757 protein-coding genes, 5 tRNA genes, 2 other RNA genes, 14 pseudogenes and 5 riboswitches (2 of these 783 only partly in view) are annotated in these 922746 nt (G+C 46.3%); of the genes and pseudogenes, 392 read left to right on the top strand and 386 right to left on the bottom strand.

Going from position 1 to position 922746, the window contains the following annotated elements; translation table 11 throughout:
* From pheT to ACHZCY_RS13600, 4 genes are all read right to left on the bottom strand, one after another.
* Positions 1 to 1125, bottom strand: the start of a protein-coding gene (pheT, locus tag ACHZCY_RS13585) for a phenylalanine--tRNA ligase subunit beta (protein WP_319549270.1). Its footprint begins 1299 nt before the window's first position; the window shows 1125 of its 2424 coding nt (coding positions 1–1125); the start codon lies at positions 1123 to 1125; the stop codon falls past the left edge of the window.
* 18 nt (positions 1126 to 1143) lie between these two features.
* A complete protein-coding gene (locus ACHZCY_RS13590) occupies positions 1144 to 2187 on the bottom strand; it encodes a phenylalanine--tRNA ligase subunit alpha (RefSeq protein ID WP_205224426.1) in 1044 nt (347 codons plus the stop codon).
* A 361-nt stretch (positions 2188 to 2548) separates the two neighbouring features.
* Positions 2549 to 2875: an MGMT family protein gene (locus tag ACHZCY_RS13595; RefSeq protein WP_319549271.1), complete on the bottom strand. Its 327-nt coding sequence runs from the start codon at positions 2873 to 2875 to the stop codon at positions 2549 to 2551.
* A gap of 80 nt (positions 2876 to 2955) precedes the next feature.
* Positions 2956 to 3702 (bottom strand): methylated-DNA--[protein]-cysteine S-methyltransferase, encoded by a 747-nt coding sequence (locus tag ACHZCY_RS13600; protein WP_319549272.1) that lies wholly within the window; start codon positions 3700 to 3702, stop codon positions 2956 to 2958.
* 322 nt (positions 3703 to 4024) lie between these two features.
* Here ACHZCY_RS13600 and ACHZCY_RS13605 point away from each other — a divergent pair, with 322 nt between their 5' ends.
* From ACHZCY_RS13605 to ACHZCY_RS13625, 5 genes are all read left to right on the top strand, one after another.
* Positions 4025 to 6832: a cache domain-containing protein gene (locus ACHZCY_RS13605; protein WP_319549273.1), complete on the top strand. Its 2808-nt coding sequence runs from the start codon at positions 4025 to 4027 to the stop codon at positions 6830 to 6832.
* A 100-nt stretch (positions 6833 to 6932) separates the two neighbouring features.
* On the top strand, positions 6933 to 8675 hold the full coding sequence (locus ACHZCY_RS13610) for a sigma 54-interacting transcriptional regulator (RefSeq protein ID WP_319549274.1): 1743 nt from the start codon (positions 6933 to 6935) through the stop codon (positions 8673 to 8675).
* A gap of 350 nt (positions 8676 to 9025) precedes the next feature.
* Positions 9026 to 10243 (top strand): aspartate aminotransferase family protein, encoded by a 1218-nt coding sequence (locus tag ACHZCY_RS13615; RefSeq protein WP_319549275.1) that lies wholly within the window; start codon positions 9026 to 9028, stop codon positions 10241 to 10243.
* Positions 10216 to 10335, top strand: a complete 120-nt coding sequence (locus ACHZCY_RS13620) for a hypothetical protein (protein ID WP_394713440.1) — start codon at positions 10216 to 10218, stop codon at positions 10333 to 10335. The genes ACHZCY_RS13615 and ACHZCY_RS13620 overlap by 28 nt, the downstream gene beginning before the upstream one ends.
* Before the next feature lie 109 nt (positions 10336 to 10444).
* On the top strand, positions 10445 to 12220 hold the full coding sequence (locus tag ACHZCY_RS13625; RefSeq protein WP_319549276.1) for an aldehyde ferredoxin oxidoreductase family protein: 1776 nt from the start codon (positions 10445 to 10447) through the stop codon (positions 12218 to 12220).
* Positions 12221 to 12385: 165 nt separating this feature from the next.
* Here ACHZCY_RS13625 and ACHZCY_RS13630 read toward each other — a convergent pair whose 3' ends face one another.
* The 3 genes from ACHZCY_RS13630 to ACHZCY_RS13640 all read right to left on the bottom strand — a co-directional run bounded on the left by ACHZCY_RS13630 (position 12386) and on the right by ACHZCY_RS13640 (position 15440).
* Positions 12386 to 13708 carry a TRAP transporter large permease gene (locus ACHZCY_RS13630; RefSeq protein WP_319549277.1) on the bottom strand — a complete coding sequence of 441 codons (1323 nt, stop codon included), beginning with the start codon at positions 13706 to 13708 and terminating at the stop codon, positions 12386 to 12388.
* Complete coding sequence (locus ACHZCY_RS13635; RefSeq protein WP_319549278.1) at positions 13698 to 14189, bottom strand: TRAP transporter small permease subunit; 492 nt, start codon at positions 14187 to 14189, stop codon at positions 13698 to 13700. Before ACHZCY_RS13635 ends, ACHZCY_RS13630 begins: the two co-directional genes overlap by 11 nt.
* A gap of 231 nt (positions 14190 to 14420) precedes the next feature.
* Complete coding sequence (locus tag ACHZCY_RS13640) at positions 14421 to 15440, bottom strand: TRAP transporter substrate-binding protein (protein WP_319549279.1); 1020 nt, start codon at positions 15438 to 15440, stop codon at positions 14421 to 14423.
* A 645-nt stretch (positions 15441 to 16085) separates the two neighbouring features.
* Here ACHZCY_RS13640 and ACHZCY_RS13645 point away from each other — a divergent pair.
* From ACHZCY_RS13645 to ACHZCY_RS13655, 3 genes are all read left to right on the top strand, one after another.
* A complete protein-coding gene (locus ACHZCY_RS13645; protein WP_205224762.1) occupies positions 16086 to 18221 on the top strand; it encodes a cache domain-containing protein in 2136 nt (711 codons plus the stop codon).
* Positions 18218 to 19633 (top strand): sigma-54-dependent transcriptional regulator, encoded by a 1416-nt coding sequence (locus ACHZCY_RS13650; RefSeq protein ID WP_319549280.1) that lies wholly within the window; start codon positions 18218 to 18220, stop codon positions 19631 to 19633. The genes ACHZCY_RS13645 and ACHZCY_RS13650 overlap by 4 nt, the downstream gene beginning before the upstream one ends.
* Before the next feature lie 313 nt (positions 19634 to 19946).
* Positions 19947 to 21968, top strand: coding sequence for a cation:proton antiporter domain-containing protein (locus ACHZCY_RS13655; protein WP_205224284.1), 2022 nt, complete (start codon positions 19947 to 19949; stop codon positions 21966 to 21968).
* Positions 21969 to 22418: 450 nt separating this feature from the next.
* Here ACHZCY_RS13655 and ACHZCY_RS13660 read toward each other — a convergent pair whose 3' ends face one another.
* The 4 genes from ACHZCY_RS13660 to ACHZCY_RS13675 form a co-directional block, all read right to left on the bottom strand.
* Entirely contained in the window at positions 22419 to 22697 is a 279-nt protein-coding gene (locus ACHZCY_RS13660; protein WP_205224283.1) for an amphi-Trp domain-containing protein, read from the bottom strand.
* A gap of 76 nt (positions 22698 to 22773) precedes the next feature.
* Complete coding sequence (locus ACHZCY_RS13665) at positions 22774 to 23091, bottom strand: hypothetical protein (RefSeq protein WP_319549281.1); 318 nt, start codon at positions 23089 to 23091, stop codon at positions 22774 to 22776.
* On the bottom strand, positions 23088 to 23405 hold the full coding sequence (locus tag ACHZCY_RS13670) for a hypothetical protein (RefSeq protein ID WP_319549282.1): 318 nt from the start codon (positions 23403 to 23405) through the stop codon (positions 23088 to 23090). The genes ACHZCY_RS13665 and ACHZCY_RS13670 overlap by 4 nt, the downstream gene beginning before the upstream one ends.
* A 47-nt stretch (positions 23406 to 23452) precedes the next feature.
* Positions 23453 to 23986, bottom strand: coding sequence for a hypothetical protein (locus ACHZCY_RS13675; protein ID WP_319549283.1), 534 nt, complete (start codon positions 23984 to 23986; stop codon positions 23453 to 23455).
* Between the two features lie 552 nt (positions 23987 to 24538).
* Here ACHZCY_RS13675 and trpS point away from each other — a divergent pair.
* Both trpS and ACHZCY_RS13685 read left to right on the top strand, forming a co-directional pair.
* Positions 24539 to 25462 carry a tryptophan--tRNA ligase gene (gene trpS / locus ACHZCY_RS13680; RefSeq protein ID WP_319549284.1) on the top strand — a complete coding sequence of 308 codons (924 nt, stop codon included), beginning with the start codon at positions 24539 to 24541 and terminating at the stop codon, positions 25460 to 25462.
* 90 nt (positions 25463 to 25552) lie between these two features.
* The gene (locus ACHZCY_RS13685) at positions 25553 to 26407 is read left to right on the top strand and encodes a prephenate dehydratase (protein ID WP_205224279.1); all 855 of its coding nucleotides are present in this window, start codon (positions 25553 to 25555) and stop codon (positions 26405 to 26407) included.
* Positions 26408 to 26536: 129 nt separating this feature from the next.
* Here the strand turns inward: ACHZCY_RS13685 and ACHZCY_RS13690 are convergent, their stop codons facing one another.
* From ACHZCY_RS13690 to ACHZCY_RS13700, 3 genes are read right to left on the bottom strand one after another with little or no spacing between them, the layout of a single operon-like run.
* Positions 26537 to 27586 carry a prolipoprotein diacylglyceryl transferase family protein gene (locus ACHZCY_RS13690; RefSeq protein WP_319549285.1) on the bottom strand — a complete coding sequence of 350 codons (1050 nt, stop codon included), beginning with the start codon at positions 27584 to 27586 and terminating at the stop codon, positions 26537 to 26539.
* Between the two features lie 50 nt (positions 27587 to 27636).
* Positions 27637 to 28641, bottom strand: a complete 1005-nt coding sequence (locus ACHZCY_RS13695) for a phosphatidylserine decarboxylase (protein WP_319549286.1) — start codon at positions 28639 to 28641, stop codon at positions 27637 to 27639.
* Positions 28642 to 28665: 24 nt separating this feature from the next.
* Positions 28666 to 31026: a hypothetical protein gene (locus ACHZCY_RS13700; RefSeq protein WP_319549287.1), complete on the bottom strand. Its 2361-nt coding sequence runs from the start codon at positions 31024 to 31026 to the stop codon at positions 28666 to 28668.
* Between the two features lie 174 nt (positions 31027 to 31200).
* On the opposite strand from ACHZCY_RS13700, the gene ACHZCY_RS13705 reads away from it, so the two are divergent.
* Entirely contained in the window at positions 31201 to 31947 is a 747-nt protein-coding gene (locus tag ACHZCY_RS13705; protein ID WP_232371200.1) for an arginase family protein, read from the top strand.
* Between the two features lie 304 nt (positions 31948 to 32251).
* Here ACHZCY_RS13705 and ACHZCY_RS13710 read toward each other — a convergent pair whose 3' ends face one another.
* Positions 32252 to 32884: a YigZ family protein gene (locus ACHZCY_RS13710; RefSeq protein WP_319549288.1), complete on the bottom strand. Its 633-nt coding sequence runs from the start codon at positions 32882 to 32884 to the stop codon at positions 32252 to 32254.
* A gap of 318 nt (positions 32885 to 33202) precedes the next feature.
* Here ACHZCY_RS13710 and trpB point away from each other — a divergent pair, with 318 nt between their 5' ends.
* The gene (trpB, locus tag ACHZCY_RS13715) at positions 33203 to 34438 is read left to right on the top strand and encodes a tryptophan synthase subunit beta (RefSeq protein WP_205224274.1); all 1236 of its coding nucleotides are present in this window, start codon (positions 33203 to 33205) and stop codon (positions 34436 to 34438) included.
* Positions 34439 to 34545: 107 nt separating this feature from the next.
* Here trpB and ACHZCY_RS13720 read toward each other — a convergent pair whose 3' ends face one another.
* Positions 34546 to 35148 carry a trimeric intracellular cation channel family protein gene (locus ACHZCY_RS13720; RefSeq protein WP_205224273.1) on the bottom strand — a complete coding sequence of 201 codons (603 nt, stop codon included), beginning with the start codon at positions 35146 to 35148 and terminating at the stop codon, positions 34546 to 34548.
* A 594-nt stretch (positions 35149 to 35742) separates the two neighbouring features.
* Between ACHZCY_RS13720 and ACHZCY_RS13725 the strand changes: the two genes are divergently transcribed.
* The 3 genes from ACHZCY_RS13725 (at position 35743) to ACHZCY_RS13735 (ending at position 37855) form a co-directional block, all read left to right on the top strand.
* On the top strand, positions 35743 to 36627 hold the full coding sequence (locus ACHZCY_RS13725) for a hypothetical protein (protein WP_319549289.1): 885 nt from the start codon (positions 35743 to 35745) through the stop codon (positions 36625 to 36627).
* A gap of 13 nt (positions 36628 to 36640) precedes the next feature.
* Positions 36641 to 37057, top strand: coding sequence for a hypothetical protein (locus ACHZCY_RS13730; RefSeq protein ID WP_319549290.1), 417 nt, complete (start codon positions 36641 to 36643; stop codon positions 37055 to 37057).
* A gap of 351 nt (positions 37058 to 37408) precedes the next feature.
* Positions 37409 to 37855, top strand: a complete 447-nt coding sequence (locus ACHZCY_RS13735) for a YqaA family protein (protein WP_319549291.1) — start codon at positions 37409 to 37411, stop codon at positions 37853 to 37855.
* Between the two features lie 25 nt (positions 37856 to 37880).
* Here the strand turns inward: ACHZCY_RS13735 and ACHZCY_RS13740 are convergent, their stop codons facing one another.
* The 5 genes from ACHZCY_RS13740 to ACHZCY_RS13760 all read right to left on the bottom strand — a co-directional run bounded on the left by ACHZCY_RS13740 (position 37881) and on the right by ACHZCY_RS13760 (position 42614).
* Complete coding sequence (locus ACHZCY_RS13740) at positions 37881 to 38609, bottom strand: ABC transporter ATP-binding protein (protein ID WP_232371199.1); 729 nt, start codon at positions 38607 to 38609, stop codon at positions 37881 to 37883.
* A complete protein-coding gene (locus tag ACHZCY_RS13745) occupies positions 38606 to 39373 on the bottom strand; it encodes an ABC transporter ATP-binding protein (protein WP_205224287.1) in 768 nt (255 codons plus the stop codon). The genes ACHZCY_RS13740 and ACHZCY_RS13745 overlap by 4 nt, the downstream gene beginning before the upstream one ends.
* A 26-nt stretch (positions 39374 to 39399) precedes the next feature.
* Positions 39400 to 40416: a branched-chain amino acid ABC transporter permease gene (locus ACHZCY_RS13750; RefSeq protein WP_319549292.1), complete on the bottom strand. Its 1017-nt coding sequence runs from the start codon at positions 40414 to 40416 to the stop codon at positions 39400 to 39402.
* 11 nt (positions 40417 to 40427) lie between these two features.
* The gene (locus ACHZCY_RS13755) at positions 40428 to 41339 is read right to left on the bottom strand and encodes a branched-chain amino acid ABC transporter permease (RefSeq protein ID WP_205224268.1); all 912 of its coding nucleotides are present in this window, start codon (positions 41337 to 41339) and stop codon (positions 40428 to 40430) included.
* Between the two features lie 108 nt (positions 41340 to 41447).
* Positions 41448 to 42614, bottom strand: coding sequence for an ABC transporter substrate-binding protein (locus ACHZCY_RS13760; protein WP_319549293.1), 1167 nt, complete (start codon positions 42612 to 42614; stop codon positions 41448 to 41450).
* Between the two features lie 626 nt (positions 42615 to 43240).
* Between ACHZCY_RS13760 and ACHZCY_RS13765 the strand changes: the two genes are divergently transcribed.
* The 12 genes from ACHZCY_RS13765 to ACHZCY_RS13820 all read left to right on the top strand — a co-directional run bounded on the left by ACHZCY_RS13765 (position 43241) and on the right by ACHZCY_RS13820 (position 56123).
* Positions 43241 to 44050, top strand: a complete 810-nt coding sequence (locus tag ACHZCY_RS13765; protein ID WP_319549294.1) for a hypothetical protein — start codon at positions 43241 to 43243, stop codon at positions 44048 to 44050.
* A 79-nt stretch (positions 44051 to 44129) separates the two neighbouring features.
* Positions 44130 to 45428, top strand: a complete 1299-nt coding sequence (locus ACHZCY_RS13770) for a hypothetical protein (RefSeq protein WP_205224266.1) — start codon at positions 44130 to 44132, stop codon at positions 45426 to 45428.
* A gap of 202 nt (positions 45429 to 45630) precedes the next feature.
* Positions 45631 to 47100, top strand: coding sequence for a hypothetical protein (locus ACHZCY_RS13775; protein ID WP_319549295.1), 1470 nt, complete (start codon positions 45631 to 45633; stop codon positions 47098 to 47100).
* On the top strand, positions 47097 to 49481 hold the full coding sequence (locus ACHZCY_RS13780) for an SUMF1/EgtB/PvdO family nonheme iron enzyme (RefSeq protein WP_319549296.1): 2385 nt from the start codon (positions 47097 to 47099) through the stop codon (positions 49479 to 49481). The genes ACHZCY_RS13775 and ACHZCY_RS13780 overlap by 4 nt, the downstream gene beginning before the upstream one ends.
* Positions 49478 to 49699 (top strand): hypothetical protein, encoded by a 222-nt coding sequence (locus tag ACHZCY_RS13785; RefSeq protein WP_319549297.1) that lies wholly within the window; start codon positions 49478 to 49480, stop codon positions 49697 to 49699. The genes ACHZCY_RS13780 and ACHZCY_RS13785 overlap by 4 nt, the downstream gene beginning before the upstream one ends.
* A 17-nt stretch (positions 49700 to 49716) precedes the next feature.
* Positions 49717 to 50526, top strand: coding sequence for a MotA/TolQ/ExbB proton channel family protein (locus tag ACHZCY_RS13790; protein ID WP_319549298.1), 810 nt, complete (start codon positions 49717 to 49719; stop codon positions 50524 to 50526).
* Between the two features lie 2 nt (positions 50527 to 50528).
* Positions 50529 to 51620 (top strand): vWA domain-containing protein, encoded by a 1092-nt coding sequence (locus ACHZCY_RS13795; protein ID WP_319549299.1) that lies wholly within the window; start codon positions 50529 to 50531, stop codon positions 51618 to 51620.
* On the top strand, positions 51617 to 52621 hold the full coding sequence (locus tag ACHZCY_RS13800; RefSeq protein WP_319549300.1) for a vWA domain-containing protein: 1005 nt from the start codon (positions 51617 to 51619) through the stop codon (positions 52619 to 52621). Before ACHZCY_RS13795 ends, ACHZCY_RS13800 begins: the two co-directional genes overlap by 4 nt.
* Positions 52622 to 52964: 343 nt before the next feature.
* Positions 52965 to 53558 (top strand): metallophosphoesterase family protein, encoded by a 594-nt coding sequence (locus ACHZCY_RS13805; protein ID WP_319549301.1) that lies wholly within the window; start codon positions 52965 to 52967, stop codon positions 53556 to 53558.
* Complete coding sequence (locus tag ACHZCY_RS13810) at positions 53551 to 54651, top strand: Lrp/AsnC ligand binding domain-containing protein (protein WP_205224258.1); 1101 nt, start codon at positions 53551 to 53553, stop codon at positions 54649 to 54651. The genes ACHZCY_RS13805 and ACHZCY_RS13810 overlap by 8 nt, the downstream gene beginning before the upstream one ends.
* Positions 54652 to 54715: 64 nt before the next feature.
* Positions 54716 to 55288, top strand: coding sequence for a nitroreductase family protein (locus tag ACHZCY_RS13815; protein WP_319549302.1), 573 nt, complete (start codon positions 54716 to 54718; stop codon positions 55286 to 55288).
* 271 nt (positions 55289 to 55559) lie between these two features.
* Positions 55560 to 56123 (top strand): hypothetical protein, encoded by a 564-nt coding sequence (locus ACHZCY_RS13820; RefSeq protein WP_319549303.1) that lies wholly within the window; start codon positions 55560 to 55562, stop codon positions 56121 to 56123.
* A gap of 166 nt (positions 56124 to 56289) precedes the next feature.
* Here the strand turns inward: ACHZCY_RS13820 and ACHZCY_RS13825 are convergent, their stop codons facing one another.
* A complete protein-coding gene (locus ACHZCY_RS13825; RefSeq protein WP_319549304.1) occupies positions 56290 to 58494 on the bottom strand; it encodes a hybrid sensor histidine kinase/response regulator in 2205 nt (734 codons plus the stop codon).
* A 1297-nt stretch (positions 58495 to 59791) separates the two neighbouring features.
* Between ACHZCY_RS13825 and ACHZCY_RS13830 the strand changes: the two genes are divergently transcribed.
* The 3 genes from ACHZCY_RS13830 (at position 59792) to ACHZCY_RS13840 (ending at position 64482) form a co-directional block, all read left to right on the top strand.
* Positions 59792 to 61417, top strand: a complete 1626-nt coding sequence (locus ACHZCY_RS13830; protein WP_205222150.1) for a CehA/McbA family metallohydrolase domain-containing protein — start codon at positions 59792 to 59794, stop codon at positions 61415 to 61417.
* 101 nt (positions 61418 to 61518) lie between these two features.
* Positions 61519 to 64101, top strand: a complete 2583-nt coding sequence (locus ACHZCY_RS13835; RefSeq protein WP_319549305.1) for a spermine/spermidine synthase domain-containing protein — start codon at positions 61519 to 61521, stop codon at positions 64099 to 64101.
* Between the two features lie 150 nt (positions 64102 to 64251).
* Entirely contained in the window at positions 64252 to 64482 is a 231-nt protein-coding gene (locus ACHZCY_RS13840; protein ID WP_319549306.1) for a hypothetical protein, read from the top strand.
* 358 nt (positions 64483 to 64840) lie between these two features.
* Here the strand turns inward: ACHZCY_RS13840 and ACHZCY_RS13845 are convergent, their stop codons facing one another.
* Both ACHZCY_RS13845 and ACHZCY_RS13850 read right to left on the bottom strand, forming a co-directional pair.
* The gene (locus tag ACHZCY_RS13845) at positions 64841 to 65281 is read right to left on the bottom strand and encodes an alanyl-tRNA editing protein (RefSeq protein WP_394713441.1); all 441 of its coding nucleotides are present in this window, start codon (positions 65279 to 65281) and stop codon (positions 64841 to 64843) included.
* A gap of 647 nt (positions 65282 to 65928) precedes the next feature.
* Positions 65929 to 68406, bottom strand: a complete 2478-nt coding sequence (locus tag ACHZCY_RS13850; RefSeq protein WP_319549308.1) for an AMP-binding protein — start codon at positions 68404 to 68406, stop codon at positions 65929 to 65931.
* 531 nt (positions 68407 to 68937) lie between these two features.
* Between ACHZCY_RS13850 and sbtM the strand changes: the two genes are divergently transcribed.
* From sbtM to ACHZCY_RS13895, 9 genes are all read left to right on the top strand, one after another.
* Positions 68938 to 70392 (top strand): thio(seleno)oxazole modification radical SAM maturase SbtM, encoded by a 1455-nt coding sequence (gene sbtM / locus ACHZCY_RS13855; protein WP_319549309.1) that lies wholly within the window; start codon positions 68938 to 68940, stop codon positions 70390 to 70392.
* Positions 70393 to 70924: 532 nt separating this feature from the next.
* Entirely contained in the window at positions 70925 to 72610 is a 1686-nt protein-coding gene (gene ettA, locus ACHZCY_RS13860; protein ID WP_205222146.1) for an energy-dependent translational throttle protein EttA, read from the top strand.
* Positions 72611 to 72680: 70 nt separating this feature from the next.
* Positions 72681 to 73937 carry a porin gene (locus ACHZCY_RS13865; RefSeq protein WP_319549310.1) on the top strand — a complete coding sequence of 419 codons (1257 nt, stop codon included), beginning with the start codon at positions 72681 to 72683 and terminating at the stop codon, positions 73935 to 73937.
* A 303-nt stretch (positions 73938 to 74240) separates the two neighbouring features.
* Positions 74241 to 75392, top strand: a complete 1152-nt coding sequence (gene metX / locus ACHZCY_RS13870) for a homoserine O-acetyltransferase MetX (RefSeq protein WP_205222144.1) — start codon at positions 74241 to 74243, stop codon at positions 75390 to 75392.
* The gene (gene metW, locus ACHZCY_RS13875) at positions 75379 to 76008 is read left to right on the top strand and encodes a methionine biosynthesis protein MetW (RefSeq protein WP_394713442.1); all 630 of its coding nucleotides are present in this window, start codon (positions 75379 to 75381) and stop codon (positions 76006 to 76008) included. The genes metX and metW overlap by 14 nt, the downstream gene beginning before the upstream one ends.
* Entirely contained in the window at positions 76008 to 77015 is a 1008-nt protein-coding gene (locus tag ACHZCY_RS13880) for a serine O-acetyltransferase (RefSeq protein WP_319549311.1), read from the top strand. The genes metW and ACHZCY_RS13880 overlap by 1 nt, the downstream gene beginning before the upstream one ends.
* Positions 77012 to 77950, top strand: a complete 939-nt coding sequence (gene cysK / locus ACHZCY_RS13885; protein WP_205222142.1) for a cysteine synthase A — start codon at positions 77012 to 77014, stop codon at positions 77948 to 77950. The genes ACHZCY_RS13880 and cysK overlap by 4 nt, the downstream gene beginning before the upstream one ends.
* Before the next feature lie 4 nt (positions 77951 to 77954).
* Positions 77955 to 78404: an MOSC domain-containing protein gene (locus ACHZCY_RS13890; protein WP_205222141.1), complete on the top strand. Its 450-nt coding sequence runs from the start codon at positions 77955 to 77957 to the stop codon at positions 78402 to 78404.
* A 2-nt stretch (positions 78405 to 78406) separates the two neighbouring features.
* Positions 78407 to 79081 (top strand): YkgJ family cysteine cluster protein, encoded by a 675-nt coding sequence (locus tag ACHZCY_RS13895; RefSeq protein ID WP_205222140.1) that lies wholly within the window; start codon positions 78407 to 78409, stop codon positions 79079 to 79081.
* A gap of 59 nt (positions 79082 to 79140) precedes the next feature.
* Here the strand turns inward: ACHZCY_RS13895 and ACHZCY_RS13900 are convergent, their stop codons facing one another.
* Together ACHZCY_RS13900 and ACHZCY_RS13905 are read right to left on the bottom strand one after the other, a co-directional pair.
* Positions 79141 to 79506, bottom strand: coding sequence for a DUF2628 domain-containing protein (locus ACHZCY_RS13900; protein ID WP_205222139.1), 366 nt, complete (start codon positions 79504 to 79506; stop codon positions 79141 to 79143).
* A 475-nt stretch (positions 79507 to 79981) separates the two neighbouring features.
* Positions 79982 to 80668 (bottom strand): arginine N-succinyltransferase, encoded by a 687-nt coding sequence (locus tag ACHZCY_RS13905; RefSeq protein ID WP_319549312.1) that lies wholly within the window; start codon positions 80666 to 80668, stop codon positions 79982 to 79984.
* 266 nt (positions 80669 to 80934) lie between these two features.
* On the opposite strand from ACHZCY_RS13905, the gene ACHZCY_RS13910 reads away from it, so the two are divergent.
* Both ACHZCY_RS13910 and ACHZCY_RS13915 read left to right on the top strand, forming a co-directional pair.
* Complete coding sequence (locus tag ACHZCY_RS13910) at positions 80935 to 82209, top strand: M48 family metallopeptidase (RefSeq protein ID WP_319549313.1); 1275 nt, start codon at positions 80935 to 80937, stop codon at positions 82207 to 82209.
* Positions 82210 to 82211: 2 nt separating this feature from the next.
* On the top strand, positions 82212 to 83363 hold the full coding sequence (locus tag ACHZCY_RS13915; protein ID WP_319549314.1) for a DUF2786 domain-containing protein: 1152 nt from the start codon (positions 82212 to 82214) through the stop codon (positions 83361 to 83363).
* A 3-nt stretch (positions 83364 to 83366) separates the two neighbouring features.
* Here the strand turns inward: ACHZCY_RS13915 and ACHZCY_RS13920 are convergent, their stop codons facing one another.
* The 5 genes from ACHZCY_RS13920 to glnH all read right to left on the bottom strand — a co-directional run bounded on the left by ACHZCY_RS13920 (position 83367) and on the right by glnH (position 89620).
* A complete protein-coding gene (locus tag ACHZCY_RS13920; protein ID WP_319549315.1) occupies positions 83367 to 86237 on the bottom strand; it encodes a bifunctional diguanylate cyclase/phosphodiesterase in 2871 nt (956 codons plus the stop codon).
* 160 nt (positions 86238 to 86397) lie between these two features.
* On the bottom strand, positions 86398 to 87261 hold the full coding sequence (locus tag ACHZCY_RS13925; protein ID WP_319549316.1) for a D-amino-acid transaminase: 864 nt from the start codon (positions 87259 to 87261) through the stop codon (positions 86398 to 86400).
* 72 nt (positions 87262 to 87333) lie between these two features.
* Entirely contained in the window at positions 87334 to 88065 is a 732-nt protein-coding gene (locus ACHZCY_RS13930) for an amino acid ABC transporter ATP-binding protein (RefSeq protein ID WP_205222133.1), read from the bottom strand.
* A 3-nt stretch (positions 88066 to 88068) separates the two neighbouring features.
* Positions 88069 to 88737 (bottom strand): amino acid ABC transporter permease, encoded by a 669-nt coding sequence (locus ACHZCY_RS13935; protein WP_205222132.1) that lies wholly within the window; start codon positions 88735 to 88737, stop codon positions 88069 to 88071.
* 136 nt (positions 88738 to 88873) lie between these two features.
* On the bottom strand, positions 88874 to 89620 hold the full coding sequence (glnH, locus tag ACHZCY_RS13940) for a glutamine ABC transporter substrate-binding protein GlnH (RefSeq protein WP_205222131.1): 747 nt from the start codon (positions 89618 to 89620) through the stop codon (positions 88874 to 88876).
* 805 nt (positions 89621 to 90425) lie between these two features.
* Between glnH and ACHZCY_RS13945 the strand changes: the two genes are divergently transcribed.
* Positions 90426 to 91442 carry a hypothetical protein gene (locus tag ACHZCY_RS13945; RefSeq protein WP_319549317.1) on the top strand — a complete coding sequence of 339 codons (1017 nt, stop codon included), beginning with the start codon at positions 90426 to 90428 and terminating at the stop codon, positions 91440 to 91442.
* Between the two features lie 109 nt (positions 91443 to 91551).
* Here the strand turns inward: ACHZCY_RS13945 and ACHZCY_RS13950 are convergent, their stop codons facing one another.
* The 4 genes from ACHZCY_RS13950 to ACHZCY_RS13965 all read right to left on the bottom strand — a co-directional run bounded on the left by ACHZCY_RS13950 (position 91552) and on the right by ACHZCY_RS13965 (position 99445).
* Positions 91552 to 92235 carry an HAD-IA family hydrolase gene (locus ACHZCY_RS13950; protein WP_205222129.1) on the bottom strand — a complete coding sequence of 228 codons (684 nt, stop codon included), beginning with the start codon at positions 92233 to 92235 and terminating at the stop codon, positions 91552 to 91554.
* 5 nt (positions 92236 to 92240) lie between these two features.
* Positions 92241 to 95774 (bottom strand): transcription-repair coupling factor, encoded by a 3534-nt coding sequence (gene mfd, locus ACHZCY_RS13955; protein ID WP_319549318.1) that lies wholly within the window; start codon positions 95772 to 95774, stop codon positions 92241 to 92243.
* 34 nt (positions 95775 to 95808) lie between these two features.
* Positions 95809 to 98481 carry an outer membrane protein assembly factor BamA gene (gene bamA / locus ACHZCY_RS13960; protein ID WP_319549319.1) on the bottom strand — a complete coding sequence of 891 codons (2673 nt, stop codon included), beginning with the start codon at positions 98479 to 98481 and terminating at the stop codon, positions 95809 to 95811.
* A 202-nt stretch (positions 98482 to 98683) separates the two neighbouring features.
* Positions 98684 to 99445: a lysophospholipid acyltransferase family protein gene (locus ACHZCY_RS13965; RefSeq protein ID WP_205222126.1), complete on the bottom strand. Its 762-nt coding sequence runs from the start codon at positions 99443 to 99445 to the stop codon at positions 98684 to 98686.
* 269 nt (positions 99446 to 99714) lie between these two features.
* On the opposite strand from ACHZCY_RS13965, the gene ACHZCY_RS13970 reads away from it, so the two are divergent.
* Together ACHZCY_RS13970 and dnaA are read left to right on the top strand one after the other, a co-directional pair.
* Positions 99715 to 100437 (top strand): ComF family protein, encoded by a 723-nt coding sequence (locus tag ACHZCY_RS13970; protein WP_319549320.1) that lies wholly within the window; start codon positions 99715 to 99717, stop codon positions 100435 to 100437.
* A 604-nt stretch (positions 100438 to 101041) separates the two neighbouring features.
* Complete coding sequence (dnaA, locus tag ACHZCY_RS13975; RefSeq protein ID WP_319549321.1) at positions 101042 to 102361, top strand: chromosomal replication initiator protein DnaA; 1320 nt, start codon at positions 101042 to 101044, stop codon at positions 102359 to 102361.
* Positions 102362 to 102423: 62 nt separating this feature from the next.
* Here the strand turns inward: dnaA and hemG are convergent, their stop codons facing one another.
* Complete coding sequence (hemG, locus tag ACHZCY_RS13980; protein WP_319549322.1) at positions 102424 to 103824, bottom strand: protoporphyrinogen oxidase; 1401 nt, start codon at positions 103822 to 103824, stop codon at positions 102424 to 102426.
* 325 nt (positions 103825 to 104149) lie between these two features.
* On the opposite strand from hemG, the gene htpG reads away from it, so the two are divergent.
* The 7 genes from htpG (at position 104150) to ssrA (ending at position 110703) form a co-directional block, all read left to right on the top strand.
* On the top strand, positions 104150 to 106036 hold the full coding sequence (gene htpG, locus ACHZCY_RS13985; RefSeq protein WP_205222122.1) for a molecular chaperone HtpG: 1887 nt from the start codon (positions 104150 to 104152) through the stop codon (positions 106034 to 106036).
* Positions 106037 to 106264: 228 nt separating this feature from the next.
* Positions 106265 to 106639: a putative periplasmic lipoprotein gene (locus tag ACHZCY_RS13990; RefSeq protein WP_319549323.1), complete on the top strand. Its 375-nt coding sequence runs from the start codon at positions 106265 to 106267 to the stop codon at positions 106637 to 106639.
* Positions 106640 to 106674: 35 nt separating this feature from the next.
* Complete coding sequence (locus tag ACHZCY_RS13995) at positions 106675 to 107304, top strand: protein-L-isoaspartate(D-aspartate) O-methyltransferase (RefSeq protein ID WP_205222154.1); 630 nt, start codon at positions 106675 to 106677, stop codon at positions 107302 to 107304.
* A 34-nt stretch (positions 107305 to 107338) separates the two neighbouring features.
* Complete coding sequence (locus ACHZCY_RS14000) at positions 107339 to 107893, top strand: YqaA family protein (protein ID WP_232370983.1); 555 nt, start codon at positions 107339 to 107341, stop codon at positions 107891 to 107893.
* 88 nt (positions 107894 to 107981) lie between these two features.
* Positions 107982 to 109802, top strand: coding sequence for a GspE/PulE family protein (locus tag ACHZCY_RS14005; protein WP_205222119.1), 1821 nt, complete (start codon positions 107982 to 107984; stop codon positions 109800 to 109802).
* 47 nt (positions 109803 to 109849) lie between these two features.
* Complete coding sequence (gene smpB, locus ACHZCY_RS14010; protein ID WP_205222118.1) at positions 109850 to 110305, top strand: SsrA-binding protein SmpB; 456 nt, start codon at positions 109850 to 109852, stop codon at positions 110303 to 110305.
* Between the two features lie 38 nt (positions 110306 to 110343).
* Positions 110344 to 110703: a transfer-messenger RNA gene (ssrA, locus tag ACHZCY_RS14015) on the top strand.
* Between the two features lie 100 nt (positions 110704 to 110803).
* Here ssrA and ACHZCY_RS14020 read toward each other — a convergent pair.
* The 5 genes from ACHZCY_RS14020 to ACHZCY_RS14040 form a co-directional block, all read right to left on the bottom strand.
* Positions 110804 to 111670: a DUF4435 domain-containing protein gene (locus tag ACHZCY_RS14020; RefSeq protein WP_319549324.1), complete on the bottom strand. Its 867-nt coding sequence runs from the start codon at positions 111668 to 111670 to the stop codon at positions 110804 to 110806.
* An 18-nt stretch (positions 111671 to 111688) separates the two neighbouring features.
* Positions 111689 to 112951, bottom strand: coding sequence for an AAA family ATPase (locus tag ACHZCY_RS14025; RefSeq protein WP_319549325.1), 1263 nt, complete (start codon positions 112949 to 112951; stop codon positions 111689 to 111691).
* A 2-nt stretch (positions 112952 to 112953) separates the two neighbouring features.
* Entirely contained in the window at positions 112954 to 114096 is a 1143-nt protein-coding gene (locus ACHZCY_RS14030) for a tyrosine-type recombinase/integrase (protein WP_319549326.1), read from the bottom strand.
* Between the two features lie 95 nt (positions 114097 to 114191).
* On the bottom strand, positions 114192 to 115463 hold the full coding sequence (locus ACHZCY_RS14035) for a hypothetical protein (protein ID WP_319549327.1): 1272 nt from the start codon (positions 115461 to 115463) through the stop codon (positions 114192 to 114194).
* Positions 115464 to 115552: 89 nt separating this feature from the next.
* Entirely contained in the window at positions 115553 to 116011 is a 459-nt protein-coding gene (locus ACHZCY_RS14040) for a hypothetical protein (protein WP_319549328.1), read from the bottom strand.
* Positions 116012 to 116247: 236 nt separating this feature from the next.
* Between ACHZCY_RS14040 and ACHZCY_RS14045 the strand changes: the two genes are divergently transcribed.
* Positions 116248 to 116493 (top strand): hypothetical protein, encoded by a 246-nt coding sequence (locus tag ACHZCY_RS14045; RefSeq protein WP_319549329.1) that lies wholly within the window; start codon positions 116248 to 116250, stop codon positions 116491 to 116493.
* Between the two features lie 1435 nt (positions 116494 to 117928).
* Here the strand turns inward: ACHZCY_RS14045 and ACHZCY_RS14050 are convergent.
* Together ACHZCY_RS14050 and ACHZCY_RS14055 are read right to left on the bottom strand one after the other, a co-directional pair.
* The gene (locus tag ACHZCY_RS14050; RefSeq protein ID WP_319549330.1) at positions 117929 to 118459 is read right to left on the bottom strand and encodes a type II TA system antitoxin MqsA family protein; all 531 of its coding nucleotides are present in this window, start codon (positions 118457 to 118459) and stop codon (positions 117929 to 117931) included.
* A 9-nt stretch (positions 118460 to 118468) separates the two neighbouring features.
* Positions 118469 to 118774 (bottom strand): DUF4258 domain-containing protein, encoded by a 306-nt coding sequence (locus ACHZCY_RS14055; protein WP_319549331.1) that lies wholly within the window; start codon positions 118772 to 118774, stop codon positions 118469 to 118471.
* A gap of 498 nt (positions 118775 to 119272) precedes the next feature.
* Here ACHZCY_RS14055 and ACHZCY_RS14060 point away from each other — a divergent pair, with 498 nt between their 5' ends.
* Entirely contained in the window at positions 119273 to 119545 is a 273-nt protein-coding gene (locus ACHZCY_RS14060) for a class I SAM-dependent methyltransferase (protein ID WP_394713443.1), read from the top strand.
* Between the two features lie 177 nt (positions 119546 to 119722).
* Here ACHZCY_RS14060 and ACHZCY_RS14065 read toward each other — a convergent pair whose 3' ends face one another.
* On the bottom strand, positions 119723 to 120697 hold the full coding sequence (locus tag ACHZCY_RS14065) for an HNH endonuclease (RefSeq protein ID WP_319549332.1): 975 nt from the start codon (positions 120695 to 120697) through the stop codon (positions 119723 to 119725).
* 365 nt (positions 120698 to 121062) lie between these two features.
* Between ACHZCY_RS14065 and ACHZCY_RS14070 the strand changes: the two genes are divergently transcribed.
* The 5 genes from ACHZCY_RS14070 to ACHZCY_RS14090 all read left to right on the top strand — a co-directional run bounded on the left by ACHZCY_RS14070 (position 121063) and on the right by ACHZCY_RS14090 (position 125101).
* Positions 121063 to 121317 (top strand): hypothetical protein, encoded by a 255-nt coding sequence (locus tag ACHZCY_RS14070; RefSeq protein ID WP_319549333.1) that lies wholly within the window; start codon positions 121063 to 121065, stop codon positions 121315 to 121317.
* A 129-nt stretch (positions 121318 to 121446) separates the two neighbouring features.
* The gene (locus ACHZCY_RS14075; protein ID WP_319549334.1) at positions 121447 to 122217 is read left to right on the top strand and encodes a hypothetical protein; all 771 of its coding nucleotides are present in this window, start codon (positions 121447 to 121449) and stop codon (positions 122215 to 122217) included.
* A gap of 3 nt (positions 122218 to 122220) precedes the next feature.
* On the top strand, positions 122221 to 123456 hold the full coding sequence (locus ACHZCY_RS14080; RefSeq protein ID WP_319549335.1) for a hypothetical protein: 1236 nt from the start codon (positions 122221 to 122223) through the stop codon (positions 123454 to 123456).
* Between the two features lie 16 nt (positions 123457 to 123472).
* Entirely contained in the window at positions 123473 to 124819 is a 1347-nt protein-coding gene (locus tag ACHZCY_RS14085) for a DUF6880 family protein (RefSeq protein WP_205222110.1), read from the top strand.
* 93 nt (positions 124820 to 124912) lie between these two features.
* Positions 124913 to 125101, top strand: a complete 189-nt coding sequence (locus ACHZCY_RS14090; protein WP_319549336.1) for a hypothetical protein — start codon at positions 124913 to 124915, stop codon at positions 125099 to 125101.
* Between the two features lie 83 nt (positions 125102 to 125184).
* On the opposite strand, the gene ACHZCY_RS14095 is transcribed toward ACHZCY_RS14090, so the two are convergent.
* The 3 genes from ACHZCY_RS14095 to ACHZCY_RS14105 form a co-directional block, all read right to left on the bottom strand.
* Entirely contained in the window at positions 125185 to 125526 is a 342-nt protein-coding gene (locus tag ACHZCY_RS14095) for a hypothetical protein (protein ID WP_205222108.1), read from the bottom strand.
* 387 nt (positions 125527 to 125913) lie between these two features.
* Complete coding sequence (locus ACHZCY_RS14100) at positions 125914 to 126363, bottom strand: hypothetical protein (RefSeq protein WP_319549337.1); 450 nt, start codon at positions 126361 to 126363, stop codon at positions 125914 to 125916.
* Positions 126364 to 126628: 265 nt separating this feature from the next.
* A complete protein-coding gene (locus ACHZCY_RS14105) occupies positions 126629 to 127246 on the bottom strand; it encodes a class I SAM-dependent methyltransferase (RefSeq protein WP_319549338.1) in 618 nt (205 codons plus the stop codon).
* A 569-nt stretch (positions 127247 to 127815) separates the two neighbouring features.
* Here ACHZCY_RS14105 and ACHZCY_RS14110 point away from each other — a divergent pair.
* Positions 127816 to 129060 carry a molybdopterin molybdotransferase MoeA gene (locus ACHZCY_RS14110; protein WP_319549339.1) on the top strand — a complete coding sequence of 415 codons (1245 nt, stop codon included), beginning with the start codon at positions 127816 to 127818 and terminating at the stop codon, positions 129058 to 129060.
* Positions 129061 to 129914: 854 nt separating this feature from the next.
* On the opposite strand, the gene ACHZCY_RS14115 is transcribed toward ACHZCY_RS14110, so the two are convergent.
* The 3 genes from ACHZCY_RS14115 to ACHZCY_RS14125 form a co-directional block, all read right to left on the bottom strand.
* The gene (locus ACHZCY_RS14115) at positions 129915 to 130157 is read right to left on the bottom strand and encodes a hypothetical protein (protein ID WP_319549340.1); all 243 of its coding nucleotides are present in this window, start codon (positions 130155 to 130157) and stop codon (positions 129915 to 129917) included.
* A gap of 1131 nt (positions 130158 to 131288) precedes the next feature.
* Positions 131289 to 131606: a DUF6172 family protein gene (locus ACHZCY_RS14120; RefSeq protein ID WP_319549341.1), complete on the bottom strand. Its 318-nt coding sequence runs from the start codon at positions 131604 to 131606 to the stop codon at positions 131289 to 131291.
* A 28-nt stretch (positions 131607 to 131634) separates the two neighbouring features.
* Positions 131635 to 132426: a Mut7-C RNAse domain-containing protein gene (locus ACHZCY_RS14125; protein ID WP_319549342.1), complete on the bottom strand. Its 792-nt coding sequence runs from the start codon at positions 132424 to 132426 to the stop codon at positions 131635 to 131637.
* A gap of 277 nt (positions 132427 to 132703) precedes the next feature.
* Between ACHZCY_RS14125 and ACHZCY_RS14130 the strand changes: the two genes are divergently transcribed.
* Positions 132704 to 134029 carry a cyclic 2,3-diphosphoglycerate synthase gene (locus ACHZCY_RS14130; protein WP_319549343.1) on the top strand — a complete coding sequence of 442 codons (1326 nt, stop codon included), beginning with the start codon at positions 132704 to 132706 and terminating at the stop codon, positions 134027 to 134029.
* 146 nt (positions 134030 to 134175) lie between these two features.
* Positions 134176 to 139365, top strand: a complete 5190-nt coding sequence (locus ACHZCY_RS14135; RefSeq protein ID WP_319549344.1) for a RecQ family ATP-dependent DNA helicase — start codon at positions 134176 to 134178, stop codon at positions 139363 to 139365.
* Positions 139366 to 139469: 104 nt separating this feature from the next.
* On the opposite strand, the gene ACHZCY_RS14140 is transcribed toward ACHZCY_RS14135, so the two are convergent.
* The 3 genes from ACHZCY_RS14140 to ACHZCY_RS14150 form a co-directional block, all read right to left on the bottom strand.
* Positions 139470 to 140018, bottom strand: a complete 549-nt coding sequence (locus ACHZCY_RS14140) for a CDP-alcohol phosphatidyltransferase family protein (RefSeq protein WP_319549345.1) — start codon at positions 140016 to 140018, stop codon at positions 139470 to 139472.
* 285 nt (positions 140019 to 140303) lie between these two features.
* Positions 140304 to 140990 carry a CPBP family glutamic-type intramembrane protease gene (locus ACHZCY_RS14145; protein WP_319549346.1) on the bottom strand — a complete coding sequence of 229 codons (687 nt, stop codon included), beginning with the start codon at positions 140988 to 140990 and terminating at the stop codon, positions 140304 to 140306.
* A complete protein-coding gene (locus tag ACHZCY_RS14150; protein WP_205222097.1) occupies positions 140987 to 141268 on the bottom strand; it encodes a hypothetical protein in 282 nt (93 codons plus the stop codon). Before ACHZCY_RS14150 ends, ACHZCY_RS14145 begins: the two co-directional genes overlap by 4 nt.
* A gap of 500 nt (positions 141269 to 141768) precedes the next feature.
* Between ACHZCY_RS14150 and ACHZCY_RS14155 the strand changes: the two genes are divergently transcribed.
* On the top strand, positions 141769 to 144711 hold the full coding sequence (locus ACHZCY_RS14155; RefSeq protein WP_319549347.1) for an HD domain-containing phosphohydrolase: 2943 nt from the start codon (positions 141769 to 141771) through the stop codon (positions 144709 to 144711).
* A gap of 49 nt (positions 144712 to 144760) precedes the next feature.
* Here ACHZCY_RS14155 and ACHZCY_RS14160 read toward each other — a convergent pair whose 3' ends face one another.
* From ACHZCY_RS14160 to ACHZCY_RS14260, 21 genes are all read right to left on the bottom strand, one after another.
* On the bottom strand, positions 144761 to 145066 hold the full coding sequence (locus ACHZCY_RS14160; protein WP_319549348.1) for a hypothetical protein: 306 nt from the start codon (positions 145064 to 145066) through the stop codon (positions 144761 to 144763).
* Between the two features lie 62 nt (positions 145067 to 145128).
* The gene (locus ACHZCY_RS14165) at positions 145129 to 145323 is read right to left on the bottom strand and encodes a hypothetical protein (protein WP_205222095.1); all 195 of its coding nucleotides are present in this window, start codon (positions 145321 to 145323) and stop codon (positions 145129 to 145131) included.
* 679 nt (positions 145324 to 146002) lie between these two features.
* On the bottom strand, positions 146003 to 146308 hold the full coding sequence (locus ACHZCY_RS14170; protein ID WP_319549349.1) for a hypothetical protein: 306 nt from the start codon (positions 146306 to 146308) through the stop codon (positions 146003 to 146005).
* Between the two features lie 62 nt (positions 146309 to 146370).
* Complete coding sequence (locus ACHZCY_RS14175; RefSeq protein WP_205222093.1) at positions 146371 to 146565, bottom strand: hypothetical protein; 195 nt, start codon at positions 146563 to 146565, stop codon at positions 146371 to 146373.
* 745 nt (positions 146566 to 147310) lie between these two features.
* Positions 147311 to 147607 carry a hypothetical protein gene (locus tag ACHZCY_RS14180; protein ID WP_205222092.1) on the bottom strand — a complete coding sequence of 99 codons (297 nt, stop codon included), beginning with the start codon at positions 147605 to 147607 and terminating at the stop codon, positions 147311 to 147313.
* A 62-nt stretch (positions 147608 to 147669) separates the two neighbouring features.
* Positions 147670 to 147864, bottom strand: a complete 195-nt coding sequence (locus tag ACHZCY_RS14185) for a hypothetical protein (RefSeq protein ID WP_205222091.1) — start codon at positions 147862 to 147864, stop codon at positions 147670 to 147672.
* 270 nt (positions 147865 to 148134) lie between these two features.
* Positions 148135 to 150069: a GAF domain-containing protein gene (locus tag ACHZCY_RS14190; RefSeq protein WP_205222090.1), complete on the bottom strand. Its 1935-nt coding sequence runs from the start codon at positions 150067 to 150069 to the stop codon at positions 148135 to 148137.
* Between the two features lie 248 nt (positions 150070 to 150317).
* The gene (locus tag ACHZCY_RS14195) at positions 150318 to 151571 is read right to left on the bottom strand and encodes a polysulfide reductase NrfD family protein (protein ID WP_205222089.1); all 1254 of its coding nucleotides are present in this window, start codon (positions 151569 to 151571) and stop codon (positions 150318 to 150320) included.
* Positions 151568 to 152503: a 4Fe-4S dicluster domain-containing protein gene (locus ACHZCY_RS14200; protein WP_205222088.1), complete on the bottom strand. Its 936-nt coding sequence runs from the start codon at positions 152501 to 152503 to the stop codon at positions 151568 to 151570. Before ACHZCY_RS14200 ends, ACHZCY_RS14195 begins: the two co-directional genes overlap by 4 nt.
* Before the next feature lie 43 nt (positions 152504 to 152546).
* Positions 152547 to 153077 carry a cytochrome c3 family protein gene (locus ACHZCY_RS14205; RefSeq protein ID WP_205222087.1) on the bottom strand — a complete coding sequence of 177 codons (531 nt, stop codon included), beginning with the start codon at positions 153075 to 153077 and terminating at the stop codon, positions 152547 to 152549.
* Positions 153078 to 153127: 50 nt separating this feature from the next.
* Complete coding sequence (gene ftsH, locus ACHZCY_RS14210) at positions 153128 to 154945, bottom strand: ATP-dependent zinc metalloprotease FtsH (protein ID WP_205222086.1); 1818 nt, start codon at positions 154943 to 154945, stop codon at positions 153128 to 153130.
* A 448-nt stretch (positions 154946 to 155393) separates the two neighbouring features.
* The gene (locus tag ACHZCY_RS14215; RefSeq protein WP_319549350.1) at positions 155394 to 157205 is read right to left on the bottom strand and encodes a sigma-54 dependent transcriptional regulator; all 1812 of its coding nucleotides are present in this window, start codon (positions 157203 to 157205) and stop codon (positions 155394 to 155396) included.
* Between the two features lie 32 nt (positions 157206 to 157237).
* On the bottom strand, positions 157238 to 157987 hold the full coding sequence (locus tag ACHZCY_RS14220; RefSeq protein ID WP_319549351.1) for a PAS domain-containing protein: 750 nt from the start codon (positions 157985 to 157987) through the stop codon (positions 157238 to 157240).
* The gene (locus tag ACHZCY_RS14225) at positions 157977 to 160028 is read right to left on the bottom strand and encodes a PAS domain S-box protein (protein ID WP_319549352.1); all 2052 of its coding nucleotides are present in this window, start codon (positions 160026 to 160028) and stop codon (positions 157977 to 157979) included. Before ACHZCY_RS14225 ends, ACHZCY_RS14220 begins: the two co-directional genes overlap by 11 nt.
* 383 nt (positions 160029 to 160411) lie before the next feature.
* On the bottom strand, positions 160412 to 160774 hold the full coding sequence (locus ACHZCY_RS14230) for a response regulator (protein ID WP_205222082.1): 363 nt from the start codon (positions 160772 to 160774) through the stop codon (positions 160412 to 160414).
* The gene (locus ACHZCY_RS14235; protein ID WP_319549353.1) at positions 160771 to 163020 is read right to left on the bottom strand and encodes a sensor histidine kinase; all 2250 of its coding nucleotides are present in this window, start codon (positions 163018 to 163020) and stop codon (positions 160771 to 160773) included. Before ACHZCY_RS14235 ends, ACHZCY_RS14230 begins: the two co-directional genes overlap by 4 nt.
* Positions 163021 to 163211: 191 nt before the next feature.
* Positions 163212 to 164492: a cytosine deaminase gene (locus ACHZCY_RS14240; protein WP_319549354.1), complete on the bottom strand. Its 1281-nt coding sequence runs from the start codon at positions 164490 to 164492 to the stop codon at positions 163212 to 163214.
* 136 nt (positions 164493 to 164628) lie between these two features.
* The gene (locus ACHZCY_RS14245) at positions 164629 to 165570 is read right to left on the bottom strand and encodes an ABC transporter permease (protein WP_205222079.1); all 942 of its coding nucleotides are present in this window, start codon (positions 165568 to 165570) and stop codon (positions 164629 to 164631) included.
* A gap of 2 nt (positions 165571 to 165572) precedes the next feature.
* Entirely contained in the window at positions 165573 to 166622 is a 1050-nt protein-coding gene (locus tag ACHZCY_RS14250; protein WP_205222078.1) for an ABC transporter permease, read from the bottom strand.
* An 8-nt stretch (positions 166623 to 166630) separates the two neighbouring features.
* Positions 166631 to 168184, bottom strand: a complete 1554-nt coding sequence (locus ACHZCY_RS14255; RefSeq protein ID WP_319549355.1) for an ABC transporter ATP-binding protein — start codon at positions 168182 to 168184, stop codon at positions 166631 to 166633.
* Positions 168185 to 168243: 59 nt separating this feature from the next.
* On the bottom strand, positions 168244 to 169242 hold the full coding sequence (locus ACHZCY_RS14260; RefSeq protein WP_319549356.1) for a BMP family protein: 999 nt from the start codon (positions 169240 to 169242) through the stop codon (positions 168244 to 168246).
* Between the two features lie 328 nt (positions 169243 to 169570).
* Between ACHZCY_RS14260 and ACHZCY_RS14265 the strand changes: the two genes are divergently transcribed.
* Entirely contained in the window at positions 169571 to 170854 is a 1284-nt protein-coding gene (locus ACHZCY_RS14265) for an O-acetylhomoserine aminocarboxypropyltransferase/cysteine synthase family protein (protein ID WP_205222076.1), read from the top strand.
* An 18-nt stretch (positions 170855 to 170872) separates the two neighbouring features.
* Here ACHZCY_RS14265 and ACHZCY_RS14270 read toward each other — a convergent pair whose 3' ends face one another.
* Positions 170873 to 171847, bottom strand: coding sequence for a vitamin K epoxide reductase family protein (locus tag ACHZCY_RS14270; protein WP_319549357.1), 975 nt, complete (start codon positions 171845 to 171847; stop codon positions 170873 to 170875).
* Between the two features lie 811 nt (positions 171848 to 172658).
* Positions 172659 to 173549, bottom strand: a complete 891-nt coding sequence (locus ACHZCY_RS14275; protein WP_319549358.1) for a response regulator — start codon at positions 173547 to 173549, stop codon at positions 172659 to 172661.
* A gap of 268 nt (positions 173550 to 173817) precedes the next feature.
* Between ACHZCY_RS14275 and ACHZCY_RS14280 the strand changes: the two genes are divergently transcribed.
* From ACHZCY_RS14280 to ACHZCY_RS14305, 6 genes are all read left to right on the top strand, one after another.
* Positions 173818 to 174588: a hypothetical protein gene (locus ACHZCY_RS14280; protein ID WP_319549359.1), complete on the top strand. Its 771-nt coding sequence runs from the start codon at positions 173818 to 173820 to the stop codon at positions 174586 to 174588.
* Positions 174589 to 174651: 63 nt separating this feature from the next.
* Positions 174652 to 174727: transfer RNA gene (locus ACHZCY_RS14285), tRNA-Phe, on the top strand.
* Between the two features lie 501 nt (positions 174728 to 175228).
* Positions 175229 to 175816, top strand: a complete 588-nt coding sequence (locus tag ACHZCY_RS14290; protein ID WP_319549360.1) for a hypothetical protein — start codon at positions 175229 to 175231, stop codon at positions 175814 to 175816.
* A 528-nt stretch (positions 175817 to 176344) separates the two neighbouring features.
* Positions 176345 to 176521, top strand: coding sequence for a hypothetical protein (locus ACHZCY_RS14295; RefSeq protein WP_319549361.1), 177 nt, complete (start codon positions 176345 to 176347; stop codon positions 176519 to 176521).
* Positions 176518 to 176862, top strand: a complete 345-nt coding sequence (locus ACHZCY_RS14300) for a YgjP-like metallopeptidase domain-containing protein (protein WP_319549362.1) — start codon at positions 176518 to 176520, stop codon at positions 176860 to 176862. The genes ACHZCY_RS14295 and ACHZCY_RS14300 overlap by 4 nt, the downstream gene beginning before the upstream one ends.
* Positions 176822 to 177214 (top strand): M48 family metallopeptidase, encoded by a 393-nt coding sequence (locus ACHZCY_RS14305; protein WP_319549363.1) that lies wholly within the window; start codon positions 176822 to 176824, stop codon positions 177212 to 177214. Before ACHZCY_RS14300 ends, ACHZCY_RS14305 begins: the two co-directional genes overlap by 41 nt.
* Positions 177215 to 177379: 165 nt before the next feature.
* On the opposite strand, the gene ACHZCY_RS14310 is transcribed toward ACHZCY_RS14305, so the two are convergent.
* The gene (locus tag ACHZCY_RS14310) at positions 177380 to 177952 is read right to left on the bottom strand and encodes a hypothetical protein (protein ID WP_319549364.1); all 573 of its coding nucleotides are present in this window, start codon (positions 177950 to 177952) and stop codon (positions 177380 to 177382) included.
* A gap of 883 nt (positions 177953 to 178835) precedes the next feature.
* Positions 178836 to 180125, bottom strand: coding sequence for a hypothetical protein (locus ACHZCY_RS14315; protein WP_319549365.1), 1290 nt, complete (start codon positions 180123 to 180125; stop codon positions 178836 to 178838).
* Between the two features lie 330 nt (positions 180126 to 180455).
* On the opposite strand from ACHZCY_RS14315, the gene ACHZCY_RS14320 reads away from it, so the two are divergent.
* The 4 genes from ACHZCY_RS14320 (at position 180456) to istB (ACHZCY_RS14335) (ending at position 183511) form a co-directional block, all read left to right on the top strand.
* Positions 180456 to 180839 carry a hypothetical protein gene (locus tag ACHZCY_RS14320; protein ID WP_319548963.1) on the top strand — a complete coding sequence of 128 codons (384 nt, stop codon included), beginning with the start codon at positions 180456 to 180458 and terminating at the stop codon, positions 180837 to 180839.
* Positions 180840 to 180913: 74 nt separating this feature from the next.
* On the top strand, positions 180914 to 181318 hold the full coding sequence (locus ACHZCY_RS14325; protein ID WP_319548962.1) for a hypothetical protein: 405 nt from the start codon (positions 180914 to 180916) through the stop codon (positions 181316 to 181318).
* Complete coding sequence (gene istA, locus ACHZCY_RS14330) at positions 181315 to 182790, top strand: IS21 family transposase (RefSeq protein WP_319549144.1); 1476 nt, start codon at positions 181315 to 181317, stop codon at positions 182788 to 182790. Before ACHZCY_RS14325 ends, istA (ACHZCY_RS14330) begins: the two co-directional genes overlap by 4 nt.
* The gene (istB, locus tag ACHZCY_RS14335) at positions 182783 to 183511 is read left to right on the top strand and encodes an IS21-like element helper ATPase IstB (RefSeq protein ID WP_319549145.1); all 729 of its coding nucleotides are present in this window, start codon (positions 182783 to 182785) and stop codon (positions 183509 to 183511) included. The genes istA (ACHZCY_RS14330) and istB (ACHZCY_RS14335) overlap by 8 nt, the downstream gene beginning before the upstream one ends.
* Before the next feature lie 191 nt (positions 183512 to 183702).
* Here istB (ACHZCY_RS14335) and ACHZCY_RS14340 read toward each other — a convergent pair whose 3' ends face one another.
* The gene (locus tag ACHZCY_RS14340) at positions 183703 to 184773 is read right to left on the bottom strand and encodes a tyrosine-type recombinase/integrase (RefSeq protein WP_319549366.1); all 1071 of its coding nucleotides are present in this window, start codon (positions 184771 to 184773) and stop codon (positions 183703 to 183705) included.
* A gap of 461 nt (positions 184774 to 185234) precedes the next feature.
* Between ACHZCY_RS14340 and ACHZCY_RS14345 the strand changes: the two genes are divergently transcribed.
* Positions 185235 to 185438, top strand: a complete 204-nt coding sequence (locus ACHZCY_RS14345; RefSeq protein ID WP_319549367.1) for a hypothetical protein — start codon at positions 185235 to 185237, stop codon at positions 185436 to 185438.
* 74 nt (positions 185439 to 185512) lie between these two features.
* On the opposite strand, the gene mgtE is transcribed toward ACHZCY_RS14345, so the two are convergent.
* Genes mgtE through ACHZCY_RS14360 form a run of 3 tightly spaced genes read right to left on the bottom strand, consistent with a single transcriptional unit; the run spans position 185513 to position 188954 of the window.
* A complete protein-coding gene (mgtE, locus tag ACHZCY_RS14350; RefSeq protein ID WP_319549368.1) occupies positions 185513 to 186841 on the bottom strand; it encodes a magnesium transporter in 1329 nt (442 codons plus the stop codon).
* A 60-nt stretch (positions 186842 to 186901) separates the two neighbouring features.
* Complete coding sequence (locus tag ACHZCY_RS14355) at positions 186902 to 188335, bottom strand: diadenylate cyclase (RefSeq protein ID WP_319549369.1); 1434 nt, start codon at positions 188333 to 188335, stop codon at positions 186902 to 186904.
* Positions 188336 to 188357: 22 nt separating this feature from the next.
* Positions 188358 to 188954, bottom strand: coding sequence for a DUF2179 domain-containing protein (locus ACHZCY_RS14360; RefSeq protein WP_319549370.1), 597 nt, complete (start codon positions 188952 to 188954; stop codon positions 188358 to 188360).
* 297 nt (positions 188955 to 189251) lie between these two features.
* On the opposite strand from ACHZCY_RS14360, the gene ACHZCY_RS14365 reads away from it, so the two are divergent.
* Positions 189252 to 191066 carry an SLC13 family permease gene (locus tag ACHZCY_RS14365; protein ID WP_319550221.1) on the top strand — a complete coding sequence of 605 codons (1815 nt, stop codon included), beginning with the start codon at positions 189252 to 189254 and terminating at the stop codon, positions 191064 to 191066.
* A gap of 327 nt (positions 191067 to 191393) precedes the next feature.
* Positions 191394 to 192407 carry a DUF21 domain-containing protein gene (locus ACHZCY_RS14370; protein ID WP_319549371.1) on the top strand — a complete coding sequence of 338 codons (1014 nt, stop codon included), beginning with the start codon at positions 191394 to 191396 and terminating at the stop codon, positions 192405 to 192407.
* Between the two features lie 49 nt (positions 192408 to 192456).
* Here the strand turns inward: ACHZCY_RS14370 and ACHZCY_RS14375 are convergent, their stop codons facing one another.
* Positions 192457 to 194079, bottom strand: a complete 1623-nt coding sequence (locus ACHZCY_RS14375; protein ID WP_319549372.1) for a L,D-transpeptidase family protein — start codon at positions 194077 to 194079, stop codon at positions 192457 to 192459.
* A 657-nt stretch (positions 194080 to 194736) separates the two neighbouring features.
* On the opposite strand from ACHZCY_RS14375, the gene ACHZCY_RS14380 reads away from it, so the two are divergent.
* From ACHZCY_RS14380 to ACHZCY_RS14395, 4 genes are read left to right on the top strand one after another with little or no spacing between them, the layout of a single operon-like run.
* The gene (locus tag ACHZCY_RS14380) at positions 194737 to 195723 is read left to right on the top strand and encodes a TRAP transporter substrate-binding protein (RefSeq protein ID WP_319549373.1); all 987 of its coding nucleotides are present in this window, start codon (positions 194737 to 194739) and stop codon (positions 195721 to 195723) included.
* A gap of 57 nt (positions 195724 to 195780) precedes the next feature.
* The gene (locus ACHZCY_RS14385; protein WP_205224549.1) at positions 195781 to 196284 is read left to right on the top strand and encodes a TRAP transporter small permease; all 504 of its coding nucleotides are present in this window, start codon (positions 195781 to 195783) and stop codon (positions 196282 to 196284) included.
* A 12-nt stretch (positions 196285 to 196296) separates the two neighbouring features.
* Positions 196297 to 197568: a TRAP transporter large permease gene (locus ACHZCY_RS14390; RefSeq protein WP_319549374.1), complete on the top strand. Its 1272-nt coding sequence runs from the start codon at positions 196297 to 196299 to the stop codon at positions 197566 to 197568.
* A 12-nt stretch (positions 197569 to 197580) separates the two neighbouring features.
* Positions 197581 to 198447 (top strand): isocitrate lyase/PEP mutase family protein, encoded by an 867-nt coding sequence (locus ACHZCY_RS14395; protein ID WP_319549375.1) that lies wholly within the window; start codon positions 197581 to 197583, stop codon positions 198445 to 198447.
* 38 nt (positions 198448 to 198485) lie between these two features.
* Here the strand turns inward: ACHZCY_RS14395 and ACHZCY_RS14400 are convergent, their stop codons facing one another.
* The 11 genes from ACHZCY_RS14400 to ACHZCY_RS14450 all read right to left on the bottom strand — a co-directional run bounded on the left by ACHZCY_RS14400 (position 198486) and on the right by ACHZCY_RS14450 (position 214193).
* Entirely contained in the window at positions 198486 to 199478 is a 993-nt protein-coding gene (locus ACHZCY_RS14400; protein WP_319549376.1) for a GNAT family N-acetyltransferase, read from the bottom strand.
* Positions 199479 to 199712: 234 nt separating this feature from the next.
* Positions 199713 to 202814 carry an efflux RND transporter permease subunit gene (locus tag ACHZCY_RS14405; RefSeq protein WP_319549377.1) on the bottom strand — a complete coding sequence of 1034 codons (3102 nt, stop codon included), beginning with the start codon at positions 202812 to 202814 and terminating at the stop codon, positions 199713 to 199715.
* A gap of 2 nt (positions 202815 to 202816) precedes the next feature.
* The gene (locus ACHZCY_RS14410) at positions 202817 to 203890 is read right to left on the bottom strand and encodes an efflux RND transporter periplasmic adaptor subunit (protein WP_319549378.1); all 1074 of its coding nucleotides are present in this window, start codon (positions 203888 to 203890) and stop codon (positions 202817 to 202819) included.
* Between the two features lie 6 nt (positions 203891 to 203896).
* The gene (locus ACHZCY_RS14415) at positions 203897 to 205285 is read right to left on the bottom strand and encodes an efflux transporter outer membrane subunit (protein ID WP_319549379.1); all 1389 of its coding nucleotides are present in this window, start codon (positions 205283 to 205285) and stop codon (positions 203897 to 203899) included.
* Between the two features lie 346 nt (positions 205286 to 205631).
* Complete coding sequence (locus ACHZCY_RS14420) at positions 205632 to 206225, bottom strand: YceI family protein (protein WP_319549380.1); 594 nt, start codon at positions 206223 to 206225, stop codon at positions 205632 to 205634.
* 67 nt (positions 206226 to 206292) lie between these two features.
* Positions 206293 to 206922 (bottom strand): ferric reductase-like transmembrane domain-containing protein, encoded by a 630-nt coding sequence (locus tag ACHZCY_RS14425; RefSeq protein WP_319549381.1) that lies wholly within the window; start codon positions 206920 to 206922, stop codon positions 206293 to 206295.
* Between the two features lie 239 nt (positions 206923 to 207161).
* Positions 207162 to 207647 (bottom strand): rhodanese-like domain-containing protein, encoded by a 486-nt coding sequence (locus ACHZCY_RS14430; RefSeq protein WP_319549382.1) that lies wholly within the window; start codon positions 207645 to 207647, stop codon positions 207162 to 207164.
* Positions 207648 to 208245: 598 nt separating this feature from the next.
* Positions 208246 to 209658, bottom strand: coding sequence for a sodium:proton antiporter NhaD (nhaD, locus tag ACHZCY_RS14435; RefSeq protein ID WP_319549383.1), 1413 nt, complete (start codon positions 209656 to 209658; stop codon positions 208246 to 208248).
* A 100-nt stretch (positions 209659 to 209758) separates the two neighbouring features.
* Positions 209759 to 211783, bottom strand: a complete 2025-nt coding sequence (locus tag ACHZCY_RS14440) for a S16 family serine protease (RefSeq protein ID WP_319549384.1) — start codon at positions 211781 to 211783, stop codon at positions 209759 to 209761.
* 679 nt (positions 211784 to 212462) lie between these two features.
* Positions 212463 to 213575: a sulfite exporter TauE/SafE family protein gene (locus ACHZCY_RS14445; RefSeq protein WP_205224555.1), complete on the bottom strand. Its 1113-nt coding sequence runs from the start codon at positions 213573 to 213575 to the stop codon at positions 212463 to 212465.
* A gap of 279 nt (positions 213576 to 213854) precedes the next feature.
* A complete protein-coding gene (locus ACHZCY_RS14450; protein WP_319549385.1) occupies positions 213855 to 214193 on the bottom strand; it encodes a hypothetical protein in 339 nt (112 codons plus the stop codon).
* Positions 214194 to 214827: 634 nt separating this feature from the next.
* Here ACHZCY_RS14450 and ACHZCY_RS14455 point away from each other — a divergent pair.
* The 5 genes from ACHZCY_RS14455 (at position 214828) to ACHZCY_RS14475 (ending at position 219584) form a co-directional block, all read left to right on the top strand.
* Entirely contained in the window at positions 214828 to 215289 is a 462-nt protein-coding gene (locus tag ACHZCY_RS14455; protein ID WP_205224536.1) for a universal stress protein, read from the top strand.
* 40 nt (positions 215290 to 215329) lie between these two features.
* Positions 215330 to 216187, top strand: coding sequence for a universal stress protein (locus ACHZCY_RS14460; protein WP_319549386.1), 858 nt, complete (start codon positions 215330 to 215332; stop codon positions 216185 to 216187).
* 117 nt (positions 216188 to 216304) lie between these two features.
* Complete coding sequence (locus tag ACHZCY_RS14465; RefSeq protein WP_205224534.1) at positions 216305 to 217747, top strand: HAMP domain-containing sensor histidine kinase; 1443 nt, start codon at positions 216305 to 216307, stop codon at positions 217745 to 217747.
* Positions 217744 to 219120 (top strand): sigma-54-dependent transcriptional regulator, encoded by a 1377-nt coding sequence (locus ACHZCY_RS14470; protein WP_319549387.1) that lies wholly within the window; start codon positions 217744 to 217746, stop codon positions 219118 to 219120. The genes ACHZCY_RS14465 and ACHZCY_RS14470 overlap by 4 nt, the downstream gene beginning before the upstream one ends.
* 164 nt (positions 219121 to 219284) lie before the next feature.
* A complete protein-coding gene (locus ACHZCY_RS14475) occupies positions 219285 to 219584 on the top strand; it encodes a helix-hairpin-helix domain-containing protein (protein WP_205224532.1) in 300 nt (99 codons plus the stop codon).
* 163 nt (positions 219585 to 219747) lie between these two features.
* Here ACHZCY_RS14475 and ACHZCY_RS14480 read toward each other — a convergent pair whose 3' ends face one another.
* Positions 219748 to 220953, bottom strand: a complete 1206-nt coding sequence (locus tag ACHZCY_RS14480; protein WP_319549388.1) for a multidrug effflux MFS transporter — start codon at positions 220951 to 220953, stop codon at positions 219748 to 219750.
* Between the two features lie 318 nt (positions 220954 to 221271).
* Here ACHZCY_RS14480 and ACHZCY_RS14485 point away from each other — a divergent pair, with 318 nt between their 5' ends.
* The 4 genes from ACHZCY_RS14485 (at position 221272) to ACHZCY_RS14500 (ending at position 227622) form a co-directional block, all read left to right on the top strand.
* The gene (locus ACHZCY_RS14485; protein ID WP_394713406.1) at positions 221272 to 221706 is read left to right on the top strand and encodes a MarR family winged helix-turn-helix transcriptional regulator; all 435 of its coding nucleotides are present in this window, start codon (positions 221272 to 221274) and stop codon (positions 221704 to 221706) included.
* 181 nt (positions 221707 to 221887) lie between these two features.
* Complete coding sequence (locus tag ACHZCY_RS14490; RefSeq protein WP_319549390.1) at positions 221888 to 223024, top strand: efflux RND transporter periplasmic adaptor subunit; 1137 nt, start codon at positions 221888 to 221890, stop codon at positions 223022 to 223024.
* A 53-nt stretch (positions 223025 to 223077) separates the two neighbouring features.
* Positions 223078 to 226227 (top strand): efflux RND transporter permease subunit, encoded by a 3150-nt coding sequence (locus ACHZCY_RS14495; protein ID WP_319549391.1) that lies wholly within the window; start codon positions 223078 to 223080, stop codon positions 226225 to 226227.
* Positions 226228 to 227622 (top strand): efflux transporter outer membrane subunit, encoded by a 1395-nt coding sequence (locus ACHZCY_RS14500; protein WP_319549392.1) that lies wholly within the window; start codon positions 226228 to 226230, stop codon positions 227620 to 227622. It abuts the gene before it with no gap.
* Between the two features lie 112 nt (positions 227623 to 227734).
* On the opposite strand, the gene ACHZCY_RS14505 is transcribed toward ACHZCY_RS14500, so the two are convergent.
* The gene (locus tag ACHZCY_RS14505; RefSeq protein ID WP_319549393.1) at positions 227735 to 229072 is read right to left on the bottom strand and encodes a metallophosphoesterase; all 1338 of its coding nucleotides are present in this window, start codon (positions 229070 to 229072) and stop codon (positions 227735 to 227737) included.
* A gap of 231 nt (positions 229073 to 229303) precedes the next feature.
* Complete coding sequence (budA, locus tag ACHZCY_RS14510) at positions 229304 to 230005, bottom strand: acetolactate decarboxylase (RefSeq protein WP_319549394.1); 702 nt, start codon at positions 230003 to 230005, stop codon at positions 229304 to 229306.
* 303 nt (positions 230006 to 230308) lie between these two features.
* Here budA and ACHZCY_RS14515 point away from each other — a divergent pair, with 303 nt between their 5' ends.
* The 7 genes and pseudogenes from ACHZCY_RS14515 (at position 230309) to ACHZCY_RS14545 (ending at position 241108) form a co-directional block, all read left to right on the top strand.
* Positions 230309 to 231172: a DMT family transporter gene (locus ACHZCY_RS14515; RefSeq protein WP_319549395.1), complete on the top strand. Its 864-nt coding sequence runs from the start codon at positions 230309 to 230311 to the stop codon at positions 231170 to 231172.
* A gap of 760 nt (positions 231173 to 231932) precedes the next feature.
* Positions 231933 to 232514 (top strand): annotated as a pseudogene (locus ACHZCY_RS14520) (PAS domain S-box protein).
* A gap of 26 nt (positions 232515 to 232540) precedes the next feature.
* A complete protein-coding gene (locus ACHZCY_RS14525) occupies positions 232541 to 233359 on the top strand; it encodes an SDR family oxidoreductase (protein ID WP_205221428.1) in 819 nt (272 codons plus the stop codon).
* Between the two features lie 250 nt (positions 233360 to 233609).
* Complete coding sequence (locus tag ACHZCY_RS14530; protein ID WP_319549396.1) at positions 233610 to 233879, top strand: hypothetical protein; 270 nt, start codon at positions 233610 to 233612, stop codon at positions 233877 to 233879.
* Positions 233880 to 234267: 388 nt separating this feature from the next.
* On the top strand, positions 234268 to 234546 hold the full coding sequence (locus ACHZCY_RS14535) for a hypothetical protein (protein ID WP_205221430.1): 279 nt from the start codon (positions 234268 to 234270) through the stop codon (positions 234544 to 234546).
* Positions 234547 to 235827: 1281 nt separating this feature from the next.
* The gene (locus tag ACHZCY_RS14540; RefSeq protein WP_319549397.1) at positions 235828 to 239244 is read left to right on the top strand and encodes an FG-GAP-like repeat-containing protein; all 3417 of its coding nucleotides are present in this window, start codon (positions 235828 to 235830) and stop codon (positions 239242 to 239244) included.
* Positions 239245 to 239479: 235 nt separating this feature from the next.
* The gene (locus ACHZCY_RS14545) at positions 239480 to 241108 is read left to right on the top strand and encodes an ABC-F family ATP-binding cassette domain-containing protein (RefSeq protein WP_319549398.1); all 1629 of its coding nucleotides are present in this window, start codon (positions 239480 to 239482) and stop codon (positions 241106 to 241108) included.
* A gap of 72 nt (positions 241109 to 241180) precedes the next feature.
* Here ACHZCY_RS14545 and ACHZCY_RS14550 read toward each other — a convergent pair whose 3' ends face one another.
* From ACHZCY_RS14550 to ACHZCY_RS14560, 3 genes are all read right to left on the bottom strand, one after another.
* Positions 241181 to 242302, bottom strand: coding sequence for a CaiB/BaiF CoA transferase family protein (locus tag ACHZCY_RS14550; RefSeq protein WP_319549399.1), 1122 nt, complete (start codon positions 242300 to 242302; stop codon positions 241181 to 241183).
* Between the two features lie 246 nt (positions 242303 to 242548).
* The gene (locus ACHZCY_RS14555) at positions 242549 to 243169 is read right to left on the bottom strand and encodes a site-2 protease family protein (protein ID WP_205221434.1); all 621 of its coding nucleotides are present in this window, start codon (positions 243167 to 243169) and stop codon (positions 242549 to 242551) included.
* Positions 243170 to 243532: 363 nt separating this feature from the next.
* Positions 243533 to 246220, bottom strand: coding sequence for a CBS domain-containing protein (locus ACHZCY_RS14560; RefSeq protein WP_319549400.1), 2688 nt, complete (start codon positions 246218 to 246220; stop codon positions 243533 to 243535).
* 265 nt (positions 246221 to 246485) lie between these two features.
* Here ACHZCY_RS14560 and ACHZCY_RS14565 point away from each other — a divergent pair.
* From ACHZCY_RS14565 to ACHZCY_RS14620, 12 genes are all read left to right on the top strand, one after another.
* Positions 246486 to 246561 (top strand) — tRNA-Gly (locus tag ACHZCY_RS14565).
* A 179-nt stretch (positions 246562 to 246740) separates the two neighbouring features.
* The gene (locus tag ACHZCY_RS14570) at positions 246741 to 247202 is read left to right on the top strand and encodes a ribosome maturation factor RimP (RefSeq protein ID WP_319549401.1); all 462 of its coding nucleotides are present in this window, start codon (positions 246741 to 246743) and stop codon (positions 247200 to 247202) included.
* Between the two features lie 76 nt (positions 247203 to 247278).
* Positions 247279 to 248697 carry a transcription termination factor NusA gene (gene nusA / locus ACHZCY_RS14575; protein ID WP_319549402.1) on the top strand — a complete coding sequence of 473 codons (1419 nt, stop codon included), beginning with the start codon at positions 247279 to 247281 and terminating at the stop codon, positions 248695 to 248697.
* Positions 248684 to 248914: a YlxR family protein gene (locus ACHZCY_RS14580; RefSeq protein WP_205221437.1), complete on the top strand. Its 231-nt coding sequence runs from the start codon at positions 248684 to 248686 to the stop codon at positions 248912 to 248914. The genes nusA and ACHZCY_RS14580 overlap by 14 nt, the downstream gene beginning before the upstream one ends.
* A 26-nt stretch (positions 248915 to 248940) precedes the next feature.
* Entirely contained in the window at positions 248941 to 251778 is a 2838-nt protein-coding gene (gene infB, locus ACHZCY_RS14585; protein WP_205221438.1) for a translation initiation factor IF-2, read from the top strand.
* A gap of 18 nt (positions 251779 to 251796) precedes the next feature.
* The gene (gene rbfA, locus ACHZCY_RS14590; RefSeq protein WP_205221439.1) at positions 251797 to 252192 is read left to right on the top strand and encodes a 30S ribosome-binding factor RbfA; all 396 of its coding nucleotides are present in this window, start codon (positions 251797 to 251799) and stop codon (positions 252190 to 252192) included.
* Entirely contained in the window at positions 252179 to 253165 is a 987-nt protein-coding gene (locus tag ACHZCY_RS14595) for a DHH family phosphoesterase (protein WP_205221440.1), read from the top strand. The genes rbfA and ACHZCY_RS14595 overlap by 14 nt, the downstream gene beginning before the upstream one ends.
* Positions 253162 to 253962, top strand: coding sequence for a tRNA pseudouridine(55) synthase TruB (gene truB / locus ACHZCY_RS14600; protein WP_319549403.1), 801 nt, complete (start codon positions 253162 to 253164; stop codon positions 253960 to 253962). Before ACHZCY_RS14595 ends, truB begins: the two co-directional genes overlap by 4 nt.
* A 120-nt stretch (positions 253963 to 254082) precedes the next feature.
* Positions 254083 to 254352: a 30S ribosomal protein S15 gene (rpsO, locus tag ACHZCY_RS14605; RefSeq protein ID WP_205221441.1), complete on the top strand. Its 270-nt coding sequence runs from the start codon at positions 254083 to 254085 to the stop codon at positions 254350 to 254352.
* 214 nt (positions 254353 to 254566) lie between these two features.
* Positions 254567 to 256654 (top strand): polyribonucleotide nucleotidyltransferase, encoded by a 2088-nt coding sequence (pnp, locus tag ACHZCY_RS14610; RefSeq protein WP_205221442.1) that lies wholly within the window; start codon positions 254567 to 254569, stop codon positions 256652 to 256654.
* Positions 256655 to 256747: 93 nt separating this feature from the next.
* Positions 256748 to 257206 (top strand): dUTP diphosphatase, encoded by a 459-nt coding sequence (dut, locus tag ACHZCY_RS14615; RefSeq protein WP_319549404.1) that lies wholly within the window; start codon positions 256748 to 256750, stop codon positions 257204 to 257206.
* A complete protein-coding gene (locus tag ACHZCY_RS14620; protein WP_319549405.1) occupies positions 257184 to 258005 on the top strand; it encodes an MBL fold metallo-hydrolase in 822 nt (273 codons plus the stop codon). The genes dut and ACHZCY_RS14620 overlap by 23 nt, the downstream gene beginning before the upstream one ends.
* A gap of 15 nt (positions 258006 to 258020) precedes the next feature.
* Here ACHZCY_RS14620 and xerD read toward each other — a convergent pair whose 3' ends face one another.
* On the bottom strand, positions 258021 to 258968 hold the full coding sequence (gene xerD, locus ACHZCY_RS14625) for a site-specific tyrosine recombinase XerD (protein WP_394713444.1): 948 nt from the start codon (positions 258966 to 258968) through the stop codon (positions 258021 to 258023).
* Positions 258969 to 258979: 11 nt separating this feature from the next.
* Positions 258980 to 259171: a 30S ribosomal protein S21 gene (rpsU, locus tag ACHZCY_RS14630; protein ID WP_369125042.1), complete on the bottom strand. Its 192-nt coding sequence runs from the start codon at positions 259169 to 259171 to the stop codon at positions 258980 to 258982.
* A gap of 278 nt (positions 259172 to 259449) precedes the next feature.
* Between rpsU and ACHZCY_RS14635 the strand changes: the two genes are divergently transcribed.
* Positions 259450 to 260385 (top strand): D-alanine--D-alanine ligase family protein, encoded by a 936-nt coding sequence (locus ACHZCY_RS14635; RefSeq protein ID WP_319549406.1) that lies wholly within the window; start codon positions 259450 to 259452, stop codon positions 260383 to 260385.
* A gap of 44 nt (positions 260386 to 260429) precedes the next feature.
* Here ACHZCY_RS14635 and serS read toward each other — a convergent pair whose 3' ends face one another.
* Positions 260430 to 261707, bottom strand: a complete 1278-nt coding sequence (gene serS / locus ACHZCY_RS14640) for a serine--tRNA ligase (RefSeq protein WP_205221446.1) — start codon at positions 261705 to 261707, stop codon at positions 260430 to 260432.
* A gap of 518 nt (positions 261708 to 262225) precedes the next feature.
* Between serS and tatC the strand changes: the two genes are divergently transcribed.
* Positions 262226 to 262996 carry a twin-arginine translocase subunit TatC gene (gene tatC, locus ACHZCY_RS14645; protein ID WP_319549407.1) on the top strand — a complete coding sequence of 257 codons (771 nt, stop codon included), beginning with the start codon at positions 262226 to 262228 and terminating at the stop codon, positions 262994 to 262996.
* Between the two features lie 4 nt (positions 262997 to 263000).
* Here tatC and ACHZCY_RS14650 read toward each other — a convergent pair whose 3' ends face one another.
* Positions 263001 to 263420 carry a 2-thiouracil desulfurase family protein gene (locus ACHZCY_RS14650; RefSeq protein ID WP_205221447.1) on the bottom strand — a complete coding sequence of 140 codons (420 nt, stop codon included), beginning with the start codon at positions 263418 to 263420 and terminating at the stop codon, positions 263001 to 263003.
* A gap of 39 nt (positions 263421 to 263459) precedes the next feature.
* On the opposite strand from ACHZCY_RS14650, the gene ACHZCY_RS14655 reads away from it, so the two are divergent.
* Positions 263460 to 263786 (top strand): FtsB family cell division protein, encoded by a 327-nt coding sequence (locus ACHZCY_RS14655; protein ID WP_319549408.1) that lies wholly within the window; start codon positions 263460 to 263462, stop codon positions 263784 to 263786.
* 236 nt (positions 263787 to 264022) lie between these two features.
* Here ACHZCY_RS14655 and ACHZCY_RS14660 read toward each other — a convergent pair.
* Positions 264023 to 264112: pseudogene (locus ACHZCY_RS14660) on the bottom strand (FmdB family zinc ribbon protein); the annotation flags it as partial.
* Between the two features lie 161 nt (positions 264113 to 264273).
* Here ACHZCY_RS14660 and ACHZCY_RS14665 point away from each other — a divergent pair.
* Positions 264274 to 265155: a uracil-DNA glycosylase gene (locus tag ACHZCY_RS14665; RefSeq protein ID WP_319549409.1), complete on the top strand. Its 882-nt coding sequence runs from the start codon at positions 264274 to 264276 to the stop codon at positions 265153 to 265155.
* Positions 265156 to 265173: 18 nt separating this feature from the next.
* Here the strand turns inward: ACHZCY_RS14665 and ACHZCY_RS14670 are convergent, their stop codons facing one another.
* The 5 genes from ACHZCY_RS14670 to ACHZCY_RS14690 all read right to left on the bottom strand — a co-directional run bounded on the left by ACHZCY_RS14670 (position 265174) and on the right by ACHZCY_RS14690 (position 270220).
* A complete protein-coding gene (locus ACHZCY_RS14670) occupies positions 265174 to 265539 on the bottom strand; it encodes a PqqD family protein (protein ID WP_319549410.1) in 366 nt (121 codons plus the stop codon).
* Position 265540: 1 nt separating this feature from the next.
* Entirely contained in the window at positions 265541 to 266383 is an 843-nt protein-coding gene (locus ACHZCY_RS14675; RefSeq protein WP_319549411.1) for a hypothetical protein, read from the bottom strand.
* Positions 266384 to 266513: 130 nt separating this feature from the next.
* Positions 266514 to 267095, bottom strand: coding sequence for a hypothetical protein (locus tag ACHZCY_RS14680; protein ID WP_205221453.1), 582 nt, complete (start codon positions 267093 to 267095; stop codon positions 266514 to 266516).
* A gap of 25 nt (positions 267096 to 267120) precedes the next feature.
* A complete protein-coding gene (locus ACHZCY_RS14685; RefSeq protein ID WP_319549412.1) occupies positions 267121 to 267666 on the bottom strand; it encodes a Crp/Fnr family transcriptional regulator in 546 nt (181 codons plus the stop codon).
* A complete protein-coding gene (locus ACHZCY_RS14690) occupies positions 267644 to 270220 on the bottom strand; it encodes an ABC transporter ATP-binding protein/permease (RefSeq protein WP_319549413.1) in 2577 nt (858 codons plus the stop codon). The genes ACHZCY_RS14685 and ACHZCY_RS14690 overlap by 23 nt, the downstream gene beginning before the upstream one ends.
* A gap of 287 nt (positions 270221 to 270507) precedes the next feature.
* On the opposite strand from ACHZCY_RS14690, the gene upp reads away from it, so the two are divergent.
* The 3 genes from upp (at position 270508) to ACHZCY_RS14705 (ending at position 273458) form a co-directional block, all read left to right on the top strand.
* The gene (upp, locus tag ACHZCY_RS14695) at positions 270508 to 271134 is read left to right on the top strand and encodes a uracil phosphoribosyltransferase (RefSeq protein WP_319549414.1); all 627 of its coding nucleotides are present in this window, start codon (positions 270508 to 270510) and stop codon (positions 271132 to 271134) included.
* Positions 271135 to 271207: 73 nt separating this feature from the next.
* The gene (locus tag ACHZCY_RS14700) at positions 271208 to 272461 is read left to right on the top strand and encodes a uracil-xanthine permease family protein (RefSeq protein ID WP_205221457.1); all 1254 of its coding nucleotides are present in this window, start codon (positions 271208 to 271210) and stop codon (positions 272459 to 272461) included.
* Between the two features lie 556 nt (positions 272462 to 273017).
* Entirely contained in the window at positions 273018 to 273458 is a 441-nt protein-coding gene (locus ACHZCY_RS14705) for a DUF1178 family protein (RefSeq protein ID WP_205221458.1), read from the top strand.
* A gap of 98 nt (positions 273459 to 273556) precedes the next feature.
* Here ACHZCY_RS14705 and ACHZCY_RS14710 read toward each other — a convergent pair whose 3' ends face one another.
* Positions 273557 to 273751 (bottom strand): hypothetical protein, encoded by a 195-nt coding sequence (locus ACHZCY_RS14710; RefSeq protein ID WP_205221459.1) that lies wholly within the window; start codon positions 273749 to 273751, stop codon positions 273557 to 273559.
* 316 nt (positions 273752 to 274067) lie between these two features.
* Between ACHZCY_RS14710 and ACHZCY_RS14715 the strand changes: the two genes are divergently transcribed.
* Positions 274068 to 275510, top strand: coding sequence for a DNA integrity scanning protein DisA nucleotide-binding domain protein (locus ACHZCY_RS14715; protein WP_319549415.1), 1443 nt, complete (start codon positions 274068 to 274070; stop codon positions 275508 to 275510).
* A 191-nt stretch (positions 275511 to 275701) separates the two neighbouring features.
* Here the strand turns inward: ACHZCY_RS14715 and ACHZCY_RS14720 are convergent, their stop codons facing one another.
* Positions 275702 to 276655 carry a calcium/sodium antiporter gene (locus ACHZCY_RS14720; protein ID WP_205221461.1) on the bottom strand — a complete coding sequence of 318 codons (954 nt, stop codon included), beginning with the start codon at positions 276653 to 276655 and terminating at the stop codon, positions 275702 to 275704.
* A gap of 6 nt (positions 276656 to 276661) precedes the next feature.
* Positions 276662 to 277387 carry a hypothetical protein gene (locus ACHZCY_RS14725; protein ID WP_319549416.1) on the bottom strand — a complete coding sequence of 242 codons (726 nt, stop codon included), beginning with the start codon at positions 277385 to 277387 and terminating at the stop codon, positions 276662 to 276664.
* 247 nt (positions 277388 to 277634) lie between these two features.
* On the opposite strand from ACHZCY_RS14725, the gene dnaG reads away from it, so the two are divergent.
* The 10 genes from dnaG (at position 277635) to ACHZCY_RS14775 (ending at position 289880) form a co-directional block, all read left to right on the top strand.
* Positions 277635 to 279422, top strand: coding sequence for a DNA primase (gene dnaG / locus ACHZCY_RS14730; RefSeq protein ID WP_319549417.1), 1788 nt, complete (start codon positions 277635 to 277637; stop codon positions 279420 to 279422).
* A gap of 249 nt (positions 279423 to 279671) precedes the next feature.
* The gene (locus tag ACHZCY_RS14735) at positions 279672 to 281225 is read left to right on the top strand and encodes a sigma-70 family RNA polymerase sigma factor (protein WP_319549418.1); all 1554 of its coding nucleotides are present in this window, start codon (positions 279672 to 279674) and stop codon (positions 281223 to 281225) included.
* 4 nt (positions 281226 to 281229) lie between these two features.
* Positions 281230 to 282348 carry a DNA-processing protein DprA gene (gene dprA, locus ACHZCY_RS14740; RefSeq protein WP_319549419.1) on the top strand — a complete coding sequence of 373 codons (1119 nt, stop codon included), beginning with the start codon at positions 281230 to 281232 and terminating at the stop codon, positions 282346 to 282348.
* A gap of 144 nt (positions 282349 to 282492) precedes the next feature.
* On the top strand, positions 282493 to 283164 hold the full coding sequence (rpe, locus tag ACHZCY_RS14745; protein ID WP_205221466.1) for a ribulose-phosphate 3-epimerase: 672 nt from the start codon (positions 282493 to 282495) through the stop codon (positions 283162 to 283164).
* A gap of 11 nt (positions 283165 to 283175) precedes the next feature.
* Complete coding sequence (locus tag ACHZCY_RS14750; protein ID WP_319549420.1) at positions 283176 to 284786, top strand: glucose-6-phosphate isomerase; 1611 nt, start codon at positions 283176 to 283178, stop codon at positions 284784 to 284786.
* Between the two features lie 211 nt (positions 284787 to 284997).
* Positions 284998 to 286284, top strand: coding sequence for a dissimilatory-type sulfite reductase subunit alpha (dsrA, locus tag ACHZCY_RS14755; protein WP_319549421.1), 1287 nt, complete (start codon positions 284998 to 285000; stop codon positions 286282 to 286284).
* Positions 286285 to 286342: 58 nt separating this feature from the next.
* Positions 286343 to 287482 (top strand): dissimilatory-type sulfite reductase subunit beta, encoded by a 1140-nt coding sequence (gene dsrB / locus ACHZCY_RS14760; RefSeq protein WP_319549422.1) that lies wholly within the window; start codon positions 286343 to 286345, stop codon positions 287480 to 287482.
* A 73-nt stretch (positions 287483 to 287555) separates the two neighbouring features.
* Positions 287556 to 287801 carry a dissimilatory sulfite reductase D family protein gene (locus ACHZCY_RS14765; protein WP_205221470.1) on the top strand — a complete coding sequence of 82 codons (246 nt, stop codon included), beginning with the start codon at positions 287556 to 287558 and terminating at the stop codon, positions 287799 to 287801.
* 118 nt (positions 287802 to 287919) lie between these two features.
* Entirely contained in the window at positions 287920 to 288648 is a 729-nt protein-coding gene (locus ACHZCY_RS14770; RefSeq protein ID WP_319549423.1) for a biotin--[acetyl-CoA-carboxylase] ligase, read from the top strand.
* 257 nt (positions 288649 to 288905) lie between these two features.
* The gene (locus tag ACHZCY_RS14775) at positions 288906 to 289880 is read left to right on the top strand and encodes a KpsF/GutQ family sugar-phosphate isomerase (protein WP_205221472.1); all 975 of its coding nucleotides are present in this window, start codon (positions 288906 to 288908) and stop codon (positions 289878 to 289880) included.
* A gap of 53 nt (positions 289881 to 289933) precedes the next feature.
* On the opposite strand, the gene ACHZCY_RS14780 is transcribed toward ACHZCY_RS14775, so the two are convergent.
* Positions 289934 to 292336: a ubiquitin-conjugating enzyme E2 gene (locus ACHZCY_RS14780; RefSeq protein ID WP_319549424.1), complete on the bottom strand. Its 2403-nt coding sequence runs from the start codon at positions 292334 to 292336 to the stop codon at positions 289934 to 289936.
* 235 nt (positions 292337 to 292571) lie between these two features.
* Here ACHZCY_RS14780 and ACHZCY_RS14785 point away from each other — a divergent pair, with 235 nt between their 5' ends.
* Positions 292572 to 293192: a DUF4388 domain-containing protein gene (locus ACHZCY_RS14785; protein WP_319549425.1), complete on the top strand. Its 621-nt coding sequence runs from the start codon at positions 292572 to 292574 to the stop codon at positions 293190 to 293192.
* 13 nt (positions 293193 to 293205) lie between these two features.
* Here ACHZCY_RS14785 and ACHZCY_RS14790 read toward each other — a convergent pair whose 3' ends face one another.
* The 5 genes from ACHZCY_RS14790 to larB all read right to left on the bottom strand — a co-directional run bounded on the left by ACHZCY_RS14790 (position 293206) and on the right by larB (position 298759).
* Complete coding sequence (locus ACHZCY_RS14790; RefSeq protein WP_205221475.1) at positions 293206 to 293856, bottom strand: HAD family hydrolase; 651 nt, start codon at positions 293854 to 293856, stop codon at positions 293206 to 293208.
* An 11-nt stretch (positions 293857 to 293867) separates the two neighbouring features.
* Positions 293868 to 294539, bottom strand: coding sequence for an HD domain-containing protein (locus ACHZCY_RS14795; RefSeq protein ID WP_319549426.1), 672 nt, complete (start codon positions 294537 to 294539; stop codon positions 293868 to 293870).
* A 25-nt stretch (positions 294540 to 294564) separates the two neighbouring features.
* On the bottom strand, positions 294565 to 295308 hold the full coding sequence (locus tag ACHZCY_RS14800; protein ID WP_319549427.1) for a YkgJ family cysteine cluster protein: 744 nt from the start codon (positions 295306 to 295308) through the stop codon (positions 294565 to 294567).
* The gene (gene secD / locus ACHZCY_RS14805; protein WP_205221478.1) at positions 295308 to 297866 is read right to left on the bottom strand and encodes a protein translocase subunit SecD; all 2559 of its coding nucleotides are present in this window, start codon (positions 297864 to 297866) and stop codon (positions 295308 to 295310) included. Before secD ends, ACHZCY_RS14800 begins: the two co-directional genes overlap by 1 nt.
* Before the next feature lie 140 nt (positions 297867 to 298006).
* The gene (gene larB, locus ACHZCY_RS14810; RefSeq protein WP_319549428.1) at positions 298007 to 298759 is read right to left on the bottom strand and encodes a nickel pincer cofactor biosynthesis protein LarB; all 753 of its coding nucleotides are present in this window, start codon (positions 298757 to 298759) and stop codon (positions 298007 to 298009) included.
* 145 nt (positions 298760 to 298904) lie between these two features.
* On the opposite strand from larB, the gene ACHZCY_RS14815 reads away from it, so the two are divergent.
* Both ACHZCY_RS14815 and ACHZCY_RS14820 read left to right on the top strand, forming a co-directional pair.
* Positions 298905 to 299927, top strand: a complete 1023-nt coding sequence (locus ACHZCY_RS14815) for a hypothetical protein (RefSeq protein ID WP_319549429.1) — start codon at positions 298905 to 298907, stop codon at positions 299925 to 299927.
* A 34-nt stretch (positions 299928 to 299961) separates the two neighbouring features.
* Complete coding sequence (locus tag ACHZCY_RS14820) at positions 299962 to 300525, top strand: P-loop nucleotide/nucleoside kinase family protein (protein ID WP_205221481.1); 564 nt, start codon at positions 299962 to 299964, stop codon at positions 300523 to 300525.
* Positions 300526 to 300606: 81 nt separating this feature from the next.
* Here the strand turns inward: ACHZCY_RS14820 and ACHZCY_RS14825 are convergent, their stop codons facing one another.
* Positions 300607 to 301380 carry an outer membrane protein assembly factor BamD gene (locus ACHZCY_RS14825; RefSeq protein WP_205221482.1) on the bottom strand — a complete coding sequence of 258 codons (774 nt, stop codon included), beginning with the start codon at positions 301378 to 301380 and terminating at the stop codon, positions 300607 to 300609.
* 207 nt (positions 301381 to 301587) lie between these two features.
* Positions 301588 to 301917, bottom strand: coding sequence for a thioredoxin (trxA, locus tag ACHZCY_RS14830; RefSeq protein ID WP_205221483.1), 330 nt, complete (start codon positions 301915 to 301917; stop codon positions 301588 to 301590).
* A 274-nt stretch (positions 301918 to 302191) separates the two neighbouring features.
* On the opposite strand from trxA, the gene hemL reads away from it, so the two are divergent.
* From hemL to rimO, 7 genes are all read left to right on the top strand, one after another.
* Complete coding sequence (gene hemL / locus ACHZCY_RS14835; RefSeq protein ID WP_205221484.1) at positions 302192 to 303481, top strand: glutamate-1-semialdehyde 2,1-aminomutase; 1290 nt, start codon at positions 302192 to 302194, stop codon at positions 303479 to 303481.
* A gap of 84 nt (positions 303482 to 303565) precedes the next feature.
* A complete protein-coding gene (locus tag ACHZCY_RS14840; protein ID WP_205221485.1) occupies positions 303566 to 303799 on the top strand; it encodes an AtpZ/AtpI family protein in 234 nt (77 codons plus the stop codon).
* A 1-nt stretch (position 303800) separates the two neighbouring features.
* Positions 303801 to 304244, top strand: a complete 444-nt coding sequence (locus ACHZCY_RS14845; protein WP_319549430.1) for an ATP synthase subunit I — start codon at positions 303801 to 303803, stop codon at positions 304242 to 304244.
* 3 nt (positions 304245 to 304247) lie between these two features.
* Positions 304248 to 304970 (top strand): F0F1 ATP synthase subunit A, encoded by a 723-nt coding sequence (gene atpB / locus ACHZCY_RS14850; RefSeq protein WP_205221487.1) that lies wholly within the window; start codon positions 304248 to 304250, stop codon positions 304968 to 304970.
* Positions 304971 to 305039: 69 nt separating this feature from the next.
* Entirely contained in the window at positions 305040 to 305297 is a 258-nt protein-coding gene (atpE, locus tag ACHZCY_RS14855; RefSeq protein ID WP_232370907.1) for an ATP synthase F0 subunit C, read from the top strand.
* Between the two features lie 77 nt (positions 305298 to 305374).
* On the top strand, positions 305375 to 306100 hold the full coding sequence (locus tag ACHZCY_RS14860; protein WP_319549431.1) for a nucleoside phosphorylase: 726 nt from the start codon (positions 305375 to 305377) through the stop codon (positions 306098 to 306100).
* Positions 306097 to 307446 carry a 30S ribosomal protein S12 methylthiotransferase RimO gene (gene rimO, locus ACHZCY_RS14865; protein WP_319549432.1) on the top strand — a complete coding sequence of 450 codons (1350 nt, stop codon included), beginning with the start codon at positions 306097 to 306099 and terminating at the stop codon, positions 307444 to 307446. The genes ACHZCY_RS14860 and rimO overlap by 4 nt, the downstream gene beginning before the upstream one ends.
* Positions 307447 to 307470: 24 nt before the next feature.
* Here the strand turns inward: rimO and ACHZCY_RS14870 are convergent, their stop codons facing one another.
* The 9 genes from ACHZCY_RS14870 to ACHZCY_RS14910 form a co-directional block, all read right to left on the bottom strand.
* Complete coding sequence (locus ACHZCY_RS14870; RefSeq protein WP_205221490.1) at positions 307471 to 307755, bottom strand: HU family DNA-binding protein; 285 nt, start codon at positions 307753 to 307755, stop codon at positions 307471 to 307473.
* Positions 307756 to 307862: 107 nt separating this feature from the next.
* Entirely contained in the window at positions 307863 to 308603 is a 741-nt protein-coding gene (locus ACHZCY_RS14875; RefSeq protein WP_319549433.1) for a pseudouridine synthase, read from the bottom strand.
* A gap of 107 nt (positions 308604 to 308710) precedes the next feature.
* The gene (locus tag ACHZCY_RS14880) at positions 308711 to 308965 is read right to left on the bottom strand and encodes a hypothetical protein (RefSeq protein WP_319549434.1); all 255 of its coding nucleotides are present in this window, start codon (positions 308963 to 308965) and stop codon (positions 308711 to 308713) included.
* On the bottom strand, positions 308916 to 309131 hold the full coding sequence (locus tag ACHZCY_RS14885) for a hypothetical protein (protein ID WP_205221492.1): 216 nt from the start codon (positions 309129 to 309131) through the stop codon (positions 308916 to 308918). Before ACHZCY_RS14885 ends, ACHZCY_RS14880 begins: the two co-directional genes overlap by 50 nt.
* 33 nt (positions 309132 to 309164) lie before the next feature.
* The gene (locus ACHZCY_RS14890; RefSeq protein WP_205221493.1) at positions 309165 to 309566 is read right to left on the bottom strand and encodes a secondary thiamine-phosphate synthase enzyme YjbQ; all 402 of its coding nucleotides are present in this window, start codon (positions 309564 to 309566) and stop codon (positions 309165 to 309167) included.
* A 16-nt stretch (positions 309567 to 309582) separates the two neighbouring features.
* Positions 309583 to 310026: a glycine zipper domain-containing protein gene (locus ACHZCY_RS14895; RefSeq protein WP_205221494.1), complete on the bottom strand. Its 444-nt coding sequence runs from the start codon at positions 310024 to 310026 to the stop codon at positions 309583 to 309585.
* Positions 310023 to 311333: a DNA recombination protein RmuC gene (locus ACHZCY_RS14900; protein ID WP_319549435.1), complete on the bottom strand. Its 1311-nt coding sequence runs from the start codon at positions 311331 to 311333 to the stop codon at positions 310023 to 310025. The genes ACHZCY_RS14895 and ACHZCY_RS14900 overlap by 4 nt, the downstream gene beginning before the upstream one ends.
* Before the next feature lie 73 nt (positions 311334 to 311406).
* The gene (locus ACHZCY_RS14905) at positions 311407 to 311712 is read right to left on the bottom strand and encodes a chaperone modulator CbpM (RefSeq protein WP_319549436.1); all 306 of its coding nucleotides are present in this window, start codon (positions 311710 to 311712) and stop codon (positions 311407 to 311409) included.
* A gap of 1 nt (position 311713) precedes the next feature.
* Positions 311714 to 312664, bottom strand: a complete 951-nt coding sequence (locus tag ACHZCY_RS14910) for a DnaJ C-terminal domain-containing protein (protein ID WP_319549437.1) — start codon at positions 312662 to 312664, stop codon at positions 311714 to 311716.
* Positions 312665 to 312811: 147 nt separating this feature from the next.
* On the opposite strand from ACHZCY_RS14910, the gene ACHZCY_RS14915 reads away from it, so the two are divergent.
* From ACHZCY_RS14915 to gap, 4 genes are all read left to right on the top strand, one after another.
* Entirely contained in the window at positions 312812 to 313339 is a 528-nt protein-coding gene (locus ACHZCY_RS14915; protein ID WP_319549438.1) for a shikimate kinase, read from the top strand.
* Between the two features lie 84 nt (positions 313340 to 313423).
* On the top strand, positions 313424 to 315076 hold the full coding sequence (locus ACHZCY_RS14920; RefSeq protein WP_319549439.1) for a glycogen synthase: 1653 nt from the start codon (positions 313424 to 313426) through the stop codon (positions 315074 to 315076).
* Entirely contained in the window at positions 315073 to 315984 is a 912-nt protein-coding gene (locus ACHZCY_RS14925) for a hypothetical protein (protein ID WP_319549440.1), read from the top strand. Before ACHZCY_RS14920 ends, ACHZCY_RS14925 begins: the two co-directional genes overlap by 4 nt.
* Before the next feature lie 111 nt (positions 315985 to 316095).
* Positions 316096 to 317100 carry a type I glyceraldehyde-3-phosphate dehydrogenase gene (gap, locus tag ACHZCY_RS14930; RefSeq protein ID WP_319549441.1) on the top strand — a complete coding sequence of 335 codons (1005 nt, stop codon included), beginning with the start codon at positions 316096 to 316098 and terminating at the stop codon, positions 317098 to 317100.
* Positions 317101 to 317255: 155 nt separating this feature from the next.
* Here the strand turns inward: gap and ACHZCY_RS14935 are convergent, their stop codons facing one another.
* The 4 genes and pseudogenes from ACHZCY_RS14935 to ACHZCY_RS14950 all read right to left on the bottom strand — a co-directional run bounded on the left by ACHZCY_RS14935 (position 317256) and on the right by ACHZCY_RS14950 (position 321211).
* Entirely contained in the window at positions 317256 to 317429 is a 174-nt protein-coding gene (locus ACHZCY_RS14935; protein ID WP_205221501.1) for an ankyrin, read from the bottom strand.
* A 104-nt stretch (positions 317430 to 317533) separates the two neighbouring features.
* Positions 317534 to 318712, bottom strand: coding sequence for a cystathionine beta-lyase (gene metC / locus ACHZCY_RS14940; protein ID WP_319549442.1), 1179 nt, complete (start codon positions 318710 to 318712; stop codon positions 317534 to 317536).
* Between the two features lie 47 nt (positions 318713 to 318759).
* A pseudogene (locus ACHZCY_RS14945) lies at positions 318760 to 319323 on the bottom strand (DsbA family oxidoreductase); the annotation flags it as partial.
* A 112-nt stretch (positions 319324 to 319435) separates the two neighbouring features.
* Positions 319436 to 321211 carry an SLC13 family permease gene (locus ACHZCY_RS14950; protein ID WP_205221503.1) on the bottom strand — a complete coding sequence of 592 codons (1776 nt, stop codon included), beginning with the start codon at positions 321209 to 321211 and terminating at the stop codon, positions 319436 to 319438.
* Positions 321212 to 321413: 202 nt separating this feature from the next.
* Here ACHZCY_RS14950 and ACHZCY_RS14955 point away from each other — a divergent pair, with 202 nt between their 5' ends.
* Positions 321414 to 322322, top strand: a complete 909-nt coding sequence (locus ACHZCY_RS14955) for a cation diffusion facilitator family transporter (protein WP_205221504.1) — start codon at positions 321414 to 321416, stop codon at positions 322320 to 322322.
* Between the two features lie 162 nt (positions 322323 to 322484).
* Positions 322485 to 322835: a DsrE family protein gene (locus ACHZCY_RS14960; protein ID WP_205221505.1), complete on the top strand. Its 351-nt coding sequence runs from the start codon at positions 322485 to 322487 to the stop codon at positions 322833 to 322835.
* An 84-nt stretch (positions 322836 to 322919) separates the two neighbouring features.
* Here ACHZCY_RS14960 and ACHZCY_RS14965 read toward each other — a convergent pair whose 3' ends face one another.
* The gene (locus ACHZCY_RS14965) at positions 322920 to 323987 is read right to left on the bottom strand and encodes an iron-containing alcohol dehydrogenase family protein (RefSeq protein ID WP_205221506.1); all 1068 of its coding nucleotides are present in this window, start codon (positions 323985 to 323987) and stop codon (positions 322920 to 322922) included.
* 390 nt (positions 323988 to 324377) lie between these two features.
* Here ACHZCY_RS14965 and ACHZCY_RS14970 point away from each other — a divergent pair, with 390 nt between their 5' ends.
* Entirely contained in the window at positions 324378 to 325265 is an 888-nt protein-coding gene (locus ACHZCY_RS14970) for a DUF2971 domain-containing protein (protein ID WP_205221507.1), read from the top strand.
* Positions 325266 to 325312: 47 nt separating this feature from the next.
* Here ACHZCY_RS14970 and ACHZCY_RS14975 read toward each other — a convergent pair whose 3' ends face one another.
* Positions 325313 to 326182 carry a PfkB family carbohydrate kinase gene (locus ACHZCY_RS14975; RefSeq protein ID WP_319549443.1) on the bottom strand — a complete coding sequence of 290 codons (870 nt, stop codon included), beginning with the start codon at positions 326180 to 326182 and terminating at the stop codon, positions 325313 to 325315.
* 373 nt (positions 326183 to 326555) lie between these two features.
* Here ACHZCY_RS14975 and ACHZCY_RS14980 point away from each other — a divergent pair, with 373 nt between their 5' ends.
* Complete coding sequence (locus ACHZCY_RS14980; protein ID WP_205221509.1) at positions 326556 to 327140, top strand: thioredoxin family protein; 585 nt, start codon at positions 326556 to 326558, stop codon at positions 327138 to 327140.
* A gap of 201 nt (positions 327141 to 327341) precedes the next feature.
* Here ACHZCY_RS14980 and ACHZCY_RS14985 read toward each other — a convergent pair whose 3' ends face one another.
* Entirely contained in the window at positions 327342 to 328274 is a 933-nt protein-coding gene (locus ACHZCY_RS14985) for a DMT family transporter (RefSeq protein WP_205221510.1), read from the bottom strand.
* 76 nt (positions 328275 to 328350) lie between these two features.
* Complete coding sequence (locus ACHZCY_RS14990) at positions 328351 to 328947, bottom strand: nucleoside deaminase (protein WP_319549444.1); 597 nt, start codon at positions 328945 to 328947, stop codon at positions 328351 to 328353.
* A 147-nt stretch (positions 328948 to 329094) separates the two neighbouring features.
* Between ACHZCY_RS14990 and ACHZCY_RS14995 the strand changes: the two genes are divergently transcribed.
* Together ACHZCY_RS14995 and ACHZCY_RS15000 are read left to right on the top strand one after the other, a co-directional pair.
* Positions 329095 to 329562 carry a CYTH domain-containing protein gene (locus ACHZCY_RS14995; protein WP_319549445.1) on the top strand — a complete coding sequence of 156 codons (468 nt, stop codon included), beginning with the start codon at positions 329095 to 329097 and terminating at the stop codon, positions 329560 to 329562.
* A 744-nt stretch (positions 329563 to 330306) separates the two neighbouring features.
* The gene (locus ACHZCY_RS15000) at positions 330307 to 331704 is read left to right on the top strand and encodes a Fic family protein (RefSeq protein WP_319549446.1); all 1398 of its coding nucleotides are present in this window, start codon (positions 330307 to 330309) and stop codon (positions 331702 to 331704) included.
* 764 nt (positions 331705 to 332468) lie between these two features.
* On the opposite strand, the gene ACHZCY_RS15005 is transcribed toward ACHZCY_RS15000, so the two are convergent.
* Entirely contained in the window at positions 332469 to 334181 is a 1713-nt protein-coding gene (locus tag ACHZCY_RS15005; RefSeq protein WP_319549447.1) for a hypothetical protein, read from the bottom strand.
* A gap of 1063 nt (positions 334182 to 335244) precedes the next feature.
* Here ACHZCY_RS15005 and ACHZCY_RS15010 point away from each other — a divergent pair.
* The 10 genes from ACHZCY_RS15010 to ACHZCY_RS15055 all read left to right on the top strand — a co-directional run bounded on the left by ACHZCY_RS15010 (position 335245) and on the right by ACHZCY_RS15055 (position 349106).
* Entirely contained in the window at positions 335245 to 335730 is a 486-nt protein-coding gene (locus tag ACHZCY_RS15010; protein ID WP_319549448.1) for an RNA polymerase sigma factor, read from the top strand.
* A complete protein-coding gene (locus ACHZCY_RS15015) occupies positions 335730 to 336320 on the top strand; it encodes a glycogen-binding domain-containing protein (RefSeq protein ID WP_319549449.1) in 591 nt (196 codons plus the stop codon). The genes ACHZCY_RS15010 and ACHZCY_RS15015 overlap by 1 nt, the downstream gene beginning before the upstream one ends.
* The gene (locus ACHZCY_RS15020) at positions 336317 to 336664 is read left to right on the top strand and encodes an early set domain-containing protein (protein ID WP_205221515.1); all 348 of its coding nucleotides are present in this window, start codon (positions 336317 to 336319) and stop codon (positions 336662 to 336664) included. Before ACHZCY_RS15015 ends, ACHZCY_RS15020 begins: the two co-directional genes overlap by 4 nt.
* A gap of 129 nt (positions 336665 to 336793) precedes the next feature.
* Positions 336794 to 337849 (top strand): hypothetical protein, encoded by a 1056-nt coding sequence (locus ACHZCY_RS15025; RefSeq protein WP_319549450.1) that lies wholly within the window; start codon positions 336794 to 336796, stop codon positions 337847 to 337849.
* 68 nt (positions 337850 to 337917) lie between these two features.
* Positions 337918 to 338106, top strand: coding sequence for a hypothetical protein (locus tag ACHZCY_RS15030; protein WP_319549451.1), 189 nt, complete (start codon positions 337918 to 337920; stop codon positions 338104 to 338106).
* A 292-nt stretch (positions 338107 to 338398) separates the two neighbouring features.
* Complete coding sequence (locus ACHZCY_RS15035; protein WP_205221518.1) at positions 338399 to 338644, top strand: FeoA family protein; 246 nt, start codon at positions 338399 to 338401, stop codon at positions 338642 to 338644.
* On the top strand, positions 338637 to 340775 hold the full coding sequence (feoB, locus tag ACHZCY_RS15040; protein WP_319549452.1) for a ferrous iron transport protein B: 2139 nt from the start codon (positions 338637 to 338639) through the stop codon (positions 340773 to 340775). Before ACHZCY_RS15035 ends, feoB begins: the two co-directional genes overlap by 8 nt.
* Before the next feature lie 236 nt (positions 340776 to 341011).
* Positions 341012 to 345268: a PEP/pyruvate-binding domain-containing protein gene (locus tag ACHZCY_RS15045; RefSeq protein ID WP_319549453.1), complete on the top strand. Its 4257-nt coding sequence runs from the start codon at positions 341012 to 341014 to the stop codon at positions 345266 to 345268.
* 19 nt (positions 345269 to 345287) lie between these two features.
* Positions 345288 to 348236 (top strand): heavy metal translocating P-type ATPase, encoded by a 2949-nt coding sequence (locus tag ACHZCY_RS15050; protein ID WP_319549454.1) that lies wholly within the window; start codon positions 345288 to 345290, stop codon positions 348234 to 348236.
* A 12-nt stretch (positions 348237 to 348248) separates the two neighbouring features.
* Complete coding sequence (locus tag ACHZCY_RS15055; protein WP_319549455.1) at positions 348249 to 349106, top strand: hypothetical protein; 858 nt, start codon at positions 348249 to 348251, stop codon at positions 349104 to 349106.
* 192 nt (positions 349107 to 349298) lie between these two features.
* Here the strand turns inward: ACHZCY_RS15055 and ACHZCY_RS15060 are convergent, their stop codons facing one another.
* From ACHZCY_RS15060 to ACHZCY_RS15070, 3 genes are all read right to left on the bottom strand, one after another.
* The gene (locus ACHZCY_RS15060; protein ID WP_319549456.1) at positions 349299 to 352061 is read right to left on the bottom strand and encodes an MlaD family protein; all 2763 of its coding nucleotides are present in this window, start codon (positions 352059 to 352061) and stop codon (positions 349299 to 349301) included.
* Between the two features lie 8 nt (positions 352062 to 352069).
* Positions 352070 to 353362: a paraquat-inducible protein A gene (locus ACHZCY_RS15065; protein ID WP_319549457.1), complete on the bottom strand. Its 1293-nt coding sequence runs from the start codon at positions 353360 to 353362 to the stop codon at positions 352070 to 352072.
* A gap of 410 nt (positions 353363 to 353772) precedes the next feature.
* Positions 353773 to 356706 (bottom strand): EAL domain-containing protein, encoded by a 2934-nt coding sequence (locus ACHZCY_RS15070; protein ID WP_319549458.1) that lies wholly within the window; start codon positions 356704 to 356706, stop codon positions 353773 to 353775.
* 302 nt (positions 356707 to 357008) lie between these two features.
* Here ACHZCY_RS15070 and ACHZCY_RS15075 point away from each other — a divergent pair, with 302 nt between their 5' ends.
* The 3 genes from ACHZCY_RS15075 (at position 357009) to ACHZCY_RS15085 (ending at position 363238) form a co-directional block, all read left to right on the top strand.
* Positions 357009 to 358397, top strand: coding sequence for an MFS transporter (locus ACHZCY_RS15075; RefSeq protein WP_319549459.1), 1389 nt, complete (start codon positions 357009 to 357011; stop codon positions 358395 to 358397).
* A 152-nt stretch (positions 358398 to 358549) separates the two neighbouring features.
* Positions 358550 to 360907: a mechanosensitive ion channel family protein gene (locus tag ACHZCY_RS15080; protein WP_319549460.1), complete on the top strand. Its 2358-nt coding sequence runs from the start codon at positions 358550 to 358552 to the stop codon at positions 360905 to 360907.
* Positions 360908 to 361075: 168 nt separating this feature from the next.
* Positions 361076 to 363238, top strand: coding sequence for an alpha/beta fold hydrolase (locus tag ACHZCY_RS15085; RefSeq protein ID WP_319549461.1), 2163 nt, complete (start codon positions 361076 to 361078; stop codon positions 363236 to 363238).
* A gap of 87 nt (positions 363239 to 363325) precedes the next feature.
* Here the strand turns inward: ACHZCY_RS15085 and ACHZCY_RS15090 are convergent, their stop codons facing one another.
* From ACHZCY_RS15090 to ACHZCY_RS15115, 6 genes are all read right to left on the bottom strand, one after another.
* On the bottom strand, positions 363326 to 364732 hold the full coding sequence (locus ACHZCY_RS15090; protein WP_319549462.1) for an FAD binding domain-containing protein: 1407 nt from the start codon (positions 364730 to 364732) through the stop codon (positions 363326 to 363328).
* Positions 364729 to 366861: a xanthine dehydrogenase family protein molybdopterin-binding subunit gene (locus ACHZCY_RS15095; protein ID WP_319549463.1), complete on the bottom strand. Its 2133-nt coding sequence runs from the start codon at positions 366859 to 366861 to the stop codon at positions 364729 to 364731. Before ACHZCY_RS15095 ends, ACHZCY_RS15090 begins: the two co-directional genes overlap by 4 nt.
* Positions 366862 to 367233: 372 nt before the next feature.
* Complete coding sequence (locus ACHZCY_RS15100) at positions 367234 to 369027, bottom strand: AMP-dependent synthetase/ligase (RefSeq protein ID WP_319549464.1); 1794 nt, start codon at positions 369025 to 369027, stop codon at positions 367234 to 367236.
* Between the two features lie 52 nt (positions 369028 to 369079).
* Positions 369080 to 371113, bottom strand: a complete 2034-nt coding sequence (locus ACHZCY_RS15105) for a 3-hydroxyacyl-CoA dehydrogenase NAD-binding domain-containing protein (protein ID WP_319549465.1) — start codon at positions 371111 to 371113, stop codon at positions 369080 to 369082.
* 280 nt (positions 371114 to 371393) lie between these two features.
* A complete protein-coding gene (locus ACHZCY_RS15110) occupies positions 371394 to 372680 on the bottom strand; it encodes an acetyl-CoA C-acetyltransferase (RefSeq protein WP_319549466.1) in 1287 nt (428 codons plus the stop codon).
* A 14-nt stretch (positions 372681 to 372694) separates the two neighbouring features.
* Entirely contained in the window at positions 372695 to 375100 is a 2406-nt protein-coding gene (locus ACHZCY_RS15115; RefSeq protein ID WP_319549467.1) for an acyl-CoA dehydrogenase, read from the bottom strand.
* Between the two features lie 634 nt (positions 375101 to 375734).
* On the opposite strand from ACHZCY_RS15115, the gene ACHZCY_RS15120 reads away from it, so the two are divergent.
* The 7 genes from ACHZCY_RS15120 (at position 375735) to thpR (ending at position 385167) form a co-directional block, all read left to right on the top strand.
* Positions 375735 to 376619, top strand: a complete 885-nt coding sequence (locus tag ACHZCY_RS15120; RefSeq protein WP_319549468.1) for a hemolysin family protein — start codon at positions 375735 to 375737, stop codon at positions 376617 to 376619.
* Complete coding sequence (lnt, locus tag ACHZCY_RS15125) at positions 376612 to 378192, top strand: apolipoprotein N-acyltransferase (RefSeq protein ID WP_319549469.1); 1581 nt, start codon at positions 376612 to 376614, stop codon at positions 378190 to 378192. The genes ACHZCY_RS15120 and lnt overlap by 8 nt, the downstream gene beginning before the upstream one ends.
* 268 nt (positions 378193 to 378460) lie before the next feature.
* Positions 378461 to 379571 (top strand): peptide chain release factor 2 gene (prfB, locus tag ACHZCY_RS15130; protein WP_232370973.1). Its coding sequence is split into 2 segments (ribosomal slippage): positions 378461 to 378544 and positions 378546 to 379571, totalling 1110 coding nucleotides; the frame shifts between segments, so codons are not numbered across the junction.
* A gap of 244 nt (positions 379572 to 379815) precedes the next feature.
* Complete coding sequence (locus ACHZCY_RS15135; RefSeq protein ID WP_319549470.1) at positions 379816 to 380898, top strand: deoxyguanosinetriphosphate triphosphohydrolase; 1083 nt, start codon at positions 379816 to 379818, stop codon at positions 380896 to 380898.
* Between the two features lie 157 nt (positions 380899 to 381055).
* The gene (locus ACHZCY_RS15140; RefSeq protein WP_319549471.1) at positions 381056 to 383740 is read left to right on the top strand and encodes a valine--tRNA ligase; all 2685 of its coding nucleotides are present in this window, start codon (positions 381056 to 381058) and stop codon (positions 383738 to 383740) included.
* 1 nt (position 383741) lies between these two features.
* A complete protein-coding gene (gene nadC / locus ACHZCY_RS15145) occupies positions 383742 to 384575 on the top strand; it encodes a carboxylating nicotinate-nucleotide diphosphorylase (RefSeq protein WP_319549472.1) in 834 nt (277 codons plus the stop codon).
* 52 nt (positions 384576 to 384627) lie between these two features.
* A complete protein-coding gene (gene thpR, locus ACHZCY_RS15150) occupies positions 384628 to 385167 on the top strand; it encodes an RNA 2',3'-cyclic phosphodiesterase (RefSeq protein ID WP_319549473.1) in 540 nt (179 codons plus the stop codon).
* 83 nt (positions 385168 to 385250) lie between these two features.
* On the opposite strand, the gene ACHZCY_RS15155 is transcribed toward thpR, so the two are convergent.
* Positions 385251 to 385802, bottom strand: coding sequence for a PEP-CTERM sorting domain-containing protein (locus ACHZCY_RS15155; RefSeq protein ID WP_319549474.1), 552 nt, complete (start codon positions 385800 to 385802; stop codon positions 385251 to 385253).
* A 602-nt stretch (positions 385803 to 386404) separates the two neighbouring features.
* Positions 386405 to 386479, bottom strand: a tRNA-Cys gene (locus ACHZCY_RS15160).
* Positions 386480 to 386539: 60 nt separating this feature from the next.
* On the opposite strand from ACHZCY_RS15160, the gene rnc reads away from it, so the two are divergent.
* From rnc to ACHZCY_RS15240, 16 genes are all read left to right on the top strand, one after another.
* The gene (gene rnc / locus ACHZCY_RS15165) at positions 386540 to 387277 is read left to right on the top strand and encodes a ribonuclease III (protein ID WP_319549475.1); all 738 of its coding nucleotides are present in this window, start codon (positions 386540 to 386542) and stop codon (positions 387275 to 387277) included.
* Between the two features lie 218 nt (positions 387278 to 387495).
* The gene (locus ACHZCY_RS15170; protein ID WP_319549476.1) at positions 387496 to 388503 is read left to right on the top strand and encodes an elongator complex protein 3; all 1008 of its coding nucleotides are present in this window, start codon (positions 387496 to 387498) and stop codon (positions 388501 to 388503) included.
* Positions 388504 to 388522: 19 nt separating this feature from the next.
* Positions 388523 to 390499, top strand: a complete 1977-nt coding sequence (locus tag ACHZCY_RS15175; RefSeq protein ID WP_319549477.1) for an ABC-F family ATP-binding cassette domain-containing protein — start codon at positions 388523 to 388525, stop codon at positions 390497 to 390499.
* 40 nt (positions 390500 to 390539) lie between these two features.
* Positions 390540 to 392261, top strand: coding sequence for a hypothetical protein (locus tag ACHZCY_RS15180; RefSeq protein ID WP_319549478.1), 1722 nt, complete (start codon positions 390540 to 390542; stop codon positions 392259 to 392261).
* Between the two features lie 296 nt (positions 392262 to 392557).
* On the top strand, positions 392558 to 394369 hold the full coding sequence (gene iorA / locus ACHZCY_RS15185; protein WP_319549479.1) for an indolepyruvate ferredoxin oxidoreductase subunit alpha: 1812 nt from the start codon (positions 392558 to 392560) through the stop codon (positions 394367 to 394369).
* Positions 394369 to 394953 carry an indolepyruvate oxidoreductase subunit beta gene (locus ACHZCY_RS15190; protein WP_205222049.1) on the top strand — a complete coding sequence of 195 codons (585 nt, stop codon included), beginning with the start codon at positions 394369 to 394371 and terminating at the stop codon, positions 394951 to 394953. Before iorA ends, ACHZCY_RS15190 begins: the two co-directional genes overlap by 1 nt.
* 153 nt (positions 394954 to 395106) lie before the next feature.
* On the top strand, positions 395107 to 396408 hold the full coding sequence (locus tag ACHZCY_RS15195) for a phenylacetate--CoA ligase family protein (protein ID WP_205222048.1): 1302 nt from the start codon (positions 395107 to 395109) through the stop codon (positions 396406 to 396408).
* Positions 396409 to 396485: 77 nt separating this feature from the next.
* Positions 396486 to 396917 (top strand): ACT domain-containing protein, encoded by a 432-nt coding sequence (locus ACHZCY_RS15200; protein ID WP_205222047.1) that lies wholly within the window; start codon positions 396486 to 396488, stop codon positions 396915 to 396917.
* A gap of 59 nt (positions 396918 to 396976) precedes the next feature.
* A complete protein-coding gene (locus ACHZCY_RS15205) occupies positions 396977 to 397867 on the top strand; it encodes a branched-chain amino acid ABC transporter permease (RefSeq protein ID WP_205222046.1) in 891 nt (296 codons plus the stop codon).
* Entirely contained in the window at positions 397867 to 398943 is a 1077-nt protein-coding gene (locus ACHZCY_RS15210) for a branched-chain amino acid ABC transporter permease (RefSeq protein ID WP_319549480.1), read from the top strand. The genes ACHZCY_RS15205 and ACHZCY_RS15210 overlap by 1 nt, the downstream gene beginning before the upstream one ends.
* A 284-nt stretch (positions 398944 to 399227) precedes the next feature.
* Positions 399228 to 399986 carry an ABC transporter ATP-binding protein gene (locus tag ACHZCY_RS15215; protein ID WP_319549481.1) on the top strand — a complete coding sequence of 253 codons (759 nt, stop codon included), beginning with the start codon at positions 399228 to 399230 and terminating at the stop codon, positions 399984 to 399986.
* 87 nt (positions 399987 to 400073) lie between these two features.
* Positions 400074 to 400799, top strand: a complete 726-nt coding sequence (locus ACHZCY_RS15220) for an ABC transporter ATP-binding protein (protein ID WP_205222043.1) — start codon at positions 400074 to 400076, stop codon at positions 400797 to 400799.
* Positions 400800 to 400954: 155 nt separating this feature from the next.
* Positions 400955 to 402253: a phenylacetate--CoA ligase family protein gene (locus ACHZCY_RS15225; protein WP_205222042.1), complete on the top strand. Its 1299-nt coding sequence runs from the start codon at positions 400955 to 400957 to the stop codon at positions 402251 to 402253.
* A gap of 9 nt (positions 402254 to 402262) precedes the next feature.
* Positions 402263 to 402745 carry a hypothetical protein gene (locus tag ACHZCY_RS15230; RefSeq protein ID WP_319549482.1) on the top strand — a complete coding sequence of 161 codons (483 nt, stop codon included), beginning with the start codon at positions 402263 to 402265 and terminating at the stop codon, positions 402743 to 402745.
* A gap of 137 nt (positions 402746 to 402882) precedes the next feature.
* Positions 402883 to 403587 carry an FKBP-type peptidyl-prolyl cis-trans isomerase gene (locus ACHZCY_RS15235; RefSeq protein ID WP_319549483.1) on the top strand — a complete coding sequence of 235 codons (705 nt, stop codon included), beginning with the start codon at positions 402883 to 402885 and terminating at the stop codon, positions 403585 to 403587.
* 64 nt (positions 403588 to 403651) lie between these two features.
* Positions 403652 to 403828: a hypothetical protein gene (locus tag ACHZCY_RS15240; RefSeq protein WP_205222039.1), complete on the top strand. Its 177-nt coding sequence runs from the start codon at positions 403652 to 403654 to the stop codon at positions 403826 to 403828.
* A 67-nt stretch (positions 403829 to 403895) separates the two neighbouring features.
* Here ACHZCY_RS15240 and ACHZCY_RS15245 read toward each other — a convergent pair whose 3' ends face one another.
* Together ACHZCY_RS15245 and ACHZCY_RS15250 are read right to left on the bottom strand one after the other, a co-directional pair.
* Positions 403896 to 404720 (bottom strand): DUF362 domain-containing protein, encoded by an 825-nt coding sequence (locus ACHZCY_RS15245; protein WP_319549484.1) that lies wholly within the window; start codon positions 404718 to 404720, stop codon positions 403896 to 403898.
* A 302-nt stretch (positions 404721 to 405022) separates the two neighbouring features.
* On the bottom strand, positions 405023 to 406105 hold the full coding sequence (locus ACHZCY_RS15250; protein ID WP_319549485.1) for an LptF/LptG family permease: 1083 nt from the start codon (positions 406103 to 406105) through the stop codon (positions 405023 to 405025).
* A gap of 573 nt (positions 406106 to 406678) precedes the next feature.
* Here ACHZCY_RS15250 and ACHZCY_RS15255 point away from each other — a divergent pair.
* From ACHZCY_RS15255 to ACHZCY_RS15285, 7 genes are all read left to right on the top strand, one after another.
* On the top strand, positions 406679 to 407707 hold the full coding sequence (locus tag ACHZCY_RS15255) for a DHH family phosphoesterase (protein ID WP_319549486.1): 1029 nt from the start codon (positions 406679 to 406681) through the stop codon (positions 407705 to 407707).
* A 193-nt stretch (positions 407708 to 407900) separates the two neighbouring features.
* The gene (locus ACHZCY_RS15260) at positions 407901 to 409154 is read left to right on the top strand and encodes a glucose-1-phosphate adenylyltransferase family protein (RefSeq protein WP_319549487.1); all 1254 of its coding nucleotides are present in this window, start codon (positions 407901 to 407903) and stop codon (positions 409152 to 409154) included.
* Complete coding sequence (gene glgD, locus ACHZCY_RS15265; RefSeq protein WP_232370971.1) at positions 409112 to 410407, top strand: glucose-1-phosphate adenylyltransferase subunit GlgD; 1296 nt, start codon at positions 409112 to 409114, stop codon at positions 410405 to 410407. The genes ACHZCY_RS15260 and glgD overlap by 43 nt, the downstream gene beginning before the upstream one ends.
* Positions 410408 to 410782: 375 nt before the next feature.
* A tRNA-Arg gene (locus tag ACHZCY_RS15270) sits at positions 410783 to 410859 on the top strand.
* Positions 410860 to 411158: 299 nt separating this feature from the next.
* On the top strand, positions 411159 to 412208 hold the full coding sequence (locus ACHZCY_RS15275) for a tyrosine-type recombinase/integrase (RefSeq protein ID WP_319549488.1): 1050 nt from the start codon (positions 411159 to 411161) through the stop codon (positions 412206 to 412208).
* 618 nt (positions 412209 to 412826) lie between these two features.
* On the top strand, positions 412827 to 414014 hold the full coding sequence (locus ACHZCY_RS15280; RefSeq protein ID WP_319549489.1) for a hypothetical protein: 1188 nt from the start codon (positions 412827 to 412829) through the stop codon (positions 414012 to 414014).
* 147 nt (positions 414015 to 414161) lie between these two features.
* On the top strand, positions 414162 to 414353 hold the full coding sequence (locus ACHZCY_RS15285; protein ID WP_319549490.1) for a hypothetical protein: 192 nt from the start codon (positions 414162 to 414164) through the stop codon (positions 414351 to 414353).
* A gap of 470 nt (positions 414354 to 414823) precedes the next feature.
* On the opposite strand, the gene ACHZCY_RS15290 is transcribed toward ACHZCY_RS15285, so the two are convergent.
* From ACHZCY_RS15290 to ACHZCY_RS15340, 11 genes are all read right to left on the bottom strand, one after another.
* A complete protein-coding gene (locus ACHZCY_RS15290; RefSeq protein WP_319549491.1) occupies positions 414824 to 415096 on the bottom strand; it encodes an HU family DNA-binding protein in 273 nt (90 codons plus the stop codon).
* An 85-nt stretch (positions 415097 to 415181) separates the two neighbouring features.
* Complete coding sequence (locus ACHZCY_RS15295; protein ID WP_319549492.1) at positions 415182 to 415535, bottom strand: recombinase; 354 nt, start codon at positions 415533 to 415535, stop codon at positions 415182 to 415184.
* A 15-nt stretch (positions 415536 to 415550) separates the two neighbouring features.
* Positions 415551 to 416270, bottom strand: a complete 720-nt coding sequence (locus tag ACHZCY_RS15300; RefSeq protein ID WP_319549493.1) for a hypothetical protein — start codon at positions 416268 to 416270, stop codon at positions 415551 to 415553.
* Positions 416267 to 417694: an HD domain-containing protein gene (locus ACHZCY_RS15305; RefSeq protein ID WP_319549494.1), complete on the bottom strand. Its 1428-nt coding sequence runs from the start codon at positions 417692 to 417694 to the stop codon at positions 416267 to 416269. The genes ACHZCY_RS15300 and ACHZCY_RS15305 overlap by 4 nt, the downstream gene beginning before the upstream one ends.
* 11 nt (positions 417695 to 417705) lie before the next feature.
* Positions 417706 to 419070, bottom strand: a complete 1365-nt coding sequence (locus ACHZCY_RS15310; RefSeq protein WP_319549495.1) for a type IV secretory system conjugative DNA transfer family protein — start codon at positions 419068 to 419070, stop codon at positions 417706 to 417708.
* Positions 419067 to 419807, bottom strand: a complete 741-nt coding sequence (locus ACHZCY_RS15315; RefSeq protein WP_319549496.1) for a hypothetical protein — start codon at positions 419805 to 419807, stop codon at positions 419067 to 419069. The genes ACHZCY_RS15310 and ACHZCY_RS15315 overlap by 4 nt, the downstream gene beginning before the upstream one ends.
* A 592-nt stretch (positions 419808 to 420399) precedes the next feature.
* Positions 420400 to 420750: a hypothetical protein gene (locus ACHZCY_RS15320; protein WP_319549497.1), complete on the bottom strand. Its 351-nt coding sequence runs from the start codon at positions 420748 to 420750 to the stop codon at positions 420400 to 420402.
* Between the two features lie 12 nt (positions 420751 to 420762).
* On the bottom strand, positions 420763 to 421074 hold the full coding sequence (locus tag ACHZCY_RS15325) for a hypothetical protein (protein ID WP_319549498.1): 312 nt from the start codon (positions 421072 to 421074) through the stop codon (positions 420763 to 420765).
* A 211-nt stretch (positions 421075 to 421285) separates the two neighbouring features.
* On the bottom strand, positions 421286 to 421906 hold the full coding sequence (locus ACHZCY_RS15330; protein ID WP_319549499.1) for a hypothetical protein: 621 nt from the start codon (positions 421904 to 421906) through the stop codon (positions 421286 to 421288).
* Between the two features lie 394 nt (positions 421907 to 422300).
* The gene (locus ACHZCY_RS15335; RefSeq protein ID WP_319549500.1) at positions 422301 to 423398 is read right to left on the bottom strand and encodes a competence protein CoiA family protein; all 1098 of its coding nucleotides are present in this window, start codon (positions 423396 to 423398) and stop codon (positions 422301 to 422303) included.
* Between the two features lie 119 nt (positions 423399 to 423517).
* Positions 423518 to 425713, bottom strand: a complete 2196-nt coding sequence (locus ACHZCY_RS15340) for a hypothetical protein (RefSeq protein WP_319549501.1) — start codon at positions 425711 to 425713, stop codon at positions 423518 to 423520.
* A gap of 667 nt (positions 425714 to 426380) precedes the next feature.
* Between ACHZCY_RS15340 and ACHZCY_RS15345 the strand changes: the two genes are divergently transcribed.
* The 9 genes from ACHZCY_RS15345 (at position 426381) to ACHZCY_RS15385 (ending at position 433671) form a co-directional block, all read left to right on the top strand.
* Positions 426381 to 427067 carry a hypothetical protein gene (locus ACHZCY_RS15345; RefSeq protein WP_319549502.1) on the top strand — a complete coding sequence of 229 codons (687 nt, stop codon included), beginning with the start codon at positions 426381 to 426383 and terminating at the stop codon, positions 427065 to 427067.
* 108 nt (positions 427068 to 427175) lie between these two features.
* Positions 427176 to 428150 carry a hypothetical protein gene (locus ACHZCY_RS15350; RefSeq protein WP_319549503.1) on the top strand — a complete coding sequence of 325 codons (975 nt, stop codon included), beginning with the start codon at positions 427176 to 427178 and terminating at the stop codon, positions 428148 to 428150.
* 93 nt (positions 428151 to 428243) lie between these two features.
* The gene (locus tag ACHZCY_RS15355) at positions 428244 to 428636 is read left to right on the top strand and encodes a single-stranded DNA-binding protein (RefSeq protein ID WP_319549504.1); all 393 of its coding nucleotides are present in this window, start codon (positions 428244 to 428246) and stop codon (positions 428634 to 428636) included.
* Between the two features lie 424 nt (positions 428637 to 429060).
* Positions 429061 to 429444 carry a hypothetical protein gene (locus ACHZCY_RS15360; protein ID WP_319548963.1) on the top strand — a complete coding sequence of 128 codons (384 nt, stop codon included), beginning with the start codon at positions 429061 to 429063 and terminating at the stop codon, positions 429442 to 429444.
* 74 nt (positions 429445 to 429518) lie between these two features.
* Positions 429519 to 429923, top strand: a complete 405-nt coding sequence (locus ACHZCY_RS15365) for a hypothetical protein (RefSeq protein ID WP_319548962.1) — start codon at positions 429519 to 429521, stop codon at positions 429921 to 429923.
* On the top strand, positions 429920 to 431395 hold the full coding sequence (istA, locus tag ACHZCY_RS15370) for an IS21 family transposase (RefSeq protein WP_319549144.1): 1476 nt from the start codon (positions 429920 to 429922) through the stop codon (positions 431393 to 431395). Before ACHZCY_RS15365 ends, istA (ACHZCY_RS15370) begins: the two co-directional genes overlap by 4 nt.
* On the top strand, positions 431388 to 432116 hold the full coding sequence (gene istB, locus ACHZCY_RS15375; RefSeq protein WP_319549145.1) for an IS21-like element helper ATPase IstB: 729 nt from the start codon (positions 431388 to 431390) through the stop codon (positions 432114 to 432116). Before istA (ACHZCY_RS15370) ends, istB (ACHZCY_RS15375) begins: the two co-directional genes overlap by 8 nt.
* 155 nt (positions 432117 to 432271) lie before the next feature.
* The gene (locus ACHZCY_RS15380) at positions 432272 to 432754 is read left to right on the top strand and encodes a JAB domain-containing protein (RefSeq protein WP_319549505.1); all 483 of its coding nucleotides are present in this window, start codon (positions 432272 to 432274) and stop codon (positions 432752 to 432754) included.
* Positions 432755 to 432843: 89 nt separating this feature from the next.
* Positions 432844 to 433671: a DUF932 domain-containing protein gene (locus ACHZCY_RS15385; RefSeq protein WP_319549506.1), complete on the top strand. Its 828-nt coding sequence runs from the start codon at positions 432844 to 432846 to the stop codon at positions 433669 to 433671.
* A 157-nt stretch (positions 433672 to 433828) separates the two neighbouring features.
* On the opposite strand, the gene ACHZCY_RS15390 is transcribed toward ACHZCY_RS15385, so the two are convergent.
* From ACHZCY_RS15390 to mads1, 9 genes are all read right to left on the bottom strand, one after another.
* On the bottom strand, positions 433829 to 437086 hold the full coding sequence (locus ACHZCY_RS15390) for an AAA family ATPase (protein WP_319549507.1): 3258 nt from the start codon (positions 437084 to 437086) through the stop codon (positions 433829 to 433831).
* Between the two features lie 11 nt (positions 437087 to 437097).
* Positions 437098 to 438336, bottom strand: a complete 1239-nt coding sequence (locus ACHZCY_RS15395) for an exonuclease SbcCD subunit D C-terminal domain-containing protein (RefSeq protein WP_319549508.1) — start codon at positions 438334 to 438336, stop codon at positions 437098 to 437100.
* Positions 438333 to 440786 carry an AAA family ATPase gene (locus ACHZCY_RS15400; RefSeq protein WP_319549509.1) on the bottom strand — a complete coding sequence of 818 codons (2454 nt, stop codon included), beginning with the start codon at positions 440784 to 440786 and terminating at the stop codon, positions 438333 to 438335. The genes ACHZCY_RS15395 and ACHZCY_RS15400 overlap by 4 nt, the downstream gene beginning before the upstream one ends.
* Positions 440786 to 443941 (bottom strand): type III restriction-modification system endonuclease, encoded by a 3156-nt coding sequence (locus tag ACHZCY_RS15405; RefSeq protein ID WP_319549510.1) that lies wholly within the window; start codon positions 443939 to 443941, stop codon positions 440786 to 440788. The genes ACHZCY_RS15400 and ACHZCY_RS15405 overlap by 1 nt, the downstream gene beginning before the upstream one ends.
* Before the next feature lie 193 nt (positions 443942 to 444134).
* On the bottom strand, positions 444135 to 445238 hold the full coding sequence (locus ACHZCY_RS15410; protein WP_319549511.1) for a Fic family protein: 1104 nt from the start codon (positions 445236 to 445238) through the stop codon (positions 444135 to 444137).
* Positions 445239 to 445320: 82 nt separating this feature from the next.
* Positions 445321 to 447195: a site-specific DNA-methyltransferase gene (locus tag ACHZCY_RS15415; RefSeq protein WP_319549512.1), complete on the bottom strand. Its 1875-nt coding sequence runs from the start codon at positions 447193 to 447195 to the stop codon at positions 445321 to 445323.
* 34 nt (positions 447196 to 447229) lie between these two features.
* Positions 447230 to 447889, bottom strand: coding sequence for a DUF4391 domain-containing protein (locus ACHZCY_RS15420; protein ID WP_319549513.1), 660 nt, complete (start codon positions 447887 to 447889; stop codon positions 447230 to 447232).
* On the bottom strand, positions 447889 to 451158 hold the full coding sequence (locus tag ACHZCY_RS15425; RefSeq protein WP_319549514.1) for an SNF2-related protein: 3270 nt from the start codon (positions 451156 to 451158) through the stop codon (positions 447889 to 447891). Before ACHZCY_RS15425 ends, ACHZCY_RS15420 begins: the two co-directional genes overlap by 1 nt.
* A 40-nt stretch (positions 451159 to 451198) precedes the next feature.
* The gene (gene mads1 / locus ACHZCY_RS15430; protein WP_319549515.1) at positions 451199 to 451399 is read right to left on the bottom strand and encodes a methylation-associated defense system helix-turn-helix domain-containing protein MAD1; all 201 of its coding nucleotides are present in this window, start codon (positions 451397 to 451399) and stop codon (positions 451199 to 451201) included.
* A 403-nt stretch (positions 451400 to 451802) separates the two neighbouring features.
* Between mads1 and ACHZCY_RS15435 the strand changes: the two genes are divergently transcribed.
* The 4 genes from ACHZCY_RS15435 to ACHZCY_RS15450 all read left to right on the top strand — a co-directional run bounded on the left by ACHZCY_RS15435 (position 451803) and on the right by ACHZCY_RS15450 (position 455698).
* Positions 451803 to 452651 carry a restriction endonuclease gene (locus tag ACHZCY_RS15435; protein WP_319549516.1) on the top strand — a complete coding sequence of 283 codons (849 nt, stop codon included), beginning with the start codon at positions 451803 to 451805 and terminating at the stop codon, positions 452649 to 452651.
* Between the two features lie 51 nt (positions 452652 to 452702).
* Complete coding sequence (locus tag ACHZCY_RS15440; RefSeq protein ID WP_319549517.1) at positions 452703 to 454799, top strand: GmrSD restriction endonuclease domain-containing protein; 2097 nt, start codon at positions 452703 to 452705, stop codon at positions 454797 to 454799.
* A 92-nt stretch (positions 454800 to 454891) separates the two neighbouring features.
* Positions 454892 to 455278 carry a hypothetical protein gene (locus tag ACHZCY_RS15445; RefSeq protein WP_319549518.1) on the top strand — a complete coding sequence of 129 codons (387 nt, stop codon included), beginning with the start codon at positions 454892 to 454894 and terminating at the stop codon, positions 455276 to 455278.
* A gap of 198 nt (positions 455279 to 455476) precedes the next feature.
* Complete coding sequence (locus ACHZCY_RS15450) at positions 455477 to 455698, top strand: hypothetical protein (RefSeq protein ID WP_319549519.1); 222 nt, start codon at positions 455477 to 455479, stop codon at positions 455696 to 455698.
* 36 nt (positions 455699 to 455734) lie between these two features.
* On the opposite strand, the gene ACHZCY_RS15455 is transcribed toward ACHZCY_RS15450, so the two are convergent.
* Genes ACHZCY_RS15455 through ACHZCY_RS15500 form a run of 10 tightly spaced genes read right to left on the bottom strand, consistent with a single transcriptional unit; the run spans position 455735 to position 467361 of the window.
* Positions 455735 to 458878 carry a conjugal transfer protein TraG N-terminal domain-containing protein gene (locus ACHZCY_RS15455; protein ID WP_319549520.1) on the bottom strand — a complete coding sequence of 1048 codons (3144 nt, stop codon included), beginning with the start codon at positions 458876 to 458878 and terminating at the stop codon, positions 455735 to 455737.
* Positions 458879 to 458882: 4 nt separating this feature from the next.
* The gene (locus ACHZCY_RS15460) at positions 458883 to 460331 is read right to left on the bottom strand and encodes a conjugal transfer protein TraH (protein ID WP_319549521.1); all 1449 of its coding nucleotides are present in this window, start codon (positions 460329 to 460331) and stop codon (positions 458883 to 458885) included.
* Positions 460313 to 461257, bottom strand: coding sequence for a conjugal transfer protein TraF (locus ACHZCY_RS15465; protein WP_319549522.1), 945 nt, complete (start codon positions 461255 to 461257; stop codon positions 460313 to 460315). The genes ACHZCY_RS15460 and ACHZCY_RS15465 overlap by 19 nt, the downstream gene beginning before the upstream one ends.
* Positions 461217 to 461756, bottom strand: coding sequence for a S26 family signal peptidase (locus ACHZCY_RS15470; RefSeq protein ID WP_319549523.1), 540 nt, complete (start codon positions 461754 to 461756; stop codon positions 461217 to 461219). Before ACHZCY_RS15470 ends, ACHZCY_RS15465 begins: the two co-directional genes overlap by 41 nt.
* Positions 461722 to 462063, bottom strand: a complete 342-nt coding sequence (locus tag ACHZCY_RS15475; RefSeq protein WP_319549524.1) for a hypothetical protein — start codon at positions 462061 to 462063, stop codon at positions 461722 to 461724. Before ACHZCY_RS15475 ends, ACHZCY_RS15470 begins: the two co-directional genes overlap by 35 nt.
* Complete coding sequence (locus tag ACHZCY_RS15480; RefSeq protein ID WP_319549525.1) at positions 462060 to 462848, bottom strand: TrbC family F-type conjugative pilus assembly protein; 789 nt, start codon at positions 462846 to 462848, stop codon at positions 462060 to 462062. Before ACHZCY_RS15480 ends, ACHZCY_RS15475 begins: the two co-directional genes overlap by 4 nt.
* Positions 462845 to 463795: a TraU family protein gene (locus ACHZCY_RS15485; protein WP_319549526.1), complete on the bottom strand. Its 951-nt coding sequence runs from the start codon at positions 463793 to 463795 to the stop codon at positions 462845 to 462847. The genes ACHZCY_RS15480 and ACHZCY_RS15485 overlap by 4 nt, the downstream gene beginning before the upstream one ends.
* Entirely contained in the window at positions 463761 to 464402 is a 642-nt protein-coding gene (locus ACHZCY_RS15490) for a hypothetical protein (RefSeq protein WP_319549527.1), read from the bottom strand. The genes ACHZCY_RS15485 and ACHZCY_RS15490 overlap by 35 nt, the downstream gene beginning before the upstream one ends.
* On the bottom strand, positions 464392 to 466938 hold the full coding sequence (locus ACHZCY_RS15495; RefSeq protein ID WP_319549528.1) for a TraC family protein: 2547 nt from the start codon (positions 466936 to 466938) through the stop codon (positions 464392 to 464394). The genes ACHZCY_RS15490 and ACHZCY_RS15495 overlap by 11 nt, the downstream gene beginning before the upstream one ends.
* 3 nt (positions 466939 to 466941) lie before the next feature.
* Complete coding sequence (locus tag ACHZCY_RS15500; RefSeq protein ID WP_319549529.1) at positions 466942 to 467361, bottom strand: TraV family lipoprotein; 420 nt, start codon at positions 467359 to 467361, stop codon at positions 466942 to 466944.
* Between the two features lie 230 nt (positions 467362 to 467591).
* On the opposite strand from ACHZCY_RS15500, the gene ACHZCY_RS15505 reads away from it, so the two are divergent.
* Complete coding sequence (locus ACHZCY_RS15505) at positions 467592 to 468914, top strand: ATP-binding protein (protein ID WP_319549530.1); 1323 nt, start codon at positions 467592 to 467594, stop codon at positions 468912 to 468914.
* 69 nt (positions 468915 to 468983) lie between these two features.
* Here the strand turns inward: ACHZCY_RS15505 and ACHZCY_RS15510 are convergent, their stop codons facing one another.
* From ACHZCY_RS15510 to ACHZCY_RS15555, 10 genes are all read right to left on the bottom strand, one after another.
* Entirely contained in the window at positions 468984 to 470147 is a 1164-nt protein-coding gene (locus ACHZCY_RS15510; RefSeq protein WP_319549531.1) for a TraB/VirB10 family protein, read from the bottom strand.
* Positions 470144 to 470884 carry a TraK domain-containing protein gene (locus ACHZCY_RS15515; RefSeq protein ID WP_319549532.1) on the bottom strand — a complete coding sequence of 247 codons (741 nt, stop codon included), beginning with the start codon at positions 470882 to 470884 and terminating at the stop codon, positions 470144 to 470146. The genes ACHZCY_RS15510 and ACHZCY_RS15515 overlap by 4 nt, the downstream gene beginning before the upstream one ends.
* Entirely contained in the window at positions 470877 to 471452 is a 576-nt protein-coding gene (locus tag ACHZCY_RS15520) for a type IV conjugative transfer system protein TraE (protein ID WP_319549533.1), read from the bottom strand. The genes ACHZCY_RS15515 and ACHZCY_RS15520 overlap by 8 nt, the downstream gene beginning before the upstream one ends.
* Entirely contained in the window at positions 471449 to 471730 is a 282-nt protein-coding gene (locus tag ACHZCY_RS15525; RefSeq protein WP_319549534.1) for a type IV conjugative transfer system protein TraL, read from the bottom strand. The genes ACHZCY_RS15520 and ACHZCY_RS15525 overlap by 4 nt, the downstream gene beginning before the upstream one ends.
* Positions 471731 to 471764: 34 nt before the next feature.
* The gene (locus ACHZCY_RS15530) at positions 471765 to 472100 is read right to left on the bottom strand and encodes a hypothetical protein (RefSeq protein ID WP_319549535.1); all 336 of its coding nucleotides are present in this window, start codon (positions 472098 to 472100) and stop codon (positions 471765 to 471767) included.
* Between the two features lie 60 nt (positions 472101 to 472160).
* Positions 472161 to 472628 (bottom strand): OmpA family protein, encoded by a 468-nt coding sequence (locus ACHZCY_RS15535; RefSeq protein ID WP_319549536.1) that lies wholly within the window; start codon positions 472626 to 472628, stop codon positions 472161 to 472163.
* Positions 472629 to 472812: 184 nt separating this feature from the next.
* Complete coding sequence (locus tag ACHZCY_RS15540) at positions 472813 to 473235, bottom strand: hypothetical protein (protein WP_319549537.1); 423 nt, start codon at positions 473233 to 473235, stop codon at positions 472813 to 472815.
* Positions 473232 to 473768, bottom strand: coding sequence for a sigma-70 family RNA polymerase sigma factor (locus ACHZCY_RS15545; RefSeq protein ID WP_319549538.1), 537 nt, complete (start codon positions 473766 to 473768; stop codon positions 473232 to 473234). The genes ACHZCY_RS15540 and ACHZCY_RS15545 overlap by 4 nt, the downstream gene beginning before the upstream one ends.
* Positions 473769 to 474083: 315 nt before the next feature.
* A complete protein-coding gene (gene trfA, locus ACHZCY_RS15550) occupies positions 474084 to 475013 on the bottom strand; it encodes a plasmid replication initiator TrfA (RefSeq protein WP_319549539.1) in 930 nt (309 codons plus the stop codon).
* Between the two features lie 5 nt (positions 475014 to 475018).
* Complete coding sequence (locus tag ACHZCY_RS15555) at positions 475019 to 475243, bottom strand: helix-turn-helix domain-containing protein (RefSeq protein WP_319549540.1); 225 nt, start codon at positions 475241 to 475243, stop codon at positions 475019 to 475021.
* 415 nt (positions 475244 to 475658) lie between these two features.
* Between ACHZCY_RS15555 and ACHZCY_RS15560 the strand changes: the two genes are divergently transcribed.
* Both ACHZCY_RS15560 and ACHZCY_RS15565 read left to right on the top strand, forming a co-directional pair.
* Positions 475659 to 476831, top strand: coding sequence for a helix-turn-helix domain-containing protein (locus ACHZCY_RS15560; RefSeq protein WP_319549541.1), 1173 nt, complete (start codon positions 475659 to 475661; stop codon positions 476829 to 476831).
* Positions 476832 to 476849: 18 nt separating this feature from the next.
* The gene (locus tag ACHZCY_RS15565; RefSeq protein ID WP_319549542.1) at positions 476850 to 477743 is read left to right on the top strand and encodes a hypothetical protein; all 894 of its coding nucleotides are present in this window, start codon (positions 476850 to 476852) and stop codon (positions 477741 to 477743) included.
* Between the two features lie 256 nt (positions 477744 to 477999).
* Here the strand turns inward: ACHZCY_RS15565 and ACHZCY_RS15570 are convergent, their stop codons facing one another.
* The 31 genes and pseudogenes from ACHZCY_RS15570 to ACHZCY_RS15720 all read right to left on the bottom strand — a co-directional run bounded on the left by ACHZCY_RS15570 (position 478000) and on the right by ACHZCY_RS15720 (position 519373).
* Positions 478000 to 479697: an eCIS core domain-containing protein gene (locus ACHZCY_RS15570; RefSeq protein WP_319549543.1), complete on the bottom strand. Its 1698-nt coding sequence runs from the start codon at positions 479695 to 479697 to the stop codon at positions 478000 to 478002.
* 69 nt (positions 479698 to 479766) lie between these two features.
* On the bottom strand, positions 479767 to 482391 hold the full coding sequence (locus ACHZCY_RS15575) for an eCIS core domain-containing protein (protein ID WP_319549544.1): 2625 nt from the start codon (positions 482389 to 482391) through the stop codon (positions 479767 to 479769).
* A 37-nt stretch (positions 482392 to 482428) separates the two neighbouring features.
* Positions 482429 to 483508 (bottom strand): hypothetical protein, encoded by a 1080-nt coding sequence (locus ACHZCY_RS15580; protein WP_319549545.1) that lies wholly within the window; start codon positions 483506 to 483508, stop codon positions 482429 to 482431.
* 162 nt (positions 483509 to 483670) lie between these two features.
* Complete coding sequence (locus ACHZCY_RS15585) at positions 483671 to 488050, bottom strand: hypothetical protein (RefSeq protein ID WP_319549546.1); 4380 nt, start codon at positions 488048 to 488050, stop codon at positions 483671 to 483673.
* A gap of 15 nt (positions 488051 to 488065) precedes the next feature.
* Positions 488066 to 489502 (bottom strand): hypothetical protein, encoded by a 1437-nt coding sequence (locus ACHZCY_RS15590; RefSeq protein ID WP_319549547.1) that lies wholly within the window; start codon positions 489500 to 489502, stop codon positions 488066 to 488068.
* Between the two features lie 6 nt (positions 489503 to 489508).
* A complete protein-coding gene (locus ACHZCY_RS15595; protein WP_319549548.1) occupies positions 489509 to 490906 on the bottom strand; it encodes a hypothetical protein in 1398 nt (465 codons plus the stop codon).
* Positions 490907 to 490971: 65 nt separating this feature from the next.
* Positions 490972 to 492987 (bottom strand): ATP-binding protein, encoded by a 2016-nt coding sequence (locus ACHZCY_RS15600; RefSeq protein WP_319549549.1) that lies wholly within the window; start codon positions 492985 to 492987, stop codon positions 490972 to 490974.
* Positions 492988 to 493028: 41 nt separating this feature from the next.
* Positions 493029 to 494588, bottom strand: a complete 1560-nt coding sequence (locus ACHZCY_RS15605; protein WP_319549550.1) for a hypothetical protein — start codon at positions 494586 to 494588, stop codon at positions 493029 to 493031.
* A gap of 57 nt (positions 494589 to 494645) precedes the next feature.
* Positions 494646 to 496814 (bottom strand): phage tail protein, encoded by a 2169-nt coding sequence (locus tag ACHZCY_RS15610; RefSeq protein WP_319549551.1) that lies wholly within the window; start codon positions 496812 to 496814, stop codon positions 494646 to 494648.
* Between the two features lie 97 nt (positions 496815 to 496911).
* Complete coding sequence (locus tag ACHZCY_RS15615; RefSeq protein ID WP_319549552.1) at positions 496912 to 499113, bottom strand: putative baseplate assembly protein; 2202 nt, start codon at positions 499111 to 499113, stop codon at positions 496912 to 496914.
* Between the two features lie 6 nt (positions 499114 to 499119).
* Positions 499120 to 499524, bottom strand: a complete 405-nt coding sequence (locus ACHZCY_RS15620) for a GPW/gp25 family protein (RefSeq protein WP_319549553.1) — start codon at positions 499522 to 499524, stop codon at positions 499120 to 499122.
* Positions 499521 to 501221, bottom strand: a complete 1701-nt coding sequence (locus ACHZCY_RS15625) for a hypothetical protein (RefSeq protein ID WP_319549554.1) — start codon at positions 501219 to 501221, stop codon at positions 499521 to 499523. Before ACHZCY_RS15625 ends, ACHZCY_RS15620 begins: the two co-directional genes overlap by 4 nt.
* Before the next feature lie 15 nt (positions 501222 to 501236).
* Positions 501237 to 501905, bottom strand: a complete 669-nt coding sequence (locus ACHZCY_RS15630; RefSeq protein ID WP_319549555.1) for a phage baseplate assembly protein V — start codon at positions 501903 to 501905, stop codon at positions 501237 to 501239.
* 82 nt (positions 501906 to 501987) lie between these two features.
* The gene (locus ACHZCY_RS15635; protein ID WP_319549556.1) at positions 501988 to 503070 is read right to left on the bottom strand and encodes a phage late control D family protein; all 1083 of its coding nucleotides are present in this window, start codon (positions 503068 to 503070) and stop codon (positions 501988 to 501990) included.
* A complete protein-coding gene (locus ACHZCY_RS15640; protein ID WP_319549557.1) occupies positions 503063 to 503233 on the bottom strand; it encodes a hypothetical protein in 171 nt (56 codons plus the stop codon). Before ACHZCY_RS15640 ends, ACHZCY_RS15635 begins: the two co-directional genes overlap by 8 nt.
* The gene (locus ACHZCY_RS15645) at positions 503230 to 504759 is read right to left on the bottom strand and encodes a CIS tube protein (RefSeq protein ID WP_319549558.1); all 1530 of its coding nucleotides are present in this window, start codon (positions 504757 to 504759) and stop codon (positions 503230 to 503232) included. The genes ACHZCY_RS15640 and ACHZCY_RS15645 overlap by 4 nt, the downstream gene beginning before the upstream one ends.
* Before the next feature lie 13 nt (positions 504760 to 504772).
* On the bottom strand, positions 504773 to 505291 hold the full coding sequence (locus ACHZCY_RS15650; protein ID WP_319549559.1) for a phage tail protein: 519 nt from the start codon (positions 505289 to 505291) through the stop codon (positions 504773 to 504775).
* Position 505292: 1 nt separating this feature from the next.
* Entirely contained in the window at positions 505293 to 507359 is a 2067-nt protein-coding gene (locus ACHZCY_RS15655) for a phage tail sheath family protein (RefSeq protein ID WP_319549560.1), read from the bottom strand.
* A gap of 3 nt (positions 507360 to 507362) precedes the next feature.
* Entirely contained in the window at positions 507363 to 507812 is a 450-nt protein-coding gene (locus ACHZCY_RS15660; RefSeq protein WP_319549561.1) for a phage tail protein, read from the bottom strand.
* Positions 507813 to 507905: 93 nt separating this feature from the next.
* Positions 507906 to 509780, bottom strand: coding sequence for a phage tail sheath family protein (locus tag ACHZCY_RS15665; RefSeq protein WP_319549562.1), 1875 nt, complete (start codon positions 509778 to 509780; stop codon positions 507906 to 507908).
* Positions 509781 to 509855: 75 nt separating this feature from the next.
* Complete coding sequence (locus tag ACHZCY_RS15670; protein ID WP_319549563.1) at positions 509856 to 510704, bottom strand: hypothetical protein; 849 nt, start codon at positions 510702 to 510704, stop codon at positions 509856 to 509858.
* Positions 510697 to 511293: a Pvc16 family protein gene (locus ACHZCY_RS15675; RefSeq protein WP_319549564.1), complete on the bottom strand. Its 597-nt coding sequence runs from the start codon at positions 511291 to 511293 to the stop codon at positions 510697 to 510699. The genes ACHZCY_RS15670 and ACHZCY_RS15675 overlap by 8 nt, the downstream gene beginning before the upstream one ends.
* 723 nt (positions 511294 to 512016) lie before the next feature.
* A complete protein-coding gene (locus ACHZCY_RS15680; protein ID WP_319549565.1) occupies positions 512017 to 513006 on the bottom strand; it encodes a hypothetical protein in 990 nt (329 codons plus the stop codon).
* A gap of 179 nt (positions 513007 to 513185) precedes the next feature.
* Positions 513186 to 514349, bottom strand: a complete 1164-nt coding sequence (locus ACHZCY_RS15685) for an Ntn hydrolase family protein (protein WP_319549566.1) — start codon at positions 514347 to 514349, stop codon at positions 513186 to 513188.
* A gap of 74 nt (positions 514350 to 514423) precedes the next feature.
* Positions 514424 to 515518, bottom strand: a complete 1095-nt coding sequence (locus tag ACHZCY_RS15690) for a DUF2235 domain-containing protein (RefSeq protein WP_319549567.1) — start codon at positions 515516 to 515518, stop codon at positions 514424 to 514426.
* 524 nt (positions 515519 to 516042) lie between these two features.
* The gene (locus ACHZCY_RS15695; protein WP_319549568.1) at positions 516043 to 516303 is read right to left on the bottom strand and encodes a hypothetical protein; all 261 of its coding nucleotides are present in this window, start codon (positions 516301 to 516303) and stop codon (positions 516043 to 516045) included.
* Positions 516304 to 516386: 83 nt separating this feature from the next.
* Positions 516387 to 517232 (bottom strand): hypothetical protein, encoded by an 846-nt coding sequence (locus tag ACHZCY_RS15700; protein WP_319549569.1) that lies wholly within the window; start codon positions 517230 to 517232, stop codon positions 516387 to 516389.
* A 279-nt stretch (positions 517233 to 517511) separates the two neighbouring features.
* Positions 517512 to 518090 carry a hypothetical protein gene (locus ACHZCY_RS15705; protein WP_319549570.1) on the bottom strand — a complete coding sequence of 193 codons (579 nt, stop codon included), beginning with the start codon at positions 518088 to 518090 and terminating at the stop codon, positions 517512 to 517514.
* Between the two features lie 156 nt (positions 518091 to 518246).
* Positions 518247 to 518432 (bottom strand): annotated as a pseudogene (locus ACHZCY_RS15710) (transposase); the annotation flags it as partial.
* Entirely contained in the window at positions 518423 to 518665 is a 243-nt protein-coding gene (locus ACHZCY_RS15715) for a transposase (RefSeq protein ID WP_394713407.1), read from the bottom strand. The gene ACHZCY_RS15715 and the pseudogene ACHZCY_RS15710, both read right to left, overlap by 10 nt.
* An 18-nt stretch (positions 518666 to 518683) precedes the next feature.
* Positions 518684 to 519373: an N-acetylmuramoyl-L-alanine amidase gene (locus tag ACHZCY_RS15720; protein WP_319549571.1), complete on the bottom strand. Its 690-nt coding sequence runs from the start codon at positions 519371 to 519373 to the stop codon at positions 518684 to 518686.
* A gap of 777 nt (positions 519374 to 520150) precedes the next feature.
* On the opposite strand from ACHZCY_RS15720, the gene ACHZCY_RS15725 reads away from it, so the two are divergent.
* Entirely contained in the window at positions 520151 to 521200 is a 1050-nt protein-coding gene (locus ACHZCY_RS15725) for a tyrosine-type recombinase/integrase (protein WP_319549572.1), read from the top strand.
* A 145-nt stretch (positions 521201 to 521345) separates the two neighbouring features.
* On the opposite strand, the gene ACHZCY_RS15730 is transcribed toward ACHZCY_RS15725, so the two are convergent.
* From ACHZCY_RS15730 to hisN, 10 genes are all read right to left on the bottom strand, one after another.
* Positions 521346 to 522515: a Fic family protein gene (locus ACHZCY_RS15730; RefSeq protein ID WP_319549573.1), complete on the bottom strand. Its 1170-nt coding sequence runs from the start codon at positions 522513 to 522515 to the stop codon at positions 521346 to 521348.
* A 366-nt stretch (positions 522516 to 522881) separates the two neighbouring features.
* Entirely contained in the window at positions 522882 to 523109 is a 228-nt protein-coding gene (locus ACHZCY_RS15735) for an HU family DNA-binding protein (protein WP_319549574.1), read from the bottom strand.
* Positions 523110 to 523302: 193 nt separating this feature from the next.
* Positions 523303 to 523722: a TraV family lipoprotein gene (locus ACHZCY_RS15740; protein ID WP_319549575.1), complete on the bottom strand. Its 420-nt coding sequence runs from the start codon at positions 523720 to 523722 to the stop codon at positions 523303 to 523305.
* 213 nt (positions 523723 to 523935) lie between these two features.
* Positions 523936 to 524091: a hypothetical protein gene (locus ACHZCY_RS15745; protein WP_319549576.1), complete on the bottom strand. Its 156-nt coding sequence runs from the start codon at positions 524089 to 524091 to the stop codon at positions 523936 to 523938.
* A 44-nt stretch (positions 524092 to 524135) separates the two neighbouring features.
* Positions 524136 to 524837, bottom strand: coding sequence for a nucleotidyl transferase AbiEii/AbiGii toxin family protein (locus ACHZCY_RS15750; protein ID WP_319549577.1), 702 nt, complete (start codon positions 524835 to 524837; stop codon positions 524136 to 524138).
* The gene (locus ACHZCY_RS15755) at positions 524834 to 525454 is read right to left on the bottom strand and encodes a type IV toxin-antitoxin system AbiEi family antitoxin domain-containing protein (RefSeq protein ID WP_319549578.1); all 621 of its coding nucleotides are present in this window, start codon (positions 525452 to 525454) and stop codon (positions 524834 to 524836) included. Before ACHZCY_RS15755 ends, ACHZCY_RS15750 begins: the two co-directional genes overlap by 4 nt.
* Positions 525455 to 525599: 145 nt before the next feature.
* Positions 525600 to 525947: a TrbI/VirB10 family protein gene (locus tag ACHZCY_RS15760; protein WP_319550223.1), complete on the bottom strand. Its 348-nt coding sequence runs from the start codon at positions 525945 to 525947 to the stop codon at positions 525600 to 525602.
* 387 nt (positions 525948 to 526334) lie between these two features.
* Positions 526335 to 526925, bottom strand: coding sequence for an REP-associated tyrosine transposase (locus tag ACHZCY_RS15765; RefSeq protein WP_319549579.1), 591 nt, complete (start codon positions 526923 to 526925; stop codon positions 526335 to 526337).
* A 105-nt stretch (positions 526926 to 527030) separates the two neighbouring features.
* Complete coding sequence (locus tag ACHZCY_RS15770; protein ID WP_319549580.1) at positions 527031 to 527978, bottom strand: DUF1848 domain-containing protein; 948 nt, start codon at positions 527976 to 527978, stop codon at positions 527031 to 527033.
* A 156-nt stretch (positions 527979 to 528134) separates the two neighbouring features.
* A complete protein-coding gene (gene hisN, locus ACHZCY_RS15775) occupies positions 528135 to 528947 on the bottom strand; it encodes a histidinol-phosphatase (protein WP_205222024.1) in 813 nt (270 codons plus the stop codon).
* A 393-nt stretch (positions 528948 to 529340) separates the two neighbouring features.
* On the opposite strand from hisN, the gene ACHZCY_RS23635 reads away from it, so the two are divergent.
* Positions 529341 to 529916, top strand: a complete 576-nt coding sequence (locus ACHZCY_RS23635; protein ID WP_419249782.1) for a zinc ribbon-containing (seleno)protein DG — start codon at positions 529341 to 529343, stop codon at positions 529914 to 529916.
* A gap of 204 nt (positions 529917 to 530120) precedes the next feature.
* Here ACHZCY_RS23635 and ACHZCY_RS15790 read toward each other — a convergent pair whose 3' ends face one another.
* The 3 genes from ACHZCY_RS15790 to ACHZCY_RS15800 all read right to left on the bottom strand — a co-directional run bounded on the left by ACHZCY_RS15790 (position 530121) and on the right by ACHZCY_RS15800 (position 533022).
* Positions 530121 to 530981, bottom strand: a complete 861-nt coding sequence (locus tag ACHZCY_RS15790; protein WP_319549582.1) for a caspase family protein — start codon at positions 530979 to 530981, stop codon at positions 530121 to 530123.
* Positions 530982 to 531107: 126 nt separating this feature from the next.
* Complete coding sequence (locus tag ACHZCY_RS15795; protein WP_319549583.1) at positions 531108 to 532418, bottom strand: trypsin-like serine peptidase; 1311 nt, start codon at positions 532416 to 532418, stop codon at positions 531108 to 531110.
* Between the two features lie 439 nt (positions 532419 to 532857).
* Entirely contained in the window at positions 532858 to 533022 is a 165-nt protein-coding gene (locus ACHZCY_RS15800) for a hypothetical protein (protein ID WP_319549584.1), read from the bottom strand.
* A 312-nt stretch (positions 533023 to 533334) separates the two neighbouring features.
* Here ACHZCY_RS15800 and ACHZCY_RS15805 point away from each other — a divergent pair, with 312 nt between their 5' ends.
* The 20 genes from ACHZCY_RS15805 to ACHZCY_RS15900 all read left to right on the top strand — a co-directional run bounded on the left by ACHZCY_RS15805 (position 533335) and on the right by ACHZCY_RS15900 (position 559419).
* Positions 533335 to 533706 (top strand): hypothetical protein, encoded by a 372-nt coding sequence (locus ACHZCY_RS15805; RefSeq protein WP_319549585.1) that lies wholly within the window; start codon positions 533335 to 533337, stop codon positions 533704 to 533706.
* An 11-nt stretch (positions 533707 to 533717) separates the two neighbouring features.
* Complete coding sequence (locus ACHZCY_RS15810) at positions 533718 to 535274, top strand: phage tail sheath family protein (RefSeq protein WP_319549586.1); 1557 nt, start codon at positions 533718 to 533720, stop codon at positions 535272 to 535274.
* Between the two features lie 10 nt (positions 535275 to 535284).
* On the top strand, positions 535285 to 535809 hold the full coding sequence (locus ACHZCY_RS15815) for a phage tail protein (protein WP_319549587.1): 525 nt from the start codon (positions 535285 to 535287) through the stop codon (positions 535807 to 535809).
* 20 nt (positions 535810 to 535829) lie between these two features.
* Entirely contained in the window at positions 535830 to 536558 is a 729-nt protein-coding gene (locus tag ACHZCY_RS15820) for a T4 family baseplate hub assembly chaperone (protein WP_319549588.1), read from the top strand.
* The gene (locus ACHZCY_RS15825; RefSeq protein WP_319549589.1) at positions 536555 to 537370 is read left to right on the top strand and encodes a hypothetical protein; all 816 of its coding nucleotides are present in this window, start codon (positions 536555 to 536557) and stop codon (positions 537368 to 537370) included. Before ACHZCY_RS15820 ends, ACHZCY_RS15825 begins: the two co-directional genes overlap by 4 nt.
* Positions 537367 to 538689, top strand: a complete 1323-nt coding sequence (locus ACHZCY_RS15830) for a Pvc16 family protein (RefSeq protein WP_319549590.1) — start codon at positions 537367 to 537369, stop codon at positions 538687 to 538689. The genes ACHZCY_RS15825 and ACHZCY_RS15830 overlap by 4 nt, the downstream gene beginning before the upstream one ends.
* Positions 538686 to 540596, top strand: a complete 1911-nt coding sequence (locus ACHZCY_RS15835; protein WP_319549591.1) for an ATP-binding protein — start codon at positions 538686 to 538688, stop codon at positions 540594 to 540596. The genes ACHZCY_RS15830 and ACHZCY_RS15835 overlap by 4 nt, the downstream gene beginning before the upstream one ends.
* The gene (locus tag ACHZCY_RS15840) at positions 540593 to 540892 is read left to right on the top strand and encodes a hypothetical protein (protein WP_319549592.1); all 300 of its coding nucleotides are present in this window, start codon (positions 540593 to 540595) and stop codon (positions 540890 to 540892) included. Before ACHZCY_RS15835 ends, ACHZCY_RS15840 begins: the two co-directional genes overlap by 4 nt.
* Entirely contained in the window at positions 540885 to 543959 is a 3075-nt protein-coding gene (locus ACHZCY_RS15845) for a DUF4157 domain-containing protein (protein WP_319549593.1), read from the top strand. The genes ACHZCY_RS15840 and ACHZCY_RS15845 overlap by 8 nt, the downstream gene beginning before the upstream one ends.
* Before the next feature lie 126 nt (positions 543960 to 544085).
* Positions 544086 to 544739, top strand: coding sequence for a hypothetical protein (locus tag ACHZCY_RS15850; RefSeq protein WP_319549594.1), 654 nt, complete (start codon positions 544086 to 544088; stop codon positions 544737 to 544739).
* Positions 544739 to 545101, top strand: coding sequence for a hypothetical protein (locus ACHZCY_RS15855; protein ID WP_319549595.1), 363 nt, complete (start codon positions 544739 to 544741; stop codon positions 545099 to 545101). The genes ACHZCY_RS15850 and ACHZCY_RS15855 overlap by 1 nt, the downstream gene beginning before the upstream one ends.
* Entirely contained in the window at positions 545094 to 546224 is a 1131-nt protein-coding gene (locus tag ACHZCY_RS15860; protein ID WP_319549596.1) for a hypothetical protein, read from the top strand. Before ACHZCY_RS15855 ends, ACHZCY_RS15860 begins: the two co-directional genes overlap by 8 nt.
* A complete protein-coding gene (locus ACHZCY_RS15865; protein WP_205222006.1) occupies positions 546221 to 546736 on the top strand; it encodes a phage baseplate assembly protein V in 516 nt (171 codons plus the stop codon). The genes ACHZCY_RS15860 and ACHZCY_RS15865 overlap by 4 nt, the downstream gene beginning before the upstream one ends.
* Before the next feature lie 163 nt (positions 546737 to 546899).
* A complete protein-coding gene (locus ACHZCY_RS15870; protein ID WP_205222005.1) occupies positions 546900 to 547217 on the top strand; it encodes a hypothetical protein in 318 nt (105 codons plus the stop codon).
* Entirely contained in the window at positions 547214 to 547582 is a 369-nt protein-coding gene (locus tag ACHZCY_RS15875) for a GPW/gp25 family protein (RefSeq protein WP_319549597.1), read from the top strand. Before ACHZCY_RS15870 ends, ACHZCY_RS15875 begins: the two co-directional genes overlap by 4 nt.
* Positions 547579 to 550323 carry a putative baseplate assembly protein gene (locus ACHZCY_RS15880; RefSeq protein WP_319549598.1) on the top strand — a complete coding sequence of 915 codons (2745 nt, stop codon included), beginning with the start codon at positions 547579 to 547581 and terminating at the stop codon, positions 550321 to 550323. Before ACHZCY_RS15875 ends, ACHZCY_RS15880 begins: the two co-directional genes overlap by 4 nt.
* The gene (locus ACHZCY_RS15885) at positions 550320 to 553265 is read left to right on the top strand and encodes a putative baseplate assembly protein (protein ID WP_319549599.1); all 2946 of its coding nucleotides are present in this window, start codon (positions 550320 to 550322) and stop codon (positions 553263 to 553265) included. The genes ACHZCY_RS15880 and ACHZCY_RS15885 overlap by 4 nt, the downstream gene beginning before the upstream one ends.
* Positions 553262 to 555301, top strand: a complete 2040-nt coding sequence (locus ACHZCY_RS15890; RefSeq protein ID WP_319549600.1) for a hypothetical protein — start codon at positions 553262 to 553264, stop codon at positions 555299 to 555301. The genes ACHZCY_RS15885 and ACHZCY_RS15890 overlap by 4 nt, the downstream gene beginning before the upstream one ends.
* A 363-nt stretch (positions 555302 to 555664) precedes the next feature.
* Positions 555665 to 559111 (top strand): DUF6519 domain-containing protein, encoded by a 3447-nt coding sequence (locus ACHZCY_RS15895; RefSeq protein ID WP_319549601.1) that lies wholly within the window; start codon positions 555665 to 555667, stop codon positions 559109 to 559111.
* 11 nt (positions 559112 to 559122) lie between these two features.
* On the top strand, positions 559123 to 559419 hold the full coding sequence (locus ACHZCY_RS15900) for a hypothetical protein (RefSeq protein WP_205221998.1): 297 nt from the start codon (positions 559123 to 559125) through the stop codon (positions 559417 to 559419).
* Between the two features lie 262 nt (positions 559420 to 559681).
* On the opposite strand, the gene cobO is transcribed toward ACHZCY_RS15900, so the two are convergent.
* The 6 genes and pseudogenes from cobO to ACHZCY_RS15930 all read right to left on the bottom strand — a co-directional run bounded on the left by cobO (position 559682) and on the right by ACHZCY_RS15930 (position 562830).
* The gene (gene cobO, locus ACHZCY_RS15905; RefSeq protein ID WP_319550224.1) at positions 559682 to 560284 is read right to left on the bottom strand and encodes a cob(I)yrinic acid a,c-diamide adenosyltransferase; all 603 of its coding nucleotides are present in this window, start codon (positions 560282 to 560284) and stop codon (positions 559682 to 559684) included.
* A gap of 303 nt (positions 560285 to 560587) precedes the next feature.
* On the bottom strand, positions 560588 to 561223 hold the full coding sequence (locus ACHZCY_RS15910; RefSeq protein ID WP_319549602.1) for a flavodoxin family protein: 636 nt from the start codon (positions 561221 to 561223) through the stop codon (positions 560588 to 560590).
* Between the two features lie 148 nt (positions 561224 to 561371).
* A pseudogene (locus ACHZCY_RS15915) lies at positions 561372 to 561827 on the bottom strand (NAD(P)/FAD-dependent oxidoreductase); the annotation flags it as partial.
* A gap of 140 nt (positions 561828 to 561967) precedes the next feature.
* Positions 561968 to 562354: a redoxin domain-containing protein gene (locus ACHZCY_RS15920; RefSeq protein ID WP_319549603.1), complete on the bottom strand. Its 387-nt coding sequence runs from the start codon at positions 562352 to 562354 to the stop codon at positions 561968 to 561970.
* Between the two features lie 12 nt (positions 562355 to 562366).
* Entirely contained in the window at positions 562367 to 562615 is a 249-nt protein-coding gene (locus ACHZCY_RS15925) for a redoxin domain-containing protein (RefSeq protein ID WP_205221994.1), read from the bottom strand.
* 83 nt (positions 562616 to 562698) lie between these two features.
* Complete coding sequence (locus ACHZCY_RS15930) at positions 562699 to 562830, bottom strand: hypothetical protein (protein WP_319549604.1); 132 nt, start codon at positions 562828 to 562830, stop codon at positions 562699 to 562701.
* Between the two features lie 299 nt (positions 562831 to 563129).
* Between ACHZCY_RS15930 and ACHZCY_RS15935 the strand changes: the two genes are divergently transcribed.
* Positions 563130 to 563327, top strand: coding sequence for a hypothetical protein (locus ACHZCY_RS15935; protein ID WP_319549605.1), 198 nt, complete (start codon positions 563130 to 563132; stop codon positions 563325 to 563327).
* A 269-nt stretch (positions 563328 to 563596) separates the two neighbouring features.
* Positions 563597 to 564160, top strand: coding sequence for a TetR/AcrR family transcriptional regulator (locus ACHZCY_RS15940; RefSeq protein ID WP_205221993.1), 564 nt, complete (start codon positions 563597 to 563599; stop codon positions 564158 to 564160).
* Positions 564161 to 564286: 126 nt separating this feature from the next.
* Here ACHZCY_RS15940 and ACHZCY_RS15945 read toward each other — a convergent pair whose 3' ends face one another.
* The 3 genes from ACHZCY_RS15945 to ACHZCY_RS15955 form a co-directional block, all read right to left on the bottom strand.
* Positions 564287 to 564427 carry an HAD family hydrolase gene (locus ACHZCY_RS15945; protein WP_205221992.1) on the bottom strand — a complete coding sequence of 47 codons (141 nt, stop codon included), beginning with the start codon at positions 564425 to 564427 and terminating at the stop codon, positions 564287 to 564289.
* 193 nt (positions 564428 to 564620) lie between these two features.
* Complete coding sequence (gshA, locus tag ACHZCY_RS15950; RefSeq protein ID WP_319549606.1) at positions 564621 to 566297, bottom strand: glutamate--cysteine ligase; 1677 nt, start codon at positions 566295 to 566297, stop codon at positions 564621 to 564623.
* Between the two features lie 119 nt (positions 566298 to 566416).
* A complete protein-coding gene (locus ACHZCY_RS15955; RefSeq protein ID WP_319549607.1) occupies positions 566417 to 566836 on the bottom strand; it encodes a VOC family protein in 420 nt (139 codons plus the stop codon).
* Positions 566837 to 567530: 694 nt separating this feature from the next.
* Between ACHZCY_RS15955 and ACHZCY_RS15960 the strand changes: the two genes are divergently transcribed.
* The 4 genes from ACHZCY_RS15960 to istB (ACHZCY_RS15975) all read left to right on the top strand — a co-directional run bounded on the left by ACHZCY_RS15960 (position 567531) and on the right by istB (ACHZCY_RS15975) (position 570586).
* Complete coding sequence (locus tag ACHZCY_RS15960; RefSeq protein ID WP_319548963.1) at positions 567531 to 567914, top strand: hypothetical protein; 384 nt, start codon at positions 567531 to 567533, stop codon at positions 567912 to 567914.
* Positions 567915 to 567988: 74 nt separating this feature from the next.
* Positions 567989 to 568393 carry a hypothetical protein gene (locus ACHZCY_RS15965; RefSeq protein ID WP_319548962.1) on the top strand — a complete coding sequence of 135 codons (405 nt, stop codon included), beginning with the start codon at positions 567989 to 567991 and terminating at the stop codon, positions 568391 to 568393.
* Complete coding sequence (gene istA / locus ACHZCY_RS15970; protein WP_319549144.1) at positions 568390 to 569865, top strand: IS21 family transposase; 1476 nt, start codon at positions 568390 to 568392, stop codon at positions 569863 to 569865. The genes ACHZCY_RS15965 and istA (ACHZCY_RS15970) overlap by 4 nt, the downstream gene beginning before the upstream one ends.
* The gene (istB, locus tag ACHZCY_RS15975) at positions 569858 to 570586 is read left to right on the top strand and encodes an IS21-like element helper ATPase IstB (RefSeq protein ID WP_319549145.1); all 729 of its coding nucleotides are present in this window, start codon (positions 569858 to 569860) and stop codon (positions 570584 to 570586) included. The genes istA (ACHZCY_RS15970) and istB (ACHZCY_RS15975) overlap by 8 nt, the downstream gene beginning before the upstream one ends.
* A gap of 42 nt (positions 570587 to 570628) precedes the next feature.
* On the opposite strand, the gene ACHZCY_RS15980 is transcribed toward istB (ACHZCY_RS15975), so the two are convergent.
* Positions 570629 to 571597 carry a LysR family transcriptional regulator gene (locus ACHZCY_RS15980; RefSeq protein WP_319549608.1) on the bottom strand — a complete coding sequence of 323 codons (969 nt, stop codon included), beginning with the start codon at positions 571595 to 571597 and terminating at the stop codon, positions 570629 to 570631.
* Between the two features lie 181 nt (positions 571598 to 571778).
* Between ACHZCY_RS15980 and ACHZCY_RS15985 the strand changes: the two genes are divergently transcribed.
* Positions 571779 to 573050, top strand: a complete 1272-nt coding sequence (locus tag ACHZCY_RS15985) for an O-acetylhomoserine aminocarboxypropyltransferase/cysteine synthase family protein (protein ID WP_319549609.1) — start codon at positions 571779 to 571781, stop codon at positions 573048 to 573050.
* A gap of 63 nt (positions 573051 to 573113) precedes the next feature.
* Positions 573114 to 574280 (top strand): ATP-grasp domain-containing protein, encoded by a 1167-nt coding sequence (locus ACHZCY_RS15990; RefSeq protein ID WP_319549610.1) that lies wholly within the window; start codon positions 573114 to 573116, stop codon positions 574278 to 574280.
* Positions 574281 to 574424: 144 nt separating this feature from the next.
* Here ACHZCY_RS15990 and ACHZCY_RS15995 read toward each other — a convergent pair whose 3' ends face one another.
* Positions 574425 to 576332 (bottom strand): UbiD family decarboxylase, encoded by a 1908-nt coding sequence (locus tag ACHZCY_RS15995; RefSeq protein WP_319549611.1) that lies wholly within the window; start codon positions 576330 to 576332, stop codon positions 574425 to 574427.
* Positions 576333 to 577009: 677 nt separating this feature from the next.
* Here ACHZCY_RS15995 and ACHZCY_RS16000 point away from each other — a divergent pair.
* Positions 577010 to 577369, top strand: a pseudogene (locus ACHZCY_RS16000) (sigma 54-interacting transcriptional regulator); the annotation flags it as partial.
* 153 nt (positions 577370 to 577522) lie between these two features.
* Positions 577523 to 577768 carry an ATP-binding protein gene (locus tag ACHZCY_RS16005; RefSeq protein ID WP_319549613.1) on the top strand — a complete coding sequence of 82 codons (246 nt, stop codon included), beginning with the start codon at positions 577523 to 577525 and terminating at the stop codon, positions 577766 to 577768.
* Between the two features lie 106 nt (positions 577769 to 577874).
* Here ACHZCY_RS16005 and ACHZCY_RS16010 read toward each other — a convergent pair whose 3' ends face one another.
* Positions 577875 to 578363, bottom strand: a complete 489-nt coding sequence (locus ACHZCY_RS16010; protein WP_205221984.1) for a rhodanese-like domain-containing protein — start codon at positions 578361 to 578363, stop codon at positions 577875 to 577877.
* A 768-nt stretch (positions 578364 to 579131) separates the two neighbouring features.
* Between ACHZCY_RS16010 and ACHZCY_RS16015 the strand changes: the two genes are divergently transcribed.
* Both ACHZCY_RS16015 and ACHZCY_RS16020 read left to right on the top strand, forming a co-directional pair.
* On the top strand, positions 579132 to 580172 hold the full coding sequence (locus ACHZCY_RS16015; protein WP_394713445.1) for a DUF2235 domain-containing protein: 1041 nt from the start codon (positions 579132 to 579134) through the stop codon (positions 580170 to 580172).
* A 64-nt stretch (positions 580173 to 580236) separates the two neighbouring features.
* Positions 580237 to 580611 (top strand): annotated as a pseudogene (locus ACHZCY_RS16020) (transposase); the annotation flags it as partial.
* Positions 580612 to 580959: 348 nt separating this feature from the next.
* Here ACHZCY_RS16020 and ACHZCY_RS16025 read toward each other — a convergent pair.
* Positions 580960 to 581349, bottom strand: a complete 390-nt coding sequence (locus ACHZCY_RS16025) for a YbaN family protein (RefSeq protein WP_319549615.1) — start codon at positions 581347 to 581349, stop codon at positions 580960 to 580962.
* A 496-nt stretch (positions 581350 to 581845) separates the two neighbouring features.
* On the opposite strand from ACHZCY_RS16025, the gene ACHZCY_RS16030 reads away from it, so the two are divergent.
* From ACHZCY_RS16030 to ACHZCY_RS16075, 10 genes are all read left to right on the top strand, one after another.
* Positions 581846 to 582805, top strand: a complete 960-nt coding sequence (locus ACHZCY_RS16030; RefSeq protein WP_319549616.1) for an alpha/beta hydrolase — start codon at positions 581846 to 581848, stop codon at positions 582803 to 582805.
* Positions 582806 to 582998: 193 nt separating this feature from the next.
* On the top strand, positions 582999 to 583919 hold the full coding sequence (locus ACHZCY_RS16035) for a DUF362 domain-containing protein (protein ID WP_394713446.1): 921 nt from the start codon (positions 582999 to 583001) through the stop codon (positions 583917 to 583919).
* A 2-nt stretch (positions 583920 to 583921) separates the two neighbouring features.
* Positions 583922 to 585523, top strand: a complete 1602-nt coding sequence (locus ACHZCY_RS16040) for a 4Fe-4S dicluster domain-containing protein (RefSeq protein WP_319549618.1) — start codon at positions 583922 to 583924, stop codon at positions 585521 to 585523.
* Positions 585524 to 586304: 781 nt separating this feature from the next.
* Complete coding sequence (locus ACHZCY_RS16045; RefSeq protein ID WP_205221978.1) at positions 586305 to 586721, top strand: secondary thiamine-phosphate synthase enzyme YjbQ; 417 nt, start codon at positions 586305 to 586307, stop codon at positions 586719 to 586721.
* Between the two features lie 390 nt (positions 586722 to 587111).
* A complete protein-coding gene (locus tag ACHZCY_RS16050; RefSeq protein ID WP_319547517.1) occupies positions 587112 to 588497 on the top strand; it encodes an IS4 family transposase in 1386 nt (461 codons plus the stop codon).
* A 38-nt stretch (positions 588498 to 588535) separates the two neighbouring features.
* A complete protein-coding gene (locus tag ACHZCY_RS16055; RefSeq protein WP_319549619.1) occupies positions 588536 to 588895 on the top strand; it encodes a hypothetical protein in 360 nt (119 codons plus the stop codon).
* Between the two features lie 758 nt (positions 588896 to 589653).
* A complete protein-coding gene (locus ACHZCY_RS16060; RefSeq protein WP_394713408.1) occupies positions 589654 to 591489 on the top strand; it encodes an ATP-binding response regulator in 1836 nt (611 codons plus the stop codon).
* Complete coding sequence (locus ACHZCY_RS16065; protein ID WP_319549621.1) at positions 591479 to 592558, top strand: HD domain-containing phosphohydrolase; 1080 nt, start codon at positions 591479 to 591481, stop codon at positions 592556 to 592558. Before ACHZCY_RS16060 ends, ACHZCY_RS16065 begins: the two co-directional genes overlap by 11 nt.
* A gap of 175 nt (positions 592559 to 592733) precedes the next feature.
* Positions 592734 to 592883, top strand: a riboswitch (FMN riboswitch).
* Positions 592884 to 592985: 102 nt separating this feature from the next.
* Positions 592986 to 593645: a 3,4-dihydroxy-2-butanone-4-phosphate synthase gene (gene ribB, locus ACHZCY_RS16070; protein ID WP_205221974.1), complete on the top strand. Its 660-nt coding sequence runs from the start codon at positions 592986 to 592988 to the stop codon at positions 593643 to 593645.
* A 163-nt stretch (positions 593646 to 593808) separates the two neighbouring features.
* The gene (locus ACHZCY_RS16075) at positions 593809 to 595212 is read left to right on the top strand and encodes an MFS transporter (protein WP_319549622.1); all 1404 of its coding nucleotides are present in this window, start codon (positions 593809 to 593811) and stop codon (positions 595210 to 595212) included.
* A gap of 141 nt (positions 595213 to 595353) precedes the next feature.
* Here ACHZCY_RS16075 and ACHZCY_RS16080 read toward each other — a convergent pair whose 3' ends face one another.
* The 4 genes from ACHZCY_RS16080 to ACHZCY_RS16095 all read right to left on the bottom strand — a co-directional run bounded on the left by ACHZCY_RS16080 (position 595354) and on the right by ACHZCY_RS16095 (position 601167).
* Positions 595354 to 595557 (bottom strand): hypothetical protein, encoded by a 204-nt coding sequence (locus ACHZCY_RS16080; RefSeq protein ID WP_205221972.1) that lies wholly within the window; start codon positions 595555 to 595557, stop codon positions 595354 to 595356.
* Between the two features lie 47 nt (positions 595558 to 595604).
* The gene (meaB, locus tag ACHZCY_RS16085; RefSeq protein ID WP_205221971.1) at positions 595605 to 596768 is read right to left on the bottom strand and encodes a methylmalonyl Co-A mutase-associated GTPase MeaB; all 1164 of its coding nucleotides are present in this window, start codon (positions 596766 to 596768) and stop codon (positions 595605 to 595607) included.
* Positions 596769 to 596854: 86 nt separating this feature from the next.
* Positions 596855 to 599032 (bottom strand): methylmalonyl-CoA mutase, encoded by a 2178-nt coding sequence (scpA, locus tag ACHZCY_RS16090; RefSeq protein WP_319549623.1) that lies wholly within the window; start codon positions 599030 to 599032, stop codon positions 596855 to 596857.
* The gene (locus tag ACHZCY_RS16095; protein ID WP_319549624.1) at positions 599029 to 601167 is read right to left on the bottom strand and encodes a methylmalonyl-CoA mutase family protein; all 2139 of its coding nucleotides are present in this window, start codon (positions 601165 to 601167) and stop codon (positions 599029 to 599031) included. The genes scpA and ACHZCY_RS16095 overlap by 4 nt, the downstream gene beginning before the upstream one ends.
* Before the next feature lie 170 nt (positions 601168 to 601337).
* Positions 601338 to 601529: riboswitch (cobalamin riboswitch) on the bottom strand.
* Between the two features lie 211 nt (positions 601530 to 601740).
* Positions 601741 to 601944: riboswitch (cobalamin riboswitch) on the top strand.
* Positions 601945 to 601985: 41 nt separating this feature from the next.
* Here ACHZCY_RS16095 and ACHZCY_RS16100 point away from each other — a divergent pair.
* Entirely contained in the window at positions 601986 to 604127 is a 2142-nt protein-coding gene (locus tag ACHZCY_RS16100) for a ribonucleoside triphosphate reductase (protein ID WP_319549625.1), read from the top strand.
* Complete coding sequence (locus tag ACHZCY_RS16105) at positions 604121 to 604717, top strand: anaerobic ribonucleoside-triphosphate reductase activating protein (RefSeq protein ID WP_319549626.1); 597 nt, start codon at positions 604121 to 604123, stop codon at positions 604715 to 604717. Before ACHZCY_RS16100 ends, ACHZCY_RS16105 begins: the two co-directional genes overlap by 7 nt.
* A gap of 100 nt (positions 604718 to 604817) precedes the next feature.
* Here ACHZCY_RS16105 and ACHZCY_RS16110 read toward each other — a convergent pair whose 3' ends face one another.
* The 14 genes from ACHZCY_RS16110 to galE form a co-directional block, all read right to left on the bottom strand.
* Entirely contained in the window at positions 604818 to 605012 is a 195-nt protein-coding gene (locus tag ACHZCY_RS16110) for a hypothetical protein (protein WP_205223517.1), read from the bottom strand.
* 112 nt (positions 605013 to 605124) lie between these two features.
* Entirely contained in the window at positions 605125 to 606030 is a 906-nt protein-coding gene (locus ACHZCY_RS16115; protein ID WP_319549627.1) for a LuxR C-terminal-related transcriptional regulator, read from the bottom strand.
* Positions 606031 to 606183: 153 nt separating this feature from the next.
* Positions 606184 to 606897, bottom strand: a complete 714-nt coding sequence (locus ACHZCY_RS16120; RefSeq protein WP_319549628.1) for an energy transducer TonB — start codon at positions 606895 to 606897, stop codon at positions 606184 to 606186.
* A gap of 16 nt (positions 606898 to 606913) precedes the next feature.
* Complete coding sequence (locus ACHZCY_RS16125; RefSeq protein WP_319549629.1) at positions 606914 to 607324, bottom strand: ExbD/TolR family protein; 411 nt, start codon at positions 607322 to 607324, stop codon at positions 606914 to 606916.
* A complete protein-coding gene (locus tag ACHZCY_RS16130; RefSeq protein ID WP_319549630.1) occupies positions 607321 to 608022 on the bottom strand; it encodes a MotA/TolQ/ExbB proton channel family protein in 702 nt (233 codons plus the stop codon). The genes ACHZCY_RS16125 and ACHZCY_RS16130 overlap by 4 nt, the downstream gene beginning before the upstream one ends.
* 8 nt (positions 608023 to 608030) lie before the next feature.
* Positions 608031 to 608894 carry an ABC transporter substrate-binding protein gene (locus ACHZCY_RS16135; protein WP_319549631.1) on the bottom strand — a complete coding sequence of 288 codons (864 nt, stop codon included), beginning with the start codon at positions 608892 to 608894 and terminating at the stop codon, positions 608031 to 608033.
* Positions 608895 to 608917: 23 nt separating this feature from the next.
* A complete protein-coding gene (locus ACHZCY_RS16140; RefSeq protein ID WP_319549632.1) occupies positions 608918 to 609739 on the bottom strand; it encodes a sirohydrochlorin cobaltochelatase in 822 nt (273 codons plus the stop codon).
* A gap of 44 nt (positions 609740 to 609783) precedes the next feature.
* A complete protein-coding gene (locus ACHZCY_RS16145) occupies positions 609784 to 613725 on the bottom strand; it encodes a cobaltochelatase subunit CobN (protein ID WP_319549633.1) in 3942 nt (1313 codons plus the stop codon).
* A complete protein-coding gene (locus ACHZCY_RS16150; protein ID WP_319549634.1) occupies positions 613722 to 615734 on the bottom strand; it encodes a helical backbone metal receptor in 2013 nt (670 codons plus the stop codon). The genes ACHZCY_RS16145 and ACHZCY_RS16150 overlap by 4 nt, the downstream gene beginning before the upstream one ends.
* Before the next feature lie 68 nt (positions 615735 to 615802).
* Complete coding sequence (locus ACHZCY_RS16155) at positions 615803 to 616171, bottom strand: DUF2149 domain-containing protein (protein WP_205223509.1); 369 nt, start codon at positions 616169 to 616171, stop codon at positions 615803 to 615805.
* Positions 616168 to 616776: a MotA/TolQ/ExbB proton channel family protein gene (locus ACHZCY_RS16160; RefSeq protein ID WP_319549635.1), complete on the bottom strand. Its 609-nt coding sequence runs from the start codon at positions 616774 to 616776 to the stop codon at positions 616168 to 616170. Before ACHZCY_RS16160 ends, ACHZCY_RS16155 begins: the two co-directional genes overlap by 4 nt.
* Positions 616754 to 617518: a DUF2162 family putative transporter gene (locus ACHZCY_RS16165; RefSeq protein ID WP_319549636.1), complete on the bottom strand. Its 765-nt coding sequence runs from the start codon at positions 617516 to 617518 to the stop codon at positions 616754 to 616756. Before ACHZCY_RS16165 ends, ACHZCY_RS16160 begins: the two co-directional genes overlap by 23 nt.
* The gene (locus ACHZCY_RS16170; protein ID WP_319549637.1) at positions 617518 to 619500 is read right to left on the bottom strand and encodes a TonB-dependent receptor plug domain-containing protein; all 1983 of its coding nucleotides are present in this window, start codon (positions 619498 to 619500) and stop codon (positions 617518 to 617520) included. Before ACHZCY_RS16170 ends, ACHZCY_RS16165 begins: the two co-directional genes overlap by 1 nt.
* Positions 619501 to 619701: 201 nt before the next feature.
* A riboswitch (cobalamin riboswitch) is annotated at positions 619702 to 619902 on the bottom strand.
* A 664-nt stretch (positions 619903 to 620566) separates the two neighbouring features.
* Positions 620567 to 621586: a UDP-glucose 4-epimerase GalE gene (galE, locus tag ACHZCY_RS16175; RefSeq protein ID WP_319549638.1), complete on the bottom strand. Its 1020-nt coding sequence runs from the start codon at positions 621584 to 621586 to the stop codon at positions 620567 to 620569.
* A 189-nt stretch (positions 621587 to 621775) separates the two neighbouring features.
* On the opposite strand from galE, the gene ACHZCY_RS16180 reads away from it, so the two are divergent.
* Complete coding sequence (locus ACHZCY_RS16180; protein WP_319549639.1) at positions 621776 to 623074, top strand: sodium:solute symporter family protein; 1299 nt, start codon at positions 621776 to 621778, stop codon at positions 623072 to 623074.
* 147 nt (positions 623075 to 623221) lie between these two features.
* The gene (locus ACHZCY_RS16185) at positions 623222 to 623821 is read left to right on the top strand and encodes a YfbR-like 5'-deoxynucleotidase (RefSeq protein ID WP_319549640.1); all 600 of its coding nucleotides are present in this window, start codon (positions 623222 to 623224) and stop codon (positions 623819 to 623821) included.
* Between the two features lie 9 nt (positions 623822 to 623830).
* On the opposite strand, the gene ACHZCY_RS16190 is transcribed toward ACHZCY_RS16185, so the two are convergent.
* Positions 623831 to 624604 carry a hypothetical protein gene (locus tag ACHZCY_RS16190; protein ID WP_319549641.1) on the bottom strand — a complete coding sequence of 258 codons (774 nt, stop codon included), beginning with the start codon at positions 624602 to 624604 and terminating at the stop codon, positions 623831 to 623833.
* A 161-nt stretch (positions 624605 to 624765) separates the two neighbouring features.
* Positions 624766 to 625809, bottom strand: a complete 1044-nt coding sequence (locus tag ACHZCY_RS16195) for an OmpA family protein (RefSeq protein WP_205223501.1) — start codon at positions 625807 to 625809, stop codon at positions 624766 to 624768.
* A gap of 386 nt (positions 625810 to 626195) precedes the next feature.
* On the opposite strand from ACHZCY_RS16195, the gene ACHZCY_RS16200 reads away from it, so the two are divergent.
* Positions 626196 to 627341 carry an aldo/keto reductase gene (locus ACHZCY_RS16200; protein ID WP_394713447.1) on the top strand — a complete coding sequence of 382 codons (1146 nt, stop codon included), beginning with the start codon at positions 626196 to 626198 and terminating at the stop codon, positions 627339 to 627341.
* A 35-nt stretch (positions 627342 to 627376) separates the two neighbouring features.
* Here the strand turns inward: ACHZCY_RS16200 and ACHZCY_RS16205 are convergent, their stop codons facing one another.
* The 6 genes from ACHZCY_RS16205 to ACHZCY_RS16230 all read right to left on the bottom strand — a co-directional run bounded on the left by ACHZCY_RS16205 (position 627377) and on the right by ACHZCY_RS16230 (position 635913).
* Positions 627377 to 629107, bottom strand: coding sequence for a ParB/RepB/Spo0J family partition protein (locus ACHZCY_RS16205; RefSeq protein ID WP_319549643.1), 1731 nt, complete (start codon positions 629105 to 629107; stop codon positions 627377 to 627379).
* Complete coding sequence (locus ACHZCY_RS16210; RefSeq protein WP_319549644.1) at positions 629097 to 630479, bottom strand: YihY/virulence factor BrkB family protein; 1383 nt, start codon at positions 630477 to 630479, stop codon at positions 629097 to 629099. Before ACHZCY_RS16210 ends, ACHZCY_RS16205 begins: the two co-directional genes overlap by 11 nt.
* Before the next feature lie 289 nt (positions 630480 to 630768).
* A complete protein-coding gene (locus tag ACHZCY_RS16215) occupies positions 630769 to 632922 on the bottom strand; it encodes a response regulator (protein ID WP_205223497.1) in 2154 nt (717 codons plus the stop codon).
* A 4-nt stretch (positions 632923 to 632926) separates the two neighbouring features.
* Positions 632927 to 633769 (bottom strand): HDOD domain-containing protein, encoded by an 843-nt coding sequence (locus ACHZCY_RS16220; RefSeq protein ID WP_205223496.1) that lies wholly within the window; start codon positions 633767 to 633769, stop codon positions 632927 to 632929.
* A gap of 283 nt (positions 633770 to 634052) precedes the next feature.
* The gene (locus ACHZCY_RS16225; protein WP_205223495.1) at positions 634053 to 634415 is read right to left on the bottom strand and encodes a molybdenum cofactor biosynthesis protein MoaE; all 363 of its coding nucleotides are present in this window, start codon (positions 634413 to 634415) and stop codon (positions 634053 to 634055) included.
* A 10-nt stretch (positions 634416 to 634425) separates the two neighbouring features.
* Positions 634426 to 635913: a lytic transglycosylase domain-containing protein gene (locus tag ACHZCY_RS16230; RefSeq protein ID WP_319549645.1), complete on the bottom strand. Its 1488-nt coding sequence runs from the start codon at positions 635911 to 635913 to the stop codon at positions 634426 to 634428.
* Positions 635914 to 635971: 58 nt separating this feature from the next.
* On the opposite strand from ACHZCY_RS16230, the gene ACHZCY_RS16235 reads away from it, so the two are divergent.
* From ACHZCY_RS16235 to rny, 5 genes are all read left to right on the top strand, one after another.
* Positions 635972 to 636460 (top strand): NUDIX hydrolase, encoded by a 489-nt coding sequence (locus ACHZCY_RS16235; protein ID WP_369125063.1) that lies wholly within the window; start codon positions 635972 to 635974, stop codon positions 636458 to 636460.
* Between the two features lie 382 nt (positions 636461 to 636842).
* On the top strand, positions 636843 to 637169 hold the full coding sequence (zapB, locus tag ACHZCY_RS16240; protein WP_205223492.1) for a cell division protein ZapB: 327 nt from the start codon (positions 636843 to 636845) through the stop codon (positions 637167 to 637169).
* Between the two features lie 14 nt (positions 637170 to 637183).
* Positions 637184 to 637471, top strand: coding sequence for a cell division protein ZapA (locus ACHZCY_RS16245; protein ID WP_205223491.1), 288 nt, complete (start codon positions 637184 to 637186; stop codon positions 637469 to 637471).
* Between the two features lie 63 nt (positions 637472 to 637534).
* A non-coding RNA gene (gene ssrS, locus ACHZCY_RS16250) (6S RNA) lies at positions 637535 to 637705 on the top strand.
* Between the two features lie 407 nt (positions 637706 to 638112).
* Positions 638113 to 639678 (top strand): ribonuclease Y, encoded by a 1566-nt coding sequence (gene rny, locus ACHZCY_RS16255; protein WP_205223490.1) that lies wholly within the window; start codon positions 638113 to 638115, stop codon positions 639676 to 639678.
* Between the two features lie 187 nt (positions 639679 to 639865).
* On the opposite strand, the gene ACHZCY_RS16260 is transcribed toward rny, so the two are convergent.
* Positions 639866 to 640288 carry a Fur family transcriptional regulator gene (locus ACHZCY_RS16260; RefSeq protein WP_319549646.1) on the bottom strand — a complete coding sequence of 141 codons (423 nt, stop codon included), beginning with the start codon at positions 640286 to 640288 and terminating at the stop codon, positions 639866 to 639868.
* A gap of 82 nt (positions 640289 to 640370) precedes the next feature.
* Here ACHZCY_RS16260 and ACHZCY_RS16265 point away from each other — a divergent pair, with 82 nt between their 5' ends.
* The gene (locus ACHZCY_RS16265; RefSeq protein ID WP_205223488.1) at positions 640371 to 641441 is read left to right on the top strand and encodes a tRNA dihydrouridine synthase; all 1071 of its coding nucleotides are present in this window, start codon (positions 640371 to 640373) and stop codon (positions 641439 to 641441) included.
* Here the strand turns inward: ACHZCY_RS16265 and ACHZCY_RS16270 are convergent.
* The 3 genes from ACHZCY_RS16270 to glgP all read right to left on the bottom strand — a co-directional run bounded on the left by ACHZCY_RS16270 (position 641419) and on the right by glgP (position 645511).
* Positions 641419 to 642714 carry a radical SAM protein gene (locus ACHZCY_RS16270; protein ID WP_319549647.1) on the bottom strand — a complete coding sequence of 432 codons (1296 nt, stop codon included), beginning with the start codon at positions 642712 to 642714 and terminating at the stop codon, positions 641419 to 641421. The two genes, ACHZCY_RS16265 and ACHZCY_RS16270, sit on opposite strands and share 23 nt — an antisense overlap.
* 11 nt (positions 642715 to 642725) lie before the next feature.
* Positions 642726 to 643148 (bottom strand): hypothetical protein, encoded by a 423-nt coding sequence (locus tag ACHZCY_RS16275; protein WP_205223486.1) that lies wholly within the window; start codon positions 643146 to 643148, stop codon positions 642726 to 642728.
* A 155-nt stretch (positions 643149 to 643303) separates the two neighbouring features.
* On the bottom strand, positions 643304 to 645511 hold the full coding sequence (gene glgP / locus ACHZCY_RS16280) for an alpha-glucan family phosphorylase (RefSeq protein ID WP_319549648.1): 2208 nt from the start codon (positions 645509 to 645511) through the stop codon (positions 643304 to 643306).
* Between the two features lie 185 nt (positions 645512 to 645696).
* Here glgP and ACHZCY_RS16285 point away from each other — a divergent pair, with 185 nt between their 5' ends.
* From ACHZCY_RS16285 to rlmB, 7 genes are all read left to right on the top strand, one after another.
* Positions 645697 to 646206 (top strand): OmpA family protein, encoded by a 510-nt coding sequence (locus ACHZCY_RS16285; RefSeq protein ID WP_205223485.1) that lies wholly within the window; start codon positions 645697 to 645699, stop codon positions 646204 to 646206.
* 272 nt (positions 646207 to 646478) lie between these two features.
* Positions 646479 to 647012, top strand: a complete 534-nt coding sequence (locus ACHZCY_RS16290; protein ID WP_205223484.1) for an OmpH/Skp family outer membrane protein — start codon at positions 646479 to 646481, stop codon at positions 647010 to 647012.
* Positions 647013 to 647042: 30 nt separating this feature from the next.
* The gene (gene rfaE1, locus ACHZCY_RS16295; protein WP_205223483.1) at positions 647043 to 648041 is read left to right on the top strand and encodes a D-glycero-beta-D-manno-heptose-7-phosphate kinase; all 999 of its coding nucleotides are present in this window, start codon (positions 647043 to 647045) and stop codon (positions 648039 to 648041) included.
* Between the two features lie 57 nt (positions 648042 to 648098).
* Complete coding sequence (locus ACHZCY_RS16300) at positions 648099 to 648980, top strand: YicC/YloC family endoribonuclease (protein WP_205223482.1); 882 nt, start codon at positions 648099 to 648101, stop codon at positions 648978 to 648980.
* 49 nt (positions 648981 to 649029) lie between these two features.
* Positions 649030 to 649338: a DUF370 domain-containing protein gene (locus ACHZCY_RS16305; protein WP_205223481.1), complete on the top strand. Its 309-nt coding sequence runs from the start codon at positions 649030 to 649032 to the stop codon at positions 649336 to 649338.
* Positions 649331 to 649927 (top strand): guanylate kinase, encoded by a 597-nt coding sequence (gmk, locus tag ACHZCY_RS16310; RefSeq protein WP_319549649.1) that lies wholly within the window; start codon positions 649331 to 649333, stop codon positions 649925 to 649927. Before ACHZCY_RS16305 ends, gmk begins: the two co-directional genes overlap by 8 nt.
* A 195-nt stretch (positions 649928 to 650122) precedes the next feature.
* Positions 650123 to 650938, top strand: coding sequence for a 23S rRNA (guanosine(2251)-2'-O)-methyltransferase RlmB (gene rlmB, locus ACHZCY_RS16315; RefSeq protein WP_319549650.1), 816 nt, complete (start codon positions 650123 to 650125; stop codon positions 650936 to 650938).
* Between the two features lie 220 nt (positions 650939 to 651158).
* Here rlmB and rpsA read toward each other — a convergent pair whose 3' ends face one another.
* From rpsA to ACHZCY_RS16340, 5 genes are all read right to left on the bottom strand, one after another.
* Positions 651159 to 652316: a 30S ribosomal protein S1 gene (rpsA, locus tag ACHZCY_RS16320; RefSeq protein ID WP_205223478.1), complete on the bottom strand. Its 1158-nt coding sequence runs from the start codon at positions 652314 to 652316 to the stop codon at positions 651159 to 651161.
* A 35-nt stretch (positions 652317 to 652351) separates the two neighbouring features.
* Positions 652352 to 652897, bottom strand: a complete 546-nt coding sequence (locus tag ACHZCY_RS16325) for a YfcE family phosphodiesterase (RefSeq protein WP_205223477.1) — start codon at positions 652895 to 652897, stop codon at positions 652352 to 652354.
* A gap of 184 nt (positions 652898 to 653081) precedes the next feature.
* Positions 653082 to 653792 carry a LolA family protein gene (locus tag ACHZCY_RS16330; protein WP_319549651.1) on the bottom strand — a complete coding sequence of 237 codons (711 nt, stop codon included), beginning with the start codon at positions 653790 to 653792 and terminating at the stop codon, positions 653082 to 653084.
* Positions 653785 to 654573, bottom strand: coding sequence for a glutamate racemase (murI, locus tag ACHZCY_RS16335; protein WP_319549652.1), 789 nt, complete (start codon positions 654571 to 654573; stop codon positions 653785 to 653787). Before murI ends, ACHZCY_RS16330 begins: the two co-directional genes overlap by 8 nt.
* A gap of 79 nt (positions 654574 to 654652) precedes the next feature.
* The gene (locus tag ACHZCY_RS16340) at positions 654653 to 655090 is read right to left on the bottom strand and encodes a Ros/MucR family transcriptional regulator (protein WP_319549653.1); all 438 of its coding nucleotides are present in this window, start codon (positions 655088 to 655090) and stop codon (positions 654653 to 654655) included.
* Positions 655091 to 655463: 373 nt separating this feature from the next.
* On the opposite strand from ACHZCY_RS16340, the gene ACHZCY_RS16345 reads away from it, so the two are divergent.
* Positions 655464 to 655757: an FmdB family zinc ribbon protein gene (locus tag ACHZCY_RS16345; protein ID WP_319549654.1), complete on the top strand. Its 294-nt coding sequence runs from the start codon at positions 655464 to 655466 to the stop codon at positions 655755 to 655757.
* Positions 655758 to 655835: 78 nt separating this feature from the next.
* The gene (locus ACHZCY_RS16350) at positions 655836 to 656489 is read left to right on the top strand and encodes a DUF2959 domain-containing protein (protein WP_205223472.1); all 654 of its coding nucleotides are present in this window, start codon (positions 655836 to 655838) and stop codon (positions 656487 to 656489) included.
* Between the two features lie 178 nt (positions 656490 to 656667).
* Here the strand turns inward: ACHZCY_RS16350 and queA are convergent, their stop codons facing one another.
* Entirely contained in the window at positions 656668 to 657828 is a 1161-nt protein-coding gene (gene queA, locus ACHZCY_RS16355; protein ID WP_324292240.1) for a tRNA preQ1(34) S-adenosylmethionine ribosyltransferase-isomerase QueA, read from the bottom strand.
* Between the two features lie 131 nt (positions 657829 to 657959).
* On the opposite strand from queA, the gene mqnB reads away from it, so the two are divergent.
* Genes mqnB through mobA form a run of 3 tightly spaced genes read left to right on the top strand, consistent with a single transcriptional unit; the run spans position 657960 to position 660413 of the window.
* Positions 657960 to 658625, top strand: coding sequence for a futalosine hydrolase (gene mqnB, locus ACHZCY_RS16360; protein ID WP_319549655.1), 666 nt, complete (start codon positions 657960 to 657962; stop codon positions 658623 to 658625).
* Positions 658612 to 659463, top strand: coding sequence for a 1,4-dihydroxy-6-naphthoate synthase (locus ACHZCY_RS16365; RefSeq protein ID WP_319549656.1), 852 nt, complete (start codon positions 658612 to 658614; stop codon positions 659461 to 659463). The genes mqnB and ACHZCY_RS16365 overlap by 14 nt, the downstream gene beginning before the upstream one ends.
* Complete coding sequence (gene mobA, locus ACHZCY_RS16370) at positions 659463 to 660413, top strand: molybdenum cofactor guanylyltransferase (RefSeq protein WP_319549657.1); 951 nt, start codon at positions 659463 to 659465, stop codon at positions 660411 to 660413. The genes ACHZCY_RS16365 and mobA overlap by 1 nt, the downstream gene beginning before the upstream one ends.
* 51 nt (positions 660414 to 660464) lie before the next feature.
* On the opposite strand, the gene extKL is transcribed toward mobA, so the two are convergent.
* Positions 660465 to 661676 carry a multiheme c-type cytochrome (seleno)protein ExtKL gene (gene extKL / locus ACHZCY_RS16375; protein WP_394713409.1) on the bottom strand — a complete coding sequence of 404 codons (1212 nt, stop codon included), beginning with the start codon at positions 661674 to 661676 and terminating at the stop codon, positions 660465 to 660467.
* 387 nt (positions 661677 to 662063) lie between these two features.
* Here extKL and ACHZCY_RS16380 point away from each other — a divergent pair, with 387 nt between their 5' ends.
* From ACHZCY_RS16380 to ACHZCY_RS16475, 18 genes and pseudogenes are all read left to right on the top strand, one after another.
* Positions 662064 to 665051 (top strand): PEP/pyruvate-binding domain-containing protein, encoded by a 2988-nt coding sequence (locus tag ACHZCY_RS16380; protein WP_319549658.1) that lies wholly within the window; start codon positions 662064 to 662066, stop codon positions 665049 to 665051.
* Between the two features lie 177 nt (positions 665052 to 665228).
* Positions 665229 to 666578: an NADP-specific glutamate dehydrogenase gene (gdhA, locus tag ACHZCY_RS16385; RefSeq protein ID WP_319549659.1), complete on the top strand. Its 1350-nt coding sequence runs from the start codon at positions 665229 to 665231 to the stop codon at positions 666576 to 666578.
* 17 nt (positions 666579 to 666595) lie between these two features.
* On the top strand, positions 666596 to 667333 hold the full coding sequence (locus tag ACHZCY_RS16390; RefSeq protein ID WP_319549660.1) for an arginyltransferase: 738 nt from the start codon (positions 666596 to 666598) through the stop codon (positions 667331 to 667333).
* 292 nt (positions 667334 to 667625) lie between these two features.
* The gene (locus tag ACHZCY_RS16395; protein WP_319549661.1) at positions 667626 to 668723 is read left to right on the top strand and encodes a sulfotransferase family protein; all 1098 of its coding nucleotides are present in this window, start codon (positions 667626 to 667628) and stop codon (positions 668721 to 668723) included.
* Positions 668724 to 669659: 936 nt separating this feature from the next.
* Positions 669660 to 671322, top strand: a pseudogene (locus ACHZCY_RS23640) (IS1634 family transposase).
* A gap of 746 nt (positions 671323 to 672068) precedes the next feature.
* Positions 672069 to 674105: a polysaccharide biosynthesis protein gene (locus ACHZCY_RS16415; RefSeq protein WP_319549665.1), complete on the top strand. Its 2037-nt coding sequence runs from the start codon at positions 672069 to 672071 to the stop codon at positions 674103 to 674105.
* A 72-nt stretch (positions 674106 to 674177) separates the two neighbouring features.
* A complete protein-coding gene (locus tag ACHZCY_RS16420) occupies positions 674178 to 675101 on the top strand; it encodes a Wzz/FepE/Etk N-terminal domain-containing protein (protein ID WP_319549666.1) in 924 nt (307 codons plus the stop codon).
* Between the two features lie 126 nt (positions 675102 to 675227).
* Entirely contained in the window at positions 675228 to 676856 is a 1629-nt protein-coding gene (locus tag ACHZCY_RS16425; RefSeq protein WP_319549667.1) for a cytidylyltransferase domain-containing protein, read from the top strand.
* The gene (locus tag ACHZCY_RS16430; RefSeq protein WP_319549668.1) at positions 676853 to 677911 is read left to right on the top strand and encodes an N-acetylneuraminate synthase family protein; all 1059 of its coding nucleotides are present in this window, start codon (positions 676853 to 676855) and stop codon (positions 677909 to 677911) included. The genes ACHZCY_RS16425 and ACHZCY_RS16430 overlap by 4 nt, the downstream gene beginning before the upstream one ends.
* Positions 677908 to 679062, top strand: a complete 1155-nt coding sequence (locus tag ACHZCY_RS16435) for a hypothetical protein (protein WP_319549669.1) — start codon at positions 677908 to 677910, stop codon at positions 679060 to 679062. The genes ACHZCY_RS16430 and ACHZCY_RS16435 overlap by 4 nt, the downstream gene beginning before the upstream one ends.
* Positions 679062 to 680042, top strand: coding sequence for a phosphotransferase (locus ACHZCY_RS16440; RefSeq protein ID WP_319549670.1), 981 nt, complete (start codon positions 679062 to 679064; stop codon positions 680040 to 680042). Before ACHZCY_RS16435 ends, ACHZCY_RS16440 begins: the two co-directional genes overlap by 1 nt.
* A gap of 198 nt (positions 680043 to 680240) precedes the next feature.
* On the top strand, positions 680241 to 681494 hold the full coding sequence (locus ACHZCY_RS16445) for a lipopolysaccharide biosynthesis protein (RefSeq protein WP_319549671.1): 1254 nt from the start codon (positions 680241 to 680243) through the stop codon (positions 681492 to 681494).
* Positions 681495 to 681995: 501 nt separating this feature from the next.
* Entirely contained in the window at positions 681996 to 682676 is a 681-nt protein-coding gene (locus tag ACHZCY_RS16450) for a hypothetical protein (protein WP_319549672.1), read from the top strand.
* Positions 682677 to 682941: 265 nt separating this feature from the next.
* Complete coding sequence (locus tag ACHZCY_RS16455; protein ID WP_319548208.1) at positions 682942 to 683250, top strand: transposase; 309 nt, start codon at positions 682942 to 682944, stop codon at positions 683248 to 683250.
* Between the two features lie 62 nt (positions 683251 to 683312).
* Positions 683313 to 684287 carry an IS3 family transposase gene (locus tag ACHZCY_RS16460; RefSeq protein ID WP_319548209.1) on the top strand — a complete coding sequence of 325 codons (975 nt, stop codon included), beginning with the start codon at positions 683313 to 683315 and terminating at the stop codon, positions 684285 to 684287.
* 359 nt (positions 684288 to 684646) lie between these two features.
* Positions 684647 to 685714 (top strand): ISKra4 family transposase, encoded by a 1068-nt coding sequence (locus ACHZCY_RS16465; protein WP_319549673.1) that lies wholly within the window; start codon positions 684647 to 684649, stop codon positions 685712 to 685714.
* Positions 685715 to 685796: 82 nt separating this feature from the next.
* Positions 685797 to 687185, top strand: coding sequence for a hypothetical protein (locus tag ACHZCY_RS16470; RefSeq protein WP_319549674.1), 1389 nt, complete (start codon positions 685797 to 685799; stop codon positions 687183 to 687185).
* 33 nt (positions 687186 to 687218) lie between these two features.
* Positions 687219 to 688334, top strand: a complete 1116-nt coding sequence (locus ACHZCY_RS16475; RefSeq protein ID WP_319549675.1) for a glycosyltransferase family 4 protein — start codon at positions 687219 to 687221, stop codon at positions 688332 to 688334.
* 444 nt (positions 688335 to 688778) lie between these two features.
* Here the strand turns inward: ACHZCY_RS16475 and ACHZCY_RS16480 are convergent, their stop codons facing one another.
* The 9 genes and pseudogenes from ACHZCY_RS16480 to ACHZCY_RS16520 form a co-directional block, all read right to left on the bottom strand.
* Positions 688779 to 690005 carry a polysaccharide pyruvyl transferase family protein gene (locus ACHZCY_RS16480; protein ID WP_319549676.1) on the bottom strand — a complete coding sequence of 409 codons (1227 nt, stop codon included), beginning with the start codon at positions 690003 to 690005 and terminating at the stop codon, positions 688779 to 688781.
* A gap of 13 nt (positions 690006 to 690018) precedes the next feature.
* Positions 690019 to 691086 (bottom strand): Coenzyme F420 hydrogenase/dehydrogenase, beta subunit C-terminal domain, encoded by a 1068-nt coding sequence (locus tag ACHZCY_RS16485; protein WP_319549677.1) that lies wholly within the window; start codon positions 691084 to 691086, stop codon positions 690019 to 690021.
* A 453-nt stretch (positions 691087 to 691539) separates the two neighbouring features.
* Positions 691540 to 692490 (bottom strand): glycosyltransferase family 2 protein, encoded by a 951-nt coding sequence (locus ACHZCY_RS16490; RefSeq protein ID WP_319549678.1) that lies wholly within the window; start codon positions 692488 to 692490, stop codon positions 691540 to 691542.
* 160 nt (positions 692491 to 692650) lie between these two features.
* Complete coding sequence (locus ACHZCY_RS16495) at positions 692651 to 692968, bottom strand: recombinase family protein (protein ID WP_319550228.1); 318 nt, start codon at positions 692966 to 692968, stop codon at positions 692651 to 692653.
* A gap of 257 nt (positions 692969 to 693225) precedes the next feature.
* The gene (locus ACHZCY_RS16500) at positions 693226 to 693582 is read right to left on the bottom strand and encodes a hypothetical protein (RefSeq protein WP_394713410.1); all 357 of its coding nucleotides are present in this window, start codon (positions 693580 to 693582) and stop codon (positions 693226 to 693228) included.
* Between the two features lie 66 nt (positions 693583 to 693648).
* Entirely contained in the window at positions 693649 to 693918 is a 270-nt protein-coding gene (tnpA, locus tag ACHZCY_RS16505; RefSeq protein ID WP_319549680.1) for an IS66 family insertion sequence element accessory protein TnpA, read from the bottom strand.
* A 225-nt stretch (positions 693919 to 694143) separates the two neighbouring features.
* Positions 694144 to 694281 (bottom strand): hypothetical protein, encoded by a 138-nt coding sequence (locus tag ACHZCY_RS16510; RefSeq protein WP_319549681.1) that lies wholly within the window; start codon positions 694279 to 694281, stop codon positions 694144 to 694146.
* Positions 694271 to 694618: pseudogene (locus tag ACHZCY_RS16515) on the bottom strand (ISKra4-like element ISDau4 family transposase); the annotation flags it as partial. The pseudogene ACHZCY_RS16515 and the gene ACHZCY_RS16510, both read right to left, overlap by 11 nt.
* Before the next feature lie 41 nt (positions 694619 to 694659).
* A complete protein-coding gene (locus ACHZCY_RS16520; RefSeq protein WP_319549682.1) occupies positions 694660 to 696372 on the bottom strand; it encodes an IS1634 family transposase in 1713 nt (570 codons plus the stop codon).
* A gap of 243 nt (positions 696373 to 696615) precedes the next feature.
* On the opposite strand from ACHZCY_RS16520, the gene ACHZCY_RS16525 reads away from it, so the two are divergent.
* On the top strand, positions 696616 to 696798 hold the full coding sequence (locus tag ACHZCY_RS16525; RefSeq protein WP_394713411.1) for a hypothetical protein: 183 nt from the start codon (positions 696616 to 696618) through the stop codon (positions 696796 to 696798).
* A 157-nt stretch (positions 696799 to 696955) separates the two neighbouring features.
* Here ACHZCY_RS16525 and ACHZCY_RS16530 read toward each other — a convergent pair whose 3' ends face one another.
* Entirely contained in the window at positions 696956 to 697969 is a 1014-nt protein-coding gene (locus ACHZCY_RS16530) for an IS5 family transposase (protein ID WP_319549683.1), read from the bottom strand.
* A gap of 145 nt (positions 697970 to 698114) precedes the next feature.
* Between ACHZCY_RS16530 and ACHZCY_RS16535 the strand changes: the two genes are divergently transcribed.
* Together ACHZCY_RS16535 and ACHZCY_RS16540 are read left to right on the top strand one after the other, a co-directional pair.
* Positions 698115 to 698510 carry a transposase gene (locus ACHZCY_RS16535; protein ID WP_319549684.1) on the top strand — a complete coding sequence of 132 codons (396 nt, stop codon included), beginning with the start codon at positions 698115 to 698117 and terminating at the stop codon, positions 698508 to 698510.
* On the top strand, positions 698462 to 699226 hold the full coding sequence (locus ACHZCY_RS16540; protein ID WP_319549685.1) for an IS4 family transposase: 765 nt from the start codon (positions 698462 to 698464) through the stop codon (positions 699224 to 699226). Before ACHZCY_RS16535 ends, ACHZCY_RS16540 begins: the two co-directional genes overlap by 49 nt.
* A 53-nt stretch (positions 699227 to 699279) precedes the next feature.
* Here ACHZCY_RS16540 and ACHZCY_RS16545 read toward each other — a convergent pair whose 3' ends face one another.
* Positions 699280 to 700788, bottom strand: a complete 1509-nt coding sequence (locus ACHZCY_RS16545; RefSeq protein WP_319549686.1) for an ArnT family glycosyltransferase — start codon at positions 700786 to 700788, stop codon at positions 699280 to 699282.
* Positions 700789 to 701554: 766 nt separating this feature from the next.
* On the opposite strand from ACHZCY_RS16545, the gene ACHZCY_RS16550 reads away from it, so the two are divergent.
* The 5 genes from ACHZCY_RS16550 (at position 701555) to ACHZCY_RS16570 (ending at position 707000) form a co-directional block, all read left to right on the top strand.
* Positions 701555 to 702769: a glycosyltransferase family 4 protein gene (locus ACHZCY_RS16550; protein ID WP_319549687.1), complete on the top strand. Its 1215-nt coding sequence runs from the start codon at positions 701555 to 701557 to the stop codon at positions 702767 to 702769.
* Between the two features lie 22 nt (positions 702770 to 702791).
* Positions 702792 to 703391, top strand: a complete 600-nt coding sequence (locus ACHZCY_RS16555; protein ID WP_319549688.1) for a sugar transferase — start codon at positions 702792 to 702794, stop codon at positions 703389 to 703391.
* Positions 703384 to 703791: an acyltransferase gene (locus tag ACHZCY_RS16560; protein ID WP_319549689.1), complete on the top strand. Its 408-nt coding sequence runs from the start codon at positions 703384 to 703386 to the stop codon at positions 703789 to 703791. The genes ACHZCY_RS16555 and ACHZCY_RS16560 overlap by 8 nt, the downstream gene beginning before the upstream one ends.
* Positions 703792 to 703822: 31 nt before the next feature.
* Positions 703823 to 704950 (top strand): DegT/DnrJ/EryC1/StrS family aminotransferase, encoded by a 1128-nt coding sequence (locus tag ACHZCY_RS16565; RefSeq protein WP_319549690.1) that lies wholly within the window; start codon positions 703823 to 703825, stop codon positions 704948 to 704950.
* A gap of 592 nt (positions 704951 to 705542) precedes the next feature.
* Positions 705543 to 707000, top strand: coding sequence for a DUF6077 domain-containing protein (locus ACHZCY_RS16570; RefSeq protein WP_319549691.1), 1458 nt, complete (start codon positions 705543 to 705545; stop codon positions 706998 to 707000).
* 454 nt (positions 707001 to 707454) lie between these two features.
* On the opposite strand, the gene ACHZCY_RS16575 is transcribed toward ACHZCY_RS16570, so the two are convergent.
* The gene (locus ACHZCY_RS16575) at positions 707455 to 707856 is read right to left on the bottom strand and encodes a hypothetical protein (protein ID WP_319549692.1); all 402 of its coding nucleotides are present in this window, start codon (positions 707854 to 707856) and stop codon (positions 707455 to 707457) included.
* A gap of 236 nt (positions 707857 to 708092) precedes the next feature.
* On the opposite strand from ACHZCY_RS16575, the gene ACHZCY_RS16580 reads away from it, so the two are divergent.
* The 5 genes from ACHZCY_RS16580 (at position 708093) to ACHZCY_RS16600 (ending at position 713082) form a co-directional block, all read left to right on the top strand.
* Positions 708093 to 708908 carry an ABC transporter permease gene (locus ACHZCY_RS16580; RefSeq protein WP_319549693.1) on the top strand — a complete coding sequence of 272 codons (816 nt, stop codon included), beginning with the start codon at positions 708093 to 708095 and terminating at the stop codon, positions 708906 to 708908.
* A 19-nt stretch (positions 708909 to 708927) separates the two neighbouring features.
* A complete protein-coding gene (locus tag ACHZCY_RS16585; RefSeq protein WP_319549694.1) occupies positions 708928 to 710217 on the top strand; it encodes an ABC transporter ATP-binding protein in 1290 nt (429 codons plus the stop codon).
* Between the two features lie 79 nt (positions 710218 to 710296).
* Positions 710297 to 710776, top strand: coding sequence for a hypothetical protein (locus tag ACHZCY_RS16590; RefSeq protein WP_319549695.1), 480 nt, complete (start codon positions 710297 to 710299; stop codon positions 710774 to 710776).
* 174 nt (positions 710777 to 710950) lie between these two features.
* Positions 710951 to 711205 (top strand): hypothetical protein, encoded by a 255-nt coding sequence (locus tag ACHZCY_RS16595; RefSeq protein ID WP_319549696.1) that lies wholly within the window; start codon positions 710951 to 710953, stop codon positions 711203 to 711205.
* Positions 711206 to 711369: 164 nt separating this feature from the next.
* Positions 711370 to 713082: an IS1634 family transposase gene (locus tag ACHZCY_RS16600; protein WP_319549682.1), complete on the top strand. Its 1713-nt coding sequence runs from the start codon at positions 711370 to 711372 to the stop codon at positions 713080 to 713082.
* Between the two features lie 203 nt (positions 713083 to 713285).
* Here the strand turns inward: ACHZCY_RS16600 and ACHZCY_RS16605 are convergent, their stop codons facing one another.
* From ACHZCY_RS16605 to ACHZCY_RS16630, 6 genes are all read right to left on the bottom strand, one after another.
* Complete coding sequence (locus tag ACHZCY_RS16605; protein WP_319549697.1) at positions 713286 to 713636, bottom strand: integrase core domain-containing protein; 351 nt, start codon at positions 713634 to 713636, stop codon at positions 713286 to 713288.
* A 48-nt stretch (positions 713637 to 713684) separates the two neighbouring features.
* Positions 713685 to 714098, bottom strand: a complete 414-nt coding sequence (locus ACHZCY_RS16610) for an IS3 family transposase (RefSeq protein WP_319549698.1) — start codon at positions 714096 to 714098, stop codon at positions 713685 to 713687.
* Between the two features lie 65 nt (positions 714099 to 714163).
* Positions 714164 to 714409: a transposase gene (locus ACHZCY_RS16615; RefSeq protein ID WP_319549699.1), complete on the bottom strand. Its 246-nt coding sequence runs from the start codon at positions 714407 to 714409 to the stop codon at positions 714164 to 714166.
* Positions 714410 to 714833: 424 nt separating this feature from the next.
* Complete coding sequence (locus tag ACHZCY_RS16620; protein WP_319549700.1) at positions 714834 to 715310, bottom strand: hypothetical protein; 477 nt, start codon at positions 715308 to 715310, stop codon at positions 714834 to 714836.
* Positions 715311 to 715440: 130 nt separating this feature from the next.
* Complete coding sequence (locus ACHZCY_RS16625; RefSeq protein ID WP_319549701.1) at positions 715441 to 716283, bottom strand: GDSL-type esterase/lipase family protein; 843 nt, start codon at positions 716281 to 716283, stop codon at positions 715441 to 715443.
* Positions 716277 to 717098, bottom strand: coding sequence for a hypothetical protein (locus ACHZCY_RS16630; RefSeq protein WP_319549702.1), 822 nt, complete (start codon positions 717096 to 717098; stop codon positions 716277 to 716279). The genes ACHZCY_RS16625 and ACHZCY_RS16630 overlap by 7 nt, the downstream gene beginning before the upstream one ends.
* A gap of 722 nt (positions 717099 to 717820) precedes the next feature.
* Between ACHZCY_RS16630 and ACHZCY_RS16635 the strand changes: the two genes are divergently transcribed.
* The 8 genes and pseudogenes from ACHZCY_RS16635 to ACHZCY_RS16670 all read left to right on the top strand — a co-directional run bounded on the left by ACHZCY_RS16635 (position 717821) and on the right by ACHZCY_RS16670 (position 726258).
* Positions 717821 to 718162: a hypothetical protein gene (locus ACHZCY_RS16635; RefSeq protein WP_319549703.1), complete on the top strand. Its 342-nt coding sequence runs from the start codon at positions 717821 to 717823 to the stop codon at positions 718160 to 718162.
* Between the two features lie 191 nt (positions 718163 to 718353).
* A complete protein-coding gene (locus ACHZCY_RS16640; protein WP_319549704.1) occupies positions 718354 to 719001 on the top strand; it encodes a hypothetical protein in 648 nt (215 codons plus the stop codon).
* Positions 719002 to 719558: 557 nt separating this feature from the next.
* Positions 719559 to 720495: pseudogene (locus ACHZCY_RS16645) on the top strand (IS1595 family transposase).
* Between the two features lie 586 nt (positions 720496 to 721081).
* Positions 721082 to 721357: a PqqD family protein gene (locus ACHZCY_RS16650; protein WP_319549705.1), complete on the top strand. Its 276-nt coding sequence runs from the start codon at positions 721082 to 721084 to the stop codon at positions 721355 to 721357.
* A gap of 29 nt (positions 721358 to 721386) precedes the next feature.
* Positions 721387 to 722232, top strand: a complete 846-nt coding sequence (locus tag ACHZCY_RS16655; RefSeq protein WP_319549706.1) for a hypothetical protein — start codon at positions 721387 to 721389, stop codon at positions 722230 to 722232.
* A gap of 12 nt (positions 722233 to 722244) precedes the next feature.
* Complete coding sequence (locus ACHZCY_RS16660) at positions 722245 to 723372, top strand: nucleotidyltransferase domain-containing protein (protein WP_319549707.1); 1128 nt, start codon at positions 722245 to 722247, stop codon at positions 723370 to 723372.
* Positions 723373 to 723503: 131 nt separating this feature from the next.
* Positions 723504 to 724103 (top strand): hypothetical protein, encoded by a 600-nt coding sequence (locus ACHZCY_RS16665; protein WP_319549708.1) that lies wholly within the window; start codon positions 723504 to 723506, stop codon positions 724101 to 724103.
* 553 nt (positions 724104 to 724656) lie between these two features.
* A complete protein-coding gene (locus ACHZCY_RS16670; RefSeq protein WP_319549709.1) occupies positions 724657 to 726258 on the top strand; it encodes an alpha/beta hydrolase in 1602 nt (533 codons plus the stop codon).
* Here the strand turns inward: ACHZCY_RS16670 and ACHZCY_RS16675 are convergent.
* The 6 genes from ACHZCY_RS16675 to ACHZCY_RS16700 form a co-directional block, all read right to left on the bottom strand.
* On the bottom strand, positions 726245 to 727234 hold the full coding sequence (locus tag ACHZCY_RS16675; RefSeq protein ID WP_319549710.1) for an NAD-dependent epimerase/dehydratase family protein: 990 nt from the start codon (positions 727232 to 727234) through the stop codon (positions 726245 to 726247). The two genes, ACHZCY_RS16670 and ACHZCY_RS16675, sit on opposite strands and share 14 nt — an antisense overlap.
* Positions 727227 to 728036: a class I SAM-dependent methyltransferase gene (locus ACHZCY_RS16680; protein ID WP_205222731.1), complete on the bottom strand. Its 810-nt coding sequence runs from the start codon at positions 728034 to 728036 to the stop codon at positions 727227 to 727229. Before ACHZCY_RS16680 ends, ACHZCY_RS16675 begins: the two co-directional genes overlap by 8 nt.
* A 437-nt stretch (positions 728037 to 728473) precedes the next feature.
* Positions 728474 to 730000 carry an FAD-dependent oxidoreductase gene (locus tag ACHZCY_RS16685; protein WP_319549711.1) on the bottom strand — a complete coding sequence of 509 codons (1527 nt, stop codon included), beginning with the start codon at positions 729998 to 730000 and terminating at the stop codon, positions 728474 to 728476.
* Positions 730001 to 730057: 57 nt separating this feature from the next.
* The gene (gene asnB, locus ACHZCY_RS16690) at positions 730058 to 731935 is read right to left on the bottom strand and encodes an asparagine synthase (glutamine-hydrolyzing) (RefSeq protein ID WP_319549712.1); all 1878 of its coding nucleotides are present in this window, start codon (positions 731933 to 731935) and stop codon (positions 730058 to 730060) included.
* The gene (locus tag ACHZCY_RS16695) at positions 731935 to 733116 is read right to left on the bottom strand and encodes a glycosyltransferase (RefSeq protein ID WP_319549713.1); all 1182 of its coding nucleotides are present in this window, start codon (positions 733114 to 733116) and stop codon (positions 731935 to 731937) included. Before ACHZCY_RS16695 ends, asnB (ACHZCY_RS16690) begins: the two co-directional genes overlap by 1 nt.
* A gap of 30 nt (positions 733117 to 733146) precedes the next feature.
* Positions 733147 to 733824, bottom strand: a complete 678-nt coding sequence (locus tag ACHZCY_RS16700) for a hypothetical protein (protein ID WP_205222727.1) — start codon at positions 733822 to 733824, stop codon at positions 733147 to 733149.
* Positions 733825 to 733980: 156 nt separating this feature from the next.
* Between ACHZCY_RS16700 and ACHZCY_RS16705 the strand changes: the two genes are divergently transcribed.
* The 8 genes from ACHZCY_RS16705 to ACHZCY_RS16740 all read left to right on the top strand — a co-directional run bounded on the left by ACHZCY_RS16705 (position 733981) and on the right by ACHZCY_RS16740 (position 746951).
* A complete protein-coding gene (locus ACHZCY_RS16705) occupies positions 733981 to 734112 on the top strand; it encodes a hypothetical protein (RefSeq protein ID WP_319549714.1) in 132 nt (43 codons plus the stop codon).
* Between the two features lie 201 nt (positions 734113 to 734313).
* Positions 734314 to 736251 carry an asparagine synthase (glutamine-hydrolyzing) gene (gene asnB, locus ACHZCY_RS16710; protein ID WP_319549715.1) on the top strand — a complete coding sequence of 646 codons (1938 nt, stop codon included), beginning with the start codon at positions 734314 to 734316 and terminating at the stop codon, positions 736249 to 736251.
* Positions 736252 to 736269: 18 nt separating this feature from the next.
* A complete protein-coding gene (locus tag ACHZCY_RS16715) occupies positions 736270 to 737724 on the top strand; it encodes an MBOAT family O-acyltransferase (RefSeq protein WP_319549716.1) in 1455 nt (484 codons plus the stop codon).
* A 368-nt stretch (positions 737725 to 738092) separates the two neighbouring features.
* Positions 738093 to 739577, top strand: a complete 1485-nt coding sequence (locus ACHZCY_RS16720) for an alginate O-acetyltransferase AlgX-related protein (RefSeq protein WP_205222724.1) — start codon at positions 738093 to 738095, stop codon at positions 739575 to 739577.
* 148 nt (positions 739578 to 739725) lie between these two features.
* On the top strand, positions 739726 to 740628 hold the full coding sequence (locus ACHZCY_RS16725) for a glycosyltransferase family 2 protein (protein WP_319549717.1): 903 nt from the start codon (positions 739726 to 739728) through the stop codon (positions 740626 to 740628).
* A 54-nt stretch (positions 740629 to 740682) separates the two neighbouring features.
* The gene (locus ACHZCY_RS16730) at positions 740683 to 743061 is read left to right on the top strand and encodes a spermine/spermidine synthase domain-containing protein (protein WP_319549718.1); all 2379 of its coding nucleotides are present in this window, start codon (positions 740683 to 740685) and stop codon (positions 743059 to 743061) included.
* A gap of 22 nt (positions 743062 to 743083) precedes the next feature.
* The gene (locus tag ACHZCY_RS16735) at positions 743084 to 745138 is read left to right on the top strand and encodes an HAD family hydrolase (protein WP_319549719.1); all 2055 of its coding nucleotides are present in this window, start codon (positions 743084 to 743086) and stop codon (positions 745136 to 745138) included.
* Between the two features lie 316 nt (positions 745139 to 745454).
* Positions 745455 to 746951 carry a glycosyltransferase family 2 protein gene (locus tag ACHZCY_RS16740; RefSeq protein ID WP_319549720.1) on the top strand — a complete coding sequence of 499 codons (1497 nt, stop codon included), beginning with the start codon at positions 745455 to 745457 and terminating at the stop codon, positions 746949 to 746951.
* Between the two features lie 13 nt (positions 746952 to 746964).
* On the opposite strand, the gene ACHZCY_RS16745 is transcribed toward ACHZCY_RS16740, so the two are convergent.
* Complete coding sequence (locus ACHZCY_RS16745) at positions 746965 to 747177, bottom strand: hypothetical protein (protein WP_319549721.1); 213 nt, start codon at positions 747175 to 747177, stop codon at positions 746965 to 746967.
* Positions 747178 to 748444: 1267 nt separating this feature from the next.
* Here ACHZCY_RS16745 and ACHZCY_RS16750 point away from each other — a divergent pair.
* The 13 genes from ACHZCY_RS16750 to ACHZCY_RS16810 all read left to right on the top strand — a co-directional run bounded on the left by ACHZCY_RS16750 (position 748445) and on the right by ACHZCY_RS16810 (position 763800).
* On the top strand, positions 748445 to 750334 hold the full coding sequence (locus ACHZCY_RS16750) for a glycosyltransferase family protein (RefSeq protein ID WP_319549722.1): 1890 nt from the start codon (positions 748445 to 748447) through the stop codon (positions 750332 to 750334).
* A gap of 50 nt (positions 750335 to 750384) precedes the next feature.
* The gene (locus ACHZCY_RS16755; RefSeq protein WP_319549723.1) at positions 750385 to 751152 is read left to right on the top strand and encodes a sialidase family protein; all 768 of its coding nucleotides are present in this window, start codon (positions 750385 to 750387) and stop codon (positions 751150 to 751152) included.
* A 44-nt stretch (positions 751153 to 751196) separates the two neighbouring features.
* Positions 751197 to 752195, top strand: coding sequence for an SGNH/GDSL hydrolase family protein (locus tag ACHZCY_RS16760; RefSeq protein WP_319549724.1), 999 nt, complete (start codon positions 751197 to 751199; stop codon positions 752193 to 752195).
* 266 nt (positions 752196 to 752461) lie between these two features.
* Complete coding sequence (locus ACHZCY_RS16765; RefSeq protein WP_319549725.1) at positions 752462 to 753688, top strand: hypothetical protein; 1227 nt, start codon at positions 752462 to 752464, stop codon at positions 753686 to 753688.
* 65 nt (positions 753689 to 753753) lie between these two features.
* Complete coding sequence (locus tag ACHZCY_RS16770) at positions 753754 to 754512, top strand: acyltransferase (protein WP_319549726.1); 759 nt, start codon at positions 753754 to 753756, stop codon at positions 754510 to 754512.
* Positions 754509 to 755486, top strand: a complete 978-nt coding sequence (locus ACHZCY_RS16775) for a lysylphosphatidylglycerol synthase transmembrane domain-containing protein (protein WP_319549727.1) — start codon at positions 754509 to 754511, stop codon at positions 755484 to 755486. Before ACHZCY_RS16770 ends, ACHZCY_RS16775 begins: the two co-directional genes overlap by 4 nt.
* A gap of 51 nt (positions 755487 to 755537) precedes the next feature.
* The gene (locus tag ACHZCY_RS16780; RefSeq protein WP_319549728.1) at positions 755538 to 757604 is read left to right on the top strand and encodes a lysylphosphatidylglycerol synthase domain-containing protein; all 2067 of its coding nucleotides are present in this window, start codon (positions 755538 to 755540) and stop codon (positions 757602 to 757604) included.
* Positions 757605 to 757651: 47 nt separating this feature from the next.
* Positions 757652 to 758611, top strand: coding sequence for a glycosyltransferase family 2 protein (locus tag ACHZCY_RS16785; RefSeq protein ID WP_205222711.1), 960 nt, complete (start codon positions 757652 to 757654; stop codon positions 758609 to 758611).
* A gap of 12 nt (positions 758612 to 758623) precedes the next feature.
* Positions 758624 to 759676, top strand: coding sequence for a glycosyltransferase family 2 protein (locus ACHZCY_RS16790; protein WP_319549729.1), 1053 nt, complete (start codon positions 758624 to 758626; stop codon positions 759674 to 759676).
* Positions 759677 to 759684: 8 nt separating this feature from the next.
* Positions 759685 to 760509 carry a glycosyltransferase family 2 protein gene (locus ACHZCY_RS16795; protein WP_205222709.1) on the top strand — a complete coding sequence of 275 codons (825 nt, stop codon included), beginning with the start codon at positions 759685 to 759687 and terminating at the stop codon, positions 760507 to 760509.
* A 27-nt stretch (positions 760510 to 760536) separates the two neighbouring features.
* A complete protein-coding gene (locus ACHZCY_RS16800; RefSeq protein ID WP_319549730.1) occupies positions 760537 to 761454 on the top strand; it encodes a glycosyltransferase family 2 protein in 918 nt (305 codons plus the stop codon).
* Between the two features lie 17 nt (positions 761455 to 761471).
* The gene (locus ACHZCY_RS16805; RefSeq protein WP_319549731.1) at positions 761472 to 762902 is read left to right on the top strand and encodes a sugar transferase; all 1431 of its coding nucleotides are present in this window, start codon (positions 761472 to 761474) and stop codon (positions 762900 to 762902) included.
* A 187-nt stretch (positions 762903 to 763089) separates the two neighbouring features.
* Entirely contained in the window at positions 763090 to 763800 is a 711-nt protein-coding gene (locus ACHZCY_RS16810; RefSeq protein WP_205222706.1) for a Bax inhibitor-1/YccA family protein, read from the top strand.
* Between the two features lie 94 nt (positions 763801 to 763894).
* Here the strand turns inward: ACHZCY_RS16810 and ACHZCY_RS16815 are convergent, their stop codons facing one another.
* A complete protein-coding gene (locus ACHZCY_RS16815; RefSeq protein WP_319549732.1) occupies positions 763895 to 764854 on the bottom strand; it encodes a hypothetical protein in 960 nt (319 codons plus the stop codon).
* A gap of 297 nt (positions 764855 to 765151) precedes the next feature.
* Between ACHZCY_RS16815 and ACHZCY_RS16820 the strand changes: the two genes are divergently transcribed.
* Positions 765152 to 766072, top strand: a complete 921-nt coding sequence (locus ACHZCY_RS16820; protein ID WP_319549733.1) for a manganese-dependent inorganic pyrophosphatase — start codon at positions 765152 to 765154, stop codon at positions 766070 to 766072.
* Between the two features lie 87 nt (positions 766073 to 766159).
* Here ACHZCY_RS16820 and ACHZCY_RS16825 read toward each other — a convergent pair whose 3' ends face one another.
* Positions 766160 to 767074, bottom strand: coding sequence for a metallophosphoesterase family protein (locus tag ACHZCY_RS16825; protein WP_319549734.1), 915 nt, complete (start codon positions 767072 to 767074; stop codon positions 766160 to 766162).
* 531 nt (positions 767075 to 767605) lie between these two features.
* Between ACHZCY_RS16825 and ACHZCY_RS16830 the strand changes: the two genes are divergently transcribed.
* Positions 767606 to 769150, top strand: a complete 1545-nt coding sequence (locus tag ACHZCY_RS16830) for an adenylate/guanylate cyclase domain-containing protein (RefSeq protein ID WP_319549735.1) — start codon at positions 767606 to 767608, stop codon at positions 769148 to 769150.
* A 118-nt stretch (positions 769151 to 769268) separates the two neighbouring features.
* Here the strand turns inward: ACHZCY_RS16830 and ACHZCY_RS16835 are convergent, their stop codons facing one another.
* Both ACHZCY_RS16835 and folE2 read right to left on the bottom strand, forming a co-directional pair.
* Entirely contained in the window at positions 769269 to 769712 is a 444-nt protein-coding gene (locus ACHZCY_RS16835) for a PilZ domain-containing protein (protein ID WP_319549736.1), read from the bottom strand.
* 189 nt (positions 769713 to 769901) lie between these two features.
* Positions 769902 to 770651, bottom strand: coding sequence for a GTP cyclohydrolase FolE2 (folE2, locus tag ACHZCY_RS16840; protein WP_319549737.1), 750 nt, complete (start codon positions 770649 to 770651; stop codon positions 769902 to 769904).
* Positions 770652 to 770920: 269 nt separating this feature from the next.
* Here folE2 and ACHZCY_RS16845 point away from each other — a divergent pair, with 269 nt between their 5' ends.
* From ACHZCY_RS16845 to ACHZCY_RS16910, 14 genes and pseudogenes are all read left to right on the top strand, one after another.
* Positions 770921 to 771301, top strand: a complete 381-nt coding sequence (locus ACHZCY_RS16845) for an RNA-binding S4 domain-containing protein (RefSeq protein WP_205222631.1) — start codon at positions 770921 to 770923, stop codon at positions 771299 to 771301.
* Between the two features lie 63 nt (positions 771302 to 771364).
* Positions 771365 to 771945 (top strand): annotated as a pseudogene (locus ACHZCY_RS16850) (IMP cyclohydrolase); the annotation flags it as partial.
* Positions 771946 to 771986: 41 nt separating this feature from the next.
* Complete coding sequence (gene purN / locus ACHZCY_RS16855) at positions 771987 to 772562, top strand: phosphoribosylglycinamide formyltransferase (protein ID WP_319549739.1); 576 nt, start codon at positions 771987 to 771989, stop codon at positions 772560 to 772562.
* Positions 772563 to 772566: 4 nt separating this feature from the next.
* Positions 772567 to 773100 carry a bifunctional pyr operon transcriptional regulator/uracil phosphoribosyltransferase PyrR gene (gene pyrR / locus ACHZCY_RS16860; protein ID WP_205222634.1) on the top strand — a complete coding sequence of 178 codons (534 nt, stop codon included), beginning with the start codon at positions 772567 to 772569 and terminating at the stop codon, positions 773098 to 773100.
* A gap of 59 nt (positions 773101 to 773159) precedes the next feature.
* Positions 773160 to 774626 (top strand): sensor histidine kinase, encoded by a 1467-nt coding sequence (locus ACHZCY_RS16865; RefSeq protein ID WP_319549740.1) that lies wholly within the window; start codon positions 773160 to 773162, stop codon positions 774624 to 774626.
* Between the two features lie 50 nt (positions 774627 to 774676).
* The gene (locus ACHZCY_RS16870) at positions 774677 to 776962 is read left to right on the top strand and encodes a peptidase U32 family protein (protein WP_319549741.1); all 2286 of its coding nucleotides are present in this window, start codon (positions 774677 to 774679) and stop codon (positions 776960 to 776962) included.
* 57 nt (positions 776963 to 777019) lie between these two features.
* Positions 777020 to 777901, top strand: a complete 882-nt coding sequence (locus tag ACHZCY_RS16875) for a glycosyltransferase family 9 protein (protein WP_319549742.1) — start codon at positions 777020 to 777022, stop codon at positions 777899 to 777901.
* 68 nt (positions 777902 to 777969) lie between these two features.
* Entirely contained in the window at positions 777970 to 779700 is a 1731-nt protein-coding gene (gene msbA / locus ACHZCY_RS16880; protein ID WP_319549743.1) for a lipid A export permease/ATP-binding protein MsbA, read from the top strand.
* Between the two features lie 16 nt (positions 779701 to 779716).
* On the top strand, positions 779717 to 780913 hold the full coding sequence (locus ACHZCY_RS16885) for an O-antigen ligase family protein (protein WP_205222639.1): 1197 nt from the start codon (positions 779717 to 779719) through the stop codon (positions 780911 to 780913).
* A 234-nt stretch (positions 780914 to 781147) separates the two neighbouring features.
* Complete coding sequence (locus ACHZCY_RS16890) at positions 781148 to 782023, top strand: glycosyltransferase family 2 protein (RefSeq protein WP_319549744.1); 876 nt, start codon at positions 781148 to 781150, stop codon at positions 782021 to 782023.
* Positions 782024 to 782032: 9 nt separating this feature from the next.
* Positions 782033 to 783091: a glycosyltransferase family 4 protein gene (locus ACHZCY_RS16895; RefSeq protein WP_319549745.1), complete on the top strand. Its 1059-nt coding sequence runs from the start codon at positions 782033 to 782035 to the stop codon at positions 783089 to 783091.
* 8 nt (positions 783092 to 783099) lie between these two features.
* A complete protein-coding gene (locus tag ACHZCY_RS16900) occupies positions 783100 to 784167 on the top strand; it encodes a glycosyltransferase family 9 protein (RefSeq protein ID WP_319549746.1) in 1068 nt (355 codons plus the stop codon).
* A gap of 9 nt (positions 784168 to 784176) precedes the next feature.
* The gene (locus ACHZCY_RS16905) at positions 784177 to 784971 is read left to right on the top strand and encodes a glycosyltransferase family 2 protein (protein ID WP_319549747.1); all 795 of its coding nucleotides are present in this window, start codon (positions 784177 to 784179) and stop codon (positions 784969 to 784971) included.
* A gap of 499 nt (positions 784972 to 785470) precedes the next feature.
* Positions 785471 to 786574: a glycosyltransferase gene (locus ACHZCY_RS16910; RefSeq protein WP_319549748.1), complete on the top strand. Its 1104-nt coding sequence runs from the start codon at positions 785471 to 785473 to the stop codon at positions 786572 to 786574.
* Between the two features lie 167 nt (positions 786575 to 786741).
* On the opposite strand, the gene ACHZCY_RS16915 is transcribed toward ACHZCY_RS16910, so the two are convergent.
* The 6 genes from ACHZCY_RS16915 to ACHZCY_RS16940 form a co-directional block, all read right to left on the bottom strand.
* A complete protein-coding gene (locus ACHZCY_RS16915) occupies positions 786742 to 787527 on the bottom strand; it encodes a glycosyltransferase family 2 protein (RefSeq protein ID WP_205222645.1) in 786 nt (261 codons plus the stop codon).
* On the bottom strand, positions 787524 to 789767 hold the full coding sequence (pilB, locus tag ACHZCY_RS16920) for a type IV-A pilus assembly ATPase PilB (protein ID WP_319549749.1): 2244 nt from the start codon (positions 789765 to 789767) through the stop codon (positions 787524 to 787526). Before pilB ends, ACHZCY_RS16915 begins: the two co-directional genes overlap by 4 nt.
* Before the next feature lie 225 nt (positions 789768 to 789992).
* The gene (locus ACHZCY_RS16925; protein WP_205222646.1) at positions 789993 to 790925 is read right to left on the bottom strand and encodes an FAD-dependent thymidylate synthase; all 933 of its coding nucleotides are present in this window, start codon (positions 790923 to 790925) and stop codon (positions 789993 to 789995) included.
* A 24-nt stretch (positions 790926 to 790949) separates the two neighbouring features.
* A complete protein-coding gene (gene nifS / locus ACHZCY_RS16930) occupies positions 790950 to 792131 on the bottom strand; it encodes a cysteine desulfurase NifS (protein ID WP_205222647.1) in 1182 nt (393 codons plus the stop codon).
* Positions 792131 to 792967: a Fe-S cluster assembly protein NifU gene (nifU, locus tag ACHZCY_RS16935; RefSeq protein WP_205222648.1), complete on the bottom strand. Its 837-nt coding sequence runs from the start codon at positions 792965 to 792967 to the stop codon at positions 792131 to 792133. Before nifU ends, nifS begins: the two co-directional genes overlap by 1 nt.
* A gap of 112 nt (positions 792968 to 793079) precedes the next feature.
* Complete coding sequence (locus ACHZCY_RS16940; RefSeq protein ID WP_319549750.1) at positions 793080 to 794840, bottom strand: phosphohexomutase domain-containing protein; 1761 nt, start codon at positions 794838 to 794840, stop codon at positions 793080 to 793082.
* Positions 794841 to 795121: 281 nt separating this feature from the next.
* Between ACHZCY_RS16940 and ppsA the strand changes: the two genes are divergently transcribed.
* On the top strand, positions 795122 to 797572 hold the full coding sequence (gene ppsA, locus ACHZCY_RS16945) for a phosphoenolpyruvate synthase (protein WP_205222649.1): 2451 nt from the start codon (positions 795122 to 795124) through the stop codon (positions 797570 to 797572).
* Between the two features lie 348 nt (positions 797573 to 797920).
* On the opposite strand, the gene ACHZCY_RS16950 is transcribed toward ppsA, so the two are convergent.
* The 11 genes from ACHZCY_RS16950 to hrpB form a co-directional block, all read right to left on the bottom strand.
* A complete protein-coding gene (locus ACHZCY_RS16950) occupies positions 797921 to 798097 on the bottom strand; it encodes a Trm112 family protein (protein ID WP_324292242.1) in 177 nt (58 codons plus the stop codon).
* Positions 798098 to 798247: 150 nt separating this feature from the next.
* Positions 798248 to 800677 (bottom strand): CoB-CoM heterodisulfide reductase HdrA2, encoded by a 2430-nt coding sequence (hdrA2, locus tag ACHZCY_RS16955; protein WP_319549751.1) that lies wholly within the window; start codon positions 800675 to 800677, stop codon positions 798248 to 798250.
* Positions 800678 to 800698: 21 nt separating this feature from the next.
* The gene (locus ACHZCY_RS16960) at positions 800699 to 802315 is read right to left on the bottom strand and encodes a hydrogenase iron-sulfur subunit (protein ID WP_232371036.1); all 1617 of its coding nucleotides are present in this window, start codon (positions 802313 to 802315) and stop codon (positions 800699 to 800701) included.
* A complete protein-coding gene (locus ACHZCY_RS16965; RefSeq protein ID WP_319550230.1) occupies positions 802299 to 804689 on the bottom strand; it encodes an FAD-dependent oxidoreductase in 2391 nt (796 codons plus the stop codon). Before ACHZCY_RS16965 ends, ACHZCY_RS16960 begins: the two co-directional genes overlap by 17 nt.
* Positions 804664 to 805698, bottom strand: coding sequence for an FAD-dependent oxidoreductase (locus ACHZCY_RS16970; protein WP_319549752.1), 1035 nt, complete (start codon positions 805696 to 805698; stop codon positions 804664 to 804666). The genes ACHZCY_RS16965 and ACHZCY_RS16970 overlap by 26 nt, the downstream gene beginning before the upstream one ends.
* A complete protein-coding gene (locus tag ACHZCY_RS16975; RefSeq protein WP_205222653.1) occupies positions 805698 to 806303 on the bottom strand; it encodes a 2-oxoacid:acceptor oxidoreductase family protein in 606 nt (201 codons plus the stop codon). Before ACHZCY_RS16975 ends, ACHZCY_RS16970 begins: the two co-directional genes overlap by 1 nt.
* Positions 806304 to 806339: 36 nt before the next feature.
* Entirely contained in the window at positions 806340 to 807191 is an 852-nt protein-coding gene (locus ACHZCY_RS16980; protein WP_205222654.1) for a thiamine pyrophosphate-dependent enzyme, read from the bottom strand.
* 3 nt (positions 807192 to 807194) lie between these two features.
* Positions 807195 to 808340, bottom strand: a complete 1146-nt coding sequence (locus tag ACHZCY_RS16985) for a 2-oxoacid:acceptor oxidoreductase subunit alpha (RefSeq protein ID WP_205222655.1) — start codon at positions 808338 to 808340, stop codon at positions 807195 to 807197.
* 25 nt (positions 808341 to 808365) lie between these two features.
* Positions 808366 to 808659 carry a 4Fe-4S dicluster domain-containing protein gene (locus ACHZCY_RS16990; RefSeq protein ID WP_205222656.1) on the bottom strand — a complete coding sequence of 98 codons (294 nt, stop codon included), beginning with the start codon at positions 808657 to 808659 and terminating at the stop codon, positions 808366 to 808368.
* Between the two features lie 676 nt (positions 808660 to 809335).
* Positions 809336 to 810244, bottom strand: coding sequence for a radical SAM protein (locus ACHZCY_RS16995; RefSeq protein ID WP_319549753.1), 909 nt, complete (start codon positions 810242 to 810244; stop codon positions 809336 to 809338).
* The gene (hrpB, locus tag ACHZCY_RS17000) at positions 810241 to 812769 is read right to left on the bottom strand and encodes an ATP-dependent helicase HrpB (protein WP_319549754.1); all 2529 of its coding nucleotides are present in this window, start codon (positions 812767 to 812769) and stop codon (positions 810241 to 810243) included. Before hrpB ends, ACHZCY_RS16995 begins: the two co-directional genes overlap by 4 nt.
* Before the next feature lie 456 nt (positions 812770 to 813225).
* Between hrpB and ACHZCY_RS17005 the strand changes: the two genes are divergently transcribed.
* Positions 813226 to 813717: a cyclic nucleotide-binding domain-containing protein gene (locus ACHZCY_RS17005; RefSeq protein WP_319549755.1), complete on the top strand. Its 492-nt coding sequence runs from the start codon at positions 813226 to 813228 to the stop codon at positions 813715 to 813717.
* Between the two features lie 489 nt (positions 813718 to 814206).
* Here ACHZCY_RS17005 and ACHZCY_RS17010 read toward each other — a convergent pair whose 3' ends face one another.
* The 3 genes from ACHZCY_RS17010 to ACHZCY_RS17020 form a co-directional block, all read right to left on the bottom strand.
* On the bottom strand, positions 814207 to 815334 hold the full coding sequence (locus tag ACHZCY_RS17010) for an ADP-ribosylglycohydrolase family protein (RefSeq protein WP_319549756.1): 1128 nt from the start codon (positions 815332 to 815334) through the stop codon (positions 814207 to 814209).
* 152 nt (positions 815335 to 815486) lie between these two features.
* A complete protein-coding gene (locus ACHZCY_RS17015; RefSeq protein ID WP_205222661.1) occupies positions 815487 to 815861 on the bottom strand; it encodes a DUF2237 family protein in 375 nt (124 codons plus the stop codon).
* A gap of 706 nt (positions 815862 to 816567) precedes the next feature.
* Entirely contained in the window at positions 816568 to 817761 is a 1194-nt protein-coding gene (locus tag ACHZCY_RS17020; protein WP_319549757.1) for a porin family protein, read from the bottom strand.
* Positions 817762 to 818714: 953 nt separating this feature from the next.
* Between ACHZCY_RS17020 and ACHZCY_RS17025 the strand changes: the two genes are divergently transcribed.
* Positions 818715 to 819986, top strand: a complete 1272-nt coding sequence (locus ACHZCY_RS17025; RefSeq protein WP_319549758.1) for a putative sensor domain DACNV-containing protein — start codon at positions 818715 to 818717, stop codon at positions 819984 to 819986.
* Positions 819987 to 820199: 213 nt separating this feature from the next.
* Here ACHZCY_RS17025 and ACHZCY_RS17030 read toward each other — a convergent pair whose 3' ends face one another.
* The 6 genes and pseudogenes from ACHZCY_RS17030 to ACHZCY_RS17055 form a co-directional block, all read right to left on the bottom strand.
* Positions 820200 to 821213: an ABC transporter substrate-binding protein gene (locus ACHZCY_RS17030; RefSeq protein ID WP_205222664.1), complete on the bottom strand. Its 1014-nt coding sequence runs from the start codon at positions 821211 to 821213 to the stop codon at positions 820200 to 820202.
* 60 nt (positions 821214 to 821273) lie between these two features.
* Entirely contained in the window at positions 821274 to 822023 is a 750-nt protein-coding gene (locus ACHZCY_RS17035) for an ABC transporter permease (protein WP_205222665.1), read from the bottom strand.
* Entirely contained in the window at positions 822013 to 822705 is a 693-nt protein-coding gene (locus ACHZCY_RS17040) for an ATP-binding cassette domain-containing protein (RefSeq protein WP_319549759.1), read from the bottom strand. Before ACHZCY_RS17040 ends, ACHZCY_RS17035 begins: the two co-directional genes overlap by 11 nt.
* 357 nt (positions 822706 to 823062) lie before the next feature.
* A pseudogene (locus ACHZCY_RS17045) lies at positions 823063 to 823865 on the bottom strand (transposase).
* 162 nt (positions 823866 to 824027) lie between these two features.
* A complete protein-coding gene (locus ACHZCY_RS17050) occupies positions 824028 to 824894 on the bottom strand; it encodes a hypothetical protein (RefSeq protein WP_319549761.1) in 867 nt (288 codons plus the stop codon).
* Positions 824895 to 825127: 233 nt separating this feature from the next.
* Positions 825128 to 825535: an IS1096 element passenger TnpR family protein gene (locus tag ACHZCY_RS17055; protein WP_319549762.1), complete on the bottom strand. Its 408-nt coding sequence runs from the start codon at positions 825533 to 825535 to the stop codon at positions 825128 to 825130.
* A gap of 884 nt (positions 825536 to 826419) precedes the next feature.
* Here ACHZCY_RS17055 and ACHZCY_RS17060 point away from each other — a divergent pair.
* The 6 genes from ACHZCY_RS17060 to msrB all read left to right on the top strand — a co-directional run bounded on the left by ACHZCY_RS17060 (position 826420) and on the right by msrB (position 832959).
* On the top strand, positions 826420 to 827805 hold the full coding sequence (locus ACHZCY_RS17060; RefSeq protein ID WP_319549763.1) for an IS4 family transposase: 1386 nt from the start codon (positions 826420 to 826422) through the stop codon (positions 827803 to 827805).
* A gap of 739 nt (positions 827806 to 828544) precedes the next feature.
* On the top strand, positions 828545 to 829546 hold the full coding sequence (locus tag ACHZCY_RS17065; RefSeq protein WP_319549764.1) for an integron integrase: 1002 nt from the start codon (positions 828545 to 828547) through the stop codon (positions 829544 to 829546).
* Positions 829547 to 829703: 157 nt separating this feature from the next.
* Positions 829704 to 830705, top strand: a complete 1002-nt coding sequence (locus tag ACHZCY_RS17070) for a hypothetical protein (RefSeq protein ID WP_319549765.1) — start codon at positions 829704 to 829706, stop codon at positions 830703 to 830705.
* On the top strand, positions 830702 to 831427 hold the full coding sequence (locus tag ACHZCY_RS17075) for a DUF3047 domain-containing protein (RefSeq protein WP_319549766.1): 726 nt from the start codon (positions 830702 to 830704) through the stop codon (positions 831425 to 831427). Before ACHZCY_RS17070 ends, ACHZCY_RS17075 begins: the two co-directional genes overlap by 4 nt.
* 202 nt (positions 831428 to 831629) lie before the next feature.
* Positions 831630 to 831818, top strand: a complete 189-nt coding sequence (locus ACHZCY_RS17080; RefSeq protein WP_205222674.1) for a hypothetical protein — start codon at positions 831630 to 831632, stop codon at positions 831816 to 831818.
* Positions 831819 to 831873: 55 nt separating this feature from the next.
* Positions 831874 to 832959: a peptide-methionine (R)-S-oxide reductase MsrB gene (msrB, locus tag ACHZCY_RS17085; protein ID WP_319549767.1), complete on the top strand. Its 1086-nt coding sequence runs from the start codon at positions 831874 to 831876 to the stop codon at positions 832957 to 832959.
* A gap of 88 nt (positions 832960 to 833047) precedes the next feature.
* Here the strand turns inward: msrB and ACHZCY_RS17090 are convergent, their stop codons facing one another.
* The 6 genes from ACHZCY_RS17090 to minC form a co-directional block, all read right to left on the bottom strand.
* Entirely contained in the window at positions 833048 to 834394 is a 1347-nt protein-coding gene (locus tag ACHZCY_RS17090) for a dihydrolipoyl dehydrogenase family protein (RefSeq protein ID WP_319549768.1), read from the bottom strand.
* Positions 834395 to 834441: 47 nt separating this feature from the next.
* Positions 834442 to 835566 carry a sensor histidine kinase gene (locus tag ACHZCY_RS17095; protein ID WP_319549769.1) on the bottom strand — a complete coding sequence of 375 codons (1125 nt, stop codon included), beginning with the start codon at positions 835564 to 835566 and terminating at the stop codon, positions 834442 to 834444.
* A 303-nt stretch (positions 835567 to 835869) separates the two neighbouring features.
* The gene (locus ACHZCY_RS17100) at positions 835870 to 837909 is read right to left on the bottom strand and encodes an alpha-amylase family glycosyl hydrolase (RefSeq protein ID WP_319549770.1); all 2040 of its coding nucleotides are present in this window, start codon (positions 837907 to 837909) and stop codon (positions 835870 to 835872) included.
* A 544-nt stretch (positions 837910 to 838453) separates the two neighbouring features.
* Positions 838454 to 838720 carry a cell division topological specificity factor MinE gene (minE, locus tag ACHZCY_RS17105; RefSeq protein ID WP_205222679.1) on the bottom strand — a complete coding sequence of 89 codons (267 nt, stop codon included), beginning with the start codon at positions 838718 to 838720 and terminating at the stop codon, positions 838454 to 838456.
* Positions 838721 to 838723: 3 nt separating this feature from the next.
* Positions 838724 to 839539: a septum site-determining protein MinD gene (gene minD / locus ACHZCY_RS17110; protein WP_205222680.1), complete on the bottom strand. Its 816-nt coding sequence runs from the start codon at positions 839537 to 839539 to the stop codon at positions 838724 to 838726.
* An 85-nt stretch (positions 839540 to 839624) separates the two neighbouring features.
* Positions 839625 to 840392, bottom strand: a complete 768-nt coding sequence (gene minC / locus ACHZCY_RS17115; protein ID WP_319549771.1) for a septum site-determining protein MinC — start codon at positions 840390 to 840392, stop codon at positions 839625 to 839627.
* A 492-nt stretch (positions 840393 to 840884) separates the two neighbouring features.
* Here minC and ACHZCY_RS17120 point away from each other — a divergent pair.
* Together ACHZCY_RS17120 and ACHZCY_RS17125 are read left to right on the top strand one after the other, a co-directional pair.
* Positions 840885 to 840959 (top strand) — tRNA-Gly (locus tag ACHZCY_RS17120).
* Between the two features lie 372 nt (positions 840960 to 841331).
* Complete coding sequence (locus ACHZCY_RS17125; protein ID WP_319549772.1) at positions 841332 to 841796, top strand: YehS family protein; 465 nt, start codon at positions 841332 to 841334, stop codon at positions 841794 to 841796.
* 34 nt (positions 841797 to 841830) lie between these two features.
* On the opposite strand, the gene ACHZCY_RS17130 is transcribed toward ACHZCY_RS17125, so the two are convergent.
* Positions 841831 to 843003: a sigma-70 family RNA polymerase sigma factor gene (locus ACHZCY_RS17130; RefSeq protein ID WP_319549773.1), complete on the bottom strand. Its 1173-nt coding sequence runs from the start codon at positions 843001 to 843003 to the stop codon at positions 841831 to 841833.
* A 679-nt stretch (positions 843004 to 843682) separates the two neighbouring features.
* Here ACHZCY_RS17130 and ACHZCY_RS17135 point away from each other — a divergent pair.
* Complete coding sequence (locus ACHZCY_RS17135) at positions 843683 to 845293, top strand: SulP family inorganic anion transporter (protein ID WP_319549774.1); 1611 nt, start codon at positions 843683 to 843685, stop codon at positions 845291 to 845293.
* A 260-nt stretch (positions 845294 to 845553) separates the two neighbouring features.
* Here the strand turns inward: ACHZCY_RS17135 and ACHZCY_RS17140 are convergent, their stop codons facing one another.
* The 8 genes from ACHZCY_RS17140 to ACHZCY_RS17175 all read right to left on the bottom strand — a co-directional run bounded on the left by ACHZCY_RS17140 (position 845554) and on the right by ACHZCY_RS17175 (position 853391).
* Complete coding sequence (locus tag ACHZCY_RS17140) at positions 845554 to 846318, bottom strand: substrate-binding periplasmic protein (RefSeq protein ID WP_319549775.1); 765 nt, start codon at positions 846316 to 846318, stop codon at positions 845554 to 845556.
* Between the two features lie 294 nt (positions 846319 to 846612).
* Entirely contained in the window at positions 846613 to 847893 is a 1281-nt protein-coding gene (locus tag ACHZCY_RS17145) for a citrate synthase (RefSeq protein WP_319549776.1), read from the bottom strand.
* Positions 847894 to 848414: 521 nt separating this feature from the next.
* On the bottom strand, positions 848415 to 848645 hold the full coding sequence (locus ACHZCY_RS17150) for a hypothetical protein (RefSeq protein WP_205222687.1): 231 nt from the start codon (positions 848643 to 848645) through the stop codon (positions 848415 to 848417).
* Between the two features lie 731 nt (positions 848646 to 849376).
* On the bottom strand, positions 849377 to 849607 hold the full coding sequence (locus ACHZCY_RS17155) for a hypothetical protein (protein WP_319549777.1): 231 nt from the start codon (positions 849605 to 849607) through the stop codon (positions 849377 to 849379).
* A gap of 241 nt (positions 849608 to 849848) precedes the next feature.
* Entirely contained in the window at positions 849849 to 851234 is a 1386-nt protein-coding gene (locus ACHZCY_RS17160; protein WP_319549778.1) for a sigma-54 interaction domain-containing protein, read from the bottom strand.
* A gap of 220 nt (positions 851235 to 851454) precedes the next feature.
* On the bottom strand, positions 851455 to 852093 hold the full coding sequence (locus tag ACHZCY_RS17165; protein ID WP_319549779.1) for a hypothetical protein: 639 nt from the start codon (positions 852091 to 852093) through the stop codon (positions 851455 to 851457).
* 63 nt (positions 852094 to 852156) lie between these two features.
* Positions 852157 to 852474 carry a hypothetical protein gene (locus tag ACHZCY_RS17170; RefSeq protein WP_319549780.1) on the bottom strand — a complete coding sequence of 106 codons (318 nt, stop codon included), beginning with the start codon at positions 852472 to 852474 and terminating at the stop codon, positions 852157 to 852159.
* Positions 852475 to 852476: 2 nt separating this feature from the next.
* Entirely contained in the window at positions 852477 to 853391 is a 915-nt protein-coding gene (locus ACHZCY_RS17175; RefSeq protein ID WP_319549781.1) for a VOC family protein, read from the bottom strand.
* A gap of 325 nt (positions 853392 to 853716) precedes the next feature.
* Here ACHZCY_RS17175 and ACHZCY_RS17180 point away from each other — a divergent pair, with 325 nt between their 5' ends.
* The 4 genes from ACHZCY_RS17180 (at position 853717) to ACHZCY_RS17195 (ending at position 855637) form a co-directional block, all read left to right on the top strand.
* The gene (locus tag ACHZCY_RS17180) at positions 853717 to 854061 is read left to right on the top strand and encodes a DUF134 domain-containing protein (protein ID WP_205222692.1); all 345 of its coding nucleotides are present in this window, start codon (positions 853717 to 853719) and stop codon (positions 854059 to 854061) included.
* Positions 854062 to 854100: 39 nt separating this feature from the next.
* A complete protein-coding gene (locus ACHZCY_RS17185; protein ID WP_319549782.1) occupies positions 854101 to 854277 on the top strand; it encodes a DUF5320 domain-containing protein in 177 nt (58 codons plus the stop codon).
* A gap of 34 nt (positions 854278 to 854311) precedes the next feature.
* The gene (locus tag ACHZCY_RS17190) at positions 854312 to 854638 is read left to right on the top strand and encodes a DUF5320 domain-containing protein (protein WP_319549783.1); all 327 of its coding nucleotides are present in this window, start codon (positions 854312 to 854314) and stop codon (positions 854636 to 854638) included.
* Between the two features lie 555 nt (positions 854639 to 855193).
* Entirely contained in the window at positions 855194 to 855637 is a 444-nt protein-coding gene (locus ACHZCY_RS17195) for a DsrE family protein (protein WP_205222695.1), read from the top strand.
* 159 nt (positions 855638 to 855796) lie between these two features.
* On the opposite strand, the gene nudC is transcribed toward ACHZCY_RS17195, so the two are convergent.
* The 5 genes from nudC to ACHZCY_RS17220 all read right to left on the bottom strand — a co-directional run bounded on the left by nudC (position 855797) and on the right by ACHZCY_RS17220 (position 861732).
* Positions 855797 to 856597 carry an NAD(+) diphosphatase gene (nudC, locus tag ACHZCY_RS17200; protein WP_319549784.1) on the bottom strand — a complete coding sequence of 267 codons (801 nt, stop codon included), beginning with the start codon at positions 856595 to 856597 and terminating at the stop codon, positions 855797 to 855799.
* A gap of 59 nt (positions 856598 to 856656) precedes the next feature.
* Positions 856657 to 858432 carry an amino acid ABC transporter permease gene (locus tag ACHZCY_RS17205; RefSeq protein ID WP_394713412.1) on the bottom strand — a complete coding sequence of 592 codons (1776 nt, stop codon included), beginning with the start codon at positions 858430 to 858432 and terminating at the stop codon, positions 856657 to 856659.
* A 123-nt stretch (positions 858433 to 858555) separates the two neighbouring features.
* Positions 858556 to 859383, bottom strand: a complete 828-nt coding sequence (locus tag ACHZCY_RS17210; protein WP_205222698.1) for an ABC transporter substrate-binding protein — start codon at positions 859381 to 859383, stop codon at positions 858556 to 858558.
* 80 nt (positions 859384 to 859463) lie between these two features.
* On the bottom strand, positions 859464 to 860192 hold the full coding sequence (locus ACHZCY_RS17215; RefSeq protein WP_319550231.1) for an amino acid ABC transporter ATP-binding protein: 729 nt from the start codon (positions 860190 to 860192) through the stop codon (positions 859464 to 859466).
* A 148-nt stretch (positions 860193 to 860340) separates the two neighbouring features.
* Positions 860341 to 861732 (bottom strand): aspartate kinase, encoded by a 1392-nt coding sequence (locus tag ACHZCY_RS17220; RefSeq protein ID WP_319549786.1) that lies wholly within the window; start codon positions 861730 to 861732, stop codon positions 860341 to 860343.
* Between the two features lie 287 nt (positions 861733 to 862019).
* On the opposite strand from ACHZCY_RS17220, the gene ACHZCY_RS17225 reads away from it, so the two are divergent.
* Positions 862020 to 862799: an enoyl-CoA hydratase/isomerase family protein gene (locus tag ACHZCY_RS17225; protein WP_205222701.1), complete on the top strand. Its 780-nt coding sequence runs from the start codon at positions 862020 to 862022 to the stop codon at positions 862797 to 862799.
* Positions 862800 to 863173: 374 nt separating this feature from the next.
* On the opposite strand, the gene ACHZCY_RS17230 is transcribed toward ACHZCY_RS17225, so the two are convergent.
* The 4 genes from ACHZCY_RS17230 to ACHZCY_RS17245 form a co-directional block, all read right to left on the bottom strand.
* On the bottom strand, positions 863174 to 864895 hold the full coding sequence (locus ACHZCY_RS17230; RefSeq protein ID WP_205224511.1) for a methyl-accepting chemotaxis protein: 1722 nt from the start codon (positions 864893 to 864895) through the stop codon (positions 863174 to 863176).
* A 503-nt stretch (positions 864896 to 865398) separates the two neighbouring features.
* The gene (locus ACHZCY_RS17235; RefSeq protein ID WP_319549787.1) at positions 865399 to 866358 is read right to left on the bottom strand and encodes a SphA family protein; all 960 of its coding nucleotides are present in this window, start codon (positions 866356 to 866358) and stop codon (positions 865399 to 865401) included.
* Complete coding sequence (locus tag ACHZCY_RS17240; RefSeq protein ID WP_205224513.1) at positions 866345 to 866641, bottom strand: Trp family transcriptional regulator; 297 nt, start codon at positions 866639 to 866641, stop codon at positions 866345 to 866347. The genes ACHZCY_RS17235 and ACHZCY_RS17240 overlap by 14 nt, the downstream gene beginning before the upstream one ends.
* 166 nt (positions 866642 to 866807) lie before the next feature.
* Complete coding sequence (locus tag ACHZCY_RS17245; protein WP_319549788.1) at positions 866808 to 868073, bottom strand: J domain-containing protein; 1266 nt, start codon at positions 868071 to 868073, stop codon at positions 866808 to 866810.
* A 558-nt stretch (positions 868074 to 868631) separates the two neighbouring features.
* Between ACHZCY_RS17245 and ACHZCY_RS17250 the strand changes: the two genes are divergently transcribed.
* The 3 genes from ACHZCY_RS17250 to ACHZCY_RS17260 all read left to right on the top strand — a co-directional run bounded on the left by ACHZCY_RS17250 (position 868632) and on the right by ACHZCY_RS17260 (position 873848).
* The gene (locus ACHZCY_RS17250; RefSeq protein WP_319549789.1) at positions 868632 to 869336 is read left to right on the top strand and encodes an ABC transporter substrate-binding protein; all 705 of its coding nucleotides are present in this window, start codon (positions 868632 to 868634) and stop codon (positions 869334 to 869336) included.
* A 193-nt stretch (positions 869337 to 869529) separates the two neighbouring features.
* On the top strand, positions 869530 to 872265 hold the full coding sequence (locus tag ACHZCY_RS17255) for a PAS domain S-box protein (protein ID WP_319549790.1): 2736 nt from the start codon (positions 869530 to 869532) through the stop codon (positions 872263 to 872265).
* 392 nt (positions 872266 to 872657) lie between these two features.
* Positions 872658 to 873848: a multidrug effflux MFS transporter gene (locus ACHZCY_RS17260; RefSeq protein WP_205224517.1), complete on the top strand. Its 1191-nt coding sequence runs from the start codon at positions 872658 to 872660 to the stop codon at positions 873846 to 873848.
* Between the two features lie 79 nt (positions 873849 to 873927).
* Here the strand turns inward: ACHZCY_RS17260 and ACHZCY_RS17265 are convergent, their stop codons facing one another.
* Complete coding sequence (locus tag ACHZCY_RS17265; RefSeq protein ID WP_319549791.1) at positions 873928 to 875244, bottom strand: putative sensor domain DACNV-containing protein; 1317 nt, start codon at positions 875242 to 875244, stop codon at positions 873928 to 873930.
* A 14-nt stretch (positions 875245 to 875258) separates the two neighbouring features.
* The gene (locus tag ACHZCY_RS17270; RefSeq protein ID WP_319549792.1) at positions 875259 to 877094 is read right to left on the bottom strand and encodes a hypothetical protein; all 1836 of its coding nucleotides are present in this window, start codon (positions 877092 to 877094) and stop codon (positions 875259 to 875261) included.
* A 338-nt stretch (positions 877095 to 877432) separates the two neighbouring features.
* On the opposite strand from ACHZCY_RS17270, the gene nadA reads away from it, so the two are divergent.
* Entirely contained in the window at positions 877433 to 878491 is a 1059-nt protein-coding gene (gene nadA, locus ACHZCY_RS17275) for a quinolinate synthase NadA (RefSeq protein ID WP_205224520.1), read from the top strand.
* Between the two features lie 154 nt (positions 878492 to 878645).
* Here the strand turns inward: nadA and ACHZCY_RS17280 are convergent, their stop codons facing one another.
* The 3 genes from ACHZCY_RS17280 to ACHZCY_RS17290 form a co-directional block, all read right to left on the bottom strand.
* On the bottom strand, positions 878646 to 879734 hold the full coding sequence (locus ACHZCY_RS17280) for a haloacid dehalogenase-like hydrolase (RefSeq protein WP_319549793.1): 1089 nt from the start codon (positions 879732 to 879734) through the stop codon (positions 878646 to 878648).
* Between the two features lie 380 nt (positions 879735 to 880114).
* Complete coding sequence (locus ACHZCY_RS17285; protein WP_205224522.1) at positions 880115 to 882265, bottom strand: SulP family inorganic anion transporter; 2151 nt, start codon at positions 882263 to 882265, stop codon at positions 880115 to 880117.
* Positions 882266 to 882289: 24 nt separating this feature from the next.
* Positions 882290 to 882889 (bottom strand): TetR/AcrR family transcriptional regulator, encoded by a 600-nt coding sequence (locus ACHZCY_RS17290; protein ID WP_205224523.1) that lies wholly within the window; start codon positions 882887 to 882889, stop codon positions 882290 to 882292.
* Between the two features lie 331 nt (positions 882890 to 883220).
* On the opposite strand from ACHZCY_RS17290, the gene ACHZCY_RS17295 reads away from it, so the two are divergent.
* The 7 genes from ACHZCY_RS17295 (at position 883221) to ACHZCY_RS17325 (ending at position 893692) form a co-directional block, all read left to right on the top strand.
* Positions 883221 to 884060, top strand: coding sequence for an HDOD domain-containing protein (locus ACHZCY_RS17295; protein ID WP_205224524.1), 840 nt, complete (start codon positions 883221 to 883223; stop codon positions 884058 to 884060).
* A 263-nt stretch (positions 884061 to 884323) separates the two neighbouring features.
* The gene (locus ACHZCY_RS17300) at positions 884324 to 885472 is read left to right on the top strand and encodes an iron-containing alcohol dehydrogenase (RefSeq protein WP_319549794.1); all 1149 of its coding nucleotides are present in this window, start codon (positions 884324 to 884326) and stop codon (positions 885470 to 885472) included.
* Positions 885472 to 886662 (top strand): two-component system sensor histidine kinase NtrB, encoded by a 1191-nt coding sequence (locus ACHZCY_RS17305; RefSeq protein WP_319549795.1) that lies wholly within the window; start codon positions 885472 to 885474, stop codon positions 886660 to 886662. Before ACHZCY_RS17300 ends, ACHZCY_RS17305 begins: the two co-directional genes overlap by 1 nt.
* Positions 886662 to 887996, top strand: coding sequence for a sigma-54-dependent transcriptional regulator (locus ACHZCY_RS17310; protein ID WP_319549796.1), 1335 nt, complete (start codon positions 886662 to 886664; stop codon positions 887994 to 887996). Before ACHZCY_RS17305 ends, ACHZCY_RS17310 begins: the two co-directional genes overlap by 1 nt.
* A gap of 453 nt (positions 887997 to 888449) precedes the next feature.
* On the top strand, positions 888450 to 889631 hold the full coding sequence (locus ACHZCY_RS17315; protein ID WP_319549797.1) for an iron-containing alcohol dehydrogenase: 1182 nt from the start codon (positions 888450 to 888452) through the stop codon (positions 889629 to 889631).
* Positions 889632 to 890437: 806 nt separating this feature from the next.
* The gene (locus ACHZCY_RS17320) at positions 890438 to 891619 is read left to right on the top strand and encodes an iron-containing alcohol dehydrogenase (protein WP_319549798.1); all 1182 of its coding nucleotides are present in this window, start codon (positions 890438 to 890440) and stop codon (positions 891617 to 891619) included.
* A 345-nt stretch (positions 891620 to 891964) separates the two neighbouring features.
* Positions 891965 to 893692 (top strand): aldehyde ferredoxin oxidoreductase family protein, encoded by a 1728-nt coding sequence (locus tag ACHZCY_RS17325; RefSeq protein ID WP_319548179.1) that lies wholly within the window; start codon positions 891965 to 891967, stop codon positions 893690 to 893692.
* 97 nt (positions 893693 to 893789) lie between these two features.
* Here the strand turns inward: ACHZCY_RS17325 and ACHZCY_RS17330 are convergent, their stop codons facing one another.
* The 4 genes from ACHZCY_RS17330 to dinB all read right to left on the bottom strand — a co-directional run bounded on the left by ACHZCY_RS17330 (position 893790) and on the right by dinB (position 899508).
* Positions 893790 to 894020 (bottom strand): hypothetical protein, encoded by a 231-nt coding sequence (locus ACHZCY_RS17330; protein WP_205224841.1) that lies wholly within the window; start codon positions 894018 to 894020, stop codon positions 893790 to 893792.
* Between the two features lie 217 nt (positions 894021 to 894237).
* The gene (locus ACHZCY_RS17335; RefSeq protein WP_319549799.1) at positions 894238 to 895989 is read right to left on the bottom strand and encodes a YgiQ family radical SAM protein; all 1752 of its coding nucleotides are present in this window, start codon (positions 895987 to 895989) and stop codon (positions 894238 to 894240) included.
* Between the two features lie 181 nt (positions 895990 to 896170).
* Positions 896171 to 898309 (bottom strand): cation:proton antiporter domain-containing protein, encoded by a 2139-nt coding sequence (locus tag ACHZCY_RS17340; RefSeq protein ID WP_319549800.1) that lies wholly within the window; start codon positions 898307 to 898309, stop codon positions 896171 to 896173.
* An 8-nt stretch (positions 898310 to 898317) separates the two neighbouring features.
* The gene (gene dinB, locus ACHZCY_RS17345) at positions 898318 to 899508 is read right to left on the bottom strand and encodes a DNA polymerase IV (protein ID WP_319549801.1); all 1191 of its coding nucleotides are present in this window, start codon (positions 899506 to 899508) and stop codon (positions 898318 to 898320) included.
* Between the two features lie 122 nt (positions 899509 to 899630).
* On the opposite strand from dinB, the gene ACHZCY_RS17350 reads away from it, so the two are divergent.
* The 3 genes from ACHZCY_RS17350 to ACHZCY_RS17360 all read left to right on the top strand — a co-directional run bounded on the left by ACHZCY_RS17350 (position 899631) and on the right by ACHZCY_RS17360 (position 903027).
* Positions 899631 to 900653, top strand: coding sequence for an NAD-dependent epimerase/dehydratase family protein (locus ACHZCY_RS17350; protein ID WP_319549802.1), 1023 nt, complete (start codon positions 899631 to 899633; stop codon positions 900651 to 900653).
* Positions 900654 to 900830: 177 nt separating this feature from the next.
* Positions 900831 to 901916, top strand: coding sequence for a chorismate synthase (gene aroC / locus ACHZCY_RS17355; protein WP_319549803.1), 1086 nt, complete (start codon positions 900831 to 900833; stop codon positions 901914 to 901916).
* Complete coding sequence (locus ACHZCY_RS17360; protein ID WP_319549804.1) at positions 901909 to 903027, top strand: adenylate/guanylate cyclase domain-containing protein; 1119 nt, start codon at positions 901909 to 901911, stop codon at positions 903025 to 903027. Before aroC ends, ACHZCY_RS17360 begins: the two co-directional genes overlap by 8 nt.
* A 51-nt stretch (positions 903028 to 903078) precedes the next feature.
* On the opposite strand, the gene ACHZCY_RS17365 is transcribed toward ACHZCY_RS17360, so the two are convergent.
* Positions 903079 to 903402 (bottom strand): AzlD domain-containing protein, encoded by a 324-nt coding sequence (locus ACHZCY_RS17365; protein WP_205224846.1) that lies wholly within the window; start codon positions 903400 to 903402, stop codon positions 903079 to 903081.
* Entirely contained in the window at positions 903389 to 904123 is a 735-nt protein-coding gene (locus ACHZCY_RS17370) for an AzlC family ABC transporter permease (RefSeq protein WP_319549805.1), read from the bottom strand. The genes ACHZCY_RS17365 and ACHZCY_RS17370 overlap by 14 nt, the downstream gene beginning before the upstream one ends.
* Before the next feature lie 171 nt (positions 904124 to 904294).
* Here ACHZCY_RS17370 and ACHZCY_RS17375 point away from each other — a divergent pair, with 171 nt between their 5' ends.
* Positions 904295 to 905887 carry a DUF2868 domain-containing protein gene (locus ACHZCY_RS17375; RefSeq protein ID WP_319549806.1) on the top strand — a complete coding sequence of 531 codons (1593 nt, stop codon included), beginning with the start codon at positions 904295 to 904297 and terminating at the stop codon, positions 905885 to 905887.
* A complete protein-coding gene (locus ACHZCY_RS17380) occupies positions 905884 to 907308 on the top strand; it encodes a GTPase/DUF3482 domain-containing protein (RefSeq protein WP_319549807.1) in 1425 nt (474 codons plus the stop codon). Before ACHZCY_RS17375 ends, ACHZCY_RS17380 begins: the two co-directional genes overlap by 4 nt.
* 17 nt (positions 907309 to 907325) lie before the next feature.
* Here ACHZCY_RS17380 and ACHZCY_RS17385 read toward each other — a convergent pair whose 3' ends face one another.
* The 4 genes from ACHZCY_RS17385 to ACHZCY_RS17400 all read right to left on the bottom strand — a co-directional run bounded on the left by ACHZCY_RS17385 (position 907326) and on the right by ACHZCY_RS17400 (position 911556).
* Positions 907326 to 908099, bottom strand: a complete 774-nt coding sequence (locus ACHZCY_RS17385) for an N-acetylmuramidase domain-containing protein (RefSeq protein ID WP_394713413.1) — start codon at positions 908097 to 908099, stop codon at positions 907326 to 907328.
* A gap of 108 nt (positions 908100 to 908207) precedes the next feature.
* The gene (locus ACHZCY_RS17390; protein WP_319549809.1) at positions 908208 to 909044 is read right to left on the bottom strand and encodes a DUF2235 domain-containing protein; all 837 of its coding nucleotides are present in this window, start codon (positions 909042 to 909044) and stop codon (positions 908208 to 908210) included.
* A 96-nt stretch (positions 909045 to 909140) separates the two neighbouring features.
* Positions 909141 to 909215, bottom strand: a riboswitch (cyclic di-GMP riboswitch).
* Positions 909216 to 909488: 273 nt separating this feature from the next.
* Positions 909489 to 910730: a hemolysin family protein gene (locus tag ACHZCY_RS17395; RefSeq protein ID WP_319549810.1), complete on the bottom strand. Its 1242-nt coding sequence runs from the start codon at positions 910728 to 910730 to the stop codon at positions 909489 to 909491.
* A 163-nt stretch (positions 910731 to 910893) separates the two neighbouring features.
* Positions 910894 to 911556: a class I SAM-dependent methyltransferase gene (locus ACHZCY_RS17400; protein ID WP_319549811.1), complete on the bottom strand. Its 663-nt coding sequence runs from the start codon at positions 911554 to 911556 to the stop codon at positions 910894 to 910896.
* Between the two features lie 420 nt (positions 911557 to 911976).
* On the opposite strand from ACHZCY_RS17400, the gene ACHZCY_RS17405 reads away from it, so the two are divergent.
* Positions 911977 to 912162 carry a hypothetical protein gene (locus tag ACHZCY_RS17405; RefSeq protein ID WP_319549812.1) on the top strand — a complete coding sequence of 62 codons (186 nt, stop codon included), beginning with the start codon at positions 911977 to 911979 and terminating at the stop codon, positions 912160 to 912162.
* A 96-nt stretch (positions 912163 to 912258) separates the two neighbouring features.
* Here ACHZCY_RS17405 and ACHZCY_RS17410 read toward each other — a convergent pair whose 3' ends face one another.
* Both ACHZCY_RS17410 and ACHZCY_RS17415 read right to left on the bottom strand, forming a co-directional pair.
* Positions 912259 to 912438 carry a hypothetical protein gene (locus ACHZCY_RS17410; protein ID WP_205224937.1) on the bottom strand — a complete coding sequence of 60 codons (180 nt, stop codon included), beginning with the start codon at positions 912436 to 912438 and terminating at the stop codon, positions 912259 to 912261.
* A gap of 70 nt (positions 912439 to 912508) precedes the next feature.
* Positions 912509 to 912733 (bottom strand): hypothetical protein, encoded by a 225-nt coding sequence (locus ACHZCY_RS17415; RefSeq protein ID WP_319549813.1) that lies wholly within the window; start codon positions 912731 to 912733, stop codon positions 912509 to 912511.
* Positions 912734 to 912781: 48 nt separating this feature from the next.
* On the opposite strand from ACHZCY_RS17415, the gene ACHZCY_RS17420 reads away from it, so the two are divergent.
* Positions 912782 to 913078, top strand: coding sequence for a hypothetical protein (locus tag ACHZCY_RS17420; RefSeq protein WP_319549814.1), 297 nt, complete (start codon positions 912782 to 912784; stop codon positions 913076 to 913078).
* Between the two features lie 594 nt (positions 913079 to 913672).
* On the opposite strand, the gene ACHZCY_RS17425 is transcribed toward ACHZCY_RS17420, so the two are convergent.
* Positions 913673 to 914086, bottom strand: coding sequence for a hypothetical protein (locus ACHZCY_RS17425; protein WP_319549815.1), 414 nt, complete (start codon positions 914084 to 914086; stop codon positions 913673 to 913675).
* 105 nt (positions 914087 to 914191) lie between these two features.
* Positions 914192 to 914392, bottom strand: coding sequence for a hypothetical protein (locus tag ACHZCY_RS17430; RefSeq protein ID WP_205224934.1), 201 nt, complete (start codon positions 914390 to 914392; stop codon positions 914192 to 914194).
* 185 nt (positions 914393 to 914577) lie between these two features.
* On the opposite strand from ACHZCY_RS17430, the pseudogene ACHZCY_RS17435 reads away from it, so the two are divergent.
* The 8 genes and pseudogenes from ACHZCY_RS17435 to ACHZCY_RS17470 form a co-directional block, all read left to right on the top strand.
* Positions 914578 to 914973 (top strand): annotated as a pseudogene (locus tag ACHZCY_RS17435) (alcohol dehydrogenase catalytic domain-containing protein); the annotation flags it as partial.
* A 381-nt stretch (positions 914974 to 915354) separates the two neighbouring features.
* On the top strand, positions 915355 to 915789 hold the full coding sequence (locus tag ACHZCY_RS17440) for a MarR family winged helix-turn-helix transcriptional regulator (RefSeq protein ID WP_319549817.1): 435 nt from the start codon (positions 915355 to 915357) through the stop codon (positions 915787 to 915789).
* An 88-nt stretch (positions 915790 to 915877) separates the two neighbouring features.
* Positions 915878 to 916591, top strand: a complete 714-nt coding sequence (locus ACHZCY_RS17445) for a pirin family protein (RefSeq protein ID WP_319549818.1) — start codon at positions 915878 to 915880, stop codon at positions 916589 to 916591.
* A 33-nt stretch (positions 916592 to 916624) separates the two neighbouring features.
* Positions 916625 to 917173, top strand: coding sequence for an NADPH-dependent FMN reductase (locus tag ACHZCY_RS17450; RefSeq protein WP_205224742.1), 549 nt, complete (start codon positions 916625 to 916627; stop codon positions 917171 to 917173).
* Between the two features lie 34 nt (positions 917174 to 917207).
* Positions 917208 to 917884: pseudogene (locus tag ACHZCY_RS17455) on the top strand (hydrolase).
* Between the two features lie 65 nt (positions 917885 to 917949).
* Positions 917950 to 918882 carry a YceI family protein gene (locus ACHZCY_RS17460; protein ID WP_319549821.1) on the top strand — a complete coding sequence of 311 codons (933 nt, stop codon included), beginning with the start codon at positions 917950 to 917952 and terminating at the stop codon, positions 918880 to 918882.
* 440 nt (positions 918883 to 919322) lie between these two features.
* A complete protein-coding gene (locus ACHZCY_RS17465) occupies positions 919323 to 920483 on the top strand; it encodes an MFS transporter (protein ID WP_319549822.1) in 1161 nt (386 codons plus the stop codon).
* A gap of 7 nt (positions 920484 to 920490) precedes the next feature.
* Positions 920491 to 920664, top strand: a complete 174-nt coding sequence (locus ACHZCY_RS17470; RefSeq protein ID WP_319549823.1) for a hypothetical protein — start codon at positions 920491 to 920493, stop codon at positions 920662 to 920664.
* On the opposite strand, the gene ACHZCY_RS17475 is transcribed toward ACHZCY_RS17470, so the two are convergent.
* Both ACHZCY_RS17475 and ACHZCY_RS17480 read right to left on the bottom strand, forming a co-directional pair.
* Entirely contained in the window at positions 920645 to 920947 is a 303-nt protein-coding gene (locus ACHZCY_RS17475) for a hypothetical protein (protein ID WP_319549824.1), read from the bottom strand. The genes ACHZCY_RS17470 and ACHZCY_RS17475 overlap by 20 nt on opposite strands.
* A 43-nt stretch (positions 920948 to 920990) precedes the next feature.
* On the bottom strand, positions 920991 to 921488 hold the full coding sequence (locus tag ACHZCY_RS17480) for a hypothetical protein (RefSeq protein WP_319549825.1): 498 nt from the start codon (positions 921486 to 921488) through the stop codon (positions 920991 to 920993).
* A gap of 298 nt (positions 921489 to 921786) precedes the next feature.
* On the opposite strand from ACHZCY_RS17480, the gene ACHZCY_RS17485 reads away from it, so the two are divergent.
* Positions 921787 to 922746: the 5' portion of a TolC family protein gene (locus ACHZCY_RS17485; protein WP_319549826.1), read on the top strand. 363 nt of this gene lie beyond the right edge of the window; only the first 960 of its 1323 coding nucleotides appear in the window; its start codon is at positions 921787 to 921789; its stop codon lies beyond the right edge, outside the window.

The raw sequence follows: 922746 nt of genomic DNA on the forward strand, positions 1-922746 counted from the left end.
CAGGCACTTCTCGTACCGCTGTGAGGAGTCGGTTCGCAGTCCAAGGCGAACACTCACTTTGCGAATTTCGGAATCCTTCCAGTTAGCCGCTTCGATGAAGATTTTCGTAGTATCGTCTTTGACACCACTGTAAAGACCACCCATGATGCCGCCAATAACAGAAGGTCCTTCCTTGTCGCAGACCATGGTATCGGTGGGCAGCATTTTTCGTTCTTGCTCATCCAAAGTGACAAAGGTGCCTTCTTCGCCCATGCGGCGTACATGGATTTCACCGCCGCGGATGGTCTCGCGGTTAAAGATATGGTTGGGCATTCCCAGTTCCAGCATCACATAGTTGGATATATCCACGATATTGCTGATGGGGCGTAGGCCGCAGAGACGAAGACGTTCCTGCATCCACTGAGGGCTGGGTTTAATGGTGATATTGTCCATGCTGAGGCCTTTGTAGCCCAAGCAGGAGGAATCAGCGTCTACGTGGACGCTCACCGGCGCAGCCTCATCAGTGTACAGACTACGAATAGAATTTTGCCATTCTTCGTTAAAACAGTCTTTCAACGGTTTGTTAAACACTGCTGCAAATTCACGGGCCATACCGTAATGTCCCCACAAATCAGGACGGTGGGTGATGGATTTGTTATCTATATCGAAAAGTATATCACTGGTGGCTCCGAGGTGTTCGGCAAGTGTTTGTCCGACCGTGGCGTCTTCAGGCAGGATCATGAGTCCGCTGTGATCCCCACTCAAGCCCAGTTCAACTTCGGAGCAGAGCATTCCTGCACTTTCAACCCCCCTGATTTTTTTGGGAGTCAGGGTAAACCCGCCGGGAAGGGTTACCCCTACAGAGGCAAAGGGTACTTTTTTACCAACTTCGACATTGGGCGCGCCGCATACCACCCGTTTTTCGTCTTCTCCGGTGTTAAAGCTTACCAGGCGCAGCTTGTCCGCATCGGGATGCGGCTCTATGGTGGTTATCTCTACAACCTTAATTTGCTCCAGATGAGCACCGGTGGTCTCCACACCTTCCACTTCGCAGGTGGCCAGGGTAAATTTTACCCCCAACTCTTCCGGAGAAATATCTTTAGGGAGATCCACATAATCTTTTATCCAATTAATACTAATATTCACTGATAATCTCCTCTGCTCTCAATAGGACTTGAACTGTTCTGCAAAACGTAAATCTGCACCATGCAGATGGCGAATATCATCAATGTGATAACGCATCATAACAAGCCGATCAAGGCCCAGTCCAAAAGCAAAGCCATTCCATTTTTTGGGGTCGATACCACCGGCTTTTAAAACATTGGGATGGATCATGCCGCAGGGAAGCAGTTCTACCCAACCGGTTTGCTTGCAGACGGAACAGCCTTTTCCTGCGCAGATAAGACATTCGATATCAAGTTCAAATCCAGGTTCTACAAAGGGGAAGAAGCCGGGGCGCAGTCTAACATTCACATCTTGACGAAAAATTTCAGAAAGGAGGGCTTTCATAAAATAAATCAGGTTGGCTACCGAGATATCCTTGCCCACCATCATTCCTTCCAGTTGATGGAAAGCCATTTCGTGGCTTGCATCGGTGGCCTCACAGCGAAAAACTTTTCCAGGGCCGATAAATTTGAAAGGAGGGTCGTTGGCCTCCATTCCTCTTACCTGGATAGTGGAGGTGTGTGTCCGCAGCAGATGCTTCATATCTGCAAACCAGAAGGTGTCCTGCATATCTCTTGCTGGATGGGTATCTGGGATATTGAGTGCTTCAAAATTGTGAAAATCGTCCTCAATATGAGGGCCGTCCAGTATGTCAAATCCCATGGAGATAAAGATATCCTCAATCTCACGCTGGATGATGGTAACCGGATGATAGCCGGCAGCCAAGAGCCCCTTCGCTTTGACGCTATCGGTAAAGCTGATATCCTGCCAGTTTTCTTCAAGCTTTGCGTTTATCGCAGCCGTTTCGATTTTCAGCAGTTGAGCAGATAAGCTGTCCTGGATCTCCTGCTTAAATTCATTGGCTTTTGCACCCACAGTCTTCCGCACGTCTGCAGAAGCTTCACGCATCCCTTTGAGGATGTCATTTAATTTCCCCTTTTTCCCAAGGTAATCGGCCTTGAAATCAGCAAGACTGTTTTTGTCTGCCAACGTTCCCACCGACTCACGGAATTCTTTTTGTAACTCTTCCAGCTTTTCCAGCATGCTTTACCTCTTCACCATCTATCATTGGCCACGATAGACACAAAAAAGCTCCCCATGGGGAGCCTCGATTAGTATTTCAAACCTTCAGCATTTTTTGCCTCATCCATCACGGTAAACGAGAAAGAGGAAAAAATATACCCTTTGTATGTTTCTACCCAATATAGGGGAAAAATTTATTGTGTCAATTTGATCCTGAATATTTCGGCACAATAATTTAAAAAGAGTGCATTTGATGCACGTTTGCAATCATAGTTAATGGGGCCGCAAGAACAAACGAATGTTTTTGGGAACGTGATGCTTTTTTTTCAAGAAGACGAGCGTAGCAAGTTGGTTCTTTTTTGGCAAAGCCGAAAACGTTTGCTTACCAGTTATCCGGCAGGGCGTGCCACCGGTATTGATCAAGGTTGATTTTGCCGGTTTCGTCAAAGGCAACCCCTTCATCTTCAAGCAGCATTTTCTGTTGTTCATATCCTTGAAAAGGCTTGAGTGAGATTCGACCTTCTCTGTTAACGATGCGATGCCATGGGAGTTTTTCCGGTTTTGCGCATGTGTGGAGTATTCGGGCTACCTGGCGCGCAGCTTGTGGATTGCCTGCCATTCGAGCAATATCGCCGTAAGTGGAAACGTAGCCGCAGGGGACGGAACGAATAAGTTCTATTATTTGGGTTGTAAATTGCTGTCTGGTCATACCTGTCGAATACTCATCCTTTGTATCGACTTGATTTCAGGTGCTTGCCTGTGCTGCACATGCTCATTTTTTCATCGCACCTATCGATGTTGCCTCTCGAATTCCAGTAGTTTCCGTTTTATGCTCAGTCCGTGGGCAAAACCGGTCAGCGATCCATCTGCACCGATAACCCGGTGGCAAGGAATGATCAGGGGGATTGGATTTTTGCTGTTTGCCATACCCACCGCTCGGCTCGCTTTTTTGTTGCCTATAGCTGCGGCAACTTCTCCATAGGTTCGAACCTCGCCGAAAGGAATATCTAAAAGAGCGGTCCATACTTTTTTTTGAAAATCGGTTCCATGTAATTGGAGAGCAACAGCAAAGCTTTGTAAGTTACCTGCAAAGTAGGCCTCAATTTTTTCTTTTGCATCGGCAAAGACGGCTTCATTGCGTATCCAATCATCACCAATGGCAAATGCTCTTTTCCCCTCACCTGTATCCAGGTGCAATCCGCATATCCCGTCTTTTGTCCCTGCAAGTATAATTTTACAAACAGGAGTGTCGAATGTGGTGTAAAAGATCATTGATTTATTTCTCCCGGCCTTTGTTCCAGAGACAAAGGGTGGCATAAGTTCTGTATGGTCGCCATTGCTCGACTGCGGAGAGTAATTCTTTTTAGTGGGCACTTTCTCGCCGCGTGTTAACGCTTTGAGTAACCCCAGGTCGCAATAAGGAAAACTGTCGATCATTTCCAGTCCCTGCGTGGATACAGAGCTCACTGCCCAGTCCCCGATCTCTTTTTGTACAGGAGCGCCGTCCCTGTATTTTTTTTCTGTTTGATGTTTCATTCGAAAAGCTGTGGGGGGCGACGTTCTTCTGAAAACGTATGATATTGCATAGGTCCAATTCTGCAAGCCGATTTCGGGCGGGGCATATAGAGAAGATAATGTGTTCTGGGAATAGTGTGAGTGTATTTTTAATGGAATTGTAAATACTTCTGACTCTGTCAGCTTGACATTTTCTGTGCTGCTCGACATACTTTATGTAGGAACTGATCTCGAACTAAATTGCTACTGATTGAAGATGCTCTTGAGAGAGCGCAAATTGTGACGAGTTGTCATCGCAGAATGATGTAAATGTTCATTAAGGAGTTTGTTTGGTGCAAAATTCATGAAAAAACCTTCACTGATTAAAACCATTCGCACCGCCATAATTTTTACCTTCATTGCCTTGGCTGTTATTCTGATTGTACTTCATACGTTGAAGGCTATCGGGGAAAGTAAAGCGAGTGAAGACAGAATTCGTCGTGATTTTATTGAAGATCAACGGCGTATGATCAAGGGCCAGGTCGATCGTGTTGTCAATGTTATAGATGATTCTGTCAGGAGCAATCTCTCTCAAGCAAAAGACAACGCCAGATACCGGGTCAACGAGGCCGCCATGGTTGCCCTGTCCATATACAACCAGCTCAAGGGGAAAGTAGAGGCGAGGGAAATAGAAAGCAGTATCATAGAGGCTCTGCGGCCAATTCGCTTTGATAACGAGTTGGGATACTATTTTATCTGTGATGTTAAAGGATTTGCTCGTTTGATAGCCGACAATCCTGAGCTTGAGGGAAAAAATCTTATTGATCTTCAGGATGAGAGTGGGCGGTATATCGTGAGGGACATGATCGGTATTACCCAAACGCAAGGAGAAGGATACTACACCTACAATTGGACAAAACCTAATGAAACTGGTCGGAGGCATAGAAAAATATCCTATGTCAAATATTTAGAGCCTTTAGGATGGTATATCGGGGCCGGCGTGTACCTGGATAAGATTGAAACTTGCCTTCAGCAAATTATTGCTGATTACGTTACCATGAATCGATTCGGCCCCAATAATCAGGGGTATGTTTTTATCAACGAGATCCTCAACATTAATGGTGGCAAGGCTTTTGCCAGAGTATACGCGAACCCTAACCGGCCCAACGATACCGGCAAGCTCATCTCAGACGATTATCAGGATGCGAAAGGAAAGATGTTTCGTCGAGAATTTTTGAAAGGTTTGCGTGAGTACGGAGAATGTTATGTCGATTATTGGTATCGCAAACTCGATGTAAATGAACCGAGACCGAAAACCAGTTATTTCAAGCTTGCTGCGGATGGTAGATTTATGGTTGCTGCCGGCGTTTACCTCGACGATGTGGATGAAGAAATAGAAAAAATGCACGCAACACTCCGGAGCCGGTTGAAAAAAAGTTTTTTCATTATCGGTATGGTTTTCCTGGGCGCGCTCGTGTTGGTGACTCTGCTTTTTAATAAATTGAGTAAAAAAGTGGAAAACGATTTTCGTGTCTTTTCTGATTTTTTCAAAAGGGCTGCAACCACCTCTGATCATATTGCCCGGGAAAAAATTATGTATGGAGAACTGGACCTGCTCGCCGATTCTGCAAACCGAATGCTGGATGATAAAATGGAGGTTGAAGAACAGTTGAGAAACGAGCGGGAACGACTTCGTGTTACCCTTCATTCAATCGGAGATGGCGTGATTGCGACCGATACAAAAGGAACCATCCTGCTCATGAACGGAGTCGCAGTCCAGCTGACAGGTTGGACGGTTTTCGAGGCCATCGGTCGCCATGTTAACGACATTATGGTGATAAAGCAGCCTGGCAAATCAGAAAAACAGCCAGTAATAGATCTCGATCACGGTAAGGCTCGTCCGGAGCGTGTTAGCACCCTTGTATCGCGGTCAGGGAATGTGCATCACATTGCTGCGAACAGTTCCCCTATATCTGGGGATAAGGGTGATGTCCTTGGGAAAGTAATAGTGTTTAGGGATGAAACCGAGAATCTTCGCATTGAAGAAGAGCTTTTCAAAGCTCAAAAACTTGAGTCGGTTGGTTTTTTAGCAGGGGGAATTGCACACGATTTTAATAACATTCTGGCTGGAATATTCGGTAATATCGAACTTGCGAAAAAGGAAATCAGGCAGAGTGATAAAGCCTTCCCATATATTCAGATGGCTCATGAATCACTGCAACGTGCCAAGAGCCTGACTTCGCAGCTGCTTACTTTTGCCAAAGGTGGGGACCCGATTATCGAAACGGTTGATCTTAAGCAGATGATCAGGGAGGTCGTTTCTTTTAATTTGAGCGGTAGCCCTGTAAGAGCAGAATATGATATCCCTGAAAATATCTGGCCGGTCCATGCCGACGACGGTCAAATCTCTCAGGTCATCGCCAATCTGGTCATCAATGCCAAGCAGGCTATGACAAGCGGAGGCACTTTGACAATTCGCACCGCAAACGTTGAGGCGGCTGATTCCATGCTCAATACCGACAGTGTACGGCTGGAAATTGAGGATACAGGTACGGGAATGGCTGAGGACGTCGTCGCACGTATCTTTGATCCGTATTTCAGCACTAAAGAGACAGGGCGCGGGCTTGGGCTCTCGATGGTTCATTCCATAGTGGAGAAGCACCTGGGCCGGATATGTGTGGATTCAACGCTGGGCAAAGGCACTGTTTTTGTCATTTACCTTCCTGCCGAGAAAACAAAAGGCGCTCCCCCTGTAGAAAACGCTCAGCTAACTGAAGAGATAGCCACCATCCCTCAGCTGAAAATATTAGTAGTAGACGACGACGAGGTTGTTCAATTGGTGCTGTCTGAGATGCTGCAACTCCTTGACCAAAAGGTCGAACAGGCCAGTGAAGGGGAGGCGGGCATACAAAAATACATCCAGGCGTTTCGGCAGGGTATCCCCTACGATATTATTCTGCAGGATCTCACTCTCCCTGGTGGTAAAGGTGGTAAGGAAACAGCGCAAGAAATACTTGCATTTGATCCTAAGGCAAGAATCATAGCCATAAGTGGTTACGCAAACGACCCGATTATGGCACAGTACAGGCAATATGGTTTCAGTGGACGAATTGCTAAGCCATTCAAGCTGAGGGAACTTGAAAAAGAAATTATGAGGGTATTTAATCTGTGACAATAGAGGATAGTGGAGACCAGAGATGATTCGCAGGTTGAAGCTACTTAGAGGATAGCTGCGTAGATGTACTATTTGTTTTCATTGATGGTGGTCAGAGATGTATGAGAAAGTAAATTGTGAGGATATTTTTCAATTCACAAATATCAGTATTGTTGTAATTGATCCAAAAGGGTGCATATCTCACATAAACCGTAACGCTACGATATTGCTCAATCTGAATATCGACGCTCATCTCGATAAAGAATTAGCAAGCGTTCTTTCGTTTTTAAAACGACCACTCAGCGATTTTTTCAGTAACAAAAAGCAAATTAGAGGGTATCAGGTTCAGGGGCCGCAGTCACAGCTGGTTCTGGATGTAAATCCCGTCTTCAAGCAGGAAAAATTTGCAGGGGCTGTTTGTATGTTTCAGCAGCTTGAAAATATTGAAAAATCGGCGCAAAAAACTGACTCGTTCAAAATAATTAATCGCCAGTTAGAAAGAATAATTGATTCGTCATCAGATGGCATATGGGTTTGCGACGGTAAGGGAGAGGTCATCAGTCTTAATAAGGCGTCAGAGGCACTCAATGGCATAAAGTGTGATAAGGTGATAGGGCGCAATGTACAGGATTTATTGGATAATAAAGTTTTTGATCAGTCAGTGACTACCCAGGTGCTGGAGAGTGGCAATCGCGAAACAATAATGCAATATATTGCAAAAACCAAAAAGTTTCTCCTTTCCACAGGTACTCCGGCATTTGATGAAAATGGTGATATCGCACTCATTGTTGTTAATGAAAGGGACATAACCGAACTCAACACCCTACGTAAAGAATATGAGCAGAGTCAGAAGATAAGAGAAAAGTACAAAGAAGAACTCTCTGAACTGGCTTTGCTGGAGTTGCAAAATAATCCCATCATTGCTGAAAGCCCTGGAATGAGAAGCATCTTGCAGATGTCCTTAAAGCTTGCTCACCTCGGTGCATCCAATATTCTCATTTTGGGGGAGTCTGGTACGGGCAAGAGCATGTTGTCCAAAATGATTCACAAAAACAGCAGCAGGCGCAAAAATCCATTTGTTGAAATTAACTGCGCTGCATTACCCGAAAGTCTGCTTGAAGTAGAGCTTTTTGGATACGAAAAAGGAGCCTTCAGCGGTGCGAACTCCAAAGGGAAAGTGGGGTTGTTTGAAATGGCTCATGGTGGGACCCTTTTTCTCGATGAAATAGGCGATATGCCTTTGCTTTTGCAAGCCAAACTGCTCAAATATTTAGATAACCATGAAATTCGGCGAGTCGGTGGTACCGATGTGTTTCACGTTGAATGCTCCGTGATTGCGGCTACGAATCAGGATTTGCATGAGCTGGTGAAACAAAAACTTTTTCGAGAGGACCTCTATTACAGGTTAAATAGTTTTATTCTCAAAATTCCGCCCCTCCGGGAAAGGACATCAGACATATCCGGCCTGATTCGATTTTATCTGGAGAAATTTAATACCAAGTACAACTGCAATAAAAAAATCAATTCCCAGACTATGCAGTATCTGTTGCAGTATGCCTTTCCTGGAAATGTGAGAGAGTTGAAGAGTATTGTGGAAAATGTTGTCGTCATGGATGAACGTAGCAATGTTGATGAATTTGTCAGGGGAAGTCTTGGCGGGAATGAGCCGGCATATTCAAATCTGCTGCTTGCTGGAGCCGATAGTCATGACTTCAACCTTTCCAATGCGCTCCAAAAAGTTGAGAAAGCGCTGCTTATTCGTACCAAAAAAGAATTCACCACCACCAGGGAAATGGCTAGACATCTTGGTATTAGCCAGCCTTCGGTTGTTCGTAAGTTAAAGCAGTATAATATTGCTTAGATTCGTTACTTGCTCTTTTCATAAGGCGTGGCGCGTTGACGATTCATTTTTGGATCAAGGTTGGGGCGGATAAGGGGGATCTATAGTTAATGTCATGCGATATTCACGTTGTTAGATCTATTTTTGAATCATTCCCCTCGTTTTTCGTCAAATGTCGCCGCTGTTGATCTATAAATGGATCGAACTCTGCGCCTTGCTCTGTATCTTTTCGCTTATCTATCTATTTTTATAAATAAAAATAGTTTTTTCCGTTGTTGGCGTCAAATTTGCTTTTCTTTCGATACAAAAAGAACGGCAATGCAAGTCATTTTGGCAAAATATTAACAATTCATAAACGGAGAAAAAGCAACATGGACTCTTTTACAACCAACGCTGCAATCAAAGAGGTGCGCGACAAATATATGGCTAAAGGAACTGCCAGCGGCACTGATGCATATGTGTCGCACGCTAAAGGTGCAGTTATCACAGATGTAGAAGGTAACGAGTATATTGATTTTGCTGGTGGTATCGCTGTGATGAACGTTGGGCACTCACACCCAAAGGTCGTTAAAGCGATTCAGGATCAGGCTGAGAAGTTCACCCACACTTGCTTTATGGTTTCACCATATGATTCCGCAGTAAAGCTTAGCCAAAAGTTGTGTGAAGCTGTTCCTGGTGATTCCCCCAAGGCGGCGATGTTTGTCAATAGTGGTGCAGAAGCAGTTGAGAATGCAGTGAAAATAGCAAGGTACTACACGCAGAAGCAGGGAATTATTGCTTTTGATGGTGCCTTCCATGGGCGTACTTTAATGGGGATGACGCTTACCTCCAAGGTGAAGCCATACAAATTCGGCCTTGGTCCATTTGCGCCGGAAGTCTACAGAATGCCTTTCGCCAACTGCTACAGGTGCCCGTTCAACCAGGAATACCCAGGTTGTAAGGTGCAATGCGCAGATCATCTTGAGCATATTTTCATCAACACCGTTGCTGCTGAGCAAACGGCAGCAGTCCTTGTCGAACCCGTGCAGGGTGAAGGCGGTTTTATTGCACCTCCTAAAGAATACTTCCAGAAACTCAAAGCAATCTGTGAGAAAAATAATGTTTTACTGATTGCGGATGAAATTCAGTCCGGCATGGGGAGAACAGGTCACATGTTCGCCATGGAGCATTATGGCATTGAAGCAGATATTACAACCGTCGCCAAAAGCCTGGCTGCAGGCATGCCGTTAAGTGCCGTTGTCGGGAAAAAGGAAATAATGGATGCTGTACATCCATCCGGCATTGGCGGAACCTATGGAGGAAATCCGATTTGTTGTGAGGCAGCCCTGGCTGTCTTTGATATATTTGAATCTGAAAACCTTCTTGAAAAAGCTGTAGAGCTCGGAGTGACTCTGGACAACAGATTTAAAAGACTGCAAGGAAAATTCAGTATTATAGGGGATGTTCGCGGTCTCGGTCCCATGATTGCCATGGAGCTCGTCAAAGACAGACAGGAAAAAACTCCAGCTGCTGATGAAACCAAAGCGCTTGTGAATATTGTCTTGAGCGAGGCTTGCTTATATTGGCCTGTGGTACCTACGGCAATGTGATTAGATTTCTGATGCCGCTGGTCATCACCGATGAGCAGCTTAATCAAGGTTTGGAAATTTTAGAAGATGGATTTGCCGCGATCTGCCAGTAACCGTCAACTGCTGTTCGGGTAATTCGGCCCCGTTTCAGCTTCTTAATATATTAGGAGTGGGAACGGGGCGGCGATGAGTTATTCGGCGCAATCATATATGGAAATACACATGTACGGATTTTATAATCGTATCCTGACGATAAATTTAAGCACAAATGACTTTGTCGTCGAGCAATTATCCGACGAGATACTCAGCAAGTGTTTGGGGGGAAAGGGACTTGCAACACAGCTGCTCCTGGATCGCAATCCGCCAGGCGTTGACCCTCTATCGCCTGATAATCATCTCATATTTGCCACAGGGCCGTTTTGTGGCGGGCGTTTATGGGGTGGAGGTCGTTATGGTGTTTTTACCAAGTCACCTCTTACCGGTTTTTATACCGAATCTTACTCAGGTGGAAGGGTACCTGAAGCAATAGATTCTGCGGGCTTTGATGCAATTATTCTGGTGGGCAAAGCTTCTCAGCCGACAGCATTGACGATTCATCCCGAGGGCGTAGACTTTCATGACGCAGCAGATTTATGGGGGATGGAGACTTTTGCTGCAGAGGAAGAAGCTCTCAACAGATTTTCACTTGACCGGGAAGGGTATCGAAAACCTGGGGCTGTCGTCATCGGCCCTGCTGGTGAAAAGCTGGTGAATTTTGCCATTATTGCCAATGATAAGTGGCGATGCGCCGGCAGAACCGGTGTTGGCACAGTGTTTGGCTCTAAACATCTGAAGGCGATTGTTTTTCAGGGGGATCGCAAGCGCGAGTATGCTGATCAGGAGGGAGTGGCTGAATATGCCAAGGCTTTTTCCAAGGAGCATATGCAGAATCCGGGGGTTAAGGCTTATCGTAAAATGGGAACTACTCTCATGGTCGGCCTTATGAATACGGCAGGAGCATTTCCGGCAAAATACTGGAATCAGGGCTCATGCGAACACTGGGAGAAAATTGGTGGCGAAGCCTACCATGAAGAAAATGAGGTCAAACCCCATGCCTGTGCAAAGTGTTTTATGGCTTGTGGCCGCTTAACAAAAATCTCCAAAGGACGGCATAAGGATCTGCAGCTTGAGGGTCCGGAGTATGAGACAATCTATTCTTTTGGCGGACTATGCATGATAGAGGAGATGGAAGAGGTCGCCTATCTCAATGATCTGTGTGATCGGGTAGGAATAGATACCATCACAGCAGGCAATCTGTGCGGGTTGATAATGGAAGGAAAAGCGCAGGGGCGTATTGATTATGATATCGAGTACGGCAATGCCGACCAGGTAATAGCGCTGATTGAGAAAATAGCCGCCAGAGATGGAATAGGCGATATTATCGCAGATGGCATCATCCCAACATCACAGCACTTTGGGGTTGAAGACTTGGCCATACATGTCAAGGGGCTGGAGCCTGCAGGATATGATCCCCGAAAGCTGAAAGGAATGGGGCTTACCTTTGGCACTTCTCCCCGTGGGGCCTGCCATCTGCGTACAACATTTTATAAGCCGGAACTTGCGGGCTGGATACCTCCAGAAGAGATCAAGGGAAAAGCTGAAATGCTGATCGATTATGAAGATAGACTGAATATTTTCGATACCTTGACGCTTTGTCGGTTCTATAGAGACCTTTATACCTGGGAAGAACTTGAAAAGTCTATCAGTTTAGTGACCGGCCTGGAAGCTACCCAGGAAATGTTCAAGGAAATTGCAGCATATATTCTTGATTTGACCAAAAAATACAACCTTCAGGAGGGGCTCCGGCCTGAAGATGATCGATTACCGAAAAGGCTGCATAAGAAAATTCTCCCAGAAGGCAGTTCACTCACTGCTGATGAAATGGAGTATATGCTGCAGGATTACTACCAGCTGAGAGGATGGAACCGTGATGGTGTTCCTCCAAGTGACGCCATGTGATATCAGGCTGCCTCAAGAATACATCTTAATATATTTCTTAAGGCAGCCCATACTCACGGCGCGAACGGCGAGGAGATATCTCTGACCCTGATTTTTCCTGAACACTTACCTGAGAAAAGAGAAGCAGTTCTCGAAAAAGTGTTCAAGGGAAAATAAAAACAACGCTTACCCCATGATTTTGGTTGGCAACCAAAGAATGATTTGGGGAAAGATCATGCAGGTAATTAATACAATCAGGTTAACCGTTATAAATGGTAACACAGATCGATAAATTGTCCCCATGCCAATGCCCTGCGGTGCGATTCCTTTCAGATAAAAAAGGGCAAAACCGTAGGGTGGAGTCTGCACGGCAATAAGAATATTAAGAATCATCAACACCCCAAACCAGATGGGATCATATCCGAGAGAAACGGCGATTGGGGTGAAAAGAGGGGCGCACATTAAAACAATGATAAACTCATCAATGATAAACCCAAGCAGCAGCATAATCACTTGGAACATGATGATAATCATTAACGGTGGCAGGTTAAGATTCAGTGCAAAGTCAGAGACCATTGACTGTACCCCCATCAGTAAATGAAAATTACTGAAAACTGAAGCACCAAAAATAATCCACATCGCAACGCTCACCAGCATAGAAGTCTGCAAGCCGACATTCAGAAACATTTTTACCTTAAAGCGCTTGAAGATAATCGACAGCAGTATAGCCCCGACTACTCCAATAGCTCCGGATTCTGTCGGAGTAGCTATGCCGGTAATGATACTTCCCAGGACAACAACGATGAGCAGCATGGCGAGAAAACCATCTCGTGCAACAGAAAGCTTTTCCCCGAGCGGTCTCTTTTGATTAGCAGTGTCCGAATCAAGAATAGGGGCTTTCTTTGGATTTATTTTGCAGCTTATGATGACATATGCAATCAATAATGAAACCGTCAGAAGAGCCGGCATCATTGCACCAATAAACATTTTTCCTATTGAATTATGCGTTGCTGCAGCAAACATAATCATAGGGATGCTTGGCGGAATAAGAATGCCCAATGCCCCGCCGGCCATAATGACTCCCAGAGCAAGTCGTTCGTCATACCCCCTGTCCAGCATCGGTTTTAAGGCAATACTGCCGGAAGTCATAATGCCGGCACCAATGATGCCGACCATTGCGCCAATCATTGAGCATACAACAATAACACTGATTGCCAGCGAGCCTTTAATTTTGCCGATGACCATTTGGCTGGCATCAAACATGGCATCGCCGATGCCGGATTTGGTAAAAAACTGGCCCATGTAGATATACAGAGGAATGGCGAGGAGGATAAAACTGAAATATGTTGATTCAATGGTAGTGGGGATGACATTAAAAACGGCATCGCCCCAGGTGAAATACCCTACTCCCATTGCGATACCGCCCAGCGCCAGGCCAACCGGTGCTCCAAGAGCAAAGAAAATAAAAATACATCCCAGCAGGATTACAGTAAGAGCTTCAATTCCCATCGTTATTCTCCGCTTTCGTGCAACTGATTTCCAGGCCTTTTTCCATCACCAGTTGCTCTCCCGTCATCAGGAAAAAGGCATTGCTGATCATGTCTCGTGCTAACTGCAGTATAAAAAGAGAGCAGGAGAAAATGGTCATTAACCAGAAATGATGCATGAGTGGTGCCCACTCACTCTGTCTGCGGGTACCGAAGTTGATGGCATCCTGATATTTGTCGAAACACACATAGACAATCAAAACGAGGAAGAATATTCCCAGAGAAAATGATATTATATCAAACACACACCGAGTCCTGTGTGAAACCTTTTTGTAGAGGATGTCGACCGTAATATGCCCTTTTTTCTGGTGGGCCAGTGCGCCACCCAGGATTGCGATATAACCAAACAGGAAGAGAGAAAGATCAAATGCCCAGACGGTTGGACGATTGAGGAAATACCTGGAAAAAACTTCAAAAGAAACAACAAATGCGAGTATAGGCATTAGGATTGACGTCGCATAGCCTACCAGTTTAACTATCAAGTCAACCTTATTACAATACAATCGCAAAAGTGATACGAACATAGCGATACCTACATTTAATTGGAGGACGAGTCTCAAGTGCTCAGACGCATTCTCAGTACATGAGTATCTCGGTGCGAGCCGGGGTTCTCATCAGTTCAGGCGACCTTGCGAGAGTGTTGTGTAAGGTCGCCTTGAGAGTGAACAAAGAGATTAATTTTTCTTCAGTATGTCGATCAACTGCTTGCTGTATTTGTCGGCAGCTGCATACTCATCCCACAGGGTTTCACCTGCTTTTTTCCACGCAAGTTTGTCGCTCTCGCTTGGCTCGGGGCTCCATTTCATCCCTTTTTCCTGCATTTCCGCTACTGCCTCTGCTTCCCATTCCCTTGATTTTTCGAGCTGGTTTTTTGCATGTAGTACGGTTGCCTCCATTACAGCGGTTTTGAGATCATCTGAAAGTTTATTCCAGGCCTTCTGATTGACCAGCATGGAAAGAACCTGCGCACCGGCAAGTGGGAGCGGGTACATGTAGGTTGCAACCTCAACGTGGTTACCGTCGCGATGATCAATCATGTTGCTACCAATAGCGCCATCAATTACACCGGTAGCAAGACTGGTATAAATTTCACCCCAGGCAAGAGATACAGGGGACGCTCCAAGATTGCGGAGGAATTTGCCATACGCGCCCGGCGCACGGATTTTCAACCCTTTGAAGTCTTCAATTGAATTAATGGGTGTTTTGGTAAGCACATAGACAGGCGGCTGTATGTACTGTTCAAGAGGGACGAGGCCATGTTCTCCATATGCTTTCTGGAGAATTGGGTTCCAGCCTTTTTCGTGAAACAGGGAATACAGCTCGTCTGTATCGTCTGTACCGCCGGGCAAGCCAATTTCAACTATTCCCGCAGGAAATTCGCCGGCGTGCATTGATTGAAAAGAGGCTGCCATGGTTATCAAACCGGATTTTGCAGCACCAAATAAACCGCTTGTCCCTACGCCTTCGCCTGAATAAAGGACCTGAACCTTTATTTCGCCATTAGACAATCTCTCGATATCCCTGCCTAACTGCTCGTACAGTGCACCAAAGGCTGTGCCTCGGCCATAGAGATTTGCAAAACGCCAGTTGTACTTTGCCGCCGAAGCATCATTGGCAGCAATACCAAAACTCAACCCTATGAGTAGGGCTGAGCAGAGGATTTTACTTGTTGCACCTAACAGTTTTTTTAGCATGTTCATCTCCTTTTTCTTTAAAAGATACGTGAAACAGACCCTGCCATCAGAGCCTGTCTTGAGGGTTCTCTTTACCTGTGCTACATCAGGGAGGGGGAACAACTCCGAACTTGATCACAACAACAAGGAAAACCACGGAGTGTGAAAATATGTTTCATTTCCAAGGTTCTGAGGGGAAACAGCAAGTAATATGCCAAAGGATTGGCGAGTGGCTCTGTGACAGAGGGTATGGTGAAAAAAGCAAAGAAAAAGAGTCTTTGTTACTGATTTTTCGGAGGAGAATGTCAACCTTTTTGTCAACCATGGTTGACGTTGTTAATTTTGGTTGACGCCTTCCATCCGGAAATACCTTTTAAAACACCCAGACAGGAAAAATGTGCGTCAACCAATTGTACGCGAGGTACCGCTCTGTGGTGCAGGTTATTGCCTTGCCGGCACTACACACCAGGTTAATGTTGCATCATTTTCGGTAAGGGCTTGAATCACCGTTGTAAAAGAACACTGTGTTTGTGGCTTAGGTGTTGCAAATGTGAATGGTGGTTAGAGAGATAGTGTGTTTGCAGGCAGCATCTACGTTGTGCGCCAGGTTCCAGCAGATATTTTTTTCCAGCTCGAGACAGAGCTGAAAGTACGAAAAGAGGCGAAATGTTTCAAACCAGACAAGCCATACAGATAATAGCGGTGCTGGCAATAGTCATACTCGTTGCCGTGGTGTTCAATTATCACATAACACGTAACGTTATTGAGGACACAATTGTTAAGCATCAGCAGGAAACTGCAACAAAAGCCGCAGATACTGTTGAGATATGGATGTCGCAGCAGAAAAAAATCTTACAAGCAACGGTTGCCTCTATACCGCTTGATAGGATCGGCCATAATCAGCAAACATACGGCCCCTTGAAAATGGCTATGAAGGCCGGTCATTTCAGTGATGTCTATATCGGCAAAGAAAACAATGGGCATCTTGTTGATGGTGCGGGGTGGCTTGGCTCACTTTCGTACGATCCACGCTTGCGGCCATGGTACAGGCACGCTGTAGAAAAGGGAGAGGTAAGTTTTACAACGCCATATATAGATCTTGTTACCGATGCACTGGTAATTGCGATGGTGGAACCACTTGTACTAAACGATGAGTTGATAGGGGTGATAGGCGCTGATACTGTTCTCGATACCCTGGAACAAAATGTTTTGAAACTCAAGATCAGTCGGCACAGTTTTGCTTTCATTGTCGAGCGTGGTGGAACCATACTTGTCCATCCCAACAGGGAGTATGTGATGAGGCAGAGCCTGTTTGAAATTGAGAAGGACTTGAAAAATAAGATAGTCGAGTTTAGTGGGGATGAGCCAAGCAGTATCAGGTTCAAGTCGTACAATGATCAGGACCATATCATTTCATATAAAAGAATTTCCAATTCAAGTTGGTTTTTGTGTGTGGTGGCCCCATATGAAGAGGCCCAAAAGTTAGCACAGGAAAACACCATGATTTTTGCTATTGAGCTCACTTTGAGGGTATTGGGCTTCTTCGCCTTGGTTGGTGTTGCCTGTGTGCTCGGCAGCGGTATGGTGGTTTTTATCCTGAGCAAAAGATATATCTCAACTGTACAGCAACATAAAAACGAAATAACAGGAATAACCAAAGACTTGAAATGGAATATTTTAAAAAGAAAAGAGGTGAAAACCTACTATCAAACGCTTTTTAATGTTGCCAACGATGCAATACTGATCAGTAAGGATTTAAAGATTGCAGAATGTAACCTAAAAACCGAAGAAATATTTGCACTACCCAAGGAACACTTATTAAAGGCAACATTGCTGGACATTTCACCAACCTATCAACCGGATCGTTCTTTGAGCGCAGAGCGAATCGCGAAAATAGTCAAATGTTCCCAAAAAGGAGAACAGCAGTTTTTCCGGTGGTCTTTTTTACGAAATGATGGCACTGAATTCCCAGCATCTGTCAATCTCAAATCATTTACCTTGGAAAATGAAGAGGTATTGCTGCTCAGTATTCGAGATATTTCAAAACGTGTTGATGCTGAAGCACAGCTGATGCAGGCACAGAAGATGGCTGCGGTGGGAGAGATGCTCGGTATTATTGCTCATCAATGGAGGCAGCCATTAAATACTCTTTCAACCTATATATCTAGCCTGCAGGCTGCCCAGTATAACAACATGGTGACAAAGTCGTTTGTCGAAAAACTTGTTTCAGGGGCCGATGGTCAGATCAAGTTCATGTCAAAAACGATTGATGATTTTCGTAACTTTTTTAGACCTTCCAAGACCAAAGGATATATAGATGTTTTTGATGTAATCATCAGCTCTGTGAAGATCATGGAGGCCCAAATCAAAAATGCTGATATCAAGTTGACAGTGAAAAATGCAGCAGGGGTCAAACAGCTCACAGTTTTTGGGTATATGAGTGAGTTTGTGCATGTCCTGGTCAATATCATTGTTAATGCCAGAGATGCACTGCAGGAGAAGGAAGTGGCTTCAAGCGAATCTTTTCAGAAGAAAATTGATATCCTGGTGAAGAGCGATGATGAGTTCGTCTATATCACCATCACAGATAATGGTTCCGGTATTCCAGAAGATATTTTACCTCATATATTCAACCCTTATTACACCACTAAATCTTCTCAATCAGGAACAGGAGTGGGCCTGTATATGTCCAAAATGATAGTTGAAAAAGAGATGGGCGGTCAATTGTCTGCCCAAAACCAAGACGGCACCACCCAATTTTTGATCAAGCTGAAAAGGGTGCAGAGGGAGAGCAAGCAATGATTACTGCAGAAATGAAGAACAGTCATGTCCTTCTTGTTGACGATGAGCAATCCGAGTTGGATGCCTATAGTCTGCTGCTAAGTTCCATGGGAGTGAAAAATGTCGTAACTTTAAGCGATAGTAGTGTTGTTTCCGAGACCTTGGATTCAATGCAGGCTTCCATTGTCTTTTTGGATCTGAATATGCCAAAGGTCAGTGGTATGGATGTCCTTAAGGAGTTGCGTGCCAACAAACCTCACATTCCTGTGGTTATCATTACCGCAAATTCTGAAATTGAGACTGCCGTTGAATGTCTGAAACTCGGCGCTCATGACTATCTTGTAAAACCCATTGATCTGAAAACATTTAGCTCTGCGCTTCGCAATGCTCTTGAAATCGGATTGCTTCGTAATGAAGTCCTTTCTCTTAAGGGTATTCATTTTGATCGGCTTCCGAAAACCAATAAAGCCTTCGAGCCGATCATTACATGCAGTGCCGGCATGCAGTCGATATTTAATTATATCGATGCAATAGCAACAAGCGGCATGCCCACCCTGATTTTGGGTGAGACCGGATCTGGAAAGGAGTTGCTTGCCAAGGCTATTCATGAACTGAGTAATCTACCCGGAGAATTCGTTGCAGTTGATGCTTCAGGGCTGGATGATAACCTCTTTTCAGACACATTGTTTGGTCACAAAAAAGGAGCATACACAGGGGCGGATCATCAACGACCAGGCATGATTGAGAAGGCAAAAAACGGGACACTGTTTCTCGATGAAATTGGTGATCTCGCAGAGGCTTCCCAAGTAAAATTGCTTCGTTTGCTGCAGGAGAATATCTACTACCCTTTAGGAACTGACCAGCCGCACCAGTGCAACGCACGAATCATAACCGCAGCCAATAAGGATTTGACGAAACTTGCCGGACAGGAAGGTGAGTTCAGAATGGATCTTTACTATCGGCTCAGCACTCACCTCATAAAGGTCCCACCACTGCGGGAACGACGGGAAGACATTCCAATGCTGGTCACTCACCTTTTGCAACAAGCTGCTTCGGCAATGAATAAAAAGGTACCGAGTGTGAGTGATACAGTTGTGGACACACTCTGTCGGCATCCTTTTTTTGGCAATGTCAGGGAGCTGAAAGCGTATATATTTGATGCGGTAGCACTTTGCGAGTTTGATAGAATTGAAGATGAAGTCATCCTTGAAAGACTAGCTGATGCAGTCACCATTAAGAAAAACGATCAATCCCCAAACTACAGCAATCCGCTTGAATCTATTTTTGGCTACTTTCCCACGCTTACGGAATTAAATGACTATGCTGTTGCACTGGCACTGGCATCTGCGGATAACAACCAGAGTCAGGCTGCTCGTTTGCTTGGTATCTCAAGACAGGCGCTGCACAAGAGAATTAAAAAGAATACCTCCTGACAGCATCCTTTGATTGTGCTGTAAATAGTGAAGTCGTCCTTAAGGTGCCTTTCTTGGTTATGGCAGGAGTGGGCCGCAGCCTGTGCCTCTACCAGCTATAATATTGACGTCCTGTTTCTCATTATGGTAGGAAATGTTTTTCAGCTGGCTGAGGTTTGTTCGTTACTGAGTATTAAAATGAGCCGGCTTGCACAGCTGTATACCTAAAGCATGTTTATCAATACTCGATCAGAGTAATGTTTACCCAAATCCTTGTAGACCTGATAAAATAGTTTTTCCTTTACAGTTTTCCATCTCTATTAAGGTTTATTTCATGGGAATAGCCACAGACATAATTATTCTTGTCCTTACTGCTTTTTTTTGCGGTCTCCTCATGCAGCGGCTGCACCAGCCGCTGATACTCGGGTATATCATAGCAGGTGTCATTCTCGGGCCGTATACCGGCGGCATGACCATTACTGAAATTCATGATATTGAGCTTCTGGCAGAGATAGGGGTTGCTCTCCTGCTTTTTGCTCTTGGGCTGGAATTTTCTCTCAAAAACCTGAAACCGGTTAAATATATTGCCCTTATAGGTACGCCGCTGCAGATCATTTGTACCATTGCCTTTGGGGTGGCTGTCGGCAGAATGTTTGGGTGGGACTGGAAGATATCGCTCTGGTTTGGTTCGCTGATCTCTCTCTCTTCCACCATGGTCATTCTTAAGACACTGATGAACCAGGGCTGGCTTGGAACCCTTTCCAGCAAAGTGATGATTGGTATACTCATTATTCAGGATTTAGCGGTAGTGCCATTGATGATTCTTTTACCGCAGTTAAATAATCCAGCTGCCGGGATGGAAATACTTGCTCTCGCCGCCGTCAAGGCAGCGCTATTCCTTGCGGCCATGTTTTTTTTCGGTACTCGTTTGCTGCCCTATTTGCTCAAGACCATTGCCAGGCTAGGCTCTCGTGAGCTCTTTATTTTAGCAATCACCGCCATTGGCTTAGGTGTCGGCTATATTACCTATCTTGTCGGCTTGTCCTTTGCCTTTGGCGCCTTTATTGCCGGCATGGTTTTAAGTGAATCAGATTATGGTCATCAGGCTCTCAGTGATATTGTGCCTCTCCGTGACCTGTTTGGCCTGCTCTTTTTTGCCTCTGTCGGTATGCTCCTTGATCCACACTTTCTTCTTGAGCATTTTACACTCATACTGCTGCTGGTCATCGTGGTGAGTGTTGGCAAAGGATGTATTTTTGCATTTCTTGCCTGGGTATTTCGGTACCGCAATGTTATTCCGCTTGCCGTTGGTCTTGGATTGTTTCAGGTAGGTGAATTTTCTTTCGTTCTCGCCAGGATAGGCGTTTCCACTGATTCCATTTCCTCTGAATTTTATAACATATTCCTCACCCTGGCAGTTGTGACCATGTTGCTGACGCCATTTGTATCAGCCCAGACATCAAAACTTTACCGCCTTAAAAAACAATGGTTCAAACACGATCCGATTGAATCGGTCAATTTTCCGGAAACGGAACTGCGCAACCATGTGGTTATCGTTGGCTGTGGACGTATTGGTTTTCAAGTCGCAGGAATGCTGCAGCGACTGGGTATCCCTTTTGTGCTGGTAGAGCTTGATCAATTTCGCATCGAAAGGGCAAAAGCAGCCAACTACCCGATCATCTATGGTGACGGCAGCCATGAGGTGGTACAGGAGGCATTATTTATAGAGCGGGCTTCTCTGTTGGTGGTGACTACACCCGGCATTGTTGTCGCCCGTTCGATTATCAGCCATGCGCAAAAAGTAAACAGTGCCATCAAAGTGGTCGCGCGTATTTCTGATCCGGATTTTTTCAGTGCTTTCAGGGAGCTGAATGTAACAGACCTTGTTCATCCTGAGTTCGAAGCCGGCGTGGAGATGATCAGGCAGGTCCTGTATTATTTACGCATTCCTGTGCCGGAGATTCAACGACACACGGAAAATCTTCGCAGCCGGCTTCTTTCAACCGCGGCTGCATCTGAAAACGGGTATAAAACCCTTGGCCAAATGAGAGCGGCGGAACAGCAATTTGACCTCCAGTGGGTTGAGCTCGATACCGACAATCCTTTGATAGATGCAAGTATTGCTGAGGCCGAAATTCGAAAAATAACAGGTGTCTCGGTTGTTGGTATTATCCGAGATGAGAAGTTAGAGACCAACCCTGAGCCCTCTTTTCGTTTTCGGCACCATGATCTGGTGGCAATCATCGGTTCTGCCCAGGCACGGCATAAATTTCACTGTTTTGTCAATCCAATGTCGGAAAAATGTCTCGTCTCACCACCAGAAGAACCATTGAACGAAGTGAAAGCCATGGCTTAACGACTATGGTTTTGTTCAGATTCGTCTCTATTATTACCAGATGAAAAAACTAAAAGCTAAGCAGCAAACAGGAAGGAATAGGAGGAAAACAAATGCTAGCCCAGATTTCTCATCAGTGAAGTTTTTCGCAGATCGAGGCGCAGGACACGCAGCAGGTAAGCGTAGACTCCGATAGTAAGCTACCGCAAATGGCCTGCAACAAAGAGTCTGCGGAAAAATCCGCTGACCCGGAGGGTGAGCTTTTTGATTATCGACGAAAAAACAGTCTGTTTTTTTTAGCGCTACCGTATTTTCATAAATATCAAAAACTTAAGTTGAAGATCAAAAAACTCATGAGAAATTCGGGCTGTGGGGAGTTTTATATAGAGCTTGCAGGCCCGCTGGGGTAACGGGCCCTTGTAGAGTGCTGGGGTAGCTGTTCGTACTATAATCTCAGCCTTTCTAGTGAAGTTATCCTAATGTGAAAACATCCTTGTCTTGCTTGTCGCCGACATTCCACTCGATTTCGATCTCCAGCTTCTTCTTGGTTTTTCGTTTACCTACTTCTTTTTCTGCTTTAATCTCTAGCTCTACCTGATCAGGTATTTTTAGAGTCACCGTTTCCTGCTTCCCCTTCTGTAGCCTTACTTTGCCATTATCAAGCTTATCTGCCACCTGGCGCATTAGGTTGGCTACTGCTTTTCTGGACATTTTTTCCTCGGTCTTGAATAAAACAGTTTCTTTACCCATGGCTCCTTCCTCCATTTGGCTTGTATGGTATTGAAAAAGAGAGATTCTCTCGGTTACTCGATTCGGCGAAGGCGTTTTACCTCTCAATGTTTACAATGGCTTCAATGTTTTCGATTTTATCAGATGACCAGCCTTCTAAATCATCAATTTCCAGCCATTGCTGCTTTAACAATGTTGCGAAGACAAAAATCAAAACTGAATATTTATAATCGTATTTTGATCTTTTTTGCTTGTTTGACACAGATAACCATCCAGATCGCACACAGAGTCGTGCCTGAAACTCTCGCTTCATACGGCTCGCCATCTCTCCAATGCAGCAGGCTTGCATTACTAGAAGATCTCCGGCAACCGTAGGGAGCGTGGTAAAAGACTGGTGAGCATTTATTTTATTCACCACTGAACTCTAATATTTTTTATTTCATCTTTGTTGTAGGCAGTAACAGTTGCTGTACCGCTTGCCCCTGAAGTAGCCATAGAGGTGATATGGTATGTATATGCATCTCCCAGTTGTTTTTTTGCCAATTCTTTTGCCGTTGTGGCTGACTCACCACCTAGAAGAAAATAAAAAAGACCACCGGCCACGATAATCATAACAAGAGAAGCATAGAATGCAGATTTTGGGTGGCCTGTTTTGTAGCCTTTGGCTTTATACCTAAATCCTGCACGTCGAATGTTAGAAAAAATAAATTCTACTTTAAAAAACAACATATTGAGCAGACAATTGATTTGAAGCTCTATTCACTGTTTGAGTGAACCTATTTTTTCTCACCTTCAACGCCCTTCGGGATCGGCAATTTCACCAAATCTGCTACGTTACCGAAGGCTTGAAGTATTTTTATACGTCTGCGCCTCCGGTGCCTCACATCTTCGGCAAAATTTCCAATTGCAGGATTTAGGTTATAGATTTCCTTTGAAGACGTAGTCGATAACTCAAGATAGATCCATATTATAATGGCTAAATATAGAGCAGGTATGCTGTAAGAAAAGAGTACGCCGACAGGGTTTGATTTAAATTGGGTTGCCAAGAGGTCGAGCGGTAACAGCAGAGGAAATAGTAATATCACTCCGAAGCACCCAAAAATAAAAAAAGCAAAGAACCAACGAATGACTCGAGCAGTTTTTACCCCACCTCTTAGGAGAAATATGCCTGCAATAACAGCAAAGATATTAAAGTTGGAGGAATAGCTTATCCTATTCATGATGCAATACACCATTACTCCAATATCAAGTAAGCCGATTGTAAGCAGCCCTATTCCTGCTCTTTTAAAAGGGTTTATGACATTTTCCATACTTTCTTAGCTAGCGTGGAGTTCATCGGAGAACTACAACGAGTCCGAACGAAGTGTAGCCGAGTGGTGTGAAACGACTGATTGAACGAAGCCACTCTCCCGGCAGGAAAAAATTAAATTGATGAATGCGAGTGTAACTTCCTAATTTCGAGTAGTTACATTATTTAGAAGTATACCCATGAAGAACTTGGAAGTAAAATGATTTGCGACTCTTTGCAAACCTGAATATGTGGGGAGCGTGACCTTCCGAAGGGGTAAGCGAGCAAGGGGAGGCTCCGTGGGGTGCCTGTGATTGATTACTATCTTGCTTGACATTGGTTGTTGGAGTGCATTATACAAAGGTTCATGAAGAGAGCAGCAAACCAGACAATAAACAGACGTTGGTGGTGGCATATGTTAATGACTATGCCAGCAGAATGATGTTCTGAATGTAGAATAAAATACACTGTCGGCAGAAGATGCCGGCAGTTTCGTCTTTTTTAAAGGGCTGTCGGGATTTTTTCCGACAGCCCTTTTTTTTATTGAAAAAATTACGTAAGCAAAGGAGATGCAATGAAAAGAATACTCACCGGAGACAGAACAACCGGCAAGCTGCATATTGGTCACTATTTCGGTTCGTTGGAATCACGAGTCAAGCTCCAGGATGATTATGATACCTGTATTATTTTGGCGGACATGCAGGTGTTGTATGATCACTTGAGCGATGAAAAAGGAAAATTGATTCGCACCAATGTATATCATGCCTTGTTGGATAACCTCTCTGTTGGTCTTGATCCTGAAAAAGTCACTTTTTTTGTGCAAAGTGAAATTCCGGAATTATCGGAACTGGCAATGCTCTTCATGTTTTTAGTCAGCGTAGGCCGAGCACAACGGAATCCGACGGTCAAAGATGAAATGAATCAGGCTGGAACCAATTATGAACATATGAATCTTGGCTTTCTGTCTTTTCCGGTTTCGCAAGCGGCTGATATTCTTCTACCCAAGGCTAACCTGGTGCCTGTGGGGGAAGACCAGATACCCCATGTAGAGCAAACTCGAGAAATTGCCAGACGATTTAATACCCTGTTTGGAGATGTTTTTCCTGTGCCGGAGTGTAAAATATCAAAGTTTGCAAGACTGCCAGGGCTTGACGGGCAGAACAAAATGTCAAAATCTCTTGGTAATGTTATTAACCTTTCCGATACTGAAGAATCTGTTAATCATAAGATTAAGAAAGCATATTCCGGCGAAGGCCATGCCCTGTTTACCTATGGTGAGCTTTTTGGCATCCAGCCTGATGAGCGGATGGGGGCGTTTAAGCCCGCTCTTGCTGATGGGATAAATGCGTTTCTTACCCCTATTCGAAAACGGCGCGCTGAATTTGAAAAAGAGCCTGGGTATCTTCGCGAAATACTCGATAAAGGACAAGAAAAGATACGAACTATTGGATCTGAAACCATGGCCCAGGTGAAAAATAAGATGGGCATGATATATTGAGGAAGAGGTGAAAAAAATTCACAAACCAAAAAACGTACTGCAGACTAACTGCAAGATATTGACCCAGAGAAGTTCGGGTAGGTGTGTAAAATGAATAAAGAGTACAAGACGATTGCTTTCCAGGGAATGCCGGGTGCTTATTCTGAGTTAGCCTGTCAACATGCATATCCAGAATTAAAAACAGTACCATGCGTCTCTTTTGAGGCGGCCTTCCGGGCTGTCAGGAACAGTGAGGCGGATCTTGCCATAATCCCCATTGACAATAGCCTTGCAGGGCGTGTGGCTGATGTGCATAACCTTATCCCCAATGGCGAATTGTATATCATAGGAGAACACTTCCAGTTGATTCGGCACTGCTTGCTGGGGATTCCTGGGGCAAAGCTGGAGGATCTAACAGACGTGCACAGCCATGTGCATGCAATCCCTCAATGTAAGCGTTTTATCGATAAGCATGGTTTGAGTAAACACGTGGTCGCCGACACTGCGAAAGCCGCCGCAGATGTTAAAAAGTGGAATGATAAAAGTCAGGGAGCCATAAGCTCGGAATTTGCAGCAGATATCTACGGCCTTGATATTTTAGAAAAAGACATTCAGGACGCAGCCCATAATACGACAAGGTTTCTAGTTTTTGCCCCGGAGGCCAAAATTCCGGATCGAGTGAGTCATCAGAAGTATCTGACAAGTTTTATCTTTGAAGTACGTAATATCCCTGCAGCCCTGTATAAAGCGTTGGGCGGTTTTGCAACCAATGGGGTGCAGATGGTGAAACTCGAGAGTTATGTTGATAAACATTTCAATGTGGCTCGATTCTATGCCGATGTTGAAGGGCACGTTGATGAGGCATCATTGCAGTTGGCATTTCAGGAGCTTAATTTTTTCGCAAAACGGGTCTTGATGCTTGGCACATACCCTTCGCATGCATTTCGAAACAGTATCGATCCCTAAGCAAGGGTAACGGTCCTTCTTCTTTCTTCCATGGGAAAGGACCGTCCAGGTAACCGTTTGCTTTTTTTGTAGATAAATGCATGTTGGAAGAAGAAAATCTTTTCAAATTGAGCAGAAAAACATCGGGCTTTAGATGTGTTTATGGACAACATGCAGGCGTAAGGTGGAGCTGGTTACCGTACTGCGGCCGAACCAGAAAAAAAGGACAACCCATAAAAGCTGGATCGAGATCATCGGCAGCGGCTGGGAGAGTATCATCAGACCTTTTTCGATGGAAGGGACGATCTGGTGAGTACTGACAGGAAGGAATGTAAGCAGGACGCCGTAGGGGAGGGCGGCCAGGCTCATTTTTTGATAGGCGGAAAATTTAGTGAAACCACGAAAATCGGCACGCAGTGTTTCAGAATAAATACGCCATAATTGTGATACAAAGAGTGACAAAAGAAAAGCTTCGGTGAAGCGGGATTGGAGAAAAAGCAGCGTAGAAACAAGCGCTGCAAAAGTATATATCACGCAGGTTATCCCTTGCACAGGCACAAGCTTTTCACCGGCAAGCTTCCCTTCGTAGACGGCTTTTTGGGTATTGCCGTTAAACACAAAGGCGATACGGTTGTACAACCGACGGGTAAGCGGTGAACAATCACGAAGCGGCTTGCCATAGCAGCAACCATAGCTTATGCATGCCAGTCTCCCCAACCCTTCACCAAGGATGTAGCCAATACTTATCGCTGCCAGGACAATTTGAATATCCATTGTCGGCAGCTTTTTCCAGGCCCATGTTGCATTGACCAGCAGGATCAGCACCGGTGTTATCAATAGACCGCAGAAGAATGACCCACCGATGGTAAAGGTATGCTGTTTTTTTTCTACTATTCCGGCAACCCACCGGGAAGCAGGGATACAGATAAGAAAAAGAAGGCTGACTACGGCGAGAACTCCTGTCAATGGCGCTGATGCTGCTTGGAGCAGGATCAGGGAGTAGAGAACCGAGCAGACGGTTGAGGTGGCAATCAAAAAACCGTAAAAGGTCAGGTTTGCCCCATGCCAGGTGCCGTTTTCTTCTTTTTGAGTTGGGATAACGGCAAGCATTTGCCATCGTTCCCTTGGTAGGTAATGAACTCCATAGGCAATGATAATGGAAAACAGAAGAGCGGCGCAGCAGATAAATAAGAGGTTCATGGTTATGCTCCTGTAATTGCTTGGTTTTATCGCTAGAAAAATGTTTCTTTTTATCGATGGGTTGCATGGCCTATGGTTGAGCGGACCTGGACGTCGGTTTCCACCAGCGGCAGGTTCTCAGAGAAGGAGAAACGACTCTCCACATCGCATCGCCTGACATTGGCCAGCAGGTCTGCACAGAAAGAGACGGCCTTGTTCTCAAAGATGAGAATATCGGTGGAGCTGCCCGGACGATACATGCTTTTTGGTGCCCCTTTGTTCACCAGCATGCCCTGGGTTACCGGCTGTGGATTGTTGTAATGAGTGGGACTGTAGCACTGCACAATATCACCTATCATCAGAGCAACTACTTCAATCATTGCTACCAAGCCTATATGCGCGCCTCCTTCGATGTTGGTATCAATAATGGTGACAATCCGTTTGTTCTTGGCGTGGATCGATGCTGTGCTGATGATCGCATTTGGGTTGCAGGAATGATACTGCCCTTCAATCTCATAAATGTCTGCAATCCTGCCGCTTACCGGAAAGTGGTTGTAGTGGTACTTGTCCGGAGTTAAGCGGAAAACAGCAAAATCACCATCGTGAAATTGCTTGTGCCAGGTAGTTTTTTGGCCGAGCAATTCAGGAACAGAGAAAAATTTTTCTTTGATAAAAAGGTTGGGAGTTTCCTTAACTGATCCAATAAGAACCTTGGCATCTGCCGGGGAAACAACTGTCGATGGTGACCCATCCATAGGGCGCGTTTCCCAGTAGCGGATCTGTCTCTCAAAGACCTTTCTCAACGTTGTAAAGTAGTGTGGCTGCTCAACACATTCCTGCCAGTCGACCTGTAGCTTGTTGAGCAATTGTATCCCCGAAGGGGTTCTGTGCTTAGAGAGCAGATCAAAGTGAAGGTAGCCGAGCAGGCCCGACATCCGACGCGAGGTCAGGGCCTTGAACATGCTGGGGGTATGCTCTCGTAACGTATTATAGAGAAAGGAAATGGAATGATCGCCAATCAGTCTTTCGGTGATGACCTCATTGGAGTGCCGACAGATATATTGATGCGGTTTCATTGCTGTTTGTGTTTTTTTTTTATATTATGCTGCTGCTGTTTCCTGTTCCATCATCAAAAGAAAAAGCAGGAGCAGACTGTGGACCTCTTTTTCTGAAGCCTGGCCCTGGATAACTTTTTTGCCTGCACGTGCGATAAACCTGTCTGCTGGACAGGTACCGATTAATCTGTTTTTAAGTTTATCGGTAAGCTCATTGCCGGATTGTTCCAGTATCCTGCTGTGCTGGATAAATGCGTGGAGCCCTTCGCGCATGTTGGAGGAGCAGAGTTCCGTACGATAGTAAGTTTCTGCCGCGTCATTGAACTCCGAGGCATCAATGGCAATGGGTGATCGTTTTTTGCCTTGGCAGCCAAGAATGTTGGCGGTGAGTATTTCAAAAGCAGATGGCTGGCTGCCGTTAATTATGCTTTCAATGGATGCCAGTTCCTCGGCAAAACAGGATTGATTGATTATCTCCCCACCATTTTGTTTGAGAAAGGTGATACAGGCCAGTTGATAGGCCTTAAGTTTGATCCTGATATAGCCTTTGTAGCGCCTGCTGCTTCGTTGTTTCTCCACAAGTGAGAGGATTCTCTTTAAAAACCGGTTGGTTGTGTCTGCCCTGACATAGAACGTCGGAATCCCTATAGCTGTATTGAAAAATATCTGCCGCCGTTCGCTTTCAATAAACGGTGTATCCGGAATATGGTGGTGGGTGACTTTCCCGTCTATTATCCATTGGTAGGCCAGATGCATGATCAGGGCCTGCAGGTTCGCTGATGCTGCCAGGTGGTTATGGAAACTGGGGAAAAGTGAGAAGTGTCTGCCTTCAAATCCGGTAAATCCGTAAGATGTCATGTCGCGCATCCGGTAAGGAAGATACATGGGCATCTGAGGGTTGAAAATACCCATTTCAAAAAGATCTCTTTTTAAGAAATTTTGATTGTGCTCCAAACCGTTGAGGGCCGGATAATCCTCCTGGCTGGGGAGAGCAACCAGATAATCGATCAGCCTGTTGTCAATTATATAGTCACCTCTCAGGCCAAGTGTTTTGCTCAGCAATGTATCCAGCCATTCCGGTCCCATGGGGGTAAATGAATGACCGCAGAAACGGAGTTGGGCCTTTTTCTTCCATCGACGCCAGATCATGCGCAGATGTGTGGCCTCAAGTTGATGGGGCAGAAATCCCAAGACCTTTTCCGGGTGAAAATTATTAAACCCCTGTCGATAGGGGGCAGCTGATAGCGTACCGACAAAAAGCGGTAGAAAATGCTCTGTTATTTTAATGGCGAGATCACCGAAATATTTTTCATACGGCCTGCTGGAACTTGTTTGGTAGTTCTTGAAGCTGTTGGTCAGCGATTTGCTGGCCAGGGTTATATGGGTGCCGTTGTTGGCTAAAGAGGTATTAGAGGTGTTGGGCAGTACCACGAGGTTATTGGTTATTATCCCAGCCTCTTTAAGGACTGCAATGGTGTTGAGCTGGCTGCGGCAGAGTGTCCGGTGACAGAGCTTCATATATGCTTTTTTCTCCTCACCCCGTGCCCAGCCGGATAGGCATGGATTGAGGAAGAGGTCGCAGTAAAGCTGGTCGGAGATCAGGGTGTTGAGCTTTTTTTGCCGTTGAGGAGGGGTGGGCGCAAAATAGAGGTGAATGCGTTGTCCTGATTGGTCGAGCTTGAATTTTTTTTCTGCGTAGCGTATCAGCAGTTGGGTGAAAAAATAGCGTTGACTGCCCTCCGCAGCAAGCCGGCTACCAGGAAATGCATTATTCTGCCCTTGGGCCAGTGCAAAAGAAGTGATTTCTGGTGATATATTGTCGCTGATGAAATGGCGGGACAGACGGTTGGCGATGGTGGAGAAGAGTGGCGCTTGCACTTCTTCCTGGCTGACAGCCTCTATCAGGGACAATTTCAGCAGGTAGCTGACTGGGAGACGCAACCAGCTCCTTCCCTCTTTTATGAAGAGAAAACGGTCAAGGTCGGAGCGTTGAGTATTTTGTTTTCCCTGTTTATCTGCGAGAAAATCATGTTCAAGAACAGTTAAACTGTGTTCGCCCAGGAGGTGTCTGGGGAATCGTACCCAGGAGTTTTCCCAGACCTGAACCTGTTTTTTTTCAACAAAGGCATTGATATCAGCGACTGTCTGCGGGGAAAGGTCTCCACGACCTGCGCGAAGCATCAGGGTTTTGTAATATCCCGACTCCATAAGTGACAAGGCAAGGTCAACATTTTGTTTGTCGCCTTCCACTGCCGCTTGCAATTCATTTTCCATTCCAGCTGTTATATCAGCTGGTGCAAAAGGCTCCGGCAGGGGCTTAAGCACCTGCCGGCGGAATGTTTCCGCACTGTCATGGATGTGCCCGGGCGCGATTGTGGAGTCGGTTAATTGAATAGAGCGGGTCATTTGTCCTAGGTTTCGGTTATGAGGAAGTCAGCTGTCCTCAAACCTACCTGCTGAGTGTTAGTCCTCTGCTACGAAAGTGTAAGTATTGTATTAATGGAAAGGGATGCACTTCAGTGTGTATACTATGTAGAGAATCTCAGTAGTTTTCAGGTACGAATTCTGATGAGGAGTTACATGATGAAAGTCTATTTTCACCCTCGTTTTTATGATGTTTATACCTCTGATCCTGCTGCTGAAGCCGGCAGAATGGAAGCTGTCGTGGAAGAGGTTGAGCCTTATTTTGAGTTGGTTACATGTAGTTATGCAGATGAGGAGGATCTTCTGGCGGTTCATTCGGGCACCCATGTTGAGGAGGTGTCGCGGCTAGGATTGTACGATATAGCAGCTCTGGCAGCTGGGGGAGCGATTCAGGCGGCGGTGTCAGGCATGGCGGAACCCGGTTTTGCCCTTATTCGGCCACCGGGCCATCATGCTTCGGCAGACAGCTATTGGGGATTTTGTTATTTCAATAACATGGCTGTTTCCCTTACTTACCTGCGGGCTAATGGGCTCATAAAAAAGGCCTTTCTCCTTGATTTTGATCTGCATTATGGGGATGGTAATGTCAATATTCTGGGGCAGGAGGACTGGGTGGAGATTTTGAACCCGGAAGCACAGCAGCATGATGCCTATCTTGAGGAGGTGGACAAAGCCTTACAAACGGTTGAGGCTGATGTTATCGCGGTGTCTGCCGGTTTTGATCACCATGTAAACGACTGGGGAGGCCTCCTGTACACAGAGGATTACAGGACCATGGGCAGGTGGGTGCGTCAGGCAGCTGTACGTAACCATGGTGGGTGTTACGGTATCCTTGAGGGGGGATACAATCATAATGTTCTTGGTTCCAATGTCCTGGCCTTTTTGGAAGGAATGAATGGCTAACGGCAGCTGCTGTTATCTCCCTTAGCCCGGATTTCTCATCAGTTCAGGCGGTGCCAGGTTCAAAGTTTTTGGGAGTGAATCATAGTAGACTATCGGAGTCTACGCTTACCTTTTACTGCCAAAATACTGAAGAAGATGGACCCGCATGGACTGACCTTTGGTGAACATTGTGAAAAATAACAACTCCATACAATTGCATTCAACATATTGAAATTTTTTGCAATTAGAAAATCGGCACATTGTTCATGAGAAATTCGGGTTAGCCTTGATGGTGTGGAAATAGCGAAAGCTGGAGCTGTTTGCCTTATTTGTCCGTGAGCAGGGAAAAGAGCAGCTCGTCGTGGGTGAGATGGGTGAGTGCCTTTTTTAGCTCTGGGCATTGCTCTTTTGGAAGCTGCAGAGTGAATTCAGCGTCTGCAGTAAATGTAGTGTTGATAATCTCCGCTTCGAAATCGGGCAGAAGCCGTTGTAAAAGGGTGATGTATGCGTAGTCCAGGATCACTTGGACCTTGACAAAGAAAATCTTGTCATGGACCGGGAGCTCTTGCAGAGCAAGTTTCACCATGCCGGAGTAGGCTCGTACCAGTCCACCGGTACCGAGTTTTATCCCTCCGAAATACCTGGTAACAACACAGGTAAGCTCTCCCACAGGAGAGTGGAGAAGCATGCCCAGCATCGGCTTTCCAGCCGTACCACGCGGTTCGCCGTCATCGCTCATCCCTGCATGGGCGGTATCGGCTGGTGGACCACATTGAAACGCCCAGCAATTGTGATTGGCATCGGGAAATTCCTCTTGTATGCGAGCGATAAAAGCCTTTGCGGCGCAGATATCCGCTGTATGTGCCATGGTGCAGATAAATTTGCTGCGCTTGATGGTGTCTTTCACTCTGTAGAAATTTGTGCTGTTAAGAGCGGGGATGAGATAGCGATTACTCATAATTGTATCATCAGATAAGAGGGTAAGTAACCCGTGCCAAGTTGGGTGGGGCGTGTTGTGTTTGTGCGGAGTACGATTTTACCCGAAATAAGTATATGCCGCAGGTGCTGGTAGATCATAGAAAATATAGTCAATATCAGGTGAGTGGAGTATTGTTTCGGCGGTTCATGGCTCTACTGGTGCCTGTCTTTATCACTGACTATAATATACTATCCAACCATGTGGATCATAGTCGTTTTTGTGTTGCAACCTTTCAGGGGAACGGTATCTTGTACCAATTATTTACCTCCTTAACCAAGAACTAAGTAGGAACAGATTATGACAACAAAAGATTACGCTCGTTATCCTCATCAATATCCCGATGCTTCCGGCCATTTTGGCAGTTACGGTGGATCCTATATCCCGCCGGAATTGCAGGTCGAGATGGATAAAATTACCAAGGCCTACCAGACTATAAGTCAAACCCATCGTTTTATTGAAGAGTTACGTTCTATCCGAAAACATTTTCAGGGACGTCCGACCCCTGTGTTTCATGCAGATCGGCTCTCGGAAATGTGTGGTGGCGCCCAGATTTATCTCAAGCGCGAAGACCTTAACCATACCGGTGCCCATAAACTTAACCACTGCATGGGTGAAGGATTGCTGGCCAAGTTCATGGGCAAAAAGAAATTGATTGCCGAAACCGGTGCCGGTCAGCATGGCGTTGCCCTCGCAACGGCAGCTGCCTACTTCGGTCTTGAGTGCGAGATCCATATGGGGGAGGTTGATATTGTGAAAGAAGCCCCCAATGTCACCAGAATGAAGTTGTTGGGAGCTACGGTCGTGCCGGTTTCTTTTGGGCTGAGAACCCTTAAGGAGGCTGTCGATTCGGCCTTTCAAGCGTACTTGAAAGATCCCGTCAACTCAATCTATTGCATTGGTTCGGTTGTCGGCCCCCATCCTTTTCCAATGATGGTGCGGGATTTCCAGACCATTGTCGGCATTGAATCCAAAGAGCAGTATTTTGATATGACCGGTGGACTTCCGGATGTAGTCTGTGCCTGCGTGGGTGGAGGGAGTAACGCCATTGGTATTTTTTCCGGTTTTATCAATGATCCTGTAAAGCTGGTAGGCGTAGAACCTGGCGGACGTTCCCTTAATCTTGGCGATCATGCCGCTACTGCGGCCTTTGGTAAGCCTGGAATCATTCATGGTTTTAAATGTTACCTGCTTCAGGATCAGGAAGGTGAACCCGCCCCTGTATATTCCATTGCCAGTGGGCTTGATTATCCTGGTGTGGGGCCGGAACACAGTCTGCTCAAAGACGAAGGGCGAATCACTTATGAGGTCGCAGATGATGCGGACACCCTTGATGCCTTTTATCTGCTAAGTCGGGTTGAAGGGATTATACCTGCTCTGGAAAGTGCCCATGCCGTTGCCTACGCCATGAAGCTGGCCAAAGAGATGGAAATCGGCTCCATATTGGTTAATCTCAGCGGCCGTGGCGATAAAGACATGGAATTTGTTACTGAGGAATACGGTTTCAGCATGGATGAGGCGAAAAAGAAGCTTTAGTAGACGCAATTTTGCCCGTATTTCCCTTGGAAAAGGGGATAGAGTTTTAAGAGACCAGCTTCTTGTTCTTACTAAGACGCTGGTCTTTTTTTACCTCTTCGGTCGGTTCAGGATGCTTTTGGTAATGACCAGTTCAGGTGAATTGCGAGCACTCTTAACACAATTACTGCTGATGCTGCAATCAGCAACGAAAGAGTATTGTTTACCTCCAGCAGCCGAAGCAGTACCAGTGAAACCCCGCCAATGATGCAGGCAGATGCATAGATTTCGCGGCGCATGATAAGGGGGATTTCGTTGGAAAGAATATCTCGAAGCACACCGCCGGCAGTACCGGTCATAACGCCCATCAATACTGCGCCCAGGGGACCGGTCTCAAAGCTCAGCGCCTTGCCTGTACCGATAACCACAAAGGTCCCCAGACCGATAGCATCGAGATAGAGGAGTAGAGACTCGAATTTGGGCCAGCGGCGATGGGTAAAGAAAACAAACAGGGCGACCAGGATCGGCAACCATAGGTATATTTCATTGTGCAGACAGAATGGCGGCAGGTCGCCAAGGAGCACATCACGAATGGTACCTCCGCCGATTGCCGTTACCATACCCAGCACCAGGATTCCGAACAGGTCCATCCCGCGTCGCACCCCAGCCAGTGCTCCGGAAGCAGCAAAGGCGATGGTGCCGATTAGATCGAGTGTGTAGAGAATATTCATGGAAGAGATGTTAACTGTCTGTTTGGGTTAAGGCAATAGTGCTTGCCGAAAATCATCTTGTCTGCCGCTGATTCTAGGTGAATAAAGCGGATCGCTTGCAGCGTTTAAAATGATGCTCTTCTACCGGTTATGCTGCTGCATATGCACCACCTGCACCACCACAAATGGTCCATATGAACCATTTGTGCCTTCACATTCTTTGTCTTTTTCCGGACTATTAAGATCGAATTACTAATTATTATGTACAGTTAAATCAGGTTGATCTGCAGTGGCATGCAATATGCTTTCAAAGGTTCCAGATCGTTGGTCAATTACAGTGACGATTATTTTTTGCCACAGTGTACGTACCGTGGTCTAAAAATAGATGTGCGTGCACCCGGCGTTGCCATTACCTTCAGTGTATCTGGCGCAGGGTATGGGGCGTGGGATGCTACATCGACGGCTTGCACACATTACAGCAAAGCTGTGACCGGTGATTTATGAGTCTGTTGATTTATAAAGTAATGGAACTATCATGGTAAAATACATGGTACTCACACCATTCTGCGGGATACGTCCGTTGAGTGAAACCAGCAAAAGTAAACGAGAGGGAACATGGGAACACTTATTGTGATGGCCTATCCAACAAAGCTCTTTGCAAAGGCTGCAGATCATACATACGTTACATGTGGCACCGGCAAAAAAGGCTGGGGATGTTGGGGCGGCAAAAAAGGCGGTAAAGAGTTGCGACGTGGCACAGGCAGCACCAAGAGAGCTGACAAAATCGCTCAGCCAAATGAAAAGGCCGGCATTAAATGTTACCTTGTCAATGGAGTGTGTCATCAAGCGGCTAATCGTATTCTACTCCCGGCGGGTATTACTGTCAGAGGCGCCCGTGGTTACAATGTGTCTGAGGCTCTCTATGGCACATATGGAAGAGTAGGATCTTGGCCCTGCAAATCGCCTTTTAAGAAATATTCAAGCGTGAACGGTGATTTGCCGAAATGCGTACCTGAAGCTGCAGAGGGAGCTGCAGCGGCACCATCAGCACGCGTTCTTTCCACTGGCGATAAACTTGACTGGCAGTACATACAGGGAGTACTCAAGATATACAAGAGTGGGCAGACTATGTTGAAAGCAGAATCCTTGGCAACGGATGAAGTCGAGGACTTCCATCTCAAACTTTTTATGTATATGGCGGAATTCCACCTTGGCGCCATGCTTGACAAAAAGTTGTCAAGCAAGTTGGAAAAAGTACGGTTGAAGACAGAGAAAAAGCGCCTGAAAACTGAAACTGCGTTTGCAAAAGATAAAATGAAGGCCAAGGAGTTTGTGCAGGCGATTAACAAGGCAACCATTGACTTTCAAAATGAGATGGCCAATGTGATGGCGCCTGAGCATTATGAAAGCCTTTTCGAGCTGAAGCCGGGCGATAATGTTGTCTTGGCAGATCCGAGCATCGTTTCCGAGGTCTTTGGCGTTAAATTTAAATCGGACTGATTGCCTCATAGCAATGAACAATGATCTTGGTTACGGCCCATGTCTTTCAGCTGACGAGTATGAGAAGAAGATAATTGCATTGCACAGTGATTTGCCTCCTTCTCCAAGCCGTGAGCAGGAACGTCAAACACGCCGTTTGGAATTGGAGCTTGCAATTGATAGCCGTTTGGGGGTTGATTTTCCACGCTCCAAACGGGACGCGCTTTGGAAAATTCAGCAAAAGGTGGAAAAAAAAAGAGGTCGTTTGCTTTTTAAGTACCTGCTCAGAAAAATTTTCTCTAAGAGTCTGGCCAGGGACGCGCAGTCCCTGGCTGGTTACCTTGTGCAAGAGTACTCCACGGTACTCAACCAGAAAGAGCTGGAGAGCTTTTTTGGACAAGAAGAAGCCCGTAATCCTTCCCTGCCTATAGACATGGAAAACTTGAAGTAGCAAGGGAACTGTCCCGCAGCATCCCACGAAGCCAGTGCTTACCTTCGCACGTGATCAAGCAGGAAGACATAATAGCATTCTCGTTTGGGTGACACATTAGCAAATGGTCACATAACAGGCAGAAGCTTTTGCCTCTCTCGCATGCCCTCAGGCGCATTATCCTTGATTTGCCGGTGTGGATTGATACACTGTGGATGTACATCACAAGAAAGCAGTGTTTCTGCAAAATAGGCTGGTTCAGGCTTGGACCAAGCGCTTTTTTCGCCGAATTTTCCAATTAGAGGATCTGCACCATGCGCACTGACAAGGGAACCTTCGCGTTTTGTCTGGCATTGCTTCAGGAAACAGCGCATGGCTGAGTTCGTGGTAGCCAATGGCTACCTGTTTTTATTTTTGCTGAGTTTTTTAGCGGCAACGGTTGTGCCTGTTGGTTCTGAATGGTTGCTGGTAGCCTTACTTTACTCTTCCCTTGATCCTGCGGGGCTGCTAGCTTCGGCAACAATCGGTAATGTGCTGGGAGCCTGTACCACCTATGCCGTCGGTGTATATGGCGGTCCTTTTTTGGTTGAAAAGGTGTTGAGAATAAACAGCCAAACCAGAGAGAAAGCAGCGATTCAGTATCGAAAATACGGAACGTGGTCGCTGCTGCTGTCCTGGGTGCCGATTATCGGCGACCCCTTATGCCTTGCTGGAGGCATTTTCAAAACACCACTTGCGTGGTTCGTCTCTCTGGTACTGGCCGGTAAGCTGGGCCGCTATGCCTTTATCGAATATATTACCCTGCAGGCTATGGGGTAAGATCGATTGTTGCAGTTTTTTTTTGCTAGCCACCGAGATAAGCTTTTTTCACCTCTGGATTGCCAAGCAGCTTTTCAGCTGTTCCTTCGGCAACTATTTCCCCAGTATCCAATACATACCCACGGTGGGCCAAGTGAAGCGCCAGGTTCGCATTCTGCTCGATGAGGAGAATGGTCATACCTTCTTCGTTGAGCCGTTTGAGAGTACGGAAAAGATCGTATTTGAGCACAGGGGCTAAACCCATGGAGGGTTCATCCAGCAGCAGAAAAGTACAGCCGGTCATAAGAGCCCTGCCAACAGCGAGCATCTGCTGTTCTCCTCCTGACAAGGATTCACTCCGTTGGTCTTTTCTTTCAGCCAGTCTTGGAAAAAGATCAAATATCCGTTGGTACTCTTTGGAAAAATCTATTTTCTGATCGCGGGCATAGGTCGCCAAAACCAGGTTTTCCATGACGGTAAGGTTGCCAAAGATATGGCGTCCTTCAGGCACCAGGGCGAGTTTGAGATCTTTGACCACCGTGGAGGGAGGGGTTTTGAGGATAGAGTTGCCTTCAAAGAGAATGTCACCCGAGACAACGCGCGGCGCTTCAGGGGGTGGTAAGCGGGTGATCGCGTACAGGCTGGTGGTTTTACCCGCACCATTGGCACCTATCAGGGTTACAATCTCACCTGGATTGACATGGAAATTGATACCATGCAGAGCCTGGATATTACCGTATTTGACAACAAGGTTTTCAACAGCGAGCAGCGTCATATGGTATCATCCCCCAGGTATGCTGTAATGACTGCAGGGTGGTTGCGGATTTGTTCCGGTGTACCTTCGGCTATGGTTTGGCCGAAGTCGATAACTTTTATTTCTGAGCAGAGTTCCATGACCACATCCATGTGGTGCTCGATGAGCAGGATGGTCACGTCAAAGGTTTCGTGAATCCAGTGGATAAGCCTGATAAGCTCCTGGGCGTCAACAGAGTTCAACCCGGCAGCCGGTTCATCAAGGAGCAACAGTTGTGGTTTTTCAGAAAGTGCACGTACAATTTCAAGTTTACGCTGCAGGCCGTAGGCCAGATTGGTCGGCAACTCGTCGGCTTGCTTATCCAGTTCAAAAATTTCCAGGAGCTCACGCGCTTCTTTTTCTATTTTTGCTTCGCAATCCACATAACTGCGAGTCCTGAACATGGCTCCAAAAAAGCCATAGTCCAGAGAACCGTGTTGGGCGACCCGTATATTATCGAGTACGGACATCTGGTTCCAGAGCCTGATATTTTGAAAGGTGCGGGCGACGCCAAGTGAGGTTACTTTGTGAGGCTTGAGTCCTGCGGTAGGGGTTCCATTGATGAATATTTCTCCCTCACTGGGCTGATAAAAACCGCTTATCAGATTAAAGACGGTTGTTTTCCCGGCACCGTTAGGGCCGATAAGGCCGGTGAGCTGGTTCCTTCCCAGTGTAACACTGAAGTTGGAGACAGCGACCAAACCGCCAAATCGTTGGGTCATCTTACGGATTTCGAGGACCGGCATCGAAGATGTTGTCTGTGTCTGCATAATCACTTGAACTTATAGAAACGTTTGAGGCGAGGAAAAATATCGCTGAGTTCGCGGTTGCCCATGATACCTTCGGGACGAAACTGCATCAGGACAATCAGCAGCAGGGGAATGACAACCCATTTAATAATCTGCAGAGGACGGAGCAGCTCGAGCAGGACCGTAAACAAAATAGCAGATAAGACAGCTCCGGAAAGCGATCCCATGCCGCCCAGATAAACCATGACCAACGCTTCTGTGGATTTGAGAATATTAAAGCTGCCCGGATTGACATAGCCGATGATGTAGGCGAAAAGCCCACCGGCAATGCCTGCCAGACCGGAAGAAAGCATGAAGGTGATCGTTTTGATTTTATTGGTGTTGACGCTCATGATCTCTGCTGCGACCTCGTCCTGACAGATAGCAGCGACCCCTTTACCAAAAGTGGAGGAGGTATAGCGTCGTAGCGCCCAAACCGTTGCAACGGTAAACACAAAGACCCAGATAACCATCCAGGGGAGGTAGATAATATCCTCCATGGCATTAATTACTTTTTTCATGCCCATGAATCCACGGGAACCGCCGATGACGTTGAGATTCTCAATGGAACTGATGATGATATAATTGGCGGCAATGGTGATGATTGCCAGGTAATCTCCACGTGTTTTGTAGGAGGGAAGGGCGACCAGTAATCCGGCAAAAGCAGCAGCTATCCCCCCGGCAATAATGACCAGCGGAAAAAAATAGATTGCCAGATCCGGATTAAGCAACGGCGGGCCAAATATTTTGTCTTTACTAAAGAGCAGGACACCAAGCAGCGAAGAGACATAGGCACCTACGCACATAAAGCCTGCATGGCCGCAGGAGAATTCCCCCATGTTGCCATTGACCAGGTTCAGGCTGGTGGACATGATGATGTTCACTCCCATGAACATCAATACCGACAGGGTGTAGAGTCCTATCAGCTCTTCATAGGCGAGATAAGTGATGATGCCGCCGAGTGTGACTAAGATGAGCTGGACCGTATATTTACGTAACATTGGCATCTCCCCTAAATTTTAGTGGTTTTGGCGATGCCAAACAATCCGGTCGGTTTGAGAGACAGGATCACCAGCAAGACAGTAAAGGCGATTAGGTCGCGATAGGTTGAAGGGAAAAACGCGACAACCATAATCTCGACTGCTCCCAGTAGAAATCCTCCCAGAAATGCTCCCCGTATATCACCAATTCCTCCAACCACCGCGGCAATGAAGGCTTTCCAGCCAATGAGCGCACCCATGTAGGGTTCCAGTACCGGATAACTCATGGCAAACAGGATACCCGCCAGACCGGCAAAACCAGAGCCGAGAGCAAAGGTGATAACAATGATGGAATCAATGGGGATTCCCATCAGAGGAACGGCAAATTTGTCATAGGAAATGGCTCGCATGGCCATGCCTACCTTAGTTTTGGTCACAATCCAGTGGAGAATGACAAAAGAAAGGATTGCAGTGAAAATAACAGCAACCTTGAGGTTGGTAAAAGTAACCCCGCCGATGGTATACACATGTTCCGTTATCAGAGCTGGAAAGGCCTTTCTGCTTGCACCAAGTAAAGCAAGGTTGGCATGCTCAAGGATAAGACCGCACATAAGCGCGGTAATAACAACATAGAGCCGGTGTGCCCCTTTTCTTCTCAACGGCCGGTAGGCGACCCTTTCGAGGGATACGCCCACTGCTGATGTGAGAATCATGGTCAGTGGTATGGTCAGGGCAAGGGCAATCCATCCCGGAAGCCCTAACATACTCAGGATAAAGGTGGCGACAAAAAAGGCAATGTAGGCACCCACCATAAAAATGTCGCCATGGGCAAAGTTGATAAGGGTCAAAACCCCGTATACCATAGTATAGCCGAGCGCGATCAAGGCATAAAAACTGCCCCACTGTAGCGCATTGATAATATTTTGAATGGTAGTCGCTAGCATGAATCGTCTCTGACTTTCATTTGCTGGTAAAGTATATTGTTGAGGAAAAACGATAAAGAGCAGGCCGAATACATATCGACCTGCTCTTTGGAGTTAAGCTGTGTGCAATTATGGGCAGACAGATTCTGCAAACTCAAACTCACCGCTGTCGCTTATACGAACAACAACTGCACATTTGATGGGGTCGCCCTGTTCGTCGAACTTCATGTTACCGGTGACACCTTCAAATGAAGGAATCTTGGACATGGCATCGCGAATAGCTTTGCGATCTTTGCGAAGTTTGCCGGTTAATCCACCGGTATCCTGGATGGCCTTGATGACAATATTTGTCGCATCCCATGTTAGTGCGGCAACGTCGTCAGGTACATATCCGTATTCAGCTGTATAGCGGTCAATGAATTCCTTGGTAGCTCCTTTGGCCCCGGCAGCTGCATAATGAGTTGAGAAATAGAGACCTTTACAATCGTCGCCGCATAAAGTCATCAGTTCGGAAGAACCCCAGGCGTCTGAGCCCATGAACTGACCTTTGTAACCGAGTTGGTGAGACTGGCGTACAATCAAGGCAACCTGGTTGTAGTTGTCGGGAACAAAGATGAAATCTGGCTTGGCGGAAATAATTTTTGTTAACTGTGCAGAAAAATCTTGATCTTTGGTGCCATGGCTTTCAAAAGCAACCACTGAGCCTTTGCCAAGTTTTTCTTCGAACACATCGCGAAAAATTTCAGCAAGCCCCTTGGAATAATCGTTTGACAGGTCGTAGAGAACAGCTGCTGTTTTAGCACCAAAGGTTTTTACGGCAAAGTTAACTGCCACAGGGCCCTGGAAGGGGTCAAGAAAGGCGGCTCTGAAAACCCAGGGCCGATCTTTAGTGGTATCAGGATTGGTGGACCAGGGGGTAACCATAACGGTTCTGTTATCGTCAGCTACCTGTCCGGCAGGAACTGCCTGCTTACTGGAGTTCGGGCCGATCATGGCCAGGATCTCGTCCTTTTCAATGAGTTTCAATGCGGTGGTGACAGCAGATTCGGCTTTGGCCTCATTGTCTTCATAGACAAATTCAAGCATATATTTTTTGCCGCCTACTTCCAGGCCGCCGGCACCGTTAATATCCGCTTTAAGCATCTCGGCAGAGAATTTAGAGGATTCTCCAACTTTCGGAATATCTCCGGTCATTGGAATATTGTACCCAATTTTGATGGTGTCCGCGGCCAGTACCGACCCCGCAAAAAGCAGGGCGGAGCAGGAAAATAACGCTGTTGCAATTGTTTTCTTCAATTTAACGCCTCCATTTAATGAAAAGGATGTAGTGAGAACCCACCTCAATAAAACGGTAAAGACTACTAAATATTTCAATTTATACAAAACAGAATCTTTAGTGTTTGCAATTTTTTCTCACTTTTTTTTTACATATATGTGTGACATCGGTGAACAAGGAAGAAGAACCGGTAAGAATGACTTGCATTTTTTACTCATCTTCACCGGAAGGAACAGGCTGTGGTTGTTTTCACGGGAGGCGTGCAATATTGTACTGTTAAGAGGGACATTCCTGGCTGTTTTTGGATTGCCGCTTCGTGGAATTTTTATGGCGCGCGGCGATATACTCGCTGTATGCTTTCATTGCATAGAGAAAAATTCCGAAACCTTATGACGCGTGCTGCGCCAGGACTTTTCCTTATTGTGCCTAATGAACCCCTTATGAGCCTTGGGGTGACACAATGCACGTCAAACAATGTAGGCCGGTATCTTTAACCCGCATTAGCCCTTTGGTGAACATTGTGAGAAATACCAAATTTATTTGAATTTACATAACATACAGAAATTATGTGTAATTTGTTAAGTTGACATAATGTTCATGAGAAATTCGGGTTAGGCGGCGAATGTTTTTTATGTGGAGGTCAATAATGAAAGGGTTGTTTGCGGTGGTCATGTGGCTGGTCATTGCGGTACTTGGCGAGGGTACCTCTTTGGCTGCACCGAACCCAACGGTCGGCAATGGGACTGCCGATGAATTACGCAGTTCCGTCCTTTCCTTAGATAAAGTCATTCGCAATACCATAAAGACCATCAGCGCCCATTCAGCAACATCCCTTTTAACTCCCCAAGAAACAAAAGAGTTGAAAGAATTCGCCCTCTATTTGCAAACCAGGGTGGTAATTTACTGTGAGCAACTGGCATCTCAGTTTCCAGAACAGAGTATGCATGGCCTTCCATGTCCTTCTTTTCAAATGCCTCTTGGGTCCAACCTTACTTTGCCCCCGCCTGCGGCAACCGACGAGGAGGAGCTTGATAATCTGGAACAGCAATTGGCCGAATCGATGGGGGCATTTGATGAGATGTTGTTGGCCGAAGAGACACGTATTGCCGGTCACAGGTCAAAGGTATCAGGATGGGACATTCCGGACACGGGTGGACATGGTCAGCTTCAGGGCAGTGTCCAGCAGGAAAAGCAAGCAGGAGGGAGTGATGGCGATCGATCCGGACACAGCGGGACATTGGAGGCCGCCAGTGGACAGGACGATACCAGTGTGGGGGCGGGGAGTGGTCAGGGACAGCCCCCGTCTGTCTCACATGACGGTACTCAGGGAAAGTTGGTGATTGATGATGATATTGTTGCCAGACAGCTGAGGGAGGCTGCCGAAAAGGAACAAGATCCACAGCTTAAGGAAAAGCTGTGGCAGGAGTACTGGAAGTATAAGGGGAAAAAGATGTAACGCCTGCAGTGCTCTGATTTTTCATAAAACATTCCGGAATACCCATAAGAAAGTAGGTGGAGTTGAACAAGGTGACATTGTGTCCATAACCCCGATTTCTCATTCCGGAACAGGATTTGGGGTGGAGACGCTTGGGGGAGTTGCTGTGGTAAAGTGGAAAGGGGTAGTAGCCTATACGCTGATTGTGGTGATGATAACTGGTGGGTGTGCATCGATTCCAGGAAATCAGGTTGCCGATCAGGTGCGACCGATGACAGTGGACGGTGAGATAGAAGAAGAAAAGCTGCTCAACGTTTCCATCCAGGTTTTTGATCCTGGGGTGATTCCGGAAGATGCAGAGGAAAGTCAGGGGCTATCGCAGGGCATAAGAGATGCGGAGGCTCGATTTATACCTGTTCATCTTAAATATTCATTGCAACGAACAGGCTATTGGGGAGCTGTTCGTGTTGTCCCCGGCGATGAAAATGGCGCAGAAGTGTTGGTAAAAGGAAAGATTGAGTATTCAGATGGCGAAAGCGTTGCCATTAGTGTGGATGTCGTTGATGCGACCGGACGTTTGTGGTTTAAAAAAGTATATGCTGAAACGGCAAAAAAGCATGAGCATGAGCGGATAGAACCTGAAAAGCATGATACCTTTCAGGATCTTTTCAACACCATAGCTAATGATTTGGCAATGTATCGGCAACAGTTATCGCCTCAAGATGTGAGCACAATACGACAGGTAGCTACCCTGCGTTTTGCCGCAGCCATGGCTCCGGAAACCTTTGCTGAGTATCTTGCAGAAGATGATAGCGGCCAATTTACTATAATGCATCTGCCCGCTGCGGATGATGCGATGTTTGCCCGCATTCAGGCGCTACGTTCCAGGGATGATATGCTTGTGGACGTTATCAATGGCTATTATGATAACTACTATCTCGACCTCTGGGCTCCATACAGTCAATGGCGGCGATATAGGAGTGAGGAAGTGGCAGCAATGCGAGAACTGGAAAGAGACGCACTTACCCGCCAGGTTTTAGGTATTGCCGCAATTGTCGGCGCTATTGCTATTGGAGCGGCTGCCGACCAGGAGACGCGGTCACGGACCGGCACCTTGAGAGACGTAATGGTGCTTGGGGGAGCAGGCGCAGTATACAGTGGCTATCAGAAGCGACAGGAGAGTGAAATTAATCGGGATGCGATACAGGAGCTTGGAGAGTCTTTTCATGCAGAGGCAGAACCGCTGACAATTGAAGTCCAAGGTGAGACGCTGCGTCTGCAAGGTTCTGCCGAGGAGCAGTACACGCGCTGGCGACAGTTGCTCAGGGAAATATATCTTAAGGAAACGGGATTTCCGCCACCGGAAGTCGGCGGGCAGGCAGAAGAAAAAGGGCAATGAGCAAAAGTTGGAAAGTCCTAATCGTCTGCTCTTGGTTATTTTCGTAAGCCCGAAGGGGAACTTTTTGATTGAAAACAAAAAAACAGACTGTCAATTGTACAATTGCTCTTTTGCTAATCAATATCAATTGGCTGAGTTTAACAAAAAAAAGTTCATGACAAATTCGGGCTGATAAACGAGAAAGCTTGTGGAGGAGAAGCCTGTGAAATTGCAACCGCCGGATACGTCACCGGAACAAAGCTCAGCATCTCCTCTGCGCAGTGTGTTGGTGTTGTTTGCTGTTTTCATAGTGATTAATGGGACCCTGCTGTTTTTCTGGTTGTCACATATGCAACCGGAAGATGACCTCACTCCTTCTAGCCGCAATAATACCAAGGAAGTCGAGCAGGTTGACGGCCGAGAAAAGATATTAATTGCCGAAACCGTACCACCGGCAGAGGACGTGGCAAAAAGATCTGTAGCCGAAAATACCTTGCAGGCATGGTTGCATATGCAGGCCAAGGGGAAGTCCATGTCGGTTGAGGTGTGGGCGGATAAAGAATATACGTTCGTCCTCGAGGCGGCTACTAAAGGGGAAATGGATCTCGCGGAAAAGAGATTCCCGGAGGCGGCTTTGGCGTACGAGAAGGCAACCTCCTTGTTGGTCGAGATTTTGGATGGCAAGCAACTGAAAGTGGAGCAGCTTCTCCTGGAAGGGGAGGGGTTGCTCCAAGAAGGAAAAGGAAAGGACGCTAAAGATGCTTTTAGCAGGGTGCTTGCGGCTGCTCCAGGAAACAAGAAGGCGTTAGAGGGGGTAGAGCGTGCAGCAGTGGCTGAGACGGTTGTGGATTTGGTACGTCAGGCAGAACTGCTCTTTTTGGAAAAAGCGTGGGTTGAGGCCAAGGGAAAGTTTCGGCAGGCCGTTGCTCTTGATTCCCACAATATACAAGCACAATCCGGGTTGGTAAACGTTGACAGAGTTATTGAGGAGCAGTCCCTGCAGGAAGCAATGGGTGATTTTTTCGGTGCTCTTGGCAACCACGATTACGGCAAGGCCGAGAAGGCGCTTGCAGCGGCGAGGAAGGTCAAGCCGGGAAGTGAGGCTGTGCAAAATGCGGGACTACAACTTGCAAGAGCGCAAAAAGCTGCCCGGATACAACGATTAGAGCAACGGCTGCAAAGTGCAATGGCACAAGAGCAATGGCAGCAGGCGTCGGAGCTCATCCAAAAAATACTTTCCGCAGACAAGCGGGCCGGTATTGCCGTGCAACACCAGGACAAGGTGGAAAGGCGTAAACAACTTGATCAGCGACTGGAAAAAATACTTTCCATGCCGCTCCGTCTGCAAGATGATAAAGCTTTTGCCGAGGCCGTATCCCTGCTCAACTATGCACAGACTATTGAGGATCCAGGACCTCGCCTTACCGGGCAGCAGCAAGCGCTGGATTCGTTGATGATACGCATGCGGCAGCGGGTAAGGGTGCACTTGGTGTCAGATAATTTGTCTGATATCATTGTCTATAAAGTGGGCAATCTGGGAAGGTTTAGGGAAAAAGAACTGCAACTGTATCCTGGGACCTATACGGTTGTCGGCAGGAGGGCCGGCTATAGGGATGTGCGTAAGCAGTTGTCTGTTCCCGTCCAGGACTCTTCTTTGCCAGTGCTGGCCATTCGTTGCGAGGAGCCGATTTGAGCAGATTATTTGAGGTGTTCCATGGGGGGGAAGTGTCCAGGTACCATGAAAATGACCTGCCCTTGTGGATTGGATCCGGCAGTGATGACCATTTGCAACTGGATGGCGTTACCGAAGAGGTCGGTTGCCTTGGGCTTGCAGACGGACACCTGTTTTTTCAACCCTCTTTAACCGGTACAGTCTGTTTGCATAACGGTGCCCATATTACGCAATCTGTCTGGGTGAAAGGGAGCGATCAGATTCGAATCGGGGAGCACCTTCTCGAGTTCCATGTCCAGCGTGACCTGGTGGAAATAGATGTACTGCCACTTGGCCTGCAGAGCAGGCATACTGCCGGCAAAAGCCAGGAAAGAAAAGAAAATCAGGGCGGATTGCCAAGAATGTCACCCCCGCTTAAGCGGCGGAGGGGGAGTAGGCTACTTGTTGGTACCGGTTTGTTTCTCGCTGTTGTGCTTACGGCGATAACGCTGTTTCTTGTAAGGGGGAATGTCTTTACCCTTGACATAGAGCCAGTACCGGAAACCGTAAAGGTGTCAGGGGTACCGCCGGTTGTTCACCTGCAGGGACGGTATTTTGCGTGGCCCGGGCAATATGCGCTTACTGCTTCTTTGGAAGGGTATGCAGATCTACATCAAGAAATAACCATTGCCGCCGGTTCTCAGGCCTCATTTCAATTTACCCTTGAAAAACTTCCCGGCAGTATCAATGTGGAAACTGTCCCCTTTGAAGGGGTGCAGATTACCATCGATGGCAAGTATGTCGGAACCGGACCGCTTCAAGCCTTTAGCATAGGAGCAGGAAAACATACCATTAACTTACACAAGCAAAGGTATCAGGAGTTAGTGGAGAGTATAGATGTTGAGGGTATGGGGCGGATGCAAACGTTTCGTTTTCAGCTGCAACCGGGATGGGGGACGGTGGAGGTTATAACCATTCCGGAGTCGGTCGAGGTGAAGAACGGAACAACACTATTAGGTTCCACACCTGGCGCTGTAGATGTTCCAGCGGGAGAACATACATTGACCTTTGCTCAATCCGGTTACCTGCCCTTGCAGCGGCAAGTAACGGTATCCGGTGGAGAAATAACCATTTTGGAGCCGGTTATCCTCCAGCATGAACCCGCTGTGATTGATTTGAGTTCTTCGCCCTCTGGTTCTTCGGTGACAGTGGACGGGGTTTATCGGGGGCAAACACCGCTGCAAGTGGAAGTAGCTGCAGGAACGGAGCACACTTTTGTGCTCATCTTTCCCGGGTATAAGCAGGCCAAGTATCAGCTGGTTTTGGAAGCTGGTGAAGAAAAGCAACTCCACGTGCCCTTGGAAGCGGAAACAGGGGTTGTTTTTGTGGAGGTGGTCCCGGCAGATGCCCGTTTGTCCATCAATGGTGGAGTGGCCGGGGCAAAAAGTGTGGGCAGGTTTGTCCTGCCGGCAGAAAAACAACACCGTTTTGTCTTTACCCGCAAGGGATACCAGGACAAACAGGTAAAGGTGATACCTCGTAGTTCGTACAGTCAACAGATCCGGGTTACCATGGAACCTCTTGCATCGTTGCAGAGCGGCAAACCGGTTGCTCGAAAAAAGGCTGGCCTCAAGCCGCTTTTCCAGGCCCCTGTTGAGTTTCAGATGGGTGCTTCCCGGAGGGAACCGGGAAGAAGGGCCAATGAGCAGCTGAGAAAAGTCCGCCTTGTCCGACCTGTGTATGTGGGAGCTCGTGAGGTGACCAACGGTGAGTATCGACGGTTTCGGCCACAGCATCGATCCGGTGCCTTTGCCCGTTATTCGCTGGATAAAGATAATCAGCCAGTGGTCAATGTGTCTTGGGAGGAAGCGGCACTATACTGTAACTGGCTCAGCAGGCAGGAAGGGATAAAACCTTTTTATGTGCAAAAAAATGGGCGACTGGTAGCTGATAACGGTACCGGGTACAGGCTACCCTCTGAGGCTGAGTGGGCTTATGGGGCTCGTCTCTCGGGTAGGCGGCAGCTGGATCGCTATCCATGGAACGGTTCGTTTCCACCTCAGGTGGTGGTTGGGAATTTTGCCGATAAGAGCATGCTTGGGGTGCTTAATTTCACTCTTGCCGATTATGATGATGGCCATCCGGTTACTGCGCCGGTGGGTTCATTTAAGGCTGATTCAGGGGGCTTCTTTGATTTTGGCGGGAACGTAGCTGAATGGTGTCATGATTTTTATAGCGCTGTCAGCGGTTCCCTGCAAACGGTTGAACAAGACCCCATGGGACCGGTCAGGGGAACCCACCGAGTGGTCAGAGGGTCGAGTTGGCGTGACGGTTCGGTGGTGGAACTTCGGTTCAGCTATCGCTCCTATGGGAAAGGAAAAGAGGATGACATCGGATTCCGGGTGGCGAGGTATCTTCAATGAAAGGGACGACTGGTTTTCTGCTGGTGGGAGCGTTCACCCTGATGGCTGTTTTCACTTCGGTGGCTGCTGTTGAGCAGGAACAGGCAAAGGCGGAACAAGGCCAAAATAAAGAGAAGGGAAAACCGCCTGCCCCGCCTCAGAAAGATGGGTATACCGTTTTTGTACCAACTCAAAGAGTCGATGCAGACACTGTGATCGACCTTCCTGCAGATATTTAACCACCAGTGTGAACAGGATGCCGAAAAAAATCCCTTTTGAATTTTTCTATCAGATTTTTTCCCTGCTAACGGCTTTTATTCTTGTCCATGGGGCTTTTGTGACCGTTATCAGGCCGGAGGCAGAACTCTTTCAAATCAAGGAACAGCAGCAGCTGGCTGTTGATCCTGATTATGTGCAGCAACGTAATTTTTATGTAGTGCTCAAAGATTACGAGCAGGAAGCCTGCCTGGTCCTTATGCTGTGGGCAATGGCCATTTTAGGGTTTAAAGGTGTCAGTACCTGGCAGCAGCGGCGACAGCTTGACGTGGATTTACTCCAGCTGCCGGAAACACTGCCGCTGGGGCCGGAGGATGCCACCGCTGTAAAGCATCGTATTCAGGAACTTTCCGGCAAGAAGGAGACCTATCTGCTTTCTCGGGCCCTTGATGCTGCAATCAGGCGTTTTGGCGCCACGCATAATGTGCAGGATGCAGCAACAGCCCTGCGTGATGTCTGTACCTCGGAAGGGGAGCGTTTAGAGGCGGAACTTTCCACCATACGCTATATTGCCTGGGCCATACCGTCGGTGGGATTTATCGGCACTGTTCGTGGGATCGGCGCTGCCTTGTCTCTTGCCAACAAAGCGGTTGAAGGCGATATTACCGGGGTTACCCAAAATCTCGGAGTTGCCTTTAACTCTACCTTTATTGCCCTGGTAATCTCCATTGTCTTAATGTTTTTTATTCATCAATTGCAGTTGCTCCAGGATCGACTGGTGCTGGATACTGAGAGTTATTGCGACCGTAACTTAATAGCACGGCTACGGGCGCATCCTTTTCGGCCGTAATCATGGCTCTCCGTCATCGTCGACCCATCTCTTCGTTTAACCTTGCCTTTCTTGATATAATGTTTTGCGGCTTTGGGGCGGTGGTACTGCTGGTACTCATTGTCCATGCCAATACGTTATCCCATCGAAAACAGCAGCTAGAGGACCTGACAGCAGAGGCTGAACGTGCAGCCCTGACAGTAAAAGCTGAAAGCGAACACCTTACGGAAATGAAGGCGGAGCTCGCCCAAAAAAAGCAACTTCTGGCAAAGTCCAGGCAGGAACTTGCATCCGTCAGGCAGCAGACACAGGCAGAGGAGAAGCGGCTTGCCGCTCAGTTGCAGCAGGCATCAACAGACCGACGTAAGCTTGAGCAGGCGCAGAAGGCTTTAAAGGTTTTGGATACGGAGCGTCGGCAGCTCGACAAAAGGGAGGTGCAGTCGTCGGCAAGCGAAGGGCAGGTAAGGCATTTTGCCGGACAAGGGAGGCGGCAGTATCTTACTGGGCTGCAGCTGGGTGGCAGGAGAATTGCCCTGTTGGTGGACGTGAGCGCCTCTATGCTTGATGAAACAGTGGTCAATGTGCTGCGAAGACGGAATATGAGCAAAGACGTTCAACGTAATTCCAGAAAATGGCAGCAGGCACAAAAAACCGTTGCCTGGTTGCTGGCTAATATGCCGCAAGGTGCCGATACCCAGATCCTGGCTTTCAACACTGTCCCTGTTCGTTTGGGAAATGATGACTGGGTAGCTGTCGGCAACAGGCAGGCCGTCGATACAATGGTAGAGAAGCTGCAAACGATGGTTCCCGCCGGCGGTACACATTTAACAAAGGCCTTTGCCGCGCTGGCTGCCTTGAATCCTGCCCCGGACAACTGTATTTTGCTCACCGATGGTTTACCCACCCAAGGTAACAGAGGGGCCACGTCCGGTGCTGTTTCAGGAAAAAAAAGGATGTCTTTTTATAAAGAAGCCATACAAAAACTGCCTGCCAACATACCTGTGAATACCATTTTGTTCCCCATGGAAGGCGATCCACTGGCAGCCACCCTTTTCTGGGAGCTTGCAGTGAAGACAAACGGATCTTTTTTAACGCCTACTCGGGACTGGCCATGAGAAAGAAACTGCGTAGCGTGGAAATATTTAACCTCTCCTTTCTCGATGTTGTGTCCTGCGGCTTCGGGGCTCTTATCTTGCTGCTGGTTATCAGTAAAATTTCCGAACCGCAGGTCGCGCAAACCATGGCTCGTGATCGGCATGCTGAGCTTGCCGCTCTGGAGAACGAACTTACTGCTGTTCGTGAGGAGGCAAAGCAGGTCTGGCAACAGCTTCTTCAACATCAGGAACAGCTCGAACAAGCCGACCGGCAACTGACTGAAAATGTTGCCGGTCTTGTCCGGATGCAGGAACGTATTGCCGGCCACAGCAAAAGTAGTGAGGCAGTGGCAATAGCAGAGCAGAAGTTGCAAACAGCCAGACAACAGTTGACAGAGGAAATGCAGCGCCTCCAGCGGCAGCAACGAATACGGACGGTGTCCCAACAACCGATAGGTGGGATTCCTGTTGATAGCGAATATATTATTTTCGTGATTGATACTTCCGGTTCCATGCAAAAATTTGCTTGGCCGATGGTGCGTCGGAAAATGACGGAAATATTGGATGTCCACCCCCGGGTCAAAGGGCTGCAGGTGATGAATGACATGGGCGAGTATATGTTTTCCCAATACAGTGGTCGTTGGATTGCCGATACCCCGGCAAGGCGAAAAGCTGTTCTCAGGCGTCTGGCATCATGGGCCCCTTTTTCCAACTCAAGCCCGGTGGAAGGAATTACGAGCGCGATTAGGCGTTTTTACAGTAAAGAGAAAAAGATATCTCTTTATGTCTTTGGCGATGATTTTTCAAGGGGCTCGATTCAAACCGTGGTCAATACCGTTACCCAGATGAATCAACGTGATATGTCGGGTAATAAAAGGGTACGTATCCATGCCATAGGTTTTCCGGTGCTGTTTGCCCAGTCCGGAGCGGAAAACAATGTGATCAGGTTCGCAGCGTTGATGCGGCGCCTTGCTGAAGATAATAATGGCAGTTTTGTCGGCCTGACTAATCTTGACAAGTAATACCTAAATTCTGCAATTGGAAATTTCGGAGTCTACGCTACCTGCCGAAGATGTGAGGCACCGGAGGCACAGACGTATAAAAATACTTCAAGCCTTCGGTAACGTAGCAGATTTGGTGAAATTGCCGATCCCGAAGGGCGTTGAAGGTGAGAAAAAATAGGTTCACTCAAACAGTGAATAGAACTTCAAATCAATTGTCTGCTCAATATGTTGTTTTTTAAAGTAGAATTTATTTTTTCTAACATTCGACGTGCAGAATTTAGGTAATATGTGGTGTCAAACTAAAGGGTGACTCTGTCTTAAGTCATTTGAATATATTGCACAGCGTACTTATTTTTTGATTATGAAAATTCTTGTTGTAGCTGATGCCGTGGTGCCGGAATTAGCAGAGGATCATAAAGACAGTCCTGATATACAGGGGGTTGAGCTGATCATTTCCTGCGGTGATCTCCCTCCCGAATATTTAACGTTGCTCAGTAAGCGCACCGGGGTACCGGTCTATTACGTAATGGGCAATCATGATATTCGTTATGAGGCCTCACCGCCGGAGGGGTGTCTTGATATACACCGCCGTATAGTTTCCTATCATGGATTCCGAATCCTGGGGCTTGCCGGATCTCGTTGGTATAATGGAGGGGTGAATCAATATACAGAAGCACAGATGCGCAATTTTATTTTTCGGCTTTGGTTCGGGCTGTGGCGCATCAAGGGGATCGATATTGTGGTTACCCATGCTCCTCCCCGCAAGATAGGTGATGCCGAAGATCCATGCCATCGTGGGTTCCGTTGTTTTCGTGGCTTGGTTAAACGATACCAGCCGGCCTATCTCCTCCATGGTCATATCCATGCGTTGTTTCACGATGACAGTGAAAGGGTGCATCAGTTAGGGAATACCCGGATTATTAATTGTTATGGGTGGTATATACTCAATGTTTGACGGTATTAAAAAAAGTTTGAGCAGGATATTTATCCGCTTTGAACCGGTGGAACCGGTTAAAGAACTGCAACATTTTGATACTGTCCAGACCTCAGAACAGGCATTTGAGTCAATTAACAGGGGGGTCTGCAGCATCCCCTTGGAAAAAATTGTTGGTACCGTAGGGCGTTACCACGATTTTGACAGCCGGTTCAGGCCCAAGCGAAAAGAGGACAGCGGACGTCTCCAAGGCATTCTCAGGGCCATGGTGAAAGGTAAGCCTATGCCCCCTGTTTCTTTATATCAGATCAAAGATGATTATTTTATTCTCGATGGCCACCACCGGGTTACTGCCGCCAGGGAGCTTGGCCATAAACACATACAGGCGTGTATATTAGAACTGCTGCCCGGTGCAGACACCTATGAAAATATTTTATATAGAGAGAAGATTGCTTTTCGTGATAAGGCAGGATTGACCGAGACCATCGATTTGACGGAACTTGGTCAATTTACCCATTTGGAGCAGCAGATTATGGCCCATCAAGAGTTCCTGGCGCAAACAGCGGATCAGGAGGTCGATTATAGCCATGCCGCGATTGACTGGTATCGAACCATCTATAAGCCTTTATATTCGATGGTGGCAGGCAGTGGGCTGGCTGATTCCTTTCCCAGGCGTACCGTGGATGATCTCTGTCTGTATATTTCGGTGCATCAATGGGAGCTCAGCAAGCAGCGTCGTTACGGTATCGGCATTGACCGATTGATTCCCAAAAGCATGGAGGAGTTCAGAACAAAAATGGCAGAATACAGGGAAGCAGAGTATCCGGAGATGAGGCGGGAAATAACCTTTTTTATCTTGCTGAATATTGAAGGGCGCCATGAAAATCATATCATGGATAAATTGTTACAGCTTGACGAGGTAGACGAAGTACACTCGGTGCACGGTTCAATCGACCTGATTGTGAAAGCAACGTTGATGCGGGATTTGTTGACCTCGGATGCCGAGTTGATCTCCCAGTTTACCCATAGTCATGTTCGGAACCTACGTGGGGTAAGAGGGTCGCAAACCTTGATTCCTGGAGTTTCCAGGGTGAGGAAGAAAGAGGTGCGGTAATGCTTTTGCAAAAAGCGTTGTGTAGAGGCATGAAGACGGCTGCCCGTAACGCAGAGGTGGATGTATGAAGCACGATGAAAAAAAGCAGACAGGGCATTTTATGGATCTTGTCTTATCACGGCAAAGTGTGCGTGCTTATCAGGACAGGGGGGTGGAACAAGAAAAGCTGCACCTGTTGATAGAAGCCTCGCGTTTAGCGCCTTCTGCGAGCAATGGTCAGCCATGGAAATTAATTTTTGTCACCGATCCCGCCTTGAAAGATCAGGTTGCTGATGCCACCTTCAGCACCATGGTATCTTTTAATAAATTTGTACCTCAAGCACCTGTGTTGGTAGTGATAGCCATTGAAAAAACGAGGGTGGTCACCCAGATAGGGGGATTGTTGAAAAAACGTGATTTCCCCTTAATCGATATCGGGATTGTTGCTGAACATTTTTGTTTGCAGGCTGCCGAGCTGGGGCTTGGCACCTGTATGCTGGGCTGGTTTGATGAGCAGCGGATTAGAAAATTACTCCATATCCCGGCCCGGATCAGGATCGGTTTGGTTATTTCCCTGGGCTATCCTCCTCCAGGATATCGGCTGCGAAATAAACAACGAAAAAGGGTCGAAGAAATGTGCAGCTTTAATAGGTATTAACAACGTTATTAGGTGTTGCGAACTTTTTCTTGAAATTTATGGTCCCGTCTAACTGTTTAGAATTATATGTATAGTTTTCTTTTGTTTTCATCCGGAACAGAATTTTTTAAATATCAATGAAAAAAACGGATGAGCTTTTTGTGACCAGGCAATCTTAAGACGTTAATTAGCCGCAAAGCTGATCTCAAAACAACACGTTACAGTTTATTATATATTGGAACTTACTGCACCACCCAACGCTAGCAAACCAGATTGAAAGGAGACGAAGGTAATGATGCACAACATATCGGCAATTTTTTTGATAACTCTGGTGTTGGTATTGGCAATAGTTGCAGGCGCGGCAGAGCTGCATGAAGGGATTTCGGAATACAGGTGGGGCGAGAGTGCATCTAGGTATGCCGGACTATCAAAACTGGGTGAAAAAGGCGAGGTCGGTTATTACACCAAGCCTGGAGAAACCTATACGATTGGTGATGTGTCGATTGAGAATGTAATATACGGGTTTTATCAAGACCAGCTTTTTGGCGTATATCTCAATATTGAATCCATTGAGGTGTATGACAAACTATTAACTCACATGAAATCACTGTACGGGCTTCCAGCAGCGAAAACGAGAATGGACAACTTCTTGGTTTACAAATGGAAGCACAAAGATATCACTATAAAGCTGAAAGCCGATGAGCCTATCCGGAAAATGAAGCTGGCATTTTATTATCGGCCATTATCCAGTAAACTAAACGCTCAACAATGGGAAGAACTCGACACCTCCTCGTTTCGTTTTGTCCCTATACAGAGAGATAAAAAACCTGAAAAGTTTATTCTTTTCGAATTTTAATAAGAAAACCGGCGCAAAGCAAAAGGCATTTTCTTTTTCGCTCCGTTGACAATGTCACCCTGTTTGGTGAATTTGAACTTAAACAGGAAACATGTTAATGTGTCTTGCCTTGCTATAGTTTAGTATAGGCATTGCAAATCTTCGATCTGCTCCTGCATGAGATTGCCTATTCGTCAATAACTTTGCGGATGATTTTTGAAAGGTCGCTGATCGCAAAAGGTTTCATGGCGATCGCTCGGACCCCTAATTTTTGCGCTTTTTCTTCAGAGAGAGTGTTGCTGTAACCAGTACAGATAATTATGGGAATGTCTGACCGTATCGCCAACATCCGCTGGGCAAGATCAAACCCGGTCATTGCCGGCATGGTCTGATCGGTTATCACCACATCAAACAGTAACGGGTCCTGCTGAAAAACGCTGAATGCCTCTACGCTGCTTGTGAAAACCGTCACCTCATACCCCAGGTACTCCAATATTGCCCGGCCTATGTCGGCAACTGTTTCCTCATCATCCACCAGCAGAATCCGCTTATTGTCTCCTTTAATCATTAAATCTTCAACATCCTCTGAAGACTCTGCCTGCTCAACAGCGGGTAGATAAATATGGAACCAGGCCCCCTTTCCCTGTTCGCTATCAACTGTAATGAATCCTCCGTATTTCTTAACAATACCATGAACAATGGCCAACCCCATTCCTGTACCCTTGTCAACAGCTTTGGTCGTAAAATATGGATCAAAAATTTTCTTTCTTACTTCAAACGGAATACCAGGACCGGTATCGCCAATTGACAGTATGACAAATTGGCCGGGTTGGACGCCTGGCTGTTGCTGTACATCCAAAAGGGTAAAGTCTATATTCTTCAGTGTAACGGTGAGAGTCCCCCCTGTCATCTCCATGGCATGGCATGCATTGGTGCACAGGTTCATTAAGATCTGATGAACCTGTGTCGGATCAGCAAGAATGGACCAGGAATCTTCCTTGATTTGTTGGTTTATCTCGATTGTGGAAGGCAACATCGGACGCAGTAGCTTGGTGGCTTCTTTAATGATCGGAGCGACCTGCAACGGCACTCGTTTGGTGTCTTTCTGCCTGCTGAATGCCAAAATTTGGTGGACCAGCAAAGTCGCCCGTTTGATTGCTTTCAACGCTTTATCTAGCGACTTCTTCGCTGGTGAGGTTGCTGGGGTTAAGCTGCGAGCCAGATCTACATATCCGAGAATAGCGCTGAGTATATTATTAAAATCATGAGCAATCCCTCCCGCCAAGGTGCCGATAGATTCCATTTTCTGTGCCTGTATGAGCTGATCCTCCAGCTGCTTACTCTCAGTGCTATCACGAAATTCAGCTACCCGAATCTCGTGCCCCTTGTATGGAATATTGCTACCGCGAATGCTGAGCGGATAGGTCGTACCATCTTTACGGAAGCCCTCCACCTCATAGTTTGCTTCATAACCCGAGTGGATTTTATCCATGACTATCGACCTCCAGTCGGGGGCAATTAGCTGAAGACAGTTCATCCCTATCAGCTCTTCTATAGTATATTGACTTATTTTTGAGAGTCCCTGGTTGCAGTCAATTATAATACCTTGATCGTGGATAACAATTCCACCAAAGGACGCATTATGAAGAACCCGAAAGCGCTCCTCACTTTCTCTGAGTTTCTGCTCAGCCCTCTTACGTTCTGTAATGTCACGGACAATGCCGAGAGAATGCCATGCGCCAGACATATGGAGCCTGGATAGGGAAAGCTCAATGTTTACCTCATGACCATCCTTGTGGCATGCTTTCAGCTCAAGAGTCCTGTCAATAGCATTGCCTTCCCCTGTCTGCTGAAATCTACGAAAGGCTGTTATATGCGCCTGGTGATATCGAGACGGTGCCAGCAAAGTGTGCAGGTTTCTGCCCATTACCTCAGAATCAGCATACCCGAAAATCTTTTCCGCGGCGGAGTTCCAGAGAGACACAAGCCCTTTTTCGTCCATCATCATGATGGCATCCTTGGTTGAATCGGTGATAGCACAGAAGCGGGCTTGGCTTTCGTCTAGGAAGTGGTAAATACTGCAGAATGCAGTTTGGTTATCCCAAACTATTCTACTTGCGCTCACTGCTACCTGGAGATGGGTTTTGTCCTTATGTAGCAAGATTGTTCCATATGCAATATGCCCATGCTCGAGCAAGGTTCTGACCCGTTGCGGAAATTGTTGACGTTTTTCCGAGGACTCCAGATGGTCAGCCTGCATGGCTTCCAGCTCACCGCAAGAGTAACCGAGATAGCTAGAGGCCGACGGGTTGACCTTTATTATATTAGTAGACTCATTCCAGATAATGATGGCTTCAGCGGCGCTTTCAAAAATCGACTGATAATTGTTCATGTACTATTTTTATGCATCAGCTTAATGTTGTTTCGTTGTCACAGAAAAAAATGCCAAAGGCATTTATACAGTAGAGTGACTGTAAAATCTTATATTGCCTTCGATGCAAGTGATAACATCACAATTCTTTTTCAGTATAAAACTTATTTTCTCCAGAAGTACAGAGTAACATCGCAAAATTTCTGGCCGGACTTATTGTTGCCTCCTGCAAAAAGGTAGCTATTTGTTACTGATCAGTGCAGTAGAGGAACCATTAATTAACATCATAGGTTTGCTAATGGTCAAAGTTAGGTAAATCGTGAGCGAAGGGAAAATGAAATTAATAGTTAGTAGATCCCATGAAACAGATTTGTTCTGCAACTATGACAAAGACCCGAAAAACTTTGGGTAGTAAAATCAACCCTTACACTCTGGTTTAACAGATATCAATTTACGGCATTTTTATCCGCAAAAAAGCTGGCGATTAAACTTTGTAGTGTTGGCACCGTGGAGGCACATGCTGAAAATGGGGCAACATTCCAGTCTAACAGGCCAGGACCTTCACAGGAATAGTCATAAGTCATTCGATTTCGCTAGTGGTTACAATTGCCTACGCTAGTCTCCAGCATTGCGGTAAAGGTTATCCCTGTAGGACCCACAGTCTAAACCATAAAGTTCTAGGCGGAAGGCTTCTGCTAAAAATATGATCGAGCAGGATAAAATTGAACTTTGAAACATTCATCGTATGCCACATGCAACATGATTCATCCCGCAACGATCATGATTACGTTTTCTGGTAGTGAACACGAGAAAGAAAACGTCGATCTTAACAAGTAACCCCATTCGCCTGTCCTGCGCACTATTGGATAAAAGAAGTAGAGCGCAGCCCCCCCCGTTTGTCCTCCCCCCTATGCACTTGGCATATTTGCATCGTTTTTGGTTTTCTTCTTCCGCCCGGCAATACATATTATTTTTTTTGAAATCATTCAAACAATACGGAAATCAAAAACTAACTCCCCAAAAACTCAACCCGAACAAATGCAAGTTAGATAATGTTCGAAGATCTAGGGTGGGAAGGCAATTCCGAATGTATGTGTTGCAATAACACTAAAATAAACCAGGACAGTACATAACTGTTCCTGATCTTTTCAGCGGATAATTGCCCCTACACCTAATTGTTTTACAGAGAAGTACAAGCTGTTTCATTATCAATCAAGATTTCAGATTGTATACCCAAAGGGAGGGGAAAGTGATGATTCGGAAGAATTACCTGAAAATTCTGGCATTGGCGGCGGTCGTGGGTTCGCCGGTCGCTATCGTGGGCTCTGTATCGGCCGGAGAGTATCTGGCCGGTGATTTTCACCAGCACACCCTGTACACCGACGGTTCCTACCCGTTCATGCAGGTAATGGAAGAAAACGCAAGCTACGGGCTTGACTGGTGGGCGAACTCTGAACACGGAGGAGAGCGCAACCGAGACGGCAACGGTAACTATTGGGACGACACAGAGGTATACCCGACAAACCCGATACTCGGTGACTATGAAGCAAGTGGTAGCCACCAGGAAATGTGGCGGTGGCAGAGTCTACGTGACTATGTCTATCCCAATATTGAGACTACTCGTGAAGAGTACAGCGACAAAATCGTCATCAGCGGTCTTGAGCAAAATGTTCCGGGCCACGAGCATTGTTCCACCGCAATATATCAATACGATAGTACCGCTACCGCAATCAGCGAATTCGAGTACCGTTTTGACCGTTCCGACGACGATACCAGCCGCGACGGCGAAGAAGGACTGCTGGATGGTTTCGGCACACTTGCCAAAACCAACGACACTGAAGACGATGCTATCTACGGTGTTGAGTGGATGCAGGCTATGAAAGATCAAGGTTTTGGTGATGCCTGGGTCGTACCTGCCCATGTAGAGCGTGCCTGGAGTTACCATATTGAGGACTTCCGTAACTGGATGGATGCAGGTCCGGATGTCGCTATCGGTTTCGAGGGTGCACCTGGGCACCAGACTTCAGGCGATCGTGGTTTCAGCCGCGGCTCTCTGGGTGGTGGCACCTACGGCGGTACCGGTTTCTACGTTGCAACCATAGGTGGACTGTGGGATGCGCTTGCTGCCGAGGGACGTAAATTCTTCAACTTTGCGAGTTCAGACTTCCATAATCATTGGTCAACCGGCGGTTCCGACTTCTGGCCGGGCGAGTATCAAAAGACCTACACCTACATCAATAATGATGCTAAAGACAAGATCCAGGCAGTTTTCGATGGTAACCGTTCAGGTAACAGCTGGAACGTTCAGGGCGACCTGATCGACGAGCTGCAGTTTACTGCAAAGAGCAAAGGTAGCAGCGCCATGATGGGTGAGACCCTCAAGGTGAAGGCGGGCGACCACGTTCAGATTAAAATCAAGGTACACGATCCTGTCGGAACGAACTTCTGTCCGTTTGACATGCTGAATCCTTCCCTAGACCAGGTAGGTATCGAGCAGCCGCTGAATATGCCGGAACTAGATCATATCGACCTGATCGCCGGTACCATTACCGGAAATGCACCGGTAACAAATCCGGAAGACGTCGTTGCAACCGATTATGGAACCGATACCCAGGTTATCAGAACGTTTGAGCGTAATGGAGGTTCATACAAGGACGGTTACATGACCTATGTCCTTAACTTCAAAGTTGAAAAGTCCATGTTCCTCCGCCTCCGCGGCACCAACCTCCCGGCAAACGTACCGTTTGAGACCGATGAAGACGGCAACCCGCTCGCCGATTCCGAGGCAAGCGACAAAATCTACTCACTCATGGACGCAGTAGAGCTTGAGGATCTGCTTCAGGAAAATGTTACCATTGCAACCAACAGCAAGCTGGATGAAGTTGCTGAAGCGTATGCCGATCTGTGGTTCTACTCCAACCCAATATACATCGAGGTTGAGTAAATATTTCCGACACCGTTGAAGTAACGTGGTTTCATGAATGTGTGGGCGGGAAACTGCCCGCACGTTTTTTTTTAGGACATTTTCATCTATCGACTGGGCGTATGCGACTTATCTACCTCTATTTCGTTTTTTTTCTTTCCGGTCTGGCAGGGTTGGGCTACGAAATCCTCTGGACCAGGATGTTTTCGGTTAGTCTCGGACACGAAATCTCCAGTATGCTCGCTGTGGTGTGTGCTTTCTTCGGCGGAATCTGTCTTGGCGGATGGGTATTTGACAGACCGGTCAGCAGAAGTCGGGTTCCCGGACTCTGGTACATGGCCTTTGAAATTATAATCGGTGGATGGGCCTTATTACTTACCACCCTAGTTCCGGTCATCAACCCACTCGTTGCGTCCCTGATTGGTGCGGAACCGACCTTTTTCCATCACTGGCTCACAGTTTTTCTCTGTGTCTTTATCCTTCTTCTGCCGGCAACAGCCGCCATGGGAGGAACCCTAGCCGCCATGGACAGGTTGTTTACCCGACTCAAGGACGAATTTTCGGTTGCCGGCCTTTATGGCATAAACACAATGGGTGCTATGGCAGGTACCGTTTTGGTCTCGTTCCGCCTTATCCCGTCACTTGGTATTACTGCCGCCTCATACATACTGATTTTCTGCAACATCCTCTGCGCTGCCGGTGTGTGGAGCACCCTGCAAAAACAACTCGTGGATCAACCTATCTCTGCAGGGACGGCAAAAGACGCAATATTCTCAAACACCAGGATTTTTATAACACTCATCGTAACCGGTTTCCTGGGTGTGACGTTTGAGGTGGTTATGGTGCGGGCCTTAAGCCAGATGCTTGAAAACACGGTTTTTACCTTCACACTCCTGCTTTCGGTTTACCTGGCGGGAACAGCGATCGGATCGATGCTCTACCAGTGCTTTGGCCGCCGTTTTGAATTCACTCAAGGACTGACCGTACTGGTTGTCGCTACGTCTTCCTTTTGTTTGCTCTCAATCATTGTCCTCCCTCATGCTGAGGACATTTTCATTTCACTCCACAGATCGTTGGGTGAGGGGTTCCGACAGGCAATTCTTTCCGAGACTCTGCTGGGGATCATTATCTTTCTTTTGCCAACCATTCTAATGGGGGCAACCTTCAGTCATCTCGCACAACATCTCAAAAAACCTTCAGGAGGTGTCGGCAAGGCTTTAAGCCTGAATACACTCGGAGGAACAGTGGCTCCTCCCTTGGCAGGAATCTACCTGTTGCCGGCCTTTGGCTTGAAACCTGTCTTGCTCGCCCTTGCCGGATGCTACTTACTCCTCATCCCACGGCTTAGAACCCTGTCGGCGGGAGCTGCCCTGGTCCCGGTTATTATGCTCGGGATGCTCTTTTTCGACCAAAATCCGTACCGGTTTATCACAACCGACCGGGACGATGTCCTCGTTTCCTACCAAGAAGGAATTACGGCAACCGTTTCGGTAATTCAGGATTCCGATAAAAACGTTCACCTGAAGGTGAATAACCAATTCCAAATGGGTGGCACATCATCGGTATACTCCGACCTCCGTCAGGCCCAGTTACCCCTGCTGTTGCGCGAAAGACCGGAGTCCGCACTCTTTCTGGGGCTGGGGACCGGGGTAACCTTCTCCGGCGCCGCAGATTATCCGGGCCTGCAGGCCGAAGCAGTCGAGTTGATCCCCGAAGTTATCAAGGCGACGAAACATTTTCAAAAAGCCTCCGGTGACCTTGATCAGGCGAAGAACCTGAGAATAGTGAGTGGGGACGCCAGGCGCTATGTAACGGCAACCGAGAAAAAATATGACGTCGTTATCGCCGATCTTTTCCATCCGGCTCGGGACGGCGCAGGAGCACTTTATAGCCTAGAGCATTTCCGCTCGATCAGAAATGTCCTTACTGAAGACGGCCTGTTTTGCCAATGGCTGCCACTCTACCAGATGAATCTCGCGACCCTGAAAGTGATTATTCGAACCTTTATGGAAGTATTCCCGGAAGGGCAGGCATACCTTGCTCATTACAGTATTACCAACCCGATTATCGGGCTTGTGGGAAGCACTTCCGCACTAAGATACCCTGAGAAGTGGTTCAGGGAGAAGATGCGGGATCCGGCTATAAGAAAAAAGGTGCTTCCACTTAAGTATGATAGCTTCTACAGTTTGTTCGGAACCTTTCTTGCCGGAAATGCATCGCTAAAAGAATACAGTGGTGGTGCATCGATAAACAGCGACGACCATCCTGTGGTTATCTACCAGGCCCCCAGATTTCTCTACTCCGAACAGGAGCCTCCCTATACACGGCTCATCAGCCTGGTCAATGAGCTGGGGCCGGCCTCTCCTGAAGATATTTTGGCCGATTATATTACCGAGGAAGATTACCTGGCAAAGGAGCGATTACAGGCCTACTGGAAAGCAAGAAATTCCTTCCTTTTGGCGGGAACGAAAATTGAGAAAACGAGGGATGTACAAAAGCTTTATGAATCGGCAAGGGAACCGCTTCTGGCAGTAATACGACAAAGCCTCGATTTTTCTGCTGCATATTATCCACTGCTTTCAATTGCCTACGAAATTTACCCATATAACAGGGACGCTTCATACCAGCTGTTAAATGACTTGATTCGGGTAAACCCCATGAAGCGTGAAGCTGCATTACTCCAACAAAAGATATTTGCTGAATAGCCAAACAGACCCATCTTTTATGTGCAGGATTTGAAGGGTAGCCTGATGAATTAAGAAAACTTTCTGAAACACGGAGAGAACAGTTCTGTAAGATAATTGATTACAACAATAAAAAAACTTAGGAATGAGGACATTCCTGCTTACCATAAGATGTTTGAAATCATACAAAATAATATGTGGCTGGCTGAAAAGAGCACGTTAAAACATTTTCCAAAGCTAATTGAATTCGTTGACTTATGGGATCGGTTTTTAAAAGATACTCTGCCGGGTGAAGTTGTGCAGGCACTAGGCCATTCAGAAAAGTCGCTTCATCCATTGTATGAGGACTTGCAGCAGCGGCATGACGAACTTAGAGCAAAACTATCTGAAGGAAAGATATAATAGTATAAGTATTAACCCGTTGCTGGTAAGGACGCGCAAAACGACCGCGCGCCTCACAGCAATACGCTAACATTGCCACATCGAAGGTCTGATTATCCTAACAGTATCTCTACTAGACTTTCTTCCTGTAAGGTCCTGGCCTGTCAGACTGGAGAGTTGCTCCATCTTCAGCATGTGCCTCCACGGTGCCAACACTACAAAATTTAATCGCCGGCTTTTTACGGCGAAAAATGCCGTAAATTGATATCTGCTTAAACCAGAGTGGAAGGGGTGATTCCACTACCCAAAGTTTTTCACCCAGAAGTGGCAGATATAGTTTGGAAAAATAGACGGACCGGGGATTTTTTGCTTACTGAAACTATTTGGAGTCGATAAGCTTGTAACGTATTCGCAAGACGCCATCGTTAAAATCATGGGAGGATAGCAGGAAGGTACCGATTTCTGATGTCCGCTTAACATGTTCGCCAATACAGGGGCAAGCGTCAAAATCGCCTACATGAACAATCCGAATTTCCTTTGCACCATCTGGAAGACGCGTGAGATTGTAGAGTTTTGCGGCCTCGGCCAAAGATATCATTTCTGCACCCACCACCAGATCGGCTAAGATAGCCTCATTTACCGCCGCCTCAATTTGCTGGGCCTCGACATCTGTCAATTCACGACCAAAATGGTAATCACATTTGGACTTTTTCTTGTTCACATGAGCACTGAAGCAGCGCCCGCACTCAAATTTTCTGACCATGACCTGATTGAGAATGTGTTCTGCCGAGTGCATGCGTGGAACGTACGATTTTGACATATTGATAATGTATATTTTTTTAAGGTGGGAAAAGAAAGTCGTGATCACATGGGCAGTGCGAATCACGGCTTCCTGAAAGATCATTACGGCGAGATGTATAGGGGATCAAGCATCCTTCGTAAAAGGAAAGACCAATCAACACCGAAAGCAAATAAATTCGTTTATCCCATTTTATAAATCAAACCTTTCCGGCTGCAAAAAAAGAAATGTAAACATTCACTCAATTCCAGCTGAAGCAAAACACTAGCATATGGTTTGAGTCAATTGCTGGAGACCTCCGCTCAGATTACGTTAAAGGCTCTGTGGAGACGTGCGCTTTGCTGCAACAGATACGGCAATAGTGGCAGGGAGCGCCTATTTTGTGTCCTCCGTTAATTTTGTTTGCATCACTTGATATGTAGAGACTTCGACAAGAGTCTCTAACCGGACAACTCGTTTATCAACCTCAACGAGATGAGATTGCAACTTGTCTATATCCTTATTTAAACCTCTTGTTTCGTCGGTGAGTTTCATGACGTCAATTAGCAACTCTTTCCATCCCGCCATTAGCGCATACACAATACTATACACAACAGGTTGTTTCTGTTTTTCTGACTTTATTTTGTCTTCATTTTGTTTTAAAAGCCATCTTCGCAAGCTTTATATCATTATTTGCTATGGTGCAGGCAGGATTGAATTTTTTTGTATACCTGCTCCTTGAGGGATTCGTAAGTGTGTTTTTCCGGGTAAATCGGCTGTTGAAAGTTGACGGAAATCTTGCTGAACGGTTTGGGCATAATAGAGCCACTTGGCAGGGCAGCAAAGGCACCGTTAATGGTCACCGGTACCACTGGTACATTGAGTTCTTTGCTTAAAATGGCAAAGGTTTTTTTAAAATCGCCAAGCCCGCCGTCCTTCGTCCTGGTACCTTCCGGAAAGATCATGATGTTTTTACCGCTTTTTAAAAGTGCTGCAGTCTTTTGAATAGAAGCTTTGACATCAGATTGAATATCCATAACAATTACATTGTGCCGGTCGGCAAATTTTCGAACCCAATTGTTGCGCAGGTGCTTTTCCTTGGCATAAAAGTATGTCTTTTTCATCAGGGTGTTGGAAAGTGATGAAGCAACAAAGAGACCGTCAAAAAAGCTTTGATGGTTGGGCGCTATGATGCAAGGGGTGTCGGGAAGGTGCTCACGCCCCTCTGTGCGTATGGAAAAGTAGAGTGAGAGGAGTGCCTTGGACAGATTTTTCAGCAGTACGGTTGTTGCCCAGGTACGAGGCAGAGGGAGGTCGACTTTTTCTTTGATGATTTGTTCCCAGTTGAACACTTCCACGCTGATTCTTTCCTTGTTTTCCTTCACATAGGCACTGAGTCCTGCAGGCGTCTGGTGCTGCATCAGTTCGGATTCGGCAATCTCCAGACCAAAGGTGTTTTTGATGAACACCAGCAGACTGATTTTATCCAGTGAGTCCAGGGCAAGATCAATTTCCAGATGGTCATCCGGGTGAATGGGATGTGCGGTCAGTGATTCGATATATTGCTTGAGAATCGTGTATTCTTTGTCTTTGGGCTGCTTGGTAGATTTTTTCTTTTGGCTCTTTTGCTGAGCCATTTGAGGCAGAAGAAAGCGCTTGAGCTTGGAGAGCCGTGTTCTTGGCAACTCGTCATCAACCAGCGTAAACTGCATAATTTTATACGCAGGTGAGACGCTTTGGTTAAATTGGTCAAGCACCTGGTTGCGGAAGTAACCTTCTATGTCGGTAATCCCCTTTTCTCTTATCATCGCCAGGTTGGGGCGAATGATGGCTTGAAGAATATCGTTTTTAAGAAAAATTCCCACCTCTGTAATTGCCTGGCTCATGGTCTCAAGTTTATCTTCGAGAAGGACGGGATTGATGTTTTTGCCGCTGGAAAGCACCAGGATTTCTTTTTTTCTGCCGGTGATGAACAGGCGTCCCTGGTCGTCGAGGTGACCTACATCTCCAGTGTGAAGCCAACCGTCTTCGAGTACTTCGGCCGTTGCCTCCGGGTTTTTCCAGTACCCCTGCATGATATTTTTACCCTTGGCAAGAATCTCTCCGTCACGGATAGCAATTTCTGTTCCTGGGAGATTTGTCCCTGCTGAGCCTATCTTCAGCTTGCCGGGACGGGTAAAGGTTATCATCGGAGCCGCTTCTGTCATGCCATACCCCTCCAAGACTTCAAAACCTAGAGTGGTAAACTGCTGACCGATTGCTGGGTCCAACGCCGCTCCACCGCAGACCAGGAACTTGAGATGGCCGCCGAATTTTTTATGCACAGACCCAAAGAGCAGCTTAGACAGCGATTGGCTCTGTACCTTATCAGCAAGCTTGTACATCAGGGCGGCGATTTTGTTACTCTGTATTCGACCCATTATAGCGGTGCTGATCAACTTGTAGAGCCGAGGCACGCCGATCAAGACCGTGATCCTGTTTTTTTGCAGGGTCTGGACAATGTCTTCGGACTGGAGGGTGGGGCAGAGGGCAATGGTAGCGCCAATATACAGCGGCGCTACCATTGTGCCGAGAAGCGGAAAGATGTGATGCAGGGGGAGGAGCATTAAAACCCGTTCTTCCCTGTTGTAAATGGGAATGCCTTTGGTGACCGCATCTATATTGACCAGAATGTTGGTAAACGAGAGCATTACTCCCTTGGGCGCTCCAGTGGTGCCGGAGGTGTATATAAGCAAAGCTGTGTGGTCAGGGTTAGGGACTTCTATGGTCTCCGGTGGGGCTGGGAGGTGTTGGTCCAATTCTTCGAAAATGAGCAACTGAGGAGAGTCATCAAGTTGCGCAAGGACTTGATTTACAGTGTCCTTGCATTTTGCAGAACAAAAAATAACTTCAGGTTGACAGTCGCGGGCAATATATTCCAATTCATCCTGGGTGGATAGATAGTCAACCGGGACAACAGTACAACGTTTCATCCATGCAGCATAAAATGCGGCAATCCAATCCAAGCGGTTCTCTGAAAAGATCAGTACCCTTTCAGGGTTGCCGGTAATGGCATCAGCAAGGCCGGCAATAGCGGTCAGAAGCTGGGCGTAGCTTATCGTTTGGTCAGGGAGAATGACAGCAGCTTTATGATGGTCTGTGAGCAGCATGGTGTAATCGATTGTCAAGGGTTATGAGGCTCTATGAGGGAGAAGAATAGATAGTAATAGACTATTATACTACCCTAACTGGATCTTGTGGGCAATAATGGGATTGCCCTACTGTGTCGGTAATCAGCATAAAATAGAGAAACAAAATAGTCCCAAGGGAAGCCGCTGATTCGCGAGTGTGTAGTTCTTGCCAAAGATAGAATTGGTACTTTTCTGTCTTGTTGTCTTATACATGGTATTGTACGTTGAAAAGCACGACCCCGGATAGTTCATGAACATTGCGTCACTTTGTTTCATCGCACACAATTTTTTTATGCTGAATAACATCGCATGGAGTGACAAATTTGGACAATGCCCATCAATGGTCAATTTATTGGCATTGTTTGTACATGCTTTTCTAATGATTACTATTTATCATAGGAAGATCGCTTACCCGGAGTCTATGCTTGTCTATGCATAAGCAAAAACTTTGCATCTGATACTGCCGAAGCTGGTGAAAAAAGCAGAGCGGAGTACTCTTAGAGAAGAGGTGACTGTGTGGAGAATGGTATGATACGGAACAAATCTTTTCAGAGCGAACTGGACCGTCTTCAGGAAGCTGTACAGAGCTGTGAGGCATTTTCTGCTGACCGGATTGTTGCCGGGGAGGGCTACAGTGTCAATCCTTCTCTTGAGTTACTGGAACTGCAGGGAATCGGTCTGGCAGATATTGCCCTGGGCAAAGAGCGCGAGCCTGAGCCGGGTGAGGAGATGGTGCTGGTCTGGAAGCACCCGCGCACCCATGCTGTTTACTGTCGGCCTGCTTTAGCCAATGATCTGTTGGTACTCAAGCTTGTCCATGAAACAATCGATTTGACGCAAGCTGCCCGTGAGGGAGACGTCACAGTGGGTGCTCTTGAAGCAGTTCTTTTTCAGGCAGTGGAAGATGGTCTTATCATCAGAGCCCCTTCACTTCTTTGCCGTGATCAGGATACGTACCCCACAACATTTTCGGATGAGGAATATCGCTCAACACCGGTTTTTACCCTTCAGTGGCATGTCACCCAGGCTTGTGATCTGCACTGTAAGCACTGCTACGACAGGAGCGACCGGGTGCCGCTCCCTTTTGACAAGGCGTTGGCTGTGCTTGATGACATGCACCGCTTTTGCCACCAGAACAATATACTCGGCCAAATCACCTTTACCGGCGGCAATCCGCTGATGTACCCACGATTCAAAGACCTCTATCAGGCCGCTGCAGACCGGGGGTTTATGGTGGCAATTTTGGGCAATCCAACGTCTGCATCCATTATGGATGAAATTCTTGCTGTCCAGCATCCAGAATTTTATCAGGTAAGCCTGGAAGGGCTGGAAGCGCATAATGATGCTATCCGAGGGGAGGGGCATTATCAGCGGATTATGGCTTTCTTGGACATATTGCGGCAACGGCAGATCTATTCCATGGTTATGCTGACCCTGACCCAGGCCAACTACGAGCAGGTTATTCCCCTGGCCGAGCAATTGCGGGACAAGACGGATCTGTTTGTTTTTAACAGGTTGACCTTGTTTGGTGAAGGCGCGGCGCTTAAGCCGATTGAACCTGCGGTGTATGAGGATTTTCTCAAGCGCTACCAGGAGGCAGCAAAAGATAACCCGGTTATGGCCTTTAAGGATAACCTGTTTAATCGCATGAATCATTGTGCACAGAATTCGCTGTTTGGCGGTTGCGCAGGTTTTGGCTGTGGAGCTGCTTTCAATTTTGTTTCGCTGCTTCCTGATGGAGAGGTACACGCCTGTCGAAAATTTCCTTCTCTTATGGGCAATATTTTCAAGACATCGTTGCAGGAAATTTATCAGTCGGAAAAGGCGAAAAAATATCGCGGGGGCAGTGCAGCCTGTGCTGACTGCACCATAAAGATTGCCTGCCGAGGGTGCATGGCAGTAGTTGCCGGGCACGGCCTCGATCCCTTTGTTGATCTTGATCCCTATTGCCCGGGCATTGTGTCGTCGGATAAGGACAACTGATTGGTAGTTATTTTTGACCTTTTGTTCATTTTTCAGGCGCCACGATTCGTCACCATTTTGTCGGTGGATCAAAAATTTGTGTTCCCCTGTGCTGAGAGGTTTCAAAAATTCTATATTTTTCTGGCTGGAATATAGTTCTACCTAAATCCTGCAATTGCCAAGTTTGCCGAAAGTGCGAGGCTGCGTACACGCAGACGTACTGTAGTACTTCAAGTGTTCGCAAACAAAGCAGATTCGGCAAAATCGACATGCATGATTTAGGTTCTAAGCTTTCGTCTCTCTTAGCAACTCAGGGCCGTGAAGAGTCTGCGGCCTGAACCAGCAAGTTTTTTCATCCGTTCCTCGTTCATCCTATTTTTAATAGATTCTGGAAAAGTGATTGTTTTCTTGTCCGAATAAAGCTCCTGTTGTGTTTCCCTTGCGAGGTGGGTATAAACACTCCAAAGAAAAATAGAGAGGTGGGAGTACCACCCAAAAGAGATGTCGCGTTGAACATAAATACGCCGGAAACCATTGAAAGGATACCTGTAAGATGAGCACAAATGAGCCAAACAAGATCATCTATTCGATGATCAAAGTCAGTAAAAAATATAAAGAAAAACAAATATTAAAAAATATATCTCTTTCCTATTTCTACGGAGCTAAGATAGGTGTACTTGGCCTGAACGGTTCCGGGAAAAGTACCCTGTTGCGAATTTTAGCAGGTATTGACCAGGAATTTGACGGCAAAACTGTGATGTCGGATGGCTTTACCATCGATTACCTGCCCCAGGAACCTGTTTTTGATGCGGATAAGACTGTGCGCGAGGTGGTGGAAGAGGGAGCTCAGACAACACTGGATTTGATGGCCGAGTTTAACGCTATCAACGAGCAATTTGCCGAACCCATGGATGATGATGCCATGCAGGCGCTGTTGGATCGGCAGGCCGAGGTGCAGGATAAACTGGATGTTCTTGATGCCTGGAACCTGGACAGTAAACTTGATATGGCCATGGATGCCTTACGGTGTCCGCCCGGTGATATGAAAATGGATGTCTTGTCCGGCGGTGAGCAGCGTCGGGTTGCGCTTTGCCGGATTTTACTCAAGCAGCCGGATATTTTGCTTCTTGATGAACCGACCAACCATCTGGATGCAGAGTCTGTCTCGTGGTTGGAACAGCACCTGCAGAAGTATGCGGGAACCGTTATTGCGGTGACCCATGATCGTTATTTTCTCGATAATGTAGCCGGATGGATTTTGGAGCTTGACCGTGGTCAGGGGATCCCCTGGAAAGGCAATTATTCTTCGTGGTTGGAACAGAAGGAAAAAAGGTTGTCCCAGGAAGAAAAGAAAGAGAGTAAGCGGCAGCAAACTCTGCAGCGCGAGCTTGAGTGGATTCGGATGAGCCCCAAGGGCAAAAGGTCCAAATCCAAGGCGCGTATTACTGCTTACGAGAAGTTACTGAATCAGGAAACCGACAAGCTCGATAGCGATTTGGAACTGTATCTCCCACCCGGTCCTCGTTTAGGGAAAGTCGTTATTGAAGCAGAAGGACTGTCCAAGGCTTTTAACGACCGGGTGCTTATTGATAACTTAAACTTTTCGCTGCCACCCGGTGGTATTGTCGGCATTGTGGGGCCCAATGGTGCGGGAAAATCGACCCTCTTTAAGATGATTACCGGTCAGGAGCAGCCGGATAAAGGGACGATCCGCATAGGAGAGACGGTAAAACTGGCCTATGTGGATCAGAGTCGTGACAGTTTAGATCCGAATCAGAATATCTGGGAAGCCATATCAGAAGGACAAGATACCATCTGGCTCGGTACCCACGAATATAATTCGCGCGCTTATGTGGCTAAGTTTAATTTTACCGGCAGCGAGCAGCAGAACAAGGTCAGTGAAATCTCCGGTGGTCAGCGTAATCGTGTGCATCTAGCCTGTACCCTCAAAGAGGGTGGCAATGTACTGCTTTTGGATGAACCGACCAATGACCTGGATGTCAATACCATGCGGGCGTTGGAAGAAGCGTTGGAAAACTTTGCCGGTTGCGCGGTGGTTATCAGCCATGATCGTTGGTTTCTAGATAGGATTGCCACCCATATTATGGCCTTTGAAGGAAATTCCGAGGTAGTTTGGTTTGAAGGAAACTATTCCGACTATGAGCAGGACTATAAGCGGCGGAAAGGTGCTGATGCCGATCAACCCCATCGTATACGGTATCGGCAGTTGACCCGCTAAGATGTAAAAGATGTTTTTCACGTATGAACCTATAATCCATAATAGAGCTTGAAACAAAAGGAGGGACGTGATGAATAAAATGTTTGCAGTAGGTGCAGCCTTACTTGTGTCCGGTATGTTTACACCTGATGTCAGTACGGCTACTGAGCCAGGTGTGACCATAACCGGAGACGGCAGGGCGCGGGTTATCTACAAGGATAAATATGATTTCGGCAACTCAGACAAGGATGCTGCCAGCTATGCAGATAGTCGCGCTCGTTTTGTTGTGACCGGTACAGCCGCAGGCGGTGCTTATGCAAAAGGCCGATTGCGTTTGGGCGATACCAAAATGGACGGGGCGGCAGATCCGGCTAATGATAATAATATATGGGTTGATTATGCCTATATAGGCGTTCCCATCGGCCCTACTGTGGTTGAGGCCGGTAAGATAAAGTCTAATATCACCAAGTTTCTTCAGTGGGATCAAAGTGTTGCTCGAGTGAGTGTTGATTGGGGAATTGACAAATATCACCTCATCGGCTTGGTCGATACCTTGAGTGAAGGGCAGGTGTCTGATGTTGAGATTGATCAAATAGAAGACAACGACTGGATGATGTACGGTTTGGTTGCCAAGGGAGAATTCAGCGAGAACTGTTTTGCACAGCTGAATGTGGCCTATTTTGATGATCAGCGAGATGAATTTGCTACGGGGAAGTATGTAGAGGATAGAAGCGGAGTGGTAACCTCTGTGTATATGCGCGGTCTGTTAATGGACTTTAATTTGGAAACCGAGCTTGCCTTTAAGGAGGCCGGCTTTATTAATTCAAGCATGGAGGCGGATGGAGATTCTGCTGCTGATCCAGTTAACACTGATCCTGACGATGGCTGGGGATGGTATGGTCAGGTAGAGTATCCCATGGGTAACTTTACTCCAGCATTGAACATCGGCCTGTCCACAAATAATTTTGCCGTCGATAATGATTTTGGTTGGATTATGACTGGTAACGGTAATAATGAACCTATTGCTGTGTTTGATCAATTGGGCGCTGAAGGGGACTGGTTCTGGATTGCGCCATCTGTTACCTATGACGTCAGCGAACAGCTGCGCCTGGTTGGTAATTTTGTGTGGGTGAATATTGATGGTAATGATAATGTGGCCGTGGACGATAAAAGATTGGCTAAGTTGATGGAAATATCCGGTTCTTTAACCTATGTGATTTCTAAAGGCGCTGATTTTACCTGGAAGGCAGGGTATCTCCTACCTGATTTTGACGGTCGGCTTGATGGGGCTGGGGTGGAAGATGATGGTGCCTTTGGCACCTATGCCAGGCTGGAAATAAAGTTTTAATATCATTATTTATCAGTTGGTGTGAAAGCGGGTCCTTTATGGACCCGCTTTTTTTTAGTAGCAACCGGCTGGACTTGTGGTTACTCGTAGCTACTGTTTAACTACGCTGAACGAATATTTTCGGATGCATTTGTGTCACTTTGTGGTATGAAGCATGCCGGTGCTGAGCACCGCTCTATGGTAGAGGTGGTGTCTATTTGTTGTTGCTTGAATTTTGTGTTTTTCGAAACGTAACTTCAGCGAAGGTCAAAAACTCTCAATCTACCCTGAACTGGAACTTGTATTGTTTGACTAAATAAGGCCATGGTCACGTCAACGGATAATAATAAAAGAAAGACACTGGTGGAACGGCAATACTACACTTTTGCCCACCCGCCCGACGAGATGGTATTGGACTGTGGCGAAAAATTGGGACCGATTACCCTTGCCTATGAGACCTGGGGAACCCTTAATGCACAAAAAAATAATGCCATTCTTATCCACCATGCTTTTTCCGGGGATTCGCACGTTGCAGGCTATTTGAAAGAGGAAGATGAGCGACCGGGATGGTGGGACAATATGGTCGGGCCTGACAAACCCATTGACACCAATAAATATTTTGTCATCTGTTCGAATATTTTAGGCAGTTGTGTCGGCTCAACAGGGCCCTCCTCTCCTCATCCCGTCACAGGAAAACCCTATGGGCTCAGTTTTCCCATGGTGACTATAAAGGATATGGTGCGGGCACAAAAGGAGCTTATTGATCATCTGGGTATAAAAAAATTGCTCTCAGTTATCGGCGGCTCCGTAGGAGGAATGCAGGTACTGCGATGGTGTGTGGAGTATCCGGAGATGGTTCATTCGGCGATTCCTTTGGCGACAACTCTTCGTCACTCCGCCCAGGCCATTGCCTTTAATGAAGTGGCCAGGCAGGCAATCATGGCAGATCCGGATTGGAATCAGGGTGACTATTATAACGGATCGGGACCAACCCACGGGCTTGCAGTTGCAAGGATGATTGGCCATGTGACCTATCTTTCTGATGATGCCATGCGTGAGAAGTTTGGGCGTAGGCTCTACCGGGATACACTTTCTTTTGGCTTTGATAGCGATTTTCAGGTTGAGAGTTACCTGCATCATCAGGGGAAAAAATTTGTCGATCGTTTTGATGCCAATTCTCTATTGTATATAACCAAGGCAGCAGATTATTTCGACCTTGCCCGGGGTGACGGGAGTATGCTGGTAAACGAGGGGCTTGCCAATGTGACGTTTCTTGTCGTTTCCTTTAGTTCTGATTGGCTCTATCCAACCTATCAGTCAAAAGCGTTGGTCTCGGTGCTCAAGAAAAACGGGAGCGATGTCAGCTTTTGTGAAGTTGAGGCTCAGGGGGGGCACGATGCCTTTTTGCTGCCGAATGAACGGCTCAATGGGTTAATCAATGGTTTTTTAGATAGAGTGTATGATGAACAATGCTGATACGTCGTGTGCGACTATGCGCTTTGATCTCCAGGTTATTGCTTCATGGATTGCTCCAGGTTCGCGGGTGCTTGATTTGGGTTGTGCCAATGGTGATCTGCTGGCCTATCTTAAAGAGCATCGCAAGGTGAAAGGAACAGGGATCGATTTTTCCGAGGAAAAAGTTGCCCATTGCATTGAGCGCGGCTTGACGGTATTACAAGGCGATTTTCGGGAGGAGGTGGGAGACTACCCTAAGAACAGATTTGATGTGGTTGTCCTGAGCCAGACCCTGCAACAAATAAGAGATCCCAGGGAATTATTGCTCGATTTGCTTCGCATCGGCAAACGGGTAATAGTCAGTTTTCCTAATTTTGCCCATTGGTCCTGCAGGTTGCAGGTTCTTTTTTTTGGGACGGCACCGGTAACGGATCAGCTACCGTATGATTGGTACAATACACCCAATATCCGAGTTATTTCCATAAGAGATTTCCATCGGTTTTTGCACATGATTGGGGTAAGGGTGGTTAAAGAGGTGGCAATAAACACCCATCACCATGATTGTAAAGGCAATACAGTCCGTTATTTTAAAAATTTTAGGGCTACCTACGGTATAATGATGTTGGAGCGAGTATAATGGTGACTACTATTAAGGGTGATCTTCCCTGCGGGCAGCAGGAGATAGTCACCAGTACCTGCAGTACTGACTGCAGCACTGATGCTGCTGGAGCAGCGGAGATTGTTAATCCGATTCCGGCAGTTGTGGAGGAACTGGCTGAAGAGTTTAAAAGCGGCCGTTTTACCAGCCATATTGAACCGGTTCCCATTCCTTCTAAAGAAGAGGTGATCAAACTGGTCGAACAGGTGCAGCGGATTCTGTTTCCCGGATATTTTACCTCTATGATCCTGCGGCCTGAAAATCTTGAATACTATTTGGGGCAGCAACTCAGCTTGTTGTATGAAAATCTGGCAAGGCAGATCAGTTCGGCAATTCGCCACGATTGTTTCCGTCATAACCAGGAGTGTACCCGCTGTGGTGAACGCAGTTATGAACTCGCAGCAGGGCTGGTGAAGTCGTTGCCGGAAATACGTAAACTGCTCGAATCCGACATCGAAGCAACTCTTGAAGGTGATCCGGCAGCCGCCAACCGGGACCAGGTTATTTTTAGCTACCCGGGACTGTTTGCTATCATGGTCTATCGTTTAGCCCATAAATTGCATCGATTGAAGGTGCCGCTCCTGCCGCGGATAATGAGCGAGCATGCCTTTCACCGGACAGCCATCGATATTAATCCGGCCGCAAGTATCGGTGGTAAATTTTTTATTGATCATGGTGCAGGCGTTGTCATTGGAGCCACTACTAAAATTGGCTGCCAGGTTCGCATATATCAGGGGGTAACGCTAGGTGCGTTGTCACTGCCAAGAGATGCCGGTGAAAAACTGCGCAATGTCAAGCGTCATCCAACCATTGAGGATAATGTGATTATCTATGCCAATGCGACCATACTAGGCGGAGAAACAGTGGTCGGCGCTCGCTCGGTGATTGGAGGTAACGTGTGGGTGACAGAGTCTATAAGCCCTGATACCAAGGTTCTGTTAAAACAGCCGCAGCTTGTATATCTGGGGCAGGGAGAGGAAATATGAGCACTCATTTTTGCAAAAATATAGCTGATGCTGTTGGTGCAACACCGTTGGTGAAGTTGAAAAATACCTCGGAGAGGTTGGGCATTGAGCTGTTTGCCAAGCTGGAGTCCATGAATCCTCTCGGCAGCGTTAAGGATCGGGTAGCGCTGGCCATGATCATTGATGCCGAGGAGTCCGGGCTACTCACCTCCGATTCCGTTATTATTGAGCCGACCAGCGGCAACACTGGTATTGGTTTAGCTTTTTTGAGCGCCAGTCGTGGCTATAGGTTGATTTTGACCATGCCGGAGAGCATGAGCATTGAACGGCGAAAGCTTTTGAAGCACCTTGGCGCTGAGTTGATCCTGACTCCGGCTACACAAGGTATGAAAGGAGCCGTCGGCAAAGCTGAGGAACTACAGCGCAACACCCCAAACGCCTGGATGCCCAACCAGTTTGCAAACCCTGCCAATCCGGCTATGCATAGAAAAACAACCGGTCCGGAAATATGGGAACAGACCGAGGGGCAACTTGATATTTTTGTTGCCGGTGTGGGTACGGGCGGCACCATCACCGGTGTCGGCAGTTACCTGAAGGAAAAGGATCGGCAGATCAAGGTAGTTGCAGTGGAGCCTGCAGCCTCGCCTGTTCTTTCCGGTGGTAAGCCGGGTCCCCATAAGATTCAGGGTATAGGAGCCGGTTTTGTCCCGGATATCCTGGATCGTACGGTTATCGATGAAATTATCCAGGTCGAAAATGAAGAAGCCGTGCTCCAAGCGCAAGAGATTGCACGCTGTGAAGGAATATTGGCGGGGATTTCTTGTGGTGCCGCAATGGCAGGTGTTTGTAAGATTGCGGCAAAACCGGAGTCTGCCGGAAAACGTGTTGTCGTTGTGCTGCCTGATACTGGGGAACGTTACTTAAGCACCGATCTGATGAAAGAAGCAGGAGAGTAGTATTGTGGGAAAAATAATTTCGTTGAATGTGAGCAAGGAAAAAGGTGTCAACAAAGAGCCAGTTGAAAGCATTACATTGAAGGTCGATCACGGGATTGAGGGAGATGCCCATGCCGGTAACTGGCATAGACAGGTAAGTCTTCTGGCTGAAGAATCCATAGACGTTATGCGCAACAAAGGACTGGAACTTGATCCTGGGGCTTTTGCCGAAAACATAACCACCAGTGGCATTGAACTGGCTACTCTTCCCGTCGGGAGCCTGCTGGAAAGCAATGGTGTCGTACTGGAAATCACCCAGATAGGGAAAAAGTGTCACCATGGATGTGCAATTTTTCAGCAGGTTGGTGACTGTATCATGCCACGGGAAGGTATTTTTGCCAAAGTGATTACACCCGGAGTGCTTCGACGTGGGGATGAACTCCAGGTAAAGGGTAAAGAGGAAGGGGCGAAATAGGCATGGTCAAAAAAACAAGCTGTGATCGTTGTGGAGCCTGCTGCCTGCAAGGGGGGGCTGCGCTGCATACTCAGGATCTGCATTTGATCCAGGAAAAGAAATTGAAGTATGAAGACCTGGTGACCGTTCGCCAGGGTGAGCTGGCCTTTCAGCCCATGGCTTCCGAAGCAGGACCGGTAGCTCATGAATTTTTAAAGCTGCAAGGGAAACCAGGGAGCTGGAGCTGCAAGTTTTACGATGAGGATTTCTTGCGGTGCAGTATTTACCAAGATCGTCCGCTTGCGTGCAGAGTATTGGAGTGTACAGCTCCTGAAGCACTTTTGACCATTACCGGAAAAAATCTGATTACCCGGTTTGATTGTATTGACGATGCCGACCCATTGTTGCCTCTGATCAGGGAACACGACACGAGTTGCCCATGTCCTGATTTAAGTGCTGTCAGTAGTCAGCTCGACGAGAATGGTGCAGATAAGGCGCTGCTGCAATCGTTGGAGGCCACGGTCAACTTAGACCTGCGGTATCGAACCCTTGCCAACAGAAAATTTCAATTGCCTGTGGCCAGTGAACTTTTTTATTTTGGCAGACCACTGTTTCAGTTACTTGCCCCTTTAGGAATTGCAGCTACCCAACAGGAAGAGGAGCTGGTTCTCTCTTTCAAACATAGAGGCAGCCGGTAGCGTAAGCGGCCCCTTTTGCTGTGATGGTGCAATTGAAGTGAAGTGGCTGGTGAATACTATTATGGATACTGTTTGTCAAATATTGCCAATGCACCTTTGGGGCTTTCTGCCGTAATAATCTCTTTTTCCTCGTAGCCTTGAGAGTAGAGTGTTGCCTCCCACCAGTCATTGCCCTTGAGACCAAAGATAATACTGACGGCGATAGAAAGAATGTTGATGACCCCGTCTCCTCTCGGGCCCATTTCGGCTTGGCCGATTACGGCACCAAGGAGCAGCGAAGCCAAGAACAGCGCCGTTCCTGTAAGCCACATTTTTTTGGCGATGGCCCAAAAACAGCTGAAGAAAAAGGCGGGCCAGGACCAGCCCTGCTTTACAGCTTCGGTTGCTCCGTCGTCCGGGTGTCTAAAAATTTTATAGCGCTGCATACAATGTAACTTGTGCCTACTCGTTAAGTATTATTAATGATGGGCCTGGTGCACGAGATCGTTGATGAAAATGTCATAACCATGGCTGCCAATCCCCTTGGTCCGGCTTAAAGTAATAAGGATTGGCGAAAAAGCAATCCCAGGTAGACAAAGGGATATAAAATATATTCATCATGCTGGTTGGGAAAGAATCTAATCCAAATTTCTCATGAACTTTTTGATTTCAAACTCAATTTTTTGATATTATTAACTAAAACACAATCTGTACTATTAACAGCGTGTTTTTTGTTTTAAATCAAAAAGTTCCCCCTTTGGGGCAATAGATTTTTCCGCAGGATCTACGTTACAAGCCACTTGCGGTAGTTTACTATCGGATTCTACGCTTACCTGCTGCGCGGCTTGTGCCTTGCCCTGCAAAAAACTTTATTGATGAGAAATCCGGGCTAAAGAGAGTAGGCTGTTCGCAGTGATCCTATTATTCCTTGAGAACTATCTTTAGATTACCTTCGATTACCTCAAGGGATTCAACGCCTTCTGCAAATCCTTGCCAAAAACCTGCTTCTGTGCCGAATTCTTCGATGAGATCAATGTTCTTCATGCCGCCAAGCCACGCTTTTGGGAGGGGCACACCCATCAGTGAAATACCGCGCAAGATAATGACCGGCCGATTTTGGCGATAGGCAAGCTCGGCGCCGGCTCGTATTTTCAAGGTTTTTCCCCCTAGTATGGGAAAGTCAGGATTCACAGGGATCAGCATCTTGATGCTCACTAGGTCTTGGGCCAAATCTATGGCAACCTGTCTGGCCAAATCGGTATTGTTTGCCAGCAGGCTGTTGAGCTCTTTTTCGTTGAAGATCACAGTCCGACTGGCAGGGTCCTCGGTGTACGCTTCTGGTGTGATTTCAGGTCGCTCATTTTTTCCCACTGGCATATTGTTTCTGTTCTCTTTTGGCCTTTCTGTTACAGGGCTATCCAGTTGCTGGAGCTTTTCTTGCAGCTTCTCCTGTTCTTGAGGGGTGAGGGTGACTGGGGTAAAGGGCTGTGGATAGAGAAAACTCTGGATGATGAACAACGTGATAATGATGGTGGCTGCTATTGCTGCAAAGACGATAAAAGCTACTTGTTTGCCTGAAAATTTTTTGCTTTGTTGTTGCTGCTCCATGTATTTCCTCCATTATGTGTACCTGCTTGAGAATAATTTTTATACCATTGAGCATAGGCCGGGGAAATAGAGAATATGGCCAATTACGACTGTTTTTTCTTTTTCTGCGTCCAAGGGCATCTTGATGAGTAGGAATTTTCGTTCAAGGTGGAAGGAAAAGGCAAGTATGCAAGATGGTCTTCATTATTTTATTGCGCTGGTTACCTATCACCGGTACATCAGCTTGTTACCTGTTATTGAATATTTTCCCTATGAGCTTGAGCGTTATGAATGGTTATTTGATATTTATCGTCGGTGTTATTGTAGTGCATTACCTGTTGGATGTGACCGTATCGGCGCTGAACCTGCGATCTCTGGACCCTGATCTTCCCGAAGAGTTTGCAGGCGTCTATGATGATACCAAGTATAGAAAGTCGCAAGAATACATACGGGTCACCACCAGATTCTCCTTGGTGCAGACAACTATCATCACTTTTCTCACTGTTGTGTTTATTGTTTGCGGCGGTTTTAACCTTCTTGACACGCTGGCAAGGTCTTTTGCCTTTTCTCCGCTTTTCACCGGTTTGTTGTTTATCGGCATTTTAGCGCTGCTTTCTTCGGCGGTGAACCTGCCCTTTTCTCTTTATTCAACCTTTGTCATTGAGCAGCGTTTCGGTTTCAATACAACCACTCCAATGACCTATCTGCTTGATATGATCAAAGCACTTTTGCTTTCTGTATTGCTGGGAGCACCGCTTTTGGGTTTTATCCTTTGGTTTTTCGAGACAAGCGGCCAGTGGGCATGGCTCTATTGTTGGGTGGCTGTTGTGGCTTTTATTGTTATTGTGCAGTTTTTAGCACCAGTGGTCATTATGCCGCTATTTAACAAGTTCATTCCTCTTGAAGAGGGGGAACTGAAAGAGGCGGTTACCGATTATGCAAGGAGGCAGAAGTTTGCACTGCAGGGGATCTATACCATGGACGGTTCAAAACGTTCCACACGGTTGAATGCCTTTTTTACCGGGTTTGGTAAGTATCGTCGTATTGTTTTTTTTGATACGTTGCTTGAGAAGGTCACCACCAGTGAACTGGTAGCTATTTTAGCCCATGAAATGGGGCATTTTAAGAAAAAACATATCATGATAATGATGGCAGCTTCCATCCTGCAGACCGGTATTATGTTTTATATCCTGTCTTTTTTTATTGAAAATGAGCACCTTTTTGCCGCCTTTCAGATGGAACATCTGTCCATCTATGCAAGCCTGGTCTTTTTTGGTTTTCTCTATTCACCTCTATCAACAATTCTTTCCATCTTTTTCCATGTCGCATCCAGGCGTCATGAATATGAGGCTGACGCCTTTGCCGTGACCACGACCAGTGACAAGGAAAGTTTGATCAGCGGGTTAAAGAAGCTCAGCGTCAGTAATTTGTCCAACCTGACCCCCCATCCGCTCCATGTGTTTTTGCACTACAGCCATCCACCTATTTTGCGTCGAATCCAAGCCTTGCGAGAACTTCAGGTTCCCAATGTGCAAAGGAAAGTGAGTTATGCCGGAGAGTGATTATGCATATGCAGAGTAAGCTGGAAAAAGAGAAAATGAAAAATATTGCTATGCAGATGGAGAGTGCGTGGTTGTCTCAGCTCGCAGCCGAATTTGACAACATCTGCTATCAATACACGGTGCAATTACGGCCTCCTATTCTGCAGATTTCACACTCAACAAGGGTGTTGGGGAGTTGGACAGCTCATTCGCGGACGTTGAGTATCAGCAGCTATCTCATCTTGCAGCATCCGTGGCGAATAACACTGCAGGTACTCAAACATGAAATAGCCCATCAAATATGCAGCGAGATCTATGGTGACCAAAAAAACGGTCATGGGGAAGGGTTTAAAAAAGCCTGTAGCCTGATTGGCGTGGATCACTCCTTTCAGCGGGCTGCGGCAGACACAGTAGAGGCACTTTCAACCTGGCAAAAGGAGGATGGCAAAGCACCGCAACAGCATATTCTGGACAAGGTGAAAAAATTATTTGCCCTGGGCCAGTCTGGAAACGAGCATGAAGCAGCTTTGGCCTTGCAAAAAGCAGGCAATTTACTTCGGCAGCATAACCTGTCTATGGCCCATCTTGTGCAAAGCAATGACCTTACACACACAACCATTGACACCAAAAAACAGAGAATGGCTGTGCATTTGAAGGTGATCTCTTCCATTTTGGATGGCTACTTCGGTGTGCGTGTGATTCATGCCAGCCAGTATGATCCGTATCGGAATAAAATCCATAAGACCATAGAACTGATGGGTACTAGGGAAAATGTGGCCATCGCCGAGCATTGCTATTATTTTCTTGAAGAGCGGTTGCATACACTTTGGAAATCTCATCAGGGAAAGATTCTAGGCGACCGCAGGATAGCGAAAAAGAGCTATAGCCTCGGGCTTCTGGCTGGATTTAAGGAAAAATTAGCCAGTGAAAAAAAAGTTTCTGCAACACAGTCCGAGTCTGGAGACGCCTCCACAGAAAAGGCTTTGTTGAAAACAGAGGGTATGCTGGATGTTTTTGTGGCTCAGCGCTTCCCACGGTTGCGGACAACCAAAACCAAAAAGATGCATATCAACCCTGATGTTTATCGTAAAGGCTGTGCGAGAGGGAAAAAACTCCATCTCCGACAGCCGATGGATAGTGGTCAGGAGCAACTTTTGCTCCCACAACGGGATTAATACTCATCCGTTTTTGTTTCTCTGCTTATTATGGGTTCTCAGAAACCTGATGCAATCGGGCAACGGCATGGGCGGTGAGAAAAAATACCCCTGAATTTCAAAGCACCCCAGATTCTGCAGGCACTGTAATTGTTGGCTATGTTCAACTCCCTCAGCGACTAGGCCTAATTTTAATTTCTTTGCCATGAGGATAATGGTTTCAACAATGGTGAAGTTCTCTCTGTCGGTAAGGATGTCGTCTATAAAGGATTTGTCTATCTTCAGCACGGAGATTGGTAGTTTTTTTAAATAGGCCATGGAAGAGTAGCCGGTTCCAAAGTCATCGATTGCCAGCATGATTTTCTGCTGTTCAAACCAATTGAGTAGTTTACGATTTGTGTCATCTGACTCCATGAGCAGTGATTCCGTAATTTCCAACTCCAAAACTGCAGGAGAATACCCGGTCTGCTTGAGTGCTGTTTCTACCATTTCCTGGAAACCTGGATCAGCAAATTGTTTGGCCGAAACATTGACCGATAATCGCAGACTGCATCCTGTTGCCTTACTCATTTCCTGTATGCCTTCAATGGCTTTGTAAAGAATCTGCCTGCCGAGAGTGATGATCAACCCGGATTCTTCCGCCAAAGGGATAAACATATTGGGCGGAACAACCGTACCGTTTGGCTTAATCCATCTGGTCAGAGCCTCAAAGCAGACAGTTGTATTCGTGCGACTGTCGATGCGTGGCTGAAAGTAAACCTGAAACTCATCATTATTTACTGCCTCACGCAGTTCATGTTCCAGTTGCACCTTTCGGTGGAGCTGTTTTTCTATTTCCGGATCAAAAAGGTGGTACATGTTCTTGCCATGATGTTTGGCTTGATACATAGCCAGGTCGGCATTTTTCAACAGGTCGTCCGGAGTTGCGCCATCGTCGGGGTAGATTGTCAGCCCGATGCTGCACGTAATATGAAAATGGTGTTCCGCCAGGTCAAAAGGTTTGGCAAAAGCAGTTTGCACCCGTCGGAGTACATGATCAATTTCTTGTTGGTTTGTAATGTCTGGGATCATGATGATAAATTCGTCACCGCCCAGCCTGGCAACGGTGTCACCTGTCCGCACCGAGCTCAGCAACCGTTGGCCGGCCTGTTTGAGTAAAATGTCGCCAACGGCGTGACCAACGGTGTCATTAACTTTTTTAAAGTTGTCCAGGTCTATGAACAGCAAGAGGATACGCTGATTTTTTCTTGCGGCCGTAGCAATCGCCTGGTTTAGCCTGTCTGCAAGCAAGACGCGGTTGGGAAGATCGGTGAGGGCGTCGTGATAGGCAAGGTGAGTAATCTGTTTTTCTTTTTCTTTAAGTTCCGAGATGTCGTGGGATACAACCACGTAATAGATGGTGCCGGTTGTTTCATTGTGGATATTATTGACGGTCAGCAACTCTGGAAATATGTCACCATTTTGACGCTCGTTCCATATCTCACCGGACCATGTCCCCTCCAGGGCAAGACTTTCCCACATTATATCGTAAAAATTTTCGTTATATTGATCGGTTTTATAGTCGCGTAGTTGTTTTCCCTGAGTCTCTGCAACAGGATAGCCGCTTATTATCTCAAATGCAGGGTTGGTGACCTGGATGATGCCTTGATTGTCAATAATGCAGATACCTTCTACAATGTTATTGAAAACTTCTTCATATAAAAAGAGCTGTTTCTCTTTTTCCTGACGATAGATGATTTCCTCCTGAAGCTGCTTGTTTGCAGCCTTCAGTCTGTCCATGAACAAATTGAAGCTGGTTGCCAGGCGACCTATTTCGTCTTGCCGCCCGCTGTCCATTCTCACCGTCCAGTCTTCTTTACCTTGTTCAAGGCGATGGATGAATTGGACCAGCGGTTTAAGAATGGTGGAACTGACAAGTAAGGTGATAATGGCGGTGATGCAGAGGGTCGTCAACAGGATAAGGGCAAAAAGCTTTTTGATATGGGCAAGAGGCTGCAGTACCTCCTCGGCATAAACCGAGGATGCGACGATCCAGTTAAAGGAGGGCAGAAAATTATAGGCAACAATTTTTTTACGGGCAATTTGATCAGAAGGGTTTTTCCAGGAATAGTATAAACTTCCTGTGCGGGTATTGATCATATTTTTGATAAACGGCTGCCCATTGTTGTCAACAACGTCATAATGGTTGCCGCTTATTTCTGGGTGGACAATGATATCCCCCTTGGTATTGATCACAAACGGGTAACCACTTTTGCCAAAAGAAACTTCGAGAATTTTATCGCGAAAATCGTCGATATTGATGAGGTCGAAAAATTCGTTTTTGTAGGAAGTGACAGAGATTATCCAGTCCCAAGGTTCGAAGTAGGCCATATAGAGAGCTTTTGGCCGTTCCTGTGGTTCGTCAGGGTTTTTCCAGAAATATTCGAGATAACCATTTTTACGTTGAATCTGCTGCTGAATGAATTTCCGATGGGAAAAATCTTTCCCTTGCACGCCTACTCTTGGGTGTACCTGCGCTATCCCCCTACTATCAATACAAAAAACGTATCCGGTTTTGCCGACACTCTGATTGTATAAGATGTTCATGGCCCACTGCCTGGCCTCTAGCTCAGAAAGCATTCCCTGGAGGTATTTGTCGTATATACTCTCTATAACTGCAAGGTTACTTTCGGCGATGGCCCGGAGATGGTTTTTTATGGACACGCTGGTGGTTGTTTCCACCATGTCACGTATAATTTTATTGGTTTTATGGAGTTCTTGTTCAATATTATCGGTGATGCTGGTTTTAAATTGGTGATAAAGGAGGGAAAAACTCACTAAGAAAATGAGGACAAAGATGAGCCCATAGGCCCAGAAAAGCCGACTTCGAATAGAGATGTTATTTAGAAAATGCATATAGCCCAAAGAGGTGAAGTTGCCGATGTGGCATTTTTGCTTATTGGAAAAAGAGGTATCCCTTCTTAGATTAATTATGCATTAGTTCCTTGCCGGAGGCAAGGAACTGATCAACTTTTAGAAAAAAAGAGTTGTCTTTGTAAGAGATTGGGAGAAATGTTTATTTGGTGGCTGTTTGTGCCAATGCCATTTGGGTGTAGAGTCGGTGTAGCTTCCGGGTAAGTTTTCCAGGCGTTCCTGTACTAATGGGATGGTTGTTGATTTCAACAATGGGGACAACAAATGCTGCAGATCCTGTCATAAAAGCCTCTTTGGCATGCTGTGCCTCGTCAACACTAAAGGGCCGTTCTTCAAAAATGATATCGTTTTCCCGAGCCAGGGCAAGCATGGATCGTCTGGTAATGCCGGAGAGAATCGCTTTGCTGAGGTGGCGGGTGATTAGTTTATTGTCATTTGTTATTATATAGGCATTGCTGGCTGTAGCTTCTGTTATGAGGCCGTTTGGGTCAACAAGCCATGCATCATCCTTTCCCGCATGGATGGCTTCCATTTTAGCCATGCTGGATGCCAGTAGACCAACGGTTTTAATATCAGGTCGTCCCCAGCGAATATCAGGGGTAGTGATGATGCGGATACCTTTTTCAGTCGCAGGGGCGTTCAGTAGTGATTTTATCTGCGTGAAGGCCACCAGGCTTGGTACAACCTGTTCTGGAAAGGCAAAATCTCGGTCTGCGGCACCTCGTGTAATCTGGAGGTAGACAATCCCTTCTTCAAGACGGTTACGCCTGATGAGTTCTTGCTGCACCTCAATAATTTTTGAATCGTCAATCGGTGCTGGAATGCTAAGCGCAGAGAGCGATCTATGCAGTCTTTTCAGGTGCTGGTTGTTGTCTATCATTTTTCCCTGCAGCACCCCGGTTACTTCGTATACACCATCGGCAAAGAGGAAACCACGATCAAAGATGGAGATTTTGGCATCATTTTCCGGTGAAAAAGTACCATTAACATAGACAATACGTTGCATTTTTACTGGCCTTTATACGTGTTGTATATCTGCAGATAACATTTAAGGGGAAGGTGTTTATCCGGTTCAAGGTTAAATATGGGAAATAACCATGCCGAGAAATTCTTTGAGACGTTCATTCTTTGGGTTGGTAAAGAACTGGTCAGGCGGACCCTGTTCCTGGATTTTCCCTTGGTCAATAAAAATAACCCGGTCTGCCACCTCTCGAGCAAAACCCATTTCATGGGTTACCACCACCATGGTCATGCCCTCATGGGCCAGTTGCTTCATGACCTCCAACACTTCACCGACAAGTTCCGGGTCAAGTGCTGATGTCGGCTCGTCAAAGAGAATGACTTTTGGCTGCAGGGCAAGGGAGCGGGCAATAGCCACTCGTTGTTTTTGACCACCGGATAACTGTTCCGGGAAAGCATCTGCCTTTTCAATAAGCCCAACTTTATCCAGCAGAGAAAGGCCAAAGGTTTGTGACTCTTTTTTAGCCATGGAGCGGACTTTGATAGGGCCCAGAGTAACATTTTCCAGCACAGTCATGTGTGGGAAAAGGTTAAACTGTTGAAAAACCATCCCTGCCTCAGCCCGCACCGTATTAATGTTAGTGGCTTTGGCCATGATATCGTGTCCGTCGACGATAATTCGACCGGAAGTCGGTTTTTCAAGGCGGTTTATGCATCGTAGCACTGTTGATTTGCCGGAACCTGAAGGCCCGATGATGCACACTACCTCGCCTGTTTTTACATGGAGATCCACTCCTTTGATAACTTCCAGAGAGCCAAAACTCTTATGAAGATTCTCGATCTGTATCATGTTTTATCCCTTATTGGTGCTGAGCCGTTTTTCAACATATAACATGGCCCTGGAAATCGAGATGGTCAATACCAGATAGACTAGCGCGACGGCCATGTACACTTCAAAAGCACGAAAATTCACTGCTGTTATTTCCTGGCCGGTTCGCATCAGTTCTCCTACTCCGATAACCATCAACAAAGAAGTGTCCTTGAGGCTGATAATAAACTGGTTGCCCAAGGGCGGAATCATTCTTTTTAATGCCTGGGGCCAGATGATGTGCAGCATGGTCTGCGTGTGGGTAAGGCCGATGGAGCGACCCGCCTCCATCTGGCCAGGATTGATGGATTGCACTGCCCCGCGAACAATTTCCGCAATATAGGCTCCTGAATTAACAGCAATAATGATGATCCCTGCCGTTATTGGTGGAATACGGATGCCAACGGCCATGGGAACGCCATAATAAAGAAACATAGCCTGAACGAGCATAGGCGTTCCACGAATGGATTCTATGTAGATACCTGCAATCTTGCGGATAAAAAAGTTGCGCGAGATTTTTAACAGACCTGCTCCCGAACCAAGAAGAAAGCCGAAGAAGATGCCGCCAACAGTTATCTGTAAGGTAAGTTTGAGCCCACGCATGAGCATGGGAATGGTTTCAATAACAACAGTAGGTTCAAATTGAAAAGCCATAAATGTCCGGAAGATGAATTTTAATAAACAGGGTTTCTGGCAGAGGAACGAAAAAGGCCGTTAGGTAGACATAGCAGGTGGAGGCTATGCGGTAACGGCCGGTTTTGTGGTATTACGTTATAGGTTGAGAAGTGTATTATTTAGGCTCTGTTCCAAACCATTTCACATACAGTTCTTTGTAGGCACCGCTGGCACGTAATGCTTCCAAAGCTTTGTTGACCTTGGCAACTAATTCGCTACCCTTGGGAAATCCAATGCCATAGGACTGTCCTTGATAGATAGGGCCGACAATTTTCACCTTCCCATGGCCGGCTTTGCGTACGAAATCACTTACAACCGGCGAGTCAAAAATTACTGCATCCGCACCACCGCTCATTAATTCCATAAACATGGCATCGTTGTTTGGGAAAAGCTTCACTTCTTTTGCTTTGGCATTGGCTTTGACAAAGTCCACAGAGGTGGTTCCAAGTTTAGTGGAGACGACCTTACCATCCAGTCCCGTAATATCATGTATCTGCTGGTTATCTTTGTTCACCAGGATAATCAGGCCTGCATTGTAATAACCATCTGAAAAGTCAACGACTTTTGCTCGTTCGGGTTTGATGGTGATGCCTGCGATACCAACGTCGAGTTGTCCGGATTGGAGACCTGGGATGATACCGTTGAAATCCATTGGTTGGAGTTCGTATTCCACACCGATGTGCTTGGCAATCGCATCCCAGAGTTCAACGTCGAATCCGGTATGTTTACCGGTTTTAGGATCCTTGAATTCAAACGGGGGGAAGTTGGTGTCGCAGGCAACGGTCAGTTTCTTGGCCATTGCAGTTGCATTGGCACCAATAACGATGGCAATTGCTGCCATAAGGGTAATGACTTTTTTCATACATCCTCCTTAAGTTTTTTGCAGATTTACTTCAGTGGAACTGCGGCGCTTGTTTTTAATACAATTTTCGCTATGGCGAGGGTGTTTATCACAAACACAACCATCCGTGAGCATGACAGATTACGGGTGAGAGTTCAACTGTTAAATCGTTCTCTTGACGCTCCGTCTCTTTGTTTGATATGGGGGGAAAGACTGTGGTTTTTAGAGACATATTTGCTTGGATGGATAATAAAATCTATATTCATGGAGAGGTGGCCTGCATGGTCATTTTTTGTAAGCCTATGAAGGCGTCTTTGACCATCGACGAGAAACAGTGATTATAACTTGTCATGGGGGGCGTAAGTCGTGCTTTTGTTGATAACATCTGCCATGCTTATCACTGCATAGTATTTTCAACCTGACCTTTTCCGATGCAGTGCTGGGTAAAACATAATGGCTCACCGAATTAGATCCTGATATGATTTGTATCATACTCTAACTGAGGTGCTGCTAGAAATAATGAATAACAACGGGAAGGGGTAAGATCCGCAAATACTCAAGGTGCTGTCGAGTGCGAGCAAAAGTTGGATGAAATTTGGCTGGATTGTGCAAGGAGACAGGGGGAAGGGGGATCGTAATTTAGGTTCTTGGTTTATAAGAAATACTGATGAGTATGTTTAGAGAAATTTCACATATTTCCCTTGCTGTTCACGGCTAAATACACTAAAAAACGCACAGACATTTTGTAAATTTAATGCCATTGTTTTGTCTGGAGAGACTGTATGCTCACAGTCAAGACTGACATTCTGAAACGGAGGAGTAATTAATGAAACAAAACATCATGCGCGGCCCACTGCTTAAAGCCGGGGTTGTACTGCTTATCTTTACCCTGCTTGTATACTTTACCAGCACCTCTGCAGAGGGGAGTGTGTGGAGTAGTATTGCAATGATTTTTATTGGTGCCATTAATCTGATCAAATGGGCTTTTGGCATGATTATCGGGTTGTCATTGTGCCTGGCTGTACTTATCGGTATTTTTCTTGGTGCCGTTGCCATGGTCAACAAGGAAAGTGCTGCTGGTATGTATGCGAGTTTAAAGTTGACCTTAGGCTCTTGGCTTGCAGATGGCCTGGCTGTTGTCGCCAATGTGAAGGCATCGGCGCAGCAGGAATCAGCATCTCCAAAAGTGGAAAAGGCTTTGCTAAATGATACCACCAAGGTTGATGAAATTCACAGTATGCTTGAAAGTAAGCTCAACGAGTTAACCAATAAAATCCATGCTCTTGAGTCAAAGATGGATGCTTTTGCCTCCACTGACAAGCTGGATCAGGTTGCCGGCGAGGTCAATGCGTCAGGGGATGCCTTGCAAAAACTCAGTGAAGTCCTCACCGGATTAGAGACAAAAGTTGAGGCCGCTCACGGTAAATTGCAGGATATTTCTTCGGAAAAGCTGCTTGGTGATTTACCAGGTCGGGTTAAGACTATTGAGGCAAAGGATATTGCCAGTAAGGATGACATCAAACCCATTGTGGATTTGGTGGAGAGATTGCAAACAGAGATTCAGGAAGGTATTGCCGCTACTGCACAGAGCACCGAAGAAGAAGCAGCCGCCAGTGGTGGTGATGGAAGCGAGCAGGATATGCACCGCTTGTTTAGTTATTTTGAAGATGTTGCAGACCAGGAAAGGATTCAGTCATTGGTTGAGGAAACATTGAAAAAGGACATGACCTATGCTCAGGTGATGAATCACCTTGTCAAGGAAATGGGTGATGAAAAAGGACAGATTATTTCAGACCACCCGTCGTTGGCTAAAGATTATATTCGCCAAATCAGACGCGCTTAAACTACATAGCTGTTTGTAGGAACATTAAACCCTGTCTTCTGCTTTGCAGAGGACAGGGTTTTTTTTTATGTCATTTTTTCGAAGCGTAGGTAGGGGCGAGCAGCATATTTTAACGGGGCAGAAGCTCTTTGAAGTATTCAATGGAGGGGAAACTGCATGAATACTGCACTCGCTGCCTACTGCTGGGTCTGGCTACAAAAAGTAAATGGCCCATGCCGTATTGCTGTGCTGAAGACAGAACTTTTTCCGTATCGTCAATGAGCAGCGTCCGTTGCTTATCATAGTTAAGAAGTTTTTCCAGCTTATTCCAGAAGAGCGGCTCTTCTTTGGCTAAGCCGATTTCTTCGGCACAGATAATTTGGTCAAACCACGGGTCAAGAGCTGTTTTTTCAAGTTTTATGGAGAGTGTGCTCGAATGAGCGTTGGTCACAAGATAGAGCTTTTTGCGCATCTTGATGCAGTGTTCAAGGAATTCTATCACATAAGGATGCACGCCGATGAGATGGTTGATACGCAACTTAAGCTCCGGGATATCCAGTCCCAGTTCACGGGACCAGAAACTGGTGTCAGCCCAGTTGAGGGTATCCTCAACTGCAGCATACCTGGCAAGCAATTCTTTTTTAGCTGCCTCCACCGAAATATCATAGGCAAGGCTATAGTGCTCGGGTAGGTATTGCTCCCAAAAATAGTCATCAAAATGTTTGTCCAGCAGCGTGCCGTCCATATCCAGCAAGATAGTATCAATGGCGTCCCATGAAAACTCGTGTATTGTTTTGTCACAGTAATTTTGCATAATTGTTAATTATCCTCAAGGGTGTTGAGCACCGTGTTAATTTGTTGATGAAGGCTTTTGTCTCCGACAAAAGGTACCAGCAATCGATGATCAGGTGTCAACCGCGGAGTGTTTTTGGATTTACCTTTGTGATTTTGGATCAGAACAATGAGCCGTTGCGGATCAAGAGGGCTGTTTTCCACGAAGTGAAAGACAAGGGTTGTTGGCGATTGTTCCAGCTTGTTGATATAAAGCGGGCGCAGTCTCTGTTTGAGTTCTATGATTTTTATCAAGTTTTGTGCTTCTTCCGGCAAGGGCCCGTAGCGGTCGGTGAGTTCTTCACAGAGATCCTGCAGTTCCTCATATGTTGCATTGCCCATGGCAGAGATGCGCCGATACGCCTGATAACGCTGGGGCGTGTCTGTGATGTAGTCGTCAGGGAGAAAGGCGGTTAATTGAAGTTTGACTTCTGGGTCAATATCAATAACGGTCGACTGACCGTTCTCACGAGCGAGAGCCTGCTTTTTCAGGTCTGCAACCGTTGCCTGGAGGAGTTCGAGATAGAGGTCGTAGCCGACCGCAGCAATATGGCCGGACTGAGAAACGCCTAGCAGATTGCCTCCGCCGCGGATCTGCAGATCATTCATGGCTAGTTTAAATCCACTGCCTAATTCTGAGTTGTCCATCAGGGCACGGAGTCGTTTTTTGGCATCACTGGTTAAGCTGTCCAGGGAGGGGACAAACAAGTAGGCGTATGCCTGTCGCGAAGAGCGGCCGACGCGACCGCGGAGCTGATAGATATCAGCAAGCCCGAGATGGTCTGCCCGGTTGATGATGATCGTATTCGCGTTTGGGATGTCAAGGCCGGACTCAATGATTGTGGTGCACACCAAAATATCGATTTTATGATTGATGAACTGTACCATCACGTTTTCGAGCTGCTGACCTGACATCTGCCCATGAGCAATTCCGATCCGCGCCTGAGGAACCAGATCAGCTATGGTTTCTGCAGCCCTATGGATTGTTCGGACCCGGTTGTGTACAAAAAAGAGCTGACCACCACGCTGCATCTCTTTCATTACCGCTTCTCTGATAACCAGCTGGTCATGACGGGCGAGAAAGGTTTTGACTGCCCTTCGTTGCTGGGGGGGAGTAGAGATAACAGAGAGGTCTCGGATGCCGAGTAGCGACATTTGCAGAGTCCTTGGGATGGGCGTTGCGGTCAGAGTCAGAACGTCAACCGAAGCCTTGAGACGTTTGATTTTTTCTTTATGGCTGACACCGAACCGATGTTCTTCATCTATGATCAGCAGCCCCAGGCGATTGAATTGAATATCTTTGGAGAGCAACCTGTGCGTGCCGACCACAAGATCAATTGAACCGGCAGCCACACCAGCGCTGATTTCTTTTTGCTGTTTGGTGGTACGGAAGCGGTTCAAACAGCGTATTTCAACCGGAAAAGAGGTGAAACGATCACGAAAGGTGGCAGCGTGCTGCTCTGCAAGTACGGTTGTCGGGACAAGAATAGCTACCTGAAATCCATCCTCTATGGCTTTAAAAGCGGCCCTTGCCGCAACCTCGGTCTTGCCGTAGCCTACATCGCCGCAGACAAGTCTGTCCATGGGCTGTTCGCTGGTAAGATCTGCAAGGGTATCGTCTATAGCTTTTGCCTGGCCCGGTGTCTCTTCAAAGGGAAAGGATTCTTCGAGTTCGCGGTAAAGCTCACCTGGAGGACTGAATTGATGTCCTTTGCGGATCGCTCTTTGAGCATAGATCTCGAGCAACTCTTGGGCAACCTTCCATACCGCATCTGTTACCTTTTGCTTGGTCGCTTGCCAGCGCTGACTGCCCAGGCTGTCGAGTTTGGGTTGTTGATCTGTCAGCCCCTGGTATTTACTTACCCAGTGTAGCTTGTCAACCGGGACATACAGTTTATCATCGTTGCGGTAGTCGATGAGCAGGAAATCGCCTCGATTTCCTGAGATTTGCATATTAACCAACCCCCTGAAAATACCAACACCGTGCTCCCTGTGGACAACTGCATCACCATCGCTGAGCTGATCAAGTGGGAGCGGTTGGCTGTCTGCTTGTCCTCCCTTGTGCTTGCGTCGCCCCTTTTGGAGCCTTTTGTCACCAAAAAGTTCCGTAGCCGAGAGAATGTGATGTTTTTCGTCAGCAAGGTCAAACCCTTTGGACAAGGGGTGATCCACGAGCAGAATTTCATCTGTGGGATGAGGTGTACTCAGATTGATCGGGGCTGCTATCAGGCGGGACCGTAGGTGGTAGTTTTCAAACAGTTCGGAAAAGTGCCTTGCCTGACGCTCTGATTTACAGGCAAGCAAGGTGGTGGCACCTTTTTCCTGCCAGGGTATGATTCGGTCTGTCAGCGGGGCAAGCAGACCACGTTTTTTACGCTGGAGTTCAATTTCCTGGCGGAGCAGACTATGATCACCGGCATTAACACTCAAGGGAGGTTCGGGATTATCCGGATCGGGAAGTTGGACAAACCGTGCCTTAAGCCGCGCCTGGTAGAGGGTATCTGTTTCCTCTTTGGTTAAAAACAGTTCATTTGGGGGGAGTGCTGCTACATCCCCGGCCAAGGCCTCATTGTAATTAGCGTCTATCCGTTCGCGGACGATATCCAAAGACTGCCGCACCCCAAAGGGATCATAGACAAAGAGTGCGCATTCTTGGGGAAGATAGTCAAAAAAACAATGAAGCTTATCCGTGCCGCCATAGAGTAGCGGCAGCATAAACTCGATTCCTGGAAAACGGTATTCCTGGCTGAAATAGTCCCTGATCTGGATGTGAGAGTCAGAGCGCCACTGATATTGGTCGGCACTTTTTGTCAGTGCCTCCTCCCATAGCCCTTTTCCTTGCTTTTGAGGAAAAAGCATATCTGAAGCCGGCAGCAGGACCGCTTCTTCCAGCTGGTCAAAGGATCGTTGACTGACAGGGTCGAAAATACGTATGGTTTCCAGGGTATCTCCGAAAAAATCCAACCGAAGAGGACCTGTGCCATTATCAGGATCATGGGCTGGTGGAAAAATATCAACAATACCGCCCCGAATTGCCAGGTCACCCTGCTGCTGCACGAGTTCACAGGTTTGGTATCCTGCACGGATCAACGTCTGGATAAGCGCATCACGGTCAATCTCTTCACCTTGAATGAGCAACTCGCAGTGATCGTTAAAAGCACTTTTAGGCAGGATCTTTCTCAGGATTGCTTCTGCAGAAGTGAGGATAATGCAAGGTTCTGTAAGCTCCTGGAGTAAGTACAGAGCGGAGAGCCTCGCCCCAACCGTAGCCGGATCGGGAGACAGGGGGGTATATGGGGGGATTTCGAAACTGGGGTAAACCAGTACCTTTGCACTGGTAAAAAGTGCTATATCCTGGGCAAAGGTTTCAAGTTGTTCGTCAGAGGGAATAATACAGCAAAGCGAAGTCCCAAGCGCTTCCAGGGTGCGGCTTAAAAATAATGCAGTGGAAGCGCTGTTCAGGCCCGTTATGTCAGGTGGTTGTGAACTGCCTTCGCACAGCCGTTTAAGGAGCGACTGCATGAATGTACTCTTTTAAATTGAGGGTAAGGAACGCTTAAAACGTACCGCCCATGCTGAAGTCCCAGTTGGAACTGTCTTCGTCTTCCTGCCTGTCCAGGTTGAATCCCCATGCCAGTCTGAGCGGGCCTAAAGGAGAAAGCCAGAGGATACCGACACCAGCGGTTTTTTTGAACTCATTGAAGTCCCAGCTTTCATCGACTCCGTATACATTACCAAAGTCGGTGAAAACTTCGCCCTGCATACCCATATCTTTGAGCAGTGGGAAAATAACGGATACGGTTCCATACCACATCTTGTCACCACCGATTTTTTCACCGGTCTCTTCATCAAGCGGACTGATCGAATAGGACTCAAAACCACGGATAGAGTTCATACCACCCAGGTAAAAATGTTCGTACACTGGGAGTTTGTCGTCCTCATTGGCAAAAGCCTGGCCGGCAGCACCTTTGACATGAAAAACCGTATCCCAGATCATGGGGAACCACCAGGAGGAAGCACCTTCTATCTTCGTATACTGGGCATCTCCGCCAAGAGGGCCGCCTGCATATTTAATACTTGCCGAGTTGCGTGAACCAGTGCTGGGAGAGAAGGTACGGTTTCTGGTGTCACGCACCAGAGACAAACGGACGGAACTGTTCAGGTTGATCTCGGCAGAGCGTTTGATTACCTCGGAGGCGTCGTCGTCGATGTCACTCAGGTCGGTATTTTCAATGGTGTAGCCATAGTAGGCATACCACTTTTCGATGAGCGGATGACCGATGCGTACCCCCGCACCTGTGGACGCTTTGGTGTAATCATCATATTCTGTTTCCCAGTTATAGAGATCAACTCCACCGGAAACATTGGAGTCAAACAGTCTGGGATTGGTAAAGGCAAGTTTATATTTGGCCGATTTGCTGCTGAGATAGCCTGTCAGCGATAACCGGTTCCCTGTTCCCAGGAAATTGTCTTCGCTGATTTCCCCCATGAACATCACATTTTCAGAGGAGGAATACCCTGCACCAATACTAAACTGCCCGGTGGCTTTTTCCTTGATATCGACCACCACGTCCATTTTATCTTCGTTGAGCGTCGGTTTAGGAGTAACGGTAACCTCCTCAAAATAACCCAGGCGCTGTAATTTAAGGGTTGAGGTGCGAATGGCTTTAGAGTCAAACAGGCCACCTTCTTTAACCTGAAGATCCCTGCGGATGACATTGTCCCTGGTGCGGGTATTGCCTTGGATTTCCACCCGGTTAAAATACACCAGTGAGCCTTTTTCTATGTGGAGCATGATATCGACACGCTTGCCCACGTCGGTTTTGTTTACTCTGGGAGTGACTTCCGCAAAAGCGTAACCATTCTCAGCATACACATCGGTGAGGCGGGTGGTATCTTCGCGCAGTATCTGACGGTTGAGAAACGGTTCCTGGCGGATTTGCAGCTTACTAATCAGCAGCTCTTTATCTTTAATAAGGTCGCCTTCCACGTCAACAATACCGACCCTGTAACGGGGGCCTTCTTCAATTGGAAAGGTGATGTACAGGCCATCATCTTTTTGATCGACCACAGGGGTGCCGACTTTGGATTCGATAAAACCATGGTTTTGATAAAAAGCGCCAAGCCGAGCCGCATCTTGCTTGAGGATATCCATCTTTAACACACCGGCATCGGTCAGCCAGGAGAGCCACCAGCTGTAGGTGCCGGTCTGGATAATATCGAGCAGGTCGCTGTCTTCAAAGGTGGTGTTACCTTGAAAGGTAATCTCTTCGACGCTTATTTTGTCTCCTTCCTGGATAACTAAACGTACTTCTGCGTTATCTTTAGAGGGATAGCTGATAGTTGCCTCTACCTCAGTATTGTAATAGCCTTTTGACTTGTAGAGCTCTTTTACCCTGGTAACAGCATCATTGACCTTGGTTGGATTAAGAATGGTGTTGGTTGCAATGTTAGCAGCATCACGGACATTTTCTTCTTTGATGTTATCTGTGCCGGTAATGACCACACTACCGATGAGTGGCTTTTCCTGGACTCTAAAAAGAATTTTTTTTCCGTTGTCGGTATCAGTTGCCTCTATTTCCACATTGTCAAAATAGCCCATGGAAAAGACGGTTTTTAAATCCTCTCTAAGGCTTGTAGGGTCATAGATGTCCCCTGGTTTGGTTGTAATTTTGCGAAGGATAGCCCCTGCGTCGATACGTTTATTGCCGGCTGGGGCAATGGAAGCGACGGTGAAGCTGCGGTTGGCGAAACTGACAGCCTCGGCAACGACTTCACTGATAACGCGGGATAAATCTTCAAGGGAATCTGTTTCACGAAAATAGGAGTAAGGCGAGCTCGGTTGCAAGGCATCAAATACGGAGAAATCGAGGCTGTACTTGTCTCCCAGTTGGGTGAGACTGCCTATGGCCACATAGTCATAACCCGTTTTTTCAGAGATTTGGTTGATGATCTTTGCAGGCGGAGGCCAGGTCCCTTTATAATCTACAAGAGACGTCGCCTTGTTTCTGGAAATGGATGTATAATTTTTTTCAGCTACGCTCTTTTCTAAGGCCCTATCAACTGGAACAAGTAAGGTTTCCGGGTTGGGAGCATTGATTTTTAAGGGAATAAATGCAGTGTTTTGCTCTATTGCCAGGGCCGATGGTATACAATAGAGCAAGACAATTGCTAAGAGCGTAGAAAAGCTATACAGAAAAGAGGGTGTAATTCGAATAGACGACTGCATTGAACGATTCCTGTGAAAGAAAGCTTTGTCAGGGAAGTTATGTTAACTGATTGTATGTGGCAGGAGACAATCTACGTTGTGTTGAAATTCTACTACCAAGAATAACGCTGGCATTATGACACGTTCCTTTATTTTTGCAAAGAATTATAATCTTACTATGCTGTTGGCTTCTTTCGCCACCTTTCCGGAACGAAGGCGAAATTTATTGTTCGACAGGTGTTGTAGGTGCCTCATCGACCTTGTGCTTGTTGTCCAACAATTTCTGGACAGCATTATGGAGTGACAAAGCAAGGGCTTGTTTGTCCCTTGATTTGTAATGGTTGGTTGGCATGGGGGTACCTATACGAATGGTAATTTTACCGTTGTCAGCCAATAGCTTTTTCTTGGGGAGTATCGAATAAGAGCCGTTAAAGCCGATGGGAACTACCTGGACCCCGGACTTTATGGCCAGGAGAATAGCGCCTGTCTTAAATTCCTGAAGCTTACCATCGGAACTGCGAGTCCCTTCGGGGAAAATTAACACCGAATTGCCCGCGGCAATCTGCTCGGCAGCCTTGTCCAGACTTTTCATTGCTTGTCGCCCTTTGGAACGGTCAATAGCGATGTAGCCCACCTTTTTCATGGTTTGGCCGAAAATAGGAATATTAAAAAGTTCTTTTTTGGCGATCCATCTGAATGTATAAGGGAAATAGCCTTGAAAACTAAAGATGTCGAATTGGCTGGCATGATTGCCGACAAATATGTAGGTCTGGTCAGGCTGTATATTTTCCAGGCCTTCAACTTCTACCTCTGCGCCAACAAGCTTACAAAGTATTCTGCCCCAGAGACGGGGGTAAAAAAGAGCTTTGTCTTTGTCTTTACGAAACCAGGTGAGATCGAGCCAGGCAAGCGTCGAAATGATAATGGTCAGGGGAGGGGCAAGGATCAGTGTAACTGCTGCACGGACATATTGAAAGGGAGACATCGTGATTGTGATAGTTAAGGTGGATGTAGTTGGTTGTGCCTGTGATCTTTATATTGATTCCATGTAACAAGGAAAGATAGCAACAGAAAGCCGGTCTATTCATCCTTTTCTGCAAAGTCGAAATATACATGGACAGATAAAATCTGCAAGGTTATGTCACCGTCTCCCTTGGCTACAATGATAGAAAGAGTGCCCAGGCAGCTTGGCGGGTTGTTATAAACAGGTGCTTTTTCTTCGATTGGTATACCAGATTTAAATGGGGAGTATGGATGGTGCATACATATATTGAGGCCTTGCACGACCTCCTGTTTCCTCCGCAGTGCCTTTGCTGTGAACAACGGCTGGACACATCCAGGCCTCCGCTTATCTGTCCTTCCTGTCGCGACAACCTTCGATTTATTTCCTCCCCCCTTTGCATCACCTGCGGTATGCCTTTTCCGGGTGGTGAAGATCATCTCTGTGGATCATGCCTTCGCAATCATTATCTTTTTGATTACGCTCGCTCTGCCTTGTTTTATCAGTCCCCTGTAAGCAACCTCCTGTTGGCACTTAAATTCTCCAATGCCACCTCAGCAGTACCTACCTTGAAAAAAATAGCCGAACAATCAGGTATGTTAGCACATTTTGCTGTGCCTGATATCATTATTCCGGTGCCGCTGCATATAGGGCGATTACGGGAACGGGGGTTCAACCAGGCTCTGGTGCTTGCTCGTCATTGTTTTCCCCAGTGGAGAACATTAACACATGCAAGCTTGTTAGTACGGACCAAAGCCACCAGTCCGCAATCCTCACTGAGTGGTCAACAGCGGCGACAAAATCTTAAAGGGTGTTTTCAGCTGTCGAGATCGGGTTTGTTGACAGGGAAAAAAATACTCCTTGTGGATGATGTTTTTACGACTGGCAGTACCATAAACGAATGTTCTCGTGTTTTGCGCCGCGAAAAACCCAAACGGATAGAAGTTTTCACTGTCGCGAGGAGCTTGCAGTTATAGCGTTTTTTTAAACAGATGGATCCTCTGTCGGCGCTTTCGATCCCTATCTTTCTTGTTTTTTTTATTCCTTAACTCATTGACATAATGGAAAAAGATGGTAAGCAATCGCGCCACGCCTTGATGGGCGTTGTGGGTAAAAGTGTCATAAAAAAATGACATTTTTTTTGAGTCGAAACAGACGTGGAAACTACGCAATAGAGGGCAATTAAACCATAGGGGTGTTTCGTAAGCTGAAAATTGAGCATATTTTAGTTAAGGAGAGCTGTGTGGAGCATTGTAGAGTTATGCAGTTGTTAGTAACTTGTTAGTAACTTGTTCGGTTAGTTTTTAAGTAGTTGTTTGTTCGTGTCTTTATGAAAATGCTGAGGAAAGAAACGGTAGGTTGGGGAGATGCGTCCTGAGCTCGCTCTATACACTGAATCTTTCATTATCCTGGAATTTGTTAATATACTCTTGATTTGTACCTTGAAATCAGTCCATATCGATTTTGACCGGAAAAGGGATTTTAGGTACATCAATGGTCATAGCAAAAAACAGATGTCCACGTAGTACCTTCCTGTACATATTTACTAATAAAATCAAGTAGTTTTAAGGAAAAGACCTTATGATATGGAATGCGATCAAATCATCGTTACTCTCTTCTTTGCCGGAAAGCGAATTCGGTTTGTGGATTAAACCGTTAGAATGCCGAGAGCAAAGCGAACAGAGTATTGAACTGGTTGGGCCGGATCGCTATTTTTGTGCATGGGTTGAAGACCGCTATATTGATCTCATGAAAGGTGCTGCCGGTAAGATGGGCATGACGCCTGAAATAAAAGTGCTGGCAGCTGAGGCACCAGTGGTTTCACGTACAAGTAGTACCAGAGAACAGTTGCGTCTTCCCGGCGTTTCCGTGAACCAGTCCAGATATCGTTCTCTGCATCCGGCATTTACCTTTGATCAATTTATGGTCGGGGAATCAAATGTGTTGGCACAGTCTGCCTGTTCTGCACTTGCCACTGGTGATAGAACATATGGCAACTGTCTGTTCATGAACAGCACCACCGGACTTGGTAAAAGTCATTTGACTCAGGCCGTGGTCCATGAGGTGCTCAACTCCGCACCTGCAACCCGGATGCAATATCTCACTGCCCAACAGTTTACTGCAGATATGGTAAAGAACCTCCGTTCCAACTCCATGGAGCAGTTTTCCAAGAAGTATATTAACAGTTGCGATCTCCTGTTGGTCGAAGACGTTCATACGCTTGTCGGTAAAAATAAGACCCAGGAAGAGCTGAATACGATTCTTGATTACCTGATTAAATCAGGCCGTCGGGTAATTTTGACATCTGCAGTTGCGCCTAACAAACTCAAGGGCTTGGACGAAGACTTCCGCAGTCGGATGACTTCCGGTCTGGTGACCGATATTGTGTGCCCTGACTATGACACCAGAACTCGTATCATTCAACATAAGCTGCACGGCAGCAATCTGCAATTGGACGAAGAACTTGTCGATTACCTGGCCAGAAAACTGAAAGGAGACATACGGCGGGTGGAAAGCACCATTCTCGGGATCAAGGCCAAGTCGAGCCTTCGTCGTCAAGCTCCTGATATGGATATGCTCAAAGAGATTATGTCAGGATTTGTTTGCCAAACTGAAGAAATGTCTGCTGCCGGTATTCGAGATCTGGTCAGTGAGCAGTTTAAGGTCAGTACCGACGATTTGCGATCTCGGTCCAGAAAAAGAGCCATCACTTACCCGCGTCAGATCGCAATGTATTTGACCCGTAAATTTACCAAAGACTCACTGGCTGACATCGGTGGGATGTACAACCGTGACCATTCAACGGTTTTGTATGCAGTCAAGGTTATCACCCGCGACATGGCTCGCCAACAAGCCACCAAGGAGCAAGTGGATATGCTCTGCTCAAAGTTGGAGCACTGAGCATTTTTTACATCGATTTTTTTGCACAAAGAGCAGGTGGCGGGAGCTGCCTGCTCTTTTTTTTAGAAGTAAACTCCCTTCACCTCTGCACTATCTCCCTGTTCCTGTCTGGTTATAATCCTTTGCGCCATTTTCCGGCCTTCTTGGGTCATGTCATTTATACCGATACCCTTCCAGCCGAATCCGCAAATATGCAGATTGGGTTCGCCCTGCATTACCCTTTCCCGCCAGGCCAGTAGATCAGTATATCCGCTCTCCAGTTGAGGAATACCATAAGGGGAGCGTAAAACTTTGCTGAAACATGGGGCCTTGGGCAGGTCCATAATTTGCCGAATATCCTGGTACACGTAATTGATCAGCTCATTGTCTGTAAGCTGGAGCCGTTTTGCATGTCGACGTCCGCCCACCAGCACTTCTATTATTTGATGCCCTTGAGGAGCGCGACCGGGAAACATATGTGAAGAAAACAGGGTGCCAAGGGAGAATCGTTCTTCTCTTTCAGGTGCCAGGTAGCCAAAACCAAAGGGGATCTGCGCTTCTTCTGTGAAGCCGAGGATTACAGAAATAATACGGGCCTCCGGGATACTTGCAAGCGGTGGCTGCATGGGCTGTGCGTGTCTCAGCAGAGGAAGACCTGTATTCACAGGAAGTGCAACAACCAGATCGGCACAGTGGTAGGTCGTAGCACCTGTGGCTACCTGCCATTGGTCATCTGTTTTGGTCAGTGCGGTTGCCTCGGTGTTATAGAGTATAGTGGCTTTGTCGCCGATTTTCTCGCTAAGGCGTTGCGGGAGCCTGCCCATTCCTCCCTTGAAACTGGTCATTGCAGGCATGCCTTTACGTTTATGGTCCCCTTTGCGTTTGGCAAACATTTTTTTGATGACGCCACGAATAACAGAACCGTGTTGTTGCTCAAGGGCTCTGACACCGGGCATTACTGCATCAATTTTTAGTTTGTTGATGTCACCGGCATAGGTACCGGTAAAAACGGCATCTGCAAACGGGAGCAGAGCTTTTCCAAACCTGTATTCAACCCACTGGGCCACAGAAGGGGAGGCCGGCATGGGCTTTTTCCAGAGATCTGCGAGTACGCGTAACTTTGCCGGAACAGAGATCAATGGTTGCCTGAGGATGCGCAGCGGCGTTTGGGGAATGCATTGGAGTCTGCCGTCCAGGCAGACATAGCGGACAAACTCGGCAAGTGGTGTTGTTTCCAATTCACCTTCAAGGGATGCGAAGCGAATAAGCTCTCTGCTGGCCTCACAGTTATCAAGAAATCCGTGGGGACCCCATTCGGCTAGAAATCCATCCTGGTGATAACTGCTGATGGCTCCACCGCTTTGCTCTGTTTTTTCCAGCATTAAAATGCGTAGATCCGGTTGCTGATCGAGGAGGAAGGCAGCCGTGGAAAGCCCTGATATGCCGGTACCGATGATGCAGACGTCGTAGAATTGATTGTCCATAGTGTGGTAACAAAAATAAAATTTACAAAAGGGAGCATGGTGTGCCGAGTCTTGACAGGCAGCTAATCGTGCTTACCATGTTCGCCGGATAAAAGAAAGGCCCATTTTGCTTGGGGTTTCTGGTGAAAAAGCGCGTTATTCAATGGGTATAGGCCGTTGTATATCGCGTATGGTTCATATGATGGAAGAGCTGTCATAGCCCGGATAAATTCGGGATAGAGGGTCGCCGTGGGGGATGCAACTGGATTGCAATCATGCGCCGGCATGAATGGTAGGCCCCGTTCTCATAAATAACACTAAAAAGTAGAAAAAGAGGATTTGTATCATGACTGAAGCACAGGTCGAAACCAAACAGTTTCAAGCAGAGACCAGGAAGGTTCTGGATATTGTCATTAACTCTCTGTACACGGAACGAGATATTTTTGTGAGAGAGTTGGTTTCCAATGCGGCTGATGCTCTGGAAAAATATCGACACCAAAGTTTGGTCGAGCAGGCTGAGTTTGATGCCCATGTACCGCTTGAGATCAACATTGACTGTGATGATAAAAAGAAGACCTTAACCATCACTGATACCGGCATTGGTATGACCAAAGAGGAGTTGGAAACCAACCTGGGGACTATTGCCCATTCCGGTTCCAGCCGTTTTTTTGAAGAGCTTGCCGAGGCCGTGAAAAAAGATGTCAGCCTCATCGGTCAGTTTGGTGTCGGCTTTTACTCGGTATTCATGGCTGCCAAAAAAGTGACGGTGCAAACCCGTTCATGGGACGGCAGCGAAGGACACGAATGGATCTCGGATGGTGGAGGAACCTATACCGTCAGCCCCTGCGAAGGGCTTCATCGAGGCACCAAAATTATCATCGACCTGAAGGAAGATGCCGAGACCTATGCCACCAAGTTTACGGTTGAGCATATTATTAAGCAGTACTCTACGTTTGTTCCCTTTCCGGTCAAGGTGGAAGGTACGACCGTGAATACGGTCCAGGCAATCTGGTCCCGCTCTAAAAGCGAGATCACTGAAGAGGAATATACTGAATTTTATAAATTTATTGGTAACGCCGCCGATGAACCGATGTACAGGCTTCATTTCTCAGCGGATGCACCGTTGGCAATTAATGCGTTGGTGTATGTGCCTAAGGATAACTTCGAAGTTGCGGGTATGGGCCGGATGCAGCCGGGGGTTAACCTCTATTGTCAGAAAGTTCTGATTGATCAGCACAGTGAAAATATCCTGCCGGAATGGCTACGTTTTCTCAAGGGTGTGGTCGACTCGGAAGATCTGCCGCTCAATATCTCCCGCCAGTCGCTGCAGGATAATGCGTTGGTGTATAAGTTACGCAAGGTACTGACAAAGCGTTTTATCAAGTTCCTTAATGAGCAGGCCAAAAAGGATGCAGAGGGCTATCAGCAGTTCTGGAAGACCTTCGGCATTTTTATCAAGGAAGGCGTAACCTCTGATTTTGAGTTCCGCGATGATCTGGGCAAGCTGCTCCGCTTCGAATCCTCTGGAAGCGAAGCCGGTGAGATGGTCTCCCTGGATGATTATATCGCCAGAATGAAAGATGGTCAGGATAAGATCTATTTTATCAATGGTCCGAGCAGGGCTGCTGTGGAAAATGGACCTTACGTGGAGATGTTCAAGAAACGCGGTATTGAAATTTTTTACACCCTTGAGCCAATTGACGATTTTGTCCTTAATCATCTGGGGGAATATGACGGTAAAAAACTGGTCTCAGCAGATACAGCTGATATCCGTTTGCCCGAATCAACCGAAGATACCAGCTCTACCGAAGACAAGGAGCAGGGTGAGGCTTTGCCCGCGGATCAGGTGGAGGCGCTGTGCAAGTGGATAAAAGAACGTCTTGGTGATCGTGTGCAGGATGTTAAAAGTTCAACCAGACTGGTTGATAGCCCTGCCATGATTGTGAATGTGGACGGATTCATGACCTCCTCTATGGAGCGGATCATGCAAGCTTCCGGTCAGGAGGGCGGCTTGGGAGCGATGCACTCCAAAAAGGATATGGAGATCAATGGTTCCAGTTCATTGATTAAGAAGTTGGCCTCTCTCAAGGACGCAGATCCCGATTTTGCAGGCATCATTGTCGACCAGGTGTATGACAATGCCCTGATCCAGGCAGGACTGGTTATCGATCCCATGGAAATGGTCAGCCGCAATTATCGTATTCTGGAGCGGGCAGCCGGTGAAGAGTCCTAACCGCATGAACAGACAGTGATTACCCGGGTGCTGGGCCGCATTTGCTCGGCTGTGATGACGGCACCTTGTGGTGTGATCCTACTCTTGGCTTGAAAAAAGGTTGTGTTCACGATATATGAACACAACCTTTTCTTTTTTTCTTATTATCAATGCGCTGAAATGACAAAGGTCGTTTTTTTAAGGTCTTGAATGGTTGCTCTGGTTACAGGAGTAGACAAGGAGGTACTTGTGCGACATTTTTTTATGATTGTGGCTGTATTGTTGTTGCTGTGCGGGTGCCACTCCAAGGAGGTACGGCATCTTGCATCAGATGCATCACTGATCAAGCCCGGAGTAACAACATTAAATGATGTGCAGCTCTATCTTGGAGAACCTAACGGACAACGCAGAGTCTCACCGGTCGAGGTTGAGTACGTATACTATGAAGACCTTCCCGGTTTTATGGGGCATACGCCGATAGTAAGTTCCTGGGTGGATGGAGACGGATATGAAATGGTAGTGATAACTTTGAAAAATGACGTGGTAACCCGTTGTGAATTTCGGACCTTCAGCGAGGCTGATCAGGATTGGGTGGATGATTTTACTTGGGAAGAAGTCAAGTGAATTCTCCCTCTACATTTGATATTTATCGTCTACGCATGGTGGAAGAGCAGTTGGTATCTCGGGGAATCCGGGATCAACGGGTACTGGATGCCATAGGCACGGTTCCCCGGCATCTGTTTGTCGAAGATGCCATGCAAGCAAGTGCGTACGGTGATTTCCCTTTACCCATAGGCAGTGGACAGACTATCTCCCAGCCGTATATTGTGGCACTGATGACCGAGGCTCTCCAGCTTAAGGGCGGGGAACGGGTGTTGGAGATCGGCACCGGATCAGGCTATCAGGCAGCTATACTTTCCAGACTCTGTGAGCGAGTGTACACGGTGGAGCGCATTGATAGCTTGCTGGGCAGAGCCCGAAAAGTTTTTGATAAACTGCGTTATCATAATATCGTTTCCCGTATTGATGACGGTACTGTAGGCTGGGCCGATCAGGCGCCTTTTGATGCGATTGTCGTTACTGCCGGTGGGCCGGTCGTACCGCAACCCTTAATAGATCAACTGGCAGATTATGGCCGATTAGTGATTCCGGTAGGCGATCATGACGTGCAGGAACTCCAACTGCTGACCAAAGAGGAAGGGGAAATTACAGTGCAGCTGATTGAGCATGTACGTTTTGTCGATTTAATTGGTGCTCATGGCTGGCAGGGGTTCAATGGGCGATCATAAATTATCCCTTCTGCAGAGGATTTATAACCGGTGCATGCAGTGGATCCAGACACCTGCCGGTGTGTGGGCTCTTTTTTTCATTGCTGTGGCCGAATCTTCGTTTTTTCCGATCCCCCCTGATATTTTTTTAATAGCACTTTGTGTCGGTGCTCCGCAGAAATCTTTTAAATTTGCAGCAATTTGTGCTGTTGGTTCTGTTATCGGTGGCGCTATTGGCTACGGCCTGGGGATGGGATTTATGGAAACCCTTGGCCGGCCTATTCTTGACATGTACGGACTCCAGGACAAATACGCCACAGTCCAGGATCTTTACCGCCAATACGATGCGTGGGCCGTGGGAGCTGCCGGGTTTACCCCGCTACCGTACAAGTTGTTTACCATCACTGCCGGTGCATTTAAGATTAACTTTCCGACCTTCATGTTTATGTCCATTCTGGCAAGGTCAGCCCGCTTTTTTCTTGTTGCCGGTCTCATTTACAAGTTTGGGGCTCCTGTCCAATATTTTATCAATCGATATTTTAATATTCTCACCATCGTTTTTCTTGTATTATTAATAGGTGGGTTTATCCTGATCAAGGTGCTGTTGTAGCTTGAGCTGGTTTCTGATGTTTTTCCAAGATCGGCCTGTGCAGGCTGTGTGTTGGTAGTCCATCCTGCATTTCCCTTTAGGACAAAGTATGAGCTTTTTAAATAGTGATAAATTACTGGATCTTCTTGTCGAAGATGGGCTGTTAAGCGCCGATAAGCGCCAGTTTGTCATTTTAGAAAAGGGAAAGCAGCGGCAGAAACTGCTTCGTCTGGCAGGAGGGAGGCGTAAGGAAGACCCGTATAAGATTGAAAAAGGATATCCTGACCTGGTTGCTGTGGTCGCGTCGCTGAATTTGGAAATTCCCGGGTCTAAAGGGGATTTGCTCAGCGAAGAGGTGATCATGCGTGCGGTTGGCCGTAAGCTGAAAATCCCTTTTAAAAAGCTCGACCCCCTGGAATTGGATATGGAAATTGTAACCAAAACCATTTCCAGATCCTTTGCTGTCAATCATCTAATTCTGCCCTTTGGCCTACGCAACGGTATCCTGGAGGTTGTAACCTACAACCCCGATAATCGCGGACCACTTGCCGATATCGAACGGGCAAACCAGGTGAAAATCAGGGCCTTTCTCTCCACCCGCACCGACATCAAAAAAATACTGGCTGAATTTTTCGGTTTTCAGCGTTCTATAACGGCTGCGGAAACTCAATTTAGCGGAACCGGAACAGACACCACGGTTGATATCGGCAATCTGGAACAATACGTGCGTCTCAGTTCCAGCAAGGAGCTGGCCTCGACCGATCAGCATATAAAAGCTGCTGTTAATCATCTCTTCAGCTATGCACTGGAGCAACGGGCTAGTGATATCCATATAGAGCCGAAACGGGATATCTGTATGATTCGCTTTCGGATAGACGGGGTACTGCATACTATCTATAAATTACCCAAAGCCGTGCATTCTGCCATTACCTCACGGATTAAGTCCCTGGCAAGGATGGATATCGCCGAAAAGCGCAGGCCTCAAGACGGCCGTATTAAAATCGGGCGTAGGGAGAAAGAGGGCGAGGCAGAGGTTCGGGTGTCCACAGTGCCGGTTGCCTTTGGCGAAAAAACCGTTATGCGGATCCTGGATGCAGATGTTATTTTTCAAAATCTGGACGGATTGGGATTTTCTCGGCGTGACCGGGTCGTGTACAACAATTTTATGTCGTCTCCCCACGGGATTGTGCTGGTGACTGGGCCCACCGGCAGCGGTAAGTCCACTACGCTTTATTCCACCCTTAAGCAGATTGCCGGCCCGGACATAAATATTGTCACCATTGAAGATCCGGTGGAGATGGTCCACGAGGAATTCAACCAGATTGCGGTGCAGGCACAAATTGATGTTACTTTTTCCAATATTTTGCGTAATATCCTGCGGCAGGATCCCGATATTATCATGATCGGAGAGATACGTGATTTGGACACGGCCACATATGCGGTGCAGGCGGCTTTAACCGGCCACCTGGTATTTTCCACTCTGCACACCAATGATGCAGTCTCCACTATTATCCGTTTGGAAGATTTGGGCCTGGAACCTTTTTTGATTGGTTCTACCATGCTCGGCGCGTTAGCGCAGCGGTTGGTGCGGCGTATTTGCCCCAACTGTACCGAAGCCTACGAGGTTGAGGCGGCGGAACTGCAAAAAATGGGTTTTCCTGTGGGGGAAAAGAGGGCGTTTGAGCTGCAGCGGGGCAAAGGGTGTCGTCATTGTCGGGGAACAGGCTATTATGGGCGTATTGGTATTTTTGAAATTTTCCCCATGTCGGAACAGCTGAAGGCGTTGGTTTCTTCCAGATCAACAGCAGACGATTTACGCCGGATCGCCATACGCGAGGGTATGTCTACCCTGCGGGAAGATGCCTGGCGCAAGGTGCAAAGCGGATTGACAACCATCGAAGAAGCGTTACGTGTAACCAGAGATGTGTAAGAGACAGGTTGTTTTTTTGTTAACTATGAGGTGGGCACAATAAGGGCATGGGAATTAACGTAGTCTGTAAAAATAAAAAAGCGTTTCACGATTATCATATCGATCAAACCTTTGAGGCGGGCATTGTGCTCAAAGGCCCGGAAGTGAAATCGTTACGGGCAGGTAAGGGAAACCTGCGTGATGGGTATGCCCAGATGAAGAATGGGGAACTCTTTTTGTACAATGTGCATATTTCACCTTACTCATTTGCCACCGATATGGTACAGGACCCTCTCCGGGTTAGAAAATTGCTGCTCCACAAAAGGGAGCTGCGCAAATTAATTGGAAAATTGCACGAAAAGGGGATTGCGCTTATCCCACTTAAGATATATTTTATAGGGAATGGGAAAGCCAAAGTTGAATTGGGACTGGCCCGAGGTAAAAAACTCTATGATAAACGAGCGTCGCTCAAAGAAAAACAGTCAAAACGCGATATAGATCGCGATATGCGACGTGGCGACTAAACAATTGCTCTAATTATATTAACACAAATTCTATATATGGGGACGAAACGGATTCGACGGGGATATTGAAGCTTATTGTTGCATGTCGAGTTGCTGTCAGCTCGTAAAATTGACGGATTTTAAATATAATCGCAGACGATTATAACTACGCACTGGCAGCTTAGTCTGCTGTGCCGCTCCACCAGTCTTTGTCTACGGGACTGGATTAGGAGCGTCGACTCTGTAGGCTGGTCAACCGCGTACGTCTGAGACACGGTTGGCGAGAACTTTTCAGGCTGGTATCCGGTTATCCCTGTTTCGGGGGAGCGCAGGATACGAGATTAAATCCCGAAACTAAGCATGTAGATACGTAAGGGGAGAGTTTCCGGACCCGGGTTCAACTCCCGGCGTCTCCACCATTTAAGTAGCCGATATTAAAGGTAAAGTTTATCTTTAGTGTCGGCTTTTTTCTTTCCCATTCTTTTCCCAACTTAATTATTATAGTGTCAATATAAAAAGCTAGTGGGCTAATTCTGGTGGCGGTGTACATAAGAAACATTCTGTACTTTTTAAGTTAGGTAAGTCATGTAGCTCTTCGTAATTTAGAGAAATGAATAAAAGAGCTTCTACAGATTCATGAGGAATTGATAAAAGTTCTGCAAGTATAAAAAACCAATCTTTTCCGTGTATTATTAGTCTTATATCTATTTGCTCTAGATCTTCTTTTTTCTTGTCAAGTTTTTCTTTTATCTCTTCGTAATTAGTCATGGCCAACGTTGATGAGTTCTGAATTAAATTAACCAATAGCTTGTGTTCGTTTAGTTCAATATTTTCTCCGTTGTTTAGAATGTAATTTTTTCTTTTGTTTTTTTGAAAGGTTCTTTGGAACGGGAGGTCAATGCCACTTTCTTCTGACTCTATCCGTAATAAGCCAATGGGGTAGGAAAAAGAAATTAATTTATTCGATAAGTCATTAAATGATACATTGTTATTCGCCAGTCCAGTTTGAATTAACTCGTTAATGCATTCAGCATTAAAACAATATGTCTCTAGGTCGCGATAGTCTGTTGTTATCGCATTGTCCGGTAACGTTAATTCAAGTATTTTGTTGTTATCGCCATCAATAAAAATAGAAACTCTGTCTTCTAGTCCATTCTGATTTAGGATCTTAACAAGTTCGATCAAACGACCTCTTTCTCCACCAGAAATTGCTGGGACATCAATCATGCATATAGGGTAAATAGAGCTATTCGGCCTTGTAGAGGGAGGGGTGAATTTTCGCCAAAATGACAAATCTCTGCCTCCTTCTACAAATAATATTTTTTTCTCTCTGTCTAGGGCCAGTTCGCCAATCAGTTCTGTAATGGTATATCGCATTGGTGCCATCTCTAAATCTGCCCTTGATTAAGTAAGTTCAACCCACTTATCCCTGTATTCAGAAGCTATTGTTGGGGAATGAGTTGCAAGTATAAAGAGTGGAGAGGCTCCTGATGCGCATGCGCATAGTGTCGAAATTAATTCACGTTGCCATTGTACATGAAGTGAAAGCTCAGGTTCGTCGATAGCAATCGTTGTTCCTGTTCTTTTGCTCACTAGCGCAGTTACCATCATGTATAATAAATGGTATTCGCCTGAACTTAAGTTGAACTCAGATATTTGTTCTTGGCTATTAGTTTCAATCTTCAAGCCTAACTCGTAATCAATGAGAACTTTTTTTCCCGCAAAAAATTTTGCTATCAAATTCTCGAATGTTTCAAGTCTTGCTGCTATAGATTCTCTTTGCGTATGTTTGATTTCTAGAGTTTCAACATAGGCTTCAAGTGCCGCAATAGCTGCGTCCGATTTAGTGTTAGGGTCGTCTGATTTTAATAAATCAGCTAATTGATTGATATCTCCAATGCTCATTGATAACCCGAACCTGCTCATTTTTTTTTCACTACTTTTTATCGTTTCGAGTCTTGATATGAGGCTACTAATAGTTGGTGACTGTCGATTTCTCACCTGTAGTCTTTTTATTATTTTCGGTATGAAATCAATATTTTCAGATGAGAAATATTTCTGATAATCAATTTGGGCTTCTTGTAAAAAGTTCTTAACCTTTACAGATAATGCTGATTTTATATTTTTTATATTCTCTAGTTTTCCCCTGTAATAACGGTCAACTCTTTGAATATTATCATGGCTATTATTTTTATTAAATCTTTCGATATTGTTTTCTGATTCATCGCGAAGTGCAATTGACCTATGAATGTCTACCTTTTGGTAGCTAACTTGTGACAATATAGGTAAAGCTTCATGTCTGAATTTCTCTATAGCATCGAGTTCTTTCTCAAATGCTGGTCCAGATTCAGATAATGATAAGCGTGCTTTGGTGTCGTTGAATGAAGCTTCTATGCATTGACGTTTTTCTGAATACTTTGCTCTTATCTTGTCACCTGATGATAAAATTAATTCAGATTCTAAAAATGGTACTTTTCTATATGAAGTGAAATCAAGTCGAAGTAGTCCATCAATCATGTCTAATATGGTCGTTTTTCCAATGCCATTTCGACCGACAATAATTACGATTCTTGGTAAGTCTTCTCCTTCTAGTGGAGGAGGAAAATTGATTGTATGTTCAAAGCTATTAAATAAATTTGTTATTGTGAATTTTGTAATTGTCAGCATAGTTATATTTTAGTTTTTTGAATATGAGTTACTGTCTTTGCACTGTCTGATGCCTGTTGATATATAGATCGAATGTCATCTGATCCAATTCTAAAATATCTCTCAAAAGCTTTATTCGTTTGGTGCATTGTTCCTTGTTTAATCTGTTCTGGTGAGAAATGTTTTCGTAATGCAACCGCAGAGCTATGCCGAGTTCCACCATATAGGTCAACACCTTCAATTTCGATATTTTTACAGGCTTTTTTCCACCATTTATAGAAATATTTATCTCCATATTCCTGCCCTTGGCTAATACCGCCTTTCCCCGTGTCGTGACGAAAGAAATACGATCTTGGAAAACTTGGCCCTGTTTGTTTGTAAAGTTCAATATCTTCATCAAGGATTGGAACAGGCTTGGTCTCGCCTGTTTTAGAGTGGTGAATATAGATATATCTATTTTCGGTATCTATATCTTGTTCTCTAATTTGAACTAATTCGCCAGGACGGATAGCGATATATGTGCAAAGCCACTTGATGCCAAGCCAAACTTTGAATGGAGCAATACGATAAATCTCTTCTAAAATAGCCTGCTGGGTTTCCTTTCCAATTATTTGTCTGTAGGCAAGTTGCACCTTGATTACTGGAAAATTAGGAATTTTAGAAATAACTTCTCGCTTAACAAGCCAGTTAAAGAAATCATGGAGTGCTGAGCGCATATTAGAAAGCGTTTTGCTCGAGAGCTTTTTACGGTGAAGAATGAAAAAATCTTCGATATCAGCAAATCCGATTTCTTTTATGTTTCGATGGCCCCAAGCGTCAATTGCCTTCATCATGTAGTTGTGAAGGTTGTTGTATGAGCTCTTTTTAACAGTATCTTCCTTGACTGTAAGCCAGGAGCTTGCGAGGTTGGCAAAACTAAGAGGTTTCTTGCTGGAATATTCACGGGCGTCAAATGTGTCTTCGTCGGTTTTGTAACGAAGGCCTGTAAGAAAGCGTTGGGCTTCTGGGTAGCTCTTGAATCTTCGTTTAACCCTATCAAAATGGACTCGGAAAGAAGTAGCAACTTGTTGAGGGTGAAGAGGGCAGCGAACCGCCTTTTTCCCATCGTCTTTCAGATTGTGACCGCAAACAGAACACTTTTGATCAGTGTAGATACCACCCTTCATACATAGCCCTCCTAGGCCGATGATAGAGCGGTGTCTGCTGTTTGTCAAACTGTCTGACATGACAATATAAAAGCGGTTCGCTTGAATGTGTAGTATTAGTCCATCAGTCCAATAGCATCATTCCTGCGTTTGCAGAACCTTCGAGAGAATTCTGAGTAGCGATCCTTGTGGAATTTTTTTAATTGATCGTGTGCTATTTTTTTTATTGTTTCTGCTATGCCATCAATATCGTCAACATCGTGTCCTGCTGCAGCAGCAACAGTGAGTAAGCAGCCTGTACCTTGAGCGATAAGAGGATCGATGTTAATCTTTGGAACAGGTAGAAGTCTTTTTAGGACGATTGATCCGCTGAACTGTGCAGAAGATACCAACTGCCAGAAGGAGGAGTTTTCAATGTGCTTTTGGTTGTTGTTTTCTCTGTCTACCGATTTACAAGCATGGCGCGCCCACTGTTGAGTGCAATACTCCCAAAGCGTTTGTAGAGAATTTTTTATTTCAGCGACCGTATTAACCTTATTGCCGTTTTCGTTGCTGAATTGATTGAGAATAGGCCTCCTGAGTTGAAATTCAGTCCTTGTTACTGGCAAATGATCAAATTTCTCTTGTTTCCACAGTTTGCTAAATAATTCTTGCTTTGAAGTGGCTTGCTTGTCTTTGAGCTCTTTAACCTTGTCATATATCCTGAGCATAATATCACCCTTACCCAGGGTAATGCCTGAGAGGGTATTACCATCATGATGGATACTAAATTGTTTAGCACGTTTGACCCATCTTGATTGGTCGTCCACCTTTGTTTGGGATAAAGAAATGTCGATAGTATCACAGGCTAAATCAACTCTTGAAACAGTTTCCCTTATAAGCTTAGCGCCCTGTACTTCGAGGAATCGAAGCAGGTAATCGAAAGTTTCGATATACCCAGGCGACCAGCATGAAATTGATCCAACCTCTATGCGTCCGGTGCAGAAAGAATCTGTAGATGATCGGTTATTAAGGAGTAAATGAGCATCACCTCTGCTCAAATGATAAGGAAAGAGGTTCCGGCCAGTTCTGTGAATATTAAAATCAATCCCCCAAAAGTTGAAAGAGAGGGATTTCATATTTGTCTCCTGAACGATCTGCTTCCGTTCGTCAACAAGTTCAAGGAAAGAGTGATCAGGCCATTCCAGCCAGATCGAAACATCTAAGGTATCAATACCAGTTACTAGTTGAGGGGGGCATGTTATACAGGTTTGCCCCTTTTCATCTCTCAGAGGCACATCACGTACCTCTGAGGATGAAAAAGACTCACCCTCGATTACATTTTGATTGGTCCCTGAGCCAGAGACAGGATTGACAGACGAGTGCGTTTGATTGTAAGTTGAGTCCATACGGACACCTCCGTGGTGTTTGTTGGGCCTACTGACTGGATGGTTCTTGGCGGGACTGGTCCAGTTGGTGGGCTTTTTTTATTGTTATTCTATAAGGGGTATTTTTTTATCGCTTTCTCCCACTTCTTTTTGAGATTTTCTTTTTCTTTTTCCTCCCTAATCCTTTCTTGTTCTATTTGCTCTTCGTATTTCCGCGAAGCTTTTTCTATAAGTCGTTCAGCTTCTTCAGGAAGAATACTGTTTTCTTTTAATTGTTTTTCTATGAAATATTTAGCGGATTCAAATTGTCCTTCTGGCGTTTTAGAATAGGCCTCATAGTATTCTTCTTGTTCGTTTTCCTGGGCATCACGTTCAGCACCGCATTTTTGATACTCTGCTTCTTCTGGGCTTGAGTATTGATACTTACCCACACGGTTTTCCAAAATTTCATCGTTAATGATGCTTGACATAGGGATTCCTTCTATGGCGCTGCAGCGTTTGAGAAGCTTATACATCCTGCTGTCAATGTAGAAAGTGGCTCTTGTTTTATCTTCGTGAATTTTTTTCATAGCATCCTCATAAGGTGGCTCAATATTGTATGAGCATAGCGACCGATCTTAAGTGTGTCAATAGAAATCCGCTTTTTCTCATAATTTATCTTTGATGTTATGAGTAACGATAATTTTTGTATGAGTATGTGTTGTGTTAATATAGGGCTGTTGCGGAATAATAAAATTAGCTGGTAAAACTCTTAGAGTAAGAAAAAAGAAATTATTGAGGTGTGCTGATGGTGACGAGAAAGGAAATGACTACGGCTATTCATGAAGAAAATGGGGAGTTGAGAGTTGAGAGGGGCGGAGTAGAGGTAAATGTGGTTGTAGGGGAGAAATATAAAATTGAACCGATTAACCCTAGAAAGAAAAAAAATAGAGGCCGCATTTGTAAAATATTGAATCTTCCAAGCGAGTTTATGAGTACTGAGGCGTTGGCAAAGTTTGAAGATACTAAAAGAACAGGTAAAGTTGATATAAGGGAATTGTTGCCATTGTGATGTTTTGTTGTAAGCATTCAATGTTTTAGGGGGATTGTGTCTTTTCTAGTTGAATCGAGTTCATGGACAGCTAGTGCAGAATAACTGCCTCCAAGGGCAATTTAGAGTAAACTGAGAGTCCGTAAAAGACGCTGAGAAGAGTACAAATGTATTTCATCGCAGTTAACGAGTTCGGAAGTAGTGGAAAGAGGGCCGGTAGGTGGAACTTTTAAAGACTTCTACGCTCCTAAGGTCGCTTGCTGGGGAACAGATCCCCAGCCCCCAGAGGTGATTCAAGCCGACTTGGAACAAAGGCGATTTTCTCCCGTTATTTTCCTAGATAGGTCTTAACGTCCATCAGGTCAATAAGGTGCGAGGTTCGACACCCTTGATACTCTTTTCTTTTCGCCCCCTCGCAAGCGCTCCCCCGCATGGAAAATCTTGCGAGAGAATAGTTTTAGCTGTCACTATGATAATAATTAGTAGAGGGTAGTACGCCCCGTGGCCTAGAGCTACACTGAGTCGGTAGATGAAAGTTAGAACCCGCGCGCTCGGGGGCTATAGATCGACACTGCCTGGCAATATTCCAAGTGTAAGGTAAGTGGTAATTGGGTATGGGCTTACTTGGATTGCTTAGCCTTTTATATAGAAGAGGAATGATGAAGAAATCAAATGGAAGTGGATTTTGTTTTTTGTTTCCCTATGAGAGTGGGGTGATAACTGCTTGGGGGTCAATGTGGAGCGGAAAAGAATATATCATTCAGAATGGTAAGGTACTGAGTCAAAAGAGATCTTTTTCGAAGAGAAGTGTTCATAGCTTTTCTTTGGATGAAAATGAACTCTCTGTTGTTTTTAGAACGGAGAATTTAATAACAGGTCGATTGTGTTGCTGTTTGATTGAGAACGGAGTCGAGAAAGAAAAATGTAAGGGCTTATTCAGTCTCAGGGAACTTGTCAAATCTACAGTCGTTTTCGTGTTGATGATAGTGATATCTTCTTTGATTATATCCGTAGTAAAAGGCCCTTCATGGAGTTATTACCTGGCTAATGGTCTAATACTTTGGTGGTATTTGAAAGATAGTTTGAAGGCTATTGAAATTAAAAAGTGTTGAAAAAGCCGGTGTGAAATAGATTGGTTTTCCCGGAATTTTCCCAATTGGTTGTCAGCTACCGGTATTCAAGACGGGGGATGGGTTCAACTCCCGGCGTCTCCACCAAAACATATTCCAAGATATTCTTGGAAAGGCTTAAAACCCGAGCTTAATCAATGAGTTCGGGTTTTTTGTTGTCTTGTCTGTTCCTGTAGAATCTATCGGTCGTCAATTGTGATCATACTTGTGGTAGTCTGCGACAATAATAGATCTGTACCCATTTTGGTCGTTTCTTGGACAATAAAAAAGGCAGAGCCGTTAAGCCCTGCCTTTGAAAGGTGATCCAATTTGCATCAACCAGATGTTCATGAAGCAGGTGCACAAATACAACTATCTATCATCCATTCCTGTGGATTTAACGCTATTTCTGACGGTTGCTCAATATGCTTTCTCTGATGCGGGAATCCTCTAAATAAATTAAGAACACCTTCTTGAATAATACAACAATCCATTTCGGATGCGTACATCATATAAAGAGATCTCAACAACCTGTCATAGCCATCACTTATCTCTTTTTTGTTGTTTTCCCATCTCGACAAAGTAGAAACGCTAACCCCCATAGCCTTTGCAAGATCTTTAGCTTTGAGTTGGAGGTTCTTTCGTAAAAATTTAATCTCCGCTGGTTGCAAAATAGCTTTTTTCTTTGTGCAGATATTGGCGCCTATTAACCTGTGCAGTTTGGAGATATCTGGAATTTCAGCAAATGCCTCTTCACAAGATTCGCAATAATACTGGGTGATCCCATACAATACGACATTTAAACCACATTCAGAATAATCATATGGTTTGTCTTTTATAACCTGCAATGTGTGGCCACAAATTGGGCATGTTTCCATAACTGTCACCTATGATAAAACAGTGATGATAAGAATAGCATTTTTTTGAATGATGGCAGTAACCACTCCACCTTCATCTCCTTCAAGGTCATCGCCTCGAATTTTATAACTCCAGTTTCCAGCCCGATCGTTGAATTTTTTTTCGATTATTCCCCCATGGGTCAAAATATACTCAACATCATGGGTTGTGTATCCACGCAACTTCATCCGCTCCTTAGCGTGACGGGTTAATATGAAGCGCCCTCCATCTAAAATAACACGACGAATAATCGCGTGTGCTGTTTCGTTATTTATTTCTTCTGCAGGATCAAACACTATAATATAATTTTAAGAAGAAGTTGACTTTGGATCAAGTTTTAGGTGTTTTTGCTTTTTCTGTCAAGTGGAAAGCTTTGCACTGTTATTTTATATCTTTGTGGTATTCTAAAATTGGGCCTCGGTTCGATTCCCTGTTGATCGATTCGTTGTCACAAGTACCGTGTCCTGTGTGTTTCACGGTACACGTTGTATCTATGGATAATCGATGTGGAGTAGGGGCTTCGACTCCCGCCGCCTCCACCAAAACATATTCCAAGGCAATCTTGGCAAGGTTGAAAATCCAACTTCAATCAATGAGTTCGGTTTTTTTCTTCGTCGTTATTGTCATGTGCGTTATGTAGTACCCAACGATAAATACATACTCGTTCTGACTGCATGAAACACTTTTACGAATACAATCATCAGTAATACTTTGCCTCTACGGTTGCTATTGATCCCGCTTCCTTTTTTTCTCCTTTAGCTCGCTTCCTCGCTCCCCAATCCACAATTCTTGATATAGGCTGTGGTTCAGGCCGAGATCTGCTTTGGCTTGCAGAAAGGGTATTTAAGGTTACCAGGTTTGAGCAGTCTGCCGGTCTGGCGAGCCTGGCTCGAAAGCATGCAGGGTGTCCGGTTATAGAGGGCGATTTCTGTGATTTCGATTTCAGCAGCTTGGTATTTGATGCTCTGGTTTTGGTGGGGCGCTGGTTCATCAGCCCCTATCGGCCATGCATGCGGTTCTTGCATCTCTTACCACGGCTTTGCAACCTGGCGGTTATATGCTCATAACTATGAAGCAAGGGACCGGCAGTTACTCCTTGCCCGATGGCAGGCAGTTCACTCTGTGGGGTAAGGAAGAAGTAGAAGAGGTTTAACGGTCTTGCGGATTGAGGATTGTCGATTTTTCCAGACAGATTTCCCAGTTGCGTCCGGAGGACATCTGGCTCGGGCATGTGTTGCAGCGGGTTAGCGAAACCGTTCCCGGCGATGCCATTTGAAATTGTCCAGATCAGGCCAAAATTTACTTTCCTGTGGTTTAAAGATCGGTCGTTCTGACAAGGTCAGCATGTGGCCGGGAAGATTTGGGTCTTGTTTTACCGATGGCGAAATCAGGACGCGGTATTGACGGTCAACAGACATCAGCCCCTCATCAAATGACCAGTGGCAGAGTTTACACAGGGCCATCCCATTGGTAGGGTGGTCGTCATGGCTTTCGCTCCATGGTCTAATATGGGCAGCGTCTATTGCAGTGTGCCCTTCTGCGGTGAGCATTTTAATGCCGCACAATGCACAACGATGCGTATAGAGGCGGACAATCGCTTTGCGAAAGCCTTGTCCTCTGATTTTTTCTTTGTTTTTCGGCTTAATCATTTCAGGAAAGAAAATTGATGAAGGTTCAGCCGTATTGAGCAAACTTTGTGAGTATTGGGCGGAAGCGCAGTTGAGGAAGGATTGTTCCCGGATTTTTTCTTGTATCTCCCGGGCAAAGTACTTTTCAATAAGGACCGACCGAAACTGTTCCCTTGTCTGGCTCATCTGCATGAGCATGAACAGATCCTCGGGAATTTTTGCACCCAGATAAAGTTGCCGCAGTTTTTTCATCGAGCGTATGGCAAGCCCTTTACGGTGCTTTATTCCCTTTTGCGGCACTAGTTCCCAAAAAAGGGAGCTTTCAAGATGGTAGAAGGGGTAGGCCATACTGGCCTGTCGGACTGTGTATGGCAGTATTGCAATATACCCAAGGAAAGTTTCTGTCAGTTCAAAAGAAGGGGTGATGAAATTCGTTGTGATCTGGCCCGATGCAATGTGATCGAGAATAGAAAGGAGGAGGACTGGTTTATAGGGGGAACAGTGATGGGTAAGGGGGGACCAGGATTTTCTGTTTTTATCGACTCGAAGTCCAGCAAAGGATATCAGGTAAGTCTCCAGTCTTCCGCACATGTGACCCTGGTTTTGGAGAGAAATTGAAAAAGTATATAATACTTACGTATTATGATCTGTTACCATACTCTGCTTTCTGCTGCCACTGATATGTCCTGCAGTCGCAACTTCCGGGTATGCAGGGGGCATACCTGCTGCGTCTCTGTGAAGAAATATTTAACAAGTGTATTGGTAGAACCCTCTCCATTGCCCTTTCCATGGTTTGCCAGTGGGAACTTGGAGAGTGGGATGTAATTATTTATTGGTATCTTTCGAAATTTGTAGATATTTTCCATTAGACAAAAGAAGCGACACGTTTCGTTGGAGATATTGGGTTGCGAGTGTTAATCCCTCGTTAGTTATCAACAGTTTCGGGAATTGGAATCATGAGCGAATACCAGTATTACGAGTTTCTCTCCATCGACCGGCCGTTAACAGCGGATGAGATGGCTCAACTGCGGGCGCTTTCAACGCGGGCCGTTATCACGCCGGTCAGCTTCACCAATGAGTACAATTGGGGCGATTTCAAGGGTGACCCCAGCAAGCTGATGCAATACTATTTCGATGCCCATGTCTATGTCGCCAACTGGATGACGGCTATATTCATGGTGCGCCTGCCCATCGAGGCATTGTCCAAATAGACGGCTAAAGCAGTGACCGTGCCTTACCTGTTGGATATCAGCGCCACCAATACCCATTGGATCATCACCTGGAGCCTGGAAGAATCTGAAAACTACGACCGCTTTGGCATGGAGGACGGCCGTAACTGGATGGCACGTTTGGCCCCGGTGAGGGATGAACTGCTGCGTGGGGATTTGCGCAGCTTGTATATCGGTTGGCTTGCAGTCGTAGGCGGTGAAATGGTGGATGATGAAGAGACGGAGCCGCTGCTCGTGAGCGGGTTGGGAGACCTGACAGCTTCTCAGCTGGCACTGGCCGAGTTTCTGGAGGTGGACCCGGATCTTCTGGCCGGTGCAGGCATGGGCAGCCCGGCTGCGCAAGAGACGGAAGTTTTACGACGGGAAACGGAAAAGTGGATTGATGCCCTGCCAAGAGATGAAGTCAATTCGCTTCTGAAACAATTGCTGGAGGGTAAGGGGCAGCAGGCCGAACGCTCTGTCAGGAACCGGTTTGCATCATGGCGACGCGGCTTCCAGGATAGCGATAGCAGCTCAGTCCGACGTACAGTGGGTGAATTGCGGCAGAACGCCGAAAAGGCATGTTTAATCCGGTTGGAAAAACAAAAACGGGACCGAAAGCAACGGGAGATTGAGCGGAGTGAGCAACGCAAGGCGCATCTGGAGAATCTTTCAAATGATTTTTCTAAGGCCTGGGCGTTGGTTAAAGAGCCCGTCGAGCGCGGATCGGGACGGGGGTATGACGAGGCTTGCCGTAAACTCGTCGACCTTGCCGAAGCCTATGATCTGTTTGCGACCAAAAAGCAATTCCAAAACGAATTGGAACAATTCATGGCTGGGCACACGCGACGCAAAGCATTGATTCAACGCCTGGTAAAGGCCGGTATTTGGGAGGATATATAAAAGATGAGTGCGCGAAGCCCGAAAGAGGGGAAGGAATTTGATGGTTTGGACAGACTCATTGAGGAAATCACCGTCGATGCATACGGCGATGATGAACAGCTCTGGGCCTTTGGGCAGGCCTTTGTGGAGAATGTTGCCCTGCCGACCGACGGCTTCGTCATCGGGGAACCGGTTTCGGTGGTTGCAATAGACTATGACGGTAACAAGCGGCGCGGTTTGACGGCAAAGTGCAGCCGAGAGGACGGGGCCGAATATGTGGTGGCGCTCCCTGAGGTCGTTTTACCGCAGAAAGCGGAGGGGGCCCGCTACATCGCAGCATATCGCAGGTTGCTCGGGCTCGATCCGTACCCCGCTGATGCCAAGAATTCCTCCCGACGTTTGCAGCAGCACAAAGCAGCAGACGATGACATCGACCTGAGCAACCCAGTTGAATTGGTCGCTCTATCGGTCAAGGAGCGTGCCGCCCGCTGCCGTTTGCTGGGAAGCGACCGGATCATTACCCTTCGAGCGAGCCCTCTTTGGGAGGTGGTGCCTGGAGTAATCGTCTTGGTAACACCCCGAAAGCAGTGGCGTTACGGGGGGCATCCTTATCTCTCCGGGGAGATTCAATCGATCCGGATTGACGTGGAGGCTCTCGATTTTGTACCACTGGGGCTTGAAGAGATGGGCATGTGGGACCCCAAGGAAGAGTATTGGGGGGAAGAAGGTGAACCCATCGAGGATTGGGCCAAGCCGATCATTGCTCACGGCCCCCGGCCCATGTTCGAAATGGAGCAGGTGCTGCCCGGCGAGGACCCTGATGACCCTTTCAGTGATCCCATCACCCGCTCCAACGATCTTAATGATGCCGGCGAGCAGGCAGAGGCGATTAAGATTCTGATGGAGCTGTGCCTGGCGGACCTGCGTTGCCTCGATGCCCATTCGCATCTGGGCAATTTTCTCTTTGATCGCCGGCCGCAAGATGCTATCCGGCATTACGAGGTCGGCCTGCGCATCGGCGAGTTGTCTTTGGGTGGCGACTTTACCGGCGTGCTGTCATGGGGACTTATCGACAACCGCCCGTTTCTGCGTTGTATGCACGGCTATGGATTGTGTCTCTGGCGACTTGAGCGCTTTGACGAGGCGGAGCAACTATTTCAACAGATGCTCTGGCTGAACCCGTCCGACAACCAAGGCATACGGTTTCTTATAGGTGAGGTGCAGGCAAAAACAGCCTGGAAAGATCGAGAATTCGAGTGACAAGTAAAGGAATACCATGAGCCCCACCAAGCGAAAACAGATCGATCCGATGGAAACGGCAATCGAAGCAGCGCTGTCTCCCGGCCGTTTCATTTCCTATAATGCAGCCTGGTCGTTTGTGGAGGATGTAGAGGGTGTTGCCGATGATATCAGTAAAATCATCAGGGAAGAGCCGGAACGGGCAGCACGGCTATACGAGCTCTTTATTGCCGCTTGCCATGAAAAAGCCGATGAGATCGACGACTCGAGCGGTAATTTCGGCATGCTGGTTGAGGAGCTGTTTCAAGGTTGGACCAAAGCACGTCAGGGTGCAAATTTTGATGCGGACGAGACTGCAATATCTTTGCTTTCCTGGATGGAGGACGACCCCTACGGATTTTGTCATGACCTTGATCGTGAGGTTGGCAAAGTGCTCGACAAAAAGGGGCTGGAGGCCTTCATCCGGCAGATTCGGGCCAAGCTCGAACCGGCTCCAATCCAGGATGACGAGGAAAAGCGTTTTTCCGATTACAAAAGCCGACGGTGGGGCGGCGTACTGAAGACGCTGCTGGCAGCCCAGCGTAATGTTGACGCTTATATCGCGCTCTGTGATGAGATCGGGCTTGAAGCCAAGGACTGTTTGACTCTCGCAAAAATTTACAAAAGCCGGAGGCGTCCTGAAGATGCGCTTGTCTGGGTCGAAAGGGGGGTAAAGATCGCACGGGCGGACAGCCGAACATCTTATCAAGAACACGAATTGAGTGAGCTGAAACGGGTGCTGCTGGCTAAGATCGGGCAGGTGGAAGACGCTCTTCAATCTGCCTGGTCCGAGTTTGAGGCGCATCCCTCCACGTTCACTTATAAGGAATTGATGCGCTATGTGTCGCCCAAAGAGAAAACGGATTGGCATCAAAAGGCCATGGCTGCATCGGAAAAAGGCGATTTGTCCTCTCAGATTGAACTCTGGCTTAAGCATAAAGAGTACGAGCGCCTTGTATCGCTTCTGAACCGGACCACAGGTGACGAATTGGAAGATCTCAGCCACTACAGTACTGAGCCGCTGGCGCGGAAACTGGAACGCGCTCATCCTGAAATATCAGCCAGAATATACCGTGCACTCTGCATGCGGATCGTCAATGCCGGAAAGAGCAAATATTATGACGCCGCGCTCGGCCATATCGAGTATGCCAAGAAATGTTATTTAAAAGCCGGTCTTGATGCCGACTGGCAAACGGTGGTTGCCGATGTGCGCAAAAAGCACTTTCGCAAAAAGGGTTTTATGGCCGGATTCGAGAATATCGTCGCCGACGCACCTAGGCACGTTGAACCTCCTTTTCTGGAACGTGCAAAGGCACGGTGGCCAAGAAAGTCGAAGAGGAGCTGAACCTGTTTTGAAAGAACAGGTTTGGGAAACAAGCCGGAACAATAGAGAATTTAGGGTCAGGTCTTTGCTTGGCTCTTCTCGGCCTGTGGATGAGTGGAAAAGGGGACAGCAACCTTTTTCGTAAAACCTGAGAACATTGATGGACAGGTGAAAAAAGGCCAACTTATTATGTTGCATGAAAAAGGAGAACCACTCTCGAAAATGGCGGAACTGCTTGAAATTAAAGAGAATAAGATGGCAACAGGTGCTTGTGCGGAAATTGCTATTATTTCAACACATTAGGTCAACTCACAACATAACTTTGGTAGTCAATATAATTATTGATAATAGTTATTTGCAAGTAGTGTTTATACTGTTCGTACTAATTACTTTACACTACACCTTCCTCTTTGTAGCTCAACAAGCTCATTAAGTGCTTCAGTAACAGATTCTTCTAACTTTGTGATTATAAGCTGTACATCTTGGTGTAGTGCATAAAATTCACCATAATTAGGCTGAGTAATCTCTTCTAACTGTACAGCTAGTGAAGCTAGATAGGCTAAGTTTTCAGGAAACTGGTCAATTTCCCTTATTGCCTTATTTGTAATCTCTTTATGCGCTTCAATCTGCTCTTCTAAGGATTTGCTATAATCGTTAACCTGCTTTAGCTGTTGCTCAAGTGCTTCTATCTGGCTTTTTAATTCAGTTATTTCCTGATCTGTTGTCATAGCTCTATGTAATTTTATGAGTAATCAGCTAGTGAATAATACCTTCTATTATATTTGGTGAATTGAGGAAAGAACTGGGGTCAGGTATTTGCTTGACTCTTCTCGTCAAATTTATTGGAAAAAAACAAGTTAAGTGTAAAGCTCGATTGTCAGTATTAAATACCGATACTCCCTTATAGGTCGTTTGCCACATGTTTGCCACCTTTCTCTCAAACGCTGGAATACTGGATGGGGCAAGGGTTCGACTCCCCCCCCCCTCCATTAGCATAACAGGAAACGGCAAGTGAGCATTTTTATCTTGTCGTCTTTGTTTGCTCTCCTGCCGGGCGGGGAATCATCAATACTCTCTTGGGTAGAAATTGCCAAGGGTTGGATTTAACTCACAGATCACGTAAGCAGCTGATAGATACCATAAGCAACGACCATCATAAGGATGAGTGTGGCCGCCCATATCGGTTTATCGTGACCAAGGTCGTCGACCCCGGCTTGTTTTGCCTGTGCTAAATCTTGCGGGTGATACATGCCTTTTCTGCAAAATAGAATTGTGGCAAAGAACATCCCTGATACAGCCAAAAAGATATGCAGTGTATAGGTAAATGCGGTCAGTGCATTTACATTATCAATCTGGGTAGAGCTTACTCCTAAGATTGCAGCACAAGTCATCATTGCCAGTGAAAATACATTGATAGGGGTTCGGGACTTTGTCACTGCAGTCCAGGCAGCATTTCCCTGGTCTTGTTGATTGGTGCTGTGATTCATCAGGTGGCCGCATTTTACGCACATGATTGCCAGGTTTGAAATTTCCTGCTCACATTCTGGACATTTGGTTAAGCTCATCTTTAATCTCCTGCCAAAAAGGGTATAACGCTCGTTAGTGAGCTATTCGTTAGGTTCTAGTTGATGTAAGGTTTTTTTCTCCGTTTGAAAAAGATTCTCATACGTCGTGCCGCCCTACCCAACGTTATCGCCTAGCCAATAAAGGCAAGAGGTGGCTGCAATTGCGGGAAGATGGGTAACAGTCCAAAACTTTAGAACAATATGGGACAAGGTTAAGCTGCTTTGGCTATTTATTAATTTATCCGGCATAAAGAACTTTTCCAAATCAAGCGTCCTTCACGTGGACAAATATACCGGACCACCCATTCATATGCGTTGTCCGACAGGTTGCGTCCAAACCGGCTTCAGCCAGAAATGCTTCCGTTCCGCCTGGCTTCATATACTCCTTAAAATAGGCATAATGCTGTTTACCTGCAATACGCTCCACGCATTGAACCGCAAAACCTGTAAAAAATGCGCTGTGGCCGACTGGAAGATGATAATCAGCAACAATAACAAGCCCACCCTTGCGGACAAGTCTGAGAGCTTCTCGAATAATAGCAAAAGCCACATTACGAGGTTTTTCGTGCAAGGCAAAACTGACAGTAACTGCATCAAATGAGCCCTCCTCCATAGGCAGATCAGATGCATCATTTTCTAAAAAATTAATTTCAGGATGGTTGCTTCGGGCAATATCCAGCATAGCGGGTGACAAGTCTGTACCAATCGGCTTTAGGCCCGCTGCCACAGCTTTGCCGACAAGAAGTCCTGTTCCGCAGCAGATATCAAGAAGTGATGAGCAACCGTGTACTTTTACAATGTCTACTATATCCCTGTGCGTCGAATGCAAAAAAGGCCCTACCAACAGGTCATATAAACTGGCGTGATTTCGATATTCATCCATTGGTATATTATTTGTTTGGTTGTGATTTGGTCACGGCCTATTGGTAACTTCAGCAATACAACAGGCGGGGGCTGGGAGCCTGCCGGAGAAAGCTCTTTTGCCCCATTTCTGTGTTATTGGCGAAAAAATAATGTTCGCAATATTAACTATATGGCTCTGCTTATTTTCCCGCCAATGCCTTGAACTGAACCAAAATAGCAATTCTCCGACACACTCCTAGCCTCTTTTTGAAAAGTAACTTGCTTAAACGTATTTTAAAAACCTTAACTAACCACATAAGGCCATTCGGGGCAGGCCACGATACAAGTAAACAAAATGAAGTTGCCATAATTTTTTTTAATTGTTTGCCACTCTAGTCGCAATCCCTGGTATAAATTATTTGGAGAAGAATTCGCCCTCAGCCATCTCCAGCCAAGGACAATGCGTGGGTTACAGATCGACCTGCCGATCAATAGCTGGTTGGTCGAATAACGGAGAATACTCGTTTCTTCTTCTCCGACCGATAAAAATGGGAAAATCAATCATATTCAGTTAAGAATCCCAACAGCCTGAAGGCAATTGGATCAATAATGTTACAGCCGGAAAGAGCAACATACAAATCAGAGTTGCTTGGATTCAAGGAAGCCAAGCAGCTATGTAAAACCAGTATTATACCATTGCCAGCAGAAAAACTTCCTCTGCTCGGAGCAGCCGGCCGAATCCTTGCCCATGATATCTTCGCATTGGTAGACTCCCCTTCAGTTGATGGGTCATTAAAAGACGGGTACGCGGTTCTTTCCAAGGATATCGAAACAGCCTCCAAAAACAAACCCATTACCCTGCAACTTGCGGGCACCCTTTATGCCGGTGGCACAGAATCGTTGTCCATGACTCCTGGTACCGCTATTAGAATATTAACCGGGGCAGAAATTCCGGAGGGAGCTGACAGTGTTGTCGCTGAAGAGTTCACCCACCAGGCAGGGGAGAAGCTTACGGTCATGAATACCGCTGAACCCGGCAGAAATATTCTTTTCCGTGGAACGGATGTCAGGCTGGGGGAAGTCATTGGTGCAAAGGGCAGTCATATTACTCCCGGCATTCTTGGGCTTGCTGCGGCTGCAGGCCACAACAGTTTATCGGTGGTCAGGCGTCCAAAGGTCGCTCTCATCGCCACCGGTGATGAAATTGTTGCACCAGGTCAACCACTTGACAGGGGGAAACTGTATGCCAGCAATATTACCACACTTGCAGGATGGTGCCGTAAGTACGGTTTGGATGTGCATTTAGAAATTGTACAAGACACCCCCGAGGCAATTGAAAAGTGCTTTACTCAAATGCACACCACCTGCGACGCAATGATAACCAGCGGCGGTGCATGGACCGGAGATCATGACCTTGTGGCAAAGGTTATCTCCCACATGGGTGGAGAAATTATTTTTCATCGTTTGCGGATTGGACCCGGCAAAGCCACTGGGTTAGCGATGCTCTCCGGCAAACCTGTGTTCATACTTCCCGGCGGTCCACCTTCAAATCTTATGGGATTTCTTCAAATCGCACTTCCCGGTATTATGCAGCTTGGCGGATACTCCGACCCACCGTTGTCATGCTGTCGTGTCTGTTGCAGTGAAGAACTGCGGACGAATTTTCCCGATTGGGTGCAATTCATCTTCGGTCGGCTACAAACAAAAGCCGACGGCGAGCCCCCGCTTTTTATCCCGCTCTTGAAAAAAAGCAGGCTTCGTTCCATGGCAGAAGCTGATGCTGTTATCTCAATTAATGAAGGCAAAACAGCTATTGCTGAACATGCGATAATCACAGCTCAACTGTTACGGTAAGGACTCTTCGTTTCAAGGTAACTCCCAGGCACTCCACGGAGTATTGCGCTGGTCGCTTACCTCTTCGGACAAACACGTTTTGAACCTGGCACCGCCTGAATTGATGAGAAATTACGGTTAGAGGGTAACCCTCTGATTATGCCGGCTGAAAGTTGTCCCTTCCATATGAGAGTGGATCTGAATTTCATGTTTAGGAGTGCATTATTCTCAATTGATATTTTGGACTTCAAAAGGATTGTCACGTATCAAGCAGGAGCAATTCATGTGCTTAATATTCACGAGCTGGTAGCAGACTCGCCCCTCTTCATTCGTATCAAGTCGGCGATGGCACCATTTAGTCTTGCCTGGAGTTATTCCATGTCATTTTGTGTGAGATTGTTTGAAATACATATCGATGGTCAAAAAGCTGACATGAAAGAGCGCCGGAAGGGGGGCAATAGGTCGTAAGAATTATTAGCTGGAATTTTAATATGAAAGTAATTGCAGAAGAACTCTGTGAATATGGGTGAAGCTGGGTGTCTCTGAGGTGGATGAAAGAAAAGCGAGAGTCACTGGTGGTGTTCCGTGGCTCTCGCTGTTGGCTTATATTGTGAAACTGTGGCTAACCGGCAACAGCTGATTGGGAAGAGAAGGCTTGCGTCTGCCACCTTTCTGGCGTAGCACTCAGTGTCTGATGGCATATCGTTACCATAAGAGATGTTTTTTCAGGTAACAGGTCATTGACATCATACAGCACTTTACCAGCTATTAGCACCCGGATGTATTCAAAAAGATGCCCTCTGGTCATCAGCGTTACAGGCACTGTTATTATTTTGATGCAAACCACAAGGCAGGTACAAGTAGCTTTATAAAGTTTATAGTTGATGCTGCTTAACCTTGTGCCATACTAGTATTTTCTGGCTTGCCTTACGCCAGCCACGCCTGAGTAACAGGTACGGCCAGAGAAGACTAATCAGGCAAATACCAGGCAAGATAAATTTATCTGAGCTCTCTTCTTTCTCAACCATTATCTTTCCGGCCTTCTGTTTCAGGTCGGTTTGCGATAGATATAATGCGTAGATAGCCGTGATTAATACGTATAGTATGAATGTTTTCATTTTCTACCTCCGGTTGGTGGTATGTGTGGTTAACATTTCGAAGCAAAAGGCATGTTGTCTGGGATAGCAATTAGCCCCTGACTGTCTCCATACGGTGCATTTATTATTTTATGGGTAACTGTTTCAGTAGCGTAACGCCAGTTACCACTTTGGTATTTCCGCTTACTTATTTGTAATTGAATGGATGCAGGCATAAGAATCTATAAAGAGGTATTCTCCGAAGATTTCAGTGAGGCTTCCCACCTTACGGCCATTTACCATTCAGTCGCTGCCTTCATCGGCTATCTTGTCCCAATTAGTGTTCTGTTTTTATAGCTTTTGTTATGCAGATATCTTGCCGCTTTAAAGGCAAAAATGATTTTTGGTTCTGCACAGTTAGCAGGGGACAACTTTTGCCTCTTCATGTCGCTAATCTCGGGAGTGTTTACAGCCGCTTTCAATTCTAAATGCTACAGCTTCTCGTACTGTTCGGATCAGGCTCTGGCGGCTTTGGCGGAAGAATGAAGTCTGGGAACTGTCGAGACCGGCTCTTGTTGCCATTGGCCTTGTCTCTCTGGAAAGAGACGATTTTCAGATAGCCTGCTTGGTTCGCAAAATACCGAGGGGAAAATTTATCAGGGACGCGAATGGCAACAAGTATTGTTGGAAATTTACAACCGTCAGTGTGATAATGAAAAACTGGCCGACATGCTGTATCAGGAGGGAGGAACCCTTTTCCTCCACCCCCGTTGCCCTAGATGAGCTTTTTGATGTTATCGTAAGTCAAGCTGGGCAAGGCCTATATTGAGAGTGAATTGGATAAAGACCGAATCGTTGGGGATCGCTTACGTGACAATGGCTTTGGAAGGGTTCTCAACCAGTTTGAATAATATGTGAAAGGGAAGAGGTTCTGGACAATAAAGGCCTTGTAACATCAGAAGGAGCAACGTTCCAGTTTATCCACGCACTTCGAGGTTGAACTCGCGATAAACTCAGTGTGTATCTATCTGGATCTCTCTCTGTTTCCTGCTTGTTTGTGGGAACCTGGCCAGCATCAAAAGCGCCCTGCCAGGTTTTGAAATAATATTAATATGTTAGAGAAATTGACGTTTAAAGACGTGACAGCATCGTTGTTTTTTTACCCATAATTACTCAATCTTCGTCCTCTATATCCAGCATTCCTTTGGGCTTTTTTGTTCGGTAGCCAGGTTTGACCAAAATTTCTAAATAAAAAGAATCGAGCTGTTTTGCTTCAGCCTCTGAAATATGCTTATTAATGGTGGATAGATGAATAACTTCACTTGTTGCCTCATCAACCCCGAATCGGCAGTCAAAATCCCAAAAATCGACACCAGCGGGCAGCTTTTTTCTCCGTTCTCTTCGTATATATTTTTTTACTTCATACTTGATCGCTTCAACAAGCCTTGGGAGTTTGAGCTTTGGGTGGCTTAATTCAAACGTTTTTTTCATAGTGATTCCATAATGTGTTTGGTCATATTTATTCTTTGAGAGAGCTGTATGCTCCCATCCATTCCAGGTGCATCTGCAAAGCTTGTTTCAATGTCTGCTCCATACCCTTCCTGTGGGATCCTGACCAGTAAATTTTATTGCAGGCACTGCAGCGTGAAAATTCCTCGTAGTGTTTTTTGGTTAATGGTTCAAGATCGTTCATGATTTCTTCTTTGGCAACCGACTGCAGAAGGTCGTTGCAATGAATACAGCGGCTGAAAGGATTGATTTTGTTTTGTAGGCCATAATAGTGAAGCACTTCCGCCAGTTGCTCGGTCGGGTTCTGGGAGCGAATCAGGTGACCGTGTTCGATAATTTTTCGTCGTAGCAGGCCGCGATCTCTGCTGAGTACTATACACTGCTTTTGCATCGCTAACCCAGCGAGCTCGCTGTCTACGAGATTTGGTTCGTAAAGTGTATCCATACCGATCATGCGAAGGTGGGTTCGTAGTTTTGCCACATTAACATCAACCAGGAAGCGCAGATGCGGAAGGTGGTTAGGCCTGAGAAACGACTTTCTGCATGGGTCGACGGGAACAGCAAGGGGCGAGACCTGTATACTGTCTCCGGGGCAGAGCAAGTAGGAAAAGTCCACTGCATTTTTGTTAACCAGGATGGAGCCGATTTCTGTATGGGGAATATCAAAGGATTCTATTGCATCCTTGATGGATGTTCGCCTGCCGAGAGTATGGGAGATGGTTTTTTGGTGTCGAAAAGATGGGGCGAGGAGAGGACGCAGCATTTTGTGAAAAGAGAGAGTTATCTCCATGGTGCTTTTCACTGTGCTTGATCTCTTCCCAGTTGTCATCGTTCGTTTTTTTCGCTAACTCGCTGTATAGCAAACCATTTGCTTATTAATGTATTTTGTAATGGATTAGGTGAAAAAACATGTATCCAGGATGGTCTATAGCTATTGAGCTATTATACTATAGTTATTGATGGATTTTTTACGAGTTTATCATGGTTGTACTTTTACAGCATTGGATCATCGCCATTCGAACGGGTAAGATACTCAAGGCGAGGAAGAGGTAACGCCATAGCAGAGGAGCGTGACGAAAATGATTGAAAAAGTCATCATCATGGGAGCGGCTGGTCGCGATTTTCATAATTTCAATGTCTATTTTAAGGACAATCCCCGCTACAAGGTCATTGCCTTAACCGCAACCCAGATCCCGGATATTGCAGGACGTGTGTACCCCCCCTCGTTGGCTGGTGATCTCTATCCCCAGGGAATTCCCATTTATCATGAAAAGGAACTGTGCCGACTGATCCGTAAGCACGCTGTAGATCTGGTGGCATTTTCATACAGCGATATAGCCCATACCGATATCATGCATATCGCTTCCTCTGTGATGGCTGCGGGTGCGGACTTTACCTTAATCGGTGCGACCTATACCATGCTCCGTTCGCGCAAACCCGTGGTTGCAATCTGTGCTGTTCGAACCGGTTGCGGCAAGTCGCAAACTACACGCCATGTCTGCTCCATTTTGCAGGATATGGGGAAAAAAGTGGTCGCTGTCCGTCACCCTATGCCGTACGGGGATTTGACCAGACAGGTTGTACAGCGGTTTGCGTCGTATGAAGATTTTGAGACCCATAAATGCACCATTGAAGAGCGGGAAGAGTATGAGCCGCTGGTGGATCAGGGGCTTGTTGTGTATGCAGGGGTGGACTATAAAAAAATTCTTGCCGCTGCCGAAACAGAGGCGGACGTGGTGGTGTGGGATGGTGGAAATAATGATACGCCCTTTTTCTATCCTGACGTGCATATCACTCTTTTTGATCCTCATCGACCAGGTCATGAGCGTCTGTATTATCCCGGCGAAACAAATATGCTCATGGCGGATATCGCCGTTATAAACAAGGTGGACAGTGCTCCTGGTGATCAAGTCGGTAAGGTGAGGGCTACTATAGAAAAATTCGCTCCCCTGGCAGATATTGTACTGGCCGAGTCAGCCCTGAAGATTGAAACGCCGGAACTTATCCAGGGGAAGCGGGTACTGGTTGTGGAAGACGGCCCCACCTTGACCCATGGCGGAATGGAGTTTGGGGCGGGGGTGTTGGCTGCAGAACGTTTTCAGGCTCGAGAATTGGTCAACCCCAGACAGTATGCAGTTGGCAGTATCTGCACAACCTATGAACAGTATCCACACCTGCAAAGGGTGCTTCCAGCCATGGGATATGGCGGCAAGCAAATGAAAGAGCTGGCGGCAACCATTAACCAGACATCGTGTGACCTTGTTCTTTTTGCCACTCCCATTGATTTGCCGCATCTGCTTACCATCAACAAGCCAACCTTGCGCGTCAAATATGCATACAAAGACCATGGAGAGCCAACCTTGAAAACTGTTCTCGAGCAACGGATGCGGCAACTGGCAGGGTAATTGGCCTATGGTATGGTGCTTTGTGCATATATGGTGTGTTTCTTTTGGTGATTTATCAATGTTGATGGTAGGTTATGCTGTACTTTGTTTCGCGGGACAGGGCTGAAATGTGGAAGGGGAAGGGGTATGAGGCGTGCCGGTGACTGATGGATGATGCGAGCAGGGAGTTTCTGCAAAGGGGACTTCTTTTTGACATTGAGATAAATGAAAAGAACGTTATTTATTCCATTGGTGCTGTTTTGGGAGAAGCCACCTTCCAGTCTCAGCCAGGCAAAGCAGTGGACACAAAGACGTTGGCAGCTTTCAATGCCTTTGGTGAAAATGCGGAATATATCCTCGGCCATAATATCATTGAACATGATATCCTCCAGCTTAGACAGGTGTGTCCAACACTTACAGTTTTAGACAAGCCTGCAGTCGATACTCTCTATCTGTCCCCCCTTGCTTATCCGGCAAATCCATATCATCGATTGGTAAAAGACTATAAAATTGTACGGGATAGTATCAACGATCCGGTACAGGATGCAAAACTGGCAGGTTTGGTTTTTACCGAACAGTGGGAAGCTTTCCAGCACCAGCTGGCAAGAGGGGCGGAAACACCATTGTTTTATCGGAGTTTTCTGCATGAGGATGAAAAACTTGCCGGAACTGCAAATGCCCTGTCTGCGATGGGTATCCCTCTGCTTACCGGCGATGACTTGTATGAGTCGTTTGCTTGGTTTGCAGGCAAGCTAGCTTGTGCTACTGCCGTTGCGCAGCTGCTGGATCAGCTTTATGAAAAAGCAATTTCCCTGCCGGTACTCGCCTATGTTACTGCCTGGTTGTCTGTTGCGGGAGGGAATTCTGTGTTGCCACCCTGGGTACGGCACCATTTTTCGCAAATTTCGCCAATGCTGCACAAGTTGAGGGAAAATAATTGTGGGCAACCCTCTTGCACGTACTGTGCAACCCATCACAATCCTCATCATTTCCTTAAAAATTATTTCGGATTTGCATCCTTTCGTCCCTTGCCGGCAACCAATGAAGGCAAAAGTCTCCAGGAAGAGGTGGTAAAAGCAGGGGCTGCAAACAGTTCTCTTTTTGCCGTTTTGCCCACTGGTGGTGGTAAATCGTTATGCTATTTACTACCGGGCATCATGCGCTATCAACGGCGCAACATGCTGACCATTGTTATTTCTCCATTGCAGGCCTTGATGAAGGATCAGGTCGATAATTTCAGCAAGCAGACAGGAACCAAGATAGCAGTGGCACTCTACGGCATGCTGACCATGGTTGAACGTGGTGAAGTGCTGGATTTGATCCGTTGTGGTGATGCCGGCATCCTTTACGTTTCTCCTGAACAGCTGCGCAACCGTTCGCTTATCGAGACTATTAAGCAGCGGGAGATCGGAGCGTGGGTTTTTGATGAGGCCCATTGTCTTTCAAAGTGGGGGCACGATTTCAGACCGGACTATTTTTATGCGATTCGTTTTATTAGGGAGTTTGCCGTCAAGGGAAAAACCCGGATTCCTCCAGTGCAATGCTTTACGGCAACTGCCAAACAAGATGTAAAATCGGAAATCATCGACACTGTCCAGCGTGAGCTGGGTCTGCGGATGAATCAGTTTGCAGGCGGGCATGAACGAACAAACCTGCAGTATGAAGTGTATCCGGTTGATACGTATGGCAAGCAGCAGGTTGTTTTGGAGCTGTTGCAGACCCGTTACACCGGCAGCGGGAGTGTGGTCATTTATTGTGCCACCAGGAAAAATACGGAAAACTTGGCGGAATTTCTGCAAAACAATGGCTTTACGGTCGAGGCATTTCACGCTGGATTGGATAATTCACTGAAAAAGCGGCTCCAGGAGAGCTTTATTGAAGGAGAACTTCCGATAATCTGCGCGACCAATGCCTTTGGCATGGGGATAGACAAGGACGATGTTCGTCTGGTTATTCACGCTGATATTCCAGGCTCGTTGGAGAATTACCTGCAAGAGGCTGGTCGGGCGGGCCGCGACCGCCTGGAGGCCGAATGTATACTGGTTTTTGATGAACAGGATATTGAAAAGCAGTTTCAATTGGGGAGCATGTCGAGGCTGACCCGGCGCGAAATATGCCAGATGTTGCGTGGGATTCGTGCTGCTGCTAAGGGTGGGGTTGAGGTTGTTCTTACTGCCGGAGAGCTGTTGCGGCAGGAGGTTGTGGATATAGACCCGGACGAAGTTCCAGATCCCGACACCCGGGTGCGTACAGGGGTCGCATGGCTGGAGCGTGCCGGATTTCTTGAGCGCAATGAAAATAATACCAAGGTATTCCAGGGGAAACCCCGTGTTCGTAACCTGCATGAGGCTAGAGAGAAAATTGCTCAGCTGGGCTTATCTGCCAGGCAGCAGGAACGGTGGCTGGCTATTGTAGGTGCGCTGATGGAGGACCAGCGAACAGATGGGTTTAGTGCCGACGAGCTGGCAAGATTGTCTTCTTTTGCAGCCGACCAACGCGACAGCAAAGATGAGACCGAGACGCAGCGTGTTATCAAAACCCTTCAGGCAATGGAAGAACACGAACTGCTCTCAAAAGAAACGATGCTCAGCGCGTATGTGCGGTACAAGGTTTCCAACAGCGCCAATGTTCATTTGCACCGGGTGTGCAAGCTTGAGCAGGATTTTTTGAACGTCCTGGAAGAACAGGCGCCCGATGTGGAACCGGGTGTTGCCCTGGTGTTAGATCTGCGTCAAGTAAATCAACAGCTGTTGGACAAGGGGTATGAGTACAGTAATCCAGAGGTGCTGCAGCGAATTCTTCATGGTCTATGCCGGGATGGAAAAGGGCTGGCTTGCGATAAAGGGAGCGTTAAAGTCAACCCTACCGGCGGGCTACGTTTTAATGTGCTTTTAAACAGGGACTGGCAATCGCTCAAGGCAACGGTGAAACTTCGGCAGCAGGCTGCACATGCTTCACTGGAACAGATTCTTGCAACAATAAACCCCTCGGAAAAAGCAAATGCCAGCCTATTGGTCGAGTTTAGTTTAGAGCAGATTATAGATAGATTGAAAAATGATCTGTTACTGCGGCCTTCGCTTAAAAATCCACTGGCAGCAGCAGAACGAGCGGTGTTGTTTATGAATGAACTGGGCGTTCTGGACCTGCAACAGGGCCTTGCCGTCTTCAGCCAGGCAATGACTTTGCGGTTATATGCCGAGGCAAAAGGCAAGCGGTATTCAGTTGCTGATTTTGCCCCCCTGGAGACACATTACACGGAGCGTAATTTTCAGGTGCATGTGATGAATGAATATGCACGGCAGGCAATAGATAAAATCAGTACCGCCATGCGATTGGTTGCTTCTTATTTTAACGATGAAAAAGAAGAGTTTGTTAATCGGTATTTTCCTGGCAGGAAGAAGTTGCTTGAGCGGGCAACTAGTGAGCAGTCGTATCAGCGCATAGTAGATGATTTACAGAACAAGCAACAGGCAGCCATTGTGTCCGCGCCTGCTGAAAGGAATATGCTGGTTTTGGCCGGGCCGGGAGCAGGGAAAACCAGAGTGGTTGTGCACCGGGTTGCCTTTTTGTTGCGGGTGAAACGAGTACAACCTCAGGCCGTTTTGGTGCTCTGTTTTAACCGCAGTGCAGTCATGAGTTTGCGTAGGAGATTGCGTGATTTGGTTGGTAATGAAATGGCCAGGGTTACAACCCTTACCTTCCATGGTCTGGCGCTTCGTTTAACCGGCAGGTCTCCTGCTGTGGCAGCAAAAGAAAACGGTGATGATGGTGCTGGTTTTTCTGAGATGATTCGGGAGGCGATCCAGCTGCTTCGCGGCGAAACCGATGTGCTGGGCTTTGGAGACGGATCGCCGTGGGATACTCTTGTCGGCAAGTTCAGTCACATTCTGGTGGATGAATACCAGGATATTGATGAGGAGCAATATGAGCTTGTGTCGCTACTGACCGGGAAGATGGCCAAGGAGCATGACCGGCAAATGACCATTATGGCTGTCGGCGACGATGACCAGAATATTTATCGTTTTCGAGGCGCGAATGTGGGATTTATCCGGAGATTCCGCAAGGATTATACGGCGGAGATCCATTATCTTGTTGAAAATTACCGATCCACTGCCAATATCATTGCTGCTTCCAATTGTCTGATTGAGCGGAATGATGACCGGATGAAAACCGAGCACCCAATCAAGGTTAATCAGGCAAGAGCAAGTCTGCCTCCAGGCGGTAATGTAGGCGTAAATGACCCTGTTGGTATGGGAAAAGTGCAAGTTTTGGAGGTCGCCGATCAAAGAGCGCAGGGGTATGGTTTGCTGGAGGAGATCAAACGTCTGCAAAGTGTTGAAAGTGATTTTGATTTGGCCGGCTGTGCAATTCTGGCGCGTGAGTGGAAAGAGCTGGATGGTGTTCGTTCCATTTTTGAAGCAGAAAACCTGGATATTAATCTGTATTGGGGACGAACTGAAGGCTTTCCAACACTGACCAGGATTCGCGAGCATGCAGAGATGCTGGATTTTTTACGATGTCGTCGTCTCCAATCGTTAAAGGGGAGTGACCTGCTTTGCTTGCTGCCGGAGACAACTGCGGACGATAATCTCTGGCATCAAAACCTAAGGGAGCTGATCAATGAGTGGATTAATGAAACTAGTGATAATGAACAGCCCGTTGCAGACATAGAAGAGTATCTGTATGAGTGCTTTGCTGATCAGAGACGTTCCAGAAACCTTGGCAACGGCATATTCTTATCGACAGTTCACTCGGTAAAAGGGTTGGAGTTCGATCATGTGTTTATGCTTGGCGAAAACTGGCAGCAAAAGCAGGGAGAGGAAATGGAGGAAGAGCGCAGGCTATATTATGTCGGCATGTCCAGGGCACGTTTTACGCTCCATCTCTTTGCAGTGCAAGGTGTTTTCAATCCCCATGTTGCGGTGCTGGAGGGACATTTTTTATTGCGGAGAAAATTGTTTCCGACTTTGCGGGACAAGTCTACTGAGAAGCGATATGTGGTGCTGGGGATGAAAGATGTCTTTATCGATTTTGCCGGAGTGAAACAGGAAAATCACCCGTCCAGAAGGGCTGTGGAGAAGTTGGAAGTGGGGGCACGGTTGCAACCGGTTTTACAGGATATGCAGATAGAGCTGCTGGATAAAGACAATATACCTGTTGCTCGTCTCGCTCAATCTGCGCGAGATAAGTGGTGTGAGCGTTTGCACCAGGTTCAGGAGGTGAGAGTGGTTGCTGTTGTTAAGCGTTATAGAGAGGAGATCGCTGATCCTGCATTTAAGGCGAGGTGCAAGGGCGAAACCTGGGAAGTTCCGGTGGTTGAATTCTGCTATGTAGGAAACCGACAAATGTGTTGGTGAACTTGCAGGGAAGCTACATCCAGGCATGAAAAGAGAGGCGTGTTCAATGTTTAACCCTGATTTTTCATCAGAAATTCAGGTTGGGCAGCTTGTTTGTTATTGTCTTAGGGCCGCTTTTTTTCAGCTGCTCTTTGTTGAAGCTCAAGAATAAAGAGGCGGCCGTAGTCACAAGCTGCCACAAAACTGAGCAGGGTGGCAGCCCAAAGTATTGGTGCCATACCCTCGGTTGTAAGTGACAGGGTGAGCAGTACTGTAAACTGAGCGGCTGTTGCCGTTTTTCCAGACCATCGTGCTTCCATTTTTTGAAAAGATTTCCACGATCTGATACAGGCGGCATACACCGCTGTAAACGCGACTAGGATATCGCGCATCACAAGCAGAGGCACCCACCAGAAGGAAAACCTGCCACTACCGGCGAGGGTGAGCAGGGCAATGAGGACGAACAGCTTGTCGGCAACGGCGTCCATAATTCCACCCAGCCAGCTCTGCACTTGCCAGCGTCTGGCAAGCCACCCATCAAGGATATCGCTACCTCCGCCTATGAGGATCAGCCAAAACCAATATGCTGCCGGAAAAAAAGGGAAAAAAGCAGCAAGGGCAAGCCGGAGCGATGAAAGCAAGTTAGGGATAAAACGTATGTATCTGTTTGTCATAGAACAACTCCATGGCATGTCTGCAATTAACACTGCGATAATGAAGGAATCGCCTGTGGTGCTGGGGCGGAACATACAGGTATCGTTTTTTTACTTGCAGGGCACCACAGCTGGCTGTTGACCTATAATGGCAATTTTGTCATCTTGTTAATTGATATTCTTAGCTTTTTTTCGTCATTTGTGCAAGTGACACTATTTGCGCGATTATTTTACAACAGATCCCGTCGGATGAAGAACAAGGGGGAACGCAAAGGAGGGTGTGAGTGAGGCGCAGGAGTTTTCACGTTACCAGAGTTGCCAGCTGCCGGTAAGAGCAATATATGCTGCAAGGGAAAGGTTGGTAATTCCATGGGCAACAATGCAGGCAATCAAGTCTTTTTGTTTGATCAGTAAAAAAGACATTAACAAGCCATAAGCGATCGCTGCCGGCCACTCAGGTATCCCGTGTCCGATCATGAAGACCAGGGTGGAGATGATAACCGCCATCCATGACCACTCTCCAGGTTTAAGGTCGTTGATGGAACGTTCGTGGAGAGCTGTGTAGAGGGGATCATCAATTTTTTCCCTGCGGCATTGGTCCCACTGAAGGGCCAGACGAAACGCAAAACCACGAATCATAAGCTCTTCAAACACAGGAACAAGCAAGCCCGCAGAGACTACACGTAAGGCAAAACCGCCGGCTGACCAGGGGGTTGCTTCTGCAGCTTCAGTAAAAGGAAGAAGGAGGAGAATCCACGCGGCGCAACCTACTATGCCGAAAACTCCTCCTTGCAGCATTGATGATAAAAAGGACTTGCTTCCGCCAAGCGGGATGTACCAGCGCCAGCCCCAGATAAGCAGGCCTGTTGCAGCTATAATACGAAGAATATAATTTATCTCATCGGAAACAACATCGCCGAGCAGTGAAGCAATGATCACATACGCAAAATAGGGTGCTGCGTACGGAAGCAGTAGACTGCGGTTTTCAATCATTGTTGATCAGGTGTGTCTTCGGGAGCATCATCAGCGCTGTTACGTACCTTTTTTTTTTCTTTTTCAGCATAAAGTTTTTCCCGTTTACGGGTACGGATAAAATCAATCACAGCCCAAGGGAGCAGGATCCCACCTGCAATTCTGTTGAACAAGAGATGTTCCTGCATGTTTGGGTCAGTCGACAACCAGCCGTCATAGAGGCACCATAGTCCAAAAAATGCTAGAATAGCGGGGAATACAAATGGGCCAATCTCAGGTGGTTTTACTTTAGGAGCCATATTTTGCCCTTGGTGAATTTAAACGGGATTATTGCATGGGGAAACTATGCAATAATTGTACTGGTTTTATAGCATGTGTCTGTTTTGTGCCACAATCCACTCTGTGGGAGAGAGACAGGGTGTTCTTGGGAGGTCTTAAAGACGTTTTCGTCATTTTTTTACATAAAATCGGAAAATATTTTCCGGTTTTTCGCTTTAAAATAAAGAGGATAGTTAGCATTAGTCTTATTTCATACATTGTTGCTATTCAGCAGCACTTCAACTCTCCACTCTCTGCCCGACCAGCATATCGATGGGGCGAAGTCGGAGTTTATCAGCTATTGGGTCAACCTGTGGCCATTTGGAGCACTGCTGAAAAATTACAGCTCGGGGGAGATTGACAGTTTTTCGATATTCGCTGAATGGTTACTGTACATTTATGCTACTGTAAGACAAGAAAGTCTGCAACCACCCCTGGTATGATATTTTATGAGTTTATCCATTTTCAGGTGAACAACTCCATGAAATCAAAAAAAACGCACATCCATTTACCACTGCATATTGTTATTGCTGCATTTTTCACCACGCTGATCATCATCTTTGGCTCCATCCTGGGGTGGTACAACTATAAAGAAACAGCAGAGCTGTTACTCGACGCTTCTCAAGAGGTATTCAATCAGGTGAATAAGGAGTTAAGCCTGGATTACATTGGAACATATAAGCCTGTTGCAACTGCAGTTCTCATCATCAGCAACACCGATTTAGTTGAGGCTGAAACCCTTGATGAACGCTTACTTTATCTGCCTATGTTACAAGCAACGCTGCAGGAAGCACCCCATCTATCAGGGCTTGAGGTTGGATACCCCAATGGAGACTATTTTATTGTTCGTCCTTTGAACTTTGAATATATGCGTACCCGTTTTCATGCACCTGACATGGCCGCACTGGTGGTAGATAATGTACATACAGCAACTGACGGTGTCAGATATCAACAACGTTTCTGGTACAATCAATCATTGCAGGAACTGCAGCGAACCGTTTTAGAGAAAACCTCCTATGACCCACGCGTTCGTCCCTGGTATACCATTGCTCGTGATGATAAAAAGGTGCACAGTACAGATCCTTATTTGTTTCATTTTATAGATCAGGTCGGATTTACAATCTCTTATAAATCCCAACCCTCAGGCGCTGTCGTAGCCGGGGATGTGACCCTGATTCAGCTTTCTGAAACCTTGGCCGGCCACAAAATGACAGAACATTCGGAGATCGTGATTTTATCAGAAGACGGTTTTGTGGTTGCCTACCAAGATTCTCAAATGCTGCAAAAAAAATCCAATGACAAAGAGCATGCGTTGCCCAGGGTAGAAGAACTGCAGAGCGACGTGTTGTCCTATGCCAAGCAGACAGTTAATTTTGACGACCAGGTTGTGGACTTTGCTTTTCAGGGTGAACGTTGGTTGGGAGGAATCCGCGAGCTGGATAACCTACTCGAGAGTTCCGGGTATTATCTGGCTATGCTCTCCCCTGAAAAAGAGTTAATGGCCGAGGCGATACGTATTCAAATGAGAGGAGCCTTGATCATTCTGGTTCTTATTATTATCACCGGTCCGATTTCGCTGGTCATGGCAAGATTGATTGCAACTCCACTACGTAGGCTTGCCGTCCGAGCGAAAAGAATCAGTAATTTTGATTTTTCTCTGCAGGATGCAGAAGGTTCCACTGTGATAGAGGTTGATGAGCTTTCCAAAGTAATGAGTTTGATGCAGACAACTATCAGCCAGTTTACTCTGCTGATCAACTCTTTGGCCAGCGAACAGGATTTTGACGCTCTGTTGGCAACTATTACCAGTGAAAGCCTTCATATATGTAAGGCGGATGCTGCTGTCACTTATCTTGTCAATGAAGCGGGTAATCAATTGGTGCCAGGAACGATTTATGATCGACAAGGGAGTTGTCAGGAGTGTGAAGGGGTAAAAGGTATTTCTCTCTCCAAGCAATCAGCCATGGCAAAAGTGCTGCGCACAGGCAATTTGGAAATCCGAACTGTGGATGCTGATGAAAGCGGAGAATTTGCGCCGGTTTTTTCGAATATTTCAGCTCCGTCAATGGATGTATTCATGCTTCCTCTTCGCAACAGGCAAAAAGAAGGCGTAGGCGTGTTGTGTATCTGTTACGGAAGGACAGACGAGCAGAACGTTTCTATTGAAAAAGATCAAGTAGCCTTTGCTGAAGCAATTTCAGGATTTGCAGCAGTGACATTGGAAAGCCGCAAGATGTTGAAAATGCAAAAGCAACTACTCGATTCATTTATTGTGCTTCTTGCCGGTGCTATTGATGCCAAGTCTCCCTATACAGGGGGGCATTGTCAGAGGGTGCCGGTGTTGACCAAACTGCTGGCACAAAAAGCCTGTGAATGCAGCGTTGGTACTTTTGCCGATTTCACTATGGACGCCGAACAGTGGGAGGCACTGCATATAGCCACCTGGCTTCATGATTGCGGCAAGGTAACCACGCCTGAGTATGTTGTCGATAAGGCAACAAAACTTGAAACCATTTACGATAGAATTCATGAAATACGGATGCGATTTGAAGTGTTGAAAAGGGATGCTCATATAGAGTATTGGGAGCAAGTTCACGCTGGGGGGAATAAGGAGCTTCTTTATCAGAATTTAGAGGAGCAGTGGCAGGTTCTTGATAAAGAATTTGCTTTTGTTGCCGGATGCAATCTCGGCGGTGAATTTTTTGCAAACGAGGATAAAGAGCGGTTGCAGAAAATAGCAGGCCGTAAGTGGCAGCGCACCATAGATGACCGAATTGGTATCAGCTGGGAAGAACTACAGCGTAAGGAACGGACCAAAGCTTCACTTTTACCGGTAACTGAATACCTGCTTGCAGACAAGGAAGAGCATATTGTTGAGCGAACCAAAAACCAGAAAATATGCAAGGAAGATGATTGTGGTTTTGTGGTGAAAACTCCGAAGTACCTTTATAATAGAGGTGAACTCTATAACCTTTCGGTGAAACGAGGAACGCTGACCAACGAGGAACGCTACAAGATTAATGATCATATCGTGCAGACCATTATCATGTTGAAAAAACTTCCTTATCCAAAACACCTGCAGGATGTCCCCGATATAGCTGGTGGACACCATGAAAAGATGGATGGCACAGGTTACCCTCGTCAGTTGGACTCGAGCCAATTGTCTGTTCCTGCAAAAATGATGGCTATCGCAGATATTTTTGAGGCGCTTACAGCATCGGATCGGCCATATAAAAAAGCAAAAAAATTAAGTGAAGTAATACAGATAATGAGCACCATGGAACAGGAAAAACATATTGATTCGAATTTGTTCAAACTGTTTCTTGCCAGTGGCGCTTATAAGGAATATGCAGATAAGTATCTCCTGCCTGAACAGATTGATTCTGTGGACCTGCAGAACTATGTAAAAACTGGGAACGCGTAAACGCAAACGCCCGGCTTTTGCCGGGCGTTTGTATGAGGATTGCTCGCTGTTATTTCATAACAGGTATCGGTCTTTTTTCTTTGTTGATGTATTTAACAAATACCGGGAAGGCGACAAAAAAGGATACACAGATCAGGTATTCAATGCCTTTGATATGGGTGTAATAATCAACCAGAGTGTGCAATGGCTTCATCATGCCTGTTGCCAGCATGTATTGCCGCATCAGCTCGCTGACCTGCCAGTTAACTTGATTCAAGGCTCCTATAAAGGCTGCAGAGACCCAAAGCATAAGTAAAGCGCTGGAAGCAAGCATTATACCTGTGGTTAATTTTCTTGTTTTAGCTGTTGTTGCCATTTTTCGTTTCTCCTGTGAACTATTGTTGAGTCAAGATAGATTGTTGAGTCAAGGTCGATGTATTATCCAAAGATTGCAGTTATGTAACCCCTGATCAGGTTACCGGTTCCACTGCTTGCCAATCCGCCAACAAGACAGGCAAGTGCCCAGATTCCAACCAAGCCTGCCATGGTCATCACAGTGATCAGTGAGAATTTTGAGGTTTCTTGAGTAACGTTTACCTTGGTTTCATGGTTTTTCAGAACTTGCGTTGTCATGATTTTTTCCTCAATGTTTATGGGCTTTTATATGGCCTTTCTTGTTTTCTTTACTTTTTATACTGCATATGTGGTGCCAATGTTAGAGACGCACTAGTAAAAAGGCAAGTTTCTGTTCAATATGTTGAAAATATTGCAATAATTTTCTCTTGTGGTTTTAAGTGAAGGGGTGAGCAGTATGCTTCGATAGTGTTGCATGCTACAGTTTGAACGACAGCTGTGTTGCAGCAATGTGTGGTATTTTAGTGTGTGTTGCACAAGTGTGGCGAAAGCCCACGCTGCCTCTTGTTGTCCTCTATTTGTCAGAAAAGAGAGGAGAAATATTTTTTAATAGTGTTTTTTTGAGGGGGGAATTAATTTCAGGCTCATACAGTTATAGATCATGAGATACAATATTTAACAAAATGTTCACCGAAGGTTAGTACATGCGTCACCATCTTTTTCGGCATTTAGTATTTCTGCAGTAAATGGTAATCGAAGAATCCGGTAGTCTACTGTGATTCACTACCAAAAAATTGGAACCCGGCACCACCTGACCTGATGAGACATCAGGGGGAGGCGGGCAAAATGTCAGAGAGTGGCATGAAAGTGATGGGGTGAAAAATAGAAAAGCGGAGTGCATAAAACATAAATACCCGGCCGAAGCCGGGTATTTATAAGAGAAGGTGTTCCTTTTACTTCATAACTGAACAGGAACGGGTCTTTTTTCTTTGTTGATGTATTTGACGAATACCGGGAAGGCAACGAAAAAGGATACACAGATCAGGTATTCAATGCCTTTGATATGGGTATAATAATCGACCAGAGTATGTAAAGGTTTCATCATGCCTGTTGCCAGCATGTATTGCCGCATAAGCTCGCCAACTTGCCAGTTAACTTGATTCAAGGCTCCTATAAAGGCTGCTGAGACCCAAAGCATAAGTAAAGCGCTGGAAGCAAGCATTATACCTGTGGTCATTTTTCTTGTTTTACTTGTTGTAGCCATTTTTCGTTTCTCCTGTGAACTATTGTTGAATCAAGATAGATTGTTGAGTCAAAATCGATGTGTTATCCAAAGATTGCTGTGATGTAACCTTTGATCAGATTACCGGTACCACTGCTTGCCAATCCGCCAACAAGACAGGCAAGTGCCCAGATTCCAACCAAGCTTGCCATGGTCATCACAGTGATCAGTGAGAATTTTGAGGTTTCCTGAGTAATGTTTACTTTGGTTTCATGTTTTCTGAGAACTTGAGTTGTCATGGCTTTTTCCTCTATGTTTATGGGCTCTTATCTGGTTTTTTGTTTTCTTTACCCTTGACTTTGCATCTGTGATGCCAAAATGAAATAGACGGCCGGGTAAAAGTAAATATTCGTGTAAGATGCTGAAAATATAAGAATAATTTTTGTGGATGGGCTTGGGCGAAAGGGGTGAGTCTATGCTGCGCTAGTGTTGCATGCTACAGTTTGGACAACAACTATGTTGCAATAAAGTGTTGCTCTATAGAGCGTGCCGCACAAATGTAGTGAAGGGGTGGAAACCTTTCTTGTCCTGTAACTGTCAGTAAAGATGAGAGAAAATATTTTTGGTGGAAAGGTTAAATTCTTTTGTAACTTGTATTTAGCGAAGATCTACAAACCGCCAATCTATTCCGAACTGTAATTGCCCAAGAGTCGTCCACTTCGGAGGATGGTGTTACAGTGCATCTTTCCTCCAAGCAGGCTGGGTACATGTAGAGTGTCTTGAAAGCGTAGAAAACTCGTTCAGATTCGAGAGGAGTCAGGAATTTTACAACAGGCGTGCCGCTACTGTCGTGCTCTACGCTTATCTGTTTTGCTACCAGAAACTTTGAACCAGGCACTACCAGACCTGATAAGACATCAGGGGGAGTCGAGCCAAATATCAGAGAGTGGTATGAAAGTGATGGGTTGAAAAATGGAAAAAGTGGAGGGGGTAAAACAAAAATACCCGGCCGAAGCCGGGTATTTGCAAGGGAAGGTGCTGCTTTTACTTCATAACAGGAACAGGTCTTTTTTCTTTGTTGATGTATTTGACGAATACCGGAAAGGCAACGAAAAAGGATACACAGATCAGGTATTCAATGCCTTTGATATGGGTGTAATAATCGACCAGAGTGTGTAACGGTTTCATCATGCCTGTTGCCAGCATGTATTGCCGCATAAGCTCACTGACTTGCCAATTAACCTGATTCAAGGCTCCTATAAAAGCTGCTGCGACCCAAAGCATGAGTAAAGCACTGGAAGCAAGCATGATACCGGCTGTCATTTTTTTTGTTGTAGCCATTTTTCGTTTCTCCTGTGAACTATTGTTGAATCAAGATAGATTGTTGGGTCAAAATCGATGTATTATCCAAAAATTGCTGTGATGTAACCCCTGATCAGATTACCGGTACCGCTGCTTATCAATCCACCAACAAGACAGGCAAGTGCCCAGATTCCAACCAAGCTTGCCATCGTCATCACTGCGATGAGTGAAAATTTTGAGGTTTCCTGAGTAACGTTTACTTTGGTTTCATGTTTTTTGAGCACTTGAGTTGTCATGGCTTGTTCCTCTATCTTTATGGGCTGTTAGATGCTAATCGTTTTCTTTACCTTTGATTTTGCATCTGAGGTGCCAAAATAGAAAAAAGAGAGAAAAAAGGGCTGTTAACCTGTAACATGCTGGAAATTTGAATTAAATTTCTCTTTTAGGCTGAGGGTGGTAGGGGGCACGCCTACAACATTTGTGAGGTACACTACAGGTCGCGCAGCAACAGTGTTGCAATAAAGTGTGGCAACAGCTGCTGCTGTAAGCTGTCTGTCCTGTAACTGTCAGTAAGGAAGGGATAAACTCAAGGTATGGGGAAGAAGTTCTTTTTTGCCGTGAAGAGTAAGGTCACCATGGTTTTGTTGCATTAATTGTGTGCAGTAGTCAAGAGATGGCCAAATTGGGTGATTTTGAAGGGTTGCGATATCCCATGATTTGGCGGAGTTAGTGTACTGGATAGAGAGTTGTTGCTTCTCTGGATCTTGGGAACAGGCGATTGAGATCGATTTCTTGTTCGCGGAGGCATCCTGTAGCAGAGACGTTCTTCCGAGTTGGAGAATGGTAAGTGTTATCAGCCAAAGGGTATTAATCGGTGTTTTAATGGTACAGTCGTTTGGACAATCGATAAGTAATTCAATGGACTCGCTCTGTAGAGGTTTTGTAAAAACTGCTGAAATTCCCTTGATAAATGTATTGAGCGTAGTGCCTGTTCCTGTGCTTTGATATTTACCTCCTGCGAGCAGCATGTTTGCCGCAAGTCTGGCTATTTTTTTCTCCTCAACCAGCATGTTGTCGAGAATTTTTATAGCTTCTGGTCGAGTCTTGACCTGTTCTGAGAGGTCGATTAATTGCTGCGTATAGTTGATTGTTCCATTTATAAGGTTGGTAATACTGCTGGCGAACTCGTTGCAGACAGCTCCAGAAGCGGTATAGCAATAACGTTGAAAGTGTTGTGGGGCCGTTATGGCTTCCGGCTGTGTCAGTAATTCCTGTTGTCGATTGGCAAAAGAAAAAGTGTGATTGAGCATGGTGGACAGGAACTCAAGATACTCAGGCGGAAAGGTATCCGTTAAAGGACTATAAATGGCGATGACAATTTTGGGGGTACCATTGTTCAGTAATGGAAAGGATATGCTGGTACCGACTTGGTGGTATTGATCGTCAAAGTCTCCAAGTTCAACAGGGAAAGAGGAAATGTTAAATTGCTGCTCAACAAGGTGTTCTTTTTGTAAACTCTGCCAGACCGGCTGAAAGATATGACCATCTTTCTCGCAATGTACAAGACTTTCTTTAAGCGCTTGGAGGCATACTTTTCGGGAGACACTACTCTCACTGCAGCATAGGGGGAGCAGGATATTTTTTTCGTCATGAACACCTATCCAGACAAAGGTGAAATCAGGGTTGGTGATCAATGCATCACATATTTTTTGCTGTAACTGGGTCGTTGTTACTTGGGCACCAATGGAAACCGCCAACGGCTTGAGAGAAAGGACGACGTTTGATAAACGTTCCTGGGTGGTCATAACATTGGAAACTTTGCAAGTAAGGTCATCCAGGGTGTATTTGGCTTTTTCTTTGTGTAATGATTCCTGCTGGTCTTGGTTAAAGGAAACATTGACGAGACGGACCAGCGAAGGGCCGATATAACGGCTCAGGGTGTAAAGTAAGGTGCAGCTGAGAACGAAAAAGAGACCAAGAATACCGATAATGATATTGTGCAGTCCCTGGAGAATAGCCTGGGTATAATCACTAAGCGATATGCGAAAGCTTTGCAGCCGGTTGTTGATGGTATTGAGTTGCTGAATGAGGGAAATCTTTTTTTCTCTTAGTACGGCAGGGTTATCCTGCATCATTTGTAAGTCGGCAACAAGAGCGACATAATCTTCTCTGGAAGCGAGACCATTTTTAAGGGAATCGGCAACCAGGGTATTTGTTTTCAACTCGCCGGTCATGGCATTGAGTTGTTCAAATTTCTCGCTAACTCTCGAAACATTGACTTGATTAGTGCCGCCAACCAGTGATTCGCTTAAATATTTTTGGAGTGCGGTGAATTCGAACAATAATTTATCACTGGTAGCTACGGCATTGGTGCATTGACTATAGAGTATATATTGACGGGAACCCAGAACAAGTACTCCCAGCAGAAGTATAAGGATGCAGCCGGTGAGAATAGGGAAAATCCTTTTTATCGGTAATGAGGAAAAAAAAGAATAAAACATGCTTGAAGTGTTTCCAGCGCTTCCGCGTAGTTTGAGTTAAAGGCAATCTTGAAAGCTTTTTTTCGATCTTTGTTCAGCGTTTTTACGTACAGCGGCACACTATGCGTAGACTTGAGCATAATTCATATGCCTGTAGTCAAAAAATGTCTAGGTTTTGATTAAAAAAAGACTCAAGATATCCAAAAGAATAAGCCCGGAACAGTGATTGTCTGTTCCGGGCTCTAGTATTTACTTCGATGATTCGTACATTATTTGTCGCCCTTCCATTCATACAGAATTGGAAGCCGGTACAGGATAAAGCGATAGACCATGAAGTAGATAGCAAAGATCGTACATGTTACCCACACTTCTTGCCAGCGAGGTACTTCCTGATATAATTGCCAGTTAAAGCCGATAAGAGCGGTATTGAGACGGTTCCAAATAATCCCAAGTACGCTTATAAAGGCTGCTAGGCGAACCAGGTTAGGCAAATAGTTTTTGACGCCGATGGTAAACAGGAAAAACGGCAAAATGACGCCAACAGCTATTTCCAGCATAAAGTAATTGCCCCAACCGGTCAAAAGGTAGGCCCATTCATTGTCATGGGCGATTCCAACCACCTTGATCACCAGATAGGTGATGATGGCATAAGAGCACCCCTTGCCAAGTTTTACCGTCAAGTCGTCTATATTGTTGAGGAATCGTTCGTCACATCTCCAGGTCATGAATCGTTTACACAGCGTGCTGACAACTATAACCATTGAGAGGCCTGCAAAAATTGCTGAACAAAAGAAATGTATCCAGATAAAGTTAGTTGAGAGCCACAGGGGGTGAACTTTCGTCGGCGCATAGGTGAACAAGGCTCCTAGCGCACCCTGATGCAAGGTGGAGAGAATAATACCGGCAATGGTCAACCCTATGGTAATGGACTTGATAAATCGTTTTCCTTTGAGCCAGCCTATCCATTCGAAATAGGCGGGCAGGATTTCCGCTATCTGTACCGAGAGATAAGTAGCAACATGCCACGCAACTAAAAAGAGGACGGCTGCGGGCCCCAGAGAGACAAACATTGGATAGGGCAAGCGCCAGGGCATGCCAAGGTCAACTTCCAGATAGACAACAGCAAAAAAATAGCCAAGCAGGCCGTTGAGCAACGCAAGTCTTTCGATGGGTACAAAGTCCTTACGGCCAAATATTTCAACGGTGGTGCCCAGTAAAAAACCGGAAGCGGAAAGAGGGACCATGCCAAACAGGCCGAAACCAAGGAAAAGGCCCCAAGGATAATCATTTGAGCTATGGGTGACGGTATCCAGTCCAAAAAGGTAACGGATTATAATTAATGGAATGCCGACCCCGAGCAGGACAAACAGAAACCAGTTAACCGGGTTTCTTTTCAGCATTGTTTTATATTCTTCAGGGCTTAATCCCAGGAGAATTTTTTCTTTAATTAACCATAAGGTACCATCATTGCGGTTATGGTCCACAATAGGTATCTCTTGGGATGTTTGGGCCATTTTTTTCATTTTTCTGTCTCCCCCTCTGTCTGCTGCTGTTTTTTAATGCCATCTTTCCGTGTTGCCAGGAGATGTATTCCTGCAAACAGGGCGGGCCAAATTGTTAACACCATGGGTACAATAGCAAGGAAATCCTTTACAAAATTAAGGATAGGTTCCTTGGGAACTGAAGTGTCAAAGCCTACTTTTTCAAAATCAACTGGAGAGAGATACATCCATGCCGTTCCTCCTGCCTCGTGTTCACCGTAAATATGGTCAACATACTGATCCTTGTTTTCGCGGATACGTTGGTGGCCGATTCGGATGAGTTCTTTACGGTGGCCGAATGTAAGGGCTTCCTGAGGACAGGCCTCTACACATGCAGGAGGCTGACCGTTTTTGAGGCGTGTATCGTAACAAAAGATACATTTCATGATACGGGGGTTAAAAGCGCTGGAATACCTGAAGGCAGGAATGTAAAATGGACAGGCCACCATGCAGGTTCTGCAGCCTACGCATACTGATGCGTCATAAATTACAGCTCCTTCAGGTGTTTTGGTATACGCATTAACAAAACAAGAAGTCAGGCAAGCAGGCTCCTGACAATGGTTACATTGAATTTTCCGAAACAGGGGATGGTCTATTTCCGGGACATCGTATCTGTTGACCACTGTATACCGCGTTTCATCGGTTCGCCGTTTTTGGCCGTGGTGCATTTCGTCAAAGACCGAAAAGTCGTTGAAGGGTTTCTCAGGTGCGGGAAGATTTTGTTCTTCATTACATGCAGCCTCGCAGCTTCTGCAGCCGACACATCGTGACAGGTCGACCAGGACACCCATGGATTCGGGATAACCTTCAAAATCCTTGGCCATAGCCTTTTGGGAGCGACCTACGGATACGGCAGCTGCAGATCCAGCCAGACTTCCTTTGAGAAAGGTTCTGCGATTAAGTAACTTTTTCATTGTTCATTACCACTGGTTGTATTTTCAGGACATCGCCTGCTCATTATTCATGTGCGTCTTTTTTTGAGCCTGCCTTAGGCGGGACAATTGATACCTGAAACTGTTTTTTGCCTTTTTCCGTCATGGCATGGCAGTCCTGGCATCCTGTTGGTCCATCTACTTCTTCATGACAACCAACGCAGTTGAGGTGATAGGCACCCTTTAACCCAGGTTTGTCTATGTGGTAAAGATCGGGATTGCTTCTTTCCTTAAGGTCTTGAGGAGAAAACCTTTCAGCGCTGTGGCATTCACCGCAGGATATGCTGTCTGTTTCTTCAGACGTGGCATGGCAGCGCAGGCAGTTGGGATCTACAGGCTGCTGACCGGTTGTATGATGATGGCATTCAACACATTCCGCTGCATCTACGTGCATCGCATGATCAAAGGTGACAGGCTCGTAGAGGTCTGAGAGTGCATCCAGTTCTACAACCTCTGGAGCATCTTCGGCGTCTAAGGCAAATGATTGGTTGGGGTACAGGGCACCAATAGCCATCATTATCATGATGGATAGTGTTGCCATGAGTGTACTGCGCATTGTGGTTCCTCCTGCTTTTTTTGATAAATATACAATCAAGAAGTTGACGATTAACTCCTCTTTCCTGACAGCTCTAGTTCAACCTTCCTCTCTCTTACGTAACTGCGAAAGACAATATCCACCTCTTCCGCATCCATGGTTTCATTGATGAGAAGAGCTTCTGCAAATTTATGGAGAAATTTATTGTGCTTGCGGAGAATTTTTTCTGCTTCTTCGTAGCACTCAGAAATAACGGAAGTTATTTCATTATCAATTTTTTCGGCAGTCACTTCGCTGTAAGGTTTACTGCTGCCGGCATGGCTGAGAAAACTTTCGTTTTCCATACGATATGAGATTGGGCCAATGGAGGAGCTCATGCCCCATTCGCAAACCAGCCGGGTGGCAATTTCGGTTGCCATGGTAATATCGTTACTCGCGCCGGTTGTCAGCCGATTGAAAACAAGCGTTTCTGCGACTCTGCCACCGAGAAGGGTTTTTATTCGGTTAACCAGATATTCTCGTGAGTAGGTGTGTTGATCGTCAAGGGGAAGATGTTGAGTGAGCCCCATGGCTCTTCCGCGAGGAATGATGGTAATTTTGTGAAGGGGGTCGGTTTCCTCAAGCATCATGCCGACAATCGCATGACCGGCTTCGTGGTAAGCAGTAACACGACGGTTTTGTTCAGAGACAACAATACTTTTTTGTTCAAGGCCCATAATGATTTTGTCTTTTGCTTCTTCAAAATCAATTAATTCAACTTTCTTTTTGTTTTTTCTTCCGGCCATGAGTGCAGCCTCATTGACTAGATTGGCAATTTCCGCTCCACTAAACCCTGGAACTGAACGAGCAATGGCGGCCAGGTCAATGCTCTTGTCCATGGCAATTTGTTGTGCGTGTACACCAAGAATTTTGGTTCGCCCTTTTACATCGGGCAGAGCAATGGTGATCTGCCTATCAAATCTTCCCGGCCTCATTAAGGCAGGGTCGAGGATGTCTGGTCGATTGGTTGCTGCAACAACAATGACAGCTTTGTCCGAGCTGAATCCGTCCATCTCAACCAGGAGTGCATTGAGGGTCTGTTCGCGTTCATCATTGGCTCCGGTGGCTGTATTGCCGGATCTTTTACCGCCGATGGCGTCTATTTCATCGATGAATATGATGCAAGGAGCACTTCTTTTTGCCTCGGCGAAAAGGTCACGTACCCTTGATGCGCCAACACCGACAAACATTTCAACAAAATCAGATCCTCCTAAAGAGAAAAAAGATACCGATGCTTCTCCGGCAATTGCTTTAGCAAGCAAGGTTTTTCCAGTACCCGGAGCGCCTTGAAGTAAAACCCCCTTAGGGATTTTGGCGCCTAGTCGGCTATATTTTTCGGGTTGTTTGAGGAATTCGACTATTTCAAGAAGTTCCACTTTGGCCTCGGAAATCCCGGCAACATCTCGAAAAGTGACTCGATCGCTTTTTACTGGAGTAAAACGGGAATGCCGGCCAAGATTAAATGCAGAAGAGCTGCCCGAGGATTTCCTTTTAAATACAAGCCAGGCACCGTAAAGCATACTCATGGGAAGAAGGAACTTGAAAAAAGTGACAATTCCTTTTTCTGCTTCAGGCTCAGCGGATATATGAATATTTTTTTCGAGAAGTTGAGGCAGGAGTGAGGCGACGTCCGGTGCGTAGGAACTGAATTTTTTTCCTGAAGCATACTCTCCGGTTACTTGAGAACCACGCAGATGAACGTTGATGATTTCGCCTTGCTGCAGGGAGGTAATAAATTCAGTGTAAGTTTGCTCTGGAGGCGTTATTTCGCGAAGGTAGACGTTGTATCCAAGAAGAATAACGCATGCGATGGTAAAGATGAGGAGGCCAAGCTGTATTTGGTTTTTCATCAAGATTGTCTGCCTTCATACCCTCCCTGTTTGTATATATACAAGGAACAGGGATCGATGGTTATTTTCTTCACACGGTAGTTTTGATGCCTGACCGCGAAACATTTTTATACTTGAAGTAGAATGGCGGTCGTATGGCTGAACGTTAGAACTTGGACAACTGTTGCACAGGCAATGCCACAGCGTAGAAAACTGTGGTTTTTTTCGTTAACTATATTAAAACATTGAATATTTTTTTTTAGCTGGCAAGGCGGCAGCTTCCACTGCACTGTAGTTCAGTTGTCTTTTTATCTTGCTGAAATTAGGTCTTTATACTTGAAGTGGTTTTGTGTTGAAGAAGCTGAAGAGAGTGAGAGCGGTGATGCGGAATGAAGAGGAGAGAGTCTGCACTGTTGCAACACAAGTGTTGTTTTTACAACACTTGTGTTGCAGCACATGTGTGGCATCTCTACATGTCGAGTCGGGAAAGGTCCAGGTTGAATTCTTTGATTTTGCGATACAACGTGGTGCGATCAATCTGGAGCAGCCGTGCTGCTTTAGCCTTGTTGCCACCGGTTTTCTTTAAAGCAAGCATGATTCGATCTGCTGCTGAGAGGTCTGAGTCTGGAAAAGCCGGTTGAATATTTTGCGGCGCAGGTTCCTGCTCAGGCAGTGTAGGTTCATGAGCTATAGTTGCCTGGTCTGAGTAATCAACAATTTCCGGAGGTAACTCAGTGGTCGAGATAGATGGCCCTTCACAGAGAACACATGCTCTTTCAATTACATTTTTGAGTTCTCGTACGTTGCCTGGCCAGGGGTAATTATATAGTTTTTCCAGAGCCTGGTCGGAAATGCCGTTGATGGATTTAGAAATTTTGGGAGCAATTTTTTCGATAAAATAATTAGCCAGCAGGGTAATGTCCTTCCCTCGTTCCCTGAGGGCAGGGAGCATGACATCTATCACGCGCAGCCTGAAATAGAGGTCCTCCCGAAACTCGCCTTTATTCACTTTTTCCTTAAGATCCACGTTAGTAGCGGTAATGACCCGTACGTCTACTGTTATGGGGGTGTCTTGGCCGACAGGATAAAATGTGCTTTCCTGGAGAAAACGGAGCAGTCGAAGTTGCATCATGTGTGAGATGTCGCCGATTTCGTCGAGAAACAGTGTGCCGCCGTCAGCCTGAAGGATTCTGCCCATCCGGTCACGATCAGCTCCGGTAAAAGACCCTTTTCGATGGCCAAAAAGTTCGCTTTCGAGCAGATTCTCGGGAATTGCAGTGCAGTCAACTTTAATAAGAGGCCTGTTTTTGCGATGGCTTTCTTGATGGAGGGCTTCTGCTGCAAGTTCTTTTCCTGTCCCTGATTCGCCGGTAATAAGGGCGGTAAGGTCAACCCTTCCCACATTCTCAATCATTGTGTATGCAGCCTGCATTACATCGCTTTCGCCAATAAAGCGGTGGAAGGAGCTCCTTCTTCCAGTCGCTATCGACTCCGGATTGGACATGTCCCGAATAACAACCACTATTCCGTCTGGGCTTCCGGCAGCTCCCTGCAGGGGTGCTGTACACACACTCAGTACTTTCACCTGGTTGCTTGTGGTGTGACACTCTTGCCGGTGCTGGGTAATTTCCACACCGCTTTTCAAGACCTTGAGCAAATCATTTTTGAACGGTTCGTATTCTTTTTTTGCACACAGGGCGGCAATGGTTGAATTGTCAACCGGGCCTGTATGCAGCTCGTTAAAAAGGAGTCGTGCTGCCGGATTCATGTCCATAATCCGAAGATTTGCATCAACTGTAATAATGCAGTCAGTCACACTTTTAAAAACAGTTTCGAGAAAGACTCGGTACCTTTCTTTTTCCTGCTCTACCGCTTTTTTTTCCTGCTCAAGTTGTTGTTGTTTAAGGGCCAGGCGAGCAATTTTAAGGAGCGTGTCCTTTTCGACCGGTTTGGGGATATAGTCAAAGGCTCCGAGTCGAACAGCCTCGGCAGCTGTTTCTACGTTGGGGTACCCGGTAATCATAACAACCGGGCAATCAATATTTTTCTCTCTGATGGAACGTAAAAAGTCGATTCCGGAATGACTGCCAAGCACTATGTCGCTGATAATAAGATCAAAATTGTATTTGTCTAGTTCACTGATTGCTTCATCGTATGACTGGGCGGTAACAACAGGTGCATACCCTTGGTTTCGTAGGAAAAATTGAAAAGTGTCGCGCAGGCTTTCTTCGTCATCGACCACCAGAATGGCTGTCTGCTGTTGTGTTTGCTTCTCAAGCATTGAGTGTTCTCCTTGGATGCCTGTAACTGGAATTAACGAAAGGTTGTCAGGTCTCTGAAGACTACAACTGCTCCGGTGATGAGTTTGTTTTCTACGATCGGTGTACTCGTGTATTCAACAGGGAAGGCTTTTCCCTCTTTTGTCCAGAAAAGTTCGTCTGAACCGAAGTGAACCTTTCCGTCCCTGTAAGCTTTGTGAATAGGGCATTCTTCAACAGGATAGCTCTGCCCGTCTTTGTAGCTGTGGTGTACCAGATCATGGTGGGATTTGCCGATCAGCTCTTCGGGTGACCAGTCTAACATAATCGAAGCTGCCTTGTTGACAAAGGTAACATTCCCCTGGTTATCGAGGCCGAAAATACCTTCGCCGGCCGATTCTAAAATAAGCTCCATCTGCCTTTTTATTTTTTTTGTTTCGGTCTCTGCCTGGATACGCTCGGCAATTTCTCTGTTAAGTGAAGCGTTTGCAACTGATATCTCGAAGGTTCGTTTTTCTACCCGTTCCTCGAGATCCTGGGTAGTAGATTTCAGGCCTTCGCTGACATCATTAAGCTGGTTCTGGTAATCCCTTATTTTTTTGTAGAGAGTGTCTGTGGTTTTTTTGGTAGCAAAGATGACGGTGATACATAACAGCGTCATCACCATGATGGAAAAGAGAGGAAACGGGAGGAGTTGGCTTGAATTGTCAGCATTGAGCAGGCGTATATCCATTAAAAAAAGGACAAAGGCAGCAGCGGAGAACAGGACACTTATTTTAAGAAATAATTTTTGATTATCCGACATGGCTTTGGCCCCTTTGGTCAATGGTTGGCAGGTCAATTAATAACGTGGTGTAATTGCCGAGTTCGCTGTGGATACGAAAAAGGCCATGGTTGTCTTGAACTAAACTATGACTAATGCTAAGGCCTAGGCCCGTTCCTTCGCCACTGGTTTTAGTGGAGAAAAACGGATCCATTACCCGATCGATAATTTCGTGTTCAATCCCGGTTCCATTATCGGTTATGGCAAGCTCAACATAGTTTTTTCCGTCGATACGGGTGGCATGGGTATGGATCTGCAGCAATTTGGCTTTTTGGTCGCCTTTAGCTTGGCGTTGGTTGAGTGCGTAGCGTGCATTGCTGAAAATATTCAGAAATACCTGCTGTATCTGTTGAGGATTGCAGATAATATTTGGTAGGTCGTTGGGGTGCTGCTGTTCAATGGTGATGCCGTCTATGGTGAATTGGTGCTGCACAAGTTCAATGCAGTGTTTAATCAAGTTTATGACGTTAACCGGTTCAGGCTCTTCCTCTCTTTTGCGTGAGAAATCAAGCAGGTTTTTAGTAATACCGGCAATACGTTTTCCTTCTTTAATAATGCGGTCCAGAAAGCGCTTTGCTTCTTCCTCTTGAAGGGATGAATCTTTGAGGATTTGGGCATAGTTTATGATTCCGTTAATGGGATTGTTGATCTCATGAGCGACACCGGCTGCAAGTTCCCCTACTGAAGCGAGTTGCGCTGAACGTAAGGCCTCGGCTTTCATTAACTGTTCCTCAGTGAGATCCCTTGCCAAAAGCAAGGCGACCCCGGTTTTACCTGCAAATTCTTTTAAGGGGCTGATAGTCATCATGTAATTGCCCTGGAGGCCCCTGAGTTCAGTTTCAAAAACCCTGTTTTTTTTGTCAAGGAGGATAGCTTCCAGTGGGCAGATGGCGCCCGGAGATCTCCCGCCATGGAGGATCTCGCATACCCCCTTGCCAACAATGTCTTTTCTCTTTCTTTTGGCCGCAAATTCGGTGGCAGGGTTTATATCAAGTATAACGCCGTCTTCGGACACGACAAGGGCTGGGTCCTGCATCGCACTAAAAATATTGTTCCATTGGGCAAGGGCGTTTTCTCGCTCTCTTTCAGCTGCCATTTCACTGGTGACATCAATGCCGAAAAGGACAAGGCCAACTGTGCCTTGCTCTATGTTGGGTTGAAAAGAGCCGTGCCAGCTTATTGTGCATCTTTCACCATTACGTGTCTCGAGTTCTGTCTGAAAATTAATATCTGAGCCATTTTGTTGAAGTAACCCTGAGAACTCTTTTTGGCTTTTAATCCGAAGCTCTGGCGAGATAAGCACGTCTACCCAGTATTTCCCTTTAACTTCGTGCTCGCTGAATCCAGTAACTTCCTGTGCTTTCTGGTTAAATGATAGAATATTGCCACAGGGCGACAGCGAAATGAGAAGGGCTTGAACTGTGTCGACGATTTCAGCGTTAAAATCCCTTTCTTTGCGCAGTCGTTTTGCTGTTTCGTCAACGTAGAGAGCCAGCGAAATGTCAGCCATGACATTGGCTATAAAGTCCAGTTCAGAGCCTGTAAAACCATCTGGGTTTGTGGAATGAATGGTAAGAACACCATACTCGTGGTTGTTGGAAATAAGGGGCCACGATATGTAGCTCTGGGTACCGGTTGCTTTTATGATGGTGTCAAGCGGTTGCTGTCCGGTATGAGGGGTGATTTTATTTGCCCGGATTGGCTCGCCTTTTTCCAGTGCCTGCACGACGGGGTTATCTTCAGGGTTATCCTGTAAAAATCGGCTGACAAGGGCAAGGCTTTTTTCGGATGAAAGAGATGTCGAGCCGGCAGCAAAGAGTGGTTCGACCGGATTGGTACCGTTGCCTCTTTTGGCAGCCCATATAAAACAGTATTCCTGATCGTTGAGTAAGCGGGTACCACGCTGTTTGAGGATAAACGGCTCCTCTTGATCGGACGCGTGCCCAACTTTGAATTCACAAATTGAGCGAAGCAATCTGCAGCGTTGCTCGAGAAGTTGAATGCGTTGCGTAATGTTGTGCATAAGGTACCGGGTGGGTTATGGACATTGGTTGCATATGTGTTGCGCACAATGTGGTAAACAACACTTTTTGCAACACTAGTGTTGCAAAATAGCACATAATATTGCATATGGGGATTTTTATGCAGTGAATGGGCCAGCTTTAAATGCGATTTTTTTTCGGCCGAATATATGTGAGGTTACCATCAAAAAGAAAAATCTTCGATGAAAGGCAGCGATCGTGACGGATTGTAAGCGTCAAGGGCTTTTATCGGTCAAGCCCGAATTCGGGCTGGTCGATTGCCGGTGGCAATTACCTGCTGGTGAAATTTAATGTGATCGTAGGACGGTGGGGCAGAGTAATGTGACAGAAGAGATGAAAACGAAAAAGAGAACAGGAGAGACGATCAGGAGAAAATTTCATCCAGGGCTTCTTTTATGGCTTCTGGTGGACCGAGTTTATCTAAAATGGCAAAAGGATTGGTTGCGGCAGCACGTTCGAGTAACTGGGTATCCTGGTAGCCGGTGAAAAACAGGATTGGGATGTCCTTTTTTTGTTTGATGCGTTTTGCCGTCTCGATGCCGTCCATGTTTCCGGAAAGACTTATATCCATTAAAATGGCATCCGGTAATTCAGTCTTTACCGCTTCCAGGGCCTCCTCTGCACTGGTAGCAACTTCGCAGGGGATAAAGCCGAAATCCTTAATGTTTTCGGTCAGCATCATCCCTATGAGTATCTCATCTTCGACAATAAGAATTTTTTTTTTCATGATATGAGTATGCGTTGAATCCGCTCCGGCTCTGTGAAACGAATCTCGGTTTCCGTGCCGTTGTCTTGGCGCATGGTGATCGTCCCATGTAGTTGTTTGCGAATGAGATTTTTTGTAATTTGCAGGCCAAAGGAGCTGTTTTTTTCAAAATCAAAGGATGCCGGAATGCCTATACCCGTATCCTTTACGCGTAACTGTATCACATTCTCTGCTGACTGGCAAAGGCGGAGAATGATGGAGCCTGATCGGTTGCCGGGAAAACCGTGTTTGAGGGAATTGGTAACGATTTCATTGACAGCAAGGCCAAGCGGCACAGCATGGTCAATGGAAATGGGGACCGGTTCGGTTTCTGCTTCGATGGTTATGTGCTGGTTTATCACCATGGATTTGACCAACGCTGAAATAAGTTCCGTGAGATAGCCGCCCAGGTCAATATCAACCAGGCTATCTGAGCGGTACAGGTTTTCATGGACCATGGCCATGGCTCTGATCCGGTTTTCTGTTTCCTGGAATATGGAAAGAGTGGTTGGGTCCGATATTTCACCAAGCTGCAGTTTAAGCATGGAGATAATGACCAGCATATTGTTTTTTGTACGATGATAGATTTCACGCAGCAAAATTTCTTTTTCTTTCAGAGATTGCTGAAGCTGCTGCTCATTTTTTTCAAGTTTGCTGACCATGTTTAACTGGACCCTGCTCACAGCTTCGGCGGCCTTACGGTTTTGTTCTTCCTGCTCCCGCAGTTTTCTCTCCTCAATATTAACAATACGTCCTTCGTAGGCAATAATCCCTCCTTGAGTATTTTTGACATAATGGAGAGATACCGCAGCCGGAAAAACGGAGCCATCTTTACGGCGAAACATGATTTCGCGATCAACAATTTTTTTCTCCCTGAGAAGGGTTTCAAAAATAGCTTCTCTATCACCGTGCTTAGCATAAAATTGGCTGCCTATATCGGTAATGCTTTGCATCATTTCTTCTGGTGAGTCATAGCCGCTCATGGCAGCTAACGCAGGATTGATGACTTCAAATCGTCCTGCTTCGGTGGTCCTGAAGATACCTTCCACTGCAGAACTGAAAAGTTCACGATAACGTTCCTCAGCCTGGGCGATCTCCTCAAAGGCGCTGATGCGACGGATGGCATTTTTGAAAAGGCGGGAAAGGTGATCCAGGTAGACAGGGTTGCTCGTTTCTTCGATTACGCCCCCGTCTTTACGGAAGAATTTTGCCCATAAAAATTCATTTTTTTTATGGGGATTAGGAAGCGACAGGAAAAGTGCGCGTTTATCATCACTGCAGGTAAGGGTGCCTATGTCTGGGTACTGGTGATAAAAACTTTCAATTTCACCCTCGATTAGCTGGTCTAGTTCCCCTTGCTGTACATTAAAAAATCGGCAAACAATGGCTGTGGACATGGCGTAGAGCATTTTTTTGTCAACAGTGTTTGCGATTTGCTCACCGGCAATGAAAAGTTTTTTAAGCGCTTTATTATTACTGGTGATATTAGACAAAATGGAATTGATCCGGCGGATAAAGAGGCCTATTTGGTCAGGAGGGCCGGGGGGAATCTCTTGATGCACAAAAAGTTGATCCCGTTCGATACGGGACAGACTCGCAAAGCTGGACTCCATTCGTGGAACAATAAGGTGAAAAATAAATATTGCCTCAGCAATCACCGTCAAGAGAAGGGTTGTTATGCTGCCTATGAGGAAGAGGTAAAGAATATTTTGTTTTTTTTGTTCAATATGTTTCGCTGAGATACGAATGAAAAGGTTACCGAAAAAAAGGTCATCTACTGTCAGGGGTGCCAGGCTGGAAACAAAGGCATTGTCATTCACGTCGCGGTAGCTGACGGTGTTAAACTGTTGAAAAGCCTGAAAGGGAAGAGCCATTTCTTTTTCATGTAAATAATTTCGGTAAGGTTTTCCTCTTTTATCGGCATCTGCAGAAAAAAGGATTGTGCCGTCAGGGTTGATCACCAGGCACTCTATAACTTCTTCTTGAATGAGTTGTCCTATCAGCTTCTGGTTGGTCGCTTTCAGGAAGTGCAACGCCTGCTGGGACATCAGGATCCCTGGTTGGGCAAGTTTGTTTTTAGTGATTTTATCAATCTCAAGAGTGTACGATTCTATAAAATAAAATCCGAGAAAGAAGAGGAAAATACCTTCGATTAGAAGGATGGAAGCACATATCTTCAGCGGTACACTACGAAAAGAGAGAAAGCCTATCTTGCTATCTGAACGCATGAAGTTTGCAGGGTGTCCTTTGCTGATAATTCGTAAGTGCTGGTCTATCGGTCGTGCTCACCATGTACCTGGGCGTGGAAGATGATCTTTTTACCGCAGTCGATTGAAGAATGTAATTACACTATACCCATCAATATTATGCATGTTGCCCTAAGAGGGCGCTTGAGTCAAGTATGTAAGCACCTATGGTATCAATTACGATGGAGCTGAAAGTCAACTGTTTGCAATTTGTCTTCATCAAAGACCGTGGTTTTTTTTGGAGTCGTCTGGGCAATAATTTTTCCGTTGCGGATAACAAATAAACGTGCCGGCCGTAGTCGAATGGCATCCAAGATACTCTGTGCCTGGAGAATAACAAAATCAGCCTTGCAACCAGGTGCTATTCCGTAGTTGTTAAGGTGCAAAATGTTGGCTGCTCTGATTGTGACCATTTCAAAAAGAGTTGTAAGTTGGGAGGTGCCCATCATTTGTAGACAGTGGGCCCCCATATGGGCGACATCAAGCATGTCGTGGCTGCCCATGGGGTACCAGGGGTCCATAATATCGTCGTGACCAAAGGCCACGTTCACTCCGGCCTGAAGCAATTCAGGTACTCTGGTCAGTCCTCTGCGTTTGGGATACGTATCGTGTCTCCCCTGGAGGTGAATGTTGACCAATGGATTGCAAACCACATGCATCCCGGATTCTGCCATTAAAGGGAGGAGTTTGCTGACATAGTAGTTGTCCATGGAGTGCATGCTGGTCAGGTGTGAGCCGGTAACTCTTCCTCCAAGTCCAAGTCGATGGGTTTCAAAAGCGAGACTTTCAACATGTCTGGAGAGAGGATCATCACTCTCGTCACAGTGCATGTCCACCATAAGCCCCTTTTCAGCAGCGACCTCGCAGAGCCAGCGAACGGATTCTCTGCCCTGTGCCATGGTGCGCTCAAAGTGGGGGATGCCACCAACAACATCAACGCCAAGATCCAGAGCTTTCAGGAGTAATGCTTTGCCCTGGGAAGTGCGGAGTATACCGTCCTGAGGAAAGGCAACAAGTTGTAGGTCAACCCAGGGACGCATTTCTTTGCGCAGTTCCAGTAGCACCTGTGCTGCCATAAGGGTGGGGTCGGTGACGTCCACATGGGTACGGATAGCAAGCGTGCCCTGTGCTATGGACCAGGAGAGCAGTTGTTTGGCCCTGGCTTTGATTGCCTCTGGTGTTAGAGAAGGTTTGAGCTCACCCCACACCTGTATCCCTTCCAGCAGGGTGCCGCTCTCATTCATCCTTGGCAGGCCCATGGAAAGGGTGGCATCCATGTGGAAGTGGCTGTCAACAAACGGTGGGCTTACCAATTGGCCGCCTGCGTCTATGTGCTGCGAAGCCTGGTGGGACAGTGATGGACCGATATCAAGAATAAAGCCCTCGTTAACGGCAATGTCAACTGGTTCGGAGAAGTTTGCCACAACCGCATTGGTGATGAGCAGGTCGATCATATGTATGTACCTCTAACCCGAAGGGGGAACTTTTTGAATGAAAACGAAAAACAGACTGTTAATTGTACAATTACTCTTTAAACAATAATATCAATTAATTGAGTTTAAAAACAAAAAAGTTCATGAGAAATCCGGGCTAACGTTCGCCTTTTCTAAATGGAATCAGCAGGGCTTTTGGGTAGGCAGCCCGCCTCGACATTATAACCATGGCAAGTATAGAAAAAATATAGGGTAGCATCAGGTAAAATTGGTAGGGGATGACCATGGCCGACTGTTGTTGAACCCGCATCTGCATGGCATCGAAAGCTGCGAACAGCATGGTACCAAGCAGTGCTTTCCAAGGTTTCCACGAAGAAAATACCACCAGAGCGATGCAGATCCAGCCGCGGCCGTTTACCATGCCTATGTAAAACGCATCAAAGGCGGATAGGGTGAGAAAGGCTCCACCGACTGCCATGAAGCTGCTTCCAACAACCACGGCTCCTGTTCTGATGGTGTATACGGACAATCCTTGTGCTTCTACAGCAAGGGGATTTTCCCCGCACATTCGTAATGAGAGGCCAACCGGTGTTTTATATAGCAGGTAGGAGACAAGGACAACCAAGAAAAAGGCCAGCAAGGTGAGTGGCGATTGGTGGGTCAGGATCGGACCAAGGAAAGGGATATCAGCCAGCCAGGGAAGATCAAGGTTGGCAAAAGGGATGATTTTGGGTGGCGTGGTTGCCTTGGGCAAAAGCATCTTAAAGACAAAGGAAGAAAGTGCCGCTGCCAGCATGGTGATTCCCAGTCCTGTGACGTGCTGAGAAAGGCCGAGGTGGACGGTAAAGAGCGAATGGAGTAAGCCGAACAGGGCGCCGATAAAGGCGGCAAACAAAACGCCGCCCCATAAATCTCCGCCAAAATACACCCATGTCCATCCAGCCATGCAACCGGCAGCCATGATGCCTTCGATGCCGAGATTGAGTACTCCGGCACGCTCACAGATTAATTCACCCAGGGTGCCGAATATAAGGGGCGTTGCCATCCTGATGGTCGCAATCCAAAAACCGGTTTCCATAAAAAAAAGCAGGATATCCATCTCTACCTCCAACGCAATCGAAAACGGGCCAACAGCATTGCTGCCAGCACGCTTAACAGAGAAACTGCAGTGGCTACATCGGCAATATAGTTGGAGATGTTAAGGCTGCGACTCATTGAGTCTGCGCCGATGGATATTGCGGCAATAAACAGTGCAGCAAGGACGACTCCCAGGGGATGTAGCGCAGCCAGCATGGCCACCACAATACCTGAGTAGCCAAACCCGGGGGAAAGGTCAAGCGTCAGGTAGCCTTTAAGACCGCATACCTCTGAGACCCCTGCAAATCCAGCCAGACCACCTGAAAAAAAAGCGGTAAAGAGGATGGTCTTCCGGACCGGAATACCTGCAAAACGGCTGGCATGCTTGTTATGTCCCACAGCTCTGATTTCAAACCCGAGGCGAGAAAAACGGAGTGTCACCCATGTGATCATTGCGCTTGCAAGGGCAATGATAAAGCCTACGTGCAACCTTGTTTTGGGCAACAGAATAGGTAAAACCGCACTGTCTATCACCGGAGCAGCCTGGGGCCAACCCATGGCCATGGGGTCTTTCCATGGGCCGAATACCAGCCAATTTACAAAGAGCAGGGTAATGAAATTAAGCAGCAAGGTTGTTACCACTTCATCCACTGAAAACCAAGTTTTGAGCAGAGTGGGACCAAGGAGTAAAAGCCCACCTGCTATTGCACCGGCCAGAAAGAGGAAGGGGATCATGAACCAGCCCGGTAGGGGGAGCATACCTGTGCCGAGCAGGGTTGCCATGCAGGCGCCGGCATAAAGCTGGCCTTCGGCCCCTATGTTCCAGAGCTGTGCCCGAAAAGCAACCGCTGCGGCAAGCCCTGTGAAAATGAGCGGAGTAGCACGGGTGAGGGTTTCGGTTATCGCAAATTTAGATCCAAGGCTACCTTTGAGCAGAAACAAAAAAGCAGTCAGCGGTGAGTGGCCCGACCATAGAATGAGCACACTGCAGAAGCCCAAGGCGACCAGTACCGCCAGCAGCGGAGCTGCAATGCGCAGGTAAGGGGAAATGTTTTCGCGTTGTTCGAGTCGCATATCTTTTTTTAGGGCGCTGGTTGGCCTATTTGTTGAGAAAATTCTTCCAAATGGCCACTCATGGCAAGGCCAAGAGTAGCTGCATCCACTTGGTCCGGTGATACCGGTGCTGATATTTTTCCTTTGTACAGAACCTGAATACGGTCTGAAAGCTGCAACAATTCATCTAGATCTTCAGAAATGAGCAGGATGCCGGATCCTTCCAGCTTTGCTTGGAGAAGTTGTTCGTGGACAAAGGCTGTTGCACCGACATCCAATCCCCATGTAGGCTGGCTGGCAACAAGGACAATGGGCTTTCGAGAAAGAACTCTGGCAAGAATGAGCTTTTGAATGTTTCCGCCGGAAAGGTTTCGTACCGGTGTTTCAGTTGAGGGACAGCGGATATCAAACTTTTTTATCAGATCCTTTGCGTATGCTTCAATACTTCCGAACTTAAGCAGACCAAAGCGTGACAAGCCCGGCTCCTGATAACGTTCCAAGGCAATATTTTCCCGTACCGGCATGTCGCCTATGATGCCGGTGGAGGTGCGATCTTCCGGGATTCGACCGATTCCTGCTGACATCATTTCTCGGGGCGTATGGTGAGTGATACGCTCACCTTCCAGTTGTATCTCTCCGCTGTCTGGAGCCTGCATACCGCTTAGCATATCGGCCAGCTGCATCTGTCCGTTGCCGGAAACGCCGGCAATCCCTAGGATTTCGCCTTTGAAAAGATGCAGATTTATTCCGTCCAGAAGAGGTTGGTGCTGGCTGCCGAAAATTGAAATGTTGCTGCATGAAAGCAGTTGTTGCGAAGAGGTTGTAGATTTTTTTTTCTTAATTTCCGGCAAGGCGCCGCCAACCATTGCCTTGGCGAGTGTGCTCGCCTTTATGCCTTTGGTGGCCGTTTCATAGACTACACGGCCATGGCGCAGCACTACGCACCGATCGCTACCGGAGAGCGCCTCTTTGAGTTTGTGGGTTATAAAAATAACTGACAGCCCTTTGCCGGTGAGCAGGCGAAGGGTTGTGAAAAGTTTGTCGCTTTCCTGTGGGGTAAGGACAGCTGTCGGTTCATCTAAAATTAAAATTTTTACATCACGATAGAGTGCCTTCAGGATTTCCACTCTTTGGCGTTGGCCGATGGAAAGGTCTTTAACAAGCGTATTCCAGTCCACATGGAGGGCAAACTGCATGGAGAGCTTGAGCAGCTTTGCTCTGGCCGTACTGAGATGATGCCGCAAACGAAAAATAGGTTCTGTGCCGAGTATGATATTTTCGAGAACAGTCATGTTTTCAGCAAGGGTGAAGTGCTGATGCACCATTCCTATTCCTGTTGCCAGTGCTGCTTTGGGTGATCCTTTGACAAGCGGTTTGCCGTATATTTCAATATGGCCTTGTGTGGCTACATAATGGCCAAAAAGGATATTCATCAAAGTCGTCTTGCCTGCACCATTTTCACCAAGCAAGGCGAGCATCTCACCTTGTCTCAGGGTGAGGGAGATGTTGTCATTGGCAACAAGAGAACCAAAGGTTTTGGTGATGTTGTGAAGCTGTAGGACAGGAGAGGCTACTGAACTCATAGGGAGTAGTCGGGTTCAGGCCATGGAGTAAAAAAACGCCATGGCCTGAAACGGTAGAATCAGAAGGTTGATTTCGGTTCTTTGTCATTGATGGTAATAGTCAGTTGCCCTGTTTTTATCGCGGCTGCATTTTGCTCAACCTTTTTCAGAACGTCTGCATCAATTTTCGATTCAAACTCATAGAAAGGAGCAAGAGAGGCGCCGCCTTTGGCCATCATGGTCCATTCTCGATAATCTTCAGCAGTAAAAGTACCCGCTTTTACCCTCTCAATGGCATGGGCAATAGCCGGTTCCATATTCCAAAGAGCAGAGGTAACGACCACATCGGTTCCGTTTTCCTCTTTGTTCATGTCGTTGACATTGCCAAAAGCGATAATGTTCTTTTCACGTGCTGCATCAACCACACCGGCGCGTTCTGCGTAGAGGATATCTACTCCGGATTCTATCTGCGCATAGGCAAATTCTTTAGCCTTGGGGGGATCGTACCAGGCGCCGATGAAAGAGACTTTGAATTGTGCTGCCGGATTTACTGCTTTGGCACCTTCCATAAAAGCGTTGAACAGCCGGTTAACCTCACCGATGGGATAGCCGCCTACCATACCGATTTTGTTGGTTTTCGTCATCTTGCCGGCAATCATACCCATCAGGTAGCAAGGTTCGTGAATATAGTTGTCAAAGACGGCCATGTTGCTTCCGTAGGGACCAAAGGAGTCTCCCATGAGGTAGGCAATCTTGGGATAATCGTCCGCAACTTTCCGAACATCCCTGGAAATACCAAAAGCCTCGCCAATGATGAGATCTACCCCGGATTCTGAATATTCTCGCAGAACCCTGATGTAATCGGTGTTGGCTACTTTTTCAGAATAAACATATTCAATAGTACCACCCTCGGCGATCTTGGTCAGTGCCTTGTGCAGACAGGCATCCCATTTTTGCTGGATAGGTTGGGTGTAGATACCGGCAACCTTAATTTTTTTTGCCATGGCCGGCCACGGCACCATAATTAGTGTGCAGAAGAGAGCGATAAGGACAGTCCTCAAAAAAGGGGGGTGTTTCATGATGGGGCTCCTTGATTGTATTTTTAGATTGAAGTTGGGATTGTAGCAAATTTTTCATTTTTAGGGGCGCGCTTAATGAAAAAAGATGCACTCCCGTTAATTATTTCATGTTGCTGAAGTGAAATATACTTTGTGGTATCGACAAAAGATTGAGTAACAGTCGGTTGCGGAGCGAATTTTCCAAAAACATTTTGTCTCACATTGTGCCGATTTCTCCAGGGAGAACGTCTGGAGTGAAGGTGCTCTCCATTACACTTGACAGGTGTTGAGAGAAACGTATTGTTTTTATCAGCATCTAGGAAATTTCTATTTCATAGCGGAGAAATGTATGAAAAATACCTCACGACAGTTTGGGTTTAATACCCGTCAGCTTCATGCAGGACAGGTGGCCGATGAGGCGACCGGAAGCAGAGCCGTCCCTCTTTACCAGACGACCTCTTATACCTTTAAAAATACCCAACACGCTGCAAATCTTTTTGCGCTGAAGGAGTTCGGCAACATATATACACGGATCATGAACCCTACCACTGACGTGCTGGAGCAGCGTCTCGCTGATCTTGAGGGAGGCGTCGGCGCGTTGGCGGCAAGCAGTGGGCATGGAGCGCAGACCATGTTGTTTTTGACTCTCTGTAGCAGTGGTGATCATATTGTCAGCAGCAGTAGTCTTTACGGCGGTACTTACAACCAGTTGCATTACACTCTGCCTCGTCTGGGAATAGAAGTCAGCTTTGCAGATCCTGAAGATCCCGATGCATTTGCCAAAGCTATCCAGCCCAATACTAAATTAATATATGGCGAAACGCTGGGAAATCCAGGTTTGACCGTGTTTCCGTTTGTAGAGGTAGCGAAAATCGCTGCTGCTGCCAATGTTCCACTTGCGATCGATAACACGCTGGCAACACCCTACTTGTGCCGACCATTAGAGTGGGGAGCAAATATTGTAACGCACAGTACCACCAAGTTTTTAAACGGACATGGGACAAGCATCGGGGGAATGCTGGTTGATGGCGGTAATTTTGATTGGACCAGCGGTAGGTTTGCTAATTTCACTGAACCAGACCCGTCATATCATGGGCTTGTCTATTCCGATTTGGGGTCAGCAGCTTTTATATTAAAAGCCAGAGTACAGATATTGCGAGATATTGGTGCGTCCCAGGCACCTTTTAACAGCTGGTTGACTACCCAGGGGGTAGAGACGTTGAGTTTGCGCATGGAAAAACATGTGGCTAATACTCTCAAGACTGCAAAATATCTCGAGCAGCATGAAAAGGTTGCCTGGGTTTCGTATCCCGGGCTCACCTCTCATCCAAGCCATGAGCGGGTGCAAAAGTATCTACCCCAAGGAGCTGGGGCTATCCTGACCTTTGGCATTAAAGGCGGTGCGGAAGCAGGCCAGAAATTTATTGATAATCTTTGTTTGTTTAGCCACGTTGCCAATGTGGGGGATGCAAAAAGTCTTGCCATTCATCCTGCAAGCACAACCCATTCCCAGCTTGAGGCTGAAGAGTTAATCCAGGCAGGTGTACAGCCTGATATGGTTCGACTCAGCATTGGCCTGGAGGATATCGAAGACATTTTTTGGGATCTAGACCAGGCGTTGCAGGCAGTGTAATCATTTCCTGCTGTTTCTTCACGGGGCAGATAATGACGGAATAAGATCTGTCCCGTCTTCACAATTTTCTTCCACCGAGCAACCGTCACTGCTCATATCTAGTCCTGCATCTTGGGAACTGGTTTGTGATAGATTTTGCTCTTCCTTGCTCTCTTCCTTTCCCTGGGGCATGGTCAGTTTATTGATTTGTTGTTGAATTATACGCTCACCCTGATAAACGGAATATTGCTCATTTTCTTCCAGCAGCAAAACCGGTACTTCATTGATGCCAAGTGATGCCAGAAAATTTCGATTGGCAGCAGTGGAATAGGTCGCTGATTGTTTGATCCCCGGCATGTCGATGGCCTCAACCGCATCTATGGGATGCAGGGCCACTGTCAGATTTTCTTGGGGAGCAAGCAGCTGGATAATATTTTCGCAGTGGCTGCAGGTTGAGGAAAAGAAAAGATGGAGTTGAGGTTCGGCCTGGGTTCCTTGCCGTGTTGCTATAATACCATCCTGGTAAGAAAGATTTTGCTCTGCTGGTGCACGGAAGTCGAGGCTGAAAAAAGCGGCAGCCACAGCGCAAAAGACAACCAGCCCGCGTAAAGCTTGTCGCCATCCGGCAAGTATATTCAGCAGGAAGATACAGGCGCAGATGAAGAGGCAATAAGAGCAAAATGTGCAGGCTATAAGGTATTGGAAACCTACAAGTACGGCCTCTGCACCCATTCCTGCGGTGAGCAGCACAAGTACCAGCGCACGTGCAGAGGAGGCCCCCCTGTTAGTCATCCGTACTCCCCAGTAAATAATCAGGAAAAATACAAAACCGGCGAGATTAAAAAACAGCGGCGGAACCTTGTTCAATTGCTCTACGATTTCGCATCCTTGATTTAAGCAAAGTGGGTCACCCTGGGTAAGGATAATGCAAATTTGCACCAGGACTATAATGCTTGCAAAAAGGGCGAGGAATCCGAGTTTTTTTAAAAATGGTTTGGGTCGGGAATAGTACATGGTAATCTATAGGGAACAGGGGTAAGTGTTAGTTTTGATTAAAAAAATTCTCAATTCTGGTATTGGAAACGGTGTGCCAAGCTCCCAGGCAAATTGCCGGTACAGAGCTGCCAACCGATTGGGTGCCTCTCTTTGAGAGGCTTGGAAAAGGTGGTAGTTGGCGAACCCTTTGGCTGGCTGCATGAAAAGGGAAATATCTGTAGCTGAAAAGCTTGTATCTGCCCTGGAAGATATGGGCAGTATAATGACGAAAAAAATGGCAAAAATGCACACGTTCGGAATTTCATCATTGAGTTGAGAGAGATATTGATCGTATCAGTGCATAACTTATGGTGGTTATTTTACAAGCAGCTCGCATAGAATAACCAACCTTTAGGATAATCGTACTATATTATTGTAATTTGTACAGGTTGTCACTGGATTCCTGCATCTGACATCAGCTTGATCAGGTTGGTTTGTCGTGCTATTTGTGATGTTTTTTCTTCTTTGGTGGTCGATTTTTCAATTGCTTCAATCGATGCATGTTTTTATTAAATAAAGTCAATATGTTGTGCTTCTGTAGACTGTTCGTCGCAAAGTTCGCTTGTAGCTTTGCAACAGGTTTTGATTCTGGTATATCTACCGCCCTCGGTAGATCTATTTCAACAGCTGATGTCGATAAAGGTCTTTGTGCTACGTTCTTTCTCTCTTTTCATGATGTAAGGGTAAGTGTAGGTATCAGATGTGTAGTTGAGAAACCTAAAGGCAATTCAGGTTGTGAGTTTCCTGTACGTGGAATGGGCTAGCTTCAGCAATTATCAAAAGTCGGAGCCTATTTTTTCATAACCGCAGTAACCTGATTGCCCTCATCATTATATGTGAGCCGGTCAAAGGCGATAATTTTGGCCATCGCAATGCCACGCCCATGGTTGTGCGAAGCACGTGAGGCGTCAAATCCCATAAAGTCTTTCCAGTTAAACCCCTTACCTTGATCAGTAACTTGCAAATAATAGGTGGTTTCCCGTTTTTCAAAAAACACCGTTATTGTTTTTTCAGCATATTCCGGTAGATCAAGGCGGCGTTCAACCTCCTCTCTCCAGATGTTTTTATTTATAAGATCTGTTTTTTCTTCATAACTGATGCCAAGATTGCCATGTTCAACAGCATTGAAGAGGAGTTCTGAAATACCGGTAAGAGCACGTTCAGCATCGGGAAAGCAGTTAGCAAGAAAGGAAGACATGCTTTCCGCTTCATCAAGAGTACGGCAGCGACCTCTAAGGACGTCCACCAGGCCGAAGCTTATTTTGTGGCGGCGCATTTCCGCTTCAAGTACCTTGCGTTGTCGTGTTTCTTTTATTGCAGAAGCAATGATGGACAACAGCATGTTCCGTTCTATGGGTTTGGTCAGATAATAAAAAACGCCCGCCTTGATGCCTTCAATAATCTCTTCCGGCTTATCAGCTGCTGTTTGCATGATAATAGGAATATATTTCAGGGTTGGATTTTTCAATACCTGTTTGGTGACCTCCATGCCATCCATATTCGGCATCATACGATCGAGGAGGATGGTATCTATATTCTGGCCGTGTTGTTGCAAAGCCTCCATGGCCTCGATACCGTCAGCGGCTGTGAGCACATGGTACTGTTCACTTTTAAGAATAGAAGCCAGCATGTGCAGTGTGGAGGGGTTGTCATCCACTGCAAGGATGGTAGATGGCGACATGTTTTTCCACTTGGGTGGCGTCGTAGGTGTTTGCATATTGAAAATATATAAATAACGTAGTGTTGCCTATATTGGAATAATTATAGGCTACAGAGGAGGGGATGCAAGGTGCAATTGTAAATTTGCCTTGTGAAGCAATAAAAAAGAAAGAAAATGTCATCGTCGCTTGATTTTAACTTATTTCTTGTGCGATAATGCACAAGTGGAATGAAAGCGAGCTCCATGTATATGTGGGGCCGTGTTGTTTTCTTAATAAAAAGGCAAGATTATGCGTTGTTCAAAATGCGGCTATATTTCTTTTGATCACTTGGAAACATGTAAGAAATGTCATAAGTCGGTCAATCAGGCTGAAAGTGGGCTCAATGGCACCGTGTTCGATACGGCTGTTCCTAGCTTTTTACGTTTTGAGGCCCCTGTAGAACCAGATGTGCCTGAGACGGAGGTGATCGATCAAGCGGATGAATACAACGATGACTTCGATTTTCCTCCCATGGAAGCAGTTGATGATACTGTAGCGGCGGGGAGTGATACGTCACAGGATGACGAAGAGTTGGTACTTAATCTTGATGACATTGTCCTTGATAGCGATGAACCTGAAATCGATGAGAATGATGAAATAATCTTGGATTTGGATGATCTAGAGGAGGCTGCACCTCTGGAAGAATTTTCTTTAGGGGAGAAAGAACAGGATAAACCGGAAGAGATGGCAGCGCCAACTATCGATTTCGGTGATTTGGATATCTCGGATCTAGGACCGCCCAGTGGAGAAACTTCTGTTACGCAGTCCGATCTCGAGCCTGCGCCTGCTGCTCTGGAAGGCTTGGAGGAGCTGGCTGTCGATAAGGTAGAACCAGATACCGGGATAGGCCAAGAAAAAGAAGCGTTCGGGTTGGAGGATCTGCTTTTAGATGAACTGGACTTGGATAAAATGGATACGGCCAAGATCAGTAAAACTTCAACTAAGTCCCTGAAAACAGGTACTGCTCTTGATAACTTCGATGTTGACCTCGGAGAATTGTTTACCGAAGATGAACAATAGATCAAAAAAACAGTTGACAGGGGCCTGCTATTTCTGATAAATAAGTGGCCTCAACATTGCGGTGCCGGGATAGCTCAGTCGGTAGAGCAACGGACTGAAAATCCGTGTGTCCCTGGTTCAAATCCTGGTCCCGGCACCATTAGTATTAAGGAGTCTTATCGTTACGATTTGACTCCTTTTTTACGTTTAGACCTTTCCTCTCAAGTTACTCCTCAAGTGCACTCTTCAGTTACCCATATCCTCCTGGTGTAAACATAGTGTAAACTTTTTGTAGCTCTACCTCTTCATCACCCCCTTTGTTAGTCATCCTACCTGATCGTTCTCTCTCTACCAATGGATAAGGCAGAGCCTAGGCATCCCACTTCCTTCCTATGTTACTCTACAAGGTAGTAGCAGGTTGGCTTAGTGACTCCAGAGTCAGACTTCATATCACTTTATGGCAGTGATTCTGTAGGTATCGGGTGGGGCTTTCTGTTAGCCATGGGGTGCAGGAGCTAAAACTTCTAGACATCCCCGGTATGTAGAGGTATTAACCCTTCATGCTCTCTGTTAATCTTTTGAATTACCATTGTGCAACTTGAGAGTCTCACACTATGTGCACTAATAGCATATTAATACAATATTATTCTGAGGATACTCCGTGAGGTCATTAATTAATACAGCAATTACGATATTGTCTTTAATGTTTAGTAGCTCAGCTCTTGCTGAAGTAAAAGAATTTCCATGGGCGACATTTCTACCCGCTATTAATGGCAAGCATGAGTGTAGCTTAGACCATCTTGGTTTATGCAAGGGCATAGGAAGCTGTGAAGTGATTGGAGGTTATTGGTGGCGTCAAGAGTGTCACCAAAACATGAGTGCTAGTCAAGCACTAATGGCTAAACTAGCAGGAGATATCCATTTTACCTACAATATGTTTGGCCTGAACTGGAACGAGTACTACCATTTTGATATCAATACGCTCACAGAGATTGATCAATCAGGTTACTTCCAGATTTACGGTACCGATGTATACAGTAATAGGGTTAGGACTTATGGTCATGGGGCAAATCTCTTTGGTGCTGAGATGTATGTTTTTACTAACTATGGTTTCTCTACTCTCGATGAACGATTTGTTTTCGAGTGGAGTAATTCCAGCAGATTGACGGGTACCATAGAGGTTAAAACTAAAGACCAAAACTGGGATGAAAGCACAAGTAGTAGTCTAACAGGTTACTACACTCCGTGAGAGATATAGGTTCGGAATAGAGATGCAGGCTATTGTTGAACTACTCCTGTCAGTCCTCTCCATATCCCCTGTTGTAGTTGTTGTTTTAGGCAATGTGATTATCTTAGAACCGGATTGTGAGCGCTGTAAGCTGCTGAAGCAAGATATAATAAAATTATAATCATTCACATCTGACCCTACAATCCTCCTACACTGCACACGATTTAACCCTTGATAAGCATGGTGCACAAAGTCTGTTCTCGTTACCTCGCGAGTCGACCTGTCCAAATCAGGATGGTTGAAGTCACTCCTCAAGCAGCATGGGGAACACTGGGAAAAGCTCGTTGAGCAACTGCTCATCTTCAGGGATACTTCAGGGATACCATAGAAGCCGATAGAAAAGCTAGTGCTGAGGAACTAGGGCTGACCGAGACAGAGTATGCTTTCCAAGGTATCCTTAATGAAGCTGTATGCACTCGAGAGGGGCATGAGGCACTAGCAGAGAATACTCACCAGGAGATTATAGGGTTAACCAAGAAGCTGGTAGAGATGCTGGATGAGGCATCTGTTATTATAGACTTCTTCAAGAAGCATGATGAGGTCAAGGCTATGAAGAGGAAGATTAAACATGGACTCCTGGATACCTCCTTTGGTTCTGATAAAGAGCTGAGGAAGACCGTGATTGGCAGGTTCATGGAGTTGGCTAGGGTGAAGTTTAAGAGATGACTAGCTTTGAGTATCGAGTAATCAGGAGACCACGAAGGAAGACGGCATCGATCTCTGTGAAGCCTGACTGTACTGTTCAGGTCATAGTACCTGCTACACTCTCAGAGCAGAAGGTAACTGAGCTGGTGGAGCGTAAGAGGCAGTGGATTAGAAGAAAGCTAGACCACTTCAGAGAGATAAAGAAGAAGGACAAAGAGAAGCAGTATGTCTCTGGTGAGTCATTCGCTTACCTTGGGAGGAACTACAGGCTCAAGGTAGTTGATGGTAGTGGGAGTGTGAAGCTGTCCAGCGGTAGGTTCTATGTCTATATCCCCTCAAGTATTAAGGGGGGACCTGCATGATAAGCTTGTGAGGGACCAACTGAGTCACTGGTATAGAGGGCATGCTCTTGTAAGGCTGAAAGAGAAGACCAACAGGTATGCTAAGCAGCTTGGTGTTTCTCCTGCCTCTGTAGGTGTTAAGGAGTACAAGAGCAGGTGGGGAGGATGTCACAGTGATGGAAGGATTTACTATAACTGGAAGGTGATTATAGCTCCTCACTCAATAGTTGATTACGTGGTAGTTCATGAGCTGTGTCATCTGGTTCACCAAGACCACTCCAAGAAGTTCTGGAGGCTACTGGGAACGATACTGCCTGACTATGCAGAAAGGAAGGAATGGTTGAAGGTTAATGGTAGAGGTTTGAGGGGCTAGGATTCTACAGCTTAATGGCTCCAGAGTCAGTAAGGGGAGATTGTTGTGCCACTTTGTGGTGCTCTATTCTATGGATATCGGGTGGGGGGCTTTCTGTTTGTTCTGTTTGCCTTGGGGGTATGGGTTAAAGCTTCATGGGACTGTTGGTGTACAGGGGTGTTGAGCCTACGTAAACCAGTTCACATCCAGACCTTCGGGGATCATCTTCGTAAAAGGCTCCTTAGATGTCCTCATTAGCCAGTCATAGCGATCCTTAAGCTTTGGCTCATCAAACATCACGACATTGAGTTCATTCAACTTCTCTCTGATCCATTCATCGTATAGTATAGCAGCTTGTAAGGCATGCTCCATATAGGGAACAGTTGGGTGTGCTGGCTTTATTTGCCTATGAGCTGTGTAATCATTCCTAAAGGTCGTCATCTGGCTCCAGTATTTATCCCATGCTGTCCTGTCCAGTCTCAGGGCAGATAAAAGCTTGCCACGAAACTCTTTTTGGCCTATAGCGTCAGGCACAACTCTCTTCCAATGGATTTCGTTGGAATCAACACCAAAGATCATGCACCAGTCGGTGATTCCTCTTAAAAGGTAGTTATCAATAGTTCTTAACCATAACTCACTTCGTATACCATGGAGCTTGCAGTAGGCTTCTCTGGAACATTTCCAGTATGCTATATTGTAGATGAAGCTATCTAGAATATCGTACTGATGCTTTGTCCAAAGTGATTCATTCAGTTCCATAACCTGCATCCCCGACATTTTGAACATTCTGGATATAGCATCCAGCTTTGAAAGTATGGTGAACCTTTGATCTTCCCGTGTAGCATACTCAAGTACTTCTCTCTGTCTATCTCATCGCCAACTAACATTATCACCTGCCCCTCAGTCCATACCATGTTGAGTAGTTCCAGTGCAGACCCTGCATTCCCAGAGTAATAGAGATCAAGGAGAGCGGAGGTTAGCTTTGATATATATACTGAGGACTCTTTGCTTCTTACATTCATCGGAAATACTAGTTCTTGGGTTAACTCCACCAGTTGATCATGTGTTGGTTTAGGACTCTTCATATCCTCTGGTGAGGGTACAAGCTTTCTTTTATTAAGCTTTAAGATAACCTCAGGTGCTGGAGATGATGAGAAGCATAACTGCCGGATATGCAGAGCAAGGTGTAAACAATCTATTACTGTATACTGTGTGCATATAAAGTATTGTTTAGTACTTCAGCCTCTCATTTAATGTTCTTATATGTACTTAGAACTTATACACCTAAAGTATTGTTTAGTACTTAGTATTGTTTAGTACTTCAGCCTCTCATTTAATGTTCTTATATGTACTTAGAACTTATACACCTAAAGTATTGTTTAGTACTTAGTATTGTTTAGTACTTCAGCCTCTCATTTAAGACCCTAAGGCGTTGTCTTGATCAGCTTTTCACACGTAGCCTGCCTTTAGTCTCAAAAAGCTAATTATCTGCACTTGAGAGAGTTTTGGTCGCTATGTATAAGAGAGTAGCTGTGGGTTCACTAGTGTCCTTTATTGTATACGGTTGTGGCACGTAAGCTATTGTTATAAAGGGATTTTATTTCAATTCTAGAACAGGTTTTGTTCTGAGGAAATCTTCACTCTATTTGAGCCACTCCTCAAGTACTCCACGCATTCTCTTGGATGGCAGGTAGATCGTAACACTTCCTCCCTTCCTAATGGCAGATCTCCAGATCCACTGAATCAGGGTGGATAATGCATATCTCTCTGCATTGATCTTGATCCCATGTTGACTGAAGAAGTCCGTTATACTTGGTCTCTGGTGAACATCTACAAGATAGGCAAGGATACTCCTGTCAGCATAATCATTAGTGGCCCTAGTATTAGAAGCTAACCAAGTGTTGATACCAGTAGGATCGAAGTACCTATCAGATAGAAGCTCTTGATAATCCTTGGGGCATGTCCATAGAATATCCTCCTGTTTAGCCCTGGTTTTGTTCTTGTAATAGTTCAAAACGTTCTTCCTCAGGGTATCCAACGGGCTCCTGTCTCCCTTCCTATATCCTTTACGCTTCTTATCATACCACCTATGGCTTAAGGGATACTCTCGCCCCCCTCTAGTCTTTTCACCTACCTTGTTAAGCTTAGTATCATTGAAGATCTTTATGCAGCCTTTAAAGCTATTGCCTGAGTACTTCAAATCATGCTGTTCAACCCTATGGCCAGAGCCATCACGCAACAACTTCAGGTGATTAATATCGAGCTTGAATAGCTTTAGCCATCCATGAGTCTTTGAGCCATCAAACAGATACGTTAGGATGTTCACCTGCTTAAACGCTGTCAGTCTACCTGGAGGAACAATGAAGATCACTGTGGTTTTATTGATCCTGTAGACTCGTCTTGAATCCACAGCATTCATGAATAGCTTATGGGCTCCATGGTAATCAGTTCCCTTCTCAGTCACCTTCATGATATCAAGCCCATCGATATCGGTGGGAGTCACCTCAATCCATTCGCTGGTTATCAGTGAGTTGACATCTGGTTCGCTGATTATCTTCTCAGTAACCATCGTCATGGTTTCATCGAGAATCAGCTCATACTCTCCATCCTGAGCGATCTCTTGAATGCAATGGTTGTCTAGGTGATCGTTGAAGAGGCTGTGGGTTGCAATGATCGTCTTGCCATCCCTTAGAGCTTCCATGAACCTGTAGGATTTACTCTCGCTCTTATCTTCATCCAAAGCAACAACATTATTCCTAAGACCGTCATAGTCTGCTGAGATTCCTTCTTTATATCTGGTGACTTCAGAGTTCAATGGGGTCAGGATGATGTATTTTTGACTTGGGTTATCATTGATCTTCTTGATGGCATATGTACTCTTGCCTTCCCCCATGATAGCATCAATGATAGTGACAGGACTGGTCTGGTTCATCTGGATGGTCTCGCTATTAATTCCTGTGATACTCTACAAACAATGAAAGCTCCCTGGTACCAGCGATTTACTTCCCAACCAAAATCAGCGGTTTAAAAGTCGACACCATCATCGGTTGAAATCCAGCCACAGATAATCTCCTTCTTCATTTTCTTACGTTTTTCATCCAATCCTGATGCATATCAGGTGTCTTTTCTTCTATTTTTTCCTTTGTAGTTTCTTCTTTTTCTTTTTTTCGACGTGCACATCCCTCAACCCGCGGAGGAGAGAGTGAAGACTTGCACATTTCGATGCGTCTGTTGCAGAAGGATTCTACCAAGGAACCCAAGAGTGCATAACCAGAAGTATTGTGGAGCCAAGGCTTGTCAGCGAGCAAGAAAGAGCAAATGGCAAAGAGAAAAACAGCAGACCGATCCAGATCACCGGGCCAACAAATGCGAGAGCCAGCGGGCCTGGCAGAGGAAAAATCCCTTCTATTGGCAACAGTATCGTCAAAAAAATCCGAATTATTGCGAGCAAAACCGAAAACTGCAACGGGTACGGGACAAGGCCGCGCGCCAGTCAGTCCCGGTGAAGGAGAATCTTGCAAAGATGGATACGTTAGAAAGCCTTTTAAACGATACATCAATGACATATTTCATTTCTGCCGACAGCGGGAATCTTGCAAAGATGGACGCGTTAGCTGTAAAAATAGTCCCAACAACAGCGATATAGGCGATCTTGCAAAGAAGGACTCGATAGTCTTCCGGTAATACATGCGATATCGTAGTGAAAAACGGAGGTCTATCATGCGAAATCCACTTATTATTGAACGTGTCAGGACAATCAGCGGCAGCTTTGCCTTTATCGAGCACCGTTTTCTCCGCCATGGTTTCTGGAGCAGCCTCTCTCATCAAGAGCTGCTGCTCTATTTTTTTCTGGTCATGGTGGCTGACCGGCAGGGGCTGTCTTTTTATTCCTACGACAAAATCTGCACCCTGCTAACCATCAATGTCGATGAATACATTCTTGCCCGGGACGGGCTCCTCAGCAAAAACCTGTTGGCCTTTGACGGCACCTTATTCCAGGTGCTTTCCCTTCCGCCTGAACCTGTACACCAAACGCGGTTACTCCAGAATGAGGAAGATATGCGACGGGAAGATCCGGCAACCATCCATCAGCTTGTTCGGCAATTCAAGGAGGGAAGGACATGATCAGCAGGCGAACGGCACTTGAAATCCTGCAGCTTAAAAAAGAGGGGTTTTCCCAACGCAGCATTGCCAGACAACTGCAACTCGACCGGCAGACCGTGGCGAAATATCTGCAGGACGACAGACCGATGCCTGCCGAGAGGACTGCCAAAAAATCCAAACTCGACCCTTATCGCGAAATGATAGGTGAAATGGTGGATAGCTGCCCGGACATCAAGGCACCGGTAGTACTGCGGAAAATACGGGAGAATGGGTTCACTGGCGAGATCACCATTGTCAGGGCCTTGCTCAGACAATTGCGGGGGCAGCAGGCTCAGCGCCAACCGTTCATCCGCTATGAATCCGAACCAGGTGAGCAGGTACAGATTGACTGGGGCCACTTCCCCTCCCTGAGCTATGGCGCCGGGCATAGAAAACTGTATGCCCTTGCGGTGGTTGAAGGTTACAGTCGTATGCTCTACGTCTATTTCTCCCACAGTCAGAAGCAGGAATATCTGCATCAAGGTTTGCTGGAAGCATTCACCTACTTTGGCGGCACTTCAAGAGAAATCGTGGTCGATAATATGCTCACCGCAGTGACCGAGCGAGTCGGCTCTGTGGTTCGTTTCAATGAGGCTTTCCTCGTGTTTCTCAGCAAGTTCGGCATCCTTCCGCATGCCTGTACAATTCGGTCGCCTTACGAAAAAGGGAAAGTAGAGAATGCGATCAAATACCTGCGTACCAATTTCTGGCCTCTGCGGGAATTCAGCAGCTTGAGTGATGTTCAGGACCAGGTGCATCAATGGCTGGACACTGTAGCCAACGTTAGGAAGCACGCTACCACATCTCAACGGCCGATTGACCGGTTGCATAACCTGCGTCCACTTCCTGAGCCCTTACCTGACTGTCGACAGACTGCATCTCTCAAGGTGCATAAAGACTTCGGTGTGCGCTTTGACACCAATGTTTATTCCGTACCGCCATGGGCCATCGGCAAACAGGTCACCCTCAAGGCAGACAACTCTCTCATCTCAATCTATCTCAAAGAAAAACTCATCGCCTGCCACAGCCGCTGCTGGGAAAGACAGCAGCGAATCGAAGTGCCAGGTCATCGGGAACAGGTGAAAAAAATCAAAAAACGGCTGCTTCAAGATCGACAGGTAGTGGTCTTCCTCTCTTTGGGAGAGGTGGCGCTCCAGTATCTCGAGCGCTTGAACTCACTGCGCCTGCCAATCAGAAAAAATATCGCAGCCCTCCTGATACTGCGCGATGAGTTCGGAGACAGTTCCCTTATCTACGGATTGAAAAAGTCATTGGAGAAAAATGTCATCGGTGCTGATTACGTCCGCAATATCCTCTATCAGGAGATGACTCCGACCAGCACTCATCTGCCGGTACGGCTCAAACAGGAGGACCTTAATGCAATCAGGCTCACAACTCCGGCTTTGGCCGAATACGACGCTATCGCCCTCAAGAGGAGATCAAACAATGGTTGACGAGATAAAAAAGAAATTCAAGGTACTGCGTCTCACACACTGTGCTGAAAATATCGGAGAACTACTGGAACAGGGAGCGCAGAAAAATCTTTCGACTTTGCAAACCATTCACAGGTTGCTCGACTTGGAGATCGAAAAACGCCGCCAGGGAAAGATCCTGCGCTGCTTTAAACAGTCGAAGCTTACCGAACAACCCACCATCGATCAGTTTAACTTTGATCACCATCCTTCCCGCAAGAAACAGAAGGCAGTTATCCTTGGCATGATCGACCTCGAGTTTATTCACCGCAAAATGGATATCATACTGATCGGCAACCCCGGTGTCGGTAAAAGTCTGTTGGCCAAGACTATTGCCTACGCATCCACCCAGGCTGGCATAAAAACTCTGTTCACCTCGGCAATGGACATGATCAATCAACTGGTCGCCGCCCAGGAAAACAATACCTTGCTGAGTAAACTCAAAACGTATCAAAATCCGGATCTACTTGTCTGTGACGAGATAGGTTATCTCCCGCTTGGCCAACAGGGTTCAAATTTGTTTTTCCAGGTTATCAGTGCCCGGCATGAGCAGAAGTCCACCATCATAACGACCAATCTGCCATTCGCACAATGGGGAACCATTTTTGACAGTACCACCGTGGCCACAGCAATAGCCGACCGTCTTGTCTATAACTCGGAGATCCTTGTCATGGAGGGGAAAAGCTATCGCAAAAGAGCATAAGGAGTAAAAATACAACTTCTGGATACTATGGAGGAAATGTCGTCAAGACATCATTCTGAAACGCACAGCTGCGACCAGCCGTTGTTGTGGCTGATTTTTAATCGCTGTTTTTGGTGGGTTTTTGTTCCGCTGATTACAAGCTCCCCTACGAACCGTAGAGGAGCCCCTGATTCCTTATGGATTATAGCACTTTAAAGTATACTGTCCAGCACCTCAGTTGATTTCTTTAACCTTTCGTTACTCAGATGACTGTACCTCTCCGTTAACGCTATGTCCTTGTGCCCTAGCAAAGTCTTGAGGGTATAGATATCTACCTGTCCAGAGGAGGCCAAATGAGAGGCGTATGTGTGCCTCAGGTCATGAAATCTTATTGATGTGACATCAAGGGTGCCTTCCCGTTTTAATCGCTTCCTGAGGCGATTCCAGGCCAATGAGAGGCCATTGTAATAATAGTCACCAGTAGACGAACAGAAGACAAACTCAGAGCTTTCTTTAAGGCTCCTCGCTTCCCTGAGAACAGTAATGGCACTGGAGTTTAAAGGAAAGCTCATGGTCTCACCGTTCTTAGTATTTCTGCATGTAATGAACTGGAGATCATAAGAGATGTCCTGCCATTCAAGCCCCATAATCTCACCTTTTCTTCTCCCTGTATAGATAGCAAATAGAATGGCCAATGCAGCTCTCCTGTTTTCCCACTGGTTAAGGTGCTCAACAAAGGTTTTGAGTTGTTCCTGATTCAAGATGTTACTCACTCTATTATCAAACCTTGGAAGCTTTATGCCTTTGACGGGGTTCTCCTGATGCCATAGTCCTTGTTGGATATGCCAGTTGTATACTCTTCTGATCAGGGTGAACGCATGTCTTCTCGTAGCTGGACTGAGGTGCTGCATGTCGCTCAGGATCTGCTGAATACCCTGGTTACTGTCGTGACCCTTCCCTGCAATATACAGGCTCCACCTGCTCTGGTCGTCCTTCCAGCTCTTCTTGTGCTGCTTGGCGTAATCAAGGTACTTACTAAAGCTGAATTCATTAGGTTTCCTTTGATCAAACAGTTTTCCTTCCAGCATCTGTACTTTAAATTTAGCTTCTACCTTTTTGGCTAGGGACAGTGAGCTAACCTGTTTGGTCTTCCACTTCTTTGTGTGTGCATCTCGAACCTTAACTGAGTACCTTTGCCCTAAGATTGCACCGCAGTTATTGCAGGTCTTGCTTGTAACCTTCTGATCTCTTTTGCATTGAACGCATCTTGAATAGATCGCCATATCACAGCTCCTGGTGTAAACATAGTGTAAACTCGTTGCTAGATATGGGTATTGGAATGTGCTGAATGAGGCTGGTTGTTTGCTTGTAAGTTGCATGAATACAAGCTGTTAGGAGTAGCGTCTCAGTCGGTAGAGCTAGACGCGCTAGCGTCCGGTAAGGACTGAAAATCCGTGTGTCCCTGGTTCAAATCCTGGTCCCGGCACCAGTTATATCAAAGGGTTAAGTCATTTTTGGCTTAACCCTTTTTTATTTTGTTCTCGTTTTGTGCAGTGCAACTCCTCTACAACTTATTCTTTTTCGTGTTTTGCTAACTCAAGGATGCTTGCTTTCTGGTAATGAGTAATCAATATAAATAGTCCTGGCCCCTTTTTTTGGCACCCGAGTTGTGGATACATCTTTGACGAGGAAGAAGAAATTAAGCAGGATAAGTATGGATTGAAGGAGTGGTTTGGAGAGACAAATGGACATACCGTTCGGGCCACCGCCAGAAGAGTACAACTATCGTTGTTCCCTTTGTCCGTTTGAGATTGGCGTTAATGAGGCCATTATCGATGCTGAAATAGGTTCAGCCAAGTTTAATGGGTATTATTATGATGGCTTTATGCCTGTCTGTAACTGCCGTTTGACTTTTGAGTCAAAATCGTCAGCATATTATTCCCCATGATCATCGGCCAGTGAGAGTTCCGGAAACAGTATATCTATCCCTTGGCCTCCTTTTGTCACTGCTCATGCTTCAAATCATTGTATAAGGTAATCCTGAAAAATAACAGCCAAGCCTAGGAATGCCAAGAAGCCCATTACATCAGTCACTGTAGTGAGAATAATGCTTGAACTCTGTGCAGGGTCAATGCCCATTTTTTTCATGATAAGTGGAGTAGAGCTTCCTGCTAAACCGGCGATGATAAGATTTATGACCATTCCTAATCCGATCACCAGCCCAAACCAACCGTTTCCGTACAGGACATAGGCTATGAGTGCAGTGATTAGCCCAATCACCAATCCATTGAGTAAACCTATTTTTGTTTCCTTTAAAATTAATGTCGTCACTTTATTTTGCGGGATTTCTCTCATCACAAGGCCACGCATTACAACAGCAAGAGACTGCGCACCGGCATTTCCTCCCTGGCCTGCAATAACAGGGAGGAATACAGCTAAAATGGTGAGTCTGGCGATAATATCTTCAAATAGTGCGACAACGCCTGCAGCTAAAAACGCGGTAACAAGGTTGACATTTAACCACAACAGTCTTTTTTTAAGCGCAAAACCAATGGGAGAAAAGACTCTCTCATCCTTGCCAACACCAAACATCGTCTGCATGTCTTTGGTTACATCTTCTTTTACCCCGCGAAGCATGTTTTCTGCTTTTATAGTACCCAGTAAGTGATTTTCGCTATCGACAATGGGTACAGCGAAATATTTTCGCTTAGACATTTCTCTGGCTGCTTCTTCTCTGTCCGTGAAGCAATGAATAGTAAACACATCGGTTTTAATAATATTTTTTAATAGGCTGTCCGGCTCGGCCAGCATAAGGTCTCGCATGTTTAAAACACCTGCGAGGACGTCCTCCTCATTGACGACGTATACATAAGAGGAGGCGGTACTGTTTCCCGCAAATAATTTTCTGATTTGTCTTATGGCTTTTTCAGCTTTAATATCTTCTTTTAACATTATGATATTAGACGACATATACCTGCCGACACTTCCCTCCGGATATGTCAATATGTCTCTGATTTCGTCAGCCAATTTACCGGTGATATACGGTTTAAGTTGCTCGCGAGCCAATGGAGACAGATGCATGACGATTGATGCGGCTTGACGAGGTTCTACGGAGTAAAGAATTGTCTGGATTAATTCCGGCTCGTTCTGTTCGAGGAGTGAGGCTGAATAACTTACTTGTAATCGCTTGAGTATTTTTGCTTTGGTTGCGGCAGGTAATGCCTTTAATACTTGAGAAGAAGTTTGTTTTGGTAATTCCTCAATGATTTTAACTGACTCTGCTATGTCGTTTTCGACTAATTTGGCAGTAAATAGTACTATCTCACTTGATTGGTATTCGTTATCAGTCATTATTGTCACATGGTGTAGTCGTAAAATAGATTGAAAGAAATATGTAAAATATGTAGCCCGTTACTCTTCAATCTCAAACGTAATCACAATATCCGGCCATTTTTTATCAACCGGCTGCATTGATGGAGGAGCGATAATCTTACAATAAAGTGAAGTTGAAGAGTCGATAGAATTAAGATATATGGGAGTCGTCGAAACATTCACTGTTTTATTGCCGTTTTGATCAGGAGGGGCAAGTATTTGAACGGTTTCCGGTTCTACTTTGACAATTTTTAATTGTTTTCCTTCTGGTAGTTTGCCGATGAGTTGAGGAACCACAGGGACCGTCTTCTGCACTATGCCGACTAAAGTGACTTCCAGGCTGGCAGGTACTGCGTCAAGTAAAGTGATGTTTCGCGGTAACCGTAAATTATTCTTCGTTATTAAGACTGATTGTGCGCCTTCATTTATTTCGCTTAAGTTGACGTTGACGCTCGTTTTTGCAACCGATAAGTTGTCTAAATCTGATTTTGTACCTGTTAAATGTATTTTGACCTCATCAATTTTTTCTCCAGCTAAAACAAAACCTGGTTTAGGTGAGGCATATTCGACAGGTACTGTTATGACTCTTTCTACTATTTGTTGATTAACGACGACCAGAGACGACCAGAAGATAGAGGCAATTGCAACACAGACCGCTATTTGGGCAACTACCGCTCGATTTAAAAATCCTCCCTTCTGTTTTTCGGCAAAGCCATACCTTCGATAGTGTGTATTGATGGCAGCGACGATTTCCTTGATGGACTCAAGCCCTCTCATTCTGCCGTTTGAACAAAGCGAGACCCTACCTCGTTCTTCAGAGACCACAAGTGCGAGTGCATCTGACTGCTCAGCTAACCCCATTGCTGCATGATGCCTGGTGCCATAATCATTGCCAAGCCTCCCAGACTCAGAGATTGGAAGACGGACGCCGAATCGAACGAGCTCGTTGTTTTCAAAAATTAACGCGCCATCATGGCCGGGAGAATGGTGATCAAAAATAGAGAGGACAAGTGGCATGCTTACGTCTGCATTTAAAGTATAACCACCTGAAATTTTGTCGTTGATGGCCTCTTGACCGGGTATCACAACAAGTGCACCGCAATGATCTTGTGCCATCTTCCACAGGCTGGCTGCAAGCGTTTCTATGTCGCTATTGACACGAATCTTTTTTTTATGTCCGTATATCAAAACAATCTTTTCAAAGATCTTTCTTAATTCCGGTTGAAAGATAACGATGAGCGCAAGGAGTGCTACATGGCTGATGTTTCGAAATATCCATTCAACTCCTTCAAGATTCAACACGCTGGCGATAACAAAAAACAAGAAAGCAGAACAAATACCGAGAAAAATTTTCCACGTTCCAAGCTTAGTGAGTGTTCGATACAAAAAAAATAAACCGGCAGAGATGAGCCCAATATCAAGCACAGCCTGCCAAGACATAAGCTGATCAAGAAACGCATTAAGAATAGTCATGTTAATGTTATAAATGTTGTTGCTATTTTCGATTGTGTCGCTGTCTCCATCCACCTAACGGGGTGAGGACAGGCTTAAGGACTTTGTTAACATCGCGTGCTTGTTCAACCACATAAAAAGCATCGGCATCCAGCTCGTAAACTTTCGGAATCATCCACTTTAAGTCCCTTCGTCGACAGGCAATATAAAGCTCTTGAACAGGTCCTTTCATACCTTCTCCGTGAAAAACCGTAACCGGCTGACCTACTGCGCGAAATTCCTGAGCTAACACACTGCCTTTTTTTAAACTAAAAACTTTTAAAATAATCATCCCAAAGGCCAGTCTTCGTTCAACCAGTATTCCCACAACATTTCCCGTAGCATACCCAAGAGAATAGAAAATGACGAGAACAGGCATGGTTTGTACTTGATGGATAACTGTACTGACGACCGATATCCATATAGTAACCTCAAACACTGCAAGGAAAAATGCCAGGGTGGTTTTCCCTTGTACCGTTACTATGGTGCGAACCGTACCTATGGAAACATCAAAGATACGGGCAGCAAATACAGCTAAACCTGTTAAAAAAACTGCCGGATCCAGTATTGAGAGGAAGTCAGCAAGAACGGGGAATGTCATTAGTTTTCCATGTTGTTTGAATGGTTACATATATTTTTTTGATGCTGGCGATACGCCGTCTACAACTATTGGTTGGCTTGAACCAATGTAAATGAAAAAAACAACCACAGCATCAAATATAAAGGAAATCGAATGCAACCAAGCGATTTTATACCTTTTGCAAAGTGAAAGAGGAAAATGTGTATTTTTTGCTGAAAGTAGTGATACTTTGCAGGAAAGAATGTAAATGGGCGAGGTTGTTCCCGGTATTTTTTCAAATTACTTTTTAATAGGTCTTGGTTGATGCTTAGTCCAGATATGATTGTCACCCTGGTAACTTTTGCGATTGCGGCGTTTCTGCTTGTAACCAATTACATCAAAGGTGATCAAGTTGCCATTTTGGTCATCCTTATCCTTATGGCAAGTGGAGTGTTAACAGTACCCGAGGCATTGTCCGGTTTTTCAAATCCTGTAGTCATCATTATTACCTCAATGTTCATCATCAGTGAGGCTATTGTCTACACGGGAATTGCTCAGCGGTTAGGAGAAAGAATTATAGAGAATGGGGGGGCGAGCGAAACAAAACTCATGGTTCTGTTGATGGTGTCAGCTTGTTTTGTCGGATCTTTTATGAGTTCCACTGCAACTGTTGCCATTTTTGTTCCCGTTGCTATGGCCGTGGCGCATAAAGCAAACCTGAATCATCGGCGTCTCCTGATGCCTTTGGCCGTAGGAGCGCTAGTAAGTGGCATGATGACCTTGATCGCAACTTCTCCTAATATTGTGGTCAATAATGCACTCAGTGCATACGGACAGGAAAAACTCTCTTTTTTCAGCTTCACCCCTTTTGGGATTTTAATTTTGGCAGCTTCTCTTTTGTTTGTAGTATTTATAGGTCGGGAATTATTAGATAAACGAAAAAGTCTCCCGCGAAAGCAAGTAGGGAGATCTATTAGTGACCTTATTCAATATTACCAAATGGAACAGGATATTTATCTGCTGTCCGTCACGCCGGAGTCAGAGATGGTTGATCGGGCGATTGCGCGTTTACAGTTACGCAAAGAATATCATGTTAAATTAATAGGGATCCAAACGGTCGAAAACGGTAGAAAAGTAGTGAAAGCGGTCAGGCCTGAAACCGTTATAAAAACAGGAGATATCTTGGCAGTCGTTGCCCGGGAGCAACGGATAAATACCTTATTGGAAAAATTTAAGCTCAAGAAAAAAACTTCGCCGATTGATCCTGTAAGCCGGAAACTTTTTTTCCAGGTTATTGGAGCGGCTGAAGTTATGCTTACTCCCGATTCAACACTGATTGGAAAAACAGTAAAAGACACGTTGTTCCAGTCTCTTTTTCACTGCATGGTGCTGGGAGTAAGAAGAAAAGGAGAGACAATTACGGAGAATATCACTGATGTTGCATTGCAATTTGGTGATGTGTTGCTTGTTAGCGGGGCCTGGGAAGACATTCTGAAGCTTAAGAATTACCGGGATCAATATCTGTTATTGACTTTACCTCAAGATCATCATGAAGTCATTCCAGCGGGGAAAAAGGCTACCATTGCAATGGGTATCCTCGTGGCTATGGTTGTCTTGATGGTGTTCAACATCATTCCAAATGTTGTTGCTATACTGGGTGCTGCTGCTGCATTGGTGCTTGCTCGCTGTGTTAATATGAATACATATTACAAAGTAATAGATTGGCAGACAGTTTTCCTTATTGCCGGTATATTGCCATTGACATTAGCTCTTCAGAAAACGGGCATATCCGCATATATTTCAAATTTTATGCTCCAGGTTTTTGGAGATAGCAGCCCTTTGTTAGTGCTGGCCGGAATTTTTCTTATAACTGTCATTACTGGTCTTTTTGTTTCGAACACACCTACAGCCGTTCTTGTTGCACCAATTGCGGTAGACATAGGGCTCAAGTTGAGTGTGTCGCCTCAAGCCTGTGCGATGGTTGTTGCTATTGCCTGCTCTGCTGCATTTGTCTCACCTGTAGGGTCACCGGTAAATATGGTTGTACGAGAACCTGGAGGGTATAGCTTGAGTGATTATGTCAAAGTGGGCGTGCCATTGCTATTTATTTCGATGGTAATCGCTGTATTGCTTGCTTGGGTAATTTACATTTAGGCCATCTGGCATAGCCCGGATTTCTCATCAGTGAAGTTTTTCGCAGATCAAGGCGCAGGACACGCAGTAGGTAAGCGTATACTCCGATAGTAAGCTACCGCAAATGGCCTGCAACAAAGGTCTCTTTTTGTGTCTGGCCTTTCTTATGTGCGTCCTGAACTGCAGGATTACACCAAGGTCGGAATTATTTTTGGTTCTTTGTTAAGCGGAATATGTGACTACCTCATTCTCTACTTGAGTACCCGAAATGCTCAATGATCAAGTATGTAAATTGATCATGTTTGTTCAATTCTGTAATTATTTACTCCCCTTTGCGAGCGTCTTGATATGAACATGCTAACCTGGCTGGGTATTTTCTTTTGTATTTCCCAATCGGCCATGTTTTCAGGTCTCAACCTTGCGTTCTTTAGTATCTCAAGGTTACGACTTGAGGTTGAGAAAGGTCAAAATAATAAAGCTGCTGCCAAAGTGCTGGAGATGCGCAATGACAGTAATTTCCTCCTCACAACAATCCTGTGGGGCAATGTAGGAATAAATGTTTTACTCACGTTACTTTCCAATCACGTTCTTTTTGGGTTTGCTGCGTTTCTTTTTTCGACCGTATTTATCACTGTTTTTGGTGAGATAGTGCCACAAGCATATTTTTCAAGGCATGCTTTGAAAACTGCATCGGTTTTACTGCCTTTGCTTAAACTATACCAAATAGTGCTCTATCCTTTTGCAAAGCCAACGGCTTTGCTCCTTGATAGATGGCTTGGTCATGAAGGAATGGAATTGTACAAAGAGCAAGCACTTAAAAAAATGATTGGACTGCACCTAAAAAATAATTCCAGCGAAATTGACAAGTTCGAGGGGGTTGGCGCGCTAAATTTTCTCAGTATTGATGATATCTCAATCATCGAAGAAGGTGAGGTGGTTGATCCGCTAAGTATTATTTCGCTACCATTTGAAAATGATAAACCAATATTTCCAGTTTTTACGAATGATTCTGCTGATCCATTTCTAAGATTAGTTCAAAAGTCAGGCAAAAAGTGGGTAATCGTAACAGATGAATCGGATAAACCATACTACGCCTTAGATGTAGATATTTTTTTGAGAGAGGTATTGTTTTCTGATTATTCATTAAATCCAATTCGTTACTGCCATAAACCAATCATTGTGTATAATCCACTTACCCCTCTTGAAGAGGTAATTACTAAGTTGAAAGTAAAGCCTCAAAGGAAAGATGATGATGTCATAGATGAAGACGTGATCCTTTTATGGAGTGAAAAGAAAAAAGTAATCACAGGTTCTGATATTCTTGGAAGGCTTCTTCGAGGAATTGCACGTATAAGCGTATAAATTGCTGAAAATATATAGATTGATTAAGAAAAAATGTGTCCACTCACAATCAATCAGCCTTTCTAAGTTCTGTTATTATGGCTTTATCTCTGAGGTACAAATCTTTTCTGAAAGAAATATTTCCTGTGTCATCCAAAAAGGCAGTGAAATACACTATATATACTGGAACAGGTCGATTTAAATGAATTCTTACAGTTTTTCCTTTCTCAATCATTGCATCTATATTTCCAGCTTCTTCCATTCGGCTTTCATTACCAAGCAACCACTGGGCTAACTTGATTGGTTCGGATAAACGAATACAGCCTGAACTGAAACTTCGTTCCTGCTTATTGAATAATTTTTTATCGTTAGTGTCGTGTAGGTAAATAGAAAATTTATTGGGAAACATGAACTTTATTTGTCCTAATGCATTATGAACACCTGGTTTTTGACGCAACTGATAATTAAAACTCCGGCGACTGACTTTGCTCCAATCTACCCTGGATAGCGGCACATACTTGTCAGATGGCGGTATTTGAACCTCAAAGCCTTGTTTTTCTAAATCAGACGGATTTGTTTTTAACATTGGTAACTTATCAGCTGTTGCCAGCTTGTGAGGTACATTCCAATACGGATTAATCTCCATATATTTTAAAGTTTCGGTGAAAACAGGCGTGTTTCGATAAGGCTTTCCAACCACAACTTTCATTGAAAAAGCATTTTCATTATTCTGGATTGCCCGCAATTGAAAGGCTGCAATATTTACCCTTAACATAACAGGTGGCAATTCGTGGGGCAACCAGCGCCAGCGTTCAAGGTTGGCGTCTATTTTGTCTATAAAAGAGGCAGGTGTCGCGTTCAACATATCTAGAGTGGCTTGACCGACAATGCCATCTGCCTCCAGACCTGCCGCCTCCTGAAAGGATACCACCGCTATCCTTAGCGAATCATCATATCCATTTGAATGTTCACCTGGTCCCAATAATCTTGTTTTTAAGAGGGTTACGCGCTCATTTGATACTCCAGGTTTCAGCACAGGTCCTGGGGGGATCTGCACTGCAATATTTTTACCTAACCCAACAATACGATTTCTTTCTGCTAAAAGAGCCATGTATTCAGGGTGATGTGGCCAAAGAGCATCTAGGGTAGAGAGTACGCCATTTCCAGAATTCGATAATTGATTTAATACCTCAGTAGGATTTTTTTGAAGAGGAATCAGGTGCCAATCGGGATCGAGTTTTTGAGTGAAAACTGCTCCTGATGACCGATGAATAGCCTGGCTGAAAAAAGCATCCGTTGCCAATAGGTCAAGATCGTTATTTGAGAGTGCTTGAGGGTTGGATAATTTTGTAAGGTGATAGCGCTCAGGATTTAACCCGTGTTTTTCAGATTGAAGTATAGCTTTTAATAGTTCGGGAAAAGCTTTTGCCAGAGCGCCCCCATTAGTCCATAACAATCCTTTTTTACTCGACAAATAGTACTCAGCTGTGTGTCGTGGGCTTTGTAGGAGGCATCCAGACACCATTTTGACTTCTCCAGACTTGATCCTTTCTGCAAGTGTTTTGAAGTCACTCGGTAATTGTGCTTGAGAAACTGCTGGGAACAACAATAAAAAGAGAATAATTTGTCTTATTAGCATGGGGAAAGCAAGTAGTATGTTGATGTTGTTTGTTGAAGCGCTCAAATCTGTCATGCAGCTTCGATGTGTGTGGAGCCTACTACCCAACTAACACTTGTACTATATAAAAAAAGCTTGCTCCCTTGATTACCAAGTCCCCTGTAGCTTGAATCAACATAAAATCTGATTACGTACAAAACTCAGCCAATTATCTACCGAAACAGACAGGCAGGGGACTGGTTTTATTTCTCTTTAAACCCGGGAGACAGATCGAAGTCTCCTACCTCAGCACTGAGAAATTCAGGTAAGCGAAGACTCTGATCTGTCTCCCGAGTCCAAAAAATGGCTGAGTTTCATGGGTAATCAGAATAGTTTTAGAATCCGGAAATTTCGTAAAGTGGCTTTCTTATTCTGTAAGATACTTTTTCCTTCGAGCATTTCGTGGCTTTTATTTTTAAAATATAACGGACCATCCGGTACCTCACTCGGTAGCCTTTGTTTGAAAGAGTTATTTGCTTTGTTTCTGAGTAATAGGTTTACCTATTTTCAGGAAAATTGTATGAACATTCCTGATGATGATTGCAGCTAAGTCGGGAGTGTCAACGATGGTGCTGTCTTGAGTAGAGTGTCTTTGGTCTCGCTCTGGAAGTTCATGATATGCGGGAAGGGTAACACCGCTCTTTTGCGTATTTTCCTTTCCGAAGTTCTTAAACAATAAATGGAGGAGAGAGTATGAGGAAAATTGGTTTACTGTTCGTTTCTGTTGTAGTGATGTTGGCTTTAACAACAGCAGCATATGCTGAGAAAACACTGCGAATTAGTTTGCAGTTACCGTTAAAACATCATCTTGGGCAAAATTTATTGGATTTTAAACAAGAGGTGGAGAAAGCAAGTAACGGTTCCTTGAAAATCGAAATCTATCCATCTGCTCAATTATACAAAGATAAAGAAGTGCCGCAGGCAGTAGCTTCCGGCGCAATCGAGATGGGGGTTGCATCACTTACCAGATTTGCAGGTACTATTCCTGCCGTAGATATTTTTTATGTTCCATTTATGTTTGATAGCCCTGAAAAAGTGCAAAAAGCAACCGCTGCCGGGTCTAACATCAGAAAAGCACTTGATGATGCTATTTTGGGCACAGGCACCCGTGTACTGTGGTGGCAGGCATACGGTAGCTCAATTATCCTTTCCAAAAAGAATGTGATAAAAACTCCTGCCGATATGAAGGGCAAGAAGGTTCGTGTCTTTGGAAAAACCCTCGGCGATACAGTTACTACCGTTGGTGGCGCTCCTACCATGATGTCTGGTTCAAAACAGTTTCTTGCCTATCAGCGCGGGACTGTTGATGCGGGGATGACAGGTATTACCGCAGTGAAATCCAGAAAACTGTATGAAGTTATGGATTACATGACGCTTACCTATGATGCTGATATTGAGTTTATCGTTATTATCAATGAAAAGGTCTGGCAAGGGCTCACTGATCAAGAACGAGCTGTTATCAGCAAAGCTGGTTTGCGTGTAGAAAAAGAGCTTCGTGATAAAATGGGTACCATTGAACAGGAATGTCTGGATTTCGTACAGGATAAAATCGAAGTAGTTGACTTAAACGACGCAGAAAGAGCTGAGTGGCGTGCAGCGACCAAGCCTGTTGTTGAGAGATTTGAACAAAGAGCTGGAGAGCTTGGTAAGCAGATAGTGGCTGAAGCACAACAGTTATAAGATTTTGAAAGAAACGATCCGGGTTGTAACGGCCCGGATCATTTTGATGGTGACGTGGTGATAAAGATAATTGATACAATAACAAAGGTTGCTGCTTCCTTCTCAGCGTGGATGCTGTTTGTGATTGGAGTTATGGTCACTTTTGAAGTCGTTATGAGAAAAGTGTTTAACTCACCAACCATCTGGGTTGATGAGACCGCCAGATTCTGTCTGGTGTGGGCAATATATCTTGCAAGTGCCCATATTCTAAAAAGCAGAGAGTTGATAACCGTTGAGTTATTCACAGGCTCGTTATCACCGGCAAAACTGAAAATATTGGAATTTTTTGCTCTTACCATCATTGCTATCTTTTCTGCGGTAGCCACGTATTATGGTGCCGAGGTCGTTCTCGAGTCCATTGATATGGGGCGAAAAACTTCCTCCATGCTTGGCGTGCCGAAATGGATTACTGAAAGTGCCGTGCCGGTTGGGTTCGGTCTTCTCTTGGCCCAGGCAGTTGTTGAAATGATCAAGCTTGCCAAAGGCGGTGAAGTTACCGCTAGCGCTGAACATAAAATTTAAGAGGAAGTAGTAATGACTTCGATACTTATACTTGCATCACTGGTCATATTGCTTCTTTTGCGAGTGCCGGTTGCTTTTACTTTAGGGGGCTTGGGATTGCTGCTGCTTGTGATGAAGGGCTTCACTCTTTCCATGGTTCCTTTGTCGCTTTTTAGCAGTATGGATAGCTTTATTCTTCTTGCTGTACCCCTTTTTCTTTTGATGTCCAATGTTTTGCTCAAAGGTGGAGTTGGGACAGATCTGTTCAGGGCTGTGCAAAGCTGGGTTGGTCATTGGCCGGGTGGGCTTGGTGTGGCCACAATTATAAGCTGCGCTCTTTTTTCTGCAATTTCAGGATCTTCAATTGCTACAGCCGCAACCATTGGAACCGTAGCCATCACTGAAATGACAGAGAGGGGGTATCACAAACCATTTGTGCTTGGTTTGATGGCTGCTGGTGGAACGTTAGGCATTCTCATTCCTCCTTCGATCCCAATGATTGTGTATGGGGTGATCACCGAAGAATCAATTGTTGGCCTCTTTTTGGCGGGAATCGGGCCGGGGATATTTTTAGCATTTTGTTTTATCCTCTTTTGTTTTGTCTACGCCAAGTTTGGCAAAGGGTATCAACCCGTTGCAAAAGCGACATGGAAAGAACGAAAAGATGCTACATTGCTGGCTTTTCCAACTGTATTACTGGCTGCGATAGTGGTCGGTGGTATTTATGCCGGCTGGTTTACTCCTACCGAATCTGCTGGAATTGGTTTTGCCGTTGCCCTTATTATTGTTTATGTAATGGGACGAATGAACTGGACCAAATTGAAGGAAGCTGTTCGCACTTCAATGGTAACCACAGTGACCATCTTTCTGATTATTGCCGGAGCAAAACTTTTTGGTAAAGCCATCACGCTCTATCAGATCCCGCAGGAGATTTCATCTGCCATTGCGATGAACATAGCACAACCCGGATTTTTTGTGCTGATTGTCTGTGCTGTTTTGTTGGTGATGGGGTTCTTTTTAGAATCACTCTCCATGTTACTGATTATGATGCCGGTGCTATATCCATCGTTAGAGCCGTTGATGATTGATCCAATCTGGTTTGGGGTTTTGTTTGTCGTTATGATTGAGTGTGCTCTTATCACGCCACCTGTTGGTCTCAATCTCTTTGTAATCCAGGCTGTGGCAAGGGTTCCGCTGGGAGAGGTGATAAAGGGTGTTTGGCCGTTTATTCTTATCTTGCTGGGCACCGTGGTGTTGCTTTGGTTTTTTCCTGGACTGGCAACGTATATTCCGTACAACCTTTAATTGTAGATGATTATGACTTCTCCAGCTCAACAATTACGAGAACTGCTTGCCAAGGATCAGTGCCACATTATGCCCTGTTGTTATGATGGGTTAACTGCGAAAATGATTCAGCAGGCGGGCTTTGCGCTTACCTTTATGTCTGGATTTTCAGTTGCTGCTGCTCGCCTAGGCTTGCCGGATACTGGGCTCATTTCTTATGGAGAAATGCTTGATCAGGGCAAAAATATCTGTAGTGCAGTATCCATCCCCGTTATAGGCGATGGAGATACCGGATATGGTAATGCCATGAATGTGTACCGCACCGTAAAGGGCTATGCTCAAGTGGGATTTGCCTCGGTGATGATTGAAGATCAGGTGTCGCCCAAACGTTGTGGGCACACCAAGGGAAAGCTTGTTGTTGAGCAAGGTGAAGCTTTTGAAAGGGTTGCTGCAGCGGTTGATGCGAGAAATGAGGGGCAAGATATTCTTATTATGTCGCGAACCGATGCGCGGGCTGTCCATGGTCTGGATGAGGCAATAGTACGGGGGCAAAAATATGCTGAACTGGGAGCTGATATTATTTTTATTGAAGCTCCGGAAAGCGTTGATGAGATGAAGACCATCTGCAAGGAGGTTCCCGGCGTTCAAATGGCTAATATTATTGATGGTGGAAAAACACCGGTTTTATCACCTGAAGAGTTGCATGCAATAGGGTTTAAAATTGCTGCTTATCCATTAACGCTGATTTCTGCTGCCATGCAGGCCATTGAGCAATCCTTACAAGCTCTGCAAAAGGGCACGCAGCCATCGGCAATAATGGCTTTTGATAAGGTCAGAAAAATCGTCGGGTTTGATGATTATTATAAGGAAGAGGAGCGCTATTCAGCCTCGCGTCGCTAATATGCCGGCCGTTAACCTCCGTCCCGAACTACTACTTTTTAAATAATGTCTTTACAAAACAGCGCTACACCCGGAGAGGCGGCCTGTCTTGCCGCATACTCCGGCAACTCCCTTTGTTTGAAGCCAAGCTGCATGTAGAGCGAGTGCAGCCTGGGATTGTTGGTAAGTGAAATAATTCGTTTAAATCCCTTCTTTTTTGCCTCATCCTCAAAGGCGGTAACCGTAAACACGCCTACACGCTGATTCCGAAACCGGGTAGATATTGCTAAAGCGCCGAGTTCAACTGTGCTGGGATCAATTTCTATTTGCTCCACACAGCCAACAGCAATCCCATCTATCATTGTAAGGCGGAAACGTTGTCTGTGTTCAAAGAGATACTGTTTGTTTCGTGGTTTCAGAAATCCTTTTTTTGCATAGAGTCCCAGGATACCAACTAACATCTCCACGTCGTTATCGGTGACTGCAGGGATAAACTTTTCCTCGAAGTTGTTGGCAATCAGGGTGCCGGTGCCTTCCACGGTGAACAGTTCATGCTTGATCGTGTTTTTACGCGCAGGAAGGATGTGGACACGATTGTACGCACCATCAATGATGCGGCTGCATATCTGTTTCAGAACGCCTGCTATGTTGATATTGGTGTAAATTTCGTCATTTTGTTGCAGCGTTGCCTGGGTTGTGAGTGTGTTAATCCGGTGTCCTTTTCGGTCGCAAAGGTATTTTCGTTCCAGAAAAATAAGCTTGAAAACAGACTGTTCTCTGTCCAGGACATGGGTATAAAAGTCCACTTCCGGTGTAACTCGTTTAATGGTTGTTTCAGGAAGACGATCGGCAAGTAAACGGAAATGTTTTTGATTGGCAAACCGATTGGCCATGTTGTGGTAGAGCGTTGTTCGGATACCATGCCGAACAAGAAACTTAATATCCGCCACAATGTGGGAAAAATTATCCCGCAAGATACCTTCCCGGCAGGCAATACAAATATGTTTGCCTGTTAAGGCTTGGTGATATTCATCGAGATATAATCGTGGCATTGCTATCTTCCATTCAATCAGTGCTGGTACTAGCCCAGATGTTTCATAAATATTTTGGTATTTTTGAAAAAAGAATTAACTTTGAAACCATACAATAAAAGTAAATCAGATATCAAAGGGGTAACTGCACTCACAGGTACCCCATGGAGTCTCCCTTCGGTAATTTATCTCTTCGGACGATTATTCATTCCCTCGTAGGCAGGCTCCTAGGGTTACTTTTTCCGTCTGGTGCATTTATTGGGTTGTTTGCTTGCCAATTTCCTTGGCTATATCGTTTGGTGAGCCTGTTTTACGGGCGATTACGCTATAGGCAACCGGTACGATGAGCATGGTGAAAAATGTTGCGACCGAGACTCCGGCAAGTATAACGACACCTATCGTAATACGTGTTTCTGCTCCGGCCCCACTGGCCAATACGAGTGGCAAGGCTCCGGCCACCGTTGTTAGACCTGTCATCACAATTGGTCGAAAACGTTTATCCGCTGCTTCCATGATAGCACTATCGAAACGCATGCCCTCATCGCGAAGCTGATTAGCAAACTCTACAATCAAAATACCATTCTTTGCCGCCAGGCCAACGAGCATAATGAGTCCGATTTGCGAATAAATATTCATCGAACCGCCTGTAAACCATAAGCCAAAAAGTCCCCCTACCATGGCAAGTGGAACGGTCAGCATGATTACCAGGGGATGTATCCAGCTCTCAAATTGTGCCGCCAGCACGAGGAACACAACAGACAGCCCCAGCAGGAAAACAAATATCATGGAGTTACCGGAACGTATAAAATCTCTGCTTTGCCCTTTATAGTCAATGATGGCTTCAGATGGCAGGTATTCACGCACAATCTTTTCAAGGTGGTCCAGAGCTTCGCCTAGCGCATAACCGTCAGCCAGGTTGGCTTCCAGGGTAATGGAGCGGATACGATTATAGCGGGAAAGCGTCTGGGCAGCACCATACTCCTTGATTTCAACAATATTGGAAATTGGCACCAGTTGGTCTGTTCTATCTGAACGGACATATATATTATTCACATCACTAAAGGACTTTTGTTGCTCACGCTCTCCTTCCACGATGACATCATATTCTTCGCCATCACTCAAAAACGTCGTGACATTTTTGCCTCCCATCATAGTCTCAAGAGTGGTCCCTATTTCTGAGACAGTTACACCAAGATCGGCAGTACGTTCATAATCGACAACAAAGTCAATCTGCGGGCGTGTCTCTTTATAATCGCTTTCCAATCCTATTATACCCGGGTTATCCTCGTTTACTTTTTGGATAATGATATCCCGCCACTTAGCCAGGGTTTCATAAGTAGGACCACTGAGAACAAACTGAACAGGTTTTCCAGTTCCTCCTCCTAATCCCTGACGCATTATTGGAAATGCACGGACTCCCGGCAGGTCTGACATATTTTGCCTGATTTCTGCCATAATTTCAAAAGCGGACCTGCGTTTGCTCCAATCATTGAGAATCGCAATCACAAACCCTCCATTGAAATTTTCGATTGTACCAAATCCCCTGGGAGCTCGAATGAGCACACGATTGATTTCACCAGCCTCAACATATTTCATCATGCGTTGTTCGATCTCATTCATATACTCTTCCATGTAGGCAAAACTTGCACCTTCAGGCCCTGTCACTGCTATAAAGAAGGCTCCCCGATCTTCTTTTGGGACAAATTCTGATGGGATTTGCCTGTACATGCCATATAAAGAGCCAATGACAATCAGGAACGCGGTTAGAGTAATCAGCGGCGCCCGCATGGCTCTTGTTAAAACTGAGAAATAAAGGGCCTTGGAGGAACGAACTGCACCATCGACTATTCTCACGATTATATTTGATTTCTTTTCCTCTTCCTTCAATAACTTTGAGGCAAGCATTGGACAAAGTGACAGCGCGACAAAGGAAGAAAAACCCACAGCAGCTGCTATTGTTAAGGCAAATTCCGTAAAAAGCCTTCCCAGATCACCCTCTAGAAATGTTATAGGAATGAACACTGCCATCAGCACCAGTGTCGTTGAAATGACGGCAAAACCAACCTGACGTGCACCATTATACGCAGCCATAAGCGGGGACTCGTTATATTCCTGCATTCGGCGTACAATATTTTCCAGCATCACAATCGCGTCATCAACGACCATGCCAATGGCGAGAACAAGTGCCAGCAAGGTCAGTAGATTCACCGAGAAGCCAAGGACATACATGATGATAAAAGTGGCAATGAGGGAAACCGGCACCGTAACGGCTGGGATTAACATTGCACGTATTTTTCCCAAAAACAGATAAATGACGAGAACTACACAACCAACCGCGATAAAAAGACTGGTAAAGACTTCCCTGATTGAGGACTCAATGAACACTGCAGAGTTGTAACTCTGGTAGATGTGCATACCATCGGGTAGATTTTTGTTCACCTTTTCGGTCAGAGCGATTACTGCATTGGCCACATCAATTGTATTGGCCGTGGACTGTTTAATAACACCAATTCCAACCATGGGAACTTCGTTGCCGCGAAAGATGTTACGATCTTCAACAACGCCAAGTTCAACCCGGGCAACATCTGCCAAACGGATGAGATAGCCGTCTTCTCCTTCACCGATAACCAGGCGATTAAAAGCGGCTGGAGTTTTAAAGCTGCGGTCAACACGTGCCTTGAACAGGCGTTGATCTGATTCCAGTGAACCCGCAGGTAGTTCAACATTCTCGGATCGTAGTGCACGCTCTATATCGGAGACACTCAAATTACGGGCTGCGAGTTCCTGGCGGTCCAGCCAGACACGTATCGCATAATTTAATCCACCGCCTACCCTCACACGAGCAACGCCATCAAGTGTGGAATACTGATCGACGAGGTAACGCTCAGCATAATCTGTCAGGTCCGGCACGCTCATCGCGTCACCGGCAAGATTCTGCCAGATAATAACATCATCGTTGCTGTCCACCTTCTGTACTTCCGCGGGTTCCGCCTCATCAGGTAGATTGTCGGCAATCCCGGAGATACGATCTCTTACATCGTTGGCAGCTGCGTCGATATCGCGATCAATGGAGAATTCGATGGTGACGTTGGACTCACCGTCTTCAGAAGAAGATTCGATAAACTCGATCCCTTCAATACCCGCGATCCGTTCTTCGATAATTTCTGTGACACGGGTTTCAACAATATTGGCAGGGGCCCCCGGATACTCTACCTCCACGGTTACCACAGGTGGATCAATGTCAGGATACTCCCGCAGTGACAGTCTGATATAAGAAACAATCCCAAAGGTAATCAGAAGCAATGAAAGTACGCTGGCAAAAACAGGGCGCTTAACGGAGATGTCAGACAAAAGCATACTTATTCTCCGTTGATCTTTTGCTGTAGCATCTCATCCAGCGTGGGATTATCATTATCAAGTGCCCTGACAACAACTCTGTCTCCATCCTGCAATCGCAGGGTTCCATGGGTAACGATCCGGTCCCCCTCTTTTATGCCGCTGAGCACTTCAACCATTCCTTTTTTTCTCGTCCCCAGCTTCACAGCAACAAAGGATACTTTTGTATCGTTTCCTTCCTTGGATAGAGTAAAAACATAGTTTTTATTTCCTTCCGGAACGACGGCTTCTTCAGGGATCACGATCGCTTTTCTCGGATTTTTTTGCAGTACCACGCGCATCAACATTCCAGGCAGCAATTTGTGTTCACTGTTTTCAAGGATCGCTCTCACCGTAATAGCCCGTGATACTGTGTCTACACGGCTATCAATAGATTCCACAACTCCTGCAAACACTCGACCGGGAAACGCCTTGGCTGTAGCGGTAATTTTACCTCCTTCTTCAATGGAAGGCAGGTAGCGTTCCGGTACGGAGAAATCAAGTTTTAACTTACTGTCATCGTCTATAGTCGTAATGAGCGTACCGGGTTGTGCCATAACACCAACACTGATATTCCGTAATCCTAATTTCCCATCAAAAGGGGCAACTATATGCCTCTCCTTCATTTGCGAGATAATAGCTGCTATTCGGGATTGCGCAGTCTGCATCTCAAGCTGGGCTTCATCCATGGTTGATTGGGACGCAGCCCCCCTTGTAATAAGTGGTCGGAGTCGTTCGACCTGGCGCTTCGCCTCATTGACAATAGATTTTTCCTCAGCAAGGAGGGCCTCTTCTTCAGCTGATTCCATTTCAACGAGAACATCGCCTTTTCGTACCCTTTGGCCGCTTTCAAAATTAATGACTGTTATCCGTTCTGTTACCGAAGACATCAGGTCAACTTTTTCGTTGGCCTGTAATGTTCCTAGAGCTTCAATTTCATCAACCAGATGTTGTGCCACCACATCTTGTACAAATACGGGGACAGCGGCCTTTTGTTTTGCTAGAGCAGGAAATGCAATGAGAAGTAACGCGATACACACTATGGCTTGTATTTTCATTAGAATTTAACCTTCTTGTCTTCTAACGCTGGATGTTGATCCCCCGATAGCCTGGTACAGGGATATACGGTAAGCAATAAGATTGAGACGTTCAGAAACCAGACTACGTTCAACGCTGCGCAGGTCCTGCAGTGCATATAAAACAGGCAAATAATCGTCCACGCCCTGTGTATAACGGGCTTCGGTTTCCTTAACCGTGTCTTGTAAAATGGCGAGCCGCTCACCAAGTCGTGCGAGATACTCCCGTTGCTTTATCTCCTGGTACAGTGCGTTCTCCACTTGCTCCACAGCTTCCAGAAAGAGTTGGGTGAAAGTCGCTAACCGTTCGGTATAAAGCGCTCTGTTTCTTTCAACCTCTGCCTTGCGCTTGCCCCAATCAAGGATGGGTTGAACAAATCCGCCAATAATAGTTCCTATTATGCCTGAATATGCTTGGTCCTCGGAGTAGAGATAACTACCGGTGAGCGTTATTTGCGGTAAGCGATCAGCAATGGCAGCAGCAATGTCTGCGTCTGCAGCCACCAGCTCGGCATGGGCTGCCTGTAGATCATGTCGGTTCAGAAGCAGATCTGTCGGGACTCCCACGCTCGGCAGCGTAGAGGCAAACGCAAGAGTTTCTTTGGGATCGATCCGGTTCAGCCCATCCGGCGGCTGTCCTAACAAGACGTCAAGACGATTTTCAAATACTCTTAAGATTGATTCTATAGGAGGGATAAGGCCTTTACTTTCATACACCTGGCCTTTTTGCTGAAGGACCTCGACATTGGTTCCCACACCACTTTTCTGCCTTAGTTCCAGCAGCTCAAGCAGGGCCTGGTCCGTTTCAACCTGTGATTGAAGCAACTGTAACCCCTTCTGAGCAGCAACAGCACCAAAATAAGCATTAGCCACTTCTGTACTGAGGCTAAGTCGTAAAGCCTGGAGATCCTCTTCCCGGGCCAATGCTTGATATTCATTTGCCATTGCTGTTGAGCTTATACGATCGAAAAGGTCGATCTCCCAGTTCAAAGCTAAGCCGACCTCGCTTATACTGGCACTGGCATCACTCCCTTGGGTGCCATCAGCGACATTGCCTTTCATGTCAATTTTCGGAAAGAGATCTGATCGGGATTGTATTTGCAGTGAACGTGCCTGTTGAATGCGTGATACGGCGGCCACAATATCCTGGTTTGCTGTAAAAGCCTGCTGTATCAGAGTGGATAACTGAGGTCTGTTGAAATTCAGCCACCATATCTCTTTCGGTTCCATCTCATCATCGCGTGTTGGATTGCCGAGGCTGGGAAATGACTGCGGCACCTGTACAGAGGGTTGCGCCTCATTGTCTACGGTGTGCAAAGAACAGCCTGTTATGCATAGTAGTGCTGTAAGAACTATCAGAAAACAACTGCTCTTCATACGTTTCCTCATAGGATGTTGTCGCGTCACCTTAATGAGACATAACTACTCATAGGCACTTGACGGAGTATCCCGCTGGTCTCATACCACTTGAAACGGTCACGATCTTCCGCATAGATAGGTTACCGCAGTCTTCGCTTCCCTCCGAACAATAGCGTCTCTCTAGACATGAGCAACTGTAAGCAGTTACAGGTTTTAGGTATAATAACTCAAAGAATTATCGACCCCGCAAGTTACTCCTTTCAGTACACAAGAATGGTGTCTGAACCTGATAAAACGATTTTAGACGTATTGTGATCGATCATACTCAACGTTGGTTTAGCGTTTGTCCTGTATCCGGCATGGCTTATTTACTCCGTGTCACTTCCAGGCTGACAAAAACTTCTACATCTTTTCCGACAACGCCCATTTCATAGAATTTACCTGTGCCTATGCCGTAGCTAAGGCGGTCGATAAGGATCTTTCCGTTAAAACCAGCCACTTCTGTACCGGGAACGGCGGGATGCTCTTTCACGCCCGCAAGAACCAGCGGCAGAGTCGAATCATAGCTTTTTCCTTTGACCGTGAGCTTGCCTGTTACATTGTAGACTCCACCTTCTCCTACTGTTACACTTGTGGAGGTAAACGTCATTGTGGGGTGTTTACCTGCGTCAAAAAAATCTGCCGAAACAAGGTGTTTGTCCCGTTTACTTATATTGGTGTCGATGGAGTTCACTTTAATCGTAAAGGTAAAGCTACTTTTGTCTAATGCCTCAGGGTTAAAAACAATGTCTGTGGAAAAATCATTAAAGTGGCCCCTAACTTTTGAAAAAATATGATCAACGCTGAAGTAGACATTTGAATGGGCTTTGTCCAACTCCCAGTTATCATCTGCACTGTGTGCGGCGGGGATAATGAGGAGAGAAAGCAACAAAAAACATACTATTCTACCGTAATTCATAATTATCCTCCAAGGGATTGAGTTTTGAAAACCAAACAACCTGTTTTATTCTTTTTTGCTGATTGATTTACGTTTTGTTTTGTTGGATCCGTGCCTGTACTTTGACCCACACGACACGGACCAGAAGAGCCATAAAAGTAACCAGTAAAATACTTTTTGGCACAGTGTGATCAAAAGAATCGCTAACATAGAGAACATGTACCACAATAAGGAGTACCGTGAGGTATCCCAAGGGTTTATGGATAGCTCGCCAGCGTTTGTAATCCAGGTTCAGCTTTTCCCTGTAACGCGAAGAAATCACCATTGCGATGAGGGTCCATAACAACAGAGAACCAACCATCTCCGGCCAGAATTTTTTCCCTATGGGTAAATTGGCAAGACCTTCCGGTGCCAGGATGAGAAACACATGGGCACACGCAAAAAAAACGATCAAGACACCATTTGTGCGATGCCATTGCATAATATTTTTCAGGCCAAAGGCCTTTTGAAGAAAAGATCCCCCGGCTGCCAGGATGATTTGGGTGAACAGCAGGGTGAGGGCGAGCATCCCGGCGAGTTGGCCTGCTCGAAGAGCTGTTTTGTCGAAGCCGAACTTGTACCAGAGGGTCTGTGATTCGTACACATAAGGAAGGCTCAGCGCACTTGCAAGTGCTAACAGAAAAATCGCAACAGCTATTAACCTCTTTAGATAATCCATGCTTCTCCCTGTTGTATGTTCTCATTACAATAATGGGAACGTTTGTAGAAATGTCAATTTCAACCGGGTGGAGAAGGCTGTTGTTGGTGAGCTGAGATGGAAGTAATTAAAAAAATGAAAGGGAAGAATATCGCGAAGGGTATTTCGGGACGGGGACAATATTTAAAAATATCTGCCCCACTTTAGAGGAAGTCGAAGGGTTCTTAAGTGGGGGAGGTCAGATGGGGTTGCTCAAAGGCTTATTTCGCAGCTGCTATCACTGTATTCGCCTGCTTTGCTCCATAATAACTGCTTAATGCTTGCATTCCACCTTTCAGAATATAGACATTGTCAAAGCCGGTATGACGAAGCGCTGTTCCTACAGCTGTCGCACGGGCACCGGACTTACAAATAATAACGACAGTCTTGTCTTGGGGGATTCGTGCTAGATTTTCAGGCTTGAAAAGCTGGTTAACCGGGATAGCCACGCTATTTGGCATTGTCATTGTAAACAACCCTGATTCTTCAGGAGTTCGTACGTCTATAGTGACGATCTCTTTACCTGCTTTAATATCTTTGACCAAAGCATCGGGCTTGACGAAATGAAGCGTTTTACCGACGCCAGCCCCACAGCATGACGTAAAGAGTTTTTCATAACTCTTGGCCATTTCTGTGTCGTAGGACCAGGCAACAGAGCTTGTACCAAGGAAAATTCCAATGACGACTGTTAGCAATACTTTATTCATATCTTTTCTTCCTTTTTACCCCTTAAGGCTAATAAACTGGACAATGGCGGGGTTTTCCATTTGCCTAGCTTGCAAGCCGAGAAAAGCCGTTTTCCGGATGGCATTGATTTGAAAATTTTAGAGAAGAATTGCAACTTTTAAAAAAAATATTCTTTTACATATCACTGTTGAAGAGCCTCAGTGTGGCAAGTGATAATGTTATTTTTAAATAAGTAATATTGTCGAATGCTTAAGAAAGAGTATCCAACTAATGTTGGAGAAAAATAACAGTAAGGGAGGAACTGTCAAGGTAACAGAGTGGTATACGGTGAAGATATATTAAAAAGAAATTTTTTATTGTAGTTGAAAAGAGAATTTTTTGCTTTGGTAGTAATGCCTCCCTGTAATTTTTGAAAAATTACAGAGAGTAAAAATATTGTAAAGAAAAATTAATTGGATCTAAGCCATGTGTGCAGAATAGCTGGGCTGCCAGTCTGGCTAGTTGTAAAGTGGAGAAATCCAGTATCCAATAGTCAGGCGCTTTTAAGATAATACGTTTGGGTGTTGCCTTGATGCTCTCAGCTTGCGCCTATGTGTAATCCCTTGTTTTATACTGCCCTTAAAATAAGGCTTTATTAAGCAGGATATGGGCATAAATACTCCCTGCGTAACCCAGAGCGACAACCGGCATCCATTTCAGATGCGCCCCAAAGGTATACGTACCGCGGGCGGTTCCCATTAAAGCCACCCCTGCAGCCGAGCCTATGGACAGCAGGCTGCCGCCGACGCCGGCAGTCAAGGTTACCAAGAGCCATTGCCCCAGGGGCATTGTCGGATCCATGGTAAGCACCGCGAACATCACAGGGATATTATCTACGATTGAGGAAAGTATCCCTACCAATACATTTGCGCTGGTGGCACCAAGGCCCTCGTACATATGGTGAGAGATCAGAGCCAGGTAGCCGAACTGGGATAGACCACCAACGCAGAGAATAACACCATAAAAAAAGAGCAGTGTGTCCCATTCCGCCCGAGCGACTTTGTTAAAGATGTCAAAGGGCGAATTCGGGAGTCCTTCTCCTATGCCCAGGGGAGCATCATATTCAATGGCCCTTTCCTCTTTGAATTTGATGTAGTAGGAGAAAAAGCCAAGGTAAGCGAGTCCCAGCATCATACCTGCTGCCGGCGGGAGATCTAGAAAGTTGTGAAAGGAAACCGCAGTGAGGATGGTCAGCAGAAAAAGAGCAATGATTCGTTTGGCTCCAAACTTCATGGAAACGATTGTGTCCAAGGCTTTCGGGGTCTCACTAGAGACAAAGAAGTTCATAATGATTGCAGGAATGAGCCAATTGATCAGGGCTGGGAAAAAGAGGAGAAAAAATTGGCTGAAGTCAACCTGTCCCTTCTGCCAGACCATAAGGGTGGTAATATCACCAAAAGGAGAAAAAGCACCACCGGCATTGGCTCCGACAACGATATTGATACAAGCTAAGGCAATAAATTTCTTATTATCCTCGGCTACAGCCATGACCACAGCGCCCATGAGCAGAGCTGTCGTGAGATTATCTGCTACCGGCGAAATAAGAAAGGCAAGCAACCCGGTAATCCAGAAGACAATGCGTAAGGAAAAACCGCGCGACACCAGCCAGGAACGCAGCGTTTGAAAGATACCACGTTCATTCATGGAGTTGATATAGGTCATGGCGACGAGCAAAAAGAGCATCAACTCCGCATATTCCGTTATGTTGTGAATAATTGCTTGATGGGCTTCTTCTGCCGGGATGCCTACTTGGCGATAGGTCAGGGCCAGCAGAATCCAGATAATACCAGCTGCCAGCATTACTGGTTTGCTTTTACGCAGATGAGTTTTTTCTTCGAAAATAACCAGCACGTAGGCCAGCACAAACAAGATAAGTGCAGCGTAGCCCCAGGTAGTAGTTGTTAGAGATGGAGATGGGTGCATGCCTTGGGTGGCCAGGGCTTGGCCGACGAAGACAAGGGAGATCACAAAGCACGACAATAATGTTTTCATTGTTCGTTTCCTAGTATTAGAACCTAATAAAGTGTTGAGCTGGATATCTCTTACTCTGCAGGCTCTTTGCAATTGTTACCAAAGGGCAGGGTGTTGCCTGTCATGAGGCTGGGGCTAATGTAAAGTTGATCACTTGTTTAATATCATGTATCATTTGTACGTCAATACCAGCAATTACATCTTCCGGCAGGTCTAGCACTTCGTCATGGTTTGCTTTTGGGACGAGTACCTTGGAAATTCCTGCTCGTTGGGCTGCCATGACTTTTTCACGAATTCCACTGACGGGAAGAATTCTCCCACTTAAAGTTATTTCGCCTGTTGAGGCAACTCCAGGACGTGTCATTCTATCAGTTAACAGAGAAAGCAAGGCTGCAAATATGGGGATACCAGCTGAGGGACCGTCTTTGGCGATGCTGCCTGCCGGAATGTGGATGTGGATGTCATATTGTTGAAAAATGTCATGGGGGATTGCAAATTCGTCAGCTTTACTACGAATCAGGCTTAAAACGGTATGGGCTGATTCCTGCAAAATTTCCCCTAATGATCCGGTAAGAATGAGGCCTCCATTACCCGGCATTTTCACGGTTTCAATGGATATGATTTCTCCTCCAGACTCAGACCAGACCAGTCCGGTGGTAATGCCGGTGTGATCTCCTTCACTGGTTGTTTCACGGAAAAATTTTTTCGCTCCTAAAAAGGAGACAACGTCGCTTTTGTCAACAACTGTCAGGTTATTATCCTCCCCTGAAGCAAGTTTTAAGAGTGCTATCTTTCTGCAGACACTTGCTACCTCCCTCTCCAGATTACGCAGACCCGGTTCTCGGGTATAATCATTTATGAGGCGGGAGATGGCATCATCCGTAAAGGAAATTGCTGATTTATTGAGTCCCGTTGCTTTGAGTTGACGTGGAATAATATACTGCTGCGTGATGTTGAGTTTTTCCCGCTCAGTATACCCTGTGAAGTGAACAATTTCCATACGGTCGAGTAATGGCAGGGGCAATCTGGAGAGATCGTTTGCGGTTGCCATAAACATGACGTCTGACAGGTCAAAAGGAATATCCAGGTAATGGTCAACAAACTGAGAGTTTTGTTCCGGATCAAGAATTTCTAACAACACGGAGGCGGGGTCACCACGGAAATCCTGGCCGATTTTATCCAGTTCGTCGAGCATGAAGATAGGATTGTTAATTTTCGATCTCCTCAGTTCGGTTAAAATGCGACCCGGCATGGCTCCGACATAGGTTCGTCGGTGGCCACGTAGTTCTGCTTCATCCCTCAAGCCTCCCACAGAGACCCTGACAAATTGACGTTGCAGGGCGTCCGCAATAGCTTTGCCTATAGAGGTTTTGCCCGTGCCTGGGGGACCGGAAAAGCAGAGAATTGGCGATTTGCCAACATCTCTGCACCGCCGGTGCTCTAAAACGTCTTTGACTGTTCTTTTTAATTCATCCAGATTAACAGGCTTGCCTAAATAATTGGCGGCCCCTTTTTTCAGGGCCTTTACGGCTGTGTCGACGGTGGCAAAACCGGTGACTATAATAACAGGTGTTTCTGGATTCAGCCTGGTAATATGATCCAGTAATTCAATGCCGTCCATACGGTTCATCTTCAGATCCGTTATGACCAGGTCAATCTCATTGGCAGGTAATATTTCCAGGGCTTCTGCGCCGTTTGCTGCAGTAAAACACTGGTATCCTTCCTTAGTGAGAACGTGCTCCATATTGGTACGGGCTATTGCTTCGTCATCAACGATCAGTATCTGTGGTTTACTTTGTTCTCGCAGTGTTTTAACGGCGAGAAATTCAAGTATGAGCTGTTTGATCTGCTGGAGGCCGCAGTGGCGTGCATCCAGTATTCTTTTCGCTCTTTCAAGATCAAAGTTGCCCTGTTGACTTACTCTCCATGGAAGATCAAGGAGGAGGTCAATGTAGTTTATGCCAACTGTGTACTCGGCCATTGCAGGGTCAGTTTGTTCCAGTTTTTGCAGCTCTGTGTGTGCCGCTTCTGAGGCATGAGGAGGAAAATCAGTCGCTTCAATTTTGGTTTTTAAGTCGGTAAGTGACGAATGTTCATGAACCTCCTCTTGGGAGGAGGTTTTGTTGGCGCGTTTTTTAAAAAACATGATTATTTCTCATCATGGTCTAGTGACTGACAGCATATCACGTGAGACGGTCATGGAGGCAGGGTGTCAGTGGATATATGTCCGAGCTGTCAAAAGACTCGGATTTCGTTTTTGATAGCTGCGTGCAGTGGTATCCTGTTGATTGGCTACTGTGTGATTGTTGTTTGATGTGGGATATTGTTGGGTCAGAGTAGAACAGTAAAAAAACATATACCAGTCGTCTCGTGATCTTATTGCTTTTTGCGTTGTCTGCAACGTGGCAGATGAATGTGTTTGAGAACGGTGAGCAGAGGCAGCAAGTTGGTTAACGAGATGAAGCGTACCCATACAAATGACAAATGTAGAAAAATATATACTGGATTCCATAGCTATACCTCTTTGCTAAATAGCTTCAGCGTTATAGATGAGCCTGTTGATTTACTGTCTTTTTGGTCAATCTCTCGGAGGTAAGCGAAGACTCCGATTTCAACTATATGCCTATGGCTATTTTTTCAGCATGCCTCGCTTACCTGACCTTGGACAAAAAGCTTAGTAAATCAATAGACTCATAGATGCGGGGACAAGGTGATGGTGGTTATCAATCGACGTGGCAAGAGCTGTTATAATCCTTGGGATAAACAAAACGCTTATGGAGTTATTGCCGGTCACAATGGCAATAACTCCATAAGGCAATAATCTGTTATCCCGCAATCTCCTGGCTGGTAGCAGCCTGGGTTCGTTTTTCTGCACGATCCTGCAACATGCCCTTGGCCATTGCCACGGAGATGATAACCCCGGCAACGAGAAGTGCTGCTATCAGGGCCCAGAAGCTGACAGCGTTGAGCACGATACTTAATTTCGTTTGTAACTGCGGAATGAGATTAAGGTCGGCTAAATAGATAGGTACCTTTGCGCCTCGAGAAACCGCTACGATCAACATGACAGAGGCCATAACCATTTTGATAGTATAATCTTTGACATAGGTTGTGCCGATGGCCCCAAGTTGTACGCCGATTAATGATCCAGCCAGAATAAGGAGTGTCATCCGGACATCAATAAGTCCGGAAATTCCCCATTGTACTGACCCCCACGCACCCATTATAAACGCGACAACAAGTTCTGTTGCGCTGGAGACCAGTGCAGATGCACCAACTATATAGATCATCCCAGGAACACCGATAAAACCACCTACCGCAATGGTCGCTGCCAGCATACCTGTAAAGAGGCCAACCGGGATGGTTATCCATGCAGATATACGTACATTGGCAACCTTAAATTCCATCATTGGCCATATTTCCAATTTTTGCAGTCTGGTCGCTAGCTTTGAGGTTGTAGCCTCGGTAGTACCATTGGAAAGCTTAATCGCATCCCGCATTACATACAGTCCAACAATGAGCAGTACTAATACAAAAATCGCGCTGACATAGAGGTTTGATCCGGCGTTTCCCCAATGATCCAGTATAGATTTTTGAGCCTTGATCCCAATCTGAACGCCAATAATGGAAGTAATAGCTATTACCAGCCCCAGTTTTATATCTGCCTGACCATATTTCCAGCGTTTGTAGGAGCCGACCATGGCTTTGGGGAATTTATGGCACATATTGCTGGCAACTGCTACTGCGCCAGGCGCGCCCATGGACATCATTGCAGGGGTCAGGATAAAGGCGCCGCCTGAACCGATAAATCCTGAAAGCAATCCTCCGATCAACCCAACCAAAAGAAGAGCAGCAATTTTGGTGACGGTCATATCAAAAAACATGACGGAAACATCCTTGATAACATTAGGACCTGCATGAGTATCGAGGCTGACCATCACTTTTTTATCAAGGGTTATGTCCTCTGGAGACATTGCCTCTCCGAGGACAAGGAGTTTGCTTGAATCTTGACCATCCACTTTGATGGTAGCGGTTCTCTCCGAGGCGGAAATTTTGGTGAAAATCCCTTTTATTACATTTTTGGGAGGTGGGCCTCCAGCACGAGCATTCTGTACCAGTGGAGTTAAGAGCAACACTGTAAGCAGAATGAATACATATTTTTTCATTTCGAGTTCTCCTATTTCTGATTTGGAAAAGGTAGATAACTTGATGGCTAATCACGCTTTTTTGGGCTCCAGGCCAATTACTGAAAGCAAGTTGCTCGCAAAAGCGCCATGAACAAAAGAAAAACCAAATGCGGTGCCTACGGGGAGAACGGCATGCCATCCTCCAAGGGTATAGGTGGATGTCATCAGAGCTTGATGGGAAAATATGAGGCCGTACCCTCCTACAGATAAGGCTCCAAAAAGGAGCATTTTTGACACCGGCCTTTTTGATCGATGACTCACCTGCATGTTCTTGTCAGTTGTGGCGGTGGTGTCAGCGCTTTTGTATTTTGAAGACTGTTTACTTGCATTGACTGCCACTCTTGTCTGATAGGGATCATTTTGTTGCATAACTGCATCTCCTTTAAGGGATAAATAATGTCTTGCTTCCATTTGTTGTCGCCTTATCCTGTCGGGCTGCAAATAGTGTTCTCTTGTTTAAGCAAATCAGAAACCATGCTAGTGGATTTTTTTATTTCTTTTATTTCAATTGGTTAAGGCCTTTGGTGAAAAGAGGGGAGTGTTGCGAAATGCAACGCTAATTGTGTGTTTATTGCTGTTTAATGGCGATATATAAGAGTGTTAGTGAGAATTCGGCGTTCAAAGATGAAGGAGTTGCAAAATGCAACGGAAAAATATTTCCCAAGGAAAGGTGGGGGATGTTGATAAGCAGAAGGTGCGTCTCCTTATCTCGTGCCCATCTAAATGGTACTTGTCCAGGTAGCCGCGTTATACGTAAGATTTTATCCTCGGTGGGAGCGAAAACTCCGATGTGGCACTTGAGTAAAGGGAAGTTAAGAGATTGTTGGCGTTACATTTTGCAACAAAGAGGTGTTTGTCCATTATACATATTTTTTAAAAGCCTTTGTTTTCAGTAGGTTAACTTTTTCATGGAACACGGGGCAGAGTTTGCATAATAGTATTGAGAAAGCATGGCATACACCTAATTTTAGCAAAGGAGCAACGATTGTTAGCACGTGCGATAATGATAAAATCAAAAAATCAGGGAGAACTTGTCCAAAAAATCGAGAAGCAGCTTGCGCCTGTATCTGTTCAGGGGCCACCGGTTGTTCTTGTGTTGACCCGTAATGGTCATCTTTCCAAAACTACAATGGGTTATGGCGTAAATGTTGCGCAAAGACTCAATCATCGACTGTTGGTTGCCTATGTTGATACCATGCCTTTTTTGTGGGATGGTGGTCGGCGCAATCATCTCTTCTCGGCAGCTATTAACGAGAGTGTTCTTGCCCTTAAAAAAGAGGCCCAGGTAAAAGGCGTTATCGTAAACCATGTCATAGAAACTGGTAAGATCGGTAAAGTTGTTCATCGGCTTTGCCGGATTATTAAAAATATAAGTTTTATTGTTGTCGATCGAGGAATAAAAAAGGATGAGTTGCTTTCTGCGGCACCTGTTCCTGTCTTTTATGGAGCAGGAAGTGCTAAGTGAGCTGCTTTTACATGAATGGTACTAGAGCACACCTCATATTATGATACGAACAATACTTGCGGCAATGGATAATGCCCGGCAAAACCGTTCACTCTATAAAGAGGCTTTGGCTTTGGCCTCCTCAATGCGGGCTAGAGTCGTTGTGATTTCTGTAACACCCGAATATGAAGGCAACATGAATCGTCTTTTTTTAGATAATCCTGACCAGCAACTGAAAGCTCCCTTTCAAAGTATCCTCGATGAAGCAAAACAATATGCTTCATCTTTGGGGCTCAGTATGCAAACGATTCCCCGGGTAGGGAAACCACCTGTGGAGATTGTTTTGGCCGCTCGACAGGAACAGGCTGATTTGATACTTCTTGGCTGTTCTAAACGGATCCAGGTGGAAAGGCTGTTGCTGGGAAGCACTACTCTTGGTGTGATAGCAGGCAGCCCTTGTGATACGCTCCTGGTGCCAGAAGATGCTGAGATAAAATTTGACCGCATTTTGGTCCATGTGAATGGTGGTGTGCCGGAGACGGAGCCAGCCTACCGGCAGGCTATTAAGCTGGCTGCGAGCTACGGAAGCGAAATTCACGCACTCTATGTAACTGATATTCCAACCGATCGTACGTTTCGTTACGGAGTGTTGGGGGAGGCCGAAAAAGAAGGGTGGAATATCTTAAAACAATTTGTTGCCAGGTGCGAACAATTCGATATTCCAGTAGTTGCTGCTGTACGAGGCAATAGCACTGAGCAATGTATTTTGAGCTATGCGGCGGACCACGATATTAATCTCATTGTTTTAGGGTATCAGGCTGATTCATCCGGGGTTGATCTGTTTTGTGGCAATACTGTCGAGCATGTTGCTTCCCAAACCGTTTGTCCGATACTTGTAACTCGGAAAAGGCAAGGTTGAGCAACTAGGTGCTGTACGCCAGACGGAGACCAGTCTCTACTCTATAAAATATGACCAACAGTGGTCCATCCATTGAAGCCGGCATGAGGCAGCAATAGAAACTCTCGGAGGAAAGCTGTGCCTAAATCATACCGAGTGAAGTTCACTCTTACCCTGAAAATTATTCTTTTTGTGATTCTCTATGTGGTTGGAATTGTATCTGTCTGGTTTATCTCCAAAGATGATCTGCAAACAGCGGAAATAAAATTCAAGATGATGGAATATGCCTACCAGATGGATAATATTATTCTTGAAGTGCGCCGGTATGAAAAAAACTTTTTCCTTTACCAGACAACAACTGCTCTAGAGGAGAATAGCAAGTATGTACAGCAGGCAGAAGAAACAGCCAACACCGTTTACGACCAGATGGTGTACCTGAAAGCTCTGCCGCTCATCAAGGAGTTAAAAAAGGCTATTGTTGCCTATCGTAATACTGTCAGGGTATTGTCTGACGGACAAATACTGGAGCAAGAGGAATATCAAAAAGTCGTTAGTACAACACGTGATCTTGGTCAGCAGATGACGGAAAAGAGTGCTCGACTCCTGGAGTTTGAACGGGTACAGCTGAGTAATATTATTCGAGAGTTAAAATCTCAGATTGCTACCATGACCATGGTGGCAATCTGTTTTGGTTTCCTTATCCCATTTTTTGCTTTTTTTGGTATTTTTAAGCCATTGAGATCCATCAAAAAAGCAACTGCAGCTATTGCTAAAGGTCGATTCAAACCTGTTGATGTTATAAATACGGGTGACGAAATGCAGCAGGTCATGGAGGCATTCAATACCATGGTGTATGAATTGGAGAGACGTCAGGAGCAGTTGGTGCAGTCGCAAAAACTATCCTCCATTGGTACCCTTACGGCAGGGGTGGCGCATCAGTTGAATAATCCGTTAAACAATATTTCTACCTCCTGTCAGATTGCAATGGATGATTGTGACAATGGTAACGAAGCCTTGCTGAGCAACATGCTTGATAACATTTATCAGGAAACACTACGGGCGCGTGATGTGGTTAAAGGGCTTTTGGAATTTTCACGCTCACAGGATTTCAAGCTTCGAACCGCACAACTAAAAGATGTCGTAAACCGATCGGTCAGTCTGGTAAATAGTCAGATCTCAGGAGACATTTCTCTTGTAGTTACCATTCCTGAAAATCTTATTTTACCTATGGATGTACAGCGGATGCAGGAAGTTTTTATAAATATCATTATGAATGCTGCTCAGTCGATCAAACAGGAGGGCGTCATAACTCTTTCTGCTGAAGTTGATAAAACGGAAAAACAGGTGCAAATCGAAATTCATGACACTGGCCCTGGTATTCCCAAAGAAATCCAAGGACGTTTGTTTGATCCTTTTTATACAACTAAAGAAGAGGGGGAAGGAACCGGTCTTGGTCTCTCGGTAGCTTACGGTATCATTCAACAGCACCGCGGTAAAATTACGGTGAGAAGTGAACCCGGCCAGGGGGCATCTTTTTTTATATCCCTGCCGTTACAGGAAGCCGTCGAACAGTTATCATGATTTCAGTGCCTGTTACAAATACGATCCTGGTGGTCGATGATGAACCTATTGCCCGCGAAAATCTGACCCATGTTCTTCGTCAGGAAGGATACACAATTTTTGTTGCCCAGAGTGGTGAAGAGGCTATTGACCTTATGGAGCGGCAGGAGGTCAATCTGGTTATTACAGATTTACGGATGAAAGGCAAAGACGGTCTGGCAGTTCTTGCGGAAACAAAACGTTTATGGCCGGCTGCTGAAATATTGATGGTCACTGGTTATGCCAGCTTGAACAATGCCGTTGAATCCATGAGTAAAGGGGCCTATTACTATTTAGCCAAGCCGCTCAACATAAAGGAACTAAAGGCCATTGTCGTCAAAGCCTTGGAAAAAAGTACGATGCAGCAGGAACTGCACAGGTTGCGGCGGCATATTTCGAAGACCAGCGGTTCCTCCCGGATTATTGGCCAGAGTTCTAAAATACAGGCTCTTCGAGAACAGATTTCGCAAATTGCCCAGCTTGACTGTAATGTCCTTATTATTGGTGAAACCGGTACTGGCAAGGAGTTGGTTGCCCGCACTATTCATGAATTAAGCAGTAGGGCTGAAAAGCGGATAGTTGCATTTAATTGTGGTGCCTTTACCGAAGATTTGATTAGCAATGAACTCTTTGGGCATGAGCAGGGAGCATTTACCGGAGCAGAGAAGGCAAAAAAAGGATTACTAGAATGTGCCCAGGGAGGAACTGTTTTTTTTGACGAAGTTGGGGAGTTATCCCTTGGAATGCAGGTTAAACTTTTACGCGTTCTTCAGGAACGTACATTGATGAGAGTTGGTGGGTCAGATGAAATTTCTGTCGATTTCAGGGTGTTGGCGGCCACCAATAGAAATCTGAAAGAGGCTGCTGAAGACGGCAGCTTTCGTAATGATCTTTATTACCGCCTGGATGTCATCACCGTTTTGGTTCCGCCGTTGGTCGAGCGACGCAATGATATCCCTTTGCTGGTGAACCATTTTCTGCAAAAATATGCTGAACCGGCACATGCCCCACCGCGTCTTTCGCCGATAGCAGCAGAAATACTCAAAGGGTACCAGTATCCGGGTAATGTTAGGGAACTTGAAAATATTGTACAAAGGATTTTGATTACGTGCCGGGAAGAGACGATTGAACCACATCATTTGCCTGATGACCTGGGACAGGATGCTTTGATTGTGCCCAATGCAAAAGAGAATACCTGGCCGACCCTGGAAGAATATCAAAAGAAATATATCATTGAGGTCCTAGACGAAGTTGAAGGGAAGAGGTCGGAAGCGGCGAAAATTTTGGGCATTGACAGAGTGTCGCTGTGGCGAAAAATTAAAAAATACGGCCTTGGAAATCCAGATATCGAGTAGCGGAACACTTTGCTTTGAACTTGTAAAATTTTCGTGTTGACCGAGTTGATTTCGTCTGTTTTAAGGACGTTTCATATGCCATCAATTTGTACCGAAGAGTACCTGAAGGCAGGGGGAATACTCCCTCATTCCGCAAAACGGTAAGCATCAAAGAGTTCTCTGTCATGAAGCATCCTGATCGAAACACAGTCTCAAGGTTAGATGCGCTGCCCAATATTGGGAAAACAATCGCAAGAGATCTTGAATTGATTGGCATTGATCATCCCCAAAAGCTGGTCGGAAAAAATTCTTTTGTATTGCATGATCAACTTTGTCAGGAAAAAGGGCACCGTGTAGATCTTTGTGTGATTGATGTATTTATGTCTGCAATTGATTTTATGGAGGGGGGAGAACCTCAACCGTGGTGGAAATTTACTGGCAAACGTAAACTGATTTTGCATGAAAAAAGTAAAGGGTTGGTATAATCCTTTCATCGGGAGGGGCCTGAAAATGCTTGCGCAATTTTTAGCCGTTCTCTTCCCCCACGTCTAGGGCAGCATAGGGAAGATGGTGATAGCCATGAACTCGCTTGAATTTAATCAAATTAGAAAAAATGCAGTTCAATAATCCGTTAGTATCGGCCTTTCATTAATTTTCCTGAAGATTTATCCTTTGTACATATGCACTGTTACGGATAAAAAACCATAAACATCCTCCAATGAAGCCTATGGCGACCTGGATTATGCCAAGGGTTGCAATAAAGTCACTAGGATTGATCGAAACGAGGACCATTCCAACACTTCCCATAACCATTGCGAAAAAATTGATCAGTGCAGAAGCAGAACCAGTATCGCGTTCTTGCTGTTCGAGCATAAGGTTGACACCTGGCACACGCATGCAGGTTATGGCTATGGTTGCCGGAGCAACTGATAACGCAAACAGGTAGGGAGAGAGGTGTCCGATGGTGGATACGGAAAGACCGAAAAGTACAAGCATCGCAAAACAGCAACTAATAATGTGTTGCCGTTTGAAATACCTGGAGATTCGCATGTATAACATGGGGCCTGTCATCCCGGCCATGGCATTGAATGCCAAGAAGTAACTAAACTCCTGCTCACTGAGACCGAACCTGTTGATGTATATGTAGGATGAGGCAGCAAGAAACGACATTATTGCCATCGGAACAATGGCGAATATGGCAAGAAGGGAGGTGAATCCAGGGTTTTTCAGGACAACAGCAAGTCTACCCAGTGAGCTTAAAATAGTTCCTGTATACCGTTTTTCCAGAGTCTCCTGCAGGAGAGAGGCCGCAAGCATAGCCACTATTCCAAATCCACCAAGAATCAGAAAAACGGCTCTCCACGATGTGTATTTCAGCACAACAGCTCCAATGACAGGAGCCACTATTGGAGCTATAACAACCATTGACATTAAAATTGCCATCACCTGTTCCCGTTCTCGTCCATCATACATGTCTTTAACCATGGCGGTGGCAACTGCGGTTGCCGCACTTCCACCAAACGCCTGCAGTATCCTCCAGCCAATAAGCCGGCCCACGTTGGGAGCATAGGCGCACAGAATACTGGCCGCAATATAGATAAACAAGCCTATCGTTAAAACAGGCTTGCGCCCGTAATTTTCACTTAACGGCCCCCAAAACAAGAGCCCTCCCGCAAAAAATATAAAAAAAGCGCTCAGTGTCAGGTTTACCTGGGACTGAGATGTATGCAATGTTTCTATCATGTGGGGAAGAGCCGGAAGATAGAGATCGGTTGAAAGAGGCGGAAAGGCACTGATAAGTGCAAGAACAACAAGCGTTCCGACATTTCCCAGATATTTTTGTTCTACATTCAAGCTATTTCTCCTTGGCTGACTCCTGGTATTGTCTGTTGTGATGCACAGCTGTAATGATAATGCATAAAACCTCTTTGGTTTTTTCATTATCTACTTCTCTTCAGAAGCATCGGTCAAGCAGGTTTTGTGCAGTTGTAGCAGGATGAGGAGACAGTGAAAATTTTAAAATAAGTGTTGAAGGTTTCAGGGGCTGGTTTTTGTTTGATCGAAATGTGCTCCGGTTTTGTCCAATAGAACGGCTCTGTTCCAGTGATATTTTATTGACATGAGGATAAAGCTATGGTTAACAGGTTAACTATTTTTTAACGGAGAGCACAAATGCGATATGACCCCTTCAATTCTTATACTTTTTTTTTAGTTGTTGCGGCAAAAAGGGTGCGTGAAAGACTGCATCACAAATTTTTACAGGCAGGATATGATATAAGTCCGGAAAAGTATGGAATGCTTGTTCTTCTTTCTAGGCAGGAGGGTATGTCACAGCAAAGTATTGCTGATAAATTCGAAATAAGCAAGGTTGCGGCTTTTAAACTAATCACAAATCTTGAAAAGAGAGGGTTTGTTATTCGAAAACCCGATCAAAAAGATGGCCGATCTAAGCTTGTCTATCTCACTGAACAAGGGCAAGACATTTATGAAAAGCTGATTGTCCTGGCCCAAGACAATCTCAATGAATGTGGACAGGGGATTGATCATGAAGAGCTAAAAATTTTAAAAACGACTTTGCGGAAAATCATAGACAATAGCCAAAAATGATTTTTCCGTGTCCCTGGTTCAACTGCTCATCATCATTTTTGCCTGCGAATAAAGCAATGAATCAAATTTTACCTTGTGGTGAGTGCGTTGCATTAGAAGAAATAGGGCTTAAGTATATGCTTTTGCCCATAATTAATAAAAAAGACGTGTTGTTTTACCTATAAACATCTGGAAATTTATCATGAAGACAAAGACTATTTTACGTATTTTCACTGTCGCCATTACTCTTGTCGCCACTCTTCAGCCAAGTTTTGCCGCAAAAGCTGCTGAGCAAGCTCAGCAACAAACCCCGCGTGCTGTTCCCGTTTCTGCGATAACGCTTAAAACAACAACAATCCAGTTGAAGCAGCACCTTCCCGGTCGCTCTGTGGCCTATAAGGTCGCAGAGATACGACCGCAGGTTACCGGTATTATAACGGAACGACTTTTCACAGAGGGCAGCATGGTGGAGCAAGGTCAACAGCTTTATCAAATTAACCCAGCCCCTTACCAGGCTGTGTATAATAAGGTCAAGGCAGATTTGCTGCGTGCTGAAGCCAACCTTGCCTCCGTAGCTGCCAAGGAGGCCCGCTATCGTGAGTCGCTTAAAGTGAGTGTGGTCAGTGAACAAGACTATGATGATGCCAAAGCTGCTCTGCTTGACGCGAAGGCTTCTGTCGCCATTGCGAAAGCGGCTATCGAGTCTGCTGAGATTGATCTTAACTACACCAAAGTCTATTCTCCCATTAGCGGTCAAATCGGCAAGTCAACTTTCACTGAAGGTGCGCTTGTCACCGCGAATCAATCAACTCTCCTTGCCAAGGTGACTCAGCTTGATCCTATCTATGTTGATATGCAGGAATCACGGAAAAAGGTTCTCAGCCTACGGGAGAAGTCAAAAAATACAGATAAAGTAATGGTTACCTTGGACTTGGGTGATGGATTTACCTATGAACACCAGGGACAATTCCAGTTCTCTGAAGTAACAGTTAATCCTACAACCTCCAGCGTTGAACTCCGAGCCATTTTCCCCAACCCTGATCAGATCCTGTTCCCGGGTCTCTTCGTTCGCGCAACCCTGCTTCTTGATACAGTTGACGCTCTTCTTATTCCACAAAAAGCAGGAATTATCGGCCCTGGAGGACAAATGAACGCTTGGATTATTGATGATAAAGATACCGCCCAACTGGTACCCATTGTTGCCAAGGAGATTCACGAAAATAATTGGATTGTCACTAAAGGACTCAAGATAGGTGATACCGTAATTACGGAAGGGTTTCAGAAACTTCGTCCAAATGCACCGGTTGTTGTTACCCCTGCTGCAGAAGATAAAAAATAGGAAAGATGCCTTTTTAAGCTCACCAGGTATTAAACCATAGAAAAGGACAAAATATGTCTCGTTTTTTTATTGATCGACCAGTTTTTGCGTGGGTGCTTGCTATCCTGACCATGCTGGCCGGCGCTCTTACAATTAAATTCATGCCCATTGAGCAATACCCTGCAGTCGTTGCTCCACCACAGGTGTCTATAGCTGCCTTCTACCCCGGAGCTTCTGCCGAGACTGTTGAGAACAGTGTTACTCAGGTCATTGAGCAGAGCTTGACCGGTATAGATAACCTCCGTTACTTCTCATCAACCAGCGATTCATCCGGCCAGGTAACTATCACTGTCACTTTCGAGCCGGCAGCGGATCCCGATATTGCACAAGTGCAGGTGCAGAATAAGGTGCAGACGGCAATGCCTCTTCTTCCCGCTTCAGTACAGGCGCAAGGGGTTGTTGTGGAAAAATCATCGGCTAGCTTTCTTTTTGTAGCCTCCTTTTACTCCACAGATGGTGAGATGACCCAGGGACACCTCTCAGATATTTTATCATCTGATATTGAAGATACTGTGTCTCGTATACCCGGTGTGGGGAGTGTGCAGGTTTTCGGTTCTCCTTATGCCATGCGTATTTGGCTTGACCCCAGTAAACTCTACAGCTTTCAGCTTACAACCAATGAAGTCGTCCAGGCTATCAGTGAACAAAATATTGATGTCTCTGCAGGGCAAATTGGAGGTCTGCCGGCAGTGAAAGGCCAGGAAATCAACGCTACCGTTCTTGCGCAGTCCCGTCTCAAAAATACAGAGGAATTTGAAAATATACTTCTCCGTGTTAATACGGATGGTTCTCAGGTGCGCCTTCGTGATGTAGCCACGGTTGCACTGGGAGAAGAGAATTTTTCCACCATCGTCCGCCAAGATACCAAGCCTTCCAGCGGTATGGGAATCAGCCTTGCCACTGGTGCAAATGCCCTTGAAACGGCACAACGTGTAAAAGCTAAACTTGCTGAGCTTGCAGAGTTTTTACCCGAAGGTGTTGAGTATAGTTTTCCATACGATGCCACTCCGTTTATTGAAATCTCCATTGAGAGTGTATTCCATACCCTGATTGAAGCCATTATCCTGGTCTTTTTTGTCATGTTTCTGTTTTTGCAGAATTTTCGCGCAACACTCATTCCAACGCTGGCTATACCGGTTGTACTTCTTGGTACCTTTGCCATTTTGAATGTCTTCGGTTTTACCATCAACACCCTGACCATGTTCGCAGTGGTACTTGCTATCGGCTTGCTGGTTGATGATGCTATCGTTGTGGTGGAAAATGTTGAACGCGTCATGAGTGAGGAGGGGCTCTCACCACTGGAAGCAACCAGAAAATCCATGGATCAGATTACTGGGGCTCTGGTGGGGATTGCCATGGTCATTTCTGCGGTATTCATACCGATGGCGTTCTTCAGCGGCTCGGCCGGTGCAATCTACAGGCAATTTTCCATTACGATTGTTTCTGCGATGACGCTGTCTGTTTTGACCGCAATTATTTTTACACCAACTCTTTGTGTAACCCTGCTCAAACCAGTGAAAAAGGGGCATGCGGAAAAAACAACCGGTTTTTTTGGTTTTTTTAATAGATACTTCAATAAATTCCGAGATGGTTTCCAAACTTCTACAGGCTTTATGACGAAGAGAATGAAGAGATCTCTTGTCGTCTACGGGCTCATCTGTGCAGGGCTTTTCTTTATGTTCCAAAAGATCCCGACCGGGTTTCTTCCGGATGAGGATCAGGGTGTGCTTTTTGCTATGGTCTCCACCCCGGCTGGTGCATCCGCGGAAAGAACCGTGGAAGCAGTGAAATTCCTTGAAAACTATTTAATTGAAAATGAAGACAGCAATGTTGAAGAGTTTTTGACCGTAACCGGATTCTCCTTTGCAGGTAATGGGCAAAACACCGGTATCGGTTTTATTATGTTGAAAGACTGGGATAGTCGTAAAAATCCAGATCAATCCATGGAAGCCATTGCTGGTCGTATTATGGGGGCTATGGCTCCTTACAAAGATGCACTTATTTTCGCCTTCTACCCGCCACCTATCATTGCTCTTGGCAATGCTTCCGGTTTCGATTTTCAACTTATTGATCAGACAGGGCTAGGCCATGAACAACTTATGGCTGCGCGAAATCAACTTTTGGGGGCGGCCGGCCGGAATCCGAAACTTGTTGGTGTACGTCCCAATGGACTCAGCGATGTCCCCCAGTACCAACTCGATGTGGATATGGAAAAAGCACGAGCCCTCGGGGTTTCTATCAGTGAAATCAACTCCACCTTGAACACGGCATGGGGCTCGAGCTATGTAAACGACTTCATTGATCGTGGTCGTGTCAAAAAAGTATATGTCCAGGGTGACGCCATCTATCGTATGCAGCCTGCTGATATAAATAAATGGTATGTGAAAAATACCCTCGGCGAGATGGTTCCTTTTTCCAGCATAGTCAATGCGCATTGGACCTATGGCTCCCCTCGTCTTGAAAGATTTAACGGTAGCTCGTCGATGAATATCCAGGGAGCCCCAGCTCCAGGCGTGAGTACCGGTGAAGCCATGGCAGAGATGGAGAAAATTGCCGCGACCCTGCCCGCTGGAATTAATTATGCCTGGACCGGCCTCTCTTATGAGGAAAAACTTACGGGATCTCAAGCCAATGCTCTCTATGCAATTTCTCTCATCATTATTTTCCTGAGTCTTGCGGCGCTGTATGAAAGTTGGGCAATCCCCTTCTCCGTGCTGTTTGTTGTACCTTTAGGTGTTGTCGGATCAGTTGTTGCTACCTCTGTGTTTGGACTGAGTAACGATATTTACTTCCAGGTAGCGCTTCTCACCACTGTGGGGTTATGCGCAAAGAATGCCATTCTCATTGTTGAGTTTGCAAAAGAGCTTTTTGACGGCGGTACTGATCTTTTTGAGGCTGCCACCACCGCTGCAAAATTGCGGTTTCGTCCAATCATCATGACCTCCATGGCATTTATTCTTGGTGTGCTTCCCCTTGCCAAGTCCACCGGGGCCGGCTCCGCTTCTCAGAATGCCATTGGTATTGCAGTTATTGGCGGCATGCTCTCTGCAACATTTGTGGCAATATTTTTTGTGCCGCTCTATTTTGTTCTGTTTGAAAAAATATCTCACTTTCGTAGCAAAGAAAACTCTGAAACTGCTCAGCTGATCGAGGAAGGTAAATAGATGAAAAAACAATATCTCACTTTATTTTTGGGATGCACCTTACTCACATCATGTGCCCTTGCACCTGAGTACAAACAACCTCAGGACATGGTATCACCATCGTGGGATGAAATAGTGGACCTTGGACAACAGGAAGGCACCAAAACCCAGCTCGCGAGTGAAATTCCCTGGAAAGATTTTTTTCAATCACAAGAGCTGCAAACCGTTATTTCGTTAGGTCTTGAAAATAACAAAGATTTACGAACCGCAATTCTCAACATTGAAAGAGCCCGCGCAACCTACGATATTGAAAGAGCAGAGCGTTTTCCCAAAATAAATGTGGGTGCTGATGCAGACCTGCAAGGGGATTTCGAGGGCGAGACAACCACAGAAATCTACCAGGTTGGTCTGGGGGTACCCTCTTATGAACTCGATTTTTTCGGACGTATTAAGAACTTAAGCGAGGTTGCATTAAATAGCTATTTGGCCACAAGATCAGCGCAGCAGAGCCTTACCATCTCCCTTATTTCTCAGATTGCGGCGTCCTACCTGCAATTAGTGACCGATATGGAAAATCTGCAACTGGCTCAAGAGACCTTATCCGCGCAAAATAAAAGCTATGATCTTATTAAGAAAAGTTATGATTTTGGCCTTTCAACAAAGCTTGACATAGCCCAAGTCCGTATTTCTGTAGAAACTGCTCGCACCGACATGATTCGCTTTGGCCGGTTAGTACAACTTGATAAGAATGCCCTTGTTCTTTTATTGGGTGTGCACAATGTTAATGAGATTCCACTGAAAGATAATCTGGGCAGTATAGCCCTGTTGTCGGACATACCTGTTGGCTTGCCCTCACAAGTACTCTTGAAACGACCTGATATCAAACAAGCCGAATATACTCTTCGGGGAGCAGGTGCAAATATTGGTGCAGCACGTGCTAATTTTTATCCGCGCATAACTCTCACTGGGCAGCTTGGTTTTGCAAGCGGCAATCTTGGTGACCTCTTTGACGGCGGTGGTTGGACCTTTGGCCCCTCTTTTTTGTTGCCTCTTTTTAATGCTGGGCAGAATAAGGCAACCTTGGAAGTAGCTAAGGTAGATCAAGAGCTTGCAGTAACAGCCTATGAACAAACAGTACAAACAGCCTTTCGTGAGGTAGCAGATGAACTTGCCGCTCGCGAGACTCTGGGTAAACAGCTTGAGGCTCAAAGAATGCTTGTGGCAGCAACCCAGGACTCCTATGACCTCTCTATGAATCGCTACCGTCAAGGCATTGACAACTACCTTAATGTCCTTGTTGCGCAACGCAGTCTCTTTACAGCCCAGCAAGGGGCCATTGAAATCCACAGGCAAAAACTGGTTAACCAGATCAACTTATACAAAGTCCTTGGTGGCGGTTTAGCCATAGAGGAGTAAATCAAAAATGCCCGTTCATGGACATATGGGGCGGGCATTTTTATGGAGCAGGCTAGAAAATTGTGCCTTGGTTCATCGGTGGTAATTTAACGGATCTTGTTTATCTTTCAACTCACTCCGCTTTCACTTCAATTCCACCCTTCGTTTTATACGCCGGTGCTCCATGCATAACCGTAAATATTGTATCCATGGCTGCATTTACATCTGCCAGGCTCGCATCAGATAAGCATTGGTAAAGAGTACTGTTTGCATCACACCCGAATATGGTTGAAAAGTGATAGCTTTGTTTTCCCCATGAAAGTGCTGCAGGTGTCGTGTAATATGTTTCAAAGTCCAGTAATTCCTTCGTGCTATAGCTGTACCAATAGATTTTGAAGCCCGGATTATTATTGTGCTGAGGTGAAACACCTGGAGCGGAAACAGCCACCTCGGTAATGTTTACGCCGTCAACATCATACAGTCGACGTACTTCATCCATATGGGTATGTCCATATAAAATACCCGTGATTTCAGACTGGTACTGTTTCACCAGGGTTAAGAATTGGTGCATCCAGTTATTGTTGGGCAAAGGTAATTGGGCCCACATCTGTGTCGGTGTTCTGTTATGAGCCACAGCATAAGCATTTTTCCCCGGCGGAATATGCATGATTATAAGGACTTTCTCTCCACTTAGCCTGGCTGCGACAAGTTCAGTACTTAACCAACTCATTTGGGTATTGCCGGCATCCACTTGCTCCACGCCATCAACCTGGTGATATCTCTGCCCAAGAATAATAGAATTAAGTGTGATTACTCGTAAACCCTCTATTGGCCGAGCTGAGTAATAACCCATTTGAGGATGAGGATTGGATACGATACAGGGAGCGTTGCCGCAGGTCCGCATACTGTTTAAAGCCGGATATGCATTTTCAGAGTCTGGTGCAAGGCTTAATGGTGTTTTGTTATTTTCATCGGCATATGAACAATAATCTCCGGCTAAAGAATCGTTATTGCCGGGGGTGAAAAGCAGTGGGATTCCCGTGTCCTCTGCTAGCTTTCGCAGATCAGTTAGAACTTGAGCAATATTCTTATGGTGCGTCTTACGCTGGTCAGGTGGAATAAAACAGGTGGTACCGCAATCGTAATGTGCTGGCAGGTCACCTGTGTAGATAATAAATTTTGGTGCCGGCTTTTGTCGGATAATTTCTGTCAATTTTACTATGGTCTTGGTCCATAGCTCTGTCCCTGTATCGTGACCATAGTTTGTAGTTGTGGCTTTCGAATCGAGGTGCACATCCGAAACTTGAATAAAATACGGATTTGCAGAGAGACTTGTGGCAACTTTTTTTGTAGATTCAGGACGTGAAGCCGGATCGATATTTTTTGCAGTCCGATGACTATGCCGGCTATCTGCGCAGCTGACGAGAAGTGCTATACAGGTTAAGCAAACCATCAGTCGGGGGAAATTCATTGCTAGTCCTCGAATTGAGATAAATAGGCTGGAAATGTTGTTTCCAATAGCTCTGGCCATTAATCTGTAATTTTTCACCAACGCTCAAACCGAAGTTGCTCGCCAGAGCAGTCGGTGTCAGGTTCGAAGTCTTCAGCAATGAATAGGTAAGCGTAGACTCCGGGTAAGCGTAGACTCCGGGTAAGCGTAGACTCCGGGTAAGCATAGACTCTGTGGTGTGCTGTTGAATAGTCACTCTACTTTTTTTAAATCCGCACCAATATCCCTGTGGAAATCCCACTCCATGTAATCTTTGGTCATTGGCAGGGCAAGCTCCAGCTTATGGATCAGTTGCACCTCTACCGAGACCTCTTCCGGAATACAACGAAGCATATGGCCACCGTGTTTGGTGTCCTCTGTAAGAAAGTGGAGGTGCAGGCCGACAACGTTGAGCGATGCCATAAAGTCTGGGGTGTAAAACCCAACCAGAACACCGTTTATATCATTGAATTCGGATGTCACCTGTTGCGCAGCTATCTCGACCAGCGGAGAGTGGTTGCTCTGTTTAGGGATCGATCGAGTTTGCATCTGATGAAATTTCCCTGCTATTTTAATTGCATACAGCATATTCGGCGAAGGCAAAAAACTACTGAGCTTTTTCATGAACACATCATGTGCTAATCTTGCAGATATCGTATAGGTAGTTTCAGCAGAAAAAAAGGTGACTGCCGCAAAGGGCGTCTTTGCCTCTTCAGGTGCTCGCTTCACCTTTCCATCGGCAAGTATCTGGTAACAGCATCCGTCAAGGATGACCATCTCGCCATTAAGATCATCAAAGGTGCCGATGCCGAAATCGCCATGGAGCAGGACATTACTGAGCGGTATGTCCTCTTCATAGATTCCTTCTACCAGGGCGTTCACAGGAGCAGATAGATAAACTGAATTTTCCGACATGGATACGTTTCCCACCTTTAAGATGTTAGGGTAAGATAGATAATGGTTCATCCGGTTGAGAGTACTTTCCAGAAATGAATTGATGAGGGCGATAACAGGATGCCCACGGATATATACTACCATGAACTCGGTAAATGCAGAAAAACAAACCTTACTTCACTTCATTGTCTATGTAAGGTATTCTTTATCCACACCAGTTACTCAGATCTGGAACACACACATAAACCAACGTGGCTATCCGTAAACAAGTCGGAGAATATCGTACTCTTGTTCAATTTCAAGGCAACTCCTAAAGGGACATAAATGGACTCCTGGTATTTCCCAGCTTTGTTTGCATTACTGCTGATGGGCATCCAGCGGTTTTTTTATAAAGTCGCAGCCGAAAGGAACTATCCCACCCAGTGGGTAACCTTTGCCTTCATGGCTACGGTTACTTTGTTGAGTGGCGGAACATACCTTTTCCAACAGCACCATGCAGTCAATATAGGTGTGCTCGCGACGATAGCCCTGATCAATAGCGTCTCTTTTCTGGTGGCTACTGTTTCGCACATAGAAGCGCTCAAGTATATCCCGGCCAACATCGCCTACAGCATCATTCGCCTCAATGTGGTAGTGGTGGCTGTTTTTTCCATTGTCTACTTCAAAGAACACATTTCCTTCCTCCAAGGTATCGGTCTGCTAACCGCTATTGCCGCCATGGTAGTGCTCACGATCCAGATGGGGGCAGACAACACCACACCCCTGCAACGCAAGCGACAGGGAGCAGTGTTTATCATTCTCGCACTTTTAAGCGGTTCCGCGGCAAGCATTTCATCCAAGTTTGCCGCCGTGTATACGGACAAACTTGCCTTCATGGCCTTGTCCTACCTGATGGGTGTGATCGGCTCTCTGGCCATAAACAAAGTCGTTACCCACCACAAAACAACAACATCCCGCTGGCCGGCATTGGGTTTGGGCATGGTCATGGGCGGGTTTAATTTTACCGGGTTTTATGCCTTCCTCTATGCCCTGGAACGTGGTCCTCTTTCCCTTATTGCAGCCATTGTGGGGATGCATTTCGTGATCGCCATTATACTGTCAGCCCTTATCTATCATGAGAAGGTACGCCCTGCCGGACTAGTGGGAATACTTTTGACCATCCTCTCGATTGTCCTGATACGGATATAGGCTGTCTTGATCAATTGCTTTTCGCTCGATCTCCAGGGGGCAGAGTGCATCTGATCTGGAACGACAAGCGAGGTGGTAAAAAAACTGAGTAATCTAATTTTGCAAAGGATCGCCTTGATTGTTTCTCCGGGTAGTGGGGCAGGGCGTCCTGCTGGTTATGTGAAGCACTGTAGGGGGGCTGGCAAAAGCAGAGTCGCAATTGTTTGAAACAGTACCTTGGTTCACCACGGTCCGCCGGAGGATTTCGTCCGCAAAATCACCAAACCGCACCTTGTAAATACTGTATACCGGTAATAGCGTGTAACGTGCTGTTATTTTGGATCAAGAGTGAGGGCTACTCCATGGTTTATCCTGCATAGGATTTGCACAGGGGGCTTTATATATAGTGTTAGTTGTTTTTGCCTAGGGCCGTCCGTCTTTAGGATGCAAGTTGAAAGGACTGAAAAGAGATGGTTCTGTCCAGGTAAAGTGGAAAGAGCTTGCCGTTAGAAAAATATACTTCCAGGGATGTTGTGTAAATGAGTCAAATAAAAATCTGACCCCTTTTCGACCCTTTTTCTTTTTCAGGTTGGACACTAACAGCCGTATGAAGCGATAGCTTAATGGACAGTTAGGGGGCCCTTGACCTATTTAAAGGCCCTATTCGTTATGCTTTTATTTAGACAGGTGAGTAATAATGTCTGAAAAGCAGACCTATGAAGAGTTGGAAAAGAGAGTTCTTGAGCTGGAAAAATTTGAACTCGAATTTAAAAAAACAGAAATGTTGCTCAAGGATGAAATAAATTGGCGACGTCTTCTGATAGAGGAATCAAGGGATGCTATCGTTGTCCTGGATCAAAACGCCAATGTCTATGAGGCGAATAATCGATTTGCTGATATGCTTGGTTATTCGAGGGCAGAAGTGTACCAGCTGCACCCATGGGACTGGGATGCTCAGTTAAAGAAGGAGCAAATATTGGAATTGGCCGAAACGGTCAATGATCTTGGTCATCACTTTGAGACATAACACCGTCGCAAAGATGGCAGGCTCATAGATGTAGAACTCAGTAGCAATGGTGCAGTTTACAGGGGAAAGAAGTTAATATTTTGTATCTGCCGTGACATCAGCAAGAGAAAAAAGGCAAAAAAAGAGCGGGAAGAGCTTATTCAAAGGCTTCAAGATTCATTAGCTGAGATCAAGACCTTAAGGGGCATATTACCTTTATGCTCTTTTTGTAAAAAAATCAGAGACGATCAAGGCTATTGGGAGCAGGTTGATGTGTATATAAACAAATATTCCGAAGCAGATATCAGCCACAGCATATGTCCTGAATGTTTAAAAAAACATTATCCCGATGTGTAGCTTCGAATAGAGAGTGTGGGGGAGCAATGAGCCTGACGATTGATTTCAGCAACAAGACGGTGGTGGTGATCGGCGGAACCAGCGGTATCAACCGGGGCGTTGCCGAGGTGTTTGCCCGACACGGAGCCCGAATTGCTGTTGCCAGCCGCTCAGACGACAAGGTGCAGGACACGGTAGCTTCTTTGAAGGCACTGGGTGCTGAGACCATGGGGTTTTCAGCGGATGTTCGCGACCTGGCTGCTATTGAAGGGGGGCTGGCAACAGTCCATGAGGCCTTTGGCATTTTCGATGTGCTCGTCTCTGGTGCGGCTGGTAATTTTCCTGCTACTGTCAACGGTATGTCTGCCAATGCCTTCCGGAGCGTGGTTGAAATCGATCTGATTGGGACCTTTCATGTGATGAAAGCCTGTTTTTCCTACCTGAAAAGGCCTGGTGCCAGCGTCATAAACATTTCGGCGCCGCAGGCCTTTTTACCGATGGAAGCTCAGGCCCATGTCTGTTCTGCCAAAGCTGGAGTAGACATGATAACCCGCACTCTGGCATTGGAGTGGGGGGGTGAGGGTGTTCGGGTAAACTCTATCGTTCCCGGCCCCATTGACGGCACCGAGGGGATGTTGCGGCTTGCGCCCAACGAATTGGTACGGAAACGGGTGGTCGAATCGGTGCCCCTCCGACGCATGGGATCACCGGAGGATATCGGCCAAGCGTGTCTTTTTTTGGGTTCGGGCCTGAGCAGCTATATCAGCGGCGTGGTCCTGCCAGTCGATGGTGGATGGTCCCTGGGAGGCTGTGGTGACATGAGCTCCTACCTCGGCAGCCTTGCACGTCAAAAAGAACAGGGCTGAGAAGCGAACATTCCAACATCCCTTCCGCATGTCAGCCATAATTCTTTAAAAAATGCTCATTGCATTGAATCTCTCTCTAACCGGTATCCTGTCAGCGTAGGTAAAACCAACAAATTAACTTTTACTGATTAATTACCCGCTCCCTGATAAGATATACGTAGCGTCAATTGCAATGCCCTTGGTGTATGCAGAGGGTGAAGATTATATTTTTTACATATGAGGTCTCGTTTGAATCCGTATTACCTTATGTTTGAAGTCGAACCACAGCCTGGAAACCTATAGGGGGGCAAATGTTTCCAGGGCAATCGTTCATGTGTGGGTGTTTGCAACCGATATACAAGGCGCCAGAGACACTGCGTTGCGTTTTTTTGAGTCCGATAGTTGGGACGTGAAAGAGGAGAAACAAGCCTTGTTGCTGACTCCGGAACAGATAGACGCTTTAAGCGCAGCAGATGCCGAGATTTATCGCACAGCTGAAGCAGAAGGAATGCACGTGACATTTAATTACTGGCACAAGTAACCAAAACCTGGGGAGACCGCATTTTCTCTCTGCCCGTCGATTTACCTGAAATCGGATACGATCTCTGTAGTTCATGCCGATCGATTGATCCGGAAGAGGTTTTTTTGGGACCTTTTGACGATGTTTTTGAAGTAACTGCGACTTGGCCGGTCTGGAAAAGGTTGAGTCGCAGGTTTTTCCAACTTATTATTTAGCCATTGATAATACAGGACTCGCGCCTTTTCTTTTCCTCTCTTTTTCCACCCATTCCCACTTAAGCGCAGGGTATCCAATGTCGACTAATCGGTGAGCTGGGTAATAATTTTGAGACATTGATGACTTGGTGTTTAAAGTAACCATAAGCTACCAGCTTTATTTTTTTGTATTTTCTACTTTATGAGAGGTAGTTATGGAAACTTTTACAAAAGATGACCTTGTTTATGAATATAAGTGGTCCCACTACGAAAAAGACGATCCCAAGATTTCCGGGATACCAGATACTTCCACCTTTAATAGAAAAGAAGGGTGGCAAACGCTCTATATTATCAACCATCTGACCAACCATCTAGCATGGGATGTGAACAGCTTTGGAGAAAAAATAGAAAAAATGATCCATGATCAGCTTCCGGAAGAAATAAGTAATCAAAAGGATACGATACAGTGGATTAAGGAGAACTGGGCGAATTGACAGTTGGCTTATGCTGAGCTGTTCAAAGTTGTCATTTATCATCTCTATCTTTACCTGAAAAGTGTCGGGGGTAAAAGTACATTGCTACCAACCATTATCTCGACTCCCTAACAGCGGTGCTGCCCCGTAGAGTGTGCGTTCTGTTTTTTCATCTTAAAAGGGTCAATATCCTAATCACTTGCAGTTACGAGCAGTAAAATGAAGGTGAAAGTAACCTTTGTCCATTCCCTCCCTAGGTCGACACTGCAAGCCATTTTGGCTTTTTGCTAACGTAACTTCAAGAGGTTACACTCCCCAGCCAGAGTGAAAATAATGAAACCAGAGGCCGAACTGCGAAAGTCGGGTAGATATAGCTGTCGCCCTATAAACCCCTCCTGCAACAAATTTGATAACGGCACACAGGCTCTATCCCCCCTATGGCCCTGTTGCACAGTGAAGGTCTGGGAGTGTCGACCTTAAGATGGGTAAACGCTAAAAAGCGTCTCGTTTTCTATCTCGTTGTCCTTGTCAGTCATAGAGCAAATCAATTACTTCTTTGACCCGGCATTAATCTGCCCTGTGGAGGAAGAAAAAAACGTTTAACTGAACAGGTTTCGCAGACAAAATTGCCTTCTCAAAGAAAAGAACTTGCAAAAAAAGCAAAAGAAAAATGTCTGTCTAGCAAAGTCGGAGTATTGCTGAAGAGCGTGATATGTCAACATCGTAACGAATGTGACCTGCACTGCGTTTTCCGCATATTCGAATTTTTTTTCCTAATAATCGTAAAAAAGAGTAGCGAGCGGGTATCTGTAACCTACCGTAAAAATGTAAAGTTTTGTAATATCAATAAAATTTTTGTACCACATTGTGGCAAGGCTGTTGCATGGAAAAAGAAGTAGTTCTTTGGAAATGTTAGGTGATAGTTACCGTCCCTGTCTTGACGACATTTCGTCTACCATACCAACTCGGAACAGGAGGCCCACCTATGATTGATACTTTCTGTGTCACGTGGTAGCACAACATGTAGCGCTATTGATTGATCAAATCGCATAATATGCACAAAATGCATTCTGCAGTGTGATCCTGCAAGAAAGAAGTGGGCATATTGCCTACCCAAGGCATCCAATCAATAGATAGATATCAATAGATAGAGATGTTGAGAACATATTCAGACCTTTTACCTACAGGAGGATTGAGCTCTTTAATTTGAAATAATGTTATTTCATGAATCTAAGTACGCCTTAGCCTGATAATACATAAGCCTTACCAATTAATCTTAATGGAGGTCTTTAGGAAGAGAATATGTTGATATTAAAAGTGAATTATTTTCAAAAAAGAGTCGATACTTCTTTGTTTTTTTTTCTGAAGAACTCTGTTTATTATCGCAATCCATTGCTCATAGGTTTTTTTGTATTCATAATATCAGCAACCCTCATTTTTCCGGCCCGAGCTGAGATAAGCTTTACTGAAAGTACACAGGAAGCAGGTTTAACTTATACCGGCCCCACCTGGGGTGCGCAATGGGCCGACTATAATGGGGATGGGTGGCCAGATATTTGGGTTACCAATCATCAGTCGAAAGAGCCGAGCCTCTATCTAAATATGGGGGATGGAACATTTGACGAGATTTCTGATAGTATTTGGAATCAAAAGCCATCTCCAAATGTTGATACACATGGTGCTGGGTGGGCCGATTTTGATAACGATGGAGATCAAGATATACTGGTCAATGGCGGCACATCTAGAGATTCCAACCTTTTTTTTGTAAACGATAATGGAATTCTCTACGAAAGCGCTGAAGCATACGGCGTCTCATTTACTGAAAATCGAGGGCGCATGCCATTGTGGCTGGATTTCGATAATGATGGCCTCTTAGATGTATATCTAAATGGGATCGTTCCCCCATACCTTGAGTTTGCTGCCTTGTTTCAACAGGATAAGCAAACTGGTTTTTTTGATAAAGTAAATTCTCTGGTAGGATTTGAGGATCATGGTGCTCTTTTTAGCATGTTGGCGGATCTTACGGGTGATGGGGTTTTGGATATTATAACGTATGATGGTGGAGCAGGGTTTCCTCGTTATGTGTACAGCATGGCGACCATTCCTTTCACCGAGCATCGTAATCAAATATTTCCATCGGACACAGGATATGCAAGTGACGCTGCTTTCGCAGATTTCAACGGGGACCTTCGTCAGGATCTTTATTTATCAAGGAGCGGGGGGGGGGATCAGGTAAACGTAACATCCCATAACGTGGCAGCAGCTATTATTACCAATAACTGTGGGTGTGAGAAAGGAATAACATTTAAATCCAATGGTACGGTGAGAATTTTGTTTTCGCTGCCGAATGCATTTCAAAACTACCCTATCTATGTCGGTTCGTCGGGTCTCCCTTTTGAAATATTTTCAGCTGACATCTCTCCCGATGACCCAAGAATATGGGGATTTTGGCCTCGAATCCCTGTTTATATAGAGTTAGACCCTAAAGATCCAAGAGTATCTGGTATGGCCTCACATCAACCAGGCGTTGATAATGGTGTTTATGTCGGCTTTGACAAGGGCGCAAATGAGTGGCGAATTGTATCTTCAAGATCTGTTGACCAAAGTTTTGAGAGTAGATTTATAGTCGAAACCGATAATCCAATTACAGATTATGACCTTTTGAATTTTAATAGGCCACAACCGGCTATAGATACTCTCTATATCCATGATGGTGCCCAGCTGAAAGAGATACCAGCGCAACAGAGTGGAATCAACAAGCATTTAAGAGGAAGGAGTGTTGTAGCGGGTGACTTTGACAACGATATGGACATAGACATTTATGTGGTGAATTCATTAAAGGTTTTGAATACACCTAATATTCTATTTGAAAATGACGGGACAGGTGCTTTTACAGAAGTCACTGACACAGGAGGAGCGGCTGGGACCTCACTGGGAGCAGGGGATCACGTAATCGCTGCGGACTATAACCGTGATGGATTTCTGGATTTGTTCGTTACCAATGGGAAGTATCCGTCGCCGTTTGATCATTTAGGGCCTATTCAACTCTTTAAAAATAACGGAAACAGTAATCACTGGATTGAAATCGATTTAGTTGGAACGACTTCCAACAGAGACGGTATTGGTGCACGCGTGTTTGTGACCGCAGGGGATAAGACCCAGTTGCGTGAGCAAGCAGGCGGTGTGCACAAGGATTCACAAAATCATACGCGCATTCACTTTGGTCTTGGGCATAATTCAACCATACAGCGCTTAGAAGTACATTGGCCAAGTGGGATTGTTCAGGTAATAGAAAATATCTCAGCTGATCAAGTCCTCCGGGTTGTGGAATCTTCGGGTGGCCCTCAACCGCCAGTGGCAGGGGCTGATAGTGTCAGTACGGATATGGATACCGCGACGGCTGTGGACGTCCTAGTTAACGACTACGATCCAAACGGTGATACTCTGACCATTACTGCAGTGGATAACCCAACCAGTGAGGGCGGTATAGCCATTATCAACGATAACGGCTCGCCGAGTGATCCAAACGATGATTTTATCGACTACACGCCACCGGCAAGTTTTTCAGGTACAGACACCTTTGACTATATCATTGATGACTACACCGACGGCACGGGTACCGCAACCGTAACCGTCACTGTAAACGAACTAGAACCAGTCTGTATTCCGTATGGAGAGCCAAATTATGATGCAGCAACAGAGGATGGAGTTTTTCTGTGGAAAGAAGGTAATGTTTGGCACTTAAGGGCTATAGCAGGATCCAGTGGGGGGCAAAGGTATTCTGGCAGCATAGTTGCAGATATGGATTTTGTTAGTGTAACCCCTGTCAGCCTTGAGCAATGGGGAGATAGTGTGGACACCCCTGATTCGCAACTAATTGAATTTAATATAAATATGGGGTCGCCTTGGTACGACGGGCTTGATATCGAGGTTCAAGCTGGGGCCACTGTCTTTTTTAATGTTGAAGCGACGAGTGGGAATGCTGCCGATCTTGTCTTTATCGGTGGAAATCGATGCACTGTAGACCAACTCCCCTACCAGCTTTTATCAGACTCTAACACGCCGCCAGTGGCTATGTTTACGGTCGACCCAACTTTGGGCGAAGAGCCGCTGGAGGTGCACTTTGACGCTTCTGCTGCATACGACCCTGATGGTTCGATCGTATCCTATGCATGGAACTATGGCGACGGTACAGGCAGCGGCTTAACCTCTAACCACACATACAACACTCCCGGCACCTACAACGTTGTCCTCACTGTTACCGACAACGATGGTTCCACCAACACGGCCAACCAGACGATCATGGTAGGGACGTCGAGCAATTGTGATCCGTATGGAGAGCCAATTTATGATGCAGCAACAGAGGATGGAGTTTTTCTGTGGAATGAGGGTGTTGTCTGGCACTTGAGAGCTATAGCCGGATCCAGTGGGTGGCAAAGGTATACTGGCAGCATAGTTTCAGATATGCCTTTTAGCAGTGTAATTCCTGTCAACCTTGAGCCCAATGATACTCTTGACACCTCCAATTCTCAAGAGATTATATTTGCTGCACAAATGTCGAGGCCTTGGTTCGATGGAATTGATTTCGAGGTTCCAACGGGTGCCACTGTCCAATTTGATGTTCGAGCCACTAGTGGGAATGCTGCCGATGCCGATCTCGTATTTATAGGTAGAAATCGATGTCCTGTAAACCAGCTTCCCTATTCCCTCGTAAAATGAATTTAGGTGCTTCGAGGCGGGTAACCAGGATGTGGTGGATGGTTTGTTACGTATAATACGAAGAGGACTAAGGTGTTTAAGCTTTAAGATGGAACGCTTCGTGTTCCATCTTAAAGTGGCTTGTAATCATCCACCGCTTCTTTAACGTAAGGTCGTATTGTGCTTGCGAACCCTGTTGCGCTATGCTACGTTCCGCACCATTTTTTTTCGGTAAAACAGTGAAAACAATTGTTCCATGATACATTTAAACAACATATATAAGCAGTACGGTTCTCATGTCTTGTTTCAAGATGCAAGCCTTCAGGTGCTCCCCCAGAGCCGTAACGGTCTTGTCGGGCCGAACGGTGCAGGCAAGACTTCTGTTTTTCGTCTTATTACCGGAGAGGAAGAACCGGATAAGGGTGACATTTCCTGTTCGAAAAAGACGGTTGTTGGCTATTTTTCGCAAGATGTTGGCGAGATGGCGGGGCGGTCGGTTTTAGAGGAGGTCATGTCGGCTGCAGGAGAGGTGGTTGAGTTCGGGCATCAGATGCGGGAAATGGAAGCGCAGATGAGTGAGCCGATGGATGACGATGCGCTTGCAGACCTGCTGGAAATCTATGGGAAAGTAACCGACATCTTCGAACATCGTGGAGGGTATGATCTTGATTCACGTGCCAAGGCAATTCTGAGCGGGCTGGGTTTTTCCGAACAAGATTTTTCGCTGCCCGTAGAAACATACAGTGGCGGCTGGAAGATGCGTATAGCTTTGGCAAAGATACTCATCATTAATCCGGATGTGTTGCTGCTGGATGAGCCGACAAACCATCTTGATATTGAATCGATTCTCTGGCTCGAGGAATGGCTGGCAAGCGAGTACAAAGGGGCATTGTTGATGACCTGCCATGATCGAGATTTCATGAACCGGATCGTCTCCCGAGTTATCGAAATCGCTAACGGTCAGGCAACGACCTATAATGGAGATTACGATTTTTACCAGCGTGAATGCGAAATTCGTCGTGAACAGCTAGTGGCTAGCTATCGCCGTCAGCAGGAGATGCTTGCCAAGGAAGAAGAGTTTATAGCCAAGTTTGCCGCCCGTGTCTCCCATGCTGCTCAGGTCCAGTCACGTATAAAAAAATTGGAAAAAATTGAACGTATAGTACTGCCGCCGGAACAGAAAGTTATGAAGTTTAATTTTCCTGTTCCGCACAGAAGTGGTGAAGATGTGCTTCACCTTAAAAATCTCGGTAAAGAATGGCAGACAGCAGAAGGTAGCGTCAAACCGGTCTTCAGCGGGCTCAACGGGACCATTAGGCGGCTTGAAAAAATAGCCCTGGTAGGTGTGAACGGTGCCGGGAAATCTACGTTGTTAAAAGTAATCACCGGCAGGGCAGAGGCTTCTGCAGGCGAGGTGGTTATGGGTGCGGGGGTTAGCATTGGTTATTTTAGCCAGCATTCGATGGATACTCTTCATCCCGATCATACGGTTTTTGAAGCCGTCCAGGAGGTGCTGCCGCTGGAAAATATCGGTGTCATCCGTAATTTGTGTGCCGCCTTTTTGTTCCAGGGAGATGATATTGATAAAAGGATCAGCACTCTTTCCGGCGGAGAGAAAAGTAGGGTCGTTATTGCCAAGCTGCTTGCCCGGCCATTGAATTTTTTGGTTCTGGACGAACCGACCAACCATCTCGATATTCTTTCGCGGGGAGTGTTGCTCAATGCGCTAAAAGCGTTTGAGGGGACCATCCTGCTCGTCAGTCATGATCGTCACTTTTTGCGTTCGCTGGTAAACAGAGTCTTTGAGATTGATCATGGCGAAATGCGTATTTATGAAGGTGATTATGACTATTATCTCGGTGAGGTTGCTGGTCTCGTGCACTGACGCAGTAGGCTGTGAGGGCGGCGTGATATAAAAGGCGAAAAGGAGGTAATGTGAAGTAACCAGGAGCGTGAATCACTTTGAGAACTGTCTGCGAATCAAATCACTGTGCTCGCCAAGTGCGGGCACTTTTTGCAGCACGTGTTTTTTGTTTGAATGGATTGCCGCAGGTGCGACGACATCGGCTTTGCCCGACGGCGTGTCGATTGATATTCGTCGAAGCTGAGGGTGGTTTGATAATCCAGAGATGTCGTTGAGTTTGCCGTAAGCGATTTTTCCCTGTTGCAGCCTTTCTATCACCTGAGATTGGCTCAGGCCGGAAAATACCTGGTTTATCAGCTGGTCCATGTAGGAACGATTTGCCACTCGCAGCTGGTTGGATTGCAGTTTTGGATTTTTTTGTAGGGATGGATCGCCAAGTACATCGCTGCAAAATGTCAGCCATTCACGCTCGTTTTGGATGGCGATAACGATAACCGCTCCATCGCCGCAAGTGTAGGCACCATAGGGGGATATGGTGGCATGACTGATGCCGACTCGTTTTTGTATTATGCCGGTATAGTCGTAATGCAGGAGCGGCACTGCCATCCATTCCGCCATGCTGTCAAAGAGTGATAGCTTGATAATGCAGCCTTTGTTGCTATGCTCACGTTCGATCAACGCCTCCAAGATTGCGCTATATGCCTGTTGGCCGCAATTGATATCGCAGGCTGAAACACCGACCCTTCCTGGGGCATCGGGTGTCCCCGTAATCGACGCCATACCAGATTCGCATTGCACCAACAAATCGTAAGCCTTCATGCCACGATATTCGCCGCTATCGCCATAGCCCGAAATATCACAGCAGATTAGCCTTGGATACAGCTTAGCCAGCTCATCGCTGCCAAATCCGGCACGGGCGATTGCACCTGGGGCAAGATTCTGGATAAACACGTCGGCGCTGGCGAGGATGCGGTGCAGGAGCATGGCATCTTTACTGTCCTTGATATTGAGAACCAGTGATTCCTTGCCCTGGTTGAGCCAGATAAAGTACGCCGACTCCCCATGCACGGTGCTGTCATAGCCACGGGCAAAATCTCCCTCCGCACGTTCAATCTTGATGACGCGTGCACCAGCCTGTGCCAGACGGTTTGAGCAGTAGGGTGCTGCAACCGCATGTTCCAGTGAGACGACCAGGGTGTTTTGTAGATTAAGCATACAGCCAATGTACGTGATCCTGTCCCTAAATGGCAACCACAATTAGCTGCGCTGGTTGCGAAAAATGTTGTGTAACTCGTAACTTCAGCAGCACGCCAACTTTTCACCATCTGCCCACCCACCATACCGATGTATCGAGGTCGGAACTTATCTGCTCATCGGTTAGCTGATAAATATTTGGTGCACTGCGGTACAGTCGCAGATCGAGGTGAAGACGAGGCGATTTGATGTTACCTGTTGGGCTGGTTAGCCGAGCAGTAAATCATTTGAAAAACGAATGATGGGCATGATCAGCTTGGGGATGATGCCGGTATAAAACAGGGCCAGAAGCAAGATAAAGCCAAACGGCTCCAATTTAATATATGTCCGAACCGCTGACGGTGGCAGGAGTCCCATCAGTACCTTGGACCCGTCGAGCGGGGGAATGGGGAGGCAGTTGAAAACCGCGAGCATGATATTAATCCAAACAGATGCCACCAGCATGCTCACCAATGGCTGCAGGATGAAAATGGGTATAAATGACAGCATAACAAAAAACTTGGCAAGAATGGCGCTGGTAATGGCAAGAAAAACATTCGCTCCCGGACCTGCCAGTGCCACCAAAATCATCCCTTTTTGTGGGTCGCGGAAGTAACTCGGGTTTACCGGTACAGGCTTTGCCCAGCCTATTTTCATTATGATAAAGGCTAAAACACCCAATGGGTCAAGGTGCTTTAATGGATTAAGGGTCAGGCGGCCTGCTTTCTTTGCTGTAGGATCACCAAGGTGATAGGCCACGTAACCGTGAGCCAATTCGTGTAAGGTGAGGGCAAACAGAAAGGGAGGCGTGAGAATAATGAGCTGTTGTATAATGTTGTTTATCTGCATGGGAAAAGAAGTCGTGGGTATGTTCAAAAAATAGAGTCATGAGAGGCGCTATCAAGCAAGCAACACCTTAAGGGCAAAACTGGAAAAAGCGAGAAAGAATTTTAGTAATTGTTCAGTAGCACCCCACGAAGGCTGGGCTTACCTCTGCCCACAATCTGGCAAGAAAACATAGTTTTTCTATGGGTGTCCAGGCTGATCGTGAGCATATGGAAGACTACTGAACAGTTAGAGTTGAGGGGCAGCCGAGGTCGCTACTTAATTGTCGGGTATTCAAGAACTCTACCTCAATAAGGGTATGAAACTAACACTACTTACCTTTTCAGAATGGCATAAAATGCTCATGAGACATTTTGATTCTTTTGATTAAACGAGCCGGGTATCGTTGACGGGATAGGTCGATGTGATGAAGCTCAGCGCCTGATCATGGGTTGTGACCTGTCCGTCGAGCTGCACTTCGATAAGGTGGTTGAGCATGGAACGGAAGGCTGGGCCAGGTTTATAACCAAGCTCTTTTAGCTCGTTGCCGTTGATAAGCGGCGTTTCGTTGCGCAAGGTGGTCACGAAGAGGGATACAGCCTGCTGGATATGTTTTTTTCGGGCAATGGTCATCAGGTAGAGCAGTCCTTCGTTGTCGAGATCGCCAAGCAGCCAGTAAATTTCACTTGGCTTTATAAAGGGACGCTTGAGCATATCCTTGGCAATACGTTCCACATCTATTTTTTGCTGCACTAGTTTTTTCTGCAACTTGATGGGCAGGTCAAACCGTGTACAGAAATTTACCAGTTCTTTGGTTCTGGAGCGACTCATGATCGCCAACAGGTGCACGATCCATGGTTCTAGTTTTTCCGGGAGGTATAGGAGCTTGAACCAGGATATGGATCGGCTTGCCTGGGTGATGAAATGGACAAACCGCCTGTCAATTTTAAGGTTTGGGCGGAGATCCGGCCAGAGAAAGGGGAACAGTTTGAAGCTTGCCAGTCGTCTGAGTGCCGGTAAAGGGTTGTTTTCAGAAAGGATCAGCTTAAGTTCATAGAAAAAACGCGACTCCTCAAACCGATCAAAAAGATGCATGTCTACAGCGTTTTTGATCAGTTTTTCGGTATGCCGTGTTATCTGGAAATCAAGGCGGCCTTCAAACCTGATTGCTCTGAATATACGGGTCGGGTCTTCAACAAAACTTAAATTGTGTAATACTTGAATTCGTCTTTCCTTGAGGTCGGTTTGGCTGCTGAAATAATCGGCAAGTGTGCCAAAGCGTTCCGGGTTAAGATGGATTGCCATCGCATTAATAGTGAAGTCTCGACGATAGAGGTCAAGTTTAATCGAACTCAGCTCTACTGTGGGCATAGCAGCCGGGTATTCGTAGTATTCCAGGCGGGCGGTGGCAACGTCGACCCTGGTATCGTCAGGGAAAATGATAGTTGCTGTTGCAAATTTTTCATGGGTGCGCACCGAGGCTTTATTTTTTTCAGCATAGGCTTTGGCAAACTGAATGCCATCGCCTTCGATAACAACATCTATATCATTGTTATTTATGTGCAGGAGCAGATCTCGGACAAAGCCACCTGCAACATAGGCATTACATTGCATTTGAGCGGCAGCCTCGCCTATGTCCCGGAGGAGGACAACTATGTTCTTAGGCAGTACTTGGGTCATGGTACCGCTTAGGTTACGGCTTCTTTTGACCGAAGGTCTGTTGTCTTCCTGGAGGAGATCGGCCGGGAGGTGGGATGGGTCGTTTATAAGAAGGTTGAGCAGGTCGGTGCGGGTGATAACCCCCATTACCTCTTCGCTTTTGATTATGGGGATAAGCCGTTGTCTGTTTTCGATTATCAGTTCCTGGATATCTGCAAGCGTTGCAGTTGCCGGCAGGGTTGCCACTTCTGTGGTCATGTAATCTGATACCGTCAGACTTCCCAGTTTGTGAAAAATAGCCTTTTCTGCAACCATGCGGGAGATCATGCCCATGAAGCAAGATGGCCTTTCCCCTGTTTCCGGGTTGCCTCCTTTTTGGGCAACAGGGAGAACGGTGACGTTGTAACGGGTCATCATTTTGTTTGCTTCATCAATGGTTACATCGGGGGTAACCGCTATAACCGGCGATGACATCAACTCCCCGGCAATGGCTTTGGGCTGGATATGACGATGAAGCAGGTGGACAAGTTTTTCTTCTGCCTCATAAAGCGTCATGTCCTTGACCGTTGCCGACGCTGCCGATGCGTGTCCTCCACCACCATAGGCGCGGGCAATATTGCCCACATTGACTTCAGGGATTCTGCTTCGGGCAATAAGATAAATACGTTCTCCCATACTTATCAGGGCAAACAAAACATCAATGTTTTCCATAACCACCATCCGCTGGACAATACTTGAAAAATCATCAATGTATTCAGGGAGAATCAGCTTGGTCAGGGTCACATTTACCGAACCGATGTTATAGATGGTGGCATTTTTGAGCAGTTTACCGAGAAACTTTACTTGCTGGGCGCTTAACTCTCTTGAAACAAATTGATTAACTACGTCAAGGTTGACCTCGTGCTGCAAGAGCCAGGAGGCTGCCACCAAATCTTCAGGGTGTGTGGTGGAGTGCAGGAAGTTGCCCGTATCCTGATATATACCCAGTGCCATCAGGGTCGCTTCCTCAGGGGTAGGTACTATTTCATTTTTTTGAAAAAGTTTAGTGAAGATAGTTGTAGTGGATCCCAAATTTTCGATGACTTCCAGGCTGCCTTTGATGTCTGTTGGCGAGTTAGGGTGATGATCGTAGAGGTGGATATCGATGCCGGGATTGTCAAGACAGGTCGCAAGTTCTCCGATACGCTCTGCGTGGCGGGTGTCGACGATAATCAGTCGCTTAACCTTGGCCAGTTGTATATGTTTTATTTTTTTAAAGGCGTAGATGTTACGAAATTGTTGAACAAGGTAATCCCGCACCCTTTTTTCCTGTGAACCTGGAAAGACCAGTTCAGCTTCAGGGTAGAGCTTTTTTGCCGCAATCATAGAGGCAAAGCTGTCGAAATCTGCATTGATATGAGTCGTTATAATCTCCATATCTTTGCTTATACAATAAATTTATGAGCTGGTAAACGCGGTAATAGAGGCCACAGGGATGGAATGAAAAAAGTGAGGGATGGGAGAATTGTCGGTTCAGGTTGAGAAAATATTGCAGCAAAGGTGGGTTGCATGATTCCTTGTGTCAACTATAGTGGCATCTGTTTTTCGGGTGTCCGTCAGTAAGAAGAATGGTCATCATTTTGTTGTTGCTTGACAATTGACATGTGATGGGTTATTTTTAGGGGCTGTAGTAAGCTGATGAGCGGGTGTAGCTCAGTTGGCAGAGCACAAGCTTCCCAAGCTTGGGGTCGCGGGTTCGAGCCCCGTTGCCCGCTCCAGGCCGCGCTAACACCTCCGAGCAATAGGTGAGTAGCTTTGCTTGGAAATGACATACGCCGCATTTGCCGGTGTACGTGAAAGTGGGCTTTGCCCGCTTTTTTTATTGTCTTTTAGGCAGAATTTGGAATTCTCCAGAGCAAAATATTTTATAGGCTGCTGGGAAAGGACTGGGAAGGTCGTGGATACTGCAAGTAATCAAATTGTTGATACCATTGAAGCATTTGCCGGACCACTTTTGGCCGATATGGGAATCGAGTTGGTCGAGGTGCAGTTTAGGCGTGAAGGTCACGGATGGGTGCTGCGTTTTTTTATTGATAAGGAACAAGGTGTAAACTTAGACGATTGCGCTACTGTAAGTCGGGAAATAAGTGCTTATCTTGAAGTGGAAGATGTTATAGATCACGCCTATCACTTGGAGGTCTCCTCTCCCGGAGCTGAGCGGCCATTAAAAAAAGAAAAAGATTTCGTGCGTTTTGCTGAGAAGAAGGCGCGGGTAAAAATGCGTGAGCCTGTGGGTGACCAGAAGGTTTTTACTGGCATTTTGCAAGGCGTTGAACAAGGCTCGGTTATTCTTGATCAGGACGGGCAAAAAATACTGCTGGATATTTCGAAGATATCCAAGGCTCGTCTGACATTATAGTAGTAAGTGCCGGCGAATTGAATGTGCCAAGACGGTTGCCGTTAATAAAGGCGATTGTCGGAGCTGGAGTGAAAAAATGGTAGGGACGGAAAATTTAAAACGCATCATTGATCAAATTTGTCGGGACAAGGGAATTGATCGAACGTTGCTTGTAGACGCCATCGAAGAGGCTGTGCGATCTGCTGTGCGAAAAAAGTACGGAAGTCGACGCGATATCGAGGTCCAGTTCAGTGAAGATTTGGGCGAAATAGAGGTCTTTCAATACCGTACAGTTGTTGACGATGTCTTTGATGAAGAAACGGAAATTTCTTTGGAAGATGCTCGTCGTCTTGATTCGGAAATTGAATTGGACGACGATCTCGGTGAGAAAATGGATAATATCGCTGACTTGGGGCGTATAGCTGCGCAGTCTGCGAAGCAGGTTATTATTCACCGCATGCGCGATGCCGAGCGGGATGTCATATACGATATGTTTCGTGATCGCGAAGGGACTATCGTCAACGGGATTGTGCAGCGATTTGAACGTGGCAACATGGTTATAAACCTTGGCCGAACAGATGCTATTTTGCCGAGAGACGGGCAGATTCCAAAGCGTTCTTTTAAACAGGGAGACCGGATTCGTGCCTTTCTGCAAGAGGTTCGTCATGAATCTCGTGATGCACAGCTTGTTCTCAGCCGTACCTGTAACGAGTTTTTGGTCAAACTGTTTGAGGTCGAGGTTCCTGAGATAGCAGAAGGGATTGTGAAGATCATGGGCGCAAGCAGAGAGCCGGGATTTCGTGCTAAAATTGCCGTTTCTTCCATAGAGTCTGATGTTGATCCGGTAGGTGCTTGCGTGGGCCTTAAAGGATCGCGGGTACAGAATGTCGTACAGGAACTGCAAGGTGAACGAATAGACATTGTCCCTTGGAGTCCGGATCCTGCTAAATATGTATATAATGCATTGGCGCCTGCAGAAGTGTCCATGGTAATAGTGGACGAGGATCGAAAATCCTTGCTGGTTGTGGTCCCGGATGATCAGTTATCCCTGGCTATAGGTAGGCAGGGGCAAAACGTACGACTGGCTTCTCGGTTGCTAGGTTGGCGAATTGACGTGAAGAGTGAGCAGCGCTATGCCAATATGGAAAATCCCGCTTATAAAACGCTGACTGTAATTGAGGGTGTTGATGAAGGCATGGCGGATAGGCTGTTTGCTGCCGGTATAACTTCTTCTGCCTTGCTGGCTGCCCTTGATGAAGAAAAGCTGATGGACATTGTGCGGGTGGATAAAGAAAAAGCCGCCGCCATCCTGGAGCGTGCTGCCCTCGTGCCGGTACCTGAAGGTATAGAGGAGGCTGTCAATTGTGAGCCTGCCGTTGAGATGAAACCTGAAACGGCAATGCCGGCTGAAGAAAATTCGGCTGAACAAGCAGTGCAGGTTGTAGAGGAAAGTGGCTTGAATTTATCAGTGACAGGTGATGCAGAGTCAGGGGAATCTGACGGTGAGACACCGTGAAAAAAAAACGTATCCAGTGCGGACATGCCGGGGCTGTGGAACGAAAAAACCACAGCAGGAATTGCTTCGCCTGAGTCTGCAGGAAGGTCAGCTTGTGGTTGACGTTGATAGACGTCTGCCTGGGCGTGGCCTGTATTGTTGTGATGATGAGCAGTGCCGTAAACGACTGGAAAAAAATAAGAAAGTGCTGAAACGTGCGTTTCGCCTTAAAGTCTGACGCGTTAAAGAAGACAGGAGCATGCAATGAGTAGGGTCCGTGTATACGAACTGGCAAAAGAAGCCGGATTAAAAAGTAAGGAACTGGCTGCTAAGCTGATAGCTATGGGATACCCTATTAAAAGTCACAGCTCAACAGTTAACGATGATATGGCAGCAGATATCCGACGTAAAATTAAAGATAATGCTGTAACCGGCGTGGCTGAGGGACGTATTGATCTTAAGGATCGCTCTGGCTCCTCCAAGAAAAAATCGACTACCATTGTCAGGCGACGTTCGAAAGCGCAGAAAGAAGAAGCATTGAAACAGCAGGAAGAAGCCGATGCTGTTGCCCTGATGGAGGAGGAGGCTGAACTCCAAAAGGAAGAAATGGCAGTAGACGCTCAACCTGCAGTTACTGTAGATGCAGTTGAAGAAACATTGCCGTCTGTGAAAGAGGATGCAGAGTCGTTGGTCAGCGAAGACGCAGAGAGCGCGTCGGATGTACAGGTTGATGAAACGGTTGCTGCTGATGTTGAGGGTGGTCCGGAAGTATCCAGTGGAAAAGTTTCCGAACCGGCAGCAATTGATGAAGTCAAAAAGGGAGAAGAGACGGAAAGCGATGCTCTTCAACCAGAAGAGGTGAAGGAGTCGGATTTGGAGCAGCATCAAGCATCTGTTGAAGAGCCTGCTGCGAAGCAGGTTGTAAAACCTGTAGCAGGCAATGGTAACGGACAACCGAGAGAGTCTCGGAAATTGGCCAAAGTTATTGGAAGGGTTGAGATTCCCAAACCAGCTGAGAAAAAAGCAAGGCCTCCCCGCAGGCCACCAAGGCCGGCACCGGTGCAAAATAAAAGACCTGGTGCTGCAGTAGATCCAGCAGGACAAGCACCGCCCCCGGCAGGAAAGGGGAAGAAAAAAGGCAAACGGGTCGTCGCTATTCAATCGGAAGATGAAAACCGCGCTAAAAAAACCACCAAAGGAAATAAGCGAGGACGAGGCGGTAAGGTCGAATTTTCAAAAAATGGGGATGTCGAATACATGCGTCCTCGCAAGGGAAAACGGCGTAAAGATAGTGGTCGCAAAGAGAAGGCTGTTCAACAGCCTGTAGCGGAAGCCAAAGCTATTAAAAGGCGTGTTAAAGTGCTTGAAACGATCAGCGTCGGTGATCTGGCCAAGCGGATGGGTGTTAAGGCTAATGAATTGATTGCTGCTTTGATGAAGCTTGGCGTAATGGCAACGCTGAACCAGGCGCTGGATATTGATACTGCAACTCTGGTTGCTGCTGATTTTGGATACGAAGTTGAGCAGGCAATGACTGAAGAGCTGGAAATGGAAGCATTTCAGGAACTGGAAGAGGAAAAAGGCGGCGAAGCCGTGCCTCGCCCACCTGTCGTCACCGTCATGGGGCATGTCGACCACGGAAAAACATCTATTTTGGATGCCATTCGTAAAACAGATGTTGCAGAGGGTGAAGCTGGAGGTATTACACAGCACATAGGCGCATACCATGTGCAGGCACCGTCCGGCGATTTAACCTTTGTCGATACTCCTGGTCATGCAGCATTTACCGAAATGCGTTCCAGAGGGGCTAAAGTTACAGATATCGTGGTGTTGGTTGTTGCTGCAGATGATGGCGTTATGGATCAGACAAAAGAGGCCATCGCACATTCCAAGGCTGCTGGGGTTCCAATTGTTGTTGCTGTCAATAAAATCGACAAGGACAATGCCGATCCGGAAAGGGTTAAAAGAGAATTGGGCGAATACGATCTGCTGCCTGAGGAGTGGGGCGGCGATACTATGTATTGCGAGACATCAGCCAAGAAAGGTATCGGCATAAATGAACTGCTGGAAGCTGTTCAGTTGCAGGCAGAGATTCTCGAACTTAAGGCTGATCCTACTCGAAAGGCCAAAGGTACCGTTATTGAGGCACAACTGCATAAAGGGCGTGGTCCTGTGGCCACTGTCCTTGTCCAGGAAGGAACGTTGCGCGCTGGAGACAATTTTGTTGCCGGCATGTTCAGCGGAAAAGTACGGATGTTGATTAATGAACGGGGAGAAAATGTTGACGAAGCCGGCCCTGCCATACCGGTTGAGGTTCAGGGTATTTCCGGCGTACCGCAGGCTGGAGATGAGTTTGTAGTGCTCAGTAACGAAAAGATGGCGAAATCTCTTTCCGGTTCGCGTCAGTTGAAGGCAAGGGAATCTGAACTTGGTTCTGCATCTAAAGTTTCGCTCGACAATCTGTTTGAAAAGATGGCTGAACAGGAAGTGAAGGAGCTTAGAGTTATCCTTCGTGCCGATGTGCAGGGAACCTTGCAGGCGTTTGGACAAGCCGCAGAAAAACTGTCTACCAGTGAGATTAAGGTGCGTGTCCTTCATGAGGGAACAGGTTCGGTGACCGACAATGATATCCATCTCGCTGCTGCCTCTGATGCCATTATCATCGGTTTCAACGTACGCCCATCCGTAAAGGTGAAGGAACTTGCAGAGCGGGAGCAGGTAGATGTTCGATCCTATGATGTTATTTACCATGCTTTGGAAGATATCGAAAAGGCCATGGTTGGCATGCTTGATCCTACCTTTGAAGAGCGCGTAATCGGCACTGCCGAGGTAAGGAATACTTTCCAGGTGCCAAAAGTGGGAATAGTTGCCGGCTGTTCGGTAATTGACGGGAAAATAGAACGTAATGCGAACGTTCGTGTGCTCCGTGACGGTGTTGTTATTTATACCGGCAAGATCGGCTCTCTGAGACGCTTCAAGGATGATGTTAAGGAAGTGCTTACCGGTTTTGAATGTGGTATTGGCGTCGAGAATTTTAACGACATTAAACTTGGCGATAATCTAGAGGCGTTTGTCCTTGACGAGATCGAGGCAACCCTGTAAACGGATCTGACTGAATTGATGGATTTTGATTTTAACCTGCCGGGACTTGGGCGTCCTGAGAGCTCACGGCCAAAACGAGTGGCAGAAGCTATAAAAAATGAACTGTCTCTTATTTTGCTGCAGAAGGTGAGTGATCCGCGGTTGGCATCTGTTGCAATTTCCCATGTTGTGGTTGCACCTGACCTGAAGTATGCAAAAATTTATTTTACTTTACCTGCGGGTGAGCATGTTGGCCCGGTGAAAAAGGCATTGACCAAAGCGAAAGGTTTTTTTCGCAGTCATCTGGCCCATACCATGAATCTCCGCTACACTCCGGAGCTGCTGTTTTCTTATGACGACCAGAACGAGGAGTTGGAGCGGATCGATGAATTGTTTCGCCAGATAGAAAAGGATAAAAAAGATGGCAACTCCTGAACAGGTACAGGCGGCAATCCAGCAAGCCGATAATCTTGTTTTAGCCACTCATATTAATCCTGATGGGGATGCCATCGGTTCCTTGCTGGGGATGATGCATATCTTACAGGGGATGGGCAAAAAAGTATTCGCCTATCTCGAAGAACCGGTAAGTCCGCTTTATCGGTTTCTTACCGGGTGTGGTCATATCCAAACCGATCTGGGCGCGTTAGCTGATTTTGTCGATAAGGCGCAAGGTAATATTCTTGGTGTTGCCCTTGATTGTGGGGACCGACAACGACTGGGCAAGAATGGTCCGCATTTGTTACAGATACAACCATTTTTGGTTATCGACCATCATCAGGGAAATAATGGGTTTGGTGGCATTGCCTGGGTTGAACCCGGTCGATCATCGACCGGAGAAATGGTGTACGATCTAGCCCGGTCCCTTGGTCGGGAAATAACAACGGAAGCTGCCGAATGCCTCTATGCTGCAATAACTACTGATACGGGATCTTTTAAATACGAATCAACCAGTGCACATACGATGCAGGTAGTGAGTGATTTGATTGCTTGCGGTGTACAACCAGCGGTCATCTGCTCCAATCTGTATGATAATTATACCCTGGGTCGTTTGCACCTCCTCCAAGAGGTTTTGGCCGGTCTTGAAATGTACCACAAGGATAGGATCGCCGTGATCAGGGTGACCCGTAATATGCTTGAGCGTACCTTTACTACCATGGAAGACACCGAACATTTTATCAACCTGCCTCGCTCCGTACGCTCCGTACGCGTTGCTGTTTTCATTAAGGAAGCCGATCAACATTCAGTTTCAGTGAGTATGCGTGCAAAGGGAAAGTGTGATGTGGCTGCCGTTGCTGCCAAGCTTGGTGGCGGAGGTCATAAAAATGCCAGCGGATTTCGATGTCATAATAAAAGTATCGACGAAGTGCGGGATTTGCTTGTACCGTTATTGCAGCAGGCAATGGCTTGAAAAATGAAACAGGGAGCTTGTTCGCCTTAAAGGAACAAAAATTTACAGCAGGAGTGTTTCTTGTCGATAAACCGGTGGACTTCAGTTCTTTTGCCATGGTGCGCAGGGTAAGGAAGTTACTCGGCATCAAAAAGGTCGGGCATGCCGGGACGCTGGACCCGTTTGCCAGTGGTTTGCTGATTATCTGTGCCGGTCGACCCGCAACCCGCAATATTGAACGATTTATGGTCGGGCGTAAAACCTATGAAGCGACTCTTCAACTTGGTGTAGAGACTACGACTCAAGATCCTGAAGGAGACGTGACGGCGACGTGTGCCGTGCCTGAATTATCACAGGTCGATGTTGATGAGTGTCTGCGTACTTTTATAGGCCCACAGATGCAAGCGCCACCAGCCTTTTCTGCAGCCAAACATAAGGGTAAACCTCTTTATCACTATGCCAGAAAAGGTATAGTGATTACCAAACCACCCAAGCCGATTGAAATTTATTCACTGATCGGTTCCCTGCATGCTCAAGATTGTTTAAAAATAGAAGTTACATGCAGTCGCGGAACCTATATTCGTGTTTTAGCCGAAGATATAGGGCGTTTTTTAGGATGTGGTGCCCATCTTACAGCGCTGAGGCGGACTGTAAGCGGTCCTTTTCGAGTAGAGCAGGGGGTTTGCGGTACTGATTTGGTGGAAGAGAACGGGCTGCACAGTTTAGCTTCGACCATGCTTTCAGTGGAAACAGCCATTGAAAAGAGTGAGCAGGAGTATCACAAATTACATCCATGTGCATTGCATAGTGGTGAATAATGTTTACATGTCCTTCGAAGTTATCCCTCTGATTTCGGTACAAGGGCAATTTATCCAGACTCCAGTCAAGGCTGAGGGAAAACGCTTTGCTGGTAGCAGAAGGAAAAATGGAGGTGCTTAATGGCACAGTCAACAGCAGTAAAAAAAGAGATTATTGAAAAATTCAAAACCCATGAAGGTGATACCGGTTCATGTGAGGTGCAGATTGCATTGCTCACTGACCGGATTAAGTACCTGACTGATCATTTCAAGACACACAGCAAGGATCATCATTCTCGCCGCGGTCTTTTGAAACTTGTTGGTCAACGCAGAAGTCTGCTGAAATACATGCAGAAAAAAGATATTGTTAAATATCGGGAACTCATTAAAGAACTCGGTATCCGTAAATAAAATTTGCGGGCAGAGAACCGGTGAAGGTTCTCTGCCCGTTTATATTGCCCGGACCTTGTTACAGTAAATGAAAGGAAATAAAGACACAAAGGATGCAGAGATAATGCGCATGTTGCTTTTATCGCTACATCCTTTGTGGCTTTGTAACCAAATACAGCTGTAACAGGTTCATCTATTCCTATTGTGTTCCGACAAGTTCGGAACAGGAGAATCTATGTATAGTTTAATTGAAACAGAGATCGGTGGTCGGAAGATTACTTTTGAAACTGGAAAAATGGCCAAGCAAACCAGTGGGTCTGTGGTCGTTTCCAGTGGTGACACCACCGTATTGGTTACTGTCGTTGCTGATAAAAAAACCAAAGATATGGGTTTTTTGCCTCTGACCATCGAGTATCAGGAAAGAATGTATGCTGCCGGTAGAATTCCAGGCAGTTATTTCCGACGAGAGATAGGCAGGCCCAGTGAAAAAGAGATCCTCACCTGCCGTCTTATAGACCGGCCACTCAGGCCGTTATTTCCTGAAGGGTATATGTCGGAAACCCAGGTGATTGCCACTGTTTTTTCAGCAGACCCGGAATTTGATCCGGATATTTTGGCTATGAATGGGGCTTCTACAGCCTTAATGCTCTCCGATGTTCCTTTTGCCGGACCTGTTGCAGCGGCAAGGGTCGGGTACATTGATGGCCAATATGTAATAAATCCGTCTACTCAGCAGTTAGAAAAATCTGCAATGAATCTGGTCGTCGCTGGAACCCCTACTGCTGTAGTAATGGTAGAGGGAAAGACTGGTGAGCTTGCAGAGGATGTTGTTCTTGAAGCTATCTTTTATGCCCATGAAAAGATTCAACCGCTGATCGAGCTGCAACTGGAATTGCAAAAGCAGGTAGGAAAAGCCAAGCGTGAAGTAGTTGTGCCTGTGGTAAATGAGCCTCTTAAAGCCGCCGTTGAAGCACTTGCCGCCTCTGGAATGGAGGAAGTCGTCACCACTGCCGAGAAAATAGCCCGTGGCGATAGGTATGACCTGCTTAAAGAAGAAGTGCTTGCCCAGGTAGACCCGGAGCTTTACCAAGATGAGCGAGAGGTCTTTGATCTGCTGAGCAGTTATAAAAAACATGTTATGCGGGACCGGATTGTCTCCCAGGGGCAGCGACTTGATGGTCGATCGTTTGAAGAGGTCAGGCCTATCAGCTGTGAAGTCGGCATATTGCCCAGAGCCCATGGGTCAGCTCTTTTTACTCGTGGTGAAACCCAAGCTCTGGTTATCTCAACTTTGGGCAGTGAGCGTGATGAACAGCATCTTGAAGGGCTCAGCGGGGATGTCTATCGCCGTTTTATGTTGCATTATAACTTTCCTCCATTTTGTGTTGGGGAAGTTAGATTCTTACGCGGTCCAAGTAGACGTGATATCGGACACGGTACCCTTGCCCGCAGGGGTGTGAGTGAAGTGTTGCCTGCGGCGGATAAATTCCCTTACACAATGCGCGTTGTATCAGAGGTGCTGGAATCAAATGGCTCCTCATCAATGGCAACTGTGTGTGGCGCTAGTCTTGCGCTGATGGATGCCGGTGTTCCTGTAAAGGCCCCTGTTTCCGGTGTTGCCATGGGATTGATCAAGGAAGGAGACAATGTCGTTATCCTGACTGATATTCTGGGTGATGAGGATCACCTGGGAGACATGGATTTTAAAGTTGTCGGGACCGAAAAGGGGATAACCGGGCTCCAGATGGACATTAAGATCGATGGTGTAGACCGAGAAATTATGGGCAAGGCCCTTGAGCAGGCCAAAAACGGCAGGGTTCACATACTTGGTAAAATGGTTGAGGCCATAGAAATACCACGTGAAGGCGTTGCCGATCATGCGCCTAAGTACGTGAGCATCAAGATTAATCCAGACAAAATCCGTGATATCATTGGCCCCGGCGGTAAAATTATCAGGGAAATGACCGCAGAATTTGATTCTAAAATTGATGTTGAAGATGATGGAACCGTTAAGATTTTCAGTAACAGCAGTGAATCCTCCAAGGCCCTTGTGAAGCGGATCGAAGAAATAACTGCGGTACCCGAGGTCGGAAAAATCTATGAGGGTGAAGTGAAAACCATCAAAGATTTCGGAGCATTTGTCCAGATTCTTCCTGGTACAGATGGCATGGTTCATATCTCTGAGCTGAAAAACAGCCGGGTGAATAAAGTGACTGACGTTCTTAAAGAAGGGGATGTGGTCAGAGTCAAGGTCATTGAGATTGATGGTCGTGGACGGATTCGCCTGAGTCGTAAGGCTGCTCTCGCAGAAGGCGAAGAATAGTAGTCTAAGTAAATATATAAGATCAAGAGCCGGTTTCCGATACGTTGGAAGCCGGCTCTTTTGTTCTCCATATTATTATAGTGACCAAAAAAGATGGAAAAGGTACAGGTTAGTTTTTCGTGGATAGATGCCGAAAGGGATAAGGATCTAGCACCACCTGCGTATGAAACTGTCCAGGCATCAGGGATGGACGTAGCCGCCGCTGTCAGCGAACCGATGATACTGGAACCAGGAGCGAGGATTTTAGTGCCGACTGGTTTTGCGGTGGCTATTCCTGCTGGATATGAAATACAGGTTCGTCCACGTTCGGGGCTTGCAATAAAGTTTGGTATTACAGTTATCAATGCTCCTGGAACCATTGATGCCGACTATAGAGGGGAAATTAAGGTAGCACTTGTGAATTTGTCAAATAAACAGTTTACCATTTATCGTGGCGACCGAATAGCGCAGCTCGTGCTGGCCCCCGTTTGTCAGGCCAATCTTGAAGTTGTCGACGCGTTGGATACAACGCAACGAAATGATGGTGGCTTTGGCCACACAGGTATTCGTTGACAAGGCAAAACATATAATGAAGGTCTGTGTTCTTGGCAGTGGCAGTAAGGGAAACTGTACGTATGTTGAGTATGGCTCAACCCGGATTCTGATTGATGCCGGTTTTTCGGGTAAGGAGATAGAGCGCAGACTGGCAGTAATCGATAGATCTGCGGTGGGATTGAGCGCAATATTTGTCACCCATGAGCACAATGATCATATTGCCGGTGTCGGTGTGTTGTCGAGGCGTTATGGGGTGCCGGTTTTTATAAATAATGGAACCTATCAGGCTGCGCACCGTAAACTAGGCAAGTTGACCATGTTGCAGTCCTTTACAACCGGGGAAGTCGTTACTGTTAACGAGCTGCAGGTTCATCCTTTTTCCGTAGTCCATGATGCGGCGGATCCCGTTGGGTTCGTCATCCGCACCGACAATTTTTGCGTTGGTTACTGTACTGATACCGGGCAGGTAACCAGACTTATCAACTACCACCTCCGATCTTGCAGTACGTTGATTCTTGAGGCAAATCATGATCCACAGATGTTGAGGGATGGCCCTTACCCAGTGGTGCTCAAGCAACGTATCCAGTCAAAAAATGGTCATCTTGCAAATGGTGAGGCAGTGCGGTTTGCTTCCAGTTTAGCCCAAGGGGTTCTACAGCACCTGGTGCTGGCCCATATTAGTGAGACGAACAATCACCCTGATTTGGTGCTCTCTGAGGCGGAGAAAGCTTTTGTTGGATGCAGAAATGTCGAAGTGCATCTTGCCCGTCAGGATCAGCCCGGCCCATTGCTTAGTGTAAAACAGAAAGAGGAATGATTCTTTTTACCACCACTACCCTCTGGGGTGAAAGCGCTGGTGGATTGATTTTAATCTGTCCGTATCAATGTGGGTGTATATCTGGGTGGTGGTAATATCTGCATGACCAAGCATCATTTGCACTGAGCGAAGGTCTGCTCCACCGCTCAGGAGGTGAGTTGCAAAGGAATGGCGAAGCATGTGCGGGCTTATATCTTGTTTTATACCCCTAGCCCTGGCCGTTTCCTTAAGAATTTGCCAGAATCTGTTTCTTGTCATTGCTCTGCCGCGATTGGAGAGGAAGAGCATCGTATTGGTGCGATTTTTCACCATGGCTGGCCGCGCACGTTCCATATATTCTCGAATACAGGCCGCTGTTTTTGCATCAAAAGGGACTAGCCTTTCTTTGTTGCCCTTGCCAAGTATGCGTAGATGGCAGGTGGCCAGATTGCATCCTTTTAAGGGGATGGAAACCAGTTCCGTCACCCTGACCCCTGTTGCATAGAGCAGGTGGATCATGGTCCAGTTGCGGATATTGATCGGAGTCGGCAGAAGTGGCCGGGTGAGCAGCAGATCAATCTCCTCTAGGTGCAGAGCTTTGGGTAGGTTACGTCCGATTTTCGGTGAATCAAGCTCAAGAAGAGGATTGGTGGTAATAATTCCCTGTACCACTAGATAGGCAAAGAAAGCACGCAGCGCTGCAAGTCGCCTCGCACTGGAACGTGCACTGTGTTTTTTGTTATGGCAATGTGCAAAGAAAAGCTGAATATGCTTTTTGTCTACCGCAGCACAGCTTGTAACATGTTGTTCGGCAATAACAGATATAAACAACTGGAGATCGGAGCGGTAGGCCTCAATTGTATTATGGGCTAACCTTCGCTGAACAGTAAGATGCTGTAGGAAAAGTTCGAGCTGGGCGGGTAGATCTATTGTTTTGTGATGAATGGCGTGTTTTTCAACAAAAATGTCCTGGCTTTTGACCAGGACATTTTTGTTTAACCTCGATTTTTCATCCGGTTAAACTTACGAAGTTTTCGTAGTGCTTCGGCAGCTTTGCGGCGTTTTTTGACGCTGGGTTTTTCATAAAATTCACGTCGCTTCAGCTCTCGCTTGATACCGTCAATTTGCAGTTTTTTCTTCAATTGCCGAATTGCGTATTCAAGGTCACCTTTGACTTCTACTTCGATCATGATTGAATCACATCCTTGTTAGAGTGCTATTTATTATTAGGGGTTGAAAAAGTATTCAAGAGAGAGAATCTACTTAAAATGAATACACGTGTCAATAAAATTGCACCAAAGTTCGGTGACTTTTGCATAATGACTGCTCTTTTTTTGCAGAGGAATTCGGGACTATGGTTCGTTGTGCTGCATAAAGAGCAGAACTGTAAAGATAATTGAGTGATAATGCATTTTTTGTCCAAAGTGGTAGAATGCAGGAATTATATAACAGCAAGGAGGTGATTATGGCAAAAATTCGATTGGCGCTTATAGCCGGTGGCAAGTCAGATGAGCGTGAAGTTTCATTAAACGGTGCTGCAGGGGTTGAAAAAGAGCTGGATGGTAACAAGTATGATGTGATTCGCTATGACCCCGCAACTGATTTGGAAACCATCGCCCATAATGCTGAAAATATCGATGTCGCATTTGTGCTGCTCCATGGTTTGTTTGGCGAGGACGGCACTATTCAAGGATTTTTAGACCTGCTTGACATACCTTATCAGGGTTCAGGGGTTCTAGGCAGTGCTCTGGCAATGAATAAGAACCTGGCGAAAATTTTATATAGGCTCAATGGATTACCTGTTGCGCCGTGGGTAATGGCCGAGAGGGAGGACCGGGAAGTTCCGCAAAGAATTAACGAGCAACTGAATTTACCCTATGTTGTAAAACCGGTAAAACAGGGATCCTCCATCGGCATGACTATAGTCCGGGAAAAAGAAGCCCTTTCAGCAGCCCTGGACCTGGCCTTCAAGCATGATGATGAAGTTATGGTTGAGGAGTATATAGAGGGCAGGGAAATTACTGTTGGCGTGATCGGTAATGACGAGCTGATAGCATTGCCTCTTGTGGAAATTATTCCGGATAGCCGGTTTGAATTTTTTGATTATGAGGCCAAATATGTGGCTGGAGCAAGTCAAGAAATATGTCCGGCAGAGGTGAGTGAAGAAATACGTGATACAGCGCAGGCATATGCTATTACAGCCCACCGCACCTTACAACTGCGTGGTTACAGTCGCACTGATATGATTGTCAACCAAGATGGCATTTTTGTGCTCGAAACCAACACTATTCCAGGGATGACCCCAACCAGCCTCTTACCGCAGGCCGCAGCCGAGGCTGGGTTGCCGTTTCCTCAGCTTTTAGACAAATTGATTGAGCTTGCCATGGAAGGACGGCGGTAAAGAAAGCACCGTCCCTCCATCGCTGCAGGATTGACTGTTGGCCGTTATGAAAGAAAACGGTTTTCGAAATAGGGCGTGAGCACTTCGGGGATGGCTACAGAGCCATCCTCTTGCTGGTAGTTTTCCAGGATTGCGAGCAGGGTTCGCCCAACAGCAAGGCCGGATCCGTTCAAGGTGTGGACCAGGCTGCTTTTTTTCTTGCCATCAGGCCGATACCGGATCCCGGCCCGCCTTGCCTGGAAGTCGAGGAAATTAGAGCAGGAAGAGATCTCGCGATAAGCGTTCTGTCCTGGCAGCCACACTTCGATATCATAGGTCTTGGTGGCGGAAAAGCCGAGATCGCCGGTACAGAGATTGACCACTCGGTACGGTAACTGCAGCAATTGGAGTACTGTTTCAGCTTCTTCAAGGAGACGTTCGTGCTCTTGCTCCGATTGTTCCGGAGTTGTAAATTTAACGAGTTCTACCTTTTCAAACTGATGTTGGCGGATAAGTCCGCGTGTATCCTTGCCGTATGAGCCTGCTTCTGACCGAAAACAGGGGGTATAGGCTGTATAGTACAGTGGGAGTTGGTCTTCACGCAGGGTCTCGCCTGCGTGGATATTCGTAACAGGAACCTCAGCTGTGGGAATAAGCCACAGGTCCCAATCTTCAATTTTAAACAAATCTGCTTTGAATTTAGGCAGCTGGCCTGTCCCCGTCATGGTGGCTGAATTGACCATAAATGGGGGCAGTACTTCAGTGTAGCCATGTTTTTGGGTATGTAGATCAAGGAAAAAATTCACCAGAGCACGGGAAAGGCGTGAACCGAAACCTTTGAGTAGTGAGAACCGGGCCCCGGCTAATTTCGCTGAGGTCTCAAAGTCGAGGATGCCGAGGTCTTCTCCAATCTCCCAGTGTGGTTTAGGGGTAAAAGAAAAAGACGGTATCTTTCCCCATTTTTTGATTTCAACATTATCGCTGTCATCGTTTCCCTGGGGGACAGTATCGTCACATAAGTTGGGAATGGAGAGGACTATATCACTTAATTGCGTCTCGATCTCAGCCAGATCGCTATCAATTGATTTGACCTGATCACCAACTTCCCGCATTTCCCGGATAAGTGGCTCGGCCTTTTCATGTTCTCCTGCCTGTTTCAGAGGGGCGATTTCCTTGGAAACAGTGTTGCGTCTATTTTTCAAGGTTTCCACTTGACCGAGGAGCGAAAGTCGTTGGTTGTCTAGCTCCGAAAAATGTTCGAAGAGAGATGGATCAATCCCCCGAAGGATACTTTTTTCGCGGACAAGCTGCAGGTTCTCTCTGATAAACCGTAATTCTAGCATGGGAATACACTGTGCAGGAGTTAATGAAGGAGTAACAATTTAAAAAAACAACCTCTTTTATTATCATGGCTTTTCTGTAAACGCAACGGCAATAAGGTCTGATTCCGCTAAAGCCGGATGACTTATTTTTGAAGTTGCTTTTTGTGTAGCCGAGCCGGACAATTGAGCATTTCCATAAAAAGGGAAAGACAGAGGCTGGGCTGGCAACGGCAAAACTTTTTGCAGCGCTACATTAGATTGCTATAATGGTTTTGGTCTGCTAGTTTCTGAAGTTATTTTTGGACGGGATCGTCGATCTATTGGTCTTCGATAGCGTGGTGTTTTGTATAACACGCAACGCACCATCTACTTGTCGTTACAGTATAAAAACTTTTTCTGCAGAGCTTGAGCTAACCGGAGTCTTCGCTACCTGTATACCTTTATTTGAACTAAATCGTCTTTGAGCGTATGGTAGGCTCGTTGTGAGGCTGTCTTTTTTCAACCACTTTTGTCGCACCCTGTCTTGGGAATTGTATATTGTGAAAGTTAGTAAGAACCTTATTGTTTTTCTCTCGGAATTGAGAAAGTCGATCAAGCTGTCGGCCGTAAGTCTGCTGGTCATGACCGGCTGCATTTTTGCGCTTTCCAGCGGATTGATCTCTTTGTTTCAGCAGCATCTGGATGAACAGCTCTATTTTTTTTCAGTAGCCGGACCTTTTCTTGCGCATGTTAAGGTCTCTTTTTTTGGGGCGATCTATGTCTTGATGCCTTTGTTGACCTATGTTTTATGGAAGGCCATGGGGAAGCCTTTCAACGTTACCGGCAGACGTCTTTTTTGGTTTGTGGCAGCTACCTGTAGTCTTTTCTACGCAGGAACCATTTTTTGTTTTTTTGTCACCTTGCCCTATGGAGTCCAATTTTTGTTGAGTTTTCAGTCTGAGGATATGCGGGCAGTTATCTCCATCGGTCGATTTGTCAATTTTATCACATTGTTTATTCTAGCGTTTGGGGTTATTTTTGAGCTGCCGGTATTTATGATTTTTAGTGCTCAGGTTGGTGTCTTTACCCGTCGGGCATTTGAGAAAAACAGGCGATTTGCAGTACTCGGTATTGCCATTCTTTCCGCGCTGCTCACCCCTACGCCAGATATAGTAAACATGGCACTGATGGGAGGACCGCTATACTTGCTGTACGAAGCCGGTATCCTGTTGATACGGATTTTCAGGCTGGAAAAAGCGCAAGCCAGTGTACCTGTTCCAGCGGAAGATGCACAGGAACCAAGGGAAAACGAAAAACAAGAGCGCCCCTGACGGGTTAATCGAATTCAAGAACGTGTATACCTTGCTGTATAAGCAAGGCTGCTGTCACGCCGGCATTGCCATTGATAGCACAGGAGGGGCTGCGTGATTTTAGGTAGCAGGTCGTTATTTTCTGGGATTGGGCAATGGAGAGAACCAGCTCTGCCCCTTGAATAAAGTTTGAGGTGACATCGTTATTATTACAATCCAGAACGTGTGCCTTGCCCTTAAGAACATCAAATCCATTGCCACCAATAATTGAAGCGGCTGGTCGAGGTGTTGGTAATCCTCCCAATTGCTCCGGGCAGACCGGTATCCAGAGAGTTTTTTGCAGGCAATGCATGCAGGAATGGTTTTTTTTACTTTTTCCGTCGTATCGTGTCGAGAGCCCTGTAAGGCAGGCACTGACCAGGCATTTTTCAACGTAATCGTTCATGGTACCATTTTCAGGGGTGTTGGTAGGGGATGTTAAAGTATGGCAGAGCGTAGAGATCTTCGGCAGGTACAGCGTAATAGGAAGATATTGTGGCGTATTGGTTTGCTGGTTGCCGCATGTGGTCTGCTTTTGCTTATTTTTATGCCGGGAAGAGGGCTGCTGCACTACTATAAGCTGCAACGAAATGTACAAACATTAACCCAGGACAATATTCGTTTGCAAGAGGCCAATAATGCTCTTACAGAAGAAATACATCGTTTGAAAACCGACGATGCCTGTATCGAGAATTTGGCCAGGAAAAAACATGGTATGTTGAAAAAAAACGAGGAAGTTTACGATTTCAATCGATATAATAAGAAGAAATAGCTTCTTTTTTTCAACTTCTGTTTGTCTCGCCTGCTGCAGTTAAAGGGTGCAGCCTTCGCTGCACACACCCTATTTGTTGTATAGGCCACCCGGGCCTATATCTCTTACGCTCAGGAAAAACCGGATGTGGAAGAACATCCAGGTGAAGCTGAACCCAGAGAGGACGGTGCCGAAGAGCCTATGCGAACACTGGAAGCAGACATCTTTTTTACTACATCCGTACTCTGACACTGAGGGCATTTGACATTTTCAGTCTGCTGCGACTGGGTCGTTAATACTTCAAACTGGTGCTTGCAGTCCTTGCATTCATATTCATAAATAGGCATTTGTTACCTCTGCTGGAAATATATAGGTCATTGTTTGAATCTATGCGATCCGTTTACGTAGTGAGTCTGCATTAACAGCAATCGGATGTAGCTGTTCGGCGTGACAAACTACCGTTAATGGAAAACCTGTTTAAGGTGAACAGTAAACACAGGAGTAAATTTTGTCAGCCAAAAATAAAACAGCGGGAGAAAAGGCTCATTCTTCAAAGCCGCAACCGGATGCTTGCCGTCTCGTCAGGATGGGCAATGATCTGCGTCGACTACTCCTGTTTCACCAACAGGTAGGGATTGGGTCATATCCTATGGTAGAAGGGCTTGAAAACATCACGCTGCGAACTCGTCGCTCCCGTCCTTCTTCGCCTCCGCTTCCTTTACCCGCACGTAAGAAAGTAAAGAAGCCCGTCACTGCTCAAAAGGTGTCTGGATCGTCATCAAGCGGCACGAACGTAAAAGCTGTCAAAGAGATTTTTCAGAACATTGCTGATTGTGTTCAATGCTCCTTGAGTGAAGGTGTACCCCTGGGGCTGCCTGCAAGGCTTCCCCACAAGGTGAGCCTCATGATTATCGGTGATTACTGCCTTGATACAAGCAAAGAGCAAGCAGCGTGTTTCTTTGGCATGGCAGAAGATAAGATGCTTGCCAAAATGATAAGTGCCCTGGGGCTTAAACAGGAAGACGTCTATATTACAAACTGCATCAAATGCTGCTGCAGCGACGGTATTATCCCCGGCGACGAGCAACTGCAAAAGTGCCGGCCGTATCTTGCACGTGAAATTGCGGCGGTGAAACCAGCTGTTATCTGTGCCATGGGCGACTTAAGCGCTAAAGCTGTTCTTGATACAACCGAACCCGTGGTTCGCTTGCGTGGGACGTTTCGCCGATATCGTTACTACGAAGAACATCCAGTGGAGGTGATGGTCACCTTTCATCCCCGTTTTCTTCTTGCCCATGAAGAGATGAAACGCGCAACCTGGAATGATCTCCAGCAGATTCAAAAACGGTTTTTGATGAGCAAAGTGAACACCTCGACTCCTGGGCAATAGGTTAATCTGTGTCAACCGTCAATCTTTTTGCTTCATTGCCACAAGGCCACGTTTTCCCAGTTCTTTGAGAAAACTGGTTACTGAAATTTCTGATTCACGATTGTCGAGTTGATGCCGGCGTTGGAAATTTGTCGCTATGTCACGGACACTCCGTTGGCCGTCAATTAACTGCCACACAGAACTTCCCATTTGATCAAGCTGGATTTTTCTGCGGATATTACTTGTGTCTTTTCCTGTGACCCTTTTGACTAATGTATGGAAAAAGGGCTTCACTTCAACAGGGTAGGTAAGGAGCAACCCCTCCTGGTTTTCCTCTTCTTCGGTCCTTGGATTTTGCAGCGGTATGCATTCAAGAGCCTCTTTTCTGCTGAGTGGCTGTGGCATGTTATTTTGATTGGTTGGCATTGCTCAAAGGGTAAGGTCTGTAGTTGTCAATAATGTGCTGTGTCGTTTCCGGAGGGAGGGGTTTATGCCCTTCTATGAGTATGCCGAGAATGATATTCGTATCAATGTGATGGGAAAGGTGCAGGTCCCTGTACCTAGGTTTGCGCGCAAGAGTTGCCTGCACTTTTTGCCAGCCGCTGCTTCTGTACGACCATTGAGCTGTGTGGGGAGTGACGGTGGCAACAGGCTGTGCCTGACCAGCCAGATGTGCTCCAAAGTCAGTAAGTGTCTTTGAGCGCAGTAATTCAGCCGCGGGCTTGAAACGGAGTAAGACCAGTCGTCGGCGGTCAAGAGAAAAGACAATAGAGTATTTCCCAGGGTAAAATTCATGGTTTTCCAGGATAGCGCCGGAAGGCAGTAAAGCCTGGATATCAAAAACGGCCCACGGAACCAGTCCGTTATGAGTATCGTTTGTTAAGGTATGCAGGAGGCGGGTGAACGTGGGAAGTTCACTGTTTTGATAGCAAAGGAAGCGGAGAATAATAACTATGCGCGAAGATGCATGGTAGAGCAAAATGCCGTGATGGTGTGTGTTATTATCCCACTTAAAACCTGCAGGCTGATAGGGATTGAGATGCACTGTATAGGCGTCCGGCAATTCCCAGGGGGTAAGAGAAAGGTTTTTGTCTGCTTTGCTTAACTGTTTGAGGATCGAAGATGGCGAAAAACGCCCCTGAACAGGTTGCCACTTGATATCAAAGGCAGGCTTGTCGTTTTTTTCAAAAAAAAGATAGTTTTTGAATATGACAGTGGCATGCCAGTTTTCCGGTATGTCAAAAGACATACCGTTCCAGGCGATTTTTTTGTAATTATATAGTGTGCCAGGCATCGCAGGGGAGAAAAAGTGGCTATGGAAGAAACCTTTCCGGGTTCAAGAGGTGCCGATACATGACCTTCGTGGAATCCTGTAAGGATTAGCGGGGAATAAATGACTCCCAGTGCTCTTCTTCCGGGACGGGCGAGGCTGTTTCTCTAGTGTTGCACATTTTATTAAAGCATAAACGTTCGGCGTTAATCCGATCAGGCATTGAAAGTTTAACCATGCTCCCCAGTGTTTCATTAAGATTCTTTTTGTTATACTGCAAAGTCAGGGAGATGCTTTCACCTGCCTCATCTGTAAAAAACCATTTCCATGCCATGAGGATGCCAAAAGAATCACCTGTGTATTTTGATGGTTCTCCCAATTGTTGTTTGTATTTTTGAAGCAACTGCCGATAAAATGATTCACTGGTGTCAGCATATTTTAGTTTTATCCTGACTATCTTACCAGGGTGTTCGCACACGCCGTATTCGATGATACCCTTTCTGAACGCACCAACATTTTCCACCACGACCTGTTTGAGAAAATTTCTGTAACTGATGAATTCATAGTCATCTATCGACGTCCCCAGTTTAAAACCGCCAATTTCTTTTGGTGCTTTTATTGCAGAGTGTCCTTCCATTGGGGGAAGAAAAAAAAAGAGTGAGAGGAGGACGGAGTAAAAGAATACTTTCATGCCTTGTTCCGTGTAGTCGATGTTTTTACTTTTTGAGTTTACTGTCGCTGTCGTGCCAAACATGAGGGCTCGTTTTTTCGATCAGTCTTCTTGTTTGGTCAGTGGATCTTGCTATGCGCAAAGTAATGATTTTTTCAATCGCTTTACTGTACATATCCGGATATCGCTCCATCACCTTTTGAAAAGCTTCTCTTGTGATGCTGAGCAGGATCACATCGGTTTCAGCCCATGCCGAAAAGAACGAGTCAATACTTGTCAGCAACGAAAGTTCTCCAAAATAATTCAACCCGTCATCTTCAAGTTGTTGGAGCTTATAATTGATGCCGTTGTATTCCTCGTAAATGGATACCTGCCCTTTGATAATCAAATACATCTGCTGACAGAGTTTGCCCTGCTGTATGATTAGTGTGCCCTTTTTAAACTCATGCTTTTTACTAAGATACGCATAGAGTTTAAGTATATCAAGCGGGGTATCACGAAACAATGAGAGTTTTTGGAGGAGAGCCAGTGCTTCCTGGATCTGACAATTTCCGTTTTCGCAGTTGTCGCTAGTGTGCTTGGGTAAGTTCATAAAATGCGCCATGTTTTGCCATGAGTTCTTCATAGGTTCCCTGCTCGATCAGCGATCCCCCTTTTAATACGAATATTCTATCGTATCCCGGAGTCAGGTCCAAGCGGTGGATGACAGCTATGATTGTTTTTTTGCCCCGATATTTTTTTTCAAGAAGGTGCTGGATTTGAGCCTGGGAGGTATTGTCCAGGCTTGCTGTTGCTTCGTCCATGATCAGGATAGTTGACTCTTTAAGAAGGGATCTGGCTATGGCAAGCTTTTGCTTTTGTCCCCCGGATAGACGATCACCCTGGCTACCTACCTCAAAGTCAAGACCAATGTCCAGAATTTCATCAATGAGTCCTTCACGAGCAAAAGCTTTGATTGCCAGTTCCAGGAGATCTTGGTGGTCTCGAAGTTGCTGCTTGGAAGCGCCAAAAAGAATATTGTCTCGTAGCGAATGACTATACAGGTATTCCGATGGGCAGTAAGGGATGAAATCTCGTTGTTGCTCATACGCAGGGAGTGCAACTATGGCTCCATCCTGCTGAAGGAGTTGAGTGGAACGGCTACAGGCTTCCATGTCGAGCTGAATAGTGTTTTTGAGAAAATCATGTCGCGCGGCGAGGATCTGATCTTTTAAACTATCACTCATGGTTGTGATTTTATGTTTTGCCGGGATAAAGCGTAATGCCAGATGAAGCAAACGGTCCATAGCACTTTTTTTGTGCGGCATATGCCCCTTGGAGGATTTAAGTAAAGCAATGAATTCTTCCAGCTCATGGGGCTCCATTGGGCTGCCTTGAAAGAAAAAATCATCATCTCCGAGGTTTCGCAGGATATCGACAGTGGTCTGAGCAATGGTCAAGCCAAGTTTGAGGAGGGGTTCTTCAAGCTTGTTTTTAAGGAGAAACGTACGAAAGGTTTTACTGTAGGGTAGGTTGTCGAGTGCATACGTTTCGGTGAGACTTTCGCCAAACAGGAGGTTGCTTTTGAGGCTGGCATACGACATGAATGCATTAATATCATAGGGTTCGACAACCTTGGAGAAGGGTTCGCGCAGCTCAGAGTTAATAATTTGCCGCATTCTTAAAAGAGAGGCTTTTATAGGTTTTACGCGCTCTTCAGGTATAACGGTATTAAAGCCGAACCGGAGGATATCTTCTGTTAAGCCAACGTCTTGAATGATTTGTAAAATATCCTTTCGTTCTGGAAGTTGCTGTTCCTGCTCACCTGTAGCTTGTACTGCATAAAGAAGATTTTCCCGAATGGTTCCGGTGAAAATAAAAGGACGTTGAGCGATCATGGTTATGTTGCGGTTTATATCGGATTTACTCATTGCCGCGATGTCCATGTCATCAAGTAAAATGAGCCCATGGTTAATATTGTATAACTGCGCGATTAACAGGGCAAGAGTGGATTTGCCGGATCCTGAAAAACCAACCAGAGCAACCTGTTCATTTGGTTGGATGCTCATGGTGATGTTATCAAGGAGCTTGAGACCGCTACCCACTGAAAAACCAGCGTTTTTTAGTTCAATCTTTCCCCGCAACTGGTGGGGCGGACGTTTGTCTGGAAGAAGTGGATGTTCGATTTTTTGGTCGAATATGGTCATGATCTGGTTATAACGCACCTTGGCATCTTGAAATGATTGATAATATTCAAGCATTTCTTTCCAGGGATCATAGACTTTTTCATAGGCTGAGAGAAAGGCGACCAGGGCGCCAAGGGTGAACTCACCATGGATGGCCAGGTAGCCGCCAACGAGAAACAGAATAAAAGGACCAATGGATTGAAAAAGATTGTTGGCGAATTTGATTCCGTATTTTATGACAAATAATCGCTTGAGCTGATCGTAAAGAATATGGATATAAGTCGATAACCTCTTTTCTTCAATCGTGTAACTGCCGTTGGCGTGAATTTCCTGGAGTCCGCTGATCGCTTCGTTCACGACGTTGGACATGGACCTGGTCGTAGCGATACGCTTCTTATTATAGTGGTTGTAGCGTTTTTGTAAAAGAGGGATAACAATCAATTCAAACGGGTAAACCGTCACCGAGAGCATGGCAAGCAGTGGGCTGAGGTGAAACATGAAGCCGAGAAAGACCAGTAAGCTGAGTATGCTGGTCAAGGGAATAGTGATGGCACCACCAAGGAAGAAACCGATGGCATTAAGCTCTGCTGTCATGGCAGAGATAACGGTTCCCGGCTGCATTTTTCTGTAAAATTGAAGGGGAAGTTGCAATACATGGTGGTAGAGTTCTGTCCGCAGTTCCACCAGGATTTTTTGGCCGATAATGGTTTGCAGCACATTGATCGCGTACTTGGTCAGCCCGGCCAGTAAGATTGCTCCCATGTAGAGTCCACAGTAGAGAAAGAGCAATTCTATATTTTTAAGATAAATGGCCTCGTTGATGATCCGTTTCTGCATTTCCAAGGGAAAGACTCGGAAAAAAAGACTAGCCACGATGATGACGAGCAGAAGAAGCTGCCATCCGTGATGTCGACGAAGGATCCAGTAAAAAAGAGGGCGCTTGGTGAGCCTTGGTTGGTCAGAAGAAAAGACTGATGACATGCAAGTCCTGTGAACCGTAGAAATTACTGATAATAAAGTGTATCAAAACTTTAAATCTTCAATGATCATTCCAGTAAATGGCAGGTATTGCAAGACGATTCTGCAGCTATCACATTGGTGTGGCTGTTTGTTTTTATTTATGAAGCCCGGAGAGTGGTGCCGGTATTACGGGCTTAATCGTTGTCTTATCCTATGGTTCCATTTTTTTACGCTGGATAGATCTGCTGTAACATGCTACAAACAAAATCATTTTTTTCTTATCCCATTTTATTACAAAGGAGCGCTGTATGGGAGTTCATGAAATCACCCATCCATTGGTACGTCATAAGCTCGGTCATCTTCGTGAAAAAGATATTTCAACTAAAGATTTTAGAGAGTTAGCCTCTGAAATAGGCATGTTGCTTACCTATGAGGCCACCAAGCAACTTCCTGCGGAAAAGATCACCATCGATTGCTGGTCCGGTCCTGTAGAAGTTGACAGGATAAAAGGAAAGAAAATTACCATCGTGCCGATCCTCAGAGCGGGACTGGGCATGATGGACGGTGTGTTGAAAGCTGTCCCAAATGCCAAGGTATCGGTTGTCGGGTTGTATCGTGATGAAGAAACACTGCAGCCTGTTGCCTACTTTGAAAAATTGGTGGCGGACATCGAACAGCGGGAGGCAATGATTCTTGACCCCATGCTTGCCACCGGTGGCACTCTCATCGCCACTATAGATATGCTGAAGAAGGCAGGTTGTAAGGACATAATTGGTATATTCTTGGTCGCAGCTCCCGAGGGAATTGCCAAGTTGGAGGCAGCACATCCTGATGTGGATGTCTATGTAGCCGGTATTGATGAGAAACTAGATGAAAATGGGTACATCATCCCCGGCCTTGGGGATGCAGGCGACAAACTGTTTGGTACGAAATAAGCTTTTCAATTCAAGTGGGTCGATTGATTAGGCTGGGCATGAAGAGAAGAGTAATGTGGAGAAGAGGAAAAGCATGATCGAAGAAAAAAAGACCATGGGACTTGGTAAACAGATTATTGTCGGCACCCAAATGCTGTTTGTAGCATTCGGGGCGCTGGTTCTTGTGCCGATTCTCACCGGATTAAATTCAAATGTCGCTCTGTTTACAGCCGGGGCGGGAACGCTGATTTTTCAGATCGTCACCAAACGAAAGGTGCCCATATTTTTGGCATCGTCTTTTGCCTTTATTGCCCCTATAATTTACGGAGTCCAGACGTGGGGCATTGCAGGAACGATGAGTGGGCTGCTGGCTGCAGGGTTTGTTTATATTTTATTGGCTGTGTTGATTCGCTTTCGTGGCAGAGCCATAGTGAAAAAAGTACTCCCTCCGGTGGTAGTTGGTCCGGTTATTATGGTGATTGGGTTGAATCTAGCTCCGGTCGCTGTATTTATGGCACTGGGGAAGACGGGTGATGGTTCTGCAGTACTTTTTCCTCAGAATCAGGCGCTTACCGTGGCCATGATTTCTTTGCTGGTCACAGTACTTGCCGTACTTTCAGGCAAAGGTATGATTCGACTTGTTTCTATTTTGCTTGGTATTACAGCTGGATATATTGTGGCGATAGTTTTAGGAATGGTCAATTTTTCCCCTGTGCTGGAAGCACCGTTTCTGGCAGTACCCGCCTTTGTCTTTCCTCAATTAAACTGGCAGGCAATTTTTTTCATCGTACCCGTAGCCATTGCCCCGGCTATAGAACATATAGGCGATATGCTTGCCATAAGCAGTGTTACGGGTAAGAATTATCTCGAAGATCCGGGGTTGCACCGCACCCTCATGGGCGATGGAATTGCAACCTCTCTTGCATCTATGCTGGGAGGTCCCCCTAATACTACTTATTCTGAGGTCACGGGTGCGGTAACGTTGACGCGTGCTTTTAATCCGGCCATTATGACCTGGGCTGCCTGTATGGCGATACTGCTTTCCTTTTCAGGAACCTTAGGCGCTATGTTGGGAACTATCCCCACTCCGGTAATGGGAGGCATTATGACGCTTTTGTTTGGTACCATTGCTGCAATTGGTATGAATACCCTGGTACGCGAGGGGACTGATCTTGCCCTGCCGCGTAACCTTGTTATTGTCAGTCTCATTCTTGTCTTTGGTATCGGCGACATGGCATTGGGGTATAAGGGCTTCATGGTGCAGGGAATCGGCCTGTCGGCAATTGTCGGCGTATTGTTACACCTGATACTCCCTGGTAAAGAGGATTCTGTTCGCAAATCTGCTTAAGCTCGACATGGTTGAGTCCCTTTGTGGGACTCAACCTTTTCTTTTCCGATGTAAAAGAAAGAATTTCAATTAATTGATTCTACATAGAAAACGCCACTGTTCTCCGGTGGATGTGAAGAGCGCCTCTCACTTTCGTCTTCCCGACGTGTTCTTTCTTCCTTAAATAATTCCATTTAGCTTTTCGCGAGCGATTGTTCTAAAATCGGTAGAGTACAGAAGCCGCCATGGTTTCATGCTTGTGCAGTGTCTGGCATGTTTGATAGCAGCAAGGATGTTGGTCAACGCGGTTTCGGTTACCAGTGACGGATAGAAATAAAATCTCGCCTGGATTGCTCATCCGTTCCAGGGATAACAATTGCGGGACAACGGCATTGTTTCTCTTCTGAAAAGAGAATAGTGTATCGATTTGAAGGTCATTAAGGCCTTGCTGAAACGATCGCCAGTTTAAACAATCCAGAGTAACAATTTTTGCCGCGCATTTCATGGCGCTGAGCGCAGGGTAATTGGGGTGCGGCAAAAGTGGGAGGGGGAGGCTCCTCAGATAAGAATTCTTACTATGATCATTTTCGATTTACAGTGTATTTGCGGAGTCCAGTTTGAGGGATGGTTTAATAGTCGGGACGATTTTGACCGACAACATGCCGAGGGCAAAGTACTTTGTCCCGATTGCGGGAGTGAGAAGGTTCGTAAAATCCTGTCACCGGTATCCATTCACACCGGTTCTCAAGCAACAGAAGCTGTACCCTCTCATTTAGAGACAGGTGCATCCTCTGCATTGCAGTTTCTCCGTTCGTTTCAAGATTTCGTTGAAAAGAATTTTGAAGATGTTGGCGCAAAGCTTGCCGAAGAATCGCTGAAAATGCACTATGGTGTTGAAGAGCCGCGTAACATTAGAGGGGTGACAACTGCTGAGCAGGAAAAAATGCTGCGGGACGAGGGAATTGAACTGCTGAAGGTGCCGCTAAGGAAAAAAGAAACCGGCCCAAAACTCAACTAGCAGGCCGACCGGTTAAATTTCTGCTTTGAGTCGTCAGTTGTGGCATTTCTGTGTTGTAAAAATCCTTCTGGTGCCAAATATGATAACAGGCTAACAGGTTACGCCTTTGTCGAGCCGGTAAGGAAAAGCTCAAAGAGCTTCTCGAACACAGAGGGTATGGCCGATGCCTGGGCATTTGCAGAACCAGCATATGCTTTGGTAAGCTCAAATGCCCGTTCAAAGGCGTTTTCAAAGTCTGAGTCCTGTTGCGAATTGAGGATCGCTGTTAATTCTTTGGCGATACGTTCTTCCATGGTACTGGGTCAGTTGATAATATTTGGAATTATTGACAGTTAACTACTTCTTCTCTTTTTCGCCTGTTACAATAGAAGAGTTGCCGGCTTTGTCCAGTCTTTTTTGCTTTTTGCTGCGTGAATCGTCATCGATATAGCAAGAGAGCAACAAAGTTGCTTTGTCGACTTGAGGAGGCGGTTATCGGCAAGTGCAGGGAGAAGCCGGTTCTACACGGTTAAATATCACCTTGACGCGCTAATCGCGGATTTGTTACCTTCGATTTTTGTTGCACGGTTTGCGTGTTGAAATAGTTGCAGATGGAGAGTGCTATCGTCCATGGTGAGTGAAATTCCATATTCTTTTTTGAAGCGGTGTGCCAGTGACATTCTCAATGGTCTGAGTGACGGGCTTTCCCATTTCTCCGGCACTAGCCGGGCGGCTGTTATTTTCGCGCTTGGGCCGGATAAGCCTTTGATGCTATGTGATCCGCAGAAACTGCTCAAGGGTCATGAGCCTGTGTTCAAGGCACTGTATCTTGATGATCAAAAATGGCGGCATGATGTTAGTGTTTCTTCTGATAAACGACGCTTTGCGGAAATACATGCGGTCAAGGATCTCGGGCTTGCTGGATTGCTTTCCAATGGAGGGTATTCCGGATCGCTCTTCTTTCAACGTTGGTTTACAGAGCATCACCCGGATCTTTGTTCCACCGGGCCGACAGAGCGCTGGCTAGAACATGCAGTCTGGCGTTTTTCCCATGATATGGCCAATGAAAAAGAACTGTACACAGGGATATCCGGGTATTTTCTAAGAGAGTACGCGACCCATGCTGTTCGGGACCATATTGTAGATGAAATGAATAGGCTGTTGGGGTGGGACTCTCTTATCCGCATTTATCCGGTTCTGGATGCCGTTCTTAGGATTTCCGAGACACGCGAAGAAGGGTTGTGGCCTGAAGGGCAGTTACTGTTTGTTGATCCAAGTATGGTTCATTGTCTTCAGTTTTTGGTAAAATTTGAAGACAAGGAACGACCGCAATTAGCCAATAATAAGCATGTGCGAAAATTGCTGCTTGCTGTGGATAACTCAAGCCGGCGTTTGGTAAGCGATGGTCGTTTCATTCTTGGGATCTGTGATGCAACTCTGCCGCCTTTTTCCATACGTGCCGACTTTAAAGGCAGGCATGGGTTTCTCAAGGTAAATAAGAATAAAGTGTGCAGCTTTGCTGATGGCCGATTTGGTTCAACCACCTTTCAGGCGAAGCTGGTTCAGCTTGAAGAGTTGTTGCTGGAGTCTGCTTTAGAGAAAGCTGATTGTTATTTTTTGTTTAAAATTGCAGTGAGTCTCGTGCATCATGCTCAGCTTCGTAAGCATGGCTGCACTATAGTGCTTGATCTCAATCAGGAACCTATACACATTTCCGGGCAAAAAATTGTTCCCTCCCTGGATTTACGTAGACCCCATACCCTGAATTTGGCAAAGTCACTGGCAAAGGTCGATGGGGCATTGCATATAGGGTCAGACCAGCATCTTCATGGTTTTGCCTGTCTTTTGGACGGGCGCTCTTTTGCTGGAGAAGATCTTGCCAGAGGTGCCCGTTATAACTCGGCTCTGCGTTTCACCGCTGAACACGCAAATATTATTGTTGTGGTTGTTTCTTCAGACCGTCCCGTGTCGGTTATTTACCAGGGTGTTGAGGAGCAGGGGACATGCAATATTGATTTTCAAACGAATTGTATTTTTCCACTTGAACCTCTGGAAGAATGGGTGAAACACTAGGTTGTCTGGTGCAATTGCCTTTCTACCGGATCTTTCTGGGGCCGGCTCCTAGTTTGTTATCTATAAAAATAACCGGGGAGGTAAATGCAGCCCCTGATATTAACTGCATGTCTCTGAGTCGGTGCTTACCAGGTTATGTAGGAAAAAACTAGTGATTCAAAGCAACTGCTGGCTCTTCTGCCCGTTCAGGATTACAAAAGGCTTACACAGTATCCGGTATAAGCGCAGAGGAGTAAAACTCCATGCCATCGTTTGGTTGTACCATCCCTGAGAAGTATTGGAATAATGATCATCGTAAAAGCAAACATAACCGGAAGATCTCGCCGCAAAAGTTCCGGCTCTATCGCAAATGGTTTGATCAGGCCTGTCACTCCCAGTACCATCAGCAGGTTGAACATATTGGAACCGATAATATTGCCGATAAGCAGTGCTGTTTCCCCTTGACGAAGAGCCGCAATACTTGCGGCAAGTTCCGGCAGGGATGTTCCAACCGCTGCCAGGGTTAAGCCTATAACCAGTTCACTGACATGAAAAAATCTGGCAACGCTGACAGCGCCTTGGATGAAAACCGTCGCTCCAAACGCTAATAAACCAAGCCCAACAAGAATGAAAAGGAAGATGGAAAGGTGCACGTACCGTAATGAGGTTTTTTGTTGTCCTTTTTTGTCCTTCGAGACGCCATTGTTATGGTTGGCGTATGTCAAGTAAGTGTAGCCTGTCAGGGTGATGATAAACATCATACCCACAATACGGGGGAACACACCGTACCCGCTGCAGAAAATGAGGAAAATGCTGGCAGCAATGACAATCAACAGCTCTGTCCATACTTCTTTGAGGTTCATGCAGAGTGGGGCGAGAAGGGCGCAGGTTCCCATTATGAGCCCCACATTGGCAATATTGCTGCCAATGACGTTGCCGATCATAATATCGGGGTGTCCCTGGAGCGAGGCCGTTAGGCTTATGAAAAGTTCCGGTACAGAGGTGCCGAAGGCGACCACGGTTAAGCCGATGAGGTAGGCCGGCATTTGGAGCCGTTGTGCGAGACGGGTTGCGCCGTGAACGAGAGATTCTCCCCCCGCAACGAGCATGAGCAGACCTGTGATCACTGCTGCCAGTGCGGAAAAAAGCGATGGGAATTGGTCCATATGAAGTTAATTGCAGAGGTGCTGTATGTCCGGTCGCCCCTGTTGCTCAAAGGCTTGGTGGATGAGTTGTATAAGAGGTGACTTGATACTTTTAAAGGATTTAAGCGGCTTCATTGTAGGTAAAACTTTATCAACCGCTTGAGGTTGCTGGACGCGCATCTTGCGGGCTAGGCGTGCATCGCCTTCCGCCTGAGTTTCGCCGGTAGCAGCAACTGATGGCGCACTCCCACCTGAGTCAAGGTTTCTGAAGAATCCCAGGATAGAGCTTAAGTCGTTATTTTTATAAAAAAGTTTGATTTCTTCTGTGATGGTTTCCTGTTCACTGATAAGTTTTTGCAAGGTATAATCATAGCTCTCCAGGTATTGATCGAGTTCCTTGTAGATTTGCAGGAAGAGATGGGTAAATCGTTTTCGCTTTGTTAACCCTTTGCTGTGATAACCATAGAATACCCTTTTTTTGATGGTTGGTGATTCCAGCAAGTAGGGATCAAAAAAAATGTTATCTTCAAGGCCTGTAAGTTTAAAGAATTTTTCAATCAAATTTGGATGTTTCAGGAGGATGTAGAGCCGTATAAGATCAAGGCCGATTGTCTGTTCGAGGTGACGGAACGAGACGAGAAGCTGCTCATTATAGGCTTTGATATCATCTTCGATTAGTTTGCGAAACCCAAAGTAGCGATCTGCAACCTCTTTTTTAAATTCCAGGGAAAGGATTTGGTCAAGTTCATTCATGAGAGCTGGTAACGGAATTGAAAAAGAGATTCTGTGGAGCGCGTTTATTTTCTTGCCGATTGATGGTTACTTGTGCATTAAGAAATTTTTTGTCAGGCACTTTGATGCAGCTTCAAGGCCGGAACCGTAGTATCAGGTAGGCTCAACTTCTCAAAATGTGTTTAATAGATATTCATTAATTTAAAAGAAATCTACTGTGCCGTGAAGACTTTTTTCTACGGAACCAGGGAGCGTCGCTAGTTTTGCTATGGTCAGTGATAGTATCAAGAGTAATATCAAGAGTTTAGTCCGAGAAACGGCAGATATCGTTGAGGTGATCAACGAGTATGTGACTTTAAAAAAAGCCGGGACCCGGTTTGTTGGTCTTTGTCCTTTTCATTCCGAAAAGACACCTTCTTTTTCCGTCAATCCCCAAGGGCAGTTTTTTTACTGCTTTGGATGCGGTGAATCAGGTGATGTGTTTTCATTTATTATGAAATACCATCATATGGAATTTCCGGAAGCACTGAAAACTTTGGCTGATAAGTATCAGATTGCTTTGCCGGAAAAGGATATGAGCCAAGCCGATAAAAAACGGCTTCAAGAGCGTGAGGCCTTGTATACAGTTAACGAGGCGGCTGTAGATCTTTACCAACGCTGCCTCGCCGGCGGGGAGGGAGCAGCTGCCGCCAGGAAGTATCTTGAGCAGAGAGGTGTTCCTGATGCCTTTGTGGAGAAGTTCAGACTTGGGTTTGCTCCGTCTGCGGAATCAGTCGGGTGGACTTACCAAACAGATACACTGCGAAGGCGTTCACTGTCGCACAAGGTGATTGTAAAAGCTGGGCTGGCTGTCGAGAAAGACAGAGGAGGTTTCTATGACCGGTTTCGTTCCCGGATCATGTTTCCTCTACTCGATATGACCGGCAGAGTGGTTGCCTTTGGCGGGCGCATTATTGGCGAAGGGAAACCTAAGTATATGAATTCCCCAGAAAGTCTTGTGTTTGAAAAAAATCGACTTCTTTTCGGGTTGTACCAGCATAAAGAGGCGATCCGTAAAGCTCGAACCGCGCTGGTTGTAGAAGGGAATTTTGATCTGCTGCTGCTTGCTGTTCATGGAATAGACAACACCGTAGCTCCTTTGGGCACATCGTTGACAAAGCACCATGTCAAAACGCTCAGGGGGTACTGCAGGGAGGTAGTTTTACTTTTTGATGCAGATGCCGCCGGGCTGAAGGCGGCGATGCGCAGTATTCCTTTTTTTCTGGCAGAGCAGTTGGAGTGCCGTATTGCCGTCCTGCCCCAGGGGCAGGATCCTGATAGCCTGGTAAGAGAAGAAGGGCGATCCGGAATAATAAAATACGTAGAGGCTGCCCGTCCCCTGGCAGAATTTTTCTTTGATACACTTGTTGAGCGGCACGGGCTGACCCTCAGCGGGAAAGGGAGAATTATTCAAGAGTTGAAACCCGTACTGGAAGAAGCTGCAGATGTCTCGCAGAAAGCGCTTATGGTTGCCCATTTCAGCGAGAAACTGGGTCTTGACCCTGGCCAGTTTATTAGTGGAAAGACCAAGGAGCGGACTGTTGTGCAAACGGTTTCCGCAAAAGGAGGGCTTCTCGACCTGCCCCGCCAAGAACGTCAGTTGATAGAGTTCGCTATTCTTTATCCGGAATACCTGAAACAACTGCAGGAGGCAGGCATGGGAAAAGTAGTGAAAGGAGATATCTCCCAGCGTATTGTGGTTTTGCTACAGAGACTGCAGGAAGAGGGGAGCCATTCTCCTGAGCAGTTGCTGACACTGTTGGTCGAAGGGGAGGAGCGCCAATATGTTGCTGAATTGCTTATGGAGGGAGGTAGCGCCGGCAACGAAATGAATAATGAGATCGTGCAAGGCATGCTGCATGAGTTGGTACGATGGCTTAAAACTACTTCTGATCAGGAGGAGGGCCTTCGCCTTCAAGAACAAATCAAGGAAGCTGAGCAAAAAGGCGATATGGGATTATTGATGGAGCTTTTACAAAAAAAGATGATTGCTGAGAAAAAAAGGACGGGGTACTGATATAACCTGTTGAAAAAATGTGAAAATCTGGTAGCTTACAAAATTGTATTTATTGCAAGGTTGAATTGGGAAGAAGTAATCTTTTTCGGATAACGTTGTGTAATCAGGTAGTTGTGGGTTCGTGAAGATGCATGTTTCTATCTGGTTGATGTTGCATTTTTTTATTGCTTTCTCAAAGGTTGCGTGGTCAAGGCTTCTTTTTCATAACTTGGATTGTTATCTTGGGGTGAGGTAATGGAGAGTACGCATGTGAGTAGTGAAGAAGATTTAGCAAAGGGTAGTCTTAATGCTAAAGATGAGCAAAAAGCGGTTAAAAAAGTAGTGAAAGATAGGCGAAAACGCGTGGACAGACGTTCCGGCGAAGACCGACGGAGTTCTGACCGGCGTGGCGAGGGGACGAGTATTGACCCCATGAACATTTACCTTCGTGAGATGGGGAGTCAGCGTCTGCTGAGTCAGGCAGAGGAAATTGAACTTGCCAAAATGGTGGAGGAAGGTGAATCGAAAATTCAGTACGCTGTTTTGCGTCTGACTCTTGGCATTACCGCACTCAATGATATCGCTGAAAATATTCTGCGTGGCAGTCTACGAATAAACACGGTTATCAGGGGCGTGTCTGAGAATGATCCGGACAGGCTGAAAGAAATTCGCAATTCATTTCTTGACCAGGTTGAAGTGGCCAATGAAATAGATGGGAGGCGAAGGGGGCTTTTTGTTCAACTGAAAAATAATGCAAACGGTGCAGAAGCAGAACAGCAGATATTGGCAGATATCATCCAGGCAGGATGGAATATCTCCAACCTTTTTCGCGAGTATCGCCTGTGCTCAAAAGGATTGCTCTCTGTCGCTGATGCCGTGAAGGAGTTAAGTGGCAAATTCAACCGAGTCCGGGTGGTCGCGCAGCAACGTGAGCTACTCGCTGCCAGAAGGGAAGTCTCACAGTCCGGGCGTAACATCGAGGTTTCTCCGGCGGAAATCGAGCGACGAGTCACCTTGGAGCTTGCGGAGACTATCGGCGTAAGCTGGGCAGCTTTTACAGAGGTGCAGCAAGATATTGAGCTTGGTAGAGAGATTGCGAAGCAAGCCAAGGAGGCGCTGGTTCGGGGTAATTTACGACTGGTTATCTCTGTGTCTAAAAAATTCCTCAATCGTGGCATGCAGCTTCCCGATCTTATTCAGGAAGGCAATATAGGGCTTATGAAGGCGGTTGAGAAATACGACTACAAGCGTGGATATAAATTTTCCACCTATGCTACGTGGTGGATCAGGCAGTCTGTAACTCGGGGCATCGCAGATCAGGGGCGTACCATCCGCTTGCCTGTTCATATGATCGAAACCATCAACCGGATGCTACGTTTTTCCAAAGATTTTCAGCGGCTGGAAAGCCGTGAGCCGACTCCGGAAGAAATGGCGGAACAATTAGGTACTGATGTCGATAAGGTCAACGTGGCTTTAAAAACAGCAAAAGACGCCATTTCCCTCGATGCGCCGGTGAATGATGAAGAGGATGCCATGCTCAGTGATTTCATTGAGGATCATGCTCATCCCGATCCGCAGGAAAATTCCATCACCGAGAGCCTGAAACGTTGCCTCTGTACAGTCATGGGATCGCTGACCCCCCGCGAGGAAAAAGTTCTACGAATGCGATATGGGATAGAGATAGGGTGTGATCATACGCTGGAGGAGGTCGGCCAGTGTTTTTCCGTCACCAGAGAACGCATAAGGCAGATTGAGGCGCAAGCCATAAAAAAACTTCGTCACCCGTCACGAAGTGGCGATTTGCAGGCCTTTATGAGCGATTAAACGCGTGGCGGAGATTTGCCCGCTCGCCCAGGAATGGTTGACGCTTGGCTTTATACCCGGCCTTGGGTGCGCGCTCACCAATAAGCTTATTCAATATTTTGGATCACCTGCTGCTGTTTTGCAGGCCGGCGATAAGTTACAGCAGGTTGCAGGGGTGGGACCTGAACTTTGTCGTCGACTCTCTGATACTTCCTGCGTTGATGCTGCCAAAAAACGGGCAGCTACCGAGTTACACCTTCTGACTCAAAAAAATATTTCTCTCTTCTCCCTCCAGTGCAGCAATTATCCGGCATCGCTTCGTACTATTCAAGAGCCGCCATTGCTGTTGTATTGCAAAGGAGATCTTTCTATTTTTAAAGCACCAGCTGTTGCCATAGTTGGGTCTCGGGCTGCCACGGAGTATGGGAAAAGGGTCAGTCAGTTATTGGCTTGTGGGCTGAGCGATCATGGAGTGACCATCGTTTCCGGGGGGGCTTACGGTATTGATGCTGCTGCACATCAGGGTGCTCTTCAGGTTGGAGGTAAAACTGCAGCTATTCTTGGCTGTGGTATTGATGTAACGTATCCAAAATCGCATCAAAAACTGTTCGCCGAAATAGCCGAACATGGTGCACTCCTTTCTGAGTATCCGCTGGCGAGTAAACCCGAGGGATTTCGTTTTCCGGCGCGCAATAGAATTATAAGCGGCCTTGCCATCTGCGTTATAATTGTTGAAGCTACGGAAAAGTCCGGCTCGCTTATTACAGCGCGTCTGGCACTGGATCAGGGTCGTGATGTATTTGCAGTGCCGGGCCGTATTGATTCAGTGAAAAGCAGTGGTTGTCATCGGTTGATTCAGCAAGGAGCACATCTTGTGCAGGGAGTTGACGATATCCTGGTTGAATTGCAGTTATTGGACGCTGGGAGTGGTTTCGCCAAAACTACGCAGCAAAAAAAAGGCGGAATGGAAAGTGAGGCGGAACAGGTGTTGATGTCTTTTCTTGATGTCTATCCTGTGGATATAGATACCCTGGCCAGGGTGTCAGGATTGACTACCAATGAAATTCATATGTTGCTTCTGCAGCTTGAACTCAAAGGGCTGGTGCGGCAGCTCCCTGGACAGCAATACGAAAAAAATGTGTAGCCCGGATGAGAAATGCGGGGGAGCTGTCTCCGGTTGGTCGTTTTGCTTCTCATTTGATTTTATTTACGGTAGTCTGGTCCGTATTGAAGAGTAGCTGTCGGCACTCCACAGCTCATGGACAATTTTATTTTATAGGAATCTGTAATGCGATCAACAATGATAGCCCCCTCTATTCTTTCGGCTGATTTTACAAGGCTTGGCGATGAGATAAAGGCGGTTGAACAGGCCGGTGCTGATGTCATTCACGTTGATGTAATGGATGGTCATTTTGTGCCAAATATCACCATGGGACCGATGGTGGTAAAAGCTGTTCGGAAAGTAACCAGTCTGCCAATAGATGTACACCTCATGATAAGTAATCCTGATCAGTATATACAGCCATTCAGCGATGCGGGAGCAGATTGGATAACCGTTCATGTGGAGGCTTGCACGCATTTACATCGAACTATTGCTGCAATTAAAGCGTTAGGGAAGAAGGCTGGGGCGGTGCTCAACCCCGCAACCTCTTTGACCACCTTGGAGTATGTTTTGGAGGAGGTTGACTTGGTGATGCTGATGAGTGTAAACCCAGGATTTGGCGGCCAATCATTTATCGAATCCAGTCTTGGGAAGATCTCCGCTCTGCGAGCTGCTCTTGATAAAGTGAATTCAGGTGCCGGAATCGAAGTTGATGGTGGGGTCAGCCCTGCTACTATAGAGCGGGTAGCAGCGGCAGGGGCAAATATTTTTGTTGCCGGTTCTGCTGTTTACGGCAAAGAGAACTACGCTGCTGTTATAGATGAGTTGCGACTTCTGGCAACCTCTCACGATAATTAAAGGGGGGAGAAATGGAGTACCAAGATTTCAATCAACTACCTGCAGTTGCAACTTTGTCAGCCTTGGCTGCAGATCCTCACGACTTGAGTGGTCCTCATGGACTAACTGTTGAACGATTGCAAAAGTATCGTGCTTCGGCAAATGGATTTGATTTTTTATACGCCGGCCAGCGCGTCGAGCACAAGGTGCTTGACGCGCTGCAGGAATTAGCCGATCAGGCTGGTTTGGTGGACCAATTCCTTGCCATGAAGAGTGGCGCGGTCATGAATGCCATCAAGGGGTATGAAAGTGAAAACAGGCAGGTTCTGCACACAGCCTGCCGCGATATTTTTACCACATCCCGTTATGCAGAAAAAGCATCCAAGGAGGCTGAACAGGAATTGTTTAAACTCAAACAGTTTCTTGAAGCTGTTCGTACCGGCGAAATTGCCAATGCAAAGGGTGAAAAATTTACCACCATGATCCAGGTTGGGATTGGTGGCTCTGATCTTGGCCCCAGGGCTGTGTATCTGGCGTTGAAGCCTTATCGGGTCCCCGGAAGGGATGCCGAATTTATTGCTAATGTCGACCCCGACGACTCCGCAGAGATACTGGGTGGAGTTGACTTATCACGGACGTTGATCAATGTGGTTTCCAAAAGCGGGACTACCCTTGAAACCCTGACCAATGAAAAGTTGGTGCGTCAAGCTTTGAGAACTGCAGGTCTTGATCCCGCACTGCATGTACTTTCGGTGACGGGTAAAGGGAGTCCAATGGATGATCCGGATAATTATCTCGCTTCATTTTACATGTACGACTATGTCGGGGGCAGGTATTCTGCAACGTCGATGGTCGGCGGGGTAACGCTTGGGTTTGTTCTGGGGTATGAAGGATTCGTTGATATCTTGCGCGGGGCCAATGAGGTCGATATTGCAGCGGAACAACGTGACATAAGAAATAATATTCCATTGCTGATGGCGATGCTGGGTATATGGAACAGGAATTTTCTCGGTTACCCAACAGTCGCTGTCCTTGCATACAGCCAGGCATTGGTAAGGTTTGCAGCCCATTTGCAGCAGTGTGATATGGAGAGCAACGGCAAATCAGTAACCAGGACGGGAGCTGACGTACAATGGAAAACAGGGCCTGTAATCTGGGGTGAACCTGGTACCAATGGGCAACATGCTTTTTACCAACTGCTCCATCAGGGAACGGAAATCGTGCCTGTGGAGTTCATAGGGTTTCGCACCTGCCAGTACGGCAAAGACATAACCGTTGCCGGGACAACCTCTCAGCAGAAATTGGTTGCAAATATGTTGGCCCAGTCGCTGGCAATGGCTACCGGTAGAGGGAATGAAAATCCGGCCAAGCGGTTTTCTGGAAACAGGCCAGGTTCAATTCTACTGGCAGACAGGCTGAACCCCGAGACAATGGGTCGGCTATTGGCGATGTATGAAACCAAAATAGCCTTCCAAGGATTTTGCTGGAACATTAATTCGTTTGATCAGGAAGGGGTACAGTTGGGCAAGGTGCTAGCTGAAAAATTATTGGCACAAATGGCACTGCAAGATAGTGATGATAAGGCAAATAATGAGGAAAAGACTGTGGAATACACCCTGTTGAAAATAGCAGGCATGGTATGATTGCCTGGCGAAAATTGTCGTTATTTTGATGGTGCTACAGCGGGTTAGGTTTTTTGTTGACAAAGATCTGTCCTCCGTTTATTGTCGCTCAGATGAATGAGCATTCAATACTGTATTGTCCGCTCTTATTCCGTGTCAACGCTTAACTGTTGATTAGTTTATTACTTTTTACCGGTTGTAATATAACCACATAATTCTAGGAGGAACACTGATGGCAAAGCATGAAACGCCTCTACTGGACGAACTGGAAAAAGGTCCATGGCCGAGTTTCGTCACCGACCTCAAGCGACAGGCTGAGACAAAGCCGGAGTGCTGGGACATTCTTGGTCAGCTTGAGCTTTCATACAAAGACAGGATTACTCACTGGAAACACGGCGGAATCGTAGGTGTTTTCGGATACGGCGGTGGTATCGTTGGACGTTACTCCGACGTTCCTGCTCAGTTTCCTGGTGTTGAGCATTTTCACACCGTTCGTATTGCTCAGCCATCCGGCCTCTACTACACCACAGAAAACCTGCGCGCTCTGATGGATCTGTGGGAAAAATATGGTTCCGGTGTTACCAACTTGCATGGCTCCACCGGTGACATGATTTTTCTCGGTACTCGTACCGAAAATCTTGAGCCACTGTTCTGGGATCTGACCCATGATTTGGGACAGGACCTTGGCGGTTCCGGTTCTAACTTGCGTACACCTGCCTGCTGTCTTGGTGAGTCCCGCTGCGAGTGGTCTTGTTATGATACCCAGGAAGTATGTAATCACCTGACCCAGCACTATCAGGATGAGATCCATCGCCCTGCATTCCCTTATAAGTTTAAGTTTAAGTTTTCCGGTTGTGCAAATGACTGCGTTGCTGCCGTTGCCCGCTCTGACTTCTCCGTTGTAGGTACCTGGAAAGATCAGATCCAGATTGACCAGGCAGCAGTTAAGGCCTATGTCAATGGTGAAGAAGGCTATCCTGTAAACGGTGGTGCCCATAAAGGCGGTGACTGGGGTCCATTTGACATCCAGAAAGAAGTTTTCGATCTGTGTCCAACCCAGTGTATGTGGATGGAAGGTGATGAGCTGAAGATCGATGACGCTGAATGTACCCGTTGTATGCATTGCATCAACGTTATGCCACGTGCTCTGCGCCCAGGTAAAGAGAAAGGTGCAAGCATTCTTATCGGTGCAAAGGCTCCTATTTTGGATGGTGCACAGTTTTCTACCTTGGTTATTCCGTTTATCGCAATCAATAAAGAAAACGATTTCGAAGATGTTATCGATGTTATTGAGAAGGTTTGGGACTGGTGGATGGAAGTTGGTAAAAACCGTGAGCGTGTTGGTGAAACCATGCAACGTGTTGGTCTGCCGACATTCTTGAGTGTTATGGAAATTGAGCCTCTGCCACAGCACGTGAGAGAGCCACGTTCCAACCCATATGTCTTCTGGAAAGAAGAAGAAGTACCTGGCGGCTGGGACCGTGACATTAAAGAATTCAGAAAGCGTCACGCAATGTAATTGAGTCCCAACTGAGCCTATAACCGAATTGAGACGTATATTATAAGGAGACAATACAATGGGTTACGATCCTAAAAATCCTATGGAAGGTCGCATTACCGACTTAGGACCGAAGTACTACGGAGACATGCTGGCTCCGGTAATCAAGAACAATAAAGGCAAGTGGCTTTATCACGAGATTTTAGAGCCTGGCGTACTGGTTCATGTAAGTGAAACAGGCGATAAGGTTTTTACCGTACGTTGTGGTACCCCTCGCTTGGTGACCGTGAGCTATGTTCGCGATATTTGTGACATCGCTGACAAGCATTGTGACGGATTCGTTCGTTGGACCACTCGTAACAATGTCGAGTTCATGGTAGATTCTGAAGACAAGGTTGCGCCTTTGAAGGCAACTATTGCAGAATATGGCAATTCTTTCCCAATTGGTGGTACCGGTGCTTGTGTAACCAACATCGTTCATACGCAGGGCTGGGTACACTGTCACACTCCTGCAACAGATGCATCCGGTCCTGTTAAGGCTGTTATGGATGACCTGTTCGAATATTTCGGTGCTATGACCTTGCCGGCACAGGTTCGTATCGCCTTGGCGTGCTGCCTGAATATGTGTGGTGCTGTTCATGCGTCTGATATCGCAATCCTTGGTATTCACCGTACACCACCGATGATTGATAACGAACGTATCACAGGCGTATGTGAGATTCCGCTGGCCATCGCTTCCTGTCCGCTTGGTGCCATCAAACCTGCCAAAGCTGAAGTAAATGGTGAAGAGATCAAGACCGTAAAAGTTAACAACGAACGTTGTATGTTCTGTGGTAACTGTTACACCATGTGTCCTGCAATGCCTCTTGCTGATCCTGAAGGTGACGGTATCGCGATTCTCGTTGGTGGTAAGGTTTCCAACGCTAAGTCTGCACCGAAATTTTCCAAGTTGGTTGTACCATTCCTGCCGAACACAACTCCACGTTGGCCGGAGACTGTTAAGGTTGTTCGCGACATTCTCGAAGCCTATGCGAAAGATGCTAAGAAGTATGAGCGTGTAGGTGAGTGGGCTGAGCGTATTGGTTGGGAAAAATTCTTCGAGAAAACAGGTATTCCTTTCACCGATAAATCTGTAGATGATTACCGGTTGGCATACGACACTTGGAGAACAACCACTCAATTCAAGTACACCAGCCATACCGCTGCGTACACGAAGTAAATTTTACGCGATCGGCTCTGATTTTCAGAGCCGATCGTTTTTTTGACCTTTTTATATTGGTAAGGAGTCTATCATGGCACTCAGTCTAGAAGAACTGGAAGCTGCAATTATTGAAAAGGCAACCAAATCGCCTAAGCCGCAGTTATATGTTAAGGATTTTTATAAATGTGATCCTGATGCAAAGCCGCGACAAATCAAGAATGTTGCTAATGATTTGGTAAAGAAAGGTGAGTTGATGTTCTGGTCTTCAGGGTCAACCACCATGTATGCTCGTCCTGACCGAATCAAAGACGAAGAGGGAGCTGAAGGTATTAATTAGTTTTTATCTTTCCCTTTGTAAGTGAAAAAAGCGGAGCCTTTAAGGTTCTGCTTTTTTTTTTGGGGAGGGGGAGGCTGTGGATAGTGAAGCTATATAACAAATTTCTATTTATCTGATAATGAAGATTCTGCACATTGATGATATCGCATCAACAAATAGCTATGCGAAGCAGTTAATACGGTCAACGCCTGATGAACCATTACTGTTAGTTGCCCAGCAGCAATCAGGAGGAAAAGGGCAATATGGAAGAATTTTCAGTTCACCTAAAGGAGGACTGTATTTTACAATCCTCTTTCAACCTCTGTTGCAAACCAAACATCTTCCGCTAATAACACTGGCTACCGGGGTTGCATGTGCTAGCTGTTTGGTTGCTGAAACCGGGCTGGAGCTAACACTTAAATGGCCAAATGATATCTATGTTGCTGGGAAAAAACTGGGCGGCATTCTCTGCGAATCGGAGGTTGTTGATAGCAACCACCTCCCCTATGTCATAATTGGTGTAGGCTTGAATATCAACACTACCCTTGTTGATTATCCTTCAGAAATTCAGTCAATAGTGACGACCGTACGTGAGCACACTCATTTAACTTTTTCTTTAGAAGTTCTGCTCGAAAAAATAGTTGGCCAAATTTTAGACAATATTCGTACATTATCTTCTGAACCACAAATTGTCCTCGATCAATGGCAGGACTATGATTACCTTTACCGGCGTCCGGTTGAGTATGTTGCACAACAGCAGGTTGTATGTGGAACTGGAGACGGAATAACAGACAGTGGCTGTTATAAGGTAATAGATAGTCAGGGTAAGCTCCACCAGATTGTTGGCGGACAACTTAGGCCTCTGTAGATAGTTTTGATTTGTAACTTTTCCGTGAAGATCTGGAAAGTGTCAATCTACCCCAAGCTGTAACTTGCCAGAAGTGTTCCAAATGTTCACCACCTGACTATTAGCTATACACCGGTATGCTAGGCGGGCAGATCATGAAGCGTTGGGGTGCTGCTGAATAGTTACTGTAATTTTTAGAACATGTAGCCGCGGCGTCATTCTATGTCGGCTATTATAGTAACAAATAGTATGTCAGGTGTTATTATGCAGGAGGAAATGTGAACATAGTCGAACAGGCCAAAGAAGTCCTTACCATAGAATCTGAAGGGATTAAGGCTGTAAAAGATAAACTTGATGCTTCATTTGAGCAAGCAGTTGAATTAATAGCAGCATGTCCAAGTAGGTTGGTGGTTACCGGCATTGGCAAATCCGGTGTTATCGGACAGAAAATAGCTGCTACTTTAAATTCCACCGGCACTTCTTCTTTTTTTCTACATCCTGTTGAGGCCATGCACGGAGATTTAGGCATGGTCTCGGCAACTGATGTTGTGCTGGCCATATCCTACTCCGGTGAAACAACTGAACTTAACGCCTTACTTGGCAGCTTGCGCGAACGAAATGTGCAAATAATTGCCATGACAGGGAGCTTAACTTCAACTCTATCGAGATTTGCTGTGATTACACTCGACATTTGTGTGCCGAGAGAGGCCTGTCCGCTTGGGTTGGCGCCTACCTCCTCTACTACGGCTACTCTCGCCCTTGGTGATGCCCTTGCTGTAACTTTATTAAAGAAAAATCAATTTCGAGAAGAGGATTTTCGGCGAAATCATCCTGGTGGCAGTCTGGGTGAACGACTTAAGGTTGCTGTAAAAGAGGTGATGCTGTCCGGAGACCAGGTCCCTGTGGTGGAGGAAGGAGTGACTCTTCAAGAGACCATCGCCGAATTAGATAGTAAAAGCATTGGTGCAGTGATGGTTAGGGATAAAAACGGACGACTGAGCGGGATTGTGACTGATGGCGATATCAGGAGGTTGCTGACCAGTGGTGAGGTGCCGAAAAAGGCAATTGTTAATGATATCATGACCAGGAGTCCGGTAACCATAAGCGGGGATACCATGGCCGCAGATGCACTCAGCCTCATGCAGCAGAGAGAGATCACGGTGTTGGCAGTGGTTGCGACCAACGGTAATCTAGAGGGAATCTTACACCTTCACGATTTACTTGGTAAGGGAGAATTCAGGTTTCTGATCTGATTACCTTGGAGGAAATCATGCCTCTTGTTTGCTGGAAATGCAAACTGTGAATTTTATTCTCCCGTATACACAGACCATTTGCCGGTACCTTCATCATACATGTAATTGAGTTCCAGCCGCGACGAAGTGCCTTGACTTTTTTCTGTGCAGGTGATGATGAAAATGGATTTGTCATCCACTTTTCTCAGCAGCGCAGCATTGGGCGAATGTAGTTGTGATCCTCTGAAGGTAGGGTAATTGGACCTAAAAATTTCTTCAAAATGTTCTTCCAACCAGACTATTTTCTTGTTGTGCGCTATCTGTTCTTCTTTCGTGGCGATTTGTTGAGTGATTCTTCGTTGTACATCCTCTACTGAGGGATCATTTTTAAAAGGACTGTTTTTAATACGCCGCTGAATTTCTTTGGAATGACGCAGGGCCTCTTGCAGGTTATCCTGATTTTCTGCAAGGAGTACCTTTTCCTGCGTCATTGCTATTTGCACCATCAGTACGGTTTTTTTAATTTTACTGATTGATTCGTCCAGGTGCCCTTCAAAGTTATCCCTTTCCTGTTCAAGCAGGCTGACCGCTTTACGGTATTCAGTTATAGCATTGGCCCAATTCTTTTGATTGTATGCATCTCTCGCGGACGAGAGAATGCCGTAGAGACGTGCGTTGACCAGTAATCGGTGCAGGTCTCGTCGCTCCTTTACGGAGACAACGTCAGGATTGGAATCAATAAGGCGTTGGGCATGTTCGAGTTTTACAATTGTTTCCTGCCATTGTTCCTGGGTAAATGTCTCTTTTGACATATTCAGTTCATGGCGGAAGGTTGCTGCAGTGAGCCTTGAGGTAATGGCGGTTGCTGTTTTAGGGTCGGAAAGACTGCTGGATAGCTCCAGTGCTTTGCGGTAAGTTTCTGCAGCACCTTGCCAGTTCTTGCCAAGTTCGGCTTGCTCTGCAAGGGTCAGTGTTTGTTGGAGTTCAAGAGATTTGATTATGGCTTCAAGCTCAGCAACATTGTCGCTCAATTTATTTTTTTGCGCATAAAAAAAAGCCTGACGGTAAAGTGTAAGCGCATCAGCTGGGTTTTTTTGATCTACTAGAGATTTTGCCTGTTCTGTTAAGGTGGCCAATTCTCTGAGGGATTGGGCCATTGCAGAGGGAATGTATTTGCCTTGATAAAGAACGTGCCCCTTTAACCCCTCATCCAGTTCTTTTGAAGTAAGTAGCTTCTCTATTTCACTTTCCATTTCGCCTTTTTTAAAGCGAAGTACAGTAAGCCCGGATAACGATTTTTTTGCCTCATAAAGGGTTCCCTGGGCGGTTTCAAACTGTTTTTTATCTATGAGGAGCTGGCTTTTTAAAATATTTGCCTGGGAGCGACTTAATATATTTTGGTCTTTAAAATAAAAGCTTATTGCACCTATGCAAATGGCAAGCAAAACTGTCGCTGAAAGGATAATTTGGAGTGGAATCTTTGGCTTGAATTTAAGACGAGGCCGGGGAGCAGGGGCTACCTGTTTTTGTTTTTTCTTTGCAGAGGATTTTTTCTTAGTCTTGTCTTTTTTGGGTACGATCAGGCTGTCTTCACTTTGTTCTTCGGCAGAGTTTCCCGGAGAACGTAGAGCAAGAGAAAATTCCTGCTGGAGGCGGGAGCGAAGGCTGTCGCTTCCGGGCATATCTACACAGACTTCAAATAGATTATCGACTACATCGACGGCTTCGTCGAATTTTCCAAGGTCCTCTAGCTGTTCAGCCAAGGCGAAAAGCTGCTCAGCTTTTTTCATACCTTTGTCGATATTTTCTTGGATAACTTCACGTTCTTGAAATTGTTCAGTTATTTCAGTTAACGCCTGAGTGGCTTCAAAAAGCTGTTTGTGCTCAATGAGCATCTGTATGTGCTCAACATCTGCAGGTGAAAATTCTTTAACAGGTTCGAGAAAATCATCAGTTTCGAGGCCAAGTGAAGCAAAGGTGTCATCAACAAGGCTATCAATTTCCTGAGAAGACTCTTCTATGGTGGCAATACTGAGTGAATCAAGGGGAAGATTGCCCTGGTGCTCTTGGTACCAGTCTGCAGCCTCTTGATTGAAAGGATCGTTAAGGCTGTAAGTATGGCCGCAAATCATTTCTCCTATGTAGAGAACGAGATCGGCAAGGGATGGATTCTGTTGCCACCGATCAGCTATCCGGATTGCAGCAGGATCAACATCTGGGTGGAAAATATGGGTCAGTGGTTTCACTGTCGGCGCAAAGTGAGGGTATCCAAAAGGGAGACTTATCTGCACCCGGTGAGTATTGCCGATCGAGACAGTGCCATTGGCGTCTTTTATATAGCCACGAAGAGTGAACTCAATTTCATAATTATCAGGTGGTTGCCCATCAGTTTTGACAATATTGATCTTAGGATAAAGCTCAAGAGAACTTTGAAGCTGTTCGAAATCGTCGACAAGCTGTTGAGAGCCCGTAACCATGTAATAACCTGTTAATTATTAAGTTGAAAAAAAGTAGAAAATAGACATAGCCTCACCTAAGCCGCACTCTACACTACCTAGTATAGTATATTATTTACCTCAACGAAACAAGCCACATTGATTGTAAAATATTAAAAATGAAGACAAGGTATCTTTGTAATGAATACTTTTATTTGAGTGAATGTATATTCTGTGTACAATAGACAGTATACATAACACTAACCTTTAAGAGAATATGTCTGATTTCTGTGCACAATTTAAAGTTGTTGAGGAGCGTAATTGCCCCTTATACAGCCGGGATAATGGGTTTATTCTCACTCGTCAATCAGTGGAATTCCTTCCTCAAAAATCTTCTTGCCTCATCCTTATTCGTGAGATGACAGGTCTTCTTGTTCAACTGCTCCCCTCTATGGCAACAGGATTTGCAGAGTATAAAGATGAAATTTTTACGTGCGGTGGCTGTACCGGCCTGATTAAATTTCAATTATCAGAATCCCCTCTTTTGATTGAATGCACAGAAAATAAAGTTGATTCAAGGGCTGTTATGAGCGGTAAAATAGAAGCAATTTTACCGGCAGAGCTGCTCCAAGTTTTTCATATGCACCAAAAAACCGGTCGCTTGATCATGAACTTTGCCGACAAAGCGGCAAGGGTTACTTTTCGTGAAGGTGGTCTCCTGGCAGCTCGTTTTGAAGATCTCGACAACCATGAGGCTGTATACGCAATTCTTTCTGAAAAAAAAGGGGATTTTCAATTTGTTCCCGGGTTGCCTGAATCCTTAATGCAGGCTCGAGAAATCGGCGATTTTATGATGATCCTGATGGAAGGTCTAAAGCGAATGGATGAAGAGGATTAGCTAAGAAATACAATCAGGGCTCGTCACACTGTCTGCCTGCTGTAGAATGAAAAGGCGGGAGGCCGGCAATTGCTGTGAAACTATCAACGTGATATTTCGCTTCCAGATTTGTATTCTTAAAGGCAATAAGGTCAATGCCGACACTGGCGCAATGGTCTCTGTCAACGGTTGAATCTCCAATGTAAATAACTTCGTCCGGCTGAACATGAAAATGATCAAGGATCATCAATAGACCATCGGGCGCAGGCTTTGGACGCTCAACATCACTGGCAGTGACGACCATATCAAACCAGGATCGAAGTTGAAAGGTGTCCAGCACGATATCCATGGTATTGGTTCTGTTGGTGGATATGGCCGTGTGATAGTTTGGTTTGATATGTTTAAGAAAGGCAGGTAGATCCGGCTCCATTACCATGTGCTTAAGAAATGGGCTATAATCAAGGGACCGGCAGTAAGAGGTAACCTGCTCAAGGTCAATATGAACATGATTGCGGAAAATATGCCGTATAGAGTTGGCAACATTGTGAATGTGAACATACTCCAGTTCCGCCTGGTTCATCTGCGGGCACTGAAAGGTTTCTAACAGATGATTATAATATATTCTGTTTGTCTCCAGTGAACTGAACATAACTCCATCACAGTCGAAAACCACCAGCTTAAGCATGTTCCTGTCCCTCATATTTGCTGGGTACCATCTGCAGTACCATATATTTCGCCATTAAGTTCATCAAAAAAAAGTTCCATGAAGTGGTGTCGCCGTTCTGCAATCTGTCTACCTATAGGGGTAAGCATTTGGTCTTTTACCTTGGACATCTTTACCTGGAATTCTCGGTAAGCTGTATCCTGCTTGGAATAGGCTTCTGTCTCCTCGGGATCCTTCTCAGGGTTGTGGAGGCATGCACCTATTTGACCTGCAAACAGAAATGCTCGTCCGATACCGATAGCGCCTATGGAGTCCAGCTTGTCCGCGTCAAAAAGAATTTTGGCTTCCATTGATTGTGGAGGGCTACCCTTACGGAAACGATGACTGCGGATGCAATGACAAATATGTTTGATGTCATCCTCCTTGTAGTCGAGCAGCATCAATTCAGAACGGGCGAGCTCTGCACTATGTTCGGCATGACATATTTTACCTTTACTTTCCGTTTCTGCCTTTCTACCGATATCATGCAGTAAAGCAGCGGTCCCAAGAATAAGCAGGTTTGCCTGCATCTTCTTGCCGATTACCATGGCCATTCGAAATACTCGTTCACTATGGTCAGGACCGTGTGATCCTCCTTCAAGCGTACAATAATGACCACTGATAGTACGGATTCTTGTAAAACAAGATTCAACGGGATCACTCATCGGATCTACACACGTCTTCAGATTTTTATTCCCCGAAAAATTCTTGTTTGAGCCAGGATATGGCAAGAAGCAGCAATTTCTCATCATCGCCTGCCAGCCCCTGAAGTTCCATCGGGGTCAGAGGTCTTTTCATTGAAATGCTGTCATTGGCCATTTGCTGACTAAAAGTATCCAGGTTGTACAAGGCGAGTATGTATTGATCGAGCTGTGCTCTGGTTGGCTTGAAGCCGGCACGTATCTTATCGTGCTGATACAGTTCCAACAGTTTGTCGTTGAAGTGGTTGTAGGTCTCTAGTTCCTGGTTGGCAAAATAAATGTTCACATCTTGTTCCTTGCCTTCTGCAAAACCTTTGCAATGATCTTCTGTGACCAGGACAAAGGATTCGTCAACTGTACCGTCGGCTTTACGGATGGCACCCCTGCCTACAGGGTAAGCACGACAGCTTCCAGGTCGATTGTCATAGACCTTGCACCCGCTCTTATCGACAAAAACGCAACTTGCCCTTCCGTCATCCACCATGGTGAGATAGCAGATAGGAAAGAGTTGTTGTTCATCCCATTCTATGATGACATACTTTTCCAGAAAAATGCCTGACTGGAGCTTTAATTGTCTCTTAAGCCTCAGGACATCATAAGGCGTTAAGGCTAAATCAAGTTCCCTGCAACACTCTGTGAAACAGGGAACACCTGGATGACAATCAAAGCAAAATTTTTGATCTGGTTTGATGCGGCTGAAATTATTCGGCAGTGTGTCGTTCACGGTTTGCATTACCTCTTTTTGAGTGACAGGATGGGACTGGCGATAAATATGGATGAATAGGTCCCGATGAGAACACCTATCAAAAGGGTCAATGCAAAATCATGAATGGAAGATCCACCCAAAATAAAAAGGGATGAGAGGACCAGGGCAGTTGTGAGGGAGGTGACAACTGATCTACCAAGAACTTGATTGATACTGTCGTTGATGGTCTGGTAAAAGCTGGTATTTTCTTCTTTTTTCATATTTTCACGAATTCGGTCAAAAACAACCACCGAGTCATTAAGAGAATAGCCTGCCAGGGTCAGCAGTGCAGTGACAACAAGCAGGGAGATCTCCATGTTCATTGCCCAGCAGATACCCAGCACCACAAGCACATCGTGGAAGGTAGCTGTTGCAGCAGCTAAGCCGAAACTTAGATCAAAGCGAAGGGCAAGGTATATTAAAACGCCCATCAATGAAATGCCGATTGCCTGAATGGCTTTATTCCGTAATACAGCAGAGATGGATGAACCAATCTCCGACTCGCTTTCTAACAGAAACTCATGATCAGTGAGCTCTTGGGCCAGGATAGTAGTGATCTCATCACCAAAGTGACCAACGGTTTGTTCGGACTTTTTTAATTTGACAATAAGTCGGTTTTCTCCGGTAACTTCCTGGAGGTCAATATCAGGGAAGCCGTTTTTGTTTAAGGCGGAGCGTACGTTCTCAAGGGCAAAGGGTTGGCTTGCGTGGTACTGCAGGAGAGATCCACCTGAAAAATCCACGCCAAGATTTGCCTGACCACGAAGGATCTGCACAAAAGCTATGGTGCCGATAATGACCAGGAAACCTGAGAGGCCGAAAGCAATTTTGCGGGCTTTCATAAAGTCAAAGTTGGCTTTATGGATAAGCCGCATAAAGGTTAAGCGCTTCAGCTTGCGGGTTGTGTATAAACTGTCGTAGACAAGCCTGGTGCAGAAAAGAACTGCAAACAGGTTGAAAATAATACCCAAAGAGAGGGTGACGGCAAATCCTTTGATCGGGCCTGTACCAAACAAAAACAGTGCCAAAGCTGTGATCAAGGTCGTCACCTGGGAATCGACGATACTCCAGAATGCCTTGCTGAACCCTGAATCAACCCCTGATTTAATCGATTTGCCGAGCGCAAATTCTTCTCGCATTCGTTCAAAAATAAGAACATTGGCATCGACCGCCATACCTATGGAAAGGATGATCCCAGCAATACCTGGTAGAGTCAGCGTGGCACCAAGCATTGCCAATCCGACAAACAGAAACAGGATGTTCAGCATCAGCGCGAAATCTGCTATAATTCCTGAGAGCCGATAGTAGATAACCATGAAAAGGAGGACGAGGAGCGCACCGACTAATCCGGAACTCAAACCTTTATTGATTGAATCCTGCCCAAGGCTCGCACCAACAGTCAGGTTCTGTATAATTTCAACAGGTGCGGGTAAGGCTCCAACGCGGAGAACGATAGCCAGGTCAGTTGCTTCTTCGTGGGTAAAATTACCGGATATCTGTGCACTGCCGCCAAGAATGCGTTCACGGATGACAGGTGCTGAACGAACGACTTCATCAAGCACAATGGCCAGTCGTCTGTTGACACTTTTTTCCGTGATATGGGCAAAGACCTTGCCGCCTCTGCCGGTGAGATCAAGACTTACATAAGGCTCGTTGAAGCTGCCTCCGATTCGAACCTGGGCATTTTTGACCATTTCTCCGGTCATGAGTACCTGACTTTCAAGCAGAATCGGTACCTGTGTTTCGGCCTTGGTCTGTTTATCGATGACCTTTTCGAAATAAATTTCCGTTCCCTGCGGTAGGCGTCCCTGAAGAGCAAGGTTGAGCTGTTTTCTGCTTTTCCCCGGCTCCCATTGCCCTGTTGATTGGACCTCAGCTAACAATTGTGCCAGGTTTAGCCCCTGTGCCTCGGCCACCAGCTTAAATTCCAGTTGGGCTGTTTGTCCGATAAGTCCCATAGCCCGATCCGGGTCTTTGACACCTGGCAACTGGACAACAATTTCATTTTCTCCCTGACGGAGAATTGTCGGTTCAGCTACGCCGAATTGATCAATACGGTTTCTGATAATCTCCAGGGACTGGTTAACTGCATTTTTTCGTATAAATTCTATCTCTTCCTGTTTAAGCTGCAGGGTAATCAGGGGGAAGCTCCCTGTCTCGGCTTTAATTTGGACGTCGAGATTGGGGAAGTCACTGGCGAGGGTACTTTGTACAGTATCTACTGCTCCGGTGTTAGGAAGGGTAAAAACAACCTTGGAAGGGTCTTCTGAGCGCATTCGCACAGCAGTGATCTGCTTTTCAGCAAGTCCGTCCTTCAGGTCTGCAGCGGCCAGGTCAAGAGAGTTTTCAATGGCTTTTTCAAGGTCTACTTGAAGAACCAGGTGCATACCACCCTGAAGGTCCAAACCGAGTTTAAGTCCTTGGGGAGCGAGATATTTTTTCCACCACTGGGGAGTATCGGAATAAAAAGACGGTGCCAGCGTCATCAGTGAAAAAAGTATCAGGGTGAGGAGTAACCCGATTTTCAGCTTTAGAGAGGTGTTCATTGCAAGTATGCCTTATATGAGTAAAGTGAAAAAGAAAAAAAATCAAAACGTAAAAAAAGACGATTATACGATGATAGCCATGATCATGCAATGGGGAGATTGCATTTTCAGCAAAAAGAGAGGGCGTTATGGAGATATAATCACTTCCTGTTGATTGCGTCCGCCATGCAGGCAGCTCCAAATCCATTGTCAATGTTGACAACAGCCAGACCCGGGGAGCAACTGTTGAGCATGCCTAGCAGGGCAGAGTAACCTCCCGCCCCGGTGCCATAGCCAACGCTGCTGGGTACACCAATCACCGGTGCGCCGGTGACTCCGGCAACCACTGAAGGAAGGGCTCCTTCCATGCCGGCGATAACAATAACCGCAGTTGCTTTTTGCAGAGTGGGTACCCTGTTAAGTATTCTGTGAATTCCAGCCACACCAGCGTCATAGATGGTCTCAACCGGATGGCCGAAATACTCGAGAGTTAATCTTGCCTCTTCTGCTACCGGTAGGTCAGATGACCCTGCAGTGGTTATAACCACTGTGCCTCGGGAGCAGTCTGTTGGAATGTGATGAGGGTTGCCTGTCAGCATGTGGGCCACAGGGTGATAATGTATACCGGCAACACGTTCACAGACCTGTTGCGCCTTTTTTTCTGAGACTCGTGTAGCCAGCACAACCGTTGGAGCGGGAAGCATCCTTTCTAAAATAGCAACGAGTTGGTCCGGCGTTTTACGTTCACCGAAGATCACTTCAGGGATACCTGTGCGCAGCATTCTGTGATGGTCCAGTTGAACCCCTGAAAATGATTCGCCCGGAAGCCCTCGAAGTTTGTCAAGGGTCTGGGGTATGTCCAGTTCTCCCCGTTGGAGCTGCGTGAGCAGGTTCTTTAGGTGTGTTTCGTTCATGTTTTGTTTGTGGCTGCTGGTATGCTGTGGATCATTACAGCTTCGGAAAATGTGGTAAAGCGTTTACGCTTTATCGCTGTTTTGGTAAAGTAAACGTTTTGCAATAATTTCGTTTATATCAAAATAACTTAAGAGGCACCCTGTAATGACAAAAGAAACGCTCCCTGCATTTATTCAAGCTCTGCTGCAACCTGCAGTCTATTCGCATCCGGTTGATAGTGTCAAGCTGGTGCAGACTCATATTTCCTATGTCCTTTTAGCTGGTGATTTTGTCTACAAATTCAAAAAGCCTGTAAATTTTGGTTTTCTTGATTTTTCAGATTTGGAAAAACGGCACTTTTATTGCGAGCAAGAGCTTACCCTGAACAGGCGTCTCTGTCCTGAAATATATCTGGATTTAGTGAAAATCAACCTTGATAACGATCAATTTTCTCTTGATGGCTCCGGAGAGACCGTTGAATATGGGATAAAAATGGTCCGCATGCCCGAAGAGGGGATGATGGGGAATATGATCAAAGCTGGGAAATTGCAAGAGCACCATTTGGACAACATTGTCGACACGTTGGTTCCCTTTTATAAAAATGCCGCCACAGGTGAGGACATAAATCAGTTTGGAACGGCTGATGCCGTCGGTGTCAATGTGGTGGAGAATTTTGAACAGACCAAAGCTTTTGTTGATCAGGGGGCACTGACTCTACAGCAGTTTAACGATATCAGCAGTTATGCTGAAAAGGTCCTTGCCCAGACGGAGCGATTTACAAAGCGTATCGTCGGCGATCATATCCGTGATTGTCATGGCGATCTTCATTCTGTGAATATCTGTTTGACAGGAGGACATGCATACATCTACGACTGCATTGAGTTCAACGAGCGCTTTCGTTTCCATGATGTTGCGTGTGATGTTGCCTTTCTTGCAATGGATCTCGACTATTACGGGTTAACTGATTTTTCTCAACTTTTTATTGAACGTTTTTGTCAGGCAGCAAAAGATCCTGGATTGGTTGATATGCTCGATTTTTATAAATGCTATCGGGCATATGTACGTGGTAAGATAGGTCTTTTTACAGCTGCTGATCCTGTCGTTGATGCGGGTGTCCGGGAAGAATGTCTGCGAAATGCTGCAAAATATTTTGAGCTGGCTCATCGGTATGCCCAAGACGGTGAATAGTCTGGATATGGTGGAGGGCGAGGGGGGATAGAAGGTGGAAAAGAAAGTAATTGTGTTTTTTGGTATGACGGCTTCCGGCAAATCAACCCTTGCCGGTACGTATGCTGCAGCCAATGCCATTCCCTACTATAATACCGACCGGATGCGAAAGAAGCTTGCCGGACTATTGCCCACCGACAAGCGTCCGGATGCGGTCGGAAAGGGGATTTACAGTGCAGACTTTACCCGTAAAACCTACGCAGCCATGTTGAAGCAGGCTGCCGTTGATATGGAGCAGGGGCAATCTGTTGTCTTTCTGGATGGCTCATACAGTAATCTGGAAGAAAGGGAGGCCGTTGTGGAAATGGCTGGTCAATACGATGCCACCCCACTTTTTATCTATTGTACATGTTCGGCTGATGAGGTCAGGCGTCGTCTGCAAAAAAGAGCGGTTGATGAAACAGCGGTTTCTGACGGACGGTGGGAGATATATCAGCATCAACTGAAAGCTTTTGTCGACCCTGCACTCGGTACTGGAGGGCGTCTGGTCACTCTTGATACAGAACAAAAACTTTCCGCATTATTGAAAACTGTGGAGCGCCTGCTGGCGCAAGAATAGGTGACAGGCAGGTATCTTTTTCTGGGCTGTGGCATACGAGCCTGCTGTTTGGCCTGTTCTCACAGCGTTGCTTGGTTGACGCTATTGGTTTTCATCCGATTCCCATAGGGTCCAGCTCGGCATGGAGATTTCAGGGAGCCATTTATTGATACCCCATCGTGGCGGCTCTCCTGCTTCCAACTTTTCCAGGAGCGCTTGGGCTTTGGGGGCTATAGTGGACTTGGGATACATAGCCAGTAGATATTTTAACCTGTGGATGGCTTGGTCATACTTTTCTGTTCTGACGTAAAAAACGGCCACAAAGTATTCATGGTTGACCAGAAAATCCCGTGCGGCCTGAATTCTTGCCTTAGCCTCTTTTGTGTAGGGCGAGGTGGGAAAAGTGCGCAGAAGCCTGGAGAACGATTTGATGGCATCTTCGGCACCGGTTATATCTCTATCAATTCTATTGGAGCGGGTGAAATCACACATCCCGATTTGGAAAAGAACATACGGGATTGCCTCGTTTGTGGGATGGCGTTCTTCAAATTCCTGGTAAAGGAGTTTTGCTTCCAAGTAAGATTTGTTGTAATAGTTGGCGTCTGCAGCTTTAAGCTCAGCAAGCATTGCCTGTTGACTGAAAGGGAATTCGTCAAGAATTTTTTCAAATGCCTTGATGGCACCGCTGTAGTCGCCCACTTTATATGCATCCATCCCTTTCGTGATCAGGACCTCGGGAGACCCCTTCACTTCCTCTTCTTCTCCAAAAGTGACGCTGTCAAACATGCCTTGAAAAACTCCGCATCCAGAAAGAGAAAACAGCAATAGGAGTAGCAGCGCAGCGGTTATATTAGCACGATAGGGGGGGAAAGTCATAACGCCTCCTGATGGTGATGGCATGAAAATCCAACACCAGGTACTGAGAATTCATAAAATAAAATTTCGCTGTTGTGGCGGGAGGTTAAAACCACTCGCTTTAAAACAACCGGGGATCAGTGCACTGTTGGTAATTGTTATCTATAAAAAAAACAAAAAAAAACGGTCCTCTGTCATTTGAGCAGAGAACCGTTTTGGGTAAAAAAATCAAACAGCTTTATTCATTAAATCCTGAAGTTGGCTTTTGCCGACTGCACCTGTAATCTGGTCGACAACCTCTCCACCCTTAAATAAAATGAGCGTGGGAATGGCACGGATTCCAAATTTTCCGGGTGTGGCAGGGTTATCGTCCACATTCATTTTTGCGATGAGTACTTTACCGTCAAATTCATCGGCAAGATCATCAATTACCGGGCCAATTGCTTTGCATGGACCACACCAGGGGGCCCAAAAGTCTACCAGACAGGGGAGGTCATTGCCTATGACTTTTGCGTCAAATTCGCTGTCCGATACGTGCATTACCTTGTCACTTGCCATTTTGTTTTCTCCTTGTTGCGTCCGTTAAGAATTCTTGTCGTGAGAAAATATTTAAATTCTCAATGGTTATGTATATTTTAGCCGCATTGGTAAGCATTCTACCTTGAGCTCCTGAACGTGACAAGAGAAAATTATCATCTTTAGCTTTCTGTCAAGTCGTGGGGAGTGATTTCGTTTTCGTTTTGACATCGTAAAAGACTAAGTGGTATACTGCCGGATTTGAGAAAAGACATCGTTCAACTAATTACTACCCAATATCAGGAGTTGTGGGCTTATGATCACTAATCGTTCTGTTTCCCTGTTTTCAAAAGCGCAAGCTGTTATTCCCGGAGGCGTAAATTCTCCTGTCCGTGCTTGTCGTTCTGTCGGTTGTGATCCGTTGTTTATTCAAAAGGCCTCGGGATGCATTGTGACAGATGTCGATGGAAACGAATTTATAGATTTTGTTAGCTCATGGGGCCCAATGATCGCCGGACATGCACAACCTGAGGTTGTCGATGCAATACAGCAGGCGGCTGTCAATGGGACAAGTTTTGGGGCTCCAACGTCAGTGGAGGTTGAATTAGCCGAATTGGTGTGTGAGTGTGTTCCTTCCATTGAAAAAGTTCGATTTGTTAACTCTGGAACTGAAGCCACCATGAGCGCAGTCCGCCTGGCTAGAGGCTATACCGGAAAGAATATGGTGGTTAAATTTGACGGCTGTTATCATGGCCATTCTGATTCTTTTTTGGTTAAGGCGGGGTCAGGACTGATTACCCTGGGTATACCTGGTAGCCCGGGAGTACCTGACGATATAGTAAAAAATACGCTTTCTATTCCCTATAATGACAAGGAAGTACTTGAACGTACTCTGCGGGACGAGAATCTTGACATTGCCTGTGTCATCGTTGAGCCGGTTGCCGGAAATATGGGAGTGGTTGTTCCAGACATGAGTTTTGTTAAAAAATTACGTGAGTTGACAACTGAGCTGGGCATCGTTCTGATTTTTGACGAGGTTATTACTGGTTTCAGGCTTTCCCTTGGCGGAGCGCAGGAACGATTCGGTATTACTCCAGACCTTACTTGTCTGGGCAAGATCATCGGTGGTGGGCTTCCTGTCGGCGCCTATGGTGGTAAAGCTGAAATCATGGATAATATTGCCCCTGATGGGCCTGTCTATCAGGCGGGGACTCTTTCCGGTAATCCTTTAGCAATGAGTGCCGGTCTTGCCATGCTGCAATTGGTGCGAAAGCCTGATTTTTATAAAGACCTTGAGCAAAAATCAGACTGGTTTGCCGCTGAGTTGCAACAGATTGCAGATGCCGCTGCTGTGCCGACCGTACTTAATCGTATCGGGTCCATGATGACCTGCTTTTTTACCGATGAACCGGTAACGGATTTTGAATCGGCCATGAAAGCGAACACCGAAATGTATGGAAAACACTACAGAAATATGCTGGAAGGAGGTATGTGGCTTGCCCCTTCTCAGTTCGAGGCGACATTTATATCTGCTGCACACGATCGTATTCATTTGGAAAAAGCTTTGAATATGATTGAGTCGTCATTCAAAAAATTGATGAATTAGATAAAAAAAATATTGCGTTTGGTTGTTGTGCATGATACCTGTAGCACGAACTATTTAACCTGTTGGATACGGGAGTTTCGATTGATGTCTGAGGATCGAAGAGAAATGTTTCGGCAGCTGGCCGAATATAGTCACATCGGCATAACTTTTGTTTCCTCTATTATTATCGGTTTTGGTATCGGCTGGTTTCTGGATAACAAAGCGTTTGGTGGTAAAACCACACCGTATCTAACCTTTATTTTTTTTGGATTTGGGATTGCTGCAGGTTTTAAGAGCCTTTGGCAACTAACCAAAAAAATATCGGATGATAAGAAGTAAGATGAACAAACAAAGTAAACACGACTCTGATGCAGCATTAGTGCGATATATAACCGGCTTTAGCTGGTTATTACTTGTGGTGTTCACTGTCGGAAGCTGGTTTGTATATAGCGACCAGTTCGCGTTATCTGTGTTGATTGGTGGCGTGTTGGTAAATGTAAGTTTCTTTTTGCTGAAAAAGGATATAGGCCAACTGCTCCATAAGGTCAGTGAAGCCGGTATGGCTGCGGATGCTGTTTCGCGTACGGAAAAGATTCGGTTTTTTATTAAGTTTTATGCCCGTCTAGTGGTGTTGGGCTTATTGTTAATTTTGCTGGTTGCCAAACTGCCTATCAATATGATCGGTTTAAGTCTTGGCCTAGCGACAGTCATGCTCAGTGTAATCCTTGTTGTCCTGAGCAGAGGCAAAATATTTTATTCCGAGCAAAGTTTGAGGAGCGTATAGGTTATGGAACATCCAATATTATTTATTTCGATTATTCTGGAAAAGCTTGGACTTCCGGTGCCGCATACGGTAACTGGACATGGCTTGCTGGAACAGCTCTGTACACCGTATATGACCTATACCTGGCTGGTCATGGCCTTTCTTATCATCGTGCCGAAGCTGACCATGGGAAAATTGGAAATGATCCCCGGCAGTGGGCAGAATTTTTGGGAAGTCATGGTCGGTGGTCTGATGGACTTTTTTACCGAAAACCTGGGCGAAGATGGGGCGAAGATGTTGTTTCCCATGATGGCTACCTTTTTCTTTTATATCATTCTTGCCAACATGATCGGCTTGATTCCCGGTTTCATGTCTCCAACTTCGAATTTGAATATCACCCTGGGCATGACCATTATTGTCTGGGTAACGCACCATGTACTTGGATTCAAAACCCATGGGCTCAGCTATTACAAACATTTCATGGGACCAAGTAAAGCTCTTGCTCCATTTATGTTCTTACTTGAAATCATCAGTAACTTTGCGCGATTGATTTCACTTTCCATGCGTCTTTTTGGAAATATCTTTGCCAAGGAAGTATTGCTTGCAGTTTTATTCATGCTTGCAGGTGCTTTTTTTGCCCCGCTGCCTATCCTCTGCCTTGGCGTGCTCGTCAGTGTTATCCAGGCTGTGGTTTTTGTTCTTTTGGCAGTGCTGTATTGCGCAGGTTCTCTGGAACACGCACATTGAGTTTGAAGTTTATTTATTGAGTACGAAGAAGGCCAATCATATATTATTATCTAATGGAGGATGTTGAAAATGGAACTTGCTATTGCTTTGATTTGTATAGGTGCTGCTTTGAGTATTGGTTTGGCAGGACACGGCGCTGGTGTTGGTATGGGTAATGGTCTTCGCGGTGCATGTGATGGCGTTGCTCGTAACCCAGAAGCCAAAGGTGCTATCACCACTACCATGATTCTTGGTATGGCTCTTTGTGAATCTATTGCGATTTACGGTCTTGTTATTGCCTTTATCCTGCTTTATGCGAATCCTTTCAAAGCAGCTCTTGGACTGTAATCTTACAGATCAAGCAAAAAAGTAGTCAAAAGCTGCGGCATTAAGCCGCAGCTTTTTTTTTGGGGTTTGTTTAGCCTATGGAACAATGTATTGTAAACCCGGTTCGGGACAAACGCGATCCTGAGCTCCCTCCTCTGGGGATTTTTGCTGTTAATCCTACAGATGCCTTCAATTTTCCTGCTCTAGCCGAAATGTATGGCTTGCAGCAACATTTTCTTTTTCATTCGAAACTGTATTCCTCTGATCGTTTTTTTCTGGCTGGACCTGCTGTTGGTGCTCCCATGGCAGCAATGTGCCTGGAAAAATGCATTGCCCTTGGCGCCCGATATGTCATTGTGTATGGATGGTGCGGAGCTGTTTGTGATCTTTTAGCATCAGGCGATGTGTTTTTACCCACCAGCGGGTTCAGCGAGGAAGGAACCAGTGACCATTATCCAGGAGCCGGTAATTTTGCACCGGATGTCAAATTAATGGGCAACGTTAACAAGGCTCTTTCTCAGGCAGGGTATAACACTAAACAAGGTCCTGTGTGGACCATTGATGCTGTTTATCGGGAAACTAAAGCAAAGGTGCGGTATTTTGGCGAACAAGGGGTATTAGGGGTCGATATGGAGTATACCGCATTAAGTGCTGTTTCAGCTTTTCGCGGTATAAGCCTGGCTGCAGTGATGTTGGTTTCAGATGAACTGTATCATGAAAAATGGCGACCACAGTTTAACAGGAAGACATTTCGCCGAAAAACCAAGCAATTGTTGGCAGATCTCTGTAGGGAAGCCGATGGAGGAGGATTGAAAGATTTATGAAAAATATACATATTGTCAGCCTGGGCTGCCCCAAGAACCTGGTGGACACAGAAGTGATGCTTGCCCTGCTTGAAAATGCCGGATACCAGGTGGTTGAGGAGCCGGAGCAGGCAGATATACTGCTCGTCAATACCTGTGGTTTCATCCAGCCGGCAGTTGAGGAAGCCGTAGATGAGATTCTTCGTCTTGCTGAGTACAAGCAAAATAACGAAGAGGTAGTACTTGTGGTTACCGGGTGCATGGTGCAAAGGTATGGGGCACAACTTGCTGAAGAATTACCGGAAGTAGATATATTTCTCGGAGTTGATGAATTTCCCCAGATAGTCAATTTTCTTGAGAATAAACGCCAAGGGGAGAGCATGCTCGCGGTGGGGGACGAATCCTTGTATCTCATGGACGCCTCTGTGCCGCGCAAGATTTCAACTCCATTTTTCAGAGCGTATTTAAAAATTACCGAGGGGTGCGATAACCACTGTACCTATTGTATGATTCCCTCAATTCGCGGCAGGCTGAGGAGTCGAACCATTGAGGACCTTACTGCCGAGGCTCAATTGCTGGACAGTCAGGGAGTGAAGGAGCTGACGCTCATTGCCCAGGATCTTACAGCGTATGGTGATGACCTTAAAGATGGCGAGACCAGTTTAGTCTCCCTTTTGCAGACGTTGGTCAACAAGACGCAAATTCTGTGGTTTCGTTTGCTTTATCTCTATCCGTCATCTGTTGATACGTCTCTCCTTCAGCTGATGGCGGCGCAGCCGCGTATTGTCCCCTATCTTGATATACCTTTTCAGCATGTGAGCGATAGGGTCCTGAAACGGATGAATAGGCGCTATGGTTTGGCCACACTCGATGACCTGGTCTCCCGGATACGTTCTTTCGTTCCTGAATGCGCCCTGCGTACTACTATCATGGTAGGTTTTCCTGGTGAAACAGAGGAAGACGTGGACATTTTAACCCAAGCTTTGCAAAAATGGCAATTGGACCATGTAGGGGTGTTCCAGTATCAAGACGAAGAAGGAAGCATTGCCGCCAATTTTGCTGATAAGGTCCAGGAAGAGGAAAAGGCAAAAAGATACGCCCAGGTAATGAGTCTGCAGGCAACAATAAACAAAGAGCGTCAACAGCGCTTTGTCGACAAAATAGAACCGGTTTTAATCGAAGGTGTGAGCCGTGAGAGTGACTTGCTGCTAGAAGGCCGCACCAGATTTCAGGCACCTGATATTGACGGCTGCGTGTATATAACCAGCGGTCAAGTAAACCCGGGGGATATTGTGCCTGTACGTATCAGCGAAGCGCACATCTACGACTTAGTTGGGGAAGTGGTCCCTGTTAAATCGATGGAGTAGAACGTTTAATGCTGCCCGTAGCGGCTAGTCTTTGGGTTTGTTAACCTGCTCTCTCAAATCTTTGCCAACCTTGAAAAATGGCAATTTTTTGGGAGAGACCTTAATTTTTTCTCCGGTTTTGGGATTCCTTCCGGTGTAAGATTCGTACTCTTTTACCACAAAACTCCCAAATCCACGAATTTCTATGGACTCACCACGGGCAAGAGCATCACTCATGGTATCAATTATAGTGTTGGTAATGGAAGCAGCTTCGCGAATTGGAATATCCATTTCTTCTGCCAATGCTTCGATCAGTTCGGATTTATTCATTTCTGTCTCCCCTGTCCGTCGGTAACGTATCTGGATAAAAGCCTCCCTACTCAAATGTTTGGGAGAAAAATGTAAAACAGGAACTACTATTAGAAAGCTATAAAAACTTAAGCAGGTATGTTTTTGATTGTAAAGGGAATTTTTCCTAAAAATAGCTTTTTTAGATCATTTTTTGTCAAAGTACGATATTTTCCACTGGAAAGTGTTCCTAATTGAAGATTTCCGTAGGCGGTTCGTTTCAAATGCAGGACTGGATGGCCGATTGCTTGAAACATTTTACGAACTTGCCGTTTTTTCCCTTCATGAATTATAATCTCTATTTTGGATCGTGAACGGGATTTTACTAAAAATCGTAATTGTGCCGGATAGGTTTTCTGCCCATCAATGAGTATACCCTTTGCCAAACGCTGCATGCCGGCCACAGATGGCATGCCTTTGACCGTTGCCTCATATGTTTTGTTAATTTCATAACGTGGGTGAAGGACGTAGTTGCCAAGGGTGCCGTCATTGGTCATCAACAGGGCGCCCTCAGTGTCCAGGTCAAGGCGACCGACGGGAAAGAGTCGCGCATTAATTTCAGGAAGCAAGTCTGTGACAATGGGACGTCCCTGCGGATCGGAGAGGGTCGTTACATATCCTGCCGGTTTATTGAGCAGTAAGTAGATTTTTTTTTCAAGATTGATAGGGTTGCCGTCAAAGGTTATACGGTCTTTTTCCGGATCTACCTTATAGCCCATGTGGGTTACAACCTGATCGTTGACCCGTACCCGTCCTCTGGCGATAAGCTCTTCAGCGCCTCTTCGAGAGGCGATACCCGCCTGAGCTATGATTTTTTGGAGTCTTTCCATACGTTGATGTAATTGTCCTTCCACAGCCATGATGTAAGCAGAGGCTAACCAGGGGCTGATGCAATGTTTTCTGTATCTACCTGTTATTATAATACCGAAATAACGATTTATCTGTAACGTAATGGTATAATAGAGGAAATTTTTTCGTCAACCAGCGCCTTTGTGGCGGGATCAACCTCAAGCACATCCGTATACCAGGGCTTCATTCTGCAGTCAAAGACAACAGGCGGTTCCAAACCGACGTGAAAACGTTGTCCTGTTTGTCCTCCGGCATGGGACATTAGCAAGGGCAGAGTTATGTCTGCTTGGAGATCAATGACGATGATGGGGATCGTCGAGCAAAAGGCTGTGATATTCTTCATCGGAAAGATGATTGCGCATTATCCCCATGAGCTGTTCGACGAGTTGGTTAATTTCATCATCGGTCATGCGAGGTACAAGTACATCGGTGAGTTTTCGTTTTGAAAAATGTTCCAATAATTCCTGGAGAGATTTTTCATCTGTAGCACGGTTAAGGCCAAACAGCATGGAATACCCTTGAAGATAAAAGAAACGGCTGTATCAGCCAGGCAGAATCTGCCAAGTGAGTTTACGCTGACGAGGCCCATCGAATTCACAGAAAAAAATGCGTTGCCAGGTGCCGAGTTGCAGCTGCCCCTGAGCAATGAAGATGGTGACGGAACTGCCTGTCAGGGTTGCCATAACATGGGAGGGTGAATTTCCCTCCCTGTGTTTATATGGATAATCAAGGGGAACAATCCGACGCATGGCGCCAATGATATCGTCCTGCACGTCAGGATCAGCCCCTTCATTGATAGTGACTCCGGCGGTTGTGTGTGGATTAAAGACAGTACATAAACCTTGGGTAATGCTTTGTTCTGTTACGATGTCCTGCAACCGCCTGGTCACATCGATAAGTTCCATGGGTGAGCGTGTTGCCACACCAAATTTTCCGGATAACATGCGGTGTGACTCGTTGTTATTGTAACTGCCACTGGCCGTTGGCATCACGACAGGCTGTGGTGTAGGTCTTTTGGCTTTTCCCGTCAATAATTGCATTTATTTCCGCTTTTCTGCAGACTTGGTTAGTCGTCGGGTTCTGGAACGCAGGCTGTGGCGTGACGGCATACTGGTTGCCGCTGTCAGGGTTAACCCAAGATGAACGTTGATTGGAAACTCCGCGTTCGTAGACATGGTTTAACTGCTGTTTGTCGTATTTGTCCATTTCATTACCAACGATATAGCCGAGCATGGTTCCCACAGCAGCACCAATTAAGGTAGCCTCGGTGTTATGGCCGATCATCTGCCCGATGAGGGCGCCTCCGGCCGCACCACCGACAGCGCCGGTTTGGGCCTTGTTCATATTTGCACAACCCGATACCAGTGCCAGCAGGATAATTGCGGTAATTGTCATATTTCTCATATTATTTCTCCTTGTGAACGTGTTGTCTGTTTGAGAGCTTCTGTTAATTCTCTATCAGTTTGTACACCCAGTTCCTTGAGGTACTCAGCTCTTTTTATCAGGTTGCCGTTGCCGCTGCTCAGTCTTTTTTTAGCCAGATGCCAAGCCTGCTGCGACTGGTGTAAACGTGTCCCTATTTCTTCAAAGGTTTCAATAAAGCCTACAAATTTATCATAAAGATTCCCAGCCTGTTTGGCAATGATTAAACCGTTTCGGTTTTGTTCATCCAGGCGCCATAGGTGTTGTATGGTCCGCAGTATAGCCAGTAAGGTTGAGGGGCTGCATAAGACAACCTGTTTGCGCATTGATCGGGAAAGGATTTCCGGATCGTTTTCCAGTGTCTTTTGAAATGCGGTTTCAATCGGGATGAAAAGCAGCACGAAATCCATACTGCTGACACCTTTAAGTTGGTGGTATTGTTTAGATGAGAGCGATGTAACGTGGCGTTTAACGGAATCAAGGTGCCTTAATTCGTATTTTCGGCGTCGCTTTTCATCGTTTTCGCTATGTGCTTGGGTAAAGGCCTTTAAAGAGACCTTGGCATCAATGATAACGTCTCGTTTTCCAGGGAGGTGGACAATCACATCCGGTTGGCGTTTTGATCCTGATTCGGTATGCAAACTGACTTGGGTTGTATACTCCACGCCCTTGCGCAGGCCTGATTCTTCTAGTATTTTTTCCAGGACCATTTCACCCCATTGGCCCTGTAGCTTATTTTTTCCCTGGAGCGCCTCGGTCAGGTTAACGGCATCGTTACTGAGACGTTCGTTGAGTTGGCGGAGGTGCTGTATTTCGGTGGTGATGGCTACCCTGTCCCGTGTCTCACGGTCATATACATCATCAACTTTATGCTGGAACTCCTGGAGCTGCTTGTGAAAAGGAGAGAGGAGCAGCTTGAGTGTTGATTCGTGCTGATGATTTATGAGTGAACTCTTTTCGGTCAGGATTTCACTGGCCAGGAGCTCAAACCTTTGTTCAACCTGCCTCTGCGTTGCTGCCAGCAACAGTTCACGTTCTTCAAGCTGATTTGCCATACCGGAACACCTAGCCCGAAGTCCTGCATTGTCACGACCAAGTGTTTCGTGCTCCTGACGAAGGATATCACGCTCCTGACGTAATCTGTCGATGAGTAGCTGTTGTTGTTCCGTGTCCTGAGAGAGCCTGTCAAACCGTATCTGAGTGACCAGGAGTTGTCTGCGTATTCTCCCTACAAGCAGTAATACCAGAAAGGGGGTGAGGAGTAGGCCGCATCCCAAGCCTATGCTCATGGCAACAGGGTCTAGCTGTTGGAAAAAATATTGAATGTGGGTCACCGGCGAAATACAGGGCTGTCAGATACTATCACGTAAGCCTGCGCTTAAGTAGACGCAGTTCTTCAAGCTCTTCAATCAAATCAAGTACCAATGCGCATCCCGGCAGGTTGATTTGCAAGTCTTTTTGCAGTCGCACTGCAGTCTGCACCCGCATGATTTCAATGGTTGTAAAATGCCATTTCCTGGGGGACAAACCTTGGGGTGAGATAACCCCCTCCTCTACCATTTCATGAATCTGTTCTGCCGTTACTCCGCATAAACGACAGATTTCCGCCAGGGAGCATTCTATTTCTTCGTTGAGCACGGTGCCTTGTAAATATTGAGTATCTCCCATGTCAGGCCCCCATTTTTTGACGAGGATTTACGGGCATGAGTTTGGCCATGGTCGTATAGAGTTGTTTTTGCTCATCTGTTACTGCTTCCGGTACCACCACTCTCAAGGTAACTATTTGATCACCTTTTTGGCGTTCAGTGCACAATCCTTTTCCTTTGAGGCGTAATTTTTTTCCGCCCTGTGAACCTTTTGGAATCTTGAGGGTTACATTGCCGGCAAGGGTAGGCACTGTCACCGATGCACCCAGGGCGGCTTCCCAGGGAGTAATGGGCAGCGTCATGTGAATATCTCGTTTCTCTGCGTGAAAAAGGTCGTCTTCCTGAAAGGCAATATCAAGGTAAAGATCGCCTGCTGGACTGCCTCCAACTCCTGGGAGACCTTGGCCTTCAAGCCGGATTCGCTGTCCCTCAATGATACCTTTGGGGATAGCGACATGAAGGGTGTGCGGGGTTGTTATGACGTGGCCTTGGTTATCAACAACTGGTCTGTTCAGCGTCAGGGTCTGCTTGGTCCCATGAAAGGCATCTCGGAGGTTGAGCATAACTTTGGCATGCTGATCCTCCCCTTTCATGCGGAAGGTTGTGTGATGTCGTTGCCTGCCATCAAATTGAGCACGGCCAAACAGGGTCTCAAAAAAATCACTGAACCCTGTAGGGTCGGCCCCTGTATATCCCGTACCACCAAATTGGAAGCCTGCATCCCAGTGAGGGGGCGGTTCAAAGTCCTGTCCGTTTTGCCAGTGACTGCCGAATTTGTCGTAGGCTGTTCGTTTTTCAGGATCTTTAAGCACCTCATATGCCTCGCCGATTTCTTTGAATTTTTTTTCGGCTTCAGGCGACTTGTTGACATCAGGATGGAATTTTCGCGCACCTTTCCTGTATGCCTGCTTGATTTGCTCCTGAGTAGCATCGCGAGAGACGTTCAGTATCTGATAGTAATCTTTGTATTCCATAGGCTATCTTATTTGAATCTTGAAAAAATCTCAGTTAACAATACACTAAGAGCACCCTTGAAAAAAGAAAAGAAAAAAATAGCGGCATTTTGCTGTTGATGACTCTCTCTGCTTTCCTTTATGCTGAAAGTGATTATGGAAAAAATAATGCAAAGTATCCTATTGACCGGATTTCGTGCCACTGGTAAGTCGTTGATCGGCCGGCTCCTCGCAGAACGACTTGGGTATCGCTTTGTCGATACTGACCATGAGCTCTGTCGTCGCACGAAGCAATCGGTGGAAGAAATTGTTGCAGAGCGGGGATGGCAGGGCTTTAGGATGCTTGAACGTGCCCTGTTGCAGGAAATGGCAGGGCAACAAAAGATAGTGCTTGCTGTTGGCGGCGGAGCAATTGAGCATGAGGATATCTGGCAACTTTTGCGAGCACATTACTTTATCATTTGGCTGCAGGCAGATAAAAAGACCATCCTCAGCCGTATGGCAGCAGATGATAAGACCAGTACGCAACGTCCTGCCTTGACCTCGCAAAATTTAGAGGATGAAATAGAAGAGATTCTTGCCCGGCGTTCTCCTTTATATGCATCCGGCTCTGACATGGCAGTTGATACCGCAACCGGGGCGCCAAAGCAGCTTGTGGAGCAAATACTCTCCGCTCTGGTTAAGGTCTCTGCATGACTTTTTGTGGCTTTTTCGCTTTTATTTTCAACGGTTATCCAGCAATGAAAGTAGATGGTAACCAACACTTGATCGAGAACTCCTGTGAAGACTAAACAAAACGTACGGAGTAATGCCACGATTTGGATGGTGAGTCGTGAATATGAGGGCCTTGCCGGTGCCGGCGGTGTTAAGGACGTTTGCCGTCAGCTAGCAGAATCGTTGGCTGGAGAGGGGGGAGCTTCGGTTAGGGTGATCTTGCCCAGATATGGTTTCATGGATCCCAAACAGCTTGGATTTAGCCCGCTTGCTATTTCGGGAACCGCAACAGGCGTTATTGGTGACCAGCAGTTTGCGGGCTGTTTTACTGTGGACATGAATTATCCTGAGCAGGAACGTCGCGAGACGGTGGCCATTTGGTCGCAGACAATAAATGGGGTGATCGTCTATCTGGTTGAGGCAGAACGTTTTGGGAAAAAACTGGGAGTCTATACATACACCAGTGAAGAAGAACAGGAGGCATCCTGGAAGAAACAGGGGAGCGGGCATTACGATTATTTTGCTATGAATATACTGCTCCAGAAGGTTGCCTTGGAGATGATGATTCTAGGCAACGATGCTCCATGGGTCATCCATTGTCAGGACGGACACGCTGCCGTTCTTCCCGCTATGATGCGGGAAAACAGTGGTTACAGGCATTTTTTTCGCCATACGGGAGCGGTGGTAACTGTGCATAATGCAGGGACTGGTTACCATCAGGAGATAGATGACCTCAATTTTGCCAAGGCTGTAACCGGGCTACCGGAAAGCATTATTTGGGAGAATCTGCTCGGCAACAGCTTTGATCCCTTTTTAGCGGCTGCCGACTATGCTGTGCTGAATACCGTCAGTGAAAATTACGGGCGAGAACTTCAGCAAACGGCAGAAGATGCACGTACTGGGTGGCTTGGTCATGCATTGAAAGCAAGAAGCATCGAGTTGCGAGGGATCACCAACGGAATAGATCCTGCAAACTTTGACCCCCTTTCTCCCGGAGAGCTCGGGTTAGCAGCCCCCTTTGATGTGCTTCGGGGCGAGCTTCAGGGAAAGTTGGCCTGTAAAAACGATCTGTTGTCACACATCGGGCAGCAGAGGCAATGGGAATATGTAGAGCAATTTGGTTACCTTGCACCTGTGTCCGAGGTTCCCCTTTTCACCTTTATTGGACGGCTGACCGGGCAGAAAGGTATCGATATTGTCTTGGAATGTATTCAGCAGTTTTTTGCTGAAAGAGATGATATGCAGTTGCTTATTCTTGGCTCTGGTGAAAGCTGGGTAGAAGATGAACTGCAGTTGCAGGCGGAGCATTCAGGGGTAACAGGCCGGTTTTGTTTTTTAAAAGGGTTTGACTCGGCTCTGGCTAATAGAGTCTATGCTGCCGGAGATTTTTTTCTTATTCCATCCTTGTACGAGCCGTGCGGATTAACTGATTATATCGCTCAACTGCTGGGGAACTTGCCCATTGTTCATCATGTAGGAGGGTTGGTGAAGGTGCTCGACGGTGAAACCGGTTTTGCCTATCAGGAAAATAGCTGTCAGGGGGTGATGGGTGCCATGGAGAGGGCACTTACGATCTATGACCAACCAGAACAACATCGACACATGCAACAGGCAGCCGTGAAGAATATTATGAACTGTCATACATGGCGCCATGTAATGAGTGAATATATTGTACTCTATGAACAGGCACAAGAATTAACAATCGGGGCCGGACAATGAACCTGCAATATGCCGCAGAATCCTCAGCATCTCAATTGCGGACACCGTGGTTGGAAAATCGTCGCAAGTTTTTTATCCGTCAGGTTGTCAGTGATTTTTTTCAGGCATATGAAATGTATCATGGTCTTTATCAGGATTTTTGCCACAGCTACCATTTTGCAATGTTGGAGGCAAAGGATCTATTGCAGGCAGCAACAATTGCCCTTCGAACTCGTCTTCTTGAACAGCTTACCGCAATGCTGGGGGCGGAAACCAGCAGAGGGCTTTTGTGGCGGCTCAAAGATCTCTGCCATACTGTTTGGCCGGAGAGTGAGCGGCAAAAAAATGTCCTTGGTTCGCTGGTTGACTGGCTTATAGGCTCCCTTTTTCATGAAGCTATGAAACTCAAGGAGAATCTTTATTTACTCAACAATTACGGACCGTCTGTTTTTCCTGTTGACCAGGATACAGGCTCGGAGAATATGGCGTATGGCGCTCGCCCTTTCTCGGTGTCGCAGGTGATCGATACCCATGAAGTATTCAAAAGGATAGCTGTCGATACCGAGCAGCAGGTGGAGCGTATTGCCCTGACCTTTGGCAGGGCAATTTACCTTTTACGGCTTATGATGTCGTCATTTGCAGAGAATGAACTCGTTGTGAGGCTGCTTGTTGAGAAAGAGGAGGTTGTCGGCGAGATATGGGGAGAATCTCTGGAGTCTATTTTTGATGATATGTTTTACGGTAATGCACCACATGGTTACTGCATTGCCGGTAACAGCTATTTTAGGAGTCAATGGTATCATCACTCGCAGGCAATGTTCAGGCGTGCTTTACAGATTGATAAACAATGCCAAGAAGCTGTCATTAAATTGATACAGCTTGAAGCGATAACAAGTGATATGGAAGGGCAGTTCGGCAAGACAGCATAGTAGTCAGGTAAATGTAATTTTTTATCGATTTTTATGAATGCAGGATGTGCGACGGTAGCTTTTTATGCCGGATAATAAGCAGAGTGTTGCTTGGATACAAAGGAGAAAGAGATGAGCATTAAGATCGGGATTAATGGGTTTGGCCGGATCGGGCGTAATATTTTTCGAGCGCTCAGTAAAGATGCATCATTTGCCGATATTGAGGTTGTCGGTATTAATGATTTAACCGATGTAAAGACCCTGGCACACCTCATAAAGTATGATTCTATCATGGGTGTGTACGACAAAGAGGTTGAAGCAGCTGAAAACAGTATTGTGGTTGATGGGCGTACTATTCCCGTGACCGGGCACCGATCTCCTAAAGATATTCCATGGGGCGAGTATGGAGCTGAATATGTTCTCGAGTGTACCGGACTGTTTCGTGATCACGACTCTGCAGCCCCCCACATTGATGGCGGGGCGTCCAAAGTTATTATTTCCGCCCCTGCAAAAGGAAAGGTCAAAACCATTGTTATGGGAGTGAATGAAGACGAATACGATGCCACCTTGCACCATGTGGTATCAAATGCGTCCTGTACCACTAACTGCCTGGCTCCCGTAGCCCAGGTTGTTTTGGATAATTTCGGTATTCAACGCGGCCTGATGACAACTGTACATGCCTACACAGGAGATCAGCGATTGCTGGATTTTCCCCATTCAGATCTTCGACGGGCACGGGCAGCTGCCATGTCTATGGTGCCGACCAAAACAGGGGCAGCAGCAGCGGTTTCACTGGTTATTCCCGAGCTGAAAAATAAATTTGACGGGCTAGCAGTCAGGGTTCCCACCCCGGATGTGTCACTTGTGGATGTCGTTATTGAAGTGGAGCGCGAAGTAACAGCACCCGAAGTCAATAATGCCCTGGAAAGTGCGGCAAACAGGTACCTGCGTTATACAGAGGAGCCGCTGGTGTCCATAGACTTTCAAGGTGATCCCCATTCTTCAATAGTGGATGGTCTGTGTACCCGGGTACTGGGGAGGAGTGTAAAGATAATGAGCTGGTATGATAATGAGTGGGGATATTCCAACCGCATGTTGGATCTGGTGCTGCATATGGAGCAATCAAAAATTATTTAATTTTGATTGGTCAGGGGGAGCAATAAAATACGGGTGGGAAAAATAAAAAAAACCGGATTGCCTGTGCTGTAAAAGTACTTGGTAATCCGGTCTGTTGTTTCCTGCCCGGAGCGCCATGCTTAACGCGACCAGGCAAGAGCAGTACAATAAGACAGTTAGTCTTCTACATACCCTGTTCCATTGCAGGTAGGACATTTCTGATCAGGGGTGCATACCTGACCATCTTCGGCGTCATTTCCTTGCCATTCTCCGCTGGTTTCACATACGCCATCAATTACACCTTTTCCCTGGCAGGTAGGGCATACAGATTTCTTGGTTTCCTCTGACATTGTTTCCTCCTTAATGAATTGAAAAACAAAGCTTTGTAGTATGCAACACTATAAATCAATAATCTGAAAAAGAAAAGCGTTCAGCACATATCTCTATAACATACTTACTGAAAAACCATGAATCCTTTTTTCAGGTCATTGATTAAATCTCCAGGATCTTCAAGTCCGATATTAAGACGGATAATAGTACGGTTTGCATAGTTGCCTTGTTTGCGACGATTGCTGCTGCCAATGGTAACCAGGCTTTTATAGCCTCCCCAGCTGTAACCAATGCCAAATAAGTCAAGGTTGTCAACAAATTGAGGCAGCAGAGGGCCCTCCCATTTTTTATGAACCAGGAACGCAAACAGGCCCGACGATCCGCTAAAATCTCTTTGCCACAGATGATGCTGCGGATGACTGGGCAATGCCGGATGGAGCACCCTTTCAACGGAAGGTTGTTGCTCAAGCCACTGGGCTACCTCCAATGCGGCCTGCTGGTGATATGCCAGGCGAACAGGCAGGGTTTTTAACCCTCGCAGGGCCAGGTAGCAATCCTGGGGCGGAGCAAATGTTTCCATCACCTGATAAAAATTGTCAAATTCTTCAGCATAGCGTTGGTTGACGCTCACTGTACCCAACAAGACATCAGAATGACCGCTGATGTATTTGGTTACGGATTGAATGATGATATCCACGCCAAGAGCAAAAGGGTTAAGGAAAAGCGGGGTGGCCCAGGTATTGTCCACCACCGTTATGATGTCTCTTTTGGTGGCTTGTTTGGTGATAGCTGGGATGTCCTGAAGCTCAAAGGTGTTTGAACCCGGCGATTCGAGGTAAATGAGTCGGGTATTGGGTTGGAGGTACTGCACGATATCGCTACCGATGTCAGGTGGAAGAAAATCAATCGCAACATCGTATTTGCTAAGGATTTTGCTGCAGAAAGCGGCTGTCGGTCCATACACATTGTCGCAGATAAGGACATGATCTCCGCTGGAAGTAAAGGTAAGCAGGGTATTGATGATAGCGCTGATGCCGGATGGAAAGGCCCTGGTCAGGGCACTCCCTTCCAGTTCCTCCATTTTTTTTTCAAAGGATCGTTGCGGCGGCAATCGGTCGGTACCATAGACGATGCCTGGGTACTCCCCTGCATTGGCCAGGCGCAGGTCTTCGCAATTGTCAAACAGAACAGTTGATCCCGTATACATGGCGGGATTGATGGTCTTGATTGTTTTGCCACCCACTGTATCAAAGCGTTGTTCTTCGTGTATCAGTTGAGTGGCTAGATGTAATTTTTCGGTCATTATGTGTAGAGGCCTGTGGCAAGTTCGTTGACAGATTTTGGTGTTTTTTACTTGATTTTCATTGCTCCTGCAGAGCGTAAAAAGTGCTCAAAGCGCTCATAGCTTTGATAGCCGGTAAGGCGCTGCCCTGCGAAGAGTATCGTCGGCACAGCCGTTATACCGAGCGATCTTGATTTCTGCCAGTCATTCTCAACAGCTTCGGCATACTTTCTGGTGCGTATAATTTCCGCGGCATCTCGAGCAGGCAGTCCACTAGCGGTTGCAAGCTTGAGGAGAACATCGGGCAGTGCCAGGTTCCGGCCGTCTTTGAAATAGGCAAGAAAAGCAGCCTTGTGAAAGGGCTTACCCCTGCCGTTCTCTTCGGCCCATAATCCTGTTTCTTGAGCCAGTCGGCTGTTATACGTCATTGTTCGGTTCCCAAAAGGAAGGCCGAGTTGGTCTGCTGTCCGGCGCTGCTGTTGAACCATTGCTCTGATTGCCGCACTGGAACCGGCAAACAGCTGCTCAAGGGACATGCCCTCTGTCGGTGTGCCTGGATGGAGGGGGAAGGCACGCCAACGGGCTTGGACCGCATGTTCTTTGGTCAGTTTTTCAATACACCCGGTAATGAAATAACACCAGGGTCAGACGTAGTCTGAAAAGATAGTCAGTATAGGTAACATAGACAGGTGCTCTTTTGTGTTGGCGATTGGTGTATCAGGGTTCAATGCATCGTGTCATATTTTAAAAGGGCCAGAAAATTGGAATTGTGCACATACCTGCCATGACTACAAATATATTGAGGGGGATGCCAAGCTTCAGATAATCCTTGAAACTATAACCGCCTGGGCCGTAGACAAGCAAGTTGGTTTGGTAACCGACAGGAGTTGCAAAGCAGGCACTTGCCCCAAAACAGACGCCGATGATAAATGGTTTTGGATCAACTTCGATACCTATAGCGGTAGAAATGGCTATGGGTAAGAGCAAAACAGCAGTCGCATTATTACTGAGAATCTGGGTGCTGATGGAGGTGAGCAGGATAATCGCTCCAAGCACCACAACCGGAGAAAAGTTCGCAAAAAGTCCCAAAAAAGTCTCTGCATAGAGCTGGCTGGTACCGGTTTTCTGCATGGCAGCCCCCAGGGCAATGGTGCCTGCAATCAAGAGGAGTACTTCTCCCTGCAATGCTTTGTAGGCGTCTCGCATTTGCAGGCAACCGGTGACAATCATTAAAAATGCCGCTGTCAGAGCGCAGGTCATGATATCTGCCAGGCCCAGTGTGGCCGTTCCAACCATGCCTATAAAGTTAAGAATCGACCATGCTGCTTTTCGTTTATGAATAAGCTCTTCATAGACATCCTCAATGACGAGGTAATCGGTGTTATTCCGGATGGTGGAGAGTTTGCTGTCATTGCACCAGATGAGGAGCACATCTCCTGTTTTGAGCAGCACATCGTGAATCTGATGTTCACTTATGTGGAGATTACTCCTTTTCACTGCAATAATATGTACTTCGGAATCGCCGGCAATGTCAGTGTTGTGCAACCGTTGGTTACAGAGGGGGGAATGGGGAGGGATAATCAGCTCAACTACAATAGGGGCGTCTTTTTGGGCCCCAAGGGTCAACCCTTTTTCCGTTGTCGGCAGTTCTACCTCTTCCCTGTGAAGAATATCGACCAAGTCGTTGAGTGAACCTTTTACGAGTATGATATCCCCAGCGGAGATGATTTTCAGGTCACGTTCAGGGCGGTAAATATGAGAACGGGAAATGAGCTCCAGTACACTGAGCGAGGGGTATTTACGTCTAAAAATATCTGTAGGTGATCTACCGATAAGTGAGCTGTTCTCTGGTACCTGCAGTTCCGCAAGGTATTTGCGGTGTTCTCCATTTTGGAGCTGGCAGACAGGATTCGCCAGTGCAGGCAGTATTTTTGGAGCGGCAATAAGAAGAAATAGAATACCTACCAAAGCTATTGGCACACCGATAATGGATAGCTCAAACATGGACAGGGGATCGTATCCATATGATGCACTCAGATCACTGATAATTATATTGGTAGAAGTACCTATCAGGGTACAGGTGCCGGCAAGGATGGAAGCGTACGAGATGGGGATCAGAAATTTGGAAGGACTAAGGCCATATTCGCAGCACATGGTCATGACCACAGGGATAAAAAGGATAACCACCGGCGTATTGTTGATGAAAGCTGATGCCACTGCGACCAGTAATAACATAATTGCCAGGGCGACTGTGAAGCTGCCTCGAGCAAGGGTGATCACCCTTCGGCTGATAAACTCAACCCCGCCGGTGCGCATCATACCCTTACTTACCACAAACATCGCACCCACTGTGATAACGGCTGGGTTGGAGAAACCTGCCACCGCTTCTTTGGGTGACAGGATGTTGGTGACCACCAGCAGTACGATGATGCCGATGGCAGTCAGGGCGACGGATATTTTTTCTGTAACGAGGAGGTAAAGCGTAGCCAGGAGAATAATGGTGGTGATCCAGATATCCATACAGTTTGCTTCCTGTTGAGGAGAGGACTCAGGTGCCTGCCTGTATGCAAGAGCGTAGAGTGGCAGGGGAGGTGTAACTATGCAGAGAAATAATAAAATTAATTATCTTTATGGTGCTGAGCAAGAAAAAAGATATAATTACAGGGGGGATGCGGTTGTACCGGCAAGGAGGCGTTTATGAGAAGAGTGAGCAACGAATACGATGAAAAATTCTGAAAAAAAGATCAGGGCTGCTAAATTTTCCATTGTCACGGCATTGAGCCTGGCTGTTATGAAATTTACGGTGGGGATTCTCACTGGGTCAATGGCTGTTTTATCCTCAGCCATTGACTCCATGCTCGATATCCTCATGTCTGGAGTGAATTTTCTGGCCATTCGACAGGCAGAACAACCTGCTGATGAAAACCATCCCTATGGTCATGGCAAATTTGAGACCATGGCTACGTTGATTCAATCGCTTGTCATCGGCGGGTCAGGTGTATGGATCTTGATTGAATCCGTGCGTCGCCTGGCAGCCGGAGCTGCCCCCACCGGATTAGGTAGCGGAATTGCGGTGCTTGCTTTTAGTGTAATCTGTTCATGGGCGATTAGCAGGTATCTCCTGAAAGTTGCCAAAGAGACTGACTCCTCTGCCCTGGCAGCGGATTCCCTTCATTTTTCCATGGATGTGTACACCAACCTGGCATTGCTTGCCGGGGTAACAGCGATGGCCTTTTTCCGGCTGTATTGGATTGATGCTGTGCTTTCCATGCTTGTGGCCTGTTATATACTGTATGAGGCTTTGAAGTTGATCAGGCTTAGCCTCAGGGAGGTACTTGATGAGCAGTTGCCCGAGCCGCTACGTAAACAAGTCGAGTTTATTATCAAGCAGCATTGTGGGAAAAAATACAATTTTCACAATCTTCGTACCCGAAAGGCAGGGTCACACAAGCTGATCGATTTTCATCTGACGGTCTGTAAAAAACTTACCGTTGCCGAAGCCCATCAGCTCACCGATAAACTGGAACACGAAATCGCTAACGCTGTTCAGGGGGCGGACATCACTATTCATGTTGAACCCTGCACCTTTGACAATTGCAACGAGGAAGATTGCGGCGGGTGCCGCAGATAGTCGGCTTTCCCTTCATTTTTCTGTTTATGAAGAGGGCAATTTTGGAAATTATTATTGTCAGCTTTTTCCGATGCTGGTATTACTGATTCTGCTGATTTTTCGGGTAAGTTGAGTGACTTACCTTGTGCAGACTAGATAATATATTTTGCAAAGGAGGAGAGTGTGGCAAACTTTTTATTTGTATTACGACACAACGACAACGAAAAGGCAACTCGTTGTTTTCAATTTGCCAAGATAGCTCATTCAAAGGGGCATAAAGTTAATATGTTTTTGATTGACAGTGGTGTGGATTGGGCAATGAAGGGTCAGGACGGGAGCATCAAGACAGATACCGGCGATTGCCCCAATGACTATTTGCCGTATCTGATTGAACAAGAAGTTGAAACCGGAGTCTGTACCCCTTGCGCCAAAAACAGAAACCTTGATGAAGCAAATTTTCATCCCAATATGCTTTTGGATGGAGGCCCTCACTTGATTGACATGGCTGCCGAAGCGAAAGTCTTTAATTTTTAATCGGAGAGGTCGTTTTCTTTAGAGGCAAGTGAGCTATGCTGCCTCACCCGGATTAGCCAGTGGTGAGACAGCATATATTTATACCTACATCCGTCGGTACAGCTCCAGGACCCTTTCTCGGGTCATTTTTTGTTCCCAGTCCTTGCCAAGGCAGTTTTCCCATAATGGCGTTAATCCCAAAGCAACCGTGGCCATGGTGTTGAGCTCTTCTTCACTGAGATCGGCAGTCAGGTTGCGAGGCAGGGTAATACCGTGCTTGGCCATCATTTGTCGAAATTCACGTACTCCTTCAGGGTAAATATCCTCGAGATAATCAAAGGTTATGCAGCAACCGATACCGTGGTGGGTGCCAAGAACAAAAGAAAGACCATAGGACAGCGCGTGGCAGGCGCCAACCTGGGAGTAGGCGATGCTCATGCCGCCAAAATAGGAGGCCATCATGAGTTTATCATCTTTTTCCGGATGATCTTCTAAAAAGACTTGTCTGCACAGCTCAATGGATTTTTCACCGTACGCCTTGCTGAACTCGTTGATGTACGTTCCCTCAAGCGATTCAACATCGTGGATATAGCAATCCATGCCGGTATAGAACCATTGCTCTTTGGGAACGTCGGCAATGAGCTCGGGATCGAGAAGTATTTGATCATACAGAGTGTAATCGGAATTAATGCCGAGTTTTTTTTCCGGACCGGTCAAAACCGTGGTACGGGAAATTTCAGCACCGGTTCCGGATAAGGTAGGAACGGCTACGTGATAAACCGCTGGATTGTTGATCAGGTCCCAGCCTTGATAATCAGCAGCTGAACCTGGGTTGGTCAGCATCAGGGAAACTGCCTTGGCAATATCCATGGTAGCGCCGCCGCCAACACCAATGATACCGTCAGGGATAACAGCATAGGTCTGCTTGATTTGCTCCACCAGTGCGTCAATGTAGCTGGTTTTGGGTTCGTCATCCACATTGACATGGAGGATCATGTCATTTCCCTTGAGTGGCAGCCTTTGCTCCAGAGTTTTTCCTTTGAAAACATCATCTAAGACAAATATAATAGGAGCATTTTGATTGCCTCGCTTTGTTTCAAGAATCTCACCGAGTTGATTGAAGCAGCCACGGCCGAAAATAATATTTGGTACAATTTTAAAATTTCTATACATAGGGAATTTGTGTGTTAAATGTTTGGTAACTGTTCTGAAATATATGCTTTGTTCTGTCGCACGATAAAGTTGTTAAAAAAGGTGAAGGTGTATAAACCCTCAAGAGCTAACGCGATTACAGGGCAATGAAAAGACATAATACCTAAATCCTGCACGTCGAATGTTAGAAAAAATAAATTCTACCATGAAAAACAACATATTGAGCAGACAATTGATTTGAAGTTCTATTCACTGTATGGGTGAACCTGATGCCCACTAGGCTGCATACCAGATGGGTTTTGAAAACTCAAGCTGTTCTTCGGCTGCTTTTTTTCAGATGTTTGTTTCTGCCAAGGGCAACCATAGCGGTTGTATATTGGTTATATTCATTTTGGGAGTGTAAAAGAAAAGGTGGAAGAGATCAGAAAATTAACCGAGCAATTATTTGGAGATACTCCCAAAGAACTCCTTTATCACTATACAACCCTGACCGGCTTATTGGGTATAGTGGGCAGTAATAAATTATGGGCTAGTGATATCAGGTATATGAATGATTCTGCTGAATTGAAGCATTCAGCAGATTTAATCAGGGTTGAAGTGCAGGAACGATTGGCCAAGGGGCAGGGTACGGCTGACCTGTTAGGGCAATTTGTTGATTGGGTTGCCTATCGAATCACCAACGGCCATATGCTGTTTGGAGCCTCGTTTCGCTCCCATGGTAACTTGCTCAGTCAGTGGCGCGGATACAGTACCCATGGCAAGGGTGTCAGTCTAGGCTTCTCTGCTGATTATATTGTTGAATGTGCACGCAAGCAGCATTTTCAGATTGGCAAGTGTATTTATGATCCGGTACGGCAGCGTCAACTCATTGCCAAAGTAGTGGACGCTATAGAGCATAATGTGGCCCACCAGGTACGGGGCGGAGAGACCTGTGAAGAATTATCCGGCCTGTATCACCTCGTCTTTGAAAAGATAGAAATTGATTTGTTACGGATTGCAGCAATTTTGAAGCATCCATCCTTTCGTGAAGAAAAGGAATGGCGAATTGTCTCGCCGGTATTGATCAGTCGAACCGAGTCGTCGTTGTTGTTCAGAGAAGCTAATGCTATGCTGGTCCCCTATGTGGAATTTGAGCTCCAGCTGGCGGTAGGGCAACCGCCGCAACTGGATCACTGCTATCTTGGGCCAACATCCAACATCAATATTTCAATGAACTCGTTGCAGATGTTTCTTGGCCAGCATGGAATTGTGCCTGCAAAAGGAATCGACTACTGTCAGATTCCTTACCGCCAGAGGTGAGCCTAGTCCTTTGCAGGACTGGGGCGGGTGCGTGTATGATACCAGCTTTAAATGAACCGTTCCTGTTCTATCCAACTTCTGGTGCCAAGAGAAGTACAGGAAAGACTGGCTATTTCAGCAGCCCTGGAAATACTGGTAAGGTAGTCGTGTTGGAGAATGAAATGGCAAAATGCTCCATGAAAAATATCACCGGCACCAAGGGTGTCCATTGGTTTGACGTCCATGACAGGTATTTCCGTCTTTTCAGACTTGTCTACTACCACCACCGGATCAGCCCCCCTGGTAATGGCAATTTTTTGAATGCCATGGTTTTGTAAAAAGCGAATAACGGCTTCCTGATCGTTGCATTCAGGGGGGAAGAAGTCCGCAGAGCAGATGGCAAAATCAATAAAAGGCAGGAGTGCTTCTTCCCCTTCCTTCCAGCTTCCCCCGTCAAGCACGATTGGAATATGCAGCGTGCGTGCTTTTTCTGCCACCAGCACTGCCTGTTCCATATAGTGTCCATCCAGCATCAGGATATCCTTGTTTTCCAGCAGTGTTTCGTTTGACGCATCCCGCTTAAGCCGTCTGGTATCCGTGTTGGAATAGACAACCATGCGATTGCCGTTAGAAAGGTCAACAATGATCGATGCCATTATCGGAGGCCGTTCAGGTTGACTGGTGTAGTCTTTGACGTCCACTCCCCAATCGCTCAGTTCGTTTTTTATATACACCCCACCGGGGTGATTACCAATCCCGGTGATAAGGGTTGAGGTATTCCCGAGTCCTGCAAACGCGACGGCAGCATTTGTTGCCGGACCACCAGCATAGGAAAGCAGTCGTTCGTTTTTTAGCTTTTCATTGACACCAGGGAAACGGGGAACATAGTGGATGATGTCAACCGTTGTAAGGCCCAAAAAAATGCCATTGTAAATCATGGTAATCTGTAAGCAAAATAAAAGGGGGGCTGTCTGTTGGCGTTCAAACCGGAGAAGAGTTGTCACCGGAACAGGCACCAAGAGGCAAGACTTATATTAAGTTAAAGCTGTATAGTATACTGATTTTGTTTTGTTTTCAACTGGTAATAGGCTGAGAACTACTCTCGATTAAGGGGGCTTTATACCAGCAAAGCATTGGGTGGTCCCTTTATACGTCTGTGGTCGTGTTGGTAAAAAGAAAGAAGATGATTATTATATGCGCTGAAATAATATAGGTGAATTTATCGAAGAATAGCCCCTCTCGATGACTGTTATGAGAGTAAGCTAAACATATTGTTTGAAGACAAATACATGCTACCATAGGAGCTGGAAAATGGTTTTAACCGCATCAAACATGTTGGAAATAGGAACAAAAGCACCTGCTTTTACCCTGCCGGATACTACCGGTAAAAACATAAGTCTTGAAGATCTTGCTCCGCAAGCTGGTCTCCTGATAGTTTTTATGTGCAACCACTGCCCTTACGTGAAACATGTAGGGCCGGAACTGGCTGCCATTGGCAGGGAATATGCCTCGAAAGGCATTAGCATGATCGCTATTAATGCAAACGATGCTGCAACCCACCCTGATGATAGTTATGAGAAAATGCAGGAAGAGGTGAAAAAACAGGGCTACACTTTTCCATATCTCCATGATGCCTCTCAAGAGGTGGCTAAACTTTATCAGGCTGCCTGCACCCCGGATTTTTTTCTGTTTGATAGCCGGAAACTGCTGGTTTATCGTGGGCAACTTGATGATTCCAGGCCGGGAAATAACATTCCGGTAACAGGAAAAGATCTGCGGGGTGCTCTTGATGCATTGATCAAGGGAGATCCAGTCGCAGAAGAGCAGAAACCCAGCATGGGGTGTAATATAAAATGGAAGCCAGGCAATGAACCTCGCTATTTTTCTGCCGGCTAATCATTAAAAATATCTTGAATGGTGAGGATTTTTTGTCCAAGCTTAGGTCTGCCTCAGCTTCTGAGCTATGCTCAGGAAATTACCACAGGCATATGATGTCTATCGCCTTCTTTTTTGCCTCAAAGGATAATTTTTTGAGCATGAGGAGATAAAACTCGGATTTTAAGAGAGTGGACGAAAAGGCAGGTCTACAAGATGGGCTTATGAGTGGTCATGGCGAACAAAGGCGATAAGCCCCACAACAGTGATCAGGATGCCGATAAAGCCAAGGCTGTTGGGAAAACCACTGCCAAGGATAAGGATCTCTCCGGCCAAGGCAAAAAGCACCTCGCTTGACTGGGTTGCATCCACAGCGGCAAGTTTACTGGCATTATCAGCCAGGTGACGTGCATTAAGAAAGAGGGTTGTCGCGATAACACCGGAAAAGAGGGCAACCAGAGCAACGGAAAAAAGTTGCCCACCCGAAGGAGAGGCAGGAGTGACCACGGCAAAGAGCACGAGCCAGAATGGAAAACTGCCGGTGGTTAAGAGAAGAACTTTGGCAAAGCCGTTTTCTAAAAATTGTGCATCGATAAGCGGCAGCCTTTTGTGGCCGTTTTGTGCCTCCCACACCAATTGGTTACCCAGTGGGTAGCAGAAGGCCGCGGCAAGGACGGGGAGGGCCCCCAACAGGAGTTCGCTCAGACGGGTTGTTTCAATCTGGCTGACATTGACCAACAGGACCCCGCAAAACACCACCGAAGAAAAGAGCCAGATTTTGGGGGAGAACCTCCTTCCAAAAAGAAGCAGCACAAAAAGAGAGGCAATGATGGTCAGTTGCCAGGTCGTTGCCACCACCCACCCGGGGGAAAAATCTGCTGCAAAGCAGATGAGTGCATAGAAACCACCAAACCCGATACTGCCGCTGAGTACCCAGAATTGCCAGTGGCGGATGAATTCCCGCATGAGTTGGAAACAATACTCCCTGCCTTTAGAGGCCATCAGGCAGAAAACAAGAAAAACAAACATGTACCCATAGCGCAAAGAGGCTGACCAGAACCAGTGCCCACCTTCAAGACTCATAGATCGGTTGAGGATAAAGGTGGTGCTGAAAAAGAGTCCTGCCAAAAGGCCGAGAAGCATTATGCGGATCATAAGGTTAGGTAAACTCTTGGGAAAGGGTTCTCTGAGTCATCATCGGATAGATGTAGTTGTCGATAAGGCTGCATGCTCAGCCAAGTCGTGCGTTGTAAACAGGTCGCCCGGAAGCCGCGAACTCTTCAAATTGCGCAACCGCTTGCTCGTGGAGAACATCTTCCAGGAGTGTAATCCCACGCTTTTCCAGCTCTTGTCGCCATTGGGGATGTATCGGCCCTTCGTCAAAGCCTGTGATGGCCTCCAATTGGCTGCCTGCACCGGCAATAACCAGCGAGCGGATACCTGACCAGAGTACAGCGCCAAAACACATGGCGCAGGGGCACCAGTTTACCACCAGTTGGTGGGAGGGCATGCCAGGGCCACCAAGGTCATAGGTCTGCAGCTGAGCTTGAGCAAGTGACAGGGCCATGATTTCGGCATGGGCGGTGGAGCAGTTGCTGGGCACAACCCTGTTCACCCCAATCGAGACCAATCTACCGCTTGCCTCTTCAAAGACAGCGGCTGCAAAAGGGCCACCTGTATCGTTTTTGAAGTTTGCACCGGCGAAAAAGAGAACTGTCTCCATTCTCTGTTCAACGTCTGGCATTACAGGGGGCAGCTCTTGTACTTTATCAATGGCCCATTGTGGGAGTTGGAGCGTAAGTTGGGTTACAGTGGTATTGGTTTGCATGGCGTACGGGTTGCTAAAATGAAAGGTAGGAGGATGTGATGGGCAAGGTATCCTGAAGTCTTCAGAGATACCTCCCTTTTGCGGGAAAGAGTACCTGAAAAACAATACTAAAGGAAATAGAATAATTCCAGCACAAGGAGAGCAGGCATGGGAATAGAAATAGAACGAAAATTTTTACTGGTTGGCGAAGCGTGGAAAAAATTGGCCCAAGGGGTTCGTTATCGTCAAGGATACCTGAGTACAAGCAAAGAATCGACCGTGCGGGTAAGAACCATTGAAAATACAGGCTACCTGACCGTCAAGGGAAAGAGCACGGGGGCGACCAGAAGCGAATTTGAGTATGAGATCCCGGTGGAAGACGCCAATGCCATGCTCGACCAGCTATGCGCCAAACCGTTGATTGAAAAAAACAGGTACAAGATCGACTATCAAGGCTTTACCTGGGAGGTGGATGAGTTTTTTGGCGAGAATCAAGGGTTGGTCGTAGCCGAAGTCGAACTTGAAAGTGAAGACCAGTTCTATGCAAAACCGGAATGGGTGGGAGCAGAAGTAACCCAAGACCAACGCTATTTTAATTCAAATCTTGCTCGAAATCCTTATTGCAGTTGGGAGTAAGCATATCTCAAAAGAACCTTTTTGCAGGGCTCACTGCAAAAAGGTTTTGTTAAAGCCATGTAGAGCCGCCACTCCAGCTATAGGGGCCACTCATTTTGTTCCCTTTAGGTTTTTTATTCTATTGCCTAAATCTTGCATGTCAAACATGACAAAAATGCTTTTAATTATGTTTTTTCAGACTGTTATCGGTTTTATCAACAAGAAATTAGTTCACTTTTTATGTGAGTTACATTTAAGAGCATTTTTCTCATGCTTGCCACCCTTCGAGATTGCCAATTTTACCGAATCTGCTTTGTTTGCGAACAGTTTAAGTACTACAGTACGTCTGCGTGTACGCAGCCTCGCACCTTCGGCAAACGTGGCAATTGCAGGATTTAGGTATTAATTGAGTATATCGCTATCGCTAATATTACCAGTAGGGTCGAATTCCGTTTTCGATAGTAATTTTTCCAACTGTGAAAAATTAGTGCAACTAAACATGAAATCTCCGCGAATGAGGGACTGGCGAAACAGTAAATGTACAGGAATAGTGTAAAACTGCGGAATTGCTTAAATGGTTAACATTGCCATTACTAGTCTCTGCAATTGTTATATCGTGAGTCCCTGTACCTTCTCATGGAGTGGAGTGGAGTGAAATTGACTTGGGATGGAAGTTGCGCCAAATAAAGTGTCACGATAGTTTTTCGCGCCAGATAAACAGTTTATTGTGGCGCGATTGCCAGAATCGCGTCATATAATTGTACTATGCCAAAACAAATCTCCCAAGACGAACTGGAAAACATTGTAAAAGTGGTGGCCACCTTTCCTGGTGGGGCAGGTATTGAAACAATCTACTCTACGCTTGAAGGAAAAATACCTCGTCGGACATTGCAGAGGCGTTTAGCATTACTTGTAGAACAAAAGCGCCTCATAAAGGAAGGGCAAGCAAGAGCCATTCGATATCGTTGTGTACCTGCAACTGGTGACAGGCCAAATTTAAAAGAAGAGCCCGACATATCCGTCGCATCCCAAGAAGTCTATATTCCATTATCCCCATCAGGAGAAGAGAGCAAGAAGGCTATTCGAAAATCTCTCCAGGCCCGAAAGCCTGTTGGATATAACCGCACTTTTCTTGATGCGTACCAACCAAACAGCACCTTTTATCTTACTGCAGAAATTCGGAAAAGGCTTTGGGAGCTTGGACGCTCCCCAGAGGAGCAGCGAATAGCGGGAACTTATGCTAGGAAGATTTTCAATCGATTATTAGTTGACCTTTCATGGAATTCCAGCCGATTGGAAGGGAACACTTATTCTCTATTAGAAACCGAACGTCTTCTAGAGCTAGGTGAGGCAGCGGAAGGTAAAAAGGCGATGGAAACACAGATGCTCTTGAATCACAAAGACGCAATCGAGCTTTTAGTGGAGCAAGCCCCCGATGTAGGATTTAACAGGTATACTATACTTAATCTGCACGCCTTACTATCCCAAAATCTTCTGCCCGACCCACAGGCATGTGGTCGATTGAGGGCAGCCCCGGTAATGATCGGTGGATCTGTGTATCATCCTCTAGAAATACCACAACTAATAGATGAGTGCTTCGGGCAACTCCTTGCCCTTGCTTCAAAAATAGAGGATCCCTTTGAACAGGCCTTTTTTTCAATGGTCCATCTGCCATATCTGCAGCCGTTTTTAGATGTAAACAAGCGTGTTTCTCGTCTTGCCGCCAATATCCCATTGATCCGCAGAAATCTCTGTCCACTCTCATTTCTTGATGTACCAGATCAAGCTTATATTGACGGCACAGTCGCTATTTACGAGTTAAATCGGGTTGAGCTTTTGCGTGATGTCTTCATTTGGGCCTATGAACGATCCTGTGCTCGGTATTCTGCTCTCCGGCAATCTCTCGGTGAACCCGATCCTTTCAGATTACGATATCGGCAGCAAATAAAAAATCTTGTGGCCGAGGTGGTGCGTAATTGTACTGATAAGCAGAAGGCCGCACATCGAATAGCAAGCTACTCAGAAACAGATATTCCATCCCGGGATCAATCACGTTTTATTGAAGTGGTCGAAACCGAGCTGAGCAACTTGCATGAGGGAAATTTTACCCGTTACGGGTTGCGACCATTAGAGTTTGCTGACTGGGAAAAGGTTTGGCATTAACGACTCATAGTTCACTGTCATACCTGTATTGCCAATCCTAAGTAATTGCCAAGGTCATCATGTATAGATGCTTCTCAAGTCTACGGGCCAAAAGCCGCCAGCAGTTTTCTGATGAAATGAGATTTTGGTAAAATAAGCCAAGTTGAGATTATCCCGTGAGCTCATCGCAGGATAGTGAAGATGCCAGGGTTTAGATTTTCATTATTTGGTGAGATCGGCCAACAACCAAAAATTGTTCAAGAATGGAGCAACTACAAACAGAACCTTACCAAAAAGAAGGTGATTTCTGAAACTTGTCTTTGAAATTAACATTGCCAAATCGAAGGTAATGAATTTTGTCACCGACTCAAACGAGAGGTGTTTCCTGTGAAGATAGAATTTTGCCTGAACGACAGATGTTGCTTCCTTAAATGGTAGTGCCTCTGAGGATAAACAGGAAGAAGGTTAAATTGAAGCAGGCGCTTCACCGGTTAATAGATGTACAGGTAAGGTTAAGTTGACTTGGGCAAAAACGATAAAAGATACGTACCTGAACTGAATACTGTCTTTTTGAAACCAGTTAGGGGTATGTTAAGGCAGGAAACATGGTGTATAATCGTCTACTTTGAGGTGTTTTTGGGTAAAGACCTCAAGTTTACTCTAATTACACTCATCCATACTCCTTGACCTCAATACGATTATTTATCACCGAGTGACGGCTGTATCTCTCAAATGTTATTAAAAGTATTATTTCTCCGTATGGGTAACTTTTAGAAGTGACCACCTCAAAAAAAGTGGCACTCATTGCAGTCATATTTTTTATCTTTGACGTGTTTTATATGAATATTTTGTATGGTATCACTTTCAAAACCATGACAGTCATTACAGAGATCACCTTGCGGTTTTCTGAGTGGAGCACCTGTGCCATGACAATCTGCACAGGCATATCCAATACTTCGTACATGTCTGTCATGAATATCGATACGATTATCGTTTTCCAATTCATGACATAAGGCACAAAGGTTAACTGAACTGTTGCGGAAATCATGATAACCCAGAGCAGCGAAAGGCATTCGGGTATTGGTTGTGAGTCCGCTGGCACCGCTATGGCAATCAGTACAATCCAGCGCAGTGGCTGCTGGTTCGACTCCATGATTTAATAACTGATAGGTATCAGTCGTTACCCACTCAACAGTTTGCGAAGCAGGATACCCCATATTTACCAAACCAGTTTCAACTGCTTCGGTCACATTTCCTGTTCCTACCATATATACAAAGGTGTCGAGGGCTGCGAGCACGTTATTGTCTGTGATCATTGGCTGTTTTGCTGTCTTATATTTGAACGGATAGATCTTTGTGTCGGTATCGTCCAGATCAAAGGTTCCAAAGGGTCGTGACGTTGGATAGGTCTCCAATGCAGCGTCATAAGTAATTGAAGCGTCATCACCGAGCAGATAATTGTCACTCAGGCGGTTCCACCACTTGTATTTTGGGGTCAGGTCGGCTGCCTTTTCAGTATGAGGATGTCCCGGGCAAGGACTGGCATCACTGCATGTCGTTGCATCCGTGCCGTCATGATGATATAACCAATCCCGATGAGTCTCAGTGGCAACTTTGGCATAGATTGAGATATGGCAGACTTGACAGGCAATTTTGCCCCTTGAAACATGTCTGTCTGTTGTGGTGCTAGCGTGACCGCTTGTTGCCATGGTTGCATGACAGGTTGTACAGGATACTTCAGAACCACGCTCCTGATCGTCGGTCGGGCGAAGGTCAGACCCCTTGCCTATGACCTTATGGTCATTAAATACATGACAACTCTGGCAGGATAGGTCACTGCCAACAGTATTCATATGAACATCGAAAGTGGCGTCGGCATTGTTGATAGTTGCCACGGAAAGATCGCCACGTTTAACCCCATCTCCACCACCTGCTGTGGCATGGCACATGAGGCAATTAGTTCTGGTGGGAGCGTGAATGTTCTGAACCATGCTGTCGGTTGGCATGGTAACACCCATTGAGCCGTCAGGCAGCCTGGTACGCTGGGTTGCATAGTCCTTGTTGTGGCAGACGAGACAATCTATATTTGCCTTTGTGTCACCATTGCCGGGCTTAATGCCCCGTCCGGCATGGCAGGAACCGCATACCGGCCAATTACCCAAAATATTGATACAGTATGAGTTGACACTGTTGGTAAGTTTGCCCTGCTGGGTGTCGCTCTGATTCAGCATATCTTCGGCAGTGCCAAGCCATTGATAATGAATGGAGTTCCACAGCTGGTCATATTGGTTGCCAGCGGAACCATTGTTATGGCATGCAAGACAGGCCGTTGGATAATCAGAATATGTTAACGAAGCATGGGGTCCTGTGGAGGATTTTTTGTCTAAAAGTAGTAGGTATAAAACGCCTGTTATGTCATGCTGTTCGGCAAACGCACCTTGCCCCCCACTGGCGAATAGCAGGCCCATTCCCGCGATTGCTCCTACAACTATTTTCATTATAAACATTCTGGAAATATTTTTTCTAAAATGCATAAGTTCACTATTTGGTAAATATATTGAAAGTAGCAATATTCTCATTATATCATTTATAGACCAAAAAAATAAGTTGTTATTATTTCAACTCTCCTCGGGCTTATTTCCCGCTGCTTGCTGCGAGAAAAGAGAGCAGGTAGCTATGATAGCAATCAAGGCAATTCTCATCCAATGCTACCAGCTTCAGCACCTTGCTCATAAAGCCGGACCATACGTCTCTCTTCGACAGTATCGTCAAGTGAAGATGTTATGAGGTAAGGTTAACCGATGGCAGGCATCTGCTTACTTGAGATGTTTCCTGTGAAGGTTTCTGGGCAGAATACGTAACAAATCCTCCCCAGCAAAAGTCAATATCTTTCCACTATATGTTGACCTCGTGTCTACAGAAGATGTAAAATCCTGTAGTTGACTTGTAGCCGTTGCAACGCCACATGTACTCCATAAAAGATCACAAAAAAAACTGCTACATTGTGACGCAAACCACCACTTGTCCTACAAATTCAAGAAGTTACACTATACCTCTGCCGCCGCTTTAATTCAAATATTTTTCAGGATTCCGAGGATTTACCCCATACTTGCATTGATAGTGTTTTCTTTTTGCTGAGCAAAGGGAAAAGGCAAGTTGCCAATATTTTGTGCCGGAGGGCACAGCCTGCTGTTAACCCTATCGGGTTGTCAGGAAGAGGGGGCTGTTACGAGTTGGAATTAGAGATGCTTCCGGATGATCTTGGACGGCATAAACTTGCTGGATTTTAAAGATGCCCATAGGGCTTAGCTGATGTAGAATTTGAAAGGATTAGCTACTTCCTGACACCCTCAGTCAATTATTTTCCAGAAAATATAATAGTAGAATATTGTATTGTCTATTTTAAATGATAGGGCAGCGCACAGGTATCATTCTGATTCGTCTCTCCCCTTTCAGTCACTTTCCTTCCCAAAAAAAAATAGAGAAAGAATGTAACCTTTTTTATACCGTACTGTTGTATCTATAGAAAGCTGTTAACGTAGAACTCTACAGGGCATAACCGTGGAAAAAGTAGCTACATATCAACGGTTTTATACGGACCAGAAGAATCGGCTTTTCAGTTACCTGTTTTTTCGGTGTGGTGACAGAGAGGTCGCCAGGGATATTACCCAGGAGAGTTTTACCCGCCATTTTAAGCAGTATGGCACTGCGCAGAAGACACTCATCCCCAGCCTGCTGTTTACCATTGCCCGTAATGCGCTGGTGGATTACCAGCGCAACCGATATAAGCAAAATACTTTAAACCTGCCTCAGGTTGTAATTCCGGATGAGGAGACGACGTTTATCCGTAAAGAAGAGCGTTCGCGTATCCTGCAGGCAATGGAAAAACTCCCTGAAAAGGACCGAGAAATACTCACGCTGGCAGTGGGGGGGATGGCCTATAAGGATATTGGTGCTCTCCTGGATTTGAGTCTTGCCAATGTAAAAGTCCGTGTCCATCGGGCAAGAAAAACACTTAGAGAGCTACTACGCAACAAGGTGCAATAATGGAACAGTTCATAAGTATGTACATCGATGACGAACTCTCCCTGCATGAAAAAAAGCTGTTTGTAGATCAGGTTGCAACAAACAAGCGATACCGGGAAGAGGTGTTGGAACTGCTCGAGCAGGAGAAGCTGCTGGCTGGTGCATTGATGCATGATGTGCCTGATCTGGAGATGCCGACCATGAAAAGAGCAAACACCTGGCACTCGCTTGGCCTTGGACTGGCAGCATGTGTGGTGCTCTGTTTTACTTTTTTTGCGGGATCGTTTTTTTCACCAACAGCTGACCAGCCAGCTGGCAAGAGTGTTGCTGCGTTGCAACCTGCACCAGTCCCGCATCGTTTTGTCATCTACCAGCAAGGTTCGGCGCAGGTGGAGATAACAGGCAGTTTTACTGACTGGCAAAAGGTGGCCCTCGTGCCGTCCGGTACCAATGGGTACTGGGAGGTAACCTTGCCAGTGGTATCTGGTGAACACAGGTATACCTTTATCGTCGATGGTAAAAGGCTTGTTCCAGATCCAACTGTGGATATCCAGGAGGCAGATGATTTTGGAGCAATTAACTCGATTTTAGTCGTGGAGGGTAAGGCATGACTACTTGGTTGAGAGCAAACTGGATTGCGGGGTTGTTGTTTGTGTGCCTGCTATTTTTTTCGGGCTGTGCACCCAAACATTCTATTCGGGTCGCTGGAGATTCGATCACCGTCTATTGCGAATATCCTGAAGCGAAAAAGGTTGTCTTTGCATCATCCGCTGATCGTTTTCAACTGCATGAGGCAGCTCAAGCAAAGGGTGATAGCTGGGTGGTTACTGTGCCAAAGGCAAAAGAGTTTACCTACTTCTATATGGTCGACGGGGTCGTTACCTTGCCTGAGTGCAGATATACGGTGATGGATGATTTTGGTGGGAAAAATTGTTTTTTTTCTGAAGAGTTGTAACCCCTGTGCTGTTTAGGCGTTGTATTAGTAAAGATGAAAAAAAACTGTTGTTATTGAGCTTAATAAATTGCCGTTTCATACGAACGTGGTGGTTATGACAAGTAACTTCAACTCTCAGGAGAAGAAGCGATGAAAAATATATATGTCGTTTTAATTGGGATGTTTTTTGCGACCTGCTCACTCGCTTTTGCAGATGAGCCGGTTACAGATGCTGTTGAATTGCAGCAGCGATCGCAGACGCGAGAGATGGCACAATTCATTGTTGATCAAGAGGAATTGCCGGCTCTGTTAAAGGCGATGGAACGACAACGTTTCACCCATAGCAATCAGGTTCGGGTGCAGAAGGTTATACAGGACGCTAAGCAAGAAGGACTCCCGACCCAACCTTTAGCTGATAAAGTGTATGAAGGCATTGCCAAAGGTGTAGATGAACAGAGGATTGTTCAGGCGATGACCACAGTGCGAAACAGATACGCTTATGCCTATCGTCAGGTTCGGCAGTTAGTAGATGATGCCGAGGATGCACAGGTTTTGGGCAAGGTTGTTGCCGAAGCGTACACCGCCGGATTGAAACAACAAGATTGCGATAAGATTGTGGAAGAATTGCAAACCCGTTTACAGACAATGACCCGTCAGGAGTCACGAGAGCTAGCTCTTGAGACAATGCTCACAACCAGACTAATGGCACGGCGAGGAGTTGAATCAGTGACTGTTAGTGACGTAGTGGTCAGCGCTTTGGAGCAGTCATATGACGATGCAGATATGCAGCAGATACAAAAGGCTTTCATGGGAAGGGCACTAAACGGTTCTGCCCAGGGGATGGCCACGCAGCTTGGTGAGCACATTGGTTCTGGAGGGGCTGCTCAAGATTTCGGGAAGTCGTCAGGTTTTGGCCAGTCTCATGGTGATGGGGCAGGATCTGGTGGACAGGCCGGCGGTGCCGGCGGAAATTCAGGTGGTTCGTCTGGTAATGGTGCTGGTAGCTCTGGAAGTTCAGGAGGTTCAGGGAGTGGCTCCAGTGGATCAGGCGGGAGCAGTGGCGGATCGGACGGCTCTGGAGGAAGTAGCGGCGGCTCCGGTGGCTCAGGCGGCGGAGGCGGATCAGCTGGGAGTAGTGGAGGTTCCGGTGGCTCAAGTGGCCAAGGTGGGTCATCCGGCAATAGTGGTGGCGGAAAGGGACGATAATGAGATCGCCTTTAAATAGGAAATAGGAAATAGGAAAAAGGAAAAACATTAAAAAGGAAGGAATTGTTATGAAAATTGTTGTTGGCGTTATTGTTGCTGTATCGTTGTTATTGTCCGTTCCGGTTATGGCTTTTGAGATGGCTCAAGATACTATCGTTTTAGATAAAGAATCTTATGGACCAGCAACAAACTCCGGTGATGGCGTTCCTGACGGTAGCGGTTTTGACGATGATGCTCGCTCCAGCAAAAGAAAATAGTAAGTAGGAAACATATTGGTAATATACTTTTAGCCTAGATGTTTTATCTCACCGTATTCCTAAGCCTTGTCGGTTTGAGAATACGGTGTTTTTTTTTGTGGGCTGATGATGAACTGCTCACTTATGTACCAACATTTTGCCTGGTACATCTTTACGTGTAGGACCATGGACGAGCGATAGCTGCCGTTTGTTAGTCGTCCCTAATAAAAATATTGACTTTATATTTCAATTCAATTAAATCTCGCTCCTTATAGATATTAGGTATACCTAAAAACAATAGCCGGAGCGAAAAATGAGTGCAAACATTGTCCTTGCAAACATGCAGGCAGGAATCACCTATCAAGTAACAGGTTTTAATACCACGTCTGAGGACTATGCCACCAAGCTGTACAAAATGGGATTTGTCGAGGGGACTCCAGTGGAGCTTTCTTCGGTGAAAATAGCAGACCCGATTGTGGTCCAGATCAGGGGCAGTAGAATCGCATTACGAAAAAAAGAAGCACGCCAGGTGCTCGTTCGGGAGTGCAACAATGCATAAGATAGAAAGAATTGCTATTGCTGGTGTGCCTAATTGCGGCAAGACAACGCTTTTCAACAGCCTGACAGGTGCCCGGCAGAAGGTCGGCAACTGGCCTGGAGTTACGGTGGAAAAGATAGAAGGAACATTCCCGCTTCAGGAAAGCCGGGTTGAGCTGGTAGATTTGCCGGGGACTTACAACCTCAGCCCGGACACTGAAGACCAGAAAGTAGCAGAGCGGGTTATTCGAGATGGTGAGTATGACTTGATTATCAATGTCGTGGATGCGACCAACCTGTCTCGTAACCTGTATTTAACCATGGACCTCAAAGAGCGAACCAACCAAATCATTGTCCTGCTCAACATGGTTGATGTTGCTGAGAATGAAGGTATTGAAATTGATATTGATCGGTTGAGCAAAGATCTCGGCCTGCCGGTTATTCCTGTTGTGGCAGTGGACAAGTCCTCCGTAAAAAAGGCAGTGGTTGCTATCGAACAGCGTGTCGCCGACCTGCCGGCCCATGATTCTCATGTGTCGACTAAAGAAGTCATGGATACGGTAAAAAAGTATGCCCACATCGACGCCATCTGTGGACGGGTTGCCCGTGAGAAGAAAGACCGCAGCGAAAACCTGACCACCAGAATTGACAATGTTGTCATGAACCGTTTCGCTGCAATTCCGATCTTCCTTGCCTCAATGTTTGTCACGTTCTGGTTTGCCATAGGTCTTGGCTCTGTATTTATTGATTTCTTTGATATTATTGGCGGTTTGCTTTTTGTTGATATACCCGAAGCGCTTCTCTCTGCCGTTGGTAGCCCTGAATGGCTTACGGTAGCCATTGCAGGCGGTATCGGGGCCGGGTGTCAAACCGTGGCAACCTTTATTCCTGTCGTTTTCTTCATGTTCCTGGCTCTTGCCATCCTGGAAGATTTGGGATACATGGCCCGTGTTGGCGTTGTTGCAGACAAGTTTATGAGAAAAATCGGTTTGCCCGGCTCAGCTTTCATCCCCATGATAGTTGGTTTTGGTTGTACGGTTCCTGCCGTGATGGCGGCACGGACCCTTAGCAGCAAAAGAGACCGTTTTATGACCATATTTATGGCACCATTTATGTCCTGTGGTGCCCGCCTTCCTGTGTATGCTCTTTTCTGTGCAGCTCTCTTTGGTGCGTATTCTGGTTTAGCCGTGTTTCTGATTTACCTCAGTGGTCTCTTTATGGCCATCCTCACTGGATTCTTTTTGAAAAATACGCTTTTCAAAGGAACACCGTCCCATTTTGTAATGGATCTGCCTCTTTATCATGCCCCACGGGTAAGTGCGGTTTTCAAAAGTTCTTGGCTGCGTCTTAAGTCCTTTATCAAAAGAGCCGGTACTATTGTTGTCACAGCAGTTTTTATCCTCAGTCTGATTAATTCCATTGGCTATGAAAATGGTGAAATGAGCTTTGGTAATGAAGACTCGCAATCCTCGATACTCGCTCATGCTGGTAAAGCCATATCGCCGGTATTTGAACCCATGGGCATTACAAAAGATAACTGGCCTGCGTCGGTAGCTCTTTTTACCGGACTTTTTGCCAAAGAGGCCATTGTCGGTACCGTGAACGCACTCTATTCCTCAATGGACATGAACCAAGCAACGGTAGCGGAAGTAGCTGAGGAGCCGGCTGAACTTGATATAGGCGGGACAATAACCGAAGCCTTTACCACCGTGGGTGAAGGATTAGTGGGTGTGATCAGTAGCATAGATTTACTCGGCCTGGGGCTGATAGCCGAAGACCAAGAAACGATTTCTGAAGAAATTGGAGCGAGCTCCTCTGTTTACAAGCATATTGCAGCAAATTTCACCGTATTCTCTGCCTTTGCCTATTTGCTCTTTGTTCTCATGTATTTTCCTTGTCTTGCAGTTATCGGCGCAGCCCGTCAGGAAATGGGAGGCTACTATGCAGCGGTAATGGCGATTTATGCCACCTTGCTGGCCTGGGCAGTGGCCACTTTCTTTTATCAGGTGACTGAAGGGCATAATGTCCTTTATATTCTGCTCTCTTTGCTCACTTTGGTTGGCATTTATGGTTGGTTGTATCTACTGGGCAAGAAGGAGCAGGAAAAGACGCCGGCACTAGCTCCGTTGCCAATAATTAAAAATTGCTCTTAAGTTTCAGCCAGTAATGAAAGTCTGACGTTTCATTCTTTATGTAAACACTCAATACAACCTTTCATTTTATCTGAATGGAAGGTTGTATACTGTGAATTTCCCGATTTTGGTCAGGGGCCGTGTCATCTTCTTCTCTTCCTTTCCTGCCGTAAAAACAACTGCTGACTTTCAGGGCAATCCGTTTTACATTTCTATGCGTACATTTATTTATTGTTAATTTTTCATTGAGGCAGCCCATGACTTCCCTTGGATCATCACCAGCCATTGAATCAGATGCGTTGAAAGCAAATCTCCAGGAAACAGCTGGTGAGGTGGAGATAAACCCGACGTATATGCCTCTCTATGAGATAATCAGTGGCTATAAAGGGCTGGCGACCAAGATCGAGACGCTGTTGTATGAAATCAGCCATCCTTACCGCAACTGGAAAATGCTTATTCCTGAGCTGCGGGCCTTTGCTCTGAAGAATTTGCATCATTACCGGAAGCATGAGCAGGGGCCGCAATCGTTTGCCTTGTTCACCAGTATATTTTTTGAGGCCCTGGAAGATTCCTATAAAAATGAGCAAATGGTCTCTCGGATCATTGAAGCGCTCCTTGCTTATGCCGATAAACTGGTGGCATCGTTGGGGCCGGAATCCCTGCCTCTGTATGAACAGGAACTCAATCTCTTTTTTAATAAGCTGCACCGTCTCGATGCAAACAGACCCGATATTATGATGTTTATTGTCCAGGGGCATCATCCGGTGCGTAAGATTGCCGAATGTGTTTTAAGCCTGTGGCAGGAGATGGAGGAGAAAGCTTTTCACCTTGGGGAACTGGCAATTTTGGTGCAGGTAATCCTCAAACGAAATTATGAATACTGGCTGAGCGAAGAGGACCCGCTTCCCTGGTTTGAAGCCAGATGTGGCGAGTATTGCAAAAATTGGCATGCTGGGGATTACCTGGTGGCCATTTCCCACAAGCAGATACGGATCCATCAGGAACGTTTGCAGCAGGTTGATATTGTCGATGATCCGGAAACGGGTTTGGTCACTATGGCTGGATTACCGAACCACATGGACATTGTTCGTCTTTACCGGAGCATCCCTTCCCATCTGGTTGCCGACCCGATTGATGAGCTTGAGGCCCATTTTATTGAGAACAGGAAGTTGCTGTTTCTTTTTCGGATTATGGAGACAGACGGTTTGCGTCTCATTCATGAAGAAACACTGCGGGAGATCAATCGATCCCTGGTACAGCTTATTCGCAGCCAGAGTTTTGAAGAGATTGAACGTTTTTTTACCACTACCTTTCAGCTGCTCAAGGCAAATGTGCGTCGTTATCCCCATACCTCTCTGCAGTGTATTCAGGTGATCGGTAACGAAGTTTTTAAGCGGGGCAACTCAAGTCTGGTGGAGGCTTTTTTGTGGGAGGCTGTCCGGTTTGGATTTCAATATGCAAATGTTCGCGGCGTGGATGAGGATTGGCAACCCATTGCTAACCCCGCTCATTTAAGTAATATCAGGATCTGGCTCAATTTGATCCAACAGGAGCCCAAATGGTGTGCCACCCTGTTTTCCGCCCTGATTATTAATATTCGTATCAGTGGGGTCTGTGTAAAAGATACAGACCTGTTCCAGCGAGATATCACTGACCTGCTCAATCATCCCATTGAGCCGATCTACAATCTTGCCAAGCAGTTCACCAAGCTCATGCCCGTCTTCTTTAATGAAATAGGGGCAGAAGGCGAGTTGCGTGATGTCTCAACCGAGATTGATGAGCTCCACAAGCGTAAGGATCTGCTTATTCATTTTTTGCGCAAACAGGCCCATGTAGAATCAAGTAATCTGATCGTAGGCTTTATCGAGGCAATATTTACCTTCTGGATCACGCTTGATAAGGCTTATTTAGAAGAATACCTGCCCATAGAAGTGCTGGAGCAGGTGGAAGAGAGCGGTTTATTTGTTGATGATCAACATAGGCTGGCGCTGCGTATCAAAGAGCAACTTCGCTTTAGCAGGATGGAGCAGATACTGGATTGGGATGATAGTGACCGGCAGCAGTTCCTGGCAGCCCAAAACGATATAGCCAAGGATGAACTGAAACGGTTTAACCTGCTGGTGAAAATGTATAAGTTGCTCCATCAGAAATATCATCTCAGCCTGCCGGAACTGCATCTGCAATTGCAGTATGCCATCCAAAATGGATTTCCGGAGCTGGAAAATTTGATGGATATCCTGGCAGAAGATGATCCTTTCCAGTGTCTTGATGCATTGTTGGGGCAGCTTGAACACCTGCGCCAGGTTATACTCAGCGAGGAGCGGTTTGAACCTAATGAAGAAATTTACTACAAACGGCATATTGCGGTCGATATCCCATCGGTATATGGACGTTACAGCGAACGTAAATTTGATGCCCTTGGTTTGACCTTTCGTCTGGAAAGTCTGGCTAATATTTATCTTGAGCGGTTGTTTGAAACCGTTAACCTCTCATTTATCACCCAGGCAACCTTTATTCATATCCTGAAGTGTCTCCGTTTTTTTTCCAGAGCCCTGCAGATCGACGGTATCACCAGTAGACGGTTGGATACCTACAGCAACCTGCTGGCGTCTTCCATTGGCATTAAACGGTTTTCTTACACCCAGCACCTCGACATCATGCGTGGTCTGTCCGAAGGGGTAAAAGATATTATATATGCCTATTATACCAACATTCATCAGAATAATTTGTCTATTGTGGTGCCTCAGGTAGGGCGGGAAAATTTGCTCGGCAAGTATTGTTCCCTTTGGGATGAGGAGAATATTCCGGAGACAGTCCTCCGGATATCCGAGTCTTTTTTTAGGGAACTGATTTCCACTGCCTTTGGATTGCAGCATCTGGATAATTTTATCGGCAAGATTATCCAGACCCTGGAAGCCCAAAAAGACATTCTTGACGAGGATACCCTTGATCTGTTGATGTCGTATAATCCAGAGAAGGCGATCAGTGCGCTTCACGACGAAAACATGCGCACCCACAACCTTATTCATCTTGGCAATAAGGGATTTAACCTGGTGGTTATGGCACGGGATGAAAAACCAGTGCCGCCGGCCTTTATTATTACCACTGAAATTTTTCGTTGCTACGAAGCGGTGCGTAAGTTTGACCGTGCCAGAGATGAGTTCATGCAACGGGTTCGTGGTTCGATCACGGAAATTGAAAAATTGACTGGGACCGTGTTTGGTGGTGTGGATCGGCCACTGCTGCTTTCTGTTCGATCCGGTTCGGCCATGTCCATGCCTGGAATGATGACTACCATCCATAATGTGGGCACCAACGAAGAGCTGGTGGAGGAATTTGTTGCTCTGCATCCGGATTCGGCTGCTTTTGCCTGGGATAATTATCGTCGGTTTTTGCAGTCCTGGGGTATGTCTCACGGAATGGACCGGGAAGATTTCCAGGAGTTGATGAATGAGCAAAAAGAGCGGCAGAATGTCCGCTTGAAAAAAGATTTTTCTCCAGAGGCGATGCATGAGCTGGCACTGAGCTATCAGCAGGCGATCCGCAACCGGGGATATGGGATGCCGGAAGATCCCTGGCTGCAGCTTATCGGTGCGGTTGAAGTGGTACTGGATTCATGGAATGCTCATAAGGCAAAGGAATATCGGCGGTTAATGGATGTTTCAGACGACTGGGGAACAGCGGTGATTGTCCAGGCCATGGTGTATGGTAACATTAGCCCCCAGGCCGGCAGTGGGGTGTTGTTTACCGCCCACCCTTACCGCAAGGTTCGTCGGGTTGCTCTTTGGGGAGATTATGCCCCTGGTGATCAGGGGGAGGATATTGTGTCCGGTTTGGTGACAAGTTATCCGGTTTCGGTTGAACAAGCTGAGCTTGATGGTCGTGATGAACGAAACAGCCTGGAATTGAGGTTTCCTGAAATTTATAACAGGTTGCGTGATATCAGCCGTGAACTGGTATACGAGAAGGGATGGAATCCCCAGGAGATTGAATTCACCTTTGAGGGGCCGGAACCGGAAAAACTCTATATCCTCCAGACCAGGGATATGATCACAATCAAGAAAAAAGAGCACCTTAACGTGTTTGTTGATAGCGATCTTGCCCATAATAACATTCTTACCAAGGGGATAGGTGTCTCCGGGTCAGCCATGTCGGGACGGGCAGTGTTTACCGAGGAGAACATTAAACAGTTGCGCCAGGAAGAGGATGCCGGAGACCTTATTCTCCTTCGTCAGGATACTGTTCCGGAAGATATCCGGGAAATTTCCATGGTCGACGGGCTGATTACTTCCAGAGGGGGCCAGACATCTCATGCCTCCGTGGTTGCCACCCGGTTGGAAAAAACCTGTGTGGTCGGTTGTCGCGATATGGCGGTGTACGAAGCTGAGGAATATGCGGAAGTAAACGGATGTAGGATTAATTTTGGGGACCCTGTCTCCATTGATGGACGCCATGGTTTGTTGATAAAAGGCAATTATCCCTTGCAGGAAGAGATACATATTCTGCCCTTGTAATGTGAAGAGGGGAGAAGCTGTGAAAAGCAGTTATTTGGTGGACAAAGGATATAAGATGATACATGCAGCAGGGAATTCGCCCTATGTAATAACGGTTACCGACATGACCTGTGAGCATTGTGAAAAAAGGGTACATGATATTATCAGTGCGGTGGAAGGGGTCTGTAAAGTTGAGGTCGATCTTGCCGGCGGCAAAGTAACTGTTACCGGAGGGGTAGAGCAGGACGTCGTGGCAGCTGTAAAGGAAGGAGGCTACCGGGCCTCTTCCCTGGAGAGTGACCCGGGGGGCGTGCAACAGGTGGTTAAAGGAGCTGGTAGACAAGGACGTGATAGTTTTATGGTGCATGTCGCTGACATGAGCTGTTCCAGCTGCGTGCATGCTGTAGAGAAAGCAGCGTTGAGTACGGATGGTGTGGTCAAAGCCGAGGCTGATCTGCTTGCCAAAAACGTTTTGGTAGCAGGAGGCAATCCGGATGCTGTGATTGCAGCCATTCGTGACCGTGGTTATCAGGCTGAGGCAGTGCCCAGGAAAAAGAGCGTGTCCGGTGAGGGGGAATACTGGCTTTCTGTCCGTGATATGACCTGCTCAAGTTGCGTGCATAATGTTGAACAGGCAGCGCAGGCGGTGAGCGGAGTACAGAGTGCCCAAGTGAGCCTGCTGGAAAAGAAGGTAAGGGTTGTTGGCGGTGATCCGGCAGCGGTGGTCGCAGCCATTATAGAGCATGGGTATGATGCATCCTTGCCCGAAGGAGCACCGACTGCCGGGAGTTTTATTATCCGTTTTACCAACAGGCTCGGTGAACAGGAAAAAAGTAAGATCCGGGAAATTATCCAAAGAGAAGACGGTGAGGCTGATCTGCAGATGTTCGCCGACCACTTTTTGGTTACAACAACTGCTCATCCTGCAGACGTTTTCTTTGCGCTTCACGATGCAGGCCTTGTCGGTGTTGTGGAAGAGACCTATGTAGATCCTCACTTGCAACAGGCTGCGGAAAGTCGAAAAGAGATTGTTCGTTCATGGCAGCGAGCTGTAGTCGCGGCTGGGGTGGGGGCTGTAATTATGGTTGGGCATATGGGCGGTTTTTTCCCTGCTGTACAGGACAATCAGTGGTTCTGGGGCGGTATCGCTTTGCTTTGTCTCTTCACCATGTGGTTCAGCGGTCGCACCTATTATGTAACAGCCTGGAAAATGGCCCGCCATTTTTCTTCCAATATGGATACCCTGGTAGCCCTGGGAACAGCTGCTGCATGGAGTGCGTCGGTACTGGTCATCATTAATCCCGATTTTTTACCGGGGCAGGCCAGCCACCTCTACCTGGATGCCTCGGTGATGATTCTGGCCTTTTTACAACTGGGGCATGGTTTGGAGGTAAGGGCCAAAAGAAAAACCAGTGAAGCTATCGGTTCCCTGGTGGGGTTGCAGGCCAAGACAGGGCACCTGCAACGGTCGGAAAGGACGGTTGATGTACCTGCTTCCCTCATTCGGCCGGATGACTTACTTCGGGTAAGGCCTGGTGAAAAGATACCCACCGATGGTGTGATAGAGGAAGGCGGGTCAACGGTTGATGAGTCTATGCTTACCGGTGAGCCGCTGGCAGTGAAAAAAAAAGTCGGGGACAGTGTAACCGGCGGGACCATCAACCGGGCAGGTACTTTTCTTTTCCGGGTAACAAAAAACAGCGATGAGACTGCTCTTTCCCAGATTATCAGCATGGTAAAAGCGGCACAGCTTTCCAAACCGCCCATCGGGAGACTGGTCGATAAGGTGGCTGCCGTTTTTGTACCTTGTGTAATTGCTATTGCCATTGTGACTTTCGGCATCTGGTACCTGGTGGGTCCGGAACCGAGTCCGGCCTTTGCCTTGACAGCAGGTATCGCCGTACTGGTTATCGCCTGTCCTTGTTCTCTTGGCCTGGCCACCCCTATTGCGATCATGGTGGGCATGAGCAGGGCTGCTGAATGTAATGTGTTAATCAGAAACTCTGAAGCACTGCAGACCGCCTCCTCTTTGACCCATATTGTTGTCGATAAAACCGGTACCCTCACCAGGGGCAAACCAACTGTGACTCGGGTGGTCTCAGCGGGATCAACCACAGAAGAGGAAATTTTACAGTTGGCGGCTAGTCTTGAGATACACTCCGAGCACCCCCTGGCCGAGGCAGTACTGGATGCATCTGCCGGTAAAAAAGTAATTCCTGATAGGTTGACTGATTTTACAGCCGTGGCTGGTCGGGGGGTAAAAGCGCGCAATAAAGAAGAATGGGTGTACCTTGGAAACCATCATCTGATGGCAGAACAAGGGGCCGCTCTTGATCCGCAATTACGCACTATTGCCAATGAAGAAGCTACCCTTGGCGGCACACCGATTTGGCTTGGACAAGGGCAAACAGTAGTGGGGTTACTTATTTCAAAAGATCCATTGCGCAAAGATTCGATTGAGGCCGTCAGCCAGCTGCAACATCGTGGCATTCAAGTGGTGATGTGTACCGGGGATAACCGGAAAACAGCAGACGCAGTGGCTGAACAGCTTGGCATTTCCATGGTGCACAGTGAAGTGCTGCCCCAGGAAAAGCAGGATGTCGTCAAGACGCTGCAGGATCAGGGGGCATTGGTCGGTATGGTCGGTGACGGGGTCAACGATGCTCCGGCGCTTGCCCAGGCAGATACAGGGTTTGCCATCGGCAGCGGCACCGACGTGGCCATAGAAAATGCTGATATCACCCTGACCGGTGATTCCCTGCAACACGTTGCCGCCGCTGTTGCTATATCGCGTGCTACTTTGCGCAACATAAAGCAAAATCTCTTTGGAGCCTTTGTCTATAACGCGCTCGGTATTCCACTGGCTGCCGGGCTCTTTTTTCCTTTCACAGGCTGGCTGCTGGAGCCCATGTTTGCCAGTGCTGCCATGGCCTTGTCTTCGGTCACTGTTGTTACCAACGCTAACCGGCTTCGCTTTTTTAAACCATAATAAGACGTCCATATGCACACGCTTTACGAACGGATCACCTATCTCTTTGATCCACTGCATGCCTTTTATGAACACGAGAATCTTCACCGTAAACTTTCGGCGGTTCTCGTGTTCCTTTTTTTGGTCAGTCTGCTGATTATTGAATTGAACCGGAGACATTTTTTACCCGTTCCACTGGCAGGAATGCTTCCTGCCAACCACTTTTATGCAGTGCAGATGGCTTTTTCCATTATCCTTGTATTGGAGGTGATCAGCCTGATTTTTGTTCTGCCCTGTTCTTTTTCCAGGTCGCTTGGCAAACAGTTTGAGATACTCTCCCTTATTCTGATCCGTAATGCCTTTAAAGAGCTTTCTTACTTTCCCGAACCAATTACCTATCTGGGAAATGAGGAAAAAATTCTCCATATTCTTTCCAATGGATTTGGCGCCCTGCTTATTTTCGCCTTGCTGGGAGTGTATTACAAGATTCAGGTCCGGGCAGAGGAACAAAGTAAGCCCATGGATATTTTAGGTTTTGTGGCAGCTAAAAAAGGAATTTCCCTGCTGTTGCTGGCTGCATTTGTTATTATGGGAGGGTATTCCGTTGTACAGAACAGCGTAGGGGAGGGGCATGTAGATTTCTTTCACGATTTTTATACCCTGCTCATCCTTACCGATATTCTTATCGTTCTTATTTCCCAGTGTTTTCATCCGTCCGCCAAGTTTGTGTTTCGCAATTCCGGTTATGCGCTGTCAACCCTGATGATCCGTATTGCCTTGGTGGCACCGGTATATTTTAATGTGTTACTTGGCGGTGCGGCCATTGGTTTTGCGATTCTTCTTTCTCTGATCAGTAATCATCTCTTTCCTGAAACAGTACACAGGGGATAGTTTGCAGCGACCCTGAGCCTTGTGAGATGGCCTAGCCAAAGGTCAGTCCATCCAGCATTATTTTTTTCAGTATTTCGGTAATGAATATAGGCTACTGTCGGAGTCTGCGCTTACCCATAGTCTACGCTTCCTATTCATTACATTTCTAAAAACTTTGAACCTGAGGTTGCCTGAACTGACGAGAGATCCAAGCTAGAGGTATCTGTCCGCTTCGTCTTCTTGCCCTTTGATGGGTTGTTTGGGATTTTTTTCGGCAGGTACTGATGTTTGTCTTTCCACTGGGGCAGGTAATATCGGCTGCCAGTTGAGCCACTCTTTATTGAGGGTTGCTTCCAGTTTGAAGTGGTCGCCATCTTGAGCAGGAATGCCGATGGATTCGTCACCAGGGGTTGCCAACGAAATTCCACCTTTGAGTAGGGCCTCAACCGATTCCGTGCTTATCTGCAGACCGCTGAAGACGCCACCGCTTACCTGTACTCCGCTGGAGTTCCAGAATTTTGTCCCCTTGTAGATAAGTTCTTCATATTGTGGGGTAATGTTGACTTGCACCCAGACGGATTGACGGGTCGGTGACAGCGAAAAACCAGTGACCCGGCCAACCTGTATCTGCCTGTAGTGGACGGGACTGCCCTTGGACAGTGAGCCCAGGCGTGCTGTTTCAAGAACAATGTTCAAGCCCGGTAGTGTTTTGATCTTTTCAGGCGGAGCATTGAGGACACGGAAAGTTGTTTGCAATGGACCCTTGCCCGCATGAACGGCAATATACGGACCAGAGAGCAGCGTATTAAGATTTTGAACACCTTGCAGGGTAATTGAAGGCTGAACAAGCCATACAGAGGATGTGCTTCGAAAAAATTTGACCGCATCTTGTTGAATGTGTGCTGTTGCGAGAATCCCTTTACCATCAGGTGCGATGTCGATAGAGGTGATGGTGCCGACTACAATTCCTTGATAGGTAATTTTGGTTTGCAGAGAAATCCCGGTGGCGTCGTTGAGGAAGAGCGTAATCTGCGTATCATCTGTATGTAAAGCAGCATGGTAGTTTTTATACAGCCGAAATTGGTGGGAGTCAGTTACTGCTGCCCCCTCTCCCGGCGAGAAAAAAGTTATCCCCCCCGATATAACAGAGTCAATGGGGCCTGCCTGCATATCAATTCCTTGCAAAGAGGCCCTGATCTGTATTCCTGAAAGATTATAGAACCTGGAGGTAGAAGTGACCAGATGAGCATATTTTTTATCGATAAGTACATCTATCACGACCTCATCACTCTCTGGTTGCGGGGTGAACTTGAGTGATTTGCCAACTTTTATATTGTTATACAGAACAGGTGAACCAACAGAGAGCGGTGGCATTTCGGCAGTGGAGATCTTGAGGTGCAGGCCGGGAGGCTCTAAAAAAGGATTGGCTTGGACTGCCTCGCTAAAATCATCATACAGTGGAAAACTGTGATTTTGGTCAGGAATAACTGCCTGCTGCCCCTCAGGCACGGGCGGAGATATAAAGGCGATGCCACCGGCGAGCATTGTTTGTAAGGAGGCAAGGTTAACCTTAAAGTGAGAAAGGCTCCCGCCAATCTGCACTCCCGATACATTCCAGAAAATGGTTTTGGCATGGATGAGCTTGTCATAAGGTTTATAAAGCAGGAGACTGATCTGTACGCCTTTGTTTTTCGGCGACAGGGTAATGTCTAGAATTTCTCCGACTTTGAGTTGCTTGAAAAGAACCGGGGCCCCTCTCTCAAGCGAACCGCTGTCAGATGCTTTCAGCCGAAATGTCGTTCCCTCGCGCATAACCTGATTGGGCATGGGATCAGGTTCTTCTTTGAAGTCGTTTAAGTATTCACCCTTACCAACCCTGAAGGTGATAAAATTTCCTCCCACCAGGGTCTCTATGTTGCGTATCCCCGTGATACTCACCTCCGGTTTTATAACCCAAAATTTGGTTGTTTCCCGCAAAATAGGTTCAGCCCTGGGGTCGAGAAGGATGTGAGCGGTGACCGTATGGAAAGAATCATGATTAAAGGTAAGACCTTTCACCACCCCAACCTTTAACCCCCTGTATCGTACTTCTGTTTTACCGGGAGCGATACCGTCGCCTGAGTTAAGCTGCAGGGTCATTGGTATACCGTATTCTGCAGATTCAAAATCCTTGTAGAGGATGAAATGGCTGTTTGTTGCAGCAGGGCTGGTTGTTTGTAGAGAATCATGGGTGGCGCATGTTATGCCGCCGTAAAGGAGCGATGCCATTGATTCTATGTTGACAGTCAGCCCCTGACGCAGATTACCGGTTAAAGAGAGGCCTGATGCGTTCCAGAAGCGAGTACCATTTTTTATGAGATGGGCAAATTGGGGCTGTACATAGGCACTGAATAGGATTTTGCCGTTATCCTGCAATGCATAGTCTTCTATCTGACCGATTTGTAGGTTTTTTGTGTAAATATGGGATCCCCGCTGCAGCGAGTACAGGGTATCCGATTCCAGGGTAAAGCGGAGTCCTGGAGTGGCTTGGTCAAGTGGAGGCGGGACTTCGAGACCCTGGAAATGGGTTGCTGTTTCGGTCGAATTTCCTTTCTGGGTACCGATATAAGAACCGCTTACGAGTGTCTCAATGCCGCTGATACGACCGGCAGAGACTTCGGCTTTGACAATCCAGAAGGCCGTATCCTTTACAAGGAGAGCATCTGAGCGGTTCTCCATTTCAATGATCAGATTGACGCCCTGCATGTCGTCGTCAATCTCTATCTTTTTTACTGTTCCAATGGGAATACCCTTGAAGATAACTTTTGTCTTTCCTGGAGTGATGCCTTCCGCATTTTCAAAATGAACATGGATGTCAATTCCGGCGTCACGGAAACTGGTATATAGCAGCCAGCTGCCGATGCAGAGTGCTACAAAAGGAAGAATCCATATGGGGGAAAGGATGCGTTTATGACGTTGTATGGGGTCCTGTATCATTGATTACCTCAGGAAGTAGACTCACAATTGTCCCAGAGCAGTCGTGTATCAAAGGTGACGGCAGCAAGCATGGTGGAAACAACAACACATGTAAAATAGAAGGCAGCCGGAGCGGTGGAAATGGTTGAAAGAAAACCGAATTGTACCAGGGTGCAGAGTAAGGCGATGACAAAAATATCAAGCATGGACCAACGACCGATGAATTCAATTAATCGAAACATGGTGGTTTTTCGGCGTAGTCCTGTGTGCCATTGAAAATGGATGGAAAGGAGAATAATAGTCAGGCCGATTATTTTAAAGAGGGGAACCAGGATTGAGGCCGTTAAGATAATAATCCCGATGCCATAGGAGCCGTCTTGGAAAAAATAAACAATACCATCCATAATGGTTGAACGTTCGGGGACACCAAAGTATTCGACCTCCATGATGGGGAGTATATTGGCCGGAAAGGTGAAAAGAACAGCTGTGCAGAGGAGAGCCCAGGTACGCATAATGCTGTTCTTTTTTCGATGGTGGAGTTTTTCTCCGCATCGAGGGCACTTTGAGTGAGATGGTGTTTTCCCGTTGTCTGACCACACTATTTTATGACAGGTATGGCAGACCAGATGGCTTGCTCCACGGCTGTTGGATCCGGGTGATGTTAGGGGTTCCGGCGGGGATGGGCTCGTTTTGGCGCAGGTCGGTTCTAGTAATGACCAGAAGAGTTTTCTGTCGCTGGCTGTTTGGGAAGCAATGGTAACAACAACAAGAAAGACAAAACAGAAAAAGCCTAGATTGAGATTGATTTCCGCAGAGTGGGCCATCTTGATGATTGTAATCAATATGCCGACCAGAAAAACATCGGTCATGGCCCATTCACGTAGATGGTTGTAGTGCCGAAACATCCATGGCATCCATTTTTTTTTGTGATCCGTGAGAAGACCGAAAGAAACTACACAGAGACTTAACAGAGTGAAAAAAGGAAAAATAACGGCGGTCAAAAGAACGATGAAGCCCACAAAGAATTGCTGCTGAACAAACAGGCTGAAGATTGCATAGATGATGGACGAGGTGGACTCTGTACCGAGGATGCCCATGGTCAGCAAAGGGAGAAAGAGTGCGGGAATATAAAGCAGGAGCGCTGTCAGGCTAAGGGAAAAGGTTTTAACAATGGAATTGTGTTTATCCCTGTGGAGCAGTTCATTACATCTGGGGCACAGCGCAGCATGGTTTTCTCGTGCAGTCGTGCCGCTAAGCAGCAGATCGCAGCTGGGGCACGCCGTTACGGTTGTATTGAGGGAGGGCTGAGTGGTTTTGTTCACGTAGGCTACGAGGTGCTACAGTAGATTTTTCGTAACTACTCACAGGCACCCTATATTCCAACGGTCACGATTTCCCGCATAGATAGGCTAACAGAGTCTTCGCTTACCTGCGAAAAATCGTACCTGCCCAAATATGAGGCAGCTGTAAGCGGTTACAGGTTTTAGGTATAATACATCAAAGAGTTATCAACTCCGTGAGTAGTTACGATTTTTCATGAACATTGGTTCAAGCTTGCTGAGTTACACTCAAATTTCACTGTTGATCAGCATCAGCTGGAGTTTCATTTATCACAATTTTCATGAGGAATGTGGACGATTGATATCAAAAGAATAACGGACAACGGCCAATGTCGCAATCCAGGAGACTGTTTTTTTTTGTTTTGTGAGACTGGAGAGGGGCCTCAGGAGTTTTAGCCGTTTTGTATAAATTGAGTAGCGTCGCTCTCCGGCATAGGTTTGGCAAAGAAATATCCCTGGGCTTCATTGCAGCCTAAAGTACGCAGCCAGTCAAGCTGCTCTCCTGTTTCTACGCCTTCAGCTATAACTTTTAGCTGCATTTGTTTGGACATTGCAATGATAGTGGAAACTATACTTCTGCTATGGTTGTCATTGGCATCTATAAAGCGTTTGTCTATCTTGAGGGTGGAGACTGGCATTTCATTGAGATAGCTTAGGGAGGAATACCCAGTGCCAAAATCATCAATGGAGAAACTTATCCCTCGCTGACGGAATCTGTTCATGGTTTTCAGGGTATGGTGAATATCCTGCATGGCCGTTGTTTCGGTAATTTCAAACTCTATGTATTTATGGTCAATTCGATATTTGTGAAGAATGGTATCTATGGTTTCAACTATTTCCAGATTGTTAAAGGTCCGAGGAGCCATGTTGACGCTCACTGGGAGCAGAGAAGTACCTTGTGTATGTAATTTGTTAAGGAAAATACAGACCTCTTCCAGCACATAAAGGCTCATCTTGTCAATCAGGCCGGATTCCTCGGCAATCGGGATGAATTTATCCGGGCCGATGATGAGACCGTTTTTATTCCAGCGAATAAGCGCTTCAAAAGAGGTTAACCGTTCCGAAGGTATGTCTATTTTGGGCTGGTAATAAATAATAAATTCTTTTTTCTGTAAGCCGGTGCGAATGGAATTTTCAATACGAACATGGGTGAGGAAGTTTTCATGCATTTCTTGGGTAAAGAGGACAAACTTATTTTTTCCCTCATCTTTGGCGCGGTACATAGCCATGTCCGCATTTTTAATGAGTTCATTGGTGTTCTTGCCATCATTGGGATAGGTGGCTATGCCGATACTGGCATTAATGAAAAGTTCACTGAAACCGATAACAAAAGGTTCCTGCAGGCAGGAGAGAATTCGTCCTGCCAAGTGAAATATACCGCTTTCATTTTCAATGGATTCGCTGAGGAGGATAAACTCATCGCCACCAAGGCGGGAAAGAGTGTCTTCTTGGCGGATAACCTGGTTAATCCGTTTTGAAACCTGGATGAGAACCTCGTCGCCCTTGTCGTGGCCGAGAGTGTCATTAATATTTTTAAAATTATCAAGATCGATAAAGAGTACAGCCAATGTCCCGGCCTCTCTTTTTGCCTTTGAGATGGCTTTGGTTAAGCGTGCTTCAAGCGCAGCCCTGTTGGGTAGCTTAGTCAGCGCATCGCGGTAGGCCATGATGGATATCTGCTTTTCTTTTTCCTTTAATTCGCTGATGTCATGGAAAAAGGCAAAGTAGTGAGTGGTATTGTTGTCTTTATCTTTGAGTTGACTGATCGACAGCCATTCCGGACAGATGGTTCCATCTTTTTTGCGATTGATAATTTCGCCAAACCAGGAACCGTTTTTTTGTAAAGACTGCCACATCTTTCTGTAGAAGTTCGCCGACTGTTGTCCGGAACTGAGCATGTTGGGGTTCCGGCCGATGGCTTCTTGGGGTTGATAGCCGGTTATATCAGTGAAAGATTTGTTGACAGTGAGGATACGGGCATCCTTGTCGGTGACAATAATGCCTTCAATGGCATGATCAAAAAGATTTTTAAAAAGCTGGAGATAATTTTCGGCACTTTTTCTTGTAGCTATCTCTGAGAGCAATCTTTCGTGGGTTTGTTCGCGGGTGAGGATTTCGCTTTTGAGTTGATCATGGACAGCTTCGCTGGTTTGTTGTTCCGCGTTGAGTTGTTCTTTCGTTTGATGCAGTTCTTCGGTCAGTATATTGAAGGTGCTGCCTATCTGCGCCAGTTCCTTGTATGTCCGGCGGCTCAGGTGAAGGGGTTCAAAGGTGCTGATATTTTGTGCTGTGTGTTGAACAAACTGGATGAGTGGTCGAACCAGAATTTTGGTGGCGAAATATGCGAGAAGCAGAGCGAGCAGGAAGGCTGCTGCAAACGCCGGCAGTAGTTTTTGCGGGGAGAAGACAATAACCATATCAGGCCGGGGATGTGGAGCTGTAATCCCGGCAATGAGCCTGAGTTCAGGAATTTCTCTGAATGCTATATTTTTGTCCGCGGGGTTGCTACTGTTGCTCGGAATCCAGCTGTAGCTGTGAAACCCATTTTTTTCTTCCCATACTTTTTCAGCAAGCGTTGCAAATTCTTCCGCTATTTCAGCAGAGAGATTTTCCTTCACCGATTTTGAGTGCCATATATGACCATCTTGAAAAAAAAGGACAATCTCATGCTCGGCCCAAGAGGGAGTCTGGGCGATTGCGGCTTGAATGTCCTCAATGTTGATGAATGCTACAGCCTCGTCAACTGCAATACTGGTAATTATCTGCCAGCCCCATGGTTTAAAAAAGGTAACGTAACCAAGCTTGGAAACAGCAGTTGATTGATTTATCTTATCGTGGGTGGTGAAAGTGTAAAAGCCCTGCCGGGGGATTTCCTGTTGTTGATTTGATTTTTTGCCATGATAGGTTCTTCCTATCATGGCACTTTGGGGGTGGGCTCTGATCGTACTCTGCGCATCAATGGCAAAATTATAGGAGGATTTACCCCCTTGCCGACCTGTGATGATGCTGCCTGCAAGCCATTGCGCTTCATCAAGAGAAAGAGCACCTGCTCGAAATTTATCCTGCAGTGTCTGCAGGGCATCAAGTTGGTTTTCCGCTGTAGTTCTCAGATGGCTACGTCTTGCCCTATCTGCTGAGGACACAATTTGCCGCTGCAGCACCAGCGCAAGCGATTGGAGAGTTTGTTTTTGGCTGTCATTGGTGGGGTGAAAGAGGGGGAAATACGCGTAGAAGCCTGCGGTAAACAAAAAGAATAACAAGATCACAAATATGGTGAGAAATGTGATGTGTTTTGCACGGAACGGGCCGCGAAAATTGATGCGCAAAGTGGTTAACCTGTTTTGTTAAAACGCCACTGATCCATTGGATCAGTGGCAGCGGCCTGGCTTGGAAGATTCACCTCTCTCCTCCATTATTTTGCATGGTTGCATGCCCTCACAAAGGTTATCTGGTATTCAATTCGAACAATGCATACAAAAAAACATCTGTAGCAACCAGTATATAGAAGCTAGGGCAAATAGTCCAATATAATCATTTAGTTTGCTGAATGCCTTTTTTATCTGGTTATCCCGGTTGAAATGTGTATTGTTCACCATCTTCAAGAATAAACCGAAAATTTTAAAAAAATATGAGTACGACCAAGACTACCATCTCGCCGTTCAGCCTGCTCAATATAAAGCTTTTCCTTCTGTTTCGGGTGCTTTTTAATGCCAGATTTTACTATCCTGTATTTACCATTCTTTTTCTTGATTACGGCTTGACTCTGGAACAGTTTGCCCTGCTGAATACCGTTTGGGCATTTACCATTGTTTTGGCCGAGGTTCCCCTGGGGGTGGTAGCGGATCTGATCGGTAGAAAGCGTTTGCTGGTAGGAACGACTCTTTTAATGATTACTGAGTTGGCCGTGATAGCCTTTGTGCCACTTGGAAACGGTACGCTTATATTTTCAGCGTTTTTGGTGAACAGGATATTAAGCGGTTTGGCTGAAGCCATGGCGAGCGGTGCTGATGAGGCGATGGCCTATGATACACTGGTTGAGGCGGGCATTCGGGAAGAGTGGTCCAGGGTGCTCGATTTGCAGATGCGTTGCCAAAATTTCGGTTATATCTTTGCCATGACCATCGGTGCCGTGGTTTACGATCCCGGTATGGTTAATCGTTTTCTTCACCTGTTTGGCTATACAGGTATGCTTTCCCTGCAGGTAACCATGCGTTTTCCTCTTTATCTGACTCTGCTGCTCGCTATTGTAGCGTGGATGACAACCATGCGTATGCGCGATCCGCAAGTAGTTTTCAAGCAAGAGCAGGAGGAATCGGCGCAGTTAAGTGTTATGGAGATGACCCGCCAGACCATGGCTGCCGGCAGCTGGATCATACGCACTCCTTTGGCGCTGGCTATTATCCTTTTTGCTATGACCTTTGACCATACCCTGCGCATGATTGTTACCATGACCAGCCAGTATTATCGTTTGATCAACCTGCCGGAGGCCAGCTTTGGTCTGTTGGGGTCAGGTGTGGCTGTTTTAGGTTTATTGGTTCCTAGAATAGCAAGGGGCATGACTGATCGTTTCTCGCTTGCCAAAAACCTGGTTGTGCTCACTCTGCTGGCATTGGCCACTTTGTTTATTCTGCCGTTATTTATTCCCTATTACGGTTTCATTCCGATGATGTTTGTCTTTATAGGGATGATGATGACCTCTTTTTTTACCAGCTATTATCTTAATGAACTTGCCTCATCCGAGCAGCGGGCAACAGTGCTCAGTTTTAAAGGCCTGGCCTTCAATGCGGCATATGGACTGATCGGTATTTTTTATGCAGTGTTGATCCAGCAATTGCGTGAACTGCAGGGCAGTCAGCATCCTGAGTGGACAACACAACTGATTGAAAATGAGGCTTTTAAAATTTCCATGGGCTGGTTCCCCTGGTATATGATTGTAGTACTGGTGCTGGTAGCATTGATTTGTCTGCCAAGATTACGATCAGCCCCAAAAAGTGATGCCGGGGGTAGTGCATCTTAACAGGTAGCTGCTTTGTCGGTTGTGGAAAGGAGCTGTGTTTGATTAATGACGATGTAGGGCATATCGCTAGCTATTGATGTCACAGACGGTTTATGATCGATGCATCGGCAGAATAACTTTACCCAACAATAATGACAAAACAGGAGACAGGAATGAGAACGATTTTCGGTTTCAGGTTGGTGGGGACAATTCTTCTTGTTTTAGTGTTGTTAGCAGGAGGCCCTTCGACCTTTGCATCTGGTGAAGAACCTGATCCGGCCGCTGAGGAAGCCATCAGTGCTGCCACAAACCCTCAAGAAATAGATGCTGTACTTGCCAGGCTGAGCGACAGTGAGATCCGTAAATTGCTCATAGAAGAACTGGGCAGAACTGCCGCCGAAGCAACGGCTGTGCCTGAATCGAAAAGCGGTTTAGTAGCATCTCTACAAGAGTGGCTTCATGCTATTGATACAAATGACGATCAAAGCGGGGCAGGTGGGGTGCGTCTTTTGCCGTTTTTCCTACAAATACCTGGAGAAGCGGGCCGCGCCCTGATGCAGATTGGTGACGGCCATTTTGGCAGATTATTTCTCAATCTATTTCTAATAGCTCTCTCCCTTGGGCTGGGCTTGGCCGTAGAGTGGTTTTTTCGGCGAATGACAGGTGAAACCTTTCTCCAAGCACCGCCTCCGGTGGGAGAAGAAGATGAAGGGGTCGCCCGACTGTGGGGGGCTTGCGTTGCACTTTTACCAGCCATTGTCTATCTCACAATTTTTGTGGTTGCTTCCCTGTTTGTTTTCTTTCTCCTTGATATAGACCAGCAACCGGTAAGAGGGGCCTTTATGGCTGTGCTGGGAATTCTTTTCGGAGGGCGCTTTTTCTCCTTGCTTGCCCGACTTTTTTGTAGCCCAAATGCTTCTGCGCTGCGCCTGCTGCCTCTCGATGATGGTCTTGCGAGGAGAGTGTATGGCGGGTCTCAGGTTTTTATCTGGTACACGATGACGGCTATGATGGTGCTCACCTATTTAGGGGACCTCGGGATGAGCAAGGGACCAACGCATGCGTTGGGAGCTGTATTGGGAACACTGTTGCTGCTTTTTATTGCCATCAAGATCGTGTGGAACAGACAGCATGTGGCAACAGCGATTATTGGCGGGGAAGAGAAGCAAGCCGCCAGCTCTTGGGCAATGCGGCAGTTTGCTTCTATGTGGCATGTATTTGCCTTGCTCTATCTTTTTGGGATTTGGTCCATTTGGATTAACACCCTGATAACCAATACCGAAAAGGATAACGGGGCGTTGATAATCAGTTTGCTGATTGTGCCGCTTTACCTTATTCTTGATCGCATCGGCTTATGGTTAGTCGGTAATATAGTGACAGCTCTCGGCATTAAACGGGAAGGGGAGCCGGATGAGCAGAAAATAGCAACTTTGGGTGATGCATACCTGAGCCCTGAACAGAAAGAAAGAAAAATAAAGCAGATCATGCTGAGAGCTTTTCGTGCCTTTCTGGTGCTCGTTCTTTTTGTTTGGGTCATGACCTTGTGGGGCTTTGAGTTCCCCTTTGCCGTTAATATTGTCCAGGCAGCCTTTGATATTCTCATAACCTTGACCCTTGCCCTTTTTATCTGGCGTATTATTTCTAAAATTATCGAACGTAAGATCGCTGAATCAATGCCTGAGGAAGAAGAGGAGGCCGTTGATGACGGTGGTGAGTTCGGCAGCGCTAAACAACTGGGAAGAAGTTATACCCTGCTGCCGATGATTCGTAAATTTATTGCCATTACCTTGCTGGTGATGGTCGCCTTAATCGTGCTTTCATCCATAGGGGTTGATATTGCCCCTCTACTTGCCGGTGCTGGTGTTGTCGGCCTTGCTGTGGGGTTTGGCGCCCAGAAGCTGGTTGCTGATGTGCTCTCAGGCGTGTTCTATTTGCTGGACGATGCCTTTCGCGTTGGGGAATATATCCAGGCCGGATCGGTTAAAGGAGCGGTTGAAAATATTACCCTGCGTAATGTGATGCTGCGCCATCATCGCGGTATGCTGCAGATTGTCCCCCATAGCGAGCTTGGCTCGATTACCAACTTTATGCGGGGCGGGATAGTTGTAAAGTTTAACCTTGAGTTCCCGTACGATACCGATGTGGAGGTGGTGAGGAAGACAATCAAAAAGGTTGGCCAGGCAATGCTCCAGGATGAAGAACTTGGGCCTGATTTTATTTTGCCGGTGAAATCGCAGGGAGTGTATGAAATCACCAACTCGGTGATGGTGATCAGGGTCAAGTTCACAGCTAAACCCGGTCGTCAGTTTCTTATTCGCCGCGATGCCTATCGTCGTATCAGCGAGGCCCTTGCGGCCAAGGGGATTCATTATGCCCATCGCAAGGTTATTGTGGAAGTTCCCCAGGCGGAAGAGCATACGCTTACAGAGGAGCAGGTACGTGAGGCGGCAGGAGCTGCAGCCGCTCAGCAGCTCGCGGCTGATGAGAAAGCAAAACAGCAATCAGCAGCAACCAATACTGACCCTTTTTAAGTTGTATGCAAACCCATGGGAACAGATTCACTGTTCCCATGGTTCCTGGCTGCTGACCGTGGCTACATCGCTTTCAAACATCCCTGTGTCCCCTTGATCAATAAGGTCTATGAACCTATATTGTAAGTATTACCAGAATGTTAGGTGTGGTCCTTAGTGGAGCAATGGATGAACCGTTCAGCGTATCTTACTACAGGGATGGCCATCAAAACGCTTTCCCGTCTCTCAAGGGCGAATATTGTCATCCATGGTCGGGAGCATGTTCCTGGTAATGCCGCTATTTTTGTTGTTAATCATTTCACCCGGATCGAGACGTTTTTCCTCCCCTATCATATTTTCAACCTGACTGGAATTCCAGTTTGGTCACTTGCAAATGCCAAACTTTTTCAAGGAGGGTTTGGCCGTTTTCTTGAGTTGGTAGGCGCTGTTTCCACCCGGGATCCTCAGCGTGACGAACTTGTCATCAAAACCCTGCTTACAGGTGAAGCCAACTGGATTATTTTCCCTGAGGGCAGCATGATTAAAACCAAAAAGATCATGCATGGTGGAAAGTACATGGTAACGGACCCCAAAGGTATGCATGAGCCGCATACAGGCGCGGCAACTTTGGCCCTGCGGGCCGAGCTGTTTAGAAGGTACCTGTTACTCCACTCCAAGAAAAGAAGCTCTCAGGCGAATTGTTCGTTGGAGTATCTCGGGCTTGGGTCAGTAGAGGAGATGGGCAACGCCGCCCCAACTATTGTACCTGTCAATCTTACCTACTATCCCTTACGGGCCCATGAAAATGTCGCCTCCAGCCTCACTGAAAAATTGGTCAAAGGGGTTTCTGAAAGGGTTCTCGAAGAAATCATGACCGAGGGAACCATGCTGCTTGCAGGGGTTGATGTTGATATCCGTTTTGGGAAGCCGATTGATATTGGAGCACAGCTTGCTCATCTGGTGAGTGATGAAGAGCTGCTGCAATCTGATTTTAACAGCTTTGTTGGTGCTCCATTTTTTAAGACTGTTATTCAGGGATCCGGACGCCGGATCATGCAGCAGTACATGCGTGCTATTTATTCCATGACAACGGTCAATCATGAACACCTTTTTGCCTCCTTTCTCCGTATGTACCCCTACGAAAAAATACAGAAAAAGGATTTGCAGCGGCGTGTTTTTTATGCTGCCTCCCTGCTTCAGGAACGTGAATACCAGCACCTTTTTTTGCATAAGTCAATGCAGGAGGACCAGAGTCATTTGGTTGTAGATGATCGGTATCGGAAATTTGAAAATTTTCTCCAGCTTGCTATTGATAAAGGGATCGTGAAAAAAGAGGGAGAAACACTCGTTCGTGATCGGTCAAAGCTGTCAGCTCCGGTGAGCTTTCATCGGGGAAGGATTGACAACCCGGTTGAAGTTATTGCCAATGAAGTAGAGCCATTAAAAGCGTTGCAGAAATTTTTGTATTCTCTCGCGTGGCAGCCGGATTTTTTACTGAAGCTTTTTCTTATTCGCTACCTGTTGAAAAAGGCAAACCAGCAGTACCACAGTGCAGTCGAGCAATGGTGCAGCATGTCTGGCATACAAAAGGGCTCGGGCAAACCGATTTTTTACTCGAGTATACAAAAACGCACAGGAATTTTACTTGTCCACAGTTATCTGGCAACCCCTTTAGAGGTGAAGGAATTTGCCGGGTATCTGCATAAAAAAGGATATTGGGTGTATGCTCCACGATTGCCTGGGCATGGCACCTGCGCTGCCGATCTTGCCGGTCGCAGTTACCAGGAGTGGATTAATGAGGTTGATGCTGGATACGCACTGCTCAGTAATACCTGCCGCAGGGTTGTTGTCGGTGGGGTTTCGGTTGGCGGCAACCTTGCTTTGCATCTGGCATCACGTGTACCTGACATAGCAGGTGTGTTTGCGATCTGTCCTCCGATGCAATTAAGAGATTATAGCTCTACATTTATGCCTGCCAGTGATACCTGGAATAAAATGGTACAAAAAATAAAAGGGGAGCACCCTGATGAGCAGTTCTTGAAATTTGCCGCAGAGAGCCCGCATATAAATTACGATCGCAATCCTGTTCAGGGAATTAAACAGGTTGGTAACCTGTTGGATGATCTGGAAAAGAGGTTTGCAAAGGTTACCATGCCGTCATTGATTGTCCATGCAGACCATGATCCGGTGGTCAGGAGAAAAGGTTCACGAAAGCTTTTTGACCGTCTGGCGAGTGTGCAAAAAGAATACGTGTTAATGAACTCCGATCGGCACGTTATTGTTCAGGGGGCAGGAGTGGAAAAAGTTTTTCAGCGAGTTCGACTGTTTATTGAGGGAGCTGAAGCCCAATGAGACCTGTGGGTTGTAGGGCACAAAATCTAGGGTGCCGCAAATGGCTGGAGGGTTACTGCTATCCATGCTGCAACAGTATGCTATAACTCACCACTTCTTATTTTCATTTCTGTGAATATTTCCTGCAGTCTTAATGATATGTTCAATGAGTTTTAGCGCCGTATTTTTTCTGTATGCAGCAGTACTGCGCTGGTCATCTATCGGCCTGATTAATTTGCCATAGACTGCAAGATATTGAGGTAAGTGCTGTTCGAGTTCTCTGGTTGTGGAGCCGATTATCAGCTGTTCTGCCTCAAAACTTCGAATGACGGTCGGTGCGCAGGCTCCGATAGCAAGTCTGAAATCGGTTATTGTATTGTTTGCATTTTTCCATAGTGCCGCAACACTGAGCTTTGCAAGCGCGTTAGCCGCCCTTGTGCCTACCTTTTTGAATATCCACCCATGCTCGCCTGCGGCTTCATCCGGTATCTTAAAGCAGATTGATAGAACAAGTTCATCTGGTTGTAAGAGTGTCCTGCCCGGACCGGTAATGAAATCCTCAATCGAAATATCTCTGGTTCCTGAACCACCGGATGTGTGTATTTTTGCATTGAGCATGTATAATACAGGCAATGAATCTGCTGCAGGGCCGGCATTGCAGATGTTACCGGCCAAAGTCGCCGCGTTTCTGATACCTGGGGACCCTATAGATGATAGAGCTTTACGCAGCAGTGGGGGGCATCCGGGAAATCCAATTATATCGGTAAGGCTCACGCTGCTGCCAATGTTGAGGCGGCCATTCTCTTGGTACATGCGGTTCGTCTCTACTATTTGCCTGCAGCTGAAAAGGTTGCCTGTACCTGCATTTTTCGGCTCGGATTTTAATAGAGCGTGGCGGCGCACGATAAGGTCCGTTCCGCCTGCCACCGGCCGATAACCCTGATTGAGCAGCCTGATCGCGTCTGCAATGGTTTGAGGGCTCAGGCTCGTCGCCTTCATGGTCTTACTTGTGGGCGTTTGCTGGTTGAATTGTAGGTTTGCTGCAGCAAGCTTCTCTACAGCGATTTTTACCGCTTCGATGACCATTGTATAGCCGGTACATCGGCAAAGAATGCCGGATAATCCTGTTCGGATATCTTCATCGGTAGGTCTCGGATTGTGACTGAGCAGCGCAGCCGTGGCCATGATGAAGCCTGGGGTGCAAAATCCACACTGAACAGCACCGGCCTCGGCAAAAGCGTCTGCAATGAGGGTGAATTCTTCTGTCTTTGCAAATCCGTCAATGGTTGTAATGTTGCAACCCTTCATTTGTACTGCAGGCATGCAACACGAATTGATCAGTCTACCGTCCAGCAATACGCTGCAGGCGCCGCATTCCCCTCCACCGCAACCCTCTCGAACACCGGTAATGCCCACATCCTCACGTATCAGATCAAGTAGTCGTCGATCCGGGCGTGTTTCAAGCGAGACGCTGCGGCCGTCAATCTCAAAATCGACTGTAAAAGGAGGGCTCATCGAAGTTCTGCCTCCAGCTTTTCAGGGGTGACGGGGATTGCAGTAATGATTGTCCCAGTGGCCTGCGAGACTGCTGCCGCAAATGCCGCTGCAGGACCTATGTTGGGCAGCTCACCTGCTGCTTTTGCACCGTAGGGGCCAAGGCGATAAGGATTATCGATGAACCGGCATTGTAGATCAGGGAAATCAAGGGTGGTTGGAATAGTATAATCAGTAAAGGATAATTGTGCGGGCCTGCCGTTGCTCATTTCCATCTTTTCCAGATAAGCATAGCCGAGGCTCTGGGCGGTGCCTCCCTGCATCTGGCCTTTTACAATTTGTATATCTATCGGGGTGCCGACATCGTACACAGCCCAGGACCCGATTACTTTGGTGACATAGGTGAGCGGGTCAACTTCCACCTCCACTACATTGACTGACCAGGAGTAACCGGGATAGGCATCGCCGGTAAAAGTGGATTCATCCCATTCAAATTCCTGAGGGTGAACATATCTTTTTTCCGTCTCAATCGGTTTTTCTTTTGTCGGAAGAGGACCTGAGTCGATTTTTTGGAGAAGATCTTTGGCTGCATCATGGAGTAATTTGCCGACTATCATGATGGTTCGCGAGGCGACTGTCGGCCCTGAATCGGGTACCTCGCTTGTATCTGATTGGTTGAAAATAATGCGTTCAAGCGGAAGATGCATGGCTTCGGCTACGATCTTTCTCAGTGTTGTTGAGGCTCCCTGGCCCATTTCAACATTGGAAACGAGAACACGGACAATATATTCATCTGACGCTGCGCTTTGAGCCGATAGTCGGACAAGACTTTTAATAATGTCCTGTTCACCACTGCCGGTGAATGCACCACCATGGGCAGCAAAGGATATTCCGACGCCCCTATAGGGACGTGATCCTGCCTTGCGGTTGTACTCCTCCCATTTGCTGCTGTATTCGGACGCTTCCTCTATCTTTTCGATCATTTCATTAAATTTAATTTGGTCACGGAACGTTCCGTTGGTTACGGAATGGTCCCCTTGCCGGTAGAGGTATTTTTTCTTTAATTCCAGGGGCGGAATACCAAGCGTATGTGCAAGAAAATGCATGTTCATATCCGCAGCGAAATGTGCCTGGGGGCCACCAAAACCGCGGAACGCCCCTGAAGGGATATGATTTGTTTTCATTGTGCGGCCGCGGACATGCACATTTTTAATATTATACGCCCCGGTGCATATGAATATGGCACGCTCAAGAACAACTGCAGAGAGGGTCTGGTAGGCACCGGCATCTATCCTGCAATCTATATCCATTGCGGTGATATGGCCTTCCTGGTCGACAGCCGTCCGTATATGAATCAGTGAAGGGTGTCTTTTGGGGGTAAGCTGCATGTCGAGCCGTCTGTCGAGAACTACTTTGACAGGGCGTCCTGTTTTTATTGCGGCAGCAGCTGCCTGACCGGCAAGGATCGAGGGAAAATCTTCTTTGCCACCAAATGCACCACCCGTTACTGTCTGAATCACCCGTACCTTGTCCGCGTTAAGAGCCAATGCATTCATCAGCGAATTCTTCACGTAATACGGGCACTGCATCGATCCTTGAACCGTCAACATGCCGTTTTGGAAATCAGCGATCATTGCCTGCGGTTCCATGTAAGCCTGCTCCTGCATACCGGTACGGTAGGCGTTGTCGAATGTCAGAGCCGCATTTTTAAACGCCTGTTCAGGCTCTCCCTTAACAATATGAAAGTCATTGAAAAAATCTTGGGCTTCCTCGATTGTTGATACCGCAGGCAAACCTTCATATTCAGCCGTGATTTTCGAACAGAGTTCTTCACAGATATCAAGCTCGGGTCCGGCCACTGCAAGCAGAGGTTGACCATAGTAAAGAACTTCGTCTTCAGCAAAAAAAGGCCAGTCCTCAGCTATGATAGTCGCCCGGTTTTGTCCTTTGAAGTCTTTGCCGGTAATGACTGTATAGTTTTCAGGCAGTTTGGGAATATAGATGTTGAGAATGCGAGCATGCTGGATGTCCGCAGGTTTGACCACCAGGTACAGCATACCCGGCAAGCGCAGATCGGAGAGGTATTTTGCCTTACCCGAAGATTTATCTGCAGCATCATCACGGATTACTGCTTTGCTTATCCTGTGCACGTATGATTCCCCAGCACTTAAAGGTACCTTGAACAAGTACGATTTCGCCCAACCCGGATTTCTCATGAACTTTTTGATTTGAAACTCAACTAATTGATATTATATATTAAAGAGTAATTGTGCAATTAGCAGTTTGTTTTTTGTTTTAAATCAAAAAGTTCCCCCTTCGGGTCAATAGATTTTTCCGCAGGATCTACGTTACAAACCACTTGCGGTAGTTTACTACAGCTGCGTGGCTTGTGCCTTGCCCTGCGAAAAACTTTATTGATGAAAAATCCGGGCTAACTACTCGGAGTCTTTTTTGTTGCTCACCTATCCAGGAGTCTGGGTTCAGCAGGTTTCGATCGAAAAAAAACATTTTTAAACATACACTTAAGCATACATCCTTTCAATTTCCTTTTGCATCAGAGTGGCAATCTTTTCCCGTTTTATTTTCAGAGTAGGAGTAAGGAGTTCGTTCTCAACCGTCCATGGCTCCAGTGTGAGCACGGCCTGTTTTATCCAGGCAAATCCGGGGAAGGAGTGGAGGCATTTATCAACCCTTGCCAGTACTTCCTGTTGCAGTATGTTCGAGTGGAGCGAATCCTCACTGTCGGGTAGATGGAGCGTGGCTCGGAGTTCTGCCCATGCTTTGGGATCAAGTACGGCAACCATGGTGAGAAAAGGTCTCCCCTCACCGACGACCATAACCTGCTCAAAAAGAGGGTCCAGGGTGATGGCCATTTCAAGGTCCACAGGGGCGACTTTCTCACTGTTACTGAGGACGATGATCTCTTTGAGCCTGCCGATGATCTGTATATGCTTGTCTTTGATCACAACCTGATCACCGGTACGCAGCCAGCCGTCGGCTGTCATGGTCTGGGCTGTGGCTGCGGAATCTTTCCAGTATCCGCCCATTACGCAACTGCCGCGCACCAGGAGTTCATTGTTTTTGCCTGTTTTCACTTCAATCCCCGGCAAAGGAGGGCCTACGCCGGAAGGTCGGTTGTCTTCCATCCTGTTGACGCTGACAACCGGGCTGGTTTCTGTCAGGCCGTATCCCTGGCAGAGGGGAAGCCCCAGTCCGAGAAAAAGTTTTGCTATTTCCGGGGAAAGGGCAGCGCCTCCACTGATAATAATACGCAGCTTACCACCAAGTTGTTGCCTTACCTTGGCTGCAATGATTTTATCAAGTAAAGGGTGCAGCAGGAGAAGAGGTGACCAGGAAGCCCTTTTTTGTTCCCACTCAAAACGGTGCCAGCCTGTGTTTACCGCCAGAGTAAATAATCGTTGTGCGAGGCTGCTTTTTTTTGCCAACGAGTTTTTTATACCAGCATGAATTTTTTCAAATACACGGGGCACTGCAATAAGGGCCGTTGGCTGCAGGTGCTGGAGATCTTCTCGCAGCTGCGGAAGAGAGCGGACAAAAGCCACGGTAGCACCTGCCATGACAGGCAGGTAATAGCCCACTGTTCGTTCCAACATATGAGACATCGGTAAAAAAGAGAGAAAAAGGTCATCTGCATAAATGGGAATAGTCTGCAGCCCTGCATAACTGTTCTCCAGTATATTGCGGTGGCTGAGCATGACTCCCTTGGGTGGACCGGTAGTACCGGAGGTAAAGACAATGGATGCTACATCGTCTCCATTACTGAACTCGGTGTCAAGTGCCACTGGTTCACAGGCAAGCCATTCGCTGCTGCACTTTATGCGGAGATCTTCATCCTGTACCTTACAGAAATCCAGCGTAACAATGCGCTGAATATTTTTAAGCCTGTTAAGCACAGGCTCAAGATCGTTCCAGTAAGAAAGACCTGGACAAAGCAAGACTTTGGTGCCTGTTTCTTCAAGGATGTAGGCTATATTTTCCGGTCGGTCATTGGCAAATAAGGGGACCACAACAAGCCCTAACAGGAGGGCTGCCATATCAAAACATACCCATTCGGGACTATTGGGTAACATCAGAGCAACTCTATCACCTGCTGCAAGTTGTTCTTTGGCTAAGGCTGCCTTCCAGGTGGCGACTCTCTCACCCATTGCCTGCCAGGCTATATCCTCCCATGTTTCATTTGTTTTGTTGAAGTATCGGTAGGCGGTTGCCTGTGGGCTACGGGAAATACGTTCTAGAAAAAGACCGTGCAGAGTATGCACATGATCAGGAGCTATGTAATCTGTGGTTCGCTGCATAGGGAATCCTCTTCTCATGTGTCGAAGGTGACATGTTTTTCTTGCAAAGAGCTTATATTGTTTGCCAACCTTTATCAGGAGTAAAACGCCCGCCATACTGGGTGGCCAGTTGCTGCATTTTACTCAACAGTGCTGCTGGAGACTGGTCATGCATGTAGTGAACGACGCCTCCACGAAAAGGCGCAAACCCGGTCCCAAAAATCATTCCGGCATCCAAAAGGTCTCCATCCGCCACCACTTTTTCGCGAAGACAGGCGACACTTTCATTGACCAGTCGTAGAATCAGTCGGTCTGCAATATCGCCGGGTAGTGACGTTTTTTTATCAATGGAGGGCTTGTCTGGTTTGCCTTTTTTGTAGGTGTAATACCCCGCACCGCTTTTTTTCCCCAGCCGTCCTTGGTCAAGTAGTTTTTGTAGATTTTCCGGCATCTTCATGGTCGGGTCAACGGTCATGAATTCCGCTACCGACTGGCAGATATCCAGGCCGACCAAGTCCATCAACTCTATGGGCCCGACCGGCATGCCGAACTGCTCGGCAGCCTGGTCAATGGCCAGGGGCGGCACTCCTTCAGCCTCAAGCTGTGCCGCTTCATGCAGGTAGGGCATCAGGATTCGGTTAATTAAAAAGCCTGGGCTGCTGTGTACCGGCAGGGGAAGTTTGCCGATTTTTTTGGTAAAGGAAATAGCCTTGAGCACATCAGTCTCCTCGACATAGGAGGTGCTGACGACTTCCACGAGCATCATTTTCGCAACCGGGTTGAAAAAATGGAGGCCGACCAGTCTTTCCGGATTGTTTAGATCTGCTGCCAAAGTTTCCAAAGGGATTGAGGAGGTGTTGGTCGCGAGCAGTGTATCGGGGCGTATTTGCGGTTCAAGGGCAACAAAGAGCTCTTTTTTGGCATTGACATCCTCAAAAATTGCCTCAATGATCACATCCGCTTTAGGGATGCAGGCGCCATTGATATCCGGTATGAAGCGGTCAAGAACCGCTTTGACCAGATGTGGAGCCCTGAGTTTTTGTTGAAACAGGGCGGCTGCCCGTTGTACGGTTTTTGCCAGGATAGTATGACTGTTGTCCTGGATGGAGACTGTAAACCCTTGCAGGGCGCACCATGCCGCAATGTCACCACCCATGACCCCTGCACCTATGACATGGACATGGCGAGGCGCAAAGGTCGTGTCTGCGGGAAGGGCTTTCAATTTTTCCTGCAGCTGAAAAACTCGTATCAGGTTTTGAGCTGTAGGTGTACGTATCAGTTTCGAAACTGACTGGGCTTCCTGCTCCATCATTGTAGTTGGAGATCCGCCATACTTCTCCCACAAATCAAGCAGTGCAAAGGGGGCAGGGTAGTGGGTTTGGTTAACTTTTTGCTTGAGTTTTTTTCTGGCAAGTGCTGCTACCAGCGGGCGGGCGAGAGCGGCGTCTGCGAGTTTCGGCAGAATCTTGCGCGTATGTTTTTGTCCTTTTGCGAGTGTTTTTCGGGCAGCAGAACGGAGCAGGCGTGGGGGAACCGCATGGGTAACGATTCCAAGCTTGGCAGCTTGCCGTGCAGCGAGAATTTTGCCGCTCAAGAGAAGTGGCAGGGCGGCGGGTGCGCCAATGAGCTGTATAAGGCGAACCGTGCCGCCAAAACCAGGGTGAATCCCGAGCTTGACTTCCGGTAAGCCGATTTTTGTTTTCGGCTCATCAACGGCAATGCGATAATCACAGGCAAGGGCCAGTTCCAGTCCCCCACCAAGGCAAAAGCCGTTGATAAGGCTGATGGTGGCAAAGGGAAAGTTTTCAATCATGGTGAAAATATCCTGGCCTTGCCGTATGAGATGGAGTGCCTCTTCCTGGCTGGTTATGGTGGTGAAGCTGCTGATGTCTGCTCCTGCAATAAAGCCGTTTGCCTTGCCGGATTGGAAGAGCAGTGCCTGTGGTTTTTGCTGTTCTATAACCGGGATGATTTCCCGTAGCTCGTCCAGAACTTCTCGGGTCAGCACATTGGTGGATTTTTCCGCGACATCAATGGTCAGCCAGCAGTAATTATCTTTATCCAGGGAAAAATTCCAGTGGGCAAATTTTTTCATCTCAGAAGTCATATAAGATCTCCATGGAGCAGGCAGTAGTAATGGTCAACCGTTAGCCCGAAATCCGGGTTAGCCCGAATTTCTCATGAACATTGTGTCAACTTAACAAATTACACATAATTTTTGTATGTTATGTAAATTCAAATAGAATTGGTATTTTTTTACAATGTTCACCAAAGGTCAGTCCATCCAGCATCATTTTCTTCAGTATTTTGGCAATGAATATAGGCTACTATAATTCATTGCCAAAAACTTTGAACCTGACGCCGCCTGAACTGATGAGAAATTCGGGTTAGCCTCTTTTCAATAGCATTGCTCCCCCTTGCCCCCCTCCGATACAGAGGGTTGCCAAGCCGATTTGCGCCTTTTTTTGCTGCAGGGTATTGAGCAGATGGAGAACGATGCGGGCTCCGCTGCATCCCACAGGGTGGCCAAGACTTATGGCACCTCCATCGATATTGATTCTCTCTTCCGGGATGCTGCCAAGCGGGGTTTCCAAATCAAAGTGCTGCTTGCAGTACACCGGATCAGCAAATGCCCGCAGGCAGGCAATGACCTGGGCCGCGAAGGCTTCATTGATTTCCCAGTAATCAATATCAGAGAGTTGGAGTTGGTTTCTTGCCAGCAGGGGGATTGTGGAGTGTACCGGTCCGAGTCCCATATGCTCCGGCGGAAGACCTGCCCAGTGCGTGTCAACAATGGTACCAAGCACCGGTAGTTGATATTGATTGACTATTTCTTCATTTGCCAGCAGGAGCAATGCCGCACCGTCGGTTATCTGGGCCCCGTTGCCGGCTGTGATTCTGCCGAATCGGGGATCAAAAACCGGTCGCAACCGTGACAGTTTTTCTATGGTGGAGTCTCGTCGCAGCCCGTTGTCCTCTGTATAAGCGTGTCCATTACGGTCATAGATTGGTGTCACTTCGGTCATCTTTTTCTGGTCGTATGCTGCTGCCAGACGTTGATGGCTGCGCAGGGCATACTGATCCATCTCTTCACGCTGCACATGAAACATATCTGCCAGGTTTTCAACGGTCTGTCCCATGTTGAGGTTAACCACCGGGTCGGTAAGGCCTCTTAATATGCCGAAAACAGGGCGCAGGTGGCGGGGCCGAAGCTGTGAAAGCTGACGGAGTTTAGCCAGTGGTCCCCTTGCCTTATTCAGGTCTGCCAACCAGCCGATCATTTCATCGTTGAACAGCACAGGGGCATGGCTCATGGCATCTACCCCGCCGGCAAGAATAAAATTTGAATGACCATCCCTGATTCTGTCTACTGCCGTCTCCAGTGCCTGCATACCTGAACCGCAATTTCTCTGTACAGTCCATGCCGGTACCTTGTGGCCGCAGCCTAGTCGCTGTGAGGCTACCCTGGCAATGTTGACTTCATCCGGACTGGGAAGCACACTGCCGATGATAACTTCGCTCAGAAGGTCCGGCGAAAATGGTTGCCGGGCGAGGAGTTGTTTTCCTGTTGCTACCAGCAGGTCGGCAGAGGTAAAAGGTCCCGGCTTGCCGGTTGCCTTGAGAAAGGGGGTACGGCTTCCGTCCACTACATACACGGGGGGGTGGTGACTCATATGCATGCCTCCATTTACAATGTTGGGAAGTCGTCAACCGCTATGATTTTATGACGGTATTGTTCCAGGGTCAGCAGGAGCTCAGCCTGGCTTGGCGAGAGAATGTTTTTCTGCGCTGCCTCGTCAATGCGCTCCTCAGCACCTGTGGCCGTGAGCTTGTTGGTTTTCACCGCATCCTGCAGGGCTGCTTCTCCTGATTGAGCTTGGGCGGAAGTTGTCAAATAGGCATCGAGCAGCGTCAGCGGTTCTTCCTCGTTGTCTGGCAGGAAAATACCTTCAGTCAGTCGATCTCTTGCCGGGGTATCGCTGATAAGGATGGCCGCTACCTGCCGTCCGAGTCGGTCGTCAGGCTGGGGGTAGCTTCGTCCCAAAGGGAAGACCGTCCAGCGAAGGAAATGGCCAATCGCTTTTATGGGGAAGTTGGCAAACAAGGACAACAGACCTTCCTGGGCAGCATGCAGGCATTTTTGACAACCCCATTCAACCAGTGGCTTGTCCTGTATCGGTGTCCCTGAGTCGTGGTAATGCTTGATAACAGCCATGGTCAAAAACAGGTTGCTGATTACGTCACTCAGTCTTCCGGTCAGCTTTTCTTTGCGTTTTAAATCAGCACCAAGAACCAGCATGGATATATCACCCACAAGGGCAAAGGCTGAGGATAGTCTTGTTACCTGTGAGATATATTTTCCTGTAACCTTGTCACCTTGTTTGGGAAGCAGTGCGTTGCCGCCAAAGCCCATGAACAAGGTGCGGCTGAAATTACTGAGCAGGAAGCCGAGATGGCCGAAGAGGGCCTGGTCAAAATGGTTGAGGCTGCCGGTTTTAATGGCCTTTATCTCTTGCTGGATAAAGGGGTGGCAGCGCAGAAGACTCTGGTTGAAAATGATAAAGGTACGGGTAAGTATATTGGCACCTTCTACAGTGATGCCTATTGGTGCCGATTGATAGATTCTGCCGAGAAGATTCTTAGGGCCAAGGCAGATTCCTGCTCCACCCTGAACATCCATGGCATCGTTAATCACGGATCGCATGAGCTCGGTCAGGTGATATTTTGCAATGGCAGTGACAACAGCAGGACGTTCCCCGTTATCAATCCCGTGCACCGTTATTGCACGGGCACTGTCCATGATATAGGTGTTGCCACCGATTCGGGTCAGGGCTTCTTCGACCCCTTCAAAACGATGGATGGGCAGGTTGAATTGTTTCCTCGCGGCAGCATAGGCACCAATGGCACGACTGGCCATCTTTGCCCCACCGGTGGAGAGTGCCGGCAGTGAAACGCCTCTTCCCGCAGCCAGCGCTTCCATGAGCATGCTCCACCCATTGCCGATACCTTCTCTGCCACCAATGACCATATCCAGGGGAATGAAGACATCTTTGCCTTTGTTAGGGCCGTTCTGGAACGGACAGTTCAATGGAAAGTGACGGTTCCCCACCCATATCCCGGGCGTATCGCGGGGGATAAGAGCAAAGGTGATTCCAAGATCTTCCCTGTCTCCAAGGAGTCGATCAGGGTCATAAAGTTTAAAAGCAAGCCCGATGATGGTGGCAATGGGCCCCAAGGTGATGTAGCGTTTGTGCCAGTTTAAACGAATACCTATGGTCTCGTCTCCTTGGTATTCGCCCTTGCAGATAATCCCATGATCAGGGGTTGCGCTGGCATCGCTGCCTGCTGTGGGGCCGGTGAGGCCAAAACAGGGTATTTCATCGCCTGTGGCTAGTCTTGGCAGAAAATAATCCTTCTGCTCCTGGGTACCGTAATGGAACAGTAGTTCTGCAGGCCCTATGGAATTAGGCACCATAACGGTGACTGCTGCCGGAATACTGCGACTGGCAATTTTGGCGATGACGGCAGAGTGGGCAGTGGCTGAGAACCCAAGCCCTCCGTATTCTTTGGCAATAACAAGGCCAAAGAATTTGTTCTCTTTGAGATACTGCCAGGCTTCCGGCGGAAGATCGAGCAGGGTGTGGGTAATTTGCCAATCATCGATCATCCGGCAGAACGTTTCCACAGGCCCATCGATAAATGTACGTTCTTCAGGAGTTAACGACGCTTGAGGATAAGCAAGAATTTTTTGCCAGTCCGGTGCCCCGCTCCATATCTCTGCGTCCCACCAGACCTTGCCGGCATCCAAGGCTTCCTGTTCGGTTTGACTGACCTTGGGCATGACTGCCTGTGCTTGTGCAAAGAGTGGCTTAGTCAAAAAACGTTGCCTGAAAGGAGGATGGTTGAGGACCACCAGGAGGCTCAGGGTACCGGCAAGCAGCAGGACAAACAGCCATGTGGGCGGTGAAAAGAGCATTGTCCACCCCAAAAGGGCGCCTAAAAAGACGATGGAAGAGGACTTTAAGGAAAAACGAAATGCGGAAAGGAGCAAAACAAGAACAAATACAAGAATAATGAGTGCCTGAATCCCCATACTGCACCTCCTGAAAGTGATTGCCTGTAAACTGCAACACATCCCTGCTTTTTGAATTTACAGGGTGGAACTGCCTTTGCCCGTTTCTTACATTCTAAGCAGAAATTGCGAGTATGCATTCTTCTCGAGTGTTTTTTTTATATAACTGGTAGAAATAAATAAGAAAGCCTAGTCCGCAGCGGGTAAGATCATCTGTTTTCAGGAAGAAATGTTTTTTATTGGTAATGTTTCGAAATTATTTTATTTGTTTTCTATGTGGAGTAGATTGGAAGAGTGGTTGTAAGGAGTGCTTGAGCTGATTGATTGTCTTTTCCCCTGGTGATGGTTTTTTTTTTACACACATTGGTAACTCAGCCTTATCGGGGAAAAGAGTGTTTATAAATGTATTTTTGTCTGCCGAAATGGCTTGACTTTGCCCGCAACCGGCCTACTTTCATGAGTATTCATATTGATTGCAAGCCATCAAAGGCAGTCGTTCGGAGTCTACCCTTACCTGCTGTCATTTGCTACCATGAAAATTTGGAGCAACTTTGATGGCTTACCTTGTCAAGGAATTTGATATCGTATAGTTAGCAACTCCGTGATGGGTTACTATTAGTTTAATCAAATATAGGTACAGATATTCCCAGTAATAATGGACACAGCATCTGATTCAAAATCCGAACCTCCGTCGACCGAGCGGGGTTTTCTAGCGTGGTTGAAATCTTTTATACGTTTTCGTGGTGGGCCGGATACCACTGAAGAACTCGAAAACGAAATTCAGGAATTACTTGAAGAAGGCGAAGAGCAGGGCTTGATAACCCGCCAGGAAGAGCGGTTAATCAGTTCTATTTTCGATTTTCGGGGGACTCTGGCTTCAGAGATCATGACTCCTTCTGCTGAGATAGTGTGTGCGGAGGAAAATGCTACTGTGGAAGAGCTGGTGGCCATGATCAATGAAGAGGGATACACTCGCATCCCTGTATACAAAGAAACCCATGACCATGTGATCGGGATTCTCCATGCCAAGGATCTGCTTAGGATATGCGCCGGTAACGTGGGTATCGACTTTGCGATCAGAGATTATTTGAATCCTCCTCTGTTTGTCCAGGAGTCTAAACCCATAACTGAGCTGCTTCGCGACTTTCAAACAAAAAAAAATCACATGGCATTGGTTGTTGATGAGTTTGGCGGCGTGCGTGGGCTCATTACTTTAGAAGATGTTATTGAAGAAATCGTTGGTGAAATAGATGACGAGCATGACCAGGAAGAGAGTGAACTCCGGATTGTCGATGAGCAAACCATAATTGTCGATGCCAAGATCGATATAGAGGAAGTCGAGTCCCACTTTTCCATTACCCTGCCGGAAGGACCGTATGAGTCTGTGGGTGGGTTTGTCATTCATCAGCTCGGCAGAGTACCTGAAGTGGGGACTCTGATAGTGTATGAATCATTGCATCTTAAAGTGCTGAGTGCTGATAAGCGACGGGTTAAAACCATCAGGGTTACCCAAAAAGAGATTGTAGAGCAGGATGACTAAACTTCCACAACGTGTCTTCCTTGTCTACGGGTTCCTGACGCCGCTGTTGCTCGGCCTTGCAATGCCGGGTCGGGTCGGTTTCTGGCCACTGCTTTTCGTAGCTTTGGCTCCTTTGCTGCACGTCTGTCTCTTTCTGCCACCTAAAAAAAGCTGTCTGCTTGGTTTTGCTGCTGGTTTTTTGTATCACCTCTTCCTGCTGTATTGGATTGTCATCGTGGTCGGCCGTTACGGTGGCTTGCCCCTCTATCTTTCATTCGCGGCACTCGTCCTGCTTGCCCTGTACATGAGCTTTTTCTGGGGCTTATTCTGCTTGTTACTCAGTATCTTTGCCGGTCGTTCCTGGCACAGGGAGCGCTCTATTTCAACCCTGGTATGGCTTGCACCGGTGCTTTGGGTGGCTCTTGATTATCTGCGCAGTTTTTTGTTCAGTGGATTTCCCTGGATGGACATAGGCTATGGGCTCTACTCACAACCCCGCCTGATTCAAGCCGCAGATCTGGGTGGGCACCATGCCGTAAGCTTTGCTCTATTGCTCAGCAACAGTTTACTTGTCGCCATTATCGACCGGCAGCGCTCGAATGTACGGTGGAATATCCGAATGGAGAGGCGTCTGCTGCTGCTGGCCTGCGGCTTCCTCGTTTTTATTTTTGGCTATTCCTTTCTCCGCTACGATGTCGTGAGTAGGGCTGTCTCGCGGGGACTGCACTCAAAAATTGCTGTGGTGCAGGGCAATGTCAACCAGGCTGATAAATGGACTCCCGAAAAAAAAGAGCAGACAGTGGCCACCTATGTTCGACTCGCAGAGGAGGTTCTTGATCAGCGGGACACAGAGCTTGTTGTCTGGCCGGAAACCGCGTTGCCTTTTTATCTGCAAAGTGATCCTTTGGCGTCCAGGATTGCTCAATTCGTCATCGCCAACAATATCTGGCTGTTAACCGGTGCGCCTGCCTATACTATCACGGGTACCTACCCGGACGGACGCCGGGATGTTGATTATTTCAATGCCGCAGTGTTGATTGATGCTGGAGGCCGACTGGCTGGGCAGTACCAAAAACAGCACCTTGTGCCGTTTGGTGAATATGTTCCCCTGAAAAAATATATGCCGTTTCTGTCCCCACTGGTGGTCAGTGTCGGTGATTTTACTGCTGGGCAATCCAGTGCGCCTCTTGTTATGGGAAAAATACGAATGGGTGTATTGGTTTGTTTTGAATCAATTTTTCCTGAAATTGCCAGAGCAAGCACTGTTGCAGGAGCCAATCTGTTGGCGAATTTGACCAATGATGCCTGGTATGGAAGATCAAGTGCGCCCTATCAATCCATGGCTATGTCGGTTTTTCGAGCGGTTGAGAACAAACGTTCATTGGTACGGGCTGCCAATACCGGTATCAGCGGATTTGTTGATCCTGTTGGTAATATAATCAAGAGGACGGAACTGTTTGTGCCGACAGCACTTGCCCGCCAGGTTCCTTTATGGGAAGAAGAAACGATTTTTACCCGAAATGGTTACCTCTTCGGTGCCTGTTGTCTTTGCGGCGTCGTTGCTATTTTTCTGTTTCGAAGACGGGGTGCGTAATGTTTGGGGACCGTATTTGTGTGGGCTGGGAGTTTTTTTTTCATAAGAGGCTGGAAATCTTGCTTTCCCCACTTGAGACTTATGAGCTAACTGTATAGTATACGGCGCTTGTTCCGTGAGCCGGGATTTTTTATGAACATTGTGAGGGTTTTGAAACGCTATGTGACTTTGTTCAACATCCGGAAACGGTATATAACTGAACAAGTTGACACAATGTTCATGAAAAAATCGGGTTAGAAGTAATTTTTTTTTTCTAAAGAGGTATACCATGGCGGAAATCAGTGAATCTGCAGATTCCAGACAATTGCTCAATCAACTCAAGGGTAAAATGCTTGCGCTGAAGGAGCATCTTTGACTTAGATAACAAGAAAGAACAGGTCGAACTGCTGGAGCGGCAGACCCTTACGCCCAATTTTTGGAATGATCAGGCAACCGCCAAGAAGGTGCAGCGACAGCTCGGCCAGCTGCAGGAGGTTATCAACTCCTGGGAAAAGAGCTACAACGATCTCGAAGAAACGGAAATGTTGCTGGATATGGCCGTAGAAGAGGGGGATGGTGAGACCTACGAGGAAGTAGTTTCCACTCTGGCTTTATTACAAGAGCGGATTGACCTGGTTGAACTGGAGTGCATGTTCGGCGGCGAGTACGACGGCGGCAACGGTATTATCACTATCCATGCCGGCGCCGGCGGTACTGAGGCCCAGGACTGGGTCGGCATATTGTTGCGCATGTATCTTCGCTGGGCAGAAGATAAAGGCTTTAAAACCGATATTCTCGATCTGCTTCCTGGTGATGAAGCAGGCACCAAAAGTGTTACCATTCTTGTCCAAGGGAAATATGCCTATGGCTACCTGCGCTCAGAAATAGGGATTCATCGTTTGGTGCGGATTTCGCCCTTTGATGCCAGCGGGAGAAGGCATACCTCGTTTGCTTCGGTCATGGTTTTGCCCGAGCTGGATGATGATGTGGAAGTGAATATTCAGGACAAGGACATTCGTATCGATACCTATCGGGCCAGTGGTGCCGGTGGACAGCATGTCAATAAAACAGATTCTGCCATCAGGATTACCCATCTGGAAAGTGGTATTGTTGTGCAGTGTCAGAATGAGCGTTCTCAACACCGCAACAAAGACATGGCCATGAAAATGCTGATGGCCCGCCTTATGGAAAAGGAGCGGGAAGAGCAGGCCAAGCATCATGAAAATCTCCAGGGAGATAAAAAAGAAATAGCCTGGGGGTCTCAGATCCGCTCGTATGTCCTGCAGCCATACAGGTTGATAAAGGACCATCGAACCAATTGCGAAGAGGGGAATGTGGATGCTGTGTTGGATGGAAAGCTTGATCGTTTTATCAAAGCCTATCTGCTGTGGCAGCCGTAAACGATCTTTTTAAGGAGGTGCCCGTAAGTACGTTGGGCAATATCGCACTCCTCTTTAGGGTAGGTTTGGGTGAACTTATTGAATGAAGCCGAAGGTGTAGTTGTGCTACGTTAGGGGCTTTGTGATTGAAGAACAGTCAACTATGAGCTGAAGATGCAATGCGAGATGTTCACGTTATTTGTGGACAACTCCTGAGGCGGGGAAAACGAAAATTTAAGCTGAGGAGTCGGTTCCCGAGTATACCATGAATCTTACAATCCGGCAGCAGCAGGAAGAGTTGGAGAAGCGTATTCTCTCCCCTCGTGCCTGCCTGAGCACCCAGTCCCGAGGTCGTTTTTCTTCGCGGCAGAAGCATCAGCCATGTGAGCTGCGCACCGCTTTTCAGCGTGATCGTGATCGTATTATTCATTGCAAGACCTTTCGCCGGTTGAAACATAAAACCCAGGTCTTTCTAGCCCCTGCCGGCGATCATTATCGCACCCGACTTACCCACGTGCTGGAGGTGTCGCAGATCGCACGGACCATGGCTACCTGTCTGCGGCTTAATGAATATCTGGCGGAAGCTATTGCTCTGGGACATGACCTGGGGCATACTCCGTTTGGTCATGCCGGCGAATACAGTCTTAATCAACTGCACCCGAAAGGATTTAAACATTTTCAACAAAGCCTGCGTATTGTCGATTTTTTAGAAAATGACGGCCAGGGCTTAAATCTTACCTGGGAAGTTCGCAATGGTATTCTTAAGCACTCCAAGGGGTACGGGGACATATTGCCGGAGAACACCGGAGCCTTGGCAGCTACTCTGGAGGGGCAGCTGGTGCGGGTTGGTGATATTATGGCCTATGTCAACCATGACCTGGATGATGCCATGCGGGCGGACATGGTCAAAAACAGTGATCTTCCGGTGGCCCTACGAAAAGTGCTGGGAGAACGCTCTTCTCAGCGAATAAAGGCAATGGTGGGTGATTTGGTGAAAACCACCATTGATGCCGACGATGGGCACCTTCATTTAAGCGATGGCATGACGGAAACCATCAATGAACTGCGTAACTTTCTCTATGATAATGTGTATCGGAACTGGCGGGTTCATGATGAGTTTGAAAAGGCGCAGCGTATTATTCGGGACCTGTATGGATACTTTCTGCAACATGAGTTTCCTGTGCATGGAGCCGGAGCCTGTTGCCAATTGCGACAGCCGATATTTACCAAGGATGAAGAGACCAAGCGGCATCGAAAGGTGTGTGATTTCATCGCAGGTATGACCGATCGTTATGCTCTTGGTCTGTATTCGCAGATTTTTATGCCCAAACCATGGAGTCTTCTTTAATCAGTGCGTTCATTGCATTGAATATGATTTTGAAAGAGCCGTGAGGCTTCTTCAGGCGCCTACTTCACTTGGGCTGAGACCCCTTTTTAATTTTTATTTTCGAATTACTTTTTTATTTGCATATTATACTCCGGTCACGAGCCGGTATGAGAAAACGATGGAAAAATCAACAACACAAGAAAACGAAAAGTACGACCTGCCAAAGGGCTATGAGTTTGATGAGGTAGAACAGCGCTGGTACAGCCGCTGGTTGCAGGAAAAAAGTTTTTCCGCAGCAATGGAGGAAGGCAAGGATGCTTTCTCCATCGTCATCCCCCCTCCTAATGTGACCGGTGTTCTGCATATCGGTCATGCGCTGAATAACACCCTGCAGGATATTCTTGTTCGCTATCACCGGATGAAAGGGGATAATACGCTTTGGGTGCCTGGAACCGATCATGCCGGGATTGCGACCCAAAATGTTGTTGAACGCCAGCTGGCAGCTGAAGAAACAACCCGTCATGCCCTTGGCCGGGAAAAATTTATCGAGCGGGTCTGGCAGTGGCGGGAAGAAAAAGGCGGTACCATCATCAACCAGTTGAAACGGATGGGAGCATCCTGTGACTGGGACCGCGAACGCTTTACCATGGATGAGGGCCTTTCTAGTGCGGTGAGAGAGGTGTTTGTCCGTTTATACAAGGAAGGCCTTATCTACAAAGGGGATTATATTGTCAACTGGTGCCCCCGGTGCCACACGGCCCTGGCGGATGATGAAGTGGAGCATGATCCCACCGACGGCAAGCTCTATCATGTTCGCTACCCCTATGCTGACGGCTCCGGACATGTAGTGGTAGCAACCACTCGCCCGGAGACCATGCTCGGCGATACGGCCGTAGCCGTTCATCCAGAAGACGAGCGCTACCAGGGACTGGAGAAGATTGGCATTGCCTTGCCGCTGACAGACCGAATTCTTCCTGTGGTGCTCGACCACCATGTTCAGCGCGAGTTTGGGACCGGTGCCCTCAAGGTAACCCCGTCCCATGATCGTGATGACTATGAAATTGGGTTGCGCCATAATCTTGATCGCCTCAAGGTGATGGATGATAAAGGGGTCATGAACGAAGCAGCCGGTGCCTATGCCGGGCTTGATCGTTTTGATTGTCGCAAGCGTATCGTTGCTGATTTGGAGGCCCAGGGCTATCTCGTAAAAATAGAAGACTATCAGCACGCAGTGGGCAAATGTTACCGCTGCAACACCGTGGTCGAGCCCACCACGTCTAAGCAGTGGTTTGTCTCTGTACGTCCATTGGCCGACAAGGCAGTTGGTGCAGTGCAGGAGGGACGGATGAAGATCCATCCTCCCACCTGGAACAAGACGTTTTATTCGTGGATGGATAACATCCGTGACTGGTGTATTTCCCGACAGATATGGTGGGGACACCGGATACCGGCATGGACCTGTGAGGATTGCGGCGAGGTGATGGTGGAGGTGGAAGACCCCACAACCTGTACCAAGTGCGGCAGCAGCAAGCTCAAGCAGGAAACCGATGTGCTGGACACCTGGTTCAGTTCGGCGCTGTGGCCTTTCTCCACTCTCGGCTGGCCGGAACAGACCAAAGAGTTGGCAACTTTTTATCCTACCTCTGTGCTGATTACCAGTTTTGATATCCTTTTCTTCTGGGTAGCGCGGATGATGATGATGGGGCTCCATTTTATGGATGAGGTACCTTTTCATGATGTCTATCTCCATGCGTTGGTGCGGGATAAAGACGGTAAAAAGATGTCCAAATCCACCGGAAACGTCATCGACCCCCTGGTGACAATTGGCCAGTATGGGACAGATGCTTTTCGTTTTACCTTGACCGCCTTTGCAGCACAAGGCAGGGAAATCCGGATGGATGAAGAGCGGGTGGATGGCTATCGGCGCTTCATCAATAAGCTCTGGAATGCTGCCCGTTTTGCGCAGATGCATATTAAGGACGAAGATCCTGCCATTACCGAAGTAACACAGCGGCCCCAAGAGCTTGACCTGGCGCATCGCTGGATACTGAGCAGGACCAATGCCACCATTGTCCAGGTACGTGATGCCCTGGATGGATTTCGTTTTAATGAAGTTGCCTCTACCATTTATCAGTTTATCTGGCATGAATTCTGTGACTGGTATCTGGAGTGGATCAAGGCAGACCTGTACGGTGAGGATCCTCAGCAGCGGAAGAATGCTAAAGGGGTATTGTTGAGTGTCCTGGAAAACATTTTAAAGCTCATGCACCCTGTATCGCCTTTTGTTACAGAGGAGATATGGAGCCAGTTGCCAGGAGAGCGCACCACCATCATGACCCAGCCTTTCCCAGCTGTGAACCAGGCGTGGGAGGATGCTGTTGCCGAGCAGGACATGGGGCTGCTGATGGATGTTATCTCCGGTTTACGAACCATACGTACTGAGGCGGAACTGCATCCGACTGCCAAGGTTGAGGCAACGGTTATCTGTGCGGATGAGAACAAAAGGTCGGTGATAGAGGAATTTGCCGCTGGTATTGAGGCAATGGTTCGAGCCAAAAGCCTTACCGTCGTAGCCCAGGGGAAGGTTCCTGATGATGCCGGTCACGCCATGGTGCAGGATGTGGAGTTGGTTATTTCGCTGAGTGGACTTATTGACGTGGATGCAGAGCTGGAAAAACTGAACAGGGAGCAGGGAAAACTGGAAAAGGAGCTCAAACGGGTTACCGGTAAGCTCAACAACGAGAAGTTTCTCAATAATGCGCCGCCGGAAATCGTTGCCAAGGAAAAGGGGATCGAAGCTGAGCTGGTGGCCCGTTTGGAGAAAAACCAGGAATCAAGCCAACGGTTACAGAAACTACGCTGATATGGATGCTTACTTATTGGACCCTCTGCTGGATAGGTTTATCCATGAGGACTTAGAACACGGTGATATCACCACGGATGCGATTTTTACCGATAAAGACCAATCGCACGCCTATTTTACAGCCCGTGAGCCACTGGTTGCTGCCGGTATGGCAAAGGTGGCGTGGCCGATTTTTTCAAAGTTGAACCCTAAAACCACCTATGGTCGTGTTCTTCAGGACGGCAAATACGCCGATAAAGGCGATATCCTGTTGGAACTAATAGGCCCGACCCGGGCGCTGCTGCGAGGTGAGCGGGTTGCGTTGAATCTGGTGCAGCGGCTCTGTGGTATAGCGACCCTGACAGCAGCCTTTGTTGCCGCTGTCGATGGGCTGGATGTGAAGATCGTGGATACCCGGAAAACGACTCCTGGGCTGCGGATGTTGGAAAAGTATGCGGTCCGGGTTGGAGGGGGGAGCAATCACCGATTCAGTCTCAGCGATGGAGTAATGATCAAGGATAACCATATTGCCGCCTGTGGCTCGATTACCGATGCGGTTAAGCGGGTTCGCAAACTGGTCCCGCATACCATCAATATTGAGGTGGAAACCGATACCATGGCACAAGTGGAAGAGTGTCTCGCCTGTCGTGTCGGGGTCATCATGCTAGACAATATGGATACTAAGACCATGGAGGAGGCGGTCAAACTGATTGACGGCAGGGCCGTTATCGAAGCCTCTGGTGGCGTTAGCTTGGATACCGTCCGGGCAATCGCCGAAACCGGTGTGGACGTCATTTCCGTTGGTGGGTTGACCCATTCAGCCCCAGCCTGTGATATAGGCATGGACTGGTGTTAAATTTGACAACTGAAAGTTACTTGTTGCCAAAGGGCATTTTCCGGAAAAGTAGATGAAAAAAAGATTGTTTGTAGCTTTGGATTTGCCGGAATCGATCACGGCCAGAATAGAGCCGCTGTGCAGTGGCCTGCCCTCTGCACGGTGGGTATCGAGCGAGCAACTCCATTTGACGCTTTGTTTTATTGGTGAGGTGGAAGGCGCACTTTTTCCGGATATCCGGGAAGAGCTATCACACGTCATCGCAAAACCTTTTTCCATGCGCCTGGATGGGATGGGTTTTTTCCCTCCTCGGGGAAAACCAAGGGTGCTCTGGTTAGGTGTGGAGAAGAATGAACAACTCCATTTGTTGCATCAGAAAATATATACCTGTTTGACCCGATTAGGAGTGCAACTAGAGAAACGTAAGTTTGCCCCGCATATAACTATTGCCCGTTTGAAAAACACGCCGGTAAGCAAGGTGGCCCGCTACCTGGAAGAGTATGGTCTTTTTTGTACAGAGCCGTTTGCGGTGGATAATTTCAGGCTCTATTCCAGTGTGCTCGGACGGCAGGGGGCTGTGCATACCATTGAGCAGGAGTATAGGCTGGTGTGAGCAGAAGAGAGGCGAAGCACAAAAAAAAGCGGAACCGAAAGGTTCCGCTTTTTTTTACCCTGCCCAGTTCGATTTTCCGGAAATTATTTCCGCTTTTTCCGAATAACACCTGTGAGGCAGGCAAGTCCGGTACCGAACAGGAGCATGGTGGTTGGCTCGGGGACTTGAGGAGTGGGGTCCCCCTGAAATTCTGTTACATGGCTGATTACAAAGCCGTCATCGTAATCGGGTATGTTCATGTCTGCTGGTAAGGAATTAGCACTGAAAACACCCCAATTTACATTTACTAGATTCCGATATAAGGCCACGTATTGAGCATTTTTAACTAGAAAGTATTCTACTGGGTCTGCTGCCCCGCTCAAAGCGAAGGCAAAAGTATTCGTCTCATCAGTGTAGAAGTAATTGACAGGTTCAGTCTTGACTTCCCATGTTACTGTTTCTGGGCTAAGTACGCTGTTAACCCAATCCGTTTCAGCCGCCTCGCCGTTCAGCTTTGGGCCAGATATAATGAAAATGTCGAGAGAGCCAACATCAGTGCCATTATCGGTTCCAGCATTGGTATCAGAAATAGATATACACCAGCCTGGGCTGGCAAAAAGTGCCAACATAAAAGTGACCAATAAGAAATTTCTCATAATTCCCCTCCAGCTAATTATAGACAGATTTAAAAAAGACTTACAAGTTTATTTTTGCAAATTGCATGCCTTTTTATGGTAAAAATGGATTATGTTGGTACGTTACGGCGCTACTGTACACCAACTGATTGGTTTAATAAGTCGGGTCAAAACTTGTTTGTTTTTACATATCAAAGTGCCTTCACGGGAAGGGTGTAAGTATAAAAATTACTGGGATAGATATCATTGCTATTGGCAAATCTCAGCTATCCCGATGATGTGGAATATTGTTACAGAAAAGAGAGTAAATAAGGCTAGGTTTTAGTTTGGCTGTAACTGTTTGTATTTGTAGTGAAATTGAATAATAGGGCGGTTGGGTGTCTGAAAAAAACGTGATTTTGTAACTACAAGCTCCCAGTTAATCCATGATCAGGTGATAGCAATAGCGCAAATCATCACTGGGGATATTTATCATGGAATGGGACGATAGTAGGAAGTATCAGTTAGTTGATTTAAGTCGTCAAATCTTGTAAAAGCAACCCTGGTAATTTATTTTTTGGAGGATCATGATGAAGGGAACAAAAAAAAGGGTCACAGTAAATACTGTGACCCTTTTGAATGTCTGGAGGCGACGAGCGGATTTGAACCGCTGAATAATGGTTTTGCAGACCACTGCCTTACCGCTTGGCTACGTCGCCGTTAGAAAGTGCGACATCTTATACCACAGATAAAAATTTTGACAAGAGGAAATTGCATTTATGGGAACAACACTTTGGGCATTGGTGCAGGACCACGAAGAGGAACTGCAGGAGCTGCAGGAACGGATAGGCTATCAATTCCGTGACCTGCAGCTCCTGCAGCTCTCTCTCGTGCACAGCTCCTATGCATTTGAACGACTGGATGATAAGCGGCATAACGAAACCCTTGAATTTTTAGGCGATGCTGTGCTTGATTTAACGGTGGGCTATATCCTGTACACCAGCTTCCCGGATTTACGGGAAGGGAAATTGACCAGGATCCGTTCCGCACTGGTCAATGAAGGTGGACTTGCCCACATGGCAAGAGGGATTGAACTGGGAAAATACCTTTTACTGGGGCGGGGGGAAAATGCCTCTAAAGGAAGAGAAAAACCATCCATCCTTTCCTGTGCCTATGAGGCCGTGGTCGGAGCGCTTTTTCTTGACGGTGGCTATGATGCAGCCCTGGACTTTGTACGGCGTTTTTTTGAGCCGCACATTGCTAAACGCGGTGACCATCTTATTACTGCCGATGCCAAGAGCTCTCTTCAGGAATTTCTCCAGGAACAGTATAATGAAGGGCCGGAGTATGTGCTGAAAAACGAAGAAGGCCCTGCCCATGCACGCCAGTTCTCCATTGCCGCCTGTTTTCAGGGTAATGAGCTTGGGCTTGGAAAGGCTTCAAGCAAAAAAGAAGCGGAACAGCAGGCTGCCCGGGTTGCACTGGAGCAGTTGCAGCAGGAAAAAGAAGACGATTAGGTAACCGTTCAGCAGCACCCCACGGAGTCTGCGCTTACCTCTGCGCACTACCAGGCTGGACAACTTAGCTTTACGCTAGTTATCCAGCCTGCCTGCACGCATCCGGAGCACTGCTGAACTGTTACAGATCAGGCTAAGGCGAGGGTGTTTGTTATTCGCTGACGTTAGACGACAAGTAGATTTCTCCAAGAGAGCATCCCTTTTATTTCTAAGCGCATATGGCTTCTATTATCCCGATTTTCATACCCCATGAAGGGTGCCCCCATAGCTGCATTTTTTGTAATCAAAATTCTATCAGCGGTAGCAGTGCCAAACGGGTAACACCCGCAGAGATAAGGGAAACTATAGAAACCTGGCTGGATCGGTATTTGGCAAAACAGGCGCATCCCGTCCAGGTCGCTTTTTACGGCGGGAGCTTTACCGGTCTTGAACCACTGCGCCAGCAGAAATTACTCGGAGCGGTTACACCTTTTATGGATCAGGGCAGGGTGCAGCAGATACGGCTTTCTACCCGTCCTGATTATATCGATCAGGACAAGCTCGACCTGTTGAACATGTTCAAGGTAGATATTGTCGAGCTTGGAGTGCAGTCACTTGATGATACTGTCCTCAGGTATTCAGGGCGCGGCCATAGCACACAAGATGTGTACAGGGCCGTGGACTTGTTGCAACGGGGGGCGTTTCAGGTAGGGATGCAGTTAATGCTTGGCTTGCCGGGTCAAACGTTTCGTTCGCTGCGACGGACAGTTGCGCAAACGATCCTGTTGCAGCCTGATTTTGTTCGTATTTATCCCGTGTTGGTGGTGAAGGGAAGTGGCCTGGAAAAGGCTTGGCAAAAAGGTATATACACACCGCTCTCACTTGGTAAGGCCGTTTTGCAGGCAGCATATATGAAAAAAAACTTTGATCGTGAGGGCATCCGGGTTATACGCATGGGTCTGCAGCCGGGAGATTCTTTAGAGCGTTCTCTGCTGGCTGGTCCCTATCATCCCTCTTTTGGAGAGATGGTTTTGAGCCGGTTAATGCTTAAACAGACAAGGATGCTCTTGCAAGGGCAGAAAGAATCATGTCCTACACTTATCATCAATAGTAAAGATATGTCTATTTTTAAAGGGATACGGTCCGCCAATATGTACCGGCTGTCGGAACTGGGTTTGTTGGACTGTTTTGTATTACGTACCGATGACAGTCAGGCCCGCTACCAGGTCACCCTGAGAAATAACTAAAGAGAAAGATGAGATAACGATGCTCAGTGTCAATGACTTAAACCTCCAGTATGGAAGTAAGCATATTTTTCGCGATGTAGCGGTCCAGGTGCATACTGGTGATCGTATAGGCCTTGCAGGCGTAAACGGTACCGGTAAATCGACTCTGTTAAAAATTATGTGCGGCGAACAGGAGACCGATCCTGGAACTGTGTCGCGTGCTTCATGGTTTTCGGTGGCATATCTCCCCCAGGAAGTAACCCTTGACCTTGGGTCGCGAACCCTTTTTGAGGAGGCAGAGTCTGCCTTTGATGATGTCCTTGCCCAGCAGGAAGAGCTTGATCAAATCAGTGAAGAACTTTCCCTGTTAGAGCAAGGGAGTGACGCTCTCGAGCCTCTGTTGACCCGCCAGGGTGAACTGCAGCATGCGCTGGAAGGATGCGACGTGTTTCGTATCCGCCCCCAGATTGAACGGATTTTGGGCGGGTTGGGGTTTAAAAATGAGGATTTTGAAAAACCGGCCGCCAGTTTTTCCGGTGGTTGGATTATGCGGTTGCTGTTGGCCAAACTGTTGCTGAGAAAACCATCCCTGTTGCTTTTAGATGAGCCCACCAATCACCTGGACCTGGACTCCCTGACGTGGCTGGAAAATTTTCTGCAGCAATACCAGGGGGCAATGGTCATTATTTCCCATGACCGGATTTTTCTAGATCGGTTAACGTCCACCACCTGGGAGTTAAGCCTAGGAAAGCTCACCGTTTACCGCGGCAATTATTCCCACTATCTGGTGGAAAAAGAACAACGACTGGAGCTTGAGCGGGCTGCGTATAATAACCAGCAGGCCATGATTAAACAGACCGAGCGTTTTATCACTCGTTTTCGCTCTAAGTCCACCAAGGCTAAGCAAGTACAGAGCAGGGTCAAGCAGCTGGAAAAAATAGAGCGGATTGAGCTCTCAGAGACGGACCGGTCCGTTGCTTTTTCTTTCCCTCCTGCAGCCCCTTCCGGGCGAGATGTATTGACCGTGGAAGGAGTGAGCAAGGCCTTTGCCGGGAAACAGGTCCTTTCGAATGTTTCTCTTTCTCTGCAGCGGGGCGATAAGCTGGCCGTAGTCGGTGTCAACGGGGCAGGAAAAACAACCCTTTTAAAAATGCTTGCCGAAGTGGAGCCTGCTGAAGGCACCATCAAGCAGGGACATAATGTGGTTTTAACCTATTTCGGTCAGCACCAGGCCCAGGAACTTTCCGGTGAAATAAGTATTCTCGATACTGTTTACCATGCGGCGGTGGACATGACTGTCACCCAGGTTCGATCACTGTTAGGGACCTTTCTCTTCACCGGCGATGAAGTCGAGAAAAAAGTGCAGGTACTTTCCGGTGGCGAAAAATCACGGGTGGCGCTGGCAAAGATGCTGGTTCGTCCTGCTAACCTGATGCTGCTTGATGAGCCGACCAACCATTTGGATATCAGCTCTCAGGAAGTGCTGCAGGAGGCAATGGCCCAGTATGAGGGGACCATTGTGGTGGTCTCCCATAATCGATTTTTTGTCAATTCATTTGTTAATAAAGTTCTGGAGATACGAGACGGTAAAGCAACTATCTACGAGGGCAATGTTGATGAGTATCTGGCTCAGCGACAGAAAGAACAAGAGGCCCTTGCCGATAATCCCGTCACCGCCGGCAAGCAGGACGCCCAGCAGGTGATCGTAGAAGATGAGGCAAAGCGGATAGACAAGAAAGAACACCGCAGGCAAAGGGCAAAAGAGCGGGAGCAGCTTAATAAAAAAATCGGTCCCTGGAAAAAGAAAAATCAGGATGCTGAAAAAGAAATTGAAAAACATGAGACCCGCAAAGGTGAACTGGAGGAGTTGATGGCAGACCCGGAACTCTATGCACAAAAAGAAGCCTGGGCAGAAGTCAGTAAAGAGTATACTCAGGTCGAACGTTACCTGGAGCGGGCCTATCTTAAATGGGAAGAAGCCCAGGCAGCCATAGAGGCTATTGAAAAAGAACTGTAACCCAAAGATAAGCAATGAAAAATTCCATGGGGAAAATGTAATGAATAAACGAATTGGGATAATCCTGGTTGTGGTCGCGGTAGTGGCAGCCGCCGGATTTTATGTGTTAAATGTTTCTAAAAAAGAAGATGCCGGGTCTTACGCAGCTTTTTTACCACAGGACACATTGGCCACAGTGAGTCTTACCCATTTGAATAAAATCAGCGATACGTTTGCGGATTCCCCCCTTGGGCATCTTCTTGCAAAGGAAACCATGGGCGGTATCCTGAACGAACTGCAGGTGGACGGGCAGGCTGTTGCAACCTATGACAAGACGTATGATGATATGGTGGCGTTGATGAACAACCCTGCCTTTCTTTCTGTTTTTGGAGATGACACGGCCCTGGCTGTACTTTCCCCGGATCTTGCTCGCTTAAAAGGCGAGCCTCAACGTGAAATTGAACGATCTATGGTTGTTTTTGCAACAACAGCCGTGTCCGGCGCACTGGACTCATTTGCAAAACTCATTATGAGCGACACCGTCACCACGGAAGTAATCGACAATGTCACCCTGACCAAGATAGAGGTAAGTGATGGTGAAATTATTTACGGGGTCGCGGCAAAGGGGACGGTCCTGCTTTCGTATGCTCCGCAAACCATACTCGCCTGTCTGACAGCTGCAGAATCTGAGGTAACACTGGAAAATGCAGCGTCTTTCCTGGCGGCAAAACAGTATTGGCAAAGTATTGAAGCTGAGACTGTTTACAGCAGGATGTTCGTCAATAGTGATGCACTCATGAGCCTGCTGGCAAGAGCAGAAGAAGACGAAATCAGTAGTATAGCCAAGTACCTGGAAGGCATAACCTATTTTTCCTCATTAACCTACCAGCTGGGGCAAGATCTTCACAGTGATAGCAGGGCGGGATTTGAGCCGGGAAAGCTGCATCCGGCATTGCAGGCTGCTCTTGAACAGCAGGTAGAAGCGAACACCTCTCTGAACTTACTCAACGAAAATACGCTTATCTACGATTGGTCTTCTTCGCTTTCAGCGGAGGTGATGCTGCACTCATTTGCTGCTGGTGATGAACAGGAACTTGATCAGTTCGACACTGTTATTCAGCAGGAATTAGGATTGTCGTTTGCACAACTTTTACAGGCCATTGGCCCACAATATGGTTTTGTGGTCAATCAAATAGTCAACAGCGGTTTTTTCCCGCTACCCAAGGTGGTTGCCTTTGTAGAAGTGCGGGATAGTACACAGGCAACAGCTGTTTTTAATACCATACGGGAAAAAATTAACCAGACCGGTTTTGCAGAGGAAAAAACAGTGGAGGCAAACGGGCAGACGGTCTATTACTGGTCTGTTCTCCCGGGGGAAGCGACCCAGTTGGCCATGGTACTCACGCCGACCATGTTGTATGCTGCCAATGGCAAGTCTGTCTTGGTCGATTTGCTGAATCAAGATGGTGCTCTAACAATGATTGGGGCCCCGGTAGGAGCATCGCTTGGGGATGCATTAAAAAACCAGGTGGAAGCTGCAGGTCTTGGTACTTTTATAGTTTATCCTGCCCGGCTTGCAAATGAATTACAGGATGTTGCAGGATGGCTTGTTTCTACTCTGGCTGCAACCCAGGGAGTGTCTGCATCCAGACTAGGGGAGGAAATAATCAATCTGATGCTTGCCTATGAGGTGGTGGCTATGACCACCAGGCTGACTCCGGAATACGGCGATTGGCACTGTACCATTAAAAGCAAGCAACCAGTAGCTGCAACTGAAAACTGAGGCTGTTTGCAGTATACACTGAAAACAAGGTGTCGGTCGCTGGGTACGGCGGAAAAAGCTCTTGCCTAACCGATTGATTTCAGGGTATTGATGCTTCTTTGTGGCGTTGCAGGGCTTTGTTCGGGGCAAGAATACGTTTTAAATGAGAAAATGGATATTGGTCAAGCTGGTAAAGACCTATCCTCTTTAATGCGGCTTTGCAGGGCAAACAAGAGACCTGTGTCAGCGTTTTAACCTCAACCCTTATATAAAACCGGCGGTTTAACCAGCTCTCTAAGGGCATGAAAGGAGGAAATGTGGTTTTTGATAACGAAACAAAACAATGGCTTTCCGGGAATGAAGCGATAGCTCAAGGAGCGTGGGAAGCTGGAATTACAGTTGCGTCCGGGTATCCGGGAACGCCATCTACTGAGATAATGGGTAATTTTGCCCGTTACGACGACGTTTATGCAGAATGGGCACCCAATGAAAAGGTTGGGCTGGAAGTGGCGATCGGTGCCTCTTTTGCCGGTGCACGTGCCCTTGCCACCATGAAGCATGTTGGGGTAAACGTGGCTGCCGATCCGCTCTTTACTGCAGCGTATACCGGTGTTCGGGGTGGCCTGGTCGTGCTCACCGCTGATGATCCGGAAATGCACAGTTCGCAAAACGAACAGGATAATCGGAACTATGCCTTTGCCGCCAAGCTGCCGATGCTGGAACCATCCGACCCTGCCGAGGCCAAGGCTATGGTCGGCCGTGCAGTTGAACTGAGCGAGCAACTGGATACTCCGGTTATGCTCCGTATCACCACCAGGATTGCCCATGTCAAAGGGGTGGTGGAAAAGGGAGAGCGGGTTGCTGTGCCTGAGCCTTCTATTGAAAAGGTTCCTGCCAAATTGGTGATGTTGCCGGGGAATGCCAGAGTTCGGCGGCGCGAGGTGGAAAAGCGGATGGCCACTGCCCGCGAGATGGCGGAAAGCCTGCCGGAAAACAGAGTTGAAAAAGGAACAGGCCCGAGGGGATTTATTGCTGCCGGCACCTCCTATAATTACGTGAAGGAAGCCTTTCCCGATGCACCGGTCCTTAAGCTTGGTATGGTTTGGCCGTTGCCGGAAAAAATGATACGGACCTTTGCAGACTCGGTTGAAGAGCTGATTGTCGTCGAGGAACTGGATCCGTTTCTGGAGTTGCACATCAAGTCCATGGGCATTGACTGCCATGGTGAAGATATAATCCCCAATCAAGGGGAGTTGAATTCTTTCATTGTCAAGACGGCTGTTGAGCCGGAATCCGCCCCTGAAGTTTTTGAACCGGTGGAACTGCCCATGCGACCACCCAACATGTGTGCCGGGTGCCCGCATCGGGGTCTGTTTTATGGGTTGTCAAAGATGAAAGATGTCTTTGTGTCCGGTGATATTGGTTGTTACACCCTGGGCTTTCTGCCACCACTTTCCGCGATGGATGCGTGCGTCTGCATGGGGGCCTCAATAAGTATGGCCCATGGTATGGCAAAGGCGCTTGGCGAAAAAGGGGAGGGTAAACTGGTTGCTGTTATTGGTGATTCTACCTTTATGCATTCAGGCCTTACCGGGTTGTTAAATACCGTCTATAACAATTCGTATGCCACGGTCATTATCCTGGACAATCGAATCACCGCAATGACCGGTCACCAGCAAAATCCAGCTTCAGGAAAGAGCCTCACCGGCGAACCTGCAAGCGCAATCGATTTTGAACAACTTTGCTCGTCTCTGGGAGTGAAACGGATTACGGTGGTCAATCCCCATGATGTGGATGCCACTCGTAAGGTGCTCAAACAAGAAATTGCTTCTCCTGAGCCGTCGGTGGTCATCAGCCGAGCTCCGTGTATCTTGTTGCCGGAAGAGGTCAAGCGAAAGAAACCTACGTACTATACCAATCTTGACAATTGTACCGGTTGTACTGCCTGCGTACAGATGGGGTGTCCTGCTATAAGCTGGCATCCTCTGACTCCGGAAGAGGCTGTTGAACAAGGCTACCGGGAAAAACAGCGAGGGTATGCAGAGATAACCGAAGTGCAGTGTAATGGATGTGGGCAATGTGCGTGCGTGTGTAAGTTTGATGCGATCACCAGAAGGGAGGAAGACTAATGAAGCAAAGTGGTAATATACTCTTTTCCGGTGTCGGTGGTCAGGGGATTCTGCTGGCAAGTGAGCTAACCGCCTATGCACAGCTGGCAGAAGGCTATGACGTTAAAAAGAGCGAGGTTCATGGTATGGCGCAGCGCGGTGGATCCGTCGAGGCCCATCTTCGCTATGGGGCGCGGGTGTACTCGCCGCTCATTGATCCAGGTAGTGCCGACATCCTGGTTGCGTTTGAAATCTTAGAGGCTGCCCGTTATCTGCCCTACCTGCATAAGGACAGCGCTGTGGTGGTCAATACGCAGAAGATTCTGCCGCCGGCAGTCGCCCTGGGCAAGATGACCTATCCGGAAAATATACTCAAAGAACTCACCGATCGTCAGATTAATGTTGTCCCCATCGATGCCTTTGCCATTGCCGAAGAAGTGGGAGAGCTGCGCACGGTCAATGTAGCAATGGTCGGCGCAATGTCGAACTTTCTGGCGGTGGGCCCTGAGGTGTTTCTCAAGGTGATCGATACTACGGTGAAAGAGCAGTTTAGAGAGGTCAATAAAAAGGCATTTGAAGCAGGTAGAGCTGCGGTGTACGCATAATGTAGTAATGTAGTGTAGTTTGCTCATCAACTAACCTGGATTTCCTATGCACATCGTGTCGATTGATTTCATTGACACGATGTGCAAACGAAAAATCCGGATTGGGAAGCTGAAAGTTTAATTGTCTCGCAAAGGAAGAAATGAGGTTGAGTAATGATGTGGGTTGAAGAAGTAGAAACATTACCGCGTCCGGGATTGGAGTCCATCCAGTTGAAACGGCTGCAGAAACAGGTCCGACGTGTGTATGATACCGTGGCACCATATCGTAGCAAGATGGATGATGCCGGCGTCAAACCTGGCGATATCCAGTCGCTGAAGGACTTGCACGTACTCCCTTTTAATACCAAAGACGACCTGCGGGACAATTATCCTTTTGGCCTGTTTACGGTGCCTTTGGAGAAAGTCATACGGGTACATGCCTCTTCCGGTACCACCGGTCAGCCGACTGTGGTCGGCTATACCGAAGCTGATATTGAACTCTGGGCGTCGGTCATGTCCAGAGCGCTGGCAATGGCCGGGGTCACGCCTGGTGATATGGTGCATAATGCCTATGGGTATGGATTGTTCACCGGGGGCCTTGGAGCCCATTACGGTATTGAGGCGCTTGGTGCAACCGTAATCCCGGTGTCTGGAGGCAACTCAAAACGCCAGATCACCATTATGCGTGATTTTGGGTCAACGGTATTGCTTTCGACACCCTCTTATGCACTTAACCTTGCCGATGCTATGGCAGATGTGGGGGTGTCGCCTTCAGAACTGAAACTTCGGGTGGGTATTCACGGTGCCGAGCCATGGAGTGAAAGCATGCGTGAAGAGGTTGAGCGTAAACTTGGCATCAGGGCTGTGGATATCTATGGTCTTTCCGAGATTATCGGGCCCGGAGTCGCCATGGAGTGCCTGCAGACAGACCGGGGCATGCACATTCTGGAAGATCATTTCCTGCCGGAGATAGTTGACCCCGAAACACTGCAGCCGCTTCCCTATGGCGAAGTGGGGGAACTTGTTTTTACGACCCTGACCAAAGAAGCGTTTCCGTTGATCCGCTATCGCACCAAGGATATTTCTCGCCTGATAGCAGAGCCATGTGCATGCGGTCGGACCCTGGTTCGCATGGAAAAAGTCATGGGCAGGACCGACGACATGTTGATAATCCGTGGTGTAAATGTCTTCCCGTCCCAGGTTGAGCACGTACTGGTGGGCATTGAAGGGGTTGAGCCTCATTATCAGATTGAGGTGAATCGCGAGGGTAGCCTTGATACAATGTCTATCCTGGTGGAAGTAAGCGAAAATATCTTTTCTGATGAGATAAGAGTTCTTGAAGGGCTGAGCAAGAAGATCCAGGCAGAAGTAAAAGATATGCTTGGCGTCACCTGTAAGGTTAAACTGGTTGAACCTCGAACCATAAAACGTTCAGAGGGGAAAGCACAGCGGGTCATAGATAATAGGAAGCTGTAACAGATGGGGTGGTTTCCTGGCCGTTCCAGTCTCTATAAGCTGGAGGCCGCCATTGCATCAATTCCGGAGGGAAAAGAATGAGAGTAGAGCAGATCGCAGTTTTTCTTGAGAATAAATCAGGACGTCTTGCAGAAATCACACGGATTTTGGCGGAAAATGATATCAACATCAGGGCGCTGTCTGTTGCAGATACAGCAGACTTTGGTATCCTGCGGCTGATTGTCGACAAGGTAGATGCTGCAAAAAAATCCCTGCAGGAAGGCGGTTTTACAGTCGGTAAAACCAATGTTATTGCCGTTGAGGTGCCGGACCGGACCGGTGGACTGGCCAGTGTGCTCAAAACAGCCAACGAGGCAGGGCTGAATGTTGAGTACATGTATGCCTTTGTTAATAAAAGTGCTGAAGATGCCGTGCTTATTTTTCGTTTTGATGAGATGGATAAAGCCATTGAAGTATTGCAACAAGGAGGGTTTGTTTTACTCTCCGGCCCACAGATCTGCGCTTTATAATTTTATTCATCAGGACACGACAGGTAGCTGATAACGTACACTCTTAATTCTTTACGGTTATGACATTAGATCTCTTTTTTCAGTACCTGTTTGCCGGAATAACCTATGGCTCGATCTATGCCATCGTGGCCATAGGTTATAATATTATCTACAATACCACCGGGATTATCAATTTCGCTCAAGGGGAATTTGTCATGCTTGGCGGCATGATCGCCATCACCCTTTTGCCGTTAGTCCCTTTGCCGGTAGCCATTGCCCTAGCAGTGGGCATAACCATGCTCATTGGCGCCGTCATAGAGATTCTTTTCATTCGTTGGCTGGAAAGTCCATCCGTATTACGGCTGATTATCATTACCATCGGTATCTCCATCCTGCTCAGAGAAATAGCACTCCACATATGGGGCGAATCGATCAGAAGTTTACCCTATTTTTACGGCAACGAGATTACTACCTTTTCGGTCGGCTCGGTTCACCTGTCTCCACAAGTTCTGTGGGTGATCGCCACCTGCTCAGTTATGGTTGCAGGGCTCAGTTTGTTTTTTAAATTTACCCCAACCGGCCGTGAAATGCGGGCTTGTTCCGCCAACCGCACCGCTGCAATCCTTTGCGGTATCAGTACCCGCAACATGGTAACCCTTTCTTTTATGCTCAGTGCCGGGTTGGGTGCCCTTGCCGGGTGTGTGATGTCCCCCATTACGTATACTCAGTACGATTCGGGGACCGGCCTGGCGATTAAAGGGTTCACCGTCGCAATTTTGGGGGGGCTTGGTAACTCTATGGCAGCCGTTGCTGCTGGTCTGTTGCTCGGTATAATTGAAGCGTTTTCTGTTTCAGTCGTTCCCCTGGCTTTTCAGGATGCCATCGCCATTACGTTGCTGCTCATTATTTTATTTGTAAAACCCCATGGGATATTTGGTTCCGGCGAAGCAGCGAGGTTGAAAGATTTTTGATGAAAAAGAAAAACAGTCTGAAAATTCTCAGCCTTTGTGGTTTTGTGATTGCCGTTCAATTGCTCACTCTGGTCACCGGCACCCAGTATTTTTTAACCCAGTTAACCATGTCAGCCTACTATGGCCTGGTGGTGATCGGGCTTGGTGTCCTCATGGGCTATGCCGGTCAAATATCCATTGGTCATGCCGGTTTCTTTGCTATCGGCGGTTACCTTTCCGCAGCACTGACCACGCGTAATTTATTAGGTGTGGCCGAAAATCCACTGGTTAAGTTGCTGGATCAGGTCGGTTTTTTGGCGATGTCCCAAGATATTTACGGCGACCAGTTGCTGACTGTTTCACCCTGGGCGGCATGCCTGATTGCTGTCGGAGCTGCGGGCCTTATTGCCCTTGTTTTGGGGGTGCCTGTGCTTAAGCTTAAGGGGCATTACCTGGCAATGGCAACCCTTGGATTCGGCACTATAATTTATCGCCTGCTGCTTGCGACACCTTATTTCGGAGAAGCGGATGGTATTTCTGATGTACCCTCTTTTACGATTCTGCCTGCTTTGGGATCGTTACCGCCCATTGTGATAAGCGGTGATTTCAGTTTGCGGGTGGTGAATTACTATGTGGCGTGGGGCGTGTTGATTATCGGCATGATTTTGCTGCTCAATCTTATTGATTCAAGGGTGGGCAGAGCTTTACGTTCGCTGCACAGTTCAGAAGAGGCCGCAGAAGCGGTGGGAGTCAATACTGCCGGATTTAAAGTGGGCGTTTTCGTCCTCAGCGCTATATTTGCTGCTTTTGCCGGTGTTTTTATCACCCATTATAACAGCGGGATCGGTCCTTCTGAAGCATCTGTGATGAAGTCAGTGCGGTATGTTGCCCTGGTAGCAGTGGGTGGGATGACCAATCTCTGGGGGATGCTGATCATGGGAGTTAGCCTGACCTTTCTCTCGTTGCGTGGCGTTTTTGGTTCCATGGATGATGCTGTCTTTGGCGTGATTCTTATCGGTGTGATGTTATTTGCACCCAATGGTGTACTGAGTGTCAGGGAATTTTTCGTTACCAGGAAAAAGGAAACTGCCGAATAAGGTTGGGACTATCTAGCCAGAATTTCTCATGAACATTGTGTCAACCTGTCAAATTACAAACAATTTTTATATGTTATACAAACTAAGATGAAGTTGAAAGTTTTTCACAATGTTGACCAAAGGTCAGTCCATCCAGCACCATTTTCTTCAGTATTTTGGCAATGAATATAGGCGACTATGATTCATTACCAAAAACTTTGAACCTGGCGCTGCCTGAACTGATGAGAAATCCAGGCTAGGAGAGATAATGGAACGTATCGGTGAGCCGGCAGGTGCAGCTACCTATGCTTGAGCTGCAATCAATTCATAAAACGTTTGGTGGACTGCATGCTGTCAATGATGTGAGCTTCCGAGTGGATCCAGGAGCCATAAAAGCGGTGATCGGTCCCAACGGCGCCGGTAAAACAACGCTTTTTAACCTTATTGCCGGTAATCTGCCCCCCAGCGCAGGTGCTATTTATTTTCAAGGGAAAGCGATCCATGGCAAAAAACCGCATCAGATTGCGGGGCTTGGCATGTCCAGGACTTTTCAGAACATAAAACTTTTTCATGGCATGACTGCCCTTGAATGTGTGATGGTCGGGTGCCATTTACGCAGTAAAGCAGGTTTTATCGGCGGCATGCTGCACCTGCCAGGATCCAGAAAAGAGGAGCAGTGGATTAACAAACGCTCCATGGAGCTGTTGGAACTTCTTGAGATTGCCGAGTACGCAGATGTGGAAGCCACCAGCCTTGCCTTTGGCCAGCAGCGGGCTGTCGAACTTGCCAGGGCCCTTGCAAGTGAACCAAAACTCTTGTTGCTTGATGAACCAGCTGCCGGGCTGAATATCTATGAAACAGCTGAGGTCGCTCGCCTGATTACCAAAATTCGTGATATGGGGATCACCGTTCTGCTGGTTGAACATGACATGTCACTGGTGATGGAAATCTCTGATGAAATTGTTGTTCTCTGTTTTGGCGAAAAAATTGCCGAAGATGTACCGGCACAAATCCAAAAAAATCCAGAAGTGATCAGCATTTATTTGGGCGAAGATGAAAAATGACGGCCTCGGCACAGTGGGACGTGGCCGCTGCAAAGGCTTGAGAAATCGGAAATGACAATATTTTCAGTGGTGGGGTAAGCAGCAGTCATGCTCAAAGTTCGAAACCTGGATGCGGGATATGGTAAGTTACGTGTTTTGAAGAATATCTCTTTGCATGTGGACAGTGGCGAAATTGTGACCATGATCGGGGCCAATGGTGCCGGGAAGACCACCTTGCTGCACACCATCATCGGCTTGGTCCGCGCTTCAGCAGGCAGTATTGAGTTTCAGGACCAGTGTTGTAACAAGATGGCTGCGCAAAAGATAGTGGCAGCCGGATGCGCCTTGGTTCCGGAGGGGCGTCAGGTTTTTGCATCGATGACCGTGGAGGAAAACCTCATCCTTGGCGGCTATGTCCTGGAGCGAAAAGAGGGCCGGGGTGCAGTGCTGCGCGAGATGCAGTGTCAATATGACCTGTTTCCGGTTCTTCGCGAGCGGAGTGAGCAACTCGCCGGAACCCTTTCCGGAGGGGAGCAGCAGATGCTGGCCATGGGGAGAGCACTCATGTCCCGTCCCCGCCTGGTGATGATGGATGAACCTTCAACCGGGCTGGCACCATTGATTGTTAAAGATATCTTTGCCGTTATTACCCGGCTTCGAGATGCGGGCAACACTGTTTTGCTGATAGAGCAGAATGCAAAAGCTGCATTGGGAATTGCCGACAGGGGGTACGTCCTTGAGGTTGGAAAGGTAATTCTGCAAGGGCCTGCTGATGATCTGCTTGCCAATTCAGATGTGCAGCGGGCCTATCTTGGGAGAGAAAAAATAGCATAGAATAGCGGGTGGTACATGGGGTGCCGATCAACGAGTTGGCCGGCAACAAGGGGGTTGCGTTATTAATTGCGGAACAGGTACGGATCGAGGCTGTGGCGAGGTTGTATGTTCTTCGCTGAATAGTTACATTAATTCTAACTTTGTTTGATAAGCGTATGTATTGGGAACCGGAAAGAGAATGTATGGCACGGGAGGATTTGGAGCAATTGCAGCTTGAGCGGTTGCAGTCGACCTTATACAGGGTTGGAACCCATGTGCCGTTTTATCGCAAAAAATTTGAGGAACTCAAATTTAACTATGACGCTGTTCGTTCCCTAGACGATATCAGACAGCTGCCATTCACTGAAAAAGAGGATTTGCGCAGTAATTACCCCTACGGGCTGTTTGCAGTGCCCCTGCGTGATGTTGTGAGGGTACATTCCTCTTCGGGAACTACCGGCCTCGCCACTGTGGTTGGATATAGCCGCAATGATATCAAGACATGGTCAAACCTGGTTGGCCGCGTTCTGACTGCGGCAGGGGTAACTCGAAACGATGTTATCCAGATTGCCTTTGGGTATGGTTTGTTTACCGGTGGGTTTGGTCTTCACTATGGTGCCGAGCACATTGGAGCATCGGTGATTCCAATTTCTGCCGGTAACACCAAACGACAAATCCAAATTATGCAGGATTTTAAAACCACCGCCTTGGTATGCACACCTTCGTATGCCCTGGTTATCGCAGATACGATGATGGAAATGGGGGTGAATCCCAATGGGTTGTCGCTGCGTTTCGGCCTTTTTGGTGGAGAGCCGTGGTCTGAGGCCATGCGTCAGGAAGTGCATGAAAAATTAGGCATTCTCGCCACAGACAACTATGGGTTATCTGAAGTCATGGGGCCGGGGGTAGCTGGAGAATGCCAGGAGTGCAACGGTCTTCACATCAATGAAGATCACTTTCTGCTTGAAGTTGTAGATCCTATTACCTTAGAGCCGGTCGCTCCCGGAGAAGTAGGGGAGTTGGTGATCACTACGTTGACCAAGGAAGCCTTTCCCATGATCCGTTATCGGACCAGGGATCTGACTCGATTTCTTTTAGAGCCGTGCCCCTGCGGGCGAACGATGAAAAGGATGGAGCGTGTTATTGGCCGTTCCGATGACATGCTTATTATAAAAGGAGTCAATGTCTTTCCAATCCAGATAGAAAAAGTACTGTTTGAGATAAAAGGAACTGAGCCCCATTATCAAATTATTGTTGAACGTGAAAATCACACCGATAAAGTCAGTGTTTTGGTAGAGGTTTCAGAAAATATATTTTTTGACGAGATGAAAAAGCAGCGTCAGATGGTTGACCATATCAAGGCGCGGCTTGCAGCAGAACTCGGGATAGGCGTGGATGTGAAACTGGTTGAAGAGAAAACCATTGAACGATCCATGGGCAAATCCAAGCGGGTGATTGATAAACGAAAACTCTAGGAGGCTACAATGGCTATTCGTTCTTCTGTCTTGTTTATGGTTATAGCGCTCACCATGTTTTTAGTACCGACTTTTTTAAGTGCTGCACCTGCCGAAGGCCTGAAAGGCTGGGAGGAAGAAGGTCAATATAATAGTTTGTACCATGTCTCTGAACTGGATCGGCTGAAGGGGGATATCAAAAAAATGATAGAAATTGTCCCTATGGAAGGAATGGATCCTGGGATTGGTCTTATTTTAAAAGATGGCGACGGTGATAAGGTGACTGTACACCTCGGGCCCAAGGCATTTTTAGGGAAAAACGTTGGCTTGAAACGTGGTGATCGTGTCAAAATTCGCGGTGCCTGGGCTGAAATTGGCGGAGAAGATGTTTTTATGGCTTCCAAAATCAAGAAAGGTGATTATTTCTCACTCAAGGTACGTTTAACTAAAAATGGCAAACCGTTCTGGAGCATGTCCCCCGAGGAATTGGCAAAGGAACGTGCTGCTGAATAGTCTCGTCGTAAGAGAGACTAATAACTCTCCGGCTCATCATTGATGGTTGCAGTTTTTTGCAGCCTCTTCATAGCCGGGAAATCAATTGTCGGTGCTGCTGAGGTAACCGGCAATTTTTTTATGAACAGGAGAACTACATGAAAGTGATTGTATCTGCTTTACTGGCCGGACTGGTCTTGACCGGTAATTCCTTTGCAGCCGATAAGGCGGTTGTACTTGAAACCGAGCAACAAAAATTAAGCTATGCCATGGGCTTGGACCTGGGCCAATATTTTCAGGGAATTGATGAAAAACTCGATCTGGAAATGCTCAGTCGCGGCATGTTTGACGCATATAATGGGAAGACACCACTTATTACTGCAGAGGAATCGGCAGTCATTCAACAGGACTTTGCTAAACGGCAGCAGGAAAAGCAGATAAAGAAAACAGTGGCCATGATTGAGAAAAATCAAAAGGCTGAAGAGGCGTTTTTAAAGGAAAATAAGGCCAAAGCAGGGGTGGTTGCGACCGAGAGCGGGTTGCAATACAAAATGGTGAAATCCGGAGAAGGAGCTAAGCCAACTGCTACCGATATGGTGAAAGTACACTATCAGGGAACTCTGCTTGACGGAACAGAGTTCGACAGTTCCTATGAACGTAAACAACCTGCTGAATTTCAAGTAGACCAAGTGATTCCAGGTTGGCAAGAAGCGTTGCAATTAATGGCTGTTGGCTCAACCTATGAACTGTATATCCCAGCAAAACTTGCATATGGCGACCGTGGTGCACCTCCGGTGATCGAACCTGGTTCTATGCTGATTTTTAAAGTTGAACTCCTTGACATACTCAAAACCGACAAATAAAGTTTATGCACTGTTTGGCAACACTTTGCAAACGTGACATAATCCATTTGTGGAGGCACAGTTTATGGGTAAGGTAAAGTTAGAAAAAAAGAAATGCTGTGCAAAGTATCGTAAAAAAGGAAAACCTTGCAGCCGATGCCCGTTGTTTGCGTCAGGGTGTTCGTCTAAAAAAAAGATGGTTGCAGTTTCTGAAATAGAAAAGAAAAAAGATAAGAAGAAAAACAAAAAGAAGAAAAAATAATTATTATTCTTTTTATCGTAATTTTTAAATGCCGGGTGTTGCCAGCGATGCGCAATCCCGGCATTTTTTATTTAACCGTCATGATTTCATGCACAGTCAGCGGTGCGGCCTGGCCCAGTTCCTGGTGAACGCTTTTGATATGGCCAATCTCTTGCCAGTTTTTATGCAGGAGTTGCGCCCCGTAAGCATCAATGGCAACCGGGTCATCTGAAGCTGCCAGGATGTGGGGAGGTGGTTGGCAGGTTGGACCCCACAGATGGGCTTCGGCCATGCCCAGGGTCGCGTCGAGCACTGAAAAATCCGGGGTTCGGTATCTGTTAAGATCTGCAACCGCATCCTGAATGCCGAGATGAAAAGCGGACTTTTTCCAGCCGCCACCCTGCTGGTAGTGCTGCGGTGGGGCAAGGCCCATCATATTTTTCATGGTAAGGGTTACCAGGGCAAGGGAGTGTGCTTTGAGCATCGGTACAGACAGCAGAAAACTCTCCATAGCTATTTGGGGCAGGTGCATTTCCGGCCATCGATCGTACTTTGCGCATTTGAGTGATATACAGGGCTCATGGTTAAGGTCAATCAATGGAACGTCAAGCTCTTGGCCCAGTTTATTGTAGCCAAGGGCTTCAAAGGCATGGGGTGTGTCATAGGTAGCAGATGCCGTCCCCTCTCCGATAAGTATCTCTGCCTGAGAATGTTTTCGTAGATAAAGGATGATGGCTCTTACCAGGCTCACGGGTGTGGTGATCGGAGGGGGGAGTGCTTCAACCAGATTTGGTTTGATCAAAATAACAGGCCGGCCGGCAATCTTTTTATCCAACCCGGCAGCGTCAAGAAGGCACGTGACCCGATACTGTTGGTTTTCTTGCTTAACCGTATAGACTGTCCCTTGCTTCATCGAGTGCATTTGTCTGGAGGCCATTTGGGAGGAAAAGAGAGCGGATGGCTCTTAACCCGGATTTCTCATCAGTGAAGTTTTTCGCAGATCGAGGCGCAGGACACGCAGCAGGTAAGCGTAGACTCCGATAGTAAGCTACCGCAAATGGCCTGCAACAAAGAGTCTGCAGAAAAATCCGCTGACCCGGAGGGTGAGTTTTTTTGATTATCGACGAAAAAACAGTCTGTTTTTTTAGCGCTACCGTATTTTCTATAAATATCAAAACTTAAGTTGAAAATCAAAAAACTCATGAGAAATTCGGGTTAACTATCCTCTCGTAACAGGAGAATAAAACCAAAAAAGCCCATGAGCAGGTGAATGGAAATAGCAGCAAATAACGGATTCATATAACCAGCTTTTGCAAGAGACTGCAGTGTTCCCCATATGCCCCAGCAGCCGAAGGCCATGCCGCAACTGGTGGGCACGGCAAGAGAAAGGTCGCGCCCCCATTTCCTGTAGACAATTAAAAGCAGAGGTAAGCCAAGAAAAAGGAGAGGCAGGCCAAGCAAGGTGTAGGAAATACGGCCATAAAAATTAGCCCAGGCCAGGTTTGTTTCATCGTCGGATTTTTGGGGCTGGGTAGCCTTATAGAGATCCAGCAGGGAAAGTTCCAGGGATTGATATTCCGGCACAAAGAAGTCTTCCGGCTTTTCCTTGAACTGGAAGACTTTAGAGGTGAAAAGATCAGTTGAAAAATCTGTTTCCGTCACAGCCCGCTGTACCTGCCCATGTTTGAGGGTCCAGGTTTCATCGGCCCAATTTGCTTGTTTGGAGGCTATGTGGGTTGACAACTTATATTTATCATCCCATGAGGTAAAAGAAAAAAAGAGAAAGTTATTGCTCTTGGGTGATGGACGAGCAAAAGAATAAAATCCCTCCTGGCCGCGATAATAATAACGTCCGTTGCGATATATACCGAGCGGAACGCGCCCTTTGACTTCCTTGTTCCATATCCGATTGGTCTCTGCGATGGTTTTGGGCAGGATAAACTGAGACATGGCCAGGAAGAGCAAGGTAAACAACACACCGGAAACCAGGATTGGGGCGGTAATTTTTTTGAGGGGAACGCCACCGGCCTTGAGTGCAATCAGTTCGTTACTATGATTGAGAATACCCAGAGTCACAACTCCGGCAAGCAGAATACAGACCGGGCCCATCTGTTCGACTATAAAAGGAACATTGAGTAGGAAGAACTTAAAGACAAGCGCCATGGATTTTCCTTTTTCCAGGAAGTTGTCTATTTTTTCAAAAAAATCGATCAGCAGATAAATGGTAATAAAGCTTGCCATCAGCATGCTTATATTACGAAGGAATTGATAGAAGACGTATCGGTAAAGGAGAATCACGGTTTTTGTATCAAGGAAAGGGCGATTATAGAGAAAAAGGTACAGGAGTCCATTGAGTGCTCATGTTTGACCATATATGCTTTTTCAGTTGGTATGGCAGACAATTGTAATGATGAAGATATGTCCATCTTGCCAAAGCATCACTTTTAACATGACTGGTCTAAAAGCAAAAGATGATTGTGGCTAGAGACCTTTTTCTTGTTGGTACTGACTAACCAGATGAGGACATATGCTAGGTATGGTTTTTTGGGTTATTTTATTTTTTGAATAAACCTTTGCTTCTTTGTTCTTTAATTTCAGTATGTTGATGTCTTGTCTGCGGGCCTAAGTCAAAACTTGCTATTTTTGAAATCTCTGTGGTATAGTTGTCTTCCCCTGCTCCCCGATACAACACCGGGAAGGAACGGGTGATTGTCTATGGATCAGCCAAAAACAAAAAAAGACCCTCGATGTCGGTTATTTTCATCAAAAAAGAGTGTGATTTTTTATGAATCGTTCTTAGGCTGGTTGTTAATGCCGCTGCGTTTCCAATTTTGTGAACTGTAGTGGCTTTTTTTTATTATTGTAAATTTTATGATTAAACGACTGGAAAAAATTGCAGATAGTGTCACGCAGAGTGCCAGTAAAAATTCGGCTACGTCACGTCTTCAAGGATTTTGGGATATATTTGATCGCGATGACGAAGTTCTTATTCTTATCAGTGCAGATCCGGATGCCATTGCTTCTGCCATGGCAGTAAAAAGGTTGCTCAGTTATAGGGTACAAAGTGTGGCAATTGGCTATCCCAATGAAATCCGTCGCCTTAACAATATTACCATGGTGGAACGGCTCAAAATACCACTTGAGCGTATGCACACTCTGCCGGTAAAAGATTATTCAAAATATATCCTGGTGGATTCACAGCCGAACCATCAACCCTGCTTTGAAAAGATAGAATTTGATGCGGTTATCGATCATCATCCTGTTACAAAAGGGTGGGATGCAAAATTTATTGATATACGACCGGAATACGGTGCTGTGGCTTCTATGATGGTGGAGTATTTGCGTGCCGCAAATATTAAACCTTCGGTAGCACTTGCCACTGCCCTCTTTTACGGGATCAAGGTCGATACCCAGAACTTCCAAAAGAAAAACATGCAGGCCGGAGACGGTATATCGTTTCGCTACCTGTTTAATATTGCAAACCTGAATCTGGTTCGAAAATTTGAGCTGACCGAACTGCGGCGCTCAGAGCTCAAATATTTTCGCATTGCCCTTAACGAAGTAAAAAGTAGGAAAGAGCGTGCCTACGTCCATCTGGGTAAGGTGGGAACTCCTGATATACTTGTCATTATAGCTGATTTTTTTAATCACGTAGATAAGTTTGACTGGGTTATTGTTTCTGGAGTATACGGCGAAAAATTAGTGGTTATTTTTCGTTGCGACGGTTATCGGAAAAACGCAGGTAAACTGGCCCAGAAGACATTTGGTGAATATGGCCCTGCCGGCGGCCACAAAGAGGCTGCAAGGGCAGAAGTACCTCTGAAGAACCTCCCCCTAAGAGAAAATCACGAGTTCACAACCAATAGCCTTATTCGCATCATTACCCGCCACGTAAAGTAAAAGGCCCATACTCCCCGATAACCGGTTTGAATTTTACAAAATTGCAAGGAATGTTCTACAGATATGAGAGTTATTCCTTGCAGGAGTCATTGGTTATGCAATAAGGTACACTCATAAAAGTCCTTTTCGTTTCTAAGCTGTTTGCTGAAGGACAGATACAGCGGAAATGTAATCCCCAGCAAGAGGTGCGTATATGTCTAAACCTTCAATCCTGGCAATGATTCTTGCTGGGAGCCGAGTCGGAGAGTTGGGTGTATTAACCCATTATAGACCAAAGTCCGCAGTGCCGTTTGGTGGTTTTGCACGGGTAATCGACTTTCCCCTTTCTAATTTACTGCATTCAGGTATAGAACGGATAGCCATTCTCAGCCAGTACCGTTCGTATTCTCTGATTAATCACATCGGCACCGGGGAAGCCTGGGATATGATAGGCCGCAATCGTGGTATTTCCATTCTGCCTCCATTTCAAGATTATGACAGTCCCCATTGGTATCGCGGATCAGCTGATGCTGTGTACCAGAATCTCGATTTTATTAAGTATCATGATCCCTCCAACCTGCTCGTTTTATCCGGGGACCATATCTATCAGATGGATTATCGGCAGATGGTTCAGTATCATAACGATCAAAAGGCAGATCTTACTGCAGCCTTTATACAGGTGCCGCAGACGTCTGCATCTAGGTTCGGTGTTGCTGAGATTGCTGATGACAGCAGCGAAGGCGGCCGCATCCTTACTTACGAAGAGAAACCTGTTCAACCAAAGAGCAACTGGGCTTCCCTGACAGTGTATTGCTTCAGGCCGGAAGTGCTGTACGACGTACTGAGAGAAAATCAGCAGAACGAATCATATGAATTTGGTCGTGACATCATTCCGCTGATGATGAAGCAGAAGTATAATGTGCATGGTTTTAAATTTGACGGCTACTGGGGATATACAAGAACCGTTGATGAATACTGGCAGACATCCATGGACCTGCTTGGGCCTGAACCCAAAATAGACATGGAAACATGGGGGGTCAGAACCAACCTTGCTCATCGCAATATTGCAGGTCGGCAGCCATTGAAAGTAGGTACCTGTGGCAGCCTTGAAAATTCGATGGCGTACAACGGTTGTATTATTGAAGGAACGGTGCGTAATTCCATCCTGTTTCCTGGGGTCAGGGTCGAAAAAGGGGCTGAGGTTGTGGATTCAGTCCTGTTTTTTGATAATGTCGTCCAGGAAGGCGCTAAACTGTGCAGGGTGGTAAGCGATGTGAACACAACCTTTGGAACCAATGTGCAGATAGGTGTCCCGGGCCGAGGTGAGCCTGGAAATGTCAGTGTCATCGGGTGGAATAATAAAGTGCCGGCCGGAACAACTATCGGCAGTGGCTGTACGGTAGCGCCCCGTATTGAAGAGTACAGATGGCCGGAAAAAGCATTGAACGACGGGGAGGAACTGAAATGAACGCTCTGGTGCTGTTGCTTGCAGGTGGTATTGGCAGTCGTCTCAATTCCTTGGTAGGGCACAGGGCGAAGCCGGCTGTACCTTTTGGGGGGATATACCGTATAATCGATTTCAGCCTTTCCAATGTTATGAATTCCGGGCTTAAAAAGGTCGGCGTGCTAACTCAGTATAAACCGCTTTCCTTGATGGCCCATATCGGTAGCGGTGAGGCGTGGGATTTTACTGGCCGCACTCGCGGGGTAAAAATATTGCCACCACGAACTGGAGAAAAGGATTCGGACTGGTACAAGGGAACAGCGGATGCCATTCGCCAGAATATTGATTTTATCAAAAGCAACCCTTCCGACCAGGTAGTGCTTCTTTCCGGTGATCATATTTATATGATGGATTTTGATGCCATGCTCTCCTACCATCAGCATAAAGAGGCTGATGTTACTATCGGAATGATGGTGGTACCCAAGAGTCAGATTCATCAGTTTGGTGCTGGAATAGTGGATGCCGAAAACCGGATTATCGATTGGGAGGAAAAACCCAAGGAGCCCAAGACCAACCTGGCATCCATGGGGATTTATATTTTTGATACCAAGTATCTGTTAAAGACCCTGGAAAGGGATAGAAAGGAAGTGGATTTTGGGATGCATATCATTCCGAGGGCCATCGAAAAAGACAGGGTGTTTGCCTACCCATTTTACGGCTACTGGCGAGATGTGGGCACGATCCAGTCCTACTGGGAAACCAATATGGAGATCATTCGGGAAAATTCTGAAATTTCCCCCGAAGAATGGGGTATTCAGCCCAATCCTGCCTATGGTGATCGGCCAATGGACAGAGCTCCGAGTCGCTTTGTTAATGGGTGCAGCGTTACCTCTTCATTGATATCTGCCGGTTGTGTCATTGAGGGGACTGTGGAAAATTCCGTGCTGTCTCCTGGGGTAAAAGTGGAAAAAGGAGCAGTTGTCACCAATTCCATCATTTTTGATGACGGTGTCATCGGTAAGGATGCCAAGGTTGATCTTGCAATTTGCGACAAGCGGGTACGAATTGGAGATGGGGCGGTGATCGGTAATTCCGACAACATGACGGTTGTGAACAAAAAGTTTCCGACACACCTCTATACTGGCATTACCCTTGTAGGTAAAGAAGCTCATATCCCGGCTGGTGCTGGGATTGGTAGAAACTGTATCGTTGATTTCGGGTTTGCAGAAAAAGATTTTAACGGCTCTTTGCAACTGGGAGACGGTGAGTCGGTTTAGTTCTAGCTCTCAGGTAAGCAGTGTTTGCCTCTCTTTTCTTTTGCACAGAGAATAATGGTAACATCTCGATTTAATTGACTTTGCTGATGCTGTATGTATACTTTTTTATTTCTTCTTCTGTGATACATTTGATTTTGTTCAAGATTCCAGGTTCGTTACATTCATAAACATAAAAAAAGTAGCGTTCTTGAATTAATTTTGTTAAAAAATGTCCCTTGCCAGTTGGTGTCTGTCCAGAAATGAGGATTTTGGTTTGAGAGCAAGGCATGCTTTAAATTTTACCACAGGCATATAGTTGATATTCCGAGGATAAAATTTTAAGCATAACGCCGCTATCAGGCCTAAATACCATTTATGGACGGGCACTAGTTGAGTGGTCCCGTAGCTCAGTAGGATAGAGCACTAGATTCCTAATCTAGGTGCCGCTGGTTCGAATCCAGCCGGGATCACCATTTTTTCCTGTTTTCTGCAAAACGTCTACACTGAAACCGCTTAGGCGATTTTTCTCCGTTTTATCTGCTTGATTTCTTACGATTTTTTAAAGGGGCAGTTTGTTGAGCACAGGATTCCTAATCCTGGTGCCGCAGGTTCGAATCCTGCCTGGAGCACCATATAAATAAAGGCCAAACCTAGCATTAATGCAGGGTTTGGCCTTTTCTTTTTGGTTGCTTTTTTAGCTGTGTTTGGCATAGTTTTATTGTGAATCGCCCCTTTTTGCAAAAAATTACGCCCAAAATTACGCCCAAAAAGTATGGCTCGGATAACTAAGCGAAAAAGAAAGAAAGGCACTGTCTATAAGGCTGAAATACGATTAAAAGATCATCCCTATACCTCCCAGACCTTTGATCGTCTCTCCGATGCCCAACGCTGGGCTGAGGATACAGAGGTAATACTTCGCTCCGGCGGATATGTCGGCGATACACCACCGGATGATATGGCTTTCTCGAAGGCACTGGACAGGTACGAACTTGAAATTTCCAGCAAGAAAAGGCCCAATACCCGAGCCCGGGAAATAACATCCGCCAACAGATTGCGTGAGAATTTTTCAGGATTAAATTTAAAAGACATTACACCGTTGCTAGTTGCTGCCTTTAGGGATAAACGGCTGAAAATTGTCGGTCCGTCAACGGTGCAGAAAGACTTGGCCCTGCTTTCCCATCTGTATACGATCGCCATAACCGAATGGGCACTGGAATTAAATAACCCGGTGGCATCCATCAGAAAACCGGCTAAGCCAGCAGGACGATTGCGGCTATTAAGCAAGGATGAGGCGCGGCATTTGCTGGAGATTAGCAAAAAGAGCCGTAATGAAAAGCTCTATCATTATGTGCAGCTATTACTCCATACCGGTATGCGGCCTTCAGAAGGTGCCGGGTTGGTATGGGGGCAAATAGATGTTGATGCCCGGATCATCGACCTGACTGTTACCAAAACAAAACCCCGGCGCGTCCCTTTAACCATACAGGCTGTTGAGATCCTACTCGATATAATGCCGGAAATTTGCAACAAAGCTCAGCCTGTTTTTTTACCGGAAACAACCTCGCAAACTGTACAGCGCAGGCCCAATCTATTTTTCCGCCGTGCATTTGATAATGCAGTCAAAAAGGCGAAGATTGAAGATTTTCATATGCACGATCTCCGACACACAGCAGCCAGTTACTTACTAATGGCCGGTGTTGATCTCCGTACTTTGGCTGACATCCTCGGGCATAGCACCATGCAGATGGTTCAGCGCTATACTCATTTGCTGGATGAGCATAAGTTAAAAGCCATTGATCATATCGAAGGACTTGGCAATTGATCTGGCAAACCATCTAAATAGTTTGGGGCCTCATCTGACAAAAAAACAAATTATTTGCCCCAGAGAGAGCCTTGTATAATCTTAATTTGCCACAATTTTTTTATAATTTAGACCGTACCTCAGAACACCTTTACTTTCAGTGGCAGAGATGAACTGAAACAGGGTGGTTATTTATTATCTGAGGGTACATTTTACCTCCACAGGAAATTATCTCTACCCTGTCACGTAGAGCACAACTTAGTACTGTCAGACCTGAGCTTCAACCATGTGGCTGAACGATTATACCGTGTTATAAGAAACAATATGCCTAACAAAACAATTGCAGATTTTGAGAACATTTCGGGCCGAAATGAACAGGAAATACCACAATTAGGAACCAGAATGTTAATCGAAAGGGCTTCCTCTTGCAATTTCAACTCCGATAGCCGCATAGATCTTTGCCGGCACTAGAATATGCGCCTGATAAATAGGTTAAAGCTGTTTTTGAAAGAGAGTTTGTTGCTTGCACAAATAACAAAAAAGCATTGACATCTTCCTCGCAAGGTCGCTACTGTTATAGGTAATGTTTTCCTACCTCTTTGTTATAACTAATATAAATACATTAGCCGAACACTTATAATGAAAAACAAATCGACAAGTGATATAAAATCGATCCTTAATGTCTGGGGCGGAGTTGCTAGTTGTCTTGGGCTAGTTTTTACGTTGATAGTCGCTGTAATAGGGCTAGTTAGAACTGACGCTAATCCTCAAGCAATGTCAGTAATTTGTGTCTTAGCAGTTTCATGTGCTTTTTTAGGTGTTTTGGGGGCAAGAAGCTTAAGCGCTCAATTTGAAATTTTTCAAAAATATGGATTGTCATTTAAAAAGATCAAGAGGTTAAAAAAAGAGTTGTCTGAAAAGGAGCAAGAGTTAAAAATTAAAGAGCATCAGAAAGAAAAAATGGCTCAAATTTTTCATAATTTTAATCATGAGTATAGAAAAATAGTTGTAACTATACATTCTGATATTGCCGCTCAAAGCTATGGCTATTTGGCAGATAGAAGAAAATCACTAAAAATGTTTTTTATTTTTGCATTAAGCAATATCAAAGAGTTGTTTGATACGTTGACAGAAGATGATTGCGCTGTCACTCTAAAACTTATTGAAAATGCTGATGTTTTTGACAAGGATGTTTATCCTGACTTGATAGAGTTTTTTGAAAAAGAGGAGGATATTGATAAAGATTTTATTATTGGTGATGAGTGTTTGCAAGATGGGAAATTAAAGGGTCCAAAAGAATTCCTTCTAAAGGCAACTCCGATCATTTCAACCTTCTTGCGTGACCCTATTACTTATACTCAACGGAATAAAATCGATAATATTTGGCCTGCTTTCCCTTATTACAAGAATGCGGCTTTTTATTATATACTTAGTAAAGATCACCCTCAGTCTGCTTATTCATGCAATGATTTGAAAAAATCAGCAGCCTTAAAAGAGTATTGGTGTGGCCGTAATGAGTGGGAAAATCATTACAATGCGAGTTTGGTGACCCCGATACGTTACGTACCGTGTGACATAGGGGATGGAGTATTCGAAAGGCTAAAAAGTTGGATGACAAATGACTCAGGTTCTAGTGTGATTGGATTTATTTGTATAGATAACATGAAAGGGAATTTAGAGTCGCAACTTGCTATTGATACTTTGGCTGCTTTTGGAGACAGTTGTTATCACTTATTTAATAGTTATAATAGACTAGTGATGTTGTCCAAAGAAGAGCAAAGTAGCGCCAGTCAAGGTGAAAAAGAAGAGGCAAGTAGTGCGACTTGAATCGAAACGGAGTATAGTGATTTTGAAAAGCTATTTTTCAAGAGGCAAAAGCTTGACAAATGAAGGGCTGTGTTTAATAAATACTTGTCTATGGTGTCGTTTTTGTGATAGTTTGTGTGGAAAATGATAATTGAGGAAAAGCCGTCAATGAGTAGAGAATCAATCGATAAGAAAAATACATTTAAAATTGGTGCTATTGTTGCAAAAAGAAAGCGACCTTCTGCAAATGTTAAGAAGAGATTTGATCGCGATTTAGTTAAGAGCCAACAGAACTTTTTTGAAGACCCTGTTGCGCACACCGCATTTATGAAAAACGTGATGGAAATCAAAGCTGCTTGACCCTCCCCCCGCCCCACCTGCGGCTGTAAATTTGAAGTAATTAGTTTTCCAGATATGAGAAAGCTCTTGCTCTCCAACTAGTCTTTATCATTTAGTGTTTCAATTCAATTGTACAAATCATCATTATGCCAACCAAGGCTCTTTTAGGAGAAATGGTGATTAGTACAGTTATCTCTGGCGATATCTGAGGTTTATTACAATTAGAAGCGTTTCTTGCCAATTCTTATAGGTCATAGAAGGTTGTAATTTTTGGTTATTACTGTTCAAATTTTCCCATATGGCTGGGAAGTTGATACATTTTCAGCGAAGACTGTTAACAATACTATTTTCATATCGATTACGGAAAGTTGTTGAGGGTGAGATTGCCAGGCGTAATCGCTTTAATCAACAAGCAGGCTTCAACTTGATATACTTACTGGAGGTCGGCTGCATTAGGCTGGATTTTCTCGTGTAACCTCCGGAGTACGTAACTATTTCACGGCATCCGTAAACTTTTTCCCAGCCTTGAATTTGACAACCTTTTTGGCGGCGATCTGCATGGTTTCACCTGTTCTGGGGTTTCGGCCTTCTCGAGCGGGTCGTTCGGCTGCGGAAAAGGTGCCAAAGCCAATCAGCGTTACTTTATCACCGGCTGCTACTGCGTTGGTAATTGTCGTCAATATGCTTGCCAATACCTGTTCGGCAGCTGCTTTACTCATGTCACAGTCTTTTGCTACTTGTTCTATCAGATCGCCTTTGTTCATAATTTTTCCTGTTGTTTTGATATATTATATGGGAATGGCAGGGATACTCTGTTTGACATAGCAAAGCGTTTCTTGTCTGGCAAGGTTATTCCGATTCTTCTTTCTGCTCAGTTTTCATAAATGCTTCGATCTCCCGGGGTGTGTAATAGCGAAAGCGTATTCTTTTGCTCAACCTCCCTGTATATTCGGAAAAAGCCATCACTATCTCTCGTCCCTCGGCCATGAGTTCCTCTCCTTCTTCATGGGAAATGCCATCCATTTCACCAAGCCTGGCCTTGAAGTGAGTATAGGCCATATCAAATTGGCGCAGGATATCAAACATGGTGGATCCAAGGGGTGAGTTGACCTTTAACACTCGGGCGCCCCGTTCTTTGGCCATGTTCATTTTCTTTTCCTGTATTTCCTGCCAGGATGGTTTTGAGGGTTGTTTTTCTGTCATGGTTGCCTCTTTTCGCTATGCGGAAATGGTTTTTTTGTTCTTTTTGATTCGGTAACGATGCCAAAGATCCAGGAAATACACTGAGCCGTAGGGGAAGATTGCCGCCATGACCATAAGTATGGCGCTCTTCGTTGCCACCGGCAGCAAGTGGGGCTTAATCTCAAAAAATCCATCATATATTCGTTCTGCCTTGGCCTCGAATTGCATTGCTATTTTCCAGATATTTTCCGGTGTGCTGAGTCGATACAGTACCAAATAGACAACATAGAGAATAAAGGCCTTGAGTAATAGAGACATGGCCCGACCCACCAACAGGGAGTTGATGGCTTTTCTGGTAATATTGCCGACATAATAACGGCTGATGTAGCAACACATGGCAGTATTGACGAGCAATACAATGTAAGGGATACAGCCGAAGGCAATGCGGCTGAAAAGGTCGAGTTGTCTGAAGACAAAAGGAAAAAGGTAGAAATGAAACACCGGAAAAAGCAAAACCAGGGTAAATCCTTCGTGAAACCCGCTTTTCAGGCCAATCTTGAAGAAATCGATAGTCCGCTCCAAGGTAAGAAATTCAGCCGGAATGTTCTGCCCCTTGCTTTCGATGACGTAAAACTGTTGAACCTCTGAAATAGCGTTCAGTAGATTCTTAGGTTTATAAATGCGTCCACTATCGGTGGTGATGATTTGGGCATTGGTATCATTTTGCCCTTTATTTTCCCATTCTCTGCCCTTCACTTGCTTTGCTTCTGGGAGGTGTTTTCAAGGTAGGGGCTGACTTTGACTATATCACGCAACATCTGCGGCTTGGCTTGTTCCATCTCTGCAATAGAGCCAAAAGCCTCAGCATGAAACGGTGTGTAATAGCCTTTTATGTCTTTGCCTATTTTTCGCGTCACTGTGAAATAACCGCCAAAATAGTTGTCTTTGATAAGTCCTCTGGCAATGACGTCATGCTCTGCACGGAAATGGGAGACAATAGTGAGCAACACCCTGCGCATGGATTCATCCCGCTGTGCCATGGTGGTGATTTCCATGCACCCGGCCTTTTCCGCCATTTTGCGTGTGACCTCTTCTAGCACCTTGGTTTGAAAGTAGACGTGACCATCGGACATGGAAAAGGCCAGAAATCTACGGCCAAACATCTTGTTGATATACGGCTTTAATGCATCCAGGAAGCCTGCAGGATCAAACCAGGCGGAAATGTCCACCTGTTGTAGCGATTCAGGACGTATTTTCTTTTTCTCAGGAGGATCTTGATCGTTATAGATGTCTATCTGGGCTTGCTGAGCTGCTGCTTGTCCTCTCACTTGTTGTGTTTCTTGGATATCGGAGGTTCCTTGCTCGATTTTTTCAGGCCCTTTTTTTAAGACAGCCTCTTCTAACTCCTGCTGTCTGGCCAGCTGATCTGCCTTTTTTAAGGTTTTGCCAAGCAATCCCTGGGGAAGTTTATGATGGAGTTTGATTGCCTGAAGAATCTCCTTTTTTTTCGGTAGTTCCTTAAAACCAGGAATAGAGGCAAGGGGACGACCGGCAGCAAGTGGATGTTCTCCAAGGGAATAGAGGTATCCGCGTACGGATTTAAGTTTTCCCAGATCGTGCGCCAACGCGGCAATCATGGTATCAGGGATCACATGCCAGGCCTTACTTTCCGAGAGGAGTTGTACCACTATTTCTGCCACGTTGAGGGAGTGATCAAGCAAGGTCGTTTTCGCTAAAATTTGGTAGGTGTTATCATCCCAGCCGCCCTCTACATCACCTTGAACATCAACTACTGAAGGACAGTGTCCTTCTTTGTCCAGCAATGTCAGAATCTGTCCACAAACTGTTTGTTGCTGCGGGAATTTTTTAAACCAGGCCCATGTGTGAATTTTTTGCATAAAAGCTGCTGCCCTTGGATCACACAGCTGTAACTCCTCATCGTTCTGAACACGAGGCTCCTTCTCACGCCATAAGGGAGAGAGTTCTGATATATGTATTGATCGTCTCCCTTCCTTTGTCCATAGATTGGACAAATCACGCAAATGCACCTGCTGGACAGCCTGTTCTTTTTTTTTACCAAAAACTAGAAGAACGATGATGATCATTATCAGCACAAATGCCAAGCAGATGACACCATCGTTCCATCCGATGTCAGCAAACCATATACTGAGACTCTTCATCCGCTCCAGCATTACTGTTTGGTGGAGGTGGCTGCCATGGTTGTCCCCGCCAGTTCAGGGAATATGACGTTTAGTTCACTGTCAAGCACTGTGGCTGTCTTGCCTTTGTAGGTACCGGTATAGGTGTTCAGGAATATTTCACGGGGAGCCATGTTCAGGATTTCTGTATGCTTGATGCGAACTTCTTCTGTCTCGCGGATCGACAGGCCACCACCGACAGAGATAATTGGTGAAAACCGTCGTTCTTCTCCAAGATGTCTTGATACATAGCTTGCGGTGCTTGCATCCGGTACCCGCATAAAGAGCTTGGTGTTACAGTTGTCGAGGATAGTATTGGCTCGATCCTCTCCTACCTCGGCGTAAAGCTGGCTGATTGACTGGCAATATCCATGGATATACACGCCAGCACCACCAGCTTTGGCAAAAAGGTCCTCGATGCCATTGTAGAGTACCGACTGGGCTTCATCGATATGGAGTACGAGGGGAGGGGTGACACTTTTACCACTGGAGTAGACCCGACCGACAAAGGCCTGAATCATGGAAATGATCACCTTGCCGGCAGTATAGGCCGCTCTTTTGGTAAGCAGTGAACCTAACTGCACCACCAGGATGATTCCTTTCCCTTGTTCCAGCCGCTTAATGAAGCGGTTTTCATCAGCCTTGCCGATAATCTGCCCAACGTTTCCGGAGGTTAACTCGGTCAGGGCAACACGGAGCGAACTGGCCACTTTAGAATAATAATCCGCCGGAGTGGAGAGGATCTTTTGCATATCCATTGAAAGCTGTTCAGCTTCAGGGGTGCTGATGTAATCCAGTTGTTCCTTTAGTCGTTCCAGGTCCTGGTGGCTGATATGGTTTTTAATATCGTTAAGATTAAACGAGGGAGCTGCGCCATTCACCTCGGCGAGCATGATAAGCGCCTGGACTACTACTAAACTCACTTCATAGGCAACTCCGAAAAAATATGGTTCCCGGCCTACTGCCACGCCAGCAGTAATATGGGCAACCAGTTCTTCCGGCATGTAATAGGAAGAAAGAGGATCGAGGATGGCGCTGTATTGTGGAAAGATGGGGGTGATTAACATCAGGTCGTGGTGGCGGCCGGTAGCTATAGCCAATTGGGTAATTTTTGAAAACAGATCGATATCTCCTTTAGGATCAATGGCCACCACGGAATAGCCCTTGCTGATATCCTGTTCAATAATATGTTCCATGATCCTGGTCTTGCCGACCCTTGTGGTACCAAAACACCAGAAATGGCCTTTACGGAAATTATCTGGGAACCCCAACTCTCTGATTGTTTCGGGCCGATCAAGATGGACACCGGTTCCTATATGTGTCCATAGCGGATCTTGCTTAGTGTTTTTACCTATCATTTTGATCCGTTGCCAAACCTGACCTCCAGCTTTTCCCCCAGCTCTCCTGTTACCGCGAGGATTGCCGATTTAGGTATTCTCTTGGAAGCGAGAACAAAACTTTTCCGGCCTACATACCGCTTGATACAGCGTATGGAGATTGTATCGGCAGGATGGCCAAGCTGCTCTTTAAGCAAGGCCTCAACCAATGTTTTGGAGACTCGGTCAACCACAACGTTTAGTCTGGGGGTGCCTTTAAGCAGTATTGGCTCGACTCGCCGGAGGTGAAAGGCCCGCTTCGCGCCAACAGAGAAACACGGAGAAGTCCGTTCGTGCACACCAATACGGTTCAGTGGGCATGTCGCAAGGATCGTCTCACCGGGGATGACTTCTGTTTCAACATATAGATTGTGCTCCGCATCGCGGCCTGTGACCTCACCCCAACGCAGTTCTTTTTCGTAATACTTATAGTGCGTGGTTTGTTTGAGTAGAGCAACTTTGGATATACTTTTTTCAAGTCGCTTTTTCAGCGTGTTGAGGCCCCTCATTCTCGTGAAATCAATCTCGGCCTGCATTACTACGCCTCTGGTTTTATGGTAAGCCACGGCTTCAAGTTGCAGGTCATCATTGAAAAATACCATCACCTCACATCCATGCCATTGGGAGAGCATGACTGAAAAGACATTCTCAATCTCTCGCATGACCTCACTTTTAGTTAAGCCGTATTGGGCAGTAAAAAGGGAGATGATTTCCAGCATGGCGGCTCTTTGGTCTTGTTGAATTGTTTCAGTTCATTCCTTTGCTGTCCTATATGCTTTTTTCTGGAGGGATGACTTGTAAAGTGAATTAATTTGCCGCCTTTGTTCTCGGGTGAATGAAAATGCCTATTACAGAGTTGTATAACTCGTATTATGGATGTGTTTTTCGTAATGAGGTGACCAGACAGCATTTAGAGGTGAAAGGGAGAAGCGCTAATCAAAGAATTGTTGCGGAACTACAGAATTATCTATCTGATCGGTCTCAGGTAGAAAAAAAGACTTTCGGGACTAAAATTGCTGATACATATTAATCGGTGGGTATCCTGAGTTGTAGAAGTCGAGATCTGAACTGACAGGTTTGATGATCAAGTTTATACTCAATCTGGCAGTCCCTCGGCGATGTACAGGAAGGTAAAATAGAGTTACTGGTAGGATTTCAGAACTTCGATGTGGCAATGTTAACGCTGCTAATCAGCCTATGCGATTGGCAGTCAGCTGCATTTGCCTTGTTTGGTTAAACGCAACGTCTACTACAGCCCAGAGATAACGCCTTGTTAATGGCCTTCTGGTATCAACTAAATTAAATAGCGATCTAAATTGACTTTACCCCAACGATTACTGTCAAAGTAAGCCCCACAACAAAAGAAATAATTTGAAGAATCGATGGCAATTTAATGTTTTTGCCTCTAATCGATACAGGAACCGACTCTTTTTCTGCTTCCAACGTTCCTGTTAGAGCCATCAGTGTCCATACCCCAAAGAAAACTGACGCCAAGAAGGCCAACCATGATAGTAACGCGTAAACGTAGACGGTTTGATCTGGTGTTGTTACAAAGTCCTTGGAGAAGGTTATTTCAAGTGCGATGATACCAGTTGCCAGTGTAATGAGCTGCTTTGTGGTGTCGCGAGCAAACTCGAATGCCGTTTTTCTTAAGTCATTCATCGCATATTCCTTTTAACAGAATGGCCATATCGGACACAGAGCAGTGAAAGCATCTTTAATAACGATTTGTTGTAGCTCGTCGGGGTCCAGTGATCTGGCTTGAATTAGCAACGATCCCACATTTTGTTCCGCACGATCAATCATTTTTTGGAAGTTAGCCTTCGCAAGAGAAATCTTGTCTTCATTATCCAGGTAGCCATCTAATTGAATTCGATCGATACCATGAAGTATCCACGCATAGATTTCATTCCGAAACCCCACTTTTGAGATGAGACTGCCTGCAATAGCAAGAAACTCTCTTTCAATGTCTTCTGGGCTCGCCATGTTTTCTCCTTGCTAAAGGTTTTTCTTGAATCTCTTAAGACCTAATCGCTGGGCTGAACGCAGTTAGCACCGTGATTCCTGGCGGCGAAGTCGCCAGGAACGTGTAAAGTAACCGGCGAGCTTCAGTGAGTTCGTGTTGACCCGTTTGTACAAACGGTTCAGATGGTGGTTCGCTATGCTCTCACAATCTAACCTTATTCGTTATATACCATCATATTTCACGTAAAAGTGTTTGAGCATCATTCACGACATCCATAACACCACCGCCAGTTTTAATACTCAGCATTTTCACAAGGCTATGAAGATCTGCATACTGTATGAATTGATATTTTTCCTTCTTTTTATTAATTTTGCGCATTTCTGGAGTGCTTTGATAGTCAAGAGCCCATTGTTCGGCGAGTGTTCCACTACTAGAGTTGGCGCCTCTCGAAATCGGAATTAATCGTACAAACATGTAACCCATGACCTCTGACATTCTCCGATTCCATATATGATCTAGAACCAAGTCGGTTAAATCCTCATCAGGAAACGCTTTTATATACGCTTTTCTGTAGGCATTGTATTTTACATGCACCCAAACCTGCATTGTTTTATGTAATATATGAGACTGAGATAACTTCCATACGGCCAATTTTTTATTGATCGTTTTCGGTGTCTCTACATGGACTAAAAATGCTTTATTTTTATTCCCTCCGGACAAATCCCGGACTATTTCACCGACATAATTGGCTATAGATGCTTTGTCTCTAGCTGCAACCGGGAGATGGAGCGATTCCGGCATTACCCATTTTTCTAAAGCCTCTTTTCTAGCTGCGAAATCAATATCAGGCATAAACGTCTCTTTTCTATATCTGTCTACACATAACAAATTGTAATAAATTGAAAAAAAATATAATATTGCCTTCTGGTTGGATAGTTTTTCCACTTTATCTCATATTAAAATACAAAATGTGGAAAATTTGCAGAGCTTTCTCGTTATTTCGCCGGAAGCAGTTAAATTGATGATATCAAACAGTTGATATCATATCCAGTGGCAAGGTTACTAAAGATAAAAATTTTCGAAGGTAAGCTTCTTCCTGAACATCTTCAGGGGGTAGGTGTGTCTGAAAGTGGCTGTCAGGCAAAATTGAGAGCTGTTTTTATTAACCTGTCTGATCAAGTCTGAGCTACTACAACTGAGTTGCAGGAACATCGAATCGATAAGACACACATTCATGTAAATATCTCTATTTCCCGTCAGCCTGTGATTTTGTAAGGCACTCTATACTGCAAATACAAGTATTATTTCCAAGATTGAGAGATGTCCAATTGGCAGTCATTGTCCCACAAATCCTGCACGGGTAAGCCTTGTTAAGATGGTTATAAGATTCCGTCTTTTTTGTCTCTTCTTTAGGTCGTTTTGGTATAGGTGGTGGTTTTGAAATATAGTTTTTTTGTGTCGTATGATTAGTTGCTTTCGTAAGATTTTTCAGCCGGTGTTTCTCGATTTCTTTCTGTAGTAGGCGCTCTTCCTCGCGTCGTTTTTCTTCTTCAATTTTCCTTAGCCGTTCCCGCTCTTGGGCTTCTTTCCTTAACGTCTCCAGGAGTTCATGTTCACCAGGATGAACAAACTCACCTGTTTGAGGGAAGAAAAGCATTTGGTCCAAATCATTTTTCAACTTAAAATCAAAACTGTATTTCTGTGGTAAATGAATGCAATCCAGGCCACGTAGGGTCAAAATCGTTTTTTCATGGACATCGAGGTAGGTTAATGCACTATCAAACCGGGAATACAATTGGTTATAATCAGAGGAAAATGTAAAATCCCTTTCGGTGGGAGTCAGGTGAACAGCTTGCTGATCTTCTTCATCCATCTTCAACATATCTATCAACGGCACCCATACAATTGAAATGCCCAATTGAGTAAACATATGTTGCAGTGACGAACGATCTCGGATCCCCCTCTCGACAATCCAATAACCAATCCTGATTTCATTTGATATTTCAACAAAACAGTCAATTGGACGTGGGAGAGTTGTTAGTGGGAAATGTTTCTCAACCGTCACCTTGTTTCCGAGTTTTTTCTTCAGCCAGGCGTACAGCAAACTTTTAGCTTGCAAGACATTAGGTGATTCATGCTGTAATGGGCAATTACTCAGATCCTTATGAGCGAAGTGCCATCGTTTTTTCTTGCCTGCTCTAACATGAACTGGTTGCTTGCAACCGGGACAGACTAACTCATCTTCTTGTCCCATTTTTCTGAGAGGAACTATTGTGTCCTCATCCCAGTACGGATCAAGAATTATTATTTCTTCATCTGTTTTGCAATCCAGTACTTTGAACATTCGTATTTGTTTGTGGTTGTTCTACTCCGCCAATTTTTCCTCAATGCTTGCCCCTAGCGGTATCCAGGCATAGTCGGAAGTCACATCACCAAAGAAGCCGTTGCCAGGCAGCTTACAAATTACCCTTGAAGGACTGACCATAACTCTCCCCCCTCAACTATCTCAATGAAACGCTGAGCTGAAAATCCATCTGGAAACATGTCATCCTCAGGCAGTGCATCTTTTGTTAGCAGGTTGCCTGCCAGTAGTTGCCGTTCATTCCTTAAAATCACAATTAAGCCTTCTAAAGAAACTTTCAGATATCCACCTATCAGTTCCTGATCGTGCTCGATCGAGGTATCCACAATCCAGGGGTGGATTTTAATACCACCTTTCTGAGCTGGAAGTTGAAGCTTTGACTGCAGATCAACATCACCTTCGATGGCATGAGCTATGGCCTTTTCCTTCCGTTTGATCTGTTGTGATGCTTTGCGCAAGGTTGTTGTTCGATGGATCCATGCCTCTTGCTTAGTCTTTCTGATATATGTCGATTTTATCTCCAAAACGAGAATATGGCCATCCATGTAGCAGATAAGGTCAACTTCACCAGGATCGCTCCCGTTTACTATGTCTGGTTGATAAGATTGAACAACAGCAAATCCTTTGTCTTTAAGCACGTCCCCTAAACGTGCCTCGATAAGATGGGTCTCCTGCTGTCGACTTTTTCGTCTACTGCCAATTCTTCGTAGATTGTTAACGGCAGCTGTGGAATTGTTCTGGGAGGCCATTAACCACGGCAACTGGAGACCATAGTTTCCAAGGTTGATAATGGGTTGTTCATGGAATTCAGGTACTGGACTGTACGGTTGTTTTTTTATCCTTTGAGCAAGGCTTTTTAAATCGTTACTCCAGAACTCTAGAATAGCCTCAGCTTGTTTAATGTTCCCCTCAGGATTCGATTCTGAAACGGTCCATGATTTTATACGCTGCGCTTTTTCAGAGGGTTCTGTCCATGTGAGAGGAAAACGGTTTTCACCAATGGAAATCCCTTCCAGCATCAGTTGAGAAAGGGCTTTGAGCCAGTTTCCAGACGTTTGATAATGTTCTTGAAATTTAGCTATGTAAGATACGTTGAAAAATGCCGTCATTAACTCAAGTGAGTGTAAGGCTTTAAACAGGTCAACGTCTGTTCCATCAGGTAATGCAATTTTTGGATCCAGGCCGAATATTTCATCAAGCTGCAGGTACACCTGGCATGCTTTGATATACGCTAGACGGTTATTTGTATCATTTTCCGGTGTTCCAAATTCCTGGTTAGGCAAGTCTGATTGTGAATATTGAATGAATGCTCTGTTAAACCAATATTCGTGGAGTGCTGATAATTTTCGACCATTGAAATCCCACTCTGATTCTTCTGGGATTTCTACAGGGTATATCGTCAAATGATCTCCTTCGAATTTATAGCGATAGTCATCGTCGAAACAAAATTCGAAGACCGTTTGATGCAAGAAATCAGTCCGCCTTACTACAGCTGCAATAAGCTCAGTGAACAGTTCTAAGTTCTTGAAGCATAACGTAGGATTGCTTTCCCCCGGAAGAAGCAATGGCATCAGGTGTTGCTTGAGGGATCTCGTCAAAAAACGTTCATTTAACCGTAGATCGTTTTCGTCACGAGTTCGTAATTTCCAGACAAGAAGCTCATTCAACGCATCTGTAGCTTTTTGATTATGTTCGAGCCACTGCTCATAGAGTTCTGCCAATCTCAAAGGGTCAGGCACAAGATTTTGAAAAGAAAAAAGGCTTCCATATAACAAGAACTCAAAAACGGTTAGCGTATCTAATTGTCTTTGAAGCTCAGCAATGATTTGATCGTGTGATAGCAGCTCTTCATGGAGGTAGTGGCATGCTCGTAAGAAATCCTGAAAATCATCACTTGCGCCAGCTGATACTTTTTGTATCTGTGCCCATGATTGTGAATCTGGCCGGAGAAAAATTTGGGAGTAGCGTATCCCACGCTTAAGGGTCTCGGGAGCATGGTGCATTAACTTCTTTAACGCTCCATGATCATCGAAATCGAAATAAAGGGAACGGCCAAGCGCGTATGCTATGAGGTCAGATGAGAAATAGGTAGATGGTAATGTTTGCCAGAAATTACATTTCCAGAAAGCGATTGATCGGATCTGAGCGGTGATTCCTTTTTTTACTGGCTTACTGTCGAGATAGTAGTGAGCACAAGATTCGACTGCCAGTTCCTGAGAACCTGTTGATATCAGGACACCTTCGAAATGCTTGTCATAGGCAAGCCTGCATTGATCAACGTTATTGTTGGAAATCATGAATATGTGGCCACTCAATTAGCTCATGTGTTTATAAATATTCAGGACTAAGGCGGTCTTGGTAAGTGTCATGTATCTCCTTTGCATGACTGCATAATTGCCAATTTGTAGAGCATATGATCACGTTTAAATGGTCTTCTCAGGCATGTCAACCAAATTTGCTTTCAGATCAGATAGATACTGATCCTATACCTTTTTTGGGTGTCGAACTATTTACAATAGGAACTGGATTTTTCTCCTTGCTTTTTCCACTGTCAGGTATCATTATATTTTTAATATTCCACTTGTTTCACACAAGTAATCCCTCTTCGCAGGGAAATAGCTGGGTATCTGGTTAATTGCATCCGGATGGACTGCACAGATCACCCTTGGATCCACCAAAAGTTATACCATTAGAGCAAAAGACAGTTTAATCGCAAAGGCGAACTTCTCTTCTTGCAACATAGTGTGACTACTCTAATAGCAGAATTCTGTCTTGAATCTCTGCTCCTTTTTCTTTCCCCTTATTCTATGTCCGGCAGCTGAACTTCACCTCGTTTGAGATGTGTTCTGTTTAATCGCCCGGCATTTATTTTGTAATCAATCACAACCCCATTAACGGGAGTGCAACACATGCTCCCAACAGGGGAATTGTTGTTTCACTTCCACTATTCAGGAGGAAACAACAATGGCTGAAACCAACACTCTCACTAAACAGGTAGAAGAGATCAATGCAGAGCTTCGGGCTTTTGGCCGGGAGGCTGTGCAGGAGATCAAGATGATGAAAGACGGTAAGGTGATCGGACAGATTCGTTATGGCTATAAACCGCAGTATGTCTTTGACGCTGTAAATAGCGTCCTGCTGCCTGAAAACTGGCGATACGAAGTTGTCTGCAAAGAAATCTTTGATCATCAGGTTGTTGCTGAGGTACGGCTCTATATCCGCGTGAAGGATGATGAGTGGATCTGTAAAGGATCGCAGACCGGGCAGATGCAAATCGTAAAAGGAAATATCGGTGATGCCTATAAAGGGGCTATCACGGATGCTCTCCAGAAATGCCTGTCACTCCTCTCTATTGGAACAGATGCTTACAGGGGACTGCTTCGTGAGGTTTATCTTTCCGGTAAGCAGCCAGCTGCAAAAGCACCCAATCACCAATCACAGCACACCAAAGCATCAACTCAAACAAACAAAACCGCTAAACCTACCAATAATGGAGAACTGCCCAAGATAGCCGGTATCAAATACCAGCATAAAGATGGGATCGTTGTAGCTGTCGGTAATTCATTTGATAAAAAGGAACTGCTCAAATCAGCAGGCTTCAAATGGGATAAGGCGGATAAGAACTGGTACAAAGAGGTCATGGTTCATTAGCACCAGATTCCGCCTATAATTAACATTTCATCTCACCCGACGAGGGAGGACATTGTTTCCCCCTCAAGGGATCCGTGTGTCCTCCCTTTTTCTTTTACGGAGGAAAACATGGATATTCAAAACACCCTACTCACCAGTCTGCGCACGCTCGCGCAACAGCACACAGAAGACACATTAGGCGATCGTAACAATTATCTTGGCGCATCTGATGTTGGATATTGCCCAAGGAAAGTAATTCTTGGAAAAATCCATCCAAGCGAGCACGATCTGGCCACCCTTCTTCGCTTTCAGCGGGGACATATGGCAGAAGACATTATTGCCAGGGCATTTACTGCCGCCGGCTACTGCAACTATGAGCAGCAGGTGGAATTGGTTCTGTCCGGTGATGTTCCCCTCAAAGCCCATGTCGACTTTGTTTTCACTTCCAACACCCACAACATTAAATCCATCCTGGAAGTTAAGAGCACCAATCGGATACCCGATGGACCGTATAGCTCCTGGGAGTCACAGCTCTACATTCAAATGGGTTTGTTAGCCGAGCAATACCCTGAGTATATCATCAAGGGTGCTGTGTTAGCGCTGGATATTGCCAATGGCGAGGTAGCGTTTTTTAACGGCTATGAACCACAGACCACCATCTTCAATGGATTGCAGGAACGGGCCGGAGCCATCTGGTCGGCCTTTCAGGCAATGTTACACCAAGAAGAGGCTCATCTGGATACGGAAGTAAGTCCCCTCTGTGGATTTTGTGACCATATCACAACCTGCCCGCAATTTGAGACGGAACATGTCCCGCAGTTGGCAGGTGTTGTCGAAGCGTTGCAGGAACTGCAGGCCAGGGAGAAAAATGTGCAAGGCGAGATTGCAAAACTCAAAAGGCACCTCCTGGCCGTTGTTGAGCAGAAAGGGCCGATTGCATCTGGCGGATGTTTTCTCAAGAAAGCAACCCGAAGCAGAAAACATCTGAACATGGATCGACTGGAAGCCTTTTTGGCGGAAAGCGGTACCGGCATAGAGGAATATCAGGAAAACCGATCTTTCTCCTTTTTGGAAATCAGGAAAGCAAAGGCCAAGGCAGCCTGAACCCAAAACGCTCCCTCTGGGAGTGCATAACCAACGACCAGAAACACAGTGTTTCTGCGGTATCTACTATTCTTACTTCAAAAGAGGAACGATATGAACAAGGCAATGGTAATCGGCAATGTAGGTAATGATGTACAGGTACGTTACACCCGCAATGAAACCCCTGTGGCAACCTTTTCCGTTGCATCCACTGAGCGCTGGAAAGATGCAGACGGCAATAGGCAGGAGCACACCGAATGGCATCGTATTGTTGCCTGGACAAATCTTGCCGAGATATGCAGTAAGCATCTAGGCAAAGGCGATAAGGTTTTTGTTGAAGGAAAACTGCGTACCCGGAAATGGGAAGACCAGGAAGGCATTACCCGCTACACCACGGAAATTGTCGCAAGGGAACTGGAAATGCTTGGCAGCAGGCAGGAGAGGGTAAACGCTCCGCCCAAAGACAGCCAGGAAGAACCACCCTTGCCAGATGATGTTCCCTTTTAACATTTACGAGTAAATCGATCAGGAAATCCCATCGGCCCAAGCCGCTGCCTGTATTCCAGGATCGGGATTACCATACCACTACAACAACATCCATCTCTACGGGGAAACCTTTCCCCAGTACGGGGTATTGGTTTCTCCGATATCAAAGTGGTACCAGCGATTTACTTCCCAACCAAAATCAGCGGTTTAAAAGTCGACACCATCATCGGTTGAAATCCAGCCACAGATAATCTCCTTCTTCATTTTCTTACGTTTTTCATCCAATCCTGATGCATATCAGGTGTCTTTTCTTCTATTTTTTCCTTTGTAGTTTCTTCTTTTTCTTTTTTTCGACGTGCACATCCCTCAACCCGCGGAGGAGAGAGTGAAGACTTGCACATTTCGATGCGTCTGTTGCAGAAGGATTCTACCAAGGAACCCAAGAGTGCATAACCAGAAGTATTGTGGAGCCAAGGCTTGTCAGCGAGCAAGAAAGAGCAAATGGCAAAGAGAAAAACAGCAGACCGATCCAGATCACCGGGCCAACAAATGCGAGAGCCAGCGGGCCTGGCAGAGGAAAAATCCCTTCTATTGGCAACAGTATCGTCAAAAAAATCCGAATTATTGCGAGCAAAACCGAAAACTGCAACGGGTACGGGACAAGGCCGCGCGCCAGTCAGTCCCGGTGAAGGAGAATCTTGCAAAGATGGATACGTTAGAAAGCCTTTTAAACGATACATCAATGACATATTTCATTTCTGCCGACAGCGGGAATCTTGCAAAGATGGACGCGTTAGCTGTAAAAATAGTCCCAACAACAGCGATATAGGCGATCTTGCAAAGAAGGACTCGATAGTCTTCCGGTAATACATGCGATATCGTAGTGAAAAACGGAGGTCTATCATGCGAAATCCACTTATTATTGAACGTGTCAGGACAATCAGCGGCAGCTTTGCCTTTATCGAGCACCGTTTTCTCCGCCATGGTTTCTGGAGCAGCCTCTCTCATCAAGAGCTGCTGCTCTATTTTTTTCTGGTCATGGTGGCTGACCGGCAGGGGCTGTCTTTTTATTCCTACGACAAAATCTGCACCCTGCTAACCATCAATGTCGATGAATACATTCTTGCCCGGGACGGGCTCCTCAGCAAAAACCTGTTGGCCTTTGACGGCACCTTATTCCAGGTGCTTTCCCTTCCGCCTGAACCTGTACACCAAACGCGGTTACTCCAGAATGAGGAAGATATGCGACGGGAAGATCCGGCAACCATCCATCAGCTTGTTCGGCAATTCAAGGAGGGAAGGACATGATCAGCAGGCGAACGGCACTTGAAATCCTGCAGCTTAAAAAAGAGGGGTTTTCCCAACGCAGCATTGCCAGACAACTGCAACTCGACCGGCAGACCGTGGCGAAATATCTGCAGGACGACAGACCGATGCCTGCCGAGAGGACTGCCAAAAAATCCAAACTCGACCCTTATCGCGAAATGATAGGTGAAATGGTGGATAGCTGCCCGGACATCAAGGCACCGGTAGTACTGCGGAAAATACGGGAGAATGGGTTCACTGGCGAGATCACCATTGTCAGGGCCTTGCTCAGACAATTGCGGGGGCAGCAGGCTCAGCGCCAACCGTTCATCCGCTATGAATCCGAACCAGGTGAGCAGGTACAGATTGACTGGGGCCACTTCCCCTCCCTGAGCTATGGCGCCGGGCATAGAAAACTGTATGCCCTTGCGGTGGTTGAAGGTTACAGTCGTATGCTCTACGTCTATTTCTCCCACAGTCAGAAGCAGGAATATCTGCATCAAGGTTTGCTGGAAGCATTCACCTACTTTGGCGGCACTTCAAGAGAAATCGTGGTCGATAATATGCTCACCGCAGTGACCGAGCGAGTCGGCTCTGTGGTTCGTTTCAATGAGGCTTTCCTCGTGTTTCTCAGCAAGTTCGGCATCCTTCCGCATGCCTGTACAATTCGGTCGCCTTACGAAAAAGGGAAAGTAGAGAATGCGATCAAATACCTGCGTACCAATTTCTGGCCTCTGCGGGAATTCAGCAGCTTGAGTGATGTTCAGGACCAGGTGCATCAATGGCTGGACACTGTAGCCAACGTTAGGAAGCACGCTACCACATCTCAACGGCCGATTGACCGGTTGCATAACCTGCGTCCACTTCCTGAGCCCTTACCTGACTGTCGACAGACTGCATCTCTCAAGGTGCATAAAGACTTCGGTGTGCGCTTTGACACCAATGTTTATTCCGTACCGCCATGGGCCATCGGCAAACAGGTCACCCTCAAGGCAGACAACTCTCTCATCTCAATCTATCTCAAAGAAAAACTCATCGCCTGCCACAGCCGCTGCTGGGAAAGACAGCAGCGAATCGAAGTGCCAGGTCATCGGGAACAGGTGAAAAAAATCAAAAAACGGCTGCTTCAAGATCGACAGGTAGTGGTCTTCCTCTCTTTGGGAGAGGTGGCGCTCCAGTATCTCGAGCGCTTGAACTCACTGCGCCTGCCAATCAGAAAAAATATCGCAGCCCTCCTGATACTGCGCGATGAGTTCGGAGACAGTTCCCTTATCTACGGATTGAAAAAGTCATTGGAGAAAAATGTCATCGGTGCTGATTACGTCCGCAATATCCTCTATCAGGAGATGACTCCGACCAGCACTCATCTGCCGGTACGGCTCAAACAGGAGGACCTTAATGCAATCAGGCTCACAACTCCGGCTTTGGCCGAATACGACGCTATCGCCCTCAAGAGGAGATCAAACAATGGTTGACGAGATAAAAAAGAAATTCAAGGTACTGCGTCTCACACACTGTGCTGAAAATATCGGAGAACTACTGGAACAGGGAGCGCAGAAAAATCTTTCGACTTTGCAAACCATTCACAGGTTGCTCGACTTGGAGATCGAAAAACGCCGCCAGGGAAAGATCCTGCGCTGCTTTAAACAGTCGAAGCTTACCGAACAACCCACCATCGATCAGTTTAACTTTGATCACCATCCTTCCCGCAAGAAACAGAAGGCAGTTATCCTTGGCATGATCGACCTCGAGTTTATTCACCGCAAAATGGATATCATACTGATCGGCAACCCCGGTGTCGGTAAAAGTCTGTTGGCCAAGACTATTGCCTACGCATCCACCCAGGCTGGCATAAAAACTCTGTTCACCTCGGCAATGGACATGATCAATCAACTGGTCGCCGCCCAGGAAAACAATACCTTGCTGAGTAAACTCAAAACGTATCAAAATCCGGATCTACTTGTCTGTGACGAGATAGGTTATCTCCCGCTTGGCCAACAGGGTTCAAATTTGTTTTTCCAGGTTATCAGTGCCCGGCATGAGCAGAAGTCCACCATCATAACGACCAATCTGCCATTCGCACAATGGGGAACCATTTTTGACAGTACCACCGTGGCCACAGCAATAGCCGACCGTCTTGTCTATAACTCGGAGATCCTTGTCATGGAGGGGAAAAGCTATCGCAAAAGAGCATAAGGAGTAAAAATACAACTTCTGGATACTATGGAGGAAATGTCGTCAAGACATCATTCTGAAACGCACAGCTGCGACCAGCCGTTGTTGTGGCTGATTTTTAATCGCTGTTTTTGGTGGGTTTTTGTTCCGCTGATTACAATCAAAGGAGAAAGCTAATGCTCTTTGTACAGGATCAGGATGGTGCATATCTCCCTGCACCCAAAAAAGTAGTGCTCACCGAAGCGAACAAACTCATGGGAAGTCAGTTGCAGCGTGGTGCTTTGATTCTCTCTGCCGACTGCGCCAAAGCAGTAGTCGGTTATAAGCTCCGCAACAGACAGCATGAAGTATTTGCCTGCCTGTTTCTGGATTGTCGGCACAGAGTACTCGTTTTCAAAGAGTTGTTTTTCGGTACCATCAACCACACAACGGTGCATCCCAGGGTGATAGTCAAGGAAGCCCTGCAGCTTAATGCGGCTGCAGTCATCTTGGCTCACAATCATCCATCGGGAGAGAACCAGCCAAGTAAACAGGATATTACGCTCACCAATACACTTGCGGGCATTTTGCACGTCATTGATGTGCGGGTTCTCGACCATCTCATCATTGGTGATGAGGTAACCGCTTTTTCAGATCTGGGACTATTGCCAGATAAATAAAATATATCCCATACCAGGGGCAGACTTGCCCCTTCAGGGGAGTGTCTTGCCCCTATGATAATCTTTAATTATTTCCAGGAGGCAAGACCATGACCATATCCACATCTTTAACCAACGACCAGATAACTACTCTCGCCCCAGCAGCAGGTTCTGTTGAACCCATTAACGGCGTTTCATCCCGGTATTCTTTTGTACCAACCTTAACAGCAGTAGATCTCCTGCGTGATGCAGGTTGGCTACCGATCCATGCGGAACAAAGCGCTGTGCGAAAAGCAGAGCGGGACGGCTACCAGCGGCACCTGATTCGTTTTGCCAAGAATGGTTTGTCCTTTAGCGGCGAGCGGGTAGACCTGGTGCTGTTTAATTCCCACGATCGAGGCTGTGCCTTTAAGTTGATTGCTTCGGTCTGGAGACAGGTCTGTGGCAACGGATTGATGGTTGCTTCGGAGTTTGCCAACTTCAGTCATAAACATATAGGTTTCAGCCCTGATGCCTTTCTCCATTCGGCTGGAGAAATTGCATCTGCAGCCGGGACTATTGCAGATCGGGTTGACGAGATGAAGATAATCGAGATGACTCCAGACGAACGAGGCGTCTTTGCCCAAGCAGCCCACGGTCTGATATATGATGAGCCCGAGCAGGCGCCGGTGCAATCAAGTCAGCTCCTCCGTGAACGGCGCTATGACGATAAAGGTAACGACCTCTGGACGACCTTCAACGTGATCCAGGAAAATGTCATGCGTGGCGGCCTCAAAGGTCTGAGTAGAGGCAGCAACGGACGACTCAGGAGAACAACTACCCGACCGGTCAAGGCACTTGATCGAAACATCAAATTGAACCAGGCTCTTTGGTTTTTAACGGAAAAAATGGCTGAGTTGAAGCAGGACGGGAGTTGCCATACGGCCCTCTCTGCTTGATCTTTAATCTCCAAGCATCAATAACCGTAGCCGTCTCCTTCGGGGGGCGGCTTTTTTTGTCCCATAGGCAGGTTAAAGAAACTGCGGACTGCACGAATAAATAAAGAAACAAGGTTAAGAAACAGCATGTCAAAAGAAACAAAAAAAGAAGTCAGCTCTAGTCTCTTTGGGCAACCTTGTTGCACCCAGGCCCAGTTATGGTACTTTTTCCACCAGATACTGGTGCGATACTAATTTGGGTACTGATGCGTTCTTTTAATGCAGAGACGTGAGAAATAATTCCAATAAGTTTGCCATCTTGCTGAAGTCCAGATAATGTTTCCAGTGCGGTCTCCAAGGCTTCGTCATCCAAGGTGCCAAAGCCTTCGTCGAGAAATAGGGAATCCACGCGAACCTTGCGACTGGCCATCTTGGAAAGCCCAAGAGCCAGGGTAAGGCTCACAATGAAGCTTTCTCCGCCGGACAAATTCTTGGTCGATCTGATTTCACCCGCCTGGTAATTGTCGACGACGTTTAGCTCTAGCGGCTGCTTTTCATCCCTAATAAGCAGGTAACGGTCGGTCATTTTTCCAAGCTGACGGTTGGCGTGTGACACCATCAGTTCAAAAGTTAATCCCTGAGCAAAGTTCCGATATTTTTTACCATCAACAGAGCCAATTAAACCATGCAGTTTTTCCCAGCGGCGACATTCTTTTTTCTGCGCTTCTATGGCCGTCTGTTTCTCCTTTATCCGCTTTTTGGCAGCTATATTTTCTGCGAGCTTGTGTTTAAGACCAGCAATGCTATCCAATAGCTGTTTCAGAGTTTCCTCTAGCTCTTTGAAATGCGGTTCCAGCTCCTCAAGAGTTTTGTCCGTAATCTTTTTGGCAATTTCTGTGATTAAACGTGTTTCACGATCCTTTTGTCTGGCTTTGAGATCTGTTTGTTTGTCATCCAGCTTCTTTGCCTTTGCATTCAGGGCATCCCGTTCTCCTGTCGTTAGTCTCGCTTCGAGAAACTTCTTTTCATCTGAAAAACCAGCAGGCTCAAGAGCTGTGGCAAAATCGGTTTCCGACTTTATTAATTCAGTCTCTCTTTGGCCCAAGCGTTTTTTTAAGGATTCAACATTGGTTTTTGTGGAAGTCAATTGCTGCTGCAGTTCATCGTGAAGGGCTCTGGCTTTTTTTTCGGATTCCTCGGCATTCGTAATTGCCTTGTTGAGGTGGAGCTCTTCATCGTCAGGGCTTTTATCACCGTATAATTTCTTCCGCTCATCACTGCCGGTGGCGTATTCCTTTTTGAGGGCTTCTAAGTTGCGCTGCTTCTCGCTCAAGGTATTGCCTTGAGTTTCGATGATCGCATCCAGCCTTTTTAACTCGCTATCGAGATCTGCAATCTGCTTCTCGATCTCGGTCTTTTCCTTAACCTTGGCCTGCCATGTTTTCAACCGTTCCCTTAGTGATTCAAGCAAGGATGAAATATCGGAGTCAGGTAGTTTTGAAATGCCAAGTGGCTGAAGTTTGGCTGATACAGCTTGTTTTAAATCCGTAAACTCAATTTGGATTTTACCCAAACCATTCGTCAAATCAGCAAGATCTTTCTCGGCAGTCTTTTTATTATTAATTGCGGTTGCTTCGAGTTTTTCACTATCCGTCAGATTATTACGGGCTTTACCCTCAGCTTCTTCAATAGTTTTGAGGGCAGCTTCCAGGTCTTCAGCTTTGCTTATCAGTTTTGTAAGGGCCTCAATCTTCTTTTCGGTTTCATCGGGCACTGGGATATTCCCTTCTGCAAAGGGGTGCTCTTTCGCTCCGCAGAGCGGGCAGGGTTTTCCATCCTCCAGTTTAGCCCGGTGCTCTTCAAGCTCCGTAATCTTTGCCAGAAAGGCCATTTCCCGAAGCAGGGTTTCCTGCTCTGTTCGGTATTCACGCAACAGTCGGTCACCCAACAACTCGCTTAAAGTATCTTCTATTTGTTGGAGTTGTTTCCCCGTTCCCACCAGTTCCTGTTTCTGGGCGCTGCATTGTTTGGCGCAATCATCGAGTTTCTTTGTCGCCTGTTCTAGCGCGGTTGCTGCCTTTTTTCGATCGGCCTTTTTTTGAGCAATCTCTTTTTGTTTGAAAACCAGACTGCCTAGCTGCTCTTCAACACCGGCGAGGCCACTTACCAGCCATTCATCCTGTGAATATTGTTTGAGATAGCCTCCGGTAAGTTCCAGATTTTTTCCAAACGTGGTGCGTTTTTTCTGCTCTTTATCTCTGGTCTGTTTGTAGGAGTCAATTATTGCCGCATCCTTTTTGCAGCTGGCTTCTCCTTCTAAAACAGCCTTTTTCTGGTCGCCAAGCTTTTGATCGAGTGAGCGAACTTTATGAATGAGTGGTGTTGCTGCTTTCAGCTCCTCTTTCGCCTTAATTGTCTGTTGCTCCGTTGACTTTAGCGATTCAGTTTGCTTTTTGACGGACGTTTCCAGCTCAGGAAGAGTCTCTTCTTCAATTTTCAGGGTCGCCTGATCATCCAACTGCTGTTTTCGGATTGCTGTGAGTGTCGCATAGGTACCATCCAATGCAGCCGCTTTGAGAGCCCGACCAAGCCGTTCACGCTCCGGCTTAAAGGTATTGAGGGCGGCCTGTAGTTTGATCGTTTCCTCTGACAAAGAATAGATCTCTTTTTTCAGTCCATCAATGCCAGTCAGCCAAGCAATAGCTTGTCCCGTTTTCGTTGACTTGCCGGTGAGGTCCGTTTCTTCTTTTTGTTTTGCTTCAAGTTCCTTTTGAATCTCTGTTTCCTGTTCCGGTTCCAAAATCACAATACCTGAGGTTTCGGCTTGAAGCAGGTTCAGCTTTTCCCGTTCTTCCCGCTGACGTTCATGAACACGCCGAGAAATTTCTGAATAAATCACCGTGCCGGTTATCTGTTCCAGTATCTTAGACTTTTGCTCAGCATCTGCCTTCAGGAAGGTGTCAAAGCCACCTTGGGCAAGCAGAATTGACCGGGTAAAACGGTCAAAATCCATGCCGGTTTTTTCTTCAATGACGCCGGCGACAAGACTCTTTTTAGTTTCAAGAAGATTCCCTGTGTCTGCATCTGCTATTTGATGTTCAGGAAATTGAAGCGCACCAACCGCCTTTTTTCGGGCGCGTCTATGCTCCCAATGACAAAGGAATCGACCGGCCTGAGATTCAAACACTACTTCGGCATAGCACTCACCTGTCTGACGGGACATTATCTCATTACTACTCTTGGTAATTTTCCCAAGACGCGGGGTTGCACCATACAGGGCAAGACAGATGGCATCCAGGATGGTCGACTTACCAGAGCCGGTTGGTCCGGTTAGAGCAAAGATACCGTTGGAAACGTATTCCGGTTCAGTAAAGTCTATGAGCCATTCACCATAGAGGGAGTTGAGGTTTTTAAACCTGAGCTCAAGAATTTTCATAATCAGCCTCTCTATTCAACGTTTACGTCTTCTTCATCGAGAGACTGGATTATTTCGTTATAGGATATCGTCAGCTCTTCTCGGTCTTCATCCGGCACATCAAAAGCATCCAAACAGCTGGTAAATACGTCACCGGCATTTAGATCGTCAAGGGTCTCATTTTCATCAATGGCGCTGATCAAGCGGTCAAGAACCCGCTTGTTTTTGATTCGTCGAATTTCCATGGCAGAGTCAGCCAAAGCTTCATCGAGTATTTCTCGCAGATTACCGATTATGTCACGGCCAGTATATTCAATCTCAAGCCACGCTCGGCTTTCTTTCTGTTTCAGCTGTTCAATCTTCACATGGATATCATTCAATGAACCCACGATGCGAACCAACTGTTGGAAACAAGGTACCTGAATTTCTTGAATAACAGGATTAGTACTGTTGAAATTAACAAGAACAACCTTTTTGTCCTGGGTCGCTTCCCCGTACCCCATTGGTATGGGCGAACCGCAGTACCGAATATGTTCCTTGTTGCCAACAGACTGGGGGACATGTAAATGCCCCAGCGCAAGGTAATCAATCGATGCGGGAAACACATTCTCCTCCACATGGGCCAAGGAACCGACATAAAGTTCCCGAACACCATCACCGTCCACGGTCTTGCCACCGGCAGTAAAGAGGTGCCCCATGGCAATAATCGGAATGTCTGTCTGACCGGCTTTTATAAACTCAAAACGTTTTTGTTCCGCTATTGCGCAGACATCGGCATAATGATTTTTCAGCCCATCAACCAGCTTGGCATTTTTGTCATCAATAGTTTCCCCTGGTTCTACAGTGCGAATATCTTTGTCTCTGAGATACGGTACAGCGCAGACTATAGCCTCCGGCTGTTCATCCCTTTGAAGAACGATTGCTTCATCTTCTATAGCTTCAGTCTTGGAGCCGACTACATACACATTCAGTGCTCGTAGCAGTTCCTTGGGGGCATTCAGAAATGAAGGTGAATCGTGGTTCCCAGCAATGATAACAACATGGCGGCAACAAGAGGTTGAAACCTTGCAAAGAAAACGATAGTAGAGCTCCTGGGCCCGATTGCTGGGCGTGCTGGTATCAAACACATCACCGGCTACAATCAGTGCATCGATCCTTTCGTCCTCTATCGTTTGAGCCAACCAATCCAGAAATGCGGTAAACTCGTCATAGCGTTTTCTGCCGTAGAGGGAGCGGCCTAAGTGCCAGTCTGATGTGTGGAGGATCTTCATTGAACCTCTTCTATTGTTTCGCCCACTTCCTCGAGAGGCTCTTCGTCTACACCAATGCTTTGAAGGAGGGCTGAAAATTGGTCTGGGTCGTTTTCCTTAATTTTTCGAAGGATAAAGTTTGCCGTAGTCTTCATCTCCGGGACATCTATTGGCAAAACACTTCGCTCAAATACCCCAGCTAAATGAGAGAATTCATTATTGATTCGATCTGTCAGTGATGTGGCCAAAGCGTCATCACCGAAAAAACGCGCCAGTTTATCATCTTTGTCTACAGCACTTGGGTATTTGTAATACAATAATGCCTCGAGAAACTTTCTAGCATTGTTTCCGAAGTTATAATAGCAGTCATGATTTTCATCAGAAGCGGTTTGAGCATGAGCACATTTGTAAATCTGGTGGAACAAGAAATTGAACTCAGTGACGTAGTCCTTCAGATATCTTGGCATCAAGGCAATGTTACTAAATTGGTCAGCTCGGTTAATGATGAAGTACTGAGATTTCTTTTTATTTAAAGCTCCAGGAAGACGTTTAAGGTATTTCAGGAAATCCAAGTTGTGAGTCGAAATGAATAGCTGCTTGAAACGGTCGCGTTCCTTTTCTTCCCCGTTGTTTTCATATTTTTCCGGAGTGACAATTTCAGCGTTGATAAGACTATAGACAAAAAAGATATGGTTTGCATCCAAGCTGGAAATAGGATCATCAATCCAAATGATCGGTTGATTTCCTTTAGTTTCCACGTCCTCCAGCTTTGCCATAAAATAGCAAAAAGCAATTAGGCTGCATTCTCCTTCACTGAGGTGGAATGCCTTCTTATCATCGCGGGTTATTTCAAATCGGTATCCAGAGGAAGTCTCCCCTGAGATTTCTTCAATGGCCTTAAGAGAAAGTGACTGGTGGCCAAAGAAGTTGTTCAAATAATCATTAACCCGATCAGCCCCTTTACTTTCATCTTTCAACTGAGCTTTCAACTCGCTAATTTTGGTTCGTTTATTCTCTACTTTTGTCTTTGCTGCGATCTTTGACTCCTTCGCCTTACCCAGATCCTCCCTCAGTTTTTCAATTGCTTCACTCTCAGCGGCGTATTTTATGTCTGTGATGAATGTGAAAACTTCATGAAGGCGAAGATTTGCGCGGGCCTTTGACTGATCAGCGCTCAAAGATGCTGTAAATTGGTTTGATTCTCCTCTCAGGCTTTCATACGAGTCACGAACTGCAACCAAATCCTCTTCTACAGATGGCGGAGCATTAAAGGCAAGAGGAGTAAAAATATCGCTTTTTCGTTTCTCAAGCTGTTTTTTTATGGATTCAAGAGACGAGCAGTAGGCAGCAGAATGGGTTAAAAATTGTTCTGCCAATGCATCCAGGTCTTCCGTGAAGTTGGAATAAAAATCTGGATTATTTATTTTTAGTAGATTGGGAACTAGTTTCTTTTCACTTTCAACGGATGCAAGTGCTCCATCGATAGCGGTTCTCAGCTCCTCAGATTCCTGATTAAAGTGTTTATCCAATTTTTTCCAGAGATCTGCAGGGAGGTCATTACCACAAAAGGCACATTTATCCCTTTTATCCCTATGGTGTTCCCGACCAGCCCGCACCCATGTTGCCAATGCTGCATCGGTAAGCAGCTCTCGAATAGGGTCAGACGCCTGTATCTTTTTTTCGATTAACTCCCTAGCCTTAGAAACGATAGCTGAATATTTAAGATCAAACGATGCAGATGCTTTGATCTCATTTTTAGGTTCTTCTTTAAGAAGGTCATGATATTTTCCGACCTGATCAGTAGAGAGTTGAGTATATGAGCCCTGGCTGACTGCGGTGATGTCTTTTTTTATTTTGGTAACGTTATAGTTTGCATCACCAAATGCCTTATTGTGCTTAATACCTGTCTTCGCTTTGTTTGCTTTGTCCCGCAGTTTACCATCCAATTCTGCTGATTTATCACTGTGTGCTTTTTGAGCATCCTTGAAATTCTTGTCCGCATCGAGAAATTCCCCGATCAAACCAGTTTTTTCCTCTTCATTCCCGAGTTCTGTCTCATTTTTTACAATCTCCTCTTCAAGCTTGGTGTTATCTTCACCTAAGATTGCGAACGAGTTGATTGTCTGTTCATCGTCCACGATAAAACGAAGGTTGTCTTTTACAAAATCTTCGTTGAAAACCCGAACAACTTGACCATGATCATTAAGCGAGTTTTGCGTGACACTGCTGCCACCATCAAAACTTAACTGAAATTCAGGGGAATTATATTTGTCTGAGATCGAGCCGGTTTCGAGCGATCTGAATATTCGGGACAAGGTCGTTTTACCAGAGTAGTTGCGGCCATATAAAATATTGATCTTTTTAAAATCAGCAATATTGTTCCCATCGTCCCGGACGGATGAAGCCCAGTGGAAGTCCTGAAAAACTGCCATGGTTTTTATTGAATCAATTCTTTTGAGCTCATCGCCCATCAGCATTCCCTCCTGGAAAGTGAAACGGTTCCGGCTCCAACAATGTCCATCAACTTACCGAAGCTGTTAACTACCTCGTATTTCACATTATCTGAGTTAATCTTACTGTTAATTTCGTCGAAAAATTTTCTGGCGCATTCGATCTTTGTTTTTTCGATCTCACGGAGCTCCATGCTAGACATAGAACCTTTGGTTTCAGCCACAAAGTAAACATGTTTAACTACACCTTCTTTGAAGGAGATGGCCCAGTCGGGATTATAGTTGCCAACTGGTGTGGGGATAGAAAAACCTTTGGGAAGCTTTGCGTAAACAACCACTTCAGAACAGGTATCGAGCTCTTGCACAAAAGTGCGCTCTACTCCTGAGTCAGTGATGACGTAATCATAAATATGGTGTTTGAGTGGCTCGCCGGCCTTGCTGAAGTCCTGTTTGCCCTGCCCATCGGTAAAAATATCAATATCATGCGTCTCGGTTACCGCGTCGTAGCTCAAGTGTTCGATTATGACAGTTGCTTTCTGCTCCTGAATGAGGCGTGTAGCTTCAGCAATGAAATTTTCCGGGTTGGTTTTAAACTGCGCAAAGACAGGCTTTTCTATCCCTGACAAAATTTCAGTGACCGTCTTTCTGGTCAACTGAACATTTTCCGCGACCTTGCCAATAAGATCATACTTCACAGCGGAGTGGACCGAGTGCACATTATACCCTGGAGATGTTTCCATTACTTTGAAGGCGTCACCAGACTTCACTTGATCATAATTGATGCCATTTGCCTGTTCTCCCCGGTGAACGGTATATTGGAGAGGCGCAACCCGTAATTCTTTGTTCAGAGTCTGAATGCATTTCTCTACAAGCTCTGAACTGTCAAAATGTACGCTATAGGCAGCTTTTCGGTTAATCCTGTTCCAGAGTTCTTTGAATTCTTTCTTTTCAAAGTTAGCATTTAACGGGTTTGTTTTTTTGCCACGATCATTGTCAATTTGTGGCAACTTCGCATCACTGTAGACGCTTTCGATTAATTGAAATATTTGTTCCTTATAAGGCTGCAAATCCTCTGGCAGCTCAGCCAGTTCTTCTTTCACCACTGCATCATGGTACTTCGGAGCGATATTTTTCTTGCGGTCAACATACCCATTTTGAATCAGATAAAACTCAATGCCTTCAGCCATGTCCTGAGTAACTTCAACCGTACCAGCAGATGTTTGCATGATTTTCCCGGTAAAGTATTTTACATCGGCCACCCGTGGACGCTCGGAAAGCGATTCGCTGATATCTTTTTGCAGAGCTGTGACAAAGTCCTTATAACTTTCACTGGCAACCACCGTCAGAACGTTTGTCTGATGAACGGTTGCCGGGTTGTCCTGCCTTTCCCCCAACTGGTTGACCGCTATTCGTAGACCACGGCCTACTTCTTGCCTGCGAGAGATGGTGTTGTCACTGTGTTTTAAGGTACAGATGACAAAAACATTTGGATTGTCCCACCCCTCACGTAAGGCGGAGTGGGAGAATATAAACCTGGTTGGTTCGTTAAAGGAGAGCAGACGTTCTTTGTCTTTGAGGATAAGATCATATGCATCAACATCGTTTGCCTCTCCCCGTTTTTTTTCGGTTGCATTCATTTTCGGATCAACCAGCCGCTTGCTTTTTTTATCAATGGAAAAGTAGCCGTTATGGGTACGGTCAACCGGAATGCTATTTAGATGTTTTTTGTATCCTTTGTGCATGAATAGATCCTGCTTGAGTTCATTCAATGCATCCTTGTATTCCTCTTCGAAAATCCTGGCATACTCACCGCCTTCTTCTCCGGCATCGGTGTAAACACGGTATTTAGCCACTTCATCAATAAAGAAGAGTGTCAGGACTTTGATGCCCTGATGGTAGAGAAGTTGCTCTTTTTCAAAATGAGCCTTAATCGCCTCACGTATCTGTATTCTTCTTAACGTAGTGTCATTTACATCCCCAGTTGCCTCTCCAGCCTGCAGCTGATGGCCGTTTGTGAACTCAACGGTATCGGTGACGGCATTAATGTCAGCAATTACAAATTGTTTGTATTGGTCGAGTTCACCCGAAAGGTCATAGAGATTATCGCCCTTTTTGAGCTTGCGGGTTATCCGCTTAATCCCGTTGTTTTGTTTTACTTCAATTTCAATTCGGGCCACAGGAGTCTGCTTGGAGACTTCTATCGATTCGAGAAAGAGGTATGCATTCGTTCCAGAGAGGCCTTTCACCGAGATGCCGCGGACTGCGATCTTTTTCACCAGCTTCTGATTGTAAGCATCCAGAGCATCGAGCCTATGTACTTTATGGTGTTGAGTTTTGTGAGTTGCGGAATAACGAAGGATGAACAGCGGGTGAAATTCTTTAAGTGAATCCAGCGTCTTTGCACCTTCCATTTTCTGTGGCTCATCGAGAATCAAAATCGGGCGGTTTGCCTTGATCACATCAATGGGGCGTCGGCTTTGGAAATCATCGAGTTCTTCGTAAATACGCCGGTTGTCCTTACCCCGGGCATTGAATGCCTGAACGTTGATAACCATGATGTTGATCCCGGCATCGGAAGAGAAGCTCTCTAGATTCGTTAGTTGGCCAGGCTTGGAACTATAAATGAAGAACTTTGCTCGTTTATGGTATTCTTGCTGAAAATGCTCCGCTGTTATTTCCAGTGATTTGTAAACGCCTTCACGGATGGCAATACTGGGCACTACCACGATGAATTTGCTCCACCCGAACTGCTTGTTCATCTCAAAAATGGTCTTGATGTAGCAATAGGTTTTACCGGTACCGGTTTCCATTTCTACATCCAGATGATATGGAGCTATTGCCAATGCCTTTTTGGCATAGGCCTTATCAAATACAAACTCATTTTTCTTAATTGTTTTGAACTGGTTAATCGATTGACTTTGCGGGAGGTTCTGTAGCCTTTGGACGTGCTGGATATTTTCCAAGATTTGCTGCTCGGTTAGCAGAATATCCTCATTCTTGAAGCCGGACGACGACCCATACAGGCTTTGCGGCCTGAATCCCTGTGTATCAGTTTTAACTAGGCCGGGATCGATGCGATAACTGAATCCGGCCATATTTGGCTGGCCTTTAAAGCAATCGACCACCGCGTCCACGGCATGTGTCTGATAGGCCTGTTTTTTAAACTTAAGCTTCACCGAAGGCCTCCTTCTTGAGCCACAGGATCGAAAGAGAACAAGGGAAAGAGTGTTTGTGGCTGCTGAAACCAAATATACAAGTCACAATGAAGTTTGTGGATATCCTGTGAGCCACAAAATGTGTTGTGTATTGCAAGGCCGTATACGCGATACACAAAAGACGTAGCAAATGTCAGACGATACACAAAGCAACTCATAAGACTTTCTTCCCTTCTGCAATGTTAACAAGAGCAGGAAAGGACACTACCGCAGCCCTTCTTCCACTTCCTGTTCTTAGTTCTTTTAGAATATTCTCTTGCTTTAGTTGCCTAAGCAATCCCATGGCAGTTGGCTTATGGATGCCTGTTCTTTGTACAAAGTCAGTGGTTTTAAAAATGGGTTTATCAAAAATTGCATCCAATAAATGTATCGTGTACTGCGAGTGGGTGATATCATGAATTTTTGCCTTCATATTATCATAAAGGCTCATGATTTCTTTAACCTTGCTATTATTGCTTTTTGCCTGCTCGGCAATTGCTTTAAGGAAAAATTCAATCCAGCTATTCCAGTCACCCTTGTCGGAAATGTTCCGGAGGTGCAGGTAGTATTCATCGCGGTTAGATTCCAAATAGGAGCTGAGGTAAAACATGGGTTGCGACAGCTTTTTCTTCTGGTAGAGAAACAGCGGGATCAGAATCCGGCCAATGCGGCCATTGCCATCTTTGAAGGGATGTAACAGTTCAAATTGGGCGTGAACAACTGCACTCTGCAAAAGTAGATCAATATCATTTGATTCGATGTACTTCTGCCAAGCTTCTAAATGATCAAGAAGTTGTAAAGGGTTGGGTGGAATAAAAGATGCTTGCTCAATTGTGCATCCATAAGTGCCTATCCAGTTTTGATCTCGGCGAAACTCTCCGGGTGTCTTATCTTGGCCCCGGACGCTGTTCAGTAAAATTTTATGGAGTTCACGGACAAAGAACAGGTCAAGAGGGTGCTCGTCCAAATAATGATGCGCTGAACGGAGGGCTTCGCGATAATTGACAATTTCCTGAATGTCCTTGTATTTCTCGCCATCCTTAATTAATCCGGCATCTTGTTCCAATACTTCATCAATCGTTGCCTGTGTTCCTTCAATACGTGAAGAGAGCACAGCTTCTTCATTAGTTAACGGGGAAAGCATTACGGATGGATTTACAATACCCTGGAGCAAGCCATCGTAACGAGCAAGTTCTGCATTGGCATTGCCGACATGTGCAAACAAGCGTTGATAGTCTAGACCTTCAAGAGGCAATGCACATGGTTCATATGATTTCACTGGAGGCCTCCCTTATTCATAACGGAATACACCGGGTGTGCAGGAAAAGGTATTTGTAACAGCGAAGGGCGTTCGTGGTTGCTCATATCGTCTTCACCTCGGTATGAGGGCTCATGAGCTTGAAGATCTGCTCTACATTGATCTTGACGCTGTCATCCTTAAATCCAGAGTCGCGGAAGACCACCCGAAGCGGACTGCGCCCGGCGAGCTCTTTGCAGAAGTCCTCCGTAATTTGTCCATTTTTTGCAAAACAGGCGGCCAGCGCGTTGCTGTCGACAAAAAAGACTTCCCGGTTAGCAATGGTTTCGATGGTGATTGGCAGCGTCAGGTCAACGCCCCAGTCCAGCAGAACCTGAAAAAGGAGATCCTCGGAGGTGCGACCCTCTCTGATGTTATCGGTCAACAGGGTTAACTGGCTCTGCTTGACAGCATCCGGGGTATAATAGACGTCTGCCATATTGCTACTGTCCACTTTGAGCACTCGGAAACCGGTATCAAGATTCGGAGCGGTGATTGGATTTTCTGCTTTGATTTTTTTGCCAGCCCGGCGGATACGTTCTTTACTAATTTCGGCAATGGTTTTGTAACTAGCTTTGAACGCTTCTGATTTTTCGTCGCAGGTTTCAGGAAGTTGGATCATGATGAATTTACGTTTGCCGCCATCTTCTGCATTGAGCTGCATAACGGCATGCGCGATGGTTCCTGAACCAGCGAAAAAATCTAAAATTATCCCATTAGAAACATTGTCAGTCGCTTGTTTGCAAAGAGTTACTCCGAGGCTTATCGGTTTAGGGAAGTCAAATACTTTTAAACCCATCAAGCTTGTTAGTTCTCTTGTTCCTTCAGTTGTGTATCCAAGTTTTTGCCAGGTTGAAAAACCGGTTGTACTATCATTTAATTCATTTAGGTAACGCTTTATTCTTGGGCGTCCATCTGGTTTAGATGGCCATATGACACGTCCTTCAGAAATCAGCTGATCCATCCTTTTCGACTCGTAAGCCCAACCTCTTCCTGGGTGAGGTGGATACGTGTTTCGAGTTAGAGGGTTAACAAGATTATAATGAAGATTTGGCCTCAGGTCAGCTGCAGCGAGCCCCGTCATATTATCGCTCATCCAGGGCCCTCTTGGATCATTATCAGGATTTTTGTATTTACTAAGGTCTTTTGGGGTACCATTTAACTTGGATTCTGATTTTCCACAAATTAACACATACTCATGATCTGGCGAAATCCTGTTGATATTGCGGTTGTCAGGAACTCCTCTTCTTTTTGATACAACACACCCCAGAACATTTTCTTCTCCAAAAAAATCATTACAAATTTTCCTGAGATTATTTACTTCGTTGTCATCAATACTAATAAAAATGACACCGTCATCTTTAAGGAGGTTCCTTGCCAGTTTGAGGCGTGAGTACATCATCGAAAGCCAGTCGGAGTGGAAGCGGCCATTGGAGTCGGTGTTGGCCACAAGACGGTTGCCTTCTACATCCTTTTGTCCTGAATCCAGCAGATATTCATCAGTGGATTCGGCAAAATTGTCGGCATAGATAAAATCCTTACCCGTGTTATATGGCGGATCAATATAGATCATCTTCACCTTACCGAGGTAGGTTTCCTGCAGGAGCTTTAGGGCATCTAAATTGTCGCCTTCTATAAAGAGATTTTCGGTGGTATCAAAATCCACGCTTTCTTCACGGCAGGGGCGGAGGGTCTTGGCAATGGGTGCATTGGCGGTGAGTAGCGCCTTCCGTTTACCCGGCCAGTCCAAGCGATAGCGTTCCTGTGGCCCTTCCACGAGTTGGGTGGAGAGTTCCTGCCTGAGCAAGTCAAAATCAATTGACATTTTCAGCTTGCCGTTCTCATCAGTAGATTCAGTAACGCAGCTTGGAAAAAGGGCTGCTACCTTTTCTATATTTGCTTCTGCAACGTTGGGGCTGTGCATTTTTAATTTTTCCATTTTCAGATTCCTGTATCTTTCCGACTGCAGTTGCTCAGCATTTTAAATTCTCAATATCCTGTTTCAGCGCATTCAACGTTCGATTTAACTCCACACGCCGGTTAAACTGCTTTTCTTTATTTATTCTGCTCTCCAGCTTAACCGCTTCCCGTTCCTTGATTCGTAGCTGATCCACTCGCAGCACTAGCTCATCCAAGGTTTCAGCTTTCCTGAAAGGGAGAGATATGATCTCTACCAGAAAAAAGTGGTAAAGTGCTGCCATGTTCAAAGCAATCGGCAGCTCGGCTTTTTCCCGGGTATCACTCATCCATTCGGTTTCAAAATAGCTGCTGATCGCCCATTTGCTTTTGTCGGTAACACTTTGCCGCTTATAAGCCGCCACATATCGACATTTGCCATTGTAGTCCAGCATAAACAGAATGGGTGATGGGATGGCTTTGTCAATGGTCTGCAACACCTCATGGGACAAGGTTCCCGTCCGAAGTGTTATAGTCAAAACCTGCAATTCCTGAACTCCCGCGCTGGCAGGCAGATTAATGGTTGCCGGAGATAATTTATAGGCCCAGGTTATCTTTTTGATTTCCCGGACGAACTGCTCCTTTACTTTCGAAGTTGGCGTGGCATGTTCGTAGATTTTATTTTTCGCAAGCATCTTTCCAAATGCGGCTGCCTTGGGGAAGTTGTAAAGGTTCATTATTTCCCCTCATGAACCACAAGAAAGGATATCAGCTCAAAATCATCCAGACCTTTGATCGTATCAACCAAAGCTGTGGTATTGACTCCTGAAAAGAGGCTGTCGATATCCTTGTCTTCTTTTACTTCTACCATTGAACGAATGGCCTGCCCCAACAGATCTGAATAGCGTTTCATATCACGCCCATCGGCGGTGTGGGCATTGAAAAGTTTACAGACAGGGGATATCGGATTGCTCAATCCTTTACAGCTGCTTCTGGCTAGATCTAGTAGTGGCTTAACCTGCGTATGGTCGGTGATCACTTCACCATCATTTCCAATATAAAGTAGATAGTATGGATGCAGCCGGTTGTGCTGATTGACATTAATGCCCGAATTGCGGTTGCGGAGGGTGAAGATAACCCCAGGGTTCAGGCCAATATCCGCGTTAGATGGCACAACGGCATGAAGTCCGCTTGGTAAATGACCTAAGTCGCCATTGTTCTTTATGTAGTTCAGCAGATCCATTCGGAAGTCATTCAACCCCAGATCTGTGATATTGACTCCCGTTTTGAGGTCTTCCAGTTCTATAACTTCTTCTTGCAGGCGGCGGAGCTGCTCTTTTCGGTAGGTCACATCATTTGCTTGTGCGGAAAGAACGTTATCATCTCCGGTACCGGCAAGGTCCACAATGTGCATCCGGTTTTCGACGCGTTCTTTCAGGTTAATGTATTCATCCAGTGATATATCGGGCCAATAGTTGACCAGCTGAATTGACTCGTTGGTGGAGCCGATACGGTCTATACGGCCAAAACGCTGAATTATGCGAACGGGATTCCAGTGAATGTCGTAATTGATGAGATAATCACAGTCCTGGAGATTCTGTCCTTCAGATATGCAATCGGTCCCTATCAGCAGATCAATTTCAGCGGGGTCTTCAGGAAGGATGAGGGCCTTTTCTTTCGAGATGGGCGAAAACAGGGTTAAGATGGATTGAAAATCATAGCCCTTTTTTATGGTTGTCTTCGGTGCATCTTTTCCTGTAACCCGGCCGGAATGTATACCGATTGACAGCAATTCCCCTGACAGGTTTGCATAGAGGTAATTGGCCGTATCAGCAAAAGCGGTGAAGATGACAATTTTTTTATTTCCCGGGTTTATAGGATTGTGAATTTTCTCCCGTATATGTTGTTTTATGTGCTGAAGTTTTGCATCTTCTGCAGGAGTGACCTTTTCCATTTCCGTCAGAAGCTCTGTTATTATGGAAAGATCTGATTTTAAGTCATGCTCCCATGATGGTAAATCCATATCAGCCAGACTCACTTGAACCTTGCCACCTATCATGAATTCGCCTAGGCCTGTTAAGTCGTCGTCTTCCGCCTCGAGCTCACCCAGTGAATCGGCCAAATCGTGAATAGAAAACTCTGAACCTGATTGTTTGAATTGCTCTATCTTGGCAAGCATGTTGCCCATATTTTCTTTAAGAGCACCAAGGGTTAACCTGAAAGATTGAACTGAACTCTCCAGACGCTTCAGGAGGTTGGTCGTCATTAGTGACTGGAGGCTCTTTTCGCGATCGGCCTGCCGTAATTTCCCTTTGCCGCCTTCAACTGCAGTGTCGTAGAGTTCTTCGTATTTTCTCAGTCGGCTCGGGAGAATGTAGCTGACCGGGGCATAAACAGAGAGGTTTAGGAGTGTTAACTGTGCATAAATATCATTAAAACTCATTACATCGCCACGCATGGTCAATGGACAACGGAATGACAGTGGCTTTCTTCTGACTGGAAATTGTCCAATATCGGTTGTGTCGTAGAAGGTCTCAATATGTTTTCTGGAACGGGCTATGGTCACACTGTCCAGTAGCTCAAAGAAATCAAAATCAAGCGCGTCCAGTATGGATTTTGCGGTGCGTTCTTCTGGTGGCAGTTTCGACCACCAGTTAAATACGGCTTGGGCCCGTCTGAAAATCTCTTCAACACTTTTTTCAGTTTTTATTTTTTGGCTCAGGTTTTCGGATTCTCCTTCATAGGCTAGCGCAAGCTGATTGCGAAGGTCATTAAAACGGTTGTTTACCGGAGTGGCGGAAAGCATCAGAACTTTTGTTTTCACGCCATCTCTAATGACTGCGTTCATCAACTTCTCGTACCTTGTCTCTTTATCTTTATAGGCATCGTTATTTCGGAAATTGTGTGACTCATCTATAACGACAAGGTCGTAATTGCCCCAGTTGATTTTATTGAGAGGAGTGCCGAAGGATTCACCACTGGTGCGCTGTAGATCCGTATGGCAGAGAACATCGTAATTTAAGCGATCTTTGGCGAGAATGTTGGTCTTTAGGTTCCGATTGTAATTCAACCAGTTATCTGCCAGTTTTTTTGGACAAAGAACCAACACAGATCGATTGCGGAGTTCATAATATTTGATGACCGCCAGAGCGGTGAAAGTTTTTCCCAGGCCGACACTGTCAGCTAGGATACAGCCGTTGTAGCTCTCCAGTTTATTGATAATCCCAGTCGCTGCGTCGCGTTGGAAGTTAAAAAGCTTATTCCATACAATGCTGTTTTTATAGCCAGTCAGGTCATTGGGGAGGACATCTTCATTCAGATCTTCAAGGAATTCATTGAAGATGTTGTAGAGCATGAGAAAATAGATCTTCTCAGGGGAGTTTTCCTGGTACACGGATTCGATATGTGTACAAATGCCATCTGTTACATCTTGTAACTTTTCATTATCACACCAGATTTGATCAAAAAGCTGAAGATAGGTTGTTGTGAGAGGGGCCTCATCGATTTTGTTAATGAGATTCGATACTGCATCACCTTGTTGATAGCCAAGATCGACCGCCGTGAACCCATGTAAGGGCATATATGCTGCCTCTTCATTATTTGAAGTTAGACAGGCAAATTGTTGCATCGGAGCCTTAGTTGAATTTGAACGAAAAGCCGCTTTCCGACGTATCCAATCTGCGCATTCTTTGGCAATTGCACGTTGGGTTAGTTTGTTTTTAAGCTGAATTTCAAACTCACTCCCATACAGATTTCGCTCCCGCTGCTGTTTGGGAATATGAAACTCTCTTCGTTCTTTAGAAACTTTGTCTGTAACCTCATTTGGTACGAAAGCCGGGGCAGTAAAAATGAACTCAAGCGAGTCTATCTTCTCCAGTTCTTTTTTAAGAGCCTCGTATGCGTAAATGGAAAAGCAGGATGCCGCAATTTTTAGTCTTGCCTCCGGTTTGATAGCTTTTTTAAGGTCATCCCCCCAGAGGGTGTTGATATTGTCCAGTATTTGCATGGTTTGGCCGCCTATCTTTCCACTGTTTCAACATGCTGTATTATTTACCCTTGCTGGATCCTTCAGAAGAAGCTGCTCTACCTTTGCGGACCCATTCATCCACTTCGTCTTTTTTGAATTTCCAAAGACGGCCGATCTTATGGGCAGGCATATTTTTTTCACTTATCCATTTGTAGACTGTGTCTCTTTTGACCCCGAGATAGAGTCCAATTTCATCTACGGATAACCACCTGTCTTCCATGTTCTCCTCCATTGCTCTAAAGGGGGGAGCACCCAAAGGGTTTGCCAAACAATTGCCCGAAAGGCATTCCGTTAGGTGTAATCCGGTTATATTAGGTTAAACAGGGTGCAGGGTACTCTGAATTTGAATAGCGTTCAACCACTGTCGGCAACTTTTAATAGGCCCCTTGTTGAACTTTATTAGATTAAAATTTGTGTTTTCATTTTGACGGCAGTATCATCTAACATACTGATGACAGGGTGATAAATGCTACGTTGTGGTCTTGTTTGAGGGTGACCTAGTCTCTTCCTGGAAATAGGAGGTTATGGCTGGCACTAGCTACCTCGTCAGAGGAAATTCAGTCAATATAACAAACTGCGATTTTCACATATTATAAAATTTTACATATATAGAGAGAGTTACGATGGCTCGCAAGAAAAGCACGGCCGATGATATTGTCGAGATAACAGCCAGGTTTCCGTGGTGGGTTGGTGGAGCATTGGCCCTGTTTTCCTATTTTTTGCTGCATAGTTTCGCTACGAAAGAATTTCAGGTGGCTGGCCAGGACATAGGACAGGCAATGGGTAGAGGGATGGTGCATGGAATAGCAACTATTGGCCAATATATCCTCCCAGCGCTTTTTGTATTTGGTGCCGTGGCCTCTCTGGTCAGTAATAGTAAACGCAATAAACTGTATGGAGAGGTGACGGCCAGTAAAAAAACTCTTTCTGATATCAGTTGGCAGCAATTTGAGGTTTTAATTGGGGAACATTTCAGGCGTGAAGGATACCTGGTCAAGGAAACAGGCCCTGGTGCTGACGGGGGTGTTGACCTGGTGTTAAGGAAAGGCGGTGGGAAATACCTGGTGCAGTGTAAGCATTGGAAAGCTTACAAAGTTGGGGTTAAGCCTGTTCGTGAATTGCTTGGTGTTATGGCGAGTAGTGGTGCAGCCGGTGGCTATGTCATCGCCTCAGGACAATTCACCAGGGATGCTGTGAAATTTGCTGAAGAAAATAATATCGAATTGCTCGGTGGCGAGTCTTTGAAGCGGATCTTGGGAGCAAAGGGGGCTGTTCCGGTACAGTCCCACAACGTACCCAAACATGAACCGGCCCTGTCGAATGAAGTATCGAGTGCGAAGGTGGAGCCCGTGTGCCCTAAATGCGGTAGCCCAATGGTTTTACGCACAGCCAAGAAAGGGTCTCGGGCTGGTCAGCAATTCTGGGGCTGTTTCACGTTCCCTACCTGTCGTTCGACAAGACCGGTGAGCTAAATCGCGGTAGAGCTACGAGTAGGCTGTATATAAATTTTACAAGGGTTGTGTATGAAGGCGTCTGAAGCAAAAATGTTGGATTTTTACAAAAAATCTCCACAGTTTATTATTCCCATCTATCAACGAACGTATAGCTGGACTGAACGGGAATGTCGGCAACTTTGGGACGATATCCTTCGCGCTGGAAAAAATGATGAAGTTACAGCTCATTTTGTTGGATCAATTGTCTATGTGGAAAAAGGGCTCTATCAGGTATCGAGTCAGTCGCCTCTTCTTGTAATTGACGGCCAACAACGCCTTACAACGGTAATGCTGCTCATTGAAGCGCTGGCTCGTGTTCTTGAAAACACTGAACCTCTTGATGGGTTTTCTGCAAAAAAACTTCGCAATTACTATCTGCTCAATCCATTGGAAGAAGGAGAGCGTCGTTATAAGCTGTTGCTTTCCCAAACAGATAAGGCCTCTCTGATCGCTCTACTAGATCAACAGCAACGCCCCCAAGAACACTCGTTACGGATAGAGGCAAATTTTGATCTATTCAAGGATCTGATTAGCAAGGCTAAAGATGACCTGGTTCCCTTATGTAACGGATTAGCCAAGCTGGTAATCGTTGATATATCGCTGAACCGTGATCAAGATAATCCTCAGCTCATTTTTGAAAGTCTTAACTCAACAGGTCGCGAGCTGAGTCAAGCGGATCTGATACGAAATTTTATTTTAATGGGGTTGGAGCAAAAACTGCAAACTAAACTCTATGATCTGTATTGGCGACCAATGGAGGTAGAGTTCGGCCAGGAGGCCTATGCTGCTCAATTTGATAGTTTCATGCGTCATTTTCTGACGGTAAAAACTGGGGTGATCCCAAACGTCCGTGCAGTATATGAAGCATTTAAACAATATGCCCGTTCTCCTGAGGCTGGTGATGTCGAGGCCTTGGTGAAAGATATTCGTGCGTTTGCAGGATATTACTGTGCTATAGCGCTTGGTGGGGAACGGGATCCGGAACTTAAAATTGCCTTTCATGATATCCGGGAACTGAAAGTAGAAGTTGCATTTCCTTTATTGTTGGAGCTGTACCATGATTATACAGCCGGCGTAATAGATAAAGAAGATATCCTTATAGCAGCACGGCTGGTTGAGAGTTATGTGTTCCGAAGAGCAGTGTGTGCCATTCCAACCAACTCGTTGAACAAGACGTTTGCAACTTTTAGTCGCGCCTTAAAAAAGGATCGTTACCTGGAAAGTATCCAGGCACATTTTCTGTTATTACCCTCTTACCGACGTTTCCCAAAAGATGGGGAGTTTAAAAGAGAACTCAAGGTTAAGGATCTATACAATTTCCGTAGCCGCAGTTATTGGTTACGCCGTTTAGAAAACTACGGCCGCAAGGAGCGGGTACCGGTTGATCAATATACAATCGAGCATATCCTACCCCAGAATCCTAACTTGCCTGAACAATGGCAAGCAGATCTTGGCCCGGAGTGGGAACGGATTCAAGAGACGTGGTTGCATACCCTTGGCAACTTGACCCTTACTGGGTACAATTCTGAGTATAGCGACAAGTCCTTCACTGAAAAGCGTGATATGGAGGGCGGTTTCGGCCAGAGCCCCCTGCTGTTAAACCATGGGTTAGGAGCGCTTCAGTGCTGGACTGAAGAGGAAATCAGTACTCGCGCAGATAACCTTGCGGAGAAAGCCGTCACCGTATGGGGTATTCCCGAGGTGGAACCTTCTATTCTTGAGGCCTATAGGCCGACCGCTAAAGTCTCCGGTTATAGCATTGATGATCACCATCACCTTGCCGCAGGTCCCATCAGGGAACTTTTCGAGACGTTTCGCAAAGAAGTATTAGCTCTAGATCCCTGTGTAAGCGAAGAATTTCTAAAGCTTTACATTGCTTATAAGGCAGAGACTAATTTTGTTGATGTGGTACCGCAGGCCAAAAGGTTGCGCCTTTCACTCAATGTTTCTTTTCATGAAATTACTGATCCAGCAGGAGTCTGTAAGGATGTGGCCAACCTCGGTCGGTGGGGCAATGGGGATGTAGAGGTCGGTTTGTCATCACTTGAAGATATTCCATATGTAATAGGTCTTGTCAGGCAATCTTTTGAAAAACAAATGGGCAACGGAACACAAGCTGTTGGGTAGCAAGTCAGAAAACGCAATCGATAGTTTGTTTTCAGTATTTATTTGAAGAAATAGGAACCACTGGTAGGCAAAATACAAGGAACGAGATCGCTATGCATTCAAATGATCGGGCAGATATTACGGAAGCCGCATTATTACTACGAATTAGCCAGTATTACAGGGATGGCATGGAGCCCATTGAACTTTATGATGCGACCCGTGGTCGTTGGGTGATTGGGCCTGATCGTGATAAAGCTCAATTCGCTTTGACAGTGTATAAGGGTGTCGTGAAAGAAGTTTATGAAATTAAAGGATGGTATACTGCTGGTGCAACGTTTTCTACCCGGACTGATGCTCCACCTGAAGGTAGATGGGAATTCGTCGGTAATATAGCAGAGCAATCTATCAGGGATAAGTATATTAACAAATCGGTTGCCCATTATTTCGATCAGGGTGGATCTAACCCTGTAAGATATGTAAATGTGAAAGAAGAGAAGTGATTTCAATGGTAATATCTGGAAAGTTACTTTGCATAAGGTGAGTAATTGCGGAGTCTTGCCTTTTGAACCGACTGAAGTCACTGTTCTATAAGGATGTATCAAACAATGTTACTCTCGTGTGTCGCTTGACATACGATCGGGAAGGATTAATCGTCTAATAGGGTATACGTTGTAGCTATTTTTACTAAAGGGGGCATCATGACTGTCGGAACGATTAGTATAATTATTGGTGTGATTCTTCTCCTCCTGCTGAAATGGTTTTTCAACGATGAGAACGTTGCAGGCGAGAATAGAGGGCCTATCGGGGGTGAGGAGATAGGGAGTACAGATATCGACGCTTCCGATGATCCTGGCTTGGCGCATCTGCCTGGTAACTCATATCACTCTAGTTGGTCTGCTAAACAACTTGATGCTGATTGATAATTTGTTCCACGATCTCTGGCGACTGGAGTGAAATTATTTTTTTTCGAACACGCTTCCTTTTAGAAAATCTTTAGTGTTTTGAGGTGCTGTGTATCCGGCACCGCCATCAATCACTTTGCCGGAAGGTAATACAATCCCACCATTTTGTTGCTGAGGCTCAACCAAACTGCCTTCATAATAAAAAGACTGATTCCTGTAAAAATCATGGGTCGGTCTCGGGGGAGCACCTTTATTTAACCCTGTTATATCTTGAGCAAGGTCTCTAGCGGTTGTGTGAATGCCTCCTTTACCCGACTCCTCAATGCGGTTTCTATTGCGAATGCCTTGAGCTTGATCTGTTACAGGCGCTGTTTTGGGGCTGTCCATTGGAATAGCAGATTGTGGCGTTGCAAGAGTGTCATCTTGTATTCCAAAGGTTTTTGATCCCGCCAAGCTTGATGTCATCCCCACGTTTTGTTTGAAATTCTGGTTTTGGACATGTTCTCTTGTGTTGGCAATGGTGGTGTTAACTGTGTCAGCAGTACTCCCCCAACCGTAGCCATTGCCACTGACAAAACCCGTTACAATATCTTTCATATTGTCTACGCCATGACTCCCCTGTTGGGTGAGGAAGTGGTTGAAGTCGCTTATGGTTCGACGAATGTTCTCAGGTGATTCATCTCCATAACGTTCCGTAGCATAATTCCTAACCAAGGCGGTTGTGAGATCTGCTCCATAAGATTCGGTTGAACCTCTCATTTCCCTGGCATCATTAAGATACGAATAAGCTTCGGTTGCGCCGATTTGTTTTGCCAGTTTAGTCATGTAATCCAAGCTTTTTGATTTTTGTAATGTTTGCTGAAGGGATTCTGAGCGTACGCGTGAGGCTGTGTTCTCAAATGCCCTTGCTGTATCTTCTGATACATTAAAAGTCACAGCTTCGTTATTGTTGCCAACTACGGCGATTTGACCATTCCCACTAAATATTTTTTTAAATCCAGATCCTATTGTGGCTTGAAATTGGGTACGAGAAGTTTGATCCATTGATTGAATAAAACTGGATTTATCATTGATTGCCCGTTTCCAACTTTCACGCATAGCATTGTCAAGTCGGCTGGTGAAACTTTGAGCCTCACTGCTAGTCAGACTTGCTCTTTTTGCCGTATCCATAGCCTGCTGCCAATTTTGACTCCTCCCCAGGCTATTTGAAGCTGCCACAATCTGTTGCTGTTGGGCCATGGCACCAACCGTTACGGGATTGAGACCATTGACTGCTGCGTGCGTTGTCTGGTGTTTTCCGGAACTGTCGACTGAGTAGGCAGCACGACCTTCAGCCATGGTGTCTACGGCGACTCCGTTACCACCTGCGCCGGTGGTCGTGATAGTGGTGGAGCCGTCTTGGTTTACGGTTTCTGATTTTGTTCTGGTGGCGTTGCCGTCTGGAGCGGTTGAAATTTCGACAGGGCCTGAGCTTGTCCCTGCACTTACCCTTGCAGAAGCCATCATGGTGGCCATATCGCTATCTGATGTTCCCGGGGGTATCTGTCCGGATTCCTGCAGAGCGTTTTTGGCGTTAATGGCAGCACTATATCCGCCAACTGAGCGGTGGGTAGTCCAGGCCTGTGCTGCAGCCATGTTGGAAAACCGATGCTCTGGCATTCCGGCAAGGAGTCCGGCTGCGCGTACCTGTTGGTTCATTGCTGCAGAGGTCCCTTCCGGAGTGAGCAGTTGCCCAGCTTGCGCCCCGGCGGACTGCACTATTCTGCTGAGGTTACCGGCAAGCATGGCCAGGGCATGACCGCCGAAACGGATAAGCATCATGGAGAAAAAACTTGCCAGCATGATACCGGCTGAGCGAATGACTCCAAACATTGCTAATAACTTGAGGGATATGGTTGGAAAGGCTGCCATGGCATAGACACCCAGATTGGATTGACGCATGTCTTCGAAGGCATAGGAGGCGTAGTCCATGGCTGCTCCATGGATCACGGCGTCGGTGATGCCCCAGGTAGTGAGGAAAACGAAAAAGCCGAACATAACCGAAATTGCTTTGCCGACTACAGGAGTGAATAGAAAGAGCACTAAAAAGGGAATCACGCCGATAGCAATGGCCGTCATGACGGCTCGGATAATGGGAATCCACTCGTTCATGGTCAGGCCGATGCCTAGGCCGGTGGAGGTGATCTTTCGGCTACTCTCCATGAGCATGGCTGTTTCGTAATCGTCCTGGAAATAAAAGGTGTAGAGGATTTCTGCGATCTGGCGCTGCTGAATGATCTTTTCCGGAGTGGTGGCAGTACCGGTGGTAAAGTTTAGGGTACTGGTAAGTAGTGTTTTGCAGGTGTTCAGTTCAACTGCATTGGATGGATCAAAATATGCCTTGCTGCACACCTTTTTTATGGCCTCATCGTAATTGTTTGGGTTGGCATAAATGGGCTGCAAGCTATTCCAGGCGTCGGTGCAGGTAACATTGGTCCCTTCCGGGTGAGCAGAATCATAGTACAGCGTATACACAGCTGGGTTGACCGCTGCACTCAAGTTGCCCAGAAAATCGGAGGTGGTATTACGCAGGTCGTCAAGGGAGAGGGTGGTGCCGGGACGCAAGAGTTCAAAGGTTACACAATCCTTGACGTAACGGATCATGCTGGTTCGGGCATAGTTGTTCTTTGGGGTGGATCCTTTGACCGATTCAAGGGACTTGAACCCTATGCCGCCGGCCGTTGTCTGGTATTGGGCATCAGGAGCGGCGGCGGTGTCCATGATGTCGATCATGCCCCTTTCTATTTTGTTGAGGAATCCGGCGGTAAATACTACCGCATTTGGTACCTGACCGATGGTCTGAAATCTGTTTAAGACCGGATCGTAGACAGTAATATTTCCTTTGGGGACAAAAAGGGCCAAATAGAGCACAGCCCCGAATACCACCGGTACTGCCCATACCAGGGGAATAACCCGTGCCCCGGTGGCCGCTCTTGCCAGCCAGGCGGTAACCCCGGCAAGTAAGCCCAGCACCATGATGACAAAGAGCAGGCCCTGGTATCCTGTATCACTGAAAATTAGGGCGATTTTGGTGAATGCCTGAGTGATGGGATTAAAGCCGCCATAGGTGTAATACTCCATATCCAGCGCAAGGGAGGAAGATGCTGTCAGTTGGTTGAGCAACAGTGCTGAGAGGATGATGATTGTTGGTTTTTTCATCTGCTTACATCTGTAGCCTTGCTGCAATGTCTTTCCCATAGCGGCGGGTTATTTCTGCCGTCATTTGCATTTCAACTTTCTGCATGTGCTCAAGGTAGCTCATGATGGTTGTCATTTCTTTAGCCGAGGCGATATACCCGGCCCGGGCAGCATTTTGGAGTTGCTTGATCCTTTCTTTCATAACAGCGATGTTTTGGGCGGCATGTTCGGCAAAGATTACGGCTGCGCAATTTTCTGCAGGTTGCCCTGCACTGGCCTCGCTTTGTTTCTCAAGCATTTCTCTGGCCTTCCAGGCGACCGTTTCTGCCCGAACATACAGATCGGTTAACATCTGGAGGGCGTAGGCGTTGGCGGTAATGTCGGCAAGGCCGGCGACGGTTGTCTCTTTCATGCCGGTGGCCACCCCGGTTTTGAGAATGGGAAGCGCGGAAAGGGGATTAGCTTCCAGGAAGGTTTGTTCGGTAGTGCTCAGAGCTGCTTTGCTTTCAATTTTACCAGCTATGGCAGAAAGGGTGTCCTCGACATATTGGCGTAGATCGCGGTTGGTATCGGTGATTTGGCGGCAGGTTCCGCCCAGGTCTTTGGCGTAAATCTCGCCAACGGTAAAGGCCTTGATGTCATCCGGGTTGTTTTCAGAGCACGGCGGTTCGTAGGAAACCTTGTAGGCATTGGCCGGGCCTTCCAGCATGACATCTCCCACCAGGCCACGAATGAGATCGGCATAATCTGTTGGCAGGCCGATTTTACTGCCGACATTTGCCAGCAGAGAGCCGCCTGAAAGAAAGGTGGAGGTGATTTCGGCATTACATCCGCTTGTTACCCTGGAAACGTCTCCAGACTGCGGTACGTTGTTGTTGGCCTTGTCCTCGGTGGTAATGATGTCCCACATCTCGGAGACACCCTGGCTTAATTTGTTTTCTTTAATGGCGGTTCCCAACTTTTCTTTCATCACTTCACCGGAATGAAAGCCATTTTCATCCATGACTACACCAACCAGCTCTTTTGAAGCCGCACATTCATCGAGTTGCATGGAGTTGAGTTTGTCGGAGATAGCCTCAAAGTTTTTGATGGTGTTGGAGCATTGTTCACAGAGTGTTTTCAAACCAAGGTCAAAGGCCACGGATGCGGCTCCGGATAGAATTCCCTGGAGCTTGTTGACGAGGTAATCTGTATTCATGAACGAGAATCCGCCCATGAACACATCAATACCGCCACAGCCGCTCTTGATGCGGGGCATTTCCACTGTTATCGGATAATCCGTTTTGCTTGGCCATCTGGTACTAAAGCTGCCGCCTGAGTAATACCCACGCTGTTGTCCGTAGAGATGATTTGGCGATGTGGTGGTTCGTTGATTGAGCCAGTCGTCAACCCAGGCCGAGGTTGCGGCACCAGGATGCAGTAAAAGGCTGGTAGTCAGTACCGCAACAATGGTGGTTACTTTGTTTTTATCCACGGCTGTTTTCCTTTGTTTAGGATCGAGGTTGGGTCGAGTGGAGAGCCTTTTTGAAAATCATACATCAGGAAGGTGTCTTCCCTGGTGTTGCCCTGCAGGGTACGAATGGCCCTATAGAGTTTTCTTTCCAGCTCTGTCAGGGCGATGACTCCGGTGGTGACGGTCATGGAGTTAGCTTGTCCTTTTTTGATAAGGAGCAGGGTGGGGGTAATGGTAATGTTGAAACGTGCCATTGCTTCTTTGTTTGTACTGATATCCACCGGCTTGATCTGCCAGCCGTATTTATTGACGAAATAGCTGAGGATTCGGGCCTGTTGCTCGCAAAATTTGCACCCAGGGCTGGTAAAAAAAAGCAGTGCATGGTTGGTTGCCGCACGGCTGATGGTTTGTGATATCTCCTGCTGCTGCATCCGTACCCTGGCGGTGATGCCTGGCCCTGCTGTCGGGTAGACATGACTGACATTGAAGAGTTCACTGTATTTTTGCGTGACATACATGGTGGCATTGGTGTAGGCCAGAGCTTTACGCCGGGCAATATCCTGCATGGTTAAATATTCCATGATGTTTTGTTCGGTTGGGGTCTGGACCGCCTTCTTTTGCAGAACGTTCAACAGTTCCTGGAAATCATCCGGGTACATATTCCACAGATCATCGATGGTATAGTTATCCAAGGATGGAATTCGGCGGGGAGGTTTGTTGAGCTGTTTCGGTGAATTTTTCTGTTCTTCCGGTTCGGGTGGCGGATCTTCATACCAGAACCAGCCGTGTTTCGTGTCGTGGTAGAAGGTGCTGTCGCGCACTTCCTTTTCTGCCGCTGCAAGCGCAGCTGTTGAGATAGCCAGTAAGCTGACTATGCAGCTCATCAATATAAAATGCCGGAATTGATCACCAGAGTGGCAGCGCTGTATAGAGGATTTCTTCTGCATGGATAAATCCAAAGTATTTGGAATCAAAGCTGCGTGGGTTGGATCCCACCATGAAATAGTTGTTTTTAGGAATGGGGCCGATAAATTGAAAGGTCGGCAACAGGCGTCCGGTGCTGTCGGTAGCCAGAGCGGTACCCAGGTATTTTTGATTACAGAAATATTTTTTGTCATCATTCTGGGTCAGGGATTCTCCTGGGCTGCAGCCTATCTGTTTGATCAGCTGTTGGTTTGCTGGCTGCAAGCCTTTTTGGGTAAAGCTCGTATCCTCATGTCTGAAAACCAGGTAATCGCCAGTCTCAATAGTGCTTTTTGTTTTGCTGAGAAAAAAGACCCGGTGTTGTAGGGAAGGACTGGTCGAGATATTGATCCGTTCAGGCAGCCAAGCCCCAACCAGAAGTGCTGCCAGAACAACGACAGCAACTGTTTTTTCCCGATTGTTCAAGCTCGGAAATCTTATTGCACTCTTATCTCTGAGGTTGGAGGCTGATTTCATTTCCATTCCTGAGCACCACATCGTTTAAGATAAACAGGTGATTTGGGTGAGCTGCCGCTTGCTTATTGAGTACTTGGTCGACGGTATCAAGGCTTGCTTGCCACTGCCTCTGGGTAATCTCACCAGCTGTCAGCAATGCCTTTTGGGTTCTGAGGTAGCCTTGCAGGTCAATCACTCTGACCTTCTGGGCAAACATCCTGTCATAGGCCACCAGTGTAAGGGTGCTCACAATCAGGGTAATAATGATAACCTCAAGATAACCGGGGCCTCTTGTTGGAGGTTTTTCTATTTGGGTGAGGGGCTGCTCGCTCACTGTTCACCTCGTATGGTTCTAGCCAGGCTGGTCAGGGCTGGATCTTTGTCGTGCAGTTCTTGGTTGATTCGTTCCAGGAGGTAATCGAGCCCTGTATCTCCCTGAATGGTAAAGGTCTCTGTTTCGTTCGCGTAAACCAGAGTCGGTACCCTGCTAATGCGGTACTCGGCAAAGAGCAGTGGATTAATTCGGATACTGAGTTTGAAGCGCGGGCATACCTTTTCAGGCTCTCTTGTATCACCGCAACTTTGATCAACTTTTAAAATTTGGCTGAAATAGTTTGCACTAGCCTTGGTGTCTTGCAGCCCATTGATGAGCCCACGCATAACAGGAGTAACACTTTGGCTACCTGTTTTGGAAATGGCGGTAAGGTATGCATGCACCGTTTCATCCGGCACAGAAGAGGACAAAAAGAGATATATCTTGCCTCTGGCTGCAAAGTTGTCGGTCAGGTTCGAATTTTCTCTGTCAGCAGTTGGCTGCTTCTCTTGCCAGGAGGCGATGTACTCTTTGCAAACGTCTTTCTCCAGTCGCCTTTGCTCGTTTTGAATCCGTTCCTGAAATGCTGAAGAGTAAAAAAAATCTGCGGTCTGTTTTGCGGCCTGCTTGCCCTGTTCGCTATATCTGGTTGTAGGCAGCTTTATGGTCTGTGCCTTTTTCCTGGCTTGTTCCATGATGGTGTCCACAGCATTGGTGGTCTTCTGCTCGAGCGTTTCTGTTTGAGCATGAACCTGGTGCATGGTTGTGCTAAGCAGCAGAAAAGGTAATAGCAGTAAGGATTTCATTGGCAGCAGGTACAGCATTTTTGTTTTCTGTAAACAACCCAGAGGAATTCATCATTTGAACCTTTGGCTCCCATGTATGGAGGGTTCAGGCCAGATTCATATATGAGTGAGCTTTTGCCTATGGGGTAGGTTGAGCGAGTGTCCGGCCTGGCTGTATGGAGTTTGTAGTGGCTTTTGATCCAGACCGGTGTGTAGTCGCACCCGCAGAGGTTCTCAGCCGGGTCACAGATCATCATGATACGGTTCAGCTTGTAGAGCAGACGTGCTGCCACGGTTGAGTTGGCCTGCACAATATTATCGTTGTCGACATGACCGGTCATAGGATAGGCAGAACCACCGCTGCCGACACACCAGGGCATAAAATCAAGGGGCCAGCCGATATTGACTGCAGCTGCGTCAGCCATACATGCCACCTGCATGGCCTTATTGGCATAGAGTGCTGCCTCCGGGTGAATGATGGCAGACAGATAATCGTTCTGCCACATAGCATCATATTCGGTCATCCATAGGCCATAATCGTTTCGGCTGCATGGGTAGGTAAGTAGTGGGACCAGCCAGCCGTGTGCCTGCGCAAAGGTAGATTCATTAGCAATATCCACCGAATCGGAGCTGGTGTTTTTACCGCCCAGTTCATCGATTGCTGCAGAGCCGATGGATGAGCCCAGCATGGGGGAGTAGAAAGCCTCTGAAACCGTATCCACCAGGAGGAAAGGCTCCCAATAGCTCACCACCAGGCCGATTTCGTAAAAGATTGGCGGTGGGCGAGGGCAGATACAAATGCCCTGGATCTGAAAATCTATCTCACCCCAATTAATGTCCGTTATCGGGTTAAAGGCATCCCCGGATTTGCCAGCGGCAGGATTGCTGCTGAGTAGGGTCAGCACGGCTGCAACAAGAATGAGCGGCAAGATTTTATTTTTCATCATCGGGTCCTTGCTGCTGTTCATCGCTGAGCTTAATTTCCTGGACATGCATCATCTTTTCCCGTTGGAAGATAAGAGAGGGGACAGCCTGCAACTGCAGTCTTTTCGCAATATCTTCTGTCAGGTAGAAAACAGGACGTTGTAATGTTTGAATAAGCTCAGGTGCCATCCCCTCTGTAATCAGGAGCTTCACTTGGTGGTTTTCGGCATAGGGTGTTTGCTTAAACCACGCCACCTGCTCTGGATCAGCACCATCAATGACGAGAATGCATCCAGGAAAGTTGATGTAATCTAACGGATTAAAGGTATAGCCTTTGGGATAGATGAGCTTGCCGTCTGCGTCGGTCAGGTCTCTGTTTAGGCTGTAGGTCATATCGACCTGAAAGGTCCTGTCTGTCGTTGCCAGGGGGAGGTTATGCAGGTCTGCCGGTTGGTAGGTTTTGATCTGCTCACACCATTGTTTTCTTGCATGGTTGTTTTTGGCTACCTGCCCTCGCAATTCAGCCAGTATGTCTGATTCTGCTATGGGGTAGGTTGTACCGACCACACCAAGGTTTGTTATGGTTCCGGCCTGGGCAGAACTCACAGCAACGATTGAACATATGATTGCGGTAGCGATTCTACAATTCACCCTGTTCCCTCAGGTTGACCATTTCCAGGATGGCTTCGTGGTGGGTTTTGCCCTCTCGGACCATTTGTTCGATCAGCGCTATTTCACTGGCCTTGGAGGTGTAGATGAAATAGGCATAATCGTTGACTACCAGGCGGGCCACCCCGACCCCGAACGGGGTATCGAAAAACAGTTCAGAGTATCTGGGCGGGTTGGATTTGATGCTTTTTAAAAGCTTCAAGGTAAACTCATCGTAATCAATCAACCCTCTTTTTTGCGCCTGGTCGAAATCCGATGATTCAAGGAAAATTTTAAAGGCTGAATTGCTGTTGATGACCTTGCCTACATCACCGAAGTTTTCCAGGTCGAGTAGGGACTGGGTAATAACCATGAAGCTGCCGTTGTATTTTCTGGCCCGGCGGTAGCCCTCGTTGATGACCGGAGCTATCATGGCTCCTTTGTCCAGGAACTGCCAGGCCTCGTCAAAGATGATAAGCCGCGGTCGTGACCGATCCGAGAGGTAGAGGTCCTGGGTGACGCCATTGATAATGAGCAGGGTGACAACCCGGTACAGATCAGGCTGGACTTTCAGGTTTTCCAGCTCCAGGACTACAAATTCATCGCGGCGGATGTCAAAGGTGCTGGGGCCAACAAAGAACTTGCCGTGAAAGCCATGGCTGGTGAATTCGCGGATATTGAAGGCCAATTTCCGGGCGGCTTCAATCAGCTTGGTGTTATCCGCCATTTCACCCAGGTCTGCTTCAGGAACATCGGGAAATTGTATAAGAAATGCATAGACCGTATCAGCATCCGCCTCCTGTCCTTTTTGCTGCCAGGCCCAGCGTACTGCGTTGCGGATCAAGTTCATCTCGGTGTCATCACATTTTTTTGAGTCCGAGTTGGAGTAGGCCATCTGGGCAAAGACTGCTGCCACGCTTTTCAACTCCTCTTCAGGCTCCTGGATATAGGTAAACGGATTGAGACAGATATCGATATCAGGCTGAAAGTCGAGGTACCTGGCACCCAGCATGTTGGCTATTTTTTTATAGGAGCCACCAATGTCGATGATTCGTACCAATGCTCCGCAGGCATAGTAATTAAAGGCAATAAAGTTGACCTGGAAGGATTTACCCGATCCTGAGGTGGCACAGCAGAAAACGTTTTGGTTGGTTGCAGCAGCATCAAAAAAATCCAGAGAGACCAGCTGCCCCTTTCTGCCGGTGAAGACCAGTTTGGGATGACCACCTGAACCGGCAAAGTCCCCCTGGATCGGTAGGATTGGGGTGACTGACGGCACTGGAGCTATAAAATCCCGCTCCAGGTTTTCAATATTTTTTCCGGTTGTGTAGAGGCCAAAGGGCAGTGAGGAGAGAAACAGGATTTTGAGGATAATGTTATCCTGCTGCATGATGTAGCCGTTATTTTCCCACAAACGTCGTACTCGTGTGCATGAATCCCTCGCCTGTTCGAGATCATCGCTCCACACCCAGAATATGGGGATGATTTTCACAAACTTCTCCCCACGTTCCAGGTCATCGGTTGCCGCTAAATATTCCTCCTGCTTTCGCTGCAGGGAAGGGGAGAGAGAGCCCACACCCTGTTGATTGAGAATCAGGTTGCATTTGGCATGGAGTTTCATCTCCAGGCCGGCTTCAAACACGATGTTAAAGCCATAGAGGAAATCGGTTTTTATCTGGTCCGCATCCGAGATAACTCCCCAGATCCCGCCAAAGAGCGAGTTGGTCTGCAGCGGATCTATCTTGGTAGGGATGGTTTTGGGAGTGGTGCAGCAGAAATATTGATCGCCGATTTGTATGTGATCCGGTTCTTCACGGATTGTGGTTTCACTGCTTATTATCTGTTTGCGTAACGGTATGGTTGGGTTCCAGGTGTGGAGGTTATGCTGCGGATAGTTTTCGGGGTAGCTGTTAAACAGCCTGCGGTTCCATTCTAACAGTTCTTCCGGGTGCATGTGCCTGGGGGAGAGCAGGGCTGCTTTCAGGGTCTCGTTGATTTGGCGTTTGATATCCAGCAGTGCAGTTGCTCTTCCCTTTCCATCAGAATTATTTTGATGTGGCATATCTTGGGAGCTGTTTGGTAGCTTGACCGCAACAAACAATCGGAAATTACGCACCGGGATATTGCTGCAAGCTGGTAGCCCTTTTTTCCCCTTGGTGAGGAAATCGACAACCGTATTGGTATTTGATCTAACAATGGCGTTGTCTCTGGTTCTGTTCTCCCTGTATCTTTCGAGAATCGGCTCTATGTGAGAATCAGCATGGAAGAGCAGCTGAATAACACTGTCTTTAGGCAATCCGGCCCGAAAGAGGCCTTCCAGCGCATTGATGGTCTTGGGCCCGGCATAAATGACCGGGGAACATTCCCATAACATGCCAAGGCTTCCGTCCTGGTTCAGGTAGATCTCCAGGTTCGGATCATAGGAGAGATAGTTCAAATACGAGGAGAATGGTGATCGCCTGGTCATCTTGGCCAGATCGCTATGTTTCATATAGTTCCCGGAGCCAAGGATGGCTCGCTGCAAGAGTCCTGCAATCATAGCCTATTGCTCCTCGGTAAGATCAGTGAGGATCCACTTGGAATCTTCAATCTTGAGGTAGACATAGCGGCTCATGAACAGTTCCTCTCCCTCCCCTTTATAAGGGAGCAGCAATACCCGAAGGATTTTGGGCGGCTGCAGTAATGGCTTTTTCTCCTCTTGGAGCAATTCTGCCAGTATGCTGTATCGATTGTTCAGCGTTTCTTGTTGGGTGCTATCCAGAGGGGACGATCCTTCTTTCCCTTGTGTCTCTGGATACCGTGCTTTTTTATAAGCCGTAGGTGTGTCTATGCATTCACCCATGTCGTTCCTGGCCTGGCATTTGAAATCCTCATTGTAGGGATTGAGCACTGGGCCACATCCGGCAAGGAGCAGGAGTATGAGTGGGGAGCTATATCGTATAATTCGGTTGAAAGGGTTCACTGGTCATTCCCACAGGTTGCAAAGCTATTATTTTGAAAAATGGAGAACGCAGATTACCTGCTGTTCTATTACTTTTTTCTGTGGGGATGACCTGTTCGACGTGAGTAGCTCGGTAACAGTATTGAAAAAGTGTTGCCAGTGCTCTTTTTTGGGTGGTAAAAGTGGCATTTTGTCACTTTTTTGGAACGAAAAAGCTTGATGATTGCCAAAAAGGAGGCTATTGAAAAGTTATGAAACGAGATATTTACCCTCAACTACTTGCCTGGAAAGGATCTGCTCGCAGGAAACCGCTGATCCTGCGAGGCGCTCGGCAAACTGGTAAAACCTATATTTTACAAAAGTTTGGCGAAAAAGAGTTTGATGATGTCGTCTATTGTAACTTTGAGGAAGATGCTCGGCTTGATAGCTTGTTTGCTCAAAGTCTCGATCCGGACAAGATAATTACCAACCTTTCCCTCCATAGCAAAAAAAGCATTTTACCGAAGCGCCATCTGATTATTTTTGATGAGATACAACTCTCGAACAATGCGCTGAATAGTCTAAAATATTTCCAGGAGAAAGCTCCCGAGTACTATATTGCTGCTGCGGGTTCTCTTCTTGGTGTGAAGTTGTCTTCGCCAAAATCTTTTCCTGTGGGGAAGGTCAATTTTCTGGACCTTTTACCCCTGAGTTTCTATGAGTTCCTGGATGGGATGGGGGAAACCGGCCTTCGCGACTACCTGGAAAATCTTGAAGAAGTGCAACCGCTCCCTGAAGCCTTTCACTTGGAGCTTATAGATTTGCTCAGGAAATATTATTTTTGTGGTGGAATGCCTGAGGCTGTACGCTGTATGGCTGAGTTGGACGATGTGCAGGAAGTAAGAGTCGTCCACAAAGAGATCCTGACTTCATATGCTCTTGATTTTGCTAAGTACGCTGAACCGTCTGATATTCCCAAGCTCTCACATGTATGGGATTCCATTGTGGTTCAACTGGCCCGGGAAAATAAAAAGTTCATGTTTTCCACAATCCGTAAAAGTGCCAGGGCTCGTGATTATGAAAACGCGATTTTATGGCTGGAAGATGCGGGGCTTATTCAGCGTGTTTTTTGCATAAACACACCCAAAAGACCACTCGTGGCTTATTTGCAGAAAAATATTTTTAAAGTATATGCGTTGGATGTCGGGCTTTTGGCGGCTATGGCAGGTCTGGGACCGGAACTGCTTATTCAGGGTGAGCAGGTATTCCGTGAATTTTGTGGCGCTTTTACCGAGAATTACGCGGCTCAGCAGCTTAGGGGTACCCTGGGGGCGGAGTTACAATATTGGAAGAGTAGCAGCGGCAAGGCAGAAGTAGATTTTCTTTTTGAGACAAAAGAGGGTGTTTTCCCTTTGGAAGTGAAGGCTGGTATCAATTTGAAAAGCAAGAGCTTGCAATCTTTTGAGGCAAAATTTAATGTTGACCTTCTTTTTCGCACTTCACTTCGTAACCTCCGTAGAGATGGTAATGTTTGTAATATCCCTTTGTACGCTCTTGATTCTTTGCCTCGTCTACTTACCTTGCTTGCAGATTGATTGGTCAGTTCCATTGTATCCATCCCTGACTGCCTGATGCATTGCTGCAAGTTTATCTCGGTCGTGAAGTCAAAGTGAGTCGTCCCCTTCAATCTCCCTGATTTCCAACTCCTTCCCTTCGGAAACAATAACGGTAATTTTTTTGGCTGCTCCAACCTCAATGACCGGGGTTGTCTGTTTTGCCAGGTCCAGGTAGAAATCATGCAGGCTCGCTGCTCCATCAGAAAGGCCACCTCCAATGGAATATTGGGCTACTTGCCCGGAATCAATGCTCGTTGTCGTGCCAAGGGCAGAGGTCGATTGAGTGGTGGCGGCAGATTTGAGCATGTCGCCTATGCCACCGAAGAACCCTGCTACGATTGTCCTTGCCGTGGCTGACCCCATTCGTGACACGACTCTGCCGGATAAACCGACCTTGCTGTCGGAATCAGTGACAAACCCTTTAACCGGGGTGTCAATAATGGCTTTACCTTCGTTGCTGAGGCATGACAGGGAGACCAGGCGCACGTCTGCCCGTTCTTTGTCGAGCCTGCCGACTGCTTCAGCAATGACAAAACAACCAGCCAGGTTGGCCTTGATGTCATTGGGCAGAACTGCCGGCGTCTGGATTCTGAGTAGGAGCGGCTCAGGGTTGTTAGTGCCTTTCCCCGAAGTAGAAGCATCGAAACCGGTCAACAGCTTTGCCTCCATAAAGGAAGGGGGGAGATATACGGTGCGTCCTTTTTTTTTACTTTCTGCCGTGTCTGTTCCCCCTGCTGTAATTGCAGGGTTTGATAATACGCTGATCTCACCGAATATTATGGGCTCAGGGCGTGGATGCGGTGGCCGGTTGGTGGACGGTTGGCTGTCGGTCAGGGGCCATGGCTCTTCAATAGACCGTGGTGGTAGAATCTTTGTGTTTTTGGTGACCTGGTCGGCTGTTGGAATCTCAGGGAGTGGGGCTGTGGTTGCTGCCTGAGTTGGTCTTTTTTGCTCCTGTATTATTTGATCGACCGTCTGCTGGAGAGATTCCAGCTGTCGCCGTTGCTCCCGGAGCATGGTCTTCTGGATGAGATCTGGTTCAAGCTGGATCTGTCTTGTTTTTTTCTCGCTGAAAAAGCCCTTGGCGGGATTTGTCCGCGAGGAATTATAGCCGGTAGAGACCAAAATCAGGAAAATGACGCCGATACCGGACCATATGACGATCTTTTTATATTTTGGTTCCAGCTCATTGAACCGTTTTCGTAGATTCATTGCTCCTGCTCCTTCTGGTCCACGACAAAAACTCTCGTTGTCTGACCTGGTCTTAAGCTGTGTTCTTCAACGGCAACTGCCAGTATCGATGGGCTGACAGGAGCTGATAAAAATAGTTTCTCATCCAGATCAATTTTGTGTTTGGCAAACGAGCTCACCATGTATTTTTTCAGGCGTAGGCCGACGCCATCAACGTCTACCGCCTGTTGTAATGTGACGGCCAGGTCTGGAGAAAGGGGAATGCTTTTGTTTGCTTCGCTTATCCGGTAGCTTGTTGGATAGATGTTAGTGTAGGCCTCCCTGATAATCTGCAGAGCCCGTTTTTCCAGAGGTAATTTTTTGTAATGGGTGATGTTCTTCTTGAAGGAGTCCCCTGTTGGCGACGCCAGACGGAGGGTGACGGATGGTATGTCTGTCGGTGTAACAATGAGGGTGTAGACGACATTGTTGCAGACCACGAATAGCTCGCTTGGTGTATCGGCGTAGATATAGTCATTGCCCATATCTTTGATCTTGAATTTTACAAACCCGTTGTTACCGGAAAAATGGCCGGTCATACCTTTTTCCTGGGAAAAAATAAGATCGTTCATTGGACCGGGGCAGACGATGCGGTTGATATCTTTATTGGAAAGTTCCACACTTGTTGGCACCTCTGCTGGGATGACGGTGTCCGCGAGGCAGTTGCCGGTAGCCGCGATAATCAAGGCCGTTGCTGTTAAAAAGCTTTTCCTAATCACGCTGTGCCTCCTGCCTTGGGGCAAATTTTTCCTTAAACGATATGAGATAGAACCTGCCGTCCTGCAAGCGATAGCTGATTTGATAGGTCTTGCTCGTGTTTTCAAGTGGTGTGTTTGCGGCAAATTGTTTGAGATTGCCAAACACTTCTATCAAACCCTCATCACGCTCGATTTTTTCGAGATAGAAAACGGAGCTGACTTGAGATTCTTCAACTCTGCTTGCCAGAGAGTACCAGGCGCTGGAGGCCTCGGAGTATGATTCCGGGGCGTAATAGGCGAGAAGCTCCTCAAATTGTGCCCGGGCTGTTGGCGGTGAATAAGTAGCCGCCAGATTGACAAGCCGCCTGCTCACATCTTTAACATAGCTGTCACTGGGCTTTCCCTGGACAAACTCAACTGTCCCGGTCAGCTCAGGTGGGATTAAAACGACTCGTTGGTATTTTACAGCCCGGTAGACCATGAATGAGTTGAAGGTGACAGCCAGGGACAGGGCAACGATGACGAATTTTAACAACCTGTTTTCTACGAACAGGTTGCTTGTTTTCTGGAGAAAAATGTTGGTGTTCATTCATGAAACTCCCGCTGGAAATATTCGGGATAATTTTTCATCTGGATAAAGCCGAGCATGTAGAGGGTGTGCTTGAGGAATCCTCTGGATTTCACTCTCTTGGTACGGGTGTAAAAATACTGGGTCAGCAGAAACATAAGCCACATCAGTTTGCCGTAAAGAAGGGCCAAGGTAAGGGTAAACACGAACAGAATTAATTCGTCCGTCTCAAACCAAAGTACCTGGATCGGTCTTGAGAGGTATTGTGGAAACCTGTGGCTGAAATTGTTCTCGTTCATATGTGTACCCATCTCTATTTAGCTCCATAAATCTTTACATGATGGTTGCGCCAATGGTCTGGACAACAGCATCAGCCTTGAGGAGAAATGCACCACCAAGAACAACACCAGCTGCTGGTAAGATCATTTGGCGAATGGCAAGAATGGCCGCAAAGACCATACAGGCAACACCAGCCACAAATCCGATAGGGCCAAGCAGAATCTGGTTCACGCCGATATCGTAGAGATCATAGGCAAAGGATCCCGCTGCCGGAACGGTCATGGCCATTGCGTTGGAGGATATACAGCAGGCGGTAATGGTTATTACCAAGGGGATTATGGACTTTTTTCGCAGGACTTTCGTTGGGTGGCAGGTAAGGCTGAAGTTCATGGGGGTGTCTCCTTAATAGAGGGTGAAAGTGAGTTGTCCCGACACTACGGAACAGTGTGACTACTGCCTTAAAGGGTGTGTTGTTATCTCCACTCTTCTGTTTTTGTAAAATTTCTGTGGATTATTGGTGATAGGATTCAATGCTCCTTTTCCCTGTACAGTTCCTACCGTAAAGCCATGGTCACGGAGGAAATCGGTAACCGTGATGGCCCGTTGGAGAGAAAGTTCGTGGTTTCCGGATTCGGTACCAAGTGCACAGGTGTAGCCGGTTACACTCAAGGTGATCTTTTGGGTTATGCTGTTTCGCCCCAGGTTGGACAGTATTGATTCAGCCGTTGCCGGCAGGATAACTGCGCTGTCCAATGCAAAATAGACCATTGGAATCTGGGAATTGACGGTTAATACGTGCTTCACTTTCGACTGTTCACAGATCACAAAGGTCTTGCTGGTAACATCCTGGGTTACGGCCATCCGAAATCGGTATGGTTGCTGGCGCACTTCTACTGATTCCGATTGTGTCGGTATCATTAGGATGGTTGCCAAGAATAAAAGTATGATTTGTTTGTTGGTCTCCATATCTGTTTTCTATTTTCTGCCGGTGTGACCAGTTGTTATTTTTTCGTTTGACCTTCCTGGTTTTGAGTCCTTCGTTTTCTGTAAGTGTCAATAAATGTTGTTTATTACTTCTTTGTTTGTGCTCTGTAAGAGATGGTCAGCTGTTACCTGTGCGATTTTTCTCTCGGTGTTTGGCAACCTGTGCCCTGTTTCTGATTGTATACAGACGGCTTATTTGCTGCTTACCCAGCTGGAAGCAGAAGGTGGTCTGGATCTCTTCGATGAGAGCGGGCATGGGTAGCTTGGATCCCGGCGCCAGGTTGTAGAACCTGCTATAGGCATATCGCTCCCATTTGGTGGGAAGGTCCGCTGTCCTGAGAAAGCTGAGCCGTGCCTTGAGCGAAAGGCGACTCAATTGTGCCCGCAGTAGTTCTTTTCTGCCCCAGATCTGTTCCAGAAAGTGAAGGCCTATAAGGTCTTCCCGGGAGAGTGGATCGTGAATTTCTCCTACACGGTGCAGGTAGCGAAGAATGCGTTTAGGGATCGGGGATGTTTTTGCGTATTCATTGATATGCATCATGATGAAGCTCCTGATATTCGCTGAATGCTGTTACTCACCAACCGACAGGCATGGCGACGACTAACGTTGAACTTGGTGGCAATGTCCGGAGTGCTGGCAGGTGTTGGCTGTTTGAGGAGCCAGAGGCAGACTTCACGTTGACGTTCGCTAACCGTTGCCAACGCTTGCTTGATTTCGTTCCTTTTTGGTTCCCTGATTGTGGTGGATTGTTCTGGGATGGGCAGAAAATAATCTTCCAGGCAATGGACCGTCTGGATACCGGATGACAGCTTGATGCAGTTGGTCTGGAAAATGACCCGGAAAAAAGGGGTAAATCGTTCAGGAGTCCCCTTTTTCTTCGTGGAAATAAAGGCTTTATAGGCGGCGATTGTCGCTTCCTGGTAGAGGTCCTGATTGTCACCAGCTATAAATCTGCGATAAGGGGTGGCGATTTGGCGGATGAGCTTTTGGTTTGTTGAGACCCATTGCAGAGCCATGCTCCACGCTTCTTGGTAGTGTTGCTGCTCGTTACATTGTCTTGTTGGTTGTTTCATCTTGTGCCTAACCTCGATTCTGCTCTATTGTTCAAAAGATTAAAAATAAGATTAAAGATGATTAGGGGCAGTTGGCTGATTGTTTGAAAGCTCCTACTCTTGGGGGCTTTAGCCGTTTTTCATTGTGCAAAGTGTGAGTGCTATGCCCCTTTGCTGCGACTGCTATGCCCCCCTGATCGTGAGTGCTTTGCCCCCCGGTGTGGGTGCTATGCCCCTGGGGTGTGACACCTATGCCCCTTCAGTGTGAGTGTTATGCCCCCAAGTGGTGGCTGTTTTTTTCTTCATGTGTGAGTGCTATGCCCCCCTGGGAGATCACTATGAACATTGTCTGGGTGAGAACCGTTTTACATGCAATTTGTCGGTGTCATCGATTTGCCAACTATGGATTGCTTGCACATTGACCAGTTCCGCCATTGCCAGGCGGAGACTTCTCCGGTAATCGGTCAAGCGTTTACACTCAGAGCCGCATAAATGCTTCAGCGTCTCTACTTTCATCGGGAAAGGTTCCCTGTGGCTGGCATAAAAGCCGTGCAGCCACTTGGCCAGATCGGATTTTAATTGGAGACGTTGTTGCCACTGCAGCTGGGTCCAGCCTGCATCAAACAGCACTGCCAAATGGGGATTGATTTTTAGAAAGTAGGTTTGTGCCTGATTGTTATATAAAAATTCGTCCACCAGGGAGCCGGCGTAAGTGTTTTTTTCATTCATTGAGCTTTGATGGGCTTCAATGTTGATTTCTATGGTCGTAGCCGTCAAACGTCGGAGTGAGTCTTTAAGCCACATGCGGCCTGATTTTCCTGGTTGACGACCTATTGCCCGTAGAAAGCTTTTAATCTGAAAACGGATGTACTTTTCTGAAGATTTTTTACTGTGGTGAGTTTGGAGATGAAGGGTCTGTGCCAAGACATCAAAGTCGCCTTGATCAAGTTTCCAGCCTGTGTAGCGAATATCGATTGTTCTTACCGCTGTAACTGTTTCGCCTTTAACTGCTTTTCGCCTGCCGCGTTTGATAACGCCAAAAAGAGCAGAACGTAGGCAAAGGTTGGGAACACCTCGCGTGTTGATCGGCCAGTCGGGCAGATGCGGGGTTTGATCAAGGGTTAATATTTTTTTCTTTAATTCCGGGGACAATAAATTGAGGCAGCTGTCCGGTAAAGTGGCAAGAGTTTGAGAACCAGGAGCTTGGCCCTTGTTGGACTGGCTCAGATAGCCTCTTGGCTTTTTTAAAGGTGTTTCTTTTTTCATAGCGCTTACCTGCTATGAACCGCTATGTGACGACGAGGTCTTCCGCTTTTTACGGCCTGCACCCGTTTGCTTTTAAACCAATCACTCAAGTCTTTTTCCAGAATCAACACCACCTTTCCAGGCTTGTAGGCTGTTAAATCCCCCTTCTTTATGGCGCGGTGAATTGTGTGATAGCTGCACTTCGCTAATTTGGCAGCTTTATCCATCGTCATTAGGTCGTTCTGTATCATCTTGTTCGCCTCGTGTGTCGTTATTCGTGTACAGAAACACAACATTACTACTGTGTTAATTGATCTTTTTTGTGCCTTTTGTGTTTTCTCCTTTTGTGTTGCATTTTGATGAGCATGTTTGTACCTTGATTAATAGCTGTTGAGAGTTGTGTCAAAATAAAAATGTAATATCAGTAACATGTGGATTTAGGTGGTGTCGACAGGCGTATCCTTTTTGAGGTGAAATAGGCGTTGGTGATGTGCAGGGGTAATGATCATGTTGTATACTAAATGTTACTTTTTGTTGCAGGTTCTGCCAGCTCGATAGGGATTTGTAGCTGGTAAGTGCCAAATCAGAAAAAGATGGAGTTTTGGCTAAGGAAGGAGAAAATTTTTTTGTAAAAACTGATTGTGAAGATTTTTTAAGGGGGCGGTGATGAGGCTTGAGTGGCGGTTAAAACAGTTATTGGAAAAACATGGCCTGTTTAGGTTTGGTATAGAGACGCAAATTGCGAAGGAGTGCGGGGTTCACCGGCATACTGTCGGCAAGTTCATTCGCAATAAGGTGCAAAGTCCCAAGCTGGAGGTTTTGGAAAAGCTATGCGAATGGTTGATTGAAAAAGGCGTGCCGGCAGAGACCTTGCCCGGTGCGCTTTTTGGTGTCAGGCCTTCCGCTTTGTGGCGGGCAATAGGTGAGTCAGGCAAAGTCCATATCTATCTTGGTGAATACCATATTAAAGGGAAAACGATAACGACACCGCAGCCTTCTCCACCGGTATCCATTTCCAGGCATGATTCGGTTGTATCTTCTAAAATCATTCATTTTCTTTTTTCAGAGGCAGAACTCAGGGACCTCAGGCCATCTGTGAAGACGCTGTATGTTCCTTTCTATTTTACCCCGGGAGTGTTTGATGCCGATGATGAGGTTTTCAAGGAAGATGCATCGCGCGCAAAGAAGATCTTTACAACTATGAGGGAAGATCGGCAGCGTGACTGCTCGTCCATAATTGTCGGCAGTCAACGGGTAAATTACCTGGTCGAGTATATCGTTGCTGACCTGTTTTGCTGTGAGCCTTTTGTCCAGAGTAGTAAAATGGTTCAGGTGCCATTTTATCTTTGCTACAGAAAGTTTGACCGTCTTATGCCGAGCTGTTTTGGTGGCGTTGGAAATCCACCAGGAAAAGATGATGAGGTCCTGCCTGGGACCTATTATTTGGATGAAAATTTTACCTGGCAATTTCTTGAATGGAAAAGAAAAGAAGCTGACGCAGGGGTAGTAGTCATAACCAGAGAGGCAGATAATGTCGAACTGGCGGCGTTCGGGTTCTCTGGACGGTCAACAAATGCCATCGGCAATGCTCTGCTCAAACAATCTCACAACTTCTGGCCAGAGGGTAAAGGCGACGGCAGTAATACTGTCGTTATTGGCGATAAGGAAATCGGTGTCTACATCTGCAGCGTCACATTCAGCGAAGAAAAGAAAAAAGGTAACGGCAGAGCTTTTGAAGATTTTGAACAGGATAAGGTGGAAGTGATTCCTCTATCTCGTCAAGTGTTGGGAAAGTTTCTTGGTAAAAATAGCTCTAGAGGTGTTGTCGGGAACCAGTGAAAATTGAAGGAGCAACGTATGATGAGTAAGTGTTTCCAGTTAACGGCTTTTTTTCTGTTGTGCTGCTTGATGACCAATAATTCGGCAATCGCCGAGAATCCAATGCTAACTTCTGGAAATGGGAGTGTGCCATCGGAAAACAGGGGGCTTGTTTTGTCTGCCTGTTACTCTCTCCTGCTGCAGAGTGACTCCTGTAAGAGCGAAAATGACTGGTCTGTCGTAAAAGAAGAAAGCACCCTGAAGATAAATTACAGAATTAGCGACAAGGGTTACCCGCAATTTGCGGCGTTGCATTTGAACGACGGCTACTTTCGCATGGTTTATGGTGTTGAAGGGGGGTGGGGGACATCGGTCATTATACCACCTGGTTTTTGGATGGGTGGTGCTTATTACCAGGGCGCACCCATTGAAGTTACTTGGGAGAAAGAGTGTGACAAACTTATCCTTAACCTGTCGGGTACGTTGGCGGGGTTATCCTTTTCCGGGAAAATAACTTTATCTCCCCCTGGGGAGGAATCCATCGTTGCTGATGTGACAATGACTACCTCTGGCAATATCAATCTGGATGTCAGGGAAGGGGAGGCTTTTAAGCCGGTCATGCTCTCTTCAATGCGAATTTCAGATACGATCTGGGATGCCAGTGGTGCCTTTGCAGGGGCTGTTAATTACACTATCCCAACAACTGGCGTGATCGTTGACCCGCTGGTGAGCGATACAACATTTGGCTTATCAGGTGGGACATCGTCCTGGAAAACCAATGCGCCGACAGTTGTCGTCGATCTTGACAGGATGCTGCCCATAACCGGCTGGGTAACTCCAAGTATGGATTCGAATGATGATAATATTGGCTTTTGGGCTGCTTCGTCTGCGGTATTATCATCATGGAGTTACACGGTCATGGTAAAAAAATGACCGCCAAAAATACGGAGGCAAAAGCGGGTTGTTTAATATCCTGTTATTTTTTTCATTGTAAGAAAACCCATCCGTGAAGTTTCGAGGAGAAGAGAAAGTAGACAGGCTCTTCACCTTTACAGCAATAGCAAAAAAAAGCACTTCTCCCTTCATTTCCTAAGATAATGATAAGGTGCAACGTAAAACGGCATTCCGTGATTAAAGGAAGGCTTGGGGTAACACATAACCAGCACCCCACTTTCGTAGAAGCAGAATTTTAATTACGTTCTATTACCCAGAAACCCGTGCTATGGCTCTTTAGTTCAGTAAAAGAGATGGTCTCAATATCCCGGCTTTCACGCCGACCCGGGTCAAGGACACGATATGAGGTTCCTGTACTATCGACCGAACGTAGCACCATAAAATGACCACGGTAGCTACTGCTCCCTCCACTGCGTGTTGTCCCAGTGCACGGCCGGCATGAAAATATGACAGGAATACCTTGACGCAGATAGGCTGTGGCGTCGTTAAGTGTAATACGCCGTCCCTGAAAACCAGGCCAACCGGTATGTACATTTGTAACCATGACGTCGCCTAATGTTCCACTGTTGCAAACCCGGCCATGTGTCTCTGCATATCTGACTGTTTCCGGTGGTGTAACAAAATTAATATCCCCTCCTGTTGCTGCCTGTTCCGGGTCTTCAGAATATAAATAATTTAAGACAATGGCCAGGGATGTTGGTCCGCAACCCGCTTCTCGGACACTTGTACATTTCGGATTTGTACCATAACGGGTTGCCCCCCAACGTGGGTCAAATTGTTTGTATTCCACCATTGAGCCGGTAAGAAAATCTACCAACCTTTGTTGTTCAGTGAGAAGAGCTGTTCTTTGATTCCATAACTCTTCAGATTTAGGTTCATCCACCGAGCAGACTTGCGGGATGAGTTGCAGCCAGGCGTTAATGGCGTGGAGCTCTGCTTGAATAGCATTGATGCGCCGCCTTGCCTGCCAGCGTTTTAATGGCCGCAGTTCATTCTGATGTGCGACCCATTCGTTTTCATATTGAATCAACAATTGCTGCTCTGGTGAGGACTCTTCACAGTAAGGGCGGTTTAACAGTAAATCGCGCAGGGTAGCGATTTCCCCCTCTAAAAGCACGGAACGCGTTTCCAAGACACCAATTAACTTTTCGCGATGATGGTCGCGTTTGTTATCCAGTGAGTTCCTGTGAGCGCTGCTCGATGGTTCCATCCGGGCCAGTTCCCGGCTTGCATCGGCAATACGCCCGCGATGCAGCATGGCTGCAGCCTTGTAATAAGCAAGGGAATCAGCCTTGGTACGTGTGTAGCCTGTGAGGAGTCCACACTGTGTTGCCAGTTGTTCCCGCCATGTTAATTGTGCCTGGAGGTCTTCCCTTTCAGAGGAGGACTGGTCAGTTAGCGCTTCCAGTTGCCCTCTTAGCATCGTAATTTCATAATCAAGATTTTCCGGACAGACATAGTTACATTGAACATGGTTTGCGTCTGAAGCACTGCCTGACGCACTTTGTTGGACCACATGAGTAAGTTCATGAGCTAACAGGCGTGTATCTGTTTTGCTCTGACCTTTTCCCAGGAAAATGTGATTTCGGTGGGTGAATGCTTTTGCCTGGAGAGACTTTGAGGCGTTTTGCGCGGAGAGATCACTATGCAGTCGCACATGTTTAAAGCTCATACCAAGTACAGGCTCAACCTGCGACCTGATTGATTTTGATAAAGGTTCACCCGGCTCGTGACTTGAAATTATTCTTTGTACAGATCCGGGCGCCTGTGGTGGAGGCATATTTGAATTGTGCAGTGCCTGCACAGTGGATGTGGCGAGAATATGCCAGACTGAATTTCCATGTGGTTTATACTTCGGCACCGATTGTGCGCGATGATGCTTTGTTTCAGCCTCAGTGTTTTCGGTTTTGAAATGCCTTGCAGTATGCATCATCAGCCTCCGGCACTCTCTTTCAAATATACACTGTTGTTAGTTCACAGGGAACTTTTCTTCTGATATTAATCATTTGTTTTCTCCTCCAGGGCCTAGGGGGCCTTGGCCACCGGAAAAAGATTCTTCGAACCGGGCACTCCAATGTGTATTAAAAAATCTATCGAGAAAATTTAACAACCAGCGAATAAAGCGCATTACCAATGCTGGGGTTGGTCGAAATTCCCAGTGCCAAGGTTCATTTATATCCGGATTACGCATGAAACCATAGCGTGGTGCGTTCTGCCAAAGCCAGGAAAAAAACCAGGACCGTCTCCAGGTATTTATCCAGACTGGACGAGAACTTGCCGGCGCCCACCCTTTGTCCGTTCCGGCAGGTTCCCGTCCGGAACGATATTTGTAAGTCAAATCGATGGCAGTTGCGCGCTGATGGGGACTGTACCCCGGAGAGAACACCCTTTGATTGGTATATTCCGCGAGATATTGAGCCGCCTCGGCACCATGCTCACCACCGGGTAATGTACTCCGGTGAGCACGAGTTTCATCATAATACTGACGAGGCGCATATCGTTGCCAGATTCCGAACTGCTTAGTTGCAGATCGATAGCCACTGCGTACCGCCAATGCTTCTATGTCCGCAGCTGACCCCCCAGGTATATTTGCGCCAGCGAGATCAGAACGGGCGGCATCCAGCATATCCTGCACAGAACCGGCTATGCTTGTATGAATACTTACCGTTCTGCCTGGCTTGACATAAGAGCCCGGCAAAGTGGTACGATCAGACGGCGCAATTTCATGAACATACGTGTCACCACTTGCCGTCCATATGGCAACCTGTCGACGATAGACTTCCCGCATGAAAGTCCTGCGTCTCCTCTCCGGTTTGGAAATATCCCTTGCCGTAGGTGATGGAAGATTTGCCTCAGTAATTGGAGCGCGTTGGACAGTCTCCTCCGATGCATCATTTTTTTTAGGGCTGATTGAGGGGTGAGATGACGCGCTAGCTTGCCCGGATGACCCGGTTGATGGCGTTGACGATGCAGCAGGACGGGTTACTTGCAGAAACTCCCAGACAGCTGGCAGAAATTTCGACCACACTGAACCCTTCAATCCCGGGATTTCCATGGTGATGATGGCGCGTGACCATTTTAACCCCGAGGCCAGTACCCCGAAAGATGTTTTCGTGATTTTTGACTGCATGGGATACAACAAGTTGTATTGCGAAGTGCCCTCTCCAGTACCAGGAAAACGGTTTGCAGGGAATTGTACACCTCTTTTCCGGCCAGGTATATTGCCGCTGGTTGCCCATCTTCCCTTTTTCCCTCCTTCCTTGCGTACGCTATCAATCATGCGTTCTGTCAGCTTCATCCCGCTTAAATTATGGGATTGTTGGGTGAATGCAGCGGCTTTTTCCGGAGTGGTTTTTAAAGATGGAGGACTTTTTTGCGACCACCACAGAGGATCAAGATAGATACCCCCCAGAGGTCTCCTGCGTTCAGCTGCATTGGGCATGCGGATAGCGTGAACACTCAGAGCCCGTTCCGGTTGAAAGTCTTTTTCGATTTCAGTCACAGTTGAGACGATTGGGTGTGCTACAGGAGGGGTACCACCAAAAGAGCGGTTAGGATCAATGGACCTACCTCCACGATTTACCGAAACATGGCGACCCGTGCCAGGATTCAATTGAGGGGCGACTAGGGTATGAAAGTAGGGACGAGGACCTCCTGATGAGGATAAATCTGATCGAACCCGTCTGCCGAGTTGTTTGGCCTGTTGTTCGTCACCATGAATCCCCGCCATTACAAATGCACGCCGGTTATGAGTATTGGCACTGGATCCCGAATAAAAATAAACAGCTGGTGATGTCGATACCTGGAAGCTGCGTGTACTCTTCCCCCGACGGGTAAGCTTTTGCCGCAATTCAGGTAAAGTATATTTTCGCTGGATAGGTAAATTTTTACCTTTCTGCTGCACGACATGGGTCAGTTCATGGGCGATAAGCTTACGTCCTTCGCCTGTCTGCGGTCGATATTCCCCAGAGCCGAAAACAATATCGTGGCCGCGTGTAAAGGCACGGGCATTGATGGCACGTGCTGTTTCTGCCGCCTGTGCACCATCATGGACACGAACCTGGCTAAAGTCACTGGCAAAACGGGGTTCAAAATAATTGCGGGTAGACTCGGGTAAATATTTATATCCGCCCAGACTCTTTATCTTTGCCGTAGTCTCGGTTGGAACCGCTTGAGTTCCATTTGCCTGCTTGGATTGTGTTGTTTTTTCTTTCTCGCAGTTACCACACAAATGCTGGATCGGGGAAATGTTCAAAGCTTTGCTCTGGATTGGAGGTGCCTCCTGTTCCTCACCATATAAGCTTTGAGTTCCGAACTGCGGCATACCCATGACCTGATCCGCAACGCGATCGGCCTCTTGTTCATATGCATCATTTGGAGCGCCCACGGTAAGTTTTCCTTGGACACCAAGCGATTTTAAGTTGACAGGTTCTTGTTCGTGTTCAGTAGAAAACCTTTGAACAAGGGAACCAGTTGTATTAGCAACCCCGGTAACCTGAAGAGCGAGATTGTGCCATGTAGGGTTAAAACCGGTTGACGTTGTATTCCCCGCCGTTAAAAGTTTTACCCCTGCAGCTTTGGGTTTGGAGTCCTGCTTTATTGTTTTTTCTCTGGTTTTTCCTAACATACAAAGTGAGGTTTATATTTTTAAGGTGGAATGCCACTTATACACGGTAGAGTGCATCTTGAAGTCGGCTACGATTATTTATAAAGCGGCATCCGCCATCACCCGGACAGATTTCATGATTGGGATTGGCTCTTATATTTTCCATAGCACGGGTATAATAATTCTCACCTTGTTTGAAATAGGTCACAAAAATGCTTTCAAAGAGATGAGGGGGGTAACCATGCAGATATCCCGCGAACAATCCCTGGGCACGGGCAATCACAGCCGCCGCCGCCTGAGCCGTGCCCCGGTCTGTCAATAGGAAATCAATAATTCTGTTGATCTCGGGATCAGTAATAGGAGAACCCGGCACCGTTAACTCGCCTCTTTGTACTAGTTCAAGAGCGGTGCGGACATTTATATTGGCATTGCCGACATCGTTTTCCATGGTATTAAGCAACTTGCTCTTAAAATCAAAAAATCGGTCAACATCAATAAATGATTCTGGTAACAAATCAAGCAGAGTATCCTGGGCAGCGTCCAAAACAACACGATATCCGCGGCGTGTGTTGTATTCGTCCGCTATCGAACCGGCAATAGCCAGAGCGGGAGCGCCTTTTTGATTAGCTGCGGACTTGATAACACTACGAATACTGCTGATGTAGCCAAACGTTTTGGCGTCGTAATTCGTTGCAGAGGCCTTATCACAGGCACAGCTAGCGCCAGCAGCGGTTGTAATGGCCGTTGCCTCACAGGTGTCAGGCTCACATGACGTAATATTAAACAGACCGGCACCTTCTTCAGAGCAAACAGTGGATGATTCTTCTGCCGTGCGAAGTTTTTCCTCTTCCTGCAATTGTTGACGCTGAATACCCGGTTGAGGCATCCCTGTGACAATATCGGCCACCTGATCAGCTTCTTTCTCATAAGGATCATTTGGGGCACCTATGTCGAGCTTTGTTTGTACACAGAAATTTGATCCCCCGGCCCATTGTTCTGCCGGGTGGGCATAGCTGGTTGCAAGCTGAAGCCAGAGAGGGTTTATCCGGGGAGATGATGATTCCGGTTTTTTTTGATTTGCTCTCCCTTGGGTTTTGGCTTCGGCTTGTGAGGATTCATGGTCCTTTGCGGCGTACACGTGTAATTTTCACCTATTAGTGTTGTCATATGGCGGTGTTGCCGAGAGCCGTCCACACCTTTCATTAAGGGGTGAACGACCCAACCTTGTCGATTGCCTGTTTGTCGGTAGTCTTAAAAAGCTCTTGATGCCTGATCCCGACAAACGAGGCCGTACCCGGAGTTATTTCCTCAATACGAGACCACTGCTTACCCCGGTGCCCAGGCGACTGATTAATTTCCTTTCCTTATCGTTGGCAATCCGCAGTTTGACGGTGGCACTCTCTTCAGCTACGCCTGCCTCCTTCAAGGCTGCCAGCAGCGCCTCCGTCTTGGTGTCTGTGGCCCCCTCCTCGGGTTCTTCTGTCATTACCTGCTCAATATTTTTCAACACAATGCCGTCCTTCTTCAGACGGGCTACTGTCTCTTCAAAGGCAGGGTTTTTGATCAAATTGCCCAATATATCGTAACTCATTTTCTCACTGACAGTGGTGACCACGTCTTCATCAGCGATATCTTTAGCATAGGCATACAGGTTGGAAAGGGGGGCTGCTACCCTAGGCCAATCGTCTTTGGGAATCACGACCACGACAAGAGTCATGGCAGTGCCGGTAGTGGGCCAGTGCTCTTTACCGTGAATGGCTTCCGTGACGTTGTTACCGTTCAAATTCAATGCATCACGGATACACCCGGCCTGGACTTTATCGCGGGCTGTTTGATTCGTACCAGAACCATTCTTGGAAAGTGAAAAAAGCAAATACGTCAGGTTGTTATTGGGGTTGTGTTTCTGATCGAGAAGATTCTTAGAAATTGCCGTGTTGATCATAGAATTGAGGGATGAATCTTTGGGCTTATTGTTAGGGCCAAATTCCACTCTACCCAACGGATACATGTTGGGAGTCGTCTGAAATTCCTCGGGAAAACCCGTTTCCTCAAGAGTTTCCTTGAACTCCTCAAGTATCTGCTTGTCTTCGCATAGGTCGTCTCTCCGGCAACGGGGAGTGAGAATGACATAGACATCATTGTAAATTGGGGGGCTCAATGGTTCGACCACCAGAATCGTCACCGCCGGACATTCCAATAAATTGTGGTTAACCTCTTTTACTTTTAGATCTATCGCGAAGGGCGCACCCAGGGTGGTGGCAATGGTTTGGGCCTGATCGGCATAATGTTGATCACTGAGTGTTTGATTAATGACAGATCGAAATAATGTCAGGGCGTGATAGGGTACGAGGTTGCCTTTATTTCCCCAGGCGGTTTGTAAATCAATGGCAGCTGTCTTACCGAACAGGTCTTTGGTTTTGCTTCGGAACTTTGGTATATAGTCAAGTTTCTGAGCGTTGTATTTCTGCAGAAAATGACTTAATTTTGGAGAACCACTTAATCTTATAAAGTTATCAAGAGAATTTTCTGCTATTTCAACCCGATAAACCTTATGGCATACGGTCGTAACTCTTTGGGTAGCATAGATGATGACACCGTCTACTTCGCCGTTTGCAAGTGTGTCCGGCACCTGTGCCGCCCAGAAGAGTTCGGCATTTTCGGAAAACTCGGCAACCGGCTCCAGGACATCGGTGAGGCTGTTGAGCCGCGCTTCGGCCAATGGCTGACCCTCATCATAGGCAGCGCCGCGGGTAGCAACCACGCCCAGAACAATGTCTGCATCGTCGTGCACCTGCACCTGCTGCCAGTCAGCCCGCACATAATCATGGGAGGTACGGACACTTTGAATGCCAGCTTCGAATGCAACAATGGTCACGGGCTGGGGCTTGAAGCTGTTGATGGTTTCAGGACGGTTATTCAACAGGGCATCGCGTAGCAGTGTCCTCTCTTTGTCATTTGCCACCGATGTGTGGAATACCCTGAAGCGGCGGGGCTGGACAAGGGCCTCCGGCATCTTATCAAAACCGCAGACAATATCGCGTCGCCGATGAAAAAGCACCCAGTCGCGTCTTGCAAAGACACGCAGTTCATCAGGCACCGGCTTCGGTGGTGGAAAGAGCTGCCGAGCGGCAAAGTCAGCAAAAGACTTGTCGTTTTGAGCGGTGCCCAGACGGGCCAGGGCCGAGAGTGAAGCGGTATGCAATGGGTTTGCCGGTTTTAGAACATCATTGTTTATCTTCTGCAGGCCATTGAAGATGGGCAACTCTTTTTTCTCCGCGATCACTGCAGTTTCTGGTGGGGCGGTCTTCTGGTGGGATATCTGAGGAAGGTCTAGCTGGGTAACAGATAGCGAAGCCTTAATCTCCGCAGTGGACGAATCCTTCCAGACCCTTTCAAAACCGAGTTCAGTATTGCCTATCCCCGCCCAGATTGACGGATTGATCACCCTGACCCAATAAGATGGCTGGGGACAGTCAGTTGTTTTGCGCAGGATGGTGACTTTTTCATAAAGGCTCAGTCGTATGGTCTGTTCAATACGTTTACCGCTCTGTTCAATAAAAAAATTGAAAGCACCTTTGGCTTTCAGTCTGCAGGTCAAACGACGGGCATCATTACCGTGTTGGCCAATGTCCTCGACACGAAGCAGGCCATCCACTGATATATCGACCGGAGTCAGCCACAAGGAATTACTCGGAAGCTTGGCATTGGTGAAGACCACCTGAACCGATACCTGGGTTGCGTCGCCATCTCCAAGTTCAAAAGGATCTTTGTTGGTGCGAAGACTTAACCAGATTGCCTGAGATGGTTGCTGGCGTAGCGTAGTGAGCGGCTGTTCATTTTGGCGAGTAGGATTGGTGCTAGCTTCCCTTACAAGCCTAGTTTTTTCTACGGAGCTGCCAGTTGAAACAGCAGCCAGTGGATAATCTCTCGGGGTAATGTTTACCGGGATAGCCGTTGTCTCCGGTGTCTGGGCGGCATAATAAAATGCAGTTCCGCCGCTACCCAAATCTTCACCACGGGCTGCGCCGCGTAACGCGGCATGGAGGATTGAGACATCCAGTGCTGCCTTCGGAACTTCCGGTTGCGAGGGGGAATTTTTTCTCGCCTCCCTGGCTGGTTTTATCAAGTGTTTTTCCAACCTACTTATCAACGCGTTAATTATCTTCGTCAAGCCAGCTTCATGAAGGACAAGCTTCATTTCATACCCGGTTCCGGGAGCTTCTTCTTTGTACTCCTCGATGCGGCCATCGGGCACCAGTATGTCCACTTTGGGCTTGGCAGCTGGATCGTCAATTCCGGCAAGCAGGGAGATTCGTTCCATGTGCTGGGCCTCTTCCAGGACATGGGGGATGTAATCCGGCCGCACCGAGCAATAACGCAAATCAACCCCTTGACCCATGAGCCGTCGCACCTGTTCATTAACAGTGATGGTACTGCTTGGACTGATCGGCAGGTAGCCGGCGCTCGGCAATTCGATGATACCGCAATTAATCAGAGAGCGTCGTGAGATGGCCTGCACGGCAACGGCAGCGAGATTTTTCTGCAACTCGCGAAGCGGCGCTATTTCAAGATAATCATGGACTCTTGAAATCGCCTCCATGTTGGCAAAGCGTTTCGTCACTCCAGCATACTGCTCCAACAGGTCGGTCAGGGCCTTCGAGGCCTCGCGGGCAAGTTTTTTTTCTTCTTCACAGGGATCTATGTCCCCAGACACATTGCCCTTGGCAAAGCAGGAGGCAAGCTGACACTGAAACTGGAGGATCTGGGCAAGAAAAACATTCCAGGGCCGCATGGCCATGCGCCCTGCCCAATAACGTCGCGGCGGTGTTTCCATACCTTCACGGCGGGCAATCCAGGCGTCCAAAAAAATGGTTTTTTCCCCGGCCCTGGCCATCACAGCGATGGGCACAGCAGCACCCCCTGCGGCTTCCGCTCCCTGGCACCAGATGGGCGAGGAAAGCCCTTCACCGGAGATAAGAGACGCCGGGTTACGCTGCTCAACACTAAAATAGGCTGAAGCCACCCGGGACCGCATATGCTTTGAAGAAAAAGCGATTGCCTGTGAGGCAGCCAAGACAGCCGGGAGAGTCAAAGGCATAGCCCGAATGACTACGCCTTCAATGATATAGGGCCGTTCCGTGCTGGTGATGCAGGCCTCTTCACAGAGTTTACCGTAGACATCCTCCTCGCCGCAGTATGCCTCGGCATGGCCTACGGTAATGAGGTAGATTCGGACTCTTTCGAGGATCGTTTCAGGAGCTTCCTCAGCGGCCAGCTCGCATTCGCCGAATACCGAGAGAGCAGCTGTCGCCGCCCCTTCAGCAACAGAAAGGCTCTTGCGTGATTTTTCAATGAGTTCGGCGATGCCAACCCGGATCTCTTGGGGCATATGCAGGACTCGACCATCAGGGTCAATGGCAAGTCCCGGACCGACATCCAGACGGTCGCCGCCGGCCAGCGCACAGGAGAAGCCGTGCACCACGCCGGAACCGCTGGCCTGATTCGACAGGCGGACTTGATGCAATAGGGCCTGCTGCTCCAGGTTCAAGTCAACGGCTCGTAGAAATTTTCCATCGAAATAATGAAGTCGCTTCAAAGGACTTTCCTTGGAAATTACGGTATGACCGCCCATACTGTTAATGACCACTACGCCATTATTATTTTTCACGATGTCCGACATGGTTTGCTCCTCGTATCATTCGACAGTAGAGACGACAGTAGACATGAAAACAAAATCGTTTCCATTCATCTTGCCACCAGGAGGCCCTCCGAGGGCTCCGGCCAAGGGGATGTTCTTTGTATCAAGGAACGGGAATCCGCCGGTTCCGCTGACGATCAGGCGAACCAAGGTGCCGGTGCCATTTGGGAGTTTATCCTGCAGCTTCACGCTGACAACCTTGTCATTCGAATTATATTCCACCGATTCAATTTTCTCCTCTTTCCAGCCGTGATCCTTTTTGAATGAAGTCACCAAAAGTCCCTCGGCCTTAACGCTATTCTCCAACAGGAAGTCACCATTTATTGGGAAGGTGATTTTAGCCTCCGTGATTGTAACTTTATCAGGATCGATGCGGGGACCGTCGGCATCCTCAGGAGGAACATCAGGGCCGCCCCCCGATGTTTCGGGCTCCTCTGTGTCCGAAATGCAGGAACATATGGGGCCGCAGAGCAACTCCTGAATGGTTGACGTGGCAACATGGACGGGGCGCACCGTATTATCGACCTGGCCGCTGCTGACATGCCAGCTGTTTTGAGCAGGGGTGAGGGTTATTCCCTCAATGTCGGCCAGGGGCAGCAGGGCCGGGTCTCGATCCGGAAACAGGGAAAAGGCATCGCCCTCATCGGTTGCAGCAGGGGTCAGATCCATTTCATCCAGGGCTGAGAAGCGACGGAATGCTTCCAGATAGGCTGCCGGCTGCTCATTTGGGTCAAGGTCGAGAATATCGGCCCGGGCGTCCAAGACCACTTTGTCAGCAGCGACCACATTGTCATTAGCATCCGTAATTGCCTCCTCAAGCCCGAAAAGCAGACGCAGTCGATGATAGGGCAAGAGGCCCGGCGGTGTCCGCCACTCAGGCGATTTTCCCGGCAGCAGCAGCAGCTCAACGGTTTCGATGATTCGTGAATAGGCAGTGGTGGTCCCGGTGTTGTCGCAGGGTTCGGTAAGTGCCGGAACCTGCCTGGCAAGGCAGCCCTTAAACCGTATGGCCACATGGGCGTCAAAACAGACGATGCCGCCCTGCTCGCCATTCTGCACCGCGGCCACCAGGTCCGGCTCGTCCTTATGCTTCTCATACCAGCTGCCGATGTCCAAACAGGCGGGAGACTCCAGATAGAGTTCCCTCCCCAGGCTGTCCATGGCAAGGCCGGGAGTCACCCGAATTTCATCCTTATCCCCGGACAGACTTACACGCAACCCCCACACCGCACCCTGGCGATGCAGCCAGGCGCTGTGCAGCCACATCTTGCCCCGTTGGTAGCTGTCGATGGTTTCAAAATCATCAACACCCAGCAGCATGCCGAAATGCACGAGCAGGGAGCGGAAAGGATTGACCGGAGAAAGTCCGCTCATCTCCTTTTTTTTATCACTGTTTTTTGATATTTTTGCCGTACTGCTCACGATGGCCTCCATTTTTCTTTAATCTCCTCTGATGGCACTGAGGAGTCTTTGCTGCCTTTTATTCCCCTTGTATTCAATTTTACCTTTTAAGGCATCAATGACATCTTCAAGGTAATCGCGGGTTCGAATAGCAATATCTTGTTCCTTAAGAGCCTCCACCAAGGCTGATTCCGCATTATCCATAGCCATGGCCAGGCTCGCTGGATTACCGTACCTGATGGTGGTGAGCAGCGCTATTGCCTGATCATAGGAAACGGCATTGGCCCAGATATGATCGGGAATCGAGGCCTCCCAGAGATCCAGATCGTCCTGCATGTCGTCGGTATAGTTATCCTCTGCCAACAACAGCGCTGCATGAAGGCTTTCCAGTTCGCTTCGGATTGTCTGGACATCGGGGTTATCACCAGGATCCGCACTTATGTCCGCTATCATGGCCTTGGCAATGGCGAGTTCCAGTTCAAATTCCTTGGCATCGACAGCTGCCTTGGCATCATCGAGTGCTTTTTCTAAAAGAAGTGCTGCCTCTCCGTCGTTCACCAGATCTGTATCTGTTATCCGACATTTTTCCGCATCTGTAAGGGCAGCACTTTTGCTGATAGCTGTAAAAAGCGCCAAGGCCTGGTCATATTGAGATTGGCTGTTGAGAACATATTTCTTATAGGCCTCCTCGGTTTTCAGGAATTCAATCCAGAGCTTCATGACCTTGCCGGAAGTTCCTTGCGCAGACTCCCAATAGTCACCAGTTTCATTTTTCAGGTCAGCTAAGAGATAGGCAGCGCCTTGGTCGTAATCTTTCAGGTCTTGGCCACGTTCAAGAGCTCTTTCCAAAAGTTTTTCCGGAATATCGCCAGTGACTCTGATCTTGGACGTGGCGATAATGTTCTTTTCCTTAGCAAGGGGATCTTCCGGGTCAATGGCGCCGCCTACAGCTATTACATCCAGTAAGGTGGCGGCATCTGTTGCCAGATCCGAAAGCACTCCCTCGACCACTGTCTTATTCCAGCTGTCATGATTTTTCTGACGTTCTTTGGCGGTGAGGAGTTCTTTGCTTGCTTCCTTCAGGTTTTCCTTGGCCCTTTGCAACTGGTCGAAGGCCTGAGCCATGTCATTTTTTAATACTGCGATCTGCTCTTCTTTTGCTAAAAGATCGGCCCTGGCATTACGAGACTGATCCAGGAGAACGCGTAGTTCCTTGGCCAATTTTTCTATGTCCGCCGGCATGAGAGCGACCGTCAGCGCTTGGCGTGCCTCTTTTACCTGTTTCTCCAGGGCCGCAAAATCGGTCTGTAGAGCATCGTAATTCGCCTGGGCATTGGCCAGATTTTCCGTAGCCGCGCTGAAATTATTCTGGGCATCATCGCGCAAGGCCGCATAGGTGTTTTTCTTGGTATTGAAAAACTCTAATAAAGTAGTCATGACTCTCTCCTGCCCTCCTCAATCTTCATTTTTTTGCCTCTCAGACCACTGAAAAAGTATAATTTTCATACTTCGCATTTGCCATTTCTTGTCACCACCTCCCGGAACGGTTTGCCGCTTTTTTCATACTCCCGTCGAATGGCATTGATGAAATGCTCCTTTGATATGGCCGAATTATCAGCCGCCGCCAAAAAGGCGGCAGCCACGGCAGCGTTTCGAATGAGACCACCGACAATGGCAAAACGTTTAGCGATTTCTTCAAGCTCCACATCAGGAGCAAGGGGTGCTCTCTCCGGCAGATGACATTTCCAGAGAGCCAACCGTTGCTCCCGGGATGGTTCCACGAAATCGACAATGAACTCCAGCCTTCTGGTGAAGGCTGTATCGATGTTCTGGCGTAGGTTTGTCGAAAGAATTGCCATGCCCTCAAAACGCTCCAGCCGGGAGAGAAGATAAGCGGTCTCCAGGTTCGCGTAACGGTCATGGGCATCAGACACTTCGGTGCGTTTGCCAAAAAGGGCGTCTGCCTCATCAAAAAGCAGCACTGCCTTGGCGCGTTCTGCCGTTTCAAAGACCTGGGCAAGATTTTTTTCAGTTTCACCGATCCATTTACTGACCACCCGGGAAAGATCAACCTGCAGGAGATCGACATCGAGTGACGAGGCCAGAATTTCAGCAGAGAGGGTCTTGCCGGTACCTGGAGGGCCGGTAAAAAGCATGCGAACGCCTCGTGCCCCGCGGCGGCCTTCCAGAAAACGCCAATCATCAAGGACCTTACCCTGCATATAAAGACGGTTTAGCGCCTCATGCAGCTGCTTCAGCTGTTGGGTTGGCAGGACGAGATGCTCCCAGGTCGCTTCGGGACGAATGAGGCTGACGCCGCCTTCGAGATTTGTTGCGGCACGGCCGCGAATAATCGATGACACATCATTGAGGTGGACCTGGAAACCATTATATTGCTGCGCAGATTGAAGATCATCGGCAACCTGCAGAGCATGCCAGGGCTCCACCGGGAAGCGGGCCGCTAAAATTTCAGCATCAGCGGCAAGTGCCGGAATAGTTTTTTTCCACATGTCACGCAGGGCTGTGGGAGTCAAACGGCGGCAATTGACCGTAATCAGGGGGCGATTGCGGGAAATTTTGCCGACGCCGCCTCTGGAGCATAAAACAACCGGTCCTGGAAAATGATCGAATTGCGGTAGGACTGCCTGGTTAGGACCTTCTCCATGGGGAATGCGTAACACTGGTACCGCCCCCCGCGCCATGGCGTGTACTCCGATAATGCGGTCCAGGTAAGGTGACATAGGCGTTGCCAGACGAATGCGGATGAAATCCACTCCTGCTTCCACGGTGAGGGCGGATCCGCGCTGAAAGGCCCCCTCATCATCATCGCCGTTTATCAGAACCGTGCAATTGCTTGCCGAACGGAGAGCTGCCATGGCTTTCCCCGTCGTGGCTTCCTGCAGCCAATCGTCAAGTCCATGGCGGCTAATCTTGCCGTCAACCTTTTCAATTTCAGATGGCCAGGCATCAATGCCATGCAACACCGGCCAGATCATTTCAGCGGTACGGATATTTCTGTTAAAAAAGGGCTCGTCGTCACCATCGAGATGAAGGACTCCAGCTTTGACGGCTGGCCCGGTTGTCAGCGTCTTCCTGAGGGCATTACGGTCTTCTGGCCCCTGGCAAAAAAATTGGGTGGCTAGTCCCACCGTGGGCCGTGGCTGTCCCTGAGGATGCAGTGTTCTGAAAATATCGGCAAATCCTTCATGTTCATCTGCCATGCCGGCAAGTAGCAGAAGATCAACCTCACAGGGCGAGAATCCGAAACCTCCTATCAGCAGGTGCAGTGGATGGTGGTCCACCGGGTTTATTCGGTCAAGCAGGGAGCCTTGCCAGTGGGCGAGGGATGTCCCTTCAGAGACACTTGCAAAGGCATGGTCCAGAAAATGGAGCGCCCCCTCCAGAGCCTTTTCTCCGTCGACAAATTTTTGTCGCAGAAATTCGGCAAACCGACCGGCCAAGATGCCAATCTCTCTGAAGAGTTCCCTACTTATTTTCTTTTCTCTGGTAGTCTGCATAGTTATGATGGTCACCGCTAAAAGTGAAATGGTAAAAAAAATCACTCATAAAAAAATTTTATAATCACGCCAAGCCAAGGGATAAATCCAGGGTCTTGATCGAGCCCTGCCCGGCGTATCTCCGTTGATACGTCTTGTAACGAAAAAATAACTTCAAACCAGCCCGGATCAGCGACAATTGCAGCCTTGCGGCAGCAAATTTTCTGCAGGATCTGCTCAGGCTTCATTTTCTGCCAGGTTATATGCTCTGCCAGAGCTTTGATGATTTTCAGTCGCCAATTGGCCAGCAGCTGTTTTTCATCCTCATTCGGCCCCGGCTCATTCTCCCATGGCAAGGGGGCGTCGGGTCGCAGACCGCAGAAGGCGAGTGTGGCTGGATCAGCTGTATCTGTAGGAAGAAGATGAAGAGCCAAGCCATGAAGAAACCAGCCAAGAGAACGGCTGCCCATGCCTTTGACAACTATTTCATCGATGATGCCGGAGTGCTCCAAGAGTGGCAGCAGAAAAAGCAGACCGCCAAATTCAGTGCATCCTTGGCTCCGTGGGCGGAGAAAGGCCTCTCTTTGAATCGGTTCCCAGGCCGGGATATCGTCCTCTCTTAAAGAAGCACCCATGCCGTGACTATGAGGTAATTTTTGGGAAGACCTAGCTTGATTCGGGATTTCCTGACTGGTGCTTGTTGTTTCCCTGGTACCGTAATCCTTCATTTTTGCAGATTTTTCTGCCGGAACGGTCTTGGACAGCCTTGTTTTCGGATGAATTTTTTCCTCTATGGCTCCAAGGATCACCTCGGCTTCATACAGACCACCCCGGAACAATACCGGCTCCCTTTCAAGCAGAATAAGTTTTGCCCATGATGGCAGAAGTTGCGCTTTATTCAAAAAAACTGTTTGATCCTGGAAAACAACACTGGCAAGGGAGGATTCTCTGATAATCCTTTCCGCAACGACTCTTGCAGCGGTAGGCGCTTTCACAGGGGTACCACCTATTGTCTCAGTTATTGAGCTGTCAACCTCCACCCCGTGGGCCATGAGTGCAGCTACGGCCAGATCCTGCCACCAGATGGGCGGCAGAAGAAGCAGCAACCTTCTCAGCCTCCCCGCAGCTGCCATGGCCGTTAGAAGTGGGATAATGTATTGTGATTCCCGGACCAGGCTGGAGACAAGTTTCTCTGCTGCCTCGCTGACGGAATCAATCCGCGGATCCACCGAAAAATTTAGCTGTTTCCAGGCCCAGGCCCGATGAAAATCTCCTCTTGCCACGCTGTCGGCAAAATCGATAAATCCATGTATGCGGGATGGGTAACGGATAACATTGGCCGGGTCGTTCTGGGATAGAACTTCATGAAAGCTCTCAGCCAGGGACATGCTCCAATCGGTAATGAGGTCTGAATCGACAGAGTTGCTTCGCAGTCTCACCGGCGCATGAACCCGGCGGATGCAGATCTCCTCACGAGGGGAAATTCCCAGGCGTTCCAGGGCCAATGCCAGTGAGCCGTCCAGCATCTCGCCCAGTATATGGTCAAGCCTGTCCAGCTGATCAAACATGGAAGGCGGCAGATGATAACGCGCCTGAAAGTGTTCAATATGAAGAGTTTCCATATTCCTTCTGCCTTCGCACTGTTGTCTTATTGCTGATCCGCCTGAGCGCATCAACTGTTAGCCGACTCTGCTATCCTCACCCAGTCGGCTGCTTCCCGGCCTGGTCCCAGCCACAGGACGGCCGATGATATCATGGCGTCCCAGGAGGGAACCACCGGTCTGCACTGTGCCAAACCCCGAAGTTCTACCGACCATACTGGTCAACCCAATATAGAGGCCGATCCCTGCCTTCATTCCTGCATCAACAGAACAGATATCGTACATGGTGTGGCAGGGGCGATGAAGGTCGAGGATATGCTTAATAACTTCCTTCTTTTCCTGATCAAGAGAAATGGGGATGACAATGCTGAAGCGATGAGCATGGGACTCAAAGGCATCCTCAATGGTCTCCTCGTTCACCGATACCGCCTCTGTGTGGCCAACATTGCCGCCGACTCGAAAGCCGGCCCCAAGCACGGCCCTGGAAGCAAGTGCATCCGCTTCCCCGACAATGGCTCCGCCCAGTCCACTGACCTTGAAATGCTCGACAATTTCAATGGATCTGCAGAGATATATTTCAATAAATCGTTTCAAACCAGTAACCGTGCCACGATAACGGAAGAGCCAGACGCCGTTTCTGATCAACGTTCTTCTCGCGTTAAGGGGCCAGCGTTCATCCAGAGTCATGCCAATAAAGCCTGCAAGCCAGGGCAATACTTCCTGGGGTGTGGCATCGGGATCAAGAAGAATATGGCGGTAAATCGCGCGCAGATCGATTTCCCGCATGGACCCTTCCATGATTGACAGATAACGGCCTAGGAAATCCGCTGTGGTCTTGTCCCTGGAATAAAGGCGCGGCAGCCGCCGCAACAGGTCATGGGCTGGATACTCCACCCGCAGGCTTTTTAGCCGCGGAGTTAGACGGGTGGTACCTTTGAGTTCAAGTACTACCCAGAGGTAGCGACCCGCATCGGCAATAACCGGGGCTTCATAAGTGGCATAGCCAGTGGCCCTGTCGTTACCTTTCCAGGGAATTTCGGATCCCATGCCGCGGCGGTGCAGAATGTGGCTCTTAGAGGCAGCATCAAGGAAATCTTTTGGAGGCATGGGGGGCGAAAGATCCGGCCGGTGTATTGTCATTGAAGTGGTATTTGCCGGCGGTGTACGACGAACGGGTTTAGCCTCATCAGGGACCTCGTCCAGAGTCAGACAGCGAATCGTTACCTTGGTTCCTTTGGGAATGCAGGCATCGAGAAACATCCTGCCCCAAACCGTCTGAAAACGGCCGCTGTCAAGGCGAAAACTGATTACCCGTCCTTCCTTTACGTAACGCATACGGGCAAGGGTGGCCCGGCCAAATCCGTTTGCCGTCCAAAAACCGATACCGCCATTGGGTATCCTGACAATACCCCTGCCGTCATAATGTCGGGCCCGCATATGGGGCAGTTCAAACTGTTTTTCCGGGAGAACTCGAAATCTCCGAAAATCCTGACCCGGTGTTCTGGCAACAACGACAACATCCTCATCGCTGAACTCAAGGTCTGTGGCATGGGGGACTGAGAATGCTTCATAGGACAGATCCAGCGGCACAACAGTGGCATCTTCCTCACCACCACAGTCAAGTACCCAGATACAACCTTGAAAAGAAACAGCAAGACGCGAAGGTTGTAAAAGGGTGGCGGTGATGTTTTGCAGACGTGGACCCGACCGGGCATCAAGGATGGCCAAGGTGGGGGGGCCGTCCAGAAGGGCAAAAACCGTGTGGCCGTGGCAGGCCAGATCACGCACAGCCCTGCCAAGATGCACCATCCGCAGCAATCGTTTTTCGAGAAGATCATAAATAAAAATACGGCCGCTTGCCGATTCCGCAATAAAGAGACGACCAAGGCTGTCAATGGCAAGCCCCTGGGGTTCATTGAACGCTTGAGATCCATTCTTTTCAAGAATAAAATCCCCGCGCTGAGGGGAAACCGTTGCAAAAAGATTCGTTTCCATTGTGCCTTCCGGACCGGAATCACCCCAGAGCGCCCTGGTGACACACCCCTGTTCCGGAATACTCCTGTACAAACGGCACCAGGGATCAAAGGCAAGTCCTGCTGAAGAAGGAGGAGTAACCCCTACATCATCATTTTCCTCCAACTCCCAGGCAAGCTGCACCGCGTCCCGCTCAACCCCCATGGAGGTATCCTTAAAAGCTGTGCGCAGCCACTGGTCCGCACTATGCACCATGACAAAGTCCCGGGACATATGGTTTATCCTTTTTGCGTAGATACAATGAGTTTCATAATTCCAGCAACCCTTCCCTTACTCTCCATTCCTAGCTCCTCTCCCCCTCACTTTCTCACTAACATTCTTCTTTTAATACCGGCACCGGCACGGCAGGTTTCTTCGGGGGCTTTGGCTGCAGGGCTTCGCCGACATCAACGGTTACAGGTCCGACTTCCACAGTGATACCGATCAACTCAATAACCTCATCCCTTCTAAGTTCAACTGTGTTATCGAGGCGAATGCCATTGCTGTCCCAACCGACCACCTGCAGATCAACCAGATACTCCACCCCTTCAACCTGAAGGGCGGCGGCCTCAAGTTCCGGGCCGTGTATTCGACGTCCCAGTGGCCACCCCTTTCCTTCCGGGCCATAGGGAGGTAGCGGTGCCAGATACTGCCTGATGACGAGCTCTACCCAATGTCGAACCGCATCGATACCGTAACCTGCTTTCACCTGGAGGCCTACGGCCACTGCGATTTCACGGTATCTAGGTGGCAAGACATACAGTTCCGTGGTTACCAGCCGCCGGGCGTCAAGCCACTGACAGACAGAACGCAGCTGATTTTTATTCGGCATGGGTGCATCGGGGTTATCGTTATCCTCCGTGGGCCAGACAATGACACTGACTACCCCGGAAGAATCCGTCTTCGGTAGGTGAGGATGATAGAGAGGCAGACATTCGGCCCGACCGATATTGGCTCCCGGTGCCATCTCTGCCAGTTCACGGAAATCATCGCTGGTAACTGCACGGTCGCGTCTTCTCAATTCACCTGGAATGCGGTCAAGAGCCTTCTCCAGGCTTTCGGCGTCGGCGCCTCCATAGGCAACCAAGGGATTGGTCACCTTTACCGAAGATATGCCGTTGAGCTTACTGATGGCACCAGGAGCGACGTTCCCCTTTAAACCACCTCCGTAACGGTAACTGAGTACTCGTATCCTCTGGCCGATTTGGGGAGTATAGCCCTGCAGGCCGTTGCCGAATTTTACCTTGCCGGCTTCGGCGTCGAGAACATACTGCCTGTCACTTTCCCGGCTGGCATGGAAGCTGTAGGTTTCTTTCCAGGATTGCCAGCCCTTGCTCTCTTCAACTTCGAGATCCAGAGAACCAGAGACACCGTTTTTATGGATCAGTGCATACTCCTGATTGGGCTGACCGTTACCGGTGCCGAGAAATTCCGCCTTGGCCTGGCGGGTCTGCACGACCTGGGTAGCGTTAGTGCCCACATAGAGCACCTTGCCAAAACCGTTGCCCTCAAGATGAAAAGCCCGTAACCAGAAAATAACCCGTCGCTCGGTTTCTTCATCGTCAAGGCGTGGCGGCAGATCTCCTGTGCCCACCATGTCAGGGTCATCAACGGGAAAATCACCCATATTAACGAGATCCCTGGGCAGTCGCAGGCGTATGACACCCTCGCGGCTCAGTCCTTCGGTGGTGTCATGCTCAATTGTCAGTGAACGATAGAGCGGAGTCCCGTCGCCTTCAAAAACTCCGGTGGATATGGACCACTGCACCGCTGGAAAATCGATGGTCGTTTCCTCGCCGGGGCAACGAAAGCGCTCGGTAAACTTAGGAGAGGGAATTTCCTCATCGGCATCGAGTCGGATTTCCGGAACAAAGCCGATGTTTAAGAGCAGGGGGGCATCCTTATGTTCGGCAAGATGTTTTTTGACGGTCTCAACAGCTTCTACGTTTTCGGCAAGCACTGCCAGCCAGAGCATAGAGTCCACTGCCTTGTCAAAATCGACTGGAATACCGGGAGACTCGGTGGGCACAAGCTCGCTTTTGTATGGCGCGGTAGCATCTTCTGAAGCAAGGCCAACACTTTCATAGGACTGCTTGAAGAAAATGCCCTCTTCACTCTCTGCCAGGGGGGGATCGACTTCTCGTTTAGAAACAGCGAGGCAAGTCACCGGCAGAGCCCGCACTTCTGTTAGGGTTTCAAAGAGAACGCTCCCTGCCTTGGCCTCGGTTCCCCTGGGTACCCGGACACCATTCGCCTCTTTGGTGGTTATCACCGCAAGGGTCCGTGAGGCAGTGGCAGGGCGCAACGGAATCTGCAAAAGCCGCAGGAATTCCATATAGGTGGCATCAGGGATTTGATTGAAGCGGTAGAGTAAATTTTCCCCGAGAAAGGAAAAAAGCTCAATTAAGGTGATGCCGGGGTCGCTGGGGTTATGATCCGTCCATTCCGGAGCGTAGACCGGGATACGACGGATGAGTTCATCGCGCAATTGCACGTAGGATCGGTCGTCAAGTATGGGACGGTTAAGCGGCATAGTCGTTTACTCCAGATAAAAGGGGTAGACAAGGTTAGCAGGGCTGCCGTCGCGCACATGCAGGTAATGGATGTGGATAAGTACCATGGCCGGATCGTCTCCGGTGGTCACCTCCACCTGCCGTACTTTGACCCTCGGCTCCCAGCTTGCCAGGGCGCGCTCCGCATCCCGCCTTATTAATGCCCTGGTTGCCGACGTATTCGGCTTCATGAGATAGCGACGTAGTCCGCAGCCGAAATCAGGTCGCATGATGCGCTCGCCTGGCTCGGTATCCAGGATGATCCAGATGGATTGAAGAACCTTATCAGGACCTACGGTGTAGTGCAGTTGCTTATCAATGCTGTCGGGCAGCACCGGAAAATTCCAGCCCTTGCCGAGAATGCTTTGGATGGTGGCCTTTGCCGTTTTCATAGCGGGTTCACCTTGGCAAAATATATCAAGCCGTCGGTAGCTTGGGGCATGTCACCAGCCATCTCAGGAACTTCCGGATCATCGGAAAAATCTGTGGCCATGCCGATGATGATATCCATGGTGGTATCAAAGTCGGTGTCCACTTGGTCCATGAAACCATCCTTCAGATAACCAGGAAGCTCGTTGTCGCTATTGAGCATGTTTTTAATGTCCTGCTTCAGTGTATTGACATCGTTATAGACGATGCCGCCGATGATGACGGAACCTTTCACAGAGATTTCCGCTTCAATATTGACCATGAACTCAGGCCCGAAAACCTTCAGGTCGGCAGCCACCTGGGCATCGAATGAGAAACTCGGCGGAATGCAGAGTTTTAGTTTGAGTAAGAACCAGAGCCCGAAGAGAAAAACGACAATGGGCAGAAAGATACGCAGGACAAAGAGGGCGACCATGGTAATCAGAGGGATACAGAAAAAACAGATCTGGCCGCTTTGGGAAGTATTCCAGTCGCCTTTGTCTCCCATACCCATATCATTATTGTTTTTTACGGAATTGAGCGTCGAATCCGGCGGCGGGTTCATCCGGACATTGAGGCCCTTACCGGCCGGTCCCCGCAGGGCCTGGTCTTTCAGGGCGTTGAGGTCGGGGAGCTGGATGTTAATCGGCTTATGGCCAGAGCCGTCCAGATCGAGGAAGGCGGCTAGTTTGTAACTTTCGGTGGCTTCGCTCCAGACGATTTCGCCGGGACAATCGTTCCTGGTGGGTTTTAACGGGCAGTCCTCCTTATGGCGGCGGACAAAGCAACGTATCTCATGGGCACTTTCAATGTCAAATTTTGGGTTGCCCAGTTCATCGAGATCAGCGCTGGAGGTGGGCACCACTCCGAAATAGATGGTCTTGCCGGTAGCTGAATGATTCTTTGCTGCGGGGTCGGGGATGAGTGGATAGAGGGGATAGATCTCCTCATCTATCTTCTGGGGCGTTTCATCGCTCACCTCATGCCAGGAACCGGTTCCTTTCAGGTCCGGATTAACCAACCATTTTTGAGTGATGAGCTCGATTTTATGGTTTAGGGCAATTTCCTGAAGCTTACGGGTGTTGGCGGCATATTCAAACTGCAGGGATTGAAGTCTTTTGCTGCGGGCGCTTTCGCCGGCATCCTGTAACCATTTCAAGGGGTTCTGCAAAAACTGTGTGCTTCCGGAAGTACTAGCCATCTGCTGTTTTGGCAGGATTTTTTTAATTTTAGCCATGATAAGGTTGCGCTCTGTCATAACTTTAGCTAAAGCAACACGGATTTTGGGCTCAGTGCGGCTTCGGTAGCGGCGTACGACAAAACCGGCCTCGCAGACCTGATCGCGGGAAACGCTGGGGCATCCCGGCGCTTGGCAATTGAGCTCACAGACCACCAGGTAAAAGCGGCTGTGGGTGTCCAGAAAGAGTTTCAGTGCGTCTCCTGTCTGGCGAGTTGCCGGAGTTACCGGCTCATAAACGCTGCCGAGACAAATACGGTTGACAAAATCTTCGCAGACATATTTTAGGGAACGCTGAGGCTCCTCAAGGAAGATATTGACAAAATCAGAAGAGGCATATTTCTGAATAATCGGACGGTCGCCTCGACCTACCGGACCGCCACTGGTTTCCCTGCGATACCAGGGACCTCTCAATTTCCAGGGATAACGATAACGATTTTTCAAGTTTTCACTCCTTTCCTACCAAACATTGCCTGCCCCAGGCGTATACATTGGCGAAATTACCCCGATGCTGGCGTTCAAGGTCGTGCAATTGACGATACCGTCAAAAGTTGCCACGGGGACATGGACGTTGAGGGCAGCAGCGGTCAGCTCCACAGTGGCATTAGCCTGGATTTCGATCTGGCCGCTGGCGGTAAAACGCAGCACCGAACCATTGGAATGGGTCAGGGTGACGGTCTGGCCCGCATCGTCCAGAACGAGTTTATGTCCGCTTTCAAGGGACAGTGTTATCTTTGCTGCCCCTTGGGTATCATCGAATTCAAGTATGCTTTTTGACCTGGTCCTGATCACACGCTTGTTGTTGGCAGCCTCCGGGGCCACCGGCATAGACTCCTGGCCGTTCCAGCAGGCACCGATAATATAGGGCCTGCGCAGATTGCCCGCCTCAAAGGCCACCACCACCTGACTGTCGACTTCCGGCAGCGCCTGAAAGCCTTGGTCGTCGTCGGCATAATTGGAAACCAAGGTTGCCCAGGCACGCACATGGTTGTCGCCATCCGTACCCAACCAGGGAAATTTGACCTCAACCCTGCCAAGAGTTTCCGGATCCACAACATCGGTGACTATGGCTGGGTACACCCCGTAATAAAGCTGTCTGCCGCCGTCCGGTGTGAAATCGTGAATCATAAAGTAGTCTTTTTATCCCCTGCTTTTAGGTTTATAGTGGCTGCAACAAACTATTAATTTATTACTCCTCGGTCTTTACTTTTCACCCCACTGTCGACCGCTGCGCCTCGAACTCGGTGCGATGGCCCTGGTTCAGGTCATAGGTATGGCAGACCCAGGTGACGTAATAGCCTTGGCCGTTAAAGGGTCCTCCCATTCTTTCCAGAGTAAGACTGCTGCCGACGATCATATCCGGAGTGCCGTTGGTGACGCCGCGGACGGTGATAAATCCCCTGGCGCGGCGAAGCATCTCGGCACGTGCCCAGTCTGCTGCTTCCGAGCTGTTGAGGCACACCTCTCGAACCCGATGGGATATTCGTTCACCAAAGGCATTTTGCAGTATTGACGGCCCAGTGCGTCCACCGGAAATTTCAGCGGCAACGGCATCTTTACCAGCGCTTTCATCTATGGCTTCCCGTGCCGATGCATCATAACCGCTTACCCTGACCTCAGTGCGCTGGTGGGCAAGATCAGCGCTTGCCTGCACCCTGATTAAATCATTGCCACGCACCAGAGTAATTGTCGTCCCCTGTCGACGGTCTCGAGTTTTGAAATGGAGAGTGTCGCTTTCCACCCAGACTTCGGCCTGCAACAGGCGAGCCCGCTCACGCAGGAAGGCAAGGTCGCTCATGTTCCATTGCTGGACAACATCATAGGTCGGACCCTGGGCATCGACTGCAGGATTCAGACTATGGGCGCTGGCAATCTCTGAGGCGATATCAGCATCAGTCATCTGCTCATAGGTTTTCATCCTGCGGGTCATGCGCAGATCCATGAGGTTATCCTCAGCATAGAAGGTCACCTCTGGTTCCTCTCCTTCTTCAAAGCTCACCTCTAGGGCAGAAATAGAGCCATGGAAAATGGTGCGCTGGGAGTCGGGTGGACCGATGGCCACGTTAATTTCCTTGCCAAAGTCAAGGATACGGCCGTCAAGATAATTCAGGGTCTCCTCTTCGCCTCCCGAATCCGTAGCCGGGCCAATGGCCGCCAGCTTGACCCAAAGGGTTTTGAGTCCATGGGTACCTTCTTCCACCTGCAGCCGCACGATATCCCGGGCCAGCTCTCCATATACCTGGCCGTCAATTTCAAATACCGGGCTTGAGGTGAAGTAAAGATTCTCAGTCATCAAATCCCTCTGCGGCAACCCTTAATTTCAGGCGTTCATGATGGGCCATCGTCGCCATGATCTTTTCCTTGTCGCTCCAGCGTTCATCACCTTTTTCTCCTGATTCCGATGCATCCTGTTGCGGAATTACTTCCGATATGACGCGCTCTACTCTGGTTGTCACCAAGTCCCCCCTTTTCTTTTATTTGTATACAGTACCCCGCAGGCATGAGCCTGTTTTGCCGTCTTTGCCTCATCAGCCAACTTTCGGCTTTTATTCCGGACCGGTAATTTAATCCAGGGCGAAAGGGTTGGGTCGCTGCTAAATTTAGGCCCAGCGTTCTTGCCTGTTGGAATACATGATTCCAGGCTGCAGATCCTTGGCTGGTCCAGGGGCAGTGTAGTTTTTATCTGTGGCCTGAGTGGCACGCCATAACCAAAACCCGTTGCTCTTTTATCAGCGTTGGATATCGGGGGTGCCGATGGTGCAGCTTGCTGCTGGCTGTAAGTTGTAAAGCCGTTTGTCGTAAGCGGCGAATGCTCCGAGGTTGACTGCTGAAGAGATTTTGAAAATGCAATGCCACTTGATGCGGTTATTGTCTGATGAGATGCATTGCTGGAAGTAGCGCCAACCATTGCAGGCGTAGACATGTTTGCTGACGTTGCGGACGAAAAGCTGGTCGGATCTTCCGGTGCTGCCGACGATGCCGCCATGGAGATGCTTCCCGTGGGGCGGAAGGACTCTCTTGCTTCCTCTGCTGCGGTCTGGGCCTTGAGGCTTTTCACCGATTCGATGGCAGCACCAACGCCGCCGGCTGCTGAAAGGGCAAAACCGGCAGAGACATTGGCAGAGAGATTGGCCGACATACTGGCATTGACCCCGGCCTTTGCCTCAAGACCGAACGAGGCTTCAAGGGATACCTCCGCCCCAGCTTGAAAGCCTGCGGAAAAACCAATTCCGGCGTTTAAGCTCAGTCCTGCGGAAAAACCGACTTCAAGTCCCGCCTCCAAGCTGAGGCCAGCGGAAAGGTCCACATCAAGCCCCCGCCAGGCATAGGGATCAAGGCCCATGCGGGCGGCAAATTCCGCAGCTGTCTCTCCATCCAGGGCTGCAGCGCTTCGATCGCTTGCCACGCTGCTATATGTATCATTGGTGCTGGAACCAGGTTGGCCAAGGCTATTTGTCCCTGTTGTCCGGGCATTGGCATTGTCCCGGGATCCGGCTCCTGTCTCGAGATACTGGTATTTCCGGTCCTGTTCTTTAATGGAAAGGGATACTTTGGCCCGCAAGGGGACACCGTCTGCAGCAAAAAAATCAAAATCGATATCAACGTTTTCAATGATGCCGATGATTACAAGCTCATTCCAGCTGAACTTCACCAAGGGCGGCGTTTCTGAGCCATCCGATTTTGGTACGACGAACTGCTCGACCATTGAGGTCTTTTTACGCACGGAGACAGCCTGGGGATTTTCTACGGAACCTGTAGTTTCGTCGGTGCTGTCGAAAATGAGTTGGAGGGTCAAAACTGTGGAGCTGGTGCCGGTATGCTGGCGCCGTTGTCTGCCTCGTGCTCGGCCACCCTCGGTTTGGTTGGTGAGCCTCAGCTTCAATGAAGTGGGATTGAACTGCACCTCCATTTCATCACCAGCCGAACTGTTGTTGCGGTCTGCCCGTACCGGCTCTAACTTAGCCTTTTCTAGATGAGGCATATTTAATCTCCCTTTATTCCACTGTTACCAACCGCAAGCCCTCATGGGCGATGTGCAACTCCTCAATAGCAATTTCCCCGCTTTTAGCATTTAACTGCGGGCCGCTGATTTTTGCAGGTAAGCCCCGCTCGAAAACCCAGGTGGCGACAACTTTGGCATCCCGACTTTTTACTTCGATGATGCCGTCATAACGGGCAACCGGTTTTCCGGAAACAATATCCTGCAGCCATTTCCAGAGCGCATCGTTAACCTGGCCATCCCTGTCGTAAAACATGCCCCGTTTTAAAACGATATTGGTGTATTTTGCCCAACCCACCCTGCGAATGATTCCGTCATTGCGGCCACCTTCTTGATAGTCCTGTACATCCATTTCCACCTGAAGCCCTGAGCATTCTTGAAAAGCACCGTCGCCGAGCATTTCGCCGCCGGGAATAGCGTTGCTGTCCTCTTGAGCGTTTGATCCGGCAATAATCTGAGGTGAACGTCGTAATTTTGCCTCAAAACGGAAGGCGGAAAACAGGGGGTTGCTCATCTCAACTCTCCACAGTCAGTGTTCCATCACCATCACGGGTGATGCGGACAACGAGAAATTCCAGAGGCTCGGCAGGTGCTACCCCCACTTCGCAAAGCATGCGGCCGGCATCGATTTCCCGTCTGTTATTGAGCTGGCCGTCGCAATGAACAAAAAATGCCTGTTCCTCGGACTTGCCGTGGAATGCCCCCTGCATGAAGAGACGGCGTAGATAATTGCCAAGCATCAACCGCACTTCACGCCACAGATCAGGAGAGTTTGGTTCAAACACGGCCCACTGCATCTCCTGCAGCAGGGTACGTTTGAGCATCAGCATGAGACGGCGCACTGAAAGCTGCCGGTAGCGTTTATCACGGCTCAGGGTGCGACCGGCAGAAAGCCAGACCCCGTCTTTTTCCTGGAGATAGACATTGATACCCCGGGGATGAAATTCGGCGTGTCTGACTGGCGAGATGGCCTCATCCACTTTGACGACGCCTTCTGCGATGACATTTGCAGGGCCGTGGGGTACGCCGAAGCGAGTCTCCTGGGCGGCAATTATCCCAGCGGCAACTGCCGAAGGGTTGAGAAGAATCAGTTTGTTCCTGTTATCCTTGATCCTTGCCGTGCGCAACCAAGGATAGTAGGCAGCAAGATAGGAAGATTGAAAGCGGGCCCGCCAGCGGAGGATTTTTTCCCGACTTAAACCTGGCGGAACGTCAAGCAGAACGACAAAATTTTGCAGACTCTCGACAAATCCCGCGAGTTTTTCCTGCAGAGTGGTAATGGTTTCCAAGTCATCCGGCAGGTTGGGGTCCAGGTGGAGTCCCTTAAGAGCCGGGTCTTTTTTGTTCATCTTTTCCATGTCACAATCAACATCAACACAGGGCGCAAAGCTGCTTCCGGCAAAGGATTGGAAATCTCGGATATCTTTTTGTTCCGGCAGTGGCTCTGGCACATAAAGGTCAGGAACGACAAGCGTGGAAAGATCGGCTAGATGGCTCACGGCCTGAATGCCATCGCCAGGGTCAGTATCATTCACAGTCCATGATTTATCAAAAAAATCGTCAAATTTTATATCGCTGTATCGGTCATATCCTTCTGAAAAATTTGCTGCTGTGCTGGCCGATTGAAAACATGGCGCAAAGGGTACAAGTTCGGGGGATTTCGGGATAATATTGCCGGAAACCCAGTTTTTATGGGGATAGACCAGCTTAGATTCCCTGTAGAGCACCGCGCCGAGCCAACGGGGATGGAGCGATGAGAGGCCGACACCCTGCCACTCTTCGCTCAGGCCTGCTCGGTCTGTCGTCGTGAAAATCCCTTCAATGAGTTCAGCAGCATCAGGGACAGCGGAGACGGCTGTCTCCAGGGTTACCCGCAAAGTGGCAAGGCCGGAATCCTCTTCCCCTTTCCGGCGGACAAAGCTGACAAAGCGCAGTACTTTTTTGGCTGGTTCTTTTGCAGTTGCGGCCCAACTGAGGCGCAGAAGTGAACCCATAGCTAAAATATTCGCCTCATCAATAACCAGTTCTGCCGCAGTGGTCCCGGGAAGCAGGGTTATGGGTGAAGCAGAAAACCCCAGGGAGGCCTGCAGATTATTACCCCAGCTTCCCTCGTTTCTGGCCCGCAGGATAATGGGCCGCCCTGTGCTTGACACTGCCCCATGCAGGATACCCTCGGCTACACCGCTGTTATTTTTATCAATCTCTTTTGCTGTGGACTTATCTGTCGTGGCATATTCGTGGACAATGCGAACCACATAGGCTCGGCGACCACCCTGTTCAAAAAAAGCAGCCACCGCATAGGGAAGCCGTCCCGGCCCCTCGAAGCCTCCGAAATTGGCTAGGTATTCGTTCCAGCTCTCCACGGCTACAGCAACGGAGCGCCTTTTCGGCGAATCCGGCTGCAGTAGATAGTCGAGAGTGGCGCCGTTCTCAGGTTCTTCAGGCAGACGTACCGGTCCTCGCGGGGAGACGCCGACAAAGGCACAGACGTCCATTCGGGCACTTCCCATTACTTTCGGCGTTGGTTCGGGATAGTTATATATTCCCGGTGCACCGAGGCTTAGGCCAGGTGTCATTCGCATAGATTACTCAAAGGTGATTCCTTCATGGACCAAGCTGAGTTCTTCCATGGCGACTTCGCTACCGCCTTTTGCAGCCAAGGTAGGGCCGGTCCATTTTTTCGGCTGCGCTTCTCTTAAAACCCAGGAAGCAACTTCTTGTCTGGCCTCATCCAACAGGGTGATCGTCACTTGTCGTCGGTCCTCTTCACCATTGCCGACTTTTGTCAGCCATTCGAAAAGGTTCGTTGAGCCGACAAGACCACGCTTTAAAGTGACATCGTCTACCTTGTAAGTATTTGCGATCTTACGTACCGTGTTGAAGACCTCATTACCATTGCGGTACTCGGAATAATTAACTTCTTTGCCCAGTCCGCTGACATCCGAGAAGCCTCCAATTATCTCAGTTTCCTTGCCGTCTCCCAGCGACACCAGGAAATTAAACGCTCCGTACGGGTTTATTCTCTCTGTGGCCATTGGTTTCTCCTTTTGTTATTTCTTTCAATTTACAAACGACTTGTGGGGATTTTCCCTTTTTTCCAGTGCATCGAGTGGACTGGACCGTGGCAATCACACTGTATCGCCTGTCCACTGACCGATCCGGAAAATGACAAATTCGGCAGGTTTCACTGGAGCAACCCCGATGAGACATATGAGTCGGCCATTGTCCAGATCGTTCTGAGTCATGGTGGTGCGGTCACAACGCACGAAAAATGCCTCATCAGGCCTTGAGCCCATGAGAGCGCCGTCGCGCCATAGTATCAAGAGAAAATCTTCAACCGACCGCCTTATGTTTTTCCAGAGTCGACTATTGTTGGGTTCAAAAACCGCCCATTGGGTGGATTTATCAATGGAATGTTCAATAAAGATAAACAGACGCCTGACATTGACATACTTCCATTCCGGGTCGGAACTTATAGTGCGAGCGCCCCAAACTCTGTAGCCTCTGCCATCAAGAAAGCGTAAGGCATTGATGCCTTCGGGATTGATAATCTCGTTATGTCCCCTGTTGAGATTTATTTCAAAACGTGTCAGGCCGCGGACAACCTCGTTGGCAGGTGCCTTGTGGACGCCTCTGCTAATATCGTTTCTGGCATAGATACCGGCAACAAAACCTGAAGGCGGAAGATTGAGTTGCTTGGGTGGTGCACCCTGTGAAAAACGCTCCATGGGGTCAAAAATCCGGATCCATGGATAGTACATTGCTCCGTATTTGCTGTCGAACCTGCCGCGGAATTTCCTTATTTCATTTAAGGAACTGCCTTTCGGACCATCGACGATGGCGATACGGTATTTTTGATTGGTGGCGTGGGTTACCAGCTTGTCAGCAATGCTGAAAGAGGTGTCCACATCACCCATATCGCCGCTGTCAGGTATCGCGACAATGGCGATATCGTCAATCTCTCCCAGTGCCTCAAGTCCGGTGGCCTTCTTAGTGACATCGTCCAGGTCCGCTTTATCGCCCTTGAAATCGTCGGCAGAGGGAAGAACACCATCATGGCCATTCTGCAGGCGGCCGTTGCTATTGCTTTGCAAGGCCGCGACCAGAAGGGCTGGCAGGAATTTTTTAACCGGGTCGCTGGACGTAGTGGGGTCAAAATGAAGCCAGACAGGTGCATCCTGATCTTCCGGATCGTCTTTCTGAAGAATTTTGCAGATGTCTCGTTTCTGTTCCGCTGAGGCGCCAAGTCCCACATATTCCGCGACTCGTTCATTATTCACCGTTACCCGAACTTTCATCTCCACCAATTGAATGACATCATCTTTGTTAATGGATGGGGTGGCCCCTGTGTTATCTACAAAGGTCTGAAGCCCTTCTTCGTCAACCTGCACTACCCTGAGGTTAGCTTCAACTGGGCTGTCGTTGCCATTCAATACAAGGCTGGGATTGGAAACGCCGCCGGCTATAACTTCAACCACCGCTCCAGCTTTGACACTTTTAGCCTGAACTATCCCATCTTTGTTTTCATAGGCCAGATTTTTACTGCGCACAATCAAGGTATCGACATAAACATTTCCCGCGGCCCCTGGCCAGCGAGCTCTCCAGGTGGCGGTGATGTCACTGACTGCAACAGAACGGGATGCTGTACCATAATCAGGACTTGGATCGTTAGCATTCCTTGGCTTGATAATTCTGGATATATAGACTCGTTTACCGCCGTTTTCAAAAAAAGCGCGAACAGCATGGGCTAAATAAGGAACACGTGCAACACCAGGGCTATTTTCTCCTACCTCAATGGGTTCCAGACCGCCATAGACTCTTTCAAATTCGGTAAAACTTGTAATAAGTCTTGGTTCACAGGAACTTGGTCCATCCGGATAGTAAACCGGTCCGAACCTAGCCAACCCAACGAACCCGGTGGTGCTGGTCGGCACCCCTTCAATTGATTTTGATCGGAAACTTACTTCCTCAACAAAGACACCAGGCGCTAGATATTCCGGCATAACGATCCCTCTTTTTTAATTGTTATATTTAGTCAAATGCAGGGATAAATCTGACCTCAAACAAAATACTCACCTTTACGGCAGTTCAAATTCAAAAGGAGTCTCTTCAATTCCGGTTAGAATTCTGCCTATTTCAAAATCAACGATCCGGACGGCTGACAGCGCGGTTACATAGCCGTCCGGAAAAGAATCTCCCGACGAAACATTATCGATCAGTCCTGGGTCAGGCAGCAGCTCCAGCGGTAAATCCCAAAGAGTATCACGAGTGAAGTTTTCTTGATCAGGAATCGTAGCAGGCCCCGCGACAGAAACTTGGACCTGAATTGTTCTTGTTAATTCACTTTCGGGAGCTGCGTCGGGGGTAAGTAACAGGAGAAATTCGCCGCGGTCGTCACAACGGGTGCGACCGACCAATTCAACGGTACCGGGCAGCACAGCCTCGATAAATGCCCAACGCATGGCCTGGCCGTCTCTCAGGACACGGCCTCTCAGTCCAGTCGAATTGCCGTAAATGTCGTAGGCTGCTCCCGGGAAAAGAACCGGCCGTCGTCTGCGCAATGAGTGGTGACTGTTTATCGTTTGATTAACTTGTTCCAGGGGCAATAGTGGCACACGAAGACGACGTGGCACGTAATAACGACAATGATCATAAATGCGCAGGTCGATGTGGGTGCTTATTCCCAGATAATAAAGCAGGCAATACCGTCCTGATGGATGCCTACACAGACTGTCTGGTGACTGGGTTGATGATTGGTAATTACAGTATGGGGCTCCAATTTTTTTACTCGAATGTGGTAATTTTTTTTCAATATCGATACGCACTGGATGCATCAACCCTCTTTCGTGGTTCAAATCGATGCATTCAATCCCAAGTGCCAATTGGTGAATAATCTCTGTATATTCTGGGGCCAAGTATCTATTCACTGGCCACTCCATTTCTTAGGCCCGCAACGGCAGTGGTAACTGGCACATCATTATTTCTTTCGTGGCCGTCAAGAACAACCAATCGGGCAACATAAGGGACACTCAGTTTGTAATCGACTGGGAGTGAGTCGAAGGTTCGCATCACATCCTCTGTGGACAAATCTTCGAGATAGAGCTGGATGCCTTCATAGGGTGCCCAGTTTGTTAAAGGGTCAAGCGACGGACCGGAAAGAATTGGGAGGTTATTGAGGCATTGCATTGCGCGTCCCAAAATACGGTATTCAGAGTCAGCGTTTTCAGCCCAGGGCGTTAAAAGAAAATGTAAGTCCAGAGGTAAATGAGCTTCACCATCTCGATGCCCCATTGCCGCCCACGCAGCCCGCATGGTTTCATTGAAATTAACTCTGTACAAGAACAGCGATAATGCCGGAAACTTTATGAGGTCATTTATGTCCCTGTTTAAATCTTCAGTACGTACAAGACACGCTCTGGTTTTTTGATTTTGTATTGGAGACCTTTCTTCGAAACAAAGGTTTAAATATCTCACGATACTGCTTCCTGTCGCCACGATGCATGTGAAGTCGGCCATCTAACTTAGTCCTTTCTAAGTGTTCGTATTAGTAAAAGGCTAAAGTTCCTTAGCATTGGATTCATGAAATAAATGCAACACGCCTATATACCTATATATAAAGAAAGATTTCCGTCAGCCTGAAAAACTTTTATTCCTCTAAGTAGTATTATTTGGGGATATCTATAGTACTTTAACAGATTGTCTCGTTACCTTTACGTCGCCCGGATCGACCCAAGATTTGCATCCAACCGTTGTAAGCCAAGTTTTGATTAATCCCTCAAGGTGGATTCTTGGACATGCCTCTTTTGTTTGGTATATTAGCAAATGTTGTACCATTTGATTTGAGAATGCCTTTAAACGTGCTTTTGCAGTGCGTAGGGAGCTCGTAAGTGTAATAAGGTGGGTGGGGTGAGAAAGCAGATTTTTTGGTGCATTTGGTGCATATGCACCAAAACTGGTGGTTCATATAAACCAGGAATCAGTATGCCTATGGGGGAATACGGCTATGAATGTCAACCGTCTTTGCTGTCCGGAATCTAAGCTCAGAGTGTGGGAGAGGTGGCTCAATACGGTTTACCTGCCCGAGTGTAGCCTCTTCAAAGTACGCCAGCTCTATGAGTCTGTGGATATTCAATCATTGCTTTGCGCTCAGCAATCCCACTTTGCTGAGCGCACCTTTCTTGACATACAATGTTTTCAGGGCGAATTTTTGCCAGTTTTTTTTAACATCGTAATTGCCATTTATCTGTACAAGTGTTTCTTCAGTTTCGACCTCATTTTATTGGTAAAACTATCCCGACGAAACCATTGGTGTCGACCATGGCCAATATTGGTAAAAGGCACACGCCATACACTCACGTCATCGTAGGCGTCGATATCGTCTCCTATTATTGAAGATTCAAGCAGATCATCGATTATGTAAGGATCTCCACCAAATAATGTAAAAAAATTAAACCAACGAGGTGAGTAATCAGGATAGACATAGTGTCGAGACCGTTCACCATATAAAATTCTTGTATTTGCTTTCTGAGCCCAGTTGTACCCCATGTAGTTGCCAAAAGTTATAAGACCAAAAGGCTTAGAGGAAGATTCGGTCATTTTTTTAATTTTTTCAGTGTATTCTGGTGACAGGGCTCCTTCTATAGCGGCAGGGGGTTGACCGTCGACCACCCGTGTCATATGGCTCAGTACATTGTAACAAACACAACAGCCCATGCTGTGACCTACCATGACAAAATCTTTGACACCTTCTTCTGTTGCTTCCCATAGATCATCTACCACTTTTGAACAGATCTCTTCGTAGAGAGTTTTATTGCTGTCTTTGATAACTGCGAGCTCATAAAATGGAACCAGTTCATCAAAATGTTTCTTCATTGCACCCCGTTCAATCTTTTCCAGAAGAAAAACTCTTTCGTCCTTTTCTCCATCTTTCGATGGTGAGAGTCTTGTGGAAAAGCGTTCAGACTCAGGTTTGTCCAAAAGACTTTGCCATATACCGCCGTACCACGCAGAGGCCCAGCCGTTATATTGCGGGAAGTCGCAGTTATTATGTTTTTCAAGATGGTAATTTTTTATTTCATCGTTCTCGTTGCCGAGAATAACATTTTTTAGCTCTAGACAGGCATCTTCTAACTCAAATGCATCACTCCAGGTGGCATAGTCTTTTGCTGGATCTTTATCCGCCTGATTTGCTCCATGAACGCAGAATACAATGGTTTCCTTTTCACTCATGTCTACCCTCTTTTTGTGATTCATGATTGAGATACGTATGGTTTACTCTTTTAACTTGTCTTATTTCTCCTGCTAAATGTGCGTGTTGTCTGAAGATGCGCAATTCCTCATGTTTAATAACAATGAATATAATTCCAAGCCTGACGGTCACAAAGGCTGCGCAATTTTTTCCATGTCTCTCACATGGATTTTTGTCGTGCAAAAACCCTCATTCTCTCTGAGCGGGGGCGCATAATTGCCCAGTAAGCTGTTTCCCAGTTCCAAACCGGCGGTTTCCTATATGCTTGGATGAACATTTGTTCCAATTCTTCAGAAGTTCCTGAAAACCCTGTGAATGTATCCTCGAGCTGTTTTCGTCGGAAAGCTGAACTCGGTATCAACTTGCCACAGTACCAATCTTCATCAGCCAGCGGACAACCATCCTCATCTACAGGGTAAGGCTTTTGTTGCTTCTTTTCGGCCATCCTGTCTTCGACATACGCAAAATCTCCTTGAGGATCATAATAATTGGTTTGTACGAGGATGCCGTTTTGAATAAAACGGGTATTTTTTTTATCCTTTCTGCCAATTTCTACAACACAGGCTTCTTCCTTTTCTTTGCCGCAGATAGTAATAAAAACAGGGGAACTCACTTCCCAGTTTTCTACTGCACCAAGTGCTCTGTCAAAGGTGTTAATACTTGGGTTTTCCAGTAGCTTTCTCATTTTAAATGTTGGGTCCATATCTCGATCTAAAGATCTTTTAAACCAGGGAGCATAGTTGATTGCTAATGAAAAGCCTTTTTTCATCCCGGTCAGTACCCCAAGCATCCCAATTGTGCCGACCGTAGAGAACTCACTTGTAGTGTTGTTGAGATTTTTTTTAAAATTGAAAATTCTCGTAGCGTTGCCGAGCGTTCGCGCACCCTTCCAATCGAGACTTCGCATACAGACGTTTTCTTTTGCGTTGTCATCCCAAACGCATATGGTGCTGCACCCTATATGAGCCCATGTATAAGCCCTTTGGATAAATGCCATTTTAGAGTGGGAAAGAATTTTATTTGATTGCTCAGCTAACCAATCACTTTCATCAATAAAATGACCATGTCTATGATAAACTAAAGAATACATAGCAGAGGATAATAATTCTGCTAGTTCGCCTTTATCCCCACTAAATGCCATTTCTTTAAACTCACTACAGAGTTCAATAAATGCCTCGAAATCTGTTTGGTTTTCCGTCGTTGCATGTTTCCAGATATTTTCAGGGTTTTCTTCACCGAAATAGATGTCCCTTGAGTCCGCAGCTCCAAGCTCTTTCATCTGGTCACTTCTGCTTCGTTTGCATCGTTTTTCCCTATCGCTCATATGTAAATCCTCCACAATTTGTTGAAAGCGGAAATTGAACTTCTCGTGGGGAAGCGCGCCTGCTCCTCTGGTTATTACTCAGACGGGAAACAGCGCCTCATCTTGTTTGGTGTATGCCCAGTGGGTGTGCCGGGTGGAATTTCCCTGCGATAGTCGCCTTTCCAGGTGATGCGAGTGATGGCTTGTTTATCTTCATCGCTCCCCGGCAGGGGAATGCCAATGGCCGATGGGATCTTCACGAAGGCCAGGGTGGCAAGCCGGTAAAGGAAAGTTTGCGAGTTGTGAATAGTCTGCGTCGGATTGGGATCGAAAATCGGGAGGGACACCCGATCAAGATCCAGGTTCAGGCCGCGCAGGCAAACCCGGCAGGCCATCCAGTCCAAGGCGATGTCGGAAAGCCCTGTCTCCGCATAGCCTCCACCCACATCCGAATGCACTCCCGGAAACCAGCGCTCCTCAAAATCGTCTTTATGATTATTGTGTGCTGAACTTAGCTGCCATCGCGTCGGTCGAAAAGGCCAACGGTGCTCGTCGATGGATATGGCATGGCTAGCGCTTTGGATGCTGGAACTCAGGCTGATATTATGAAAGCCGCAATTAAACAGTTTGTTGACAATCCAGCGTGTAACCACTCCATAAGGCGATCCTAAAGCTCCGACAGTGTCCCAAACCCCGAGAAAATGTATATTCTTGGTCGGCCAACAATAGGCTGTTTGAAATTGGTTGGATTTTTCTGAGCCCGGCTTCCATTCCTCCGCTTTGTTCTTGTAATGCTTAAACGCCTCGTGCACCTTATGGATATTGACCCGCCGGATGATTCCCAGATTGTGGATTAACCCGGCAATGCTACGAGCTGTGTATGCGCCTCGACTGAAGCCAAACAAAAAAATCCTGTCACCGTCTTCGTAATTGCTGCAAATGGCCTTATAGCCGCTTTTTATGTTGTCGGATATCCCGTACCCAAAGCCGCCGCCTTTGATGCGGTCGCGCCAACTTGTTCCCACGCCAGGGACGTAATGCACAAACTGTGTGATCCCGTTGTCGTCATAGGGGCAAATAGCTTCAAACAGCTTGACCACATTGGTGGGGCAAATCTTCCCCTCTTTGGATTTTTGATCTAGCCTGTTCCACGTTCCGTCGCAAAAGATGATAATGTTTTTAGGATGCATAGCATCTTTCCTTTTTGGTTTTCTAGATTCAAGGGGGGGCTTTAGGTAGAGTGTCTCTTTTCGCGCCTGACCTATCTGCCCACCATGAAAACTCCAAAATAACTTGCGTGCGTGTTACGCAATTAACGCTTTTTACGAGTTTGGTACAACGAGTCAGCAGGAAAAATTTAGTACGTGGACATGTGTTGTTGATTCTTAATTATTTATCATTCCTACGAAAGTTCCGTTTCTTGCCAAGGTTGAACCGTCATAATTTCATTGATCTGCATGGCTTTTCTGCAAGTGTTGCGCCATCATGTCTGTAAATGCCTTTATGTCTGGATGCACAGGTAGTAGGGGGAAATTGTGAGCGTAGCAGATAGATGAAAAAGTTTAGATTATGGTGCATATGCACCAAAACTGGTGGTTTATATGCACCAGGCGCTCCATGCCCTATGATTGTGCAGGTAATGTCGTCCTCTACTTGGAAATCAGGCAGGAGGCCTCATCCACTGTTTCTCAATTATGACAACAACCCAATTTAATTAAGATAAAACTATCTCGTCTAAAATGAGATCCAAACTTTTTCGTATAATTCGTTTTCTCATGGCCTCCGGAACAAGTCTGGCTTCTGGTGCTGCTGTGAGTAACGCTTTGTCTGCGGCAGCTACAATTGCTTCACGCACATCGTCTTGATCCAGGGCCTCCTCCAAATAATCAGGCAAGATAGCGGAAATAACTTTTTGTATTGGTATAAGCAGGGCGTCAATAGTGCCTAATAACTTGAGAGATCTTAGTTCGTCCATGGTGCATCCTCCTTGTGATGAAAGTCTATGCTCTTGCATGATAGGGTGAGCAAGTCACGAAAATGGAAACCGGCAACAGGCGGCTATGCTGTTTGTAAAATTGCCTTTCCAATAATTTCTTTTGAGGGCGTTGAGACCTCAAGGTGAGCTTTAGAACCTCTTCCCATCCCTTTTTGATCATCAATAAGTTTCTTTATTAACTCATCTCTCACTCTGTCTTTCAGTTCCCCTGAACCCTTTGTGAGGTTGGTAAGAATACCCTCTGGGGAAAGGTTTTCTTTTAAAACTGCTTCAATTTGAAGAAGGCGGTTATTAACGTAGGCGCTTTCCTTCCCATTTGCCCCAAGATTCACCACGCAACAATCCTCCAAACCATACTTACCCGCATTTTTTTTCAGTTCTTCCAGTAGCTCTACAACTGGAAACTTTTTAAGCACTGTGGAAGGAACCTCTCTTGTTTGAATCTCCTCACCATTTTCTTTCTTAAAGGATAGACGCATCGTGGCAAGGACGTCATCTCCCTGGAGGTCCTTGAAAGTAATTTTTTTACCTCCTGCAATCTCTTGATTAGTCTCATCCATTGTCGCTATTACGTTGTTACCAATACTTGCAGGCCCCCATTTAATTTCTTTTTCTCCACAAAGTTTGGCAAGATTTTTTCCTTCGATCATGCCTTGGAGGGTGCATTCTGTCTTGTCTGTAAAAGTAATCTCCGTTATTGGTTGGTCAAAAATCAACACCCACTCAAGTTCAGCATCGTGACCACCTTCCTCCCAATCAATTCTTGCGAAACCGATAAATACCTGATTGTCGGTTAATCCCTCATATTTGTTTTTTTTGAATATTGATTCAGAAGGAACTGTTACGTTTGTTTTATGAGTATCCAAAAAAGTAATCGCGGAGCTATCTGTAATCCATGCTGTTGTCATTGTGCCCTCTTGTTTAGTTTAGGGAGAGAAGATATGTCTTACAGTTGTGTGAAAAGTGCTCAATAAAAATATACAATACAAAAGGTAACCGGTTGTATTTACTGTAGTTGAACGCCATCGTCAGTACTAACAGGAAGCGATAGATTAATTACTCTGTTGTGCTTTTTTGCATTCTTTTTTCTAGTTGAACTACTCGCGTTAGGTGTACGCAAAATATAGCATTTATCTGGGGCAGGTTCGTCTATGCGCCATTGATGCAGGTGATACCCAACGGAGCCCTTAGCGGTCCTGTTGACTCTTCGACTGTGTCTTTTGTCCATCAGCATTATGTTCGTTATTCCTTTTCATTAAACCGGACATGCCTAATAGCAAGTAGAATGGTTTTGGGGGAGGAAGCCCTATGCTTTTTCTAAGGCAATAGGTTGCTGATATATAAATGCTAACAAGAACAATACCTAATATCGGAGCGGGAGTAAAAAAAATTAATGAGCCTTTAATATTTATAACTAATTCAAATACATGAATATTGACTAAGGTTACAATAATGGCAGTAAATACAATTGAGCTCACCAGTGCTAAATTTTTAAGAGAGTTTTGAAAAGCGTAGCTAGCTAAGAATATAGAAACGATACCTGCAAATAGAAAACACTGAAGAAACAGCAAATATTTTAATTCTAAAAGGAAGCAGATAAAAGAAGCTAGTAACAGGTACCCGAGAAGAGAAATAATTTTTATGAGGGTTTCTTCTTTTATAATAGGTAAATCAGGTAAACCTGGTAAAGAACGGGATGAGCCAATCCAAGCTGATACGATTGCAAAAAAACCATTTATTAATGCTAAAATTAATTCTGCACTCATGCGTTGTCCTTGTTTATTGAAGCATATTATTAACTTCCCTGATACGACCTAGGCTTATTGTTTGAAGTTTAGTCATGATTGCCAGCCAATATTAACCGGTCAGTGTTAAGTTTTTTGCAATTGTTTTAAATTGTTATCGGCTTTTTTAAACAAATTCTAAAAGCGCTGTAGCATTGGTGGTGTTCGCATTGCTACATATGCCAGTCGAGCAACTATGGTGTGCAATTCAAACCTCCGGTTGAACCGATAGCAAAATTCTGCAAAATATCGTGGCAGGTGACTTGGGCTCACGTGATGGTAAGTCCCATACAATGAACTTTTAACATTATCGATCATGATATTGTGCCATTTAAAACGCCATAATCATCATACCCGTTGTCTGTACGGGAAATAATTGGTTCGTGCTCACAAGCAGCCTTCTTGACACAGGGAAAGCAATTGAGGCCGTCGGATACCACCAGTATATTAGGGCTGAGGTATTTTTTTACCCACTCTGTCAGTTCATCCTTTGTGAACCCGATAACCTTACTCAAGTGCATTTTGACAGGGGGCCCTTCCGTAAGTAAAGCGTACACCAGTTGCTATATCGCCACTCATCCTTGAATATTTAACAAACCACGTTCTGGGTCCCAAACGACTAAGGCATCCTCGTCCACCTCGGTCTCAAATAAAACGTTGTCACCGTGAACAACACGGATTGACCTGCTCAGGGCTGCATGATCGACAGCCTCCAGCATAACCGCTGCTATCTTTAATACTTCCTCTGCGTAGTCTGCCTCACTGCCACCACCTACGAGAGCAGCACCGCGATCGTTGAGGTTGCTTTCTTTGTACTTGTGACCAACGCTGAAGGCGATCAGCCCGCCATCCGGGAAAAATCGCTGAATGCTTTCCACGAGTATTCGAGCCAGATCGGTTTGGCCCCTTTTGCTACGAATAATATCCGCATGCTGTGGGTTGCTCGCGAAGAGTGGTTCAAGCAGAATGGCCGGCATCTTAGTGTGCTTAATATTACCATCACCACGGCCGTTCCAGCCACCGACGAGTATGCCGTTGTCACCACCGACCTTTGTTCTGAAAAATGTGGCAACTGCCTTGGCGTACCAACGACCCCAGTTCTTGCTAGTGGGAGACGCATTCGAACCCGTCACCACAAGAGCGTAGCTCGCAGTGGCGGAAGAGCTACTGTTGAAGTGATGTTCGACATAGGCGTCAGCATCATCCATGTTCGCCTTGTTTTGGCGTGTTCGGTAATCGCCCTTATAAAATTTAACATTATACATGCTGTATCTCCCATAAAGTGGCATACTCGCATTTAGTGGTTTTCGTTTCATCCACCACTGTCCAAGCGTAGTAGCCTGTGGTCAGATCAGCCTTACCCTTTGAGTTATGTCCTTTTCCTACAGGACGCTATATCCGCTGAAATTATAACAGGGGGAGTTGATCCCAAGTAGCTAAGCATATTTTGTGCCAGGGAGTGTGTTTCTTCTTGGTTGAAGCTATTTCTTTGTAATCGGGATCAAGCTGTTAAAGACTTAATGGGCGAAGTGGTGCATTTGAACCAATAGTGTTGGTGCATTTGAACCAAGCACCAATGCAAATACCTGGAGAAAGTGTAGGATAAGGGGGGCTTAGCCGATGCTATTTTTTCCAATTAATGTGCACCGGGTGGTATAAGTTTTAACCTGACTTCAGGTCAGTTTTGGATTTGATCTTAATTAAAGCGAACTTCTGGATGATAATGAAAGACTGTTCTTATGCAGTAAAGTTATATGCGCTCAAAAGTCATTTTGGAGAGGGAGAATATATTATAGGCTTTATTTCTTGTTACGCCCAAAAACGCGCCTAACGTTATTATTTATCTGAATATATAAGGTTCTTTCAGGATTCCTAATCCTGGTGCCGCAGGTTCGAATCCTGCCTGGAGCACCATATAAATAAAGGCCAAACCTAGCATTAATGCAGGGTTTGGCCTTTTCTTTTTGGTCGCCTTTTTAGCTGTGTTTGGCATAGTTTTATTGTGAATCGCCCCTTTTTGCAAAAAATTACGCCCAAAAAGTATGGCTCGGATAAATAAGCGAAAAAGAAAGAAAGGCACTGTCTATAAGGCTGAAATACGATTAAAAGATCATCCCTATATTTCCCAGACCTTTGACCGTCTCTCCGATGCCCAGCGCTGGGCTGAGGATACAGAGGCAAAACTTCGCTCCGGTGGATATGTCGGTGATGCACCACCGGATGATATGGCTTTCTCGAAGGCACTAGACAGGTACGAACTTGAAATTTCCAGCAAGAAAAGGCCCAATACCAGAGCCCGGGAAATAACATCTGCCAACAGATTGCGTGAGAATTTTTCAGGATTAAATTTAAAAGAAATCACACCATTGCTGGTTGCTGCTTTTAGGGATAAACGGCTGCAAAGTGTCGGTCCGTCAACGGTGCAAAAAGACTTGGCCCTGCTTTCCCATCTGTATACGATCGCCATAACGGAATGGGCACTGGAATTAGATAACCCGTTGGCATCCATCAGAAAACCGGCTAAGCCAGCAGGCCGATTGCGGCTATTAAGCAAGGATGAAGCGCGGCATTTGCTCGAGATTAGCAAAAAGAGCCGTAATGAAAAGCTTTATCATTATGTGCAGCTATTATTGCATACCGGCATGCGGCCTTCAGAAGGTGCTGGGTTGGTATGGGGGCAAATCGATATTGATGCCCGGATCATCGACCTGACTGTTACCAAAACAAAGCCCAGGCGTGTTCCTTTAACCATACAGGCTGTTGAGATCCTACTCGATATCATGCCGGAAAACTGTAACAGCGCTCAGCCTGTTTTTTTACCGGAAACAACCTCGCAAACTGTACAGCGCAGGCCCAATCTATTTTTCCGCCGTGCATTTGATAATGCAGTCAAGAAGGCAAAGATTCAAGATTTTCATATGCACGATCTCCGACACACCGCGGCCAGTTATTTACTAATGGCCGGTGTTGACCTCCGTACTTTGGCTGACATCCTCGGGCATAGCACCATGCAGATGGTTCCGCGCTATACTCATTTGCTGGATGAGCATAAACTCAAGGCCATTGATCACATTGAAGGGCTTGGCAACTGAGCTGGTTACCACTGCTTATCTCATAGTATCCGTAAACTTATTCCCAGCCTTGAATGAAGGCCAACTAGACTTCATAGGTCAAAAACCGATTAAGGGCGAAAAACTTATTACCTGATTCGATTGCGAAACCCGAAATTGAATTGTACTACCTGCCAGGCAGTTCCGTACCGCGACTCATGATATCGAGGTAGCCCGCGTAACTGAACAGGCGGTTCCGCTTCTGGGCGGTCAGCTCCTTCACTATACCGAGTTGCTCCATGTGGCCGAGCGCCTTATTGACAGTGGCCGGGGTGATGCCTGTTTTTTTCACTAGTGAGCCCGAGGTGGCTATGGGATGTTCCATCAGTGCCCGATGAACCTGTAGGGTCGATGCCGCTGGCCGGCCGAGACCGCTGATTTTGTCTCGATCCTGATTCGACAGGTCTAGAAGCTGTTGCGCCGTCTCTACTGCCTGGGTGGCGGTGACGATGATCGCCTCAGCGAAGAAATCGAGCCAAGCTTCCCAGTCGCCAGTCAGGCGGACATTATTGAGCAATTCGTAATAATACTGCCGGTGTGTTTTGAAATAGAGGCTAAGGTAGAGCATCGGTTCCTGCAGCACCTTCTGCTCGCACAAGAGAAGCGTGATAAGCAGACGTCCGAGGCGACCGTTACCATCGAGGAATGGGTGGATGGTCTCGAACTGCACATGAGCTAACGCTGCTTTGAGTAGCACAGGGGTCGGCTCTGGCTGATCATGGAGGAAGAGTTCCAGCTCAGCCATACACTTCAGTACCTCTTCGGCCGGAGGCGGAACAAAGGCTGCATTGCCCGGCCGGGTACCGCCGATCCAGTTTTGACTGCGCCGGAACTCACCCGGTGTTTGATTGCTGCCCCGGCCCTTGGTCAATAGCACGCCGTGGATTTCCCGGAAAAGCCGTAATGACAGCGGTAGTCCTTCCTCCATCAGGCGTAGACCGTGGTCGAGGGCGGCGACATAGTTGCTGACTTCCCGCACGTCATTTAGTGGAACGCCCGGCTCCTGATCCAGTTCGAACAGTAACAGGTCCGACAGCGACGATTGGGTTCCCTCGATCATGGAGGAAAGAACCGCTTCTTTCCGGACGTACATGTAGAGGAACAGCGAGGTGTCAGGGAGCAAGGTCGAGACGCTATCCAGCCGCCCGAGAGCCAGTAGCGCCTGATCGAACTTGCTGCGCAGCTCCGGCGTCCAGTCGATGGGCGGAATCGGAGGCAGCGAAGAGGGCACGAAGGCCTGGGCCTTCTCACCCACCGTCGAAATAGTCACGTATCTGCCTTGGAGCTCTCTCTTCATCCTGCACACCTTGAACTTAAAATATGTTTCACTGTTATTTTAGTTTTAACACGCATCCTAAAATAAAGATTCATGGGAGAAAAGTCAAGACGCAGTGCTCTCATTCTCTTGGCTGCCTTTAGCCATACAACAGCCTGGTAAGAAACTCTTCAGATTTTAAAATTAATATCGCCAGTTCAAAGGGTTGGTTACTCTGACAACGCTTCAGGTTGAGACCTTCACTGTGGAGGTAAAATCTTCGCTCAGGTAATCAGCTGCCAACCTGCTTTAGTCCATATCTGACACTGAACGCAGAGATGAGGAAAGGTTAACTGGAGGTTGGTAGCATTAGGCTGAATCTTTTCGTGTAACCTCCGGAGTACGTAATTATTTCACAGCATCCATAAACTTTTTTCCAGCCTTGAATTTGACGACCTTTTTGGCGGCGATCTGCATGGTTTCGCCTGTCCTTGGGTTTCGCCCTTCGCGAGCGGGGCGTTCGGTTGCGGAAAAGGTGCCAAAGCCAATCAGCGTTACTTTATCGCCAGTTGCGACTGCGTCGGTAATTGTCGTTAATATGCTGCCCAATACCTGTTCGGCAGCTGCTTTACTCACTCACAGTCTTTTGCTACTTGTTCTATCAGTTCGCCTTTGTTCATAATTTTTCCTGTTTTTTTTATATATTATATGAGAGATAGTTCAAGTACGAAGAAAATGGTGAACGCCTGGTCATCTTGGCCAGATCGCTATGTTTCATACAGTTCCCGGAACCAAGGATGGCCCGCTGCAGCAGTCCGGCAATCATGGCCTATTGTTCCTCTGTAAGATCAGTGAGGAGCCACTTGGAATCTTCAATCTTGAGATAGACATAGCGGCTCATGATCAGTTCCTCTCCCTCCCCTTTATAAGGGAGCAGCAATACCCGAAGGATTTTGGGCGGCTGCAGTAATGGCTTTTTCTCCTCTTCAAGTAATCCTGCCAGTATGCTGTAGCGATTGTTCAACGCTTCTTGTTGGGTGCTATCCAGAGGGCTCGATCCTTCTTCCCCCTGTGTCTCCGGATACCGTGCTTTTTTATAGGCCGTAGGGGTATCGATGCATTCGCCCATATCGTCTCGGGCCTGGCATTTGAAATCCTCATTGTAGGGATTGAGCACAGGGCGACACCCATTAAGGAGTAGGAGAAGGAGAGGGAAGCTATATCGTATAATTCGGTTGAAAGGGTTCACTGGTCGTCCCCACAGGTTGCAAAGCTATTATTATTTTGAAAAATGGGAAACGCAGATTACCTGCTGTTCTATTTTCTTTTTTCTGTGGGGATGACCTGTTGAGCAGTAAAAACAGGTGTAGAAAATGAGATGATCAGAACGAATTGGGAAGGGGTAAGAAGAACTACGATTTTAAATGATATAACTGCTGGACGGTTGTAGCAGTCGGTTTACTCATTTCCAAGGGCCTGGAGCTATCCAATGCCGGTTAAAAGGTGTTTCAGTCAGGAGTGTTTGAGCAACGGGGGGGGGGAATTCTTCCAGCTGTACGACTATTTCCTGAAATTGAGACGGGACATGTTCCTGGTTGAGTTTTTTGTGAAATGCCATCCATTAAACTTGTTTTTCTCTGATAAATGGTTCTGTAAAAGAGTCTATCGTCGTGGGAAGAGTGGTCTTTCGTTGTTCAAACGTGAGTCGGATAGATTCGGCCAGATCGAGTCCTGTGAAGTTGAACTTGCGGGATAATAACCATATGTCAAAAAATCTTTCATTCGGCTGTTAAGGAACCCAAGCTTGATCATAGCTTCAAATTTTTCTGCTATGGCACTTTCACGGCTATAGCAAAGGAGCTTTGGAGCCGGGAAATCGAGCATGGTTGGTAACTCGGCTTCTTCTGGTTTGGGGAAGACAATGTCACCAAATCCTATATCAATCTGCATGTTCACTCTTGCCGTATCCAATGCGCCTTTAAATCGGATCCTGATGCCTTCGTAATCGGCATCTTCAGTGATTCGTTCTGATTGCAGGGAACCAGTATCAAAAAACAGCCCGTCTTCTTCAACTGGCACTAGCAGGATATTGTTGAACAAGGCTAAAATGGCCGCCTCCTCATTGCTTGTTTTACCGAGCATGTCAATATCCATGGTTGGACGAAATTCAGGGGCGTCCCAGACTCGCAGTAGTAAAGCACCTTTAAGAATGAAGCGGTCGGAGGAAAAGGATTGAGACAACCGGTACAGAAACCGTTCCATAGCATAATATTGCAGTAGTTCATTAAAAGGCCGTTTGTCGCTCCTGGCCCGGTTGAGTAAACGTTGTCGAACTGATGCTGCCTTGTTTGTTGTGGGCTTCATGCACTCATCTCCAGGTAGGGGCGCATTATTTTTTCAACTCTGCATATTTGTGCATATTTGAGTATCTTTCCAGGCTTAAATTCTTTTCTGGCCTTGTACAGTTTGAGTGCTTCAAGGACCACGTCCATGCCTATTTTATTTCTGAATTTAAAGCAGTCGGCCAGGGTTTTTTCCGGATTATAGACCCTGATGGGAACATTATCTACATGATGCACATCAATACCTGCAAGCAGTGCTTTGTTTGAAAAACGATGGATAGAAATTGGCGGATAGTCAAGCCTGGGAGTATTGGCACCTCGTGCAAGGGCTATAGAGATAGAGTGAGGTATTTGAGTTGTCATTTCGTGAAATGAAAGTGCCGATATCAGGCAGATGATCGCCTTGGGGATGCGGGTAGCAACGATAACCAGGTCAGGATCGGACATCGCTTTCTGGTTACTAAGTCTATATACGCCACGGGAAAGCTCCTCAAGCAGGCCCCTGTCCCTTAGCTGGTAAAGTGTCCGGGGATGAATGCCTGCCTCAATAGCTTTTGCTGTGCGGATGACACCACCGTGCTGTTGGATAATATGCCTAGCCTTGTCTGATGCGCTAATTTTGTTTTTAATGCGTCGCATGGATAATAATCAATATGTTTATTTTTAACTGTATGTATTATTATCCATAATAAGTTTGGAAACAAGAACTTTTGTGAAGTACTGATACTCTGATTTTGAGAAAAAGTAGGTAGGTGAAGAATTATGACAGAGATTGATACATGGTTTAATAAGATTCCCCTGCAATCTCTCTGATCTCCAACTCCTTTCCTTCGGAAACAATAACGGTTATTTTTTTCGCTGCTCCAACCTCAATGACCGGAGTCGTCTGCTTTGCCAGGTCCAGGTAGAAATCATGCAGGCTCGCTGCTCCATCAGAGAGGCCACCTCCTATGGAGTATTGGGCAACTTGCCCGGAATCGATGGTTGTTGTGGTGCCAAGGGCAGAGGTCGATTGAGTGGTGGCGGCAGATTTGAGCATATCGCCTATGCCACCGAAGAATCCGGCTACGATGGTCCTTGCCGGATAAATGGGGGACGCACCACGTTTTTTTATCCTTAAGCTTGCAACCAGAGTTTTGTGCTTTACTTACCTGATTGGTTTGAGATATTGTATCCATCAATGACAGCCTGTTGCATTGCCGTAAGTTCTTCATCGGTCTGGAAATCGAAGTGAGCGGACCTTTTTCTGGCAGATAGATTGCCTTGGTTCTGAAGACAGAGCTGGATAAACAAATCAATAAGGCGGTCAGGTACAAGTAGTGGCTAGGGTGTGGTTCCCGCACCAGTTGGAGTTTCTTCATTTGCCTGTGCCGAGCTGGAGCTCGGCGTTCCCAGGGGGGGATACGTTTAGGTTTCTATCGTGACTTACGCTATGTTCCAGCGCCTTATTTTACTATCTCAGAGCATGATTACCTTTGAAAAAGGCTATCCTTTTACATGGTGCTCAATGGACTATGAATCAGCTGTTATACAACCCAGCACTGCTCCAGAGCCATTGTTCGGGTGTAACACAGAGTTGTGCTTTTACCGGATTATAATGAATGTAGCGTATTACATCCCGAAAATGTTGCTCGTCCCGGATATACCTGTCCCAATATTCGCGCATCCAAAGGCTTTTTCCGGGAACGCCGAGCTCCAGCTCGGCATTATGTTGCATTGCCCAACGAGCGGTATAGGATTTCCATGACTGGACAATTTTACCAAGGGCTGCACAAGGTTCGATCAATAGATGGACGTGGTTGGGCATGATACACCAGGCAAGAAGCCGGTATCTCTGCCCATCAAATTGGAGTAAAGATTCCTGTACTACAGATGCCATTCGCGGATGCCTTAACGCACAGCACCCCATGCCGGCATCCATATATGCTTCAATTTTTTTGCGTTTTTCTGCATCTTTCCTGTGCACAGGGATGCCGTTTAACTCAACGGTTATACGATGCAGCACCTCACGCGGTAAACTGTCTGCCAGCCGAAAGGTGATCGACTGCAGCAAGCCTATGCGATCCAGGTGCGGGACATAGCCGCGCGAATACCATCCTTTTTCAGACATTTTTCCTTTCCTGTGCCGAGCTGGAGCTCGGCGTTCCCGGGGGACACCTTCAGATGTCCATCGTGACCTGCGGTATGTTCCCGCAAGTTTTCCATCAATGCCATCCTATTCTTTGTTGAAGAGTTGCAGTTGCAGGCCTTTGCCACTGATAATTTTTTTGTCGATAATTGTTTCGTTGGCTCTGGGAAAACCGATAAGAAGAGGAGAGTTTACATTATGAGCTTCAATGTTATTTAATACGGCTTTCCTGCTATTGTTTGCGTAACAGTATAGGCAGAAGTTTTTACATGTATTATATGCGCCTATATCCACACTGGTAACGCAAGTGCAATGCTTTCGTTGATTTTTATCTTTTGGGAAAGAAAGTTCCCTGCCATTCAGCCTTGAGATCAGGTTGTCGTCTATGCATTTTGTTTGGGATACGCCAACTTTTTCAAAACATTCTTCTTGAGCACATGCTTCCAGATTGATTGAGCATGATTGGGCAATAGTGTGAAAGTTTTTTGCTAAACAGTTTTTGTACTTATTGTTCAATGGATGGACATGAACAGTTTTAAGGTTCTTTTCGCATTTCTTATACATATCGAGAAAGCTGAATATGCATTTGTCGGTATACCCACTAAGTTGCTTGGCCAGATACTCATACCATCTCAGGTGGTATGAAATGTCATATCTGTCAGTCAAAAAAACAGGATCATACCTCCAGATTATTCTTTCTTTTCCAACTTCGTCTGATAGCCTCTTAAAAGTTTCTATAACTGTAGTTTTTTTTGGAACATTTCTCTCAATAGCTGAATTATAAGAAGTGAGGGTGAAGTGGAAATAGTATCTATGTCCCATTCGATCTATTTCAGGTAAGTGTTTCAAGAAATTTTCAGGATTTTTTGTCCAGAAGACAATGCATGAGGTTTGATCAGGAGAAAGGGGGACTTTTGAGATCAACCGGTTGTTAAATGGATTCCTAGTATAAACAAATCGTTGTCTGAGTCTATTCATGAACCACTCAGAGTAAAATGCAGGTATATCAGTTCTTCGACTTGCACTGATTATCATGGTACCACGTTTTGAATCAATTGTTGGCGGTGACGAAGCTGGTTGTCTCCTTTTTCTGATAAGTATAAAGTCGTGAAAGTTAATCCCTTTACGTGGACAATCGCGATCGTTCAAAGAGGTAAACGACCAGCGGGAGGCTCCATGGGCTATCTGTGATCACTTACATTTTCTGTTGCGTATGAAGTGGAGTGCCTGGGCATGGAGCTCGTGGGTCGCTGCCGCAATAAGGTTGCCGTCTGACTGCAGGGACATCGGCTTGCCTTCCCAGTCAGTGATAACCCCTCCAGCTTCTTCAATGATGGGGACCAGGGCCAGGTAGTCGTAGGGTTTGAGCTGGGATTCTACCACCAGATCAATGTAGCCCGAGGCCAGCAGGCAGTAAATATAACAGTCTCCGCCAAAAAGGGCGTTGGCGGTTGTGTCTGCCAGTTGGTTGATAGTCGGTTTGTCCTGTTCGTCAAAATACCTTATGGAAGTGGTGTAAAACTGTGCAGCTGCAAGTTCTGTGCAGTGGCTCACCCGACTGGTGACTGTTCCCTTTTGCGGGGAGCCTGCACGGCATCCCTGTGCCGCAGTACCTATCCATCTTTCCTGCAAGACCGGTATCTCTACTGCGCCTACGACCGGGCGTCCTTTATGGAGTAATGCAACGAGCGTGCCCCAGAGCGGCGAGCCGGTGATGAAACTGCGGGTGCCGTCAATGGGGTCAATGACCCAGACATATTCGGCGTCTACCGCTTTCTGACCGTACTCCTCCCCCAGAATGCCATGATGCGGGTAGGCGCTGAGAATCCTTTCCCGCAGTTCGGCCTCAACGCTTCGGTCTGCTATGGTTACCGGGCTGCAGTCTGTTTTGACGTCAATGGTAAAGTCGGCGCGAAACCATTGTTGAGCAATTTCTCCACCTCGCTGTGCCAGCGCGGCGGCAAAATCAGTAAAGGGGGTCAAGTCATCAGGCAGGTTGGGCATGGCGGTTTTCCGAGTATACGTTGGGTGGATAAGCTGTATGCATTTGTGTAACGCACTATAGGTTGATCATTAGCGATATGCAAATATTTTACACCGTAGAAAAAAGGCTGGTTGCCGGCTACGCACAGCACGTATCAAACAAAGGGCGCAGCTATTTTATTGGTAAAAGCTTACAACGATGAAGAACGACATGGCTTGATAGGCCGGAAACAGACTTAAAACAGGATGGATTTCTTTAGAGAGTTTTCTTTGCACACTTTTTCGTTTGATATCTCGGTGGTACTTCTGTACAACTTTTTTCTTTTCTTTGTACCTGTTTTGCTTTAACGCTCAGATGATTATTTTTAAGCGATCAGCAACTAAAAAATATAAATTCAACCTGGTTCAACACATATGTTCCGAAAATTATTCGGCCTTGGCAAATCAAACAAAAAAGTGACAGAAAACAATCAATACAACATTGATATAGAGTGTAATTATTGCCCCAAATGTGGAGATGAGTATCGAGCAGAAATCGAAACGTGCGCAACCTGTGCTATCCCGCTTCAGTCAGGCTCTGAAAAGTTGGAGATGCTCATGCAGCTGGAAGCTAATTCGTCGCCACGGTCCATGGAAATTTCTGAGGAGGATGAACTGGTTACCATTCATGGTGGGAAACTGAATTCGCTAAAATCACTACAGCATCTTTTAAAAGCAGAGTATGTCCCTTCTCTCCTTTTCGGTGACATCCCTTCAAAGGGCTGAGGCGGTCCTGACCTTCAGTTGAAGGTTAAAGTAGCAGATGCCGAGAGAGCAATGGAGATTATCAAGAGAGATTATATCCAGTCCACCGGCCTCAACACTGATGATCTTGCATTAGCCGGGGCAGTATTTGACACAGATATGCAAACAGTTGTCTGTCCTGCTTGCTCGACTCGTTTTGCGCCTACTTCGCCGAAATGCCCTGAGTGCGGCCTGCAGTTTGGTTGATCGACGGAGTATTCTCTTTTGGGGGCTGTGTTGGAGGTCGGCATAGCCGGAAGGGTGGATAATTGCCTGATTATTTGTTCTCTTTCTTTGCACTGCGAGTGTGAAAATCCGGCCTCTCCAGAATTGTGAAAAAAACGATTCAATAGAGTGCAGGCCGGATATAAGCTTGTAGTTGTGTCCCTCCGGGGTAGATTACAGGCCTTTTTAGGCCTGGTCTTTTTTGGTTGTTTTTTTGGCGCTCAGGGTGCGGCCGGCGCGAACCGTGGCCTCGCATTCGAGCTGCGGTATTTGCGAATAGCCGCCTTTATAGAGGGACTGCCGTACACGGCGCAGGAGTTCCTTGCGGGATATCCCCCCTCCGCTGGTTCGCATATGCTTACAGAAATAATAGGTAAAGGCTCCGTTGTATGAGTTGTTGATGTAGGCATCGGCAGAAGTTTGATTGGCCTTGCACCCGGACCACAGAATATGGTGTACCGTGCTGCGGTCGGTTCCGCTGAAACTTCGTTCGGTCTTCAGGTCATCCTCATCACCCTCCAGCCGGCATGCGATATCAATGGGCGGGGGAAGGTATCTGGACAGTGTCGGATGTTCTGGGCCCAGTTCTGGTGGGCGCCCCAGGCCGACATCTCTAAGACCGGTGCCGGAGTGGCAGCTATCGAGAAAAACTTCCAACAACACTCCCTTGGGCAGTTTGGTGAAAATGCTATTGAGGGTATCGTCTGTGATAAAGGTGCCGTCCCAGTTCATATCGTACGGGCAGATAAGTTCGTCCATATGGTCTTTAAGCTCATCGCCGTCACGATCGCGGATTTGAGAACCATGGCCGGAAAAATGAAAAACTAAAAAATCTCCTGTTTTGGCTTTACGCACCATATACTCAAGCCGAGCTATAATATTAGCTTTGGTGGCACGGTTGTCCACCAGCACACGGATATCTCTGTTGGTAAAACGAAGGTAGGTCTTGAGGATATCCCGCATGTTGGTCACATCGTTTATACACCCGCGCAGATCACTGATCCCCTGATAGTCGTTAATGCCGACAAGTAATGCTTTTTTTGCCATGTCTTTCTCCTTTGTTGAAAATTGAGGGTGTGTGATGGGCCTAAGTACAGGCTGTCTTGGATAATTCAAGATAGCCTGCAGCTGTTTACTGCAATCATCCGTCTCTGCTCTTCCCGCATCAATGGTTTACGGGCAGTACGGGTCGGGAAAATGGGAACTGGTGTAGGTTTCGATGGTATCGCACATCAGGCCGAAGCTGCCGGAGCGAATTTTGTGGCCGCGATTTCTGCTGCCGGTAGCACCTTTGTGGACTCCGTACTGCGTTCTCACGCCTCCTGAGTAATAGTAGACGGGAGCTCCGCTTTGTCCGCCCTGGGTGTCGTGTTTGTATTTCATGGTTGTTGAGGTCGCGTTGTCAATTTTCCTTGCTGGATCATGGTAGTATGCATAGCCGTTGCAGCGTCCGCCATCGCTGCTTACCGCGTCGGCGCAGGTATTTCGTGCTCCTGGATACCCCCTGAGATTGAAATTCTTTTTTTCGAGCCAGCTGTTGGTCTGGTAACCGAACCGAACCCACCTGGGTGTCCAGCGGACAGAACCACTGGTGTCCCGTGGATGGTCACTGATTACCAGCAGGGCGTAATCATATTTGGGGCCGCCGCCTCTCCAGCCGTTTGGCTTTATATACCTGGTAACAAAACGGGCACCCTGGGGTTTTCTCTCGCCGGTGTAGGAGGCACCGCGCGCACCGGGGACGATATAGGTGTTGGTGAAGTCGAACTCGCCCCTGCTGTTGGTCACGCAGTGGGCAGCGGTTAAAACAACCCGCGGACCAATCATCGAACCAGAACAGAAGCCCGCATCAGCACTGGAGGTGCTCTGCAGCCGCACCATTATTTCGGTCTTGCTCGAGGTGGTTGAGCGGCGTCGATTGTCGCTGCCAACGATCTGGCGAGGGACTGCTCCTTCCTCTTGATCGCTGTCCAAATCCCCCATTGTATCGGCCTCCTCCTCTGCGGCTTCCGGCAGTGCGCGTTCCTGCTTCTTCAGTGTGCTGATTGTGGAGGTCAGCTTACGGCCTTTGAGCATGGTGCCGGGCTTTTGTCTATAAGTGCGGCCGTCTGCCAGGCTCATTATTGCCAGTTCTTGGCTGGGAGCTGCCCGCTCTGTTGCATCTTCTTCTGCCAGTTGAGCGTCAGGGACCAGCTTGTCGAAATCCGGATCGATGTTGAGGCGTGGTGCACTTAACGGTTTAAGCTCTCTGGTTTCTATCAGTTCCCATACAGCAGGGTCCGGCTGGATTTTGCCAACCTCACGCAGGTATAGTTCCTCGGCAGCAATCTCTTCTGCTGTGGCGACAATGTATCGGTCAATGGCAACATCATCGTCGGACCCTGCCGAAGCAGAGTCGGCAGGCGATTTGCCGTTGCCGCTGCAGGAAGCCAGCAGAGTCATACCTGCCAAAAGCAGAATTACATTTTTTCGAGTGATGAGCATGTTTGTCCTCCTTTTAGTGGGGGATACGTATCCCATTGGAAGAGAATTTGGGGTGAAGCGCAAGTGCCGGCTCGCCGCTAAGATGAATAATAAATAGGTCGATGACGAGCCTGATCTTTCCTTGGTAAGCTTGCATGTCTTATGCCATTTAGTGATGGGGAAACAATGTGTTTTGGTGTTTCATTATTTATGCTTTGGCTGCTTTGCCTTGAGGTGGGGAAGGTTGTCACATTCTTAGGGAGGAACGTGGTAAATTTTTGATGAGTCTAAGAAGAAAATACGAAGCATGCTGTATGGTAAAAACAAACCGGTAAGTCGAGATTGCTAGAGGATGTAAAAGACAGGATCCGCTATCTTCTTGCCGACCGAAATTTTGATTCTCCGCAGCTGGTTTCGTTTCCCGGCATCTTGCAAGCCGAACCAGAAAGCAAGGCCGCCTTTATCCTGCTGATGTTGTTGGAAGGGATCGGTGAGGAAGGCATAAAGCTAAAAACAATACTGGTTGAAATGCACCAAAAGTGGTGGTGCATTTCAACCAAGAACCAATAAAACAGGCGAAAAATAATGAAAGTGAACCCAATTCACGAGCTACGTAACGTTTCATTATTGCTCCTCACTTGAAAACAATCGAACTCCTACCATAACATAACACTGCTTCGCCGGCGTAGAAGTAGTCATCCCCCTCAGAACCCATCAGTCCGCCCACGATAAGAGGTTTCCCTTAGCCATTGGCATAACATTTGCTGTCCACAATGTATTATTTACGGCACTTAGTTTCTCGTGTTTGAGCTGAGCCACTACAATTTTTTAGGACCTCTATTCGTGATGGCGCATCAAGGAAAGGATATATTTCACTATTAGCGGCCGACCTCCAACCAGAGAGGGCGGGCTTTTTACAAACAAAAGGAGAGATGGCATGCCTGAAACTATCAAATGGAATTTTGTCACCCAGGTGTTGCAAGGCCCGAGTGTTTCAGCAGCGGGCAGTATTGTCAATGCCGATGCGTACGACAAGTTCGAAGTCGAGCTGCTCGATACCGTGACCCAAGTGGTAAATCTGGTACCGGCAGGTGCCGACATCTCATTACTCGTGATTAATCCCAAAAAGCCTGATGCCAATCTGAGCTATGACCTCAGCGGTAGTCCCGTCATCCTCGACGGGCCGCATGTCTTAATTGGAAAAGGGGCGGTGAGTCTGCTCGGCGGTGCCACCAGTCTAACCTTTACCAACAGCACCGGAGCCGATGCAGTGATTGAAATCCTGGTCGGTCGTGATTCAACCCCATAAGGAGAATAGTTATGCCTGTAACCTTATCCTATCCCGGCGTTTATATTGAAGAGGTGTCCAGCGGGGTCCGCACGATCACCGGGGTCGCCACCTCGATAACCGCCTTTATCGGCCGTGCCCTGCGCGGACCGGAAAATGAACCGACCCGGGTACAGAGTTTTGCTGAGTATGAACGCTTATTCGGTGGCTTATGGCGCGACAGCAGTATGAGTTACGCCGTACGGCAATTTTTTCAGAACGGTGGCAACGATGCCCTTATTATACGGGTACAAAACGGCGGCAACGCAGCCACGCTGACCCTGCCTACGAATTTTGATCTGGTTGCAGCCAGCAGCGGTGAATGGGGTGAAAAGTTGCGGGTAAGGGTTGAACATGTCCCTAACGACTCTACCCTGTTTAACCTTACCATCCGCGATACAAGTACCGGTGTGACAGAACGTTTCCTCAATGTCTCCACTGTTACCGATAGCGCACGATTTATTACTGATGTGCTTGCACAGCAGTCCAGGCTGGTTCGTATAGATGGGACTGCGCCCGGCACAATACCCACTGATCATGCTGATCCTCCACCAGGGGTTGACCCGATGCTGGACAATACCTCCTCAACCGCATTCAATGCTGACGGAGACAACGGGTTAGCCATTACCGATGATCAAATCTCCCATCCTTCGCTGGAAAATCTCAAACAGGGTATCTGGGCATTGGAAAAGGCTGATATCTTCAACCTGCTCTGCATCCCCCCTCTGACCCTGCCCGTCGGTGGTGATATCGGTTCTCAAACCCGCAGCGCTGCGGCCACCTACTGCGAGAACCGGAGGGCCATGTATGTGGTCGATCCACTCACCAGCTGGACAGAGCCATCGCATTTGACCAATGCTGGTACAGGCTTGGAAAGTCCGGGCTGGGGTCTGAGTCGCAGCACCAATGCGGCACTGTACTTCCCACGCATCAAGCTGCCGGATCCCTTGCAGGAAAACCGCCTGGCTGAATTTGCACCCTGCGGGGCGGTTGCCGGTGTCATGGCTCGCACTGACAGTCAACGGGGGATATGGAAAGCACCGGCCGGTAATGACGCCACGCTCAAGGGGGTGGTGGAGCTGACCGTTAAGCTGACCGATGGCGAAAATGGCGTGCTCAATCCCTTGGCCGTTAATTGCCTACGCGCCTTTCCCGTCACCGGCAGGGTCGTATGGGGATCGCGCACGCTACGGGGCGCCGACCAGTTGGCTTCGGAGTGGAAGTATCTGCCGGTGCGACGGTTGGCCCTGTTTATCGAAGAAAGTCTGTTCCGCGGCACCCAGTGGGTGGTATTTGAGCCCAACGATGAACCGCTTTGGTCGCAAATTCGTCTGAACCTCGGGGCCTTTATGCATAACCTGTTTCGTCAGGGCGCCTTTCAGGGGAGCAGCCCACGCGAGGCCTATTTCGTCAAGTGCGACAGCGAAACGACCACCCAGAACGATATTGATCAGGGGATTGTCAATATCGTGGTTGGCTTTGCCCCGCTCAAACCCGCTGAGTTTGTAGTCATCAAGATTCAGCAGATCGCCGGTCAGATTCAAACGTAAGGAGAGAGGAATGGCACAGTTCAGCGTTAATGCACAACGTTTTGATCCCTACAAAAACTTCAAGTTCAGGGTCAAATGGGACGGCCGCTATGTAGCCGGCATCTCCAAGGTCGGTGCACTCAAACGAAGTACCGAAGTTGTGGAGCACCGTGAAGGCGGCGACCCCTCCAGTTCCCGTAAATCTCCGGGACGTACCAAATATGAAGCAATTACCCTGGAGCGGGGCGTTACCCATGACCCTGAGTTTGAACAGTGGGCCAATAAGGTGTGGAATTACGGTTCAGGCTTAGGGAGCGAAGTGTCGCTCAAGGATTTTCGTAAAGATATCATCATCGAGCTCTATAACGAGGCAGGGCAACTTGCCATTGCGTATAAGGTTTATCGTTGCTGGGTGTCTGAATTTCAGGCCATGCCCGATCTCGATGCCAATGCCAACGCGATAGCTATCCAAACCTTGAAGCTGGAAAACGAGGGCTGGGAGCGTGACTACGATGTGAAAGAACCTGCAGAACCGAGCTACACCGAACCTGCATAAACACAAGCAAAGGATTGTGAGTGAGAGCACTGACAGCCTCGGAAATAATTCACTTGTGGGAAACAGCGTATCGTTTTCACCCTATTGATCAGGCATTGTCTATCTTGCAGCAGGCAATGCCCGGACATACCCGTGAGCAATTGGCAGCGATGTCATTGGGGGAGCGCGATGACCTGTTGCTGGCCCTGCGCCAGCTCACTTTTGGCGATACCTTACCAGGGAAGGACACCTGTCCTCACTGCAATGAGAGGGTCGAGTTTGCATTAAGTTGCACAGCTCTATCGGTAGACACCCCGGAGCCAAAGAGAAGACAGCTCGTCACAGATGGGTTTGATGTAACCGTGCGTCCTCTTACGAGTTTTGATCTTGGTGCCGCTGCCAATGCCTCTACTGTGGACGAAGGGCGTTCTCTGCTCTTGGAGCGCTGTGTGGATGAAGTTCTTTATCAAGGCGTACCCACTCCTGTTCAAGCACTGCCACAATCGATACAAAACAGTATCGCGGAAACCGCCTTGGCGACTGATCCCCAGGCAGAGAAGGTGCTTGAGCTGAGTTGTCCCGCCTGTAAAAATGAGTGGCAGAGCCTGTTGGACATTGGTCATGTCCTCTGGATGGAAATCTGTGCCTGGGCACAACGCCTGCTCTTGGAAGTGCATCAGTTGGCCACGGCGTATGGCTGGACCGAGGATGAGATTCTAAAGCTGGGGCCGGTGCGGCGTGCGACCTATTTACAGATGGTGGCGCCATGAATGATTTTTTGACGCGCATAGCTCAACTCAGCCGCGGTGAAGTACGTGTTATCGCGCCACGTTTGCCGAGCCTTTTTGCACCACCTGCGCATGATGATCTTGCAAGTGCAAGCGACACGGTCAAGGCAACTGTTCAGCCTGTGGGCAAGGCTGCAGTCTACAAACAAACAAAACAAGCTCCCATTGTCCATATGGTTGTTGCAGAAACTGCTCGACCGGTACCTCCTGCTGAACGTTCGACACAACAGGTTCAGCCTCAACAAACGATAACAGGATATACAGACAAGAGAGAGAAAACCGCCCACACTGTTGTCGCATCACAGGACAACACGTCCCCAGAGCAGCACATTGCCGAACCGTTATCAGGCCGTAAGCAGGAGTCTCCTGTACCAGCACAGATTTCGTCGGCTGAGTCAATGGATTTGAGCGAGTTTACAGAGTCCGAGCATAGCCAATCAAACGCATCGCCATTGGAAAAGGTGCCAGCCAACGCTCCAGAACAGGTTGAAGTCCCGTTCGATACCGTCGTCGACCAAAAAGATCAATCAGGAACTATGACCTCTCAAGCCATCCTGCAGCTCGTACCGGACCATAACATCCCCTATACAACCCCACAGCAGGCCATGTCAAAACTGCCTGGATCCACTGAGACAGCTGGACAGCAGGAAACAACAGTGCATGTCAACATCGGCAGAGTTGAAGTCCGGGCGCAGCCGGCAGCACCTGTTACTGCGCCGCGAACTGTCCGCCCCAGAGAGAAGAATAATCTCTCTTTACATGAATACCTCAATCGCAGGGGAGGCCGCCCATGAGCAGTCCTCTGGCCATCGCCTCTGTTACAGCTGTATTACGTGACCTGCTCAACAACGGCTTTATCGATCACAATATTGTCGGTTCGGTGGGCAGCAATGTCACCATTACTGCTGTACCGCCTGACACTATCCCGCTCGACAGCACCAACGCCACTACCCAGCTTAATTTGTTTTTGTACCGGGTTACGCCAAACCTTGGCTGGCGCAATGTTGATCTGCCGTCACGCGATGCCCGTGGTGTTCGACGGACTAATCCGCCGCTGGCACTGGATCTGCATTACCTGTTGACTGCTTATGGAGCGGAAGAGCTACATGCCGAAATTCTGCTCGGGTATGCCATGTACCTGATGCATGAGCGCCCAACACTTGATCGTCAGGCCATTCGTACCGCTCTGGCCGGCAGTACGGTGGATGGTTCGATCCTGCCGCCGAGCTATCAGGCGTTGTCGGCTGCCGAACTGGCAGATCAGGTGGAACAGATTAAGATTACACCGGCAAATATGAACAGCGAGGAGATGTCCAAATTGTGGTCGGCCATGCAGGCAAAGTACCGGCCAACGGCAGCCTATGCCGTCTCTGTGGTGTTGATCGAGGCCGAAAAACCGACCCGTTCATCCTTGCCTGTACTGACAAGGGGACCGCGTGATCCAGTCACAGGACGCGAGGCAGGCATTACAACGACAGCAGGCCTGATTCCACCTTTTCCCAGCCTGATAAATGTGGAACCTCCGAATCAACAATTGGCGGCAGTCCTTGGTGACACCATCACCCTGCATGGTCACCATTTACGTGGCACTTTACTGGAAGCACGTTTTGAACATGTCCTGCTTGATGATCCCATACCGGTAACTATCGGCACGAATGCAAATAGCGATCGTGTCGATGTCACTTTGCCCAACGATGCCGCCGCCATAACAGGCTGGCCACCGGGGAGTTGGCGCGTCAGCCTCAGCCTGCTACGACCAGGCGAAACAGAGCGACGCAGCACTAACAGCTTTCCGGTGATGCTGGCGCCGACACTTGATATCGGCAGTTCCACTGTCACTCGTGATGTCGGCACCGGTGCTGTCACCATCCAATTGGTCTTTACCCCAGAGGTCCGACCGGCTCAAAATGTCAGCCTTAACGTTGGCGGCTATGAAGCCCTGCCTATCGATCTCAGTGTCCAAACCGGTAACCTTGATTTTGTCTTTTCCACCTTAGCGGATGGCAACCAGTGGCTGCGTCTACGGGTTGACGGTGTTGACAGCCTCCTGGTCAATCGCGCCGTCAAACCGCCGGAATTTAATTCCTCTCAACAGCTGGTGGTCCCGGTATGAACGCGCCTGATACGCATCAATGGATTGAGAGCAATCAGCAGGCTCTGAGCGAAGAAATTGCCTGGCTCCGTGGTTTGTTGGAAAATGCAGCTAGTGGGTCGGCAGCTACTGTCGAACGGCCTGAAATAAAGGCATTCGCGCTTGACTTTGTAGCAGAGCACTTTCAGCTCTCCAACTTTGAGAGGTCCATTATCCTGCTCTGTGCCGGCATGGAGCTTCATTCAGATATCAGCCGATTATGCAGCAAGGTACAGGGTGATCATGCCGACTATCCGACTTTTGGCCTGGCCCTGTCTGTATTGCCTGAGGAACACTGGAGCGCCATATCACCCGAGTCACCACTTCGCTACTGGCAGTTGATCCAGCTACACGACACCGGCCGTCTTACCATGGCACGCCTGACACTGGATGAGCGTATATTGCATTTCTTGCTGGGTGTCGACAGTTTGGATCAAAGGGTGGCTGGACTTGTCCAACCCCTCCCTCAAAGCAATAGCCTGCCGCCTTCGCAGCAACAACAGGTAGAACGATTGATCAGTCTTTGGCGTGACAGCAGTAAGCCACCTGTTGTTCATATTCAAGGTAATGATGCTGGTGCCGGTCGTGATGTGGCGGCCCATGCCAGTGCTTTGGTTGGTATGCAGGCGTTGCAAATGTGGGCCCCTGATATTCCGGTTGCTGCCGATGAACGTAGTCTTTTGGCTTGCCTGCTCGCCCGTGAGCATGTGTTATCCCGTAGCACCCTTGTAATTGATGCCACCGATAGCCGGACTGCTCATCTGTCGACCTTTATGGAGCTCTTGGATTGTCCATTGTTGCTGCTTGGCGAGCGCCCCAGAGCTTTACGGCGTCATTGTGCTGTGATAGAAGTTGATACGCCCACCACTGAGGAACAGTGTCACTTGTGGGAGAGCGCATTAAAAAGGTTAGAGACTGACGATGAGGTTGAGGCTGATGTACTGCCATTGACCGGTCAGTTCAATTTTTCTTCAGCGGCTATTGCAAGTACTGTTGAGACGTTACAGGTCGAGCTCAATCTAGGCATGCCACTGGACAAAGCCCTGTGGCAAACCTGCCGCCAACAGAGCCGTGGCGGCTTGGATCATTTGGCGCAACGGATAACCCCGCATGCCGGCTGGGAGGACTTGATTCTGCCCAAAGGGCATAAAGCTATGCTTCGCGATATCAGTCGCCAAGTACGTTACCGCACCACGGTGTATGAAAAATGGGGCTTTGCTGGTAAAAGTGAGCGCGGGCTGGGCATCAGTGCCTTGTTTGCCGGCGAGAGTGGCACCGGCAAAACCATGGCCGCTGAAGTACTGGCAGGCGAACTCAATCTTGATCTGTATCGCATCGATCTCTCCTCGGTGGTGAACAAATACATCGGTGAGACCGAAAAAAATCTTGAACGCCTCTTCTGTGCTGCGGAAAGCAGTGGCGCCATCCTCCTGTTTGACGAGGCCGATGCTCTGTTTGGCAAACGCAGTGATGTCAAAGACAGTCATGACCGCTACGCTAACATCGAACTGGCCTATCTGCTGCAACGGATGGAATCGTATCGCGGTCTCTCCATTCTCACCAGTAATATAAAATCGGCACTCGATGCTGCCTTCATGCGTCGTATCCGCTTTGTCGTCCAGTTTCCCTTTCCCGATCTGGAGCAACGGAGCGCTATCTGGCAGCATATCTTTCCCGACCAGCTGCCTCGTGCGGAGCTCAATATCGAACAACTGGCCCGTCTTAATGTGACTGGCGGCAACATCCGCAATATTGCCATGAATGCGGCCTTTTTAGCGGCTGATCAAGGCAGGCCGCTGTGCATGGCCGACTTGGCCCATGCCGCACGAATGGAATACGCCAAGCTGGAGAAGCCACTTAACGAATCTGAATTGAGGACATGGATATGAAAACAACCATCAACCTCAATATTGAACGTATTGTCCTGCATGGACTGCATCAGGTCGATCGTTATGCCTTGGCTGAAGCTTTGCGACAGGTTCTGGTTGAACAACTCTCATTACACCCTGCTATTTCCTCAACAAATCTACCTCGCCTACGAACAAAAATCACGCTACCCATCGATGAAGGAGCTGATCAGTTAGGCCAGGCCTTGGGGCAAAGTATAAGCAGCATCATTGCGCAGAATACGGGTGCAATACAATCAGGCAAAAAAAATCAATTGGGAGGCAGTCACGATGCGTAACCACGCCTCTTCAACAAAGCAGGAGCATAACCACAGCTCTTTTACGTTACAGCGCAAGCCGACTTTACACGTAGGCGAGAAAGACGACGCTTATGAACAAGAGGCTGACAGAACAGCAGACGCCGTGATGAATGGTGTTGCCCACAGACGAAGCTGGTCATTCTCGAAAATTAATATTTCGCCGTCACTGCAACGCCAACAGAAATCTAAACCAAAAAGCGAGGGGGAAAAATATAAGGAAGCGGCCAAGAAGCTAGGCGAGGCCTTTCTCGAAACCGGCCCAGGCAAGGAGATTAAAGAAAAAGCAGAGAAACTGGGTGATGCGTTTATTTCGACACTACCCGGCAAGATCATCGCAGGCTCAGCGATCACAGGCGCTGTCGCAGCACTTGCAGCGACCCACAAGGAATTGCCCATCGACATCCCTGAGATTCCGCTGGATAAGATAAAGCCGGGCCTCAAGCTCAAGATAACATACGAAGGACCGGTAAATAACCCTACCAAGGTCATGGTCGGCTTCAGCATACCTCTGGCTGAAGCCAAAAAAAGTAAGAAGCCCGCTATGACCAAATCGCAACAGTTCCGTGCTGAAACGGCCCGCATGGCAATGGAGCAGCACCAGTTTCGTGAGTCAATGAAAACACCGGCGCAGAAAGCGGAAGAGCAAAACATGATTACTGCATGGGTTCTCTATGGCGCCACCGGTTCTCCATTCTCCTTGGGTACCGCAGGAATAGGCTTAGGACAAACCACAACACCATCACTGTCTGGAAAAGCTTTTCCCCCACCACTTGCACCCTATGCTTCAGAGTTCAGGATAAGCGGCGAACAACCAAAGAGAGAAGAACCGAAAAAAAAGAAAGAAGAGACACCGGTTCAACGCAAAACAAACGGCACCGTTCAGAAGAGTGGTGTGCCTGCAATTGTCTATGAAACGTTAAAAGATCCGGGACACTCTCTTGATGAAAACACACGGACCTTTATGGAGTCTCGATTCGGTTACGATTTCAGTCAAGTGCGCATCCACGCCAATGCCCGAGCAGGCCAATCGGCCCGAGCGATAAGTGCATCGGCCTATACTGTAGGAAACAATCTTGTCTTTGCAGACGGCAACTATTCACCCTATTCACCTCAAGGGCGACATCTACTGGCACATGAACTTGCTCACGTAATACAGCAACGAGCTTCAACGCAGCCACCTAAAGGGGGACTCCAACTTGACACCGGGGCAGGAGCTCTGGAACATGAAGCCGATGATGCAGCGTTTGGGGCCCTACACGGGAAAAAGGTTTCAAGTGGGAGTTTCTCTCAACTGAGAGCCACGCAAAGAATTCAGCGTGCAGAACATGGCACCTATGTTTCAAAGCTCGGTGAAAAGGATTACCTGGATGCCGGTGCGCGCTTCTATAAGACGTGGGGTTACCCTAATGTCAAGCGCGTATCCAACATGGATGATGTACTCACCGATCTGGATCGTGGTAAAGGCCCCATCGATAAATTTCGCATAGTTTCCCACGGATCGAGTACCGGCTTGGACCTTGGCCTTTTGCCGCAATTGTCGCCGGAAGAATTTGGTGCCGATGCGGCAACGTTTACCACTCAAAAACGCTTTCGCAAACAGTTTGCGAAAATGAAATTGGTCAGCGAATCATTCTTTAAACGTATATACAGACTGCTGCAAACGGATACCAAAACCGGAGCACTGCTCACGTTACTGGGTGCCGGGAAGAGAGCTCCGGCAGCTACAAGTGCACTCGGTATCGTACTGCGCGCCATAGTGGATCAGCGTTTTTTGGCCGATGTCAAACTCCCCTCCGGCAAACGACCAAAAATTGCCCACCGTGCTCAATTGAATGCATTTGTCAATCAACGTCTAGGCCTCTATCGTAAGATTGTAGTGAATATAGGCACCAGTAAAATTGAAAGGAAAAAACGCACCAAGGCCATTGCTGAATTGATCAAACACCTGCCGGCCGTTTTGGCTTCCAACACGATCACATTCACCCCAATGGAGCAGGAGGTAGCAGATTCGCTAGCCGATCCGTTTCTGGAAGGTGCAGGGAAGCAGAAGCGTCTACGACGGGATTTGACTAAATCGATTGGAGAAGGTGCAGATGGCCCTTATCTGCGCAAGTTGCGGAGAGTGAAAAATAAAATCAGCGACAAGACCCACATCGAAATTAGGGGTTGTAACGTTGGCCGCAAGCCGGATTTGCTAGATACCTACCGGGGGTATTTCGGACGCTCCGGCAACCTACCGTCAATCTCAGCTCCTGACTTATACCAATACTTCTTCAGGCTAAGCTTCCAGACTTACCTCAAAAATCCGACCGAAGATGCAAAACTAGAAGCTGCATTTGATGAACCATCTACAGGGCTGGCGAGAGGGTTTGAAGATCTTAAACGGATGCAGGCTGGTGAGATGACACGAGTAGTCAATGAAAAAAAACTGACGGACCTAGCGATCAAGTACGGTTTTAATGCTGCAAAGGTGCGTAAACTCAATCCTGAGATTAAGGATCCAAACAAGCTCAAGCCTGGTGATGTCGTTTGGCTGGTACAGCGGCGCAGCGTTACCGCAGGAATCTACCGTACGTTATCGGATTTCTGTAAGGGGTACCTGGGCAATCAATACACCTGGCCCAAGGTATGGGGAGCCAATCCGACCATCAAGAACCCGTCGAAGCTCAAACCGAACCAGGTGCTTCAATTGCCGGCAGCTGTACTGACACCGCCAGTGGCGACAGCAGCTCCGACTGTACAGGAGTTCACTGCAGCGGTTCGAAGCGGCAAGCTGGTCGCTGGGGTGAGTGCGGAACATAACAAACCCATCGTCCATATGGACAATTCCAAGCGAGCCAAGGCCCTTGCAGAGTGGCTGGTAGCGCAGAAGTTTGACCCCAAGGGACGAACCGCAGTTGCCCTGAGTAAATACTATAAAAAAAGATTTCGTAAGGCTGCGGAGATGACATACATCGGGCTATTATCACGTCGCTATCCTACTATTGTTGACCCCATATTTCCCGAGGACCCACGTCATGACAAACATATTATCCGGCGCCCCTAGAGGAACCAAAAAACACTCACGACAGAAGAGTGAGTACAATGGTCGTGAAAATTCATTTTTATCATGTCGGTAATCAGAATGGGTGGCAATAATAGTCAACAAAGTTAAGCAGATACAGGGAGGAAAATGAGCTCTTTTCCAAATTCACCCAACCTCCTAAAAGGCGGTATCGTCATTATGGAACCGGACAGCGGTAAGGTGATTCGCATCATCTCCTTGCAATACAATCCGGATACCCTGACCAGAACGTTTCAGGTGCAGTCTTATAGTGAAGGCACTGATCGCGCAGAGGCCTTGCGCCTGAAGAGCTCACCGGTTGAGAACATTAAACTGGAAGCCGAGATCGATGCCACGGATCAATTGGAGTTTCCCGACCAGCACCAAAACATTGTCGAGAAGGGCATTCATGGGCAGTTGGCTGCTCTGGAGATCTTGCTCTATCCTACAAGTGAGGCTCTGCAAAACAATCATGAACAGGCGGGCAGGGGAGTGCTGGAGATCGTGCCGATGGAAGCGCCGCTCAGCCTGTTTGTGTGGAGCAAGCACCGCGCCGTCCCTGTACGGATAACCGAGTTTTCCATCACCGAAGAGGCCTTTGATACATCGCTTAATCCGCTTCGGGCCAAGATCAATCTCGGTTTCAGGGTATTGTCGGTGAATGACCTCGGTTTCAAGCACCGAGGTGGCAGCCTGTTTATGAGTTACCTGAAAAATAAAGAGGCACTGGCCGGCACAGTTGGCAGCGCCACTCTCAATAGCTTGGGTCTGGAGGGGTTGTGATGAATGATCCGTTAAAAGCCCTGCTCGATGCAGGAGTGCTGAATATATCCAAGTTTCCGGAAAATAGTCGTTACCACGGCGTGTCGATCACGACCCTTGCGCAGAGTAACCAGGAACCGATCGCCTATCTCAAACGTCGTTTTGTGCCTTCACCAGAGCGCTTTGCCGTGATTCAGGAACATACAGTGGTTGAAGGTGATCGGGTCGACAATCTGGCGGCGCAATACCTGGGTGATCCTGAACTTTATTGGCGCCTGTGTGATGCCAATGGGGTCATGCGGCCCGACGAGTTGACCGAAATTACTGGTGACAGGGTCGCGATTACGTTGCCTGAAGGGGTACCGGGGGAGAGCGATGGCTAACGCTATTGAACTCAATCTGTTTATCGGGCCGGCGATACCCGTCCCAGCTCCACGGGCGGCGATTGATGCGCTGGAGAAGGTACAGGTGCAGGTCAATGGCGGCGATATGCCAAGTGGTTTTGAGCTCAGTTTTTCACTCTCCAAACGGTCACCGCTGCAGACGCTGTTTCTGCTCACCGGTGGGAGCACTATACCTGTCATGCGGGTGGTGATCATGGTTAGCCTGGGTGGTATTAGCGAGGTCATCATGGATGGCGTTATGATCCATCACGAGATCCGTCCCGGCAGCGATGGCGGCAAATCAACCCTTGTTGTCAAAGGTAAAGATCTCACCGCGCTGATGGATTTTATCGAGCTGGATGGTATCCCTTATCCAGCCATGCCGCCGGCGATACGGGTACTGACTATCCTCGCAAAATACGCCGCATTTGGCGTAATACCAATGGTCATACCCAGCGTGGTGGAAGACCTGCCGATTCCAATCGAGCGTATTCCTACCCAACAAGGCAGCGATCTGGCCTATGTTTCGCAGTTGGCCCATGAGGTAGGTTATGTCTTTTATATCGACCCGTTACCGGTGCCTGGAACTGTTCGTGCCTATTGGGGACCGGAGATCAAGGTCGGTCCGCCGCAACCGGCATTGAATACCGACATGGATGTATTCACCAATGTTGAATCACTCTCCTTTCAATTTGATAAGGAGTTGAAAGAAATGCCGGTGGTTTTCATTCAGAATCAGGCCACTAAGGCACCGATTCCAATCCCCATTCCCGACATCACTCCCTTAAATCCACCCTTGGGCGCTGTGCCACCGCTGCCGCCCAAACTTAAATTTTTGAGTGACACTGCCAAGCTGTCACCCATTGGAGCGGTTATGCAGGGGATGGCGTATGCCTCGCGTCATTCCGATGTGGTAACGGGTGAAGGCAGTCTCAATGTCACCCGCTATGGCCGGGTGCTGAAAGCGCGACAACTGGTCGGGGTACGAGGTGCCGGCGAAGCCTTTGACGGGCTCTACTATGTGAAAAGCGTCACCCACAATATTGAACGCGGCGAATACAAGCAAAACTTTTCCCTGGCTCGCAATGGCTTACTTTCCACTACACCGAGGGTACCTGTATGACTGAGAATCAACTCCATTTTGGCAAATATCGTGGCACAGTGGTGAACAATGTCGATCCGATGCAGATAGGTCGTCTGCAGGTGATGGTGCCTGATGTTTCCAACGTGATGCTCTCCAGTTGGGCCATGCCCTGTGTGCCGGTAGCCGGCATGAACATGGGGATGTTCACCTTGCCGTTGATCGGTGCCGGTGTATGGGTTGAATTTGAACAGGGGAATCCGGATTATCCAATTTGGGTGGGGTGTTACTGGGGAACGGCTGCGGAGGTACCGGTGCTGTCTCGTACCGTGCCGCCGGCAGTGCCCGGCATCACCCTGCAGACACCGTTGAAAAACGGGGTCGTGATTAGTGATGTGCCCGGCCCCACCGGTGGCATTCAATTGCAGACCGCAACCGGCGCCATGATCTCGGTAACCGACATCGGTATCACCATCTCCAATGGCAAAGGAGCTATCATCAACATGACCGGGCCGACGGTGGATATCAATGCCGGCGCGCTGACAATTGTTTGAGGAGGAATAAATGAGCCTGTTTATTTACTGTCTTTTCGCCCAATCTCTTCGTTATACTGAAAAAATAATCCTCGGAATATCAACTATATGCCTGTGGTTATTTTTACAGTATGCCTCGACCTTGAACGAAAATCCTATTAAATCAACAGACTCATAAAGACATATGCCTGCTCCCATCCTCCATCTCGGCGCAACCGTCACCTGCTTGCATGCCGGTCCTGCGCAACCGTTATCCCCGTTTCCGCGGGTTTTGGTCAGTGGTCAACCGGTGGTTACCCTGGCCACGCCCTACGCTGTGAGTGGATGCTCGCTCAGCGGCTCCGGGGCACCACCCTGTGTCACGGCACAATGGGTGGTGGGGGCTGTACGTGTAATGGCAGGAGGGGTACCGGTGGTTGTTCAGACCAGCACCGCAGTCTGCACCCCGACTGGCACAGGACTGTTGCCGCTGGTGGCACAAACTAGGGTATTGGCGACATGAATAGAATTGACTATCCTTTTCAATTTGATGGACGGGGCCGCACAGCTCAGAGTAACGAGGATGAATATATCCGTGAATTGATCGAGCAGGTATTACTCACAGCCCCGGGCGAACGCGTCATGCGGCCCACTTTCGGCAGTGGTGTGCGTCAACTGTTGTTTGGTGCTGCCAGTCCGGAAGTGGCCACTGCCAGTCAGTACCTGGTGCAGAGTTCATTGCAACAATGGCTGGCCGACCTGATTACCATCGAAGCCGTTGATGTGCAGGCGCAAGAGAGCGCTTTACTGATCACTGTACAATACGTCGTGCGTCGTAGTCAGACTCGTGCCAGGGCAGAGATCAACGTAGCAGGAGGGGCACCATGAGATATTACTGCTGCGATGAACGCCGCCGCGAAGTGGTCAAACTGACCGGTACCCTCAACGGCCTCGACTATGTGGAAGTCGACGATAGCGGCCTGCCGCTTGATCCGATGCGGCAACTGACGCTGTTTCTCAAGTTCCTGCGGCCACCACCTGTTTTGAACCAAGAGAACGTTATTATCGATGGCGGCGAACGGATCGAAGAGGTTGCAATTGATTGGCTCGCTCCGGCTACGGCCTTGCCCCCAGGTGAGCCACCAGACCTGGTTGACGAGCTTGATTCCCTAGATCATTTCCTGGTGATTCGCACCAAGTTTCCGGGCGATTTTTCCTTATATGATTTGCGCTTGGTCAGCGCTCCAGGGATTGATACCCCGCCGGCCGGTTTTGACCCCCTGCTCTCAACGTTACAATTTTCCTTCAAGGTACAGTGTGCGTCGGATTTTGATTGCGCGACTAAAACCCCCTGCCCGAAAGAATCAGCAGCCGTGCCGCAACTTGATTATCTGGCCAAGGATTACCCAAGCTTTCGTCGGTTGATGTTGGATCGGATGAGTTTGCTGTTGCCCGACAGGCGCAACCGCAATGCTGCCGACCTGGGTATTACGTTGGTTGAACTGCTGGCCTATGTCGGCGACCATCTCTCCTATCAACAGGATGCTGTGGCCACCGAAGCCTATATTGGTACAGCACGGCGCCGTACTTCATTACGGCGTCATGCCCGCTTAATGGACTACCTGGTACATGAAGGCTGCAACGCCCGTTCCTGGCTGCGGGTGTTTGTGAATGATAATGGTGTTGAACTGCCAAGAGGCACAGCCATGTTAACCAGCACCCCCGATCTCGACGACCGCATCGTCCCCAACAGCGATGCCTGGCTTGATGCTTTGGCTGCCGGTGCCGAGGTGTTTGAAGCCATAGAAACAAACCTGCTCTATCAAGAGCATGAAGAGCTGAAGTTTTATACCTGGGGTGAGCGCGAATGCTGCCTTCCCAAAGGCGCGACAGCAGCGACTTTAAGCGGGCACTACCCCAATCTCAAGGCAGGCGATGTATTGATCTTTGCTGAACAACGTGGACCACGCACCGGCTACGACGAAGATGCCGATCGCACCCACCGGTGGGCCGTGCGATTGAGCCATGTGCTATTGGCTGAAGACCCCTCAGGTGGCTTGTTTGTAGAGCCGCCCAATAATAATCCCACTCCGGTGACGGAGATTCAGTGGCAAAAAGAGGACGCCCTGCCTTTCCCGCTGTGTCTCTCGACCATCACCGATCAGGATTATGGTGAAAGTTATCTCGACCAGATCAGTGTCGCCTATGGCAATGTGGTGTTGGTTGACCATGGACGGACTATTGAGAGCGAAAAGTTGGGTGAAGTGCCCAAGGCCGTGCTTGCCGCCGCAGCAACAGCTACCCATGTCACCTGTGCCCGTCCTGCCCAGCCAGTCATTGTGCCTCGTTTTCGGCCGCGACTGGATGAAAAACCGCTCACCCATGCCCTGCCGCTGCAACGGCAACACCTGCTGAGCATGCCAACCACGCCAACTATCCTGGCCGACCTGGAGGCACGCAACTATTCCTCTGCTGTGCAATTGGCTCTGCAGAGTCAGGGCGTGCAGTTCAGCGGTGCGGTGATCGTACAGGGTGGAGACGGAACCTGGTCGGTCGCCGACGGTAACAGTGCGTATCGTCTGGTGCTGGAAGCCGGGCAGCTCCAGATGTACGAACAGGGGAAAGCAGCAATTCGAATGACCGCCGCTGACCCCAGGCGGGCCAGGCCGGAAATCAATCTCACTGGTCGCTACTCGGGTAATGAGAGCCTGTGGTTGCCGCGCGCAGACCTTTTAGCCAGCGATGCCGCGGCGGAAGAATTTGTGGCCGAGTGTGAACATGACGGCAAAACCTACATCCGCTTTGGCGATGATTATCACGGCAAACGTCCCGATGCCGGCACCGAGTTCACTGCCGACTATCGTATCGGTAATGGCAGCAGTGGCAATGTCGGTCTTGAGTCAATCGTTCATGTCGTGAGTGATGATGCCCGCTTGCTGCGGGTGAGCAACCCACTCCCAGCTCAGGGCGGCGTTGATCCGGAAACGGCTGAACAGATTAAACGCGATGTACCGCAGGCCTTCCGCAAACAAGAACGAGCCGTCACTCCGCAAGATTACGCCGATGTCGGCAAAGCCCATAGCGATGTCCAACAGGCTGCCGCTACCTTCCGCTGGACCGGGAGCTGGCATACTGTTTTTCTTACCACTGATCGCCTGCAAGGGCAGGCCGTTGACGCAGCGTTTGAGCAGGAAATGCTTGACCATGTGGAGCCCTACCGAATGGCAGGGTATGACCTGGAAGTGGACGGTCCGCGTTATGTGCCGCTGGAACTTGAGATGACTGTTTGCGTCAAACCCGACTATTTTCGTGCGGATGTACGTGCTGCCTTGATGCGTATTTTCAGTAAGGGCTGGTTGGAAGATGGACGCCCAGCCATGTTTCATCCCGACAATTTTACTTTTGGTCAGCCGGTCTATTTGAGCGAACTCTATGCAGCGGCTCAGTCGGTACAAGGTGTGGCCTCAGTGGTGATCGATACATTTAAACGCTTGCGCATGCACAGTGACCCAATACCATTAGAGCAAGGGGTTTTAACCCTGGACCGGCTTGAGATCGCCCGTCTGGACAATGATCCCAATTTCCCCGAGCGTGGTGTGTTCAGGCTTGATGTGGGAGGTGGCAAATGAGTAAGACTGACTTCACACCGCAAGACGCCTGTGGTTGCTGTCAAGGTGTTGGCAGCCAGGCCCCGGTAGTTATCCACAATCGTCCTGGTCTGTCGGCCATCGCCTATCGCATTGGCGATCATGCTGATGTGCTGGCCACCATGCAGGCGCGTCTTTCTTCTCAGGAATATCCGGCCCTGGCACGATTGCGTACCCGTGATTCGGATGACTACTCCATTGCCCTGCTCGACGCTTATGCCTCGATGGCTGATGTGTTAAGCTTTTACCAGGAACGGATTGTCAACGAATCCTTTCTGCGCAGCGCCAGTGAGCGGTTGTCCTTGCAGGAACTGGCGCGCTTGATCGGTTATCGTCTTAACCCCGGCGTTGCCGCCGAGACCTATCTGGCCTTTACCGTAGAGGAGGCCGAAGGTGCGCCTGAAGAAGTGAGACTGGATAGCGGCATCAAGGTACAGAGTGTGCCTGGACAGGATGAAAAACCACAGATATTCGAGACGGTTGAGCAGATTGAGGCCCGACCGGAGTGGAATCTGCTTAAGCCGAGAATGAGCGAGATGATGCTGCCGGTGCATGGTACGCGAGTGATTTATCTGCAGGGTACCGCAACCCAGCTCAAGGTCGGTGATGCGTTGTTGTTTGTCGGCAGTGAGCGTGAAGCTGATACCGGTAGTGAGCGTTGGGATTTTCGCCGAATTCAGGACCTGAGGATTGACAGCAATGCCAACCATACTGTTGTGACATTAGAAAAGGGGGTAGGCTCGACCATTCCTTACGTCGCCCCTTCAGCTGATCCAAAAGTTTATGTTTTGCGTTTGCGTACCTCGCTCTTCGGCCACAATGCCCCTGACTGGCGGATCATGACCAACGAGGTCAAACGCGGGTATCTGGGTTTGGAGCCTTCCAACACCATTACTGCTACAGAGTGGCCCGGTTTTACCATTGCCGATATTTCCGACCCACCCACCAATGGTGCCACCGGCACTGGCCTCTATGGTGTGTATTACAATGATAAAGATTTATCCGAGCGGGTGCTGAGTCGCATTGACAGTACCGTGAATTTTGATTGGGGAAGCGGCTCACCTGATCCTTCGATTGTTAACTGGACCTTCTCGGTACGGTGGACAGGGTGGGTACAGGCACCTGCAACTGGTGAGTACACTTTTTATACATTGTCTGATGATGGAGTGCGTTTGTGGGTTAATGGCGTCTTGGTCATCAACAACTGGAGCATTCATGGCGCCACCGAAGACAGCGGTACTATTACCCTCAACGCCAACGAGAAATATGACATCACTCTGGAGTATTATGAAAATACCGGCAACGCGGTGATCACACTCTCTTGGGCCTATCCGGGGCAGAGTAAACAGATCATTCCTCAGTCGAGGCTCTATCCGCGAAATACCCATACGCTGCATCTGGATAACACCTATTCGCAGATCGTGCCGGACAGCTGGCTGGTACTCTCTGTGCCCGAGTACCAGGAGTTGTACCAAGTCTCCACTGTCGCTGAGGACTCCCGAGCAAGTTTCACCCTCACTGGTAAGACAACGCGATTGGTGCTCAAAGGTGAGAACCTGCGAGAACTGTTCAATGAAAAAATACGCGAGACAGCTGTGTTTGCGCACAGTGAGCAGGTGACTTTAGCTGAGACCCCCATTGTTACCGATGTCAAAGACAGCTCTGTACGGGTAAATCGCAATGTGCAGGAATTGCAGCCTGGCCACATGTTCATACTCAGCGGTGAAACCACAGCAGGCGAAAAAGCCGGCGAAGTGGTGACTTTGCTTGAGACAGTGCCGGACGGCGCATACTCTACACTTGTATTCACCAGTGCCCTGCAACATAACTACAAACGCGACACCGTCAGTATTTACGCCAACGTAGCGCGAGCAACCCATGGTGAAACCATGCACCAGATACTTGGTAATGGGGAAGCGCGTCAGGCCCACCAGCGCTTCAGGCTTCAACATGCTCCGCTGACCTATGTCAGGGCGGATAACGAAAGCGGCGGTGAGGCGGCATTGGAGGTGCGGGTTAACGATATCGCCTGGCATGAGGCTTCCACTCTGTATGGCACCGAGGCCGGTGACCGTAAGTATGTGGTACGGGTTGATGAGGACGGCGTCGGTGAGATCCAGTTCGGCGACGGCATCCATGGCACGCGGCTCCCGACGGGGCAGGAGAATGTGCGTGCCATCTATCGTAAGGGTATCGGCAGCGATGGTAATCTCAAATCCGGTCAGTTGAGCCAATTGCTGACTCGTCCCCTGGGGCTCAAAGAGGTCACTAACCCAAGGGCTTCCAGTGGCGGCGTGAATGCCGAATCACTTGACGATGCTCGCCGTAACATGCCGCTGGGGGTGCGAACCCTTGGCAGGGCTGTCTCTTTGTTGGACTACGAAGATTTTGCCCGTGCCTATACCGGCATTGCCAAGGCCCAGGCCGGCGTGCTGTCCATACGCGGGATCAGCACTGTTTTTATCAGCGTGGCCGGTACCAATGGCGTTCAGCTTGAGGCTGGTAGTCCGACCATCAACAGCCTGCTTAATTCACTCAAGAACAACAGCGATCCCTTTGTAGCCTGCGATGCTGCGTCCTATAACGTGGCCTATTTCAAGCTGGCGCTCAACATCAAGCGACATCCGGATCATGAGCTTGATAGTGTGGTGGCGGATGTTGAGAAGGCACTGCGGCAGGCCTTTTCCTTTGATAATCGTGACTTCGGCCAAATTGTAGCTCGCTCTGAAATAATTAATGTGGCGCAGCAAGTCAAAGGCGTTGTCGGTGTAGATGTGGATCGTTTCTATCGCGGCACCAGCATGAACCTTGAAGATCGGCTGGTACCGGCAGCCGCTGCCGTTGATGACAATGGAGACGGCGTGGCGGCTGAGTTGCTGCTGCTTGACCCCGGTCCGTTTGACTATCTGGAGGAGATGCTATGAGCAGTTTGGCAGAAACCATGTATCAACGCCTGCCCGCTATTCATCGCATTCGCGATGCCGGCCGGGGCTATCCTCTGCGTGAACTGTTGAGTGTGATAGCCGAACAGGTAGCGGCGATGGAAGAAAACATGGAGCAGCTTTACGATGACCAGTTCATTGAGACCTGCGCTCAGTGGGTTGCGCCGTATATTGGCGATCTGATCGGTTACCGTACCCTTCATGGCGTGGTACCAGGGGTGGCTTCGCCGAGGGCAGATGTGGCCAACACAATTCGTTATCGTCGTCGTAAGGGTACGGCCTCGATGCTCGAACAGGTGGCTCGAGATGTTACCGGCTGGCCGGCGCGGGCTGTTGAATTTTTCCAGTTGTTGGGATGGAGTCAATATATGAATCACCAGCGACCCAGCGCCCATTACGCCCCTGACCTGCGGCAATGGCAGAAGCTGCAATGGCTCGACGGCCCCTTTGACACCGTGGCCCACACTGCAGAGGTGCGGCGTATCTCCACCGGCAGTGGTCGCTATAATATTCCCAACATCGGTTTGTATCTATGGCGGGTACGTGCCTTTTCCCTGACTCGTTCGCCGGCTGTGGCTGATACTACCCTGGGCGGCGGCCTGCTCCTGCGCTTTAATCCGCTTGGCACTGATAGCCCGCTTTACAACACTCCCGAAACCGAAGAAAAGATCAGTCATCTTGCCGAACCGATCAATGTGCCCCTCTCATTGGATCGTCGCCGGCTTAAAGCCAACCTGGACGATTACTATGGTCTGAACAAGAGCATGGTTCTTGAGTGGCAAGGAGCTACACCAAGCGACCCTCCACAACTGATTCCCAGGAGCGATGTCGATATCTGCGACCTGAGTGATATCGAAGATGGAGGTGGAACCGTGATCGGCTGGGCCCATCAGCCGGCAGCCGGTTCGGGAAGGATCGCTATTGATCCGGTGCTGGGGCGCATCGCTCTTGGCGATGTACCAGCCACAACGCTACTGGCCACATTTCACTATGGCTTTACCCTAGCCATTGGTGGTGGCGAATATGAACGCGGCACCAGTGGGTTAGTGCCACCGGTGGTAAGTGTCAGTGGTGGCGCTGTGTTGCAAACCGCCCTCGATGCCGTCCAGGGTGGGGGAGCCGTTGAGGCGACTGACAGTTATCGTTATCTGGAGACACCCGGTATAACCGTTGCTGCCCAAGCCAGTGTTACCTTGCGGGCCGGCAACGGGCATCGACCATTACTGGTGGCCGGAGGAGCAGTTAACCTCAATCTGGGAGCTAAGTCGACCCTGACCCTGGATGGCTGGGTTATCACCGGCGGTACGCTGAGCATGATCGACTTTGGCGATGATGAACCTCGCAAATTGATCCTGCGCGACTGCACTATCGTACCCAGCAGCACTGAACCGGCCTTGTCTGTTGCTCATCCTTTTGCCAAGGTTACCCTGGAGCGTTGTATCACAGGTCCGCTGCATATCGCTGCTGATGCCGAAATCGAACTGCGTCAGTGCATAGTCGATGCCACCGATGCTGAATTGGTTGCTTATAGGGCTCCCGGCAATGCTCCGGCCGATGAACTTCTGCCTGGTGGTGCCATGACGCTAGAAGGCTGTACCGTGATCGGTAAAGTCCATACGCGGCAGCTTACCCTGGCAGGCAACTGTCTGTTTGTGGCCCTGCTGGCACAAAGCGGTGAGACGTGGCCTGCACCTCTGTGGGTTGAGCGTCGTCAGACAGGTTGTGTACGTTTTTCCTTTGTTCCGCGCGGCTCGCGCACACCCCGGCGCTATCACTGTCAACCAGAGGAAGGCGATCTGCTTACGCGGCCTCACTTTACCTCGATGCTGTATGGTGATGCCGGTTACTGTCAACTGCTCCTGGCAACACCGGAAAGTATTCGTCGGGGTGCTCATGACGAGAGTGAAATGGGGGTAATGCATGATCTGTATCAGCCGCAGCGGGAAACCAATATACAGATACGATTGGATGAGTATCTGCGTTTTGGGCTAAAGGCAGGTATTTTTTACGCCAGTTGAGAAGGATGCAGAGCAACTGGGATGCTAGAAAAAAATAAAAGGATGTAACTATTCAGCAATACAATCGGGGTCCCGGCCTCTATTTGAAAAGTAACGAGCAAAAGCAGATTTTAAAAATCTTAAAAGAAGCAGAGTAATCGTTCATTGGCATCCAGTTTTCGCCAGCGATCCGTCTCGAGCGTAGGGTGGATAAGCGTAGCGCATCCACGCTGAATCCGGTTTCTGGGAGTGGTGGATGCGCTACGCTTATTCACCCTACACAACTGCGGCATCACTAAAATATTCCGTGAATACTCTTGGTGATTTAAAAACTGACAATCTACCCCGAACAAGTTACGAAGGGTTAACATAAGGAGAACGCCAATGAGTGGTGACTATAGTCGACATCGCTTCAATCCCCGCAATAATTATAGCGGGGTCAAGATGCAACAGGGCCGGGTGCAACTGGACGCCGACTGGAACGAGTGGACCGATGCCATTGATCGACGCACGCGGGCGGAAACGGTAGACACCTTTGGTGTCAGTCTCTCTACCGACATCACTGGTGTAGCGGTGGTGTCGCCGCAAACACCCAGCGCCTTTTTGATCGAGGCCGTGGGCGGTGAGCTTACTATTGGTCCGGGCCGCATGTATGTCGATGGTCTGTTGGCGGAGAACCATGGCGACCCTGACGGCACGCAGCAATTTGATCCGGTATTAGCGGAACTGCGCAGCCAGGACTCGATCGGCTACGATCAACAACCCTATCATCCTAACCCGGTTCCTCTGCCTGCTACCGGCCCGCATCTTGTTTATCTGGAAGTGTGGCAACGGGAAGTGACCCATCTGCAGCGTCCCGACCTGGTGGAAACAGCAATTGGCGTCGACACCACCACCCGTACGCAAACCGTATGGCAGGTGCGTCTGTTGGAGAACGTTGACAACACCATCACCTGCACAAGTCCGGATAGTGCTTTAGCGGCGGCCTGGGATGCTATTATAAGCCCTTCTGCAGGCCGACTTTCCAGCCGCGATGCTGGTGTGTCTGGTGTTACGGATCCTTGCGAACTGCCGCCCAGCGGTGGCTATCGTGGCTTGGAGAACCAGCTGTATCGTATCGAGATTCATGATGGCGGCGGTGTCGGTACCGCAACCTTTAAGTGGTCGCGTGATAATGCCAGTGTCACCGCCAGTGTGGCAGAAATCGTCTCTACTACTGAATTGAAATTGGACAGTCTGGGGCGTGATGCAGTGCTTCGTTTTAACAGCGGTGACTGGGTTGAGATAGTTGATGACTGGCGTGAGCTTTCCGGTGAAGATGGCGACCCCGTACGGCGCGTTGGCGAGATACGAAAAATAACGGTTGATGATGCCAAGCAAACCATCAGCTTCAGTCCGGCTCTGCCAGCCAACCTGATCCCCACCGGCAGCGGTGATGACACCCTAAAACGGCGTCATCTACGCGTCGTTCGTTGGGACCAGAACAATATTGTGCGCGATGCGGATAACAATACCATAGCAAATCTTGTCGATTCCAGCGACCCACTGTATTTTCCCGGCATCATCCCGGTGCCTCCCCCGGATGTTTGGGTACACCTTGAAAATGGCGTCCAGGTACAGTTCAGTCAAGATCCGGCTGCAGGTGGTTTTCACTGCAATGATTACTGGATGGTCGCTGCCCGCAGCGGCGATGCCTCAGTCCAGATCCTGACCGAGGCTCCCCCGCATGGCATTCATCGCCATTATGCTCGCCTTGCGTTGGTCACCTTTCCTGACAATGAAGACGATTGCCGCGAGCACTGGCCACCCGACTGTGGTGGTGGGTGTTGCACCATCATGGTTAATCCCGGTGATAATATTCAGGCAGCGATTAATGCCTTACCCGATGAAGGCGGTTGTATCTGCCTCAAGACAGGCCTACATGAAATCAGAACATCACTGGAAATTCACGCTTCACACATCAAGTTCCATGGTGAAAGCCCTGGTACTGTGGTCAGAGCCGTCACCACGCTGCCCTACATGCTGGAGATTGGCCAAGCCGATCTGGATGTAACCGATATTGAAGTTGTCGGTATTCGTTTTGAAGTAACCCAGCAGCCGGCTTCGTTAGGCGTTTCACTGCTTTTTCTCAATCACTGCGCCGAGGTACGGATTACAGGGTGCGTCTGTGAGGTAGTGTCGGAAAACCCGGCTGCCTATATCGGTCTTTTCATGCGAAGTGTGCGTGATGTGGTCGTTGCAGGCAACCAGCTCAACAACCTGTTCAGCGGCATTCGGGTCAGTGATTATCTGGATAGACTGGTCATCGAGCAAAATCAGGTTTCAGGAATCAGCGTTGCGGTAAATGACGTTGATTCCTCGTTTGGGGAATATGGGATTGTGATTGACAATGATTTTGACGTACCCTGCCGGATTGAGCATAACCAAATAAATCATTTCTGGAGGGGTGTATTGCTAGGCTACGGTACGCGCGATTCTGCAGTGAGAAACAATACGTTTCTTCGCCTCGGTGAGCAATATGAACAAACCATACCCACAACCATTGACGAGCTGCGCAGCTATCTTGACCAACGTTATTATGCCATCGATATCAGCGATGATCACTGCCGTGTTGAAGGTAATCTTATCAATCTCTCTGCTTCGCATTGGGCAGGGATTCATGCCAGGGCGGAACATACCCTGATCGCAGATAATACACTCCGTGCTGCAAGCGAAGTCAGCCCGTTTGCCCCGGTGCCCGGCAGCATCTACTGCAGCGGTCAGATTGATGAAGGGAGCGGATCCGATCACAGCCGCGTGATCAACAACACACTGCTCGGTCCCCAAACCGGTATTATCATCTCGCGTGCCAATGAGGTTGTGGTGGCAGAGAATACGGCCGATGGCATGGGGGCTGGCTGGTTTGGCGTACGGGTGGCGGATAGTAATAATGTCAGTGTCCGGGGCAATACCGTGGAGGATGTTTTTTTCGGGATCTACTTGAGTGGCGGTGCGGGCAGTCATGTTTCCTGCAACCACCTCACACAATGCGGTATGGGGATCTCTTCGTTGTCCGAGAATTATCTCGATGTCGGCAACAATGATCTGGTTGCCTGCTTAATGACCGGTATCGTGCTGGAAGTCGTTGCCACAGCTAAGGTCACCGAAAACCGGCTGATCAATTGTGGGTATAGCGGTGTCGTTTCATTGGGTATTGCCGTGTTTGCCGAGCATATCCTTGTCGAGTCTGAGTCCATGGTTCGGATTGAAGGCAACGATGTGCTGGATACCGGTGTCGACCCCTTCACTAATCAGGGTAGCAGCAACGCCTCGCTTGGTATCGCGGTGCTGTGTGCTTCATGCTCTGTTAGTCATAACCATACCAATTACAGTCAAAATGTCCTGGATCCGGCACTACAACATCGCGCCCTGCTGATGGTGGGACCTCTTGCGCTTCGTTATAACACAGGCGAGGTAACCATTGAATGGATGATTGGAAGCGCAGTGGTGGACGACAACCGTTTCCGTGGTCCGGGGCGTAGTTATCTGGTTGATTTTTTTCCGGTAACCATTAACGACTTTATTGACTTCCGCTTTGAGAAGGTCACCTTCAATAACAATATCTGTGAACACCTCAATGTCGAACCGCAGGAGGACGGCGCCACGGTACGGCTGTGGGGCCGTAACCTGATAGCCATGGGCAACCATGTTAAGGCGAATAGGGGCGTCAACGCCATGTCGCTGGGGAACCGGCATAGGGTGGCGTTGATGGGCAACATAACCACCGGTGGCTATATTCGCGTCGGCACAACTACTCCGGCCCCGCTCACCGATTTTAATATTCGTACGTAAGGAGTTTTGAGATGGAGATCAAAGACTTTAAGCAAGCTTTGGAACTACAGAAAGAACTTTCGGCCAGCTTGGCCGCCAATATTGAGAAACTGGGCAAAGATAAGGCTCCCCCCGTCGCAGAAACGATTAAAGAACAGGAGCAACTGCTCGCCCAGGCCAGAGCCGCGTTGAAGAACAGCAAGAAAGAGAAAGCGTTGGCTGCCAAACGCTGGGAACAGCGGATACAAAAACGCGAGACTGCGGTCGAGCTTCTGCAAAAAGGATTGGAAGATATGAAGAAGAGATTAAAGAAAATTGAAAAAGGGTAGGCCGTAGCAGTAGAAGGGTGCCTGAAAAATGATGGCCATCGCTCTTCCTTAAAATACAATGGGAAGCACCTTCCCTCATCTATCTCGGGCTATTTGATTTTTTGTAATACGGACAAGGAGGCGTTTCGTACTCATGTATCGTACGTCCCTAGCAAGTATGGCTCCTGTCTGTTTTCAGGAGCCTTGTTTTGTCTTACTTAGTTTCTATTAGGAAATCCCGTTCATCCGGATGCGTTGAAGTGCATCGATACCTGCCGGTTGATCAGAACTCAATTCCTTTCTGTGCTTTTATGCCGGACTTGTAGGGATGTTTCACTGCCTGCATTTCAGTAACCAAGTCAGCAGCATCAATAATCTCCGGGAGTGCATCCCGACCGGTAATAACCAAATGTACATCTTCGGGTTTGTTCTTTAATACTTGCAACACCTCTTCTTTTTCAAGCATACCGTATTTCAGAAGATAGGTGAACTCATCAAGGACAACCATTTTATATTTGCCGCTGGATATAGCCTCTTTTGCTTTTTCCCATCCACAGCGGGCAAGCGCTTTGTCCTTTTCAAGGTCATCTGACTTCCAGGTAAATCCTCGCCCCATGACATGGAAATCTATGAGATCATCAAATCGCTTTAGTGCATCCAGCTCGCCATATTTCCAAGATCCTTTGATGAACTGGATGAAGCAGATCGGCATGTTGTTGCCGGCCGCCCGAATACTCAAGCCTATGGCCGAGGTGGTTTTACCCTTTCCATTACCCGTAAAAACAAGTAGGAGCCCTTTTTTTATTATAGCCATCTGCTGATTTTCCTCGTGCGATTCAATGGTTAAATTTTCTTGCTGTGCTTCAAACTTCCAGTAAATAAAGATCCTAGCCCTTCAGCGAATAAAAAATGACTTTGTCTTCACCACGAGCTGTATCTGTTCAGCAGGGGCTATAGTTTTACGAAAATATCAAGTTTCTAAGCCACCACCACTATTAACGTAACCGTTTGGTGATACCATACCCGGGTAGGCTGGATAAGGGTAGCGCATCCACCATTTCCAGACATCGGATTCCGCCTGGATGCGCTGTGCTTTCCCTTGTGTGCAAGTTTCTTGCAAACACAGGGCGTGGCCTGTCAACAAACGCATTTAACTCGAAAATAATTTTTTAAATGAAAAACAGCTCCATTATCTGATAAAATTAGTCATGGTTTTAGCAACCGGTTCAGGGGCGGGAATTTGTTCTTTTCCATGCTCGATAACTCGCATGATCCAGGCCATATTTTTACCGAGTACCTCCATGATCTGCTTGCCTTCCTCATCCTGCTCCATTTCTCCTGGTTTAAGACCATGGGCCACGTTCCAGTAGTTTGAAGACGGCATGATCATTTCGGAGTAGTTGATGTAATGATTAAGGGTTTCAACCGTGGAAATCCCTCCGGATCGCCTGACTGCGGCAACAGCGGCTCCGACCTTGTGCCGGAAAAGGTTGCCGTTGACCGAAGAGACGAAAAACGCTCTGTCTAAAAAGGATTTCATTGTCCCACCAACACCGGAAAAATGGACAGGAGACCCGAGCAGAATGCCGTCGGCCTCCTTTATTTTTTGAATCCACTCATTGACAGGGTCGTTTTTTATGGCACACTTTTCATCTTGATTTTCTACACAGCCGTAACAGGCAATGCATCCCTGTATTTTCTTTTTGCCGACATGGATCATTTCCGTCTCAATCCCTGCATTTTCCAGCTGATCAAGAACGATCTGTAATGAACGGGCTGTATTCCCCTCTTTATTGGGGCTACCATTAAATCCAACAACTTTCATATGCATTCTCCTTTTTCGTGATTTTGATTAATCTCTGAGCCTGTTTAGGCAATTTGTTATTCAATTTTTATTGTTTAAGTATTCGTTTTTGTAGAATTTTTCAAATTTTGAGGCTGCTCCGTAACTAGAAGTTGCTTCAACGAATCTGCTAAACCCTTTCCAACTGAAGGATAAGTGAGCGAGCGTGAGTGGTAGCTTCCATTCCTGCAACACATCCTTCACCGACAGCTTTTGCCATTTGATAAGGAGGTCCTACCATGTCACCGGCTGCATAGATGCCGGTAATACTAGTTTCTTGTATTTTGTTGGTTTCTATATACTTGAATGACTCTGTGTCCAGTTGAACGCCGATTTGGGCGGCCAGGTCCAGTGCTCCTTTTGAACCTAATTCAATGAAAACACCTTCGGTTTCTATCGTTTGTCCGTTTTCAAGTCGCATCGATTCTACAGCATGTTCTCCAACTATTGCTTCGATACCATCAGCGATGTGTTCTACATCGCTTGAGTGTAATTTACTCTCTAACTCCTGGGTAACGTCTAGCTCATTGGCAATAAGGTAGACCTTGGCAGTATAATCGAGCAGGGTGAGGGCACCATCAACGGCTGCGCTCCCGGCAGCCGTTAATGCTACCGTGGCACCGCGGTAGAAATTGGCATCTAAAGTTCACCAGGAGAAAACGAATCTGTGGTTTGTCTGGTTATTTTTTGTGTGCTTTATATCTGCATCTAGTTGAAATGTAGACTTTAATCCAATGATTGTATGAACTCTACTATTTCACTTGGTTCAGGCCTGATAGTATGATCTGGATGTACATCGGTCTTTCTGACAATACCTTTATTATCGATGAGAAACCTTCCTGACATAGGGAGTTCCCACGTATCATTACCATTGAATCGTTGCAAATCGATACCAAAACTGAGGTATATCTCCTTTAGCTTTGCCGGCACTGTAAAGAGCAGGCCAAATGAGTCGGCAACTGTGTTGCCTTCATCTGTGAGGACCGGAAAGGTTAGGTGGTGCTTTTTCACAACCTGTTTTGTGTATTTTCCCAGTTGGGGGGAAATCGCAATAAGTGAGCCGCCAAGTTTTTGTACTTGGCCATAGACTTCCTGCAGAGCTTCCAGCTCCACGTTGCAGTAAGGTCACCAGATTCCCCTATAAAAATTGATCGCCAGTGGACCTTTGCTAAGAAGATCCTTACTGCTGACTAACTGTCCTTTTTCATCGGGAAGTGAGAAGTCAGGAAGCGTTTCACCAACCTTTAGTGCGTTGTCAGCGATTCCAGCCTGGATAAGATTTTCAACCTCTTGAAGCAGAGTGGCAACAACCTCAGGGGGTCTTGTTGCCATAGACTCCTTTTTCATTGCACTCAGTTTCTCTTGTAATGTCATGTTGGCCTCCATGGTGTTTAAGCGAATTTGCTGCCGACATCATATATTTTATCGTAAGCAGCGTTTCGTTATCATTGAGCATTTTAGTTAAGGGGCCAGCTTGATAAATGAGCTTCCATCCCTTCTTTTCCATGTAAATCTGCAACCAGTAATTGCTGTAGGGAGTCCATCAGATGAGAGGCCACGCCGGTGAGCACTGTTGCAAAGTGAATCATGGAGTAACCCATACCCCATAAGCAGACACGGCAGAAAATGTCGCATAGTCGAGGACTTTTTCGCGGGTTATCAAAATCTGTTTTTTTAACGATCAAGAAACATAATAATTGCTTAATTCTTTGATTGTTAACAAAAACACGTTGAATATTTAATCAACTTAAGCGGGGAGGATAGCATTGTCAATATTTTTTTGAATGATCACTCAAAATGATTAGCTTGCCTTCTCACAGTGATTACACTGTTGTTGTAAGAAAATACTCAATTTAATTTGTACCTTTTATCAAATGGATAAAGGTAATTGTTTACCATTTTCGACTATCCGACTGTTCGGCGTGGATGTGCTGCACTGCGCTTGTCGACTCTACGTACTTTAATGGTCACTGATGATGACGAAAAGGGAAAATCGGTAAACGATTACGATATTCACAATCGGTGCGTGGGCCTCACCTCGGCAAGAGAAGGAGGTGTTCTTTTTCATTCGTTCAATGGCTGGTAATGATAGCCTATTTTGTAAAAGCTATTAGCTTGACTGGGTAATCAAATTGGCGCGTAGTTTTTTGAGTGATTATTCAAATGGGTGTGGTATGCTTCCTGACATTATTTAGCGAAGATCTAGTCCGGATTTTTCATCAGTTCAGGGCCCATATGGACTGACCTTCGGTGAGTATTTTGGTAATTTTGTACTTTGTTGATGTTGAAGCATGATGCTGAAATTACTACTTTTTAATAAAATACAATCGCAATATAAGGATACGAGGTAAGGCAATGGCAAGGGCTCAGTTTGATAGAAACGAAGTTATTGAAAAATCGATCGAGCTGTTTTGGCAAAAAGGTTTCAATGCTTCATCAATGGAGCAGGTTGTGAAAAGAACCGGCCTCAAACCTGGCTCTATTTATTATTCCTTTGGTAACAAGGAAGCCTTGTTCCGTGAATCGTTGGAAAGTTATGCCCGAAAACGAGCAGCTCACTTACATAAAATATTGGATGCAGCGCCAACAGTCGGCGAAGGGCTATGTACGATTCTTGAGGAAGTCGTCGAGGAGTCGGCTAAAGAAAATTATTGTAGTTGCTTCCTTGTCAAAACAAGGCTTGAATTAGCTGCCGAAGGAAATGAACTCTATAAGTACGCGTCCGCAAAATTGGATGAAGTGGAAGCGCTTCTGGAGAGTTACCTTAAAAAGGAATATAGTAAAAAAGTGAGTCAGCGACGTGCTACCAGCCTCATGATGCACATCTTTGGGGTAAGAGTTTATGGCTATCGAGAAGGGTGTGTTGAGCGTATGCGACAAGGGCTGAGAGAAGGGCTGCCTTGGCTCCCCTGGAAGTAAGTCGGCAGTGTTGAGGAGAAGATGTTACCAGATTGCCTTTATTTTTTACAGTTTATCTGTCCACCGTTTTACAGAAGGAATAATCCAATTTACCATTAGCCCGGATTATATAAAGAATGCTCGTAATTATTGGATACATTCCAACTGCTTGTCACGCCAGGTCTGGGGAAAACTTACTGCTTTATCGTTAATAATTTTTTTTAATGTTTCAATAATGCCGTTGGTGTCGATCAAGGTTCCATATATATCAAATGCAAGTGTGGTCATGGTCGAGAAATTTCGGTTATTTAAATTGAAAGCAAAGGGCGACCGCTATACCGGGAGACAGGTTTAATAAGGCTGTCTTTTTTGAGTGGTGGCTTATTTCGCGGTTTGGTTATCCAGCCATAAAGTCAAAAGCTGACATTTTGGTGACAGGTCCAACGTGCGCATTTTTAACAAAAGCACTTGGTTGATTGTGTTAGGCGCAGCAGGTAGATTCGTGCGAAGCTTTATTAGGGCATAACCTGGGCGGTATATGGCAATATTGTCCCCTTAATACCTTTTCCGGTTTGGGGGCGGGAGGGAAGACGTCAAGTGTAAGGCGAAGGTAGTCGTTAATGTTTGCTGGTTTACTCTTCTCGAGTTCCCTTTGTTTGGACCTGGAAACCAGAGCTTCCCTGGCAAATTCACAGCTTCGCACCTGGGTGTAGTTAGTTTTGAGTAGTGTATGGCGATGTTTTTTTGCCAGATTCAACGCTAGCTCATTGATCTCCAGTTTTTGCTCTGCCATATCTTTGAGTATCCTCGCAGACGGTGTTTTCGCGGGATCTTTGAGTTTTTGATGTTGATGGTGCAGTGCCTTTTGGTATTTCATGCTTTGGGCTGGCTTGTCGAGTAAGCGTGCAACCTCACTCAGGTCGGAAAAAAGTTCTTCGCCCCATTTTTTCAGCGATCTGGGGCGCTCTCCATCCTGCAGTATCACGGATACGTCTCGGCCGCAGGTTGCAACCTGCTGCATATTTTTTTTAGCAGTACATTGCTGTTGCCAAGAAAAAGCAGGGCTTTCTTTCAGCAGGCAATAGGTCAGAAAGATATCTAAAAAGTAGATTTGTTCGAGGTCTATCCCTGTTTCTGCGTAGGGATTGACATCCAGAGAACGCACTTCGACATATTGGACGCCTCTAGTTTGTAGCGCATCGGAGAGTCGTTCACCGGGTCTTGTGACCCGTTTGGGGCGGATAGGCGCATAGAGTTCGCCTTCTATCTGGAGCGTATTGGTGTTGAGTTGCTGGTATTCGCCGTGCCGCATCACGCCAATTTTTTCAAACACGGGATTGGGCTGGCTTGTTGCTTGGCGTAACCCGCTGATAAATGCAGGGAGGCTGTTGTAGCTGATAGCCAGATTGTCTTGGACCTGAGTGTTATAGCCAAGCTTGCTCATTCTTAAGGACGTTGCATGGGGAAGATAATGACTTGACCGTCCTATATTCTCCAGCGGTAATGTACTGCGCGTGTGCGTCAGAAATGAAGAATCCACAACCGGCGAAGCACCAAAAAGGTATGGTACCAGCCAGCCAAAACGTAAAAAATTGCGGGTTAGCGCAAGGTAGCTTTCCGAGATAAAATCCTGAAGCGGTTGCTTGTCATCTTTAATCTGCTGCCATACCGGCCAGAAGTGATCGGGCATGGAGAAATTATAATGCACTCCGGCGATAGACTGCATCATGCTGCCGTAACGGTTTTTCAGCCCTTGACGATAAATGGTCTTTGTCTTGCCTACATCGGAGTTGCCATAACGCGCCAGCGTAATATCCTCTTCTGCTGCAATCGTGCACGGCATGCTGAGCGGCCAGAGCAACTCCTCGCCGATATGGTGATAGACATGTCGATGGATGTCGGCCAGGGTTCCGAGCGATTTTTTCGCATTAGTGTCCACCGGCGTGATAAATTCCATTAATGCTTCGGCATAGTCGGTGGTTATCCACTGATGGGTCAGTGGTGAACCGAGTGATACAGGGTGGGCGGTTGAAGCCAAGCTGGAATCACCATTGACCCGGAGAGATTCTTTTTCAATACCGCGGCGAATTCCATTTAGAGCTGCTGAATATTGGGAACGCGAGAATGATTCCAGCGTGTTTTGCCATGACTGCTTCAAGTTCGAACTCCTGTTCAGCTTGACCGAGGTCAAGCATAGTAAAAGCTGGTTGCAGATTTAGAAAATAAAAAAGATAAATATTTGAATATAATGAATAATATTTATCTTGGTCATCCTCTTTACCAGGTTCCCTTGTTTTCCATGGAGGCCCATGGCTCCCTGACCGGCAATTTTTCTCCCTCTTGGAGCAGTTCAATGGAAATTTGATCGGGGGTACGAATAAATGCCATATGACCATCTCTTGGGGGCCGTAGGATGGTAACCCCTTTGTCCATTAACATTTGACAGTACTCATAGATATTCTCGACACTGAACGCTAAATGACCAAAATTTCTACCTTCACTGTAAGCAGTATCCTGGTCCCAGTTGTAGGTAAGCTCCACTTCAGGCTCTCCTGGAGCCGTTGCCAGGTAGACAAGGGTGAAGCGCCCGTCTTCATAGTCTTTTCGCTTTGTTTCAACCAGATCAAGTTTTTGTGTAAAAAAATCAAGAGACTGGTCAAGATCTTGTACTCTTACCATTGTATGTAAAAATTTCATTTTTTCTCTTTATTGAAAATTGATGTCGATGCTTATGCGCTACAGCGTCAGACTCGTATAATTTATATTTATAAAATAATGCATCATCAGGAAGATGCAAAAAAGCTTTGCATTGTTGCTCGCCCATAGCCTGTGCAAGGACAGTTGAGTGGACCATTTTTCAGTATCTGAGCAAGGTAAGTTGGAGGGAGGTGTCTGTCAATGCTTGCTTGAATGGTTAATCAAGTTGAAGGCCTGCGTCGTTATCTAACTGTTTGATATCTTGAAGGTAAAAAAATATTTCGTGGGGGTGTTGAGTTTTAATGTGATGGAAACGACGATAATAACCAATAAAACGGTTGTTTTTCAGGAAATGAAAGTTGTTTATTTTGAGTTTTGCAGCGCTGTTTTAAGGAAATTTTGAAATGTTTTCTCGGTGTGGTACCAGCGATTTACTTCCCAACCAAAATCAGCGGTTTAAAAGTCGACACCATCATCGGTTGAAATCCAGCCACAGATAATCTCCTTCTTCATTTTCTTACGTTTTTCATCCAATCCTGATGCATATCAGGTGTCTTTTCTTCTATTTTTTCCTTTGTAGTTTCTTCTTTTTCTTTTTTTCGACGTGCACATCCCTCAACCCGCGGAGGAGAGAGTGAAGACTTGCACATTTCGATGCGTCTGTTGCAGAAGGATTCTACCAAGGAACCCAAGAGTGCATAACCAGAAGTATTGTGGAGCCAAGGCTTGTCAGCGAGCAAGAAAGAGCAAATGGCAAAGAGAAAAACAGCAGACCGATCCAGATCACCGGGCCAACAAATGCGAGAGCCAGCGGGCCTGGCAGAGGAAAAATCCCTTCTATTGGCAACAGTATCGTCAAAAAAATCCGAATTATTGCGAGCAAAACCGAAAACTGCAACGGGTACGGGACAAGGCCGCGCGCCAGTCAGTCCCGGTGAAGGAGAATCTTGCAAAGATGGATACGTTAGAAAGCCTTTTAAACGATACATCAATGACATATTTCATTTCTGCCGACAGCGGGAATCTTGCAAAGATGGACGCGTTAGCTGTAAAAATAGTCCCAACAACAGCGATATAGGCGATCTTGCAAAGAAGGACTCGATAGTCTTCCGGTAATACATGCGATATCGTAGTGAAAAACGGAGGTCTATCATGCGAAATCCACTTATTATTGAACGTGTCAGGACAATCAGCGGCAGCTTTGCCTTTATCGAGCACCGTTTTCTCCGCCATGGTTTCTGGAGCAGCCTCTCTCATCAAGAGCTGCTGCTCTATTTTTTTCTGGTCATGGTGGCTGACCGGCAGGGGCTGTCTTTTTATTCCTACGACAAAATCTGCACCCTGCTAACCATCAATGTCGATGAATACATTCTTGCCCGGGACGGGCTCCTCAGCAAAAACCTGTTGGCCTTTGACGGCACCTTATTCCAGGTGCTTTCCCTTCCGCCTGAACCTGTACACCAAACGCGGTTACTCCAGAATGAGGAAGATATGCGACGGGAAGATCCGGCAACCATCCATCAGCTTGTTCGGCAATTCAAGGAGGGAAGGACATGATCAGCAGGCGAACGGCACTTGAAATCCTGCAGCTTAAAAAAGAGGGGTTTTCCCAACGCAGCATTGCCAGACAACTGCAACTCGACCGGCAGACCGTGGCGAAATATCTGCAGGACGACAGACCGATGCCTGCCGAGAGGACTGCCAAAAAATCCAAACTCGACCCTTATCGCGAAATGATAGGTGAAATGGTGGATAGCTGCCCGGACATCAAGGCACCGGTAGTACTGCGGAAAATACGGGAGAATGGGTTCACTGGCGAGATCACCATTGTCAGGGCCTTGCTCAGACAATTGCGGGGGCAGCAGGCTCAGCGCCAACCGTTCATCCGCTATGAATCCGAACCAGGTGAGCAGGTACAGATTGACTGGGGCCACTTCCCCTCCCTGAGCTATGGCGCCGGGCATAGAAAACTGTATGCCCTTGCGGTGGTTGAAGGTTACAGTCGTATGCTCTACGTCTATTTCTCCCACAGTCAGAAGCAGGAATATCTGCATCAAGGTTTGCTGGAAGCATTCACCTACTTTGGCGGCACTTCAAGAGAAATCGTGGTCGATAATATGCTCACCGCAGTGACCGAGCGAGTCGGCTCTGTGGTTCGTTTCAATGAGGCTTTCCTCGTGTTTCTCAGCAAGTTCGGCATCCTTCCGCATGCCTGTACAATTCGGTCGCCTTACGAAAAAGGGAAAGTAGAGAATGCGATCAAATACCTGCGTACCAATTTCTGGCCTCTGCGGGAATTCAGCAGCTTGAGTGATGTTCAGGACCAGGTGCATCAATGGCTGGACACTGTAGCCAACGTTAGGAAGCACGCTACCACATCTCAACGGCCGATTGACCGGTTGCATAACCTGCGTCCACTTCCTGAGCCCTTACCTGACTGTCGACAGACTGCATCTCTCAAGGTGCATAAAGACTTCGGTGTGCGCTTTGACACCAATGTTTATTCCGTACCGCCATGGGCCATCGGCAAACAGGTCACCCTCAAGGCAGACAACTCTCTCATCTCAATCTATCTCAAAGAAAAACTCATCGCCTGCCACAGCCGCTGCTGGGAAAGACAGCAGCGAATCGAAGTGCCAGGTCATCGGGAACAGGTGAAAAAAATCAAAAAACGGCTGCTTCAAGATCGACAGGTAGTGGTCTTCCTCTCTTTGGGAGAGGTGGCGCTCCAGTATCTCGAGCGCTTGAACTCACTGCGCCTGCCAATCAGAAAAAATATCGCAGCCCTCCTGATACTGCGCGATGAGTTCGGAGACAGTTCCCTTATCTACGGATTGAAAAAGTCATTGGAGAAAAATGTCATCGGTGCTGATTACGTCCGCAATATCCTCTATCAGGAGATGACTCCGACCAGCACTCATCTGCCGGTACGGCTCAAACAGGAGGACCTTAATGCAATCAGGCTCACAACTCCGGCTTTGGCCGAATACGACGCTATCGCCCTCAAGAGGAGATCAAACAATGGTTGACGAGATAAAAAAGAAATTCAAGGTACTGCGTCTCACACACTGTGCTGAAAATATCGGAGAACTACTGGAACAGGGAGCGCAGAAAAATCTTTCGACTTTGCAAACCATTCACAGGTTGCTCGACTTGGAGATCGAAAAACGCCGCCAGGGAAAGATCCTGCGCTGCTTTAAACAGTCGAAGCTTACCGAACAACCCACCATCGATCAGTTTAACTTTGATCACCATCCTTCCCGCAAGAAACAGAAGGCAGTTATCCTTGGCATGATCGACCTCGAGTTTATTCACCGCAAAATGGATATCATACTGATCGGCAACCCCGGTGTCGGTAAAAGTCTGTTGGCCAAGACTATTGCCTACGCATCCACCCAGGCTGGCATAAAAACTCTGTTCACCTCGGCAATGGACATGATCAATCAACTGGTCGCCGCCCAGGAAAACAATACCTTGCTGAGTAAACTCAAAACGTATCAAAATCCGGATCTACTTGTCTGTGACGAGATAGGTTATCTCCCGCTTGGCCAACAGGGTTCAAATTTGTTTTTCCAGGTTATCAGTGCCCGGCATGAGCAGAAGTCCACCATCATAACGACCAATCTGCCATTCGCACAATGGGGAACCATTTTTGACAGTACCACCGTGGCCACAGCAATAGCCGACCGTCTTGTCTATAACTCGGAGATCCTTGTCATGGAGGGGAAAAGCTATCGCAAAAGAGCATAAGGAGTAAAAATACAACTTCTGGATACTATGGAGGAAATGTCGTCAAGACATCATTCTGAAACGCACAGCTGCGACCAGCCGTTGTTGTGGCTGATTTTTAATCGCTGTTTTTGGTGGGTTTTTGTTCCGCTGATTACACTCGGTGAGGGTAGGGATTTTATCCTTAAGCTGAATCAGTGATATTGTATTGATAATTTCTTGTTTGTGGGTGGTGATGGGCATGATATTTCGGGTGTGCATCTGGTTTGAGGTGATGACACCCAGTCCAATATCATTTTCAATTGCCGCCAGAACGGCCTGAACACTATCCACTGTCAGCACCACTTTGACTTTTGCCGACTGTTTATCAAAATGATGCTTAAACCAGCCGTTTATGGCCAGGGAGTTGTTGTCATACGAAATGAAATCCTGTTTGAGAAGAGTGTTAACAGAGAGGTCATCGTTGAGATGCTGATGGTAATACGATGTAGAGCACGCAAGGATGATTTCTTCATCTAGGATGGCCTCAACATGGTATTGATCAAGATTGCCGGCAGAGGATTTTTGGTTGAGAAAGAGGTCTACAATAGCGAAGTCCAACTCTCCGGCTGCTATCAATTGTAAAAGTGTTTCCTGGTTACCCAAGGCTAGAGAAAAGGTCACATTGGGATAATTTTTTCTGAACTGACTGATTATCCGTGGCAGATAGGTCTTCCCAAATTCTACTGGAACTCCCAGGCGCAACATTCCATATGGCGTGTTCTTGCCAATGATGAAATTTTTCAAGCCCTCTTCCAGTTCAAGGAAAAATGGTTCCAGAATGTGAATAAGTGTTTTGGCTTCAGCTGTTGGGATGAGTTTTTTGTGTATCCGGGTAAAAAGGCGTGTTTGTATCTCAGCTTCCAGATTTTTTAAATTCTGGCTGATGGCGGAGGGGGTGACATTGAGTTCTTTTGCCGCATGACTGATGCTGTTGCAGGTGTAAATATAGTAGAAAACCTTTAACTTATTTAAGTCAATTGTTTTAAGCATGAATTAACCTGTGGTTTATAATGTTTAACTTTTATTTATTCATCATCGCTATTACTTTGTCAATCGTCACTTTTGAGGATTGCGAAAGTAGCCCCGCGTATACAAGGATAATTGGTTGCAATGTTTCGGCGTAAAGCCTGTTGGGTGCCACTTTAAGAGTTTTTATGATGAGGTTAAAAGAATGAAAGATTGGAGTATGGAGACAAAGGCGGTGCAGAGCGGCTATTCGCCGAAGAACGGAGAACCACGTGTTGCCCCCATTGTTCAGAGTACCACCTATAAATACGATAGCTGCCAAGCCATTGCAGATCTTTTTGACTTGAAAGTTGCCGGCCATATGTATTCACGGATCAGCAACCCTACGGTCGAGGTCTTTGAGAATAAGATGGCTGCGCTTGAAGGTGGGATCGGGGCTCTTGCCCTTTCTTCCGGGCAGACTGCCTCCACCATTTCGGTTCTCAATATTTGTGAAGCCGGCGATCATTTCGTTGCCCTTTCAACCCTCTACGGTGGAACGTTCAATCTCTTTAAACATACAATGAAAAAACTTGGGATTGAGGTGAGCTTTGTCGATCCCGAAGCCTCTGCTGAAAAAGTGAAACAGTCGTTTCAATCCAATACCAAACTCCTTTTTGGCGAGAGCTTGTCAAACCCTGGAACCGATATGCTGAATTTTGAAAAATTTTCAGCAATTGCCAAAGAAATGGATGTTCCTTTTATCGTGGATAACACGTTTCCCACACCTTATCTCTGCAATCCTCTGCAACTGGGAGCTGATATTGTCATTCACTCAACAACAAAGTATGTGGATGGCCATGCCACAAGTGTTGGCGGGATGATCGTGGATGGAGGAACTTTCAATTGGGCAAACGGCAAGTTTCCCGGCATGACTGAGCCTGATGAATCGTATCACGGCCTGAGTTATGTGGATACCTTTGGCCCGAACGCCTATATCGTCAAGGCAAGGGTGCAGTGGGTTCGTGATGTTGGTTGCTATATGAGCCCCCAGAATGCTTTTCTTTCTAACAAGGGCTTGGAAACACTGCATCTTCGCATGGAGCGACACAGTGAAAATGCCCTCAAACTGGCAGAGTATCTAGAAAAGCATGAAAAGGTTACCTGGGTAAAATATCCTCGTCTGGAAAGTGACCCTAATTATGAGCTCTGTGTCAAGTATATGAAGGCCGGCAGCGGTGTCTTAACCTTCGGTGTACAGGGTGGCAGTGCCGCTGCTGAACGTGTGATGGATGCACTGCAGCTTGCTGAACGAGTTGTTCATGTGGCTGATGTGAGAACCGGCGTTCTCCATCCTGCAAGCATGACCCACCGTCAGCTGAGTGAAGAGGACCAGCTCAAGGCTGGTGTTTTACCTGAGTTAATACGGGTCTCTGTAGGGATTGAGGGTGTTGACGACATTATTGCCGATTTTTCCCAAGCTCTGGAAAAACTGTAGATGCACACTGGCATGATAAGACGAGACCTACTTTTGCTACCCGCTTACAATACATAATCCGATATGTTTATTATAGATGAACCGTATATTTCAGATGTGGCAGAGAAATTTCTGGTTGAATCGCAAATGCCGTTGCTGGCAAATGATTTTGCAAGTCAATCCGTTTCTTCTGCGGCCAATTTCATTTCTTCAGCAGAGGCTGCCTTACACCTGGAAAAAGAGAATTTCAGATGGGTATACAGCAACAGTGAGAATGCAATATCCTGGATTACAGAAACTTTTGGTGCCGATTCTGATCTGGCCAAAAAAATTGACGTGTTTAAGGATAAAGCAAAATTCAGGAAATCCACTGCTTCCCTTTTTCCAGATATCACTTTTCGTAAAGTACCAGCCACGGAAATTGCAACGCTCACTTTTGAAAGTATTGGCCGACCTTTTATTATCAAGCCTAATGTGGGATTTATCAGCGCCGGAGTCCATCGGGTCGATACTCCCGCAGAATGGGAGGCGGTACAGGCGAAGATCTGTCAGGAGACAGAAGCTACCGCCTGCGCCTTTCCTGGTGAGGTCATAAACAGTGACACATTTGTTGTAGAGTCAATTATCGAAGGAGAAGAGTATGCTGTTGATGCCTACTTTGATGAGGACAACAAGCCTGTTGTTCTCAACATCCTTTACCACCGATTTAGTAGCGAGCAGGATATGAGCGATCGGCTCTATGTTACCTCTGCAAAGATCATTGAAGAAAGGCTTGAACCTATTGAGGAATTTCTCACAGATATAGCTGCACTTGGTGACTACAAAGGGCTTCCCGTCCACGCCGAAATCAGAATCGATAAAGAGGGGCGGATTCGGCCCATTGAGATCAATCCTTTGCGTTTTGCCGGATGGTGTTCAACAGATATCGCCTATTATGGATATGGCCTGAATGTTTATGAGCATTTTGCAAACAGAACACGGCCTGATTGGGCAACGCTCTTAAAGGGAAAAGAATCTGCAACCTATGCCATGGGTGTGGTTGAACGGGCGAGCACGCTGAGCGATGAGCAGGTTTTTGATTATGGAGCATTTGAAAAGCTCTTTAGCTCGCTCATCACACTTCGCAAAATGAACTATCGAACCTTTCCGCTCTACGCCTTCGCCTTTTTCGAGGTCTCCCCTGAGACGGAAGAGGAACTTGATTTGATATTGAGCATGGACCCGAGCCGCTTTGTTCGAGATGCAAACTAGGCCGGATTTCTCATCAGTACTTAGGGTGGATGCGCTACGTTTGTCCACCCTACACAACTTTGACCCTGTTCAACTATTCCTTTAACCCTGTTGGTGGTTTAGAAATTTGGGCTAGCCCTTAATTAGCTAAACCCAGGCCGCAATTCATATCTTCCATTTTTCAGCGGCTTTTTGCTCGACGGCAGGATCTTCTTCCATCGGTGTAGTGTGGTGCGGTTTGCGCCTGGCGTCTGTTACCAAAGACTCATTACATCCCCAATGTTTGGCTTCGTAGGATGCCTGCAGTCCATAGGTATCTTGGCTTGGATTGGAGCGCAGAAAACAAACCCAGAGAAAATTATCCAAATTTTTTGCACAAAAGTCACTTTCATCCACTAAAACGATCCATGCGATTCCATGTTTGGAAAAAAGTTCTGGATTCAAGGTATCCATTTCGGTGCAGAATTGTTCCACTTCTTGCGTGCGATCTTCTCTTGCACCATACTGTACTTTCCCTTCCCCCAAAGTATAAGAGGGAGCTTCTATTACACAAATTCCTGGGAGGATAATACGGGGATTACTATATCCATCCGGCAGGAGCAGTCCTGCGGGGAGCTGACCGCAAAGCTCATTTCGTTTTTCACCGGCAACTGCAACGACGAGCTTAGAGCCTTTATGCAGGGCGTGGCCTGTATAATCCAGGGTATCCATTGTCGTATTGGTCTGAAAATGGAGATCTTCCCGCCAGTCCACTCGTTGCAAAACATGCTGAAAATAAGACCTGACATCCGAGGCAACAAGTTTTGGATTGTCTTCACCGGCACAGATAAACAAGTATTTTGCCAAAGAAACTTGATTGAAACCAAGGAGCGCATTGGCTTGGGTTAATATTTCCCGGGGTTCTCTTCGGTCATAGGGAACATATCGCTCAGATCCAATGGCTAAGAGCAGGCTGTGTACACCGGCGGCATCCACGGCATGAACTTCACGAACCCCTTTCACCTGGGTGGGAAGAATATCGCCGGTTAACCGGTGAACAAATTTACCAAATATGCTGTCTTCCTGGGGAGGTCTCCCTACCACCGTAAAAGGCCACACCGCGTTTTTGCGGTGAAAGACTTTCTCAACCTTCAGATAGGGGAAAGGATGTTCTAGTGAGTGATATCCCAGGTGATCGCCAAATGGGCCTTCCGGTTTTGTATCTGCCCCAACTGTTCCTAAAATACAAAAATCCGCATCTGCTGATACGACCCAACCATCAATTAAAGTGTAACGAAAACATCTTCTCGCAAGCATTCCTGCAAAGGTAAGCTCGCTCATTCCCTCCGGCAACGGCATCATGGCCGCAACAGTATGAGCTGGTGGACCGCCAACAAAAACACTCACTTTAAGCTCCTTGTCGGCTTCTATTGCCTGGGTATGATGAATGCCAATCCCTCGGTGAATTTGGTAGTGCAACCCAACTTCATCATCACCATATTCATTGCCTGACATTTGCACCCTGTACATACCCAGATTGGATTTTAAAATGTTCGGCGTATCTGCAGGGGGGAGAGAGCATACCTGGGGAAGAGTGATAAAACTCCCGCCATCCAGGGGCCAGGAATGGATCTGAGGGAGGTCCTGTATACGACATTCACATTCTAATACTGGTAACTTGTTCTTCCATGCGGAGTTCATACCAGCTGTGACGTCACTTAAACGAACTGCTTTTGGCAAGCCGGAGCGAACATGTCGGGGGAGAGAATGAAGGGCGGTTCGGGGAAGGGTAAACCATTTTCCGGGCTGTTTCAGAAGAGGGAGTGGATCACTCCAGGCTTCCAGGAAAAGCTGCAAAGGTTTTCGTGAGCTCCGGAAAAGATACTCCATACGCTCTATGGTTCCAAAAATATTGGAAGCTCCCGGGAAATTAGAGCCTTTAATATTCTCAAACAAAATGGCGGGACCATTTTCCCGATGTACTTGTCGATGGATGGCGGCTATTTCAAGATAAGGGTCGACCTCTTCTTCTATCCTTAGCAGTTGACCGATTCGCTCCAGATCATCGATACATTCCAACATGGATTTATACATGAACTACCCCTTAGCGTATGAAATGAAAAGTATTGTGAAAAATTGAAGAGAGCATTTGCATTGCAGATCAAACAAAATATACTCACCTGTACATAATTTTTTATAATAAAGTCTGCGCCCATAACTATTCAGACCTGTCCCTGCCCTTATAGCATGGAAACGGGTGGAGAATAGCTAAAAGGACAGAGAGGGTAAAGAAGAAACCATCCTAATCAATCAGCGGTTATTTTTCAGAAATAGTTGTTATTCAACGAGTAACAAATAACCTCGCCTTAACCTCGATTTGTAACAGCGCTGCAATACTCCAGCTGCGTACAATCAGACTTGATAACTAGAAAAATGCTATGTTTTGCTGCCTGATCGTGCGCAGAGGTAAGCGCAGGCCAGGTGGGATAGTGCCCAATAGTTGCGCCTTTACGTCCTTTCGTTCAGTCTGTTTAGAGGCTTCAGCAGTGCAGTCATTTACGTTGCTCGGACAGCCGAAACACCCTCCTGTAAAGTTCAATTAATAATTGTAATCATTTTTTTCTAAAATTATTCATAAGCAGTTTTCTTCTTCAATCTGCCAGGCTCGACGCAGTTTGCGTAGCAATTTGTTTTCATATTATAGAAAATCAGCAAATTGCTTGATGCCATAGTTCAACAACTTTTTTACGCCTGCAGCATATCCTGTTGCAATACCGGCAAATGAGCGCACTGTTTCAAGATTGGCTGTATCGAGTTCTCTTTTCATCGCACACACAGGGACTTTTTTTCTCGACGAAGCAGGAGCGCTACCGCCTGCTGCCCAGGTGCGATTGTTGCGGGTCTTGCAGCAGCAGGAAATTGAGCGGGTCGGAGGAACCAAGTCGATCCCTGTCAATGTACTGGTCATTAGCGCCACCCATCGCAATCTGGTAGAAATGGTCCAATCGGGCCGTTTTCGCCGTGATCTTTGGTCCCGGCTCAATGTTTTCCCCATCCTGATTCCACCACTGCGGCAGCGAATAGAAGATATCCCGGCGCTTGTGGCCCATTTTCTAGATCATAAGAGAAAAAATTATTAAACTGCTCAATTTCGGTTGATTGCTGCTCACTTGCCTATTCGCTGCTGTTATGAGCATGTATTTCAAGATATTCTTTTAAGGAAAAGGAAAAGGAAAAGGAAAAGGAAAAGGAAAAGGGGGGAGGTGTACGATTACGACTTTGAGATGGAGACACGCGACCACGAACTACTGCGCAAGCGATTCGCAGTTGGCGGGGAGACAGTTAACGAGGCCGGGGCGCGCATTGACCCGGATAAATGCACGGCCTGCGGTGAGTGTTACGAGGCGTCTACTTTCAAGGCCATCGAGGAAGGTGATGCCTATAGTGTGCGAGGCGAACGCTGCGACGAGTGCGGTAGTTGTATTTTAAAATGTCCTGTGGGTGCTATTGAGCTTTCAAATACGATGTAAGCCTGTGCATCAAAGGCTCTGACAAAAAGCCCTGTGGCTCATTCCGCAGGGCTTTCTCCGATAACTTTTCTAAAAATATCAACGGACAGATTATTCTCTGAGTTTGCTATTCTTCTACAGGTACGAGAATAATTTGTTCGTCAGTGATAGATGTTTGAACTGGGTATCCTGATTTTGCCCACTCAGCCATGCCTGTGGCTACGGCAACCGCATTTTTATAGCCAAACTCATTCAGTTGCTTGGTTGCAAGGGCTGCACGTGCACCAGACTTGCAGTACACGTAAATTTTTTCATCTTTACCGGGCACAACGGACCAGATGCTAAATTCTAAAAGCCCTCTTGAGACATTGATTGCACCGGGAATATGAACGGCCTCATATTCCCTAGGGGTCCGAACATCCAGCAAAACTATATCTTCCTCCGCATCAAGAACCCTTTTCAGCTCTGTGATTGGAACTTGTTTGGTACTATTACGTGCTTCCTGGACCAATGTTCCGGTTGGATTTTCCATCCATTTCGGCTGCTCAGCTAAAGCATTGCCGGTAAAGAAAAATAGGCTAATGGTACAAAACACATAAACAATAACTTTTTTCATAGTGATCTCCGCAAAATAAATGAGAGTCGGTTTCAGATATTGATCTCACTACACACTCGACTAATGGGGCTCCTTGCATAAGATTTTTAATCATGCTACCCCTTGCTTTCAATGCTTCGCGTATTACTTCATATGATAGACATCACATACTACAGACATTAAAGACTATCAATGGGAATGCAAATTAATTTGTACCTATTCATCGAATATCTAAAAACCGTCGTCGGCTTAGGTGCACCACATAACAGTGAGTAGCTTCCGAAATTCGTTAGGATGCCTACCTCACCGGAAAACAGCCAATGGTAAACAGCGTTTTACGGATAAGATGAAAGCTACAATCGATACAGCGGCAGGAAGAACTTTATACAGGATGCGTCTTGCCGTCGGTAAATCGGTGGTTGCTTATATCCGGTTTGTTCTTTGACTCGATCGCTTTACACTACAGGGTATAGATAAAGTAAAGACCCCGTGGAATCCATTATCCATTATCCACAATCTGAAAAAAATCCATCGCTATGGTAAAGATTTTTTCAGAGTAAGGCAGTGGGACGACAAATGACAGAGCCCTCTGTTAATACACTGAAAAAAGGCCTCTGAAAACACAAAAGAGTGCTCAATTGGAGCTATAGCACCATAGGCCTTTTCGAAAAATTATCGAAGAGTCAGGAGCAGTCGGCCATATTAGAAGACTTTTTCTACAGGCTCATTAGCATTTTTTTGGCACTAATAAAGCACGACTAAACACAAACCCGTGGGCAAAGGGGGGAGATCATGGCAAATATAGTTATCTGTGCAGATGGAACCTGGAATCGGCCGGAAGAAGACATCGAAAAGGATTTCCCGACTAATGTGTTGAAATTATCTCGATCCATTAAACCTGCCGCCAATGGTATTAAACAGCATGTCTTTTACGATTGGGGGTTAGGCTCTTATCACAGTAATGTGAGTGCTGGTGCGACTGGTCGTGGAATTCACAAAAACATAACGGATGGTTACCGCTATATCGTTCAGAACTATGCGCCCGATGACAAGATATTCCTTTTTGGCTTCAGCCGCGGCGCATATACAGTAAGGGCCTTGAGCGGCCTTGTTAATAATTGTGGTATTTTAAAGCGCTCTGATGCTCAGCTTATTGCCGAAGCCTTTAAGATCTATAAGAGCCCACTGAAGAAAAATCGACCAAACGAAGTTGCTGCTAGGCAGTTCAGAGAGACGCATAGCCACCCCTCGCGCAATGTCCATTTTGTAGGTGTTTGGGATACTGTTGGCGCTTTAGGTATTCCTTTCAGTTTGATGGGATTATTTGAGAGCCATGATGAGTTCTATGATACAAAAATGGGGGCAAACGTAGCAATTGCCCGCCACGCTATGGCAATTGATGAGCAGCGTGAGGATTTTGAGCCCACAATCTGGCATCCCAGGCCCGGAGTCGATTTAAAACAAATTTGGTTTGCAGGAGTGCATGCTGACGTTGGAGGGTCATACCCACCTGACAAGAAAACAGGAATCCGGGCATCTGACACTCCTCTTGAGTGGATGCTGGACGAAGCGGAGGTCGCCGGTTTGTTTGTTGAACAACATCTTAAGGCCTCTATAACTGATGGTGGTCTTGGAAAGTTACACAGATCCCGCAAGCATGTTTACCGACTCAAATCTCCCCTGCATCGACCTTTGGTTGTCAAAGGTAAACCTATCAAAATACACCCTAGCGTGAAAAGTCGGTACGAGGCAGACTCCAGCTACCGACCGCCAAATTTAAAAGCTTTGGTAGAAAATTACGGTTGGAAGAACTTAGATGTGGGCGTATGACTCTACCCCGAACTGGATTTGTTCAGCATGGCTCGAAATGTTGACAATCTTAATGGGTTAGCAGATAAGCCCAGACTTCGATACATCAGTAAAGATCTGGGCTTGTTGCATTATGCCGAATCATGTTCACCTTATTGCTGTCCCTAACACCAAAGATGGGCTTGCCCGAGCCGTTGGTGCAGTCCATCGCCGTTATACTCGACGGATCAATTTACGGGAAAAATGGAGAGGTCACCTGTGGCAGGAAAAATTTGCCTCTTTTCCCATGAATGAGCAACACCTGTTGGCCACAGGCCGATATGTCGAAATGAATCCTGTTGGCGCACGGTTAGTGGAAAATCGAGAAGATTACCGCTGGAGCAGCATCCATACGCATCTTGTTGGAAAGGATGACGAGCTGACAAAGGTAGCGCCCTTACTTGAACTGATTGCCGACTGGCACAAAAACATGACTCAGCCGCAGTGTTTTTCTTGCGGTGACTGGGTTTAACCCGGATTTCTCATCAGTGAAGTTTTTCGCAGATCGAGGCGCAGGACACGCAGCTGTAGTAAGCTACTGCAAATGGCCTGCAACAAAGAGTCTGCGGAAAAATCCGCTGACCCGGAGGGTGAGTTTTTTGATTATCGACGAAAAAACAGTCTGTTTTTTAGCGCTACCGTATTTTCTATAAATATCAAAAACTTAAGTCGAAAAGCAAAAAACTCATGAGAAATTCGGGTTAACGTTACAGCGCCACATCCAAGTTCTACATATCTTGGCACTGCCTCTATTTGCCCCCCTTCCTGCTCATTGTTCATTTGATTCTCTCTGCAACCTTAGTAGGTACAACGTCACCAGGCCCCCTATAACAAGCAAAAGTATACCCACCCAAATATTACTCACCAGGCAGATGCTTATCAAAAGGCCTAGCCACAGGGTGACAAGGGCACTGCGAAGTGCGGGAATAGTTATTGATCGGTTTTCAATATAATTCTGAATGGTTTCGCCAAACACCGGGTGGTCAAGCAGCCATTGTCTGATCTTTGGCGAAGAGTTATAGCTCAACAGCGTTGCCAAAATCAAAAAAGGCGTTGTTGGTAAGAGTGGGAGAAAGGCTCCTATGACTCCGAGACCAATGCAGATGCAAGCACCGATTTTCAATACAACTCGCATAAGCGGTTCTGAGACAGCTTTCATAATTTAGTTCCAATGGTACATCGTGCTTTTATACGTCATGGTCAGCTTTTCTGTATAAGGTGAAATTTAATACAGCGCTAAATATCTTCAAGCAAACATTCTGCCTCGAGACTCTCCTGAATACCTTTTTTATCTGACAAATACCTTTGTAGTCTTCTCCGGGCGAATGCTCTGGTGCCAAATCTTATGGGGCAAGGAAGTTTTTCATTGTGGATGAGCTTTGTTTCATGGGTGGTTGTTTGCTTTATGCGCAATTTGCCTTTGCAATACTTGAGTCGGAGGAGAAAAGCGATTGATTCATCGGTTTCTTTTTTGCCTGCTAAAATGTTATTCTGAAGGAAACGATGCCGGCTGGCCTGACCTTTGGTGAACATTGTGCAAATTTGTACATTCATGTGGTTACGTTCAATGCATTGAGATTGTTGACGATTGAACATATTGACACACTGCTCATAAGCAATCAGGGTTACTATCCACTTAAAGGGAGAGAGAATCGATGTACCTGCTACTTGGGGGTGGGATACTCCTGCTCTTGATCATCCTTTTACTTGCTGGACCGCGGGTAGAAGTGGATACCACCTTGCATCCGCTGACATTGCCAGAAGATCTTGATGCCTATCTGGCAGAGCAGGAGGCCGCCTATGATGACCTGGTTCCGGGAACCGAAAAGATCATCCGTTGGGCAGACGAACCGGGCCGGAAAACTCCTTTCTCCATCGTGTATTTACACGGCTTTTCTGCGACCCGCCAGGAGTCGGCTCCGCTTGCGGATAAGGTGGCGGAGGCCATGGGGGCCAATCTGTTTTATACCCGGTTTACTGGGCATGGCCGCACAGGTGAGGCCATGCTTGAGTGCAGCGTAAATGCTTATATAAACGACATTTCCGAGGCAATGGCTATCGGCCGCCGGATCGGCGACCGAGTTATAGTTATCGGTCTTTCCACCGGAGCGACGGCCGCAACCTGGCTGGCCGTGCAACCGATGGGAAAACAGGTTGCTGCCTTTATTTTGATCTCACCCAATTACGCCTTGGCCGATAAGCGTTCGCTGTTGCTGAGCTGGCCATGGGGAGGGCTTATCGGTGAGTTGGTCAATGGCCCTGAATATAGCTGGAAACCACAAAATCCGCTCCACAGCAAGTACTGGACTTACCGTTTCCCAACCAGGGCCTTGTTGCCTATGATACAGTTTGTTCGCCTAATCCGTTCGCTCCCCCTGGAAACTATCAGCCAGCCGTGGTTGACCATCTATTCCCCCTTTGACCGGGTGATCGATCCCAAAGCAATACCGGCAACCTTTAACCGAATCGGATCAGCCGATAAGCTCCTCGTCCCCATTAGCGATACTGAAGCACCGGAACGACATGTTCTGGCCGGCGATATCCTTGCACCTAACTGTACTGCCACAATCGAGACAATTATTCTCGATTTTCTCTCTGTCTGCGCAAGCACTTAACGAACCTGTTTGTGCATATTAGGGGCAATTCTTTAGCCAATAATAAAAAAAGGTCTTAAATTCTACCTGGAACTGTTCAACATTGTTCCAGGTGCCCACCAGACAATAACAGAGTAAATGATGAAGAAACGAGATGATGCGTCGCAGAGCAAGTAAAGTGCATGCCAAGACCAACAACTCGAGAGAGGTTATTATGGATCGACGATATTTTTTAAAGAATGTGATCGGCAGTTCGCTAGTGGTCGGATCTTCATTGGCATTTGGGGACTATTCGAGAGTCCTTGCCGCGATCGGCAATCCACTGGCTCCATATGATCTGGTGGCTGTCAAGGGAGGCGAACCGGAACAGATGTTTGACAAGGCGATGGCATCGTTTGGTGGGATGCAAACGTTTGTGCCCAAAGGCAGTAAGGTATTGGTCAAACCAAACATTGGCTGGGATTTGACACCTGATAGAGCTGGCAATACACATCCAAAACTTGTTGGTCGCATCATCGAACATTGCCTGCAAGCCGGAGCCAAACAAGTATCGGTATTCGATCATACCTGTGATGCCTGGTCTCAGTGTTACAAAAACAGCGGTGTTGAGAGAGCCGTAAAGGATGCCGGCGGGAAAATTGTTCCTGGTAATAATGAAGGGTACTATCATAAGGTCAGGGTACCCCATGGAAAACGTCTCACTGAAACCAAGGTACATGAGTTGGTACTGGATGCAGATATAATCATCAATGCTCCGGTACTGAAGCACCACAGCTCCTCAATGGTTACCATCGGCATGAAGAATCTCATGGGGGTCGTGTGGGATCGATGGTACTATCACAGGAACGACCTGCACCAGTGCATTGCTGATTTTGTCTCTTACAGAAAGCCGAATCTTACGGTGGTGGACGCTTATAACGTGGTGAAGCAGAATGGGCCCCGTGGTGTCTCTGTGGGGGATGTCGTTTCTATGAAATCACTGATTGTCTCTCCTGATCCGGTTGCGGCCGATGCGGCAGCGGCGATGATATTCGGTGCCAAACCGACAGATATTCGTCACATTCAGCTGGCAGCGGATATGCATCTTGGCAAGATCAACTTGAAAGAGCTTTCGATCGACCGCATCAAGGTCTGATTATGTACTTGCATCAGTTAAAAAGAGTACGTGTTGCTGTATCGGTGCTCTTTTTTATCCTTACCGTACTGTTGTTTTTTGATTTCAGGAACACCTTCGCCCCTGTTGCCGGCAGTACTCTTCTTTATCTGCAATTTGTACCTTCTTTGCAGAAATTCATCCATTCTACTACTCTCGGAGCAATTGGATTTCTTCTCGTTCTTTTTTTGACAATGGCAGCCGGACGTGTTTATTGCTCAACCATCTGTCCGCTCGGAACCCTGCAGGATATGATTGGTTTTGTTGTGCGGAAGAGGCGGAAACATGCTCTTTTTAGCTATCGCAAACCTGGCAATGCTTTGCGGTATTCAGTACTTTTGCTCACCGCTCTTTTGCTGTTGGCAGGCAGCAATATTTTACTGAACTTTTTAGATCCCTTCAGTGGGTTTGGCCGGATGATGACCAATATCATGCGTCCGATTGCTCTTGGTGTGAACAATGTCGGCGCCATGGCGCTGGAACAGTATGATATTTATTTTCTGGCCCGTGGCCATTGGGCAGCCATGGCACCTTTCTCCACCGGGGTTGCCGTGGCAATGCTGTTGCTGGTTCTTTGGCTTGCAGCTACACGTGGTCGGTTGTATTGCAACAGTGTTTGTCCGGTTGGTGCGCTTCTGGGGTTTGTTGCCCGATTTTCTTTCTTACGAATCAAGATTGTGCAAGAATCCTGTATCGGGTGCAAGCGATGTGAAACAGTGTGCAAGGCCGGTTGTATTGATCTTGCCGCAAAGACAGTCGATATGAGCCGTTGTGTGAGCTGTTACAACTGTCTGGCCGTTTGCGCAAACGGTGCAATGCAATATTCAAGGCGGAGGACCTGGGGGAGGGGGGCTGCCCAAAACGCCCTGAAGCCGGATCGGGAACGACGGTTATTGCTCTTGCATTCAGGGGTATACCTTTTGGGAATAGCCGGATTGGCAGAAGCTGGAACCACTGCCAAAAGAGTGAAGACAATTATCCAAAGTAAACCGACCGTTATTCCGGTGATAAGGACAAGTCCAGTCTCCTTGCCGGGCTCAGCCAGCGTCGCCCACTTTACGGCCACATGCACAGCTTGCCATCTATGCGTGAGTGCCTGTCCAACTCAGGTGTTGCTTCCCTCTGTCCTGGAATATGGCCTGTCCGGAGTAATGTTGCCGCGGATGAACTATCGCACGGGTCACTGCAATTATGAGTGTACGGTCTGTACGAATGTATGCCCAACCGGTGCTCTACTCCCGCTTGAGGTGACGGAGAAAAAAATAACGCAGATCGGTGTAGCTACATTTATCAGGGAAAATTGCGTGGTCTATACCGACAATACTGCCTGCGGTGCATGTTCTGAACATTGTCCGACCAAAGCGGTCAAGATGGTGCCGTACGAAAATCCACTCAACAGGGTGCTCGTCATTCCGGAAGTTACAGTAGACTATTGCATCGGCTGCGGAGGGTGTGAACACGCATGCCCGACCAAGCCATATAAAGCGATCTTTGTTGACGGCAACCCTGTGCATAAAACTGCAAAGAAACCTCTTGTCAACAAGGTCGAGTTACAGGTTGAAAGCGATGCTGATTTTCCATTCTAATTTTACCGGATTTGCGCCATGATTGTTGGCGAAAAACAGGTTTTCAGGCACTTACGGAACTCTTTATGGGGTCTGTTTATGAAATAAAACAAGGTCCTTGGTCATCGTTGTGTTCAGCAGTGCGACCGGAGGGGCGGCCTCTATTTGAGTAACGTGCATAAACGGATGTTGAAAATATTAAAAAAGCAGAGTGATCGTTGACCGTTACCCTGTTTTCGTCCGCGATTTGTTGAGTACGGTTGTGGCGTCACTAAATTATCACATTAATAGTGTAGGTGGTTTGCAAACTATTGTTTTCGTCAAACTATGGTCCCTGGTAAACAGCTGAAAAGCAGAAGTTACTGGATTTGAACTTGTTACTTAGCCTGGATTTCTCATCAGTTTCAGGCAGCGCCAGTTTCAAAGTTTTTGGCAATGAATCATAGTAGCCTATATTCATTACCAAAATACTGAAGAAAATGGTGCTGGATGGACTGACCTTTGGTGAACATTGTGAAAAACTTTCAACTTCATCTTAGTTTGTATAACATATAAAGATTGTTTGTAATTTGACAGGTTGACACAATGTTCATGAGAAATTCGGGTTAGAGGCAGCGGCCCAACTCTCCACAACCTGTCCGCCCAGCATACCAATGTATCGAAGTCGGGGCCTCTCTGCTAATCTGACAGTTTGTGAACATTTGCAGCACTGCTGAACACTTACCGTTCGAGGTAGATTGACAGTTTTTAGATCTTCGCTGAATTGTTACTATTTTTTGTAAATTTTAAGAGAGGTACATGTATGAAAAGCTATAGGAGGGAGCTCTGGTTTGAAGTTCCATCGCGCAGAGGTTTTATCAATATTACCCCCCAGGTTGAAGAGTGTCTCCGTGAAAGTGGAGTGCAGGAAGGGCTTGTTCTTGTGAATGCGATGCACATAACAGCATCAGTGTTTATCAATGATGATGAGAGTGGCTTACATCATGACTACGAAGTATGGCTGGAAAAGTTAGCGCCTCACGAACCGGTTAACCAGTATCGCCATAACGGCTATGAAGACAATGCCGACGCGCACATGAAGCGGCAGATCATGGGCCGTGAAGTGGTGGTTGCCATCACAGACGGACAGCTTGATTTCGGCACATGGGAGCAGATTTTTTATGGCGAATTTGATGGTTGCCGGAAGAAGAGGGTGTTGGTGAAAATTATCGGCGAGTGATTTCCAAAGTGGCGTTACAATGCCAGTGAGTAGCAACTTTGTTTATTGATTTAGCTGCTCGATGTCAAATATGTTCAAGACGTGTTCAGTTGTTTTTTTAACTCTGTTCCTGAACAGGAAATTTTCCTTCAAGGGCGTTAAATAGACGTAAGCAGGATTTGTACCTTGCTTCCGTATCAACCTTGTAAAAATGAAGCTCAAAACAAAAAACGTAATAGTACGCAGCATTCACTCTAGTCTTCGTGTTATCTCAACTTTCGGGGTTGGAAGCGCATGACAGAAAATATATAGCAACCACCTGAAAATAGCATAAAAAAAAGAAAAGCTCTTCGCTTTCTGGTATATTGGGATCTGCGAAAAAACCAACAATACCAGGAAGAAAGAGCTTTTATGGAAACTACCAGTTATTTCGAAGCACAACAAGAGGCAAAACAGCTGCAATCTCGAATTGCATCGTTCTTTGACACCTTCACGATCGGCACTTTGCTCAATACCAGCGGAATACGCAAACTCAAAGGCACGACACCGTTAGTAATTTTTCAAGCGATCTTCATGCTTCCTTTCCAAGGAGCAAACTTTTATCGAGGGATCGTGCTCAATGATAATGTTGCTTTTGGCAAAGACGCTGCCTATGAGCTGTTGGCATCGCCCAAGTACAATTGGCGAGCCTTCATGCTCAAATTAAGTGCATTGGTTTGTCGATATTACGATGCATTGACTAATGATGACCGGGTAAAAGTTCTGATTGCTGATGACAGCGTCTACGATCGCGGCCGTTCCAAAAAGGTGGAACTCCTGGCAAGAATTTTTGACCATAACAGCAGGCGCTACCTTAATGGGTTTAAACTCTTGCAGTTAGGCTGGTCGGATGGAGCGAGCTTTGTCCCGTTGGATTTCGCCCTTCGCTCCTCAGTGGCAAAAAAGAACCGGCTTCAAGAATCCACCAAAGAGCTGGACAAAAGATGCTGTGGCTCCAAGCGCCGGAAGGAAGCTACGACAAAAACACCAGCGGTGCTGGAAGAAATGGTCAAGCGTGTTCTGGCTAGAGGAGTACGAGCTGATTACCTCCTGCTGGACAGCTGGTTCTGCTTTTCCGGCTTGATTGCCAGACTGAGCAAAGACATACCGGTAATCTGCATGGCTAAGGATCTCAAAAGCGTTCTTTATTGTCACAAAAATGTCCATGTCCGGCTGAGTGAACTATACAAGCGTTTGCGTAAAAAACCGGGACTGGCAAAAGTCCTTGCCAGCACTGTAGTAGAAATGAAAGGGGGAACGGCGGTTAAGGTCGTTTTTGTTCGTCATCGCAATACAAGGAAATGGCTGGCCTTGCTCAGCACTGACCTCGAGCTTGCCGATGAGGAAATAGTCAGGATATACGGAAAACGCTGGGACATAGAAGTGTTTTTTAAAATGGCGAAGCAGCACCTGAACCTTGAGCGTGAGGTCCAACTCCGTGACTACGATGGCCTCATCGGACATACAACCATTGTCATGACTCGTTATATTTTCCTGGCTTTTGAACAGAGGCATTATGACGACCCGCGGACGCTAGGCAGCCTGTTCCATGCCTGTTGTGATGAGGTGGCCGACATCAGCCTGCTGGAATCGATGAAGCGCCTGTTGGCCCTGGTCCTGGATGCAATACGATCTACAGGAGAATTCTCGGAGCAAATAATTTCATCAATGATTGATGTAATCATGGGGACGGCTGTTGATATCCTGAATTCACACCAGGCGTGCACCTCTGTTTTAAACGGTAAAACAGTAAAATGAGGCAACCCCGAAAGTTGAGGTGTTATGAGAAAAGAAAAATGGCAAGCAAAATAAAACCTGTTGTTTCCTATGATGACTCATTTGCAAAACTTGATGTACGAGTTGGCAGGGTTGTTGAGGTCGAACTGGAAACCAGAACGAATAAGCAGACCTATAAGATGGTTGTAGATTTCGGCAAATATGGAAAGCGAGTAAGTTACGGCCGCTTTACCTGTCACCCGGTTGAGGACGTTAAGGACAGACTGGTACTCGGAGTTTTAAATTTTGACCCAAGGCCAATGGGACCTGTCACTTCAGAGGTGTTGGTTTTAGGCGTGCAATATCCAAAGGCAGAAAGCGGTGAGGCCACGTTTGTCTCGCCGGCAGTTAATGCTAAAGTTGGTAGTAAGTTCTTCTAATCAAAGATTTTTATGTTATTTGGCAGGTAGGCCGGGCTGCATGGAAAAATAAACCAGTGTTTGTAACTCAGCAACACTCCAACTCTCCACGATCTGCTCGTCCAGCATGCCGATGTATCGAAGTCGGGGCTTATCTGCTTAATCGGTCTGTTCCGAATATTTGGAGCCCTGTTGAGCAGTGACAGTTCAGGGTAGAATGAAAGTTTTTAAATATTCGCTGAATGGTTACCTCAAACCCACTGCAGAGAGCAGTGACCCTCTTTCTGTATATTTTTTATGCTTGTTCTCAATTACGCGCGGTATGCGTAACCAGCGAGTGTCAGCTGTTATTCAGAGATGATTTATCCTATCGCTTCGTTCTGTAAATCCTCATACAAGTGTCTACAAAAGAAAATCTTTTTGAATTAACATTTGGTAATCAAGCACTACTTGCTCTAGTATACAACTTAGGAGAGTAATGTAGTATCTATGGGAAGCCATTCGGATGATGTTCTTTTTTCCCGTTAGGCGTCATTTTTTGAAAATCAATGCTCCCTGCTGAGCATGGACTCTGTTGCCAGCCATCCGGCTCTGCTTGATTTACTATAAATAGGTTGAGATAAAAGCTTAATATCCGACAGCCTCCCAACAAGTCAAAAAGAAAGTTTGCTGTTGCAATAAGTGAAAGCACGTCTTCTTTGTGGGGCATTGCTGGTATATTGTTCATCCGCACATTTTTTTTAATAACCCATCACATGCAAAAGAAAACCCTTACAGTTATGGATCACCGATTAAATGACAACACACCTGCCATAGTACTGGAGGCGTTGGACAATGTTCCTTTGGATATCTGGTGGATTGATGAAAAGTACTGTGTTGCCAAGGCAAATAAAACAGCCCTTATTAATGCAAGAAATATTGATGTCGCTCTCTTGGGTGTTCCTGCTTACGAGCTGGACCCTTATTTTTCTGCAGAAATTATTGCCGACTTTTTTGCAGGTAAAGAGAAACAAAAAAAATATCTCAGGACCCGTACCTATGCGGACGGCACTGTGGAATGTAACGAGGAGTTGCTGTTGCTGCAGGAAACCGAACACGGTCGTTTTGTGATTCGTTACGGAAAAGATATTCTTCAAGGTGAGGGAAAGGCATACAAGGAAAAGGGCGTACCGGTAAATGCGGAGCAGACTCGTAATATTCACCAAGAGTTTATTGCCAATATGAACCACGACATCCGTACCCCCATGAATGCTATCATTGGTTATGCAGAAATGTTAGCAGGGAGTGATCTTCCCCATAGGGAAAAGAGATTTGCCGAAACTATCTTCCGGAGTGGAATGACCTTGGTGACAATCCTTAATGATTTAATGGATTTGTCAAAAATCGAAGCGGGCCGCTTGAAATTGAAAAAAATACCGGTTCGCATGCCGGATCTTGTCGGCGAGGTAGTTGATCTGTTTCGTGATCAGGCGCAACTTAAAAAATTGGATGTGAGTTATTTCGTTGATAAGGATATTCCACCGGTTGTGTTTATTGATGGTATACGTCTCAAGCAGGTTATACAGAATTTACTGAGTAATGCGATTAAGTTTACCCGTAAAGGAAGTATTTGCGTAACCATAGAGGGGGAGTGGGATAGCAGCCAAGCAGAAATCTATAATTTGCGCATTGTCGTTGCTGATACGGGGATAGGTATCCCTGAAAAAGATTCTGCGATCCTATCCCATATACTCAACCCGACTGGAGAGGAAGCTGTCACCAATTATAATGGTCGAGGATTTGGGTTGGCTTTATGTGGTCGGCTTGTTGCCATGATGGGCGGGGAAATTGTGCTTGAAAGCGCCCTCGGAGCGGGCACAACGTTTACGGTTACCCTAACCGATGTTTCCATGGCCGAAACACAGTACCATTTAGCCTCACAGACTACTGAAGCTCCTGAGCCACTTCCTGCGGCTGTTTCCAGGTTGTTGATTGTTGACGATGAAGAACTGATCAAGGAAGTCTTTACTGATTATTTCAGCGGATCGTCCATGGAGGTCTCAACTGCCTCAACCGGCGATGAGGCACTTGAGGCTGCAGTTCAGCATAAACCGGCCATTATTTTTATGGATTTGCATCTTAGCGGCAGCAAGGATGGCAAGGCGGTGACCATGGAACTGAAAACCAATCCAGCGACGGAACATATTCCGGTGATTATGATGACAGGAGAGTTAATTGAAGATACTGGTGCTGAACCACTTTTTGATGGCCACTTGCAAAAGCCGTTTCGATTTGAAGAAATAGAAGAAATTATTGCTCAATACAATCTTGGCTCTGCCTTTGGTGATGGTGAGGTGGATTCGGAGTCCTCAATAGCTAATGAGGAGGGCAAGGAGCAGTTGTTGCTGATTTCTTCCTTATGGAGTGATGAGTTGGAAGTACAGCTTGAAAAGGCTATCTTTACCGGCAGCCTTTCCACTGCGATCAAACTCGGAGAATTGATAAAGCAGGAAGGCGAATCAAGAGGGCTGGAAACGGTGATTGACTTTGGCGAAGAACTGATACTTTATGCCACTGAGCACGATATTATCGGCGTAGAGAATCTCTTGACACAACTGGTTAAAAATGAACAGTAAAACGAAAAAAAGTAGTCAGCCGCTTATCTTTATCGTGGATGATGTCCCTGAAAATATTCAAATAGCCCTGTCACACTTGCAAAAGCTCGATTGTGAATTTGCCTATGCTACCACTGGAGAACAGGCATTGGAGCGGATAAAAGCGGCTCACCCTCAGCTTATTTTAATGGATGTCATGATGCCTGGCATGAGTGGTTTTGAGGCTGTGGTGGAGTTGAAAAAGGAACGGGTGATTGCAGATATTCCAGTTATTTTCCTTACTGCTCGGGCAGAGTCCGCTGACATTACCCGCGGCCTTGAGCTGGGAGCTGTAGATTATATTGTCAAGCCCTTTAATGGGGCAGAGTTACGTTCACGAGTCCAGAATCATCTTGAATTGTATGCGTATCGGTCTCACCTTGAAGAATTGGTTGAACAGCGAACCCATGAGACAGAACAATTAAAAGATGTCATCATTGAGGCCATGGGTGAGATGGCGGAATATCGTGATCCGGAAACTGGGCGCCATATTCAGCGTACCCGTAAATATGTGGAGCTGGTATCTGTTTCACTGGTTGAAAATGGTCATTTTGTAGATCAGTTGACGTATGAATACATTGACCTGCTGCAGAAGTCCGCTCCTTTACATGATATCGGCAAGGTGGCTATCCGAGATTCGATTCTTCTTAAGCCGGGCAAGCTGACAGCTGAAGAGTTTGACGAGATGAAAAAACACACCCTGTTTGGCGAGGAAGTTATTGCCAACCTGGAGCAGATGGCCGGATATTCCACTTCTTTTTTAAGCTGTGCCAAAGAAATTGCAGGCAGTCACCATGAAAAATATGACGGGTCTGGTTACCCCAGGGGACTGGCAGGAAAAAATATTCCGTTGGCTGGAAGAATAATGGCTATTGCCGATGTATACGACGCGCTTATTTCAAAGCGGGTGTATAAAGATGCTATATCCCATGCCGATGCGTTGCAAATAATGCTAGATGGGAAAGGCAGTCATTTTGATCCTCTGCTTATTGATGCCCTTGTCAAGGTGGAACCGCAGTTCTATAAAGTCGCTCTGGCTTATAGGGACTGATAAGTTACAATGTATAATTTTTTTCAACTTGACTTTGTTTTGCTCTTCTGTACTATGTAACCGCCTTGGGGGCTGTGCAGCAAAGATAGTATGCGATGTAAACACCCCTCAAGTAATTATAATGAGGTGTGCATGGCTCACAGCTGCTTGGTAGAAAGCAGGAGAGTCATGTACTAACTATTCTCAGGGCGGGGTGTAATTCCCCACCGGCGGTGATGCCTGTTTCAGGAAAAGCCCGCGAGCGCCTGCTGCCGAGCAGCAGGGTCAAGCAGATCTGGTGAGATTCCAGAGCCGACGGTTATAGTCCGGAAGGGAGAGAGTAGCCAGGCGGTTTGTTGTGTATTCTGCCTCTGCGGTTGTGTGTCCACGCAATCGTTCCCAGCTCTTCTGTGCCCTGATTCTGGTAAAGGTATAAGGAGAAATTACCATGAATCAGTCTTTGATTGCAAAATTTGGTGACTCGCAACAGCGGGTTGATTCGGCGTTGCAGGCTTTGCGCGCCGGTGGCGGAGTGTTACTCGTTGACGATGAGGATCGGGAAAACGAAGGAGATCTCATCTTTTCGGCTCAGCACTTGAGCAACGAACAGATGGCATTGATGATTCGTGAATGTAGCGGTATTGTGTGTCTCTGTCTGACAGGTGAAAAGGTTGAAGCTTTAGGGTTGCCGCCCATGGTTGAAGACAACAGCAGCAGGTATCAAACGGCTTTTACGGTTTCCATTGAAGCAAGAGACGGGGTTACCACCGGCGTTTCAGCTGCAGATCGGGTAACCACTATCAAGGCAGCCGCAGCACCGACAAGCGTACCAGAGGACTTAAATAACCCTGGGCATGTTTTTCCTTTACGAGCTCGTGAAGGAGGCGTGTTGAGTCGGCGTGGTCATACCGAGGGAACCGTTGACCTGATGCAGCTGGCAGGACTTGCACCGGCTGGAGTACTCTGCGAGTTGACCAATCCAGACGGTACCATGGCCAGAGTACCCGAAATTGTAGCATTTGCAGATAAGCATGACATGATTGTGCTTACAATTGAGGATATTGTGCAGTATAGGGAGACCAATCAGGGAACTGAGAAAAGCAATTAATTAACGCGGCCCAGTTGTAGATAATTTCTTCTGCCTCGTCTCGATAAGGCGGGGCAGGGAATTGATTGCCGGCAAGATGTACCCCCAAAAGGGAAAAAACGATTTGTTGCTCTCTCTGATTCGGTTGTAATGCACATTGATGTGAGAGATATCAGAGGTGAACATGCACGCACGCAACAAAGAAGAGGCCGGCAAAGAACAGGCGAGAATTGAGCGATCCGCGCTGATTGTGGCAACCGTAACGTCATTCATGGGCCCGTTTATGCTCTCGTCTGTCAACATCGCCATGCCTGCGATGGAGAAAGATTTGCAACTCAACGCTGTGCAGCTGAGCTGGATTGCAACCTCATACTTGCTGGCCATGGCGGTCGTGCTTGTGCCGGCCGGGAAACTGGCAGACATTTTCGGCCGTAAAAAACTGTTTGCCCAAGGACTTTTTATTTACACTGTCGGGTCATTGTTAGCAGTTTTTGCTCATGCCTTTTTGGTGCTCATCGTTGCGCGTATTATTCAAGGGGTTGGTTCAGCCCTGTTTGTGACTACGGGTATGGCCATTTTGACATCTATTTTTCCACCTGAAAAACGCGGAAAAGTGATCGGTGTCTATGTTGCTGCGGTGTATATTGGATTGTCTGTGGGGCCCTTTGTGGGTGGTTTGCTTGCCCAACATTTAGGATGGCGGTCCATCTTTTTTGTAATGCTGCCCATGGGGATCGCCTCGCTGTACCTGACTTTGCATCACTTGAAAGGTGAATGGTATGGTGAACCCGGGCAACACTTCGATATTGCAGGCGGTTTGCTGTATGCGGTAGCCATTTTATCGGTAGTATATGGAGTAACCAGAATTCCTTCGGCTCTCGGGTTTGGGCTTTTAGCAGCCGGTGGCGTGCTTTTTTATATTTTTATCCGCCAGCAACTCAAAGCAAAGTTTCCTGTGTTTGAGGTACAGCTTTTTACCACCAACAAGGTATTTGCATTCTCGAGCCTGGCAGCTTTACTCAACTATTCGGCCACCTTTGCGGTAACCTTTCTCCTCAGCTTGTATCTGCAGTATGTACAAGGTTTGTCCCCTCAAGCTGCCGGCACCCTTTTAATGGCTCAGCCGATAGTGATGGCGATTCTTTCTCCTTTTGCGGGAAGACTGTCAGATACAATCGAACCCCGCCTGCTTGCAACTGCCGGGATGTTGGTTACGGTCATCGGCGTCTCTCTTTTGACCATGCTCACTCCCCATACACCCCTGTCTCTCATTGTAGCTGATTTGCTTCTGCTCGGAACAGGTTTTGCCCTGTTCAGTTCTCCCAATATGAGCGCCATCATGGGAGCTGTGGAAAAACGTTACTATGGTCTTGCCTCTGGAGCGGTGGCCACCATGCGTTTGCTGGGACAAATGTTTAGCATGGCTCTGGCCACGGTCGTGCTCTCGATCATTGTTGGGGAGCAGTCGATCACCCCGGAGATCTTTGGTCCCTTTCTTCGCAGTGTCCATATAGTCTATATTTTCTCTGCTGTTTTCTGCCTGTTCGGCGTGTATTTTTCCTGGTTTCGGGGGGAGATTCGTCCCTAAAAATACTCGCTTGTTCTTTTTCGAGTGGGATGTTGGGGTAAAGACGGTTGCTGATCAGCGTGCTTGATGCAACCCCTGCTCTTTGGGGTTGAGTGGACGCTGACCAACAATTTTTTATCTGCGTGCTGATAGCCTTGCAGGCTATTCAATTCTGACTACTGATGTACGGGTTGTTCTTGTGGGGCCTTGAAACTCTACGGTAGCACTTTCATTAAGCTCCATTTTTTTCGGATCCACCACCTGACCTTGGGCTGATACTATTCGGTCTGCAAACATCTCCAAAGATTTAAGAAACAGGTTGCCAACGCTTGACACATAAAACCTTTTGTCTCGATCATCTTTCATTGTCTTCTCCTCTGTCAGTTAATGGTTTTAGAGCATGGTCAAATAAGTTAGAGCCTTGTCTGCTTTCCCTCCTGCATCCGTTTTCCTTCAAAAATAGCTATCAATTTTTGTACCGCTGAAACCGCCGGCAAAACTCCTTCAGCGACATCCTGTTCAATTTTGGAGATCATCTTGATGATCTCCGGATGTCTGCTGAAAAGAGAGCGGAGATGTTCGTCCACCATGTCGTGGACCCACTTGATACTTTGCTGCTTTCGATGTTGTTCAAAAATACCTGATTCTGTGGTGATTTCTTTAAATTTACCAATCACCTTCCAGATGTCCTCGATACCCTGGTCTTTTACTGCAGAGCAGGTAAAGGCATGGGATGTCCACCCCTCGGTCGAAGGTTGCAGGTAATGCATTGCACGTTCATATTCGTTACGAGCTGTTTCAGCAGGGAGCTTGTTGTCACCGTCTGCCTTGTTGATTACCAGGGCGTCGGCCAGCTCCATGATTCCTTTTTTGATTCCCTGAAGTTCATCGCCGGCACCAGCCAGCATGAGTAGCAGGAAAAAATCGACCATAGACCTGACAGTAATCTCACTTTGGCCGACCCCGACTGTTTCAATAAGGATCACATCATACCCTGCTGCTTCACAAACGAGCATGGTTTCCCTTGTTTTTCTGGCAACACCGCCCAAGGTCCCGCCGGAAGGCGATGGTCTTATAAAGCAACGCTTATCTCTTCCCAATCGCTCCATCCTGGTTTTATCGCCAAGAATACTGCCGCCGGATATGGAACTACTGGGGTCAACGGCCAATACTGCAACCTTATGCCCTCCCTGGATTAAATAATACCCAAGCGATTCGATAAAGGTACTTTTGCCGACACCCGGCACACCTGTGATGCCGACCCGCATTGAGTTTCCAGTGTGGGGCAGGAGTTTTTTCAGAATTTCCTGGGCCTGGTCCGTATGGGCTGGCAGGTTGCTTTCCACCAGTGTGATAGTACGGCCGATTATACCGCGGTCCGCATTAAGTACCCCTTCTGCATACTGGTCTGGAGTCAGTTGCGCCCGTCTATACTTGCTGGTTGGTTTTCCTGCCTGAGTGCCACTGTAAGAACTTATGCCGTCGTGACCTCCTTCGACGCCGTCCATAACCCGGCAGGCAAATCCTTTACCGCCTTCCTGAGGAGCCCATTCCGGTAGTTTATCCTTGTCAGCCATGTCATTATCCTCCCTCATTGGTTAACTGGCTGTACCTTTCAGCGGATAGGAAATCCGCTGAAAGGTACTTGCCAAAGGTATATGCATCAGCCATGTAAGCGAGCTTTCAGCTCTTCCAATACCTTTTGGGCGGCAACCGGAATAACCGTACCTGGGCCAAAGATGGCCGCAGCACCCCTTTCCCTGAGATATTTATAATCAGGAGCAGGGATTACGCCTCCAATAACACACATGATATCAGGGCGGCCGAGTTTTTTCAGTTCATCAACCAGAGCGGGTAAAAGGGTTTTGTGACCAGCGGCCAAGGAGCTGAAGCCGACAATATGGGCATCATTTTCAACTGCCTGACGGGCTGCTTCTTCCGGGGTCTGGAACAGAGGGCCGATATCCACATCAAATCCAAGGTCGGCAAAGGCGGTGGAGATAACCTTGGCGCCGCGGTCATGACCGTCCTGGCCCATCTTCGCAACCATAATTCGAGGACGTCGTCCTTCTTCTTGTTCAAACTCTTTGGTCATTTGAATGACTTTTTCTACTTCTTCCTTTTCGCTGAATTCGGATTTGTAGACACCGGATATGGAACGGATGACAGCGGTGTGACGGCCCCATTCTTTCTCCAGCGCATCGGAAATCTCTCCCAATGAAGCTCTGGCTCTGGCAGCTTCTATGGCAAGCGCCAGCAAGTTGCCTTCCCCGGTTTTTGCGCATTGAGTTAACCCGTTCAAAGCGCTTTGACATTTGGTTTCGTCGCGCATTGATTTGAGTTTTGCCAGGCGTTCAAGCTGTGCTTCGCGAACAGCAGTATTGTCTACCTCAAGGGTATCCAATGCTTCTTCTTTATCCAGGCAAAAACTATTGACTCCGATAATTTTTTCTTGTCCCGAATCGATCCCTGCCTGTCGACGAGCTGCAGCTTCCTCGATCCTCATTTTGGGGAGACCAGTTTCAATAGCCTTGGCCATACCGCCGAGACTTTCAATCTCTTGGATAAGAGACCAGCCACGCTGCATGATCGCTCCTGTCAAGGCTTCAAGGTAGTAGGAACCGGCCCAAGGGTCAGCAGGGCGGAGGATATTGGTTTCATCCTGCAGGTAGAGCTGGGTGTTTCTAGCGATACGTGCGGAGAACTCGGTGGGCAGTGCAATGGCCTCATCCAGTGAGTTGGTGTGCATGGACTGGGTGTGGCCAAGGGCTGCAGCCATTCCTTCGATAACGGTTCGGCATACATTGTTGAAGGGGTCGCCTTCGGTCAAACTCCATCCTGAAGTCTGACTGTGTGTCCGCAGTGCAAGGGACTTTACATTCTTGGGATCAAAAGTCTTTATAATTCTTGCCCAAAGAACACGGGCAGCCCGCATTTTGGCAATTTCCATAAAGTAGTTCATGCCTTGGGCCCAGAAAAAGGAGAGCCGTGGAGCAAAGGTGTCGATATCCATACCCGCATTTACACCAGCACGGGCATAGTCCCAGCCATCGGCGAGGGTATAGGCCATTTCAATGTCTGAAGTCGCACCGGCTTCCTCCATATGATACCCTGAAATACTGATACTGTTGTATTTCGGCATGTTTTCGGAAGTGTAGGCAAAGATGTCGGAGATGATCTTCATCGAGTTTGCCGGCGGATAAATATAGGTGTTACGAACCATATATTCCTTGAGAATATCGTTTTGGATGGTTCCGCCTAACTGACTCTGTTTAACCCCCTGTTCCTCTGCAGCGACGATATAAAAGGCCATGATTGGCAGTACTGCGCCGTTCATGGTCATGGAAACCGTCATTTCATCGAGAGGAATACCGGCAAAGAGGATGTTCATGTCCAGGATGGAGTCAACCGCAACCCCAGCCTTACCAACATCACCTACAACCCTTTCATGGTCAGAGTCGTACCCACGGTGGGTAGCAAGGTCAAAGGCAATGGAAAGACCTTTCTGTCCAGCTGCCAAATTACGACGGTAAAAAGCATTACTTTCTTCAGCTGTGGAGAAACCGGCATACTGGCGAACCGTCCATGGTCGCATGACAAACATGGTCGCATATGGTCCGCGAAGGTAAGGGGCAATGCCAGCCATATAGGAAAGATGGTCAAGCCCTTGGTAGTCGTCGCGCCTGTACATAGGTTTGACATCTATTTGTTCCACTGTTTTCCAAACCAGGTCTTCAGCAGACATGCCTGTTTCTTTTTGAATGGCTGCCGCCCATGTGGAATAATCCATGCGCGACTTGGTCGGATCAAAGGCTATATTTGTAAAATTAGGATTGCTCATGCTGTCACCCCCAAATGTTTTTGCACTTTGCCTAAAAGTTCCAGAGCGTTTGAACGTATATGCAGGAATTCATCGACACCGGCCTCTTTGAAGGATTCTATATGATCTTGAGGGTATCCTGCTAAGATGATAAGGGTGCCCGGCTGGGCAGATTTTATCTTGCTCACTAAAGGTGGTACTACCTCAGGGTAGTCAGTATCTGTAGAACAAATAACCACCGCTTTAGCTCCTGAATCCAGAGTTGCTTCGGCTGCTTCATCAACTGAACCAAAACCATCGTTGCCGATTGTTTCAAAGGCTCCGACATTGAAAAATGCTGTGGAGAAATCCGCACGGGCTTTGTGTTGTGGGATAGGGCCCATGTTAGCTAGAAAAAGCTTGGGAGTCGCACCTGTTTGGGCGGTATAGGCTTCTGTTGCACGACGGAGCTGTTCAAACGGTTCAGGACCACGGTGGATATTGAGCGGGGTAACCGTTTCCGTGGTTGTAGTTTCACCACGGAGAGCCTGGAATAGATCTCCAAGAGTTGCACCGGCTGATGCTGCGGCTATGGCCTTTTCAACAGTGTCGGCAGTAACGTTCTTTTTGCTTGCAGCTACTTGTGCCAAGGCTGCGTCACGAGCTGCTTGATCTGCTTGACCTTCATATTGGATAACCTGTTCAACTCGGTCAGCCTGAAATGCAAAAGCATCGAGCTCATCAGTTGATTCAGGCTTTTCCAAGAGGTTAGGGTACATATTTGTACCAACAAAGCGATCTTTCCGGATAGCAATATTTTTGGCACGTTGAGCAGCAATTTCAGCAACTTGCTGCTGAGGAGTTCCTGCTTTCAGGAAGGTAAACATGCCGCCCTGCTTTTCTATTTCCTGGAACTGTTCCCAGGCTTTTTTTGCTATCTCTCCGGTGATAGTTTCGACATACCAGCAACCACCGGCTGGATCGACCACTTTATCAAAATGACCCTCATCCCTGAGGACGATGTGGACATTTCGTGCAATACGTCTGGAAAATTCGTTGGGTTGTCTGAATATTTCGTCAAAAGGACTGACATGCATGGAATCCACTCCGCCTGCCACTCCGGAAAAAGCCTCGGTGGATACTCGGAGCATGTTAACCCATGGGTCAACATGGGTTTTGTTCCAGGTTGAGGTGCGGGCATGGATTCTCATTTTTCTGGACTCTTCGTTGCCACCGAAAGATTCCACTATTTGGCACCAGACCATTCTTGTTGCACGAAATTTGGCAATCTCCATGAAGAAATCAGCACCAATGGAAAAGGCGAACATGATTCTGGGTGCTATTTCATCGATGGTGAGTCCTCGTTCCTGCATGGCTCGGACGTACTCAACAGCCGTTGCCATAGCATAGGCCACTTCCTGTACAGCATTGCCGCCACTACGCTGATAAGGGTCAACATGAACAGCAATAGTTTGTAACTCGGGAGCATTGGCCAGGCCCCAATGGGTTACTTGTGCCATTTCATCATAGGCTTGGGAAAGTGGAAGAGGTAGCGATCCCTGCACAGCAAGATAACTTAACGGATCAACAGCAATACAGCCTGTGAGCTTTTGTGGATTCGTACCCTGTTTTTTCAGATGTGCTGCCAGCAACGCGGTCATCCCGACTCCTGAAAATCCACAGTGCAGTTGCATCGGTATAGCAGTGAAATCAATGTCCTTGAAAGCCTTTTCAAAATCTGCCATCGTAGCAATAGAAAGCCCATCTTTGCCCACATCTTCAGCAGCAGCCTTGTCTGGATTGATTCCTTTGCAGGTGGCATTGTCAAAGATTACATTGAGTGCATTCTGCCCGCGACCGAGGTCGTTAAGGGCTGCTGCGTTAAATTCTTCAGGGTCTGAGTCGGTAATTTCCTGGGCAATCTCCCAGGGATTGACAACGCTTGCTGATGCAGAGGTCCCACGCACATACGGTAATTGCCCGGGTAAGGTGTTTACAAAATCGAGTTTGTCCAAGTCATGCTGGAAATACATCGGTTGGATATCAATCCCTTCGTAGGTCTTTTTTACCAGTACCTTATCAAATGGTTTACCCTTGAGCTGTTTATCAACCGCCTCTAGCCAGTCCGCATGGGTGTGAGCAGGAAAAGCCTGTAAGATATCTAAAGCCTCACTCATTTCTATCTCCTATTCCATTGTTGGATGGTTCGAAAAAAAACAAAAAAAAATCCCCCAGCTCTTTAAAAAAGAGCTGGGGGATTGCGCCCAGTTTACTTCATCACCCCAAATAAACTGCTACATGCTTCAACAGTTTACATCATGCAAATACGGTTTCCTCGCCGTTTGCCCTGATAGAAAAGTCAATGGTAGGTCTTCTGGCTTCCGGATCATCCTACTCGCTACGTCTTCCCAACCATAAACGGCCAGTGACATTCTGCAGCTTTCGTCCTCGGTTACAGCGGCGGGACCACAACGGATTTGCACCGTTTTCCCTTTTAAGCCCGATGGTTACATCAAGCACCAATACTTTGTATGTATGCTATGTTTCTTAGATTAAATTTTAAGAGGTGTCAAGTAAGTTCGATTAACTGGAAATAATAGTTGTAATATGATGTGTTGAGATTGAGTTTAATACAGGGTGATTATTGAGACAAACCAACAGGTATTTAATATTATTTCTTTTGTTTCTAAAAGTTATCATGGAAGCACAACTGCCAATATTTTGTGTTGACAAATTCGAGTGGCTCTATTTAGAGTGCACTTCTACCTGGTGCTTCTCATAGGGAGGAGCGGTAAGAGGGAATCCGGTTTAAATCCGGAACTGTCCCGCAGCGGTGAATGGAAACGACCGCCGTCATTGAGCACTGATTCGTGTAAGGATTGGGAAGCGACGGCCAGTAGGGACGTAGAATGATGTCCATGAGTCCGAAGACCTGCCAGGTTTATTCATGCTTGCCAATCTGGTGCAAGCGGACCTTCGCGGAAAGGAGACAAACATGTATGATGGTTCCCCGGCAGCGGCAGCTGTCTCCCCTGAGCTGTTTTTCCAACATATCCGTAAACGCAACGGTATCGTAACCCCCTTTCAGGCCGAGAAAATTACTGGCGCCATTTTAAAAGCCGCCCAGGCAACTGGCGAATTCGATCAACCGGAAGCACGAAGGTTGACTGTTTGGGTACTAGGACTTGCAAAGGCATTGGTAGAAAACGAAATTCCCGAAGTCGAGTCCATTCAGGATCTGGTGGAAGAGGTCCTGTTAAGTTCTCCTCATAAAAAAACCGCAAAAGCGTATATTTTATATCGGGAGCAGCGTAGCCTGGCCCGTAAGCTGGCAGAAGAGGCAGATGTAAGAATTATTGATCAGTATCTGGAGCGATTAGACTGGAAAATAGAGGAAAACTCGAATATGAGCTATTCTCTTCAGGGGTTGAATCACTATATTTCCAGTGAAATCAGTAAAACATACTGGCTCAATGCCATCTATCCGCCGGAGGTGCGTGCAGCGCATGAAGCAGGCGATCTCCATTTGCATGACCTCAGTCTGTTGTCAACCTACTGTGTAGGATGGGATTTGCAGGACCTGCTGCGTCAGGGATTTTGCGGAGTAAGCGGCAAGGCCGTGTCGATGCCAGCCAGGCATTTTCGTTCAGCGCTTGGACAGGTAGTAAACTTTTTCTATACTCTACAGGGAGAGGCAGCCGGTGCGCAGGCCTTTTCCAGCTTTGATACTCTGTTGGCTCCCTTTGTCCGTTACGATGGCCTTGAGTTCGCTGATGTTAAACAGGCCATTCAGGAGTTCGTTTTTAACCTGAATGTCCCCACCAGGGTCGGTTTTCAAACACCATTTACGAATTTGACCATGGACCTGCAGCCTCCAGCAACCATTGCTGACCAGCCGGTTATTATCGGCGGAGTGCTTCAGGAGGCAACGTATGGTGATTTCCAGGCGGAAATGACCATGATTAACCAGGCCTTTCTGGAGGTAATGGGGGAGGGGGATGCCCAGGGGCGGGTGTTTACCTTTCCCATTCCCACCTACAATATTGCCGCTGATTTTGATTGGGACAACAGGGAGCTCGATGTTTTATGGGAGACAACGGCAAAATATGGGATTCCCTATTTTGCCAATTATGTAAATTCAGATCTTTCCCCGGAAGATGCCCGTTCCATGTGCTGCCGGCTACGGCTCGACACTCGCGAGTTAGCCAAGCGTGGTGGTGGCCTATTTGGTGCCAATCCTCTGACCGGTAGTATTGGCGTGGTAACGATCAATCTGACGGCGCTTGGCTACCAGGCAACCTGGGAAGGTGACTTCTTCACTCGACTCGATCGTCTGCTGGATATTGCCAAGACAAGCCTTGAGGTAAAGCGAAAGGTTCTGGAAGATTTCACCAGTAAGGGATTGTACCCTTATACTCGTTTTTATTTGCGACAGGTACATGAACAGTCTTCCTCATACTGGAGCAATCATTTTTCCACCATTGGTATTATCGGCGGCAACGAGGCATGTCTCAACCTGTTTCAGCAGGATATTGGTACAGATAAAGGAAGAGCATTTGCAGAGCGGGTGCTTGACCATATACGCGATCGTTTGGTCGCTTTCCAGGAAGAGACTGGTAACTTGTATAACCTTGAAGCCACTCCGGCTGAAGGTACTGGTTACCGGCTGGCCAGAATCGATCAAAAGCGATTTCCCAACATGCGATGTACTCTTACCGATGAAACCGATGAGGTGCCACTGTATACCAACTCAACCCAATTGCCGATAAACTATAGTGAAGATGTATTCCAGGTGTTTGACCTTCAAGACACACTACAGACAAAGTATACTGGTGGGACTGTGCTCCATGTTTTCCTCGGAGAAGCTGTGGCGGACAAGGAGGCATTAAAAACATTTGTTCGTACTGTTTGCTCCAGGTACCAGCTTCCTTACTTTACTATCTCTCCCTCTTTTTCTATCTGTCCTACCCATGGCTACCTGAATGGTGAGCAGGAAAAGTGTGAACACTGCGGAGAAAAAACAGAGATTTATTCAAGGGTGGTTGGCTATATGCGACCCATTGGTCAGTGGAATAAAGGCAAACGTGCTGAATTCGGCAAAAGACGTCATTTCCACGTGGAGGCGCAGCCATGTTGATAGGTGGTTTTCAGTCGTTTACCCTCAGCGATTATCCTGGGAAGCCGGCAGCAATAATTTTTACCCGGGGATGTAATTTTAAATGTCCCTACTGCCATAATCAGCATTTATTAAGGATGTCCGAACAACACTCCCCCTCTATGGAAGAAGGTGTCCTTGGTTTTATGGAAAAGTCTACTGGAATGCTCGAAGGACTGGTCGTAACGGGTGGAGAACCTACTCTGCAACCGGATTTAATGCGCTTTGTGTCGGCAATAAAAGCACTGGGATTTGCGGTGAAGCTGGACACCAATGGAAGCAATCCGCAATGTTTGCGGGAACTGTTGGACAACAACTTAATCGACTATGTTGCTATGGATGTGAAAGCACCTTTTAGTAAATATAGCCAATTGTGTGGTATTGCCGTTGATACAGAAGCTATACGTGAATCCGTCGATGTTATCGTTTCGAGTGGTAAGGATCACCATTTCAGAACCACAGTCTACCCCGCATTGCTTGGTGAAGAAGATATCCAGGAGATTACCTCGTCTATTCCAGAGACTTCGCGTTATGTAATCCAAAAGTATAGACCGGTGCCTGAAGCAGCGTAAAGAATTGGAAACAATATAGGCTAACCTTTGGGTACCACAGGTTAGCCTATGTACGCACACTCAATCGGAGTTTGTTCCGTTTACAACAAGATCGTCACTGTTAGTTTTCTACAGCAACAAGAGAAAGGGAAAGAGATTTTTCCAGTGCCTGAATCTTGTCCAATGTTTCTTGTTCAACCAGCGCCGGCTTAATGTCTTTGCAGGAGAAAGAAAGCAGAGGCTTACCAATTTCTTTTTCAAGTTTTTGAATTGCATTCAGGGCGTCATTGTTTAATTCTGAGTAGCTACAAAGCATGATATTCTCCGGTTGGGTTTGGCAGATAAGATTTTATTCTACGCTTACATTATTTACACATGGAGACAATAATGCAACGGGAAGAAATCTGGAGTGGAGTGGGAGGTAAAAACTACTGATTTGTGATTGAGCGGAGATAAGTACGAAGGTTTATCTTGCTGTGTGTGAGATTAAGCTTTTTACGGATATTTTTTCGATGAAATTCAATTGCATCAACGGAGCACCCTTGGATACTTGCTATTTCTTTGGTTGTGCGTCCGTCGCGGATTAATGTTGCTATCTGTACCTCACTGGGCGTTAACTGCAATTGAAGGGCGGAAAAATGTGCAACTAAAGGAGAGATAATTTTTTCCAGGCTGGAACGGATAACTTCTGTCCACATATGTTGTTGCTGGTTTAAAGGGCTGGATTGTAACATTTTCAAGTAGGGGAAGAGCTGTTCCTTGATGTTGCATACCAAATTGTTTTCCATTTCCTCCTTATCTTTGTCTCTTTGGTTTAACAGTACTTTTAGGGCTATATTGGTTTCTTCCAAGTGCTCTTTTTGAATTTCAAGCTCTTTTTCCCGATTTTTTAATGCTTCTTTTTGCTGCACAAGTTTTTTTTCCATGAGTTTCAGGGCTGTAATATTTTCATGGCTGACAACAATGCGGAGTTCATCCTCGAATCGGAGTCGGGTTGCGCGCATATAAAACCACCGTTCTTCTTCGGGCGAATGGCAGGGATATTCAATAACGAACTCGTCAATACTGCCATTTATCAATGCCGTAATACCCAAAAATACTCTGTCAGCTTCCTTGGAAGAGGTTCCAAAAGATGAACTGCATACCTGCAAATAGTTTATCCCGGTCATGTCGGGTCGCATTTTCAGGTCATTGCTTTGCGCAAATTTTTTCCAGGCCGCATTGGTGTCGAGAATTTTTCCTTTCATATCCAGGATAGCGACGTGGGCGGAAAGGGAATCGAGAACGTTGCGGGCAAATTCAGCGCTTACTAGTGGGTCAGGTTTGCTGTTCATGAAGACAATTCGTAGAGGTTGGGATGGCGATAGTATTTTTTTTAAGGGTATCATAGCGGTCGCATGAGCCCAAGATAAGCACTCTGAGTGTGAAGATAATATACTCTGATATATGATGCCTCCCTCTTCACAAAGTATACGCCTGATAGGGCGTTACTGTAATTTGAAATGGACCGGAACGATCACCTCGCCTACCACCGGGATACCATCTCTGGTTGCCGGAACAAAATGCCACTTCTGTACAGCTTTGAGCGCTGCTTTGTCGAGTAATGGATAGCCACTGGTTTGCTGGAGATCAATGTGACTGGGAGAGCCATCCTCAAGGACCAGAACTTTGATCATGACTACTCCTTCCCACCCCCTTCGGCGGGCAAGCTGCGGATACACTGGTTTAGGGTTGCTTTGGTAGAGAGGGCTAGCCTGAGACGTCACCGGCGCTGCCGCTGCGTGCTGAGCGGTTTTGGCCAACTGTTTTTGGGTGGTAGGCTTGCCTGAAGCGTGATCAGGCGTGCTTTGCACCTTTTGAACCGGTTGCTGTTTGAAGTGGAGTCGTTTTTTTCTGGTCGGCGGTCGAATATGCTTTATTTTTTTTTCTCCTGCTGTTTGCAGAGTGGCGGAGGAAACTGGTGCAATATTCTCTAACTCGGGCAGCGGCGGCTCAGGCGTGGCCTCCTGCTGCGACGGAGTTGGAGATGTTTGTACTTGCTCCGCCTGTTGTTGCGTAACTGTGCAATCATCAAAGCTGATGGTAATGCTTTCTGCTCCAGGGAGTTGTGGAGCGATTTGTGTGTTTTCCGGCCAGGAGAGTAGAAGCAGCCCCCCGTGTGAGACGAGCGCGCAGAAAAGCGCACAGACTATCCTTTGCATGGTTACCCGTGATGCATTACTCCCTGCTTGCCTGCAGGGATATCTTTGTCAAGCCGCAGGCCTTCAGCTCGTCCAGTGCCTGGTAGAGTTGCTGGTAGGTGATGTTTTTTTCGGCAAAAATGAGGAGCTGGGGATTATCCTTGTCTCGGGCAATGTCGGTCAGGCGCTGGTGCAGTTCTACCTGGGTGAGGGGCTGTTGATTGAGAAAAAATTCAATGCCTGTCTTACCGTTTGTGATGGAAAGCGATATCGGACTTTCTTCGGTTGTCGTTGCCTGTGTCGATTGAGGCAGATCAAGCTGCAGCCCATGGTGCACAGCCATGGAAAGCATGGCGTAAATAAAAAAGACCAGGAGGAGAAACACGATGTCAATCAGCGGCAGCATTTCGATCCGTGCCGGTTTGTTTCGGGTGTGGACGAGTTTCATTGGAGCATACCCGGAGTTTTAAGGTGGTTTTGAGGGGCTTTTTTTGCTCCATTGCTTGCTAGTGATGTATTGTAGGGCTCCGGTTCGGTTATTCCTTTTACTTTACTGTAGACTACCTCCAGATTGGTGGCATATTTCTCCATCACATGGATGGCATTGTTTATCCGGTTGTTGAAATAATTATAAGGTATAACCGCGACAATGGCTATGCCAAGCCCTGTTGCGGTGGTAATGAGGGCCTGGGCAATACCGGCAGTAACCAGTTTGGGATCTGCTATGCCGCCGGCACCAAGCATTTTAAAGGAACTTATAATGCCAAGTACTGTGCCGAAGATGCCAAGCAGCGGTGCAATGGTGATCATGGTATCTAAAATAGGCATGTGACGACTCATGTGCTGCATCATCCGGTTGGCTTCGGCTTCCATGGCTTTGGCCATGTCGAAATCCCGGTGTAGTATGCCAACCGCAAGTACACGGACCACATGGTCTCTGCAGGGTTCTGTTTTTGTTTTACATGTCTGCCAGTCGCCTTCCTGGGCCAGACAAAGCAGTTCATCCATCAGGGGGCGGTTCCGTTTGCGATCTAGCGATGCCCAGAAAAAAAGTCGTTCCAGTACCACCGTTGTCACCGCGATGGAGCAGAGGAGTAGAGGCCACATGACCGGCCCGCCGCTTAAAAATATTTCGTATAATCTCATAGCAGATATCAGGTAGAAGATTCCGGGTGAATGAGCAGAGCTATTTGCTCTAGTGCCTCGGCAAAGGTAGTTGGAGACGGACTGCACACCAGGTCAGGATCAATGATGTGGATACGATTGTTGAGCACTGCTTTCATCCCGGAAAATTTGTACCATTTTTTCTTTTCCATGGCAGCAATACCGCTTTCCGTACCCATGATGGCAATAATGATCACATCAGGATTGTGCGCAAGCACCCGTTCGTAATTCATGGTGCCGTTTTTTTGGTTGGCTGCAATGTTAATGCCATTGCTGTATACGATATAATCGTTGGTAAAGGATCCTTTAACCGAAGAAAAAAGAGGCTGCGATCCTATTTGCAGAAAAACTTTTTGTTGGGAAAGGGCTGCATATCGGCTTGTGACCGCTTGCACTCGGTGTTGAGCCTGTTCGACTATTTCCTGTGCTTTTTTCTCCACCCCAAGCAGGTGGCCAAGCTGCAGGAACTGGTTGCAGATGGCCTTAAATGAGGAGGGTTGTTGGAACTGCACCACCCGCAGCCCCATATTTTTCATCTGCTGCAGTTGCTGCTGCTGGGTAAGCCCCGTTGCCAACACCAAATCCGGTTTGAGACTGATAATTTTTTCTAAGGAGACCTGCATTACAGAGCCGATTTTTTGTTTGTTTTTTGCAGCTGCAGGTCGAACACAATAGCTGGTATTAGCAACAAGGCGGTCGTCGGCTCCAAGCAGATAAACGTTTTCCGTATTTATCGGTCCCAGAGATATGATCCGTTGCGGAACAGAGTGGAGTGGTTTGTCAGGGCTGTTTTCTTTGGCCAGGGCAGGGGAATGCGGGGTGATGAGAGAGAACACCAAAAACGCAAATATCAAGAGGGATAAGGCCTGTTTCATGTCTAATAATAGGAGAGTATGGTCAGAGCTCTGGTTAACCTGTCTCTAAAAAAGTCGCTACATTTTTCTCTGAACGCCAGTCCTTTGAAATAGGTTGTCTTGTTGTACTCGATGGTCGGGCAATCCACAGCAATGCCCATTTCCTCAAGCATGGTTCGCCAGCTGTCGTCTGTGCCCATCAGATCGTCTTCCACATGGATTCCAGCGAGGAACATCATAGGAATGATCCTGACTTTTTTAATCGTCCTGTCCTCATGTATTCTGCTGATCTGGTTGATCACAGCTTCGTGATCAGGAACACCTTCGATTGAGGCTGCCTGGACATTGGGATACAGACCGGTGACCAATCGTTCAATACCGAGGTAAGTAGCATTGACAGGATCGGCCGCAAGGGGGGTGCCATGCAAGGCCAGCAGGTTGAGGCCGTCTTCACCAGTAAGGAAATCACTGCTAACAACCTCCAGTACCTCTTTGATAAAATCCCAGCGATGGCAAAGCGTTTCACCGACGATGATTCTGAGGCCGGGGAAATAGTTACAGGTTTCAAGTAGCTGTTGATACTCGGTTCCTGGGAAAATATGCAATGGTTGAACGATAGCCTTACGGAAACCATCGCTTTCTATCTGAGCCAGCGTTTGCTGGAGGCTTGGTAGCTGTTCCTTTTTTCTTATTATTTCAGAGGAGTATGCCCAGTAGAGCTCGTACTCAGAAAAAGAACGGTCAAGTTTTTGTTGAAAATGTTCTATTGCCACCTTGCCCTGGCTGGAGCTGCCAAAGGTAGTGATGACAAGAGCAGGTTTTTCCTTGAGTTTGGGAAGGCGCATTTTACGCCCAATATATCCTTGTTGATGCAAGGTGTATTCCTCAATTAAATGTTTTTTCGTTTTGCGCCCAGTACCGCCAGGCCTATAAAAGCGAGAACAACTACACCCGCCAGCCATTCAACCCCAGATGAGGTCATTGCCGTCGTTTCATCCTTGGTGTCCATTTTTTCCATTTTGTAGCCCTCCACAGTAGAGTCGTTTTGTTCACTTGACGCTGTTGTGTCCATCTCTGCTGCTTGGGCGGCAGATGCTTGTTCGGGTGCGCTCAGCTGCTGTTGGAGGTGCCGGCGTTTTTCCACTTGTTCATCAAGCGACGCACCGGCCATTTTTTCAATTGCTATCTTGAATGCCTCGACCATATCAGGACTTAATACCCCCGGCAGGGAGATAATAGAAACCACCATTTGGTTGAGCAAGGGATTGTTGCAGGTATGCTCGCAACAGGCGACACCTTTTTTAACCACGGAAACAGCATAAGTGGCAGCAAGTTTTTGGGTGACCTCCTTTTCCGGGTTCCAGTATGCTTTACGTATACTTTCCAGCATGCGAGAAGTGATGGATTGATGGGCCCAAGGGGAAGCCTGGTTGAAAAAGTGTTGCAGGCCCAGATCGTACTTGTCTTCCACATACACTTCATAGCTTTGCTGCCACTTGACGGCATCTATTTTCTCTGGTGTGGTTACCTGCCAGCCCCAGAGATATTCCACATAATTGGCCATTTCCCGAGCACCTGCATAGCCTTCCTTTTTCATACCCTCTATCCAGTGTGGATTAAGATACCTGCTGCGTATTTCCCTGCCCAGAGTTTTTGCAACATCCTCCACTTCTACCTGACCTGTTTGTTGTTGCCTGGTGACCATTGTTTTCGGAGTACGGCCTGAAAGGTGACGGATTGCCATGGATAATCCGCCGAGGTATTGGTAAAAGTCATCGTTATCAAGCAGGCCGTACACGTTGGATGAACGTGAGTGGAGCGCTACATCAACACCTTTGAGCTGTTCTTTGAGTAGTTGCGGGGCATCAAGTCCCCAGTGTTTTTCGCCAAAGGCAAAGCTGGTTCGTTTGCTAAAAACATCGACAATTTCCTGTTCACTCTCCCATATTCCTGAAGCTGCAGCCATTTCAGAAACGCCGTTGCCGTAGCTCCCAGGAGTCTCAGAAAAAATGCGCAGGCGGCTATATTCATCTGCAGCCTGTTCATCCATTCCCTGCGCCTGAAGTATCTGTTTCAGCTGTGCGGTATTTTTTCGAAGCAGGTTGTCCAAATCGGTCTGCCTTATGGCAAGTTGCACCCCTTGGTCGATTAACAGCATTTTGTCTGGGAAAAGATCGCGATAAAGCCCGGAAGCATTGACCATAACATCAATACGGGGGCGTCCAAGTTCTCTGCATGGGATGACCTCCACCCCGGTTACTCTTCCGCCACTGGACCAGGTAGGTCTTATGCCCATCAGATACAAAACGGTTGATTCGTTAACGCCTTCATTACGCAGGGTTTCTGTGGCCCACAGCACCACTGCCACTTTGTTGGGATAGGTCTGTGTGGTCTGTATGTGTTCGGCTATGAGTTGTTCTGCTGCTCTTTTCCCCAGTTCCCACGCTGCTGGAGTCGGAAGCTTTTGTGGGCTATGGCCGTAAAAGTTTTTTCCAGTAGGCAGGGCATTGGGGTTACGAATAGGATCATTCCCTTGGCCAGGAGAAACATATCTTCCGTCAAGCCCATTGAGCAGGGCCGTTAATTCAGCCTGGCCTGAATCCTGGAGCCTGGTGATAATATCGTTTGTTCGCTTTTCGGGGTGGTGTTGGATAATGCTTTGAGCAGTCTCGGCAGCTGCCTCGGTATTCATGCCTCTACCAAAGTGATGCATGCCGTAGGGCATCAGGTTTGCTTTGATTTCTTCCAGATAATGCCCTAACTGGTGCACCTGTACATCCTGCTCATTGTGGAGCTGAGCAGGAGGGACAGCTGCACCATGATACGCATCATGGTGCTGTTGACTTTCTGTTGTAACATCTTTCATGATGCCGGTGCTCTCAACCAGGTCCATCAGTTCGGCATACTTTACCGGAGCTGTATCGCTTGTCCTTGCCTTGGCACGTTCATATTCATTAATCAGCTCTGCCATGCGGCTATACTCTTGGTGCAGACCGGCTTTTTTTAAAGGCGGGGTAAGGTGGGAGATCATCACTCCCCGGCCTCTGCGTTTTGCCTGGATGCCTTCACCCAGATTATCAACGATATAGGGATACAGGTTAGGGACGTCTGCAATCAGTACTTCCGGAGAGCAGGCGGGTGATAACCCTGCCTGTTTGCCTGGGGTCCATTCATAGGTGGCATGGGTGCCGAGGTGAACCATGGCATCGGCCTGGAAACCGTGTGCAAGCCACAGATAGACTGCCAGGTACTGATGATGAGGGAAAATGGTGGTGTCGTGGTAGAGTTTCATTGGGTCATCGCTGAGACCTCGTACCGGTTCAGGCAGCAGCACCAGTTTGCCCAGTTGTACTGCCGGAATCAGAAAATTGTCACCATCCACCATCAGGGGCGTGTCTTCGGGCTGACCCCACTGATTGATAACCTTTTCCTGGAATGCCTGGGGGAGTTGCTTGAACCAGGCTTTGTACTGCTGGATGGGAAGCCTGAGGACCTGGGACGATTGGAGCAGGTTTTCTAATTCGCCCGGCGCCCATGAACCGATATTTCGGGCTGAGGTCATAATCAGTTGCTTGATTGTTTCTTTATCCGGGGCGTTGCCCACCATGTAGCCTTCAGCGGCCAGAGCAGAAAGGATGTTTTCCAGGCTGGCAAAAACATTGAGATAGGAGGCGCCGATATTTTGTTTTCCCTGGTGGTGGTTGTAAAAGAAAATAGCTATCTTTTTGTCATGGTTTGCCATTTGCTGGAGGGCGAGCCATTTTTTGATGCGGGTAATGATGCGAGTAATATTTTCTGTGATCGGTTGACTGAGATAGTAAGACTTACCTGTATCAGGATCACGAACCTGTTTTTTGGCAGTCAGTGGAGTGGGCTCAATCAGGCCTGAAATTTCGGGGGTGGCAATGGTCCAGGTAACTTCACTGCCGCCTATGCCCATGGGGCTTTGCCGCCACTGATCCAGTGTATCCTGATAGAGGCTTATTGCATTGATGATCGGGACATTGAGCTGGTCCAGCAAAACTGCAAGTTCATCGGTGAGAGCAGAGTAAAATTTAAGGGAAAGGGCTACAACCAGGTCAACTTGTGCTTTCCCTTGGTTATCAAGAAGAATATTTTCAATTACCTCCTGATCTTTACCAAAGCAGGGTACCGGGGTAAAACCGGCAGCCTCCAATTGGTTAATCAGTAAACGTATCGGTTGTTCCTGGCCGGGGGTGAGTGATGAAGAGAAAAAGAGCAGACCGACTCGTGGCTTTTTGGGAGAAAAGTTTGGGCGTGCCTGCAGCCATTGAAAGTATTGCTGGAGAGATGAAAAAGGTTCCGGTGCATCAGGGTGATAGAGTCCCTGTTGCACCTGCTTTTGTACCGGAGCAAAAGAGAGGGAGGCGTCAAAGTGACGGTGGGCGGCCATTAACAGCATGTTGCGCATGTTATTAACGCTGAGATGGCTGAAGTACTCGCCGAGTTGTTTGTCAAAAATAAACCCTAGCTTTTTAAGTGGCTCATCATCAATGGAACTACGCAGCGCGTAGATGGTTTTCCCTTGGAAGCCAATGTGGTTTTTTAGATATTCTTCCAGTTCCCGGCCCATGACATCAACAATGATTACTTTCGATTGGTTGATAGCTTTTATCTGCTTTTTATCGTCGGGTTGTATCTCTCCGGCAGATATGACCTTGATATCCACCGGAACTTCAAGTCCCTTTACGGCCTGGTTCGCAAGATAGGAGTCGCCGTCAATAACCAGCAGTGTCAGGTCTGCTGCCATCAGCAGGCATGGAAAAACAAGGGCAAGGACAAGGAAAGGCAGCGGTTTGAGATAACTCATTTTTCCATTCGTGCTTGGGCGCCTGCCAGAAGTGCTGCCAATCCTTTGGCTGTAATCTGCGGCAGGTTGTCCTGGATAAATGGTTTGAGCTCTGCATCCCTGCCGCCGGCAAGCTCAGAAGCTGTCGCCTGGATCCATGCGTCGATGCTGCTGGTATCTTCGATTATTCCACGTTCTACATCATCGCTTACAGTCAGGATCGCTTTCAGGAAATCGGCATACCTGGGCTCAAGGAGGATATGTTCCATCTCTGCCCGTAGAGGAGGAGCTTGTTGTGGATTTACCGCCTTGCTGCAGAGATCGTGAAGACTTATTTTTCGCTCCTTTAACCGTTGAAAGATAGAGCGTTGGGCGGTCAGGCCGTTTTGTTGATGCACAGCTTCTCTCACGCCGGCATACACCGCCCGGGCAATCAGTTCACCCATCTTGGTATGGCCGCCGGTGGAATCAATAGGATAGCCTTCACCCTGGACCACTATAATATTATCAGTCCCTGTGCCGGTTGCTTGATAAATTCGTGGTGAGTAGCTGGAGCGAATGTCAAGATCCTGAAGAGCTGCTGATTTGGCCTCGGTTGCGCTGATAAGAGCCCTGGTCATGGCTCTTGGCGACAGCTGCATATTGGTGAGCAGCATGATGTTGATAGTTCCGGGCTTGTTTATCGCTGCTTGTTCCGGTTCATAAAAGGAACCGGTGTCTTTGCTCATCCGGACACTGTTACTACTGACGCCGGCAGTGACTAAGGCGGTGACTTGCATCTCCTTGAAGCGCTGTGTTGCCACCGAGAGATTATCCATATCGGCACCTGTGAAAAGGATGGACGTCGATCCTTCCGGCAGGTGCAATGTTTGCAGGGTCTCTTGGCGCAGTGCCTCAATGCCTTGTCTGTGGCCAAGGCCCCAGGATGGTGGCGGAAAATAGTGGTTGGCAACAGTGGTGATTCCTTGTCTTTGTCCTTCTAGTGTAGACACGACGGTCATTGGATGCTTAAAAGTAACCGCCACCGTTTTATTTCGGAAATCTTTGATATTTGTTTCGATGATTTCCGCTTTCTGCACATAGTCAAGATCAAGAGCAAGTTTTTTAGTGCTGATAATTTCTTGGGCCAGAACAAAATTGTGTTCGTCGCCGAACTCCTGATTGTAGATACGAGCAGCTAACCAGGAAACAAAGTAGCCTGTGTGGGTGGCAGCTCTGCAGGTCAGATCGCAGGGAAAGAAAAAAACCTTATTGTTTTTTATCGCATCCACCTCGTTCCATTCAGGCTGATCAAGGATGCTCATGGTAGAGCGATCACCACCGCATCCATAAAGGATTTGTGGGTTGAACTCTTGCCACTGCTCCAGGGTGACCGGAACAATACTGCCGTTTTTATGCCATGTGGGGGCAATGCCGCCGGCCGCTCTGATAAATTCATTTTGAAACGAATCATCTCCAGGGGCCATAATCGTGTCCCTTCCCATGAGCCGCATCACCCGCTGCCGTTTTTCTTGTGGGATTTTGTCAACTTTATCGGCTATGACCTGCAATTGTTGCCTTTCCCGGTTGATAATTTTTGCAGCCTCTTTTTCTTTGTTAAACAACCTGCCTAGGAGTCTGATCTGGGCAAAACCTTCATCAATGGAGGTGGGGGTGAGCTCGACCATGGTGGCCCTGCCGTTAAAACGTTTGCGTACGCCTTGCTGGAGGTCAGCGTAAAAAATGAGGTCCGGTTCAAGGGCGGCTACTTTGTCTAGGTCTGGATTGAAAAAGCCGCCGACAGCCGAAATGGCTGAGCTTTGGGGCGGGAGTACTGAATGGTAGGTTATTCCATGTACTACCTCTTCAGCACCAATGCGCAGCAGGGCTTCAGTTATGGAAGGCACTAGAGAAACCACGCGCTGTGGTGGTTTTTCTATGGAGATTGTATTGCCGGCTGAATCGGTGAAGGAAAAGGGAAATACAGCTGTGTGTGCACTTCCAGGGAAAAGGAGAAACATCATAATGACGATGCCGAGGTTTTTTTTCATTATTTGCTGTGGGTTCGGTTTGTTGTTTGTCACAGAGACAGCCTGATACCATGGGGCTGGCAAAATTTTTATTGACGAGGGGGATCAGCAGCGGGATTTTCTTTTTCCGGAACATACACCATGGAACCATCCTTGAGGCGGTAAGCAACGCCAAGGCGTTGGCCTTTGCCTTTGGCCTTGTCCTTAGTCACTTTTATCGCTTCAATTTTTGTCCCTTTTTTGGTGATGATTTCCATTTCGCCATTGCTGGATTCCTTGGTAATGGTCAATTGTGAATCCTGACGAAGCAAATCTTCGAGGTGGTAGGTACCAAAGAGGGCAAGGAGGAGGCCGACAATAAAGACAAGGCCCAAATCAAAAAGGTTCGCTATTCCGGTCAATGGGTCGTTATCAGAGAGTCCTGCGCCTCTGTTTTGGGTACGTTGAAAATATCTCATTGTCTTTCATCTGGCCTGTTTACATAGTCGCCCATGATTATTTCTGCTGCCAGTTCCATATTTTTTACGTCTTCTTCTGTCCAGCGACGCTGCACCGTAAAAAAGAAATAGCTAACCAGCCCCAGCGTCAGCCCTACCACCGTAGTGGTAAAAGCAATCACTAAATCACCGGAAAGGCGGGTGAGGTCACCTTGGCTGAGTGCAGCAAGCCCGGTACCCATGGGAATGAGGGTTCCTATCAAGCCTAGTCCGGGGCCGATTCGTATCAGCATTTTTAGTCGGTCCAGGGACTTCCATAAGTGGTGTTCTTGTTCACGTAGCAGATGCGTCACTGCCAGGTCCGCATGGGGTTGCTTGGACAGCTCTATAAGCTGTAAACAGCATTGTCGGACAGCAGGCGGAAAGTTGGAGAACGTTTGATTGGTTAATGCAAGCAGGGGATCAATATCATTGGTCAACCGTTTGCGGTTTATCCACAGGCCACAAAAATTGCCGCTGTACATTATCAACCACAGGATAAGGGCTGACAAAAGGAACAGGACCGGAGTAAGCAGGGATGAGGAAACAAGATAAATAAACGATTTAAAGAGTGCTGTTATTTCCATGTTCGTATGTGCGCTTGTAGTGCATTCCAATTTTTTTGTAGGAGCTGCTCAACACTCCAACGAAAAAGGTTATTCCCATCACTATGAACAGCCAGGGAGAGGAGTGGTGATTGAGTGGAGCAAGGCCGGATTTACTGAGTCTGTAGATTTTATCAATATCGCTAAACTGAGGGACAACCAGGATGGTTATGAGAAAATAGAGCGCTGTTAGGACCATCACGGTGCCAAGGCCATGTATCGGCTCGCTGCTTTTCATGTAACTGACAATGAATGCGCTTATACAGCTGACAGCGAAAAAGCTAAGGTAAAGCCAGACAAACAACCAAGGGGTTTTCGGATATAACGCTTGCAAAAAACCGCCGATGAAAAGGATCACCGCAAAACAGACCGGACATGGAAGGGAGAGGAGTAGCCAGCCGGAGCTTTTGCTGCGGTTCTCCGGTGGTCGTTTTAAAAGAGCCGCCCCCCAGAGGAGAAGGAGGGCGGCAAGGAGACAGTGGAGGGTCATCCCGTTTTGAAGAAACAGCATGAAGCCCTCCAGGTGCTCCATCAGGTTGCCCTGATGGATGAGGTAGCCGGCAAGCAGGAAAGACAAAAGGTAGCTTACCTGGCAACAGCAGAAAATTGCCCATCGTCTGGGGCCTGTTTCCTGCTGCATGAGGTAGGAGAGACCGGCCCCGCTTTTCACTGCAAAAATTCCCAGTGAAAATGCAAGGCCGAGCAGTAATGATTTTAACTCCACTAATAATCCCAGCGCAGTCCGAGGAACCAGTTGATGCCAGGCATAGGATACCCTTTCACGTAGGCATACTCTTCGTCAAAAAGATTGCGTACTTCGCCGCGCAGGGTGAATGCCCCATAGGTATCAGACTCAAGAAAACGATACGAGGCAACGAGATCGGCAACTGTAGACGAATCAAGTTCAACAACCGGTGTAGGGTATGTTCCAGACTCCCAATCATTGACGTCTTGTTTACCGGCGTAAGCAACGTTAAACCGGACAAACGCACCTGCCCCATTGTTTACAACAAGGCCTGCTGATAGGTTGGTACCACTTACATAGAGTAGATCTTCACCGGTTTGGTCATCCTCATACTTGGTGAGAATAGTCATGCCGAGATAGGGTCTGACTTCCCAGGTCCAACCCATTGGTTCTCCGACATCGTAGCTGATCTCTCCCTCAAAACCGGCAATGGTCGCATCGCCAAGGTTTTTCCAGGTAGCTGAGCCGTCAGCAAGATAATCAGTGGTTATTTTATCTTCAAAATCGGTGTAGAAATAGGTCAGGGAGGCAGTAAGACTTTTGTGTTCAAAGTCGACACCACCCTCATAGGTATTGCTTTTCTCTGGATCGAGATCAGGGTTGCCTACTGTTCTGGTACCAAAGCTGGTAAAATCGGCTGCCAACTGGTCGGCAGAGGGCATTGTAAAGGCCTCTGCATACTGGGCACGAAGTTTCAGTTCGTCGGTAACCATCCAGGCAAGGCCAAACTGCGGGGTTAATCGGTTTTGATCTTCGTCTCTGCCTGCGGGCTCTTTTACTTCAACTTCATACCAGTCGTAACGCAATCCTATGTTTGCGGTGACAGCATCATCGGCAAAACTTGTTTTGCCTAACAGAAATAATGCTGGATTGGTATAGGTGGTTTTTGTTGGAGTCCATGTGTTTTCCACATCATAATCGAGCCAATCAAATCCCGCGGTAAAGGTGGCAATATCAAATGTTCCGGTAACCTGTGCCTGGGCTCCCTGTTGATCTGTTTTGTTGGATGAATCTATGCCGGTATCCCAGCCGGATGCATTGGAGGCAGTCGGACTTTTCCATGTGTTTTCATCCTTACCGAAAAAATAACGTACCATCCATTGATACTGATCATTATCCGTACCCCCATTATATCTAGTATCAATGGAGTAATTGTCCTTGTCTGTGGTATTATCAAGGTCGGGATTGCTGAAATAACCAGGATCACCCGCATCATCTGCATCAAAACCGGTGAAAATGACGCCCAGCCGATTGGTATCTGAGAAGGAGTAACCAAGATTCGCACTTATGCCGGTTTCATAGTTATTCCCTGTGTTTTCAAATCGATCACCGCTCCCGGTGTCATAATCGCCTTCGGTTCTGTAGGTATAACTTCCTGCAAAGTCAAAACCGTTTTGATTAACAGTTCCACCAATAGAGCCTTCTCCAGTGTCAAAACCGCCACCACCGGCTTCTACAAAAGCACTGTTGAGCTCACCTTGCCGGGTGATGATGTTTACCACACCACCCATACCCGCAGACCCATATTGTACGGCTCCCGGGCCACGGATTACCTCGATTCGTTGGACATTTTTGGTCATCAGTTTGGCCACGTTACCGGTACCCGCACGTCGGCCATCCAGTAGAATGAGGACCTTGCCCTGCAAGTCGTTACCATGGGTATCGGTACGAAATCCTCGAATGCCTATGGAGGTGAGGTTGCCGGGGTATTTTTGAATGTGACCAAGTCCTTTTTCTGCAAGCAGGTCGGCAACATTACGGCTTGGTGATTGCTCGATTTCTTCTCGGTTGACGACAGTGAGATTGGCGCTGACTTGTTTTTTTGTTTCAGCGCTACGGCTTGCTGTAACAACAACCTCATCCATTACAGTGGGTTGTGAGGGGGTGGTTGCACTCATAGCAGTTTGAGCATGGAGGCAGGACAGGATGGGAATAAGTAGAGCGGGGTAATACTTCTTCATTGTTATTTCTTCTCCTTTTTAAGAACGGATGCCCGGAGAGAAATAAAAAAATCCCCGGACCAATTAGTACTACATTGATCCGGGGATGCCCTGATTTAAATCCACAGATGCCTTTGAATCTCTTGTCCACGGAGATTCTGGAAACATGGAAGCCTATTGAGTAATAAGGAGATGTGCGTGGTTCCATGCGGTACCTTTTTTTGCGGTACCATTGTTCAGGTAGGTCTTCTGACTATCCCCACTTTCAACGGCCTTCCCGCTTTGGAGCAGTGGCACACATGGTTGAAAGCATTTTTCCTTATTTGTTTATAAGGAGAGGTTTACAGCGGCGGGCCCGTCCCGGATTTACACCGGGTTCCCTTTTAAAGCTTGGTTGTAAGCACCTGAAACAAACAGGAAGCAAACAACAAAACGGGAAATAAGGCAAGCTTTTTTTATAGTTAAATCAGTGTACTACTGAGTGGTATCCAGGGGTGTTTTTTTGTAATTGCCTCAATCACGCAAGAGGAAAAAATGTGGAGAATTTATTATTGGAGGTAACCGAGGTTGTTCATTGACCAGTAAAATCTTGCATTGGGGGGTACAAAGATAACAGTGTTTCTGTAAATAGCACTGTTAGCCCGGATTTCTCATCAATAAAGTTTTTCGCAGGGCAAGGCACAAGCCGCGCAGCTGTAGTAAACTACCGCAAGTGGCTTGTAACGTAGATCCTGCGGAAAAATCTATTGACCCAAAGGGGGAACTTTTTGATTTAAAACAAAAAACACACTGTTAATAGCACAGGTTAAATTTTAGCTAATAATATCAATTGGTTGGGTTTGAAATCAAAAGGTTCATGAGAAATTCGGGTTAGAGATTTTCTCTCCTCCGGCGGTGGTCAACGATGGTGAGGTTAAAGGTCTGGGCAGGGCACCGAAACGGCAAGAAGTGGAAGGTTGGTTGGGGGTAATAAAAAAAGAAGATGCTGGAAAAGGCTGGTAAATGGTTATCATTTTCCAGCCTTTTTTTATATTATTTACAAGGTGTTGAACCCTTGAAAACGGGTTTGTGCACTGAAAGAAAGGAGCTATCCTTCAGTGTATCCCTGGGGATTGGAAGATTGCCAGCGCCAGGTATCTTCGCACATTTCAACCACCCCCCTTTTTGCTTCCCAGTTCAACTCTTTCCGTGCTAAAGAGGGGTCCGCCCAACACTGGGCAATGTCGCCGGGTCGGCGGGGAGCTATCTTGTATGGAACCTGCTTGCCGCTGGCTTTTTCAAAGGCACTGACCATATCCAATACTGAGTAGCCTTGGCCTGTACCAAGGTTGTAGGTAACCACCCCAGGGTTTTTTGTGAGTTTTTCCAACGCACGCAGATGTCCAACGGCTAGGTCAACCACATGAATGTAATCACGGACACCGGTTCCGTCTGGTGTGGAATAATCATTGCCAAAGACCGAAAGTTCTGCGAGCTTGCCAACTGCAACCTGAGAAATGTAGGGCATAAGGTTGTTGGGAATACCGTTAGGATCTTCTCCTATTTGACCGCTTACATGCGCACCAACAGGATTGAAATAACGCAGCAGGGCAATGTTCCACGTTGGGTCCGGTACGGCCAAGTCCCGCAAAATTTCTTCGACCATCAGTTTGGTTCGCCCGTAAGGATTGGTGCAGGAAAGAGGAAAATTTTCCATGATGGGAACGGTTGCAGGATCGCCATAAACGGTTGCAGAAGAACTAAATACTATATTCTTGACGCCAAACTCCTGCATCACCTTACAGAGGTTAAGCGTACCTGTTATATTGTTATGGTAGTAAGCAAGCGGCTTTTCCACAGACTCGCCTACGGCCTTGAGGCCGGCAAAATGGATGACGGCATCTGTATCGGTTGCCTTATCAAAAACTTCTCGTACCCCCTGTTCATCAAGTAGATCTGCTTGAAAAAAATCGATAGACGAGCCTGTTAATTTTTCCACTCGGTTGATGGATTCCCTGGAGGAATTACTGAGATTGTCTAAAATGGTAACCTTGTGGCCGGCTTCAAGTAGTTCAAGGCAGGTATGGCTACCGATGTAACCGGCACCACCTGTGACTAAAATATGCATTGTATACTCCTGTGGTGGGAATAAAAAATTAACGCAAACTGGAATAATACCAAGTATAATAATGGGTTTGTGAAAAAAGGGCATTGGTTTTTATATCTGTATAGATATTAACTATATATGCCGGTCTGTTTAATTTCTCCTGATATAATTTTACTTTCTATCGGAAACGAGAGGGGCGGTGGGAACGGTTTGCTGTATAAAGTAACATTTGCAATCACTTTTTTTCTGATTTCACTGCTGTCGATTAAATTATCCACAGTTAAGTCCGCTTCCGGCTTTTCAGTGGCCGATAGGTCGCTTGATTATACTGGTGTCTCCTGGGTAATTATTGGTACCCTTGTCGGTGGCATTTCAACAATAGGTACGGTCCAGACGGCCTATACGCATGGGATCTCAGCCTGGATATTTACCCTCGGGAGTGGTGTCTCCTGTCTTTTGCTGGGGTTATTTTTTGCCAAAGGGTTGCGCGAGGCTGGAGTCGTAACAGTGTCCGAATACCTGGGGCGCGCTTTTGGAAACCGTTTTCGCTCTTATTGCAGTATCGTTAATTCGGTCGGCATGTTTATTCACATCATCGGACAATTTTTGGCATCCATTGCCATTCTTCAGGCAGTGTTTCATTTTAGTGCCGGTTGGGCTGTGTTGTTAACCAGCATATTTATTGGAGTTTTCGTTATTAACGGTGGTATTGCCGGGGCTGGGTTGATCGGCAAAATTAAATTTTTCCTGTTGTATATTATCATGCTGGTGAGTGCTGGTGTGGCTTTGTACCGTGGCGGGGGCCTGGAAAATATTCTTTCATGCCTGCCACCAGGTGCTGATATGCTCAGTTTGCGTCATTATGGTCTTCAAGCAGCATCTGTTCATATGGCATCCATGGTTGTCGGAGTCCTCTCTACTCAGATATATCTACAGGCTATTTTTTCTGCCGGAGACGTGAAGGAAGCGAGAAACGGCGCTTTCCTCAGTGCTGCGGTGATTCCTCCCCTCGGACTGTTAGGTATTGTTATTGGGTTGTATTTGCGAGCGAATTTTTCTGAAATCAGCGGTGGTACGGCTCAGGCTCTTCCTTTTTTCCTCTACCATAGCTTTCCGCCCCTTATTGCAGCTTTTTTTTCTGCTGGCATCCTGCTGGTTGTGCTCGGTACCGGAGCAGGGTTATTGCTTGGCGTTACCACCAATATATACAACGATTTCATAGACCGGAAAACAAAGGAACATCACCTTTTAAAGCCGTTGTCATTGCTCCGTGCCTTGACTCTTTTTATTCTTTTTTGCGCAGCGATGCTGGTTTTTACCGGGCTGGATTCGGCAATCCTTAAATGGAGTTATATGTCAATGGGGTTACGTGGCTCTGCTGTGTTTGTGGGACTTGTTATTCTGGTTTTTTTCAAAAAATTGTCGCGCTCGAGATGGGTGGTTTGCTTGCTGTATCTTATTCCGGTGGTTTATGTGTTGATGAATATCAATTTGGTCGGAGAAAGCTGATAATCGCTTTTTTAAAAGCCCAATGACGGAGGATTGTTAGGCTGGATTAAATGTGGTGTGCCTTGGCTGTTGAGGTTTTCTATGTATACAGTATGATGCCTGTGACGGATGAATCTTTTTTCTCTTCTTACCTGATAGTTAGTTATTATGATGTTACCCAAACTCACCCTTGCCGACCTTGCCCGTTCCGGACATGTTACGCGCTGGCATAGTGTTCGTACCTCCAGAGATCAGACACTGGCAGAACATCACTACATGGTCACCCGTATCTCCAACAAGCTTGCCAAAGATATCATTGGGCCTGATTTGTCCGATACCGATCTGCTGCAGATTATGGAATACGCCTCACTTCACGACACACCTGAACTCCTTACGGGTGACTTGCCAAGCCCGCTTAAACAGCATATTGAGCATTTAAGTGGAGATAATAATCCCATTGAGGCCATAGAAAGAGAGATTGCTCCCTGGTTGTTTGAGATGAAGGAGGCCATCCGTCGTGAGCACCCAGAGTATCTGCTGATTGTGAAGCTTGCCGATATAATTGATGCCCTTGTTTTTATTACTGATGAAGGTATCGGAATACATGCAAAAAAGGTTATTGAACTTCTTTACCAGATGCTTGAAAATAAACTCAAACAAGGAATAACCACTTTTCCCCAATATAATTGGCGGCGAACAATTGATTTGCTCAACGAATTGTTGCAGAATGCAGAGGAATCAAAGGTGGCTTTCGAATTGCAGCCATAAGCGGCGCTCCTATTGCTTTGTGGAACCAAGTTCTTTGTTCACCTGAGTCCACCACCTTTGTTGTATCTTCGGTGAATAGTAGAGCGATGTGTCCTGATCGAATGCAGTATGTTGTTTCAGTATCTCTTCGTTATAACTGTTGATAATGTCTTGAATCCAGACAATGGCAAGCCGTTGCGCCTCCATCGCCGTATTGCCCACGATGGGTAGCCCTTTGCGGTAATGGCTCTTTTCTTTGGTTATCTTTTGCGCTGTAATTTCCAGTAACGCAAAGTGAATTTGTTCGTGTTGAAGGACGTAGCCTTTTTTTGCTGCAGGTATGTTTGGATTCCACCAAGAATTTTCCGGTATGAAAACAGCTTCAAATGCAAGATTGTCGATGTCGGCAAAGTACAGAGGAACCCCATTAAAAGAGCTTTTCCTTACCATGATTTTCGTGGAACTTTTGGGGCGTATTTGTACACTGGAACGGGCATTGAAATGTTCTTCCTGCCCGTTTGTACCTTCTTGCAGCGATGGCGCACGAAAATCTTTTTGTTGCAGTTGCCGGTATGCGAAAAAAGTTGTGGGCTGTTTTGATGCCGGCCGAATCTTCGGGGCCGCATACTCAGGCAATTGGGCACAACTGGATAAAAGTGCTACTACAAAGAGCAGGGAGAAAAGGCGAGCTTGATTGGAAAAAGCAAAAGGCGTGGGAGCCAGCGAGCTGGTTGCAAGAAACAAGCGCAGTAGAGTGCCGGGATTGTCAGGAGGACGACTTGCTGCTTGTTTCCAGAGGAGCATTGGTCTAAGCTTGTACGCAGCAGAAGAGAGAAGTGATGTGTGTTAATTGAGGACAGTGCTTCTTTTTTTGATAAAAAAAAGGCGTAGAAAACAATCTACCAAACAGGCATTGTTAGCGCCTGTCTGGTAGATTTAAAAGACTTTGGTAACGTAATGAGGTGTTACATGCCGGTTATGATGCTTTCTACACGGCGATTCTTGGCACGTCCTTCTTCAGTGTCGTTACTGTTGGTAGGTTTAGCTTTACCGAACGAGCTTAAGGTGATTCTTTTGTTGTCAATGCCACCTTTTTCGACCAGGTAGGCACGCACACTTGCTGCGCGTCGCTGGGAAAGCTTGAGGTTGTACTCTTCTGAACCAATATTGTCTGTATGACCAGCCAGGGTAACGTGAGCTTTTGGATTTTCCTGAAGGAGAATTGCAAGTTCATTCAGTGCCACATAGTTTTCTGGTTTTACAACGTCTTTGTCAAAGTCAAAAAGAACGTTGTTGACGCTGGTGCCTACAACTTGTGCTTTGGGCATTTCTCCCTCTTTGACCATGAAAAGAGGGTTGGTCAGCCATTCCGGATGACCGAGAAGTTTGGAGAATTGAATAACTTTTCCACAATCACTGGCGCTAGCAACAGCGTTGACAGCTTGGTCACCGTTGGTATCGTCGTCGGTGTCAATAACGTAAAAGCAGACTTTATATTTTTCTGCAAGTTGTTTGGCGATCATTCCAGGGGCGGGAAGTCCACGGTTCGCTGTGAACTGGCCATCGGTAAAAAGAAAGACAACTGTTTCACCCTGCAGTTTGGCAAGGATAGGCTCCAGGGAAACGAGTCCGTTTTGGAGCAACGTTGTTCCTGAGGGCTTGGAAGGGAGCGTGTCGATGGTAGAGGTAAAGGCTCCTTTGTCGTATGTCTGCATGGGTAAATAGCTTTTGAATGCTTCTTTACCAAATCCGGGCGTAAAGGTATAAATACCAGCCTGCCAGTCAAGTGCGGGTAACGTAGAATTTTTTTCAGTTAGTATCTGCCGTTCGATGTCCAGTCGCATTTGATCGCCACTTTTGGCTTTCATGGAACTGGAAGAGTCATAAAGGATAATAAAGTTGTCTGCCAGTTTCACAAAGACCACTTCTTTTGCAAATGCCGTGGTGGATAAACATGAAGCTAGCAACAGGGTCAGGCCGACAATAAAACTCTTGTGGATCATCCTCATTGTGTTCTCCTTCGTTGATGTTGTAGAAAGTAAGATAACGATTTGACTATAAAAGAGTAATGCAGGAGTGGGAATAGGTCAATCTTGAATTTACAGAAAAAAGACCTGGCCTGTGAAATATTGGCCCAGCTCAGGTTGATCGGAACTGAGCCATTGCCAACCTTATATATGGTGATACGATATACTCGTTTTGTGTGTTATATTGTTGTTGACAAGAGGTTGATTATATTTGCCCTATCTGATGACACACTTCACAATGCTGATACCGTCTTGTACGCACTGTTTTCATCATAACCGGAATGCTGACAGATTCCTCTGTTTTTTATTTTCATTAAATACGACTCAGTAATATGATTTATCGACGATTTGGAAAGACTGAACTGGAGATGCCTGTTTTTTCTGCTGGTGGGATGCGATTTATGCAATCCTGGCAAGATGTTGCACAGAAAGACATAGAGCAGGCACAACAAAAAAAGCTACAGAAAATAATTGCCGGGGCTTTGGATCTGGGGATCAATCACGTCGAGACTGCGAGAGGATACGGGTCTTCAGAACGACAGCTTGGTCTGGTCTTGAAAGAATATGAGAGAGAGAATTTTATTGTTCAAACCAAAGTCGAGCCTGTTGCAGATCCCTTACTGTTTCGTGAACATGTGCTTGATTCCTTGCGCAGGTTGCAGGTGGAAAGGGTAGATCTTTTAGCTTTACACGGGATTAATTCGCATAAACAACTGTGGCATGCTTGCCGACCCGGCGGTTGTCTCCATGCTGCAAGATTGCTGCAAAAGCAGGGGAAAGTGGATTGGGTTGGTTTTTCCGGGCACGCTTCAACTGATGTTTTGCTACAGGCAGTCAATCATGACCAGGATGGCGGTTTTGATTATATCAATTTGCATTGGTATACAATTTTTCAGCGAAATGAAAAGGTATTAGAGGCTGCTTCCGAACAGGACATGGGGACTTTTATTATTAGCCCTACCGATAAAGGAGGGATGCTGCACACCCCACCACTTCTTCTAGAGGAGCTTTCCGCTCCACTCACTCCAATGCAATTTAATGACCTTTTTTGTTTGCAGCATAAGGCGATACACACAATAAGTATTGGAGCCGCAAAACCTGATGATTTTACCGATCACGTTTTGGCTTTACAGTATATAAACGATTTTGATCTTGTCGGAAATATTTATCAAAGGTGGCAAAAGCGCATGTTGGCGGTAAGTGGTAATTGTTCTCCAGACAACCATTGGGAGATGTTTCCCGGCTGTGGGGAAACACCGGGATGTATGAACATACCAATGATATTGTGGTTATATAATCTTGCGACAGGGTGGGATTTGCTGGCCTATGCCCAGGCAAGATACTCTATGCTGGGGAAAGGAAACCAGTGGGTGCCAGGCAATAACGCAGCCTGTATTGTGGAAGACGATGTACAGGTATTTGCAGAAAAGTTCCACCTACCGGCCCGTGAACTTTTGCTAAAGTTACAACAAGCTCATGAGCTGCTCGTGAAAAAGGAAAAGGATAATGTGTAAACACCTGTTTTTCGCATGCGAAAAGATAACTTTTTTTATTCTGTAAACAGATCTTCTTGATGGAGTAGCCTGCTAACTTTATCAAGCATTTCGTGATAATTTTTTTGGTTGATCCGCAGGTTAAGGGTCAGCTCTCCATTTGCTGTTCCTGAATCAGGCGTAAGGTTGAAATCTTTCTTGCTTGTATGCCTGCCAAAGTATTGCTGCCTTATTTTTGTAATCTTTTTGGTGAACTGTTTTTGGTTGGTAACAGCTGATTGTGTTCCTTTCTGCTGCATGAGGCGGATAAAAGTGGCTGCTTTTTGCGGGGTATCCATTGCCTTGGTCAGCAGTAGTTGAACGTCCTTATGCGCGATGGCTTTACTCAAGCCTGTTTCCCTCTCTTTTAATAAGGTAAGTATACTTTGGAGTTGTGGTCGTGTAGGAGCAAGTGGTTTTATTATTTCCAGGTAGAGGCTGTCTCGGTCATGGGGGTCTTTGATTGGGGCGAGGATTTCAGCTGCTATGGAGAACTGCAGCTTTTCATTGATCACATCGTTGATAATCTCTGGTGATTCGTTGCGCGTTCGAATTTGATTAACTTTGCGGTATTTATGAATCGTAGTGTGGGAAACTTTCTGGCCTGGAGCACCAATACCCAATGTCTCGCCGAATTTTTCAGCAAGCATGGTGTTGTTCAAGTGCATGGTATCACTGGCAGTATCAAGAAAATTCCCTATTTCAACAGGGTTGAGGTTTCTTCTTTTGGTATTTTCGGCAAGTGAAATATTAAAAAAATCTTCAGTGGTGAAATCCCGCTCCTGAAAAATTTTGGCTTCTATCCACACTCTCCCTATGCGTTTGGCTGCTTGGAATCTTCTGAAACCACACAGGATTTTGTAATAACCATCGTTTTTACGCAGTAAAACTAAAGGGTGGAGTAATCCGTTTTTTTCAATGGATCCTGCGAGTTCGTCAATATATGATTCTCTGGTGAGTTCATCGTACTGTGCGTCGTTGTGAATACGGAAGATATATTGTAGATCCTCCTCCTTTTGTGTCTCTATACTTTTGAGTTGAACTTTTCTTACCAAAGGCATTTTTTGTTGAAACTGCTGCATAGCCCGCCACAGCTTTTCCGCCGTATGTTCGGCAAGCCCTTTTTCTCTCACAAGTTCCGGAGCAAGAGTCAATAGTATTGAGCTTACATTGGTATTGTAAAAACCCTCGAGATAGTTTTTTTGGCGATAAAGTTGGTTGAGATGGTCGGGAGAGTGCCCGCAGTAGATGGATCCTGGAGGTGCCAGGTCTGTAGTTATTCCCTGGTCCTCGATGGCGACCCTGTATCTACTGATCTGCGAAGGGGAGATGGTTGGATTATGTGGTTTTTCCGGTACGCCTCGTTCTCCTTGACCATAACCGAAAAGGATGTGTTTCCCTTGCGGTAGTGTGGTGTCGGCGACCTGAACAATAAGAACCAGCGGCGCCATATCATTTTCCAGTATCTCGTCTGTGAAACGTTTGATATGGACTAGAAAGGTATCTGTAACTTTTTTTCGTGTTTTCACCGCCTGCATGTCTGTCAGATCAATAAGTGTTTTCTTATATTTGTTATTAATAACGGCATAACTTTGAAGCTGTTGAGCCAGCACAAAGCCCAGATCGGTGAGAGAGTGTTGGTCCTCCTTGTTTGTGTGGCTCGGCAATCCGTTAGGCACGAGGAGCAGGATATTATTGTTGCCGAGAAAAGTGCTGATCGATCTGTTTTTTTGCTGGTTACTTTTCATCTTGTTCGTTTACCGGTATCTGGAAAGTTATTTGAGCCAGCGCCTTATGAGCCCCTTCAAGTGCAAGGTCTGCCAAGTGTGAGCCGTATGTGGAATTATTTGTACGACCTACTATTGCATCAAGTACTTCACCTGGCTTGACAAGCTCTGCGGAAGTGACCGGCAAAAAGGCAGGCTTGTCATTGTCATCGTTGCTGTGCAGTAAATTTGCGGTAACCAGGTTTGCTGCGATTGCCTTAATCACACTGGTTGGAGTGCCTTTGAGCCTGTCGGCCAGTGAAGTGACGGTAGTCGTGCGTCTGTTATGAAAGTCTGTATAAACATGGTGGAGAATATCAAAAGCAAGCTGCAACCGTCGCTGCGGCACAATGGTATCTGTAAAAGGGAGGTAATTGTTTCGATGTTGTATCCCGTAAGCGAGGGCCGCACCTGAAAGAATAAAATTCCATCCTAAGTAAACCCATACAAGAAAGAGGGGGACCGTCGCAAAGGAACCATAAATAGCATTGTATTTAGCTACCCCTACCTGAAGAATGATATATACTTTTTGGGTCAGAAACCAGAATATAGAAGCAAAGAGTGCGCCGGTGAATGCGGCGGATGTTGTGACCCTTGCCCTTGAAAAAAAGAGGTAAACCAGCATCAGGGTAATGATGATAAAAACAAAAGGCAAAAAATTAAACAAGGCGGCTATCATCCAGTCCAGTGGGATGATAGTTTGGATGTAGCTCATCATCCGTTCGCTGGCGAGAATGGTCTCACCGGCAAGTGCCATATTGATGGAAATTGGGAGCAAGATGAGCAGTGCCAGGTAATCCATCACTTTGCGAAACAGAGGGCGCCCTTTTTCTTCCCTCCATATATCATTCATGGCGTCTTCAATTGTGCTGAAAACCATTATGACAACTAGTAGAGTACCGCCAATACCAAAAATACCCAGCGCCGCAAAATTGGTTTTGTCAACATAGTTAAATATGGTGTCGACTGCTCGGTAAAGGTGGGCAGTCATCGTGTTTTGGACTGGTTTTTCAAGCAGATCAGGACTGGTGGACTCAGGTTGTGTTTGGTGAACAGTTGGGCGTGGCTCCACCTGCTCAATAAAGCGAACAGCTGCAACTCTCAGTTGGTCGCCACTCCCAAGCCCCTTGAGAACCGCAGTGCTCATGGCAAGTAAGGGCACCATCGACAAGATGACTGAGTAGGTGAGGGCGGATGCTCTAATGGAAATTTTCGCTCTGGTTGCTTCTATGCAAACAATGATGAGAATTCGTGCAGCGCAGCGTAATCCTCTGCTCAGGGCGGTGCTTGTAGCGGTCTCTGTGAAGGCCCATTTGATGATTGGGGTTGACCAGTGTTGAAAGTTACCTGTCATAGTGCTCCACTGACTAGCCCGAATCTCTCATGAGCATTTTGTCATTTTCCGGAAAGATATGTGATTTCAGCTTGATACTATAAAAATAAATTAGATACAAAATTAACAAAATGTTCACCACAGGTCAGTCCATGCGGTACCATCTTCTTCAGTATTTTGGCAGTATATATAGCCTACTATCGGAGTCTGCGCTTACCTATTTACTACCAAAAACTTTGAACCTGGTACCGCCTGAACTGATGAGAAATCCGGGCTAGTGTCCCGTTAAAAGTATTACGTACTGGATGGCCTATTTACCCATTTCCCGGAAGAGCCATTTCTCTATGATTTCAAAAACTATTTCACGCTTAATAGGCTTGGAAATATAATCGTTCATCCCTGCATTCAAGCAAATTTCTCGATCACCTTTCATTGCATTTGCAGTCATTGCGACGATTGGAATGGTATTGAATCCACGTTCACGGATGATTTTGGTCGCTTCCAGTCCATCGGTTTCCGGCATCTGAACATCCATAAATATGAGATCAAATTCATCGGGTGCAGAGGTAAAGGTATCAATGGCTATTTTTCCATTTGCCGCTACTTGCACATTGTATCCGGCCTTGGTGAGAATGAGGGTTGCCAGCCTCTGGTTCACCGGATTATCTTCTGCCAGAAGAATTCGTATCGATTGTTTGAGTTCCTCGCGAACGCTATACTGGGTGATGAGTTGTTCTTTGGAAGGGTCTTTAGTCTCCTTCTGCTCTTCTCCCAGAAGTTTTTCCATGGTTTTAAAAAGAATCTCGCGACGGGTCGGTTTGGTAAGAAATGCATTAAATCCAGCCTCATTGCATTTTTGGGCATTACGATCATTTGATGAGGTGTAGGCAAGCAGTGGTGTCCTTTTAGCCGTTGGTATCTCATTGCGAATCATGTGCGCGAGCGCATATCCATCAGGTACAGGCATCTGGATGTCAAGAATGATCAAATCAAAATTTTTGTTTTGCGCTACGGATTTTTCCATGGCCGCACGAACCTGACTGCTATCGTGTATTGCAACAACATCAAGGCCTGCTGTGTCAAGGATATGCTTGAGGATATTGAGGTTTGTCAGATTGTCATCGACAACCAGTACCCTTTTTCCTGTGAGGGAAACCTTGCCGAAATTTTTTATGTGTTGCTGTTTTGATTTTTTGAGTTTGGTCGTGAAATGAAATGTACTTCCTTGACCAGGCTGACTCTCTGCCCATACATTGCCTCCCATCAGTGAGGCAATCTTACGGCATATGGAGAGGCCCAATCCGGTGCCGCCGTATTCCCGGGTGGTTGAACCGTCAGCTTGGCGAAAGGCCTCGAATATGGATTCTACTTTGTTGGCCGGTAACCCAATACCGGTGTCACGCACATGCGCATGAATCTCAATTTGGGTATCTGTTTCCCGGTCGACTCGTATTGCCAGCTCAATTTCGCCCTGCTTGGTAAATTTTACAGCATTGCCCATGAGGTTAACAAGGACCTGACGAAATCTTCCTGGATCCCCCATCACGTTTGCGGGGAGGTTGTTGTCAATTCGGCAAAGCACTTCAATCGGCCTGCTTTCCACTTTGGGCCGGATCAAGTCGCAGACATCCTGTGCAGTTATTTCAGGATCAAAATCAATGCACTCCAGGTCTAATTTTCCTGCTTCTACTTTTGAAAAATCGAGGATGTTGTTGATCAAAGAAAGTAGAGCGTCTGCACTACGCTTTATGGTTTGTGCAAATTCTTTCTGTGCTTCATTAAGAGGGGAGTCTAACAGCATGTCGGTAAAACCAATGATGCCATTCATTGGTGTCCGTATTTCATGGCTCATTGCAGCAAGAAATTCACTCTTGGCTATATTTGCTGATTCGGCAGCTTTTTTTGCACTGCGAAGTTCTGCTGTCTGTTGCCTAATTTCGGCCTGGAGGGTTTTAGAGTAATTGTGCTGCTGTTCTTGTATTTTCCTGTAATTCTCTTCGTTTTCGACCATTATATCCTGGAACTTTTTTTCGAGAACTCCGGATTTTCTGTCGAATTGTTTTTTTTGGATTCGCAGGCGGCTGATCGTGTCTTCGGTCTCTTTATGAGCAAGGAAAAGCCGGAGACTTAAGCGGACGACGGTGGTCAGCCAATGGGGGGGGAGTGTCTCTTCAGGCGTTGCAGGGGTTGCGAGTACAACGCATTGGAGATCAGGAACGGCATGCAGGGCAAAGCATCGCCTTTTGTGCTGAATCCCTACTTCAGAAGATTTATCAAGGCTGTCAAAGATGAGCTGCCTGGCCTCATCCGAGGTAATGGGGTAATTTCCTGATGCCTTATGATTGCCGTCATGGTCAGCACAGAAAAATAATAACTGTTCGGTTTCCTGTTCAAGGTGGTTGCACAGAGTGGAAAGTGTCTGCACAGGATCGACCAGATCAGCAAATAAATTCTTGAGAGCCATGGATTTATTTCCCGTACATGCTGGTTATTTTTTCCAGTTCTTCCGGCAAATCTTCGGCGAGTACTTTGTATTCAGCTATATTTTTCTGTACATGGGCTGAAAGTCCTGGGGAAAGCTGCGGATATTTATCATCTTTGACGGAAAATCCAAGCTGGTTCACTATATACTCCGCAATTTGTAAAATCGCGGTGGGTGAGTTAGGTGCTGGTTCGTTGTTGTCAAGGTGATGATCTCTGATCGCTTCGGCTAAAGGTTCGGCAATTTGCCATTCAAGTGCAAGTAAATAACCGATTTGACAATGATCTGTGTTTAGCTCCCTTTGTTCGAGTGCAACAATATCCGGTGAGTTTTCCTCCAGCTGGTCGATTATTTTAAAAAAAGAATTACGTGCTGTCTCAAATTCAACAATTAGCCCTATATCATGCAATATTCCAGTGAGATAGGCGTCGTCGCCGTCTATTGACAAAATTCGTTCTGCAATCATTTTGCAACATAGGCCTACAGCCGCACTGTGAGACCACAAACGCTTAGGTTCGAAACCCGGATTGTCTGTGTCTGTATCGATCATGCCCTGTATTGCGTCGGTAACGGCAATATTATGCAGGTTTTTCATGCCAAGGAGTGCAACGGCCCTGGAAATGGAGTCAACATTGCGTGACATTCCAAAAAAAGAACTGTTGACAAGGGTAAGGAGTCTGGCAACAAGGGCGGGGTCCAGGCGAATGACTTCTTCAAAATCCTGGAGGGTTGAGTCTTCATCGTTTATAAGTTGAGCCAGCCTGGTTACAATATGCGGCAGCGTCTTTGTTTTTTTAAATTGTTGAATGAATTTTTCAGCCGCATCCATTGTGCATCTCCTTGTGCTTGGATTTTATCCAACTGCCAGTGGGGTGTAGAGGCTCAGGAGGCTTCCTGGCTGCTCTTTGGTATTGCTAGTTAAAATGACAACTGTGGTTGATGATGGTGCCAACCACAGTTTCCAGTGCGTCTTGAATCATTGCTTTTTCCGCCACTCTCCCGGGGTATTGCGCTTACCTGCTGCGAGGCTTGTGCCTTGCCCTGCGAAAACTTTATTGATGAGAAAGCGCTGGGCTAGAGTGAGGAAAGAAAAGGAATTGCCCAAGGTGGCTTTAAGCCTTGATTTCCTTTTTTGTAACTGCCTCTGCCTTGATGCGATCAAGCAACTCTGCCAGCACAGGCTTTATGTTTTCGCGTAAGTCACCGGCAACGATAATAAATAGGAGGTCGTCGCCAGGTTGAAATTTTCCAGAGTGGGCCTCGACAATAATTTCGTAAATTCCTTCTTTTGCGAGATATTCCTGGCGAAGTTTGTCGATTTTTGCATGGTCGACGATGGTTTCCAGAGCCTGGACCTGTTGTTTGTCAGCTCTGGACCAATTGCGTACGGTCCCATTGTGAATAAGGATCATTCCGACGTTATCTGTGAAATCAGGTCTTTTTTTCAGGGATTGAATCGTTTTTGTGATATCCATGGCTTCCGTTTTAGATAGGTTTCTTTTTAGAAATATTTTTTAAGATGACAATGTTGCCCTTGGAGGAGGGAAGTGCCAGTTTTTGGCCGATTTTAATGATTGAATGACGGTTGAGGTTATTAAGTGTTTTTAGCTTGTGGGTCGTTGTTCTATATCTCTTGGCTATGGTGCTTAATGTATCACCTTTTTGCACCGTGTAAAGCGTATCCGGAAGTTGACTCGCGGCGTACATTGATTTTTTCCATTGGCTGAGCCTTAGTCGAACCTGTTTGGTAGCGGGCAAACGAAGCAGGTATCCTTCTGGGATGAGTTTGGTGCCGTCGAGCAGAGGTTTTTTGAGTGCAGGATTTAAGCGAGCAAAGTCCTGTTTAGAAACACGGAAGAAAGACTGTAAATTTTGACTGGAAGCATAGCCCTCTAAGCGCAACGTTTTGGTCGCTTCCGGTCTGTCAGGTAATAGTTTGCGATCACGGCCCAACTTTCGTGCGACCTTGGTTGCTGCCAGAAATTCAGAGTAAAAGTTTCTAGATGCAAATTTAAAATGCCCTTTTCGGTAGTTGGAGAAAATAGAAGGATAGTTTTTTTGCTCCTTAACTGCCCTGAGCATTCCGGAACGTCCATAATTATAGGCTGTTAGCGCGAGGGGCCATGTCTCCAGTCGGCTGTAGTTTTCTTTAAGGAGTTTTGCTGCTGCATGGGTTGCGAGGAAAGGGTCAAGCCGTTCATCGATCAGTTGATTAATACGCATGTAGTCTTTTCCAGTTGCACGTGTAAACTGCCAGAGTCCGGCTGCTCCTGCTTTGCTTTTTGCATGCGGATTAAAAGAAGATTCAACATGGGGCAAATACGCTAACTCGGCGGGTAAGCCGTAATGGCGAAAAATTGTCTTTATTTGGCTAATGTATTTTCCGGAACGAATAACACCCTGTTTAAATCTATCTTTTTGACCAATTTGGAGCCGTATATTTTCCCGCGCTTTCAAATAGCGAGTGTGCCGTTGTTTCGGAAATAGGGCCGCTATACGCTTTTCTTCTGTCGTGGCTGGTTTTTTGCCGTGGCCAAGTTCTGAAAGGATATTTTTGACACGCTGCCTGGCAAGTTTTATCAATTTTTGGTTGATTTGCCTTGATTCAGGCGCATCCCAGTTCACAAGATCAATAACCGTATAAACGATGTTAAGGTCGTTGCGGTCATGCAATATACCTTTTCGTGAACTATACGTGCCGTAGATGTCTTCCCAGAAAGCAACATTAGGTTGTATTACTTTGTAAACAGGAAAGTTGTTTTGCGCTCCAGCAGGGGCGATAGGTATAATCAGTGACACCATGCATATGACGAGAAAGGATATGCTGGATTTTATAAACGTAACCCGAATGTGAAAAGGAAGAGCATTGCGCATAGAGGTTAAGGCTACCTTGTAGTATACTGTGATTTTTACTCGTACGGCTCCTGAGCCATACCGTTTTGAGACTGCTGCAAAATATCTTTTGCATTTCATTATACAGTGAAACACCCATCTTCAAAATTAATAACTATAAAAAATGAAGAGTGCCCGCATTATGTACAAACCGATTATTGGAACTTTAGGATATATTCTTTCTCCTGACAAAAAAGAAACGTTGCTGGTTCATCGAAATGCCCGTGAAGATGATCAACATCTGGGAAAATATAATGGTCTGGGTGGAAAAATGGAGGCTGGAGAGGATGTTGTAAGCTGCATGCAGCGAGAAATCTTAGAGGAGTCAGGTTTGCAGTGCAAAACGATGACTCTTCGGGGGACTGTGAATTGGACAGGATTTGGTCCATATGGTGAAGATTGGTTAGGGTTTATTTTTTTAATAACCAGCTTTACAGGTGACCTAAAGAAAAAGAATAATGAAGGTGAACTGGCTTGGCATTTGATTGATAAAATACAAGAATTGCCAATGTGGGAAGGGGATCGTTTCTTTCTCCCTTTGGTTTTTGATGATGATCCTCGTGCTTTTCACGGTTATATGCCCTATGATAACGGGCGTCCAATTTCGTGGCACTTTAGTCGTTGCTGACCCTCAGCTTAAGGATTACCATATACACGTAGAAAGAAATCAGACTTACCCGAATTTCCCTTGCACATCGTGTCAATTTATTAAATGACACTCAATTTGTGTATGATTTGCGAACTCACACAGAGCAGAAAAATCTGCACAGTGTTCACCAAAATCAGGTCGGCCAGGATCATTTTCTTCAGTATTTTGGTAATGAATAGAGGCTCCTGTAAATCATAGTTAAAAACTTTGAGCCTATCGCCGTCTGAACAGATGAGAAATCCGGGCTAAAAAACTTGCGCTTGGAGTTTGTCGTCTGTATAGTTGGTCACTGTTAAACTACAGCTTACTTGTAAAAGGATTTTTTTATAGTTTTTTCGAAAAGTTAAATCGAGGAATGGATATGGAGCAAAATGCGGAATTATTGCGCTTGGAAGAACTTGTTGATCAAGTATTAAATAAATATAATCAGCTGAAATCCGATTATCAAGCTCTGGAAGAAATGTTGCAGGAACGCGATATGGAATGTGCTGAGCTTAAAGGAACCATTGAAAACCTCAGCGACGAAAGGGCCGCAGTAAGTAGTCGGGTTTCCGGTTTACTGGACCGCATCACCCAGTGGGAAGATGAGCAGGGTAGCGATTCTGGAAAAAATAATGAAGATGATGATGGCCGGGTCGAAAACCAAGGCTCGTCGTTTAATAATGAACATGAAGAGTATCAGGGCTAAAATTACGGGATCGAATGAAAGATCGTCTCGTTCGTTTTAATCTGTTCGGTCAGGAGTTTGCCTTTTACAGCGATGCTCCGGACAATGAAGTGGAATTGGCTATACGCCTGCTTCGCCAAGAATTGGAAGAGGGGGAGAAGCTCAGCCGCAGTGCAATTCCTTCGAGTAAAATGCTCGTGCTGGGCTGTTTACGCCTGGCAGCAAAATATGTGCAGTTAGAACACGAGTTCCAGGATTTTAAAAAGCACCAGGATCAAGCCATAGACCAGCTCTCTGAAAAAATATCGGGGGCAATGGACTGATCCAAAGAGATTGTTATTTAGTTTAATGTAGCGTTCTGCTATACTACATATAAACAAGTGATGATACCCCTGCTCTGTTTGTGATCAACGGAGTATTGAGCCAACTCTCATGATTAGGGTAGCTGTTTTGTCGTACGATGGGAAACTTTACTGATTCCCTGAGGCGGCAATTAGCATTGCCCACCTATTTGTTTAGGTTTAATCATTGCGTTGAAACGGCAGAGCGGGGGTTTTTATATAATCGCAGTGGACAGAATCCGCTGCGACGCATTAGCCATCTAACGTATTGAAACGGGATGGAAGTAAGTGCAGAAGCGGACGCCAACTGGTTTAGTGAAATAAGACAACTCTGATGAGATCAGGTTTATTATAGATGTGAAACTCTCCGCCGGGCTGATTTTACGAGAAAATTGATCGCACACCATTATTGTTTTCTCTCTGTTTGAACTGAAGAGAACCAGGTAACTGCTATGGTTTGGGCAGTTTTGTCAACATTCCTGTTACTGTTTAGTCTGACTGTGCCCTCTAAGCGGTAATTACCATCGAATTCCGCTCTACCTCCCCTCCCTTTATATTTTTTACTGCAGTTGTTTGTTATTCATTATTGTTGGTAACAAATTGCGCAACATACAGGTAATTTCATGGAACTCAATATGATGACCATGTTTCTGGCGGTGATAAATTTTTTTGCCGGTCTTGGGATTGGAATATATCTACGGAAACGACTTGTCGAGGGGAATCAGCGGAATCTTGAGGCCCAAGGACGACAGATAATTGAAAACGCGATAAGTGAAGCTGAACAAATAAAAAAAGAAGCACTTCTTTTGGCCAAAGAAGAGGCGTACAAGGCGAAACAAGAAGCGGAACGGGAAATTAAGATTAGTCGCCAGGAACTAAAGGATGACCAGCGTCGGCTTAGTCGAAAGTTTGATGAGGTTCAAAAGGATTTTCAGTTATTGGAAGATCGGCAGACTAAGCTTCGTGAAAGAGAAGGAAATGTCGGCTCGGCCGAAAAGTATGTTGCTGAGCAGAAATTGAAGTTTGAATCCCTTGTCGATGAGCAACGGTACAAGCTTGAACAAATAGCAGGTATAAATCGGGAAGAAGCCAAAGAGGAGTTGATGCAATCCATCGAAAGTGAAGCACGCATGGATTGTGCAAAACGGTTGTCCCGTATTGAGAATGAAATGAAAATGGAGGCAGATAGGAAGGGGAAAAATATCCTTGCGCTTGCCATTGCCAGATATGCCGGTGATTATGTGGCTGATAAGACAGTGTCCATGGTGCCGCTGCCCAACGATGATATGAAAGGGCGGATTATCGGCAGGGAAGGGAGGAATATCAGGGCCATTGAGGCCGCAACCGGAATCGATATTATTATTGATGATACCCCTGAAGCGGTAATCTTGTCAGGATTTAATCCTATCCGGCGAGAAGTAGCCAGACTTGCGCTGGAACAGTTGATTTCCGATGGTCGCATTCATCCTGCGCGTATAGAAGAGGTCGTACAGAAGGTAACAGAGGAACTTGAAGTCGAAATTCGTGAAGCTGGGGAGCAGGCTACCTTTGATGTTGGCGCCCATGGGATGCATGTTGATCTCATTAACCTGATCGGCAGGCTGAAGTTTCGGACAAGCTACGGGCAAAATATTTTACAACACTCACTTGAAGTGGCTTTTCTCTGCGGGGTAATGGCGGCTGAGCTCGGACTGGATGTCAAAAAAGCTAAACGCGCCGGCTTGCTGCATGATATCGGTAAGGCTGTTGACCATGAAGTGGAAGGGTCGCATGCGATTATCGGTCGCGATCTCGCCAAAAAATATGGTGAGCCTGAGGATATTGTCTATGCTATCGGCGCCCATCATGAGGATCAACCTCCTAAAAGCGTTCTTGACGTGCTGGTGCAGTCTGCTGATGCATTGTCCGGTGCCCGCCCGGGGGCCCGTAAGGAAATGCTGCAAAGTTATGTGAAGCGCCTTGAAGACCTGGAGAATATAGCTAACAATTTCAGTGGAGTAGAGAAGTCTTACGCTATTCAGGCTGGACGGGAGCTGCGCATTATCGTGAATAGTCAAAAGATTAAAGATAATGAAGCAACAATCATGAGTCGTGATATAGCCAAAGCAATTGAAGAGCAGTTGACATATCCAGGCCAGATACGGGTAACAGTGATCCGTGAGACCAGGGCTATTGAGTTTGCCAAGTAGTTAAAACAGCATAACCTTGGGAAATTGGTCAGTGCTGCTTGCTACTGAAGGTAGGGGGGGCAGGCTTTACAACACGCAGCACACCAGGGATTAAAGGGACTACGCAAATGCATGAAAAAAGCGGCAATCTTTAAAAGGATTGCCGCTTTTTATTTCGGGCCGTTTCGAAAATAGACTGCGCCGTTCTTTAGTGCTGCCTTTCATCCTCGGCATGCAGTTTCTGACATTCACTGCAAATACCTGTGAATTCAATGTGGTGACCAATAATCTGGTAAGAGCTTGTTGAGGATGCTTCTTTGACAAGGTCCGTTATAACCGGCATGTCAATGTCATCAACTTTTCCACATTGTGAACAGCGGATATGATAATGGGTATCGGTGGTCGCATCAAAGCGTTTTTGGGAACCTCCGACTTCTATTTTAAGAATCATCCCGTTTTCGGCCATTAATTCCAGATTCCTGTAAACCGTGCCTAAGCCGATCCGCGGTAGCCGTTTGCGAACCATATCGTACAGTTCATTGGCAGTTGGATGGGTTTTTACTTTGGTCAGTTCTTCGAGGATAACCTGGCGCTGTGTTGTCAGGCGGAGCATTGGTGATGGCGCATTCATTATAGTTTACTTGTATTAGTTATTAAATAAGATAATTATTCTCACAATATTAATCCGACCACCTTTTTTTTTCAAGGTACAAATGAAGGACAAGCAAACACCATCTCCCGGCAGTGGCCGGCAGTTGACCATTGGCGCGCTCAATATTTGGCCACCTCTTTTTTTGGCGCCAATGGCAGGGTTGACTCACTCGGCGCTACGAACGACCATCCTTTCTTTTGGCGGTGTAGGGCTGCTCAGCACCGAAATGCTGGCAGCACAGTGCCTGCCTAAAGAAAATGCTACTATTTCTCCATACCTTATACGCACTGAACAGGAACACCCACTTTCTTACCAGTTGTTATTGAGTCAACCTGGTGTGCTTAAGCCTGCAATTGCAGCTCTTGAAAAGCTTTCTGCTAATGCCGTCGATATTAACTTGGGTTGTCCTGCACCAAGGGTGAGAAAGGCGGGTGGCGGTTCACAGCTAGCTGCCAACCAGCAATTGGTTAAAGCTATCATCAAAGAGGCGAGAAAAGAGACGACCTTGCCATTAACAGCGAAAATCAGGTTGGGCAAGCAGCTCAATGCTGATGCTCTTCGTGAATTTTGTCTGATGCTTGAAGGTGAAGGGGTGGACTTGCTGACCGTACACGCACGCCTCGACAGTGAATCATTTTGCCGCAAACCTCGTTGGGGAGCAATCGCGGATATAAAAAAGAGGCTTGCCATTCCGGTTGTTGCCAATGGAGGCATCGATTGTGTCGAGGCAGCTAAGAGGTGCTTGGAAGAGAGTGGTGCCGATGGCCTTATGATTGGTCGTGCTGCCGCGGCAAAACCCTGGATATTTTCAGAGGTTGCAAAAGAAGTGTATGGTTATGAGTTCCAATTGACGCAGATGACCTCTCTGCCAAGGGTGTATCACGATTTTTGTCAGGCTTTGCAGGAACGGTTCAGGGTGGAAAGGCGTCTCGGCCGATTAAAGGAATTCACCCATTATTTTGCCACAAACTACGCTTTTGGTCATCATTTGGCCAGCAGAGTGCAATCAAGTGCGTCAATGGGAGAGGCACTGGGAAGAGCGGCTGATTTTTTTAGTCGCAGCGATGCAGAGGCATTTACCGTTCTCCAAAAAGAATGTGGGGATACATTTATTTTTTCACCTGCGGATTAAAATAGCCAAATTGCAGGTCTGGATGAGCGGTCTGTAATTGCCCCAGCCAGTTTCGGATGCCCAGTGGTGCTTGTGTCGGTTGATGCTGGATTGCCCTGAGGTATACTTCCGGATCTATGTTGAGGTTACGGAGTTGAATAAAATCAGGGTGGCATTTGTCAATAAGTGCTGAGAGTGCTGCCAATTCATCCGGGTCGTCAGTAAAGCCTGGAAAAATGAAATAGTTCAAGGAAACATGACGCTGATAGCGTTTCATGATTTGTATTGAATGTTCAACATCCTTGAGAGTGAATCCCTTGGGCCTGTAATAAAGGGTATGCTTTTCAAGTTGTGCGCTGTTCATGGATATGCGAATGGAGTCTAGTCCAGCCTTGGCCAGTCGCTCAACAGCATCAGGTAAACTACCGTTGGTATTCAGGTTAATGGTCCCTTTGGAGGTTGCCTTTCTTATGGCTTTAATACTTCGCTCCATGAGATCAGCCTGCAGTAAAGGTTCTCCTTCGCAGCCTTGGCCGAAACTGACGATTGGAAGGGGAGCCGTAGTGAGGTGTTCAATGGCTATTTCCGAGACTTCTTTGACTGTAGGAACAAAGGTAATCCGGTCTTGGGTTGAAGCACAGCAGCCTGAAGGTTGAAGAGAGATGCAGCCGACACATGTTGCATTGCAGACCGGTGAGCATGGCAGAGGTGCTTCCCAGCGGTTAAGGAAAAAGTTTCTCGCTGCTGGGCAGCAATAGGTCAGGCAACATTTCCCAAGATGCTGGATAAGCCTGTTATGGGGATGTTGTTGCAGCTTTTTTCGGGTTCGAAGGGTAATAAGGTCTTGGTCGAAATTGGCAGTGTCTTGGCGCTTATCACGGTCACTTCGAAAGCCTGTGACCCAGAATTTACCATCATACCAGCCGACAGCGGTGTAGGCAAAAAGTGGAAGCTGGGGGCTGTGTTGATCCTGAGTCTGGTACGCTGTCGTGTAGAGGGATGTATAGGCCGGCGCCATGAAGGCTGCAACTGCCTGAACCGTACCTGTACCATCATATGGATCAGTGTCCAGCAGAGCCGGCTCACCGCTCTCTTTCTCTATGCCGACAGGTAACCTCCCTGGCAGCGTAAAAAGTTCGCTGCCTTCGGGAAGTTCGATCAGGTCTTCTAGATTGGGTTTGCAGTAGTTTGCTGCAGATTGAGCAGCCATCTGCAGCCCTTCGTACTCCTCTATTTCTCCCTTACTGTTTGCAAAAACAAGAAAGGGTAATTCTTTTGGATGTTGAGACCTCATGCCTTGTAAAGTTACCGCGGACGGATCGCTGAGAGAATGGAGTCTACGGTACGGTATACTTCCAGGTCATCACCAAATATATCCTGAATATTAGGATGATCTATCAGGTTTTCAATAATGAATTGGGTGATGAACAGGCTGGCAATGTTGGGATCTTGGGTAAGGTTGCGAATAGGAGCAATCTTATAGCGCATTTCAAATTCTTCCAGGTCACCCATGGCTCTAAGTTGTTTTTCAAGCGATTCCTGGATAGCGCTTACATCGTTGGTCTCAATGATATGCTGATCAAGAAGTCTTTGTACCAGCGCCACCGAAAGCTCGCTGCTGTTTTCTCTGGCTTTTTTCAGTAAAAAGAGACGTTCCCTGTCTCTTTTGCGGTCAATAGCGTCAATGGTCTTGTTGGTTGAATTACTAGGATTTATGTGACGGGCCATGGTTATGTACTCCTGTACAATCGACTGAGTTATTACAGCCGGTAAACTGATAAAAAAAATATGACTTCTTTACAAGGTACTTAAATAGTCTCTTTGTCTGCGTAGTTTCGGTTATTTAAGCACTGCTCATTGCAGGTTTGTTGTTTTTCCAATTCCTATTCTTCAGCTGACTCACTTTGATACAAGCTGCGAAAGATGTCAATCTTTGTTGCTTCCTGTTTGGTGAGTTTGAGATCATATGTGTGAATGTACTCAGCTGTCATCCGGTGTGTGTTGAAAATGGGAACATTAAGTTTAAGATTGTTTATCGCTTTGGTGAGGAAGACCTCTGGCTGCGAGTAAAAAATTTCAAGAATGTTTGGGAGCAGTTGGTAAAAGGAACTTGAGTCTTCGGCATAGAGCAGTGTGCTGGGGTCTTCACTTAAATCCGCATCATCTACGGGGCCATCATAACCGAATTTCCATCCGGTTTTTCCTTCATGGTAGCCTTCAGCCCACCAGCCATCGAGTACGCTGATGTTGGGGACCCCATTCATGGCTGCCTTCATACCACTTGTACCGCTTGCTTCAAGGGGTCGTTTGGGGCTGTTGAGCCACGCGTGCACCCCGGAAACCATGCGCTTGGCAATGAGCATGTCGTATCCAGGAATGAAAACGAGTTTCCCTAACCCATTACTTAAGGTGTACAATTCTTCTTGGCAGTCGAGGATCAGTTTTAACACTGATTTACCAGGTTCATCTTCGGGGTGTGCCTTTCCTGCAAAAAGAAAGTTAACAGGCCAGTCATTGTCGACAAGTATTTTGGCTAAGGCGGGAATGTCGTCAAAAATCAGGTCTGCACGTTTATAGGTTGAGAAACGCCTGGCAAAGCCGATAGTAAAGACATTCGGTTCCAGCCAGTCCGGCTTGTTGAGTCGGGAAAGGTAGTTGGGCGGATCAATCCAGGTTTCGGTCATCTGCGTACGATGATGTTCCAGCATTTCATTGATGTAGGCGATGAGATGATGGTTATCTTCTTTCCATGCCTTCTGTAGTCCGGTGGTTAATTCGGGGTAGTCTTCAATGGCCAGAGAGGCGAAGCAACCGGGAACATCGCGCCAGTTACGAATAGAAGGCACCGAGTCAAACAGGGCGGCCCGCGCATCGCTGATCCACGTGAGATGATGGACACCGTTGGTTATCGCTTTAATTTTTTTGGCAAAAGCAGGGAACTGTTGCCTGGTGACATCTCTGTGTAATCTGCTGACGCTATTTATACTGCGATTGATGCGCATTGCCATGGCGGTAAAGTTGTACTCATGGGCATTGTCATCATCAAGAGCTACGAGATTAAGTATGCGCTGAAAAGCAGCATGACTAATGGATGAGTACATTTGTCTCGAAAAACGGTCATGCCCGGCTTTTACAGGGGTATGAATAGTGTACACTATTTTTTGAGATACGCGTTCTGCTGCAGATAAGATATCGTCATCGGTGACGATTGAAGCGAAGTTATTGCCGAAAATGCTTTCCAGTTCCTGCAAAATAAGGTGCAGCGTAACTGTTACGCCGTGTTGCTCATTGAGATGAATGGTCTGTGAGGTAAATCCGAGAGCAGAGAGCAATGGCAACACCGCACTACCAAGCATTCTACGCTGATTCGCTTTGACAACATCGGAAGTGGCATTATACAGTTGACCGGCTGCTTCGGTGATCCAATCCGGTGCACCCGGCAGGCTATAATCAAAGAGAAATTCCGGCGTGAAGTAGTCCAGTTGTTCGGAAATTTCCATTTTCATCCAGACTTGGGCCGTAACTCGAAGAAGTTCAGAGCGACCATTGAAAAAAGGCACCTCAATTTCCAGCGGCTGTTCGGGATGTTTTGGGTTGCAAAGAGGGAAAAGGGTCGGGGTGCTTTCAGGATTCCACTGCGTAGCATGATCTATCTGCCCGACTTTTGAATCTACAATTTGCGAAAAATAACCGCCGCGGTAGAGCAGACTGATCCCAAACACCGGCATATGTAGATCGGCAAAGCTTTTAAGCGTGTCGCCGGCAAGTACACCCAGTCCGCCACTGTAATTTGGGATTTTACGAGGGCCGTTGAGATATTTTTGCAGAATTGTATTGGCGAGGAGGTGTTTGCTCTGCTGTATGTCTTCTTTTAATAACAACTTTTTAAGTGGTTGAAAGACATCCGGGTCAGCACCTATTTCCATGGACACATACCCCACGGAATTACCTTCTGGTGCTGTTAACTTCTGCCACACAGTGTCAAATATTTCCTGGGATACGCCGAAAAAAGTGCCGAAATTACTGGAGCACAGTAGTTCTGCAGCTGGATCTGCTGGTGAAGCAACGTTGATATTGTGTTTAGCGTTCAATGTAATTTTCTCAAAAGGTGATAATGTTCTGATGTCAGCCGAGTGTAGAAAGGCTGGTTTGGTTTTGCAAGTGAATTCCTTTTCCTGGAAAAAAATGTTGTATTCCTTCACGGGTTGAGTAAAATCGACCGATTCCTATGTATATTGTAACCGGTTAATTTATAAAATTGTTCAAGGAGGGCGTAATGCGCATTGATAAAACCTTTTGTCTGCTCGCCGTGATGGTGCTTTTGACAGGGTTCGGTTTGAGCGGTTGTGGCAAAAAAGCTCCTGATGTTTCATCCGAAATGAAAAGCGAAGGACTGGGTCCTGAAGAGTCTTTGGAAAGCAAAGAAACAGAAATTATGGAAGGACGGACCTCCGGCCCGATGTTGCCGGTATATTTTGAGTTTGACAGGTCTGGTGTGGTCGGTGAGCAAGTGCAACGTATTGAGGGAAATGCTGATTTTCTCAAGTCTGCTCCTGATGTAAAAGTGCGCATTGAAGGTAACTGTGATCCGCGGGGCACAAGAGAGTACAACCTGGCTCTCGGAGAACGAAGAGCGCAGAGTGCAAAAAAATATCTCATCAATCTGGGGATTGCTCCTGAACGACTTTCTACCATTAGTTGGGGAGAAGAAAAACTACTTCTTTTCGGTCATGATGAAATATCATGGGCACAGAATAGACGTGATGATTTTGTCATTGTAAAGTAGTTCCATCTAATTTCTAACGCAAAACCGGACAGGCGATTAACCTGGGCCGGTTTTATTTTTTTGAACAGAAAATGTACGTTAAAAAGAGTCTGTGGACTGACTAGCATTTTCTTTCAATGTCGTAATATGCTGGAGAGATAACCAAAGACATATTATTGATATCGGCATTTTCGTATTTTTGTTTACCTCAAAGGATTATTTTTTGCATAACCAAGAGGTTGGTCGAAAAGAGAGAAAAGCAACAGGCTAATTAAACACGAAAGGAGAGTAACGTGAGCAAACAAAGTAGAGCTTTAAGCGTGATATGGACAGTGCTTTTTATGGGATGCATGCTGGTTGGTGTCACTGGGGCAATGGCTGCTGATGTCAAAATCGGTGTTATCAACATGCAGAAAGTACTTGCTGGTTCCGACGCCGGAAAAGCTGCACAGTCAGTGGTTGCTAAAAAGATGGAGGCATTACAGGCTGATTTTCAAAAAGACGAAAAGGCGCTGATTGCCTTGCAACAGGAAATAGAGAAGAAAAGCTCTGCCTGGAGCGATGAAATGAAGCAGGAAAAGGGTATTGAATTTCAAAAGATGCGCCGCAACCTGGCTGTTAAGCAAGAAGATGCCAACCTGGAGTTGAAAAAGCTGCGCGAAGATAATGTCGGGCCTATTTTAAAGAAACTGCAGAGTGTTGTCAAAGAAGTTGCAAAGGAAAAAGGCTTTACACTGGTTTTGCCGCATAATGTCATCCTCTATGCTAGCGATAATGCTGATCTTACCGAAAGCGTCACCAGTGCCTTAAACAAGGCTATGAAGTAATCCATAGATACTGCTTAATCGTATATAAACATGTCAGTTCATTCTTTACGTAAGCTGGTTAGCAGGTTTTCCTCGGCACGGGTTCTGGTCATCGGAGATATTATCGTTGATCATTTTGTGTGGGGAACGGTGACCAGGATATCGCCGGAAGCTCCGGTGCCGGTTGTCAATGTCGGGCGCGAGGAGCTTCTGCTCGGCGGTAGTTCAAACGTTCTTAGAAATATAATTTCACTTGGTGGCCGAGGAGCCATCTGTGGATTGATCGGTGCAGATGCAATGGGGCAGCAGATAAAGGACTTGGTACATGATCTTGGTGCCGACACCGATGGCATTGTCTGCGGGCAAAGGCCCACCACCGTAAAAACCAGGGTTGTTGCCCAGGGGCAACAGGTCGTTCGTTTTGACAGGGAACAGACCGGAGAACCCTCCAAGCCGACGTATAATCAACTCATTGAGTATCTTGAGCAAAATGTGGATACTTTTGATGCCATCATGGTTTCTGATTATGCAAAAGGGGTTGTGAACGAACAGATGATGATCAGGCTTCGGCAGATACTTGATGATGTCTATCGTCAGTCAGGAAAGAAGCTACCTTTGATAGTTGATCCCAAACCTGCCAACATGCACTGTTTTGTTGGGGCGACCGTGATTACCCCCAATCACCATGAGGCCGGGTTGATGAGTGGTATTGCCATTCATGATGAGCATACACTGCTCGCTGCGGCTCATCATATTATTGAAGATATTGGCTGTGAGGCTGTACTCATAACCCGTGGAGAGGCTGGTATGGCTTTATTTCAGCAGGGACAGCCAATGGTTACCATCCCTACCATGGCAAAGGAAGTGTATGATGTGACAGGGGCCGGGGATACGGTTGCGGCAACGCTTGCTCTGGGCCTTGCTTCTGGTTGTAGTATGGCAGATGCCGCAGCCCTTGCAAATTATGCGGCAGGTATAGTTGTCGGCAAAGTCGGTACTGCTTGTGTAAACAATACCGAGCTTGAAAAAGCTTTGCCTGGTACCACTTAATCGTATTTGAAGTAATTCAAGTAACAAGAAAAAAATAACGCCGGAGGCGATTGTGTAATGCGGCCAAAAAGCATGACCGGGTTTGGGCGAGGAGAAATCTCCGCCGACGGTAGAACATGGACAGCTGAAGTTCGGACCGTTAACCATAGATTTTTAGACCAGCGGGTTGTTATACCCCGTCTGTTTGCAGGGTTTGAAGACGCTGCAAAAAAGAGGATCGCCCAGGCAATAGATCGCGGCAGGGTGGATATTACGTTTACTGTCCAGGGAAAACTTGCCACCAATCCGAAGCTTGTCATTGATGATGCGGTTGCATCACAATATCATAGTTGCCTCCAACAGTTGATCGAGAGGTATCAACTTAGTGGTTCGGTTAGCCTGTCGGATATGTTGACCATGCGTGATGTAATCAGTCAGGAGGAACAGAGCCCGGATATGGACGCAGAGTGGGAGCTTGTTGCTTCAGCTCTTGATCAAGCCGTTGTTGAGTGTGACCGTATGCGCGAACAAGAGGGGGCAACGCTTAAGCTGGATCTGTTGCAGCGGCTGGGTTGTTTTGAGCAAATTGTGCAACGTATTGCAGCTGATGCGCCACAAATACTTGCTCAACGGCATGCGGATCTGAAGCTGAAACTTGAGAACCTGCTTGATGGCATCCAGATAGATGAGAACCGCTTGGCGCAAGAAGCAGCAGTGCTTGCTGATAAAAGCGATGTAACTGAAGAAATAGTCAGGCTTGAAAGCCATATTGACCAGTTTAGAGTTTTTTTGGAAGGTGACGAGCCGGTTGGTAGACGACTCGATTTCCTGCTTCAGGAATTTCTGCGTGAAGTGAATACGCTTGCTTCCAAAATTTCCAATGCATCCATCGCTCATCTCGGCGTGGAGATGAAAAATGAGATTGAAAAAATACGCGAACAGGTGCAGAACCTTGAATAGGTCACTCCTGCACCCAGGTTTTTCCCGTCATGACGTGAGATGAGCAGCGATGGATAGTTTCAGGCTTGTGAATATTGGTTTTGGTAATGCGCTGAAAGTCAGCCGGATTCTGGCAGTTGTCAATCCCGGCTCTTCGCCTATACGAAAATTAAAAGATGACGCCCGGGTTGAAAAAAAACTAATTGATGTGACAGAAGGACGACGTACACGGGCAATTATCATTCTTGACTCAGGGCACCTTGTCCTTTCCTCGGTTCAGCCGGATACCATTAATCAACGGCTGGCTGCATTAGATGCAGAGCAGCATAATCCAGCCGCCATCCTTGACAGACAACAGAACGGGGACACCGATGAGTAGTGGAACGTTATTTGTTTTATCGGCACCATCGGGTTGCGGAAAAACAACTATGGTCAGAGAGGTGATGCGTCAATTGCCAAACCTGGTCTTTTCCATATCGCATACCACTCGTCAGCCACGCAACAAAGAGCAGCACGGAGTGAATTACTACTTTGTTTCCCCTGATGCTTTTATCGAGCTGCGGGATCGGGAACCATCAGGCTTTTTAGAGTGGGCTGAAGTGCATGGTAACTTTTATGGTACGAGTAAACAAGAGGTTGAGCAACAGCAGGCGGCCGGGAAAGATGTTATTTTAGACATAGATGTCCAGGGAGCTGAACAGGTAATGAGCAAAGCCTCCCCGGTGACCATTTTTATTGCCCCTCCGTCCATGCAGGAGTTGGAAAGAAGGTTACGTGGAAGAGGGACGGAGGATGACGCCACTATTTCTTTGCGAATGCAGAACGCGAAAAAAGAAATGGAGGCTGCGGTCCTGTATGATTATCTGATTGTGAATGACGTGCTTGAAGAGGCTATCGATTGTTTAAAAAGTATTATTATTGCGGAGCGTTGCCGGTGTCGGAAAACTACATTGGTGCAGGGATTATAACTGAGCCTGTTGATTTACTAGTATTTTCGTTCAAGGTCGAGACATGCCGGCAAAAATAACCACAGGCATATCGTTAATATCGGAGTCTTCGCTTACCTCCAAGGATTATTTTTTCAGTATAACGAGGTAAGCGTTAGACTCCGAGAGATTGGGCGAAAAGACAGTAAAGGAACAGGCTTATAACTGTGGAAGTAGATGGCTAAAGAAAAAGTATCTCCCAAAGGCAGAGCAAATGCCGAACAGCAACACGAGAATGATTCCGATTTTATCTGGGGAATTAATTCGGTTTTTGAGGCGCTGGCGCAGCGGCCTGAGAGTGTATCTGAGCTTTCGGTGCAAAAAGGAAAGGCCGGGCCCCGTATTCAACAGCTTGTTGATCTTGCCCGGCAACATAAGATAAAGCTTCGATTTGTTGATCCCCAGCGTTTTGGGGTACCACGTAATTGTAACCATCAAGGTGTGGTTGCAAGGGTTGCTGCTGCACCCTTGTTTGCCTTTGAAGAGCTATTGGCGTTGTTCGGTCAAGCTCAGGTTGCAGAAGCGCCAAAGGTCCTTGTCCTGGATTCTATTCAGGATCCACACAATTTGGGATCCATACTTCGATCGGCATTGGCGGCAGGGTTTACTGATATTATTCTTACTCGGGAGAGGAGTGCGCCTCTTGGCGGGACAGTTGCCAAAATTTCCGCCGGGGCTGTTTCCCATCTGCGTATCTGCCAGGTTACCAATTTGTCCGATAGTCTGCAGAAAATGAAGGATGCAGGTTTCTGGGTATACGGGGCGGTGGTCGATGGAAATAATGTTGGTTCGATTTATGACATCGAGTTTTCCGGTGCCTTATGCCTGGTTATCGGCAGTGAAGGGAAGGGGATTCGTCCTTTGGTACAAAAACAATGTGATCAATTGGTCACCATTCCCATGGATAAAACATTCGATTCTCTCAATGCAGCAGTTGCGGCAGCTGTAATCATGTTTGAGATCAGACGGCAGGTATCAGCTCGAAATTCCTGACTGCCGAAGGCCGTTAAGCTTTTTTCAAGGTGTGTAGACACAAAAAGCCCTGAACTCGGATAGCCGAGTTCAGGGCTTTTTGTATTGTTCTGCTATCGTGCAGGGCTGTAGTGGCGTGAATAATTCCGCCGAACCCGAAGGGTGAACTTTTTGATTGAAAACGAAAAACAGACTGTTAATTGAGTTTAAAATCAAAAAGTTCATGAGAAATTTGGGCTAGCTATTTTTTCTTTATCTGTGCTTTGAGGAGATCCCCTAGCGTGCCCATGGACTGAGGCTTAGTTTCCGATGGCTTGGGGATAAATTTTTCGTCACTTTGTTCTTCTTTAGTGTAATCATCGGGAACCAGTGAAATGCGCTTTTTTTCCGGGTCAACAGCGTCAATTTTAATGGTGAACTCCTGCCCAGGCTCCATAATTTCGCGAGGGTGGTTGATTCTTCGTCCTCCTCCCATCTTGGAGATATGCAGCAAGCCGTCAATGCCTGGTTCCAGGGTGATAAAGGCACCAAAGGCTGCCAGCCTGGACACTACTCCCATGTGGGTACTGCCGAGGGCATATTTTTCAGTGACCTCGTCCCATGGGTCGGGGGTGGTTTCGCGCAGGCTCAGGGAGATCTTATCATTTTCCCAGTCTAGCCGCTTTATCAGAACTTCGACTTGCTGGCCGATATGGACAACATCTTCCACTCTTTCGGTCTGCCCCCAGGCAAGTTCCGAAACAGGAATAAGTCCGTCAACACCGCCGATGTCAACAAAAGCACCAAAATCTCGAATAGACATTACCGTGCCTGGCACCTGCATCCCTTCCTCAAGGGTTTCCTGTAACTTTTCTCGTGCTTCAAGGCGCTGTTCTTCCAGCAGCGCCCTGGCAGACAGGATAATATTGCGGCCCCGGTTGCCAAACTCGATAATTTTAAAGGACAAGGTCTGCTCAAGATAATCTTCAGGGTTTTCGATCCGGCGAATATCCATTTGTGAATACGGACAAAAACCTCGCTGTCCTGCAACGGTTACCGCAAAACCACCTTTGATCTCCTCCAGGACTTTACCTTGAACGGGAATTCCTGAATGAAAGGCATCCTCCAATTCTTGTGAAGAAACCTGGCCTGAGCCGATTCTGGTGGTGAATGTCATCTCGCCGCCTCTGGCGGAGAGAAGAAAAACGTCAATTGTGTCGCCCACTTTCACAGACAGCTCGCCATTTTCGTCACGAACCTCAGCAGCGTTTAACAAACCCTCACTTTTTACACCGACATCAAGGAAAATGTTTTCGCCATTGATGGCTGCGATAACCGCCTGGACGCGATCACCGGGCTTAAGGGCGGTGCGGGTAACTGTTTTTGCCTGAAAAAGATCTGTAAATTTTTCGTCACTCATTTTTTCATACTCGGTAAGGTGCCTTGATGGCTTTATTATCTAACGGATTGTGATATGGGGGTAAATTTTGTTTCAAAGTTCATGGCATCACCAACAATAATATGGCGTACTGCCATTGTACTGGTATCGACAAGTAAAAAACCTGGTGGATTGTCCTTGCCGAGCAAATCGCCGGGATTGAGCAGCAAGCAGCCGTTCAATTTTTGTACTGCACAAACATGGTTATGGCCACAACAGACAATATCATATTTGCCGGTTTCTGCGACGCCACAGGCAAGTTCCGGATAATGGTGAAATGCGATCTGTAGTCCGTTTACGGTAATGGCACCAAAAATACCATGATGTCGGATGTTGTCTATTTGCGTTTCACATCGTGAGGAAATGAGGTGCTGATCACCGACGTTATTGCCGTAAATAAGGTGTACCTGTCCATTGAACTCGGCAAGGTAGGGGAGCATAAACGGTGAAATGAGATCTCCACAGTGAATCAGTATGCCGGCTCCTTGCCGGTTAGCGTGCTGAACTGCACGCTGCAGGTGCAAAATCTGATCATGGCTGTCAGAAAGGATTGCAATAAGCATATTTGAAAAGGAAAATTAGGTATTGTGCCTGTGATTCAGAATAATATGAGAAAGAGTAAGAAGCATAGGCGTATCCTTCTTTACCCCGCTTATGGCAGTTCTTCAACCCATTTCTTGTCAGTCAAAAGAGGAGCTTCTTCCATGGTCCTGTTTGCCATTGAAGACAAGCTTGGTAGAGACAGTGCTATTGATGTATCACTTCTGTGTCCTTGGGAAGATCCATATGCACAATTTGTTGGATCTGCACTGTGTCGTCCGGTTTGATCGTGTTGAGCCGGATGCTTGTAAAGAGGATGGTGGTTACAGAACCAAAATGGTCTTCCATGGCAAGCTTGTGGATGAGGTTGTCAGGGGTGTACCAGATTTGCAGTCGTTGCAGTTGCGAGTGGGGTTTTGTCGGTGTGAGCTGCAGTGTTTGCAGATTATTACCTGCAGATATCGAGTTTTCGCCGTTTTGTTGTGGTACCACCTGAAAGGTATCGAGAATGTCTGCCTTTCCTGAAAATAAAGTCAAGGTTATGTCTGCGTCAAGCTGGTCCACCTTGGTGATAAGGAGCTGCTTATCATCCTTGGTGTAGATGGAAAGTTTATCGCCCGTGTTCAGTATTATCTGTTCTGTCGGAGCAACGTAATTCCAACGCATTATGGTGTCGTCACTGCTTGATGTTTTGACGAACACGGCATTGCCATTACCGGATCTCACTCTGCCGCTGGTAGTGGTTTGTTGGTGGAAATCGAAGCAGATGCTTGTGATGGAATTATACCGGGCCTGAATATTTTTTACCTGTTCCTCACCTGTTGTTGCTTTGACCGGGAGCGATAGGAAAAAGGTTGTGCAGGGCAGCAGCAGGCACAATAGAAAAAATTTGGTAAGTGGGTATTGTTGATTAAGCATGGACTTTCTCCAGATGAACAGGGCGACCAAAGATAGATTCGGCGAGTGATTGGGTTGGAAGTGGTAGATCTGATACAAAAAAACGATTGTTTGCTTTTTGTGCAGCAAGTTCTTTTGCGATTTCTTGATTTTGAAGAAGAAAATTTTGAAGAAACAGCGCTGTTTCAATGGATGAGTCTACAATTTTTACTCGTTTACCAATGCGCGGTTGAATTATAGATTTAAGCATGGGATAGTGAGTGCAGCCGAGAATAAGTGTGTCAACCTGTTTGCATCGAAGCGGTTGCAGGTATTTTTTGCTGATCATCTTGGTTTCTTTGCGATTGAGCCATCCTTCCTCAACAAGCGGCACAAGCAGCGGGCATGCCTGAGAATACACCCTATAGTTGGGGCACCTGGCAAGAATGTTTTTCGCATAAACATTAGACTTTATCGTTGCCTGGGTGCCGATAACTCCAATGGTCCCGTTTTTGCTGGTGGAGATAGCTTGGTTTACTGCTGGTTCGATAACATCAATTATGGGGATGGAAAATTTATTGCGCAATGCGTTGCCGGCAATACTGGCTGCAGAATTACAGGCAATAACGATGAGGGCGGCTCCTTGGGCAATAAGAAATTCGGTATTACGAATGGCGTATTCGGTGAGGGCCTCGCAGCTTTTCGATCCGTAAGGAGTATGTATGAGGTCACCGAAGTAGAGTAAAGGATAACCTGGACAGAGTTGTTCGATGGCACGGGTTACCGTCATTCCGCCTAAGCCGGAATCAAAAATACCGATCATGATGTATTGTGTAAAAAATATGGAGTTTTGAGCGCTGCAATCTCTCCTTCCTGAACAGAAGGAGAGACCGGGAGGGAGCTTATTTGCTTTTCTTTTTGGTGCGGGCTTCGATTGCTTTGCGCAGATTCGGGGGAAGACCGCGTTCTTTTCCTGATTGGGAACGTCTTTCGGAAAGAGATTTGGCACACAGTGGCTGCCGGGCTGAGAAGCCATATTTTTTTCTGTATTCTTTTGCGGTCAGTCCATGTGATTTAAGATGCTTGGGAGAGAGCATTTTAAATTCCTGACCACATTCAAGGCAAACAACTTTGTTTTTTTGGATAGATTTTTTGGGCTCCATTACCGGGCCGCTTTCCTCTGTCGGCATTTCAGCGCCGACGGCTTCAATGTCCTGAAGAGATTTTAAGGTCTGAAAGGTATCTTTTAACGCTTCCTTGACCTCATCTGTAGTCATCTCAGTGCTGCTGATTTGGGACTGAATGATTTCAGCAGTCATCTCGACCAGTGATTTAGTCATTATTTGCTCCTATGCATAAAAAGAAGATATTCTGATTCAATATGAAAATTACAATAGGGTCAACAATAGAACATGTATAATGACAAATCAATTTTTTTTAATCTATTTGTGGAAAAGCTGTAAACTGCTTTTCAGGGAGGCCTTTTTTATAAATGCAGTGTATGTGTTCTTTTTTAGTGTAACTGTTTGATTATACACATGTCACTATCTTGGTAGATTGCTGTATTTTGCAGGATTCGTAAAAAAAATACCTTTGCGTGAATCCTGGCGGTGAAGGTTGACACAGAACAGCGGAGACATTACTATTGGTCCCGTTATCCCTATCCTTTTAACTTTAACCAGAAGTGAAAAATATTTTTTCCGAGGTAGTAAAATGCCAGTTTACGAGTATGAATGTCCTGCGTGCGAGAAAGTCTTTGAAATGCAACAGCGAATTGCCGATGCTCCTGTAGAAATATGCCCAGAGTGTGGCGGTCCAGTGAAAAAACTTATCTCAATGAGTTCTTTCCAGTTAAAAGGTGGCGGCTGGTACGCTGACGGATACAGTCAAACTTCAGGAGGGGCTGGTAAGAATGGCTCATCCGGCACTGCCAAGACCCCCACCCCAGCACCTTGCCAGACAGGCGAATCCTGTAAAAGCTGTCCTGCTGCTACTTCAAGTTCCTGAGCAATACGCCGCCGATTTACAATATAGCTATATGCCTGGGGCCAATAGGTCCCGGGCCTAGTTGATGGGAGATCAACAATGACTCGCTCTTTTATTCTTTCTTTATTCTTGTTGTCGTTGCTGGCATCCCTGTCCGGTTGTTCTTCCACCTATTATAATACATTGGAAAAGTTTGGTGTCCACAAGCGAGATGTCATGGTGGACCGGGTGGGTGAAGCTCGGGACGCGCAGGAAGAAGCCAAACAGCAGTTTCAGTCGGCTTTTGAACAGTTCTCCAGTGTAGTTGAAGTGAAAGGTGGCGATCTTGAGGAACAGTATACTGTCCTTAAGGCAGAATATGACAAGAGTGAGAAAAAGGCGGAAGCGGTCCATGATCGCATTGCCGGTGTAGAGTCTGTTGCAGATGCACTCTTTGATGAGTGGGAAAAAGAACTGGATCTTTACTCAAGTGCTGCCTTGCGAAGAGACAGTGAGCAAAAGCTTGAGCAAACCCAGGTGCAGTATAAGCGGTTGATAAGTGCAATGAAACGGGCGGAAGAAAAGATTCAGCCTGTGCTGATTGTGTTTCATGACCAGGTCCTGTACCTGAAACATAATCTCAACGCCCGTGCTATAGCTGCTCTCCAGGGAGAACTGGTTAGCCTGGAAAAAGATGTTGCCCGGCTTGTCCGGGAGATGGAAACATCTATCCGCGAAGCTGATCAGTTTATAACCAAGCTCCAAAACGGATAATCCAACGACAGAAAACTAGTGTCACGACAACGATGAAATGTTGGAATATTGCATTGTAATTTTTTACATCAGCGTTGCCGGGTTATGTGTCGCATAGTGTCTCTATGTGGCACATGGCCTGGCAAAGCTGATGCGGAAAAGGGCACGCAAGATACAACAGAGCAGCGTTGCCGGGACACTACCCTTTGGTTATAATAGCCATTGCATCGCCATAGGAGAAAAAACGATAACCTAGCTCTACCGCATGATTGTATGCGTGGAGCATCCGTTCCCTGCCTGCTAGCGCTGAAACCAAAAACAGGAGAGAGGATTGGGGGAGGTGGAAATTGGTGATCAGGTTGTCCACCGTGCGAAACCTGTATCCTGGATAGATAAAAAGATCGCACACACCATCAATGGGTTGTACCTCTCCTTGTTCATCGGTTGCATACTCCAGTGTGCGTACACTTGTTGTTCCTACTGCCCATATTCTCCCGCCATTTTTTTTCGTTCTGTTAACAGCTGCCGCTGTTGTTGGAGATATGGAAATATATTCTCTATGAATGATATGGTCGCGGATATCGTCGGTTCGTACCGGTGCAAAGGTGCCGTACCCAACATGCAGGGTTATATGTTCGACTACAACACCTTTTTGCTGAAGCAGGGTGAGTACTTCGGAGCTGAAGTGGAGTCCTGCGGTTGGAGCAGCAACCGAGCCCGTGTGCTTTGCATAGGTCGTTTGGTAGCGCTTGGAGTCTTCCCCTGTGCTACCCTGACTGCGACTGATGTAAGGCGGTAGCGGCACTTGGCCATGGGCTTCCAGGACCGATTCCAGGTCTGTGGTGGACGCGGTGAGGCGATAGTGCAGCCGCACATTTGCTTTGCCGTCCTCCTGGTAACTTACAACTTCTGCCGTGAGCGTTGGGCTGAAGTGGAGTGTAACGCCGGGTTTGGGGCGTTTGGAACTTTTAAGAAGGGCTATTGCCGTGGCCTCATGCCACCCTTCCCCCTCTGGACAAGGGGATAATTGGCGCGGAAACTCCAGGAGGAACAGCTCAACCCGTCCACCTGTGATTTTTTTGCCGAGTATACGTGCCGGAAAGACCTTGGTGTCGTTGACGACAATCAGGTCGCCGGAACGGAGGTAGTCTATGATGTCTGTGAACTTTCGGTGCTCCAGCATGTCGCCTGTTTTGTCGACCACAAGAAGACGGCTCTGGTCACGTTTGTGGGCAGGGTGCTGGGCAATGTTTTCCTGGGGCAAGTGATAATCATAATCACTTAACCTGTACGACTTGTCTGGCATGGAATAGATAAGGGTAAAGAGTAATGGGTAATGTTGTTGGAGTGTAACTACCACAGGGTCGCTAACTCTTTGATTTATTATGTCTAAAATCTGTAACTTGCTCTCAAGATGCAGAGCACGCTAATCTACTCTATATTGTCTGGAAAGTCTTGTGTCGTCTTAGCCCTTTTTGCTGAGGATATATTATGAATATTGTGACTGCCGCCACTGATTTTGAGATGGCGGCTTTTTGTCGTCAGTACGGCGAGAACGAGAAGGTGACAACTTTTGTTACCGGAATTGGGCCGGTTGAAACAGCTACCCGACTGGCCTCTTTTCTGGCAACCTTTCCCCGTAAGGTGAGCTGTGTGCTGAATATCGGCATTGGCGGTGCCTATCTGGGGCGGCAAAATGGGGTGGGACTGCTGGATCTCTGTCTGGCCAAGCACGAAATTTTAGGAGATTTAGGCATCTGTTTTGATGATCGAATTGAACCTTTGCCAGGGGAAGGGCTGGGGGGCAAATATACCTTTGAACTCGATCAATCCTTGTTACGGCAGGCGTGTGATATTTTGGATGAACATGAGATAGTGTATAAAGTGGGTAATTTTGTGACGGTTAACGGTGTAAGTGCAACCGAACGACGGGGGACGATGCTTGGCAACCTCCATCAGGGGTTGTGTGAAAATATGGAAGGAGCCGCCGCTGCCAGGGTTTGTGAGGAATTTGCCGTGCCGCTGGTTGAACTGCGCTGTATATCAAACCTGGTGGAGGATCGAAACCGCGAAAACTGGCAAGTTAAGCCGGCTGCAGATAAATGCGCTGAGGCCGCAGCCATGGTACTGAGAGGAATGCTTGATGAACAACGATAAGCCGCTTACCCTGGGCTATTCTCCATGTCCTAATGATACCTATATTTTTTATGGTTTGGTACACGATAAAGTACCGTTACAGCAGGTGGAGATAGCTGCACCTGTTCTTGATGATGTGGAGACGCTAAATAAGTGGGCCATGGCAGGGAGGCTGGATGTTACCAAACTTTCATTTCATGCCTTGGGCCATGTGCTGGACGAGTATGCCTTGTTGCATGCCGGATCAGCACTGGGGCGTGGTTGTGGGCCTCTGCTTATTACCGGGTCTCAGCCGAAACCTGCACATATTAAAGACTGGCGGATAGCCATTCCCGGGCGTTACACCACTGCTGCCATGCTGCTGCAGCTCTTTTCGCCCAAAGTGACCAATCTGGAAGTGATGCGCTTTGAAGAGATCATCACCGCTGTTGCGGCAGGAGCTGTAGATGCCGGTGTCATTATTCATGAGAGTCGGTTTACCTACCAGCAGCAAGGACTGGAGTGCGTGCAGGATCTTGGCGAATGGTGGGAGGATACCACCGGTTTACCCATCCCTCTTGGGTGTATTGCTGCTAAAAGGTCATTGACAAATGAGGTGGTTGCTGAACTTGATCAGGCTATAGCTGCCAGTCTTCGCTGGAGCATGGCAAACCCCGATGCCTGCAGTCAATATATCAAGCAGCATTCCCAGGAATTGGAAGACGATGTTGTTCGCAGTCATGTTGATTTATACGTCAATGAGTTTTCGCTTGATCTTGGCAACGAAGGCGTTGCCGCAGTTGAAGCATTGCTCCGTAAAGGTGTAGAGGCAGGGGTTTTCGAGCAACCCCAATCAGGGAATTGGAGGTTGTTTCGATAGTGCGGGAAAAGGAACCGGCACCTACCGGGTTGCTGCCGTTGGAAGCCTTACCACTGTTGGGAATCTGTGGTGGAGAGACTGCCCACCGGAGAGCTTTTATTGCTGGAGTAACGGCAAAATGCGAGGCTCTGCATCTTTCCTGTGCAGTGTTCAAGTTGCAGGCTCCGGTAACAAAAAAAGTTTGCGACCAATTGCATGTATTGTGTCGGCAGTATGATGCTGTGTTGGTGGAGAGTGAGTTACCGGTCTTGTTTCATCACCTGTGGTTGAATGACACTGACAGAGGTAATACTGGGCAGTTGTTCACTTTTGATCATCGTGAGCTTGCCAATGGCAGTGTCACTGACAAGGTTGTCGAGTGGTTAGGTCGCCGGTGGTTGGATGCTCCGGTCTGGGGGTGCGTTTTGGTAGGTGGCAAGAGTCGTCGTATGGGGCGGGCAAAGCACCTTATCCGTCATCAGGGGAAAACCTGGCTGGAACGGACAGTGGAAGTGTTGCAGCACCAGACCGAGAAGGTGATCGTCTCCGGGGCAGGGGAGTTGCCTGATTCTTTGGCGGAACTGGATCAGATTGCCGATGTAGAAGGGCTTGCTGGGCCTATTGCCGGGATACTCGCTGCCTTACGGTACAAACCTGAGGTGTCATGGCTGATTGTTGCCTGCGACCTGCCGGAGATGAACGAACAAGCTTTGCAATGGTTGCTGAGTCGGCGGAGGATTGGCCGGCATGCAGTATTAGCCGATCTTGAGGGGAATGGAAGGGTTGAGCCGCTGCTTGCTTACTATGACTATCGTTGCCGAAAGGCTGTGGAAGATATTGTGGCAGCAGGTTCGTTGCGCATCAATCGATTACAGGGGGTGCCTGGGGTGTTTATTGATCAGCCGCCTGCGTCGCTTCGCAGATGTTGGCGCAACATAAACACGCCAAGTGACCTTGCAAGGCACAGGTGAAAAAGAAACGGTCTTCTTTTTCACCTGCAGGATTTAGCCTTCTACGTTTTGTTAATACTCAAGCGTCCGCGTCTCCTCATACACAATTTCACCCTTGCCGCCGCTAATAAAGTACCAAAGCTTTGCATTGATGGTGACTTCATCCGTATCCGTATCAAAATGAACCAGGTACTGCTCGCGCTGGGTTTGTAGCGGGGGAAGGGTCAGGTCAATAATTTCTTTGATTTGCCATGCCCCGTAGCGCATATCCTTGTCCGGGTCAATCCCGATTTCAAACCATTTTTTTTCTTTTTTGAACAGTTCGTTGTCTTCTGTATCTTTTGCGGTCACTTCCAGGACCACTTTGCCTGACCACAGTCAGCCGTCAGGAATGCGGTGGCCGGCCTTGTTTTCAACAAAGGCGGTGATGACCGCGCTGGGGACCCATCCCTTCGGATTCTTCACCCCTTCTATCTGGCCGGGAAGGTGGTTGTACTTGGCGATTTCGAGGTTAAAGCCCAATCCCTCTTTTACCGTATCCAGGTCATGGCCACCGGGGAAAAGGTGCCCCTTGTTAAGGTGACATTCCTGGCAGGTCTTGCTGCCGCCGGCGGCGAGATACCCGTGCCGGTAGCTTCCTGAAAGGGTGTTGCATTGGATGGTTTCTCCATCCGGGGCATGGTAGACACCATGACACTGCATGCAAAAGGCGGATGTCGAGATATCAACCGATTCAATAGACTCGTGAAAGTCATCCCCATCCTCTCCGTTGGGGCCGTACATTACACCTTTTTTGGGTTTTCCCCGGAGGCCGGGAGCTATACTGGTGGCCTTGATGTTGTGGCAGGAGTAGCAGCCGACATTGAGTTTGGCCAACTGTTCAGCAGCTTGAGATCCTGCAGGAGATCCTTTTTTTTCAAAGGCAGTGACGATCAGGTTGCCGATTTCTACTGCCAGTTCTTCGGATGCAAAATTAACAGCCGGAGCATGACAGTCGAGACACTTGAGGACTTCCGCCTTGGTCAGCGGGGTGTCCCATTCCTTGGCCAAGCCTACAGCTATAAAGTTCCGCATCCCTTTGAGCGATGAGTTGATAGCTTTCGCATGCCAGGATGCCTGCCATTCGCTGTAGATCTGTTCATGGCATTCAGCGCATTTCTTGTCGTCAAACATGGCAACAAGTTCATCAATGGTCTTCGCCTCCTTGGCGTTGGCCATTGCGAATGTGGCAATGAGCATCGACAGTATACATATGCCGACCTTGTGTAAAACGGTTAACTTCATGATCCCTCCTTTTTTGCTTGCAGTTGTAACCAATTCCCAAGCGCTGACCTTGTAATCCGTTTTGGCAGCTCGGTAACAGGGGTGCTTGGAAAATATGGCGTGAGAGTGATAACTCGTTAACTGGCTGGTCATGCAATTCTGTCGCTTCGTCACCTCCTCAATTGAACAATAGTTTGAGAATTGTTGTTGATTGTGAAAATATTATCCTTCAATGTGGTTGAAATGTAAAGTTTATTTGTAGTTGGACAAGGAAGGTCTTGTCGTGATTATACAAGGTTTGTATTTTGGATGGATACTCTTTCTATCCTGGAGAAAATTTTTCATAAAAAGAAAAGGATAAGGTACAATGGTGTATATGTCCTGTACCCTCACACTTTCCGGTGTCCCATGACTGGTGTTCAGCCCTACTCAAGAGCCTTTGGCTATGATCCGCACTTTAAGATTTTTCACGAACTTATGCGCTATAAGGTGCGTGAAATTCTTCTCGTTTCCAGTCCCTATGATGCCTATATCATGGAAGAAGACGGCAGTCTCGCCTCCCGAATCATCAATGAGTATTTCGGCCATAACCTGAGCCAGCCACCTCGTATCACCCGAGTGGCTACCAGCGAGGAGGCTATGGCCCTTCTGGCGGAGCGAGAATTCGACCTGGTGGTAACCATGCCCCATCTCGGTGGCATAGATGGCTGCACCTTTAGTTCCCAGGTGAAAAAGCAGAATCGCAAGATACCAATCGTCCTTCTTTCTCATACCAATCGTGATGTGATGATTGATCCACATGGCGATTCTTTTAGCTGCATAGACAATAGCTATGTGTGGTGTTGCGATTCAGACATTTTGTTGGCCATAGTCAAGAACGTAGAAGATCAGCAAAATGTTGATTTTGATACTGAAAAGGCAATGGTCAGGGTCATCTTGCTGGTAGAGGACTCTCCTGTATATCGCTCTCGTCTTCTGCCGCTGCTCTATAAGGAATTGGTGAAACAGACCCAGTCAGTGCTTGGAGAAGGGCTCAATGAGCAGCATCGTTTGCTGAAAATGCGTGCCCGGCCTAAGATATTAACGGCTGCCACCTATGAAGAAGCATTGGATATTTTTTATCGCTATAAGCCGTATGTGTTTGCCGTTATGTCTGATGCTCGTTTTCCACGCTCAGGTGAATTGCAGGATGATTCCGGGTATAGGTTGCTTCAGGAAATACGGGAGGAAAAAAAGGATTTACCTCTGCTGATGCTGAGTACTGATCCGAAAAATGAGGCCGTGGTTGATGAGATACCAGCGGTTTTTGTTGATAAAAATGCTCCGGATATTGAGGAGCAGGTGCATGATTTTTTTCTTCGTTATCTCGGGTTTGGCGATTTTGTTTTTCGGCTGCCGGATCTAACCCAGGTAGGCCGGGTATCCAGTCTGTACGAATTTGAAAAAAAGCTGCGCCAAATACCGCTGGAATCGATCCGGTATCATGCGGAACACAACCATTTTTTTAACTGGGTAATGGCACGGGCAGAGGTCGCACTGGCGGCCAGACTCCATAAACACCATTTTTCGCAGATTACTGATGATGAGCAGCTGCGGGAAGATATCTTATCCAAGGTGCATGCTTTGCGTAAGCTGAGACAGCAGGGAGTTGTGACACAGTTTAAACGGGAACGTTTTGATCCGCGTATCACTGACTTTGTTCGTATCGGCAGGGGATCGATGGGAGGCAAGGCCAGGGGGATTGCTTTTATGTCTTCCATACTCCATCATGTGGAAAAAAATAAAACGACCTTGTCTGCCTACACGGTAAAGATCCCGCAGACCTGTGTTATTGCCAATGTCGGCTTTGATGATTTTATCCATCAGAACCATTTGAAACCCATCGATGGTGAGCCGGATGAGTCCATTGCCAATCGGTTTCTCAATGCTGACTTACCGGAGTGGCTTCTCAAGGATTTAAAGGCCTATCTGAAAGAGGTGTCTTTTCCCATTTCGGTACGGTCATCGAGTATGCTCGAGGATGCACAGTTCAGACCCTATGCCGGACTGTATAGTACCTTTATGCTGGCCAATACCCATCCCTCTTTTGAGCTTCGTCTGTCTCAGCTTATGGATGCGGTCAAGCTGGTCTACGCTTCTACCTGGTTTGAGGCGCCGCGGGCATTTTCTCACTCCATCGGCCAAACTCAGGAAGATTCCATGGGGGTGATTATTCAGCAAGTGGTTGGTTGTCGGCAGGGTGATTTTTACTACCCCGCCATTTCCGGGGTGGTCCAGTCCTACAACTATTATCCGGTGGGCAAGATGGCGGCGGAGGAAGGGATTGCTCACTTGGCCTTGGGGTTTGGCAAAACCGTGGTCGAGGGAGAAAGCAGTCTTCGTGTTTCTCCAAAATATCCGGAATATCTGCCCCAATTTTCAACAGTGGAAGATATCCTCAAAAATAGTCAGCGCTGTTTTTACGCGTTAGATTGTCGACAAGACAGTTCCCTGAACAGGGCAAACAGTAACCTGGTTCGTCGTCAATTGAGTGAGGCTGTCACCGAGTATCCTGTTCGTCTGCTATGCTCGACCTATAACAGTCAGGAAAACCGCATCCGGGATACGGATATTCCCGGTCACAAAGTGCTGACCTTTGCCCCTATCCTAAAGTATGATGTGTATCCGTTGCCCGAGTTGCTGGCTGAGCTGGTTGCTGTTGCTCGAGAGGGCATGGGGTGCGAGGTTGAGGTGGAGTTTGCTGTTGATTTGCACCGGGAACCGAAAAAGAGTGAACTGTATTTTCTGCAGGTGCGACCCATTGTCACAGGGATGGAAAAACAGCAGACCCGTATATTGCCTGCAGAGCGTAAGCGGGCAATAATAACCTCAGTACGTTCTCTGGGACACGGTGTATACGATGCGATAGGTGATGTGGTGTATGTAAAACCTGAATGTTTTGACAGGGCGGCCACCCGAAAGATTGCTGAGGAAATCGGACAATTCAATAGGCGGTTGCATAAAGAGCAGCGATCATATCTGCTTATTGGGCCTGGAAGATGGGGCACAGCCGACCCCTGGCTTGGTATTCCTGTACAATGGCATGATATTTCCGGCGTAACCGCTATCATTGAGGTGCAGGATTCCAGCGTGAATGCGGAGCCGTCGCAAGGCTCTCATTTCTTCCAAAATATCACTTCCCTGGATATCCCCTATCTGATGGTGAACTCAAAACAGGTTGCGGGAGCAGATAATGACGATAAAGATAACGAGCATATCGATTGGGAAGTGCTGAAACAGCAGGAATTGGTTATAGAGGGAACGTACATTCGCCATGTACGGTTTACTCAGAGCTTTACTTTGAAAGTAAATGGAACAACATCAGAAGCCATAGGTTTCCTTGAAGAGGAAACCTAAGAGGCAATTAAGCACATCTGTGCCGTAGGGTGGATAAGCGCAGCGCATCCACGCGGAATCCGAGGGTTGAAATTAGTGGATGCGCTACGCTTATCCACCCACACTTCTTTTGGCACCGTTAAATAATGGCACCTGGTGAACGATTTATTTTCTGCATAAGAGGGGAACTAAGAGGAAATGGACAGTATACTGGCAAAGATCATTCAACGGGATCCTGAGCAAAAAGAATTTCACCAGGCCGTTCAAGAGGTAATGGAAACCGTACGGCCTGTGCTGGAAAGAAACCCGGAGTTTCGGAAGCAGGCTATCCTGGAGCGGATAGTCGAACCGGAAAGGGTGATTATGTTCCGTGTCCCATGGATGGATGATCAGGGACAAGTCCACGTAAATCGCGGATTTCGGGTGGAAATGAACTCCGCTATCGGCCCGTATAAGGGTGGGCTTCGCTTTCACCCTTCAGTGACGCTTTCCATTATTAAGTTTCTTGCTTTTGAGCAGGTTTTTAAAAACAGTCTGACAACGCTGCAAATGGGTGGTGGTAAGGGAGGGGCGGATTTCGACCCCAAGGGACGTTCCGATGCCGAGGTTATGCGTTTTTGTCAGGCCTTTATGGCTGAACTGCAACGGCATATCGGTCCGGATACCGATGTGCCGGCAGGCGACATCGGCGTCGGTGCCCGCGAGATAGGCTATCTCTTTGGCATGTATAAGAAGCTGCGCAATGAATTCACCGGGGTCCTCACCGGAAAAAGTCTTGCCTGGGGAGGGAGTTTGATTCGACCTGAGGCAACCGGGTACGGCGTGGTCTACTTTGCTGCTGAAATGCTCGGTACCCGTGGGGAAACTTTGGAAGGGAAAACCTGTCTTGTCTCCGGTTCCGGCAATGTGGCCCAGTTTACAGCGGAAAAGCTCTTGGAGCTGGGGGGGAAGGTCCTGACCCTGTCGGATTCGTCAGGGTATATTTTTGATGAAGAGGGGATCGATGCCGAGAAGCTTGAGCATGTAAAAGATATCAAAAATATTCGTCGTGGGCGTATCCGAGAATACTGTGAAAAGTATCCGCAGGCCATTTATGTAGAGACTGATCCTGGATTGGATTATAATCCGATTTGGACGCATTCGGCTGATTGCGCCATGCCCAGCGCTACTCAAAACGAGATCAACGAAAAAGATGCGCAGACCATGATCAACAATGGGGTGCAGCTTGTGTGTGAGGGGGCGAATATGCCCAGTTCGCCAAGTGCGGTTGATATCTTTGTTGAAAATCATATCCTGTATGGGCCGAGTAAGGCAGCCAATGCCGGCGGGGTAGCTGTGTCAGGGCTGGAGATGGCGCAAAATTCCATGCGCTTGAAGTGGCCAAGGGAGGAGGTGGATAGTCGTTTGAAGCAGATCATGCATTGTATTCATACTACCTGTGTGGATGCTTCTGCTGAATACGGCCTGCAAGGGAACTATGCTGCCGGAGCAAATATTGCCGGGTTTGTGAATGTGGTAAATGCCATGCTCGATCAGGGACTAGTGTAGTCGAGGGCATCATTGCTGTGGATGAAAATGGTAACAGCTTCTCTACTGATGGTGAAGGCGGCAAGAGTAACGTAGGTCATTATTTTGTTGATGTTGCCGCCCGTTGCCCCTATGGTTTGGATCAAAAAGCAGTCTACCATCAAGGGATATTCGGCTGGCTCGATGATGCGATCATGGGCAAGTTTCTTGCCCAAGGGTATAGGCGAAACGGCAACAGCATGTACACCATGCACTGCCCGGATTGTTCTTTGTGCGTACCTATTCGGCTCCGGCCGGAAAAATTTCGGCCCAACCGTAATCAGCGAAGAGTCCTGAAGAAAAACAGGGATGTAACAGCGGGCATCGCTCCCTTGACCATGTCCAGGGAAAACCTGAACCTGCTGGAATCGTTTTTAACCACTCGTTTTCCTGAGAGCAATAATCACGCAGAAGGGTATTATACGGGTTTTTTTATTACGACCATTGCCCGTTGTTTCGAAATCCGTTATCGGGTAGACGACCAACTCGTCGGGGTAGCGGTGGTGGATGCCTCCTTTGGCTGGTTGAATGCTGTCTATTTTTATTTTGACCCGCAGCAGAGCTGGCGCAGCTTGGGTACATACAACATCTTGTACCTGAACAATTTTTGCAAAAATCAAAAAATTGATTACCTCTACCTGGGGTACTGGATTAAGGACCTTCCAGGGATGGATTATAAAAAAAGGTTTCGGCCCCATGAGTTGTTTGTTGATGGGGAATGGCAAGAGCAGCAATAAAGTTCGGACCTGCGTTGTAAAATTGTGGTGGATGTAGTCGAGAAGCTCACTCGGTTAAAGGATAGTTAGTTGCCATATTAAAACTACTTGCCTTACTGTGTTGTATTTCATGTATCCGTACCCACCCAGTTTCTTATATCCTTTCTATATAAGAAAAAAATCGCTGTCCTGAGTGAATGGTGTGGCATTGGCTGTACTTGTTAGACTTTAAGAGATTATCGATGAATACCATTGAAAAACGACTTGGTAATTGCCTCGTTAAAATTGAGCGAGCTAGGATGGAGACTTTCGTGTGAGTGGCAAAACTTGTATCTTTGTTCTCGGAATGCACCGGAGTGGTACTTCAGCGTTGACAGGGTTACTGAATACATTGGGGGTGGAATTAGGCGAAAAACTTTTGTCACCCTTGGTCGACAACCCTAAAGGTTTCTTTGAAAATCAGCGGGTATATGATTTGAATGAGAGGTTCATTCAGCAGTGTGGTTTTCGCTGGGATGACCCGTTTTTTTTCGGGCAAGAATGGTTAGAAGAAAAGACGACTACCCTCTTTAAAGAAGAGATAAAGCAATTCCTTGAAAAAGAATTTCAGGGTGCATCGCTATTTAGTATCAAAGATCCACGAATTAGTATCCTTTTTCCGCTATGGCGTGAGGCGTGTGAAGGCAGTGATATTTTGCCTGTCTGCATTTTGCCGATACGTCATCCTGTTGAAGTGGCTAAATCTTTGCAAGTTAGAAACGGTTTCTCTTTGAATAAGGGAATCAACTTATGGATGAATCATACTCTTGCCGCAGAGAAAAATTCACGTGGTTGCCGGCGGGTTTTTCTATCTTTTAATCAATTGGTCAATGAGCCTGAGTGTGTTGTAGAACAACTCATAGAAGTATTCCGGCTGGACGATGTGATTCCAGATGATTACCTGGAGAGAGCCAGGGGGTTTGTTGACAAAAAATTAAAGCACCATGATAGCGAGAATTTTACAGAGGGTTTTGGGGCAGGCCTGGTAGATCAAGCGGTTGATCTCTTTTTTGCTATGTGCGAACAGGGGGAACAGAGAATCTCCATCCTAAAATTTGATAAAATAAGAAAGCAATACAATACGGAGAAAGACTTTTTCCTTTTTCAAGATTTCAAACAAGTAATGTCTGCGTATTATACGTATAATGATCTGGAAAGAGAACTGCAGGTATGTAGAGATGATAATGTTGAAGTGCGCAGACGACTGGAAGAACTCTCAAAGGAAAAAAACGATCTGTTAGGTGAGGTTGAGAAATTACAAAACAACTATGAACAGGCAGCTGGTGAAGTTGAACTTATGAAGAGCACTGCAGCTTGGAGAATCGCTGAAAAATTGCGGAGAATTAGGAACCTGCTGGGCGGGAAAATATAGGTTGTTTTTGATGGTGATGCGCTTCAGGTGGGGCTGAACTTGTATGGAGCCTTGAGCGAGTGCTCCCGATGTAAGCCTTGGAGAGCTTGTTTGTGGCATGGATTTTTTCACCTTTTGGGGTTTACTTCCCAATTCTTTCACTCTGGGGGGCTCTGCCCGAACTGCTCGGATGTTGTCGGCAGCGATGATCGCCTTGGTATTGATGGTGTGGAAAAGCATTGTTTCAAGCTGTCTGTTATAGATTTGACGTGTCAGTGAGTTAATCCTTTCGCAGCAATTCAGCTGTCTCTGGCAGGCAAAATATGCCAGAGAGGGTGAGAAGTTACGTTCCGGGAATGAATGATTCGTTTTTTGAAGGGGCTCTTGGCGCCGGATTTGTAATGCTTCTTTTGAGCTTGAAAATCCAATATTTCAAGTCAATTGGTTGGGACTCTTCTGCCAAGCCTTTAAATGTTGTTTTCACCAACTTTGGCTGTTCCTCCAAATTTGGATTCCTCCGGCTAGTAGTCAGGAGAGTCGCTTCCAACGTGAGGCGTCCGGCAAAAGTGTTTTTTTATAGTTGAGTTATATACGAATCTTAAAAAAAAGCTACATCCCCCCGCAACCCGTTTGCTAAATTGGTTGCTTGCGCTTTTCTATTGTCTGGCGTCGTGACGGAATATGTCTTGGAATATCCAAGTTTGGGACAGTGAGGCGGGGCATATAGGAGAAGGCTTTCTGGTTCCGGAATTTGCTGGCCCAATTTTCAGGTGGTTATTGTTTGACAGGAGTTTAATGTTTAGCAGAGTCGTTAATTTTTTTCCTTTTTAAAATCAACATGTTATGTGTTTGCAACCCGTAAGGCCCCTTCCAGTTCAGGATATTCTCCTTTAAAAAATAGAGAAAATCAACCTTTTCTCTGTCTTTTCATTACGCATGTAAGACCCAACTGTTAATATGGCAACATGGTTCACTTACAAAAAAATGAAAAAAGGCAGACCCTACTACTACATCAGGGAGATGGTCAGGGTTGACGGAAAACCAAAGGTTATTAATCACGTGTACCTGGGTTCACTACAGCGGATCCTTGAAATGGCTGAAGGAAAGACCAGTTTACCCAAAAGGATAAAAGCCCAGGAGTTTGGCTCTCTCTGGCTTGCAAATTTGGTTGAGCAACAAGTAAATCTTGCTGAAATTATCGATGGAATTGTCCCATAGCAAAGGGAGTCCGATAAACCCTCTGTGGGTGAACATTTTGTTTACGCTGTGTACAACCACATGGTGGCTGCATGTTCAAAAAACGCCATGCCAGATTGGTACAAAAACACGGCAATCCAGCATATCCGTCCGGTTCGAATCAGTGAACTCAACTCACAGATGTTTTGGCAGAAATGGGATCATGTCAGCGAAGATCACTTGATATCCAGAGCAGATACATTCTTTTCACGTATCAATAGATTGGAACCGCCTGAATCCGACTGTTTTATGTTTGATACGACCAACTACTACAACTTCATGGACAGCAAGACTGATTCTGAACTGGCTCAGCTCGGAAAAAGCAAAGAAGGGCGGAATTGGCTGCGGCAAATAGGGCTTGCACTTCTCGAGAGTAGAGACAAGCGTATTCCTTTCTACTACAAGGCTTACGAAGGAAATCGCCATGATTCGAAAGTGTTCCTGGATGTTACAAATGCGCTTATATCGGCAATGCGGAAAGAAACAGGCAAGGACGCTGCATTAACCATTGTTTTAGACAAGGGGGTGAACAGCGAGGAAAATATTGCCGCCATCGACGCTCGGAAAGGTGCGCATTTTATAACCACATATTCCACCTATTTTGGCGAGGACCTTGCCGGTGTCAAACTGGATAAGTTTATGCCGCTGGGTACTCTCAAAAATAAAAAGCTGATCAAACAAGGCAAGCACGATGATTAGCTGCAAGCATAGCGGACAACCGGGGAATATTGGGGAAAGAAGCGTACGGTGATAGTGACGTACAATCCTTTGACTGCGACAAAACAGCGGTATGGATTTGAAAAATGGCTGCTCCAGTTGCAAGATTTTTTATTTGCAATCCAAGGCAAAGTGAATCGCCAGGCTCTTCAGTGGCGGAACAAAGGGGATATACAGAAACGTTATCGGAAGAGATGCGTTGAACTCCATTTAGCGGAAGACCTGTACAAGGTAGAAATCTCTAAAATCGAGGGAAGGCTCCAGCTCAATTTTAAAAAAAAATCATTATAAAATCGTTCGATATATCGAAAAGTTCGGTAAAAATATTCTCATTATCGATATTGAAGATTGGGAAACAAAAGAGATCGTGCAGGGCAGCCTGAATTGGTTGGCGGTTGAGGAAGGGTTTCGTCTTGCCAAAGACGAAGAACAGATAAGCATGCGCCCGATCCGTCACGGGACGGACAGCAAAATACAATGCCATATGTTTACATGCGTTGTAGCGATGACGTTTCTTCGGCTCATTGAGCTGCGCTTACGAAAGGCAGGCTTGCATATCACAGCAAAAACGGCGATGCAAAGTATGCGTCAACTGCATTCTTGCCTCCTGTATATACCGAAAAAGAAAAAAGCTGTCCGGATGCTGGAAGAACCTGACGAATTGTAGAGCCAGATAATTCAAATTTTCGATGGGAAAATGGCCGATGGGGTCTTACAAGGATGACAGGGTTATTGTGCCGAAACTACAGGTAATTAACCGGGAAAGCAGTTTCTAATCCATAAACTCCTGTTTGACGGCCGGAAGTGGTTGATTTTGCCGGAATAATATTGAGGTAAATAGCTTGATTTTTTCTCTGGTATTGTTTAGGACATTTCGTGCAGGAGCACCTTCACTTAATTCACTAAGCCCTGTCGTTTGGAACACCAATGAGCTTAAATAGTCGGCTTTCTTTGAATGACAGACTTTATCAGCTTATTAACTGCTTTATATTAGTGGTGGCCCTTTTTCCCACACCCTGCAAAATTGTTTTTTTTAAACGCTTAGTTTTATTACTACAAAGATTCGGCAAAGGATATGACTTGGCCACCTAGATGGGCCTGCGTGTCAGGATTGTCGTGCAAATTTGCCGCTTTCTGCCGTGGTTCTTGCCACTCTCGAGGGGGCAATCTCGTGCGAAGGAGTGAATATTTTAAGGGATTTGCGGCCAATGTAGGGGGGGAAGACTAGTCTTTGGCAATTTTCAATAAGACCCTTAGTAAAAAGATTTCAGTTTCAGTTGAGGCGGTAAGGAATTATGAATGTTGCCTCTCTCAATAGAAACTTGTTTAACCAATATTAAATTGGGGCTCGACCCTGTGGGTTAGAATCTTTTAGGGGTAATTTTTACCTCAACCTGTGATGCGATCTACCTTATGTACTCTACTGCACGTCAGAATATTAAGACCCAATTGGTTCTGTTTAAGACCCTTGCCGCTAATCCGAAGTTTTGGTTGATTGTATCTACTGATATCCTTTTACTTATTGTTGCGCATTATTTGGCTAACGTTATTCGTTTTGCTGACAACCTCGCGGCCCTGGATTTTTTCTCATTTTCATTTTCAACAATATTGCTTATTACTATAAAAATAGCTGTTTTTTATGCGCTAGGTCTCTACCGAGGTATGTGGCGCTATACAAGCTATAATGACATTTTAAATATTGTCAAAGGAACTGTTTGTGCTGCTGGTATAGTCATTATCATCTTACTGTTTACCAATCGATTTCAGGGGTATTCCCGGTCTGTTTTTATCCTCGATACTCTGCTCACCTTTTTGCTGATCAGTGGACATCGGGTCGCTATCCGTCATTTTTATCAGAACATGCAGGGACCGAGAAAATTATTTTCTAAAAATAGGGTTTCCCGTAAAAAACGATTGCTTCTTGTTGGAGCAGGGGCTTATGCGGAAAAGGTGATGCGGGAGATTGGGGACAATACCGATCTGCCTTATGTTGTGGTTGGGCTAGTTGATGATGACCCACAAAAAACAGGAATGAAGATCCATGGGATTGCGGTGGTGGGGTTAATCCAGGACTTGGAGGAGCATGTCCGCCGTGTGAAAGCCGAGGAGGCGCTGATTGCCATCTCCTCCATCAGCGGATCTGCTATGCAGCGTGTTGTGGAATGCTGCCAAGGGGCAGAGATCCCTTTTAAAGTTCTGCCAGGGATAGGTGAGATTATTGATGGAAAGGTTTCGGTCCAGGCCATGCGTGATATCTCCTATGCCGACCTCTTGGGGCGGGAGGAAGTCAGACTGGATCAGAAGGAAATTGGCTCCTACCTCTGCGACCAGGTAATCCTAGTTACCGGAGCCGGAGGATCAATCGGTTCAGAGCTTTGTCGTCAGGTCCTCCGTTTTGCTCCAAAACAGATCATCCTCTTTGACGCTAGTGAAGAAAATCTCTACTCCATTCAGATGGAACTGCAGCACGAGCACCAATACTACGCCATCCGAACTATCCTAGGCAAAGTCCAGGATCAGGGGTTGTTGGAGTTGGTGTTTCAGCAATATCAGCCAGCTGTTGTGTTTCACGCCGCGGCGTATAAACATGTTCCTCTTGTGGAGAATAACCCCTGGCAGGCCATCTATAATAATGTTTTTGCAGCCCAACTATTGATAGAGGCATCTATTGTACATGGTGTAGACCGGTTTGTGTTGGTTTCCACCGATAAAGCGGTTCGGCCTACTAATGTGATGGGCGCTTCTAAAAGGTTGACCGAGTTGCTCATGATGGCTTACAGCATGGAAAAATGGGACGGTAGTTTCTGTCCCGCCCGCAGGCGATTTGAAAATAATAACAGCGACATCTTTTCCTCAGGAATGAAAGCGTCATGCCATAACACTATATTTATGGCTGTCCGCTTTGGGAATGTTCTTGGTTCATCTGGTTCAGTGATACCACTCTTCAAGCGGCAGATAGAGATGGGAGGCCCGGTAACGGTTACTCACCAGGACATAACCCGTTATTTTATGTCAATTGAAGAGGCTGCCCAGCTTATCCTCCAAGCAGGAGCTATGGGGCAGGGCCGGGAAATTTTTATTTTGAAAATGGGCGAACCAATTAAAATTGCTGAAATGGCAAGAGATCTGATAAAGCTTTCCGGGCGCCAACCAGACACGGAAATTGAGATTAAATTCACAGGATTGCGGGAAGGGGAAAAACTCTATGAAGAGCTGATTACCGAAGGTGAAGGTATTATTGAAACCAAACACGAAAAAATTATGGTTTTACAAGGTAACAGCTTGACTTGCAGTGATTTATACATTGGTTTGGAAGAGCTAAAGCAAAAAGCCATAGCACACGATTGCCATGGTATCAAAGACGTGCTGCAGCAACTGATCCCCGAATACACACCGGATTACAAAGCTGAGTCGATAAAAACAGAAAAAAAGGCAAATCACTATGTATGAAAGCATAGCGGCAGCCATTCTTCACCATTATTTTGCAGTTGGCTAAAAGGTGTATTTTACAGGGAGGTTAAAATGGAAAATGAAAAGCTGCTAAGTGATGAAATCACCTGGCGCGATATTTTTTTGGTGCTGTGGAAACGAAAAATACTGATTATTATTGTGACTGTTGTAGTCGCAACTCTAGCGTGGTTTCTTTTATCGAAAATGCCCAATTCCTATAAGGTATCAGCTATAATAGAGCCAGCTACTGGTGTTAATGGGAGGCAAATTCAAAAATCAGTAATTATTCAACAATATATCTCGAGTGGAAAGTATAACCGAAAAATTCAAGAAAAGTTGCAATTTACTGTAGAGGAAACTCCACAATTAAGAGTGTTTATCCCTAAAAAGATGACTTCGATTCATATTTCTACGCAAAGCAAGAATCCTGATGTTGCATTTAATTTTTTGCGTGAGCTTCTTTTTTGTATCTTACAAGATATCGAAGAAAAATTGATTCCGGAAAAAAAAATATTTCAGAATAAAATTTTCTTAGCCCAAACCGAAGTGGATTTCTCCGCTTCGCAAATCAAATTTTTAGAAAGGGAAATTTTACAGGCAACACAGTTGCTTGATTTGGTTGAAAAAGAAAAGAAAAAAAGGCTGATAGAGCTGAAGTCTGATGCGGTTGCAACTTTACTGTATATAAATAGAATTTATATGATGCAAAAACATCTCACAGATTTACAAAGTAAGTTAAACAGAGAAATTATATCTTTAAAGTCTTCTCGTATTGCTGTTGAAAATGCTGAATTGCAATTAACAAAAATCAAAGATTTGGAGATTGTAAAGCAGCCAGTTTTTCCTAAAAAACCATTCAAGCCTAAAGGGAAAAATATCTTAGCTGTTGCTTTCCTGATAGGAGGACTTCTTGGCTCTTTGTTGGCGTTTCTTTTAGAATTTATAGAAGAAAAGAAAAAAGGCACTTCTCGCAAATCTATGGAATATTTGTCATAAAGTTATCGTGCTTTTTAATTGTTGGGTGAATTTCCTAGATCAGGTTACTCCATAAAGGGCAAGCTAGCTCTTAGCGTACCTACAGATCCTTCGGAAGTGGAAAAAATACCAGGTTGTTAAGAAAAAATGAAAATACTGATTATTATTCCAGCACGAGGGGGCTCAAAGGGTATCCCACGGAAGAATCTTCGTTCTTTGGCTGGTAAACCATTGATTTATTATAGTATTAAGACCGCCATTGCCTCAACTTATAGTCCTGATGTGTACGTTTCCAGTGAGGATGAAGAAATTGTGACGATTGCAAAAAAGCTAGGAGCTAATGTTCACCGTCGAAACCCACAGATTTCAAAAGACTCAACAACTCTAGACCCTGTTATTTATCAAGCATACTGCGATATTAGTGAAAGTGTAAGAACTAAATATGAATTGATAATCACTCTTCAAGCTACTTCCCCGCTTCTCAGAACCCACACTCTTGATAAGGCTATTGAGATGATTGCGGCAAATGCTGGTATCGATACTGTTATCGCTGCAAGAGATGATACCCATCTTACCTGGACTAAAGAGAGTGGGAGGTATCTGCCTAATTACAAGGAGAGGGTTAATCGGCAATTTTTAAAGCCCACTTTTAGGGAGACTGGGGCCTTCCTTATCAGTCGCTCCTCTGTAATTTCTGAAAATAACCGTATAGGGGACAATGTAGAACTTTTTTTGCTTGATGGAGGTGAAGAAATTGATATTGATACCTTTGAGGATTGGAATCTTTGCGAGTATTTTCTAAGAAGAAAGAAAATTCTTTTTGTAGTATCCGGATACCATGAAGTAGGTCTAGGCCACGTGTATAATACTTTGCTGGTTGCCAATGATATTCTTGATCATCAAATTAATTTTTTAGTAGATAAGAAAAGCGGACTTGCAAAGGAAAAAATTTCTTTAAGAAATTATGATGTCCAAATTCAAAAAAACGATGAACTGCTTGAGGATGTATTAGACATTAATCCTGATATAGTGATTAATGATATTTTAGACACTACACCAGAATATATTCGCGGGCTCAAGAATGCTGGAATTAGAGTTGTTAACTTTGAAGACTTAGGAGAGGGTGCCAAGTACGCCGACCTGGTGATTAATGCTATTTATCCCGAAGATGTGGCGTTACCCAACCATTATTTCGGGGCGGATTATTTTGTGTTGAGGGATGAGTTTGTTTTGACGCCTCAGAAGTATGTTCAGCCCCTTGTAAAGGATGTTCTTTTAACTTTTGGTGGTGTTGATCCTAACAACTTTACCGAAAAGGTTTTAAAATCTCTCCACTCTTACTGCCTTAAAAACAATATTCGTATTAATATAATCACCGGTTTTGGATATACTCAGTATCAGTCTCTGGCACCATTTGAAACCGTAACGATTTACAAAGATACCAGTCGTATCTCAGATTTGATGAGTGCTGCTGACTTGATTTTCACCTCTGCCGGACGAACTGTATATGAGGTCGCTGCTCTTGGTGTCCCAGCCATTGTTCTTGCGCAGAATGAGCGCGAGATGACGCATTTTTTTGCCAGTGAACAAAATGGGTTCGTTCATCTTGGGCTAGGGACGAATCTGTCGGGTGACTCTATTTTAGAGGCCTTTAGATCTTTGGCTGAAAGCTTTTGTCGCCGTGAACAAATGGTGGCCGCTATGCGGAAAATCGGTTTACGCTCCGGCCGGCAAAGGGTGCAGCGGCTAATCAAAAAAGAGTTGGAAGAAATATGAAAATACGTGAAATTTTTAGGTCGCAATTCTTCAATTTTCCTCTTGTGCGGCGACCATATGTAATTGCTGAGGCCGGCGTAAATCACGAAGGGGAGCTTGATATTGCAAAACGATTGATTGATGAGGCTCAAGAGGGGGGGGCGGATGCAATTAAGTTTCAAACGTACCGCGCTGGTTCCATAGCTTCAAAGTATTCCCCGGCCTATTGGGATTTGTCTCAAGAGCCAACAACTAGCCAGTACGAGCTTTTTCAAAAGTACGACAAATTTTGGAAGGCCGAATTTGAACAGCTTAAGTTGTACTGTGATGAGTGTGATATTGAATTTATGAGCACACCCTTTGATGTAGAGTCGGCAACTTTTTTAAATGATTTGATGGATGTCTTTAAAATCTCTTCGTCAGATATCACCAATAAACCCTTTATTGAATATATTTGTAAATTTGGAAAGCCGATAATCCTATCGACTGGAGCCTCTAGTCTCGATGAAATTTCTGAGGCTGTGGGGTGGATTGAGGAGAACGGGAATGCATTTGCACTTTTGCACTGTGTGCTAAACTATCCAACTGATGATGCAAATGCTAATCTTGGAATGATTCGTTCTTTGATGGTGGAATATCCCGATCGAATCGTCGGTTATTCTGATCATACCATGCCAAAGGATATGAAAGTTCTTGAAGTAGCGACGCTATTAGGAGCAGTTATTTTGGAAAAGCATTTTACCCATGACAAAATGCTTCCTGGTAATGACCATTACCATGCGATGGATAAAGAGGACTTGAAATTCTTTAGGGCAAACCTGGAAAGAACTTTTACCTTATTGGGTAAGTTTGATAAAGAGGCCCTTTTGTCCGAACAGCCTGCCCGACAAAATGCTCGTCGAAGTTTAGTCGCAGCAAAAGCTATACACGCTGGTCAGGTGATCGAGTTTTCAGATTTAACTTGGAAGCGCCCTGCTAGCGGGATTAGTCCGAGGCTTATCGAAAAGGTCGTTGGGAAAATGGCATTAAAAGATATACCTGAAGACGCCGCTTTGCAACTAGGTATGCTGAAATGAAAGTGGTTATTTCTGGATGGTTTGGACCTATCTCGGTGGTAATTGAATGTCCGGAGCGGTATGCTAAATTCTTTGAAGAAAATTTTAGCAGCGGCGGCATGTTCGATTCTGGCGTGGCCCCCGATTTACATTTAGTTGTTCATGAAGCTTCTTCCAATGTAGACTTTTGTTCAGATTTTGTTTCCGGCAAAAACTTTCAGTACAATAAGGAAGGTTTTAAATTTTGTGGCCCACAGTTCACAGCAACAGTAGTTGGTTTATTTAACAAAGATCGTGATTGCCGAATTGATGTTCAGGTGGAAGGAAGAACAGGTGATTACATGCATGTTGCGAACATTATCCGTGCAGCGTATGCTTCATTGCAGCAGAAAAGAATCGTCCTACCGGAACCATTAAGAAATCTAACAACTTCGGTGATGTCTTATTCTCTTTTTTGGTTTGTGTTACATGGGTTGCTATTGAAGAAAGAAGCAAGTTTTATCCATGCCGCTTCCTTGGGATGTAATGGGGACGCAATCCTTTTAGCAGGGACCGGGGGGTGCGGCAAAACTAGTACGATGTTCAGGTTGCTGGAGGATAAAAAATTTTCGTACTTGGCAGAGGATTTTTCGATTCTGTCATCTGATGGGCATGTTTTTTTTAACCCTAAAACTCTAAGTATCTATGCAAGTGATCTTCGCGGAAAGCCCAAGCTGCTTAATGAGTATGCACAAAAATATTTATCCTTTTTTGAGCGGCGTTCTTGGTTTGCCCAGCTGGACGGTAAAAGAGGAAACCCTATGCGAAAAGTACCACCAGTGCATGTTTTAGGGAAAGGTCGGTTGGGAAAGATAGCGCGTCTTGGGGGAGCTTTTTTTCTTGTTCGTGGAAATTACGATACCATTGAGCTTAAATCTATAGAGGGAGAGGAGTTTGCCGAAAGAAGTGTTGATGCGACGTCCCGCGAGTTAAAGACACTCAGTGAAATAATCGGATTGGGAAGGGCGGTTGCAGGGGAGGAATGCGGGTTGCCGACAATCGAAGCGTTTAGAGGTGAATTGAGGCGTATTTTCATTAATGCGATCACAGGCTGTCCATGTTTTCTTATGCAGATTCCGGTCCAGTCCGACCCTTCATCTGTAGCATCTTTCCTCGCCGAGAGAAATTGGTAATGTCAGATAATGTCTTAAACTTTGACTATTTTCCTGAAGCGTTACGGGGTGACCTTGATAGACTTGGTTTGTCAGTTGTGGAGGTGCTTTTTTTTAACCTCCGCAAAGGGCGTTGGACTCTGAAGGTAAAGCGCTTGTCGAGTGGGGATATGGCAGTTCTAAAGTGGTGCCATCCTGAAGCAGATGAACAATTTCACAAAGGAATTCTACGTGAAAAGGCATTTTATCAGAGTTACGGGCATGATGGATTTACACCAAAGCTCCTTCAGGTAGGCAATCAATATCTTTTGTTAGAGTATCTAAGTTCTAAAACTCTCAGGCAGAGTTTGATCGAGGTAGACAATGGTGACGGGGTTGTCGAGGGCCCTTATCTCTCTGCATCTATGGACGAATTTTTCAGAAAAATTTATGTTCTTTATGACCAAGGAGACAGGCGGATTGATTTATATGAATTGACTGATAAGTTTGTTTCTTCTTGGAGGAAATTATTGTTAAGCGGACCAATGAATACAGAAAGGTCTAAGGGGGAACTTTTCCTTGCCAGAGTACTTGTATTCTTTTTGTCTTCCTCGGTGAAAAGGAAAATTTTAAGAGTTCTTGAAGAATCATATAATGATAACGCACCAATGAATTATAGCTTTGTTCATGGTGATATGCATTGTAATAATATTATTATTGATTCTGATATGAGGTTTTTGCTGTTAGACTTCGAAGAAGTTTCTAGCGGATATTGGATGGCAGACTTTTTGTATTTAATGCCTATGGTTTTTGCTCTTAATAGGAACTTTTTTTACTCTAAATTTATTGATTCTTTCAAAGACATTTTTCAGCTAAAGGGCTTTGAAGAAGAGATTTTTGATACTGTTATGGAGCTAAACATTTGTGCTGTTTGTCTTAACAGTAAGTTTGCTCCAGGTAATAATAAAAAGTTTTTTGAACTATTCTTGTCGTCAATATCTTTAGTTAAAAAAATAATTTAGATTATTACTTACTGGTATGTTTGGTTGTTTTTATAAATGGAATATTAATAAATATGAAAGGTAAACATATCGTTAAGCCCATACTGTGCAAATGTTGTGTTGTTTTGCGGGAATTATCTGCTTTCGGCATTCCTAAGAATTAAAAAATATTGTTATGGCCGGAACCTTTGGACCTAAAAAAAAACTGCAGGTAATGGTTTGCGCCTGATCAGTGCTGCGTCCATTTACTTAGGGGCTGGCGTTGTCAATAAAGCCATACCCTTTTTGTTGCTTCCTGTGCTTACGCATGTCCTCACTCCTGAGGAGTATGGTTTTCTGGCAATTTATCAAGTGCTAATAGCATTTTGCGCTCCATTTGTTGGAATGTCGATGCACATTAATGTGTCGCGAAATTTTGCTAAAGTTTCTCCGTGTGAAATGGCCAAATGGATAGGCAACTTATTTAATGTGTTGAGCGTTACAACCGTAACAGGTGTTATTGTTTTTTCTGTGTACTTTTTCCTTAGAGGTCCGACTTTTGGGCTCCCTGGTTTGTGGTTTGTGTCTGTACCCATAGTCGCCGGACTCAATATGGGGCGAACTTTGTATATGACCGTACTTCGTAATCAGCAGCGCCCCTACGCCTTCGGTTGGTTTGCTGTTTCCGGGTCAATGCTAGATATGATAGCTTCAGTGGTGTTGGTGATAGCTTTCGGGTTAGGTTGGCAGGGACGCGGAATTGGGATTTTTGGTTCTGCAGTTATGTTTGGTTTGTTGGCATTTGGTTTTCTCTGGTGCCAGGATTTATATTCGTTTAATGTTGACCGGAAAAAGGTACAGCAACTCGCTAAAGTTTGTCTGCCTCTTGTTCCGCATGCTCTTGGTGTCGCTGTAATTGGTTTAAGTGATCGCCTATTTGTTGAGCAAATGGTTGGTAAGGCCGCTGTTGGGATTTATACCGTTGGGCACAACTTTGGAATGGTCGTGAGTATATTTGTAGGAGCCTTTGGAAATGCTTGGTCACCTTGGTTTTACCGTCAGATGGTTAATATTACAAATCAAGGAAGACACAGAATTGTACGTTATTCTTATATGTATTTTGTTGGGATTATCTTGCTGGCTATGTTGGTGACTGTCGTATCTCAGGTTTTATTACCCTTGGTGGTTGCTACTGAATATTCTTCTGCTGTTCAGTATGTTCTATGGATTGCTGTTGGTTATGCATTCCGTGGTATGTATACGATTGTCTATCCTTATTTGGCCTATGAGGCAAGGACGAATTTTCTTGGTGTTATGACTGGCGTAGCTGCAGTTCTTAATCTTGTTGGTAATTATTTTTTGATAAGTCTTAATGGGCCGATAGGTGCTGCGCAATCAACTGCACTGGCTTTTGCTGTTAGTTTCCTTGGTACTTGGTGGTACGCGAATCGCATTTGTCCTATGCCTTGGGGGGGGAGAATTGCTGACGAGTGATAGAATGCATCACCGGGGGGGGTGCGTGACATGTATGTGAACTTCTTTCTTTTTATGTATTTTTTGTTTGTTTCATTACAATATATGTTGGGCCCTGTTATTTTAAGAGATCGGTATTTGTGTTTTCTTTTTTTCCCGCTTTTGTTAATTGAAATCCTTAATGTACCTAAGGAAATAACTAAGTATATTTGTTTTTTAATTTTCGTATTTTGTTTTAGTTTCTATACAAATTCATTGCATGGTGGATTGGCATCCTTTAATTATTTTATATTTTCAATCCTCAACCTCTTGATCACCGTTTATTTGTTTAGGCACTCTGTGTCAGAAAAAGTCCCGTTTTTTTGTATCATCTTTTTTAGCACTTATGTGTTTTTTCATTATCTTTGTGGAGTAGATTTAAATAGAATTTTTCCGTTAACAAGTAGAAATACAATTTCCTGGATATTGTTAATATATGCTTCTTTGTACTATATTCTCGCTGAAATAAACAGGGTCAAGTCGGTGAGCTTTATTCCAGCGCTGTTATGCTTCTTTGTATCCTTTTTAGCTGAAGGAAGGTCTGGAATTATTGTTTCTCTTTTATTATTAATCAGTGTGTTGTTTTTGATGGATAACTCAAGGTGTTCTAGGTATTACAAATATGTTGCTTTTTTTTGTAAGGTAACTGGTTTTGTAGTATTTATAATTGCACTAGTCATTTTCAATGAATCCTTACATGATAAATTAGAATATTTTTATAATAAAAAATTTGATATTTCAACCAGAAATATTATTTGGCTAGAATACATACGTAACCTATCTTTGCTCGATTGGTTAGTAGGCTTTGATTTGCAAAGTGATGCCTTTTTCAAGTCATATCATTCCAATTTACATAATTCCTACCTAATGGCACATGCTAGATTTGGCATTATGGCAGTGCCACTTGTTTTTTTTCTGTGGTTTGCCTGTATTTCAGGAATGTTAGATAAACAGCGTAGGTTTTTAGCAGTTGTTTTGTTCTGTCTGCTTTTAAGGATTTTTACTGATAAATTTGCCTTTGTAGGGCATTATGATTTTGTGATTTATTTTTATGCGATTTACCTGCTGACTATACGTCCGCATTTAGGAAAAATCCCCTTAGAAGGGGTGCACCCGACATTTATGGAATGCGTAAGCCGACTGCGTAGCAAGAGATTTAGTTAGTAATTTTAGATGGTTAAGCTAGTTTTTTGGTTCAAAAACAAGCGCCTTTGTGGTATAATGTTCTGCAAAATCAGGAGGTTGTGCCATGGCGGCAGTGCAAAAAGCACAGACTTGGAAAGAGAGCTAAAAAGACATGTACGATACAAGTCTTGATCGAAAAATTGATCATATTATCCAGTGTGTTGATGCGCCTAATTGTACTGGTTCAGCGTGAATTGGAATTTTCAACCGTCTGAGTTAGTTTACTCATACGGAGGAATATTTCATGACCAAGAAACGAAAACAATACACCCCAGAAGAAAAAGTATTTATTTTAAAGCAGCATCTGGTGGACAACGTGCCGATATCAGATGTATGTGATCAACATCACCTTTCTCCAGCGGTATTTTACCGCTGGCAGAAACAGTTTTTTGAAAACGGTTCAGCGGCTTTTGTCACTAAACGAAAATCCAAAGAAAGCAGTCAAGAGCGCCGTATACGCGAGCTCGAGGAGAAGCTTGCGAACAAAAACGAAGTGGTCTCTGAACTCATGGAAGCCCATCTAAAATTAAAAAAAAATCTTGGGGAAATTTAAAAGGCAAGTGGGTTCCTCATGACATTCGAGACAATTGTGTTGATTTTGTCAAATATTGGGCTATGAAAACAGAATTATCATTCAAACTGTTTATAGCGTGGCTTGGCATATCAGCCAGTAAATTTTATAGCTGGAAAGAACGCTACGGCAAGAGTAATGAGCACAACGGCCAGGTCCCTCGCGATTTTTGGCTTGAAGAGTGGGAAAAGGCTGCTATCGTCGACTTTCATGATAAAAATCCACTTGAAGGATACCGGCGACTAACCTTTATGATGCTTGATAATGACATCGTTGCAGTTAGCCCCAGTTCTGTCTACCGGGTTCTGTCCTCAGCAGGGCTCCTTCAGCGCTGGGGCGCCAAGCCGAGCAAGAAAGGGACTGGATTTGTGCAGCCTCTCAAGCCACATGAGCATTGGCATATTGACATATCTCATATCAATATTTGCGGAACTTTTTATTATCTTTGCAGTATCTTGGATGGTTGTAGCCGTTATATTGTCCATTGGGAGATCCGGGAGACCATGACAGAGGCTGAAGTTGAAATAATTATCCAACGAGGGCGTGAACGTTTTCCTGATGTTGCTCCACGAATCATCTCAGACAATGGGCCCCAATTCATTGCCAAAGACTTCAAGGAGTTTATTCGTATCGCAGGAATGAAACATGTTCGGACCTCTCCCTACTACCCTCAAAGCAACGGTAAGATAGAGAGATGGCACAAATCATTGAAGACAGAATGTATCCGCCCAGGAGTTCTGTTATCTCTTGAAGATGCTCGAAAGGTAATTGCCGGTTTTGTTCGCCATTACAACACAGTTCGACTACACAGCGCCATCGGTTATATTACGCCGGAGGCTATGCTTGAGGGGCGGGATAAACAAATTTTAAAAGATCGAGATAGCAAGCTGGAAAACGCAAGAGCGGCTAGAAAAGCCAAGAGACGGCGACGACTAAGTTGTACCCCCGTAGCAAACGAGATTAATTTGGCAAGGCCAAGCCCTACGGGTGCTCGCAAGCTCGCAGCCTTGCCAAATTAATCTCGTTTGCTGGACCTGAAGGTGGCGATGACGGAGAGGCGTCTCCGACGGGGCTCCAACAAAAAGGCTTTTATTAGCTGGCAACAATCCGGCTATTACCAACTAACTCAACAGGCTTAAAATTCCAGTTCCAGCTGAAGCAAAACATAATAATACCCTTTTTGAGATAATCGAAAACATTAGAAGAAAGTACCCTGCAATAGACCCGGAACTGGTTCAGATTATTGTTCAAGGCGAACTTGGCAGGCACATCACCTCGCTAGCGTGTACCGGTTGTGGTTCCAGGGTGCATAAAAAATATGACAATAGAAGAGAGTGCGTTACCACAATTGGAACAATAACAATTAACTGCCCGTATTATGTCTGCCCAAAGTGCAAGGCTGTTCCATACCCCATATGAGGATACTCTTAACCTCAGGGATGGTAAGTACCAATATGATATGCAGAAAATAGCAGCCCTTTTCGGGGCCAAGGAAACTTTTGAGGAAGCTGCGGAGATGATGAACGAAATATATCGTTTTGATATTTCTGCGGATACAGTGCATAAACTTACCAATCAGGTCGCCTCGGAAATCAGCCTTGCCGAGATTGCTCCAACTGCCGAGGAAGTTGCTCAGATTATAGAGTGTATCTCTGAAGACAATTACCGTCGACCTGTACTCGTCTTTTCTGCTGACGGTGCCATGGTTCCAATCAGGACTGAAGAAAAAGGGCAGCCTCACTGCTGGCGCGAGGCGAAAGGTATTCGTGGTTATTTGTTGGACAAAGATAAAGTTGTCCATCTTTTAAGCTGGCATCAAATCAGTAACGTCAATGAATTCAGCGAGTTTCTGGCTGACCTGAGGAGGAAGGATATCATTCCACTGGACAAAGTCCGCCTGTGTTTTGTTGGTGATGGAGCGAAGTGGATATGGGACTGTGTCAAAGAGTATTTCCCTGAATGTCGGCAAGTTCTCGATTATTATCACTGCTCAGAACACTTACATGCTTTTGCCAAAATTCACTTTCCTGAAGCAGGGAAGGCCAGTTCGTGGATAGAACAGACCAAGGTGCGTTTGTTTCATAATAATGCTGCTCACGTGATCGCCGGGTTGAACCGGATGAAGTGTAAAACTGCAGAGGCAAAGACAGAGCGGGACAACCTGGTCAACTATCTCAAGACAAACAAGGTTAGAATTGAGTATGGCCGCTTACGGCGTGGTGGCTATCCACTTGGCAGTGGCGCAATAGAAAGTGCCAACAAGTTTATCAGCAATATTCGTCTCAAGAGATCAGGTGCCTGGTGGAAAGTTGACTATGCCAACAATATTTTGAAGCTACGCTACGCCAAGTATAACTCAAAATTTGATTCGTTCTTTGATCAGTATGAAAAAAGTGCGCAGGAAAAAAGGGTCTCACGAGAGAAGAGGATTCGACGTGTTAAATGATTCCATAAACTTCGGATGCACCCCCTTAGAAGGTGAACAACAAGATTTTGTGGAATGTTCACTCAAGGATACTTATTAATTGATGGGTCTGGGGAAGTGTTCACTTAATTCTTTGGCGAAGCTGTATTATCAGTTTGAAGCAGAGACAGCTATTGCCAAATTTTTTTGCCGCGGTATTCCAGTTTGGGAAATTCTTCGTTTTCCTTTGTTTCAATTATTATGTAATAAGGCGGGGGTGCTCGACCTTGGACATGCTGCAACTCCTAGAACACTAGGGAATTGCCTGAGGTCTTGTCGTAATATCGTCAATAGCAGGTTTTCGTCAGCATTAAGACTGCCAAAACAGTCAGATTGTTTAATTCTTGGTCATCCTCGATTGATAAAAAACCAGCAAGGGCATTATGAAGATCCATATTCAGAACTGTATTTTAATAATTCAGGATATTCTACATGCTTTGTTGAAAGAGCTTTTCAAGGCACGCATCTAATTCCTAGGTCTCCTGGGTACCGATATAAGTATGACGATATTGTATTTAAAGCTAATCGCTCCCGTGCTACTCTTTCTATTTTGGAGAAGGCTTCTTTTCTGGAATTCGAGAAAACATTCTATAGCATAACAGGTTTTTCGGTTGATATCGTCGGGGCAACTAGAAGGGCGTTGGGTCGACGTGAGGTCCTGTTGCCGTATTTTGAAAAGCTGCTGAAGAAAATAAAACCGAAGTTGGGTGTCGTTGTGATTGCCTATCAGTGCCCCGAATTCATTGAAGCCTGTAGAATGTTCGGAATACCTGTTCTAGAAATTCAACATGGAGTTATTTCGAATTATCATTTTGGGTATCATCAAAATGTAAGTATGCCGACGTTGTACTACCCTGATCATTTATGGCTATGGGGGGGGTATTGGAAGAGTTCCGCAACCTTTGCAGATAAAATTAACCTGGACGTGGTTGGTTTTTCACTGTTTGAGCGTTACAGGCATCTTCAAACTAAGAAAAAGCAATCGAAATGTATTTTTATTTCTCAAGGCTCTATCGGGCGAAAAATTTCTGAGAAAGCGATTGAGTTACGTAAAAAGAAACCTGACTTAGAGATTTATTATAAATTGCACCCCAGTGAATTTGATGATTGGGAAGAGAAGTATAAGGATCTTTGCAGAAATAGGATAACAATCCTCGGACGAAATGATGGTAGTCTCTACGATTGGCTAGGCAGAATGCATTTTGTTGTTGGTGCTTATTCAACAGCCTTGTTTGAAGCTGCATGCTTGGGGTGTCGGGTGGGCGTTTTGGATCTTCCTGGGGTTGAGTACATGCAACCCCTGATTTCTCAAGGTGGGGCGTATGCTCTCAGAAAAGGATTCAGTGGTTTCTTTTCTTGTGAAGGTCCTTTCGTTTTTGATGAGAATTCTATCTTTGAACCTTATTCAGAGCAAAATGTCGTTTCGATGCTCAATAAATATATGTCTCGTTGACCTTTAGAATATTTTTTCGTAAGAGAGGGAATCTTGTCGCCAACGGTTCTTCATATCAATTGTAATCTGATATTTACTAGCTTGTATTATAATCTTTTTCGAGCGCTATCCAATACTGGTATTTCGCAAACAGTTTGGGTGCCTCATAAAAAATACCATATTCCTAGCGAACCTGAGAAAATTAATCGTTTGAAATATTATTTTACAGGGTATCAGGATTTTTTTGACAGAGCATTATTTCGGAGGAAAATTAATAAAGGATTGCATACCTATACTGCAAAGGAGAGTAGTCTCGCTGCTGACGTTATTCATGCTCATACTTTATTTAGCGACGGAGCTCTTGCCTATGAATTAAATGCGAAAACTGGAATTCCTTATATAGTTACTGTGCGGAATACTGATGTAAATGTTTTTTGGAAATATTTTAAGCATCTACATGGTTATGGGCAGCGAATTGCTAAAAATGCAAGTGCGATCATTTTTTTAAGCCCCTCATATAAGAAACGCATGATGAAACCTCTATTTTCTCAACATTATAAAGAATTCAATAGTCGGGCTCATGTTATTCCTAATGGGTTGGATCCGTACTGGCTGTCTTGTGCACCAGTGCAAAAAAAGAAATCTGATAAGAAGGTAAGGGTTCTTTTTGTCGGGTCTTTTGTCAAAAATAAAAATATTGAAAAGCTGGTTCAAGCTTGCTCAATTCTTGATGCGAAAGGACTTGATGTAGCTCTTCGTTTAGTCGGTGCCATGTCTGAATCAGATTTTGCATACGCTAAGAAGGTGAATTGGATCGAAACACTTAGTTTTAGTAAACAAAAGGATGAGCTGAGAGAGCATTACCGGTGGGCCGATGTTTTTGTAATGCCGAGTTTCCGAGAATCTTTTGGTTTGGTTTACGCAGAAGCACTGAGTCAGGGGACACCTGTGGTTTTTACCAGAGGGCAGGGGTTTGATGGGTGGGTTACAGAAGGTATTTGTGGATGTGGTGTATCCCCAAGAAATGCGAATGAGATTGCCAGCAAAATCCTACTATTGCAACGAGATGGAGATGAAGAATGCTGTCGAAAAGAGGCCGCAAAATTTATTTGGAAAGCTATTGCGGGGAATTACTCAGCTATTTATATAAAGAGTATTGACGGTAGTTAATTGATGGTTGGATATTATCAGTTTTATGGAATCCACTTTTTTCCAACCGGGCTCAAACTAGTTCAGTCGATTTTGAAAAATCCTATTTTCAGGTTTTACAGCCAATAGGTTTCTGAGTCCAGTATGCAGTACCTTTTTTTATCAACTGCTCGAAAAGGTAAAAACAAGGCAAAAATAATAGTATCTCTCTCATTCTGGGCGTCCTGTTTTAGCATGATAAAGCTTGCCAAACTCTTGCTCCAAACGCTCCCAATCATCACACCGGTAAGGAGGTAAAGCTCATGCCGCCGGTTCAGCATATTGTCTAAACGTTCTCGAAATAACTCAATCCGATTATCAGGTTTCGTGCTAATAGGTCTCATTGAAATCACCAGAAAATGAAGGATATTTTGCTATAATATTGCAATAGATGGTGATGTAAATTTACCAGATTAACTCAATGTTTCAAACTGTTGAGTGTTTTTCCAAGGCGACTAGTTCATCATAAAAACCATTACATCTCTTTGTTACGATAGTTAGTGATTTCGACATGGTAGAGCGTATTTCGTCATAGTTTTCAAGCACCAAGTTGTAAAGTAGATTGAGGTTGTTGGTATGCATATTATCAAATGAAAGTGAGTATTTTTCAAGGTCGAACTGCCTGAGAACTTCTCGGTATTTGTGGCTCCAGCCAAGAACTAATACAGGTGTGTTAACAGCTAAAGCAGAGATTAAAGCATGAAAACGTGAAGCCACTAAAATATCGCATTTGCTAATTAAAGCACGCAGGTCAGCTGCTGAAAGATCATCTGTAACCAATGTGATATTGACATGTTGGGGTAGCATTTGTACGAGTTTTTTCAGCACCAACATATCGTTATTGTGGGTTGCCTGGGTGTTGATGCGAATGGAATGGGGAAAAATAATAATGTCATTACCTAGATTATGTAGCATTTCTATATGCGCACTCAAGACAGAGAGGTAATCAATCTTTCTTTCATTACATAGTTCGTACATTACCTGACTTGGCGATACGCCAATAATTTTATTATTAGTGTCTTTAGGTATGTATTTTTCAATACGTTTGAAGTTGTTTTCATTCAATTGTAGCGAAAAAGTAATATCTGGATAGTTTTTGATATTTTGAGAGAGACCAAGAAGCCTTAAGTGTTCAGATGTTTGTTCTCCACGGGAACAAATTAGAGATAGCCTTGGTAGTATAAGCTTTGCAACAAATCTGTTGATGGTCGAGTTGAAAGGCCCTAATGCTTGTGAAACTTTAACAATTTTCTTTTTTAGAGCCAATCCTGGTAAGATACTTAAGACGTTAAATATGAGAAATTTTTCACGACCATCAACAAAGGAAATTCCTGATGCGTCAAGCCAGTAATCGCATTGTTCAATTGCTTTTAGAGTGGTATTGAAGATATATAATTTTTTAGGAAGGTGTAGTAACCTGCCAGCAAAAATCCAAATGCTGGAGAAAAAAAGTAATACAACACTTTTAGGACTTCCATTGATGATTGAACTTTTGTGAGGCAGGATTGTTTTCACGTCAGCCTTAGGGTAATAGGACATGATGTAAAAAAACGCTTCACTATCTTTCTTTGAGATATTCTGAATAAGCGCTTCTGCCATGCCAGACGCCCCTTTGTTTCCTGTGATGGCAACACCTGATATAAGGTATTTCATTAAAATTTTACCTTTAGAAATTTGTCAGCAATTTGAAACCTATTAAAATCGAATAAAGTATTTTACGCGGTACAATAAAGAGTATATTGCGATATTTAGATTCTGAAAGTCGCATAATTGGTAAAACTACTAAAGCTGCTACAATTTCATTCCAGCGTGGTGCAGGTGCTGTTTCATTAGACTTTATCTTGTAACCTAAGAGTGCACCCACAAGAGATTTTGCCCTTGTGGCCTTGTGCCAAATAACAGCCCTTTTGTTGGCCTGAAAAAGTAATTTCTGATCAGCTTCAAAAACATTCAACTGCCCGTCGTTGATAATTTGCCCTATAATTTTATCTGCTAGGGCGCTGCGTGTTGTGAAAACTGAATGTTTTCGATCTTTTCTTTTATACTCTTTTTTCCATATGTCCCCAGTACTTAAATCAGCATTTTCTGCATAATGATCGCTGCAGTTTATACATTTGTGGGCTGAGTCGATGAAAAGATTTTGGTATGTGGTGAAATGTGAGCTTGGGAATTTAATTTTATTGCCATTTTTTAAAAGAATTGTTGTTTTGCCACGCCAAAGTCCTTTTCTGAAGGCTAAATCTTCTATGTCGTCAATGTTTATATTCTTTTTTGTGAGTACTGTTTCAATTAGAGAACGCTTTGATGTGTGTCCACAGAACAGGCCTAACGTAAAGGCGATTTTTTCTCTTAATTTTTCATCTTTAGAAATTATCTTTTTTAGGACTGTGATGGAGCAAGGGAGGCCTACAATTGCGATTTTACCATTAAAATTTCTAATATCATCTAGTATGGGGCGTGATATAGCCGGGAAATCTATATAAATACTTCCCCCATAGGTGGCAAGCTCCTCTGAAGAGGTGATGATTTTATGGATAACCGAAAACTTGCCGCCTTCACAGGAAAGATCGTAGACTAAACAACCGTCGACAATATTATTATCCAAAAGCCACATAAAAACTGTGGAAACAATGCCACCAGAGGCACAGTTTTTGATAATCTCTTGATTGTTGGAATAGCCACAAAATATTCTCTTAGTGTAGCCCAGGTAGTATTGGTATTTATTTTTATTCACCGTAAGCATTATATTTTTGAGTTAAATATTTTTTTGTAAACAACGAATCTGATCATGAATATGAAAATTGTTGAAACTAAAATTGCTCCAGAAACGGTGTACCCATGGTAGTCGCCATGTATATATGTAGCCAGGTGATCCTCTAGAAATGTAATGCCAAATAAAAATATAATGTAATCGAGCAGTTTGAAAGCGAGAACTGACAGGCAATATTTTTTAAAGAGGCCAAATGAAATTTTATCAACAAATGTAATCTTTGTGTGAAACGTAAAAGAGTAAAAAATAAGGAGTATATTAACTAATAAGTAGGCATATTTTGCCGACAATAGAAAGTAGAAAACTAGTAAATTGGTCAGTGCCATTTTTACAATTAAAGAAGATAAACATCCTATACCATATTTAATAAAATTATTGTCAATAAGATTTATAAAATAATCATAAACGAATCTTGCTTTAATAGTCATGTGGTTTTTCTTCTTTTTTCTTTGTTAGAATCGCTTCTAAAATTTTTCTATTTGCCTTTAATAGCTCTCCTATAACAGCCAAGGAGTACAAAGAGAATGAGGCAAATGCAAATACTGCAAGCAAGATTAAAGATTGAATTTTTCCACCACTAAAGTCAGATGTAAAAAAGGCGTAGTATATATATCGAATTCCGATAGTAAATGAGATTAATAGGAACACATTGGCAATAGAGGCAAAAAATCTTCCAGGGCGATATAAAAAGAACATGGCAAGCATTGTTCCGCCAGATTTCACTAGGTATTGAAAGGTACTCTTAAATAAACGAGATTCTCTAGTTTTAGGGTTTATTCTTATATTTACAGAGCAAACCCTAAGGCCTGAATTTCCTGCCTGAATAAGGGTTTCCATGCAATAAGAAAATTTGGAGTGAATGAAAATTTTTCCACATGTTTCTTTTGAAAAAGCTCTAAATCCCGAAGCTGCATCTCGTACGTCCGTCTTTGATATTCTACGAAGTGTCCAGCTACCAACAAACTGAAGGATCTTTTTTGTTAGTTTAAATTCCGGGTGGCTAGCGATAGGTCTGCAGCCAACAACCAGGTCTGCCTCTCCAGAAATTATTGGTTGAATTAGCTTAGGAATATCACCTCCGAAATACTGGTTATCTGCATCTGTATTAACGACAATATCTGCGTTCTTTTTCAGAGCATGTTCAATGCCTAACTTAAATGCTGTTGCTAGGCCACGGTTGGTGCCTAATGATAAAATATGGTGAACACCGTGTGATTTAGCAACTTGAACTGTTTTGTCTGTCGAGCCGTCATCAATCACCAAATATTCTATTATTTCAACCCCCTCAATCCTTTTGGGTAAGTCCATTAACGTTGCCGGTAACGTCTTTGCTTCATTAAGACATGGAATCTGTATTATAAGTTTCATGGCTGAACTGAGTAAGTCGAAAATGTATGAGTTATCTGTCGTTTGACTGCAAGCATTTCTTCGTCTTCCTGCTCAATGATTTCATAGTAAGAAGAGGACGTCTCCGTTTTCTTGATATAGCGAAATCCGTAAGGTGCTCTGGAGAGCACATTTACCGAACCTATTTTCGCTTTATGTCGTTTCCCACGCCGGGTATGCTCTGCGATTTGTGCTCGTTATATTCGGCGATCATCCCCTGAAACTGGAGAAGCAATTGCTCCTCCGGCGTAGAAGCCCGCGGCGATTTGATAAAGATAATCTCTACGCCATGACGGGCAAATTCTTCCACCAATAATACCTGGTAGGCATACTTACGACTCAGACGATCCGGCGAATAGATTAATACACACTCAATTTGTCCTTCTGCAGCCAAATCCCGGACTTTTTCAAGACCAGGCCGGATCAGGGTGGCCCTGCTATACCCTTCATCCTGAAAAATCTATTCAGCGGGAACCGTATAGCTTTCCTGCTGGGAATGTTCGATCAACGACGCAGTCTGACAGGCAATAGTCTGTTCTTCCTTTTGTCGGTCCGATGACACCCGCGCATAAATCGCTGCAGCTTTCACGTTTCTCTCCAGATTCGTCCTTTACATGATCTTTACCAGAGTTCGTACACAAACTTTTATCAGGGACAAGAAGCCTGTATGCCTGGCCGATTTTGCGTAACGATAACAGGTCAAAACTATATTCCAACTCAATAGTTCTTTCCGTCTTTCTTGGCTTCGCCACTCCTCCGACCTTTGTAGAGTAAGACCTCTAGAGCTTCGGTGACCACTTCGCTTAATGTCTGCCCCTGGAATAGGGCATATTGGCGTAGTTCCTGCGTAAGATTTTCCGAGAGTTTGACCGTGAAGGCAATCTTCTTGTCTGGTATTGGAATTTGCTTGCCTGCAGAATCGGCCATTTTCATGTAACGATACGCTTGCCGCTTCGAAATCCCGCAATGGAATGACAGACTTTTTGCTGCTTCGGCCAAAGAACTGGATTCTTTGAGCAAGTCGATAGCCATATTGACTCTCATTGCACGTTCGGTATTTGAAGATTTTGCCATATGTCATATATATGTAACCATATGCGTCACGATGTCAAGTGCTATTCTGCCTACGTTGATAGTGTATTATCCTGCAAAACTCAAAATTACCTTTTGTGTTCGGGGCGTCATGTCTCCGCCCTGAGGTGACAGTGCAATCTGGATTTTTTTGTCAGGGACTGCTATCAGTTGAGGGGTATGCGATATATCAGGTCGCCTCTGCTTTTTCTGCCAATACGTCAGCGCGTGGTAAGAAAGTTTATGTTGGCGACAGTACTCGGCGCGATTTAAGCCGCTTTTTGCCTGCGCTTCCACATGTGCTATCCAAAAACGAGATTTGTGAGCACGGTTTGTCATGTGATGTCTCCGTATGAGTTGATCGGGAGATCAACATGACATAGGCCGATGTCAAAATCTAGATGCGGTTAAATTCTCGCTTACCATAGTAACACGGTACTTGCACAATTGCTCAAGGGTTTCTCGAATAATTATTACAGCAAAACGAGCGAGAGAAGTGTTTTAACTGTCTGGAATATTGATATTATGTTATGCTTTTCCATCATCTTCTAAGCCGTTTTTTTTTTACTTGATGGAGCCGACATGTTTCAGCCAGGATTCTTCGACCTTGATAATCGGATGCGTAAAATCGACAGCAACGGTGACCCGCTTACCAAAATCAATCAAGCGGGTGCATCCGACGTTTATGGAATCATTTAACACGTCGAATCCTCTTCTCTCGTGAGACCCTTTTTTCCTGCGCACTTTTTTCATACTGATCAAAGAACGAATCAAATTTTGAGTTATACTTGGCGCAGCGTAGCTTCAAAATATTGTTGGCATAGTCAACTTTCCACCAGGCACCTGACCTCTTGAGACGAATATTGCTGATAAACTTGTTGGCACTTTCTATTGCGCCACTGCCAAGTGGATAGCCACCACGCCGTAAGCGGCCATACTCAATTCTAACCTTGTTTGTCTTGAGATAGTTGACCAGGTTGTCCCGCTCTGTCTTTGCCTCTGCAGTTTTACACTTCATCCGGTTCAACCCGGCGATCACGTGAGCAGCATTATTATCCTGAAAGTCGGCTAAAGCGTACACTATATATCTACTCCCAAATACTCCAAGAACAGCTTGTCTCTGGCCACTGATTCGGTGGACCATCGATATTCAGCCATGACCGTCCGAACCTTTGTGGTTTCAATGCAGTCGAGCCAGTCCAGGATCTGGGCAAGAGAGCGTTGTGCAAGCCAGTTTTCCAGTTTTTTTTCGAGTTTGAGAAGTGATTTAGTTTTTCCGGTGTCTTTCTTTCTGAGTCTGGCTTGCACTTCTTTTATTTTTTTCGTCAGGAAGCAATGATAGCCCAACGAGATAAATTGTGTAAACTGTCTTCCACGCAGATTGTCCGGGTACCATGTACGAGGTCGCGCACCATCGAGCCTGCCTTTTTGCACGGCAAAGAGTTCTTCGATTTTTTCTCTCATCCGATAGTTCTCCAGTGCGGCAAATGTGTCCATCGTTTGGTTGCTGACAAGAGCAAAGTAGCCGAAGTATTTCTTTGCCTCGGCAATGGCTTCGTCATTGAATCCTATCTTCAGCCGCCCCCCTCGTCCCTTTCTGGAACAGGTTAAATACTTGTCGATTTTCTTTTGCGCTGACTCCGTGAATTCGGTTTTCCCTTCTTCTACTTGCGTTTTCAGTTCAAGCAGATCCTTCCGGAAGGCAAGTTCCTTCTTGGCTTCGTTGTCGGGAGAGTAATAAACATGGACATACAGACGGCGTGTGATCGTTTCTTTTTCACCGGCGGCCTTGCCGTTGCGTGAACGTTCTCGTATACGGTCAAATTGGTGCATTCTTAGCGATGTTGCCCCGCAGATTGACGGATCAAATGGGCAAGTGCTGGACATACCGGCAATTGCTGCACGAAGTTCGTCAACTGTCTCTCGGACCCAGACAATATTCGGATCCACCAGGGTAAGGAATTTCACATTGCGCAAGGCGAATTCCATCATATTTTTCTGGCTGTAGTAGCCGTTATCAGTGACAATCAGAGGTTTCTCCAGGTTGAGGCACTTGAGCTGTGTCAGGGTATTTTCAATGGAAATGACATCCGGGATATTACCGGGTTGTTTGGAGAAGGCCATCGGTTCGCGAGCTTTTACTGAATATAGGGTCAAAAGCTTGATCGTATTGAGTCCGTCGCCATCTTTATTGAACCCTCGCCGCGCCTCCGACTGATTTTCAGAGTAGGTCGAGATGGTGGTTGAGTCGAACGCCAACACAGGAGACTCTCCCAGACGTGCAGCCCGAGCTGAAAAATAACTCTGAACACCTTCTTCATTGCGCCCAACATCCTTAAACAGCTTACCATACACGTCTTCAGTGATTGCTTCGCTGTATGGAAGAGGGTGCATCACCTGCCAACTTTCAAGGCGCGGGAGCGTATTACCGCCGGAACCGATCCAGTAGCGTGCGATAGAAAGCATCTTCTCCGCATCACCCTCGCTGAATGAAGAACGCACATCATCATCGATGCCGGAAACCCTACCAACCCATTCCAGGATGTCCGTGAGGCCTGTGTGCCGACGTGTTGCATCGACAACGTCTCTGTCGCCTTTACGTTTTTTAGGACGAGTCGGAACAATATCTTGGGTCCCTGCCTTGATTTTCCCTTTGAGCTTCTGACTGACCGTGTAGGTCTTTCTGGTCTTTTCATCGTAGGCTGTAATCCGTTCATAGACGTAAATATCGCCATTCGGACGCTTTTCACGCCGTTCACCGACATGATTTTTTCCTGTTATTGGTTTAGCCATGCATGATCCTCCCTTTTAAGTGCGCGTATGGATACTAATACGTACACGTTTAAAGGCAAGAAAAAAGCACGGTATTTCAACAATGCCGTGCTCATAGAGTAGTGCTTTCTGTTTAAAGTGTGCGCTTTAGCCGATTTTCAGGTTATTATGAAACAAACGCACCTTGGTCTGTTCTATCCACGAACTGGCCTTCCCTGCTTCAGGAAAGTGAATTTTGGTAAAAGCATGTAAGTGTTCTGAGCAGTGATAATAATCGAGAACTTGCCGACATTCAGGGAAATACTCTTTGACACAGTCCCATATCCACTTCGCTCCATCACCAACAAAACACAGGCGGACTTTGTCCAGTGGAATGATATCCTTCCTCCTCAGGTCAGCCAGAAACTCGCGGAATTCATTGACGTTACTGATTTGATGCCAGCTTAAAAGATGGACAACTTTAGGGAATCTCGAATAAATGGTTTATTCCCCAGCGTCTTTAATTATGCGATAAATATGGAAATCAGGGGCAACTCAACATCTGAATTTTCGTGTTTTTGGGGTTGCAGCGAACAACTCAATCGCCCTGAAACCCATTTTCCTGCTATGTTACAAGCAATGTGCCCAGCCGATCCATATTGTAAGCAAGGTTTCTCATCCCAATCTTCACCGTCGCCCTTGCCAGGCCGACTGTTCTTACAAGCAAATTTCCTGCCTTCTGGGTTTGCGCACCGAAAACATGCTCAACCCTTACACGAACCTTCGATTTGGTCCTGTTACTCTTCTGTTCTCGAGCTGTCAGCTTTCGGTTCCGAGTGCCTTTACGATGAATGCGTTCCCGGTAACCCGATTCCTCCAGCGACTTTAGACGATCTTTCGAATAGTACGCCGAGTCTGCCCAGACATTACGATTCGTGTTTTCCGCAAGTATTTCCTCAAACACATTGTTGTCATGGACGGAAGCGTCAGTTACTTTCCAGCCACGGATGAGTTTATGCTTAGCATCAACGGAAATATGATTTTTGTAGCCAAAAAAGGATTTGCCGTTCTTCTTGGTCCAGCGAGCATCAACATCTTTTCTCCGCCGCTTGTTCTCACCCCATTGAACCGGGGCCTTGCCTTCGCGCTTTATCTGTGCATTTTCTTCACGGCTATTGCGCTGTATCGGCGTCTTCACAATGGAGGCGTCCACGATCTGCCCTTTCAGGGCCGTATAGCCACACTCCTGCAGGTGCAACTCAAACTGAGAAAACAACTCTTCGATTATCCCAGCGTTTTTCAAATCCTCACGAAAAAGCCATATAGTAGTTGCATCGGGAACTTTGCTCCCTACGTGCAAACCGAGAAAACGGCAAAAAGAGTCGCGATCGAGAATTTGATATTCAGTGGCGTCATCGGAAAGGTTATACAGAGACTGAAGCACAAGAATTTTGAAGAGCAATATGACATCATATCCTTTCGGTCCCGCTGCAGACTTACGGGGCTTCTGTCGAGCCTTTTCAAGTGCAGGGCGAAAGATTTCCCAATCAACAGCTTGATTAATTTTGGTAAGAGGGTCACCGTTGCTGTCGATTTTAAGCATCCGATTATCAAGGTCGAAGAATCCTGGCTGAAACATATCGGCTCCATCAAGTAAAAAACGGTTTAGAAGATGATGGAAAAGCATAACATAATATCAATATTTCAGACATTTAAAACGCTATTTGCGTTTGTTTTGCTGTAGTAATTATTCGAGAAACCCTATATGGCTTTTTCGTGAGGATTTGAAAAACGCTGGGATAATCGAAGAGTTGTTTTCTCAGTTTGAGTTGCACCTGCAGGAGTGTGGCTATACAGCCCTGAAAGGGCAGATAGTAGATGCCTCTATTGTGAAGACGCCGATACAGCGCAATAGCCGTGAAGAAAATGAACAGATAAAGCGCGAAGGCAAGGCCCCGGTTCAATGGGGTGAGAACAAGCGGCGGAGAAAAGATGTTGACGCTCGCTGGACCAAGAAAAACGGCAAACCCTTTTTTGGCTACAAAAATCATATTTCCGTTGATGCTAAGCATAAACTCTCCAATTCAAAAACAAGCTTTACTCACTTGATGCTTCAACTATCGACCTTTGTTTGTCCGTCTTTCCCTGGGCAAAATTTCGTTCAACCAAAGGCGGTGTGAAACTGCACGCCTTGTTAGATCATGATGGTTATATTCCCAGGTTCGCCGCGATTACCGACGCAAAAACCTCAGATTTTTGTTTTGCAAGGACACTCACCCTGCCTGCAGGTTCAATTATTGCTGCCGACAGGGCGTACATTGATTTTGCCTGGCTGTACAGGCTCAATAAAAGAAAAAACGTTCTCGTTACCCGCCTCAAACGCAACATCAAATACAAGGTGACCGAGCGACGATCGGTTCTTAAATCCAAAGGGCTCACCTCTGATCAAACCATCATTCTTACCGGTACAAAATCAAACGAGTGTCCCATACCTCTTCGGCGGGTAGGGTATAAAGACCCAAAGAGTGGCAAACATTACGTTTTCCTTACCAACAATTTCCACCTGGCGGCAAAAAACATTGCCGATATTTATAAGAGCAGGTGGGAGATTGAGCTTTTTTTCAAGTGGCTTAAGCAAAACCTAAAGATCAAGACTTTTCTTGGCACCAGCCGCAACGCGGTCATGACACAGATATGGATTGCCCTTATCACCATGTTAGTACTTTCTTACATGAAATTTTTAGCAAAGCTGGGGCAATCTCTTACACAAATCCAGCGAATTCTACAGTTAAACCTGTTTAAAAGACAAAACCTGTGGGAGTTATTTAATCCTTTGCCTACAAAACATAAAATCGAAAACTGTCAAAAAATGCTGTTTAATTTCAGTCAACTATAGCCGGACACTTGTGATTGGCTGTAGAACCTGAAAATAGGCTTTTTCAAGATCGACTACTTAATTGTAAGATGGGGTATATTAAAAGAGAAATGATTAATTCCATTTTTTTCAACGAGGAAAAATTTTTTCCGCCCTTTTCTGTATATTTTGTAATCATAGCTTTTGTTGTAATAATCACTATTTGGACTATATATTGAACGATACCTTCTGTATTGTTTCTTCCAGGCATTTTCTTTTGAGCTTAGTTTTATAAGGATTGGCATGCCTTGTTCCCTCGCTTTTGTTATAGCGATGGAATTTCTTTTAGTCGTAAAATATCCATTTGTAAAAATTTTGGGAGTTTTAATGGTACCAATTGAATAGAAGACCAGAGCAAGAGCAGTAATAAGATAGTATCTGTGGATGTGATATGCAGCACCTTTCTTAACCTTTAAGGTCTGCCGTTTATCAAGATAGCCAAGAAAAGTGATGAATATAATAATTGCAAGAGTATAAATAACAGTGTGGTATCGAAAGTTCATTTTTTCTGGCCGTAAAAAAGGATACACCCCTATTATGCTATAGGCGTGACCGAAGAAACCAAATAAAAAGGGTATGCTTATAGTGTATAGCTCCTTTTTTTTGATTGCAAGAACGGCTATCGCTTGCAACAGTGCAATATAGAGAAGAATTGTTTCTTTCTCGTTTGAGTGTAACTTGTAATAGACAAAAATATTGCCGGCGTATTCTCCTAGCGTGGTTGTTGCAACCTTCAAATCTTTTGCAAGAATTTTTTCAGCGTGTCGCTTTTGTCGTCGTTTCGGATCGCCATGATTTCCCATAGCAATACATGCAAGTCTTCCCCCTGGTTCGTTGGTTAGTTTTTGGGTGAGTATGGCTTCTGTCCCAAAAAAAATCGCTAGTAGAAGAGAAAAATAGATTAATGGCTTGAAGTAGCGAATTGTGATTTTATTATCATCGGATTTATTGGAGAAAATCAGTATAAGTATTGCAAAGGCTGGAAAGTAATAAATAGATGTTACTTTTGACCCGTAAGAGAAGAAAAGGAAAATTACGCTCAATATTAGCAGCGATAATCGTTTCTTGTTTATCCAAATTTGTAAAAAATAAATACTCCCCAGTAAATATGTGGCTGCCGGACCCATTGGAAGGAATTGGCTGCCCTGGCGTAGCATGGGGGAAGAGAATAAAAAGGCAATGGCCGCTAGTGTGCCCCACAGTTTAGAATGAATATTTTTTACTATTAAATAAAAAAAAAGTACTCCCATCGTAGAAGAAAAAAAAGGCCAGATATAATAATTTTGTGGTTCTGTCCCATATATTTTTTGAATTATAAGTACGGGGATGTTGATTGCCCAGCGCAATGCATGGTGGCTCCTTATCGCCCAATCCGGAGGGAGGGAACCATTTTCAACATAATCACGAACCATAGCCCACTTAAATATAGCGTCTCCACCCGCCTCAATGTTGCTGGAAAAGCAAAGTCTGACAAGCATTGATAGTGAAAACAGTGCTAGTATAATGACAATATTTTGAAAGGTACTTGTTTTGATAAAACTCATTTGTAATCTAGAGGTGAGGTAAGGTTTGTTAGGTTGAGAAAAATAGCTTTTACTAGAAAAGGTCTCAGTCGAGTAGTAATTTCTCATATAATATTATGGTCAGTATTCTAAGGGCCGTTGACTCAACTTTTGGGGTTGCTAAGGCATGCTAGAAGTAACTTGTCAGTCCGCAGAAATTTAGCATAAAAGTGAAAAGTTCTTCAGTCACTGGTATGTTGAAGACTGCGAAAATGCCTATAATATTAAAGAGGAAGGAGTTTTAGGAAACTACCAATTATTTAGGGATACAACAAGAAACAAAACAGCTACACTCTCGCATTTCATCCTTCTTTGGATTATTTTCGTCGGCACTCTGCTGAATGCTGGAAGTGGTCTTGGGGTTTCTGCAAGCCGTTAAGTGAGGCGTCGCGACCGTGGACATGCCTTCCTGTACATGATAAGAGTTGTGAAAAAGTGAGTGGCATTTCCATCGGCATTTAAAAGGTTAATGCATTCTTGCGGCCAATGCTGTAGGCAAAGTTTGGGCAGGATAGACGTGACAAATTGAATTTTATCTTAACTTAACCAAATGATAAACCGGAAGCGTCAACATTACTAGTAGGCTGTAAGGGGAAGCTCATGGGGTCAAAAAGCGGCCCATAATGGCTAATTGAAGATTAAGCTAGAGAGCCTTGCGCAAAATAATGGAATTATGCATGATTCTTGTATTTTGCACAATGAGAGTGTCGCTGATGTTATTATAATAATGCTTAACATATGAGAGTTGATGAAAATTGTATATCTGCACCAATATTTTAATACACCATTAATGGCAGGAGGAACGAGATCGTATGAAATGGCTCGACGATTGGTTGAGGCTGGCCACGAAGTCCATATTGTTACCTCTTTTCGTAAGGAGCATGAAAAAAAAGGCTGGTTTAGGACAATAGAAGCCGGTATTCATGTTCATTGGTTACCTGAGCCATATAATAACAAGATGAACTTTTATGCTCGTATAAAAGCTTTTTTGAATTTTGCTGTTAAGGCGGGGCTGTATGCTAGCCGACTCCAGGCAGACGTTGTTTTTGCAACGAGTACACCGCTGACTATTGCTCTGCCTGCTGCTTTTGCTGCAAGACGTCAGGGAGTATCAATGGTCTTTGAGGTGAGGGATCTTTGGCCGGAATTACCTATCGCAATAGGGGCACTTCGTAATCCTTTTCTTAAACTGCTTGCTAAAAAATTGGAAATGTTTGCTTATCGCAATGCAAAACATATTGTTGCCCTTTCACCTGGGATGGCTGCCGGGGTTGAAGCAACAGGTTACCCTGTAAAAAAGATTTCTTGCATACCTAATAGTTGCGATTTGCATTTATTTAAACCAGAAAAACGGAAAGCACAGGTGTTTCGTGAAGAGCACCCGGAGTTGGGGGCTGGACCGATTATTTTATACCCAGGAACATTGGGGAGGATTAATGGAGTAGGTTACCTGGCTGAACTTGCTTCAAAAGTTAGAACTGTCCGTCCAGATTGTCGTTTTGTTGTAATTGGAGCAGGAATTGAGTGGGAAGATGTGCAGCTTTTGGCTTCTGATTTAGGTGTGCTTGGGAAGAACTTTTTTATGTATATGGAAATTCCTAAAACAAAGCTGGTTGAAGCATTTTGTGCTGCTACTGTGATTGTGTCCTTAGTTATTGATCTTCCCGAGTTAGAAGCAAATTGTGCTAATAAATTTTTTGATAGTCTAGCATCAGGCACCCCTATTGCTATTAATTATAAAGGGTGGCAGGCAGAGTTGATTGATGAATATGAAGTGGGGGTGTCCTTGTCTAGAGACTTGGATGTTGCTGCAAAAGATCTTGTGCGTTTTATTGCTGCAGAGGAAAGGGTTCATGATTGCGGTGAAAATGCTTTGAAGTTAGCATCTGCTCAATTTGATCGTGATGTGCTTGCTGGGAGGTTAGAAAAAGTTTTGTTGAGTGCAGTTGTGGATGACTGTTGATTTATTAGTAATCGGAAAATAGATGAAAAGGTTTGTAGATTGTTGTGTAAGCTTTGGGGCATTGTTGATATTAGCGCCGTTACTGTTGCTAATGGTTGGTCTTGTTTATTTTAAACTTGGCTCACCTGTTTTTTTTCGTCAAATTCGTCCAGGTAAGAATGAAAGACCATTTGAATTGGTAAAATTTCGAACTATGCTTAACTCTACCGATCGAGACGGTACATTGATGCAAGATGATCAACGTCTCACTTCTTTTGGTAGTTTTTTGCGTTCTTCGAGTTTGGATGAACTACCAGAGCTGTGGAATGTATGCAAGGGCGATATGAGTTTAGTCGGACCGCGTCCTTTGCTAATGGAATATCTCAACAGGTACACACCGGAACAGGCCCGGCGTCATGAAGTGCGGCCTGGTATTACCGGCTGGGCTCAGGTGAACGGGCGCAATGCCCTTTCCTGGGAAGACAAATTTAAGCTTGATGTCTGGTATGTGGATAATCGATCTTTGTGGCTGGATGTTAAGATCCTTTTTTTAACTGTGTGGAAAACATTGAAAAGAGAAAATATAAATCAGGAAGGACAAGCAACGATGAAGAAATTTATGGGGACGGGGAAGGATGTCTGAACAATCACGATTTAAAGACTGGCAATACCCGAAATTCGAAGACGGTGTTCCCACGAAATACCATTGGTTGGTACAGCATTCTACTGGCTTGGAATTAGGATACAGAACGGATATTGGTGCTTTTACCTATATCAATGCGTCCTTTGGAGTGGTCCTTGAAGAGAATGTTCAGGTTGGGTCTCATTGTTCGATTTATTCTGTGTCAACCATTGACAATAAACAAGGAAAGGTTGTTCTGAAAAATAATTGTAAGTTAGGTTCCCATTCCACCGTGATGCCAGGAGTGACCATTGGTGAAAATTCCATTATTGGAGCCCATAGTTTGGTGATTGGTGATATCCCCAAGAATTGTGTGGCTGTAGGTGTGCCAGCAAAGGTTATTAAGAAGATTTTATCTTGACTATAGATCTGGATACAGGAGAACTTTCAAATTGAATAAACGAATCTTTCTGTCAGCTCCCCATATGGGAGGCGAGGAGGTTGACTTTATAAGTGAGGCTTTTGCTTCTAATTATATCGCCCCCGTTGGTCCCCAAATCGACGCTTTTGAGCGCGAGTTTGCGGAAACAGTTGGTACGAAATTTGCCGTTGGAGTCTCGGCTGGGACAGCTGCTCTTCATCTCTTATTAAGGTGTGTTGGGGTGGGGGCAGGGGATGACGTCTTCTGCTCCGACTTTACCTTTGTTGCCAGTGCTAATCCCATTTTGTATTGCGGGGCTACCCCTGTTTTTATAGATTCCGAATACTCCAGTTGGAATATGGACCCCTTACTCTTGGCGAAGGCACTTGGACAGCGGGCAAGAGAAAGTCGTCTGCCCAAGGCAGTGGTTCTTGTTCACCTCTACGGCCAGCCTGCTGATATAGATCCCATAAAAGAGGTCTGTGACCAGTATCAGGTGGCATTGATTGAAGATGCAGCCGAGGCCTTGGGGGCAGAATACAAGGAGAAGGCACCAGGGACTATTGGTCTGGCAGGATTTTATTCGTTTAACGGTAACAAGATTATCACCACTTCCGGTGGTGGAATGATAGTCACTGACAATGAAGAATTGGCTAATAAGGTTAAATTTTGGTCAACTCAGGCCAGAGATAATGCGGTGCACTATGAGCATACCGAAATTGGGTATAACTATCGGATGAGTAATGTGCTGGCAGCCATCGGTCGCGGGCAGTTGCGGGTACTGCCTGATCGGGTTGTTGGAAAAAGAAAAATATTTGCACAGTATCGGGAAAGTCTGGGTGACTTGCCAGGGGTTGCGTTTATGCCTGAACCTGCTTTTGCTTGTTCTACCCGCTGGCTTACCTGCTTGACCATTGATCCCGACCAGGCGGGCGTTAATCGAGACGGGGTGATCAGGGAGCTTGAGAAAAACAATATTGAATCACGCCCTACCTGGAAGCCAATGCATATGCAACCTTTGTTCAAAGGGTGTCAGGTAGTGGGTGGGTCGGTTTCTGAACATCTCTTCTCATACGGCCTTTGCCTGCCATCTGGAACTAACATGACTGAAGAAGAGTTGGCACGTGTTATATCTGTAGTTCGTGGTTGTTGGGGCTAATAGTGGCCTGGAGAAGTATAACAAAAAAAAAATCGAAGAATCTGTGGGTGATTTCGGATCAAACCGTGATGTAACTTGCTGCTAATGTATGTTATTGGGAGCTTATTTCTGCCATAAAAACTGATGTTCGCTTTGGAAATGGTGTTAGATTAAACATAAACGGAACATCCCCCTGAACATTCCTTGAGATGGAGGTGGAGAAAAGGCGTCCTTTAACCATCAGCAATTGTCGGTCCAAAAGAAAGGAGATTTTTTTCTAATAGCTGCATACCGAAGTGAAGCACTAGAAGGGCTTGGCCTTAACCGAACAAACAGTTTTTGTTAATTTTTTTTAGGTAGCATCCCGGCTTTGCCGGGCGACAACAAAAGTTTGACAGTTCTTGAAAAATAAAGAAGCCTCCGACCTCATGTGCCGCTCAGGGAAAGGTAATTTTTAAGCAAATGATCTGCTGAGACTTCTTGCTGTTCCGACCCACGATACTTCGCTTCATTTTCATGACAACAATATTTCAGCTCATTTGAGTGCTCAACCAAATTTAGGTGGCGGGGAAACTCGTGTAAATCTTCTTTCTTTATTATGTGGCGCCAGGTTATGTCTTCAAGATACATTGAGATCTTTTCAGATTTGTTTTTTACGGCTTATGGGTGTTTTACCCTGATCGGGGTGATTGGCTATTTTGTTGGACTTGATTTCATTGCCTTGCTCATAGTGAGTGGTATATGTATTGTTGTTATAGCTTTTTTAGCAGTATACTTTTGCTACAGAGATGAAGTCTGGTGCCGGCTACCGTATACGCAATTTCTGTGTCTGGGACTGTTTATAGTCGCTTCGGTATGTTTGACATTATGTTTGAATAGGCCGGATAGCGATGATAGGACCTATCTCGGACTCTCAATTTTAATTTTAGAAAACCCCGATATTCCTATTAGGGCGATTATTAGTGGTTTGCACAAGGGATATGCACTTTCGTACTATGAATTTATAAAATCGTCACTCACGTTCATCACCGGTGTCCCTATACTTTACTCTTATTATCTAGTTGTTCCTTCGATAATAGCGATTATGGCCACAATAATGCAATGGAGGCTTCTGAAGCTTCTTGTGGAGGATAGATGGTTAGTCGGGATGCTCTTTTTCTTTATTGTGATGTTGACATGGGGAGATGTGCACAGAACCCATGCCAATTTTGGTTTTGTCAGGATGTTTCAGGGCAAAGCATGTTTTGTCACATTGGTCATCCCTTCAATATTTTATTATTTTTTAAAATATCAGCAAGCTTACAGGAAGAGGTATGCTGTTTTTCTTGTTTTTGTTTTGTTGTCCGGGGTCGGTTTTACTCCAACCGGGATTATTGTTGGACCATTGTCACTGTTAGTGCTCATGCTTGCCAACATCAGCTTTTCACGAGATGAGATGAAAAGGAATTTCCTTCTTGCTTTAAGCTTGTTGGTTCCCTTGGGAATAGGCTTGGTTATGAAGTTTTATTTCGGTCATACTCGTAGTGGTGTGCACACTCAATACGGAGTTCGATTTCATGCCCATACGGCTAATTATGAAATGCTTCGTTTTGTTCTGGGTAGCGGGTATCGAGGGTGGTTTTCTCTCTTTTGCTTTGTGGTTAGTCCGTTATTTATTACAAATAAGTCTGTTAAAAAAAGTTACAGAAATTTTGTAGCTCTCGCTGTTTTGATGCTTGCAATGCCTTGGACCTCAGAAATAATTGCTCGTGCCACTTATCCAACGGCCTCATGGCGATGGCTTTGGATGTTACCACTTACAACAAGTATGAGCATTGTTATAGGGGGGATTCCTGGGTTGTTAAAGAGTAAGAGGGGTGTGTTTGTAGGGTATGGATTATCTGTATTTTTAGTATTGGTGTTTGTTTTTTCTTCAAGTAGGTTAGTTGTTTCAAAAGAAAATGGTACTAGTTTTGGGAAACCTGCTTTTAAACTTCCTGATTCAAACAGGATTTGGCTGGACACTCATAGAAAGTATGCTGTTGTTAAGGGGGCGAAAATTTATTTTAAAAAATCAGGTAAGTCATTTTGATGGGGGAGCGCCCCTGGTTCAGCCTCGTAAGTTCTATTGGGGGGCAATCTTCCCGAAATAGGAAGCCAGAGCATGTCGTGAAAAAACTTGTTTTAGTTTTCCGTCAATGAGGAAAATTATAGCGATTAAAGTTTTTGTTGTTTTGTCGCTACGAGTTCTTGCTTTGGCAGGCTTAGCTAACCTGTTAATACCCTTGAGGATACCGTTGTTGATTTGAGAATTAAACCATTGAAGTGTATCATCCCCGATGGCGCTTGATGTGTCTCCAGCTTTTTAGATTGACTCTAGCCAGCTATGTGCTGCCCTGAAATATCAACGTCTCATAAAGTTTCGGCTTCTTTGGGGGGAGAGGGGAACAATTCCTGGAATTTTAAGCGAATGTAGTAGGCGCGACTTGTTTTAAAATAGAGTTTTTTAACAATAAGGGTCTTGAGGGGATCCACTGGTGGTTGCTTTAAATTCTCAGGATTTTCACAACAAAGATAATGTTACCAACCAAGCTTTGGTCGCCCTTTCTTCTCTTAGGGCAACTGACCTTCTTAACCGCATCGTTGATGATTGTCATGAACTGGAATTTATCGAAGGTCAACTCTGCGACAGAGAATTTTCCCCCTGGACCTTTTATAAAAGCTGGAGACATGTTAGAAACGACAACCTGAAATTGACCATCAGGGAATCCTATGGATTTCGGAGTGATAATTTCGATCAGTTGCGCTAAATTATTTACTTGGTAAACTGCACCATCCCGGTTTTGCCAACAGGTTGTTTGAAGATGCTTTTGGGGCTTTTGTTTTTGGGCATTTAGGAGCCTTTTATATGAATAGGTCAATAGGCAGTGGTGTAAAGTCTTTTTCATGAAATTGTAAAAAAAATTGTATGAGTTTTTTATCTGTTGCTGTAAGTCTCACTGAGTGTGGGCCGAGGAATGGTCGTGCACTGAACGAACTGTAGGTGATTGAATCCTCTAAAAGTAAGTTGTGAGCAAGGCCTAGAGGAAGATGTTTTAAGGTGACTCCCTTTGTAGGATGAAATCTATAAAGGGAGTAGATGGGGATCGTTAATAAATGTTTTTGATAATTAAGCCGTGATGTAATGAGTTCTCACCTATTTTTATACTGTCTACAGTTTATTAAGAGTATTGCTAACCAAAGGCAATTGATTGGGTCACTGGCAAAGCGAGAAGTTAAGACTTTATATGTTGGGTCGCTTCTTGGAATATTTTGGGCGTTCATTCACCCCCTTATAATGATCTCTGTGTTTTGGTTCATTTTTAGTGTTGGGTTTAGGGTAAAGCCTTTAGGTGATGTCCCTTTTGTTGTTTGGCTGACAGCTGGTATGGCACCATGGTTTTATTTTTCCGATATAATTGTCGGATCGGCATCAAGTGTTATAACCCACGCCAACTTAGTGAAGAAAACTCTTTTTCCATCGGAAATACTTCCAGTTATCAAGGTTACCTCCAGCTTTGTATCCCACTCTTTTTTTCTCCTTATCTTGTTGCTTCTCTTATTTTTTCAGGAAATACCTTTTTCCCTATTTTTCTTCCAGGGAGTATATTACCTTTTTTGCCTATGGGCCTTATCCCTTGGGATAGGGTTGATTTTGGCACCTTTGAATGTTTTTATTCGTGACATATCGCATCTGGTGAATGTTTTAATACAGATCGGATTTTGGGCGACACCTATATTTTGGGATATCAACATGATGCCTGTTGTCATTCAGAAGTTACTCAAGTTGAACCCCGTCTATTACGTAGTGCAGGGATATCGAGATTCATTTATTTATGGGATACCCTTTTGGCACCATCCCGCGCAGACTTTCTACTTTTGGTTGGTAACGACCGTCATCTTCATAAGCGGCACTATGATTTTTTTAAAATTAAAACCTCAATTCGCCGATGTCCTTTAGTAGGCAATTCTCTATTAAAATGAATGACAGTACATTGCCCATTATTTCGGCTGAAGGCATTAGTAAGGTTTTTCGGCTTTATAGACGTCAGCGTGATCGAATTAAAGAAATTCTTACAATTTTTGGGAAGAAGAATTATTACACTCCATTTTACGCACTGCGTGATATCTCTCTTGAGATTTATAAAGGGGAAACAGTTGGTATCATCGGACGCAATGGATCTGGAAAATCGACACTTTTGCAGATAATTTGCGGCATTCTCCAGCCGACAGAGGGTGACATTAAGGTCAAAGGGAGGATTTCTGCACTGCTTGAACTCGGAGCTGGGTTTAATCCGGAGTTTTCGGGCAGGGAAAATGTGTTTCTTAATGGTTCAATTCTTGGACTGAGCCGTAGTGAGGTAGAAGCCTGTTTCGATGATATCGCTACTTTTGCTGATATAGGAGAATTTATTGATCAGCCGGTGAAGAGTTATTCAAGTGGGATGTATGTACGGTTGGCCTTTGCCGTTGCCATTAATGTGAACCCAAGTATTCTCATCGTTGATGAAGCGCTTTCCGTAGGGGATACGCAGTTCCAGGCCAAATGTTTCGCTAAGTTTAGAGAGTTTCAAGAAAAAGGAGTGACGATATTATTCGTAACCCATTCAATGGATCTGATTACCAGATATTGCAGCAAGGCCTTCTTGCTTGAAAAGGGGAGGCTTGTTAAATCCGGGGCTGCAAAAGAAGTGGTTGATGAATATAATCGTATGGTTGTGAACTGCTTTGCTGACCAGGACGATGTCGAAAATGAAGAGCCTCTGAAACTTGTTGCCTCACATATGCGCAAATCAGAGCAAACATATCAGCTCAACCCTAATGAAAATCGTTACGGTAACGGAAGGGCGGAAATCATTGAAGTTGGAGTTGATTCCCTTTCGGAAAGAGGATCTCATACTTTCACCCATGGTGAGCGATATCGATTTTGGTTCAAGACCATGTTCCATGAAACAGTTTTTAATCCGATAACCGCTTACACTATAAAAGATGTCAAAGGGTTTGACCTGTGCGGCACCAACACATTGTTCAAGAAAAAAGAAATTGGAACGGTTCATAAAGGTGATATCATTCTCACAGAGTTCGAACAGCGCATGATGCTCAATCCTGGAGGATACCTACTTTCATTTGGTTGTGCTGGATTCGAAGAGGGTGAGTATGTAGTTTATGATCGGCGTTATGATGTTATAACCTTTGAGGTAGTATCTGCGAAATCCAGCGTTGGTATTTTTGATCTTGATTCTGAAGTAACTATAAGTCAGTTGACCTAGACGCATCCTTGCGGAAGTCGCCATGGGGCATAAGCCAAATGGCATGAAACTATATTAACCCTTTAACCAGGTGTTTATAATGTCTAAGTATCTTTTATTCCTTGCTTGTCTTACCGGTGGAGTGCCTGCTCCTACCACGACTGTGATTTTGAATGCTTTTTCTGATTTTAATTGTACCTCTGCCTGGACGACAAGAGACGGTGCTCTAGGATTACGAGCGGGTAGCGGTAGTGGAACTTGTACCGCTTCGTTTCCGGGTGAATCCGGTTGGTATACAATACAAATTAAAGTACAGGCAGAAAGAGATGGTGCCCCTCCTTATAGTTTATCTATTAACGGTGACAAAGTTGATTCCGGCAATTATCCATATGCCTGGGAGGACAGGCTTATGTGTAATGAATCGTATTTTGAGTATCCAGATCGTAACAAAATTATAACTGCTGGTCGGTTTTATATTGATAAAGGTGATAGCATTGCATTTTATGGTCAAGAGACATATCCTTGCGGGCACGACCACGGGGCATATGCCAAATGGCATGAAATTATATTGACGCCTTAATTTGCCTGTTCCAGGCGGCTTGGAGGTGGCTTTGGTTGTGCTAATCTAAAATTGATCAGAAAGCAGGAGCAGGTGTTGTGCTAACGGAAAATTGGCCACCCTGAGCGCAGTTTCTTCCTGTGTTATGGTAAGCGTAAAAAACATAACAGGCAGGGAGGAAAGGAGTTGCTCTCAATGGATCAATACGAGTTTATCAGGACTGCCCATTGTGTCTACGGCAAGAATGTCAGCGAACTGTCTAGGATGAATGAACATTCATGGGACACAGTGAAAGAGGCCATTCGCGGTGAACCCTGGGGATATCGTGAACGGGAAAGGCAATCCTCAAGTGAGCCTACCCCAATTCCCAAACCACTGAGCGGCATTTTTAAGGTGGATCCTGCTGTTGTTTTCCTCGTGACGACCGCTCTGTTCGGACACGTTTATTGACGTGTTTTCTCCTTCTTGTTAACCTGAAAATCGGCTAAAGCGCACACTTTAAACAGAAAGCACTACTCTATGAGCACGGCATTGTTGAAATACCGTGCTTTTTTCTTGCCTTTAAACGTGTACGTATTAGTATCCATACGCGCACTTAAAAGGGAGGATCATGCATGGCTAAACCAATAACAGGAAAAAATCATGTCGGTGAACGGCGTGAAAAGCGTCCGAATGGCGATATTTACGTCTATGAACGGATTACAGCCTACGATGAAAAGACCAGAAAGACCTACACGGTCAGTCAGAAGCTCAAAGGGAAAATCAAGGCAGGGACCCAAGATATTGTTCCGACTCGTCCTAAAAAACGTAAAGGCGACAGAGACGTTGTCGATGCAACACGTCGGCACACAGGCCTCACGGACATCCTGGAATGGGTTGGTAGGGTTTCCGGCATCGATGATGATGTGCGTTCTTCATTCAGCGAGGGTGATGCGGAGAAGATGCTTTCTATCGCACGCTACTGGATCGGTTCCGGCGGTAATACGCTCCCGCGCCTTGAAAGTTGGCAGGTGATGCACCCTCTTCCATACAGCGAAGCAATCACTGAAGACGTGTATGGTAAGCTGTTTAAGGATGTTGGGCGCAATGAAGAAGGTGTTCAGAGTTATTTTTCAGCTCGGGCTGCACGTCTGGGAGAGTCTCCTGTGTTGGCGTTCGACTCAACCACCATCTCGACCTACTCTGAAAATCAGTCGGAGGCGCGGCGAGGGTTCAATAAAGATGGCGACGGACTCAATACGATCAAGCTTTTGACCCTATATTCAGTAAAAGCTCGCGAACCGATGGCCTTCTCCAAACAACCCGGTAATATCCCGGATGTCATTTCCATTGAAAATACCCTGACACAGCTCAAGTGCCTCAACCTGGAGAAACCTCTGATTGTCACTGATAACGGCTACTACAGCCAGAAAAATATGATGGAATTCGCCTTGCGCAATGTGAAATTCCTTACCCTGGTGGATCCGAATATTGTCTGGGTCCGAGAGACAGTTGACGAACTTCGTGCAGCAATTGCCGGTATGTCCAGCACTTGCCCATTTGATCCGTCAATCTGCGGGGCAACATCGCTAAGAATGCACCAATTTGACCGTATACGAGAACGTTCACGCAACGGCAAGGCCGCCGGTGAAAAAGAAACGATCACACGCCGTCTGTATGTCCATGTTTATTACTCTCCCGACAACGAAGCCAAGAAGGAACTTGCCTTCCGGAAGGATCTGCTTGAACTGAAAACGCAAGTAGAAGAAGGGAAAACCGAATTCACGGAGTCAGCGCAAAAGAAAATCGACAAGTATTTAACCTGTTCCAGAAAGGGACGAGGGGGGCGGCTGAAGATAGGATTCAATGACGAAGCCATTGCCGAGGCAAAGAAATACTTCGGCTACTTTGCTCTTGTCAGCAACCAAACGATGGACACATTTGCCGCACTGGAGAACTATCGGATGAGAGAAAAAATCGAAGAACTCTTTGCCGTGCAAAAAGGCAGGCTCGATGGTGCGCGACCTCGTACATGGTACCCGGACAATCTGCGTGGAAGACAGTTTACACAATTTATCTCGTTGGGCTATCATTGCTTCCTGACGAAAAAAATAAAAGAAGTGCAAGCCAGACTCAGAAAGAAAGACACCGGAAAAACTAAATCACTTCTCAAACTCGAAAAAAAACTGGAAAACTGGCTTGCACAACGCTCTCTTGCCCAGATCCTGGACTGGCTCGACTGCATTGAAACCACAAAGGTTCGGACGGTCATGGCTGAATATCGATGGTCCACCGAATCAGTGGCCAGAGACAAGCTGTTCTTGGAGTATTTGGGAGTAGATATATAGTGTACGCTTTAGCCGACTTTCAGGTTGTTAACGTCTTGCTGCTCACCCGGAGGATAGGGCTATGCTGAGGAGCAACCCGAGCGCCGAGGTGAGTGACCTGTGAATGGAGGGCTGGGTATATTTTATAATGCCCGGCCTTTCTTCCATTCATGGGTCTTTAATGTGTTAAACCTACTTACGGCGAGCGAAGCGAGACGGTAAACTTAAAGTGTTTCTGCCATCGAAAACACTTCAAATGGAGTACGTTTTCCCAGCGCCGAATGTTTTCTTTCTTTGTTGTAATAGTCGAAAAAACGGCTTAACCCGTGGTATAACTTGTGGTCGTCTGGATAACATTTTGGATAAACATCCTCATACGTTACCGTCCACCAAAGGCGCTCGATAAAGGCGTTATCCAAGGCACGACCACGGCCATCCATGCTGATTGCAATATTCTTTTTATCGAGCAGCACCTTTGTAAACGCTTCAGAGGTAAACTGCGCTCCCTGATCAGTGTTGAAAATTTTAGGTGTTCCCTTTGTCGATGCTCGCTTTAACGCATCAATACAAAACAAAGTATCCAGGCTGTTCGATAACGTTCAGGCAAGAACATATCGTCTATACTAGTCAATCACTGCAGCCAGGTACATAAAGCCGAATTGCATTGGGATATAAGTAATGTCAGTGCTCCACACCAGCCCAACTCTATCAATGTCCATGCCTCTCAATAGGTATGGATATATTTTATGTTCTGGAGCAGGCTTGCTAGTATGAGGCCCAGGGGTAATTGCCTGAATTCCCATCAACCGCATTAAACGAGCAGCACGCTTATGCTTGACCTGATATCCCTGATCCCGCAGCCAATCTGTCATTCGGGGGTATCCGAACTCTGGATGGCGCAGATACTGTTCATCAATTAGCCGCATCAAAGTAAGATTTGTTTCCGTTTCTGCAGCAGGTTCACTGTAAATAACAGATCTTGAAATGCCTGCCAACCTGCATTGGCGTCTGATAGAGTACTGTGAACCTGGTTTCACCCACTCTTTGCGCACTGAAAGCGGTGTGGCTCAAAGCTTTTTTTCGAGCCATTTAATGTCCATTTTCAACCGACCAATCTCTTCATACTGTGGGCTGTCAACTCTTCTTCAGTCTTGGACTGTCGCCTGGTCCTTGAATCGGAGAATAATGATTCAGCGTTTTCCTGTAGCTGCTTTTTCCACGTCGATATCTCGTTTGGATGAACCTTGAACTTAGTTGCCATTTCTGCCATCGTCTTCATACCCTTAATGGCTTCGATGGCAACCTTTGCCTTTAATTTTTCTGAAAATGTTCTTCGTTTCTTTTTCATCTGCATCCCTCTTTCTTACCAATTTTTGAATGCAGAATCCGCTTAAGTAGGCGGTACTGAAATCGGGGTAAACCGCAATATCTGTCTTTATCGTTTTTTCCGGCTGCGTTAAGAACATGTATTTGATTATTTTTATGCCGAGGTCCATTCCTATTATTATACTATGCATGGCTGGTTCTCCTTTAATTGCAGCATCTGACTGCGTTGAGTTAGTTCTTGTCGAACATGCTATGTGTAGCATAAAACTCGGGAGGTGAACCAGCCATCTCATTTTACCTTACCTGTTCATTACCAAAAACTTGGGAAATGACGCCGCCTGAATTGATGAGAAATCAGGGCTAAATGTCGCTCCAGCAAGTATCTTTGGGAAGATTCCGTACCATTTTCAAGATCTTTGTTGCCACATCAATAGAAGCTATTTTTCTTAGGGCCAGTTTTTACATTGACCGGTGTTATCCATGGAGAATGGCCCGTGATTCCATCTCTTGGGTAGGCTCTCAATCACCAGAATATCATATAGTTTATTGTTAATAATAATCTTATCAAATGGGCCACCAGCCAGATGATAATAGCTGACCTGGTGGCAGACCGATGCATTATATTGCATTTCATTATACCTGCGAACTACCTCGTATAAACTGAATCTATCTGGGGGGAGCCCTTCTATGGCCTGATTGTAGTCAAGTAAGAAATTACCAGTAGTTCTCAATGTCACGGCATCATTTTTCGTGCCAGCCTCATTTTTATTCTTTTTTTCAACACTTGCTGCAAGTATGGCAGGAAGATATTCTGTTGCCGAAAAGTAGTTTTTAGCTAATACCATTGGAGCATTAAATAGAAAAAAAAGAGCGATAACCATAACTATGATGTATTTTTTCTCTTTTACGGGCTTGATTTTCATTTGAGGGTCTCCAGGTTTTTAACCAAGTTAGGCGGCGTAGATTGAGGGCAATAATACGGCTCTTTGCGTCAGTTCTTCCACATCTTGTATTTTATCGGTAAATATACGACGAAGTAGTACGGTGGTCTTTTTATTGCGTAGCTTTTTCATCCAACAATAATATAATGAGGGGAGTAATACTAGGGCATTTTCGGTCGCTTCCGTCGCAATCCTGATCTATTCCATCTCCACATACATCGAATGCAAAAGGGTACACATTTGGATTGGTATCGTCACAATCCCTTTGATCTATGGTATAGCCATCTCCATCACCGTCAGCATCCTTTGGGCTTGACAACGAATTGAACCAGTTTTGTGCCAGGACATTGTTCCCGGCTTTGGTCAGATGCAGCCCATCAATCGTCAGATCCTTCCAGGTATCGACGATCGTTGAGTAATGATCGGCAATCTTGACATTCCTGTTATTAGCCATGTCTATTATGTACTGGTTGTAGACCGGAATATTTTTGAAGCTGTTTGCAGGATTTGTATCAGGGGTTAATGTACCGATAATCGGCTCGGCTTTATAGTCTCTAACTTTATCAACCATGGCGGCCAGATTACTGGCGATAGTCGTTGGTGAAAAAAAGGCGATGTCATTGGTCCCCCCCAAGAGCAGGACCGTATCCGGGTTCACCTGATCAAGTATTTGCTCAATGCGTTTTAGCATGCCAAAGGTAGAGTCTCCAGGGTTTCCGTAATTATAAACATTGGCCGGCATACCTGATGCATTAAGTTTTGCTTCAAGCTGAACCTCAAACCCTTCTTGTGGGCAACGGCATCCATTACCGTTATCCTGCAGGTATGGATAATCTGCGGTGATACTGTCACCGATTGCAACCACCTGTATCTCTGCATTTGCCAAGACAGGGGTGAGGGTGAAGAACATGATTGACAGGTTCAAGCAGATCAATAAGGCTTTGTTTTTCACCATGTCTTTTGATACATTTGTTTATAGATATCTGACCAAACTTGAATTTCGGCCTCGGAGTCAAAGTAGGAGATTGATTCAGAATGAGGATCCTTTCTAGTCTTCATGTTTGCAACCTTTAAGCGGGCATTGGCTGATTCGTAAAGAGTATCGGGCATCCTTCTCACCTGTTCCCTGCTCCATTGTTCCCCATTCCAACTAGAATAATACTGTCGATATTGCTCACCGTCGAAGCCGAGCCATCGTACCCATATCTCTCCTGTTCGCCCAACACCGACGACAGGAAGAACGTCCGGCAAATCGTCATCGGTGTTGACCCGTTGTGGCGGTGCCCATTCCCCGTCGGACCAGCTGCTCAAATAAATATCATCATCATCGTCCCCATTTGAACCGGAAAAGGTCAGCCAGATGACCCCTGAAGGGTCAACCGCCATATGGGGCGCCATGACGTAACGCAAGGAAGGATGGATGAAGTTTGGTTGATGGATCCGATTTCCATCTATCAGACGAAAGGCCATACGTACCGAGTCCTGCTCTCGTATTGTCCAGACCACAAAATTCCGCTTCTTTTTGTCAACCACCACCACCGGAGGGGAGTTGACCTGCCCACCACTGAAAAGTTGCTTTGTATTAAGTAAAGCGTTGTTGTTGCGATTCTGCAAGAAAAACATATATTCACCATTCTTCTTGCCGTACCAGGTAATTGGAGAATCTTCTGCCCTATATGCTCGAAAAGCAGAATACAAAAGCACTAGTCCGATGAGTATAAGTATTAGCGTTACTACGTATCGAACAGCTTGAAGCTTTAGTTTCAGCACAATCTTATTCTCTAGCATATCTAATTTGTGATAATATCTAAACAACCCTGTCTCAGGCACGTTTGCATGTTTCAAGTGTCTAAGATTAGGGGCAAATAACACCGTGTAAAGGTGAAGTCAATCTGCAGGTAAGGCGGCCTGTTAATAAAATCTTGACAAATTATAAGCTAACTTTGGCGCAAGACGCAAAATAAAAAAACAGTGAGAGGTGAATACAGCACTTGTAGGGTTCTATTAGTTCTCTGGCTAATCGAAAATAAGCTTAAAGAGACACTTCACCGTATTTACGGCGAAAGATATGCAATCAGTCCTGCAAGAAGAATTTTTGAAAATAATCAGAGGCAAAGAAAAACATTTGGTTCGTGTACACAATTAATGAAAGTGGTGAAACCATTCACATCGTGTAACCTTTCACCTGGATAAATTCACCCAATCATTTTGATCCTAAAAAAAAGCGAACGTTCCATGATGCTATCGGCTATGTTTTCTACATGGCCGAGGTATCTACTTACCGCAAACGTATCATAGACACCAACGACGTCAACTTCCTCCGTCAACTCATCACCGATAATCCTGATGAGAGCCGTAGAGCGTTGTCCCTGAGAGACTGCCGTGAATGGATGAAGTGGTCAAGTAAAAATGTACATTTTTACTTGACCACTTCAAAAGAAATTGGCAAATTGTACAATAGCCAAAACTAAATATCTAAAAAGGGAAAATCAATGTTTAAATCACGCAGCACTCTAGCTTTCGCAATGCTCATTATTTTAACAGTTCTTAGCTGGGGAAACACCAGCTACGCAGTCGATTGCGCTAGGGCCACGATCAAAAAAGTTGGCACAAACCCGACATTAAACACAGGAGCAAGTCCTTACATGGTTCAGCTTAGCTGCTCAAAAGAATCAGCTTGGGAAGGGATTAGTACTTTCTATCTCTCCACGGATTTGGGCGATTCTGGTTTGGCAACCTTGCTGACAGCCTACTCGATGAACAAAACCCTCTGGGTCCGTGCCTTAGGCTCTAAATCTGGATCCATAATTACTGTTATTTACATGAACGATTGACGATATAGCGTCTGCAATCTAGCATGTCCTTAAATTTTGCATACCTTACACAGAAAGGTACGACTTATTATCGGTCGCTATTGTTCCTATGTACCTTTACCCTGACAATTTTCTCAACTGTAATTGTAGGAAGCGTACAGGCAGACTTAGCGAAGACAACATCTTTAGAAACGACTTGGTACCATCAAAGAATGAATCTTGATTGTGCTGGGCGGCCTTTGACGGAGATTCTTGATGAGGTCGCTGACTTTTTTGAAACAGAACTTGTATACCAGGCTGAAGAATCTGGTTTAGCTATTCAGTGCAGCTATTCGCAGGCAACAGTCAGTGAGATACTAAACCGCCTGTTTCAAGCGCAAAGTCGAGCGATCCTTATCGAGAATTTGCCTGAACGTAGAATCACTGTTGAGGTATTCGGATTAAGTGAACGCCATGTTGTGTCAACAGGCGAAGGTAGCGGAAAAGAAACGCTTCCATTTCTTGGTGGTATGACAAAAGCGGAGTTGGCTGCAATGCAGCATGCACAGCTTGAATTGTATCATCAGGAGATGAAGAATCCCAGTGCAATAATACCAGGTTTGAGTATTACCCGAGGTGAGTTGGAATATCTCCATCGGGAACAGAATTTAGGGTATCGAAAACTTGTTGGCGACCCAAATCAGCGAGTTGCCGGAATGTCAATGACACTGCAAGAATTAGAAGAATCTCACGAACAACAACTCTTGCGATATGAAGAAAAAAAATGGAGTCAGGATGTTAAAGATCCGCTCACAGGGTTAATTCCTGCAGAGATTAAAGAGTTACATCAGCGCCAGATAGAGGCGTCTAGGTTGGAATAATTTTGTTTTTTTATCAGTTTTATTGAGCGGGACAGGGTCGAAGGTAAACTATTTTTGATGAATCCTGTGCCTATATTTTGAAAAAGTGCGTTAACGTCTTGATCATGATTGTAGAAAATCAATAGACGCTATCACATAGGGGGCGGTATTGACCAATTTTAAAAGGGGGCAAATGCTTTGCTCATGAAAGAGGCAAAGGATTCTGTCCTCATGGTTGTCCTGAATAATTGTTGCTGTTTTCTTACAGAACATCCCATTAAATGAGACCGCTCCAAGACCTCGTTTAATAATGGGCTTTCAATAGAGGACTGCACGCCAAAGTGAACCGCTACGCGCTCCACTTAACCATGCAATTAAGCCGACTTCGGCTGTGCTTAGAATATACAGCGTTCTAACCTCAATCATCGCGGCTTATTGCAAGCCACACTCATCTTACTGTTGAACTTTTTCTTATCTGATTACTTATAAAGCTCAGCCATTTTTTTGGGGGGGTAGTCACTCTGTGAGCAATCCCCTTTGGTAAAATACCTCCAAACTACAACGACCAAGAGGTATGCATGGCTAAGAATACCACTCAATTCCAACAAGGTCTCAGTTTGCCGGAATTACTTTCACAACATGGAACTTAAGAGCAATGCCACAACCCTCTATTCCAATAGCGATGGCCCAATGGGTTCATATGTCCCGAATGTGGGCATGACCGCTACTGTTCTTTACATTCGAGAAAGCTTTTTCAATGTAATCGGTGCCGAACTCAGACATCTGTGACAGCAGGGACGATATTTGATTCAACCAAGTTCCATTGGCGACCTGGTTTCTCGGCATCTATTTCATCACCCAATCAAAAGTTAGTGTTTCAGCTTTGAGCCTGAAAAGAATGAGCGGCGTATCTTATAACACTGCTTTTTTAATGAAACACAAAATACAGCAGGTCATGAAGGAGCGTGACGACAGTAAACCCATAGTTTCTTGTGTTATCCAACTCGATGATGCTTATTGGGGAGGCAAAAGCGTGATGGCCGCAGGGGACGTGGCGCCACCGGTAAACTGCCTTTCATTGCTACCGTATCCACCAATGAGCAAGGGCATCCAATTAAAATGCGTTTTAGTCGAATAGAGGCTTTTTCAAAGGAGACCATTACAAACTCGGCTGCCAAGCACCTTTGCGTGGGGGATAAAGTTATCTCTGACGGTCTCAAGTGTTTTAACGGCCTTGACGAAGCAGGGTTTGACCACAAGATCATAATTACTGGAGGCGGAGCAGATATTGTCGAGATTGCTGAGTTCAAATGGGTCAATACAATGATTGCCAATGTGAAAAGAGCTCTTCATGATATTTTTCATGCTGTTAGCAAAAAACATTTCTATGGATACTTTGCAGAATTTTGTTATCGTTTTAACCGCAGATTTGATTTACGCCAATTGATACCCAGATTCTCTTATGTTGCGCTTAGAACTCCACCCTTCCAACGCAGGCTCTTAAAAGTGGCTTAGCTTTGCGGGTAATCAGATTTTTTTATCATGTTAGCAGCAAGACCAATGGTTTAAACATCGTAGTAACGTGACCAGAAATGATGAATCAAATAGGGTCTATTCTACAGGTTGCGAGACTTATTAAATGTCCGAATTGCTATTCTGCCTTTTAACGTACCCACAAAAACGATATTGAGACCGTGGGAGGGATCTTTACCAGAAAAAATACATGATCTAATTGAATGTTAAGTTAGCGTAATCGCCAAGTAGATCACACCCCTTCCCATGTGCATCGGGTACAGATCGTAGACGTTATGATTCCGCAGCCTGGCTTGTCCAAAATTTTTGCTATAGACTTTCCCTGAATTTGCAATCTGCTTGCCCCGATTATCAATATGGGCTCAAACTCACTCTGAGATTTTGTAACCGATTCTTAAGTCTATGAGCGCATAATATATGCTTCATGTTTTAAACTTAATGTTGTTTAACTAAGCAAAAGATGTTCGAGTGTTTTATTTTTCGTGGCAAGATCTTTATTTGTAACATAATCATTGTTTAATTGCGATAATCTCTCAATGTCACTGTACCATACTATTGGTAACATTATATGGATTTTTACAAGCGTGTTTGCCTTAAACCAGATTTCATATTAGAGCGAATTGATAATGATATCGCTGTCTATCACCCTTCTTTGACCACATCACTGTACCTGAATGAAAGTGGTGCGTTGATTTGGGAATTATGCGATGGGACTCATAGGGTTGCCGATATTATAGACCTGCTTAAACAGGCTTACCCTGATCACAGTTCCACCATTGAAAAAGATGTAATTACAGTTGTTGGTCAGCTCGTTGACCATGGGCTTGCCCGTTTGGAAGATTGATTGCATCTCAACAGTTGGAGTTTGTGCATATGCAGATATTCGGAGTCGGTTTTGCCGGACGCCATGTTAAAATTTGTTATGATTCCGATGATGTCGCTGCATTTATTGATTTTTTGTTTAGTGACTTGTCGTCGCAGCTCTTTGAGGAGTATGAATTAGAGTTGACATTTGTTCGTAGAAGTGAGCCCAATACGTATGCGATTTTTTCAACAAAAGGGCTTTTGTTTGAAGGGACTCTAGGGGTAAAGGCGGCCGCTGTTCTCTATGATGTGGTTATTTTTAACCTGCTTAATTATAACAATATTGGAATAGCCCTGCATGCTGGAGCTATCTCCTACCAGGGGAAATTCATTTTACTTCCTGGAGAGAGTGGCGCAGGGAAAAGTTCAGCTGTTGCTTGGCTTACTGCTCATGGGTTTTCTTATGCTACGGATGAACTCGTATTTTTGCATGAATGTGATCTATCCAGAGTTGTTTCCTTTACACGGCCCATTTGTTTGAAACACGGGTCTGTTGAACCAATTATTGCCGAAATTACCGGGCATAAGCATACTATTTTAAAAGATGAATGGGGGGCAATTGTTCCTCATCGACTCCTTAATGCTGATTATGCCGTCTCTTCACTGTCACCGGGTTTGATAGTATTCCCCACCTATAAAAGTGATATACCAGCACGCTTAGAGAAACTTTCAGGAGCACAGGTTAGTACCCGGCTCATGGCTTGTTGTGCAAATGCTCGCAATTTGAAAGGACACGGGTTTAGAGAAATAGTTAATATGGCTCGATCGTTACCAGCTTATCAGATTACTTACAGTAATTTTAATGAGTTCGGTAAAGTGGTCGAAGATCTTTTTAGCACTCTTGGACGTAAGTGAAATCCATAGCCCATGATTCGTACGATACTTGCACTCTGTTCACGTGATGTTGGCCATGATCAAATATACCGTAGATTAACGGGTCTTCTAGATAGTGCTGATGGCGAATTGTGGAATTGGGAAGAGTTGATTTGTGAAGCGGAAAGACAGGGTATAGCTCCTCTTCTTTACAAGCATCTTGCTTCGACAACTTATACTCTTCCTTTGCACGCTAGGCGTCTGCTCCAAAGCCTCTATCTGAGGCAGAAAAAGTCTACTGCAATCCGCAATAATACTCTAATTGAAATCCTGACGATTTTTCATGAAAACGGTGTTGAATCGCTTCTACTCAAAGGGAGTGCTCTCGGTCATGTTATTTATCAAGATCCATGTTACCGACCTATGCGGGATATAGACATTCTGGTTAAAAGAGAAGATGTTGATCATGCGCAACACTTATTGTTTAAAATCGGATTTTTGCCTGCTGCACATCCGGCAATAGGGGATGACCATCACCACCTTGTACCTTTGGTCAAAGTTGTTCAAGGTTTGCCGATATCTATTGAGATCCATCGTGAATTGCTGCCCAAACAACTGCATCATCAATGGATGACCTATGAAAAGTTGAAAGAATCGGCAATGAACTTTTCAATTAATGGGTTCAGTGCTTCTAGTCTCAGCTTGGAAGACACCTTGTATTATGTTTACTTGCATGGTTTTCGCTCACCGCTGACGTACGAACCATTCCGGCTGATACATGTTGCTGATCTCGTCTCTCTTGTTGAACAGTGTTATGAACTAATTGACTGGGATAAAGTCCGGGTTGTTTTCCCTTCGGTATTTATTGTTTTATCGCGCTTGCATTTTTTGACTCCTTGGGACCCTGTAGTGAAGGAAGCCCTATCCATGGATGTCGAAAAAAAACCAGATAATGTGGGAAAACCTTATGCAGGGTGGCCGTTAAGAGCGGTAAAGGAAGCTTCTGCTCATGGCCTAGTCGAATATGCCAAAGATACAATATGGCCTTCACAGTGGTGGGTACAGATGTACTATGGTTGCTTAACTGGTCCTGAATATTACAAAATTCGATTTGTTGATCATCCTCGTACTCTTTGGCGTTGGGCGAAAACATTTTGGCATTCTTCTGCTACTACAAAGTGAGATCGTTGGAAAAGGCAATGGTTTCAATAAGTATTCTTTAACATGTGGAAATACCTTGATTATTGGTGTTTTTTGTGTAGATTGGTATGGTCTTTAAAAATTGACTATTCCTTTAATGCATGAGGTAGCTGATGAGTAGAAATGTTGACAAAGTGCCAACAGTTCCAGAAGAGTATACAGAAGAGCAGGTATCGTTTGATAGATCGGCAGAAGTAGATCACAAGAGAAGGAAAATTGTTCGTAAAATTGCTGTGGGATCTACAGCGCTGGCCTGTTGCAGTGTTATCCCTGACAAATGGACGACACCACTGGTAGAATTTGGTTCTCTACCAGCACATGCAACAACGAGTGGTCTTGAAGCAACTCTTCAAGCAGCTGTTGAAGACGTAGAAGCAGAAATTGAAAGAGTTACTGGGGCAGATGAAGCAGCTGAAGAAGAGCCTGAAAGCAGTAACTCTGAAACAATTAGCCGAACCGGACCCATATATATCGATGGTGTGATCAGGTCAAAGTTTGTTTCCGATAAACTTGGTCCACAATACGGACCGTCTCTTAAGATAGTGTTTGACTCTGGCGAAGTGCTGTACGTTCCAGATACGAAAAAAGACGTTAATCAAGGAGGGATGGGCTATAGGCCTGGTGGCAACTACACGTATCATAAAGACGTCCACAAGATGGAAGTCTATGCTAAGCCAGGTAGCTCCGCTAGATCTATAACGATCTACTATTAACCTTTAATAGATTAACTGGGTCCTCATAAGGTTTTTGGGGGCCCGGTTATATGAAGAAAATTAGTAGTCACTCCTAGCAGTTGGTCAAGTAATGTTTATTTCCTTATATCCTTGTATTGTTATGTAAACATCTCGTCTGTTCTTGTCTTAAGCGTGAGGCTGACTTTTAAGTGAGCTGTATCGCGAAGTCGGGTTAGCCTGTTTTTACATCGATGTCCCCCCCGGAGATTTTTTCACTCACGTTATATTGTTAGCAACACCCTTTAATTAATTAATCTTGCTCGCGAATCATCTATCACCATGGGTGCTGCAAAGATATTTATTTCTCAAACCTATCGTTTTGTTTAAAGTGCAGCTTATCTCGAAAATTTAGGTAGACCAGTGAGTAGATGTCTAAAGTGTGATTAACGCTTTTGGGGCACATTTTTTACTGTGTCAATAGCTGGCGGTGTTATTTACTAGTGCAATGAAAAATAAGTTATTTCTTCATCCTCCTTCACTCGTGTGGTGTTTTTTTCTCTCTACTGCTATTGCTTTAATTCTCGCAGTTTTTTTGAGCCCACCTAAACAAGAATCCTATCTTTTGTTGCAAGCTGCCGCAGATTCTCCGACGGTTGTTCAAGTGTTCTTTGATACAGGCAGTGGGTTCTCAGAGCAAGTCAGTGTAAAACAGCAGCTCCGCGGTGGGTTTCAAAGCCAGTCTATTCGTTATTCCCTGCCATCCACACGAGTGCGTAAGTTAAGAGTAGATTTTGAGGGTAAGGGAAATCAAGTAAACATAGAGCACCTTGCTCTTGTTGATACAAAGGATGAAGTTGTTGTTATAGAGCCAGATAAACTCAAAGAATTGAGAGACATCAGTTTATTAACAGTTGATAGTAAAGGGAGTGCTCTCGTCACATGGCAACAGCCCGATCCACAGGTTCTGGTGAATGTGAACCGTTCATTTCTTTCCAGCATTGCTGTTTCTCCAGGGCTGGTGTTTGCCTTAGTTTTTATGATGTACCCTCTGGTGGTTTTTCAATCTCGATTTTCATGGAATCTTGTTAGAAAGAGAGGGAGACCTTATTGCAAATTTTCTATACAACCAACTTTGTTAAAGATATGGGTACATAACGTCTGTATAGTTTTAGCAATTATTATCTGGTGTTGTGCAGGGGTCTATTGTTGGTTGGAAGTGGTAGGAAAAAAATCTTTGATTGGTGACCAAGGTAACCAGGTTATTCAAGCATATAAAAAAGATTTTGACAGGCAGGCACTTTCCTTTCAAAGAAAGGATGGATTGAAAATTAGTGCGAGAGTATATAGGGCAAAAGACACAAAAGGAAAAATACCAGCATTACTGCTTCTTCATGGGAATTATCCGGCAGGTCAGATGTTTCCTTTGTATCAGGTAATGGCGCAGGAGTTTGCTTTAAAAGGGTATTTGGTGATGACAATAGACTTTGCAGGCTACGGTCATTCTGAAGATCCCTTTGCTGGGGAGGTAGCTCGAAGGGTTGATTTGGAGATGGAAACCCGTGCGGCCATCACCTATTTGGCAGATCTTCCTTTGGTTAAATCAGACCAGATAGGGGTGATAGGGCATTCCATGGGCGCCGATCCGGCTTTACGGGTAGGCATGGAGTCCGATCAAGTAAGTACTGTTGTCCTTGTAGGTCCGCCACGGCGGGTGTGGGAACGATTTCACTATCCTCCGGATCGTGATTTTTTTTGGCATTGGGCGCATCATATCGGGCAACAGCAGTATGGACGAGCAACCTTTCCAGAGTGGTATACAAAAGAGCTCTGGTTGAAGGGCATTCTGGCAAGGGATATGGTGCACATGCGGCCAAAATTGAGGAGCTGGCACCATAAACCTGTGTTGTTTGTCGATGGACAGAGGGAACCTGCGGCTGACAAGGATTTTTTGCGTTGTTATGCTAAAGAAAGTAGTTTTCCGAAAAAATACAAGACGTTATACAAGGCTGATCATAATTGTAATGTCAGTGCTCGCAACGGACAGATCCTCTATAACCCTTCTACAATGGAACAACTGACAACACTTGTGGATAACTGGTATGTGGAAACGGTTACAGGTAAACCACGTTGGTCTGATTATCTGCGCAATATCCTTGATTGGCTTTTTGGTATGACCCGGTTTACAACCTGCTGAATTCCTCGGCGTAGTCTGCAACACCCTCTTTAAAAGAATACTGCGGTGTAAAGGCGAGTAGTCTTTTTGATTTTGAGACATCAAATCCATTGTCTGTGTCAAAAAATTCGAGGGTTCTTCTTGATAGTGGCGGTTCTTTGCCTAAGATCCCAAACAGGGTCTCTACTACAGTTGCCAGAATTACTCCAACCTGATAGGGAAGGGTAATGAGCGGCCCTGGAATATGAAGTTTATTGGAAAAGGTTTCGACGAGCTCTTTGGTGGTAATAATCTGATCTCCGCCTATTATCATCGTTTCACCAAGTGCCGGGTCACTATCCATGGCAAGCCGGAATGCCTTCAGCATATCTTTTATATACATTGGATGCCTTTTATTGAGGCCTTTGCCAATCATAATGAAACGTTTTTTCTTAAGCATGCGATGTAGTTTTGCTGTGCGGGGACACCCCAGTCCGTATATCCATGCCGGTCTCAGGATGACAAACGGTAAGTCCAGTTCCTTGCAGGTGGAAATAACTTCCTGCTCGCCGGCCAGTTTTGTTTCTCCATAGGTGGATTGGGGGTGACAAACGGTTTCTTCGTTTGCAGGAATTTCTGTAAGTTTTCCATAGGCCCCCACAGAACTTACATGGATGAATCGTTTGCATCCTGCTGCTTTGGCTGCTTTGAGTAAAGTCGGCATGCTGCGGACATTAATATCCCAGTACTCAGCCTCATCGAGGCTGATCTGCAGGTGAGCACTTGCAAAGTGATAAACTATGTCAGCACCTTCAAGGGCTTTTTTGGTAACCTCCCATTTTCTGAAGTCTGAATGAACAGTTTGAAATCGCGGCTTGCTTCCGTCGGGTGTGGTTTCTGGAAAATGAACGTCCATCCCTGTAACGGTGTATCCTTGATCACTGAGAAAGTTGGCCATGTGATACCCAAGAAAACCGCCGGCACCAGTCACTAGAATTTTTTTAACCTCATCAGGCATCCCGTTTCCCCTCTGTCATTGTTACGTAACCTTCCGACCAGGAAAGTAGAACATCCAATGAAGAAATCGCCTTGAAAAATGGATAGGCAATCGCATACATTTTGTAGGACTTTTCAACTGATTTCAATTGATCCTTGGTCGCCGGGGCAATAGTCCCTTCTTCGACTTTAGCTTCCGATTTTTTAGAAAGTATTTTCACATACAGGACGTTGATGATGAGTTCGACCATCTCAGTGAAGAAACGTGAGAAGGTGACATTTTTTAACGGTGTGTATCCTGCATTTTTCATGATAGGTTGAAGCTCGGCAACGGTCAAGCCGTCACGGATATGACCATATGATTCTTTGGTCATACCAACTACGTTTTTAAGTTTATTGACAACCTTACTTTGGTCCCCCCCCGGAATTGTTATAATAACCCGTCCACCAATTTTTGTGATGCGGTGGAGTTCATTTGTGAAAAGTACAGGGTCCTCAATATGTTCCAGGCAATCTATGGAAACAACACGGTCAAAATATTGGTCTTCATAGTCGAGTTTTTCATAGCTGCCTCGAAGGACATCTTCTTGAAGTAGTTCTTTCATCTCTTCAAGCGACTGTTCCTCAAGCTCTGCCCATGACCATTTACCGCCAAGTTCCCGGAGGTAATAGTTCATTGCTCCATTGTTATCACCGCATGTGACTAAAAGACATTTTTCATCGTTTTGAATGGGGGTTAAAAGATTTGTCAGCTCACGTAACCGCATTTGTTTCTTGAGTGTTTTTCGAAACATGCGAATTTGCCAAGGAAGTGTATCCGTCATTGCTGCGCTCATTTAATAGAATAATGTTTAAAGAGTGGATAAAGGCGATATTTTTATCGAAAAAAATAACAATGTAGTCAGTATTGCTAACATATCACCGTAATAGAAGGCAAACATTGTCGTAAAGAAAAAGCTAGCCCAAATTTCTCATCAATGAAGTTTTTCGCAGAGCAAGGCACAAATTACGTAGCAGGTAAGGTAGACTCCGATAGTAAACTACCGCAAGTGGTTTGTAACGTAGATCCTGCGGAAAAATCTATTGACCCGAAGGGGGAACTTTTTGATTAAAAACAAAAAACGGACTGTTAATTGTACTATTACTCTTTAATCAATAATATCAATTGATTGAGTTTAAAATCAAAAAGTTTATGAGAAATTTGGGCTGAAGGAGTTTAGAGGTTATGGATGCTTTTGAAGCAAAAAAGAGAAAATTAACTTTACGAGCCATAACTTTTTGTGTTTCTCGACTGAAAATAGGTCGTCATGTTTTCTAATTCCTGTTTTTTCCGTTCTGCGTCCCATGGAAAAAGAGCCGTAATCTGTGGAGCGATGTCGAGTGCCCTGTGGGGATTGTCACCAAGGGTAGTCCTGCGAAGTATAAGATCTTCAAGATGGTGTACGGACTGGTTACTTATGATGCGGCTGAGTCTTTCTTGCCATTGCTCATCACCTGCTTCTGGATACCAGTCATAGCTGAAAAGCCCATCTGGTTCCGCCGTTGATTGAATGGATGAGGCAACGTCCGGTTGAGCCGCATTTTTTTTGAAATGAGGGAAAATTGTGTGCAAGGCCTGCTCTGCAACGAGCCTGGCTGTTGTGAATTTAACGCCGGAGACAGTATATATTCCTTGAGGGCCACCGGATGCGCCATGATCCTTAATGATTGGGCGATTGGCGAGTTTAGCTGTACCCTGTTCCTGAGCCGGTAGCAGGCCGGAATAGATTTGAAGGACATCTTTCTGTTTTAACTTTAGACCTGGGACAGTCAAATTAAGGTCATCTATGTACGCTGCAACATCCTGTAATGAAGGTTGAGGATTATCACAAACCTTATCCCAAGGGGAATGGATAGTGCCTCCCATGAGTCTCCCGTTAAAACCGTGCACAAAGTACATGCTGCTGTTGGGACGCTTGGGCTTGATGGCTAAAGAATAGTCTGAAAGTGAAGGACGATCAAAAAGAACGTTCCAGGCTATGGAATACTTGAAAAGATCTGGGTCGTCATCATGAAATTTGGCAGCAAGATCTCTGCACCAGGGACCTGTCGCATTAATGATGCGAGGACTTTTAAATTCTAAAAAAGCACCGGTTTCTTGGTCACGACATTTGACTCCGCATACCTTTTGCTTGCTGGCAACGATGTCTTCAGCTTCCATGTAATTAAGGGCTGTGGTTTTATTGGCGCATGCTCTCTGAAGCATTTCCATAATAAGCAGTTGAGAAAATGGCATGCCTCCATCATACCAAACTGCTCCACCCTTTAAACCTTCACGGTCTACCTGTGGGAAAAAATTGACTACTTGTTCAGGAGATATAACTTGGCCATTATTCAGTTCTTGGCCGGGTGCAACAGACTCATTTCTTTTTCGAGAGAGGAAATCGTTAGCAAGAAGAGCCATCTTAAAAACAGATGGTCGGTACGGACCATTGCCGTATAGAGGCATGAGACAGGGTAAAGGCCTAACCAGGCCTGGAAATTCTTTGAGGAACCAGTGTCTTTCTGCTACAGATTCTTTGAAACGGTGTAAATCAAGAGTCTGGAGATAGCGTAGTCCTCCGTGCACTGTTCGCAGATGGTTGTATGTAGTCGACCATCCAAAATCTTTTTTTTCGATGACCAGGTTTGTTAACCCCATCTGAGAAGCTGTGTAGGCAAGCGCAACGCCGTATATACCCCCTCCGATAATAATAAGGTCATAATGAGTCTGGGTTGCTAAGCGTGGTTCTCTAGTGATAGTAGCCATAATGGAGTTGCTAAAAGGGTTGGAGGGAAGTTGGTTACAGTAGTTGGTTTATCATGGTCAACACCAACGTTTGTTCCAGTCATGGAAAACGATAAGTGCCCAGAGAATATGACTGTGGTTGGCTTGTCCGGAGCTATGCTCCTGTTTAAGACGTTTAATTGTCGGCCATTGGAAAATGCCGCCCTGGTCAATTGATTGTTTATTGAGGTGTTCGTCCATTAATGGCTTGAACTCAGTATTCAGCCAATGTTTTATAGGAATCGAAAAACCTTCTTTGGGACGATAGATACACTCTTTGGGTACTAGTCGACTGGCAACCTTTTTTAATATGGATTTGGTTTCATTGCCTGAAAGTTTGAAGTTTTCAGGTACCTGAAAGGCCATCTCAACAAGGTCTTTGTCCAGTAAAGGGACTCTCGTTTCCAAGCTGACAGCCATGGACATACGGTCCACTTTTGTGAGTATATTGTCGCTGAGGTAGCTCTTGACATCAACATAGAGGCTTTGGTCAAGTTCTCCCCTGTTGCCGGCCTGTTGAAAAAGTTGTTCAATATGGTGTGCTGCAGGATTTTTCACCTGTTGCAGAGCATCAGGCGAAAGTAAATTTTCTCTTAGGGTGTCGCTGACAAAAAGTCGCCATCTCGCATGAGAGAGGGATTCTGGGTAGGCAGCACCCTCAATGAACCTTTTTGCTTTGTTTACCAGGCCTTTTTTTTGCGGGCTTGGTTTGAGGCCGGAAATAATCGGTTCAATAAGGCTTTGGCGCATCCAGGCAGGGATTCGCTGGTATATGCGGGCTTTTTCTTGAGCAAGGTAGCTTTCATACCCTGCAAAAAGCTCATCTCCACCGTCACCACTCAAGGCAACCGTTACATGACGTCTCGCAAGCTGAGAGACGAGAAAGGTCGGGAAAATAGAGAAATCACCAATAGGATCATCCATAAAGTGCATCAGTTGATCAAAAAGGCTGACAATATCAGGGCGGATTATCTCGTCTCTATGTTCAACGCCTATATGATCTGCGACTTTTCTTGCCCACGTAAGTTCGTTGTATGTGGGGTCATCAAAGCCTATGCTGAATGTTTGGACTTTCCCCATGCATGCGGCAATGAGTGAGGAGTCGACACCACCTGATAAAAAGGCACCAAGCGGAACATCGCTGATCATTTGCATCTGGGTGGATGCTTGAACCTGGGCGAGAATTTTTTCTTCCCACTCATGTTCAGAAAGAGATGGTGATAGAGGAGAAGAAAGAGGAATGTCCCAAAAACTTTTTGGTGAACATTGGGGTGCGTTCAGGTTTATGTGTAGCAACTGCCCAGGCAGCAACTTTTGTATATCCTTAAAGAGGGTAGCTGTACCTGGAGTATATTCCCACGCCAGAAACTCTGCAAGAGCTTCCATGTTGAGAGATCGTTGAACCCAGGGCGTAGTAAGTAATGCCTTGATTTCTGATCCAAACAGTAATCGGTCTTTCTGAAAGGAGAAGTAGAGGGGTTTTATTCCCAGGTGGTCGCGTGCTAGAATGAAACACTTTTTATTCATGTCGTGCAGAGCGATAGCAAACATACCGTTAAGGCGTTTTACAAAATCAGCTCCCCACTGTTCGTATCCATGAACAATTACTTCGGTGTCACTGTCAGTACGGAAAATATGCCCATACTGCTGGAGTTCTTTTTTTAGCTGTGGAAAATTATAGATCTCACCGTTAAAAACAGTCCAGATGCTTTTGTCTTCGTTATAAATAGGCTGAGTTCCACCACTGAGGTCTATGATTGCCAGGCGTCGCATTCCCATTGCTACACCGTGGTGTATTGCTAAACCTTTTTCATCCGGCCCTCTGTGATAGAGAGTTTGCACCATTTCTTCTAAGCAGTTAGTGTCCGATGTTTTATTTTCGCCGCAAAAGCGAACAAAGCCTGCTATGCCGCACATTAGGAGAGGTACTCCAAAACGGTTTGTAACTTTTTAACATAGACCGGGCGGGCGTACTCTTTATTGTAAAGATTGAGAGCATTAATCGCTTTTTCTTTACCAGCACCGTTGGGATTCGTTGCTTCCAGGACACCGCGGGCGATATCTTGTGGCGTTGGTTCTACTAAAAATGCTACGTCATCTGTAAGCACTTGGGTGTGGGAATATATTGCAGTGGCTACCAGAGGGATTGAGGATGCTAATTGTTCGTATATTTTTAATGGAGTATTGGTGCCGCTGCTTCGTGGGGAGAGCAAGATTGTAGCAAGATTGCTGTATGTTCTGGCAATATTTTGTGCAACTCGACCTGTGAAGATGACATTGTCTGTTACATTTAATGCATTGGCCTGCCTTTGGAATTTTTCAACCTGTTCTCGGGTCCCCCCAACAATGACAAAACCGATATCAGGATTTTTTTCTTTAATCAACGGTATCGCATCAATAAGTAGATCTATTCCCTGATACGACTCAAGAGTCCCAGCATATACTGCAATGTGTTTGAATGTAGCTGGTATTGCAACAGGGAGAGCATTCGCTTCTTCATTCTGTACCGTGGAGCAGCCTGCTATACGAACCGGTTCAAGGATAGAGTTTTCAATAAGAAAGTTTTTATTGTTACCAGGAAGGACCTTGTTGACATAGTCGAAAAGGTCTGGGCAGATGGTAATTATAGCTTCGCTTTTTGCTAAGCTTTTATCCTCCAACCAGCGGAAGGTATTGATGAGAAATTTGCTTTTTGTAAAATTAAAGTTAGTGAGCTGCTGAGGAAGGCTTGAATGCATGTCATACAGGAGCTTAAAGCGGAAGAGAGGTTTTAAAAAGGTCGCGAAAAAAACGGCTTCTTCATGTACATGGACAACGTCATATTTATTGCGAATGAGCAGCCAGAGCATCCAAAAGAAAATAAAAATATCGTGAAACAGTTTGAGAGCTGACGGGCCAAGCTTAATGGGGCCTAAAAAACTGAAAGGGGGAGTACGGTAAAAACGTACATTTGGTATGTCTACATTCTCACCCTGTCCATAGGTCAGGAAATCTATCTCACAACCCAACTCTACGCTTATAAGAGTCCGGTAATAGACACTGAACGGGGTTCCGCGCGGAGAAAAGAAAGGTTGTGGTGCAACGACAAGTAGTTTCATGGTAATTGGAAATGGTTGTGGAAGAAGGAATTATCGACGCCTTTTGACAATCTGCATTGTGATTTGATGTTTCATAAATGGCTGTAAGGATTCGGGGGTACCAAAAGGGTCAATAGTATTTGGGGCGGAGAAGATGGCTTCCTTTAACGACGAAAACGGCTTGGATGGGTCAACTTCTCCTGGAATGCTAAAGCCAAAACTGCCTGCTTTTTTCTCCTGTTCAGAGAATGGCAACGGGTCGCTGCCTGGTAAGTTGAAAATTCCTCTTGTTTTAGCATCGCTAAATATTGGTGGTAACGGCCAACAAGAGGGACGGTTGCCATTGTCACCTAAAAAAAGCGGTCCGTCTGACCAGGTAGAGATAAGTGACTGTATGATCTTGCCTCTTTTGCCTATCCATTTCCCCGCACCCCAGGGGAGGACACGCAGGCATTTGGTAGAGTTGAGATCTTTAAGGGTCTCTTTTAAAGTATTGCCGTCAGGGTATTCTACGTCGAGACCTAATGCAAGCACTTCTAATTTCTCTGCTGTGACTATCTGTCGTCCTGCAACTACATAGAGAGTTTGTCCACCCAGGGTTGTGACTTTAAGGGTTTCCCTTTCACCTGTATCGTGTATGGAAAAATTACCTGATTGATCGCCATGTTCTTTGAGATCAGCAAATTTGTTTACCCCGCATGACTCTGTTAGCAGTAAAAAGCCATGCATTATGCCTGTGATGTTTGCATCATGATATTTTCGAAAATTTTGTAAACTAATCAGGAAAAGGCGGCTGAGTGAAAAGTGATCGTGAATATGTACATGAGCATCAACGAATATATTTTGAGATAGCATGATTGGTATGTCGGTAAATGGGAGTGTTTAATGGCAGGGAAATATGAACAAAAAGGGTCGAAGTGTCAAGCGATTAACCGTATCAACAATGGTTTAGTTGAGGGGGCAAAAGGTTTTTCTGTTTTAGGCATAAGAAATGGTACGTTGTCTATTCGTGCCTAATTGGGTGGGTTGACGGGGGTGCTTTGATGAAATTTTTTTGATGTTTGGCATTTCCATGGTAAGTTGCTTTAAAAGTTCCAGTTGACTGAAATAAAGCAGTTTGTTAAGTCCTCACCTTCAAGCTGGACTATGCTGAATTGTTCGAAGTACATCTCTTTTTAATATTTTTGCTCAAAGTGTTTGGGATAATCGGAATAAAATATGTGTGGTATTGTTGGTAAATTAGGCAGATCCAATGTTTCTTTACTCGAGCTGCAGAGTATGGCACGTTCCATTGCTCACAGAGGCCCTGATGATGAAGGGTACTGGGTGCAGGGTAAAGTGGGCTTGGGCCACAGGCGGTTGAGCATTATCGACTTGGCCTCTGGAAAGCAGCCCATCTCCAATGAAGACCAAACCATATGGATTGTATTTAACGGTGAGATCTATAATTTTCCTGAAATAAAAAAAGAACTGCTTTCGAAAGGCCACCAATTCAGCACCAATACAGATACTGAGGTTATTGTTCATCTCTATGAGGAAATGGGACAAGATTGTGTCCAAAAACTTAATGGGATGTTTGCCTTTGCAATCTGGGATGATAATAAAAAACAGTTATTTCTTGCTCGTGACCGTATCGGGCAAAAACCGTTGTTTTATCGTCACGTCAATGGTGAGTTCCTTTTTGGTTCGGAGGTAAAAGCAATACTTGCTGCTGATAATGTTGAGAGAAACATCAATTATACAGCCATCCATCATTACCTTTCCCTGCGTTTTATACCTGCTCCTCATACCATGTTTGAAGGTATCCAAAAACTACCAGCAGGGAGTACACTCCTCGTTAAAGAAGATAAAATCACTGTAAAAAGGTACTGGGATCTTAACTTTACCGACAAGCTGCAGCACACAGAAACAGATTTTTTAGACGGTCTAGAAGAACAACTTGGACGAGCAGTTACTTCGCATTTGATTAGTGATGTGCCTGTCGGTGCTTTTCTTAGCGGGGGCATGGATACCAGTACGGTGGTTGCCTTGATGGCAGAGGCTCATCCGGATGTGTTTAAAACTTTTGCTATTGGTGTAAAAGAACAGGATTTTAATGAGTTGCCTTTTGCTAAAGTGGTTGCGGATACTTTTCACACCCAACATGTAGAAGAGGTCGTTTCTGCAAATCTCATCCAACTTATGCCACAAATGGTATGGCACCTCGACGAGCCGTCCGACTCAATTGCAGCCTGTATGTTTCAGGCCGCCAAACTAGCTTCACAACATGTGAAGGTAGTTATGGGTGGAGACGGTGGCGATGAACTGTTTGCCGGATTCGATAGGTATATGGGAGTGGGGTATATCAATTACTATAATATGCTTCCATCGTTTGTCCGGAAAAAGCTCTTACACCCACTTTTTCATACTATTCCAGACAGCTTTACTTACAAAAGTCTGGTGCAGAAATTACGATGGATGGATCAATTGTCAGACTTTGATGAAGGAGAGCGTTATGCAGAGGCTACAGCTTTCTTCCGGTTTAGTCATACCCAGAAACAGCAGCTTTTTTCAGAAAAACTGTGGGGCAAACTGGCTGACATTGATTCAAATCAGGTGATTGTTGAGCATTATAACAAACCTAACGCCACAGACTCAATAGACAAAATGCTTTATGCCGATTTTATGACTCGCCTGTCAGAACATACACTGATGTTGACCGATCGGATGAATATGGCTTTCAGTCTTGAGGCACGCTCACCTTTTCTTGACCATGAATTAGTCGAATATTTGGCAAGGTTTCCTAGTAATATCAAGATTAAAGGGAGGCAGCTAAAATATATTTTGCGTAAGTTTGCCGAAAGGAAGCTGCCTAAGGAGATTACCAGTAGGCAGAAACAAGGCTTTATGTTTCCGGTTGCCTATTGGTTTCGCAATGAGTTGTATCCATTTGTTCGCGACCAGCTAGAGAACTCCTTTTTTGTCCGAGAAGGGCTGTTTCAAAAAGATTATGTGAGCTCTTTAGTTGAAGACCATCGCAACAACAAGGAGGACAACCATGTTCGGCTCTGGATGCTTTTGAATATGGAAGTTTGGCACCAACTCTACATTGAACAGCGAGATCCTGCCTCTGTAAGTGAAACTCTTAGTCAGTCGGCAAACGGCGTAAAATATTAACGGTGTAGATGAGCTTCAATGGTATTTAGTTCAACTATTTTTTTGTTTTTTTTCCTGCCGTTGGTATTGGTTGTATATTTTCTTACAGGCACTAAAGGGCGAAACAGCATTCTTTTGCTGGCCAGCCTTCTTTTCTATGCCTGGGGGGAAAATATTTTTGTTTTGCTGATGCTGTTTTCCATCGGGCTTAATTATTTATTTGGTTTGAGTATTGGCAAGTCCCAGGAGTCTGGTAAGACCGGCAAAATCGCTTTAACTCTGGCTATTGCAGCAAACCTTGGATTACTGGCTTTTTTTAAGTACTGTAATTTTGCTGTGGAGAACATTAATCGACTGCTTTTATTCATGCAGCAGCAGCCGATCCAAATAAGTGACGTTCATTTACCCATTGGTATTTCTTTTTTCACCTTTCAGGCAATGTCTTATGTTATTGATGTCTATAGGAAAGAGGCGAAAGTTCAAAAAAATCCTATAAATATAGCCCTATATATATCGCTTTTCCCGCAATTGATAGCCGGGCCGATTGTACGCTATCATGACATAGCCAACCAGATTACCAACAGAGTAGTTCGCTCCCCTGATGTGGTTGCCGGTATTCAGCGCTTTATTATTGGCTTGGGGAAAAAAGTGTTGATAGCTAACGTCATGGGGCGTACTGCAGACTATATTTTTTCTTTGCCCGCCGAAACCATCCCCCCTTATCTTGCCTGGATGGGAGCGATTTCCTATTCTTTGCAAATTTATTATGATTTTTCAGGCTATTCAGATATGGCCATAGGGTTAGGCAGGATTTTTGGGTTTAAATTTCTTGAAAATTTTAACTATCCATATTTTGCTTCTTCCATCAAAGACTTCTGGCGGCGTTGGCACATCTCACTCTCCTCATGGTTTCGTGACTATTTGTACATTCCCCTAGGGGGAAGTAGACAGTCTACTGCAAGGACGTATGTCAATCTTATTCTTGTCTTTTTTTTATGTGGTCTTTGGCATGGCGCGAGCTGGACCTTTGTTGTTTGGGGGCTGTATCACGGGAGCTTTCTTATAATCGAGAGGTGGCGACCTGTTACACGTCTCTTGCAAATACTTCCGAGGACAGTCGTCCATATGTATGTGCTGCTTGTCGTTATTGTTGGGTGGGTGTTTTTCCGAGCTGAGTCATTTTCTTACGCTTTAGGCTACCTGAAGGCAATGGTGACCTTTTCAACGCCGTCAATGTATAACTCCCAACTTTTCTTGAACATGAACCAGGAATATTATCTTATTTTTGTTCTCGCTGTTGTAGGGGCTACCCCAACGACAAAAAATCTGTATGCGTATCTAGAAAGGTCACTGAGAAGTGGAACAGGAGCGGCATCTATTGGGCAAACAGTTGTTGTAGCGGGAGAGTTTTTTGCTCTGGCCGGAATTTTCCTCTATTCTATCGCTTCCATTATGGGGGGAGCGTATAATCCATTTCTTTATTTCCGTTTTTAATGAAATTTTTAAAAACGTTGACCGAAAAGCCATATATCACAAGGGGTAGTCTCTTCTTTGCGATTGGAACTACGTTGTTTTTTCTTTGTTGTATTAGTTCTAAAATAGTAGCTGACTTTACTTCGGGGCAATGGCAGAGCTTGACCACAAGAATTGTTCTTGTTTCTGGGGCTTGTAGTATTGTCGCAGTGTTATTGAGGCATTTTTTAGCAAGGCTGCTGCCAAGGTCATTTTTCCGCTGTGGCCTTGTGTTTCTTTTTCTGGCTATTTTGATTTATCCAGCTGTTACCCAATTAGATTTTTTTAGGAAAAGTGTTCAAGACGTTTCACGCCATATTTTGCAGGACCAGCAATCTAGTGGTCATCGGTTGACGAATTTTGTAAAGCAATTTCCAGGAACCTATGAATTATATGTTAAACAGCATTTTACCCTTCCTAAATTTTTCGTTCATCTTGACGCCCTTATAAAAATTTATATTCTTGGTGTTTCTCCTAATAGTAATGTGGCTGTTGGAAAAAATGGGTATTTTTTCGAGGGATGGGGTGCACGGAAAGTTGAGAAAGGTGTTGTCGAAAATTTTGACAATATTGCTGATTACATGGGGCAAATTCCATTTAGTGACGCAGAGTTGCGAAAATGGAAAAGAACACTTGAGGAAAGACGGTACTGGTTGAAGGAAAAAGGGAGTAACTATGTCTTTGTGCTAGCCCCAACAAAGGCATTTGTTTATCCAGAGTTTTTGCCGGATAAATTGCAAAATATCAAGGGACGGACACGATATGAACAGTTGTCTGGGTATCTTAAAAAATTCACTGATCTCCCGTTTATCGACGTTCTTCCTCCTCTTCTTGCAGCAAAAAAGGAACGGGAATATCCTGATCTTTTTTACAAAACAGATTTTCACTGGAACTTTTATGGTGCGTACATTGTGTACGATGCAATCGTAAAAGAACTCAAGGGATTTTTCCCGCAATACAGCTTTCCATTACCTGCGTACACTGATTTTTCATTAAAGATCGATAGGCATTGGGCCCATCATCGGTTTATGGATATGATCGGACTTCCGGTGTTTATGCATAAAAACGAACATTATATTACTTTTGTCCCGGAAAAAGGCGGGTTGTATGATGCGGCCGTTGATATTCCTCCAGGAGGTATCTATGATGTGTATCCGCCGAAACGAAAAATTATTGCTGCTGACGGCTCATCCATGGACATTCGCATGATTTTAAATCCGCAAGCACCTATACGATCATTAGCGCTGCTTGGTGATTCATTTCTTGAAAAGTGTGTCTACTTTTTCAGTGCTAATGCCCAGCGAGTTCTTAATTATCGTACAGTCGTGAATTTCCCACAAAAAATCTTTTTTTATGAACAGCCGGATATTGTTATTCAAGAAATTCTCAACATGTTTATTTTGAGGCCGCCACCTGAGAATCCTCCTGGTTTTAAAGAGAGTTATTTGCGAGGTAAGTTTGCCGACTGTGCTGACAACACTCTTGTCCATTACGAATTCACTCAAGAACAACAAGCTTTGTTACACGACACTCAAGGTTTAACTTTGAAATTTAAAGAGTTGTCTGCGCCGGGGTTGGGTGAAGTCCGGACGGCAAGGATACGTTTTAATGAGATAGCGAAAGACGCTCGATTGCATTTAAAGTTGCTAGGTGAGAATGGTGCGATCGTGGGCCAATGGGAGCATCGTTTTGAAGTGACAGCGTCAGACTATTATTTTGAACTCCCCCCCGAGGAGGGAACTGAAATGGTTTTTACTGTTTCAGATGGCGGGCTCGACTCTGTATGGATTTCTGATGTAGAGGTACATTCGGATCGACACTTGGGGAGGCGGTAACGTGCTCACTCGAAGAGGCTATCGATTTTTTCCACTTGTATGAGCCTTTACAATACAGTAGGCTTGTAACCTTTTTTAAATGATATGAAAATAGCTAGACAGATTCTAGCATTCTTTCCTTCTCAACCAACTAGGTATTGCTGCTGACATGAGTACCAAGGTTTCCGTGGTTATCCCCGCATATAATCACGAGCTATTTATACAGCAAACTATAAACAGTGTTCTTCAACAGACCCACCAGAATTTTGAGTTGATAGTCATTGATGATGGCTCAACAGATTCAACAGGTGATATCCTTAAGCGTATAGAGGATCCACGTCTTCTTTACATCTACCAGGAAAATCAAGATGCATTTAATGCCCTAAACCGTGGCTTGGAAATGGTGAGTGGTGAGTATGTTGCGATTTTGAATTCTGATGATGTCTATGCTGATGAAAGGCTGGAAATTTTAATTCAAGCTCAACAAAGGAGCGGTGCACACTGCCTTTTTACCGATGTCATCCCAATTGATGATTTTGGTAACATTTTTTCCGACCCCAATTTTGGATGGAACCAGTGGCATCAGAAAAATAGACATTTTTATTTCCAAAGTGGAGATCTGTACACCGCGTTTCTCAAGGGTAACTTCATGGTAACCACCTCTAATCTGTTTCTTACCCGGGAGGCTGCTGAAAAGGTCGGGCAATTTTGCTCACTCAGGTATCTGCATGACTATGATTATATATTTAGAGTTATGCTCGAATTTCCTAACCAGGTTCTTTATGTCCATGATCAGCAGTTACTCTCTTATAGAATCCATAGCGGTAATACATTGAGCGAAGCCGCAATTCTCGGTAGAGAACAGGATCAGTATGTCATAAAAAAATATTTACTGGCTGGAGTGCCTGAAGAATTACGTGCTTTAGTTGCAGCAGGTTCTGAGCGATTAGTTGAACTGGAACAGGAACTAGCTGATGTGCGAGCTCAGCTCACCCCTCCAGTTGAAGAAAGGGGAATAAAACAGCAAGGTGTTAGCTTGCTCCGCAGCGTGAAGCGGAAATATTTTACTTAGAATTAAATTGGTTAAAGTAACAAGGTCTTGAACCTTGCCAAAGGATAATAAAATATGTTGAAAATTGGTGCTGGTCTTCTTTGTATTGCAGCGACAACACTCATGCTTGAGTTAACGTTGGTGCGTGTTTTTGATGTTATCTGGTATTCGAACATGGCGTATATGATTATTACACTTGCCATGTTTTGCTTTGGACTTTCAGGGGTCTATTGCTCATTGCGCCCGATAAAGAAAACTACAGATATCAACAGGTATCTTTCCGTTCTGGCCTTTCTGTTTTCTGTTTTCAGTTTGCTGATCCTACCTGCCTTGAACCTGCTGCCTTTGGATTTTAATCTTTTGTACTCAGATCCTCTGCAGGCAAGTGGCTATTTTCTCATCATGTATTTCTTCTTGGTGATGCCTTTTTTCCTGGCAGGCCTGATTTTTACTACTGTCTTTTCTGCTTATGCGGGGAGAATACAAAAATTATATTGTTGGGATTTGACAGGTGCTGCAATCGGGTGCCTGCTGCTCATACCTTTTTTGCCTCCCATCGGTCCAGGAGGGATTCTGTTCCTTTCAGCCGGCTTGGGTCTCGTTGCCTCAGGGTGTTTTTCCGCTAAGAAAAGTTTCTCCATTGCAGCGTATGTTTTGGCTGTTGTTGTTGCCCTTGTTCCATTTTTAAAGAGTGATTATTTCGAATTTAAATCACACGTTAGTAAACGTGGTGTCAAGTCGGCCATGGAGAAGAATCTTATAGAAGATTCACATTGGGACCCTATATCAAAAATTGATGTAATTGATTTTGGTAAAATGAAGCATGTTGCCTATGATGGAGGGTCTCAGTCTACTTATATTATTCCTTTTGATGGTAACTTTGTAAAACTTCGTGAGGATATAAAGAAGGGCAGGGGGTATCATTTCTACGGCAGTTTTGTCTATGTTTCTCACGCACTGAAACAGGATACTGATCAGGATGTACTTGTCATCGGAGCCGCAGGCGGTTCAGAAATAAAAGCAGCCCTCACTTTCGGTGCGTCCCATGTTGATGCCGTAGAACTCGTAGGCTACGTTGTAGACCTCGGGAAAACAAAATATGCCAAGTATAATGGAGGCATTTTCAATAACCCAAAAGTGAATGCTCAAAAGGGGGAAGGGAGAAGCTTTCTTCGTTCAACAGACAAGAAATACGATATAATCCAGATTTTCAGTAATCATACGAGCTCAAGTATTGCTGCCGGCACAGGGGCAATGGCTACCACGTATCTTCAGACAGCAGAAGCCTATCAAGAATATTTAACTCATTTAAAGGCTGACGGCATCCTCCACGTAAATCATCATGTTTATCCAAAAATGATAAGCACCGCAGCCCTTGCATGGAAAAGGCTGGGTCGGAGTGATTTTCAAAAACATGTCCTTGTGATAGAGGCTGTAAAGGAAGGCTTTCAGGATAATCTGCCTACAATGATGATCAAAGAGAGTCCGTGGACTCCTGAAGAAGTCCAACAAGTACAATCATACTTTTCCCATGTTTTTAAATTAGTGGTCAACCCTCTTGATCCTTCAACCAATATGCTCTCAGCTGAATTCTTTAATGGCAATCTGACGGCAGCTACTGCAAACAACGTAGCCTATCAGGTGGAAGCATCTACCGATAATCGGCCATATTTCAATTTTTTAAGGAAATCAATCAAAAAATTGGATGCCGACCCTGATAATTTTATGAATTATTCAACTGCGGCTCTTCTTAATTCTCAGTTGAAAAATGGGTGGATTCCAAGTGATGTTGTTCATTTGTTTGTAACTGGTGGGGCTTCTCTTTTCTTTATCCTTCTCTTTATTGGTATACCCATGTTGTTTTCCAAAGCCGGTAGAGAAAAATGGAACGGGAAGATCAGCAGTTTGCTTTATTTTTCCTGCTTAGGGGCCGGATTTATCATCTTTGAGCTGGTGTTTATTCAAATATTCATGAAATTGATTGGATACCCTCTTTATACATATTCAACCGTGGTTTTTGCCGTTTTGCTTGCGTCTGGTGTGGGAAGCTTGCTTTCCGGTAGGCTTGGCGTAACACCGAAGAGGCTGTGGTATATGCCTTTTATTGGTATCTTTATATGCAGTATTGCATTGCTGCTGGTACAGCAGCAGTATTTTGAACTGTTTTTACAGTCTCCAACTATTGTCAGAATTCTTGCAGCCTTTGGATTGATTTTTCCTGTTGGCCTTTTTCTTGGGATGGCTTTTCCACTTGGAATTCTTACCATTGCCGATAAGCCTAACGGCTCAATTGCATGGGCATGGGCGATGAATGGCCTTTTTACGGTTGTCGGCGGATTGGCAAGCGTTGTATTGTCGATATATTATGGCTTTAATATCACTCTTGTCGTGGCTATCTTAATCTATTTTTTAGCTTTTATTGTATACGCCCGACTACGGGCAGCGGTGGTCTAAGGGGCTTGGCTTAGAGTATTTTATGAAATGGCAAACTTGTTATACTCTGGACTCTTTTCTCAAGAAAGGAGAGCAGCTTGCAAAGCAATGTGAGGTCATAACTTTTGATCTTTTTGATACCCTACTGGTAAGGCGTATCCATGATCCCGATCTTGTTAAACCTTCTGTCGCCCGTTTTGTTGCCAATAAGGCACAACGCAATGGGTTGGATTGGACCTGGCCACGGGTACAGACACTGCGAGATGAGATAGAAGCCGGTCAGCGGCAGGAAACAGGCAAAAGATTTGAGGACCATGAAGCGTGTTATCCTCAGTTTATGGGCGAATTACTCAAGCAGATTTTTCAGAAAAAGGCTGATGCGGACCTTTTGTCAGAGGTCACTGATTATGAGCTGATGATGGAAAACAGCATGCTTGTACCTCGAGCAGAAGTGGTGGAGTGGCTCTCTGCTTTGCATGCGCAGGGAAAGAAAATCTATGTACTTTCTGATGTGTATTTGCCTGCCAGTCATTTGAAAAGGTTAATCAAACATGCTGGTTTCCTTGATAGTGTCGACGAGGTTGTTTCTTCAGCAGATTCTTTTTTAGCCAAAGCGTCAGGATTGGCGTTCCCTCTCTTAAAAGACCGGTATCATCTGCGCTATGAAAGTTGGCTGCATGTAGGAGATAACCCTTTTTCCGATGGATTACGGCCAAGTGAAAAGGGTATTAAAGCACTCGTTTTACGAGATAGCAGCGAGAAATTTCGCAAGGCTGTGGTCAAGCGTTATTATAACTATTCGCAGGGGCAGCCTTTCTGGAAAGGGAGAACCGTCCAGCAGTTGATGCTGCCCATGGAAAAGGAAAGCAACGCATTCTCTCCAATGAGAGTCTATGGCTACAACGTCCTTGCACCTTTACTTGCAGGGTTTCTCCAAGGTGTAGCCGAGGACTGCCTCAGACAGGGTATTAAACGGTTGTATTTTTTTTCCCGAGAAGGCTGGATGCTAAAAAAAGTTTGGGATGAAATTGTACCCTTTCTCTTTCCAGAGCTTCCAATTCCGGAGACGAGTTACCTGTATGTGAGCAGGATGGCTTTGGCGGGAGCAAGCTGTGCACATCAGGGGTTAATTCGGCAGAATGCGGATATAGTTTTTCTTCCAACCGGCAATCGTGATTTTCGTGATGTTTGCCGCGTCTTCAGTCTTAAGCCAGAAGGCTTTGCAGAAATCCTGAATCGTTTTGATCTGCAGGTGGATACTGTCCTTTCTGGTCATCATGAAGGGTATCTTCCCGAAAATATTCAGCAGTTTCACCGCTTACTTGAAGATGACGAGTTTCAGGTAGAAGTAAAAAGACAAACAATTGATGCCAATAAAGCTTTGCAGTTATACCTGCAAGAGCAGCGTTTTTTTGAACATGAACATGTGGCGTTGGTGGATATAGGATGGCTTGGTACCATACAACGATTCTTCTTTGAGGCTGTAAGTCACCGAAAGGAGACCCCTCGATGTCAAGGATATCTTTTAGGAGCAACTCGCGGCATAGAATATCCCACTGCTTATAACAATTGTATCCACGGAATGTTGTATGACCGTGATCGCTTTAACTTGGCAGGCTCCACCATTTTGTATGCGCAGGATTTATTTGAAGAAGCTTGCCGAGCCCCTCATCCGACCCTTAATGGCTATCAACTCACTCCAGATGGTTTTACGCTGGAGTTTCGTGATCAGCACGATGCAACGGGACAGGCTGAGAAAGAGCAGGACGAGTTCTATAAAGAATTACAAGAAGGTATAAAAGAGGGAAGCCGTCAATATGGTATTGCCGCTAGTATCCTTGGCTTTAAGTTTAAGGATATCCAGCCGTGGCTGCATTATTTACTGGTGAGTCGCCTCGCCTTTCCAAAAGCTGATGAAGTCGCTACTATCAGACATAAACATCATCTTGATGACTTTCATGGTCATCACTCCCCAAGTAATAAAAAAATTAAAGGCCGGAAAGCGTTATGGGATAATTCGAGAAATACGCTCAGATGGAACCCGCTACTACGATTGAAATTCTTTTTGCGGTTGATCCGGGATAGATTACGAGAATAAATAGGTATGACATGAAACAACAGCTTGTGAGTAAATCGTTTGACCTGCCCGGTAATGAGATCGGTCGAGTCTCTAAGCTTTATCTGATAAATAGATTTGTTCCTCTTGGTAATCTCGGAGGGATGACCAGATTTCGAGAATTACTAATTTTGACGGTATTACATAGGTTCGGAGCATTGCCGTTTCGTTTACTCATTAGATACGAAGACCCTTTAACAAGATTGTATAAAAAATTAAAGGGATGATGCCGTTTATAGGGCAGAGGAGGTCGTGGCTCCGATGTTCTTAGCATCACTACATAACAAACAAGACGACAATGAAAAATGATATGGGAGTTGAAGTGGTAAGTCAGAGGAATTTAAATCCAAAGGGGCGGTTGCTTATTTTTATAGTCGCCTACAATGCTGAGCGTACCATTGAAAGCGTTGTGCAAAGGATACCGCAACAGCTTGGCGATCAGTTTGATGTAGAAATTTTGATTATTGACGACTCTTCACAAGATAATACCTTTGTTCGAAGTGAACTGGTCCGACGAGCAGGTATTGCCCCCTATGAAATGACAGTACTTTTTAACCCCGTCAATCAAGGGTATGGTGGAAATCAGAAAATTGGTTTTTATTATGCCCTGGAAAATGGATTTGATTGGGTTGCTCTTGTTCATGGTGACGGACAATATGCCCCGGAATGTCTGCCTCAGCTTATCGAGCCGTTGGCAGCTGGAGAGGCTGAAGCGGTTTTTGGGTCCAGGATGCTTGAAAATCGCTCTGCACTTCGTGGTGGAATGCCGTTTTATAAGTATGTCGGCAATAAAATTTTAACCAAATTTCAGAATACCCTTCTACAATCGGACTTAAGTGAGTTTCATAGCGGGTATCGTCTTTACGCTGTAGAAGCACTCGCTAAGGTACCTTTCTCACTGAATTCCAATGATTTTCATTTTGATACTGAAATAATTATTCAGTTCCTAACAGCGGGTCACCGCATTAAAGAACTCCCCATTCCTACTTTTTATGGAGATGAAATTTGTCATGTTAATGGCTTGCAATATGCCGCAAATGTTTGTCTGGCAACCTTGCAGTCCAGAGTCCAAAAGTATCATATATTTTATGATAGAAAATTTGATTGCAGGGCAAAAGAAGATGAGTCAAGAACAACACTGGAATATATAGAGTCAGCTGTTGTTGAAAGTTTAGCCCCAAATGCTTCTCTTCTTGTATTAGGTAGGATAGATCCCATTTTTGAGGAAACCTTGAGGGCCGAGGGGCATGATATTGTAGTGGTGTCGGCTGATGTGATTTTGAACGATGAGGAAGTCGATGTGTCGGGGGTTGATTATCTATTTGTAGCGGATGAAGTTGCTCTATCTCTACAGCCCGAGGAAATGGTAAGCTATCTCCTTAAGGTATGCAGCCATACGCCGAAAATAAAAATAATTTTTCACGCAGGAAATATCGCTTTTTTTCTTACCAGAGTATTGTTGCTCCTTGGTCGCTTTTCTTATACGAGAAAAGGGCTGGTTAATTTTAAACAAAAAAGGCTTTTCACCTTACGCTCCATGCGGAAGCTTTTTGTCCAGAACGGGTTTTCTATTTGCTCAACACAGGGCATGCCTTTACCATATAATCGCTTTTGCTCTTGGAAGACTTTTGCAGCTGTATGTAAAAATATGCATATTTTTCTTGCTAAGGTCTGGACTGCACTATTTGCATATCAATTTTTATTAATAGTGCAGCCTTTACCTTCCTTGCCATATCTTCTTGATAAGGCCGTTCATGTGTCCAGTACAAAGAAAGAGAACATTGATTGCGGGTAATGCAATACCTGAATTATTCAATGATAAACTCTTTACCGTGTTGAAAGGGTATATCTTTTCTACCTAGTCGAACCGCATCGTGACGTAGACTTCCAACCCTGACCATTGGGTGCAGGGTACCTGGCACTATATTGTCCGTTTTTATAACGACATAGGTGTTTTCTTTGCCGAGATCAAGTTTTTCCGCCTGGTAAATAGCATCTAAAAATCCTGGTATTGTTACCATTATTTTTCTGTACCCTTTTTCGGGGTGAAGTTTCTGATCGTAGAGTGTCACTGTTGAAAAAAATAAAAGTATTACTAACCAACTCATTTTGCTGGTGAATAAGTTTTTATTTAGTACAATTCGATCTAGTGAGAATAAAATAAAAAATAGCCAGAAAAACTGCCCAATATAAATATGACAGGGAAAGTACGTGCGATATAAGAGTATCTTTTTACTGAGAAATAGAGGAGCCAGTGATGCTAGAATTAGAGCCAAGAAGATAAGGCTCATTTTTAAGAAAAAATAATCTTTTCTTAGGCGATAATGGAGGAACAGATAGACAATTAGAAAAAAGAATACTTTGAAAAAATTTAGACTGCCGAGTAAATCAAGAAAAAATATTTTCTGGAAAAGAACAGTATATAGTGTGTGGCGAAGCCAAGGATCAAAAATATTTCCAAGTCGTAACATGCCTCCTTCAACAGACAAAAGATAGAAAAGAGTGGTAATTATTACGAGTGAGAGAAAAACATTTTTTTTGCGATCTTTAAAAAAGACGATGAGTAGAAGTGATATGGGTAATGCTACCACTGAGTAGGGACCTGACCAGATTAAAAGTGCTGCCAATAGGCTCAACGTAAAACAGCCGGCCCATGTTTTCGGTGGTGGAAAAAACAGTAAGGCTAATAACAAAATAACCACGTTGTACATTTGGAAGGTAAGTGATACGTGGTAATAAATATGATTCATCCCTGACAGGCCAAGAGTCAAGGGCAGTACCAAGAGGATGGCAGGTGTCTTGATTAGTTTGCTAAAAAGCAGGCAACTTGCAACTGTAATTCCAGTGGTCAGCGAGAACAAATGGTAAAGAAGAGGTTGATATCGTACGTCTTGTTGTGAGCTCAGCCATGCAACAAAATTGTTGAGTACATTGTAATAGCCGTTAGGGTGCTGGAAAATTGTAGAAAAATATCGTTTCCCTCCGTAATAGGCATTGAAATAGTGGACTGCATCTTCCATATACAGTCCTGGGTGCAGTAAATTATCAGAGGATCTGAGAAACAGGGCACTGGCATAGAGCAAGATAGCAGCGGCATAGATCCAGACGTTGGACGAGGGGGTGCTCCTCATATCTTCATAGGGAACTCGCCGGGAGGTGCAGTAATAAAATGATTTTTTTAGAACGGACATTTTGAAGTGTTAGTAAAAGTGTATCGTTGAATTCTACATGAGGAGAACTCATATTTGATTCTCTTTTAATGTATTTTTACAAAAGGAGCATGCCTTTATGGGGTCGTTAATTCAAAACAGCAGAACGACACGCTATTATGGCGGTGTTGTCGTTCTTTGTGTCGCAGTTGCCTTGTTATACTATTTTGGGGTTAGCCAGCGAGGGTATGTTGAACTTGAGGTTCAGACTGATAACGCTACGATATTTAAAGTTTATTGGGCCAAATCTGCTGGAAAGTGGTCGGAGCGCCATGTTGGTAAAATTAATCTGTATCCCAGTGTCTCTAAATATAGCTTTAAAATCGGCGATCTTGGATCAATTAAGCAATTACGATTTGATACTTCAGAGCGGCCTGCAACTGTGCAATTGCAATCCATCAAGATAAGCCAAACGGGATATGATAGTATACTCTTCCAAAAGAAGGAAGACTTTCAAAAATTAGCCCCTGTGGCAGGTATCGAAAATTCAACTATTGATGAAAACGGTCTTACTGTTGTCCCATCTACCGATGATCCTCAATTGGTTTTCAATATCTCTGATTTAAATAAACAGGGGAAAGCTTGGGCTGAACTATTTGTAATACTCTCTCTTACTTTAATTATTATTGGTATTGCTTATTTTGCAAAAGAACTAACCACAAGCGACCAATATGTTACGTATTTTTTAATTTTCGTGTTGGCATTGGTTTTTGTAATGGCGAGTATCAGTAAGCCTAATCGTCACCCCGACGAATTTGTGCACATATACGCTGGCGAATATTATTATGACCATAATATTCCACCAGCAATAGGTGATCCAGATATTTCACATACATATAGCAATTACGGTGTTTCGCGACTTCATTCTGGAGAAATCGTGTATTTATTTGCCGGAAAATTTGGAAAGATACTCGAAAATTTCCATCTTTCAAGATATTTCTCATTAAGAATGTTTAATGTATTTTTGTTTTTTAGTTTGATTGCTATTTCAATCTCTAGATCTGATTTTCGAGTTTTGCTAATTCCTTTGCTTATTTCACCTCAGATTTGGTACGTATTTAGTTACTTCAATTCTGATGCATTCGCTTTGTTTGTTGTTATCTTGTCAGCTTATCAAATTTCATCTGACCAATCAATGCTGAACAGAGCTCTTCTTTCAAAAGAAATTAGTTGGAAGACAATATTAATTTTTATCGTATGTGGTGTCCTATTATCACTCTTATTGCTCTTAAAGAAAAACTTTTATTTTTATTATGTTTTTATATGTTTTTATTTTTTGTGGAGAGCCTACTTTAGAAAATCGATATTGAACAAGGGTTATTTCTTGAAATTGTTGTGTGTGCTTGCAATTGGTGTTTCAATTTTTTCAGGAATTCGATATGTCGACTATAAAATAAACGATTTCGCTAAAGCTGATAAGCTTCTTGAAGCCAGAGAAAACCTTGCACTTGATATGTATAAGCCAAGTACCCCCCTGCACAAAAAGCATATGTATCTGCAAATGAAGGAAAGGGGGACGACACTTTCTCATTTTATAGATTTGGATCGTTGGGGCGAAAAGTCCTTTCGGACCTCATTTGGTGTCTATGGTTACACTTCGATTTCCGCACCTTTTGCCTACTATGATTTTGTCCGCATTTTCGGTTTGTTATTATTGGCAACAGTTACAGTAGCAATTTTTTATAAGGGGAGTGTGGAAGGTATTTCTCTTTTCTCCATCACTTTATCGGTTTCCTTAGGATTGATCATAGTTGCGCTGTACCATGCTTGGACTGTTGACTTTCAAGCCCAAGGGCGTTATTTTCTGCCGATTGTCGGCATGTTAGGTGTTTTGTTGATGCATACAAGACGTTATTTGTTTAACCCGGTTTTTATTTTTCTGCTTTTAGGCATGTATGGGTTATCTGTCTATAATTTTGTCTTTGTTGGGTTGCTTGGGATTGAAAAATATTGTTTTGGCATCGTTTGATGCCTGGCAATCTACGATCGCTACTGTTTTTGGTTGGAGAAAATAAGGTTATGAAGAGTCGCACGATTAAATTTTTGAGATATACAGTTTTGTACGCCTTGCTGATGCCTTTATTGTTGGCAACCGCTCAAGCCGACAATACCGCTTCTTTGAAAGCTGAAATAGCCTATTCAGCATCAGATGGTATGCGCAACGAGATTTTTACATCTACCTACGATGGTTTTGCATGGTCAGAACCGGAGCAGGTAACCAACGATAATGCCAATAATGTTCATCCCGCTATCGACATCGATCAGGGGGGCAACAAATATCTCTTCTGGACTGCAATCGATGAGAATGGGACTGCAGTTAAATATGCCATTTACAACGGTAAAGAGTGGTCTGAGGCAAAACTTCTTGCACCTTTTTTTGCCTCTTCGATTACACCGAGTGTCGCTGTGGACAAAAAAGGTCGTATCTGGATTGTTTTCGCGGGACATATTGATGACGATGACGACGATGATATCTATTTTGTACGTTTAAATAAAAACGAAGAAAAACAGACAGCTCAATTTTTGCACAAAACTAATGCGGTTCCTGATATTACGCCTTTTATCGCCATAAATGATCAAGGAAACCCTGTGGTGAGTTGGAAGGGATTTCGAGACGAAGTTTACTCAGAGCTGCAATCAACTTGGAGTAATGGGAAGTGGGGCGAAGAAATCGATATCGCCCCCGAACTTGCGAATTCCGAAGAAATGACTGAAGAGGAATCCGCTATTCTTTTGCCTGATTTTATTGATGATGACAGTCAGGTATGTATTCGTGTTTATAAATGATTAGACTGAGGGTTTGACAGTTTTTCGCTACTGGGAATTTGATTATGAATGTGAAAAATATTGGTGCAACAATATCTATTGTGTTTGTCAGTCTTGTGTTACTGACGGGGTGGACAGATGCTGCGGAGGTCATTGTCGCTTTTGGTGATTCCGTCACTGAAGGAAAAGGGGTTACTCCATATTCCAGTTATCTGCAGAATATGGTTGGTAGTTGTGCTTCTGTCGTTAATCAAGGCGTTGTAGGGGAGAGAACCAGTGGTGGTGTTAATCGAATAGATGAGGTGCTTGAAGCACACCATCCGACCTATGTAATCATTATGGAAGGATCTAATGATGCATTTTGGGAAGAAAGCTCTTCAACTATTAGTTTTAACCTTGGGACAATGATTGATAAAGTTAGGGCATATGGTGCTGTTCCTATCTTGTCAAATATTACACCTAATCTCCGTAATGAAGGCCAGGGATTGGCAATTCCAAATTATAACAATAAAATTAGTTCATTAGCCGCTGACAAGGACGTCACTTTTGTCGATGCATATAATAATGTTTTCCCTAGTTGGGCTTCATTGACTATTGATGGTGTACATCCTAATGAAGAGGGGGCACAGGTTTTAGCGGATTTGTTTTATGAAGCTCTACCCGTTTGTAAAGGGGGAAGCAGTGGTGGGACGAGCAGTGGGGACAGTGGAGGGGGGGGGTGTTTTATAGCTACAGCAGCCTTCGGGTCACCACTGGAATCTCATGTTGTTGTTCTCAAACAATTTCGGGATCAGATTTTGTTGAAAACATGGCTCGGCCGAGAATTTGTAAAAGCATATTATAAATACTCTCCACCGATTGCAGACACCATTCATGAGAGTGCTTGGATGCGGTTTGTTGTTCGTGTTTTACTCTACCCACTTGTGGGTTTGGGTCTTTGTATGGTGACGTTAGTTAATATGACAGGCTTGTTAAGTGTTTTTATGCTGCTTGGGTCGTTTTTTATCTCTCTGTTTTTAGCACGGTTGTTATATCGTAGGCTATGGAGTGCAAGAGTGAGTTAGGGGTTATTTTCCTGAAGAGATTTTTTTCTTTTAGATAGTGTGTTTAAATGCCACCAGAGTAATTTGGAGGCAGCATAGAAACACACCGCCTTTGCTTTGGCTTGAAACCTCGATGTTTCCCTTGATTTATGACCACCTTAATTTAACTTTTTTTTATGCGGCATAAAGAGTACCCACAGTGGATATGGCCTTGCCTTGGGATTGTTCTGCTAATTATTTTCCATTGTTTACGTTCATGGACTACTTTGTCTGTTCCTGGGCTCCACATGGAAGATGCACTTTTGTTTGGATATTACTATGGGCATGATAAAGCCTTAGGCAGTATTTTTTCAAGTCACACAGGACAACCCTATCTCACTTCAGTGGTTGATTTTTTTGCCTGGACTACTGCATTTTTAGATGTACAAGTGCAGCCTGTAGTTTATCTGCTGCTGGGTCATGTGTGCGCTGCTATTACCGCAGGCCTATTTTTTTTCACCGGCCTTGTTCGAAGTAGGGCTCTTATGGTTATTGGCCCTGTAGTCTTGGGGCTCACCGGACTTAATCACATATACTATTACATTACCCTGATTTACATTATGTATACAGGGGTTTTGGCTCTGATCCTCCTTCTTTTTTTCCCGCCTCCAACGTCCAAAATCGGTTACTTTGTACAAGCATTTCTCTTTGCTGTTCTGCCTTGGTGCGGCCCCTATTCCGTTTTGTTTTTACCTGTAGCCACTCTCTATATTTTCTTTTTTCATGATAAGGTTAAAGTACAGGTTATCTTATTAGGGTGCTGCTCCACTCTGATATATTTATTGACTGTGAGTGGCAGTACTATTCGATTGTCGCATTTTACCCAACCTTGGGTGATAAAAAGATACTTTCAGGTGCTGTTGGAAAAGGTAGTCTTTCTTCAGTTGTTTGATTATGTACCTTTGTATGCAGGGTTGATAGTCTTAGCTCTTATACTATTATTGTTTTACTTTTTCAGACATCAGGCTTTTTTTATAAAGGCGTCTGTGGTTCTTTTTGCCGCGATTACAATATCATTAAGCCTGTTTTTTTTGAGTATCAAATTTCCTTTGTATTTGTATACAAGTGATTGCCATCGTGTCGTTTCTGTTTTTTTCTGGATCGTTTTTCTTCTCTTTACCAGTGACAAACTCATCACTGCTGCGGGAAACCAATATCGTGTAGTGGTTTTATCCATCTTTTTAGTTTTATTTTCGGGCATTGTGTTAAGAGATAACTTTAAATATCCTAAGCGAGGGTGGGTCGAGCCTGTCCCGGATGTTTATGAGTTTACCAAGGCCGTATCCTTTGTTGAATCCTTGCAGCTGAAGGAGAAAAAACAGCAAGTGTGTTTAACTGTTGCTAACCACCCCTATCCACTTTTGGCTGCCCGTGTTTATGTCGGATACCATGGTGCTGACAGGCGTGAATTGCAACTAGATGATTTGAATCAAGATTTCCCATATTCACAATACATTTGTCCTGTCGAAGAATAGATCTTTACCTGTTTTTTACATCATCGATTAATTAAGTTTTTCTTAGTCAAGGGGCATTACACCATATGCAAAAGACGCATACTGCAATTACCAGAAAAAAAGGGGCCTTGAAAAAATACCAAGAGGTTATTGTCGGCTCATTGTCATTGTTTGATTTTCTGTATTTTGAGTGGTGCTGCTTTTTGAGCATTATACCTGGAGCCATTGGGCTTGCTGCTCGTAAAATATTCTGGCCCCGACTTTTTGCTTGCTGCGGTAAGAATACTGTGTTTGCCCAGGGAGTAATACTGCGTCGCCCCGGAAGTATTCGTTTGGGCACCTCTGTGGTGATAAGTGAGGGCTGTATTCTTGATGGCCGGAGCGATAAGGAAGAGTTTGCCATAACCATCGGCGATAATGTTATTTTATCCAATAACGTTATGCTTTCATGTAAGGATGGATCGATAAGTATCGGCAATAATGTGGGCGTAAATGCCCAGACGATCATTCAATCAACCCACTCTTGCCCGGTGGTTATAGGAGATGATACAATCATAGGTCAGGCCTGTTTCATCGTTGGGGGAGGTAATTATACTCTTGGATCGATTGATACCCTTACCAGAGAGCAACCTATTGCTGATGATGGTGGGGTTATGATCAAAGAAAATGTTTGGTTGGGTGGAAAGGTTACTGTCGTCGGCGGTGTTAGGATTGGGCAAGGGGCAGTGGTAGCTGCAGGTGCAGTTATGACCAGGTCAGTTCCTGAATTCAGCGTTTGTGTTGGAGTTCCTGCCAGAGTTGTTAAAAATAGAAGAGACGAGGATTCTTCCAACCGTCATTCATGAAAGTTAGAAATATAATTTTATTAATTGTTAAGCTTGCTGTCAGTGGTGGGCTTATTTTTGTTTTATATAGAAGGACACCACTTGATGAAATTCAAAAGGCTTTTGCTGGGTGTGATTATACTTTATTGGCCTTTGTTTTTTTAATTTTTGTTATCAATACATCACTCAGTGCCTGGAAATGGCGCATTTTCCTCTGCAGTGATAATATCAATATTCCACTGTTAAAATTAGTCGTGAGTTATTTAATTGGTGGTTTTTTTAATGTTTTTCTTCCCTCTAATATAGGCGGTGATTCATATCGCATGTATGATGTCGCGAAAAAAAGCAAAGAGAGGCTTAGGTCTGTAATTTCAGTATTTGCCGATCGATTGACCGGTTTTGTAGCACTTGTCTCGCTGAGTCTTATTTCTTCTGTGTTTGTGGCCGGTAAACTCGACAATGCTGCTCTCATTTTGCTGCCAGCCTCTATTTTTATACTTCTTATTTCTTTCCTGTATATGATATGGACGGAGAAGCCCATACGGTTTCTACTATCCTTGACAAGGCTTGAAAGAGTAGCTTTTATTGCCAATACCAGTGAGAAGGTGCTGGTAACTTTTGCCAAGTATCGATCTCAATCAAGGGTCGTATTGAAGGTAATGCTCATTTCTTTTGCCTTCCAATTTTTGCTTATCGTTGCTGTTTACCTTATGGCGAAAGCGTTAGGAGCGACTGTACCGTTCGTTTATTTTTCGGCATTTATTCCGTTAATTACTCTTATGGAGGCTCTGCCGATATCAATATATGGTTTGGGAATTCGAGACATAGGGTATGTATTTTTCTTTAGTTTTGCCGGTATGTCTGAAGTGGAGACTCGGTCGCTTGCATTACTTTTTCTGTTTATGACCTTGTTGTATGCCCTTGTTGGTGGATTTTTTCTCCTTTTTCGTCTTTGGGCCTCGCACAATGGGACCAATGAAGAAATGCAACAGTGATTGTGATTGTTTTTTTTTGTATATCGCGGCAGAGTGAGAGGGGGGATAACATTGCGAGGTGATTATTATAAGTATTTTTACCGTATTGCTTTGTCCATGGGAGTTTCAGCGGTGCTTCTGGCTATCCTTATTCAAGGCAGTCTGTCCTCTATATCTCTCTCATTTTTACCAAAACTTTTAGCTGTTATTGCTGCAGTACCTTTTAGCTGTGTTGCTTTGTATATTGCCGCTTCGGTCTTTCGTACAAGCTTGAGAGCCTACAGGTATCGAGTTATTGTGGCTGCTTCCGAAACACACGTTCCCTCATTTTTTCATTTTTTTCTGGTGACAGCATCAAGGAACATGTTTGTAGATATGCTGCCTGCTAGACTTGGTGAGCTAAGTTATGTCGCGATGTTAAACAGAGGGTATGCTGTTGCAGCTCCGACCTGTTTTTCCTCACTTATTATTAGTTTTGTTTTTGATCTTATCGCTTTAACATTACTCATTGTTTGTCTTATTCTTGTACAGATGCTTGGAACTGGGAATTTTTTATGGCTTGTGCCCATTCTGTGTCTGTTGTGTGCAGTTCTGATATGTTTTTATATGTTTTTTCTTCCTGCCCTTCGATTAATTACTGATAGACTTGGTCAGTATGTTTTTTTTAAAAAGGGGATTGGACAAAAGTGTAATCTTTTTGCAAAAAAAATCGTTGTCGCATTGGAAGAAGCAAAGAAAGCAGCGATTGGATGGCGCCTGTTAATCTTATCAATTGGTATAAGAGTCGGCAAATATGTTGCTTTATACGCCTTGTTCGTTGGCGTTGCAGTGAGTTTTCCCATGGTGCAGAATGATCCTGCAGCAGCTGTTATTGCTTTGATCAGTGCAGAGGCGGGTGCTTCATTGCCTCTTCCTGTTTTTATGGGATTTGGGGCATACGAGGCTGGTGGTACCTTGGCAATGGTTGCCCTTGGAGCAACTAAATCTGTTTCCCTTGTTATGATGCTGGCCTTGCATATAGTCAGTCAAATTGTCGATTATATTTTTGGCGGTATTGCTCTAGTTGTTTTTTTTCTTACAGCGACCAGCATTGCTGTGGCGGATTCGGTTTTAGAAAATCGTTTTTTTAAGCGTGCTGCCCTTGTTGCAGCGATTGTCCTTGCGGCAGGTTTATTGCTGTTAGTACCACAACTGAGAAAGGTAAAAAAGCTGGGGGCGATTCGACCACCCGATACTGGACAGATTGTAGAACGTGAAAATGATGAGCCTGTTGCAGAAGTGCTCGACAGAACACATGGATTCATTGTGTGGAGTTCAAATAGGAACGGGAACCATGATATTTTTAAATATTCTTTCCAGGATAAACAAATAATACAGCTTACTTCTCACGCACATACAGAGTATTTTCCCCGAATATCACCGGGCGGTGAAAAAATAGTTTTTGCAAGGTCAAATGTTCCATGGGTATCGCAGCGTAACCATTATGCCTGGGATGTTTATGTGTTGAATTTGGTAGATGGGGTGGAATCATTGCTTGCACGAAACGGTACCTTTCCTACCTGGTCTCAGGATGGGCAGGCAGTATATTTTTTAAGGGAAGGGTATAAGGTAGTTGAGCTGGATATTGCGTCTGGTCATGAAACTGTGGTATTGCAGACCGGTGAAAATAGTGTGTTGCCGGAAACAGTACGGTTGGAAACTCCCTCAGTTAAGCCGCATGATGAACTGGTTGCTCTGACATTACGTGGTAGTGAACGGGCTGTGGTTACAATGGGTCCTGATGGAAAGCTTACTCAGCTTGGTCAGGGGTGTCAGTTGAGCTGGTCTCCGACAGGGGATTATCTCTATAAAATTGACCACGGTGGTAAACAGCAGAATGCAATTTTTTTTATAGATTCAGTAACCCTTGATATAAAGAAATGGTTTGACTCTCCGAGCAGTTACAGTCACGAATATTTCCCTAAAGTATCCAATGACGGTGATGTATTAGTTTTTGGTGCCAGTAAGGGAGGGCATGAGCATGATTCGGCCGACTATGAGATTTTTTTATGGGTCATAGGAACACCCTGGGAGTCTGTTCAGCGAATTACACATCACACAGGAAATGATTGTTGGCCTGATGTCTATATTGATAGATAAACAGAGTAGGTACAATAAGTTTACATACAAACGAATGGAGAGTTGGAGTGGATATCTCACTTGTTATCCCGTTGTTTAACGAAGAAGAAAATGTTGGTTTACTTTATGACGAAGTCAGCAGTGTTTTGTCAAAAATGGACTACCAATCTGAAATTATTTTCATTGATGATGGCTCCACAGATACAACCCTGAAGTCTCTTGTTCAGATACAAGTCGGAGATCCCAGAGTTAAAGTGGTCAGTCTCCGCCGGAATTTTGGTCAAACTGCAGCGATGAGTGCAGGTTTTGATAATGCTTCGGGACAAATTATTGTGACAATGGATGGTGATTTACAAAACGATCCCAATGATATCCCTACGATGATTGACAAGCTTAAGGAAGGGTTTGACGTTGTAACCGGATGGCGATATGATAGAAAAGATCCGTTTTTGTCTCGAAAACTTCCCAGCCAGATTGCCAATAAAATTATTTCCTGGGTAACCGGAGTCAGTTTGCATGATTACGGGTGTACGCTCAAAGCGTTCCGGAAGACTGTTATTCGTAATCTCAATCTTTATGGTGAAATGCACCGCTTTATCCCCGCAATTGCCAGCGGGATGGGCATCTCCTTTACTGAAGTGAAGGTCAACCACCGTGCACGACGGTTTGGAACATCTAAATATGGCATTACTAGAACCATAAGGGTCGTCCTTGACCTTATGACTGTCAAATTTTTGCTGAGCTATGCGACACGTCCACTGCATGTCTTTGGAACAGTAGGTGTGGCTTCCTCTTTTTTAGGCTTTTGTATAGCCTTTGTAATGATTATTCAACGGCAGTTTTTAGGGGTCGGTCTTGCGAATAGACCGCTGCTGCTCATGGCTGTATTACTTATCTTTATGGGGGTACAATTTATTACAATGGGGCTTTTGGCAGAGTTAGTTGTACGTACCTATCATGAATCTCAACGGAAACCGATTTATTTTGTGCGGGATATTTATGAAAATTCTGGCAAAATTGAAGGGTAGAGTATCTGTTTCGTGAAGACCTCTTCTGATGCTTTAGTCAATATTGTCATTCCCAATTGGAATGGGAAAAAATTTCTTGGCCCTTGTCTTGACTCCCTTCAATCGCAAACCTTTTCAGACTTTGTTGTTACGGTTGTTGATAATGGTTCTGTGGATAATTCTCTAGAACTACTTAACAATAATTACAGTTGGGTTCGAAGTATTTCCTTTGCAGAAAATAGAGGATTTAGTGCTGCTGTCAATGCAGGTATAGGTCAGAATGTTTACCCTTATGTCTTTCTTCTCAATAATGATACGGAGCTGGATGAAAATTGTCTGGAGCAATTGATCAGCATCGCGGAACAGTATAGCGACTATTCCTTCTTTTCTCCAAAAATGCTGAATTATTTTCATAGAGATATTCTAGATGGTGCTGGAGACGGTTTTCTTCGAGGTGGTGTAGGCTATAGACTCGGAACAATGGAAGCGGATGCTGCGATTTACAGTACCATGCGTCACGTTTTTGGTGCCTGCGCAGGGGCAGCGTTATATAGAAAAGAGTTCTTTGATACAATTGGCCTTTTTGATAATGATTTTTTTGCTTATTTGGAAGATGTAGACATTAATTTACGGGCTAATTTTAAAGGTCAGAAATGCTTGTATGTTCCTGCGGCTGCTGTCTATCACATCGGAAGTGCTACATCAGGTTCAAAAATTAATGCACTTACGATTCGTCTCTCAACCCGTAATACATTTTTTGTATTACTGAAAAATTATCCTTTGTCATTGTTTTTCAAGTATTTTTCACAGCTTTTTTTATATCAGTTCATGTGGTTTTGTTTTGTTGTCAAAAAAAGACAATTTATTCCTTATATACATGGAGTTGTACAGGCTGTAAGAAGTGCTCACGCGATGCGTCGCAAACATAGGTTGCTTTACCCTGAAAAATTACGAAAGCCTATAAGTGATCTCGATAAGATTTTGAAAACAAGTGAAATTGAAGTGCTTGACTCTATCATGCGTCGGCGCCGTGCATTGGGGAAAGGAAATGGCTGCTTCAATTTGTATAAACGTTTTTTTACTTGAGCTGCCGTATGGAAGCAGTCGCCGCAATAATTGTAACTCATAATTCAGAGGCAGTTATTCATGAATGTGTCGATAGACTTTTGCTGCAGACAGGTGTCACGTTATCTATTATAATTGTAGATTCAGGATCATTATGTTCTAAGTACCTGGATAAGTATACTGATAATGTTCGTGTTACTCTTTATCGGACATCAAACATAGGGTTTTCCGCAGCTAACAATATTGGATTTACCTTATGTCCTTTGGAAACTAAGTTCGTTGCATTTATCAATCCTGATCTTTTTGTGCAGCCGCAAACCCTGGAACACGCAATATTGCGTCTACAGCAAATGCCTCAGGTGGCATGCTTAACAGCAAAATTACTTCAATATGACATTGAACGAAATCTCCCGACAGGGCGCATTGACTCTACTGGTATATTTCGAAAATTTTATGGTCGTTGGTATGACAGAGGGCTCGGTCAGCAAGATGCGGGACAGTATGATCACAGTACCTTTCTCCCCGCCGCTTGTGGTGGGTTTCTCGTGTGTCGCAGAGAGGCGTTGCTAGAGGCGGCTTTACCTGAAGGCGGCATCTTTGATCCGGATTTTTTTTTATACAAAGAAGATATTGAACTGAGTCTACGGTTACGAAAACATGGTTGGGGAATCTTTTATGATCCTCGTCTAGTTGTCTACCATTGTCGAGGATGGAGTAAAAAACGAGCTGATATTGCTTATTCTTTAAGAGAAATGTCAGCCAGAAATGAAATTGTTTTATATCAAAAACACCCTTCAGTGTACGTTGTATGGGCAGTCTTTAAGTGGCTTTTGGTTAGAGTTTTTAAGATTTAGTTTATTTGTATGACTAATCAGTTGACAATGCAATGCTTGGTTACGGTCATTATACCCACCTTTAACGGTGAACCTTGGATTGAAGATGTTCTCACTATGCTGGATGCGCAATCTTTATCAATCCACGAGGTGCTGGTCATCGATTCGGGTTCTACTGACCAGACCGTATCTGTTTGTCAACGTCATGGTGTGCGGGTTATCAGTATACCCAACAAAGAGTTTGACCATGGCGGCACTCGAAACATGGCAGCAATGCACGCTCAAGGAGATATTCTCGTTTACTTGACCCAGGATGCTGTACCAACGGATGCATCTACTCTTGAAAAGCTTGTCGCCCCTCTTTTGCTGGATGAATCAATAGCCGTGACCTATGCTCGACAATTGCCTCATTTTGATGCAACACCGCTAAGCAAGCATCTGCGTTTTTATAATTATCCCGAACAGGGCTATATCCGTTGCTGGCAGGACCGCAAAGTCTATGGTTTTAAAACCATTTTTATTTCAAACTCTTGTGCAGCCTATCGAAAGGATGTTTTGGCTGAAGTTGGATTTTTCCCAGATAATGTTCTTTTTGGTGAGGACACCTGTACACTTGCCAAGCTGTTGCAACATGGTTTTTGTGTGCAATATGTAAGTGATGCCAAAGTGTACCACTCCCACAACTATACCTTTGTACAGGATGTTAAACGTTATTTTGATATCGGGGTGCTCCATGCCCTTGAGCAGACGTTAGTGTCCAATTTTGGTTCCCCTACAGGCGCGGGTAAACGCTTTGTTCTTTCTGAGATTTCCTTTCTTTTCAAGCGAAAAAAATATATACTCATTTTCCCAAGTCTCCTGCGTAACATCTTGAAATATGTCGCATATGGGCTTGGTCGAAGATATTCAGTTTTGCCGCGATCTTTGGCGCGTACCTTAAGTATGCACCATCGCTGGTGGAAATAACCATCTGCTACTGATACATGTCACCAATTCTTTCCTGGAACCTGCGTGAACGCAGCTCTGTGATTTATCGATTCCTGCACATCTTTGACTGCGTGCTGGTTTGTTTTTTTCTTTGGTTCTATGTGTGGATATATAATGTGCCTTGGTCACCCTATTATACCCACCTGGAGATCCTGCTTTTTCTCAGTTCATTTTTCAGCTTTCATTACTTTCAGCTATATCGTTCGTGGCGAGGTTGGAAATATTACCGTGAATTTATGGTGATTTTACAGGCATGGGGTGCGGTTATCGGCTTTCTCCTGTTTTATTTTTTCATGTTTAAAATCTCCATAGCCTATTCGAGAACTGTTTTCATCCTGCTGAGTCTCTCCACCCCGATCCTGATTTTTTTGAGCCATTTTTTGGTCAGAAAACTGCTTCGTTTTTACCGGACACAAGGGAAGAATATTCGCCATGCGGTGATTGTCGGTGCCGGAGATTTGGGAATACGGATGGCAAAAGATCTGGAAAACATTCCCTGGGCAGGTATTGAAATTATCGGCTTTTTTGATGATAAACTAGAGAAACAGGAAGTCCTTGCTCCCCTGAAAAAACCACTTTTAGGTAAAATAGGAGATGTCGAGACCTTTCTGGTCGAGCATGATGTGGATTATGTCTATATCGCTCTCCCTATGAGAGCGGAAAAGAAGATATTTGATATTTTACAAAATTGCCGCGATCTGGGGGCTCAGATTTTATTGGTGCCTGACCTCTATATATTTGGCCTGCATCATGCGGAGATTCAATCTTTAGGGGAAATGATTGTTCTTAATTTCAACCCTGAAAGACAGTGGAAAAGAACTTTTGATGTTATCTTTTCATCGCTGGTTTTGATCATTGGCAGTCCTTTGTTTCTTTTATTGGCCGTTGCGATCAAATTGGACAGTCGGGGGCCTGTTTTTTACCGACACCGAAGGATAATGGCGACTGGGCGCAGTTTTGCCTGTTTAAAGTTCAGAACCATGGTATCCGATGCAGAGCAACAGTTGGAACGTCTTTTGGCCGATGATCCCGATGTACAAGCCGAATGGGAACAGCATTATAAGTTGAAGCATGATCCTCGAATCACACGGATCGGCAAGTTTTTACGGCGAACAAGTCTGGATGAATTGCCCCAGTTTTTTAACGTGTTGAAGGGAGAAATGAGTGTGGTTGGTGCTCGTCCAATAGTCGGCAAGGAACTGCAGGCATATTACAAAGGCAATGGAGAACAAAGTGCCGGTCGCTACTGTTCCATGAAACCGGGCATTACAGGTCCCTGGCAGGTTATGAAGCGCAGTGATATTGAAAATTATCAAGAACGGGTGGAACTTGACGATTGGTATGTGTTAAACTATTCGCTGCGGACTGATCTGGTTATCATTGCCAAAACCATCAAATGCATGTTCAGCGGTAAGGGCGCGTATTGATATACTGCAGGTAAGACGATATATGTATATAAACTCTATGCCTGTAACGAGGAGGATAGCATTGTTTTCTACCGTAAAATGGTTACCCTAACAGATGAATATTAGTAATCGCCCCTGCTGGGTGATAAAGCTTGATGTTAACAAGTAAATAAACTGTGTAAATTGAGCAGCAAAGGAGTTGGAATACATGCAAACGCAAACGAATAATACAATGACCATGGCCCGTGCCAGGCAAGAAGCTTCAACCGTTTTTCTTGCTAAGGTGTTTAATTGGATGGCGATCGGGCTGGCTGTGACAGGGGTTCTGGCCTATTTCACAGCCCAGACAGGGCTTGCTCTGACCATTGCCGCCAGCCCGCTTTTTATTGTGCTGATCCTTGCAGAGCTGGGAATGGTTTTTTACCTTTCTGCCAGAATTGAAAAAATTCAGTCCGGAACGGCTACGGCGCTCTTTATAGGGTATTCCGTATTAAACGGGCTCACCCTTTCAACCATTTTTCTCGCCTACACCAGGGCTTCCATCGGCAGTACCTTCCTTATTACAGCTGGTATGTTTGGCGCTATGGCTGTTTACGGCATGGTTACCAAGCGGGATCTTTCCGGTATGGGATCGTTTATGTTTATGGGGTTGATTGGGATTATATTGGCTTCAGTCGTCAATATATTTTTGCAGAGTTCGAGCCTCTACTGGGCCATTTCCGTTATCGGTGTGCTTGTGTTTGTCGGATTGACAGCCTATGACGTACAAAAGATTAAAACGATGGGCGAGCAGGGCATCATGGAACAAGGAGAATCTGCCATACAAAAAGGTGCCATTATAGGTGCTCTTGCTCTGTATCTCGATTTTATTAATTTGTTTCTTATGTTGCTTCGCTTTTTTGGCGGTAGTCGCGACTAAGTATTTTTAATTATTCAGAAAAAAAGGCAGGTCTGATTTCTCAGGCCTGCCTTTTTTTTGGAGGGCAGGGCACTACAAGAGTGCCGAACGTGATCTATTGGTACGTTTCTAAAAGCTGATACAGCCGGTCCAGATAAAGCTCTTTGTAGACAAGTTGATTGGAAGCTTCTATTTCATCGATCAGCAGAGGCAAAGTGTCTGCAATACTTATTCCATGGCGATTGATGCCGGCAGAGTTAGCCTTGTCTACAATAAGGACGGCGTAGTAGTTGACGAGCAGTCTTGATCTCGAATCTCGTCGGAAAAGATAGGAGCGTCCTCCCATGGTATTGAGGAAAAATCCAGCGTATTCATATGATTTGTCAAGGGGAGCCTTCAGTGGGAATAGATCACTGCTGCAATCTGCGACAGTTATCCAGTTATAGAGCACAAGCCCGATATCCTCTATAACGTCTCTTTCTCTGTCTAGAATACTTTTAAGAAGCAGGATGTTATCTTTGCCGATGATCCGAAAAAAATGAGCCATATTGGTGAGGAGGGTATACAGATCATCTGTTTCTCTAGCTACTGTGGGAGGATTATCGAGAAGTGAATCGACCAGATTAATAAAATGAGTTTGGAGTGACGTCTGCAGGTTAACCGCTTTGATATATGGTTTGTTGTCCAGTTCGGAAAAAAAGCGGTGGAGCTTGGTTGCAAGGTCCTCGCATTGAGAAGCTTTTGTTGTTTGTTGATCGACAGGTAGAGGTATGCTTTCTACTGCGCTGGATGCAGATGATTTCACAACGCTTGGTGGAGACTGTTGCGGTGAGTAATTTTTTTGAGCAGCTTGTTCTTTTATTTTTTCGTCAACTGTTTGTTCCTGCGTGGGAGAAGGAGCAATGACTTGTGTGGCAGGTGGTTGCGGCTCGATTTTTTGATGCTGCCATGGCTTTTTTTCTCCAGAAAAAAGAAAAACCAGCATAATAGCGGCGAGAATAAACAATGCTATGCCGTATCGTGTGATGGAGTGTGTTTTTTTTCTTTTGATACGTTTCTTATCGGGGATGGACATTTTAATTAGGAAAGCTAGGTTGAAAGGCTGGAAGTTTGATATAACTTGTGCCTACTTTAGCAGATTGCAGCAAAATGTGGGCAATAAAAATGATTTTCAGGTAAAAAGCAGACGTTTACTGTCTAAAATAACTAGTAAATATCTCTATCGAACTCAGGCCTGGTTTTTCTGCTTGACGCTTATAAGTGAACGTTATAATATCGATCAATTTTATTGTTTCAAGACTCCGTTTGGATCAGGAAACAAAGCGCACAGTTACTGTGTCATCTACTTAAGTCTCTTGGAGGAAATTACGCTATGTCTGTTTATGTTTTTGGTCACAAAAGTCCGGATACCGACTCCGTAACCGCTGCTATTGCCTATGCGGAACTGATGAAAGCAAAAGGCGAAGACTATATCCCGGTTATGCAGGGTGCGGCTAACCCTGAGACCGTGACAGTATTGGAGCGCTTTGGAGTGGCCATGCCGGAAGTGATGACCGACGCTGCCGGCAAACAGGTTGCTCTTGTTGACCACAGTGATTTGAATCAGGCTCCTGATAATCTTAGCGATGGTGAAGTCGTAGCCATTGTTGATCATCACAAAATTGGTGATGTTACCACTAATAGCCCAATTTTTTTCTGTAATATGCCAGTAGGCTGTACAGGAACTGTTTTAAAGGTACTGTATGATCTGGATGGAGTAGCTATTGATCCTAAAGTTGCAGGGCTGATGTTGGCAGCAATTTTAAGTGATACTGTGAATTTTAAATCCCCAACCTGTACAGACGCAGATAAAAAAGCTGTTGCTGAACTGGCAACTATCGCTAGCGTAACCGACACTGATAGCCTGTTCATGGATATGCTGAAAGCAAAAAGTGCCGTAGCCGGCGTGCCTCCAATGGATCTGCTCAACCGTGATTACAAAGATTTTGACATGAACGGTAAAAAAGTTGGTGTTGGTCAGCTTGAATTGGCAACACTTGATCAGGTTGCAGATATGCGCGGTGACCTGATGAAAGCTATGGAAGAGATGAAAGCTGATGGTCGTCACTCCATCCTGTTGATGCTGACCGACGTTGTAAAAGAGGGAACCGACCTGGTAGTACTTTCTGATGAACCTGAGCTTGTTGAAAAAGCATTTGATGCAAAACTTGTTGATAATACCGTGTGGATAGATGGTATGATGAGTCGTAAAAAGCAGACTGTACCTAATCTGCAGAAAGCTTTTGGTTGCTGATTTATTGATTGAGTTGGTGTAGTCAAGGGCATATCCTTTCCAGGATATGCCCTTTTTTTTTTGAGGGGGCGAGCGAGCAGGTAGACCTTATCGTATTCCTGCGGCACGAATGCGTTGTACTGTTTGTGGGTCGTCCTCCACTTTTGATGAGAGGGCAATAAAGCGGTTGTTGTAGGTTGCCCCTTGATAACTTTTGTTATGGTTGAGTTGTTGCTGTAACTGTTTTTGCTGCCCTTCCAGTTTTTGCTTGAGTCTTTGTAAGCCAAGCAAGCGGTTTTCATGCCGCTTTGTTCCAGAGTCTACCTGTTTACTTTGCTCTATTTTTTGGGTAACCAGTTGGAGTTGTCTCTTTATCTGTTTGAGTTCTATTCTAATCTTGGCATGCTTTTGCCACTTTCGAGATTCGTTCCATTTAATTTCAAGCGTTCCCTGGTATTTCCCTCTGGTTGTTGTCTGGCAGATGAGGGCATTATTCACGAGGTATGGAGGGGTGTTACCCCTGCTGACGTTCCCGGATTGAAAAATAATATTAATAGCATCGAATTTTTTGGCTATTTTCTCGTTTTCTTGTGGGGGAAGATTAGAGAGGAGAAGGATCATATCAGCATGCGAGCTGAGTTGGGTAATGAGCTTTGGCAGAATTGTTTCCCAAGACAGGAGTGAGAACTGTTCACTCGGCAGGTGGGAGAGAGGCCGGCCGGTAAGACCGATGATCGCGACATGGAAATCATGATCAATCATTTTGAACGTAAAGGGTTGAAAGATTGGCTTGTCCGCACCTGCAGCAGCGAGATTTGCTGAGAGAAAGTGAAAAGAATATTTTTCTTCTAATTTTTTTAAAAAAGAAGAACCGGCGACTAGGTCATTGCTACCTACTGCGGCGACAACATTTTGGCCGGCGATAAAAGTTTGCGCAATGATGGTAGCTTTTGCTTGGTCTGTGGAGGAAACTGTCTGACCAGAGCGTCGTGGTTTAAAAAGAAGGTTACCACTGTCAAGCACTAGTGGGGCATTGGTTGTGCGCGATAACCGGTTAATAAGAGTGATACGTTTGGGCAGACCGCCCAGTTTAGCGCTCCCTCAACCACTTCCACATGGCTTGAGTTCTCCCTGTATATCATTTGAATAAAAGAACAGGAGCGGGGGGATTTCTTGTCCGCGAGCCGGGAGGATAAGGAGAAGCTGTAAACAGAGTACGGTGAAAAGGTGTTTCGCTGGAAGTGTTTTGGTCATTGTTAGTATAAAATGGGTAATTATTGTATCGTTGAATAGAGACGCTGTTTTTGATGAGCGAGGGCTGTACCAAGCAGGTATCGAGTATGACAATGGATGGAGTAAGGGAATATGGGAGCAACGCAAAGGGTTCTCAATTTTATCTGGGCCTCACGTCATAAGAGAGTGAAAGACCTGCACAATAGGGTGGCCATATATGTTAATGACAGCTTCTAAATCGGATTTCTTCACAACTTGTCTCAGCGTTGACCACGTGATACTGTATTAAAGTATATTAACGCATACATAACTATTCTGCTTATGAAAATGATTATTCTGCTGGTGGTCAAAGATTCTGCGAGTGTCGCGAGGCTACGCTCGGCACTTGACGAATACACTGTTTTGTTCTGTACCGGCAAAAAAGAAGCCGTGCAAATGTGTCAAGAGCATGAGGTCGCCATAGTGCTGGTGGAGGATTCACCCCGCATCAATGGCTACGAAACCTTTGTCACGCTGCGGGAACAATTTCCGGTTCTCTCGGGAGTTTTGTTAACTTCCTCTGTCGAAAATGATCTGCTTGTTGCCTCCTTTTCGGCGGGTTTTTCAGGTATCCTTAAAATGCCTGTTCAAGCTGAACATCTGCGCACCATGGTTAAGCAGTCTATTGAACGTAAAAAACTAGATGATGAGAATGTCCGTCTAAGAACCTTGCTGCCTCTTTACAGCCTTGGCGAACAGTTCCTTTCTTCAACCACGGAAAAGGAGGTTTTGGAAGGCCTTCTTGAGAGTGTTGCCGAGTTGACCGGTTCTTCGCATATGTCAATTCTTCTTTATGATGAAAAACAGGCAAGCCTGCATATTGCAGCATCCAGAGGGATGGACAAGAGATTGGCAAACTCGGTTCGAATAGCCAAAGGTGAACACATTGCGGGGTGGGTTTTTAAGCACGGGAAGCCTGTTATTCTTAATAAAGAAGACCAGGAAACAACAATTTTTTCGCCGTTTTTAAAAAGGGCTGAGATCGTCTCTGCAATATCCTGCCCTCTTATCATAAGGGACAACATTATAGGGGTGTTGAACATCAGCCAGACTGGAACAGATGAGCGTTTTTCAGAGGCAGATAAAGAAGTGATCAGTATTGTTTGCGGCCAGGCCGCCATGGCTCTGGAAAATGTGCGTGCACTCCGGCAGGTTGAAGAAGTTACCCGCACCAGAACCCTGCTTGAGCAGTATATGGCACCGGAAGTGGCCCAACTCCTGCTGGTAAGAGAAACGGAACTGATGGAGCTTGGTGACATCCGGAAAGTAACTATTCTTTTTGCCGATATCCGAAATTTTACGGCCTTGGTTCAACAGCTGGAATTAGATAGGCTTCGAGCTTTTCTCAATGATTTTTTTAATATTTTTACAGATACTATCTTTCAGCAGCAGGGAACTGTCGACAAGTTCATGGGCGACGCGGTCCTGGCTATGTTTGGTGCCCCAATTGCCAATCAAAATGCTACTTTTGCTGCGGTAAACGCAGCACTTATGATCAAACAAAAATTTGAGAAAATTCATCGGCAGTGGCGGGCGAAAAGTGATGTGTTTCGTAACATAGATTTGGGGATCGGGATTACGAGCGGTAACGTTTTTTTAGGGAATGTCGGTTCCTCAAGGCGCTTTGACTACACTGTTATCGGTAATGAAGTGAATATCGCACAACGATTGGCAGCGGAGTCAAGCCACTGTCGGATATATTTAACACAGTCTGTGCGCAACGATGTACATCACCTTTTTCATATGGAAAGGTGGGGTGAAATGAAGCTCAGGGGCATTGAAGAACCCATGGTGGTTTATACCATTCCTGCGCTGGAAAAATTGTAGCTCCTGTTCGTCCATAAATGGCTTTTACGGACTGTTACGAAATAAACGTATCAATATTGCGTCGAATTTTTGTTTATTTTTAAGGCGTGAAAAGAGGCATAGCCTGCCTATGTGGTTTTTATTTATTTATTGCCGAGCAGGCTCGCGACCACCAGGATCCCCTTTGCTCCTGTTCTTTAATGATTGAGGTTTTAAGTTTCTGCATTTTTTTTCCTTCCATGTTTTCTATAAATTCTATGCCGAGTTTGAAGGCACTTATTTCCTGTTGGCGAAAAATATCCATCCATACAGGGCGGGCGATGATCGAGTAGTCGATGAGATCAGGCGGGAGGTTGATGGTCAGCTCAAGTAAGTGGGAAGCATGGTCCTGAACGGTATGGAAAATGTGATATCGATCCTTGATGATCTGGGTCATAAGCAGGCAGGCACCATGGGAAGATATATCTATAATACGGCTGGAAAAAGGGCCCGCAAGTACTGTGCCGTCCTTGCTGTTTATGGCATTAACTGTTACTGGCAGGTAATCCGGATTCCTGACTGATTTTCGTAGTTCGATAACCATGTTATATCCCGAAAAGGACTTGCCCGGGTTTCTTGTGAGAAATTCGGGCTGATTTTTCTCCCATTTTATCATGGAAAGTGACGGCGCGGAATAAAAAAGGAATGTCCGCGGCAGTAGGGCAGAAGACACAAAAAAGGGGTTCGCCGGCTGATCCGTATGTTGTGCTACATTCTTCAGCCGGAAAACGATTTAATTTGATATGTCGTTGAGGTCGTTGCTGTCAATATAAGCGTAGGCACTGTGTTTGTGGATCGATTCAAAACTTTCCACACCCACTGAAAACCATTCTATACCTGGAAGGTGACGTGTTTTGAGAGCCACCATTCTGGCGACATCCTCAACAAACATAGGATTATCATAGGCCATCTCGGTTACGTATTTTTCGTCGGGTCGTTTAAGCAATGAATAAAGTTGACAGGAACCACTCTCTTCGACCAACTGTATAAGGTCTTCCAGCCAGAGGAATCCTGTGGGCTGAACCGTTAGAGTTACTTCCGCCCTTTGGTTATGAGCGCCTACCTTGCTGATTTCCTTTGAACATGGACAGAGGGTCGTAACCGGAACCGATACCCGGATGAGAGGAGATGATCTTTTGGTCGAGGTACCTCTAAGGGTGCACTGATACTCCATTAAGCTTGATGTGGCCGAAACCGGCGCGGTTTTATTGATAAAATAGGGGAAGGTCATTGCCAGCTGTGCTTCTTTTGCCTGGAGTTGTTCACGAACGGTGAGCAGGAGATCGGGTAGAACACCAACATGAATATCTTCAGCATACTCGGCCAGGAGCGGCATCATAACCTCAATACACGATTGTGATCGTTCATGAGGAAGAAGTGCATCAAGGTCAATGGTGGCCACAGTTTGCTGGATGGTTCCTCTTTTCGTTTTAATGGAAATAGGACGAGTCAAATTGTGGATGCCGACAGTTTGTAGGGTCATGCGGATTAGTATAACTGAAAGTGTATGTGCAAAGAAGTAAGAAAAAAGGTCGTTTTTTGTTGGCAAGAGGGATCAATACTTCATGCACATACAGTATTTTTCCAACTCGAGCAATATTCATAATCGAGAATGAGTATTTTTTTGGAGAGGGCTGGGGTGATTGGGATGTGAAGAGGTGCTCCTGATAATATCAGTTCTTTATTTGATGGATATCGGAAAGTATGCTAATAATAAACATTTTAATTTTTAAATAATGGATTTGTACTGCTGTGGAGAAAGTCCGGATAGACAAGTGGCTGTGGGCAGCCCGTTTTTTTAAAACAAGATCCTTGGCTGCTAAAGCAGTCAGTGGAGGGCATGTACATCTGAATGGCCAGCGGGTTAAACCGTCGCGGACCGTGTTGGAAGGTGATGCTCTCGAGATTCGTAAAGGCGCATTGACCTTTACGATAACGATTTTAGGTCTGCATGATCGTCGCGGACCAGCAAGTGTTGCTCGCCTGCTCTACGAGGAAAGTCAGGAGTCGATAGCCAAAAGAGAACAGGTTAAGGAAGAACGGCGACTCATAACCGCTCCGGCGGGGAAGCCGGACCGTCGACCTGATAAAAGAGATCGTAGAAAAATCCGTCAATTTTTGAAAAAACAATAACCATTCTTCAGCCAGCGCTGATGGCGGGGATTGCATCGATAATATTGTTGTAGGAGAAGATATATGCAAAACGGTAAGCGAGCACTTATCAGCTTAACCGATAAAAGTGGGATTGAAGAATTTGCGCAGGCACTGGTTGCTCTCGGTGTTGAAATCCTTTCCACAGGAGGGACAGCAACTAAAATGCGTGAAAGTGGCATTTTGGTGACGGATGTGTCCGAATTTACAGGATTTCCTGAGATGCTTGATGGGCGAGTTAAAACGCTTCACCCAATGGTTCATGGTGGTATTTTACACCAGCGTAGTAACGCTGAGCATCGCCAACAGTGCGCTGAACACGGTATTCGCTCCATCGATATTGTCGCTGTCAATCTGTACGCTTTTGAAAAAACAATCGCAGGTAAGGATTGCAGTTTTGTGGATGCGATAGAGAATATCGATATCGGGGGACCGACCCTGCTGAGGGCTGCTGCGAAAAATTTTAATGATGTAACTGTGATCGTAGACCCGGCTGACTATTCGCTTGTCCTCTCAGAATTGCAAGAGTATGGCGATACAAACTTTCCACTCGTTTTTACCTTGCAGGAAAGGTCTTTGCGTTAACCACAGCTTATGATAAAGCTATTGCTGAATGGATGAGCAGTGTTGACCCTGCTTCTGAAGCGTTTTTTACAGGAGAAAAATAATGCAAAAGATGGCAGTATTGCTGTCTGGGAGTGGGCGGACATTGGATAATTTCCATCAGCAGATTGAAAAAGGAGTATTGCAGGCTGATATTCAGGTGGTGGTGTCTAATGTCCCTTCTGTGCTTGGCTTGGAAAAAGCAGAAAAATATGGCTATCCTGCCTTCTATGCACAAGATAATGCGGCTATAAATGCTATATTAAAAGATTACGATATCGATCTTATTGTTTTAGCAGGTTACTTGAAATTGTATGTTCCACCTCAGGGGCTGGAAAGGGCGGTGCTGAATATTCATCCTGCACTTATTCCGTCATTTTGCGGTAAGGGGTACTATGGGCATTACGTGCATGAAGCTGTTAAGGCAAAAGGATGTACTGTAAGTGGCTGTACCGTGCATTTTGCCGACGAGGAGTATGACCAGGGCCCAATTGTATTGCAGCGCTGCGTTTCCCTTGAGTATGAAGATACTCCCGACGACATAGCTGCCAGGGTTTTTGAGGTGGAATGTGAGGCCTTCCCGGCCGCAATTAATTTGGTTGATAGCAAAGGAATCGACTATTTCTGGAACAGGGTGTAGGGGTATGGCAGCACAAACCATTATGACGGGCAGGGACATAGACAGAAGCCTTGATCGCATAAGTCTTGAAATCATCGAGCGCAACCATGGCGGCGAACAACTTGCTCTTGTCGGCATTCATACCGGTGGTGTCTTCCTGGCGGAACGTATTCATCAGAAAATACGTGAACATGAACAGATTTTGCTTCCCTCCGGTAATCTCGATATAACCCTTTACCGAGACGACTGGAGTCTGATTTCCCAAAATCCGATAGTCAAGAAGTCAGAAATTGATTTTGCTCTGGAAGAGCAGACAGTCATTCTTGTTGATGATGTGATCTTCACCGGCCGGACCATTCGGGCGGCCATGGATGCAATCATGGATTATGGACGTCCTCGATCTATCCAACTTGCTGTTCTTGTAGATCGCGGCTGTCGAGAACTCCCAATCCAGCCCGATTATGTTGGGATGTCAGTGAATGCGGCAAAGAATGAACGAGTCGATGTGTTGCTGGAAGAAAGTGGAGAGCACAACGAGGTCGTTTTGTCACAATCCTGAAAATCAGCCTGCTTGATGAGCGCAGGATGAAATGCATGCTTTTTTAGTGCACCCATCTTATGAAAGAGCAATCAAAGAAAAAACCCATACCACCTGACCTGCAGAGGGTGTGTGAACGCGTACATGAAAAGACTGAAAGTTATAAGCAATATAACTTTGCTCAATATCATAATGATTTTTTGAAGGCTTTTTTTGATCTTGCCCAAGAGTATGATTCCCTCGATGATTTTTACCGAGTCTGCGTATCCGTTCCCTATGCAATGCTGGGGGTTTCAAGTGCTTTGTACTTGTGTCAGGGCGAGGACGAGGGGCTTTCTTTGGTTTGCTCCAGCGAACGGGGAGTTTTAAAGGAACCTGAACCTGCGGCATTTCCTGTACAAATGAATGACACCCCCTATGAGATGGCAGATTCTTATGTCATTCCGATTTACAGTAAACAGCCTTTTAAAGCCTTCGGTAGTGTGAATGCTCATAACAGGCCGCAACGACAGACAACCCTTTGGAATGATATAAAAGGATCCTGTAGTGCAGGGCATACTCTCGGCATGTACGAGTTGAGTGGGGCAAGGAAACTTTCCGATGCCGACAGGTTCTTTTTTACCAAGTATGCAAACCGAATTGGATACAACCTGGATAATCGTCTTATTGCCCGGCAGAATGTTCAACACCTTAAGTTTATCAATGCCCTTGTTGTTGATATTGAGCACAATATCATTGTGCCCAATATGTACTTCAAGCATATTTTTAATCAGCTCAGAAAGAAAATCGAAGAAATATCGGGGCTTCAGCAGCAAATGCAACGGGCCATAGCAAACGTCCAGGATTCTGGAGAGTGTGAAAACTGTTGTCGCGGCTTAGCAGAGATGCAAAAAAGCCTCTTGGCCTATCATCAGGAGATGGTTAAACACCACTCCATTACCAGTCTTTTTTTAGAAAGTCTTTTTCGAAAAGAGCATTTTGAAAGAGGACACCTGGTCCTGCATCCTAAGCAGTGTTTTGTTGAAAAAGATGTTATTATCCCCCAGTTGGAGCACTATGCCAGTAGGCTCAAGGCGGCTAATGTCAGCGTCGAAAAGCCGGATAATATGCAGCAAGAAGAGATTTCTCTCTATGTTGATATTGGACTGCTGGCCCAGGTGTATGCAAACCTTTTTTCCAATGCAGCCAAGTATACCCGTGAGATTGTTGATGATAACGGTGTGCCTCGCAAAGCCATGGCTTATGGGCGTGAAATACTGGATAACTATCCGGAACCAGGTCATACCAGTATAAAGTTTAACGTTTTTACCACTGGCCCCTGCATGGACCCGGAGGATGGAAATAACCTGTTTCAAGAAGGTGTTCGTGGGGCTGACAGCAAAAAAATACCAGGAACCGGCCATGGGCTTTCTTTTATCCGGCATGTTGTGGAAATGCATGGCGGAGAAGCCGGGTATGAACCAACTTCGCAAGGTAATAATTTTTATTTTATTCTTCCGCTTCCCCCTCTTGATATCCAGCCTCTTTTGCTCACTGACGGTACTTGAAGGCCAGCATACGCCGTCAAGCAGCATAACTATTTCCTTAAGAATTTTTCATGTCGAGTAAATCATCTTTAGAGAAGCCGGCTTCCATGGAGCTGCTCGCACCTGCAGGAACCTTTTCTGCCTTTGAAGCAGCAATGGAGGAAGGGGCAGATGCCGTTTATGTGGGCGCTCCAGGCTTTAACGCCAGATCTTTGCGTCGTGACTTTTCTCTGGCTGATATCAGTGCAATGACTCGGTATGCACATGATGCGGGAAAGCAGTTGTATGTGGCCATGAACAGCCTGGTCAAGGAACAGGAAATGCGACAGGCGGTGGAAACCCTGTCTGTTCTGGCTACCATTGGCCCGGACGCATTGATCGTCCAGGATTTGGGACTTTTTTTTCTAGCGAAAAAGTATTTTCCTGAACTTTCCCTGCATGCCTCTACCCTCATGTCAGTTCATAACACGCTGGGTGCTGATTTTTTTACAAACCAAGGATTTGATAGAGTGGTTCTGGCTCGGGAGCTTTCTTTAGAAGAAATTGGTACGATAAGTCGGGAGAGTAAGGCAAATCTCGAAATATTTATTCATGGTGCCATGTGTTTCAGCTACTCGGGGCTCTGTATGTTTTCAAGCATGCATGGCGGGAAATCAAGCCTCAGGGGCCAATGTGTGCAACCGTGTCGCAGGCATTACCGATTACAGGCTCCAAAGCAGACCAGGGGCGGCGGGCCGGGAAAGGGGCAGCAAGGATTGTTTCTTTTTTCCATGAACGATCTATGTGGAATTGGTTTTTTAAGCAAGCTGGCACAACTAGGAGTGGTGAGCCTCAAAATTGAAGGGCGTTTGAAATCAGTTGAGTATGTACGAAAAACTGTTCGTGCTTATCGGTTGTGTCTTGATAATTTGCAGGCACCTGTTCAGGAAAAAGGGCGTGTGCAAAAAGAAGCAAATGATTTGCTTGATCAGGCGATGAGTAGAACACGGACTCGTGGTTTTTTTGTTGGCAACCATGAAGAGATCGTTAAACCCCATTTGGTTGGCGTAGCCGGCGTTTTTGCTGGTAAGGCAAAAGTGATCAAGAACAAGAAAGACCAGAGAGACACTAGACCGGCGTGTTTAGTGGCACTTCGATGTGATGTAAGTGTTGGTGATCGTTTACGTTTTCAGGATGAATCCAGTGATGTGCGTGAGAGTTTTACCCTGCAGTTCATGACGCACGGTAATCGTCTTGTTCGCCAAGCAAAAAAAGGGCAGACAGTGACCATAGGGCTTCCACCATTGAGCAAAAAAGGGAAGCAGCAGAGAGTAACCCAGGGGCTGCTTTTTCAGGTTGATGTGAGTGCAAGCAGAAAAAACGAGGTTAAAGGCACACGTCATTCTGTTTCTAAAAGCAAATCACTGAAGAAAGTAAAGCCCGATGTGGGAAAGGTTGACAAGGTTTTACGGTCGGTGGGATGGAGCCAAGGGCGCCAGGTGGGCGCTGCCAAAGGAGTCAGCAGTTCCCGCGGTAAATCAGTACGTTCTTCTCCCAAAAGGCAGCTCCAACCACAGTGGTGGCTGCGTTGTAGTGAGCTGCCCTCAACGAGACAGCGATATCCTGTGCGACCGACAAAATTGCTTGTTTTTTTACAAGAGAAGGCATGTCAGCAAATTGCAGCAATGGGGAAAAGAGCTGCAGCCCTCTACCCGCAGCTGATATGGATGTTGCCGCCGGTTATTCATCAAAGGGATATAGCGTGGTATAGAAAGGCAGTGAAAGATATGGTTGCTATGGGGTTCTCTCGTTTCCAGATTGGTCATATCTCACAGGTGAGCTTTTTTTCATCCTTTTCAGCAGAAAGGGGGATCAAGCTGTATGCTGATTACACCGTAAATGTACTCAATAATGCTGCTCTTTTGCATGGGTGGGAGCATGGCATTCAAGGAATGTTGTTCTCCCTGGAAACCGACCGAGATACTCTGCAACAAGCACTTACCGCCAGGAAAGGCATGGAAGCGCAGGAGGCTCGCTATTCCACCACTCAGGTCGGCATGTATGTATATGGCAAACCACCACTTTTTACAGCAAAGCTCAACGCGACCCATCTGCAGACCCGGAAAAATGTTGTCAGTCCCAGAGGAGAGGCCTATACCATTGAACGTAAAAGGGATTTAACCTATGTCCGTTCAGAAGTACCTTTTGTCCTGTTTCCTTATGTTCGGGAAATGATGGCTATGGGGGTGGATTATTTTGTCATCGATCTTGAAGGGGGCAATATGCACAAGGGGCTGGCAGAGGCTGCCGGCTGGCTCGATGGGAGAAAAGACGGACAGCAAAAGCTCGATGGAAATTACAATGAAGGACTCGCTTGAGGTGCAATGCTTAGCCCTTAGTGCGCTGGATGGAAGTTGTAGCAGGTGGAGTCTGTAATGGCTGAAGGTGCAATAGCATTGATTGGTGGTAAGGGCTTGGGGGATAATCTGGTTGAAATGGTGCTGCTGCATAATGCGCATCTTCACGGATATGCCACCACTGTGTATAGCGATCTTATCTACCAATTGCAGGATTGGTTTCCGCAACACAGGGTTGAACGTTCCTTGCCGGTGGCCGATCTCTCCAACGAACTGGAATCGTACACGTTTTTTTTCTGGTCGGGCAGAATGGAGCCTTCAACAGATAAGGAAGTGATATCCAGGCAGATGAATTATATTTCCCTCCAACAGCCTCAAATAACGCAAGTCGAAAATATGCAGGTGGTCTGTCGTCACGTTTTCCCCAACCATCAACCGGTTCTTGAAAACGGTATTTCACCTCCGGCAGGATTAAGCTGGAGAAAAAACGAAAACCGGGTATGTATTCATCCAACCAGTGCGGAAGTGAGTAAGAATTGGGTGCCGGAAAGATTTTTGCAACTTGGTTATCGCTTGCAAAAACGGGGCTTTGAGCCAGTCTATATTATGAGCAAACCTGAGAGCAAGGAGTGGGAGACATTTATTAAGCCTGCTTTCCAACTCATAGGTTTTTCAACTATCGCTGATTGCGCTGGCTATCTTTATGAGTCCGGTTATTTTATCGGAAATGATTCCGGCGGTGGGCATCTTGCTTCCTGTCTAGGTATCCCGACCCTGAGTATTCATGGAAGGAAAAAGAAGGCTCGGCTGTGGCAGCCGGGGTGGGGGCATGTTAGAGTGGTGACGCCGAGAGTGAATTTTATAGGTAGCCACCTGCGCCAGCATTATTGGAAATATCTCCTTACAACCGGTACAGTTGAAAGATGTTTTAAACAGCTTGTTCAAATGGCTGCCCACTGACCAATCAGCTATTGTCGTCGTCGTTTTTGCACAATCTATTCTTACTATTAACTGTTTAGTTACTATAAATGACTTCTAAAGAAATTGTTTCACGGCTCGCTCAGGTACTCAAACCTTACCAGGTGAAACTGTTCATCGCCATGGGTGCCATGATCATTGTTGCAGGTTTTAATGCAGGCCAAGCCTATATGGTAAAGCCATTACTGGATGAAATATTTTTTAATAAAGACGCGACGCTGCTCAATATACTGCCCATTGCTCTTTTGTTACTTTTTCTGGTTAAAGGGGTGTTTTATTTTGTCTATTCGTACCTGCTTGAGTGGGTAGGGCAAAATGTCATTCGAGATTTGCGCATTGCTACCTATAGTCATCTGAATGATTTGAGTTTAAGTTTTTTTCATAAAAATGCCACAGGTGAGCTTATTTCCAGGATTGTAAATGATGTCAGTCTGCTGCAGGGGTCGGTGTCCCATGCTCTCATTCACTTGTTACGCAATTTTTTTACGGTGATTGGTTTGCTTGGCGTTATTTTTTATATGGATTGGCGGCTCGCGTTTGTTTCTTTAATTTTCATTCCCATGGCTGCGGTGCCCATTACCGTTTATGGGAAAAAATTTCGGCGGATCAGTACTCGTTACCAGACTCACTTAGGAACGTCTACCAATCAATTGCACGAAACCATAGCAGGTACTCGGATTGTAAAAGCCTTTTGCATGGAAAAGTTTGAGAAAAGCCGATTTGCAGATCATATGCAGCGGCTTTTCGATATTTTAATGAGTGAAACCCGATATCGTTGCCTCTCACACCCCATGGTAGAATTTCTTGGCGGGATTGGGATGGCTCTTATTATCTGGTTTGGTGGGATGCAGGTGCTTAACGGCAACTCTACTCCTGGAACGTTTATGTCCTTTCTTACGGCCTTGATCATGCTCTATGAACCGGTCAAGGGCGTTAGTAAGATAAATTCAACTATCCAGTCGGGAATGGCTGCAGCACAGCGAATATTCTCTCTCCTGGATGTGGAGCTGGATATCAAGGAAAAAACCGGTGCTGTTCCATTGGCTCCATTTTCCCGCAGCATTACATTTGATAACATTATCTTTAGGTATGGAGATGATGAGCCCGTCCTGCATAATATCAAGCTGGAGGTTAAGAGAGGCGAGGTTCTCGCTGTGGTAGGGCCCAGTGGTGGCGGAAAAAGTACGCTGGCTAACCTTATCCCCCGGTTTTACGATGTTACATCAGGCTCTATCCGCATAGATGGAAAGAATATTAAAGAGGTAACCCTGCATTCGTTACGGAGCCAGATCGCATTGGTTACCCAGCAGACGATTCTTTTTAATGATACTGTGCGCTACAACATCGGTTATGGAGTTGAAGGATGCTCGGATGAAGAGATACTGGAGGCTGCCCGCTCTGCCTATGCCTTGGATTTTATCAATGCCTTACCAGATGGTCTTGACACCATTGTCGGTGAGTCCGGCGCTAGATTGTCCGGTGGCCAGCAACAGCGTATATCCATAGCCAGAGCCTTGCTTAAAAATGCGCCTATTCTCATTTTAGATGAAGCAACATCCGCGTTGGACACGGAATCAGAGCAAAAGGTCCAGTATGCCCTTGAAAATCTGATGCAGAATAGAACGACCATTGTCATTGCACATCGGCTTTCCACCATTAAAAAAGCGGATCGAATTATTGTCCTGAAAAACGGTTGGCTGGTGGAGGCAGGGAGCCATGAAGAATTGCTGGCATTTGATGGTGAGTATAAGGCTCTTTATTCATTACAATATGCAGCATGAATAAGGAAATAGAGTTATGAGTCCGTCTTTTTCCCAGCGTGTGCAGCAAATGAACTTTTGTTGCATGCTGCTGTTGGCATTCTTTATCCCCCTTTCAACATCTGTAATTTCCGTGCTTGCCTGCCTGATCCTGCTTGGTTGGATTATTGACGGGCGGTTGGTCGAAAAGTTGACGGAGGTGAGCCAAAATGGAGTTTGTCTAGCCGTGTTGGCCTACATTGCCCTCATGGTTGCAGGACTCCTGTGGAGTGATGATGTACAATCCGGTTTGGCCTTTATCGCTAAAAGGTGGAAATTTATGCTCATGCCGCTGTTCATGACGCTTGTTGTGTACAATAAAAGGCGGTGGTATATAGCAGCTTTTTTAGCAGGTATGACCGTGGCCATGAGCTTAACCTACCTGGCGTGGTTTGATTTACTTCATTACGCTGATGTCACCCCACAGCATATCACCAAGAAAACCTTTCATGTGGTGTATAACCCCCTGCTTGCCATTGCCATCTATATGCTTGCCCATGAACTTTTCTGGGGGAAAATCAGTGGCATTTTTAAGTGGCTTGGTTTTGTTTTGCTGGGAGTAATGGTTTTTAACATGTTTATTACCGAAGGACGGGCAGGGCAATTGGTTTTCTTTGTCCTGATTGTTCTCTTTTTACTGCAAAAGTTTCGAAAAAATTTGATCGTGGCTGTTTGTGGAGCAGCACTTTTTCTACCACTGCTTTTTTATGCAGGGTACTCCTTGAGCCCCCAGTTTAAAAGCAGGGTTGATCTTGCCGGAAATGAAATAGCGCAGTTTGAAAAGAACCCCAATACCTCTGTTGGGTTACGTTTGTTGTATTGGCGCAACTCATATGAAATTATGAAAGCCTATCCATTGCTGGGTGTAGGGACCGGTGATTTTGATGCAGAGTACTCCAAAGTTAACCAGCAGCGGTCTCCGCAGATATCACCTACTGATAATCCGCATAACCAATATTTTCTTGTCGGCACCCGATTTGGCGGTGTTGGCCTAGTGGTCATATTATCGCTTTTTTTCTTACAGTTCAGGCAGGGCTGGGTGCAAAAAGACGATTTGCAGCGGATGCGCTACGCCTTTCCTGTTTTCTTTTTGGTTATTATGTTGACGGAATCCTATCTCGTTGTCTATCAAACTGGTTTCTTCTTCTCTCTCTTCTCGGCTGTGCTGTTTAAAAAAGTACCGGATGCTTGCTGATAGGGGCTAATGCCAAGAGTCAACCATTCCGTGGGTTGTGTCCTCTGTCATCATCTGCAGGATGAAAAAGCATACTCACTATGATGACAGGATCAATTCCTGCTTTTAATGGGGAAATGGAATTTTTTGGTTTGAAGACGAAAAACGAGATCTTACTTCCATCCTTTTGTGCAGAGAAGAGTAAAGCTCTTTATAAGTAGTATCTCCTTGTTCACTATAGGAAAAAGCCTAAATATGCCTGAGTTGCCGTCACTGTCGATCATAATTGTTAACTATAACACTGCAGACCTGCTGCCTGCCTGTCTTGATTCTGTGATGGCACAGCGTGACCAGTGGCAGAAGGTGTTTGTGGTTGACAATAACTCGACCGACAACAGTGTTGCCTTAATAAAGCAGAGCTATCCACAGGTTGAGCTGATCGATAATCACGAAAATGTGGGATTCGGAACTGCAAATAATCAGGCTGCAGAGCAATCTAAGAGTGATTTATTGTTTTTGCTCAATCCAGATACGATATTGCAACCACGATGCCTGGTAGCCATGAGAGAATACATGGACCAGCAAACACAGGTAGGGCTGGGTGGTATACGAATGATCACCGGCTCTGGACATGATCATGATACAATTGAGTATGATTATCCAGGCGGGCATTACAGCAAGGGGTTGTTTGCTGCGTTGCCGGGCAGTATTGCCTGGGTATTGGGTGCTGGTATGGTTGTCCGTAAAGAGGTCATGGATGGTATCTGTGGCTTTGATGAACAGTTTTTCCTGTATGGAGAAGATATTGATCTCTGTCTGCGCATACGAAAGGCTGGATGGGCTATCGGTTTCATACCGGAAGCGGTTATAACCCATTTGGAAGGCCAAAGTGAACGAAACGTTGACCCATTGTCGGTTTTTGAAAAAAAAATGAAAGCGGAAGTGCAGTTTTTAAGCAAGCACTATCCCATCAACATGCAACGGAAAATTGGCAGGGCGCGTTCAATTCAAGCTGCCTGGCGTATTTTCTGTTTATCGTGTTTACCAGCTTCACACCATCAAAAACAGAGGAACCAGATGAAGCTTGATCAGTATAAAATTGCCTTTAGCCTCTATCGCTCCATCACTTAGGTATCAGCGATGAAAGTTGCCCTTATCCATAATCAGTTCAGTAAATCAGGCGGAATGGAGTCGTACCTCCTTACTCTTGTGCAAGGCTTTTTGGATGCCGGTGATGAGGTGCATGTCCATGCCTATGAAATTGACAGGGAACTCGCCAAAGGCTATGCCTGTACTTTTCACAAAACAACATTGTTTTTTTTGCCGCGGCGTCTCCGAAAATACGCTTTTTTAAATAAATACAATCGTCGGTTTCTGCGTACTGAATATGACCTTTCCTTAAGTTTAACCCGCACTGGTTGCCAGGATGTTGCGGTCGTTGGCGGGGTGCATCCGCAGTCAGTACTGACCAGGCGCAGTCAGAATTGGTATCGAAGGGGCCATGACAGCGTCGAAAATCGTTTTGAAAGGTATATGTTTACCAATGTGCCGTGGGTGGTCGCCCATTCAAAATCCATTCAGGCAGAGATTGAAAGGCATTATCAGATTGCTCAGGACAAAGTGAGGGTTGTGTATCCCCCGGTTAATGAGAAACGTTTTTTCCGGGTGAGTGCAGAACAGTGTGAGCAAGTGCGGAAAAAGTACCACATTACGTCGCATAAACTTACCCTTCTTTTCCCATCCATGAGTCATCAACGAAAAGGCTTGCATGAGCTACTTGCTGCATATGCTGTTCTTGATCCGGAACTACATGAGCTTATCATTGTGGGCAGTGAGGACCTGAAAAAGAACCGTCTGTCAGATAATGTCCGCTATATCGGCTATGAGGATGATATGGCATCCCTGTATAGCGCAGTTGACTATGTTGTGCTTCCTTCGCACTATGAGCCTTTTGGTCTGGTTGTGACGGAATCGTTGGAAAGCGGTACCCCGGTCATGGTCACTGCCTCGGTTGGGGCTGCAGAACTATTAGGAGAGGAAAGCGGGGTTGTAATACCTGATAATCATCCTCAAACCCTTATAGATACTATTAAGGGGTTACGGCCGAAGACCATCGCCCCTGATTTTGCAGCAAGGCACGGCTTGAAAACAGGACAACATATCGATACGTTGAAGCAGTTTGCACGGTCATCGGGGTGAGAGGAAAAATGGATTTGGGCAACAAGCGGATTTTGTTTATTAAACAAAGCTCTCTGGGCGATATTGTACACACATTGCCTGTAGCACATGCCTTAAAGCGCCATCACCCGGATTGTTGTATTGGCTGGATTGTCGAACAAGGCTATGCCGGCATTGTGGAGAGAGACCTTACTGTTGATCATGTCTATCCAATTCATATTCCTGCGACCAGCGATCCCCATGCTCCAAGAGGGGTGTATGGCAAAGCATTCATTGCAACAGTGAAGACCTTGGCTGCGTTAAAAAGGACTTTCATGGCCTTTCCGTTTGATATCAGTCTGGATTTGCATGCTTCCTTTCGCAGTGGTTTATTGGCTTTGACCAATCGCAAAGGAACCCGCCTGGGCTTCGCAGATGCCAGGGAATTGAACACCTTGTTTCAGCATGAACACGTAACCGTGCCAGAGGGTGTCGAACATGCCTTGGACAAGAATCTGCTTTTCTGCAAACATTTGCAATGCGCTGTAGCGGAAGAGGATTTTTACATGTGCACCAGCTCTGAAGACCGAAAACGAGCAAGTAATTTTCTACATACCCATGGTGTTGGAGCAGGGCAGCGGTTTGCCTATGCAAATCCTGCTGCCCGCTGGGAAACGAAATTTTGGCCGGTGCAAAAATGGGCACAGTTGGCTGACCAGCTTGTTGACTCAGGAACGGCTGTTGTTTTTGGGGGCAGTGCAGCAGACCAAAAGTATATTGCCTCTATTACCTCGATAATGAAGAAAAAACCGATTATAGCTGCCGGTTACCTGAGTCTCGAAGAATCTGTGGCATTGATCGAGCAGGCAGCTGTGTATGTTGGCCTCGATTCCGGGCCCATGCATATCGCAGCTATGGTTAACACTCCGGTTGCTGCCCTTTTTGGGCCAACTCATCCGGAAAGGGTTGGCCCATACAAAGTTGCTCATACAATATTACAGGCTCCAGGAATCGACTGTCTCTGTTGTCGACAAAGGGTATGTTCCCATATGTCCTGTATGAAAGGAATTACTGTAGAGCAGGTTTATGGGGCTGTTGTTGAACTCACTGGTATGTAATTGAAGAAAATGGATGATCTGCAGGTAAGTCTGATTGTTACCACGTATAATTGGCCGCAGGCGCTGGAGGTGTCTTTGCAAAGTGCGCTTGCGCAAACCAGGCCGCCGCTTGAGATTATTGTGGCTGATGATGGCTCAGGGGAATCAACGGCAGAGGTGGTGAAAAAGATTCAGCAGTCCGCACCTTTTGACGTGATCCACTCCTGGCATGAAGACAAAGGCTTTCGGCTGGCTAAGAGCCGTAATAAGGCTATAGCAAAAGCGCGTGGCAATTATGTGATTTTGATTGACGGGGATATTATTCTTGAAAAGCACTTTGTCGGTGATCACTGTGCGTTTGCAAGAACAAACTGTTTTGTTCAGGGAACTCGTCTATTACTTGGTAAGCAGGTTTCGGAGGCTATTTTTAGGAAGGGAATAGGGGCGTTGCATCTATTCAGCAAAGGGGTTGAAAATCGAAAAAACGGTATTCGTTCAGCCCTGCTCGCCAAACTGTTTTCGTTTAGGTGTACCCGGTTAAAAGGAGTGAAAACCTGTAATTTTGCGTTTTGGCGGGAGGATGCAGTCAAAATAAATGGTTTTAATGAGGAATTTGTTGGCTGGGGCCGTGAAGATTCCGAGTTTACGGCCAGATTGCTTAATTCAGGCGTTATTCGACAGAATGTCAAATTCTATGCTTTGGGGTATCATCTTTATCATTCCATGAACACCAGAGATAGATTGGCAATTAATGACTCCATTCTACACCGGACGATTGTAGAGAAAAGTGTGTGGTGTGACAAAGGGATGAACCATCATTTTTAGCCCGACTTTCGCAATTCGTGACCACATATAGTTGTTTCGTGTTTTTCCGTAATCGACCTTTTTAGGTCGGTACTACAAGCCATTTGGGCGTGTCCTGCTAACGCAACTTCATGAATTGAGATCAGGAGGTCTGAATGCAGCCCTAGGAGTGTGTCGGAGAATTGCTATTTTGGTTCAGTTCAAGGCATTGGCGTGAAAATAAGCGGAGCCATATAGTTAATATTGGGAGCATTATTTTTTCGCCAATAACACAGAAATGGGGCAAAAGAGCTTTCTCCGACAGGCTCCTGGCCGGCATTTTATTACCTCTTGTTGCTCCAGGTATTGTTTGGTATTATTTACAAAATTTCTCCTCCTGTAACTTATAGATGATCTTGCAAACACCAACAGACCAGGGAGCGCCCCCGCTCGTATTAATAAGTAGATATTCTAAAGGTTATGCATTTTCTACTCGTATTTTTACAGTCGGGATTAATTCTCTTTTTCTGATGACGAAAAAATGAATGCGATTGATAAAAAAATACTAGTAGTACACACTGACTGGTCGCGAGCTTATGGGGGACAGGAAATCAGAATCCTCACCGAATTACGCGAAATAGGTAAACTTGGTTTTGCAACCGGACTGATAGTTCCGGAAAAAAGTGAACTTGCTCGGCGCGGTAAAGAGGAAGGTATATCTGTTTATCCGGTTGCCTTTAAATCAAAATTCAGTATTAGTTCCTGGGTCGCCCTTTTCAGGGTACTTCGAAAAATACGTCCAGACATTGTTAATACCCATTCTTCAGAAGATTCATGGATGGCTGGATTTGCCTCCAGGCTATGCGGTGTGCCGCTGGTGACTAGAACACGCCATGTGCTTGCCCCTATCTCTTCCGCCGTCAGTTACAATATTTTCCCCCATGTTATTTTTGCCTGCAGCGAGGCAATTCGTAACCAATTAATAGACCAGGGAGTTAAACCTTCACGAATCGTTGTTCAATCGACAGGTATTGATGAGCAACGATTTCAATTTTCCCCGGGAGACAGGAAAGAGATTCGCAGCAGATACGGTGTTGGTGAGGATGATATACTAGTCGGAAATATTGCTTTTTTGCGGCATTACAAAGGGCACCCTTTCATCATTAATACTGCCGCATCTATGCCGGAAAAATTTAAATTCATGATCGTCGGTGGAGGCGGAGAACTTGCGAAGCTGCAAGCCATGGTCAAAGCTGCCGGTATAGGTGATCGTGTTTTTTTTACAGGTCATCAGGAGCAGCCGGAAAAATACTTCTCCGCTTTTGACCTTGTATTTTTTTCCTCTTACGAAAGTGAGGGGATTTCACAATCCTTTATTCAAGGTCTTTTATACGGCTTGCCGGTTCTGCTATGCAGAGTTCCATCACTTCTGGAGCCACTGGACGCAGTCGACGCGTATGAAATAATTGATTACAACGATGTTGAATCTGCTTGCAAAGCACTCAAGAGCTTATCCAAAAAACGTCATCGAGATAAAGAACATATCGCTGCTCAACGGCGAGCCATCATCAAAAAATATGGACTGAAGGCAATGATGGAAAACATACTCTCTATTTACGAGCGTTTTGGTATCCGGCGTTCATAGCTATGAAGCTCAAAGTATAACATTTCCAGATACGTTATCATCTTATCCTGCTTACCACACAACACCTTTTTCTTTCTCTCTCAAGGGTAGCTTGAATTATTAGTATCGTGTGTTCGAGATCAGGTGAGCCCTGACTATGAGGGGGCTGCAGCAGGCTCTTTAAGCCCTTATTTTGTTAAGGGTGGCGAAGACGGTGGTTGCCAGTCGCTCTGCAGTTCATGGAGCTTGGCATATTTGTAAAATGTTCCCTCAAAGTTGCCAAAGGCAATGATAAACCCCGGCCATCCGTCGAGAATACCCTGCTTGAGAAAATACATATGGAAAAAAGACCAGAGCCCACGTGCCACAGCGGTGAACATGGTTGCTTTGCGCGATCTATTTTGCAACTTTTCTGCGCCTAAGCTGGAGTATTTATTGGCTTTGTGGGCCACCTCTTCTAAATTTTTATACGGAAATTGCCAGATAGGGTTGGTGAGGTAGCCAACAGGCATTTTTGATAAAATAGTATACTCCTCATGGACAGGATCATTTTTAAATGCTAATACCCCTTTTTTGAAGAGCTGCGGCTGCCGATAGTCAGGATAAAAACCTGAGTGTTTAATCCATCGGCCCATGAAAAAATTACGCCTTGGAATATAGTATGCTTCTGCTGTAGGATTTTCCACAGCCTTGAGGATCTCGTCCCGTGCTTCGGGAGTGCAACGTTCGTCGGAATCCAGAGAAAATATCCAATCATACGAACAGGCAGCCATTGCCCTGTTGCGTAAATCACCAAAACCCTGAAATGCAATTTGAACGACTCGAGCGCCCAATTTTTCGGCAATTAGGGCAGTCTCGTCTTGGCTGTATGAATCAGCAAGAACAATTTCGTCGGCCCAGAGGACAGAGTTGATTGCGGCTTCAATTTTATCTGCCTCGTTATAGGCAATGATATATACTGAAATTTTTTTCATGCGCGACGGACTACTTGAGGACGTTTTTTGCTGCCACCGGCCAGTTGAACAACTATTCTGTCGGTTTTTTGCAATCGTTCTACGAGAGTTTTAAAGAGGTGCTTTGAAACCTCTGGATATTTTTCTATGAGTTCGTTCAGCTTGTCACCGGGATATCTTTTGATGGTGCAGCGACCCGCTGAAATAATGGTTGCGGAACGGGTTTCTTCGAGAATAGAGGCCATCTCGCCAAAGTATTCTCCTGGTTCAGTTATTTCAGCAATTTTTTTACCACCCCTTAACACAGCGACCTTGCCGCGCACAAGTTTAAAGAAATCTTTATCCTTGTTTGATTCTTGAATAATAACATCACCATCCTCGTATTCTTCCACATCTGGATTGACGAGATAGGCAGGTAGACTGTCTTCATGGGCGACTGTCCGGCGAAGGACTTCTTCCAGGCTGGTAACCCCTTCACGTGCCTTTTGCAGGGCCGCTTCCCGCAGGGTGTACATACCTTCTTGAATGGCAACCTTTCGCAACTGCTCTTCTGCGACCTCAGCCTGGATGGCCTGGGCGACATCGTCGGTGATTTCCATGAGTTCAAAGAAACCGACCCTGCCTTTGTAGCCAAGTCCATTACATTCTGCACACCCTTTAGCTTTGTAGAGTTGAAGATCATCAATTTCGCTTTCACGAAAGCCGGCGCTGATTAGTTCCTGTTTGGGGTATTGTGCAGGTTCCCTGCACTGAACGCAAAGTCGACGGCCCAGTCGCTGGGAGAGAACCATGGTCAGTGATGAGGCCAGGATGTAAGCGGGGACGCCAATGTCCACCATACGGCTGACAGTTGACGGTGAATCATTGGTATGCAGAGTAGAGAAAACGAGGTGACCGGTCATGGCGGCTTTCATGGCTATCTCTGCGGTGTCATAATCTCGAATCTCACCGACCATGATGATATCGGGATCCTGGCGGAGAAAGGCTTTTAAGGCAGCAGCAAACGTCATGCCTACTTCGGTGTTGACGTTTACCTGATTGATCCCTTTAAAGTTGAACTCGACCGGGTCCTCAGCAGTAAGAATTTTAATATCTTCAGTGTTAAGGGAGTTGAGAGCCGAATAAAGCGTTACTGTTTTACCGGAACCGGTGGGCCCGGTTACAAGTAACAGGCCCTGGGGCCTGTTAAGGCAGCGGCGCAGGGAGGTAAAAGTATCTGTGGTAAAACCTAGTTTGGTAAGGTCAACATTGAGTGAGCTTTTGTCCAGAATACGAAGAACAATACCTTCTCCGTGGAGTAATGGTAGGGTGGAAACACGAAAATCAACCGCTTTATTGCGGCCTAATCGCATTTTGATACGGCCATCCTGGGGAACACGTCGTTCAGTAATATTCAAGTCTGAAAGTATTTTTATCCTTGCCACCATCGCATTTTTGATGGTCAGTGGCAGGTTCATAGATTTGAATAGCGATCCGTCTTTACGGTAACGGACCTGCATGGTCTTTTCAAAAGGTTCTATGTGAATATCACTGACACCTTCCTGAACGGCTTTGACAAGTATGCCGTTAACGAGCTTGATGATGGGAGCATCTGAGGCGGAAAATTGATCAAACCCATCCTCAGCATCAGTGCCGCTTTCAATTTCAAAGTCTTCGGCAGCATCTGAAACAAGGGCTCCGAAGTCATCAACCTGTGTTACTTCCTCTTGCTCTTCTTCCAGGTCAACCTTGAAAAAAGAATTATATTCCTCCTCATCGATTTTATAATACTTTTTATAGGCATCGATGATCTCTTTTGCGGTGGAGACACAAACATTTAGTCCCCGGTTAACCCTATCCTGCAATTCCTCGACTTCCACCGCATCTGTGGGTTCGGTCATAGTGATTTGCAGGGTGTTGCCGGCTACCCGCAGCGGAAAAGCAAGATATTCTTTTGCTATTTCATAGGGAACAAGGTCGAGGGCTTCCTGACTCGGCGGCTCCTCCTCGATGTTGACCATGGTGTAATTGTAATTTCTGCTGAGAAAGTTAGCGATGGTGTCACGTTCAATGACCCCGCTTTCAAGCAGAATTCGCCCGAGTCGTTCACCGGTTTTCTTTTGTACCCGTTTGGCTTCTTCAAATTGTGCTGCGGTTATATACCCCGCTTTACTGAGTAATTCCCCTATTTTTAACTTTCCTGCACCGGACTGGTCTTTGACCGTCCGCTTCATGGGAGAACGTGTCTGTGAATTGTTGTTTTTTACAGGTTTGATAGCCATTCTTACGTCACGTAAAAACTCATAATGTGAAGACAGTACGTTGTGTACTGCATAGAAAAGGTGAACACTCTTATCGCATATTACTATAAAAGAACAAGATGGTCAAAAAAAGGAATCATTCTTCAGTATTGCCTGACTGTGACAAATATGGCGTAACCAGTGGGGGGAAGAAAGGGGGAAAGAGCCTGATACTTTGGCGTCGGTATAGGCTCTAAAAAAAATGAATCAAAAAATTGCCGGATAAAGACCTTGTAACTCCTGTTGTAACGGTACCATTACTTCCTGCATGGATGGGTCTGCATTTTTTGGTGTTCGCAGAGCAAGAATATGGCGCCACTCAGCAAGGTTTGTGTAGACAATAATTTCCGTTTTGCAGGCATTGGGCAAGACTGTGCGAGCAGCCTGCGGAGTCGAGGTGTTGAGTAGCTCAAGGTAGATTTTTTCCGTGGTCTCCATGGCCTGTTTCCACTGCTTAAATTCAGTGCTGCCTTCGGTGTAGAAAAGGGGCTGGATAAAGGTCACCTCATTACCGAATTTGTCTGCCGAGTACCTGCAATATCGCTGACTTTCCTGGAGAAAAGCACATGGACGGTGGCGGACAAGTTCATGGGTGACAGCCCGGTTCACTATGAAACGAACTCCAAGGTAGCGATGCAAGGCTAGCTGCTCCCCCTCAAACTTGTCAACCTGCTCCAATTCTATTTTTTCAACTGAGATGTTTTTTGGGACGTCTATTTCTTCCGGCCGACAAATGGTCTCAAAAAAATAGGGATGTCTGCGAGCAAGAAAATCCGTCAGTGCCCGGGTAACTTCGTTTTGTTTGTGGTTGACAAACATTTCCCGGTACCCGCGGATGGAACCGGTAACCAGGAGTCTGTTGCCTGGTTCGGTTCCGATATTCAGGTATTTCGGTTGGCAGCGGAAGAAGGCCGTAACCTGTTCACTGCTTAGCTCAGATAGCCTGAAGGTGACGACCCCCATCTCTAAAACTGAATTATGTCCGTACTCTCCCATTTTGCGCACAAAAGGAATGGCTGAGGTCTCGTCTATCCTATCTTCACTTTTATAGCAGATTCTGCCACTGTACTCGATGCGAACCGGAAGGCTTTGCCGATCAAGTTCATGAAGGATTGTGTATGACGGCTTGGTGATGAACATGTATTTTTACTTTATTTTAGAGGGTTATTCTTCCCAGAATGGAGACATCTTGCGCAGATTTTCGATGATTGCAGGCATTTTTTCCAGTACAAAATCTACGTCTTCCTCGGTGTTGTATACGGAAAGACTGAAGCGGATCGATCCATGCGCCGCTGTAAACGGTACGCCCATTGCGCGCAATACATGGGAAGGTTCAAGTGAACCTGAGGTACAAGCGGATCCGGAGGATGCACAAATATTGTACTGGTTCATATGGAGCAGGATGGCCTCCCCCTCTACATACTCGAAACTGATGTTTGAGGTGTTGGGCAGTCGGTTTTCTTTATGACCATTTAAAAGGGATTTCGGCACAGAGGAAAGTAATCCCTGCTCGAGTTTGTCTCGCAACGCTCGTACCCTGGTGTTTTCGTCGGTCAAGCTTGCTGCAGCAAGATCGCAGGCCTTACCAAGACCGATGATCGAGGCCACGTTTTCGGTACCACCCCGACGACCATGTTCCTGGTGTCCACCATTGAGAAAGGGGATAAATGGAGTGCCTTTGGCTATATACAGAACGCCGACACCTTTAGGCGCATGCAGTTTATGTCCTGACAAGGAGAGGAAATCAATGTCGGTTTCCTGTAGGTTCATGGGGATTTTACCAACCGCCTGCACACCATCTGTGTGAAAAAGAATCCCACGTTCCTTTGCTATCTTGGCCATTTCTTCCACCGGAAAAATGACACCGGTTTCATTGTTGGCCCACATGACGCTGACAATGGCAGTGTCCTCTGAAAGACTTGCTTTATACTCTTCCATATCGAGAGTGCCGTCAGCTTTGACCTTGAGCCAAGTAACCCTGTGTTTGTGACCTGTTAAATTGTCCAGGTTCTCGCACAGGCTCTTGACCGCCGGGTGTTCGACTCTGGTGGTCACTATGTGTCGTTTATCAGGATAAGTTTGCAGGGCGGAGAGTATTGCCGTTGAATCGCTTTCTGTACCACAACTGGTAAAGACAACTTCACTTGCATCGGCACCAAGGAGGTCGGCAACGGAACCGCGCGCCTGCTCAACAGCCTGGCCTACCTGCCCGCCAAAGGTATGCATGGAAGAGGGATTGCCATAGTAGTCGGTAAGAAACGGCATCATGGCATCAACCACTTCCGGTGCAACTCGAGTGGTTGCGTTGTTATCCATATAAATGACGTTGTCGGGATTGCACTGCATTATTTTTCCTCCTCTACTATAAGCGTGTCGAGAACCTGCTCACGCAGTTTTTTCTCAACATATTCTTTGAGCGTGGTCTGTGATGAATGACAACCTGAACACGCTCCGCGTAGAGAAACTGTGACAAAATCACCATCAACATCTATAAGTTCTATGTTGCCGCCATCTTTTTTCAGGGTCGGCTTTATTTCTCTTTCCAACACCTCTTCAATCTTCTTGATTTTTTGGAGAGTGGTCATTCGTTTTTGCTGTGCAGGTTCCGCTGCGGACACTGGCAGATCTTCCACTGTCTTTGCTAAAAGAGAGCGCAGGGAGTCTTCACACTTGCCACAGCCGCCACCCGCTTTAGTAAAGTTGGTAATTTCTTCCACTGAGCGCAGATTGTTTTCTTTCACTGCACGAATGATTTCCAGGTCTGTGACGCCGAAACAATCACAGACCACCTCACCCTGTGCCATGGGGAGGATGGCCCCGGTGTAGTCTGCAATGGCTGCTTCCAATGCCTCTCGGCCCATGACAGAGCAGTGCATTTTTTCTTTTGGCAGTCCGCCAAGGGCCTGGGCGATATCATCGTTGGTTATGCGCTTGGCTTCTTCAAGCGGCATCCCTATGAGCATTTCGGTGAGTACTGAAGAGCTGGCAATGGCTGATGCACAACCAAAGGTCTTGAATTTTGCATCGGTGATGATATCGTTTTCGTCGATTTTAATCGTTAATTTGAGCGCATCCCCGCATGCCAGAGAACCGACATTGCCAACGCCATCTGCGCCTTTAACCTCTCCGACATTTTTAGGGTTAATGAAGTGTTCCTGGACTTTATCCGTATATTCCCACATAGTGTAGATCTCTAAGTTGTTGTTTTTATGTCGAACAAAAGAGGTGTGACGAGAGGGCGTTAACCCGAAATCCATCATGATAACGTCTTTTGCGCAGTATTTCCGCTTAACTCTATGGCAGGAGTCCTATTTCGGCAAGCATTGAATGTGCACTTTTTGTAAGTAGGGCAGTTTCTTGAGCATCTCTGGCCTCGACATAAAATCGGACCTTGGGTTCCGTCCCGGAAGGGCGGATCATTATCCAGGAACCATCCTCAAGAATCATTTTTCGCCCGTCTATATCAATCACTTGTTCAATTCTTTTCGGATGCCCGCCGATCATGATATTTTCATTGCGTTGGTATTTTTCCAGTTGCTGCAGTGTGTCTAGCAGCTGTTGACCGCTTTGGCCAACGACTATGCCATCTCGGTCCGGATAATAATATCCAAAAGTGTCCTCTATCCGGCGCAGATATTGACCCAAAGAAATGCCAAGGGTGAGTACCATGTCTATTGCCAGTATCAGGCCGATAAAGGCATCTTTTTCCGGGGTGTGGCCAATAATGGAAATACCGTCGGATTCTTCAAAAAAGACAAGTGCTTTTCCCATGACAGGTTTAAATTCTTTAAACCCGACCCTGGGTTCAAAAATCTCTTCTCCAAGTTGGGTGGCAATACCATTGGCCAGGTTGCTGGTGGCAACAGTCTTGGCCACCATCCCTTTTTTGTGTTTGACCTCATGTATAAAGTGATAAGCCATTGCACCGAATTGATTCATGGAAATCTCAACATCACCGTCGGTGAAGCGAATGCGATCTCCGTCCGGATCAATGATAGCGCCAATCTTTAAGGGGGCTTGTTGCGCGTTGAGAGCGGCAAGAACCGGTTGCATGTTGGCAGAAGATGGCTCCGGAGCGATGCCGTCAAAGGTCGGGTCAGGAGTATTGCGAAGCAAGACCAGCCTTTCGGGCGGAGGATCGCCGAGAAGTCTGGATATATAGTCACGTGATGCTCCATGTACGGCATCGACACAGACGACTACGTTCTCACGAGCGGCAAAGTCGGCTAAAAGCCGGCTGTATGCTATGCCATGCTGATTTTCATTTTGCCGGACCAGTTGCTGCCAGCTGCGCAGGGCATCTTCCGTTTCAATACCTGTGAGTTCTGCCAGTGGAGTCTGCAGGTCAATGGTTGCCGGTAAATATGGATTGGTACCTGCCGCTAGGTATTGCCTGGCCGTGGTTGTGATGGTATCTGTAAGTATGGCAGCAGCAGGGCCTGCATCAGCGGCATTGAATTTAAAACCACCGTACTGCATCGGGTTATGGCTGGGGGTCAGATTGATGGAGAATGCAGCCTGGTGCTGGAGGACGGAAGCGGAAAGTGCGCCGGTGGTGGATTCCCCTGCATAGAAAACCTTAACCTTGTTTGCGGTCAGCACGTTGGCCACGGCCAGGGCAAGGAGGTTGCCGCCAAATCGGTTGTCAAAGCCAAGAACACAGCCGCGCTGCTGCATGGTCGCAAAATCGATATTTCCCAGAGCGTTGAATATGTGGGGATTCTCTTTTCCCTCTTTATACAGGTTTAAGATAGCACAGGTCACTGTGGCCACAGACGTTAGAAAGATATCTTTGCCAAGTATACCCCGCCAACCTGAAGTGCCGAATTTTACCTCGCTTACCGGAAGAGCCGTGTTGGTGAGTAGTTCGTCTTCAAGCAGTGTATAGACCGCATTGACTTCGGCTTGCCAGAAGGCCTTGTCGTCCTCGTTTCTTGCAGTCTTTCTGTGCTGGATCAATTCACTGAGCGTCGCAAAATAGTCGCTGACCGCATGATTGTCGGGGGTGATATAACGCTCTGTAATGGCGGCTGCTTGCTCCTTGTTGCTCATCATGTCAATACCTCTTTGAATCTGGTGTTGATCAGCATTTAAGTCGAGTATTTTGATCGTATTTGTGCTATCGAGATTGGAAGTATAATGCTTCACCGGAGGATTGGCAACATATCGGTTGTCGCCCCCTCTGGAGCAGGCGAATTTTGATTTTTTTTCGCATCTGACAAAATATCAATTGCTCCTTTGTATTCATCGTATTTGACAGAATGAAAAGTGGTTTGTTAGGTATTGTTGTAAAATAGATGGAAGATGCGGTGAGACATAATGAAGTGAGGGAAAAAATGGAAAAGGTAAATGAGAAGGAACTCATTCTCTGGTTTGATGAAATAGGGATCAATGATGTAGCCATGGTTGGCGGCAAAAATGCGTCCCTTGGTGAAATGTACCGCAATCTTGATGCAAAGGGGGTGGTGGTGCCCAATGGGTATGCTATCACAGCCTATGCCTATCAGCACTTGCTGAAAGATGCGGGACTTGAAGCTGCCATCAGAGAGACACTTGCAGATCTCGACACCCACGATTTACATAACCTGCAGGAGCGTGGGGCAAAGGTACGGGATATTATCCGTAATGCGGCTTTTCCCGATGATTTACGCGAGGCCATTATTGCCGCGTATCGGAAGATGGAAGACCAATATGGTAAAGATGTCGATGTGGCGGTACGTTCGTCTGCAACCGCTGAGGATTTGCCGGATGCTTCTTTTGCCGGTCAGCAGGATACCTATCTTAATATTCGAGGGCCAGAGGCACTTATCGATGCCTGTAAACGGTGTTTTGCCTCCCTCTTTACCAATCGAGCCATTTCCTACCGCCATGATAAAGGCTTCAGCCAATTTGATGTGTATCTTTCCATTGTGGTTCAGAAAATGGTGCGCTCTGACTCAGCCTCTTCCGGGGTTTTATTTTCAATTGATACGGAATCGGGTTTCAAGGACGCCGTCTTTTTGACCGCTGCCTGGGGACTTGGAGAAAATGTGGTTCAGGGAGCCGTGAACCCTGATGAATATTATGTGTTTAAGCCGACGCTCAAGCAGGGAAAACGGCCCATTGTCGGTAAGCGGGTTGGTACCAAAGAAATCAAAATGATCTACAATCCCGACCCTGATGCTGAAGAGTCGGTTGTCAATGTGGATACGACTGCCCAGGAAAGAGGGAGTTATGTACTAAGTGATGACGAGATACTGCAGCTGTCCCGTTGGGCATGCATCATTGAGGAGCACTATGGGCATGCCATGGATATTGAATGGGCTAAGGATGGTGATGGCGAAACCGTTGGGACCGGTGGCCTGTTTATTGTTCAGGCCCGTCCAGAGACTGTACATTCACAGACAAATAAAAAGGTTTTGGAAACCTATCTCCTCAAAGAGAAGGGACCTGTTTTAACCCGTGGCCAGGCGGTCGGCGCCAAGATCGGCAAAGGAAAAACACGAATCCTGCATGACGTGAGTCAGATGCATGATTTTGAGGCAGGTGAAATTCTGGTTACAGACATGACCGATCCGGACTGGGAACCGATCATGAAAATCGCCAGTGCCATTGTCACCAATCGTGGTGGTCGTACCTGTCATGCTGCCATTATTTCCAGAGAGCTGGGCATCCCCTGCGTTATCGGCACAGAAGACGGCACAGAGGTGATTAAGGATGGTCAGGAGGTGACTGCCTCCTGTGCAGAAGGAGAGACCGGGTATATTTACGATGGGCTGTTGGATTTCAGCATAGAAACACTGGATTTGGACAATATTCCTGCGACCCGGACCAAAGTAATGATGAACGTAGGGTTGCCTGAAAAAGCCTTTGTCGAGGGACAGATTCCCAATGAAGGGGTGGGGCTGGCTCGTGAGGAGTTCATTATTAATTCCCATATAGGTATCCATCCGCTGGCACTCTATAATTATGAGGAGTTATGTGAAGAGGGCAAGGATGATGACGAAATATGGGATGTGATCGAGGATATCAACTACAAAACCAGTGCCTATCCTGATGATAAACGCCAATATTTTATTGATAAACTGGCAGAAGGGGTTGGCAGAATTGCAGCCGGATTCTATCCAAGAGATGTTATTGTTCGGCTTTCTGATTTTAAATCCAATGAATATGCCAATTTGATCGGTGGTTATCTGTATGAGCCGGAGGAGTCAAATCCCATGATCGGCTGGCGCGGAGCCTCCCGCTATTATGACTCCAGGTACAAAGTTGCCTTTGAACTTGAATGCAAGGCGCTGCTCAAGGCAAGAAATGATATGGGGCTTGATAATATTAAGCTGATGGTTCCCTTCTGTCGAACCCCTGAAGAGGGGAGACGGGTGATTGAAGTGATGCGCGAGTTCGGACTTGTGCAGGGTGAGAACGGGCTTGAGGTGTATGTGATGTGCGAAATTCCATCCAATGTCATTTCCGCCGACGCCTTTGCCGATGTCTTTGACGGATTTTCCATAGGCTCCAATGATTTAACCCAGTTAACCCTTGGCCTGGACCGTGATTCCGATCTGGTCTCGCACATCTATGATGAACGTAATGAGGCGGTCAAGGATATGATCAAAATGGTGATCAAGACTGCAAAACGACGGGGGAAAAAGATCGGTATCTGTGGTCAGGGACCTTCAGATTTTCCTGATTTTGCAACCTTTCTGGTTGAGCAGGGGATCGACTCCATCAGTCTGGTGTCGGATACCGTTGTTAAGACCAGGCTGGAAATTGCCAAAAAAGAAAAGGAAATGGGTATAGCGCCTTAAGCAAAGAGTGCAGAGCTAGCCCGAATTTCTCATGAGTTTTTTGGTTTTCGACTTAAGCTTTTGATATTTATAGAAAATACGGTAGTGCTAAAAAAACAGACTGTTTTTTCGTCGATAATCAAAAAACTCACCCTCCGGGTCAGCGGATTTTTCCGCAGACTCTTTGTTGCAGGCCATTTGCGGTAGCTTACTATCGGAGTCTACGCTTACCTGCTGCGTGTCCTGCGCCTCGATCTGCGAAAAACTTCACTGATGAGAAATCCGGGCTAGTGAACACTAAAAAAAAGCCCCGGTCAATGACCGGGGCTTTTTTTGTGCACTGAGAAGGAATGACCTGCCGGAAGTTTGTCAGTTTTCTTCTTCAAGGGGAGTCGCTTCATCAATCAACATGATCGGAATATCATCTTTAACAGGGTAGGCCAGTTTGCAGTTGCGGCAGATGAGACTGCTGTGTTCTTCATCACTTTCTACAGGTCCCTTGCACTTGGGGCAGGCCAGTATGTCGAGTAGTTCTTTTTTTATCATTTGAGTGTCGTGTCGTTTGAGAGGAGTCTGTTTGCACTCTGCCTGTCTTTGTTATGGGCAGTAGTCAAAAAAGGCAACGAGCCTGGTTTGCCACAGTCAATACAACGAATATACATCTTTTATTGACTGTGGCAATGTTTTCAAGCAGACCTACAGTTTGGTTAGCAGTTCTATGGTGTCTGCTATCTCTTCGGCTGAGACACTTTTTCTCAACGCCTCCATGTCCTTCATCTTGTCGGCAAAACGAATTCCTTCGGCCGCGCTGATCCATTCCAGTTGCAACCTTTCCGGGCGGATGCCAAGTCGTGCCATTTTTTTGTGCAGTTTCGCCACCCGTTTTTCGGTCCAGTGATTGGCATCGATATAGTGGCAGTCGCCTATGTGGCAGCCGCTCACAAGCACCACCGGTGCTCCGCCGCGAAATCCTTCCCATATGAATTTCTCATCCACCCTGCCCGAACACATGACTCTTACCAGGTGGGCGTTGGCTGGATACTGCAACCTCGATACGCCGGCATAATCGGCTCCTGCATAGGAGCACCAGTTACAGGCAAAGACCAATATTTTGGTTTCCGGTTCTGTGGTAAGCATGGCATCGACCTGGCCGAGAATCTGCTGGTCGGTGTAATGATTCATGATGATCGCATCAAAGTGGCATTCAGCTGCACAGGTTCCGCAACCAGCACACGCTGCGGAATTGACCACTGCCGGTTTTTTATTTTTTACATCAACCGAAATGGCATTGTAGGGACATACCTCTGCGCACTTGCCACAGGCCTTGCATTTCTCAGCGATAATCTCCGAGGTGATCGGTTCAGAGCTTATTTCTCCCTTATGCATCAGGCGGACAGCTCTGACAGCAGCTGCTGAAGCCTGGGTGACGCTTTCCTTGATGTCTTTTGGCCCTTCGGCGCATCCTGCATAAAAGATACCGCGGGTTGCGGCATCCACCGGTTGCAGTTTGGGATGGGCTTCCAGGTAAAAACCATCAGGGGTCAGCTGTAGTCCCATAATCTCCTGCAGGCGTTGAGTACTAGGCGCTGGTTTTACGCCTAAGGCAAGCACCAGCATGTCCAGTTCATGGAATTCCAGCTTACCAGTGGCGGAGTTCTCAACCGCAACCCGCATGGTATTCTCTGCTGTTTCTTCAAGAGAACCAGGCAATCCGCGGATGTACTTGACTCCCAGCCTACGGCTTCTCGTATACAGGTCTTCAAATCCTTTACCAAAGGCACGGATATCAATATAGAACACCTTTACTTCCATGTCCGGATAATGCTCTTTGAGCACCAGTGTGGATTTGATGGTGTTCATGCAACAGATGTTGGAACAGTATTGCTCCCCTTTTCTGAGTGACCTGGAACCAACGCACTGAATAAAACCGACCGATTTCGGTTTTTTTCTGTCTGTCGGTCGAATCAGGGACCCTTTTGATGGTCCTCCGGCGTTGACCAATCGCTCGAACTCAAGACTGGTCAGTACGTTTTCAAATCGGGTATACCCGTACTCGTCCAGTTCGGTGGGATCATATGGCTCTAGCCCTGTTGCTACAATAATAGAGCCTACCTGCTCTGTAATCTCTTCGTCCGACATATGGAAATTGATACATTTTTTATCGCATGCATCGACACATTTTGAGCAGACCGCCGGGTTATGTCCTAAACACTCATTGATGTTGATGAGATAAGAGGAAGGGACAGCCTGGGGAAACGGACTGTAAATGGCCTTGCGCGAGGCAAGTCCCATATTAAATTCATCCGGACGAACCACAGGACAAACCGTGGCGCAATCGCCGCAGGAAGTACAGGCAGTTTCGTCAACATATTTTGCCTTTTTGATAATTTTAACGTCAAAATTACCGACATAGCCTTTCACGTCCACGACCTCACTTAAGGTCAGGAGCTTTATTCGTGGATGCCGACCGGCATCCGTCATCTTAGGACCGAGTATTCAAATCGAGCAGTCCATGGTTGGAAAGGTTTTATCCAACCGGGCCATCATGCCGCCAATGGAGGGTTGTTTTTCCACCAGGGTGACGTCATATCCGCAATCTGCAAGATCAAGGGCGGCCTGGATTCCGGCAATACCGCCGCCAATGACCAACGTCTTTTTGATCAGCGGCAGCGTCTCTTCGGTCAATGGATCAAGGTGGCGTACTCTGGAAACAGCCATATCTACAAGGGTCTCTGCCTTGCGGGTGGCGTTATCAATATCGTTCATGTGCACCCAGGAGCACTGCTCCCGCAGGTTGGCCATCTCCATCATGTAGGGATTGAGGCCTGCATCCTGCACCATCTGCTTGAAGGTCGGTTCATGCAGCCGTGGAGAGCAGGATGCGATTACAACCCGGTCCAGCTGGTTGTCGATAATATCCTGTTTTATTTCCTGCTGGCCTGGTTCTGAGCAGGCGTAGGTAATGTCTTTGGACAAAACAACATCATTGGCTGTAGAGGCTGATTCTGCCACCTGCGGGCAGTTAACAGATTGGGCTATATTTAGACCGCAATGACAGACATAGACGCCGATGCGGGGCGCAGCTTCGTCTCCTGCGGATCTTTGTCGGGAATTGGTTGGGGTCATGGGAATTCTCCGCTGATATGATTATTTCCAGCTGATGCTTTGCGCAATCACACTGGTGAGATCCTGCATGTCGATGGATAGTTTGTTAAGCCGTAATGGATCTTCCATGGCACACTTGAGATGGATCTGGCACTTGGGGCAGGCTGTGACGAGCAGGTCTGCTCCTGTATCTTGAGCTTGTTCCAGGCGTTTAACCTGCATTGCCTTGCTGTAGCTATCACACCCTGTCCAGGCACTATTTCCACAACACACAGCCGCTCTGCCGGATTCCTGCATTTCTTGAAACGACTCTGGACTGAGCCGGTCCAGCAGTTGGCGCGGCAATTCCGGTTTGTCCTCAAGGCGAGTAAGGCGACAGGAGTCTTGGAAGGTTATGTTTTTGGCCAAGGGCTTGAAGCTGACTGCAGACCGGTCAATCTCTTTTTCGAGGAATTCATACAGGTGGATGACCTCGAAGTTCAGTGCCAAACCGTGTGCCGGATAGGTCGTGTTAAAGGTCATGTAACATTCCGGACAGGAAGTGATCATGGTGTCAATGCCAAGGCTGTTCAGCCGGTCGGCATTCAGACGAGCAATTTGAAGAAAACATTCCTTGTCGCCGGACCAGAGGAGATCGTGGCCGCAGCAGCGTTCATCTTTGAGTAGTCGAGGGTGGACATCAAAGAAGTTGAGCAGCCTGATGGCATCGAACAGGATTTTTTCTGTGTGTACATCCAGGTGCTTGTTAAAAAAAATGTCGTAATAAGGTGCGCAACCTCCATAAAAGAGGATGTTGCTTTTCTGGTCGACCTGCAGCTCTTGTGGGATGTCCTGCCACCGGTTGGGAGTCAGTTCGGGTGAAGCCATGGAGCGCATCAGCGCGTGCAGAAAACCACCGTGGGTTTCGTCACCGAGTTTGTTATTTTGTTTGTAAAGATGGCGCAGCTCTTTAATAAATTTGGGAAAATTGACAGCCGACGGACAGCGCTCGTAACATAATCCGCAAGTCAGGCAGGACCAGACATTTTCCTTCACGCTCTCATCGTTCAGATTACCGGCAATGGCTGCAGTGGCTATGCCGCGTGCTGAAAAGGGTTTACCGATCAGCGCCAAAGGACAGGCAGAAGAGCATTTACCGCAATCCTGGCAAGCGTAAATGTCATGGGCGGCAATGAGTTGCTGCAGCTCGGGGCCTGCATTCATGGGAATGTTGGTAACCGGTTGTGCTCCGACAGCGGGTTGAATACTTGTTTTCCCGCGTTGCTGCAGATCGTGGAGAAAGGTTTCAAGAAAGAGCAGCAGTTTTTCTGATTCATCCGGCAAGAAAGAGGCAAAGCGCAGCCTGTCGCTACCAAGACCCAGAAGGTCAAGAATCATTCCTGTATCTTTGGTGTTACGCTGCGCTGTTGCGGTGCCTGTGCCATACCTGCAGGTACCCGGATCGCAGCCGACCAGGGCTACTCCATCTCCGCCCATGGAAAATGCCTTGAGCAACAGAGCGCGGTCGATCCTGCCGGTACAGGGAATGCGAACCATGTGCACTTCATCCGGGATAGGGCGCTGTTCATCCTGCAGGGTCTGGTAGGCTGCATGGGCTCCCCAGTTGCAGAGGAATAAGATGATTTTAATAGGTGAGGACTCTTTATTGTGCATAGTCATGAATGTCCTGATTGCTTAATATTTCTTCAAGGGTTTGCTCAAGGTATTCTCGGTTACGATAGGGGCTGTCGGCAGCTCCGGTCGGGCAGACGGATATACAGTTACCACAGCCCTTGCAGATGGCTTCGTCCACCGTGGCCTGCCACCCTCCGCTTTGGTTTCGCTGAAAGGTGACGGCATGGTATGGGCATACGCTTGAGCAGCGACCGCATCCCCGGCAGAGTTTCTGATTGACAACCACAGTAAACCCTTTGCTTTGCCGTGGGCCTCTCGGCAGAGCAGATGCAGCCATTATCGCTGCAGCAGCGCCTTTTTTCAGCTTGGAAACATTGATACCAGGCGGTTCGGCAAGAAAGAGACCTGGAACCGAAGTGGCGCACGGATAGGCAAAAGGAATGCCGGCGACTCCTTTTTGCTGGAGGAGTGGTTCTATGTGGCAGATGGGGAGGCCTTCCTGATGGGTATAGGGAAGGGTCCGTCGTGCCTTGTCGCCAAGGATAACCGTTCCGGCCCTGATCACCTGTCGTTCCTGATCGGATTCAATCAGGATTTGGAAGTCACCGATGGTGCCGCTGAGCGCCTTTACATCCCAGCCGGTGAAACTGTGGATGTTTTCATTGGGTGTAGGTTCGGTGAGAGGCTGCTCTCTGGTGCCAAAGCGAAAGACGTCGTGCCCGGTATCGGCAAGGTGAACGGCACTGGTGCGTGTTGCCTCGGAATTGCCGATGACAGCGGCCGTAAAATTATAGTTGCGGTCTACTGCGGGCAGTGGTTTGAGTATTTTTGCCCGTTCTATTGACCTGTGAAGTAACCCCTGGAACCGTTGCATGGCGAGCTCAGGATTGCTTTTGACCAAGCGTAATATCTCACCGCGCAGGTTGGACGTTTCCACCATGGATCTACTGATACCCGTAGCATGGAAAAGTTTGTCTTTGAGACGGCTGCGTTGATCTGTACATGAGCTGCACACAAAGTTGAGCGGACAGCAGACACAGGAACCGAGCACAATCCTGGTCAAGCCCTTTTCCCGGGTAGTTTTTATGATGGTATCGATTCCTTCACTGACGCAGGCAGAGGTCAATTCCTCCATGTGAACGATTGCAGGGTCCATTGCCTTCTGTTCCTGGAGATACGTAGTCATCCCTTCCATCCAGCCGAGGGAGTCGTTGCAGCGGCAGACAAAAACACCGATGCGCGATTCGGGAGAGAGGCCGGCATCAGGTACGGCGAAGGCCAGGCCGTGTCCCTTGGTCTTTTTTCCGGCTGTGTCACTGAGAAGAAGCATTGCTTTGCCCGCTGCGGCAAAACCACGCACGGTCATATCGTCAACATCGGCTCGAGCAGCCTTGGGGCCGTATGCCCGGATGACATCCTCCCCCTTGATATTGGTGGTCATGGTTGGGTCGGCAACAATAAGTACGCCTCCCTGCTCCTTGATTTCCTGCTCCTGCTGCAGGTGGTCGATGGCCTTGAGGGCGCCGCAAGCCTCTATGCACTGGAAGCATTCCGAACAGGCGCCGCATTGGAGACATCTTTGTGCTTCAGCCTGGGCCTGTTGCTTGGAAAGGCCAAGTGCTACCTCGGTGAAATCCTTTTTCCTTGCTTCAGCTTCTTTTTCAGCCATTTCCGGTCGTTTTTGCCAGGCGATATCTGGTGGAATGGCTGTGAAATCCTTTTGCTCAGGACGGGTAAGAGGCTGGACAAGTGCCTCTCCGCTGAGGTCTGTATGGATTGCAGCAGCTGCACGCTTACCTGAGGCCATGGCGTGGACAACCGATGATGGCCCGGAAACTGCGTCTCCTGCTGCATACAATCCGTCTGTTGATGTCCTTTGTGCCGCATCGGTGGCGATAAAACCACGTTCCGTGACTTCGAACGGAAGGGTGTCATCTTGCAAGGCAAAACCACCGACCTGCCCTACGGCCACAAAGGCACGATCGAATTCGAGGGTAAAAGGAGCGTGGTTATCATCAATGGCCGGCCAGGCAATACCGTTGGCGTCAGGTTGTCCTGGTTTTGTCTTTTTGCACTCAAGTGCAGTAAAGTGGTTGTTTTCGCCCATAAACCCTATGACCTGGGTTTGGTCAACAATGGTTATTCCCTCTTCAATACCCTCCCGGATTTCATCTGCGTCAGCAGGTATCTGATTTTTTCCAAACCAGGAGACAAGTGTTACCGCAGCCCCCAATCTGATCAGAGTCCGGGCCAGGTCAAAGGCAGAGTTGCCGTCACCGATGACAGCCACCTTTTCGTTGAGTGTTTTCATGTGCTGCAGCTTCCGGCTTCCCAGAAAGGCGATGCATCCTTCGATACCAGAGAGGTCTTCGCCGGGGACACCGAGCTTGCGGTCATACCAGGTACCAGTACTTACGATGACTGCCTGGTGCTCCTTCCGGAGGGGGGGGAAGGTCGTCTTCCAGGGTTATCGTGTGGTCTGTTACAAAGTGTACGCCAAGGCGTTTAATGTGTTCCAGCTCGCGGTTGAGAATTGCTTCCGGCAACCGGTGGGTACCTATGCCGTAGCGGAGCATTCCACCGATGGCTGTTTCTTTTTCAAATATGGTCACCGGGTAACCTAACCCTGCAAGCTCTGCGGCTGCAGCCAGGCCGGCAGGCCCTGAACCGATAATAGCTATTTTTTCATTGCGCTTTTTGGGGGCGAGTAGACGGTCGGTTGGCTCGGTTCTTGTCGTATCACCCTCTATGTAATCGGCAACAAAGCGTTTGATAGCCCGTATGGATACGGCCTCGTCAACCTCGCCTCTTCGGCAGGCATCTTCGCATGGATGGGTGCAGATACGGCCACATATTCCCGGCAGCACGTTTTGCTCACGGATCAGATCCAGCGCCTCCTGGTATCTCCCTTGAGCCGCCAGGGCAACATACCCCTGGGCATTGACTCCCAACGGGCAGTTTGCCTGGCATAGTGGCTGCTGTCTTTTATCGATAAAGGGGCGCCCTGGAAGTGCCACCCGAGAGTGAAAGGTGATGGGGCTGGAGCCTTCACAAGTGGTCACCGGACATGTTGCGGCACACTTGCCGCAAAGAGTACATTTTTCAGGATCAACAAAGGTCTGTTCTTGTGCAACCCGGACACTGAATCCCTGAGCGGTGTGTTTAATGGAATTGATTCTGGCGGGCAGGATGCTACGGATGGCGCTGTTGCGCATGATCCTGATCAGTCCAGGTCGGTATGCATAGTTAAAGCTCAGGCCGGAACGGAGTCGGAACTTGTCGGCATTCAGCTTGTAGTCCATATCCGGTTCCGACTCGATCAGGGTGACGGGTACGCCAAGCTCGCCAAGTTTGTTGGTAGCTGCAATGCCTTCCGGGGTGGCTCCGATAACGATAACTCTTTGTAAACGTTCTTTTTCTCGTTTCATTATACAATGGCTCCTGTCTGACCGGCGGCTTTCCTTTCTCGGCCCTTAAGGGTGGAGAGGCCGTAATCATAGCCTTTGGTGAAGGCTGCAATGTTTTTTTGTTCTGTGCCTTTGGGGACGGATTTGGCAATCATGTCCTCGGCAGAACTGGTGGAGACAAGCTGGGTAATGGCGGTTGTAAAACCAACCATGATGATATTAGCCATCATTTTGTTTCCCAGTTTTTCCGCCATCCGTGTAGAGGAGATTGCATAGGCCGGGCAGGGCGCATCAACGGTAGGTACCAGATCCTGGTCGATGAGCAGAATGCTGTCTTCAGTTATCTGGCCGGCGAATTTATCATAACCGGCCTGGGACATGGCAATCAGGATATCAGGGTATTGCACATAGGGGTAATGGATGGGAGTGTTGGAGATGATTACCTGTGCGTTACAAGCGCCACCCCTGGATTCAGGACCATAGGCCTGCACCAGTGTGCTTTCCTTATGGTCGCCAAGAGAGGCCGCCATGCCCAGGATTTTTCCGGCAAGGATTATGCCTTGACCGCCAAATCCAGTGACAATGATTTCCGTTTGCGCAATGGTGTTTTTTTCCTTGTCAGTCATATTACTTTGTCAACAGGCGTATTGGTGAGAGGAGGCTTAGTCGTCGGAACAGGGACGATGACAGGTCGAGGCGTACATGTCGTCACAGGTGTTTCGCTCTGTATCAACAAATTTGCCCAAGATAACTCCACGGTTAAAATCGATATCAGCCGTTACCGGATCAGCGCCATTTTTGATAATGGTGTTGTCCTGGTAGAGTTTCAGGGTATCGAGCGGCTTTTCCTTGTTCCTTCGTCCATAATTGATCGGACAGGGGGAGAGTACCTCGATAAATGAAAAACCCTTTTTATTGATGGCTTCGTTGATGGAGTCGGTTAGGTCCCTGGTGTGGAGAATAGTCCACCTGGCAACATAGGAGGCACCGGAAGCATAGGCCATCAACGGCAGGTTGAAAGGTGAATCCGGATTGCCGAATGGAGTTGTTGTGGTGTTTGCGTTGTTGGGGGTGGTGGCTGCTACCTGGCCGCCGGTCATCCCATAGGTGAGATTGTTAACACAGACAACGGTGATATCCATGTTGCGCCTGGCTGCATGGATAAAATGGTTGCCGCCAATGGCAAACAGGTCGCCGTCGCCGCTGAAGACAATAACCTTCAGGTCCGGGTTGGCCATCTTGATCCCGCTGGCAAAGGGAATGGCCCTGCCATGGGTGGTATGAAAGGAGTCAAGGTTAACATAGCCGGCCCCCCTGGCTGAGCAGCCGATTCCGGAGACCATCGTGAACCGGTTGTAAGGAATCTCGGTAGCTTTGATAGCTTTTAAGCAGGAAGAAAACACCGTGCCGATGCCGCACCCCGAGCACCATATATGCGGGATTCGGTCGGTACGAATAAGATCGTCAAGGGGGTGGACAGGTTGCTTGTTGTATTTTTTAGGATTTTTTGTCATTGCTCAGAATGTCTCCTTGATCAGTTCGATAACCTTGTCCGGGTGGATTATTTTACCGCCTGCACTGCCGACAAGATAGGCTGGAGCTTTGCCGCCTGCGCACCTTTCAACCTCGTAATGAACCTGGCCCAGGTTGATTTCAACCGTGATAAGGCCCCGCACGCGCTCGGCAATGTCTTTTATCATCTGTTCCGGAAAGGGCCAGACCGTCACCAGTCTCAGCAGGCCTGCCTTGTATCCAAGTTTTCTTGCCTCGTCGACTGCCGTCAGACCTGTACGAACTGAAATGCCATAAGAGACAATAACAATGTCGGCATCGTCCATCTTGTACTCTTCGGTTTCAATAATATCATCGAGGTTATTGCGAATTTTCCCTTTGAGGTTGGTCATCATTTGTTCCTGAGCCTCAACGCTCATGGCAGGGTAGCCGCGTTCGTCGTGGGTCAGGCCGGTTACATGCACGTTGTATCCATCCCCAATGGCCGGCATAGGGGCTACACCGTTTGGGCCGGGTTCGTACAGTTTAAATCGGTCCTTTCTGCCTCTGGGCTTGGGGCGGTCAATCAGTTTGATTTTAGAAGCGTCTGGAATGATCACCTTTTCACTCATGTGACCAACAATTTCGTCGGCCATCACCAACACCGGAACCCGGTACTTCTCACTCAGGTTAAAGGCAAGAATGGTGTGATAAAAGCAGTCCTGGGGAGATGCGGGGGCTAAAGCGATAATTTCGTAGTCTCCGTGGGATCCCCACCTGGCCTGCATCATGTCTCCCTGTCCGGTAAGGGTAGGGAGCCCGGTTGATGGCCCGGTACGTTGTACGTTGATGATAACGCATGGCGTTTCCGTGCAGACCCCAAGGCCGAGGTTTTCCATCATCAGGCTGAATCCAGGTCCTGATGTGGCGGTCATGCTTTTTGTGCCTGTCCATGCTGCGCCGAGGATGGAGGCAATGGCAGCGATTTCATCCTCCATCTGGATGAAGGTGCCATTAACGTCAGGCAGGCGTTCTGCCATATGCTCAGCTACCTCGGTTGCAGGAGTGATGGGATAGGCTCCGAAAAATTTGCATCCTGCGGCAATAGCGCCTTCGGCGCAGGCAACGTCACCTGTTATATAATGTTCACCTGTCAGTACTGCTGGTTTCATAATCAGTCCCTGGGATTACTGGATGTTAAAAAGGGTTTACAGGGGGTGTCGTAGTCGATGACTGAGGATCTTCTGCAGAGTAAATGGCAAACTCCGGGCAGATTATTTCGCAATAATGGCAGTTGACACAGTCGTCGGGTCTAACGGCAAAGGGAGGGTGGTACCCTTTATTGTTGAACTTGTCGGCAAAAGCCAGAATTTCTTTGGGGCAGAACTCAATGCAATACCCACATCCCTTGCACCTGTCTTCAATGATATAGACAATCCCTTTTGTTACCTGGATTTCTTGAGCGTCGAGAGGCTCTCGCCAGAATGCCATGCTGATTCCCCGGTGATGGTGGTTAATGTTGCAACTTTTTGTATGTGGAAGAACGAAAAGCGTCCCCTGTTTCCCTGGCTGCCTCGATATTGTTTCCATTGCAAGTGATATAGAGCACTGCATGGTTTGTCGCGCGGTGAGCGACCCTTTTAGAAAGTGGAAAAGTGGAAAAAATAGATGAGGCGTTCCGACACGTGTCAGAATGAATCCAGGAATTAACTCTATAATGTCAGTTTGTGTCAAGCATAAATTTTTTTGATAGCGAAGGCTGAAGCAGACAGGGGGGTGTTTTTTCTGACGGTGTCTTGTTGTTTGTAGGTGTTGGTTACAGGGTGTTCTGGTGGTGGGGCTTTTTGTTTGCTCTGTTGTAGTTTGCGAGAAGGGGAGTTCTTTTTAGAAAAATGCAAGTCAGGAGACTGGGGTGGTCGTTTTGGCGGACTGTCCATTTTGTTGGACTTTCTTGGTGGGTGCGTCCTGCTTTCGTGCTTTTGGTCTGCGGTGATGGTTCGCGTTTTTAGCTTACAGGTTTGGTTTTGGGGCTATAGCGCCGGGTCATGGGTGTGCCCAGTGGTGAGGTGCTTACGAGGTTATAAAATGCGAAGTAGTTGAGGTCTCTTTATTTTATTCCGTTTTTCTGCTGGTTAAATACGCAGGGTGGTGGACACGCTCTGCCACCTTATCTGTTCCATTGCAGAAGGTCGTTTACGGCAGCCTTTTGCAAGCTGGCCAGGGTTTGCCGGTCGTTGAATAATTTTTTGCATAAGCTGCATTTACGATACGTCACAATATCTCTTGATTTCATCCCGGCATATGAGGCGATGGTGGTAATACCCATGGTGCGGATACAGTTATACAAAGCATTGGTTTCACTCTTGGTGAGCAGCTGCTCCACGGACCAATCTTTAAGGCTGCCGAGTTTGAAAAAATTGGTAGTGCTGAAATGGCTGCCTGCATCACAACAGGCATACATCGTTAGATCAGGGGCAAGGTAAGGGTTCATTTGACAGCAATTTGCCTGGTAATCCGTAAAAAGAGGCTTCCGGCTAAAATCCTCAGCACGTCCCGCGTAGATAACCGGTTCTGGAAAAAATTTAAGGTTGTGGTCCCGCAGGTACTGTTCAAAAGGATCGTCCAGCTCTGAAAAATCGGTAACAAAAGAGATGAAAGAATCAATCCCTGCTTCCCGGCAAGCTTTTGCCGCGTTCAGGATCTGCTGTTTGGGTACGTGTTGCTGGTGCCATCTGCTGTAGCTCAGTCGCAGCTGGCAAAGGCCGCATTGTTTAAGCAGGTGCATCTTCTCACCCGCCTGCTCAGGGGTTTGGGCCCAGGAACTGTTGGTTACCACCCGGGTGTAAATGTTGTTTTCAGAACAAAGGTCGATCAGTTCCAGGAGTTCTTGAAAGTAAATAAAAGGCTCTCCTGCGGTAAAACTGATTCCCTTGACCTGAGCCATCGCCATTTCGCGGATAATTTTTTTAGCCTGGTTCAGCTCCATTTTGGTCGAGCTTGGAGTCTCTCCTGCTGCAACGCAGTGCGAGCAGCGGATGTTACAGCGGGTTGAATAGCCGAAAGCAATTTTTCTCATAGGTTTTTGGGTTGTTTTATGTTTTTTTTCGTTCTTCTGGTGGCGATGGCTGTCAAGGGATCGTCCGGCCAGAAATGCTTAGGATACCTCCCTTTGAGCTCTTTTTTTACTTCCGGGTAGGTTCGTTGCCAAAATCCGGCCAGGTCGGTTGTCACCTGGATCGGGCGTTGAGCCGGAGAAAGAAGGTGAACAAGGACAGGGATTGTGCCGTCGCATATAACCGGGGTTTGCTGCATGCCAAACACCTCTTGAATGCGAACCGCAAGCAGCGGTGATTCGTCAGGTTGATAGGTGAGCCGTATCCTGGAGCCACTTGCCACCGTAAGGGTGCTTGGGGCAAGACGTTTTAAATGCTGCTGATTTTCCCATCCCAGCATGTTCATAAAGATTTCCTGCAGGTTCAGTTGCTTGAGTTGTTTTGCTTTGCTGATACCCGTAAGGTAGGGCGTAAGCCATGAAAGGTCATCAAGCAGGTGTTTGTTGCTGAGGTCGGGCCAAGGGCCGTTGGGTTGCCATGAGCGAAGACAGTTTATCCTGGCCTGCAGTTGGCGAGACTCTCTGTTCCAGGGAAGGCAGCCTATACCCATGCTTTTAATGCCACTTAAAAGAGCGAGGGAGATTTGATCCGGGGAAACTTTTTTTGCTGATTTTTCTTCCACTACAATGGCACCCAGGCATAAACGATCAACGGCAATCACTTTTGCTGTGTCATCATCCCAATATACACCGGTTGTTTTGCTGAACAGGTTGCTATGCTGTTTGCGCAGTTCAGCAAGTGACAATGAGGCTGCAAGAAAAATTCTTCCCTGTTTGCTGCCGGCATCCAGATGCGGGGTGACAATGTATTCACTACTCGTTAGCGGGTCAAACTGAGGGAGTATCGCTCCTCGCCCTGACGCCATGAGGTAATTTTCGTGCTTATCATGGCGACGGCGGCCAACGCGATCAGGATAGGCAAAACTCAGCAAGATGCCTGCCAAATCGGTGTCGCAGGGTTTCCTACTCTCTTGCAGTCGCTGCATCCAGGTACGCGCATTTCGGTCAACCCGGCTGCATGCTCCCGGATTGCCCCCTTTGTTTTTTACTGCAGCCGTTTCTTTCCGACGCCACAGTGAAAGCAACTGCAGCCTGCTTTGCAGATCAGTGGTTGGGGTATCAACCTTGTTGCTTACAATGTCACGCTCTGAAAGAAGCGCAGCCAGGTCACAGGCCAGTGCTGCCAGGCCTTTTTCTTGTCCTTTCAGTAGCATGTAGCCGAGTCTGGGATGCATAGCAAGTCCGGCCAGTTTTTTGCCGATCGAGGTAATTCTGCCGGATGTGGTTAAGGCCTCCAGCGAAAAGAGCAGTTCTTTTGCCTGCTGGTATGCACCTTGGCGAGGAGGGGTCAGCCAGCGTAACTCGGCTGGATCAGTGACTCCCCAGAGGGCCAGCTCAAGCACCAGTTGTGCCAGGTCCGTGTCCACTATCTCAGGCGGGTGAAACGGTGCCAGACTGTAGTGTTCTTGCTGGGTCCAGAGTCGCAGACAGTTGCCCGGCCCCAGTCGTCCGGCCCTGCCGGCACGTTGTTCCGCTACGGCTTTGGAAACGCGAACAGTTTTCAGGCGTGAAAGTCCGCTGCCTGGATGGAATTGCGGCTTTCGTGACCAACCGCTGTCGATCACCCAACTGATACCTTCAATGGTAAGGCTGGTTTCAGCAATAGAGGTAGAGAGAATGATACGTCGACGCCCGTTGGGATCGGGAATGATAGCCTGGTCCTGTTCTTTTTGAGAAAGGTTGCCATACAGCGGTGCAATAATTTCGTTGTCAAATCCGGGGGTGTCCTTGAGTTGCCCGGCAACGTCATTAATTTCTCCTGCACCAGGCAAAAAGGCGAGGATATCGCCTGGATGCCGGTTGAAGACCCGCCGAATACCTGCAGCTGCTGTGTCGGCTATCCTGCCGGTGGGCTGCTGCGGCAGATAGTCAATATTCACAGGGTGGGTTCTGCCTTCTCCTTGTATAACCGGAACGTTACCCAGCAACTCGGCAATGGGGGCGGTGTCCAGGGTCGCCGACATGACCAGGATCCGCAGATCCTCGCGAAGCTGACATAAATCGAGGCAAAGAGCCAGGGCCAAGTCAGCATGAATGGAGCGTTCGTGGAACTCGTCAAAAATGATAAGCCCTATGTCTTGCAGCTCATTATCCTCCTGGATGCGTCTGGTCAGAATCCCCTCGGTGACAACTTCAATCCGGGTAGCCTGCGATACTCGTCGGTCAAAACGGATCTGGTAGCCAACAGTCCGGCTCACCTGTTCTCCCAAGAGGGTGGCCATTCTGGCTGCTGCAGCACGGGTTGCCAGCCGTCTTGGCTCTAGAATAAGTATTTTTTTATCCTTCAACCAGGGGGCGTTAAGCAGGGTAAGAGGGACAATGGTGGTCTTGCCCGAGCCTGGTGGTGCCGCTAAGACAGCTGAACCATAGCGGAGCGCTTTCTTCAGCTCTGGGATAACGGTGTGGATGGGTAAGTCGGGCAGATGCATGGAAACCAGTGGAAGGTAAGCTTTGGGTAGACCTTTTTAAAAAGACGAGCAGTAGCTATAAGTCGGGGGCTGTAGTGATTTTGGTGTTGATAAAACATTGTACCAGCAGAAACGAACCCGGCAAGGTCAATCTTTATGGACGCTACCTGTTGCAGGGCCAAAGAGTAGCTACGTGGATTGGTAACCAAGGAAGGTGTGAGCTTTAAATGTGGAGCACCAATGCTAACGTAATTCACAGGAAAAGAGAAAGGACAAAAGAATCTACAAATAACGAGGCCGGTACCCTTGAGAAATTTTAGCTAAGGGGAAGACACGGTAGCAATACAAATTTGACAAGAGGAACAAAACTACCATATGCTTGTAGAAGACGAACAAAAAACGGCAGGTGTTCAGGCAATAGCCCTTAAGTATAACCAAGGAAATTCGACCTACAGCTAACTCAGAGGAGGTGCTCAGGTGACGGCACAGCATGACACAATATCTTCGGTACTACGACAGAATATTCGACAGCTAGAGCTTTTTACGGATCTGTCGGATGATGAAATCGACATTTTGGTCAAACATGCAAAGATTCACTCTTTAGATGAAAATGAAGTGCTTTTCGATGAGGGCGATGAAGGTGATTTTTTTGCAATTGTTATTGAGGGGCGAATTGAGATTTCAAAACGTTCCGAAAACGATATCCCTGTCGCGATAGCGTCATTAACGAATGGTGCAACACTGGGGGAAATGGCTCTTATCGACTATGAAACACGATCTGCAACAGCGATGGCAACTGAGCCCTCCACTCTCTTTATACTTTCAAGGCAAAGCTTTGACACCCTTGTCGACCAGTCTCCACGATGCGGAGTAAAACTTATTCGAAAAATTGCCGCAATTCTTTGTTCTACCATCCGCGAAACGTCAAATCTGTTTGCAGATTCAGTCGGATCCAGCCTCCAGTTATAACCTGGATTTCTCATCAGTTCAGGCAGTGCCAGGTTCAAAGTTTTTGGTAATGAATAGGTAAGCGTAGACTCCGATAGTCGCCTATATTCATTGCCAAAATACTGAAGAAAATGGTGCTGGATGGACTGACCTTTGGTGAACATTGTGAAAAACTTTCAACTGCATCTTAGTTTGTATAACATATAAAAATTGTTTGTAATTTGACAGGTTGGCACAATGTTCATGAGAAATTCGGGATAGGTCCTTTATGGACTCCCTTTGGTGAGCATTTTGTTAATTTTACATTGGATTGGATTTGTTAGCATCAATCTGAAATCACTAGTTTTTTCGAAAAATAAGCAAAATGCTCATGAGGAATGTGGGGTAAAGGGGGATTGGTGCTCGCTTGGCTCTGATTATTTAATCGCAGCAAGATGAATTCGTTGTTTTTCTTCTTGGTCGTGCGTGTCAATTTTTCGCAGTGAGATAATCAGCGGCATGTGTGCAGGTTTACTTGCCGTTTTGTTGCAGGGAGCCAAGCAATGCCACTATCTCTTGATCAATCGCCTGTCGATCTGTTAAGGAATTGAAAAACGCATCCACTGTCCGACTGGTGGCAAGACCGAGGATAACTCCCAAAATCGCTCCACGGTGCACATTGTCACCTCCCAGGTTGGTATTGGCCAGCAGGCCGGCTTTTGGGTCATTGACGTATTTATACGCCAGGTACAGAATACTTGGCCAGGAGTCGGTGATATAGCACGCGGTGGAATACCGACGGCCAACCACCTCATTGTCTGTACGTGTCTTTGCCGCAAGGCTACTCACGTTAATCCCAATAGAGTGCTGGGCTGCTGCAGCAATATGTTGCCGTGCCTCTACATCATTTTCTCGAAAAAGTAAATCGCTTACAAGTTTGACAAATGCATCGCTAACCTTGGCAAGAAAGGTATCCGGATGGGTCAGAAAAAGGTGATCTCTGCAGATACCCTGTACAGACTGGAGCGAATTCCCATGTACAAACGATCCAATGGCAATGGGAGCCAACATCACCAATCCTCCCACTGAAGGGGTGTCATGTGTCACTGCTCCGCATTGCTCCGGAGAACTGCCGCTTTCGAGGTTGGCGAAAAATCCCCTGTGGTATGATTCTGCATATGTATCCGGATGCCGTGGGATATCGGCGGTCATGAAATGGATATAATCCTTGAGAAAACGCTCTTTATTATAACGGCCACCTCCTGCTATCATGGCCCGTGTAACCAGCCGTGCGCAATGAGCGTTGAGGGTGTTTTCTCCCGCCTTCATGCCCTGGTGGTAGTGCTGATTGGGAAGACCCCAGGCAGCTCTTTTTCCTTTGAGAATTACCTCTCCCACAATTTCTCTGCCTCCGGCGCAGGCCTGTTTCCCTCGGCCGCCTTTTGCTGTGGAATGAAGCGACATGATCGAAGACGGATGATTTTCCGGAGCATCCTCAAATTTCTGAATCCCGCCTGGAAAAGCTTCGAGAATGTCCATTGGATTGTAGTACCAGTGAACCGGCATAGCTAAAGAATCGCCGACATAGAGTGATCGTAAACCAGCCCTGGCTCTTTCCACAAATCTCTCTTTTTGGGTATGGGCTGCAGTTGGTGCCATTGTCATCTCCTGGGCTATTGCCGGACTGCAAACAAGAAAAATATCAAGACGATGCGCATCAATAGATGGTGAGCAGCCCTTCAGGCCTGCCAATGTATTGTGTGTTTGCGTTTGTTAGGTAGATCGAATTGTAATGTTTGCCTGTTCGCCAATTATTGCTCGCTACCGATTGAATGCAGCAGCAGCTCTGCAAAGGTTGTATACGATAAGACAGCCTCATGGGTGGCCATCAGGTCCACTGGCGGGGCCACATCATTATCCAGCGCTTCCTTCCAGCGAGCCGCGCAGAGACACCATCTATCTCCCGGCTGCAAGCCGGGAAAATTGTAAAGGGGCATTGGCGTCGAGAGATCATTGCCCATCATTTTTGAGAATTCGAGAAATTCTTCGGTAACAACAGCACACACACCATGTACGCCCATATCATCTTCTGTGACTTTGCAGCTTCCCTCCCGCGTATACCCGGCAAGTGGGTCGAGGCTGCAGGTTTGTAGTGGCGTGCCTAGTACATTTTTATACTCTGTCATGGAATGAACCGCCTTTTTGTCATTGGTGTAGCTGCATACATGCTCATTCTTTCTTTTGTACAGTAAACACTGGGGATTGAGTAACAAGAAAGAATTTTATTTTCCCCTGAGTTTCACTTCGTTTTTATTTGTTCCTTAAATTCCGGTTCACAGATAATTAAAATTTATCTGTTGCCGGACTGTCAGACTACACTTTGCAGAGTTGCGTGCCTTTTGGGACCTGACTGAAGGGTTTGGGGAGGTGTATCCAGCCTATTATAATGTGTGCTGTAAAAGAGACGTAACCGATGGTCAGTTCATTTATTTCAACAAGGAGGTGTGGGTGAATTTGGAGGGGCAAAAAACAGTCAGCGTAAAATGAAATTGTTCGAAGGTCGCTTGTGCTCAGAATCTCTTGGAAGCGGGTCGTGGGGAAAGACCCGCTTGTTTTCATTGAAAATGACTGGTCTGAATTTCTGATGAACTTTTTGATTTCAAATTCAATTAATCGACATTATTGCTCAAAAAATACTTGCACAATTAACAGTCTGTTTTTCGTTTTCAATCAAAAAATTCCTCCTTCGAGGTAATAAATTTCCCGCAGGATCTGTGTTACAAGCCACTTGCGGTAGTTTACTACCGGAGTCTTCGCTACCCGGAGTCTTCGCTTACCTGCTGCACGGGTTATGTTTTGCCCTGCAAAAAAAATATTGATGAGAAATCCGGACTAGAATTCTACATCAAATTTTGCATAGGTGCCGAAAGCTGGATCATCTTCAACACCGACACCATCCAGGCGGCCATCGTAATCGGGCTGCAGATAGCCCGCATACCAGGAAAAGGTGCAGCCTTTGGATATGGCATACTTGACAGCACCTGAGACCTCCAGATACTTGGCAAGACGATTGTCAGTAACGTCAATATCCTCATTGCCGTCAATGTTAACATAGACGATGTTGCCCGTAAGACTCAACGCATCTGTAAGTGCGTAGGTGGAGGTTAGTCCGGCCCAGGTCCAGTCACCAGTGTCGCCGATTTCGTCAACGGTTATCGGGTGGTCGCCACCGACCATTATAAAACCATAGTATTCATCAGCTTGAAATCCGTCTTTAGTGAAGCCTATATCAAACGACATGGTCAGTGCGTCCTTATACCACAACCCACGAATGTATCCGCCGTAACCATCCTCTGTGCCTGTGAAGTCATCAAGCCCGGATTCTGCGTAAGAGAATTCACCTTCAACACCGAACTGTCCCTGTTTCCATTTTCCAAAAAGAGTACCGAAAAATCCTTCTTCTGCAGGATCAACGGCCGTCCGATCATCGGTCTGGTATGCTGCCACGGCACCCAGGTTCCAGTCGTCCATTGCGTAATTACCGGCTAAACCAAAACGGTAGCTATCATTATCTTCAGCCACATCCGTTTCGTCGTCGGATTCCTGACCTTCAGATTGCACCTCGAAAAATGGAATAAGACGGTAATTCTCTGCGTTGTAAATACCTCTGAACCCTGCCAGCCCAATATCATCATACATAAAACCATTACCGTAGCTCACGCGGTACTTACCTGCCTCAAGTGTAAAGGCGTCGTTGAATGGAATGCCGATATATGCTTTATCGACATAGATGTTGTCGTCAGCAGATGAGGAGGTTTCACCGTTGAATTTTTCCTCTGCAAGACGAATACGGCCAACGACATACGCGCCGCCTGCTGCTGTTCCGGTTACGTCAAAACGTACACGCGAGTCCATCGTTATGCTTGCATCATCATCGCTGTTGCCGAAATCATATGCGTCTTTGTAAATTACACGGGCACGAGCATCACCTGTGATTGTAATGCCTGACTCGCTATCCGTGTCTGCTGCGGTAGCAATGCTCCCTGCCAACAGCAGTGCCGGCCCGACCGCTAATAATTTTTTCATTTTTTTCTCCTTTATTGGATTGTTTTTTCTCTGCTGGAATCACCGTTAATATCCAGCAAATAACAAGTAACCTCGTCGTAACTATTCACGGCGGTAAGAACTCCTTGATTTATTATCTCTACAATCTGCAACTGCTCTGCAGAGATCCAAATGCAGCAGGCGAGACAACAAGAGTGATGCTTTGTTTGCCTGTTCTGTCCTGCACTGGTCGGGTGCTGATGAAGTGTTACCCGTTTCCTCTTGCTTGAGAATTATATGCCTGTCAGACTCCGCGAACTGTTTTCAAACATGTAGCTACACCAGCAAGGAATATGATCCGGCAATTCTTGCTTATTGTGTGCTTTTTTATGTATGTGGAACATTTACATAGAAAATGTGAAGACATTATGGAACTAGCGAGGAGAGTTGTTGAAGAATAAGGATAAATGGTAACAACTTAGTATTTTTGAATTTTTCTGTTGCTGAACAAGTACCGATAATAGGGTAAATAGCGCGTTTATGGGTTGTCGGGAGGCAAGCTCGGTCTTGGTCCCTTTCGGAGGGAAAAAGATTATTGCAAGGTTAGTAAGGACTTTGGAGAGTAGAAGGAACGAGCAAATTACCATGTAGACGCAACCCAGGTTCCTTCTTAAATATATCAACGGGACGTACCCCGCGCTCGACTACATAATGTGGCTATAGCGGATCGGTTACACTTGCTCGCCTTATCCTCACTATAACGAACAAGTACCTTGGCAAATTGAAAAAGACGATAAAAGAGTATTTGGCTCTTTAAATGCCTACGGTAATACCAATACCTCAGCGTTGATGAACGTGTAATGGCTACAACAAGCATCCAGGAGCCATTTTCTGCAGGATTTAGGTTGTAATATTTTTGCAGGTATTGTTACTGAAAATGAGACTCTCACCAGCTGCGTCAACTTCATCAAGCGTTAGGAAATTACTTTTTTCATATGATACATACTACTTACAGCTTAAATGCTGAATTCGTTGCAGAATTATGGAAGCGAATACAGTTGCTGCTCGAATCAGCCACACCGTCGACAATATTCGGCGGCCTTTTTAAGGAGGTAGCCTTGCTTCCTTCGTTGGAGCATATTTCGCAGATGATCGATGCGGCCGTCTGGACTAGTTTTACCACTGAAGAGGGAAATGCTGTGACCGTTTCACTCGTTCTTAGTCCTGTTGATGATGCATTCGGTACCTTTAAGTTTGAAAATCCGATCAATTTTGATGTGAAAAACCTCGTCAAATTGGGGGCCGCATTGGAAAACCCACGTGCTGATATCGGTGTCTGGCCGGATGAACAAGAAAAACTTTCTGTGTGGGGATTTAAAACTCGGTCGGCCAATACACTCCTTGCCAACCTGTGCGTTGAAGCCATAGGGCCGGGAAGGGTGCTGATTACCTTTGGTGGAAAAAGTCTGGCGGCACTGTACGGCAATCAAGCATTCTTTGTGGATCATTCTCATCTGATGGGAAAAATCACCGCCAAGTTGTCATCACCAGCAACCCAACAGAATGATAAAATGTTGCGTCTGGTGCGTTTTATGTCGCTTTTGGCCACAGCAAGACGAATGCGTGAGCACTCCAGGGGAGGGACCCTTCTGGTGGTTCCGGAGACGGAGGATTGGCGACACTCCATCGACACTCCTGTGCCCTATACCGGCGGCGCAAATTTTCTTGAATATGATTACGATTTGGCGAAAAAGCCTTCTTTAATGGCGACCGTCACCGATTTTTTCGGCGCATTGGTCAAAAATAAACCAATTACCGAGATGGAGAATCTGAGAAGATTGGGTGAGCAAATAGAGCAGCAGTGTCGACATATCGCCAGGCTGACGGCTGTGGATGGAGCGTTGGCCATGTCTTTTGATCGATTTGTCTATTGCTTTGGCGCCAAAATCATTCTTGCCCCAAACCAGACTCCTCCTGCAAACATCCGCGTCTACAAACCGGTAGAGGGTGATAGCGGTAGAGTGGTTAACATAATGGATCTTGGTGGGACCAGACACCAGTCTGCAGCCAGATTTGCCCATGCACAGCCCGAATCTGTTGCAATTGTAGTATCACAGGACGGCGATGTTACCTTTTTTACTGCAGACCCCGAAAACGGCAACCTCGTGGCCATTCAACAAGCAGAGTTAGCCGTAATACCCGAAGGGCTGGGAGCCCTGCTGTGGAGCTATTTTCGGTTTGCTGAAATGGATATGCTGGAAGTGTGATGTGTTTCGGGGCGTATAGCCAAACGATAAGGTGCAGGTCTTTGGCTTTGCTTGACTCACCGCACATGGGACGAGGCATTTGGGTCTTATTGAGAAGGTTCTTTTTTAGATGAAAAAGGAGCCGCTAAGGACAAAAAACTGGTGTGCTAATGAGTGTCATAACACCAAAACAGTCAGTTGCCGAAGTCCGACCCCTTCACCTGCTTCACCTTTTCACCTGTAGATTTCATTGACACCGTCGACCGGTTGTAACAGAGTCTTGAAATCGACGCCCTCCATGGGAAGGAGTTTCTGTGCCTGCATGATACGCTCGGTTTGCTCCCAGCCAGGTTCATCGATCATACCGATAGCAAGGTTGGTTGTAGGGTGGATTAATTCGCGGGTAATTTTTAGCTGTTCTTCCAAAATTGAATGCGGCGTATTGGTTTCGTATTGGAGCAGGATTTTAATTGCTTCTTCCTGATTTTCAAGACTTAGGGCCTGTTGCCACCCTGTAAGCAGTGCGGTTAAAAAACGTTTCACCAGTTCAGGGTTTTCCTCCAAGGTTTGCGATTTGGTGACTACGGAGTTGGACACGAATTTTACTCCGAACTCCGCTGGATTGAAAAAGGAAGTTTTTTCCTGTGCTTTATCAAGATGTGCCGCGATTATCGGCCCTTGGGCATTCCGATAAACCGGCCAGAGCTGGACTTGACGACGGTAAAACGGCGTATAATCATAGCGGACGCTAAACAGCGTTACGTCCGACTTGCTGAGACCTGCTTTAGCCAGCGAGGTTCGCATAATGGTTTCATCATTACCCCCAAATGTTATGCCTATGATTTTCCCCTTCAGATCCGCAAGATTATCGATCTGCATCTCTTCAGGGCGATACATCCATTGCAAAGGGTTGACCTGGAACAACTGGGCGATCACTACCACTGGTGATCCTTTGGCACGGGCTCGAAGCACCTGATCAGCGGACGCTACTCCAAAATCAGCGTATCCCATTTCTATCTCCCGGATTGCATCCCGCTCCGGGCCACCGGCCTTCACTTCCACATCAAGGCCGGCCTTCTCGAACAAGTGGTGCGTCTCCGCATATAAAGCACCGATAACGCTGACATTACGGAGCCACTTCAGACGGTAGGTGACTTTTTCTTTTCCTTCGACGCTGGTCGTGACGAGCAACACCATGGCAAGCAATATACAGGCAGGAAGGGTGAGGCTTTTTGCTTTGTGTGTCATCTTTGTTCCTTGGTTGGCTTGATAGGTCTGATTACGTCCCTCATATCTGTAAGCAAAGGGTTACCTTCCTGTCCAGGCACGCTTTATGGCGGTTCCCAGTAACTCAAGCAGGGCCTGGTAGACGGCAACCGTGATGCCGATCAGAAAAAGTGCGATCAAAATTTTGCTAAGATCGCTTTGATAGAGGGCAATGCGGATATTGTAGCCGATTCCGGCATTGGCTGCGATGAATTCTGCGACGATGGTTCCGGCCACAGCCAGTGTGGCGCTGCCGGCAACGACGGTCGTCAGTTGAGTTAAATTTTCAAAGGTCCGGATCTTGACTTCCAGTTGCCATCGCATGCGGTTGGTGACCCTGTAAAAATGTTCTATATCATCAATCGGTTTTGACATGATTCCTAAAACGGAGAGCAATACCGGAAAATAACAGATCATGGCAGCTATCAGCAACCGTGTAAGAAAACCGTCTCCAAGCAGGATAAAGAGTATCGGCGCCAGCGCTACAATAGGGTATGCCTGAATATTATAGGCTGCGACTTTTATAAATGAGCCAAGCCAAGTAGACTGACGCCCTGTTATTCCGATAACAAAAGCCATGATGACCGAAAGAATCTGGCCGATGATGGCCACTGTCATCGTATTTATGGTGGCGATGCTGTACTGGCGATACTCCACGACCAGTGTCTGGAAAATACCCGATGGTGCAGGGATGACGTAATCGGAGAGATTCAAACTGTATTTCAGTGCCATCAAACCGAGGATGAACAGGAAATAGATGACAAAAAACTGGAAGACGCGTCTAAGAAGCATTCATGATCTCCAGCAGGGTTGCATCCAAGGCTGCGGGCGAAAGAATTTCCCCTTTTCCAATGTTGCATCCTTTAATCATAACGACTGGTGATGCCTTGCCGTTGGTACGGAAGACCAGGATGGAATCACAGAATTTAGCAACTTCCATAACGTTATGAGAAATATAGATAAAATAGCGATGAGGAAACATTGCCTTGATGGCCAAAATAATGTTTTCTCGGGTGGACTCGTCGACGTTGGACATGCTCTCGTCCATGATCAGTACTTCACAGTCCTGAAGCAGGTAACGGATCAGGTTGACCCGGTTCTGTTGTCCCATTGAAAGTTGGTCAAATCGGGATTTGATGCAGTCGGACAGGCCGAAAATTTTTATCAATTCATCCTTTTGCGAACGCATCGACGGCAAGATGACCTGATTTAAGTGCCTATCCACATTGGACCAGCCGGGGAGTCGCTCCTTATTATGCGAATAGAGGATTGTTTGTAAGCCGTTGGTTGAAACCTCGCCGGAATAACTGGTGATGTCGCCGGCGATGATTTTTGCAAGAGAGGTTTTTCCGACACCTGAAGGGCCTGAGAACGAATGAAATCCGGGTGTAGACAAGTGAAAAGACACATCAGCAAAAATCGGATTTTCTGCTCCAGAGTAGGTGAAAGCAATATTTTTGCAGAGTAGAGACATAGTACTTCATTCAAAATTGACGTTTACTCAATAATCACCGAACGTGCAAAATGCGATTCGACACTTTATTTGACATGGATCGAACCGTGGCGAGCAACGCTACGGACTAACTCACAAATCAGGAACCGCTATTGAAAATTTTATCCTGCATTTCAAATCATTACTGTAGCATTAGTGATTGTTCCCGGCAATCAATTAGCCGGAAATTCACGTTCTGATTTCTTTAAATGACTTACAGCGTTATGGGGATATGTGGTGACCGAGGGGAGAAGGGTGTTTTCACTGACAACGCGGTTACCCGTAACAATACCAAGAGTTTTCTGAGGTACTGTTTCAGTCTTATCGGGTCGGACCAGGCTATCGTGCTGAATTACTGATGTTTAAATCAATGAAATAGCTGTTGTCTGGCCTTACCGTACTCTTTTTGTCCACAAAAAGGCTATTGTAGGGGGCTGAAGCCTCCTTCAAAACAATTCCTTCTTTCTCTGAGACAATCGAGCGCCCCTTCGCTCGTAAGCCAAGTTGCTGGTGTATCTTCTTTACAAAGTCCTCGCTTCCGACTGCAAGAGATTCACTCCAAAGGCTCTTTCTTTTTTTAATATCAGTTTGTAATTCTGCCTCCACCCAGTAGCTATGTTCTTGCTGGAAACGCGCATGATTGCCTATGGAAAAAAGATCGAGCAGAGCCTTCCTGTTAATCACCGCGTATCGTTTTGGCGGGTTTTGAATTTCATGGAACCCGCCTAACCTGTACTCAGAGGGATGGCTAACTACTCCTGCTCGTACCATGTTGAGATCGATGTAGACCATACACTTTGTCAGATGCGCATTTGTCTCCACTGCAGTGGCATGGTACCTGTCTTCCCAGAAAGCTCCTTTCCTTTTCTTGCGCTGGTTAAACTCCTGCGCGGTTCTACCTGCAATCAACTGTAGACTCTTGGCAATAACATTTTTTTTAGTATCGACAACCAGAAGGTGAACATGATTAGAGGTTACGATATAGTTGAGTACGCACAAGCTGTATCGTTTTTTCCTTCAAAAAGCCAGTGACGCCAACGTTTCCTGTCTTTTTCAAAGCGGAGCAGAAATTCTTGCTTATGGCACCTGTGGGTGATGTGCCAGACGAGTCCGGGGATGTAGTGTCTGTGCGCTCTTGGCATAAAAAAATTGTTTTAGTTGCTTTGCAGTAAAAGAATAATTTTTTAGAAGGTTCTTTTTGGGGTGAAAAAGAGAGCTTTAAGGATGGAAAATTGGGGTTTTAGTGAATCTTATAGCGCCAAAACAGTTGATTGCTTTGGTCCGACCCCCTTCTCAGGAAACCGTCATGCAGAACGTTTTCGTTTTACTTTGTCAGTAGGGTTCTGGTTTTCACAGGGAGTTTTTGTCTGACAGAATCCACAGCTATTTACTCTGAACCCTAACTGCTCTTCTTCAACATAAACAGCAGTCACGTTTCGGATAAATTCTTTACATCGAATTTTATCATGCCCTGATGTAGATATGGCTTGCGTTGGGCATCTACGCTTACATACTAAACATTTTCCAGTTGAATGATATAGACACCATTCGTTGTGATGTTGGTATGTTCTTTGAGTAGGTGTATACCTCTTCCTTACAATAACAGAACCGACCCGAATGGCTTTTCCGACAGGGGTTATCAGGCCATCGGAGACCCCAAAAGTACCAAGCCCGCAAACATGGGCTGCATGGCGTTCAGACCAAGATGAAGCAAAGCCATATTTACTCGACTCAGTTCTTGTCCATTGTGGTAACAAAACAGGTGCACAAGCTTGATAGCCAGCTTGTAAATACAGGTCCACTACATAACGGCGTAAATTTTCATTTACTATCTCACCGTAGTGCCTAGCCTTACTCCATTCGATACTTGGTTTATCGACAGCTTTTCTGTGTGCCAGCCTTGTCTGTTCAGTTTGGGGTAATACCCATGCAATGACAGTCAGTTCACCAGGTGTTACTTTTTCATCAGGAAATGCTGTTTCAAAAGCATCTTTAGGATGCCAATAAAAGTTTGGGCCAATATCATTTTTTATGAAGTAAAACAGTTCGTCGTCCCCGATTGCGAACCCAACCAATGGTTTGGAAAATGCTTTCAACTCTGAATCTGGCTCTAAAGCATTGTGGGTGAGATCGTCCATCCACAATTCAATTTTTTCAGTTATGTTGTCCATACGGTTTTTTATGAGGAGAAGTGGATGTTTGAATATTTTTTCATCAGGTAACGATCTGTTTTTATATCAATTGGGGCTCAGTTCTCTTCATTGGCTCCGAAATTATAACGTGCAGTTGAGGGGCGGCGAAATCTAAGAATAACTTTCTTAGAAAGGATTCCTTCTCTTTACCGTCAACTTTGAAAAATGCCCCGAACTCAAAGCCGTCCCTCTCGAACTTTTTGTTGTGCGAATTATTCTTCGAATCCAGAGTATTGCACTGGTTTCTTGCCAGATTCTTCAATTAATATAGGATATTCCACCCCCACTAATGGTTCAAAAGGTTTTTTTCTTGTTCGTGTGATTTTGAATACCCAATGATCTCCATAATCAAATAAATAAAACAGACTATTTCCTTTTTTTAACGGATATAGCATTTCCAACGTAGTTTCATATATCAAATCATCTTCTTCACTATATCGAGTTCTTTTATAGCTACGTTCGTTACGAGAAGTATAGAATTCATAAAGATGATCATTGTCAAATTGAATATATTCTTGGATCGCAAAATGCAAATCATCAAGCGTTGATGATGAATCTATTTCTATTTTTGATTCCCAGCTAATTTCATCACAATATCCTGACCATAGCACTATTTTCATTGTCCAAATCATATTTTTTTTTATCTCATGTTTTCTTATGCACAACGTGAATTTGAGCGGCAAATACCACGATAAGCGTTGCCGGGCAAAGTACCACTTGAGGATACCGGTAAACTTTAAATGGTAAGGATTATCGCCAGTGGTATTTGTCAGCTCGAACGATTAATTATACAAATTTCAATATCTTTTATCAACGTGACCTTTTGTCACAAAATATAAAACACCTAATAATACAATAAACTCAAGTATAATTAGTATTATTTGCGATATATTTAAAGAAGCATTAGTTGATACACTATTGATCTTTCCGATTACTATTATGCCAATAAAAAAAGAGGCAGATACCAAACAACCTTCAAATGATACTGGTACCCACAATCTGCTGGAAAAACCAATAAACCATGTTTTCTTCTGTTTCATGATAGAATAGCAATTATTACTTTTGATAATTTTACAAAAAATGGAAAAATTAATATTTATTCTGGATTATGCTTTTAAAGCATAACGTGTAGTTCACCGGCGAGCCAGTAAAGAGCTGGCACCTGGTAAAAAGTTTTTACAATCTTGGGCGTCCAGGCAACCGACGAACCTCAGCGAGTCCAGTGGAGCGCAGCGGAACGGGGTGAAACGTTTGGTTAGCTTTTTTATACTTAAAACAAGAGAAAAACTTACGGCATATTAATTATTTCATAACCTTGTCCTTGAATTTTGGCATGATAGATAAATTTCTGTAAAGGTAAATTCTCAACTTTCGGGGTTGGAAGCGCATGACAGAAAATATATAGCAACCACCTGAAAATAGGATAAAAAATAGAAAAGCCCTTCGCTTTCTGGTATATTGGGATCTGCGAAAAAACCAACAATACCAGGAAGAAAGAGCTTTTATGGAAACTACCAGTTATTTCGAAGCACAACAAGAGGCAAAACAGCTGCAATCTCGAATTGCATCGTTCTTTGACACCTTCACGATCGGCACTTTGCTCAATACCAGCGGAATACGCAAACTCAAAGGCACGACACCGTTAGTAATTTTTCAAGCGATCTTCATGCTTCCTTTCCAAGGAGCAAACTTTTATCGAGGGATCGTGCTCAATGATAATGTTGGTTTTGGCAAAGACGCTGCCTATGAGCTGTTGGCATCACCCAAGTACAATTGGCGAACCTTCATGCTCAAATTAAGTGCATTGGTTTGTCGATATTACGATGCATTGACTAATGATGACCGGGTAAAAGTTCTGATTGCTGATGACAGCGTCTACGATCGCGGCCGTTCCAAAAAGGTGGAACTCCTGGCAAGAATTTTTGACCATAACAGCAGGCGCTACCTTAATGGGTTTAAACTCTTGCAGTTAGGCTGGTCGGATGGAGCGAGCTTTGTCCCGTTGGATTTCGCCCTTCGCTCCTCAGTGGCAAAAAAGAACCGGCTTCAAGAATCCACCAAGGAGCTGGACAAAAGATGCTGTGGCTCCAAGCGCCGGAAGGAAGCTACGACAAAAACACCAGCGCTGCTGGAAGAAATGGTCAAGCGTGTTCTGGCTAGAGGAGTACGAGCTGATTACCTCCTGCTGGACAGCTGGTTCTGCTTTTCCGGCTTGATTGCCAGACTGAGCAAAGACATACCGGTAATCTGCATGGCTAAGGATCTCAAAAGCGTTCTTTATTGTCACAAAAATGTCCATGTCCGGCTGAGTGAACTATACAAGCGTTTGCGTAAAAAACCGGGACTGGCAAAAGTCCTTGCCAGCACTGTAGTAGAAATGAAAGGGGGAACGGCGGTTAAAGTCGTTTTTGTTCGTCATCGCAATACAAGGAAATGGCTGGCCTTGCTCAGCACTGACCTCGAGCTTGCCGATGAGGAAATAGTCAGGATATACGGAAAACGCTGGGACATAGAAGTGTTTTTTAAGATGGCGAAGCAGCACCTGAACCTTGAGCGTGAGGTCCAACTCCGTGACTACGATGGCCTCATTGGACATACAACCATTGTCATGACTCGATATATTTTCCTGGCTTTTGAACAGAGGCATTATGACGACCCGCGGACGCTAGGCAGCCTGTTCCATGCCTGTTGTGATGAGGTGGCCGACATCAGCCTGCTGGAATCGATGAAGCGCCTGTTGGCCCTGGTCATGGATGCAATACGATCTACAGGAGAATTCTCGGAGCAAATAATTTCATCAATGATCGATGTAATCATGGGGACGGCTGTTGATATCCTGAATTCACACCAGGCGTGCACCGCTGTTTTAAACGGTAAAACAGTAAAATGAGGCAACCCCGAAAGTTGAGGTAAATTGTATATGTTGTCGTAGTAATCATCTTCTGATGATATTGAGTTCCAATTAGAAAAATGTTGCTCTAAAATTTCTAGAAATATTCTTTCGCCAGCAGTTCTTCGTGACGTAGGAAAACACCAGCCAGATTGGGACTTGAGAAAAACTAGCTCATCTTTTCTTTTATATAATAAATCGGAGTATTCTATTTCAACTTCACAGTGCTCCTCGTCCTGAGTATCTTGCCAATTCACAGTAACTCTGTTTACCAAAACATCATCTATAAGAAGACCATCAGTACCAACCAAAGTGTCTAATATCGGTTTTATTATGTTGTCCATGTCATAAATACCGGGGTTTTTTATTCTTGTAACGTGATTGCACCGATACTCAATTGCTATATGACATGTTCCTGTAATTATAAAATCAGATTGGCGAGTAATTTCGTGTACAGTATCTTTAAAAAACTGTTTTAGTTCAGATCTGCTATGAACTGATGGGGGTCTTCCATTAACTTTAAATTTTACAAAGCCATTATCGAATGCGTCTTGGTTGAACGTAGTCATTTGTCTTTAAGCTAACAGTGCAATACATGGAAAAAATCCATAAATATTGCCTTATAACTGGACATGTTTTCCATAATATTGAATATCATGGAGTCCGAAGTGGAAAACCATGTCCAGTTATTATTTTCCCTTTCGAAATTTCCATTAAATCTGATGTTATCACAGGTATTATGGAAAACAAGCCAAAGTTTATCCCAGATCCTCAGCTTCAGTTGATGGATCAAGTACTCGAGACTTTAAGATATTATCATTACGCTCGCTCAACGGAAAAGACATATTGCCAGTGGATTCTGCAATATATCTATTTTTTTAACAAAGAGCGCGATCCCAAAGATATGGGGGAACGAGAAGTAGAAGCTTTTTTGTCCCATTTGGCTTCCGTTAAAAATGTCGCGGCCTCTACCCAAAGGCAGGCCTTAAATGCACTGGTTTTCCTCTACCGTGACGTTCTTCACCTCCCCTTGGATCAGTCCATAGCGCCGGTTCGCGTAAAGCGTAAACGCCATCCTCCCACGGTGTTAACAGAAGAAGAAGTACAAAACGTGTTGGCACAAATGAAGGGGACCCATCTGTTGATGGCCAAGTTGATATATGGCTCGGGAATACGGCTGATGGAGTGTATTCGTCTGCGCATTCAAGATCTTGATTTTGGGCAGGGGAAGCTCTTTATCCGCGGTGGAAAAGGAAGGAAAGATAGAGTTACCTTTTTACCGCGCAGTATACAGGGCGAGTTGCGCCAGCACGTCGAACGGGTTAAAGAACTCCATCGAAGAGACTTGGCAGAGGGGTTTGGGGAAGTGTATTTGCCCAATGCACTTGCAAAGAAATATCGAAAGGCAGGGTGGGAAACACCATGGCAATACGTTTTTCCGAGCAAAACACGCTCAGTTGATCCTCGTAGCGGTAAAGAGCGGAGGCACCATGTTTTAGAGTCTGGTCTCCAAAAAGCTGTGAAAGCGGCAGTGAAAAAATCCGGCATTGATAAGCGGGCCACCGTGCATACTCTGCGTCACTCTTTTGCAACGCATATACTCGAAAATGGGACCAACATCCGCGTTCTGCAGGAACTAATCGGACATGCAGATGTAAAAACGACTGAAATCTATACCCATGTGATGCGAAGAGATATTGATGGCGTAAAAAGTCCCTTGGACCGCCTCTATAACCAATAATGGTGAGTGAAAGTACCGCGGGGCATTGTTTTCAACCAGGCAGGTGGTTGAATTTCTGAGGAACAGGTTGACGATTGCGGATCTGCTGCATAAATTTTCTCTTGTTACGAGAAAAACATGGACTCTCTCACTCACTTGACCAGGCTGCGGTGCTCCTATGGACGAGACAACAGGTATGCCGAACCGTCAAGGTTCTCTCGCTTGTGTACTTGGTGCGCTTTGTTTTTGTATCTTGTTGCTAGCTGGATGTGCTTCTGTACCTCCTGCATCAGTTGATCCTACTGGGCTACAGGTCGTTACTGCTTCGCCGCAGCAACAGTTTCGCAATCCGCCCCTTTTTCTGCTGTTTGGCGCCGATCGTAGGCACAACAGGATTGGTACTGTCCAGGCTGTACACAAGAACGGCGAGGTCCAGGTGGTTGTTAATGGGCAAGAGCCGACTCTGTACACTGCTGTCAGGGAATTTTCCACAGCCCGGGCAACCTACACCAATTACGTTTACCGGATACATTTTGAAGCAACTCCGCACAGTCTTTTTCCTTTTCACCTCACCGCTGGGAAACATCCTGGGCTGCTTGTTATCATAACACTCAACCAGTCCATGCAACCGCTCCTGGTAACCACCGTGCACACCTGCGGCTGTTATGCCGCGGTTGTTCCCACAGGATGGTTGGATGAAGCAGTATTTCCAGATGACTGGCCAAAGGAAACCCAGTCTGTCTATGGCGAAAAGCTGCCTGCGCGGTTGGCCAAGATTTTTTCCGATCAACAGTTTGAAATCCTTGTACGGCCTGATCTGCACCGGGTGATGGATGTGCGGGTGAGGGCTGGAGATGCATTTGCCGACGCTGAGGCTGTTGTTGCACCAGAGGTTCCACTGGAATCGCTGCGTCATCTTCCTTTACCTGGTGGCGGTGAAACGAGTTTTTATTATGGCAACTGGCCTTTGCAGGGCCATGTCAAAGGGGCGGTGAAGTGGTGGGAGATGCTGCTGCTCAGTGTGCCGAGCCTGGACCTTTTGGTGGGTATGGACAAGGATTACGGGGATACGGAGCTGACCGGTAATCCTTTTTATACCAGCCTTCAGCCGTGGTACCGACATTCGTCGGATTTGAACGATTTTGTCGGTTTTTTGCATTTTCATGGGTGGAAGTTGTGACCAGCCGGTTTCAATGCAGCCTGCAATTGCTCTTGGTATGGATGCTGCTCTTTGGATGTATGGCAACGGTGCATGGAAAAGAAAGCGTTTTTTTTGAAGAATCTTTTACCTCGCTCTCCCGATGGAAGCCTTTCACCTTTCCCGGTATCCCCGTCTCCTCGGAGTATCGGCTGACAACGGAGGATGCCGTTCCCTGCCTCCATATGGAGAGTGACGGTGGTGCTTCGGCACTGGTTTTCGACCAGCTCTTTAATGTGTATGAGTATCCCAAACTCCAGTGGCGCTGGAAAGTCCGTAATATTTATCACAAGGGCGACAGTACCACGAAGCAGGGGGATGACTACCCGGCTCGGCTGTATGTGATGTTTCGTTATGATGCCGAAACAGCTTCTTTTGCCAAGCAAATACAGTATGGGATCGCCAAATTGTTGTATGGCGAGTATCCACCGGACAGTTCCCTTAATTATATCTGGGCCAATCGCGTTGATGCACGCGATATCATAACCAATGCCTATACGGATCAGGCCAAAATGATCCCGGTGAGCAAGGGCGAAAAAGATCTCGGCAGCTGGCAAACATATACGGTCGACATTGTAGCGGATTACCGTAAAGCCTTTCGCAAAGAGCCACCCAAAGAGGCTACAGTGGCGGTCATGATTGATGCCGACGACACCGGAGAGACTGCCCGTGCCTGTATAGATTTTATCCGCATTTTCCGCTGACCTGTTCCCGCTCTCTTGTCGGCCATTGGGTGAATAGTTACGAATATGATACATTTGGGTCGTCTTATCGTTGGGGCAGCATTATTGTTATTAGTAATAACCTGCTCTACCCTCTATGGGTAAACAGTACGTACCGCAAACTTTGTTGTTGGCTGAGATAATGTAGGCAAAGCTGCCCTGGAAGGGCGGAAAGGAATTTTAGATGTTACCAAAGGGTGGTGTGGAAAACCTGAAGCTTAATCGAGTGCTGTACGACGAGGAATTGATTACCACCAAGAACAGAGAGCAACGTTTGCAAGAGACTGGGACATATATCAGGACGTTATCGACTGGAGACGGTGAAAAAAAGCGATCCGAGGGACCAAGCGTTATGCTTGCAAGATGGGCGTAGCGATCCCGAACCGGAAGATCGCAATTGTAAGCAGAGAATGTACAGGGAGATATATATGCAGATGAGAAAAAAAACATCATTCCTCTCTATCATTTGTGGGCTGGTGATTGGAATTTTACTGTTTACTGGAAACTGGGGAAGCCACGCCCAAACCAATGAGACGAGTGGTATGGCAACCGACAATGACCAGGTTGCCCTTGCCATGTTTGCCGGGGGCTGCTTTTGGTGTATGGAAAAGCCGTTTGAAAAGCTTGACGGCGTATTGTCTGTGGAGTCCGGCTATTCAGGGGGCTCCACTACCAACCCTACCTATAAAAATTATATGCAAAACGGGCATATAGAGGTGGTCCAGGTAAGGTATAATCCCAAGGTGGTAGACTATAAACAACTCCTTGATATCTATTGGCGGCAGGTGGATCCCACAGACGACGGCGGTCAGTTTGTAGACCGTGGTCACGGTTATACAACAGCCATTTATTATTATGATCAGCAGCAGCGGCAACTTGCTGAAGCATCCAAAAAGCTCCTTGGGGAGCGAGGGCTTTTCAGTAAACCTATTGTGACCCCGATTGTGGAAGCTACCCCGTTTTACCCGGCAGAGGAGTATCATCAGGATTATTATAAAAAGAACCCGATCAGGTATAACTTTTACCGTTCCCGTTCCGGACGTGATGCTTTCTTGGAAAAAATATGGAGTGAGGAAAAAATGAAGCCGATAAGTGAAGAAGATTTGAAAAAACGGTTAACTCCGCTGCAATATAAAGTGACCCAGGAAGATGGTACGGAACCGGCCTTTAATAATCAGTACTGGGACAATAAGCAGCCTGGGGTGTATGTGGATATCGTATCTGGAGAGCCGCTGTTTAGTTCAACCGATAAATTTAAGTCAGGTACAGGGTGGCCAAGCTTTACCCGACCATTGGTTGCAGAAAATGTTATTGAGAAAAAGGATCGAAGCTTTTTTATGGTCCGTACCGAAGTGCGGAGTAAGAATGCGGACTCCCACCTTGGTCATGTGTTTGAGGATGGACCTGCACCAACAGGGCTGCGTTACTGCATCAACTCTGCGTCTTTGCGATTTGTACCGGTTGAAGATCTGGAAAAAGAAGGACTTGGCGAATATTTGGCTTTGTTCGAATAAGTCCCGTTTCATGTGCATTCGCATTCCCCTTTATTAACTCTTGGGCAGTTTATAGAGGGGAATGTTTGTTGACTGCCCGTGCCCCGGTTTAACGAACCATGTATTTCAGGTCTGATGTGTACGTGGGGTAGGCCCACATAAATTCGGCAAGCTCATGTGCCTTAATTCGGTGTTTTATGGCCAGGGCAAAGATGTTGATCACCTCTTCGGCATTGTGCCTGACGATATGTGCCCCGAGAATGTGGTCGTTGGTGGTATCGATGAGGACTTTGTAATACCCATGGTGCTCACCTATACGCAGTGATGAAGGCCATTTGTTTGTCGAGCCTTGATTGGTGCGGTACGACAACCCCTGTTCTATGGCCTCTTTCTCTGTTACTCCCACCGAGCTTATAGCTGGAATGGTAAAGACAACACTGGGCACCACTGCATAATCAATGGGAGTCTTGTTGGTACCCAGGATGTTGCCGACAACAATCTGGCCTTCGTAATCGGCTACCGGAGCGAGCATGTGGCCGGTTGCAGCACAATCGCCGATGGCGTACACCTTCGGGTTGGAGGTACTTTGCAGGTAAGGGGTCACCTCTATGCCATCTGTACCATGGGCCACCTGTCCATGGTCACCTTCCAGTACTGCCACATTGGGTATTCTGCCGGTTGCACCGATGATGCAATCTGTTGCATAGGTTTGCCCCTCTGAGTCGTGGACAATAAAGTGCTCGCCGGCAGGCGTGATCTTGGTGGGAAACCGGTTGAACTGCATTTTAATGCCTGCTTCCTTGCTTGCTTCAATCAGGACTTCGACCCCATCCTGCTCAAAAGTTTTTAAAGCCTTTGCTGAGCGATGCATGAGGATCACCTCTTCAGCACCGGCTCGGATGGCAATGTGAGCAAATTCAAAAGAAATATAGCCACCGCCAATAAAGAGCAACCGTTTGGGGAGATGAGGCAGGTTAAGAAAATATTCACTGTCGTGGATGTATTCTGCCCCCGGGATCGAACTGCTTTTTGGCAATGCCCCGGTTGCAAGAACGATATGGTCGGCATGGAGGTGGGTATCGTTGACCTTGATGGTATCTGTATCGGTCATGACCGCTTGGCCATGGAAGGTGGTGACCCCTTTTTTCTGCCATTGGCGTACATCGGCTTCCGAGCGGCCCTCAAGGAATTGGTTTTTTAAGCTTTGCAGCGCCTCCCAATTTGTTTTTGGCGCAGCTGTGATTCCTTGACCAACCAGCTGGCTTGCCATGGCAACCGCTTGTGCATTACTGACCAGGTATTTTTTTGGCTGGCAGCCTCTGAGGGCACAGGTACCCCCAAAGGACCTTTCGTCAACCATGGCAACCTGCTGCCCTGCGCGCACAAGGCCATCCACAGCATAATAGGCTGCTGTTCCCGAACCGACCACGATGGTATGAAAATGTGTAGTGCTCATATGTAGTGTTTGTATTGTAAGAGGATAGTTATTGGATGGTCATTGTATTAACAAGGTAAGGTAAGTCTAAAAATCGTTCCCTGTTCTTTGGAGGTCGAGAAGTCCACTTTACCGCCAAGATATTCTTCTGCAAAAAGTTTCATCGAATATGTTCCAACCCCTCGACCGGCACCATCCTTGGTGCTGAAATTACGTTGGAAGATCCTGCGCCCGATGTCTTGTGGAATGACTGCCTGGTTCCACACGCAGTAGGAAACTCGGTTGGTCTCTTTTTTCAGCCAAATCTTTATCTTTCCGTTTTTACTGGTTGCTTCTAAGGCATTGGATATCATATTGGACACAATTCGGAGCAGTAGTGATCTGTCTGTTGTGATGGAAAAGGAATGCAGTGGTTGTGCAATATCGAGCTTTCTGCTCTCTGCCAACGGGTGACAGGCAAAAAAATCCTGTAGTTCTTTGAGGGATTCATACGCATCAACAGGCTCGCATTTCGGCTTGTAAGCAGACAGATCACTGTTGATCAGTAATTTTTGAATAGTCAGTTCCTTGGTCATGCGCACAGACAGGTTGCGAATAATTTTAGCCAGGTTTGACTGACTGTTTTCATAGTACAGCAGCTCACTTGCTCCCAGGAGCCCGGTGAGCATGTTACTGATGTCATGAAAAAAGGTACGCTCCAGAGCCGCACGGTGTTGTTCGACGGTGATGTCCTGCAAAAATAAAAGAACAAACCTGTTGCCATCAATTTCAATGGGCTGGGACCGAACTTTCAAGGCAATGTCTGTGGTATGCCCATTCTTGTCAACGGCCATGGCACACAAGCGCTCCACTGTTTCATTAGAGGTCAGGCTTGCGACGATGGCAATGGCCGCTCCGCAGGTGGAACAGAATTTGGTAGTGCCGCAGCCTGCCGGTCCTTCATGAGCGTGGATACAGTGCAGCGCTTCTCCCGGCCGTAACCCCAGCGTTTCAACAGGAGATTGAATGCCGAGCATTGCACAGAAAGAATCATTTAAGCTGATAATTTGCCGTTTATCATCCAGGATGGCCAGCAGGCCGCTTACTACGTGCAGCAGGCCTGAAACAACCGGATCATCATTGACCTGTCGAATTCTTTTTTGGAGTGTAAGCTCGTCGTTGCGTTTGGCTTCTGCAAAATAAGTTTCTATCATTGTTTTTGATATACTCATTGTACCAAAGAAACCCGTGGAGCGGTATATTGGGCCGGCTGGTTTTTGTTAGGGAGCTATTTTTTTAGATTCTAAGTAGTTAGTAATGAATGTTCTTTTTTCTATTAAGCATATGAACAGAAAAATACAAACCTGCCAACATGAAAACTGTCTTTTAATAGATACACTTCGTTTTTTATTTTTTGATACGCTTGGAATGCGACAGGGTATTATCTCACCGTATTATGGAGAGGTTATGATGTATCTCTCACTTGTTTGTCTGGTTACCTTGCAGAGCAATTGTAATCATTGGTAAATTACAAAACCAGCTGCCGGAACCGTGACATTGATAGCAGAGCCGTTGCCTTTTTCAACTTTGAGTAGATGTCCTTTTTGACTGGCATCGGTGGAGAAAATGCATGACATGCTGCTACCTGGAGGGTTAATGGCGAAATCAACCGTTACTCTGACGGTTAACGACTGGTGAGCATCGGTATTGATTGCGCATACATATTCCTGGTCAGCAAAAATTCGTGACCAGGCAATAATCCATCTCAGTGTACCATGTATAGGCTGGGGAAAGTGAAATGCTCCGTCGCTCCCTTCCACCTGTCTCAGATACTGACGGCCACGGCGCAGAGCAATATGTTTTTTTCGCAACCGGCAGAGGTCCTGAATAAGACGGTAGGTTGGGTGGTTCTCGTTGAAAAAATGCCGCCCGGTACTTTGCAGGGAGCCGAATGGGCCGCCAAACATACATTCGCGGAGAAATACATCGCTGTATGCATCCTCATTGGTACGATAGTCAGCGCCATTGAATCCCTGTTCCGTACCGTAATAGATACAGGGAATCCCCGTGGTGGTCAGGTTTAATCCAAGGGCCATGGCGAGGAAGCGAAAGCTGTCCTGTTGTTGGCCGCAGAAACGGAATTTGTGTTGTGTTCCGACCTGATCGTGGTCATCAAACATGGTCACTACGTGTTCACCAAACCATTGGTGGGTATGCTTGTGGTCAAGCAGACTGTTACGGAACAGATCAAAGTAACCTTCTTGCGCATCGGTAGAAGGATTTCCCGGGCTGCGCCACCCTTTAGCAAGAAATTCAAGTCGGTCCGGAATTTCGTTGATACCGAGAGCGGCATCAATGCCGGTTGTATTCAAGATGTTGACAGCGTGTGCCCGACCACCCGTTATCTCGCCTATCAGGTAAAAGTTTTCTTTGCCGATCGACTGGGCAAATTCATGTATGATATTAGCGAACAGGCGTACTGCCCCGGGTTCCATATGTTTTACTGTATCTATTCGGTAGCCGTCAATGTCAGCATACCCAATCCAAAATTTGTACACCTCAGCTAAGTGGAGTAAGGTCTGTGATGCCCGAAACTCCTTGATTCGTTTGTGTACGTCCCCGGCAATCTCCGGTGCTTTAGGCGCAATGCCGTGATCCAGATCTTTGAGTGCGCAAAAATCGCCGTCAAGATAATCGGGAAAATTATCCCAGTGGGTTATCTCCCCTTTCCGTGTCCATGCGTTTGATTGCTGAAATTCAGCAGGCCAGACACCACCCCCCGGCCAGGTGTCTGGAAAAAGATGGGTATCGATTTGGGCAAAGGGGATACCGCCTGGGTCATGACTGTGTTGACGGAAACCATTAACCGGCCATTGTTTACCCTGGTAATACCTGTATTGATCATTGTTCTTGTAGGCAAACACATCACCGGCGTGGTTGAGGATAATGTCGAGAATGACTCGAATGTTATACTCGTGAGCTGTAGTGACAAATTGTTTTAAATCCTCACGGCTGCCGAAATGCGGATCAACGTCCAGGAAGTTTTGAATACCGTATCCATGATAGTTGTCGCTTCCTTCCACCTGCCTGAAGACAGGACTCAGCCATACTGTCGTAATGCCCAATCGTTGAAGATATCCCAGTTTGTCGTGGAGGCCGGCGATGGTCCCGCCACACCATTTTTTCCCTGATTGAAACCAGTTTTCCCTGTCTGCCTTGCCTGCATCTTTTTCCAGGTTAAACAGTGGGGTGGTGCGCCCGGATTCCGGTCCTGTTATTGGATTGCCGGCACTATCTGCAAAGCCGTTATACTCTCTTCCATCAGAATAACGATCAACCAGGAGAAAATAGAGTACCTCGTCTTCCCAGTTAACTGGGGAGGGGTAGTAATTCTGCTTATCTGTGAGTGCGGTGAAATCGATTTGCTTCAGGCTTTTTTCCACATCATGCTCATGATTGGTATGGTTTACCAGGGTATTGAAGGATTTCGGCTGAGAGATATTTTTGTTTGAATTTCCCTCGTTTCCGATGTTTGGGATGCGTGTGTGATCAGACATAGCAGTTTTTCCTGTATGTGTAGCTGGGGTGACGAAACCTGAAACCGTTGATGGTCATGATGGTCATGATGGTCACTCTGCCTGGCACTGAAGCAAAGGATGTGCCATCGATCCGGCTAAAAGACAAGTAGTGGTCAATCCACTGTAGTGCTGTTGTTCAGGAAAAGAGAAGTGACAGAGAGGAGACAAGAAAAGCAGGTTTTGGTGCATATGCACCAGAATTGGTGGTGTATATCAAGCAGTAACCAACTGGAAAAGGCTGGAAGAGGAGGGGGGCAAGAGAGGAGAAGAAAAGAGGTATAGGGCTTTGTATCGTGTTTTGGTAAGAATTTTTTCGAGTTGAATGCGATGCTTTATCTGGAAGGCATTAGCCCGGATTTCTCATCAACCGTAGTAGGACTGCGCATTCTTCTTTTTTCAACAAGGGCCTCCGGCGATAATCGCTTTGACCCTTGTTGTGATGATGGGAATCGGTACGTCCCAAAAATACAATCCTGTGTGAGTAACAAAAAAAATCAGGAGGGCTTAGATATTGTTCGCTGCATTAACTGGAGGCCGTAGGTTCGTCAGGCAGGGTGATATTGAGTTCCAGCACTTCGCAATCTCCTTCTTTATCCAGTTGAACTTTAACAGCTCCGTCTTCAACCTGGATATATTTTCTGACAACCAGCAGGAGTTCTTCCTTCATCATAGGAAGATAATCCGGACCGTTGCGTGTTGTCCGCTCCCTGGCAACAATGATCTGCAGCCGTTCTTTGGCAACTGTTGCTGTTGTTTTCCGATTGTTCCGGAAAAAGTCTAAAAAACGCATTCGTTAGCTCCTGAACAGTCGAAATTTATTAAAAAATCCCTTCTTCTCCACTTCCACAAATCTGTGTACGAGGTCCTCCCCCAACAACCTGCTCACAGCATCTTCGTAGGCCTGGCCTGCATCACTTTCACTGGCTAAAATGATTGGGCTGCCTGCGTTGGAAGCCTGCAGTACGTCCTTTGATTCAGGGATAACGCCCAACAGCGGAATGGCTAATATTTCCTTTACATCATCAACGCTGAGCATTTCTCCTTTTTCAACCCGCGCAGGTTCATATCGGGTAAGTAATAAATGCTCCTTAACCGGTTCTCTTCCCTCTTCGGCTCGCCTGGTTTTACTGGCTAACAAGCCGAGTATACGGTCGGAATCGCGGACTGAAGAAACTTCAGGATTTGTTACCACCACTGCCTGATCGGCAAAATACATGGCCATAAAGGCCCCACGTTCTATGCCAGCAGGGGAATCGCAGACAATATAATCAAAGCTTTCTGCAAGCTGATTGATAACTCGTTCCACTCCTTCAATATCAAGCGTGTCTTTATCGCGTGTTTGTGAAGCAGGGAGGATAAAGAGATCTTCCACCCTTTTGTCTCTGATTAGAGACTGATTGAGATTGGCCTCATTGCGAATGACATTAACAAAGTCGTAGACAACCCTTCGTTCGCAACCCATAATCAAATCCAGGTTGCGAAGGCCGACATCAAAATCGATGACTACGGTTTTGTACCCTCGCATGGCAAGGCCTGTACCAATTGCGGCGCTGGTCGTAGTTTTACCGACCCCACCTTTTCCAGATGTTATGACGATAACTTCTGCCATCGTTTATCCTCCGAATTATTCGTTAATTGCTTTTTATGTGCGTTGGAGCACCTTGTATTATGATCAATAAAGGCTGGTAAGTGTCTCATCTTAGAGACTCTATCTTGAGTTGATCCTCTTGCAGATATATTTGAACTGCCGTTTTGCGCATATCGGATGGCAGATCATCGTTGATGATGTAAACGCCTGCAATAGAAACAAGGTCGGCCTGGAGATCGTTACAGAATACTCTGGCACTTTCCTTTCCCCGTGCACCTGCGAGTGCGCGGCCTCGTAGGGTACCGTAAACATGGATATGGCCGTCTGCCATAATCTCTGCTCCGGTGCTCACCGATGCGAGAACGATCAGGTCTCCTCCACGGGCATAAACCTTTTGGCCGGAGCGTACCGGCTGGCGAATAACAAGGGTTTCAGTGTGCGGTGCCTCTTGGGGAGTAACTGCTTCTTGCGGGGCAGGAGGACTCTGTACCGGCTCTTCTTTTATTTCCGGTTGCGGTGATTCCACAACCGTATCGTGCCGAGCTGTCCCAGCCGCCGGCCAGACGGCAATGTTTCGGGCCCTTGCCGCGAATTCCAACGATTCTTTTGCACCTGTGATGCCAACTGGGACAAAATTATTGGCAGACAGCAGTTCACATGCTTTTTCAAGCCAACTCCCGTCAACTTCTTGATCAAGTTGTCCGAAGTCAATCATGACAGGCGCATTGCGAAAAAACTTAGGAGCCTGGGCAACTTTTTCCAGAAGTTGGCGGTCCAGTTCTTCCAAGTCTGTACTGAATAATTCCAACACTGTGAGAGACACCATACGCGCTTTGATAGCCGCTGCTGCATCCTGTTCGCTAACTGACATCATTTTCAGCCTTTCCACTGCTCAAGCATGATCCCAGGAGCGTGGTTAATTTCTAATTTATCTATCACGGTGAACTAAAAAATGTTGCGTTTATAATTTGAAACTGCTGTATTTACCGCATTTAACCATCGAACATGAGAGTTGTAGCTTTCAATGAAGCGGATCGATATTTGTACCCTCAGCTGACGATTGATTCAACCAATTAATTTCAGGCGCCAATAAAAAAAGACCGCGATTTTAACCTGTCAGGCGAGGGGAATAAAAAAAAGTAAAATTTGTTTAAAGATTATACAGTCGCTGCGGATTCTCTGTATGTCTTTGAAGTGGTGTTGTATACATGTTGTATAAAGATCGTTTTTGAACTTGTGGTGAAAGCTGAACGCTAAGAAAACGGGCTTGATACGAATGATTATGCTCTCTGAATGAAGAAAATTAATTGACACAGCCCGGAAGAGGGGGTATCTTCCCCGCCGTCTGCCGAACACAAATTGCTGAGCGGGAATAACTCAGTGGTAGAGTGTAACCTTGCCAAGGTTGAAGTCGCGAGTTCGAATCTCGTTTCCCGCTCCAGTTTTTTCCTTTCGATTAACCTTACCATCACGTTGTGGATGCAGGGTAAGTCGTCCAGTTATTCTTTTCAGCCCCTCCTGCTCATAAAACTCCTGTACTTTACACTGTTTTGCTAAATATTGCTGTTATTGATTGCCATTGTCTGTAATGAAGACGGGGAATCGTTTAGCTGCTACAGCGTTTTGCAATCCCAGATTACAGAGTGCCTTAACAGAAGTCTAGGCTACCCCATGAAAAACCCTTGGTCGCTGTGGACGATCGTCTTTTACTCGCTGCTTTTTTACGTGATTGTATCACGTTTTTTATATGGATTGATACTTGAGACATCTGCGACCAAGATATAATCAGAGAAAATAATACAAGGAGATTCTTGTGACCAATAATTTTGTTTTGCGAAGTCTTCGTTATACCTTTAATTGTAACGATTCGAAAATGGTTGCCATCTTTGGTTTAGGTGGAGCGGAGGTAACGCGCGGGCAGATAAGCGACTGGCTCAAACAAGAAGATGATCCAGCTTACCGAAATTGTAGCGACACCAAGTTGGCTATGTTTCTTAATGGATTGATTGTTGAGATGCGTGGTAAAAAAGAAGGCGTCCAGCCCCAGGTGGAGAAACGCCTCACAAATAATATCGTTTTGGTGAAATTGAAAATTGCACTGAGTCTTAAAAATGAAGATATTTTAGAGATTATGGAGCTTGCCTATATACGGATAAGCAAACATGAATTAAGTGCATTGTTTCGTAAGCCGGGGCATAAAAATTACCGTGAATGTAAGGACCAAATTCTACGTAATTTCCTGAAAGGGGTGCAGGTGAAATACAGGCCAGATAAATGAAAAGAGAGCCGGTGGCCGGCAAAAGAACCGGTTTCTACAGATTAAGCGAGACATGCAAATGTTTGTGTAATTTCAGCAGTGCCTTTTTTTCAAGTTGGTATACACTCCCTCGGGTTACGCCATAAATACGGCTGATCTCCACCATTGATTGGGCACGCCCCTCATACTCTCCCAGACCATATTTTCTTTTCACTATGTCGGCGCTTTTGGCAGGCAGAACACTATCAACAGCCTCTAAAAGTTTGCTGTGCATCTCCAGTTGCTCGACATGTTTTGCTGGATCTTGCCGGTAGGAATATTCGTGTTGCGGTTCTTCTTTTTCCCCAAGGATAACTGTTGAATTCATCAAGGTAGTTACGGCTGCATTTTCGGCAACCGTGTCTCCTTTTCTGGCAGACCTGGAAATTTCCTCAATGATGGTTGCCGGCACCCGGATCAATCTCCCATTTAGCGACTGGAGTTGAACCTCACGTAATATCCAAAACGATGCATAGGTCGAAAATCTGCTCCCCATGGAAGGATGGTATCTGTATGCAGCTCTTGCAACGCCAAAGCTTCCGATTTGGTGGGCGTCTTCAGCTGTAATGGAATGTTTGTAGGTATTGCTGATTTGTGAAGTTATTTTTCTGACAAGTCCGGTTGTCAGGAGCATATAAATATTTCGCAAAGTATTCAGGCGCTCGATCACTGCTTGCAGTTGTCGAAATTCTGGCCTGTGGGTGAAGCTGGGGTCGGCTTTATAGATGATCCTGGCCCATACCCTTGCCAGTACCAGGTGTTGGAAGGTTTTAGCCAAAGGAATGGATGCACTCATGGTTGGTTGGCTGAACAACTGTAATGCTTCCTGCCGTTCTGCTTCGGAAGTGCGGTCGGCGCGTGAGAAAAATATTTTTCTGTCTTTGCTAAGATAAATATTTTGAATAATCGTCAGTGCTGCTTGGCGAAACAGGCAATGTTGGGCAACCAGTTGAGTAAATCGGTGTCTCTGGAGCAGGACTTCTGTTGCCAGCTCGCCTTCATCATTTTTGGAAAGATAGAGATGTCTCCCCGCTATATCGTCTGCATTCAGCACACTTTCAGCTGCAAAACATTTTGCCTCCAGACCGGCACTCAGCCCCAGCGCTTGTACCTGTTGAGTGAATGAAGTAGCTGCAGAGCTGGTTGTCGGCAGGTCGATAATGTTTAGTGAAGGTATCTTACAGGTCATGTTGTACGGAGTAACCTCTGCGCATTAGAGCGTATGATTTTAGGGTACCTGGAAAAAAAAAGATTTTTTGATCAAGGTCGGATAACTCATGACACCGTGGCATGGAGAAATTTTACCACAGGCATATAATTGACAGCGGAGTCTTCGCTTCCCTCCGAGGAAAAAAACATAACGCAGGGATTGGAGGGGAAAGCACATTTTCAAGATATCCTTTAAATCGTTATGGAATGTTAGCCAGTTGTATCGTGTAGAAGATACGTAAGCCGCTTTGCCTCGGTATTGCCAAGTCTTGAAACACAGCGTACTTTGTGCAGCGTCTGAGCTGATCGAATTCTGGTAAAAAGGCAAGCTGGACATCCGGCATACTTGCAACGCCAAGCTTCTGAGTAAGCCCGCTTTTTAAAAATTATCTGTTAAGAAAAAAATTAAAACAAGTTTTTTTTGGATGAGTAAGAAGTCTTGTTGCTTAATGTGGTCGATTTTGTCGTTCGGTGGCAGCATGGGGTTGGTTGTCTCTCATCTGCTGGACCTCTCCCGGATTTCCCTTGCTATTTGCCTATAGAACATATAGGGTGGCCGTCCTTTTAAAAAAGATTATACGTATTTCTACCATGGGCATAGACCTCCGTTGGAGGGCTGTGCCCATTTTTATTTTCACCTCAAGTATATAGCGAGATTTATGGTTGCACTGATAAGAAAAAGTTCAAAAAATATTAAAAACGAAATTACCTCAGGACTTACCGTTGCTCTGGCACTTGTGCCTGAAGCTGTAGCATTTTCCTTTGTAGCGGGAGTTGATCCTTTAGTCGGACTCTATGCAGCCTTTATGGTCGGTCTTGTCACTTCTTTGTTCGGCGGGCGGCCGGGGATGATTTCCGGAGCCACTGGAGCACTTGCCGTGGTCATGGTGTCGCTGGTAAAAGAAGGAAATGCTATGGGGCTGGCGATGGCAGAACCTGTGATGGATATGGGACTGCAGTATCTTTTTGCTACAGTGCTCATCATGGGGGTGATTCAAGCATTGATGGGAGCACTCAAACTTGGCAAATTTATCCGCCTTGTCCCCCATCCGGTAATGCTCGGTTTTGTTAACGGGCTGGCTATTGTTATATTTTTGTCCCAATTGAATATGTTTAAGAGCGTGGATAAAGGCATTGCTCATTGGCTGCAGGGAGATGATCTTCTCATTATGGCAGGGCTGGTGCTCGCGACCATGGCAATTATGCTCGTTTTGCCGAAGATTACCCAAAAAATACCAGCAGCTCTCACGGCTATTTTGGTAATAACCGCTCTTACTCTGGGGTTTGATCTTGACGTAGCCACGGTGGGATCATTTATCCGGGATGGTGGTGGAGACGGACTCAAGGGCGGGCTTCCCGTGCTGCAAACACAGATATTTACCATCATTCCCTGGAACTTGGAAACATTGACCTTTATTCTGCCATATGCCTTTATCCTGGCCGGTATAGGTATCATAGAGTCCTTGCTCACCTTAAATTTACTGGACGAAATCACCGAAACCCGTGGAAACAGCAATCGGGAATGCGTAGCCCAAGGGACTGCAAACATCGTTACCGCTCTTTTTGGAGGGATGGGTGGATGTGCGATGATTGGTCAGTCCATAATTAACGTTAACTCAGGCGGTCGAGGCCGTTTATCCGGTGCTACTGCTGCAGTTGCCTTGCTTTGTTTTATTCTTTTTGGTGCAAGCTATATTGAGATGGTACCCATTGCAGCCCTTACCGGTATCATGTTTATGGTGGTTATAGGCACCTTTGCATGGTCCTGTTTTCGAATCATTTACAAGATTCCCAAGGCCGATGCTCTGGTTCTCATCATGGTCTCCGGCCTCACTGTAGCTTATGACTTGGCTGTGGCTGTATTCATAGGCATTATTATGTCGGCACTGGTTTTCTCCTGGGAAAATGCACTGAGGATTCGGGCGCGAAAAAAGTTTAAACAAGACGGTACCAAGGTGTATGAAATCTGGGGACCTTTGTTTTTTGGCTCTACCCAGATGTTTGTTTCCAAGTTTGATGTGAAAGGGGACCCGGATACTGTGGAAATAGATTTTATAGAGTCCCGTGTATCAGACTTTTCAGGAATTGAAGCAATTTCAGGGGTGGTGGAAAAATATGAAAAAGAAGGCAAGAAAGTTACACTCAAACATTTGAGCTCAGATTGTAAAAAGCTGCTCAATAAGTCTGATCGGAAATACAAAACTATAATTCAAGAAAAAGTCGATGATCCCAGATACTGGGTGGTGGCTGATCCTAACAGTTTTCACTGATGCACTGTTTGGTTAGTAGGCTGGGGTTGACAACGGGGAAAAATAGGGAAAAAGAGCTGTTTCTCAAAAGATTGTAACCCGAATGTATCATGCACTTTTTGATTGAAAACGAAAAACAGACGGTTAATTGTACGATTCCTCTTTAAGTAATAATATCAATTAATTGAGTTTGAAATAAAAAGTGCATGAGCAATTCCTGATAACGGCTTTAATGTTGGGCAGCTTGCCAAGAAGCGAGAAGGCCATTGTGCTTGGTGCTGTCAGTAACGGTCCACAATCGAAGATATTGTACCATCCTGTTGCATTTGGTTGATAACCGTGTCGAATTCTTCTAATAGACTCAAGTGGGTGCTTTTTTTGTTTATCAGGAGGTGGAATGGAATGGTCGATAAGTTTATTCCTGTATCCAGAATTTCTTTTTCCAGCCCAAGTCGCTTTAAGGTCGGTTTTGCCGCAGGGGGCCATTCGATAACCACATCACCACGTTTATGAGCCAGCATCTGCCAAACATTTTCCAGGTTACTGCTCTCGTAAGTCTTGATACCTAGTGACTGGACATTGGTCTTGTGCCATCCATTGCCGCTATAGGTGATAACAGCAAGCTCCATGGCTTTAATTTCAATAATTTCATTGATCTGCTTGACTTGATCGATGCGTGGATGGTTGTTGTAAGTGAAGAGATGCTGTGATTTGGAGTAAAAAGGTCTCTTGCTGGAACGGGCATAGAACAGTCGTTCAGGAGTGGGGAAAGTTAGTATGGCATCAACTCTACCGTTTTTCAGGTGTTGCTGGCAACGAGCCCATGGGAACGGTCTCCAGACGAGAGGAATCCCCATCCTTTTTTGAAGCGCTTCGGTGATAATATCATAAAAAATACCTTTCATTTCACCAGATTCATCAATCCAGTGAAAAGGCGTAAAGGTGGGGTAGGCGATTCGTAACGGTAGTTGTTCTGCGTTGGTTGTTGGGTGCCGGAAGCAAAAGAGGACAGTCAGTAATATCAGGACCAGTTTTTTGGTACTCATAAAATGTTTTTTTGAAATCGGGCTAGTAATGATTTTAAATTACCGTATCGATATGAGACATGAAATGCAATTGAAAAGAACTGAAAAGGTCGGCTGGTTTTTCAAAATGAGACGTTCCCTTTGGCTTCTCTATTTCCGTTAACCAAAAGGTGCAAAAAAGTCAGGTTGATTAAAATGTTGTTGAGATGATTGGTCAGACAAGGGGGAGGTTGGCTCCCCCCTTGTGATTATCTCATTGAACCCGGTGAGCGGAAGCACACTATGGATTCAGATAAGCTCGGGAACTGCAGCCCGCTACCGGGCGTGAATAGGGACATAGTCATATTGCTGGTGACCTGTATAGATCTGGCGAGGGCGGCTTATCTTCCAGTTAGGATCATCCATACTCTCTTTCCATTGGGCAATCCAGCCTGGCAGTCGGCCTATGGCAAACATCACTGTGAACATATTGGTGGGGATGCCAATCGCCCGTAAAATAATTCCGCTGTAAAAATCAATGTTTGGATAGAGGTTATGGTCGATAAAGTAAGGATCTTTTAAGGTCATCTCCTCAAGTTCTTTAGCTGTATCCAGCAGCGGGTCAGTGATTTGGATTGCTGCCAGCAAGTTATCACACATTTTTTTCATGATTTTTGCGCGGGGGTCATACGTTTTGTACACCCGGTGACCAAAACCCATAAGTCGAAAAGGATCGTTTTTATCTTTGGCCCGCTGTATTATTTTTGTGCAATCACCGCCATTGTTGTGAATATTATCAAGCATTTCGATGACCGCCTGGTTGGCACCCCCATGCAGCGGCCCCCAAAGGGCTGCAATGCCTGTAGAAATGGCGGTATACAGGTTTACCCTTGCGCTACCTACCATGCGAACGGAGGAGGTTGAACAATTCTGCTCGTGGTCGGCATGAAGAATCCAGAACACCCTGAGCGCATTAACTGCCTCCCGTTTAATTTCGTAAGGGGTTACCGGGGTGTCAAACATCATGTTGAGAAAATTTTCGCAATAGGTCAGGTCCGGTCTTGGTAATACTATTTCATGACCTCTGGAAATTTTATACGACATGGCCGCCATTGTGCGTACTTTTGCCAATAACCTGGTCACCGTGATGTTGATTTCCTCTTCCAGCGTATCAAGCTCCGGGTAAAAGCTTTTCATGGCATTAACCATGGAAGAGAGGATACCCATAGGGTGAGACGCTCTTGGGAAATTTTGATAAAAAGCCTTTAAATCGGTATGGACCAGACTGTGGTCGTTAAGCCTTACCGATAATTGGGTCAGTTCATCCCGATTGGGCAGCCTGCCATTGATGAGCAGGTAGGCGGTCTCTTTGAAGGATGCCTTTTCAGCCAGTTGTTCTACCGGGATCCCTCTGTAGCGCAGGATGCCTTTTTCTCCATCCATGAAGGTGATTGCACTCAGGCAACTGCCGGTGTTGGCATACCCAGGATCAAGGGTTATCAATCCTGTCTCGGTGCGCAGCCTCGATATATCAATGGCTTTTTCCCCTTCACTTCCAGTTACTAAGGGGAGTTTTACTTCTTTACCACGATATGTAAGCGTGACAAATTCGTCCATAATACCTCCTGTTACCCCGTTAACTTGCTTTATAGGACAACTTAAGATACGGGGCGATGTCTGAAATTATAGCCTTTCAACATCGATATACTAAATATTTTCCAAAAGCTAAAAACATATGCGCTTTGGAGTGCAAATCAGCGATGTATAGCTCTATATTCTTTATTTGTTTAACAAAAATGAGACTCTTGGCCGTAGTTTGAGAACAAATGTAGGGTAGCGCCATCTATTTTTATGATGTTCGCTTGCTAAGCAACATCACCTTTTATCGAAACTCGACGTCAGTCGTTCCCTTGATAGAATGTTCTGATCCCGGCTGGTTGTAGTATTTAACTCTGTAGATCGATAAAGAACAGAATTACAGTCAATTTATAGCTAATAGAAAAGGGCAGGATTTAGAAAAAATCCTGCCCTTCAGAATGCAGCTATTTTAGTGCCGTTACCTTATTAACCGCAAAGAGCTGGAAAGGTTGCCTCACCTTTGTCTTGCGATCTTGTCGGAGAAAAAAAGCTTTCTCTTTTTAGTGATTTTCAAACATCACATCACCAAAATAATCATCTGTATCGTATCTCTTTTCAGCTATAGATAATTTCACAGGCTTTTTGGAAGTGAGTATATATTCTGTTCCACATTCATAGCAAACTACCAAATCACCTTTAGCGAGATAGTACATAATCGGAATGTATTCCAAGCAAATTTCGCATTTCTCGAATCGGTTATTGTCTGCTTGATGTTTATTAGCTCTGCCCATTTCAATCTCCTTAATTTGTTGGACAATGGAAACGTGATGGAATTTATAAGCAATAAAAGTGCCAGCTCAAATAAATGCTATATGTTGTAGCTATAGGGGCATTGTACTGCAAAAAGAAAAAACGTGTGGTGAGAGTACGGAGAGCGATCGCATTCCGAAAAAAAATATCATGGAGGGGGAGGTGAATCTTAACTTTTTGTTATTATTATTTTTAAATGCAAAAGTTCCGATTTGTAGGTTAATTTCCGATTTTTATAATTTTTATCCTGCACTTTTATTCATTGAGTTGAATGCGTAGCCTGTGCTCTATTTCAGGTGATTGCCACTGAAAAAAAGTGGCTTGATACAAAAAGCTTACCCTCTGGGGAAAATTTGAACATAACGAGGTAAGCGCAAAGCACCGGGAGGTCGGTTAAGTGATATCGTCAAAAAAACCTCGAGTATTAAATGAATCCTGCACGTGGAATGTTGGGAAAAAATAAATTTTACCTTAAAAACAATATATTGGGCAGATAATTTATATGAAGTTCTATTCACTGTATGGGTGAATCTGTTTTTTTCACCTCCAACGCCTTTAGGCATCGGCAATTTCGCCTAATCTGCTTGGTTACCGAAGGCTTGAACTATTTTAATACGTCTGTGCCTTCGGTGCCTCGCATCTCCGGCAGGTCGTGAAGACTCCGAAATTGCCGATTCCAGGATTTAGGTTTTAAACAAACGGGGATCTCTTTTTAGTATTCTTCAAACATCAAATCTCCATAGTAGTCGTCTGGGCCGTAACTGCCTTCAGCTATAGATAGCTTCACAGGACTTTTTGATGTGAGTATGTATTCTGTTCCGCATTCAGAGCACATTATCAAGTCGCCTTTACTGAAATAGTAATCAATTGGAATGTCTTGCCTGCAAATTTCGCATTTCCCAAATCGGTAATTGTCAACGCGATGTTTATTGAACTTGCCCATTTTAATCTCCTTAAAATGTTAAAAAATGGAAACCCGATGGAAAAATGGCAATCAAAAAATATGCCAGCTCATTTGCATCTCGTATGTGTCTGTTGTTTCCTTTTTTTTTCGGAGAGTGGCGTAAGCCGTACGATGACCGTTGTCGAACGGAAAAATTCCGGAAAAATGATGCAAAATGAAAAGGTGAAATGTAACTAATTGATATCTTAAGTAATAAATAAAAAATTCCGAACTGCTGATTTTATTCCGATTTTCTAAAGTCTTCTTTCTTTAATCCGTGTATTTTCATTTTGTTATACAGAGCTCTTGGAGTTAATCCCGCAAACTGTGCTGATTCGCCGATGCGTCCACCAGTGTATTCTAGTAGCTCAACAAGATATTTTCTTTCTGCAGATTGATTGAGGAAATTTTTATATGATTTTAATGATGTACCAGGACGAAATGCGTGGTCAGCCAAATTCGTAGTGTCAATTACCGAGTCAGTGAATAGTTGATTGGGTATATGAATCAGGTCAGCCGTTATAATTTCAGTGTTGGCAAGCATCACCGCTCTTTCTAATACGTTTTGGAGCTCTCTGATGTTACCAAACCAGGGCACAGAGAGGAGAATTTGCATGGCTTGTTCATCCACTCCTTTAACGTACTCCCTACCGTTTCTCTTTTTTCTGTTCACGATATGCTGAACCAACAAAGGAATATCTTCGACTCTGTCACGTAACGGCGGGATATGAATTTGAAATACAGAGAGTCGATAATATAAGTCTGAACGTAGTTGGCCTGTTTTTAAAAGCTCGAATGGGTCGGTGTTCGTGGCTCCTATAACTCTGAAGTCAGTATTGATCTCAAGGTTCCCGCCCAGTCTCTGCAGCGATTTTTCCTGCAAGACACGCAATAATCTGACTTGCATTGCCGGAGACATTGATTCAATTTCATCTAGAAAAAGTGTCCCTCCGGAAGCATGCTCTATCTTGCCGATATGTCTTCTGTTTGCTCCAGTAAATGCGCCTTTCTCAAACCCAAAGAGCTCAGACTCTAAGAGGCTGTCTGGTAACGCGCCGCAGTTGACGGCCATAAAAGGGCCCGAGCGGCGACGCGACTCATTATGAAAAATATTAGCGAGAAGTTCTTTGCCTGTACCTGTCTCGCCTAATAGAAAAATTGGGGAGTCAGTAGGAGCGATATCTTTAACCAGATCCAGTAATTTCTTCATCAGTGGACTTTTAGTAAAAATTGCCTCTACTCCGGGTTGCTCTTGAACATAACCCGCAAGGTACTTTTTGCGATTTTGTTCTCGTTTATTATGCATCAGCTGAGAAAAACAATTTGCGCTTTTAGCTAACTCTTCTTCTTTAAAAACCGTGGCACGTTCAGGTGTCAGGTTCTCAATGGGGGAATGGAAAAGAAAAATATGAGGGGCTGGATGGGTTGCCAATAATTCGGGGAGGGCAATTTCTGGGATTTCCGGGTGTGCGGAATCAATGAGCCAAATGTCAAAAATACGAGAAAAGGCGGTCGAATAAAATGCAGAGGCAGAGTTTATATGAATAAAATTACATGAAAGAGATGAATAGCTCTTTACAAGGTCATTATAGTTTTTTGTAAGACCAAAAACGAGAATATTAAACATTGATTCAGAATTTTTTTGTTACAATAACAGTCTGTTATGTGTGATGAACATTACGATTATTCATTTGCTTTTGAGTCATCTCCCATGGAAAACTTATTCTTGCTTTCAGCTGTCTATAATAACATCTTTATGCTGTTTGCATTCGTACTCATTATCCAGAAGAGGGGAGATTTTAGGGCGTCATGAATTGACAATGATCACGTTTCTTTTAGTACATGGGTTAATTACGCACTTTATAGAATAACGGTGCCATGTCTTTGAGAAAAAGTTCTTCCAGCTGTTCGTCATTTGTACGCACAAATTTGTTCAGGTTAACACTGTGCATTTTGGCCGACCAGATTCGCGTACCTTTCTCTGCATCCAACAAGGTGGCCTCCATTACATCAATAGTCTTGTCGATCTCTCTATCGTCAGCCCATACATCGTCATAAATAGTCGAATAGTAACCATAACCGGCTTGCCAGCTGACTGCGCCTGCCCATGCGTAATCTTTTTCAGGGAACTGGTAACTTGAAGTGGATTCGTTTGTCAGGTGGATTATCAATACTTCTCGTGCACCGGTAGTATGCAATGTCTGTTGTAATGTCTTTTTATTTACTTGATCTGTGCCAAAGTTAAACGTATAGCTTGGTATCGCTTTTATGCCGATTTTACCGAACTCTTCGACAAAGCTGTCTTCAAAAATTTTGTGAGCAGTCGGGTTTGTGAACACACCCATGATAAACACCGGTCCTTTGAGTTTGCCCCGGTACTCGGCATTGATCCAGGAGTCGGTAAGTTTATTATGGGCACAGCCGGCGACAAGCAAAACCACAGCGAGTAGATGGGCAACCAAAAAACAGCGGGTACGGTATTTCATTATGTCTTCCTAAAAAGTTAGTGAATAGCCTTGTATGGATACAAATCTTGGGCAGAAATCATTTTAACGCCTGCCGCCTCTGCCCGTTCTTACAGGGCGTCCCATACTCGCACGCCTGGTTTTTACAGATTGAACTTTTTGCTGACGGGCAGGCTTGTTGTCCTGTCTCCGCTGTCGTCTCTGTTCTACGTTCGCATTATTAATATGGACATCAATGTCATTGTTATAGCCATACCTATGGTAGGGATAACGATAACCATCATACACGCCATATCTCCTCGTGTTCGATATAGAAGTACCGTAGTAGCCGCTGCAGCCTGCCAAAAAAAGCATGCAGCTTGCCAGGAGAAAGGTGATGAGCAAGGTGGTTTTATCCCCCATGATCAATCCCCTTCAGCAGGTGATTTTGAGGGCCATCTTTGTATCAGTAACAGGGCTCCGGTGGGATCACTAATTAAGGCGGTATTACCTTTATTCGGTGCTTGGTCAGGTGTGATCAAGACGGAACCGCCAAGGTCCTTTGTGAGTTGTGCGGTTGCATCCGGATTAGCAACCCGGACAATGGGCACCCAAAGCAATTTGTCGCTACTACCTTCTACATGGCGTATGCCCGCGAGCCACTTACCTTTTTGTATGAAAATATCGTAGTCCTCTTTAATTGAAAGAACGTCATCATACCCCAGGATGGATATGTAGAAATTTTCTGTTTTTGCCGGGTCGTTGGTCCATATCTCATCCCATAACCAATCGCCGGTCGCGACCTCCGTCTCAACCGGATCGCCCCCTTTAGCACTAAGTAATACTATGTTCGTTCCCAGAGGATCTCTGATCAGGACTGTCCTGCCTCGTCTTTCCATATCAACCGGGCCATTTACTATTTGTCCACCACCGGCTTGTACCAGTTGAGATGCACTGTCCACATCGGGGACGGAAACCGAGGGTACCCATACCCCCGGAGTTTTGCTTTTTTGAGGCTTCATTTGTAGAATACCTGCAATACGTTTTCCGTTATTTCTGACTACTGCATAGTAATCCAGATACTCAATCTGCCAATTGAACAGTTTTTCGTAGAACCTGCCCGCAGATCTGAGGTCAGGAGTCACAAGATCATGCCAGATGAAACGTCCGGGGAAGGTCGCACCGCTGGGATTGTCTGTTATTGAAGCCATGGCTATTTCGGCCCTACCTTTAGATAACTTGCTGAAACTGGAGCAACCACTCAGGGCCATTACAATAACAAGGAAACCAAGCAATGAGGAGGATGTAGTATCCTTGATACAGAGAGAAGGAAATCGCATCGAGAACCCCTTAATATAATGGTAAAACCATCTTGCTGAATGAAAGCAGTGTACCAGTGCTTTCTCGGCAAAGCAAACATATCCATTAAAAGCAGTGGGTAAGTGGTGGCAACGTGTACTGAGGGAGTGATTTTGTTTACTTACTTTGCTGAAAAAGTCTATTTTTATCGTAAAAATGAAGACTGGGCTTTGCTCTTGCAATCCCCATTATTCACTTGTTTTGGCGCGATCAATCACTTTTTTTGCTCATATGAGCATTTTGCGCATTGCTATTTTAATGATACTTACTTACTATATGCTCATACGAGCAAAACAGAGAGGACATATGCCACGCCCGATTAAGCCTAGATTTGTATCAGCCTACCCTGTTATGGCAGCTTTTGTGCCACGAGGAATTGCAGTGACCGGGGAGGGACTCATCAGTGTGGAGGAATTTGAAGCCATACGCTTAAGTGATTTTGAACACCTGGACCAGGAAAGCGCCGCAAGCATGATGGGAGTATCTCGTCATACTTTTGGCAGATTACTTGCCAAGGCGAGGGCAACCGTTGCTGATGCCCTGGTTACCGGGAAAGAGTTGAGAATTGAAGGCGGCAATTATGAGATTAGAGGTCGGGGTATGAAGCGACGTAGGTGCCGTGGGGGCGGTGGTGGTAGAGGAAAGGAATAAGCAATACTAGTTAATTGGTTAAACCAAGGAGGTAATCTAATGCCTAGAAGAAATGGAACCGGGCCACAAGGTCAGGGAGCAGGAACTGGGAGAGGACTTGGCAATTGTGGGGTTCCAAAAGGGAGCTCGTCGCAACGCCGACAAGGCGGTGAAATAAGCGGCAACAGAAAAACAGGTCGTGGGAGCGGCGGTGGTCGGGAACGCGGTAACCGCTGATATCTTGAGTACAAAAAAAATATGAGGTGATATTATGCCAGGATTTGACAGATCAGGTCCAATGGGACAAGGTCCACAGACAGGTAGGGGCATGGGAAAATGTAACCCGGAAGCACCATCATCGGATCAATACTACGGTTTTGGGAGAGGTATGGCCTGCCGTCGAGGATTTGGTGCAGGTTTCGGTGGCGGCGGACGTGGTTGGGGGCGTGGAGTGAATTTTTTCGGCCCTGTTGCAGGCAGTCGTCAGTCGGTTGCACCAGCAGATGAGCAAGAGGCTTTGAGAGCCCAAGCCGATCAGCTGCAGGAATCGCTTGCAGCTATACAACAGCGTCTGGATGCCCTTGAAAAGAAAGAATAGCTAATCTACTTCCAGGGGAAAGGAGAACGGGCCGTTTATCAAAAAAACACCTTTTCTCCTTGCCCTTTTTTTGCCCGGTGGACAGAATTTTTCACTGATAAATTCGGGCAAACGGTTTTACGATCAAAGAATCGTTGTCCTCCAAAGCATGCCCCACTCAAATCCCTTTTTTTATACTCCCTGTCACAGCTGTGGCGTCACTAAATTATTATGTTAAAGCTGAGGGGAAAACTTGTTGACGAATTACATCACACCTAATAACAAGAAGTTATACTTTGATTGTGTAGACTGGAAACAGTGGCAAAAGCCTGGGTTCAGCGCGAAATGTTAGATGCTGCTGCTTTTTTCTATGTTTTGAACGTTCTTTCCGTCAATCGATCGGAGGTACACTTCGAGGTGATAAAAAGGGACCGAAGAGTTTACCAATGTTTTCCAGCTAGCAGGCACATGTAAAAAATCGAATCAGGTGGTGATTTATATGGGCCCGACACCGCCTCACATATCTCATGACTTTCTGTGTGAAAATCTTGCACAGTACAAAAAAGGAGAACCATTATGCGTTTTAAAAAAATGAGTGTATGGATTCTTGTCCTGATGCTGATTGTGGCTGGAGCAGGGAGCGTGTTTGCTGGTGAGGTGAAAGAATCCCTGTTTGTTAATTTAACCAGTAATGAAATGGACCGAGCTGCAATGGCTATCAACTTCAGTACTCGAGTACGAACGCAGAAAAAAATTCCGGTGACGATTTTTCTCAACGTTGACGGGGTCAGACTGGTGAACCGGAACATTCCTGGCAGCACCCATGTGAGTGGCCAGACCCTTCAGGAGATGCTTGCATCTTTTATGCAGGCTGGTGGAAAGGTAATTGCTTGTCCTATGTGCATGAAAAATGTTGGTGGAATGACAACAACAGACCTTTTAGACGGGGTAGTGGTCGGAAGTGCTGATGTGACATGGCCGGCTTTGTTTGCTCCAAATACGACGGTTTTGAATTACTGAGATGTTTCACAATGTCCATGTCTCGGTTAAGCTGCCGCATGGATTTCGTGAATGTGTTACAGCCGAGTGCTAGATTGTCTTTTTATCAGTGTACGTCAGCAAGGCGATCGCCGGGAGAGATGCTCCGCCAAGACGGATGAGCAATTCCGGCTGGGTGCCTCACTGCCCGGAAAGGAAATGGTCGACAAGCTTGCGGGCAATGCTCGATTGGGGAGGGAGTATTGGTGGCAATCTATCTCGGGTGAACCACTGTGCATCCACGATTTCATCGTTGTCTATTTGGAGCAGGCCACCACTATAACGGGTAGTAAAGCCAACCATCATGGAATGGGGAAAGGGCCAAGGCTGGCTGCCGAAATAGGTGATGTTGTCCACCTTTAGGTTGACTTCTTCAAGAATTTCACGACGGACTGCCTGTTCCATGGTTTCACCAGCTTCTACAAATCCGGCCAGAGGACTGTACTTGCCGGCAGAAAAACGTCTATTACGAGCAAGAAGGATTCGGTCGCCATCTATAATGCTCATGATCACTGCTGGGGAAATCCGTGGATAACTGACCAGGCCACAAATGTTACAGATTTTGGCCGGCTCAGTACTGCTTTCCTTTACTTTTTGCCCGCAACGGCTGCAATACTGGTGGTTCCTGTTCCAGCGCAGGATCTGGAGTGCTCTTCCGGCCTGGGTCAACTGTTTGTCTTCGATATGAGGGTACAGGCTGCGCAGGCTGATGAATGTAGCATCAACCAGTGTGGTGTCTTGGTTGAGGTCGACCACCAGTGATGGATATAAATCCGTGTTGCTGTTTAAAAATCGATGGTAGGTGACCTTGTCCCTGAGTGGTTCTGGGATTTCACTGGGAAGGGTAAGTTGGTCACCATCTTGATGGATAAGAAGGCTATCGCCAAGAAAGATAAAAAACAGGCACCCTGCAGGTAGTATTTCAGGAAGAGTTCTCTTCACTTTGTTCCTCTGAGTTTGTCAGTTAACTGCCTAAGCTGGGTTGTCCTGCAAGAGGAACATCACATGGCAAGCCGCATCCGTTCAGGATTGAGTTTACGTTCCAGCCTTTTTGCATATTGGCTGAGTACATAGCAGCAGATAAAATAGAGCACCGCAATGGTTGTGTAAATCTCAAATGGATAGAGCATGAGGCGGTTGTTAATGGAGTAAGCTGCAGTAGTCAGTTCCATTACCCCTATAATATAGGCAAGTGAGGTGTCTTTAAAGGCAGCGATAAAGAGACCGACAATGGCAGGCAGCATCTGTTTAAGCGCCTGGGGCAGTACTATCCAGCGCATGGTCTGCAGGTAGCTAAGCCCTGTTGATTTGGCAGCCTCCACCTGGCCCGGAGGAATATTGTCAATGCCGCCGCGTACAATCTCGGCAATATACGCACCGAAAAAGATAGTCATTGCTACCACTGCACTCCAAAAAACGTCGAGTTGGATTTTCAGCATGGGCGGGACAAAGAAGTAAACCCAAAAGATAACCATGATAAGCGGGTTACCGCGTATCAACTCGATGTAAAAGATACAGGGAATCCGAGCAACCTTGTTTTTTGCCGAACGGCCGATACCGACTACCAGCCCAATGAAAAAACTGGCCGTGATGCAGATCAGAGCCATGATCAGGGACATGGACAAGCCACCCAGACCCATAAAGACCTCGGTGCTGCCCCCTTTGGGAAAACGCCAGAAAAGCAGTGCTGCCAGGTTGTCCCATATAATTTGATAGTTGAAAGAACTTAACCCGCGTCCCGCCTGATAAAGAAGGCTGATCAGGAAGAGGATGAACAGCAATTTTGACCCGTTTTTTATGGCCAGCCAACTTAGTCGCCGAAATTTGCGCCATGCGACTTGGGCCGGCGAGAGGGTCTTGGTGTCTACAGGGGGGCGTCGAAAAAGAGATGTGATTCGCGCCAGGGCTGCATTGAGTAAAAGTAAGGGGGCAAACAATATATCGGCAATTCTGCGCATGAAGGTTTTGCTGGACTGGTCGACAATTTTGAGTTTGGCGTTGACCAGATTGAGAAACAGCGAGATGAGCAGAGAGAGGATCAAATATATGCCGGTTGCGGCAGCAGTTGCTTCAAAGCCGCTGTAGGTAAGTGCTTCTACTTCCTGTGCTGACCAGCAGACCTCGGCAACACCGACTGTCATGGCCAGAGACGAGTTTTTCATGTTGTTGAGAAATTCGCTGCCAAGCGGTGGCATGATTTCTCTGAAGGCCAAGGGAAGAATAATTTTTCTCAGTGATTGACCATAGGTCATACCCGAGGAGTAGGAAGCTTCAAGCAAGCCTTTGGGGACCGACTGGATGCCTGCCCGGATAATTTCAGCCATAAAGGAACTGGTATAGATCCCTAGGCCAAGGGTGGCGACCCAGAATTCGAAGTTCATGCTGAAAAGTGTTTGCCGTACCTGCTCGGGCAAACCAGCGGGCAGTGCAAAGTTCCAGAAAAAGAGCTGCACCAGCAGCGGGGTATTTCGAAAAAATTCAACATAGGCCGTGGCAAATCCGTAAACAGGCTTGAACCGAGAGAGTCTTGCCAGGCCAAAAAGGGTGCCCAGGACTAAGGCGATAATAGAAGAGTAAAGCGATATGGAGATGGTCAGTCTGAGCCCGTTAAGGAGAAGCTCTCCCATATGGCCATACTCTGTTTCACTGTAAAGAACCGCCCAGTTAAAATCATAGTCAAAGTGAAAGAAGAAACCAAAATAGCACGTTATCAATCCTAAGAGGATGACTAGGGATAGGTTTTGTATCCAGGGTTTTTCGAAATAGTGCTGCAGCATGGTAGGCCTTAAATAATCATCCCGGAGCGTGTGCTCCGGGATGTACGCTTGTTGGATGTATGCTGTACGGTGAAACAGTTACAGTGTATTGTCCAGGTTGCTATGGTTTTGTTTATCTGCAGCTTATGGCCACATTTCAATTTTTTCGGTCATAGGAAAAGGTGTTTCGGTGTCAGGGCCGAACCACTTGTTGTACAGTTCCATGTACTTCCCATCTTTCCACATATCCTGGATTGTGAAGTTAATCGCATCACGCCACGCAGAATCATCCTCTGGGAGACCAACGCCGTAAGGCTCATCAGAAATGAATTCGCCAACCAGTTCATATTTTCCCGGCTCCTTGGCAGCAAGGGCGATGAGCAGGGTAGAGTCGGTGCTGATTGCTTGTACACGACCGGATCGCAGAGCTTCAAACATCTCTACTTCATTCTGATAACCGGTAACATTGGGGTTGCTGTCGCCAAGTCGTTTGAGATAGGCTTTAGCGTTGACAATAGAAGTTGTACCCTGCATGGAACCAATTTTTTTGCCAACCAAGTCTTTAGGGTCTTTTACGGTGCCTACCGGTGCCAGAATTTTTTGACCGTCAAAGAAATAGGTAATGGAAAAATCGATTTTTTCATCGCGAACACGCTTGTGGGTCATGTTGGAAAGGACCATGTCCACTTTAGGAGGATTCGTCTGAACAAAAGAAATGCGGGTTTTATTATTGACCACTACAGGCTCAAACTCAACGCCGAGACGTTTTGCGATTTCCTTGGCAACATCCATGTCAAAACCAACCCACTCATTGTTGGCATCGATAAAACCAAATGGTTTACCCTTGTTGGTGATTCCTGCTTTCACAACTTTGTCTTTCATGACGCGGTCATAAGTTGGTCCTGCTAAAACCATGCAGGCTGATGCAAACAACAAGACTGCGGTCAACACACTGATTTTAAAACCTTTCATTGATATCTCCTTGTGCCGAAAAGGATTTATAAATTACTGCCGCCAGCTCCATGCTGCCGGCAGGTACTGCTGTGTAGGAACTAATGGCTGAGAATCTTACTGAGGAAATCCTTGGTTCGCTGGTGCTGTGGATTGTTGAAAAAGGTTTCCGGGTTGTTCTGTTCTACCAGTTTACCATGGTCCATAAAAATAACCCGGTCTGCCACTTCCCTGGCAAACCCCATTTCGTGAGTGACGCAGACCATGGTCATGCCTTCTTGGGCAAGGGACTTCATAACATCGAGCACTTCGTTGATCATCTCAGGATCGAGTGCACTGGTCGGCTCATCAAAAAGCATGATCTTGGGCTGCATGGCTAGGCCTCTGGCAATGGCAACCCGCTGCTGCTGACCACCGGATAACTGAGAGGGGTAAAAATCCGCCTTGTCCGGGATGTTCACTTTTTCCAACAGTTCCATGGCAATAGCACTTGCCTTATTGGCAGACAATTTCCTTACCATGGTCGGTGCCAAGGTAACATTTTCAAGCACGGTCATGTGGGGATACAGGTTGAACTGCTGAAAAACGAAGCCGACTTCAGCTCGGAGGTGAGTCATGTTTGTGGCAGGATTGTTGACATTCATTCCATCTACTTCAATGTCTCCTTCCTGAATGGGTTCCAGTCGATTGATACAACGGATAAGAGTGCTTTTTCCTGAGCCTGAAGGGCCGCAGATAACAACAACTTCACCTTTGCCGATTTTCAGGTTGATATCTTCGAGGACTTGAAAATCCCCAAACCATTTGTTGACTTTGTTAAACGTAATCACGGTAGCCTCAGCGACAAAAATGATACAGGAAACAAAATTGTCTCGTTCTGCATCAGCATGTTTTTTTTTAAGATAATAGCGAATAAACATAGCCGTAAGCCTCTGCAGGCGCAATGAAATGATGCGCTCTGTTTCTTCTTTTTCGTTGCTATGCAGCTGGTATTGTCATTTTTGTGTCGAAAAAAGTTGCATGCAAAGCGTGTATTCCTTGATGAAGCTCATCTTTGTGAAGCAGAAAGTACAGTGCAGCCCTGGAAGGGCCAAAGGAAATCAGTTCTACATTGATATCTACGTCGGCGATGGCAGAAAAGCACCTGGCAGCCACCCCTTTGCTGGACGAGATCCCTTCGCCGACAATAGCCAGCAGGACCAGTTGGTCCTCTTTTTCGAGCATTCTAAAGGGTACCGGTTTAATTTGCATCAGGGCATTGTACGCTGGTTCAAGGTCCTGCTTGGAAAGGAGAAAGGTTATGCAGGTTTGAGTGGCAACTACCGATTTGATGTTCAACCCGGCATCTGTAATAGCGCCGGCAACTATACTCAAAATACCGGGGCGATACCCTACTCCGGAGGCGTGCACCTTGAGGGTGCTGATGTCCTCGGTATAGGTAATACTTTTGATAACCTTGGCAGCCTGTTCTGATGTATCCGAGATAACAGAGCCCTGGCGACCAGGGTTTATGGTGTTCTTGATCACGATTTCAATGTTTCTTTGTCGAACCGGTTCCACTGTACGTGGATGGAGGATGGTCGCACCAAAGTAGGACAGTTCTCCACATTCTTCATAGGAGAGTCGGTCGATAAAGGCAGCCTCAGGAACGAGTTTGGGGTCAGAGGTCATAAATCCATCAACATCTTTCCATATCTCCAGAACTTCAGCATTAATCGCAGCGGCAATGGCCGCTGCAGAGTAGTCGCTGCCGCCCCTGCCGAAAGTGGTGATGTTTCCTGATTGGCTTATACCGTAAAATCCAGGGATAATAACGATTTCATGCTCTGCCATGTAGGGGATAAGTGTTTCTTTCACTGCTTCGGCAGTGGCTTCCAGATCGACAGTGGCGTCACCGAATTTGCCGTCGGTATAGAGTTTGAGGTGTTGAGGAAGCAGGTAGGCGCAGCTTTGTCCATAGGATTTCAGGGTCCACGCCAAAAGTTGTGCTGAAAAACGTTCTCCAATGCAGCTGATGGCATCCTTCATTTTCGGGGTGAGTTCACCTGTGAAGTTTAGACCAAAATAATAACGTTCAAGCAGTTTGAGAGTCTCGGCCAGATCGGCTTTGTACCCCTGGAGACATTCTTCGGAATCCATAAGCATTGAGGCGACCGACAGGTGCAGCTTGAGGATAGTCTCAAGATGAGGAAGGATTTTATCTTCATCTTCAAGGGCTTTTTTTATTCCACCAATCAATATATCGGTAACACCGTAAAGGGCAGAGACGACGATGACGTTACCTTTACCATAGATCGGCATCAGGTGTGAAATTTGACGGATAGTGTTGATACCCTTGAGGCAGCCGCCGCCGATTTTAATAACTTTCATTTTTCAGGTAGCTATTTTTTGAGTCTAGAGTAATGATGAGCTGATTTAGCTGTAAATATTCAATTTATGGACCTGTTGAATAGGCCAAAGTCCTGAAAAAATCAATATAATGTTGAAGGTGCTGTTAAAAGATTCACTTGGTGCACAGCGCCATCTTTTTTCCACCGCCCTCAGGGGACGGTGATTGAGATAGCCTTGAAGTGGATGATTCCAGCACAGTTTACGTTTTGAAGTGATAAAAGTTTGTTTGTCTAACATGTTGTTTTAACTCTCACAGGAGGTGACGTATGTCGTACACACATCTTATCACGGAAGTAAATGATCGTTTTGTAGGTACAATTATTCTTAATCGTCCCGATCAGCTGAATACTTTTAACAGTGTAATCGCCGGGGAACTAGCCTGCGCCTTGAAAGGGATGGATGATGATAGCGCGGTCCGAGTGATTTTGATAAAAGGCGCAGGCAAGGCTTTTTGTGCAGGGATCGATGTCAATGAGCTTGAAAATAAGACGGCCATGGAATACAGAGCCTGGATCGAGCATATGGAGCAGCCTTTGATGACCATTGCCAGAATGAAGAAACCGGTTATTGCCCAGGTTCAGGGGGTTGCAGCGGCAAATGGTATGGGTCTGGTCGCTGCGGCAGATCTTGCCATTGGTGCGGAAAATACCAAGATGGGATTGACTGCTATTAATGTGGGGCTTAACTGCGTTGGTCCGATTATTCCGGTTGCCAGATGTGTGGGACGTAAAAAAGCATTGGAGCTGCTTCTGTATGGTGATTTAATAAAAGCACCGGAAGCAAAGGACTTGGGTCTTTTAAATCGCATCGTACCAAAAGAAGATCTGGAAGCGGAGGCCATGGCCTGGGCAGAGACACTGGCTAAGAAAAGTCCGATTGCCGTGCAGATTGCAAAGCAGGGTTTTTATTCTTCAGAGGATATGGAATATTTCAAACAATTTGATCTAATGAATGAGGCTTTTGCACGGCTCTGCACCACCGACGATGCCAAGGAAGGAGTTAAGGCTTTTTTTGAAAGGCGTAATCCGGAGTGGACGTTGAAATAAAAATAATGCCGGCCAGATTGGTAAGCATTGCTGAGTATAAAAAACAAGCTCCCGTAACCTGCTCAATAGCGGGTTGCGGGAGCTTGTTTTATTTCCTTTGGCCACTGCTTAGCCCGAATTTCTCATGAGTTTTTCTTTTTCGACTTAAGTTTTGATATTTATAGAAAATACGGTAGAGCTAAAAAAACAGACTGTTTTTTCGTCGATAATCAAAAAACTCACCCTCCGGTTCAGCGGATTTTTCCGCAGACTCTTTGTTGCAGGTCATTTGCGGTAGCTTACTATCGGAGTCTGCGCTTACCTGCTGCGTGTCCTGCGCCTCGATCTGCGAAAAACTTCACTGATGAGAAATCCGGGTTAGTCAGGTGGGTACCTCACACCTTAAAACTACCTACTATAGTGTTGAGTTGGGTTGCGCTCTCTAGAAGATCATGCGCACTATCCTCAACCTCTTTGCTGCTGGTTGAAATATTTTGAGCTGCCAAAGATACTTCCGCAATATCTTGCGTTATGCCGGCCGCAACCGACGAACTTTGCGATACGTTTTCGTTTACCTCCTGAATGCCTTGGCTCGTTTGGGCAATATTTTGCGCTATTTCGCTTGTCGTTGCAGTCTGCTCTTCCACGGCCGTGGCGATTGAACCAACGGTCTCGTTGACCCCTCCAATGACATCTGTGATACTGTTGATGCCCCGTCCGGTTTTCTCTGTTGTATTTTGCACAGCTTCAACCAACGTCTTGATCTCAAGGGTGGCCTCGGCTGTCTGCTTGGCCAGCTCTTTAATTTCATTAGCAACAACAGCAAAACCCTTACCCGCATCCCCTGCTCGTGCTGCTTCAATGGTTGCGTTTAAGGCCAGCAGGTTGGTCTGTTCAGATATTTCGGTTATGGTTTGCGTCATTTGCCCGATTTCATTGGCGGCAGTACCGAGCTCATGCATAAAAACAGAGGCTTCTTTTGCTTGATTGACTGCATCAAGGGAAACACCCCTTGCCCTTTCTGCGTTTTCAGCAATCTCATTAATTGTGGAACTCATCTCTTCTGCAGCAACCGCAACCATGTTCGCATTGGTCGCTGATTGTTCCATAGCCGCAGCCACACTGCTCAAATTTGCACTCATTTCTTCGGAGGAAGCGGCAACGTTTGTTGCTCGCTGTGAAGTATCCCCTGAATTTTCTAAAAGATTTTTGGAGATACCGGTCAGTACGTTGGAGCTGGAACTCACATTTGAGGAGTTCTCTGCGATCTGTTTAACAATTCCCTGTAATTTTTCGATGAAAGTATTAAACCACCGCGCCAGTTCACCAATTTCATCTTTTGAGTCGGTATCAATACGTTTGGTTAAATCGCCTTCACCTTCTGCAATATCCTGGAAGTTAACCACCATAACTTTGAGGCGACTAACAAGCCCGAAGGCGATAACCATGCTAAGGGTAAGTATACCAAGAAAAATCGTCCCTGAAATTATAAGCATGGTAATAAGTTCTTTTTTGACACGACTGGAAATTTCGGATTCCATTGCCGCCTGATTGCCGGCGATGTTGTCCAGGTAAACACCTGTACCGACCCACATGTCTGTTCCTGGTATCATTTCTGAGTAGCTCAATTTGGGAACATTTCCAGCCTGCGGCTTAGGCCAGATATATTCGACGAATCCTCCCCCTGCCGAGGCCTTTTCATACAGACCTCTTACAAGAAATACTCCATTTTCATCTTTGAGCCCTGCCAGGTCTTTGCCTTGCAGCTCTTTTTTGGGAGGAAGCGCGATATTTGTCGTCTTGTTGTAGACGAAATAGTACCCGGATTTATCATCCTCAAATCTGATGTTATCGATATTGTGGCGTATTATTTGAATTTTTTCGTCGAGGGGGTCGATTGTTGAAATAGCATTCCCCAGTGCTAATGCTATTGAGTGCACGGCTACTTTGAGCTTGGCTTTTTGATCAATCAACATGATCTCGCCGGTTTTGTTGACTCCAAAATCTTTAATTTTGTTCCCGAGTTGCAAGGTAAAGAATACCATCACAACAAAAAGGAGCAATATTGCTCCTACTATTAGAAACATTCTGCCTTTTACAGAGAAACGGTTGAGCATTATGCACTCCTGAAAATGAATTGTTTTCGTTATAAAATGATATCATGCGTTCTGGAGATTATTAAGTCAAATGCATTATTTTCATTTCCCGATATTATTGTATAAGCAAAAGTGCTTATGACAAAAATATAATTTATTGAAACAGGGCGTTTTTCTCCGAAAAGTTCATATTTTTTTTAGTGATAACATTGATGTATAGGATAGGGTAATTCTCGCGATTGGTCTTACTGAAAATGTAATCGCTATCAATATGAAAAGCCTGCTTTGGCAGGATGACTGTATTAGAGCTGGTTGTTTTTGTGGGGGAGAGAAAATCAGTGAAATGGGGGTGTTGCGATTTTTGCATTGATTCAATGCAAAGCTGTTCTTTTAGTTAAAGTGTACTGTAAAAAATTAAGCACTGTACAGCAATTGTGTATCTGTAACACGGTGATGGATAATAAAAAAAGCTGACTTAATAGAGTCAGCTTTTTTTATTAAAGAGGTACTGTGTCCAATTGGTTTTAAAAGTGATGCACCCAGCGCAGATTGTAGCGGCTTCCCTCGGTGCGATTTTCAGCATAGGTTTCCCAGTAGGCATTAAAGAAAAGGTGGTCATTCTGAGAAATGTGCCACACTACGCCTGGCCCTATACCCAGGACCTGTTCTTTACTGTTTTCCAGGTCGTTGCCATCAACTTCACTGTCGGTGATTTGTTTTAAGTAGTAGCCATTGATGCCGATTCGCAGTTGCTTGGGCAGTATTTCGTAGGCAGTGGAAAAATTAAGATGTATCGCTTGGCCGGCCTGAATGTCATCCACCGCTCCATAAGAAGCATGCGGATCATCATTTTCTGCATTCCAGAGATAATGAATACGACTGGTAACAGTCCATTGAGGCGTAACAAAATAGGTGCCGGTCCAGTATGGGTTAAAAGAAAAAAAGTTACTGCCCGGATTAATGGATTTATCCTGATCGTATTCACCGGTGGGGAAAATCATCTGTAGTTCTACGCGGTGCATGAATTTTGGACCATTGGCCCCCATGATCGGATCCCATTGTAAAAACGGCCCTACCAGGATGTCCCCAAAACCTGCGTTGTTTGCTTGGGGCAGCATGGAATTATTCATGCTGTAGTCAAGTTCCAGTGATACGTAGGGGATAATAACATCTACACCCCATTTCCCTCCCCAGAGCAGCTCTTGGTCTGCCTGATAGATAAATTGGGACAAGCTAATCCAGCCATCCAGCTCCGGCTCAGGTAGTGGCAGCTCATTGCCGTTGCCATCCATCAATGAATCGGCAGTGTAATATTGGAGATACTGGGTAAAATAGAGCCCTGGGCCTGCTGGTGGCCCACCGTCCATGAACGAGGTGAAACCCAGGTTGACTGCAGGTAGTTCATAAGCCATTGCAGACGGCGCAAGCAAGACCGATGCTGCCCAGAAAAACATCATCTGTCTGCTTAGATTACTTTTTTTCATTTTGCTTTTCTCCTTTCTTTTCATGGCCTTGTAGCAGTTTCCTGGTGACGGATTTGTCATCCTTGAGGATTTTTGATCCCCTGGTAATCTTACATAGACTGATGCGATATTCTGCGGCAATATCCCTTTGCGTCTTACCGGCATGGAGATCTTTTAGTAATTGCCAGCGCAGGGAGATATCTTTTTTTTCACTTGGTGTCAGGATTTCTTCAAGAAACCTGGCCATCAGTGCGGGATCGTCTATTCGGGCAAGTACTTGTGCCAGTTCGAATGGTGTGTTCATAGTCGCCTTTTGTTTCTTTGTAGAGAAACAGAGTGTGGTTATAGCAAATTATATATTTTTGTCAATTAGTTATCATCTGTATGGGGTGTGGAGTTATCGCTCCAGCCCATGAATATTTCCGTGTTACTCTTCTCTGCAGGAAATGAAAATTATGGAATAACAAATCTCAAAAGATATACCCAGAACCTTGAGTCGTCACTCTTTTACCGGTTACAAGGGAAGAGAGGTGCAGGGTGATGTTTTGTGGATTGTTTGTGCGAGTAACGATGGCTGTGCCATATTTTGTTTCCGGACCAAAAAGAAAACGTTTTCCATACCACTGTTTGCCTGTTGCCAGTTTGAGGAGGCATCTTTTCTCCGGCCAAGGGATTGTCAAATGCTCACCTTGACGTATAAACGCATACAGCAACTCTTGCTCGCCACCAACAGTAATCAATTTGATAAAACTATGCTGCCTGGTTGTTTCCAGGCCGATAACTGTTATGGTTTTGATGGTGGTGGAAGGACCATTTTGCCACAGTAATTCCGTGACGGGCAGTGGTTGTGCGACAGGCATGGTGGTTGCAAAAATATAGCGATCAAGGAGCAGGGTCAGTTGTGGCGCAGTGCTGAACTGCCGTTGTTTTTTTTCGACATCAATAGTTGTGCCCATAAGCCATGAGTGAAAATCTTCTGATTGCACAATTGAACGCCATCTTGGGTGGGCAATTGCTACCTGTGCATGGGCGGCCAGGGCGCCTAGCATATCTTCGGCCGTCTCAATTGGACAGAGAAAGGAAAAGTCAGTGTGGAAACTCTGTATGGCTGCAAGGGATTGAGGCCCGAAAATGCCGTCGAATTTTCCTGTTGGGTACCCTATGGTTGCCAGATCAAGTTGTGCCTTTTTGAGGGTTTGCCGGTGGAAGTTTTGAAAATTATCGGCCTTGAACAGTAAGTGGCTCTGATCTGTGGTCGTGGGGTGAGGAGTTTGATTTGAACTGAATGCACTGCCTGGTTCTGTGGGGTGGCTTCTATAAAAAAAGAAAAGCAGAACAATGAGGGCGAGACAGGCAAGTGCAGGCAGTAAGAAAATATAAAGTCGCCTGTCAAAACGCACTGCGTGGGAGGACGTGTTCTTTTTGGTAACTTCAGGGGGGAGAGATTTTATGCAATCAAGGGCAAAAGTGTAGGCATTATTAATTTCCTGCATTTTTTTTGCCGCTCTGGGAGCAACTTTTTGATTGTACGCGTGAAGGTCAGGATGCCATTGTGCTGCTAGTCTTCTATAGGCCTGTTTGACATCACTACGGGTTGCCTGGCTGTCAAGTTGAAGAATATGCAGGGCTTTTCGAAGATTCATGACGCTGATGTTGCGGTTAATGAAGGCCTGTTTTTCGTTAGTCGCATCCTGTAGCCTGGGTGAGATTTTTTTTGGTTTTTCCAGCTGTGCCACGGTTGCCTTAACATGAAAAAGTTCAAGATCTTGATTTTAAGCGTTACATTTGTAACAATGTAAACAGTTGATGAACTCGTAAAAAGTCCATCACACACTAATCTGGATCTCTCATCAGTTCAGGCGTTGCCGGGTTCAAAGTTTTTGGGAGTGAATCATAGTAGACTATCGGAGTCTACGCTTACCTTTTACTGCCAAAATACTGAAGAAGATGGTACCGCATGGAACGATCTTTGGTGAACATTGTGAAAATTTACAACACCATATAGTTATATTCAATATGTCGAAATTGTTACCAATAAAAAAATTGACACCATGTCCATGAAAAATTGGAGCTAAATATGGCTAAGTACAGGTGAAACAGGAATGGGGAATGTGTACCACGTTTATACCACTGTAAAAAAGAGGTTTGAGTCAGTTCCTGTGCATTTATTCCTTTGCCTGTGCCTTGTCTGTTTCCATTTCACTGGCTGTTCTCCTCCTGACAATCAGAAGCAAGACCAAAAAGTAACACCAGGCAAGAGTATCAGCGTTGCTCGACTGCCAAAGGTGCTACTGGTGAATTCCTACCATTTTTCTTTTCCCTGGACCAACGGCATAACCCGCTCCATTGCGGCATCGTTTAAAGTAGCACTCACCCAAGAGGGAGTGTTTGCTGACGGGCCTGACAGGTTGGTCGATTTGAAAATAATCTACATGGACACCAAGCGCAATACTGACGAGAATTTTATCAAAAGCGCTGCCTTGCAAGCAAAAGAAGAGATAGAGCGATGGCAGCCTGATGTGATTCTTACCTCCGATGATAATGCCGCCAAATACCTAATCGTTCCCTACTATAATAACAGTGAGATACCGGTTGTCTTTTGCGGTATTAACTGGAGTGTAGCAGAATATGGATTTTCCACCTCCAATGTGACCGGTATGCTTGAGGTGCAATTAGTTGATCAGATTGTGGATATAATGCGTAGCTATGCCAAAGGTGAACGGGTTGCTTATATTAAAGGCGACGACAGCTCCGCCAGGAAAGAAGCCGGATTTTTTGAAGAGCGCTTGGGGATCGAACTTGATAAACGATTTGTTACATCTTTTTCCCAGTGGAAGGAGCAATATATCGCCCTGCAAAATGAGGCGGACATGATTTTGGTAGGTAATTGGGCTACTCTTGAAGACTGGAATGAAGTGGAGGCTTTGCAGCTGATAGCTGAGCATACCACTGTACCCAGTGGTAATTGGGACCAGTGGGTGGCCCTTATACCTTGGTAACGCTTGCCACTAAGCCGGAAGAGCAGGGATCGTGGGCAGCTCAAACGGCATTGCGAATTTTGCAGGGGGCATCGCCGTCCGCCATTGGATTTTCGCACAATAAGCTAGCGCGAGTGTATTTGAGCCGGAAACTTGCAGGGAAGCTGGGCATCACTTTTCCCATGCCTCTTGTTAACCAGGCGATATTTGTAGAATGATGAGAATATTTCAATCGCTTTTATTTCGTTTGCTCAGTGTCATTGCTGTCGCGTTTTTACTCACCGCATTCATTATCTTGTATTTCAGCGAACGGAAACTGGTACTGATTGTTGATCAGGAACAGGAACTGATCTATTCGGATAAGTTGACAGCGGTGATGAAAATATTGGAATTGAATGATGAAAAGCTTTTTCAAACAGGTATCGTAGAAGCCTATAAGCAAGGGTTTCAAGACATGGCCTTGGAGTCATTACGGTCAATCTATTACCACACCAATCAGTCGCCGGACTACCTTGTAATTGTCAATTATCGTGGTGGTATTGTTCTTCACCCCACTCTTCCTGCTGGAGATATGTCAATTGCAGGGGAGGAGGTCGTCCGCAAGGCTATTGCAATGGAAAACGGCTCACTGGAGTATGTTCACAATAGTGGAGAGGATAAATGGTGTGTATTTCGCACTTTTCCGTCATGGGAGTGGGTCGTCCTGTTTTCCGTACCTCAAGAGTATAAATACCGAGAAATCATTCAGTTTAAAAGAGATGTCGGTGGCGTGTTTTTTTTCGTGTGTGCTTTGGCCTTGACCGCTATTTCTTTACTACTTTTTCACGTTATTAAACCTATCATCAACCTGTCCAAGGCATCAAAGGCTATTGCAGCGGGTGACCTGCAAATAGAGCTCAAGGATGAAAGAAATGATGAAGTAGGAGAGCTGACCAGAAATTTTATGTTCATGCAGGAGGCGGTGAAAAAACAGCTTGCTGATTTTGCACAGCAGAATGTCGAACTCAAGGATGAAATTATACAACGGAAAAAAGCGATTGCAGCCCTTGTTGAAAGTGAACGCCGTTACCGGGAAATATTTAATACCCCAACAGATGCTATTTTTCTTATTAATATAAATAAAGGAACTATTGCCGACGTGAACAAGGGGATGCTCGAAATGTTCGGCTACACGTATCCAGAAGCACTGCATATGCACGTCAAAAACTTGATTCCAAACGTGCAGCCCTTTTCCTTTAGGGATGGGCAACGGAAGGTGAGAAAGCTGATCAGTGAAGGGCCGCAGACATTTGAGTGGTTGGGTACAAAGAAGAGTGGGGAAACATTCTGGGTTGAAATTTCCTTGAAATTGACTGCGTTTGCGGGGACGAATTATTTACTCGCAGTGGCAAGGGATATTAATGAAAGAAAGGTTGCGGTACAAGCCTTGGAGGAAGAACAGGAACGGTTAGCCGTCACCTTGCGCAGTATTGGTGACGGCGTTATTGCTACTGATGAATGCGGCAAGGTGGTGTTGCTCAATAATGCTGGGGAAAAGCTAACCGGCTGGGAACAGAGTCGAGCAAAAGGAAACCATTTTAGTGATATTTTTACGCTCAAAGATGTTGATGGAGCGGATACTGGGCAGCCATCCATTATAGACTTGTTGATTGCCGGCACGTTTATACAGAAGGAAAAAATTGTGTTGGTGAATGTGCAGGATCAGGCAGAAAGGAGTGTTGCACTCAGCGGGGCACCCATCCTTGATAGAAATAAAGAGGTATCCGGTGCGGTTATTGTCTTTCGCGATATCAGTGACGCCATCAAGAGCGAAGCTGAGATGTTGAAAGTGAAAAAGCTTGAATCCATTGGCATACTGGCCGGGGGACTGGCCCATGATTTTAATAATATAATTTTTGGTATCCAGGGAAATATTCATCTGGCCCTCTCCACCCTTGAGCCGCACAGTAATATCGGACGCTATCTTAACGCAGCAGATAAAGCCACTGTTCGAGCTGCCGACCTGACCCAGCAGTTACTTACCTTTTCAAAGGGCGGAGAGCCTGTAAAAAGGAAAATGTCCCTTGAGGGGTTGCCTGAAGAAGCCGCACGGCTTGTTCTTGGGGACAGTACCATCGAACTGTCCTGCAGCTATGAAAAAGATTTATTAGCGGTGGAGGCAGACAGTAACCAAATTTCCCAGGTCTTTCAAAATATAGTTACCAACGCAGTTCAGGCTATGGATGGTGATGGCACCATCACCATTACCTGTGAAAATCATGTCCAGGATAATTCGACTGAGTATATGTTAAATCCGGGTCGATATGTTCATGTAGCGATTAAAGATCAGGGTTGCGGTATTCCGGCAGAGGACATTGATAAGATTTTTGATCCCTATTTCAGTACCAAAAAAACAGGTCAGGGACTGGGACTGGCCATATGCCATTCAGTTATTAAAAATCATGGGGGGGTGATTACAGTACATTCCAATATCGGTCAGGGAACTGTATTTCACCTCTACCTGCCGGCAGTTGATGCTCAGCCAGAGCAGACAGCTGTTCCCACGCTTCAAGCCGGCGAGGTAGATAAAGGAAAGAAAACTGTATTAATCATGGATGATGAAAAAATGATCCGTGACTTGGTAAAAGAAATTTTGAAAAGAGAGGGCTATTCCATTAGTACTGCCAAGGCCGGTGAAGAGGCTATTGAAATGTATAACAAAATGCTGGAAGAGTCTTCACCCCCGGATGCCGTTATTATGGATTTAACGATCCCTGGAGGCATGGGTGGTAAAGAGGCCGCACGTGCTATCAAAAAAATCCATCCTGATGCCAGGATTATTGTATCCAGCGGATATTCCAATGATCCGGTGCTTGCACATTTTCAGGAGCATGGATTTTGTGAAGTCCTGACCAAGCCATATCGAAGAGACGACCTCTGTCGTTGCGTAGAAAGGGCTATCTCTAACTAATGACAGCTTTGCCTGCTCGCTTGTGCTTATTCATCGATTAGTAGGTGTATTGTCTGCTTATTTAAGGTAAAGGCAGAGCTTATCGACAGATACCATTTTGCCGGTCTCTGTCTCCCTTAGAAGTAAATAAGATGTATATGACTGAAAATGATGGAAGTCTTTGTGCAGAAATCTCTACAGATTTGCAAGGTCAGTCGCAAAATTTCCTTAATGCAAACAGTGGCCTTTTTGTCAGTGATTTCGTCTGTTCACCTGCTTAACTTGCAAGTGATTTACTTGAGGTCGCTGCTGCAATATTAACCAATCGATTTTTTTTCCGGTAATAATCCACACTACTCCAGTCGTCTTTGCAGCTGAAGACTGCGTCTTTTTTTTATAACCTGAGATTTGTTTTGAAAATATTTCCCCTGCAGATTTTACTCTTGTCTTTGCTGGCAGCCTTTCCCCCACTTTCCACGGATATGTATCTTGCTGCCATCCCCTTGCTCGTTCAGCAATGGCAGCAGCCACTGGTAATAGTGAACATGACCCTGGTCTGTTTTTTTATTACCTACTGTGCCTGCCTCCTCGTATACGGTCCCCTGTCTGATAAGTATGGAAGGAGACCGCCGTTGCTGTTCGGGATTGCATTATACACGCTGGCCTGTCTTCTTTGTGCATCTTCCGGAAATGTTGAGATGCTCATTGTTTCCAGAATTTTGCAGGGGGCGGGCGCAGCAGCTGCCTCTTCAATTGTTTTTGCCATCTGTAAGGATGTCTTTACCGGAGCACAGCGACAGCGTGTTTTTGTACAGATAGGAGTAATTGTCGCTGCCGCGCCTGTTATAGCGCCGGTAATTGGGGCCTGGATTATGGAAATTCTCACTTGGCAGTGGGTGTTCTTGCTGCAAGCAGGGATGGCCTCAGTGGCTTTTGTCGGTGTGTTAAAGATGGATGAGTCGCTGCAGCAGAAAAAAGAGGAGGGGGTGTGGCGTGCCTTTGGCAGCTATGGCAGACTGTTGTTGAATATCAAATATATGCTGCTGGTTGTTACGCTGTCCATCTTTGGGATGCCTGTTTTTGCTTTTATCGCAGGTTCCTCTGATCTGTATATTACTCGACTTGGGTATAATGAGCGTCAGTTCGGTTACTTTTTTGCTTTGAATGCCCTGGCATTTGTTTTTGCACCATTGACTTTTTCTCGCCTTGCTCGTCGATATGCACCAAGTCATTTGATACCTTTTGCCTTTGTGGGGATGATCTGTTCGGCACTCCTGTTTTTGTGGACAGCTATTCCCATGCCTTGGCGGTTGACTGTTCCCATGTTTATGGTGACCTTTTGTTTCTCCTTTTGTCGACCCGGAGGCAGCAACCTGATCCTGGAACAGGTCGATCGTGATGCAGGTGCAGCGTCATCACTTATGGTTTTCGCTTATTTTTTAACCGGCTCCATGGCCATGTGGCTTTTTTCCCTGGAGTGGAATGACAAACTACAAGCGCTGTCAATAATGACTTGTGCTCCAGTGCTTCTCGCCTTGATTTTATGGGGCATATGGTATTGGTTGGATGCAGGGAAAACGGGTGGGGTAACGGTAGCTGAATGAAATGGTAAGCTCAAGAGCTTGGCCCGGTGCAATCTTTTGGGTTGGAATGATATGCCCGAATTTTGGATGAGAAAATCGGTTAGTTTTCTTCGGCAAAAGTTGCAGAGGTTATGTCCCAACAGGTGACTATGCCATTTCGCCACTTGGCGACTTGTACACCTCCATCCTGGGACACAACAATGGCCATGACATGATGGAGCGCGTTGCAGAGATGATAGACCGATCGATGCCGTGAGCCTGCACCCTCTATTTTTTCGAGGGTGATCATCGTACCTTCAATATCGTTTGCCATGGCTATTTCCGTTAATAGATCCAGAGAGCCGACGATCATACCACCAAAACCAATCGCTCCGTTTCTGGTGACAACCACTGCTCCGTCAACAGCCGCCAGGCTGGCAACGAACTGCGCTTGTTCGTAGATGGCCTCTTCCAGATCATAGGTGGCTTCATTTCTCAGCGCTACATAATCATCCCAGGTTACGAGTCGGTCTGGGTGGTTGCTATCGCCAAGCAAGGTGGTAACGATTTCCATTGTTTTGAGAAAAAGGTGTTTTTGGCGTTCAAGGGCCTGGTCTTCGACAAAACGATATTTGAGGAGAATGTGTTCGTCATCGGCAATGCCGATTGGAGTATCTTCAGGAAAAATGAGAAAGGTTCCGCCATGATTGGCCATACGGGTGACACTTATGATGCGCTTGAGTAACTGAGCTTGCAGGTTCTCGATAAATTCTTTCCCGATTCTTGCCGTGGGGACCTGGGATTGGGAACGGAAAACATTGTGGGTCGACAACAGTTCTTCTCGGGCATCTGCAAAGAGTTTCTTCATCCATAGCGCCTGGAACACATTGGCGGAAGAATCAATTATCTTGCCGGCACTGAGGACGGCCAGCGTTCTGATGCCGCAGCAAACTGTTAACATGCCGGGACCGTTGATATGCACCACAAGAGAATCGGGAAGCCGGTTGGATTGTTGAGAACCACCACGCTCGTTTTGCAGCCAACGAGCCCCGGAATTGATAACACCCCAGATGTGGAGTTCTCCCTGTCCGGTGTATTCAACTCCTATCAGCGAGCGTTCAAAATCTACAGCTGGAGATAAGCGGCGTAGCTCGTATTCGTTAAAGGGTCTGAAGGCGGCAAAAATAAGGCGTTGAAATCCAAGGGGAGGACCTTTTTCAGCGGGAAAGGTTTCCGGGGAAACGATAATCAGTCGTATGTTGACCGGCCGGTCTTCTTCCCGCATCATACTAACCTGATAGCAGGTAGAGAGCATTCCTTCCATTACCTGTATATCCGGCAGCATTTCAGGCAGTGATTGAGTAACCTTGCCCTCCTGGTACAAGACTTCCCATTTATTACGAATAAGAGGGACGAGTTCTGCTGGATAGACATGCATGGCATATTTGAGGGTTAAGGGAGTGGTGTATTGGCTTGTGAACCGGCCTCTTGCGCGCTGGGATTTTGTGACTGCGGTTTGTTTTTGTCAGCTTGATGGAGCGTGAGCTGGGGAAAGGGAATTTCCCAATTATTTACGGTGGCACATTCTACACACCATTTGTGGATAGCCCTTTCAATCCGTTTGTTGATATCGGCTACCGCTCCTTTGAAATCTGCCAGGACAAGCAGATCAAGCGAGGATGCATTTGCCTGAAAAAATTCGACCTGGAGATTCATACACTGGTCTGCCCATTCCTCCTGCTCCATTTGAGACTCTATGAATGCCAGGAGAATATTCGGTATGGTGCGGGTGATATCTTTCTGCAGTGAGTAGCTGAGTCCGAAAACTACGCGAAGTCGGAAATTACGGGAAAGATTTACCGGACAATTTTCAAGAAAAATTCCTGTGGGGTACACTATCCGCTTGCCCCCCCGTTCCACAAGCTCCACCTGTTCATGTGAAAGGCTGACAACACGACCGCGTGGAGCACTACCAACCACAACCCAGTCCCCTTTTTTGCACGGAAACCAGGGCTCTTCATTGGAGAATGGACGTGAAGACAGACCAACTATGTCTTCAATGGGAATTCGCAGCCGTACACCGAGCATGGGGTTTTCCAGCTGACAGAAAACGTGGATAGACACTATCTTCCATGGCACACCATGGAGGATCAGCCGTTCATTTTCACGGACCGATCCAATATTGAGCATGAGTCTTCCCTGCTGCCACAAGCGTGGTAACCCCTGGCGAATAGTCCAGAAAATACCGAGGAAAAAAATGATCGCCATACTGAGTAGAAACCAGTCTTCGGCCAGATAAAGAACAAAGAACAGACTGGTTACAGCCAGTACGATAGAAGAAGTTTGGAAAAGAATATCGATCATCCGCAAGTGAAAAGACCGTTTCTTTTCAGTGGATTTGATTTTTCTCAGAATAAACTGGAACAGGCGGTACAAAATTCTGCATGTAATCAGGACCGCTATAAAGGTAAGCAGGGCGACGGTGAGATAGAAACCCCGATTTTTGAAAAAGTTACGAATGGAATTGCTGGAGCTTTCAATCAGGGAAAGTTCTTTTTCATGCAGCTGAGAAAGTTCCAGCTGGGCCAATTCAAGTTTATTGAGGAGACTCCTTTCAATATTGGACCATTCCGGAAGCAGAGCCGTTACCTCTTGCTTTACCTGTTTATCGGATGTTGTTTCTGCAATAGTTTGTAAATGAATGACAGCTTCCCCCGCAGTTTGGGAGAGTTTCGTGAGCTCAACAATCTTATCCTTAAGATGACTTTTTTTTCTGGCTTTGATGGTAAATCTTTTGAGCTCCTTAATTGCCGGTTCCACCAGGCTTGCCAATTCTTCTTTCCAGCTGAAAGTTTCCGGCTTTTTTTCGGCAAACAAGGGAGATTCGACACCTGTGGCTATACGTTCAAAATCAGTGGTTGTGTCGGAGAGCTGTTGATCAAGGTGGACTATTTCTTGTTCAAGTGTTGCTTTTTCTGCGTCTGATTTGCTGTCTTTATATTTTTGTTGTGTTAAGTGGATTTGCTTTTTTAGGCTTTTCTGCAACTCTAACAGCGATGTAAGCATCGCTGTTGTTTCCTGGTTCTTATTATTTGCTTCCTTGGGTGCGCTTGCAGAGGTAGATGGTGTGTCGGCTGGAACTGATGTCTTTGCATCGGCGATAGAGGCGAAAAGGAAAAGACAGCAGAGAGTGATGGTGATAATGGATCGGATGGGACCCTTGCTGTTGTTTGTGATCTGGAATGGAATTATGGCCTGTTGTTCTGCTAAAGAGTAATATATTTTCATAATCAGCTATATTAACTGGTTTAACCGCTGTTGTGCATTACTTTATTACCAATAATACTAGCAAAGTTATGGCGGAGCCGTTATACACGGCAGATGGACTGTATTTTGAGTGGTTAGGCGTTACCAGCACATCGCACAGGTTGTGTTGCCCCATAAATAGTGCCGGATCACATTTTCAGTAATTTCTTCTGGAAAACAACAGGCAGTACCTCGTTTGGTCGGTTTGAACCCGCGCAGAGGAGATGCGGGGGTGAAATGTTTGTTTTAGATTTTAGGCAATCTTAAAAACGTGCTTGTGCAAAGCATTATTTAATCTCATTGAAGTGAAGCAGCATATTATGGAAAACACATTGCTCAAGAAAGAGGCTGATATACTTATCCCAGAAGTAAAGATCCCGGATCACCCTGAAAAAAAAGAGTTGTCAGAGGGTGAAAAGACTGCATTGAAGGATAAGATAAAACAACTGCTCAAAAAGGAAAATGGTGTACTAGTTGCCCATTATTATACAGATGGTGACTTACAGGACCTGGCAGAAGAAACCGGTGGGTGTGTGGCCGATTCTCTTGAAATGGCACGCTTTGGAACAGAACATCCTGCCACTACTCTTGTCGTTTCCGGTGTTCGTTTTATGGGAGAGACCTCAAAAATACTCAATAACGAAAAACGGGTTCTGATGCCTGACCTGGATGCAACCTGTTCGTTGGATGAAGGCTGCCCAGCTGATGTTTTCAGCGCTTTTTGTGATCAGTATCCAGATCATACGGTCGTGGTGTACGCCAATACCAGTGCAGAGGTAAAGGCAAGATCAGATTGGGTTGTGACTTCCGGTATAGCTCTGTCCATTGTCGAGCATCTTGCAAGTAAAGGGGAAAAAATATTGTGGGGACCGGATAAGCACCTTGGTAGGTATGTGCAGCGTTTAACTGGTATTGAAATGGTGTTTTGGCCCGGAGCCTGTGTAGTGCATGAGGAATTTAAGTCAACAGCGCTTATGCGGCTGCGTAAAGTACACCCCAATGCAGCTGTTTTGGTTCACCCGGAATCACCTCAAGCAATTGTTGACCAGGCTGATCTCGTCGGTTCGACAACCGCCATGATTAAAGCGGTTGAGAATATGTCCAATGAAGAATTTATTGTGGCGACAGATGCCGGCATTTTTAATAAAATGAAGCAGCTTGCCCCTGGAAAAACCCTTATAGAAGCACCTACCAGTGGTGAGGGAGCTACCTGTCAGACCTGCGCTCATTGCCCTTGGATGGGGATGAACAGTCTGGAAAAGCTGGCATGGGTACTGGAAACCGGTGAAAATGAAATCTTTGTTTCACCGGAACTGGCTCAAAAAGCAAGGCTCCCTATTCAGCGAATGCTGGATTTTGCAAAAACTATGAAGAAGTGATCAACACCACCATCGTCATTAGCCTTGGTTTCTGATGGGCTGAGGTCGACAGCAGGAGCTGGGTCGTTTTATCCACGTTTTCGGCAATAAGCGATATAACGTATTTCGCAAGAGTATGGGGTAAGGAGCTGTCCGTAAATAATCTTGACAGCTCCTAAGAGACGATGGTGGTTGCAGAAGGTCGAAACCGACCAGTGGCAATATTGATACCTTGGAGCAGAAAACGGCTGTCTGTATAGAGTGAGCTGATTATTCCTGTTTGCAGTCGGTTGATAATCAGACGGACAGGGACGTCCGGGAGTGTCAACATCTCATAATCTGTGTCTGCGTCACCTGCTACCATTATCGGCCTAGCCTGAATAAAACGCTCTATGACCTCTACCTTTCCCTCCCTGAATGTAACCGGATAACCTGGTTGCTCCTGTTCGCTGAGCACCTCGTTTTCTTCCAGAGCCACTCGTATACCATAGATATTTTCCGGTAGTACAGTAAAGCCAAGTTTTTTAGCGCTTGCCTTGACCAGCCAATCTGTGCTGGCCGAGACAATATGGCATTCCACCCCGACAGATGTAAGCCAGTCGATCAGGATACGCATTTCACTAAACGGCTGAAGGCCTTGTTCATAGGATGTGGTCACCTGTTCGATGGGTGCGGGCAATACGGCTTGCACGCTTGCTGTTTGCAGCGGCTCTTTTTCGATACTGGCGATCACTTCTGCTGTAAGTCGGGCCAGTTCAGTTGTTGAAAAGCCGGCAAGTAACTGAGCCAAAAGAGGGAGAACGTAACGTGGACCAAGTCTTTCATGTTTCCTGGCCTTTTCCGTGAACCACAGCAGGAGTGTAGTAAACTGTGGGTATATATCCAGTTTGAAGGCTTCTTCTACTTGTTTTTGTTCGACGAAAGACCATAATTGGGAGTAAAGGTCCACCAGGGTCGCTACAATCCGTTCCATGGGTTTGCCGTCCAGTATCTCGTTACTGGTTGGCAAAAGGGCTGCAAATTTTTCCGGTGTTATTCTGTACCGCAGTGCATACAACTGGTACCGAAAAACTGCCTGGCCGATATCACGGAATATACAGGTATTATCAAAATCAAATACAGCAACGAGTCGTTCTTGACTGGCGGATCTGGTCAGCTCTTCAATGATCTGTCGTATGTCCTGGAGGTTTGCCGGGTACCAATTTCCCTCAGAGAGGTGGACTGGCGATACTTCGGCTGCATTGGCTCCTTTGCTCTGGCTCATGGTTCTTTATTTTTTGCTTGAGTATTGATCAGGAAAAGTAATGGTATAAAAAGTAGGTACGGAAAATGAAATTTCATATCATACGATAATAGGCTATCAATTGCTTGATTTTTTTGGCTGACCGGCCAGCCACATATCGTTTCCCTTTAGCTCAGATGTTTCATTCTGTAACTCTGCGCAGAGGAACCTCGGGCTATTGCATGGTGGAACAATGGAAAAGGTAAGTCATTCAAGGAATGACACATACCCTCGTCTTGCTCTCAACTGGTAATTTTTTAGTCCGAAGGGTGTTAATGAAAATTTACAAAAAAGCGGGTGCATCAAGACTGTGATGCACCCGCTGGTGATTCAAGATCAATTGTGAACTTGAGGCTGAGAGGCTAGCTGGGGATATACTGTGTCAACGGGCAGTTTTTACATCCTTCTGCGGGCAGGTCGGTATTATCATGCACTTTGGTCATGATGTCTGCCACAGCATCCTTGGTTGTTGGGTAGAAATTTTCACTGCCGATTTTGTCAAACAGGTGTGTGCGATCAAGTACCTGCAGGATAGGTCCTTTAGCATTACAGACCGCAAATCCTAAGCCCGCAGCGTGCATCCGAGCTACAATCAGAGCCAGTTCTTCTTCACCTGAAGCGTCAATATCATTGATGCCGCTGGCATCCAGCAGTATGTAGCGCAAGTCCGGCATTTCTGTACGGAACTTGATGATCTGTTCATCCAGATAACTGGCATTGGCAAAAAAGAGGGCGCCGTCGAATCGAACAACTGCTATATGGCGGCAGCCACGAAGACGGTAATGTTCCATGCTCTGCAGGGAAGCATCTTTGTGCATGGACAATTTGGCCACTACAGGTCGCATGGAGCGATAAAGGAATACAGCCATGGAGAGTGCAACACCAACCATGATGCCTTTATCAAGGTGAGGCGCATAGGCCAGCGTGACGAAAAAAGTGATAACGGAAATGATACCGTCATGCTTTTGTGCATGCCATGCATGAACAAAACCCTTGGTGTTCACCAATCCGATAACGGCCATCATGATGACTGCTGCAAGTACTGCCTGGGGCAGGTGGTAAAGCAGCGGGGTAAGAAACAGGAGAGTGATGATAACCATGATACTGGTGATAACGCTCGATACTCCTGAAACCGCACCGGCCTGAAGGTTTACAGCAGAACGCGAAAAAGAACCGGAAACCGCGTAGGAGGAGCCGATAGAACCAAAAATATTGGCGAGACCCTGGCCGATGAGTTCCTGGTTAGGATCAAGCTTTTGACCGGTTTTGGCAGCCATGGCTTTGGCAATGGCGATGGCTTCCATAAAACCAAGTAAAGAGATGATAATGGCTGTAGGAAGCAGCTTTAAAAATGATTTGACGTTGAGCTGTGGAACGGTAAGGGTAGGCAGGCCTTCTGGAATTTTACCGACAATAGCACCCCCTCCCATAAGCTTGAGCTTTTCAGGGTCCAAAACTGAATTGGAGACTTTGATTCTCCAAGTGTTACCGTCTGTTGTCACACCGTCAGGAATATTGTTTTTAGGGTAAAATGTATATTGATCGCCATCAATGACCGCCTCAAATTTCAGGTCCCGTAAATGTTTTCTTAACTCATGGCTGTGATGTTTAGCCTGGCTGATTTTAGCGGTGAGGATGGTAACCTGGTTTTCGAGGTTGATAATATCGAGAAAAGGACCGTGGCCGGTCGCTTGTTTTTTCAGTTGGTCTATTTCTTTTCCAATATCAGCACGTTCATTGCCGAGATGGATGATCTCATCGATACTATGATTAAAGGAAGTGATGGTTTGGTCAATATTTTTCACCTGAATTGCCTGAGTGGGTACAAACGCATCATTATTAAAGCCTATGAAATAGGAAATAACCGTGGTGATAGCTACTGCAACCAGAACATTGGGAATGCGTGGGTTAATCTTTTTCAAGACAACCATAATGATCACCGCACTTGCCCCGAATGTGAGGGTCGGCCAATGGGTATAGTCAAAGGCAGCTTGAGCGACCCTGATCATTGTTTCATAATGATGCGGAGCCTTGTCCACATAGACGCCGAAAAACTTGGAAAATTGAGAGGAGGCGATAATTATGGCTGCAGCGTTGGTGAAACCATTAACTACTGGATGAGACAGAAAATTTACAACCAAGCCCAACCGCAGTACTCCTAACGAAAATTGGAATATACCGACTACCAGTGCCAGTACAATGGAGTAGGCAATGAATTCCGGACTCCCGGCAGTGGCCAGGGGCTCAAGGGAAGCTGCGGACATAAGGGAGACCACTGCCACAGGTCCGGTGGCGAGTTGTCGGCTGGAACCGAACAGGGAAGCCACCATGGGAGGAAGGAATGCCGCATAAAGACCATAGTAGGCGGGAAGCCCGGCAAGCTGTGCATATGCCATGGATTGCGGGATGAGTACCAGTGCCACTGTCAAGCCGGCAAGTAAATCAATTTGCAGGCTTTTAGCATTATAGCCTTTAAACCAACCTAAAAATGGAAAGATTCTTGTGAGTAGCATAGTTGAGGTGTCCGTAGTCTGTAGTTAATTGGTTGAAGATTGCAGCATGCTGCGGCACGAATCTATGAGTTCGTCGTATATAGCATCTGCCCTGTATAATTTGTAGGTGTTGAATCGTACGATTCCATCCACCAGGGTAAATATGAGGAATGCTTTTTTGGAGGCGTCAACCGTTTTCATTGATCGATCTTGTTGACCAATGTGTATAGCCTGTTCAAAAATATCGATAAGGCTCGAGTATATTTCTTCTAACTGCTGCCAGCAGTTGGGGTTGTGTGCTGCAATTTGATAATAGTGGTGGCGATGGAGCAGGAAAAAGCGTTTTTCCATTTTATTGGCCTGGGCCAGGTAGAAAGAGATGACTCCCTCGAGCATGTCCATGCCTGTCTCAAACTCATGATTGTTGAGATGATTGGAGAACGCGCTGATCAGTTTTTCTTTGAAGTTTTTTAGGACGGCAAGAAACAACTCTTCTTTGCTGTGGAAATGATAAAAGATTGTTCCGTCAGCCACACCTGTCGCTTGCGAGATGTCGCTGATGGAGGTGTCCCAATAACCATGCTCGGAAAAAAGTTTTGTGGCTTCCTCAAGGATAGCATTTTTTTTCGTTTGTGATCGGGGCATTGCAGAAATATAAGGTGTTTTTCTTTGACTGAGTGACCATTCAGTTTTTACCGTCAACAACTTGTTTCGTCAAGAAAATTTCAAGGTATCAATTTTGGTGATAATAATGTTCTTTCCGGTTTATGTGGTGAAAGTGGCTGCTTTTGTGTTGTTTTTATCTTTTTCGTGGTGCCGGCAGGGGGCTGTATTATTATGATCGGTTCTGGAACTTCTTTTTTTGGTAAGAGTGAAAGTTGGCTGAAAAGATACTGTTGGAAGGCAGAGAGTATGGTATTGTTCTTGTTTCGTTTGCACATTCCGCACATTGCCTCTTTCTACATGTTGTGACCTTATGACCAAATCAAAAGCCTTTGCAGATACTGTAAGAACCTATATTGAATCGGAAAAATTGTCTTTGCCCATTTTTGATCCGGTGGCTATGCGGGTGCAGCTGGAACTTATAAAAAAAGATCCGGACGTTCGTAAAATCGAAAAAATAATTATTGCTGATCAATCTCTCTCAAGCAATATTTTGAAAGTTGCCAACTCGGCTCGTTTTGGCGGTCTGGTGAAAACGACAACCGTACGATCAGCAATTGTCAGGTTAGGGACAACGGAAATCGGCAGTATCATCCTGCTCGATATGAACAGAAAATATTATCGGAGCAGTGACCCAAAGATTCGGGTGATCATGAAAAAGCTTTGGCAGCATTCTGTCGGCTGTGCCTTTGCCGCCGGCTGGCTTTCCAAACGCCTCGATTTTGGAGTGATGCAAAATGAAGCATTTTTTTCCGGCCTGTTCCATGATGTGGGAAAACTGTTGATTTTGGTCGTTATTGAGCGAAAGAAAAAAAAGGATAAAGGCATAAAGATCAATAATAGTCTGCTTCTTGGAGCAATGGATTTGCTTCATCCGGAACAGGGCGCAAATTTGATGGAGCAACTGGGGTTACCCGAGGCATCTTGTCTCATTGCTCGCGAGCATCACCAGCCAGTCCTTGATGGGGATAACTATCTGTTAGTATTGGTACGTATGGCAAATTATGTTTGTCATAAAATGGGGATCGGCATAAAAGCTGACGAAGAAGTAGACCTCCTTGCTACAGAAGAAGCCGAGGTCCTTAATTTGACGGCAGAAGATATAGAAGAACTGCAGCTCTTTTTAGAAAGTACTCCCAGTTTAGCTGGGTAGATTTTCTGGGTTGCAGTACTTTACATGGACCTTGATAACGGGTTTGGCAGGTTGCAAAATGACCTTGCTGTATTCGCTTATGTTATTTATTTTATATATTGTGTCTTTATGACTCAGTTAGACTTGCAGGATACTGTTTTATCGGAATAGTGAAGCTGGTGAGCCTGGTTGTACTCAGTATCCGATGAGTCCTAAGAGTTCCGGTGTTCTTTCGATCTGCTACTACAGGCACTCATCGTGTCTGGGGCCCAAGGAGTAAATTTATGGAAATTACGAAATTCGCAGTCCCTGAAATAATATTTGGGCGTGGCAGTTTAAATTATGCTGGACTTTGTGCTCGCAGATTAGGGGCAAAAAAGGTCTTTCTTGTCAGTGATGAAGGTATTGAAAATGCAGGCTGGCTCCAGCGGCTGATGGATATACTGGAAAAAGAAGGCATAGAATGGGTCTATTATCCGGGAGTAACTTCCAATCCGCGCGATTACCAGGTTGAGCAGGGAGCAGAACTATACCGAAAGAACGGTACCGACGTCATTATCGCCATCGGTGGAGGAAGCCCCATGGATACTGCCAAGGGCATTGCCATTCTGGCTAGTAACGGCGGCAGAATAAGAGATTACGAAGGGGCAAACAAAGTTGAACGGCCCTTGCCGCCCATGGTATTTATCACCACCACTGCCGGCAGTGGGTCGGATATTTCACAGTTCTGCATTATTACCGATGTGGAGCGTGAGGTGAAAATGTCGATTATAACTCGCACGCTGGTTCCAAATATTTCCATTGTTGATCCGTTGATTCTGCGCACTAAGAGCGAAACCCTTATCGTGCAGTCAGCCGCAGATGCCATGGCACACGCCATTGAAGCCTATCTTTCTCGCATAGCCTCACCCTTTACTGAAATGCATTCTTTGAAGGCTGTGGAATTGATTTTTAAAAATCTACATCACGCAGTTGAGACCCGGTCGCTTGATGCCTTGGAACAACTTAGTTCAGCAGCGGTGTCTGCTTCCATGGCGTTTAGTAATGCCGGCTTAGGCGCAGAGCACGCTTTGGCTCACTCTTTAGGGGGATATTTTGACATGAGCCATGGTGTCATCCATCCTATACTCCTAACTGAGGTCATGCGGTTTAACCTCAAATATAATATTCAGAAAATGGCTGATATCGGGCGTATTGTTATGGGCGGGCAAAAAGGTTCTGATCTTGATACCGCCATTGGGGGGATTGATAAGTTAGATGAGTTTTTTGCTTCTCTCAATGTTTCTCAGCGCATGCGCGAGATAATTGACGAAGATAAAAAACAGGATATGGAAGCACTGTGTAAAATGGCTGTCAACGATGCCTGTAATCTGACCAATCCCGGCCCTGCGTCCTGGCGGGATTTTCTTAAGATTTGTGAGGAGGTGTGGTAATGGGCTCGACGACACTCCATGATCTCATTGGGATTGAACATTGTAAACAAGGATTTTACCAGGAGTTGCAGCAAAAGGTAGAGCTGCTGAAGACGTCCAATGTCGAGTTGGATAAAGGTCGGAAAGAGATGCAGGCAGTGTTGGACGGCATCACGGATTTAATGGTCGTCCTTTCCGAAGATATGCGCATCCAACGGATTAATCATGTTTTCAGGGAATGGTTCAGTGATACCGATCCGGTTGGCCAATACTGTTACGAGGTGTTTCGCGGTAATTTTACCACCTGTGATGATTGTCCTGCCGTCAAATCGCTGGATAGAAGTGAGATTGTTAAGGATTTGGCAATTTATAAGGTCAATGGAAAATTCAAGCAGTTTGAGATTATAGCTTCGCCGCTCAAAAGTGAACCAACAGGAGAACGGCAGGTCCTTCTTTTTAAAAGAGACGTGACTCTGGAAAAAGAGTTTCAGGCGCAGTTTTATCAGGCAGAGAAAATGGCTACAGTGGGAACGCTCGCCGCGGGTGTCGCCCATGAGATTAATAATCCCCTGGCAGCGATCAGTGGTTTTGCCGAAGGGTTGAAACGTCGTTTTAGAAAAATGGAAGATCAGCTCGATCTGCAAATGACAGCTGACTTTAATGAATATGCCAATACCATCATCAGTGAGTGTGATCGTTGCCGCGATATCGTGCAGACACTCCTTACCTTTAGCAGGCCAATGGCTTCAAGCCTTCGGCCGGTTGATGTCAATCATTGCGTGACTGACACATTATTTATTCTTCAGCATCATTTGAAGGATCGGCAGGATCTGTCGCTTCAAACAGATCTGGGAGAAGATCTGCCCTACATTATGGGAGACGAGTCACAGCTGAAACAGGTGATTATTAATTTGTTGACCAATGCTTTTGACGCCACCGTTGATGGTGGAAATATTCTGGTTCGAACCAAATTGAATGAGGCTGGGGCCGTGGAGCTTGTTGTTGAAGATACCGGGTACGGTATCCCGCCTGATGCCATTGATAAGTTATTTGAGCCTTTTTTTACCACTAAGCCTGTTGGTCAGGGAATTGGTATTGGACTTTCCACCTGTTATTCCATTGTTAAGAACCATCATGGTGAGATTTCGGTGAGTAGTGTCGACGGTGAAGGCACTTCGTTTCTCGTAACTCTTCCAGGGATAAAGCCATAATGCCCCAAGATAAATATGCTATTTTAGTCATTGACGACGAAGAACCGATCCGTCGTCTTTTGCAGAGAGAATTAAGTGAAGGCAACCGAGAGGTGTTCACTGCCGAGTCAGCACAGCAGGCCATGCAGCTTATAAATGAGCGCCATTTTTCGGTAATAGTCATGGACCTGCGATTGCCGGATGTTCAAGGGCTTGAGTTGCTGGTTAAGCTTAAAGAAAGTTTGAGCAACACAGAAGTTATCATGATCACCGGCCATGGTGATGTGGATACTGCTGTTGAAGCCATGAAATTTGGTGCGTATGACTTCATTCGTAAACCATTTAACCTGGAACGTCTCGATCTGTTAGTGGCAAAAGCCCACCAACGAGTGGTGCTTGAACGTGAAAATGCGATTCTCCGACAACAGGCCGGTGCTAAAAATGATGTGTCATTTATCGGCAATTCAAAAATGATAAATGAAATCATGTTTCTGGTGAATAAAGTGGCGCCGGCGTCCATACCTGTTTTGATTACAGGAGAGTCAGGGGTGGGGAAAGATGTGGTGGCCCGCCTGATTCACATGAGGTCCAACTGTTGTGGTAAACCAATAATTATTAAAAATTGCGCTTCTCTACAGAAAGAACTGGCGCGCAGTGAGTTGTTTGGTCATGTGAAAGGTGCGTTTACAGGGGCTGATGACACGCGTGAAGGGCTGTTGGCATTTGCTGATGAGAGTACACTTTTTCTTGACGAAATTGGCGAATTGCCGATGGAAGTGCAGGCATCTTTGCTGCGGGCACTGGAAACCCAGACCTATCGGCGGGTTGGGGACAAAGAAGAAAGAAAGGTTAACATTCGGTTTCTTTTTGCAACTAATCGCCATTTGGCGGAAGAAGTGGAAAAAGGGCGTTTTAATGAAGCCTTTTATCATAGAATTAATGCCTTTCACATCAAGGTCCCCCGTCTCGCAGAACGTAAGGAAGATCTGCCTTTACTTGTTGATTACTTTCTGAGCATTTTAAATACTGACGGCATGGAGTATCGACTAATAGATAGTGCCATGGCATGTGTGCTGCGCTATAACTGGCCGGGGAATGTGAGAGAATTACGCAATGTGTTGGAGCGCGCGATGATACTGGCAGAGAATGGTATCATTACCGAGCGTTGTCTTCCCCGGGAACTTGTAGAACAGTCAGAAAATGGTGATGATGTCTTTACCCTTGAAACTGTGGAGAAGCAGCATATTTTAAAAATGTTGGATGTTTTTGAAGGTAACCGGCAAAAAACAGCAGAGACATTGGGAATAAGCAGAAAAACACTTTATCGTAAATTACTTAACTATGCTGCTGGTTAGCTCGTAACTGCTCAGCAGAGCTCGCAAGGAGTACAAGCAGGGTTCCCGTATTGCCCCAGCTTCCCTTTCACACAGACTGTGTGTGGTGAAAAAATCACCACCAAAAAAATCGCCTGACCGGGCGATTTTTTTTTGCTTGTATGTCTGCCGATAAGCATCGGTCATTTTGACGCATATGCCTGGCTGTACGGGTCATTTTGTTCTTTGCCTTTTATATTGTTGAAATAATAAGTTTTATTTGTGTGTTGTTGGTGCTGGTTTCGATGGTGATCTGTATTGTTGCCGGCAGGATTGTCCTTTTGTGAAAAGAGTGGATTCGTTTAACTGTCTGGAATTATGTGTTTTTGATATCTGGCACGATGGTTGCTTTAGAGAGGGGGTATGTAAGAGTTTTGGATTCAAACGAACGTGAAAATGTATTTCATCAACTCAAATTGAGAGGAAGGTTTCATTATGGCAATTCGTGAAGAAGTATACGGTTATTTCATTCCAAGCGTTACCCTTATCGGTATTGGTGCAGCTCAGCAAATTCCAGCCAAGATAAAAGATCTTGGTGGATCCAAACCTTTGATCGTTACAGACAAAGGTATAACCGGTGCCGGTATCACCAAACAGATCACCGATCTGCTTGACGAAGCGAAGATGGAATATGTTGTGTATGACGAAACAATTCCTAATCCTACCGATAAGAACGTTCATGATGGCGTTGACGCTTACAAAGCAAATAACTGTGACAGCCTCATTACCCTCGGTGGTGGTAGTTCCCATGACTGTGGTAAAGGTGTTGGTCTTGTTGTTGCTAATGGCGGCAAGATTCATGACTTCGAAGGCGTTGATATGTCCACCAAACCAATGCCTCCGTATGTTGCGGTAAACACGACCGCCGGTACCGCTTCTGAAATGACCCGTTTCTGCATCATCACTGATACCAGCCGTAAAGTGAAGATGGCTATTGTTGACTGGCGTGTAACTCCTGGTATTGCTCTTGATGATCCGCTTCTGATGATGGGTATGCCGCCGGCATTGACTGCTGCAACCGGTATGGACGCATTGACCCATGCTGTTGAAGCTTATGTTTCTACCATCGCCACCCCGATGACCGACTCTGCCGCAGAAAAAGCAATTGAACTGATTGCCCAGCACCTGCGTCCAGCGGTAGCTAACGGACAGGACATCGTTGCCCGTGAAGGTATGTGCTACGCCCAGTATCTTGCAGGTATGGCATTTAACAACGCCAGCCTCGGTCATGTACATGCCATGGCGCATCAGTTGGGTGGTTTCTATGATCTGCCACATGGCGAATGTAATGCAATCCTGCTGCCGCACGTTAGCCGTTTTAACCTGATCGCCAAGATGGACCGTTTCGTGAAAATCGCTCAATTGATGGGCGAAAACACCGATGGTCTTTCTACCCGTGATGCTGCTGAGCTTGCTCTTGATGCAATCGTGAAGCTGTCTTCAGATGTAGGCATTCCTTCAGGTTTGATTGAACTTGGCAAGCGTTATGGCAAAGATGTTAAAGCAGAAGACATCGACACCATGACCGGTAATGCACAAAAAGATGCTTGTGGTTTCACCAACCCACGTACTCCTAAGGATGTTGATGTAGCTGCCATCTACAAAGCTGCGCTGTAGGACTTGATGTAGAAAAAGATAAAGCCCGCTTACCGCTGCCTATGGTTTATCCGGGCGGGCTTTGTCTAATAAAGTTGTTTTTCAGTTAGACACCAAAATGTGGTGAGCGAACTGGATACCATGGTACTATGGGGTGCCATTCCTTTTCGTTTGCATGACCATGTGATGCAGGAGCCATTCTCCTTACCCTTCTGCATCACATGATCACCACATTCATCTCGCAGTCTACCGACCCACACTTCTCTTTGGCACCCTGTGTTTATCTAGTAGCGGTTGCTTCGTTCTTACCCTCTCCACTTATTCCCTGTTTGATTTTACCTCCTTATGATGATACCCGCGGCATGGGTGTCTAGCCTTTTACATTTTCTATCTTTGCAGGCAATAGCAGCAGATATTGTTTCTTTCTGCTGGGGATTATAGGATTGCTCTTTAGTCTAAGTGGATTTTTACATGCCTCAGCAATTATATACTTAGTCAAGGATGTCACCCGCCGTGTGTCATTTACAGTATGGGCTGGTCATTTTGACGCAATTAGGCATTTGGGTGGGTCATTTTGTCTTTGTTGGTGTAACTGTCTAAAATGATATGAGTTAATTGTTTGGAGGGATATCAGTAAAAAATAAAATGTTAAGGAGAGGGGGTAGTTTGTCTGCCCCCGGAAACTGTCATTTCTGGTAACAATTGGTAATTGCACTCTTTTTTATTTGGCACGATGTTTGCTTAGTAAGTGGGGTGCGCACAAGCAATGAGTTCAAACGAACGTGATAACGTATTTCATCAACTCACATTGAGAGGAAGGTTTCATTATGGCAATTCGTGAAGAAGTATACGGTTATTTCATTCCAAGCGTTACCCTAATCGGTATTGGTGCAGCTCAGCAAATTCCAGCCAAGATAAAAGATCTTGGTGGATCCAAACCTTTGATCGTTACAGACAAAGGTATAACCGGTGCTGGTATCACCAAACAGATCACCGATCTGCTTGACGAAGCGAAGATGGAATATGTTGTGTATGACGAAACAATTCCTAATCCTACCGATAATAATGTTCATGATGGCGTTGACGCTTACAAAGCAAATAACTGTGACAGCCTCATTACCCTCGGTGGTGGTAGTTCCCATGACTGTGGTAAAGGTGTTGGTCTTGTTGTTGCTAATGGCGGCAAGATTCATGACTTCGAAGGCGTTGATATGTCCACCAAACCAATGCCTCCGTATGTTGCGGTAAACACGACCGCCGGTACCGCTTCTGAAATGACCCGTTTCTGCATCATCACTGATACCAGCCGTAAAGTGAAGATGGCTATTGTTGACTGGCGTGTAACTCCTGGTATTGCTCTTGATGATCCGCTTCTGATGATGGGTATGCCGCCGGCATTGACTGCTGCAACCGGTATGGACGCATTGACCCATGCTGTTGAAGCTTATGTTTCTACCATCGCCACCCCGATGACCGACTCTGCCGCAGAAAAAGCAATTGAACTGATTGCCCAGCACCTGCGTCCAGCGGTAGCTAACGGACAGGACATCGTTGCCCGTGAAGGTATGTGCTACGCCCAGTATCTTGCAGGTATGGCATTTAACAACGCCAGCCTCGGTCATGTACATGCCATGGCGCATCAGTTGGGTGGTTTCTATGATCTGCCACATGGCGAATGTAATGCAATCCTGCTGCCGCACGTTAGCCGTTTCAATTTGATCGCCAAGGTGGACCGTTTCGTAAAAATTGCTCAATTGATGGGCGAAAACACTGATGGACTTTCCAAGCGTGACGCAGCTGAGCTTGCTCTTGATGCAATCATGAAGCTGTCTGCGGATGTTGGTATTCCTTCAGGTTTGATTGAACTCGGCAAGCGTTATGGCAAAGATGTTAAAGCAGAAGACATCGACACCATGACCGGTAATGCACAGAAAGATGCTTGTGGGTTCACCAACCCACGTACTCCTAAGGATCTTGATGTAGCTGCCATCTACAAAGCTGCGCTGTAGGACTTGATGTAAAAAAAGATAAAGCCCGCTTACCGCTGCCTGTGACATGAGCAGGCGGGCTTTATAGATTAAGCTTGTTTCTTAAAAATAGACACTAAAATGTGGTGAGCGGGTTGGGGCTCTTGGTGCTATGAAGCACCTTTCCTTTTCCACTTTCATGATCACCACATATGTATTCCCATTGGCCGGATCGAGTGTTCCGGCCTTTTGTATGCACACCTTCCGGTTAGCATACAAAGTAGTTGGAACCTAAAAAGCGAACATGTTCCGGTAAATGGTGATGGTCAAAAATTATCATTTGCGGCACTGGAAAACGTAAAAGAAAAGAAATAGAGGGTAGAGATTATGGCAGATAAAATTTTTCGTGTAAATATGACCGACTTGAGCACTTCTATTGAAGATGTGCCTGCAGACTGGGCGGGACATGGCGGCAGGGGCCTGACCTCCACCATCGTTGCAGCCGAAGTCGAGCCTACCTGTCATCCACTGGGAAAAAACAACAAACTGGTCTTTGCCCCTGGGCTGCTTTCCGGAACAACTGCAGCCAACTCCGGTCGACTTTCCTGTGGTGCTAAAAGTCCGCTCACCGGTACCATCAAAGAAGCCAATGCCGGTGGAACTTCTGCTCAGATGCTGGCACGACTCGGCGTTAAAGCGATTATTATTGAAGGCATGCCTGAAGGTGACACCTGGTACAACCTGCACCTCAGTGAAGACAGCATCACCATCAATGAAGAAACCGAGCTGATCGGCAAAGGTAACTTTGCAGTGGCCGAGGCCGTGGAAAACCGGTTTACCAAAAAAACAGGCGTCATTACCATCGGCCCTGCCGGTGAGATGAAATTGGCTGCAGCCAATATCTCTGTAAAAGATCCCGATTCCAAAATGCGTTCCAATGGCCGTGGCGGCTTGGGCGCAGTTATGGGCTCTAAAAAAATTAAGTTCATTTCCGTTGCCGAAACAACCCGTAAAGTCGAAATTGCCGAGCCGGAGGCTTTCAAGACAGCTAACCGCGCCTTTGCCAAAGCTTTGATCGACAATCCTATCAGCCAGGCTCTGGGACAGTACGGTACCAACGTACTGGTCAACATTATTAACGAAGCAGGTGCACTGCCGACCAAAAACTTTACAACCGGCCAATTTGAAGGGCACGAAAAGATCTCCGGTGAGACCATGCACGACACCATTGTCGCGCGTGGCGGCAAGCCTTCCCATAACTGTCACCCAGGTTGCGTAATTAAATGCTCCCAGGTGTTCAATGGTCCTGACAAGCAATATCGCACCTCTGGTTTTGAATACGAGTCCATCTGGGCTTTGGGTGCAGACTGCTGCGTGGATGATCTGGATTACGTTGCCGAAGCAGACAACCTGATGGACGACATCGGTGTGGATTCCATTGAGATTCCGGTGGCCTTTGGTGTGGCCATGGAAGCCGGCGTGCTTGAGTTTGGTGATGGAGCAGGTATCTGCCGTATGCTCAAGGAAGACGTTGCCAAGGGCACCCCGCTCGGCAGAATCATTGGTAATGGCGCAGGTTCTGTGGGCAGAGCGTTTGGCGTTACCCGGGTACCAGTGGTCAAAAATCAGGCAATTCCCGCCTATGACCCACGTGCCATCAAAGGTATCGGCATCACCTATGCGACTTCAACCCAGGGTGCCGACCATACCATGGGCTACACCATTGCAACCAATATCCTTGGTGTCGGTGGGTCGGTTGATCCATTGACCCATGAGGGCCAGGTAGAGCTTTCCCGTAATCTGCAGATTGCGACCGCTGCCATCGACTCCACCGGCATGTGCCTGTTCATCGCCTTTGCCGCTCTTGACGATGCTACCTGTCTGCCGTCTTTGATTGATATGCTCAATGCTCGTTTTGGTATTGCCTTGACCGCAGATGACGTTGTGAGCCTTGGTCAGTATATCCTGAAAACAGAAAGAGCCTTTAACCAGGCAGCCGGATTTACCAACCTGGATGATCGCCTGCCTGAATTTTTTGCTGAAGAACCCATTGCTCCGCACAACGTGGTCTGGGATATGTCTGGAGAGGAAATCGATACTTTCTGGAATTTCTAAACTGTTGTTGTAGCCTTTTTCTACCCCCTTTCTGCCTGCCTCATACTTCCTGTGTGAGGTGGGCAGTTTTTTTTTGCCCTGGTTTTTGCGCTAACTGTTACGATTTTTTTGAAAATAGAAGGCCAAACAGGCTGGAAAAAGAAAAATAAGCGCCGACAATGATGATGAAAAGCGGAGTTATTGGGTCGTCAAGAAACGCCTGCCCATAGTGTAGCTTTCCTGCTGCCAGGTCGTATCCGGTCTTCATGACGACCAACCCTAGTGCCAATCGTAACCCAATAACCAACCACATGCCGAGTTGTTTGATGAGGGGCGGGATTTTTTCCATTGTGTACCAAGCAGCAGAAAGTAGTCTTTAGGCCACCTTGACAAATTGCTTTTTCTTCTAACTTCTGCAGTATAGATAAAACTTTATTTATACTTTTATTTTGCTTGAAAAATCGTCTTTTTCAAGGCACCCATTACAATAAAAGTAATCACTGCAATGTAATCCGCATTACTGTTTCCAGCAAACAGGTCTATCTTTTGCCCGTTAATTTGTAATATCAATTTTTTGAACCTTTTTTTCTTTTCTTGGACGTGGTGTTCTCCAATGTCTTTTTTGTTTTTTTGATTGCATCGAGCAATATCATCTTTTGTCGTTCTTTTTGGGCCGTGTTTTTTTCAACAAAACAAGCTTTACCCGTCCAGGGATTCTTCTCTGTCCAGTACATCAAGGTCGACCAAGTTGAGGGCGTTGGGGTAAAAACCTGTATTTGTCTCGGGATTATTTTGAGGACCTGCTGTGAAAATTTTTTCAGTTGTTCCATGTCGTTGCGAGTGCAACCAGGGTGCGCGGCAATAATATAGTAGGTGAGAAAGAGTTTTTGTTTTTCTTGCTTGTTCAGTGACGTAAATAAAGTGCGAAAGGCCACTAATGAATTTATGTCAGGCTTACCCATAGCTTTGAGCACAGCGTTGCTGCAGTGTTCCGGTGCAATTTTCATTTGCCCGGAAATATGGTGGCGTATCACCTCGCGCAGATATGACCGCCCATTTTTTTTGTCAGCCAGAATCATATCATAGCGAATACCTGAAGCGATGAATATTTTTTTGATGCCTGGTAAAGCTCGCAGTTTTTTCAGCAGTGCGATCTGGCCGGCATGGTTGATATTCATTGTGGGGCAGGAGGAAGGGAAAATGCAGCGTTTATCGCGACAGGAACCGGCCAAGAGCTTTTTTTTGCATTCAATGCCGTACATATTGGCAGTGGGACCGCCTACATCAGCAATAATACCCTTGAAGGCAGGGTGTTTGGTACATTCCACCACTTCATCGATAATTGATCGTTCGCTCCGGCTGACGACGGTTCTTCCCTGGTGCATTGTAATAGCACAGAAGTTGCATTCGCCATAACAGCCTCGATGGGTGGTGACTGCAAAACGAATGGTATCGAGTGCCGTTACTGATCCGGATTGTGCATAATAAGGGTGCAGTTCACGTTCATAACTGAGGTCGTGAAGCACATCGAGCTCCTCAGTGCTTAAGTTGAGAGGTGGAGGGGTTTGTACTAAAAAACGATTGTCCTGCTGCTGGGCAATGCATGTGGCAGTTACAGGATCTGTGTTATCATAGAAAATACGAAACATTTCGGTAAATGCTGACTTGCTTTCCCTGCATAAACTAAAAGGCGGCAGGGCGAGTGCCTCAGGCGGCAGGGTATCACTTTTATAGCATAGTCCATTGATATGGTGTGGGGTACGTTGATCTTGAAGCGAACGAGCAAGGGCTACCACGGATTGTTCCGCCATCCCGTACAAAAGATAATCAGCCTTGGCATCAAAGAGAATCGATTTACGGATTTTATTGGTCCAGGCATCATAGTGGGCAACACGGCGCAGGCTTGCTTCTATTCCGCCCAGAACAAGAGGAGCAGTGTTTTTAAAGTGTTGCCGAATCAGGTTCGCATAGACAAGAACCGCTCTGTCAGGTCTGCGATTATTCAATCCACCTGGGGTGTAGTCATCCTTTTTGCGTCGACGTCCGGTAGCCGTGTAGTTGGCGACCATAGAGTCCACAGAACCTCCGGTAATACCCCAGAATAGTCGAGGCTCACCTAGTCGTTTTATATCCTTGTCGGTGTCAATTGCCGGCTGGGCAATAATGCCTACCTTAAAACCTGCATCTACCAGCACTTTACCAATAACAGCTGCCCCGATATACGGTGAGTCAATATAACTGTCTCCGGTTATCAAGATAACGTCAAGTGAGTGGTATCCTCGCTGCTGGAGTTCCTTTTGGGTGGTGGGGAGAAACATATATACCTGTTGTCTGTGTAAGGGAAATCTATCCCTGTAAGTAATAAGCATCCTTTGCCGCCTGCACAGCGTATGATTTGCAGATCAGTCGGAATTTAATCGAAACTGAGAGTATCGCTTGTAATTGTCGGTTTGGCTGTTCAAGCCAAGGCTGCTGATACGCTTTGGAGGTATAAGCTGTTTAACCCGTTTTTTTTGGGGGAGGGGATGCTTTGCCGGGATAGACGGTAAACACCGGATTATGGCAGTTAGTGACAACGGCTGCGGCAAGCGAGCCAAGAAAAAGTTTGTTCAGGCCACGTCGCCTTACAGCTTTCATGATAATAAGATCATGATGTCGTGCTTCCTGCAGGATCGCCTCAAGGCGCGACCCGGCAGGCACGGCCAGTGGGAATGTGGTCGTTTCCAACAGGTTCATGGAGAGCCACTGGTGAAGCTGTTCTTCGGCCGACATTATCTCTTTCCTGCTGCAGTCTGCGTGCAGCAGTTGCATAAGCGTAATGGTCGGCTGTCTTGCGGTGGCCATAGCATCCAGAACCGGCAAGAGCAGTTCCAACTCATCAGGGGAAAGAATGGGAACAAGGATACGGTCACAGGCAAATGTGCCTATAAAACGGACAACCACCACTGGGCAGGTGACACTTGCTGCAACTTTCTCAACGATTTTTTGTATGGTCAGAGGATTTCGTCCAAGAGGGTAGCCAAGAACCAGTGCTTTTGTGGAATTTTCGCGAACAGCCTGAATCAGGCCGGGAATCGGTTCTCCTTGGATCGTTTCCGTTAAAAGAGGGTAACCAAGGCTCTTTACCTCATCGGTTTCAGGCAGAAACAATGAATCCTCGTTAGGGTTGGCCATGTTCCATTTACTGCCTGGTACAATGATTCTGACGGACAGGGGTAAGGCCTCGAATTCATGGGCGAGAATAGTTGCCACTCGGGCCAATCCACGGACCGTGGCATAATTTGCTGCTCCGAAAATGACCACCCCTTTAGGGTTAGCCGAAGGATAGAGTGTATCACTGGCCCATGGCATCAGGTGAAGTTCGTCAGAGCGGCTGAAGAGTAGACCTGGAAGCGAGTTTTCCGGGTTTTGCGACTGCTGCTTGTTCATGGGTGCTGTTGTTTCGTTCGCTTGGAGAAAGGCCTTTTTTGCGAAGATAGGGCCAAAAATTTCTGCCAGGACAACACCTGCGAGAACAATGGGGGTGATTTCTTCTGCCCATGGAACAAGGAGGGGGTCGCTGTTGATGACAAACACCAGGCCAATGGCTATGCCGGCTTGGGGGAAAAGTCCTAAAGCTATATATTTCTTGACTGTCTGGCTTGCTCCTGCCAAATGAGAACCCATCCAGGAGCCAAGGTACTTACCGCAAAACCTGGTGGTAAAATATGCTGCTCCGATCCAGCCGGCTAGCTTGAGCATGCTTAGGTCCAGGTGAACGCCGGCAAGGGTAAAAAAAAGGACATAGATAGGTGGCTCAAACCCGTTAAGGATCCGAAACAGGCGAATGTCGCGCTCTTCACGATTGATAAGTATGAAACCTGCGGTCATGCCGGCCAGCAGTGGGCTGAGTGCAAGCACACGGGTCAGTTCCCCGCAAAGAAGGAGCAAGGCAAGTCCGGTGGTAAGCATTTCTCCTCTGTTGTGGGTTTTGTGAAGAACTATGTCTGTCAGCAGGCCGGTGGCTGCTCCTATGGCAAGCGACCCACCGATTTCATATATTGAACCAAGGGCGCCGCTGTAAAGGGAGATATCTTCAGGGCTTACCATTTGGTGGGTAATGGAGATAACGATGCCAAAGGTTGCTATTGCCAGTCCATCCCCTAAAGCGATTACCGCCATCAGGATTGAGGTGAAGGGGCCACGGGCATCTAATTCACGAACCATGTGTAAAATAGCGGCAGGTGCATTTGCCAGAGCAACCGCACCCAGAAGCAGGGCTAGTACTCCATGGTGAACAAAAGGTTTTCCAATGTTAAGGGCCCAGGATAGAACAAGCGTTGAAAGCGCAACCAGAAAAAAAGTGGCGGCAGCTTGCCCAAAGCAGATATATCCTACCTGTTTTGCAATTTTACCGAGTCGGCGGATCTCTATATGCTCGCCAATTCCAAAGGCAATGAGCATCAACGCTATTTGGATAAAGTGATCAAGGTTATGGCCGACGGTGTCGGCGGTGATGACGGAAAACCCGGAAGGTCCCAGGATAAGACCGGCAAGAATGAATCCAGTCACTGAAGGGAGACTGAAAAGCTGCGCGATTTTCGCAAAGAACATGCCTCCTGTCAACAGGATGGCAAGGCCAAGAGTAACATCAAGCATGGTTGTATTTACCCAAAACAATCAACATAGTTGTTTGCCTGTCTGATTTTTGCAATGAGTGTGGTAGGCGAATTGTCCTCTTTTGAATAAAAAGGCAACAGGAGTTGTTCATATCGAAGCCCACCGGGTGGGATTTCATCGAGAAGGTTGGAGATAGTCAGGCCGAGAAGCCTTATTTTCCTCCGGCCTGCTTCGGTTGCTGCAACTAATGGTGGCACCTGCTGCCATATATCATGTTGAGAATAAAAGCCCGCCCTTTTGCTGCAGGACCTGCTTATGGTTGTAAAATCATCATAGCGTACTTTTAGACTAAGGGTTCTTCCGCCGATTTTTTTACGGCTAAGTGCATTTCCCACTTGGTTGGCGAGGGATTGCAGTATATTCAGTACCTCTTCGAGCTGGTAAATATCCTCTTGAAATGTTGTTTCCGTGCCAATGGATTTTCTTGTTTGGTGAGGTTGTACAGGTCGATTGTCAATGCCGCGGGCCATATCGTAAAAAAAGCAGCCACTGGAGCCAAAGGCTGCTGTGAGCGCGGCTTGAGAAAATTTTTCCAGATCTCTTCCGGTGCGGATACCTAATCCGTGCATTTTTTGCTCCGTCACCTTGCCGACCCCGTAAAAACGTCTGATAGGAAGACTACGGAGAAAGGATCTGGCCTTTTGCGGGGTGATAACAGTTAAACCATCCGGTTTATCCTGATCCGAGGCAAGCTTGGCAAGAAATTTATTGTACGATACTCCTGCAGAAGCTGTGAGGCCGGTTGTACGATAAATATCGCCACGTATAATTTGTGCTACATGGGTGGCCGATGGATTGTTGAGGGTATTAACCGTGGTATCGAGAAATGCCTCATCAATGGAGAGAGGTTCTACAAGAGGGGAATAACGTGAAAAAATAGCCCGTATCTGATGAGAAACTTCCTGGTAGCGTTCTTTGCGCGGACGGACAAAAACAGCATGCCTGCAGAGGGTGTAGGCACGGGCACTGGGCATAGCTGAATGAATACCAAACGCTCTTGCTTCATAGGAGCATGCCGCAACGACTCCCCGGCCTTGGGGAGCCCCTCCGACAATGACCGGTTTGCCGCGCAGTGCAGGGTTATCCAGTTGTTCGACAGAAGCAAAAAACGCATCCATATCAATGTGGATAATCTTTCGGTGCGATTTTAATGATGGATTCTTTGCCTGCAGTGACACGGTAACTTAGATGGTAAATGGGAATGCTCTATGCCGCCGGAGCGAATGCTTTGCTATTTCTATGGTAATTTTGTATGCATGGGCATACACTGCCATAACTACAATTTTTAAATACTACGCCTATGTATAAGAAACAACAAAAACAACTTGCAGAGCAACCTGCTTCCTGGCTGGTAACAGGGGTTGCCGGTTTTATAGGTTCAAACCTACTCGAAACCCTGTTGAAGCTCAACCAGCGTGTGGTCGGGCTGGATAATTTTTCTACTGGTTTTCAGCATAACCTTGACGAGGTCAAAACCAAGGTAACAGCCCAACAATGGAATGCTTTTTGTTTTATAAAAGGAGATATCCGTGATATTCAGACCTGTCATGAGGTCTGCAGGGATGTTGACTATGTGTTGCACCAGGCCGCGCTGGGCTCTGTACCCAGGTCCATTGAAGACCCGCTGACCACCAATGCAAATAATATAAACGGGTTCCTCAATATGCTGGTGGCTGCAAGAGACGCGAAGGTTCGTCGTTTTGTCTATGCTGCCTCCAGTTCCACTTATGGTGATCATCCAGGGCTCCCTAAGGTGGAAGAGAAGACAGGCAAGCCGCTGTCTCCTTATGCTGTCACAAAGCTGGTCAATGAGTTGTATGCAGAGGTTTTTGCCAGGACATATGGGTTTGAGACCATCGGTCTGCGCTATTTTAATATTTTTGGTAGACGCCAGGATCCCAATGGTGCCTATGCGGCCGTGATTCCCAAATGGTTTGGTGGTTTACTGCAAAAGGAAACAGTCTTTATCAACGGTGACGGTGAAACAAGCCGTGATTTTTGTTTTATTGATAACTGCGTTCAGGCGAATATTCTCGCCGCCACAGCAACTGATCCGGCAGCTGTTAATCAGGTGTACAATGTTGCCTTTGGTGAGCGGACAACGCTTGCCGGCCTGTATGATTTGATACGGGAAAAGGTGGCTGTACGGATTCCGGCGGTTGCAGAAGTGGAACCTGTTTATCGGGATTTCAGGGCAGGTGATGTCAGGCATTCTCTAGCAGATATCGGCAAGGCGCAAAAATTGCTGGGCTACAATCCGGAATATTCCATCAAAGATGGGCTTGATATGGCCAGTGAGTGGTACCTGCAGCATTTTACTTGAAATGTTTGCTGGTTCTGGGATGCTAATTCGATAATCCCGGGGTAAAGTATCGGTGCTTGAGCCGATGTCGCATGGTAAGAACAGTATTGTCGGTTTCTTTTCCTCACTGGTGGCACTGGTTCGAGGTAGCTGAAAAAAAGAGAAGTATAATAACGAAAGAAAAGTAAGGGAGATTGTATGTCCAGTACGCTTGGGAGCCTGTATAAGGTGAGTACCTTTGGCGAGTCGCACTGTAAGGGAGTGGGTGCTATTGTAGATGGTTGCCCTCCGGGAATGGAACTCACTGAAGAGGATATTCAACCACAATTATCCAGGAGGCGCCCCGGACAGAGTAACCTGAGCACTCCCCGTCAGGAGGCAGATCAGGTAACCATTTATTCTGGTACGGAGTTTGGCCGTACCCTGGGCACACCCATTATGCTGCTTGTGCATAATAAGGATCAGCGACCCCAGGATTATGGTGAGATGAGTAAAATCCCCAGACCTTCCCATGCCGATTTTACCTATCAGCTGAAGTACGGAACCAGAGCTTCCAGCGGTGGTGGTCGTTCCAGTGCCAGAGAGACCATAGGCCGCGTTGCTGCCGGTGCAATTGCTGAAAAATGGCTTCGGGAATCGTATGGGACGGAAATTGTTGCCTGGGTTAGTTCTGTCGGTGACATTGAAGCTCCTGAAATCGACCATGCGAGAATTAGCCGTAGCGACGTCGACGCGACCATTATTCGGTGTCCGCATGCAGAGACAGCAGCCAAAATGGAGCAGAGGGTTGCGGAAGTACTGGAAGCCAAAGACTCAACCGGCGGCATTCTCACCTGTGTTTGCCGAAATGTGCCCATTGGTCTGGGAGAACCCATTTTTGATAAACTGGAAGCGCGACTGGCCCAGGCCATGCTGTCCCTGCCCGCTACCAAAGGGTTTGATATCGGCAGTGGCTTTGCCGGCACAAAGATGCGCGGTAGCCAGCACAATGATCCTTTTGTACAAAAAGGGCAAAGGCTGGGCACAGTGACCAACCATTCCGGTGGGGTTCAAGGTGGGATTAGCAATGGTGAGCCTGTTCTTTTTCGGGTGGCCTTCAAGCCGGTGGCAACCATAGGTATGATGCAGGATACGGTTGACTTTGAAGGCAATAAGGTTGTCCTGGAAGCAAAAGGGCGTCATGACCCCTGCGTAGTCCCCAGGGCGGTGCCTATTGTCGAGTCCATGGCGGCTTTGGTGTTGATGGATCTGGCTCTTCAGCAGCGATCCAGGAGGCATGTGTAAACCAGCAGGAAGTCTCTTGGTCTGTTACTTCAACAACAGCGCATTTATGGATACCTTTAAAGAACATATTCTGGTTGTAGAAGATTCCAAGGTCAATCAGAAACTGTTGCAAAGGCTTTTGGTCAAAACCGGTTATTCTGTCGATTTGGCAGGAGACGGCAATGCAGCTTTGGCCTTTCTCCAGGCTGAGGGGAGAGTACTGCCGGATTTGATTGTGCTTGATATCATCATGCCGGGGATGGATGGCTTTGAGTTGTGTAAACGACTCAAACTGGAAGCAGCTTTTCGAGATATTCCTGTTATTTTTATTTCCTCCCTGGATGCAGCTGACGATAAGGTGCGGGGGTTTGAAGCGGGAGGGGTTGATTACATTACCAAACCGTTTCATTTCGGGGAAGTTTTGGCAAGAATATCCACCCATCTCAAGCTGTGCCGTTTACAGCGGCAGCTGGAAGAGAAAAACAAACAATTGCACCTTGAAAAACAGAAATCAGAATCTCTGCTGCGTAATGTGTTGCCTGCGCGGGTAGCTCAGGAGCTGATAGAAAAAGGGAGTTTCAGCCCTCAGTCCTACACGGATGTAACTGTTTGTTTCGTCGATCTCGTTCAGTTCACTGTTGCATCATCTCGTTTGGATCCAGAAGTTTTAATTCGCGAACTCAATGATATCTTTTCCGGGTTTGATGATATTGCTCGCATGCATGGATGTGAACGGATGAAGACCGTTGGTGATGCGTATCTCTGTACCTGTGGAATACCGGAAGCCGATCCTTTCCATGGCCGGAAAATGGCAGATGCGGCTTTGGCGATGATCGCCTTTCTTGAACAGCGAAATGTTCATGCTGATCATCAGTGGCAGGTACGGATCGGAATGCATTCAGGTGAAGTTGTCGGAGGGATAGTGGGCATCGATAAGTACCTTTATGATATTTTTGGTGATACGGTGAATATCGCCTCTCGTCTGGAATCGTTGTCCCAGCCCATGCAGATAAATGTTTCGCAAGAAGTCTATGACAGTCTTGAGGATGATTTTTGTTTTACCGGGCCGATGATGGTTGAAATGAAAGGCAAAGGTGCTCGTGCGACCTATTTTCTTACCGGCCGTCAGTAAAACGATTGATGCGCTTTCTCTCTTTTCCCTGCCTTGTGTATGCCGTATGCCCTACAGTAATAATCCAGCAAGCCAATAGAGCAACATTCCCGCAATGACAGTACCTCCCAGACTTTTTGTTTTCCACGCAATGAGAAAGGTGGGCACGGCTATGAGTAGCTCCGGCTGGGCGATATCCAGGGTGCGCGGTTCGGCATGGGTGAGGAGAATAGGGGCGAGAAGGGCGCTTAGGATAGCCACCGGGATCAGACTGAGCCAGTCAACAAGCCATTGGGGAAGGCGTCGATGGGCCAGGTAAAGGAGCGGGAGCCATCGCGGTACATAGGTAACCAGGCCCATGGCGGCAAAGAGGAAAAAATATTCAGGAAGATGCATGACCGTCTCTTGTTCTTCTTTTGATAAAAAAGCCAATGGTTGCCGCACTCATGGATGCTCCGACAATATAAGAATCGCCAGGAATAAAAAGATACCAACCTACGGCAATTGCTGCTGCAATGCATGCTGTGGCTACAAAAATGATGCCCTGCAGTTGGTAAACAAGCAGGCAGATAAACATTGCGGTTAGCGCGTAATCAATGCCAAAGGCTCCTTGGGGAATGAACTGGCCTATCACTGTTCCGGTTACGGTGGAGACAATCCATACAGCGTTTGCCAGGTGATTCACCGAGAGTGCACTCCATTTACTCCAGTCACCGTTGTTAAACCGAGTCATGTTTACGGCAAAACTTTCATCGGTGATGCCGTAGGCAAAAAAGGAGAGAAACCGGCGATTGACTCCTTGGAGGTGGACAGCCAGGGCCGAGCTCATAAGGGCATGGCGGAGATTGACAACAAAGGTGGTCAGAATAATTGAAGTGACGGAAGCACCGCCGGCGAGCATCGCAACGCAGATAAATTGGGCACTGCCGGCAAAGACAAGGATGGACATCATGCCCACCGCCCATACTGGTATTTGTGCCTGCTGGGCAAGAACGCCCAGAGCAAGGCCTATGGGAAAGTATCCCAGGCAGATAGGCCAGCCTGCACCAAAACCCTTGCGCACTTTTTCTTGCAGTGAAGTGTGCAGGGCCGTTTGATCTTGAGAGTTGTTGTTCATGAAGTTAGATATGTATGCTTTGTATGAATATGTTTAATGAAAAACCCACGTACGACCTACTATGAATTGTAACAAATGCGCCCCTAATAAAGGGGATGTTCTATACAAATTAGTATCCTCCTGCAATTATTTTTCGCTGCTGCTTCTACTGACCCCAAAGAGAGTGCAGTCATGAGTAACGCGTCCTGGAAAATCGGAGATATTCTTGACCTGGAGTTTTTTCTTGATCAAGATCGGCAAAATGACAACCGTGAAGGGGAGGCATCTCTTGTACAGCGTGATCGCACTCTGTACACGAAAAAAATTTTGCCGCAGTACGGGGAGAGTGCTCAACCACGCCTGCTGGTAAGGAAGTGGTTGCAGTTAAGAAGAGAAGCTTTCCTGGCAGACGATGGGCAGCAGATTTTACCTGGGAAAATCTGGCAGGATTTATTTTTTGGAGCAAAGGGTATTGCTTTAGGCATCGGCATGCTCGGCGGTATTAGCGTGACCATCCCTTTTCTGGTGTATTCAGGGCAGGCTCCAGTTAATGTAACCGGCTATTTTGCGCTTTTTGTCCTGCTGCAGTTTTTACTGTTCACCGGACAATTATTTACCCTGTGCTGGCGCAAGATGAGAAAACGTCAATTACCCGCCTCCATATTTGGAGTGTTGCTGGGCAGGTTATCTTTTTTGTTGATGGGTAAGCTACAGCAAGTAGTTTACCGAAAACGCTCTCTTTCCACCCAGAGAACCGTTCATTTGTTCCGGGAACAGATTATGGGACAGGCAGCTCTGGCGCCCTTTGTTCTTTGGTCTATTTTTCTGCTGTTGCAGCTTGCCGGGATAGGCTTTAATTGTGGTGTCATAGGAGCAACTCTGGGTAAAGTTTTTGTTGCGGATACCGCATTTGGCTGGCAATCGACGTTGCAAGTGCAGGAAAGCCTTATCGCTGAAACGGTTCGTTGGCTCGCGCTGCCCTGGAGTTGGGTGTTACCCGAACATCTCGCCTACCCCAGTCTTGAAGCAATTGCAGGCAGTCGGATAATACTTAAAGACGGTCTGTACAGTCTGGCGACCGTGGATCTTGTTTCCTGGTGGCCTTTTTTGTGTTGTTCAGTACTGTTTTACGGTCTGCTGCCTCGTGTTGCGCTGCTGGTTTTTGGTCTGTTTGTCAGAAATCGGCTCTTAAAGCGGATTCCATCCACGGAAGAACCTGAGCTACGTCGCCTGGTGCGACGGATGGTAACGCCGACAGTGAAAACCTCAGGAGATAATAGCCGTGCTGCGAGCAAAAGAAAACCATCAGGTTCACAGAAAGATGAAGAGGAGAAGGTCATCCTGCCTGCTGTTGGTAACAAGCAGGAGGTCACCTTTCTACTTATTCCTGATGAACTATACGACATTGTACCTTTGGATCGGTTGACATCACTGCTTACCGATAGTGGAGCCAAAGGCGCTGTGAACATTATGCGTTTTGGCGGTCTGGAGGGCACTGATGAGCAGCTTTTCGACACACTTGCGAACAACGCAAAAGTAAATAAACTCGCAGGCGTCACACTATTGCAGGAAGCATGGCAGCCACCCATAGAGGAAATAGTATCGTTACTTCGAGATATTCGACAGGCGGTAGGCACTGAAACGGAAATTCTGATCGGCCTGATCGGCAAGCCTGCAGCCGATGAAGTACTTACCCCTGCAGAGAAAGAAGCACTTGCCATTTGGGCGATGAAAATCACATCACTTGCTGATCCTGCTATAACCGTCACCTCATTGATACGATGAAAAAGCTTAACCACATTCCAGAATTTGCCATCATCGGGCATCCTAATGAAGGCAAGTCGTCAGTGCTTTCCACTCTAGCAGAAGACGATTCGGTACGTGTCAGCCCCATTCCCGGGGAAACCGTTACCTGTCAGAATTTTCCCGTCATGGTGGATGGACGGGAGATTATCCGTTTTGTCGACACGCCTGGATTTCAAAATCCTCGCAAAACCCTGCAGTGGATGCAAGGGTATCAGGGAGAGGACGAACAGATGATTGCCTCGTTTATCGAGGCTCATGCCGGTGATCCTGCATTTCGAGATGACTGCGAATTGTTGGGACCTGTGGCCGAGGGCGCAGGCGTTATTTTTGTAGTTGATGGCTCGCGGCCGGTGCGTAATATGGATCGTGCTGAGATGGAAATCCTTCGCCTCAGCGGTGCGCCAAGAATGGCGGTCATCAACAGTAAGGGAGAGGACAGCGCCTACCTTGCACAGTGGCAATCAGAGTTTCGCAAACACTTTAATGCCATTCGTGTCTTTAATTCCAGCAGGGCCACCTACATTCAGCGAATTGAGCTGCTTGAAAACCTCAAGTCCATTGATCAGCAGTGGGAACCAGCCTTGCGTGACGTGGTCGAGGCCTTTAAAACTGACTGGCAGGCGCGGAGTGAACAGAGTGTAGATATTCTGCTTGCCTTCATCGGCGAAGCATTGGCTTATCGCAAAACCGTTCCCTGTGCAAAAGAAAATCAGCAGGCTGTGTGTCGGCAAATGTGGCAGGAATATCAGGAGCTGATTGCCCATAAAGAGCATCGCGCCCATAAGGCTATCCGGAGCCTGTTTAAACATAATATCTTTAATATTGACTTGCCGGAGCATTCCATTCTGGAAAAGGATCTGTTCAGCAAGGCGACCTGGGAGTTTCTCGGCCTAACCGATAAGCAGATCATCCTTGCCGGAGCAATGAGTGGGGCTGCTTTGGGAGCTGGCCTTGATGTAGCTGCAGCAGGTATTTCTTTCGGTGTCTTTTCTACCTTGGGCGGGCTGGTCGGCGCAGCAGGAACAGCATTTAAGGGGAAAAAATGGCTCTCAGGGATTAAGCTGCTTGGTATGCATATTGGGGGCGAACAATTGCGCATCGGTCCCGTTACCAATAGTCAGTTGCTCTATATTCTGCTGGATAGAAGCCTCTTGTTCTATGGACATATTATCAACTGGTCACATGGCAGGCGTGACTATGATGCAGGTAAAAAGGAAATTGCTGAAGATACCAAGAAAGAAGGCGTTACTGCCTATTGGAACAAAGGCGAGCGGAAGATAGCAGAACGTTTTTTTCGTGTTGCAAGTGCCGGCAATGGCTGGGCAAGCTCTGAAGCAGCACAGGGCATGCGTGGTTTATTGCTCCGGCAGATGCAACAGATTGCCGAGGGCAACCGGTGATAAGGCCGCTGGATAGACTAATCAGCAAAAGCTGTTTTCATCAGCGTGTTTTCAGTTTCCTGGTCCAGTTCGCCTGTCTCGGCCAGACCTGACTGAGCCTGGAATTGGATGATTGCTGAACGAGTCCGGCGACCTCGTAAGCCGTCGATCGGCCCAGGCTCATAGCCAAGATATTGGAGTGCTGCCTGGCCGGAGCGAAGGGTCAGATCCGGCAGTATAATTTTGTATTTGGCGTGGGCTGCGGCCAGTCTCGTGTCATATTCATTTTTTTTAAAACCACTCCCATTGTAGCCACGCGCAAAAGCTACCCAGTTATTACGGTGCAACGCACCTGCCAGGTTGTTTCCTTTAATAAAATGAGCCATAGCCAACAGTTGCTCGTTTTCGTTTTTGACCATCCCCTGTACCAGGGCCTTAACCGTTGGGAATCCAGCAACGTCATGATTGAAACCCATGACTTGCCCTATCCCCCAGGAGGCACTCTTGAGGGCAGCATCCTGGTCCAGTTTTATTGCTTTTTTTAAACGGCTGTATTCCTTTGGGCCGCCTTTGTAGCCACCAGGTCTTTTATGGCTGATATCAGCATTGCCTTCATCGTACATTCCGTTTGTCAGCTTGTGGAAAATATGCCGTTCAAAAAGTATTTGCGGACTTCGGTCGCTGAAAAAGCCGAATCCTCGAGTCTCTACGGTCAGTATTGCCCATATTTTCGATTCAGAAACACCTAACGTGCTGCATACTTTATCCATTCCATTATCGTCTAAAGGTTCGCCTTTACTTTTAAATTTCATCATCATTGCTCCACAAAGAAGAAGGGGAGGGAACAGGTTCAACACTATGGGAAAGGAAAAGTGTTTTCTTCACCTCTCCCATCAGCTGCGCATCACTATTTAACAACCTTAATCGCTCACAAGCGTTAGACTGGCCGGCGGATCGTTATGCTCTATACCATCTTTGTTACCACGTGGTTGAACTGAATCGTGGACTTTATCGGTCATCTCAATCCTACGCATAGGATCAGGTATGGGGTCAAGATTTCTCGAGATTGGAGCGCCGGGATCGCGCATTGTTTGGAAACGTTGGAGTTCAGTTGATGCTATTGGTAGTCCGCAGGTAATTGCTCTGTGCATCATCCAGCACAGGGCAATAGTGGAAAGGCCTATACTCATCCCACCGCCGACATCTGAATGGACACCACGAAACCATACCTCTTCGAGTCTTCCAGCAGTTGAATCACCTTTGCGTGAGGGATGTACCCTGGTTGGTTTGAAGTTGCCTCTACGTTCGTCCAGTGCCATCGCATGGTAGCAGTGTTCCACGTTTCCTGCTAGGGTGAGGTCCCAGCCGATATTTATATCATTTCCAGGAAGCCCGAAAGACGCGACCACGTCCCATAGGCCTAAAAAGCGGATTTTTACATCCGGTATTTCTTCTTCTACTTCGTTTGCAAAATGCAGTGCTAAAGCAGCACCACGGCTAAAGCCGATGATGTCGACCGTTTTGTCTCCATTGTTGAAGTTTCGCTCCAGCTCATCCATGGCTTCTTTAATACGAAACCAACCACCTGCACCAGCCATTCCGCCAAGCAATTTGCCGATAAAACCCAGGCGAGTGCCCACACCTTCGAGGTAAAATTTAGGTCCTTGAAAGGCATTGTAAAATTTAATAACGTTTGTGTCTTTTCCTTCGCCTTTTTCGTCTTCATTCCACGTACCATCAAATGCATAGAGTGCCATTGCTTTATCTCCCTCATGAATTTGTTGTTGGTGGTCATCACTATGGACTTCTTGCCAAAATATACAAGGCAATAAAAAAAGCCGAATTGCCTTGTTAAAGGCAACCCGGCTTTCTTAAAAAGATCCTAGGCTTTCCGCCCCTGCCTCACGACAGGTTGAGCTTTGTCTTTTTCAATTTCTCATTTGGCTTATAGTATAATTTTATGCCCCCAAATGAAGCTAGTCAAGTCAGCCTATTAGTTTTTCTAGCTGAAATAACGGAAGAAAAAAGTCTTTATCGGTAAAAAAGCTTGGTTGTCGTCGGAGGGGTTGTATTCATTGCTTTGCTGAAAGGCAACTACTCACGGGGTTGGTAACTCTTTGATTTGTTTTATGACGATTGTAGAGTTTATTTAACATAGGACAACGCACCTTGTATCTGGTGCGGCAAGAGTAAGAGTGAGTTCAAGGATTAGGGGTGTCGGTGCTCGGCGGCGAATGTGGATTATTCGGTATTTTTTGGGAAGTGTCAAGTTGCAGCCCGATCGCTTTTGCACGTTTTTCCCATTGTCGTCGCGCCAGCACTTGCATATCTTCTACCTTGTCAGTTTCATCTACAATTTCCATCCCCAATAGTGTTTCTACTATATCCTCAAGTGTCACCAGACCTATAGTGCCTCCGTATTCGTCTACAACCAGAGCAATGTGTTGCCGATGATCGAGAAAAAACTCCAGCAGGTCTGATAACGGCATTTCGCCGGAAACGGTCATTATGTCGCGCTTTAGGCTTGCAAGCTTGACCTCTTTTTGTGCCTGTGCATTTGATATCAACATATCGGTTTTTAAAATAAACCCTGTAATGTCATCAAGGCCATTTCTATATAACGGCAGGCGAGAGAATGGGGTGTGTGATTTTAAATCCAGTGCTTCGGTAACTGTCATATCCTGCTGGAGCGAAACAATTACTGTACTAGGGGTCATAATATCTTTAGCGTGTATCGAATCAAAACGGAAAAGATTGCGGATAATTCCTGATTCACGTTCTCTAATTTGTCCCGCACGTTCCCCGATTTTTGCCATGGCAATAAATTCTTTTCGACTAAAAACATGCAGCTCCTTTCCATGGGCAATCAATTTGGTCAGTTTTTCTGAAATCCAGATCAGAGGATAAAGGAGGAGGATCAGACTGCGCACAAAAATAGCGGTCGGACCGACTAGTTTTCTCCAGTAAACAGCACCTAAGGTTTTGGGGATGATTTCGGAAAGAAAGAGGATTAGCAACGTCATGATTGCTGAAAACAGCCCGAACCAGGTACTACCGAAGACGATTGTGGCTTTGGCCCCGGAACCAATTGCGCCGACCGTATGGGCTATGGTGTTCAAGGTTAGGATCGCTGCTAGTGATTGGTCAACATTCTTCTGCTTTAATCGTGTCAACAGAGCCGCCAGTTTCGGTCTATCTTGCTGTAACCCCACAATATAAGAAGGCGTAATGCTTAAAAGAACCGCTTCTGCAACAGAACAGAGAAAAGAAAACACCAGCGCCATCAAAATATAGGCCACCAGTAGGAGAGCATCAGTATGTGTGTATGCTGTAGCCGGGGCTTGAGCATTCCCCGTGCCAAGGGCAAAGGCCATTCCGGTAGAGATGAAAAGCAGACATAAGGCGATAGGCCAGCGAAACCGAGTATGCATTAATTTGATCATTGTTATCCTTGTGTATATAGCCCCAAAGGGTAGGACGCAGAGAAAAAAGTAGCCAATATACGTTACTGGTTTTGTATGATTGCGATTGCTTTAGATTCAATGGTTAGCATACATAGTAGCTAACTTAATAGGGAAAACGCGGCGGTGTACTGCGTTTCCCTTTTTATTTGCCATCAATGTGTGGCGAGTTTTTACGGCAGGTGACAAGTTTGCTTTTGCCGGAAGGAGTATGCGATAAGTTGACTTGGCCGAATATTTTTTTGTACGGAGAGAGATCCTGTTTTAGAAATTCTCTGGAGTCAGACGAGCCCATCATCAGCATTCTCATATAAAACATCATTTTCACAATTGGATTTTTGGGGACTTCATGCTCCATAATCAGAACTTTGCCGTCTGCCTTTACAACGCGTTTCATTTCCATAAGGGCATTTGTCCTTACCTGCCCTCTCAGTTCATACAACGCATGAGAACAGCAGACAACATCAAAGCAGTCATCGATATATGGCAAATTTGCAGCATCTCCCTGGATGAGAATGATTTTATGAGCCACATCTTTTTGGTTTGCTCTGTGCAGCATGCCACCGGAAAAATCATAACCGATTGCCAGGACATCAGAATACTTTTCTGCAAAAGAAAGAATAACTGATCCGGTACCGCAACAGATATCCAGTATTCTGGCTTGGTTTGCATTGTCTATCTGGGCAGAACGCACCAGAAATTTACGAGTCTCGTCTCCGTGATGGCCGGAATGGATTTTGATAAAAAAATCATAAAAGTGAGCAAAAATATTGTAATACTTTTGGCGACCGGTTCGTATCTCTGACATGGTTGAGAGCCTTCCAGGAAACGGTAAAATTTTGATGTTGGGGTAGAAGCAGCCATACTTGTTTCGTAAGTTTAAAACCTAAATCCTGCAATTGCCAAGTTTGCCGAAGGTGCGAGGCTGCGTACACGCAGACGTACTGTAGTACTTCAAGTGTTCGCAAACAAAGCAGATTCGGTAAAATCGGCAATCCCGAAGGGTGGCAAGCATGAGAAAAATGCTCTTAAATGTAACTCACATAAAAAGTGAACTGATTTCTTGTTGATAAAACCGACAACAGTCTGGAAAAACATAACTAAAAGCATTTTTGTCATGTTTGACATGCAAGATTTAGGTTAAAGGTTAAATGATAACTCTGCGGCTAAAAGAAGGCAAACTTTTCCTTGTTGTAGCGCTCTTGGTGCCCAGGGGCGCTGGTGGGCTATGGCAAGCAAAAGGGCGGGGAATAGCGGTACGAAAGACATTTCTTTCAAAAAAGGCATCACGCTTTATAGTGAATCTGCTCGGATAAAGATGTTGGCAGGAGGCCGCGCTTTTGCTCAGGCACCAACAGGATATTTCCTGTTGACCGGAGTGGAGTTGGTGTGCTTCTATAAAGTAGGTTTTTAATTCTTTCTTTTACTATGAGGTCACTACCATGCAAGAAGATAAGATAATCACCGTTACCTGCCCTAAATGCGGCTCCAAAATTACTGAAAAACTCAGTCACTTCAAAACACCGGGAAAGTCCTGCACTGCTTGCTGCCGCCCTTTCTCCTCAACCCGGTTCAAAATGGCCATTGAAAAGGCTCTGGAGTAGTTGCTGTCTGGAGGCTGGAAAGAAAACAGGATCATCTGTTGTTTCCAACCAGCCACACATCCCAAGCTTGGCTCGTCACCTGACATACGCCATTTCGGCTAGGCTGAGAACCGCGTTGCCCTTTCCACGGAAAAAGCTTAGGAGGATAATACTCATTTATTTCGCCTTACATCCAGTTAACATCTCTCCTTTGCATAAGGCGTTATTTATAGATATTTTGACTATAGAAAAATCCGCTTCCAGTGGCATTGTATAAGCGAGATGAGTCAAGCAAAGATCTGCCTCCATCGCCCTTGTGCCCCTGCCGCTTCCTTTAACCGAGCAAATAGAGGCGGTATTTTGTTGTTTTTTGAGGCGGACAACATTTTTGACAACTTCCATTATAATGCCCTGCTATATGCAGAGGCTGGAAAAAAAATCAGGTCTGGTATGGATTCGTATTACTTTATTTTTGAAGTCGAGCCACAGCACGAAAACCCTATGATTGCCCACGTTTCCAGGGCAGTCGTTCACATGTGGGTGCTTTCAACCGAATTAAATGAAGCAAGAGACATTGCACTTCGTTTTCTTAAGTCCGCCAGTTGGGAGATAACAGAGGAAAAGGATGGTTACTTACCAACTCCGGAACAGATAGAGGGGCTGGGATCTGAAGAATTGTCGAATTATCAGGCAGCTCAATTAAAAGGAATTCACGCGATGTTTTACTATTGGCACAGGTCTGAGTGATCAAGGATCGTTACCTCGGAGTACGACAAAACAGCCGTGTTGGAAATTAGTGACGGTTTTGGTGAGCAGGAATTATGCAAAATTGGCGTATCGGGAAAATACTGATACTTTCGATCCGGCAATGTCAAAACCTCACGCTTTCTTGGTCGAAGAATGTTTATGTGCATCACATTTGAGGTATCTGAGAATTCTTTACTATGTATTGGATAGCAGCTTTAAAGAATCAAACAGAAGCCACAGAGGAAAATCAATATTTCAGGATGCGCGAACTATGAGGCACCTAAGTCAACATGCAATTACTTGAAAAAAGGTATTTTCTGTCTGGTGTAAATGTTTAAGGAGAAGGCAAGAGAGAGCTGAATTGAAAATAAGCATCTTAGCAGTCAGGTAGCTGCGTACGTTTATAGATGTAGATAAGGTTCAAGGTTCGGATGGACATTACCGGATTTTCTGATCTAAAATCTAAACACCGGCACAGCTAAAGCCAAAAATACGTTTATATTTATAAAGTTACGCAGCGGCAATCTTTGTTTTATATTTTCCCTGCCAAGTACGCTATCGGGAAACTGCGGGGAAGAATAATGAAGCAAGGATTCACACTTCGAGAGTTTGGGCCGCTCTTTCGTAATCATCCTCTTTTACATAAACAAGATATCCGTAACTCCCGCGTCCATCTGTGACACCGCTTGTAGCATAGACGTTGATATTTGCTTCATGCAATTGTAGGTGGATCTGAGCTAAAGCTCCCAACTCATCATCCCCTTGGATTAAGAGGGCATGATGAGGGCCGTCAATGTTCATATCAGACAATTTTGCCTCATGGATTAACTTTAAAGGATCTTCAGGGAAAATTGCTAACTGGGTCGAATTCGGTCCAAATGGTATGACAGAAAAAGCGAGTTGATTTATCCCCATTTCAGCCAACATATTGAGTAATTCATACGCCTCTCCAGGCTGGTCCCTGACCATTGTATAAAAATACTGAACTCTTTTAATTGTAAATGGCATGTCTCCTCCCTGTTGCTTCATTGAAGAGAAATTATTTAATATCTATCACTGCTGCCATAATTATAAGAAATTGGCTGGAGGTTTGTCAAATTTGACCGCGCAAAATCATATGTTTTGATTCATTTCTTTTGCTATCAAAATTGCCGTTGACAAGCAGGCAACCTGGTTGGGTTGAAATCTGCTACCAATTCTTACCAACCGGCAATCAAGTCCTCGATGTGTTTTAGTATAAATATCAACATCAACTTTAAGGATTTTTTCATTAAAATCCCACATGGTAAGTTTGTCGGTTTCAATAAAATCCATAATCTGATTACGTACAAAACTCAGCCAATTATCTACCGAAACAGACAGGAGACTGATTTTATTTCTCTTTTAAACCCGGGAGACAGATTGATTTTCATAAAAAACCATGAAAAAAAATCAGTCCCCTACCTCAGTACTGAGAAATTTAATCTGTCTCCCGAGTCCAAAAAAAATGGCTGAGTTTCATGGGTAATCAGAAATCCATAAAGTCGTTACCAATCAACGATATAAAATCATTACAAGATATTGAGCTTGAACAACCCATTGCAACCGGACGCGAACTGCTGGTTAAGGTGCAGGCCATTGCTGTTAATCCTGTGGACTATACAATCCGTACTCGGATGGCAGGAATCGATGGCAATTATAAGGTACTCGGCTGGGATACTGTTGGTGAAGTCGTTGCCACTGGTGAGGATGTGAATACGTTTAAACCTGGAGATGTTGTTTGCTATGCTGGTGATCTTAATCGTCAAGGTAGTAATACAGAGTACCAACTCGTTGATGCACGAATCGTCGGTATTAAACCACGAAGTGTAACTGCTGTCGAAGCAGTAGCGCTGCCATTGACCACCATCAAAGCCAAGGTTAGCGCCGACTCTCCATCCACACCCTCTCATCTTTAGAGCGACAGAAAGCACCTTTCGTTTAAGTATAAAGTGAAATTAGTTAGCTTCGTTTCGGCAATGTTACCCCTCGCATGGATGGCAAAGTGCGTACGTCGGGCACAGGATAGCCGTCCTCAATCATCATTTTTCCAACAGATTTATTTGTAGGGAGCTTACTGTTTTGGGTGTTTCTTTAATTTCATTAATGCCGGTAGATTAAGGCATCTGCTTCCTGAAGGGGAATAATTTAATCTCATATGAGTCAATGATTATTGTAATCTGGGACTTGACTCAAGGGAACGGGAGATATAATTTTAAATTTAATTATTCGATGTCGAAATAAGTGCAGAGGTTAATATGAAATACAATAGGTTGCCTAAAAATCAACGAGACGCACTAAGTGTTTATGTCAAACTCATGCGCGCTGCCAATCTGACAACAAGCAAAATCCATGGGCATCTAAGAGATGATAACCTAACTGTAAGTCAATTTGGGGTACTTGAGGCGCTTTATCATCTCGGGCCACTCTCTCAGAGTGAGTTAGGAGAGAAAATTCTAAAGAGTAACGCGAATTTAACGACAGTGGTTGATAGCCTCGAGAGAAAGACTTTGGTTTTGCGCAAAAGGACAGAGGAAGATAGGCGCAGGGTGACAGTATATCTTACGGAATCAGGTACAGAGATAATTGCCAGGGTGTTTCCCAGGCATGCAGAAATTGTAGCAAAGGCGTTTGAGTTTCTTAGTGATGAAGAAAAAGATATTCTGTCGAATGTATTAAGAAAGTTTAAATAAACGCGCCTATTTTTTCATTCACATGTTTCGACATCGAAATAATGGTAGATTTTATGAAATATAACCGCTCACCATACAGGAGAATATAATGAAACCAATGTATCACGAAAATCAATCAAGAGGACTGTCTGATCATGGTTGGCTAAAAAGCAGACACACTTTTAGTTTTGCCGATTACTACAACCCTGAGAGCATGAATTTTGGATTATTGCGAGTGCTTAACGATGACATCGTCACGCCATCAATGGGATTTGGAACTCATCCTCATGAAAACATGGAGATAATTTCTATCCCTCTTTCAGGGGCTTTACGACATCAAGACAGTATGGGCAACAAGCATATCATATCTACAGGTGAAGTCCAGATTATGTCGGCAGGAAGAGGCATAACCCACTCGGAGTACAATGACTCATTTTCAGAAGATGTAAATTTTCTTCAAATCTGGGTGCTGCCAAAAGAAAGGGACATTACCCCAAGGTATGATCAGAAACTCTTTGATGAAGGTAATAGAAAAAACAGGTTCCAGCTTCTTGTAGCACCAGAAAATTCGGAAGAAACGGTATTGATCAACCAGGATGCCTGGTTTTCACTAGCTGATATTGAGGCTGAAAAACAGGTGATCTATGAGAAAAATGACAAAAAGAATGGTGTTTACTTCTTTGTCATCGAAGGCAATGTCAACATAGACGGTAATCCTGTTAAAAGGCGTGATGGATTGGGGATAGTAGAGGGCGAAACCTACCCAATTGTAGCTCAAAGTAAAGCGCAACTCCTGGCGATTGAGGTCCCATTGGTCGACTAAGTAGAGCCATTAATAAATCCATAAGGAGAAATTATGAAATCTTTACATGTTTTAGGAATTTGCGGCAGCCTGCGGAGTCAGTCTACTAATTTAGGGCTATTGAGATATGCAAAAGAACATGCTCCATCGGGGATGGTAATTGAATTGGCAGATTTACAAGATGTTCCTTTCTATAATGCAGATCTTAAAGATATTCCAGATCCTGTGCAGAAACTTAATGAGAGTATCGGGAATGCGGATGCATTGCTCCTCGCTTGCCCTGAATATAACTACTCGCTTGCACCTGCACTTAAGAATGCACTCGATTGGGCTTCTCGTGCACCAGATAATCATCTGCTCGCAGGAAAACCTGTGGCCATACTTGGATCGGGAGGCGGTATGGGCTCAGCAAGGTCTCAATATCACCTCAGGCAAGTATGCGTATTTCTTGATCTCCACCCTTTAAATAAACCGGAAGTATTTAGCAATGCTTTCAGCAGTAGCTTTGACGAAGAAGGGAATCTGTTGGAAACTAAGATTCAAGATTTGATAGTTCGGCAATTGCAGGCTTTACAGTCCTGGGCCCAAACTATCCACTCGTAATCAGAAACCTATCAACAAGAAGAGGATAAATATCATGGCAAATATACTTCCCAATACAGATGGTGGATTGCTGACAAAAGACAATTGTGCTGTTGTTTTTATTGACCATCAACCACAGATGACCTTTAGAGTATCGAACATTACAGACAATTGTTGGTGAACAATGTTGTAATGTTGGCCAAAGGAGCAAAAGAATACGGTGTGCCTGTAATCCTCACAGCTGTAGAAACTGAGTCATTCAGTGGATACATATGGCCTGAATTGATCGATGTTTTTCCAGGGCAGCAGCCTATAGAACGAAGCAGCATGAACTCTTGGGATGATGAAAAATTCAGAGAAGCCATTCGTGCTGCGGGCAAGAATAATATCTTGATAGCTGGTCTATGGACAGAAGTCTGTGTTGCCTGGCCAACACTTCATCTCATAAATGAAGGTTACAACGTTTATGTGGTGGAGGATGCTTGCGGCGCCACTTCAGCCGCAGCCCACGATGCTGCCCTGCGGAGAATAGTACAGGCAGGTGCCGTGCCTATGACGAGTGTTGCTACCGTGCTTGAATTCCAACGAGCCTGGGCCAATAAAGAACACTATGATGCTGTGTTAAATATATTTCGGCAACATGGTGGTGCTTATGGCGATGGGATAGATTACGCCTACACGATGGTTCATAAAGCACCTCAAGATGCAGCCAATCCACATGTCGTAAAATGAATCCAACAGAGTCCCGTTTATAGGGGTTAACTAATTATTTGTAAGTAAAAAGAGAGGATTTTGACATGACAGAACAAACTGGAAAGAATATTGTGTCAGTCGCTGATTTACGTTCAATGATTAATGAGCATCCCAGTACTCATCTGTTAGATGTACTCCCTCCTGACCATTTTGAAAAGGTACATATTCCTGGTGCTAAAAATGCTTGCGTTTTCTTTGTCTCTTTTCTGGATGATTTGGCCAGGCTGATTCCAGAAAAGAAGGAGCGAGTGGTGGTGTATGGCTCGAGCGAAAGGAGTTATGATGCAAAAATGGCCATAGAGAAAATGACCAGGGCAGGATACCTGGAAGTATATGAACTTGAAGGAGGACTTGAATCCTGGCGTGAGGCCGGAAATGTATGTGAAGGTAATAATGTTGATCAGTCAGATGATCCACAAACACAACTGACACTTTCTGATGGCAGTTTTATCATCGCTAATGATTTTAGTGTTATTAAATGGGAGGGACGTAATCCCAGTACTACTCATTTCGGAACTGTCGATATCTCCGAAGGAGAGATACACATTAAGAATGGTACAATTAGTGGAAAGATTGAAGTCGATATGAACTCAATTCATAATATTAATCTGGAGGGTGATGAATTACAGCCTGTACTAGAAGCACATCTGCGATCAGATGATTTTTTCTTCACCAGTATGTTTCCAACGGCTGTTCTTTCTTTAATAAAAGTCACCCCCATTGAGCCTCTATGGCAGACAGCACCGAACTTTCATGTAAAAGGAGAATTGACGTTACGGGGAATTACTGCTTCTCTTAATTTTGACATGACTGCGAATCAAACTGAGAATAATTCGTTAACTTTGGAAGCCCATTTTGATATAGATAGAACTCAGTGGAATATAATTTACGGATCGACACGGTTTTTCGAACATCTGGGTATGCACAAAGTTTTTGACTTGATAAGCATACAAATCCGCATTAATGCCACTCGATGAACTGTGTTCGCGACGTGTGCAATCAATAATAACATTCAGCAAGGTATAGTTGTAAAGGTTCAGACTTTTTCTGAAGTGAAGGTTACCGGTTTCTAGAGGTGCCTGTCAGGTCAAGTTTGAACCACTATACGTAATATGACCAACTATGCCTTAGGCCTAATACTGCCAAATCGAAGATAAACAATTCTGTTTCCCACTTTAATTTAGGGTTTTTCCTATGCACCTCCAGCAGTAGGTCGATCGCTGCTGCTCCACTGACTAGGCAGAAAAGATGCTCATCTTCACAGGGATTATCCTAAGCAGGAGCCTTGTGGTTCCTCTTTGAGGTTTCCCTTGGCAATCTGCATTGAGAGGAAACGACCGATAAGAAATTGTAATCATTTACGATTTATTGTGGCAGGTGAAATAGTTTTCCTATATGGTCGGTCCGAAAATGAACTGTGTGTATACGCAACAATCTTGGCCTTAGAGGAACCCTGATACTCATGCTGGCGATCATCACCAACTGTTGGGCACTATTCTGCGGAATGGGCCTTATCATGCTCGGCAACGGTTTGCAGGGCACCCTGCTGGGCGTGCGTGCTTCCTTGGAAGGATTCAGTACGACCATCACAGGGTTGGTCATGTCCGGCTATTTCATGGGGCTGATCCTTGGATGTAATATAGTACCTAAGATGGTAAGAAGGGTGGGACATATCCGCACCTTCGGTGCCCTTGCCTCACTTGCATCGACCGCCATACTGGTCCAGGCGGTTTTCGTGAATCCGTTCGCATGGTGTGCCATGCGGATCGTTACCGGTTTTTCGTACTCCGGGCTCTTCATCGTTGCCGAAAGCTGGCTGAACGAGGCTTCGGACAACGGCACCCGTGGTAAGCTGCTTTCAATCTATATGCTGGTCTCTTTAGGTGGTATGGCAGGCGGCCAGATGATGTTAAACCTCTGGCACCCCTCAAGTTACGAGCTGTTCGTTCTTGCTTCGCTGTTGATTAGTATCGCTTTGATACCCATTTTGCTTTCTGTTGCCCGTGCCCCCCAGTTCGACGTGATGGAAAATGTCTCCATTCGGCAGCTCTATCGGGTATCTCCTCTTGGTGTATTCGGAATGTTGATCAACGGTATGTGCTACGGGGCAATATTTGGCATGGGAGCTGTATACGGTACAGAGATGGAGATGTCAATCCAGCAAGTTTCCATTTTTATGGGGGCCTTGATTGTGGGGGGATTTGTCTTCCAGTACCCTCTCGGTTGGCTTTCTGACACAGTCGGTCGTTCGCTGGTAATTATCATCTCGGCTTTGGCCGGAGCCTGTGCTGCAATTTTTGCTATATATTATACGGATACCGGATTGATTCATTCTGTTTTAATTGCTTGTGTCGGAGGCTTGACCATGCCTTTATATTCGCTGTGCGGTGTACATACCAACGACTATCTTACGCCAACGCAGATGGTTGCGGCCAGTGGTACACTCGTGCTGGTAAGCGCCACCGGTGCGACTATTGGCACGCCAGTAACTGCACTCGCCATGGAGTATCTAGGCCCAGCAGGTTTTTTTTGGAAGTCTTGCTACTATGCTTTTAGTAATCTGCCTGTTTGCCATTAGCAGATCGATGGATAGGGGCCATGCCAAGGATGAGCGTGGAAAGTTCGTGGCAATGGCCAGTACACCGCTTGCAGTATCACTCAACCCAGAGGTGGAACTTGACGAGCTTGAGGCCGCCGTAACCGAAGATGCAGAGCAAGTAAAAGAGAGCTTTGAAGAGCTTATTGAAGAAACAAGGTAAAGTTGTTTTCTTTATTGGAAAAGGAACAAGATGAAAGTTTGAGACATATCCTGTTTTCTCCTTGGTTACGCATCCGGGAAGGGAAGGGCTCTAAAGCGTCTGGTAACCACTCACGGTTGGCACGAAAAAAGAAACCAATTTTTGTCAGCCATTCCCACCTAGCAATAACTATCAAAGCAACACCGTAAAATTTCCAGGAAAATTCAGTCAACTTATATCTGTGGTCAATTTGGCTGCCGGTATTGTATGCAGCAGCGACACGCAACAATATGTGGGTACGCATGCAAAGCATGCTATGCTATTAATTATACTCTCCGCTGATTTGACTACATCTGGTCATGGGGATAAGCAAACTTTATTGTATGTTCACTTGCCTGTACTCTAAAATGGCAGGAAACGTGCCATTCGCCTACCTCATCAAAGGTGAAATTAACAGCATACATCCCACCACCAAAGTGTTTGAGTTCGCCTACTTGGTCTTTCCCGGATGGTGATACGACTTTTATGTCCCCAACGACCGCTTTCATTCTTTGATTATTTTGAGAAAAGGAAACCATTATATGATGCGTTTTCCCCTCTGGGTCCTTCATCTTCATGCTGGCAAGACTCATGATTTGAAACGTTGTATGAATTCCATCAGCCATGTCTGCATGTTTAAAATGACCTGACTTGGCACCGTCTTGGGCCATTGAAGAATGGTCCATTTTCTCTTCCGACATGTCATGACCGCTGTGATTCATGTCTTTCATTGCTGATGCGGCTGTTGCAAACATAAACAACACTACAAAAAGTACTGCTGGTACTGCTTTTTCTAATTTGATCATTATTAGTCTCTCTCATAGATTGTGGTGACACGTTGTGGTACTTTACTGTAGTCATTTATTGGCAGGGTACAATGGTTCGCACAAAAATATTGTTCCAAATTGGTCTATTATTCCAGTGTTTCCATCGATATTGATAAGTATTACATTCAGTTTTTCATGCTGCTTTCCTTTTTTACATGTATGGCAAAAGCGAAAAAATCCGTCGTCCTCTTGTATAGATAGATTTTACAATTAGTATTAATGGCATAAACAACAAAATTGAGTCAGTAACGTCACAGAAAATATCCATGGGATTACTATGAGTACACTGAACGGAAAACGTGTAGTAACGAGTGCCCTTTGTTGTGCACTCCTCTCTTTGATTATGCTGGGAAAAACCTTGGCTCAAGAGACTTTTTTTGAGGCAACTACACTGGAAGATTATCTTAGGCAGGCTCAAGCAGCAAATCCTGATTTAAAAGCATTTAAAGCACGATACGAAGCGGCTATGCAACGTGCTCCACAGGTATCGGCATTGCCGGATCCGATGCTGCAAGTCACCTCTTTTGTTGAATCTGTACAGACGCGGACTGGTCCACAGGAAAATATTTTTATGCTGAGCCAACGTTTTCCCTGGTTCGGGAAGCTAAGCAGTAAAGAGAATGTCGCTACAGCAGAGGCTGAAGCTCTGTGGTACGCTTTTCAAAGTAGACAACTGTTATTGGCTAGAAAGGTGGCAACAAGCTATTTCGACTACGCGTTTACCGGAAAAGCAATCTCCTTAACCAGAGAGAACCTTGACTGGATACGAGAACTAGAGCCTATCATTGAGGAAAAAGTACGAGGTGGTGGTGATATTAACCCCCTGCTAAGGCTCAAAGTTGAAGTGGGGAAAATCGCTGACAAGGTGGCATCATTGCAACAGAAAAGAATTGCCCAATCAGCCCATATAAGCGAGTTGCTTGCAGTGACTGACGGCACGGTGTTGCCATGGCCCCAATTGGACACTCCAGAAGTTACTTCTTTGGAAGAACAGCCATTACTTGATGCTATTACGCTCAATAACCCTGAGCTGCAAATGATTAAGCGTAAAATCCATAGTGCTGAAGCCCGCCAGGAGATCGCGAGACTGGCGAGTTATCCTGACTTTACCTTTGGTATAAATTACATCCAGATTGGTTCCCCTGAAGTCAACCCCGACACTCCAGATGCGGGTACTGATCCCTGGGGAGTGACGGCATCCATGAATATCCCCCTCTGGTTTGAGAAGAATGATTCT

It is taken from the genome of Desulfogranum marinum, assembly GCF_963675105.2.
GTDB lineage: Bacteria > Desulfobacterota > Desulfobulbia > Desulfobulbales > Desulfobulbaceae > Desulfogranum > Desulfogranum marinum.

Excerpts from the sequence above, each read along its gene's own strand:
- ACHZCY_RS13590 (WP_205224426.1), bottom strand. The coding sequence starts at position 2,187 with ATGCTGGAAAAGCTGGAAGAGTTACAAAAAGAATTCCGTGAGTCGGTG.
- ACHZCY_RS13595 (WP_319549271.1), bottom strand. The coding sequence starts at position 2,875 with ATGACCAGACAGCAATTTACAACCCAAATAATAGAACTTATTCGTTCC.
- ACHZCY_RS13600 (WP_319549272.1), bottom strand. The coding sequence starts at position 3,702 with ATGAAACATCAAACAGAAAAAAAATACAGGGACGGCGCTCCTGTACAA.
- ACHZCY_RS13605 (WP_319549273.1), top strand. The coding sequence starts at position 4,025 with ATGAAAAAACCTTCACTGATTAAAACCATTCGCACCGCCATAATTTTT.
- ACHZCY_RS13610 (WP_319549274.1), top strand. The coding sequence starts at position 6,933 with ATGTATGAGAAAGTAAATTGTGAGGATATTTTTCAATTCACAAATATC.
- ACHZCY_RS13615 (WP_319549275.1), top strand. The coding sequence starts at position 9,026 with ATGGACTCTTTTACAACCAACGCTGCAATCAAAGAGGTGCGCGACAAA.
- ACHZCY_RS13625 (WP_319549276.1), top strand. The coding sequence starts at position 10,445 with ATGTACGGATTTTATAATCGTATCCTGACGATAAATTTAAGCACAAAT.
- ACHZCY_RS13630 (WP_319549277.1), bottom strand. The coding sequence starts at position 13,708 with ATGGGAATTGAAGCTCTTACTGTAATCCTGCTGGGATGTATTTTTATT.
- ACHZCY_RS13635 (WP_319549278.1), bottom strand. The coding sequence starts at position 14,189 with ATGCCTATACTCGCATTTGTTGTTTCTTTTGAAGTTTTTTCCAGGTAT.
- ACHZCY_RS13640 (WP_319549279.1), bottom strand. The coding sequence starts at position 15,440 with ATGCTAAAAAAACTGTTAGGTGCAACAAGTAAAATCCTCTGCTCAGCC.
- ACHZCY_RS13645 (WP_205224762.1), top strand. The coding sequence starts at position 16,086 with ATGTTTCAAACCAGACAAGCCATACAGATAATAGCGGTGCTGGCAATA.
- ACHZCY_RS13650 (WP_319549280.1), top strand. The coding sequence starts at position 18,218 with ATGATTACTGCAGAAATGAAGAACAGTCATGTCCTTCTTGTTGACGAT.
- ACHZCY_RS13655 (WP_205224284.1), top strand. The coding sequence starts at position 19,947 with ATGGGAATAGCCACAGACATAATTATTCTTGTCCTTACTGCTTTTTTT.
- ACHZCY_RS13660 (WP_205224283.1), bottom strand. The coding sequence starts at position 22,697 with ATGGGTAAAGAAACTGTTTTATTCAAGACCGAGGAAAAAATGTCCAGA.
- ACHZCY_RS13670 (WP_319549282.1), bottom strand. The coding sequence starts at position 23,405 with ATGTTGTTTTTTAAAGTAGAATTTATTTTTTCTAACATTCGACGTGCA.
- ACHZCY_RS13675 (WP_319549283.1), bottom strand. The coding sequence starts at position 23,986 with ATGGAAAATGTCATAAACCCTTTTAAAAGAGCAGGAATAGGGCTGCTT.
- trpS (WP_319549284.1), top strand. The coding sequence starts at position 24,539 with ATGAAAAGAATACTCACCGGAGACAGAACAACCGGCAAGCTGCATATT.
- ACHZCY_RS13685 (WP_205224279.1), top strand. The coding sequence starts at position 25,553 with ATGAATAAAGAGTACAAGACGATTGCTTTCCAGGGAATGCCGGGTGCT.
- ACHZCY_RS13690 (WP_319549285.1), bottom strand. The coding sequence starts at position 27,586 with ATGAACCTCTTATTTATCTGCTGCGCCGCTCTTCTGTTTTCCATTATC.
- ACHZCY_RS13695 (WP_319549286.1), bottom strand. The coding sequence starts at position 28,641 with ATGAAACCGCATCAATATATCTGTCGGCACTCCAATGAGGTCATCACC.
- ACHZCY_RS13700 (WP_319549287.1), bottom strand. The coding sequence starts at position 31,026 with ATGACCCGCTCTATTCAATTAACCGACTCCACAATCGCGCCCGGGCAC.
- ACHZCY_RS13705 (WP_232371200.1), top strand. The coding sequence starts at position 31,201 with ATGATGAAAGTCTATTTTCACCCTCGTTTTTATGATGTTTATACCTCT.
- ACHZCY_RS13710 (WP_319549288.1), bottom strand. The coding sequence starts at position 32,884 with ATGAGTAATCGCTATCTCATCCCCGCTCTTAACAGCACAAATTTCTAC.
- trpB (WP_205224274.1), top strand. The coding sequence starts at position 33,203 with ATGACAACAAAAGATTACGCTCGTTATCCTCATCAATATCCCGATGCT.
- ACHZCY_RS13720 (WP_205224273.1), bottom strand. The coding sequence starts at position 35,148 with ATGAATATTCTCTACACACTCGATCTAATCGGCACCATCGCCTTTGCT.
- ACHZCY_RS13725 (WP_319549289.1), top strand. The coding sequence starts at position 35,743 with ATGGGAACACTTATTGTGATGGCCTATCCAACAAAGCTCTTTGCAAAG.
- ACHZCY_RS13730 (WP_319549290.1), top strand. The coding sequence starts at position 36,641 with ATGAACAATGATCTTGGTTACGGCCCATGTCTTTCAGCTGACGAGTAT.
- ACHZCY_RS13735 (WP_319549291.1), top strand. The coding sequence starts at position 37,409 with ATGGCTGAGTTCGTGGTAGCCAATGGCTACCTGTTTTTATTTTTGCTG.
- ACHZCY_RS13740 (WP_232371199.1), bottom strand. The coding sequence starts at position 38,609 with ATGACGCTGCTCGCTGTTGAAAACCTTGTTGTCAAATACGGTAATATC.
- ACHZCY_RS13745 (WP_205224287.1), bottom strand. The coding sequence starts at position 39,373 with ATGCCGGTCCTCGAAATCCGTAAGATGACCCAACGATTTGGCGGTTTG.
- ACHZCY_RS13750 (WP_319549292.1), bottom strand. The coding sequence starts at position 40,416 with ATGTTACGTAAATATACGGTCCAGCTCATCTTAGTCACACTCGGCGGC.
- ACHZCY_RS13755 (WP_205224268.1), bottom strand. The coding sequence starts at position 41,339 with ATGCTAGCGACTACCATTCAAAATATTATCAATGCGCTACAGTGGGGC.
- ACHZCY_RS13765 (WP_319549294.1), top strand. The coding sequence starts at position 43,241 with ATGAAAGGGTTGTTTGCGGTGGTCATGTGGCTGGTCATTGCGGTACTT.
- ACHZCY_RS13785 (WP_319549297.1), top strand. The coding sequence starts at position 49,478 with ATGAAAGGGACGACTGGTTTTCTGCTGGTGGGAGCGTTCACCCTGATG.
- ACHZCY_RS13790 (WP_319549298.1), top strand. The coding sequence starts at position 49,717 with ATGCCGAAAAAAATCCCTTTTGAATTTTTCTATCAGATTTTTTCCCTG.
- ACHZCY_RS13795 (WP_319549299.1), top strand. The coding sequence starts at position 50,529 with ATGGCTCTCCGTCATCGTCGACCCATCTCTTCGTTTAACCTTGCCTTT.
- ACHZCY_RS13800 (WP_319549300.1), top strand. The coding sequence starts at position 51,617 with ATGAGAAAGAAACTGCGTAGCGTGGAAATATTTAACCTCTCCTTTCTC.
- ACHZCY_RS13805 (WP_319549301.1), top strand. The coding sequence starts at position 52,965 with ATGAAAATTCTTGTTGTAGCTGATGCCGTGGTGCCGGAATTAGCAGAG.
- ACHZCY_RS13810 (WP_205224258.1), top strand. The coding sequence starts at position 53,551 with ATGTTTGACGGTATTAAAAAAAGTTTGAGCAGGATATTTATCCGCTTT.
- ACHZCY_RS13815 (WP_319549302.1), top strand. The coding sequence starts at position 54,716 with ATGAAGCACGATGAAAAAAAGCAGACAGGGCATTTTATGGATCTTGTC.
- ACHZCY_RS13820 (WP_319549303.1), top strand. The coding sequence starts at position 55,560 with ATGATGCACAACATATCGGCAATTTTTTTGATAACTCTGGTGTTGGTA.
- ACHZCY_RS13825 (WP_319549304.1), bottom strand. The coding sequence starts at position 58,494 with ATGAACAATTATCAGTCGATTTTTGAAAGCGCCGCTGAAGCCATCATT.
- ACHZCY_RS13835 (WP_319549305.1), top strand. The coding sequence starts at position 61,519 with ATGCGACTTATCTACCTCTATTTCGTTTTTTTTCTTTCCGGTCTGGCA.
- ACHZCY_RS13840 (WP_319549306.1), top strand. The coding sequence starts at position 64,252 with ATGTTTGAAATCATACAAAATAATATGTGGCTGGCTGAAAAGAGCACG.
- ACHZCY_RS13845 (WP_394713441.1), bottom strand. The coding sequence starts at position 65,281 with ATGTCAAAATCGTACGTTCCACGCATGCACTCGGCAGAACACATTCTC.
- sbtM (WP_319549309.1), top strand. The coding sequence starts at position 68,938 with ATGATACGGAACAAATCTTTTCAGAGCGAACTGGACCGTCTTCAGGAA.
- ettA (WP_205222146.1), top strand. The coding sequence starts at position 70,925 with ATGAGCACAAATGAGCCAAACAAGATCATCTATTCGATGATCAAAGTC.
- ACHZCY_RS13865 (WP_319549310.1), top strand. The coding sequence starts at position 72,681 with ATGAATAAAATGTTTGCAGTAGGTGCAGCCTTACTTGTGTCCGGTATG.
- metX (WP_205222144.1), top strand. The coding sequence starts at position 74,241 with ATGGTCACGTCAACGGATAATAATAAAAGAAAGACACTGGTGGAACGG.
- metW (WP_394713442.1), top strand. The coding sequence starts at position 75,379 with ATGAACAATGCTGATACGTCGTGTGCGACTATGCGCTTTGATCTCCAG.
- ACHZCY_RS13880 (WP_319549311.1), top strand. The coding sequence starts at position 76,008 with ATGGTGACTACTATTAAGGGTGATCTTCCCTGCGGGCAGCAGGAGATA.
- cysK (WP_205222142.1), top strand. The coding sequence starts at position 77,012 with ATGAGCACTCATTTTTGCAAAAATATAGCTGATGCTGTTGGTGCAACA.
- ACHZCY_RS13895 (WP_205222140.1), top strand. The coding sequence starts at position 78,407 with ATGGTCAAAAAAACAAGCTGTGATCGTTGTGGAGCCTGCTGCCTGCAA.
- ACHZCY_RS13900 (WP_205222139.1), bottom strand. The coding sequence starts at position 79,506 with ATGCAGCGCTATAAAATTTTTAGACACCCGGACGACGGAGCAACCGAA.
- ACHZCY_RS13905 (WP_319549312.1), bottom strand. The coding sequence starts at position 80,668 with ATGGAGCAGCAACAACAAAGCAAAAAATTTTCAGGCAAACAAGTAGCT.
- ACHZCY_RS13910 (WP_319549313.1), top strand. The coding sequence starts at position 80,935 with ATGAATGGTTATTTGATATTTATCGTCGGTGTTATTGTAGTGCATTAC.
- ACHZCY_RS13915 (WP_319549314.1), top strand. The coding sequence starts at position 82,212 with ATGCATATGCAGAGTAAGCTGGAAAAAGAGAAAATGAAAAATATTGCT.
- ACHZCY_RS13920 (WP_319549315.1), bottom strand. The coding sequence starts at position 86,237 with ATGCATTTTCTAAATAACATCTCTATTCGAAGTCGGCTTTTCTGGGCC.
- ACHZCY_RS13925 (WP_319549316.1), bottom strand. The coding sequence starts at position 87,261 with ATGCAACGTATTGTCTATGTTAATGGTACTTTTTCACCGGAAAATGAT.
- ACHZCY_RS13930 (WP_205222133.1), bottom strand. The coding sequence starts at position 88,065 with ATGATACAGATCGAGAATCTTCATAAGAGTTTTGGCTCTCTGGAAGTT.
- ACHZCY_RS13935 (WP_205222132.1), bottom strand. The coding sequence starts at position 88,737 with ATGGCTTTTCAATTTGAACCTACTGTTGTTATTGAAACCATTCCCATG.
- glnH (WP_205222131.1), bottom strand. The coding sequence starts at position 89,620 with ATGAAAAAAGTCATTACCCTTATGGCAGCAATTGCCATCGTTATTGGT.
- ACHZCY_RS13945 (WP_319549317.1), top strand. The coding sequence starts at position 90,426 with ATGAAACAAAACATCATGCGCGGCCCACTGCTTAAAGCCGGGGTTGTA.
- ACHZCY_RS13950 (WP_205222129.1), bottom strand. The coding sequence starts at position 92,235 with ATGCAAAATTACTGTGACAAAACAATACACGAGTTTTCATGGGACGCC.
- mfd (WP_319549318.1), bottom strand. The coding sequence starts at position 95,774 with ATGCAGTCGCTCCTTAAACGGCTGTGCGAAGGCAGTTCACAACCACCT.
- bamA (WP_319549319.1), bottom strand. The coding sequence starts at position 98,481 with ATGCAGTCGTCTATTCGAATTACACCCTCTTTTCTGTATAGCTTTTCT.
- ACHZCY_RS13965 (WP_205222126.1), bottom strand. The coding sequence starts at position 99,445 with ATGTCTCCCTTTCAATATGTCCGTGCAGCAGTTACACTGATCCTTGCC.
- ACHZCY_RS13970 (WP_319549320.1), top strand. The coding sequence starts at position 99,715 with ATGGTGCATACATATATTGAGGCCTTGCACGACCTCCTGTTTCCTCCG.
- dnaA (WP_319549321.1), top strand. The coding sequence starts at position 101,042 with ATGATATGGAATGCGATCAAATCATCGTTACTCTCTTCTTTGCCGGAA.
- hemG (WP_319549322.1), bottom strand. The coding sequence starts at position 103,824 with ATGGACAATCAATTCTACGACGTCTGCATCATCGGTACCGGCATATCA.
- htpG (WP_205222122.1), top strand. The coding sequence starts at position 104,150 with ATGACTGAAGCACAGGTCGAAACCAAACAGTTTCAAGCAGAGACCAGG.
- ACHZCY_RS13995 (WP_205222154.1), top strand. The coding sequence starts at position 106,675 with ATGGTGGAAGAGCAGTTGGTATCTCGGGGAATCCGGGATCAACGGGTA.
- ACHZCY_RS14000 (WP_232370983.1), top strand. The coding sequence starts at position 107,339 with ATGCAGTGGATCCAGACACCTGCCGGTGTGTGGGCTCTTTTTTTCATT.
- ACHZCY_RS14005 (WP_205222119.1), top strand. The coding sequence starts at position 107,982 with ATGAGCTTTTTAAATAGTGATAAATTACTGGATCTTCTTGTCGAAGAT.
- smpB (WP_205222118.1), top strand. The coding sequence starts at position 109,850 with ATGGGAATTAACGTAGTCTGTAAAAATAAAAAAGCGTTTCACGATTAT.
- ACHZCY_RS14020 (WP_319549324.1), bottom strand. The coding sequence starts at position 111,670 with ATGGCACCAATGCGATATACCATTACAGAACTGATTGGCGAACTGGCC.
- ACHZCY_RS14025 (WP_319549325.1), bottom strand. The coding sequence starts at position 112,951 with ATGCTGACAATTACAAAATTCACAATAACAAATTTATTTAATAGCTTT.
- ACHZCY_RS14030 (WP_319549326.1), bottom strand. The coding sequence starts at position 114,096 with ATGAAGGGTGGTATCTACACTGATCAAAAGTGTTCTGTTTGCGGTCAC.
- ACHZCY_RS14035 (WP_319549327.1), bottom strand. The coding sequence starts at position 115,463 with ATGGACTCAACTTACAATCAAACGCACTCGTCTGTCAATCCTGTCTCT.
- ACHZCY_RS14040 (WP_319549328.1), bottom strand. The coding sequence starts at position 116,011 with ATGAAAAAAATTCACGAAGATAAAACAAGAGCCACTTTCTACATTGAC.
- ACHZCY_RS14045 (WP_319549329.1), top strand. The coding sequence starts at position 116,248 with ATGACTACGGCTATTCATGAAGAAAATGGGGAGTTGAGAGTTGAGAGG.
- ACHZCY_RS14050 (WP_319549330.1), bottom strand. The coding sequence starts at position 118,459 with ATGGAAACATGCCCAATTTGTGGCCACACATTGCAGGTTATAAAAGAC.
- ACHZCY_RS14065 (WP_319549332.1), bottom strand. The coding sequence starts at position 120,697 with ATGTGCGGAAGACTGGAGACTTACCTGATATCCTTTGCTGGACTTCGA.
- ACHZCY_RS14070 (WP_319549333.1), top strand. The coding sequence starts at position 121,063 with ATGAGCGAATACCAGTATTACGAGTTTCTCTCCATCGACCGGCCGTTA.
- ACHZCY_RS14075 (WP_319549334.1), top strand. The coding sequence starts at position 121,447 with ATGGCACGTTTGGCCCCGGTGAGGGATGAACTGCTGCGTGGGGATTTG.
- ACHZCY_RS14080 (WP_319549335.1), top strand. The coding sequence starts at position 122,221 with ATGAGTGCGCGAAGCCCGAAAGAGGGGAAGGAATTTGATGGTTTGGAC.
- ACHZCY_RS14085 (WP_205222110.1), top strand. The coding sequence starts at position 123,473 with ATGAGCCCCACCAAGCGAAAACAGATCGATCCGATGGAAACGGCAATC.
- ACHZCY_RS14095 (WP_205222108.1), bottom strand. The coding sequence starts at position 125,526 with ATGACAACAGATCAGGAAATAACTGAATTAAAAAGCCAGATAGAAGCA.
- ACHZCY_RS14100 (WP_319549337.1), bottom strand. The coding sequence starts at position 126,363 with ATGAGCTTAACCAAATGTCCAGAATGTGAGCAGGAAATTTCAAACCTG.
- ACHZCY_RS14105 (WP_319549338.1), bottom strand. The coding sequence starts at position 127,246 with ATGGATGAATATCGAAATCACGCCAGTTTATATGACCTGTTGGTAGGG.
- ACHZCY_RS14110 (WP_319549339.1), top strand. The coding sequence starts at position 127,816 with ATGTTACAGCCGGAAAGAGCAACATACAAATCAGAGTTGCTTGGATTC.
- ACHZCY_RS14115 (WP_319549340.1), bottom strand. The coding sequence starts at position 130,157 with ATGAAAACATTCATACTATACGTATTAATCACGGCTATCTACGCATTA.
- ACHZCY_RS14120 (WP_319549341.1), bottom strand. The coding sequence starts at position 131,606 with ATGAAAAAAACGTTTGAATTAAGCCACCCAAAGCTCAAACTCCCAAGG.
- ACHZCY_RS14130 (WP_319549343.1), top strand. The coding sequence starts at position 132,704 with ATGATTGAAAAAGTCATCATCATGGGAGCGGCTGGTCGCGATTTTCAT.
- ACHZCY_RS14135 (WP_319549344.1), top strand. The coding sequence starts at position 134,176 with ATGGATGATGCGAGCAGGGAGTTTCTGCAAAGGGGACTTCTTTTTGAC.
- ACHZCY_RS14140 (WP_319549345.1), bottom strand. The coding sequence starts at position 140,018 with ATGACAAACAGATACATACGTTTTATCCCTAACTTGCTTTCATCGCTC.
- ACHZCY_RS14145 (WP_319549346.1), bottom strand. The coding sequence starts at position 140,990 with ATGATTGAAAACCGCAGTCTACTGCTTCCGTACGCAGCACCCTATTTT.
- ACHZCY_RS14150 (WP_205222097.1), bottom strand. The coding sequence starts at position 141,268 with ATGGCTCCTAAAGTAAAACCACCTGAGATTGGCCCATTTGTATTCCCC.
- ACHZCY_RS14155 (WP_319549347.1), top strand. The coding sequence starts at position 141,769 with ATGAAATCAAAAAAAACGCACATCCATTTACCACTGCATATTGTTATT.
- ACHZCY_RS14160 (WP_319549348.1), bottom strand. The coding sequence starts at position 145,066 with ATGGCAACAACAGCTAAAACAAGAAAATTAACCACAGGTATAATGCTT.
- ACHZCY_RS14165 (WP_205222095.1), bottom strand. The coding sequence starts at position 145,323 with ATGACAACGCAAGTTCTGAAAAACCATGAAACCAAGGTAAACGTTACT.
- ACHZCY_RS14170 (WP_319549349.1), bottom strand. The coding sequence starts at position 146,308 with ATGGCTACAACAAGTAAAACAAGAAAAATGACCACAGGTATAATGCTT.
- ACHZCY_RS14175 (WP_205222093.1), bottom strand. The coding sequence starts at position 146,565 with ATGACAACTCAAGTTCTCAGAAAACATGAAACCAAAGTAAACATTACT.
- ACHZCY_RS14180 (WP_205222092.1), bottom strand. The coding sequence starts at position 147,607 with ATGGCTACAACAAAAAAAATGACAGCCGGTATCATGCTTGCTTCCAGT.
- ACHZCY_RS14185 (WP_205222091.1), bottom strand. The coding sequence starts at position 147,864 with ATGACAACTCAAGTGCTCAAAAAACATGAAACCAAAGTAAACGTTACT.
- ACHZCY_RS14190 (WP_205222090.1), bottom strand. The coding sequence starts at position 150,069 with ATGTTTTATTCTTTTTTTTCCTCATTACCGATAAAAAGGATTTTCCCT.
- ACHZCY_RS14195 (WP_205222089.1), bottom strand. The coding sequence starts at position 151,571 with ATGAAAAAAATGGCCCAAACATCCCAAGAGATACCTATTGTGGACCAT.
- ACHZCY_RS14200 (WP_205222088.1), bottom strand. The coding sequence starts at position 152,503 with ATGAAAAAGTTACTTAATCGCAGAACCTTTCTCAAAGGAAGTCTGGCT.
- ACHZCY_RS14205 (WP_205222087.1), bottom strand. The coding sequence starts at position 153,077 with ATGCGCAGTACACTCATGGCAACACTATCCATCATGATAATGATGGCT.
- ftsH (WP_205222086.1), bottom strand. The coding sequence starts at position 154,945 with ATGAAAAACCAAATACAGCTTGGCCTCCTCATCTTTACCATCGCATGC.
- ACHZCY_RS14215 (WP_319549350.1), bottom strand. The coding sequence starts at position 157,205 with ATGCTTGAGAAGCAAACACAACAGCAGACAGCCATTCTGGTGGTCGAT.
- ACHZCY_RS14220 (WP_319549351.1), bottom strand. The coding sequence starts at position 157,987 with ATGTCGGATAATCAAAAATTATTTCTTAAAATAAGTGTCCTGTTCTCC.
- ACHZCY_RS14225 (WP_319549352.1), bottom strand. The coding sequence starts at position 160,028 with ATGCACAACATTACGCAACGCATTCAACTTCTCGAGCAACGCTGCAGA.
- ACHZCY_RS14230 (WP_205222082.1), bottom strand. The coding sequence starts at position 160,774 with ATGAAAAAAAAAATTCTTATTGTCGAAGATGAGATACTCATAGGGATG.
- ACHZCY_RS14235 (WP_319549353.1), bottom strand. The coding sequence starts at position 163,020 with ATGCGTTCAGATAGCAAGATAGGCTTTCTCTCTTTTCGTAGTGTACCG.
- ACHZCY_RS14240 (WP_319549354.1), bottom strand. The coding sequence starts at position 164,492 with ATGATCGACCTGCTCATCACCAATGCGGTTGTGGCAAACTTCTCCGAA.
- ACHZCY_RS14245 (WP_205222079.1), bottom strand. The coding sequence starts at position 165,570 with ATGGATATCCTGCTTTTTTTTATGGAAACCGGTTTTTGGATTGCGACC.
- ACHZCY_RS14250 (WP_205222078.1), bottom strand. The coding sequence starts at position 166,622 with ATGCGACTCGAACAACGCGAAAACATTTCCCCTTACCTGCGCATTGCA.
- ACHZCY_RS14255 (WP_319549355.1), bottom strand. The coding sequence starts at position 168,184 with ATGAGTTCAGTAGCCTCTCCTGTCCTACAGCTTCACAACATCACCAAA.
- ACHZCY_RS14260 (WP_319549356.1), bottom strand. The coding sequence starts at position 169,242 with ATGAAACACCCCCCTTTTTTGAGGACTGTCCTTATCGCTCTCTTCTGC.
- ACHZCY_RS14265 (WP_205222076.1), top strand. The coding sequence starts at position 169,571 with ATGAAAAATACCTCACGACAGTTTGGGTTTAATACCCGTCAGCTTCAT.
- ACHZCY_RS14270 (WP_319549357.1), bottom strand. The coding sequence starts at position 171,847 with ATGTACTATTCCCGACCCAAACCATTTTTAAAAAAACTCGGATTCCTC.
- ACHZCY_RS14275 (WP_319549358.1), bottom strand. The coding sequence starts at position 173,549 with ATGTCGCCATCTACCATCCTTGCAGTGGATGACAACCCCTCCACACTG.
- ACHZCY_RS14280 (WP_319549359.1), top strand. The coding sequence starts at position 173,818 with ATGCGTTGTTCAAAATGCGGCTATATTTCTTTTGATCACTTGGAAACA.
- ACHZCY_RS14295 (WP_319549361.1), top strand. The coding sequence starts at position 176,345 with ATGCTGGATGAGGCATCTGTTATTATAGACTTCTTCAAGAAGCATGAT.
- ACHZCY_RS14300 (WP_319549362.1), top strand. The coding sequence starts at position 176,518 with ATGACTAGCTTTGAGTATCGAGTAATCAGGAGACCACGAAGGAAGACG.
- ACHZCY_RS14305 (WP_319549363.1), top strand. The coding sequence starts at position 176,822 with ATGTCTATATCCCCTCAAGTATTAAGGGGGGACCTGCATGATAAGCTT.
- ACHZCY_RS14310 (WP_319549364.1), bottom strand. The coding sequence starts at position 177,952 with ATGGAACTGAATGAATCACTTTGGACAAAGCATCAGTACGATATTCTA.
- ACHZCY_RS14315 (WP_319549365.1), bottom strand. The coding sequence starts at position 180,125 with ATGAACCAGACCAGTCCTGTCACTATCATTGATGCTATCATGGGGGAA.
- ACHZCY_RS14325 (WP_319548962.1), top strand. The coding sequence starts at position 180,914 with ATGCGAAATCCACTTATTATTGAACGTGTCAGGACAATCAGCGGCAGC.
- istA (WP_319549144.1), top strand. The coding sequence starts at position 181,315 with ATGATCAGCAGGCGAACGGCACTTGAAATCCTGCAGCTTAAAAAAGAG.
- istB (WP_319549145.1), top strand. The coding sequence starts at position 182,783 with ATGGTTGACGAGATAAAAAAGAAATTCAAGGTACTGCGTCTCACACAC.
- ACHZCY_RS14340 (WP_319549366.1), bottom strand. The coding sequence starts at position 184,773 with ATGGCGATCTATTCAAGATGCGTTCAATGCAAAAGAGATCAGAAGGTT.
- ACHZCY_RS14345 (WP_319549367.1), top strand. The coding sequence starts at position 185,235 with ATGGACATACCGTTCGGGCCACCGCCAGAAGAGTACAACTATCGTTGT.
- mgtE (WP_319549368.1), bottom strand. The coding sequence starts at position 186,841 with ATGACTGATAACGAATACCAATCAAGTGAGATAGTACTATTTACTGCC.
- ACHZCY_RS14355 (WP_319549369.1), bottom strand. The coding sequence starts at position 188,335 with ATGACTATTCTTAATGCGTTTCTTGATCAGCTTATGTCTTGGCAGGCT.
- ACHZCY_RS14360 (WP_319549370.1), bottom strand. The coding sequence starts at position 188,954 with ATGACATTCCCCGTTCTTGCTGACTTCCTCTCAATACTGGATCCGGCA.
- ACHZCY_RS14365 (WP_319550221.1), top strand. The coding sequence starts at position 189,252 with ATGATTGTCACCCTGGTAACTTTTGCGATTGCGGCGTTTCTGCTTGTA.
- ACHZCY_RS14370 (WP_319549371.1), top strand. The coding sequence starts at position 191,394 with ATGAACATGCTAACCTGGCTGGGTATTTTCTTTTGTATTTCCCAATCG.
- ACHZCY_RS14375 (WP_319549372.1), bottom strand. The coding sequence starts at position 194,079 with ATGACAGATTTGAGCGCTTCAACAAACAACATCAACATACTACTTGCT.
- ACHZCY_RS14380 (WP_319549373.1), top strand. The coding sequence starts at position 194,737 with ATGAGGAAAATTGGTTTACTGTTCGTTTCTGTTGTAGTGATGTTGGCT.
- ACHZCY_RS14390 (WP_319549374.1), top strand. The coding sequence starts at position 196,297 with ATGACTTCGATACTTATACTTGCATCACTGGTCATATTGCTTCTTTTG.
- ACHZCY_RS14395 (WP_319549375.1), top strand. The coding sequence starts at position 197,581 with ATGACTTCTCCAGCTCAACAATTACGAGAACTGCTTGCCAAGGATCAG.
- ACHZCY_RS14400 (WP_319549376.1), bottom strand. The coding sequence starts at position 199,478 with ATGCCACGATTATATCTCGATGAATATCACCAAGCCTTAACAGGCAAA.
- ACHZCY_RS14405 (WP_319549377.1), bottom strand. The coding sequence starts at position 202,814 with ATGCTTTTGTCTGACATCTCCGTTAAGCGCCCTGTTTTTGCCAGCGTA.
- ACHZCY_RS14410 (WP_319549378.1), bottom strand. The coding sequence starts at position 203,890 with ATGAAAATACAAGCCATAGTGTGTATCGCGTTACTTCTCATTGCATTT.
- ACHZCY_RS14415 (WP_319549379.1), bottom strand. The coding sequence starts at position 205,285 with ATGAAGAGCAGTTGTTTTCTGATAGTTCTTACAGCACTACTATGCATA.
- ACHZCY_RS14420 (WP_319549380.1), bottom strand. The coding sequence starts at position 206,225 with ATGAATTACGGTAGAATAGTATGTTTTTTGTTGCTTTCTCTCCTCATT.
- ACHZCY_RS14425 (WP_319549381.1), bottom strand. The coding sequence starts at position 206,922 with ATGGATTATCTAAAGAGGTTAATAGCTGTTGCGATTTTTCTGTTAGCA.
- ACHZCY_RS14430 (WP_319549382.1), bottom strand. The coding sequence starts at position 207,647 with ATGAATAAAGTATTGCTAACAGTCGTCATTGGAATTTTCCTTGGTACA.
- nhaD (WP_319549383.1), bottom strand. The coding sequence starts at position 209,658 with ATGAAAACATTATTGTCGTGCTTTGTGATCTCCCTTGTCTTCGTCGGC.
- ACHZCY_RS14440 (WP_319549384.1), bottom strand. The coding sequence starts at position 211,783 with ATGTTTTTTAAAAAACGCGCCAACAAAACCTCCTCCCAAGAGGAGGTT.
- ACHZCY_RS14445 (WP_205224555.1), bottom strand. The coding sequence starts at position 213,575 with ATGGTCAGCCTCGATACTCATGCAGGTCCTAATGTTATCAAGGATGTT.
- ACHZCY_RS14450 (WP_319549385.1), bottom strand. The coding sequence starts at position 214,193 with ATGCAACAAAATGATCCCTATCAGACAAGAGTGGCAGTCAATGCAAGT.
- ACHZCY_RS14455 (WP_205224536.1), top strand. The coding sequence starts at position 214,828 with ATGATAAAATCAAAAAATCAGGGAGAACTTGTCCAAAAAATCGAGAAG.
- ACHZCY_RS14460 (WP_319549386.1), top strand. The coding sequence starts at position 215,330 with ATGATACGAACAATACTTGCGGCAATGGATAATGCCCGGCAAAACCGT.
- ACHZCY_RS14470 (WP_319549387.1), top strand. The coding sequence starts at position 217,744 with ATGATTTCAGTGCCTGTTACAAATACGATCCTGGTGGTCGATGATGAA.
- ACHZCY_RS14475 (WP_205224532.1), top strand. The coding sequence starts at position 219,285 with ATGAAGCATCCTGATCGAAACACAGTCTCAAGGTTAGATGCGCTGCCC.
- ACHZCY_RS14485 (WP_394713406.1), top strand. The coding sequence starts at position 221,272 with ATGCGATATGACCCCTTCAATTCTTATACTTTTTTTTTAGTTGTTGCG.
- ACHZCY_RS14490 (WP_319549390.1), top strand. The coding sequence starts at position 221,888 with ATGAAGACAAAGACTATTTTACGTATTTTCACTGTCGCCATTACTCTT.
- ACHZCY_RS14495 (WP_319549391.1), top strand. The coding sequence starts at position 223,078 with ATGTCTCGTTTTTTTATTGATCGACCAGTTTTTGCGTGGGTGCTTGCT.
- ACHZCY_RS14500 (WP_319549392.1), top strand. The coding sequence starts at position 226,228 with ATGAAAAAACAATATCTCACTTTATTTTTGGGATGCACCTTACTCACA.
- ACHZCY_RS14505 (WP_319549393.1), bottom strand. The coding sequence starts at position 229,072 with ATGAATTTCCCCCGACTGATGGTTTGCTTAACCTGTATAGCACTTCTC.
- budA (WP_319549394.1), bottom strand. The coding sequence starts at position 230,005 with ATGTCGGAAAATTCAGTTTATCTATCTGCTCCTGTGAACGCCCTGGTA.
- ACHZCY_RS14515 (WP_319549395.1), top strand. The coding sequence starts at position 230,309 with ATGGACTCCTGGTATTTCCCAGCTTTGTTTGCATTACTGCTGATGGGC.
- ACHZCY_RS14525 (WP_205221428.1), top strand. The coding sequence starts at position 232,541 with ATGAGCCTGACGATTGATTTCAGCAACAAGACGGTGGTGGTGATCGGC.
- ACHZCY_RS14535 (WP_205221430.1), top strand. The coding sequence starts at position 234,268 with ATGGAAACTTTTACAAAAGATGACCTTGTTTATGAATATAAGTGGTCC.
- ACHZCY_RS14540 (WP_319549397.1), top strand. The coding sequence starts at position 235,828 with ATGTTGATATTAAAAGTGAATTATTTTCAAAAAAGAGTCGATACTTCT.
- ACHZCY_RS14545 (WP_319549398.1), top strand. The coding sequence starts at position 239,480 with ATGATACATTTAAACAACATATATAAGCAGTACGGTTCTCATGTCTTG.
- ACHZCY_RS14550 (WP_319549399.1), bottom strand. The coding sequence starts at position 242,302 with ATGCTTAATCTACAAAACACCCTGGTCGTCTCACTGGAACATGCGGTT.
- ACHZCY_RS14555 (WP_205221434.1), bottom strand. The coding sequence starts at position 243,169 with ATGCAGATAAACAACATTATACAACAGCTCATTATTCTCACGCCTCCC.
- ACHZCY_RS14560 (WP_319549400.1), bottom strand. The coding sequence starts at position 246,220 with ATGGAGATTATAACGACTCATATCAATGCAGATTTCGACAGCTTTGCC.
- nusA (WP_319549402.1), top strand. The coding sequence starts at position 247,279 with ATGGTAGGGACGGAAAATTTAAAACGCATCATTGATCAAATTTGTCGG.
- infB (WP_205221438.1), top strand. The coding sequence starts at position 248,941 with ATGAGTAGGGTCCGTGTATACGAACTGGCAAAAGAAGCCGGATTAAAA.
- rbfA (WP_205221439.1), top strand. The coding sequence starts at position 251,797 with ATGGATTTTGATTTTAACCTGCCGGGACTTGGGCGTCCTGAGAGCTCA.
- ACHZCY_RS14595 (WP_205221440.1), top strand. The coding sequence starts at position 252,179 with ATGGCAACTCCTGAACAGGTACAGGCGGCAATCCAGCAAGCCGATAAT.
- rpsO (WP_205221441.1), top strand. The coding sequence starts at position 254,083 with ATGGCACAGTCAACAGCAGTAAAAAAAGAGATTATTGAAAAATTCAAA.
- pnp (WP_205221442.1), top strand. The coding sequence starts at position 254,567 with ATGTATAGTTTAATTGAAACAGAGATCGGTGGTCGGAAGATTACTTTT.
- dut (WP_319549404.1), top strand. The coding sequence starts at position 256,748 with ATGGAAAAGGTACAGGTTAGTTTTTCGTGGATAGATGCCGAAAGGGAT.
- ACHZCY_RS14635 (WP_319549406.1), top strand. The coding sequence starts at position 259,450 with ATGGCAAAAATTCGATTGGCGCTTATAGCCGGTGGCAAGTCAGATGAG.
- serS (WP_205221446.1), bottom strand. The coding sequence starts at position 261,707 with ATGCTAGAATTACGGTTTATCAGAGAGAACCTGCAGCTTGTCCGCGAA.
- ACHZCY_RS14650 (WP_205221447.1), bottom strand. The coding sequence starts at position 263,420 with ATGAACGATTACGTTGAAAAATGCCTGGTCAGTGCCTGCCTTACAGGG.
- ACHZCY_RS14655 (WP_319549408.1), top strand. The coding sequence starts at position 263,460 with ATGGCAGAGCGTAGAGATCTTCGGCAGGTACAGCGTAATAGGAAGATA.
- ACHZCY_RS14670 (WP_319549410.1), bottom strand. The coding sequence starts at position 265,539 with ATGCCACAGCCACTCAGCAGAAAAGAGGCTCTTGAATGCATACCGCTG.
- ACHZCY_RS14675 (WP_319549411.1), bottom strand. The coding sequence starts at position 266,383 with ATGTCTTTTGACATACCGGAAAACTGGCATGCCACTGTCATATTCAAA.
- ACHZCY_RS14680 (WP_205221453.1), bottom strand. The coding sequence starts at position 267,095 with ATGAAAGTATTCTTTTACTCCGTCCTCCTCTCACTCTTTTTTTTTCTT.
- ACHZCY_RS14685 (WP_319549412.1), bottom strand. The coding sequence starts at position 267,666 with ATGAACTTACCCAAGCACACTAGCGACAACTGCGAAAACGGAAATTGT.
- ACHZCY_RS14690 (WP_319549413.1), bottom strand. The coding sequence starts at position 270,220 with ATGTCATCAGTCTTTTCTTCTGACCAACCAAGGCTCACCAAGCGCCCT.
- upp (WP_319549414.1), top strand. The coding sequence starts at position 270,508 with ATGGGAGTTCATGAAATCACCCATCCATTGGTACGTCATAAGCTCGGT.
- ACHZCY_RS14700 (WP_205221457.1), top strand. The coding sequence starts at position 271,208 with ATGATCGAAGAAAAAAAGACCATGGGACTTGGTAAACAGATTATTGTC.
- ACHZCY_RS14705 (WP_205221458.1), top strand. The coding sequence starts at position 273,018 with ATGATCATTTTCGATTTACAGTGTATTTGCGGAGTCCAGTTTGAGGGA.
- ACHZCY_RS14710 (WP_205221459.1), bottom strand. The coding sequence starts at position 273,751 with ATGGAAGAACGTATCGCCAAAGAATTAACAGCGATCCTCAATTCGCAA.
- ACHZCY_RS14715 (WP_319549415.1), top strand. The coding sequence starts at position 274,068 with ATGGTGAGTGAAATTCCATATTCTTTTTTGAAGCGGTGTGCCAGTGAC.
- ACHZCY_RS14720 (WP_205221461.1), bottom strand. The coding sequence starts at position 276,655 with ATGGACCAATTCCCATCGCTTTTTTCCGCACTGGCAGCAGTGATCACA.
- ACHZCY_RS14725 (WP_319549416.1), bottom strand. The coding sequence starts at position 277,387 with ATGAATGAACTTGACCAAATCCTTTCCCTGGAATTTAAAAAAGAGGTT.
- dnaG (WP_319549417.1), top strand. The coding sequence starts at position 277,635 with ATGGTCAGTGATAGTATCAAGAGTAATATCAAGAGTTTAGTCCGAGAA.
- rpe (WP_205221466.1), top strand. The coding sequence starts at position 282,493 with ATGCGATCAACAATGATAGCCCCCTCTATTCTTTCGGCTGATTTTACA.
- ACHZCY_RS14750 (WP_319549420.1), top strand. The coding sequence starts at position 283,176 with ATGGAGTACCAAGATTTCAATCAACTACCTGCAGTTGCAACTTTGTCA.
- dsrA (WP_319549421.1), top strand. The coding sequence starts at position 284,998 with ATGGCAAAGCATGAAACGCCTCTACTGGACGAACTGGAAAAAGGTCCA.
- dsrB (WP_319549422.1), top strand. The coding sequence starts at position 286,343 with ATGGGTTACGATCCTAAAAATCCTATGGAAGGTCGCATTACCGACTTA.
- ACHZCY_RS14765 (WP_205221470.1), top strand. The coding sequence starts at position 287,556 with ATGGCACTCAGTCTAGAAGAACTGGAAGCTGCAATTATTGAAAAGGCA.
- ACHZCY_RS14770 (WP_319549423.1), top strand. The coding sequence starts at position 287,920 with ATGAAGATTCTGCACATTGATGATATCGCATCAACAAATAGCTATGCG.
- ACHZCY_RS14780 (WP_319549424.1), bottom strand. The coding sequence starts at position 292,336 with ATGGTTACGGGCTCTCAACAGCTTGTCGACGATTTCGAACAGCTTCAA.
- ACHZCY_RS14785 (WP_319549425.1), top strand. The coding sequence starts at position 292,572 with ATGTCTGATTTCTGTGCACAATTTAAAGTTGTTGAGGAGCGTAATTGC.
- ACHZCY_RS14790 (WP_205221475.1), bottom strand. The coding sequence starts at position 293,856 with ATGCTTAAGCTGGTGGTTTTCGACTGTGATGGAGTTATGTTCAGTTCA.
- ACHZCY_RS14795 (WP_319549426.1), bottom strand. The coding sequence starts at position 294,539 with ATGAGTGATCCCGTTGAATCTTGTTTTACAAGAATCCGTACTATCAGT.
- ACHZCY_RS14800 (WP_319549427.1), bottom strand. The coding sequence starts at position 295,308 with ATGCAAACCGTGAACGACACACTGCCGAATAATTTCAGCCGCATCAAA.
- secD (WP_205221478.1), bottom strand. The coding sequence starts at position 297,866 with ATGAACACCTCTCTAAAGCTGAAAATCGGGTTACTCCTCACCCTGATA.
- larB (WP_319549428.1), bottom strand. The coding sequence starts at position 298,759 with ATGAACGAAACACACCTAAAGAACCTGCTCACGCAGCTCCAACGGGGA.
- ACHZCY_RS14815 (WP_319549429.1), top strand. The coding sequence starts at position 298,905 with ATGACAAAAGAAACGCTCCCTGCATTTATTCAAGCTCTGCTGCAACCT.
- ACHZCY_RS14825 (WP_205221482.1), bottom strand. The coding sequence starts at position 301,380 with ATGACTTTCCCCCCCTATCGTGCTAATATAACCGCTGCGCTGCTACTC.
- trxA (WP_205221483.1), bottom strand. The coding sequence starts at position 301,917 with ATGGCAAGTGACAAGGTAATGCACGTATCGGACAGCGAATTTGACGCA.
- hemL (WP_205221484.1), top strand. The coding sequence starts at position 302,192 with ATGATCACTAATCGTTCTGTTTCCCTGTTTTCAAAAGCGCAAGCTGTT.
- ACHZCY_RS14840 (WP_205221485.1), top strand. The coding sequence starts at position 303,566 with ATGTCTGAGGATCGAAGAGAAATGTTTCGGCAGCTGGCCGAATATAGT.
- ACHZCY_RS14845 (WP_319549430.1), top strand. The coding sequence starts at position 303,801 with ATGAACAAACAAAGTAAACACGACTCTGATGCAGCATTAGTGCGATAT.
- atpB (WP_205221487.1), top strand. The coding sequence starts at position 304,248 with ATGGAACATCCAATATTATTTATTTCGATTATTCTGGAAAAGCTTGGA.
- atpE (WP_232370907.1), top strand. The coding sequence starts at position 305,040 with ATGGAACTTGCTATTGCTTTGATTTGTATAGGTGCTGCTTTGAGTATT.
- ACHZCY_RS14860 (WP_319549431.1), top strand. The coding sequence starts at position 305,375 with ATGGAACAATGTATTGTAAACCCGGTTCGGGACAAACGCGATCCTGAG.
- rimO (WP_319549432.1), top strand. The coding sequence starts at position 306,097 with ATGAAAAATATACATATTGTCAGCCTGGGCTGCCCCAAGAACCTGGTG.
- ACHZCY_RS14870 (WP_205221490.1), bottom strand. The coding sequence starts at position 307,755 with ATGAATAAATCCGAACTGATCGAAGCATTGGCAGAAGAAATGGATATT.
- ACHZCY_RS14875 (WP_319549433.1), bottom strand. The coding sequence starts at position 308,603 with ATGGAAAGACTCCAAAAAATCATAGCTCAGGCGGGTATCGCCTCTCGA.
- ACHZCY_RS14880 (WP_319549434.1), bottom strand. The coding sequence starts at position 308,965 with ATGAAGAATATCACAGCCTTTTGCTCGACGATCCCCATCATCGTCATT.
- ACHZCY_RS14885 (WP_205221492.1), bottom strand. The coding sequence starts at position 309,131 with ATGCTGTTTGGCCTTAACCGTGCTACAGATGAAAAATCTCTCCAGGAA.
- ACHZCY_RS14890 (WP_205221493.1), bottom strand. The coding sequence starts at position 309,566 with ATGTTATCCGGAAAATTTGGTGTGGCAACACGCTCACCCATGGAACTT.
- ACHZCY_RS14895 (WP_205221494.1), bottom strand. The coding sequence starts at position 310,026 with ATGAGAAATATGACAATTACCGCAATTATCCTGCTGGCACTGGTATCG.
- ACHZCY_RS14900 (WP_319549435.1), bottom strand. The coding sequence starts at position 311,333 with ATGAGCATAGGCTTGGGATGCGGCCTACTCCTCACCCCCTTTCTGGTA.
- ACHZCY_RS14905 (WP_319549436.1), bottom strand. The coding sequence starts at position 311,712 with ATGGGAGATACTCAATATTTACAAGGCACCGTGCTCAACGAAGAAATA.
- ACHZCY_RS14910 (WP_319549437.1), bottom strand. The coding sequence starts at position 312,664 with ATGGAATACAAAGATTACTATCAGATACTGAACGTCTCTCGCGATGCT.
- ACHZCY_RS14915 (WP_319549438.1), top strand. The coding sequence starts at position 312,812 with ATGCAAAGTATCCTATTGACCGGATTTCGTGCCACTGGTAAGTCGTTG.
- ACHZCY_RS14925 (WP_319549440.1), top strand. The coding sequence starts at position 315,073 with ATGAACCTGCAATATGCCGCAGAATCCTCAGCATCTCAATTGCGGACA.
- gap (WP_319549441.1), top strand. The coding sequence starts at position 316,096 with ATGAGCATTAAGATCGGGATTAATGGGTTTGGCCGGATCGGGCGTAAT.
- ACHZCY_RS14935 (WP_205221501.1), bottom strand. The coding sequence starts at position 317,429 with ATGTCAGAGGAAACCAAGAAATCTGTATGCCCTACCTGCCAGGGAAAA.
- metC (WP_319549442.1), bottom strand. The coding sequence starts at position 318,712 with ATGACCGAAAAATTACATCTAGCCACTCAACTGATACACGAAGAACAA.
- ACHZCY_RS14950 (WP_205221503.1), bottom strand. The coding sequence starts at position 321,211 with ATGGATATCTGGATCACCACCATTATTCTCCTGGCTACGCTTTACCTC.
- ACHZCY_RS14955 (WP_205221504.1), top strand. The coding sequence starts at position 321,414 with ATGAAAAATTCTGAAAAAAAGATCAGGGCTGCTAAATTTTCCATTGTC.
- ACHZCY_RS14965 (WP_205221506.1), bottom strand. The coding sequence starts at position 323,987 with ATGTATAGAAATTTTAAAATTGTACCAAATATTATTTTCGGCCGTGGC.
- ACHZCY_RS14975 (WP_319549443.1), bottom strand. The coding sequence starts at position 326,182 with ATGATTTACAATGGCATTTTTTTGGGCCTTACAACGGTTGACATCATC.
- ACHZCY_RS14980 (WP_205221509.1), top strand. The coding sequence starts at position 326,556 with ATGGTTTTAACCGCATCAAACATGTTGGAAATAGGAACAAAAGCACCT.
- ACHZCY_RS14985 (WP_205221510.1), bottom strand. The coding sequence starts at position 328,274 with ATGATCCGCATAATGCTTCTCGGCCTTTTGGCAGGACTCTTTTTCAGC.
- ACHZCY_RS14990 (WP_319549444.1), bottom strand. The coding sequence starts at position 328,947 with ATGCAAACCAATACCACTGTAACCCAACTTACGCTCCAACTCCCACAA.
- ACHZCY_RS14995 (WP_319549445.1), top strand. The coding sequence starts at position 329,095 with ATGGGAATAGAAATAGAACGAAAATTTTTACTGGTTGGCGAAGCGTGG.
- ACHZCY_RS15000 (WP_319549446.1), top strand. The coding sequence starts at position 330,307 with ATGCCAAAACAAATCTCCCAAGACGAACTGGAAAACATTGTAAAAGTG.
- ACHZCY_RS15005 (WP_319549447.1), bottom strand. The coding sequence starts at position 334,181 with ATGAAAATAGTTGTAGGAGCAATCGCGGGAATGGGCCTGCTATTCGCC.
- ACHZCY_RS15015 (WP_319549449.1), top strand. The coding sequence starts at position 335,730 with ATGGAACAGTTCATAAGTATGTACATCGATGACGAACTCTCCCTGCAT.
- ACHZCY_RS15020 (WP_205221515.1), top strand. The coding sequence starts at position 336,317 with ATGACTACTTGGTTGAGAGCAAACTGGATTGCGGGGTTGTTGTTTGTG.
- ACHZCY_RS15025 (WP_319549450.1), top strand. The coding sequence starts at position 336,794 with ATGAAAAATATATATGTCGTTTTAATTGGGATGTTTTTTGCGACCTGC.
- ACHZCY_RS15030 (WP_319549451.1), top strand. The coding sequence starts at position 337,918 with ATGAAAATTGTTGTTGGCGTTATTGTTGCTGTATCGTTGTTATTGTCC.
- ACHZCY_RS15035 (WP_205221518.1), top strand. The coding sequence starts at position 338,399 with ATGAGTGCAAACATTGTCCTTGCAAACATGCAGGCAGGAATCACCTAT.
- feoB (WP_319549452.1), top strand. The coding sequence starts at position 338,637 with ATGCATAAGATAGAAAGAATTGCTATTGCTGGTGTGCCTAATTGCGGC.
- ACHZCY_RS15045 (WP_319549453.1), top strand. The coding sequence starts at position 341,012 with ATGACTTCCCTTGGATCATCACCAGCCATTGAATCAGATGCGTTGAAA.
- ACHZCY_RS15055 (WP_319549455.1), top strand. The coding sequence starts at position 348,249 with ATGCACACGCTTTACGAACGGATCACCTATCTCTTTGATCCACTGCAT.
- ACHZCY_RS15060 (WP_319549456.1), bottom strand. The coding sequence starts at position 352,061 with ATGATACAGGACCCCATACAACGTCATAAACGCATCCTTTCCCCCATA.
- ACHZCY_RS15075 (WP_319549459.1), top strand. The coding sequence starts at position 357,009 with ATGAGTACGACCAAGACTACCATCTCGCCGTTCAGCCTGCTCAATATA.
- ACHZCY_RS15080 (WP_319549460.1), top strand. The coding sequence starts at position 358,550 with ATGAGAACGATTTTCGGTTTCAGGTTGGTGGGGACAATTCTTCTTGTT.
- ACHZCY_RS15085 (WP_319549461.1), top strand. The coding sequence starts at position 361,076 with ATGAACCGTTCAGCGTATCTTACTACAGGGATGGCCATCAAAACGCTT.
- ACHZCY_RS15090 (WP_319549462.1), bottom strand. The coding sequence starts at position 364,732 with ATGAGCCCTCCTTTTACAGTCGATTTTGAGATTGACGGCCGCAGCGTC.
- ACHZCY_RS15100 (WP_319549464.1), bottom strand. The coding sequence starts at position 369,027 with ATGCAGCGAACCACAGATTACATAGCTCCTGATCATGTGCATACTCTG.
- ACHZCY_RS15105 (WP_319549465.1), bottom strand. The coding sequence starts at position 371,113 with ATGACTTCTGAGATGAAAAAATTTGCCCACTGGAATTTTTCCCTGGAT.
- ACHZCY_RS15110 (WP_319549466.1), bottom strand. The coding sequence starts at position 372,680 with ATGAGTCACCACCCCCCCGTGTATGTAGTGGACGGAAGCCGTACCCCC.
- ACHZCY_RS15115 (WP_319549467.1), bottom strand. The coding sequence starts at position 375,100 with ATGGGGATTCAGGCACTCATTATTCTTGTATTTGTTCTTGTTTTGCTC.
- ACHZCY_RS15120 (WP_319549468.1), top strand. The coding sequence starts at position 375,735 with ATGGACACAGCATCTGATTCAAAATCCGAACCTCCGTCGACCGAGCGG.
- lnt (WP_319549469.1), top strand. The coding sequence starts at position 376,612 with ATGACTAAACTTCCACAACGTGTCTTCCTTGTCTACGGGTTCCTGACG.
- ACHZCY_RS15135 (WP_319549470.1), top strand. The coding sequence starts at position 379,816 with ATGAATCTTACAATCCGGCAGCAGCAGGAAGAGTTGGAGAAGCGTATT.
- ACHZCY_RS15140 (WP_319549471.1), top strand. The coding sequence starts at position 381,056 with ATGGAAAAATCAACAACACAAGAAAACGAAAAGTACGACCTGCCAAAG.
- nadC (WP_319549472.1), top strand. The coding sequence starts at position 383,742 with ATGGATGCTTACTTATTGGACCCTCTGCTGGATAGGTTTATCCATGAG.
- thpR (WP_319549473.1), top strand. The coding sequence starts at position 384,628 with ATGAAAAAAAGATTGTTTGTAGCTTTGGATTTGCCGGAATCGATCACG.
- ACHZCY_RS15155 (WP_319549474.1), bottom strand. The coding sequence starts at position 385,802 with ATGAGAAATTTCTTATTGGTCACTTTTATGTTGGCACTTTTTGCCAGC.
- rnc (WP_319549475.1), top strand. The coding sequence starts at position 386,540 with ATGGGAACAACACTTTGGGCATTGGTGCAGGACCACGAAGAGGAACTG.
- ACHZCY_RS15170 (WP_319549476.1), top strand. The coding sequence starts at position 387,496 with ATGGCTTCTATTATCCCGATTTTCATACCCCATGAAGGGTGCCCCCAT.
- ACHZCY_RS15175 (WP_319549477.1), top strand. The coding sequence starts at position 388,523 with ATGCTCAGTGTCAATGACTTAAACCTCCAGTATGGAAGTAAGCATATT.
- ACHZCY_RS15180 (WP_319549478.1), top strand. The coding sequence starts at position 390,540 with ATGAATAAACGAATTGGGATAATCCTGGTTGTGGTCGCGGTAGTGGCA.
- ACHZCY_RS15190 (WP_205222049.1), top strand. The coding sequence starts at position 394,369 with ATGAAGCAAAGTGGTAATATACTCTTTTCCGGTGTCGGTGGTCAGGGG.
- ACHZCY_RS15195 (WP_205222048.1), top strand. The coding sequence starts at position 395,107 with ATGATGTGGGTTGAAGAAGTAGAAACATTACCGCGTCCGGGATTGGAG.
- ACHZCY_RS15200 (WP_205222047.1), top strand. The coding sequence starts at position 396,486 with ATGAGAGTAGAGCAGATCGCAGTTTTTCTTGAGAATAAATCAGGACGT.
- ACHZCY_RS15205 (WP_205222046.1), top strand. The coding sequence starts at position 396,977 with ATGACATTAGATCTCTTTTTTCAGTACCTGTTTGCCGGAATAACCTAT.
- ACHZCY_RS15210 (WP_319549480.1), top strand. The coding sequence starts at position 397,867 with ATGAAAAAGAAAAACAGTCTGAAAATTCTCAGCCTTTGTGGTTTTGTG.
- ACHZCY_RS15215 (WP_319549481.1), top strand. The coding sequence starts at position 399,228 with ATGCTTGAGCTGCAATCAATTCATAAAACGTTTGGTGGACTGCATGCT.
- ACHZCY_RS15220 (WP_205222043.1), top strand. The coding sequence starts at position 400,074 with ATGCTCAAAGTTCGAAACCTGGATGCGGGATATGGTAAGTTACGTGTT.
- ACHZCY_RS15225 (WP_205222042.1), top strand. The coding sequence starts at position 400,955 with ATGTATTGGGAACCGGAAAGAGAATGTATGGCACGGGAGGATTTGGAG.
- ACHZCY_RS15230 (WP_319549482.1), top strand. The coding sequence starts at position 402,263 with ATGGCTATTCGTTCTTCTGTCTTGTTTATGGTTATAGCGCTCACCATG.
- ACHZCY_RS15235 (WP_319549483.1), top strand. The coding sequence starts at position 402,883 with ATGAAAGTGATTGTATCTGCTTTACTGGCCGGACTGGTCTTGACCGGT.
- ACHZCY_RS15240 (WP_205222039.1), top strand. The coding sequence starts at position 403,652 with ATGGGTAAGGTAAAGTTAGAAAAAAAGAAATGCTGTGCAAAGTATCGT.
- ACHZCY_RS15245 (WP_319549484.1), bottom strand. The coding sequence starts at position 404,720 with ATGAAGCAAGGGACAGTCTATACGGTTAAGCAAGAAAACCAACAGTAT.
- ACHZCY_RS15255 (WP_319549486.1), top strand. The coding sequence starts at position 406,679 with ATGATTAAACGACTGGAAAAAATTGCAGATAGTGTCACGCAGAGTGCC.
- ACHZCY_RS15260 (WP_319549487.1), top strand. The coding sequence starts at position 407,901 with ATGTCTAAACCTTCAATCCTGGCAATGATTCTTGCTGGGAGCCGAGTC.
- glgD (WP_232370971.1), top strand. The coding sequence starts at position 409,112 with ATGGCCGGAAAAAGCATTGAACGACGGGGAGGAACTGAAATGAACGCT.
- ACHZCY_RS15275 (WP_319549488.1), top strand. The coding sequence starts at position 411,159 with ATGGCTCGGATAACTAAGCGAAAAAGAAAGAAAGGCACTGTCTATAAG.
- ACHZCY_RS15280 (WP_319549489.1), top strand. The coding sequence starts at position 412,827 with ATGAAAAACAAATCGACAAGTGATATAAAATCGATCCTTAATGTCTGG.
- ACHZCY_RS15285 (WP_319549490.1), top strand. The coding sequence starts at position 414,162 with ATGAGTAGAGAATCAATCGATAAGAAAAATACATTTAAAATTGGTGCT.
- ACHZCY_RS15290 (WP_319549491.1), bottom strand. The coding sequence starts at position 415,096 with ATGAACAAAGGCGATCTGATAGAACAAGTAGCAAAAGACTGTGACATG.
- ACHZCY_RS15295 (WP_319549492.1), bottom strand. The coding sequence starts at position 415,535 with ATGACAGAAAAACAACCCTCAAAACCATCCTGGCAGGAAATACAGGAA.
- ACHZCY_RS15305 (WP_319549494.1), bottom strand. The coding sequence starts at position 417,694 with ATGAAGAGTCTCAGTATATGGTTTGCTGACATCGGATGGAACGATGGT.
- ACHZCY_RS15310 (WP_319549495.1), bottom strand. The coding sequence starts at position 419,070 with ATGATAGGTAAAAACACTAAGCAAGATCCGCTATGGACACATATAGGA.
- ACHZCY_RS15315 (WP_319549496.1), bottom strand. The coding sequence starts at position 419,807 with ATGCTGGAAATCATCTCCCTTTTTACTGCCCAATACGGCTTAACTAAA.
- ACHZCY_RS15320 (WP_319549497.1), bottom strand. The coding sequence starts at position 420,750 with ATGAATGACTTAAGAAAAACGGCATTCGAGTTTGCTCGCGACACCACA.
- ACHZCY_RS15325 (WP_319549498.1), bottom strand. The coding sequence starts at position 421,074 with ATGGCGAGCCCAGAAGACATTGAAAGAGAGTTTCTTGCTATTGCAGGC.
- ACHZCY_RS15330 (WP_319549499.1), bottom strand. The coding sequence starts at position 421,906 with ATGCCTGATATTGATTTCGCAGCTAGAAAAGAGGCTTTAGAAAAATGG.
- ACHZCY_RS15335 (WP_319549500.1), bottom strand. The coding sequence starts at position 423,398 with ATGTTCAAAGTACTGGATTGCAAAACAGATGAAGAAATAATAATTCTT.
- ACHZCY_RS15340 (WP_319549501.1), bottom strand. The coding sequence starts at position 425,713 with ATGATTTCCAACAATAACGTTGATCAATGCAGGCTTGCCTATGACAAG.
- ACHZCY_RS15345 (WP_319549502.1), top strand. The coding sequence starts at position 426,381 with ATGGCTGAAACCAACACTCTCACTAAACAGGTAGAAGAGATCAATGCA.
- ACHZCY_RS15350 (WP_319549503.1), top strand. The coding sequence starts at position 427,176 with ATGGATATTCAAAACACCCTACTCACCAGTCTGCGCACGCTCGCGCAA.
- ACHZCY_RS15355 (WP_319549504.1), top strand. The coding sequence starts at position 428,244 with ATGAACAAGGCAATGGTAATCGGCAATGTAGGTAATGATGTACAGGTA.
- ACHZCY_RS15365 (WP_319548962.1), top strand. The coding sequence starts at position 429,519 with ATGCGAAATCCACTTATTATTGAACGTGTCAGGACAATCAGCGGCAGC.
- istA (WP_319549144.1), top strand. The coding sequence starts at position 429,920 with ATGATCAGCAGGCGAACGGCACTTGAAATCCTGCAGCTTAAAAAAGAG.
- istB (WP_319549145.1), top strand. The coding sequence starts at position 431,388 with ATGGTTGACGAGATAAAAAAGAAATTCAAGGTACTGCGTCTCACACAC.
- ACHZCY_RS15380 (WP_319549505.1), top strand. The coding sequence starts at position 432,272 with ATGCTCTTTGTACAGGATCAGGATGGTGCATATCTCCCTGCACCCAAA.
- ACHZCY_RS15385 (WP_319549506.1), top strand. The coding sequence starts at position 432,844 with ATGACCATATCCACATCTTTAACCAACGACCAGATAACTACTCTCGCC.
- ACHZCY_RS15390 (WP_319549507.1), bottom strand. The coding sequence starts at position 437,086 with ATGAAAATTCTTGAGCTCAGGTTTAAAAACCTCAACTCCCTCTATGGT.
- ACHZCY_RS15395 (WP_319549508.1), bottom strand. The coding sequence starts at position 438,336 with ATGAAGATCCTCCACACATCAGACTGGCACTTAGGCCGCTCCCTCTAC.
- ACHZCY_RS15400 (WP_319549509.1), bottom strand. The coding sequence starts at position 440,786 with ATGGGCGATGAGCTCAAAAGAATTGATTCAATAAAAACCATGGCAGTT.
- ACHZCY_RS15415 (WP_319549512.1), bottom strand. The coding sequence starts at position 447,195 with ATGGAAAAATTAAAAATGCACAGCCCCAACGTTGCAGAAGCAAATATA.
- ACHZCY_RS15420 (WP_319549513.1), bottom strand. The coding sequence starts at position 447,889 with ATGAACCTTTACAACTTCCCCAAGGCAGCCGCATTTGGAAAGATGCTT.
- ACHZCY_RS15425 (WP_319549514.1), bottom strand. The coding sequence starts at position 451,158 with ATGCAAATACTGGACAATATCAACACCCTCTGGGGGGATGACCTTAAA.
- mads1 (WP_319549515.1), bottom strand. The coding sequence starts at position 451,399 with ATGGAAGACAGGTGGTTATCCGTAGATGAAATTGGACTCTATCTCGGG.
- ACHZCY_RS15435 (WP_319549516.1), top strand. The coding sequence starts at position 451,803 with ATGGCTCGCAAGAAAAGCACGGCCGATGATATTGTCGAGATAACAGCC.
- ACHZCY_RS15440 (WP_319549517.1), top strand. The coding sequence starts at position 452,703 with ATGAAGGCGTCTGAAGCAAAAATGTTGGATTTTTACAAAAAATCTCCA.
- ACHZCY_RS15445 (WP_319549518.1), top strand. The coding sequence starts at position 454,892 with ATGCATTCAAATGATCGGGCAGATATTACGGAAGCCGCATTATTACTA.
- ACHZCY_RS15450 (WP_319549519.1), top strand. The coding sequence starts at position 455,477 with ATGACTGTCGGAACGATTAGTATAATTATTGGTGTGATTCTTCTCCTC.
- ACHZCY_RS15455 (WP_319549520.1), bottom strand. The coding sequence starts at position 458,878 with ATGAAAAAACCAACAATCATCATCCTCTCAGCACTGTTGCTCAACCAA.
- ACHZCY_RS15465 (WP_319549522.1), bottom strand. The coding sequence starts at position 461,257 with ATGCAGAAGAAATCCTCTATACAGCGCTGCCACTCTGGTGATCAATTC.
- ACHZCY_RS15470 (WP_319549523.1), bottom strand. The coding sequence starts at position 461,756 with ATGGAAATGAAATCAGCCTCCAACCTCAGAGATAAGAGTGCAATAAGA.
- ACHZCY_RS15480 (WP_319549525.1), bottom strand. The coding sequence starts at position 462,848 with ATGAAATCCTTACTGCTATTACCTTTTCTGCTGCTTAGCACAACCATG.
- ACHZCY_RS15485 (WP_319549526.1), bottom strand. The coding sequence starts at position 463,795 with ATGAACAGCAGCAAGGACCCGATGATGAAAAATAAAATCTTGCCGCTC.
- ACHZCY_RS15495 (WP_319549528.1), bottom strand. The coding sequence starts at position 466,938 with ATGATTGCAGGACTCTTGCAGCGAGCCATCCTTGGCTCCGGGAACTAT.
- ACHZCY_RS15505 (WP_319549530.1), top strand. The coding sequence starts at position 467,592 with ATGAAACGAGATATTTACCCTCAACTACTTGCCTGGAAAGGATCTGCT.
- ACHZCY_RS15510 (WP_319549531.1), bottom strand. The coding sequence starts at position 470,147 with ATGAATCTACGAAAACGGTTCAATGAGCTGGAACCAAAATATAAAAAG.
- ACHZCY_RS15520 (WP_319549533.1), bottom strand. The coding sequence starts at position 471,452 with ATGAACACCAACATTTTTCTCCAGAAAACAAGCAACCTGTTCGTAGAA.
- ACHZCY_RS15525 (WP_319549534.1), bottom strand. The coding sequence starts at position 471,730 with ATGAACGAGAACAATTTCAGCCACAGGTTTCCACAATACCTCTCAAGA.
- ACHZCY_RS15530 (WP_319549535.1), bottom strand. The coding sequence starts at position 472,100 with ATGAACTTCAGCCTTACCTGCCACCCAACGAAAGTCCTGCGAAAAAAG.
- ACHZCY_RS15535 (WP_319549536.1), bottom strand. The coding sequence starts at position 472,628 with ATGATACCGACACAATCGGAATCAGTAGAAGTGCGCCAGCAACCATAC.
- ACHZCY_RS15540 (WP_319549537.1), bottom strand. The coding sequence starts at position 473,235 with ATGATGCATATCAATGAATACGCAAAAACATCCCCGATCCCTAAACGC.
- ACHZCY_RS15545 (WP_319549538.1), bottom strand. The coding sequence starts at position 473,768 with ATGAAACAACCAACAAGACAATGTAACGAGCAGCAACACTACCAAGAA.
- trfA (WP_319549539.1), bottom strand. The coding sequence starts at position 475,013 with ATGAAAAAAGAAACACCTTTAAAAAAGCCAAGAGGCTATCTGAGCCAG.
- ACHZCY_RS15555 (WP_319549540.1), bottom strand. The coding sequence starts at position 475,243 with ATGATACAGAACGACCTAATGACGATGGATAAAGCTGCCAAATTAGCG.
- ACHZCY_RS15560 (WP_319549541.1), top strand. The coding sequence starts at position 475,659 with ATGAGGCTTGAGTGGCGGTTAAAACAGTTATTGGAAAAACATGGCCTG.
- ACHZCY_RS15565 (WP_319549542.1), top strand. The coding sequence starts at position 476,850 with ATGATGAGTAAGTGTTTCCAGTTAACGGCTTTTTTTCTGTTGTGCTGC.
- ACHZCY_RS15570 (WP_319549543.1), bottom strand. The coding sequence starts at position 479,697 with ATGATGCATACTGCAAGGCATTTCAAAACCGAAAACACTGAGGCTGAA.
- ACHZCY_RS15575 (WP_319549544.1), bottom strand. The coding sequence starts at position 482,391 with ATGTTAGGAAAAACCAGAGAAAAAACAATAAAGCAGGACTCCAAACCC.
- ACHZCY_RS15585 (WP_319549546.1), bottom strand. The coding sequence starts at position 488,050 with ATGTCGGACATCGTGAAAAATAATAATGGCGTAGTGGTCATTAACAGT.
- ACHZCY_RS15590 (WP_319549547.1), bottom strand. The coding sequence starts at position 489,502 with ATGGAGGCCATCGTGAGCAGTACGGCAAAAATATCAAAAAACAGTGAT.
- ACHZCY_RS15595 (WP_319549548.1), bottom strand. The coding sequence starts at position 490,906 with ATGACTACTTTATTAGAGTTTTTCAATACCAAGAAAAACACCTATGCG.
- ACHZCY_RS15600 (WP_319549549.1), bottom strand. The coding sequence starts at position 492,987 with ATGCAGACTACCAGAGAAAAGAAAATAAGTAGGGAACTCTTCAGAGAG.
- ACHZCY_RS15605 (WP_319549550.1), bottom strand. The coding sequence starts at position 494,588 with ATGGAAACTCTTCATATTGAACACTTTCAGGCGCGTTATCATCTGCCG.
- ACHZCY_RS15610 (WP_319549551.1), bottom strand. The coding sequence starts at position 496,814 with ATGTCCCGGGACTTTGTCATGGTGCATAGTGCGGACCAGTGGCTGCGC.
- ACHZCY_RS15615 (WP_319549552.1), bottom strand. The coding sequence starts at position 499,113 with ATGCCGCTTAACCGTCCCATACTTGACGACCGATCCTACGTGCAATTG.
- ACHZCY_RS15620 (WP_319549553.1), bottom strand. The coding sequence starts at position 499,524 with ATGAAAACGGCAAAGGCCACCATCCAAAGCATTCTCGGCAAGGGCTGG.
- ACHZCY_RS15630 (WP_319549555.1), bottom strand. The coding sequence starts at position 501,905 with ATGATTCACGATTTCACACCGGACGGCGGCAGACAGCTTTATTACGGG.
- ACHZCY_RS15635 (WP_319549556.1), bottom strand. The coding sequence starts at position 503,070 with ATGACTGAGAATCTTTACTTCACCTCAAGCCCGGTATTTGAAATTGAC.
- ACHZCY_RS15645 (WP_319549558.1), bottom strand. The coding sequence starts at position 504,759 with ATGCCTCATCTAGAAAAGGCTAAGTTAGAGCCGGTACGGGCAGACCGC.
- ACHZCY_RS15650 (WP_319549559.1), bottom strand. The coding sequence starts at position 505,291 with ATGAGCAACCCCCTGTTTTCCGCCTTCCGTTTTGAGGCAAAATTACGA.
- ACHZCY_RS15655 (WP_319549560.1), bottom strand. The coding sequence starts at position 507,359 with ATGCGAATGACACCTGGCCTAAGCCTCGGTGCACCGGGAATATATAAC.
- ACHZCY_RS15660 (WP_319549561.1), bottom strand. The coding sequence starts at position 507,812 with ATGGCCACAGAGAGAATAAACCCGTACGGAGCGTTTAATTTCCTGGTG.
- ACHZCY_RS15665 (WP_319549562.1), bottom strand. The coding sequence starts at position 509,780 with ATGCCGGAATATCTAGCGCCTGGTGTCTTTGTTGAGGAAGTAAGTTTC.
- ACHZCY_RS15675 (WP_319549564.1), bottom strand. The coding sequence starts at position 511,293 with ATGGCCGACTTCACATGCATCGTGGCGACAGGAAGCAGTATCGTGAGA.
- ACHZCY_RS15680 (WP_319549565.1), bottom strand. The coding sequence starts at position 513,006 with ATGAGTGAAAAGGAAACCATTGTATTCTGCGTTCATGGAGCAAATCAG.
- ACHZCY_RS15685 (WP_319549566.1), bottom strand. The coding sequence starts at position 514,349 with ATGAGCGATAGGGAAAAACGATGCAAACGAAGCAGAAGTGACCAGATG.
- ACHZCY_RS15690 (WP_319549567.1), bottom strand. The coding sequence starts at position 515,518 with ATGCATCCTAAAAACATTATCATCTTTTGCGACGGAACGTGGAACAGG.
- ACHZCY_RS15695 (WP_319549568.1), bottom strand. The coding sequence starts at position 516,303 with ATGGACGAACTAAGATCTCTCAAGTTATTAGGCACTATTGACGCCCTG.
- ACHZCY_RS15700 (WP_319549569.1), bottom strand. The coding sequence starts at position 517,232 with ATGACAACAGCATGGATTACAGATAGCTCCGCGATTACTTTTTTGGAT.
- ACHZCY_RS15705 (WP_319549570.1), bottom strand. The coding sequence starts at position 518,090 with ATGAGTGCAGAATTAATTTTAGCATTAATAAATGGTTTTTTTGCAATC.
- ACHZCY_RS15720 (WP_319549571.1), bottom strand. The coding sequence starts at position 519,373 with ATGTATAATGTTAAATTTTATAAGGGCGATTACCGAACACGCCAAAAC.
- ACHZCY_RS15725 (WP_319549572.1), top strand. The coding sequence starts at position 520,151 with ATGGCTCGGATAAATAAGCGAAAAAGAAAGAAAGGCACTGTCTATAAG.
- ACHZCY_RS15730 (WP_319549573.1), bottom strand. The coding sequence starts at position 522,515 with ATGAAGAGAGAGCTCCAAGGCAGATACGTGACTATTTCGACGGTGGGT.
- ACHZCY_RS15745 (WP_319549576.1), bottom strand. The coding sequence starts at position 524,091 with ATGGCATTTCACAAAAAACTCAACCAGGAACATGTCCCGTCTCAATTT.
- ACHZCY_RS15750 (WP_319549577.1), bottom strand. The coding sequence starts at position 524,837 with ATGAAGCCCACAACAAACAAGGCAGCATCAGTTCGACAACGTTTACTC.
- ACHZCY_RS15755 (WP_319549578.1), bottom strand. The coding sequence starts at position 525,454 with ATGCGACGCATTAAAAACAAAATTAGCGCATCAGACAAGGCTAGGCAT.
- ACHZCY_RS15765 (WP_319549579.1), bottom strand. The coding sequence starts at position 526,925 with ATGTCTGAAAAAGGATGGTATTCGCGCGGCTATGTCCCGCACCTGGAT.
- ACHZCY_RS15770 (WP_319549580.1), bottom strand. The coding sequence starts at position 527,978 with ATGATAATCAGTGCAAGTCGAAGAACTGATATACCTGCATTTTACTCT.
- hisN (WP_205222024.1), bottom strand. The coding sequence starts at position 528,947 with ATGCCCAACCTGCCTGATGACTTGACCCCCTTTACTGATTTTGCCGCC.
- ACHZCY_RS15790 (WP_319549582.1), bottom strand. The coding sequence starts at position 530,981 with ATGGCAAAAAAAGCATTACTTGTCGGCATTAACGACTATCAGGGGATC.
- ACHZCY_RS15795 (WP_319549583.1), bottom strand. The coding sequence starts at position 532,418 with ATGCTCATCACTCGAAAAAATGTAATTCTGCTTTTGGCAGGTATGACT.
- ACHZCY_RS15800 (WP_319549584.1), bottom strand. The coding sequence starts at position 533,022 with ATGAAACGTTACGTAGCTCGTGAATTGGGTTCACTTTCATTATTTTTC.
- ACHZCY_RS15805 (WP_319549585.1), top strand. The coding sequence starts at position 533,335 with ATGCCTGAAACTATCAAATGGAATTTTGTCACCCAGGTGTTGCAAGGC.
- ACHZCY_RS15810 (WP_319549586.1), top strand. The coding sequence starts at position 533,718 with ATGCCTGTAACCTTATCCTATCCCGGCGTTTATATTGAAGAGGTGTCC.
- ACHZCY_RS15815 (WP_319549587.1), top strand. The coding sequence starts at position 535,285 with ATGGCACAGTTCAGCGTTAATGCACAACGTTTTGATCCCTACAAAAAC.
- ACHZCY_RS15825 (WP_319549589.1), top strand. The coding sequence starts at position 536,555 with ATGAATGATTTTTTGACGCGCATAGCTCAACTCAGCCGCGGTGAAGTA.
- ACHZCY_RS15830 (WP_319549590.1), top strand. The coding sequence starts at position 537,367 with ATGAGCAGTCCTCTGGCCATCGCCTCTGTTACAGCTGTATTACGTGAC.
- ACHZCY_RS15835 (WP_319549591.1), top strand. The coding sequence starts at position 538,686 with ATGAACGCGCCTGATACGCATCAATGGATTGAGAGCAATCAGCAGGCT.
- ACHZCY_RS15840 (WP_319549592.1), top strand. The coding sequence starts at position 540,593 with ATGAAAACAACCATCAACCTCAATATTGAACGTATTGTCCTGCATGGA.
- ACHZCY_RS15845 (WP_319549593.1), top strand. The coding sequence starts at position 540,885 with ATGCGTAACCACGCCTCTTCAACAAAGCAGGAGCATAACCACAGCTCT.
- ACHZCY_RS15850 (WP_319549594.1), top strand. The coding sequence starts at position 544,086 with ATGAGCTCTTTTCCAAATTCACCCAACCTCCTAAAAGGCGGTATCGTC.
- ACHZCY_RS15855 (WP_319549595.1), top strand. The coding sequence starts at position 544,739 with ATGAATGATCCGTTAAAAGCCCTGCTCGATGCAGGAGTGCTGAATATA.
- ACHZCY_RS15860 (WP_319549596.1), top strand. The coding sequence starts at position 545,094 with ATGGCTAACGCTATTGAACTCAATCTGTTTATCGGGCCGGCGATACCC.
- ACHZCY_RS15865 (WP_205222006.1), top strand. The coding sequence starts at position 546,221 with ATGACTGAGAATCAACTCCATTTTGGCAAATATCGTGGCACAGTGGTG.
- ACHZCY_RS15870 (WP_205222005.1), top strand. The coding sequence starts at position 546,900 with ATGCCTGCTCCCATCCTCCATCTCGGCGCAACCGTCACCTGCTTGCAT.
- ACHZCY_RS15875 (WP_319549597.1), top strand. The coding sequence starts at position 547,214 with ATGAATAGAATTGACTATCCTTTTCAATTTGATGGACGGGGCCGCACA.
- ACHZCY_RS15880 (WP_319549598.1), top strand. The coding sequence starts at position 547,579 with ATGAGATATTACTGCTGCGATGAACGCCGCCGCGAAGTGGTCAAACTG.
- ACHZCY_RS15885 (WP_319549599.1), top strand. The coding sequence starts at position 550,320 with ATGAGTAAGACTGACTTCACACCGCAAGACGCCTGTGGTTGCTGTCAA.
- ACHZCY_RS15890 (WP_319549600.1), top strand. The coding sequence starts at position 553,262 with ATGAGCAGTTTGGCAGAAACCATGTATCAACGCCTGCCCGCTATTCAT.
- ACHZCY_RS15895 (WP_319549601.1), top strand. The coding sequence starts at position 555,665 with ATGAGTGGTGACTATAGTCGACATCGCTTCAATCCCCGCAATAATTAT.
- ACHZCY_RS15900 (WP_205221998.1), top strand. The coding sequence starts at position 559,123 with ATGGAGATCAAAGACTTTAAGCAAGCTTTGGAACTACAGAAAGAACTT.
- ACHZCY_RS15910 (WP_319549602.1), bottom strand. The coding sequence starts at position 561,223 with ATGAAAGTTGTTGGATTTAATGGTAGCCCCAATAAAGAGGGGAATACA.
- ACHZCY_RS15925 (WP_205221994.1), bottom strand. The coding sequence starts at position 562,615 with ATGACATTACAAGAGAAACTGAGTGCAATGAAAAAGGAGTCTATGGCA.
- ACHZCY_RS15930 (WP_319549604.1), bottom strand. The coding sequence starts at position 562,830 with ATGATTCACTTTGCAACAGTGCTCACCGGCGTGGCCTCTCATCTGATG.
- ACHZCY_RS15940 (WP_205221993.1), top strand. The coding sequence starts at position 563,597 with ATGGCAAGGGCTCAGTTTGATAGAAACGAAGTTATTGAAAAATCGATC.
- ACHZCY_RS15945 (WP_205221992.1), bottom strand. The coding sequence starts at position 564,427 with ATGACCACACTTGCATTTGATATATATGGAACCTTGATCGACACCAAC.
- ACHZCY_RS15955 (WP_319549607.1), bottom strand. The coding sequence starts at position 566,836 with ATGAAATTTTTACATACAATGGTAAGAGTACAAGATCTTGACCAGTCT.
- ACHZCY_RS15965 (WP_319548962.1), top strand. The coding sequence starts at position 567,989 with ATGCGAAATCCACTTATTATTGAACGTGTCAGGACAATCAGCGGCAGC.
- istA (WP_319549144.1), top strand. The coding sequence starts at position 568,390 with ATGATCAGCAGGCGAACGGCACTTGAAATCCTGCAGCTTAAAAAAGAG.
- istB (WP_319549145.1), top strand. The coding sequence starts at position 569,858 with ATGGTTGACGAGATAAAAAAGAAATTCAAGGTACTGCGTCTCACACAC.
- ACHZCY_RS15980 (WP_319549608.1), bottom strand. The coding sequence starts at position 571,597 with ATGCTTAAAACAATTGACTTAAATAAGTTAAAGGTTTTCTACTATATT.
- ACHZCY_RS15985 (WP_319549609.1), top strand. The coding sequence starts at position 571,779 with ATGAAAGATTGGAGTATGGAGACAAAGGCGGTGCAGAGCGGCTATTCG.
- ACHZCY_RS15990 (WP_319549610.1), top strand. The coding sequence starts at position 573,114 with ATGTTTATTATAGATGAACCGTATATTTCAGATGTGGCAGAGAAATTT.
- ACHZCY_RS15995 (WP_319549611.1), bottom strand. The coding sequence starts at position 576,332 with ATGTATAAATCCATGTTGGAATGTATCGATGATCTGGAGCGAATCGGT.
- ACHZCY_RS16005 (WP_319549613.1), top strand. The coding sequence starts at position 577,523 with ATGGAGACACGCGACCACGAACTACTGCGCAAGCGATTCGCAGTTGGC.
- ACHZCY_RS16010 (WP_205221984.1), bottom strand. The coding sequence starts at position 578,363 with ATGAAAAAAGTTATTGTTTATGTGTTTTGTACCATTAGCCTATTTTTC.
- ACHZCY_RS16025 (WP_319549615.1), bottom strand. The coding sequence starts at position 581,349 with ATGAAAGCTGTCTCAGAACCGCTTATGCGAGTTGTATTGAAAATCGGT.
- ACHZCY_RS16030 (WP_319549616.1), top strand. The coding sequence starts at position 581,846 with ATGTACCTGCTACTTGGGGGTGGGATACTCCTGCTCTTGATCATCCTT.
- ACHZCY_RS16035 (WP_394713446.1), top strand. The coding sequence starts at position 582,999 with ATGGATCGACGATATTTTTTAAAGAATGTGATCGGCAGTTCGCTAGTG.
- ACHZCY_RS16040 (WP_319549618.1), top strand. The coding sequence starts at position 583,922 with ATGTACTTGCATCAGTTAAAAAGAGTACGTGTTGCTGTATCGGTGCTC.
- ACHZCY_RS16045 (WP_205221978.1), top strand. The coding sequence starts at position 586,305 with ATGAAAAGCTATAGGAGGGAGCTCTGGTTTGAAGTTCCATCGCGCAGA.
- ACHZCY_RS16050 (WP_319547517.1), top strand. The coding sequence starts at position 587,112 with ATGGAAACTACCAGTTATTTCGAAGCACAACAAGAGGCAAAACAGCTG.
- ACHZCY_RS16055 (WP_319549619.1), top strand. The coding sequence starts at position 588,536 with ATGGCAAGCAAAATAAAACCTGTTGTTTCCTATGATGACTCATTTGCA.
- ACHZCY_RS16060 (WP_394713408.1), top strand. The coding sequence starts at position 589,654 with ATGGATCACCGATTAAATGACAACACACCTGCCATAGTACTGGAGGCG.
- ACHZCY_RS16065 (WP_319549621.1), top strand. The coding sequence starts at position 591,479 with ATGAACAGTAAAACGAAAAAAAGTAGTCAGCCGCTTATCTTTATCGTG.
- ribB (WP_205221974.1), top strand. The coding sequence starts at position 592,986 with ATGAATCAGTCTTTGATTGCAAAATTTGGTGACTCGCAACAGCGGGTT.
- ACHZCY_RS16075 (WP_319549622.1), top strand. The coding sequence starts at position 593,809 with ATGCACGCACGCAACAAAGAAGAGGCCGGCAAAGAACAGGCGAGAATT.
- ACHZCY_RS16080 (WP_205221972.1), bottom strand. The coding sequence starts at position 595,557 with ATGAAAGATGATCGAGACAAAAGGTTTTATGTGTCAAGCGTTGGCAAC.
- meaB (WP_205221971.1), bottom strand. The coding sequence starts at position 596,768 with ATGGCTGACAAGGATAAACTACCGGAATGGGCTCCTCAGGAAGGCGGT.
- scpA (WP_319549623.1), bottom strand. The coding sequence starts at position 599,032 with ATGAGCAATCCTAATTTTACAAATATAGCCTTTGATCCGACCAAGTCG.
- ACHZCY_RS16095 (WP_319549624.1), bottom strand. The coding sequence starts at position 601,167 with ATGAGTGAGGCTTTAGATATCTTACAGGCTTTTCCTGCTCACACCCAT.
- ACHZCY_RS16100 (WP_319549625.1), top strand. The coding sequence starts at position 601,986 with ATGTATGATGGTTCCCCGGCAGCGGCAGCTGTCTCCCCTGAGCTGTTT.
- ACHZCY_RS16105 (WP_319549626.1), top strand. The coding sequence starts at position 604,121 with ATGTTGATAGGTGGTTTTCAGTCGTTTACCCTCAGCGATTATCCTGGG.
- ACHZCY_RS16110 (WP_205223517.1), bottom strand. The coding sequence starts at position 605,012 with ATGCTTTGTAGCTACTCAGAATTAAACAATGACGCCCTGAATGCAATT.
- ACHZCY_RS16115 (WP_319549627.1), bottom strand. The coding sequence starts at position 606,030 with ATGAACAGCAAACCTGACCCACTAGTAAGCGCTGAATTTGCCCGCAAC.
- ACHZCY_RS16120 (WP_319549628.1), bottom strand. The coding sequence starts at position 606,897 with ATGCAAAGGATAGTCTGTGCGCTTTTCTGCGCGCTCGTCTCACACGGG.
- ACHZCY_RS16125 (WP_319549629.1), bottom strand. The coding sequence starts at position 607,324 with ATGAAACTCGTCCACACCCGAAACAAACCGGCACGGATCGAAATGCTG.
- ACHZCY_RS16130 (WP_319549630.1), bottom strand. The coding sequence starts at position 608,022 with ATGAGATTATACGAAATATTTTTAAGCGGCGGGCCGGTCATGTGGCCT.
- ACHZCY_RS16140 (WP_319549632.1), bottom strand. The coding sequence starts at position 609,739 with ATGCGCCTTCCCAAACTCAAGGAAAAACCTGCTCTTGTCATCACTACC.
- ACHZCY_RS16145 (WP_319549633.1), bottom strand. The coding sequence starts at position 613,725 with ATGAGTTATCTCAAACCGCTGCCTTTCCTTGTCCTTGCCCTTGTTTTT.
- ACHZCY_RS16150 (WP_319549634.1), bottom strand. The coding sequence starts at position 615,734 with ATGAAAAAAAACCTCGGCATCGTCATTATGATGTTTCTCCTTTTCCCT.
- ACHZCY_RS16155 (WP_205223509.1), bottom strand. The coding sequence starts at position 616,171 with ATGAGATATTTTCAACGTACCCAAAACAGAGGCGCAGGACTCTCTGAT.
- ACHZCY_RS16160 (WP_319549635.1), bottom strand. The coding sequence starts at position 616,776 with ATGGAAATAACAGCACTCTTTAAATCGTTTATTTATCTTGTTTCCTCA.
- ACHZCY_RS16170 (WP_319549637.1), bottom strand. The coding sequence starts at position 619,500 with ATGAAGAAGTATTACCCCGCTCTACTTATTCCCATCCTGTCCTGCCTC.
- galE (WP_319549638.1), bottom strand. The coding sequence starts at position 621,586 with ATGCATATTTTAGTCACAGGTGGTGCCGGTTACATCGGTAGCCATACC.
- ACHZCY_RS16185 (WP_319549640.1), top strand. The coding sequence starts at position 623,222 with ATGATGTTACCCAAACTCACCCTTGCCGACCTTGCCCGTTCCGGACAT.
- ACHZCY_RS16190 (WP_319549641.1), bottom strand. The coding sequence starts at position 624,604 with ATGCTCCTCTGGAAACAAGCAGCAAGTCGTCCTCCTGACAATCCCGGC.
- ACHZCY_RS16195 (WP_205223501.1), bottom strand. The coding sequence starts at position 625,809 with ATGAGGATGATCCACAAGAGTTTTATTGTCGGCCTGACCCTGTTGCTA.
- ACHZCY_RS16200 (WP_394713447.1), top strand. The coding sequence starts at position 626,196 with ATGCCTGTTTTTTCTGCTGGTGGGATGCGATTTATGCAATCCTGGCAA.
- ACHZCY_RS16205 (WP_319549643.1), bottom strand. The coding sequence starts at position 629,107 with ATGAAAAGTAACCAGCAAAAAAACAGATCGATCAGCACTTTTCTCGGC.
- ACHZCY_RS16210 (WP_319549644.1), bottom strand. The coding sequence starts at position 630,479 with ATGACAGGTAACTTTCAACACTGGTCAACCCCAATCATCAAATGGGCC.
- ACHZCY_RS16215 (WP_205223497.1), bottom strand. The coding sequence starts at position 632,922 with ATGGCTCTCAAGAATTTATTTGCTGATCTGGTCGATCCTGTGCAGACA.
- ACHZCY_RS16220 (WP_205223496.1), bottom strand. The coding sequence starts at position 633,769 with ATGGATGCGGCTGAAAAATTCATTCAACAATTTAAAAAAACAAAGACG.
- ACHZCY_RS16225 (WP_205223495.1), bottom strand. The coding sequence starts at position 634,415 with ATGGATATCACAAAAACGATTCAATCCCTGAAAAAAAGACCTGATTTC.
- ACHZCY_RS16230 (WP_319549645.1), bottom strand. The coding sequence starts at position 635,913 with ATGAAATGCAAAAGATATTTTGCAGCAGTCTCAAAACGGTATGGCTCA.
- zapB (WP_205223492.1), top strand. The coding sequence starts at position 636,843 with ATGGAGCAAAATGCGGAATTATTGCGCTTGGAAGAACTTGTTGATCAA.
- ACHZCY_RS16245 (WP_205223491.1), top strand. The coding sequence starts at position 637,184 with ATGAAAGATCGTCTCGTTCGTTTTAATCTGTTCGGTCAGGAGTTTGCC.
- rny (WP_205223490.1), top strand. The coding sequence starts at position 638,113 with ATGGAACTCAATATGATGACCATGTTTCTGGCGGTGATAAATTTTTTT.
- ACHZCY_RS16260 (WP_319549646.1), bottom strand. The coding sequence starts at position 640,288 with ATGAATGCGCCATCACCAATGCTCCGCCTGACAACACAGCGCCAGGTT.
- ACHZCY_RS16265 (WP_205223488.1), top strand. The coding sequence starts at position 640,371 with ATGAAGGACAAGCAAACACCATCTCCCGGCAGTGGCCGGCAGTTGACC.
- ACHZCY_RS16270 (WP_319549647.1), bottom strand. The coding sequence starts at position 642,714 with ATGAGGTCTCAACATCCAAAAGAATTACCCTTTCTTGTTTTTGCAAAC.
- ACHZCY_RS16275 (WP_205223486.1), bottom strand. The coding sequence starts at position 643,148 with ATGGCCCGTCACATAAATCCTAGTAATTCAACCAACAAGACCATTGAC.
- ACHZCY_RS16285 (WP_205223485.1), top strand. The coding sequence starts at position 645,697 with ATGCGCATTGATAAAACCTTTTGTCTGCTCGCCGTGATGGTGCTTTTG.
- rfaE1 (WP_205223483.1), top strand. The coding sequence starts at position 647,043 with ATGTCAGTTCATTCTTTACGTAAGCTGGTTAGCAGGTTTTCCTCGGCA.
- ACHZCY_RS16300 (WP_205223482.1), top strand. The coding sequence starts at position 648,099 with ATGCGGCCAAAAAGCATGACCGGGTTTGGGCGAGGAGAAATCTCCGCC.
- ACHZCY_RS16305 (WP_205223481.1), top strand. The coding sequence starts at position 649,030 with ATGGATAGTTTCAGGCTTGTGAATATTGGTTTTGGTAATGCGCTGAAA.
- gmk (WP_319549649.1), top strand. The coding sequence starts at position 649,331 with ATGAGTAGTGGAACGTTATTTGTTTTATCGGCACCATCGGGTTGCGGA.
- rlmB (WP_319549650.1), top strand. The coding sequence starts at position 650,123 with ATGGCTAAAGAAAAAGTATCTCCCAAAGGCAGAGCAAATGCCGAACAG.
- rpsA (WP_205223478.1), bottom strand. The coding sequence starts at position 652,316 with ATGAGTGACGAAAAATTTACAGATCTTTTTCAGGCAAAAACAGTTACC.
- ACHZCY_RS16325 (WP_205223477.1), bottom strand. The coding sequence starts at position 652,897 with ATGCTTATTGCAATCCTTTCTGACAGCCATGATCAGATTTTGCACCTG.
- ACHZCY_RS16330 (WP_319549651.1), bottom strand. The coding sequence starts at position 653,792 with ATGCTTAATCAACAATACCCACTTACCAAATTTTTTCTATTGTGCCTG.
- murI (WP_319549652.1), bottom strand. The coding sequence starts at position 654,573 with ATGATCGGTATTTTTGATTCCGGCTTAGGCGGAATGACGGTAACCCGT.
- ACHZCY_RS16340 (WP_319549653.1), bottom strand. The coding sequence starts at position 655,090 with ATGACTAAATCACTGGTCGAGATGACTGCTGAAATCATTCAGTCCCAA.
- ACHZCY_RS16345 (WP_319549654.1), top strand. The coding sequence starts at position 655,464 with ATGCCAGTTTACGAGTATGAATGTCCTGCGTGCGAGAAAGTCTTTGAA.
- ACHZCY_RS16350 (WP_205223472.1), top strand. The coding sequence starts at position 655,836 with ATGACTCGCTCTTTTATTCTTTCTTTATTCTTGTTGTCGTTGCTGGCA.
- mqnB (WP_319549655.1), top strand. The coding sequence starts at position 657,960 with ATGAATATTGTGACTGCCGCCACTGATTTTGAGATGGCGGCTTTTTGT.
- ACHZCY_RS16365 (WP_319549656.1), top strand. The coding sequence starts at position 658,612 with ATGAACAACGATAAGCCGCTTACCCTGGGCTATTCTCCATGTCCTAAT.
- ACHZCY_RS16380 (WP_319549658.1), top strand. The coding sequence starts at position 662,064 with ATGACTGGTGTTCAGCCCTACTCAAGAGCCTTTGGCTATGATCCGCAC.
- gdhA (WP_319549659.1), top strand. The coding sequence starts at position 665,229 with ATGGACAGTATACTGGCAAAGATCATTCAACGGGATCCTGAGCAAAAA.
- ACHZCY_RS16415 (WP_319549665.1), top strand. The coding sequence starts at position 672,069 with ATGTACTCTACTGCACGTCAGAATATTAAGACCCAATTGGTTCTGTTT.
- ACHZCY_RS16420 (WP_319549666.1), top strand. The coding sequence starts at position 674,178 with ATGGAAAATGAAAAGCTGCTAAGTGATGAAATCACCTGGCGCGATATT.
- ACHZCY_RS16425 (WP_319549667.1), top strand. The coding sequence starts at position 675,228 with ATGAAAATACTGATTATTATTCCAGCACGAGGGGGCTCAAAGGGTATC.
- ACHZCY_RS16430 (WP_319549668.1), top strand. The coding sequence starts at position 676,853 with ATGAAAATACGTGAAATTTTTAGGTCGCAATTCTTCAATTTTCCTCTT.
- ACHZCY_RS16435 (WP_319549669.1), top strand. The coding sequence starts at position 677,908 with ATGAAAGTGGTTATTTCTGGATGGTTTGGACCTATCTCGGTGGTAATT.
- ACHZCY_RS16440 (WP_319549670.1), top strand. The coding sequence starts at position 679,062 with ATGTCAGATAATGTCTTAAACTTTGACTATTTTCCTGAAGCGTTACGG.
- ACHZCY_RS16455 (WP_319548208.1), top strand. The coding sequence starts at position 682,942 with ATGACCAAGAAACGAAAACAATACACCCCAGAAGAAAAAGTATTTATT.
- ACHZCY_RS16460 (WP_319548209.1), top strand. The coding sequence starts at position 683,313 with ATGAAAACAGAATTATCATTCAAACTGTTTATAGCGTGGCTTGGCATA.
- ACHZCY_RS16465 (WP_319549673.1), top strand. The coding sequence starts at position 684,647 with ATGTCTGCCCAAAGTGCAAGGCTGTTCCATACCCCATATGAGGATACT.
- ACHZCY_RS16470 (WP_319549674.1), top strand. The coding sequence starts at position 685,797 with ATGGGTCTGGGGAAGTGTTCACTTAATTCTTTGGCGAAGCTGTATTAT.
- ACHZCY_RS16480 (WP_319549676.1), bottom strand. The coding sequence starts at position 690,005 with ATGAAATACCTTATATCAGGTGTTGCCATCACAGGAAACAAAGGGGCG.
- ACHZCY_RS16490 (WP_319549678.1), bottom strand. The coding sequence starts at position 692,490 with ATGAAACTTATAATACAGATTCCATGTCTTAATGAAGCAAAGACGTTA.
- ACHZCY_RS16500 (WP_394713410.1), bottom strand. The coding sequence starts at position 693,582 with ATGGCAAAATCTTCAAATACCGAACGTGCAATGAGAGTCAATATGGCT.
- tnpA (WP_319549680.1), bottom strand. The coding sequence starts at position 693,918 with ATGACAAACCGTGCTCACAAATCTCGTTTTTGGATAGCACATGTGGAA.
- ACHZCY_RS16520 (WP_319549682.1), bottom strand. The coding sequence starts at position 696,372 with ATGGCTAAACCAATAACAGGAAAAAATCATGTCGGTGAACGGCGTGAA.
- ACHZCY_RS16530 (WP_319549683.1), bottom strand. The coding sequence starts at position 697,969 with ATGTTTCAGCCAGGATTCTTCGACCTTGATAATCGGATGCTTAAAATC.
- ACHZCY_RS16545 (WP_319549686.1), bottom strand. The coding sequence starts at position 700,788 with ATGAGTTTTATCAAAACAAGTACCTTTCAAAATATTGTCATTATACTA.
- ACHZCY_RS16550 (WP_319549687.1), top strand. The coding sequence starts at position 701,555 with ATGAAAATTGTATATCTGCACCAATATTTTAATACACCATTAATGGCA.
- ACHZCY_RS16555 (WP_319549688.1), top strand. The coding sequence starts at position 702,792 with ATGAAAAGGTTTGTAGATTGTTGTGTAAGCTTTGGGGCATTGTTGATA.
- ACHZCY_RS16560 (WP_319549689.1), top strand. The coding sequence starts at position 703,384 with ATGTCTGAACAATCACGATTTAAAGACTGGCAATACCCGAAATTCGAA.
- ACHZCY_RS16570 (WP_319549691.1), top strand. The coding sequence starts at position 705,543 with ATGTCTTCAAGATACATTGAGATCTTTTCAGATTTGTTTTTTACGGCT.
- ACHZCY_RS16575 (WP_319549692.1), bottom strand. The coding sequence starts at position 707,856 with ATGAAAAAGACTTTACACCACTGCCTATTGACCTATTCATATAAAAGG.
- ACHZCY_RS16580 (WP_319549693.1), top strand. The coding sequence starts at position 708,093 with ATGAGTTCTCACCTATTTTTATACTGTCTACAGTTTATTAAGAGTATT.
- ACHZCY_RS16585 (WP_319549694.1), top strand. The coding sequence starts at position 708,928 with ATGAATGACAGTACATTGCCCATTATTTCGGCTGAAGGCATTAGTAAG.
- ACHZCY_RS16590 (WP_319549695.1), top strand. The coding sequence starts at position 710,297 with ATGTCTAAGTATCTTTTATTCCTTGCTTGTCTTACCGGTGGAGTGCCT.
- ACHZCY_RS16595 (WP_319549696.1), top strand. The coding sequence starts at position 710,951 with ATGGATCAATACGAGTTTATCAGGACTGCCCATTGTGTCTACGGCAAG.
- ACHZCY_RS16600 (WP_319549682.1), top strand. The coding sequence starts at position 711,370 with ATGGCTAAACCAATAACAGGAAAAAATCATGTCGGTGAACGGCGTGAA.
- ACHZCY_RS16615 (WP_319549699.1), bottom strand. The coding sequence starts at position 714,409 with ATGAAAAAGAAACGAAGAACATTTTCAGAAAAATTAAAGGCAAAGGTT.
- ACHZCY_RS16620 (WP_319549700.1), bottom strand. The coding sequence starts at position 715,310 with ATGAAAATCAAGCCCGTAAAAGAGAAAAAATACATCATAGTTATGGTT.
- ACHZCY_RS16625 (WP_319549701.1), bottom strand. The coding sequence starts at position 716,283 with ATGGTGAAAAACAAAGCCTTATTGATCTGCTTGAACCTGTCAATCATG.
- ACHZCY_RS16635 (WP_319549703.1), top strand. The coding sequence starts at position 717,821 with ATGTTTAAATCACGCAGCACTCTAGCTTTCGCAATGCTCATTATTTTA.
- ACHZCY_RS16640 (WP_319549704.1), top strand. The coding sequence starts at position 718,354 with ATGAATCTTGATTGTGCTGGGCGGCCTTTGACGGAGATTCTTGATGAG.
- ACHZCY_RS16650 (WP_319549705.1), top strand. The coding sequence starts at position 721,082 with ATGGATTTTTACAAGCGTGTTTGCCTTAAACCAGATTTCATATTAGAG.
- ACHZCY_RS16655 (WP_319549706.1), top strand. The coding sequence starts at position 721,387 with ATGCAGATATTCGGAGTCGGTTTTGCCGGACGCCATGTTAAAATTTGT.
- ACHZCY_RS16660 (WP_319549707.1), top strand. The coding sequence starts at position 722,245 with ATGATTCGTACGATACTTGCACTCTGTTCACGTGATGTTGGCCATGAT.
- ACHZCY_RS16665 (WP_319549708.1), top strand. The coding sequence starts at position 723,504 with ATGAGTAGAAATGTTGACAAAGTGCCAACAGTTCCAGAAGAGTATACA.
- ACHZCY_RS16675 (WP_319549710.1), bottom strand. The coding sequence starts at position 727,234 with ATGCCTGATGAGGTTAAAAAAATTCTAGTGACTGGTGCCGGCGGTTTT.
- ACHZCY_RS16680 (WP_205222731.1), bottom strand. The coding sequence starts at position 728,036 with ATGACGGATACACTTCCTTGGCAAATTCGCATGTTTCGAAAAACACTC.
- ACHZCY_RS16685 (WP_319549711.1), bottom strand. The coding sequence starts at position 730,000 with ATGGCTACTATCACTAGAGAACCACGCTTAGCAACCCAGACTCATTAT.
- asnB (WP_319549712.1), bottom strand. The coding sequence starts at position 731,935 with ATGTGCGGCATAGCAGGCTTTGTTCGCTTTTGCGGCGAAAATAAAACA.
- ACHZCY_RS16695 (WP_319549713.1), bottom strand. The coding sequence starts at position 733,116 with ATGAAACTACTTGTCGTTGCACCACAACCTTTCTTTTCTCCGCGCGGA.
- ACHZCY_RS16700 (WP_205222727.1), bottom strand. The coding sequence starts at position 733,824 with ATGCATGGCTTTTTACTGCTAACAGAGTCATGCGGGGTAAACAAATTT.
- ACHZCY_RS16705 (WP_319549714.1), top strand. The coding sequence starts at position 733,981 with ATGGCAGGGAAATATGAACAAAAAGGGTCGAAGTGTCAAGCGATTAAC.
- asnB (WP_319549715.1), top strand. The coding sequence starts at position 734,314 with ATGTGTGGTATTGTTGGTAAATTAGGCAGATCCAATGTTTCTTTACTC.
- ACHZCY_RS16715 (WP_319549716.1), top strand. The coding sequence starts at position 736,270 with ATGGTATTTAGTTCAACTATTTTTTTGTTTTTTTTCCTGCCGTTGGTA.
- ACHZCY_RS16725 (WP_319549717.1), top strand. The coding sequence starts at position 739,726 with ATGAGTACCAAGGTTTCCGTGGTTATCCCCGCATATAATCACGAGCTA.
- ACHZCY_RS16730 (WP_319549718.1), top strand. The coding sequence starts at position 740,683 with ATGTTGAAAATTGGTGCTGGTCTTCTTTGTATTGCAGCGACAACACTC.
- ACHZCY_RS16735 (WP_319549719.1), top strand. The coding sequence starts at position 743,084 with ATGAAATGGCAAACTTGTTATACTCTGGACTCTTTTCTCAAGAAAGGA.
- ACHZCY_RS16740 (WP_319549720.1), top strand. The coding sequence starts at position 745,455 with ATGAAAAATGATATGGGAGTTGAAGTGGTAAGTCAGAGGAATTTAAAT.
- ACHZCY_RS16745 (WP_319549721.1), bottom strand. The coding sequence starts at position 747,177 with ATGGTAACAATACCAGGATTTTTAGATGCTATTTACCAGGCGGAAAAA.
- ACHZCY_RS16750 (WP_319549722.1), top strand. The coding sequence starts at position 748,445 with ATGGGGTCGTTAATTCAAAACAGCAGAACGACACGCTATTATGGCGGT.
- ACHZCY_RS16755 (WP_319549723.1), top strand. The coding sequence starts at position 750,385 with ATGAAGAGTCGCACGATTAAATTTTTGAGATATACAGTTTTGTACGCC.
- ACHZCY_RS16760 (WP_319549724.1), top strand. The coding sequence starts at position 751,197 with ATGAATGTGAAAAATATTGGTGCAACAATATCTATTGTGTTTGTCAGT.
- ACHZCY_RS16765 (WP_319549725.1), top strand. The coding sequence starts at position 752,462 with ATGGAAGATGCACTTTTGTTTGGATATTACTATGGGCATGATAAAGCC.
- ACHZCY_RS16770 (WP_319549726.1), top strand. The coding sequence starts at position 753,754 with ATGCAAAAGACGCATACTGCAATTACCAGAAAAAAAGGGGCCTTGAAA.
- ACHZCY_RS16775 (WP_319549727.1), top strand. The coding sequence starts at position 754,509 with ATGAAAGTTAGAAATATAATTTTATTAATTGTTAAGCTTGCTGTCAGT.
- ACHZCY_RS16795 (WP_205222709.1), top strand. The coding sequence starts at position 759,685 with ATGGAAGCAGTCGCCGCAATAATTGTAACTCATAATTCAGAGGCAGTT.
- ACHZCY_RS16800 (WP_319549730.1), top strand. The coding sequence starts at position 760,537 with ATGCAATGCTTGGTTACGGTCATTATACCCACCTTTAACGGTGAACCT.
- ACHZCY_RS16805 (WP_319549731.1), top strand. The coding sequence starts at position 761,472 with ATGTCACCAATTCTTTCCTGGAACCTGCGTGAACGCAGCTCTGTGATT.
- ACHZCY_RS16810 (WP_205222706.1), top strand. The coding sequence starts at position 763,090 with ATGCAAACGCAAACGAATAATACAATGACCATGGCCCGTGCCAGGCAA.
- ACHZCY_RS16815 (WP_319549732.1), bottom strand. The coding sequence starts at position 764,854 with ATGTCCATCCCCGATAAGAAACGTATCAAAAGAAAAAAAACACACTCC.
- ACHZCY_RS16820 (WP_319549733.1), top strand. The coding sequence starts at position 765,152 with ATGTCTGTTTATGTTTTTGGTCACAAAAGTCCGGATACCGACTCCGTA.
- ACHZCY_RS16830 (WP_319549735.1), top strand. The coding sequence starts at position 767,606 with ATGAAAATGATTATTCTGCTGGTGGTCAAAGATTCTGCGAGTGTCGCG.
- ACHZCY_RS16835 (WP_319549736.1), bottom strand. The coding sequence starts at position 769,712 with ATGGTTATCGAACTACGAAAATCAGTCAGGAATCCGGATTACCTGCCA.
- folE2 (WP_319549737.1), bottom strand. The coding sequence starts at position 770,651 with ATGACCCTACAAACTGTCGGCATCCACAATTTGACTCGTCCTATTTCC.
- purN (WP_319549739.1), top strand. The coding sequence starts at position 771,987 with ATGCAAAAGATGGCAGTATTGCTGTCTGGGAGTGGGCGGACATTGGAT.
- pyrR (WP_205222634.1), top strand. The coding sequence starts at position 772,567 with ATGGCAGCACAAACCATTATGACGGGCAGGGACATAGACAGAAGCCTT.
- ACHZCY_RS16865 (WP_319549740.1), top strand. The coding sequence starts at position 773,160 with ATGAAAGAGCAATCAAAGAAAAAACCCATACCACCTGACCTGCAGAGG.
- ACHZCY_RS16870 (WP_319549741.1), top strand. The coding sequence starts at position 774,677 with ATGTCGAGTAAATCATCTTTAGAGAAGCCGGCTTCCATGGAGCTGCTC.
- ACHZCY_RS16875 (WP_319549742.1), top strand. The coding sequence starts at position 777,020 with ATGGCTGAAGGTGCAATAGCATTGATTGGTGGTAAGGGCTTGGGGGAT.
- msbA (WP_319549743.1), top strand. The coding sequence starts at position 777,970 with ATGACTTCTAAAGAAATTGTTTCACGGCTCGCTCAGGTACTCAAACCT.
- ACHZCY_RS16885 (WP_205222639.1), top strand. The coding sequence starts at position 779,717 with ATGAGTCCGTCTTTTTCCCAGCGTGTGCAGCAAATGAACTTTTGTTGC.
- ACHZCY_RS16890 (WP_319549744.1), top strand. The coding sequence starts at position 781,148 with ATGCCTGAGTTGCCGTCACTGTCGATCATAATTGTTAACTATAACACT.
- ACHZCY_RS16895 (WP_319549745.1), top strand. The coding sequence starts at position 782,033 with ATGAAAGTTGCCCTTATCCATAATCAGTTCAGTAAATCAGGCGGAATG.
- ACHZCY_RS16900 (WP_319549746.1), top strand. The coding sequence starts at position 783,100 with ATGGATTTGGGCAACAAGCGGATTTTGTTTATTAAACAAAGCTCTCTG.
- ACHZCY_RS16905 (WP_319549747.1), top strand. The coding sequence starts at position 784,177 with ATGGATGATCTGCAGGTAAGTCTGATTGTTACCACGTATAATTGGCCG.
- ACHZCY_RS16910 (WP_319549748.1), top strand. The coding sequence starts at position 785,471 with ATGAATGCGATTGATAAAAAAATACTAGTAGTACACACTGACTGGTCG.
- ACHZCY_RS16915 (WP_205222645.1), bottom strand. The coding sequence starts at position 787,527 with ATGAAAAAAATTTCAGTATATATCATTGCCTATAACGAGGCAGATAAA.
- pilB (WP_319549749.1), bottom strand. The coding sequence starts at position 789,767 with ATGGCTATCAAACCTGTAAAAAACAACAATTCACAGACACGTTCTCCC.
- ACHZCY_RS16925 (WP_205222646.1), bottom strand. The coding sequence starts at position 790,925 with ATGTTCATCACCAAGCCGTCATACACAATCCTTCATGAACTTGATCGG.
- nifS (WP_205222647.1), bottom strand. The coding sequence starts at position 792,131 with ATGCAGTGCAATCCCGACAACGTCATTTATATGGATAACAACGCAACC.
- nifU (WP_205222648.1), bottom strand. The coding sequence starts at position 792,967 with ATGTGGGAATATACGGATAAAGTCCAGGAACACTTCATTAACCCTAAA.
- ACHZCY_RS16940 (WP_319549750.1), bottom strand. The coding sequence starts at position 794,840 with ATGATGAGCAACAAGGAGCAAGCAGCCGCCATTACAGAGCGTTATATC.
- ppsA (WP_205222649.1), top strand. The coding sequence starts at position 795,122 with ATGGAAAAGGTAAATGAGAAGGAACTCATTCTCTGGTTTGATGAAATA.
- ACHZCY_RS16950 (WP_324292242.1), bottom strand. The coding sequence starts at position 798,097 with ATGATAAAAAAAGAACTACTCGACATACTGGCCTGCCCCAAGTGCAAG.
- ACHZCY_RS16960 (WP_232371036.1), bottom strand. The coding sequence starts at position 802,315 with ATGACTATGCACAATAAAGAGTCCTCACCTATTAAAATCATCTTATTC.
- ACHZCY_RS16970 (WP_319549752.1), bottom strand. The coding sequence starts at position 805,698 with ATGAAACGAGAAAAAGAACGTTTACAAAGAGTTATCGTTATCGGAGCC.
- ACHZCY_RS16975 (WP_205222653.1), bottom strand. The coding sequence starts at position 806,303 with ATGACTGACAAGGAAAAAAACACCATTGCGCAAACGGAAATCATTGTC.
- ACHZCY_RS16980 (WP_205222654.1), bottom strand. The coding sequence starts at position 807,191 with ATGACAAAAAATCCTAAAAAATACAACAAGCAACCTGTCCACCCCCTT.
- ACHZCY_RS16985 (WP_205222655.1), bottom strand. The coding sequence starts at position 808,340 with ATGAAACCAGCAGTACTGACAGGTGAACATTATATAACAGGTGACGTT.
- ACHZCY_RS16990 (WP_205222656.1), bottom strand. The coding sequence starts at position 808,659 with ATGGCATTCTGGCGAGAGCCTCTCGACGCTCAAGAAATCCAGGTAACA.
- ACHZCY_RS16995 (WP_319549753.1), bottom strand. The coding sequence starts at position 810,244 with ATGAGAAAAATTGCTTTCGGCTATTCAACCCGCTGTAACATCCGCTGC.
- hrpB (WP_319549754.1), bottom strand. The coding sequence starts at position 812,769 with ATGCATCTGCCCGACTTACCCATCCACACCGTTATCCCAGAGCTGAAG.
- ACHZCY_RS17010 (WP_319549756.1), bottom strand. The coding sequence starts at position 815,334 with ATGGCACCAACTGCAGCCCATACCCAAAAAGAGAGATTTGTGGAAAGA.
- ACHZCY_RS17015 (WP_205222661.1), bottom strand. The coding sequence starts at position 815,861 with ATGACAGAGTATAAAAATGTACTAGGCACGCCACTACAAACCTGCAGC.
- ACHZCY_RS17020 (WP_319549757.1), bottom strand. The coding sequence starts at position 817,761 with ATGAAAAAATTATTAGCGGTCGGGCCGGCACTGCTGTTGGCAGGGAGC.
- ACHZCY_RS17025 (WP_319549758.1), top strand. The coding sequence starts at position 818,715 with ATGATACATACTACTTACAGCTTAAATGCTGAATTCGTTGCAGAATTA.
- ACHZCY_RS17030 (WP_205222664.1), bottom strand. The coding sequence starts at position 821,213 with ATGACACACAAAGCAAAAAGCCTCACCCTTCCTGCCTGTATATTGCTT.
- ACHZCY_RS17035 (WP_205222665.1), bottom strand. The coding sequence starts at position 822,023 with ATGCTTCTTAGACGCGTCTTCCAGTTTTTTGTCATCTATTTCCTGTTC.
- ACHZCY_RS17040 (WP_319549759.1), bottom strand. The coding sequence starts at position 822,705 with ATGTCTCTACTCTGCAAAAATATTGCTTTCACCTACTCTGGAGCAGAA.
- ACHZCY_RS17050 (WP_319549761.1), bottom strand. The coding sequence starts at position 824,894 with ATGGACAACATAACTGAAAAAATTGAATTGTGGATGGACGATCTCACC.
- ACHZCY_RS17055 (WP_319549762.1), bottom strand. The coding sequence starts at position 825,535 with ATGAAAATAGTGCTATGGTCAGGATATTGTGATGAAATTAGCTGGGAA.
- ACHZCY_RS17060 (WP_319549763.1), top strand. The coding sequence starts at position 826,420 with ATGGAAACTACCAGTTATTTCGAAGCACAACAAGAGGCAAAACAGCTG.
- ACHZCY_RS17065 (WP_319549764.1), top strand. The coding sequence starts at position 828,545 with ATGGAAAACAAGCCAAAGTTTATCCCAGATCCTCAGCTTCAGTTGATG.
- ACHZCY_RS17070 (WP_319549765.1), top strand. The coding sequence starts at position 829,704 with ATGGACGAGACAACAGGTATGCCGAACCGTCAAGGTTCTCTCGCTTGT.
- ACHZCY_RS17080 (WP_205222674.1), top strand. The coding sequence starts at position 831,630 with ATGTTACCAAAGGGTGGTGTGGAAAACCTGAAGCTTAATCGAGTGCTG.
- msrB (WP_319549767.1), top strand. The coding sequence starts at position 831,874 with ATGCAGATGAGAAAAAAAACATCATTCCTCTCTATCATTTGTGGGCTG.
- ACHZCY_RS17090 (WP_319549768.1), bottom strand. The coding sequence starts at position 834,394 with ATGAGCACTACACATTTTCATACCATCGTGGTCGGTTCGGGAACAGCA.
- ACHZCY_RS17095 (WP_319549769.1), bottom strand. The coding sequence starts at position 835,566 with ATGATAGAAACTTATTTTGCAGAAGCCAAACGCAACGACGAGCTTACA.
- ACHZCY_RS17100 (WP_319549770.1), bottom strand. The coding sequence starts at position 837,909 with ATGTCTGATCACACACGCATCCCAAACATCGGAAACGAGGGAAATTCA.
- minE (WP_205222679.1), bottom strand. The coding sequence starts at position 838,720 with ATGCGTTTTTTAGACTTTTTCCGGAACAATCGGAAAACAACAGCAACA.
- minD (WP_205222680.1), bottom strand. The coding sequence starts at position 839,539 with ATGGCAGAAGTTATCGTCATAACATCTGGAAAAGGTGGGGTCGGTAAA.
- minC (WP_319549771.1), bottom strand. The coding sequence starts at position 840,392 with ATGATGTCAGTTAGCGAACAGGATGCAGCAGCGGCTATCAAAGCGCGT.
- ACHZCY_RS17130 (WP_319549773.1), bottom strand. The coding sequence starts at position 843,003 with ATGACCTGTAAGATACCTTCACTAAACATTATCGACCTGCCGACAACC.
- ACHZCY_RS17135 (WP_319549774.1), top strand. The coding sequence starts at position 843,683 with ATGGTTGCACTGATAAGAAAAAGTTCAAAAAATATTAAAAACGAAATT.
- ACHZCY_RS17140 (WP_319549775.1), bottom strand. The coding sequence starts at position 846,318 with ATGAGTACCAAAAAACTGGTCCTGATATTACTGACTGTCCTCTTTTGC.
- ACHZCY_RS17145 (WP_319549776.1), bottom strand. The coding sequence starts at position 847,893 with ATGGACGAATTTGTCACGCTTACATATCGTGGTAAAGAAGTAAAACTC.
- ACHZCY_RS17150 (WP_205222687.1), bottom strand. The coding sequence starts at position 848,645 with ATGGGCAGAGCTAATAAACATCAAGCAGACAATAACCGATTCGAGAAA.
- ACHZCY_RS17155 (WP_319549777.1), bottom strand. The coding sequence starts at position 849,607 with ATGGGCAAGTTCAATAAACATCGCGTTGACAATTACCGATTTGGGAAA.
- ACHZCY_RS17160 (WP_319549778.1), bottom strand. The coding sequence starts at position 851,234 with ATGTTTAATATTCTCGTTTTTGGTCTTACAAAAAACTATAATGACCTT.
- ACHZCY_RS17165 (WP_319549779.1), bottom strand. The coding sequence starts at position 852,093 with ATGAAATACCGTACCCGCTGTTTTTTGGTTGCCCATCTACTCGCTGTG.
- ACHZCY_RS17170 (WP_319549780.1), bottom strand. The coding sequence starts at position 852,474 with ATGGGGGATAAAACCACCTTGCTCATCACCTTTCTCCTGGCAAGCTGC.
- ACHZCY_RS17175 (WP_319549781.1), bottom strand. The coding sequence starts at position 853,391 with ATGCGATTTCCTTCTCTCTGTATCAAGGATACTACATCCTCCTCATTG.
- ACHZCY_RS17180 (WP_205222692.1), top strand. The coding sequence starts at position 853,717 with ATGCCACGCCCGATTAAGCCTAGATTTGTATCAGCCTACCCTGTTATG.
- ACHZCY_RS17185 (WP_319549782.1), top strand. The coding sequence starts at position 854,101 with ATGCCTAGAAGAAATGGAACCGGGCCACAAGGTCAGGGAGCAGGAACT.
- ACHZCY_RS17190 (WP_319549783.1), top strand. The coding sequence starts at position 854,312 with ATGCCAGGATTTGACAGATCAGGTCCAATGGGACAAGGTCCACAGACA.
- ACHZCY_RS17195 (WP_205222695.1), top strand. The coding sequence starts at position 855,194 with ATGCGTTTTAAAAAAATGAGTGTATGGATTCTTGTCCTGATGCTGATT.
- ACHZCY_RS17205 (WP_394713412.1), bottom strand. The coding sequence starts at position 858,432 with ATGCTGCAGCACTATTTCGAAAAACCCTGGATACAAAACCTATCCCTA.
- ACHZCY_RS17210 (WP_205222698.1), bottom strand. The coding sequence starts at position 859,383 with ATGAAAGGTTTTAAAATCAGTGTGTTGACCGCAGTCTTGTTGTTTGCA.
- ACHZCY_RS17220 (WP_319549786.1), bottom strand. The coding sequence starts at position 861,732 with ATGAAAGTTATTAAAATCGGCGGCGGCTGCCTCAAGGGTATCAACACT.
- ACHZCY_RS17225 (WP_205222701.1), top strand. The coding sequence starts at position 862,020 with ATGTCGTACACACATCTTATCACGGAAGTAAATGATCGTTTTGTAGGT.
- ACHZCY_RS17230 (WP_205224511.1), bottom strand. The coding sequence starts at position 864,895 with ATGCTCAACCGTTTCTCTGTAAAAGGCAGAATGTTTCTAATAGTAGGA.
- ACHZCY_RS17235 (WP_319549787.1), bottom strand. The coding sequence starts at position 866,358 with ATGAAAAAAAGTAATCTAAGCAGACAGATGATGTTTTTCTGGGCAGCA.
- ACHZCY_RS17240 (WP_205224513.1), bottom strand. The coding sequence starts at position 866,641 with ATGAACACACCATTCGAACTGGCACAAGTACTTGCCCGAATAGACGAT.
- ACHZCY_RS17255 (WP_319549790.1), top strand. The coding sequence starts at position 869,530 with ATGATGAGAATATTTCAATCGCTTTTATTTCGTTTGCTCAGTGTCATT.
- ACHZCY_RS17265 (WP_319549791.1), bottom strand. The coding sequence starts at position 875,244 with ATGCATGTCTATCCAGCAGAACTCGTCCCTCTTATTCGTAATAAATGG.
- ACHZCY_RS17270 (WP_319549792.1), bottom strand. The coding sequence starts at position 877,094 with ATGAAAATATATTACTCTTTAGCAGAACAACAGGCCATAATTCCATTC.
- nadA (WP_205224520.1), top strand. The coding sequence starts at position 877,433 with ATGGAAAACACATTGCTCAAGAAAGAGGCTGATATACTTATCCCAGAA.
- ACHZCY_RS17280 (WP_319549793.1), bottom strand. The coding sequence starts at position 879,734 with ATGAGCCAGAGCAAAGGAGCCAATGCAGCCGAAGTATCGCCAGTCCAC.
- ACHZCY_RS17285 (WP_205224522.1), bottom strand. The coding sequence starts at position 882,265 with ATGCTACTCACAAGAATCTTTCCATTTTTAGGTTGGTTTAAAGGCTAT.
- ACHZCY_RS17290 (WP_205224523.1), bottom strand. The coding sequence starts at position 882,889 with ATGCCCCGATCACAAACGAAAAAAAATGCTATCCTTGAGGAAGCCACA.
- ACHZCY_RS17295 (WP_205224524.1), top strand. The coding sequence starts at position 883,221 with ATGACCAAATCAAAAGCCTTTGCAGATACTGTAAGAACCTATATTGAA.
- ACHZCY_RS17300 (WP_319549794.1), top strand. The coding sequence starts at position 884,324 with ATGGAAATTACGAAATTCGCAGTCCCTGAAATAATATTTGGGCGTGGC.
- ACHZCY_RS17305 (WP_319549795.1), top strand. The coding sequence starts at position 885,472 with ATGGGCTCGACGACACTCCATGATCTCATTGGGATTGAACATTGTAAA.
- ACHZCY_RS17310 (WP_319549796.1), top strand. The coding sequence starts at position 886,662 with ATGCCCCAAGATAAATATGCTATTTTAGTCATTGACGACGAAGAACCG.
- ACHZCY_RS17315 (WP_319549797.1), top strand. The coding sequence starts at position 888,450 with ATGGCAATTCGTGAAGAAGTATACGGTTATTTCATTCCAAGCGTTACC.
- ACHZCY_RS17320 (WP_319549798.1), top strand. The coding sequence starts at position 890,438 with ATGGCAATTCGTGAAGAAGTATACGGTTATTTCATTCCAAGCGTTACC.
- ACHZCY_RS17325 (WP_319548179.1), top strand. The coding sequence starts at position 891,965 with ATGGCAGATAAAATTTTTCGTGTAAATATGACCGACTTGAGCACTTCT.
- ACHZCY_RS17330 (WP_205224841.1), bottom strand. The coding sequence starts at position 894,020 with ATGGAAAAAATCCCGCCCCTCATCAAACAACTCGGCATGTGGTTGGTT.
- ACHZCY_RS17335 (WP_319549799.1), bottom strand. The coding sequence starts at position 895,989 with ATGTTTCTCCCCACCACCCAAAAGGAACTCCAGCAGCGAGGATACCAC.
- ACHZCY_RS17340 (WP_319549800.1), bottom strand. The coding sequence starts at position 898,309 with ATGCTTGATGTTACTCTTGGCCTTGCCATCCTGTTGACAGGAGGCATG.
- ACHZCY_RS17350 (WP_319549802.1), top strand. The coding sequence starts at position 899,631 with ATGTATAAGAAACAACAAAAACAACTTGCAGAGCAACCTGCTTCCTGG.
- aroC (WP_319549803.1), top strand. The coding sequence starts at position 900,831 with ATGTCCAGTACGCTTGGGAGCCTGTATAAGGTGAGTACCTTTGGCGAG.
- ACHZCY_RS17360 (WP_319549804.1), top strand. The coding sequence starts at position 901,909 with ATGTGTAAACCAGCAGGAAGTCTCTTGGTCTGTTACTTCAACAACAGC.
- ACHZCY_RS17365 (WP_205224846.1), bottom strand. The coding sequence starts at position 903,402 with ATGCATCTTCCTGAATATTTTTTCCTCTTTGCCGCCATGGGCCTGGTT.
- ACHZCY_RS17370 (WP_319549805.1), bottom strand. The coding sequence starts at position 904,123 with ATGAACAACAACTCTCAAGATCAAACGGCCCTGCACACTTCACTGCAA.
- ACHZCY_RS17375 (WP_319549806.1), top strand. The coding sequence starts at position 904,295 with ATGAGTAACGCGTCCTGGAAAATCGGAGATATTCTTGACCTGGAGTTT.
- ACHZCY_RS17380 (WP_319549807.1), top strand. The coding sequence starts at position 905,884 with ATGAAAAAGCTTAACCACATTCCAGAATTTGCCATCATCGGGCATCCT.
- ACHZCY_RS17385 (WP_394713413.1), bottom strand. The coding sequence starts at position 908,099 with ATGAAATTTAAAAGTAAAGGCGAACCTTTAGACGATAATGGAATGGAT.
- ACHZCY_RS17390 (WP_319549809.1), bottom strand. The coding sequence starts at position 909,044 with ATGGCACTCTATGCATTTGATGGTACGTGGAATGAAGACGAAAAAGGC.
- ACHZCY_RS17395 (WP_319549810.1), bottom strand. The coding sequence starts at position 910,730 with ATGATCAAATTAATGCATACTCGGTTTCGCTGGCCTATCGCCTTATGT.
- ACHZCY_RS17400 (WP_319549811.1), bottom strand. The coding sequence starts at position 911,556 with ATGTCAGAGATACGAACCGGTCGCCAAAAGTATTACAATATTTTTGCT.
- ACHZCY_RS17405 (WP_319549812.1), top strand. The coding sequence starts at position 911,977 with ATGGCAAGCAAAAGGGCGGGGAATAGCGGTACGAAAGACATTTCTTTC.
- ACHZCY_RS17410 (WP_205224937.1), bottom strand. The coding sequence starts at position 912,438 with ATGTCAGGTGACGAGCCAAGCTTGGGATGTGTGGCTGGTTGGAAACAA.
- ACHZCY_RS17415 (WP_319549813.1), bottom strand. The coding sequence starts at position 912,733 with ATGGAAGTTGTCAAAAATGTTGTCCGCCTCAAAAAACAACAAAATACC.
- ACHZCY_RS17420 (WP_319549814.1), top strand. The coding sequence starts at position 912,782 with ATGGATTCGTATTACTTTATTTTTGAAGTCGAGCCACAGCACGAAAAC.
- ACHZCY_RS17425 (WP_319549815.1), bottom strand. The coding sequence starts at position 914,086 with ATGCCATTTACAATTAAAAGAGTTCAGTATTTTTATACAATGGTCAGG.
- ACHZCY_RS17430 (WP_205224934.1), bottom strand. The coding sequence starts at position 914,392 with ATGGATTTTATTGAAACCGACAAACTTACCATGTGGGATTTTAATGAA.
- ACHZCY_RS17440 (WP_319549817.1), top strand. The coding sequence starts at position 915,355 with ATGAAATACAATAGGTTGCCTAAAAATCAACGAGACGCACTAAGTGTT.
- ACHZCY_RS17445 (WP_319549818.1), top strand. The coding sequence starts at position 915,878 with ATGAAACCAATGTATCACGAAAATCAATCAAGAGGACTGTCTGATCAT.
- ACHZCY_RS17450 (WP_205224742.1), top strand. The coding sequence starts at position 916,625 with ATGAAATCTTTACATGTTTTAGGAATTTGCGGCAGCCTGCGGAGTCAG.
- ACHZCY_RS17460 (WP_319549821.1), top strand. The coding sequence starts at position 917,950 with ATGACAGAACAAACTGGAAAGAATATTGTGTCAGTCGCTGATTTACGT.
- ACHZCY_RS17470 (WP_319549823.1), top strand. The coding sequence starts at position 920,491 with ATGGATAGGGGCCATGCCAAGGATGAGCGTGGAAAGTTCGTGGCAATG.
- ACHZCY_RS17475 (WP_319549824.1), bottom strand. The coding sequence starts at position 920,947 with ATGCGTACCCACATATTGTTGCGTGTCGCTGCTGCATACAATACCGGC.
- ACHZCY_RS17480 (WP_319549825.1), bottom strand. The coding sequence starts at position 921,488 with ATGATCAAATTAGAAAAAGCAGTACCAGCAGTACTTTTTGTAGTGTTG.